Annotated in this window: 819 protein-coding genes, 8 tRNA genes, 2 pseudogenes and 1 riboswitch (1 of these 830 running past the window's edge); of the genes and pseudogenes, 472 read left to right on the forward strand and 357 right to left on the reverse strand. The window is 69.9% G+C overall.

The window, feature by feature from the left end; genetic code table 11:
* Both ABD733_RS06830 and ABD733_RS06835 read left to right on the forward strand, forming a co-directional pair.
* A protein-coding gene (locus tag ABD733_RS06830) for an AMP-binding protein (protein ID WP_344794381.1) crosses the window boundary here: on the forward strand, window positions 1–555 show its final stretch. It extends 1200 nt beyond the left edge of the window; 555 of the gene's 1755 nt are visible here — the last part of the coding sequence; the start codon falls outside the window, past its left edge; it ends in the stop codon at window positions 553–555.
* Window positions 556–590: 35 nt separating this feature from the next.
* Window positions 591–1478 carry an SMP-30/gluconolactonase/LRE family protein gene (locus ABD733_RS06835; protein WP_344794383.1) on the forward strand — a complete coding sequence of 296 codons (888 nt, stop codon included), beginning with the start codon at window positions 591–593 and terminating at the stop codon, window positions 1476–1478.
* An 83-nt stretch (window positions 1479–1561) separates the two neighbouring features.
* On the opposite strand, the gene ABD733_RS06840 is transcribed toward ABD733_RS06835, so the two are convergent.
* The gene (locus tag ABD733_RS06840) at window positions 1562–2185 is read right to left on the reverse strand and encodes a superoxide dismutase (protein WP_344794385.1); all 624 of its coding nucleotides are present in this window, start codon (window positions 2183–2185) and stop codon (window positions 1562–1564) included.
* Window positions 2186–2350: 165 nt separating this feature from the next.
* Between ABD733_RS06840 and ABD733_RS06845 the strand changes: the two genes are divergently transcribed.
* The 4 genes from ABD733_RS06845 to ABD733_RS06860 are packed head-to-tail and all read left to right on the forward strand — an operon-like array spanning window position 2351 to window position 4867.
* On the forward strand, window positions 2351–2698 hold the full coding sequence (locus ABD733_RS06845; protein WP_344794387.1) for an antibiotic biosynthesis monooxygenase family protein: 348 nt from the start codon (window positions 2351–2353) through the stop codon (window positions 2696–2698).
* Window positions 2699–2742: 44 nt separating this feature from the next.
* Complete coding sequence (locus ABD733_RS06850) at window positions 2743–3429, forward strand: GAF and ANTAR domain-containing protein (protein ID WP_344794389.1); 687 nt, start codon at window positions 2743–2745, stop codon at window positions 3427–3429.
* The gene (locus tag ABD733_RS06855; protein WP_344794391.1) at window positions 3426–4172 is read left to right on the forward strand and encodes an ANTAR domain-containing protein; all 747 of its coding nucleotides are present in this window, start codon (window positions 3426–3428) and stop codon (window positions 4170–4172) included. The genes ABD733_RS06850 and ABD733_RS06855 overlap by 4 nt, the downstream gene beginning before the upstream one ends.
* Window positions 4173–4222: 50 nt before the next feature.
* Window positions 4223–4867, forward strand: a complete 645-nt coding sequence (locus tag ABD733_RS06860; RefSeq protein WP_344794393.1) for an MOSC domain-containing protein — start codon at window positions 4223–4225, stop codon at window positions 4865–4867.
* Between the two features lie 61 nt (window positions 4868–4928).
* On the opposite strand, the gene ABD733_RS06865 is transcribed toward ABD733_RS06860, so the two are convergent.
* Window positions 4929–6071 carry an FAD-dependent monooxygenase gene (locus ABD733_RS06865; RefSeq protein ID WP_344794396.1) on the reverse strand — a complete coding sequence of 381 codons (1143 nt, stop codon included), beginning with the start codon at window positions 6069–6071 and terminating at the stop codon, window positions 4929–4931.
* Between the two features lie 104 nt (window positions 6072–6175).
* On the opposite strand from ABD733_RS06865, the gene ABD733_RS06870 reads away from it, so the two are divergent.
* Window positions 6176–6832, forward strand: coding sequence for a TetR/AcrR family transcriptional regulator (locus ABD733_RS06870; RefSeq protein WP_344794398.1), 657 nt, complete (start codon window positions 6176–6178; stop codon window positions 6830–6832).
* Between the two features lie 19 nt (window positions 6833–6851).
* Here ABD733_RS06870 and ABD733_RS06875 read toward each other — a convergent pair whose 3' ends face one another.
* Window positions 6852–8429, reverse strand: a complete 1578-nt coding sequence (locus ABD733_RS06875) for a glycosyltransferase family 39 protein (RefSeq protein WP_344794400.1) — start codon at window positions 8427–8429, stop codon at window positions 6852–6854.
* 74 nt (window positions 8430–8503) lie between these two features.
* Window positions 8504–9733 (reverse strand): MalY/PatB family protein, encoded by a 1230-nt coding sequence (locus ABD733_RS06880; RefSeq protein WP_344794402.1) that lies wholly within the window; start codon window positions 9731–9733, stop codon window positions 8504–8506.
* Between the two features lie 92 nt (window positions 9734–9825).
* Here ABD733_RS06880 and ABD733_RS06885 point away from each other — a divergent pair, with 92 nt between their 5' ends.
* The gene (locus ABD733_RS06885; RefSeq protein WP_344794404.1) at window positions 9826–10296 is read left to right on the forward strand and encodes a hypothetical protein; all 471 of its coding nucleotides are present in this window, start codon (window positions 9826–9828) and stop codon (window positions 10294–10296) included.
* A 13-nt stretch (window positions 10297–10309) separates the two neighbouring features.
* Here ABD733_RS06885 and ABD733_RS06890 read toward each other — a convergent pair whose 3' ends face one another.
* A complete protein-coding gene (locus tag ABD733_RS06890) occupies window positions 10310–12364 on the reverse strand; it encodes a M1 family metallopeptidase (protein ID WP_344794406.1) in 2055 nt (684 codons plus the stop codon).
* A gap of 195 nt (window positions 12365–12559) precedes the next feature.
* Here ABD733_RS06890 and ABD733_RS06895 point away from each other — a divergent pair, with 195 nt between their 5' ends.
* From ABD733_RS06895 to ABD733_RS06920, 6 genes are all read left to right on the forward strand, one after another.
* Window positions 12560–13399 carry a DUF4397 domain-containing protein gene (locus ABD733_RS06895; RefSeq protein ID WP_344794408.1) on the forward strand — a complete coding sequence of 280 codons (840 nt, stop codon included), beginning with the start codon at window positions 12560–12562 and terminating at the stop codon, window positions 13397–13399.
* A gap of 2 nt (window positions 13400–13401) precedes the next feature.
* Window positions 13402–14133: a class F sortase gene (locus tag ABD733_RS06900; protein ID WP_344794410.1), complete on the forward strand. Its 732-nt coding sequence runs from the start codon at window positions 13402–13404 to the stop codon at window positions 14131–14133.
* Window positions 14134–14215: 82 nt separating this feature from the next.
* A complete protein-coding gene (locus ABD733_RS06905; protein WP_344794412.1) occupies window positions 14216–14758 on the forward strand; it encodes an RNA polymerase sigma factor in 543 nt (180 codons plus the stop codon).
* Window positions 14755–15600 (forward strand): anti-sigma factor, encoded by an 846-nt coding sequence (locus ABD733_RS06910; RefSeq protein WP_344794414.1) that lies wholly within the window; start codon window positions 14755–14757, stop codon window positions 15598–15600. The genes ABD733_RS06905 and ABD733_RS06910 overlap by 4 nt, the downstream gene beginning before the upstream one ends.
* A 258-nt stretch (window positions 15601–15858) precedes the next feature.
* Window positions 15859–16332 (forward strand): hypothetical protein, encoded by a 474-nt coding sequence (locus ABD733_RS06915; RefSeq protein WP_344794416.1) that lies wholly within the window; start codon window positions 15859–15861, stop codon window positions 16330–16332.
* A gap of 107 nt (window positions 16333–16439) precedes the next feature.
* The gene (locus ABD733_RS06920) at window positions 16440–16979 is read left to right on the forward strand and encodes a cysteine hydrolase family protein (RefSeq protein WP_344794418.1); all 540 of its coding nucleotides are present in this window, start codon (window positions 16440–16442) and stop codon (window positions 16977–16979) included.
* A gap of 146 nt (window positions 16980–17125) precedes the next feature.
* Here ABD733_RS06920 and ABD733_RS06925 read toward each other — a convergent pair whose 3' ends face one another.
* Together ABD733_RS06925 and ABD733_RS06930 are read right to left on the reverse strand one after the other, a co-directional pair.
* Window positions 17126–17824, reverse strand: coding sequence for a LuxR C-terminal-related transcriptional regulator (locus ABD733_RS06925; protein ID WP_344796037.1), 699 nt, complete (start codon window positions 17822–17824; stop codon window positions 17126–17128).
* Window positions 17825–17865: 41 nt separating this feature from the next.
* Window positions 17866–19107, reverse strand: a complete 1242-nt coding sequence (locus ABD733_RS06930) for an ATP-binding protein (protein ID WP_344794420.1) — start codon at window positions 19105–19107, stop codon at window positions 17866–17868.
* A gap of 113 nt (window positions 19108–19220) precedes the next feature.
* Here ABD733_RS06930 and ABD733_RS06935 point away from each other — a divergent pair, with 113 nt between their 5' ends.
* Window positions 19221–20435: a PspC domain-containing protein gene (locus ABD733_RS06935; RefSeq protein WP_344794422.1), complete on the forward strand. Its 1215-nt coding sequence runs from the start codon at window positions 19221–19223 to the stop codon at window positions 20433–20435.
* A 23-nt stretch (window positions 20436–20458) separates the two neighbouring features.
* Window positions 20459–20710: a hypothetical protein gene (locus ABD733_RS06940; protein WP_344794424.1), complete on the forward strand. Its 252-nt coding sequence runs from the start codon at window positions 20459–20461 to the stop codon at window positions 20708–20710.
* A 90-nt stretch (window positions 20711–20800) separates the two neighbouring features.
* Here the strand turns inward: ABD733_RS06940 and ABD733_RS06945 are convergent, their stop codons facing one another.
* The 3 genes from ABD733_RS06945 to coaBC all read right to left on the reverse strand — a co-directional run bounded on the left by ABD733_RS06945 (window position 20801) and on the right by coaBC (window position 23921).
* Complete coding sequence (locus ABD733_RS06945; protein ID WP_344794426.1) at window positions 20801–21133, reverse strand: hypothetical protein; 333 nt, start codon at window positions 21131–21133, stop codon at window positions 20801–20803.
* A 37-nt stretch (window positions 21134–21170) separates the two neighbouring features.
* Window positions 21171–22598 (reverse strand): LCP family protein, encoded by a 1428-nt coding sequence (locus ABD733_RS06950; RefSeq protein WP_344794428.1) that lies wholly within the window; start codon window positions 22596–22598, stop codon window positions 21171–21173.
* 105 nt (window positions 22599–22703) lie between these two features.
* Entirely contained in the window at window positions 22704–23921 is a 1218-nt protein-coding gene (gene coaBC / locus ABD733_RS06955; protein ID WP_344794430.1) for a bifunctional phosphopantothenoylcysteine decarboxylase/phosphopantothenate--cysteine ligase CoaBC, read from the reverse strand.
* 46 nt (window positions 23922–23967) lie between these two features.
* Here coaBC and ABD733_RS06960 point away from each other — a divergent pair, with 46 nt between their 5' ends.
* The 3 genes from ABD733_RS06960 to ABD733_RS06970 all read left to right on the forward strand — a co-directional run bounded on the left by ABD733_RS06960 (window position 23968) and on the right by ABD733_RS06970 (window position 26051).
* Window positions 23968–24699 carry an NRDE family protein gene (locus ABD733_RS06960; RefSeq protein WP_344794432.1) on the forward strand — a complete coding sequence of 244 codons (732 nt, stop codon included), beginning with the start codon at window positions 23968–23970 and terminating at the stop codon, window positions 24697–24699.
* Between the two features lie 109 nt (window positions 24700–24808).
* Window positions 24809–25420 (forward strand): alpha/beta hydrolase, encoded by a 612-nt coding sequence (locus tag ABD733_RS06965; protein ID WP_344794434.1) that lies wholly within the window; start codon window positions 24809–24811, stop codon window positions 25418–25420.
* A gap of 37 nt (window positions 25421–25457) precedes the next feature.
* A complete protein-coding gene (locus ABD733_RS06970) occupies window positions 25458–26051 on the forward strand; it encodes an NUDIX domain-containing protein (protein WP_344794436.1) in 594 nt (197 codons plus the stop codon).
* Between the two features lie 21 nt (window positions 26052–26072).
* On the opposite strand, the gene ABD733_RS06975 is transcribed toward ABD733_RS06970, so the two are convergent.
* The 3 genes from ABD733_RS06975 to ABD733_RS06985 all read right to left on the reverse strand — a co-directional run bounded on the left by ABD733_RS06975 (window position 26073) and on the right by ABD733_RS06985 (window position 27540).
* A complete protein-coding gene (locus ABD733_RS06975; protein ID WP_344794438.1) occupies window positions 26073–26384 on the reverse strand; it encodes a transcriptional regulator in 312 nt (103 codons plus the stop codon).
* Window positions 26381–26812 (reverse strand): chemotaxis protein CheY, encoded by a 432-nt coding sequence (locus tag ABD733_RS06980; RefSeq protein WP_344794440.1) that lies wholly within the window; start codon window positions 26810–26812, stop codon window positions 26381–26383. Before ABD733_RS06980 ends, ABD733_RS06975 begins: the two co-directional genes overlap by 4 nt.
* A 152-nt stretch (window positions 26813–26964) precedes the next feature.
* Window positions 26965–27540: a TetR/AcrR family transcriptional regulator gene (locus ABD733_RS06985; RefSeq protein WP_344794441.1), complete on the reverse strand. Its 576-nt coding sequence runs from the start codon at window positions 27538–27540 to the stop codon at window positions 26965–26967.
* A 151-nt stretch (window positions 27541–27691) separates the two neighbouring features.
* Between ABD733_RS06985 and ABD733_RS06990 the strand changes: the two genes are divergently transcribed.
* Together ABD733_RS06990 and ABD733_RS06995 are read left to right on the forward strand one after the other, a co-directional pair.
* Window positions 27692–28411, forward strand: a complete 720-nt coding sequence (locus ABD733_RS06990) for an SDR family NAD(P)-dependent oxidoreductase (RefSeq protein WP_344794443.1) — start codon at window positions 27692–27694, stop codon at window positions 28409–28411.
* A gap of 62 nt (window positions 28412–28473) precedes the next feature.
* Window positions 28474–29094 carry a GNAT family N-acetyltransferase gene (locus ABD733_RS06995; protein ID WP_344794445.1) on the forward strand — a complete coding sequence of 207 codons (621 nt, stop codon included), beginning with the start codon at window positions 28474–28476 and terminating at the stop codon, window positions 29092–29094.
* 67 nt (window positions 29095–29161) lie between these two features.
* On the opposite strand, the gene sufU is transcribed toward ABD733_RS06995, so the two are convergent.
* From sufU to ABD733_RS07025, 6 genes are all read right to left on the reverse strand, one after another.
* Window positions 29162–29611, reverse strand: coding sequence for a Fe-S cluster assembly sulfur transfer protein SufU (gene sufU / locus ABD733_RS07000; RefSeq protein WP_344794447.1), 450 nt, complete (start codon window positions 29609–29611; stop codon window positions 29162–29164).
* On the reverse strand, window positions 29611–30891 hold the full coding sequence (locus ABD733_RS07005; RefSeq protein WP_344794449.1) for an aminotransferase class V-fold PLP-dependent enzyme: 1281 nt from the start codon (window positions 30889–30891) through the stop codon (window positions 29611–29613). The genes sufU and ABD733_RS07005 overlap by 1 nt, the downstream gene beginning before the upstream one ends.
* Window positions 30888–32054 (reverse strand): acyltransferase family protein, encoded by a 1167-nt coding sequence (locus ABD733_RS07010; protein ID WP_344794451.1) that lies wholly within the window; start codon window positions 32052–32054, stop codon window positions 30888–30890. The genes ABD733_RS07005 and ABD733_RS07010 overlap by 4 nt, the downstream gene beginning before the upstream one ends.
* A gap of 63 nt (window positions 32055–32117) precedes the next feature.
* The gene (gene cysE / locus ABD733_RS07015; RefSeq protein WP_344794453.1) at window positions 32118–32645 is read right to left on the reverse strand and encodes a serine O-acetyltransferase; all 528 of its coding nucleotides are present in this window, start codon (window positions 32643–32645) and stop codon (window positions 32118–32120) included.
* Window positions 32646–32648: 3 nt separating this feature from the next.
* A complete protein-coding gene (cysK, locus tag ABD733_RS07020) occupies window positions 32649–33596 on the reverse strand; it encodes a cysteine synthase A (protein ID WP_344794455.1) in 948 nt (315 codons plus the stop codon).
* 148 nt (window positions 33597–33744) lie between these two features.
* Window positions 33745–34215, reverse strand: coding sequence for a hypothetical protein (locus tag ABD733_RS07025; protein ID WP_344794457.1), 471 nt, complete (start codon window positions 34213–34215; stop codon window positions 33745–33747).
* 185 nt (window positions 34216–34400) lie between these two features.
* Here ABD733_RS07025 and ABD733_RS07030 point away from each other — a divergent pair, with 185 nt between their 5' ends.
* A complete protein-coding gene (locus ABD733_RS07030; RefSeq protein WP_344794459.1) occupies window positions 34401–34868 on the forward strand; it encodes an NUDIX hydrolase in 468 nt (155 codons plus the stop codon).
* A gap of 44 nt (window positions 34869–34912) precedes the next feature.
* Here the strand turns inward: ABD733_RS07030 and ABD733_RS07035 are convergent, their stop codons facing one another.
* Together ABD733_RS07035 and ABD733_RS07040 are read right to left on the reverse strand one after the other, a co-directional pair.
* A complete protein-coding gene (locus tag ABD733_RS07035; RefSeq protein WP_344794461.1) occupies window positions 34913–35431 on the reverse strand; it encodes a DinB family protein in 519 nt (172 codons plus the stop codon).
* A 73-nt stretch (window positions 35432–35504) separates the two neighbouring features.
* Entirely contained in the window at window positions 35505–37103 is a 1599-nt protein-coding gene (locus tag ABD733_RS07040) for a PQQ-binding-like beta-propeller repeat protein (RefSeq protein ID WP_344794463.1), read from the reverse strand.
* A gap of 169 nt (window positions 37104–37272) precedes the next feature.
* On the opposite strand from ABD733_RS07040, the gene ABD733_RS07045 reads away from it, so the two are divergent.
* Window positions 37273–37866, forward strand: coding sequence for a hypothetical protein (locus ABD733_RS07045; protein WP_344794465.1), 594 nt, complete (start codon window positions 37273–37275; stop codon window positions 37864–37866).
* 109 nt (window positions 37867–37975) lie between these two features.
* Entirely contained in the window at window positions 37976–39547 is a 1572-nt protein-coding gene (locus ABD733_RS07050) for an MFS transporter (protein WP_344794467.1), read from the forward strand.
* A 24-nt stretch (window positions 39548–39571) separates the two neighbouring features.
* Here ABD733_RS07050 and ABD733_RS07055 read toward each other — a convergent pair whose 3' ends face one another.
* Window positions 39572–39904, reverse strand: a complete 333-nt coding sequence (locus ABD733_RS07055; protein WP_344796039.1) for a MerR family transcriptional regulator — start codon at window positions 39902–39904, stop codon at window positions 39572–39574.
* Window positions 39905–40068: 164 nt separating this feature from the next.
* Here ABD733_RS07055 and ABD733_RS07060 point away from each other — a divergent pair, with 164 nt between their 5' ends.
* Window positions 40069–41559, forward strand: a complete 1491-nt coding sequence (locus ABD733_RS07060; RefSeq protein ID WP_344794468.1) for a SulP family inorganic anion transporter — start codon at window positions 40069–40071, stop codon at window positions 41557–41559.
* A 191-nt stretch (window positions 41560–41750) separates the two neighbouring features.
* Here ABD733_RS07060 and ABD733_RS07065 read toward each other — a convergent pair whose 3' ends face one another.
* Entirely contained in the window at window positions 41751–43583 is a 1833-nt protein-coding gene (locus ABD733_RS07065; protein WP_425552866.1) for a glycerol-3-phosphate dehydrogenase/oxidase, read from the reverse strand.
* Window positions 43584–43751: 168 nt separating this feature from the next.
* Here ABD733_RS07065 and ABD733_RS07070 point away from each other — a divergent pair, with 168 nt between their 5' ends.
* The 4 genes from ABD733_RS07070 (at window position 43752) to ABD733_RS07085 (ending at window position 48786) form a co-directional block, all read left to right on the forward strand.
* Window positions 43752–44717, forward strand: a complete 966-nt coding sequence (locus tag ABD733_RS07070; RefSeq protein ID WP_344794470.1) for a sugar-binding transcriptional regulator — start codon at window positions 43752–43754, stop codon at window positions 44715–44717.
* A gap of 97 nt (window positions 44718–44814) precedes the next feature.
* Entirely contained in the window at window positions 44815–46719 is a 1905-nt protein-coding gene (locus ABD733_RS07075; protein ID WP_344794472.1) for a glycoside hydrolase family 43 protein, read from the forward strand.
* 133 nt (window positions 46720–46852) lie between these two features.
* Complete coding sequence (locus tag ABD733_RS07080) at window positions 46853–47506, forward strand: GntR family transcriptional regulator (RefSeq protein ID WP_344794474.1); 654 nt, start codon at window positions 46853–46855, stop codon at window positions 47504–47506.
* The gene (locus tag ABD733_RS07085) at window positions 47503–48786 is read left to right on the forward strand and encodes an MFS transporter (protein WP_344794476.1); all 1284 of its coding nucleotides are present in this window, start codon (window positions 47503–47505) and stop codon (window positions 48784–48786) included. The genes ABD733_RS07080 and ABD733_RS07085 overlap by 4 nt, the downstream gene beginning before the upstream one ends.
* Before the next feature lie 116 nt (window positions 48787–48902).
* Here ABD733_RS07085 and ABD733_RS07090 read toward each other — a convergent pair whose 3' ends face one another.
* On the reverse strand, window positions 48903–49379 hold the full coding sequence (locus tag ABD733_RS07090) for a hypothetical protein (RefSeq protein ID WP_344794478.1): 477 nt from the start codon (window positions 49377–49379) through the stop codon (window positions 48903–48905).
* Window positions 49380–49438: 59 nt separating this feature from the next.
* The gene (locus ABD733_RS07095; RefSeq protein WP_344794480.1) at window positions 49439–51427 is read right to left on the reverse strand and encodes a glycoside hydrolase family 127 protein; all 1989 of its coding nucleotides are present in this window, start codon (window positions 51425–51427) and stop codon (window positions 49439–49441) included.
* Window positions 51428–51593: 166 nt separating this feature from the next.
* Here ABD733_RS07095 and ABD733_RS07100 point away from each other — a divergent pair, with 166 nt between their 5' ends.
* Window positions 51594–52595, forward strand: a complete 1002-nt coding sequence (locus tag ABD733_RS07100) for a LacI family DNA-binding transcriptional regulator (protein ID WP_344794482.1) — start codon at window positions 51594–51596, stop codon at window positions 52593–52595.
* 57 nt (window positions 52596–52652) lie between these two features.
* Here the strand turns inward: ABD733_RS07100 and ABD733_RS07105 are convergent, their stop codons facing one another.
* A complete protein-coding gene (locus ABD733_RS07105; protein ID WP_344794484.1) occupies window positions 52653–54830 on the reverse strand; it encodes a hypothetical protein in 2178 nt (725 codons plus the stop codon).
* A gap of 194 nt (window positions 54831–55024) precedes the next feature.
* On the opposite strand from ABD733_RS07105, the gene ABD733_RS07110 reads away from it, so the two are divergent.
* On the forward strand, window positions 55025–56581 hold the full coding sequence (locus tag ABD733_RS07110; RefSeq protein WP_344794486.1) for an amino acid permease: 1557 nt from the start codon (window positions 55025–55027) through the stop codon (window positions 56579–56581).
* A 96-nt stretch (window positions 56582–56677) separates the two neighbouring features.
* Here the strand turns inward: ABD733_RS07110 and ABD733_RS07115 are convergent, their stop codons facing one another.
* The gene (locus tag ABD733_RS07115; protein WP_344794488.1) at window positions 56678–57409 is read right to left on the reverse strand and encodes a GntR family transcriptional regulator; all 732 of its coding nucleotides are present in this window, start codon (window positions 57407–57409) and stop codon (window positions 56678–56680) included.
* Window positions 57410–57506: 97 nt separating this feature from the next.
* Window positions 57507–58886, reverse strand: coding sequence for an aspartate aminotransferase family protein (locus ABD733_RS07120; RefSeq protein ID WP_344794490.1), 1380 nt, complete (start codon window positions 58884–58886; stop codon window positions 57507–57509).
* A 156-nt stretch (window positions 58887–59042) separates the two neighbouring features.
* Here ABD733_RS07120 and ABD733_RS07125 point away from each other — a divergent pair, with 156 nt between their 5' ends.
* Window positions 59043–60092: a phosphotransferase enzyme family protein gene (locus tag ABD733_RS07125; protein ID WP_344794492.1), complete on the forward strand. Its 1050-nt coding sequence runs from the start codon at window positions 59043–59045 to the stop codon at window positions 60090–60092.
* Here ABD733_RS07125 and ABD733_RS07130 read toward each other — a convergent pair.
* Window positions 60089–61600, reverse strand: a complete 1512-nt coding sequence (locus ABD733_RS07130; protein ID WP_344794494.1) for a PucR family transcriptional regulator — start codon at window positions 61598–61600, stop codon at window positions 60089–60091. The two genes, ABD733_RS07125 and ABD733_RS07130, sit on opposite strands and share 4 nt — an antisense overlap.
* A 139-nt stretch (window positions 61601–61739) precedes the next feature.
* Between ABD733_RS07130 and gabT the strand changes: the two genes are divergently transcribed.
* The 6 genes from gabT to ABD733_RS07160 all read left to right on the forward strand — a co-directional run bounded on the left by gabT (window position 61740) and on the right by ABD733_RS07160 (window position 70023).
* Window positions 61740–63116: a 4-aminobutyrate--2-oxoglutarate transaminase gene (gene gabT, locus ABD733_RS07135; protein ID WP_344794496.1), complete on the forward strand. Its 1377-nt coding sequence runs from the start codon at window positions 61740–61742 to the stop codon at window positions 63114–63116.
* Between the two features lie 119 nt (window positions 63117–63235).
* A complete protein-coding gene (locus ABD733_RS07140) occupies window positions 63236–64654 on the forward strand; it encodes an NAD-dependent succinate-semialdehyde dehydrogenase (RefSeq protein WP_344796043.1) in 1419 nt (472 codons plus the stop codon).
* A 25-nt stretch (window positions 64655–64679) separates the two neighbouring features.
* Window positions 64680–66101 (forward strand): aminobutyraldehyde dehydrogenase, encoded by a 1422-nt coding sequence (locus tag ABD733_RS07145; protein ID WP_344794498.1) that lies wholly within the window; start codon window positions 64680–64682, stop codon window positions 66099–66101.
* A 55-nt stretch (window positions 66102–66156) separates the two neighbouring features.
* Window positions 66157–67578, forward strand: coding sequence for a flavin monoamine oxidase family protein (locus ABD733_RS07150; RefSeq protein ID WP_344794500.1), 1422 nt, complete (start codon window positions 66157–66159; stop codon window positions 67576–67578).
* Window positions 67579–67747: 169 nt separating this feature from the next.
* The gene (locus tag ABD733_RS07155) at window positions 67748–69298 is read left to right on the forward strand and encodes an APC family permease (RefSeq protein ID WP_344794502.1); all 1551 of its coding nucleotides are present in this window, start codon (window positions 67748–67750) and stop codon (window positions 69296–69298) included.
* Window positions 69299–69324: 26 nt separating this feature from the next.
* A complete protein-coding gene (locus tag ABD733_RS07160) occupies window positions 69325–70023 on the forward strand; it encodes an MBL fold metallo-hydrolase (RefSeq protein WP_344794504.1) in 699 nt (232 codons plus the stop codon).
* 104 nt (window positions 70024–70127) lie between these two features.
* Here the strand turns inward: ABD733_RS07160 and ABD733_RS07165 are convergent, their stop codons facing one another.
* Together ABD733_RS07165 and ABD733_RS07170 are read right to left on the reverse strand one after the other, a co-directional pair.
* Complete coding sequence (locus tag ABD733_RS07165; protein ID WP_344794506.1) at window positions 70128–71147, reverse strand: agmatine deiminase family protein; 1020 nt, start codon at window positions 71145–71147, stop codon at window positions 70128–70130.
* Window positions 71148–71154: 7 nt separating this feature from the next.
* Window positions 71155–72183, reverse strand: coding sequence for a nitrilase-related carbon-nitrogen hydrolase (locus ABD733_RS07170; protein WP_344794507.1), 1029 nt, complete (start codon window positions 72181–72183; stop codon window positions 71155–71157).
* Between the two features lie 101 nt (window positions 72184–72284).
* Between ABD733_RS07170 and ABD733_RS07175 the strand changes: the two genes are divergently transcribed.
* Window positions 72285–72923: a TetR/AcrR family transcriptional regulator gene (locus ABD733_RS07175; protein ID WP_344794509.1), complete on the forward strand. Its 639-nt coding sequence runs from the start codon at window positions 72285–72287 to the stop codon at window positions 72921–72923.
* Between the two features lie 156 nt (window positions 72924–73079).
* Window positions 73080–74885, forward strand: a complete 1806-nt coding sequence (locus tag ABD733_RS07180) for a GH25 family lysozyme (RefSeq protein WP_344794511.1) — start codon at window positions 73080–73082, stop codon at window positions 74883–74885.
* A 66-nt stretch (window positions 74886–74951) separates the two neighbouring features.
* On the opposite strand, the gene ABD733_RS07185 is transcribed toward ABD733_RS07180, so the two are convergent.
* Both ABD733_RS07185 and ABD733_RS07190 read right to left on the reverse strand, forming a co-directional pair.
* Window positions 74952–75572 (reverse strand): TetR family transcriptional regulator, encoded by a 621-nt coding sequence (locus ABD733_RS07185; RefSeq protein WP_344794513.1) that lies wholly within the window; start codon window positions 75570–75572, stop codon window positions 74952–74954.
* A 59-nt stretch (window positions 75573–75631) separates the two neighbouring features.
* Complete coding sequence (locus ABD733_RS07190; protein WP_344794515.1) at window positions 75632–76522, reverse strand: VOC family protein; 891 nt, start codon at window positions 76520–76522, stop codon at window positions 75632–75634.
* A 134-nt stretch (window positions 76523–76656) separates the two neighbouring features.
* Between ABD733_RS07190 and ABD733_RS07195 the strand changes: the two genes are divergently transcribed.
* Together ABD733_RS07195 and ABD733_RS07200 are read left to right on the forward strand one after the other, a co-directional pair.
* Entirely contained in the window at window positions 76657–77523 is an 867-nt protein-coding gene (locus tag ABD733_RS07195) for an aldo/keto reductase (protein WP_344794517.1), read from the forward strand.
* A gap of 73 nt (window positions 77524–77596) precedes the next feature.
* The gene (locus ABD733_RS07200; RefSeq protein ID WP_344794519.1) at window positions 77597–78370 is read left to right on the forward strand and encodes a hypothetical protein; all 774 of its coding nucleotides are present in this window, start codon (window positions 77597–77599) and stop codon (window positions 78368–78370) included.
* A 37-nt stretch (window positions 78371–78407) separates the two neighbouring features.
* Here the strand turns inward: ABD733_RS07200 and ABD733_RS07205 are convergent, their stop codons facing one another.
* Window positions 78408–79451 carry an NAD(P)-dependent alcohol dehydrogenase gene (locus tag ABD733_RS07205; protein WP_344794521.1) on the reverse strand — a complete coding sequence of 348 codons (1044 nt, stop codon included), beginning with the start codon at window positions 79449–79451 and terminating at the stop codon, window positions 78408–78410.
* 115 nt (window positions 79452–79566) lie between these two features.
* Window positions 79567–79983, reverse strand: a complete 417-nt coding sequence (locus tag ABD733_RS07210) for a VOC family protein (RefSeq protein WP_344794523.1) — start codon at window positions 79981–79983, stop codon at window positions 79567–79569.
* 62 nt (window positions 79984–80045) lie between these two features.
* On the opposite strand from ABD733_RS07210, the gene ABD733_RS07215 reads away from it, so the two are divergent.
* From ABD733_RS07215 to ABD733_RS07240, 6 genes are all read left to right on the forward strand, one after another.
* The gene (locus ABD733_RS07215) at window positions 80046–81062 is read left to right on the forward strand and encodes a helix-turn-helix transcriptional regulator (RefSeq protein ID WP_344794525.1); all 1017 of its coding nucleotides are present in this window, start codon (window positions 80046–80048) and stop codon (window positions 81060–81062) included.
* 131 nt (window positions 81063–81193) lie between these two features.
* The gene (locus ABD733_RS07220; RefSeq protein WP_344794527.1) at window positions 81194–81997 is read left to right on the forward strand and encodes an HAD family hydrolase; all 804 of its coding nucleotides are present in this window, start codon (window positions 81194–81196) and stop codon (window positions 81995–81997) included.
* On the forward strand, window positions 81994–84501 hold the full coding sequence (locus ABD733_RS07225) for a glycoside hydrolase family 65 protein (RefSeq protein ID WP_344794529.1): 2508 nt from the start codon (window positions 81994–81996) through the stop codon (window positions 84499–84501). Before ABD733_RS07220 ends, ABD733_RS07225 begins: the two co-directional genes overlap by 4 nt.
* A 149-nt stretch (window positions 84502–84650) precedes the next feature.
* Entirely contained in the window at window positions 84651–86327 is a 1677-nt protein-coding gene (locus ABD733_RS07230) for an esterase-like activity of phytase family protein (protein WP_344794531.1), read from the forward strand.
* Window positions 86328–86410: 83 nt separating this feature from the next.
* Window positions 86411–87094: a GntR family transcriptional regulator gene (locus tag ABD733_RS07235; RefSeq protein ID WP_344794533.1), complete on the forward strand. Its 684-nt coding sequence runs from the start codon at window positions 86411–86413 to the stop codon at window positions 87092–87094.
* The gene (locus ABD733_RS07240; RefSeq protein WP_344794535.1) at window positions 87091–88326 is read left to right on the forward strand and encodes an alpha-hydroxy acid oxidase; all 1236 of its coding nucleotides are present in this window, start codon (window positions 87091–87093) and stop codon (window positions 88324–88326) included. The genes ABD733_RS07235 and ABD733_RS07240 overlap by 4 nt, the downstream gene beginning before the upstream one ends.
* 133 nt (window positions 88327–88459) lie before the next feature.
* Here ABD733_RS07240 and ABD733_RS07245 read toward each other — a convergent pair whose 3' ends face one another.
* From ABD733_RS07245 to ABD733_RS07290, 10 genes are all read right to left on the reverse strand, one after another.
* Window positions 88460–89467 carry a LysM domain-containing protein gene (locus ABD733_RS07245; protein WP_344794537.1) on the reverse strand — a complete coding sequence of 336 codons (1008 nt, stop codon included), beginning with the start codon at window positions 89465–89467 and terminating at the stop codon, window positions 88460–88462.
* Window positions 89468–89492: 25 nt separating this feature from the next.
* Window positions 89493–90977 (reverse strand): rhamnulokinase, encoded by a 1485-nt coding sequence (locus ABD733_RS07250; protein WP_344794539.1) that lies wholly within the window; start codon window positions 90975–90977, stop codon window positions 89493–89495.
* A gap of 5 nt (window positions 90978–90982) precedes the next feature.
* On the reverse strand, window positions 90983–93052 hold the full coding sequence (locus ABD733_RS07255; protein WP_344794541.1) for a bifunctional aldolase/short-chain dehydrogenase: 2070 nt from the start codon (window positions 93050–93052) through the stop codon (window positions 90983–90985).
* Window positions 93053–93054: 2 nt separating this feature from the next.
* Window positions 93055–94221 (reverse strand): L-rhamnose isomerase, encoded by a 1167-nt coding sequence (gene rhaI, locus ABD733_RS07260; RefSeq protein ID WP_344794542.1) that lies wholly within the window; start codon window positions 94219–94221, stop codon window positions 93055–93057.
* A gap of 46 nt (window positions 94222–94267) precedes the next feature.
* The gene (locus ABD733_RS07265; RefSeq protein ID WP_344794544.1) at window positions 94268–95707 is read right to left on the reverse strand and encodes an L-fucose/L-arabinose isomerase family protein; all 1440 of its coding nucleotides are present in this window, start codon (window positions 95705–95707) and stop codon (window positions 94268–94270) included.
* The gene (locus ABD733_RS07270; protein ID WP_344794546.1) at window positions 95704–96084 is read right to left on the reverse strand and encodes an L-rhamnose mutarotase; all 381 of its coding nucleotides are present in this window, start codon (window positions 96082–96084) and stop codon (window positions 95704–95706) included. The genes ABD733_RS07265 and ABD733_RS07270 overlap by 4 nt, the downstream gene beginning before the upstream one ends.
* A gap of 62 nt (window positions 96085–96146) precedes the next feature.
* A complete protein-coding gene (gene rhaS / locus ABD733_RS07275; protein ID WP_344794548.1) occupies window positions 96147–97214 on the reverse strand; it encodes a rhamnose ABC transporter substrate-binding protein in 1068 nt (355 codons plus the stop codon).
* A gap of 49 nt (window positions 97215–97263) precedes the next feature.
* Complete coding sequence (locus tag ABD733_RS07280) at window positions 97264–98331, reverse strand: ABC transporter permease (RefSeq protein WP_344794550.1); 1068 nt, start codon at window positions 98329–98331, stop codon at window positions 97264–97266.
* A complete protein-coding gene (locus tag ABD733_RS07285; RefSeq protein ID WP_344794552.1) occupies window positions 98324–99373 on the reverse strand; it encodes an ABC transporter permease in 1050 nt (349 codons plus the stop codon). The genes ABD733_RS07280 and ABD733_RS07285 overlap by 8 nt, the downstream gene beginning before the upstream one ends.
* Window positions 99370–100908, reverse strand: coding sequence for a sugar ABC transporter ATP-binding protein (locus ABD733_RS07290; protein WP_344794554.1), 1539 nt, complete (start codon window positions 100906–100908; stop codon window positions 99370–99372). Before ABD733_RS07290 ends, ABD733_RS07285 begins: the two co-directional genes overlap by 4 nt.
* A 214-nt stretch (window positions 100909–101122) precedes the next feature.
* On the opposite strand from ABD733_RS07290, the gene ABD733_RS07295 reads away from it, so the two are divergent.
* A complete protein-coding gene (locus tag ABD733_RS07295) occupies window positions 101123–102169 on the forward strand; it encodes a LacI family DNA-binding transcriptional regulator (RefSeq protein WP_425552868.1) in 1047 nt (348 codons plus the stop codon).
* 81 nt (window positions 102170–102250) lie between these two features.
* On the opposite strand, the gene ABD733_RS07300 is transcribed toward ABD733_RS07295, so the two are convergent.
* The 6 genes from ABD733_RS07300 to ABD733_RS07325 all read right to left on the reverse strand — a co-directional run bounded on the left by ABD733_RS07300 (window position 102251) and on the right by ABD733_RS07325 (window position 108055).
* Window positions 102251–102589 carry a YciI family protein gene (locus ABD733_RS07300; protein ID WP_344794556.1) on the reverse strand — a complete coding sequence of 113 codons (339 nt, stop codon included), beginning with the start codon at window positions 102587–102589 and terminating at the stop codon, window positions 102251–102253.
* A 78-nt stretch (window positions 102590–102667) separates the two neighbouring features.
* A complete protein-coding gene (locus ABD733_RS07305) occupies window positions 102668–103021 on the reverse strand; it encodes a YciI family protein (RefSeq protein WP_344794558.1) in 354 nt (117 codons plus the stop codon).
* A complete protein-coding gene (locus ABD733_RS07310) occupies window positions 103018–104301 on the reverse strand; it encodes an RNA polymerase sigma factor (protein ID WP_344794560.1) in 1284 nt (427 codons plus the stop codon). The genes ABD733_RS07305 and ABD733_RS07310 overlap by 4 nt, the downstream gene beginning before the upstream one ends.
* 185 nt (window positions 104302–104486) lie before the next feature.
* Entirely contained in the window at window positions 104487–105248 is a 762-nt protein-coding gene (locus ABD733_RS07315; RefSeq protein ID WP_344794562.1) for an alpha/beta hydrolase, read from the reverse strand.
* Window positions 105249–105287: 39 nt separating this feature from the next.
* Window positions 105288–106505 (reverse strand): GDSL-type esterase/lipase family protein, encoded by a 1218-nt coding sequence (locus tag ABD733_RS07320; protein ID WP_344794564.1) that lies wholly within the window; start codon window positions 106503–106505, stop codon window positions 105288–105290.
* 182 nt (window positions 106506–106687) lie between these two features.
* Window positions 106688–108055 carry an MFS transporter gene (locus tag ABD733_RS07325; RefSeq protein WP_344794566.1) on the reverse strand — a complete coding sequence of 456 codons (1368 nt, stop codon included), beginning with the start codon at window positions 108053–108055 and terminating at the stop codon, window positions 106688–106690.
* Between the two features lie 181 nt (window positions 108056–108236).
* Between ABD733_RS07325 and ABD733_RS07330 the strand changes: the two are divergent.
* Window positions 108237–108470 (forward strand): annotated as a pseudogene (locus ABD733_RS07330) (SDR family oxidoreductase); the annotation flags it as partial.
* A gap of 72 nt (window positions 108471–108542) precedes the next feature.
* Here ABD733_RS07330 and ABD733_RS07335 read toward each other — a convergent pair.
* Together ABD733_RS07335 and ABD733_RS07340 are read right to left on the reverse strand one after the other, a co-directional pair.
* Window positions 108543–109130, reverse strand: a complete 588-nt coding sequence (locus tag ABD733_RS07335; RefSeq protein WP_344794568.1) for a hypothetical protein — start codon at window positions 109128–109130, stop codon at window positions 108543–108545.
* Between the two features lie 10 nt (window positions 109131–109140).
* Window positions 109141–110289 carry a zinc-dependent alcohol dehydrogenase gene (locus ABD733_RS07340; protein WP_344794570.1) on the reverse strand — a complete coding sequence of 383 codons (1149 nt, stop codon included), beginning with the start codon at window positions 110287–110289 and terminating at the stop codon, window positions 109141–109143.
* 211 nt (window positions 110290–110500) lie between these two features.
* Here ABD733_RS07340 and ABD733_RS07345 point away from each other — a divergent pair, with 211 nt between their 5' ends.
* Window positions 110501–111238 (forward strand): MBL fold metallo-hydrolase, encoded by a 738-nt coding sequence (locus ABD733_RS07345; protein ID WP_344794572.1) that lies wholly within the window; start codon window positions 110501–110503, stop codon window positions 111236–111238.
* A 34-nt stretch (window positions 111239–111272) separates the two neighbouring features.
* Here ABD733_RS07345 and ABD733_RS07350 read toward each other — a convergent pair whose 3' ends face one another.
* Window positions 111273–112235: an acetylxylan esterase gene (locus tag ABD733_RS07350; RefSeq protein ID WP_344794574.1), complete on the reverse strand. Its 963-nt coding sequence runs from the start codon at window positions 112233–112235 to the stop codon at window positions 111273–111275.
* A gap of 21 nt (window positions 112236–112256) precedes the next feature.
* Window positions 112257–112760, reverse strand: coding sequence for an Lrp/AsnC family transcriptional regulator (locus ABD733_RS07355; protein ID WP_344794576.1), 504 nt, complete (start codon window positions 112758–112760; stop codon window positions 112257–112259).
* A gap of 138 nt (window positions 112761–112898) precedes the next feature.
* On the opposite strand from ABD733_RS07355, the gene ald reads away from it, so the two are divergent.
* The 4 genes from ald (at window position 112899) to ABD733_RS07375 (ending at window position 115106) form a co-directional block, all read left to right on the forward strand.
* The gene (ald, locus tag ABD733_RS07360) at window positions 112899–114011 is read left to right on the forward strand and encodes an alanine dehydrogenase (RefSeq protein WP_344794578.1); all 1113 of its coding nucleotides are present in this window, start codon (window positions 112899–112901) and stop codon (window positions 114009–114011) included.
* Between the two features lie 71 nt (window positions 114012–114082).
* A complete protein-coding gene (locus ABD733_RS07365) occupies window positions 114083–114352 on the forward strand; it encodes a hypothetical protein (protein ID WP_344794580.1) in 270 nt (89 codons plus the stop codon).
* Window positions 114349–114747: a type II toxin-antitoxin system VapC family toxin gene (locus tag ABD733_RS07370; protein WP_344794582.1), complete on the forward strand. Its 399-nt coding sequence runs from the start codon at window positions 114349–114351 to the stop codon at window positions 114745–114747. The genes ABD733_RS07365 and ABD733_RS07370 overlap by 4 nt, the downstream gene beginning before the upstream one ends.
* Window positions 114748–114887: 140 nt before the next feature.
* The gene (locus ABD733_RS07375) at window positions 114888–115106 is read left to right on the forward strand and encodes a hypothetical protein (RefSeq protein WP_344794584.1); all 219 of its coding nucleotides are present in this window, start codon (window positions 114888–114890) and stop codon (window positions 115104–115106) included.
* 87 nt (window positions 115107–115193) lie between these two features.
* On the opposite strand, the gene ABD733_RS07380 is transcribed toward ABD733_RS07375, so the two are convergent.
* A complete protein-coding gene (locus tag ABD733_RS07380; RefSeq protein WP_344794586.1) occupies window positions 115194–115853 on the reverse strand; it encodes a transglycosylase family protein in 660 nt (219 codons plus the stop codon).
* A gap of 281 nt (window positions 115854–116134) precedes the next feature.
* Here ABD733_RS07380 and ABD733_RS07385 point away from each other — a divergent pair, with 281 nt between their 5' ends.
* Both ABD733_RS07385 and ABD733_RS07390 read left to right on the forward strand, forming a co-directional pair.
* The gene (locus ABD733_RS07385; RefSeq protein WP_344794588.1) at window positions 116135–116773 is read left to right on the forward strand and encodes an NADPH-dependent F420 reductase; all 639 of its coding nucleotides are present in this window, start codon (window positions 116135–116137) and stop codon (window positions 116771–116773) included.
* Window positions 116774–117033: 260 nt separating this feature from the next.
* The gene (locus ABD733_RS07390; RefSeq protein ID WP_344794590.1) at window positions 117034–118287 is read left to right on the forward strand and encodes a glycoside hydrolase family 53 protein; all 1254 of its coding nucleotides are present in this window, start codon (window positions 117034–117036) and stop codon (window positions 118285–118287) included.
* Between the two features lie 24 nt (window positions 118288–118311).
* Here ABD733_RS07390 and ABD733_RS07395 read toward each other — a convergent pair whose 3' ends face one another.
* The 4 genes from ABD733_RS07395 to ABD733_RS07410 all read right to left on the reverse strand — a co-directional run bounded on the left by ABD733_RS07395 (window position 118312) and on the right by ABD733_RS07410 (window position 120501).
* Complete coding sequence (locus ABD733_RS07395; protein WP_344794592.1) at window positions 118312–118452, reverse strand: hypothetical protein; 141 nt, start codon at window positions 118450–118452, stop codon at window positions 118312–118314.
* A gap of 61 nt (window positions 118453–118513) precedes the next feature.
* On the reverse strand, window positions 118514–118870 hold the full coding sequence (locus ABD733_RS07400; protein ID WP_344794594.1) for a hypothetical protein: 357 nt from the start codon (window positions 118868–118870) through the stop codon (window positions 118514–118516).
* Between the two features lie 228 nt (window positions 118871–119098).
* Window positions 119099–119698 carry a TetR/AcrR family transcriptional regulator gene (locus ABD733_RS07405; RefSeq protein ID WP_344794596.1) on the reverse strand — a complete coding sequence of 200 codons (600 nt, stop codon included), beginning with the start codon at window positions 119696–119698 and terminating at the stop codon, window positions 119099–119101.
* Window positions 119699–119958: 260 nt separating this feature from the next.
* A complete protein-coding gene (locus ABD733_RS07410; protein ID WP_344794598.1) occupies window positions 119959–120501 on the reverse strand; it encodes an MOSC domain-containing protein in 543 nt (180 codons plus the stop codon).
* 109 nt (window positions 120502–120610) lie between these two features.
* Here ABD733_RS07410 and ABD733_RS07415 point away from each other — a divergent pair, with 109 nt between their 5' ends.
* Window positions 120611–121834 carry an MFS transporter gene (locus tag ABD733_RS07415; RefSeq protein ID WP_344794600.1) on the forward strand — a complete coding sequence of 408 codons (1224 nt, stop codon included), beginning with the start codon at window positions 120611–120613 and terminating at the stop codon, window positions 121832–121834.
* 111 nt (window positions 121835–121945) lie between these two features.
* Here ABD733_RS07415 and ABD733_RS07420 read toward each other — a convergent pair whose 3' ends face one another.
* A complete protein-coding gene (locus ABD733_RS07420) occupies window positions 121946–122698 on the reverse strand; it encodes an IclR family transcriptional regulator (protein WP_344794602.1) in 753 nt (250 codons plus the stop codon).
* A 10-nt stretch (window positions 122699–122708) separates the two neighbouring features.
* Window positions 122709–123668: a sugar kinase gene (locus ABD733_RS07425; RefSeq protein WP_344794604.1), complete on the reverse strand. Its 960-nt coding sequence runs from the start codon at window positions 123666–123668 to the stop codon at window positions 122709–122711.
* A gap of 77 nt (window positions 123669–123745) precedes the next feature.
* On the opposite strand from ABD733_RS07425, the gene ABD733_RS07430 reads away from it, so the two are divergent.
* Window positions 123746–124444 (forward strand): bifunctional 4-hydroxy-2-oxoglutarate aldolase/2-dehydro-3-deoxy-phosphogluconate aldolase, encoded by a 699-nt coding sequence (locus tag ABD733_RS07430; RefSeq protein WP_344794605.1) that lies wholly within the window; start codon window positions 123746–123748, stop codon window positions 124442–124444.
* A gap of 108 nt (window positions 124445–124552) precedes the next feature.
* On the opposite strand, the gene ABD733_RS07435 is transcribed toward ABD733_RS07430, so the two are convergent.
* From ABD733_RS07435 to ABD733_RS07445, 3 genes are all read right to left on the reverse strand, one after another.
* Window positions 124553–125479, reverse strand: coding sequence for a PfkB family carbohydrate kinase (locus ABD733_RS07435; RefSeq protein ID WP_344794606.1), 927 nt, complete (start codon window positions 125477–125479; stop codon window positions 124553–124555).
* A 107-nt stretch (window positions 125480–125586) separates the two neighbouring features.
* Entirely contained in the window at window positions 125587–128163 is a 2577-nt protein-coding gene (locus ABD733_RS07440; RefSeq protein WP_344794607.1) for an ATP-dependent Clp protease ATP-binding subunit, read from the reverse strand.
* A gap of 99 nt (window positions 128164–128262) precedes the next feature.
* Window positions 128263–128943 (reverse strand): YflT domain-containing protein, encoded by a 681-nt coding sequence (locus ABD733_RS07445; RefSeq protein ID WP_344794608.1) that lies wholly within the window; start codon window positions 128941–128943, stop codon window positions 128263–128265.
* Between the two features lie 113 nt (window positions 128944–129056).
* On the opposite strand from ABD733_RS07445, the gene ABD733_RS07450 reads away from it, so the two are divergent.
* From ABD733_RS07450 to ABD733_RS07460, 3 genes are all read left to right on the forward strand, one after another.
* Window positions 129057–130055 carry a helix-turn-helix domain-containing protein gene (locus tag ABD733_RS07450; RefSeq protein ID WP_344794610.1) on the forward strand — a complete coding sequence of 333 codons (999 nt, stop codon included), beginning with the start codon at window positions 129057–129059 and terminating at the stop codon, window positions 130053–130055.
* Between the two features lie 121 nt (window positions 130056–130176).
* Window positions 130177–131622, forward strand: a complete 1446-nt coding sequence (yczR, locus tag ABD733_RS07455) for a MocR-like transcription factor YczR (RefSeq protein WP_344794612.1) — start codon at window positions 130177–130179, stop codon at window positions 131620–131622.
* A 120-nt stretch (window positions 131623–131742) separates the two neighbouring features.
* Window positions 131743–132240 (forward strand): DUF1990 family protein, encoded by a 498-nt coding sequence (locus ABD733_RS07460; protein WP_344794614.1) that lies wholly within the window; start codon window positions 131743–131745, stop codon window positions 132238–132240.
* Here ABD733_RS07460 and ABD733_RS07465 read toward each other — a convergent pair.
* The 6 genes from ABD733_RS07465 to ABD733_RS07490 form a co-directional block, all read right to left on the reverse strand.
* Window positions 132237–134561 carry a transglycosylase domain-containing protein gene (locus ABD733_RS07465; RefSeq protein ID WP_344794616.1) on the reverse strand — a complete coding sequence of 775 codons (2325 nt, stop codon included), beginning with the start codon at window positions 134559–134561 and terminating at the stop codon, window positions 132237–132239. The two genes, ABD733_RS07460 and ABD733_RS07465, sit on opposite strands and share 4 nt — an antisense overlap.
* Before the next feature lie 94 nt (window positions 134562–134655).
* Complete coding sequence (locus tag ABD733_RS07470) at window positions 134656–135294, reverse strand: uracil-DNA glycosylase (RefSeq protein ID WP_344794618.1); 639 nt, start codon at window positions 135292–135294, stop codon at window positions 134656–134658.
* 9 nt (window positions 135295–135303) lie between these two features.
* Window positions 135304–136737 carry an aminobutyraldehyde dehydrogenase gene (locus ABD733_RS07475; RefSeq protein WP_344794620.1) on the reverse strand — a complete coding sequence of 478 codons (1434 nt, stop codon included), beginning with the start codon at window positions 136735–136737 and terminating at the stop codon, window positions 135304–135306.
* Window positions 136737–137357, reverse strand: a complete 621-nt coding sequence (locus ABD733_RS07480) for a TetR/AcrR family transcriptional regulator C-terminal domain-containing protein (protein ID WP_344794622.1) — start codon at window positions 137355–137357, stop codon at window positions 136737–136739. The genes ABD733_RS07475 and ABD733_RS07480 overlap by 1 nt, the downstream gene beginning before the upstream one ends.
* Window positions 137358–137469: 112 nt before the next feature.
* Window positions 137470–138945 carry a reverse transcriptase family protein gene (locus ABD733_RS07485; protein WP_344794624.1) on the reverse strand — a complete coding sequence of 492 codons (1476 nt, stop codon included), beginning with the start codon at window positions 138943–138945 and terminating at the stop codon, window positions 137470–137472.
* Window positions 138946–139080: 135 nt separating this feature from the next.
* Window positions 139081–142122, reverse strand: a complete 3042-nt coding sequence (locus ABD733_RS07490; RefSeq protein ID WP_344794627.1) for a glycoside hydrolase family 2 TIM barrel-domain containing protein — start codon at window positions 142120–142122, stop codon at window positions 139081–139083.
* Between the two features lie 72 nt (window positions 142123–142194).
* On the opposite strand from ABD733_RS07490, the gene ABD733_RS07495 reads away from it, so the two are divergent.
* Window positions 142195–142833 (forward strand): TetR/AcrR family transcriptional regulator, encoded by a 639-nt coding sequence (locus tag ABD733_RS07495; RefSeq protein ID WP_344794629.1) that lies wholly within the window; start codon window positions 142195–142197, stop codon window positions 142831–142833.
* On the opposite strand, the gene ABD733_RS07500 is transcribed toward ABD733_RS07495, so the two are convergent.
* On the reverse strand, window positions 142755–143732 hold the full coding sequence (locus ABD733_RS07500; RefSeq protein ID WP_344794631.1) for a PrsW family intramembrane metalloprotease: 978 nt from the start codon (window positions 143730–143732) through the stop codon (window positions 142755–142757). The genes ABD733_RS07495 and ABD733_RS07500 overlap by 79 nt on opposite strands.
* Window positions 143733–143826: 94 nt before the next feature.
* Between ABD733_RS07500 and ABD733_RS07505 the strand changes: the two genes are divergently transcribed.
* Entirely contained in the window at window positions 143827–145227 is a 1401-nt protein-coding gene (locus ABD733_RS07505) for an aspartate aminotransferase family protein (protein WP_344794633.1), read from the forward strand.
* Window positions 145228–145267: 40 nt separating this feature from the next.
* Here ABD733_RS07505 and ABD733_RS07510 read toward each other — a convergent pair whose 3' ends face one another.
* The 6 genes from ABD733_RS07510 to ABD733_RS07535 are packed head-to-tail and all read right to left on the reverse strand — an operon-like array spanning window position 145268 to window position 151230.
* Window positions 145268–146725: an AMP-binding protein gene (locus tag ABD733_RS07510; protein ID WP_344794635.1), complete on the reverse strand. Its 1458-nt coding sequence runs from the start codon at window positions 146723–146725 to the stop codon at window positions 145268–145270.
* Entirely contained in the window at window positions 146682–147818 is a 1137-nt protein-coding gene (locus ABD733_RS07515; RefSeq protein WP_344794637.1) for an MSMEG_0565 family glycosyltransferase, read from the reverse strand. The genes ABD733_RS07510 and ABD733_RS07515 overlap by 44 nt, the downstream gene beginning before the upstream one ends.
* Window positions 147819–147831: 13 nt before the next feature.
* The gene (locus ABD733_RS07520) at window positions 147832–148695 is read right to left on the reverse strand and encodes a carbon-nitrogen hydrolase family protein (RefSeq protein WP_344794639.1); all 864 of its coding nucleotides are present in this window, start codon (window positions 148693–148695) and stop codon (window positions 147832–147834) included.
* Between the two features lie 9 nt (window positions 148696–148704).
* The gene (locus ABD733_RS07525; RefSeq protein WP_344794641.1) at window positions 148705–150006 is read right to left on the reverse strand and encodes an MSMEG_0569 family flavin-dependent oxidoreductase; all 1302 of its coding nucleotides are present in this window, start codon (window positions 150004–150006) and stop codon (window positions 148705–148707) included.
* Complete coding sequence (locus tag ABD733_RS07530) at window positions 150003–150326, reverse strand: MSMEG_0570 family nitrogen starvation response protein (protein WP_344794643.1); 324 nt, start codon at window positions 150324–150326, stop codon at window positions 150003–150005. The genes ABD733_RS07525 and ABD733_RS07530 overlap by 4 nt, the downstream gene beginning before the upstream one ends.
* Complete coding sequence (locus ABD733_RS07535; protein ID WP_344794645.1) at window positions 150319–151230, reverse strand: carbon-nitrogen hydrolase family protein; 912 nt, start codon at window positions 151228–151230, stop codon at window positions 150319–150321. The genes ABD733_RS07530 and ABD733_RS07535 overlap by 8 nt, the downstream gene beginning before the upstream one ends.
* Before the next feature lie 168 nt (window positions 151231–151398).
* On the opposite strand from ABD733_RS07535, the gene ABD733_RS07540 reads away from it, so the two are divergent.
* From ABD733_RS07540 to ABD733_RS07550, 3 genes are read left to right on the forward strand one after another with little or no spacing between them, the layout of a single operon-like run.
* Complete coding sequence (locus ABD733_RS07540; protein ID WP_344794647.1) at window positions 151399–151929, forward strand: MSMEG_0572/Sll0783 family nitrogen starvation response protein; 531 nt, start codon at window positions 151399–151401, stop codon at window positions 151927–151929.
* Window positions 151930–151940: 11 nt separating this feature from the next.
* Entirely contained in the window at window positions 151941–153017 is a 1077-nt protein-coding gene (locus ABD733_RS07545; RefSeq protein WP_344794649.1) for an MSMEG_0568 family radical SAM protein, read from the forward strand.
* Between the two features lie 2 nt (window positions 153018–153019).
* Window positions 153020–154456 carry an MSMEG_0567/sll0787 family protein gene (locus tag ABD733_RS07550; RefSeq protein ID WP_344794651.1) on the forward strand — a complete coding sequence of 479 codons (1437 nt, stop codon included), beginning with the start codon at window positions 153020–153022 and terminating at the stop codon, window positions 154454–154456.
* Window positions 154457–154538: 82 nt separating this feature from the next.
* Here the strand turns inward: ABD733_RS07550 and ABD733_RS07555 are convergent, their stop codons facing one another.
* Window positions 154539–155051 carry a MarR family winged helix-turn-helix transcriptional regulator gene (locus tag ABD733_RS07555; RefSeq protein ID WP_344794653.1) on the reverse strand — a complete coding sequence of 171 codons (513 nt, stop codon included), beginning with the start codon at window positions 155049–155051 and terminating at the stop codon, window positions 154539–154541.
* A 128-nt stretch (window positions 155052–155179) separates the two neighbouring features.
* On the opposite strand from ABD733_RS07555, the gene ABD733_RS07560 reads away from it, so the two are divergent.
* Together ABD733_RS07560 and ABD733_RS07565 are read left to right on the forward strand one after the other, a co-directional pair.
* Window positions 155180–155854, forward strand: coding sequence for an antibiotic biosynthesis monooxygenase (locus tag ABD733_RS07560; RefSeq protein ID WP_344794655.1), 675 nt, complete (start codon window positions 155180–155182; stop codon window positions 155852–155854).
* A gap of 65 nt (window positions 155855–155919) precedes the next feature.
* The gene (locus ABD733_RS07565; RefSeq protein ID WP_344794657.1) at window positions 155920–158580 is read left to right on the forward strand and encodes a phosphoenolpyruvate carboxylase; all 2661 of its coding nucleotides are present in this window, start codon (window positions 155920–155922) and stop codon (window positions 158578–158580) included.
* A 105-nt stretch (window positions 158581–158685) separates the two neighbouring features.
* Here ABD733_RS07565 and ABD733_RS07570 read toward each other — a convergent pair whose 3' ends face one another.
* Window positions 158686–159042, reverse strand: a complete 357-nt coding sequence (locus ABD733_RS07570) for a PRC-barrel domain-containing protein (protein WP_344794659.1) — start codon at window positions 159040–159042, stop codon at window positions 158686–158688.
* Window positions 159043–159161: 119 nt separating this feature from the next.
* Here ABD733_RS07570 and ABD733_RS07575 point away from each other — a divergent pair, with 119 nt between their 5' ends.
* Together ABD733_RS07575 and ABD733_RS07580 are read left to right on the forward strand one after the other, a co-directional pair.
* Complete coding sequence (locus tag ABD733_RS07575) at window positions 159162–160223, forward strand: Rv2578c family radical SAM protein (RefSeq protein ID WP_344794661.1); 1062 nt, start codon at window positions 159162–159164, stop codon at window positions 160221–160223.
* A 201-nt stretch (window positions 160224–160424) separates the two neighbouring features.
* Window positions 160425–162140: an alkaline phosphatase family protein gene (locus ABD733_RS07580; RefSeq protein WP_344794663.1), complete on the forward strand. Its 1716-nt coding sequence runs from the start codon at window positions 160425–160427 to the stop codon at window positions 162138–162140.
* Here ABD733_RS07580 and ABD733_RS07585 read toward each other — a convergent pair.
* Window positions 162137–162571, reverse strand: coding sequence for a MarR family winged helix-turn-helix transcriptional regulator (locus ABD733_RS07585; RefSeq protein ID WP_344794665.1), 435 nt, complete (start codon window positions 162569–162571; stop codon window positions 162137–162139). The two genes, ABD733_RS07580 and ABD733_RS07585, sit on opposite strands and share 4 nt — an antisense overlap.
* A gap of 29 nt (window positions 162572–162600) precedes the next feature.
* Between ABD733_RS07585 and ABD733_RS07590 the strand changes: the two genes are divergently transcribed.
* A complete protein-coding gene (locus tag ABD733_RS07590; protein WP_344794667.1) occupies window positions 162601–162867 on the forward strand; it encodes a hypothetical protein in 267 nt (88 codons plus the stop codon).
* Here ABD733_RS07590 and ABD733_RS07595 read toward each other — a convergent pair.
* Window positions 162864–163805, reverse strand: a complete 942-nt coding sequence (locus tag ABD733_RS07595) for a LysR family transcriptional regulator (protein ID WP_344794669.1) — start codon at window positions 163803–163805, stop codon at window positions 162864–162866. The two genes, ABD733_RS07590 and ABD733_RS07595, sit on opposite strands and share 4 nt — an antisense overlap.
* A gap of 123 nt (window positions 163806–163928) precedes the next feature.
* Between ABD733_RS07595 and ABD733_RS07600 the strand changes: the two genes are divergently transcribed.
* Both ABD733_RS07600 and ABD733_RS07605 read left to right on the forward strand, forming a co-directional pair.
* Window positions 163929–164921 carry a putative oxygenase MesX gene (locus tag ABD733_RS07600; RefSeq protein WP_344794671.1) on the forward strand — a complete coding sequence of 331 codons (993 nt, stop codon included), beginning with the start codon at window positions 163929–163931 and terminating at the stop codon, window positions 164919–164921.
* 20 nt (window positions 164922–164941) lie between these two features.
* Window positions 164942–165976 (forward strand): methionine synthase, encoded by a 1035-nt coding sequence (locus tag ABD733_RS07605; RefSeq protein ID WP_344794673.1) that lies wholly within the window; start codon window positions 164942–164944, stop codon window positions 165974–165976.
* 59 nt (window positions 165977–166035) lie between these two features.
* On the opposite strand, the gene ABD733_RS07610 is transcribed toward ABD733_RS07605, so the two are convergent.
* Complete coding sequence (locus ABD733_RS07610; protein WP_344794675.1) at window positions 166036–167334, reverse strand: NAD(P)/FAD-dependent oxidoreductase; 1299 nt, start codon at window positions 167332–167334, stop codon at window positions 166036–166038.
* A gap of 240 nt (window positions 167335–167574) precedes the next feature.
* Entirely contained in the window at window positions 167575–169269 is a 1695-nt protein-coding gene (locus tag ABD733_RS07615) for an alpha-glucosidase (protein WP_344794677.1), read from the reverse strand.
* Between the two features lie 216 nt (window positions 169270–169485).
* Here ABD733_RS07615 and ABD733_RS07620 point away from each other — a divergent pair, with 216 nt between their 5' ends.
* From ABD733_RS07620 to ABD733_RS07630, 3 genes are read left to right on the forward strand one after another with little or no spacing between them, the layout of a single operon-like run.
* A complete protein-coding gene (locus ABD733_RS07620) occupies window positions 169486–170571 on the forward strand; it encodes a permease (protein ID WP_344794679.1) in 1086 nt (361 codons plus the stop codon).
* Window positions 170561–171379, forward strand: coding sequence for a TIGR03943 family putative permease subunit (locus ABD733_RS07625; RefSeq protein ID WP_344794681.1), 819 nt, complete (start codon window positions 170561–170563; stop codon window positions 171377–171379). Before ABD733_RS07620 ends, ABD733_RS07625 begins: the two co-directional genes overlap by 11 nt.
* Entirely contained in the window at window positions 171379–172593 is a 1215-nt protein-coding gene (locus tag ABD733_RS07630; RefSeq protein WP_344794683.1) for a hypothetical protein, read from the forward strand. The genes ABD733_RS07625 and ABD733_RS07630 overlap by 1 nt, the downstream gene beginning before the upstream one ends.
* Before the next feature lie 122 nt (window positions 172594–172715).
* Here ABD733_RS07630 and ABD733_RS07635 read toward each other — a convergent pair whose 3' ends face one another.
* The 5 genes from ABD733_RS07635 to ABD733_RS07655 form a co-directional block, all read right to left on the reverse strand.
* Window positions 172716–173126: a hypothetical protein gene (locus ABD733_RS07635; protein WP_344794685.1), complete on the reverse strand. Its 411-nt coding sequence runs from the start codon at window positions 173124–173126 to the stop codon at window positions 172716–172718.
* Window positions 173127–173248: 122 nt separating this feature from the next.
* Window positions 173249–174367, reverse strand: a complete 1119-nt coding sequence (locus ABD733_RS07640) for an acyltransferase (RefSeq protein ID WP_344794687.1) — start codon at window positions 174365–174367, stop codon at window positions 173249–173251.
* Between the two features lie 96 nt (window positions 174368–174463).
* Window positions 174464–175513 (reverse strand): NAD(P)-dependent alcohol dehydrogenase, encoded by a 1050-nt coding sequence (locus ABD733_RS07645; RefSeq protein WP_344794689.1) that lies wholly within the window; start codon window positions 175511–175513, stop codon window positions 174464–174466.
* 79 nt (window positions 175514–175592) lie between these two features.
* Window positions 175593–175796: a hypothetical protein gene (locus tag ABD733_RS07650; protein WP_344794691.1), complete on the reverse strand. Its 204-nt coding sequence runs from the start codon at window positions 175794–175796 to the stop codon at window positions 175593–175595.
* Between the two features lie 66 nt (window positions 175797–175862).
* The gene (locus ABD733_RS07655) at window positions 175863–177230 is read right to left on the reverse strand and encodes a carboxylesterase family protein (protein WP_344794693.1); all 1368 of its coding nucleotides are present in this window, start codon (window positions 177228–177230) and stop codon (window positions 175863–175865) included.
* A 73-nt stretch (window positions 177231–177303) separates the two neighbouring features.
* Here ABD733_RS07655 and ABD733_RS07660 point away from each other — a divergent pair, with 73 nt between their 5' ends.
* Both ABD733_RS07660 and ABD733_RS07665 read left to right on the forward strand, forming a co-directional pair.
* Window positions 177304–177699, forward strand: a complete 396-nt coding sequence (locus tag ABD733_RS07660) for an ArsR/SmtB family transcription factor (RefSeq protein ID WP_344794695.1) — start codon at window positions 177304–177306, stop codon at window positions 177697–177699.
* On the forward strand, window positions 177696–178193 hold the full coding sequence (locus ABD733_RS07665; protein WP_344794697.1) for an SRPBCC family protein: 498 nt from the start codon (window positions 177696–177698) through the stop codon (window positions 178191–178193). The genes ABD733_RS07660 and ABD733_RS07665 overlap by 4 nt, the downstream gene beginning before the upstream one ends.
* A gap of 228 nt (window positions 178194–178421) precedes the next feature.
* Here ABD733_RS07665 and ABD733_RS07670 read toward each other — a convergent pair whose 3' ends face one another.
* Window positions 178422–179693, reverse strand: a complete 1272-nt coding sequence (locus ABD733_RS07670; RefSeq protein WP_344794699.1) for a TetR/AcrR family transcriptional regulator — start codon at window positions 179691–179693, stop codon at window positions 178422–178424.
* Window positions 179694–179804: 111 nt separating this feature from the next.
* Here ABD733_RS07670 and ABD733_RS07675 point away from each other — a divergent pair, with 111 nt between their 5' ends.
* The 4 genes from ABD733_RS07675 (at window position 179805) to ABD733_RS07690 (ending at window position 184928) form a co-directional block, all read left to right on the forward strand.
* Window positions 179805–181796 (forward strand): ArnT family glycosyltransferase, encoded by a 1992-nt coding sequence (locus ABD733_RS07675; RefSeq protein ID WP_344794701.1) that lies wholly within the window; start codon window positions 179805–179807, stop codon window positions 181794–181796.
* Window positions 181797–181885: 89 nt separating this feature from the next.
* Window positions 181886–182527 (forward strand): dihydrofolate reductase family protein, encoded by a 642-nt coding sequence (locus ABD733_RS07680; RefSeq protein ID WP_344794703.1) that lies wholly within the window; start codon window positions 181886–181888, stop codon window positions 182525–182527.
* A gap of 47 nt (window positions 182528–182574) precedes the next feature.
* Window positions 182575–183207 (forward strand): TetR/AcrR family transcriptional regulator, encoded by a 633-nt coding sequence (locus ABD733_RS07685; protein ID WP_344794704.1) that lies wholly within the window; start codon window positions 182575–182577, stop codon window positions 183205–183207.
* Entirely contained in the window at window positions 183204–184928 is a 1725-nt protein-coding gene (locus ABD733_RS07690) for an MDR family MFS transporter (protein WP_344794706.1), read from the forward strand. Before ABD733_RS07685 ends, ABD733_RS07690 begins: the two co-directional genes overlap by 4 nt.
* On the opposite strand, the gene ABD733_RS07695 is transcribed toward ABD733_RS07690, so the two are convergent.
* From ABD733_RS07695 to ABD733_RS07705, 3 genes are all read right to left on the reverse strand, one after another.
* Complete coding sequence (locus tag ABD733_RS07695) at window positions 184898–186187, reverse strand: ArsB/NhaD family transporter (RefSeq protein ID WP_344794708.1); 1290 nt, start codon at window positions 186185–186187, stop codon at window positions 184898–184900. The two genes, ABD733_RS07690 and ABD733_RS07695, sit on opposite strands and share 31 nt — an antisense overlap.
* A complete protein-coding gene (locus ABD733_RS07700) occupies window positions 186184–186663 on the reverse strand; it encodes a CBS domain-containing protein (RefSeq protein WP_344794710.1) in 480 nt (159 codons plus the stop codon). Before ABD733_RS07700 ends, ABD733_RS07695 begins: the two co-directional genes overlap by 4 nt.
* Window positions 186664–186728: 65 nt before the next feature.
* Window positions 186729–187619, reverse strand: coding sequence for a helix-turn-helix transcriptional regulator (locus tag ABD733_RS07705; RefSeq protein ID WP_344794712.1), 891 nt, complete (start codon window positions 187617–187619; stop codon window positions 186729–186731).
* A gap of 165 nt (window positions 187620–187784) precedes the next feature.
* On the opposite strand from ABD733_RS07705, the gene ABD733_RS07710 reads away from it, so the two are divergent.
* The 8 genes from ABD733_RS07710 to ABD733_RS07745 all read left to right on the forward strand — a co-directional run bounded on the left by ABD733_RS07710 (window position 187785) and on the right by ABD733_RS07745 (window position 195131).
* The gene (locus ABD733_RS07710) at window positions 187785–188822 is read left to right on the forward strand and encodes a 2-keto-3-deoxygluconate permease (protein ID WP_344794715.1); all 1038 of its coding nucleotides are present in this window, start codon (window positions 187785–187787) and stop codon (window positions 188820–188822) included.
* Window positions 188819–190000 (forward strand): four-carbon acid sugar kinase family protein, encoded by a 1182-nt coding sequence (locus tag ABD733_RS07715; protein WP_344794717.1) that lies wholly within the window; start codon window positions 188819–188821, stop codon window positions 189998–190000. The genes ABD733_RS07710 and ABD733_RS07715 overlap by 4 nt, the downstream gene beginning before the upstream one ends.
* A 10-nt stretch (window positions 190001–190010) precedes the next feature.
* Complete coding sequence (gene pdxA, locus ABD733_RS07720; RefSeq protein WP_344794719.1) at window positions 190011–191012, forward strand: 4-hydroxythreonine-4-phosphate dehydrogenase PdxA; 1002 nt, start codon at window positions 190011–190013, stop codon at window positions 191010–191012.
* A 1-nt stretch (window position 191013) separates the two neighbouring features.
* Window positions 191014–191784: a DeoR/GlpR family DNA-binding transcription regulator gene (locus tag ABD733_RS07725; RefSeq protein WP_344794721.1), complete on the forward strand. Its 771-nt coding sequence runs from the start codon at window positions 191014–191016 to the stop codon at window positions 191782–191784.
* 17 nt (window positions 191785–191801) lie between these two features.
* Window positions 191802–192407 (forward strand): hypothetical protein, encoded by a 606-nt coding sequence (locus ABD733_RS07730; RefSeq protein WP_344794723.1) that lies wholly within the window; start codon window positions 191802–191804, stop codon window positions 192405–192407.
* 85 nt (window positions 192408–192492) lie between these two features.
* Window positions 192493–193527: a zinc-binding dehydrogenase gene (locus ABD733_RS07735; RefSeq protein WP_344794725.1), complete on the forward strand. Its 1035-nt coding sequence runs from the start codon at window positions 192493–192495 to the stop codon at window positions 193525–193527.
* A gap of 311 nt (window positions 193528–193838) precedes the next feature.
* Entirely contained in the window at window positions 193839–194327 is a 489-nt protein-coding gene (locus ABD733_RS07740; protein WP_344794727.1) for a hypothetical protein, read from the forward strand.
* Between the two features lie 33 nt (window positions 194328–194360).
* Entirely contained in the window at window positions 194361–195131 is a 771-nt protein-coding gene (locus ABD733_RS07745) for a copper homeostasis protein CutC (RefSeq protein ID WP_344794729.1), read from the forward strand.
* A 56-nt stretch (window positions 195132–195187) separates the two neighbouring features.
* Here ABD733_RS07745 and ABD733_RS07750 read toward each other — a convergent pair whose 3' ends face one another.
* Both ABD733_RS07750 and ABD733_RS07755 read right to left on the reverse strand, forming a co-directional pair.
* Window positions 195188–195790, reverse strand: coding sequence for a DUF1349 domain-containing protein (locus tag ABD733_RS07750; RefSeq protein WP_344794731.1), 603 nt, complete (start codon window positions 195788–195790; stop codon window positions 195188–195190).
* Entirely contained in the window at window positions 195787–196863 is a 1077-nt protein-coding gene (locus ABD733_RS07755; RefSeq protein ID WP_344794733.1) for an FUSC family protein, read from the reverse strand. Before ABD733_RS07755 ends, ABD733_RS07750 begins: the two co-directional genes overlap by 4 nt.
* Window positions 196864–196932: 69 nt before the next feature.
* On the opposite strand from ABD733_RS07755, the gene ABD733_RS07760 reads away from it, so the two are divergent.
* Window positions 196933–197337 carry a MarR family winged helix-turn-helix transcriptional regulator gene (locus ABD733_RS07760; RefSeq protein WP_344794735.1) on the forward strand — a complete coding sequence of 135 codons (405 nt, stop codon included), beginning with the start codon at window positions 196933–196935 and terminating at the stop codon, window positions 197335–197337.
* Window positions 197338–197414: 77 nt separating this feature from the next.
* On the opposite strand, the gene ABD733_RS07765 is transcribed toward ABD733_RS07760, so the two are convergent.
* Together ABD733_RS07765 and ABD733_RS07770 are read right to left on the reverse strand one after the other, a co-directional pair.
* Entirely contained in the window at window positions 197415–198638 is a 1224-nt protein-coding gene (locus ABD733_RS07765) for a DUF2254 domain-containing protein (RefSeq protein WP_344794737.1), read from the reverse strand.
* A 54-nt stretch (window positions 198639–198692) separates the two neighbouring features.
* A complete protein-coding gene (locus ABD733_RS07770) occupies window positions 198693–199808 on the reverse strand; it encodes a PQQ-dependent sugar dehydrogenase (protein WP_344794739.1) in 1116 nt (371 codons plus the stop codon).
* 170 nt (window positions 199809–199978) lie between these two features.
* Here ABD733_RS07770 and ABD733_RS07775 point away from each other — a divergent pair, with 170 nt between their 5' ends.
* Window positions 199979–201298 carry an alpha-amylase family glycosyl hydrolase gene (locus ABD733_RS07775; RefSeq protein WP_344794741.1) on the forward strand — a complete coding sequence of 440 codons (1320 nt, stop codon included), beginning with the start codon at window positions 199979–199981 and terminating at the stop codon, window positions 201296–201298.
* A gap of 66 nt (window positions 201299–201364) precedes the next feature.
* Here the strand turns inward: ABD733_RS07775 and ABD733_RS07780 are convergent, their stop codons facing one another.
* Window positions 201365–202282: an NAD(P)-binding domain-containing protein gene (locus ABD733_RS07780; protein WP_344794743.1), complete on the reverse strand. Its 918-nt coding sequence runs from the start codon at window positions 202280–202282 to the stop codon at window positions 201365–201367.
* A 142-nt stretch (window positions 202283–202424) separates the two neighbouring features.
* On the opposite strand from ABD733_RS07780, the gene ABD733_RS07785 reads away from it, so the two are divergent.
* A complete protein-coding gene (locus tag ABD733_RS07785) occupies window positions 202425–203165 on the forward strand; it encodes an alpha/beta fold hydrolase (RefSeq protein ID WP_344794745.1) in 741 nt (246 codons plus the stop codon).
* Between the two features lie 35 nt (window positions 203166–203200).
* Here the strand turns inward: ABD733_RS07785 and ABD733_RS07790 are convergent, their stop codons facing one another.
* The 4 genes from ABD733_RS07790 to ABD733_RS07805 all read right to left on the reverse strand — a co-directional run bounded on the left by ABD733_RS07790 (window position 203201) and on the right by ABD733_RS07805 (window position 205473).
* Window positions 203201–203473, reverse strand: a complete 273-nt coding sequence (locus ABD733_RS07790; RefSeq protein ID WP_344794747.1) for a hypothetical protein — start codon at window positions 203471–203473, stop codon at window positions 203201–203203.
* A 285-nt stretch (window positions 203474–203758) separates the two neighbouring features.
* The gene (locus ABD733_RS07795) at window positions 203759–203932 is read right to left on the reverse strand and encodes a hypothetical protein (protein ID WP_344794749.1); all 174 of its coding nucleotides are present in this window, start codon (window positions 203930–203932) and stop codon (window positions 203759–203761) included.
* 92 nt (window positions 203933–204024) lie between these two features.
* The gene (locus ABD733_RS07800) at window positions 204025–204552 is read right to left on the reverse strand and encodes a MarR family winged helix-turn-helix transcriptional regulator (protein WP_344794751.1); all 528 of its coding nucleotides are present in this window, start codon (window positions 204550–204552) and stop codon (window positions 204025–204027) included.
* 441 nt (window positions 204553–204993) lie between these two features.
* A complete protein-coding gene (locus tag ABD733_RS07805) occupies window positions 204994–205473 on the reverse strand; it encodes a DUF2000 domain-containing protein (RefSeq protein ID WP_344794753.1) in 480 nt (159 codons plus the stop codon).
* Between the two features lie 78 nt (window positions 205474–205551).
* On the opposite strand from ABD733_RS07805, the gene ABD733_RS07810 reads away from it, so the two are divergent.
* A complete protein-coding gene (locus ABD733_RS07810; RefSeq protein WP_344794755.1) occupies window positions 205552–206055 on the forward strand; it encodes an Lrp/AsnC family transcriptional regulator in 504 nt (167 codons plus the stop codon).
* Window positions 206056–206164: 109 nt separating this feature from the next.
* On the opposite strand, the gene ABD733_RS07815 is transcribed toward ABD733_RS07810, so the two are convergent.
* Together ABD733_RS07815 and ABD733_RS07820 are read right to left on the reverse strand one after the other, a co-directional pair.
* The gene (locus tag ABD733_RS07815; protein WP_344794757.1) at window positions 206165–206812 is read right to left on the reverse strand and encodes a DUF2461 domain-containing protein; all 648 of its coding nucleotides are present in this window, start codon (window positions 206810–206812) and stop codon (window positions 206165–206167) included.
* A gap of 69 nt (window positions 206813–206881) precedes the next feature.
* Complete coding sequence (locus ABD733_RS07820; RefSeq protein WP_344794758.1) at window positions 206882–207244, reverse strand: VOC family protein; 363 nt, start codon at window positions 207242–207244, stop codon at window positions 206882–206884.
* Between the two features lie 74 nt (window positions 207245–207318).
* On the opposite strand from ABD733_RS07820, the gene ABD733_RS07825 reads away from it, so the two are divergent.
* Entirely contained in the window at window positions 207319–207759 is a 441-nt protein-coding gene (locus ABD733_RS07825) for a MarR family winged helix-turn-helix transcriptional regulator (protein ID WP_344794760.1), read from the forward strand.
* A gap of 73 nt (window positions 207760–207832) precedes the next feature.
* On the opposite strand, the gene ABD733_RS07830 is transcribed toward ABD733_RS07825, so the two are convergent.
* Complete coding sequence (locus ABD733_RS07830) at window positions 207833–208015, reverse strand: hypothetical protein (RefSeq protein ID WP_344794762.1); 183 nt, start codon at window positions 208013–208015, stop codon at window positions 207833–207835.
* 136 nt (window positions 208016–208151) lie between these two features.
* The gene (locus tag ABD733_RS07835) at window positions 208152–208586 is read right to left on the reverse strand and encodes a BLUF domain-containing protein (protein WP_344794764.1); all 435 of its coding nucleotides are present in this window, start codon (window positions 208584–208586) and stop codon (window positions 208152–208154) included.
* A gap of 210 nt (window positions 208587–208796) precedes the next feature.
* Between ABD733_RS07835 and ABD733_RS07840 the strand changes: the two genes are divergently transcribed.
* A complete protein-coding gene (locus ABD733_RS07840; protein WP_344794766.1) occupies window positions 208797–209189 on the forward strand; it encodes a PLD nuclease N-terminal domain-containing protein in 393 nt (130 codons plus the stop codon).
* A gap of 55 nt (window positions 209190–209244) precedes the next feature.
* Here ABD733_RS07840 and ABD733_RS07845 read toward each other — a convergent pair whose 3' ends face one another.
* From ABD733_RS07845 to ABD733_RS07855, 3 genes are all read right to left on the reverse strand, one after another.
* Window positions 209245–210129: an NAD-dependent epimerase/dehydratase family protein gene (locus ABD733_RS07845; protein ID WP_344794768.1), complete on the reverse strand. Its 885-nt coding sequence runs from the start codon at window positions 210127–210129 to the stop codon at window positions 209245–209247.
* Window positions 210130–210208: 79 nt separating this feature from the next.
* Window positions 210209–211780, reverse strand: a complete 1572-nt coding sequence (locus ABD733_RS07850; RefSeq protein ID WP_344794770.1) for a GMC oxidoreductase — start codon at window positions 211778–211780, stop codon at window positions 210209–210211.
* Window positions 211750–213153, reverse strand: coding sequence for an alpha/beta fold hydrolase (locus tag ABD733_RS07855; RefSeq protein WP_344794772.1), 1404 nt, complete (start codon window positions 213151–213153; stop codon window positions 211750–211752). The genes ABD733_RS07850 and ABD733_RS07855 overlap by 31 nt, the downstream gene beginning before the upstream one ends.
* A 152-nt stretch (window positions 213154–213305) precedes the next feature.
* On the opposite strand from ABD733_RS07855, the gene ABD733_RS07860 reads away from it, so the two are divergent.
* Genes ABD733_RS07860 through ABD733_RS07880 form a run of 5 tightly spaced genes read left to right on the forward strand, consistent with a single transcriptional unit; the run spans window position 213306 to window position 218669 of the window.
* Window positions 213306–214286, forward strand: coding sequence for an aldo/keto reductase (locus tag ABD733_RS07860; RefSeq protein ID WP_344794774.1), 981 nt, complete (start codon window positions 213306–213308; stop codon window positions 214284–214286).
* A gap of 44 nt (window positions 214287–214330) precedes the next feature.
* Window positions 214331–215449 carry a phosphotransferase enzyme family protein gene (locus ABD733_RS07865; RefSeq protein WP_344794776.1) on the forward strand — a complete coding sequence of 373 codons (1119 nt, stop codon included), beginning with the start codon at window positions 214331–214333 and terminating at the stop codon, window positions 215447–215449.
* A 27-nt stretch (window positions 215450–215476) separates the two neighbouring features.
* The gene (locus tag ABD733_RS07870) at window positions 215477–216826 is read left to right on the forward strand and encodes an ABC transporter substrate-binding protein (protein WP_344794778.1); all 1350 of its coding nucleotides are present in this window, start codon (window positions 215477–215479) and stop codon (window positions 216824–216826) included.
* Entirely contained in the window at window positions 216823–217767 is a 945-nt protein-coding gene (locus tag ABD733_RS07875; RefSeq protein WP_344794780.1) for a carbohydrate ABC transporter permease, read from the forward strand. Before ABD733_RS07870 ends, ABD733_RS07875 begins: the two co-directional genes overlap by 4 nt.
* Entirely contained in the window at window positions 217767–218669 is a 903-nt protein-coding gene (locus tag ABD733_RS07880; RefSeq protein WP_344794782.1) for a carbohydrate ABC transporter permease, read from the forward strand. Before ABD733_RS07875 ends, ABD733_RS07880 begins: the two co-directional genes overlap by 1 nt.
* Before the next feature lie 315 nt (window positions 218670–218984).
* On the opposite strand, the gene ABD733_RS07885 is transcribed toward ABD733_RS07880, so the two are convergent.
* The 4 genes from ABD733_RS07885 to ABD733_RS07900 all read right to left on the reverse strand — a co-directional run bounded on the left by ABD733_RS07885 (window position 218985) and on the right by ABD733_RS07900 (window position 224157).
* A complete protein-coding gene (locus tag ABD733_RS07885; RefSeq protein WP_344794784.1) occupies window positions 218985–220751 on the reverse strand; it encodes a glycoside hydrolase family 35 protein in 1767 nt (588 codons plus the stop codon).
* A 124-nt stretch (window positions 220752–220875) separates the two neighbouring features.
* Window positions 220876–222216 (reverse strand): ABC transporter substrate-binding protein, encoded by a 1341-nt coding sequence (locus ABD733_RS07890; protein WP_344794786.1) that lies wholly within the window; start codon window positions 222214–222216, stop codon window positions 220876–220878.
* A gap of 85 nt (window positions 222217–222301) precedes the next feature.
* The gene (locus ABD733_RS07895; RefSeq protein ID WP_425552869.1) at window positions 222302–223243 is read right to left on the reverse strand and encodes a carbohydrate ABC transporter permease; all 942 of its coding nucleotides are present in this window, start codon (window positions 223241–223243) and stop codon (window positions 222302–222304) included.
* A complete protein-coding gene (locus ABD733_RS07900; protein ID WP_344794788.1) occupies window positions 223240–224157 on the reverse strand; it encodes a carbohydrate ABC transporter permease in 918 nt (305 codons plus the stop codon). Before ABD733_RS07900 ends, ABD733_RS07895 begins: the two co-directional genes overlap by 4 nt.
* Before the next feature lie 109 nt (window positions 224158–224266).
* Between ABD733_RS07900 and ABD733_RS07905 the strand changes: the two genes are divergently transcribed.
* Both ABD733_RS07905 and ABD733_RS07910 read left to right on the forward strand, forming a co-directional pair.
* Window positions 224267–225298, forward strand: coding sequence for a LacI family DNA-binding transcriptional regulator (locus ABD733_RS07905; protein WP_344794790.1), 1032 nt, complete (start codon window positions 224267–224269; stop codon window positions 225296–225298).
* Window positions 225299–225307: 9 nt separating this feature from the next.
* Window positions 225308–226207, forward strand: coding sequence for a GAF domain-containing protein (locus ABD733_RS07910; protein WP_344794792.1), 900 nt, complete (start codon window positions 225308–225310; stop codon window positions 226205–226207).
* Here ABD733_RS07910 and ABD733_RS07915 read toward each other — a convergent pair.
* Together ABD733_RS07915 and ABD733_RS07920 are read right to left on the reverse strand one after the other, a co-directional pair.
* On the reverse strand, window positions 226204–226569 hold the full coding sequence (locus ABD733_RS07915) for a biopolymer transporter Tol (RefSeq protein WP_344794793.1): 366 nt from the start codon (window positions 226567–226569) through the stop codon (window positions 226204–226206). The genes ABD733_RS07910 and ABD733_RS07915 overlap by 4 nt on opposite strands.
* Complete coding sequence (locus tag ABD733_RS07920) at window positions 226569–227630, reverse strand: spore photoproduct lyase family protein (protein ID WP_344794795.1); 1062 nt, start codon at window positions 227628–227630, stop codon at window positions 226569–226571. Before ABD733_RS07920 ends, ABD733_RS07915 begins: the two co-directional genes overlap by 1 nt.
* Window positions 227631–227756: 126 nt before the next feature.
* Between ABD733_RS07920 and ABD733_RS17570 the strand changes: the two are divergent.
* Window positions 227757–228107: pseudogene (locus ABD733_RS17570) on the forward strand (GNAT family N-acetyltransferase); the annotation flags it as partial.
* Between the two features lie 67 nt (window positions 228108–228174).
* Here ABD733_RS17570 and ABD733_RS07925 read toward each other — a convergent pair.
* Entirely contained in the window at window positions 228175–228609 is a 435-nt protein-coding gene (locus ABD733_RS07925) for a MerR family transcriptional regulator (RefSeq protein WP_344794797.1), read from the reverse strand.
* A gap of 89 nt (window positions 228610–228698) precedes the next feature.
* Between ABD733_RS07925 and ABD733_RS07930 the strand changes: the two genes are divergently transcribed.
* Window positions 228699–229682 carry an aldo/keto reductase gene (locus tag ABD733_RS07930; RefSeq protein WP_344794798.1) on the forward strand — a complete coding sequence of 328 codons (984 nt, stop codon included), beginning with the start codon at window positions 228699–228701 and terminating at the stop codon, window positions 229680–229682.
* Window positions 229683–230030: 348 nt separating this feature from the next.
* On the opposite strand, the gene ABD733_RS07935 is transcribed toward ABD733_RS07930, so the two are convergent.
* Window positions 230031–231131, reverse strand: coding sequence for a CHAT domain-containing protein (locus ABD733_RS07935; protein WP_344794800.1), 1101 nt, complete (start codon window positions 231129–231131; stop codon window positions 230031–230033).
* Between the two features lie 782 nt (window positions 231132–231913).
* Here ABD733_RS07935 and ABD733_RS07940 point away from each other — a divergent pair.
* On the forward strand, window positions 231914–232933 hold the full coding sequence (locus ABD733_RS07940; RefSeq protein WP_344794802.1) for a hypothetical protein: 1020 nt from the start codon (window positions 231914–231916) through the stop codon (window positions 232931–232933).
* A gap of 198 nt (window positions 232934–233131) precedes the next feature.
* Window positions 233132–234946: an AIPR family protein gene (locus tag ABD733_RS07945; protein ID WP_344794804.1), complete on the forward strand. Its 1815-nt coding sequence runs from the start codon at window positions 233132–233134 to the stop codon at window positions 234944–234946.
* Window positions 234947–234993: 47 nt separating this feature from the next.
* Here ABD733_RS07945 and ABD733_RS07950 read toward each other — a convergent pair whose 3' ends face one another.
* Window positions 234994–235557, reverse strand: a complete 564-nt coding sequence (locus tag ABD733_RS07950; protein WP_344794806.1) for a recombinase family protein — start codon at window positions 235555–235557, stop codon at window positions 234994–234996.
* 275 nt (window positions 235558–235832) lie between these two features.
* Between ABD733_RS07950 and ABD733_RS07955 the strand changes: the two genes are divergently transcribed.
* The gene (locus ABD733_RS07955; protein WP_344794808.1) at window positions 235833–236426 is read left to right on the forward strand and encodes an NUDIX hydrolase; all 594 of its coding nucleotides are present in this window, start codon (window positions 235833–235835) and stop codon (window positions 236424–236426) included.
* A gap of 881 nt (window positions 236427–237307) precedes the next feature.
* Entirely contained in the window at window positions 237308–237793 is a 486-nt protein-coding gene (locus ABD733_RS07960; RefSeq protein WP_344794810.1) for a hypothetical protein, read from the forward strand.
* A gap of 1659 nt (window positions 237794–239452) precedes the next feature.
* Here the strand turns inward: ABD733_RS07960 and ABD733_RS07965 are convergent.
* Complete coding sequence (locus ABD733_RS07965) at window positions 239453–239719, reverse strand: hypothetical protein (RefSeq protein ID WP_123955559.1); 267 nt, start codon at window positions 239717–239719, stop codon at window positions 239453–239455.
* 184 nt (window positions 239720–239903) lie between these two features.
* On the opposite strand from ABD733_RS07965, the gene sigK (ABD733_RS07970) reads away from it, so the two are divergent.
* Window positions 239904–240488 (forward strand): ECF RNA polymerase sigma factor SigK, encoded by a 585-nt coding sequence (gene sigK, locus ABD733_RS07970; protein ID WP_344794814.1) that lies wholly within the window; start codon window positions 239904–239906, stop codon window positions 240486–240488.
* A gap of 799 nt (window positions 240489–241287) precedes the next feature.
* On the opposite strand, the gene ABD733_RS07975 is transcribed toward sigK (ABD733_RS07970), so the two are convergent.
* The 5 genes from ABD733_RS07975 to ABD733_RS07995 form a co-directional block, all read right to left on the reverse strand.
* On the reverse strand, window positions 241288–242178 hold the full coding sequence (locus ABD733_RS07975; RefSeq protein ID WP_344794816.1) for a hypothetical protein: 891 nt from the start codon (window positions 242176–242178) through the stop codon (window positions 241288–241290).
* A gap of 473 nt (window positions 242179–242651) precedes the next feature.
* Entirely contained in the window at window positions 242652–244652 is a 2001-nt protein-coding gene (locus tag ABD733_RS07980) for a TniQ family protein (RefSeq protein WP_344796049.1), read from the reverse strand.
* Window positions 244637–245758 (reverse strand): ATP-binding protein, encoded by a 1122-nt coding sequence (locus ABD733_RS07985; protein WP_344794818.1) that lies wholly within the window; start codon window positions 245756–245758, stop codon window positions 244637–244639. The genes ABD733_RS07980 and ABD733_RS07985 overlap by 16 nt, the downstream gene beginning before the upstream one ends.
* Window positions 245755–247803, reverse strand: coding sequence for a hypothetical protein (locus ABD733_RS07990; RefSeq protein ID WP_344794820.1), 2049 nt, complete (start codon window positions 247801–247803; stop codon window positions 245755–245757). Before ABD733_RS07990 ends, ABD733_RS07985 begins: the two co-directional genes overlap by 4 nt.
* Window positions 247800–248537, reverse strand: a complete 738-nt coding sequence (locus tag ABD733_RS07995) for a hypothetical protein (RefSeq protein ID WP_344794821.1) — start codon at window positions 248535–248537, stop codon at window positions 247800–247802. The genes ABD733_RS07990 and ABD733_RS07995 overlap by 4 nt, the downstream gene beginning before the upstream one ends.
* Window positions 248538–250669: 2132 nt before the next feature.
* On the opposite strand from ABD733_RS07995, the gene ABD733_RS08000 reads away from it, so the two are divergent.
* The 4 genes from ABD733_RS08000 to ABD733_RS08015 all read left to right on the forward strand — a co-directional run bounded on the left by ABD733_RS08000 (window position 250670) and on the right by ABD733_RS08015 (window position 253687).
* Window positions 250670–251500 (forward strand): metallophosphoesterase family protein, encoded by an 831-nt coding sequence (locus tag ABD733_RS08000; RefSeq protein ID WP_344794823.1) that lies wholly within the window; start codon window positions 250670–250672, stop codon window positions 251498–251500.
* Window positions 251500–252621, forward strand: a complete 1122-nt coding sequence (locus tag ABD733_RS08005; protein ID WP_344794825.1) for a hypothetical protein — start codon at window positions 251500–251502, stop codon at window positions 252619–252621. Before ABD733_RS08000 ends, ABD733_RS08005 begins: the two co-directional genes overlap by 1 nt.
* 92 nt (window positions 252622–252713) lie before the next feature.
* A complete protein-coding gene (locus tag ABD733_RS08010) occupies window positions 252714–253094 on the forward strand; it encodes a hypothetical protein (RefSeq protein ID WP_344794827.1) in 381 nt (126 codons plus the stop codon).
* A 101-nt stretch (window positions 253095–253195) separates the two neighbouring features.
* Complete coding sequence (locus tag ABD733_RS08015; protein ID WP_344794829.1) at window positions 253196–253687, forward strand: hypothetical protein; 492 nt, start codon at window positions 253196–253198, stop codon at window positions 253685–253687.
* A gap of 535 nt (window positions 253688–254222) precedes the next feature.
* On the opposite strand, the gene ABD733_RS08020 is transcribed toward ABD733_RS08015, so the two are convergent.
* From ABD733_RS08020 to ABD733_RS08030, 3 genes are all read right to left on the reverse strand, one after another.
* Complete coding sequence (locus ABD733_RS08020; protein ID WP_344794831.1) at window positions 254223–254540, reverse strand: YciI family protein; 318 nt, start codon at window positions 254538–254540, stop codon at window positions 254223–254225.
* 337 nt (window positions 254541–254877) lie between these two features.
* The gene (locus ABD733_RS08025; protein WP_344794833.1) at window positions 254878–255894 is read right to left on the reverse strand and encodes an alpha/beta hydrolase; all 1017 of its coding nucleotides are present in this window, start codon (window positions 255892–255894) and stop codon (window positions 254878–254880) included.
* The gene (locus ABD733_RS08030; protein ID WP_344794834.1) at window positions 255884–257071 is read right to left on the reverse strand and encodes a family 1 glycosylhydrolase; all 1188 of its coding nucleotides are present in this window, start codon (window positions 257069–257071) and stop codon (window positions 255884–255886) included. Before ABD733_RS08030 ends, ABD733_RS08025 begins: the two co-directional genes overlap by 11 nt.
* Before the next feature lie 153 nt (window positions 257072–257224).
* Between ABD733_RS08030 and ABD733_RS08035 the strand changes: the two genes are divergently transcribed.
* Entirely contained in the window at window positions 257225–257857 is a 633-nt protein-coding gene (locus ABD733_RS08035; protein WP_344794836.1) for a TetR/AcrR family transcriptional regulator, read from the forward strand.
* Between the two features lie 95 nt (window positions 257858–257952).
* Here ABD733_RS08035 and ABD733_RS08040 read toward each other — a convergent pair whose 3' ends face one another.
* From ABD733_RS08040 to ABD733_RS08050, 3 genes are all read right to left on the reverse strand, one after another.
* Window positions 257953–258564, reverse strand: a complete 612-nt coding sequence (locus tag ABD733_RS08040) for a DUF5677 domain-containing protein (protein WP_344794838.1) — start codon at window positions 258562–258564, stop codon at window positions 257953–257955.
* Window positions 258565–258589: 25 nt separating this feature from the next.
* Window positions 258590–259054, reverse strand: a complete 465-nt coding sequence (locus tag ABD733_RS08045; protein ID WP_344794839.1) for a hypothetical protein — start codon at window positions 259052–259054, stop codon at window positions 258590–258592.
* Between the two features lie 284 nt (window positions 259055–259338).
* The gene (locus ABD733_RS08050) at window positions 259339–259947 is read right to left on the reverse strand and encodes a TetR/AcrR family transcriptional regulator (RefSeq protein ID WP_344794841.1); all 609 of its coding nucleotides are present in this window, start codon (window positions 259945–259947) and stop codon (window positions 259339–259341) included.
* Window positions 259948–260553: 606 nt separating this feature from the next.
* On the opposite strand from ABD733_RS08050, the gene budC reads away from it, so the two are divergent.
* On the forward strand, window positions 260554–261336 hold the full coding sequence (gene budC, locus ABD733_RS08055) for a meso-2,3-butanediol dehydrogenase (protein WP_344794843.1): 783 nt from the start codon (window positions 260554–260556) through the stop codon (window positions 261334–261336).
* A gap of 17 nt (window positions 261337–261353) precedes the next feature.
* Window positions 261354–261707 carry an MmcQ/YjbR family DNA-binding protein gene (locus ABD733_RS08060; RefSeq protein ID WP_344794845.1) on the forward strand — a complete coding sequence of 118 codons (354 nt, stop codon included), beginning with the start codon at window positions 261354–261356 and terminating at the stop codon, window positions 261705–261707.
* 10 nt (window positions 261708–261717) lie between these two features.
* Here ABD733_RS08060 and ABD733_RS08065 read toward each other — a convergent pair whose 3' ends face one another.
* On the reverse strand, window positions 261718–263274 hold the full coding sequence (locus tag ABD733_RS08065; RefSeq protein ID WP_344794847.1) for a cation:proton antiporter: 1557 nt from the start codon (window positions 263272–263274) through the stop codon (window positions 261718–261720).
* Window positions 263275–263605: 331 nt separating this feature from the next.
* Between ABD733_RS08065 and ABD733_RS08070 the strand changes: the two genes are divergently transcribed.
* On the forward strand, window positions 263606–264571 hold the full coding sequence (locus ABD733_RS08070) for a zinc-dependent alcohol dehydrogenase family protein (RefSeq protein WP_344794849.1): 966 nt from the start codon (window positions 263606–263608) through the stop codon (window positions 264569–264571).
* A 43-nt stretch (window positions 264572–264614) separates the two neighbouring features.
* Here ABD733_RS08070 and ABD733_RS08075 read toward each other — a convergent pair whose 3' ends face one another.
* Entirely contained in the window at window positions 264615–266048 is a 1434-nt protein-coding gene (locus ABD733_RS08075; protein ID WP_344794851.1) for a DHA2 family efflux MFS transporter permease subunit, read from the reverse strand.
* 110 nt (window positions 266049–266158) lie between these two features.
* On the opposite strand from ABD733_RS08075, the gene ABD733_RS08080 reads away from it, so the two are divergent.
* Window positions 266159–267421 carry an MFS transporter gene (locus ABD733_RS08080; protein WP_425552870.1) on the forward strand — a complete coding sequence of 421 codons (1263 nt, stop codon included), beginning with the start codon at window positions 266159–266161 and terminating at the stop codon, window positions 267419–267421.
* 140 nt (window positions 267422–267561) lie between these two features.
* Here ABD733_RS08080 and ABD733_RS08085 read toward each other — a convergent pair whose 3' ends face one another.
* The 3 genes from ABD733_RS08085 to ABD733_RS08095 all read right to left on the reverse strand — a co-directional run bounded on the left by ABD733_RS08085 (window position 267562) and on the right by ABD733_RS08095 (window position 269733).
* Entirely contained in the window at window positions 267562–268257 is a 696-nt protein-coding gene (locus ABD733_RS08085; RefSeq protein ID WP_344794853.1) for a hypothetical protein, read from the reverse strand.
* A 201-nt stretch (window positions 268258–268458) separates the two neighbouring features.
* Complete coding sequence (locus ABD733_RS08090) at window positions 268459–269085, reverse strand: CGNR zinc finger domain-containing protein (protein ID WP_344794855.1); 627 nt, start codon at window positions 269083–269085, stop codon at window positions 268459–268461.
* A 63-nt stretch (window positions 269086–269148) separates the two neighbouring features.
* The gene (locus ABD733_RS08095; protein WP_344794857.1) at window positions 269149–269733 is read right to left on the reverse strand and encodes a TetR/AcrR family transcriptional regulator; all 585 of its coding nucleotides are present in this window, start codon (window positions 269731–269733) and stop codon (window positions 269149–269151) included.
* Window positions 269734–269876: 143 nt separating this feature from the next.
* On the opposite strand from ABD733_RS08095, the gene ABD733_RS08100 reads away from it, so the two are divergent.
* Window positions 269877–270515 carry an NADPH-dependent F420 reductase gene (locus ABD733_RS08100; RefSeq protein WP_344794859.1) on the forward strand — a complete coding sequence of 213 codons (639 nt, stop codon included), beginning with the start codon at window positions 269877–269879 and terminating at the stop codon, window positions 270513–270515.
* Between the two features lie 53 nt (window positions 270516–270568).
* On the forward strand, window positions 270569–271189 hold the full coding sequence (locus ABD733_RS08105; protein ID WP_344794861.1) for a TetR/AcrR family transcriptional regulator: 621 nt from the start codon (window positions 270569–270571) through the stop codon (window positions 271187–271189).
* Window positions 271190–271208: 19 nt separating this feature from the next.
* On the opposite strand, the gene ABD733_RS08110 is transcribed toward ABD733_RS08105, so the two are convergent.
* The gene (locus tag ABD733_RS08110) at window positions 271209–271586 is read right to left on the reverse strand and encodes an SDR family oxidoreductase (RefSeq protein WP_344796053.1); all 378 of its coding nucleotides are present in this window, start codon (window positions 271584–271586) and stop codon (window positions 271209–271211) included.
* Between ABD733_RS08110 and ABD733_RS08115 the strand changes: the two genes are divergently transcribed.
* Window positions 271510–271704 carry a hypothetical protein gene (locus ABD733_RS08115; protein ID WP_344794862.1) on the forward strand — a complete coding sequence of 65 codons (195 nt, stop codon included), beginning with the start codon at window positions 271510–271512 and terminating at the stop codon, window positions 271702–271704. The two genes, ABD733_RS08110 and ABD733_RS08115, sit on opposite strands and share 77 nt — an antisense overlap.
* 246 nt (window positions 271705–271950) lie before the next feature.
* Here the strand turns inward: ABD733_RS08115 and ABD733_RS08120 are convergent, their stop codons facing one another.
* The 3 genes from ABD733_RS08120 to ABD733_RS08130 are packed head-to-tail and all read right to left on the reverse strand — an operon-like array spanning window position 271951 to window position 273607.
* Window positions 271951–272667, reverse strand: coding sequence for an alpha/beta fold hydrolase (locus ABD733_RS08120; protein WP_344794864.1), 717 nt, complete (start codon window positions 272665–272667; stop codon window positions 271951–271953).
* The gene (locus ABD733_RS08125; RefSeq protein WP_344794866.1) at window positions 272664–273164 is read right to left on the reverse strand and encodes an MmcQ/YjbR family DNA-binding protein; all 501 of its coding nucleotides are present in this window, start codon (window positions 273162–273164) and stop codon (window positions 272664–272666) included. The genes ABD733_RS08120 and ABD733_RS08125 overlap by 4 nt, the downstream gene beginning before the upstream one ends.
* 2 nt (window positions 273165–273166) lie before the next feature.
* Window positions 273167–273607, reverse strand: a complete 441-nt coding sequence (locus ABD733_RS08130; RefSeq protein ID WP_344794867.1) for a hypothetical protein — start codon at window positions 273605–273607, stop codon at window positions 273167–273169.
* Window positions 273608–273842: 235 nt separating this feature from the next.
* Here ABD733_RS08130 and ABD733_RS08135 point away from each other — a divergent pair, with 235 nt between their 5' ends.
* Window positions 273843–274187, forward strand: a complete 345-nt coding sequence (locus ABD733_RS08135; RefSeq protein WP_344794869.1) for a UBP-type zinc finger domain-containing protein — start codon at window positions 273843–273845, stop codon at window positions 274185–274187.
* A gap of 1 nt (window position 274188) precedes the next feature.
* Here the strand turns inward: ABD733_RS08135 and ABD733_RS08140 are convergent, their stop codons facing one another.
* Window positions 274189–275823 (reverse strand): FAD-dependent oxidoreductase, encoded by a 1635-nt coding sequence (locus tag ABD733_RS08140; protein ID WP_344794871.1) that lies wholly within the window; start codon window positions 275821–275823, stop codon window positions 274189–274191.
* Between the two features lie 217 nt (window positions 275824–276040).
* Here ABD733_RS08140 and ABD733_RS08145 point away from each other — a divergent pair, with 217 nt between their 5' ends.
* The 4 genes from ABD733_RS08145 (at window position 276041) to ABD733_RS08160 (ending at window position 279636) form a co-directional block, all read left to right on the forward strand.
* Complete coding sequence (locus ABD733_RS08145) at window positions 276041–276781, forward strand: SDR family NAD(P)-dependent oxidoreductase (RefSeq protein WP_344794873.1); 741 nt, start codon at window positions 276041–276043, stop codon at window positions 276779–276781.
* Window positions 276781–277512, forward strand: coding sequence for an SDR family NAD(P)-dependent oxidoreductase (locus ABD733_RS08150; protein ID WP_344794875.1), 732 nt, complete (start codon window positions 276781–276783; stop codon window positions 277510–277512). Before ABD733_RS08145 ends, ABD733_RS08150 begins: the two co-directional genes overlap by 1 nt.
* A 223-nt stretch (window positions 277513–277735) precedes the next feature.
* On the forward strand, window positions 277736–278992 hold the full coding sequence (locus tag ABD733_RS08155) for an MFS transporter (protein WP_344794877.1): 1257 nt from the start codon (window positions 277736–277738) through the stop codon (window positions 278990–278992).
* 245 nt (window positions 278993–279237) lie between these two features.
* Entirely contained in the window at window positions 279238–279636 is a 399-nt protein-coding gene (locus ABD733_RS08160; RefSeq protein WP_344794879.1) for a hypothetical protein, read from the forward strand.
* A 345-nt stretch (window positions 279637–279981) separates the two neighbouring features.
* Here ABD733_RS08160 and ABD733_RS08165 read toward each other — a convergent pair whose 3' ends face one another.
* From ABD733_RS08165 to ABD733_RS08195, 7 genes are all read right to left on the reverse strand, one after another.
* Window positions 279982–280968, reverse strand: coding sequence for a ComEC/Rec2 family competence protein (locus ABD733_RS08165; protein WP_344794881.1), 987 nt, complete (start codon window positions 280966–280968; stop codon window positions 279982–279984).
* 103 nt (window positions 280969–281071) lie between these two features.
* Window positions 281072–281608 (reverse strand): hypothetical protein, encoded by a 537-nt coding sequence (locus ABD733_RS08170; RefSeq protein WP_344794883.1) that lies wholly within the window; start codon window positions 281606–281608, stop codon window positions 281072–281074.
* On the reverse strand, window positions 281608–282336 hold the full coding sequence (locus ABD733_RS08175; protein ID WP_344794885.1) for a hypothetical protein: 729 nt from the start codon (window positions 282334–282336) through the stop codon (window positions 281608–281610). Before ABD733_RS08175 ends, ABD733_RS08170 begins: the two co-directional genes overlap by 1 nt.
* A gap of 354 nt (window positions 282337–282690) precedes the next feature.
* The gene (locus ABD733_RS08180; protein WP_344794887.1) at window positions 282691–284400 is read right to left on the reverse strand and encodes an oligopeptide/dipeptide ABC transporter ATP-binding protein; all 1710 of its coding nucleotides are present in this window, start codon (window positions 284398–284400) and stop codon (window positions 282691–282693) included.
* On the reverse strand, window positions 284397–285266 hold the full coding sequence (locus ABD733_RS08185) for an ABC transporter permease (RefSeq protein ID WP_344794889.1): 870 nt from the start codon (window positions 285264–285266) through the stop codon (window positions 284397–284399). Before ABD733_RS08185 ends, ABD733_RS08180 begins: the two co-directional genes overlap by 4 nt.
* The gene (locus tag ABD733_RS08190) at window positions 285263–286213 is read right to left on the reverse strand and encodes an ABC transporter permease (protein ID WP_344794891.1); all 951 of its coding nucleotides are present in this window, start codon (window positions 286211–286213) and stop codon (window positions 285263–285265) included. Before ABD733_RS08190 ends, ABD733_RS08185 begins: the two co-directional genes overlap by 4 nt.
* A gap of 77 nt (window positions 286214–286290) precedes the next feature.
* Window positions 286291–287850: an ABC transporter substrate-binding protein gene (locus tag ABD733_RS08195; RefSeq protein ID WP_344794893.1), complete on the reverse strand. Its 1560-nt coding sequence runs from the start codon at window positions 287848–287850 to the stop codon at window positions 286291–286293.
* 96 nt (window positions 287851–287946) lie between these two features.
* On the opposite strand from ABD733_RS08195, the gene ABD733_RS08200 reads away from it, so the two are divergent.
* The 4 genes from ABD733_RS08200 (at window position 287947) to ABD733_RS08215 (ending at window position 294618) form a co-directional block, all read left to right on the forward strand.
* Window positions 287947–288984, forward strand: coding sequence for a zinc-binding dehydrogenase (locus tag ABD733_RS08200; protein WP_344794895.1), 1038 nt, complete (start codon window positions 287947–287949; stop codon window positions 288982–288984).
* 132 nt (window positions 288985–289116) lie between these two features.
* The gene (locus tag ABD733_RS08205; protein WP_344794897.1) at window positions 289117–291186 is read left to right on the forward strand and encodes a KAP family P-loop NTPase fold protein; all 2070 of its coding nucleotides are present in this window, start codon (window positions 289117–289119) and stop codon (window positions 291184–291186) included.
* 560 nt (window positions 291187–291746) lie between these two features.
* A complete protein-coding gene (locus tag ABD733_RS08210) occupies window positions 291747–292952 on the forward strand; it encodes a hypothetical protein (RefSeq protein ID WP_344794899.1) in 1206 nt (401 codons plus the stop codon).
* Between the two features lie 586 nt (window positions 292953–293538).
* Window positions 293539–294618: a DUF4062 domain-containing protein gene (locus ABD733_RS08215; RefSeq protein WP_344794901.1), complete on the forward strand. Its 1080-nt coding sequence runs from the start codon at window positions 293539–293541 to the stop codon at window positions 294616–294618.
* Window positions 294619–296049: 1431 nt separating this feature from the next.
* Here the strand turns inward: ABD733_RS08215 and dnaB are convergent.
* From dnaB to ABD733_RS08245, 6 genes are all read right to left on the reverse strand, one after another.
* Entirely contained in the window at window positions 296050–297450 is a 1401-nt protein-coding gene (gene dnaB, locus ABD733_RS08220) for a replicative DNA helicase (RefSeq protein WP_344794903.1), read from the reverse strand.
* Window positions 297451–297997: 547 nt separating this feature from the next.
* The gene (rplI, locus tag ABD733_RS08225) at window positions 297998–298450 is read right to left on the reverse strand and encodes a 50S ribosomal protein L9 (RefSeq protein ID WP_344794905.1); all 453 of its coding nucleotides are present in this window, start codon (window positions 298448–298450) and stop codon (window positions 297998–298000) included.
* A gap of 18 nt (window positions 298451–298468) precedes the next feature.
* Complete coding sequence (gene rpsR, locus ABD733_RS08230) at window positions 298469–298729, reverse strand: 30S ribosomal protein S18 (protein WP_055964231.1); 261 nt, start codon at window positions 298727–298729, stop codon at window positions 298469–298471.
* Between the two features lie 44 nt (window positions 298730–298773).
* Window positions 298774–299346 (reverse strand): single-stranded DNA-binding protein, encoded by a 573-nt coding sequence (locus ABD733_RS08235; RefSeq protein ID WP_344794910.1) that lies wholly within the window; start codon window positions 299344–299346, stop codon window positions 298774–298776.
* Window positions 299347–299349: 3 nt separating this feature from the next.
* A complete protein-coding gene (gene rpsF, locus ABD733_RS08240) occupies window positions 299350–299784 on the reverse strand; it encodes a 30S ribosomal protein S6 (protein ID WP_344794912.1) in 435 nt (144 codons plus the stop codon).
* Window positions 299785–299908: 124 nt separating this feature from the next.
* Window positions 299909–301333, reverse strand: coding sequence for a CCA tRNA nucleotidyltransferase (locus tag ABD733_RS08245; RefSeq protein ID WP_344794915.1), 1425 nt, complete (start codon window positions 301331–301333; stop codon window positions 299909–299911).
* Between the two features lie 63 nt (window positions 301334–301396).
* Between ABD733_RS08245 and ABD733_RS08250 the strand changes: the two genes are divergently transcribed.
* The 6 genes from ABD733_RS08250 (at window position 301397) to ABD733_RS08275 (ending at window position 309408) form a co-directional block, all read left to right on the forward strand.
* Window positions 301397–303757, forward strand: coding sequence for a DUF6049 family protein (locus tag ABD733_RS08250; protein WP_344794917.1), 2361 nt, complete (start codon window positions 301397–301399; stop codon window positions 303755–303757).
* The gene (gene murJ, locus ABD733_RS08255; protein WP_344794919.1) at window positions 303754–305466 is read left to right on the forward strand and encodes a murein biosynthesis integral membrane protein MurJ; all 1713 of its coding nucleotides are present in this window, start codon (window positions 303754–303756) and stop codon (window positions 305464–305466) included. Before ABD733_RS08250 ends, murJ begins: the two co-directional genes overlap by 4 nt.
* Window positions 305467–305604: 138 nt before the next feature.
* Window positions 305605–306588: a thioredoxin-disulfide reductase gene (trxB, locus tag ABD733_RS08260; RefSeq protein WP_344794920.1), complete on the forward strand. Its 984-nt coding sequence runs from the start codon at window positions 305605–305607 to the stop codon at window positions 306586–306588.
* A 46-nt stretch (window positions 306589–306634) separates the two neighbouring features.
* A complete protein-coding gene (gene trxA, locus ABD733_RS08265) occupies window positions 306635–306961 on the forward strand; it encodes a thioredoxin (RefSeq protein WP_344794922.1) in 327 nt (108 codons plus the stop codon).
* Between the two features lie 109 nt (window positions 306962–307070).
* Window positions 307071–308375: an aminotransferase-like domain-containing protein gene (locus ABD733_RS08270; protein WP_344794924.1), complete on the forward strand. Its 1305-nt coding sequence runs from the start codon at window positions 307071–307073 to the stop codon at window positions 308373–308375.
* 58 nt (window positions 308376–308433) lie between these two features.
* Window positions 308434–309408 (forward strand): D-alanine--D-alanine ligase family protein, encoded by a 975-nt coding sequence (locus ABD733_RS08275; RefSeq protein ID WP_344794925.1) that lies wholly within the window; start codon window positions 308434–308436, stop codon window positions 309406–309408.
* 551 nt (window positions 309409–309959) lie between these two features.
* Here ABD733_RS08275 and ABD733_RS08280 read toward each other — a convergent pair.
* The 8 genes from ABD733_RS08280 to rpmH all read right to left on the reverse strand — a co-directional run bounded on the left by ABD733_RS08280 (window position 309960) and on the right by rpmH (window position 315197).
* On the reverse strand, window positions 309960–310910 hold the full coding sequence (locus ABD733_RS08280) for a ParB/RepB/Spo0J family partition protein (RefSeq protein ID WP_344794927.1): 951 nt from the start codon (window positions 310908–310910) through the stop codon (window positions 309960–309962).
* A complete protein-coding gene (locus ABD733_RS08285; protein WP_344796055.1) occupies window positions 310910–311776 on the reverse strand; it encodes a ParA family protein in 867 nt (288 codons plus the stop codon). Before ABD733_RS08285 ends, ABD733_RS08280 begins: the two co-directional genes overlap by 1 nt.
* 203 nt (window positions 311777–311979) lie before the next feature.
* Complete coding sequence (gene rsmG, locus ABD733_RS08290; protein WP_344794929.1) at window positions 311980–312618, reverse strand: 16S rRNA (guanine(527)-N(7))-methyltransferase RsmG; 639 nt, start codon at window positions 312616–312618, stop codon at window positions 311980–311982.
* 81 nt (window positions 312619–312699) lie between these two features.
* Complete coding sequence (locus ABD733_RS08295) at window positions 312700–313359, reverse strand: Jag family protein (protein ID WP_344794931.1); 660 nt, start codon at window positions 313357–313359, stop codon at window positions 312700–312702.
* A complete protein-coding gene (gene yidC, locus ABD733_RS08300; RefSeq protein ID WP_344794933.1) occupies window positions 313356–314348 on the reverse strand; it encodes a membrane protein insertase YidC in 993 nt (330 codons plus the stop codon). Before yidC ends, ABD733_RS08295 begins: the two co-directional genes overlap by 4 nt.
* Complete coding sequence (gene yidD, locus ABD733_RS08305; RefSeq protein ID WP_344794935.1) at window positions 314341–314694, reverse strand: membrane protein insertion efficiency factor YidD; 354 nt, start codon at window positions 314692–314694, stop codon at window positions 314341–314343. The genes yidC and yidD overlap by 8 nt, the downstream gene beginning before the upstream one ends.
* Window positions 314691–315032: a ribonuclease P protein component gene (rnpA, locus tag ABD733_RS08310; RefSeq protein ID WP_344794937.1), complete on the reverse strand. Its 342-nt coding sequence runs from the start codon at window positions 315030–315032 to the stop codon at window positions 314691–314693. Before rnpA ends, yidD begins: the two co-directional genes overlap by 4 nt.
* A gap of 27 nt (window positions 315033–315059) precedes the next feature.
* Complete coding sequence (gene rpmH / locus ABD733_RS08315; protein WP_043595303.1) at window positions 315060–315197, reverse strand: 50S ribosomal protein L34; 138 nt, start codon at window positions 315195–315197, stop codon at window positions 315060–315062.
* 424 nt (window positions 315198–315621) lie between these two features.
* Between rpmH and dnaA the strand changes: the two genes are divergently transcribed.
* From dnaA to ABD733_RS08365, 10 genes are all read left to right on the forward strand, one after another.
* The gene (gene dnaA / locus ABD733_RS08320) at window positions 315622–317037 is read left to right on the forward strand and encodes a chromosomal replication initiator protein DnaA (protein ID WP_344794939.1); all 1416 of its coding nucleotides are present in this window, start codon (window positions 315622–315624) and stop codon (window positions 317035–317037) included.
* 590 nt (window positions 317038–317627) lie between these two features.
* Complete coding sequence (gene dnaN / locus ABD733_RS08325; RefSeq protein WP_344794941.1) at window positions 317628–318791, forward strand: DNA polymerase III subunit beta; 1164 nt, start codon at window positions 317628–317630, stop codon at window positions 318789–318791.
* A 64-nt stretch (window positions 318792–318855) separates the two neighbouring features.
* Complete coding sequence (gene gnd, locus ABD733_RS08330; RefSeq protein ID WP_344794943.1) at window positions 318856–319746, forward strand: phosphogluconate dehydrogenase (NAD(+)-dependent, decarboxylating); 891 nt, start codon at window positions 318856–318858, stop codon at window positions 319744–319746.
* 14 nt (window positions 319747–319760) lie between these two features.
* A complete protein-coding gene (gene recF / locus ABD733_RS08335; protein WP_344794945.1) occupies window positions 319761–320960 on the forward strand; it encodes a DNA replication/repair protein RecF in 1200 nt (399 codons plus the stop codon).
* Entirely contained in the window at window positions 320957–321463 is a 507-nt protein-coding gene (locus ABD733_RS08340) for a DciA family protein (protein ID WP_344794947.1), read from the forward strand. The genes recF and ABD733_RS08340 overlap by 4 nt, the downstream gene beginning before the upstream one ends.
* 198 nt (window positions 321464–321661) lie before the next feature.
* Window positions 321662–323644 (forward strand): DNA topoisomerase (ATP-hydrolyzing) subunit B, encoded by a 1983-nt coding sequence (gene gyrB, locus ABD733_RS08345; RefSeq protein WP_344794949.1) that lies wholly within the window; start codon window positions 321662–321664, stop codon window positions 323642–323644.
* A gap of 95 nt (window positions 323645–323739) precedes the next feature.
* Window positions 323740–326454 carry a DNA gyrase subunit A gene (gene gyrA / locus ABD733_RS08350; protein ID WP_344794951.1) on the forward strand — a complete coding sequence of 905 codons (2715 nt, stop codon included), beginning with the start codon at window positions 323740–323742 and terminating at the stop codon, window positions 326452–326454.
* Window positions 326451–326858 carry a DUF3566 domain-containing protein gene (locus ABD733_RS08355; RefSeq protein WP_344794953.1) on the forward strand — a complete coding sequence of 136 codons (408 nt, stop codon included), beginning with the start codon at window positions 326451–326453 and terminating at the stop codon, window positions 326856–326858. Before gyrA ends, ABD733_RS08355 begins: the two co-directional genes overlap by 4 nt.
* Before the next feature lie 52 nt (window positions 326859–326910).
* Window positions 326911–326984, forward strand: a tRNA-Ile gene (locus ABD733_RS08360).
* A 73-nt stretch (window positions 326985–327057) separates the two neighbouring features.
* A tRNA-Ala gene (locus ABD733_RS08365) sits at window positions 327058–327130 on the forward strand.
* A gap of 217 nt (window positions 327131–327347) precedes the next feature.
* Here the strand turns inward: ABD733_RS08365 and ABD733_RS08370 are convergent.
* The gene (locus ABD733_RS08370) at window positions 327348–327998 is read right to left on the reverse strand and encodes a hypothetical protein (protein ID WP_344794954.1); all 651 of its coding nucleotides are present in this window, start codon (window positions 327996–327998) and stop codon (window positions 327348–327350) included.
* Window positions 327999–328119: 121 nt separating this feature from the next.
* On the opposite strand from ABD733_RS08370, the gene ABD733_RS08375 reads away from it, so the two are divergent.
* Complete coding sequence (locus tag ABD733_RS08375; RefSeq protein ID WP_344794956.1) at window positions 328120–328659, forward strand: peptidylprolyl isomerase; 540 nt, start codon at window positions 328120–328122, stop codon at window positions 328657–328659.
* Between the two features lie 7 nt (window positions 328660–328666).
* Window positions 328667–329503, forward strand: a complete 837-nt coding sequence (locus ABD733_RS08380) for a rhomboid family intramembrane serine protease (RefSeq protein ID WP_344794958.1) — start codon at window positions 328667–328669, stop codon at window positions 329501–329503.
* A 152-nt stretch (window positions 329504–329655) separates the two neighbouring features.
* Here ABD733_RS08380 and ABD733_RS08385 read toward each other — a convergent pair whose 3' ends face one another.
* The gene (locus ABD733_RS08385) at window positions 329656–329910 is read right to left on the reverse strand and encodes a cell division protein CrgA (protein ID WP_344794960.1); all 255 of its coding nucleotides are present in this window, start codon (window positions 329908–329910) and stop codon (window positions 329656–329658) included.
* Between the two features lie 74 nt (window positions 329911–329984).
* Here ABD733_RS08385 and ABD733_RS08390 point away from each other — a divergent pair, with 74 nt between their 5' ends.
* Genes ABD733_RS08390 through ABD733_RS08400 form a run of 3 tightly spaced genes read left to right on the forward strand, consistent with a single transcriptional unit; the run spans window position 329985 to window position 331562 of the window.
* Complete coding sequence (locus ABD733_RS08390; protein WP_344794962.1) at window positions 329985–330761, forward strand: class E sortase; 777 nt, start codon at window positions 329985–329987, stop codon at window positions 330759–330761.
* A 4-nt stretch (window positions 330762–330765) separates the two neighbouring features.
* Window positions 330766–330927, forward strand: coding sequence for a hypothetical protein (locus ABD733_RS08395; protein ID WP_344794964.1), 162 nt, complete (start codon window positions 330766–330768; stop codon window positions 330925–330927).
* Window positions 330924–331562: an anthranilate synthase component II gene (locus tag ABD733_RS08400; protein ID WP_344794966.1), complete on the forward strand. Its 639-nt coding sequence runs from the start codon at window positions 330924–330926 to the stop codon at window positions 331560–331562. Before ABD733_RS08395 ends, ABD733_RS08400 begins: the two co-directional genes overlap by 4 nt.
* 153 nt (window positions 331563–331715) lie before the next feature.
* Here ABD733_RS08400 and ABD733_RS08405 read toward each other — a convergent pair whose 3' ends face one another.
* From ABD733_RS08405 to ABD733_RS08440, 8 genes are all read right to left on the reverse strand, one after another.
* Window positions 331716–331982 (reverse strand): hypothetical protein, encoded by a 267-nt coding sequence (locus tag ABD733_RS08405; protein WP_344794968.1) that lies wholly within the window; start codon window positions 331980–331982, stop codon window positions 331716–331718.
* Window positions 331983–332174: 192 nt separating this feature from the next.
* Window positions 332175–333878 (reverse strand): Stk1 family PASTA domain-containing Ser/Thr kinase, encoded by a 1704-nt coding sequence (gene pknB, locus ABD733_RS08410; protein WP_344794970.1) that lies wholly within the window; start codon window positions 333876–333878, stop codon window positions 332175–332177.
* Between the two features lie 113 nt (window positions 333879–333991).
* Window positions 333992–335800: a protein kinase domain-containing protein gene (locus tag ABD733_RS08415; protein ID WP_344794972.1), complete on the reverse strand. Its 1809-nt coding sequence runs from the start codon at window positions 335798–335800 to the stop codon at window positions 333992–333994.
* Window positions 335797–337254: a peptidoglycan D,D-transpeptidase FtsI family protein gene (locus ABD733_RS08420; protein ID WP_344794974.1), complete on the reverse strand. Its 1458-nt coding sequence runs from the start codon at window positions 337252–337254 to the stop codon at window positions 335797–335799. The genes ABD733_RS08415 and ABD733_RS08420 overlap by 4 nt, the downstream gene beginning before the upstream one ends.
* Entirely contained in the window at window positions 337254–338696 is a 1443-nt protein-coding gene (locus ABD733_RS08425) for an FtsW/RodA/SpoVE family cell cycle protein (RefSeq protein WP_344794976.1), read from the reverse strand. The genes ABD733_RS08420 and ABD733_RS08425 overlap by 1 nt, the downstream gene beginning before the upstream one ends.
* Window positions 338680–339927 carry a PP2C family protein-serine/threonine phosphatase gene (locus tag ABD733_RS08430; protein ID WP_344794978.1) on the reverse strand — a complete coding sequence of 416 codons (1248 nt, stop codon included), beginning with the start codon at window positions 339925–339927 and terminating at the stop codon, window positions 338680–338682. Before ABD733_RS08430 ends, ABD733_RS08425 begins: the two co-directional genes overlap by 17 nt.
* 4 nt (window positions 339928–339931) lie before the next feature.
* Complete coding sequence (locus ABD733_RS08435; RefSeq protein ID WP_344794980.1) at window positions 339932–340456, reverse strand: FHA domain-containing protein FhaB/FipA; 525 nt, start codon at window positions 340454–340456, stop codon at window positions 339932–339934.
* Window positions 340453–341190 (reverse strand): FHA domain-containing protein, encoded by a 738-nt coding sequence (locus ABD733_RS08440; RefSeq protein WP_344794982.1) that lies wholly within the window; start codon window positions 341188–341190, stop codon window positions 340453–340455. Before ABD733_RS08440 ends, ABD733_RS08435 begins: the two co-directional genes overlap by 4 nt.
* Window positions 341191–341321: 131 nt before the next feature.
* On the opposite strand from ABD733_RS08440, the gene ABD733_RS08445 reads away from it, so the two are divergent.
* From ABD733_RS08445 to ABD733_RS08455, 3 genes are all read left to right on the forward strand, one after another.
* Window positions 341322–341408, forward strand: a tRNA-Leu gene (locus ABD733_RS08445).
* Window positions 341409–341815: 407 nt separating this feature from the next.
* Entirely contained in the window at window positions 341816–342115 is a 300-nt protein-coding gene (locus tag ABD733_RS08450; protein ID WP_344794984.1) for a hypothetical protein, read from the forward strand.
* A gap of 18 nt (window positions 342116–342133) precedes the next feature.
* Window positions 342134–342574: a DUF4279 domain-containing protein gene (locus ABD733_RS08455; RefSeq protein WP_344794986.1), complete on the forward strand. Its 441-nt coding sequence runs from the start codon at window positions 342134–342136 to the stop codon at window positions 342572–342574.
* Window positions 342575–342768: 194 nt separating this feature from the next.
* Here ABD733_RS08455 and ABD733_RS08460 read toward each other — a convergent pair whose 3' ends face one another.
* Both ABD733_RS08460 and ABD733_RS08465 read right to left on the reverse strand, forming a co-directional pair.
* Window positions 342769–342981 (reverse strand): hypothetical protein, encoded by a 213-nt coding sequence (locus ABD733_RS08460; protein ID WP_344794987.1) that lies wholly within the window; start codon window positions 342979–342981, stop codon window positions 342769–342771.
* A 130-nt stretch (window positions 342982–343111) separates the two neighbouring features.
* Window positions 343112–343606: a hypothetical protein gene (locus ABD733_RS08465; RefSeq protein ID WP_344794989.1), complete on the reverse strand. Its 495-nt coding sequence runs from the start codon at window positions 343604–343606 to the stop codon at window positions 343112–343114.
* Window positions 343607–343832: 226 nt separating this feature from the next.
* On the opposite strand from ABD733_RS08465, the gene ABD733_RS08470 reads away from it, so the two are divergent.
* Entirely contained in the window at window positions 343833–344345 is a 513-nt protein-coding gene (locus tag ABD733_RS08470; protein WP_425552898.1) for a DUF805 domain-containing protein, read from the forward strand.
* Between the two features lie 71 nt (window positions 344346–344416).
* Here ABD733_RS08470 and ABD733_RS08475 read toward each other — a convergent pair whose 3' ends face one another.
* From ABD733_RS08475 to ABD733_RS08485, 3 genes are read right to left on the reverse strand one after another with little or no spacing between them, the layout of a single operon-like run.
* On the reverse strand, window positions 344417–345058 hold the full coding sequence (locus ABD733_RS08475; RefSeq protein ID WP_344794993.1) for an ATP-binding cassette domain-containing protein: 642 nt from the start codon (window positions 345056–345058) through the stop codon (window positions 344417–344419).
* Complete coding sequence (locus tag ABD733_RS08480; protein WP_344794995.1) at window positions 345055–345888, reverse strand: ABC transporter ATP-binding protein; 834 nt, start codon at window positions 345886–345888, stop codon at window positions 345055–345057. The genes ABD733_RS08475 and ABD733_RS08480 overlap by 4 nt, the downstream gene beginning before the upstream one ends.
* A complete protein-coding gene (locus ABD733_RS08485; RefSeq protein ID WP_344794997.1) occupies window positions 345885–349013 on the reverse strand; it encodes an FtsX-like permease family protein in 3129 nt (1042 codons plus the stop codon). The genes ABD733_RS08480 and ABD733_RS08485 overlap by 4 nt, the downstream gene beginning before the upstream one ends.
* Window positions 349014–349141: 128 nt before the next feature.
* Between ABD733_RS08485 and ABD733_RS08490 the strand changes: the two genes are divergently transcribed.
* The 7 genes from ABD733_RS08490 (at window position 349142) to ABD733_RS08520 (ending at window position 361451) form a co-directional block, all read left to right on the forward strand.
* The gene (locus tag ABD733_RS08490; protein ID WP_344794999.1) at window positions 349142–350104 is read left to right on the forward strand and encodes a heavy metal-binding domain-containing protein; all 963 of its coding nucleotides are present in this window, start codon (window positions 349142–349144) and stop codon (window positions 350102–350104) included.
* Window positions 350105–350159: 55 nt separating this feature from the next.
* Window positions 350160–350990 (forward strand): heavy metal-binding domain-containing protein, encoded by an 831-nt coding sequence (locus ABD733_RS08495; RefSeq protein WP_344795001.1) that lies wholly within the window; start codon window positions 350160–350162, stop codon window positions 350988–350990.
* The gene (locus tag ABD733_RS08500; protein WP_344795002.1) at window positions 350987–351814 is read left to right on the forward strand and encodes a hypothetical protein; all 828 of its coding nucleotides are present in this window, start codon (window positions 350987–350989) and stop codon (window positions 351812–351814) included. Before ABD733_RS08495 ends, ABD733_RS08500 begins: the two co-directional genes overlap by 4 nt.
* Before the next feature lie 199 nt (window positions 351815–352013).
* The gene (locus tag ABD733_RS08505; protein WP_344795004.1) at window positions 352014–357926 is read left to right on the forward strand and encodes an Ig-like domain-containing protein; all 5913 of its coding nucleotides are present in this window, start codon (window positions 352014–352016) and stop codon (window positions 357924–357926) included.
* A 177-nt stretch (window positions 357927–358103) separates the two neighbouring features.
* Window positions 358104–358580 carry a MarR family winged helix-turn-helix transcriptional regulator gene (locus ABD733_RS08510; protein ID WP_344795006.1) on the forward strand — a complete coding sequence of 159 codons (477 nt, stop codon included), beginning with the start codon at window positions 358104–358106 and terminating at the stop codon, window positions 358578–358580.
* Window positions 358580–359785: a hypothetical protein gene (locus tag ABD733_RS08515; protein WP_344795008.1), complete on the forward strand. Its 1206-nt coding sequence runs from the start codon at window positions 358580–358582 to the stop codon at window positions 359783–359785. Before ABD733_RS08510 ends, ABD733_RS08515 begins: the two co-directional genes overlap by 1 nt.
* A gap of 1 nt (window position 359786) precedes the next feature.
* On the forward strand, window positions 359787–361451 hold the full coding sequence (locus ABD733_RS08520; protein ID WP_344795010.1) for a glycosyltransferase family 2 protein: 1665 nt from the start codon (window positions 359787–359789) through the stop codon (window positions 361449–361451).
* A 169-nt stretch (window positions 361452–361620) separates the two neighbouring features.
* Here ABD733_RS08520 and ABD733_RS08525 read toward each other — a convergent pair whose 3' ends face one another.
* The 6 genes from ABD733_RS08525 to ABD733_RS08550 form a co-directional block, all read right to left on the reverse strand.
* On the reverse strand, window positions 361621–361908 hold the full coding sequence (locus tag ABD733_RS08525) for a DUF4190 domain-containing protein (protein WP_344795012.1): 288 nt from the start codon (window positions 361906–361908) through the stop codon (window positions 361621–361623).
* Window positions 361909–362021: 113 nt separating this feature from the next.
* Window positions 362022–362426, reverse strand: a complete 405-nt coding sequence (locus ABD733_RS08530; protein ID WP_344795014.1) for a hypothetical protein — start codon at window positions 362424–362426, stop codon at window positions 362022–362024.
* A 106-nt stretch (window positions 362427–362532) separates the two neighbouring features.
* Window positions 362533–363978 carry an FGGY-family carbohydrate kinase gene (locus ABD733_RS08535; protein WP_344795016.1) on the reverse strand — a complete coding sequence of 482 codons (1446 nt, stop codon included), beginning with the start codon at window positions 363976–363978 and terminating at the stop codon, window positions 362533–362535.
* A 2-nt stretch (window positions 363979–363980) separates the two neighbouring features.
* Window positions 363981–365492 carry an FAD-binding oxidoreductase gene (locus ABD733_RS08540; protein WP_344795018.1) on the reverse strand — a complete coding sequence of 504 codons (1512 nt, stop codon included), beginning with the start codon at window positions 365490–365492 and terminating at the stop codon, window positions 363981–363983.
* 65 nt (window positions 365493–365557) lie between these two features.
* Complete coding sequence (locus ABD733_RS08545; protein WP_344795019.1) at window positions 365558–366334, reverse strand: SDR family oxidoreductase; 777 nt, start codon at window positions 366332–366334, stop codon at window positions 365558–365560.
* Window positions 366283–367632: an MFS transporter gene (locus tag ABD733_RS08550; RefSeq protein ID WP_344795021.1), complete on the reverse strand. Its 1350-nt coding sequence runs from the start codon at window positions 367630–367632 to the stop codon at window positions 366283–366285. The genes ABD733_RS08545 and ABD733_RS08550 overlap by 52 nt, the downstream gene beginning before the upstream one ends.
* A gap of 97 nt (window positions 367633–367729) precedes the next feature.
* On the opposite strand from ABD733_RS08550, the gene ABD733_RS08555 reads away from it, so the two are divergent.
* A complete protein-coding gene (locus tag ABD733_RS08555; protein WP_344795023.1) occupies window positions 367730–368785 on the forward strand; it encodes a hypothetical protein in 1056 nt (351 codons plus the stop codon).
* Here the strand turns inward: ABD733_RS08555 and ABD733_RS08560 are convergent.
* The 3 genes from ABD733_RS08560 to ABD733_RS08570 form a co-directional block, all read right to left on the reverse strand.
* Window positions 368782–369510, reverse strand: coding sequence for a GNAT family N-acetyltransferase (locus tag ABD733_RS08560; RefSeq protein ID WP_344795025.1), 729 nt, complete (start codon window positions 369508–369510; stop codon window positions 368782–368784). The two genes, ABD733_RS08555 and ABD733_RS08560, sit on opposite strands and share 4 nt — an antisense overlap.
* Window positions 369507–370625, reverse strand: coding sequence for an LLM class flavin-dependent oxidoreductase (locus ABD733_RS08565; protein ID WP_344795027.1), 1119 nt, complete (start codon window positions 370623–370625; stop codon window positions 369507–369509). Before ABD733_RS08565 ends, ABD733_RS08560 begins: the two co-directional genes overlap by 4 nt.
* Before the next feature lie 104 nt (window positions 370626–370729).
* Window positions 370730–371803 carry an alkene reductase gene (locus ABD733_RS08570; protein ID WP_344795029.1) on the reverse strand — a complete coding sequence of 358 codons (1074 nt, stop codon included), beginning with the start codon at window positions 371801–371803 and terminating at the stop codon, window positions 370730–370732.
* 176 nt (window positions 371804–371979) lie between these two features.
* On the opposite strand from ABD733_RS08570, the gene ABD733_RS08575 reads away from it, so the two are divergent.
* Both ABD733_RS08575 and ABD733_RS08580 read left to right on the forward strand, forming a co-directional pair.
* Window positions 371980–374358, forward strand: coding sequence for an ATP-binding cassette domain-containing protein (locus ABD733_RS08575; protein WP_344795031.1), 2379 nt, complete (start codon window positions 371980–371982; stop codon window positions 374356–374358).
* A gap of 33 nt (window positions 374359–374391) precedes the next feature.
* Complete coding sequence (locus ABD733_RS08580) at window positions 374392–375054, forward strand: SDR family NAD(P)-dependent oxidoreductase (RefSeq protein ID WP_344795033.1); 663 nt, start codon at window positions 374392–374394, stop codon at window positions 375052–375054.
* A 64-nt stretch (window positions 375055–375118) separates the two neighbouring features.
* On the opposite strand, the gene ABD733_RS08585 is transcribed toward ABD733_RS08580, so the two are convergent.
* Together ABD733_RS08585 and ABD733_RS08590 are read right to left on the reverse strand one after the other, a co-directional pair.
* Window positions 375119–376318 (reverse strand): MFS transporter, encoded by a 1200-nt coding sequence (locus ABD733_RS08585; RefSeq protein WP_344795035.1) that lies wholly within the window; start codon window positions 376316–376318, stop codon window positions 375119–375121.
* Window positions 376319–376391: 73 nt separating this feature from the next.
* A complete protein-coding gene (locus tag ABD733_RS08590) occupies window positions 376392–377315 on the reverse strand; it encodes a helix-turn-helix transcriptional regulator (RefSeq protein WP_344795037.1) in 924 nt (307 codons plus the stop codon).
* A 101-nt stretch (window positions 377316–377416) separates the two neighbouring features.
* Between ABD733_RS08590 and ABD733_RS08595 the strand changes: the two genes are divergently transcribed.
* Window positions 377417–378280 (forward strand): aldo/keto reductase family oxidoreductase, encoded by an 864-nt coding sequence (locus ABD733_RS08595; protein WP_344795039.1) that lies wholly within the window; start codon window positions 377417–377419, stop codon window positions 378278–378280.
* 100 nt (window positions 378281–378380) lie between these two features.
* On the opposite strand, the gene ABD733_RS08600 is transcribed toward ABD733_RS08595, so the two are convergent.
* Together ABD733_RS08600 and ABD733_RS08605 are read right to left on the reverse strand one after the other, a co-directional pair.
* Window positions 378381–378866: a DUF4383 domain-containing protein gene (locus tag ABD733_RS08600; protein ID WP_344795041.1), complete on the reverse strand. Its 486-nt coding sequence runs from the start codon at window positions 378864–378866 to the stop codon at window positions 378381–378383.
* A 104-nt stretch (window positions 378867–378970) separates the two neighbouring features.
* Window positions 378971–379678 (reverse strand): SOS response-associated peptidase, encoded by a 708-nt coding sequence (locus tag ABD733_RS08605; RefSeq protein ID WP_344795043.1) that lies wholly within the window; start codon window positions 379676–379678, stop codon window positions 378971–378973.
* An 84-nt stretch (window positions 379679–379762) separates the two neighbouring features.
* Between ABD733_RS08605 and ABD733_RS08610 the strand changes: the two genes are divergently transcribed.
* Entirely contained in the window at window positions 379763–380638 is an 876-nt protein-coding gene (locus ABD733_RS08610; protein WP_344795045.1) for an SDR family oxidoreductase, read from the forward strand.
* Window positions 380639–380660: 22 nt separating this feature from the next.
* On the opposite strand, the gene ABD733_RS08615 is transcribed toward ABD733_RS08610, so the two are convergent.
* The 5 genes from ABD733_RS08615 to ABD733_RS08635 form a co-directional block, all read right to left on the reverse strand.
* Window positions 380661–381941 carry an MFS transporter gene (locus ABD733_RS08615; RefSeq protein WP_344795047.1) on the reverse strand — a complete coding sequence of 427 codons (1281 nt, stop codon included), beginning with the start codon at window positions 381939–381941 and terminating at the stop codon, window positions 380661–380663.
* Window positions 381938–382645 carry an HAD hydrolase-like protein gene (locus ABD733_RS08620; RefSeq protein ID WP_344795049.1) on the reverse strand — a complete coding sequence of 236 codons (708 nt, stop codon included), beginning with the start codon at window positions 382643–382645 and terminating at the stop codon, window positions 381938–381940. Before ABD733_RS08620 ends, ABD733_RS08615 begins: the two co-directional genes overlap by 4 nt.
* Before the next feature lie 78 nt (window positions 382646–382723).
* Window positions 382724–383017, reverse strand: coding sequence for a hypothetical protein (locus ABD733_RS08625; RefSeq protein WP_344795051.1), 294 nt, complete (start codon window positions 383015–383017; stop codon window positions 382724–382726).
* A 71-nt stretch (window positions 383018–383088) separates the two neighbouring features.
* Complete coding sequence (gene nucS, locus ABD733_RS08630) at window positions 383089–383784, reverse strand: endonuclease NucS (protein ID WP_344795053.1); 696 nt, start codon at window positions 383782–383784, stop codon at window positions 383089–383091.
* A 36-nt stretch (window positions 383785–383820) separates the two neighbouring features.
* Window positions 383821–385062, reverse strand: coding sequence for an MFS transporter (locus ABD733_RS08635; RefSeq protein ID WP_344795055.1), 1242 nt, complete (start codon window positions 385060–385062; stop codon window positions 383821–383823).
* A gap of 131 nt (window positions 385063–385193) precedes the next feature.
* Here ABD733_RS08635 and ABD733_RS08640 point away from each other — a divergent pair, with 131 nt between their 5' ends.
* Window positions 385194–386357 carry a LacI family DNA-binding transcriptional regulator gene (locus ABD733_RS08640; RefSeq protein WP_344795057.1) on the forward strand — a complete coding sequence of 388 codons (1164 nt, stop codon included), beginning with the start codon at window positions 385194–385196 and terminating at the stop codon, window positions 386355–386357.
* Window positions 386358–386405: 48 nt separating this feature from the next.
* Here ABD733_RS08640 and ABD733_RS08645 read toward each other — a convergent pair whose 3' ends face one another.
* Together ABD733_RS08645 and ABD733_RS08650 are read right to left on the reverse strand one after the other, a co-directional pair.
* Window positions 386406–387725 carry an MATE family efflux transporter gene (locus ABD733_RS08645; protein WP_344796057.1) on the reverse strand — a complete coding sequence of 440 codons (1320 nt, stop codon included), beginning with the start codon at window positions 387723–387725 and terminating at the stop codon, window positions 386406–386408.
* Entirely contained in the window at window positions 387722–388987 is a 1266-nt protein-coding gene (locus tag ABD733_RS08650) for a uracil-xanthine permease family protein (RefSeq protein ID WP_344795059.1), read from the reverse strand. The genes ABD733_RS08645 and ABD733_RS08650 overlap by 4 nt, the downstream gene beginning before the upstream one ends.
* Before the next feature lie 61 nt (window positions 388988–389048).
* Here ABD733_RS08650 and ABD733_RS08655 point away from each other — a divergent pair, with 61 nt between their 5' ends.
* Both ABD733_RS08655 and ABD733_RS08660 read left to right on the forward strand, forming a co-directional pair.
* Window positions 389049–391013 carry a M13 family metallopeptidase gene (locus ABD733_RS08655; protein WP_344795061.1) on the forward strand — a complete coding sequence of 655 codons (1965 nt, stop codon included), beginning with the start codon at window positions 389049–389051 and terminating at the stop codon, window positions 391011–391013.
* Between the two features lie 8 nt (window positions 391014–391021).
* On the forward strand, window positions 391022–391942 hold the full coding sequence (locus ABD733_RS08660; RefSeq protein WP_344795063.1) for a serine hydrolase: 921 nt from the start codon (window positions 391022–391024) through the stop codon (window positions 391940–391942).
* Between the two features lie 21 nt (window positions 391943–391963).
* Here ABD733_RS08660 and ABD733_RS08665 read toward each other — a convergent pair whose 3' ends face one another.
* Together ABD733_RS08665 and ABD733_RS08670 are read right to left on the reverse strand one after the other, a co-directional pair.
* Window positions 391964–392599 carry a DUF4232 domain-containing protein gene (locus ABD733_RS08665; protein ID WP_344795065.1) on the reverse strand — a complete coding sequence of 212 codons (636 nt, stop codon included), beginning with the start codon at window positions 392597–392599 and terminating at the stop codon, window positions 391964–391966.
* Between the two features lie 29 nt (window positions 392600–392628).
* On the reverse strand, window positions 392629–393027 hold the full coding sequence (locus tag ABD733_RS08670) for an NUDIX hydrolase (RefSeq protein WP_344795067.1): 399 nt from the start codon (window positions 393025–393027) through the stop codon (window positions 392629–392631).
* Window positions 393028–393158: 131 nt separating this feature from the next.
* On the opposite strand from ABD733_RS08670, the gene ABD733_RS08675 reads away from it, so the two are divergent.
* Window positions 393159–393803, forward strand: a complete 645-nt coding sequence (locus ABD733_RS08675) for a hypothetical protein (protein ID WP_344795069.1) — start codon at window positions 393159–393161, stop codon at window positions 393801–393803.
* On the opposite strand, the gene ABD733_RS08680 is transcribed toward ABD733_RS08675, so the two are convergent.
* Together ABD733_RS08680 and ABD733_RS08685 are read right to left on the reverse strand one after the other, a co-directional pair.
* The gene (locus ABD733_RS08680; RefSeq protein WP_344795071.1) at window positions 393776–394459 is read right to left on the reverse strand and encodes a GNAT family N-acetyltransferase; all 684 of its coding nucleotides are present in this window, start codon (window positions 394457–394459) and stop codon (window positions 393776–393778) included. The genes ABD733_RS08675 and ABD733_RS08680 overlap by 28 nt on opposite strands.
* Window positions 394459–395748 (reverse strand): glutamyl-tRNA reductase, encoded by a 1290-nt coding sequence (locus tag ABD733_RS08685; protein ID WP_344796059.1) that lies wholly within the window; start codon window positions 395746–395748, stop codon window positions 394459–394461. Before ABD733_RS08685 ends, ABD733_RS08680 begins: the two co-directional genes overlap by 1 nt.
* 89 nt (window positions 395749–395837) lie before the next feature.
* Between ABD733_RS08685 and ABD733_RS08690 the strand changes: the two genes are divergently transcribed.
* From ABD733_RS08690 to hemL, 14 genes are all read left to right on the forward strand, one after another.
* A complete protein-coding gene (locus ABD733_RS08690) occupies window positions 395838–396359 on the forward strand; it encodes a GNAT family N-acetyltransferase (RefSeq protein ID WP_344795073.1) in 522 nt (173 codons plus the stop codon).
* A 34-nt stretch (window positions 396360–396393) separates the two neighbouring features.
* The gene (locus tag ABD733_RS08695; RefSeq protein ID WP_344795075.1) at window positions 396394–397443 is read left to right on the forward strand and encodes an NADP-dependent oxidoreductase; all 1050 of its coding nucleotides are present in this window, start codon (window positions 396394–396396) and stop codon (window positions 397441–397443) included.
* Window positions 397444–397534: 91 nt separating this feature from the next.
* Window positions 397535–398608, forward strand: a complete 1074-nt coding sequence (gene hemE, locus ABD733_RS08700; protein WP_425552871.1) for a uroporphyrinogen decarboxylase — start codon at window positions 397535–397537, stop codon at window positions 398606–398608.
* Window positions 398605–399939: a protoporphyrinogen/coproporphyrinogen oxidase gene (locus ABD733_RS08705; protein WP_344795079.1), complete on the forward strand. Its 1335-nt coding sequence runs from the start codon at window positions 398605–398607 to the stop codon at window positions 399937–399939. The genes hemE and ABD733_RS08705 overlap by 4 nt, the downstream gene beginning before the upstream one ends.
* Before the next feature lie 63 nt (window positions 399940–400002).
* Window positions 400003–400269, forward strand: a complete 267-nt coding sequence (locus tag ABD733_RS08710) for a hypothetical protein (RefSeq protein WP_344795081.1) — start codon at window positions 400003–400005, stop codon at window positions 400267–400269.
* Between the two features lie 46 nt (window positions 400270–400315).
* Window positions 400316–400768 (forward strand): phage holin family protein, encoded by a 453-nt coding sequence (locus tag ABD733_RS08715; RefSeq protein WP_344795082.1) that lies wholly within the window; start codon window positions 400316–400318, stop codon window positions 400766–400768.
* On the forward strand, window positions 400768–400995 hold the full coding sequence (locus ABD733_RS08720) for a DUF3618 domain-containing protein (RefSeq protein WP_344795084.1): 228 nt from the start codon (window positions 400768–400770) through the stop codon (window positions 400993–400995). The genes ABD733_RS08715 and ABD733_RS08720 overlap by 1 nt, the downstream gene beginning before the upstream one ends.
* Window positions 400996–401007: 12 nt before the next feature.
* Entirely contained in the window at window positions 401008–401577 is a 570-nt protein-coding gene (locus ABD733_RS08725; RefSeq protein ID WP_344795085.1) for a YbhB/YbcL family Raf kinase inhibitor-like protein, read from the forward strand.
* 85 nt (window positions 401578–401662) lie between these two features.
* On the forward strand, window positions 401663–402391 hold the full coding sequence (gene hemQ / locus ABD733_RS08730; protein ID WP_344795086.1) for a hydrogen peroxide-dependent heme synthase: 729 nt from the start codon (window positions 401663–401665) through the stop codon (window positions 402389–402391).
* Entirely contained in the window at window positions 402388–403590 is a 1203-nt protein-coding gene (locus ABD733_RS08735; RefSeq protein ID WP_344795088.1) for a ferrochelatase, read from the forward strand. Before hemQ ends, ABD733_RS08735 begins: the two co-directional genes overlap by 4 nt.
* Window positions 403591–403642: 52 nt before the next feature.
* Window positions 403643–404593 carry a hydroxymethylbilane synthase gene (gene hemC, locus ABD733_RS08740; protein ID WP_344795090.1) on the forward strand — a complete coding sequence of 317 codons (951 nt, stop codon included), beginning with the start codon at window positions 403643–403645 and terminating at the stop codon, window positions 404591–404593.
* Window positions 404590–405429 carry a uroporphyrinogen-III synthase gene (locus ABD733_RS08745; RefSeq protein WP_344795092.1) on the forward strand — a complete coding sequence of 280 codons (840 nt, stop codon included), beginning with the start codon at window positions 404590–404592 and terminating at the stop codon, window positions 405427–405429. Before hemC ends, ABD733_RS08745 begins: the two co-directional genes overlap by 4 nt.
* The gene (gene hemB / locus ABD733_RS08750; RefSeq protein WP_344795094.1) at window positions 405429–406442 is read left to right on the forward strand and encodes a porphobilinogen synthase; all 1014 of its coding nucleotides are present in this window, start codon (window positions 405429–405431) and stop codon (window positions 406440–406442) included. Before ABD733_RS08745 ends, hemB begins: the two co-directional genes overlap by 1 nt.
* Window positions 406443–406473: 31 nt before the next feature.
* The gene (hemL, locus tag ABD733_RS08755; RefSeq protein WP_344795095.1) at window positions 406474–407823 is read left to right on the forward strand and encodes a glutamate-1-semialdehyde 2,1-aminomutase; all 1350 of its coding nucleotides are present in this window, start codon (window positions 406474–406476) and stop codon (window positions 407821–407823) included.
* 78 nt (window positions 407824–407901) lie between these two features.
* Here hemL and ABD733_RS08760 read toward each other — a convergent pair whose 3' ends face one another.
* The 5 genes from ABD733_RS08760 to ABD733_RS08780 all read right to left on the reverse strand — a co-directional run bounded on the left by ABD733_RS08760 (window position 407902) and on the right by ABD733_RS08780 (window position 412333).
* The gene (locus ABD733_RS08760) at window positions 407902–408681 is read right to left on the reverse strand and encodes an ABC transporter ATP-binding protein (protein WP_344795097.1); all 780 of its coding nucleotides are present in this window, start codon (window positions 408679–408681) and stop codon (window positions 407902–407904) included.
* 32 nt (window positions 408682–408713) lie between these two features.
* Window positions 408714–409418 carry a GntR family transcriptional regulator gene (locus ABD733_RS08765; RefSeq protein ID WP_344795099.1) on the reverse strand — a complete coding sequence of 235 codons (705 nt, stop codon included), beginning with the start codon at window positions 409416–409418 and terminating at the stop codon, window positions 408714–408716.
* A 73-nt stretch (window positions 409419–409491) separates the two neighbouring features.
* A complete protein-coding gene (locus tag ABD733_RS08770; protein WP_344795101.1) occupies window positions 409492–410172 on the reverse strand; it encodes a GntR family transcriptional regulator in 681 nt (226 codons plus the stop codon).
* Window positions 410173–410299: 127 nt separating this feature from the next.
* Window positions 410300–411286: an MDR family oxidoreductase gene (locus tag ABD733_RS08775; RefSeq protein ID WP_344795103.1), complete on the reverse strand. Its 987-nt coding sequence runs from the start codon at window positions 411284–411286 to the stop codon at window positions 410300–410302.
* A gap of 21 nt (window positions 411287–411307) precedes the next feature.
* On the reverse strand, window positions 411308–412333 hold the full coding sequence (locus tag ABD733_RS08780; protein WP_344795105.1) for a 6-phosphofructokinase: 1026 nt from the start codon (window positions 412331–412333) through the stop codon (window positions 411308–411310).
* 99 nt (window positions 412334–412432) lie between these two features.
* On the opposite strand from ABD733_RS08780, the gene ABD733_RS08785 reads away from it, so the two are divergent.
* Window positions 412433–413053: a hypothetical protein gene (locus ABD733_RS08785; RefSeq protein WP_344795107.1), complete on the forward strand. Its 621-nt coding sequence runs from the start codon at window positions 412433–412435 to the stop codon at window positions 413051–413053.
* Between the two features lie 40 nt (window positions 413054–413093).
* Here ABD733_RS08785 and ABD733_RS08790 read toward each other — a convergent pair whose 3' ends face one another.
* Together ABD733_RS08790 and trhO are read right to left on the reverse strand one after the other, a co-directional pair.
* Entirely contained in the window at window positions 413094–413582 is a 489-nt protein-coding gene (locus ABD733_RS08790) for a pyridoxamine 5'-phosphate oxidase family protein (protein WP_344795109.1), read from the reverse strand.
* A gap of 10 nt (window positions 413583–413592) precedes the next feature.
* Window positions 413593–414477 carry an oxygen-dependent tRNA uridine(34) hydroxylase TrhO gene (trhO, locus tag ABD733_RS08795; RefSeq protein WP_344795111.1) on the reverse strand — a complete coding sequence of 295 codons (885 nt, stop codon included), beginning with the start codon at window positions 414475–414477 and terminating at the stop codon, window positions 413593–413595.
* A 124-nt stretch (window positions 414478–414601) separates the two neighbouring features.
* Here trhO and ABD733_RS08800 point away from each other — a divergent pair, with 124 nt between their 5' ends.
* Together ABD733_RS08800 and ABD733_RS08805 are read left to right on the forward strand one after the other, a co-directional pair.
* Window positions 414602–415288, forward strand: a complete 687-nt coding sequence (locus ABD733_RS08800) for a GntR family transcriptional regulator (RefSeq protein ID WP_344795113.1) — start codon at window positions 414602–414604, stop codon at window positions 415286–415288.
* Window positions 415289–415297: 9 nt separating this feature from the next.
* Window positions 415298–416239: a DNA-3-methyladenine glycosylase family protein gene (locus ABD733_RS08805; RefSeq protein ID WP_344795115.1), complete on the forward strand. Its 942-nt coding sequence runs from the start codon at window positions 415298–415300 to the stop codon at window positions 416237–416239.
* A 78-nt stretch (window positions 416240–416317) separates the two neighbouring features.
* On the opposite strand, the gene ABD733_RS08810 is transcribed toward ABD733_RS08805, so the two are convergent.
* Complete coding sequence (locus tag ABD733_RS08810; RefSeq protein WP_344795117.1) at window positions 416318–416776, reverse strand: MarR family winged helix-turn-helix transcriptional regulator; 459 nt, start codon at window positions 416774–416776, stop codon at window positions 416318–416320.
* A 41-nt stretch (window positions 416777–416817) separates the two neighbouring features.
* Between ABD733_RS08810 and ABD733_RS08815 the strand changes: the two genes are divergently transcribed.
* Window positions 416818–420444 carry a bifunctional proline dehydrogenase/L-glutamate gamma-semialdehyde dehydrogenase gene (locus ABD733_RS08815; RefSeq protein ID WP_344795119.1) on the forward strand — a complete coding sequence of 1209 codons (3627 nt, stop codon included), beginning with the start codon at window positions 416818–416820 and terminating at the stop codon, window positions 420442–420444.
* Between the two features lie 18 nt (window positions 420445–420462).
* Here the strand turns inward: ABD733_RS08815 and ABD733_RS08820 are convergent, their stop codons facing one another.
* Window positions 420463–420900 (reverse strand): Lrp/AsnC family transcriptional regulator, encoded by a 438-nt coding sequence (locus ABD733_RS08820; RefSeq protein ID WP_286345721.1) that lies wholly within the window; start codon window positions 420898–420900, stop codon window positions 420463–420465.
* A gap of 171 nt (window positions 420901–421071) precedes the next feature.
* Between ABD733_RS08820 and ddaH the strand changes: the two genes are divergently transcribed.
* Together ddaH and rocD are read left to right on the forward strand one after the other, a co-directional pair.
* Window positions 421072–421863, forward strand: a complete 792-nt coding sequence (ddaH, locus tag ABD733_RS08825; protein WP_425552899.1) for a dimethylargininase — start codon at window positions 421072–421074, stop codon at window positions 421861–421863.
* Window positions 421860–423098, forward strand: a complete 1239-nt coding sequence (gene rocD, locus ABD733_RS08830) for an ornithine--oxo-acid transaminase (protein WP_344795124.1) — start codon at window positions 421860–421862, stop codon at window positions 423096–423098. Before ddaH ends, rocD begins: the two co-directional genes overlap by 4 nt.
* A 320-nt stretch (window positions 423099–423418) precedes the next feature.
* Here the strand turns inward: rocD and ABD733_RS08835 are convergent.
* The 3 genes from ABD733_RS08835 to ABD733_RS08845 form a co-directional block, all read right to left on the reverse strand.
* Window positions 423419–423491 (reverse strand) — tRNA-Phe (locus ABD733_RS08835).
* Window position 423492: 1 nt separating this feature from the next.
* Window positions 423493–423569 (reverse strand) — tRNA-Asp (locus tag ABD733_RS08840).
* A 49-nt stretch (window positions 423570–423618) separates the two neighbouring features.
* Window positions 423619–423691 (reverse strand) — tRNA-Glu (locus tag ABD733_RS08845).
* A 360-nt stretch (window positions 423692–424051) separates the two neighbouring features.
* On the opposite strand from ABD733_RS08845, the gene ABD733_RS08850 reads away from it, so the two are divergent.
* Entirely contained in the window at window positions 424052–425395 is a 1344-nt protein-coding gene (locus tag ABD733_RS08850) for a peptidoglycan DD-metalloendopeptidase family protein (protein WP_344795126.1), read from the forward strand.
* Window positions 425396–425426: 31 nt separating this feature from the next.
* Entirely contained in the window at window positions 425427–426920 is a 1494-nt protein-coding gene (locus ABD733_RS08855; RefSeq protein ID WP_344795128.1) for a C40 family peptidase, read from the forward strand.
* Between the two features lie 199 nt (window positions 426921–427119).
* Here ABD733_RS08855 and ABD733_RS08860 read toward each other — a convergent pair whose 3' ends face one another.
* The gene (locus ABD733_RS08860) at window positions 427120–427611 is read right to left on the reverse strand and encodes an inorganic diphosphatase (RefSeq protein ID WP_344795130.1); all 492 of its coding nucleotides are present in this window, start codon (window positions 427609–427611) and stop codon (window positions 427120–427122) included.
* Window positions 427612–427675: 64 nt separating this feature from the next.
* Between ABD733_RS08860 and tilS the strand changes: the two genes are divergently transcribed.
* From tilS to ABD733_RS08935, 15 genes are all read left to right on the forward strand, one after another.
* Complete coding sequence (tilS, locus tag ABD733_RS08865; protein WP_344795132.1) at window positions 427676–428722, forward strand: tRNA lysidine(34) synthetase TilS; 1047 nt, start codon at window positions 427676–427678, stop codon at window positions 428720–428722.
* A 22-nt stretch (window positions 428723–428744) separates the two neighbouring features.
* The gene (gene hpt / locus ABD733_RS08870) at window positions 428745–429296 is read left to right on the forward strand and encodes a hypoxanthine phosphoribosyltransferase (RefSeq protein ID WP_344795134.1); all 552 of its coding nucleotides are present in this window, start codon (window positions 428745–428747) and stop codon (window positions 429294–429296) included.
* Between the two features lie 133 nt (window positions 429297–429429).
* Window positions 429430–431424, forward strand: coding sequence for an ATP-dependent zinc metalloprotease FtsH (ftsH, locus tag ABD733_RS08875; protein WP_344795136.1), 1995 nt, complete (start codon window positions 429430–429432; stop codon window positions 431422–431424).
* Between the two features lie 3 nt (window positions 431425–431427).
* Window positions 431428–432930 (forward strand): dihydropteroate synthase, encoded by a 1503-nt coding sequence (gene folP, locus ABD733_RS08880; protein WP_344795138.1) that lies wholly within the window; start codon window positions 431428–431430, stop codon window positions 432928–432930.
* Window positions 432923–433285: a dihydroneopterin aldolase gene (gene folB, locus ABD733_RS08885; protein ID WP_344795140.1), complete on the forward strand. Its 363-nt coding sequence runs from the start codon at window positions 432923–432925 to the stop codon at window positions 433283–433285. The genes folP and folB overlap by 8 nt, the downstream gene beginning before the upstream one ends.
* Window positions 433282–433881, forward strand: coding sequence for a 2-amino-4-hydroxy-6-hydroxymethyldihydropteridine diphosphokinase (gene folK / locus ABD733_RS08890; protein WP_344795142.1), 600 nt, complete (start codon window positions 433282–433284; stop codon window positions 433879–433881). Before folB ends, folK begins: the two co-directional genes overlap by 4 nt.
* A complete protein-coding gene (locus tag ABD733_RS08895; protein WP_344795144.1) occupies window positions 433878–434357 on the forward strand; it encodes a DUF3180 domain-containing protein in 480 nt (159 codons plus the stop codon). The genes folK and ABD733_RS08895 overlap by 4 nt, the downstream gene beginning before the upstream one ends.
* Window positions 434358–434436: 79 nt before the next feature.
* Complete coding sequence (locus tag ABD733_RS08900; RefSeq protein ID WP_344795146.1) at window positions 434437–434919, forward strand: PH domain-containing protein; 483 nt, start codon at window positions 434437–434439, stop codon at window positions 434917–434919.
* The gene (locus tag ABD733_RS08905) at window positions 434916–436793 is read left to right on the forward strand and encodes a PH domain-containing protein (RefSeq protein ID WP_344795148.1); all 1878 of its coding nucleotides are present in this window, start codon (window positions 434916–434918) and stop codon (window positions 436791–436793) included. Before ABD733_RS08900 ends, ABD733_RS08905 begins: the two co-directional genes overlap by 4 nt.
* Window positions 436790–437530 (forward strand): Rossmann-like and DUF2520 domain-containing protein, encoded by a 741-nt coding sequence (locus tag ABD733_RS08910; RefSeq protein WP_344795150.1) that lies wholly within the window; start codon window positions 436790–436792, stop codon window positions 437528–437530. The genes ABD733_RS08905 and ABD733_RS08910 overlap by 4 nt, the downstream gene beginning before the upstream one ends.
* An 18-nt stretch (window positions 437531–437548) precedes the next feature.
* Window positions 437549–439066, forward strand: coding sequence for a lysine--tRNA ligase (gene lysS, locus ABD733_RS08915; RefSeq protein ID WP_344795152.1), 1518 nt, complete (start codon window positions 437549–437551; stop codon window positions 439064–439066).
* 39 nt (window positions 439067–439105) lie between these two features.
* The gene (locus tag ABD733_RS08920) at window positions 439106–439279 is read left to right on the forward strand and encodes a hypothetical protein (RefSeq protein WP_344795154.1); all 174 of its coding nucleotides are present in this window, start codon (window positions 439106–439108) and stop codon (window positions 439277–439279) included.
* A 443-nt stretch (window positions 439280–439722) separates the two neighbouring features.
* Entirely contained in the window at window positions 439723–440760 is a 1038-nt protein-coding gene (locus ABD733_RS08925; RefSeq protein WP_344795156.1) for a sigma-70 family RNA polymerase sigma factor, read from the forward strand.
* A 174-nt stretch (window positions 440761–440934) separates the two neighbouring features.
* Window positions 440935–441849, forward strand: coding sequence for a hypothetical protein (locus tag ABD733_RS08930; protein ID WP_344795158.1), 915 nt, complete (start codon window positions 440935–440937; stop codon window positions 441847–441849).
* Between the two features lie 147 nt (window positions 441850–441996).
* A complete protein-coding gene (locus ABD733_RS08935) occupies window positions 441997–442839 on the forward strand; it encodes a serine protein kinase RIO (protein WP_344795160.1) in 843 nt (280 codons plus the stop codon).
* A 71-nt stretch (window positions 442840–442910) separates the two neighbouring features.
* Here the strand turns inward: ABD733_RS08935 and ABD733_RS08940 are convergent, their stop codons facing one another.
* Window positions 442911–443837, reverse strand: coding sequence for an NAD(+)/NADH kinase (locus tag ABD733_RS08940; RefSeq protein WP_344795162.1), 927 nt, complete (start codon window positions 443835–443837; stop codon window positions 442911–442913).
* A gap of 177 nt (window positions 443838–444014) precedes the next feature.
* Here ABD733_RS08940 and ABD733_RS08945 point away from each other — a divergent pair, with 177 nt between their 5' ends.
* The 4 genes from ABD733_RS08945 (at window position 444015) to ABD733_RS08960 (ending at window position 448387) form a co-directional block, all read left to right on the forward strand.
* Entirely contained in the window at window positions 444015–446504 is a 2490-nt protein-coding gene (locus tag ABD733_RS08945) for an ATP-dependent Clp protease ATP-binding subunit (protein WP_344795164.1), read from the forward strand.
* Window positions 446505–446594: 90 nt separating this feature from the next.
* Window positions 446595–447149, forward strand: a complete 555-nt coding sequence (locus ABD733_RS08950) for an amino-acid N-acetyltransferase (protein WP_344795166.1) — start codon at window positions 446595–446597, stop codon at window positions 447147–447149.
* Between the two features lie 120 nt (window positions 447150–447269).
* Window positions 447270–447998 carry a hypothetical protein gene (locus tag ABD733_RS08955; protein ID WP_344795168.1) on the forward strand — a complete coding sequence of 243 codons (729 nt, stop codon included), beginning with the start codon at window positions 447270–447272 and terminating at the stop codon, window positions 447996–447998.
* Window positions 447998–448387, forward strand: a complete 390-nt coding sequence (locus ABD733_RS08960; protein ID WP_344795170.1) for an SseB family protein — start codon at window positions 447998–448000, stop codon at window positions 448385–448387. Before ABD733_RS08955 ends, ABD733_RS08960 begins: the two co-directional genes overlap by 1 nt.
* A 9-nt stretch (window positions 448388–448396) precedes the next feature.
* Here ABD733_RS08960 and radA read toward each other — a convergent pair whose 3' ends face one another.
* Both radA and ABD733_RS08970 read right to left on the reverse strand, forming a co-directional pair.
* On the reverse strand, window positions 448397–449758 hold the full coding sequence (gene radA / locus ABD733_RS08965; RefSeq protein ID WP_344795172.1) for a DNA repair protein RadA: 1362 nt from the start codon (window positions 449756–449758) through the stop codon (window positions 448397–448399).
* A gap of 64 nt (window positions 449759–449822) precedes the next feature.
* Window positions 449823–450713: an SGNH/GDSL hydrolase family protein gene (locus tag ABD733_RS08970; RefSeq protein ID WP_344795174.1), complete on the reverse strand. Its 891-nt coding sequence runs from the start codon at window positions 450711–450713 to the stop codon at window positions 449823–449825.
* A 126-nt stretch (window positions 450714–450839) separates the two neighbouring features.
* On the opposite strand from ABD733_RS08970, the gene ABD733_RS08975 reads away from it, so the two are divergent.
* The 10 genes from ABD733_RS08975 to ABD733_RS09020 all read left to right on the forward strand — a co-directional run bounded on the left by ABD733_RS08975 (window position 450840) and on the right by ABD733_RS09020 (window position 466090).
* Window positions 450840–450930, forward strand: a tRNA-Ser gene (locus ABD733_RS08975).
* 238 nt (window positions 450931–451168) lie between these two features.
* The gene (locus ABD733_RS08980) at window positions 451169–452740 is read left to right on the forward strand and encodes an RNA-directed DNA polymerase (RefSeq protein WP_344795176.1); all 1572 of its coding nucleotides are present in this window, start codon (window positions 451169–451171) and stop codon (window positions 452738–452740) included.
* 983 nt (window positions 452741–453723) lie between these two features.
* Window positions 453724–453912 (forward strand): helix-turn-helix domain-containing protein, encoded by a 189-nt coding sequence (locus tag ABD733_RS08985; RefSeq protein WP_344795178.1) that lies wholly within the window; start codon window positions 453724–453726, stop codon window positions 453910–453912.
* A gap of 3 nt (window positions 453913–453915) precedes the next feature.
* On the forward strand, window positions 453916–457182 hold the full coding sequence (locus ABD733_RS08990; RefSeq protein WP_344795180.1) for a helicase-related protein: 3267 nt from the start codon (window positions 453916–453918) through the stop codon (window positions 457180–457182).
* Entirely contained in the window at window positions 457179–457844 is a 666-nt protein-coding gene (locus ABD733_RS08995) for a DUF4391 domain-containing protein (RefSeq protein WP_344795182.1), read from the forward strand. Before ABD733_RS08990 ends, ABD733_RS08995 begins: the two co-directional genes overlap by 4 nt.
* 18 nt (window positions 457845–457862) lie before the next feature.
* The gene (locus ABD733_RS09000; protein ID WP_344795184.1) at window positions 457863–459677 is read left to right on the forward strand and encodes a site-specific DNA-methyltransferase; all 1815 of its coding nucleotides are present in this window, start codon (window positions 457863–457865) and stop codon (window positions 459675–459677) included.
* A 4-nt stretch (window positions 459678–459681) separates the two neighbouring features.
* Window positions 459682–462765: a type III restriction-modification system endonuclease gene (locus ABD733_RS09005; RefSeq protein ID WP_344795186.1), complete on the forward strand. Its 3084-nt coding sequence runs from the start codon at window positions 459682–459684 to the stop codon at window positions 462763–462765.
* A gap of 220 nt (window positions 462766–462985) precedes the next feature.
* Complete coding sequence (locus ABD733_RS09010) at window positions 462986–463219, forward strand: hypothetical protein (protein WP_344795187.1); 234 nt, start codon at window positions 462986–462988, stop codon at window positions 463217–463219.
* A gap of 6 nt (window positions 463220–463225) precedes the next feature.
* A complete protein-coding gene (locus ABD733_RS09015; protein WP_344795189.1) occupies window positions 463226–463774 on the forward strand; it encodes a hypothetical protein in 549 nt (182 codons plus the stop codon).
* A 990-nt stretch (window positions 463775–464764) separates the two neighbouring features.
* Window positions 464765–466090 carry an AAA family ATPase gene (locus ABD733_RS09020; protein ID WP_344795191.1) on the forward strand — a complete coding sequence of 442 codons (1326 nt, stop codon included), beginning with the start codon at window positions 464765–464767 and terminating at the stop codon, window positions 466088–466090.
* A gap of 789 nt (window positions 466091–466879) precedes the next feature.
* Here the strand turns inward: ABD733_RS09020 and ABD733_RS09025 are convergent.
* From ABD733_RS09025 to ABD733_RS09035, 3 genes are all read right to left on the reverse strand, one after another.
* On the reverse strand, window positions 466880–467368 hold the full coding sequence (locus ABD733_RS09025; RefSeq protein ID WP_344795193.1) for a hypothetical protein: 489 nt from the start codon (window positions 467366–467368) through the stop codon (window positions 466880–466882).
* A 502-nt stretch (window positions 467369–467870) separates the two neighbouring features.
* On the reverse strand, window positions 467871–469070 hold the full coding sequence (locus ABD733_RS09030; RefSeq protein WP_344795195.1) for a Fic family protein: 1200 nt from the start codon (window positions 469068–469070) through the stop codon (window positions 467871–467873).
* 236 nt (window positions 469071–469306) lie between these two features.
* Window positions 469307–470206, reverse strand: coding sequence for a helix-turn-helix transcriptional regulator (locus ABD733_RS09035; protein ID WP_344795197.1), 900 nt, complete (start codon window positions 470204–470206; stop codon window positions 469307–469309).
* 204 nt (window positions 470207–470410) lie between these two features.
* Between ABD733_RS09035 and ABD733_RS09040 the strand changes: the two genes are divergently transcribed.
* The 3 genes from ABD733_RS09040 (at window position 470411) to ABD733_RS09050 (ending at window position 475795) form a co-directional block, all read left to right on the forward strand.
* Window positions 470411–472258: an alpha/beta hydrolase family protein gene (locus ABD733_RS09040; protein ID WP_344795199.1), complete on the forward strand. Its 1848-nt coding sequence runs from the start codon at window positions 470411–470413 to the stop codon at window positions 472256–472258.
* Window positions 472259–472449: 191 nt separating this feature from the next.
* Window positions 472450–474762 (forward strand): catalase/peroxidase HPI, encoded by a 2313-nt coding sequence (katG, locus tag ABD733_RS09045; RefSeq protein WP_344795201.1) that lies wholly within the window; start codon window positions 472450–472452, stop codon window positions 474760–474762.
* Between the two features lie 40 nt (window positions 474763–474802).
* Complete coding sequence (locus ABD733_RS09050) at window positions 474803–475795, forward strand: phosphatase PAP2 family protein (protein ID WP_344795203.1); 993 nt, start codon at window positions 474803–474805, stop codon at window positions 475793–475795.
* A 22-nt stretch (window positions 475796–475817) separates the two neighbouring features.
* On the opposite strand, the gene dhaK is transcribed toward ABD733_RS09050, so the two are convergent.
* The 4 genes from dhaK to ABD733_RS09070 all read right to left on the reverse strand — a co-directional run bounded on the left by dhaK (window position 475818) and on the right by ABD733_RS09070 (window position 479277).
* Complete coding sequence (gene dhaK / locus ABD733_RS09055) at window positions 475818–476813, reverse strand: dihydroxyacetone kinase subunit DhaK (protein ID WP_344795205.1); 996 nt, start codon at window positions 476811–476813, stop codon at window positions 475818–475820.
* 84 nt (window positions 476814–476897) lie between these two features.
* Entirely contained in the window at window positions 476898–477545 is a 648-nt protein-coding gene (dhaL, locus tag ABD733_RS09060) for a dihydroxyacetone kinase subunit DhaL (RefSeq protein WP_344795207.1), read from the reverse strand.
* Between the two features lie 68 nt (window positions 477546–477613).
* Window positions 477614–478387 carry an HAD-IA family hydrolase gene (locus ABD733_RS09065; RefSeq protein WP_344795209.1) on the reverse strand — a complete coding sequence of 258 codons (774 nt, stop codon included), beginning with the start codon at window positions 478385–478387 and terminating at the stop codon, window positions 477614–477616.
* Complete coding sequence (locus ABD733_RS09070; RefSeq protein ID WP_344795211.1) at window positions 478384–479277, reverse strand: class II fructose-bisphosphate aldolase; 894 nt, start codon at window positions 479275–479277, stop codon at window positions 478384–478386. The genes ABD733_RS09065 and ABD733_RS09070 overlap by 4 nt, the downstream gene beginning before the upstream one ends.
* A gap of 93 nt (window positions 479278–479370) precedes the next feature.
* Between ABD733_RS09070 and ABD733_RS09075 the strand changes: the two genes are divergently transcribed.
* Window positions 479371–480138, forward strand: coding sequence for a GntR family transcriptional regulator (locus ABD733_RS09075; protein ID WP_344795213.1), 768 nt, complete (start codon window positions 479371–479373; stop codon window positions 480136–480138).
* A gap of 21 nt (window positions 480139–480159) precedes the next feature.
* Here the strand turns inward: ABD733_RS09075 and ABD733_RS09080 are convergent, their stop codons facing one another.
* Complete coding sequence (locus tag ABD733_RS09080; protein ID WP_344795215.1) at window positions 480160–480927, reverse strand: glucose 1-dehydrogenase; 768 nt, start codon at window positions 480925–480927, stop codon at window positions 480160–480162.
* A gap of 72 nt (window positions 480928–480999) precedes the next feature.
* Window positions 481000–481500 carry a MarR family winged helix-turn-helix transcriptional regulator gene (locus ABD733_RS09085; RefSeq protein WP_344795217.1) on the reverse strand — a complete coding sequence of 167 codons (501 nt, stop codon included), beginning with the start codon at window positions 481498–481500 and terminating at the stop codon, window positions 481000–481002.
* A 104-nt stretch (window positions 481501–481604) separates the two neighbouring features.
* Here ABD733_RS09085 and ABD733_RS09090 point away from each other — a divergent pair, with 104 nt between their 5' ends.
* The gene (locus ABD733_RS09090) at window positions 481605–482543 is read left to right on the forward strand and encodes an NADP-dependent oxidoreductase (RefSeq protein WP_344795219.1); all 939 of its coding nucleotides are present in this window, start codon (window positions 481605–481607) and stop codon (window positions 482541–482543) included.
* A gap of 13 nt (window positions 482544–482556) precedes the next feature.
* Here ABD733_RS09090 and ABD733_RS09095 read toward each other — a convergent pair whose 3' ends face one another.
* Window positions 482557–482733 (reverse strand): Lsr2 dimerization domain-containing protein, encoded by a 177-nt coding sequence (locus ABD733_RS09095; protein WP_344795221.1) that lies wholly within the window; start codon window positions 482731–482733, stop codon window positions 482557–482559.
* A gap of 204 nt (window positions 482734–482937) precedes the next feature.
* Here ABD733_RS09095 and ABD733_RS09100 point away from each other — a divergent pair, with 204 nt between their 5' ends.
* Entirely contained in the window at window positions 482938–483291 is a 354-nt protein-coding gene (locus ABD733_RS09100) for a hypothetical protein (protein ID WP_344795223.1), read from the forward strand.
* Between the two features lie 302 nt (window positions 483292–483593).
* Window positions 483594–484544: an AraC family transcriptional regulator gene (locus ABD733_RS09105; protein WP_344795225.1), complete on the forward strand. Its 951-nt coding sequence runs from the start codon at window positions 483594–483596 to the stop codon at window positions 484542–484544.
* Window positions 484545–484577: 33 nt separating this feature from the next.
* Here the strand turns inward: ABD733_RS09105 and ABD733_RS09110 are convergent, their stop codons facing one another.
* The 6 genes from ABD733_RS09110 to ABD733_RS09135 all read right to left on the reverse strand — a co-directional run bounded on the left by ABD733_RS09110 (window position 484578) and on the right by ABD733_RS09135 (window position 488684).
* The gene (locus ABD733_RS09110; protein ID WP_344795227.1) at window positions 484578–484946 is read right to left on the reverse strand and encodes a DUF7882 family protein; all 369 of its coding nucleotides are present in this window, start codon (window positions 484944–484946) and stop codon (window positions 484578–484580) included.
* Between the two features lie 106 nt (window positions 484947–485052).
* A complete protein-coding gene (locus tag ABD733_RS09115) occupies window positions 485053–486039 on the reverse strand; it encodes a helix-turn-helix transcriptional regulator (protein WP_344795229.1) in 987 nt (328 codons plus the stop codon).
* Window positions 486036–486305, reverse strand: coding sequence for a hypothetical protein (locus ABD733_RS09120; RefSeq protein ID WP_344795230.1), 270 nt, complete (start codon window positions 486303–486305; stop codon window positions 486036–486038). Before ABD733_RS09120 ends, ABD733_RS09115 begins: the two co-directional genes overlap by 4 nt.
* A gap of 168 nt (window positions 486306–486473) precedes the next feature.
* Window positions 486474–486833: a hypothetical protein gene (locus ABD733_RS09125; RefSeq protein ID WP_344795232.1), complete on the reverse strand. Its 360-nt coding sequence runs from the start codon at window positions 486831–486833 to the stop codon at window positions 486474–486476.
* 155 nt (window positions 486834–486988) lie between these two features.
* Complete coding sequence (locus ABD733_RS09130) at window positions 486989–487813, reverse strand: alpha/beta fold hydrolase (RefSeq protein ID WP_344795234.1); 825 nt, start codon at window positions 487811–487813, stop codon at window positions 486989–486991.
* Window positions 487814–487994: 181 nt separating this feature from the next.
* A complete protein-coding gene (locus ABD733_RS09135) occupies window positions 487995–488684 on the reverse strand; it encodes a peroxiredoxin-like family protein (protein WP_344795236.1) in 690 nt (229 codons plus the stop codon).
* Between the two features lie 222 nt (window positions 488685–488906).
* On the opposite strand from ABD733_RS09135, the gene ABD733_RS09140 reads away from it, so the two are divergent.
* From ABD733_RS09140 to ABD733_RS09150, 3 genes are all read left to right on the forward strand, one after another.
* The gene (locus ABD733_RS09140) at window positions 488907–490598 is read left to right on the forward strand and encodes an MDR family MFS transporter (protein WP_425552874.1); all 1692 of its coding nucleotides are present in this window, start codon (window positions 488907–488909) and stop codon (window positions 490596–490598) included.
* A 1-nt stretch (window position 490599) separates the two neighbouring features.
* Entirely contained in the window at window positions 490600–491067 is a 468-nt protein-coding gene (locus ABD733_RS09145) for a MarR family winged helix-turn-helix transcriptional regulator (protein ID WP_344795238.1), read from the forward strand.
* Between the two features lie 180 nt (window positions 491068–491247).
* Window positions 491248–492615 carry a glycosyltransferase family 2 protein gene (locus tag ABD733_RS09150; protein ID WP_344795240.1) on the forward strand — a complete coding sequence of 456 codons (1368 nt, stop codon included), beginning with the start codon at window positions 491248–491250 and terminating at the stop codon, window positions 492613–492615.
* Here ABD733_RS09150 and ABD733_RS09155 read toward each other — a convergent pair.
* The 6 genes from ABD733_RS09155 to ABD733_RS09180 all read right to left on the reverse strand — a co-directional run bounded on the left by ABD733_RS09155 (window position 492578) and on the right by ABD733_RS09180 (window position 501367).
* Window positions 492578–494311, reverse strand: a complete 1734-nt coding sequence (locus tag ABD733_RS09155; protein ID WP_344795242.1) for an alpha/beta hydrolase family protein — start codon at window positions 494309–494311, stop codon at window positions 492578–492580. The two genes, ABD733_RS09150 and ABD733_RS09155, sit on opposite strands and share 38 nt — an antisense overlap.
* 73 nt (window positions 494312–494384) lie before the next feature.
* Window positions 494385–496766 (reverse strand): phosphoketolase family protein, encoded by a 2382-nt coding sequence (locus ABD733_RS09160; protein WP_344795244.1) that lies wholly within the window; start codon window positions 496764–496766, stop codon window positions 494385–494387.
* On the reverse strand, window positions 496763–498655 hold the full coding sequence (locus ABD733_RS09165; RefSeq protein ID WP_344795246.1) for a thiamine pyrophosphate-requiring protein: 1893 nt from the start codon (window positions 498653–498655) through the stop codon (window positions 496763–496765). Before ABD733_RS09165 ends, ABD733_RS09160 begins: the two co-directional genes overlap by 4 nt.
* Window positions 498655–499878 (reverse strand): alcohol dehydrogenase catalytic domain-containing protein, encoded by a 1224-nt coding sequence (locus ABD733_RS09170; RefSeq protein ID WP_344795248.1) that lies wholly within the window; start codon window positions 499876–499878, stop codon window positions 498655–498657. The genes ABD733_RS09165 and ABD733_RS09170 overlap by 1 nt, the downstream gene beginning before the upstream one ends.
* Before the next feature lie 198 nt (window positions 499879–500076).
* Window positions 500077–501084, reverse strand: a complete 1008-nt coding sequence (locus ABD733_RS09175; protein ID WP_344795250.1) for a diacylglycerol/lipid kinase family protein — start codon at window positions 501082–501084, stop codon at window positions 500077–500079.
* Between the two features lie 7 nt (window positions 501085–501091).
* Window positions 501092–501367 (reverse strand): GlsB/YeaQ/YmgE family stress response membrane protein, encoded by a 276-nt coding sequence (locus tag ABD733_RS09180; RefSeq protein WP_344795252.1) that lies wholly within the window; start codon window positions 501365–501367, stop codon window positions 501092–501094.
* 120 nt (window positions 501368–501487) lie between these two features.
* Here ABD733_RS09180 and ABD733_RS09185 point away from each other — a divergent pair, with 120 nt between their 5' ends.
* The 3 genes from ABD733_RS09185 to ABD733_RS09195 all read left to right on the forward strand — a co-directional run bounded on the left by ABD733_RS09185 (window position 501488) and on the right by ABD733_RS09195 (window position 502789).
* Window positions 501488–502156: a response regulator transcription factor gene (locus tag ABD733_RS09185; RefSeq protein WP_344795254.1), complete on the forward strand. Its 669-nt coding sequence runs from the start codon at window positions 501488–501490 to the stop codon at window positions 502154–502156.
* A gap of 103 nt (window positions 502157–502259) precedes the next feature.
* On the forward strand, window positions 502260–502583 hold the full coding sequence (locus ABD733_RS09190) for a DUF7882 family protein (protein ID WP_344795256.1): 324 nt from the start codon (window positions 502260–502262) through the stop codon (window positions 502581–502583).
* Window positions 502580–502789, forward strand: coding sequence for a hypothetical protein (locus ABD733_RS09195; RefSeq protein WP_344795258.1), 210 nt, complete (start codon window positions 502580–502582; stop codon window positions 502787–502789). Before ABD733_RS09190 ends, ABD733_RS09195 begins: the two co-directional genes overlap by 4 nt.
* 32 nt (window positions 502790–502821) lie before the next feature.
* Here ABD733_RS09195 and ABD733_RS09200 read toward each other — a convergent pair whose 3' ends face one another.
* The 4 genes from ABD733_RS09200 to ABD733_RS09215 form a co-directional block, all read right to left on the reverse strand.
* Window positions 502822–503094: a hypothetical protein gene (locus ABD733_RS09200; protein ID WP_344795260.1), complete on the reverse strand. Its 273-nt coding sequence runs from the start codon at window positions 503092–503094 to the stop codon at window positions 502822–502824.
* 382 nt (window positions 503095–503476) lie between these two features.
* On the reverse strand, window positions 503477–504730 hold the full coding sequence (locus tag ABD733_RS09205; protein ID WP_344795262.1) for a GAF domain-containing protein: 1254 nt from the start codon (window positions 504728–504730) through the stop codon (window positions 503477–503479).
* A gap of 100 nt (window positions 504731–504830) precedes the next feature.
* Window positions 504831–505505, reverse strand: coding sequence for an HAD family hydrolase (locus ABD733_RS09210; protein ID WP_344795264.1), 675 nt, complete (start codon window positions 505503–505505; stop codon window positions 504831–504833).
* Window positions 505502–505957, reverse strand: coding sequence for an SRPBCC family protein (locus ABD733_RS09215; RefSeq protein ID WP_344795266.1), 456 nt, complete (start codon window positions 505955–505957; stop codon window positions 505502–505504). The genes ABD733_RS09210 and ABD733_RS09215 overlap by 4 nt, the downstream gene beginning before the upstream one ends.
* Window positions 505958–506205: 248 nt before the next feature.
* On the opposite strand from ABD733_RS09215, the gene ABD733_RS09220 reads away from it, so the two are divergent.
* The 9 genes from ABD733_RS09220 to ABD733_RS09260 are packed head-to-tail and all read left to right on the forward strand — an operon-like array spanning window position 506206 to window position 511780.
* Window positions 506206–507000 (forward strand): hypothetical protein, encoded by a 795-nt coding sequence (locus ABD733_RS09220; protein ID WP_344795268.1) that lies wholly within the window; start codon window positions 506206–506208, stop codon window positions 506998–507000.
* Entirely contained in the window at window positions 506997–507407 is a 411-nt protein-coding gene (locus ABD733_RS09225; RefSeq protein WP_344795270.1) for a phage holin family protein, read from the forward strand. The genes ABD733_RS09220 and ABD733_RS09225 overlap by 4 nt, the downstream gene beginning before the upstream one ends.
* Window positions 507404–507982: a DUF3618 domain-containing protein gene (locus ABD733_RS09230; RefSeq protein WP_344795272.1), complete on the forward strand. Its 579-nt coding sequence runs from the start codon at window positions 507404–507406 to the stop codon at window positions 507980–507982. Before ABD733_RS09225 ends, ABD733_RS09230 begins: the two co-directional genes overlap by 4 nt.
* Before the next feature lie 45 nt (window positions 507983–508027).
* Window positions 508028–508909 (forward strand): manganese catalase, encoded by an 882-nt coding sequence (locus tag ABD733_RS09235; RefSeq protein ID WP_344795274.1) that lies wholly within the window; start codon window positions 508028–508030, stop codon window positions 508907–508909.
* 6 nt (window positions 508910–508915) lie between these two features.
* On the forward strand, window positions 508916–509083 hold the full coding sequence (locus tag ABD733_RS09240; RefSeq protein ID WP_344795276.1) for a hypothetical protein: 168 nt from the start codon (window positions 508916–508918) through the stop codon (window positions 509081–509083).
* 15 nt (window positions 509084–509098) lie between these two features.
* On the forward strand, window positions 509099–509260 hold the full coding sequence (locus ABD733_RS09245) for a hypothetical protein (RefSeq protein WP_344795278.1): 162 nt from the start codon (window positions 509099–509101) through the stop codon (window positions 509258–509260).
* 13 nt (window positions 509261–509273) lie between these two features.
* Entirely contained in the window at window positions 509274–510023 is a 750-nt protein-coding gene (locus ABD733_RS09250; protein WP_344795280.1) for a histidine phosphatase family protein, read from the forward strand.
* Window positions 510013–510873 carry an NAD(P)H-hydrate dehydratase gene (locus tag ABD733_RS09255; protein WP_344795282.1) on the forward strand — a complete coding sequence of 287 codons (861 nt, stop codon included), beginning with the start codon at window positions 510013–510015 and terminating at the stop codon, window positions 510871–510873. The genes ABD733_RS09250 and ABD733_RS09255 overlap by 11 nt, the downstream gene beginning before the upstream one ends.
* 7 nt (window positions 510874–510880) lie before the next feature.
* Window positions 510881–511780 carry a hypothetical protein gene (locus ABD733_RS09260; protein WP_344795284.1) on the forward strand — a complete coding sequence of 300 codons (900 nt, stop codon included), beginning with the start codon at window positions 510881–510883 and terminating at the stop codon, window positions 511778–511780.
* Between the two features lie 31 nt (window positions 511781–511811).
* Here the strand turns inward: ABD733_RS09260 and ABD733_RS09265 are convergent, their stop codons facing one another.
* Both ABD733_RS09265 and ABD733_RS09270 read right to left on the reverse strand, forming a co-directional pair.
* Window positions 511812–513428, reverse strand: a complete 1617-nt coding sequence (locus ABD733_RS09265; RefSeq protein WP_344795286.1) for a sensor histidine kinase — start codon at window positions 513426–513428, stop codon at window positions 511812–511814.
* Complete coding sequence (locus ABD733_RS09270; protein ID WP_344795288.1) at window positions 513425–514108, reverse strand: response regulator transcription factor; 684 nt, start codon at window positions 514106–514108, stop codon at window positions 513425–513427. The genes ABD733_RS09265 and ABD733_RS09270 overlap by 4 nt, the downstream gene beginning before the upstream one ends.
* 137 nt (window positions 514109–514245) lie before the next feature.
* Here ABD733_RS09270 and ABD733_RS09275 point away from each other — a divergent pair, with 137 nt between their 5' ends.
* Both ABD733_RS09275 and ABD733_RS09280 read left to right on the forward strand, forming a co-directional pair.
* Complete coding sequence (locus tag ABD733_RS09275; protein WP_344795290.1) at window positions 514246–515079, forward strand: hypothetical protein; 834 nt, start codon at window positions 514246–514248, stop codon at window positions 515077–515079.
* Between the two features lie 258 nt (window positions 515080–515337).
* Window positions 515338–515499 (forward strand): hypothetical protein, encoded by a 162-nt coding sequence (locus ABD733_RS09280; protein WP_344795292.1) that lies wholly within the window; start codon window positions 515338–515340, stop codon window positions 515497–515499.
* A gap of 438 nt (window positions 515500–515937) precedes the next feature.
* Here ABD733_RS09280 and ABD733_RS09285 read toward each other — a convergent pair whose 3' ends face one another.
* From ABD733_RS09285 to ABD733_RS09325, 9 genes are all read right to left on the reverse strand, one after another.
* Entirely contained in the window at window positions 515938–516345 is a 408-nt protein-coding gene (locus ABD733_RS09285) for a hypothetical protein (protein WP_344795294.1), read from the reverse strand.
* Window positions 516342–516818: an Asp23/Gls24 family envelope stress response protein gene (locus ABD733_RS09290; RefSeq protein ID WP_344795296.1), complete on the reverse strand. Its 477-nt coding sequence runs from the start codon at window positions 516816–516818 to the stop codon at window positions 516342–516344. Before ABD733_RS09290 ends, ABD733_RS09285 begins: the two co-directional genes overlap by 4 nt.
* A 142-nt stretch (window positions 516819–516960) precedes the next feature.
* Window positions 516961–517134, reverse strand: coding sequence for a CsbD family protein (locus tag ABD733_RS09295; RefSeq protein ID WP_344795298.1), 174 nt, complete (start codon window positions 517132–517134; stop codon window positions 516961–516963).
* Window positions 517135–517211: 77 nt separating this feature from the next.
* On the reverse strand, window positions 517212–517817 hold the full coding sequence (locus ABD733_RS09300; protein WP_344795299.1) for a hypothetical protein: 606 nt from the start codon (window positions 517815–517817) through the stop codon (window positions 517212–517214).
* Window positions 517817–518392, reverse strand: a complete 576-nt coding sequence (locus ABD733_RS09305) for a DUF6286 domain-containing protein (RefSeq protein ID WP_344795300.1) — start codon at window positions 518390–518392, stop codon at window positions 517817–517819. The genes ABD733_RS09300 and ABD733_RS09305 overlap by 1 nt, the downstream gene beginning before the upstream one ends.
* The gene (locus ABD733_RS09310; protein WP_344795302.1) at window positions 518389–518745 is read right to left on the reverse strand and encodes a hypothetical protein; all 357 of its coding nucleotides are present in this window, start codon (window positions 518743–518745) and stop codon (window positions 518389–518391) included. The genes ABD733_RS09305 and ABD733_RS09310 overlap by 4 nt, the downstream gene beginning before the upstream one ends.
* Entirely contained in the window at window positions 518742–518930 is a 189-nt protein-coding gene (locus tag ABD733_RS09315; protein WP_344795304.1) for a DUF2273 domain-containing protein, read from the reverse strand. Before ABD733_RS09315 ends, ABD733_RS09310 begins: the two co-directional genes overlap by 4 nt.
* On the reverse strand, window positions 518927–519376 hold the full coding sequence (locus tag ABD733_RS09320) for an Asp23/Gls24 family envelope stress response protein (RefSeq protein ID WP_344795306.1): 450 nt from the start codon (window positions 519374–519376) through the stop codon (window positions 518927–518929). The genes ABD733_RS09315 and ABD733_RS09320 overlap by 4 nt, the downstream gene beginning before the upstream one ends.
* A gap of 173 nt (window positions 519377–519549) precedes the next feature.
* Window positions 519550–520581: an AraC family transcriptional regulator gene (locus ABD733_RS09325; protein ID WP_344795308.1), complete on the reverse strand. Its 1032-nt coding sequence runs from the start codon at window positions 520579–520581 to the stop codon at window positions 519550–519552.
* Window positions 520582–520928: 347 nt separating this feature from the next.
* On the opposite strand from ABD733_RS09325, the gene ABD733_RS09330 reads away from it, so the two are divergent.
* From ABD733_RS09330 to ABD733_RS09345, 4 genes are all read left to right on the forward strand, one after another.
* Window positions 520929–521375, forward strand: a complete 447-nt coding sequence (locus ABD733_RS09330) for an RNA polymerase sigma factor (RefSeq protein ID WP_425552875.1) — start codon at window positions 520929–520931, stop codon at window positions 521373–521375.
* Window positions 521372–522055 (forward strand): Asp23/Gls24 family envelope stress response protein, encoded by a 684-nt coding sequence (locus ABD733_RS09335; protein ID WP_344795310.1) that lies wholly within the window; start codon window positions 521372–521374, stop codon window positions 522053–522055. Before ABD733_RS09330 ends, ABD733_RS09335 begins: the two co-directional genes overlap by 4 nt.
* Complete coding sequence (locus ABD733_RS09340; protein WP_344795312.1) at window positions 522052–522384, forward strand: hypothetical protein; 333 nt, start codon at window positions 522052–522054, stop codon at window positions 522382–522384. The genes ABD733_RS09335 and ABD733_RS09340 overlap by 4 nt, the downstream gene beginning before the upstream one ends.
* 225 nt (window positions 522385–522609) lie before the next feature.
* Window positions 522610–523095, forward strand: a complete 486-nt coding sequence (locus ABD733_RS09345) for an FBP domain-containing protein (RefSeq protein ID WP_344795314.1) — start codon at window positions 522610–522612, stop codon at window positions 523093–523095.
* Between the two features lie 27 nt (window positions 523096–523122).
* Here ABD733_RS09345 and ABD733_RS09350 read toward each other — a convergent pair whose 3' ends face one another.
* The 3 genes from ABD733_RS09350 to ABD733_RS09360 all read right to left on the reverse strand — a co-directional run bounded on the left by ABD733_RS09350 (window position 523123) and on the right by ABD733_RS09360 (window position 526138).
* Window positions 523123–525024 carry an anthranilate synthase family protein gene (locus ABD733_RS09350; RefSeq protein WP_344795316.1) on the reverse strand — a complete coding sequence of 634 codons (1902 nt, stop codon included), beginning with the start codon at window positions 525022–525024 and terminating at the stop codon, window positions 523123–523125.
* Window positions 525025–525271: 247 nt separating this feature from the next.
* On the reverse strand, window positions 525272–525580 hold the full coding sequence (locus ABD733_RS09355) for a hypothetical protein (protein WP_344795318.1): 309 nt from the start codon (window positions 525578–525580) through the stop codon (window positions 525272–525274).
* A gap of 81 nt (window positions 525581–525661) precedes the next feature.
* The gene (locus ABD733_RS09360; RefSeq protein WP_344795320.1) at window positions 525662–526138 is read right to left on the reverse strand and encodes an SRPBCC family protein; all 477 of its coding nucleotides are present in this window, start codon (window positions 526136–526138) and stop codon (window positions 525662–525664) included.
* Window positions 526139–526230: 92 nt separating this feature from the next.
* Between ABD733_RS09360 and ABD733_RS09365 the strand changes: the two genes are divergently transcribed.
* The 3 genes from ABD733_RS09365 (at window position 526231) to ABD733_RS09375 (ending at window position 528835) form a co-directional block, all read left to right on the forward strand.
* Window positions 526231–526413: a PspC domain-containing protein gene (locus ABD733_RS09365; RefSeq protein WP_344795322.1), complete on the forward strand. Its 183-nt coding sequence runs from the start codon at window positions 526231–526233 to the stop codon at window positions 526411–526413.
* Window positions 526414–526453: 40 nt separating this feature from the next.
* On the forward strand, window positions 526454–527365 hold the full coding sequence (locus ABD733_RS09370) for a GH25 family lysozyme (protein WP_344795323.1): 912 nt from the start codon (window positions 526454–526456) through the stop codon (window positions 527363–527365).
* Between the two features lie 258 nt (window positions 527366–527623).
* Window positions 527624–528835 (forward strand): GAF domain-containing protein, encoded by a 1212-nt coding sequence (locus tag ABD733_RS09375; RefSeq protein WP_344795324.1) that lies wholly within the window; start codon window positions 527624–527626, stop codon window positions 528833–528835.
* Here the strand turns inward: ABD733_RS09375 and ABD733_RS09380 are convergent.
* Both ABD733_RS09380 and ABD733_RS09385 read right to left on the reverse strand, forming a co-directional pair.
* Window positions 528832–529824 (reverse strand): MBL fold metallo-hydrolase, encoded by a 993-nt coding sequence (locus ABD733_RS09380; protein WP_344795326.1) that lies wholly within the window; start codon window positions 529822–529824, stop codon window positions 528832–528834. The genes ABD733_RS09375 and ABD733_RS09380 overlap by 4 nt on opposite strands.
* A 44-nt stretch (window positions 529825–529868) precedes the next feature.
* Window positions 529869–530969 carry a glycerate kinase gene (locus ABD733_RS09385; RefSeq protein WP_344795328.1) on the reverse strand — a complete coding sequence of 367 codons (1101 nt, stop codon included), beginning with the start codon at window positions 530967–530969 and terminating at the stop codon, window positions 529869–529871.
* A 125-nt stretch (window positions 530970–531094) separates the two neighbouring features.
* Here ABD733_RS09385 and ABD733_RS09390 point away from each other — a divergent pair, with 125 nt between their 5' ends.
* The 3 genes from ABD733_RS09390 to ABD733_RS09400 all read left to right on the forward strand — a co-directional run bounded on the left by ABD733_RS09390 (window position 531095) and on the right by ABD733_RS09400 (window position 533533).
* A complete protein-coding gene (locus ABD733_RS09390; protein ID WP_344795330.1) occupies window positions 531095–531742 on the forward strand; it encodes a ScbR family autoregulator-binding transcription factor in 648 nt (215 codons plus the stop codon).
* Window positions 531743–531845: 103 nt separating this feature from the next.
* Entirely contained in the window at window positions 531846–532724 is an 879-nt protein-coding gene (locus ABD733_RS09395) for an ABC transporter ATP-binding protein (protein ID WP_344795332.1), read from the forward strand.
* Window positions 532721–533533, forward strand: a complete 813-nt coding sequence (locus ABD733_RS09400; RefSeq protein ID WP_344795333.1) for an ABC transporter permease — start codon at window positions 532721–532723, stop codon at window positions 533531–533533. Before ABD733_RS09395 ends, ABD733_RS09400 begins: the two co-directional genes overlap by 4 nt.
* A 97-nt stretch (window positions 533534–533630) precedes the next feature.
* Here the strand turns inward: ABD733_RS09400 and ABD733_RS09405 are convergent, their stop codons facing one another.
* The 4 genes from ABD733_RS09405 to ABD733_RS09420 all read right to left on the reverse strand — a co-directional run bounded on the left by ABD733_RS09405 (window position 533631) and on the right by ABD733_RS09420 (window position 536035).
* Complete coding sequence (locus ABD733_RS09405; protein ID WP_344795335.1) at window positions 533631–533909, reverse strand: hypothetical protein; 279 nt, start codon at window positions 533907–533909, stop codon at window positions 533631–533633.
* 14 nt (window positions 533910–533923) lie between these two features.
* The gene (locus tag ABD733_RS09410; protein WP_344795337.1) at window positions 533924–534523 is read right to left on the reverse strand and encodes a GNAT family N-acetyltransferase; all 600 of its coding nucleotides are present in this window, start codon (window positions 534521–534523) and stop codon (window positions 533924–533926) included.
* A gap of 43 nt (window positions 534524–534566) precedes the next feature.
* Entirely contained in the window at window positions 534567–534866 is a 300-nt protein-coding gene (locus ABD733_RS09415) for a DUF6504 family protein (RefSeq protein WP_425552876.1), read from the reverse strand.
* A 137-nt stretch (window positions 534867–535003) separates the two neighbouring features.
* On the reverse strand, window positions 535004–536035 hold the full coding sequence (locus ABD733_RS09420; protein WP_344795339.1) for a glycosyl hydrolase family 18 protein: 1032 nt from the start codon (window positions 536033–536035) through the stop codon (window positions 535004–535006).
* A 909-nt stretch (window positions 536036–536944) separates the two neighbouring features.
* Here ABD733_RS09420 and ABD733_RS09425 point away from each other — a divergent pair.
* The 7 genes from ABD733_RS09425 to ABD733_RS09455 all read left to right on the forward strand — a co-directional run bounded on the left by ABD733_RS09425 (window position 536945) and on the right by ABD733_RS09455 (window position 543347).
* A complete protein-coding gene (locus ABD733_RS09425; protein ID WP_344795341.1) occupies window positions 536945–537775 on the forward strand; it encodes a glycosyltransferase family 2 protein in 831 nt (276 codons plus the stop codon).
* Entirely contained in the window at window positions 537772–538749 is a 978-nt protein-coding gene (locus tag ABD733_RS09430) for a glycosyltransferase family 2 protein (protein WP_344795343.1), read from the forward strand. The genes ABD733_RS09425 and ABD733_RS09430 overlap by 4 nt, the downstream gene beginning before the upstream one ends.
* Window positions 538746–540101 carry a glycosyltransferase family 2 protein gene (locus ABD733_RS09435; RefSeq protein ID WP_344795345.1) on the forward strand — a complete coding sequence of 452 codons (1356 nt, stop codon included), beginning with the start codon at window positions 538746–538748 and terminating at the stop codon, window positions 540099–540101. Before ABD733_RS09430 ends, ABD733_RS09435 begins: the two co-directional genes overlap by 4 nt.
* 252 nt (window positions 540102–540353) lie before the next feature.
* A complete protein-coding gene (locus ABD733_RS09440) occupies window positions 540354–541364 on the forward strand; it encodes a DUF2510 domain-containing protein (protein ID WP_344795347.1) in 1011 nt (336 codons plus the stop codon).
* 82 nt (window positions 541365–541446) lie between these two features.
* Window positions 541447–541845 carry a hypothetical protein gene (locus ABD733_RS09445; RefSeq protein ID WP_344795349.1) on the forward strand — a complete coding sequence of 133 codons (399 nt, stop codon included), beginning with the start codon at window positions 541447–541449 and terminating at the stop codon, window positions 541843–541845.
* Window positions 541846–542151: 306 nt separating this feature from the next.
* The gene (locus tag ABD733_RS09450; protein WP_344795351.1) at window positions 542152–542373 is read left to right on the forward strand and encodes a hypothetical protein; all 222 of its coding nucleotides are present in this window, start codon (window positions 542152–542154) and stop codon (window positions 542371–542373) included.
* An 89-nt stretch (window positions 542374–542462) separates the two neighbouring features.
* Window positions 542463–543347 carry a hypothetical protein gene (locus tag ABD733_RS09455; protein ID WP_344795353.1) on the forward strand — a complete coding sequence of 295 codons (885 nt, stop codon included), beginning with the start codon at window positions 542463–542465 and terminating at the stop codon, window positions 543345–543347.
* Window positions 543348–543463: 116 nt separating this feature from the next.
* Here the strand turns inward: ABD733_RS09455 and ABD733_RS09460 are convergent, their stop codons facing one another.
* Window positions 543464–544240 (reverse strand): DNA-formamidopyrimidine glycosylase family protein, encoded by a 777-nt coding sequence (locus tag ABD733_RS09460; protein WP_344795355.1) that lies wholly within the window; start codon window positions 544238–544240, stop codon window positions 543464–543466.
* 91 nt (window positions 544241–544331) lie between these two features.
* Window positions 544332–549032 carry an ATP-dependent helicase gene (locus ABD733_RS09465; protein WP_344795357.1) on the reverse strand — a complete coding sequence of 1567 codons (4701 nt, stop codon included), beginning with the start codon at window positions 549030–549032 and terminating at the stop codon, window positions 544332–544334.
* A gap of 86 nt (window positions 549033–549118) precedes the next feature.
* On the opposite strand from ABD733_RS09465, the gene ABD733_RS09470 reads away from it, so the two are divergent.
* From ABD733_RS09470 to ABD733_RS09495, 6 genes are all read left to right on the forward strand, one after another.
* Window positions 549119–549763: an FMN-dependent NADH-azoreductase gene (locus ABD733_RS09470; protein ID WP_344795359.1), complete on the forward strand. Its 645-nt coding sequence runs from the start codon at window positions 549119–549121 to the stop codon at window positions 549761–549763.
* Window positions 549764–549840: 77 nt separating this feature from the next.
* Window positions 549841–550824 (forward strand): aldo/keto reductase, encoded by a 984-nt coding sequence (locus ABD733_RS09475; RefSeq protein WP_344795361.1) that lies wholly within the window; start codon window positions 549841–549843, stop codon window positions 550822–550824.
* On the forward strand, window positions 550821–552050 hold the full coding sequence (locus ABD733_RS09480) for an MFS transporter (protein ID WP_344795363.1): 1230 nt from the start codon (window positions 550821–550823) through the stop codon (window positions 552048–552050). The genes ABD733_RS09475 and ABD733_RS09480 overlap by 4 nt, the downstream gene beginning before the upstream one ends.
* Before the next feature lie 74 nt (window positions 552051–552124).
* A complete protein-coding gene (locus ABD733_RS09485) occupies window positions 552125–553018 on the forward strand; it encodes an SDR family oxidoreductase (protein ID WP_344795365.1) in 894 nt (297 codons plus the stop codon).
* Window positions 553019–553157: 139 nt separating this feature from the next.
* Entirely contained in the window at window positions 553158–553700 is a 543-nt protein-coding gene (locus tag ABD733_RS09490; protein WP_344795367.1) for a gluconokinase, read from the forward strand.
* 4 nt (window positions 553701–553704) lie between these two features.
* The gene (locus ABD733_RS09495; RefSeq protein WP_344795369.1) at window positions 553705–554625 is read left to right on the forward strand and encodes a quinone oxidoreductase family protein; all 921 of its coding nucleotides are present in this window, start codon (window positions 553705–553707) and stop codon (window positions 554623–554625) included.
* Between the two features lie 30 nt (window positions 554626–554655).
* On the opposite strand, the gene ABD733_RS09500 is transcribed toward ABD733_RS09495, so the two are convergent.
* Window positions 554656–555471 carry an alpha/beta fold hydrolase gene (locus ABD733_RS09500; RefSeq protein ID WP_344795371.1) on the reverse strand — a complete coding sequence of 272 codons (816 nt, stop codon included), beginning with the start codon at window positions 555469–555471 and terminating at the stop codon, window positions 554656–554658.
* Window positions 555472–555523: 52 nt separating this feature from the next.
* Between ABD733_RS09500 and ABD733_RS09505 the strand changes: the two genes are divergently transcribed.
* Window positions 555524–555928 carry a MarR family winged helix-turn-helix transcriptional regulator gene (locus ABD733_RS09505; protein ID WP_344795373.1) on the forward strand — a complete coding sequence of 135 codons (405 nt, stop codon included), beginning with the start codon at window positions 555524–555526 and terminating at the stop codon, window positions 555926–555928.
* A gap of 31 nt (window positions 555929–555959) precedes the next feature.
* On the opposite strand, the gene ABD733_RS09510 is transcribed toward ABD733_RS09505, so the two are convergent.
* A complete protein-coding gene (locus ABD733_RS09510) occupies window positions 555960–556595 on the reverse strand; it encodes an alpha/beta hydrolase (protein WP_344795375.1) in 636 nt (211 codons plus the stop codon).
* Between the two features lie 65 nt (window positions 556596–556660).
* On the opposite strand from ABD733_RS09510, the gene ABD733_RS09515 reads away from it, so the two are divergent.
* From ABD733_RS09515 to ABD733_RS09550, 8 genes are all read left to right on the forward strand, one after another.
* The gene (locus ABD733_RS09515; protein WP_344795377.1) at window positions 556661–557203 is read left to right on the forward strand and encodes an NUDIX hydrolase family protein; all 543 of its coding nucleotides are present in this window, start codon (window positions 556661–556663) and stop codon (window positions 557201–557203) included.
* Window positions 557204–557306: 103 nt separating this feature from the next.
* Window positions 557307–558353, forward strand: coding sequence for a LacI family DNA-binding transcriptional regulator (locus ABD733_RS09520; RefSeq protein WP_344795379.1), 1047 nt, complete (start codon window positions 557307–557309; stop codon window positions 558351–558353).
* A gap of 127 nt (window positions 558354–558480) precedes the next feature.
* The gene (locus tag ABD733_RS09525; protein WP_344795381.1) at window positions 558481–559563 is read left to right on the forward strand and encodes a glycoside hydrolase family 130 protein; all 1083 of its coding nucleotides are present in this window, start codon (window positions 558481–558483) and stop codon (window positions 559561–559563) included.
* A 38-nt stretch (window positions 559564–559601) separates the two neighbouring features.
* The gene (locus ABD733_RS09530) at window positions 559602–560891 is read left to right on the forward strand and encodes an extracellular solute-binding protein (protein WP_344795383.1); all 1290 of its coding nucleotides are present in this window, start codon (window positions 559602–559604) and stop codon (window positions 560889–560891) included.
* A gap of 2 nt (window positions 560892–560893) precedes the next feature.
* Window positions 560894–561844, forward strand: coding sequence for a carbohydrate ABC transporter permease (locus ABD733_RS09535; RefSeq protein WP_344795385.1), 951 nt, complete (start codon window positions 560894–560896; stop codon window positions 561842–561844).
* On the forward strand, window positions 561844–562677 hold the full coding sequence (locus ABD733_RS09540) for a carbohydrate ABC transporter permease (protein ID WP_344795387.1): 834 nt from the start codon (window positions 561844–561846) through the stop codon (window positions 562675–562677). The genes ABD733_RS09535 and ABD733_RS09540 overlap by 1 nt, the downstream gene beginning before the upstream one ends.
* 32 nt (window positions 562678–562709) lie before the next feature.
* A complete protein-coding gene (locus ABD733_RS09545; RefSeq protein ID WP_344795389.1) occupies window positions 562710–563765 on the forward strand; it encodes a glycoside hydrolase family 130 protein in 1056 nt (351 codons plus the stop codon).
* A 77-nt stretch (window positions 563766–563842) separates the two neighbouring features.
* Complete coding sequence (locus tag ABD733_RS09550) at window positions 563843–565888, forward strand: hypothetical protein (protein ID WP_344795391.1); 2046 nt, start codon at window positions 563843–563845, stop codon at window positions 565886–565888.
* Window positions 565889–566015: 127 nt separating this feature from the next.
* On the opposite strand, the gene ABD733_RS09555 is transcribed toward ABD733_RS09550, so the two are convergent.
* From ABD733_RS09555 to ABD733_RS09575, 5 genes are all read right to left on the reverse strand, one after another.
* Window positions 566016–566624, reverse strand: coding sequence for a TetR/AcrR family transcriptional regulator (locus ABD733_RS09555; protein WP_344795393.1), 609 nt, complete (start codon window positions 566622–566624; stop codon window positions 566016–566018).
* Window positions 566625–566719: 95 nt separating this feature from the next.
* Window positions 566720–567763: an iron-siderophore ABC transporter substrate-binding protein gene (locus ABD733_RS09560; protein ID WP_344795395.1), complete on the reverse strand. Its 1044-nt coding sequence runs from the start codon at window positions 567761–567763 to the stop codon at window positions 566720–566722.
* Window positions 567764–567863: 100 nt separating this feature from the next.
* Window positions 567864–568811, reverse strand: a complete 948-nt coding sequence (locus tag ABD733_RS09565) for an acetamidase/formamidase family protein (RefSeq protein WP_344795397.1) — start codon at window positions 568809–568811, stop codon at window positions 567864–567866.
* Window positions 568808–570220 (reverse strand): APC family permease, encoded by a 1413-nt coding sequence (locus ABD733_RS09570; protein WP_344795399.1) that lies wholly within the window; start codon window positions 570218–570220, stop codon window positions 568808–568810. Before ABD733_RS09570 ends, ABD733_RS09565 begins: the two co-directional genes overlap by 4 nt.
* A 107-nt stretch (window positions 570221–570327) precedes the next feature.
* Complete coding sequence (locus tag ABD733_RS09575; protein WP_344795401.1) at window positions 570328–571233, reverse strand: proline iminopeptidase-family hydrolase; 906 nt, start codon at window positions 571231–571233, stop codon at window positions 570328–570330.
* A gap of 86 nt (window positions 571234–571319) precedes the next feature.
* On the opposite strand from ABD733_RS09575, the gene ABD733_RS09580 reads away from it, so the two are divergent.
* Window positions 571320–572102: a FadR/GntR family transcriptional regulator gene (locus tag ABD733_RS09580; RefSeq protein ID WP_344795403.1), complete on the forward strand. Its 783-nt coding sequence runs from the start codon at window positions 571320–571322 to the stop codon at window positions 572100–572102.
* A gap of 4 nt (window positions 572103–572106) precedes the next feature.
* On the opposite strand, the gene ABD733_RS09585 is transcribed toward ABD733_RS09580, so the two are convergent.
* Window positions 572107–573108 (reverse strand): SDR family oxidoreductase, encoded by a 1002-nt coding sequence (locus tag ABD733_RS09585; RefSeq protein ID WP_344795405.1) that lies wholly within the window; start codon window positions 573106–573108, stop codon window positions 572107–572109.
* Between the two features lie 104 nt (window positions 573109–573212).
* Between ABD733_RS09585 and ABD733_RS09590 the strand changes: the two genes are divergently transcribed.
* Window positions 573213–574004: a hypothetical protein gene (locus ABD733_RS09590; RefSeq protein ID WP_344795407.1), complete on the forward strand. Its 792-nt coding sequence runs from the start codon at window positions 573213–573215 to the stop codon at window positions 574002–574004.
* Window positions 574005–574018: 14 nt separating this feature from the next.
* On the opposite strand, the gene ABD733_RS09595 is transcribed toward ABD733_RS09590, so the two are convergent.
* On the reverse strand, window positions 574019–574588 hold the full coding sequence (locus ABD733_RS09595; protein WP_344795409.1) for a TetR/AcrR family transcriptional regulator: 570 nt from the start codon (window positions 574586–574588) through the stop codon (window positions 574019–574021).
* A gap of 118 nt (window positions 574589–574706) precedes the next feature.
* Between ABD733_RS09595 and ABD733_RS09600 the strand changes: the two genes are divergently transcribed.
* On the forward strand, window positions 574707–575372 hold the full coding sequence (locus ABD733_RS09600) for an SDR family NAD(P)-dependent oxidoreductase (protein WP_344795411.1): 666 nt from the start codon (window positions 574707–574709) through the stop codon (window positions 575370–575372).
* Window positions 575373–575392: 20 nt separating this feature from the next.
* On the opposite strand, the gene ABD733_RS09605 is transcribed toward ABD733_RS09600, so the two are convergent.
* Window positions 575393–575977, reverse strand: a complete 585-nt coding sequence (locus ABD733_RS09605; RefSeq protein ID WP_344795413.1) for a TetR/AcrR family transcriptional regulator — start codon at window positions 575975–575977, stop codon at window positions 575393–575395.
* A 120-nt stretch (window positions 575978–576097) separates the two neighbouring features.
* On the opposite strand from ABD733_RS09605, the gene ABD733_RS09610 reads away from it, so the two are divergent.
* Both ABD733_RS09610 and ABD733_RS09615 read left to right on the forward strand, forming a co-directional pair.
* Complete coding sequence (locus ABD733_RS09610) at window positions 576098–577210, forward strand: ABC transporter permease (protein WP_344795415.1); 1113 nt, start codon at window positions 576098–576100, stop codon at window positions 577208–577210.
* A 20-nt stretch (window positions 577211–577230) separates the two neighbouring features.
* Window positions 577231–578289, forward strand: coding sequence for an amidohydrolase family protein (locus tag ABD733_RS09615; protein WP_344795417.1), 1059 nt, complete (start codon window positions 577231–577233; stop codon window positions 578287–578289).
* Window positions 578290–578317: 28 nt separating this feature from the next.
* On the opposite strand, the gene ABD733_RS09620 is transcribed toward ABD733_RS09615, so the two are convergent.
* Window positions 578318–579193, reverse strand: a complete 876-nt coding sequence (locus ABD733_RS09620) for a cyclase family protein (RefSeq protein WP_344795419.1) — start codon at window positions 579191–579193, stop codon at window positions 578318–578320.
* A gap of 135 nt (window positions 579194–579328) precedes the next feature.
* On the opposite strand from ABD733_RS09620, the gene ABD733_RS09625 reads away from it, so the two are divergent.
* A complete protein-coding gene (locus ABD733_RS09625) occupies window positions 579329–579784 on the forward strand; it encodes a MarR family winged helix-turn-helix transcriptional regulator (RefSeq protein ID WP_344795421.1) in 456 nt (151 codons plus the stop codon).
* A 7-nt stretch (window positions 579785–579791) separates the two neighbouring features.
* Here ABD733_RS09625 and ABD733_RS09630 read toward each other — a convergent pair whose 3' ends face one another.
* The 3 genes from ABD733_RS09630 to ABD733_RS09640 all read right to left on the reverse strand — a co-directional run bounded on the left by ABD733_RS09630 (window position 579792) and on the right by ABD733_RS09640 (window position 583158).
* Window positions 579792–580142, reverse strand: coding sequence for a cupin domain-containing protein (locus ABD733_RS09630; protein WP_344795423.1), 351 nt, complete (start codon window positions 580140–580142; stop codon window positions 579792–579794).
* Window positions 580143–580259: 117 nt separating this feature from the next.
* Window positions 580260–581225 carry an alpha/beta hydrolase gene (locus tag ABD733_RS09635; protein WP_344795425.1) on the reverse strand — a complete coding sequence of 322 codons (966 nt, stop codon included), beginning with the start codon at window positions 581223–581225 and terminating at the stop codon, window positions 580260–580262.
* A 160-nt stretch (window positions 581226–581385) separates the two neighbouring features.
* Window positions 581386–583158 carry a DEAD/DEAH box helicase gene (locus ABD733_RS09640; RefSeq protein ID WP_344795427.1) on the reverse strand — a complete coding sequence of 591 codons (1773 nt, stop codon included), beginning with the start codon at window positions 583156–583158 and terminating at the stop codon, window positions 581386–581388.
* Between the two features lie 293 nt (window positions 583159–583451).
* Between ABD733_RS09640 and ABD733_RS09645 the strand changes: the two genes are divergently transcribed.
* On the forward strand, window positions 583452–584048 hold the full coding sequence (locus ABD733_RS09645; RefSeq protein WP_344795429.1) for a hypothetical protein: 597 nt from the start codon (window positions 583452–583454) through the stop codon (window positions 584046–584048).
* On the opposite strand, the gene ABD733_RS09650 is transcribed toward ABD733_RS09645, so the two are convergent.
* The gene (locus tag ABD733_RS09650; protein ID WP_344795431.1) at window positions 584042–584683 is read right to left on the reverse strand and encodes a DUF1684 domain-containing protein; all 642 of its coding nucleotides are present in this window, start codon (window positions 584681–584683) and stop codon (window positions 584042–584044) included. The two genes, ABD733_RS09645 and ABD733_RS09650, sit on opposite strands and share 7 nt — an antisense overlap.
* A 141-nt stretch (window positions 584684–584824) precedes the next feature.
* Window positions 584825–585307: a hypothetical protein gene (locus tag ABD733_RS09655; RefSeq protein ID WP_344795433.1), complete on the reverse strand. Its 483-nt coding sequence runs from the start codon at window positions 585305–585307 to the stop codon at window positions 584825–584827.
* 40 nt (window positions 585308–585347) lie between these two features.
* On the opposite strand from ABD733_RS09655, the gene ABD733_RS09660 reads away from it, so the two are divergent.
* The 8 genes from ABD733_RS09660 to ABD733_RS09695 all read left to right on the forward strand — a co-directional run bounded on the left by ABD733_RS09660 (window position 585348) and on the right by ABD733_RS09695 (window position 592142).
* Window positions 585348–585923 carry a hypothetical protein gene (locus ABD733_RS09660; RefSeq protein WP_344795435.1) on the forward strand — a complete coding sequence of 192 codons (576 nt, stop codon included), beginning with the start codon at window positions 585348–585350 and terminating at the stop codon, window positions 585921–585923.
* Between the two features lie 34 nt (window positions 585924–585957).
* Complete coding sequence (locus ABD733_RS09665) at window positions 585958–586251, forward strand: DUF427 domain-containing protein (protein ID WP_344795437.1); 294 nt, start codon at window positions 585958–585960, stop codon at window positions 586249–586251.
* A 96-nt stretch (window positions 586252–586347) separates the two neighbouring features.
* Complete coding sequence (locus ABD733_RS09670; RefSeq protein WP_344795439.1) at window positions 586348–587136, forward strand: DUF1684 domain-containing protein; 789 nt, start codon at window positions 586348–586350, stop codon at window positions 587134–587136.
* Between the two features lie 17 nt (window positions 587137–587153).
* Complete coding sequence (locus tag ABD733_RS09675; protein ID WP_344795441.1) at window positions 587154–588650, forward strand: ABC transporter substrate-binding protein; 1497 nt, start codon at window positions 587154–587156, stop codon at window positions 588648–588650.
* A 15-nt stretch (window positions 588651–588665) separates the two neighbouring features.
* Window positions 588666–589664 carry an ABC transporter permease gene (locus ABD733_RS09680; RefSeq protein WP_344795443.1) on the forward strand — a complete coding sequence of 333 codons (999 nt, stop codon included), beginning with the start codon at window positions 588666–588668 and terminating at the stop codon, window positions 589662–589664.
* Window positions 589661–590533: an ABC transporter permease gene (locus ABD733_RS09685; protein ID WP_344795445.1), complete on the forward strand. Its 873-nt coding sequence runs from the start codon at window positions 589661–589663 to the stop codon at window positions 590531–590533. Before ABD733_RS09680 ends, ABD733_RS09685 begins: the two co-directional genes overlap by 4 nt.
* A complete protein-coding gene (locus ABD733_RS09690; RefSeq protein WP_344795447.1) occupies window positions 590530–591378 on the forward strand; it encodes an ATP-binding cassette domain-containing protein in 849 nt (282 codons plus the stop codon). The genes ABD733_RS09685 and ABD733_RS09690 overlap by 4 nt, the downstream gene beginning before the upstream one ends.
* Window positions 591375–592142 (forward strand): ABC transporter ATP-binding protein, encoded by a 768-nt coding sequence (locus tag ABD733_RS09695; protein WP_344795449.1) that lies wholly within the window; start codon window positions 591375–591377, stop codon window positions 592140–592142. Before ABD733_RS09690 ends, ABD733_RS09695 begins: the two co-directional genes overlap by 4 nt.
* 452 nt (window positions 592143–592594) lie before the next feature.
* Here ABD733_RS09695 and ABD733_RS09700 read toward each other — a convergent pair whose 3' ends face one another.
* From ABD733_RS09700 to ABD733_RS09710, 3 genes are read right to left on the reverse strand one after another with little or no spacing between them, the layout of a single operon-like run.
* Window positions 592595–593248 carry a CGNR zinc finger domain-containing protein gene (locus ABD733_RS09700; protein WP_344795451.1) on the reverse strand — a complete coding sequence of 218 codons (654 nt, stop codon included), beginning with the start codon at window positions 593246–593248 and terminating at the stop codon, window positions 592595–592597.
* Window positions 593249–593289: 41 nt separating this feature from the next.
* Window positions 593290–593748: a SprT-like domain-containing protein gene (locus tag ABD733_RS09705; RefSeq protein WP_344795453.1), complete on the reverse strand. Its 459-nt coding sequence runs from the start codon at window positions 593746–593748 to the stop codon at window positions 593290–593292.
* Between the two features lie 3 nt (window positions 593749–593751).
* Entirely contained in the window at window positions 593752–594939 is a 1188-nt protein-coding gene (locus ABD733_RS09710; protein ID WP_344795454.1) for a hypothetical protein, read from the reverse strand.
* A 98-nt stretch (window positions 594940–595037) separates the two neighbouring features.
* Between ABD733_RS09710 and ABD733_RS09715 the strand changes: the two genes are divergently transcribed.
* Window positions 595038–595442 carry an SdpI family protein gene (locus ABD733_RS09715; RefSeq protein ID WP_344795456.1) on the forward strand — a complete coding sequence of 135 codons (405 nt, stop codon included), beginning with the start codon at window positions 595038–595040 and terminating at the stop codon, window positions 595440–595442.
* Here the strand turns inward: ABD733_RS09715 and ABD733_RS09720 are convergent.
* The 5 genes from ABD733_RS09720 to ABD733_RS09740 form a co-directional block, all read right to left on the reverse strand.
* A complete protein-coding gene (locus ABD733_RS09720; protein ID WP_344795458.1) occupies window positions 595439–595768 on the reverse strand; it encodes a hypothetical protein in 330 nt (109 codons plus the stop codon). The genes ABD733_RS09715 and ABD733_RS09720 overlap by 4 nt on opposite strands.
* Window positions 595769–595879: 111 nt before the next feature.
* A complete protein-coding gene (gene fliW, locus ABD733_RS09725; RefSeq protein WP_344795460.1) occupies window positions 595880–596275 on the reverse strand; it encodes a flagellar assembly protein FliW in 396 nt (131 codons plus the stop codon).
* A complete protein-coding gene (flgL, locus tag ABD733_RS09730) occupies window positions 596272–597201 on the reverse strand; it encodes a flagellar hook-associated protein FlgL (protein ID WP_344795462.1) in 930 nt (309 codons plus the stop codon). The genes fliW and flgL overlap by 4 nt, the downstream gene beginning before the upstream one ends.
* Entirely contained in the window at window positions 597201–598625 is a 1425-nt protein-coding gene (gene flgK / locus ABD733_RS09735; RefSeq protein ID WP_344795464.1) for a flagellar hook-associated protein FlgK, read from the reverse strand. Before flgK ends, flgL begins: the two co-directional genes overlap by 1 nt.
* A gap of 4 nt (window positions 598626–598629) precedes the next feature.
* Window positions 598630–599115, reverse strand: a complete 486-nt coding sequence (locus tag ABD733_RS09740; RefSeq protein WP_344795466.1) for a flagellar protein FlgN — start codon at window positions 599113–599115, stop codon at window positions 598630–598632.
* A 214-nt stretch (window positions 599116–599329) separates the two neighbouring features.
* Here ABD733_RS09740 and ABD733_RS09745 point away from each other — a divergent pair, with 214 nt between their 5' ends.
* Both ABD733_RS09745 and ABD733_RS09750 read left to right on the forward strand, forming a co-directional pair.
* On the forward strand, window positions 599330–600571 hold the full coding sequence (locus tag ABD733_RS09745) for an Ig-like domain-containing protein (RefSeq protein ID WP_344795468.1): 1242 nt from the start codon (window positions 599330–599332) through the stop codon (window positions 600569–600571).
* A 55-nt stretch (window positions 600572–600626) separates the two neighbouring features.
* The gene (locus ABD733_RS09750; RefSeq protein WP_344795470.1) at window positions 600627–601028 is read left to right on the forward strand and encodes a DoxX family protein; all 402 of its coding nucleotides are present in this window, start codon (window positions 600627–600629) and stop codon (window positions 601026–601028) included.
* Here the strand turns inward: ABD733_RS09750 and ABD733_RS09755 are convergent.
* The 5 genes from ABD733_RS09755 to ABD733_RS09775 form a co-directional block, all read right to left on the reverse strand.
* The gene (locus ABD733_RS09755) at window positions 601007–601306 is read right to left on the reverse strand and encodes a hypothetical protein (protein WP_344795472.1); all 300 of its coding nucleotides are present in this window, start codon (window positions 601304–601306) and stop codon (window positions 601007–601009) included. The two genes, ABD733_RS09750 and ABD733_RS09755, sit on opposite strands and share 22 nt — an antisense overlap.
* Complete coding sequence (fliS, locus tag ABD733_RS09760; protein ID WP_344795474.1) at window positions 601299–601748, reverse strand: flagellar export chaperone FliS; 450 nt, start codon at window positions 601746–601748, stop codon at window positions 601299–601301. The genes ABD733_RS09755 and fliS overlap by 8 nt, the downstream gene beginning before the upstream one ends.
* Before the next feature lie 2 nt (window positions 601749–601750).
* Window positions 601751–603163: a flagellar filament capping protein FliD gene (fliD, locus tag ABD733_RS09765; protein ID WP_344795476.1), complete on the reverse strand. Its 1413-nt coding sequence runs from the start codon at window positions 603161–603163 to the stop codon at window positions 601751–601753.
* A gap of 211 nt (window positions 603164–603374) precedes the next feature.
* Window positions 603375–604562 (reverse strand): flagellin N-terminal helical domain-containing protein, encoded by a 1188-nt coding sequence (locus tag ABD733_RS09770; RefSeq protein WP_425552877.1) that lies wholly within the window; start codon window positions 604560–604562, stop codon window positions 603375–603377.
* A gap of 122 nt (window positions 604563–604684) precedes the next feature.
* Window positions 604685–605509, reverse strand: a complete 825-nt coding sequence (locus tag ABD733_RS09775; RefSeq protein WP_344795480.1) for a sigma-70 family RNA polymerase sigma factor — start codon at window positions 605507–605509, stop codon at window positions 604685–604687.
* Between the two features lie 431 nt (window positions 605510–605940).
* Here ABD733_RS09775 and ABD733_RS09780 point away from each other — a divergent pair, with 431 nt between their 5' ends.
* The gene (locus tag ABD733_RS09780) at window positions 605941–607116 is read left to right on the forward strand and encodes an aminotransferase class I/II-fold pyridoxal phosphate-dependent enzyme (protein WP_344795482.1); all 1176 of its coding nucleotides are present in this window, start codon (window positions 605941–605943) and stop codon (window positions 607114–607116) included.
* A gap of 75 nt (window positions 607117–607191) precedes the next feature.
* Here the strand turns inward: ABD733_RS09780 and ABD733_RS09785 are convergent, their stop codons facing one another.
* On the reverse strand, window positions 607192–608502 hold the full coding sequence (locus ABD733_RS09785) for an MFS transporter (RefSeq protein WP_344795484.1): 1311 nt from the start codon (window positions 608500–608502) through the stop codon (window positions 607192–607194).
* Window positions 608503–608771: 269 nt separating this feature from the next.
* Here ABD733_RS09785 and ABD733_RS09790 point away from each other — a divergent pair, with 269 nt between their 5' ends.
* The 27 genes from ABD733_RS09790 to ABD733_RS09920 all read left to right on the forward strand — a co-directional run bounded on the left by ABD733_RS09790 (window position 608772) and on the right by ABD733_RS09920 (window position 632276).
* Window positions 608772–609113 (forward strand): flagellar basal body rod protein FlgB, encoded by a 342-nt coding sequence (locus ABD733_RS09790; RefSeq protein ID WP_344795486.1) that lies wholly within the window; start codon window positions 608772–608774, stop codon window positions 609111–609113.
* 2 nt (window positions 609114–609115) lie between these two features.
* Complete coding sequence (locus tag ABD733_RS09795) at window positions 609116–609511, forward strand: flagellar basal body rod protein FlgC (RefSeq protein WP_344795488.1); 396 nt, start codon at window positions 609116–609118, stop codon at window positions 609509–609511.
* A gap of 44 nt (window positions 609512–609555) precedes the next feature.
* Window positions 609556–609840 carry a flagellar hook-basal body complex protein FliE gene (fliE, locus tag ABD733_RS09800; RefSeq protein ID WP_425552900.1) on the forward strand — a complete coding sequence of 95 codons (285 nt, stop codon included), beginning with the start codon at window positions 609556–609558 and terminating at the stop codon, window positions 609838–609840.
* On the forward strand, window positions 609840–611510 hold the full coding sequence (fliF, locus tag ABD733_RS09805) for a flagellar basal-body MS-ring/collar protein FliF (RefSeq protein ID WP_344795490.1): 1671 nt from the start codon (window positions 609840–609842) through the stop codon (window positions 611508–611510). The genes fliE and fliF overlap by 1 nt, the downstream gene beginning before the upstream one ends.
* The gene (gene fliG / locus ABD733_RS09810) at window positions 611507–612532 is read left to right on the forward strand and encodes a flagellar motor switch protein FliG (RefSeq protein WP_344795492.1); all 1026 of its coding nucleotides are present in this window, start codon (window positions 611507–611509) and stop codon (window positions 612530–612532) included. The genes fliF and fliG overlap by 4 nt, the downstream gene beginning before the upstream one ends.
* On the forward strand, window positions 612525–613160 hold the full coding sequence (locus tag ABD733_RS09815) for a FliH/SctL family protein (protein WP_344795494.1): 636 nt from the start codon (window positions 612525–612527) through the stop codon (window positions 613158–613160). Before fliG ends, ABD733_RS09815 begins: the two co-directional genes overlap by 8 nt.
* Window positions 613157–614503, forward strand: a complete 1347-nt coding sequence (locus ABD733_RS09820; RefSeq protein WP_344795496.1) for a FliI/YscN family ATPase — start codon at window positions 613157–613159, stop codon at window positions 614501–614503. Before ABD733_RS09815 ends, ABD733_RS09820 begins: the two co-directional genes overlap by 4 nt.
* A complete protein-coding gene (locus ABD733_RS09825; RefSeq protein WP_344795498.1) occupies window positions 614503–614952 on the forward strand; it encodes a hypothetical protein in 450 nt (149 codons plus the stop codon). The genes ABD733_RS09820 and ABD733_RS09825 overlap by 1 nt, the downstream gene beginning before the upstream one ends.
* Window positions 614949–615719, forward strand: a complete 771-nt coding sequence (locus tag ABD733_RS09830; RefSeq protein ID WP_344795500.1) for a C40 family peptidase — start codon at window positions 614949–614951, stop codon at window positions 615717–615719. Before ABD733_RS09825 ends, ABD733_RS09830 begins: the two co-directional genes overlap by 4 nt.
* A complete protein-coding gene (locus ABD733_RS09835; RefSeq protein ID WP_344795502.1) occupies window positions 615716–617461 on the forward strand; it encodes a flagellar hook-length control protein FliK in 1746 nt (581 codons plus the stop codon). Before ABD733_RS09830 ends, ABD733_RS09835 begins: the two co-directional genes overlap by 4 nt.
* Window positions 617462–617474: 13 nt before the next feature.
* Complete coding sequence (locus ABD733_RS09840; RefSeq protein WP_344795504.1) at window positions 617475–618008, forward strand: flagellar hook assembly protein FlgD; 534 nt, start codon at window positions 617475–617477, stop codon at window positions 618006–618008.
* A 43-nt stretch (window positions 618009–618051) separates the two neighbouring features.
* Window positions 618052–619224, forward strand: a complete 1173-nt coding sequence (locus ABD733_RS09845; protein ID WP_344795506.1) for a flagellar hook protein FlgE — start codon at window positions 618052–618054, stop codon at window positions 619222–619224.
* Between the two features lie 168 nt (window positions 619225–619392).
* Window positions 619393–620307 carry a hypothetical protein gene (locus ABD733_RS09850; protein WP_344795508.1) on the forward strand — a complete coding sequence of 305 codons (915 nt, stop codon included), beginning with the start codon at window positions 619393–619395 and terminating at the stop codon, window positions 620305–620307.
* Between the two features lie 87 nt (window positions 620308–620394).
* A complete protein-coding gene (locus ABD733_RS09855) occupies window positions 620395–621138 on the forward strand; it encodes an SDR family NAD(P)-dependent oxidoreductase (RefSeq protein ID WP_344795510.1) in 744 nt (247 codons plus the stop codon).
* Window positions 621139–621352: 214 nt separating this feature from the next.
* Window positions 621353–621649: a flagellar FlbD family protein gene (locus ABD733_RS09860; RefSeq protein ID WP_344795512.1), complete on the forward strand. Its 297-nt coding sequence runs from the start codon at window positions 621353–621355 to the stop codon at window positions 621647–621649.
* A 1-nt stretch (window position 621650) separates the two neighbouring features.
* Window positions 621651–622457 (forward strand): motility protein A, encoded by an 807-nt coding sequence (locus ABD733_RS09865; protein ID WP_344795514.1) that lies wholly within the window; start codon window positions 621651–621653, stop codon window positions 622455–622457.
* Window positions 622454–623410, forward strand: a complete 957-nt coding sequence (locus tag ABD733_RS09870; RefSeq protein WP_344795516.1) for an OmpA/MotB family protein — start codon at window positions 622454–622456, stop codon at window positions 623408–623410. Before ABD733_RS09865 ends, ABD733_RS09870 begins: the two co-directional genes overlap by 4 nt.
* Before the next feature lie 57 nt (window positions 623411–623467).
* Window positions 623468–624394 carry a flagellar motor switch protein FliM gene (locus ABD733_RS09875; RefSeq protein WP_344795518.1) on the forward strand — a complete coding sequence of 309 codons (927 nt, stop codon included), beginning with the start codon at window positions 623468–623470 and terminating at the stop codon, window positions 624392–624394.
* Entirely contained in the window at window positions 624391–625077 is a 687-nt protein-coding gene (fliN, locus tag ABD733_RS09880; protein ID WP_344795522.1) for a flagellar motor switch protein FliN, read from the forward strand. The genes ABD733_RS09875 and fliN overlap by 4 nt, the downstream gene beginning before the upstream one ends.
* 2 nt (window positions 625078–625079) lie before the next feature.
* Window positions 625080–625592 carry a FliO/MopB family protein gene (locus tag ABD733_RS09885; RefSeq protein WP_344795524.1) on the forward strand — a complete coding sequence of 171 codons (513 nt, stop codon included), beginning with the start codon at window positions 625080–625082 and terminating at the stop codon, window positions 625590–625592.
* Entirely contained in the window at window positions 625589–626638 is a 1050-nt protein-coding gene (gene fliP / locus ABD733_RS09890) for a flagellar type III secretion system pore protein FliP (RefSeq protein ID WP_344795526.1), read from the forward strand. Before ABD733_RS09885 ends, fliP begins: the two co-directional genes overlap by 4 nt.
* A complete protein-coding gene (gene fliQ / locus ABD733_RS09895; protein ID WP_344795528.1) occupies window positions 626635–626910 on the forward strand; it encodes a flagellar biosynthesis protein FliQ in 276 nt (91 codons plus the stop codon). Before fliP ends, fliQ begins: the two co-directional genes overlap by 4 nt.
* 3 nt (window positions 626911–626913) lie before the next feature.
* Window positions 626914–627672, forward strand: a complete 759-nt coding sequence (locus ABD733_RS09900) for a flagellar biosynthetic protein FliR (protein WP_425552878.1) — start codon at window positions 626914–626916, stop codon at window positions 627670–627672.
* Window positions 627672–628826, forward strand: coding sequence for an EscU/YscU/HrcU family type III secretion system export apparatus switch protein (locus ABD733_RS09905; protein ID WP_344795530.1), 1155 nt, complete (start codon window positions 627672–627674; stop codon window positions 628824–628826). Before ABD733_RS09900 ends, ABD733_RS09905 begins: the two co-directional genes overlap by 1 nt.
* The gene (locus ABD733_RS09910; RefSeq protein WP_425552901.1) at window positions 628820–630868 is read left to right on the forward strand and encodes a flagellar biosynthesis protein FlhA; all 2049 of its coding nucleotides are present in this window, start codon (window positions 628820–628822) and stop codon (window positions 630866–630868) included. Before ABD733_RS09905 ends, ABD733_RS09910 begins: the two co-directional genes overlap by 7 nt.
* 25 nt (window positions 630869–630893) lie before the next feature.
* A complete protein-coding gene (locus ABD733_RS09915) occupies window positions 630894–631886 on the forward strand; it encodes a hypothetical protein (RefSeq protein ID WP_344795534.1) in 993 nt (330 codons plus the stop codon).
* 123 nt (window positions 631887–632009) lie between these two features.
* Window positions 632010–632276, forward strand: a complete 267-nt coding sequence (locus ABD733_RS09920; protein ID WP_344795536.1) for a carbon storage regulator — start codon at window positions 632010–632012, stop codon at window positions 632274–632276.
* A 52-nt stretch (window positions 632277–632328) separates the two neighbouring features.
* Here the strand turns inward: ABD733_RS09920 and ABD733_RS09925 are convergent, their stop codons facing one another.
* Window positions 632329–633207, reverse strand: coding sequence for a spermidine synthase (locus ABD733_RS09925; RefSeq protein WP_344795538.1), 879 nt, complete (start codon window positions 633205–633207; stop codon window positions 632329–632331).
* A 134-nt stretch (window positions 633208–633341) separates the two neighbouring features.
* Between ABD733_RS09925 and ABD733_RS09930 the strand changes: the two genes are divergently transcribed.
* From ABD733_RS09930 to ABD733_RS09940, 3 genes are read left to right on the forward strand one after another with little or no spacing between them, the layout of a single operon-like run.
* Window positions 633342–633842 (forward strand): hypothetical protein, encoded by a 501-nt coding sequence (locus ABD733_RS09930; protein ID WP_344795540.1) that lies wholly within the window; start codon window positions 633342–633344, stop codon window positions 633840–633842.
* Window positions 633843–633849: 7 nt separating this feature from the next.
* Window positions 633850–635076: a sensor histidine kinase gene (locus tag ABD733_RS09935; protein WP_344795542.1), complete on the forward strand. Its 1227-nt coding sequence runs from the start codon at window positions 633850–633852 to the stop codon at window positions 635074–635076.
* Complete coding sequence (locus tag ABD733_RS09940) at window positions 635073–635744, forward strand: response regulator (RefSeq protein WP_344795544.1); 672 nt, start codon at window positions 635073–635075, stop codon at window positions 635742–635744. Before ABD733_RS09935 ends, ABD733_RS09940 begins: the two co-directional genes overlap by 4 nt.
* A gap of 20 nt (window positions 635745–635764) precedes the next feature.
* Here ABD733_RS09940 and ABD733_RS09945 read toward each other — a convergent pair whose 3' ends face one another.
* The gene (locus ABD733_RS09945) at window positions 635765–636457 is read right to left on the reverse strand and encodes a CG0192-related protein (RefSeq protein WP_344795546.1); all 693 of its coding nucleotides are present in this window, start codon (window positions 636455–636457) and stop codon (window positions 635765–635767) included.
* A 166-nt stretch (window positions 636458–636623) separates the two neighbouring features.
* Here ABD733_RS09945 and ABD733_RS09950 point away from each other — a divergent pair, with 166 nt between their 5' ends.
* The gene (locus ABD733_RS09950) at window positions 636624–637874 is read left to right on the forward strand and encodes a sensor histidine kinase (RefSeq protein ID WP_344795548.1); all 1251 of its coding nucleotides are present in this window, start codon (window positions 636624–636626) and stop codon (window positions 637872–637874) included.
* Window positions 637871–638641 carry an SDR family NAD(P)-dependent oxidoreductase gene (locus tag ABD733_RS09955; RefSeq protein WP_344795550.1) on the forward strand — a complete coding sequence of 257 codons (771 nt, stop codon included), beginning with the start codon at window positions 637871–637873 and terminating at the stop codon, window positions 638639–638641. Before ABD733_RS09950 ends, ABD733_RS09955 begins: the two co-directional genes overlap by 4 nt.
* A gap of 11 nt (window positions 638642–638652) precedes the next feature.
* On the opposite strand, the gene ABD733_RS09960 is transcribed toward ABD733_RS09955, so the two are convergent.
* A complete protein-coding gene (locus ABD733_RS09960) occupies window positions 638653–639567 on the reverse strand; it encodes a LysR family transcriptional regulator ArgP (RefSeq protein WP_344795552.1) in 915 nt (304 codons plus the stop codon).
* A gap of 68 nt (window positions 639568–639635) precedes the next feature.
* On the opposite strand from ABD733_RS09960, the gene ABD733_RS09965 reads away from it, so the two are divergent.
* Entirely contained in the window at window positions 639636–640259 is a 624-nt protein-coding gene (locus tag ABD733_RS09965) for a LysE/ArgO family amino acid transporter (protein WP_344795554.1), read from the forward strand.
* 485 nt (window positions 640260–640744) lie between these two features.
* On the opposite strand, the gene ABD733_RS09970 is transcribed toward ABD733_RS09965, so the two are convergent.
* Window positions 640745–641629 (reverse strand): type IV toxin-antitoxin system AbiEi family antitoxin domain-containing protein, encoded by an 885-nt coding sequence (locus ABD733_RS09970; protein WP_344795556.1) that lies wholly within the window; start codon window positions 641627–641629, stop codon window positions 640745–640747.
* Between the two features lie 392 nt (window positions 641630–642021).
* Between ABD733_RS09970 and rpoB the strand changes: the two genes are divergently transcribed.
* On the forward strand, window positions 642022–645513 hold the full coding sequence (rpoB, locus tag ABD733_RS09975; RefSeq protein ID WP_344795558.1) for a DNA-directed RNA polymerase subunit beta: 3492 nt from the start codon (window positions 642022–642024) through the stop codon (window positions 645511–645513).
* A gap of 67 nt (window positions 645514–645580) precedes the next feature.
* Window positions 645581–649462: a DNA-directed RNA polymerase subunit beta' gene (locus ABD733_RS09980; RefSeq protein WP_344795560.1), complete on the forward strand. Its 3882-nt coding sequence runs from the start codon at window positions 645581–645583 to the stop codon at window positions 649460–649462.
* A 100-nt stretch (window positions 649463–649562) separates the two neighbouring features.
* On the opposite strand, the gene ABD733_RS09985 is transcribed toward ABD733_RS09980, so the two are convergent.
* The 3 genes from ABD733_RS09985 to ABD733_RS09995 form a co-directional block, all read right to left on the reverse strand.
* The gene (locus ABD733_RS09985) at window positions 649563–650174 is read right to left on the reverse strand and encodes a hypothetical protein (protein WP_344795562.1); all 612 of its coding nucleotides are present in this window, start codon (window positions 650172–650174) and stop codon (window positions 649563–649565) included.
* 122 nt (window positions 650175–650296) lie between these two features.
* A complete protein-coding gene (locus ABD733_RS09990) occupies window positions 650297–651244 on the reverse strand; it encodes an ABC transporter ATP-binding protein (RefSeq protein WP_344795564.1) in 948 nt (315 codons plus the stop codon).
* Window positions 651241–651465, reverse strand: coding sequence for a hypothetical protein (locus ABD733_RS09995; RefSeq protein ID WP_344795566.1), 225 nt, complete (start codon window positions 651463–651465; stop codon window positions 651241–651243). Before ABD733_RS09995 ends, ABD733_RS09990 begins: the two co-directional genes overlap by 4 nt.
* A gap of 317 nt (window positions 651466–651782) precedes the next feature.
* Between ABD733_RS09995 and ABD733_RS10000 the strand changes: the two genes are divergently transcribed.
* The 42 genes from ABD733_RS10000 (at window position 651783) to map (ending at window position 685832) form a co-directional block, all read left to right on the forward strand.
* Window positions 651783–653450: a GspE/PulE family protein gene (locus tag ABD733_RS10000; RefSeq protein ID WP_344795568.1), complete on the forward strand. Its 1668-nt coding sequence runs from the start codon at window positions 651783–651785 to the stop codon at window positions 653448–653450.
* A gap of 39 nt (window positions 653451–653489) precedes the next feature.
* Window positions 653490–655181: a PilT/PilU family type 4a pilus ATPase gene (locus tag ABD733_RS10005; RefSeq protein ID WP_344795570.1), complete on the forward strand. Its 1692-nt coding sequence runs from the start codon at window positions 653490–653492 to the stop codon at window positions 655179–655181.
* A complete protein-coding gene (locus ABD733_RS10010; protein ID WP_344795572.1) occupies window positions 655181–656407 on the forward strand; it encodes a type II secretion system F family protein in 1227 nt (408 codons plus the stop codon). Before ABD733_RS10005 ends, ABD733_RS10010 begins: the two co-directional genes overlap by 1 nt.
* A 252-nt stretch (window positions 656408–656659) precedes the next feature.
* Window positions 656660–657133 carry a type II secretion system protein gene (locus ABD733_RS10015; protein ID WP_344795574.1) on the forward strand — a complete coding sequence of 158 codons (474 nt, stop codon included), beginning with the start codon at window positions 656660–656662 and terminating at the stop codon, window positions 657131–657133.
* Window positions 657134–657355: 222 nt separating this feature from the next.
* Window positions 657356–657823 (forward strand): type II secretion system protein, encoded by a 468-nt coding sequence (locus ABD733_RS10020; protein ID WP_344795576.1) that lies wholly within the window; start codon window positions 657356–657358, stop codon window positions 657821–657823.
* 83 nt (window positions 657824–657906) lie between these two features.
* The gene (locus ABD733_RS10025; protein WP_344795577.1) at window positions 657907–659280 is read left to right on the forward strand and encodes a type IV pilus modification PilV family protein; all 1374 of its coding nucleotides are present in this window, start codon (window positions 657907–657909) and stop codon (window positions 659278–659280) included.
* On the forward strand, window positions 659277–659990 hold the full coding sequence (locus ABD733_RS10030; RefSeq protein ID WP_344795579.1) for a PulJ/GspJ family protein: 714 nt from the start codon (window positions 659277–659279) through the stop codon (window positions 659988–659990). The genes ABD733_RS10025 and ABD733_RS10030 overlap by 4 nt, the downstream gene beginning before the upstream one ends.
* Window positions 659990–661834 (forward strand): hypothetical protein, encoded by a 1845-nt coding sequence (locus tag ABD733_RS10035; RefSeq protein WP_344795581.1) that lies wholly within the window; start codon window positions 659990–659992, stop codon window positions 661832–661834. Before ABD733_RS10030 ends, ABD733_RS10035 begins: the two co-directional genes overlap by 1 nt.
* Window positions 661835–661839: 5 nt before the next feature.
* Window positions 661840–662661 carry a prepilin peptidase gene (locus tag ABD733_RS10040; protein ID WP_344795583.1) on the forward strand — a complete coding sequence of 274 codons (822 nt, stop codon included), beginning with the start codon at window positions 661840–661842 and terminating at the stop codon, window positions 662659–662661.
* Window positions 662662–662704: 43 nt separating this feature from the next.
* Entirely contained in the window at window positions 662705–663754 is a 1050-nt protein-coding gene (gene pilM / locus ABD733_RS10045) for a type IV pilus assembly protein PilM (RefSeq protein ID WP_344795585.1), read from the forward strand.
* A gap of 245 nt (window positions 663755–663999) precedes the next feature.
* Window positions 664000–664617 carry a hypothetical protein gene (locus ABD733_RS10050; protein WP_344795587.1) on the forward strand — a complete coding sequence of 206 codons (618 nt, stop codon included), beginning with the start codon at window positions 664000–664002 and terminating at the stop codon, window positions 664615–664617.
* Between the two features lies 1 nt (window position 664618).
* Window positions 664619–665428: a hypothetical protein gene (locus ABD733_RS10055; protein ID WP_344795589.1), complete on the forward strand. Its 810-nt coding sequence runs from the start codon at window positions 664619–664621 to the stop codon at window positions 665426–665428.
* Window positions 665429–665624: 196 nt separating this feature from the next.
* The gene (locus ABD733_RS10060) at window positions 665625–666095 is read left to right on the forward strand and encodes a DUF6121 family protein (RefSeq protein ID WP_344795591.1); all 471 of its coding nucleotides are present in this window, start codon (window positions 665625–665627) and stop codon (window positions 666093–666095) included.
* A gap of 351 nt (window positions 666096–666446) precedes the next feature.
* Window positions 666447–666821, forward strand: coding sequence for a 30S ribosomal protein S12 (gene rpsL, locus ABD733_RS10065; protein ID WP_055964941.1), 375 nt, complete (start codon window positions 666447–666449; stop codon window positions 666819–666821).
* A complete protein-coding gene (gene rpsG / locus ABD733_RS10070; protein ID WP_121370306.1) occupies window positions 666821–667291 on the forward strand; it encodes a 30S ribosomal protein S7 in 471 nt (156 codons plus the stop codon). Before rpsL ends, rpsG begins: the two co-directional genes overlap by 1 nt.
* A gap of 92 nt (window positions 667292–667383) precedes the next feature.
* Window positions 667384–669498, forward strand: a complete 2115-nt coding sequence (fusA, locus tag ABD733_RS10075; RefSeq protein WP_344795596.1) for an elongation factor G — start codon at window positions 667384–667386, stop codon at window positions 669496–669498.
* A 163-nt stretch (window positions 669499–669661) separates the two neighbouring features.
* Window positions 669662–670855 carry an elongation factor Tu gene (gene tuf / locus ABD733_RS10080; RefSeq protein WP_344795598.1) on the forward strand — a complete coding sequence of 398 codons (1194 nt, stop codon included), beginning with the start codon at window positions 669662–669664 and terminating at the stop codon, window positions 670853–670855.
* A gap of 139 nt (window positions 670856–670994) precedes the next feature.
* Complete coding sequence (locus tag ABD733_RS10085; RefSeq protein WP_344795600.1) at window positions 670995–671972, forward strand: DNA topoisomerase IB; 978 nt, start codon at window positions 670995–670997, stop codon at window positions 671970–671972.
* A gap of 66 nt (window positions 671973–672038) precedes the next feature.
* Window positions 672039–672818 (forward strand): DarT ssDNA thymidine ADP-ribosyltransferase family protein, encoded by a 780-nt coding sequence (locus tag ABD733_RS10090; RefSeq protein ID WP_344795602.1) that lies wholly within the window; start codon window positions 672039–672041, stop codon window positions 672816–672818.
* A 527-nt stretch (window positions 672819–673345) separates the two neighbouring features.
* Entirely contained in the window at window positions 673346–673654 is a 309-nt protein-coding gene (rpsJ, locus tag ABD733_RS10095; protein WP_344795604.1) for a 30S ribosomal protein S10, read from the forward strand.
* 14 nt (window positions 673655–673668) lie between these two features.
* Window positions 673669–674322, forward strand: coding sequence for a 50S ribosomal protein L3 (gene rplC / locus ABD733_RS10100; RefSeq protein WP_344795606.1), 654 nt, complete (start codon window positions 673669–673671; stop codon window positions 674320–674322).
* A 3-nt stretch (window positions 674323–674325) separates the two neighbouring features.
* Window positions 674326–674988: a 50S ribosomal protein L4 gene (gene rplD / locus ABD733_RS10105; protein ID WP_344795608.1), complete on the forward strand. Its 663-nt coding sequence runs from the start codon at window positions 674326–674328 to the stop codon at window positions 674986–674988.
* Window positions 674985–675284 (forward strand): 50S ribosomal protein L23, encoded by a 300-nt coding sequence (rplW, locus tag ABD733_RS10110; protein ID WP_344795610.1) that lies wholly within the window; start codon window positions 674985–674987, stop codon window positions 675282–675284. Before rplD ends, rplW begins: the two co-directional genes overlap by 4 nt.
* 19 nt (window positions 675285–675303) lie before the next feature.
* Window positions 675304–676143 (forward strand): 50S ribosomal protein L2, encoded by an 840-nt coding sequence (gene rplB, locus ABD733_RS10115; RefSeq protein ID WP_286345944.1) that lies wholly within the window; start codon window positions 675304–675306, stop codon window positions 676141–676143.
* 12 nt (window positions 676144–676155) lie between these two features.
* The gene (gene rpsS / locus ABD733_RS10120) at window positions 676156–676437 is read left to right on the forward strand and encodes a 30S ribosomal protein S19 (RefSeq protein ID WP_344795614.1); all 282 of its coding nucleotides are present in this window, start codon (window positions 676156–676158) and stop codon (window positions 676435–676437) included.
* A 26-nt stretch (window positions 676438–676463) separates the two neighbouring features.
* Window positions 676464–676856 carry a 50S ribosomal protein L22 gene (gene rplV, locus ABD733_RS10125; RefSeq protein ID WP_344795616.1) on the forward strand — a complete coding sequence of 131 codons (393 nt, stop codon included), beginning with the start codon at window positions 676464–676466 and terminating at the stop codon, window positions 676854–676856.
* Entirely contained in the window at window positions 676856–677647 is a 792-nt protein-coding gene (gene rpsC / locus ABD733_RS10130) for a 30S ribosomal protein S3 (RefSeq protein WP_286345946.1), read from the forward strand. The genes rplV and rpsC overlap by 1 nt, the downstream gene beginning before the upstream one ends.
* 2 nt (window positions 677648–677649) lie before the next feature.
* Window positions 677650–678069 carry a 50S ribosomal protein L16 gene (rplP, locus tag ABD733_RS10135; protein WP_055964987.1) on the forward strand — a complete coding sequence of 140 codons (420 nt, stop codon included), beginning with the start codon at window positions 677650–677652 and terminating at the stop codon, window positions 678067–678069.
* Window positions 678069–678419 (forward strand): 50S ribosomal protein L29, encoded by a 351-nt coding sequence (gene rpmC, locus ABD733_RS10140; protein WP_344795619.1) that lies wholly within the window; start codon window positions 678069–678071, stop codon window positions 678417–678419. Before rplP ends, rpmC begins: the two co-directional genes overlap by 1 nt.
* Window positions 678419–678715: a 30S ribosomal protein S17 gene (gene rpsQ / locus ABD733_RS10145; RefSeq protein ID WP_344795621.1), complete on the forward strand. Its 297-nt coding sequence runs from the start codon at window positions 678419–678421 to the stop codon at window positions 678713–678715. Before rpmC ends, rpsQ begins: the two co-directional genes overlap by 1 nt.
* A 29-nt stretch (window positions 678716–678744) precedes the next feature.
* A complete protein-coding gene (rplN, locus tag ABD733_RS10150) occupies window positions 678745–679113 on the forward strand; it encodes a 50S ribosomal protein L14 (RefSeq protein WP_055964996.1) in 369 nt (122 codons plus the stop codon).
* Window positions 679114–679116: 3 nt separating this feature from the next.
* Entirely contained in the window at window positions 679117–679476 is a 360-nt protein-coding gene (gene rplX, locus ABD733_RS10155) for a 50S ribosomal protein L24 (protein ID WP_344795624.1), read from the forward strand.
* Complete coding sequence (rplE, locus tag ABD733_RS10160) at window positions 679476–680069, forward strand: 50S ribosomal protein L5 (protein WP_344795626.1); 594 nt, start codon at window positions 679476–679478, stop codon at window positions 680067–680069. The genes rplX and rplE overlap by 1 nt, the downstream gene beginning before the upstream one ends.
* A 141-nt stretch (window positions 680070–680210) precedes the next feature.
* On the forward strand, window positions 680211–680609 hold the full coding sequence (gene rpsH, locus ABD733_RS10165; protein ID WP_344795628.1) for a 30S ribosomal protein S8: 399 nt from the start codon (window positions 680211–680213) through the stop codon (window positions 680607–680609).
* Window positions 680610–680615: 6 nt separating this feature from the next.
* Entirely contained in the window at window positions 680616–681152 is a 537-nt protein-coding gene (rplF, locus tag ABD733_RS10170; protein ID WP_344795630.1) for a 50S ribosomal protein L6, read from the forward strand.
* A 2-nt stretch (window positions 681153–681154) separates the two neighbouring features.
* Entirely contained in the window at window positions 681155–681526 is a 372-nt protein-coding gene (gene rplR, locus ABD733_RS10175; protein ID WP_344795632.1) for a 50S ribosomal protein L18, read from the forward strand.
* Complete coding sequence (gene rpsE, locus ABD733_RS10180) at window positions 681523–682248, forward strand: 30S ribosomal protein S5 (protein WP_344795634.1); 726 nt, start codon at window positions 681523–681525, stop codon at window positions 682246–682248. Before rplR ends, rpsE begins: the two co-directional genes overlap by 4 nt.
* Entirely contained in the window at window positions 682248–682430 is a 183-nt protein-coding gene (gene rpmD / locus ABD733_RS10185) for a 50S ribosomal protein L30 (protein WP_194600685.1), read from the forward strand. The genes rpsE and rpmD overlap by 1 nt, the downstream gene beginning before the upstream one ends.
* Window positions 682430–682993 carry a 50S ribosomal protein L15 gene (gene rplO / locus ABD733_RS10190; protein WP_344795638.1) on the forward strand — a complete coding sequence of 188 codons (564 nt, stop codon included), beginning with the start codon at window positions 682430–682432 and terminating at the stop codon, window positions 682991–682993. The genes rpmD and rplO overlap by 1 nt, the downstream gene beginning before the upstream one ends.
* A 66-nt stretch (window positions 682994–683059) precedes the next feature.
* On the forward strand, window positions 683060–684382 hold the full coding sequence (gene secY / locus ABD733_RS10195; protein ID WP_344795640.1) for a preprotein translocase subunit SecY: 1323 nt from the start codon (window positions 683060–683062) through the stop codon (window positions 684380–684382).
* Window positions 684379–684990, forward strand: coding sequence for an adenylate kinase (locus tag ABD733_RS10200; RefSeq protein WP_344795642.1), 612 nt, complete (start codon window positions 684379–684381; stop codon window positions 684988–684990). Before secY ends, ABD733_RS10200 begins: the two co-directional genes overlap by 4 nt.
* A gap of 8 nt (window positions 684991–684998) precedes the next feature.
* The gene (gene map / locus ABD733_RS10205; RefSeq protein WP_344795644.1) at window positions 684999–685832 is read left to right on the forward strand and encodes a type I methionyl aminopeptidase; all 834 of its coding nucleotides are present in this window, start codon (window positions 684999–685001) and stop codon (window positions 685830–685832) included.
* A 14-nt stretch (window positions 685833–685846) separates the two neighbouring features.
* Here the strand turns inward: map and ABD733_RS10210 are convergent, their stop codons facing one another.
* The gene (locus ABD733_RS10210; protein ID WP_344795646.1) at window positions 685847–687178 is read right to left on the reverse strand and encodes an LCP family protein; all 1332 of its coding nucleotides are present in this window, start codon (window positions 687176–687178) and stop codon (window positions 685847–685849) included.
* Between the two features lie 239 nt (window positions 687179–687417).
* On the opposite strand from ABD733_RS10210, the gene infA reads away from it, so the two are divergent.
* From infA to ABD733_RS10265, 11 genes are all read left to right on the forward strand, one after another.
* On the forward strand, window positions 687418–687639 hold the full coding sequence (infA, locus tag ABD733_RS10215; RefSeq protein WP_055965022.1) for a translation initiation factor IF-1: 222 nt from the start codon (window positions 687418–687420) through the stop codon (window positions 687637–687639).
* 87 nt (window positions 687640–687726) lie between these two features.
* Window positions 687727–687843 carry a 50S ribosomal protein L36 gene (rpmJ, locus tag ABD733_RS10220; protein WP_286345960.1) on the forward strand — a complete coding sequence of 39 codons (117 nt, stop codon included), beginning with the start codon at window positions 687727–687729 and terminating at the stop codon, window positions 687841–687843.
* A gap of 160 nt (window positions 687844–688003) precedes the next feature.
* Window positions 688004–688378: a 30S ribosomal protein S13 gene (gene rpsM, locus ABD733_RS10225; RefSeq protein WP_286345961.1), complete on the forward strand. Its 375-nt coding sequence runs from the start codon at window positions 688004–688006 to the stop codon at window positions 688376–688378.
* Window positions 688379–688422: 44 nt separating this feature from the next.
* Complete coding sequence (gene rpsK / locus ABD733_RS10230) at window positions 688423–688821, forward strand: 30S ribosomal protein S11 (RefSeq protein WP_055799944.1); 399 nt, start codon at window positions 688423–688425, stop codon at window positions 688819–688821.
* A 201-nt stretch (window positions 688822–689022) separates the two neighbouring features.
* Window positions 689023–690015 carry a DNA-directed RNA polymerase subunit alpha gene (locus tag ABD733_RS10235; RefSeq protein WP_344795650.1) on the forward strand — a complete coding sequence of 331 codons (993 nt, stop codon included), beginning with the start codon at window positions 689023–689025 and terminating at the stop codon, window positions 690013–690015.
* A 47-nt stretch (window positions 690016–690062) separates the two neighbouring features.
* Complete coding sequence (gene rplQ / locus ABD733_RS10240) at window positions 690063–690716, forward strand: 50S ribosomal protein L17 (RefSeq protein ID WP_344795652.1); 654 nt, start codon at window positions 690063–690065, stop codon at window positions 690714–690716.
* Between the two features lie 85 nt (window positions 690717–690801).
* Window positions 690802–691686 (forward strand): tRNA pseudouridine synthase A, encoded by an 885-nt coding sequence (locus ABD733_RS10245; protein WP_344795654.1) that lies wholly within the window; start codon window positions 690802–690804, stop codon window positions 691684–691686.
* Between the two features lie 234 nt (window positions 691687–691920).
* Complete coding sequence (rplM, locus tag ABD733_RS10250) at window positions 691921–692367, forward strand: 50S ribosomal protein L13 (RefSeq protein WP_344795656.1); 447 nt, start codon at window positions 691921–691923, stop codon at window positions 692365–692367.
* A 32-nt stretch (window positions 692368–692399) separates the two neighbouring features.
* On the forward strand, window positions 692400–692885 hold the full coding sequence (gene rpsI, locus ABD733_RS10255; RefSeq protein WP_344795658.1) for a 30S ribosomal protein S9: 486 nt from the start codon (window positions 692400–692402) through the stop codon (window positions 692883–692885).
* A gap of 19 nt (window positions 692886–692904) precedes the next feature.
* A complete protein-coding gene (glmM, locus tag ABD733_RS10260; RefSeq protein WP_344795660.1) occupies window positions 692905–694275 on the forward strand; it encodes a phosphoglucosamine mutase in 1371 nt (456 codons plus the stop codon).
* Window positions 694276–694417: 142 nt separating this feature from the next.
* On the forward strand, window positions 694418–695617 hold the full coding sequence (locus ABD733_RS10265; RefSeq protein ID WP_344795662.1) for an MFS transporter: 1200 nt from the start codon (window positions 694418–694420) through the stop codon (window positions 695615–695617).
* Window positions 695618–695763: 146 nt separating this feature from the next.
* On the opposite strand, the gene coaA is transcribed toward ABD733_RS10265, so the two are convergent.
* Entirely contained in the window at window positions 695764–696711 is a 948-nt protein-coding gene (gene coaA, locus ABD733_RS10270; protein ID WP_344795664.1) for a type I pantothenate kinase, read from the reverse strand.
* 111 nt (window positions 696712–696822) lie between these two features.
* Here coaA and glmS point away from each other — a divergent pair, with 111 nt between their 5' ends.
* The 11 genes from glmS to ABD733_RS10325 all read left to right on the forward strand — a co-directional run bounded on the left by glmS (window position 696823) and on the right by ABD733_RS10325 (window position 705561).
* Window positions 696823–698670 (forward strand): glutamine--fructose-6-phosphate transaminase (isomerizing), encoded by a 1848-nt coding sequence (glmS, locus tag ABD733_RS10275; RefSeq protein WP_344795666.1) that lies wholly within the window; start codon window positions 696823–696825, stop codon window positions 698668–698670.
* A gap of 50 nt (window positions 698671–698720) precedes the next feature.
* Window positions 698721–699101, forward strand: a complete 381-nt coding sequence (locus tag ABD733_RS10280; RefSeq protein ID WP_344795668.1) for a holo-ACP synthase — start codon at window positions 698721–698723, stop codon at window positions 699099–699101.
* Window positions 699098–700210: an alanine racemase gene (gene alr, locus ABD733_RS10285; protein ID WP_344795670.1), complete on the forward strand. Its 1113-nt coding sequence runs from the start codon at window positions 699098–699100 to the stop codon at window positions 700208–700210. Before ABD733_RS10280 ends, alr (ABD733_RS10285) begins: the two co-directional genes overlap by 4 nt.
* Window positions 700207–701376: an alanine racemase gene (alr, locus tag ABD733_RS10290; protein WP_344795671.1), complete on the forward strand. Its 1170-nt coding sequence runs from the start codon at window positions 700207–700209 to the stop codon at window positions 701374–701376. The genes alr (ABD733_RS10285) and alr (ABD733_RS10290) overlap by 4 nt, the downstream gene beginning before the upstream one ends.
* Complete coding sequence (tsaE, locus tag ABD733_RS10295; RefSeq protein ID WP_425552879.1) at window positions 701376–701873, forward strand: tRNA (adenosine(37)-N6)-threonylcarbamoyltransferase complex ATPase subunit type 1 TsaE; 498 nt, start codon at window positions 701376–701378, stop codon at window positions 701871–701873. The genes alr (ABD733_RS10290) and tsaE overlap by 1 nt, the downstream gene beginning before the upstream one ends.
* 58 nt (window positions 701874–701931) lie before the next feature.
* Window positions 701932–702657, forward strand: coding sequence for a tRNA (adenosine(37)-N6)-threonylcarbamoyltransferase complex dimerization subunit type 1 TsaB (tsaB, locus tag ABD733_RS10300; RefSeq protein WP_344795673.1), 726 nt, complete (start codon window positions 701932–701934; stop codon window positions 702655–702657).
* Complete coding sequence (gene rimI, locus ABD733_RS10305; RefSeq protein ID WP_344795675.1) at window positions 702654–703166, forward strand: ribosomal protein S18-alanine N-acetyltransferase; 513 nt, start codon at window positions 702654–702656, stop codon at window positions 703164–703166. The genes tsaB and rimI overlap by 4 nt, the downstream gene beginning before the upstream one ends.
* The gene (gene tsaD / locus ABD733_RS10310) at window positions 703166–704218 is read left to right on the forward strand and encodes a tRNA (adenosine(37)-N6)-threonylcarbamoyltransferase complex transferase subunit TsaD (RefSeq protein ID WP_344796073.1); all 1053 of its coding nucleotides are present in this window, start codon (window positions 703166–703168) and stop codon (window positions 704216–704218) included. The genes rimI and tsaD overlap by 1 nt, the downstream gene beginning before the upstream one ends.
* Before the next feature lie 51 nt (window positions 704219–704269).
* Window positions 704270–704572: a DUF4190 domain-containing protein gene (locus ABD733_RS10315; protein WP_344795677.1), complete on the forward strand. Its 303-nt coding sequence runs from the start codon at window positions 704270–704272 to the stop codon at window positions 704570–704572.
* 200 nt (window positions 704573–704772) lie between these two features.
* On the forward strand, window positions 704773–705345 hold the full coding sequence (locus ABD733_RS10320) for a DUF4190 domain-containing protein (RefSeq protein WP_344795679.1): 573 nt from the start codon (window positions 704773–704775) through the stop codon (window positions 705343–705345).
* A 9-nt stretch (window positions 705346–705354) separates the two neighbouring features.
* A complete protein-coding gene (locus tag ABD733_RS10325) occupies window positions 705355–705561 on the forward strand; it encodes a hypothetical protein (protein WP_344795681.1) in 207 nt (68 codons plus the stop codon).
* Between the two features lie 34 nt (window positions 705562–705595).
* Here the strand turns inward: ABD733_RS10325 and ABD733_RS10330 are convergent, their stop codons facing one another.
* Window positions 705596–706792 carry a THUMP-like domain-containing protein gene (locus ABD733_RS10330; protein WP_344795683.1) on the reverse strand — a complete coding sequence of 399 codons (1197 nt, stop codon included), beginning with the start codon at window positions 706790–706792 and terminating at the stop codon, window positions 705596–705598.
* Window positions 706793–706932: 140 nt separating this feature from the next.
* Here ABD733_RS10330 and groES point away from each other — a divergent pair, with 140 nt between their 5' ends.
* The 4 genes from groES to ABD733_RS10350 all read left to right on the forward strand — a co-directional run bounded on the left by groES (window position 706933) and on the right by ABD733_RS10350 (window position 710688).
* The gene (gene groES, locus ABD733_RS10335) at window positions 706933–707229 is read left to right on the forward strand and encodes a co-chaperone GroES (RefSeq protein WP_344795685.1); all 297 of its coding nucleotides are present in this window, start codon (window positions 706933–706935) and stop codon (window positions 707227–707229) included.
* A gap of 78 nt (window positions 707230–707307) precedes the next feature.
* Window positions 707308–708264, forward strand: coding sequence for an EamA family transporter RarD (rarD, locus tag ABD733_RS10340; protein WP_344795687.1), 957 nt, complete (start codon window positions 707308–707310; stop codon window positions 708262–708264).
* A gap of 111 nt (window positions 708265–708375) precedes the next feature.
* Window positions 708376–709716, forward strand: a complete 1341-nt coding sequence (locus ABD733_RS10345) for an ABC transporter substrate-binding protein (RefSeq protein ID WP_344795689.1) — start codon at window positions 708376–708378, stop codon at window positions 709714–709716.
* A gap of 231 nt (window positions 709717–709947) precedes the next feature.
* On the forward strand, window positions 709948–710688 hold the full coding sequence (locus ABD733_RS10350; protein WP_344795691.1) for an SGNH/GDSL hydrolase family protein: 741 nt from the start codon (window positions 709948–709950) through the stop codon (window positions 710686–710688).
* Between the two features lie 108 nt (window positions 710689–710796).
* Here the strand turns inward: ABD733_RS10350 and ABD733_RS10355 are convergent, their stop codons facing one another.
* The 4 genes from ABD733_RS10355 to ABD733_RS10370 all read right to left on the reverse strand — a co-directional run bounded on the left by ABD733_RS10355 (window position 710797) and on the right by ABD733_RS10370 (window position 714981).
* Window positions 710797–711519, reverse strand: coding sequence for an ABC transporter ATP-binding protein (locus tag ABD733_RS10355; RefSeq protein ID WP_425552902.1), 723 nt, complete (start codon window positions 711517–711519; stop codon window positions 710797–710799).
* A gap of 77 nt (window positions 711520–711596) precedes the next feature.
* A complete protein-coding gene (locus ABD733_RS10360; RefSeq protein ID WP_425552880.1) occupies window positions 711597–712598 on the reverse strand; it encodes an ABC transporter ATP-binding protein in 1002 nt (333 codons plus the stop codon).
* Window positions 712591–713577: a branched-chain amino acid ABC transporter permease gene (locus tag ABD733_RS10365; RefSeq protein ID WP_344795697.1), complete on the reverse strand. Its 987-nt coding sequence runs from the start codon at window positions 713575–713577 to the stop codon at window positions 712591–712593. The genes ABD733_RS10360 and ABD733_RS10365 overlap by 8 nt, the downstream gene beginning before the upstream one ends.
* A gap of 12 nt (window positions 713578–713589) precedes the next feature.
* Entirely contained in the window at window positions 713590–714981 is a 1392-nt protein-coding gene (locus tag ABD733_RS10370) for a branched-chain amino acid ABC transporter permease (RefSeq protein ID WP_344795699.1), read from the reverse strand.
* Window positions 714982–715222: 241 nt separating this feature from the next.
* On the opposite strand from ABD733_RS10370, the gene guaB reads away from it, so the two are divergent.
* The 8 genes from guaB (at window position 715223) to guaA (ending at window position 724292) form a co-directional block, all read left to right on the forward strand.
* Entirely contained in the window at window positions 715223–716725 is a 1503-nt protein-coding gene (gene guaB / locus ABD733_RS10375; RefSeq protein WP_344795700.1) for an IMP dehydrogenase, read from the forward strand.
* Window positions 716726–716925: 200 nt separating this feature from the next.
* Window positions 716926–717873, forward strand: a complete 948-nt coding sequence (locus ABD733_RS10380; RefSeq protein WP_344795702.1) for a hypothetical protein — start codon at window positions 716926–716928, stop codon at window positions 717871–717873.
* Window positions 717874–717973: 100 nt separating this feature from the next.
* Entirely contained in the window at window positions 717974–719095 is a 1122-nt protein-coding gene (locus ABD733_RS10385; RefSeq protein ID WP_344795704.1) for a GuaB3 family IMP dehydrogenase-related protein, read from the forward strand.
* A gap of 203 nt (window positions 719096–719298) precedes the next feature.
* On the forward strand, window positions 719299–719829 hold the full coding sequence (locus ABD733_RS10390; protein WP_344795706.1) for a cation:proton antiporter regulatory subunit: 531 nt from the start codon (window positions 719299–719301) through the stop codon (window positions 719827–719829).
* A 4-nt stretch (window positions 719830–719833) separates the two neighbouring features.
* Window positions 719834–721387 (forward strand): cation:proton antiporter, encoded by a 1554-nt coding sequence (locus ABD733_RS10395; RefSeq protein ID WP_344795708.1) that lies wholly within the window; start codon window positions 719834–719836, stop codon window positions 721385–721387.
* Window positions 721387–722238 carry an SURF1 family cytochrome oxidase biogenesis protein gene (locus ABD733_RS10400; protein WP_344795710.1) on the forward strand — a complete coding sequence of 284 codons (852 nt, stop codon included), beginning with the start codon at window positions 721387–721389 and terminating at the stop codon, window positions 722236–722238. Before ABD733_RS10395 ends, ABD733_RS10400 begins: the two co-directional genes overlap by 1 nt.
* 30 nt (window positions 722239–722268) lie before the next feature.
* Window positions 722269–722712 (forward strand): DUF3817 domain-containing protein, encoded by a 444-nt coding sequence (locus ABD733_RS10405; protein WP_344795712.1) that lies wholly within the window; start codon window positions 722269–722271, stop codon window positions 722710–722712.
* On the forward strand, window positions 722709–724292 hold the full coding sequence (gene guaA, locus ABD733_RS10410) for a glutamine-hydrolyzing GMP synthase (RefSeq protein ID WP_344795714.1): 1584 nt from the start codon (window positions 722709–722711) through the stop codon (window positions 724290–724292). The genes ABD733_RS10405 and guaA overlap by 4 nt, the downstream gene beginning before the upstream one ends.
* Before the next feature lie 87 nt (window positions 724293–724379).
* Here the strand turns inward: guaA and ABD733_RS10415 are convergent, their stop codons facing one another.
* Window positions 724380–725228 carry a Bax inhibitor-1/YccA family protein gene (locus ABD733_RS10415; RefSeq protein ID WP_344795716.1) on the reverse strand — a complete coding sequence of 283 codons (849 nt, stop codon included), beginning with the start codon at window positions 725226–725228 and terminating at the stop codon, window positions 724380–724382.
* 189 nt (window positions 725229–725417) lie between these two features.
* Here ABD733_RS10415 and ABD733_RS10420 point away from each other — a divergent pair, with 189 nt between their 5' ends.
* Window positions 725418–726443 carry a glycerophosphodiester phosphodiesterase family protein gene (locus ABD733_RS10420; RefSeq protein WP_344795718.1) on the forward strand — a complete coding sequence of 342 codons (1026 nt, stop codon included), beginning with the start codon at window positions 725418–725420 and terminating at the stop codon, window positions 726441–726443.
* Window positions 726444–726528: 85 nt separating this feature from the next.
* Window positions 726529–728997 carry an ATP-dependent helicase gene (locus ABD733_RS10425; RefSeq protein WP_344795720.1) on the forward strand — a complete coding sequence of 823 codons (2469 nt, stop codon included), beginning with the start codon at window positions 726529–726531 and terminating at the stop codon, window positions 728995–728997.
* Between the two features lie 96 nt (window positions 728998–729093).
* On the opposite strand, the gene ABD733_RS10430 is transcribed toward ABD733_RS10425, so the two are convergent.
* Complete coding sequence (locus ABD733_RS10430) at window positions 729094–731106, reverse strand: hypothetical protein (RefSeq protein ID WP_344795722.1); 2013 nt, start codon at window positions 731104–731106, stop codon at window positions 729094–729096.
* 96 nt (window positions 731107–731202) lie between these two features.
* Complete coding sequence (locus tag ABD733_RS10435) at window positions 731203–731421, reverse strand: hypothetical protein (RefSeq protein ID WP_344795724.1); 219 nt, start codon at window positions 731419–731421, stop codon at window positions 731203–731205.
* 298 nt (window positions 731422–731719) lie between these two features.
* Here ABD733_RS10435 and sucC point away from each other — a divergent pair, with 298 nt between their 5' ends.
* The 7 genes from sucC to ABD733_RS10470 all read left to right on the forward strand — a co-directional run bounded on the left by sucC (window position 731720) and on the right by ABD733_RS10470 (window position 741687).
* Entirely contained in the window at window positions 731720–732883 is a 1164-nt protein-coding gene (gene sucC / locus ABD733_RS10440) for an ADP-forming succinate--CoA ligase subunit beta (RefSeq protein ID WP_344795726.1), read from the forward strand.
* Window positions 732884–732898: 15 nt separating this feature from the next.
* Entirely contained in the window at window positions 732899–733792 is an 894-nt protein-coding gene (gene sucD / locus ABD733_RS10445) for a succinate--CoA ligase subunit alpha (RefSeq protein ID WP_344795728.1), read from the forward strand.
* Between the two features lie 138 nt (window positions 733793–733930).
* A complete protein-coding gene (locus tag ABD733_RS10450; protein WP_344795730.1) occupies window positions 733931–735352 on the forward strand; it encodes a cell division protein PerM in 1422 nt (473 codons plus the stop codon).
* A gap of 22 nt (window positions 735353–735374) precedes the next feature.
* Window positions 735375–735968, forward strand: a complete 594-nt coding sequence (gene purN / locus ABD733_RS10455) for a phosphoribosylglycinamide formyltransferase (RefSeq protein ID WP_344795732.1) — start codon at window positions 735375–735377, stop codon at window positions 735966–735968.
* Window positions 735965–737605, forward strand: coding sequence for a bifunctional phosphoribosylaminoimidazolecarboxamide formyltransferase/IMP cyclohydrolase (gene purH / locus ABD733_RS10460; RefSeq protein ID WP_344795734.1), 1641 nt, complete (start codon window positions 735965–735967; stop codon window positions 737603–737605). Before purN ends, purH begins: the two co-directional genes overlap by 4 nt.
* 432 nt (window positions 737606–738037) lie before the next feature.
* Window positions 738038–739873, forward strand: coding sequence for an ABC transporter ATP-binding protein (locus ABD733_RS10465; RefSeq protein WP_344795736.1), 1836 nt, complete (start codon window positions 738038–738040; stop codon window positions 739871–739873).
* Window positions 739870–741687, forward strand: a complete 1818-nt coding sequence (locus ABD733_RS10470; RefSeq protein ID WP_344795738.1) for an ABC transporter ATP-binding protein — start codon at window positions 739870–739872, stop codon at window positions 741685–741687. Before ABD733_RS10465 ends, ABD733_RS10470 begins: the two co-directional genes overlap by 4 nt.
* Window positions 741688–741854: 167 nt before the next feature.
* On the opposite strand, the gene ABD733_RS10475 is transcribed toward ABD733_RS10470, so the two are convergent.
* A complete protein-coding gene (locus tag ABD733_RS10475) occupies window positions 741855–742190 on the reverse strand; it encodes an MGMT family protein (RefSeq protein ID WP_344795740.1) in 336 nt (111 codons plus the stop codon).
* Window positions 742177–742656, reverse strand: coding sequence for a GNAT family N-acetyltransferase (locus ABD733_RS10480; protein ID WP_344795742.1), 480 nt, complete (start codon window positions 742654–742656; stop codon window positions 742177–742179). The genes ABD733_RS10475 and ABD733_RS10480 overlap by 14 nt, the downstream gene beginning before the upstream one ends.
* An 83-nt stretch (window positions 742657–742739) precedes the next feature.
* Here ABD733_RS10480 and ABD733_RS10485 point away from each other — a divergent pair, with 83 nt between their 5' ends.
* A complete protein-coding gene (locus ABD733_RS10485) occupies window positions 742740–745757 on the forward strand; it encodes an alpha-mannosidase (RefSeq protein WP_344795744.1) in 3018 nt (1005 codons plus the stop codon).
* On the opposite strand, the gene ABD733_RS10490 is transcribed toward ABD733_RS10485, so the two are convergent.
* Complete coding sequence (locus ABD733_RS10490; RefSeq protein ID WP_344795746.1) at window positions 745754–746458, reverse strand: phosphonatase-like hydrolase; 705 nt, start codon at window positions 746456–746458, stop codon at window positions 745754–745756. The two genes, ABD733_RS10485 and ABD733_RS10490, sit on opposite strands and share 4 nt — an antisense overlap.
* Before the next feature lie 201 nt (window positions 746459–746659).
* On the opposite strand from ABD733_RS10490, the gene ABD733_RS10495 reads away from it, so the two are divergent.
* The 5 genes from ABD733_RS10495 (at window position 746660) to ABD733_RS10515 (ending at window position 753195) form a co-directional block, all read left to right on the forward strand.
* Complete coding sequence (locus ABD733_RS10495; RefSeq protein WP_344795747.1) at window positions 746660–747823, forward strand: ABC transporter substrate-binding protein; 1164 nt, start codon at window positions 746660–746662, stop codon at window positions 747821–747823.
* 4 nt (window positions 747824–747827) lie between these two features.
* Window positions 747828–748790, forward strand: coding sequence for an ABC transporter permease (locus ABD733_RS10500; protein ID WP_344795749.1), 963 nt, complete (start codon window positions 747828–747830; stop codon window positions 748788–748790).
* Window positions 748787–749722 (forward strand): ABC transporter permease, encoded by a 936-nt coding sequence (locus tag ABD733_RS10505; RefSeq protein ID WP_344795751.1) that lies wholly within the window; start codon window positions 748787–748789, stop codon window positions 749720–749722. The genes ABD733_RS10500 and ABD733_RS10505 overlap by 4 nt, the downstream gene beginning before the upstream one ends.
* On the forward strand, window positions 749719–750813 hold the full coding sequence (locus ABD733_RS10510) for an ABC transporter ATP-binding protein (protein WP_344795753.1): 1095 nt from the start codon (window positions 749719–749721) through the stop codon (window positions 750811–750813). Before ABD733_RS10505 ends, ABD733_RS10510 begins: the two co-directional genes overlap by 4 nt.
* Window positions 750814–750984: 171 nt before the next feature.
* The gene (locus ABD733_RS10515) at window positions 750985–753195 is read left to right on the forward strand and encodes an NADP-dependent isocitrate dehydrogenase (RefSeq protein WP_344795755.1); all 2211 of its coding nucleotides are present in this window, start codon (window positions 750985–750987) and stop codon (window positions 753193–753195) included.
* A gap of 107 nt (window positions 753196–753302) precedes the next feature.
* On the opposite strand, the gene ABD733_RS10520 is transcribed toward ABD733_RS10515, so the two are convergent.
* Window positions 753303–754208 (reverse strand): ROK family protein, encoded by a 906-nt coding sequence (locus ABD733_RS10520; RefSeq protein WP_344795757.1) that lies wholly within the window; start codon window positions 754206–754208, stop codon window positions 753303–753305.
* A gap of 239 nt (window positions 754209–754447) precedes the next feature.
* Between ABD733_RS10520 and ABD733_RS10525 the strand changes: the two genes are divergently transcribed.
* From ABD733_RS10525 to ABD733_RS10555, 7 genes are all read left to right on the forward strand, one after another.
* Entirely contained in the window at window positions 754448–755620 is a 1173-nt protein-coding gene (locus tag ABD733_RS10525; RefSeq protein ID WP_344795759.1) for an ROK family transcriptional regulator, read from the forward strand.
* Between the two features lie 64 nt (window positions 755621–755684).
* Entirely contained in the window at window positions 755685–757013 is a 1329-nt protein-coding gene (locus ABD733_RS10530; RefSeq protein WP_344795761.1) for an extracellular solute-binding protein, read from the forward strand.
* A 119-nt stretch (window positions 757014–757132) separates the two neighbouring features.
* Window positions 757133–758062, forward strand: coding sequence for a carbohydrate ABC transporter permease (locus ABD733_RS10535; protein ID WP_344795763.1), 930 nt, complete (start codon window positions 757133–757135; stop codon window positions 758060–758062).
* The gene (locus tag ABD733_RS10540; protein ID WP_344795765.1) at window positions 758059–758994 is read left to right on the forward strand and encodes a carbohydrate ABC transporter permease; all 936 of its coding nucleotides are present in this window, start codon (window positions 758059–758061) and stop codon (window positions 758992–758994) included. Before ABD733_RS10535 ends, ABD733_RS10540 begins: the two co-directional genes overlap by 4 nt.
* Window positions 758995–759000: 6 nt before the next feature.
* The gene (locus ABD733_RS10545) at window positions 759001–760632 is read left to right on the forward strand and encodes a beta-N-acetylhexosaminidase (protein ID WP_344795767.1); all 1632 of its coding nucleotides are present in this window, start codon (window positions 759001–759003) and stop codon (window positions 760630–760632) included.
* 22 nt (window positions 760633–760654) lie between these two features.
* On the forward strand, window positions 760655–761440 hold the full coding sequence (gene nagB, locus ABD733_RS10550) for a glucosamine-6-phosphate deaminase (RefSeq protein ID WP_425552882.1): 786 nt from the start codon (window positions 760655–760657) through the stop codon (window positions 761438–761440).
* Window positions 761437–763110, forward strand: a complete 1674-nt coding sequence (locus tag ABD733_RS10555; RefSeq protein ID WP_344795769.1) for an N-acyl-D-amino-acid deacylase family protein — start codon at window positions 761437–761439, stop codon at window positions 763108–763110. Before nagB ends, ABD733_RS10555 begins: the two co-directional genes overlap by 4 nt.
* 105 nt (window positions 763111–763215) lie before the next feature.
* On the opposite strand, the gene ABD733_RS10560 is transcribed toward ABD733_RS10555, so the two are convergent.
* Window positions 763216–764481 carry an alanine racemase gene (locus ABD733_RS10560; protein ID WP_344795770.1) on the reverse strand — a complete coding sequence of 422 codons (1266 nt, stop codon included), beginning with the start codon at window positions 764479–764481 and terminating at the stop codon, window positions 763216–763218.
* A 90-nt stretch (window positions 764482–764571) separates the two neighbouring features.
* On the opposite strand from ABD733_RS10560, the gene ABD733_RS10565 reads away from it, so the two are divergent.
* Window positions 764572–764982 (forward strand): RidA family protein, encoded by a 411-nt coding sequence (locus tag ABD733_RS10565; RefSeq protein ID WP_344795772.1) that lies wholly within the window; start codon window positions 764572–764574, stop codon window positions 764980–764982.
* A 51-nt stretch (window positions 764983–765033) separates the two neighbouring features.
* Here the strand turns inward: ABD733_RS10565 and ABD733_RS10570 are convergent, their stop codons facing one another.
* Both ABD733_RS10570 and ABD733_RS10575 read right to left on the reverse strand, forming a co-directional pair.
* The gene (locus tag ABD733_RS10570) at window positions 765034–765966 is read right to left on the reverse strand and encodes an HAD hydrolase family protein (RefSeq protein ID WP_344795774.1); all 933 of its coding nucleotides are present in this window, start codon (window positions 765964–765966) and stop codon (window positions 765034–765036) included.
* Between the two features lie 112 nt (window positions 765967–766078).
* A complete protein-coding gene (locus tag ABD733_RS10575) occupies window positions 766079–766693 on the reverse strand; it encodes an NAD(P)-dependent oxidoreductase (RefSeq protein WP_344795776.1) in 615 nt (204 codons plus the stop codon).
* 120 nt (window positions 766694–766813) lie between these two features.
* On the opposite strand from ABD733_RS10575, the gene ABD733_RS10580 reads away from it, so the two are divergent.
* The 6 genes from ABD733_RS10580 to ABD733_RS10605 all read left to right on the forward strand — a co-directional run bounded on the left by ABD733_RS10580 (window position 766814) and on the right by ABD733_RS10605 (window position 773677).
* Complete coding sequence (locus tag ABD733_RS10580) at window positions 766814–768037, forward strand: ROK family transcriptional regulator (protein ID WP_344795778.1); 1224 nt, start codon at window positions 766814–766816, stop codon at window positions 768035–768037.
* Window positions 768038–768143: 106 nt separating this feature from the next.
* Window positions 768144–769481: an extracellular solute-binding protein gene (locus ABD733_RS10585; protein WP_344795780.1), complete on the forward strand. Its 1338-nt coding sequence runs from the start codon at window positions 768144–768146 to the stop codon at window positions 769479–769481.
* Window positions 769482–769489: 8 nt separating this feature from the next.
* A complete protein-coding gene (locus ABD733_RS10590; RefSeq protein ID WP_344795782.1) occupies window positions 769490–770488 on the forward strand; it encodes a carbohydrate ABC transporter permease in 999 nt (332 codons plus the stop codon).
* Window positions 770488–771372, forward strand: coding sequence for a carbohydrate ABC transporter permease (locus ABD733_RS10595; protein WP_344795784.1), 885 nt, complete (start codon window positions 770488–770490; stop codon window positions 771370–771372). The genes ABD733_RS10590 and ABD733_RS10595 overlap by 1 nt, the downstream gene beginning before the upstream one ends.
* 2 nt (window positions 771373–771374) lie before the next feature.
* Window positions 771375–772646: a 6-phospho-beta-glucosidase gene (locus ABD733_RS10600; RefSeq protein ID WP_344795786.1), complete on the forward strand. Its 1272-nt coding sequence runs from the start codon at window positions 771375–771377 to the stop codon at window positions 772644–772646.
* A complete protein-coding gene (locus ABD733_RS10605) occupies window positions 772643–773677 on the forward strand; it encodes an N-acetylglucosamine kinase (protein ID WP_344795788.1) in 1035 nt (344 codons plus the stop codon). The genes ABD733_RS10600 and ABD733_RS10605 overlap by 4 nt, the downstream gene beginning before the upstream one ends.
* A gap of 118 nt (window positions 773678–773795) precedes the next feature.
* On the opposite strand, the gene ABD733_RS10610 is transcribed toward ABD733_RS10605, so the two are convergent.
* The 8 genes from ABD733_RS10610 to ABD733_RS10645 form a co-directional block, all read right to left on the reverse strand.
* Complete coding sequence (locus ABD733_RS10610; protein ID WP_344795790.1) at window positions 773796–774035, reverse strand: hypothetical protein; 240 nt, start codon at window positions 774033–774035, stop codon at window positions 773796–773798.
* 105 nt (window positions 774036–774140) lie between these two features.
* Window positions 774141–775154 (reverse strand): NAD-dependent epimerase/dehydratase family protein, encoded by a 1014-nt coding sequence (locus tag ABD733_RS10615; RefSeq protein WP_344795792.1) that lies wholly within the window; start codon window positions 775152–775154, stop codon window positions 774141–774143.
* Window positions 775155–775204: 50 nt separating this feature from the next.
* The gene (nagA, locus tag ABD733_RS10620) at window positions 775205–776374 is read right to left on the reverse strand and encodes an N-acetylglucosamine-6-phosphate deacetylase (RefSeq protein ID WP_344795794.1); all 1170 of its coding nucleotides are present in this window, start codon (window positions 776372–776374) and stop codon (window positions 775205–775207) included.
* A complete protein-coding gene (locus tag ABD733_RS10625; RefSeq protein ID WP_344795796.1) occupies window positions 776371–776760 on the reverse strand; it encodes a YrdB family protein in 390 nt (129 codons plus the stop codon). The genes nagA and ABD733_RS10625 overlap by 4 nt, the downstream gene beginning before the upstream one ends.
* An 8-nt stretch (window positions 776761–776768) precedes the next feature.
* Window positions 776769–777635: a formyltetrahydrofolate deformylase gene (gene purU / locus ABD733_RS10630; protein WP_344795798.1), complete on the reverse strand. Its 867-nt coding sequence runs from the start codon at window positions 777633–777635 to the stop codon at window positions 776769–776771.
* On the reverse strand, window positions 777632–778279 hold the full coding sequence (locus tag ABD733_RS10635) for an HAD family hydrolase (RefSeq protein ID WP_344795800.1): 648 nt from the start codon (window positions 778277–778279) through the stop codon (window positions 777632–777634). The genes purU and ABD733_RS10635 overlap by 4 nt, the downstream gene beginning before the upstream one ends.
* A gap of 85 nt (window positions 778280–778364) precedes the next feature.
* The gene (locus ABD733_RS10640; protein ID WP_344795802.1) at window positions 778365–779528 is read right to left on the reverse strand and encodes a hypothetical protein; all 1164 of its coding nucleotides are present in this window, start codon (window positions 779526–779528) and stop codon (window positions 778365–778367) included.
* Between the two features lie 40 nt (window positions 779529–779568).
* Window positions 779569–779949, reverse strand: coding sequence for a DUF3253 domain-containing protein (locus ABD733_RS10645; RefSeq protein WP_344795804.1), 381 nt, complete (start codon window positions 779947–779949; stop codon window positions 779569–779571).
* 85 nt (window positions 779950–780034) lie between these two features.
* On the opposite strand from ABD733_RS10645, the gene ABD733_RS10650 reads away from it, so the two are divergent.
* The gene (locus ABD733_RS10650; RefSeq protein ID WP_344795806.1) at window positions 780035–781372 is read left to right on the forward strand and encodes an MFS transporter; all 1338 of its coding nucleotides are present in this window, start codon (window positions 780035–780037) and stop codon (window positions 781370–781372) included.
* A gap of 13 nt (window positions 781373–781385) precedes the next feature.
* Here the strand turns inward: ABD733_RS10650 and ABD733_RS10655 are convergent, their stop codons facing one another.
* Together ABD733_RS10655 and clpS are read right to left on the reverse strand one after the other, a co-directional pair.
* On the reverse strand, window positions 781386–781853 hold the full coding sequence (locus tag ABD733_RS10655) for a DUF2017 domain-containing protein (RefSeq protein ID WP_344795808.1): 468 nt from the start codon (window positions 781851–781853) through the stop codon (window positions 781386–781388).
* On the reverse strand, window positions 781850–782128 hold the full coding sequence (gene clpS / locus ABD733_RS10660) for an ATP-dependent Clp protease adapter ClpS (protein ID WP_344795809.1): 279 nt from the start codon (window positions 782126–782128) through the stop codon (window positions 781850–781852). Before clpS ends, ABD733_RS10655 begins: the two co-directional genes overlap by 4 nt.
* Window positions 782129–782186: 58 nt before the next feature.
* A riboswitch (ZMP/ZTP riboswitch) is annotated at window positions 782187–782270 on the forward strand.
* A 56-nt stretch (window positions 782271–782326) separates the two neighbouring features.
* Between clpS and glyA the strand changes: the two genes are divergently transcribed.
* Together glyA and ABD733_RS10670 are read left to right on the forward strand one after the other, a co-directional pair.
* The gene (gene glyA / locus ABD733_RS10665) at window positions 782327–783607 is read left to right on the forward strand and encodes a serine hydroxymethyltransferase (RefSeq protein ID WP_344795811.1); all 1281 of its coding nucleotides are present in this window, start codon (window positions 782327–782329) and stop codon (window positions 783605–783607) included.
* Between the two features lie 7 nt (window positions 783608–783614).
* Window positions 783615–784526, forward strand: a complete 912-nt coding sequence (locus ABD733_RS10670; RefSeq protein WP_344795813.1) for a bifunctional methylenetetrahydrofolate dehydrogenase/methenyltetrahydrofolate cyclohydrolase — start codon at window positions 783615–783617, stop codon at window positions 784524–784526.
* A 173-nt stretch (window positions 784527–784699) separates the two neighbouring features.
* Here the strand turns inward: ABD733_RS10670 and galK are convergent, their stop codons facing one another.
* Window positions 784700–785875 (reverse strand): galactokinase, encoded by a 1176-nt coding sequence (gene galK, locus ABD733_RS10675; RefSeq protein WP_344795815.1) that lies wholly within the window; start codon window positions 785873–785875, stop codon window positions 784700–784702.
* Complete coding sequence (galT, locus tag ABD733_RS10680) at window positions 785872–787014, reverse strand: galactose-1-phosphate uridylyltransferase (RefSeq protein ID WP_344795817.1); 1143 nt, start codon at window positions 787012–787014, stop codon at window positions 785872–785874. Before galT ends, galK begins: the two co-directional genes overlap by 4 nt.
* 65 nt (window positions 787015–787079) lie before the next feature.
* Here galT and ABD733_RS10685 point away from each other — a divergent pair, with 65 nt between their 5' ends.
* From ABD733_RS10685 to ABD733_RS10695, 3 genes are all read left to right on the forward strand, one after another.
* The gene (locus ABD733_RS10685) at window positions 787080–787946 is read left to right on the forward strand and encodes a DeoR/GlpR family DNA-binding transcription regulator (protein ID WP_344795819.1); all 867 of its coding nucleotides are present in this window, start codon (window positions 787080–787082) and stop codon (window positions 787944–787946) included.
* Window positions 787943–788887 carry an aldose 1-epimerase family protein gene (locus ABD733_RS10690; RefSeq protein WP_344795821.1) on the forward strand — a complete coding sequence of 315 codons (945 nt, stop codon included), beginning with the start codon at window positions 787943–787945 and terminating at the stop codon, window positions 788885–788887. Before ABD733_RS10685 ends, ABD733_RS10690 begins: the two co-directional genes overlap by 4 nt.
* Before the next feature lie 92 nt (window positions 788888–788979).
* Window positions 788980–789228 (forward strand): hypothetical protein, encoded by a 249-nt coding sequence (locus ABD733_RS10695; protein WP_344795823.1) that lies wholly within the window; start codon window positions 788980–788982, stop codon window positions 789226–789228.
* Between the two features lie 237 nt (window positions 789229–789465).
* On the opposite strand, the gene ABD733_RS10700 is transcribed toward ABD733_RS10695, so the two are convergent.
* Window positions 789466–789538, reverse strand: a tRNA-Lys gene (locus tag ABD733_RS10700).
* A gap of 94 nt (window positions 789539–789632) precedes the next feature.
* On the opposite strand from ABD733_RS10700, the gene ABD733_RS10705 reads away from it, so the two are divergent.
* From ABD733_RS10705 to ABD733_RS10715, 3 genes are all read left to right on the forward strand, one after another.
* Window positions 789633–790265: a DNA-directed RNA polymerase subunit beta gene (locus tag ABD733_RS10705; protein WP_344795825.1), complete on the forward strand. Its 633-nt coding sequence runs from the start codon at window positions 789633–789635 to the stop codon at window positions 790263–790265.
* Window positions 790266–790714: 449 nt separating this feature from the next.
* Complete coding sequence (gene sigK / locus ABD733_RS10710) at window positions 790715–791314, forward strand: ECF RNA polymerase sigma factor SigK (RefSeq protein ID WP_344795827.1); 600 nt, start codon at window positions 790715–790717, stop codon at window positions 791312–791314.
* Entirely contained in the window at window positions 791311–792156 is an 846-nt protein-coding gene (locus ABD733_RS10715; protein WP_344795829.1) for an anti-sigma factor, read from the forward strand. Before sigK (ABD733_RS10710) ends, ABD733_RS10715 begins: the two co-directional genes overlap by 4 nt.
* A gap of 145 nt (window positions 792157–792301) precedes the next feature.
* On the opposite strand, the gene pstB is transcribed toward ABD733_RS10715, so the two are convergent.
* From pstB to ABD733_RS10760, 9 genes are all read right to left on the reverse strand, one after another.
* Complete coding sequence (gene pstB / locus ABD733_RS10720; protein ID WP_344795831.1) at window positions 792302–793081, reverse strand: phosphate ABC transporter ATP-binding protein PstB; 780 nt, start codon at window positions 793079–793081, stop codon at window positions 792302–792304.
* A gap of 41 nt (window positions 793082–793122) precedes the next feature.
* Window positions 793123–794214: a phosphate ABC transporter permease PstA gene (gene pstA / locus ABD733_RS10725; RefSeq protein ID WP_344795833.1), complete on the reverse strand. Its 1092-nt coding sequence runs from the start codon at window positions 794212–794214 to the stop codon at window positions 793123–793125.
* Window positions 794214–795173 (reverse strand): phosphate ABC transporter permease subunit PstC, encoded by a 960-nt coding sequence (gene pstC / locus ABD733_RS10730; protein WP_344795835.1) that lies wholly within the window; start codon window positions 795171–795173, stop codon window positions 794214–794216. Before pstC ends, pstA begins: the two co-directional genes overlap by 1 nt.
* Before the next feature lie 152 nt (window positions 795174–795325).
* A complete protein-coding gene (gene pstS, locus ABD733_RS10735; RefSeq protein ID WP_344795837.1) occupies window positions 795326–796423 on the reverse strand; it encodes a phosphate ABC transporter substrate-binding protein PstS in 1098 nt (365 codons plus the stop codon).
* Between the two features lie 216 nt (window positions 796424–796639).
* Window positions 796640–797575: an NUDIX hydrolase gene (locus tag ABD733_RS10740; protein ID WP_344795839.1), complete on the reverse strand. Its 936-nt coding sequence runs from the start codon at window positions 797573–797575 to the stop codon at window positions 796640–796642.
* A 26-nt stretch (window positions 797576–797601) separates the two neighbouring features.
* Window positions 797602–799776, reverse strand: coding sequence for an RNA degradosome polyphosphate kinase (locus ABD733_RS10745; protein ID WP_344795841.1), 2175 nt, complete (start codon window positions 799774–799776; stop codon window positions 797602–797604).
* Window positions 799777–799861: 85 nt separating this feature from the next.
* Entirely contained in the window at window positions 799862–800077 is a 216-nt protein-coding gene (locus ABD733_RS10750) for a hypothetical protein (protein WP_344795843.1), read from the reverse strand.
* A gap of 93 nt (window positions 800078–800170) precedes the next feature.
* Entirely contained in the window at window positions 800171–801040 is an 870-nt protein-coding gene (gene mshD, locus ABD733_RS10755) for a mycothiol synthase (RefSeq protein WP_344795845.1), read from the reverse strand.
* On the reverse strand, window positions 801037–801714 hold the full coding sequence (locus ABD733_RS10760) for a winged helix-turn-helix domain-containing protein (protein WP_344795847.1): 678 nt from the start codon (window positions 801712–801714) through the stop codon (window positions 801037–801039). The genes mshD and ABD733_RS10760 overlap by 4 nt, the downstream gene beginning before the upstream one ends.
* A gap of 105 nt (window positions 801715–801819) precedes the next feature.
* Here ABD733_RS10760 and ABD733_RS10765 point away from each other — a divergent pair, with 105 nt between their 5' ends.
* The 4 genes from ABD733_RS10765 (at window position 801820) to ABD733_RS10780 (ending at window position 805045) form a co-directional block, all read left to right on the forward strand.
* Entirely contained in the window at window positions 801820–802101 is a 282-nt protein-coding gene (locus tag ABD733_RS10765) for a hypothetical protein (protein ID WP_344795849.1), read from the forward strand.
* A gap of 146 nt (window positions 802102–802247) precedes the next feature.
* Window positions 802248–802853: a heme-binding beta-barrel domain-containing protein gene (locus tag ABD733_RS10770; RefSeq protein WP_344795851.1), complete on the forward strand. Its 606-nt coding sequence runs from the start codon at window positions 802248–802250 to the stop codon at window positions 802851–802853.
* A complete protein-coding gene (ygfZ, locus tag ABD733_RS10775) occupies window positions 802843–803961 on the forward strand; it encodes a CAF17-like 4Fe-4S cluster assembly/insertion protein YgfZ (RefSeq protein WP_344795853.1) in 1119 nt (372 codons plus the stop codon). The genes ABD733_RS10770 and ygfZ overlap by 11 nt, the downstream gene beginning before the upstream one ends.
* Window position 803962: 1 nt before the next feature.
* On the forward strand, window positions 803963–805045 hold the full coding sequence (locus tag ABD733_RS10780) for an FUSC family protein (RefSeq protein WP_344795855.1): 1083 nt from the start codon (window positions 803963–803965) through the stop codon (window positions 805043–805045).
* A gap of 63 nt (window positions 805046–805108) precedes the next feature.
* On the opposite strand, the gene ABD733_RS10785 is transcribed toward ABD733_RS10780, so the two are convergent.
* Window positions 805109–805900 (reverse strand): class I SAM-dependent methyltransferase, encoded by a 792-nt coding sequence (locus ABD733_RS10785; protein ID WP_344795857.1) that lies wholly within the window; start codon window positions 805898–805900, stop codon window positions 805109–805111.
* 48 nt (window positions 805901–805948) lie between these two features.
* Between ABD733_RS10785 and ABD733_RS10790 the strand changes: the two genes are divergently transcribed.
* The 3 genes from ABD733_RS10790 (at window position 805949) to ABD733_RS10800 (ending at window position 808088) form a co-directional block, all read left to right on the forward strand.
* A complete protein-coding gene (locus ABD733_RS10790) occupies window positions 805949–806692 on the forward strand; it encodes a phosphoglyceromutase (RefSeq protein ID WP_344795860.1) in 744 nt (247 codons plus the stop codon).
* Between the two features lie 98 nt (window positions 806693–806790).
* On the forward strand, window positions 806791–807729 hold the full coding sequence (locus tag ABD733_RS10795) for a hypothetical protein (RefSeq protein WP_344795862.1): 939 nt from the start codon (window positions 806791–806793) through the stop codon (window positions 807727–807729).
* Complete coding sequence (locus ABD733_RS10800; RefSeq protein ID WP_344795864.1) at window positions 807726–808088, forward strand: GntR family transcriptional regulator; 363 nt, start codon at window positions 807726–807728, stop codon at window positions 808086–808088. Before ABD733_RS10795 ends, ABD733_RS10800 begins: the two co-directional genes overlap by 4 nt.
* Window positions 808089–808189: 101 nt before the next feature.
* Here the strand turns inward: ABD733_RS10800 and ABD733_RS10805 are convergent, their stop codons facing one another.
* From ABD733_RS10805 to ABD733_RS10815, 3 genes are all read right to left on the reverse strand, one after another.
* Window positions 808190–808609, reverse strand: a complete 420-nt coding sequence (locus ABD733_RS10805; RefSeq protein WP_344795866.1) for a hypothetical protein — start codon at window positions 808607–808609, stop codon at window positions 808190–808192.
* Between the two features lie 98 nt (window positions 808610–808707).
* Window positions 808708–809973, reverse strand: a complete 1266-nt coding sequence (locus tag ABD733_RS10810; RefSeq protein ID WP_344795867.1) for a cysteine desulfurase-like protein — start codon at window positions 809971–809973, stop codon at window positions 808708–808710.
* 4 nt (window positions 809974–809977) lie between these two features.
* A complete protein-coding gene (locus tag ABD733_RS10815; RefSeq protein WP_425552883.1) occupies window positions 809978–811393 on the reverse strand; it encodes a sugar porter family MFS transporter in 1416 nt (471 codons plus the stop codon).
* Window positions 811394–811587: 194 nt separating this feature from the next.
* Here ABD733_RS10815 and ABD733_RS10820 point away from each other — a divergent pair, with 194 nt between their 5' ends.
* Together ABD733_RS10820 and ABD733_RS10825 are read left to right on the forward strand one after the other, a co-directional pair.
* A complete protein-coding gene (locus ABD733_RS10820; RefSeq protein ID WP_344795869.1) occupies window positions 811588–812268 on the forward strand; it encodes an SDR family NAD(P)-dependent oxidoreductase in 681 nt (226 codons plus the stop codon).
* A 96-nt stretch (window positions 812269–812364) separates the two neighbouring features.
* The gene (locus ABD733_RS10825) at window positions 812365–813039 is read left to right on the forward strand and encodes an HAD family hydrolase (protein WP_344795871.1); all 675 of its coding nucleotides are present in this window, start codon (window positions 812365–812367) and stop codon (window positions 813037–813039) included.
* 78 nt (window positions 813040–813117) lie between these two features.
* On the opposite strand, the gene ABD733_RS10830 is transcribed toward ABD733_RS10825, so the two are convergent.
* From ABD733_RS10830 to phoU, 5 genes are all read right to left on the reverse strand, one after another.
* A complete protein-coding gene (locus tag ABD733_RS10830) occupies window positions 813118–814224 on the reverse strand; it encodes a substrate-binding domain-containing protein (protein WP_344795873.1) in 1107 nt (368 codons plus the stop codon).
* A 102-nt stretch (window positions 814225–814326) separates the two neighbouring features.
* Complete coding sequence (mmsB, locus tag ABD733_RS10835) at window positions 814327–815652, reverse strand: multiple monosaccharide ABC transporter permease (RefSeq protein WP_344795875.1); 1326 nt, start codon at window positions 815650–815652, stop codon at window positions 814327–814329.
* Window positions 815649–817166 carry a multiple monosaccharide ABC transporter ATP-binding protein gene (gene mmsA, locus ABD733_RS10840; RefSeq protein WP_344795877.1) on the reverse strand — a complete coding sequence of 506 codons (1518 nt, stop codon included), beginning with the start codon at window positions 817164–817166 and terminating at the stop codon, window positions 815649–815651. Before mmsA ends, mmsB begins: the two co-directional genes overlap by 4 nt.
* A gap of 250 nt (window positions 817167–817416) precedes the next feature.
* The gene (locus ABD733_RS10845) at window positions 817417–818628 is read right to left on the reverse strand and encodes an ROK family transcriptional regulator (protein ID WP_344795879.1); all 1212 of its coding nucleotides are present in this window, start codon (window positions 818626–818628) and stop codon (window positions 817417–817419) included.
* Between the two features lie 121 nt (window positions 818629–818749).
* Window positions 818750–819403, reverse strand: coding sequence for a phosphate signaling complex protein PhoU (phoU, locus tag ABD733_RS10850; RefSeq protein WP_344795881.1), 654 nt, complete (start codon window positions 819401–819403; stop codon window positions 818750–818752).
* A 186-nt stretch (window positions 819404–819589) separates the two neighbouring features.
* On the opposite strand from phoU, the gene ABD733_RS10855 reads away from it, so the two are divergent.
* Window positions 819590–820744, forward strand: a complete 1155-nt coding sequence (locus tag ABD733_RS10855; protein ID WP_344795883.1) for a sensor histidine kinase — start codon at window positions 819590–819592, stop codon at window positions 820742–820744.
* A gap of 2 nt (window positions 820745–820746) precedes the next feature.
* A complete protein-coding gene (locus ABD733_RS10860; RefSeq protein WP_344795885.1) occupies window positions 820747–821427 on the forward strand; it encodes a response regulator in 681 nt (226 codons plus the stop codon).
* An 89-nt stretch (window positions 821428–821516) separates the two neighbouring features.
* Here ABD733_RS10860 and ABD733_RS10865 read toward each other — a convergent pair whose 3' ends face one another.
* Window positions 821517–822068: a hypothetical protein gene (locus ABD733_RS10865; protein ID WP_344795887.1), complete on the reverse strand. Its 552-nt coding sequence runs from the start codon at window positions 822066–822068 to the stop codon at window positions 821517–821519.
* A 135-nt stretch (window positions 822069–822203) separates the two neighbouring features.
* Between ABD733_RS10865 and ABD733_RS10870 the strand changes: the two genes are divergently transcribed.
* Genes ABD733_RS10870 through rlmB form a run of 4 tightly spaced genes read left to right on the forward strand, consistent with a single transcriptional unit; the run spans window position 822204 to window position 826360 of the window.
* Complete coding sequence (locus ABD733_RS10870) at window positions 822204–822692, forward strand: CarD family transcriptional regulator (RefSeq protein WP_344795890.1); 489 nt, start codon at window positions 822204–822206, stop codon at window positions 822690–822692.
* 20 nt (window positions 822693–822712) lie between these two features.
* Window positions 822713–823855 (forward strand): 2-C-methyl-D-erythritol 4-phosphate cytidylyltransferase, encoded by a 1143-nt coding sequence (gene ispD / locus ABD733_RS10875; protein ID WP_425552903.1) that lies wholly within the window; start codon window positions 822713–822715, stop codon window positions 823853–823855.
* 43 nt (window positions 823856–823898) lie between these two features.
* Window positions 823899–825317 carry a cysteine--tRNA ligase gene (cysS, locus tag ABD733_RS10880; protein ID WP_344795892.1) on the forward strand — a complete coding sequence of 473 codons (1419 nt, stop codon included), beginning with the start codon at window positions 823899–823901 and terminating at the stop codon, window positions 825315–825317.
* Window positions 825314–826360: a 23S rRNA (guanosine(2251)-2'-O)-methyltransferase RlmB gene (rlmB, locus tag ABD733_RS10885; protein ID WP_344795894.1), complete on the forward strand. Its 1047-nt coding sequence runs from the start codon at window positions 825314–825316 to the stop codon at window positions 826358–826360. Before cysS ends, rlmB begins: the two co-directional genes overlap by 4 nt.
* Before the next feature lie 105 nt (window positions 826361–826465).
* Here rlmB and ABD733_RS10890 read toward each other — a convergent pair whose 3' ends face one another.
* Together ABD733_RS10890 and ABD733_RS10895 are read right to left on the reverse strand one after the other, a co-directional pair.
* Window positions 826466–827773 (reverse strand): DUF4032 domain-containing protein, encoded by a 1308-nt coding sequence (locus ABD733_RS10890; protein ID WP_344795896.1) that lies wholly within the window; start codon window positions 827771–827773, stop codon window positions 826466–826468.
* A gap of 100 nt (window positions 827774–827873) precedes the next feature.
* A complete protein-coding gene (locus ABD733_RS10895; RefSeq protein ID WP_344795898.1) occupies window positions 827874–828977 on the reverse strand; it encodes an ABC transporter ATP-binding protein in 1104 nt (367 codons plus the stop codon).
* Window positions 828978–829229: 252 nt separating this feature from the next.
* On the opposite strand from ABD733_RS10895, the gene ABD733_RS10900 reads away from it, so the two are divergent.
* A complete protein-coding gene (locus ABD733_RS10900; protein WP_344795900.1) occupies window positions 829230–830285 on the forward strand; it encodes a DsbA family protein in 1056 nt (351 codons plus the stop codon).
* 21 nt (window positions 830286–830306) lie between these two features.
* On the opposite strand, the gene ABD733_RS10905 is transcribed toward ABD733_RS10900, so the two are convergent.
* Window positions 830307–830813, reverse strand: coding sequence for a metallophosphoesterase family protein (locus ABD733_RS10905; RefSeq protein ID WP_344795902.1), 507 nt, complete (start codon window positions 830811–830813; stop codon window positions 830307–830309).
* A 77-nt stretch (window positions 830814–830890) separates the two neighbouring features.
* Here ABD733_RS10905 and ABD733_RS10910 point away from each other — a divergent pair, with 77 nt between their 5' ends.
* Complete coding sequence (locus tag ABD733_RS10910) at window positions 830891–832084, forward strand: AI-2E family transporter (RefSeq protein WP_344795904.1); 1194 nt, start codon at window positions 830891–830893, stop codon at window positions 832082–832084.
* A 28-nt stretch (window positions 832085–832112) separates the two neighbouring features.
* On the opposite strand, the gene ABD733_RS10915 is transcribed toward ABD733_RS10910, so the two are convergent.
* The 3 genes from ABD733_RS10915 to ABD733_RS10925 all read right to left on the reverse strand — a co-directional run bounded on the left by ABD733_RS10915 (window position 832113) and on the right by ABD733_RS10925 (window position 834650).
* Complete coding sequence (locus ABD733_RS10915) at window positions 832113–833054, reverse strand: ROK family protein (RefSeq protein ID WP_344795906.1); 942 nt, start codon at window positions 833052–833054, stop codon at window positions 832113–832115.
* A gap of 80 nt (window positions 833055–833134) precedes the next feature.
* Entirely contained in the window at window positions 833135–834175 is a 1041-nt protein-coding gene (locus tag ABD733_RS10920) for an NADP-dependent oxidoreductase (RefSeq protein WP_344795908.1), read from the reverse strand.
* A gap of 88 nt (window positions 834176–834263) precedes the next feature.
* Entirely contained in the window at window positions 834264–834650 is a 387-nt protein-coding gene (locus tag ABD733_RS10925) for a DUF5997 family protein (RefSeq protein WP_344796081.1), read from the reverse strand.
* Between the two features lie 218 nt (window positions 834651–834868).
* On the opposite strand from ABD733_RS10925, the gene ABD733_RS10930 reads away from it, so the two are divergent.
* From ABD733_RS10930 to ABD733_RS10940, 3 genes are read left to right on the forward strand one after another with little or no spacing between them, the layout of a single operon-like run.
* Window positions 834869–835576 carry a LysR family transcriptional regulator substrate-binding protein gene (locus ABD733_RS10930; RefSeq protein ID WP_344795910.1) on the forward strand — a complete coding sequence of 236 codons (708 nt, stop codon included), beginning with the start codon at window positions 834869–834871 and terminating at the stop codon, window positions 835574–835576.
* A gap of 25 nt (window positions 835577–835601) precedes the next feature.
* Window positions 835602–836360, forward strand: coding sequence for an SDR family oxidoreductase (locus tag ABD733_RS10935; RefSeq protein WP_344795912.1), 759 nt, complete (start codon window positions 835602–835604; stop codon window positions 836358–836360).
* Window positions 836361–836399: 39 nt separating this feature from the next.
* On the forward strand, window positions 836400–836840 hold the full coding sequence (locus ABD733_RS10940; protein ID WP_344795914.1) for a YdeI/OmpD-associated family protein: 441 nt from the start codon (window positions 836400–836402) through the stop codon (window positions 836838–836840).
* Between the two features lie 29 nt (window positions 836841–836869).
* Here ABD733_RS10940 and ABD733_RS10945 read toward each other — a convergent pair whose 3' ends face one another.
* A complete protein-coding gene (locus ABD733_RS10945; protein WP_344795916.1) occupies window positions 836870–838129 on the reverse strand; it encodes an MFS transporter in 1260 nt (419 codons plus the stop codon).
* Window positions 838130–838223: 94 nt separating this feature from the next.
* On the opposite strand from ABD733_RS10945, the gene ABD733_RS10950 reads away from it, so the two are divergent.
* The 4 genes from ABD733_RS10950 to ABD733_RS10965 all read left to right on the forward strand — a co-directional run.
* On the forward strand, window positions 838224–838892 hold the full coding sequence (locus tag ABD733_RS10950) for a TetR/AcrR family transcriptional regulator (RefSeq protein WP_344795918.1): 669 nt from the start codon (window positions 838224–838226) through the stop codon (window positions 838890–838892).
* Window positions 838893–838945: 53 nt separating this feature from the next.
* Window positions 838946–842419 carry a proline dehydrogenase family protein gene (locus ABD733_RS10955; RefSeq protein ID WP_344795920.1) on the forward strand — a complete coding sequence of 1158 codons (3474 nt, stop codon included), beginning with the start codon at window positions 838946–838948 and terminating at the stop codon, window positions 842417–842419.
* A gap of 45 nt (window positions 842420–842464) precedes the next feature.
* Entirely contained in the window at window positions 842465–843235 is a 771-nt protein-coding gene (locus tag ABD733_RS10960) for a fumarylacetoacetate hydrolase family protein (RefSeq protein WP_344795921.1), read from the forward strand.
* A gap of 502 nt (window positions 843236–843737) precedes the next feature.
* A partial coding sequence (locus ABD733_RS10965) for a hypothetical protein (RefSeq protein WP_344795923.1) occupies window positions 843738–843917 on the forward strand: 180 nt, incomplete at its 3' end.

Raw genomic sequence — 843917 nt, forward strand, 5'->3', positions numbered from 1 at the left:
CTGACCGAGCGGCCGACGAACCTGATGGCGGGCTACTTCGGCGATCCTGCGCGGACGGAGAGCGCCCTCCGCGACGGCTTCTTCCACACCGGCGACGTGGCCGTGCGCGACGCCGACGGGTTCATCACGTTCGTGGGCCGCACCGACGACATCTTCAAGTCGTCCGACTACAAGGTGTCGCCGTTCGAGGTCGAGAGCGTCCTGCTCGAGCACCCGGCCGTCGCCGAGTCGGCCGTGGTGCCGGCTCCCGACGACGTCAGGCTCAACGTCGTCAAGGCGTACGTCACCCTCGCCGCCGGCTGGGAGCCCACAGCCGAGACCGCCCTGGCCGTGCTCTCCCACGCGCGGACCGGCCTCCCCGCCTACGAGCGCGTGCGGCGCATCGAGTTCGGACCGCTGCCGAAGACGATCTCGGGCAAGATCCGCCGGGTCGAGCTCCGCGAGCGCGAGGCGCAGGCCGCCCTGCCCGGGAGCGAGCCGCTGACCGGCGAGTGGCGCGACGGCGACTTCGCCGAGCTGTCGAGCGGGACACGCAGGATCACGCCCCGGCCCTGACGGATCGACGCCGCCGGCGCGCTAGGGTCGGGTCCATGAACGACGTCGTCACCGCGGGTCTGATCGAGGCTGGGCTGATCGCTGCGGAGGCGTCGCTCGACCACCTGTCCGACCAGTCGACCTGGGCCGAGGGCCCGTGCTGGATCCCCGAGTCGCAGAGGCTCCGCTGGAGCGACATCATCGGGAACCGCGTGATGGAGTGGTCGTGGGAGACCGGCGAGACCGTCGTGCAGCTCGCCGGAGCGGAACACGCGAACGGCCGGATCCTCGACCGGAACGGCGACGTCGTCCAGTGCTCGCACGGCAGGCGCCGCGTCGAGAGGGTCCGAGGCGACGAGATCACCTCGATCGTGTCCGACTGGCAGGGCGTGCGGCTCAACTCCCCGAACGACCTCGTGGTGACACGAGACGGGGCCGTCTGGTTCACCGACCCCGACTACGGCCTCACCTCGCCCGGGGAGGGGCACCCCGGAGACCTCGAGTACGACGACCACTGGGTGTTCCGCATCGACGAGGCGACCGGCGACTACCGCCCGGTGATCCTGGATGCCGACCGGCCGAACGGGCTGGTGTTCTCGCCCGACGAGTCGATCCTGTACATCGCCGACTCCGGCACGGCCGACATCCGCGCCTACGACGTCGTGAACGGTCACCGCTGCAAGGACTCCCGCATCTTCGCGAAGATCGAGAGCGGCGTCCCCGACGGGATGCGCGTCGACGAGCACGGCAACCTGTGGTCGACGCACCGTCACGGTGTGATCGTCTTCGCCCCCGATGCGACCGAGATCGGCAGGATCGCGATCCCCGAGGTGACGGCCAACCTCTGCTGGGGCGGACCGACCGGCCAGACCCTCTTCTTCACGGCCACGACCGGGCTCTACCGGCTGGAGACGCTGACGCGCGACGCGCACCTTCGACGCTGACGCGCTCCGCGCACCTAGGCTCGCGACACGACGAAGCGCCCGCCACCTCGGGGTGACGGGCGCTTCGGCTGGACCGGGACGACCTAGAAGACGAGCAGGCCGTCGGTCTTCGTGGTCGCGGCCGTGTAGCGGGCCTGGACGTTCTCCCACGACACGATGTTCCAGAACGCCTTGACGTAGTCGGCGCGGACGTTCTTGTAGTCGAGGTAGTAGGCGTGCTCCCAGACGTCGAGCATCAGCAGCGGCACGAGGCCGAGCGGCACGTTGCCCTGCTGGTCGAACAGCTGGAAGATCGCGAGCTTCTTGCCGATCGAGTCGTAGGCGAGGACGGCCCAGCCGGAGCCCTGGACGCCGAGCGCGGTGGCGGTGAAGTGGGCGGTGAACTTGTCGAACGAGCCGAACTGGTCGTCGATCGCCGCGGCGAGGTCGCCGGTGGGCTTGTCGCCGCCCTCGGGCGACAGGTTGGTCCAGAAGATCGAGTGGTTGACGTGGCCGCCGAGGTTGAAGGCGAGGTCTTTCTCGAGCTTGTTGACGTTGGCGAGGTTGCCCGAGTCGCGGGCCTCCTGCAGCTGCGCGAGGGCGGTGTTCGCTCCCGTGACGTAGGTCTGGTGGTGCTTGGAGTGGTGCAGCTCCATGATCGTCCCGGAGATGCTCGGCGCGAGGGCCGAGTAGTCGTAGGCGAGGTCCGGAAGAGTGTATTCAGCCACGTTCGTCACTTTCGTTAGAGGAAGCAGTGTCTCGAGGGTTCCGTGAGGTGCGGAGCCGACCCCAAGCCTAGGATCCCAGGCCCACCTCGGGTCAAGCTCGCTCCCAGGAAGGCCCTCGCGGGGCGTCATACTCTGCACGGACGACCCCCGAGAGAAGAGAGATCCATGTCCGTCGTCAAGATCAACGCCATCCACGTCCCCGAGGGCCAGGGGGCCGAGCTCGAGAAGCGGTTCGCCGCTCGCAAGCACTCCGTCGACGGCTCCAAGGGCTTCGAGGGGTTCCAGCTGCTGCGTCCGGTCAAGGGCGACGACCGCTACTTCGTCGTGACGACGTGGGACTCCGAGGAGAGCTTCCAGGAGTGGTCCGCGAACGGCGCCGAGGCTGCTCACGCTGCCCCTGCGGGTGGCGGACACGGCGGCGGAGCATCCGGCGGCCAGTCCGCGGGCGAGGGCGCCCGTCGCCCGGTCGCGACCGGCGCCGACCTCCTCGAGTTCGAGGTCGTCGAGCTCTGAGTCGGAGCCGCTCCGGGGCCCGCCGGTCGCGCTACTGTGAACCCGTGAGCGACCGCGCGGAATTCCTGGGGGCCCTCCGAGACCTCTCGACCCGGAGGCCGGGTTCCACCGACCTCTGCGGCGCGTTCCTCCGGGTCCTGCCGGTCACAGGAGCCTCGGTCTCGACCCTCGGCGACCCGATCGGCACCGCCACCGTGTGCGCGAGCGACGCCCGGTCGGCGCGGCTCGACGAGATCCAGATGGACCTCGGCGAGGGGCCCTGCTGGGACGCCCTCTCGACCCGCTCCCCCGTCCTCGAGCACGAGCTCCAGCGCTCCACGCACGAGCGGTGGCCGGTGGCGTCGTCCGCTCTCCGCGAGACCGGCATCGCCGCCGTCTTCGCATTCCCGCTCGCCTACGGCCGGCTCGGACTCGGAGCCGTCGACCTGTACTCCGACGATCCCGTGCCGCTCAGCCCCGACGACGTCGACGACGCGTCGGCTCTGGCGGGGGTCGCGGCCCGGCACGTCCTGCACGACGCCCTGCGGTCTCTCGATCCTGCGCCCGAAGACGACGTCGACGCGTTCTCGCGGCGCGAGGTGCACCAGGCGACCGGCATGGTCTCGGCGCAGCTCGACATCGGCGTCGACGACGCCCTGCTCGTGCTCCGCGGCCACGCGTTCGCCACGTCGACGCCCCTCCGCGAGGTCGCGGCCGACGTCGTGGCCCGTCGACTGGACTTCAGCGAGTGACCGAGAGCGACAGAGACGGGGACGACGGCGTGACCAGGACGACGAGAGAGACGAGACTCCTCGAGACCTTCGTCACGCTGGCCGACACCCTCGTCGCCGGCTTCGACACGATCGACCTCCTTCAGATGCTGGTCGACCGCTGCGTCCAGCTCTTCGACGCCACCGACGCGGGCATCATGCTCGACAACGGCCGCGGCGAGCTGGAGGTCATCGCCTCCACCAGCGAGCGCAGCCGACTGATCGGCGTCCTGCAGCTCGGTGCCGGCGAGGGTCCGTGCGTCGAGGCCTACGCCGCGGGCCGGGCGGTCTCCGTGAGCGACGTCAGCGAGCTCGTGGACCGCTGGCCCGTGTTCGCCGCCCGCTCGGCCGAGTCGGGCTACGCCGCCGTCGACGCCGTCCCCCTCCGCCTCCGCGACACGTCGCTCGGGTCGCTCAACCTGTTCCGCGAGCGGACGGGCGCCCTGTCGCGTGCCGACACCGACGCGGTCCAGGCGCTGGCCGACGTGGCGACCATCAGCATCCTGCAGGAGCGGGTGCTGCGGCAGACCGACGTCGCACGCGACCAGCTCCAGCGCGCCCTCGACAGCCGGGTCGTGATCGAGCAGGCGAAGGGCATCGTGTCGTACACCCTCGATGTCGACATGGACGAGGCGTTCAAGCGCCTCCGCGATCACGCCCGGTCGCAGCGCCTCCGCCTGTCGGATGTCGCGACGGCCGTGGTCGAGAAGCGCCTGAGGCTCTGAGGCGCGTTCCGCCGCTTCCGGCCCGGCCCCGGGCCTGGCACCATGGGGCGATGCCCCTGATCACCGCCGTCTGCCGCGTGGCCGCCCTCCTGCCCGACTCGGGTGCCGTCGGCGTGACCGCCATCGACAAGCGTCCGCTCGACGGCCCGGTCGAGGTGAAGAAGCTCGGCGTCTACGGCGACGTCCAGGCCAGCCGCAAGCACCACGGCGGGCCCGACAAGGCGGTGTACGCGTTCGCCGACGAGGACGCCGCCCACTTCACCCGGCTCCTCGGGCGCGAGGTCGTGCCAGGTCTGTTCGGCGAGAACCTCCGGACCTCCGGCCTCGACGTCACCGGCGCCGTCCTCGGCGAGCGCTGGGCCATCGGCGAGCGCCTGGCCGTCGAGGTCACCATGCCCCGGACGCCGTGCGCCACCTTCGCCCGCCGCATGAGGGAGCCGCGCTGGGTCAAGCGGTTCGCCGACGAGGGGCGTCCGGGCGCCTACCTCCGGGTGATCCGAGCAGGATCGGCGGCCGACGGCGACGAGGTCGTCGTCACGTCCCGGCCCGAGCACGGCGTCACCATCGGCGAGTGCTTCGCCGGGCTCTCTCCCGACCGCGCGCTCCTGCTGCTCGACCTCGCCGACCGCGGCGGCTTCGTCGCGGAGCCGGTGCTCGACGAGGCCCGGCGGGCCAGCGCTCGGGTCGGCGTCTGAGGGTCGGTGCCTGAGCCGGTCGGCGCATGAAGGTCGGTGCCTGAGCGGCTGCGCCTGGGTGTCAGGCTCCCGCGAGCATCGCGTTCCGCGCGTCGATCGCCTCCTGGGTCTCCGGGAAGAACGCGGGGAGACCGAAGGCGAGCGCCTGATCCTGGATCCGCTCGGCGACCGGACGGAAGCTCGTCTCGTACTCGCGGAAGGCGGCCTCGATGTCGCCGCCGGCCGTCGCGAAGGCGTCGTGAAGGGCGGTCGCACCGAGGATCGCCAGGGAACCGCCCATTCCGGCGGCCGGGGAGGCGCAGTAGCCCGCATCCCCGACGAGGGCCACGCGACCGGACACCCAGGTCGGCATCCTGGTCTGACTGAGCTTGTCGAAGTAGAGATCGTCGGCGCTCTCCGCCTTCTCGACCATCCTGATGAACGCCTCGCCTCCGGCAGCGGAGCGCTCGCGCAGGATCCGCCTCTGCTCGTCGGCGTCGCGGTGGTCGTAGGCGATCTCGTCGTCGGCGTGGAACGTGACGACGATGTCGGTGCTGCCGTCGTAGGCGTTCAGCATCAGGGTGTGTCCCGGAGTGCTCAGGATGCGGGTCACGCCCGGCTCGAGGAGCTCCTCGTCGACGATCGCGACGGAGAAGTAGTTCTGGAGGAAGTGCGTGTACCGGCCCTCCTCCCCGAAACGCAGCCGTCGGACGGTGGAGTGGTTGCCGTCGCACCCCAGAACGAGCGCGAAGTCTCTCTCGGAGCCGTCGCGGAATCCCACCCGCACACCGTCCGGAGAGTCGACCATCGAGGTGATCGAATCGTCGAAGAGCACCTCGACCTCGCCGTCGATCCGCTCGAACAGGATCTCGAGGAGGTCGTCGCGGTGGATCTCATAGCCGTCGCCCGGGGCGTCGGTCGGGCCGTCGGCATCCGCCGCCTCAGGGTCCATGCGGGCGACGATCGTGCCGGCCGCGTCCACGAACTCCGTCGTGCGCGGCGGCAGGCTCCTCGCGCGGACGGCGTCCAGGAGGCCCATCCGCCGCACGATCTCGATCGTCTCGTCGCGGATGTCGACGGGCGTCCCGCCCTTTTTCAGGCCCCGAGCGGTCTCGACCACGGTCACCTCGTACCCGAGCTCCCGCATCCAGAACGCCGCCGTGAGCCCGGCGAACCCGGCCCCCGAGATCAGTGCTCTCCGCGCGTCCGCCTGTGCTTCGGTCATCGTCGTTCTCCTCAGGGTCCGATTCGCTTTTATGTAGTCACTCAATGTTTCGAGTCACACTAGCACGCGCGTTCCGAGGGTTGCGTTCGTGGGACACTGCTGGCATGGAGAGGTCGCTGGGGCTGCGCGAGCGCAAGAAGCTCGAGACCAAGCACCGCCTCGGGGACGTCGCCGCGCGGCTGTTCGCCGAGCGGGGCTTCGACGCGGTGTCGGTGTCCGACGTCGCCAGGGCCGCGGATGTCGCCGATCAGACCGTCTACAACTACTTCCCGACGAAGCCGGAGCTCGTCCTCGACCGGGCCGACGAGATCCTGGAGAGGTCCAGGCGGGTCGTCGCCGAGCGGGCAGAGGACGAGACGCCTGCCGACGCCGTGCGCGTGCTCGTGCACGAGGACATCGAGCGGTTCACGACCGGCGATCCTGCTCTGGCCCGCGGCGAGTTCCCCGCGCAGAGCCTGCAGAGCGACATCCTGCGCCGCTACGCCCTGGAGTTCCGGCACGACCAGGCGGAGGCCATCGCGGCTGCCCTCGTCGAGACCGATCCTGCGCTGCCCCTCCTCGTGGCCCGCATCCACGCCGGCTCGCTCGTGACCGTCGTCCACGCCGTCACCGAGCGAATCGGTGCTGCCGTCCTCGACGACGCCGACCGCGAGACCGCGGCTGCTGAGCTGCGTGCCGACGCGGACACCGCCCTCGACGACGCCGCGGAGAACTTCCGGGCGACCGTGACGCGGGTGCGATCCAGGCGGCCTCGGGCCTGATGCGGCCGGGCGGCACGACCTATCGCCGCAGCTCCACCACCGTCGCCCCGTGCGCCGGGTACCACGCGACCCGCTCGAAACCGATCCGGGCGAGCGGCTCGAGGCCGTAGTCGTCGGTCCTCGCCTCGACGACCCAGACGCGGGTGACGCCGTCGAAGCGTCCGAGCGCCACGGCCCGGTCGACGGTGTAGGCCGTCGACGACCACCAGTCGGCCTCGGCGAACGGGGTCTCGAGCGTGACGTCGCGGAGGCCGCGGAAGCCGTCGGGGTAGGTCGTGAGTGCGAGCCGAGGACGCATCCAGGTCGGCGTCGACTCGTCGAAGACCACCGCGTCGCCGGGTGCCGCGTGCGCCCCGACGACCCGGCTGACCGACTGCCAGCCCGTGTCGTGCTTGGCGTAGGGCGTCCTCTGGCCGACGTAGCCCGGCACGGCCGCCACCGCCACGACGGCGAGCAGTGCTCCCGCCAGCACGAGCGCCTCGCGCCGGGTGCGGGTGAGCGCACCGGCGAGCCGGACGACGCCTGTCGCCAGGAGGATCGCTGCCGCCGGGGCGGAGTACGACACGTACCTCGGTGTGAAGTCGGCGACGACGAGGTTCCCGGCGAGCAGGATGCCGAGCGGGATCAGCAGCCAGGCCAGCGCCAGGACCGTCAGCGACACCGGTCGGCCGGCCCCGCCGCCTCCCGCGGACGCGACGCGCCGGTCGCGGACGACGTCGGCCACCAGGAAGCCCACGGCGACGACGATGAGCCCCCAGCCGAGCACGGCGAACCAGACGGTCCCGAACCAGGTCGAGATCAGCACGGACGGCACGGACGACGCCCGACTCCGCGCCAGGAAGCTCACCTGCCCGTGCTGCGAGAGGCCGAAGACGAGGACGGGCGACGCGGCGACGACAGCCGCCCCGCTCGCCACGGCCCACGCCCGGAAGGTCTGCCGCGACGCGCGCGCCTGCAGCAGCACGACCGCGTGCACGACCACGAGCAGCCCGAAGTAGAGGAACGTGTAGACGCCCGCGGCCATCAGCACGCCGTACAGAACCCACCAGCGCCGACCGGTCGCGCGCCCCTCGACGAGCCGCACCAGCACGAACACCGCCCAGACGGCGACAGCAGCTCCGAACGCGTACGAGCGGGCCTCTCCGCCGAAGTACGTGACCCGGGGCAGGATCGCGACCACCACGGCGGCCGCGACCGCGAAGCGCCGGGTCCGGAGCTCCCGCACCAGGAAGTACACCCCCGCCGTCAGCACCCCCGTGACGAGCGCCGACGGCAGCCGCACCGACAGCGGCGACGCCCCGAACACGTCGATCCACGCGTGGAGCCCGAGGTAGTAGGCGCCGTGGACGGCGTCGACGTGCCCGAGCATCCGGAACAGGCTCGGCAGCGGCCGCTCCGCCGACAGGACGCTCGCGGCCTCGTCGCCCCAGAAGGACGGGATCCACGAGCCGGCGAACGAGACGAGCGCGGCGACGAGCCCGAACAGCCACGCGATCCTGCGCTCGCTCCCGGCCCTGCCCGGCCTGGTGGAGCGGAGACGCAGGATGCCCGGGGTCGCCCCGGAGGGCGGCGGCAGGGGGATCGCAGAGGTCGGCATCGTGTCCAGTCGAGCGCACCCGGTGGAACAGGAGCTTTCGAGCAGCCGAGAAACCGCTGAACGTCAGGGACGGATCAGGCGACGCGCCAGACCAGGGAGCCCTGCATGCTGGCGGGGTACGCGGCGGCGATGCGAGCGACGGCCTCGCGGAGCGTGTCGGGCGAGCAGGCCAGGTTCAGGCGCGCGAACCCGCGGCCCTCACCGCCCTCCCGGCTGAATCCGAGGCCGGAGTTGAGAGCGACGTAGGCGTGCTCGCGGAGAGGGAGCGCAGGATCGTCGCCGAGGCCGATCCCGCGGAAGTCCAGCCACGCGAGGTACCCGGCCCGCGGCCGGTGGTACACGACGCCCGGCAGGTGCTCCGTGAGCAGCTGCGAGAGGAGGCGGTCGTTGGCGACGATCCTCTGCACGGCGTCGTCGAGCCAGTCGGTACACGAGAGGGCGCGGAGGTTGGCGTGGAGCCCCAGGATGCTCGTGCGACAGGCGACCTCGTCGTTCAGCCGGTCGAGGAGGTCTGCCGTCCGGTCGTCGCCCGCGATGACGAGGGAGCACTTCACGCCGGCGAGGTTCCAGCCCTTGCTGGCGCTCGTGACCACGACGGAGCGCGCCCCCGCCGCCTCGGCGATCGGTGCGAACGGCTCGAAGCGGACGCCGGGGTGCGTCAGCGGGCCGTGGATCTCGTCGCTCACCACCAGGACGTCGTGGCGCGCGGCGATCTCGGCCAGAGCCTCGAGGGTGGCGCGGTCGTGCACGAGGCCGAGCGGGTTGTGCGGGTTGCAGAGCAGGAAGACGCTCGTGCCGCCCGCGAAGGCACGCTCCAGGGCGTCGAGGTCGAGCCGCCAGGTGCCCCAGGTCTCGCTGAGCGGCACCTCGACCACCTCGGCCCGCGCCTCCTCCACGAGCTCGAAGAACGGCGGGTACACGGGCGGGGTGATCGCGACGCGGCCGCCGTCCGGGAGGGCCAGCCGGAGCGTCTCGACGATGCCGACGCTGACGTCGGTGGCGAGGTGGATGCGCGACGGGTCGAGCCGCCAGCCCCAGCGCTGCTCGGCGAACGCGGCGAAGGCCGGTGCCAGCGGGCCCGGGCCGTCGAGGTAGCCGAGGTCGGAGGAGCGGATCCTGGCGACCAGCTCGTCGGCGATCTCGGGCGCGATGCCGTAGTCCATCTCGGCGACGAAGAGAGGCAGGACGGCGGGGGCGTAGCGGGTCCACTTGATGCTGGTGCGCTCGCCGCGGATGGTCGACGTGTACTCGTCGGTGTCGGTGCCTGTCGCGGTGTCCGTGCCTGTCGCTGCGTCTGCGGCCATGCCGTCACGATCCTCCGGTTCAGCGCTCGACGCCAGCCCGGCGTCACACGCCGTCATCGTGACCGGTCGCAGCGCGATACGCTCCGGGGGTGGTGAGCGACGCACGATTCGGGATCGAGCTGTACGAGGTCGACGAGCGCGGCCCCCAGACGGTCGACGGGGCCGAGACCACGGTCGTCGGGCACGTGTGGAGCCCGGACGCCGAGCGGATCGTCGAGACCCGGGACGGCCGCGTGCTCATCGTCGACCCGAGCGGCGCGAACCCGACGCCGCTCAACCGGAGCCTCGCTGCGACCGAGGGGTTCCTCGAGGCGTTCCGCGTCTTCTACCTGGGCGAGCGGCCGCCGGTGCCCGCGAAGATGACCGTCGACGAGGCCCGGGCGCGGCTCGCAGCCCTGCAGCGTGGCGAGACCCTCCCCGAGCCCGCGGCCCCTCCGGTCGTCCCGAGGTCCGAGCGCGTCGCGATCCTGCGTCAGGCGCTCGAGTCGCAGGACGCCGAGGCGGTCGCGCCGGGCACGTGGTGGTCGCGGATCCTGCGGCGTCCGGAGTTCGACGGCGACTGACCGCGGGGCCGCGTCAGCCGAGGCGAGCCCCGCGCCGACGTCGACCTGCAGCGAGCAGGAGAGCACCCGCGGCGAGCAGCACCGCACCCGCGGCGAGGGGCGCTGCGGGCTCGGAACCCGTCGCGGCCAGGGTCTCCGTCGGGTCGCCCGAGCCGGCCGGATCGACCGCGCCCGACCCGCCTGCCCCACCGGGCGCGGGCCGGGTCGCAGCAGCAGCGACGAACCGGTGCGCCACTCCGCAGCCCGTGCACGTCGCTCCGAGCGTCTCCGCACGGACGGTCACCGTCGCGGTCGTGGATGATGCGACGACCGGGCCGACCGTGAACGCGAAGGAGGTCGACGCGGCAGAACCGACCGCTGTCGCCGGAACGACCCACGTGAGGGTGGTCCCCCGCACCGTCACGCCGCTCGGCAGGCTCGCCCGGTCGAGGGTTCCCGCTCGGGAGATCGCGCCCAGGTCGGCGGTCACGGTCGCTCCGGCGAGGGGGACGTCGCCGGTCGATGTCGCCGTGATGACGTAGGTGAGGCGCGACCCGGCCCTGACCGCGGCGGCCTGGCTCGAGGGCGTGCTGAGGCCGAGGTCCCAGGTGGCAGGCCAGGCCGGCTTGGCGCCGGTGAAGAGCCAGCGCTTGAAGAACGCGGACAGGTCCCGTCCCGACACCTTCTCGGCGACCGCGATGAAGTCGGCCGTCCTGACGCTCGTGCCCTTCCTCTCGGCGAACCACTCGCGCATGATCTTCTCGAAGACCGGGGTGGTCACCGAGAGACGAAGCGCCTCGAGGGTCATTGCTCCGCGGTTGTAGACCTGCCAGCCGAAGAGCTGATCGGGCTGGGTCATCGCGGCGGGCGGGGTGGACCACTCCGCAGCGCTCGCCGGGGTGTCTCGCCAGGTGCTGTACCAGGCCTTCTCGGTCGAGTCGTCCGGGTCGTCGCTGTGGTCTTCGGTGTAGAGGCTCGGCGTGTAGGTCGCCGGCCCCTCGTTCAGCCAGATGTCGTTCCAGTCGGCGGGGCTGACCGCGTCGCCGAACCACTGGTGCGTGAACTCGTGGATGAGCGTCTCCTCGTCGATGCTCCGCTCGAAGAACGGGCGATCCTGCGTCTCGAGGGCGTAGCCCAGGTCGGTGTTGTCGACGACGACACCGGCGGCCGAGCCCGGGTAGGGCCCGTACTCCTTCTCGAGGTAGGCCAGCACGTCGGGGAGCTCGGCGCGCAGCGCCGCGATGTCCTCCTGCGCGGCCGCCGTCGTGGTGGGATCGACGAAGCTCACTTCCGGAATCGTGCGGCCGCCCTCGAGCGTGATCGTCGACCGGTACTCCTGGTACTGACCGATCGAGACCAGGGCCAGTTCGGTCGCCATCGGGTTCGTCTGCTTCCAGACCCAGGTCGTGGTGCCGTCGGTGTGCGGCGTCGTCGAGACGAGGACCCCGTTGCTGACGCCCGCCGCCGTCCTGCCGCTGATGAGCGTCGGCACGGTGAGAGCGATGTCGTAGGTCGCCTTGTCTCGCGGGGTGTTGTTGCTCGGCAGCCACGTCATCGTGCCGACCGGCTGTCCGACCGCGGTCGCACCGTCGCTCGTGGCGACCCATCCCTCGCTGGAGCCGTCGGGGTCGACGTGGGCCGTGGGCGTGCCGGAGTAGGCGACCACCGTCGTGAAGGAGCCGCTCACGGGCGCGGCCGGGGTGACGAGGAGCTTGTACTCCGACCGGGACGGATCGGACTGCCGACTGAAGACGGCGGCCTGCCCGTCGACCGTGACCGACGCGACGTCGAGCCCCTCGAAGTCGAACGAGAACGACGACAGGGCTTGAGCGGCCGTCGCCTGGATGGTCGTGGTCGCCTCGATGGAGCCGTCACCCGCGTAAGCGAGCTCCACACCGTAGTGGTCGACCTCGTAGCCGCCGTTGCCGATCCCCGCGAACAGCGAGTCGCCGATCGAGGTCGCCCCTGGCGAGGCCGGGGCGGCAGCGGCGGCGGGTGACGCCGCCCCGAGGCCGACAGCGAGAGGCAGGATCGCGACGGCCGCAGCAGCGACGAGGGCGACGGGCGAGAGACGAGGGCGTCCGAACATGTGGGAATCCTATGAGCCCCGACATTTCGTCCGCATTTCCTCTCGCCGCGACCGCACCCGCTCCGCGACACCGGATCGGAAGAAAGATCGCGTCGGGTGCATCCGGCAGCGCCCACCAGCCGGTAGTGACAGTGACGGCCGACGCGGTCCGTCACTTCATCCACTGAGCCACTGGGCTCCTCAGGAGGAAACATCATGCGCAAACCACTCATCGCCGGCCTCGCCGCCGGCGTGCTCATCGCACTGTCCAGTGCGATGCCCGCCACCGCCGCCCCCGGCGACGCCTCGCTCACCGTCTTCCACGGCGTGCCCAAGGTCACGGTCGACGTGTACCTCGACGGGAAGCGGGCCATCGACGACTTCAAGCCGGGCATGATGGCCGGCCCGCTGGCCGTCCCCGCAGGCTCGCACACGATCGCGATCACCGCGGGCGACGCGACCGACGCGTCGAAGCCCATCATCGGACCGATCACCGTCGACCTCGCCTCGGGCGGCAACTACACGGCCGTCGCCCACGACAAGACCGACGGCTCGCCCACCGCGACGCTCTACACGAACGACACCTCCCGGATCCCCGCCGGTCAGGGCCGCCTGATCGTCCGCCACGTCGCAGCCGCTCCCGCGGTCGACGTGCTCGCGGGCGGCAAGGCCGTCATCAGCAACCTGACCAACCCGGGCGAGAAGTCGCTCGTCCTCCCGGCCGGAACCGTCTCGGCCTCCGTCGCGGCGACCGGCACCACCGCCCCCGTGATCGGACCGGCCGACGTGAATGTCGCCAACGGCGCCGACACGATCGTCTACGCGTGGGGCAGCCTGGACGACAAGACGCTTGCACTCGCGACGCAGTCGATCACCGGCCTCGGAACGGGCCCCGGCGGCGTCCCCGCCGGCAACGCGGGCCTCGTCGCCAGCAACGCCCCGTCGAACCAGGGACTCGTGGGCGGCAGCATCGCCGGCCTCATCGCCCTGGCCGGCATCGCGGCCGTCCTGATCCGTCGCCGGGTCACCGGTCGCCAGGCGGAAGACCAGCGCTGACGATGACGACACGCGACAGGTCCGCCGCACGGGTGCTCGCCACCCGTGAGGCGGCCCTGCCGCTCCTCTCCGCCCTCTCGCTCGTCACCGCCCTGACGCTCACCGGCTGCACCAGCCTCAACAGCGATCAGGATGCTGTGCCCACCGGAGTCCCGTCCGACCTCACCTCGACGACCTCGCCGACCCCGGCGCCGTCCCCCGAGGCCGGCTCGCCAGACGGTTCGGCCACGTCGTCCCCGGCCGCGATCCCGCAGTACCGCGCGACGATCCCGCCGGTCGCCCCCGCCGCCGCCGCTCCCGCACGGGTCAGCGTCGCGTGGGCCGGAGTGAAGGCCGCAGTGGTCCCGGTCGGGATCGACAGCGCCGGCGACATGGACCTCCCGCCGAACCCGGCGGAGGCCGGCTGGTACCGGTACAGCGCCGCCCCCTCGGCGTCCGAGGGCACCACGGTCATGGCGGCGCACGTCGACGCCGTCGGCTACGGCGTCGGGCCGTTCGCCCACCTGGTCAACGTGCCGAAGGGCACCGCGGTCACCGTCACCGACACCGCCGGCGCGGCCACCGAGTACAGGATCGACTCGGTGTCTCTCCTCACGAAGACCACCGTGCCCTGGAAGTCCATCTTCACGACGGGCGGCGCCCACCGCCTCGTCCTCGTCACCTGCGGAGGAGCCTTCGACTACACGACCCACCACTACCTGAGCAATCTCGTCATCGTCGCCACCCCGGCATGACTCCACCGCCCGCTCCGGGCCCCGTGACCCCTACCATCGAGTCACGAGGCCCACGACGCCTCCGGGAAGGCCTCACGACGACGTGACCACCACCTCACCAGACGACCAGCAGCTGGCCGACGACTTCGCGACGGGCGATGTGCGCGCTCTCGAGCGCGTCTACAAGCGCTGGTCGCCGCTGGTGTACACGATGGCCCTCCGCTCGCTCACCGTGCCGGCCGACGCCGACGACGTCACGCAGAAGGTCTTCGTGAAGGCCTGGAACGCGCGCCAGACCTTCGATCCTGCCCGGGGCGCCCTGTCGGCCTGGCTCGTCGGCATCACCCGCAACTGCATCGCCGACACCCACGCCGAGAGGCAGAGGAGGGAGCGGCTGGAGGAGCGTGTGCTCGACGATCCGCTGCAGGATCCTGCGCCGTCGTTCGACATCGCCGACCGCATGGTCATAGCGAACGAGATCGACCAGCTCGACGAGGTCCCGCGGCAGATCATCCGGCTCGCCTTCTACAACGACCTCACCCACACCCAGATCGCCGAGACGCTCGGGATGCCGCTCGGTACCGTGAAGAGTCACATCCGCCGAAGTCTCGCTCGGCTCCGAACACGATTGGAGGTGAACGAATGACCCACATCGACGACGAGTCGCTGGCACTGGCCGCGCTCGGGTCCGCAGAGCTCTCTGCCGACGAGGCGCGCCACCTCGCGGAGTGCGGCGCATGCTCCGACGAGCTCGAGGCGCTCCGTCGCACGGTCGTGCTCGGGAAGGACTCCCAGGGCGTCGCCCTCGAGCAGCCGTCCGCCGCCGTGTGGAGCCGGATCGAGGCGGAGATCGCAGGATCAGCGGGCACGTCCGCCGCCCCCACGCTCGTGGGCGCCGCACCCGCCGTCGCGCCTCCGACGCCCCTCGCCCGGCCCCGCGGCGCCGACCGCGCCCGAAGGAGTGCTCCGCCGCGCCGCCCCGTGCAGCGTTCCTCCTCCGCTGCTCGCGCCTCCTCCGCTGCTCGCCCCTCCCGCCGCCCGGTGCTCTGGATCGCGATGACGGCGGTGATCGCCGTCCTCGCCGCGATCGGCGGCGTCGTCGCCTCCCCCTACCTCCGTCCGACCGCGAGCACCGCGTCGACCGTCGTCGAGCGCACGAGCCTCGAGGCGCTCCCCGGCTGGGGCGGGGCGCGCGGCACGGCCACGCTCACCCGCTCCGCCGCGGGGCACCTGAGCCTCACGATCGACATGACGCCCGGGTCGTCGAAGCCGGCGACCGTGGCCGGGCCGCTCCGCGAGGTCTGGCTGATGAAGCAGGACCTCTCCGGGCTCGTGAGCCTCGGATTCCTCACCGAGGGCGGCGGGACCTTCGCGGTGCCCGACGGCGTCGACGTCTCCACCTACGACCTCGTCGACATCTCCGCGCAGGCGGCGGACGGCGTGCCGGCGCACTCGGGCCAGTCGATCATGCGGGGGCGGCTGACCTAGCTGCCGAGCCGCGCTGCTCTGTCCTGTCCAGCTCGTGCTGTGCCGGCACGCGAAGAGGAGTCTCTCGGAGGAGCTCCTCCCTCCGTGCGCAATCCCCGGGCAGACTCCTCCCTGACTGCCGCCACCACCCCGGACTCCTCCTCCGGTGACCCCGGCTCCTCCTTCCGTGCAGCACTCAGCCGCACGGCCGGCACGTCGACGCGGGATCGTTACCCCTCGCCCCTGGCGCGCCGCACCCGTCGGCGGCAGAGTCGGAGCATGCGCGGACGCGGGGGCGGAACGAGGGTGACGGCGGTGGTGGCCGCACTCGCCCTCGCCTCTGTCGGTCTCAGTGCCTGCGCGATCCTGCCGCGATCGGGTCAGTGTCTCGACTACATCGACCTGCCGACGTCGACGGCGCGCTACGACGAGGCCGCGCTGGTCGTCGTCGCCTCCGTGACGTCGACGGACCGCACCGCCGAGCTGAGCGGCCGGTACACCGTTCACCGCGCCCTCGTCACGGAGGTCCTCAAGGGCCACCGCCCCTCGGGCGCGCTCGACGTGGTGAATCCGTCCGACCAGTGCACGACGAGCGGCGAGCCCGTCACCTATCTCGAGGGCGACGACCTCGCACGCGACGGCCGCTATCTGCTCTACCTCCGCGCGCCCGCCGGCGGTTCGTCGACCTGGACCCTGGTCGTCCCGAACGCGCTCGACGATCCCTCCGTCGCGGCGGCTCTCCCGCACCGCTGAGCCAGGGTCGTCAGGCCGGCCGGGCCAATCGGGCGTCCTCGCCGAGCTGCGCGCCGACGCGATCCTGTTGAGCGGTCTCGCGGCGACGGCGGGGTCATACTGACGGCATGACCCGCGCTCTCCTGCTCATCGACCTGCAGCTCGACTACTTCCCCGGCGGGGCGTTCCCGCTCGTGGAGCCGGAGGCGGCGGTGGCCGCCGCGGCCGCCGTGCTCGAGACGGTGAGGACCGCGGGCGACCCGGTGTTCCACGCCTTCCACATCGCCGAGGACCCGGAGGCGGGGTTCTTCCGGCGCGGGACGCCCGGCGTCGAGATCCACCCCGACGTCACCCCCCGCGAGTCGGAGCGGGTGTTCGAGAAGCACGAGCCGAACAGCTTCCTCGGCACGGGCCTCCAGGCCGCGCTCACCGAGGCCTGCGTCGACCAGCTGGTCGTCGTCGGGATGATGACGAGCATGTGCGTCGACTCGACCGTGCGCGCCGCCAGCGACCTCGGGTTCGAGGTCGTCGTCGTTCCCGACGCGTGCGCTGCGCCCGACCTCGAGTTCGGCGGCACGGTCATCGCGGGCGCGACGGTGCACGCGGCGTTCCTGGCCGCGCTCGACGGGAGCTTCGCGACGCTGGTGCCGTCGGCAGAGCTCGTCTGAGCCCTCGTGCGTGGGCGCAGTGCCGCCGGCCGCACGGCGCCGCCCGGCCGCACGGCGCCGCCCGGCCGCACGGCGCCGCAGGTCGGCGCAGGCACCTGTCCGCGGACTGGCGCCGCTGCCGGCGTGACCCGCCGAAGCCCCCGGCCTCAGAGCAGCCGCCGCTCCAGCGCCCAGGCGGTCAGCTCGTGCCGCGACGACAGCTGCAGCTTCCGGAGCACGCTCGACACGTGCGTCTCGACCGTCTTCACCGAGATGTAGAGCTCCGTCGCCACCTCCTTGTAGGCATACCCGCGGGCGATGAGGCGCATGACCTCCCGCTCCCGCGCCGAGAGCCGGTCGAGCTCGTCGACGGCCTCCGCCTGCTCTCCGGCCGCAGCGCCGAAGGCGTCCAGCACGAAGCCGGCGAGGCGCGGCGAGAACACGGCGTCGCCCGACGCCACCGCGCGGACGGCCGCACTGACCTCCGCCCCGGAGCTGCCCTTGGTGATGTAGCCGCGGGCACCGCCCCGGATCACTCCGACCACGTCCTCCGCGGAGTCCGAGACGCTGAGCGCGAGGAAGCGCGTCGCGGCGCAGCGGCCGGCGGTCCGGCGGAGCACCTCGGCGCCGCCACCCCCGGAGCCGCCCGGCAGGTGGACGTCCAGCAGGACGACCGTCGGCTGCTCGCGCAGGATCGCGTCGACGGCCGAGTCGACATCGGCCGCCTCGGCGAGCACCCGGAGGTCGCGATCGAGGTCGGCCCGGAGCCCCGACCGGAAGATCGAGTGGTCGTCGACGATCACCACGGAGACGGGCGCCTCCGCATCGGCCGTCGCCCGCTCGGCCGTGGCCCGCTCCCCCGTCATCCCGTCCTCCGCCATCGGCTCCTGCTTCATCCTGTCCTCCGTCATTCGTCGTCGCTCCGCTCCAGGTGCAGGTGGACCTCGGTGCCGACGCCGCCGGCACCCGGCCGGACCGTCGCCGACCCGCCGACCCGGCGCATCCTGCCGAGGATCGACTCCCGGACGCCGAGGCGGTCCTCGGGCACGTCGGGCAGGGCGAAGCCGGGGCCCCGGTCGCGGACGAACACGTCGACCGACGAGCGCGTGCTCTCGAGGTAGACCGAGACGTCGCCGCCGGCGTGCCGCGACGCGTTGAGCATCGCCTCGCGGGAGGCGGCCGCCACCTCGCCGGTGCCGAGCTCGGAGGTCTCGCCGACGACGACGACCTCGATCCTGACCGGGTAGTCGAGCTCCAGGGCGGCAGCGAAGTCGCGGAGGTCGGCGGCGAGGTCGCGCTCGACCACGGGTGATCCCGCGTACAGCCAGTCGCGGAGCTCCCGCTCCTGGGCGCGGGCGATCCGGGCGACCTCGCTGGACGCCCCCGCGCGGTTCTGGATGAGCGCCAGCGTCTGCAGCACGGAGTCGTGCAGATGCGCGGCCATCTCGGCGCGCTGCTCGTCGCGGACGAGCGCGGTCCGCCGCGCCGCCGACTCCCGCCGCAGCGTCAGCGCCTCGGGACCGATTCCGACGGCGATCACGGCGAGCGCCACCAGGGCGACCAGAAGCCAGACCCAGCCCGCGCCCGGCTGGAGCGAGACGACCGCGAGCAGCAGGGCGACGGCCGCGAGCCCCGCACCGACGGCGATCCTGAGCACGACGGCGGCGCGGACGGCCGCAGGATCGAGCGGCACCTCCACGAACCGCTCCCACGCGGCCGCCCCGAGCCCGAGCGCCACGATCAGCGGCACGGTGGTCGCCAGGAGCGACGGCCGCCCGAACGAGACGACGGCGGCGAGCGACAGCACCGCCACGGCGCCCGCGAGCGAGGCGAGCAGGATCGGCGGGCGCACACGACGGCGGACGGCCTCGAGCGCCGCCGGCTCCGAGACGGTCCCGCCGGCCTCGGGCGCCGCCCCGGAGGGCGCGACTCCCGACACCCCGGAGGGCGCGCGCAGCGGCGTCAGCGCCCAGAGCCACAGGTACAGCAGGACGCCAGCGCCCGCGGCGCCGCTCGACAGGGCGAAGGCCCACCGGACCGACGCGGGCGACCAGCCGAGGTGCTCGGCGAGCCCCTCGGAGACGCCGCTGACCACGCAGTCGCGAGGCCGCGTGATCCTGCGCGCGCGAGGCGCCGCCGATGTGCTCACGACAGCATCAAACCATCGATGCGGTGCGCCGACGACCCCGAGGCGGAGAAGTCAGGGTCGGGTCAGGGTCATGCCCGATAGCGGTGCACTCGGAGCCGGGCCACCATCGGAGCATGTCAGATCACACCTCCTCTTCGGCACCCGCCGGCGCCGCCCCCGGGCGGCCCCAGGCGGCTCCGGGCCAGGGCTTCTTCGACTGGATCCGGAAGCTCGGCGTCTCGCGGGGCGACGCCTGGATCGGCGGCGTCTGCGGCGGGCTCGGGGCCCGCTTCGGCATCGACCCGGTCATCGTTCGCGGCATCGCGGTCGTGGTCGCCCTGCTCGGCGGCCCCGCGTTCCTCCTCTACGCGCTGGCGTGGCTCCTCCTGCCCGACACGGCGGGCACGATCCACCTCGAGCGCCTCGTCCGCGGAGTCTTCGAGGCGGGCACGGTCGGGGTCGCGGTCTTCGTGCTGCTGGCCTTCCTGCCCGTGGCGCAGGGCGTCTGGTGGGCTGCCGGATGGCCGTTCGGCGTGTCGGTCGGCTGGCCGGAGTCGCTCGGCAAGCTCTTCTGGAGCATCCTGGTCATCGCCGCGATCGTGTTCGTCGTCGTCTGGGCGTCCAGGCGCGCCGGCGGCTGGGGTGCGTTCGCCGGCCCGACCGTGCCGGGCTCCGAGAGGGCGCAGGATCGCGAGACCCCCGGTGCTGCGACGTCGGCGCCGTTCGCTGCGGCTCCGTTCGCCGCGGGTCCCTTCGCTGCACCTCCGACCGCGACGGCCGCGTCCGCGACCGCTCCGACGACCCCGACCGCTACCCCGACCCCGACCACGGCGGCCCCCACCGCTCCGCCGCCGCCGGCACCGGACGCCTCAGCGTCCGTCGTCGACGAGTGGCGCGAGCGGCAGGCGGAGTGGCGTCTCCGCTACGACGAGTGGAAGCGGCAGCAGGCCGACGTCTCGAGGGTGGCGCGCGAGCAGCGCTGGGCGGAGAACGCCCGCCGCCAGGCCGAGGCCCTCGAGCGGGCCCGCCTCCGGCGGCTCTCGCACCCGCGCACCAGCGGCTCGTTCATCGCGATCGCGCTCGGCGTCGCCCTGATCGTCGGGGCCCTGACGACCTCGTACGCGTGGAGCGACCCGGAGCTCTCGGGCTACCAAGGCGCGTTCGGCTGCGCGGCCGCCACGGCGGTGGTGGGGCTGTCGATGGTGGTGGCCGGGATCCTGCGCCGGCGGAGCGGCTTCCTGGCCTTCGTCGCCATCGTGCTCACCGTCGTGACGCTGCTGCTGACGAGCGGCGCTCTCACTCACGTGACCTACACCGGCGGCCTCGTGCCGTTCACCTTCACCCTCTGATGGACACCCGAGAGGAAGACGCCATGAGCATCGACGACAAGCCCACGCAGCCCCGGATCCGCTGGGCCGGGATCGTCTGGGGCGCGCTGTTCACCGCCTTCGGCGTCGTGACCCTGGTCGTGCTGTCGACGGCCGCCAACCGGCTCGCCTTCACCTCGTGGGCCGACGGGCTCGGGCCCTGGGGCGCCGCCCTCGTGGCGCTCGTCGGACTCGGGGCCCTGCTGCTCGTCGGCGGTGTGCTCGGGGCTGCCGGTCGAGCGCAGCGGCCGCACTGACCGCGCGGCCGCACGGCGCCGAACGTCGGCGCAGGCACCAGTCCGCGGACTGGTGCCGCTGCCGGCGTGACCCGCCGGAGCCCCAAGAGGTCAGACGCCCGCGCCGCCGTCGTCGTCGCCGGCCTTCTCGTCGCCGGGGCGCGGCTCGCCCTGGGTCTCGAGGCGCAGCCCGCGCCCGGCCTCGACGGAGCCCTCGCGGCCGACCTCCTCGTCGGGGGTGGGGTTGTGCTCCTCGCCGGTCACTCCCCCGGTGCTGACCGCCACGTAGTCCCGCTCGCCGGACGTGGCGCCGCCGAGAGCACGCGTCTCGTCGCCCTCGACCTTCGGCGTGGCCGCCGCGTCGGGCGTCGTGGAAGCCTGGTCGGCCGCCTCGGCGATGGTCTCTCGGGCCTGGTCCCGTGCATCCTGCGCGCTGTCGCTCATTCCGGCCACGCTAGGCGTCCGTGCGGCTCGGCGCCCGCTACTGCTTGCGGGAGCAGGTCTTCTCGGCGGCGGTCTGCCCGGTGATCGAGGGCGGCAACGTCACGGCCGGAGCAGGCGTGGCCGTGCCGGAGGAGGGCGTGCCGGAGGCGGAGCCGGAGGAGCCCGACGAGCCCGAGCCCGACCCGGACGAGCCCGACGAGCCGGAGCCCGACGACGAACCAGACGAGCCCGACGAACCGGAGCCCGACGAACCCGAACCAGACGGAGCCGCCGGATTCACCTGCGCCCCGCCGCCGGTCGTCCCGGTGAGCAGCAGCGGCTTGTCGGCGACCAGCGCGGCGTTCAGCTGCGCGGCGGCCTCGGCGTTCGGGACGACCCGGTTGATGTTCGACGGGTCCTCGCCGGTCGGGTACTGGGCGAAGACCATGTTCGACAGCCCGACCGTCTGCACGGCCTGGAAGATCCCGAGCATCGCGCTCGTGTCGAGGGTGTCGGAGTGGCGGGTGTTCGCTGCCGCCGCCTTGGCCAGCTTGTACAGGGTGAAGGGGTCGCCGAGGGTGTCGGACGAGACCAGGCGCCGCGCGAGGGCCGCCATGAAGACCTGCTGGTTGCTGATCCTGCCGAGGTCGCTGCCGTCGCCGACACCGTGGCGGCTTCGGAGGAACGACAGCGCCTGGGGGCCGACCAGCGTCTGGTCGCCCGCCTTGAGGTTCAGCGGCGGCGTCACGTTGTCGTCGACGATCGGGGTGGCCAGGCAGACGTGGATGCCGCCGATGGCCGTCGAGATCGCACTGGTGCCGTCGAAGGTGACGCTGGCCGCGTAGGGGATGTCGAGGCCGGTCAGCTTCTCGACGGTCAGCACGGCGCACGAGAGCCCGTGCGCCTCGTCGCCGCCGCGGCCGAGGGCGGTGTTCAGCATGGCCTTCTCGCTCCCGGGCGTCGTGCCCGAGGCGGTGGGGCAGGCCGGGATCGGGATCTCGAGGTCGCGCGGGAAGCTGATGACCGAGATGTTCGAGTGGTCGCGCGAGATGTGCAGCAGGATGTTGACGTCGTTGTTGCCGACGCCGGAGCTCGCCGCCTGGTCTGCCGCATCGGCGAAGTCGCCTTGACCCGACCGGGTGTCGGTGCCGATCACGAGCATGTTGACCTCGCCGAGCCGCTGCCCCTCGGGCGCCTTCGGGATCGGGGTCGAGGTGTGGCCGGGCAGCTCGGGGATGTGCACGGCGGGCTCGGCGGTCGCCACGACGTCGTGGGCGGCGTAGGCGACGACGGAGACCGTGGACACCAGGACGACCGCGAGCGCGATCGCCACCAGCTTGAGGGCTGCGGCGACCGGGCTGTGCGTCTTCAGGCGGCCGTGCTTGATCTGGCGAGTGGGCGCCACGGCGTCACCGGTGCCGCCGGCGCCGTCACCCGTGCTGCCGCCGGTGGTGCTGCCGTCGCCGGCACTGCCCTCGCTCGTCATTCCGCCCTATCGTCCGGTGCCTTCGCGGCCTCGGCGGCCGTCGCCGGCCTCACGGCCCTCCGGCTCAGGGTAAGCGACAGGTGAGCGTTTATCGAGCAACTGCGCTCAGCGTGGCCGCAGGGCGACCACCCGGTCGAGGATGGCGTCGGCGACGACCCGCTTCGATCCGTCGGCCTCCGCGACGATGCCGCCGTCGGCGTCGAGCATCACCACGGCCGTGTCGTCGGCTCCGAATCCGGCCGTCCAGCCGACGGCGTTGACGACGAGCAGGTCGGCGCCCTTCCGTCTCGCCTTCGCGCGTCCGAGCTCCAGGAGCGCCTCGCGATCCGGCGCGGTCTCGGCCGCGAAGCCCACCACGGTCAGACCGGGCCGCCCGAGAGCCGCGAGGCCGCGCAGGATGTCGGGGTTCTTCACCAGCCGGAGCGTCAGGCCGTCGACGTCCTGCTCCTTCTTGATCTTCGCCTCCGAGACGGTCTCCGGACGGTAGTCGGCGACGGCGGCTGCCATGATCACGACGTCGGCGACCTCCGCGGCGCTCTCGACGGCCAGCGCCATCTCGGAGGCCGTCTCGACGGCGGTCACGGCGAGCCCGTCGGTCGGCACCTCGACGTGGGCGGCGACGAGGGTGACCCGGGCCCCGCGCTCGGCCGCGGCGCGTGCGAGGGCGACGCCCTGCTTGCCGCTCGACCGGTTGCCGAGGAACCGCACCGGGTCGAGCGGCTCCCTGGTCCCGCCTGCCGAGACGACGACGTGGAGTCCGGCCAGATCGCGAGGGCGGGGCGCAGGATCAGCCACCGCTCCGAGGGCGACGGTCACGATCTCCTCGGGTTCGCTCATCCTGCCGACCCCGCTGTCGGCGCCGGTCAGCTGCCCGGACGCCGGCCCGACGACGACCACCCCGCGGGAGCGGAGCGTCTCGACGTTCGCCCGGGTCGCCGGGTTCGACCACATCTCGGTGTGCATCGCCGGCGCGACGACGACGGGCGCCGACGTCGCGAGGATCGTCGTGCCGAGGAGGTCGTCGGCCATCCCGGCGGCGAGCTTGGCGAGGGTGTTCGCGGTCGCGGGCGCCACCACGACCAGGTCGGCGCGCTGGCCGAGGGCGACGTGCCGGACGGCCGCGACGTCGTCGTAGAGCGACGTCGTGACCGGGTTCCTGCTGATGGCCTCGAGCGTCGGGAGGCCGACGAAGCGGAGGGCCGCCTCGGTGGGCACGACGTGGACGTCGTGGCCGGCCTTCACGAGCAGCCGGACGACGCCGACCGCCTTGTACGCCGCGATGCCGCCCGACATCCCGACCACGATGGTGAGCCGGTCGCTCATGGTCCTCCTCGCTCGGCGCGCAGAGGGCGCGCCTATCCTGGTCCGAGTGTGCACCGTCATCGTGAGCTTCGACCCCGACGCCGACTGGCCCGTCGTCCTCCTCGGGCTCCGCGACGAGGCCGTCGACCGGCCCTGGGATCCGCCGGGGGCGTGGTGGCCCGACCTCGGCGGCGGCGTCCGCGGCGTCCACGACCGGGAGGCCGGAGGCGCCTGGCTCGCGACGAACGACCAGCCGGCGCGCGCCGCCGTGGTGCTGAACCGGCACGAGGAGGTCGCCGAGCCGAGCGGCGGGTACGCGTCGCGGGGCGTGCTGCCGCTGGCGGCCGTGACCGGCAGGATCACCGGGCCCGAGCATCCTCGGACGCGCGCGTTCAATCTCGTCTCGGCCGATGCCGCCCACGTCGACTTCACCCGCTGGGACGGCGCCGCCCTGCAGACGCAGGAGCTGCCGCGCGGCGTGCACCTCATCACGCACGAGGGGCCCGACGTGTCGACGGTGCCGCGCGAGCTCCGCTGGCGGCCCGCCTTCGAAGACGCTTCGAGGCCGTCGGGCGATCTCGAGTCGGGCACCTGGGACGAGTGGCTCGAGATCCTGCGCGACAGCTCGTCGCTGGCGACCGACGACCCGGACGCCCTGTTCCGGAGCGACGTCATCGACGGGCACCACTACGCGTCGCTGTCGGTGTCGCTGCTCGCCCTGAGGCCGGACGAGGTGTGGCTCCGGCACGCCCGCCTGGCCGAGCCCGGTCACCTGGCCGGGCCGCTCGACTGGCACTGACCGACGGGGCTCCCGAGAGCGTCCGCCGCGTCCGCGTCGCCTCCTGACACGGGGCGTCACGAAACGTCACGCACTCGCGCGCCCCGTCGATGGCGCGCAGGATCGACGCGTGACAGCCCGGCCGTTCGACACCCTCCGCTCCCCCGGGGAGGAGCCGCGCGGGACGGCCGTGCTGCTCGGCGGAGGCGCTCCCGACGCCGACCTCGAGCACCTCACCGAGCACCTGCTCCTGTCGGGGTTCACCGTCGTGGTGGTCCCCGACGTGTCGGCCGACCCGGTCGCAGCCCGCTCGACGGCCCTCCGGACGGTCCAGGACACCACGACCGAGCGGCCGCACGTGCTCATCGGCTCCGGCGTCGGCGCCACCCTCGCCGCCGACATCGCCGCCAGCCGCCCCGTCGGGCTCGCGGCCGTCGTCCTGGCCAACATCGTCACCGGCGCGTCGCGCGACGTGGCGATCCCGGCGGGCGTCACGCTGCCCAAGGCGCGCGACATCCTGCACCCGGTCCTGTTCGTCCACGGCGACACCGACCCGGTCACCGACATCGCCGACGCCGCCAACTGGGCGACGCAGCTGCCCTTCGGAGCCGTCAGGATCGTGCAGCGCGGCGGCCACGGCGTGCTCGGCGGCGACTCGAAGCGGTCGGTAGCCGCCGCGATCGTGCTGTTCTTGGAGCGCCAGCGCGCCGGAGCGCCGGTGCTGAGCGACGGCTTCGCGTAGGGCCCGTCTGCCCGGCGCCTCCCGGTAGCGTGACGGGGTGACCGACCCCGCCGCTTCCGCCGCTCCCGCCGCTCCCGCCACCGGCCCGCGCATCGCCGGGTTCCGGCGGCAGCTCGCCGACCTCCGTCCGGTCGACGACGCGCAGGATCGGCTCTGCCGCGAGTACCTGGAGTTCGTCGCGTCGCGGGGCGACTCGGCCCTCGATCGCGACGGCGGCCCCGAGCACGTGACGGCCAGCACGTTCGTCTTCGACGCGGAGCTGAGGCGGATCCTGCTGACCCTCCACCGCAAGGGGCGCTTCTGGGTGCAGTTCGGCGGTCACATCGAGCCGGGCGACGTCTCCGTCTCGGCGGCGGCCTTCCGCGAGGCGGCCGAGGAGAGCGGCGTCGACGACCTGGTGCCCCTGTCGTCGGAGCCGCTCGACCTCGACCGGCACGCGCTCGGGGCCGGGTTCTCGTGCGCTCGGCACTGGGACGTCGGCTTCGCGGCTGTGGCGCCCGCTGCGGCCGTGCCCGCGGTCAGCGACGAGAGCGAGGACGTCCGCTGGTGGGCGGTGGACGAACTGCCCGAGCCGCTCGCGGGAGGATTCGCGCGGCGGCTGGGCGGGATCCTGCGTGCCCTCCGGCCTTGAATCGGAGCCGACGCCGGGTCGCTAGGGACCGGCGATCTCGCGGAGGGCTGCGAGGTGTGCTCGCCAGGCGGCCCGACCGGCGGTGCTCAGGAGGAGCGTCGTCCGCGGCACTTTGCCGACGAAGCCCTTCTGGACGATCACGTAGCCGGCCTGCTCGAGGAGGCTCACCTGCTTGCTCAAGACGGAGTCGCTGACCTCGATGGCGTCGCGCACCTCGCGGAAGCTGAGCTTCTCGGCCTTGTCGAGGGCTGCCGCGATCGAGAACCTGACGGGGTTCTGCAGGATCTCGGACAACCGGTGCCTGGGGTGGGCGGAGTGCTCGGTCGCCGTCACCGCTTCGCCTCCAGGATCGCCGCCCCCAGCGTCACGGCCAGGACGAGGCCCGAACTGACACCGGCTAGAGCGATCGATCCGTGCGCGAACGACACCACGCCGATCGCGAACAGGTACGCGGCGAGCCACGCCGCGATGTAGATCGTCCACCGCCGGCTCCACGCGAAGGCGCGTCGCCCCTGGGTCGTGATGAGGAAGAACAGGATCGACGCGAAGCCCGCGCCGAGCGTCGCCACATAGGTGAGCCCGAAGGCTCGACCTGTCGTCACGGCCATGCCGAGGGTCCCGAGGGACGTCGAGCAACCGAGTGCGAGCAGGAAGGTGACGTAGGGCCAGCGCACCGCGTCGTGGGCGCGTTCGCTGATCCGGCGGGCGTCGTCGAGAAGGGCGCGGGCCGCTGCGGGGCTGAGGTTCGTGTTGTCGGTCAAGAGGCTCCTTTGCTTGCTTCGAGCTTCTCATTAACTTTCCATTTTGGAAAGTACTTTCTTAATGGTGACCAGCCTCCGCCTCCGCCCGACTTCCCACTCCACAGGAGCCGGGCGGGCGGGTTCTTGCGGACCCCTGAGCCTCCAGCGGCGAATCAGCCCGCAGCCCCGCGCACGGCGGCGAGCACGACGTCGTCGACGACCGCCACGTAGTAGTCGCGCCCCGGCGTCACCCCGCCGCTCTCGAGGCGGTGGCTGCTCATCGCGGGGATGACGGCGGCGAGGACGTCCACACTCGAGGCGACCCGCTCCGGCACCTCTCCCCGCTCGATCGCGCGGAGCAGCAGGCGCCGGTAGATGTCGACGTAGGGCTCGGTGACGGCCGCGTCGACGACCTCGCGGAGGCCGGGCACGCTGCGCGCGGCAGCGCCGAGGCCGGCGAAGAGCACCAGCCGCCGCGTCGGACCACCGAGCCAGGCCGAGTCGACGACGGCGAGCAGATCGGCCCGGAGGGAGCCGCGATCGGGCAGGCGCTCGACCTCCGGCGGGCTGCCCAGCGAGCGCACGGCCGCGAGGATCAGGTCGGTCTTCGTGGCCCAGCGGCGGTAGAGGGTCGTCTTCGCCCGGCCCGTGCGGGACGCGACCTCGTCGAGCGTGACGCGGTCGGGGGTGAGATCGGCGAGGAGGTCGAGGGTGGTCGACAGGACGACGTCGTCGAGTGACCGGTCCATCGGCCGGCCCGGACGCCTTCCCCGGCCTTCGCCGACCTGCTCCTGCGCCTCCACAGTTTGAGCTTAGGCGAGGCCGCAGCATTAACGCTACTGTGCAGTAGCGTAACCACCGAGACGAGCCGGTCGCGTCGGCCGAGAGAAGGAGAACACCATGGAGCTCGACGAGCGCGTCGTCATCGTCACCGGAGCCTCGTCGGGCATCGGCGCCGCCACAGCCAGGGCTGCTTCAGCGGCCGGTGCTCGGGTCGTGCTCGCCGCCCGGCGCGAGGACCGGGTGCGCGATCTCGCGTCCGAGCTCGGCGACGCCGTCGGAGTGCGCTGCGACGTCACCGACCAGGTGCAGGTCGACGCTCTCGTCCAGACCACGCTCGCCACCTTCGGACGCATCGACGTGCTCGTCAACAACGCCGGGCAGGGGCTCCAGGCCGAGATCGACCAGCTCTCGCTCGACGACTTCCGCGCCGTGCTGGAGCTCAACCTCGTCGCGCCTCTGGCCCTCCTGCAGGCCGTGCTGCCGACCATGCGCCGGCAGGGGGCGGGCGCCGTCGTCAACGTCAGCTCGGGGACCACGTTCGCGGACGTCCCCGGCACGGGCGGATACGTCGCGTCGAAGATCGCCCTCGAGCGTCTCTCGGCCATCGCGCGCAACGAGCTCGAGGGCTCCGGGATCACCGTCTCGACCGTCATCCCGTTCGCGACGAGCACGGAGTTCCTGGGCTCGATCAAGGCCGGCCGCGCCGAGGCCGAGGCGATGACCGCGGGGGCGGCGTTCGACGAGCCGGAACAGGTCGCCGACGCGATCCTGCAGCTCATCCGCTCCGGCGACGCGCGGAAGGACCTCGTGCCCGCGGCATACGGCGGGAGCCGGTGACGCCCGTCGCGCGATCCGGACGGCGCACCCACGATCCTGCGCCCGACGTGTTGACTGGCCCCGTGACCGATGCGAACCTCGCCGACCTCGTCGACCGCTGGACCGAGGGCTGGGCGGCGTCGCGCGGCGTCGCCCGGGAGCGCTTCAGCGCGGCCTGGCGGGTCGCGATCGGCACCGACGTGCGTGCCGTGGAGTACGTCGTCGACGCACCGTCGGCGGGAGTGCTTCTCGACCTGTCGGGCGGCGCCGAGGTGTGGTTCACCGTCGTCGGCGCGTTCGGCGGGCCCCTGCGCCCGATCCCGAGACTGACGCACACCGAGGTCATGATGAGCGCGGACCTGGCCGGGACGCACGGCACGCCCAGGACGCCCGGCGCGCAGGATGAGGTCCACCTCGACCACGACGGCGACGTCGCGGTCGCGACCGTGGTGATCGACGGGGTCCCTGCCGCTCGGGGCCAGGTGGCCGTGGTCGGCTCCGACGCGGTCTTCGACAGGATCAGCACGGAGCCCGCCTTCCAGAGGCGCGGCCTCGGCCGCCTCGTGATGGCGGGCCTCACGGAGTGGGCGCTCTCCCGCGGCGCCACGACGGGCCTCCTCGTCGCCTCCCCCGACGGGCAGCACCTCTACTCCGCGCTGGGCTGGGGCGCCGTCGCACCCGTCGCCACGTACGCGCTGGGCTGATCCTGCGCCATCGGGCCCGTGACGACCCTGCGACCGCGCCGGACCCGCGCGACGGCCACGACCGCCTCTACCGCGCGGCCACCTGCGCGGCGCACGCCTCGGCGGCGACCCACGAGAGCATGGCGCACTTGACCCGCATGACGAACTTCGAGACCCCCTGGAACGCGACCGCATCGCCGAGGAGCTCCTCGTCGGGGTCGCCGGCGCCCTTGGAGCGCATCATCGCCCGGAAGGCCTCGGTCCGCTCGGCGAGCTCGGGGAGGGTGAGGCCCGGCGCCAGCTCCGCGAGGACCGAGGCCGACGCCATCGAGATGCTGCAGCCGTCGCCCTCCCACGCGAGCGAGGTGATCGTGCCGGTCGACTCGTCGACGGCGATCCGCACGGTGATCTCGTCGCCGCAGGTCGGGTTGCGTTCGAAGTGCTCCGCGTCGGCTCCGGGGAGCGGGCCGTCGCCGGTCCGTGCCCTGGCATGATCCAGGATCACCTGCTGGTAGAGGCCCGCGAGCGCGTCGGCCATCAGGCCACCCCGAAGTAGCGGCGGACCTCGGCTGCGCCCTGCAGCAGCCGGTCGATCTCGTCGTCGGTCGTGTAGAGGTAGGTCGACGCCCGGGTGGTGGCGGTGAGGCCGAGCCGCCGGTGGAGCGGCTGCGCGCAGTGATGGCCGACGCGCACGGCGATGCCCTGAGCGTCGAGGTACTGCCCGACGTCGTGGGCGTGGACGCCGTCGACGTCGAAGCTCGCCAGACCGGCACGAGCGACTCCGGCGGCGGGGCCGACGACGCGGATGCCCGAGATGGCGGCGAGCCCCGTGACGAGGCGCTGAGCCTGCTGCTGCTCGTGGGCCTCGACGGCCTCGAGACCGACCGCGTCGAGGTAGCGCACCGCCTCGGCGAGGGCGACGATCTGCGACACCGGCTGCGTCCCGGCCTCGAACCGCTGCGGCGCGGGCAGGAAGGTCGTGTGGTCCATCGCGACGGTCGAGATCATCGAGCCCCCGGTGCGGAACGGCGGCAGCGCGTCGAGCAGCTCGCGCCGGCCCCAGAGCACGCCGACGCCGGTGGGGCCGAGCATTTTGTGCGACGAGAACGCGGCGAAGTCGACGCCGAGGGCGGCGAGATCGAGCGGCCGGTGCGGTGCCGACTGGCAGGCGTCGAGGACGACGAGGGCGCCCCGGGCGTGCGCGAGCTCGGCCAGCTGCTCGACGGGCGCGATGAGGCCGGTGACGTTCGAGACGTGTGAGAAGGCGAAGACCCGGGTGCGATCGGTGAGGAGCGCCGCCGCGTCGTCGACGGTCCAGGTGCCGTCGTCGCGGACGGGCACGTAGCGGAAGACGGCGCCGGTGCGGGCCGCGAGCTCCTGCCAGGGCACGAGGTTCGCGTGGTGCTCCGCCTCGGTGACCAGGATCTCGTCTCCCTCGGTCAGCGCGAAGCGGGACGAGGCGGGTGCGCCGCGGCCGATGCTCGCGTTGCCGATGCCGTAGGCCACCAGGTTGAGGGCGTCTGTCGCGTTGGAGGTCCAGACGACCTCCTCGGCGGACGAGGCTCCGACGAAGCGCGCGACGGTCTCGCGCGCCTCCTCGTAGGCCTCCGTCGCGTGGCCCGCCAAAGTGTGCGCGCCGCGGTGGACGGCGGCGTTGCTCTCGACCAGGAACCTCCGCTCGGCGTCGAGGACGACGCCGGGACGCTGCGCGGTCGCGCCGCTGTCGAGGTAGGCGAGCGGGAACCCGTTCACCTCCTGCTGGAGGCCGGGGAAGTCCGCGCGGAGGCGGGTCGGATCGAGGTGCGTGCTGGTCGTCACACCCTCAACGATTCCACAGTCTCCTGACCGGCAGACTCGTGTCCCGTCTCGCGCGTCCTCTCCACCGACCACGACGCCGGCTCGAAGCGCTTCTTGACCCGGAGGAACGGCTTCTCGATGACGAAGTGGCTCGCCGTCGCGACGGCGACGGACGCGCCGAGGAGGAGGAGCTTGCCGCCGAGGCCCGACACGAACGGGTCGAGCAGGGCCATGACGATCATGTGCCAGAGGTAGAGCGAGTACGACACGTTGCGGCCGAACCACGCCAGCGGACGGAGACCGAGGAACGAGCCGAGAGCGGTCTTCCGAGAGACGACGCCCGCGATGAGGAGCGTCGTGCCGAGGCCGACGGCCGGCAGGAGGACGCCGAAGAAGAGCGGCTCGTTCTTCCAGTCGTCGCCGATCAGCGACCCGTTGCCGAGCATGGCCGCGATCGCCACGATGACGCCGATGCCGATCCAGGTCGACCAGGCGCCGACTCGGCCGGCGAAGAACGTCCGGGCGCGCTCGTGGGTCAGGGCCAGGGCGAGCACGCAGCCCAGCAGGAGCGGCGCGACGTTGGCGACCGGGCTGAAGTAGATGTCGGGGGTCGCGATTCCCTTGGGCGTCTCGTAGAGGACGTAGGCCAGGACGCAGGATGCCAGGACGGCCGCGGCCCCGAACCATGCCACCGAGCGACGACGGAACCCGCGGTAGAGGAAGAAGGCGAGCACCGGCGGCCACACCAGGTAGAACTGCTCCTCCATCGCGAGGCTCCAGCCCGGCGCGAAGACGCCCTGCGAGAGGTGCGCGTAGGCGCGTGCGAAGTTGCCCGTGTAGGTGAGGGCGACGAGCGCGGCCGGCCAGGCGTCGAGGTCGTTGTACGTGTAGTCGCCGACGAGCGGCCAGAGGGCGACGGCGACGAGCACGACGGCCAGCAGGGTGGGGTACAGGCGCAGGACGCGCCGGACCCAGAAGCGGCCGAGGCGGATGGTGCCGGTCTGCATCTGCTCCTTGAGCAGCAGCGACGTGATGAGGTAGCCCGACAGCACGAAGAAGACGTTCACCCCGACGAAGCCGCCCCCGAAGCCCTGCACGTGCAGGTGGTAGAGGACGACGCCGATGATCGCGAAGGTGCGGAGTCCGTCGAGCGGGAGGACGCGGGATCCTGCGGACGAAGACATTCCGACAGTGAACTCCCCGGCCCTTGGAGAATCTGAAGAGGACTCGCAGAACGGCCAGTGGGGTCAGAGCGGGCGCGCCGGGACGCCGACGACCGTGTCGCCCGGCGAGACGTCGTGGGTGACGACGGCGCCGGCACCGACACTCGCGTCGTCGCCGACCGTCACCGGCCCGAGCACCGCGGCTCCGGCGCCGATCACGACGCGGTCGCCCACGGAGGGGTGACGCCGCCCCGCAGGCCCGGCGCCACGGCCCCCGAGGGTGACGCCGTGGTAGAGCAGCACGTCGTCGCCGACGACGGCGGTCTCGCCGATCACGACCCCCATGCCGTGGTCGATGAAGAGGCGACGGCCGATGGTCGCCCCGGGGTGGATCTCGATCCCGGTCAGGCTCCGGGCCAGCTGCGACAGGACGCGGGCGACGACCCGGGCTCCGGGGAACGGCCGCGTGCGCCAGAGCCGGCTCGTCAGCCGGTACGCCCAGACGGCGTGCAGCCCCGAGTAGACCAGCACGATCTCGACGGACCCCCGGGCAGCAGGATCGCCCGCCCGCACCGCTCGGACGTCGTCGCGCAGCCGCGCGATAAGACGCACGAGCTAGTCCGCGAGGCCCTGGTAGAGCATCGTCGAGAGGTACCGCTCGCCGGTGTCGCAGACGATCGCCACGATGCGCTTGCCCGCCATCTCGGGCCGCTTCGAGATCTCGAGGGCGGCGTGGATGATGGCGCCCGACGAGATCCCGCTCAGGATGCCCTCCTTCGACGCGAGGTCGCGAGCGACCCGGAGGGCGTCGTCGAGCTCCACGGGGAAGACCTCGTCGTAGACGGTCGTGTCGAGCACCTCCGGCACGAAGTTCGCGCCGATGCCCGCGATCTTGTGCGGCCCGGCCTTGCCCTCGGACAGGAGCGGCGAGTCGGCGGGCTCGACGGCGACGATGCGCACGCCGGGCACCTCCTTCTTCAGCACCTGGCCGACACCGGTGATGGTGCCGCCCGTCCCGACTCCCGCGATGAAGACGTCGACCTGACCGTCGGTGTCGCGCAGGATCTCGCGCGCGGTCGTCGTGCGGTGGATCTCGGCGTTCGCCTCGTTCGCGAACTGCTCCGCCCAGACCGCGCCCTCGGTCGTGGCGACGATCTCCTTCGCCTTCTCGACCGCGCCGCGCATGCCCTCCCCGCCCGGGGTCAGCACGATCTCGGCGCCGTAGGCGCGCATGACGATGCGGCGCTCGACGCTCATCGTGTCGGGCATGGTGATGATGACGCGGTAGCCGCGCGCTGCGCCCACGAGGGCCAGGGCGACGCCGGTGTTGCCGCTGGTGCCCTCGACGATGGTGCCGCCGGGCTTCAGGACGCCCGCCCGCTCGGCCGCGTCGATGATCGCGATCCCGAGGCGGTCCTTGACGCTCGCGCCGGGGTTGTAGAACTCGAGCTTGGCCAGGATCTCGGCCGCGCCCTCCTCGGGGAGGGTGTTCAGCCGGACGAGCGGCGTGTTGCCGAAGGCCTCGGTGATGTTGCCGTAGATGGTGCCGCTGCTGTCGCTCATTCGGGCTCTCTCGTTCCGTCGTCGCTGCTGAACAGGTCGATTCTAGGGCGGCGGGCGGAGAGGCCGCCGCGACGTGACGAAGGCCCGACAGACGGACACCGCCCCGGCCGGAGCCGGGGCGGTGTACGTGTGGAGCGCTCGAGACGGATCAGAGTGTCGCGAGGGAGGCGACCTGGATGTCGAGGTCGATGATGAGGGAGAGCATGCGGCCCTCGGCGAGCGTGCGGAACTCGTACTGGCGGTCGCCGATCTCCTGCGGCTCGGCCCACGCGAGCGCCAGACGGCTGCGGTGGTCGAGCCCGGAGTGGATCGCGAGCCAGCGGATGATCTGAGCCCGCTCGTCGCGGATCGCCCGGGTGCGGACCGATCGGCGGTGACTGATCACGGCGGCGAACACCGTGAAGAGCGCGGCGAGGGTGATGGCGGTCGCCTTCCAGGCGCCGTCGAGGGGCAGGAGGGACGCGATGACGATGGACTGCACGGCCGTGAGCAGGAGGGTCGAGTCGAGCATCGAGTAGCGCCTCATGGGCACACCGCGTCCGTTGCCGCCCCGGATGCTCACAAACGGCAGCTCGATCTCCCGAAGTGCTTCGGTCACCGACGGATTGACGATCGTCATGATGGTTCTCCCCTGGCCCGTCCATGGGCCTGAATAGGCCCGCCCGTCGGGCCTCCATCAATGGTGCGCTGAGCTCCGGTCGCTGCGGAGGCCCCCGTCCGGGGCAGGACTGGCCCCAGTTCGCGGGCCGCGAGCGGGCTCTCGGGACTCTCCGGAGGGCTCGCGGGCCTTGCTAGCCTCGCCTCATGGCCGTCCCCGACTTCGTCCTCGCCCTCCGGTCCCGGATCGGCACCGACCCGCTGTGGTTGTCGGGGGTGACCGCGTGCGTCGTCGACGACGGCCGCGTCCTGCTCGTCAAGCGCGCCGACAACGGCCGCTGGACCCCGGTCACCGGGATCATCGATCCCGGCGAGAACCCGGCGACGGCGGCAGCCCGCGAGGTCCTCGAGGAGGCCGACGTCGTCGCGACGCCCACCCGGCTCGCCATGGTCGACGTCACCGACCTGGTCGTCTACGAGAACGGCGACCAGACCCGCTACCTCGACCTGACGTTCCTCTGCGACTACGTGTCGGGCGATCCGTTCCCGGCCGACGGCGAGAACACCGAGGCGCGCTGGTTCCCCCTCGACGGGCTGCCCGAGATGACCCCGGACATGCTGGCCCGACTGAACGCGGCGCTGGCCGACGAGCCGGCGGCGCGCTTCGAGCTCTGAGGCTCGAGCCCGGCGGTCGGCCCAGGGGCCGGCCTGCGGCGCCGCTACGCCGTCACGTCGTGCAGGTGGTGGACCGGGTCGTGTGCGAAGTAGCGGGCCAGCGACTCGACCGTGAAGGCGCTGCCGTCGGAGCGGAACCCGGCGCGGCCGAGCTCGTCGTCGGCGACACCCTCGAAGGCCCGGGCCACGGACTCGGACGCGGCCAGGAGGTCTCGGGCGACCGTCTCGGGATCCTGCGCGGCGTAGTCGTCGGCGACGGCTGTCGCGTCCTGGTCCCAGTCGGGGAACGACGGCCCGTCCTCTCGCAGCATCAGCTGCAGCCGGCCCTCGAAGACCCGGAACACGTCGCGCACGTGCGCGCCGTACTCGAGGGCCGACCAGGTCGACGTGTCGGGCCGGTCGCGGGCACCGTCGGCGCGGAGGAGGGCGGGCCACGCCGCAGCGTTCTCGCGGACGAGCGCCGGGACCTCGCGGAATGCGACTCGGGCGGCGTCGAAGCCGCACTCCGGGCAGGGCTCGTGAAGGACCCAGGTCCAGTTCTTGGTGTCGGGGACGATCGGCATGACCCGAGCGTACGGGCCGCCCCGCCCGGGCGCAGCCGCAGGGCTGCGGGGCGGGGACGATCCGGTGTCGGCGCTAGGGCTTCGCGGTCAGGACCGTCTGCGAGTCGCCGGTCAGCTTCTGGTCGTGGTGGAACATCGGCCAGGCGCCCTTCTTGTTGACGTTCGCGCCCTTGGCGCCGGCGTTCGTGAAGCGGTAGTGCAGGAGCGTGCCCTGGTTCTTGCCGTTGTAGCCGGCGAGGGTGAGGCCGATGCTCCCGTCGGGGTCGTTCGTGACGAGGGCGGAGTTCTGGAAGCCGTAGCCCGCACCGACCTTCGCCACCGTCTTGCCGCTGCGGCCGTCGATGATGTAGGTGCCGGTCACCGTCGGGACGATGACGTCTTGATAGCCGGCTCCCGTGAGGTCGGCGCTCGTCACTCCGCCGTAGACGCCGCCGGGGACGGTCGTCGACCAGAGGGCTCGGCCGTTTGAGCCGTCGAGGGCTGAGACGCGGCTGGACGTGTTGCTGATCCGGCCCGCGGCGACGACCCAGGTGTGGCCGGTGCCCTTCACGTCGGCGAGCGCGGGGCTCGAGTCGGTGATGCCACCGAGGTTCGCCTTCCAGATGGGGTGGCAGCTGGAGTCGATGGCGATGACCTTGTTGCTGTCGGACGCGCCCTTGTAGTACTTGCCGGTCCCGGCGACGGCGCCCCACTTGCCGCCCGTGAGGAACGGGCCGACGGCGGGCGACGACTGGACGACCTGGGTGGTGTTGTACTCGCAGCGGAGGCCGCCGCCCTGGTTGCCGGTGCCGGCGTTGCCGGTCGGCTTCAGGATGCGGATGTGACCGCCGTTCGCGTAGCGCTTGCCGAACGCGATCCCCGCGGTCGAGTCGCCGCCCTCGACGATCAGGTCGCGGCCGCTCATCCCGAGGGTCGAGACCGCGGGCGTCGTGAAGTTGGAGTCGGCCTGGAACCACGGGAAGCCCTTGCCGATCGCGCCCGTCGACGCGTCGATGAGCAGCTGGGTCTGCCCCATCGACCCGCCCACCACGCTGTTGTCCGACTGCATGTTGCCGATCGCGAGGCCCGACATCACGCCCGCCGTCGCCGGCTTGCCCGGCTCCGCCTTGGGCTTGAGGCTCCAGGCGATCTTGCCGGTCGACGCGATGGCGCGGTAGCCGCCCTTGGACGGCGTCGCCGAGTTGCCCTCGCCGAAGTAGACGCGCGCTCCGGAGCCCGAGCCGCGCACGGAGGCGGTCGAGTCGACCGCGACACCGCCCGTGGAGACCGGCCAGCCCTTGAGCCCCGAGCCGTTCGAGAGGTGGTAGGCGCGCTCGTACCCCGCGCGGTCGCCGATGACGACCGACGAGCCGCCGCCGTCGAGCGTCGCCACCATGGGTGACGAGAGCGCCACGGGCTTGCCCGAGATGCCGAAGTTCTTCGACCAGACCAGCGACACCGTCGGGGTCGTCGCGGCCTCGGCCGGCTGGGCGGCGAGGGTCGGCACGGCGACCACGCCGCCGACGGCGACGAGTGCCGCGACGACTCCGGCGGCGCTGCGCCGCTTCGCCCTGTGCGCGGTGTCGCGGCGGTTCGCGGCGGTGCTGTCGTTCGTGGTGCTGCTCTTGTTGGTGCAGTTCTTGTCAGTGCTGTTCTTGTTGGTGCTGCTGCTCGCGCGCGTGCTGAAGCCCATGTGTGGTGACCTGCCCTAGATAGTCCCCGAGGACGCGCCGAATACACGTCCTGTTGTTCCCGATCCTGTCCCCCGACCGGGTCAACGCTACGTGGCACCTCCGACATCGGCCATCCCCTCCTTCAGGTGTCACGGCGCCCGGCGGCGATCGGAGCGATAGGTTCGACGGGTGAGAAGCAGGCCCAAGCGCGGAGCCGAGCCGGACGACGCCGTCGACCCGGAACAGGTCGAGGGAGCCGTCGACGACGGCCTGCTCATCGCGCGCTCGGCCGCCAGCGTGGAGGTCGCCAACACGATCATCGTGCGGGCGCTCCGCGAGCAGCGTCCCTTCGTGCGGGCCGAGGCGGCGGGCGACGTGCGCGACGCGATCGGCCACCTCATCCGAGAGCAGCGGGACCTCGCGGCCAGGATGATCGAGGCGCGCAGCCGGGCGCTGAAGTCGCGCGGCCGCTCGCGGCACCAGTTCGACTACCGTGCGGGCGACAGCTCGGCGCTCGCATCGCGCGAGGCGATCTACTCCACGATCGCCGACCGCCTGGACGCTCTCATCGGCGACGACGAGTACGTCGACGCCATCATCACTGCGGCGCGCGACCGGGCCTGGAACGACATCGGCGCCGCGATCCTCAAGAAGGCGGGCGCCGGGATGGTGCCCGACAGCGAGTACGAGGCGGAGCGGGACGAGCGGCTCCGGACGTTCCTCCGGGAGGATCTCGCCGCTCTCGCGGCCGACGCCTCCTCCCCAGGCCGCCGCCGTCGCTGATCCTCCACCGATCCCGCGGATCCGCTTACGGAAGGTCGGTCGTTCCGCCTAGGCTCGCGTCTGCGTCCGACGACGAACGCCTCCCCGTCCGTCCGATCGTCAGGAACCCATGTCCACGACCACGCAGCCCGAGACCGGCTCCGTCCCCTCCGCAAGCGCTCCTCCCTCGCGCGCGCAGCGTCCCGCTGCCGGTGCCCGCGACCACAAGTGGCTGATCCTCGCCGTCGTCGGCCTCGCGCAGCTGATGGTCGTCCTCGACGCCACCATCGTCAACATCGCCCTGCCCTCGGCGCAGAGCGACCTCGGGTTCACCAACGACAACCGCCAGTGGGTCGTGACGGCGTACTCGCTGGCGTTCGGCAGCCTCCTGCTCCTCGGCGGGCGCCTGTCCGACATCTTCGGCCGCAAGACGACGTTCCTGATCGGGCTCGTCGGGTTCGCGGCCGCCAGCGTCCTCGGCGGCACCGCCGAGACCTTCGGCTGGCTCGTGGCGGCCCGCGCCCTGCAGGGCGTCTTCGGCGCGCTCCTCGCGCCGTCCGCGCTCGGCATCATGACGACGACCTTCACCGAGCCGAAGGAGCGCGGCAAGGCGTTCGGCATCTTCGGCGCCATCGCCGGCTCCGGTGCAGCGGTCGGCCTGCTGCTCGGCGGCGTCCTCACCGAGTACACCTCCTGGCGCTTCTGCCTGTTCGTCAACGTGGTCTTCGCGATCCTCGCGCTGGTCGGCGCTCTCGTGTTCCTCACAAAGAAGAAGGCCGGAGGGCCGAAGCCGCACGTCGACGTCCCCGGCGTCGTGACGGTGACCCTCGGCCTCGTCGGCATCGTCTACGGCTTCTCCAACGCCGAGACGAACGGCTGGGGCGACGCGGTGACCATCGGCTGCCTGGCCGGCGGCGTGGTCCTCCTGGCGGCGTTCATCGTGCTGCAGGCCCGCGTCGCACACCCGCTGCTGCCGCTCCGGGTCGTGCTCGACCGCGACCGCGGCGGCTCGTACCTCGTCATCGGCCTCGCGGGCATCGGCATGTTCGCCGTTTTCCTCTTCCTGACCTACTACCTCGAGCTCACCCTCGGGTTCTCCTCGCTCAAGACGGGCGTCGCCTTCCTGCCGATGCCGTTCTCGATCATGCTGAGCGCGACCGTCTTCGGGAGCCGGCTGCTCCCCCGCGTCGGCCCGCGCATCCTGGTGTTCCTCGGCGGCCTCATCGCGGCCGCGGGCATGGCGCTCCTCACCCGGATCGATCTCGACTCGAGCTACGCGGGCGTCGTCCTCCCGGGCCTGATCGTGATGGGCCTCGGCATGGGGCTGATCTTCTCGTCGGCGATGAACACGGCGACCTCCGGCGTCGCGCGCGAGGATGCGGGCGTCGCGTCCGCCACCGTCAACACGATGCAGCAGATCGGCGGCTCCATCGGCACCGCGCTCCTCTCGACCCTGAGCGCGAACGCCATCACGTCGTACCTCGCCGACCACGGCACCTCGAAGCTCGACCAGGCCGAAGCGACGCTCTACGGGTACCACCTCGCGTTCTGGATCTCGTGCGGCGTGTTCGTCATCATCGCGATCATCGGCGGCACGGTCTTCCAGCGGCACTCGGCCCGCCAGGCCAAGCTCGAAGCAGCCGCCGGCAGCGCCTCCGCCACGAGCACGGGGTCGGTCGAGCTGCCGCCGATGGCGCACTAGGCACACTCTCGGCGCGGCGCGGTGCTAGCGCTCGTGCCGCCTCAGCAGGGTCAAGAACTCGTCGGCCATCTCGAGGTGGGTGGCCATCACGGCCCGGCGGCTCTCGGCCTCTTCGATGAACGAGGCCAGGTCGACCTCGGGGGCGTCGATCGCAGCGAGCAGCTCGCCCATGCGCTCCAGCGAGTAGCCGAGCGGCTTCATGCGTCGGATGAGCAGGAGGCGCTGGTGGTCGTCGTCCGTGTAGAGGCGGAAGCCGCCCTCGGTGCGACCCGACGGCGTGAGGAGTCCGATCTCGTCGTAGTGCCGGATCGTGCGGAGCGACATGCCCGTCTTCTCCGCGAGCTCGCCGATGTGCATCGTCGACTGCTTCTCAGCGCTCACTGGCACTCCTAGCGCTCATTCGAACCCGTGCCCCAACTCTTCCCTTACGTGAGGGTAGACTCGTCTGCGGCGCCGGAATCGGCCGCGCCTCCATTGTCGCAGCGTCGCGGCACCCGCCTCCGACGCTCGCGAAAGACGCTGTGACCACCGACACCGCCGCTCCCGGCTCTCCGACCGTCCTCCAGGTGCTCCGCGCGCCCCGGCTCCTGACCCGCGAGGCCCTCGCCGGCATCGTCACCACGCTGGCTCTCGTTCCGGAGGTCATCTCGTTCTCCGTGGTCGCCGGCGTCGACCCGCTGGTCAGCCTCGTGGCGTCGATCGTGCTGGCGCTCGTCATGACCGTCCTCGGCGGACGCCCCGGAGTCGTGACGGCCGCCGCCGGCTCGGTCGCCCTCGTCATCGCGCCGCTCGTCCACGAGCACGGGGTGAAGTACGTCCTGCCGACGGTGATCCTCGCCGGGATCGTCCAGATCGTCTTCGGCACGGCCGGCCTCGCCCGCCTCATGAGGTTCATCCCGCGCAGCGTGATGATCGGCTTCGTGAACGCGCTCGGAGTGCTCATCTTCACGGCGCAGGTGCGCCACGTCGTCGGGGTCCCGTGGATCGCCTACGTCCTGTTCGCTGCGACGCTCGCCGTCATCCTCCTGCTGCCCCGCTTCACGACCGCCGTCCCCGCTCCCCTCGTCGCGATCGTGCTCGTCACCGCCGTGGTCATCGTCTTCCACGTCGCCGTGCCCGACGTCGGCGACGAGGGGCCGCTGACCGGCGGGCTGCCGAGCATCACGCCGTTCCTGGTGCCCCTCGACTTCCAGACGCTCTCGCTCATCTGGCCCACCGCGCTCAGCGTCGCCTTCGTCGGCCTCATGGAGACCCTCCTCACCGCGAAGCTCGTCGACGACCTCACCGAGACGCCGTCGCACAAGGGCCGCGAGTCCTGGGCTCTCGGCGTCGCCAACATCGCCGCCGGCTTCTACGGCGGCATCGCCGGCTGCGCGATGATCGGTCAGACGATCCTGAACGTGAAGACCGGCGGTGCCCGCACGCGCGTCTCGACGGCTGCCGCCGGCCTCTTCCTCCTGGCGCTCGTGACCGGCCTGTCGAGCGTCATGGCGCAGATCCCCATGGTCGCCCTGGCCGCCGTGATGATGATCGTCGCGATCACCACGGTCGACTGGCACAGCGTCCGACCATCGACCCTCCGCAGGATGCCCGTGCCCGAGACGATCGTCATGGGCGTCACCGTGATCGTCGTGGTCGCCTCGAACAACCTCGCGCTCGGCGTCCTCGTCGGCGTCGTGCTGGCTATGGTCCTGTTCGCGCGGCGGGTGGCGCACGTCATCCGGGTGGTGCGGACACCGGCCGACGACGGGGCGTCGGTGCGCTACGACGTGCACGGCCCGCTGTTCTTCGGCTCGAGCAACGACCTGGTCGAGCGCTTCTCGTACCACGACGATCCTGCGCACGTCGTCGTCGACCTCGGCCGGGCACAGATCTGGGACGCCTCGTCGGTCGCGGCGCTCGACTCGATCGAGACGAAGTACGCCGCAGTCGGAGCGACGGTGGAGTTCGCGGGGCTCGACGAGCGGAGCGAGGCGTTCCACCGGCGGCTGACGGGTCGGCTCTCGGCCTGAGGCCGCTGCCGCCGCACGTGCAAGTCACCGTCTCCGGCGGGTCGCATCGGCAGCGGCACCAGTCCGCGGACCGGTGCCGGCGCCGATGCACGGCGCCGACGCGCGGCGCCGACCGGCAGCACCACGCGAAGCGGCCCCGCCACCGAGCCTCTCGCGGAGCTCGGCGGCGGGGCCGCGGTCGGTGATGGCGCCTACGCCTGCGGCGACCCGGAGGCCGCAGCGGTGACGGGGCTCTCGGCCTCGGTGGGCGCGGTGGCCGGCGACTCGGGAGCCGCAGCCGCCTGGACCTCGACCCCGTGGAACGTGCGCAGGATGGTGCGCGTGTCGTCGATCTCGGCGTCGCGCTCGGCGTCGCTCCAGCCGAGCGAGCCCTGCAGCACGCCCGCGAGCTCGTTCAGGAGCTCGAGGGTGACCCCGCCGACGAAAGCGAGGTTGGTGCGGCGCAGGACGACGTCGATCAGGTGGACGGCGTCTTCGTGCTCGGCGAAGTAGGCGATCTCGGCCGCGGTGAAGTCGGGGTCGCTCGCGAGCGCCTCGGACGGCTGGTCGATGAGGGTCTGGATGACCTCCTCGGCGCGGGTGCCGTAGCGGGTGAGCAGACGGTCGACCTGGTCGCGCTCGAGGCCGTTGAGGTGGTCGGTGATCCAGCGGGCGCGGTCGCCGGGCAGGACCGGGAAGCCCTTGCCGCCGCCGATGGGCATGCCGGCCGTGTCGACGGTGCGTGCCACGCCGAGGCGCGTGGTGGCCTCGGTCGACAGGTGCGTCGAGAGAGCGCGGAACGTCGTCCACTTGCCGCCGACGAGCGACAGGACCTTCGACTTCGGCAGCGAGGCGACACTGGTCTCGACGATGCGGTAGTCGCGCGACACGAAGCCGGCGGCGAGGTCGTCGTGCTTCGGCAGCGGACGGACGCCCGAGTAGCGGTAGACGATCTCGTCACGGGTGATCGTGATCGTCGGGAAGACGTGCTTCACCAGGTCGAAGAAGTAGTCGACCTCTTCTTCGGTGCAGACCGCGGGCTGCGACATGTCGGCCTCGAGGTCGGTCGTGCCGATCAGCACGCGGCCCTTGAGCGGGTAGATCAGGACGATGCGGCCGTCGTTGTTCTCGAAGAACAGCTCGCGCCCATTGGTCGCCTTGAGCAGCTCGGGGCTGTCGACGACGATGTGCGAGCCCTTGGTGCCGCCCATGTACTGCGACTTCGTGCCGAGGAACTCGTTGGTGAGGTCGGTCCACGGGCCGGACGCGTTGATCACGACGTCGGCCGAGAAGACGAACTCGTCGCCGGTCACGACGTCGCGGAGGAGGACGCCGCCGTCGCGGGCGCCGGCCGCCTCGAGGTAGTTCGCGGAGCGGGCCTTGCCCGAGTCGCCGCCGGCCTCGAGGCCGTCCTTCAGGACGTCGAGCGCGAGGCGCTCCGGCTCGTGCACCGAGGCGTCGTAGTAGGTGCCGGTGTACTTGAGGTTCTTGTTCAGCGCGGGCATGTCGCGGAGGGCCGCGGAGCGCGTGAGGAACTTGTGGCGGGGGACGGTGCCGCCGTCGCGCGAGAAGGAGTCGTAGAGGGTCATGCCGACCTTGATCAGGACGGCGCCGCGCTCCTTGGTGGACCGCTGCTTGTGGGTCAGCATGCGGAGCGGTGCGTTCATCAGGCCCGAGAAGGTCGAGAAGATCGGCATCGTGGTCTGGAGCGGCTTGACATAGTGCGGCGCGATCTTCAGCAGACCGTTGCGCTCCTCGACCGATTCGCGGACGAGGCGGAACTCGCCGTTCTCGAGGTAGCGGATGCCGCCGTGGATCATGTGGCTGGAGGCTGCGGAGGCACCGGACCCGTAGTCGTTGCGCTCGACGAGCACGACGTCGACGCCCTGGAGGGCCAGGTCGCGGAAGGTGGCGATTCCGTTGATGCCACCACCGATGATGAGCACCTGGGCGCTCGGGCGCTCCTTGATGCGCTGGACGTTCGCACGCGTGGTCGAGGACGCCTCGGCGCCCTGGTTCTCGCTTGTCTTCTTCGACGGAGTCACTGTACCTGTCGCTTTCACTGTCGTTTGCTGTCGGTTCTGCCATACTCGACCTGTGAGCGGGGGCGCGCAAGAGCCCTGCACATACGTGCAGACTCTTCTCGGCTCTCCCCTCGCTCCGCGGCTCGTCACGGGCCTCTCCAGCGGGCCCACGACCACGGAAGGACGTCGATGACGATCGAATCCCAGCACAGCGACCGCACCCAGGACGCCCTCCGCGCCTCGCACCTCTACTACCTGCAGGACCTCACGATGGAGGCCATCGCCCGGGAGCTCGGCACGTCGCGCTCGTCCGTCTCCCGACTCCTGAGTTTCGCCCGCGAGACCGGGCTCGTCGACATCCAGATCAAGTCGCCGCTCGACCAGGCGACCGTCGTCAGCGACGCCCTCCACCGCCGCTACAACGTCGTCGCCCACGTCGTCCCCGTGCCCGACCAGACCACCGACGTCGACCGGCTCGACCGCGTCGCCCTCTCGGCTGCACGGATTCTCACCCAGTTCGTCGACTCGAACATGGTCATCGGCGTCGCCTGGGGCTCCACGGTGAGCGCCATCAGCCGCTACCTCGTGCCCAAGGCGACCCACGGCTCGCTGGTGGTGCAGCTGAACGGCGCCGCGAACACGCGGACGACGGGCATCGTCTACGCGAGCGAGATCCTGCGCCGGTTCGGCGACTCGTTCGGGGCGCAGGTGCAGCAGTTCCCAGTGCCGGCGTTCTTCGACGACCCCGACACCAAGGTCGCGCTGTGGCGGGAGCGCAGCACGCGGCGGGTGCTCGAGCTCCAGGAGTCGATGGACGTCGTCCTGTTCGGGATCGGAGCGCCCGACGCGCTCGTCCCGAGCCACGTCTACTCGGGCGGCTACCTCGAGCGGGCCGACCACGAGAGCCTCCGCGACGAGGGCGTCGTCGGCGACGTCGCGACCGTCTTCTTCCGCGAAGACGGCTCCTCGACCGACATCACGCTCAACAAGCGCGCGTCCGGCCCCGACTTCGCGACGATCCGCCGAGCACCACGCCGCATCTGCGTCGTCGCGGGCAGATCGAAGGTCGCCGGTCTCCGGGGCGCCCTGGCGGCGGGGCTGATCACCGATCTCATCCTCGACGAGAGCACGGCGCGGGCTCTGCTCACGAGCTGAGGCGCGAGCCTCTGCCGACCGGTCGATCGGCGTCGCCGCGGCGTACTGTCTGCCGCATCAGACCCCCTCGACGACGTGGGGACGAGAGGACGACACCGTGCGCCGATCACACGACCGCCGGGTCCGCAGGATCCTGCTGACCGCCCTGGCCTCCCTGGCCCTGCTGGCTACCCCGGCCCTGCCCGCCGCGGCCTCGCCCGGCCTCCCCGCCGCCTCGCTCGTGGCGGCGAGACCGCATGCCGCCGCCGTGGCCCCCTCGCACACCAACCCGATGGCGCTCGCTCTGCCGGACGGGCAGACGGCTGCGAGCTGCGCCGACCCGACGGCGATCCACGGTCAGCCCGCGACCGGGCCGAAGGCCGACCGGAACTGGTACCTGTACTGCACTACCGACGCCCTGACCGCGACGGAGAAGAACGCCGACGGCTCGCTGGTGAGCCACATCGTGCCGACCTACCGCTCGACCGACCTCACCCACTGGACCTACGTCGGGGATGCCTTCAGCGCCGCGACGAAGCCGGCCTGGGTCGGGGCCGCGAATGGAATCTGGGCCCCCGACGTCGTCTTCCGCGACGGCCGCTACCTGATGTACTACGCGGCCTCCGACACCCCGGGCGAGGGCGGCGCCGCGACCGGCGGCGGCTCGGCCGTGGGCGTGGCGACGGGCACGTCGCCCACCGGACCCTGGACCGACTCGGGCGGGCCGGTGGTCGCACCTCAGACCGCTCCGAACGGCACCGGGAAGCGGTGGGAGTTCGATCCTGAGGTGATCTCGTGGCAGGGCGCGTCGTACGTCTACTTCGGGAGCTACTTCGGCGGCGTGAACGTGCGCCGGCTGTCGGCGGACGGTCTGCGGTCGGAGCCGTCGAGCGAGAAGCCGATCGCGATCGACAACCGCTACGAGGGCGCCTACCTGATGGAGCACGGCGGCTGGTGGTACTTCCTGGGCTCCGCGACGAACTGCTGCAACGGCGCGCTCACCGGCTACGGCGTCTTCGTGGCCCGGTCGCGGAGTCCGCTCGGGCCGTTCCTCGACCAGGACGGCGTCTCCATTCTCGACACCCGCGTCGGCGGCACGCCGATGCTGGCGCAGAACGGCAACCGCTGGGTCGGCACCGGCCACAACACGGTCGTCACCGACTTCGCGCACCAGGACTGGATCGTCTACCACGCCGTCGACCGGCACGACCCGTACTACGCGGGTCAGCCGACCTACACGAAGCGTCCGGCACTGATCGATCCACTCGACTGGCAGGGCGGCTGGCCGGTGGTCCGCGGTGGCGCGGGCCCGTCCGACACGGCCCAGCCCGGGCCGGTCGCGCAGCCCGGCGAGCGTGTCGCGTATCACCCGCGGTGGGAGCCCGTCGACCGGCCGGCGCGGACCGATGCGGCCCTCTCGACCGACTTCTCGGGCGCCTCGCTCCCCGCGACGCTCTCGTGGACGCGCGAGCCCGGAGCGTCGACCTGGTCGGTCGGCGGCGGCGCCCTCCGCTGGCAGACGCAGGATGCCGACATCCATCCGCCGGCGACGCCGCTCGCCTCGGTCCTCACCGAGGAGGCTCCCGCTGGCGACTACGTCGTCGAGACCCGAGTGTCGGTCGACACCCCCGCGACCGGCGACGGCAAGAACTACGTGCAGGGCGGCCTGATCGTCTACGGCGACGACGGGAACTACGTCCGGCTGACGTCGAACTCGATCTTCGACACGAGGCAGACGGAGTTCGGCAAGGAGCAGACGCCGGTGCCGGCAGGATCGCCGAACTACGGCAATCAGGTCGTCGGTCCGGTCGGGTCGTGGACCACGCTCCGCATCGTGCACCGCGTCGTCGGCGGCGAGGACCTCTACACGGCCTACACGAGCGTCGACGGCCGGCACTTCGTCAAGGGCGGGACCTGGACAGCGGCGCTCGGGACTTCGCCGCGGATCGGCCTCATCTCGCTCGGCGGGTCGGGCTTCACCTCGACGTTCGACTACCTGCGGGTGAGCTCGGTGGTGCGGTAGCCGGCTGCCGCCCAACGTCTCCCGGACGAAGCACCCTGCCGCGGCGCGGTGCCGAGTCCGGGAGACGTCGGGCGGCGACGGGGGTCGGGTGGTCGGCTTGCATGCATGGATGCGTGCATGCCTAGAATGAGGCGTGACCACCGCCGAACCGATCGTCGCGCCCGCCGCACAGCCCGCCGCCGAGCGCGCGTACGCCGAGACGAAGGCCCGCATCATCCGCGGCGATCTGCCGGGCGGCGCCTCCCTCAGCGAGGTGACCGTCTGCCAGGAGCTCGGCCTCAGCCGGACGCCCGTGCACGAGGCGTTCCTGCGCCTCGCAGCCGAGGAGCTGCTCACCCTCGAGTCGCGGAAGGGCGCGGTGGTGCGGCCGATGTCTCCTCGGGAGGCCGACGACGTCGTGGAGATGCGCGAGGCCGTGGAGGGGGCGGCGGCGAGGCGCGCGATCGAGTCGGGCACGGGAGCGCTGGGGCTGATCCTGCACGATCTGCTCGTCGTGCAGGAGGAGTGCATCGCCCGCGGCGACGTCGACGGCTTCGTCGATGCGGACGACGCGTTCCACTCCGCCGTCGTCGACGCGTCGCGGAACCCCATCGCCGTCCACTTCACGCGGCTTCTCCGCGATCGGGCGCAGCGGCTCCGGCACCACCTGATGCGGATCGAGCCCGCGCACCTCGACGTGTCGCTCGCCGACCACCGCGAGCTCGCCGCGGCGATCGATGCCGGTAACGCGTCGGTGTACGAGGCGACGCTGCACCGGCACGTCGACGTGCTGCGGGGCCTGCTGTGAGCGCCGTCGACACCGCGCCCGAGACCGGGTCGGTGCCTGCGGTCGAGGCAAGCAGCGGCGCCGCACGTCGCCGGCTGCCGTCGTGGGCGCTGCCGTCCTGGGCGCTGATCTGGGGCGCCGTGTTCGTGTCGTCGTGGGGCGGCAACCAGTTCAGCCCTCTGCTGCTGATGTACGAAGACGGGCAGCACTACTCCCCGGTGCTCGTGAACGCGTTCCTCGGCGTGTACGTGCTCGGGCTCGCGCCCGCCCTGCTCGTCGCCGGGTCGCTGTCCGACCGCCACGGACGCAAGCCCGTGATGCTCGCCGGCCTGGTCAGCGCGGTCGTCGGCAGCGGACTCCTCGCGTTCGGCGGGCTCGGCCCCGAATTCCTGCTGATCGGGCGCCTCTTTTCCGGCGCGACGGTCGGCGTGGCCATGGCCGTGGGAAACAGCTGGATCAAGGAGCTGTCGCAGGCGCCGTTCGATCCTGCCGCCGACCGGTCGTCGGGCGCGAGGCGGGCATCGCTCGCGTTCACACTCGGGTCGGGCTCGGGGGCACTCGTCGCCGGACTCATCGCCCAGTGGGGACCGGTTCCCGAGGTGCTGCCGTTCGTTATCCACATCGCCGTCACGATCCCGTTCTTCGTCATCGTCCTGCGCGCGCCCGAGACGAGCCGGAACGGCGGCCTCACCGGGCCGTGGTGGCGGCAGCTGCGGATCCCGGCGGCGTCGCACCGGCGGTTCGTCCGCGTGGTCGTCGTGTCGTGCCCGTGGATCTTCGTCGGCGCCGCAGTCGCCTACGGCTACCTGCCGACCCAGCTCCGCGGTGCGACCGGCTCGTGGGGCCTCGTGTTCGCGACCGCCGCGACGGTGCTGGCGCTCGGCGTCTCGTCGGCGTTCCAGCCGTTCGCCCGCAGGATCCACTCGTCGACCAGCGCCCGAGGCCTCGGCCTGATGGTGCTGCTGATCGCCGCCGGCCTGGCGATGGTGGTGGTCGCGATCCGCACGCAGTCGATCGGGCTCGGGCTCGCCGCCAACGTCGTGGTGGGGCTCGGGATGGGGCTCGGCCTCGTGTCGGGGCTGCAGGAGGTGCAGTCCATCGCAGGATCGCGCGACCTCGCCGGGCTCACGGGCGTCTTCTACGCGGTCGCCTACGCCGGCTTCCTCGTCCCGGCCGTGATCGCGGCGGTCGCCGGGTTCGCGCCGGTGGAGGCGATCCTGCTGGTGCTCGTCGGGCTGGCGCTCGTGTCGGCGGTGCTGGTGCGGGTGTCGTCGCGGAAGCACTTGCCCGCGGCTGGGTAGGCGGCGCTTCGGTCGGCGGGGTGGGTCGGCGGGGTGCGTCGGCGGGGCAGGTCGGCTGCGGCATCCCGCCGCGGCGCGGTGCCGCTGCCGACCTGCGGCGCCGACCGTGCCGACTGTCAGAACCGGGCGGCGGGGATGTCGAGCGTGAGGGGCCTGGTGACCATCCTCGAGTCGCACCGGTCGTGCGGGTGCTCCCGATACCAGCTCAGGTGCGCCGTGCGCGTTGCGAGGGGCGACCCGGACGCGCCGAAGGCCGTCACGGACACCTGCGCGGGGAGACGGCCCCCGCCGAAGGTGAAGGCCCAGTGCGAAGCACTCATCCGGTGCGCGTCGAACTCCGGACCGTGCACCAGGCCGTCCGTGGGGTCGGCCGTCGGCTCGACGCCCGATCGCAGCGAGCACCCCGTGTCGTCGCAGAGCTGGGCGTCGGCGACCGATTCGGGGTGCCCGACGAAGGACACGTCGATGCTCTCGACGTATCCGACGGCGGAACAGGCGTAGATGGTCTCGCTCCGCACGGCGTAGGCCCCCACAGCGACCACTGCCGCCACGGACACCGCCCCCGCGACGATCGCCGCCGTCCGCTGTCTCATGACGGGATCATCGCACCTCGCGTGACCGCTGCGGCTAACGATCCTGCGTCGATGGGGCCCTACTCGGTCGGGATCCAGACCCGCATCGGACCGATCTCGCGATTGGCCCAGGCGTAGTACGGGATCGCGGTCAGGGTGACGGGCGCAGGATCACGCGGCGCAGCCTCCGCGTTCGCCCCCGGGTACCCGACGCCGTCGGCCTGCCCGCCGGGGGTCGCACCCACCCGCCGGTACGGCCAGGCCGTCTCGACGTGAGCCGACGGGGTCTCGGCGGTGAGCTCGAGCGTGTCGATGCCGTCGAGGAGGTCGTCGCGGCGCGCGACGGAGATGGCGGCGTCGGTGTCGAGCAGGATGTCGTCGACCTCGACCCCCGGGTTGTCGCTGTGCTCGACCGCGTAGACGAGCGGCCCGCGCTCGACGGCGACGGCGCCGCGCGAGGCGTCGATCCTGGAGTCGGCCGCGTAGAGGTGCGGCGTCATGTCGAGGTCGAGCAGGATGACGTCGCCCTCGGCGAACTCGCGCTCGATGCGGGCGTACTGCCCCGCGCGCGTCTCGACGGCCTCACCGTTGACGGTGAGCGTCGACGAGTCGGACCAGGCCGGGATGCGGACGTCGAGCGCCCACGTTCCCGTCGTCTCGGTGACGGTGATGCCGATCGAACCGCTCCAGGGGTAGTCGGTCTCGACGCGGACGGCGCCGCCGTCGAAGGCGAAGTCGCCGGATGCGTACTGGTGCAGCTGCAGGCCGCCGTCGTTCGTCGTCGCGAGGTAGGCGTCGAGGCTCGCGAAGGTCCGCATGATGTTGGGCGGGCAGCACGCGCAGTCGAACCAGCCTCGGCGGCCGTGAGCGGGCGAGCGGTTCTCGTCGGCGTGCGCGTCGGCGCGCTGCTGGAGCGGGTTGACGTAGAAGTACTCGGTGCCGGCGAGCGAGACACCGGGCAGGAAGGCGTTGTAGAGGAACCGCTCGATCGCGTCGGCGTAGACCGGCCTGCCCGTGGCGAGCAGGAGCCGCCAGGCCCACTGCACACCGCCGATGGCGGCGCAGGACTCGGCGTAGCCGCGGTCGGTCGGCAGCTCGTAGGGGTCGCCGAACGCCTCCCAATCCCAGCGGGCGCCGAGGCCGCCGGTGATGAACGCCTTGGACGACATCATCGAGGCGAACTGCGTCTCGAGGGCGGCGAGGAGCTCGGTGTCGCCGAGCTCGAGGGCGACGTCGGTCGCGCCGGCCCCCAGGTAGACGGCGCGCACCGCGTGCCCCTCGACCGTGGTGGCCTGGCGGACCGGCACCCGGTCGGAGAAGTAGGTGGACTCCTTGCCCCGGTCGGCGGTGTAGCCGCGGCCGCGCGCGTTGACGAAGTGCGCGGCGAGGTCGAGGTAGCGGCGCTCGCCTGTGACGCGGAAGAGCTCGACGAGGCCCATCTCGACGACGGGGTGACCGTCGATGTCGGTGCGCTTGTCGGGCCCGAAGGTGGCGTCGAGGTGATCGGCGAGCCTGACCGCGACGTCGAGCAGACCTGTGTCGCCGGTGGCGCGGACCTGGGCGACCGCAGCCTGGAAGAGGTGGCCGGCGCAGTACATCTCGTGGCTCCAGGGCAGGTCGGTGTAGCGGCCCGCCACTCCGCCCTGGATCTGCGGCACCGAGTCGAGGTAGCCGTCGTCGGCCTGGGCGGAAGCCACGAGCGCCGTGACCTCGCGCTGCATCTCGAGGAGGTCGTCGGACGGCGCCCTGCCGTACTCGAAAGCCAGAGCCTCGAGCCACTTGTAGACGTCGCTGTCCATGAAGATCGGCCCGCGGGCCTCGCCCGTCGCGGTACCCGCGGCGATGCGGAGGTTGTCGAAGTTGCCCGCCTTCTCGAGGAGGTCGTACGCCTCGCGGATGGCCGCCGCGCCGTTCCGCTGCTGCCGAAGAGCCCAGAAACCCGATGTGATCTGCGCGTCGCCTCCCTCGAGCGGGTGGAGAGCGGCGGTCGCGTTCGCGGTCGGCTCGACGGGCTGGGCCCTGAGGGGCGCGCCCAGGGTCGACGTGGCGGACGGCGTCGTTGCGGTCATGCTGCTCCTTCGAACGGTACGGAATACGTTTTCTGGCTTCACTGTATGCCTGACGCTCGGAGAGACACAAGCATCGATCTCACGCTGTGGAAAACCCGGGGGACCTATGCTTCTGTGCACGACAGGTGGCGCGTCATCCTGCGCTCGAGGACGGAAAGGGATTGCCGTGACACAGGAGCAGACAGCCGCCCCGGTGGTCCGCATCACCGATGTCGCGGCCCTCGCGGGCGTCTCGATCGGCACCGCGTCGAAGGCGCTCAACGACACGGGACAGCTCCGCGAGGAGACGAGGGCCCGTGTGCGAGAGGCCGCGCAGAAGCTCGGCTTCATGATGGACGCGCGCGGGAGGGCCCTCTCGTCGGGCCGCAGCTACACGGTCGGCATGATCACCACCGACTCGTTCGGGCGGTTCAGCATCCCCGTCATGCTCGGGGCCGAGGACGTCCTGAGCGCCGGTCAGATCGCCGTCCTGATGTGCGACACCCGCGACGACGCGGTCCGCGAGCAGCACTACCTTCGGTCCCTCGCCTCGAGGCGCGTGGACGGGATCATCGTGACCGGCCGGAGCTCCGACCCGAGGCCGCCGGTGAGCGCCGGGATGCCCGTCGTCTACGCGTACACGCCGTCGACCGATCCGGACGACGTGTCGATCTCGCTCGACGACGGCCGGGGCGCCGAACTCCTCGCCGACCATCTCCTGTCGACGGGACGCCGACGCGTCGCCTACGTCGCCGGCCCCCTTCACCACCAGGCTGCCGTCGTCCGCGCACGCGCAGCCGCGGACCGTCTCGGCGACGCTCTCGTGGAGGCGCCCCTCCACGGCGACTGGTCGGAGCGCTGGGGCCGGCAGGCGGTCGATCTGCTCCTCCGCCGCTCCCCCGACCTCGACGGCATCGCCTGCGGCTCCGACCAGATCGCCCGCGGCGTCTGCGACCGGCTGCGCGAGCTCGGAAAAGCCGTGCCGACCGACATCGCCGTCACGGGGTTCGACGACTGGAACGTGATGGCCCTGGCGAGTCGTCCGCCTCTCACGACCGTGAATCTGCGGCTCGAAGAGCTCGGCAGGCTCGCCGGCCAGGCGCTGCTCGAGCTCATCTCGGGCGGCGCCCCCGAGTCCAGGGCGATCGAGCCGACCCTCGTGATCCGCGAGTCGACGATCGGGTCGTGAGTCGCGAGTGGCCCGCAGGCCGAGACCCGGTCCGCGTGGATCAGTCGGTGAAGTGGATCAGTCGGTGAAGTAGCCCACGAGGTCGGCCTGCAGGTAGGTCCGCGCGCCCTCGATGTCGAGGTCCACGTCGCCGTCCCGATCGACCGGGAGAGTCACCGAGTTCGTCGTCATGGCCCTCCCGGCGAGGTCGATCATCGACTCGTCGGCACTCTGCACCTGATTCGTCATCTCGTCGACCGGCACGGGCTCTGTGTTGGACGACCGCCGTCCGGTGAGGTCGAGGACGACCGAACTGGCGTCGATCGGCACTCCGGCGACACCGGCGACGTGGACCGAGACCGTGCCGAGGTCGGAGGCCGAGCCCGGAATCGCGCCGGCTCCGGTCCGGGAGTCGAGGATCCGCCGGGGAGACAGGGGGAAGAAGGCCTTCGTGGCCGTCGGCGCGAAGTAGCCGGTCGTCTCGACCCGGACGACGGCTGATCCTGCGTTGGTGAAGAGGTCGTACCGGCCGCCGCCCCCGATCGCCACCGTGGTCGTGGCGGTGACGGTCTTCCCCTTCGGCACCTGGAGAAGGGACGTGGGCGGCTTCACCGGATCTCCCGACACCGGGTGCGGGGCGATCGAGACGACCATCGCGTGGTCGGGCCGGATGACGGTGACCGAGATGGTCGTGGCGGTCGCGTCGTACGGAACGGGCCACGGTGCAGCGATCACGTAGTCGCTGCCTGCCGTGAGGTGGCGGGTGGCAGTGCGGCTGTCGTCGACCAGGATGTGCCGGACGGGCGTGAACGCGAAACCCCGTTCGTGTGCGTAGTAGCCGACGACATCGACCAGGACATCGGTCGTTCCGGCTCGGTTGTAGAGGTCGATCGCTCCCCCGGCGCCGAGCGGCACCGTGATGGTGTTCGCCGACGACTGCCCGGGCGCGAGGGCCACGAGCGCCTTGGAGGGCACGACCGGAGTCGATGCCGCCGGAGAAGCAGCGAGCCAGGACGTCGCGCTGGGTCGGACGGCGGTGAGCGTCAGGACGGCCGCTGTCGCCCCTGAGGGAACGCCCTTGACGCCCGCGACCCTCACCTTCAGGAAGCGACCCGAGCCGAGCCGGGCCTTGGCCGCACCGAGGCCGGACCGGGTGTCGACGAGCCGAGTCGGCGCGAGCGGGCTGAAGAGCGCACCGGGGGTCTGGGCGGTCCTCCTGACCGAGCCGACCGAGAGCGACGTCTCGTCGGCGGTGGCCTTCGGGTTCACCGCGACGACGTTCCCTCGGGTGCGGTCGATGCGGTAGAGGGCCGATCGCCCGAAGGGCGCCGTGAAGGGAGGCTCCAGCGTCTTCGCGCTGACGAAGAAGTCCTCGGAGTCGGCAGACCAGCCCATGCCGTTGATGCTCGAGATGGAGTCCGGCAGGATGTCGCCGTTGTCCGTCACGCCCTGGAGGGCGTCGTCGTCCGCCCGACCCGCCCTGCTCATCGTGCGGACGAACACCGAGAATCGGCCCTGCGGCGAGTACACGAGGTCGTGGGGCCGGTCGACGCTCGACGCGCTGTTCTTCTCCACCAGCGTGCGTCTCCCGGAGAAGGACACGGCGTAGAAGGCCCCGACGCTCCGAGGCCCGCCCGAGTCGACCAGCGTCGACGAGTCCGAGCCGAACCGGACGTCGGTCCCGACGCCCGAGAGAGACGCGAGCGTCTTGCCGCCGCGGACGTCGATCACGTCCGTCTTCCGGCTGCCGTCGGCGGCCACCCGCTGGTAGACGATGCGCGAGCTGTCGAGCGACCACCGGGGTGTTGCGACGGCCGCGGCGGTCGGCAGGGTCGCGAGAAGGCGCGGCGCTCCTGTCCCGTCCGCCCGCGTCACGAAGAGGCCCGCGTCGACGGCGCCCGCACCGTCCGGAGTGGTCGTCGGTCCGGTGTAGGCGAGCAGCGTCCCGTCGGGAGCGATCTGCGGGTCGGTGACGTGGAGGGTCGGAAGGACCCGGACCGAGTGCCGGGTGGAGAGGTTCTCGACGACGACGCCGGGTGTGGAACCCGAGAGGTAGGCGAGCAGAGTGCTGACGCCCCGAGGCGAGACGGTCGCGGCGGCCGTGCTCGCGCTCCCGGCCGTCCCGGCGACGGCGGGCTCGTCGAGCGCCGGCCCGAGCGACGACCCGAGAGTCGCCCCGGCGGCCACGGCGCAGGCGAGAAGCAGTGCCGCGCCGAGCCGAGCGGCACGACGTCCCCTCGAACGACTCGACGTCATGTTCCCCCCTGGCTGTCGGGCTCACGCTATCGGTCGACCCCGGTGCGGCCCACCCCCCGAGTGGGGGTCGTCCGCCTGAGCCGCACTCGTTAACGCGCTCGTTACAACCCATTCACGCCGCGGTGACATCCGGCGTGCTCCCAGCCGCTCCAATGGTCCGCAACGAGTTCCAGGCTGCGAACAGGAGACCCATGATGTCGACCGGCACCAGCACCACGCGCGGCGTGACCTACACGAGCGCCGATCCGAACTACTTCGAGAAGAGACAGCTCCGCCGCACGGCGGGCTTCTGGGGCATCTGGGGAATCGGGATCGCCGCCGTGATCTCGGGCGACTTCTCCGGCTGGAACGCCGGGATCACGAGCGCAGGATGGGGCGGACTCCTGATCGCCTCCGCCGTGGTGGTCGTGATGTTCTTCGGCATGATCTTCTCCATCGGCGAGATGAGCGCCGCGATGCCGCACACGGGCGGCGCCTACTCGTTCGCGAGGGCGTCGATGGGGCCGTGGGGAGGGTTCGTGACCGGCCTCGCCGAGACGCTCGAGTACGTCCTGACGACGGCCGCGGTCGTGTACTTCTCGGCCGGGTACGCCGACCCGATCCTGACCGATCTCACGGGAGCGAGCCTCCCGATCTGGGCGTGGTGGATCATCCTGTACGCCGTCTTCATCGGGCTGAACTCGCTCGGGTCCGCGGTGTCGTTCCGCTTCGCGCTCGTCGTCGCGCTGATCTCGATCGGGGTGCTCATCACCTTCGCCGTGATGGCGGCGTTCTCGGGGAGGCTCGACTTCGGCAGCCTGTTCGACGTGAAGCCCGACCCGGGCATGACAGCCTTTCTGCCGCACGGGATCCTGCCGATCTTCTTCGCCCTGCCCTTCGGGGTGTGGCTGTTCCTCGGGATCGAGGAGCTGCCGCTCAGCGCCGAGGAGGCTCACGACCCGACGAAGGACATCCCGAAGGCCAGCGTCTGGGGCCTCGTCACGCTCATCGGCTGCGGCGCGATCGTCCTGGTGCTGAACCCCGCCGTGCTGGGCGGCACGGCGGCCGGCGCCTCGGTCGAGCCGATCCTCGACGGGTTCCGCGCGATCATCCCGGACGACAGGATCGCGGCAGTGCTCTCAGCATTCGCGCTCGTCGGCCTGCTCGCCTCGCTCCAGGGGATCATGTTCGCCGCCGGACGCAACATGTACTCCCTCTCGCGTGCCGGCTACTACCCGCGCGGCCTCTCCGTCACGGGGAAGAGGCAGACACCGGTCATCGCGATCACGGTCGCGAGCGTCGTCGGGTTCGCCGCGCTCGTCGCTGCCGAGCTGTCGACGCCGGGCGGTGGCGGCGGGATCGTGCTGAACATCGCGGTGTGGGGCGCGGTCGTGTCGTACATGCTCCAGATGGTCTCGTTCGTGATCCTGCGCCGGAAGTACCCGGATGCGAAGCGGCCCTACCGCTCGCCATGGGGTCTCGCCGGGGCGTTCATCGCCGGGATCATCGGTCTCGCGATCTTCGTGGGCGAGATCCTGAACCCGGCGCTGTGGTCGGCGATCGTCATCATGCTGCTCGTGTACGTCGTCGGGCTGGTGCTGTTCGCCACCGTCGGCCGGAAGAACCTCGTGCTGGCGCCCGAGGAGGAGTACGCGCTGTCGGGCGGGCTGCACCGCGACCCGCAGGAGGAGGGGTACGACGCCATGGAGGCGGAGATCGTCCCCACGCCCGGCGACGCGCTGCCGAGCGAGAAGGAGCGCGACCTCGTGTGACGCTCGCCGCCAGACGTCTCGCGGACAAGCCACCCTGCCGCGGCTGGGTGGCTCGTCCGTGAGACGTCGGGCGGCAGGCCGCCGAAGGCTCCGCCGCTACGTCGCGCGCTTCCAGCGGGCCCCGTAGCGGCGGAGCGAGATCCGCGTGCGGTCGGCGCGGAAGAAGTCGTGCGAGAACTCGATCGGCGTCTCGCCCGCGTCGAAGGTGATGCGCCAGATCTCGAAGAGCGCCGCCCCCTCATCGACGTTCAGCAGAGCGGCCTGCTCGGCCGTGGCGGCTGAGACGTCGATCGTCTCGTCGGAGTGCGCCGTCTCGATCCTGTACTCGCGAGCGAGGAGCCGGTAGACGGAGTCGCTGTGGTCGTGCTCCTGGAACCCCGGGACGAGCCGCATCGGCAGGACCATCGTGTCGAGCGAGAGCGGCGTGCCGGAGGCGTCTCGGCGCCTACGGAGCCGGAAGACGTTCTCCCCCTCGGCCAGCGCCAGGCTCCGCTGCTCCGACGGCGTCGCGACTCCGATCCCCTCGGCGAGGACGGCGGTCGCCGCGATGAACCCCTGCTGCCGCAGCATGTCGGGCACGCCCTGGATCGTGTTCAACTGCCGCTCGATCTTGCCGTCGGCGACGAAGACCCCGCCGGTGCGGCCCATGGTGCGTCGGATCAGAGCTCGCGACTCGAGCTCCTCGAGGGCGTCGCGGAGAGCCGACCGGGGCACGTCGAACTGCTCCGCGATCGCGCGCTCCGAACCGATGCGGTCGCCCACCCGGAGCTCCGACCGCGCGATGAGGCGGCGGATGCGGTCGGCGAGTTCGGAGTTGTCGCGGGGCACGGGACTCCTCGGGGTGGTGGGCCGGCGGTGCGGCGTGCGGCAATGCTAGCGAGGCCGGACGAGGCGGTGCGCGCGTCGCCCGGCCGCCGGACGCGGGTCAGACGCCCAGCGCGGTCAGCGACCCGTCGAGGGCCTCGACCAGCCGCGGGATGTCGCCGGCCTCGAAGGCCAGCGGCGGCCGCAGCTTGAGCACGGAGTTGTTCGGCCCGCAGACGCTCGTGAGCACGCGGCGGTCTCGGAGCTCCTCGAGCAGGTCGAGCGCGATCCCGGTGCCGGGCTCCTTCGTCTCGCGGTCGGCCACGATCTCGAGGCCGGTGTACTGCCCCGATCCCCGGACGTCTCCGATCGCAGGATGCGCGTGCCCGAGATCGCGGAGCGCGTCGCGGAGCTGCGCCCCCACCGACAGCGCCCGGGCCTGGAGCCCCTCGTCGCGGAGGACGTCGAGCACCGCCTGCGCAGCCGAGACCGCGACCGGATTGCCGCCGAACGTATTGAAGTAGGGGCGCCTGGTCGCGAACGCGTCGAGCACCTCGCGCCTGGCCGCCATCGCCGCGATCGGGAACCCGTTCCCCATCGGCTTGCCGGTCGTCACGAGGTCGGGCACGAACCCGTGCCGGTCGAATCCCCAGAACGCCTCCCCGGTCCGGCCGAACCCGGGCTGGACCTCGTCGGCGATCACGACCCCGCCGTGCGCGTGGACGAGATCGAGGGCGGCCCGGATCATGCCGGGCTCGCCGAGGAAGATCCCGTCGGACGAGAACGACGAGTCGAGGATCAGCCCGGCGAACCCGTCGCCGGACGACTCGATCTCGGCGATCGCCTCGGCGACACGGGTGAGCCACCAGGATCCTGCGCCGTCCGCGGTCTCGGAGCCCAGGCGGTACGTGTCGGGCGGATCGACGATGCGGAGGGTCGGGTCCATCTCCTCGCCGTTGCGGAGGGACGGCGAGTGGGCCGAGACCAGGGCGGTGTTGCCGTGGTACGCCTCGCTCGTCGCGATCCAGGCGCTGCCGCCGGTGAACTCGCGGCCGACCCGGAGCGCGAGGTCGTTCGCCTCCGAACCCGTGCAGACGAACATCACCCGGTCGATCTCGTCGGGCATCGTCGACAGGAGGTCGTCGGCGTAGTCGAGCACCGCCGGGTGCAGGTAGCGGGTGTGGGTGTTGAGCTCCGACATCTGGCGCGCGACCGCCTCGACGACCCGCGGGTGCGCGTGACCGACGCTCGGGACGTTGTTGTAGAGGTCGAGGTACTCGTTGCCCTCGGCGTCCCACGCGTGGGCCCCGCGACCCCGCACGAGCTCGACGGGGTGCCGGTAGAAGAGGCGGTACGCCGATCCCAGCACGCGGCGGCGCTCGGTGAGCGCCCTCGTCCGCGGGTCGAGACCGTCGGCGTCCTCGGCCTTGAAGCTGTTGCCGTCCAGGATGGATGCGGTGCTGGCCATGGTGGTCCCGTCGTCGTCGGTGTGCCACTCCATTCTCCGAGGAGCCGGTGGCCCGCGGACGAGCCGCGTGTTGCCGGGACGTTACACGATCGGCCCGCTCGATGAATGGCGTGTTACCGGCGTGAACGGCCGGTAAAGGATCGGGGCCTGGCCCGTGCATCCTGCGCCCCGGCCCCTATGTTCGTGGCCATGACGAGCACCCCCGTGACGACCGGCTCCCTCAGCGCCTTCGACCTCGTCGGCCGCGGCGACCCGGCGCCGACGTGGGTGCTCGAGGGCGTGCGCCGCGCCTGGGGGCTGCCGGAGCTCGGCGTCGGGGTGACGCTCATCGCGGTGAGCGAGAACGTGACCTTCAAGGTGACCGAGGCGCAGGATGCCACGCTCGTCGTCCGGCTCGGGCGTCCCGGGTACGCCGAGAGCATCGAGCACGTCCGGAGCGAGCTGCTCTGGGTCGAGGCCCTGCAGCGCGACGCGGGCGTCCCGACGCCGTCGCCCCGGCACGGCGCCGACGGCGACCTGGTGCAGTTCTTGACCGACGACTCGGGCGCGACCTGGACGGCCGTCGGCTTCGACTTCGTCACCGGGACGATCCTGGAGGACCAGACGGACTTCGCCGACCACTTCGTCGAGATCGGCGAGCTCACCGGGCGCCTGCACGAGCACGCTCGCGGGTGGGAGCCGCCGACGGGGTTCCAGCGCTTCGCCTGGACCCTCGACGACATGACCGGCGGGCTGGCGCGGTGGGGGGACTGGCGGGGTGCGCCTCTGGCCGAGGCCGACCGCGCGACCGTCGAGCGCGCCGAGCTGTCGGCTCGGGCGACGCTGTCGGGAGTCCCGCGGGCGCCGTCGCACTGGGGCCTCATCCACTCCGACCTCCGGCCCTCGAACGTCATGACGCACGAGGGCGCCATGACGATCATCGACTTCGACGACTGCGGGCACGGCTACTTCCTCTACGACTTCGGCTCCGCGCTCACGTTCTACGAGCACCGGCCCGAGGCGCTCGAGATGGGCGCGCGGTGGCTCGACGGCTACCGCCGCGTCGCTCCGCTCACCCGCGACGACCTCGAGATCGCCGGCGCCCTGTCGCTGATGCGCCGGCTGACCATGCTCGGCTGGGCCACCACGCACCGGGCGGACGCCCTGCCGAGCGACCTGTGGGACGAGAACCTGCCCGGCACGGTCGAGGTCGCCGCGCGGTACGTCGACGACCCGCTCTGGCTGGTCGGCGGCTCCTAGGCGCGCGACGCCTCCAGGAGCGCCCACAGCTCGGCGCGGCCCGCGAACTCGTCGAGGTCGAGGCCGAGGAGCGAGCCGACCCGCGCGATCCTGGCCTTGAGGGTGTGGCGGTGGAGCCCCGCCTCTCGCGCTGCGGACTCCCAGTGGCCGTTGTGCGCTAGCCAGACCCGCGAGCAGGCGACCAGGTCGCCGGCCTCGTCGGCCAGCACCGCCAGGCGCTTCTGCGCGAGGTTCTCGGCCGCGGGCGACCACAGGTCGTCGAGCAGCCCTCCCGCCGACTCGCCGAAGACCGTCACTCCCGGCCCGGGGTTCTGCGAGAGGACGCGGGCCGCCTGGGCGAGCCCGGCCGGCGCCTCGACGGGGGCGAGGACTGCCGACAGGCCCACCGCGACGCCGTCGAACGCGGCGCTCCGGCCGGCGACCTCCACGAGCGACTCGACCTCGTCGGCCTCGATCACGAACACGATGCGGTCGCCCCGGTCGTCGACGAAGGCGACCCGGCCCCGGACGATGCCGTCGACGAGTCGGGCCCTCGCTGCCGAGGTGACGTCGGGCTCCGGGACCAGGATCCCGACGCGCAGCGCCTCCGGGAGGTCGTCGCGGAACTCGCCCGCCACTGCCGCGGCTCCGCCCACCTGCCCGTCGAGGAGCAGGCGCACGATTACGGAGCCGAGCCGCTGCTCGAGGTGCCGCTCGGAGTCGCCGTACCGCAGGAGCACCTCGGCGATCGCGACGGCGCTGGTGACGACGGCCTGCATCGCCACGTCGTTCCTGCCGGCGCCGGCGACGCCCATGGCTCCGCGGAGGGAGCCGCGGGGCCCGAGCGTCTGGGCGGTCGCGAACCCGTGCCAGCCGGGGAGCGCGACGTCGACGCTCGCGCGAGAGCCGCGGGCCAGGATCCTGCGCCCCTCCTCTCCGAGTGCCGCCACGTCGACCGCGACCGCGCGCTCCTCCAGCACGACCTCGCCCGTCGACGACAGGATCACGACGGCTCCGGCCACCTGCTCGGCGAGCGCTCGCGCGACGGCCGGCAGGGTCCCCGAGGTGAGCGCCGCGACGGAGACGGCCCGCTGCGCCCGCAGCGTCCAGGCGTCGCGCTCCCGCTCCCGGGCGGTGATGCGGTCGGCCACCCAGCGGATCAGGGCGATGAAGGGGATCTCGTAGGGGACCTCGACGAGCGTCACCTCGCGCGCGGCGCACGCCTCGACGAGCGGCAGCGGGGTGCCCTCGCGGATGACCTCGAGGCCGAAGCCGAGGGCGACGACGCCGGCGTCGACGAGGCGGTCGACATAGGCGCGGTAGTAGTCGTCGTCGTCCTCGGGCGGGAACTGCGTGCCCGTCGTCAGGAGCATCGTGTCGCCGGCGAGGAACGGCGTGGGATCGGTGAGGTCGGAGCTGTGGACCCAGTCGATCGCGGTGTCGAGCGCGCGGCCGGTCAGGCGCGGGATCAGGCGGAGCACCGGCTCGCCCAGGAGGCCGCGGACGGTCGGGGGCGTCGTGGTCTGCACCGTCGAAGGTTATCCCCACCTGCCGCTCGGGCCACCGACTGTCCACAGATTGCCGAAATGGCAATCCGTCTGTCGCCGGTACTCCCTAAGTTGGCGTCTGAACGAACCGCGCACCGACCAGACCGCCTGAGGAGGCCCCATGACGATCGTCGACCAGAGCGACGCCTCTCCCTACGTCCCGGGCCGGAGCGTGGGCGGGCCCTCGCTCCCCCAGCGCCGACGACTGGTGACCGAGGTGCCGGGGCCCCGCTCCCGCGAACTGCTGGAACGGAAGTCGGGGGCCGTCGCCCGCGGCGTCGGCATCACTCTGCCCGTCTTCACCGACGTGGCGGGCGGCGGCGTGCTCGTCGACGTCGACGGCAACAGCTTCATCGACTTCGGCACCGGCATCGCAGTCACGGGCGTCGGCAACGCCGCACCCCGCGTCGTCGAGGCCGTGCAAGACCAGGTCGCGCGCTTCACGCACACGTGCTTCATGATCACCGGCTACGACTCCTACGTCGAGGTGGCCGAGGCCCTCAACCGCCTCACGCCGGGCGACCACGACAAGCGCTCCGCGCTGTTCAACACAGGCGCCGAGGCGGTCGAGAACGCGGTGAAGATCGCGCGCTCGTACACGGGCCGTCAGGCCGTGATCGCCTTCGACCACGCGTACCACGGGCGCACGAACCTCACCATGGCGCTCACCGCCAAGGCGATGCCCTACAAGTCGGGCTTCGGGCCGTTCGCCCCCGAGATCTACCGCGCGCCGCTCTCCTACCCCTACCGCGACGGGCTCTCCGGCCCCGACGCCGCCCGCGAGGCGATCGCGATGATCGAGAAGCAGGTCGGCGCCTCCTCGGTCGCCGCGATCATGATCGAGCCGATCCAGGGCGAGGGCGGCTTCATCGTCCCGGCGCCCGGCTTCCTCACGGCGCTGTCCGCCTGGGCGGCCGAGAACGGCGTCGTCTTCATCGCCGACGAGGTTCAGACGGGCTTCGCCCGCACCGGGCGCTTCTTCGCGTCCGAGCACGAGGGCCTGGTGCCCGACCTGATCGTCACGGCCAAGGGCATCGCCGGGGGCCTGCCCCTCTCGGCCGTCACCGGCCGGGCCGAGATCATGGACGCCCCGCACGTGGGCGGCCTCGGCGGCACCTACGGCGGCAACCCGCTCGCCTGCGCCGCCGCGCTGGCCGCCATCGAGTCGTACGAGAACGACGGGCTGCTCGAGCGGGCCGCCGCCATCGAGACGGTCATGAAGTCGCGGCTCCTCGAGCTGCAGGCCGGCGATCCGCGCATCGGCGACGTCCGGGGCCGCGGCGCCATGATCGCCATGGAGCTCGTCGATCCGCTCACTGGCGAGCCCGACCCCGCGCTCACCGGCCGGATCGCGAAGCACTGCCACGAGAACGGCGTGATCCTGCTCACCTGCGGCACCTTCGGCAACGTGATCCGGTTCCTGCCGCCGCTCGCCATCGACGACGAGCTGCTCCACGAGGGACTCGACGTCCTCGCCCAGGCCCTGGAGGCAGCGTGACCACCACCGCATCGACCTCGGCGTCCGGCTCGGCTTCCGGCTCGACATCCGGCTCGACATCCGGCTCGGCTTCCGGCTCGACCCGCGAGAGCGCCCTCCTCGAGAGCGTCCCGACCGGGCTGCTCATCGACGGCGTCTGGCGCGACGCCTCGGCCGGCGACACGTTCGCCGTGATCGACCCGGCGACGGGCCGGGAGCTCGCCCGCGTCGCCGACGCGACCCCCGCCGACGCCGTCGCCGCGCTCGATGCGGCTGCTGCGGCCGCTGACGACTGGGCCGCCACCGCCCCGCGCGTCCGCGGCGAGATCCTGCGGCGGGCCTTCGACCTCGCGACCGAGCACCGCGAAGACCTGGCCCTCCTCATGACCGTCGAGATGGGCAAGTCGCTCGCCGAGGCGCGAGGCGAGGTGACCTACGGCGCCGAGTTCCTCCGCTGGTTCTCGGAGGAGGCGGTGCGCATCTCCGGGCGGTACGGCACGAACCCCGAGGGCACCGGCACGACCATCGTGTCGCACCGGCCCGTCGGGCCGTGCCTGCTCATCACGCCGTGGAACTTCCCCCTCGCCATGGCCACGCGCAAGATCGCGCCGGCTCTCGCGGCAGGATGCACGGTGGTGCTGAAGCCGGCCGAGCTCACGCCGCTCACGAGCCTCTACTTCGCCGCCCTCCTGATCGAGGCCGGCGTGCCCGCGGGCGTGGTCAACGTCGTGACGACGACCGACTCGTCGGGCGTCGCCTCCGCCGTGATGGCCGACGACCGGCTGCGCAAGGTGAGCTTCACGGGCTCGACTCCGGTCGGGAAGATCCTGCTCAAGCAGGCGGCCGACAACGTGCTGCGCACGTCGATGGAGCTCGGCGGGAACGCGCCGTTCCTCGTGTTCGACGACGCCGACGTCGATGCCGCCGTCGCGGGCGCCATGCTGGCGAAGTTCCGCAACATCGGCGAGGCCTGCACCGCCGCCAACCGGTTCTTCGTGCAGCGGGGCGTCGCCGACGAGTTCGCCGAGAAGCTGACGGCGAAGGTCCGCGAGCTCGCGGTCGGCCGCGGCACGGACGAGGGCGTCTCCATCGGCCCGCTCATCAACGACGCCGCCGTGGCGAAGAACGCCGAGCTCGTCGACGACGCGGTCTCCCGAGGGGCCGCCGTCGCCACCGGAGGTGCGGCCGTCGACGGCCCCGGCACGTTCTTCCAGCCCACCGTCCTCACCGGCATCACGCCCGGCACCCGGCTCCTCCGCGAGGAGATCTTCGGACCCGTGGCCGCGATCAGCACCTTCGAGACCGAGGAGGAGGGGGTGCGGCTGGCGAACGACACCGAGTTCGGTCTCGTCTCCTACGCCTTCACGCGCGACCTGGCCCGCGGGCACCGGCTCATCACGAGCCTCCGCTCCGGCATGCTCGGCCTCAACACCGGCGTCGTGTCGAACGCCTCGGCGCCCTTCGGCGGCGTCAAGTCGTCCGGCCTCGGCCGGGAGGGCGGGGCCGAGGGCATCCACGAGTACCTCGACACCACCTACACGCTCCTTCCGGCGAGCTGACCCGAGCGGCGACAGAGAGAAGACCATGCCCCACGAGACCCTGCAGAACTTCATCGGCGGCCAGTTCGTCGAGGCCCACGGCGAGGCCACGCTCGACGTGGTCGACCCGCGGACCGAGGAGGTCGTCGCCGTCTCGCCGGTCTCCGACCGGGCCGACGTCGACGCGGCGATGGCAGCCGCCGACGCCGCCTTCCCCGCCTGGAAGCGCACCACCCCGAGCGAGCGGCAGAAGGCGCTCCTCGCCCTGGCCGACGCGCTCGAGGCGGACTCCGACCGGCTCGTCGAGGCGCAGCACCGCAACACCGGCCAGCCGAAGCACCTCATCGCCTCCGAGGAGGTCGCGGTCGGCGCCGACCAGCTCCGCTACTTCGCCGGTGCCGCACGGCAGGCCACCGGTCTCGCCCAGGGCGAGTACCTCGAGGGCCTGACCTCGTCGGTCCGCCGCGAGCCCATCGGCGTGGTCGCCCAGGTCACCCCGTGGAACTACCCGCTCATGATGGCCCTGTGGAAGATCGGGCCCGCCCTGGCCGCCGGCAACACGATCGTGCTGAAGCCGAGCGACACGACGCCGGAGTCGACGCTGGTCCTGGCCGAGCTGACCCGCGGGATCCTGCCCGACGGCGTCTTCAACGTCGTCCTCGGCGACGCCTCCACGGGCTCCCTGCTGACCGAGCACCCCACCCCGGGCCTCGTCGCCATCACGGGCAGCGTCCGGGCCGGCCGCGCCGTGGCGACCTCCGGCGCCGCCGGCCTCAAGCGCGTCCACCTCGAGCTCGGCGGCAAGGCGCCGGTCGTGGTGTTCCCCGACGTCGACCTCACCGCCGTCGCCGAGGCCGTCACGCAGGCCGGGTTCTTCAACGCCGGTCAGGACTGCACCGCCGCGACCAGGATCATCGTGCACCGCGACGTCCACGACGCCTTCGTCGAAGCCCTGGTCGCCGCCGCCGAGAACACCATCACCGGCAACGTCGACGACGCCTTCTACGGCCCGCTGAACAACGCCAGGCACTTCGCCCAGGTCAGCGCGGCGATCGAGGGCCTGCCCGACCACGCGACCGTCCGGACGGGCGGCTTCCGGGTGGGCGACACCGGCTTCTACTACGCGCCGACCGTGATCGCCGACGTCCGCCAGGACGACGCGATCGTGCAGGACGAGACGTTCGGCCCGGTGCTGACCGTGCAGTCGTTCGAGACGGCCGACGAGGCCCTCGACCTCGCGAACGGCGTCCGGTACGCTCTCGCTTCCAGCGTCTGGACCGACAGCCACACGACGGCCGAGCGGTTCGCACGTGAACTCGACTTCGGCTGCGTCTGGATCAACACCCACATCCCGCTCGCGGCCGAGATGCCCCACGGCGGCTTCAAGCAGTCGGGCTACGGCAAAGACCTGTCGTCGTACTCCGTCGACGACTACACCCGCATCAAGCACGTCATGAGCGCGCACTAGTCCTGCCCGCCGCACCGCACCCCTCCCCCGCCACCCGAGCACCGAAGGCGATCCCATGAGCGACATCACCACCCCCACCGACGTCACCGCCGACGTCGTCGTCATCGGTGCCGGCGCGACCGGCCTGACCGCCGCCACCGACCTCGCCGCCCGCGGGCTGTCGGTCATCGTCCTCGAGGCGCGCGACCGCGTCGGCGGACGCCTCTGGACGAACTCCATCGACGGGCAGATGTACGAGATCGGCGGCCAGTGGGTCTCGCCCGACCAGACGGCCCTGCTCGCGTCGCTCGACGAGCTCGGCCTGCCGACCTACGAGCGCTACCGCGACGGCGAGAGCGTCTACGTCGGCCGCGACGGCGCAGCCAAGCGCTTCACCGGCGACATCTTCCCGGCGAACCCCACGACGGAGGCCGAGATCGAGCGCCTCATCGCCGTGATGGACGAGTTGACGGCCCAGACCGACCCCGACGCGCCCTGGACACACCCGCAGGCCCGCGAGCTCGACACCGTCTCGTTCCGCGACTGGCTCGCCACTCAGTCGGACGACGAGGAGGCGCGCGACAACATCGCGCTCTTCATCGCCGACGCCATGCTCACGAAGCCGGCCCACGCGTTCTCGGCCTTGCAGGCTCTCCTCATGGCGGCGAGCGCCGGCAGCTTCTCGAACCTCGTCGACGCCGACTTCATCCTCGACCGCCGCGTGGTCGGCGGCCTGCAGGGCGTCCCGCTCGCGCTGGCCGCGCGCCTCGGCGACCGGGTCGTCCTCGACCAGCCCGTGCGACGGCTGGAGTGGTCCGACGAGGGCGTCACCGCCGTCACCGACGACCTCCGGGTCGCAGCGCGGCAGGCGGTCGTCGCCGTGCCGCCGAACCTGTACGACCGCATCACCTACGACCCGCAGCTCCCCCGTCGCCGCTACCAGCTGCAGCAGCACCTCTCGCTGGGCCTCGTGATCAAGGTCCACGCCACCTACGAGACACCGTTCTGGCGAGAGGCCGGGCTCTCCGGCACGGCGTTCAGCCCCTACCAGCTCGTCCACGAGGCGTACGACAACAGCAACCACGGCGAGACCCGCGGCACCCTCGTGGGGTTCGTCTCCGACGAGAAGGCGGATGCCCTCCTGGCCCTCGATCCCGAAGAGCGCCGGGCCCGGATCCTGGCGTCCCTCGCCTCGTACTACGGGCCTGAGGCCGCCGAGCCGGTCGTGTACTACGAGAGCGACTGGGCCGCCGAGGAGTGGACCCAGGGCGCCTACGCCGCCAGCTACGATCTCGGCGGTCTCACCCGCTACGGCGCCGACCAGCACACGCCGGTCGGGCCCATCCGGTTCGGGTCGAGCGACATCGCCGGACTCGGCTTCCAGCACGTCGACGGCGCGATCCGCATGGGACACCGCCTGGCCGACGAGATCGCCGCCGACCTCGAGAGCGCCGGAGCCGACGGCTCCGCAGTCCCGGCCCCCGTCTCGGTCTCCTGACTCCACCACTCCCCGCACCACCTGCCACCACCCGCAGCACCCCCGCTCGCACCACCGGCACCACCACAACTGAACAGCTCCGTCGAAGTACCGCACGCTCTGCCCCGCTCCACACCCGTCCTGTCCCCAGGCGCATCCGCGTCACGACACAGAAGAGGCTCGGCACACCATGGCACTCGATCTCCAGGCACCGGCTCTCGCCCCCGCGGCGCGAGAGAGCAGCAAGCTGAAGCGGCACTTCGGCCGGTTCGACATCCTGTTCTTCCTCATCTGCACCATCGTCGGCGTCGACACGATCGCCACAGTCGCCGCCTCGGGCGGTGAGGCCTTCACGTGGATGGTCGTCCTGGCGGTGGTCTTCTTCATCCCGCAGGCGCTGCTGTTCTCCGAGCTGGGCACCGCGTTCCCGCAGGAGGGCGGCCCCTACCTCTGGACCAGGATGGCGTTCGGCCACCTCGCCGGCGCCATCAACAACTTCCTGTACTGGGTCACCAACCCGGTGTGGCTCGGCGGGACGCTCGCCTTCTCGGGCGCGTACGCCCTGCAGGTGTTCTTCAACGACGGCAAGAGCTTCTCGACGCCGGTCTTCTACCTGATCACGATCCCCTTCATCTGGGTCGCGGTGCTCGCGGCCGTCCTGTCGTTCCGCGTCGGCAAGTGGATCACGACGATCGGCGCGTTCGCGCGGTTCCTGCTGCTCGGCCTCTTCGTGGTGACCGTCGCGATCTACGCGGCTCAGAACGGCGTGCACGGACTCTCCGCCGGGGCGTACGTCCCGACGGCCGGCGGCTTCGTCGCCCTCGTCGGCGTCCTCCTGTTCAACTACGTCGGCTTCGAGCTCCCGAGCAGCGCCGGCGAGGAGATGAAGGACAGCACCAGAGACGTGCCGTTCGCGATCGCCCGCTCGGCCGTGTTCTCGTTCCTGCTCTACGCGGTCCCGATCCTCGGCATCCTGCTGGTCCTGCCGCTCGGTCAGGTCACGAACTTCGGCGGCTTCGTCGACGCGATCAAGACCGTGTTCACCGTCTACGGCGGCCAGGTCACGAAGGCCGGGCCGGAGCTCACCGGTGCCGGGGCGGCGATCGGCGGCGTGATGGGCATCGTCTTCGTGATCTGCGTGCTCACCTCGGGCGTCACCTGGATCATGGGCTCCGACCGCGCTCTCGCCGTCTCGGGCTACGACGGGGCCGCACCGCGGTTCCTCGGGGTCATCAGCGAGCGACTCGGCACCCCCGTCCGCGTCAACATCTTCAGCGGCATCGTGTCGACCCTCGTCCTCGTGCTGGCGAACACCATCACCGGCGGCGACGCGGCGAAGTTCTTCGGCGCGGTGCTCGGTGTGACGATCTCGACGACCCTGATCAGCTACCTGCTGATCTTCCCCTCGCTCTGGAAGCTCCGCCGCAGCCACCCCGACGTGCCGCGGCCGTACCGGATGCCGGCCTACCGCATCCTGACTGTCGTGCTCATGGCCCTGCTCGCCTTCACTGTCGTCCAGCTGATGGCGCCGGGTGCGTTCTTCGACTGGTTCGGCAAGGGCTTCCACCCCGACGGGTGGTCGGCCGACGAAGGGGGCGTCTACCTCCTCACCGAGCTCGTGCCGGTCGTCGTCTTCATCGTCGTCGGCGTGCTGTTCTGGGTCGCCGGCAGGCGCACCCGCCGCGACAACGAGGCCATGGCGCACGATCTCGAGAAGTCGACGGGGCCGGTCTTCCGCTGAGACGCCTCCGTGAACTCGTCCCCGGGGTGCTCGTCGCCACCGGCCGCCGCGACACGACCACCAGCACGGTGGTCGTGTCTCCCGGCGGCGGCTGCCTCCTCGTCGACCCGGCGTGGGAGGTCGACGAGCTCGAGGCGCTGGCCGACGACCTCGACGACCTCGGCCTGAGGCCGGCCGCCGGGCTGTCGACGCACGCCCACTTCGACCACCTGCTCTGGCACCACCGCTTCGGCGACGTCCCGCGGTGGGCGTCCGCGGAGACGGCCAGGCGGGCTGCCGCCGGGCAGGACGCGATCCTCGACGAGCTCGGACCCTGGCGGGTCGACCTGCAGGCGCTCGTCGGGCGGGTGCGCGCCGTCGAGCCCGGTGCGGACGGCTCTGCGGCGATCCTGCCCTGGCCAGGACCCCGCGTGGAGCTCCTGGTGCACGACGGGCACATCCCGGGGCACACGGCCGCGTGGCTGCCCGAGCAGCGCATCCTGCTCGCCGGAGACATGCTGAGCGACGTCGAGCCTCCTCTCCCGGAGGACGGACCCGACCCGGTCGCGGCCTACGCCCGGGGCCTCGACGCGCTCGAGCCCCTCGTCCGACGCGCAGCCTGGGTGGTCCCGGGCCACGGGCACCCGGGACAGGACGCCGCAGCCCGCCTCGCGCACGACCGCCGGTTCGTCGAGGCGCTGGCCGCCGGCCGCACGCCCGACGACCCCTGCGTCACCGTCGGCTGAGGCCGCGCCGCGCCGCACCCCCGTCCAGCGCCGCACCCCCGACCGGCGCCCGAGCCCCCGCGGAGCGAGGTTCCGCCGACGGACCGGGGTGCGAGCGCGCCCGGCTACACCAGGGCCGGCTGCTGCTGCGTGATGCAGTGGATCCCGCCGCCCCGCGCGAAGGCCGGGCGGGCGTCGACCGTCACGACCCGGCGACCGGGATAGACCTCGCGCAGGATCGCGGCGGCCCGCTCGTCGGAGGCCGGCTGGCCGAAACCGCACGCGATGACGCCGCCGTTCACCACCAGGTGGTTCACATAGCTGTGGTCGACGAACCCGTGCTCGTCGCGGAGCTCCGCCGGAGCCGGGAGGTCGACGATCTCGAAGGACCGGCCGGCGGCATCCTGCTGCCCCGACAGCAGGTCGCGGAGCGACCGCGTGACCTCGTGGTCGGGGTGGGCGGCTGCGGTCTGCGCGTGCAGCAGCAGCACCCCGGGCGACGGGATGGTCGCCACCATGTCGACGTGGCCGCGGGTGCCGAGCTCGTCGTAGTCGCGGGTGAGCCCGCGCGGCAGCCAGATCACGTGCGTGGCTCCGATGGTGCGCGCGAGCTCGGCCTCGACGCGGGCGCGGTCGGCGTGGGGGTTCCGGCCGGGGTCGAGCTGCACGGTCTCCGTGACCAGCACGGTCCCCTCGCCGTCGACATGGACGGCGCCGCCCTCGTTGACGAGCAGCGACGGCAGGATGCCCGCCCCGGCCCGCGCCGCGACGAACGCTCCGATCTCGCGGTCGGCCTCCCAGGAGGCCCAGGGCTGTGCGCCCCAGCCGTTGAAGATCCAGTCCACCGCTCCCAGCCGGGGCGATCCGTCGGTCGGCAGCACGAAGGTGGGGCCGGAGTCGCGGATCCAGAAGTCGTCGAGGGGCGTCTCGACGAGCTCGATCGACGAGGAGAGGTGCCGCCGGGCGTCGCCCGAGGCGGACGGGTCGACGAGCATCGTCACCTCTTCGAACTCGGCGACCGCGTGGGCGACGGCGGCCCAGGCGGCGCGGGCCTCCTCGGCGGAGTCGGGGTCGTCGCCGAGCGTGCGGCCCGCGCGCGGGAACGCCATCCAGGTGCGCTCGTGCGGTGCCGTCTCGGCGGGCATGCGCCAGTCACTCACCGGGTGCCCCGGGCGAGGTCCGGGCGGACGCAGCGTCCGCAGCAGCAGCCACGGCCCCGTAGCCGTCGCGCCCCTCGTCGATCGGCGCCGTGAGCGCCGCGTACTGGTCGGGCCGCCTCGTCACGAAGAACGGGAACAGCCGCAGCCACTCCTCCCGCTGCTCCATGTCGAGGGCGGCGACGAGCACGGCCGAGGCGTCGCGGGGCGCTTCGACGAGGACGCGGCCGAACGGGTCGGAGATGAACGACGAGCCGTAGAAGGCGATGTCGCCCTCGTCGCCCCAGCGGTTCGGCACGACCATGAACAGGCCGCTCGTGATGCCGTTCGCGGTGATGACGTGTCGCCAGATGTCGCGGGTGTCGAAGTCGGGGAAGGTCGGCTCCGAGCCGATCGCGGTCGGGTAGGCGAGGATCTCGGCGCCGTTGAGGCCGTAGGCCCGCGACAGCTCGGGGAACCACTCGTCCCAGCAGGTCGGGAGCCCGACCCGGGCACCGAGGCCGTCCGGCGCGTAGACGGGGTGCGGCTCGTCGTCGGTGCCGGGTCGGAAGAAGGTGTCCTCGTAGTAGCCCGCGCTCATCGGGATGTGGGTCTTGCGCGTCCGGCCGATCAGGGTGCCCGACGGGTCGACGAGGATCGCCGTGTTGTAGCCGCGCGGGTCGTCCGGGAGGTCGTCGTCGGAGGGGCGCTCGTAGAGCGAGGCGTGGACGAAGACGCCCGACTCCAGGGCGGCAGCGGCGGCGAACGCGAAGGTGGGGCCGGCCAGGAGGTCTTCGGCGTCGTCCTTCGGCGTGCCTGTCGCCGGGCTGTCTCCCGGGTAGCGGCGGAGGGTCAGCTCGGGCAGGAAGACGATCCGGGCTCCCGCGCCGGCGGCCAGCCGGACACCCTCGCGGAGCTCGGCGAGGTGCGCGGCGGCGTCGGGCTGCCAGCGGAACTGCACGAGGCCGACGGTGACGGGCGGGCGCCGGGCAGGATCCGCCCCTCGCAGCGGCGCTGACGGGACGGCGGCGGTGATGAGCTGCACGGGCGGGCCTCCTCGGTTCGTCGTCGCCCGGTGGCGCGACTTCTGTTGATCATACGATCAACGAACTGCCCGCACCAGAGCCGCGGGCTACCATTCGAGGCATGACCACCAGCCCCGCCGAGGGTCGGCGACGCCTCCCCCCGGCCGCCCGGCGCGAGCAGATCACCACCGCCGCGCGCGACCTCGCCCTCGAGGGCGGCCTCACCGCCCTGACGCTCCGCGCGATCGCGAAGCGCGTCGGCGTCGCCTCGGGGCTGGTCGCCCACTACGAGCCCTCCATGGAGCAGCTCACCGCGGCCACGTTCCGCACCATCGTCTCGGGCGAGCTCGACGAGGTCCGCACCCTCGTCGATCCTGCGCCGACCGGCCTCGACCGCCTGGCCCGGCTCGTGACGACCCTCCTCGACCCCGGCCGCGACGCCGTCGGCGCCGTCTGGGCCGACGCCTGGAGCGTGGGGCGCAGGATGCCGGAGCTCGGCCAGGCAGCCCGCGACGAGATGGACGCGTGGCACGCCTTCGCCGGCGAGATCCTGGGGCAGCTCCGCGACGAGGGGTCCGCGGGCGCCTTCGACACGGACTCCACCGCGCTCGAGCTGTTCGCCCTGATCGACAGCACGACCGCCTACGCACTGGTCGGCTACCGCACCCCGACCGAGCGGGACACGCTCGTCCGCCGGGCTCTCGAGCAGGCCCTCGGCCTCGAGATCGGGACTCTCGCGCTCCGAGCGCAGAACGGCTGAATCCCTGATCAGCGGCGCTTTCGCCCTGATACGCGTGGGGCTGTTGTTACTCGTGGGACTCGTTCGGGGGGTGTACATCGTGTCCCCCGCTGGTTAGCCTCGACGAGTCCGGCCCGGTGTACTAGGGGTGCGCCTGAGCCGACTTCAGGGAGACCCATGACTTCGTTCATCCGTTCCGCCGCGACCGCAGGCGCCGCCATCGTGATCGCCGCCGGCGCCGTCACCGGCGTCGCCGGGCCGCTGACTCCAGCCCGGGCCGCGGCGGCCACGCCGGCAGCGACGCCGGCAGCCACGGCCACGGCGACACCGGCGGCAGCAGCGACGCCCGTCGCCTCGCCGACCGCCGCACCGGCGCAGACCGCGGCCCCGACGGCCGCGCCCGCCACCGGCAGCGCGACCGACACCGGAGCAGGCAGCTCGACCGGCAGCACGACCGGCACCGGCCTCGACGTCGGCGCCGACGACCCGTCGCTCGCGGCCCAGAACAAGGCCGGCGACCACTCCATGGGATCGACGATCCCCGCGTCCGATCCTGCGGCGCTCAAGGCACCGACCACGGCGACCCCGAAGCTCCGTATGCAGGCGCAGGCCAAGGCGGTCGCGACGAAGACGTGGCCCGCCGGCGTCAAGGGCCTCGACGTCAGCGCCTACCAGCCGACTGTCGACTGGAAGTCGCTGTACTCCCAGGGCGCCCGCTTCGCCTACATCAAGGCGACCGAGGGCACGACCTACTCCAGCAGCAGGTTCGCCGGCCAGTACAACGGCGCCTACGCGGCCGGCCTGGTCCGTGGCGCGTACCACTTCGCGACGCCGAACACGTCGTCGGGCGCAGCGCAGGCGGCCTACTTCGTCAAGAACGGCGGCGGCTGGTCGGCCGACGGCAAGACGCTCCCCCCGCTCCTCGACGTCGAGTACGGCTACAACGGCACCTGCTGGGGCCTCAGCCCCGCCGCGATGGTGAAGTGGATCGCCGACTTCTCGAACACCGTCCTCGCCAAGACGGGCACCCGCCCCGCGATCTACACCACGGCCAACTGGTGGAACACCTGCACCGGCAGCAGCCGCGCGTTCTCCGCCAACCCGTTCTTCGTCGCCCAGTACCCGAGCAGCACGACCGCCTCCTCGAAGCCCGCCTCGCTCGGAGCGAGCTGGTCGAAGTGGACGCTCTGGCAGTGGTCGTCGACGGGACCGTTCCCCGGCGACTCCGACGTCTTCAACGGCACCATGGCCGCTCTCACGCTGATGGCCAAGGGCGGAGGGACCGCCGTCGCGACCCCGGTGGCCGACTCCGGCGCCACCCTGGCGTCCGGCGCCCGACTCACCTCGGGCAAGTCGATCCAGTCGTCGAACGGCCAGTACACGCTCGGGATGCAGAGCGACGGCAACGCCGTCCTCCGCGGCAACGGCCGGGCGCTCTGGCAGTCGGGCACTCCGAACAACGCGGGCGGGTTCATGAAGATGCAGTCCGACGGCAACCTCGTCGTCTACTCGAAGGCGAACAAGGCGCTCTGGTACACGCGGACGGACGGCGCAGGATCATCCCCCCGCACGGTCATCCAGTCGAACGGCGACCTCCAGGTCGTCACGGCCGGCGGAATCGCCTGGCGGAACGGCGCACCCGGCTCCTCGAGCATCGTGGCGAACACGAAGATGACCGGGGGCCACTTCCTCCACGACTCGACCGGCCTGATCCAGACGATCATGCAGCCCGACGGGAACTTCGTCGTCTACGTCAGCGGCAAGGCCAAGTTCAACACCCGCACCAACGGCCTCAAGGGCTCGGCGATCACGCTGCAGAGCGACGGCAACCTCGTCCTCCGCGACACGGCGGGCAAGGTCCGGTGGCTCACGAAGACGTCGAAGGCGGGCGCAGGATGCACGCTCTCGCTGCAGTCGGACGGCAACCTCGTGCTGCGGAACAAGGCCGGCAAGGCGGTCTGGTCGGCCGGCTCGCACGTCTGATCCGGCCTGCGCCTGATCCCGACGCGCGCCTGATCCCGGCCTGCGCCTGATCCCGACGCGCGCCGGTCAGCCGTCGAGCTCGGACACCCTCGGGAGGCTCGCCTCGTCGGCGCCCAGCGCGATCAGCCGCTGACGGAGCGTCGTGACGGCGAGCTCCCAGAAGCGGTCTCGCTCGTCCATGGCGTCGGTCACGTAGCGGAGGCCGACGAACTGGCCGACGAGCACGAGCGCCTCGCGGTGCGTGTCGACCCCGATCGACAGGAGCCCCTGCGCGCACGCGCGCCGGAGGTCGTCCGAGAACCGGCTGACCCAGCCCACGTAGGCGCGGGGCGCCGCGGGATCGTCGAGCTTGTGCTCGTTGACCAGCCGGAGCGCGGCTCTCGCGAGCGGGTTCGTGCTGAACGCCCGGGCCACGACCGCGGTCGACTCCATGATGTCCGCGAGAGGGCCCCGCGGGGACGGCTCGGTCGCGAGGAACGTCCCGTCGGGGAACGCCTCGGCTACGACCCGGTTGGCGATGTCGGCCTTCGTCGGGAAGTGGTAGCTGACCAGGCTCTTCGCGACTCCGGCGCGGGCGGCGATCGAGCCGAACGAGGCAGCCTCGTAGCCCCTCACCTCGAACTCGAGGCCGGCGGCCTCCAGGATGGCGCGCACGGTGCGGCGTCGCTGATCTTCCCGGATGCCCATGGCGGCATGCTAGCGGTCGTGGCCGGGCGGGACGCGACGACGGGACGGCGGGCCCGACGCTAGGGCGCCCGCGTCTTTCCGGACTCCTTCACGGAGACCTCGATCCGATTCGCCCACGGGTCGTCGAACGACACGATCCTGCCGTCGTCCTGCACGGCGACCCCGTGGTGCGCGAGCCGCTCCCCCAGGGCGCCGAGGTCGTCGGCCCCCGGCACCTCGATGCGCACGAGCCCGAGACCGAGCGCCTGGGCACGGCGACCCGCCCCGGCGCTGTTCCAGGTGTTCATGGCCATGTGGTGGTGGTAGCCGCCCGCGCTGACGAACAGGGCCTGCGAGCCGAACCGCGTGGTCGTCTCGAAGCCGAGCCGGTCGACGTAGAAGCGGTGCGCGCTCTCGACGTCTCCGACGCTGAGGTGGACGTGGCCGACCGTCGCCGGGCGCGATCCTGCGGCGTCGACGGCGCCCTCGGACAGGCTCGAGCGCAGGAACTCGTTCGGGTCGAGGGCGAGGGTGGCCATGTCGATGCTGCCGTGGGTCCAGCTCCACTCGGTGCGCGCTCGGTCCCAGTAGAGCTCGACGCCGTTGCCCTCCGGGTCCTCGAAGTAGAAGGCCTTGCTGACCAGGTGGTCGGCACTGCCCGTGAAGGAGTGCGGGTGGCGGCTCGCCACGCCGTAGACGGCCGTCGCGAGGTCGGCCTCGGTCTCGAACAGGATCGCCGTGTGGAAGAGGCCGGCGTCGCGCGGCCCCGCGTGCCGGAGCTCGGAAGCGTGCTCGAGGATGACGACCGGCACCGCCCCGCGGCCGAGGACGACGACGCCGGCGTCCTGAGCGAGCACGCTGAGGGTGACGGCGTCGCGGTAGTAGGCGGTCATCCCGTCGAGGTCGGCGACCCGGAGCGTGACCGCGCCCATGGAGGTGGCCGGGGCGAGGAGATCCTGGGTCGTGGACATGTCACCGATCGTACGCCGACCGGCAGCCGGTGACAATCGACAGCCGCTCGCACCGGCTGGGAAGGTTCGACGGCGCAGGGCGTTGACTTACGGAGTCGCCCCTGACGGGCGACGACCGAGAAAGGGACCATCCGATGACCACAGAAGCACTCCCCGCACAGGATGCCGGCACCTTCGCCCTCGGCGGCGATCTCACCATCAACCGACTCGGCTTCGGCTCCATGCAGCTGACCGGCCCCGGCGTCTGGGGCGACCCGAAGGACCCCGACGAGGCCGTCCGCGTGCTCCGCCGCGCCGTCGAGCTCGGCGTGAACTTCATCGACACCGCCGACTCCTACGGCCCGGCCGTCGCCGAGCCCCTCATCGCCAAGGCGCTGAAGCCGTACGCCGACGACCTCGTCATCGCCACCAAGGGCGGCCTCACGAGGTCCGGCCCGAACGAGTGGCCGCCGGTCGGCCGCCCGGAGTACCTCCGCCAGCAGACCGAGATGAGCCTCCGCTGGCTCGGCCTCGAGCGGATCGACCTCTACCAGCTGCACCGCGTCGACGCGAAGGTGCCGCTCGAAGACCAGGTCGGCGAGCTGAAGAAGCTGCAGGACGAGGGCAAGATCCGCCACATCGGCCTGAGCGAGGTCTCCATCGACCAGCTGAAGCAGGCGCAGGAGGTCGCGGAGATCGTGTCCGTGCAGAACCTCTTCAACCTGACCGACCGGTCGTCCGAGGCCCTGCTCGACCACTCCACCGAGAACGGCATCGCCTTCATCCCGTGGTTCCCGCTCGCCACCGGCCAGCTCACCGGCGAGGGCAGCCCCCTCACCGAGCTGGCGGAGAAGAAGGGCGCCACCCCCGCGCAGCTCGCGCTGGCCTGGCTGCTCAAGCGCTCGCCCGTCATGCTGCCGATCCCCGGCACCTCGTCGGTCGACCACCTCGAGGACAACCTGCGCGGCGCCCAGATCCAGCTGAGCGACGCCGAGTTCGAGGAGCTGTCGGCTCTCAAGTAAGACCCGCACGGACAGAGGCCGGGCACGGGATCCTGCGATCACTCGCGGATCGCGTGCCCGGTAGTCTTGCGCGGTGACAGACATGAGCCTCCGCCTCCCCACCAAGCGCTTCCAGGCGGTGCTGGACCTCGGGCCGAAGACGGCTGCGAAGACGCCGCCGCCCGCCTCCCTCGGAATCCCCGACCTGTTCGGCGACTGGGACGACGAGACCGGGCAGTCGAGCCTCGCGGTCGAGTTCGCGAGCGGCCAGATCCACCTCGACACCGTCGACGGCGGCATCGACTACCACTTCCACCGCGGAAACGGCGAGGACACCGACCGGAGCCCCTGGCCGCGGAGCGTCGGCGACCAGGTGCTGAACTGGGCGTCACTCCTGCTGGCCGACTTCCACCAGCGGATGCCGGACCTCCTCGAAGACCTCGAGGAGGCGGCGGCCTGGAGCGACGAGGGCTTCGACCTCTACGTCTGCGAGGTGGAGGAGCCGACGCAGCTCGACCTCCTGACCGTCGACATCGAGGGCGAGCTCCTCACCCTCCCCTGGCTCGGCTCCGGCCACGTCGACCACGAGCACATCGACGGCGACCACCACCCGATCGCCCTGCTCTGGACGTCGGGCGACGGCACCCCCGACCTCCCGATCGCCGAGGCGCGGCTCGATCCTGCGACCGAGCTCCCGGTCACGTCGGCGCGCCCCGGCATCGACTGGACCGAGGTGGGAATGCCCGCCGACGAGGTGCTCTCGTGGCTCGAGGGCATCTACCTCAACCACCACGTGCTGCCCGACGCGGTCGGCACCCTCCTCACGGCGGCGCTCGAGCGCATGGGCGGCATCGAGCGGCCCGCCTAGGGCACGACGCCCCGGGCAGACGCCCAGGGCTCGACGCCTAGGGCACGATCACGGCCCGGCCGCGGATCGAGCCGCTCGCCAGATCGGCGTACGCCCTCGGGCCGTCGTCGAGCGAGTAGGGCTGGACCTCGACGTCGACCTTCCCCGCACGGGCGAGGTCGAGCACCTCGATGAGCTCGTTCCGGTAACCCCAGTAGGGGATGCGGACGGCGACGTCGTAGTTGATCGTGCCGAAGCCGAAGGCGACCTCACCCCCTCCGATCCCGACGACGGTGACGTCTCCCTCGACGGCGGCCACCGAGACGGCCAGCGGGATCGTCGCCTTCGCGCCGACGAAGTCGAACACGGCGTCGGCGCCGACGCCGCCGGTGAGCTCCAGGATCCTGCCGACCGCTGTCTCGTCGCTGATCAGGGTCTCGTCGGCCCCGACGTGCCGGGCCAGCTCGAGCTTCTGGTCGTTCACGTCGAGCACGATCACGCGGGCGCCGGAGAGGGCCTTCAGGATCTGGATGCCCACGTGTCCGAGACCGCCCGAACCGATCACGACGGCCGAGGTGCCGGCGCCGAGCTTCGGCAGCGAGCGCTTGATCGCGTGGTACGGCGTCAGGCCCGCGTCGGTGAGCGAGACGTTCTTCACCGGGTCGAGGTCGCCGAGCGGCACGAGGTGGCGCGGGTCGTCGACGATCATGTACTCCGCCATGGAGCCCTGGTTGCCGAGCCCGGGCGGACGGATGCCGAGCGCCGCCGCGTTGGTGCAGTAGTTCTCGCGTCCCATCGAGCAGTTGCGGCAGTAGCCGCATCCCCAGGGCCCGTAGACGGCGACCGCGTCTCCGACCGCGACCGTGTCGACGCCCTCGCCGAGCTCGTGGACGATGCCGGCGCCCTCGTGACCGAGGGTCATCGGGAGCGGGTAGCCCTGCCCGAGGTACTCCTCCTCGGAGAGGCCCATGACGTAGTCGTCGGAGTGGCAGACTCCCCCGGCCGTCACCTTCAGCAGCACCTGACCGGGCCCGGGCCTCGGGATCGGGATGTCGACGACCTCGGGTGCCTGTCCGATGGCGACGTAGCGCAGGGCTCTCATGTCGGTCTCCTCGCTTCTCTGCGGGACCGGCGGGCGGCTGCGGTTTTAGCCGACACATGTCGCGCACTCCCGACGTGCCCATCCTGCACCCGCCCGCCGGGAGCCGCCCGCGAGATCAGGGGACGATCAGGTCGATCACCCAGACGACGCCGAAGCGGTCGCGGAGCTTCCCGTAGAGCGGGGACCAGCCGGACGGACCCAGATCCTGCTCGATCTCGGCTCCCTCGCGGAGACCGGCCCAGAACGTCTGCACCTCCTCGGCCGTCGCGCAGCGGAGCGAGAGGTACAGGCTGTTGACGCCCTGGTCGTAGGCGAGGCCGCGCTGGACGTCGTAGGCCATCACGACCAGGCCGCCCGGCGAGGTCAGCTGGCCGAACAGGATCTCGTCGGTCTGCGCGGGATCCTGCGCCGCCTGGGCGTCGCCGTAGGTCACGAGTGCCAGGTCGCCGCCGAGGACGGAACGGTAGAAGGACAGCACCTCCCGGGCCTGGCCACGGAAGTTGAGGTGGGGAGCGAGTGATGTATGCGTCATGGAGAGCACGCTTCCAGCAGAAGCGGTCAGTTCGTGTCCTGTTCTTCGGCGACACTGGTTCCATGCCCGCTTCGTCACGGATGCTCACCGTCCTGTCGCTCCTGCAGGCGAGGCGCGACTGGCCGGCCCGCGTCCTCGCCGAGCGGCTCGACATCAGCGAGCGCACCGTGCGGCGCGACGTCGACCGGCTCCGCGGGCTCGGCTACCGGATCCGGGCCGTCAAGGGCCCCGACGGCGGGTACCGCCTCGACGCGGGCTCGGAGCTGCCGCCCCTCCTCTTCGACGACGACCAGGCGGTCGCCCTGGCCGTGGCGCTCCAGAACGCAGCGGTCGCAGGATCCGCCTTCGGCGAGCCCGCCCTCCGCGCCCTCGCGGCCGTGCGTCAGATCCTGCCGAACCGCCTCCGGCACCGGATCGACGGGCTGCGCTTCACGGCCGTCCCGACGGGCGTGCCGACCGACGCCGTCGACGCCGACGTGCTGCTCGCCGTCAGCGCGGCGGTCCGCTCGGGAGAGGTGCTGCGGTTCGACTACCGGTCGCCCGAGACCGCGGGAGACGCGTCGCCCGCCTCACGCGATCTCCCGCCCGGCCGACGAGCCGAGCCCCACCACCTCGTGGCGCGGAACGGCCGCTGGTACCTCGTTGCCTACGACCTCGACCGGGGCGACTGGCGGACCTTCCGGGTCGACCGCCTCTCGCCGAAGACCCCGACCGGTCCGCGGTTCGCGCCGCGGGAGGTGCCGGGCGGAGACGTCGCGCGCTTCGTGTCCGCCCGGTTCCGCGGCGGCAGCAGCGACGCGGCGGGCGGATGGCCGTGCACCGGCACCGTGATCCTGCGCGCCGCCGCGGCCGAGCTCCGGCCCCACCTCGCCGACGAGGCCCTCGACGAGCTCGACGACGGCCGGTGCCGCGTGACGCTCGGCTCCTGGTCGTGGGTCGCCCTGGCCGGCAGGATCGCGCAGTTCGATGCCGACTTCGAGGTCGTCGGCCCGCCCGAGCTCGCGCAGGCCTCGGCCGCCCTGGCCGGCCGCTTCTCAGCCGTCGGAGAACGGCGTCCACAGGACGACGCCGTCCACTAGGAACGGACCCTGGAGCGTGCCAGACTTGGACGAGCGCCGTGCGGCTGAGCCGCTCGACACCGCGGGCCAGAGACGCTCCGCACACCTCACACCATCGAGCTCTCCGCTCTCGAAGGGATCCCCCCGGCTTCGTGAACACCTCTGTCTCGCGCGATTCGTCGCGTCTCACCGCCACCCCCGGCCTGCTCTTCGATCTCGACGGCGTCCTGACGCCGACGGCCGAGGTCCACATGAGGGCCTGGTCGCGGCTCTTCAACGACTTCCTCTCGGCGAGGGGCGACCAGCAGCCCTACACCGAGCGCGACTACTTCGAGCACGTCGACGGCAAGCCTCGCTACGACGGCGTCCGCGACATGCTCGCCAGCCGCGGCATCACCCTGCCCGAGGGCACGCCCGACGACTCGCCCGACCTCGAGACCGTCTGCGGCCTCGGCAACCGCAAGAACAGCGTGTTCGCGGCCGAGCTCGACGAGAACGGCGTGGAGCCCTACCCCGGGTCGGTCGCGTTCCTCGACCGGGCCATCGCCCTCGGCTACTCCGTCGCCGTGGTGTCGAGCTCGCGCAACGCGGTCCCGGTGCTCGAGGCCGCGGGCATCCGCGACCGCTTCGACCACATCGTCGACGGCGTGGTCGCCGCCGCCGAGGGGCTGCCCGGCAAGCCGGCGCCCGACACGTACCTCGAGGGCGCCAGGCGGCTCGGACTGTCCGCCGCCGAGTGCGTCGTCGTCGAAGACGCGCAGTCGGGTGTCGAGGCCGGACGCCGGGGCCGGTTCGGCCTCGTCCTCGGAGTGGACCGCGGAGTGGGGGCTGCCGCTCTGCTCTCGAACGGAGCAGACTTCGTCGTCGACGACCTCGCCGAGGTCGTCGACTCCCTGGCCCAGCAGCCCTCCCCGACCACCACCGACTCCACCACAGCACCGGAGCACTCCGAATGAGCGTCATCACCGAAGACCCCCTCGACCGCAACCGGTTCCCCCTCGACGAGTGGTCGTTCATCGAGTCCGAGTTCGGCCCGAACGACCAGGGCGTCGCCGAGACGATCTTCGCCGTCGGCAACGGCTACCTCGGCTTCCGCGGCAACCTCGACGAGGGCCGGGGCGGCCACTCGTACGGCACCTTCATCAACGGGTTCCACGAGACCTGGCCGATCCGTCACGCCGAGGAGGCCTTCGGCTTCGCGCGCGTCGGCCAGACGATCGTCAACGTCCCCGACGCCAAGGTGATCCGGCTGTACGTCGACGACGAGCCCTTCGTGCTCGCCGAGGCCGACGTCCTCGCGTACACGCGCCGCCTCGACTTCCGCGACGGCTACCTCCTCCGCGAGATCGAGTGGCGCACCCCCTCGGGCAAGCGCGTCCTCGTGACCAGCCGTCGTCTCGTGTCGTTCACCGACCGACACCTCGCCGTCATCGACTACGAGGTCACCATGCTCGACGCCGACGCGTCGGTGCTGATCTCGTCGCAGATCCTCAACCGGCAAGACCTCGGCGACGAGTACCACGCCGGCATGCGGGCCGCGGCGACCTTCGACCCCCGCAAGGCCGAGTCGTTCTCGGAGCGCGTGCTCCAGCCGATGATCAAGAAGAACCGCGACAGCCGCTACATCCTCGGCTACCAGACGACGAACTCCGGCATGACGGTCGCCGTCGGCGCCGAGCACGCGCTCGAGACCGAGAACGAGTGGCAGCAGTCGTCGCAGATCGACGACGACATCGCCAAGCACGTCTACCGGATCAAGGCGAAGGCCGGCCAGAAGGTCGGCTTCACCAAGACCATCACCTACCACTCGTCGCGCGGCGTGCCGCCCCGCGAGCTCGCCGACCGCTGCGACCGCACGCTCGACCGCGCCCGCGAGACCCCCGTCGCCGAGATCTTCGACGCCCAGCGCGCCTGGCTCGACGACTTCTGGATGCGGAGCGACGTCGAGCTGCCGGGGCACCCGATCCTGCAGCAGGCGATCCGCTGGAACATCTACCAGCTCGCGCAGGCGACCGCCCGCACCGACGGTCAGGGCGTCGCCGCCAAGGGCGTCTCGGGCTCGGGCTACGGCGGCCACTACTTCTGGGACACCGAGATCTACGTCATGCCGTTCCTGTCGTACACGGCACCGAACGTCGCGCGGAACGCGCTGCGCTTCCGCCACGGCATGCTCGACGCGGCCCGCGACCGGGCGCGCGAGCTCAACCAGCGCGGGGCCCTCTTCCCGTGGCGCACGATCAACGGGCTCGAGTCGAGCGCCTACTACGCGGCAGGAACCGCGCAGTACCACATCGACGCCGACATCGTGCACGCGCTGATGCAGTACGTGGCCGCGACCGGCGACGAGGACTTCCTCGCCCGCGGCGCCGTCGACATCCTGGTCGAGACCGCCCGCCTCTGGGCCGACCTCGGGTTCTGGCGCTCCAACGGCGACCAGAAGTTCCACATCGACGGCGTGACCGGCCCCGACGAGTACACCACCGTCGTCGACGACAACCTCTACACGAACGTGATGGCCAGGGCGAACCTCTGGTCGGCCGTCCGGATCTGCGAGGAGCTGATGGCTAACGATCCCGTCGCCTACGAGCGCATGGTCCAGCGGGTCGGGCTCCAGGAGCACGAGATCCGCGGATGGCGGGCAGCTGCCGACGCGATGGAGATCCCGTTCGATCCGCACCGCGGCATCCACCCGCAAGACGCGCAGTTCCTCGACAAGGAGCTGTGGGACCTCGACTCCACTCCGGCGTCGAAGCGCCCGCTGCTGCTCCACTACCACCCGCTGGTCATCTACCGCTTCCAGGTGCTGAAGCAGGCCGACGTGGTGCTCGCGCTGTTCCTCCAGGGCGACGAGTTCACGCCCGCCGAGAAGCGCCGCGACTTCGAGTACTACGACGCGCTGACCACCGGCGACTCGACCCTCTCGGCGGTCGTGCAGTCGATCATCGCCGCCGAGGTGGGGCACCACAAGCTCGCTCGCGACTACTTCCTGTCGTCGCTGTTCGTCGACCTGGCCGACCTGCACCACAACACCTCCGACGGCGTGCACGTCGCCTCGACCGGAGGCATCTGGAGCGCTCTGACCTTCGGCTTCGGCGGCATGCGCGACCACTCCGGCCGTCTGACGTTCAACCCGCGCCTCCCCGCCGACTGGGAGCGCCTCACCTACCGGATGACCGTCAAGGGCTCCAGGATGCGCGTCGACGTCACGCAGCGCGACATCACCTTCACGATCGAGGAGGGCACCGCCGTCACCGTGCACGTGCACCACGAGAAGGTGGAGGTGGCGGCCGGCGCCTCGGTCACCGTCGAGCTGGCCAACCAGGGCCCGCGCCTCGAGACGGCCCCGCCGACGACGAGCGACCTCCGCGGCATGCTCCGCGCCGACGGCTCGGTCGTGACCGCGTCGATCCCGACGGTGTCGCTCGACCGCAGCGAGGTGGACGCCGACGTCGCGACCTGATCCGGCACACGCGTCGCTCTGACGAGGCGGCGGCTGACGCGGGGCGACCCGCGCGGGCCGCCGCCTCGTCAGCGTCCGGCAACCTCTCGTTCACGCGGCATCAGCAGACTCTCTCCGGCCCACGCCACCGAAGCCCGAGGGGATCCACCATGAAGCGTCCGAAGATCGTCGCCACCACCGTCGTCGCGGGCTCGCTCGCTCTCACCCTCGGCACCGCGGGCGCAGCGTTCGCCCACCCGGCGTCGCCCGCCGGAGCGCGGACTGAAGCGACGGCCGCCTCGGCCCACCGGCCCGCCGTCGCGAAGGACGACTCCTACCTCGTCACAGCCGGCAGGAGACTCTCGTCTCACGGGAGCGTGCTCCGCAACGACTCCGGCAGCGCCACGATCGTCTCGCACACGACGACGGCGCACGGCACGCTGTCTCTGGCGCAGGACGGCTCGTTCACCTACCAGCCCGACGCAGGATTCACCGGGGTCGACTCGTTCGACTACACGACGAACGACGCTGTGAAGCTCTACGACACCGATCTGAAGCCCCTCGCCACGATCGGCGGCGTGAAGATCACCGGCGGCGCCTACGGCTCGTCGTTCACGCCGGTGCCGGGCTCGAAGACGGAGTTCTACGGCCTGACCGACCGCGGCCCGAACGTCACCGCGGCCGACGGGACGACGAAGATCGAGCCGCTGCCGTCCTTCGATCCTGCGATCGGGAAGTTCAAGCTGGCCGGGACGAAGGCCGTCCTCGAGAAGCGGATCCCTCTCCGCGCCGCCGACGGGCACGCCTACAACGGCCTCGTCAGCACGGAGGCCTCGACCGGCGAGACGATCGAGGACCTCGACGGGAACGTCCTGCCGAAGAGCCCCTACGGCTACGACTCCGAGGGCCTCGTCGCTCTCCGCGACGGGACCTTCTGGGTCTCCGACGAGTACGGCCCCTACATCACGCACTTCGACCGCACCGGTCGGCAGATCGAGCGGCTCTCGCCGCTCGACGGCACCCTCCCCGCCGAGCTCGCGCAGCGCGTCGCCAACAAGGGGATGGAGGGCCTGACCGTCACGCCCGACGGGAAGACCCTCGTCGGAATCATGCAGTCGGCGCTCCAGACGCCGGACCTCGCCGCGAAGCCCTCCAAGGTGGCGCCGGTCCGGATCGTGACCTACGACCTCCGCACCCACCGGACGCACGAGTACCTCTACCTGCTCACCGATCCCAAGACGAACTCCGGGGCCGTCAGCGAGATCACCGCGCTCTCCGCCACGCGCTTCGTCGTCGACGAGCGCGACGGCGCCTTCGAGCCGAACGCGTTCAAGCGGCTGTACGAGATCGACCTCGCGGGTGCCACCGACGTCGGGCCGTCGTCGACCGTCGCGGGTGCCCGCTACGACGCGAGCCGGGGCGGTCTCCTCGTCGGCCCGTCGCAGCAGTCGATCGAGGCGTTCGCCGGCACCGCCGACACCGCGACCGCGACGACGCTTCTCGGGGGCGTCGAGATCGCGCCGGTGTCGAAGGAGATCGACGTCGACCTCGGCGCCCTCCTCACCCGGCTCGACCCGACCGGCGGATTCTTCGGCCACGACAAGGTCGAGGGCGTCGCGACGACCGACGGCGGCACGACCCTGGTCGTGTCGAACGACAACGACTTCGGGATCGACGGCGTCACGAACACCGAGGCGCCGTACGCGCTGCACGCCAAAACCCTCCCCGACGGCACGCAGGACGACGGGCAGTACCTGTCGATCGACACCACCCGGGTCGACGACGCGTCGAGCACCGCGACCGTGAGCATCTTCGTCACGCCGAGGGACGTCCACGGCTTCCACTGAGGCTGACGCCGGTCCATCGGGTTCGGACACGGGCCACTGATCGGCTCGCGCGATTGTCTGACAATCTGCTAGCTTGTCTGACAATGGACGTCGTCGAGGTCGCGCGCGTGCCTGCGGCGGTCGCCGAGGCACTCCGCTCCGACGTGCTCGGGGTGCGGATCCTGCCCGGCGACCCCGTGACGGAGGCGGCCGTCGCGGCCCGCTTCGGCGTCTCGCGCCCGACCGCCCGCGTGGCCATCGACCAGCTCGTGGCCGCCGGGCTCTTGCGGCGGGAGCCGAATCGCGGGGCACGGGTGCCGATCCTGAGCCGAAACGACATCGTCGACCTGTACGACAACCGGGCCCTCGTCGAGGGTGCCGCCCTGGCCGCCCTGGCGCGTCGGGGCTCGGTGCCGGATGGCGCGATCCTGCACAACCGGGCCCTCGCCGACGCCCCCGACGACGCGTCGTTCGCGGCCGACGACATCGCGTTCCACCGCGCCCTCGTCGAGGCCCAGTCGAGCCTGCGGCTCGCTCGCATGCACCAGGGCCTGATGGGCGAGATCGAGCTCTGCATCGGGCAGGTGCAGGCGAACGCCCTCTGGCGACCGGCCGACATCGCAGCGCAGCACGCGCGCGTGCTCGACGCGGTCGTCGCCTCCGACCCCGAGCTCGCGGCCCGGCTCGTCCGCGAGCACATCCTCTCGTCGCGCGACCGGCTGCTCGAGCACGTCGACGCCCGACACGATCCGTCCCTTCTTCCATCCCACCCGGAGGCCATGCAATGACGCAGCGACAATTCCCCAAGCCCGCAGAACTCGTCGAGTACATGCGGTTCAAGAAGCCCGACCTCGACTTCAAGCGCAACCGCCTGCAGTCGGCGCTCACGATCGCCGACCTCCGCGCGATCGCGAAGCGCCGCACCCCGAAGGCGGCGTTCGACTACACCGACGGCTCGGCCGAGGGCGAGATCTCGATCGCCCGCGCGCGCCAGGCCTTCGAGGACGTCGAGTTCCACCCGCAGGTCCTGCGCGACGTCGCCGCCGTCGACACGACCGCCACCGTGTTCGGCGCGACCTCGGCGCAGCCGTTCGGCATCGCTCCCACCGGCTTCACCCGCCTCATGCAGACCGAGGGCGAGACCGCCGGCGCGGGGGCAGCGGGAGCGGCCGGGATCCCGTTCACGCTGTCGACACTCGGGACGACCTCCATCGAGGACGTCAAGGCGGCGAACCCGGTCGGCCGCAACTGGTTCCAGCTCTACGTCATGCGGAACCGCGAGATCTCGTACGGCCTCGTCGAGCGGGCCGCGGCCGGAGGATTCGAGACCCTCTTCTTCACGGTCGACACCCCGGTGGCAGGCGCGCGGCTCCGCGACAAGCGGAACGGCTTCTCGATCCCGCCGCAGCTGACGCCCGGAACGGTCCTCAACGCGATCCCGCGGCCGTGGTGGTGGATCGACTTCCTGACGACCCCCAAGCTCGAGTTCGCCTCGCTCGCGTCGACCGGCGGCACCGTCGCCGACCTCCTCGACTCCGCGATGGACCCGACGATCAGCTTCGACGACCTGCGGATCATCCGCGAGATGTGGCCGGGCAAGCTGGCCGTCAAGGGCGTGCAGAGCCTCGACGACGCGAAGAGGTTCGCCGATGCCGGCGTCGACGGCATCGTGCTGTCGAACCACGGCGGCCGGCAGCTCGACCGGGCGCCGATCCCGTTCCACCTGCTGCCCGACGTGGTGCGCGAGGTCGGCGGCGACCTCGACGTCGTCGTCGACACGGGGATCATGAACGGCGCCGACATCGTCGCCTCGATCGCGCTGGGGGCGAGGTTCACGCTCGTCGGGCGGGCCTACCTGTACGGCCTGATGGCCGGCGGACGGGCCGGCGTCGACCGCATGATCGCGATCCTGTCGGAGGAGATCACCAGGACGATGAAGCTCCTCGGCGCGCACTCGCTGGAGGAGCTGACGCCGAGCCACGTGACGCAGCTCGAGCGGCTGGCGCCGCGGGCGCGCTGACCCCGACGGGCTGCCGCCGCGCCGCTGCCGCGCCGCCGCCAGAAGTACGTTCTGACGTCGGAAGTACGATCCAGACCGTACTTCCGACGTCAGAACGTACTCGGAGCGGACTGACGCGCCGACCGGCCGCCGATCAGAGGCGCTCGGGGTCGAGGTTGATGTCGGTGTCCTCGTAGAGGTACTGCCGCGAGTCGAACGCCTCGAGGCCGCGGTTCAGCCAGAGGAGGTCCTTGACCGAGATGCCGAACCGCGCGGCGACCACGGCTGTCGTGTCTCCCCCGGCGACGCGGTAGCTCCGCGGTGCGCCGGTCGCGGTCTTCGCGGTCACGATCCCGGATGCGAACTGCCGCGCCCCGTGGTCCGCGGGGTGGACGTTCGTCTTCCGCACGGGCACGTGCCACGAGACCGGAGTGACGACGAGCACCTTGTCGCTGCCGATCTCGGTCGGGACGGACGCACCCGGATCGGCCGAGGAGTAGGTCACGAGGGTGCCGAGCCCGCCGGGGTTCCCGACGTCGAGCGACGCGGTCGAGCTCGGAGCGGGAGAGGCCCCTCCGAGCGCGTGGTTGCCGACGCCGTGGTAGGTCAGCCCGTCGCCGATCCGGGGCGCGACCTCGAGCAGGGTCACCGACACGGGCACCGGAAGGGTCGAGCGCACCGACGTGTACTGGGCCGAGTAGGTGTCGTCACCGTCGGACACCATCCGGTAGTGGAAGTGGATGCTGCCCTTCGGCGAGGCCACGTCGCCCTCGGCGACGACCGTGCCCTTCGGCACCGGCACCAGCACCGGGTCGGGCAGGGCCGCCTCGGTGGGCGCAGCGGTCGCGAGATGGGACCGCGCAGGATCGGCCGACCCTGCCCCGCCCGACGACCCTGCCCCGCCCGACGACCCGGCCTCGGCTGACGCACCCGGCGCCGGCAGCGGTGACGAGCCCCCGGGGCCGTCCGTCGCGGATGCCGAGGCAGGGTCGGTCGCCGAGTCCGACGCCGGGGCCGAGGAGTGCCGCGTCGAGTGCTTCCGGTCGCGTGCGGAGTCGCCCCCGCCGATCGCGAAGCAGCCGGTCAGCAGCAGTGCCGCCGCCGCGCCCACGGCCGTCGTCGCGATCAGTCGCCGCGTGATCCTGTGCGTCTTCGTCCCCATGCTCGTGCTCCCCCCTCCCGGCAGACTAGCCGAGCGGCGCCTGGCCCGGCATGTACCGCACGGGCGGGTACGCCGCCCGGACGAGAGCCCGCAGCGCCTCGAGCGACGACGACCGCGGCACGAGGCCGGCCGCCCGTGCCTGCACGAGCACGTTGCCGATCGCCGTCGCCTCGACCGGGCCGGCGAGCACGACGCGGCCGGTGCGGTCGGCGGTGAGCCGGCAGAGCAGGTCGTTCTGCGAGCCTCCCCCGACGACGTGCACCGTCGTGATCCTGCGCCCGGAGAGGACCTCGGCCTCGTCGAGGGTCTGCGCGTAGGCGGCGGCGAGCGACTCCAGGATGCTGCGGACCACCTCGGCGCGGGTCGCGGGCGGCCGGACGCCGTGCTCGACGCACCACTCCGTGATCCTGCCCGGCATGTCGCCCGGGGGCGTGAAGCGGGGGTCTGCGGCGTCGAACACGGCCACCGGTCCCTGCACCTCGGCGGCGGCCGCGAGGAGGGCGGCGAGGTCGCTGGAGCGCGAGGCGTCGGAGGCCGCGGCGTCCCACGTCCGCATCGACTCGCTGAGGAGCCACAGCCCCGAGATGTTCTTCAGGAAGCGCACCCGCGAGTCGACGCCGCCCTCGTTGGTGAAGTTCGCGGCTCGGGCCGCGTCGGTGACGATCGGCGCTTCGACCTCGAGTCCGACGAGCGACCAGGTCCCGCTCGAGATGTAGGCGTCGTGCTCCGAGTCGAGGGGCACCCCGACGACGGCCGACGCGGTGTCGTGCGAGCCGACGGCGGTCACGGGGATCTCCCGCCCGCCACCGAGCGTCGCGCGGAGCGACGGCAGCAGTCCGCCGAGGCCCGTGCCCGGGTCGACGAGCGGCGCGAGGAGACCGGGCGACACCCCGACGACCCGCAGGATCTCCTCGTCCCACCCCGCGCCCCCGGCGGCAAGCATCCCGGTGGTCGACGCGTTCGTCCGCTCGGTCACCGAGGCACCGGTCAGCCAGCGGCTCACCAGGTCGGGGATCAGCAGCACCTCGTCCGCGTGATCGAGCGTGCCGGCGACGCGATCGGCGGCGAGCTGGAACACCGTGTTGAAAGGGAGGTGGGCGAGGCCGGTCCGGCGGTAGAGCTCGTCGGCCGGCACCGCCGCGTGCACGGCCCTGACGCCGGCCGCCGTGCGCTCGTCGCGGTAGTGGTAGGGGAGCCCCCCGAGGCGTCCGCCGCGGAGCAGCCCGTAGTCGACCGCCCACGAGTCGACCCCGATGGACGCGATCGCAGGATCGAGGCGCGCAGCCTCCGCGAGCCCGTCGCGGATCGACTGCCAGAGGCCGAGCACGTCCCAGTGCAGTCCCTCGGCGCCGTCGCCCTCGGGCACCGCGACGGGCCGGTTCGCGAACCGGGCGACGTGCTGCAGGCGCAGCCCGCCCGGGGAGACGTGTCCGAGGACGACGCGTCCGCTCGTCGCTCCGAGGTCGACGGCGGCGACGGTCCCCGACCGCCCGCCACCCGTGCTGTCCACGCCTGCTACCGCAGGAACGCGGCTGCGACACCCGCGTCGACCGGGATGTGCAGGCCGGTCGTGTGCGACAGGTCGCCCGCCGTCAGCACGAACACCGCGTTCGCGACGTTCTCCGGCAGCACCTCCCGCTTCAGGAGGGTGCGCTGGGCGTAGTAGGCGCCGAGCTCCTCCTCGGGGACGCCGTAGACCGCCGCGCGCTTGGCACCCCAGCCTCCCGCGAAGATGCCCGAGCCGCGGACGACCCCGTCGGGATTGATGCCGTTGACCTTCACGCCGTACTCGCCGAGCTCGGCGGCGAGCAGCCGCACCTGGTGCGCCTGGTCGGCCTTCGTGGCGGAGTAGGCGATGTTGTTGGGGCCGGCGAAGACGGAGTTCTTCGAGGAGATGTAGACGATGTCGCCGCCGAGCTCCTGATCGATCAGCACGCGCGCCGCGGCCCGTGACACGAGGAACGATCCCTTCGCCATGACGTCGTGCTGGAGGTCCCAGTCGGCGACGGTCGTCTCGAGCAGCGACTTCGACAGCGACAGGCCGGCGTTGTTCACGACGAGGTCGAGCCCGCCGAAGGCGAGCAGGGTGGCGTCGACGGCGGCCTGCACGTCGGCCTCGCTGGTCACGTCCGCCTGGACGCCCACGGCCACGTCGGTCGAGCCGAGATCGGCGGCGGCAGCCTGCGCCTTCGCGAGGTCGAGGTCGGCGATGACGACGCACGCCCCCTCGGCCGCGAGGCGGGTGGCGATCGCCTTGCCGATCCCGGAGGCGGCGCCTGTCACGAGGGCGATCCGGGAGGCGAGGGGCTTCGGCTTCGGGCGGCGCTGCAGCTTGGCCTCCTCCAGCGACCAGTACTCGATCCGGAACTTCTCGGCCTCGTCGATCGGTGCGTACGACGAGATCGCCTCGGCGCCGCGCATGACGTTGATCGCGTTGAGGTAGAACTCCCCGGCGACGCGGGCGGTCTGCTTGTCGGCGCCGTACGAGAACATGCCGACGCCCGGGATCAGCACGATCGCGGGATCCTGCCCACGGACAGCCGGCGAGCTGTCCGTCGCATGCCGGTCGTAGTACGCCTGGTAGTCGGCGCGGTACTCGTCGTGGAGCGCTGTCAGGCGCTCGACCTGCTCTTCGAGCGTGGAGGCCGGCGGCAGATCGAGCAGCATCGGCTTGACCTTGGTGCGCAGGAAGTGGTCGGGGCACGAGGTCCCGAGCGCCGCGAGCCGCGGGTGCTCGGCGTGCGACAGGAACTCCAGCACGCGCGGGTCGTCGCTGAAGTGGCCGACCTGGGCGCGGTCGGTCGACACGAGCCCGCGCAGGATCGGCGCCAGCGCGGCCGCACGCGCTCGTCGCGCCTCGGGGTCGAGCGGCTCGTATCCCGGCAGCGCGGCGCCGAAGGGTTCTGGTCGACCGTGCTCCTCGATGTAGGCCGCGGCCGTCTCGATGATCCAGAGGGAGTTTGCCTCGGCCTCGTCGGACGTGTCGCCCCAGGCCGTGATGCCGTGACCGCCGAGGATCGTGCCGATCGCGTCGGGGTTCGCCGCCTTGATGTCGGCGATGTCCTGTCCGAGCTGCCACCCCGGGCGGCGCCACGGCACCCACACGACGCGGTCGCCGAAGATCGTCGCCGTGAGAGCTTCGCCGTCGGCGGCGGTCGCGATCGCGATGCCCGAGTCGGGGTGCAGGTGGTCGACGTGCGCGGCGTCGACGAGGCCGTGCATGGCCGTGTCGATCGACGGCGCCGCCCCGCCCTTGCCGTGGAGGATGTAGTCGAACGCCGCGACCATCTCGTCCTCGCGGTCGACGCCCGGGTAGACGTCCGCCAGCGCGCGGAGCCGGTCGAGCCGGAGCACGGCGAGGCCGCCCTCCGTGAGCGTGCCGAGATCGCCGCCGGAGCCCTTGACCCAGAGGAGTTCCACGGGTCGGCCCGTGACGGGGTCGATCTCGGTGCCCTTGGCCGACGTGTTGCCGCCGGCATAGTTGGTGTTCCGGGGATCGGAGCCGAGCCGGTTCGACCGGGCGATCAGGTCGGCGGCGGCCGAAGGGACGTCGGCGGCGGCCGAGGGGACGGTCGTGTCGCTCATGCTCAGGCGCTCCAGCTCAGCTGCGTGCCGCCGACGCGCTCGGCGGCGATCCTCTCGGCGTGGCCCGACCGGGCGTAGGCCTCCATGGGGTCGGCGGGAAGGCCCCGCGACTCCCGCCACGAGGCCAGCGCCGGGCGGACGTCGGTGTAGAAGGCGTCCATCAGGATCCCGTTCGCCCCGAGGACGTCGTGCTCCGCCTGCGCAGCGGCGAGAGCGGCCCGGTCGACGAGGAGAGCCCTGGCCGTCATCTCCTGCACGTTCAGCACGCTGCGGATCTGCCCGGGGATCTTGTCCTCGACGTTGTGGCACTGGTCGAGCATGAACTGGACCGGCGACGAGGCCTCCAGCCCGCCGCCGTTCACGACTTCGAACAGGATCCGGAACAGCTGGAACGGATCCGCCGCCCCGACGATCAGGTCGTCGTCCGCGTAGAACCGCGAGTTGAAGTCGAACGAGCCGAGCTTCCCGAGGCGGAGGAGCTGCATCACGATGAACTCGATGTTGGTGCCCGGCGCGTGGTGCCCGGTGTCGAGGCAGGTGTACGCCTTCGGCCCGAGGGCGCTGACCTGGGCGAAGCTGGTCCCCCAGTCGGGCACGTCGGTGTGATAGAACGCCGGCTCGAAGAACTTGTACTCGAGCACCAGGCGCTGGTCGTCGCCGAGGCCCGCGTAGATCTCGGCGAGGGAGTCGGCGAGGTGGTCCTGCCGCTGACGGAGGCTGTCCTGGCCGGGGTAGTTCGTGCCGTCGGCGAGCCAGATCTTGAGGTCGCGCGATCCTGTCTCGGTCATGATCTCGAGGCAGCGCAGGTGGTGGTCGATCGCCTTCCGGCGCACCGCGGCGTCCGAGTGCGCGAGGCTGCCGAACTTGTAGGCGTCGTCCTGGAACGTGTTGCTGTTCACCGTCCCGAGGCGCACCCCGAGCCCCTCGGCGTGCGACTTCAGGGCCGAGAAGTCGTCGACGAGGTCCCACGGGATGTGGAGCGCGACCGCCGGCGCGAGGCCGGTGAGCTCGTTGACCTTCGCGGCGTCGGCGATCTTCTCCTCGGCGCTCCGAGGCGTTCCCGGGGTGCCGAAGACCTTGAAGCGCGTGCCCGAGTTGCCGAAGGCCCAGGAGGGCAGCTCGATGGCCTGCCGTTCCAGGGTCGGGACGATGTCGGCGAAGGTTGTCATGCGCTGTCTCTTCTCTTCACAATCAGGCGGTTCAGAATCGTGCGGTTCAGATCTGGACGAACGGGACGTCGAGGAGCCGGGCGGCCGCTCGGATGTCGTGCGCTCGATGCCCCAGGGCGAGCGACCAGTGGTGGCCGGTCCCGGTGGCGGACCACTCGTCCACCCATTCGCCGGGGTCGCGGCCGAAGTCGACTCGGGAGGTGGTGTTGCCGATGGCGAGCAGCGGGCCCGGAACGACCTCGCCCTCGGAGACGATGAAGCTGAACCGGCCGTCGATGCCCTGCCCGAGCGAGAGCAGAGTCACCGGTCCGGGCGTCACGTCGAACTCCACGCTCACTCCCCTTCCGGCCTTGCCGTGGTAGACGCCGAGGCCTCGGAGCAGCGGGTCGCGAGAGCTGACCGCCAGGTGGGCAGGACCGTCGTGTCCCATCTCGACGACGTCATCGAGGAAGTTCAGCCCTTGGATCTCCGTGAACGAGCCGCCCGCGCCGAGAGTCTGCGTCGCGAGCATCGCGATGCTCGTGCGCAGCTCGTACTCGCCGACGACGGGGACACCGCTCGCCGTGAGCAGGGACGCCCCCAGGATCATTCCGGCGCCGAGCTGCTCGTGCACCTCACCGCCCGCACCCCGGTGGTAGTAGGCGAGGGAGTCGAGGGCGAAGTCGTCCACCAGCCGGTCGAGAGCGACCGAGACGCGAGCGCTCCACGCCAGGCTCTCCGCGTCGACAGAGTCGTCGAGGGTGAACACCTCTCGGGCGAGGGCGACGCGATCGGCTTCCTCCGCCTCGGAGACGCCCTCGGTGCGGACCCGGAGGTCGTCGAACTCGACGACCTCGACATGAGACCCGAACTGCGTCGAGACGAGGGTCAGGTCGGTGGAGACGTCGAGCATCCCGGGATACAGATGGCCCATGAGGCCGTGGCGAGCTCCACGGAGCACCCCGCGGACGGCTGCCGCGGATATCCACTGCTGGATCCTCCGCCACGCGCTCTCCTGGCGGAGCCAGCCGCTCACCGACTGGAAGGGGATGCCGGCACGACGGAAGACGTTCGCGACCTCGGGCACCGCGCACTGCCCGCAGTAGGCGAGCCACTCGCCGGTGCCGAACGTGGCGTGATCCATCGACTCGGTGGGCTGCAGGTCGATGACGAGCACGGGGGTCTTCGTCTTCTGCGCGATGGGCAGCACCATCGACGAGGTGAGGTAGGTGGTGAGGAACATGACGATGACGTCGCAGTCCCTCACTCGGAGCTCTTCGGCAGCACGGGCGGCGTCCTGGGCGTCCGAGATGAAGCCGACGTCGACGACCTCGGCGTCGAGATCCGAGAACCGCTGGGAGACGTAGCGCGCCGACTCCTCCAGCTGAGGCAGGAGGGTGGGGAACTGGGGCCAGTAGGTGCCGAGTCCGCCTGCGATGAGGCCGACTCGGGGCTTGCGGCGAGGCCTCTCACCCGGGAGGCGGGAGATGTCGGGAGGCGGGGTCATGATGCGGGTGTCTCCTTCGATGCCGATGCTGACGCCGACGCCGACGCCGACGCCGACGCCGATTCCAGTTGGGACTCGAGGTGGAAGATGGGCGTGAGCTGCTCGGTCGGGTTCTGAGGGTCGACGAAGAACGGAGCCATCGACGCTTGCCAGCGCGCATCGACGTCGGTCGCCGACATGGCGCGCCGGGCCGCGTCGAAGTCGTCGGTCTGGAGGCAGCCGACGACGAGACCGCGGCCGTCGGAGAAGAGCGAGTAGTCTTTCCAGCCGGTCGCCTTGAGGGCCTCGAGCATCTCGGGCCAGACGGCCGCGTGGATCGTCTCGTACTCGGCCAGTCGCTCGGGCTTCACCCGGAGCAGGAAGCAGATGCGGTGCACTGTGGATCCTCGGGGTCGGTGCCCGGGGCCCGCGTCGGTCGACGCGGACCCGGGGCGGTCGATCAGAAGTCGAACTTGTCGATGTTCGCGGCCGTGAACTCCGTCGGCGGACCGACGATGACCGTGTTGTCGGCGCCGACCTTCAGAGTTCCGAGCGATCCGGCCTTGAAGGTGTCGCCCTCCTTGCCGGTGATGGTGCCGGCGACGAGCGCCTTCGCGGCGTAGACGGTCGCGGTGCCGATCTTCGCCGGATCCCAGAGCGCGAACTCCTTGACGGTGCCGTCCTTGACGTACTGGCGCATCTGATTGGGCAGGCCGAGTCCGGTCAGGATGACCTTGCCCTTGTACGACGAGGTCGACAGGTAGCGGGCCGTCGCCGCGATGCCGACCGTCGTGGGCGAGATGATGCCCTTGAGGTTCGGGTACGACTGGAGCAGGCCCTGGGCGACCTGGAACGACGTGGTGTCGTCGTCATTGCCGTAGACGGTCGTGACGAGCTTCATCTTCGAGTACTTGGGGTTCGAGGCGAGCTCGTCCTTCATGTACTTGATCCAGGAGTTCTGGTTCGTCGCGTTCGCCGTGGCCGACAGGATCGCGAACTCCCCCTGGTAGTCGATCTGCTCGCCGAGCTGCTTCAGCTCGACGAGCCCGACGTCCTTCGCCACGACCTGGTTGATGAACAGGCTGCGGCACGACTTGTCGGTATCGGAGTCGAACGTGATGATCTTCGCGCCGCCGGCCTTGGCCTGGTTGAGCGCCGAGCACACCGCGTTCGGGTCGTTCGCCGCGATCGCGATGACGTCGGTGTGCTTCTGCGTCAGCGTGTTGATGTAGCTCACCTGCGAGGAGGCGCTGGCGGTGTTCGGGCCGACGACCGAGTAGGCGTCGCCGGTGGCCGCCGCCGCCTTCTTGCCGCCGCCGAGCTCGACGTCCGTGTACGGGTTGTTGAGCTGCTTCGGGACGAAGGCGATGCTGATCTTCTTGTTCGCGCCTCCGCCCGAGCCGCCCGCCGATCCTGCCCCGGAGCAGCCGGACAGGGTGAGCAGGACGGCGGTGGCCGCCGCGGCCGTGAGGAGGATCGTGCGTCGCGCCGGGCGCGGGCCTCGATCGGTGATTCGGGACAACTTCATTGTTCTTCCTCTCTGGGGGAACGGCGCCGGGTGCTCGGCGCCGCCTGGATCAGGTGGCTGGGGCGTCCGCGAGCCGGGCGCGTGCCCGGCGGTCGCGGGCGGCCACGAAGCGCGCGGACACGCTCGGGGCGACGACGGAGAGCACGAGGAGTCCGCCGGTGACGATGGTCAGGGCGGTGTCGGGCAGGCCGCCGAGCTGGAGCGAGTAGTTCACGGTGCGGATGATCAGCACGCCGGCGACGACACCGACGATGCTTCCCGAGCCGCCGAAGATCGAGACCCCGCCGAGGAGGACGGCGGCGACCACGCTGAGCTCGAGGCCCTGCACGCTGTCGCTCTGAGCGCTCGAGTACCGCAGCACCCAGAACAGGCCGGCCGCGCTCGAGATCACGCCCGACGCGACGTACAGCCAGAACTTCGAGCGGTTCACCCGGATCCCGACGAAGCTCGCCGCCTCGGTGGAGTAGCCGAGCGCGAACAGCGCCCGGCCGAAGGGAGTGAAGTGCAGGATGACCGCGAAGACGGCCACGACGACGAGGACGAAGACCATGACGGTCGGCACCCCGATGCCCGGGATGCTCGACGTCGCGAACGTCGTGAGCGACACGGGGAAGTCGGCCACGGCGTTGTCGCCGATGACGACCAGCGCGAGACCGCGGAAGAGCGCCAGCGTGCCGATGGTGACGGCGAGCGACGGGAGCCCGACGACGGCGATCAGGAACCCGTTGAAGGCGCCGCACGCGGCCCCCACGATCAGGCAGATCACGAACATCACGGCGATGTTCCCGTGCGAGCCGGACTGGTGCCAGAGCACTCCGAGGAGTGCCGCGGAGAGACCGGCCGTGCTGGCGACCGACAGGTCGATCTCGCCGGTGATGATGATGAGCGCCATCGGCATCGCCATGAGCAGGATCGGGATCGCGTCGATCAGCAGGAAGCTCACGGTCGTGACCGACGCGAAGTAGGGCACGAAGATCGCGGCCAGGATCACGATGAGCACGAGGGCGTAGACGATGGTCGCGTCGCGGGAGCGGAGCAGCCGTCGCCCGGTGCGGCGGGGGGTCGGTGTCGTCGCGGGGGCCGCCGCCGCCTCGGCCCGGGTCTTCGTGTCAGACATTCTTCGCCTCGCTGACTCGCAGCCGCCGCGCGTTGCGGACGGAGATGATCTTGGTGATGAGGATCGCGGCGATGATGAGCACGCCGACGATCGCCTGCTGCCAGAACTTGCTGACGTTCAGCGCCGCCAGCGCACCGGTCATCGTGGTGAGGAGCACGGCGCCGATGGCCGCGCCCGCCACGGTTCCCGAGCCCCCGAAGATCGCGACGCCGCCGACGACGACCGCCGCGACGATCTGCAGCTCGTAGCCGGTGCCGGTGTCGGCGCCGACGGAGTTGAACCGCGACGCGTAGAGCACGCCGGCGAGCCCCGAGAGGGCGCCGCTGGCCACGAAGGCCGTGATGACGCGGGTCCGCACCCGGATGCCGAACAGCTCGGCGGCCACCGGATCGGAGCCGATCGCGTAGAGGTCGCGGCCCGAGCGGGCGCCGAACATGTACAGCGCGAAGACGACCGTGACGACGAGGGCGATGAGGGCGAGCAGCGGGACGCCCGCGACGACCTGCACCGAGAGGTTCCCGAACTCGGGCGGGTCGTTGCCGACGAAGTACTGCGTCGACCCCGCCCACGCGTTGTTGATGCCGCGGAAGATGTAGAGGGTGCCGAGGGTGATGACGAGCGCCGGCACCTTGGCCGTGGTGACGATGAGGCCGTTGACGGCTCCCAGGATCGCGCCGAGCACGATCCCGACGAGGAAGATGCCGATCAGCGGCATGCTGGGCACGGCGCTGTAGACCGCGCCGGTCGAGAACGCCGTGAGGCCGAGGATCGACCCGACCGACAGGTCGACGTTGCGCGTGATGATCACGAGCGCCTCGCCGACGGCCATGACGACGAAGATCGCCGCGTTCAGGAGGAGGTCCTTCGTGCCCTGCGGCGTCAAGAATCGCGGGTTCGCCACGGTCGTCACGACGAGCAGGATCGCGAGAGCGGCGAAGACCGAGAACTCGCGGGAGGCGAAGGTGCGACCGATCCCGCGGGCGACGGGGCTCGAGGCCCGGCGAGAGGCGGGCGGGGCGTCGATGGTGGTGGCGCGGGTCATGCTGCCGCCTCCGTTCCGGGCTGGTCGGCGTCGTGGGTGGCGGCATGGAGGATGAGCTCGGCGGTGGCGTCGGCGCGAGCGATCTCGGCCGTGATCCTGCCCTCGTGCATCACCAGGATGCGGTCGGCCATGCCGAGGACCTCGGGCAGCTCCGACGAGATCATCAGGACGGCGATCCCGCGGCCGGCGAGTTCGGAGATCAGGCGGTGGACCTCGCTCTTCGTGCCGACGTCGATGCCGCGGGTGGGCTCGTCGACGATGAGGAACGACGGGTCGGTGGCGAGCCACTTGGCCAGCACCACCTTCTGCTGGTTGCCGCCCGACAGGGTCGAGACGGGGAGATCCTGCGACCCGGTCTTCACCTGGAGGCGCCTGGACCACTCCTCGGCGGACGACAGCTCGGCCTGGCGCGAGAGGAGGCCGAAACGGGCGAGCTGGTGCCGGAGGGTGAGCGTCGTGTTGCGGGTGACCGAGAGGTCCATGACGAGGCCCTGCTTGCGGCGGTCCTCGGGAACGAACGCCATGCCCGCGTCGATCGCCGCCTGGGGCGAGCGCGGCTTGAGCGGCTTCCCGGACATCGTCACCGTGCCGGAGTCGTAGCGGTCGACGCCGAAGACCGCGCGCGCGACCTCGGTGCGCCCGGCACCGACGAGCCCGGCCAGGCCGACGATCTCGCCGGCTCGGACGTCGAACGAGATGCCCGAGAAGACACCGGCCCGCTCGAGGTCGCGGACCGACAGCACGACGTCGCCGATCTCCGCGTCGACTTTCGGGAACAGTGACGAGATGTCGCGGCCGACCATCTCGCGGACCAGGGCGTCGACGGTGATGTCCTTCGCGTCGTGCGTGGCGATGTAGGCGCCGTCCCGCATGACCGTGATCGTGTCGCAGAGCGAGAAGACCTCGTCGAAGCGGTGGGAGATGAACAGGATCGCCGCCCCCTGGTCGCGGAGGCTCCTCGCGACGGCGAACAGGCGGTCGACCTCGACCCCGCTGAGGGCCGCGGTCGGCTCGTCCATGACGAGCACGCGCGCGTCGAGCGAGATGGCCTTCGCGATCTCGATGATCTGCTGGTCGGCGATCGAGAGGCCCTCGGCGGAGCGGTCGGGGTCGATCGGCACGCCGAGCCGCTCGAAGAGGACAGCCGCCTGGCGGCGCATGGCCGGCCGGTCGACGAATCCGAGGCGACCGCGCGGCTGGCGGCCGATGAAGATGTTCTCGGCGACGGTGAGGTCGGGGAAGAGCGTCGGCTCCTGGTAGATGACCGAGACCCCCGCCGCCTTGCTGTCGGCTGCGTCGCGAAACGCGACGGTCTCGCCGCGCATCTCGATGACACCCGAGTCGGGCTGGTAGATGCCGGCGATGGTCTTGACCATGGTCGACTTGCCGGCGCCGTTCTCGCCCACGAGGGCGTGGATGCGACCGGCCTCGAGGGCGATCGTCCCATCCGCCAGAGCCACGACCGGGCCGAAGGACTTCGTCACGTGTCGAAGCGCGAAGGTGACCGGGGCATCGGTCACGGGGGTGCTCGTCATTGAGTGGTACCTAACGTCATCGTCGGGATTGAATCGTTTTAGTGGAGCGATCGCTCGAACTCTAGGACCACCTCGCGGCGGGAGTCAAGCATTGAGCGCAGCTGCGTTCCGGGCTGCAGGGCGAGAAGGCGTGATCCTGCGGGCCTCGCCGTGACCGCGTTATTGAAACGTCACAATCACGGAGGGCCTCTCGCGTGCTAAGAAAGAGCGTCGGGTGACACGAGCACGCTCGACGGAGGGGGTCGCGGTGGCCACCGTCAGCGTGCGTGACGTCGCCGCCCTCGCCGGGGTCTCCGTCGGCACGGTGTCGAACGTGCTGAACCGGCCCGAGAAGGTGTCGCCCGCCGCGGTGAAGCGCGTGCACGACGCCATCGACAAGCTGGGCTTCGTCCGCAACGACGCCGCCCGCCAGCTCCGGGCCGGCCGGAGCCACAGCTTCGGCCTCATCGTCCTCGACGCGGGCAACCCCTTCTTCAGCGATCTCGCGCGCGGCGCCGAAGACCGTGCGGCAACGGACGGCCTCTCGATCCTGCTCGGAAACTCCGGCAACGACGCACGCCGCGAGGCCGCCTACCTCGACCTCTTCGAGACGCAGCGGGTGAGCGGCGTGCTGATCTCTCCCTTCGGCGAGCAGGTCGCCCGCCTCGAACGCCTCCGCGAGCGGGGCATCCCGACCGTCCTGGTCGACCGGGCCGCCCGCGGCACGTCCTTCTCCTCGGTGTCGGTCGACGACGTCGTCGGGGGCAGGATCGCCGCCTCGCACCTCCTCGACATCGGCCGTCGGCGGCTCGCCTTCGTCGGCGGGCCCTCTTCGATCCGGCAGGTCGCCGACCGGCTCACGGGTGCGGAGATCGCCGTGGCGCGCGTGCCCGGAGCAGCGATCGAGGTCATCGCGACGACCGATCTGACCGTCCTCGACGGGCGACAGGCGGGCGCCGCCATCGCCTCGAGGCCCGCCTCGGCCCGCCCGGACGCCGTCTTCTGCGCCAACGACCTCGTGGCCGTCGGTGTGCTGCAGGGCCTCGGCATCCTCGGCGGGGTTCGCGTCCCCGAGGAGATCGCGCTGATCGGCTACGACGACATCGCGTTCGCGCAGGCGACCGTCGTGCCGCTGTCGTCGATCCGGCAGCCCTCCGGGCTCATCGGCCGCACCGGTCTGGAGCTCCTGCTCGCCGAGGCGGCCGACGGTCCCCCCGCGGAGCCTCAGCACGTGGTGTATCAGCCGGAGCTCGTCGTGCGGGCGTCGACCTCGGCGTCCTGACCGCGCGCCGCGCAACGTCTCGCGGACTGATCACCCTGCCGCGGCGGGGTGCGGTGTCCGCGAGACGTGGGGCGGTGGCGCCTACTCCTCGCCGAAGGGCCACTCGGCGCGGACCTCGACGCGGCCGTACCGCGCCATGGGGTGCCGCGACGCCACCTCGAGGGCCTCATCGAGCGACGCGCACTCGAGCAGGTCGTAGCCGGCGATCCACTCGCGGGTCTCGGCGAAGGGGCCGTCGGTGACGATGACCTCGCCGTTCCGCTTCCGCACCGTCTTGGCGGTATCGACGGGCCGCAGGCGGTTGCCGCCCCGCGACATGTCGCGCTGGACGACGTCGGCGACCCAGTCCTCGATGTCGTCGTCGGCGGGGTCGTAAACAGGGGCCTCGGGGTCCGTGCAGATGAAGAGCAGATAGCGCATGAGGGGTCCTCCCGGTGGTGGTGGTGGTCGTTGGTCGTGGTGGTGGTGTCGGGGGTGTGCGTCGGACTCGGGCGCCGCTCAACCGTCGGAGGCGAGCGCCCGCACCTCGACGGGCGCGAAGCGGGCCTCCTCGAGCCGGCCGGCGATCTCCACCGCTCGGTCGAGTCCGCCGACGTCGATGAGGTAGAACCCGCCGACGATCTCACGCGACTCGGTGAACGGGCCGTCCGTGATCGCGGTGGGGCCGCTCTCGGTCCTGCGCACGAGGGTCCGGTCGTACTCGAGGGCCGAGATCTGGAGGAGCTCCCCCGACGCTGCCAGCTCGGCGACGACCCCCGCGTGGGTCGAGTCGCGGTCGTCCGGTCGGCCGAGCGCGGCCTCGAGGACCTCGTCGCCGTCGGCGGTGTTGTGGATCAGCAGGAGGAACTTCATGGTGCGTCCTTTCGCGGGGTGGTGTCGTCTGCGCGGTCGGCGAGGACCGCGCGCTCGCGCTCGTTGGTGCTGAGGCCGGCGGCGGTCACGAACGCCGCGCGCGCCTCCGCCGAGCGGTCCAGCCGGGAGAGCAGGTCGCCGCGCACCGCGTGGAACGGCGCATACCGCTCGAGGTCGCCGGCCGCCTCGAGCGCGTCCACCAGCGGCAGCGCGGTGGCGGGTCCCGTGGCCATCGACACGGCGACGGCCCGATTCAACTCGACGACGGGCGACCCGGTGAGCGCGACCAGGGCGTCGTACAGCACCACGATCGCGTCCCAGTCGGTGTAGTCGGGAGTGCGCGCGGCGGCGTGCACCTCGGCGATCGCGGCCTGCAGGGCGTAGGGGCCGCGCCCGCGGGCGAGGGCGTCGGCCGTCGTCAGGGCGTCGCGGCCGCGGGCGATGGCCTGCGCGTCCCAGAGCGTCCGGTCCTGGTCGGAGAGCAGGATCGAGTCGCCCGCGGCATCGACCCGGGCCGCGAAGCGCGAGGCTTGGAGCTCCATCAGAGCGACCAGCGCGTGCGCCTCGGGTTCGCGGGGCAGTCGGTGCTGCAGGATCCTGCCCAGGCGGCGCGCCTCGTCGGCCACGTCGACTCTCAGCAGCGCGTCTCCGGAGGTCGCGACGTAGCCCTCGTTGAAGAGCAGGTAGACGACGCCGAGGACGGCCGCGAGACGCGCCGGATACTCGTCGCGCGTCGGCACCTCGAAGGGCACGCGGGCCGCCCGGAGGGTCTTCTTGGCGCGGACGATCCGCTGCTGCGCGGTGGCGACCGGCACGAGGAGCGCCCGGCCGATCTCGACCGTGGTCAGCCCGGCCACCACTCGGAGGGTGAGGGCGATCTGCGACTCCCGGCTGAGTACCGGGTGGCACGCGACGAAGATCAGGCGCAGGACGTCGTCGTCGATCCGGTCGGGATCGTAGGAGTCGGCCGCGCCCTCGGCGCCGCTCCGGGCCTCGGCCTCTCGGAGGTCGCGCGCCAGCTCGGCGTCGTGCGCCTCCCGGCGGCTCCGGCGCCGCCACTCGTCGATGGCCCGGCGGCTTGCGACCGTCGTCAGCCAGGCTCCGGGACTCCGCGGGGAACCCGTGTGCGGCCAGGTCTCGAGCGCCTGCGCCAGAGCCTCCTGCGCGAGATCCTCGGCGAGGTCGACGTCGCCGGTGCGGCGGGCAAGAGCGCCGACGATCCTCGGGGCCTCAGCGCGCCAGACCTCATCGAGGAGGCGCTGCGCGTCGACTTCGAGCACGGGGACCCCTTCGTCCGAGCGGTGCGGCGTCTTCTGACGCCTTCACACACGCGTCGAACGGCATCGTGTCAGATCGACACGGCGCGTGGAAGGTCTTGCGACCCGACCTGCACCCCGGTCCGCCGCCCGAACCCCGGCGGAACGGGGTGCCGCCGACGATCGGGGGTGCGAGCCGGAAGCCCGGCTCAGCCGAGCGACGCCGCCCAGCGCGACACCTGTGCTGTGATGACCCGGTCGGTGTGCGCGTGCGACACCGTCGCCGGGTTGTCGCCCGGCTGCTCGCCGTAGTGCCCGAACTGCGCGTGGTCGGCTCCGCGGATGACGACGCTCGAGGCGGAGTCCGGCAGGAGGTGCCGCGCCGCGCCGACCTTGGCCGGCGTCGACAGCCCGTCGCGCGAGCCGGAGAGGCTCAGCACGTCGAGCGACGACGACGAGAGGTCGTTCGCGCAGTAGCTCCCGAGGAGCAGCAGCCCCGCGGTGCCGGGCGTGGTGGCGAGCTGGCAGGCCCGGACTCCGCCGAGCGAGTGGCCGCCGACGGCCCAGGTCGTCACGTCGGGCGCGTGCTCCTCGAAGGTGGCGAGCGAGCGCGTGTCGAAGAAGGCGAGGTTGAGCGTCGGCTTGGTGATGACGACGGTGGTGCCCGAGGCCGCAACCCCGTCGAAGGTGGCGAGGTAGGCGTAGGGGTCGACCTTCGCGCCGGGGAGGAAGACGACGCCGACGCCGTTCGAGGGTCCGGTGGGGCGCAGGATCACGCTGTCTCCCGCATCCTGCACGCTCACGCGGTCGTCGCGCCAGACCTTCAGCGCGGCCGTCCGGTCGCCCGGCATCACGACGTGGGCCCAGACCAGGAAGCCGACGGCCAGGAGGGCCAGGACGACGACGACGGCGACGAGGACGGTCAGGGCGCGGCGGCCACGGCGTCGGGCGGGGCGCGAGGAGGAGGTCACGCGGCGAGTCTAGGTCCGCTCCGACGCGGCAGCCGGGCCTCAGCCGGCGGCGAGCTCGCGCTGGATCGCCAGTGCCAGGTCGCGCAGGATCACGAGGTCGATCGAGTCGGCCGGCCGCGGCGACTCGTCGAACACGCAGAGGGCGCCGATCCGGGTGCCGTCGGGCGCCTCGACCGGGTAGCCGGCGTAGAACCGCATCGGCGTGTCCTTCGGAGCGCGGTCGTCGCTCCGGGCGTCCTCGACCACGAAGGGCAGGCTGTGCTCGATGGTCGTGCGGCAGAAGGAGTCGTCGAGCGGCCACTCCCGCGCCTCGACCCCGACCACGGCCTTGTTCCACTGCCGCTTGTCGTCCAGGACGCTGAACGCGGCGCCGCGCGTGCCGAACATCTGCTGCGCCTTCCGGACGATGTCGTCGTAGCGCTTCTCGCGGGGGCTGTCCATGAGCCCCAGGTCCCAGATCGTCTCGAGTCGGCGCTCCGTGCGCTGGGGGCGGTTGCGGGCGCGACGGGCGGGACGGTCGATGCCGCTCTCGGCGTCGAGCTGCGGGGCGAGGAACGCCGCCTGGGTGAGCGCCCACTCGGTGAAGCGGCGGGGCGACCGGTAGCGCGGGTCCTCGGCGCCGGTGCCGGGGCTGCGGCCGGCCTTCGGGTCGACCGCGGGAGGCGCCAGGTACTTCACCCGCGGCCGGTCCGCGAGGACTCGCCTGCTGACGCGGTTGAGCCTCTCGGCCCACCGGTCGGTCGGGTCGCCGGGCCGACGGCGGAAGAGCGGCACCGACGAGACCGGCTGGATCCCCATCAGCGTGATGGTCGTCGTCGCCGACGTCTCGCGCTCGAAGACGTCGAGGAGGCCCGTCAGAGCGTCTGCCCAGCGCTTCGAGGGGAGGAACCGGTAGGCGTCGCTCACACCGATCACGACGACCACGGCGTCGTAGCCCGCGAGGTCACGGCCGGCGAGGGCTCCTGCCGCCGACTCGATGTCCCAGCCCGAGTCGGAGAGGACCTCGACGTCGGCGCCGCGACCGGTCTCGGCGCTGAGGGCACGCGCCAGCTGACCGGGCAGCGCGAGCTCCTGGCTGGCGACGCCCCACCCGACGGCGATGCCGTTGCCGAAGAGCAGGACCCGGTCGGGGTTGAGTCCCGTCGCGTGGGCGAAGGAGCCGTCGTGCGGGCGCGGAAGGCCGCGCGGCTCCTGGCCGATGAGCCGGTACCGCTGGCGGTGATAGGGACGCAGGAGGACAGGCGCGAGCCAGGTCATGTCGGGGTGCTCCGAGTGGTGGGTTCGGATCGCCGCAGGTCGTTGAGCCGCCCTGATCCGTGGGGAGACCGGCCCGACGGCTGGTGTCCCGCCAGACTACGGGCGAACGACGCGCGGCCGACAGACTCCCGAACGGGGCACTCGGAGCAGCACCGCCGGCACTCGACCGGCAGCCCCGACGGTCAGCGCCGCCGCGCCGTCTCCGCCCCGCCCATCCGCAGGGGCGACGTGCTCGTGTCGACCAGGTCGCGGTTCGTCGTCTCCGGCGCCCGGAACTGGCTCATCAGCGCTCCGACCACGCAGACCGCGGCGGCGATGAGCATGCACGGCCCGATGCCGAGGGCGGCGATGCCGATCGGCAGCAGGAAGGTCCCGGCCGCGGCGCCGACCCGGCTGGCGGCGGCCGCGAAGCCCACGCCACTCGAGCGGATCGCGGTGGGCAGGGTCTCGATCGGGTAGACGGCCGTGAGGTTCCCCGAGAGCGCGTTGAAGAACGAGAAGATCGCGAAGCAGGCGACGATGATCCAGCCCGGGGCGCCCGCCCAGAAGCCGACGACCGCGAGGACGGCCGCCATGATCCAGAAGGGCGGCACGGCCTGGGCCCGCCGGCCGATCCGCTCGATCGTGATCATGCCGACGACGGCGCCGACGGCCGCCATCGCGTTGAGCACGATGGTCCCCGCCGTCTCGTTGCTCAGGTCGAGCGACTTCAGCACCGTCGGCGCGAAGGTGAAGATCGCGAAGTAGGGCGCAACGTTGCAGGCCCAGAAGACGCAGAGGAACAGCACCCTCCCCCGGTTCTCCGGCGTGAAGAGCTGCGCGTAGCCGCTCTTGCCGCTGCTCTCGCCGCCGAACTGCTCCTGGTCGTACGAGGCCGAGCCGCCGAGATACCGGTCGACGATCGCCCGCCCCTCGGGCTCGCGGCCGTGCCCGATGAGCCAGCGCGGAGACTCGGGGAACCCGATCCTGACCAGGGCGGTCACCACCGCCGGCACCACGCTGACCGCGAGCACCCACCGCCACGAGAGGTGGCCCGCCTCGGTCATGATGAACGCCACGACGACGGCGACGAGGTAGCCGGTGTACCAGCACACCAGCAGAGCCGACAGCCGCCGCCCCCGACCCCGCGAGGGGGTGAACTCGGCGAGCATCGCCGCGCCGATCGAGTACTCCGCGCCGATCGCCACGCCGAGCAGGATCCGGACGACCAGCAGCTGCCACGGATCGGCCACCAGCGCCTGCAGCAGGCCCAGGATCACGAACGCGATCAGGTCGATGCTGAAGATCAGTCGGCGGCCGAACCGGTCGGTCAGGTAGCCCGCCAGCGGTGCCCCGACGAAGATGCCGATGAGCGAGGAGGCGCCGATCAGCCCGGCCTCGACCGGGGTCATGTGGAGCGCCGTCGTGATGAGGGGCAGGACCACGCTCAGGAGCCCCAGGTCGAACCCGTCGAGCCCCTCGCCCCAGGCGCACGCGAACGTGAGCCGCCGGAGGAATCCCCGGTCGACGTCGGGTGCGGGTGTGGAGGCGGGTCCGGCGATCGTCGTCATCTGTCCTCGTCGTCGAGATCGTGGTGGGGGGGCGCGAGTGCCGTTGCCCTGCACTCGCGCCCGGTCCGGGAGCCGCCGGACACGACCGATCCTGTCCTCCCCCCGAAGCCAGCGCCCCCTTTCCCGGGCGGGGTTGACCAGCGGGCCCCTCGTCTGTGACGCGTTGTCAACCCCGCAGATGCTCGCCGAGAAGGGCATCCGCGCGAACAGCGTCGCTCCCGGGCCGATCTGGACCCCGCTGATCCCGGCGACCATGCCGGAGGAGCAGGTCGAGTCGTTCGGCAGCGACGTGCCGCTCGCCAGGCCGGGCCAGCCGGCCGAGGTGGCGCCGGCGTACGTGATGCTCGCGTCCGACGAGGCGAGCTACATCTCGGGTGCCAGGATCGCGGTCACGGGCGGCAAGCCGATCCTCTGAGACGACAGACGGGCCCCGGGTGCGACCGCACCCGGGGCCCGCTCGCGCCGGCGTGTCAGAGAGGCGGAGGACTCACCGACGGACCCGGCGCACGATCCGCCAGCCGACGACCGCCGCGGCGATCCACGGCGCCGAGACCACGAACGGGTCCATCCAGGTGTGATGCGTGTCGGACCGCGTGCTGCGCAGTCGCGACGCCACCGGGTGCACGCCCTTCTCGGCGCCGATGCCGGTCTCGGCGATCAGGCGGTCGGGCCGGCCGCGCAGGATCGCCTCGACCCGGCTCTCCGCGACGTCGACGCGGTCTCCGAGCACGAGCAGCAGCCAGTGGGCTGCGCGGCCCTCGCTGAAGCGGCTGTAGGCGAACCGCCGGACGACGCCCGAGAGGCCCCGGAGCGGCGCGACCGTCCCGAACACCGGCGTGACGAACGCGTGCTCGATCGAGCGCTCGCGTCCCTCGCCGCCCGGCTGCCGGGCCGGGAAGGTCCAGTGGGCGCCCGTGTCGGGCAGGTCGCGGTCGAGCCGGGGAACCGACGGGCGGTCGGCAGGATCGAGGTCGGCGCCCCACCCCGGGATCCTGCGTCGGAGCTCGTCCGGCGACTCCGCCCCGGGCCGGGGCTTGTCGGCGACGTAGGCCAGGGGCACGTCTTCTTCGCTCACGGTGTCCTCCTCAGTTCGCGCTCGGGACGACGACGGCCTTGATGCAGCCGTCGAGCTTGGCCGAGAACAGGTGGTAGCCCTCGGCGATGTCGTCGAGGGGGATGCGGTGGGTGACGATGTCGCTCGGCTTGAGGTAGCCGGCCCGGATGTGCTCGAAGAGCCGCGGCCACTGGCGCTTCACCGGTGCCTGGTTCATGCGCAGGGTGAGGCCCTTGTTCATCGCGTCGCCGAACTTCACGGCGCTGAAGATCGGGCCGTACGCGCCGAGCACCGACACCGTCCCGCCCTTCCTCACGCCATCGATGGCCCAGTTCAGCGCGACGGGCGACCCGCCCTGCATCTTGAGCTTCGTCGCCGTGACCTGCTGGATCAGGTTGCCGTCCGCCTCCGCGCCGACGGCGTCGATGACGACGTCGGCGCCGAGGTAGTCGGTCTGCTTCTTCAGCTCGACCACGATGTCGTCGTACTCGGCGAAATTGAGGGTCTCGGCGTGCGCGAACTCGCGCGCCTTCGCCAGGCGGTACTCCAGCTGGTCGATCACGATCACGCGCCCGGCACCCATCAGCCAGGCCGACTTCGCTGCGAACAGGCCGACCGGCCCGGCGCCGAGCACCACGACCGTGTCGCCCGCCACGATGTCGCCGAGCTGGGCTCCGAAGTACCCGGTCGAGAGGGCGTCGGTCATGAGGAGAGCGTCGGTCTCGTCGATGTCGTCCGGGATGACCTGCGGCCCTACATCCGCCAGCGGTACCCGCACGAACTCGGCCTGACCACCGTCGTAGCCGCCGCAGGTGTGCGAGTAGCCGTAGATGCCGCCGACCGCCGTCGCGTTGGGATTGACGTTGTGGCAGTTCGAGTAGAGGCCGCGCGCACAGAACCAGCACGTGCCGCAGTAGATGTTGAACGGCACCATCACCCGGTCGCCGACCTTCAGATTCCGGACGTCCGGCCCGACCTCCTGCACGACGCCGATGAACTCGTGGCCGAAGGTCATGCCGACCCGCGTGTCCGGCATCAGCCCGTGGTAGAGGTGCAGGTCGGAGCCGCAGATGGCGGCGAGGGTGACCCGCACGATCGCGTCGCCCGGATGCTCGATCCTGGGGATGTCCTTCTCCTCGACGCGGATCCGGTACGGACCCCGATAGGTCATCGCCTTCATGTCGCCTCCTGATCGTCGGTGCGCTCCGGCCGACGGCCGCAGTGCGGGTCAGAGTAGGCGCCCCCGGACGGCCTCTCCCCACCTCGCGTCGCCCCCTTGACAGACCGTCGCAGCAGCGTTCCGCAGGATCGAGAGAGCCCGGCCCGAGACTGGACGGAGCCTCCCGCGGGGAGTACAGGGGGCGCACCCCGAGTCCCAGAGGAGACCGACCATGACCTTCATCCGCGACGTCGCCGAGGGCGTCCACGTGATCACGCGCGCCCACACGAACATGTTCCTGGTCGAGGACGCCGGGAGGCTGCTCGTCGTCGACGCCGGTCTCCCGGCGTTCTGGCCGGAGATCGGCGCTGCCCTCGACGAGCTCGGCGCCTCCCCGTCCGACGTCGAGGGGGTGCTCCTGACGCACGCGCACTTCGACCACGTCGGCTGCGCCCGCCGGATGCGCACGGAGTGGCGGGTCCCGGTCTGGGTGCACGCGGCCGACCGGTTCCTGGCTCTGCACCCCTACTCGTACCGGCACGAGCGCTCCCGCTTCGGCTACCCGCTGACGCACCCCGGCGGGCTGCCGTTCCTGCTGCGGATGGCCGCCGACGGCGCGCTCACGGTGCACGGGGTGGACTCGGCCCCGCTCCCGCTGCCGGACGGGATCCTCCGGGAGGCCGCCCTCGTCGAGACGCCGGGCCACACCGACGGCCACGTCGCGATCCACCTCCCCTCGCGCGACGTCGTCTTCTCGGGCGACGCGCTCGTCACCCTCGACCCGTACAACGGGCGGACCGGCCCGCAGATCGTCGCGGGCGCCGCGACGGCCGACAGCGGTCAGGCGCTCGCGTCGCTCAGCGCGCTCCGGGAGACGGGCGCGACCAGCGTGCTGCCGGGCCACGGCGGTCCGTGGCGCCGAGGCGTCGACTCGGCCGTCAGCGAGGCCGTGCGGCGCGGGGTCGACTGAGCGGGGCCGGCCCGCTCTCGACCGGCCTTAAGGATCAGGCGAAGAGGTCGGCCAGGATCCTGAGGGTCGCCTCGTCGTCGTACGCGCCGCCGCCCTCGTGCCCGTTGTACGGCCAGACGGTGATCTCCTTCGGGCCGGCGTACTCGTTGTAAGCCCCGAAGACCGTCGACGGCGGGCACACCGGGTCCATCAGGGCCGTAGTGAACCACGCCCGCGCCGAGGCGCGCTTCGCGAAGTTGACACCGTCGAAGTAGGCCAGGACGCCGTGCGCGGCCTCGGCCTTGTGCCGGTGCGTCGCCAGGAACCGACCGATCTCCTTGTAGGGGTCGCTGTCGGTGATCGTCGTCGAGCGCGGGAAGTCGCAGAGGAACGGCACCCGCGGGAAGACGCCCGCGAGCCCGTCGACGAGACCGGCCACGGCGAGCGAGATCCCGCCGCCCTGGCTGCCGCCGAGCACGACGATCCTGTCGGAGTCGACCACCTCGAGCGAGCGAGCCGCCTCGATCGCGCGCACGGCGTCGGTGAAGACGCGGCGGTAGTAGTAGGTCTCGCGGCTGTCGATGCCGCGCGTCATGAACCCCGGGCCCTGCGGCCCTGAGCCCTCGGGGTCAGGGGTGTCGCCGCCGCCCCAGGTCGAGCCCTGGCCTCGCGTGTCGACGAGGAGGTGCGCGTAGCCGGCCGACGCCCAGAGGAGGTCCTCCGTCGCGCGGGCTCGGCCGCCGCCGTAGCCCTGGAACTGCACGATCGTCGCGAGCGGACCGGTCGCGGCGTGCGGCACGCGCAGCCAGGCGCGGACGGGCTGCCCCTCATAGCCGGCGAAGGTCATGTCGAAGACGTCGACGGTCTGGAGACCCGTGTCGACGGGCTCGACGGCGACTCCGAGGGCGTGGCGGCGGCTGGAGGCGAGGGTGTCGCGCCAGAACGCGTCGAAGTCGGCGGGGTCCGCCTGGCTGCTGCGGTACTGGCGGAGCTCGGATTCGGGCAGGTCGACGAACATGCTCGCAGCCTAGCGACGCCGTCAGCGCTGTGTTCTGCGCCGCGCTTCCGCCCAGCCGGTGCCGGGGCCCATGTGCTCGACGCCCGAGAGGTGGTCGAACACGATGTTCGTCTGCGTCGACGCGACGGAGGTGTCCATGCTGAGCTGCTGGGCGACGAAGTCGCGGAGCTGCGCGGTCGACGAGCAGGCGACGTGGATGAAGAAGTCGTCCGCGCCGCCCAGGAAGAACACGTTGATCACGTTCGGCAGGGCGATGACCCGCTGCGCGTAGGTCTGGATCTGGCCTCGGGCCTGCGCTCGGAGCCGCACGGCCACGATCGCCTCCACCGAGAGCCCGAGCGAGGCCCAGTCGGGGTGGGCGTGAAACGACCGGATGACCCCGGCGTCCTGCAGCGCGCGCACCCGGACGAGGCAGGTCGACGCGGCGATCCCCACCCGCTCCGCGAGGTCCTTGTTGCTGAGACGGGCGTTGCGGGTCAGTTCCCACACGATGCGCTCGTCGGTCTCGTCGAGTGTGATCTCCACCCGTGCTCCTCTCGAATCCGGTTCGCTCTCTCGGCCATTCTCCCGGCTCCGACCGCAGGATCACGCAGGTGATGCGATCCTGCCGAATTTCGTGCGGACTTCACGCCCTCGAAACAAATCGGCAGCATCATGGTGCGCATGATCATCGGCGTACCGAGAGAGACCAAGAACCACGAGAACCGCGTCGGGCTCACGCCGTCGGGCGTCTTCGAGCTGACCGGGCGCGGCCACGCCGTCGTGGTGGAGCGCGGAGCCGGTCTCGGCGCGGCCATCACCGACGACGAGTACGTCGCGGCTGGCGCCACGCTCGGCGACGTCGAGGCGGCCTGGGCTGCCGAGATGGTGGTCAAGGTCAAGGAGCCCGTCGAGGCCGAGTACCACCACCTCCGCGACGACCTCCTGCTCTTCACCTACCTGCACATCGCCGCCGACCGGCCGCTGACCGAGGCCCTCGTGGCGTCCGGGACCACCTCGATCGCCTACGAGACCGTGCAGCTCGCCGACGGCTCCCTGCCTCTCCTGGCTCCGATGAGCGAGGTCGCCGGCCGCATGTCGGTCATGGTCGGCAGCTACCACCTGATGGGCGCGCACGGCGGGCGCGGCGTCCTGCTCGGCGGAGTCCCCGGCGTCCGTCCGGCGAAGGTCACCATCATCGGTGCCGGGCAGGCGGGCACCAACGCCCTCGGCCAGGCGTACGCCTCGGGAGCCGACGTCACGATCCTCGACCTGTCGATCCCGCGCCTGCGCCACATCGACGAGATCTACGGCGGCAAGGTCAAGACCGTCGTCTCGAACGCGTTCGAGATCGAGCAGAGCGTCCTCGAGGCCGACCTGGTCATCGGGGCGGTGCTCCTGCCGGGCAGGAAGGCGCCGAAGCTCGTGTCGCACGATCTCGTGCGCAGGATGAAGCCGGGCTCGGTCCTGGTCGACATCGCGATCGATCAGGGCGGCTGCTTCGAGGACAGCCGCCCGACCACGCACGACGACCCGACCTACCCAGTCGAGGGCTCGACGTTCTACTGCGTCGCGAACATGCCCGGCGGCTTCGCCTCCACGTCCACGCTCGCCCTGACGAACGCGACGCTGCCGTACGTCGTCGCGGTCGCTGAGAACGGCTGGGAGGAGGCGGTGCGGCGGGATCCTGCGCTGCTCCCCGCCGTGTCGAGCGTCTCGGGCCGCCTCACCCACGCGGGCACCGCCGAGGCCTTCCCCGACGTCCCGTTCGCGGAGGTCTCGAGCTTCCTCGGCTGAGGGCGCCGCTCGCCCCTCGGTACTGCACCGGCGCCAGGTGCTGCACCCGGCTCCGGTGCTACACTGGGCGGATGACCACCACCCTGCACCGCTACAGCGTGACCGAGACGCCGACGGTTGCCCGCGCCATCGATCTGGCGGCGGTCACGTGGCCCGAGCTCCGCGACAACCGGGCCGCGCTCCTGCGCCGCATCGTCGAGTGGGGCGCGGTCGCTCTCGAGGAGCAGCGGGCACGCGTGCTCGACGAGCGCCGGGAGGCCCTGCGGAAGCACGCGGGGTCCCTGGAGGGGGTGTTCCCGGCCGACGCCGCGCGCAGAGCCCGAGACGAGTGGCCCGAGTGATCGTCCTCGACGCGAACATCCTGATCGCGCTGCTCGACCCCGCCGACCCGCACCACGAGGGAGCAGTGGAACTGCTCGACGCGAACATCGGCGAAGAACTGTCGGTCAGCGTCCTGACCCTGGCCGAGGCGCTCGTGCATCCGGCCCGCGCCGGCCGCGACGACGAGGCATCGGCCGTCTTCGACGCCATCGGCGTGCAGGTCGTCCCCCTGACCGTCGACGCGGGCGCTCTCGCCCGCCAGCGCGCCACGGCGCGAGTGAGGATGCCGGACGCCGTCGTCCTGCGTCTCGCGATCGACACGAGCGCAGCCGTGGCCACCTTCGACGCCGCCCTCGCGGCTGCCGCGGTCGACGCGGGCGTGGAGGTCGTCGGCGCCGAGCCGGCGCGGCGGTGAGGAGGCGCCCCCGAGTGAAGCGAGCGCCCGGGCGGCAGTAGCGCGCGATGCGATGCCCGAGCGACAGATGTATCGTAAAAGGATCGCCGACAGTGGAGTCGGCGGTCAGGGTAGGCGGCGCAGAGAGGCGACGAAGACCGATGGATCACGACACGCGAAAGTTCGTCCGCGAGGCACGGCGAGAGACCAGGCTGCTCATCGAGCAGTGCTCGTACCTCCCCGACGAGGCCGAGGCCTGCGACAGCCCCGAGGCACAGCGGGAGTTCGACCTCGAGACCGAGGTCATCATGCGCTCCACCATGGGCGGGAGTGCCAACCTCGCCTTCTTCCTCCCCTACCTCTGGAAGCACCGGCACTGATCCGGAGACGACCGCACCCCCGTCCGGCCGGGGAACCCCGCCTGAGCGGGGTGTCTCGGCCGCACGGGGGTGCGGGTGTTCTCGCCGCTACGCGGGGAGCTGCAGCGTCTGGCCCGGGAAGATCAGGTCGGGGTCGGTGATCGTCGACGTGTTGGCGTCGGCGAGCCGCTCCCAGCCGCCCGCGACGCCGAGCTTCGCGGCGATCGTGGCGAGCGTGTCGCCCGACGCGACCGTGTAGGTCTTGCCACTGGTGGCGACGGGCGCGGCCCGCCGAGCAGGTGCAGCGGGCGCCGCCGGAGCCGGAGCAGCCTGTGCGCGCGGTGCCACAGGTGCCGCGGGCGCTGCCGGTGCCGCAGGTGCCGCAGGTGCGGCTGCCGCCGACGACGTGCCCGACAGCCCGAGCTTCGCCGAGCAGGCGGGCCAGGCTCCCCAGCCCTGCGAGGCCAGGACGCGCTCGGCGACCTGGATCTGCGTGGCCTTGCTGGCGGCGGCCGGCGATCCGGTACCGCCGTTGGCGACCCAGGTGCTCTGGCTGAACTGCAGTCCGCCCGAGTAGCCGTTGCCGGTGTCGATGGCCCAGTTGCCGCTCGACTCGCAGTTCGCGAGAGCGTCCCAGGTGGAGACCGATGCGGCGTTCGCCGGTGCGGCCGAGAGGCCGAGGCCGCCCGCGGTGAGGGCGACGAGGGCCGCCCCGCCGAGGAGGGCTCGGCCGCGGGTGGTCCGAGGCGTGTTGAAGGCAGTGCTCATGGTGAATGCTCCACGGGGTCGCCGATGAGACCCGGTGCCGGGTCGAGGAATCGCTGCCCACCCCTGCCGATAGAGGTCAGGTGCGGCGCTGCAGGCTGGGCAGCCGGGGGCGAAGTGCAGCGCCGTGCATGGTGTTCTCCGAGAGGACGAACGAGCGTCCACCGTAGGCGGGGCCGCGACCGATCTCAAATCCTGCGCCTGAGAATCCGCTCCGGGCGAACACTCAGCGGATTCGGCGGATGGATCGGAAATTCCCCGCGCCGTGAGGCGTTGCACCCCTCATGACAACACTTGGAATCATCGGAGCAGGAAACATCGGCAGCCAGCTCGCTCGGGCGGCGATCGGGGTCGGATACGACGTCGTGATCAGCAATTCTCGTGGCCCGGAGACCCTGCAGGATCTCATCGCCGAGCTCGGTCCGAAGGCCCGCGCGGCCACCGCCACAGAGGCCGGCGAGGCGGGCGACGTCGTCGTCGTCACCGTCCCCCTCAAGAACACGACCGACGTGCCCGTCGAGCCGCTCGCCGGCAAGATCGTCGTCGACACCGACAACTACTACTTCGAGCGCGATGGCCATATCGAGGCGCTCGACAAGGGCGAGGACACGACGTCCGAGATGCTGCAGCGTCACCTCCCGACGAGCCGCGTCGCGAAGGGCTTCAACCACATCTTCGCCGCCGACATCACCACCGACGGCAAGCCCGCCGGCAGCCCCGACCGTCGCGCCCTCGCCACCGCGAGCGACTTCGACGACGCCGCCGAGTTCGTGACGAAGCTCTACGACGAGCTCGGCTTCGACACCGTCAACATCGGACCGCTGGCCGACAGCTGGCGCGTCGAGCGCGACCAGCCGGCCTACGTCGTGAGCCAGACCAAGCAGGAGCTCATCGACAACCTCGCCAAGGCCACGCGCCCGTAGCGAGCCCCGCTCCACGCACACAGCGGCGCCGATCCGGTTCTCCGGGTCGGCGCCGCTTCGTCGTGCGCGGCATGGAGACTAAAACCGCTTTAAGTCCCGTGAGGCTTGATTTCGGGACGGTGGGCGTGCTTTCCTGTCATCCATCCTCGCGACGACTCATAGCGGTGACAGAACCCGTGAGTCGACAGGGACGTGCCCTCGACGACGTCGGCACGGGGGCGACACCGCAGTCGCCCATCACGACAGGAATGGAGCACTTCATGGCCGAACACCGTTTCTCTCCCAGCCGCCGAGCCGTCCTCGGCGTAGCGCTCGGCGTCCCGGGAGCCGTCCTCCTCGGGCAGGCGGCGCAGACCGCCGCCGCACCCGTCGCGTCCGCAGTGACTCCCGCCGACGGAGTCTCCGGATCGCCGCATCCCCGTCCCACCGCGTCGCCGTCGTCGGTCGGGCCGCGAGTCCGTGGAGCGGACCTCTCGTTCACGCTGCAGCTGGAGGCAGCCGGTCGTTCCTGGAGCGTCGACGGGCGACGGGCACCCATCGAGAAGATCGTGCGGGAGGCGGGCGGCAACTGGGAGCGGATCCGGGTCTGGGTGGATCCGCCAGCCGGCTACAGCACTCTGTCCGACGCCGTCACCCTGGCGAGGAGGGCGAAGCGGGCCGGCCTCAAGGTCCTGCTCGACCTTCACTTCTCCGACTTCTGGGCCGATCCCGGTCACCAGAGCACACCGGCGGCGTGGGCCGACCAGACCCTCTCCGAGCTCGAGGCGACGGTGCGGGCCTACACGAAGAATGCGCTCGAGACGCTGTCGCGAGCGGGTGCTCCGGCCGACATGGTCCAGATCGGCAACGAGATCACCGGCGGGATGCTCTGGCCGCTCGGCAGGCTCTACGACGGCTCCTCCGACCAGAACTTCCCCGCCTTCCTCGCGCTCCTCGGCGCCGGGATCGCAGGAGCCCGAGAAGCCCGCGTGCACGGTGGCCGACCGCAGATCATGGTCCACATCGACCGCGGCGGCGACAACGGCGGCAGCCGGTACTTCTACGACCGCGTCGTCGGGGCGGGCCTCGACTTCGACGTCATCGGACTGTCGTACTACCCGTTCTGGCACGGTCCGCTGCAGCAGCTCGAAGACAACCTGAGCGACCTCGCGACCCGGTACGGCAAGGAGCTGATCGTGGTCGAGACCGCCTACCCGTGGACACTCGAGAACGGCGACGAGCTGCAGAACATCCTGTACTCGCTCGATCAACTCCCGGACGCAGCCGTCTGGCCGCCGACACCGGCCGGACAACTCGCCTACTTCGAGGCCCTCCGGGGCGTCTTCCCCCACGTCCCGGGCGGTCTCGGTCTCGGCTTCATGAGCTGGGAGCCCGAGTGGACGCCCGGCGTCGGCTGGACGCCCGGCGAAGGCAACCCGAACGACAACCTGACGCTGTTCGACTTCCAGGGGCGGGCACTGCCCGCACTGGCGGCCTTCACGCCCGGGCGGATCACGACGAAGCCGAAGCCCTAGCGCCCCCGGCGGTCTGCTGCGGGGTCAGTCGTTCCGGTACTGGGGCGCTCTGACCTCGCGGCTCCGACCGCGGAGGGCGAGGACCACCATGGTCACGAACAGCACGATCAGCGCCAGAGCCATGAGCCCGGCGACGACTGCGAGGAAGACCGCGAAGACCGACATGCCCCAAGCCTAGCCGGGCGCGGGAAGGGGCCAGGAGACTGGCAGGGGCTTCCGAGCAGGATCAGGCGGCGAGGTACGCCTTCGCCCGACCCATGAGCCGGCTGACCCACTCGATCCGGCTGCGGGTCTCGCGGCGAGCTGCCGAGCGGACGTCGATGCGCTTGAGCCCGCGGGCGAGATCGTGGAGGTTGTTGCGCCGCGTGCCGTCCCAGTTCGCGTAGAGGTACGGGCCGCCGAGAGCCGGGATGGAGCGCACCCGAGCACGGACGTAGGAGTCGGGGCCGGCGTAGTAGAGGGCCTCTCCCCGCGCGATCTGCTCGGAGGCGAATCCGGCGTCGATGACGCCGTGGGAGGTGACCACGGCGGCGACGGCTCCGGTGCGATCCCGCACGACGAATTCGATCGTGAGTTCGCTCATGGGCCGTCCCTTCCGACGCTTCTGCGGACGGCTCTCGAGGGAGTCGGCAGAGGGTGTTCGTAGCGGTCGCCGTCCGGGATTTCGGACGGAGACGGGAAACGAAGGCGAGGGGTCGGGGACGGGCAGTCGAGGGCTGGCCCTGCAGGAACCCTCGATGCTTCCGCCTTCGATTCTAAGAGCGGATGCCAATGCTTTTCACTGGGAGTCCGCAGGGAAGTGCGACACGCCTCAGGCGGCCCCGCCGGTGGCCCGGACCCACCACTCCGGCGCGCCCGCCTTGATGATCCTGCGGACGTCCTCGACGGCTCGCGGCTCGTCGCAGGAGAGCCAGACCTCGATCGCTCCGACCGTCCCGGAGGCGGCGTAGGCCGCGAGGACGGCGACGGACTCGTCGTCGAGCTCGTGCTCGGGGATCGGGGCGATGTCGGGATAGACGCGGAGCGCGACCTCCAGGTTCCTCTGCAGGAAGCCCGTGAGCGTCCGCCGGACGGGGGCTGCGCTCTGACCGGCGAGAGCCGTGCGGTAGACGGGCGCGAGCTCCTCGATGTGCCGGAGCAGACGGAGTTCGCCCGCGCTGAGGACGCCCCCGAGCTCGGCGCGGGTCGGGAGCTGCTCGTTGGTCTCTGCCACGAGCTCGGCCAGCTTGTCGGCCAGGGCGATAGACAGGAGCTCCGTGACCGACGACGCATGGCGGTAGAAGGTGTCTCTCGTCACCTCGGCGGCTCGGGCGAGCTCGGAGACGCTCACGTCGTCGAGGCGGCCTGCGCAGGCGAACCGGATCACCGCGGTGGTGAGCCGATCTCGGCTCCGCTGGGATCGGGGATCCATGTCCTCAACCGTAGGGCTCGCGCCGGTGAATGATCTCCACGACGCTCGCCCGGACGCTGAGAGAGAAGACCATGCTGCGCTGCGGCGGATATCGCTGTGAGCGCGGTGGGGCGGCCTTCCCAAGCGGCCGACCCCACCGCGACGACGAATCCGTCGTCAGCCCACGACCCTGATCCTCGCCGTGGGCACCCAGCAAAAGTATCAAACAATTGTCAGTAAGACCACGCTTGTCAAGAGGATTGCGGGACTCGGATAGAGCGCTACAGTGTCGCCTCCAGCCGCACGACGGCGGGCCCGAGACGCAGGATCCCGTCGGTCAGCGGCTCGCAGCGCATCCCCCCTCGGCCGCGCATCGCCTTGAAGACGCCGGGCGCGAGCTCCCGGTCCATCCACGCGCAGGGGTTCGCCGGGCGGTTGGCGACGAACCCGACCGGCCCGTGGCCCGAGTCGACCGAGAAGCGGACTCCCCGGAGGGAGTCGACATCGAGCCCGCGCACCACGATGTTGCGCCTCGTCGCGGCGACGGGGAGGTGCTCCAGCCCGAGTTCGTGAGCGACCGACTCCAGTGCCTCCGCGGCGAAGAACGTCACCGAGGCCTGCCGGTGCGCCGGCTTGCCGAAGTACCGGTCGCCCACGATTCCGAGACCGGCTCGGAGCTCGATCTGCTCGCGGAGCTCGTCCTCTCCGGGAGCGAGCGGCAGGGCTCCGTCGGCGGGGCGGCCCTCGTAGCGGTGGTGCGGAGCAGCGAGGAGGAGCTCGATGCGGATCGCCTGATCCTGGGCGCCCCGGGCATTCGTGTCCACCGGGCCAGCGTACGGCCGGCGGCCGTCCCGTCGCGCCCCGAGACTGAGCCGTGAAGTCGATCTGAGACCACTGGGAATGGAAGCGCCGACTGGACGCTTGGCTCACTTCATGACACAGACCTCAGATCGTCGCGGCTGGCTCGGAGTGCTCTCGGTGGCGCTCGGCTCGTTCGTCCTGGTGCTCTCCGAGTTCCTGCCCATCGGGCTCCTCCCGTCGATCGCCGACGACCTGCACGTCTCCATCGCGACCGCAGGATCGATGGTCGTCGCGACCGGTCTCGCTGGCGCGGTCGCGGCCCCGGTCGTGACGGTCCTCACGTCCAGGCTCGACCGGCGCATCGTGCTCTGGTCACTCACGGTCCTGCTCATCGTCGCCGACGTGGCGGGCGCTCTCGCGCCGAACTTCGCCGTCCTTGTCGCTGCGCGGGTCCTGCTCGGCGTCGGCATCGGCGGCTTCTGGGCGATCGGCGCCGGCATCGCCGGCCGCCTGGTGGCCGAGCCGTCCGTCATCCGCGCGACCTCGTTCATCACGGCCGGCGTCTCGGTCGCGACCGTGGTCAGCCTGCCGCTCGGAGCGTTCGTCGCCTCGGTGTCGACCTGGCGCGTGGCGTTCCTCATCGGCGCCGTCCTCGGGGCGATCGCCCTCGTCGGGCAGCTCGCCATGCTTCCCCGCATCCCCTCCCTGTCGCGCGTCCGCTTCGCCACCCTCGGCGGCCTCCTGACCATCTCGCGCGCGCGGGTCGGGCTCATCGGCACCGCGTTCGTCTTCGTCGCGCAGTTCGCGGCCTACACCTTCGTCGCCCCGTACCTAGAGGACGTCGTGAAGGTCGACGGCCAGACCGTCACCCTCGCCCTCCTCGTCTTCGGCGTCGCCGGCATCATCGGCAACTTCGTCGCCGGATCGACGCTGAGCCGCAACCTCCTCGGCACCCTCGGCGTGGCCAAGTTCGTGCTCGCGGGCGCGGTCATCGCCCTGCCGTTCCTCGCCTTCTCGATCACGGGCGTCTTCCTCCTGCTGGCCGTCTGGGGCTTCGTCTGGGGAGCGCTGCCGCTCGGCATGCAGACCTGGATGGCGAAGGCGGCGCCGTCGGCGTCCGAGAGCAGCCTCGCGCTGTTCGTCACGACGATCCAGCTGTCGATCGCGGCCGGCTCGATCGTCGGCAGCGTGGCCGTCTCCGGCCTCGGGCTCGGCTTCGACTTCGGCATGGCCGGGGTCATCGCGGCGGCCGGCGCGGTCCTGCTGATCACCCTCGGCGTGCGGCGCCCGAAGCCCGTCTCCGGCGGGCGGGGCGGCGTGCCCGTCGTCACCGGGGCGGTCGAGGTGCCCTGCTGAGCTGAGCCACGCTGAGCCGAGCCACGCTGAGCCGAGCCGCGCTGAGCTGAGCGCGAGCGGATCGGGTCGCCCGGGACCGGGCCGCGGCGGGACGCCGGCGGGCGCTCGCGCTCAGGCCCCGGCGGCCGCCCAGCCCAGCTCGCTCGACACGGCCGAGCCGGCCGCCCGCACCCGCGGCAGCAGCGCCAGGACCCCGTCGTGGTCGAGCGAGAGCGTCGGCACCGACACCGACAGCGCGGCCACGACCCGGCCGGAGCCGTCACGCACCGGAACGCCCACGCAGTTGATGAAGGCCTCGTGCTCCTCGTGATCCTGCGCCCAGTCGTCGGCCGTCACCCGGTCGAGCTCGTCGGCGAGCGCCGCCGGGGTCGTGATCGTGTTCGGGGTGAACCGGAGGTAGTCGAGCCCGGCGAGCAGCTCGTCGCGCTGCCGGGTCGGCAGGTCGGCGGCCAGCACCTTGCCGACCGCGGTGCAGTGGATCGGGGCTCGCAGGCCGATGCGGGAGTACATCCGGACCCCCTGCGGCGCGTCGATCTTGTCGACGTAGACCACCTCCGAGCCCTCCCTCGTGGCGAGGTGGACGGTCTGCCCCGTGTCGGCGTTCAACCGCTCGAGGTGCGGGCGGGCCGCCTGCCGAACGTCGCGCTGCGCGAGGGCCGCGTTCGCGAGCTCGAAGACGCGACTGCCGAGCCGGTACCGGTGCTGCTCGTCGTGGACGACGAAGCGGTCGGCCTCGAGCGTCCGCAGCAGCCGCAGCACGGTCGTCTTGTGCACCTCGGCGATGCCGGCCAGGTCGTCGAGCGAGCGCGGCCCGGCCTCGAGGGCGCCGAGGAGTTGGAGCGCTCGGGCGAGACTCTGGCTCATGACCTCGAGACTAGGGCGCCCGGGGCGCGCCGTCCGCAGGCCCCACGTGGTCGCCATGCGACGCGAGCGCGATGACGGCCAGGCCGTGCGCCTCTTGAACGGCCTCGCGGACACCGCGCCCGGAGACGAGCGCCCCGAGGAACCCGGCCGCGAACGCGTCGCCGGCACCGATGGCCTCCACGACGTCCACGCGCAGCGCCGGGACGTCGTACCGGACTTCTCCGTCGAAGGCCGTGGCCGCGTTCTCGTCGTCCTTCAGCACGATCACCCGGGGCTCGGGCAGGATCGCGCGCAGCTCGTCGGGATCGTCGCTGCTGAAGACGGTCCGCGCCTCCTCAGCGCCGAGCAGCACGACGTCGGCCGCCCTGGCCAGGTCGCCCAGCAGCCGCACCCCCTCGGCCTCCCGCCCGGCCCACAGCCGCGGTCGCCAGTTCAGGTCGAAGCTCAGGAGCCGCTCCCCGCGCGGCTCGGCGACCAGCGCGAGGCAGAGGTCGCGCGCCGAGTCGGACAGGGCTGCCGTGATGCCGGTGAGGTGCACGAGCACGGCGCCGTCGACGACCGCCCGCACCTCCGGTCGCTCGAGGTACGAGGGCGAGAGCGCGCTCCCCGCGGAGCCCTGCCGGTAGTAGTGCATGCGGCTGGTGGCCCGGCCCAGGTCGAACGGGTGCTCGCTCGCGCCGCCGACCTCCTTCACGTACAGGCCGGTGGACCGCGCAGGATCCACCTCCACGGCCGAGACGTCGACGCCGTGCCGGGTCAGCTCGTCGACCACGTGCCTGCCGAAGCCGTCGTCGCCGACCCGGGTCAGGAGCGCCGCCGGCACGCCCCTCGTCGACAGCCCGACGGCCACGTTGAGCTCGGCCCCGCCGATGCTCCGGACGAACGTCTCGCACGACTCCAGGGCACCCGGCACCTCCGGGACGAGGACGGTCAGGGCCTCGCCGACACTGGCGACCTTTGCGGTGTTCACGCCGAGGAGAGTAGCCTGCCTGCACACGCAGCGCAATGACTGTTGCGTATGGCGCAACACCGAGTTGAGGAGCGACGATGACGCCCACTCCCCCTTTCGCCGCCGATCCTGCGGACTCCGACGCCGGCCTCGTGCTCCCCGTCACGATGCGCCAGCCCGGACCGATCGACGCGATCGGTCGCGACCGGGCCGTCGTCGTCGTCCGCGCCGACGACATCCCGGACACCGCCGCTCTCGTGAACGCGCTCGTCGAGGGCGGCATCCACGGCATCGAGTTCACCTTCACCACGCCCGACGTCGAGCGCCACGTCCGCGCGGCCGTCGCCGCCGTGCCCGACGCCGAGATCGGGGTCGGCACCGTCCTGACCCGCGACCAGGCGCGCTCGGCCATCGACGCGGGAGCGGGCTTCCTCGTCACGCCCGGCGTCGTCGCGGGCGTCGGGGCCGTCGCTGCCGAGGCGGGCATCCCGCTGGCCATGGGAGCCTTCACGCCCTCGGAGGTCATCGCCGCCCTCGAGCACGGCGCGACGGCCGTCAAGATCTTCCCCGCCGAGACGTGCGGGCCGCGCTTCTTCGCGCACCTCCGCGGGCCGCTTCCCGGCGTCCGCCTGATCGCGTCGGGCGGCATCGACGAGAGCAACGCGCGCGCCTTCCTCGAGGCAGGCGCCTACGCCGTGACCGCAGGATCGAGCGTGGTCACCCCGTCCCTGATCGCCGCTCGCGACTGGGCCGGCATCACGCGCCGGGCCCGCGCGTTCATGGCCGCGCTCGCGTAGCCCGTCGGGCCCTCGCCGCGCAACGTCGCGCGGACACGGCACCGCGCCGCGGCAGGGTGGGTCGTCCGGAAGACGTTGCGCGGCAACCCGAGCAACCGGAGGCCGGCGTCAGCCGAGCGCGGCCGCGAGCTCGTCGGGCGTCGGCGGGTTGGCGCCGGCGCGCGAGACGGTCACCCGCGCGCTCGCCAGAGCCGTCGCCGCCACGGCCTCGAGGTCGCCGCGTCCGAGCACGCCAGAGCGGACGCCGTCGGCGAGACCCCGCGACAGGATCGCGAACAGCAGCCCCGACATGAAGGAGTCGCCCGCTCCGATGGTGTCGACCACGTCGACCGGCTGCGAGGGCAGCGAGAGGCGGTCGGTGGCCGTGGCGACGAGGACGCCCTCGGCGCCGCGCGTGACGGCCACGAGGGTCGCACCGGCCTCGAGATACCGGTCGACGACCTCGTCGAGCAGGAGTCCCGGGTGCAGCCAGGCGGCGTCCTCGTCGCTCAGCTTCAGCACGTGCACGACGGATGCGAGGGCGTCGACGGTGGCCAGGACGGCCTCGCGGTCGGGGGTGACGCCGGGCCGGACGTTGGGGTCGAAGCTCAGCAGGGCGCGCGGCCTGGACTCGGCGAAGAGCGCTGCCACGTCGTCGCTGCCGGGCCGGAGCGCCGACGCGATCGAGCCGGTGTGCACGAGGCCGACGCCGTCGGGCAGCGCCAGTTCGCCAGGCGCCCACTCGATGTCGAACTCGTACTCCGCGTGGCGGTCGGGCTGGATCGTCGCGACGGCCGTCGAGGTGTGCTCGGCCGAGCGGGACGCCGGGTCGAGGACGACGCCGACGGGCGCCAGATGCTCCTCGAGGGCGCGGCCCCGCTGATCCTGCGCGATCTGCGTACGGAGGGTCGTCGTCACTCCGAGCCGCGCGAGACCGTAGGCGACGTTCATCGGGCTGCCCCCCGGGTGCTCGACGGTGGAGTCGCCGTCGACGACGATGTCGACGAGCGCCTCGCCGACGACGAAGGCGGACGGGAAGGCGGAGGGTGCGTGCATGTCTCCGAGGGTACCGAGCGGGTGCCGCCCGCCGCCGCCCACACGCACGAGGCAGGCCCCCTCCCGCGTGCGGGAGGGGGCCTGCCGTCTCGGCGGGGCTGCCAGACCTAGGCGGCGAGGACCGGCGCCTCGACGCGAGCCGCCAGGGCTCCGTCGACCACGTCGAGCGTGACGTGGTCGCCCCAGACGAGGCCGCCCTCGACCAGCAGCGTCGCGATCCTGTCGTCGACCTCGCGCTGGATCAGCCTGCGGAGCGGACGAGCGCCGTACTCGGGCTCGTAGCCGTTCTCTGCCAGCCACTCGATCGCCTCGGACGTCGCCCGGAAGCCCATGCCCTGCACGTCGAGCCGCACCGCCGTCTCGTGCAGCATCAGCGACACGATCGAGGCCAGCTGGTGCCGGTCGAGCTTCCGGAACAGGACGATCTCGTCGATGCGGTTGAGGAACTCGGGCCGCATCGCCTCGCGGAGCCTGCCCATGACCCGGTCGCGCAGCGCCTTCTCCGACCCGAAGCCGTTGCCGAGGTCGGCGTCCGATCCTGCGCCGGCCACGAAGCCCATCGCACCGCCGCGCGAGGCGAGGAACTCCGAGCCGAGGTTCGACGTCATGATGACCACCGTGTTCCGGAAGTCGACCGTCCGGCCCTGGCCGTCGGTGAGTCGGCCGTCGTCGAGCACCTGCAGCAGCAGGTTGAACACGTCGGGGTGCGCCTTCTCGATCTCGTCGAGCAGGATCACCGAGTACGGGTTGCGACGGACGCGCTCCGTGAGCTGGCCGGCCTCGTCGTAGCCGACGTATCCGGGAGGGGCGCCGACGAGGCGGGAGACGGTGTGACGCTCGCCGAACTCGGACATGTCGAAGCGGACCATCGCGCTCTCGTCGCCGAACAGCGACGACGCGAGCGCCTTCGCCAGCTCGGTCTTGCCCACGCCGGTCGGGCCGAGGAAGAGGAAGCTGCCGGTGGGGCGGCGCTGGTCGCCGAGGCCGGTGCGCGAGCGGCGGACGGCCTTCGCGATGGCGGTGACGGCAGCGTCCTGCCCGACGACGCGCTCGTGGAGCTCGCCCTCGAGCGCGGCCAGCCGGGAGCGGTCGCCCTCGGTGAGGCGGGCGGCGGGGATGCCGGTGGCGCGGGAGATCATCTCGGCGATGTCGTCCTCGCCGATGACCGCGTCGTCGTCGGTGGCGACAGGCGCAGGATGCGACGTGGCCGCCTCCAGGCGCTGCTCCACCTCGGTCATGCGGTCGCGGAGCTCCGAGGCCTCCTCGTACCGCTCGGCGGCGACGGCCTGGTTCTTCTGCGACTCGAGCTCGGCGAGCTCGGCCTGCAGCGCAGCCAGGTCGACCGTCGAGCCGAGGCGCAGGCGACGGCGGGCGCCGGCCTGGTCGATCAGGTCGATGGCCTTGTCGGGCAGGAAGCGGTCGGTGAGGTAGCGGTGCGACAGCTCGACCGCGGCGTGGAGCGCCTCGGGCGAGTAGGTGACCGCGTGGTGCTCCTCGTAGCGGGGAGCGAGGCCGGTCAGGATCGCCTCGGCGTCGGCCACCGAGGGCTCGGGCACCTGGACGGGCTGGAACCGGCGCTCGAGCGCGGCGTCCTTCTCCACCCGGCGGTACTCCGAGAGAGTCGTCGCACCGATGAGGTGCAGGTCGCCGCGGGCCAGCCGGGGCTTCAGGATGTTGCCGGCGTCCATGCCGCCGTCGCCGCCCGATCCTGCGCCGACGACGGTGTGCAGCTCGTCGACGAAGACGATGAGCTCGTCTCTGTGCGCGGTGATCTCGTCCATCGCCTTGGTGAGGCGCTCCTCGAAGTCGCCGCGGTAGCGGGTGCCCGCCACCATGCCGGCGAGGTCGAGGGCGACGACGCGCTTGCCGCGGAGGGGCTCGGGCACGTCACCGGTCGCGATGCGCTGGGCGAGGCCCTCGACGATGGCGGTCTTGCCGACACCGGGCTCGCCGATCAGCACCGGGTTGTTCTTGGTGCGGCGGAGCAGGATCTCGACGGTCTGCTCGATCTCGTCGGCACGCCCGATGACCGGGTCGATGCCGCCGTCGCGGGCGACCTGCGTGAGGTCGGTGCCGTAGGTGTCGAGTGTCGGCGTCTCGGACTGCTGACCCTGGCCGGCGGTCTGAGCACCTGCGCCGGCAGCGCCGGACGCAGCGGGGCCGCCCTGCGCGAAGGCCTGCATGACCGCGGGCGTGATGCCGTGCGCGGCGAGGAGCTGACCCGGGAGGGCGTCCTGGTTCACGACCAGCGCGAACATGACGTGCTCCGGGTCGACGTAGGTGGAGCCGAAGGCCCGGGCAGCCTGAGCCGCCTCGAGGAGGAGGCGCTGCGCCGCAGGGGTGAGCGCGGGGCGCGCGGGAGCGTCCGCGCTGGCGCCGGGCAGACGCCCCTCGATCGCGGCCACGAGAGCGCCGGTGTCGGCACCTGCGAACGCGACCAGGTCGCTGGCCGGCGAGCGGTCGATGACGACCCGCAGCAGGTGCAGAGCGTCGACCTCGGCGTGGCCGTGAGAGACGGCGAACTGCGCCGCCGCAGCCACGAGCTCGTGAGTGCGGCGGCTGAGCAGCCGGCCGATGTCGACGGGGCGGCCGAACGCCGAGCCGCCCTGGTTGTTCAGCAGTCGGGCGAGGATCGCGTCGAACGAGTTGTCGCCGGAGTCTGCCGGGGTGAAGCTTTCAGGCAAGGGGACCTCCATGAGAACTTGAGTGCCTTTGACTCAAGTTAACGCGCGGCGCGAGGTTCCATTCCCGGTTGTGAAAAAAGTTGAGCGTGCTCGACTCAACTAGTTCTTGTAGACGCCCTGCGACAGGACCTGGGCGGCGCGCGCCGCCACTTCAGCCCGGACGAGCACCTCGTAGCGGCCCGCCTCCATAGTCTTGACCGACGAGAAGTCGCGCTGCCCGCGGGTGGCCGCGTGGCCGAGGAATCCGAACAGGGCTCCCCAGAGGGCGCCGAAGCCGACTGCCGTGAGGAGGACGCCGAAGGGGTTGACTCCGCCGACGAAGATGCTGAACAGGATGCCGATGGCGAGACCGAACCAGAGGCCGCTCACGAGACCGCGGACGGCAGCGCGGCCGTTCGTCAGCCGACCGGAGACGTTCTCGACCGTGCGGATGTCGTGGCCGACGATCGACACGTTCTCGACCGGGAAGCCCTCGTCGCTCAGGGTGTCGACGGCCTTCTGGGCATCCTCGTACTTCGTGAAGGTCGCGACGACCTGCGGATAGCTGCCGCCGACGAACGCACCGACGCCGCCGATCGACTCGGCCGCGGAGCCCGTGGTCTCGGCGGTCGGGGCGGAGGCGGCCTGCGGCGGCTGCGATCCTGCCGGGGCGTACTCTCCGTAGGCGGGACGCTCGGGACGCTCGGCGCGCTCGGGGGTCTCGGGGCTCTCGGCGGCGGGCCGGTCGTCGTCACCGGGGAGGTCGTGAGCGGGGCGGCCGGTCGGGATGTCGTTCGACATGGTTTCCTCTTCTCGAAGGGTCGTCTGGCGGCCCAGTATGGACGTCCTAGCAGGGAGGACTCGCAGGCAACAGGGATTACTTCGAGGCTGCCTCCCGTGTGACAATCCAGCTGATGAGCACGCCGGACCTCCAGGATCACCAGGACACTCAGCCGCGGACGACAGCGGCGGGGCCGCCGATCAATTCGGAGGTGCACGGGCGCGACATCGACGGCGCGATCCACCTGTACAGCGACGGCTACAACGGCACCGGGATGCACGCGACCAAGAGCGACGACCCCTTCGCCTTCCGCTACACGATCCGCGGCGACGAGCAGCTCACCCTCCGGACCTCCCGCTTCGCCGCCTCGATCCTCGGCACCGTCGACCCCGAAGGCGAGTACGTGGTCTCGTGGATCTCCGCGGGCGAGGGCGTCATGGACGTCGGCGGCGAGGAGAAGCGCCTCACGATCGGTCAGCCGGCGATGTTCCCCACCGGCAAGCGCTTCGCGTTCCGCTTCCGCGACTACGCGCAGAACCTCATCCACTTCGACTCCGCCTTCCTCGAGCGCGTCGCCGCCGAGCGAGCGGGGGCCGCGCCGACCAAGCTGCACTTCCTGCACACGGAGGTCCCGGGGCGCGAGGCGCTGATCCGGTGGCAGGAGGCCGTCGCCAGTGTCGCCGGGACGATCCTGGGCTCGGAGGCCACCCCGCTGATGCGGTCGGAGGCGAACCTGCTCGCCGCCAACGCCCTCCTCGACACCTTCGCCTATGAAGGTCCGGAGGCGACGTCACTGACGATCCCGCCGAGCAGTGGCCGGCTGGCCGCGGCCCTGGAGTTCGTGCACTCCCACGCCGAGATGCCGCTCACGACGACCGACATCGCTCAGGCGGCGGGCCTCAGTCTGCGCGGACTGCAGCACGCGTTCAGCCGCCAGTTCGAGATGACGCCGACCGAGTACCTCCGAGGCGTGCGGCTCGACCGGGTCCGGGTCGACCTCCTCGCGGCGACGCCCTCGCGCGAGACCGTGGCCTCGATCGCGCACCGTTGGGGGTTCTCACACTCGGGGCGCTTCTCGTCGGCGTACGCCAAGCGCTTCGGCGAGTACCCGACCGAGACGCTCCGGCGCTGAGGGTCGCCGGACGGGCTGGCGAGAGCCTTAGCGGTCAGGCCCAGGATGCCACCGGGTGCGTGAGACAGTCCAATCCGCTCCGGCGACGCTCACAAGGTGCCAATCCTCCTAGAGTGGATCCATGTCGACCCCGTCGCCCGGTTCCGCACCCTTCACGGTCCGGACCACCGCCCTCACCACCCTCCTCGGCGAGTGGCGGCACGGCGGCCGGGCGCACGCCGAACTCGCCGACAAGCTCGGCCTGCTTCTGATCGACGGCCGGCTCCGCTCCGGCACGCGTCTCCCGGCCGAGCGCGAGCTGGCCGCGGCACTCGGCGTCAGCCGGACCACCATCGTCTCCGCCTACCGGGGCCTGCGGGAGCGCGGCATCCTGCGGAGCGTCCAGGGCTCGGGCAGCGTCCTCGAGCTGCCGGCGACGGGGGCGCAGGATCACTCGGCCCGCGCTCTCGAGATCGACTTCAGCAAGGCTGCTCCCGCGGCCTGGTCCGAGCTCCCCGCGATCGCCGCGTCCGCGCTCGAGCGGCTCCCCGAGCAGATGGCGGTCGGAGGCGTCGACCTGTTCGGGCTGCCCGACCTCCGCGAGCGGATCGCCGAGCGCTTCACCGAGCGCGGTGCGCCGACGAGCCCGGACAACATCCTGGTCACCCTCGGCGCCCAGCACGCGATCGCCCTGGTCGCCCGGACTCTGCTCGGGCGTTCCGACCGGGTCGTCGTCGAGACGCCCGGCTATCCGCACGCACTCGACGCGTTCCTCGCCGCCGGCGCCCGCCTCGTCGCCAGCCCGCTGACCCCGAGCGGCACCGACGCGTCGCACCTCGCCGAGACGATGCGCGACGCGCGGCCGTCGCTCATCTACCTGATGCCCGACTTCCACAACCCCACCGGCACGTCGATGCCCGACGCCGATCGGGAGCGCCTCCTGTCGGTCGCCGCGGCCACCGGCACCCCGCTGCTCGTCGACGAGACGACGGCCGAGCTCGACATCGACCGGGGCCGGACCACCACGCCCTTCGCCGCCCTGCCGTCGCGCGGCGCCGGCGTGATCACGGTCGGGTCGGTCAGCAAGACGATGTGGAGCGGGCTCCGCGTCGGGTGGATCCGGGCTGAGAGGCACCTCATCGACCGCTTCGCTCTCGCCCGCCCCGCAGCCGACATGGGCAACTCCACGCTCGACCAGCTCGTCGCGGCGGAGGCTCTCCCCCACCTCCCGCGCCTCCTCGCGCAGCGGGCGGTGCAGCTGGGTGCAGGCCGCGATCACGCGGTGTCGCTCCTCCGGGAGCTCCTGCCCGGGTGGGACGTGCCCGACGTGCACGGAGGCCTGGCCCTCTGGGTGGGCCTCGGGGCACCGCTGAGCTCGGCGCTGGCCGTGTCGGCGCGGGCACGCGGCGTCACCATCACGGCGGGATCGCGCTTCGGGATCGACGGCGCGTTCGAGCGCGACATCCGGATCCCGTTCACGGCGCCGCTCCCGGTGCTGACGGAGGGCATCGGCCGGCTGGCCGAGGCGTGGGAGAGCGTCGGCACCGGTCGCCGCGGCCCCGTCCTGGAGCCGGCGCTCGTCGTGTGAGGCAGGCCGACCGGCCGACCGGCCGGCACCTCGGCCCGCACCTCCGTCCGGCGCCCGAACCCCGCTGCGCGGGGGTGTCGCCGACGCTCGGGCGTGCGAGGCGACTGACAGGATGACGGCATGAGCAGCGGCCCCGACGACAGCACCCACCCGGAGCGAGACGAGTGGCCGGCGACCGGGCCGGCGTACCGCCGCTCGGAGGTGTCGGCGGTCGTCGGGCACGGCGAGGCGGACTGGGCGCGCCAGTGCTCCGCGATCCTGCGCTGGGAGGTCAAGACGCGCAGCGGGTTCGCCGTGTCGGACGCCTCGCCCGTCGTCGCCGGTGCGCGACTCCGGATCACGGCCCGTGTCGCGGGCATCACGGTGGTGGAGCCGGTGGAGGTGGTCGCCGTCGTGCGCCGGGCCGACCGGGTCGGGTTCTCGTACCGGACGCTCCCCGGCCACCCGGTCGACGGCGAGGAGGCGTTCGTGCTGCACCGCAGCGGCGACGTCGTGTCACTGAGCATCCGCTCGCTCACGCGGCCCGCCGCCCAGCAGCCGTGGCGCGCGCTCCACCCGGTGCTCCGTCTGGCGCAGCTCGTCGCACGGCGGAGGTACCTCCGCGCGCTCGTCGCCTAGTTCTTGGGCGCGGTGCCGTTCTTGCCGCCGCCGCCGTTGCCCTTGCCGTTGCCGCCCGAGGTGCCGCCGGTGATGCCGGGGTTGCCGACCGAGGTCGTGCCGGGCGTCGTGCCCGCTCCGGAGCGACCGGACTTGCCGTCGCTGTTCTTACTCGGCGTCGCGGCCTTGGGAGGCGCGACGTAGCCGATCTCGGACTGCGGCGGCGCCGGGAAGGCGTCGCCGCCCTTGTAGGCCTGGTTGAGCGCCGCGATGATGATCTTGTCCATCGAGAACTTGAGGCTGTAGCCGTACTGGCCGTTGATGTACGCCTTGTAGAAGCCGACCGAGCCCGAGATGTTGCCGACCCAGGTCGCCTGCGCGATGCGGCTCGTCGAGGTGACGAGCCAGTTCTGCACAGCCGCGTCGGTGGTGCCCGTCTTGGCGATGATCGGAACGCCGTCGCCCGGGTTGGCCGAGGCACCGGTGCCACCCGGCTTCAGGACGTTCTGCAGCGCGTAGTCGACGCCGGCGGCGACGTCTTGAGGCATGCCCTGCGTGCACTTCGTCTTGCTGACGGGGAGCGACTTGCCGGTGGCGTCGGTGATGCTGTCGATCGCGATCGGGGTGCAGACGACGCCGTGGTTCGCCATGCCGGCGTAGGCCGTCGCCATGGTGAGAGGCGCGATGTAGTTCGTGCCGAGGATCATCGGCGGTACCGAGATGAAGGGGTTCGACTTGGCGTCGGCAGCGTGGATGCCCATGCCGAAGGCAGTGTTCTGAATCGCGCAGAGGTCGAGCTTCTTGCCCATCTGCGCGAACGCGGTGTTGACCGAGTCGGCGGTGGCCGCGAGGACCGTCATCGATGCAGGAGCCGGATCGGCGTTCGACACGGGCCACGGGTCGTTGCCGATGCCGTAGCAGGAGTTGGTGAACTCGGAGTCGACGTAGTTGTGCTCGGTCGTCGACACCGACTCGTTCAGCGTGTGGCCCGCCTCGAGCCAGGCGGCGAGAGTGAACGCCTTGAACGACGAACCGGTCTGGAAGCCCTGCGAGCCGCCCCGGTCGTAGTCGGTGTTGTAGTTGACGCTCGTGGACCCGGGATCTGAACTGCGGACCTCGTTGAAGGTCGTGTTCTGCACCATCGTGACGATCCTGCCGGTGCCGGGCTCGACCGCGGTGCTCGCGGCGCCGACGTTCATGCCGGGCACGTACTTCGGCATGTATGCGCTGACGGCGTTCTGCGACGTCTTCTGCAGGTCGAGGTTCAGCGTCGTGTGGATCGCCAGACCGCCCTCGGTCAGCGTCTCGAGGCGGTCGGACTGGGTCTTGCCGAACGCCGGGTCGGCCGCGATCGACAGCTCGACGTACTTGCAGAAGTAGCCGGCGTCGTAGCGGGCCGCGGTGCCGCAGCCGTTGGTCTGGGGGCTGATGCGCGGCTGGATCGGCGTCTTCGTCGCCAGCGCCAGCTGGGCGTCGGTGATGTCGCCCACCTTGTGCATGCTCCGGAGGACGTAGTCGCGTCGCGCCTTGGTGAGGGCGTAGCCGTTGGCCTTGCCGTTCTCCTTGCTGCTCGGCTGGTCGATCCGGAGGTTGGCCGGGTTGTTGATGATCGCCGTGAGGGTGGCCGCCTGGACGAGGCTGAGGTTCTTCGCGGGGACGCCGAAGTAGTACTCGGACGCGGCCTGGATGCCGTACACGGTGCCGCCGAAGCCGACGATGTTGAGGTAGCTGCGGAGGATGTCGTCTTTGCTGTAGCGCTTCTCGACGCCGATGGCGTAGCGCATCTCGCGGAGCTTGCGCGCGGGGGTCGTCGCGGTGACCTGCTTGTAGCACGCGGTCGCCGACGCCTGACCCTCCTTGGTGTTGGGGTCGTACTGCTGCGCGCACCGCTGGACGAGCACGTTCTTCACGTACTGCTGGGTGATCGACGAGCCGCCCTGCACGTCGTGGCCGAGCGTGGTCGACAGGACACCGCGGACGGTGCCCTGGACGTCGATGGCGCCCTCCTTGTAGAAGCGCGGGTCTTCGGTGTCGACGGCCGACCTCGTCGCCGACAGCGAGATGTCTTTCAGCGCGACGTCGGTGCGGTTCTGCACGTAGAACGAGGCGATCTTGACGTCGTGCCCGCCCTGCTTGGCGTAGATCGACGACGCCTGAGCCGGCTGCGTGATCTTGAGGTAGCTCGGCAACGCGTTGAACGTGTCGGCTGCGGTCACGACGCCTTCGCTCGCGACGGACAGCGTCGGGACGACGAGCATGGCGGCGAGCAGACCGGCGACGACGGAGAGGCCGACGAACCCGATCAGCGCACCGATCACTTTGGGGGCTGATCGACTGGTCACGGTGCAACGGTAGACGCGGTCGTCCCGATCCGGAAACGGCTCGCTCCCCTTTCGAGAGAAATCGTCCTGAAGGACGACCCTGTGGAGGAGCAGCTCAGCCCCCCGTGCCGCCGAGCTCCCTGACCTGCCGCTCGAAGAGCGTCGCGCCGCCCTGCGCCGGGTGCCGCACGGCCACCGCCTCGATCCCGGACGCGGCCAGCGCACCCTGGGCCTTCCTCCCGACGGCCACGACGCGGGCCTCGGGGAACACCTCCAGCAGCTCGAGCACGAGCGGCGTCCCGTCGCGCACCTCCTGAGGCCTGGGCGTCCGGTTGGTGTGCCGATCGCCCGCGACGAACGGGTGGTGCGGGTACACCGGCCACGAGACCGGGAGCGGCCCCGTCCATCCTGCGAACGTCTTCCAGACGACTCTCGATGACGCCTCCCAGGGAGCCGCAGGATCGGCGGGCACCTCGAACCCGTCGCCGTCCGGCGCGCCCGTGAGCACCCCGGGGCGCGCGGTCAGCTCGCGCACGCTCACGAAGGGGACGCCCGTGATGGTCGCACCGCGCCAGCCGGGCGCCTCGCCGACGAGGAGGAGGCGGGATCCTGCGGCCCGGAGGGTCTCGAGGTACCGGCGGAGGTTGCGCCGCCGCAGGGCGCCGTCGGGCGTGCCCTCGTCGTAGAGGAACTCGGCGTCGGGTGGGGCCGGCACCTCGTCGAGGAGGGCGAAGAAGCGGTCGAGAGAGCGCACGGCCGGGCCTCAGCCGGTGTACGACATCACGTGCTTGATGCGCGTGTAGTCCTCGAAGCCGTACGACGAGAGGTCTTTGCCGTAGCCGGAGTGCTTGAACCCGCCGTGCGGCATCTCGGCCACGATCGGGATGTGCGTGTTGATCCACACGCAGCCGAAGTCGAGTCGCTTCGACATCCGCATGGCCCTCGAGTGGTCGGTGGTCCAGACGCTCGAGGCGAGGCCGTACTGCACGCCGTTCGCCCAGCGCAGGGCCTCCGCCTCGTCAGTGAAGCGCTGCACCGTGATGACCGGGCCGAAGATCTCGTTCTGCACCGCGTCGTCGTCCTGCGCGAGGCCCGAGACGATCGTCGCCTCGTGGAAGTAGCCGACGTCGCCCTGCCGGTGCCCGCCGAGCTCGATCGACGCGCGGTCGGGCAGGCGCTCGAGGAAGCCCTGCACCTGGGCGAGCTGGGCGGCGTTGTTGACCGGGCCGAAGAAGGCGGCAGGATCGCGCGGCGCACCGGTGCGGGCGTGCTCGCGCGCGTAGGCGGCGAGCTCGCGCACGAAGTCGTCGTGGATGCCGTCCTGCACGAGGAGGCGCGTGGCCGCCGTGCAGTCCTGGCCGGCGTTGAAGAAGCCCGCCTCGACGATGCCCTTGACCGCCAGTGCGACGTCGGCGTCGTCGAAGACGACGACCGGAGCCTTGCCGCCGAGCTCGAGGTGCACGCGCTTGAGGTCGTCGGCCGCCGCCCTCGCGACGGCCATGCCCGCCCGCACCGAGCCCGTGATCGACACCAGCTGCGGGGTCGGGTGGGCGATCATCGCGGCACCGGTCGTCCGGTCGCCGGTGATGACGTTCAGCACCCCCGGCGGCAGGAACTCGGCCGCGACCTCCGCCAGCAGCAGCGTCGCCGACGGCGTCGTGTCGGACGGCTTCAGCACCGTGGTGTTGCCCGCCGCGAGCGCCGGGGCGAACTTCCACACGGCCATGTTGAGCGGGTAGTTCCACGGCGTCACCTGGCCGACGACGCCGATCGGCTCGCGCCGGAGGAACGAGGTGTGGTCTCGCAGGTACTCGCCCGCGCTCATGCCCTGCAGGTGCCGGGCCTCGCCGGCGAAGAACCGGATCTGGTCGACGCTGAGCAGGATCTCGTCGGCCACCAGCGACGCCCGCGGCTTGCCGGTGTCGAGCGACTCGAGGTCGGCGAACTCGTCGGCCCGCGCCTCCATGGCGTCGGCGATGCGGAACAGGGCCAGCTGCCGCTCGGCCGGGGTCGTCTCGCCCCAGGTCTCGAAGGCGCGGGCCGCGGCGGTGAACGCGCGGTCGACGGTCTCGGCGTCCGACACCGGGGAGACGCCGTAGACCTCCTCCGTCGCAGGATCGATCAGGTCGAAGGTCGACGCGCCGGTCGCCTCGGTGAAGCGGCCGTCGATGAAGTTGCCGAGGGGTGCGTGCGCCATCAGGCGGCCGCGCAGAGCGAGCCGGACGCGAGGCCCAGCGATATCTCGAGGGTGCTCGACACCAGGCGGAGTCGGGCGGCGTCGTCGAGGTAGCCGACGAGGGCGTAGGCGGTGGTGCTGTCGATCATGGCGAAGAAGCGCTCGGAGGCGAGGGCCGGGTCGTCGACGACGAAGGAGCCGCGGGCCGCTCCGGCCCGGAGCCGGGTCTCGAGGAACGCCTGCCAGAGGTCCATCGAGGTGCGGGCGGCCTCCGCGACGAACTGGTTGTGCCGGCCCACGCTCCAGGCGTCGGCCCAGATCGTCTTGGAGAGGCTGTGCTCGCTCGTCATCATGGCGGTGATGAGCCGCCCCAAAAAGGTAAGGTCGTCGGTCTCGGGGTCGAGCTCGGCGGAGATCCTGTCGATCTCGGCTCGGGCGAGGTCGGCGAAGGTCCGGCCGGCGAGGGCGCCCATGGAGGGCTCGAGGTGCGCGATGTCGCCCGGCGCAAGCCCGGAGACGGAGGCGACGCGGCGGAGCGTGATGGCCGTCAGCCCGGCTGAGGTGGCGATGCTGCGGGCCGCGTCGTCGATCCTGCGGCGGGGATCGGCCAGCACGGGGACAGGAGCCGTCTCGACAGTCATCCGCCCAGAGTAGGCGACGTCCCCGGGTCGCCACAGTGCCCCGACCGGGTGGTTTCGGCGCGCTCGGGTGCCTCGCGTGTGCACGAGGCACGCGGGGTGATCCGGGGCGCGGTCACCACCGGATCCGGTCGAACTGCCGGCGCAGGCGAGCACCGCGGGCCGGATGCAGCTGCGCGATCCACGCGATTCGGCCGAGCAGGTGGAGCCGGAACTCGGGATGCCCGTCGCGGTTCTGCGACGAGGGTCCGGCCACGACGCAGTTGTGCAGGATCGCCTTCAGCACGTCGTGCTCGGCGCGCCCCGGCGAGGTGGTCGCGTTCACGACGATCCCGGTGACCGACTGCCGGACGCCCTGACGGCGGACCCTCGTCTTCGCCGGGTTGAGGGTGTGGCCCTCGTCCGTCACGATCCTGTCGACGCCGCGGACGAACGCCCCGACGCGCGCGGCGAGCGCGTCGTCGCCGCTGAAGGCGAGGTCGTCGGCGTAGCGCGTGTAGGAGGCGCCGACCGAGGCCGCCCAGCCCGAGAGGCGGCCGTCGAGGCGGACCAGGGCGAGGTTCGCCACCGCGGGCGAGGTCGGCGCGCCCTGCGGCAGGTGCGGGACGGCCAGGCGCTGGCGGAGGCGGAACCGCTCGTCGGAGGTGCCGCCGTCCGGCATCCGCGACAGCACCGCCACCGGGACGGCGTGCGTGCAGAGCCCGGTCAGGAGGTGGGCCACCGCCTCGGGGAGGCCCGCGCGACGGAAGACGCCGGCGACGTCCCGGCCGGGCACGGAGGCGAAGAACGAGACGAGGTCGGCGGAGACGACGACCTGTCGGCCGGTGTGGAGCGCGGCACCCGTGACGGCGCTGCGGCCGGCGACGAAGCCGTGCGCGGCGTCGTGGAGCGGCAGGGGCGACAGCACCTCGTCGAGGACGATCCGCTGGATGTCCCGCAGCCGCGGCAGCGGGACCTCGAGCAGGCGGGGCACGCGGCCCGGCCGCTGCCGCCACTCGTACCGGTAGTGGTGGAGGGGCTCGTCTCTGGCGCGGCGGTTCCAGCCCCCGGTGTCGGCGAACCAGGCGAGTCGCCCGACGGTGACGCCGACGAGGTCGGCGAGGTCGCGCACGGTGTCGATCCGCACCTCGCGCCCGGTCGACTCCGTGGGGACGGGCGCACGGCTCAGGATGCGGACGGGCTCCCGGGCGGCGCTCCGCTCGACCGCGTCGACGAAGCCGTCGAGTCCGAGGACGAGCCGGGCGAGCATCCCGGGTGCGTCCAGCGGGGGTCGCGGCAGGGCGGACAGGACGCCGGCGACGGCGAGCGGGACGAACCGGCGGCGGGGCCCGACGGTGCGGTGGCCGGCTGCCGTCAGCTCGACGACGCTCCAGGCGGGCGCGGCCAGGAACGCGTCGGCGAGCGCCGCGGCGACGGCAGAGGCGTGCGAGCGGCTTCCGGACGACCCATCGGTCGGTGCAGGAGGTCGGGCGCGCGCAGCGCGCTGTGCCTTCTGCGGTGTCTGGCTCTGGTCGATCTTCGTCCCCCGGGGTGCCCCCGGAGAGGGCGGCACAGCTCGTGTGCCGTCCGCCTCGTCCGGAAGCCGCCGCACCCGGCTCACGCTAGGGCCTGGGGCGCCCGGTGGCAACGCCCGCGGCCCGGGAGGTGGTGCCGCGAGACGACTCGCGGACTGGGCACCCTGCCGCGGCGGGGTGCGCAGTCCGCGAGACGTCGGGCGGCGAGGGCGCTACGCCGCCGACACCACGAAGCGCAGCGTCCGGGCCTCGGGCCGCAGGGCGAACTCGGGCCACACGTCGACCCCGCAGGCCCTTGACCCGAGGCCGTTCTGGGCGGCATCGAAGTAGAGGTGGGTCGCGGTGCTCGCCGGGAGCTCGTGCGGGTGCTGCGCGGCGTCGAGCTCCTCGGCGGTGTGGCGCGAGAGCGTGAAGCCCGGCAGGCGGCCGGCGGTGTCGGGCAGCGCGTCGAGCCGCACCCAGGGCGCTCCGCCGTCGGCGAGGTCGAGGGTGCGGAGGTCGCTGCGATGACCGGTCTCCTGCGGCCGGGCATAGTCGACCGACAGCTCGTCGACGCCCGCGTCGAAGCGGCCCACCCGGGCGGCCCGCCGGCTGTCCGGGTACGACTCCCCCGGGCCGGTGCCGAACCACGAGGCCCGGTCGACCGTCGCGGGAAGGTCGAAGCGCACTCCGATCCGCGGCAGGATCAGGTCCCAGCCGCTCGACGGGATCAGCGTGACGGTGAGCAGGACGTCGTCGCCGAGCCGCTGCCAGGTCGTCTCGGAGGTGACCCGGTCGCGCGATCCGGCAGCAGCGTGGCGGGCGAGGGTCACGACGGCGTCGTCGCTCGCGGCGACGGAGAGGACCCGCGTCGTCAGACGGTCGAGGCCGGCGGCGCGCCAGACCTCCGAGAGCGGCGGCGCCTCGACGCCCTCGCCGCGATTCACCGTCGTCCCGGCGATGTCGTATGAGCCGCGGGAGGTCAGGGAGTCGTTGTCGGTCGGGGCGCGGAACAGCGAGAGCGCCGGGCCGTCGACGGGTCGGCCGGCGAGCGCGGTGAGGCGCCCGTGGTCGAAGTGGGCGGGGCCGAGGTCGAGCGACTCCGGGACGACGGCGGTCGCGGCGGAGGTCGCGACGGCGGTCGCGGCGGAGGCCGCTCCGGCGGTCACCACGGCGCGGCGAGGCACCGGCGCGGGCCGAGCGGCCGCCAGCCGGGCCTGACCGGCGGCGAGCACGTGCCCGGCCGGCGCCCACGCGGCCGCCTCGCGGAGGCGGGCCTCGAGGGTGAGCCAGGTCTCGGATCCTGCGCTCGCGTCCGTCGAGACGGCCGTCTCGGGGAGCGGCACGGCGACGGACGCTCCCGCAGCGAGGTCGGCCACGGCGAGGGAGCCGCACGCGGTCTCGACGCCGTCCCGCTCGACGCGCCAGACGAACTCGACGTCGTCGGCCGCCTGCGAGTGACGGCGGCTGGTGGCCGTGACGCTCGAGCCGTCGACGGAGAACCGGAACGGCGCTGCGACGGCGGCGTACTCGATTAGGCCGGGCGTCGGGGTGTCGTCGCTCAGGATCATGCCGTCCATCACGAAGTTGCCGTCGTGCACCACCTCGCCGAAGTCGCCGCCGTAGGCGAAGAACGCCTCGCCGGATGCCGTGCGCGAGCGGATGCCGTGGTCGCGCCACTCCCAGACGAAGCCGCCGTGGAGCCTGGGGTAGCGGTCGACGAGGTCCTCGTACTGGTCGAGGGCGCCGGGGCCGTTGCCCATGGCGTGCGCGTACTCGCAGAGGAGGAACGGCTTCGTGCGGAGGCGGGCCGACTCGGCGGCGGTCGCGGCCATCAGGAGCTCTTCGGAGTCCTGCCCGATCGACTCGGTCTCGGGGACGCTCGAGTACATGCGCGAGTACACGTCGGTATAGCGGCCGGTGTAGTCGCCCTCGTAGTGCACCGGGCGCGAGGCGTCGCGGTCGTGCACCCAGGCGGCCATCGCGGCGAGGTTGTCACCGGTGCCGGCCTCGTTGCCGAGCGACCAGAGCACGATCGAGGCGTGGTTCTTGTCGCGCTCGACGGTGCGCTCGATGCGGTCGAGGTACACGTCGCGGAAGCGGGGGTCGTCGCTCGGGTTGCCCACCCAGCCGCCGGCCTCGAAGCCGTGCGTCTCGAGGTCGCACTCGAGCACGACCCAGAGGCCGAGCTCGTCGGCGAGGTCGAGGAGGCGCGGGTGCGGCGGGTAGTGGCTGGTGCGGATCGCGTTGACGTTGTGCCGCTTCATGAGGGCGAGATCGGCGCGGGCGTGCTCCTCGTCGAAGACGCGGCCGCGGTCGGGGTGGGCCTCGTGGCGGTTCATCCCGTGGAAGACGAGGCGGCGGTCGTTCGCGAGCAGGAGGTCGCCCTCGATGCGGACGGTGCGGAAGCCCACTCGCTGCGTGACGGTCTCGCCGGTCGACGACACGACGGCCTCGTACAGGCGCGGCGACTCGGCCGACCAGGGCTCGGCGTCCTCGACATCGAGCGGCACGACATCGGACGGCGAGGCCCACGTGACGTCGACGCCGAGCTCGGCGATGCGCAGCCGCACCGGGAACGCGGCGTCGTCGGCCGTGATCTCGGGGTCGAGGGTCGCCCGGCCGGCAGTCCAGCCGGTGCGGAGCCACACGTCGTCGAGCGCCCCGACGGGCCGCGACAGCACGGTGACCTCGCGGAAGATCCCCGGCAGCCACCACTGGTCCTGGTCCTCCAGGTAGCTGGCGACCGACCACTGGTGCACGCGGACCGCGACGGTGTTGACCCCCGGGCGCAGGATCCCGGTCACGTCGAACTCCTGAGCGAGCCGGCTGCCCGCGCCGACGCCCACTTCGACGCCGTTCAGCCAGACCCGGTACGTCGACTCGACCCCGTCGAACCGCAGCAGCTGGCGGCCTGCCGCGACGAACGCCGCGTCGACCTCGAAGTCGCGGCGGTGGTCGCCGGTCGGGTTCTCGTCGGGCACGAACGGCGGGTCGACCGGGAACGGGTACTGCACGTTCGTGTAGATCGGCGACCCGTAGCGGCCGTCATGGCCCAGCACCCAGTGCGACGGCACCTCGATGCTCTCCCAGCCCTCGACCGAGACCACAGGATCGGCGAACCCCTCCTCGCCCGAGGCGTGAGGCAGCAGCCGGAACGCCCACTCTCCCGAGAGGTCGATCCGTGGCGCGTCGGAGTGGAGCCACGATCGCGCCTTCGACCGGCGCCCGCTTCCCGGGACGATGTCGGTCACGTAGGCGGGGGTGAGGCTCATCGGGAGGATCTCCTTCGATCGGGGGGATTCTCGCCGACGCTATCACGAAAGGAGTGTGGTTACACTGCTTTCATGTCCCCCCGATCGACGGGCGCCCGCGGGCCCTATGCCAAGACCGCCGAGAGGCGCGCGGCGATCATCGCCGCCGCCCGCGAGGTCTTCGCCTCGCACGGCTACCGGTCCGGCAGCGTGCAGGAGGTCGCCGACCGCTGCGGCGTCAGCCAGTCGGCCGTGCTGCACCACTTCCCCGCCAAGGAGGACCTCCTCCTGGCGGTCCTCGCCGACCGCGACGAGCGCGGGGACGACGTCGCCGAGGGGCTTGCGCTGGAGGCGGGAGTGACCGCCCAGGCGAGCCGCAACACCGGGACCCCGGGGATCATCGAGCTCTACACGACGCTCTGCGCGGAGTCGACGTCACCCGAGCATCCTGCGCACGCGTACTTCGCCGAGCGGTTCGCGCGCGCCAGGTCGTCGTTCGGCGAGCAGTTCCGCGAGCTGCGGGAGGAGGGGCGCCTCCGGCCCGGCGTCGACCCCGATCTCGCCGGCGCCGGGCTCGTCGCCCTCTGGGACGGCGCGCAGCTCCAGTGGCTGATGGACCCGGACGCGGTCAACGTCGCCCAGGCCCTCCGCCATTACCTCGGACTGGTGCTGCTGCCCGATCGGGGGCCGGCGGGCGGCGGCCACGACACCTCGGCCGGCACGGGCGCCTGAGGCTGAGCGGTGCCCCTCCGGTGCCGGAGCACCACGAGCAGAGCGACGATGCCGAGCACCGCCGTCACGATCACGCCGACGATGTAGAGCACGGTCGCGAGCGACGATACGGCCGCCTGCGTGCGCGGTGACAAGAACCCGTACTGCAGCTGCTGCAGCGCGTTGCCGGTGAAGATCAGCGCGATGGTCGACGTGATCCCGCCGAGGGAGTCCCAGAGCGCGTGCAGGAGGGCGACGCCCACGAACGCCACGATGACGCGGCCGGTGAGACGGAGGCGCTCGTTGCGGGCGGCGCCGAAGATCACCGCGCCCAGGATCGCCGTCCAGAGCACGTGACCGACCGGCGCCAGGATCGCGCGCAGCACCTCCGTGTGCAGGAGCGAGATGAGATCGATGCCCTGGGTGGTGATGGCCGCGTTGAACGCGTAGCCCGCCGACTCGAACGCCGCGAACCCGGCACCGACGGTCGCGCCGAGCAAGGCGCCCTGGCCCGGCGTCTTCGGCACGACGCGGCGGGCGACGAAGACGAGCACGACGGCCTTCACGAACTCCTCGATGAAGCCGACCGCGACGTACATCCCGACGCTCTGCTTCAGATTGGACTCCAGCAGGGAGGCGCCGAGCACGCCGAAGATGCCGCCGACGAAGAACGCGAGGATCACCTGCAGCGCCGAGACGCTGCCGACCACCCGCTCGGCGACGAACAGCACCACGCAGAACGGCACGAGGAAGGAGCCGAGCAGGATCAGCGTCGGCACCAGATTCGCATTGCCGGTCGCCGCGGTCACGACGATCGTCAGCACCCACAGGGCGAAGCCGCCCAGGAGCGTCTTCCACCACCAGCCGTGGCGGTGGTGCGGGTGCTCGATCGGGGCGGTCGAGAAGCGGTAGTCGGTCATGGCTCGTCCTTTGCTGCCGGTTCGTCACATCGAACCACTCCGGCGCGCCACTTCGGCCCTTTCGACGATCCCGTCGACACGGGAGCATGACCCCATGACGACGACTGCGAACGTGACGACCGCGCCCGCCCGCGAGTGGACGCCCCTCACCGAGGCGGGGCGCGACCACCTCTGGATGCACTTCTCGCGGATGGCTCCCCTGCAGGAGAAGCCGATGCGCGTCATCGACCACGCGGAGGGCGTCCACCTCTTCGACGACCGCGGGCAGCGCATCCTGGACGGGCTCTCCGGGCTCTTCGTCGTGCAGGCCGGCCACGGCCGCGAGGAGCTCGCGGAGGCCGCCGCCGCGCAGGCGAAGAAGCTCGCCTACTTCCCGGCCTGGGGCATCGCCACGCAGCCGGTCATCGAGCTCGCCGAACGACTCGCGCACGAGGCTCCCGGATCGCTGAACCGCGTCTTCTTCACCTCGGGCGGCGGCGAGGCGGTCGAGAGCGCCTGGAAGGTCGCCAAGCAGTACTTCAAGCTCACCGGCAAGCCGATGAAGCACAAGGTCATCTCGCGGACCGCCGCGTACCACGGCACCACGCAGGGGGCGCTGGCGATCACGGGCCTCCCGCTGATGAAGCAGGCCTTCGAGCCGCTCACCCCCGGCGGGTTCCGGGCCGCGAACACCGACTTCTACCGCGCTCCCGAGCACGGCGACGACCTGCTGGCGTTCGGCCTGTGGGCGGCGAACCGCATCGAGGAGGCGATCCTGCAGGAGGGGCCGGACACGGTCGCGGCGGTCGTCCTCGAGCCGGTCCAGAACTCCGGCGGCTGCTTCACTCCCCCGCCCGGCTACTTCGCGCGGGTCCGCGAGATCTGCGACCGGTACGACGTCCTGCTCGTCTCGGACGAGGTCATCTGCGCTTTCGGCCGCCACGGGACGACGTTCGCCTGCGAGAAGTTCGGCTACGAGCCCGACATCATCACCTGCGCCAAGGGCATGTCGTCGGGTTACGGGCCGATCGGGGCGATGATCGCGAACGAGCGAGTGATGGAGCCGTTCCTCGAGGGCAAGAACTTCTTCCCGCACGGCTACACGTTCGGCGGCCACCCGGTGTCGGCCGCGGTGTCGCTGGTGAACCTCGACATCTTCGAGCGCGAGGGCCTCAACCAGCGCGTCCTCGACAACGAGGCCGCGTTCGGCGCGACCCTCGGCAAGCTGCTCGACCTGCCGATCGTCGGCGACGTCCGCGGCGACGGCTACTTCTGGGGCATCGAGCTCGTCAAAGACAAGGCGTCGAAGCAGACGTTCGACGCGGCCGAGCGGGAGTTCCTGATCAAGCAGCACCTGCCCGACGCCCTGATGGACAACGGCCTCTACTGCCGGCCCGACGACCGCGTGAACCCGGTCATCCAGCTGGCGCCGCCGCTGATCTCGGGGCAGGCCGAGTTCGACGAGATCGAGCAGATCATCCGGCACACGCTGCAGGACGTCGCCGCGCTGCTCTGAGGCCGGCGGCGGGCCGGAGACGGCCGCTCAGCCGGCGGCGTCAGGCGTCGCCCCCGCCCGCCCACCGTCGCGCCTCGGCCCTCCGGCTCGTCTTCCCGGCGTCGTTCCGCACCGGCTCGTCGACGAGGTGGAGCACCGAGGGCCGCCGGGCGCTGTCCAGCCTCGCGCGAGCCCAGCGCAGGAGCTCGGTCACTCCCACCGCAGCGCCCGCCGTGTCGACCACGGCCTCGATGCGCTGGCCCAGGTCGTCGTCGGCGACACCGAAGGCGACCGCGGAGCGCACTCCCGGATGCTCTTCGAGCACGCGCTCCACCTCGGTCGGATGGACGTTGACGCCGCCGCGGACGATCACATCGTCGGCGCGGTCCACGACGAAGAGGTAGCCGTCGCCGTCGAGCCGGCCGAGATCGCCGAGGGTGTCCCAGCCGTCGTCGGTCCGCCTCGATCGACCGCCCCGATAGCGGTAGGCGGGCCGGCCCTCGCGGCGCAGCCAGATCTCGCCGACCTCGCCCGTCGGCACCTCGTCTCCCGACGGCGAGCGCACGGAGACCGCCGTCCCTCCGGCAGACCGTCCGACGCTGCCGGGGTGCTCGAGCCACTCGTCGCCGCGGATCGTCAGGATCCCGTTCGACTCGCTCCCGGCGTAGACCTCGACCACCCGCTCCGGCCCCACGAGATCGAGGAAGCGGCGTTTCAGCTCCGGCGGGCAGGGAGCCCCCAGGTGGAGGACCGTCCGGAGGCTCGACAGGTCGGCTGCGGCGAGCTCGTCGACGGGGAGGCGCAGGATCCGGTGCATCATGGTCGGCACGAGGAGGGCCCAGGTGATCCCGTGCTCGGAGATCGCACGGAGAACGAGCCGCTCGTCGAAGCGCGGCAGGATGACGAGGCGGTGCCCGGTCATCAGCCCGCGGAACGCGTAGGTGAAGGTCGCGGAGTGGGTCAGCGGCCCGGCCACGAGCTGGACCTGATCGAGGGGCAGGAAGGACGCCACCGGCGCAGCCGTGTCGAGGGTCGCCGGTCCGGTCGCCATCACGATCTTCGGCCGACCGGTGGAGCCGGAGGAGGTGGGCGCCTTCCAGCTCGCCGCCCAGAAGTCGTCGAGGAGGCCGTCGGACAGGTCGGACGAGGGGCTCCAGCCGGCGGGCAGCCACGGGATTGCGCGATCCTGCGACTGCGACCCGACGACGAGCGCCGGCCGGGCCAGCGCCTCGAGCTCTCGGCGCTCGGTCGCGTCGAGGCCCGTCGAGACGGGCTGAGGCGTGGCGCCGCACTTCCAGACGGCCGCGCAGACGACGACCATCTCGACGCTGTTGGGCAGGGAGACGGTCACCAGCGAGTCGTGCGCGACGCCGAGCCGGGTGTAGGCGCGGGCGAGACGATTGGAGGCGAGGTCGAGCTCTCGAGCGGAGAGGGCGCGGTGGTCGTCGACGGCGACGACGCGGTCGGGGTCCTGCTCAGCGAGGCCGGTCAGGATCCTGGAGATCGATCGCCGCCCCATGGTCGCCCTCCCGCCCGACCCGCTCGTAGAAGACCTCGTGCAGGCGGGCCACGTCGTCCCAGTCGTGGGAGGCGGCGAGCGACCGGCCCTCGGCGGGATCGACTCCCCCGCCCGCGAGGGCGCGGCCGAGCGCGGCGGCGATCTCGGTGTGGCTCGACGCGTAGTCCACGGCACCCCCGAACACCTCGCGGAGGACGGGCAGATCGCGGGCGACGACGGGGACACCCGCCGCGAGCGCCTCCATGGCAGCCAGCCCGAACCCCTCCTTCGTGGAGACGAACGCGAGAGCGGACGCCGCGGCGACGAGCGGCGCGAGGTCGTCCTCGTCGATCACACCGAGGATGACGGGATCGAGACCGAGCGACTCGACCCGGGCGTCGAACCCGGCCCGGTACGACCGGTAGTCGAAGAGCGTCTCGCCGCCGCCGAACACCAGCCGGACGTCGGGCCGCTCGCTCTGCAGAAGGGCGAAGGCCTCCACGAGGTCGATGCTGCCCTTGCGGGGCTCGATGCCGCCGAGGGCGAGGACGTACTCGCCCAGCTCGTCGGTCCACCGCCTTCGCGAGGCCTGACCGTCCGGGCCGGCGGCGCGGGCGAACCGGCCGGCGTCGACCCCGTTGGGGATCACCGTCGGCTCGATGCCCCAGCCGGCCTTCACATCGGCCGCGACCGCCGCCGAGACGCACAGCCGCGCGACCGGCTCGCGGATCGCGCGGTCGTGGCACGCGACGAGCTGCGGTGTCGTGAACTCGTCGAGGTGGTGGATCGTGCGGATGGCGGGCCCCACCGCGTTGGCGGAGATGCAGTCCTGGGCGTGGACGACGTCGAAGCCGGCGCCGTCGAAGGCGCCCCGCATGGTCTCGATCGACCTCTCGATCCTGCGACCGACCTCTTCGCCGTCGCGCGGCTCGAACGGGACGACCCGGACGTCGACGGCCGGGTCGACCGGGCGGAAGAACGCGTCGTCGCCGCCGCGCCCGAGGGTCCAGACGGTGACGTCGTGGCCGCGCCGCGCGAGAGCCTCGGCGAGGTTCAGGGTGTGGACCACGCCGCCGCGCGGCTTCGTCGAGTAGGTGACCTGAGCGATTCGCACGGGGGCTCCCGGGTCAGTCGCCGAGCGCGGCGGGACGGGTCGAGGCGTAGGCCGCGGGGACCCGGTCGCGGAGGTGGTCCATGGTGCGGCGCGCTCTCGCGACGTCGGCGCCGATGTCGGCCGTGGCGACCGCGAGACCGCCCTTGGCCCAGGTCTTCGCGACGATCTCGCCCGCAGGATCGACGACCTTCGCCTGACCGAGGAACCGCAGGCCCCCGAGCACGCCGGTCTGATTCGACGACACGAGGTAGACCTGGTTCTCCGCGGCGCGGGCACAGTCGTACAGGTCGAACAGGTGGGCCTGGCGGTCGTTGCGGAGACGGTCGGAGCGGTCGGTGACGCTCGCCGGCCAGGCGCTCAGGCAGGCCAGGATCTCGGCGCCGTCGAGGGCGAGCGTCCGGGACGACTCCGGGAACGTCTTGTCGAAGTCGATCATCATGCCGAGGCGGCCGACGGGGGTGTCGAACGACGAGAAGCCCGATCCTGCGCGGTACGCCTCCGACTCGCCGAGCGGCAGGTGGACCTTCCGGTGGTGGCCGAGGATCCGCCCGCCCTGCACGCAGACGGCGCTGTTGTACCGGACGTCCTCGCCGCCTTCGAGCGCCCTCTCGGCGATGCCGAAGCACAGCGTCAGATCGCCCGCCATGTCGGCGACCGCCTGCACCTCGGAGCCGTCGAGCTCGACCGCCGGGGGCAGGGCCTCCGGACCGGGATGCACCATGTCGAGGAGGTAGCCGCCGACGGTCGCATCGGGCAGGACGAGGAGGTCGATGCCGCGCTCGCGGGCCTGGTCGATCATGCCGGGCAGCTTGGCGAGGGTCCGCTCGATGTTGCGTCCGAAGTGCGCCGCGACCGCTCCCATCGTGATCTCGGCCATGTCGACAGGCTATCCGGAGACACCGGCCGTCTCTCTCCGCTGCGAGGCCCGGCCCGAAGCGATCGCGCCGGCGAGGTGCTCGGCGTCGCGGGCCACCGCCTCGAACCGGCCCGAGCCCCAGGTGTGCAGCCAGGGCAGGCCGAGGAAGTGGAGTCCCGGCGTCGCCGACGATCCGCGGTGGTGCGTCGGGTGACCGGCACCGTCGAAGACGCCGACCTGGATCCACGAGTAGTCGGAGCGGAACCCGGCCGACCACACGATGCTCGTGATCCCGGCGTCGGCGAGGTCGAGGCTCGTGACCTCCGCCTCGGGGCGCCACACCGGGACGTAGCGCGCCTCGGTCGGGGCCTGGATGCCGGTGCGCTCGATGTAGCGGTCGATGTCGTTCTTGATCGACTCCATCACCGAGTCGGCGTGGTCGAGCGACGCCTCGGCGGTGGGCGTGAAGGCGGCCGCCGTCCCGTCGACGTCGAGGAGGCGGCCGTAGAGGTGCATGCCGTCGCGCGCGAAGGCACGGAGGTCGATGTCCCGGCCGCCGTCTCGACCGGTCATGTAGTGGTTGGTCGACTCGCGCTTGGTGAGACCCCCCACCTGCGCCTGCACGGGGATGTCGTAGACGCCCATGTCGCTCAGCCAGGCGATGCAGTCGCGGCCGCGGTAGAAGCGGGCGCAGCGCGGCGCCGACCCGAGCGCGAGATGGACCTCCCGCCCGGCGAGGAAGAGGTCCTCGGCGATCTGCGCACCCGACTGACCCGACCCGACGACGAGGACGCCGCCCTGCGGCAGCGCCCCGGCCGACCGGTAGTCCGCCGAGTGGACCTGCACGATGTCCCGCTGCACGCGGCGGGACGCCGCGGGGAGGACCGGCCGGTGGTACCCCCCGGTGGCGACGACGACCTGATCGGCCGTCAGCGTCCCCTGGTCGGTGACGACCTCGAATCCTGCGCCCGGCGCCTCGCGGAGCCGGGTGACCAGCACGTTCTCGACGACCGGCGGGTCGAACGAGGCGGCGTAGCGCCGGATCCAGGCGAGGACCTCGTCGCGCCTCATGAATCCGTGGGGATCGTCGCCGTCGTAGGGGAAGCCGGGCAGGACGCACTGCCAGTTCGGGGTCACGAGGGTGAACTCGTCCCAGCGTCGGTCGGCCCAGTCGTGGGCGATGGTGTCGCGCTCCAGGACGACGTGGTCGATGCCCCGCCGACCGAGGTGCCAGCTGATCGACAGCCCGGCCTGGCCGCCGCCGACGACGACGACCTCGACGTGCGAGCCGTCGACGACCCGCCGCGCGGACCGGACGCCCGACGGCGTCACGACGAGACCGCCCGAGAGCCGGCGGCCTCCGGAAGAGGCAGCGGCGGCTCCATCGAGAGGACGCTCACGGTCCCGCCGTCGAAGGCGGCGGCTGCGTCGAGGATCTCGCGCTCCTGCTGCATCGCGGAGGTGCACTCGAACCCGTAGCGGGCGAGCACCCGCTGGCCGGCGGCCTGGAGGGCGGCCGTCGAGCGCGCCACGAAGTCGGCGAGGGGGTAGTCGGTGCCGGGGGCGAGGTAGTCGTGCATGACGAGGCTCGGCGAGTAGCACGACGCCTCGGTCCCGTCGGGCCAGCGCACCAGGAAGGTCATCTCAGGCATGGACGAGGTCCTCCTGCGCAGGATCGGCCACGGCGTCGACGGATGCCGCGCCCTCGCCGGTGCGGTACACGTCGGGTCGGCGGTCGCGCAGGTGGAACATGCCGCCCCGCATGGCCCGGAACGTGCCCTCGACGTCGATCTCGGCCACGGCGAGCCCGGAGTCCAGCAGCGTCGTCGCGAGGACGTTCCCGCCGGGATCGACGACCTTCGCGTTCCCGACGTAGCGGAGGCTGCCGAAGCTGCCGGACTGGTTCGACGCCAGCCAGAAGACCTGGTTGTCGAGCGCGCGCGCCATGTCGAAGAGGTTGAACCGGTACGTCCACCGGTCCTCCTGGAGGTTCTCCGCGGTGGCCGTGCGAGCCACGGGCCACGCCGACATGCTCACGATGATCTCGGCGCCGTCCATGGCCAGGGAGCGGGCCGCCTCCGGGAACGCCTTGTCGTAGCAGATCTGGAGACCGACGCGGCCGACGGGGGTGTCGAACGCCTCGTAGACGTCGCCGGCCGAATACGACATGTTCTCGCCGAGCGGCTGGTGCACCTTGCGGTACGAGCCGTAGATCGTCGTGCCGTCCAGGCAGACGGCCGCGTTGTACCGGGTCTCGCCGTCGTCGTCGAGCTCGCAGAATCCGATGCAGACGATCATGTCCTGGGCGATCTCCTGGACGCGCCGGATCTCCGGGCCGTCGAGTCGGACCGCCGGCGGGAGCGACCTCGTCGTGTTCTTGAGGGTGTCGCCGTGGTTGCCGAGCGACGAGAGGTATCCCCCGATGGCGGCCTCGGGCAGCGCGAGGAGCCGCACGCCCTCTGTGCGGGCCTCGGAGACCAGCCTCGCTATCAGCTCGTAGTTCTGCTCGAGGTCCCGGGTGAAGTTGGCCGAGACGGCTGCAACGGTCGTCGTCATGCGTCCAGTACACGTCGGGACGTGTTTCCGATTGGTTACGGCGGGAATAAGAGATGGTTTCGGCCGCTACCTGCAACGCGCCCGAAATGTGTCGGCAACAACCGCGGCAAAGACTCGATCACGAAGCGAGATCTCGCGGCACTCCGCCCCATCAGAAGGAGCCACACCATGAGCGACATCGACTACGACCAGCAGATCCTCGACAACATCGAGACCTCTCGTAACGAGATCCCCCACCCCTCGATCCCCAAGGGCTCCAACATCTACGGGTCGACGAAGATCTTCCCCGACTACACCGCCGACAAGGACCAGTACTACTTCCAGCTCGTCCACGGCATCGCCCACGAGTCGTCGGTGTCGTTCGTGGCCACCCTCCAGGCGATCCGCGCGCTCCGCAAGGGATTCACCAGCGTCCTGTACTTCTACGGACCGGGCTCGATGAACTGCATCGCGAACCGCGGCTTCCCCACCACGGGCGCCGACGGGTTCCCGGGCGAGAACAACATCAACAACGCCCTCGAGACGTTCATCAAGGAGGGCGGCACGGTCTTCTGCTGCCGCTTCGGCCTGGCCCTCCACGGCAACCGCGAGGAGGACCTCATCGAGGGCGTCATCCCGTGCCACCCGCTGGACGTGCAGGACGCCGTCATCCACTACGCCCGCAAGGGCGCCATCATCAACAGCACCTACATGGTCTGAGCCGACGACCCATGACGATCACGAACAACGGCGGCGCCCTGTCGACACGCGTCGACATCGCGATCCGAGGGATCCGGGTGGCCGCCCCCGTGCACCGCGAGGGCGGCGCCGGCCCGAGCGACGACGGGCACGTCCTGTTCCAGGGCATGCAGTCGGCCATCCCCGTCAATCAGGACAGCCCCTACCTCGTCGACGACGGGAAGCTCCTGCTCGACGGCGAGGACACCGGCCTCGAGGTCAGTCCCGTCAGTCGCCCCGCGTTCTACGACCTCGCCACCGCCGACGGCACGCCGTACGAGCAGATCGCCCGTCTCCACGGGGCGAAGGTCCTCGCGACGACCGTCGTGCAGACCTGCATCCGCTACGCGGAGATCGAGCGCTGCCGCTTCTGCTCCATCGAGGAGTCGCTCGCATCGGGAGCGACCATCGCGGTCAAGACGCCCGCGATGATCGCCGAGGTGGCCGAGGCCGCGTGGCGCCTCGACGGCATCGAGCAGATGGTCATGACCACGGGCACCTCCAACGGCCGCGACCGCGGCGCCACCCACCTCGCCCGGTGCGTCCGCGCCATCAAGGCGGCCGTGCCCGACCTGATGATCCAGGTGCAGTGCGAGCCTCCGGCCGACCTGCAGACGATCACCGACCTCTACGAGGCGGGCGCCCGGTCGATCGGCATCCACGTCGAGTCGATGGACGACGACGTGAGGAGGCACTGGATGCCCGGCAAGTCGCGCGTCCCGCTCGACGAGTACCGCGCCGCCTGGCGGGAGGCGGTGCGCGTCTTCGGTCGCAACCAGGTGTCGACGTATCTCCTCGTCGGCATGGGCGAGGACCCCGACCAGCTGGTCGCGGGCGCCCAGGAGCTGATCGACATGGGCGTCTACCCGTTCGTCGTGCCCTTCCGGCCGATCCGGGGCACGCTCGCCACCGACGTCGACCGGGTGCCGGCCCCGCCCCGGTCCGTGCTGCACGACGTCACCCTCCGGGTCTCGCAGGCGCTCATCGCCGCCGGGATGCGCGGCTCCGACCAGAAGGCGGGCTGCGCTGCGTGCGGGGCCTGCTCCGCTCTCCAGACAGCCGGAGGCTGACCGTGCCGCTCCTCGACGTCCCCGCCCTCATGGGCCCCGCTGTGGTCGCCCGCCCCGCCGAGTTCCTGGTGGTCGTCGCCGAGGGCTCCGACATCGACGAGTACCGCCGCCTCCGCCGCGCGGCCTTCGTCGACGAGCAGGGGATCTTCGAGGGGACCGACCGCGACGACCTCGACGACGACCCGCGGACGGTCGTCCTGGTCGCTCGAGCAGGATCGACGGTGGTCGGCGGGGTCAGGATCTCGCCCGTCGGCGTCCGCGACATCGGCTGGTGGACCGGCTCGCGTCTCGTCGTCGCCCCGTCGGCCCGCAGCGTCGCCGGGATCGGGTCGGCGCTCGTGGCAGCCGCGTGCGCCCTCGCCGAGCAGCTCGGCGTCGTCCGCTTCGACGCGACCGTGCAGTCGCGCAGCTCGATCCTGTTCCGGCGCCTCGGCTGGCAGACGACCGGCACGCTCGTGATCGGCGGCGTCGACCATCTCGCCATGCGCTGGCCCGTCGATCGCCACCAGCGGCTCGTCGACGCGACCAAGGCGCACCTCGAGGCCGTCCTCGAACCGCACTCCGCCTGGACGGACTCGCCGATCGCGTCGCTCGGCGGGCCCGGGTGGGTGGGCGACGACGGGGCGCCGGTGAGCGGGACCGACGTGATCGCCGCCTGCGACGCGATCCTGCCCTCGATGGTCGAGCGCGATCCCGAGTGGGCCGGCTGGTGCGGGGTCCTCGTCAACGTCAACGACCTCAGCGCGATGGGCGCTTCGCCGGTCGGACTCCTCGACGCCGTCGGGGGCCGCGACACCGCCTTCGTCCGACGCGTGATGTCAGGACTCCGCCGCGGGGCCGAGGCCTGGGGCGTGCCGCTGATCGGCGGCCACACCCAGATCGGCGTGCCCGCCTCCCTCTCCGTCACGGCGCTCGGCCGGACGACAGCGCCGGTGCCGGGCGGCGGCGGACGCTACGGCGACGCCCTCAGCCTCACGATCGACACGAGCGGCTCGTGGCGCGACGGCCACCACGGATCCCAGTGGAACTCCACCGAGGGGCGCCGGTCCGCCGAGCTGCAGGACCTCGCGGGCACGGTCGCACGCGCTCGCCCCGCGGCCGCGAAGGACGTCAGCATGGCCGGGATCGTCGGGACGGCCGGCATGCTCGCCGAGGCCAGCGGCTACGGCGCGGTCCTCGACGTCGACCGGATACCCGTCCCGGGAGCCGCTTCCAGCGACGGGACGGGCCGGGTCTCGATGGGCGACTGGCTCGGCTGCTTCCCCGGGTTCGGCATGCTGACCGCCGACCGCCCCGGCGACTCCCGCATGGACTCGCCCTACGCCGAGACCGCCGAGGTCGGCTCGCTCACCCTCGAGCGCGGCGTCGCCCTCCGCTGGCCGGACGGCGAGGTCACGACGGCCGTGCGCGGCGGCGTGACGGGGCTCGGGCCGGCCTGAGCGGCCGCTGGGCCGGAGGCGGGGCAGCCTGAGGCGGCCGGGCCGGCAGCGTCTGGGCCGGCAGCGTCTGGGCCGGAGGCCGCTAGGCCGGCTGGTCGAGGTGGATCGCGCTGCCCAGTCGGCGCAGGAGCTCGATGAGCTGGGCGCGCTCCTGCTGCGAGAGCGGGGCGAGCTGCTCCTCCTCGTGCGCGACGAGGGCGAGCATGGCGCGGTCGACGAGCTCGCGGCCGACCTCGGTCATGCAGACGAGCACGCCGCGGCCGTCGACGGGGTTCTTGCGGCGCTCGACGAGAGCGCGCTCCTCGAGCAGGTCGAGGCGGTTCGTGAGCGTGCCGCTGGTCACCATCGTGACCCGCACCAGCTGCGCCGGACTCATGCGGAACGGCTCGCCCGAGCGGCGCAGGGCGGCGAGCACGTCGAACTCCCAGATCGCCAGGTCGGCGCTCCGGAAGGCGGTGGCCCGGATCGAGTTCAGCTGCAGCGAGATCCTGCGCAGCCGGGACATGACGTCGAGGGGCGAGAAGTCGATCTCGGGCAGTTGACCCGCCCAGGCATCGATGAGGAGATCGACCTCGTCGCTGCGCGGATCCTGCATGAGCCAGAGGATACTGCGCGACCACCCGGGCTTGCTGTACGCCTCGCAGGCGGGGGCGGGATCCGGTGCCCGCCCGGCTCACGCAGACGTGAAACGCCGCCGTAACAGGGGTCGGCGATACTCGGTCCATGTCTTCACAAGAGACGAGGAACACTCCCCGAGCGCCACGAGCGTCCGGCACCCTCCCCGTCACCGTCGCCATCACCCGCATCGTCCGCGACGAGCGGATCCCCGAGGTCACCCGCTGGGTCCAGGCCGGGGTGAACCTCGCGAACCGCCACCCGGGATTCCTCGGCTCCGGCTGGGTCCGGGCGCACGGCGAGAGCGACGAGTGGCACATGCTCTACCGGTTCGCCGACCGGCAGACGCTCGACGACTGGGAGCAGTCGGCCGACCGCCAGGGCTGGCTCGCCGAGGGCCGCGACCTCGTCGTCGAGTCGCGGGTGGAGCGGCGCACCGGCATCGAGGGCTGGTTCGACTCCGCGGAGGACGGAGCCGCCTTCGACTCCGATCATCAGGGCGCAGGATCGCCGCCGCCCCCGCCCCGCTGGAAGCAGGCGACGAGCATCTGGGTCGGCTTCTTCCCGGTGAACCTCGTGTTCACCTATCTGACGACGCTGCTCGTCCCGGGCTGGTCGGGCCTCGCGATCCTGCCCCGCGTGCTCATCACGACGCTGACCCTGACGCCGATCATGGCCTACTGGGTGCTCCCGCTCGCCACCCGGCTGCTCCGGCCCTGGCTCCACGCGCCGCGCCGGAGCCGCGCCGGGAGCCCCTCTGCGCGGCCGGGCGTAACCGAATAGGTCGGGGCCCGCTTGTCGTGGTAGCTATTGAGAGTGAACTCCCGCCTCCTCCGGAAGAAGCCGTGATGACAACATTCGAAGGATCCCGGCGAGCCGACGGATCGACCAGGAGCGCCGTCCGCGAGGCGGTCGACGCCGACCTCCGCGAAGACGTCAGCTACCTCGGCAACCTCCTCGGCCGCGTGCTCACCGAGTCGGGCGGAGAAGACCTCTTCCGCGACGTGGAGCGCGTGCGCCTGGCCGTCATCAGCGCCTACGAGGGCGAGGGCGACTCCTCGATCGAGCAGGCGCAGGCCGCCGTCGACGCCCTCGACCAGGAGCGGGCCGAAGAGGTCGCGCGGGCCTTCACCTGCTACTTCCACCTCTCGAACCTGGCGGAGGAGCACCACCGCGTCCGCGTGCTCAAGCGCCGCAGCTCCACGCAGGAGCGCGCCTCCGACTCGCTGCCCGCGACCCTCCAGGTGCTGACCGACGAGCTGGGTGCCGACGCCGCCGCCGAGAGGCTCCAGAACCTCCGCTTCCACCCGGTGCTGACCGCGCACCCCACCGAGGCCCGCCGCCGTGCCGTCGCCTCCGGCATCCGCAGGATCTCGGACCTCCTCGACGAGCGCGACGCGGCGACCAACGACGTCACCCGCGACGACACCGAGCGGCGCCTCCTGGAGGAGATCGACACGCTCTGGCGCACCTCGCCGATCCGCACCACCCGTCCCACCCCGCTCGACGAGGTCCGGACGGCGATGAACGTCTTCGACCAGACGCTGTTCGAGGTCGTGCCGCGCGTCTACCGGCTCCTCGACGACCGGCTCCAGGGCGCGCAGGCGGGCATCAGCCCCGCGGTCGCCCCCGCGTTCCTGCGGCTCTCGAGCTGGATCGGCGGAGACCGCGACGGCAACCCCCACGTCACCGCCGAGGTCACGAAGGCCGCCGCCGAGATCGCTGCGGAGCACATCCTGCTCGGCCTCTACCGGGCCGCGAGCCGCATCGGCGGCACGCTCACGCTCGACGAGGCCGACACCCCGGCGAGCCCGGCGCTGCAGGCCCTCTCCGAGAGCCAGCGCTCCCTCGACGACGGCCTGGCCTCGCGCATCGGCATCCGCTCGCCGCAGGAGTCGCACCGCCGCGTGCTGCTGTTCGTCGCCTCGCGCATCGACGCGACCCGTCGCGGAGAGGCCCCCCTCGCCTACTCCTCGCCCGACGAGCTGCTCTTCGACCTGAAGACCGTCCAGGACTCCCTGCGGTCGGCCGGCGCCCACCGAGCAGCGAACGGCGAGCTCCAGAACCTCGTCTGGCAGGTCGAGACGTTCGGCTTCCACCTCGCCGAGCTCGAGGTGCGCCAGCACTCGCAGGTGCACCGCACCGCCCTCGCCGAGGCGCGGGCGGGCGGCGAGCTGAGCGACACCACGCGCGAGGTGCTCGAGGTCTTCCGGACCATCAAGGCTCTGCAAGACCGCTACGGCCGTCGCGCCGCGTCGCGCTACATCGTGTCGTTCACGCAGTCGTCCGCCGACATCGAGAACGTCTTCGCGCTGGCCGAGATCGCCCTCGGCTCGGCCGAGGCGGCGCCGGTGCTCGACGTGATCCCGCTGTTCGAGACGTTCGCCGACCTCGACGCGAGCACCCGGATCCTCGGCGAGGCCCTCCAGAGCCCGCACGTCCAGGCGCGCCTCGACGCCACCGGCCGCAAGCTCGAGGTCATGCTCGGCTACTCCGACTCGTCGAAAGACGTCGGCCCGGTGTCGGCGACCTTCGCCCTCTACGACGCCCAGGCCAGGATCGCGGTCTTCGCGGAGGAGAACGAGCTCGAGCTCACGCTGTTCCACGGCCGCGGCGGCGCGATGGGCCGCGGCGGCGGGCCCGCCAACGAGGCCGTCATGGCGCAGCCGCCCGGGTCCGTCGACGGGCGATTCAAGATCACCGAGCAGGGCGAGGTCATCTTCGCCCAGTACGGCAACAAGACCATCGCCGCGCGGCACATCGAGCAGATGGCCGCCGCGACCCTGATGGCGTCGAGCCCGTCGAACGAGGCCCTGAACGCCTCGGCCGCGACGAGGTTCGCCCCGCTCTCCGAGACGATGGACCGCGTCTCGCGCGAGCGCTTCTTCAGCCTGGTCAAGGCCGACGGCTTCGCGCAGTGGTTCGCGCAGGTGACGCCCATGGAGGAGATCGGTCTGCTCGCCCTGGGCTCCCGGCCGGCGCGTCGCGGGCTGTCGCTCGAGTCGCTCGAGGACCTCCGGGCGATCCCGTGGGTGTTCGCCTGGTCGCAGGCCCGCATCAACCTGGCCGGCTGGTACGGACTCGGGTCGGCGCTGGCAGCCGTCGGCGACGTCGACGTCCTGCGCGAGGCCTACGCGTCCTGGCCGCTCTTCGCCGCGATGATCAAGAACGTCGAGATGTCGCTCGCGAAGACCGACGAGACCATCGCGCGCCAGTACCTCGCCCTCGCCGACCGGCCCGACCTCAGCGCGCTCGTCCTCGACGAGATGGCGCTCACCCGCGAGTGGGTCGTCGCGACGAGCGGCTCGGCCGAGGTGCTCGCCGGGCGTCCGGTCCTGAGCCGGGCCGTGCGGCTGCGGAGCCCCTACGTCGACGCGCTGTCGCTGCTGCAGCTGCGTGCTCTGCGCGGGATCCGGCGGGCCGAGCTCCGCGACCCCGCCGACGCCGACCACCGTCTGCTGCTGCTGAGCGTGAACGGGATCGCTGCGGGGCTGCAGAACACGGGCTGATCCTGCGGGCCCTGGGCCTTCACCCTCACCCGGAAAAGCGACAAGAAACCACGGAGAACCGTGGTTTCTTGTCGCTTTTCTGGGTGGTGCGGACTGACGGTGAGGTCAGCGGCGGCCGAGACGACGCTCGCCGCCGGTGCCCGTCTGGTACGGCAGGCTGTAGTGCGCGAACACGGCGGCCTCGTCGGCGGCCTCGAGCTCTCCGTCGGTGGCGATGAACGGAGCGTCTTTGATCTGCTTCTTGCCGTAGGTCACCTTGAGGTGCTTCGGTGCGACCAGGGCGCCGTTCAACGGGACGAACACGAGCTTCTGACGCCCGAGCATGCCCGTCTGCACCGTGGCGAACGCCGGCTGGTCGGTGGAGGTGTCGAAGTAGACGCTCTCGAGGGTGCCGACCTTGTCTTCGTCTGCGTCGACGACCGGGAGTCCGATCCAGTCGCGCAGGTTCTCCGCTTCGAACACGTCGTGCCTCCTTCTCGGCCGGGTCGATCCCGGCCGCTTTCAAAGGGAGACGGTAGTGGGTCGGGGTGGATTCGGGCCGGATCGGCAGGGATGTCGGAGGGTGCACGTAGGGTGCTCGCGTGATCGAGAACGCTGGGCAGATGCGGTGGGCGGGGCAGCGGATCGACGCTCAGGCGCCGGGAGCCCTCCCCGGGCTCGAGCGCGTGGCGAACCTGGTCCGGAGCGTGCGCACCCCCGAGTTCCAGGGCATGACGTTCCACGAGGTGGTCGCGAAGTCGGCCCTCAACCACGTGCCCGAGACCGCGAGGATGCTGCCCGGCGAGTGGACCATCAACCCCTACCGAGGCTGCTCGCACGCCTGCGTGTACTGCTACGCCCGCCCTACGCACGAACACCTCGGCATGGGGCTCGGCGACGACTTCGAGTCGCAGATCGTCGTCAAGACGAACATCGCCGAGGTGCTGCGCTCCGAGCTGGCCCGCAAGCGCGTGCTGCCCGAGCGGGTCGCGCTCGGCACCAACACCGACCCGTACCAGCGGGCCGAGGGCCGCTACCGGCTGATGCCGGGCATCATCGACGCCCTCGCCGACGCCGGGGTGTCGTTCTCGATCCTGACGAAGGGCACGCTGATCCGGCGCGATCTCGACCACCTCGCGCGCGCCGCCGAGCGGGTCGACGTCTCGCTGGGCATGTCGATCGCGGTAGTCGACGACGACCTCCAGCACGCGATCGAGCCGGGCACGCCCTCGGCGTCCGCTCGACTCGAGACCGTGCGCGCGATCCGGGCGGCCGGCCTCGACTGCACCGTCTTCGCCGCACCGCTCCTGCCCGGGCTCAGCGACTCCGCCGAGCAGATCGACGCGCTCTTCGCCGCTCACGCCGATGCCGGGGCGACAGCGGTCCTGCCGCACCTGCTCTACCTGCAGCCCGGCGTCAAGGAGCTCTACCTCGGCTGGATCGAGCGCGAGCGGCCGCACCTCCTCGCGGGGTACCGGCAGATCTACGCCGAGGGCACGCGCGCCACGAAGGCCTACCAGGAGGTCGTCTACCGCCGAGTGCGCGAGTCGCTCGCGCGGCACGGGCTCCCCCGGCCCGACGCCGCGACGAGCGACCTGTTCGCGCTGCACGGCAAGCGGAACGCCAAGCCCGTCGCTGCGCCGGTCGAGCCGACGCTGTTCTGACGCGGTGGCTGCTCTGCTCTGCGCTGGCTGCGCAGTGCTGCGCTGCGCTGCGCTGCCAGGCAGAGACATTCGAATCCTCACACGAACTATCACTTTGTCGAGTCGAAGCAGGAGTCGTTCACATCCCCGTCGCCGCTCCGTCACGCACGCCTTCTTGAATCGCCTCCCGCTCGCACAGTGCGAGCGTGGAGGAGGATCCCAATGAAGCGACAGTCTCTGATCGTCGGCGCCGCACTCGGCGCCGTCGCGCTGTGCGGGGCGGTGGCGATCGCGCCCGCGTCCGCGGCACCGACCACGGCCGACCGCAGCAAGCACGTCATCGTCGTCTCGGTGGACGGCATGCACCAGAGCGACCTGGCCGCATTCGTCCGGACGCACCCGAAGTCGACCATGGCCGGCCTCGTCGGTCACGGCCTCGACTTCACTCACGCGCAGACCACGTTCCCGTCGGACTCGTTCCCCGGCATGGTCGCCCAGTTCACCGGCGCGACACCCGCGCAGAGCGGCATCTGGTACGACGACACGTACAACCACGACCTCCTGCCCGCAGGCACTCGCGACTGCTCCACCGCCACCCCGGGCACGGAGGTCTCGCTCACCGAAGCGCTCGACCGTTCGCAGTCGCCCATCCGGCTCGACGCGGGACAGGGCCTCGGCAGCCCGGCCCTGGCGGCTCTCCCGACCAACACGAAGGCGCAGACACTGGCCGATGCCCCGGCCATCACGAAGGCCGTCCTGCAGATGACGCCCACCCCGCAGACGCTGATCGACCAGGACGCCCTCCCGGTCGACCCCGTCACCTGCCTGCCCCTCCAGCCGGGACAGTACCTGAAGACGAACACGGTCTTCGAGGTCGCCCGCTCGCACGGACTCCGGACCGCGTGGGCCGACAAGCACCCCGCGTACGCGATCCTCGACGGGCCGTCGGGCACCGGGGTGCAGGATCTCTTCACCCCGGAGATCAACTCCGTCGCCGACGACGCCGGAGACGACTGGACGACCGACAACGCCCTGACGCAGGTCTACGACTCGACGAAGGTCGAGGCGGTCCTCAACGAGATCGACGGCTACGACCACTCCGGCACGCGGAAGGTCGGGACGCCGGCGATCCTGGGGCTGAACTTCCAGACGCTCAGCACTGCGCAGAAGCTCCCCGCCTCCGACGGTCTCGTCGGCGGCTACCGCAGCGACGGGACCCCCGGCCCGCTCGTCCAGCGAGCACTGTCGTACGTCGACCAGCAGCTGTCGTCCATCGTCAGGCACGTGCAGGACGACGGCCTCGCGAAGAACACCACGATCATCCTGTCCGCCAAGCACGGCCAGGCGCCCATCGACCCGACGACGCTCCGACGGGTCGACGACGGGTCCGTCATCGACTCGCTCGACGCCGCGTGGAAGGCCTCGCACCCGCAGGCGCCCGCGCTGGTGTCGTTCTCCGTCGACGACGACGGCATGCTCCTGTGGCTGAGCGACCGCAGCGCCGCCGCGGAGCGTTTCGCCCGCACGTTCCTCCTGGGGCACGATGCGCCGGCGAACACCGTCGACGACGCCAAGGGCGTGCACTCCGCCACGGTGCACCACTCCGGCCTCACCTCCGTCTACACCGGAGCCGACGCGCACCACTACGTCGGTGCCGGGGCGGCGGACGACCGGGTGCCCGACCTCATCGGTGTCGCTCAGCCCGGGGTCGTCTACACCGGAGGCGTGAAGAAGATCGCCGAGCACGGTGGCGCTTCGGCGGAGGACCGCGACGTCCCTCTCGTGGTCGCCTCCCTCGCGATCCGACACCCGCACCGGATCGACGGCGCGGTGCAGACGACGCAGATCGCGCCGTCGATCCTGCGCGTGCTCGGCATCGACCCGAGAGAGCTGCAGGCGGTGCGCACGAGCCACGTGAAGACCCTGCCCGGCCTCTAGGCGACGGGCCGGGCGGCGTCGAGCAGGATCGTGAGCTCGTCGCGCACCCGCTCGAGCTGCTCCCGCGGGAGGCCGAGGCGCTCCACGATCCGACCCGGGACCGCGAGCGCCTCCTCGCGGAGGGCGCGGCCGGCGTCGGTGAGCGCCACGTCGAGGGAGCGCTCGTCGTCGGGGTTCCGGAGCCTCGTCAGCAGCCCGGACGCCTCGAGCCGCTTGAGGAGCGGGCTGAGGGTCGCCGAGTCGAGCAGCAGGGCGTCGCCGAGGTCGCGGACGCGGAGCGGGCTGCGCTCCCAGAGCGCGAGCATCACGAGGTACTGCGGGTGCGTGAGGCCGAGGGGCTCGAGGACGGGCCGGTAGAGGCCGATCACACTCCGGCTGGCGGCGGCGAGGGCGAAGCAGACCTGGCGGTCGAGGGCGAGGGGGTCTTCCACCCGTGAATCGTATCGCGTACTATTGCTTCGTGCACAAAGTAAATGGCAGAGACAGCGCCGGCCGCCGAGGCGCACGCAACCCCTACGAGCACGCGACCGGGTTCTGGGGCCGCCTCAACCGGTTCCTCTACCCCATCGCGGGGCCGGCATCGCTCGGCGCGGGACACCCCGAGGCCCCGTACGTGCCGCCCGCCGATCCTGCGTGCCCGATCTGCGGTCAGCCTCTGAAGCTGCACACGATCCTCCGGCGCGACGACAACCGCAGCAGCAGTCTGGAGTGCCCGAAGGCGGTCTAGTCGAGCAGCGCGACGCCGAAGTCGGCCACGACCGCCCTGACCTCGGCGAGATAGCGCTGCCCCTGCTCGGTGAGCGGGATCGAGGAGTGGCCGATCCAGCCGATCTCGATGTCCTCGTCGACGTCCAGCGGCACGGCGACGATGTCGGGGTCGAGATCGTCGCTGATGATGCCGGTCGAGATCGTGTAGCCGTCGAGCCCGATCATGAGGTTGAAGATGGTCGCCCGGTCGGACACCCGGATCTCGCGCTTGCTCGACAGGGTGGAGAGGATCTCCTCCGCGAAGTAGAACGAGTTGTTGGTGCCCTGGTCGAAGGTGAGCCGCGGGTAGTCGGCTAAGTCGGCGAGGGTTGCGCGATCCTGCGCGGCCAGCGGGTTCGTGCGGGAGACGAAGATGTGGGGCTCGGCGACGAAGAGCGGGCGGAAGAAGAGCCCGGAGTCGCGGAGCAGCTTGTCGATGACGTCGCGGTTGAAGTCGTTGCGGTACAGGATGCCCAGCTCGCTGCGGAGCGTCCGGACGTCTTCGATGATGTCCCAGGTGCGGCTCTCCCGCAGCGAGAACTCGTACCCGTCGGCCTCCGAGCTCTTGACCATCCGGACGAACGCGTCGACCGCGAACGAGTAGTGCTGCGTCGACACCCCGAGCAGGCGCCTCGACGGCGGCCGCCCGAGGTAGCGCTGCTCGAGGAGCGCCGCCTGCTCGACGACCTGCCTGGCGTAGCCGAGGAACTCCGCCCCGTCGGTCGTGAGCGTGACCCCGCGCGCCGACCGGAGGAGGAGCGAGCGGCCCACCTTCGCCTCGAGGTCCTTCATGGCGGCGGACATGGTCGGCTGCGCCACGAAGAACAGGTCGGCCGCTGAGCTGATCGAGCCCTCCGCGGCGACCTCGATGAAGGACTGGAGCTGCTGCAGCGTAATGCCGCTCGCCTTACGGGCCATAGCCAAAGACTATAGGTCTGCATAGCGAGTTCGAATTACTCGATGCCCGGCGATCTCGGGCACAGTGGAGTCACTGACTCACCCGAAGGCCACCCGGCCGATCGAGCACCGGATTGGCCCCTCATGGCGAACGAGTTCACGTTCAGCATCAGCACGACGCGCTTCGACGACGGCTACACGCCGTCCGAGAGCTCCCGGGCGACCACGAACTTCGCGAACCTCGCCCGAGGCGAGCACCGCCAGCAGAACCTCCGCAACGCGCTGACGATGATCGACCGCCGCTTCAACGACCTCGCCGACTGGGACAACGCCGCCGGCGACCGCTACACGGTCGAGCTCGAGATCGTCTCGGTCGAGCTGCAGTTCACCGCCGGCGGCGACGACCAGAGGTTCCCTCTGCTCGAGGTCCTCGACATCCAGATCGTCGACCGGCAGACCGGCAGACGCCACCAGGGCATCGTCGGCAACAACTTCTCGTCGTACGTCCGCGACTACGACTTCAGCGTGCTGCTGCCGTCGCTCGCCGGCGGGGCCGGCGCTCCCGTCGTCCCGGCCGACTTCGGCGTCCTGCACGGCAAGCTGTTCCAGCACTTCCTCGACTCCGACGCCTACCGCGAGCGCTTCCCGGTGACGCCCGTGATCTGCATCAGCGTCTCGACGAGCAAGACCTACACCCGCACCGCGAACACGCACCCCGTCCTCGGGGTCGAGTACCGCCAGGACGACTACTCGCTCACCGACGCCTACTTCGCGCGCATGGGCCTCGCGGTCCGGTACTTCATGCCGCGGGGCGCGGTGGCACCGCTCGCGTTCTACTTCCGCGGCGACCTCCTGACCGACTACTCGATCCTGCAGCTCATCGGCACGATCAGCACGATGGAGACGTTCCAGAAGATCTACCGGCCGGAGATCTACAACGCCAACTCCGCAGCGCCCGCCGTCTACCGGCCGAGCCTGTCGCAGGACGACTTCTCCACGACCGGGATCGCCTACGACCGGGAGGAGCGCAACCAGCTCGCCGTCAGGCAGGGCCGCTTCACGGAGGAGCACTTCATGACACCGCACCGAGAGGTCCTCCAGCAGTGGGCCGCCGACTACTCGTCCCCCACCCGATGACCACCGGAGGATCCCCGACCATGAACTCCCTCTTGCCCGTCTCCACCGTCGGCAGCCTCCCGAAGCCGTCCTGGCTCGCCGAGCCCGGCAGCCTCTGGTCGCCCTGGAAGCTCGAGGGCGACGCCCTGGTCGAGGGCAAGCAGGACGCCCTCCGCATCACCGTCCAGGAGCAGCGCCGCCTCGGCCTCGACATCATCAGCGACGGCGAGCAGTCCCGCCAGCACTTCGTCACGACCTTCATCGAGCACCTCGCCGGCGTCGACTTCGAAGACCGCGAGACGGTCAGGATCCGCGACCGGTACGACGCCAGCGTGCCGACCGTCGTCGGGGCGGTGAGCCGCGAGAAGCCGGTGTTCGTCGACGACGCCGCGTTCCTGCGCCAGCAGACCGACCAGCCGATCAAGTGGGCGCTCCCCGGCCCGATGACCATGATCGACACGCTCTCCGACCGCCACTACAAGAGCCGCGAGAAGCTGGCCTGGGAGTTCGCGACGATCCTGAACCAGGAGGCGAAGGAGCTCGAGGCGGCTGGCGTCGACATCATCCAGTTCGACGAGCCGGCCTTCAACGTCTTCCACGACGAGGTGCAGGACTGGGGAGTGGCCACGCTCGAGAGGGCGGCCGAGGGCCTCCGCGTCGAGACCGCCGTGCACATCTGCTACGGCTACGGCATCAAGGCGAACAACGACTGGAAGGCGACCCTCGGGCCGGAGTGGCGGCAGTACGAGAAGTCGTTCCCGCTGCTGCAGCAGTCGTCCCTCGACATCGTCTCGCTGGAGTGCCACCACTCCCACGTGCCGGTCGACCTCATCGAGCTCATCCGCGGCAAGAAGGTCATGCTCGGAGCCATCGACGTCGCGAGCGACACCGTCGAGACGCCGGAGGAGGTCGCCGACACCCTCCGGAACGCGCTGCGGTTCGTCGACGCCGACAAGCTCCTGCCCTCGACGAACTGCGGCATGGCGCCCATGTCGCGGGGCGTCGCGGTCGCGAAGATGGCGGCGCTGACCACTGGTGCCGGCCTCGTGCGCGAGGAGCTCGGGGTGCGCGGCTAGCGCGATCCTGCCCTCGCTGCGCGGTGCGCGGCCGTCGCGTGACGGATAGCCCCGGGCGGCTAGCCCCTCGCGTCGGTGGTGGCGGCGATCTCCTCGATGCGGTCGCCGTTCTTCCGCACCGGACGGACGTCGCCGACGATCGGCACCGCCTTCCGGTACGCGAACCAGGCGTAGCGCGAGATGAAGTGCGCCATCGTGGTGATCCGGTTGCTGTTGCCGAGCAGGCTGTAGATGTGGATGACGATCCACGTGTACCAGGCCGGGATCCCGGTCAGCAGGATGCCGCCGCGCAGCTGTGCGACCGCCGCGTGCCGACCGATCGTGGCCATGGTGCCGCGGTCGTGGTACTTGAACGCCTTGGTGGGCTTGCCGGCGAGGACGCGCAGGATCTGCTCGGCCACGTGGGCCCCGCCCTGCAGCGCGGGCTGGGCGAGCTGCTCCAGCGGCTTCGGCGAGAGGGCGATGTCGCCCACTGCGAAGACCGAGTCGGTGCCCTTCACGCGCAGGTCGGAGCCGACCAGGATCCGGCCGCCCTGCCCCTGCTCGAGGCCCCACCCGGAGACCTCGCCGTGCGCCGTGACGCCGGTCGCCCAGATGACGAGCTCGGCCGGGATGACTTCGCCGTCGTTGACCTTGACCCCGTTCGGCAGGACCTCCTCGACGCCCGTGTTCAGGCGGAGGTCCACCCCGCGCTTGCGGAGGCTCGCCGCGGCGTACCGGCGGAGGCGCGGCGCGAACGGCTTGAGGAGCTCGGCGCTCCGGTGCACGAGCGTGATCGTGATGCTCTTGCGGTCGATCTCGGGGTAGGCGACGACGAGGGCCTGGTCGCGGAGCTCGGCGAGCGCCCCCGCCATCTCGACGCCGGTGGCGCCGCCGCCGACGATGACGACCCGGACCTCCGTCGTGTCTTCGCGGACCGCCGCCTTCTCGAGCTGCGTGAAGAGCTCGTCGCGGATGCGGAGCGCCTGCGAGCGGGAGTACATCGACTTCGCGTACTCCTTGGCGCCGGGGGTGCCGAAGTAGTTGGTGTTGACGCCGTTCGCCAGGACGAGGGCGTCGAACGCGATGATCTCGCCGTCGGCCAGCTCGATGGTCTTGCCGTCGACGTCGATGTGCTTCAGCAGGCCGTGCTGGAAGTTCGAGTTCGGCTGCTGCGTGCGGAGGCTCCGCAGGAAGTACGTGACGTCGCCCGCGTTCAGGCCGCCGGTCGCCACCTGGTACATGAGCGGCTGGAACATGTTGTAGATGTGGCGGTCGATGAGGGTCACCCGGACGGGTGCGTCTTTCAGGGCCTTGAGGGTCGCGATCCCCGCGAACCCTCCGCCCACGATGACGATGTGTGGTGGCTGCTCGGCCATCTCTCCCTCTCTATGACGAACGAGGAGGCCGGCGAGGGCGCTGGTTCGTCGTCTTCGCTCGAAATCAGCCTCCAGGGTAACGCCACCCTGCCATCGCCGTCGAAACGGGGGTCGTCCGGGTGGTCGGCCTTGACATCCGGGGTGGTCTGCGTCCGGCGGGGCGGGGCGGCAGCGGCGCCGCGCCGCGGCGGTGCACCCGCGCCGACGCGCGGCGCCGACCCCGGCGAGGCGGCGCCGAGCTCAGGCCCGGAGGACCCGCACCTCCCACGGACGCAGGACCGCGGCGGGCCCCGACGAGTCGTAGTTGCCGAGGAGCAGCGATCCTGCGCCCCACGGCCCTTCGACGAGGAGAGGCACCTCGAGGTCGTCGCCTCCGACGTTCGCCGCGACGAGGAGCCGGCCCTCGTCGCCGGTGCGGGTGAAGGCGTAGAGCGCGGGGTGCTCGGGCTCCAGCAGGTCGAAGCAGCCGAGCGCGACGAGGGGCGACTCGTGGCGGAGGGCGATGAGCCTCCGGTAGTAGTCGAAGATCGAGCGGGATCCGGCTGCCCGGTCGGTCTCGACGTTCACCGTGTCGTGGTTCGGGTTGACGCCGATCCACGGGGTGCCGGTGGTGAAGCCCGCATTCTCGCCCGGGGTCCACTGCACCGGCGTCCGGGCGTTGTCGCGCGACCGGTAGCGGAGTGCCTCGAGGAGCTCCGCCGGGTCGCGTCCTGCCTCGAGCTCCTCGCCGAACCAGTTGATCGACTCGATGTCGCGGTACTGGTCGATCCTGCTGAAGGCGGCGTTCGTCATGCCGATCTCGTCGCCCTGATACACGTAGGGCGTTCCGCGCTGCAGGTGCAGGATCGTGGCCAGAAGCGTCGCCGACTCCACCCGGTGGCGGCCGTCGTCGCCGAACCGCGACACCGAGCGCGGCTGGTCGTGGTTGCCGAGGTACAGGCTGTTCCAGCCGGACTCCGCCAGGCCCGTCTGCCAGCGCGACAGCGACGCCTTGAGGTCGCGGAGCGCCAGCGGGACGTTGTCGAACTTCGACCCCGGACCGCGGTCGAGGTCGACGTGCTCGAACTGGAAGACCATGTCGAGCTCGAGCCGGTCGGCGCCGGTGAAGAGGCGGGCGTCGTCGACCGTGACCCCGGGCATCTCGCCGACGGTGATGAGCTCGGCGTCGCGGGCGGCGAACACGCGGCGGTTCATCTCCTGCAGGTGATCGTGGATCTGCGGGCCCATCCGGAAGTGCTCGCTGGAGCCGGTGAGGTCGCTCTGGACCTTCGCGATGAAGTTGATGACGTCCATCCGGAAGCCGTCGACCCCGCGGTCGAGCCACCAGTTCATCATCTCGTAGACGGCGTCGCGAACCTCGGGGTTCTCCCAGTTGAGATCGGGCTGCTTGGCCGCGAAGAGGTGGAGGTAGTACTGGCCGCTCGGGTCCGCGTCCGCGCGGCTCCAGGCCGGGCCGCTGAAGGCGCTCCGCCACAGGTTCGGCTCGGTGCGGCCGTCGGCGGGGCTCCGGTCGACGCCGTCGCGCCAGACGTACCAGTCGCGCTTCGGGCTGTCGGGCGACGACGCCGACTCGACGAACCACGGGTGCTCGTCGCTCGTGTGGTTGACGACGAGGTCCATCACGAGCTTGATGCCGCGCTCGTGCATCTCGGCGAGGAGGAGGTCGAACTCCTCGAGCGTGCCGAAGAGAGGGTCGATGTCGCGGTAGTCGCTGATGTCGTAGCCGTTGTCGGCCTGCGGGGAGCGGTAGATCGGCGAGAGCCAGACGACGTCCACGCCGAGATCCTGCAGGTGGTCGAGGTGCTGCCGGATGCCGCCGAGGTCGCCGACGCCGTCGCCGTTCGAGTCGGCGAAGCTGCGGGGGTAGATCTGGTAGACGACGGCGTCGGTCCACCAGGCGGGGGCTGGCTGCAGGGCTTCTTCGTTCAGGGTCACCCGTCGAGCCTGGCACGGCGGGGGCGCGGTCGGTGCGGCGCAGCGGGGCGAGCGCGGCGCGACTCGGGCATCACGGCGCCACAGGACGGCAGCGGTGCGGCGCCGCGGCGGGGTGCCCGCGCCGAGGTGACCCGCCGGAGGCCGCGGGGCTGAGAAGCAGGAGCAGCATGGGCGCGCCACCCGAGACGACGGGGGCTCCCCGGCTAGCTTCGTCGCGTGACGACACTCCGCACCGCCGACGAGCCCGCGCTCGGCGGCGACGCGCCCCACGGCGAGCACGGCGAGCACGCCGACCACCCGCCGCACCCGCGCGGCCGCCGCCTGCTCGGCGCCGGGCTCGTCGTGCTGGCGGCCCTCGTGGCGGCGCGGGCCGCGACCGGAGCCCTCGGCCCCGGGATCCTGCCCGACCGCCTCCAGGATTTCGTCACCCTCACGCTCAGCGTGATCGTCGAGTCGATGCCGTTCGTGCTGCTCGGCATCGTCCTGTCGATCGTCGTGCAAGTGTGGCTCCCCGCCACCTTCTTCGCGGCGTGGCTGCCCCGGAACCCGGTGCTCCGGCGCGCGGTGATCTCGCTGCTGGGCGTGTTCCTGCCCGTCTGCGAGTGCGGCAACGTCCCGCTGGCGCGCGGGCTCGTCGTGAAGGGGTTCAGCGTCTCCGACTCGATGACGTTCCTGATCGCCGCCCCGATCGTCAACCCGATCACGATCCTGACGACCTACCAGGCGTTCGGCTGGAGCGACGGCGTCCTGGTCAGCCGGGTGCTCGGCGGCTTCGTGATCGCGAACCTGCTCGGCTGGCTCTACGCGAAGAAGCAGGATCAGGATCAGCTCCTCGCCCCCGCGTTCGCCGCCGAGTGCCGCGTCGACGCCGGCGGCCCGCACCACGAGCACGGCGCCGGGATGCGCCTCGCCTCGAGCGCGACCCTGTTCCGCCGCGAGATGGCGACGCTCCTGCCCGCCCTGTTCGTCGGCGCCGCCATCGCGGGAGCCGTGCAGACGCTCGTGCCGCGCTCGGTCCTCCTCGTGCTCGGCAGCAACCCGGTCTGGTCGATCGCGGCGATGATGGCGCTGGCCTTCGTCATCTCGATCTGCTCGAACGTCGACGCGTTCTTCGTCCTGCCGTTCGCGTCGACGTTCCTGCCGGGCGGGCTGGTGGCGTTCCTGGTCTTCGGGCCGATCGTCGACATCAAGATGCTCACGCTGCTCAGGACGACCTACCGGCCCGTGGTCCTCGTGCAGCTCGCCCTCGTCGTCGGCCTCGTCGCGGCCGCCCTCGGACTGGTGGTGAACCTTGTCGCGTGACCTCCTGGCCCGCCTCGCGTCGCGCTGGCAGGGCGTCGCCCTGACCCTCGTGATCGGCTCCGGCACCCTCTGGCTCGCCGCGACCGGGCAGCTGGTGCTCTACATCCACCCGCGGTACGTCGTGTTCACGGTCGTGATGATCGTCGTCGGGATGCTCCTCTCGCTGCTCGCGCTCGCGCTGGGCGGAGGGGACGACGCCGCGCAGGATCACGGGCACGATCACGGCCCCCGGCCCCGCCGCCGGCTCCGGGGAGCGCTGACCGCAGCGGGCGCCGTCGTCACGGTCGGGCTGGCGCTGGGCCTGATCCTGCTGCCGCCTGCGACCCTGTCGAGCTCGACGGCCTCGACCCGGGGCCTCGGCGAGGGCGTGGCGGTCGCCGGGCCGGCCGCCGGCGGGGCAGGAGGAGGAGCGGGGGCAGGGGCCGCAGGAGCCCCGGCCGCGAGCGACGCGGCGACCGCGAAGTACACGGTGCTGCAGTGGGCGACCACCCTCCGGCAGACCAGCGACCTCTCGTTCTACGAGAACAAGCGCGTCGACGTGACGGGCTTCGTCAGCCCGTCGCCGACCGATCCTGCCGACACGTTCATCGTCACGCGCTTCGTCATCACCTGCTGCGCCGTCGACGCCCAGCCGGTCGGGGTGACGGTCTACGCGCCGAACTGGCGGTCCTCCCTCAAGCCCGACCAGTGGGTCAGGATCACGGGCGCCTTCACCGCCAATCCCAGCCGCACCAGCACGGCGTCGATCGCCCTCGTGCCCCGGTCGCTCACCCCCGTCGCCCGCCCCGCCGACCCCTACCTCACCTGATGGACTTCTCCCCGCGCATCGACTCGTGGTCGGCCGACGAGGTCGGTGCCGCTCGGCGGCTGCGCCGGCGACGCGGTGCAGACACCCCCGACCGGCCCGACGGCCCGGACGACGCCGGCCGCTCCCCCGCGCGGACGCCGACCTCGTTCCGCCGGGCGTTCGCGGTGACGGTGGGCGTGCTGATCCTGCTCTGCGCCGCCCTCGTGGTCGTGGCGCACGGGCGCGGGCCGACGCTCGCGAGCACGCAGGTGGACGCCGCCTCGGTCACGACGACGCCGCACCAGCAGCTGCGGGTCTTCACGGACGAGAGCGTGGCGCAGGTAAGGAAGGAGCAGGTCCGGATGACGCCCGCGGCCCCGCTCACGGTGCAGACCGCGGGCACGGTGATCACGGTGCAGTTCACCGGTCGGCTCCGGTCGGCGACGCGGTACTCCGTCGAGCTGCGCGGAGTGACCAGCGTCTTCGGCTCCCGCCCGGCCACCCTCACGACGGCCTTCACGACGGCGCGCGCCTCGGTGCTGACCCTCGACCGCGCTCCGGGTGGCGGCCAGGACCGCATCGTCCGCTCGAGAGTCGGCGTGCCGGGCCGGACGGTCGCCTACCGCGCCCCGGGCATCCAGGCCTTCGGCGCCCTCGGCTCCGACCTCGTGGTCGTCCGGGGCGACGGGCACGCGAGCACGATCAGCATCGTGGCGGCCGACGGGACCACGGAAGACCTCATCCTGCCCGGCACGGGTCTCGTCCGCTCCTTCGCCCTCGACGCCCCGACCGGCCTGGTCGCCTTCACCTGGACGCCGGCCTCCGAGCCCCGTGCGACGCCGCGCCTCTTCACCATCGACCTGGAGGGGCAGCACACGTCGACCGCGGTCACCGGTGCTGCAGCGAGGGCAGCTGAGAGGCTCCTCGCGGTGCGGCCCGGCTCCCTGACCACTCGGGGCACGGCTCGCCTCGCGGGCGACGGGTCGTCGGTCACCCTGACGGCGAGCGCAGGATCCCGGCCCGTCACCCTGACCAGAGCCCTGGCCGGACAGAGGCTCACCGCCCTCGGCACCTCGCCCAACGGCCAGTACGTGAGCGTCGTGTCGGCGCCGGCCGACGCGCCCTCGGACGGCCGCGCGCTCGACCCGGCTCCGCGGTCGCCGACGACGCTCGTGGTCGACGTCGACTCGGGCGCGACGGTCGCGTCGTTCGCCGGGTCGTCGCTCGCCTGGTAGCTGCCGGGCGGGGCGACGGACGGCGCCACAGGACGGCAGCGGTGCAGCGCCGCGGCGGGGTGCCCGCGCCGAGGCGACCCGCCGGAGGCCGGAGGGGTGGAAGCGGGAGCCGGGGGTGCGGGTCAGGCGGGCAGGGCGGCGCCGACCGGCGCGTGACGGCGGGCGGGGCGGAGGCTGAGGCGGTAGGAGCGCGGCACCATGGCGCCGGCGGCGATCAGCTCGCGGCCGTCGCGCGGGTCGAGGAGGGGGAGGTCGCCGGCCAGGAGCGGCACGCTCGTGTAGCCCGCGGCCTTCTCGCGGGCGACGACGCGCGGCAGGGCGATGCGGCAGAGCGGGAGGGCGACGATGCCCACGACCGTGACCAGGACCGGCAGGATCGTCGCGTCGAGACCGGCCGTCGCACCGGAGGCGACCATGAGGAGGGTGCCGACGAGCGAGAGCGTGCCGAGGGCGACGAAGGCGGCCGCCAGGACGGTCGCGAGGGCCCAGGTGTACGCGGGGACGCCGGAGACGAGGCGGGTGCTCTGCTGCATGGTCGGGTCTTCCTGTCGAGGTCGCACCGTCGGTGCGTCGGTTCCTCTTCAGAGTAGGAAGACGGGGCCCGCCGCCGCGCGTCCACGTTCGAGTGCCATCCGCTCGGGGGGCACGCCCGCCGTCAGCCCGCGACCGGCTCCCGGGCGGGACGGGGGCGGCGCTTGAAGGGGCGCCCGGCGAGCGCCAGGCTGGCGGGCGTCCGGCGCGCGAGCGTCGAGACGACGTAGGCCAGCAGGACGACGACGACGTACGCCACGAGCGTCAGCCACGGTGTCGGGACGTGCCCCTCGACCCAGTCGTCGCCCACCCACAGCAGGAGCCACAGCACGATCGGGTGCGCCAGGAAGATTCCGAACGAGCGGTCGGAGATGACGGTGACCGCTCTCGCGATCCTGCTCTCGGGGTCTCGCCGGTCGGACCACCAGGTGCCGAGCGCCAGGAATCCGAGCCCGACCGCGACCGACCAGACCATGAGCGCCGGCTGGAGCGGCGTGCCGGCCCGGTAGTAGCTCACGCCCGACGCGATCGAGATGCCGAAGAAGGCCAGCATCGCCAGCCCGGTGGCGGCTGTGACGACCGCGATCAGGCGGCGGTGCGCCCGCACCCAGGCCAGGAACTCCCGCGCGTGGAAGGCGGCGACCGCGCCGAGGAACACGAAGAACAGGTAGGTGATGAAGAGGCTCTTGGGGTTCTCGGCGATCCAGCCGAGGCTGTGCGGCGAGTAGCGGAGGAACCAGGTGAAGACGAGCTGGTACGCCCCGGTCACCGCGAGCAGGACCGCGTGGCGGCCCTTCGTCTTCTCGATGATCCACAGGAAGACGGGGAACAGGACGTAGACCTGCATCGTCACGAGCAGGAAGTAGAGGTGGTACCAGGCGGTGCCCTCGACGAGGTGCTGCAGGAACGAGACCGTGGCCTCGCCGAGCGTGTAGTGCGGCGACCGCAGGTTGCTCGAGACGAAGTAGATGAGCGACCAGGTGACGTACGGCACGGCGACCAGCAGGAGGCGGCGCGGCACCGTCCGGACGAACGGGCGCGGCTTGCTGAAGTAGCTGTAGGCCAGCACGAAGGCGGTCAGGGCGAAGAACACCTCGCGGGTGAAGTGCAGGAGCGCCAGGAGACCGTAGAGGCCCAGGTCGTCGGACGCGACCGTGTGGCTGGTGGTGTGGACTCCGATGACGCAGGCGAAGGTCAGGATCCGGACCACGTCGATCTCGTACAGGCGCGGGGCGGAGGGCATCCTGCGATTCTATCGACGCGGCTGTCGGACGGCCCGGGCCCTCACGCACGAGAGCGGCGGGCAGCCGGAGCCGCCCGCCGCTCGATCACGCGGGACTCAGTTGTCGAACGTCGCCGCGTCGATCACGAAGCGGTAGCGCACGTCGCTCTTGAGCACGCGCTCGTAGGCGTCGTTGATGTCGCTCGCACCGATGAGCTCGGTCTCGGGCAGGATGCCGTGCTCGGCGCAGAAGTCGAGCATCTCCTGCGTCTCGCGGATGCCTCCGATGGAGGAGCCGGCGAAGGAGCGGCGAGCGCCGAACAGCGTGAACACGTGCATGGGCAGCGGCTCGGCGGGGGCGCCGACGTTGACCATGGTGCCGTCGAGGTCGAGGAGCGAGAGGTACGCGTCGACGTCGAGCTTGGCCGAGACGGTGTTCAGGATGACGTCGAAGCTGTTCTTCAGCTCGTCGAACGTCTTCGGGTCGCCGGTCGCGTAGTAGTGGTCGGCGCCGAACTTCAGGCCGTCCTCCTGCTTCGACAGGGTCTGCGAGAGGACCGTGACCTCGGCGCCCATGGCGTGAGCGATCTTGACGCCCAGGTGGCCGAGGCCGCCCATGCCGACGACGGCGACGCGGGTGCCGGGGCCGACCTTCCAGTGGTGGAGGGGCGAGTAGGTCGTGATGCCGGCGCAGAGGAGCGGCGCGGCGGCAGCGAAGTCGAGACCCTCGGGGATGCTCAGGACGAAGGCCTCGGTGACGACGACCTCGCTCGAGTAGCCGCCCTGGGTGATCGTGCCGTCGGCGGGGTCGACGCCCGCGTAGGTCTGGATGTTGCCCTTCTGGCAGTACTGCTCCTCGCCGGCGAGGCAGTTCTTGCACTCGCCGCAGGAGTTGACCATGCAGCCGACGCCGACGCGGTCGCCGACGGAGTACCTGGTGACCTCGGAGCCGACCTCGGCGACCAGGCCGACGATCTCGTGGCCCACGACCTGCGGGTACTGGATGGGACCCCACTCGCCGCGGACGGTGTGGATGTCGGAGTGGCAGATGCCGGCGTACTTGATGTCGATGCGGACGTCGCGAGGGCCGACGTCGCGGCGCTCGATGGTGGTGGGGATGAGGGGCTCTGTCGCGGACGGGGCCGCGTAGGCGTTCACAGTGGGCATTGAACCAGTCAAACGCATGCCCGCTGAGAGAGGGAGGGCACGTCAGGGCACCCCTCGCGGGAATGTCCGCTGAGCGCCGTCAGACGCCGGTCTTCGCGCCGGCCTGCGCCTCGGCCTCTGCCTCCGCCCGCGCCTCTGCCTCGTCGTGCGCGTCGACGGTCGTCGCGGCCGCAGGAGCAGGCCGGTACGACACGCTCGCCGACCGGGCGGGGACGCGGGAGACGACGAGCGCCGCCAGGATCGTGACGACGACGCAGGCCAGGGCGAAGAGGAGGGGTGCCATGCTCGGATTCTAGCGGCGCCGCCAGAGGCAGCCTCCCGCCAGAGGCAGCCTCCTGCGTCGGGCTGCTCAGTCGCGGTGGAACGCCACCTCGTGCGGGGGCAGGGCCGTCGCCGGCACGCGGCCCGTCCGGGCGAAGCCGGCCCACGCGCGTCGGAGCTCCCGGCCGCGGCGCTCGACCTCGGGCCAGTCGCCCTCGCCGACGAGGGCGGTCCTCGTCCAGGCGGCCTCCGTGCCGAGGAGGAGCGGGAGGTCGGCGACGTGCCCGGGACCGAAGGCGCTGCCCCGCGGCGCCCACCGGATCTCGTAGCGCGTAGCCCGGCCTCCGGCTCGGCGGTGCCTGTCCGCGAACCGCTTCGCGTCGCGCGTGTAGACACGGTCGGTCGTCGGGCGGGTGATGAGCCAGCGGAGCCCGGGCCCGACGACGGGGAGGCCGGTCAGCACGCGGAGCGGCGGGATCAGCGGGAGGTACATGGCGGTCTCCTCGCGGAGGGTGCCGATCAGCAGGTCGATCTCCGGGGCGATCCTGCGCCAGGCCTCGTCGGTCTCGCTCTCGCGCGGGAGCGGCGCGTGGCCGTACTGCACCCCGAACGGCATGCCGCCGACCAGGCCGAAGCGGAGGGCCGCGCGCTCGGCCTTCGGCTGCAGGGCCAGCAGCTCGTCGAGGTCGGTGTCGGGGCCGGGCACCCCGGTGGCCGCCAGCATCGCCCGGACCATCGGCTCCCGGCGACGCAGGATCCCGAGCGGGTCGCTCTGCACGATGGCCCGCCGGAAGAGGCCTCGAGCGCCGTCGCTGATCATCAGGTGCGAGATCGCGTCGGCTCCGGCGGACTGTCCGAAGAGCGTCACGCACGCGGGGTCGCCACCCAGGGACGCGATGGTGCGCTGGACGAACTCCAGCGCCGCGACGAGGTCGAGGAGGCCGAGGTTCGCCGGCAGGGTGTCGCCGTCGCCGAAGAAGCCGAGCATGCCGAGGCGGTAGGTGACGCCGATCACGATCACGCGCTGCTCCGAGACGAGAGACGCGGCGTCGTAGAGCGGGACGTCGGCGGCTCCGGTCACGTAGGCGCCGCCGTGGATCCACACCATCACCGGCACCCGCTCGCCCGGCTCCAGGTCGGCGGGGATCGTGATCGTCAGGGTCTGGCAGTCCTCCGACGCGACGAGCCCCTCCGAGACGCCGGGCAGGAGCGTCGCGAGCACGGGCGACGAGAGCTGCGGGCTGGCCGGCGAGCGGACGAAGGCGCGGAACGGCGCAGGATCCCCGCTGACGTCGGCGAGCCGCTCGACGACCTCCGGGGCCTGGAACCTCCCCGCCCGGGCGTAGGGCACCCCGACCAGCCGGACGACGTCGCCGTCCACCCGCCCCACCACCGCCCCGGCGGGCGTCGCGTACTCGCGGGTCGCAGGGCCGGGGGTCTCGGGGTCGTCGTCCACCCCCTCATCCTGCCCCAGCGGATCCGTGGGATCGCTTGCGCCGCGTCGGGAGGCGGGGCTAACGTACAACCACATGGTTGTACAACAGGAACTCACGAGCGCCGAGGTCGACCTCCTCTTCCACGCGCTGGCCGACGCCACCCGGCGCGACATCGTCCAGCGCGTGATCGACGAGGAGCAGTCGGTGTCGACGCTCGCGCGCGCCTACGAGGTCAGCTTCGCTGCGATCCAGAAGCACGTCGCGGTCCTCGAGCGCGCGCGCCTCGTCACGAAACGGCGCCGCGGCCGGGAGCAGATCGTGCACGGCGAGATCGACACGCTGAGCCGGGCCGAGCGGCTCCTCCAGCAGTACCTCGAGCTCTGGCAGCAGCGGGCGGGCCGCATGGACGCCCTGCTGCGAGAAGACGAGGGGCGTGATCCTGCGCCCTCGGCCGGACCGACACCCGTCACACGGAAGGACACCCCATGACCACCACCCTCGAGTCGACGGTCGACGCCGACGCGCTGACCCTGACCTTCGTCGCCGAGTTCGACGCCGCACCCGACCGCGTCTGGCAGCTCTGGGTCGATCCCCGCCAGCTGGAGCGCTGGTGGGGCCCGCCGACCTGGCCCGCCACGTTCGTCGAGCACGATCCCACGCCCGGCGGCGTCTCGAAGTACTTCATGACCGGGCCGGACGGCACCCGCTCGGCCGGCTGGTGGCGGTTCGTCTCGCTCACGCCTCCGGAGTCGCTCGTCTTCGAGGACGGCTTCGCGACCGAGGCCGGCGAGCTCGACGACTCGCTTCCCACCACGCGGACGAGCGTCACGCTGGCCGGGATCGACGGCGGCGACACCCGGACCAGGATGACGACCGTCACGCGTTTCACGAGCGCCGACGAGCTCGAGAAGCTCCTCCAGATGGGCATGCGCGAGGGCATGACGGAGGCGATGGGTCAGATCGAGGCGATCCTCGCCGGCTGAGGACGGCCGCACGAGAGAGGGGTCCGCCCTCCCCGAACCGGAAGGCGGACCCCGTCGACGCGGCGAGACGAGCCGCCCGAACGGCTGGCCTCCAGGTGGTCCCTACTCCACCTCCGCGCACCTCACGAGCGGAGTCGCTTGTGCGTGAAGAGACCGTAGCAACAATTTCCAACAAAGTTAACGCGTGGTCGGGTATTTGTTGAGTCTTGGTCGAAAACCACCCGCGCGTCACCTGTCCGATTGTCGCGACCCGACAATGCGAGCCGGATCGACGAGGGACCGGTTGATCTCGAGGCGGACGAGCTCCGCGGCATCCTGGTCGTCGCGGTAGAACGACCGGATCCGCAGGCCCTCCCACAGCCCGAGCATCCACACGCCGGCCTCGTCGGGGTCGACCCCCGGGCGCAGGAGCCCGTCGGCCTGCACCTCGCGGTAGACGCCCCGCAACCGGTCGATCAGCCGACCGTACCGCTCGACGAAGTACGCCTGGGCAGGATGGTACGGATCGACCGCCTCGAACGCCAGAGCCGAGCGCACCCGCGAGATGTCTCCGGCGTCGGGGTAGGCGAACGCGAGCTCGTAGACCTCGCGGAGGTAGTCGAGGCCACGAGCCTCGTCGCCGCTGGCGATGCGCGGCTGGTCGGGCCGCCCGCCGGCCTCGAGGACCTCGCGCAGGAGGTCCTCCTTCGTCGGGAAGTGGTAGATCAGCGTCGTGTGGGGGATGTCGAGCTCCGCGGCGATGGCCCTGATGCGCGCCTTCCGGAAGCCCTCCGCGGCGAAGACGACGCCGGCAGCCCGGACGATCCGGTCGCGGAGGGGGAGGTCGGTGTCGTCGGCGGCAGCGGCGCCGGGACCGAGGCGTCGCGCAGGAGGCTGCGAGGGGCGTGCCGGATCGCGCGGGACAGGATCGTGCAGGGCAGGATCGCGCACGGTCGTCAGCGGCGGATACCCGGCCCCGTCGCCGACCTCCGCGATCCTGCGATCGAGGCTCGTCCACGGGTCGATGCGCGACGGCTCGTAGAGCCACATCAGACGGAGGCCCTCCCATCCCGCCTGGACGGCGCGCGCCTCGGGCCCGAGGCTCCCTCCGAGCAGCCCCTCGATCCCGGAGAGCTGCTCGGCGACGAACGCGTGCCCGGCGTGCGACGGCCGCCGCGCCTCGCCGATCAGGTTCGTGTAGAGCGTCGCCTCGTCGCGCCTCTCGAGGAGGCGGTCGAGGAGGAGCCGGACCTGCTCGCGCGGCGGCCGGTCGGCCACGCCCAGCGCTCGGAACGCCTCGAGGTTCCGATCGTTGATCCGCTCGACCATGGCCGTGTAGAGGGCCTCCTTGTCGGCGAAGTGCCGGGCGACGCCGGGCGCGCTCATCCCGGCCCGGGCGGCGACGCCGCGGAGGGAGCCGTCGGCGTAGCCCCGCGCCACGAACTCGGCCTCGGCGGCGTCGAGGATCTCGACCCGGCTCGCCGCGCTGCGTCGGCGTCGGCCGTCGGAGGGGGTGGCCATGCGGACTCCTCCCGACGACTGTCGGAGCCGATGGCTGGAACGTACCCCGATCTGGCCGACAATGTTAGCAGCTGGTCGGATACGGCCGCAGGCTCATGCGAGCATGGCGGCGTGACTCGACCGCACGAAGCCCGCTGGCTCCTCGCCCTCGCCGCGCTCGTCGCGTGCTTCGTCGTCGTCGCCACCTGGAACCTCGGTACGGCCGGCTACTCCGAGTTCTACGCCTCGGCGGCACACAGCATGACTGTGAGCGGCGGTGCGTTCTGGTCGGGGTCATTCGATCCTGCGGCGACCATCACCCTCGACAAGCTGTCGGGATTCCTGGTGCCGCAGGCCCTCTCGGCCCGGCTGTTCGGGTTCCACGAGTGGTCGCTCGCGCTCCCGCAGGTCGTCGAGGGCGCCGTGACGATCGTCGCGGTGTTCGTCATCGGTCGTCGTCTCCGTGGTCCGGGGACCGGCCTCCTCGCCGCCGGGGCCTTCGCCGTCACGCCCCTGATGGTCTCGATGTTCGGCCACACGATGGAGGACGGCCTCCTCACGATGAGCCTCGCGGTGGCCTTCGTCTTCTTCCAGCGCTCAGTCGAGACCGGTCGGGTCAGAGACCTCGTGCTCGCCGGGATCGTCGTCGGGATCGGCTTCCAGGCGAAGATGCTGCAGGCGTGGTTCATCGTGCCCGCGCTCGTGGTCGCCGTCCTGGTCGCCGGGCGGCCTCTGCTCCGGTCGCGGCTCAAGCGGGGGCTCCTGCTGATCGGCGTCGTCATCGTGGCCTCCCTCGCCTGGATGACCGTGATGCAGCTGATCCCCGCCGGGTCGCGGCCGTTCTTCGACGGCAGCCGCGAGGACGACGTGTTCACGCAGGTCTTCGGCTACAACGGCCTGAACCGCTTCGTGCCCGGCCTGATCCCGGGGGCGGCGCCGACGTTCCACAGCCCGACGCTGTCTCCCGGCTCGGACGGGATCAGCCCGCTGAAGCTCCTCGAGCCGGCGTTCGCCACCCAGGTCGGCTGGTTCTTCCCGTTGGCGCTCGCGGGACTCGTGGGCTCGCCGCGTCGACGGGCGCAGGATCACGCCACCGCCACGACGACCATCGCCCTCGGCGGCTGGCTCGTCACCTCCGTCGCGGTCCTCAGCGTCACGGCGATCCCGCACACGGCCTACCTGGCGGCGGTGAGCGTCCAAGTGAGCCTCTTCGCGGCCATCGGGCTGCGCGACTCCGCAGCCGCGGCCCGACAGGGGCGACCGGCCCCGCTCCTCGCGGTCGTGGGGGTCTCGACGGCGTGGAGCCTCGTGCTCCTGGTGAAGAGCACCGTCGCGCCGACCTGGCTGATCGCCGTCGTCGCGCTGACCGGCGGCCTCGCGGTCGTGGTGCTCGCGGGGGTGCTGGTCTCGCGGGTCGTGCTCTCGCGGGTCCTGGTCTCACGGGTCCTGGTCTCGGCGCGGCTGCCGAGAGCCCGCCGACCCCGCCGCGCACCCCGAGGCGGCCTGGCCCTCGTCGTCACGGTCGCCACGGCGCTGGGAGCGGCGGCCCTCGTTGCCGCACCCTCCGTCTGGACGCTGTCGACTCTCGATCCTGCGCTCGCCGGCACGGCCAACGACGCCTACGCCGGCCCGCGCCCTCAGCGGGTGGGGTTCTTCTTCCAGACCGATGCCCCTCCGGCTGATCGCGAGTCGTTCGACCGCTTCCGGGTCGAGCCGCCGGTCTGGTCCGCCCCCGACGTCGCTCTCACGCCGGAGCAGGAGAGCCTCGTCCGCTTCACCCGCCGGAACATCGACGGCGGCCCTCTCTTCACGACGACGTCCTGGTTCGAGGCAGCGCCTTATCTCATCGCCGCCGGGCTCGACGTCCGGTCGATCGGCGGGTTCTCCGGAGCGATCCCGACGCCCACGCTCGGCGAGGTGCGACGCGGCGTCGCGGACGGCTCGCTCCGCTACTTCCTGCTGCCGTCTCGCTCGACGCCGCGTGCAGGATCGGCGGGAGGGCGAACCGAGGCGGGCAGGATCACGGCCTGGGTGACCGCATCCTGCTCTCTCGTGCCCGACTCGCGCTACGAGGGCACGACCACGCTGGCCGGCCTGTCGCTCTGGGACTGCCGGGTGCGGTGAGCCTCGGCTCCCGCTCCCCGACTCGACCTGGACGCGTGAGCCCACGAGCCCTAGGGTTGCGCCGAGCGGATCACCGAGAGGGGCAGCACGTGTCGAAGGTCAGAGTCCACAACTTCGCGGTGTCGCTGGACGGCTACGGAGCCGGGGCGGACCAGTCGATGGAGCAGCCCTTCGGCCACGCCGACGGCCGCCTGATGAGCTGGTTCATGGGCACGAGGTCGTTCCACGCCATGCAGGGCCAGGAGGGCGGCAGCACCGGCGTCGACGAGTCGTTCGCCTCCGCCTGGGGTCCGGGCATCGGCGTCGAGATCATGGGCCGCAACAAGTTCGGCCCGCAGCGCGGCCCGTGGACCGACGACGACTGGATCGGCTGGTGGGGCGACGAGCCGCCGTTCCACACGCCCGTCGTCGTCCTGACCCACCACCCTCGCGAGCCCCTCGCGCTCGAGGGCACGACGTTCCACTTCGTCGACGCCGCACCTCGGGAGGCCCTCGCCGAGGCGCGCGCGCTGGCACCCGACACCGACGTTCGGATCGGCGGCGGCGTCGAGACCGTTCGGGAGTTCCTCGAGGCAGACCTGATCGACCACCTGCACGTCGCTGTGGTGCCGATCGTCCTCGGCCGGGGCGAGCAGCTCTGGACCGGCCTGGAGAGGGTCGAGGAGCGCTTCGACATCGAGACGACCGCATCGCCCTCCGGCGTGACGCACCTGGTCTTCACCCGGAAGTAGTACCGGGGTCTGATGCACTATCGAGTGGAGAGTGCAATTCTGATCGGATGATCCCGAAGAAGACGCGCACCCGCTCGGCGCTCGTCACGCGCGCCCGACGGCTGACGGCCGAGGTCGGGCTCTCCGGCTTCACCGTGCAGCAGCTCGCCGACGACGTCGGGATCTCGCGCCGCACCTTCTTCAACCACTTCCCCACGAAGGAGTCGGCGGTCCTCGGCATCGAGAACGGCCTCGACGACGCCCTGATCGCCGCGTTCACGACGGCCCGCCGGGCCGAGGACGCCGACCAACGCCACCTCCTCGACGATCTCGCCGAGCTCGCCATCGCCCACTTCGAGGCGATGAGCCCGACCGCATCCGACCTCGACGACCTCCTGACGGCCATCCAGCGCGAGCCGCGCCTCATCCAGGCCCTGATCCTCACCGGCCGAGCCGAGCAGCGCCGCTTCGTCGACCTCCTCGTGGAGTCCGATCCGTCGCAGGATCGCGCGGCCGCCGAGGTCGCGGCCGTCGCCTTCGAGGCCCTGACCCGGCTCAGCGTCGACCTCGTGCTCCGCGGCGGCGACGCACGGCCGTTCGCCGCGATCCTGCGCGAGCGGATCGCCCTCGCGCGCACCCTCTTCACCGACCAGGCCTCCCCGGCCTCCCCGCCCTCGACCCCCCAGGAGCAGACCGCATGACCACCGAGAAGACCGTCACCCCGAGCGGCGGCGGCACACCCGCGAAGGCGGCGCGAGCCAGGCGCGGATCGACCGCCGACGGGCAGCTGATCCTGACGCAGCGCCGGATCTGGATCATCTTCGCCGCGCTGATCGCCGGCATGCTGCTCTCGAGCCTCGACCAGACCATCGTGTCGACGGCCATGCCGACGATCGTCGGCCAGCTCGGCGGAGTCGAGAACCAGGCCTGGATCACCACCGCCTACCTCCTCGCGACGACGATCGTCATGCCGATCTACGGGAAGTTCGGCGACGTGCTCGGCCGCCGGAACCTGTTCCTCCTGGCCATCGCGATCTTCACCGTCGCGTCGGCGGCCTGCGCGTTCTCGACCGACTTCTGGATGTTCGTGGTGTTCCGCGCCATCCAGGGCCTCGGCGGCGGCGGACTCATGATCCTGTCGCAGGCGATCATCGCCGACATCGTGCCCGCGTCCGAGCGCGGCAAGTACCTGGGGCCGCTCGGCGGCATCTTCGGACTCGCGGCCGTCGGCGGGCCGCTGCTCGGCGGCTTCTTCGTCGACCACCTCACCTGGAACTGGGCCTTCTACATCAACATTCCTGTCGGCATCGCGGCGTTCGCGATCGCCTGGTTCACCCTGACCCTCCCGAGCAAGCGCGCCACCCGCAGGATCGACGTGGCGGGCGTCGCCCTCCTGTCGGTCACGACCGCGTGCCTCATCTTCTTCACCGAGTTCGGCGGCAACGCGAAGCACGGCTGGGGCGCGCCCGAGACCTGGCTCTTCGGCGCCGGCCTCGTGATCGCGGGGAGCCTGTTCGTCTTCGTCGAGAACCGGGCCGACGACCCGATCATCCCGCTGTCGTTCTTCCGGAACCGCATCTTCGTCATCGCCACGGCGATCGGCTTCGTGCTCGGGATCGGCATGTTCGCGGCCCTCGCGTTCGTCCCGACGTTCCTGCAGATGGCCTCCGGGGCGTCGGCGGCGGCGTCCGGCCTCCTGCTGCTCCCGATGATGGTGGGCCTCATCGGCACGTCGATCATCTCGGGCCAGGTCATCACGAAGACCAGCCGCTACCGGATGTTCCCGATCCTCGGCACCGTCCTCGTCGGCATCGCCATGGTGCTCATGACGACCCTGACCGCCGACACCCCGATCTGGCTGATCTGCGTCTACCTGTTCGTCTTCGGTGCCGGGCTCGGCTCGATCATGCAGGTCGTCGTCCTGGTCGTGCAGAACTCGGTGCCCGCGAAGGACGTCGGGACGGCGACGAGCACGAACAACTACTTCCGCGAGGTCGGGTCGGCCCTCGGCGTCGCCGTCTTCGGAGCGGTCTTCACCTCGCGGCTGACCGACAAGCTCACCGACGTGTTCACGCAGGCGGGTGCGTCGTCGTCCGACGCGTCGTCCGCCACGGCGACCCTCGATCCTGCGGCCCTGAACAAGCTGCCGTCGGCCGTCCACGACCTCGTGGTCGCGGCCTACGCCGACTCGCTCGCCCCCGTGTTCTGGTACCTCGTGCCGCTGATCGCGATCGCCTTCGTGCTGTCGCTGTTCCTGAAGAACATCCCGCTGTCGGACGTCTCCGGCATGGTCGCTCGCGGCGAGGCGATCTCGGGTGCTGAGGCCGAGGCTGCGGAGGCTGCGCTCGCGGAGACTGCTGCCGCGGAGGCTGCTGCCGAGGACGCAGCCGGTCAGCCGAGGAAGTACCGCAGCCAGAGGTAGGGCAGGCAGAGCCCGACGGTCACCCCGGTCACGATCAGGCCGTACTTCGTGAAGGTCCAGAACGAGACCGGGTGGCCGTTGCGCTTGGCGATGCCGGTCATGACGACGTTGGCGCTCGCCCCGACCGCGGTGAGGTTGCCGCCCAGGTCGGCTCCGAGCGCGAGGGCCCACCAGAGCGCGCGGGCCGGACCGCCGCCGGACTGCACGAGATCCTGCGTCAGGGGCGCGAGCGTCGCGACGTAGGGGATGTTGTCGACGACGCCGGAGATGATCGCCGAGCCGAAGAGAAGCGCGGTGGCGGCTCCGAAGTAGTTGTCGCCCACGGCCTCGGTCGCGGCCTTGCCGACCGCGTCGATGATCCCGAGGTTCACGAGCGAGCCGACCATGATGAAGAGGCCGGCGAAGAAGAGCAGGGTCTCCCACTCCACGTCGCCGAAGACCTTCCGGGGCTCGAGGCGCGCGAGCAGGAAGAGCAGGCCGGCGCCGAGGAGCGCCACGATCGACGGCTCGAGCCCGGTCAGCGACGACGTGACGAAGCCGACCAGCACCAGCCCGACGACGACGAGCGACTTCACGAGCAGCGACCGGTCGCGGATGGCCTCCCGCTCCTCGAGCGCCATGATGTCGTCGACCCGCGACTCGTCGAACGCGAAGGTGCTGCGGAACAGCACCCGGCACAGGACGATCAGGACGCCGACGAGCACGACGATGATCGGTGCGAGGTTCAGCACGAAGTCGTTGAAGCCGAGCCCGGCGCGGCTGCCGATGATGAGGTTCGGCGGATCGCCGATGAGGGTCGCGGTGCCGCCGATGTTCGACGCGAACACCTCCGCGAGCAGGAACGGCACCGGCGACTTGCCGAGCCGCTGTGCGACGAGCAGCGAGACGGGGGCGATCAGGAGGATCGTGGTGACGTTGTCGAGGAACGCCGACAGCACCGCCGTGATGACGATGAGCATCACCATGATCCGGAACGGTCTGCCGCCCGCCCGCTTCGCCGCCCAGATGGCGAGGTACTCGAACAGGCCGGTCTGGCGCAGGATGCCGACGATGATCATCATCCCGAGGAGCAGGAAGATCACGTTCCAGTCGACGCCGGTCGACTCGGAGAAGAACACGGCCGCGTCGTCGGTGGCGCCGATGATCACCATCAGGGCGGCCCCGCCCAGGGCGACGAGCACTCGCGGCAGCTTCTCGGTCGCGATGAAGACGTACGCGGTCACGAAGACCGCGATGGCGAGGACGATCTGGACGGTCACTCGGCGGTGCCCCGCTCGTCGACCGTCGCCACGATGGCATCGAGGAGGTGCGGCAGAGTGACGAAGCCGTGGTCGACGCCGTCGTCGCCGACCACGCGGCAGACCTGCGTCCGCGCGTCCACGAGGCGGGCCGCGACCTCCACGAGCGTGGCGTCGGGCTCGACGGTCAGGATGGCGCGCGCCTGCACCTCGTCGTCGTCGAGGACGTCGCCGATGGTCCGGTCGGCGAGCTCGCCCCAGAGGTCGCGGACACCCGACTCCCCGACGACGTTGGCGAGCGACAGGTCGTCGCGGATGTAGCGCGGGAGCATCAGACGCGCGACGTCGATCGCCGACACCACCGCCTTCGGCACACCCGACGCGTCGGCCACGACGAGCCCGATGAGGTCCTGCTCGGCGATGATCCGCACGGCGTCCGACGCCTTCGAGGCGCGGTCGACGAGCGGGAGGGAGATGGTCAGGTCGGAGGCTCTCACCCCCTCGACACTAGAGACGTGCGGGCGAGGGCGCGCGGCCGGGCGACCCGAGCCCCGCGCGAGGCTCAGGCGCCCAGGGCCTCCCGGGCATCCTGCGCGTCTCGCCGCTCGCGGGCCTCGGTGGCGGCCCAGCTCGCGAGGAGCTCCAGCCCCTCCGCCGACGACGAGTCGGGCTCGGCGCTGTAGCTGAGCAGGATCAGCCCCTCGTCCGCGACGAGCTGGAGCGCCTCGTAGCTCAGCTCGAGGTCGCCGACGACGGGGTGGTGCAGGCGCTTCCAGCCGGCGCGGTGCTGGTGCACGTCGTGCTGGGCCCAGAGGGTGCGGAAGATCTCGCTCCGGGTCGAGAGCTCGCCGATGAGGTCGGTCAGCCCCTTGTCGTACGGCGTCCGGCCCGCCTCGTTGCGGAGCGAGGCGACCGTGTCGGCGACGATCTTGTCCCACTCCGGCCAGAACTCCTGGGCCCGCGGGTCGAGGAACGCGAACCGCGCCGTGTTCGGCGGCTGCACGGGCGAGTCGAACACCTGCGAGTAGAGGGCGCGGCCCATCGTGTTCGTGGCGAGGACGTCCATCCTGCCGTTGCGGACCCACGCCGGAGCCGTGATCGACTCGAGCAGGCGCAGGACGCCGGGGCGCACCCGGCTGGCCACCGGCCGGCGGCGGGTGCCCACCGACGCGTTGGCGATGCGGGCCAGGTCGAACAGGTGCGAGCGCTCGGTGTCGTCCAGCTGCAGCGCGCGGACCAGCGCCTCGAGGACGCTCTCGGACACTCCCCCGAGGTTGCCGCGCTCGAGGCGGACGTAGTAGTCGACGCTGACGCCCGCGAGCAGGGCGACCTCCTCGCGACGGAGCCCCGGCACCCGGCGGCTGCCGCCGAAGTCGGGGAGTCCGGCGCGCTCGGGCGTGATCCGCGCGCGGCGGGTCGCGAGGAACTCCCGGATGTCGCTCTTGTTGTCCACGACAGCACGGTACGTCACCGGCCCGCGGTGCGGGAGGCCCCCGCAGTACCTGGCGGGCGGCGCCGTTCGCTTTTGCGTGATTTGCGCACACTGCTGCGCAGTGTGTGCAAAACTGGATTCACGGGGCCGTCCCTTCGGCTCCGACACGAAACGACGAGGTTGCGTATGTCTGTCCCCATCAAGGCCGCCATCGAGAAGGTCCCCGGCGGCATGATGCTGATCCCCCTTCTCACGGGCGCCGTCCTCGCGACGGTCGCCCCCGGCACGGCCGACTTCTTCGGCTCCTTCACCGGCGGGCTCCTCACCGGGAGCACGCCGATCCTCGCGGTGTTCTACGTCTGCATGGGCGCGAGCATCGACCTCCGGGCGACGCCGTACATCCTGAAGAAGGGCGGGGCGCTCTTCGGGTCGAAGGTCCTGCTCGCCGTCGTCATCGGCATCGTCGCGGGGCGCTTCATGACGGAGCTCCCCGTGCAGAACAGCCTGCTGGCCGGGCTGTCGGTACTCGCACTCGTGGCCGCGTTCAGCGACACGAACGGCGGGCTCTACATGGCCCTGATGGGCCAGTACGGGAAGCCGAAGGACGTCGCCGCCTACTCGATCATGACGATCGAGTCCGGGCCCTTCCTCACGATGCTCATCCTCGGCGTGGCCGGACTGTCCGCCTTCCCGTGGCAGACCCTCGTGGGCGCGGTCATCCCGCTCCTCCTCGGCATGCTCCTCGGGTCTCTCGATCCTGCGATGCGGAAGTTCCTCTCCTCCGCCTCGCCCGTGCTGATCTTCTTCTTCGGGCTCGCGCTCGGCTTCGGCATCAGCCTGCAGACGGTCCTGAGCGCCGGTCTCGTCGGCGTGCTGCTGGGCCTCGTCGTCCTCTTCCTCGGCGGCGCCGTGCTCTTCCTGGTCGACCGGCTCACCGGCGGCACGGGCCTCGGCGGTCTCGCGGCGTCGTCGACCGCCGGGAACGCGGCCGCCGTGCCGATGCTCGTCGCAGCCGCCAACCCCGCCTACCGCGAGGCGGCCGGGCCCGCAACGGTGCTCGTGTCGGCGGCTATCGTGGTCACGTCCATCGGGACGCCCCTCGTCGTCGCCTGGTACGCCCGGAGACTCGCTCGTCACGGACGAGGCGACGCGGTGTCGCTCTCCGAGTCGGGCTCCGAGTCGGGCTCCGAGGGAGTCCCTGCAGGATCGAGGACCTCCGCGTGACCGCACTCCCGGGAACCCTCACGATCATCGCCGACGACCTGACGGGTGCGGCCGACGCGGCCGGATCGTACGGGGGCAGGTCGAGCGCCATCGTGCTGGACTCCGCGGCGTGCTGGCCGACGGCCGACATCGTGGCGGTCGACACCGAGAGCCGCTACCTCTCCCCCGAGGGCGCCGCGGAGAGAGTCGCCGCCGCCGTGCACCGTTCTCTCGCCCAGCAGCGGCCCGTCTTCAAGAAGATCGACTCGCTCCTCCGCGGACACATCGGCGTCGAGGTGGCCGCGGCTCTCGCAGCGCTCGGCGGGCAGGATCGCGGCCTCGCCGTCGTCGCGCCGGCATTCCCGGCCACCGGCCGGACGACCGTCGGGGGGATCGTCCACATCGACGGCGCACCGAACGCGGCAGGCCGTCACGGAGGCGACGTCGCTCACGCACTCCGTGAGGCAGGACTCCGCGTGGGTGTCCTCCGGCCTCGCGCAGAGGACACTGCCGAGCACCTGGCCGCCGACCTCGAGCGTGCTCGGGCCGACGGATTGGACGCGGTCGTGGTCGATGCCGTGGACGACGACGACCTGGAGCGCATCGCCCGCGCGACCGAGCTGCTGACCGGGACGTGCCTGCCGACGGGATCCGGCGGTCTCGCTGCCCACATGCTCCGCGAGAGCAGCGACGGCCTCACCCCCGCTCCCTCCCGAGGCGGGGCCGAGCGCGTGCTGATCGTCGTCGGGAGCTACTCCGGAGTCGCCCGGTCGCAGGTCGACGAGCTGGTGAGGAGCGGCGCCACCCTCGTGGAGGTCGCGCGTCTCACCGACGGCGGTCTCGTTCCGCTGCTCGAGGACCTCGGCATCGGAGGCGACGTCGTCCTCACGCCCGAGCTGCTCGCTCCGATCGAGAAGGACAACGCGCTCGACGTGGCCGCGGCCCTCGCTGCGACCGCGAGCCGGAACGCCCACCTGTTCGGAGCGCTCGTCCTGACCGGCGGAGAGACCGCCCGTGCGGTTCTCGACACCCTGCAGATCGACCGGCTCCGCGTCCACGGAGCCCTCGAGCCCGGCGTCGTCCTCAGCAGCCATCCCGACGTCGGTCCGCTGCTCGTGACCAAGGCCGGCGCCTTCGGCGACACCCACACCCTCGCTCGGATCGCACGATCCCTGCGCGACCCTCTGAACGAAGAGTAAGGAAGACACAATGAAACCGATCATCGCGATCACCATGGGCGACGCCGCCGGCGTCGGACCCGAGATCATCGCCAAGGCCATGGCCGATCCCGACATCCGCGAGCGCGGGAAGATCTTCGTCATCGGAGACCTGCGCCGACTCCGACTGGCCATGGACGTCGTCTCCAGTCCTCTGGAGCTCCGGGCGATCACCGACCCGTCGGACATCGTCGACGACCCGGCGGTCATCGACATCATCGACATCGACTGCATCCCGGAGGACCTCCCGTGGGGCCGGCTCTCCGCGGAGGCCGGTCACGGCGCGTTCCTCTTCATCCAGAAGGCCGTCGAGCTGGCGATGGCCGGCTCGATCGACGCGATCTGCACGGGCCCGCTGAACAAGGAGGCCCTCCACCTCGCCGGCCACGCCTTCCCGGGTCACACCGAGATGCTGGCCGAGCTCGCCGGCGTGAAGGAGGTCTCCATGATGCTGACGGCCCCGAACATGCGGGTCATCCACGTCACGACGCACCTCGGCCTCGTCGACGCGATCGCCAGGATCGACGGAGACCGGGTCTACCGCACCATCGCGCGGGGGCACGACCTCCTCGTGAAGTCGGGGATGGAGAACCCCCGGGTCGCTGTCGCCGCGATCAACCCGCACGGCGGCGAGAACGGGCTCTTCGGCAACGGCGAGGAGGCTGCCAAGGTCCAGCCGGGTGTCGACCGGGCACGCGCAGAGGGCATGGACGTCGTCGGTCCCCTCCCGGCGGACACGCTCTTCATGCTGGCCAGTCGCGGCGACTACGACCTCGTCGTCGCCCAGTATCATGACCAGGGCCACATCCCCGTGAAGGTGCTCGGCCTCAAGAACGGTGTGAACGTCACCGTCGGGCTCCCCTTCGTGCGCACCTCGGTCGACCACGGGACGGCGTTCGACATCGCCGGAAAGGACATCGTGGACCACGAACCGCTGCTCGAAGCGCTCCGTCAGGCCGGCGACCTCTCCCCCGACCGCTCCGGCGACGCCTGACGTGAACGCCCGGGATCGTCGACGAGAGATCGGTCACCTGCTGCAGGAGAAGCCCATCGCGGTGGACGACCTGGCAGCGGCCTTCTCGGTCTCCCCGTCGACGATCCGGCGCGACCTCGAGGCGATGACGAAGAGCGGCGACATCGTCCGCACCTACGGAGGAGCCCGCACGTCCGGCGGGCCGGAGCGGAGCCTCCGCGAGCGCGAGTCGATCGCGGTGGAGCAGAAGTTCGCCATCGGGCGACTCGCGAGCGCGTTCGTCGAGGCGGGCCAGATCGCCGTGCTCGACGCCGGGACCACCGTCGGCGCGCTCGCGAAGAACCTGATGTTCCGTGAGGGCATCACGGTCGTCACGAACGGGCTGACGACCACGACCGTCCTGGAGCACAGCTCCGGCATCGACCTCATCGTGTCCGGCGGGCGCCTGCGGCACATCAGCTCGGGCTTCATCGGCCCGTTCGCGGAGAGGGTCATGTCGGAGATCACCGCCGACGTCGCGTTCCTGAGCGCCGACGGAGTGTCGGCCACGCTGGGGCTCTGCGAGGAGACCCCGGAGCAGGCGTCTCTGAAGCGCGTGATGGTCGAGCGGGCGCGCGACCTCTACGTCCTCGCCGACTCGAGCAAGCTCGGCGTGGAGTCGTCGCACTGGTGGACCCTCCTCGATCGACCCTGGTCGCTCGTGACCGACGACGGCGCCACGGATGCCCAGCTGGCACCGTTCCGGGCGTCCGGGCTCGTCGAGATCCACATCGCCGGCTCGAACCGGCCCTGACAACGCAGGAGGAGCAGATGGTTCTCTACGACGCGCGCCCGGTCCGTCTCGTCGGGCAGATCGTCCTGGACCTCGTGGTGGTGGCGGGCATCGTGGTCGCCGTCCTCCTGGGTCGGGCCGTGACCGCCTCGATCAGCGGCCTGGCCGGTATCGGGACCCGGGTGCACGACCAGGGGTCGGCGTTCCACGAGCAGCTGAGCCGGGCCGCCACGGCGATCGGCAGGATCCCCTTCGCGGGCAAGGCCGTGAGCCGGCCCCTCCGCGACGCCAGCAGGAGCGCCGCGTCCATCGCCGCCGCCGGCCGGCAGCAGCACGACGAGACGATCCGCCTGGCCCACCAGGTCGGGACGGGCGTGGCTGTCGTCGTGATCCTGCTGCTCGTGCTCGTGTGGCTCCGCTACCGGGGCGGCTTCATCCGCTCGGCGTCGGCAGCGCGGCGGCTCGACCGGAGGCCCGGCGGCGAGGAGCTGATGGCCCTCCGGGCGCTGGTGACGCGCGACCGGGCCGCCGGGCTGGGCCCGGACGTGGTCGAGAGGTGGCGGCAGCAGGATCCCGAGACCGTGCGGGCCCTCGCCGACCTCGAGCGCCGCTCGTCCGGCCTCCTCCGGGCGACCCGCAGGTAGGGTCGTCGAGGCGCCGCGGGTCGCCGAGGCGCCGCGGCCGACCCCGCCACCGGACGAATCGGCGCAGGACGAGAGGAACCACCCCATGCGAGCAGCACTGATGTACGCGGCAGGCGACGTGCGCGTCGAGACCGTCGCCGATCCTGCACTCCGCGAAGCGACCGACGCCGTGGTGCGGGTCGTCGCCGGCTGCATCTGCGGCAGCGACCTCTGGCCGTACGCGTCGAAGAAGCCCAGCGAGCACGGCTCCCGGATGGGCCACGAGTTCGTCGGAGTGGTCGAGGAGGTCGGCGCCGAGGTGTCGGGCGTCGCGGTCGGCGACTTCGTCATCGCGCCGTTCGTGGTCTCGGACGGCGTCTGCGACTTCTGCCGCGAGGGCCTCCAGACCTCGTGCCGCCACGGCGAGAGCTGGGGCGGCCCCGGCGTCGACGGCGGCCAGGGCGAGCGGGTCCGCGTGCCGAAGGCCGACGGGACGCTCGTCGTCGTGCCCGCCGGATTCGACGAGAAGCTGATCCCCGGGCTGCTGAGCCTCTCCGACGTCATGTCGACCGGCTTCCACGCTGCGAAGATGGGCCGCGTCTCGGCCGGCCAGTCGGTGACCGTCATCGGCGACGGCGCCGTGGGTCTCTGCGGCGTGATCGCGGCGAAGCTCGTCGGCGCGACGGAGATCATCCTGATGGGCCGCCACACCGACCGCACCGACCTCGGCCTCGAGTTCGGCGCCACCCACGTCGTCGCCGAGCGCGGCGAGGAGGGCGTCGCGCGCGTCCTCGAGCTGACCGGCGGCGACGGCACCCACGTCGTCCTCGAGGCCGTCGGCCTCCCGCAGGCGGTCGACACCGCGATCAGGGTCGTCCGCGACGGCGGCGTCATCAGCCGGGTCGGGGTGCCGCAGGATCCGACGATCGCTTTCGGGCGCCGCGAGTTCCTGCGCAACCTCACGCTGACCGGCGGAGTGGCCCCGGCCCGCGCCTACATCGACGAGCTGCTGCCGCTCGTCCTCGACGGGACCATCGAGCCGGGCCGCGTCTTCGACCGGACGATCGGCATCGAGGAGGTGCCGGAGGGGTACCGCGCGATGGCGGCCCGCGAGGCACTGAAGGTCCTCGTCGCGATGTAGCCCTGCGGCCCGCAGATCATCCCTGAGGAGGATGGGCACGGCCGCCCGGCCGGGGTTACTCTCCTGGAGGGGATCACGGTCCACCAGGGCGAGCATGACCGGCGACTCTGCGATACGGGTTGCTGACGATCACTCTCCCGGCGACAAGCCCGACGGCGCGACGATGCGCCGGCGGGCTTGTTCCGTCCGGGCTTGTTCCGTCTCCGGGGCCGGTCCGGTCCGGTCCGGGCGAGCAGCGGCCGAGACTAGGCGCACCGGCCGCTGCAGTCAACCCGCCACCGACCGCCCGGAGCGCACCTACCATCGACCCGATGAAGCTCATCACGGCCAAGGTCGTCCCGGCCCTCGGCATCTCCCTCGCGTCCGTCCTCCTCCTGAGCGGCTGCGTCGGCGGGGCCCAGAACCAGGACCCGTCCGCCGACGACCCGGGCTCGTCGGACAACCGCACGAACCCCGCCCAGGCGAACAAGAACGCCTGCGGCCTCGCCTCCGACGCGGTCCTGCAGAAGCTCAGCGACGTCTCCTCCAACGGCCCGGCCCGCGTCGGCTGGACCTACAAGAGCGACGGCGGCTGGTACGTCGCCGCTCCCCTCGGCGACAACGCCACCCTCTCGAAGGTCGTCGGGCTCTGGGCCACGAAGGGCGACCCGACGCTCACGGACTTCGACGGCACCCTCTACGCCCTCAACGACGACGCGCAGACGCAGTCGTCGTCGAGCACCGCCGCCCCGAGCTCGTTCAGCGCCGACTCCTCCGGGGCGAAGCAGGCGCTCTCGTGCGAGAAGAGCACCGACGACTGATCCTGCGCTCCTGGCACCCGCCGGTGCGGCAGAGTGAGGGCATGCCCGCCCTCGAGATCGCCGTCGCCTCCCCCCGCGGGAGCCCGCACCGCCCTTCGCGGAGGAGCCGACCGCGTCGAGCTCTGCGCCGCCCTCGAGCTGGGCGGGGTCACTCCCTCCCAGGGCCTGATCGAGGCGGCGGTCGAGACGGGTGTCGCCGTGCACGTCCTGGTCCGGCCGAGGCCGGGCGACTTCGTCTACGACGCCGACGAGCTGGCCCTGACGGAGCGCGAGCTCCGGGCTGCGATCCGGAGCGGGGCCGCCGGCGTGGTCGTCGGGGCGCTGACCCGGGACGGCAGGATCGACCGCCCGGCCGTCGCGCGCCTCGCCGCCCTCGCGCGCGCCGAGCATCCTGCGATCCGGGTCACCGTCCACCGCGCCCTCGACCACAGCTCCGATCCGGTGCTGGCTCTCGCCGACCTGGCGGGGCTCCCGGCGGAGAGCAGGATCGACCGCGTCCTCACCTCGGGCGGGGCGAGCCGAGCGGGCCTCGGCCTCGAGACGCTCAGGCGCCTCGTCGACTCCGGCTCGGGCATCGAGGTCATGGCGGGCGGCGGCGTCACGATCGCCGACATCCCGCTCCTCGTCGGCGTCGGTGTCGACGCCGTGCACCTCTCGGCCAAGCGCACCGTCACCGCCGCGCCGACTTCCGGCACTCGGCCCGCCCTGGGAGCGCAGGATGCCGCGGCCCACTCGGTCACGGACGCCGCGATCGTCGCCGAGGCCCGCGCCGCGCTCGACACCGCTGCCAGACGCCAGGGCTGAGCGCGCCAGGGCTGAGGGCCCCCGGGCTGAGAGCGCCGGGCTTCACTCGCCCCGTCTCACTCCTCCGGGTGCAGCCCCTCGTCGGCGTCGGTCAGGCGCCAGGCGGTGAACAGCACGGTCAGGCCCTCGCGGGTGGGGGCGCAGCAGAACGGGCCCGCCTCGACGGCGGCGTCGGCATCGAGCGGAGCGACGCGGACCATCCGCCACGGCTCGTCGTCGACCCGCGCGCGGATCGTCAGGGCGTCCCCGGACCGGCTCGCCCGGACCGTGACGAGGCGGCCCGACCAGTCGGGGACCGGCGCCAGCGACCAGTCGGACACGCCCCGGGTCACGACCGCGCCCATGCTCTCGACGCCGTCGCTGCGCTCGACGCCGGCCTTGATCCAGGTGGACGCGTCGACCCGGGCGAAGACCCCCGCCTGGTCGAACTGCGCCGAGAAGTCGCAGAGGAACGTCACCTCGACGGCGGCGCCCTGCGGCAGCGGTGCGACGAGGGCGTGCTCGGTGTCGTGGACGAATCCGTAGGAGGTGATCCGCCAGGCGTCGCTGCCCGCGCGGGCCGTCACGCGCATGCCGTCGCCGTCGACGACGACGGCCTCGGGCTCGGTCGTCCACGTGCCTGCTGCCCAGTCGATCCCGGTCACGGCGTTCTCGGTCACGGGTGTCCTCCTCCTGACACGGCGGCCGCGTGCCGCCGGTGTGTCACCAGCATGATGACGATCGCGACGAGTACGCCGATGGTCGTCTCGACGGCGCGGTCGGTGGCGAGCCGGTCGACGGCGATCGGCGAGGCCAGGTGCGACAGGATCAGCGCCAGCGGGGTGATGCCGATCACCGTCAGCCCGTAGTTGCGGAGCACGAGCAGCTCGGCGACGCCCTGCAGGACGATCACCACGGCGAGCAGGACGACGTCGGACGGGTCGAGCAGCAGGATCGCGAGCGCAAGGACGACGCCGATCACCGTGCCGACGAAGCGCTGGGCGGCGCGGCTGAACTGCGCGCCGAGGTTCGTCCCGACGAGGGGCACGGTCGCCGAGACCGCAGCCCAGTAAGGGTGTCCGATGCCGACGAGGGTGGCGATGCCGCCCGCCACGAGCGGGCCCGCGGCGAAGCGCAGGGTGTCGAGTCGGATGCCGGGTGCGCCGAGGAGCTCGCGCATCGTGAGGACCGCGGGGCCGTGCGTCTTGCGGCCGGAGCGCCCGAGAGCCGTGAAGCGCCCGAGCTGGCCGACGCCGGCCGAGAACAGGACCGTCGCCGAGCACAGGGCGAACGCCAGCGGGATGTTCGAGGCGGGCTGCGCGAACGACGACGTCGCACCCGCTGCGAAGACGAAGAACAGCGACCCCATCGGGAGCCAGCCGTTCTTCCGCGACAGCAGGAACCCGATGCCCGACGCCACCGTCATCGCGGCGACCGCCAGCAGGGAGCCGGCCGCTATGGCGCCCACGGCGGTGCCGAGCGTGATGCTGCCGACGAGGGCGGCGCCCGCGCCGAGCTGCATGCGGGCCCGGTCGCGATACGTCTGGTGCCGGCCGAAGACCGACGAGAAGGCGCCGAAGGCGACAAACAGCGACCAGTCGAGGTGGCCGAGCGACGCCACGATCACGAGCGGGACGGCGAGGGAGAAGGCGGCGCGGAGGGCGACCCAGTGCGCGCGGTCGTGGCCGTTGACCTGGATCGTCGAGCGGAGCCAGTCGCCGAGTGTTCCGGCCGAGCCCGGCGTCGACGTCATCCTGCCCTCTTCCCATGTCGTTCGTGTACGAACTACAGTAGGCGCAGGATCACCGAGAGGCAAGGCCGCATGCTCCACGACGAGTTCTTCCACGTCATGCGCCGCGTCGTGCAGGAGCACACCGCGCGCTGGCAGGAGGCCGGCGTGCCCGTGACGAAGCCGCAGTACGCGGTCCTGCGCGCCATCGACGAGGTGCCGGGCTCCGAGCAGACCGCTCTCGCCGTCGCGTCGTCGACCACCAAGGCGACGCTGACCGAGATCCTGGGCCGCCTCGAGTCGGCAGGGCTGATCACGCGCCGCACCGACGCGCTCGACCGCCGGAAGCGCTACGTCGATCTCACCCCGGCAGGAGCGACCCTGCTCGCGTCGTCGCGCCGCCTCGCCACCGCGGTGAACGAGAGCTTCCTGACACACCTCGACCCCGGCGAGCGGGCGACCCTCCGCGCGCTGCTGCTGCGGCTCGAGGGCGACTAGGCGCTCAAGAGAGGTCGACCGACAGGTCGTTGCACACCGCCGACCAGAGCCGTCGGGCTCCGTCACTCGGGCGCCCCTCAGGCCAGGGCCGCGGACCTCAGTCGGGCGACGGCCGCCGGCAGGGCAGCGGACCGGCCGGGTGCCGCTGTGCGGAGTCGATCGGCGAGCCCGAGCGCGGCCTGCACGACGACAGGATGCTCCGTGCCGTACGTCTCGATGGCGTCGAAGACGTCTGCGAGGAGCGCCGACGACTGAGGCCAGTGGACGACGACCCGAAGCCGGCCCTCGTCGTCACGCAGCTCAGCGGGTGCTTCCGGCCGCGACCAGAGGGGCACGAGGGCCGACGCTGCGAGATCGAGTGCCGTGACCGCCGTGTACGGGTCGTTGCTCCCGGAGGCGAGCCCTCGGACGGCCACCTCGACGAGCTGCTGCAACGCGAACCCGATGTCCTGGAACGGTGTCCGCGCAGGGCCGAGTGAGAACACACTGCGCACGACCCGGTCGACGGCGTCCGCGTCCTCGACCGCCGTGCAGCGCACGAGAGGCTCCCCCTCGATCCGGTGAGCACCCGGCATGGCCGTCACGTCCACGACGCAGTCGTGCTCGACAGCGGCGAGGACCAGCCTGTCGAAGTCGATCTGCTCGACGTAGCCGCTGCGACCTCGGAGCCGGACCGCGTGGACGAACGATGCCGGATCCGGGACTGCGGGATCCTGATCGCTCGGCTCCGGGCCTTCGGCCGGGAAGATGCGCTCCACGGCGTTCTCGAGGTCGACCTGCACTCGCCGTTGAAGCGTGGTCACCTGCACGGAGTCGGCGATGTGGTGGATGAAGAAGACGAGGAAGGCGACGTCGATCAGCCCGCCCAGCACTGCCACGTGGATCGAGATCGTCGGGACGAATCCGACGCCGGAGTCGCCCGGCGATCGGACAGACCGGAGCACCACCAGTGCGTACGCGAAGGTCGCCGTGAAGACCGCGAGGACGATCTGGTTGGCGCGATCGGCCAGGAAGTTCCGGACGAGCCGTGGCCCGTAGGTCGAGGACGTCGTGGCCAGCACGGAGATGGTGATCGAGAAGGACGTGCCGGCGACGGTGAGCATCGAAGAGCCGATGATGGTGAGGATGCTGCGTCCGCCGGAGGCGCTCAGGTCGCCGAGGAAGGCGGTGTCCGCGGCGCCATCGCCCACGAGAGCTCGATCGAGAGCGACCAGCCCCTCCCCGAGCCCGACCGCGGCGAGGCCGAACAGGGCTGGGAGGAACCAGAAGGATTCGCGTGCGCGGAGCAGGAAGGAACGCATGAGGCCGTCAGTCTCGCAGGCGCGGCGCGACCCTCGTCCTCGACGCGCTGCGGCTCAGGAGAGGTCGACCGACACGATCCTGTCGTCGCCGGCGCCGGGTGATCCGCGGCCGTCGGTGTTGTTGGTGACGAACCAGAGGGTGCCGTCGGGACCCTCGAGCACGGTCCGCAGACGGCCGAAGTCGTCGTCGAAGTACTCGCGCGAGGACGACGGATCGGAGACGGGGATGCCGCGCAGGACCTCGCCGCGCAGGTTGGCGATGAAGACCGTGTCGCCCACGACGGCCAGCCCGCTCGGGCTCGCCTCGTCGGTGGACCACTGCTGCACCGGATCGATGAAGCGCGAGCCGCCGCCCTCGCCCTCGACCTCCGGCCAGCCGTAGTCGCCGCCCGCGCGGATGACGTTGAGCTCGTCCCAGGTGTCCTGGCCGAACTCGGAGGCGAACATCGTGCCGTCGCTCGCCCAGCCGAGCCCCTGCACGTTGCGGTGGCCGAGGCTGTAGACGAGCGAGCCGTCGAAGGGGTTGTCGCTCGGGACGCCGCCGTCCGGAGTCATCCGGAGGATCTTGCCGGCGAGGGAGTCGCGATCCTGCGCGTTCTCGCTCACCCCCGCGTCGCCTACCGAGGCGTACAGCATGCCGTCGGGGCCGAAGGCGATCCGTCCGCCGTCGTGGAACGTGTTCGAGGGGAGGCCGTCCAGGATCGTCGTCGGGTCGCCGAGCGAGAGGCCGCCCGCCGAGCCGCGGAGCGGGTAGCGCTGGATGCGGTTGCCGTCGTCGGCGGTCGAGTAGATGTAGAGGTCGTCGCCGCGCACGGCCAGCCCGAGGAGTCCGGCCTCACCGCCCGCGGCGAGGCCGTCGACGACGCCCACCTCCCGGGTGGAGCCGTCCGGCCGGATCTCGAGGACCGACCCGGAGTCGCGCTCGCTGACCAGCGGGGTGTCGCCGGAGAGCACCACCGACCACGGGGCTTCGAGGCCGGTGACGACGTCGCGGGGCGTGCCGACCGGCGCCCGCTCCCCCGTCGCGAGGCCGCCAGGCGCCTTCAGGGACGCCCGCGGAGCCGCGGAGCCGTCGTCGCCTCTGCCGCTGTCGTCGGTGCAGCCGGCGAGGCCGACGACCCCCGCGATCGCGGCGATCAGCGCCAGGGTCCTGACTCTCGTGCTCGGCATGGCTCCTCCTCGGTGGGGAAGCGGCGGCGGAGCCACCGCGGGCGGCCGAGCCACCGCGGGCGGCCGGTCGACCGCGGGCCGCCAGTGAACCGCACGCGCCCGGGAGCGGTCTGAGTCGTGTCGGACCGCGGCCCGGCCGATGCTCCAGGCGGCACCTCTACTATCGAGACGTGGACTGGACCGAGCACGTCGTGTGGTGGCACGTCTATCCCCTCGGGTTCGTGGGAGCGGACACCACCGGCACCGACCGCTCGCCGGCACCGCGCCTCCTGGACCTCGTGCCCTGGCTCGACCACCTCCTCGCGCTCGGCGCCAACGGGCTCGCCCTCGGACCGGTGTTCGAGTCGTCGACGCACGGGTACGACACCACCGACTGGTTCACGATCGACCCGCGACTCGGGACCGAGGCCGACCTGGTCGCGCTGATCGAGGCCGCTCACGCCAAGGGCGTCAGGGTCATGCTCGACGGGGTCTTCAACCACGTCGGTCCCGCCTTCCCCGCACTCGTCGAAGCGCGCCGTGATCCCGGCGCGGAGGCTGCACGCCTGTTCCGGCGGGAGCCGGACGGCAGCCTGGCGACCTTCGAGGGGCACGGCGGACTCGTCGCGCTCGACCACGGGTCGCCGGAGGTCGCGCGGCTGGTGACCGAGGTCCTGACGTACTGGTCCGACCGCGGGGCGGACGCCTGGCGTCTCGACGCCGCCTACGCCGTCCCGTCCGGGTTCTGGGCGACGGTGCTGCCGCCGCTCCGTCGACTCCACCCCGACGTGTACGTCGTGGGCGAGGTGCTGCACGGCGACTACGTCGCGGCGGTGCGCGACGGCGGCCTCGACAGCGTCACGCAGTACGAGCTGTGGCAGGGCGTCTGGCACTCCCTGCAGGAGGTCAACCTCCACGAGCTCGACTGGTCGCTGACGCGGCACAACGGCTTCCTCGAGCACTTCGTCCCGCTCACGTTCGTCGGCAACCACGACGTCACCCGCATCGCCAGCCAGATCGACGACGACCGCCACCACGACCACGCGATCGTCCTGCTCTTCGTCCTCGGGGGCACCCCGACCGTCTACTACGGCGACGAGCTCGGACTCCGCGCCGTGAAGGAGGAGCGGTTCGGCGGCGACGACGCCGTCCGTCCGGCGTTCCCGTCGGCACCGAGCGGAGCGCCGGGTGCCGGCGTCGTCGATGCCGCGCCGGACGTCCTGGCGCTGCACCAGCTCCTGATCGGCCTGCGGCGGCGCCACCCGTGGCTGCACACCGCGCGGAGCCGGACGGCATCGGTCGGCAACGGGCTCCTCGTCCTCGAGATGACGGGCGCAGGATCAGACGACCGGCTGATCGTGGCCCTCAACCTCACCGACGACGAGCTCCGCGTCGCCGACCCCGCGCCGGGCGCACTCCTGGCCGGCCGGGACGCCGGACTCGACGGCGACACCCTCGTGGTCGGGCCGCACGGCTGGGCGGTCGCCGCCGCCGCTGGCGCCGCGGGCTGAGCAGCCGCGCGGGCTGAGCCGGCCTCCCGGCGGCGGCCGCCTGCAAGGCGACGTGCCGACGGATCCTCAGACCTCGCGGGAGCCCTCCCGACGCAGCCGCGCCCCCGCGCGGTCCTCGAGCAGCCTCACCGCCAGGAGCTCGCCGTCGACCGGCCCGTACGCGTCGAGGGCCGCGCGATGCAGGCCGGCCACCACCGCCGTGACGTCGTGCGGCGTCCCGGCCGCCTCGGCCAGCGCGGCGACCGTGTCGAGCTCCTCGACGACGCGGTCGATCCCGAAGGACGCGAGGTAGTCGCCGTCGAGCAGCGCGTCGAGGTCGTGCTCGAGGAACGCGCTCGCGCCGGGGCTCGACCGCAGGATCCCGCCGAGCAGCCCGGGCTGGAGCCCGAGGGCGCGCCCGAGCAGCAGCACCTCCGCCGCGGCCACCGCCTGCCCGAACCAGAGGGTGTTGGCCAGCAGCTTCGCCGTGTGCGCCGCGGCAGGATCGGAGCCGACGAGCAGGCGGCGCTCGGGCCGGCCGAGGACGCTCAGGATGCGGTCGATCCGCCCGACGGCCGCCGGGGCGCCGGAGAGGTAGAAGCCGAGCGTCCCCGCCGCCGCGTCGGCCGGGCCGCCGGCGAGCGGGGCGGCGACGGCCTGGAGTCCCAGCGCGGCCGCCTCGGCGGCGAGCGCCCCGTAGACGCGCGGGTCGGCGCTCGTGCAGTCGACCCAGACGGCTCCGCCCGGGAGGGCGGCCAGCGCGCCGCCGGGCCCCGACGTCGCACCGCGGAGGACCTCGGTCGTGGGCAGGATCGTGAGCAGCACGTCCGCGCGCGCCGCGACATCCTGCGCGTCCCGGCCCTGACGGACACCGGCGGGCGGAGCGACCACGGGGTCGAAGGCGGCGACCTCGAGTCCGGCTGCGGCCAGACGCGCGGCGATCGGTGCGCCCATCCGGCCGAGGCCCAGGACGCCGACGCGCCGGGCACCCGCTGGTGTCGTCATCGCCGGTTCACGGACGCCAGGCTACGGGTAGCGCGAGGGCGCGCGGCAGGGATTGACGCGGGCACGGAGCACCCGGTAGCGGCTAGCGTGGGATGTCGGCCGCTTCTCGGCCGTCTCCCCCGACAGCGAACGAAGGCCACCGATGACGACGACCTCACCTGCATTCCGCGCCGCCGGCGGGGGCGCCGCGGGCGTCACGTTCCTCCTCATCCACGGGGTCGGGCTCTCGCACCTGTCGTTCTCGCGTCTCGCCCGGGCGCTCGCCCCGCACGGCGACGTCGTCGCCCCCGACCTCCCCGGCTTCGGCGCGGCACCGGCGACCCCGCGCCGCCTGACGATCGAGGAGTACGCCGATGCTCTCGAGCCCGTCGTCGACCGCGCGCCGGGTCGGATCGTCGTGGTCGGGCACTCCCTCGGCACGGAGCTCGCGGTGGAGCTCGCCCTCCGGCGTCCGGGCCGTGTCGCCGGGGTCGTCCTGATCGGCAGCGTCGTCGATCCGGCCGCTCCGACGGCCGTCGGCCAGGGGCTCCGGCTGCTCCGCGACTACGTCGGCGAACCGCCGCGGACCCTGCTGATGGTGGCCCGGTGCTACCTGCAGGGCGGTCCGCGCGAGTTCCTGCGGGGCACGCTGTCGATGCTCGAGTACTCCACCGACCGCAGGATCGCCGACCTCGGGGCGCCCCTGCTGGTGCTCCGCGGCGCCCGCGATCCGATCGCCCCCGAGCCGTGGAGCCGCTGGCTGAGCGAGCAGGTGCCCGGCGGTCGCTACCGGGCCGTCCCCGGCGCCCGGCACAACTGCGTCCACTCCAGACCAGCGGGAGTCGCTCGCGAGATCGCGGCCTTCGTCGACGAGCTCGTCCTCTCGCGGGCGGCGCACGCCTGATCCTGCGTCCCATGTAGTCGAGGGCAGGCCGCCGGCTACGAGATGAACGTCGCGGGGTCGAACTCGAATGACCCGTGGTCGTCGTCCCACCCCGCCGTCTCCGCCTCCGAGCGGTCGACGACCTCGAAGCGCACAGCCACCCGCGGGGTCATCAGGACCGAGATCCGCCCCTGGTCGCGAACGGTGAAGTCGACGAACCCGGCGCCCTCCCGGGCGGCCGCGAGGACCCGCTCCTTGATCTGGTCGATGTCGGCCTCGTCGGGCAGGAAGAACTCCTGCCCGTCGATCCTCAGCGTGGTCACGAGCATTGCGAGCCCCTTCGTGTTCTGTCGACAGGTGGTGCCGGGCGGCCGTTGTTCGTCCAGGGGCTGGGGACGACAGGCGCAGGATCCGGCGATCGATCCCCGCAAGGCTAATCCGCGCTCCCCGCTCTGCGGAAGCCCCGGCGGCGCGTCACGGCGGGTCGTCGGCTGCACCCGGGGGGCTGAGTCCGGGCAGAGGAAGAGCGGCTGACCCTCGGGGGAAAGGGCCAGCCGCTCGCTCGATGCCTTCGCGGCCGATCCTGGTTCTCAGGATCGGCGGCGCAGGAGGACTCAGACCCTGGAAGCGCCGCCTCGGACCAGCTTCAGGACGAGCAGGACCGCTGCGACGACCAGGACGATGACGCCGACGGTGATCAGGAAGTGGAGGGTGGTCACGAAGGCGCCGATCAGCAGCAGGATGATGCCGATGATCGCGAGCGTGAGCCAGAGTGCGTGGTTGTTCATGGTGGTTCCTCTCTCGGGGTGTTTCTGTGGTGGGTGGTGCGGTGGTGGTGGTGGTGGTGCGGCCAGGGGTGGTGCGGATCAGGGGGCGTCGATCAGGGAGCCGTCGGCGAGACGGCGAGAGCCGACGAGAGCGTCTTCAGGAAGCGCGTGACGGCCGACGCCTCGGAGGCGGTCAGACCGTTCACGACCCGCACGAGAGGCTCGTGGATCAGCGCGTACGTGGCGTGGATGTCGGCCCGCGCGGCGGCCGTCGGCGCGACGATCCTGGCGCGCTTGTCCGCAGGATCGGGCAGCCGCTCGGCTCGCCCCGCCGACACGAGCCGGTCGACGAGCTTCGAGGCCGCGGCGGTCGTCACGCCGAGGAGCGTGGCGAGGTCGGTGGGGGTCAGCTGCTGCCCGTCGCGCTCGGCCTGCAGCAGATACCTGGTGGCGAGGACGTCGCCGGGGTTCATGCCGAGCTCGATGACGGCGCGGTCCTCGGCCTGGCGCGCGACGTCCCCGAGATCCTGCAGGGCGGACACGACGGCCGCGCCCTCGCGGTTCTCGGGCAGCGCGGAGTAAAGGTGGGCGTTCTCGTTCGCCTTGACCCCGCTGGTCGACCGACGGGCGGTCTGAGTCATCGCTGCTCCCTTGCTCCCCTTGCACCGTACGCGCCTTCCGAGGTTCCGTACCGGGTACGCAACCGACGATGCATCGGCGACAGTCGCCTCCCTGAGAGACGGTTCGTGCGGCGCGAGTTGGGTGGAGAGCAGCTGGGAGCGCTGAGACGCGTTTTCACCGGTTGTGACCGTGTCTGTTGGTCCCTGCCCGTGAAGCTCCAACCGCAGATCACGGCCGGCTAGGGGTCCCGGCGCCACTCGGCGCCCGGGACCCCGACTCATCGACGCCCTATCCGCAATGCGTGGTAGCTAGACGGTCACCTTGTAATGCTGGAACCGGGCGCGCATGCTGATTGAGCCGGAACGGTCGTCGTGATGTGCAGAGACTTCGCATCACGGGCAGGGACCGCACCACGACCCCCGTTTCGCCTCACTCGCAGCCGCCGCCGCTCCTCACGCCTCCTACGGCAGGAGCGGCAGCCGACCGACGATCTTGTCGATCCTGTTCTTCGGCCCCACGAGACTGACTGCCAGGTAGTCGAACCTCTCCGCATCGCTTGCCGCCACCGCCTCCAGGTAGTCGTCGTAGACGCGGGTCGCCTGCGCCTCGGCGGGCATGTCGGCGACGAAGGTGCCCTCGTGGGCTGCGCCCTTCGCGCGGATCGCCGCCAGGGTCTCGCGGTCGGCTGCGAGGACAGTGCACCCCGCCCAGGGCAGGCCGGGATGGAGCGCGCCGCCCGCATCCTGCGCATCCGGGCCCAGGAGCCCCGCGACGCCGGCCGCGGTCGCCGCGCTGACGCAGACCGCCGCGTTGACCGCGCGCCCCGCCGGGAGAGCGGCGTCGACGACGACGACCCACTTGAGGCGGGCCGACCGGGTGGGCGCGGACGTGTCGATCTCGTCCGCTGCGAACCCGATCAGGGCGGGGTCTGACTCGGTCATGGGTTCTCCTGGCGTCGCTGTGGATGATATGACGCTCGAACACTAGGCGGAGACGGCGATCACGCGCATGATGGCCGTATGAATGACCAGCAGAAGCGCGATCCGGTGTTGTTAGACGATCTCGATGTGCGGATTCTGGAGATCCTGCAGTCGGATGCACGGATCACGAACCGCGACCTCGCCGCCGCAGCGCGGGTGTCGCCGACGACGGCGCTGGAGCGGACCAGGAGCCTCCGGAGCCGGGGCGTGATCCGGCAGGCGACCCTCGACGTCGACCTGCCCTCGATCGGGCGCGGCGTGCAGGCCCTGATCGCCGTGCGCATCCGGCCGCCGTCGCGCCAGGTGATCGAGGCCTTCCGCGACTGGGTCAGCACCCTCGACGAGACCGTCGGCGTCTTCGTGACCGCCGGCAACGAGGACTTCATCATCCACGTCGCGGTCCGCGACAACGACGACCTCTACGCCTTCGTGATCGACCGCCTGACGGAGCGGCGCGAGGTGGCGGACGTCCGCACCTCGGTCGTGTACCAGCACCTGCGCGAGAACGTGGTGTCGGTGCTCGCGCCGCGGGGGGCGCGGTAGCTGGCGCTGCTTCTCTCCGCGCCAATGCAGGAAATTCGGCGCCCCCGGCCCGTTTCATGCCGATCCGGGACCCTCCCCCGAAGAATCTCCTGCATCAGCGTCCGCAGAGTCACGGCCACGAGACCGCGGGGCCGACGTTCTCGGCCGTCCAGGCGATCAGCGGCTCGACCGACCTCCAGATGCCGCGGATCTTCTGCGGCGACGCGTCGACGGGGAGCTTCGCGATCGCGGCGTAGTGGGTGAGCCGCAGCAGCTCGACCTGCGGGTGGTCGCGGTCGTAGCCGCGCGGAGCGGTCTTCAGCGGCGGGCCCGCCATCTCGAAGCCGCGGGACTCGAGGCGGCTCACGATCGCGCGGAGGTCGTCGGCCGCCCGGGGCCGGTCGGCGATCGCGGCCCGAGCCCGGGCGAGCTGGTCGCGACTCGGGCCGTAGAGCCCGCCGCCGACGTCGAGCCCGTCGGGACCGACGCTCAGGTAGACGCCGCCGACCTCGCCCGCCCACATGCTGGCGGTCGTCTTGTACGGCGACTTGTCGGGGCTGAAGCGGACGTCGCGGTTCGGGCGCGTGACCCTGCCCTCGCCGTAGGCGTCCTGCACCTGGCCGAGGAGGTCTTCGAGCGGCTGCCGGACGCTCGCCTCGTAGACGTCGCGGTGCGCCTCGAACCACCCCTTCGAGTTGTCGTCGCGGAGGCCTCGGAAGAAGGCCGACGCCTCCGACGTGAAGCCGGTGAAAGGAGCGGGGCCGGTCGAACGGGTCACGGAGCATCCTTCGTCGGAGGGGAGGGCCTGGGCCAGACGATCATGGCCCGGCAGTCCGAGAATCCGTCGCTAGGCGCGGTCGTAGAGCGTGACGAGGTAGCCGTCGGGGTCGACGAGCGTGAAGGTGCGACCGAACGGACCGTCGATGGGAGCCGAGGCGATCTCGACGCCGCCCTCCACGAGCGCGTCGTGGAGGCCCTGGGTGTCGGGGGCGTGCATCCAGACGGCGACGCCGACTCCGAGGGGCGAGGCGTCGAGGTCGACGCCGGGCGCGGCGTCGCGCACGGCGAAGGCGATCGGCGCCGTGTCGAAGACGACCGCGTGCGGCGGGCCGTCCTGACGGCGGAGACCGAGGTGCTCCTCGTAGAAGGCGGCGGAGCGAGCGAGGTCGCGGACCTGCAGCGAGATGAAGCCGGGGCCGGTGACAGCCATGTGATCCTCCTGGTGACGGTGGATGCCCGACGGATGTCAGGCAACTGACACCGAGACTATGTCAGAATACTGACATGAGTCAAGAGCAGCGGGCGATCGATCTCGAGACCTCCGTCGGGTACCTCCTCAAGGAGGCGTCCAGCGGGCTGCGGCAGGCCATGGAGGCCGAGCTCCACCCGCTCGGCATGACGGTGACGCACTACTCCTGCCTCGAACTGCTGGCGCAGCGACCCGGGCTGTCCAACTCGGAGCTCGCTCGCGGCGCGTTCGTCACCCGCCAGTCGATGAACGTCCTCCTGCAGACGCTGGAGCGCGAGGGCCTCGTCCGCCGCGCCGATCGCGCCCCCTCCGGACGAGCCCTGCCCACCGAGCTCACCGCCGGAGGGCGCCGACAGCTCGCGACGGCGAGCGCCGCGATCCGACGCGTCGAGGAGCGCATGACGGCCGACCTCGACCAGGATGCGGTCCGGCAGCTCGCCGCGGCCCTCCGGCTCTGCGCCGCCGCGCTCCGCTGACCGCAGGATCGGGCCGCAGCATCGAGCCGCCCGGGCCGCCCCCGACGTCACAGCCCGGACGCAGGCGCTGCCCTCACTCCCCCGCGTCGCCGGCAGCGAGCGCGCGCGCAGCACCCATGATCTGAGCGGCCACCGTCTGGACCGGGTCGTTCCGGTAGAGGGCCGCCGAGAGCTGCGACTGCAGCTGGGCGTTCTGGGCGCCGGTGAGCTCGGGGACGGAGATGGAGTCGCTCTCGGTGTCGTACGTGATCTTCATGGCCAGTGCCCTCTCGTGACGCCGACCGTCGGCTGTCGAGTGCGACGGTAGACGCCGACGTCCGCGGCCGGAGGGGATTGACGAGCGGGGCTCTCCGTGAGAGCCGCGGGCAAGAATCGCGGGGCAGAGCCGCAGGTCAGAGCCCGGCGCCCTCGATGGCCGGGGTGAGGGCGGGGTCGGTGCGGAACGCCTCGAGCAGGCGGCGCACCGGCGCCTCGGAGACCGCAGGATCGCGGTCGAAGAACGTGTCGTAGCCCGGGATCGCCCTGATCATCGGGTCGGTCAACGACGTGTAGCCCATCGTCCACTTGCCGAACTGCCGCGAGTCGGCCTCTTCGCGCAGGATCATGGAGATGCCCCGGTGCCGCGGATCCTTCGAGATCCGGTCGTACTTGGCCTTGACGTCGTCCTCCTCGCCCTCGAGCACCTGGAGGAACTGCCCCTCGCTGTGCAGCAGGATCCCGGTGAGGCGGTCGCGCTTGTTGTTCGCGCGCGAGTTCATCAGGAGGGTGATGAGGTCGCCGTCCGTGAAGTCGAACGTGGCCTGGCTGGTGTAGGCGATGCGGAGCAACGGGTTCCTTCGGGAGTCGTGGGGAGTGCAGCACCGACCATGCTGACCTACTGCGGCCCGCGTGTCGCGCCCCCGTCCTGGGTGGTTGACAGCGTGAGCGCTCACCCGACGTGGGCACCCGCCGCGATTCCGGAGGCACGCGGTCCGACCGGGAAACGTCACTCCAACGGGTGATTGTCGACGACCTGGCGCACCCCTAGGCTCCCGAGCATGGCCGAATTCGTGATCCCGCTGCTCGTCTTCGGGCTGACCATAGCGTCGCTGATCGACATCATCACCCGCGACGAGAGCAGCATCCAGCACCTGCCGAAGCTCGTGTGGGTCCTGCTCGTGATCTTCCTGCCGCTGATCGGCGGCATCCTGTGGTTCACGATCGGCCGAAGCTACCTGGGCGCGGGCGGCAACGGCGGCGGCAGGTACGCCGAGCCGATCCACCGCGGCGAGCCGGCCGCCCTGCACGCGCAGGTCACGGCGACCCGGGTGAAGACGACCGAGCAGGAGCTCGCCGACCTCGACCGCGAGATCGAGTTCTACGAGAAGCAGGCCCGCCTCAAGAAGCTGCAGGAGGACGCCGGCCCCGACGCCGCGTCGCCCGGCCTCTAGCCCGGTCCCTCAGGGCTGCGCCGCTGCCGGTCGAGAGCGGGGACGTCCGCCGCGATCAGCGCTCGAGCGCGCGGCCGTCCGAGTCGAGGTAGTCGCGCCACGAGCGCTTCGGCTCCCAGCCGAGCAGCCGACGGGCCTTCGACGTGTCGATGCCCGACGCGTCGACGCGGTCGAGCGGGCGCAGCTCGATCTGGTCGCCGTAGTAGCGGTGCAGGATCTCCGCGAAGTCATGCCCGCCGGCGTTGTCCGGCGACGCGATGTAGAACACCTCGTGCCCCGGGAGGTCCGACTCCGCGGCCAGGACCAGCGCGTCGGCGAGGTCGTAGACGTCGATGTAGCTCCACAGGTTCGCGGTGAGATTGGACGGGTCGCGCACCTGCTTGCCGAGGTTCGACTCGTAGTTGTCCTCGTTGTGGACCGTGCTCGGGCGGATCGAGATCGCGCGGATGTCGGACCGGCGGACCGCGGCGTCCATCAGCTGCTCGCCGAACGACTTCGAGAGGGCGTAGGGGTCCTGCGGGTGGAGGGGGTGCTCCTCGTCGACCGGCGCGTAATCCGGCAGGAAGGGGCGCTCGGGGAAGAAGTTCCCGACGATGCTCTCGCTCGACACATTGACGAAGCGCGTGACGCCGAAGCGGACCGCGGCCTCGATCAGGTTGAACGTCGACATCAGGTTCGTCTGGAACACGACGTGCGGCGGGTTGCCGGTGGGCTGCGGGATCGCGGCCACGTGCACGACCGCGTCGGCGCCTGCCACCACCGAGTACGCCGATCCGGCGTCGGTGAGATCGGCCATCACGTAGCGGCCCGGGACGACGACTCCGGCGTCGAACACCGGCCGGACGAGGTCGACGCCCGTCACCTCGTGCCCGGCGTCGACGAACGCCTGGACGGTGGCGCGGCCCACTTTGCCGCGGGATCCGGTGACGACGACCTTCATGCGTGAGCTCCCTGTGATCCTGCGTTCGTGCCGCGGACGGCGGCCTCGTCGACGCTACTCCGGGCGTCGACCCGGGGGCCTACGCCGCGAGCATCCGGTCGGCCGTGCGGAGCGCCATCGCCATGATCATCAGCGCGGGGTTCGCGATGACCGAGCTCGGGAACGTCGAGTTGTCGCTGATCCAGAGGTTCGGCACGTCGAAGCTCCGGCCGTCGGCGTCGACCACGGCGTCGGCCGCGTCGGTGCCCATCCGGCAGGTGCCGATCGTGTGGGCGGTGCGCGCGAGAACGTGGGTCTCGGTGGCGCCGGCGGCCTCGACGATCCTGGTCATCACGTCGACGGCGTGCCGGTCGATGGCCTCCTCGTTGTCGCCCGAGGTGAACGAGACCCGGGCCTTCGGCATCCCGACCTCGTCGACCTCGTCCGCGAGCACGAGACGGTTGTCCTCGCGGGGCAGGCACTCGGCGTTGATGCCGACGCCGGCGAGGTGGCTGTAGCCGCTGATGGCCTGGAGGAGGTCGCGGCCCCACATCTTGCCGCCGCGCACGAGGCTGGTGCCGAGCGTGAGAGGCATCGCCCCGAGGCTCTGGATCAGGTAGCCGCCCGCGAAGTCGGCGTCGTCGGGGCGTACGAAGTCCTCGGTGATGATCGACGAGGGGTAGCCGCGGTAGCCGCGCATCTCGGGTTCGAAGCGGCCCCAGACCTGGGTCGCGCCGTGCGCCATGAAGTTGCGGCCGACCTGGCCGCTGCTGTTGGCGAGGCCGGTGTGCAGCAGGAGGCGGGGTGTCTCGACTCCGCCGCCGGCGAGGACGAGAGTGTTGCACCGCTGCCGGTGCTCGACCCCGTCGCGGGTGTAGACGACCGCGGTCACCCGGCCCCGGGCATCCTGCTCGATCCCGTGCACCATCGACTCGGGGCGGATCTCCGCAGCCGACGCGACGGCGAGGGGCAGGTAGGTGGTGTCCATGCTGACCTTGGCGCCGCTCCGGCAGCCCTGGTGGCAGCTGCCGCAGCTCGCGCAGGCGGGGCGGACGCCGTGGTGCTCCTGGTGCCAGTCGCGGGTCACGAGGGCGGCCGGTGCGTCGGCGGAGCGGATGCCGAGGGCGTCGCAGCCGCGCACCATCATGTCGGACGACGCGTTGCGGGCGGCCGGGGCCATCCGGTAGCGGCGGCTGGGATCCCACGGGTACTCGGCGGGCCCGGACACCCCGACGAAGCGCTCGACCTCCTCGATGTAGCCGACGAGCTCGGCGTGGTCGATCGGCCAGTCGCGGCCCTCGCCCGTCTCGGTCCGCAGCTTCAGGTCGCGGGAGTCGGGGCGCGGCGTGAAGGCGCCCCAGTGCAGCGTCGAGCCGCCGACGCCCTTGCCGCTGTTGTTCGGCCCGAACGCGTTCGGGTTCTCGCCGTCGCTGAGGCGCTCGTCCATCCAGTTGATCTCGAGCGCCTCGGTCTCGTCCTGGGTGAACGAGTGCGGGTCGAAGTTCCGGCCCGCCTCGAGAGCCACGACCGAGAGGCCGCGGCCGGCGAGCGACGCGAGGAGCGGCGCCCCGCCGGCGCCCGTCCCGACCACGACCACGTCGACGACCTCGTCGTCGGAGTACGTCTTCATGCCGTCGAGGTTCATCGTCGCGCTCCCTGCATCGGTTCCCACTCTTCTCGCTCTCCGGCGCGCAGCCGGATGAAGCCCTGGATCCTGACCAGGTCGCCGCCGTTGGCGTACCCGTCGAAGCCGATCCTCGCCATGGTCGCCGGGTGGCTCAGCCAGAGCCGCACCAGGTCGACGCGGCAGTCCTCGAACCAGAGGTTCAGCTGCGCGGCCGTCAGGTGCCCGCCGGGCGCCTCGAACGATTCCGCGACGATCTCGCCGATCCGGGCGTCCTGCTCGGCCTCGGTCAGGCCGTCGAAGTCGGCGAGGTCGTCGAGCGCCTGCCGGTAGGCGACGTCGTCGGGCGGCAGGGCCGCGTTCCTCCAGCCGTCGCTCGCGCCGTCCGCGAGCCCCGCGTCGATGCGGGCCGCGAGGTCGAGTTCCACGCCGTCCTGCGGCACGGCCCTCCGGGCGAGAGAGCGCAGGATGCCGAGCTGCCCCGCCGACAGCACGCGCGGCCGGTACTCCGGGTCGTCGGCCAGGATGCGCCGCGCGAAGATCGCCCGCGTGCGGCTGCTGGTCCGGCCGGAGGCGATGGTGCGCGCCACGTCGTCGGGCACCGCGGGGCCGAGCCCGGCGTGCTCCCGCCACAGGCGCAGGATCGCGTCGGCGACCTCCGCCGGCCGCTCGAGCGTCAGGAGGTGTCCTGCCGCCGCCAGCGTCTCGAACCGCGCCCCCGGGTAGACGGGCCCGTTGAGGAGGCGCTGGGCCTCCGCGCCGAGGTCGCCGTCTGCTCCGCCCGCGACGATCAGCGCCGGCACGTCGAGCTCGCCGACCTCGGAGGCGCGGTCCTCGCGGCTGCCTCGGGTGAGCCAGGCCGTCCAGGCCTCGGGCGAGGCGCGGAGGAGGTCGGCCGTGACGAGCGCGTCGTCCGTCGCCTCGAGCGGTGCGCCCACGTTGCCGTCGATGAACTCGCGGGCGGCGTCGGCTCCGAGGGGGCCGTCGACCGCCCAGCCGAGCATCTCGTCGCGCCGGGACTCGTCCATGGGCTCGGGCGAGGGCGGTGATCCTGCGAGCAGGACGACGCCGCGGAGCCCGAACACGCCGGGCTCGCCGTCGAGCGCGCGCCGGGCGACGAGGGTGGCGATCTTGCCGCCCATGCTGTGACCCACCAGGAGCCAGGACGAGGCACCGTGCTCGCGGATCCTGCGCAGCACGAAGGCGACCATGTCGTCGACAGCCGTGCCGGCGAGGGTGTCGGTGCCTCCGAAGCCGGGGAGCGAGAGGGGGACGCTCTCGAAGTGCTCGTCGAGCCGGCGCGAGACGGCGCCGAACACGTCGCCGCCGAGGCCGAGGCCCGGCAGGAGGAAGAGGGTGGGGCGCCGCGAGGGCGCTGCAGAGTCGGTCGGTGCTGTCAGGCTCGTGGTGGCGTCGGACACGGTGGCTCCCCTCGGGGGCGCGCGATCGCCCCGTGCGACAGTACGTGGATTGCCGGGCTTGAGGCCGCGGGCCTGGGAGAGATCGCTCGGGTGCGAGTAAACCGGTCCACAAAACGACAACAGGATCACGACGACAAACGGGAGCAGACCCCATGGAGTACACCCACCTCGGCCCCACCGGCCTGACCGTCAGCCGCATCGTGCTCGGCTGCATGAGCTTCGGCAACGGGAACGACCAGCAGAAGTGGACCCTCGACTCGGAGGGCGCCGAGCCGATCTTCCGTCGCGCCGTCGAGCTCGGGATCACCTTCTGGGACACCGCGAACGTCTACGGCCGCGGCAGCTCCGAGGAGGTCACCGGCGAGGCCATCAGGAAGTACACGCGCCGGGAGGACGTCGTGCTCGCGACCAAGGTGTTCGGCGAGATGGGGCCCGGCCCCGGCGAGTCGGGGCTGTCGCGTCGCGCGATCCTGGAGCAGGTCGACAAGTCGCTCCAGCGGCTCGGCAGCGACTGGATCGACCTCTACCAGATCCACCGGTTCGACCCGTTCACCCCGGTCGAGGAGACGATGGAGGCGCTGCACGACGTGGTCCAGGCCGGCAAGGTGCGGTACATCGGCGCCTCGAGCATGTGGGCCTGGCAGTTCGCGAAGCTCCAGACGGCGGCCGACCTCGGCGGCTGGACGAGGTTCGTGTCGATGCAGGACCAGTACAGCCTCGCCCAGCGCGAGGAGGAGCGCGAGATGTTCGGCCTGCTCGCCGACCAGGGCGTCGGCTCCATTCCGTGGGGCCCTCTGCAGGCCGGCAAGATGGCCCGGCCGTGGAGCGAGCAGAACACCGCCCGCGCCGGCGACGAGCCCGAGGCCGACCCCAAGGGCAACCCGGTCCGGCTCGACTCCGACAAGGGGATCGTCGACGCCATCGAGCGCATCGCGAACGAGAAGGGCGTCAGCATGGCGCAGATCGCACTGGCGTGGGTGCTGAAGAACCCCGTCGTGGATGCCCCGATCGTCGGCGCCACCAAGGTGCACCACATCGAGGACGCCGTGGCGGCTCTCGACGTCGAGCTCTCCGACGACGACGTGGCGGCTCTCGAGGAGCACTACGTCTCCCGTCAGCCGACCTTCTTCTGAGCGCCCTCGGCCCCCTCGACCAGGTGCGGGACGAGTTCGGGCTGGTGCTGATCGACGCAGAGCGCTTCGGCGGCGGCCTCGACCCCGACGCCGTCGTCTGGCGCGCCGTCTCGGACGACGGCCGCGTCTGGGCCGTGAAGTGGACGAGGCGCGACAACCGCTTCGGCCTCCGCCTCGCCCGGTCGCTGGCCGAGGCGGCGACCCCCGGCGTCCCCGAGCCGCGGCTCTCCCGGAGCGGCCGGCCCTGGGCTGCGGTCGACGGCGGGCTCCTGTCGATCACCCCCTGGGTCGACGGCCGCGAGGCCTACGACACCGGGCTCTCGGCCGGCGAGTGGCTGGCTCTCGGAGAACTCCTGCGCAGGATCCACGAGCACGACCCCGGCAGAGGCCTCAGCCGTGCCGCCGTCGACCGCGGGGCCCCGCGGCGCGGGATCCGGCGCGCGGGAACCCACGTGAAGCGGCGACTGTCGGAGGTCGACGGGCTCGTCGCGGCCGCCCGGGCAGAGGTCGAGAGCGGGTCGGCTGATCCTGCGGTCCGCGCCTTCGTCGCAGGATGGCCCGCCGTGCGGGCGCGCATCCGGGCGCTCCGCCGGAGTGCGTCCCGCCTCAAGCGCGACCGCTCCCCAGCCGTCCGCGTGAGCTGCCACGGCGACCCGCACCTCGGCAACGTGGTCGTCGACGACGCGGGACAGCCCTGGCTGATCGACTTCGACGACGCCGTGCGCGCCCCCAAGGAGGTCGACCTGCTGCTCGTCGACCCCGGGGTGCTCTTCGTGCACCGGCCGAGCGCGGCCGACCTCGAGGCGTTCGCGCGTGGCTACGGCGACACCGAGGTCGACGAGGACCGCGTGCTGCGGTTCGGCTGCGTCCGCGCGATCGAGGACCTCGTCGAGACGGCGCACGAGCTCCTCGCGGGCGAGGAGCGGCCCGCGTCCGCGGTGACCGCGTCCGCTGCGCCCGCGTCCGCGGCGCCCGCCTCCCCGGTGACCGCCTCCTCGGCCGACCTCCTCGCGCTGTTCGACGGGATCCTGTCGCCGGACGGCCTCGCCGGCATCGTCGAGAGGCGCCTCGCCGAGCGGCCGCGCGGGGAGCCCGCCAGCGGGTCTCTGGAGATCGAGAGACCTGAGAGAGCGCCCCGGACGCGCATCGCGAACGACGCCTAGCTTTCTCCTAGACGGAAGCGGGGACGCATGGGTTCGACGACGATCACCAGGAGGACGGCGCTGGCGGGGGCCTTCGGGGCGGTGACGGCCGCGGGTCTCGCGGCGTGCGCCTCGACGCCGGGGCCGGTCGCAGCGGGAGGCCCGGCCGGGTCGAAGGCCTCGAAGAGGCGGGTGTCCGGCACCCTGACGTTCGCGTTCTGGGGCGGGAGCGACGGCGAGACGAAGGGCTTCCAGGAGGTCAAGGAGCGCTTCGAGGCGCAGAACCCCGGGACCACCATCGTCTTAAAGACTCTGCCGTACACCGGGTTCTTCTCGAGCGTCGACCGCGGCATCGTGTCGAACACGGCGCCCGACGTCTTCCGCGTCGACTACACCTCGATCGGCAAGTACATCTCGCACGGCGTGCTGCTCGACGTCACGCCGTACTTCAGCCGGTCCGAGACGGAGGCGTTCCTGCCGGCGTTCTGGAGTGCCGTGAAGTACGAGGGGCGAGCCTGGGGCGTGCCGCACCAGACCGACACCTCCGCCGTCGTCTTCAGCCGGAAGGCCTTCGAGCAGGCGGGGATCACCTCCGTGCCCGACCGCCTCGAGGACGCCTGGAGCTGGGACGAGTTCAGTGCCGTCTCCACGAGGCTCCGCAAGGCGCTCCCCGCATCCAAGTACCCGTTCGCCTACGACTGGACGGCCGCGGGCGCCTACCGCTGGTCGTCGTTCGTCTACCAGGCCGGCGGCTCCCTCCTCGACGCCGACCTCGCGGGCCCCGCGATCCCGAGCGCGGCCTCCCGCAAGGCGCTCGACTTCACGAAGGGATTCTTCGAGAAGAAGTGGGTGCCCGCCAACAACACGATCAAGACCACCGTCTACTCCGACAACTTCTTCCTCAACCAGACGGTGGCGATGACGTTCCTCGGCGACTTCCTGGTGCCCGAGATCGCCGACAAGGCGAACGGCTACCAGGGCGGCGAGTGGGGCACGACCTTCCTCCCCCGCGACAAGGCCGCCGCGGCCGACCTGGGCGGCAACGCGATCGTCGCGTGGAAGGGCACCTCGAACCCGGACCTCGCAGCCGCCTTCCTGAAGTTCCTGGTCAGCGAGGACGCCATGAAGCGCTTCTGCGAGCTCGCCACCGAGCTGCCCACCCTGCAGTCGCTGGCCGGACAGACCCTCGACTACCAGACCCGCCCCGACGCCATGAAGGTGTTCACCACCCAGGCCACCACGATCACCGACACCGTCGTCAAGGAGACCACCGTGCCCGGCTTCGCCACCATCAGCACCACCCTGCAGGATCAGCTCGAACTCGGCCTGAAGGGCGGCGACAGCGACACCACCCTCCGCGCCATCGCCTCCGGCATCCGCCAGGCGGTCGCCTCGTGACGACGCACCCGCTGCGGGTCCCTGCCCCTCGGAAGGCCAGGACGCCGTTCCGGATCCGGGCCACGACCTCGCTCGCAGCCTCCGGGTTCCTGCTGCCGAACGTGATCCTGCTCGCCCTCTTCACGCTCTTCCCGCTGGTCTACGCGTTCGTCATCAGCTTCCAGAGCCTCGACTCGCTGGGCTGGACGACCTGGGCAGGATTCGGGAACTACGTCACCATGTTCACCGACCCGGTGTTCTGGCAGTCGATGGCGAACACGGGCGTCTTCACCCTCTTCACCGTGCCGGTCGGGATGGCGCTCGGGCTCGCGATCGCCGTGCTGCTGAACGGGGTGCTCCCGGGCCGCGCGGTCTTCCGGTCGATCATCTTCCTGCCGCTGGTCGTGTCGGGCGTCGCCACCGGCGTGCTCGGCGCGTGGATGTTCGACCAGAACAACGGCTTCATCGACAAGATGCTCCAGGCCGTCGGGCTGCCCTCGATCGACTGGCAGTCGAACGGCGCGTGGGCGCTGACCGCGATCATCCTGGTCACCCTGTGGCAGCGGGTCGGGTTCGACATGCTGATCTACCTGGCCGGGCTGCAGGGCGTCGACCCGGCCGTGCAGGAGGCCGCCCGCGTCGACGGAGCGAGCGGGTGGCAGTCGTTCCGCTACATCACGCTGCCGCTGCTCGGGCCGTCGACGTTCTTCCTGCTGATCATGAACCTCATCTACTCGTTCCAGGTCTTCGACACCGTCTGGGCGATGACCCGCGGCGGGCCCGGCTACTCGACGACCACGATCGTCTCGTACGCCTACCGGCTCGCGTTCGACGAGTCGGGGCCGTCGCTCCTCGGCTACGGGGCGGCCGTGGGAGTCGTCATCTACCTGATCACGCTGGCCGTCACGGCTGTGCAGTGGCGGCTCAACACGCGGCGCGAGCTCGCAGAACAGGGGATGTGATGTCGTCTCTCACCGACGTTTTCGAGGTCGGCTCGGAGCTGCCCGCCGTCGAGCGGAAGCCCGCCCGGCAGCCGAAGCCCCCGCGCGGACGCCTGCTCTGGCTGCGGCTCACCGCCGCGATCGTCATCGCCGTCGTCATGGCGTTCCCGCTCTACTGGATGCTGCTGACCGCGTTCTCGACACGCGCCGACCTCTACGCTCCCGGACTCCACCTCTGGCCGCGGCACCTGACGATCGACAACTTCGTGCAGCCGTTCCAGGCCTTCCCGGTCTGGCGGTGGTTCGGCAACTCGCTCTTCATCACCGTCGTGACCACCGTCATCACGGTGATCTGCAACCTGCTGGCCGGCTACGCGTTCGCGAAGCTGCGCTTCCGCGGGCGGAACGCGCTGTTCCTGGTCCTGCTGTCGACCATGATGATCCCGCCGCAGGCGATCATCGTGCCGCAGTTCAAGCTGTCGGTCGGACTGGGCCTCTACGGGTCGCTGTGGAGCGTGATCCTGCCCGAGAGCGCCGTGATCTTCGGTGTCTTCCTCGCCCGGCAGTTCTTCATCGCAATCCCCGACGAGCTCGTGGAGGCGGCTCGCGTCGACGGTGCCGGCCAGCTGCGCGCGTTCTGGTCGGTCGTGCTGCCGCTCTGCAAGCCGCTGCTGGCGGTGCTGATCCTGCTGACGTTCATGGGCGAGTGGAACGCGTTCGGCTGGCCGCTCGTCGCGCTCTCCGGGGATCAGGACCAGTTCACGCTGCCCATCGGGATCGTGGCCGACCTGCAGGGGCAGTACACGTCCAACTACGGGGCGATCATGGCGATCAACCTGCTGATGATCCTGCCGATCGTCATCCTGTTCCTGGCGTTCCAGAAGTACTTCGTGGAGGGGTTGGCGCGGTCGGGGTTGAAGTAGTGCGGGGTCTGCGGTTCGGGCTCGCGGCTAGACCCTCGGGTTCGGCTGCCGCGGTGGTCCTAGGACCACCGCGGCAGCCGGACCGGAGGGTTTTGCTTGGGCGCAAGGGTGCTGCCCTTGAGCGCGACTGAGAGGACAGGACCGCCTCTTTCTCATGAGCACGACGGAGGCGCTGATGCCGGCTGGCGCCCTAGCGGAGGTGGTGCCCGTTCCTAGTGCATGAGAAATCTCACGAGAGGGCCCTACAGCCCCGGAAAACGGCCCGGGGACCACGGATTTCATGCATTAGCGAACCGCACCCCCGGTAGCCCCGCCTCAGGCGCCCTGCGCCGCCAGCGTGTCGCGGCGGACGGGCCCGAGGTCGGCCGCCGCGGCGAAGGCGGGCAGGCCCGGCGCGCCGTCGAGCTCCACCAGCACGAGCTCGTTCGCTCCCGCCCGCGTCGCCGGCCCGGGCACGTAGAGCGTGTGCTGCGGGCCCTGCGACCAGTAGCGGCCGAGGGCGAACCCGTTGACGAAGGCCACGCCCTTGCCGAGAGCACTCGTCTCGAGGAAGAGGTCGGCCTGCTCGTCGAGGTCGAAGGCGAAGCGCAGGATGCCGTCCCTCGCCTCCTCGGACTCGACCCACGGCCGGTCGGGCGCCTCGTCGAGCCGACCCAGGTCGATCGGCAGCGCCGACCACGCGGCGGCGCAGCCCTCGATCGTCACCGGCCCGACGAGCCCCTTGGGCTCCCCGATCCGGCGCTCGTAGTTCACGCGGCCCTGGTCCTCGACGACGATCGTCAGGGTCCGGCCTGCCGGAAGGGCGAGCTCGCGGTCGCCGCGGGCCCGCTCGAGGGTGCCGACACGGGCCCCGTCGACGAACACCGACGCCCGGTCGCGGACCTCGGCGACCCGCAGCGTCGACGGCCCCGCGGGCAGCTCGGCCTCGAGCGCCAGGAGTCCGCGGTAGTGGCCGAGCTCGTCGAAGAGGGCCGGCTCGTCGCCGGTGGCGGCCCAGGATCCGAGGTGCTCCAGCGAGTCCAGCAGTGAGGCGTGCGACACCGGCCGCAGGTCGGGCGTCGGGCTCGGGAGGGCGCGCTCGAGCACGCCCGTGGGCACGTCGGCGTACTTGGCGAAGACCTCGCGGAACGCGAAGAACTTCTCGGTCGGGCGGCCGGCCTCGTCGAGCGGGGCGTCGTAGTCGTAGCTGGTGACGGTCGGCTCGTAGACGCCCTTGTCATTCGCGCCGTTCGTGAAGCCGAAGTTGGTGCCGCCGTGGAACATGTAGAGGTTCACCGAGGCGCCGCTCGCGAGGAGGGCGTCGAGGTCGCGGGCCTGCTCCTCGGCGGACGTGACGTGGTGCTCGCCGCCCCAGAAGTCGAACCAGCCGTTCCAGTACTCGGAGCACATCAGCGGACCGGTCGGCTGGTGGCGACGGAGGGTCGCGAGCCGCTCGGGGCTCCGGGAGCCGAACGAGCCGGTCTTCAGGAGGTCGGGAAGGCTGCCGTTTTGAAGCATGTCGTCCTCGGGCTGGTCGACGGTCGTCAGCGGGACCGTGATGCCGGCGTCGCGGGTGATGTCGACGAGCGCGCGGAGGTAGTCGTCGTCGCGGCCGTAGGCGCCGTACTCGTTCTCGATCTGCACCAGCACGACGGGGCCGTCGTGGTCGAGCTGACGCGGAGCGACGATGTCGTAGACGCGCCGGAGGTAGCTCTCGACGGCGGTCATGAAGCGCGGCTCGAAGCGCCGGATGCCGACCTCGGGGTCGGTGAAGAGCCAGGCCGGGAGCCCGCCGTTGTCGTACTCCGCGCAGATGTACGGGCCGGGCCGGACGATCGCGTGGAGGCCGGCCGCGTGGACGAGGTCGAGGAAGCGGCCGAGGTCGAGCATCCCCTCCGTGGTCCAGGCGCCGGGGACTGGCTCGTGGTCGTTCCAGGGGACGTAGGTCTCGATGGTGTTGAGGCCGAGCAGCCGCGCCTTCTCGATCCGGTCGGCCCAGAGGTCGGGGTGGATGCGGAAGTAGTGGAGGGCGCCCGACAGGATGCGACGGGGCTGGCCGTCGAACAGGAAGTCGCTCTCGCCGAGGGTCACGCGGCTGGTCATCAGGTCTCGTTTCGAAGCTCGTGGAGCGGCGCGGCGGCCGCCCGTGAAGCGGCGCGGGGCCGCTCGTGGGAGCGGGTGCGACCGCACACGCGATCGCACCCGCCGGGTGTCACTGGGAGTGCTGCTACTTGCTGGTGACGGTGAATCCCTGCTGGTTGCCGTACTTCACGATGGCAGCCTGCCAGGCCTTGAGGCCCGCGTTGAGGTCGCCGTTGTTCTGGTACGACTGGCCGACGGTGTCGGCGTAGATGCTGTTCGCGTAGACCTGGAAGGGCAGGTACGACCAGCCGCTCTTGACCGAGTCCGACGCTCCGGCGAGGACGGTGTTGATGTCCTGCTGGCCGAAGTAGTCGGGCTTCGTCGCCAGGAAGTCGGACGACTTCAGGGTCGAGGTGGTCGACGGGAAGCCGCCGGAGGCGAGGAACGTGTCGACGCTCTCGGTCGACGAGTTGAGCCACTTGACGAAGCCGGCAGCGAGAGCCTGGTTCTTCGACTGCTTCAGCACGGCCTGCGCACCGCCGCCGTTCTCGGCCGTGACAGCGGTGGTGCCGTCATAGGTCGGGATCGGGGCCACGCGCCAGTCTCCGGAGCCGGCCTTGGCGCCCGACTCGATGACGCCGGGGAACCAGGCGCCGGTGATCTGGGTGGCGATGTCGCCGTTGGCGAGCTGCTTGTACCAGTCGTCGGTGAAGCCGGGGGTCGGAGCGAGGAGCTTGTTCTCGACGAGCGTGCTCCAGGTGTCGGCCCACTTCTTCGATCCTGCGTCCTGCAGGTTGACGGTCACCTTGGTGCCGTCGGTCTTGAAGGGGGTCCCGCCGGCCTGCCAGATCATGCTGGTGGTGAAGCCCGCGTCGCCGGTGTCGCTGGTGAGGTAGGCGTCCGGGTTGGCCGCGTGCAGCTTCTTGGCGTCGGCGAGGTACTCGTCCCACGTCTTCGGCACCGACAGGCCGTACTTGTCGAACACGGTCTTGTTGTAGAACATCGCCATGGGGCCGGAGTCCTGCGGCAGGCCGTACAGCTTGCCGTCGAGGTCGACGGAGCCCCAGGTGCCGGAGGTGTACTTGCTCTTCAGCGAGTCGAAGCCGTACTGCGACAGGTCGCTAAGCGAGCCGGCCAGAGCGAACTGCGGCATCGCGTAGTACTCGATCTGGGCGACGTCGGGGGCGCCCGATCCTGCCTTGATCGCGTTCTGCAGCTTGGTGTACTCGTCGTTGCCGGTGCCGGCGTTGACGAGCTTCACCTTGACCTTGGGGTAGGCCTTCTCGAACGCCTTGACCTGGGCGGCACCCGAAGGGGTCCACGACCAGTAGGTCAGCGACCCGCCCTTCTTGAGGGCTGCGGTGACGGCGTCGGCGTTGCCGCCGCCCGAGGAGGAGGTGGAGCCGGACGAGCAGCCGGCGAGGGCTGCTGTCACGGCGACGGTGGTGACGGCGGCCGCCACGATGGTCCGCAAGCGCTTGTGCACGAGGGTCCTTTCACTTCGTTGTGTGTTTGAGGGGTGATGCGGGATAGGTGGTGCGGGGTGGAGGTCGAGCAGGAGGCGGGGGCGCCTACTCCTTGACGCCTCCGGCGCCGAGGCCCGACTGCCAGTAGCGCTGCAGCAGGAGGAAAACGACGACGATTGGGATGATCGTGATGAGCGCGCCCGTCACGACGAGGTTGTAGATCGGGTGAGCAGCGACTCCCTGGGCCTGCTGACTCCACTGGTTCAATCCGACGGTCAATGGATACAGCCGTGGATCGCTCAGCATGATCAGGGGCAGGAAGTAGTTGTTCCAGACGGCGACGACCGAGAAGAGCAGGACGGTGACGATGCCGGGCGTGAGCAGCTTGACCGCGATGGTGAAGAAGATCCGGAGCTCGCTGGCGCCGTCCATGCGGGCGGCCTCGAGGAGCTCGGTCGGGATCGCGTCGACCGCGTAGGTCCACACCAGGTACATGCCGAACGGACTGATCAGCGAGGGCAGGATGATCGCCCACGGCGTGTTGGTCAGCCCCAGTTTCGAGAACAGCAGGAAGGTCGGGACGGCCAGGGCGGTGCCGGGGATCGCGATCGAGCCGAGGACGACGGCGAAGACCGCTCGACGCCCGACGAAGCGGAACTTGGCCAGGCCGTAGCCCGCGATGGTCGCGAGGAACGTCGCCCCGCCGGCGCCGACGACGACGTACAGCAGCGTGTTGCCGAACCACTGCAGGAAGATGCCGCCGTTATAGGTGAAGACGTCGCGGATGTTGGCGAACAGGTCGAAGCCGTTGCCGAACCAGAGGCCGAAGGTCGACAGGAGGTCGTCCTGCGACTTCGTCGAGTTGACGATGAGGTAGAACAGCGGCGCGAACGAGTAGACCAGGAAGACGACCATGATCGCGGTCATCGGGAGCGACTTCTTCTCGCGGAGGCCGCTGCCGTCGTTCTTGCCGGGGCGGATACGGCGCGGGGTGCGGCCGGGGCGGGCCCCGGGGGCGGGGACGACAGGACGGGTCAGGGTGCTCATCGGTTCTCCGATCGCGTTCCGCGCACCTGGACCACGTAGGCGATCACCGCGGTGATGATGCCCATGACGATGGCGACGGTGGCGGAGTAGTTGAACTGCTGGCCGGCGAACGAGAGGTTGTAGGCGTACATGTTCGGGGTGAAGAACGTGCCGATCACGTTCGGGGCGAGCGATTTCAGGAGGTTCGGCTCGTTGAAGAGCTGGAAGCTCCCGATGATCGAGAAGATCGTCGCGATCACGATCGAGCCGCGGAGAGCCGGGAGCTTGATCGAGAGGATGGTGCGGAGCGATCCTGCGCCGTCGAGGGCAGCGGCCTCGTAGAGGTCGGTCGGCACGACGCGGAGGGCCGCGAAGAAGATGATCATGTTGTAGCCCAGGAACTCCCAGGTCACGATGTTGCCGATCGAGGTCAGGATCCAGGTCGGGGTGAACGGCTGCAGCAGGTCGATGCCGATCGCGCTGTTGAACGAGCCGGTCAGGCCGAACTGCGGGCCGTAGATGAAGCCCCAGATGAGCGCCGCGACGACGCCGGGGACGGCGTAGGGCAGGAAGATCGCGATGCGGAAGAAGCCGGCCGCGTGCACCCGGGCGCTGTCGAGGGCGAGTGCTGCGATGAGGGCCAGCACCAGCATGATCGGCACCTGGATGACCAGGAAGACGAGGACCCGGACGAAGCCGCTCCAGAACTTCGAGTCTTGGACGAGCTGGACGTAGTTCGCGAGCCCGACGAAGTGGTTGCCGCCGATGAGCTGGTCGCGGAAGAGGCTCAGGTAGAGGGCGTAGCCGATCGGCACGATCAGCATGGCGACGAGCACCACCATGAACGGGGCTACGAACAGCCAGCCGGTCTGCTTGCCCCGCTTTCGGCGTCGCGCGACGGGTGCCGGGGTCGGCGCCGTGTCGCTGGCTGTCATGGCTCTCACGCTCATGGAAACGTCCTTGTCTCGTGCAGATGTTTACGTCAACATTCCGAGTGGGACAGTAGCATGTCAACGTCACCATCGCCAATCAGGAAGGGAACTCGTGCCCGAAGCAGTGCCGGCTTCCAAGAAGGCGTCGGCCTCCGATGTCGCCCTCGAGGCAGGCGTCTCGATGCAGACCGTCTCGCGGGTCGCCCGCGGGCTCGAGAACGTCCAGCCCGCCACCCGCGACCGCGTCCGCGCCGCGATGGACCGCCTCGGCTACAGCCCCAACCGCGCTGCTCGGGCCCTGCGCTCCGGGCGGTTCCACACGATCGGCGTGATCATGTTCACGCTCTCGTCGTACGGCAACTCGAAGACCCTCGAGGCGATCGCCGAGGCCGCCCGCGAGTCCGACTACACGATCACGCTCCTGCCCGTCCACCAGCGGACCCAGGGCGGCGTCACCGGTGCCTTCGCCCGTCTGTCGGAGCAGGCCGTCGACGGCGTGGTCATCGTCATCGAGGCCGACATCCTGGCCGAGCACGACCTCGCCCTCCCGGCCGACGTGCCCGTCGTCGTCATCGACTCCAGCGGCCAGAGCTCGAGGCCCTTCATCGACACCGACCAGAAGCAGGGCACCCGGCTCGCCGTCGAGCACCTGCTGGAGCTCGGCCACGAGACGGTCTGGCACGTCGCCGGTCCCGAGCACTCCTACTCGGCGAGGCGCCGTGAGGCGGCGTGGCGCGAGACCCTGGTCGCGGCCGGCCGACCGGTGGCGGAACCGCTCCGGGGCGACTGGAGCGCCGAGTCGGGCCACCGCGTCGGCCTCGACCTGGCGAGCCGCCCCGACGTGACCGCGGTCTTCGTCGCGAACGACTCCATGGCGCTCGGCCTGATGCGCGCCTGCCACGAGCTCGGCCGCCCGCTGCCCTCCACCCTCAGCATCGTCGGGTTCGACGACATGACCGACTCGGCGTCGTTCTGGCCGCCTCTCACGACCATCAGGCAGCACTTCGACGAGGTGGGCCGGCGGGCGATCGACCTGCTGCTGCGCGAGATGGCGCGCGACGCCGACGTCTCGCAGGTGATCGTGCCGACCGAGCTCGTGGTTCGGGCGTCGTCGGCGGCTCCGCCGGCGGTATCCGGCTCGTAGACTGCCGAAATGGCACGAAGAGTCCTCATCGTCGACGGTGACACCGGTTCCCGCCGACAGGCGATCTACGCCCTCCTCCCGGCGGGCTTCGAAGTGGACGTCGCGGAGGACACCGTCGAGGCCTCCTCGGCGATCGCCCGCCAGCTGCCCGATCTCGTCGTCCTGGGCGACTCGATGGTGCATCCTGCCGGCCTGGCCTTCGTGGGCCGCCTCATGACCTCGGCGGCGACCGCGCCCGTGCCGGTCCTGATCGTCGCGAAGGGCGACGAGAATCAGGCGGCCGCTGCCCGGGCCGGTGCGCGCGCCGTCCTGCCTGGTCCGCTCGCAGGGGCCGACCTGCTCGCTGCCGTCACCGATCAGATCGAGCGTCCGGCTCCACTTCCGCAGGCCCCGTCGGCCGTGCTCGACGACCCTGAGCGGCTCGCCGCCGTCGAGGCGCTCCGCCCCGACCGCGCGGGCAACCCGGACTTCGACCGCTTCACCCACCTGACCGCCAAGATGCTCGGGGTGCCGGTGTCGACGATGGTGCTGATCGAGAACGACCAGCAGGTCTACGCCAGCCAGGTCGGCGTCGGCGAGCCGTGGGCCTCCGCGGGCGGCGTGCCGCTCGAGTACTCGTACTGCCAGTACGCGATCACGACGCGCGAGCCGCTCCGCATCTCGGACGCCTCGAAGCACCCGCTCGTCTCGAACAGCCCGGCGGTCACCGAGCTCGACGCGATCGCGTACGTCGGCATCCCGCTGATCACCAGCGACGGCAACGCGGTCGGCACCCTCTGCGCCATCGACTCGCAGCCGCGCGACTGGACCGACCACCAGGTGGGCATCCTGAACGACCTGGCGGGGATCCTGACCGCGCAGCTCGACGCGACTCTCGCCTCGGGGCGCACGGGTCGGCACGGAACCTAGGTCGCGGGTGGCTCGCCGTCGAGCGCCTCGAGCTCGCTGAGGGCGCCGAGTGCCCGTGCGAGGCGGGCCTCCTCGGGTTCGTCCCACCAGGCCGGGCCGCGCTCGCCCAGGCCGTGCTTCGCGAGGCCGTTCCGCTTGCGGGCGGCTGCCACTGCGTCGTCGTCGCCGGCTCTCTTCGCGCTCCGTACGCCCGACCGGCCCCGCCCGAGATGCGATTTCAGAGCCTCGACGAGGTCGTCGGGCAGCGACGGGTCGGTGCGCCTCCAGCGGCGGCCGTTCACGACGAGCCAGCGTTCGGCGTCTGTGCTGTCACCGTCGGGGCCGTCACCGTCGGGGTCGCCCGCCGACGCGTCGTGCGCCATCAGAACGCGTACCGGATCGGGCAGTACGGCAGGATCTCGGCGATCAGCGCCGTGAGCTCGGCGACGCCGCGCTGTTTGAGGTCGTAGCGGTAGCGGATGTTCTCAGCGCCGTTCTGCGACCGCTTGGTCTCTTGGATGCCGGGCTGCCAGATCAGGCTCTCACCCGTCGGGTGCCAGCCGAGGTTGACCTCGTGGAGCGGCTCGTTGTGCGTGAGGAAGATCACCTCGGCCGCCAGCTGCTGCTTGGCCGCGTCGCTCAGGACGTCGTCGACCTCGGTCAGAAGAGCCCGCCAGTCGTCGAGCCAGGTCGGAGTGATGATGACGGGCGAGAAGTTGACGTGCACCTCGTAGCCGGCCTCGACGAAGTCGTTGATCGCGGCGATGCGCTCGCTCATCCGCGTCGTCCGGAGGTCGGTGACCTTGGCGACCTCGGCCGGCATCAGGGAGAAGCGGACCCGCGTGCGCCCCCGAGGGTCCCAGTCGAGGAGGTCTCGGTTGACGTACTTCGTGGCGAAGGAGGCCTTCGCCGTCGGACTCATCCGGAACAGGTCGACGGCGTCGCGGACGTTCTCGCTGATGAGGGCGTCCACCGAGCAGTCGCTGTTCTCGCCGAGGTCGTAGACCCAGGCCGCAGGATCGCACTGGTTCGGCATCGTCTTCTCGCCCTGCTTGTGGATGTGCCGGGCGACGTGACGCAGGATCTGGTCGCTGTTCGTGAAGACGGTCACGGGGTTGCTGTAGCCCTTGCGGCGCGGCACGTAGCAGTAGACACAGGCCATCGCGCAGCCGTTCGACAGCGACGGCGCGATGAAGTCGGCGGAACGGCCGTTCGGTCGGGTCGCGATGCTCTTCTTCTCGCCCAGGACGAGCGCCTCGGTCTTGATGCGCACCCAGCGCCGGACGTTCGCCTCGTCGCCGTGGAGCTCGGGGATGCGCCAGTGCGACTCGACCGGCACCACCTCGGCGTCGGGCCAGCGCCCCAGGATCTCGAGCCCGCGCGCAGACGCAGCCGCGGCGGGCTCGGCGTAGATGCGCGTGACGTCGAGCAGAGGTGTGATCATCGCGTCGATTCTCGCGCGAGCCACCGACATCCGTCGGTCAGCTGATTCCCTACGCTCATTGTCGTGATGACGATCGAAGCCGTCCGCCCTGATTCCCCAACGGCGACTCAGATCGTTCACTGCCACATGAGCGACGTCGCGTCTCGGTGGAACGGGCGGCCAGCAACAGGGGTCGAGGTCGATCCGGCGCTCCACGATGAGCCCTCCGACGACCTGGGAGGTGCCACTGGAGTGCTGTCGGTCGCCGGAGAAGGCGGCAGCGCCCTCGGCGGCGCCGGCGTCCGATTCCTCGGCGAGGCGGCCGAGCTCACGAAAGTATTCACGTCGTCGTCACGTCGAGGACGAGGTGTCGGCTCGCAGCTCCTCCGCGAGGTGGAAGAAGCCTGCCGAGAGCGCGGGATCGGGATTCTCCGGCTCCACACTCGCGCCGCCTTGACGGAGGCATGCGGGATGTACGAGCGAAATGGCTTCGAGCGCGTGGCGCCTTCAACGATGAGCCGCATTCCGACCGCTGGTACAGCAAGACGCTCGCGAGCTCTACCCGCTAGCCGATGGTCGATCGGGCTGGAGGTCGTGCCACCGCTTGGGCGCCGGTCGCGGCGATGGTCTCGCGGTACGCCTCGATCTTCCGTTCCAGCGCAGCGAGGTGCCGCTGCACCTCCGCCTGCCGAGCGAGAACGGTCGCATGGTGCTGCTCGAGGAGCGCAAGCCGCGCGGCATCGTCAGCGCCAGCTCGGTACGCGGCCGCGTACTCGCGCATCTCCTGCACGCTCATCCCTGTCCCGCGGAGCATCACTGTCCCGGCGAGCCAGCTGAGCGTCGCCGTGTCATACCGCCGCCACCCATCCTGCCCACGCTCAGGAGCCGGCGCGATCCCTTCCTTCTCGTAGTAGCGGATCGTGTCGACCGTGATGCCGAGCAGCTCCGCCGCAGCGCTGATCGTGATCGGCTCATCGACGTGGACCTCGGGAAGCAGCATGAGCCGAGTCTCCCACTTGACATGGTGCGCACACCAGGGTGGAAGGTCGTCATCGTCCGGGTCATCCCGGCGACGAACGGAGAACGCCCATGCAGAACATCCCTCTCGGCTCCCAAGGCCTGGTCACGTCCGCGCTCGGGCTCGGATGCATGGGCATGAGCGCCTTCTACGGCGGTGCAACAGAAGCCGGCTCCGCCGCGACCATCCATCGCGCGCTCGATGTCGGGATCACCCTCTTCGACACCGCGGAGGCCTACGGGCCGTTCGAGAACGAGAAGCTCCTCGGCCAGGTGCTCGGCTCCGATCGAGACCGTGTCGTCGTCGCGTCGAAGTTCGCCACCGACTTCACCGACGACGGCCAGCCGATCGGTCTCGACGGCTCTCCAGAGCACGCACGACGGGCCATCGACCGGTCCCTCCGGCACCTCGGCACCGACCACGTCGACCTCTGGTACCTCCACCGGGCGGACCCGAACGTCCCGATCGAGGACACCGTCGGCGCGATGGCTGAAGCCGTGACCGCCGGCAAGGCCCGCTACATCGGCGTCTCCGAGACGTCAGCCGAGACCCTGCGCCGGGCGCACGCGACGTTCCCGATCACGGCGATCCAGTCCGAGTACAGCCTCTTCGAGCGCGACGCCGAGCACAACGGCGTCCTCGACACCGCTTCAGAGCTCGGGATCGGGTTCGTGCCCTTCTCGCCGCTCGGCCGCGGGTTCCTCTCCGGCACCGTCACCCGGAAGGACGACCTCCCCGAGGGGGACGCCCGGCGGAACCTGCCCCGGTTCTCCGACGAGGCGATCGATGCGAACCTCCGCGTCGTCGACGCGCTCAAGGTCATCGCTGACGAGAAAGGGGTCACGACGGCGCAGCTCGCGCTCGCGTGGCTGGTTCAGGCCGGCACCGTCCCGATCCCCGGGACCACGAAGCCGTCCCGGGTCGAGGAGAACGCCGCCGCTGTCGACGTCGCCCTCACCACTGGCGATCTCGAACGCATCGCAGCGGCCTCTCCTCACGGCGTGGCCGTCGGTACCCGCAACACCGAAGCAGGAATGGCCCGCGACCGCGGCTGACCCGAACGGAACTCCCCCGCAGCAGCAGGCGCGGCGGGGCGTCCGTCGCGTCCGACAGCCGATCGCCTATCGGGCACTGAGGACCTCTGTGGCAGGCTGCCCCGCCGTCGGAATCTGGAAGGATGAGGGCGCTCAGTTTGGGGCGTCGTGGGTCGACGAAGATTACGGGGTGCAGCCCAAATCGCCGGTCGCTGAAAGCCAGGACGGTCACTATGTCCGTCGTCTGCCTCTCACTGAGGGGTCCTAGGGAAGACGTTCCGTTTTGCAGGGGATGAAGCTTGTGAGCCCTGGCATGGGCCGTCTCGTCACGAAGTCCGCCGTCATTGTGGCCGCGCCCTAGATCAGAACTCACGCCGGCGGTGTCACGAGCACGAGTCTTGCGGTGTCGACGTCATCCCGAGCGCGCAGTTGTGGGAGGTCCGACCCATCGAGTGCCGCAGCCTGCATTCGAACCTTCGCCTGTTCCAGCGCCGTCGCCAGGGACTGAGCTGACGCAATCGCCGAATAGAAGGCTGCAGCGAACACAGTCGCGGAGGTGTCCCCGATGGAATCAGACATGCCGATCACTGCCGGAACCGTCTGAAGAATTTCCTCCGCGCCAGCGAGACTCTCGCAAGCGTTTAGTACGAGCAGCCGTGGTGGATCGTCCGTGGCACCGAGCGCCCGCGCGAGTAGCTGGAAGTCGATATCACTGCCGTCCAGGTCGCCCGCGTCGTTCTCCATGAACAAGCCAGCCGCGCTCGCATGGCCGGAATAGTGCACGATGTGAGGGCGATGGTCGTTCAGACCATCGATCAAGTCGTTGAGCGTAGCCGCCGGTGCATGGTCGATCTGCACCAGATCGCGGTACTTCGATCCGCGTAACGCCTGTCGGACCTGACGTACTTCCTGATCGACGCGCAGCCAAGTGCCAACTTGCTGGACAGTCCCGTCGGGATAGGTTACCGACTGTTCAATCGCATCTGGATTCGCCGTGAGGTAGAGCACACGCAACTTGTCTGGTTCCGGTGGGCGAACTTCGACGTATCGGATTTCTGGGCCCGGACGGCTCAAGCGCGCGAGGTCCCTTGCATGGCTGCGTTCACCCTGCCGGCGCTTGGTATCCTCCTGCTTCTGCCTACTGGCGGCACCTCGCTCTTCGCTCGTTTCGGCGCTACGAAGCGAAGTTGTCTTCGACGCAATCGTTTTTTCGACCCCAGCGAGGTCCTTCCGTACCTTCGCGATCTTGTTTTCGGCTGCCACCAGCTTCTTGTCTTCGCGCTCGGCCGCCGACAGGGCGTTACGGATCGTGGCGGCGTTTTTTGACCGTCCAGCCTGGTCTCGCTTCTTTCTGGAGGACTCGCGGGCACCGCTCGCCTCCTTCTCCGCTTTTGCAATGTCCGCGGACAGCGTCGCCTTACGCGATTGCAACCGGGCAAGTTCTGCGCGGAGTGTGTCGCTGCGTGCCATAGCGTCTCTTCCCCTCAGTCAACATCTCTCGCAGGTGCAATCCGGAAGCGACCGGAGTGCTCCTCCTGCATCTGCCGCAGCAAAACCGCCGACGTCCTTTGAGGCGTCGACCGTGCTCCAGCTCTTGAGCGCTCATTTCACTATCTCAGGGGCATCAGACCCGGACGGTGAATTCCTTGCCGCAGTGGCCACACTTCATGAGACCGCCGGTGAGACGGGTATAGGGGCCGAGATTGCGCCCGCACTTGGGACAGGGTACGTAGATCAGTCCATCAACTCGGCGAGTAGCCATCGCGTAACTCCTTCGTTACCGTTTTTGTTCAATTTCACTGACTGAATACTCAAAACATAGCGGAAGGCACTGACAGCTACGGTTTGTTTGCGTTTGCGTCAATTGCACTCGGCGACAACACCTCGTCCAGACTTCCTACTGCTCCGGGGGCCTACGCGCGGCTAAGCGGAGGCGTGCGTTACGCCTGGCGGGGCGAAAACCAAGTCTCGCCAGCCGATCGGTCACCGAACGACCGCGAGCGTCATCCACTCCTCCGCGGCCACTTGGCTCGAGACGTCTCGATAGACCAGTCCGGTGCCGATCTCGATGAGCGATCGGCTAGTGGACCCCCTCGCTAGCCGAGCAGCTCGCGGACCTGAAACGAGGACGGCCCCGTTACGTCGCGCAATAGCAGTAGCCGTTCGACCTGAAATCGGATCTTTTCCGCCGCTTTGGCCTAGGACTGCGCGCCTTCAGCGACGGCGTCCCTTGGAAGTCGTATGCTCCGCTCGTGATTTTGCAGGTGGTCGGTGATGAATCAGGTTCTGACGGCGAAAACCTCAGCAGTGCAACGCACCGCACGTTCAGCTACGGCACGACAGCGCTTTCCATCGCGGAGGCCCAGGATGTTGTGGTTCAGACTCGTGAAGCGCTTGGGTCCACGAAAGCGGAGGCTCGACAAGGTAGCGAACTGAAAGCATCAAAGCTGTTCAAGAAGCACCGCACTGTCGCTGAGTCACTTTTCCTGCCCGGTGGGCCCTTGGCGGCAACATCAAGCGTGTACCTGGCAGATAAAGCAAAGTTTTTGGCCGGCAAGATGATTTCACTCCTCGTAGAGGAGCATGAATCCAGCCTCGGCACGCCGCCCGCTATGCATATTCAGGGCTACTACGCGGACGAGATGACAGACCAAATCTTACCAGCTCTTGACGAAAGCACGCGAGCCGAATTGCTTTCAAGTTTCAACGCGTTGTGTAAGTCATACAAAGTTCCATTCGCACCAACTGGTCGTGCCGACAGATTTATCAGAGCCCTCCGTCTAGCAAATGTGGCCGGCTCGCACAACCGACGCGCTTCGCGAATGCTTGGACGGTTGTGGGATGCACGCCACGAGGCGTATGCGATCGAGGGTGACGATTCTGCGACCCTTGATCTTGACCCGATGCTGCCCACGATGTTGGTTGTCGCGACTACTTGGCACAACCGATTTCACGGTGCCGCGTTCGAAATGTACATTGACGAGTACCGTCAACTAACGCCGCTGATGTTTGAGATTATCAAGTCGGTTGCCTCATCGATGTATGGCGTACGGCTTCAAGACATCGTTCAAATCAATTCGGCTACCGATCCGCGCGTGCAGCTTGCCGATTGGATCGCTGGTGCCGGTCGCATCGCAGCAGGTGAGGTGCTAAGCGGTACGCCGAGCAGACTCAGCGACCTGGTGCGGCCGCTTATTGATCCCGACAGCATGCGGTCGCCCGACTCGGCACTGCAACGGTGGCTCGACGGTGGGTCTTCGTTCGAAGCCTAAATAGCTGCGTCAAAGAATTAGCGGGCGGGGGGTGTTGCGATGGTGGCGACGGATCTGCGCCGAAGGGAAAGCCGGCGCAGTTCAGCAGCAGTCTCCGGTACCGATCGTCTACTGGGACCCCCTCCCCTCACTGCCCGGCATCGTCCAGCACGGTTGCTAATGTGAGCGGCGATCACATCAAACAACCGGGGGGCCATCTTGCCGACTTCTCACGAGCAACTCGCTCAAGAGTTTTTTAAGTCCTACTGCGAAGCCAATGCTGTTCCAGATAATCCCGGTCGCGCGTTCGTCCAGTACGTGTCACACCTCCTCATCCAGAGGGGTTCATTTGATGCGTCTCACGAACAACTGACCGATGGACTGACAGATGGCGCCTTGGACGGAGGGATCGACGCCGTCTACACACTCTTCAATAACGAGCCACTGGAGCCTGACAGCGACATTGTCGCTGGCGAGCTCCCCTCGGCCGCCAAGCAGGGCCACGGCGAGCTCGAGGTAGTCGTCATCCAGACCAAGATGCACGGGATGGGCACGACCGCGATCGAAAAGCTCATCGCCAACTTGCCACGGCTCATGGACCTAAGTCCTGCAACCAACTTGACCACCACCGAGTTCAACGACGCCATCCTCGATCGCTTCGACATCGCCCGGGCTGCCTGGTCCGCACTGGCAGTGCGTGGCGTCAGGCTGAAATTCCGAGTGGCGCTTGGAACAATGTCCGATCTGTCGCCACTAAACGGCGAAACGGTGGCCAAGATTGACGAGCTAGAGAGGGTCCTCAAGGCGCTGCCGGCTGTCAGCAGCGTGGATGTTGATCTGGAGATGGCTCCGCAGCTCATTCAGCGGCACCGGCAGCTTCCACCCGAGAACTTCACGTTGGCCTATCAACGATCTCTAGCCAGCGGGGCGGGCACGATCACTCTGGTGCGACTGGCGGACTACGCCGCCTTCGTCGATGACGGATCTGGTCGTGTGCGACTCAGCCTTCTCGATGAGAACGTGCGTGATTACCAAGGTCAGGTGTTAGTCAACCAAGCCATCTCCGAAACGCTTGCATCGCCAGATGGCACGCCGTTCTGGTGGCTTAACAACGGCATCACCCTCATCTGCCAAGTGGCTACGACGGTAGGCGAGGCCGTCCACATGACAGCTCCTAAGGTCGTCAACGGTCTCCAGACCACGCGCGTGATCCACGATTTCCTCGCGAAGAATCCAGACTCCGCCGCCCGCGACCAGCTCGTACAGGTACGAATTCTCACCACGAGTGACGACAATCAGCGCGATGCCGTCACGAGATCAACGAACAGCCAGACATCAGTTGATTCAGCCTCTCTTCGCGCGACTGACGCCGTTCAGAAGGACATCGAGTCGTACTTTGCAGCTCGAAGCATTTACTACGACCGCCGCAAGGGCAGCTTCCGCGAGCAACGCGCAAAGGGAGAAGCTGTCGTATCGATCCGAGACCTGGGCCAGGCGCTAACCGCCGTAGTTCTGGCTCGCCCAGATGAGGCCCGTGGAAAGCCCTCTAGCCTCCTAAAAGACGACACGCGCTACGCACAGATCTTCAACTCGACCGTCTCGCTTGACCTGTATCTCTTCGTGGTTCGTCTCGATGAACGAGTGGTCAGCGCTCTCGCTAGTGCCGCGGCAAACCTCCCAGGCGTACAGCGCCGCTACCTAAAGCTGCACGTTTTGACAGCAGTAGTCGCCGCCAAACTTGGGTTCTGGTCGACGGGAACGGCGCGACTGTCTAGTGTGCTGACAACGTGGCAACCCTCTGACGACGAAGTAATCCAGGCTTTGAAAGTTGTCCAGTTCTCCCTGAAGAATTACAGCGCATCTTCGTCTAGCTCCTTGGAGAAGGCAACGAAGGTCCAAGGATTCACGACGGTCTTGGCTGGCGTGCCATGGGGTGACGTGACCGCTTGGCTGTCTGCACAAGACGAAGAAGACGAGGCCGTTCAAGCTGCGATCGACAGTGCAGAAGCCCACCCCGGCTACGACGACATCTAAGCCCCCAACCCATCACAGCGCGACTCTGCCCTGTGAGGAGCTGTCCGCTAGTTGGCGCGCTGAACAGCCCTGTAGACCGTGGACCGGGCGACTCCGAACAGCTCGGCAATCTCGCTCGTCGTGTGCTCGACGGTGCGGTGGAGCTGCACGAGGTGCTTCTCCTGCGAGGGGGTGAGCTTGGGCTTTCGGCCGCGAAGCTTGCCGGCGGCCTTCGCGATCGCCATGCCCTCCCGCGTGCGGGCACGGATGAGGTCGGCTTCGAACTCGGCGACCATGCCGAGGACGTTGAACAGGAGCCGACCGACGGGGTCGGTGGGGTCGTAGACCGCGCCCCCTAGGCTCAGCGCCACACCTTTCTTCGTCAGCTCGTCCGCGATGTCGGTCGCGTCGCGCAAAGACCGGGCGAGGCGGTCGAGCTTCGTGACGACCAGGACGTCGCCGGCACGACACGCAGCGAGGGCTTCGCGGAGGCCGGGCCGGGCTCGAGTCGTCCCCGACAGCCCGTGGTCAACATGCACGTGTTGACCGTCAACACCGAGCGCTGCGAGACCGTCACGTTGTGCTGCGAGATCCTGTCCCGATGTCGAGACGCGGGCGTATCCGATGAGCATCAGATGACTGTAGCGTTAACACCCCCGTCACCGGGCATTTTTGCGGGATAGGCATACGCGAATTTGCAGGCCAGGTGCCACTTGGCCTCCGTCGACCAGAACGGTCGCCAGAAGGCGTCCCGATGAATGACCGGCCTCCGGGCATGGTCAACGGAACCGCCAGCAGGTCCAACGCCGAAAAGGCCGCAGAGAGGCCGTTGGGTTTCAACCCCGCAGGCCCATGAACCCTCCGGCCACAGTTAACTGGCCTTTCACTCGCGGGAGGGGCAGCACGTATGGATTTCAAGCCAACGAGCGACCACGTTGAGGCCCGGTGGCGGCGGCAGAGCACACGAGTCCTCCACGCTGGCCGTGTCGTCCTGACGGAGCACACTGTCGAGTTACCCACCGGAGAGGTAACGATGTTTGAAGTCGACGAGAGCATCACGTACGCCGTCGCTGTCCTCATCTGCCCCGAACCCGGTTCCGTGATCCTCACCCGGCAATACCGCTACCCGATCGACGCATGGATCTTCGACCTTCCGGGTGGGGCTGGAAACGAGAACGAAGACCCAGCGGACGCAGCTCGTCGCGAGTGTCGCGAGGAGACGGGTCTCATCCCGGACGAGCTCGTGCATCTGCACACCATCTACCCCAACCCCGGTCGCTCCGCGTGGCCGTTGCACCTCTTCTTCGCCACGACCACGACCCAGGGGAAGCCGGATATCTCCGATCCATCTGAACAGGTCGTCACGGTGATCACCTTGCTCGAAGACCTTGACCGGCTCATCAGGACCGGCGACATCATCGACCCGGCGCTTCTCACTGCACGTCTCTTCGCAGGTCTCCACAAACTTCTCCCGGCCCTCGCCCCGACGTCGAGAGGCTGACGAAGGAACTCTGCCCGTAGCCACGAAGGGCTGAAAAAGCGCCAGAGACGAAGCGCGACAGCATACGAACGGTAGGGGTTCCCCCTCGGGCATGGTGGCGATTGGCTCCTCAACGTACGACTACCCGTCGACGTCACGGCGGCGGCAAGACCCTCGGGCTTGGCTCAACTCAGGGCAGCTAGCCTGCGTTCTCAAAAAGGAAGTCAAACTCATGGGTGCATCCGTGCTTGGTTCGTACTGGTGGATCGCTCTCCTGGTCATCGCGGCCATCGTCGGCTACGCGATCTACAACTCGTTCAAACACAGAGACCGGTAACACCTGCGTCCCCTTGGCGCCGGAGAGAGGCCCACCCCCATGACGGCAGACTCAGAAGTAATCCTGGCTCCTCGTACGATCCGCATCCTGAACTTCTGCATTCTCGGTGATGATCTGTGTATTCATCGCGGTCTACCCGCCCATCCGTGTCGTGCAGACAGTCCTCGCCGGCGTGGCCGCAGCGCTCGCTCTCATTGCCACGGTCAGGGTCCTTCGGGCTGGATATGTGCTCACCCCGTCCACTCTCAGAGTGAGAGGGCTGCTCGTCACGCAATCAATCCCCAGGCATGAAATCGCTGCTTTTCCTACGGCAGGCGTCGTCGAGCGTCACGACCATTGGGGTGGGACGATAACTGTCGCCATGGTGATGTTCCGTGACGATCGACTCGGACGTCGGGAACGCCAGATCGCCCTCAGTCGACTACGCGCATGGCTGGCCACAAACGCCACTGGCGAACCGGGAGATCCCCCAACCTAAGGCCGTCAACGCGAAAGCTAATTCCTTCGACCGTTGCTGCTCCCCCGAAGGCAGGAGCCAATACGGCGGCGTTGACGAAGGAGTTGGGTGGCACTCGTGAGCACAGAAAGCCAAGGCCCCAAGCCAGATGTCGTCTTCCAGCAGCTTCGCTTCACGAAGTGGGTCGGTGTCGGCGGGAGCATCATTATTGCTCTGGCCGGGGTGATGTTTCTCTGGGCCGGTACGACCATCTCACCCGGCTGGCCCTGGTACGCCTTCGGCATCCTCGCCATAGCTTTCGGAATGGTTGCGGCCATTCGCACTCCCCGGGCACGAGTCACTCTGAGCAACGACCACATGACTGTCTACGGCCAGTTCTGGTCCCGGACAGTGCCACGGCGGGCGATCACATCGATCACGCCATGGCCATTCGTCAAATGGACCGACTCTCGCGGACGCAAACACTCCACCCCAGTCACCGTCCTCAACGCGCGAGGGGCACTGCCCCAATTCGCTCAACACGCACTCGAAGGACGACGAACCCTGCATAAGTGGGCGGGCGTCGGCGGCGACTACCTCGACGACGCTCGCTAACCACTCAGCCTTCCGCACTCACTAGGGTTCCGCTTATGGAGCTTCTCAACGTCGCCAGCAGCAGTTCATCCGGCGGACTCCCTCCTGGGCTCATTGTCCTCATCGTCGGGATCATCACCATCCCCGTAGCTGTTGTGCTCGGCTTGGTGGAGTGGCGGGCACGACACGGCTCGTGGCCCTGGAAGGACCGTCCAAAAAATCACGACCGGTAGACGTTTTCTTTCGTGCGACAGCTGGCAGCCCATGAACGGCGCAGGTGTGCAGGGCCGCCTTGCAGAGCGGAGGACTAACACTGGCTTCGCTGGCCCATCGAAAAAACCAGTAAGCGAGCCTAGATATGGTCATGACAACGCCGACCGCCAAACTCCTCCTGATGGCGCTTGTTGGTCTGCTGCTGCTGGCCACGGGCGTTGTGGTTTTGCTCGTTTCACCGTCATTGGGAGAAGCATGGAGCGGCCTTCTGCTTGCGGTCGGGGCTGGGGCGCCAGCCGTTGGCATTACTCAAGCCATACGGGGATGTAACCGTTCATAAATACGGCGACCATTCTCGCGACGCAGCACTCGTCGCGGCGGCCGTGCGTTCTGGTCCGAAGCACACCGGTGGCTGGCGATCAGGGAAGCGCCAGGTGTGCCGGCTTGTTAATGAGCGGCTGCTGAGATGGCTTAGGTCGGGCTTTGTTGCCGTCGCCCCGTGCCGCCAATATGTTTCACGGATGGGCATGCAAAACTGCGTCAAGTGGACGCTGAGGGGCGTCTCTTACGAGGTCTGCGACTTCGGAACGTCCCTCATCGCACACCTCCCGTCGGCGACGGGCGGAGAGGCAAAAACGATCCACGTTGGCACGGACACCACCTGGGCTTTTGAGGGCCTTAGCCGGCGCTGGAGCGATGAAGCGACTCTCAGCATTGACGAAGCGGACCGCAGTAAAGTCACTGTTCCACTTCCGAGCACCATGGGCCGAGTGCTCGAACGCTGGCTCACACGCGTCGCGAAAAGAGAACACGCCAGCAAGCCGCCCGCGTAAGAGGGCCCGTCTCCGACCGCGGTATGCCGTCAGCCACGCTCTCCCTCCAGCGGGAGCGCGCAGACCACTGGCCGGGCACCCTCCTGGGTTTGGCGGCTCATCGTCGCAGCCGCCCGGGGGACGCGACGACGGATTCGACGGAGGGTGCCGGCGCCACCCGAACGGCGCCGGCCCCACCATCATCATCAACACTGGCTCACCCGAAGAACCAGCGGACCATTTGAAACTAGACGTGCGGCGTCGCCGCCGCCAGTCGGTGAAAAAGCCGACACCCATAGGAGGCACACGACCCGGCTTCGTGGCCGACGAAGGATGTTTGCCCCCGTGACTCTGCCGATGCGCTGCCGTCGAGAGGGCCGAAAGCCCTGCGATGCCCGATGACGCTGGGGGCGATCGCAGGGCTCTGCGGGGATCCTCGACGGTGAGGCGCGGAGCACTTCACACCACGGCGCGGTCGCGTCCGATTCGGGTCAGACGGTCACGAGCAGCCGTGCGGGACGGTGAAGCAAACCCAACGTACATGCCCCCTAAAGGAGGGATACTCCCCCCGTTCTGGGGATACCCGCCTCGCCTCCCGCGCTGATCCTCTGATTAGGGGCTCTGTCAGTCGAGGGTCTGCTCCTCCCCCGTGCAGTCAGGGCTCGGCCCGGTCTTTCCCGGTGCGCTCCCGCAGGTATTCCGATGTGGTTCCGCCGTCACGAATGTGCTCGAGCAGGTCAACGTCAATGAAAGCGGCGGCCGCGATCTCGTCCGTGCCCGAACCTGCGCTGAGGACCGCGCGGGCAAGCTCGTCAACGGTGCGCGCCGCCTGGTCGGCGGCACGAGCGAGCAGGGCGGCGTACTCGGTGTGCAACCACAGGTCGTTCATCTGAGCATCGTCGAGGGGCGTCGTTCCGGGCATGCCCCTCACCCTGCCAGAGCCACCGGCCCAGACCAGGGTATGACCGCCTCACGGAGGCCGATTCGGACCCGCAACCAGCAGACGACGGCCCCCGCACTGGGGTCGGCGCGATTCATGAAACCGCATAGGGTCACGAGAGGGTCGTCGTAGGGGCGCACCACGACCACAACCATTGAGGCCTTTTTTGAGTATCGCTCCCGCACCGGCCGCCGACACCGAACGATCCGACGACGACCTCCTCGTCCTCACCGCCGAAGGCAACAAGGAAGCATTCGCCGTCTTCTACGACCACACCTCCTCCCGCGTATACGGCCTCGTGAAACGGGTCCTCATCGATCCCGCCCAATCCGAGGAAGTCACCCAAGACGTCTACCTCGAGGCGTGGCAGAACGCGTCCCGATTCGACCCCACCAAAGGCAAAGCCCTCTCATGGCTGCTCACGATGGCGCACCGCCGAGCGATCGACCGGGTTCGCGCCTCTCAATCCAGCCGGAACCGCGACCTCGCCGTCGGAGTCCGCGACTTCGAAGAAACCCGCGACGATGTCGAGGAGACCGTCGAGATCACTCTCGAACACCAACGCATCACCAAAGCGATGCGCACCCTGACCCCCAACCAGCAGCAAGCCCTCGAACTGACCTACTTCCAAGGCCTCACCAACACCGAAGCAGCCCTGAAGGCCGGAGTGCCCATCGGCACGATGAAGACGCGACTTCGAGACGCCCTCATAGCCCTCCGCACCCGGGTAGGAGCATCCGAAGCAGCCTAAAGCCGCTGCCCGTAGCGCAGCTGCAGGCGACTATTTGTTCTCAGGTGCTATGCCGAGCGATCGGCGCAACTCGTCTTCTGTGGTGCTGGCCAGCTCGTCCCCGCGCTGCATTAGGAATCGTAAAGAGTTGTGAGGTTTTCGCCAGAACTGAGCGGAGAAGCGTCGCGGGCGTTTTCGCGTGGCAGGCGCCTCGCTGGCGCTATTGCGGGTGATGGCGCTTATCGGGTGCGACTCGATTAAGCCGATATCTCGGTGCATGACCGTCGCCGACAGGAGCGCTATGGGCCCCAGAATTCCCTACTTCCATGCAGGCTGGCAAAGCCTCTCATCGATGATCGGTAGCAGATGGCCAGACCAAGCCGCCCGATCAAGCGACCAGAAAGACGACATCAAACACTGGAAGGCGACATTTCATTTTGGAAACCACACAAGACAACGCGTGTCGACCGCCACCTTAGATGTCCGCAACACGCCGCGACTTGACGCTGCCGCCACAGTGGTTGTCGTTCTTGGGCGCCACGCTAGATGTCCGCGAGATTACTATCCGTGATCGGGAGAGGTCGAAGTGCTTTACCAGGCGCTCATGTCGATCCGAGCGACGATGACTCTGTCGACGACATCCATGCGCAGCCGAACGGTGAGTGACTTCCTACGATCCACGTTTTGGTGCACGGCGATTCGCCCCGGTCCGCCCCGCTAGCTGCTGCGAATTCGCGGCAAAGGCAGTGCCGCTTGTCCGTAGGCTTCGGTTCGAGTCGGCTCTATGTGACTTGTGCCGTGGAAGAAAGCGCGTTTCCCATCAACACACAGCCCTACCTTTCGGCTGAGCCTCGCGGGTAAAGGCGTGAATCAACGTCCTCGAGAACACCGACGGTGGGGCCCAGCAGAGCTGTTCGCTGGCAATTGAGCCGGTTTCCAATTGACGAACGCTTTGCATGTCCCTGAAGACGAATATCCCGTCAGTGCTGCCACCTGCGAAGACGTACCCAATGCCGCTCCGGTGATCTTTGAACGTCACAGACTCTAGAGGTGCCAACTGCACCGGTGTGGTGAGTAGCGTCAGACCGTAGGTGCCGAAAATAGCAAATACGACTACCCATGCTCCCGACACGATTCCAGCGGGCCGCGTGTCGGAGATTGCCTTGGCGCGACTTCTAATTTTTTCCCGAAGCGCCTCCTTTCCGATGCCGTCCGCGGCTCGTCCCTGCTGCCAAATGGAACGCAGAACGACGTCTTCGGGTTGCGCCAGATTGAACCAATCCTCCAGCGCTACGCCACTCGGTTGCATGTCTAGGTCTCGAAAGCGTTTGGGCGGAAAGCGCCAGAAGTAATAGCAGATCGCGAAGGCGACACAAAAGACGGTCGCCGTCTGTGTCCAGAGAGTCACGACCAAGAGCGCGGTCGTCCCCAGAGAGGCTGCTCTACGCACGGATGGGGGCATGGATCGATCGGCAGTTAGCGAGGCAAAGCCAATCGCCAGCCCCGCGCTTATAGCGGTCGAGAGTCCAAACAGCACGGCAAAGGCAAGACTTGTGAGGGAGACATTCTGCAAGATGGCAAGAGTCAGACGATTGTCACCATGTGTCTGCTGCAGCAAGTTCAGTGCCGCCAGGAGCGCACCGGCTATGGGCAACAGTGTGGCGCCGGCCCCTAGAAGTCCGACTCGAACCTGGCGTTCTTCGGCATACACCTGCTCGAGATCCCAGGCATGATCCGATTGCCTTTGAGGAGCGCGAAGGGGCCATGTCAATGCCGTCGCAGCCCATCTGAGCGCTCTTCGACCGGGAGCCAAAGGGCGAGGAGCAGTCATGCCCTCAATTTAGGTGAAGGGAAGACGATTTCCGTTCAGCCTCGCATGGCCCCTCGGCAGTTCGCATCGATCGGATTGAAGCGCAGGGGCTCCTGCCACCTGACTGCGAGATTCGAACTTGGTTCGCCGTCTCGGAGGCCGTAACTGTCGAGACCAGCTGTCCGCAGTGCGATCATGTCGCGATCGCAATGTTGTGCTCCGTCTGACATTCCGCCGCATGACGGAAGGTGCTGACGAACAATCCACTTGCGACCGCGTCATCCTGGCGAGACCTCGTAAATCTATGACTAATCCAGTGCCATCATGCAAGTGATGCTGATTTCCTCGCCTAAAGCGGGGAGTCTGGGACACGCTTAGCTGAGAGCAAGTCCCGCCTCCAGCCAATCGAAGCATTCGATGTCCGCACCGGTATCTCGGGGCCACGTGGCTAACGCCCACTCCACGTGGTTTTCCGTTCTCGATGCTGCCTCGGAGAGCCGCTTTAGGGTGACGTCGCCTCTTGTCACCATTCTGTGGAGCACCGCCAAATTTACGTCGTCCAGTTCCGGCGCCAGGGGGGAATCGTCCGGACGCCACCGGGGCGGAGCCCACGTCACGGGTTCTGGCCTATCTGCTGCCACGAGGAAGGCGATCAAGTAATCGTCGATGGCATGCTGAAGCTGGGCAGACATTTTGAGGACGAACTCGTTGTACACGCTCACTTTGGCGCCGGACATTTGCCAGTCGTCGGGGAGATCACCGAGTCCGAGCCCTGTCAGCCTTAGGTACATGTATCTGCGCACGTTGAGGAGTTTGGGACCCGAACCAGGTAGCTCTCCTGCCAAGTCAGCGAGGATTTTCCATTCGGGAGTGACGATCAGTCGATCCCAAGGAAGGCCGAGCCGTTGATCGTAACGAATCTGACCCCCGTCAAGATCCAACGTGAGCGCTAGTTCTCCGATTTGCCGGATGAGGGCGGTCGTCTGCTCCTTCGTTCCAAGCATGGCTGGTCGGAGATTGCGGCCTAGCCCGTCGATGGCGCGCGTCGCGTCGACTTCGGCGTAACGGCGACGATGAGAAAGTGCCACGGCATCCGTCAATGCTCGCTGGAGAGCGGCTGCTTCGCCTGGTGTGCCGATGCTCCACGGCGCCGCCCAGGTGGGCCATAGAAGTGAGGGTAGGAAGGGCGACCTGTTGACGCCGTCTCGTCCGGTGGGAGCCAACAAGCCCCTGGTCCCTCGACGTCGTGCCACGAACCACGTGTTTTCGAGCTGCTCTGGAACGGCTGAACCCCACACGATTCGTTGCGTGTAGGGAATGTCCTGATCGATGGCCCTGAGGATCCGACCCCGCATCGGGTGCGTCACTTCTGGCCAATAGCCGAGTAGGAGGGCCGCGGAGCCGGGCCCGTAGCCGCCGTGTTTCGGGTTCTTTTTGACGGGTCGGCAAAAGGTAACGAACCGGATGAGGTGAGACACCTCTGCCTCCGGGTCGTAGAAGAGGCGCCAGGCGGCGGAGCTGACGGCGGCCATGGCGAGGCTCTCGGGGGGCGGAGATGTTCCGACCTTGTCTTGTGCGTCATAGAGAGATCGGAGTTCCGTGGCGTCGAGGCCTGTGAGTCCTGCAATGACGTGGAATGCGTCGGCGTTCAGCAGCGCCATGGAGTTGGCGCGGAGCGTATTGACTAGGTGAATGCCGGTGCCGGTGTCGATGGCGTCGAGGATGGCGCCCTGCGCCTGCAATATCGGTGAATCTGCGGAGACGGGGATTTCGGTCCATGCCTCGCTCAGGAGTTGGTTGCAGGGCCAGCCATCCGTAGCGTCCTCGTCGAGGGATCGACATCGGTTGGGGTCGATGATGGCGTCGTCCGTGATGTCGAGATCTTCGATGGGCCGACCGCATGCCGGGCAGGTGTCTCGGAGTATGAGGCGGTGTCGGGAACAGACGAAGACCCAAGAGAGTCTCCAGACGGCGAGGAATACGCCGGGCTTTTCGCGCAAGCATTCCGGGCAGTAGCGAGTTCCGGTACCTCTCGCCCAGAGGTGCGACTTGTTGATCGCGAACTCTTTGTCGAATTCGAGAATGCGGCCGTCGAAGCGCTTCATTGTCATGGAAGCGAGTTGATGCTTCGACCACCCCAGTGAGAGCCGAACGTCCTGTGCTGCGGCCTCGCCCAGGTGGTTGCCGGCGTGCTTAATTTGTCTAGCGGGGGTGCCCTTTCGGAACACCGAGGCCGTGATTGCGCTTGGGGGTAAGCCGACCTCGAATGCGAGTCTCGTGAGCGCCGACGCAAATGCCTCGCCCGGTTCGACCTCTGCAGCGAGAGCAAGTCGACGGACGTCCTGCGCTGCGGCGGGTTCTAGGAAGTCTTCCAGTTGAACTCACCCGCTCGCCATACGGCTAGTCGCTCCAGCCGTTGCTTATCGCTCCGCGTCTCGACCTGAATCGTGTCGAGAATGGATTCGGTGAGGCGCTGCTGCTTGGTGAGAAGCGCCAGCGCGAGACCTTTGCTGACGAGCGTAGAGAGACTGTTGAGGTACCCGAGCGTCGCCACCCAGAGGTAGTCCGCCATCGTCTCGCTCAAAATCTTCTCGCCAGGAGCGTGCCCCGCCAGCCGGATTCGTCCCTCGACAACTTCCAGAAGCTTTGACCAGTCTTCGCGCGCCCTCTGGGTTCTGTACTCCATCCGGCCAATCGTGACCGTTTCCCAGCGTCCTTTTGACTGACCCTGGGCCGCGTCTTGCGCCTCCGTCTTGCGGACCGCGTCCAGCATTTTCTCGACACCATGCCCGCAGAGGATGACGCGCACGCCGAAGTTGGTGATGGCCTTGAGCGCGTCGTGAACGTAGCGTCCGGCCTGCCCGTCGAAGTTCACGTATTGAATCTCGTCAATGAGGACGGCTTGCGTTCCGCACGCCCAGACGCCTCGAATGAAGCTGGCGGATGGGTCGTCGGTAACGGGGCAGGGTAAAGCCTGACAAAGCATGGTGAACAACTGTTTGTCCGTAACGTGCCGGAGCAGCGAAACGTGCAGCATCGGTCTAAACACACCGCGAAGAAGTCGCGGCTCAGGACCGCGGCCGCTTCTGGCACGCTCGATTTGTATGCGATGAAGCTGAGCGGCTTGCTTCATGAGGATGACGCCGCGCCTCTGCAAAATGGTGCTCTTACCAGTGCCAGGAGGACCAGTGAGAAGCGACACTGTCCTCAGTGGTGCGGCAGGGCCGGGGTCGGCCGCGGCGACCGTTCCAAGCTGCAATCCTGCGAACCTGACGTGTGTAGTGACGACATACGGAAAGGCGCCGTGCCATAGAGAGAGTTCCCAATCGCGATAGGCGCGGTCGTCAGATGACAGGTTTTTGATCTCTTCGGCCGTGAGCCATCCAGGGTCGCTCAGGTACGTGCGCTCGACGCGGTTAATGAACTCTCGGTCGCCGTCGGTCAGGTACGCGAGGCTGTCCTCTTCGCGCTCGTCGGTCATTGAAGCTCCCCGATGGCTTGTTCGAGTTCGTCGTCCTCGGCGGGAGGGGCGTCTCGCGGAGCGGGATCGATGGAATCAAGGGAGTCCTGGGTCGGAGCGGCCAGGGCCTTGTGGATGGTGCCCTCGTCGGCAGCTCGGACGCGGCTGATGTTGTAATCGAGTAGTTCTTCAGATAGTGGCCGGGCGATGCTCCGCGCCTTGCGGTTCACTTTGTCGATGCGGATCGTGTCGCGCAGGAATTCGATCATGACGGCGTTGTATTCCTGTTGCGAGAAGTGCAGGCGTCCCATGTGGTTCTTGACGCGTCCGATCAGGTAGTCGCCGAACACGGGTGTGTCTTCGTTGAGATGCGCCCACGGAATCTCGTAGGCAGACCCTTCTGCGTCGAAGCAGTAGATGCGTCTCATGTCGGCTGGATTTCGATAGAACTGATGGAGGCCGTTGAGTGTCGGGACGGTTCGCTTGATGGTTTCGAGAATTGGGGCGTTGTACATGAGACCGCCAAACGAGACCCCGTCAGTGGAGATGGTTCCCGCCCAGTTGGGCAGAAAGTAAAGCCACTCGTTGTTCCATCTGGGAACCTCTGCGACGCCGGTTTCCTGAACAAGGTGTGCCCACATTTCGTAAGGGCTCAGTTCCCGTCGCGGGTCCTCAGGCAGATGCAGGCCGCTGTGAATGCGGAAGTTGTAGATGGTGATCCACCGGTCCAGTCGGCGGAAGAACTCTTGGTAGGTCACAACCGCTTCGGCGGCGGGGTCTTCGCCTCTTTCGTCGACAGACCCGGAGGTGAATCCCTGGGCGAGCGATTCGAACATCGTCTTGGAACTGCCTAGGGTTCTCTCGATCTGGGCCTTGTCGTCGGGAGAGAGGGATCGGGCCGGTTCGAAGTCGGTCTGGAGGCGTTCCATCTGCGCGACCTGGTGGATGGAGAGGTAGTTGCGCCCGTTGTCGGTCCCGAGCGATTCGGGAAAGAGCGGGAAGTTGGCGAGAGCCTTGGGGACTCCCACGAAGGGACGTGGCAAGGTCATGCCATCGACTTCGATGAACAACTCCGGGTCGACCATGGAGGCGAGTGCGGAGGCCATGGCAAGACCGATCCCGAAGCCCGTCGTTGTGGTGGTGATCGAGTACCCACAGATCAGCCGTGTTGCCAGGTCGATGAGGAGAGTCAGCTCGGGTCTGAACGTGTCGTTGTCGTCGCGTGCGTCGGGGTCCCAGAGAAGGACATTGAGCTTGGTTGTGTCCGCCAGCCACAACTCACCGGGGCGCGTAGCAACTCGTCGGGCATGGGTGGCTTTATTCCGATCCTGGGCTGATCTCCTGGTTGCGGCGCGCAGCTTGAGGGACGGCCGTCTCCGGTAAATCTCCTGGCATGAACGTTGAAAGGTTCGCAATGAGAAGCCGGCGAAGTCGATGTCAGGTCGGTCTTCTTTCGTGTCGGCCACGAATCGGAGGTAAATCGATGTGCCTGGAATCGTCGAGCTTCGCGCCAGGCCGTCGAGGTATTTCTCTACGAGCTGGTCGAGTCGTGGGTCGTACTTGTGGCTGCGCGGTTGAAGGTACTTCGCATTGATCAGGGTCGCCAGCCCGCCCGGCCGCCGGTTAAGCCGACGTCGGATGTAGCGTCGTGCGCTCTCGTCGTCGATTTTCCGCTTCTTGGCGACACGCCTGGCGACGACACCTATCCGATGGTCGAGTGTTGTCCGATCGGGGTCCATCGACTTTTGGGGCCGGCGTCCTTTGAGATGCGCTTTGTAGCTCACGCCGTTGTCTAGTCGACTGAACAGGTCCCTGTCGTCCCGCAACTGCTTTCGCTGCCACTTGCTGAGGCGCGATTTGATCCCGTGAAGCAATGGGGCAGGGAGGGGTGGGTTCTCATCCGAGGTGATTGCCTGGACGACGGCGAGCATCGGCACCGGAGCCAGCTCGCGTCCCTCGAGGTTCAGGAGCGTGACGTAGCCCATGGACATTCGGTGAACGGTGGCTGGTTGACCTTCCCATTCCAGCTGGGTTCCGACCCCGAGATAGGCGACGTCGGCGGTCATGGCAGCCAGACCGTCGACGACGAACGGAAATGGACGCCCATGTCGGTTATAAGGAGGCGAAGCCAAAGCATGCGTCGGATCATCATGAGCGCATGGCCCTCGGCATAACCCTCGCTTGCGACCAGGCGCGCAAGATCTCCAGCGGAGAGGGGGTTCGTCGCCAGCCGCAACGCCACGGGCGCCCATTTGGCCATCGAGTCCCTGGGAACTCGGGCGCCGCTGAAGTTAGCAAGATTGCCTATCGCGTGTCGAGGCATGCCGACCCACACGATGTGCTTCATCCCCGCCTCGGCTAGGACGCCCCGGACCTCTTGATGAAGCTTGATGAAATCGGGTTTAGCCGCCTCCTCGGGGGTTTTGACGTCGACGATGAGCGGTGGTCGATCGGCGCAGAGCAAGGCGAAGTCAGGAGTGTGAGAGCTGTAGATCGATCCATCAGGCCACACGATTGTGAACGGCTGCGAGGCGATGTGGGTAAACGCCGGGTGGTAGTCGGCCAAGAGAATTAGGGAACGTTCGTGTCGAGATTCCGCCGGGACCAGGTGGCCCGTCGTGTGGGTCCACTTGGCTACCGGTTTGTTGCTCTGACCGTATCTGCGGGCGAAGTCACGCATGGGTCTGGACTCCAGAAGGTCCGCCCCCAGGACTTCCTGTAGGCCGCGCCTATAGGCGTTCTTGCTGTCTCGGGTGAAGGCAAGGAAGGGCTCGACCTCGGCCGCCTGCCGCTCGGGCAAGGTGACGCGTCTGTTGCCTCGGATTGGCCTCCACATGCGCGCTCGCCCCGCAAATAGCGGGTGAATTGGGTCGTTCGCGAATGACGACGGTAGCCGAGAGGTGAGCCCCATCCCGGCCGATGAAGTTTCGCCTTCAATCCATTCCATGAGGCCTTCGGGATACGCGTATGTCGGCTCAGTTCCTCGGATGGCCAGCTGGGCGGTCGAGTATCGCCGCTCCGCATGGAGCCCGACTGGCCGAATGGGGAGGCTTTTCACCGAGCGTTTCCTGTCCGTGTGCCGGTAAGTCGGCCGCCTAATCTGGTTCCCTCCACCCGAACCGCAAAGGGACTCGGCCTCGGCCGGTCGCGCCTCTCGGGCAATGACACCACGGCTCTGCACGGGACTGCCTTGTCGATGACCGTTAGTGTCCACCAGCGTCCGAGAAACGGGGCAGATCCTTCAAATGGCCATGGTTCATTGGCTTTGGCGTAGCCAGCTCCGTGCTCGCCAGAAGGCGTGGGTCCCCGAGCCGCCAGCCTGGACGATGTTTGGATTCGCCTCACTGGGCCCTCCATTGTGCGAGTCATTTCGAGAGTTAGGTCAAAGGGCGTCATCGCCTGCAGTCGATGACGCCCCCCGAGGCGCTAAGTGATCGAAGGGGATTCGAGGCCCGGGATGTGGCCATCACTTTGCGCCCACGGACCCTGCCCAGAATGGGTCGCGCTCACTCTGGCGGGTCGTATCGGAAAGGATACACGGTCTTTGCTTGCAAGAAAACACGATGTTTCGGAGACCCAAAACGGCACGCTCGCGAGTCTAAATCGCGTCAGCGGTGTGACAAATCCTTGTCAAAGCGTGTACTGTGCCGATCTGTCTACAATGTCACTATAAAATTCTCGCTGATCCTACTGGCGCCATATCTGTAATTGATTATCTGCGCGGGGGCCCTCGTGCCGCTATGCTCGGATTGGACCTGAAACGACAATCGCCAGCCCGAGAGTCTCGGACTGGCGATTGTTCGACTTTGAGTAGTTGGGTGTCGACTGGCATCGACACGAGTTCAGGTGATCGCAGACGCAGCGATCCAGGCGATTTGGGACCTGCCGCCATTTTCGCATGCCCCTGGGCGTGCGGCAACAGTGGCGGCCTCGCCTACCGATCGGAGCCTGATCATGTCAAAAGTGATTCCTGCCACACCATCACAGCAAGAGCTGATCGACGAAATCAGGCGAGCAACGAGGCGGCGTGCCGAACTGACGGCTCAAAGACGCAGGCTGGTCCTAGAAGCCCAGCGCAGCGGACTGTCGGTGCGCCGTCTCGCCGCGCTTCTCGAAGTTCCCACGGGTACCGCAGCTGGGTGGCTTCGGCAGGGCCGTGAGCAGCAGGCGAGCATTCCAACCTCCGATGAGCCAGCCGCCGGGTCGGACCGCAGACCTACGACGACAACAGACTGATGCGGTCACGGCTGTGACGTCCAGCTCGCCGTTGAAGACTCGAGGCTGAGATGTTTGCGCCACCGCGGTTGCCCTCCGTGGGGCAAGCGATCACGATGGTTTCATGAGTGTTAGGCGAAGCGAAGGCGCCGCCTGGATCACGCCCGATGTGCGAGCCTCCATCGAGGAGTCCGAAGCCAGCCCGCGCCAATCGTTTGAGTCCGTCGAGAGCATGTTCCAGGCCCTGGGTCGCGGAGACGATCCGAGGGAGTAGACGCTTCGCTGCCGAGGTGCGCACCTGGTCCACCGCAGGCAATCGTGGCGCCCTCGACCTTCCCCAAAGGATGATCAGTGTCGTAGTGTTCTTTTGTCGAAGGGGATTCGACTAGGCATATCCGGGTTGCCGCCGAACAGTCGTTCGGCGGCACTTTTGCAACGTGAGCGTTGCGAACGGTAGGAGATGCTTGTGCAAGGCAATACGAGATGGGCTAGCACCCTTGCCGTTTTCCCTCTTCCGGGCGGCCCGGTGTCATCTCAGCCGTGCTTCATCGTCAGAGCGGGAGTCGGAAGCGACTCGACGGTTCGGATATTGGAAACCCGTCCGTTCGTCCCGCGGCCTGAGGCCAGTCGCCGCGTGGACGCAGACGCGAAAAGGCGTTTTCAGGCGTGGCTGACACGTCCCGGACGTCCCGCCCGTGAGACGTGGGGGGAGTTCCGATGAAAGTGTGGAGCAGGTCTCCTCAGAGGATCGCCGATGAGGCGGTCCTGCTGCGAGCCGCCATGCGCTCGGAAGAACAGATTGTCGTGGCTGGTGACTGGCACAGCGACCCTATCTGGCTCATGAACGTCTTCTCCCGGATCAGGGACTGGCCCGCGCCGATCACCACGATCGTTCAACTTGGCGACCTCGAGATTCGTGACGAGAAAGCCGGAAAGGACTTCCTTCGACGGGTCGACGAGCGTTGCCGGGGCGCCGGCATTAAGTACGTCCTCGTCGTTCCGGGCAACCATGACAACCTCGATGCCCTGGCGAATCGGCCCGAGTGGCGACAACGCAAACTCACGCAGCTGAGCGCCTTCGTCTGGGTCGTCCCGTACGGAGAGATCCTTGACATCGGGTCCCGCCGAGTCATGTTTTTCGGCGGCGCCGCATCCGTCCATAAGAACCTCGTCGCCGGGAAGAACTGGTGGCCGCAGGAAGTCCCCGACGAGGCCGTTTACAAGGAGGCGGCGGCCGCCGGCAAGGTGGACGTTCTGTTCACGCACGAGGCGATCAACGGCGGCCCCGAGGCCATCCAGGGAATCATCGACAGCTCCGCGAGCCGAGGCATCCCGGCGGACCGTCGTACCGCCTCCAGACGGTCCCGCGACCTAATCACGCACGTGTACGACGCCGTCGATCCCGAGATCGCATTTCACGGCCACATGCATTGGTACGCCGAACCCGCAAGGGACGCTACGCGACGCATTTTCGCTCTGTCCACCAACCAGCGCCTTGGAAATCTCGGCAGCCTGTCCCTGACTGACCTGTCGTTCACGAGAATCTGATGGGTTCGACGCGCGACGACTCTCAAGCAGGAAAAAGCCTGCCCTCTACGATCACCCTTCCGAGCGAGCAGATGGACGCGCTTCGTTTATTGGTCGCCTCGCCAGAGGACTTGATCCGCGAAGCCGTCGATAGATTTCTGGGGCAGTCGATTCCTCGGTCGGGAACCGCCAAGACAGCAGTGAAGGAACTTTCTGCTCATGTTGCCGCTCTCAGCGCTTCGCTGAATGAAGCCCTCAAGACATCGTTGCCACCTCAACGGGAGAAATACGGCAACACGACCAGCGCGGCGTGGGTACCGCGACGACCTCCCGAGCTTGACGCCACCGGCCGACGCAATCTCCTCGAGTTGGCCGTGGCGGTGGAAGCAATTCGCGCGGCAGAAGTCCCGCGTCCCCGACCGGCCATCGAAGCTATTGCGAGGGATTTCGGGGCGGAATGGGCGAAGCAGCTCGGGGACGTGGGCGTCAGTCTCGCGTCCGTCCTCACTCAAGCCGGGGCCGACTTCCGTCGATACCCCACGCTCTACGACTACCTGCCCCGGCCCGAAAACTCGCTTGTCTTGCCCTCAAGGAGTGACAAGCCCGTGGATGCGCTCCTGACTCAAGTGGCCGGGACTTTTCGTCTCTCGGGAATGGAACTTCTCGCGTTCTACCGTCACCAGCTGAACCAGGTACCGAAGCAGTTTGGGGCGTCCCCGCACGAGGGCAGCGTCGGCAACCCTGATGACGTCACCGGGTTGATCGCGGCGACTGCATCGCGGACAGCCCGAGCATTGGCGTCGACAGTCAGCGCCGAACACGTGGCGGGCGCGCTCGACCTGTCATTTGACGACGTCGTCGCGTCACTGAGATCCGGCGCGCTATCCGGGACCAACGTCGGAGGATTATGGCGGGTCGCCACGTGGCAACTCTGGCCGGACGGCGAGAGCCTGATTCCCGGTTTGCCCGATGTCCTTCTCGCGGCGAAGAACGTCCTGGGCTGGGACGCGTTGGCGTCGTTCATGATGTGCCCCATGGAGGATGCGCCGGCAGGCGAGGACTGGCCCCCTGTCTTGTGGCTTCGTGGTCGGAGGCCCGTCGAGTATGTCCTCACCGAACTCGCGAACGCGGAGTCATCGTGACCGACGCGACCGTCGTCGCTCAGCGCCCGACCGCCGGAACGCGCTTACCGAAGGGATGGCGATAGACCTTGTTCTCATTAGGACGAAACGGGGTGACCGGTGCGACATTCCCGGCCGAGCTGGTCGCCGGCGACGAAGAGTGGACACTCGTCGATGTCACGATCAGCCACCTCGAAACCCCATCGGGAGTGACCTTCCCCATTATCACGATCACGCTGGCACCCAGGCTGGTTTCGTGGAATCGGGTCGGATGGGTGCGCCTCCGAGCGGAGGTGGAAGTGACGCTTGTCGATGCCATCTCGGGCCGCACGATCAGTCCTCACATTGTCGACGGTTGGGATTTTCCCGAGTGGCCCGCCGACAATGTTCGGCTGGAGATCCTGGCGTCCATGTCCGCTTCCTATTTCGATTCGCCTCTGGCGCTACGGATCGCTCTCGAAATCGAGGACGACCGTTCGGCTGCGGGCGATTAACGTCCGATACTCCGCCCAATCGTGCTTTTGCCCCTTAATGACGTTGACGTAGCGAAGCGAGAACGCTAACGATCTCCGGAGGGAAGACGATAGGGATAGAGGTGGACCTGACTTCGACAAGTGCTGTGCTGGGTGTTCTCGTCGCGGCGGCTGCAACAAGCTGGTCGATTTTGGAAGCCCGTGCTCCTCTTAGAAAGCTCGAGCGGGTGTCGGCGATCCTCAAGGACATGCAGGACGATGATCCGGGTAAAGAAAGCCTGCTCTTCCTCCAGCAAGATCTTGCTCGCCGAATAAACCGCGCATACCGAGCGCCCCGTCGAGGCTGGGACGTAGCTCTGGCCTGGTTCCTACGGGTGTGTGGCGGCCTTCTGGTCTCGACTGCCTACCTGGTCCTCGTCCTGTGGGCGAGCCGGTTTATTCCACGCGCGGCGGCACCGACAGTTGCCGGCGACCTGTGGACGTGGCTCGTGTACGGCGCCGTCGGGGTTGCCATGCTGGGAGTGGCCTCGATCACGCTGGCCGTGCGGGAGCGCGCGCGGACAGCGTGGATTCAATCGCACGACAGCGCCGAAACGAGCGGTCCCAAACTCTGAGGGCGAGCGCTGACTGTCGGTGGCTGGCGGCATCGTCTCGGTCATGGCACTGCGGGACGATGCAAATAGCGTGGACCGCATTCTTCGCCGCCCACCGCCGTCGCACCCCCACGCTCATGGGTCTTTCGGATTCTGGGTCGTGTCAAAAGGAACAGAACCGCCGCTCGGTTTCGTCATAACGGAATCGCGGACCGGGGTTTGGGTCTTTCACGCGTATGCCTATTGCCGCGAGGAAGAAGGCAAGCCACCCTGGTTGAAGACCGCCGCATCGCTGAATTCTGTTGTGGCCTGGATGTTGCAACACGAGCGGGAGATACGTCGCCTGATCGATGCGAACCTGCCCGAGCCAGCCATTCACGAGGCTGGCGGCGATCACTTTCCAAGTGCGGGTCCGGGAGCAAGTAACGCCGGCGGCTCGTGTCCAAACGATCGGCCGCTACGGTCGAGTTAAAAGCCGCTGGGGCAGGTCCGGTTTCCGTGACGACACGGGCCGGACCTCCCCCGTTCGATGCTCAGGCGAGGAGAGCAGAGTCGATCAGTTGTGGAACGGAATCCACCAAGGCTTGACCGTGGTCTGAATCATGCCGCCGTCTGTCGGGTCTGCAAGGGCGATTGCTTCGGCCTCCTCGATCGTGACGTCCTGGAGGATCGTCATTCCGCCGTCCTCGGTGCGGCCCCCAATGGACTTCATGAACGGTCCGCTCAGGACGGTCTTGCCACTGGCGAAGACCTCTTCCATGTACGCGACGTGCTTCATGAAGTCAGGCTGCTCGTTGTAGTCGACGCCGTCGACCCAGGTCGGGCCGGGCTCCTGCGTGAGGATGACGTATGTGGGGCCATTCATGTCAGGCATTGCTGTCCTTTTCTCGTTGTCCCGCCGCACCCGAACGGGCGAGCGGGGACTGAGTCGGAACTGCTTCTGATGTTCTGTACCGACCAGTCAAGAACCTTCAACAGCGCGAGTCGAAAGATATTCCCGCCTGCAAGAAAACTTTTCGAGACGGTTGACGATCGGTCGGAATCAGAAGCCGATCCGACCCCTCGCCTAGAGTTCGGGCTTGACGACTAGCTGCTACGAAGGACCAGGACCGCGTAGAAAAGTGTCGCGACAACGAGTGTCCCGACGGTCAGGCCCGCCCAACCAAGCCATCCCCTTACGCGCTGGAAGGTATTCGTCGAAGAGCGCTTGATCATGGTTGCTCCTGTGCGTGTGTTTGAAGGAATTGAAGCGTCGCGGCGTAGTTGGCGTTGGCCTCAGGGGTGGTGAAGTCGAACTGGTACTCGTGATTGAGCCGCGTGCTGTGGTGAGCCCAGAACCTCGTCGTATGCGGAACGTGCTCACCGTTCAGCGCCCTGGTCAGTTCGTCGCTTTGCCCTCGAAACGGATCGGCGTTTCCGACGGTCAGGTACGTGGCGGGATAGTTCTTGGTGATTTGCCTCGTCGTGCTGAGTTGATCGATGGCTCCGAATCGCTTCCAATCCCGCACTCCTGTGTAGGACCAGAGGAGAGTTCGAAGTGCCGGGAAACCGGATGCACCCACGGTGTTCATGTCGTAGAGGCCGCAGTCGAGAACCACCCCGGCGAGGTGCCGTACAGCCGAAGGTGCCGGGAAGTGCATGTCCTGGGCCAGAGCAGGGTTGGTCCGAATGGCCGCCACCTGGCTGGTGATTTGAGCGCCGGCGGAGTCGCCTCCGACGAATTCGATATCGGGGTTTCCGCCGTATGCGACGGCGTGGTTGCGCAGGTAGGTCAACGCGGCATCGGCTTGCGCCACCGGGACCGGGTACTTGGTGTCCGGCGCAAGGGAGTATTGGAGGCTGGCAACGACGAATCCGTCGCTCGCGAGTTTGATGGCGTACTTGGCTACTTGGGCTTTGTCTCCTGACAGATAGCCGCCGCCGTGAACCCAAAGGATCGTGGGGAGGTTTGCTGGTTCCGTCTTGGGCCTGTAGACGTCCAACAGCGCCGGCTTGGCTCCGGATACCGGCACTGCCACGTTCGCGGTTTTTCTGACGCGCTGCTCAATGTGAAGAAAGTCTTGGCCGACCTTCACGGCCGGACCTGATTCAAACACGGTCTTCGCCAAGGCTGCACCAGGTTGTACCGACAGTCTGTTCACGGCCAGGGGGGCGCCGACGGCGACAACTGTCGCCGCGGCAAGTCCGAGAAGAACGCGGACGTAACGATGTGAGAATCTAGTGCTCATCGAGCCGCTCCTTTGCTTTTGCGCCGAGCCACGCGAGGGACGGTTTGGCTGTTCGCTGGAAGGTGACGCGGTCGACAGAAACGAGGCCGAATCTCGGCCCGAAGGTGCCCCATTCATAGTTGTCGAGGAGGCTCCAGTGGAAATAGCCGGCGACGTTTACCCCGTCAGCTTTCGCCTCCCAGAGCGACTGCAACGCCGCTTCCGTGAATGCGATCCGACGCTCGTCATCGTCCGTGGCAATACCGTTCTCGGTCACGATGAGAGGTACGCCGCCGAGAACGTCGGCGGCTCGCTTAAGGGCTCCTCCAAGAGCCCGTGGGTAGTCCTCCCAGCCCGTCTGCGTGACTGGTGACCGATCGTTGATGAGTGGTTGCGGTAGCCCGTCGACCTTGCCGATAACGCCGCGAGTGTAGGTCTGGATTCCGACCCAGTCGTCTCCCTTGGATGCTTCGAGGAACACTTCATCCCGCGGCCATACGTAGTCGTGGAACACATCCTCGGCTCCTTCGGCAGCCTGGTAATCCTGGACAGAGATGCCCCAGCCGGATTGGATCTGCGGTAGTCGATCTCTGAGGAAATCGCGAACCGCGTCGTGAGCTGCGATCATCTTGGCGCTCAGTTGCGGATCGGGGACCGGCAAGCCTCGGGACAGACTCCCGTCGCCAGGTCGGGATGACGACGCCAGAACAGCGTAGATATTCGGCTCGTTGATGGTCTCCACCCTTTCCACACCGTCAGACAGCACCGGAAGTATGGCCTCGACGTAGCGAAGAAAGCGCGGCACGGCGTCGTCTCGGTGCCATCCGCCGGATGCTGCGAACCAGGCAGGGACTGTGAAGTGGAACAGAGTCGGCATCGGACGAAGTCCCCGTTCGAAAGCGCCCGCCACCATGCGCCGGTAGTGATCCACCTCGGCCAACGAGATGAAGCCGTCCGCGGGCTCGATGCGGGCCCATTCGATTCCGAATCGATAGTCCGTCAGCCCGGAGTCGGCGACGAGGTCCATGTCTTCCCGCCAGCGGTGATAGCTGTCGGCGGCGTCACCGGAAGGCGAAGGCAGGGGACTGCCAGGTGAGGTCTCTCGTTGCCACCAGTCGCTCATTGTGTTGTTGCCCTCTGTTTGGTGGGCTCCAGTTGTCGCTCCCCAGAGAAATGCGACTGATTCTGCCGCTGTCATGAGCCTGTCCTTTTCCGCTCGAAGTCGCCGAGAGGACCTCGGCGAAGAGAAACATAACACCAAAACCGTAGTGTTGCTACGTTTTCGCTGACGGCGGATTACGATGATGAGATGACCTCTGGCGGAGCACGTGGGCCCTACGAAAAAGGGCGGATGAAGAGGCAGCAGATCGTCGAGGCCGCGTTGGAGGCCTACGCCGACAGTGGCGCGACCGGTCCCTCTCTTAGAACCATTGCCCAGGTAGCTGGCACGACCGAGCGCGCCCTCCTCCACTACTTCGCGTCCCGTGACGACTTATTCACCCAGGTTCTTCGGGAACGCGACCGGGCGCTCAAGTCGGGCATTTCCGAGGAGCCGAGTGTGGAGGAACTGGGGGCTGCTGTCGCTCGAGAGGCCGAAGTACCGGGACTATCCCGACTCTTCTTAGAGATCGCTGCGCGCGCCGCTGGCGAACCGGGGCCCGCCAACGAATTCTTCGGGGAGCGCTACAGAGAGTTGGTGCCATTGGTGGCGGGCGTCCTGAACAACCCCAAAGGCGGCGGCGCGGCAGAGAGCTTCGACCCCGAGTGGGCCGCACGCATTCTTGTCGCTGCCGCGGACGGACTCCAGATCCAGTGGCTTCTCGATCCGACGATCGACATGCAAGCCGATTTGGCTGCGCTCGCTCATCACCTCGCTGCACCCGACCAAGACCGATCTGCGTTCGACGTCGGAACGTTCACGGACCGCCTCATCTCACGTGATACCACCGGATCGCGCGACCCAGGTCCGTCGCACACCGAGTAGGTGCGCGATGTCGTTGAGTTGATCTGCATGGCGAGGGTGTGACAGCGTCGAATCCCACGCGATGAGCGTTTGGAGTAACGAGGAAGTTGCGGCGCTCAGGACGAGCGCGGCGAGCGGGAATGAGGCATGCGGCCGATAGGCGACGTTGAACGGGGAGGTCTGACTTCGGCGCTGTACGCATCCACGACCTCGGCCCCCGCGTGTGACAACCCACTGAGGTACCGGTAGAGCAGGTAAACAGATTCGGTGCCTTCGAGGGACTGCACGCGTTGCTCGAACGGCCACCCGGAGGCCGCACCGACCCTACCCAGCGATGCGGTCAATTCGCGAAGTCGTTCCATGCTTTCCGGGTCCGCGGGATGCAATCTATGGGCCTCCTGCAATGCTCGTCTGCGATCCCGGATGCCGCTGCTCAGTAAGGACCTCCAGGCGTCAGGAACGGCGAGGATCCATCCTGCGGTGATGGAGTCTTCCATCAGCGTGCGCGCCAGGGGGACGGCGGCGATGGGAACAGCCGCTTCATAGATGGCCAGGATGCCGCGCGCGCAGTCGACCGCGTGCGCCACGAGTCCTCGGATGGCGACGGGGACTGCCGGGTCCACCTGACCAGGCACTGTCACTTCAGGAAGGGCCGCATCTTCCTCCCACAATTTGATGAGCTGACGGATGGTCCCGCGATAGTTCGTCGTCGGCGTCTGCGCTGTCACTCAGGTTCCTTTCGGGCTCCTGGATTTACAGCGAGTCCCAGAGACCTGCAGCTTTCTCGGATTCGGTCGCCAACTCGCGGGCGGCTTGCGCCAACCGGGCATGTCCAAGCTTCTCGACGGCGCGTTCGAAAGCGCTGACCTCGGGATAAGGGGTGATCTCCATGTCGCTGGCAGTGAATCGGTCGTAGGAGTAGTCGCCTCCGTGGCGCTTGAGCGGTTCGGTCTGATACCCGGCGCCCTTGAGGAGATCGTGAAGTGGTTTCGCCAGTTCTTCGACGGCCGCGCGAAGGTCAATCGTGATGCCGCCGTGCACGTTCGATCGCGTCTTGCTCGCCAGCGCATCGATGTCGAGCCTCGGGCTGAAGATGCGGTCGACCGACTGCGCGCCACTCTGGATCAGGCTAACGAGGTTGCGCTTCAGTACCGTCAGCTCGGCAACATCGGTTGAGTTCGTGACATCTGGCTGTCCGACGATGGCGGTGCGCGCCATCTCGTCGGCTCGCGACAACCATCGCTCGGTTATCGTGCGGAGTAAGTGTCCACGGGCAGATTCTGCGGCCTTCTGCGAAGCCTCACTATCGGCATCCAACGGGGTCATAACGGTCCCTTTCCATCGTCCTCGATGAGGCACTCCTCGACTATGTTGTCCACCTTTAGGAGGACTCAATCAGTATGGCCGCGACCACTGACAACGCCGTCGAGGCAGAGGGGGCGCTTCGTCTCTAAGGGCGCCTGACTCGGTCGGATGACCCGCTCGGCCGGAAGCTCTCGAATCTATGCGTGCGCTGCTGCTCGCAGGGGGAAGAGAAGGTCGGCGGTCGTTGCCGCGGCGGCGATGACTTCGTCCGCGGGAACCCCGCCCTTTGCGAGGATGTCGATACCGCGGGTGAACGCGAGAATCGAAGCGGCCAGCGAGCCTGCGTCGAGGTCTGCTGCTATGTCGCCCGCTCGCTGGGCTGCCTCGATGGCGGCGACGAGGAGTTTTGTGAAGGCCGCGAAGATGGAAGCGATCTTGTCGATGGCCTCTGTGTCATGTCCGCCGAGTTCGTGCGCCATCTTGCCGGCCATGCAGCCGCGCATGTCGACGTCTTCGAGCACGAAGCTCGGCGATGTCGAGACGAACTGCCGCAGTCGGCCAAGGGCCTCTTCGTCTGGACCCTCCAGGGCCGAGGCGATTTCGCACATCGTTTTCGTGCCGTAGTCACCGAGCGCTTCCATGAACAGGCCATGTTTGTCGCCGAAGGCGGCATAAATGCTCCCGCGACCGAGGCCCGTTGCTTCAGTGATGTCATCGAGGCTGGTTCCCGCATAGCCCGTACGCCGGAACACCTCTTCCGCCGAACGCACGGCCGTGTCTTTGTCGAAACTTCGAGGTCGGACCATTGCACAATTCTAGCCATTCTTGACTGAGCAATCCATATTCGGCGGACGTAGGCCCTTGTCAAGGCACCTGCTCGCAGCTCGGAACCTGCGGTGTCCAGTTCCAGACCGCAACGAAGCTTGAGTCAAACGAGTTTTGACTCGCGTTTCTACTCGAACTTACTCTCCGGGTGGGATACGTTTGATTGGCGGTCACAGTCGACGGTGAAATCAACGGGGACCCCCATCTGAGGCCTACCTGATCCGGGCCGCCAGCCGGAGGACCCGTTGATGGTACGCCCCGCGACATCCGTCGATGCGCGGGGCGTATGTCGTCTTCCCATTGCAAGCATGCCGATGAGGCTGCAAGATATGGGTACCTGGATCGGATCAGGATCGAGGTCGCGCGGTCTCGGCGCGTCCGAAGGTTGAGACCGCGCGCTCCGACCTGCCGCTTCCACTGCCGCCCACTCTCGCGACGCCTCGCCGACTACTCGTCGAGAAAATCACTAGCCATCGAGCCGCCTTGTGACATACCCTAACGGATGTCACCTATCTGACGATTTGAGAGCAATAAGAAACGGCTCGCACCGAGCGTGTCGGATCCGCGCCGTCTTGTAAGGAGCCCTGATGTCCCTAGTTGAGAACGTCACCTTTGACTACGTCGGAAAGGTCGTTTTGATTACGGGAGGGGCCAGCGGAATAGGACTGTCTATCGCTCAGCACTTTCTAGACGCGGGCGCAAAGGTCTCTATTGTCGGCCGGTCCCAGGCTCGGCTCGACGACGCCAGGCGCACGCTCGATTCGGAGTTCCTCAGCGCGTACCAAGCGGACGTGGGCGATTCCGATTCTGTTCGTCAGCTCGTTGATCGCGTCATCGATGAACATGGGCAGTTGGATGTGGTGGTCAGCAACGCGGGCGGTTATGTTCCGGGCGATATCACCGACGTCAGCGATGAGGATTGGCACGCCCTGCGGTCGTCTAACATCGATGGCTTCTTCTACTTGGCCAAAGCAACGTTGCCGGCGCTGGAACGAACATCGGGATCTTTCATTGCGACGTCAAGCATTTCAGGGCTCAGCGGCGACTGGGGTCAGGCGGTCTACAACGCCAGTAAAGCCGCCATCGCGATGTTCGTGAAGGCGCTCGCTTTGGACTGGGGTGGCCGCGGCGTTCGGGTCAACGCGGTCGCCCCCTCGCTGGTGAACACGGAACCCGTCGGCGGGATTCTTAGCAACCCTGAGCTGCTTTCCGTTGTTGAACGTCGGATCGCCTTGGGTCGTGTTGCGGAGCCTGAAGACATCGCTCCCGTCGTCCTGTTCCTGGCCAGCGATGCTGCCCGTTACGTCACGGGGGTTGTTCTTCCCGTTGACGGCGGAACGACTGCATCCAACGGTCAAGGCCGACTCTGATTTCTTGGTCCTCAGGCATGAACCGCGAACAGCTTCGTCGCCACGCGCTTTCTTTCGACGGCGCGGGCGAGAGCAGTCCATGGGCGCCCGACCGACTTGTCTTCAAGGCGTCGAATGGGAAAGTGTTCGCGGTGCTCAGCGGCGCTGAATGGGCCGACGATCAGGTCACGTTGAAGCTGCCGCCGGAGGAAGTGTCGGCTGTCCGCGAGACGTTTGCTGGTGCGCATCCCGCGTACAAGCTCAACAAGCGCACATGGGTCAACCTGTCTTTGGAGGCGGACGTCCCCGACGATCGAATCCTAGAGATGTTGAACTCCAGCTTTGCAGCAGTGGCAAGTGCGAGTGGCAAATCGTCACTCCCAGGCCTCTAGCGATTGTGGTTTAGTCGGCCTTCGCCTCGGCTGAGGTCGCCAGCGCCACCTCTTCGGCGTCGAGGATGCGGAGGACGGCACGGACGGCGGGTTCCTGGTATCGGTGCTCGGCTCTAGCGCGTAGCACGGCTGCTCTCTCGGCCTGCAGCGTGTGTTGCCGGGCGCGGGCGTAGCTCTCGTGAGGAGGTTCGGTTCCGCTTCCACTTTTCAGGGAGTCGGACAAGAATGTCGCGTCGGCTCTGAGACGTGCAAGGACTCTTGGGTCGAAGGTTTCGGGATGATCCTCCAGCGAGTCGAGTCCCGACTGCTGGGCTTCGGAAAGCAGAAGCCGTGTCTCCATACGCTCCTGTTCGAAGTTCGGCGGCACAAGAGTGGGAAGAACTCGAACGATCAACGGCAACGCAAGCGACTGCAGCAGCGTGCCGACGACAACCACAAATGCGAGCAATTGCAGGAACGCGCGCTGCGGTGTCGCTTCCGGCAACAGGAACACGGCGGCAAGCGTGACGACGCCGCGCACGCCCGCAAAACTGACAGCGATTGGCTGATGCCAATGCCAACTTTGCCGACGCAGCTGTCGCGGGCCGAATCGGAAGACGGCGGTCAGCCCGAAGCCCCACAAGAGTCGAGACACCAGCATCACGGCCAAGACGACGATCGAGATGAGCGCCATCTGCCAGACAGGGATGTCCGACTTCAGCGCGTTCTCCACGATTCCGGCTAGAGACAGCCCAATCAGCAAAAACACGGCGTTTTCCAGGACGAACTGAACGGTCCTCCAGTTGAGCGATTCGGCGATTCGCGCCTCTGCGGACTGAATCACGGGAGAGCGGTAGCTGAGGTAGAGACCCGAGATGACCACAGCGAGAATGCCGGAAGCACCGATCAGTTGAGCCGGGAGGAACGCGACGAACGGCGCCACCAGCGACAGGCTCGTATCCACCACGGCCTCGTGGATTCGGCGGCGTAGCCACCCGAGGATCACCCCGACGGCCAGGCCGACCCCCAATCCGCCGCACACCGTTATGGCGAAGTTGCCCGCGACCGAGAGGGGCGTCACCACGGTAGTGATCGCAGCGATGGCGGCGTTCAAGGCAGCCAAAGCAGTGGCGTCATTCAAGAGGCTCTCACCGTCGAGAACGGTTGTCACGATTCGTGGAAGGGGAGCTTTTCGGGTTACTGCGTTCACGGCGACGGCGTCGGTGGGGGCGATGACGGCACCGAAGGCGAGTGCAGCTGCCAGAGAGAGGGCTGGAACGATCAGCCATGCCACGATGCCGACAACGAAAACGGTGTAGGCGACCAGGCCGACGGAAAGGATGATGATCGGATCGCGACGTGCTCGAGTATCGATGAACGAAGTGCGGATGGCGGCGGCGTACAACAAGGGCGGCAGTATCCCGAAAAGGATGACGTCCGGCTCGATTTTGATCTGAGGCACGGCAGGGATGAACGAGATACCTGCGCCAACAGCTACAAGCGCCATCGGCCCGAAGAAGCCGAATCTACTGCTGAGTCCCGCGATGGAGACGGTGACGACCACGAAGCAGACGGTGATGAGGATCACGAGTAGTTCCGGGGACATACATCCTCATTTCGCTCGGAAGCTGAAAGCTGTGGGCGCCTCAATAGCCGATCAAAGCGGTCTTTCGCTTGAGCCCCGCGCTGCCAGATCGTTGTTCTGAGCCATAGTCAATCATCGGATGGCTGTGTCGTCTACAGATGAGCCAGAAGGCCTATGCGTGCCAATGAGTGGCCGTGAAAAACGTGCATTTGAGCGGAGTTCAGCGTGGCCGCTGCCTCGTGGGACACCTTGCTAATTCTGAGATTAGACATGGTTTGACGAGTCAAAACGGCTTAGAGTAAGTCAAACAAGCCCTGAGGCGGAGGAGAAAGTCATGAAAGCGATTGAGATCTCGGAATATGGAACTCCCGGCGATGTCCTGAAGGTTGTCGAGTTGGAAGAGCCGGCGGAGCCGGGCGCAGGCCAGGTGTTGGTCCAAACGCTGTTCTCACCCGTGAACCATCACGACCTGTTCTTCATCCAGGGCTATCTGGCACCTCGCGACCTGCCCACAGTGCCAGGTAATGAGGGGGTTGGGCGCGTACTGCAGTTGGGCGAAGGTGTCGACGGGGTTGCCGTGGGAGATCTGGTCATCATTCCGCTGATGACGGGCGCCTGGCGAGAGCGGTTGCTCCTGTCCGCCGAGGGCCTTTTTCCACTTCCCGACGTCGACCCGCGCCAGCTGTCCATGCTCGGGAGCAATACGCCTACGGCGGGACTGATGCTGAGCGAGTACGCCGACGTCAAGCCTGGTGACTGGGTCGTTCAGGACGCAGCCAGTGGCGGGGTCGGTTTGAATGTCGTCGCGATCGCGAAACTGCGAGGCATCAAAACGATCAACTTCGTCCGCCGTGAAGACGCGATTGAGGTCGTCCGCGCAGCTGGGGGCGACGTCGTATTGATTGACCACCCCGGTGCCGCAGATGAGGTTCGCGAGGCCACAGGTGGTGCGCCTGTCAAGGTTGCAATTGACTCGGTTGGGGGCAGTGTGGCACAGACCATGCTGGACCTCCTCGAGCCGGGAGCTGGGTTCGTCTTCTACGGCAACGCATCCGGGGAAGCCGTCGATCCAGAGGCGGACAGCGTGAAGAGCAAGAACATCACCGTCTCGGGCATCTTCGTCGGCGCCTACGACAACGTGTCGAAAGTTGTCCCTGTCATCAAAGAGGCGGCGCCGTTGGTCGAGTCCGGTGATCTCAGGGCGCCCATCGAGGCTGTCTACCCGTTGAGCGAGATCACCGCCGCCGTCGAACACGTGGAACGTGGCGGGAAAATCCTCATCCAGGTTTCCGAAGAATAAGAGGCGACCGTCAGAAGACAGCCGGAGGGGGCGTAGGACGTAGCTACGCCCCCTCCGGCTTGTTCGCGACGGGACGCCTTGCAGCGTTGGAATCAACGGGAAGGGGGTCCAACGTCATATCGGGCTTGGGGTTTCGCAGGAGAGTTCCGGACAGCACGGCCCCCGCGATCATGATGATGGCCACGACGATGACGACGCGATGGAATCCGGCGAGATCGAGGCGAGCGCCGGTGATGGATCCAACGATTGCGATGGCTACTAGACCGGCGACTCGTGCCACAGCGTTGTTCACGGCGGAGCCAATTCCTGCCTGTTCGGCATTGATGGCGCTCAGCACGGCTGAAGAGATTGGGGTGGACGTGATGGCGATTCCGGTGCCGGCGAGTAGGACGCCAGGAATCACTCCCAGCCAAATGTTTACTGGCTCGCGCACGGTCAGCATCCACAAATAGCCGGCGGCGGCGATAAGGGGGCCGACGGCAATGAACCACCGCGGACCGAATCGACCTGCCAGGGTCCCCACGCGGCTGGAGATTAGAAGACTGATGACAGTCATGGGCGCCGTGGCGAGCCCGGCGACCAGGCCAGAAAAGCCCGCGACCTGCTGGAGGAAAACGGGCACGATGAACACACCCAACCAGAGCGCGCCCCACACCAGGAAGGTGGTGGCGTTTCCAACCGAGAAATTGCGCGCCCGGAACAGGTCGAGCGGCATCATCGGCGAGGTAGCTTTCCGCTCCCAGAGCACATAGGCGGTCAGCGCCGCGATCCCGATCGCCCCAAAGGTCAGGACGAATGGATCTCCCCAGCCGAGCCGGCCTTGTTCGATGAGTGCGAAAACGAGACCGCCGAGACCTGCTGCCGCCAGGAACGCGCCGAGGACATCGATCTTGCGACCCCTCGCCTCTGTACTCGGAAGGTGAAGCCGGCTGGCGGCCAGCAGCGTTACAGCCACGACCGGCAAGTTGATTCCGAAGACCCAGCGCCACCCGACCGTGTCAACGAGCAATCCGCCAAGCGGCGGGCCCGCAATGAAAGCGGCGCTTGTCCATGCCGACCATAACCCGATAGCGCGAGTCTGAACCGGGCCACGGTATTTTGATGCAAGGAGCGCCAGCGAGCTGGGGACGAGCAGTGCGCCCGCCAAGCCCTGAGCAGCCCGAAAAGCGATCAGCAACTCGCCCGTGGGCGAGACGGCGCACAGGAGCGATGTGACGCCGAAGCCGATGAGTCCTATGCGCAGGATCGTGAGCCGACCGAGGCTATCTGACAAAGCTCCCGCGATCAGGATGAAGGCGGCGACGGTCAGCGTGTACCCGTCGACGACCCATTGTTGGAATGCCAGCCCGCCCCCGAACTGAAGGAGTAGTTGGGGCAGAGCCACATTGACAATAGTCCCGTCGAGGAACACGACGAGAGACGCAAGGACGGCTACGGCTATGACGAGTCGACCTTCCCTGGTGGACGTCCCTGCCATCACCACTCCGCTCCGCCTGGATCCGAAACCCAGGAATAATGCACAGTCTATCGCGCTTTGGATCTGTTGCCTGTACCGTTCGATACGGGATTGTCATCGAGAGGTCGATCATGTCTGCCCAGCAATCCGTTCGCGCTTCGTCCCCCGTCGCGTCGGAGCACGCCTCACCCGCTGCCAAGCGGCGAGACACCATTCCTCGTCCTGTCGCCTTTGCCTTGATGGCCGTAGTGCTCTTCGGGCTCTTTGCGGCTGCCGCTGCCCCGTCCCCACTGTTGGTCGTCTATCAAGCTCGGTGGGGCTTCGCCCCTTGGCTCCTGACATTCGCTTTCGCGATCTACGCAGTCGCACTACTCGTGGCCGTCTTGGTTTTCGGATCGCTCTCGGATCACGTTGGACGACGTCCCGTGATAATCGGAGCGCTCGTCGTGCAAGGCATTGCCATGACGGTGTTCCTCAACAGTGGAGGAATCGGCGAAGTCATCGCCGGACGCGTCTTGCAAGGTCTAGCGACGGGAGCTGCAACGGGTGCCATCTCCGCGCTGCTGACTGACCTTGCACCTACAGGCAACAAGAAGTTAGGTGGCATGCTCGCCAGCATCGCCCCCCTCGGCGGCTTGGGCGTGGGTGCGCTTGTCACCGGGCTTCTCATCCAGGTGACGACGGACCCGTCCGCCATCTTCCTCGCGTTCGACATCGTCTTTGCGCTTGGAATCGTGCTCACATTCCTCGTAAAGGAGCCCATCAGCCGCCGGATCGGCGCTGCGAAAAGCCTGATCCCGAGAGTCGCAGTTCCCACCGCGGCTCGGTCCGCCTTCACCGCATCGATCCCCGCGCTCATTTCGAGCTGGATGATCAACGCGTTCTACTTGGGCCTGGTTGCCGCCATTCTTCAGGGAGTGTTCGGCATCCACAGTGGGCTCATCAACGGCGCAGCGATCGCCCTGTTCACCGAGTCGGCCGCGGCGTCCGTTTTGATCTTTCGTAAGCTGTCCAGCAACACGAATTCTCTCGTGGGATCGATATCGCTGATTGTCGGCGCAGCGCTCACGGTCATCGGACTTGAAAGCGGTTCCCTTGTGGTTTTCGGTATCAGCGCCATTCTGGGTGGAATGGGACTTGGACTGTCCTTCTCGGGCTCGGTTTCGCTGATCATGCCTCACGCTCAGGCCCACGAACGCGGCCAGCTCTTCGCCGCCGTCTACGTCGTCAGCTACCTCGCCTTTGGCCTACCGGCTATCGCTGCCGGCCTGTTCGTCGCATCGGAGGGGCTCCTCGCGGTCGCGACAACCTTTGCCATCGTCATCATCGTCATCGCCGCGGTATCACTCGGAGCCCACATCGTTCGGGGTTCTCAGGCGCCCCGATCCAAGTAACGTCGGCCGAAGGAGGCGCAGGCTCCGCCGAAAACCGCGCCTCCGCCGCATCGCACTCACGGTCTACGCAGATCGATGGACCAGAACTCGCAGGCGTCGGCAACCGGTCAAGCGGCGAGAATGGCGGAGCGTAGTCGGGGTCATGCCTGCGTGAGAAAGAATCGGCCGACCCGACCCCGCCAGCCGCTTCGTACCTGGAGGGGACGCGCCGGCTCGGTGCGTACTTCAAGCGGGACGATGTGCGCTTGGAGTCCGTTGGCGGCCGGTTGCACGAATTTCACTCGAATCGCTTCGCCCTTATGCCGCGGTACCACGATGATTAGTTGTGGCTTTTCGCCGTTGAGCATGTCCAAGGCCGACGTCATTTTGTACGCCCAGGGACCCCGGACGCCGCCAACCGCGCGTGGGAAAATTGGCATCACCGCCACGGTTCGCTGCACGAGGAAGAAGTCGATCTGGAAGCGTTCGTAGACGAGGCGGCCGATTTCAACAGCGACCTTCTGGCGGCGAAACGAGCGATAGCCCGGCCAAATCGCCGCAAACAGGGCCCCGAGGCCCCAGGCGCCAAACCAGATGGCAGCGTATGCCCACTCACCGGCCGTGTCGCGATCCAACGACTTGGGAAACCGACTTACGAGGTCTTCGGCCAGGGCTATGAGGCCGTAGTGGGCGCTCACCCATCCGAAGGCGCTAACGGTAAGGATCAGGACAAGGCCGCTCGCAAGGTCCGTAGCCAGACCAACTCGGGGGGCGAGTGGGCCTGCCGGCTGACCTGCAACTTCGAGCTTTGACCACCGCCGTGCCTTGGCTTTCTCGATGTGCGATTTGATGGACATGCGTACCCCCATGGCTTCGGACGCGCGAGAGGCGCCCGATGTCACTGTCGGAGGCTTTCAACAATCCGTTAGGCAAATGTCAGGGGCGGATGGCGTGTACGCCACCCGTGACCTCGCTTACCGCCTGGGGACATCCCGGCTCAGACTTACCACGACCTGAATCCCGGCATCCGGCTGCTCGCGAACGATTGCGGGCTTCCGTCACGCCGAGGCCGAGTCGTCCAATTCCATGGATTGGTCCCGACGAGCGGCTGCGCGACGGGCTCGCGACTGCCGGAGGTTGTGCTCGTTACCGCAGGTGCGCACGTCATGCCAAACGCCGCTGGAATTTTTGCTGCGGTCATAGAAAGCCATGAGGCACCACTGATTGGCGCAAAGCTTGAAGCGCGGGAACGTCCCGACTAGTTGCGACTTGAACATCTCCAGCGAGATCGTCTCGATCATCCAAAGCCGGGAGGACTTTGTGGCCGCCGGCTGAATGCCCACACGGCCCGTCCCGTCCATCTGAAATCGCAACCCTCCGTCGAGCTGCCACTGGTCGATCCATGTCTCGTCATCACGGTGAAGGAGTGCGACGCGCAACGTGTCGCGAAGGGTCCGGATTTCCGCAAGATCGGCTGGCTTGAATTGCGGAACAGCACCAAGGTAGTCGGGGTTGTGAAGCGCCCAAGCTCGCGTCGCCTGCTCGAACCAGGCTCGTCCCGTGTCGGTCTCGTTTAGGAGGTCAGATTGCCCGCGACGGCCGACCGTGTTCAGGAGATCTTGAAACAACGACAGCCCGTCTGGCGCGGGGCTGAGGCGGTAGCGTTCGCTCGATCCAATGGACATGAGCCCAGTTTAGGCGACACATCTAAAGGGCAAAAGGGTGTGGTTAGATTATTGCAAACATCATTAGGAATCAAGCTCTTGAATGCCTTGACTTCTCAGAGTCTGTCGCGCCGCTCGAAGGATCTCGTCTGACAGCGCAGGATCAGCCTCGACGACTGCTCTTGAGAGCATGAGTGCTCCCAGCATGGTCGTGACCGATTGAATGGCGGCCGACTCGCTCTCGGTTTGCTCTTGCCCCTCTGCGATTCCGGCGGCCATGCGACGCACCGCCTCTGCAAGAATCTCCTTGAGTTCCAACTTGCCGCGCACAAGGTCCGGGCTCAGCGCGCCCACTGAGCAACCGTCCTCCTTGTTGTCCCGATGCTCCGCCGAAAGGTATCCATCCACAAGCTCGAGAAAGCCCTCGGGGCCGGCTTTGGCCGCGGCCACAAACCCAGTCACGCTTTCTTCGACACCTTGCTCGAACGCTTCCCGCTCCAGGGCTTCCTTCGAGCGAAACTGGCGGTAAAAGCCGCCATGGGTCAGGCCCGCAGCTTTCATGAAGTCCGCGATCGACGGCTTGTCGAATCCTCGCTCGCGAATCAGCCTTGCGGCAGAGGCGATGACGGCCTTGCGGTGCGCGGCCGCCTGGGCCCGACTGACGCGCATGATCTCCTCTAGAACGTAGACAAAAGATTTTGAGTTGTGTGCTCGGTTCAGAGTCTAGTACTGGACGGTTCAGTACAGAAAGGGTAAACTGACCCTTACGCGAGAGTCGCGCGAGACGATATTGCCTCATTTACCTGACAGGGGTGAGCTTCGTGGCCGTCGAAAGCATCGGAATCATCGGAACCGGCATCGTTGGTCGTGCTGTGGCTGCCAAGGCGCTTCGGCACGGATACTCCACGACCGTTGCTAATTCGCGAGGTCCTGAGGCGGTCCGCGCAGCACTCGGCGACATCGGCGGTCTTGTCCATGCGGGTGATGTCAGCGGTGCAGCGGTGGCGGACGTCGTGTTTCTGGCCATCCCGTTCCAGCTCGTTCCACGTCTGACGGACGAAGCCGATTGGTCGAATCGCGTTGTTGTCGATACGACCAACCAGTTCGAGGCCAGCGACCCCTATCGCGGTCGGGCGCACATCGGGGACTTGACGGGAAGCGAGTGGGTCGCGGACAAGCTGCCTGGTGCGCGGATCGTCAAGGCCCTCAACACGATGTTCGGGCCTTACATCGACGCTGATCCGCAACACTCAGAGGGTCGTCAGGTTGCTTTTTTCGCCGGTGACGACGACGCGGCGAACACTCAGGTGGCTTCGATCTTGACAACCTTCGGTTTCGCCGCGCTGCCGGTCGGCAATTTGCGGGAGGGGGGCCGTCTCATGCAGCTCGACGGTTTTCTGAACGCGAAGCACATGCTTCTTCAGAACGCCCTCGACGCCCCGGTGGACTAGCGAACCGCTTTCTCCTGCCGGCGCTGGCCGGCAATTTGTGATGCGTGAGTGGAATGGAAGTGACAATCGTGGGAAGGCCCGCAGGGTTTGACCGCCAGGACGTGATCTCGGCGGCGGAACGACAATTTCGTCGTGCTGGATACGAAGGTACGAGTATCGACGATCTCGTGGAAGCGACAGGGTTGGGTCGAGGGAGCCTATACGCGGCGTTTGGCGGCAAGCACCAAATGTACCTAGAGGCCCTCGACCGCTATTGCCTGGATTATGAGGAGTCCTTGGACGACGCCCTCGGCGGATCGGACGAAGGCGCCTATGGGCGCTTGCAGGCATACTTGGCCAACCCGGAGCATTGTGCGCTCCAGGCGGGTGAATATTTGGTGTGCATGGCAGGGCGATCCGCCATGGAGTTGGGTTCCTGCGATGTCGACGTGACCTCTCGCGTAGACCGCAACTTCACCGTTCTCGAATCGGCGCTTCGAGAGGCCATCGAGGCTGCTCAACGCGCTGGCGATTTTGATCGCGATGCGGACGCGGGGGACGCCGCTACCGTGATACTCGTTCTCCTGAAGGGTATTGACATCGTTGCCCGGACTGGCCGGAGCCCGGAAGACCTTCGTCCCCTCGTCGGAGCCGTGATGGATCGCTTCGCGACACACCGGCTTGCGTTCGCCTAGGAGCAAGAGGGGCGATCGACTACCTCGAGTACTCCGCGGGCGGGCGGCCTTCGACGGAAAGGAGCAGAGACTCTCCACCGTCGATGTCGAACACGGCTCCCGTGGGAGCCCCGTTCCACATGACATATGTGGCCTGGGCCGCGACCTCGGTGACTTCGACCATGCGCTTGATGGGGAGCACCTCTCGCAGCTGTGCCCGACGAGCTTCGAGACCCTCTCCTAGGAGCGATGCGGAAAGGGGGGTGTCTAGGAAACCGGCGGCAAGCAGGTTGAATCGCGCCGGAGCCAGTTCGAGGGCGAGATTCCGTGTGACGGTCGTCATGGCGCCGACGCTGGAGGCAACGACGGCCACGCCCGATGCGGGTTTGCGCGGCGCGGTTCCGCTGAAGAACAGGATCGACCCGCCGGCGGTGACTTTCGTACTCGCCTATTTGGCGATGTTGAGGGCCAGCCAAAGTCTTTCTTCGAAGATTTTCCGTGCTTCGGCGAAGTCGATGTCATCGATTCGGGCGTAGTAGGAACCGCCCGCGGGAACGATGACGTGCGGGCACCGCGACGTTGACCACGGAGGTATCGAGCAAGCCCACCATCGAAGACAGCACGGTCGCGGCGAGGAGGATGACTCCTCGCGTACTGGCCAGGGGACTCCACCGTGTGCGGCCCGGTCGTCCTAGTCCGGATCCGGCGGGGGCGCCGACCGTTTCGACGCAGTTCCGGCGACGCGGGTTTTCGGGTCGCCGCTTGACACGGTGGAGTCCGGCTTAGAGGCCCGAGAGGGCGTCCTCGATGCTTGCCGTGACGTCGCGCGGCTGGCTGACGCCTACGGCGTGGCTTCCTCCTGGAACCTCGCGAGTGCCCTTCGAGTCAGCTCTTTTGGCCATTTCGCGAAGGGCTTCTACGGGGATGTTTTTGTCGGCGTCACCGAAGACGAACCAGGACGGCAGGTCTTTCCAGGCGGCGGTATCGGCACTCAGAGTGTCGGACAGCGCCTTCTCCGTCACGGGGCGCTGGGAGATGGCCATGGCGGCGGCGAGGGTCGGATCGACGTCGGCCGCGAACTGATCGGGAAATTTCTCGGGATCTATCCGGAATTCGTTGCCGCCGCTGCTGACCGGGTAGGCGAACAGGGTGTCCCCGAGGGTGCTTCCGGGGTGGCGCCCGGAGAGTTCGAGTGCTGACTCTCCGGGGGCAGGGGCGAACGCGGCGACAAAGACGAGCGCCTTGACGGCGTCGTTGTCGGAAGCCGCCTCCGTGATGACCATGCCCCCGTAGGAGTGACCTACCAGAACGACCGCCGTTCCTAGGCCAGCGATGAAGTCGCGAAGATAGGCGGCGTCTCCTTGGACGGAGCGAAGCGGATTGGCCAGCGACACAACGTCTCGGTCTCTGGCGGTCAGTTCCCTGGCCACGCCGTCCCAGCTAGATGAGTCGGCGAAAGCCCCATGGACGAGAACAACGGTTGGATTCGAGGACGTCATTTCTTTCTCCTTTTTTGGCCGGCGACGAAGGCTCCCATGGCACCGCTGCCATGGAGATACGGATGCTCGAAGCGGATGTGGTGGTAGCTCTCGATGACGAGAAGCGCCAGGATGTCGTCTGGGATGTCACCCCGCAGATCCACCGACACCCTCCAGTGGCAGTCGCCTTCCGGTCTCGACTGAACGGACTCGTATTCGACTTCGAGAGCACGGGCCTTGTCGAGTGTCGTCGCGATGGTGATTGCAGCTCCTCGCCTACGCGTGGTGTCGACGCGCGCAAAGACTTCGCCGGAGAACAGAAAATCGGTTTGACCGTGCTCGGGGATCTCATTCGTCACCCCTTTGAAGGAGTCAAGAAAGCGAATGGTTTCCTTCACCGTGAGGCGCCGCCCTTGGGGCCAGTAGAACTCGGCAGGAATTCGGTCAGTTACCGCTGCATCGCTCGCATCCGAACCCTCGGCGGGCCGGTTGGGTCGGAGCGGGGCAACGGAACGCACGGTTACTCGCCGGCGCCTTGAGCGCTTTGCAAGCTGCCAATTTCCGCTCGTGCTGCTTGGACGAGTTCGTCGTTCGTGTTTGCGTGGCCGCTCAGTCCCCAACCGCCCTCGGGCGCTTCCGTGAGGAGGACCCACGTCCGATTTTGGAGCGACTCGTCGCCGGCGGCGTCAGCGATGATCGACGTCAACGACTTGACGACCGTCAGCTGTTTGTCCCGATCGAGCGCACCGGCGTTCGTCAAGACCTGAACCCGAACGTAATTGGTGTCACCGTCGACATTGGAGATGGCGCTGTTCGAGAGATCGTGGATGAAGGCCGCTGTGTTCTTGCGGAAGAGCGAGATGTTGGGGACTTGCTCCGCCTGCATGACGGCTTCCGCGAGACGTTGCGCCAAGGCATGAGTGTCGGCGAACGTTCCTGTTGCCGCGTACACGTCGATCATTGGCACGAGTGGATCTCCTCTTGATGTGGCCTCGGGTGAGGTGCTTCTGCACAACTATTGTGCAGACGATCCGTGCCTGGCAAGTACCTATGATGAATCATGCAAAAATACTTTGCCTAGGTCGGGTAAACGGCTTTCATGGTCCACACCCGCTCTGGCGCGTGGCCTCTGCTGAGGCCGATTTAGGTCCGGTCGACACCTGGACGGCGAGACCCAAATCGCAGATGCTGGTGGCATGACTGACGACGATGTGGACGAACTACAGCCGCCCTCCGGCGGCGTGTGTTTTGAATGCGAGGCGGCGCAAGGGTGGTGGTTGCATCTTCGCCGCTGCGCGAAGTGCGGCCACGTAGGGTGCTGCGACTCGTCTCCGTCGCAGCACGCCTCGGCTCATGCGCGCGATAATCACCATCCTTTGGCTCAGTCGTTCGAGCCCGGAGAGGAGTGGTTTTGGAACTACGACACGGAAGCCATGGCGCCTTGGAGGCAACTCGCGCCACCAACGAGCCGGCCCGAGGGATCGACCTCTCCTGGACCGCGTGATCGCGTCCCAGCAAACTGGCGCGAGCTGCTTCATTGACCTAGCCGATGGCGGCGGCGTCCAGTACTGCAAGCCTTCGATGCACGGACGCAACTGCACTTGCACCTTCGCCCGCTGCCGCCGCGACTCGTTTCATCGATCCGCTACGGACGTCTCCAGCCGCGAACACTCCTGCGAGGCTCGTCTCAAAAGGAAGAGGCGGGTTATTCGCGGATGTGGTCGTTTGCGCTTCGGCGCCAGTGAGAACGAAGCCGTGATCGTCGAGGGCGAGGCCCGGCAGCCAATCGGTGTCCGGCACGGCGCCGACGAAGCAGAAAAGCGCGGACGCAGCGAGCGTCTCCGGTCCCCTCTCGGTGGAGGAAATCGTTACGGCTTCCAGATTTCGCTCTCCGTGAAGAGCGCGGACCTCGGCATTCAACAGGACCCGGACGCATGAGTTCTGTCGAATCCGCGAGACGAGGTAGGCCGACATGCTTGCGTCCAACTGACCGCCGCGAATGACCAGCGTGACGTCGCAGTCGCGCTGGGCAAGGTAAAGGCATGCCTGGCCGGCCGAATTTCCGCCACCAACGACAATCACCCCCTGACCTTGGCATTGGCGTGCTTCTAGATCCGAGGCGCCGTAATAGATTCCGGCGCCAATGAAGTCGGCCCATCGGTCGATGTCGAGATTGCGGTAGCGCACCCCCGTGGCGATAACGACTGTTCGCGCCAGAATTACCGCCGGCCCGCGGAGGGCGACGCGAATGATGGGCCCCGAGGGCTCCAACGCGACCACCTCAAGCGGAGCATGCAGTCCCGCCCCAAACTTGAGTGCTTGCAGAGCGGCCTTGTTCAGCAACTCGTCCCCGGACAACCCCTCGGGGAATCCCAGATAGTTCTCGATCCTCGATGTCGCGGCAGCTTGACCTCCTGGCCCAACGCCATCGACACATACCGTGTCCAATCCTTCGGATGCGCCGTAGACCGCCGCGGCCATGCCCGCGGGTCCCCCTCCGATCACCAGCATGTCGGCCACGCTTTCCTGGCTTCGCCGATACGCGTGCCCGACCTTTTCCGCCACGTCATCCGGCGCTGCGCGAGTGAGAACATGCCCTTCCATTGCGACGAGAGGCAAGGCCCCTATCCCGTAGCGGGCCTGCAGGCGAGCTGCGGCGGGATCTCCTTCGTCGATCCAGCGGTGAGGAAGCCGCATGCGGACGAGAAAAGCGCGGAGGGCATTGGACACGCTGTCGTGTTCACGGCCTGCAGCAATGAGGGAGTCGCCAGCGAACTCCAGGAACCATTCACGGCGTGCCTGGAATGTCTGCATGAAAACCTCTGCCACGGAGCCGTCTCGACTCATCAATTCCTGGATACGGTCGGCCGGAATGCGCCAGACGGGTCCGCTCTGCGTCACTCTCGCCGTGACGAACGCCGCTTGGTGCGTGAGTTGCCCCAACTCACCGACGAAGTCTGTCGGGCCCTGGAAAGCGATCGTTTTTCGGACGCCCGTCAGTCCGTCGCTGACGACCAGAGCGACTTGGGCGCCGGCGAGGACGAAGAAGTCTGGGTCCAGGTCACCCGCTGCGAAGAGGTTGGTCCCGGCTGGCACCTCCTGACTCACTCCGAACGACATAGCCAAAGCTGTAAGAGCTGCCGTCGATTTCCGGTGCGGAAAGTCATGTCCTGCCACGATTCTGTGCCTTTCAGGATGGAATGCCACAAGCGTAGAGCTTTAAGCCTTCCAGCCGGGGTACAAAGTCGGATGCAGAGTTGGGGAATAGTGGTTCTGTACTGTACGTTCCAGTAACGATCAGTCCAGAACTGACGCCGTTGTCTCCCACATCACGAGAGTCAGCGGTTCCCATTACGCCTGGCCATACGCCGAGCGAACCAAAGGAAGCACACTCATGCAGTTCAAAGGCAAGACAGCACTCGTCACCGGATCCGGTTCCATCGGCGGCATCGGCGCAGCGATCGCTCAGGAACTCGCCGACAACGGCGCGTCTGTCGTCGTCGCGGGACGCAATGTCGAACGTGGCGAGGCCGTGGTCGAGAAGATCCGTGCAACGGGCGGCGACGCTCGCTTCGCGCTCGTCGACATGACCGACCTCGCGTCCGTCGAGCACCTGGTGGAGGAGGCCGGACATGTCGACATCCTCGTCAACAACGCTGGCTACGCGCCGCTCGGCAACGCGACTGACGTCACCGTCGAGGACTTCGACCGCGGCTTCAACACCAACGTTCGCGGACCGTACTTCCTGACTGCCGCCGTGGCTCGCAACCTCATCGCGGCCGGCACGCCAGGAAGCATCGTCAACATTTCGTCGATCTCCGCGGCTCGCGCGATGCCGTTCATGTCGGCATACGGCGCTACGAAGGGCGCCGTCGAGACGCTCACGCGTTACTGGGCGAACGAGTTCGCCAGCGCAGGCATCCGCGTCAACGCCATCTCCCCCGGCACCATCAGCAGTGACAATGTGATGGCCATGTTGGGCGACGCCACTGAAGGTATCGTCGCCAGCACCCCGCTTCGCCGCGTGGGAACTCCCGAGGAGATCGCAAAGGCGGTCGTCTACCTCAGCAGCGAGAGCGCCGGCTTCATGACTGGCTCGATTGTCGCGATCGACGGCGGCAGCACGGCCATCTAATGGAGTTCGAGAACGACCGCGTCCTCGTCACGGGAGTGGGTCAAGCAGGCAGCCTCGGGCACGAGATCGCGGTCGCTTTCTCGAAACTTGGCGCTTACGTTGTTGCATCGGGACGATCGGCGAAAGCCGAGCAAGAACTTCTCGATGTCGTGGGCCCGGATCGGACGAAGTTCATCCAGGTGGACCTCCTCGATCCGGGCTCCGCTCGAGATCTCGCTCGACGAGCCGGTGATGTGACAATCCTCGTCAACAACGCCGCAACCATCGAGGCCGGCTCCACATCGTCTATCACCGACGATGGCTTCGACGCCATGTTCGCCGTCAACGTCAAGGCGGCTCACCAGTTGGTCGCCGAGTTGCAGCCGGGCATGGCGCGAGCGCAGCGTGGATCCATCGTGAATATCAGCTCGATCGGAGCCAAGCTCGGGACGCCTGGCCGCGCCGCCTACGCCGCGTCTAAGGCTGCTCTCGAATCTCTGACCCGATCCTGGGGAGTTGAGTTCGCGAGCGATGGCATCACCGTCAACGCAGTCGCGCCCGGCCCCCTGTTAAACCCCCGGCTGCGTGCCGCGGGGGGTGCGGCAATCGCGGCGGCCGGCTCCACCGTCCCCGCGGGCCGACCGGTACGTACGCGTGAGGTGGCTGACGTCGTTGTGTTTCTTGCGAGCCAAAAGGCACGTTATGCGACCGGATCCACGCTTGCTCTGGACGGCGGACGCACGGTCATCTGACGCCCCGCTTGCTGGTCTGTAGGGGGACCAGCTGGACCACAAGGCCTCACCATTCGGTGGGGCCTTGTGTGTTTTGCCGCTTTCGGCAAAAGCTCGTTGGACGGGAATAGACGCGGTTCAGGAACGTTTAGTACAGAATCGTGCTACGTTCTGGAACAACCAGTACAGATCACCCGCCCGGCGAGAATCCTCGCGGGCCCCATTCCTTCCCGGAGATCCCAAAATGACGAATCAAGAAATCTTCCCTGAGACGGCCGGCAGACCGTTCTCCCTGAAGAGAGGCTGGGCTGGCGTTATCGCCGTCGGTATCGGCTCCTTCGCGCTGTCAGTGACAGAACTGCTCCCGGTCGGGCTTCTCACACCGATCTCGAAGGAACTCGGCGTCACGGAGGGCACCGCCGGCCTCATGGTCGGAGTTCCGGCGATCGTCGCGGCGATCAGCGCCCTCGCCTTCGTGGTCCTGGCGGGCAAGACAGACCGCCGCAAATTGCTCATCGCGGGAAGCATTCTCCTTCTCCTGTCCGACGTCGTGTCCCTCACGGCGCCGAACTTCCTGGTCATGATCATCGCTCGCGCGCTACTAGGGCTCTCCCTCGGAAGTTTCTGGGCTATCGCCGGAAGCCTTGGGGCCCGCCTGGTGCACGAGAAATACATTGGCGCAGCGACGTCAGTGATCTTCGCGGGACTCTCCATCGCCGCAGTCATCGCCGTCCCGATGGGCTCATTCATCGCGACCATCGCAGGCTGGCGCGAAGCCTTCCTTGTGGCATCGATCATGGGAGCCGTCGTCGTGGCGCTTCAGCTCATCGCCGTTCCTAAACTTGTCGTGGACCAAGCCCCGACCTTGTCAGCTCTGCCAGTCCTGATTCGTCGTAAGAGCATCCTCGTGCTCCTCCTGACTGTCGCCCTCGTCTTCGTGGGTCAGTACGTCTCCTACACGTACATCACGCCGTACCTGAACTCGAACCTCGGCATCACCGGAGGAACAGCCAGCGCACTCCTCCTCGCCTTCGGGATTGGCGGCATCATCGGCAACTTCGGGGGCGGCGCCCTTGCCGTCAAGCACCTCAAGCCCATGTTGCTGCTCTTTCTCGTCCTGATGGCCGGAGCCATGATCGCGTCGCAGTTCCTGACCGGCTCCCTGGCCGCCCCCGTGATCGTCCTTGTGGCGTGGGGCCTGGGTTTCGGCGCCGCTCCCGCCTCATTGCAGGTCTGGATCTTCAAAATCGCGCACGATCACCCCGAAGCCGGGACCGCTCTGCTGATCTCCGTGCTGAACATCGCCATCGCCACCGGAACCTCAGTGGGCGGAGTGATCGTCGACTCCGCCGGAATTCGCGCCTCCTTCTGGGTCGGCGCCGCACTGCTGGTGATCGCCGTCTTGAACGTCGCATTCCTCGCCCTCCGGAAGCAAAAGCGCTCCCGAGTGGATGACGCGACCCGCCCCACGCCCGTCCTGGAGGACGTCCTTAGCCGCTAGCCGGACATTCCGCTTCAACAAACAACTGCCGGGTCGTCCCGAGAAGCTTCGACCACATCAGTAGAGAAAGGGCCGCCGTCCGGCGGTCCTTTCTCCGTTTGGACCAGCGCTCGATGTCGGGAAGATTCTGGACCGTTCGGTCGTTAACTATGTCGTCTGCATTCGGGTGCGGACTCGGCGCCCGCTGGCAGACATGGGGTCTCGCGGGCGCCACCTCAAACCCCTACCGCAGGAGAAGTCGCAACATGTACGTCGAAGCAGGCTCGAACGGGTCTTTCAGCATCACGCTCGCCCAGGCCGAATACGAATTCCTCTACCGGTCTGACTACATGGCTGTCAGCCCCGTCACGGGCGCATTCATGGTCTGGCCGGACGCATCCGTGCCTGGTCACGGTGAGTTCCTGAACCTCTACGACGAGGTCAGCGAAAGGCTGGCGTTCCTCGGCGCGCCTGTGGCCCTGGAGGGCGTCGTACTCAGCCTCTCGAAGAATGACGTCGTGTTGCTTGCCGGTGTGATAGCCGCAGGCTTGCGAGACTTCGGGGACAGCTTTGACGAGATGCTCGGCTTCAGCAGGGAATCAGCGGAGGCCATGATCGCAGCTCTCGATTCGGCCCGCGCCTTAGCCGGTCTGGTTTGGGAGTGAGTCAGCACTCAAGATAACTTGCCAGTCTGCGGGAGAGGCACACAAAAGAAGAGTTCGCGCGAAGGCGGCTACCCGGCAATCCATGAGGAACGACGACCCCGCGACATACCGCCGGGTGAATCCGGGCCTGATCCGCAAGATCTCCAGGTGAAATCAGCCTTTTGTTTCTCGTGGGACCAGACCCCCGGATTGTTCTATGGGCGGTAAGGAGACGCCGCCCAAGTAGTCCCAGCGCATCAATGTCTGCAGTTCGCAGAGAATGAGCCTCCGACTACCTCCGGATCGATCGTGTCGCGTCGTCCGTCAGTCTGGTTGATATGAGAGCGGATATAGCTGCCGCAAGCGTCACAAGTGACGTGCAGGCTCTTTGAATCTCACCGTCCATCCGCTCGCGCCTTCGGCACGTCTAGCTTGCACATGCCCCACACGTCCCCAGGGTTGACGAACATTTCGAGCCACTGTCTCTAGGGATTTACCGGCGCTTTGAGCCGATCGACTGGGAACGGGTATGCGGGACGGGGCAGTCGTGTATCCGTGCGGCGTGAATGAGAGGATCCGAGCGACGTCTGCGGACGACGGCCTCGGGTTCCGACCTGGCCGAAACGGCGCAATGAGAGCTACCGGGTCAGTCTCAAGAAGGCGCGACCAGACGGGTTCGTGGTGAGCATTGGGAGACCCGTGATGTGGGACTTTGAATAAGGAGGCCTTCTGCTGCGGATCGAAGCCGTCGAGGATGCCCTTCCAACCACAGCCTTCGGGTCCAATGATCAAATCTGCCCCCAGGAGGATGACGGATGAGCCAAGTTCCAGCCAGAGGGCGATGGAAGCCTCGTTCGGGTCTGGCGGACGGAGTTTCATTCTGTCTTCGGCGCGGGCCATGCCGGCAGCAAGTTGTTGGTTGGATCGGTATTGGGCGACGTCGGAGGGGCTCAAAGCGATAACTCTCGTGGCGCCATGATCCCCTGTTGGTTCCACCTCCCAAAGAGTCTTTTGTGCCGTCGCGTAGGCGATCGCTTGTGGGCGCGATCTCAAATTCAATTCTTCGACCACGGCCCGAAACTCACTCCGGACTGATTGACGAAGCACCCGCTCGATGTCTTCATCGGCGGCAACAGAAGCAAAAAATTCATCGCTGGTGAGAGCAGCCGATTGAACGTACTTGGCCTCTTTTGCGCGTTTGAAGAGATCTCCTATTCCCGCAATATGGTCATCGTGTGCATGCGTGCCGACGACCAGCTTGACCTGAGTGGAAATATCCACGCCAATGGCGTCAAAGTACGTGACGAGAGCGTTCGTGCCAGACGGTTGCTCGATGCACGAGTCGATCGTCATCCAATCACCGCGGCCCATGTGGACGGCAATCGCTTCCCCTTTACCAGGGCCGAATAGGGAGACTTCAATCTCATCGGGGCCCGGCGGCGAAAGGATGACGTCTCTAGGTGAGACCATCAAGGAGCTGCTTCATCGCCAGGCCGCGCTCACGATGCGCCCGAACTTCTCGGTGAGTCCATTTGCCTAGCCTGCGTAGCCGAACGCTGCTTGTAGTTCTCGGTCTTCCCCTCGGATCGAGTACCTTGCGAACGGTTACATAAACCAGGTCGCCTGGTGTGGGAACCTCGCCGACTCCAAGTTGGTCGGTGTCGAAATCGGCTACGTACGAGTCGCTGCCCTCTCCAGATTGCAACTCTGCAGTGAACTCCTCGCCGTTGATTTCGAGAATTCGACCGGACCAAGTCGTCAGACCGCTGATCCGCGACGCGTCGGCAATCCACGAACGCGGGTCCACGGCCTTGGAAGTAAGTTCCTGTTCCGGCGTCTTATTACTCGCCGTAACGCGCCGAATGTCAGTTTTCGGACGCGGCACCCGAGTAGTGCTCGCAAATGATTGATCGCGAAGAACACCCGTTGATCTTATCTGCGACGCGTTGCTCGTCTCCATGTTGAGACGGCCATCGGTAAGAATCGCGACCATCAGCTAAGCACCTCCGCAATCACATGCGTACGAATACTTTCCGCCTGAGCGAATGATGACTCCCAGGCTGTGGCGAGCACTTCGAGGGCGAAGGCGTGCTTCTTCAAAGAGGTGCCCGAATCCTCCACCTCTGATGTTTCCGTGATGCGGATAGCGGGCTGGTGTTCTACAACAGTCAGGTCGAAGTGATCGTTGATAAGGAAGTAGACGCCCAGCTTCACCTGGGCGGAGGGTTGCACGGTCACGTGGACTCGACCACCGTAGTGATCCTGCCTCTGTCCCCACAGAGTCACGTCCTTCATGCCCGACTCTTTGAGAACATCATTCCAAAGTGCTTTTGGAGCCAGAACATCGCCGACGAGGTTGAACTCATCAATGTCCTCCATTTGCACGTGGTACTCGCGGTTAATTCCCAATGCGGTCAGCGGCGTAATGACGGCATTCAGGACCCCCAAAGCGACATCTCGAAGTAGGGGAAAGTCGTCTACCGACGTGGACGTGAGAACCATGTTTTCAGCAGTCACTGTCACTGTTAGCCATGCCAGGCGTAGGACGGTGAGATCTGGCGTGACCCCGTCGATTTCGGCACGATCGAAATCTGCTGAGCTGATCAATTCCTGGTCGCGGAACCACTCCGGCGTGAATTGCCGAGGCGCGAAAACTCCTCGGAAATTCACCGTGGCCCCCTCGAGGGCGACGGCGCGGTTGTCCGATTGGATCTGTCCCACATGCCGACGTTAGCGGACACAGCTCAAGGAAGTCACGGACCAGTTCGGGTTACAGGGTCTCTTCCGTGCCGACGAATACTCACCGCACGTATTCGATCACAATGATTTCCCTGGCTCGGTCCCAGCTGACCAGGATTTAGCTTCCAGCTGCTGCCACGTCGCTCGCCGGGGCGCTCAATTACATTGCGGGCTCGAAACTGAGCCCCTTCTCCGCAATCGAAGGCTGGAGGCGCCGACCCATTTCATCTGGCTTGACTTTTCTGCCTGGCATTCGGCCATCGATCTCTACGCGACGAAAGGAGCGGGGCCCTCCGGACGCGATGACGCAGGTGCGTTCCGGCCGGGCGCCCGGCGTTATGCCTCAGTGGGCAACTCCTCGGGCGCGAGGTGACAAAGGACGGTGTGCCCGTCTGACAAGGTCACGTTGGGGGGCGGTGTGGTGGCGCAGAGCCCATCAATCTCGAAAGGGCAGCGGCCCGACAATCGGCAGCCGGCGGGGATCTTCTCCTCGCTTGCGATCTTCTCCTTCACGATGCCGGTCTGATGGCGCGCGGCGCGGAGGAGCTGGTCGGTATAGGGATGGCGAGGGCCTGCGAAAATCGCGTCGACGGGGCCGACTTCGAGCAGACGGCCTCGATAGAGGACCGCGATCCGATCGGCGATGCTTCGGACGACTGCGAGGTCGTGCGAGATGAAGAGATAACTGACGTCGGTGTCCGTTTTCAGGGCTGTCAATAGCGCGAGGATGCGGGCTTGGACGGACACGTCGAGGGCGGAAACGGGCTCATCGCACACAACAAGGGAGGACGGGCCAGCAAACGCACGGCCGATCGCCGCGCGCTGTTTTTGACCACCGGACAGTTCACGCGGAAGTCGGCGGAGTAGCTGGTTGTCGATGTTGACCTGCTGGGCTAGCTCGGCCACCGTCTTGGTCCCGCGAAGAAGCTGGATGGAGCGTGCGAGCATGCGGCCGATTCTGCGGCGGGGGTTCAGGGTCGCGTCCGGCGATTGGAACACCATCTGCACCGGCCGTTGTCCGATTCTCTTTCCGACGAATTCGATGGACCCGTCGACATCGGTAAGACCCGCCACCGCACGGCCGAGGGTGGTTTTGCCACTGCCCGACTCGCCGATGAGGGCGAGTACCTCCTGCTCATAGATGGACAGGCTGACATTGTCGAGAGCTGGCCGCTGGCCGTAGAACTTTCGAGCGCCGTCGATTCTGACGAGTTCTGCTTTGGGGCTGACGCGGGTCAAGTCGCTCCCGGCCGGCAGAGTGTCCAGTCGTGGAGCCGCCCGGACGAGTTCTCGGGTGTAGGCGTGTTGCGGCGAGGTCAAAACTTCTGTCGCACTTCCCGATTCAACGATGACCCCGTCTTGCATTATGGAGACTCGATCGCAACGGCTCGCGATCAGGCCTAGGTCGTGACTGATCATGAGCATGGACGTGCCGAGATCTCGCCGGAGACCGTCGACGAGGTCGAGAACCTCGGCCTCCACGAGTGTGTCCAGCCCGGTCGTGGCCTCGTCGAGAATGAGCAGGTCAGGTTCGCGTGCAACGGCCATGCCGATGACGATTCGCTGTTGCTGACCGCCGGACATCTCGTGGGGGTAACGGGCCGCAATCGAGCGGGGATCAGAAAACCCAACACGCTCCAGAAGTTCGAGGACAGCTGGCGAATCTGCCACGTAGCGTCCGCCTCGCCGAGGAGGCAAGCGCTCGGCGAGTTGCATCCCCACTCGCATCGTAGGGTTCAGAGCACGAGCGGGCTCTTGGTAGACCATGCCGATGTCGTTCGCCCGGACTTCGCGCAGCTCCTCGTCGTCGATCTTCGTGAGATCCAGACCCCGGAACGCAACGCTGCCGCCCTCGATGTGGCCGCCCTCGGCGAGGAAGCGCACGATGGCGAACGCGGTGGTGCTTTTGCCGCTGCCCGATTCGCCGACGAGCCCAAACGCTTCTCCTGGTCCCACCTCGAAGGTGATCCCACGCACGGCTTGGGTAGTGGAGTCGCGTTCACGATACGTCACGGAGAGGTCGCGCACGGAGAGAAGAGCGGTCACGATCCCACCTCGTCCTTGAGGTCGTTTGCGACGAGGTTGACGGCGACAACGAGGGTCACGATGGCGAGAGCGGGCGATGCGACCGTCCACCACGCTGTTTGGATGAAGATCCGATTCTCAGCGACGGCGAGCCCCCAGTCCGGCGACGGTGGTTTGGCTCCGACGTTCAGGAATGAGAGGCCGGCGGCGAGGAAGATGGCGAAGCCTAGACGGATGGTCGCCTCGACGAGGAGTGGCCCCGTCACGTTGGGGAGCAACTCCGAGGCGAGAATTCGAGTCGTTCGCTCTCCTTGAGTACGCGCGGCTTCGACGTATTGGTTGCCCATCTCGACTAGGACGGCGGATCTGACGGTGCGTGCGATGACGGGGGTGAAGAAGATGGCGATGACGATGATCGTCGTCCCGGCGGACCGCCCGAATGCGGTGGCAACGAGCATGACGGCGACTATGGCGGGTACGGCGGCAATGATGTCGAACGATCGCATGAGGAAGTCGTCGACGACGCCCCGGTAAAAGCCGGCGACGAGTCCGAGTGCCGCCCCAGCGGCGGCGGCGAGAGCGGTCGCCGCCGGGGCTACGGCGAGGATGGGACCGGCGCCGGCGAACACACGAGTCAATTCGTCGCGTCCGAGATTGTCCGTGCCGAGAAGGTGCGACGGCGAGGGCGACGAGTTTGGGATTCCTGTGGCGGCTCCAGGATCGATTCCGAGCGCTAGTACGGCCAGCGGACTAATCACCCAGAGGGCGAGGATCGCGATTCCCACGATGAACGACGGGCGACGAATGAGACGCGCAACGACGCCCTGAGCGGCCGGTTCCGTTGCGGTGGGCTGCAGGGCAGCAGCGCCGACTGGCGCGAGGCTCATCGTCGGCTCCGAGGGCTGAGGTCGATTCGTGGGTCGAGGGCGAGGTTGACGAGATCCGCGACCAGCAGCAACAGGATGGACGCCGTCGCCGTCACCATGACCGCGGATTCGAGGACCAATAGGTCCTTTTTCTGAACTGAATCCACGATCAGGGCTCCGATGCCGGGGTAGGAGAAGAGAGTCTCGACGATCACGTTCCCCGCGACCAGGTAGGCAAGTTGTCCTCCGAGGACCGCGACTGAGGGGACGAGGGAGTTGCGAAGAAGGTGGGCGCGGACGATCCTGCGGCGCGAGAGTCCTTTGAGTACAGCCGTGCGGTAGAACTGCGATTCCAGGCTGCCCACCGCCTGGGTGCGCACCATTCGGGCGACATAGCCGATCGAGGCGACGGCGAGGGCGATCGCCGGCATTGTCATGGCCACGAGGCGCGCGCCGATGTCCGTCGATGCGTCGACTTCCGAGTGGACGGGGAACAGCGGAACTCCGACTGCGAACAGGACCAGAAGAAGGGAGCCGGTGGCGAATTCTGGAATCGACGACAGGGACACGAGGGCGACGTTGATGCCTTGGTCCAGGCGGGTGCCGCGGCGTATTGCCTGAAAGAGGCCGAGTGCGATTCCGAAGAGGGCGATGAGGACGAACGCGTAGATACCGAGGAGTACGGAGTTGCCGAAGCGGGGCCACATGACCGAGGCGACGGGCGCGTTATAGCTCAAGCTGGTTCCGAGGTGCCCGGATACAAAGCCCCCGAGCCACTGCCCGTACCGTTCTAGAGTCGAGCCGTCGAGCCCGTTGGCGGCCTTCCATCTGTTGATTTGCGCCTGCGTAGCGAATTGGCCGAGCGCCGCCCGGCCCGGATCCCCGGGAACAACTTGTACCAGCCAGAAGACCGCGGCCGAAACGATAAAAAGTACGACGGGAACTTCTAGGACGCGCCGCACGATCATTCGAGCGACGGGGCGCTGTTGTCGGACGCCGCGACCTGACGGGGCAACCGCGGTTAGAACACCTGCATCCGCCATGGTCAGGACTTCGGGCTCATCCAGGCGCCGGTGTAGTCGACGTCGACGGCAAAGCGTGGAAGGTGCACGTTCTTGTCGAGAAATTCCCGGCGGTGTCCGAAGGCGGTGATGATGACCGGCGCATCATCCCACTCGATCTTTGCAATCTGGTTGACCAGCTTCTGTCGTTCCGTCGACGTCGTGGCCGAGTCGTAGGCACTGGAGAGCGTGTCGAGTTTTGCGTTCGAGTAGTGCGAGGCGTTCCAGATGGCACCGGTCCGATAAAGGAAGTCGTTGTACTGGGACGGTGAGGGGCGTGACGACCAGTACGTGATGGTCGCCTGCGCGCTCAGCCAGGGAGAATTGGCGCCGGCCGCGAAGTACTGATCTGCCGTGAGCACGTTGACTTTTACGGAGAAGTTTTTGTATTTCTTCAGCTGCTGCTGGATTTGCAGTGCCTGGGTCTCGTCGGTCGAGCTGGTCGTGATGGTGAAAGCGACCTTCTTGGAACCGAGGAGGCTGCTGACCTTGTCGGGGCTGGCATCTCGCTGCTTGAGCACGTTCGGCCTCACGGGGTCCGTCGGGCCGTAAACCGTGTCGTTTCCAAGGTCGGCGTTGCCGCCGTAGACAACGTTTTTGATTGCCTTGCGATCGAGAGCCCACGCGAGGGCTTGTCGTACCTTCTTGTCATTGAAGGGCTTCTCGTCGACGCGTAGAACGAAGGCGGAGAAGCCGGCTTCTGGCTGCGTGCGAACGACGTATTTCGATGGATCGAGGGCGGACGTGAAACTCGCCGGGATGGTTTCGCCGATCAGGGCGTCCTCCTGGCCACTTTGGAAGCCGAGGACGCGTGCTTGCTGGTCCTTGTATTCGTTGACCTTCACGCCTGCAAGGTGGATGGCGCCCTTGTTCCAATAGGTGGGGTTCTTCTTGAACGTGATGCTTTGGCCGGCGGCGAAATTGGTGATGACGAATGGTCCCGTCCCGACTGGGTGGGCCTGCCAGGTTCCGGTCTTGTAGTCCGCGGGCAAGATCTGGGTGTTGGATCCGGCCAGGAGGTACGGGAAGTCTGAAAACGGCTTATCGAGGGTGAAGACGACGTGGCCGGGTGCGCCCACTTTGACGGATTTGAGGATCCCGGCGAAGGCTCCGGCGCCCGCGGAGACGCTGTTCGGTGCGATGACCCGATCGATGGTCGCGACGACATCGTCGGCCGTCATCGTGGAGCCTGTGTTGAACTTGACGCCGTCTCGAATGGCGAAGTCCCACGACAGTCCGTCAGCCGAGGCTTTCCAGGACATCGCCAGATCTGCGTGAGGCTTGTAGTCGGTTCCGACGCGGACCAGCTTTTCCGTCGCGATGTCCACGAGGGTTGTTCCGCCAGGACTGGCAACGGTGACGGGATCGACTTGTGTGCCGGGATCTACGATGCTGATCCGCAACGTCCCGCCGTCGACGATTTTGCCTGCTTGGCTGGCCTGCGGCGTGGCAGTTGAGCCCGAGCACCCCGCCAATCCGAGGGTTATTGCCGCGGCCGCTCCGAGAATAAGGAAGCGTCGACCTTTTGCTTCACGGTTTTTCACGTCGCACTCCCTCTGAATCACGGCTAATCTGCCACAAAGTCAACTTGTAGACGCCATAGTCAACCACCGATTGCCTAGGTCGTCTACTATGCGGACATGGCGAATATCGAAGGCGGCCAGGTCCCGGCCGAAACGCAGCAAGTGGTCCTCGTTCGTGACGTCGGAGCGACGATTCAAACAGACGACTTTGAAGTCCGGTCGGCTCCCGTGCGGCCTCCCGAGGAGGGCGAAGTTGTCGTCCGGAATCTCGTGACCAGCGTCGATCCTTACCATCTCCGTCTTCTCCGTGGAGGCCAGGGTCATGGCAACCAGCTCATCGGACAGCCTCTGATGTCGAACTGCGTCGGCCTCGTTGTCGCGTCACGGGATGAGCGCGCACCAGTCGGCACGCAGGTGGCGACGTACTCGGGCTGGACCGAGTACGCGACTCTCCGGCTCGAGGACAACGACCTTGCTGATCCGGATATGGGGGACGAGCGCGACTGGATTCAAACGTTGGGTACTCCAGGGGTCACTGCTCTGATTGGTCTTCGAGACGTCGCCAGACTCCAGGGTGGAGAGGTCGTCGCAATCAGCGGAGCGGCTGGTGCCGTCGGTGGCGTCGCCGTCCAGGTCGCCAAGGCGGCCGGCGCCCGCGTCATCTCGATCGCCGGGGGTCCGAGCAGGGTACGCCACACCGTCGACACTCTCGGAGCGGACCTCGGCCTCGACTACACCAGCCCGGATTTTGACGAGCAACTCGCTCAGGCATCAGCGGGTGGAATCGACATCTTCTTCGACAACGTTGGCGGGAAGCTCCTTGAACGCATGATCGGGCACCTAGGCACCCACGGCCGCGCTGTCATCTCCGGGACAATCTCGACGTACGCCGGCGGATCTGACAACGGCATCACGATCGACACCGCCGACCTCCTGCTGGAGCGAAAGATCGTGCAGGCGTTCAATGTAGGAGACCACTACGCCGCGAGCCTGCTCCCGGCTAGAGAGACGCTCGCGGCGGGTATCCGCAACGGGTCAATCAAGACAGTTGTCACGGAGTATGACGGCCTGGGCTCCGCCCCGGAGGCACTGGCGGCAGTATTCCGGTCAGGCTCGGGGGACGTCGGAAAACGCATCGTCCGAATCGGATACTAGACGCGAGCCTCCGACGATGGCGCGTAGATCCTGCCAACCAGTGCATCACATCATGCGCTTCATCCCGCGGAATCCCCTATGCCTGCCAACTCCTAAGGTGGTGGAACGCGCAAAGGTAAATGGGGGAACGCCATGGACGTTGATCTTCAGAGGTCTGCTCGAGCCCGGCGCTACGCCGAAGAACTGCTGAACCAGATAGCCACCTCCAACTCGCCTAGGACGTTTGCTCTCATCGGGCCTTGGGGCTCGGGCAAGACCTGGCTCCTCGAGGAACTCCTATCCGATGTTCAGAACCTGCCGGGCTGGATCGGTGACCACCACGTCATCGCTCGATTCGAGCCCTGGTACTTCTCCGATGAACAGTCTCTTTTCGCTGGCTTTGCCTCATTTCTTCTCCAACAAACCCTAAAAAAAGGCAGAGCCAGGAAGCGGGCTGCGAAACTCTTGGAGTTCGTCGGTCCGGCCCTCAAATTCCCAGCCATCGATCTCGCGGAGGCCGCAAACAAAGCGTCAACCGCACTCGGTGGCTCAAGCGCCCCACAGGCGATTCGAGCCGCCGTGAAGAAGGGGCTCGAAGACGCAGAGCGTCACGTTGTCGTCGTCATGGACGATCTCGACCGACTGAATCCTGACGAGCTATTAATGCTCTTCAAACTGATCCGCCTTGTGGGTGACATACCTCGCCTTCACTATGTCCTGGCCTACGACGAGGAAACCTTGTTCCACCTGCTTTCTCAAACCCCGATCGCCTCCAACTCGAGCGAGCGGGCGAGACGCTATCTTGAAAAACTCGTTGACCGGCGGTGGGAGGTTCCAGAACTCACGTCCCGACAGGTCGACGACCTCGTCATCAACCGACTTCCATTTCCGGACGCTTTCGAGAATCCCCAAGATCCAGGTGTCGGCTACCGCCTTGCCGTGCTCATCTACCAGACAGTGAAAACTCCGCGAGCTGCCCAACGACTCCTCGACACAGCCCTTGCCGTACCACAATCCATCCTTGAAGAGCTGCACCCGCAAGACCTCTACTTCTCGCTCTGGCTCCGCACGTTTGCTCCTGACCTTTGGAACATCATCAAGCAGGAGGCAGACCTACTCGTCGGAAATCGGACCTCTGTCTTTTCCTTCTCGGACGACAGCAGAAAGGCGGACGCCGAACGACTCCTCAAACGCCTTCGCGAGGCAGCGACGATGATCCCCGCCGGAACTGAAGCGATAGACCTACTCCTGGACACCTTCCCGGCTTTCAATCGACTCGTCGTCGTGAATGCCAGCCGGACTTCTGTGAAGCCGCCTCGATTTGGAAATTCCGATTCTGTCGATAAGTACTTCTGGTTGGAAGTACCACCGGATGCAGTCTCCGACTTGGAAGTTCGCGCCCTCGTTCGTGAACTGCCAGCTACACGCGCCTCCGATCGGCTGTCAGAACTCCTAAACCACGCTCCTCGACTCCTCTTAGGTGCAATTCGCGGGGCCCTGGAAAAGGATTCAAGCGTCCGTGCTGTCGTCTTCGCCTATCTCGAAACAATCTACAAACAACCCGGCATAGCCAACGGAGCAGGGCTATTTGGCTCCGTCGATAGCCTCATCAAGAGCGTCGCCGAAGACATCGTCAAATCGGCAAGCGAATCAGAACTTCGAGTAATTGAAGCTCGAGACGACGACTTAGGGAAACGTCGGCTTTTCATAGTCGTGGTCACCGACCTTCTAAGGGAGAAGTACCTGCCGGAGGGACATGTCAAGGAGTGGGCAAGGGAGTTGAAACCGAAGATCGTCGCTTCCCTGGAGCAGGCAATAGGCGAGCAGGCGGAGCGTCCGGCATTGAACGGAGAAAACATCACGATGCTTTTGCGCGTCGACCACGCGGCTGCGCAACAGGTCGCGATTGAGTCGATTAGGAGGGGCGTGTGGAATGGCGTCGATCTCGCCGAAATGTACGTGACGCGGACGGGCGATGCCGAAGAGTCCGGGCGCGTGTACTTCCACCCGCGCGCGGTCCGCTCGCATTGGGACGACGAAGTTCAAGCACTCATGCTCCGAGATGCTAGCGGCATCGACATTCCTGAACAGTGGCTGCTAGACGGGCCGCCTCTCGTACTCAGTGGAAGCGCGTTCGAACAAGCCAGGAGATTCATTGCTGCCTTCTCCCTATGCCATCCGGAAGCCGCGAGGATGATTGATGCCGACCGCGATGACGACTAGGAGTCGCGCAAGACGCCACAGGACGGGGCCTCCAAACGGGCCCCGATAATCCTCAGGAAAGACGACAGGTAGCCTGACGAACGTGGACCTCTTCTGGCAACAATTTCTTCCTCAGCTAGGTTCCGCGGCTGTAGGGGGGTTGATCGGAATTGCCGGCACCGCAGTGGCGTTTCGATGGCAGAGGCGGGCAGCTTCCAATGACGCTCAGGACCGAGCCGTCGAGCACCTACTCATGACGTTGAGTGACTTGGCGCGAGCGGCCGACAATTGGCAGAAGCAAGTAGCCATATCGACGTGGCAGCCCGGCGACCGGCCTGGGTCACACCCTCATCCAGGTGGCGTGTCGATAGCCATTGAACTTCTCAGGCTTCGAACTCCGCGGCGTGAGCGAAGCACTGTCACGCAGATATCGGAAGCTTGGGACGTCATTGCTCAGGCTCATGGCGGTCCTCTCAGCTCGGCCTGCGGATTACTAGCCGGAGCCGTGGTCTCCTGGCGGGACCGGGAATTGGCCGCCACTTTCGAGTCCTCGCTCCGAGTGGCGCAAACAGTCGCCCGCAATGCGGGAGTCGCTTCGGGCAGAGGTAGCGAAGGTCAAAGCAGCGCACCACCCCCCGGCGAGTAGTGACGACGGACAACAGGACGGAAATAGCATCACAGACGCCGAAGCCAGGGCGAGGGACATCACCGAGATTTCATACCTCGGAATCCTCGCCGACTCATACTTCTCAGTGCGACTGGCCCGCCAGCTGCACAATCTTGGCGACGCCGGGCCCTACGTCGCTCACATCATGACGCCGTGGTGGTCCCTGTACATCCATGAACTTCGACCCGGCTCGACATCTGCCGACCTCCTCACCGAACTTTCACCGGAAGCAGCCGAGGCACTCGAGCGCTCTCGCCACGGCCTCAAGATGTTCCTGGATACCAAGCGAGACATACATGCCTGCGAGGACTATTTCGAGGCAATCGAGCACGCACATCGTCAACGGTTTACAGGACAAGTGACCCCTCTCCTTCGCGGCCTAACCAGGGACCTCGGCATTACGACCTATAGGCACACAAACGTGTCAACTTCCCACGGCGTCGCCTTCGCTACTGGGCTAGAACCGACGGCCGTGCTGAGCGATGAAATGGGTCCAAGGCTGGGACGACTTTGGAATGAAGCCGGCGGGGCCTTCGCGATGGCAGCCTTAGCGACGGACGGTCCCCGGCCCGCCGTTCTAGACACATGGGATCCAGCGCTGTTCAAGCAACACGACAAGAAGTCCACGCGCTTCTACTCGACGATATTTACCGGCCGCGGTCATCCCCACCTCAACGCCGTCTTGCTCCACTACCTTGGGATGGTGAACGCGGCGAACATGCTGCTACCTGTCGTTTTCGACGTCAATGGAGACCAGTACGCGCTCTTCAAGATTCGCTACCTACTGACGTCGCACGTCCTCGGGTCACTAAAGCGATTGTCGTCCGACCCGCGAGACCTCGACTCAAAATCTGCAACGCACCTTCGCCATCTCGTCGAAGACATCCCATCACCTGTGTCAACCAGCCGCCCATGGTTCCGCAACCTCCTCGTCCACTACGAACCGAACTCGAAGACGGACGTCTCGCTGTTCAATCCTCAACATCTGCTCGCCGGGCTGGCGAAGATCGCAGAGGTCCCCGAGGATGTGAACGACCTACTCGCCGGGGTCAACTCCAATCTTGAACACCTTGCGAGCGGTCTCGAGGCTTGGATGAACGCAGGTGCCCGAGCGGCGTGACGCAATCACTTTCTTCACGAGCAGGGACCACGCCGCGAACGCCGTTCCCGGCTCCAGGGCACCGCAAGGTGGGGCGGACCCTATCCGCCCCCCCTTCTTCTCACCCCTTATCGGGTTCTAGAAGTCGTTCCAGTCCTCGTCAGCGAAGTGGAGGTTGTCGAAGCAGGTGTGCTCCAGCTCCGGCTCGGCGTTTCCGGTCTCCTTCATGCCCCGTAATCCCGTGGGCGGCGAAGGCGATCCTGGGAGCGAGGCGCGATCGACTTGCACCCGAACGCAAGCCGACCGCCCGCGCCGAGACCCATGGGAAGGTCAGGGCGCCATTCCGCGCCGAAACGCAACGGGGCTAAGCCGAGCGTGCGCCACACGTCGCCGTCGCGCACGGGTTGTTGAGCGGTAGAAACTACGCCAGAAAGCTGGCCAATGAGACGTCGCTTTCTTGTTGGTCAGCTCATGGCCGCCCTCGGGGAGTAGACAACCGGCGAGCCCAGAAGGGCAGCAGACCTCTCGAAGAGCCCGGCAGACACTTTTGGAGCGTCGTCGGCGCCGTCCGACCTCGATGCGGCGGCGTGGGCCATACGGTTAGCCCATGGAGAGACGGCATCAGGTGTTCATCAGCTCGACCTTCGTCGATCTCAAGGAGGAACGGAAAGAGATCATCCAGACGCTTCTGGAAATGGACTGCATCCCCGCTGGCATGGAGATGTTTCCGGCCGCCAACGAGGACCAGCTCACTCTGATTAAGGGCGTCATCGACGAGTGCGACTACTACCTCATCGTGGTCGGAGGTCGATACGGCAGCATTGACGAAGCCGGTATTAGCTACACCGAGCAGGAATATGATTACGCCGTGTCGCAAGGCATCCCGGTGATGGGTTTCGTGCCGAGCAATCCGGACCTCATCCCGCAGGGCAAGACCGACAAAAACGACGCCGCCGCCGCGAAACTCGCCGAGTTCAAAGCAAAAGTGCAAACCAAAATGACCAAGGAATACAGCAGCCCTGAAGATCTCGGCGGGAAAGTCGCACGATCCCTCTCCCAGCTGCGAAAGACTCATCCGCGTCCCGGCTGGGTTCGAGGCGACCAGGCGATGACGCCTGAGGTGCGCGCAGAAATTGCGGAGTTGAAGGCCGCTGTCGCACGGTTTGAAAAGGAGCAAGCAGAAGGGTCGGCAGGCTCCGCTGAGACCATCGATGAGACCTTCGCCCACGGGTCGGAAACAATCGAGTTGAGCTTGATACACAAGGGCTACTACTCCTACAAGCACCTCGAGGAGCAGGGTACTCTCGACTACACCTGGGACGACCTCATCGAACTGCTTGGCCCCTTCATGCTTGATGAGGCACCCGAACCCGTCCTCCGAAAGACACTGAACCAGCACATGCTGCACGACGTCCAAGAGGATGTCGAGGGGTGGGAGAATCACTGGTCGAACCAGGCTGTCGAGATCTCTGACCGGTCGTGGGGTTCCGTGACGGTTCAGCTTCGCGCCCTCGGCGTGATCTCCACCGGCAGCAAAAAGCGGACCGTCAGCGACAAAGCTGTCTACTGGAAACTGACACCTGCAGGCGACCGGTATCTCGTGGCACTTCGAGCCGTCCCGCATGACCCCAACCACGCACCCAAAAGGCTCACGGACGAAGCGCCCCCGACAATCGCTGCTCAGTGATTTCCCGCGGTCGGACCTCCCCACGACCCATCATGCGGGTCGGCGAATCCCTCACGGAAACGATCGCCAAAGCCTGAACGAGATTTGGGGCACCTTCGCCCCGTCGGAGCATCCGCCAAGCAGAAGTGATTCAGCCCGACCCAATGCGGCGTCACTCTCTGAAAGACGGGTCGAACTCAGTGAGGATGCGCGAGTTCAAAGTCCGTCGTGCTGATTTCACAATAAAGGCATCCATGAACGCCTCTGAAACTGCTCTTCAAAGCTTGCTAGCTCGGTCAAAGACAGAGGACCCGTCTGTTGAATTATCGAAGGGATGGAGGCTCCCACCTCGATTGCGCGCGACACGAAACCGAGGCGGAGGGAACCGAAAGATATGCGTGGACCAACGACACCGACGGGGGCTGCGCGGGTCTTCAGGATTGTCGCCAGGGACCCTACTGACAGGGCGCGAGAGGTCGGACGACCATTGCGCAGGGCAGCTGAGAACATGGGCGTGCTCGGATCAATGTTCAGTGCATCGTCAGATTCGCACAGGTGACTTTGTAGGCGAAGAGCATCGATTCTCGTCGATCGATCCAACGCGGGCATATCGGCCGCGGAATGCGCCAAGTAGAGCTTGACCACAATGCACGGCGCACACGATGCGACGTCGCTACCTCGAGGCAGAAGACGAAAGGTTCCAGACGGGCGCTGGTCATCTCTGAGGGACCGCACGTGCAACTCGAAGCCCTCCTGTATTCGCGTCAGATCGCCAAAGCGCAGTTCCGAAGCGTCAGTGACAGTGAGAGCTGCTGCCCATGCCAATAGAACGACAGCCGAATCTCGGACATCCACAAAACGCACGGGCTTAGGGCTGAATATGGCCTCGCGAACGATCAACCTTATTTGGTCGAGCGTGATTGGTGCCGGCGGTGGAATGTGGCGGCGACGTTCGTCTGCAAGGCCCCTTAGGAAAGAAACTACCTCGGAGTCGGATCCGGGTCGTGGTAGCCCGCGAACGTGTTGATCGTGATCGATGGCACTGACCCATCGCCGGAGCGTTTTGGCGGAGAGCAGCCATGAGTCATCGCGGGCAAGACGCCCCGATTCGAACGCTAGGTAGTCGAGCAGGTCAGGCACGCCAATGGCGACCGGCGGGGCGTCAAGGGATCGCGGGGCCGAATCGTATTTGGCCCTCCAACGCCAAAACCTCCGTACATCTGATGCGTAAACCTGCAGCGTCTTTGTGGACGGTCCGCCGACAGGCAGCGCGGGGAACGTTGGATGCTTGACGGGCAATTCGCGAGACGCATCTCGAGGACCGTCGAAACTGGGCAGATCTGCCGCAATCTCAGGCACGGATACCCTAAGCGCCACGTTGGTTGTCGCCATATCGTGCCTTGGACATTGATTGTGGCGGGAAGACATCTAGAGTGGCGGTCGACAACGCGACTAGCTAGGCATATCCACGAACCGCGAGAACATCCCGTGGAACGCGACCGTGATCGTGTCGGTGGGTCCGTTGCGGTGCTTGGCCACGATGAAGTCGGCCTCGCCCTGACGCGGGTTGTCTTTCTCATAGGCGGACTCGCGGTGGAGCAGGATCACCATGTCGGCATCCTGCTCGAGGGAGCCGGACTCGCGGAGGTCGCTGATCGCGGGCTTCTTGTCGGCGCGCTGCTCGGGGCCTCGGTTGAGCTGCGAGAGGGCGATGACGGGGACCTGGAGCTCTTTGGCCATCAGCTTGAGCGCACGCGAGAACTCCGAGACCTCCTGCTGACGGCTCTCGACCTTCTTGCCGGAGGTCATCAGCTGCAGGTAGTCGATGACGACGAGCTTGAGGCCGACCTGCTGCTTGAGGCGACGGCACTTGGCGCGGATCTCGACGAGGGTCATGTTGGGGGAGTCGTCGATGTAGAAGGGGGCGTCGTTGATGCGACCGCGGGTCTGAGCGATGGTGGTCCAGTCGCGGGAGTCGACGGTGCCCTTGCGCATGTTCTGGAGCGGGACGCTCGACTCGGCCGAGAGGAGGCGCATCGCGATCTCGCTGCGGCCCATCTCGAGAGAGAAGAAGACGGAGGGCTGGTTGTACTTGATCGACGCGGCACGGCAGAGGTCGAGGGCGAGCGTCGACTTTCCGAGCGCGGGGCGGGCGGCCACGATGATCAACTGACCGGGGTGCAGGCCGTTCGTGAGGGCATCGAGCTGGGCGAAGCCGGTCGGAACACCCGTCATCTGGCCGTCGCGGCCCTTGGCGGCCTCGATCTCGTCGATGGCGACGGTGACCGCGTCGGTGAGCGGCACGTAGTCCTCGGTCTGCACGCCGCCCGCGACGTTGTAGACCTCGGCCTGAGCGTTGTTGACGAGGTCGATGACCTCTCCCTCGCTCGCGTAGCCCATCTGCACGATCCTGGTGCCCGCCTCGACAAGACGGCGGAGGACGGCCTTCTCGGCGACGATCGAGGCGTAGTAGCCGGCGTTGGCCGCGGTCGGCACGAGGCCGGTGAGGGTGTGGAGGTACTCGGCGCCGCCGGCGCGGCTGAGCTCGCCCGACTTCGTCAGCTCGTCGGTGACCGCGATGACGTCGGTCGGCTCGCCGTGCGAGTAGAGACCCAGCAGGGCGTTGAAGATGACCTCGTGCTTGGGCAGGTAGAAGTCGGCGGCGCGCACCGTCTCGATGACGTCGGCCGTGGCGTCTTTCGAGAGGAGCATGCCGCCGATGGTGCTCTGCTCGGCGAGGAGGTCGTGCGGGGGAGTGCGGCGGTCGTAGCCGCTGCCGCCGTCGTAGCCCGAGGACTGCCCGCGATCGCCCTGAGTGTCGCTTGCGGCCAGTCCGAGATGGGCTATCGACACGGGGGCCTCCTGCAGGCTGATGGATCGTCTGGATTCGAGTTCTCTAGGCGTTCTACCGCCACCCTCCGACAACGACGTCGGAGCGGCGGGCGAACACGCCGACGGGCACGCGAGACCGCCTGCCCGGGTACCCCTGGATGCTCGTCCGGACAGCAGAACCGCGCCTCCCATGGGCGCTGTCACACCCTAGGGACATGACCCCCGTCGCTCCAAACGACCCTGTGGATAACGATGTGGACAATGTGGGAGAAACGCCGGGAAACCCTGGGGACAACTGTGGACAAACCTGTGGAATGAAAAGAACTTATCGGGCCTAAGGCGATCCTGACCAGGGATTTCTATTTCCACACCCTCTGTGTGCAAAGTTGTTTAGAGCGAGGGTTGAAGGTTGCCCGATCGGGTACCTCCCTGTGCACAGAACACTTGACACGGTGTCCCCCGCGGCAGTAGCGCCAGCACTTCGTACCCTTCCCTGCAGCACTGCAAACCACCCCTTAAACACCAGTAGCGGTGGGTGCCGAGGCACACACCGCTACGGGGGATGGAACTACTTCGCAGCGACCACCTGGAGGGCGATCGTGGCGACGACGTCTTCGCGCAGACGGACGGTGGCTTCGTGCTCACCGGTCAGCTTGATGGCGTTGGGGATCTCGACCTTGCGCTTGTCGATCGTGCCGACGCCCTGCGCCGAGACGGCGTCAGCGACATCGGCCGGCTTGACAGAGCCGAAGAGGCGTCCGCCGGTGCCGGTCTTGACGGGAAGCGTGATCTTGACGGCCTCGAGGCGGGCCTTCATGTCTTTCGCCTCCTCGATCGTCTTGAGCTCGCGCGTGGCACGGGCCGACTTGATCTGCTCGACCTGCTTCTCGCCACCGCGGGTCCACGCGACGCCGAAGCCCTGCGGGATGAGGTAGTTGCGGGCGTAGCCGTTCTTGACGTCGATGACGTCACCGGCCGAGCCGAGGCCGGAGACCTCGTGGATGAGGATTACCTTGGACATTCGCTACTCCCTAGCGGATCAGCGGCCGGAGCCGGCGTAGGGGAGGAGCGCCATCTCACGGGCGTTCTTCACGGCACGGGCGATGAGGCGCTGCTCCTGGACGGAGACGCCGGTGATGCGGCGAGCACGGATCTTCCCGCGCTCGGAGATGAACTTGCGAAGCGTCGCGACGTCTTTGTAGTCGATGACGCCGACGCGGATCGCCTTCGCGGGAGCGGCGTTCTTGCCGCCCTTTCCGCGGAGGGGCTTGCGGCGGTCGCCGCTGCTCTTTCCAGCCATTGTGTTCTGCTTTCAGTAAGAGAAGTTGAGTGGTGCGAGACGGCCTAGAAGGGCGTCTCGTCGTTGTAGGTACCGCCGCCGGGGGTGTTCCAGACGTCGCCCGAAGAGCTGGAGCCCGAAGACCCGCCGCCCGTCTGCGCCGGCTGACCCCAGGGCTCGTCGGCCTGACCGCCGCCGTTGCCGCCGCCGACCTGAGGTCGGGGGGCGCCCCCACCGCCGCCGAAGGACCCTCCGCCGCCACCGTCGCGAGACGAGGAGGCGCGGGTCACCTGAGCGGTGGCGTAGCGGAGCGAGGGGCCGATCTCGTCGATCTCGAGCTCCATCGAGGTGCGCTTCTCGCCCTCTTTGGTCTCGTACGAGCGCTGCTTCAGGCGACCCTGCGCCATGACGCGGGAGCCCTTCGACAGCGAGGCGGCGACGTGCTCGGCGAACTCGCGCCACACACTGGCACGCAGGAAGAGCGCCTCGCCGTCTTTCCACTCGTTCGACGCGCGGTCGAACGTGCGGGGTGTCGACGCGATCGTGAAGTTCGCGACTGCCAGGCCGTTCTGCGTGTAGCGCAGCTCGGGGTCGGAAGTCAGGTTGCCCACGACGGTGATGACGGTCTCGCCGGCCATGCGCTACTCGGCAGCCGAAGCGGTCGGAGCGGCGGGCGTGGCAGCCGAGGCAGCGGGAGCAGCCGAGGCGGCAGGAGCCTTCGACGGGGCAGCGGCCTTGCGGGCGGCCTTCTCGTCGGCGAGCTTCTTGGCCTTGGCGACCATCTCGATGCCCTCTTCGGCGCGGAGCACCTTGGTGCGGAGGACGGCCTCGGAGAGACCCAGCTGACGGTCGAGCTCGACGGTCGCGGCGGGGTTCGCGGTGAGGTTGACGACGGCGTAGATGCCCTCGCTCTTCTTCGCGATCTCGTAGGCGAGGCGGCGACGGCCCCAGATGTCGACGTTGTCGACGGTGCCGCCATCGTTGCGGATGACGTTGAGGAACTTGTCCAAGCTCGGAGCGACGGTGCGCTCATCGATCTCGGGGTCAAGGATCACCATCAATTCGTACTGATGCATGTCTAACCCACCTCCTTCGGACTTGACGGCTCCAGTATTTCTGGAACAGGAGGGTTGTGGCATCGCGGCTCCGGAGGCACGCGAGATCGCGGCCAGTCCAGAGCAACCTTGCAAGACTACAAGGTCAGCGCGCCGACCACCACTCCCGCAGGCGCCTCGTGGCCTCGTCCTCGCCGAGCGGGCCCTCCTCGGTCCGCAGCTCGAGCAGGAAGCGGTAGGCCTCGCCGACCTCGCGGGAGGGCCCGATGCCGAGCACCGCCTGGATCTGGACACCGTCGAGGTCGGGACGGAGGGAGTCGAGCTCCTCCTGCTCGCGGAGCTCCGCGATCCTGGTCTCGAGATCGTCGTAGGCGAAGGCGAGCTGGTCGGCCTTGCGGCGGTTGCGCGTGGTGACGTCGGCGCGGGTGAGCATGTGGAGCCGCTCGAGCTGGTCGCCGGCGTCACGGACGTAGCGCCGCACGGCGGAGTCGGTCCAGCCGCCCTCGGTGTAGCCGAAGAAGCGGAGGTGCAGCTCGATGAGCCGGTAGACGGCCGAGATGGTGTCGTTGTCGAAGCGCAGCGCCTTCAGACGCTTCTTGGCGAGCTTCGCCCCGACCGCGTCGTGGTGGTGGAAGGTAACCACTCCACCCGGTTCCAGGCGCCGCGTCGCGGGCTTCCCGATGTCGTGGAGCAGGGCCGCCAGGCGCAGGATGAGGTCTGGCGCAGCCCCGGGGTGCCGCTCGCGCTCGTAGTCGATCGCCTGTCGCAACACGGTCAGGCTGTGCTCGTAGACGTCTTTGTGGTGGTGGTGCTCGTCGCGCTCCAGGATCATCGCGGGGAGCTCCGGCAGGACGAGCTCGGCGATCCCGGTCTCGACCAGCAGTCGGACGCCGGGCGCCGGGTCGTCGGTCTTGAGCAGCTTCGACAGCTCGTCGTTGACCCGCTCGATCGACACGATCGAGAGCGTCGAGGCGCGCTCGGTCATCGCCTCGCGGACGTCGTCGGCGACGGTGAAGCCGAGCTGCGACGTGAACCGGGCGGCGCGCATCATCCTGAGCGGGTCGTCGCGGAACGAGTCGACGGCCGCACCCGGCGTCGCGAGGGTGCGCGAGAGGAGGTGCTCGACCCCGCCCGACGGGTCGACGAGCACGCGCTCGGGGAGGCGCAGGGCCATCGCGTTGACCGTGAAGTCGCGGCGGACGAGGTCGCCTTCGAGGCTGTCGCCGAACTCGACCTCGGGCTTGCGGGTCTCGCCGTCGTAGACGTCGCTGCGGTACGTGGTGATCTCGACGGTCTCGCCGTCGATGCGGGCGGCGATGGTGCCGAAGGCGCGGCCGACGTCCCAGTGGGCCTCGGCGAGCGGGACGACGATGCGCAGGATCTCGTCGGGGGAGGCCGACGAGGTGAAGTCGAGGTCGTTCACGGCCCGGCCGAGGAACGCGTCGCGCACCGGACCGCCGACGAGAGCGAGCTCGTGACCGGCGGCCTGGAAGGCGCGGGCGAGGGTCGACACCCGGTCGGTGGCGGCGAGAGCGTCGAGCCTCTCGAGGGCGCTCGCTACGGAATCCATGATGGACGAGCTTGCCACACGGGTGGTGCCGGAGGTTCTCGGTCGGCATTCCCTAGACTCGCTATGCCCGGCGATCGCACCGTGACGATCGGCGGCATCCTGCCTATGAGAATCCTTCCCGCGTTCGCCGTCTCCGTGCTCGCTGTCGCCGCTGTCGCCGCGGGGCTGCCCGCGAGCCCGGCGGGTGCGGCTCCGCCCGCGAGCCCGGCGGGTGCGGCTCCGACGCCGGCAGCGATGGCCGTGGCAGCTACCACCGCAGCGACGCCGGCAGCGACGGCCGTGGCAGCGACCACCGCGTCCGCCTCCGACGTCGTGACCGTCTCCGTCGCCCCCGGCGCGAACGGCGTCGTGAAAGAGGGGAGCGACCTCAAGGCGTCGATCACCGTCCACAACGGCACCGACCAAGACCTGGACGCCGGCGTGGTCCGCGTCTACCTCGACCGCACCACCTTCTCGAGCCGATCGCAGCTGGAGTCCTGGTTCGCCCGTCCCGCCTCGACGACGACCGACATCCTCGGCGCGTTCATGACGAGCGTCACCGTCCCGGCGGTCCAGGCCGGCGGCACGGCCGACGCGATCCCGGTCACCATCCCCGCGTCGAGCCTCGCGCTGAGCGGCAGCGACTGGGGGGCCAAGGCCTTCGGCGTCCGCTACTCCTCGAACGGCGACGCGATCACCGAGGCCCACTCGAGCGTCGTGTACTACCCGAACGACAGCTTCCAGTCGACCCGGCTGTCGCTGGCCGTGCCGCTGACCGTCCCCGAGTCGACGTCCGGGCTGATCTCGAGCGACGCCCTGGCCTCCTATACGTCCGAGAACGGCATCCTGACGCAGGAGCTCGACGCGGTGCGTGGCCGAGACGTCGCGATCGGGATCGATCCCATGATCCTGGCGTCCATCCGGATCCTCGGCAATGTCGCCCCGCCCTCGGCGATCGTCTGGCTCAAGCGGCTCGAGACGGCGCCGAACGAGACCTTCGGCCTGGCGTATGCCGACAGCGACATGTCCGCCGTCCGCCAGGCCGGCAAGACGACGCTTCCGCAGCCGGTCGACTTCGCCGACGCCATCGCGGCTCAGCAGAAGGCCGAGCCCGACTCGTACGTCGCGACGACGCCGAGCCCCGGCGCCGACGGCGGGAGCGGCGGCGGCAGCGGCGGCGGCAGCGGCGGGTCGGGCGCGAACGGTGCCGACGGCAGCGACCAGAGCGCAGGATCCGCGACCGACGCCCCCGTCGACACGTCATCCCCGACCCCCTCCGACTCGCCCACCACCATCCCGCCGACCTCGTCCGTGCCGACGACGGCGAGCCTCCTCGACTTCCCGTACACCGAGAAGTCGATCGCCTGGCCCCTCGAGGACACCGTCGCCGCCGACGACCTCCGGGTCTTCGCGTCGAGCGGCATCACCACGACGATCCTCGGCAGCGGGAACGTCACGGTCCCGGCGTCCTCGACCGAGAACGCCGCCTCGACGCTGAGCGGGCAGAAGGCACTCGTCTCGGACGACACGCTCTCCTCTCTCCTCCGCGACGCCGTCGACGCCAACACGAACGACGAGTGGAAGGGCGACATCGCCCGCCTGTCGGCCGAGCTGGCGACCCTCACGCACGAGCGTCCGAGCGACGCCCGGACCCTGTTCACCACCCTCGGCCGCAACTGGGCGACCACGGGCTCCCGGCTCGACGAGACGCTCACCGCCGTGTCGAAGATGACCTGGGTGTCGACATCGCCTCTGAAGACCGCGCTCGGCGCCGACAGCACCTCGGTGAGCCTCGCCGCGAAGAAGGCGAAGGCCTCTCGGGTCAGCGCGCTGACACCCCTCGTGAAGGCCGACGACTCCCTCCAGCTCTTCTCGACCGCGCTGAAGGAGCCGACCCTCGTCACCGCGAAGGAGCGCCTCCGCTTCCTCGCCCTCTCGTCGACCGCCTGGGACGACAACCCGACCGGACTCGCGAGCGAGATCACCAAGGTCTCGACCCAGGCGGCGAAGACGACCGGCCTCATCGAGGTCGTCGACGGCTCGCCGGTCAACATCCTCGGCGACCGCTCCTCGCTGCCGATCGTGATCCAGAACGACACCGCGTCGGCCGCGGTGGTCTACCTCCGCGTCGTCCCATCGAACTTCAACCTCAGCGTCGAGAAGAACAACGTGCCCGTCACGATCCAGCCGAACTCGCAGCAGCGGGTCACGGTCCCCGTGCAGTCGCTCGCCAACGGCAAGGTCATGCTGACCCTCAGCCTGTCGAGCAAGCAGGATGTCGCGATCTCCGACCCGACGCAGATCGCCATCACGGTGCGCGCAGGCTGGGAGACCGTCATCACGGCGGTCTTCGCGGCCGCCGTGGTGCTGCTGTTCGGCGGCGGCATCTACCGGTCGATCCGGCGTCGGCGCCGGTCGAGGGCCGAGGGCGGGGCGGAAGCATGAGCACGGTCGATCCCGTCGGGGCCGAGAATCCCGATCCTGCGCTGACCGCTGAGATCGAGTCGGCCGTGCCCGCAGCCCGCCAGCGGTCGCTCGGCAGGGCCTCCGCGCTGCTCGCCGGCGGGACCATCGTGTCGCGCGTGCTCGGCTTCGCGAAGACGGCAGTGCTCGCCGCCGCCATCGGCCAGACCGGCAGTCGCGCCGCCGACGCGTTCAGCGTCTCGAATCAGCTCCCGAACAACATCTACGCGCTCGTCGCCGGCGGGCTGCTGAGCGCCGTCCTGGTGCCGCAGATCGTCAAGGCCGCCAAGGGCCCCGACGGCGGGCAGCGCTACATCAACAAGGTGGTGACGCTCGGCACGGCGGTCTTCGTCGTGGTGACGCTGATCGGCACGCTCGCGGCGCCGTTCCTGGTGAACCTCTACGCCCACCGCGCCTCGGCCGACGGCCCGGGCTTCTCGCCCGAGGCGCTTGCCCTGGCGACCGCGTTCGCCTACTGGTGTCTGCCGCAGATCTTCTTCTACGCGATCTACTCGCTCCTGAGCGAGGTGTTGAACGCCCGGCAGATCTTCGGGCCGTTCACCTGGGCGCCCGTGGTCAACAACGTCGTGTCGATCGTGGGGCTCGTGCTCTTCATGATCCTGTTCGGCGGCGCGGGGGAGAACAGCCTGGTGGCCGACTGGACCCCGGGACGCATCGTCATCCTGGCCGGCACCGCGTCCCTCGGGGTGGCCGCTCAGGCGGGCTTCCTGCTGCTGTTCTGGCGGCGCGCGGGCCTGACGTTCAAGCCCGACTTCCGCTGGCGCGGCGTCGGCCTGGGCGCGACCGGACGAGCGGCAGGGTGGATGTTCGCGCTGATCCTGGTCACGCAGCTCGCCGGCATCGTCCAGAGCAACGTCGCCTCGCTCGGCTCCGGAGCCTCGAACGCCGTGCTGTCGAACGCGTGGCTCATCTTCATGCTCCCGCACGGGATCGTCACCGTGTCGATCGCGACCGCCTACTTCACCTCGATGACGGCCGACGCCGACCGGGGCGACCTCCGCGCCGTCCGCAACAACCTGTCGAGCTCGCTCCGCACCATCGGCATGTTCATCGTCTTCGCCGCGGTCGCGCTGTCGGTCGTGGCGTTCCCCTTCGCCCGGTTCTACGAGGCCCGCTTCACGAACATCGGAGCCATGGCGCACGTGATCCTGGCGTACCTGCCCGGCCTCATCCTGTTCAGCATGCTGTTCGTGCTGCAGCGCGTGTTCTTCGCGTTCCACGAGCAGCGCACCGTCTTCTTCATGCAGCTGGTGCAGTCCGGGGTCTTCGTGCTCGGGACCCTCGCCTGCGCCTGGCTGGTGGCTCCGCAGCACATCGCCGTCGCCGTGGCCGTCGCCACCTCCGTCGCCGGCAGCGCCCAGACCGTCGTGGCGCTCGTCCTGGTCCACCGCAGGATCGGCGGGATCGACGGCCGCTGGGTGCTCCGGCGCCACCTCCAGTACCTCCTCTTCTCCCTCGTGGCCGGCGTCGTCGGACTCCTGGTCGTATCCGGGATGGGGGGTTACACGGAGGGCGGCTTCGGGTTGTCGGGGCGCGTGCCCGCGATCCTGACGGTCATCGTGGCCGGAGTCGTGATGGCGCTGGTGTACTTCGTGCTGCTGACCGCGATCAGGATCCCCGAGCTGTCTGCGATGACCCGGCCGGTGCTGCGGCGTCTTCGTCGCTCCTGACCTGCCGCTTCGACCCGCCGCCCGGGGGTCCTGATGCGCGCCTGTGAGGAACTCCGGCAGCAGGAATAACCGGAAGTTAGGATGTGTTTCACCGCACGAGCGCCGGGGATCCCGGTGCGTGCCAACGAAAGGTGCCACATGCGTCAGGTCATCATCATCGGTTCCGGCCCTGCCGGTTACACCGCTGCGATCTACGCGGGGCGTGCCGGTCTCGAGCCGCTCGTCGTCGCCAGTTCCGTCGAGGCGGGCGGTGAGCTCATGAAGACCACCGAGATCGAGAACTTCCCGGGCTTCCCCGAGGGTCTCCAGGGCCCCGACCTCATGTTCAAGATGCAGGAGCAGGCCGAGCGCTTCGGCGCCGAGGTCCTGCTCGACGACGTCGTGAGCGTCGATCTCGAGGGCGACATCAAGAAGGTCACCCTCGGTTCCGGCGCCGTCGAAGAGGCGCTGACCGTGATCTTCGCGACCGGGTCCGCCTACCGCAAGCTCGGTATCGAGGGCGAAGAGCGTCTCTCCGGCCGCGGCGTCAGCTGGTGTGCCACGTGCGACGGCTTCTTCTTCAAGCAGAAGGAGATCGCGGTCGTCGGCGGCGGCGACTCCGCGATGGAAGAGGCCACCTTCCTCACCCGCTTCGCCAGCAAGGTCTACGTCATCCACCGCAAAGACACGCTCCGCGCGTCGAAGATCATGCAGGATCGCGCGTTCGACAACGAGAAGATCGAGTTCCTCTGGAACAAGGAGGTCACCGAGATCACCGGCGACGAGAAGGCGGCCGGCGTCACGCTGACCGACACCGTCGACGGCAGCACCTCGCACCTCGACCTCGAGGGCCTCTTCATCGCCATCGGCAACGACCCGCGCGTGCACCTCGTTCACGGTCAGCTGAACCTCACCAGCGACGGCACCGTCGCCGTCGAGGGCCGGTCGTCCAAGACGAACCTCAAGGGCGTCTTCGCGGCGGGCGACGTCATCGACGTCACCTACCGTCAGGCGATCACGGCCGCCGGCTCCGGCACCGTCGCGGCCCTCGACGCCGAGCACTACCTGGCCGGGCTCGACCGCGAACTGCTCGACCAGGCTCCCGGCACCAAGCCGGCCGAGCCCGTCACCGTGTCCGCCTGATCTTCTCCACCGCTTCTTTCTTCACCATCTTCGAAAGGGATTCCTCATGAGCACCGCAACAGCAGTCACCGACGCCACCTTCGAGGCCGACGTCCTCAACTCCGACGAGACGATCCTGGTCGACTTCTGGGCCGAGTGGTGCGGCCCGTGTCGCGCGGTCTCGCCGATCCTCGACCAGATCGCCGCCGAGCACAGCGACAAGATCAAGATCGTCAAGCTCAACGTCGACGACAACCCGCAGACCGCGATGAAGTACCAGATCACCTCCATCCCCGCGATGAAGGTCTACCGCGGTGGCGAGGTCGTCAAGACCGTCATCGGCGCCAAGCCCAAGCCGGCCCTCGAGGCCGACCTGGCGGACTTCCTGGCGTAATCACCCCGCCTCGAGAGCCCGCCCAGCATCCACGCTGGGCGGGCTTTCTCTGTTAATCGGCACGATCCCATATCCTCGAACGAACGACCCCTACAGAACAGGGCTTCACATGACCGACCAGGGCACCAATCTCGATCCGTGGTACGACAGCTACGCAGACCGCACGGCAGGCCTCAGCGCCTCCGAGGTGCGAGCCCTGTTCGCCGTCGCCTCGCGCCCCGAGGTCGTGTCTCTGGCCGGCGGTATGCCCTACGTGTCGGCTCTGCCGCGCGAGCTGGTCATGGGCTCGATCGAGAAGGTCATGCACGACAACGGTGCCATGGCGCTGCAGTACGGCTCGGGTCAGGGCACACCGGCCATCCGTGAGCACATCATGGAGATCATGGCCATGGAGGGCATCCGGGGGAGCGCCGACAACGTCGTCGTGACCACAGGATCGCAGCAGGCGCTCGACCTGGTCACGCGGCTGTTCATCAATCCCGGCGATGTCGTCCTGGCCGAGTCGCCCAGCTATGTCGGAGCGCTCGGCGTGTTCCGGGCCTACCAAGCCGATGTCGTGCACGTCGCAATGGACGACGACGGGCTCATCCCCGAGTCACTGCGCGAGACGATCGTCGCGCTCGAGGCGGCCGGCCGACCGATCAAGTTCCTCTACACGATCCCGAACTTCCACAACCCCGCCGGTGTCACGCTCACCTGGGCACGTCGCCTCGAGATCCTCGACATCTGCCGCTCGCACGGCATCCTGGTGCTCGAAGACAACCCGTACGGCCTGCTGTCGTTCGACCAGCCCGCCCCGCAGGCCATGCGGTCGGTGGACGACGAGGGCGTCATCTACCTCGGCTCGTTCTCGAAGACCCTCGCTCCCGGGTTCCGGGTCGGCTGGGCTCTCGCGCCGCACGCCATCCGCGAGAAGCTCATCCTGGCCAATGAGTCGGCGACTCTGTCTCCGAACTCCTTCGGGCAGTTCGTCATCACGGAGTATCTCGACCAGACCGACTGGAAAGGCCAGATCGACACCTTCCGCGGCCTCTACGCCGAGCGCCGCGACGCGATGCTCGCTGCACTGGGGGAGTACCTGCCGAAGCTGAGTTGGACGAAGCCCGACGGAGGCTTCTTCGTCTGGGTGACCCTGCCCGCGGAGCTCGACTCGAAGGCGATGCTGCCCCGGGCGGTCAAGGAACTCGTGGCGTACACGCCGGGCACCGCGTTCTACGCCGACGGACAAGGGCGCCAGAACATCCGGCTCTCGTTCTGCTACCCCACCCCGGACGCGATCCGCACGGGCATCGCCCGACTCGCCACCGTCATCAACGGCGAGCTCGATCTGCTGCACACCTTCTCCGGTGCGACGCTCACTGCGCCGGCCGAGTCGCGTCCGAGCGTGTCCGCGCCGCCGACGAACATCCTCTGATCAGCGTTTTACGTTCGCCTCGACGCTGAGCGTCGATCTCCTGAGAGAGCAGCACCCCATGACCTCCGTCGACAGCTCCGCCCGCGTCAGAACCGTCACCGTCCTCGCCGGAGGCATCAGTCACGAGCGGGATGTGTCGCTCCGATCGGGCCGGCGCGTGGCCGACAGCCTGACCTCGTACGGGATGGAGGTCGAGCTGCGCGATCCTGATGCGGCACTCCTCGCCCACCTCGTCGAGTCGAGACCCGATGTCGTCTGGCCCGCACTGCACGGCGCGAGCGGCGAGGACGGAGCACTCCGAGGCGTGCTCGAGGCGCTGGACATCCCGTTCGTCGGATCGCACTCGACCTCCGCGCGTCTCGCGTGGGACAAGCCGACCGCCAAGGCACTGGTCGCCCGAGCGGGAGTGCGCACGCCCCGAAGCGTCGCCCTCTCGCACGACGCGTTCCGCGAGCTCGGTGCTGTCAGCGTCCTCCGTGCCATCGCAGAGGAGCACCCCGTCCCGCTCGTCGTGAAGCCGGCCCGGGGTGGCTCGGCCCAGGGCGTCACCGTCGTCGACAATGTCGCCGGACTGCCCCGCGCCATGGTCGACGCGTACACGTACTGCGACGACGTCCTGGTCGAGCAGAAGATCGTCGGAACGGAAGTGGCCGTCGGTGTCATCGACACCGGCGACGGCCCCATCGCGCTGCCCGCCGTCGAGATCGTTCCCCGCTCGGGGTTCTACGGCTTCGAGGCGCGGTATAACGCGGGGGAGACCCGCTTCTTCACGCCTGCGCGCCTTTCCGAGTCGGTGGCGGCAGCCGCGGCCGAGGCGGCGGTCACCGCTCACCGCGCTCTCGGGCTCCGACACCTCTCGCGCGTCGACCTCATCGTCGATGCCGCCGGTACGGCTTGGTTCCTGGAGGTCAACGTGCTCCCGGGTCTGACGGAGACCTCGCTCGTGCCCCTCGCCCTCGAGGCTGCGGGGTACGACCTGGGCTGGCTCTATGCGGCCCTGGCGCAGAAGGCTGTCGACGATCACCAGGCCTGACGGTCCTGTCGGGTCGTTGTTTCACGTGAAACATGGTCCGTTCGGTTCGTAGTTCGTAATCAGCTTCTCCCTTCGCCCAAGCTAAACCCTCGCGATCGGCCGCCGCGGTGGTCCGCCGACCACCGCCCCCGCCGATTGCGAGGGTTCAACCTTTCTCTCCGCTCCCTTCCGTGCACCGTCGGGTAGAAGTCACGGGCCGGAGCGGAACGGAACGCGGGAGCGAAACCCTCGCAAACGGCTGTCGCGGTGGTCCTAGGACCACCGCCGGAGCCGATCGCGAGGGTTTACTGCTGGCGCTGCTCACGACACGACGGGATGCCACAGACGTTGGCACCCAAGGCTGCGACATGGCAGAGGAGCCGCCGCGGTGTCGGAACCGGCGCCCCCGAAGCCAAACCCTCGCGATCGGCTCCCGCGGTGGTCCGCGGACCACCGCAGGAGCCGATCGGGAGGGTTTAGAGCATGGGACAAGGGCCAGGGGAGCGCTCAGATCGCCGCACAGCTACGCACTGCGAAAAAGGGCTGGTCAGGACGCGGCGCGACGAGCCCGATCAAGCGACGCCGAAGAGATCCTGCCCCATCTCGGACAGGATGCGGTTCAAGTCGCCGATTGAAGCGAAGTCGATCGTGATCGACCCCTTTCGCGCACCGAGCGACACCTTCACGCGCGTGTCGAGACGATCACCGAGACGTTCGGCGACCTCGTCGAGGTGCCCCTGGGTCGACTCCGAGGTGGAACGCGGACGCTTGGGCTTGATGGTGACGCCGGCGGCGGCGGCCTCGGCAGCCCGAACGGAGAGGTCTTCATTGACGATCTTGTCGGCGAGACGCTCCATGCCCGCAGCATCGCCTACCGAGAGGATCGCGCGAGCGTGACCGGCCGACAGGACACCGGACGCGACACGTCGCTGCACAGGGGAGGGGAGTCGCAGCAGGCGGATGGTGTTCGTGATCTGCGGTCGACTTCGGCCGATCTTCTCGGCGAGCTCCTCCTGCGTGATCCCGAAGTCCGCCAGGAGCTGCTGGTACGCGGACGCCTCCTCGAGCGGGTTCAGCTGCGCGCGGTGGAGGTTCTCGAGCAGAGCATCCCGCAGCATCGACTCGTCGGCGGTGTCCTTGACCAGGGCAGGAATCGTCGCGAGGCCGAGCTCCTTGGTCGCACGAAGCCGGCGCTCGCCCATCACGAGCTCGTACTGGGCGCCGCCCGGCTCGGCGTTCTTGAGAGGCCGGACCACGATCGGCTGCAGGAGGCCGACCTCGCGGATCGAGGCGACGAGCTCCCGGAGCTCCTCCTCACGGAACTCCGTGCGGGGCTGGTGCGCGTTCGGCACGATGTCGAGCGGGTTCAGGCTGGCCAGACGGGCGCCGGGCACGGCGACGAGCTCCTCCGCCGTCTGCTCGCGGGTGGGGAAGAAGACGTCGACGGGGCGATCCTGCGTCTCGTCCGCCACGGGGATGAGGGCGCCGATGCCTCGGCCGAGTCCGGTTCTCTTCGTGGCCACTAGTTGGGTGCTCCTCGGTGTGCGAGTTCGGCGGCTGCCTCCAGGTACGAGACGGAGCCGGGGGAGTTGGTGTCGTAGCTGATGACGGTCTGTCCGTACCCGGGCGCCTCACTGATCCGCACGGAACGCGGGATCATCGTGGTCAGCACCTCCTTGGGGAAGTGCTCCCGGACGTCGGCAGCGACCTGCTGCGAGAGATTGGTGCGCCCGTCGTACATGGTGAGCAGGATGGTTGAGACCGTGAGGACAGGGTTGAGGTGCTTCTCGATCAGCTGGATGTTCCGCAGGAGCTGGCTCAGACCCTCCAGGGCGTAGTACTCGCACTGGATGGGGATCAGGACCTCCTGCGCGGCGACGAACGCGTTGATCGTCAGGAGACCGAGGGACGGAGGGCAGTCGATGAAGACGTAGTCGAACCGTCGGTCCTCAGCCTCCGTCACCTGCAGGAACGTCTCCAGGGCCGTGCGCAGCCGCTGTTCACGAGCGACGAGGCTCACCAGCTCGATCTCCGCACCCGCCAGGTGGATCGTGGACGGGACGCAGAACAACTGGTCGAACTCGGGGCTCTTCTGGAGGACGTCCGCGATGGCCGACTCGCCTACGACGACGTCGTAGACGCTCGCGGTCTCAGCGCGGTGCTCAACGCCGAGGGCCGTGGAGGCGTTCCCCTGGGGGTCGAGATCGATGACCAGGACTCGCGCGCCGTTGCGGGCGAGCCCTGCAGCGAGGTTAACGGTGGACGTCGTCTTGCCGACGCCGCCCTTCTGATTGGAGACGGTGATGACTCGCGTCTTCGCGGGCTTGGGAAGCGTGTCGATCCGCAGAGCCTCGCGACGCCGAGTGAGATCGGCGAGCTCGCGAGCCAGGGGAGTTGTCGCATCAGCGGCGACCGGAGAGGCGGCAGCGGCAGCAGTTGAACGCGCATCGGCCGCCCGGCCAGCCGACGAACGAGGGGAGTCAGAAGCGGTACTCACCGGATAGCTCTCCGAATCGCAGTGTTTCACGTGAAACGGCCAAGTGGAGGAGGACGCGTCAGAACGCGTCTACACCTGCGGCCACCCGCCGCGAGTCAGTCAACTGTAGCTCGAAAGACCCGGGTGGTTTCGTCGACGAGGCCGGTGCCGAGCTCGAGGACCTCGACGTCGACGAGGTGGTGACGACTGATGACCTTGCGCGCAGCCGTGACCTCATCGGCGACCCGAGCGCCCTTGAGGAACAGCAGTTGCCCACCCGTCTTGACGAGAGGCACGGTCAGTGGGATCAGCTTGGAGAGCGCGCTGACAGCACGGGCCGTCGCCTGGTCGAGCCAGGGGGAGATTTCCGCTTCTTCCGCGCGAGCGCGGACGACCTCGACGTTGGTGAGACCGAGCCGATCGGCCTCGGCTCGGAGCCAGTCCGTCCGTCGTTCCATGGGCTCGATGAGGATGAGCGTGGCATCCGGCCGGGCCGCCGCGAGCACGAGCCCGGGCAGGCCGGCACCCGAGCCGATGTCGCCGACACGGCCGGCGACCAGCAGCGGAGCGAGAAGCCCACTGTTGATCACGTGGCGCGTCCAGAGCCGGGGCAGCTCGAGGGGACCGATGAGCCCGAGCTCCTCGCCGTACTGCGCGAGGTCCGCTGTGAAACGGCGGACGATGCCGATCCTGTCGCCGAAGAGTTCTGCTGCAGCCGCCGGTTCGACCTCGATATCGGTGAGCGGAGCCGTCATCGTTTCACGTGAAACGTCGCGGGCGGTTCAAGCAGAGCAGACATCGGGTAGATCACAGAAGGCGCAGGCACCAGAGCAGGATCAGCCACGACTCACGACGGTGTGGCGATCACGCCCTTCACCCTCGGACTCCGAGACGAATCCCCGCTCCGCGACGATGTCGTGGACGAGCTTGCGCTCGTAGGAGGACATGGGCGGCAGGGACGCTGCGGTGGCTCCCTCTTCAATCTTGCTGATCGCGCGATCAACAAGGGTGGTGAGCTCCTGCTCGCGAGTGGCACGCGATCCGCCGACATCGAGGATCAGGCGGGAGAACTCGCCGGTCTGCGTCTGGACGGCGATGCGCGTGAGCTCCTGGAGGGCCGTCACGGTCTCGGGCTTGGAGAGGAGGTGCAGGTCGTTCTCGCCGGACGAGTCGACGGAGATGTAGGAGCGGCCGCCGCGGGTCTCGATGTCGATATCGCCGTCGAGATCCAGGATGTCGAGGAGCTCCTCGATGTAGTCGGCCGCGATGTCGCCCTCGTCGAGATCCGACTGGGCAGAGCCCGACTCGGCAGAGCCCGACTCGTCCGTATCAGCAGCGCCGGCAGAGTCAGCAGCGCCAGCAGAGCCCGACGCCGCAGACGCGTCAGCCGCCCCCTCGTCGTCTGCGACCTCGAGGACGTCCGCGCGATCCGCGTCGTCGACCAAGGGCTGCTGCTCGTCGAGGGAGGAGCCGAAGGGGGTTTCAGCGGAGGTCATCGGGCCTGGCCGTTCTGCTTCTTGGCGCGGTTCTTGCCGACCGGCTGGACGCGCTGGGTGGTGACTCGCTTGGGAGTCTCGATCTCGGTCACGGTGATCTCATTCAGAGCGGTCAGGGGGTTGCCCTTCACGCTGCCCTTGCGGGACTCCTTCTCCTGCTGGCGCTTGGCCAGGCGGGCCTCGCGAGCGAGGGCGGCGTCGCTGCCGGGAGTCGGGCTGTTGCGGATCACGACGTACTGCTGGCCCATGGTCCAGATGTTCGAGGTCAGCCAGTAGAACATGACGCCGAGCGGGAACGACAGACCGGAGAACAGGAAGACGAGGGGGAGGACGTACAGGAGCATCTTCTGCTGCTTGTACATCGGGCTGGCCTTGGTCTCAGGCGACATGTTCTTCGAGGTCAGCTGCAGCTGCGTGTAGAACTGCGACGCCGTCATGACGACGATCATGATGCCCGCGATGACCTTGACCGTGATGACGTCGGACGACGTGAACGTCTCGTGGAGCGGCGCACCGAAGAGCTCGGCCTTGGCGAACGAGTTCGAGAGGCCGTTGTTGAGGAGGCCGATGCCGATCTTGCCGGTCTGCGCGTTGTGGAGCACCGTGTACAGGCTGAAGAACACCGGCATCTGGATCAGCAGCGGGAGGCACGACGAGAGCGGGTTGGTACCCGTCTCCTTGTAGAGCGCCATCGTCTCGCGCGACATCGCCTCGCGGGAGAACTGGTCTTTCTTGCCCTTGTACTTGTCCTGGATCTTCTTCAGCTGCGGGGCGACCTCCATCATCCGCCGCTGGTTCTTGATCTGGCGGACGAAGATCGGGATGAGGCAGACGCGGACGATGATCGTGAGCAGGACGATCGAGAGCACCCAGGTCACGCCGGCGTCGGTCGGGAGGCCGAACGCGGTCAGCACGTAGTGCCAGCCGACGAGGATGGCCTCGACGACCCAGCGGATCGGCCACAGGATCGTGCCTAGGAAGTCAAGCATTCTGGGTCAGCCCTTTCGTGGCTTCCACGGGGGCGACCCCGTGACTGCGTTCAAGTCGTGCTGTCACGAAACCCCCGGTGGTCAGGGTGTGACGGTGGTGGTGAGGCTCGGGGACGTCGTCGATGCCGCCCGCCGCCCAGGGGTGGCAGCGGACGAGCCGCCAGCTGCCGAGCGCGATGCCTCGGACGGCACCGTGCTTCTGGATCGCCGTGAGCGCGTACTGCGAGCACGACGGGTAGTAGCGACAGACGTCGCCGTACAGCGGAGAGATCGTCGCCCGGTACGCACGCAGGATCGCCACGCAGACGTTGCGCGGGAGGATTGCCAGGAATCGGACGATGCTCACGCTCTCAAACCCTTGTCGATGACTTCCGTGATCTCATCGAGCAGGGTAGACCACGGAACTCCGATAGTGCCTGGCAGCGCCCGGATGACGACGTCTGTTCCCCCAGGGAGAACAGAGAGCCGCTCGTGGGCGATCGCCTTAAGTCGACGGCGCACCGTGTTGCGGGCAACCGCGTTGCCGACGGCCTTGGAGACGATGAACCCGAAGCGGACGTGTCCGGCCGGCGCCGATCCGCTCCGGATGTAGACGACACAGTGCGCCGTGGCCGACTTGCGGCCACGGCGCACCGTGTTGCGGTAGTCGTCAGCTCGGACGATCCGGTTGGCGCGAGCCAACACGAGAGTCGCGACCCTTGCGGACCGTGCCTACGCGGAGAGCTCGGTGCGGCCCTTGCCGCGGCGGGCGGCGAGGATGGCGCGGCCGGCGCGGGTGCGCATGCGAGCACGGAAGCCGTGCTTCTTGGCGCGGCGACGGTTGTTCGGCTGGAAAGTGCGCTTGCTCATCGTTTCGTCTCCGTAGGGAAAGGGACCGAGCCAGGTGCCGCAGTCCGAAAAGTCTGGTCAGCCGTTCGACGGCTGAAATCAACTGGTTAAAACTACGCGACGGCGGCCCGGCGGTCAAACGAGGAGCTTCACCGACATTATCCACACTGGGGAAAACTCCGGTTGCGTCTCCACCGCCGTGTCGAACTAAGGTGGGGGAGTCCCGAGCACGATCACCACGGGATCAGCGGAGAGACCCGTACTCCGCCCGCACCGCACGAGTTGCACAGCCGGTGGATAACCCTGTGCAGAACTCTGTTGAACGAGTTGCCCGTGAGCGACGGGTCACCGTCCGCGAGCAACGTGAATGAGCAACCGGCACCACCGTCGAGACGAGAGACCATCTCGACCGGGCCGACCTGATGTCTGAGGAATCGAGAACACAGTGACGACTACGACCGACCCGGTCCAGGGCCTGTGGCGCTCCGTCCTCGCCCGACTCACGACAGACGACAGGATCACGCCTCAGCTGCACGGCTTCGTCAGCCTGGTCGAGCCGAAGGGCGTCCTCGGCGACACCCTCTACCTCGAGGTCCCCAACGAGCTCACCCGCGGAATGCTCGAGCAGCGCATCCGCGAGCCCCTCCTCGACGCCATCGGCGCCCTCGGCGACAGCTCGGTGTCGAGCTTCGCGATCACGGTCAATCCCGACATCACGCCCGACACCCTGAGCCAGCCTCAGGAGCAGGCGGAGCAGAACCAGTACGTCGAGGCCCCCTTCGTGCCGGCGCCGGTCGAGGTCACCACCGGCGGCAAGCGCAACGACTCCCGGCTCAACCCGAAGTACAGCTTCGACAACTTCGTCATCGGCGCGTCCAACCGCTTCGCGCACGCAGCCGCGGTGGCTGTGAGCGAGGCTCCCGCCAAGGCCTACAACCCCCTCTTCATCTACGGCGAGTCCGGCCTCGGCAAGACCCACCTCCTCCACGCCATCGGCCACTACGCCGAGAGCATGTACCCGGGCATCCGCGTCCGCTACGTCTCGAGCGAGGAGTTCACCAACGACTTCATCAACTCGATCGCCAACAACCGGTCGAGCCAGTTCCAGCAGCGGTACCGAGAGATCGACATCCTGCTCATCGACGACATCCAGTTCCTGCAGGGGAAAGACAGCACCCAGGAGGCGTTCTTCCACACCTTCAACACCCTGCACGACCACGACAAGCAGCTGGTCATCACCAGCGACCTCCCGCCGAAGCACCTCACCGGCTTCGAAGACCGGATGCGGTCGCGCTTCGAGTGGGGCCTGATCACCGACGTGCAGGCGCCCGACCTCGAGACCAGGATCGCGATCCTGCGCAAGAAGGCCCAGAGCGAGAAGCTGCTGGTGCGCGACGAGATCCTCGAGTACATGGCGACGAAGGTGTCGAGCAACATCCGCGAGCTCGAGGGCACGCTGATCAGAGTCACGGCGTTCGCCAGCCTGAACCGCACCGCCGTCGACATGGCCCTGGTGCAGACGGTCCTGAAAGACCTGATCACGCTCGACGACGACAACGTGATCGCGCCGGTCGACATCATCAACCACACGGCCGACTACTTCAAGCTGTCAGTCGACGACCTCTACGGGTCGTCCCGCTCGCAGGCGATCGCCACGGCCCGCCAGATCGCGATGTACCTGTGCCGCGAGCTCACGAACCTCTCCCTGCCCAAGATCGGCCAGCTGTTCGGCAACCGCGACCACACCACGGTCATGTACGCGAACAAGAAGATCTCCGAGCTGATGAAGGAGCGCCGGTCGATCTACAACCAGGTCACCGAGCTCACCAGCCGGATCAAGCAGGACCACCGCTACAAGTAGGTCGCCCCACAGACTCGACCCCGCGGAGTGCGACGACCGGTCCGCCCCGGCGTCCGAAGACCTCGATCGAGGCCGCAGGATCCCGCCTCCCGCTCTCGGCACGACCCGCGATCCCCTGCTCGCAGGGCGCCTCGGCGTCCCCTCCCGCGTCCCCCTGGGGACGGTCCCGCGGGTCTTAAAGCGGACCGTTTCCCCCAGTGTGGATAACTTGTGGAAAGTCGTGGATAACCGGGGGGTGAATTGTTCACTCCGGAGCAAGGCCTGTGAATGACACGAGGTGGAGGGTCGGGTCGGCTCACAGGTCCACCCGATTCGACTCACAATCCATCAACAACTCACACGGCTGTAGTTCCCACTGCCTGCGCGGTTATTAACAAGTTATCCACACTGTGCACAACGGTTAAGACTGTTACTCCTTCTAAAGAAGAATTGATCAGGGAGACAACCTTGTGGATGGCCGAGCCCCCGGCAGAGCCCCGAGACCACCTGGAGAATTGCTGTGCCAGTATTAACCGGCCAGGCACGATCCATGCCCGGCTCGAGCACTCGATGGCGGTCCTGACAGGGGCTGCACCGATAGGGGTCACAGCGTGAAGTTCCAGGTCAACCGCGACGTCTTCAGCGACGCCGTCTCGTTCGCCGTCAAGCTGCTCCCTCAGCGGACGACCCTGCCGATCCTGAGCGGTGTCCTCATCGAGGCGCACGAGGGCGGGCTCACGCTGTCGTCGTTCGACTACGAGGTCTCGTCGCAGACCAGCATCGCGGCCGAGGTCGACGAGGAGGGCACGATCCTGGTCTCCGGCCGTCTGCTCGCCGACATCGCCAACCGCCTCCCCAGCGCCCCGGTCGTGTTCACCACCGAGGAGACCCGCATCAGCGTCTCGTGCGGTTCGGCGAACTTCTCGCTCCTGAGCATGCCCGTCGAGGAGTACCCGACGCTGCCGACCCCCGGCCCGCAGTCGGGCGTCGTCCCGGGCGACAAGTTCTCGCTCGCCGTCTCGCAGGTCGCCGTCGCCGCGTCCCGCGACGACGTCACCCCGGTGATCACCGGGGTGCAGCTCGAGGTGACCGAGAACGCCCTGTCGCTGGTCGCCACCGACCGGTACCGGGTCGCCGTCCGCGGCATCGACTGGGACTCCGGCAGCGCGGGCACCGGTGCGACCCCCGACAAGCCGAGCCTCACGGCGCTGGTGCCGGCCCGCACCCTGCAGGAGGTCGGCAAGACCTTCGGCAGCGCCACCACGCTGTCCGTGTCGATCACCGGCACCGAAGACCGCGAGCTCATCTCGTTCCAGGCAGACGACAAGGTCGTCACCTCCCTGCTCATCAAGGGGAATTTCCCTCCCGTCAAGCGCCTGTTCCCCGAGACGGTCGAGAACTACGCTGTGATGAACACCGCGGAGCTCGTCGAGGCGACCCGGCGCGTATCGCTCGTCCTGGAGCGCGAAGCAGCTCTGAGATTCACGTTCACGATCGACGGCCTCACCCTCGAGGCCATCGGAAGCGAGCAAGCGCAGGCGTCAGAGTCGATCGACGCGCTCCTGACCGGAGACGACACCGTGGTTTCGCTGAAGCCGCAGTTCCTCCTGGACGGACTGGGAGCCGTTCACTCGGAGTTCGTCCGCATCTCGTTCACCAAGACCGAGAATCCCAACAAGCCGGGGCCCGTGCTCATCACGAGCCAGTCGTCGAAAGACCAGCCGGGAGCGGACAGCTACAAGTACCTCCTCCAGCCCAACCTCCTGTTGCGCTGATCGCGCACTCCACCGAACGCGTCGCCCGCTAGAGACGCGCGCTCAAAAGAACAAAGGAATCTCCATGCACATCGGCCTCATCGGTCTTGGCAAAATGGGCAACAACATGCGTGCTCGCCTCCGTGCGCACGACATCGAGGTGACCGGCTACGACAACAATCCGGCCGTCTCCGACGTCGCGAGCCTCAAAGACCTGGCGGAGGCCCTGCCGGCCCCGCGCATCGTGTGGGTCATGGTGCCGTCCGGCGCCATCACCGCCGGCGTCATCAACGAGCTCTCCGAGGTCCTCTCCGAGGGCGACATGGTCATCGACGGCGGCAACTCGAAGTTCACCAGCGACTTCGAGAACGAGAAGCTGCTCACGCCCAAGGGCATCAAATACGTCGACGCCGGTGTCTCCGGCGGCGTGTGGGGCCTCGAGAACGGCTACGGCCTCATGGTCGGCGGCTCCGACGACGACATCGCCGCGGCGCTCCCGATCTTCGACGCGCTGCGCCCCGAGGGCCCCCGCGAAGAGGGCTTCGTGCACGTCGGCCCGATCGGCGCCGGCCACTACGCGAAGATGGTCCACAACGGCATCGAGTACGCCATCATGCAGGCGTACGGCGAGGGCTTCGAGCTCCTCGAGACCAAGAAAGACCTGATCAAAGACGTCACCGGCACGTTCAAGGCCTGGCAGCGAGGCACGGTCGTCCGCTCCTGGCTGCTCGAGCTGCTCGTGCTCGGCCTCGAACAGGACCCGTCGTTCGAAGACATCTCGGGCTACGTCGAGGACTCCGGCGAGGGTCGCTGGACCCTCGAGGAGGCCATCGACAACGCCGTGCCGATGCCCGCGATCAGCGCGTCGATCTTCGCGCGGTTCGTCTCGCGCCAGGGCGACGGCTCGCCGACGATGAAGGCCGTCGCGGCCCTTCGCAACCAGTTCGGCGGCCACGCGGTCAAGAAGGCCGACTAGCCCCCTGGGCCCGCGTGCGAGTACTCCATCTGAGCCTCACCGACTTCCGCAACTACGCCACCGCTGAAGTCTCGCTCGCGCGCGGGCCCAACCTCTTCGTCGGCCGGAACGGCCAGGGCAAGACGAATCTCGTCGAGTCCCTCGGCTACCTGGCCACTCTCTCGTCGCACCGGGTCTCGAGCGACGCCGCCCTCATCCGGCAGGGCGCCGACTCGGCGATCATCCGGGCGCGACTCGAGAGCTCCGAGCGCGATCTCCTCGCCGAAGTGCAGATCAACCGCTCCTCACCCAATCGCGCACAGATCAACCGGGGCGCGATCAAGCCGCGCGAGCTCCCGCGGTACTTCTCGAGCATCCTGTTCGCCCCCGAAGACCTCGCTCTCGTCCGCGGCGAGCCGAGCGGGCGCCGCCGGTTCCTCGACGAGCTGCTCGTGGCCCGTTCCCCCCGGCTGGCGGGCGTCCTCAGCGACTACGACCGGGTGCTCCGGCAGCGCAACACGCTCCTCAAGTCGGCCCGGGCGTCCGGCGTCCGGGGCGACAAGCTCTCGACACTCGACATCTGGGACGACCGCCTGGTGGTGCTCGGCTCCGAGATCATCACCGCGCGTCAGCGCCTGGTGGCCCTCCTGCTCCCCGAGGTGTCGAGCTCCTACCGCGCCGTCGCCGGCGACGACCACGCCGCGACCCTGTCGCTCGTCGTCAGCATCCGCGGCGGAGTCCGCGACGACGACGAGCCCCTCGAGTCCGGGCAGGATGCACTCCCCGAGAGCGAGATCGACCCGCTGTTCCGCGAGGCGCTCACCCGCGTCCGCCGCTCCGAGCTCGACCGCGGCGTCACGCTCGTCGGCCCCCACCGCGACGACCTCTTCCTCTCTCTCAACGCCCTGCCTGCCCGCGGCTACGCGAGCCACGGCGAGTCCTGGTCCTTCGCGCTCGCTCTCAAGCTGGCCTCCGCTGCCGTCCTCCGCACCGACTCCGTGACCGGAGACCCGGTGATCGTCCTCGACGACGTCTTCGCCGAGCTCGACCGCTCTCGCCGGGAGCGTCTGGCCGACGCGGTGGCCGACTACGAGCAGGTGCTCATCACGGCGGCCGTCGAAGAGGACGTCCCCGAGAGGCTGGCGGCCCACACCGTCCGCATCTCGAAGGGCACGGTCGTCGACGAGGGCACGGTCGTCGACGAGGGCACGATCGTCGACGGGGTGACGACGTGACCGAGTCCGACGGGTTCGTGCCCGACAACGAGGCCCAGCGCGTCTACCTCCGGTTCCGGCGCGTGTTCGGCGACCCGTCGACGAGGTCGAGAGACGCCAGGCGCAGGATCGCGCGGTCGGGGGCCCCGAGCCAGCCGTTCTCCTCCGGTCGCGACCCGCGGGGCATCGCCGACGTGATCCTGAGCGTCACGACCGAGCTCGGCTGGAACAGCACGCTGGCGCAGTCCGACCTCATGAACGCCTGGCCGGAGCTGGTCGGCGGCGAGCTCGCCGATCACAGCGTGCCGGTCGGCATCGAAGACGGAACGCTGACCGTCCAGTGCGACTCGACGGCGTGGGCGACCCAGCTCCGGCTGATGCGCGCACAGGTGACGACGAGCATCATCGCGACCTACCCCGACGCCGGCATCGAGTCGATGCGTTTTCTGGGCCCCAACGCCCCGACCTGGAAACGGGGCCCCAGATCGGTTCCAGGGCGTGGCCCTCGCGATACTTACGGCTGACAAGGGTCAATCGGTCACCGAGGCCCTGAAAATCGCTCTGAGGGCGTTTTTCGCCCCGTCGATCACACTCCTGCGGTAGACTGGGAAGGTCGTCCAGGGCCATCGTGCCATCGTCCGAACGAAGCCCCGCGGGGCTTAAAGCAGGGGTGGTGGGCAGCTGCGCGGCGTCTCGAAAACACGGCAGGAGCCCCATAACTGATGTCACCGAATTCGCCCGACAGTACCGACCACTCGTACGAGGCAAGCGACATCCAGGTACTCGAAGGGCTCGAAGCCGTTCGCAAGCGCCCGGGCATGTACATCGGCTCGACCGGTCCGCGCGGCCTCCACCACCTCGTGCAGGAGATCGTCGACAACTGCGTCGACGAGGCCCTCGCCGGCTACTGCGACACCATCCACGTGTCGATGCGCGAGGACGGCGGCATCCGCGTCGCCGACAACGGCCGCGGCATCCCCGTCGACATCCACCCGATCGAGAAGAAGTCGACCGTCGAGGTCGTCCTGACGGTCCTCCACGCCGGCGGCAAGTTCGGCGGCGGCGGCTACGCGGTGTCCGGCGGCCTCCACGGCGTCGGCTCGTCGGTCGTCAACGCCCTCTCGACCGAGCTCGACGTCGAGGTCCACCGACAGGGGTCGGTCTGGCGCCAGAGCTTCACCGACGGCGTGCCCGTCGCGCCGCTCGCCAAGGGCGAGGACGCCGCCGACACCGGCACCATCATCACCTTCTGGCCGAACGCCGAGATCTTCGAGACCGTCGAGTTCGACTACGAGACCCTCCGGTCGCGCTTCCAGCAGATGGCCTTCCTCAACAAGGGCCTCCGGATCACGCTGACCGACGAGCGGCCCGTCCCCGACGACGCGCCCGACGGCGCCGTCGCCAAGAGCGACGACTTCCTCTACGAGAAGGGCCTCGAGGACTACGTCGAGTACCTCAACAAGACGAAGAAGGTCGAGGTCGTCCACGACGACATCATCAGCTTCGAGGCGGAGGACACCGACCGGAACATGGCCCTCGAGGTAGCCATGCAGTGGAACACCTCCTACAGCGAGAGCGTGCACACCTACGCGAACGTCATCAACACGCACGAGGGCGGCACCCACGAGGAGGGCTTCCGCGCGGCCCTGACCACGGTCGTCAACAAGTACGGCCGCGACAAGGGCTTCATCAAGGAGAAAGAGGACAACCTCTCGGGCGAGGACGTCCGCGAGGGCCTCACCGCCGTCATCTCGATCAAGCTCAGCGAACCGCAGTTCGAGGGCCAGACCAAGACGAAGCTCGGCAACACCGAGGCGAAGTCGTTCACGCAGAAGGTCTCGTTCGAACAGCTCGGCGACTGGTTCGACCGGAACCCCAAGCAGGCGCAGCTGATCATCCGCAAGGGGCAGTCGGCGCAGGCGGCCCGTCTCGCCGCCCGCAAGGCGCGCGACCAGACACGGCGCAAGGGCGTCCTCGAGTCGAACGGCATGCCCGGCAAGCTCAAGGACTGCCAGAGTAAAGACCCGGCGCTCTCCGAGATCTTCCTGGTGGAGGGCGACTCCGCAGGCGGGTCGGCCGTGCAGGGGCGGAACCCCGAGACACAGGCGATCCTGCCTCTCCGCGGCAAGATCCTGAACGTCGAGAAGGCGCGCCTCGACCGCGCGCTCGGCAACAACGAGGTCCAGGCGATGATCAAGGCCTTCGGTGCCGACATCGGCGACGACTTCGACCCCGACAAGGCCAGGTACCACAAGATCGTGCTGATGGCCGACGCCGACGTCGACGGCCAGCACATCACGACCCTGCTGCTGACGCTGCTCTTCCGCTACATGCGCCCGCTGATCGACCTCGGCTACGTCTACCTGGCCATGCCGCCGCTGTTCAAGCTCAAGTGGTCGAACGCTCCGCACGAGTACGTCTACTCCGACCTCGAGCGCGACGCGCTGACCGCCGCCGGCAAGGCCGAGGGCAAGCGCATGCCGAAAGACAACGGCATCCAGCGCTACAAGGGCCTCGGCGAGATGGACTACAAGGAGCTCTGGGAGACCACGATGGACCCCGAGACCCGCACGCTGCGCCAGGTCACCCTCGACGACGCCGTGGCAGCCGACGCCATCTTCAACACGCTCATGGGCGAAGACGTCGAGCTCCGACGCAACTTCATCCAGCAGAACGCGAAAGACGTTCGCTTCCTCGACATCTGACCCGCGCCAGGCCCTGATCCGACGCGGATCGGGAGCCGGGCGCCCAGGCGAGCCGCAGGATCCTGCGCTCACCGGCTACCGAAAGAACACACACGATGGCAGACGAGACCGACGACACCACCCAGGGCCTCCCCGAGGGCGTCGAGCCGCGCGAGTTCGCGGCCCAGCTGAAGCGCGACAGCATCGAGGCCGTCGACCTCCAGCTGGAGATGCAGCGCTCCTACCTCGACTACGCGATGAGCGTCATCGTCGGGCGAGCCCTCCCGGAGGTGCGCGACGGCCTGAAGCCGGTGCACCGCCGCGTGATCTACGCCATGTACGACGGCGGCTACCGCCCCGACCGCGCGTTCTCGAAGTGCGCCCGCGTCGTCGGCGAGGTGATGGGAAACTTCCACCCCCACGGCGACTCGGCCATCTACGACGCGCTCGTGCGCCTCGTCCAGCCGTGGAGCCTCCGCTACCCGCTGGCACTCGGCCAGGGCAACTTCGGCTCGCCCGGCAACGACGGCGCTGCGGCCCCCCGGTACACCGAGACCAAGATGGCCCCGCTCGCGCTCGAGATGGTGCGCGACATCGACGAAGACACCGTCGACTTCCAGGACAACTACGACGGCCGCACGCAGGAGCCCGCGATCCTGCCGTCCCGGTTCCCGAACCTCCTGGTCAACGGGTCGGTCGGCATCGCCGTGGGCATGGCGACGAACATCCCGCCGCACAACCTCCGCGAGGTCGCCTCCGGAGCCCAGTGGTACCTCGAGCACCCCGAGGCCGACCGCGAGGAGCTCCTCGAGGCCCTCATGCAGCGGATCAAGGGGCCGGACTTCCCGACCGGAGCCCAGATCCTCGGCGTCCGCGGCATCCACGACGCCTACCGCACCGGTCGCGGCTCGATCACGATGCGCGCCGTCGTCAACGTCGAGGAGATCCAGGGCCGCACCTGCCTCGTCGTCACCGAGCTGCCGTACCAGGTGAACCCCGACAACCTCGCGATCAAGATCGCCGACCTCGTCAAGGAGGGGCGCGTCGCGGGCATCGCCGACATCCGCGACGAGACCTCCGGCCGCACCGGTCAGCGCCTGGTGATCGTGCTCAAGCGCGACGCCGTCGCGAAGGTCGTGCTGAACAACCTCTACAAGCACACCTCGCTCCAGGAGAACTTCGGCGCGAACATGCTCGCGATCGTCGACGGCGTGCCCCGCACGCTCCCGCTCGACGGATTCATCTCGGCGTGGGTCGACCACCAGATCGAGGTCATCGTCCGGCGCACGCGCTTCCGCCTCCGCAAGGCCGAGGCCGACGCGCACATCCTGCGCGGGTACATCAAGGCCCTCGACGCCCTCGACGACGTCATCGCCCTGATCCGCCGCTCGCAGACCGTCGACGACGCCCGCAGCGGTCTGATCGACCTGCTCGACGTCGATGAGCTGCAGGCGAACGCGATCCTGGCAATGCAGCTGCGTCGGCTCGCCGCGCTCGAGCGCCAGAAGATCCAGGACGACCACGACGAGCTCGAGCGCAAGATCCTCGACTTCCAGGACATCCTGGCCAAGCCGGAGCGCCAGCGCAGCATCGTGAGCACCGAGCTCCAGGAGATCACCGACCGCTTCGGCGACGACCGTCGCACCGAGATCATGTTCGGCTTCGACGGCGACATGAGCGTCGAAGACCTCATCCCCGAGGAGGAGATGGTCGTCACGCTCACCCGCGGCGGCTACATCAAGCGCACCCGCAGCGACAACTACCGGTCGCAGCACCGCGGCGGCAAGGGCGTCAAGGGCGCGCAGCTGCGGGCCGACGACGTCGTCGAGCACTTCTTCGTGACGACGACGCACCACTGGCTGCTCTTCCTGACCAACAAGGGCCGCGTGTACCGCGCGAAGGCCTACGAGCTGCAGGAGGCCGGCCGCGACGCGAAGGGCCAGCACGTCGCGAACCTGCTGGCGATGCAGCCCGACGAGGAGATCTCGCAGGTGCTCGACATCCGCGACTACGAGGTCGCCCAGTACCTCGTGCTCGCGACCCGCGACGGCCTCATCAAGAAGACCGCGCTCACCGAGTACGACACGAACCGCACCGGCGGCATCATCGCGATCAACCTGCGCGAGGACGACGAGCTCGTCTCCGCGCTCCTGGTCGACGAGCACGACGACCTCCTGCTCGTCTCCCGCCACGGCATGTCGCTGCGCTTCACCGCCTCCAACGAGTCGCTGCGCCCCATGGGCCGCTCGACGTCGGGCGTAAAGGGCATGACCTTCCGCGACGACGACTCGCTGCTGTCGGCCTCCGTCGTCGGCGAAGAGGGCTTCGTCTTCGTCGTCACCGAGGGCGGCTACGCCAAGCGCACCGCAGCCGACCAGTACCGCGTGCAGAACCGCGGCGGCCTCGGCATCAAGGTCGCCAAGCTGGCCGAGGCGCGCGGCGACCTCGCCGGCGCCATGATCGTGACGGAGGACGACGAGGTGCTCGTCGTGCTCTCCGGCGGCAAGGTCGTCCGCTCGGCCGTCGCCGAGGTCCCCGCCAAGGGCCGCGACACCATGGGAGTCGTCTTCGCCCGCTTCGCCACCGACGACCGCATCATCGCCGTGGCCCGCAACAGCGAACGCAACCTCGACGCAGCTCTCGAAGATGCTTCTTCAGAGGGAGGCGACGCGGCGGCCGACAGTGAGACGGTTGGTAGTGTGTCCCCCGACGCAGCCAGCGCCACCGACACCGACACCACGCCCGCAGACGGCACTGAGCCCGATCAGGGCGCTGAGCCCGCACAGGACACCACGGGTGAGCCCGCCGGAGAGGACACGACCGAAGAATGACAAGCGTCGCTGAAAAGCTGCAGAGCAAGGCCAAGAAGCCCGTCGGCACCAAGCAGGTGCGGCTGAAGCTGGTCTACATCGACTTCTGGTCGACCGTGAAGCTCTCGTTCCTGGTGGCCGTGGCCCTCGGCATCATCACCGTCGTCGCCACGTTCCTGGTCTACGTGATCCTGGCGCGACTCGGCATCTTCACCACCCTCGACAAGCTCCTGCAGGAGGTGCTCGGCGACTCCGGGTTCACCCTTCAAGACACCCTGTCGATCGGCCAGGTCATGCTGTTCGCGATCGTCGTCGCGATCCTGAACATCGTCATCGGCACCGTGCTCGGGGCGATCGCCGCACTCCTCTACAACCTCAGCGTCCGCATCACCGGCGGTCTGCTGGTCGGCTTCACCAACAACTGAGCCGCTCGATTTAGTAGAAAGCGCCGGATAAGGTACTGTCTTATTCGGTCCAGGGGCTATAGCTCAGGCGGTTAGAGCGCTTCGCTGATAACGAAGAGGTCACAGGTTCAAGTCCTGTTAGCCCCACGTGCTTGCTTCACGACACTGAACACGTCGCACGACGTCGGTGTCACGGCAACACCAACGAATCACCCGGACCGGGGCCTTAGCTCAGTTGGTAGAGCGCCTGCTTTGCAAGCAGGATGTCAGGAGTTCGATTCTCCTAGGCTCCACTCGAATCGGGTCGCTGTGTTCGGTGCCTACGGCGCCTTACCGCGGATTCTCCTCGATGCTCTTGGGCCCGCTGCCGCGGGCATGCCGCCTCTTGTGGGGCGGCTTTTGCGTTGAGCGGCCAGGTGGTGGGAACTCGGGGTGGGGACCAGCGGACAGAACGAGGGCCCGTCCTGGTGGACGGGCCCTCGTGATGCGGTGTGGCTGGTGACGCTCGGCTCAGGCCTTGTCGTCGTCGTCGGCGACCCAGAGCTCGTCGTCGGCGCGGAGGGTCTGGACCGCCGCGTAGACCAGAGCACCGAGGCCGATGACGCCCAGGATGATGAGGAAGACGCCGCCCGCACCGATCCCGTTCTTCTTCGAGTGCTGCTTCTGCACCGAGCGGGCGGCCTTCGCAGCCTTGGCGACCTTGATCGCGGCCTTCGGGTGCTTGCGGGCCTGCTTGGCCGCGGCCTTGATGGCGCGCTTCTTGGCCTTCTTCGAGAGCTTCTTGCCGGCCTTCTTCCCGGACTTCACGAACTCGGCGACCTTCGGGTCGTTGGCGAGGTCGGCGAGAGGGCTCGAGGCGACGGCGGCGGTGACAGCCGGGGCGACGTCCTTGACGAGACGCTCCTTGGCGGTCGCGGCAGCCGCGGTGGCCGCGGTCGTCGCCTGGGCGACACCCGAGCTGACGGCGGGCTTCACCTGGTTGTCGAGGGCGGCGCGCACCCGAGGTGCGACATCGTTCACTGCGACGGCTGCGGCTTCCGCACCCGCTTCTTTCCAGAACTGGGCCGAGTGACCGAGGACTTCCCGGGTCTCCCCCCAGATGTCCGCGGCATCGCCCCGAAGCTTCTTCATCTCGCGCGTGCGCTTACGTGACGTGGCCATGTGGTCTCCTTCGTGGATTCTGCGGCGTTCGGCCCATCATGGCACGCACCGCCCTGACAGGTCACAGCAGGATCTCTGAGCGGACGCTGAATCCCCAGGCCGCTATGGAAGAATCGACGACATGTCAACGCACACCGCTGTCGCCACGATCACTACCAACCTCGGCACGATCAAGGTCGACCTCTACGGCAATCACGCCCCCAAGACCGTCGCGAACTTCACCGGTCTCGCGACCGGCACCATCGAGTGGACGCACCCCGCCACCGGCAAGGTCTCCAAAGACAGGCTGTACGACGGCGTCGTCTTCCACCGCATCATCCCGAACTTCATGATCCAGGGCGGCGACCCGCTCGGTCAGGGCGTCGGCGGCCCCGGCTACAACTTCGACGACGAGATCCACCCCGAGCTCACGTTCCAGGAGCCCTACATCCTCGCCATGGCCAACGCCGGAACGCGCGGCGGCAAGGGCACGAACGGCTCGCAGTTCTTCATCACGACGGTTCCGACCCCGTGGCTGCAGGGCAAGCACACCATCTTCGGCGTCGTCTCCGACGACGAGTCCAAGAAGGTCGTCGACGCGATCCAGGCCGTCGACACCGACGGTCGCGACAAGCCGCTCGAAGACGTCGTCATCCAGAGCGTCACCATCGACGAGGTCTGACCCCTCCTTGACCTACGCTCCGAGCAGCACCGACAACTACTGCTACCGCCACCCCGACCGTCAGAGCTTCGTGCTCTGCCAGCGGTGCGGGCGGACGGTCTGCGCCCAGTGCCAGACCCAGGCGGCCGTCGGAGTGCACTGCCCCGAGTGCGTGCGCGAGGCCCGGGGCGCCATGCCCCGGGTCAAGCCGCAAGCTGTCACCCGGGGCCGCAGCATGGTCTCGTCGGGAGCCCCCGTGGCGACCTACGCGATCATGGCCGTGTCGGTCCTCGTCTGGCTGGTCCAGCAAGTCGCCGGCAGTGCAGTGACGAACGAGCTCGCGTTCTTCGCCCCGCTCACCCTCTCCGAGCCGTGGCGGCTCATCACGACGATGTTCGTCCACGGCAGCTTCTTCCACATCCTGTTCAACATGTGGTCGGTCTACGTCTTCGGGTCCATGCTCGAGCGGCAGCTCGGACGGGTGCGCTACCTGGCGCTCTACTTCGTCAGCGGGATCGCAGGATCAGTGGCCGTCTCACTGATCGCTCCGGGAACAGCCGCGATCGGCGCATCCGGCGCGATCTTCGGTCTGCTCGGTGCGTTCTTCGTCATCGAGCGGTCCCTCGGGGGCCGAGGCGTGCAGATCCTGGTGCTCGTCGCTCTGAACCTCGCCATCGGCTTCTTCGTCCCGGGGATCGCCTGGCAGGCGCACGTCGGCGGCGTCATCGTCGGCGCGGTCATCGGCCTGATCTACATGCGCACGCGTCACCGCTCGCAGAACTGGATTCAGATCGGGGCGATCGCCGGGCTGGGGCTCCTGCTCGTCGTCATCGCGCTCGTCCGGTCGGCGCAGCTGCTCGGCTGATCGCGCACGCTCGAACGGGAAGGCCGCCCCGAGGGGCGGCCTTCGTCGTTCTGGCTCGAGAGTTATCCACAACCCTGTCCACAGTGGGGATAGTTACACCCGTGTAAGACGCACCGTTATGAATGACGGGAACGCGTCGAGATCGCGCAGGATCAGCGCCAGCGCGTGGTCATGAGGAAGCCGATGAACATGATCCCGAAGCCGATCAGGATGTTCCAGGAGTGGAGGGACGGCACCGGGTACACGCTCTGGCTGACGTAGAAGACGATGATCCAGGCGAGGCCGAGGAGCATGAAGCCGAACATGACCGGCTTGAACCACACGGGATTCGGGCGGTTGTCGGCGGAGCGGCTGTCGCTCTGCGAGGCGCGCGCCCCGGACGCTGTCGTCTTCTTCTCATTGGCCATGCGCAGCAGTGTATCGTGACGGCCCCTGTGGACAGTCTTCGCACGCCCTGTCACGCCGCCCGTAGAATCTCACCATGACCGATCCTGACGAGCCTGCAGCGAGCGGCGCGGTGCGCGTCCGTGCTCCGCGCCGGCGCACGTCCGTCTTCGGTGTGCTGGGCGAGATCCTGATCACGCTCGGCGTCGTCGTCCTGCTGTTCATCGTCTGGCAGCAGTGGTTCAACGACATCGTGGTCTCGGGCGACACGAAGGCCCAGGCGTCGAAACTCAGCCAGCAGCTGCACGACGAGGCGGGCGTCGGGCCGAGCGTCAAGCCCGGGCGCGACTACGGCACTCCGCCGGTCACCCCGGCGGCGACCGACGGCAAGCAGTTCGGCGTCCTGTACGTGCCGCGGTTCGGCAGCGACTACCAGGTGCCGATCGCCGGCGGCACCGACACCACGCAGACCCTCAACACCGGCGACGCCGGCCACTACGACTCGACGCAGATGCCGGGAGCCACAGGCAACTTCGCGATCGCGGGGCACCGCACCACGCACGGGGCGCCCTTCGCCGACATCGCCGAGCTGCGCGTCGGCGACCACTTCTACGTGCAGACCAAGCAGGGCTACTACACCTACACGTTCCGCAACCTCCAGTACGTCAAGCCGACGCAGATCCAGGTGCTGCAGCAGGTGCCCGACGCCCCGACCGTCAGCACGACGTCGAAAGACCGCCTGATCACCCTGACCAGCTGCAACCCGAAGTACAGCGCGGCCGAGCGCATCATCGCGTACGGCGTCTTGACGTCGTGGCAGCCTCTCTCAGCCGGGGCGCCGGGCGAGATCACGAAGATCGTCGCGAAGGGCTGATCCGATGTACTCCGCTCTCTGGCGCGTCCTGCCCGGCCCGTGGTGGCTCCGGGTCGTCCTCCTCCTGGTGCTCGCCGCCGCCATCCTGTTCGCCCTGGTCACCTGGGTGTTCCCCTTCGTCGACTCCTTCGTCGACTCGCCCAATGTCACGGTTGGTTCCTCATGACCCGCATCCTCGTCGTCGACAACTACGACAGCTTCGTCTACACGCTGAACGGCTACCTGCACCAGCTCGGTGCCGAGACGGAGGTCGTCCGGAACGACTCCTTCTCCCCGGCCTCCGCCGCGTCGCGCATCGCCGACTACGACGGCGTCCTCCTGTCGCCCGGCCCCGGCACCCCCGCGGCAGCCGGCGTCTCGATCGACGTGGTGCACGCGGCCCTCGAGGCGGGCACGCCCCTGCTCGGCGTCTGCCTCGGGCACCAGGCCATCGCCGAGGCGCTCGGGGCGACGGTCACCCACGCCGAGGAACTCATGCACGGCAAGACCTCGAGGGTGACCCACGACGATAGCCCCTTCTACGACGGGGTCCCGCAGCCGTTCGTCGCCACGCGCTACCACTCGCTCGCCGTGGTCACCGACACCGTGCCCGACGAGTTGGTCGTCACGTCGCAGACCAGCGGCGGCGTCATCATGGGGCTGCGGCACCGTGAGGCTCCCGTCTACGGGGTGCAGTTCCACCCCGAGTCGGTGTTGACCGAGGGCGGCTACAGCATGATCGGCAACTGGCTCGGCGTGGCCGGCCTGCCCGACGCCGCCGAGAAGGCCAAGGGGCTGAGCCCGCTCGTCAACCTCGGCTGAGGTCTGTGCTGCGGTGCTGCTGCTGCTGCTGCTGCTGCCCCCGGTCGGCGGGGTAGCTCGGCTGCGCCGCGGCGGGGTGCGGGTGCCGACGTGTGGCGCCGTTCTGCTCCGGCGGGGGCCCGGGGTAGCTGCACCCTCGCGTTCGGCCGTGAGCTAGGCAGGATCGGCGGGGTAGCTCGGCTGCGGCGCTGCGCCGCGGCGGGGTGTGGGTGCCGACGTGTGGCGCCGTTCTGCTCCGGCGAGGGCCGGCGGAGTTGCACCCTCGAGTTCGGCCGTGAGGTAGGCAGGACCGGCGCCGCGTGCGACCCGCACCCCGAAGCGTCGGTGGAACCCCGGCGGACGGGGGTTCGAGCGCCGGAGCGGGGTGCGGGCAGGATCGGCGGGGTAGCTCGGCTGCGGCGCTGCGCCGCGGCGGGGCACGGGTGCCGACGTGTGGCGCCGTTCTGCTCCGGCGGGGGCCCGGGGTAGCTGCACCTTCGAGTTCGGCCGTGAGCTAGGCGGGATCGGCGCCGTGCGTCGGCAGGGGTGGACCGCCGCGGCGGGGTGCGGGTGCCGACGTGTGGCGCCGTGCGGGCGGGCGCGGGAGGGCGGGAGCGCGGAGCGACGACGCGACTACTGCGCAGCAGTGCAGACGGTCAGCGTGATGGTGGAGCCCTGCTCCTGCTCGCCGACGGGGAGATCCTGCGACTTGACGGTGTCGCCGGAGCAGGTGTCGTCGCCGACGGTGTTGACGGTCAGCTCGAGCTTCTGCAGCGCGGCCATGGCGTCGGCGACCGGCTTGCCGGTGACGTCGGGCACGTCGACGGTGCCGCTCGAGACGATGAGGTCGACGGTGGTGCCGAGCTCGACGCTCTTGCCGATCGCCGGGCTGGTCGAGATGACCGTGCCCGCGCTGACGTCGGGGCTGTCCTGCGTGGTGACCGAGCCCTTCTCGAGGCCGAGGGAGGTGACCTGGCCCCAGGCGTCGTCTGTCTCCTGGCCGGAGACGTCGGGCATGCTCACCGTCGCGGGGCCGGTCGAGACGTAGACGCTGATCGTCTCGTCTGTTGCGACCTTGGTGCCGGAGGGCGGGCTGGTCTTGATGATGCGGCCGTCGTCGATCGAGTTGCTGCTGATGTCGACGCGCTGCGGCACGAGCTTGAGCTTCGTGAGCTTGGCGGCGCCCGACGCGTACGGCTCGGACGCCAGACTCGGGACCGCGACGCCGGCGTTGGTCGGCAGGACGACGGGCGAGAGGTGGCCCACCCAGAAGACGACCGCCGCGATGATGATCGCGATCATGACGATGCCGGCCCAGATCCAGGCGACCGGCGGCCTCGTCTGCGTGCGGGCCGGGCGGTTCGTGTCGCTGCTGCCGAGCTCTTTGAGGGCCGCCTCGGAGCCGACGGCCGCGCGGGGGTTGACCCCGAAGAGCGTGGTCGAGACGGTCTCGGGCTGCGTCTGGTGGCGGCGCACCGGGAGGTTGCCGGCACCGGCGTCGACGACGTCGGCGCGGAACTCCGACGCGCTCTGGAACCGGTCGAAGCGGTTCTTAGCGAGGGCGTGGAGGGTGACGGCGTCGAGGGCCGGCGACACCGCCGGGTTGATGACGCTCGGCGGCACCGGCGGCTCGCTGACGTGCTGGTATGCCACAGCGACGGGCGACTCGCCACGGAACGGCGGCCGGCCGGTGAGGAGCTCGAAGAGCACGACGCCGGTGGAGTAGAGGTCGCTCCGGGCGTCGACGGTCTCACCGCGCGCCTGCTCGGGACTGAAGTACTGGGCCGTGCCCAGGATCGCGGTCGTCTGAGCCACGGTCGCCGCCGAGTCGGAGACGGCCCGGGCGATGCCGAAGTCCATCACCTTGACCTGGCCCGAGTGGGTCAGCATGACGTTGCCGGGCTTGATGTCGCGGTGGACGACGCCGGCCCGGTGGGAGTACTCGAGAGCCGTCAGGATGCCCTCGGTCACCCGCACGGCCTCCTTCGGGTCGAGCGGACCCTCGGCCACGATGTCTTTGAGCATCCGGCCCTCGACGTACTCCATGACGATGTACGGCACGAGCACCTGGTTGCCGAGGGCGTCTCGGACGCTCTCCTCGCCGGCGTCGAAGACCCGCACGATGGTCGGGTGCGCCATGCGGGCGGCCGCCTGGGCCTCCTGCCGGAACCGCGAGCGGAACGACGGGTCGGACGCCAGCTGCGACTTCATCAGCTTGATGGCCACCTGCCGGCCGAGGCGCGAATCGGTGCCCAGGTAGACGTTCGCCATGCCGCCGTGACCGATCAGGTGGCCGATCTGGTATCGGTTGGCGAGGAGGCTGATCCCCTCAGTCACGCCTTCTGCCACGAGTGTTCTCCCAAATGCAACGGTCCCGACCCAGTGTACCGGGACGGGACCGCGCGGGTTCCTGGAGGGCGCCGAGGCGACTCACCGAGACCGGATCGTGCTCAATTCGTGGGCGCGGTGGGATCGGCGGTGGGGTCGCTGGTCGGGTCGGCGGCTGCCGTCACCGGGACCGAGACCCCGGGCGACGACGCCGACTTGACGCTGCTGCTGGAGCCGCCGCAGACCGCGACGTAGCTGAAGGTCAGCGTGCCGGGCTGGGACGACTTCACGTTGACGGTCTGGGGCGTGTTGGCGCCGACGGTGGCGGTCGTCTGACCGGAGCTGTCGGTGCCGCCGGTGATCGTGTACGTGAATCCGGTGACCTGGTAGCCGGCCGGGCAGCCGCTGTAGGCGGGGATCGTGATGCCGGTCGTCGTGGTGTCGTCGGCCGGGATGGTCGCACCGTTCTGCGCGGTCGGCGCGGCGGGCTGACCGGCCGTGAGGACGTCTCCGTAGCCGAAGACCGTCACAGTGGTGCCGGCCTGCACGACGCCCGAGGGGTCGACGCGGTAGACCTTACCGACCATGTCCTGCGTGGTGGCGGGCTTGTCCTGGTTGACCTCGACGCGGTAGCCGAGGTTGCCGAGGGCGAGCTGCGCCTGCTGGATCGTCTTGCCGTTGTAGTCGTTCGCGCCGATCGTGTGCGAGGTCGTTGAAGGCGTCGGGGTCTGCGACGGCGGCTGCGACACGGGCTGGCTGGCCGGCGCGCTCGCGCTCTGCGACGAGCCGACGTTCGCCTTCTTCGGCTGGTTGAAGAGAACAGCGAAGACGACGATCGCGATCACCGCCAGGATCGCCAGCACGATCAGCGGCCAGAACCAGGCGCTGCGCTTCTTGCGATCCTGGTCGGCCTCGAGCTCCTCCTCGGCCAGGGCGGCACCGGCCGCACCAGCGCCGACACCGAGGCCGAGGGTGGCGGCGGTGGGCGCAGGATCACGCTCGGGTGCGTCCATGAGGCGGGTCGCGGCATCCTGCGCGGCGAAGACCTGCGTGGCAGCGTCTCCGCTCCCGCCGATCCCGAGGGCCGGCACGGCTGCGGTCGCAGCCGCGACGTCGCCACGGCGCAGCGCGCGAGCGGCCTGCGCGAGAGCCGACGCGGACGCGGGGCGCTCGGCCGGCTTCTTGGCGATGCACGAGTAGACGAGCTTGCGGACGGGCTCCGGGATCGTCGACGGCAGGTCGGGCGGCGTCTCGTTGATCTGCGCCATGGCGATCGCGACCTGCGACTCGCCCGTGAAGGGGCGACGGCCGGCGAGGGCCTCGTAGGCGACGATCCCGAGCGAGTAGATGTCGGTGGACGGCGACGCAGGATGCCCGGACGCCTGCTCGGGCGAGAGGTACTGGACGGTGCCCATGACCTGCCCGGTGGCGGTCAACGGGACCTGGTCGGCGATCCTGGCGATTCCGAAGTCGGTGATCTTGACCCGGCCGTCGGGCGTGATGAGGAGGTTGCCCGGCTTGATGTCGCGGTGCACCAGGCCCGCGGCGTGGGCCGCCTGCAGGGCCGAGGCGGTCTGGGCGACGATGTCGAGGACCTTGTCGGTCGGCAGCACGCGGTCGCGCTCGAGGATGGTCGACATGGCCTCGCCGGGGACGAGCTCCATGACGAGGTAGGCGCTGCCCTCCTCCTCGCCGTAGTCGAAGACGTTGGCGATGCCCTCGTGGTTGACGAGCGCGGCGTGGCGGGCCTCGGCGCGGAAGCGCTCGAGGAACCCGGGGTCGCCGAGGTACTCGTCTTTCAGGATCTTGATCGCGACGGTGCGGCCGATGACCAGGTCGGTCGCCTGCCACACCTCGCCCATGCCGCCGATGGCGACTCGCGATGACAGTTCGTACCGACCACCGAAGGTGAGTCCGCTGAATGGCCTCATTTGTTCAGCACCGCCTCCATTACTTGCTTTGCTATTGGTGCCGCCACGCTGTTGCCGACGAGCGACTGCCCCTGTCCGCCGCCATTCCCTACGACCACGGCGACGGCGACCTTCGGGTTGCTCGCGGGAGCGAACCCGGTGAACCAGAGGGTGTACGGGTCGCCGGTGCCGTTCTCGGCCGTGCCCGTCTTGCCCGCCACATCGACGCCACTAATTCTTGCATTAGTGCCGGTGCCCCTCGCGACGACCTCGGTCATCAGGGTCGTGAGCGTCGACGCCGTGCTCTGGCTGATCGGGTTGCCGTAGGTCTTCGGGTCGAACTTCTGGAGCGTCGACAGGTCGGGGTTCAGGATGCTCTCCACGAGGGTCGGCGTCATCTCGGTGCCGCCGTTCGCGATGGCGGCGGTGATCATCGCGACCTGCAGCGGGCTCTCGCGGACGCTGCCCTGCCCGAACGACTGCAGCATGAGCGTGGCCTGGTTGCCCTCGGTGTCGGGGAACACGCTGGCCTCGGTCTTCTGCGGGATCTCGAGGGCCGACTCGAAGCCGAACTTCTTGGCCATGTCGTTGATCGTCGAGTAGCCGAGCTTCGCGCCGAGCTCGGCGAAGGGGATGTTGCAGGAGTCGATGAGGGCCGTCTCGATCGTGACGGTCGAGCCGCCCCCGCAGGCGCCGCCCTCGGCGTTGTTGATCGAGCGCTCCGAGCCGGGCAGCCGGAGGCTCGCCGGGTTCGGCAGCTTGCTGTCTTTCGTGTAGTCGCCGCTCTCGAACGCGGCGGCCGCGACGACGAGCTTGAAGGTCGAGCCGGGGAAGTACAGGTCGCCCTGGATCGCGCGGTTGATCAGCGGCTGCGACGAGTCGTTGATGAGCTCGTTGTAGGCCTTCAGCACGGCCTGGCGGTCGTGGCTGGCCAGGCGGTTGGGGTCGTAGGAGCCCTTCGACACCATGGCCAGGACCTTGCCCGTGGACGGCTCGATGGCCACGACCGCGCCGGTGTTGCTGCCGAGAGCGTCGTAGGCGACCTTCTGCACGTTCGCGTCGATCGTGGTCTCGACCGAGGCGCCCTCCGGGTCCTTGCCGGTGAGGAGCGCGTTCAGCTTGTCGAAGAACTGCTCGCTGGAGGTGCCGGTGAGCTGCTTGTTGAGGGCGTTCTCGATGCCGGTCGCGCCCTCGCCGAGCGTGTAGTAGCCGGTGATCGGCGAGTAGAGCTCGCCGTCGGAGTAGGTGCGGAGGAACTTGTACTGGTCGTCGACGGGCTTCGACTCGGCGACGGCCTTGCCGTCGACGATGATCGCGCCGCGCTGGGCCGAGTAGCTCTGCAGGATCGCCCGCGAGTTCCGCGAGTCGGCCCGGAGCGAGTCGGCCTGCACCCCCGTGATGTACGTGCTCGACACGAGCAGCGCGACGAACATGGCCAGGACCACGACGCTCACGCGCTTCAGCTGCTTGTTCATCAGCCGACCACCACCCTCGGTCCGGTCCGGATGCCGTCGGACACCCGCAGGAGGAGTGCGACGATGATCCAGTTCGACAGGAGTGACGAGCCGCCAGCTGCGAGGAACGGCATCGTGAGGCCGGTCAGCGGGATCACCCGGGTCACGCCGCCCATGACGACGAAGACCTGGAGGGCGACGGCGAAGGCGAGGCCGACGCCGAGCAGCTTGCCGAAGTCGTCCTGTCCGACGAACCCGATGCGGAAGCCGCGCGAGACGAGGAGCAGGTAGAGCCCCAGGATCGCGACGAGTCCGGCGAGGCCGAGCTCCTCTCCGAGCGAGGCGATGATGTAGTCGCTCTGCGCGAGCGGCGTGGTCTGCGGGCTGCCCTGGCCGAGCCCGGTACCGATCAGGCCGCCGTTGGCGAAACCGAAGAGACCGGTTACAAGCTGGTAGCTGCCGCCGTAGGCGTTGTAGGTGGAGCTCGCGAAGGGGTTGAGCCAGGCCTCGAAGCGGCCGTGCACGTAGCTGAGCGTCGTCGCCGCGACGATGGCGCCGCCGAGGAACAGCCCGACGCCGAGCACGACCCAGCTGGCCTTGCCGGTCGACACGTAGATCATCACGAGGAACAGCCCGAAGTAGAGCAGCGAGGTGCCGAGGTCGCGCTCGAAGATGAGAACGAGCATGGCGACGGCCCAGATGATCAGGATCGGCCCCAGGTCGCGCGGCCGCGGGAAGCGCATGCCGAGGATCTTCGGACCCATCAGCGACAGACTGTCGCGCGCCTGCACGAGGTAGCCGGCGAAGAAGATCGCGAGCGTGATCTTCGCGATCTCGCCCGGCTGGAACCCGAGCGGCCCGATGTCGATCCAGACGCGGGCGTTGAGCCCCTCGCGCCCGAGCCCCGGCACGAGCGGCAGCAGCAGGAACACGATCGAGACGAACATCGCGATGTAGCGGTAGCGCGCGAGGACCCGGTAGTTGCGGATGAGCAGCAGCACGGCGATCGCGATGACGAGGGCCGCGATGGTCCAGACGATCTGGCGGGTGCCCGCGTGCGTCTCGACGGCCTTGCCGACGGTGGAGAGGTCGATCCTGTAGATCTCGGCGATGCCCAGACCGTTCAGGGTGAGGCCGATGGGCAGGATGAACGGGTCGGCCTCGCGGGCGACCACGCGCAGCACGACGTGCATGATCAGGGCGAGCAGCAGGACGCTGGAGCCTCCCCAGAGCACGCCGGTCTCGATCCTGCCGAGGGCTCCGAGCTGCACGAGGATCATCGCCGCCGCGCAGATGCCGCAGGCGAGCACGAGCAGGGCGAGCTCGATGTTGCGGAGACGGGCCGGCTGACGCAGGCGGATCGTGATCGTCTGCGTCAGGTTCGACGCGGAGAACTCGCGGTTGGTCGGCTTGCCGATCGCCTCGGTGGCGTCCGCCGACGGGAGGTCACTGGCTGCTGGCATCGGCGAGCCTCTCGACGATCGCGCGGGCGTCTCGGAGACTGCCCGCGTTGATCGTGTCTTTCACGTTCTGCCGGTTGTAGTTCGACAGGTCGGACACCGAGACGGTGGTGGTCTCGTACACGCTCGACAGGGCGATCGGCCCGACGCTCTGCTGGACGCCCTTGTAGATGACGACCGTGCCGCCCTGCTCGCCGACGTAGTAGTGATCCTGCGTCCACCGGTACGTCGAGAAGACTCCGCCCGCGACGAGCAGGATCGCGACGACCAGCGCCACCAGCCAGGTGATGCGGCGTCGGCGTGCCCGGCGGCGGTCTTCGGCGATGAGCTCGGCGAGGTACTCGTCGCTCTCGGGCTCGAAGTGGGAGTCTTCGGGGGTCGTCGCGACCTTGAGCGGGTGCAGCAGGATCGTGGGGAGCCGCAGCGGGCGCCGACCCTCCTGCCCCTCGAAGGTCAGCGGGGCCGCGGCCGAGCCGACCGTGGTCGGGACCTCGGCGGCACTCGTCTCGCTCTCGTCGACGTCGACGACCACGACGGTCACGTTGTCGGGGGCGCCGTGGTCGAGCGTCTCCTTGACCAGGCGGCGACCGACGGCGTCGGCGTCGAGGCCGGAGGCGAGGGCCTTCCGGATGCGGTCTTCCGCCAAGTAGCTGGAGAGGCCGTCGGAGCAGATGAGCCAGCGGTCGCCGGGCTGGGTGCCGATGATCGCCGTGTCGATCTCGGGGGCCGCGTCGACGTCGCCGAGGACGCGCATCAGCACCGAGCGCCGCGGGTGGACGGCGGCCTCCTCGGGCGTGATCCTGCCCGAGTCGACCAGGCGCTGCACGAAGGTGTGGTCGGCCGTGATCTGGCTCAGCTCGCCGTCGCGGTACAGGTAGATGCGGGAGTCGCCGATGTGGGCGATCGCCATGCTGTTGCCCACGCGGATCATCGCGCTGACCGTGGTGCCCATGCCCGTGAGCTCCTGGTGCTCGAACACGGTCTCGGCAAGGAGCTGGTTCGCGGCGATCAGCGACGACTGGAGGGCGAACTCGGCGTCGCCGGGTGACGTGTAGCCCTTGTCGGTCTCGCGGATCCTGCGGATGGCGATCGCCGACGCGACGTCGCCGCCCGCGTGCCCGCCCATGCCGTCGGCGACCACGAAGAGGTTGTTCCCCGCGTAGCCGGAGTCTTGATTGTTGGCCCTGATCTTGCCAACGTTCGACAGCGCGGAGCTCTTGATCGACGACGCCACCCGGTTACCGCCGCAGCTCGAAGCTCGTCGTGCCGATCGTGACGGTGGTGTTCGTCGGGATCGGCGTCGGGACGGTGACGCGCGTGCCGTTCACGAAGGTCCCGTTGGTCGAGTCGAGGTCTTGGACGACCCAGCGGCCGTTCCAGAGCATGAGGCGCGCGTGGTGCGTCGACGTGTAGTCGTCGCGGATGATCAGGTTGCTCTCGTTCGAGCGGCCGATGGTGAGCGGGCCGTCGCCGAGAGGCATCTCGAGGCCGTTCTTGGCGCCCTTCGTGATGACGAGGCGGGTCGGCGTCTCGCCGGAGGGCGCCGCCGGCGGGACCGGCGTGCGCGGCGCGGACTGCCGGGGCGCCTGCGCGGCCGGAGCCGCCTGCTGGCTCTGCTGACCGGGCTGCTGGTCGGCCGGGAGCCGCTTCGCGCGCTGCCCGAAGAGGTCGCTGCGGAGCGCGTAGACGATGAAGAAGATGAAGAGCCACAGGACGACGATGAACGCCAGCCGCAGGACGAGGAGGGTGAGCTCACTGGTCATCGGAGGGCACCTCCGCGAGGGTCGTCACGCCGGGAATCGCGGGGGTCGCCGGAGCCGTTGCGGGACGTCGACACGGGAAGCACTCGGAACACGATACGCGTTCGGCCGATCTGGATGACGGAGTCGGGCTGCAGGACCGCCTTCGTGAGGGGCTCCCCGTCGAGCTTCGAGCCGTTCGTCGACCCCAGGTCGGTGGCCTGCGCACGCGTTCCGTCCCAGAGGATCTCGACGTGCTTGCGGCTCGTCCCGGTGTCTTGCACCGTGATGTCGGCCTCGCTGCCGCGGCCGATGATCGTGCGGCCCTTGCGGAGCGTGTGACGCGTGCCGTCGATCTCGACGACGGGGGTCCAGACGACGTCGTCCTCGCGCACATTCGCCGAGTCGATGCGCAGGATCCCCACCGTCAGCTCGTCGTTCTGCTCGAGCGCGATCCGCACCGGCCCGGCAAAGGAGTAGGACTGCGCCGCCGCGTGGTTCTTGACCAGCTGCGTCAGCTCGTCGGTCAGGGCCGGACCCATCTCGTCCATCCGGGAGAAGTCGGCCGGCGCGAGGTTCACGTGGAAGTCGTTCGGCACCAGGATGCGGTCGCGGCTGACCACGGCCGCCTTCACGTCGAGCTCGTGGCGGAGCGCGCTGGTGATCTCGAGAGGCTGCACACCCGAACGGAACGTCTTCGAGAAGGCGCCGTTGACGACGCGCTCCAGACGTTGTTCGAAGTTGTCGAGCAGTCCCATTGGTCTCCAGGTCGGTCGCGGCCGTGAGGTTCGTTCGCGGGTCGGGGGCGTGAGTCGCCCAGGCTAGCCCGTGCAAGAGTAGCTGCCGCTGCATGCTATCGTTTTCAGGTTGGCCCGAGCGGCCAGCGCTGGCGCGAGTGGCGGAATAGGCAGACGCGCACGGTTCAGGTCCGTGTGCCCGAAAGGGCGTGGGGGTTCAACTCCCCCCTCGCGCACCAGCAGATGGGTACTTCGTGTCCGTCTCCTCCGGGAGGCGGGCATTTCCCGTTTCCGTCGTCGGAATTGCGGTCCAGACATGAGCGTCACGCGTATGGCTTTCGCTCGAAATCCGGCATACGCGGACGCAGTCTTCAGAAAGCCATCGGACGTTGTCGCGTGAGCGCGAACTACGGAGACTCACTCGGCGTCTGTGGACGCTCGACGCTGCTGCACGAGTCGAAGCGCTTTGCTCGTCAAGTCATCCGCGACTTTCGCGCTCAGAGCTCGACGGCGGGACGGTCGGACGCTCTGGCCCGCCTCTGGAGTCACGCCGACCTCGGGCCCGTCTAGTCACGATCCTGCCAGCGGGCATTCCCGCCCCGTCATTACCTAAGAACGTGACGACGGTCGAGAATGCAGTGTGGACATGTCTCCGAAGCTCCGTGAGTACCCCTACTGGTCTGTCGACGTTCCCGGGCTCGACGAGATCAGGGCCGAGGAGCTGCGGAAGAGATGTCTTCAACTCGGCCTCGACGCCGAACTCGTTGATCCGTCAGAATTTGTGACTCTGCACCTGCCAGAGCCCTTGGTCGGTGCGCTCGTGGCTCATTTCGCTTCCCAGGAGTTGGCGAAGGGCAGCCCCGTTGCGAATCTCGCCGAGTCGCTCGAAGAGGACCTCGAGGCCATGCGTGGCTTGTCGTCGAAGACAAATCAGGCGCGGGCATGAACCAGCACGATTGTCGCGATGAGCATCCCTGACAAGAGGCACACCTACGCGTACCTCTTCGCCGAGAGTACGACGATGCCGCTCGATTCGATCCAGTCGATCCTGGGCCTCGCCCCCGATGCAACGACGCAAGCAGGCGATCCGATCCTGCGCGGACCCGCAGGGCACGTGAGCGGATTCACTAGCTGGACGCTCTACGCTCCGATCCCGAACGACGAGCATCTCGGTCTGTACGGCCTGACGCGTTGGCTCGAGGGCCTGGGTGACGTCGTGGCCGAACGCTTCGGACAGGTCTCCGAACTCGGAGTGCACGTCGGGCTCACCGTCGTCCAGAACATGGACGTGGAAGAAGATCTCGAGACTCGGTCGAACGCAAGGAACTTCGACCTGAGCCCCGCCGCTCTTCGCTGGCTAGCAGATGCTGGCGCCGGGCTCAGGATCGATCAGTATCTCGGCTGAGATCCTTCGGAGGCATCCGCAGGCTCTGAGAGCTGAAGGTCCACGACCGCCGTGGATCCGATGGCTCCACCGGCACTGGTTGAGAGACGTCGTTCAGGGCTGACCGGCTCCGTGACCGAGCCGTGGCAGGTGCTGATATTTTTTTGCCCTGCCGGGGACGGTCGCTCCGGATCGCGCCTCCAAGACGAGGACCCTCAGTGCGAAGTCGAGTCGGTCTGCCTCTGCAGGACGCGCAGTTCCGACCACAGGGCGCGCGCAAGATCTCTTTCGACGCCGACTCGAGCGGAAAAAGCAACGCCATCACTGATGAAGTAATGCGTTTCGAGGAGCGCGCCGATGAGGGCCTGGAGCTCGTCCGAATTGAGTGTGAGCGTGGCCTGTCGGGGAACCACTGAAATAACCTTCATCGAGTCAGTGTGCCGCGCGAGAAGGGCCGTATCGCGCATCGACCCATGAGGGGGTGCGCCTTCTTCTGCGAACGCCGAACGGCGGTCCTCAAAGCTGTGGGCGGCTAGTGGTACCCACAAGACTTGCGATCTATTCAGCTCGATCTGGCCCGATCAGACGGTTCCGAACGTCGGGTGAAACAGGACTCGAGGTCAGATCGACCCGGTGAAACAGCAGGCTGAACGCTCCTCGGCCGGCGAGGACGAAGCTGTGCTCGTAGTGTCCAGGACCAAGGACGTGCATCTCGTCAACGACGATCTCAGCTCCCCGCCGGAGGAACTCGGTCAGGGTCCTCGCTTCGTCTTCGATCACCTCAGCGTGGGTATACCGCAGCCGCAACCGCTCGTAACCTCTCTGCCGATCACCAGACACCAGGATCATGTCCACAGCGTCCTGCGGGAGAAGACTGAACACGTCCACGACGGCGTCACTCAGAGAGATGGCGTCGGTCAGCACGGCCAGGGCTCCCGACTCCGCTCGACTCACGGAGGAGCGCGCGTCCCGCCAGTTTCTCAACCGGGCGTCGGCCACTGAATCGGCGAGTGCACCCTGAAGATAGTCTCGATCGAGCCAGCGCATCGCCATCGGCAAAGCCTAGAGCCGGCCGAGGCGGGCATTTCCCGTTTCCAGGCCGACTCCGCTTCCGGACCGAGTCGGCACGCTCGCCGCGTCACCTGTAGTGGGGGAGACCGCGGAGTGCTGCGGGTTTTAGGGTCGGAGGAGACGCCGAGCCCGGCTCCGGGCGAGTGCGACCACTACTCCTGGGGGAGACATGACCGACGACCTTCCGCCCAAGCCTTCCGGGGCCCCGATGCCCTCGTACGTCGCTCCCGAGCACAACCGGGTGAGCGACTTCGGGGGAGAGCCGCCGCTGTGGGCGCCCTGGTACGGGATCCCGTTCCCGAAGGCGTTCACCCGCTTCTGGAAGAAGTACGCCACCTTCTCCGGCCGGGCCAGCCGCAGCGAGTACTGGTGGTGGGCCCTCTGGGCGTTCCTCGTCACGTTCGTGCTCGGCCTCATCGGCAGCGTGATCGCGATCGCCACCGGCGACTACTCGGCGGCGAGCTCCGCCTCGTCGACCGGAGCGGGCGCCTCGTTCAATACAGACTCGCCGCTGGCGACCGGGCTGCTGGGGCTGTGGTACCTCGCGATCTTGGTGCCCTCGATCGCCATCCAGGTGCGGCGCCTGCACGACGCGAACTTCCGCGGCTGGTGGGTCCTGCTGAACCTGGTGCCGTTCCTCGGCCAGCTCGCCGTGTTCATCTTCACGCTGCTGCCGTCGAACCCGCAGGGGCAGCGGTTCGACCGGCCTGTCGGGCGCTGAGCGCGTCCTGACCGGGGGTGCGCTCCCCGAGATCGCAGAAGACGTCGCGTCGGCGGGGGCCGAGGCGACGACTACTGCGACGTCGGCCGTACCAGCGACAACTGCCGCGTGACCCGACCGAGCAGCGCAGGATCGTCGGTCGCCAGGACGACGACCGCGCCGGCGCTCGCAGCACGTTCGAGCGCCGCCCACACGATGTCGGCCGAGGCGGCGTCGAGCTCGCTGGTCGGCTCGTCGAGCACGAGGAGCGGGGGCGACCCCACGAGCGATCGCGCCAGGGCGACGCGCTGCTGCTGACCTCCCGAGAGCTGCTCGACGAGGTTGTGCCACGACGCCCGAGGCAGCGCGAGCGCCGCGAGGAGGTCCTCGACGGGCTCGACGAGAGAGCCAGAGCGCCTCGGGGCCCGCCGTCCGTCGCGCCCCAGCACCCGCACGCTGACGTTCTCGACCGCCGTCAGCCCGCCGACGAGCTCGTGCTGCTGGGTGAGCACTCCCGCCGTCCCGGGCTCGATCGGCGTCCCGTCGAGGAGCACCTCACCCGCGGCAGGCGCCGCACGACCAGCCAGCACAACGAGCACGCTGCTCTTGCCGCTTCCGGCGCCGCCCGTGACAGCGACGATCTCGCCTCCGGCCAGAGTCTCCGTCAGCGGAGGCAGCAGGTGCCCCGAGGGCAGCCGGATCTCGACGGTCCGCACCTCCAACCCGCCCGTCACCGCTCGCCCTCCCCGCCGCGGAGGCGCAGCCGGATCTCGCCGGCCGCCACCTCGTCCACGTCGACGAGGGCACCGGCGGGCCACGACTCCCGCAGAGCCGTCGGGAGCTGGACCGAGCCGTCGGTGCCGATGACGGCGAAGCGGCCCTCGTCGCTCGCCTCCTCGCCGATGCGTCCGTCGCGCAGGTGGATCATGCGCTGCATCCTGCGGGCCACGTCCTCGTCGTGGGTGACGAGCAGCACCGCGGTGCCCTCGGCCGCGGCCGTGTCGACGAACAGGTCGAGGAGGTGGTCGCGGGAGGCGTCGTCGAGCTGGCTGGTCGGCTCGTCCGCGATGAGCAGCCGGGGGCGGGCGGCCATGGACACGGCGAGGGCGACGATCTGCTGCTCCGAGGGGATCAGCGCCGACACGGGGCGCAGGTCGCGACCGAGACCGTTGGACCGCAGGATCCTGCGCCCCAGCGTCGCGTCGGCCCGCGGCTTCCCGCGCAGCGCCCAGGCGAGGTTGGCCTCCGCGTCCTCGTGGAGGAGCAGGTTCGTCGCAGCGCCCTGCAGCATGAGGCCGAGGAGGTCGCGGCGGATCCTGAGCAGGTCGCGCTCGCGGGCCCTCTCGATGTCGACGCCGAACACGCTGATGCGTCCGGCCGAGGGGCGCAGGATCCCGGCCACGATCGCCATCAGTGTCGATTTGCCCGAGCCCGACGGTCCCAGCAGCGCGATCCGCTCCGCCTCCTGCACGACGAGGTCGATGCCGCGGAGGGCTGCGACGTCGGTGTCGGCCTCGCGGTAGACGTGGACGAGGCCCTCGCAGCGGAGCGCGACAGTGCTCATCGGGCCGTCCTCCCGATCCGAGTCGACCCGAGCCGACGGAACTCGATCCGCGCCCCGACGAGCGCGGCCGCCGTCAGGAGCAGGAGCGTCCCGAGCGCGAGGACGGCGATCGGCAGCGGGGCCGGCGCGAGATCCGGCGGCGGAGTCGGGCCGGCACCGGCCAGCAGCGGGAGGCGGCCGATGGTCAGCCAGAATGCGACAAGGCCGCTGCCGATCCCGAGGAGGGCGCCGGCCGCCGAGGGAAGCAGCGCCTCGAGTGCCAGCAGTCGGCGGAGCCGCCGCGGCGGCACCCCCGCCGTGATCAGCGAGCGCCACTCGACGAGTCGGCCCCGGGACCCGACGACGCGGATCGCCGCGGCGGCGAGGAGGGTCAGGAGGAGGGCGGCGGCTCCGACCGGGAGTCCGGCGAGGGCGGCCCTGGGCGGGGCCTCCCGGGCGTCGGCGTCCTGCACCGCTCCGAGGTGCCTCGTGCCGGTGACGGTGATGCCGTCGGCACGGAGTCTCGTGAGGACGGCGGGCGAGGCGCCGGGCGCGAGCCAGACCTCGTCGAGACCGACCCGCGATCCTGCGTCCGAGACCCGCTCGGCCGCCTCGAGGTCGACCAGGACGCCCTCGTCCAGGACCCGCGGGACGGCGGGCGCCCGGGCCACGACGTGGAGCAGGAGCGGGCTGAGATCGGGGCCGACCCCGTCGACGGTGTCGGTGAGACCGGCGAACCGGGTCGCTCCCGTCTTCGTGCCGACCACCGCCGGCAGCGGCTCGGGGGCGTCGCGCGGTGCTGCGCTCACGGTGCTGCCTCCCGCGTCGTCGGTGAACACGATCCGGAGGCCTCCGGCCGCTCGGCTCGAGAGAGTGGCCGTCGACGGCTGCTGGTCGTCCTGGCTGTCCCCGATCCGATTCCGCCACCGCTCGGGATCGAGCCATGCGGCGAGGTCGCTCGCCGACTGCTCGTCGGTGGAGAACGAGGTGACGGTGAGCTCGGACGTGAAGGGGGGTGCGTCCGCGGCCGAGCTCCGGAGGCCCGCGTACACGAGCCGGCAGCCCTTCGAGCAGGGGAAGCTGCCGGAGGGGCTGACGAGGGCGCCGTCCCGGGGCGGACCGAAGCGGATCGTGTGCCAGCCGTCGACGGCCTGCACGACGACCTCGAAGCGGAGGGCGTCGGCCACGGCCGGGCCCTCCTTGGTGACGGCCCCGGCGATGCTCAGCCGCAGCGTGGACCCGCGGACGGTGAACGACGGCCCGTGAGGAGGCGCCAGTCGCCCTGCCAGAGCGGACGGCGAGAGTCCGCTCCACTCGCTCCGCCAGCTCGAGACCGCGGCCAGCCGCGGCGTATCGATGGCGACGAAGCGCCCTGGCCCGTTGCCGGTCGTCGACACCTCGGCTGCCATCGCCTGGCGACCGGTCGGATCGGCGCGGCGCACGGCTCCGAGCAGCGAGACATCCTGCGGCACCTGCACGCTCAGCACCGTGCTCGCACCGACGGCGGCGTCGGCCCGCTCGTGCTGAAGCCGGATCGCCACCACGGCGACCTCGGCCGAGTAGGTCGCGACCGAGAGCCCGAGGGACACCATCACCGCGGCCATCAGGACGGACGGTGCGCGGCCCAGCTGGCGTCCGATGACGAGGCCGCCGAGGCTGCGAGGAGCGCGCCGGGATCCGCGGCGGATGACCGCGATGGCCAGCTGCACCGCGACGAGGCCGACCACGACGGCGATCAGGCTCGGCGCCAGGAGGGCGAGCTGCGGACCGCTGATCCGGGTCTGGCCTAGGAGCGAGTACACGACGGTGGCGGTCACGAGCACGATCCCCGTCTGCGCGACGAGCGCTCCGCGGCCGATCGCGCGGGGCTCGGTCGACTCCCGCAGCACCGACGACAGCGGGAGCCGGGCCGACCGGACGCTGGCGGCGACCAGTGCGACGAGCGCTCCGAGGAGGGCGAGGCCGGCGGTCGCGAAGACCAGGGGCCGCAGCGGTTCGACGGGGGCGTCCGGGCCGAGCAGGATCGCGGCCCCGACCCGCGCCAGGCCGGTGCCGAGCCCGAACCCGGCGATCCCGCCCGCGACGAGGGCGATCCCGGGCTCCAGGAAGATCGTGGCCAGCCGCCTCCGCGCTGGGAGCCCGCGGAGTCGCGTCAACCCCCACTCCTGCGCCCGCACCCGGCCGATCCTCTGCACGGCCAGGGCGACGGCGAACCAGGCCAGCGCGAGGGCCTCGAGGGTCACGACGGCGAAGAGCACCTCGGCGGCGCGGTGCTGCTCCTCGACGCGGTCGAGCAGCCGGGGGAGCCCGGTCGACGACTGCGTGTTCGTGATCGCCGCGATCGGGCCGACGGTCTGCCGGTGGACGGCCGCGATGTCCTTCCGCACCTGCACGACGTCGTCGAGCCGGAGCGTGTGTCGCAGCGTGAGGAGGCCGTAGCCGGTGCCGCTGATCCCGCGGGTGTCGAACTCGGAGTCGGAGACGACGAGCGACGGCTCGCCCGAGGGCCCGCTCGCACCGGCCAGGCTCGCCGGATCGGCCAGGAACCGCCCCGTCGTCGGCCGGTCGTCGTAGACCCCGACCACAGTGAGCGGCAGCGATGCTCCCGAGACCCGGGCGACCAGGTCCGTGCCGACGGAGAGAGCCGCCGATTCGCCCGTCGTCGAGGGGAGGCCGGAGCGGGCGGCGGAGCGGCTGACGGCCACCTGCCCCGGCGAGACCGGGCAGCGTCCCGAGAGGAGGCGCGCCCCGGCGCAGTCGGAGCCCACCGCGACGAGAGCCGCGGTCGGACCGGACGCGGGGTCGACGCGCGATCCTGCCGGCCCCAACGCGTACGCCTCCGTGCTCTCGGCGGCCGTGACCGGCGTCGTCCACAGGCGGGACGCCGCGGCCGGCTCGGCGGCGTCGCTCGCGGCGATGGTCCCGGTGGCGATGGCGCCGGGGTTCGCATCGGCCGACGTGACGATCGAGGTGCGCGAGCCGCCGACCGGCCCGCTGGCCTCGGCGAGGGTCTGCTGCTCCACGGAGCGCAGCAGGACCGGCGCCGTGACCGAGACCGCCACGGCGATAGCCGAGAGCACGAGGAGCGAGACGGCCGCTGCCGGACGCCGCCGGACGCTGCGCATCCAGAACGGTCTTCGGTACACGCGGCCCCCTCGCTACGCAGGTGTGCCCACAACCTACCGAACCGGTTCACCTGGGAGCCCGCTCGACACCGCCGATGGCCTCGCCGCATCACCTGGTCAGCCGGTGGCGCAGGTGCTTGGATGAGCACGTGGACCAATGGAGGGGCGGGCTCCCCGAGGCAGCGCACGAGCGCGTCGAGCGGCAGCGCGCGAGCGGCACGACGGCATCGCTGTTCTCGGCACCCGCGGCGGCTGCCGCTCAGAGCGCCGGGCTCGCGGCCGTCGGCGAGGTGTTCGGGTCGATCGCCATGAACCTCGGCTGGTCGGGCACCGGCTGCAGCCTGTACGGCACCAGGCCCGGGGGCGGCTTCGGGTCTCTCGGCGGCTTCGGCGGCCAGACCTACCAGACCCCCGTCACGACGACGGGCGGCCACGGCGGGTACGCCGGCTTCGGCCCGTACGTCCAGGCGTTCAAGAACGGCTGGCACACGGCCGTGAACAGGATGCTCGCCGAGGCCCGCCTCCTCGGGGCCGAGGGCGTCGTAGGCGTCCGCGTCGAGCGGCAGCGGATGGACGCCTCCGTCTTCGAGTTCACGGCGATCGGCACCGCCGTCCGCAGCGTCGACACGTCGCTCGTGGCGAGGCCGCGCGTGCAGGGCGAGATCTGGTACGCCGATCTCAGCGTCGAGGACTGCGCGAGCGCGATCCACTCCGGCATGCAGCCCCGCGAGATGGTGCTCGGCATCTCGGTCGCGACCAAGCACGAGGACTGGCAGCTCAAGCAGCAGCGATCCGTCTGGGCCGGCAATCAAGAGATCGACGGCCTCACGCTCCTCATCAACGCGGCCCGGCACGACGCCCGCGACCAGCTGTCCGCCCTCGCCAGGCGCGACGGCATCGCCGACCTCGTCATCACCCAGCAGTTCGTCCGCGAGTTCGAGACGCCCTGCGGCGAGGAGGTCGACCTCCACGCCGAGGCGATCTTCGCCGGCACCGTCCTGGTGCCCGGTCCGATGCACGCGTTCCGCACGAAGAACCGACCAGGATCCGCCTCGGTGACGACGGTGCTGCCGCTCACCGACCCGGGAGTGCGGACGCGCCGGTACTCCTGACCGACGCGTGCCCGCTGATCCTGCGCTCCTCTCCCCTCCCTCGAGAAAGAACCCGATGCCCGACTCCACCGATCTCTCCGCCGTCTCGCTGCCCGTCGACGCCCGAGCGCGCCTCGCCGACGGGAAGGCGCGCCTGTTCACGTCCGACCTCTCGGTGAACGAGTTCCTCCTGGTCCGCCAGGCGGGCTTCCGCCCGGTCGGGCTCGTGCTCGGGTCGAGCGTCTACCACGTCGGCATCCAGGTCGGGAAGTGGTCGAAGAACATGGAGATGGACAAGCTCAGCCAGGCGATGTACCACGCCCGGGAGCTCGCCATGACGCGCATGGAGGCGGAGGCCGACGCCCTCGGGGCCGACGGCATCGTGGGGGTCCGGCTCGAGATCGAGTTCAAGGAGTACGGCAACGACCTCGCCGAGTTCATCGCCATCGGCACCGCCGTCGTCGCCGACGAGGCTCCGCCCGTCGGCACCTGGCGGAACAACAAGAACCTCCCCTTCACCTCCGATCTCTCGGGGCAGGACTTCTGGACGCTGATCCAGTCGGGCTACGCTCCGCAGGGCCTGGTCATGGGCACCTGCGTCTACCACATCGCCCACCGCGGCATGATGGCGTCGATGGGGACCCTCGGCCAGAACGTCGAGATCCCGCAGTACACGGAGGCCCTCTACGACGCGCGCGAACTGGCGATGGGACGCATGCAGGCCGAGGCCGAGCAGCTCGCCGCCGAGGGAGTCGTGGGCGTTCAGCTGCTGTCGCTGCCGCACCGCTGGGGCGGCCACACGACCGAGTTCTTCGCCATCGGCACCGCCGTCCGGTCCCTCCGCGAAGACCACGTCATCGCGACGCCGAGCCTCGTCCTCCCGCTGACCGACGGGCCCTACCGGTGACGGTCAGCCCCCTCCACAGCCCCGCCCCCGACGACCCGCAGGCACTCCTCGCCAGCCTCGTCGAGGGTGTGGCGCGGGCGCTCCCGGACGACGTCGCCGACCGCGTCCTCGAGGTGCAGCGCTCGCGGAGCCTCAGAGACCGCCTCTCCGGCGCGGCCGGCGACATCACGCAGGTGAAGCTCACCAGTCCGAAGGACGCCCTGACCCTCCGCCTCGACGGCAGGCGCCTGGTCGGCGAGTCGGCCTACGTCTCGGGCGGCGTCATCATCTCCCGCAAGACGCTGCCGCTCGGCGACTGGCTCACGGCATTCGCGGGCGAGGTGGCGGCCATCGCCGCCGACGCCGCAGGCGATGCGGCATCGGCGGCCCGGGCGCTCCAGGCGCTCGGCGTGCAGCCGTCCGGCTCCGACCTCCTCGTCGACGAGGCCGACGTCGACCGAGGGCTCCGCCTCCTGCCCGCCCGGCTGGAGCAGCGCGTTCCTCCTGCTGCTGCAGAGAGCGTCGCGCGCATCGTCGACGGCCTCCGCGACACCCTCCCGCGGGTGAAGGGCGACATCGAGGCCGAGGTCCTCGTGAGCCGCACGGCGACCGTCTACCTGCCCGACACGCTCCGCGCCTACGTGGCTCTGCCCGAGGCGTGGGCGCGCTCGCACCGCTTCACCGACGGGTCGACCGCCGAGGACATCCTGGTGGCGCAGCTGGCGACACTCGAGGAGGCCGTGCGCAGGATGCGGGACGCCGCCGTCGAGCAGGACGCCACGGCCCTGCTCGTGAACGGCCGCTTCCTGTCCGACCGGTTCGCCACCTCCGGCCTCGAGCTCTAGCCCGCGAGGCCCTCGGAGACCCGGCACGCTCCTGGCCCCCGAGGGGGCGCCACCCTGAAAGGGACTGGGCGGCGCGGGCGAAAGAACCGAGGATCGTGCCTGAGGTACTCCGGACAGCGGCCAGATCAGTGGCGCGAGGTCGGTGTGGTGGTCTCCCCAGCCGCTCGCTCCCCGGCCTCAGTCATCCCGAGGTGCCACCATGGCCGAACACGCCGCCCCGATCCCCCTGTCCAAGCGCCTGCTCACGTTCGGAGCGCTCGCCACGAGCATCCTGCTGGTCGGCCTCGGTGTGACGCAGGTCACGACGGCCGAGGCGGCGAGCACCGCCCTGTCGTGCGACCAGAACACGCTCTACGCGATCAACAACCAGGGCGCCGTCGAGTCGATCGCCGCCAGCTCGGGCACGGCGACGCCGATCACGCAGTCGTTCAGCCCCGCCAACAACGCCCTGGCGATCTCGCAGAACGGCACCTTCGCCTACGCGACGGTCAATGCGACGGCGGCCAACCCGAACGGCACCCTCACCCGGTACGACCCCTCGAACAACACGACGACGGCGATCACGGGCGTGACCGTCCCCGCGACCACGTACCGGGGTGCCGTCGACCCCTCGACCGGCATCTACTACTACGCGCAGGGCAACACGAAGACGGCGGCCGTGTACGCCTACGACCCGGCGGGCGGCGGGCGCGCCATCGGCCAGGTCGGCTACCTCGACTTCGCCCAGGCCAGCACCGGCGACTTCGCGTTCAGCACGACGGGCGTGCTGTACGCGGTCTCGGGCAACCAGGTCGTGCGCGTCAACGGGAAGCTCCCGACGACGGCGGGGACGACCGAGTTCACCACGACGGAGATCGCCGCCCTCGGCTCGGTCACGACGAGCCCCGGCATCGCCTTCTCGACCAACGGCTACCTCTACGTCGCAGTCAACGGCACCATCGTCCAGATCAACCCGAGCTCGGGCGCGACCGTCGGCACTCCCCGCACCATCGCCGACGGGAGCGGCAACACCTTCACCCCCACCGACCTGGCGAGCTGCAACTACGCCGACAGCATCTCCGCGAAGACCAGCGTCAACGAGCGCTGGCGGTCCACCGACCAGTTCTCGCTGGCGATCACCGGCAACGGCCTCTCGTACGGCAACACGGCGACGACCTCCGGCACGGCGACCGGCACCCAGGCGGCGACCGCAGGATCGAACCTCGTCGTCCCGACGTCCCCGTACACGGTGACCCAGTCCGCCGCCAACGGCACGAACCTCTCCGACTACAGCACCACGTGGTCGTGCGACACGACCACCGGCAGGAATCTCGGCTCGGGAACAGGGCAGGTCGCGACGGTCAACCTCCCGACCGACTCCGACAACGACGTCTCCTGCCTCTTCACGAACACGCTGATCTCCAAGCACGTGACGGCGGCCGACGACTCCTACTCGACCCCGACCGACAGGCAGCTCACGGTGGCGTCCCCGGGCGTCAAGGGCAACGACGCGGGCACCGGGATCACCATCACCGGGCACACCGATCCTGCGAACGGCACCCTCACCGGCTTCGACTCGACGACCGGCGCCTTCACCTACACGCCGAACAGCGGCTTCGCCGGCGAGGACACCTTCACGTACACCGAGCAGGACTCCTCGGGCCAGACGGTCAGCCCGACCGTGACCATCTACGTCGGCCCGACCGCCGTCGCCGACACCGGCACCGTCGCGACCGGCGGCACCGTCACGGCGACGGCCGCCGACGGCGTCCTCGCGAACGACAGGGGCTCGAAGCTGACGGCCTCCAACGCCTCGAGCCCGGCGCACGGCACGGTCGACCTCCGAGCAGACGGCTCGTACACCTACACCTCGACCGACTCCTTCTCGGGACAGGACACCTGGACCTACGACGTCACCGACGCCGGCCGCAACACGTCCACCGGCACGGTCACCATGACCATCACGCCGCGGGCCGTCGCCGACACGCTCGCCCCGACGACGGCCGGAACCGCAACCACCTCGCCGGCATCGTCCGCCGTCGGCAACGACGTCGGCACCACGCTGACCCTCGACGGCGTCTCGCCGACGTCGACGCAGGGCGGCACCGTCACGACGAACGACGACAAGACCTCGTTCACCTACGTGCCGGCCGACGGCTTCTCGGGCACCGACACCTTCGGCTACACCGTGAAGGACGCCACGGGCGGCATCGGAGCGGGCACCGAGACGATCGTCGTCACCCCGGTGGCGAAGGACGACACCCTGCCGGCGATCGCCCATGGCGCCGTCACCACGATCGACGTCTCCGACCTGCTCCGGAACGACCTCGGATCGAACCTGCGGGTGACCGGCGTCGACCGGCCGACGAACGGCCAGGCGACCCTCAGCGACGACGGGTCGACGGTGACCTTCACCCCCGACGACGGCTTCTCAGGATCCGCGGGCTTCACCTACCAGGTGACCGACGGCGTCAGCAGCACCGCGGCCACCGCCACCATCCCCGTCAAGCCGGCTCCCGGCACCCACCAGACGACCGCCACCTCCGGCGAGATGGACGTCGTCGCAGCGAAGGACGGGCTCCTCGTCGGAGCGAAGGGAACCGACCTGTCGGTGAGCGACCCGACGACGCCCCAGCACGGCACGGTCACGGTGACCTCCGACGGCGGTTACACCTACACGCCGGACGCCGCCTACTCGGGTCCGGACGCCTTCTCGTACACAGTGACCGACGGATCCGGCGACACCTCGACCGGGACCGTCACCATCACCGTCCTGCCGAAGGCCCACGACGACTCGCTCCGGGCGACCGACGCGGGCGCCCCGGTCACGGTCGCCTCCTCGGCGCTGCTCGGCAACGACAACGGGCTGTCCCTGTCGATCGCGAGCGTCGGCGACGTGGCCGGCGGTCACGCCGCGCTGAACCAGGACGGCACCGTCACCTTCACCCCGGCCGCGGGCTTCTCCGGACCGGCGAGCTTCACGTACACGGCCACCGACGGCACCAACCCGTCGACCGCCACCGTGTCGCTCAGCGTCAAGCCGGTCGCTGCGGCCGACATCCTGCCCTCGACACCGGTGACGGAGTCGGAGACCGTCCCGGCCGCCGTCCTCCTCGCGAACGACAAGGGCAGCGGGCTGAGCATCGTCTCGGTCGGCTCGCCCTCCGTCGGCGGCGTCCTGCTGAACACCACGGACGGCTCGATCACCTACACGCCGCAGCCCGGCTTCTCCGGCATCTTCTCCTTCGACTACACCGTCCAGGACGCCACGAACCAGCAGGACACGGCGACAGCCTCGATCCGCGTCACCCCCGATGCCGGAACGCTCTCGACGACGGCCACCGCAGGACTCGCCGACAGCGTGGACAGTGCGCACGGCCTGCTCTCGAACGCGACCGGCTCCGGCCTCCAGGCGACCCTCGACACCGCGCCCGGTCACACCGCCGCGCACGGCGCGGTGACCCTCGGCTCCGGCGGCGCCTTCGTGTACACGCCCACCGCCGGCTTCTCGGGCCGCGACTCGTTCGACTACGTCGTCACCGACGCCTCCGGCGGCACCGGCATCGGGACGGTCTCCGTGACCGTCCTGCCCAAGGCGCTCGCCGACACGGTGCAGGTGCAGGCGGGCGGCACGGCAAAGGTCACCGCGGCCGCGCTCCTCGCGAACGACCGCGGCACCGGGCTCGAGGTCACCTCGGTCACCGCACCCGCCCACGGCGATCTGGCGTCGAACAGCGACGGCTCGTACTCCTACACGCCCGTCGACGGGTTCTCCGGCTCCGACTCCTTCGGCTACACCGTCACCGACGCAGCCGGCTCGACGAGCTCGGCGACCGTCACCGTGACCGTCGCGGTCACGGCCGTTGCCGATTCCGGCTCCACGACGGCCGGGCGCGCCCTCACCGTCGCGGCCTCAGGCGGTGTCCTCGCGAACGACACGGGCACGCGTCTGAAGGCGACCGTCGCCGCGCCGCCGAGGCACGGCGTCCTGACCCTGGCCTCGGACGGCTCGTACTCATACACGCCAGACGCCGGCTACTCGGGCCCCGACTCGTTCACCTACACGGCGACGGACACCAGCGGCCAGACCGCGACGGCCACGGTGAAGCTGGCGATCCTGCCGTCCGCGCCGAACGGCACCGCCCGCGGCCTCGCCGGCTCGGTCACGCACATCGACGCACCGGGCGTCCTCGGCCGCTCGGTCGGCACCGGACTGGCGGTGACCGCCGTCGCAGGATCGTCCGCACCCGGCACCCCCGTCACACTCTCGGACGGCAACACCGTGACGATCGCGGCCGACGGCACCTTCGACTTCGCTGCCGCCGCCGGGTTCTCGGGCCCCGAGACCATCACCTACACCGTGACCGACGCGTCGGGTCAGACCGCGACCGGACAGGTGACCGTCACCGTCGCCCCCCGCGCGCTCGACGACGCGTTCACCACGCCCTCCAGGACGGCGCTGCCGATCACGGCCGCTCAGCTCACCGGCAACGACCTCGGGGTCGGTCTGACCGTCACCGCGGTGACCCCGGCCGCGTCCGGCTCGGGCTCCGTCTCGACGCTCGCCCACGGCACGCTCGCCAGGCAGAGCGACGGGTCGTTCGTCTACACGCCGACCGCCCGCTTCTCGGGCACCGACTCGTTCGCGTACACGATCACCGACTCGTTCCACGGCACCTCGACCGCGACGGCGACGATCCTCGTCGGCGACCTCGCGGCGGACTACACGGACACGGTCCTCTCGGGGACGCCCAGGAGCGTCTCCGCGGACGACGGCCTCCTCTCGAATGCGTCGGGAACGGGCCTCGTACCCAGGATCGACCGCACCGTGCAGCACGGCTCGCTGCTCGTGCGGCCCGACGGCTCGTACACCTACACGCCCGCCGACGGGTTCTCGGGGACCGACACCTTCACCTACACGGTGACCGATCACGCCGGCCAGATCAGCACGGGCCTCGTGACCCTGACCGTCGCGCCGACCGCGACCGACGACGCAGCCACCGTGGCCGCAGGATCGGAGCTCACACTGAAGAGCCCGGGCGTGCTCGGCAACGACTCGGGCTCGGCGCTGCTCGTGACGGCCGTCGGCACCCCGACCGCGGGCGGCACGGTCGCCATCACCGGTCACGGGACGCTCGACTACACGCCGAAGCCCGGCTTCTCGGGCGTCGAGACCGTCCCGTACACGATCACCGACCAGGACGGCCAGACCGCCCACGCGACGGTCACGATCACGGTGCGGCCGCGAGCGGTCGCCGATGCGGGTCAGACCGTCGCGGGCCACGCTCTCAGGGTCACCGCCACCCGCGGACTCCTGGCGAACGACCAGGGCACCACGCTCCGGGCCGCGCTGCAGACCGCGCCGAAGCACGGGACCGTCACGGTCCGGCCCGACGGCTCGTACGTCTACACGCCGACCGCGGGCTTCTCCGGACGCGACACGTTCACGTACTCGATCACCGACGCGGCGGGCACCACGACCACCGCGGTCGCGACCATCGACGTCCTCGCCGCCGCCGAGGCCGCGAGCGACACCGCGAGCGGTGAGCCGGGCCGGAGGGTGAGCATCTCGCCGCTCCGCAACGACACGGCCTCGGCAGGCGCGAACCTCGACCCGTCGACCGTGCAGCTGCTCGATCCTGCGACCGGTGCGCCGACCGACTCGTTCACCGTGCCCGGCAAGGGGACCTTCGCGGTGAAGAGCGGCGTCGTGACCTTCACGCCGAAGGGCCGCTTCATCGGCACCGCCTCCATCGGCTACCAGGTCTCCGACTCGGACGACGTGCTCGTCGCGTCCACCATCACGGTCACCTACCCGAAGGCGCCCGCGGCCGGCACCGGCACCACCGGCGGGACGTCCGGCGGCTCGAGTGGCGGCTCCAGTGGATCAGGCGGCTCCGGCGGCTCGGCCGGCGGAGGCCCGGCATCCGGCGGGTCCGCCATGGCGACGCCGACTCCGGCGGCACCCGTCTCGGTCGCCGGGACGATCGCAGGATCGCTCGCCTTCACCGGAAGCCAGGGGGTGTCGGGGATCGTCCTGATCGGCTTCGGCATCCTGATGATGGGACTCGCGCTGGTGCTGTTCCGCCGCTTCCGCCGCCCGGAGCCCGGGCCGCGGCGGACGGGGGCGTGATCCTGCGCTGACCTGACGACCCCGCTCACGCGCCGGCCGGTCGGGGGCCTCCCGCCGAGGCCCCCGATCTGGGACCCCTCTCTCTGGGGATGTCGCTCGATCATCGAGCTTTCTTATGCTGTGACTATCGACCCGTCTTCCGATCGGGCCGCCGTCACGAGAGAGAGCCCCCGAGAGATGAGCACCGGCAGCACGAGCACCCCGACAGCCACCGCCGTCGCCGTGCCGGACGAGGTCAGCATGAAGCACCTGCTCGTCTCGTTCGCGCGCCTGCAGGGTCAGAACCACCGCCTCACCGCCCGGCTCGCGCGGCGCCACCGGATCGGGGAGACCGACCTGCGGACGCTCCTCATCCTGCGGATCCTCGGCGGCACCACCCTCGGCCACCTCGGGCGACTCCTCGACCAGACTGCCGGATCGATCACGCCCCTCGTCGACCGCCTCGAGAAGGCCGGCCTCGCAGCCCGCGAGGCCCACCCGACCGACCGGCGCCGCGTGAACGTCGCGCTGACCGCGAAAGGCGGCGCCGCGGTCGAAGACGCCTGGAACGTCTATCGCAGGATCTTCGCCCGGGTGGTCGCTCCCGACGAGGTCCAGCGGCTCGCCGGCATCTTCCTCGAGCTGTCCGCCTCGATCGAGGAGGACGCCGCCTGATGGTCGCCATCCCGGGAGTCCGCTTCGGCGGCGGACGGCACGAGGCGGCGCGGAACGCACCGCTCAGCCCGGCCCGGGTGCGGCTCGAGGCGTTCCCGAACCGGGCCTCGGCGCGGTGGATCCTGCGTCTCGCGCTCTCCGTCCCGTTCGTCCTGGTGGCACTCGTCGAGCGCCTGTCGCCCGGCCTCGCGACCGGGACGACCGTCAACGAGGACCTCGTCGCCCGCGTCGCCGCCATCGACTGGACCCGCGCCGACGTCGCCTGGGTCGGCGAGCTCTACCCGCCGATCAGCACGGTCCTCGGGGCCGTGATCCCCGGAGGCGCGTTCGGCCTCGGGCTCGTCGGCGCGCTCCTCGCGGGGCCGTTCCTGCAGCAGATGATCCAGGTGATGCACCAGCGGCGCTTCCACCCGGCGAAGATCACCGTCTTCATGATCGCGCTCGGCGGCAACCCGCTCTTCGCCGCGATGGTGACGACGAACTTCGAGGCGTTCCTCGGGATCGCCTTCTTCGGCATCGGTGCGATCAACATGGTGCGGTTCATCGTCAACCGCAACACACAGGCGGGCTTCCGCGCCGGCATCCTCTTCATGCTGACTGCGCTCAGCAGCGCCAGCGGCCTCGTGTTCGTGGTCGTCGCCGGCCTCACGGCGCCGCTCCTCACGCTGGCCCGTCGCGGCCAGAAGGGCGCCCGCGGGTCGAACATCCTCGTCGTGCTCTTCCCGACGCTGTCGACCTTCGCGACCGTCGCGTTCCTCCAGCTGGTGTTCCTCCACACGCCGTTCCTCATCCTCACCCAGCAGTTCGTCTACGACCCGGCGCGCTGGGCGATCGTCCCGAGCTTCGTCACCACCCTCAACGGGTTCCTGCTCGTCGCGCCGATGCTGTCCGGATGGGCGCTGGCGCTCCTGGTCCGCCGACCCGGCGCGATCCTGATCTCGACGCTGCTGTTCGCCGCCCTGCTGATCGGCTACGTGTTCGACCTCATCCCGGCCAACTCCGCGGGGAACACCTTCCTCATCATGACCATGATGGGGATCGCGATCCTGCCCGCCGCCAACACGACCCGGTCGAGCATCCTGATCACCGTCGTGGCCGGCGCCCAGATCGTCATCGCCTGGGCGGCCGCGTTCAACCGGCCCATCGTCGTCGACTGGATGCACTCCGTCGCGGTCGGCGCCTCGGCGATCCTCGGAGGTCACTGACATGGCGACGACGCAGCCCCTCGCGCTCACCGACTTCGACCTCCTGCTGGTCAGGAGGGCCTCCGGTCAGCGGTACCTGGCCGAGGACTGGCTGCCGGTGCGCCGCCTCGACGACGGCACGATCCTGGTCGCCACCTCCGAGCGGGCCGACGACGCGGCCCTCGGCGACGCCCTCGAGGAGGAGCTCCGCGCACCGGTGACCTTCGTGTCGGTCAGCGCGTGGGACCTCAAGAACACGGTCGTGCAGCTGTTCGACGAGAAGGTCGCCGAGGACGCCGCGAACGCGCTCTTCTCGCGGAACCCGGAGCTCTCGGGGCGCGTCGTGTTCTCGCGGGCGCAGAAGGTCTCGGGGCTGGTCGCCGGCGTCGTGCTCGTCGCTCTGCTCGTCGTCTGGCCGCGCGAGGTCGTCGTCGGACTGCTCGCCCTCGTGAGCCTGGTGTTCTTGGCGGGCACGGGATTCAAGTTCGTCATCGCGCTCCGCGGTGCTCAGTTCGACGTCGTCGAGCGGATCACCCCGACGGAGGTCGCCGCGCTGACCGACGAGGAGCTGCCCGTCTACACGGTCCTGGTGCCGGTCTTCCGCGAGGCGAACATCGTCGCGCAGCTGATCGACAACCTCGGCGGCCTCGACTACCCGGTCGACAAGCTCGAGGTGCTGATCCTGATCGAGGCGGAGGACGACGACACCCGCCGCGCCATCGAGAGCGCCGACCCGCCGGCGCACTTCCACATCGTCACCGTGCCCCGGGGCGCCCCGCAGACCAAGCCGCGCGCCTGCAACGTCGGCCTCTACCTCGCCACCGGCGAGTTCCTCGTCATCTACGACGCCGAGGACACACCCGACCCCGACCAGCTCAAGAAGGCGCTGATCGCGTTCCAGCGCGGAGGCCCCGACACCGCCTGCGTCCAGGCGGCGCTCAACTACTTCAACGCGACGGAGAACGTCCTGACCAGGATGTTCACGCTCGAGTACTCCTACTGGTTCGACTACATGCTCGCCGGGCTCGACCACGCGAACCTGCCGATCCCGCTGGGCGGCACGTCGAACCACTTCCGGACCGAGGCCCTCATCGAGCTCGGCGGCTGGGACCCGTACAACGTCACCGAGGACGCCGACCTCGGCATCCGCGCCGCCGCCATCGGCTACCGCGTCGGCGTGATCAACTCCACGACGATGGAGGAGGCGAACACGTCCGTCCCGAACTTCATCCGGCAGCGGTCACGCTGGATCAAGGGCTACATGCAGACGACGCTCGTGCACGCCCGGCGCCCCGCGGCCCTCATCCGCGAGATCGGCTTCGTGCGCTTCCTGAGCTTCGCGCTGCTCATCGGCGGGACGCCCGCGACGTTCCTGGGCGTGATCCCGTTCTACCTGGTGACCGCCGCGTCGCTGGCGATCCCGAGCGACGTCATCGGGCGGGTTTTCCCGGCCTGGGTGCTCTGGATCTGCCTGTTCAACTTCCTGATCGGCAACGGGATCATGGTCTACCTGTCGATGATGGGCCCGTTCAAGCGGGGCACGTTCAACCTGATCCTGTGGTCGCTGCTCAACCCTGTCTACTGGATCCTGCACTCCGTCGCGGCCTACAAGGGCCTGTGGCAGCTGCTCACCCGGCCGCACTACTGGGAGAAGACCGAGCACGGGCTGACGCAGCACAGCGGCTGACTCTCGTCGGTGCGCCCCCCGCCCCGCCCCGCCCCCCGTGCCCCGCGCTCCGCCCTCCGCCCCCCGCCCCCCGCAACGGTCAGACCCTCGCGATCGGCTGTCGCGGTGGTCCTAGGACCACCGTCGCGGCCGATCGCGAGGGTCTGAGGGGGTGGTGGTGCGGGACGCGCTAGTAGGTCGTGCCGACCTGGTTCGCCGCGGCCGAGAAGACCACGATCGAGATCACGATGGCGATGATGAGCGAGAGAGCGCTGATGATGACGCCCGCCAGGGCGAGACCGCGACCGCGCTCGCCGGTGCGCTTGATCTGGGTGAGAGCGATGATGCTCACGATCAGACCGGCGAGGCTGAAGACGAACGCCAGGACGAACCCGACGATCGCGAGGACACTGTAGCGGTCGGAGGCCCCGACCGGGGCGTTCGGGTTGCCGTAGGGCTGGGGTGCTGAGTAGGTCACGAGTGCTGGCCTTTCGTCGGAGTTCGAGTTGATCGGGTCGAGTTGCTCGCCAACCGTACCGACCCGGGGAGGCCCGGCGGGAGTGGCTGGCGAGACGAGACGCCGTCGGATGCCTAGCGGCGGCGGAAGTAGCCGTTCGCTCCGCCGACGAACATGAGGATCGTGGCGACGATCACGGCGACGCCGCCGATCCAGCCGAACGCGTTTCCGCCGCTGGCAGCGCCGACGCCCACGCCGATGATCTGCAGGATCGCGAGGATCAGCAGGACGATGCGGGCCCAGTTGCGACCGTCGCGCATCTTGAAGACGATGATGACCTCGACGACGGCCAGGACGAACGCGAAGATCGCTCCGGTGACGAGCGGTGCGGTGCCGACGCTGCTGGCGGCGCTGCTGCTGCCGCCGCCCGAGACGAGGTTGATGATCCCCGACAGGATGTTCGCGAGGACGACGACCAGCCAGATGATGAACGAGACCGTGACCGTCGTGGGACGGCCGGATGCGGTGGTGCTGCTCATGAGAAACCCTTTCGCTGCGGCCCCGATGGCCGGATGGTCGCCACGATATTCGCGCGCTGCGAGCAGCCCTCAGGTGTCTGAGTATTCGGGGTACACCCAGGCCGGTTCAGGATGACGCCGTCCCGGCCGAGCCGAGAGCCGCGAGCCGCTCGTACAGCGGGTCGGTCGCCTCGGTGATCGATCCGTGCAGGGCGCCGAGGTCGGCGTAGACGGCGGCGGTCGACGGGTCGGGCTCGAAGCGGTCGCGCCGGTGGACCATGGCCGCGACTGCCGCGCCCAGCGACGGGTGCACACCGGTGGCGGCGGCCGCGCAGACGGCGGCGCCTCGTCCGGCCGCGCTCTCGCCGACGACCCGCTCCGTCGGCAGGCCGACGACGTCGGCCAGGATCTGCATCATCAGGTCGGACGACGATCCGCCGCCCGACACGACGACCCGGTCGTACTCGACCCCGACCTCGGCCGCCATGGCGAGCGTCGCCCGTCTCATCGTGAAGGCGATCCCCTCGAGGAGGGAGCGGTAGACGTGCGCTCGGCCGTGCCAACCGTCGAAGCCGAGGATGCTGCCACGGCGGTGGGGCGACCCGGTCGGGGCCAGCCAGTCGAGGACGCTGAGGAGGCCGCCCGATCCTGCGGGGACGCGTTCGGCCTCGCGGTTCAGGACCTCCTCGAGGCGCGTGCCCTCTGCCGCCGCAGCCGCGGCAGCGGCCTCGCCGAGGAGGTCGCGGAACCAGCTGATGGTCCACATGCCTCGGCGGATGCCGGCGCTCTCGTAGAGGAAGACGCCCGGCTCGCTGGCGAAGTTGCACCAGTACGCGGTCGGTGCGGCTGCGCGCTGATCGCCGACCGACATCGCCGCGATGTAGGTGCCCAGCGAGATGAGGAGCGTCCGCGGGTCGGTGAGACCGCAGCCGAGCGCCTCCACCGCCTTGTCGTTCGCCGTCGCCACCACGGGGAGCCCGACCGGCAGCCCCGTCGCGGCGGCCGCCTCGGCCGTGACCTCCCCGAGGATCTCGCCCGGCAGCACGAGCTCGGAGAGCTGCTCCCGCCGGAGGCCCGTCGCGGTGTAGGCCGTCTCGTCCGGAGACCAGTCCCAGGCGTCGTGGTCGATCGGCCACACGCCCTGGTACTGCGCGGCGGTGTCGCGGAACCGGCCGGTCAGGCGGTGGGTGATGTAGCCGGACGAGGTCGTGACGCGCGCGGCGTCGCCTCCCTCCGCCTCGAACGGGCGGCCCACGCGCGGGTCCATCCAGCTGAGCACGGGCCCGGCGAGCGACCCGTCGGCTCGGAGCGACGCGCGGCAGAAGCGGATGGTGCAGAGCCCGACGCCGGTGATCGACCGGGGATCGTGCGGGAACGCCGCCATCGCCATCCTGCACGCTGCCGCGATCGACTCCCAGAGGTCGTCGCCCGGGTGCTCGACCGCCCCCGGCGTCGGGCTCACCGTCGGTCGCAGCGCCACCCGCCCCTCGGAGACCACGGCGCCGAGCTCGTCGAACACGGTGACCTTCGAGCTCTGCGAGCCGCTGTCGATCCCGACCACGTAGCGGGGCACGGTCAGACCAGGGCCGCGGTCGTGCCGGCCGCCTCGGCCGCGGGCTGGATCGCGCCGGGCACGGGGAAGACCGTGCCGCGGTTCATGATCCCGTTCGGGTCGAAGGCCGTCTTCAGCGCTTCGAGGACCGGGTACGCGGTGCCGTGCTCGACCGCTGTCCAGGGGGTGCGGTACTTGCCGATGCCGTGGTGGTGGACCATCGACCCGCCGTGCCTCAGCGCCTCCTCGACGATGATGGCGTTGAGCGGCACGTGGTACTTCTCGATCTCCTCCTCCGGTGAGCAGTCGATCGCGTAGTCGTAGACGAAGTAGAGGTTCGTGCCGGTCTGGTAGCTGTGCGACGAGTGGCCGCCGAGCAGGGTGAGGTCGTTCGCGTGCGGGTACTCGTCGCGGATGCGGCGCAGGACGGCGTCGTACACGTCGACGACCGCCGACCAGTCGGCCGAGATCTCGGTGGTGTAGCCGAGGCGGCCGGTCTCGAGCATGTCGGTCTTCTCGGCGTCGATCTTGTCCTGGCCCCAGTTGAGGTCGTCGAACCACGCCTCGATGAGCGCAGGATCGACGCTCTCGTGCTCGTGCCCGGCGAGGACCCGGCGGATCTCGGCACTCGTCGCCTCGACGATCCCGCGCGGGCCCTCCGCCACGAACACCACGACGCACCTGCCGTCGGAGAAGTGCGAGAAGTGCTGGGCGGCGTCCTCCGGCGAGTACAGGCGGGCGACCGACGGGCGGAAGCCGTTGACGACCACCTCGCGCAGGATCGCGACGCCCGTCTCCATGTCGTCGACGAGCGCCCCGTGGAACTCGTTGTTCTCGGGCTGGTGCACGAACACCTTGACGGTCACCTCCGTGATCACGCACAGAGCGCCCTCGTTGCCGATGACGACGTGGCGGATGTCGGGGCCGGCGGCGCGTCGGGGCACGCTCTTGATCCTGCGCACGTGGCCTCCCGGGAACACCGCCTCGAGGCCCGTGACCATGTCCTCGATCGCGCCGTAGAGCGTCGAGAACTGGCCGATCGACCGGGTCGCGACGAGCCCGCCGTACTGGGCGAGGGGCTTCGACTGCGGCGAGTGGCCGGTGGTGAGGCCCTGCTCGCGGAGGGCGTCCTCGAGGTCCTGGAGCGGCACGCCCGCCTGGACGGTCGCCTGCATGTTCTCGCGGTCGATGCGGACGATCCGGTCGAGCCGGGAGCAGTCGAGCACGATCGTGTCGGCGACGCTCGTCTCGAGGCCGCCCTCGGTGCCCGTCCGGCCGGAGCGGGGCACGACGTTGACGAGCTCGTCGTCGGCGAAGCGCAGGATCGCGGAGACGTCGGCGGTGGACTCGGCGTACGCGATCGCCACCGGCCGCGGCGCGTCGAAGATGCCGTGGACCGACTGGTACTTCTTGAAGCGGTCGACGCTGGCCTCGTCGAGCGCCTCGGGGGTGGTGTCGACCTTCGACGGGCCGAGGAGGGCGAGGAGGCCGGCGAGGACTCCGGACCGGTCGAGGGGGGAGCGGGATTCGAGCATGGGCAGGCCTTTCGTGGGTGGCGCAGGGGGAGGGGAGAACGGGACGTGCAGGTGCGTGCGCCTGCTCAGCGCACGAGGTACCCGCCGTCGACGGTCAGCGTGTGGCCATTGACGTAGTCGGAGGCGCGGGAGGCGAGGAACACCGTCGCGCCCATGAGGTCGGCGACGTCGCCCCAGCGGCCGGCGGGGATGTGGTCGAGGACGCGCTGGTTCGTGGCCGGGTCGGAGCGGGTCTGCTCGGTGATCGCCGTGGCGAAGTAGCCCGGCGCGATCGCGTTCACCTGGACGCCGTGCCCGGCGAGCTCGTCGCAGTACGCCTTGGTGAAGCCGACGATGCCGTGCTTCGTGGCGGCGTAAGCAGGCGACCACTGCCCGCCCAGGAACGCGAACAGCGACGCGATGTTGATGATCTTGCCGGAGCCCTGGGCCGTGAAGTGCCGCGAGACGGCGTGGCCGAGGGCGAACGGGGCGGTGAGGTTGACGGCGACCATCGGGTCCCACTGGGGTCGGCCGAAGTCGGCGACGGGGGCGAGCGTGCAGATCCCGGCGGAGTTCACGAGCACGTCGATCCGGCCGACCCGGTCGAGGCAGGCGTCGATGACGGCCTCGGGCGCTGCGGCGTCGGTGAGGTCGATCTCGAGGAACTCGTAGCGGCGGCCCTCGGCCTCGACCAGCCGTCGCGTGACGCCGTCGTCGTCGGCGACGCTCGGGACGAAGACGTCGGCGCCGGCCTTGGCGAGGGCGACGGTGAACGCCTGCCCGAGGCCGGAGTTGCCGCCGGTGACGACGGCTACGCGCCCGTCGAGCGAGAAGAGGTCGAGGGAGAAGTCGCTGATGTCCATGAGGGCCTTTCGGTGGTGGATGCGGTGGAGGCCGTGGAGGCCGAGGGGAGAGTGCCGGGGCGCCGCGACTGGCGAAGGGTGAGGGTCGTCAGGACGAAGCCGACGACGGCCGCGCCGATGAGGAACGCGAAGAGGGCCGTGAACCCGCCGCCCTGCTCGGCCACGCCGTTCGCAGGATCGCCGACCCACCACGCCCCGACGGACGGCAGGAACGCGTCGGGCAGATAGGCCAGCCCGGAGGCGAGGCCGATGACGCCTCCGCGCTGCACGGCCGGGACGCCGACCTCGCCGACCGTCGCCCAGTAGACGCCGCGCGCCGAGAAGACGGCGAAGCAGAGGACGATCGTGATCGCGAACGCGACTCCGATCAGGGCGGGACGGTGCGGCAGCAGGAGGAAGGCGAGGGCGGCGGCGCCCGCCACGACGAACATCAGCCGGATGTAGCGCGGCGTCGAGCGGGTCGCCTTGTCGGCCAGGATGCCGCCGACCGGCCCCGCCACGAACTGGAACACGTAGGTGCGGATCACGCCGATGACGCCGACCGCCGCCGCGGCGACCCCGAACCCGTTCTGCAGGAGAGGCGTGAGGTAGCCGAGGAGCGTGTAGAAGCAGTACATCGCCATGATCGTTCCGCCGATGAGCCAGGTGTACCGGTTGCGGGCGGCCGAGAGGAGCTCGCCGAGCGTGACGGTCTGGCGGGCGGCCGCCTGGCGCTCGGCCTCGTCCTGTCGCACGAGCACCGCGACGAGCACGGCGAAGACGAAGCACAGGACGCCGAACAGCCGCATCAGCGTGAGGACGCCGTCGGAGGCGACGACGGCGGCCGCCACGACGGCGGAGCCGACGAACCCGACGACGGTCGACGCGAGCCCGCGCGTGCCCTCGAGGAACCCGAAGAGGCGGCCCTGCTGGTCGGGGCTGCCGAGCATGCCGATCGACTTGACGAGCGCCGACCAGTAGAGGCCCATGCCGAACACCGCGAAGAGGACGTGGGCGACGACGATGCCGGCGACGCCCGGGACGGTGGCCAGGTAGAGGTCGACGGCGCCGGTTCCGACGAGGGCGACCACGATGAGCCGCTTGGGGGAGAACCGGTCGGCGAACCAGCCCCCGACGAAGTACATGACGACGGCGACCGCCCCGAAGACGGACGTCACGTTGCCGTACTCCTGGATCGAGATGTCGAGGGCGCGCGCCGTGTCGCCGAGGTAGACGAAGCGGATGTAGGCGACCTGGAAGACGACACCGCCCGTGAGAGACAGGACGAGGAACGCGACCGTGCGGCGGGAGGTGCTCAAAAACCACTCCTTCGTGGTGAGTCGTGCGATATGTGGATGTTGCGCTTAACGTATCGCATTCCGACCGCTCCGCCAGACGCGGTGCGAGACTGGGCCCATGGAGACCACCGCTGCTCACCCGCGATCCGGCACGGCCCCGATCGTGCTCGGGCCGAACCAGCCGCTCGCCCGCCCCTACCGCGGCGGCGCCGGCATCGCCCGGTTCCGCGGGCTGCCGCACATCGACGACTTCACGCCGGAGGACTTCGTCGGGTCGACGACCGAGGTCCACGCCGGAGGCGGGGTCGGGCTGACGAGGCTCCCCGACGGAGTGCTGCTGCGCGACGCGATCCTGCAGGATCCGGTGGCCTACCTCGGCGAGGAGCACGTGAGGCGGTTCGGCGCCGACCCGCTGCTGCTGCTCAAGCTGCTCGACACCGGAGAGCGCCTGTTCGTGCACTACCACCCGGACGACGCCTTCGCTGCTGCCCGCCTGCGGGCTCCGCGCGGCAAGACCGAGGCCTGGATCGTCACGGCGGTGGCCGACGGCGTCGAGGGCCACGCCGACCTGGGCTTCAGCCGCGACGTGAGCGAGGAGGAGGTCGAGCACTGGTTCCGCGAGCAGGACGTCCCCGATCTGCTGGGGGCGATGAACCGGGTGCCGCTCGGGGTCGGCGACACCCTGCTCGTGCCCGCCGGTCTGGCGCACGCCATCGGCGCAGGGGTGACGCTGGTGGAGCTCCAGCAGCCGAGCGACCTGTCGATCCTGCTCGAGTTCGAGGGCTTCCCGGCGCTCGACCGCTCCTCCGCCCTGCTCGGCCTGCCGGAGGAGGTCGCCCTGTCAGGCCTGCACCGGGGCGCGATCGATGCCGAGCGCCTCGCCGTGCTGGGGGCCGGCCGCGAGACCGACGACGACGGGCGTCAGCGCCTCTTCCCCGCCGAAGCCGACCCGTTCTTCCGCGCCGAGCGGCTCCACCTCTCGGGCGACCTGCGCCTGGCCGCCGGGTTCTCGCTGCTCGTCGTCGAGCGCGGGGCCGGCAGGATCGCGTGGCGAGACGGGTCGATCGACGTCGCCGCCGGTGCCACCCTCCTGGTCCCGCACGGCGCGGGCGACGTCGTCCTCTCCGGCGACGCCGCCGTCCTCCGCGCGCTGCCGCCGCTCCCCGTCGGCTAGGCCGCGCTGCGCGCCCGGATGACGGCCACCTCGAAGTCGCGCCGCGGCACGAAGCCGATCGCCTCGTAGAGGCCCCGGGCAGGGTTGCCCGTCGCCACGTGGAGGAACGCGCGCTCGCCGCCCTGCCGGATGCCGCGCACGACGTCCAGTACGAGCTCCCGGGCGTAGCCGCGGCCGCGGTAGCGCGGATCGGTGCAGACGGCGCTGACCTCGACCCAGCCGGTCGGGTTCAGGCGCCGACCGGCGAGAGCCACGAGAGTGTCGCCGTCGAAGACACCGCGGTAGCCGCCGAACTCGATCGTGTCGTCGAGGAACGGGCCCGGCTGCGTCTCGGCCGTCAGCCGCAGCATCTCGGGGACGTCCGCGCGGGTGAGTGCGCGCGTCCGTCTCTGCGCCTCGACGGCGTGCGGGTCGACGTCGTCGTCGGTCAGCTGGGTGAGGGTCAGCGTGGCGAGGCGCTCCCAGTCGTCCGGCACGGCGAAGCCGGGGACGACGAACATGGCGGCCGACTCGTCACCGGCGATCGCGCGGAGGGCGCTCCAGCTCTCGGCGCTGGGGGCGAGGCCGACCGAGGCGAACGGGGCGACCGAGGGGCGGAAGCGCGCGGCGGACGCGGAGCCGGAACCGGACCCGGACGCGGAAGCGGAAGCGGAATCGTGCACCGCCAGGTGGGCCTGATTCCCCCGGAGCGCCGACCCGATCGCGTCGTCGAGGACGTGCGTCACGCGGTCACGCCCCAGGCCTCGGCCAGCAGCTCGTACGACCGGACCCGGTCGGCGTGCGCGTGCGTGGAGGTCGTGAGGAGGATCTCGTCCGCGCCGGTGACGCGCTGCAGCGTCTCGAGGCGCTCCACCACCCGCGCAGGATCGCCCACGAACCTCGTGGCGACGCGATCCTGCACCTGCGCCTGCTCGGCGGGGGTGAGCGGCACCGCGTCGTCCGGCGCCGGGTACTCGATCGTCCCGTTCCCGGCCCGCACCGACAGCACCCAGCGGTCGAAGCCCCGGCCGATGCGCTCGGCCTCCGCCTCGGTGTCGGCGACGAGGACGTCGGCCGACACGATGACCCGGGGCTCGGCGATCCTGCCGGGCCGGAAGGCGGCGCGGTAGGCGGCCACCGCATCGAGGACCGACCACGGGGTCGTGTGGTAGTTCGCTCCGAACGGGAGGCCGAGGCGGCCGGCTACGCGGGCGCTCTCGCCGCCGCTCGAGCCGTGCACCCAGACCGCCGCGCCGCTGCCGACGGCGGGCAGGACCGGCACCGGGTCGCCCTCGGCGTCGGTGAACGTGCCGTCGAGCTGGCGCAGGATCGTCGTCACCCCGTCTTCGAAGGCCGTCTCGGGCCTCCGGAGCACGAGCTCGGCCAGAAGCCCGAAGCGTCCGCGCCGGGGATCGCCGGCGACCGGCGACGGCAGCAGGAGCCCGTCGACGGTGGACGCCGGCGGCGGTGTCGGCCGCTCGACGGCCGGGGAGCCCGGGGCCGGGGGCGGCGGGGGAGTCAGGGTGCGGCCCAGACCGAGGTCCATCCGGCCGTCGTAGAGCGTCGCGACCAGCCCGGCGGCCTCGGCGATCTGCAGCGGCGCCCACTGCCCGAGGAGCGTGGCCGCCGTGCCGAGGCGGATCGTGCGCGTCGCTCCGGCCAGGACGGCGCAGAAGGCGAGCGACGCCGATCCTGCGTTCCCGGGGTTGAGGTGGTGCTCGGCGAGCCAGTAGCGGGAGTAGCCGAGAGCCTCGGCCCGCTGGGCCAGGTCGATGCTGTTGCGGAGGGCCTCGCGACTGTCGGAGCCGCTCGACACCGGCACGAGATCGAGCACGGAGAGGGGGACGCGCGTGTCGCTCATGCTCTCGATGCTCGCAGGATCGTGCGGCACGCGTGACGGCGCCCGTCACATTCGGTCACCGGGTGGCCGTCTGCGGCGGACGCCGTCACGTCGCTGCTCGGGTGCTACGCGCTCAGGCGCGGGTAGTCGGTGTAGCCCTCGGCGGACGAGCCGTAGAGCGTGCTCGGGTCGAGCTCGTTCTCGGGGTGGCCGCCCTCCCAGCGCTCGACGAGGTCGGGGTTCGCGATGATGGCGCGTCCGACCGCGACGGCGTCGGCGTGACCGTCGGCGATGAAGGCGATCGCCTCGTCGCGCGTCGTGATGTGGCCGAAGCCGCTGTTGGCGATGAAGCCGCCGCCGAAGCGGGTGCGGAGGCTCTGCACGAACTCGCCCGCCGGGTCGGAGTGCAGGATGCTCAGGTACGACATGCCGAGGGGCGCGAGAGCGTCGACCAGGATCTCGTAGGTCGCGCGGGTCTCGTCGGCGTCGGTCTCGAGGGCGTCCTGGATGTTGTGCGACGGCGAGAGGCGGATGCCGACGCGGCCGGCACCGATCTCGGCGGCCACGGCCTGGACGACCTCGATGACGAAGCGCGCGCGGCGCTCGGGCGACCCGCCGTACTCGTCGGTGCGCTGGTTCGAGGCCGGGGAGAGGAACTGGTGGAGGAGGTAGCCGTTCGCCGAGTGGATCTCGACGCCGTCGAGCCCGGCGCGGACGGCGCGGCGCGACGCCTCGACGAACTCGTCGCGGACGGTGGCGAGCTCGTCGGTGCTGAGCTCGTGCGGCACCGGGAACGGCTTCTTGCCGCTCGGCACGTGCACCTCGCCCTGGATCGCGATCGCGCTCGGGGCGACGATGCGGTCGGTGCCGGTGATGTCGGTGTGCGAGACGCGCCCGCCGTTCATGACCTGCATCATGATCTTGCCGCCGGCGCGGTGGACGCCCTCGGCCACGCGCTTCCAGCCGGCCTCCTGCTCGTCGTCGACGATGCCCGGCTGGCCCGGGTAGGAGCGCGACTCGCGGCTCGGGTAGGTGCCCTCCGTGATGATGAGGCCGGCGCTCGCCCGCTGCGTGTAGTGCTCGACGTTGAGGTCGTTGGGCACGCCCGAGTCGCCGGAGCGGGTGCGGGTGAGCGGAGCCATGACGAGGCGGTTGGCGAGTTCGACGTCGCCGAGGGTGACCGGGCTGAAGAGATCCACGGGGTCCTTTCGAGTGAGGGGCAAGTACGACACCACACAACCCCCGACCTCCGACATCCCTTCCCGCACCCAGGGCTTTGTCAGAAGAGGCCCCCGGCCTGTGGAGAACCGTTTGCCCGCCGCCGCCACGTGCGCCAGGATCAGACCCACCACCGGGCCAGAAGTGAGGAGCGACCATGGCTGACGCCGATTCGCACGACACCATCCGCGTCCACGGCGCGCGCGTCAACAACCTCCGGTCCATCAGCATCGAGATCCCGAAGCGGCGGCTGACCGTGTTCACCGGGGTCTCCGGCTCCGGCAAGAGCTCCCTCGTGTTCGGCACGATCGCCGCCGAGTCGCAGCGCATGATCAACGAGACCTACAGCGCGTTCGTCCAGGGCTTCATGCCGAGCCTCGCCCGGCCCGACGTCGACGTCCTGGAGGGGCTCACGACGGCGATCATCGTCGACCAGCAGCGGCTCGGCGCCGATCCGCGGTCCACGGTCGGCACCGCGACCGACGCCAACGCGATGCTCCGCATCCTGTTCAGCCGCCTCGGCATGCCGTTCATCGGGCCGCCGAACGCCTTCTCGTTCAACGTCGCGTCGGTCACGGCGAGCGGCGCGATCACGGTGCAGCGGGGCATCGAGAAGGCGAAGGCCGAGAAGCGCACCTTCACCCGGCTCGGGGGCATGTGCCCGCGCTGCGAGGGCCGCGGCTCGGTCTCCGACATCGACCTGACCCAGCTCTACGACGACTCGAAGTCGATCTCCGACGGGGCGATCACCGTGCCGGGCTACACCGGCGACGGCTGGATGGTGCGGATCATCGAGGGCTCGGGGTTCTTCCCGCCCGACCGCCCGATCCGCGAGTTCACCGAGCAGCAGCTCGACGACTTCCTCCACCACGAGCCCGTGAAGGTCAAGGTCAACGGGGTGAACCTCACGTTCGAGGGTCTCGTGCTCCGGGTGCAGAAGTCGATCCTGTCGAAAGACCGCGACGCGATGCAGCCGCACATCCGCGCCTTCGTCGACCGGGCCGTCACGTTCACCGCGTGCCCCGACTGCGGCGGCTCGCGCCTCAGCGAGCTCGCCCGGTCGTCGCGGATCGCCGGCGTGAGCATCGCCGAGGCCTGCGCGCTCCAGATCAGCGACCTCGCCGCCTGGGTGGCCGGGCTCGACGAGCCGACGGTCCGGCCGCTCCTCGACTCCCTGCGCGACACCCTCGACTCGTTCGTCGAGATCGGCCTCGGCTACCTGTCGCTCGACCGGGCCAGCGGCACGCTCTCCGGCGGCGAGGCCCAGCGGGTCAAGATGATCCGCCACCTCGGGTCGTCGCTCACCGACGTCACCTACGTCTTCGACGAGCCGACGACCGGCCTCCACCCGCACGACATCCAGCGGATGAACGGCCTGCTGCTCCGCCTCCGCGACAAGGGCAACACGGTCCTGGTGGTCGAGCACAAGCCCGAGACGATCCTGATCGCCGACCACGTCGTCGACCTGGGCCCGGGCGCAGGATCGAACGGCGGCACCGTCTGCTTCGAGGGCTCGGTCGACGAGCTCCGCGCGAGCGACACCATCACGGGCCGGCACTTCGACGACCGTGCCGCCCTCAAGGCGACCGTCCGCACGCCGACCGGCAGCCTCGCCATCCGAGGGGCCACCGCCCACAACCTGCAGGAGGTCGACGTCGACGTCCCGCTCGGAGTGCTCACCGTCGTCACCGGAGTCGCGGGCTCCGGCAAGAGCTCGCTCGTCCACGGGTCGATCCCCCCAGGGGCCGGGGTGGTGTCGATCGACCAGAGCGCCATCAAGGGGTCGCGGCGCAGCAACCCGGCGACCTACACCGGGCTCCTCGAGCCGGTCCGCAAGGCCTTCGCTAAGGCGAACGGCGTCTCGCCCGCCCTCTTCAGCGCCAACTCCGAGGGAGCGTGCCCCACCTGCAACGGAGCCGGGGTGATCGACACCGACCTCGGGATGATGGCCGGGGTCGCGACCCCCTGCGAGGACTGCGAGGGCAGGCGGTTCGACGCCTCGGTCCTCGAGTACCGCTTCGGCGGCCTCGACATCAGCGAGGTGCTCGCCCTCTCGGCGGCCGAGGCGGAGGCCTTCTTCGGGTCGGGAGAGGCGCGCGTCCCGGCCGCGCACACGATCCTGCGCCGCCTCGTCGACACCGGGCTCGGCTACCTCACCATCGGGCAGCCCCTCACGACGCTCTCGGGCGGCGAGCGGCAGCGCCTCCGACTAGCGATGCACCTCGGCGAGAAGGGCTCGATCTTCGTGCTCGACGAACCGACCACCGGGCTGCATCTGGCTGACGTCGAGCAGCTGCTCGCCCTGCTCGACCGGCTCGTCGACTCCGGCATGTCGGTGATCGTCGTCGAGCACCACCAGGCGGTCATGGCGCACGCCGACCACCTGATCGACCTCGGGCCCGGCGCCGGGCACGACGGCGGGCGCGTGGTCTTCCAGGGCAGCCCGTCCGCTCTCGTCGAGGCCCGGTCCACGCTGACCGGCGAGCACCTGGCCGCGTACGTGGGCGCGCGGCCTGCCGGAGCGGCGGCATCCTGACGGGCGACGCGCCCCGCTGAGTAGCCTCGGGTCATGACCACCATCGCCATCATCGGGGCCGGCTCCGGCCTCGGCCTCGCCGTCGCCCGCCGCTTCGCCCGTGAGGGCTTCTCCGTCGCCCTCGTGGCCCGTCACCAGGGGAGGGTCGACGCGCTCGCTGAGACGCTCACGAGCGAGGGGTTCCAGGCTCGGGGCTTCAGCGCGAACGTGCGCGACGCCGAGTCGCTTCGCGCCGCCCTCGAGCAGGCCGCTGAGCAGCTCGGGCCCGTCGAGGTCGTGCAGTACAGCCCGCTTCCCGCCAAGGAGTTCATGCGTCCCGTGCTCGAGACGGTCGCCGAAGACCTCGTCGGCCCGGTCGAGTTCTCGATCTACGGTCCGGTCACCGTCGCCCACCAGGTGATCCCCGGCATGCGCGCGCTCAAGGGCGGCACCCTCCTGTTCGTGAACGGCGCCAGCGCCGTCCGGCCCCGCGACGCGGTGACGGGCACGTCGATCGCCTTCGCGGGCGAGAGCGCCTACGCTCAGCTCCTCCACGAGGCGCTCGCCCCCGAGGGCATCCACGTCGGCCAGCTCATCATCCCGCGCGGCATCGGCGGCGGCGAGGAGTCGCACGAGCCGACCGTCCTCGCCGACACGCTGTGGCGCATGCACTCCGAGAAGGGCGAGTTCCGCGTCTACGCGGCGTCGCTCGACTGAGTAGACAGACGGCGGCGACGCCCGGCCGCGGGCCTCAGGCGGCGGAGCCGCCCGGCCGCTGGCCTCAGGCGGCCGACACGTCGTGCCGCGGCACCAGTGGGATCGAGACCAGCGGCGCGAGCGCGACCAGCCCGAACGCGACCGGGAACCCGACCACCGCGATCAGCGCGCCGACCCCCGGGCCCACCGCCGACGCCGCGACGAACTGCCCGGTGTTCTGCACGCCGAGCGCCTTGCCCGACCACCGGTGACCAGCCGCCTCGGCGACCGAGGTGAACGAGAGGCCGTTGTCGGCGACGCTGATCGTCGTCGCGATCACGAACGCGACGGCTGCGACGGCACCCCACGACGTGTCCGACAGCGCGGCGAGGAGGCCCATCGCCGCGGTCCCGGCCACGCCCACCAGGCGGAGGAGTCCCACGCGACTGTCGAACCGGTCGCTGAGGGAGCCGATCGCGATGCGTCCCAGGGCGCCGAGGAACTGCGATCCTGCGATCACCGCGCCGGCGGCGCCCTCCTGCCAGCCGTAGCCGCTGATCAGCCAGACCAGCCCGAACGTCGACAGCGTGAACTGAGGGAGCACGAGCAGGACCGACACCGCGTGGATCCGCCACAGGAACGAGCTCCCGCGGTACGGGTTCACCGCCGGGGCGGCGTCGGCCGCGACGGCCGGGCGAGGCGGATCGACGAGCAGGATCACGCAGAGCACCGCCAGCACGAGGTTCATCGCGAGCGGGAGCAGCAGCGCCGGCCCGATGCCGCCGCTCGAGGCCAGCAGCGGGATCGCGATGGCGGCGATCGTGACGCCGAGGGGCTGCGACATCTGCCGGATGCCCATCGCCAGCCCGCGGCGGTGCTTCGGGAACCAGCCCACGACCACCCGGCCGCTCGCCGCGTTCGTGCTGGCGGCCGACGCCCCGCCGAGCACGAGGAACACGGCGAGGGCGACGTAGCCCGTGCTGAGGACGGCGGCTCCGGCGAAGACGGCGGTGAGTCCGAGGCCGATGGCGATCACCCAGCGCTCGCCGAAGCGGTCGGCGAGGGCGCCCCACGCGACGAGCGTGAGCACCATGCCGAAGGTGGGGGCGGCCGCGAGCAGCCCGGCCTGAGGCAGAGGCAGGCCGCGCTGGACGTGCAGGAGCGGGATCAGGAACGCCGGCGTGCTGACGAGCACCGTGCCCGAGGCCTGCGCGAGGACGCCGAGCACGAGCATCCGCCACGCGAGCGCGGGGGTGGCAGCTGTCTCGGTCGGCGTGCTCGTCATGGGTCCTCCTGGTGGTGTGCCGCCATGGTATACCACCGCGACGACGGCCGCAGTCGCACGTGACCGGGCCCTCCTACGGAGTGGGGCCGTGGCCCTCCGACGGTGCGGCCGGCTGGTCGAGCGGGGCCGCATCCGCTTCGCGGGACTCGCGGGCACTGCCGGACTCGCCGGGCTCGACCCCGCGTCCCGCCGAGAGCGACCCCAGGATCCCGAGCATCGCCGCGCTCTCGGAGCCGGGCTCCGCGTGGTAGACGGCCAGCAGCATGCCGTTCTCGCCCGGGATCAGCAGCTTCTCGCGGCTCAGGTCGAGGAGGCCGACCTCCGGGTGGCGCATCCGGATGGTGCCGCCCTGCCCGATCCTGACGTCGTGGCGTGCCCACAGCCTCCGGAACGTCTCGCTCTCGATCGAGAGCTCCCCGACGAGCTGCACGAACCGCGGGTCCTTCGCATCGAGCCCGACCGACGCGCGGAAGGCCGCGACGAGCCCGTCGGCCGCCTTCTCCCAGTCGACGTAGAAGTCGCGCTCCGCCGGATCGGTGAAGAACGAGCGGATGCGGTTGTGCCCGGGGGCGAAGGCCGGCGACAGCGCGATCGCGAGCGGGTTGGCGACCAGCACGTCGAACCAGCGGCCCTCCACGAACGCGGGCAGGCCGATCGTGTCGAGGAGCTGCAGGATGCTCGGGGGCACGATCTCGCGCGACGCCCGCGCGGGCCGGCGGGGCTGGTCCTGAGACAGGCTGACGAGGTACTCCGTCGCGCTCTGGTCGAGGAGGAGCACCCGGGCGAGGGCTTCGAGCACCTGCACCGACGGGTTCCGGTCGCGGCCCTGCTCGAGCCGCAGGTAGTAGTCGGACGAGATGCCGGCGAGGGTGGCGACCTCCTCTCGCCGCAGACCCGCGACCCGGCGCACCCCGCCGGGCCGGAGGCCGACATCCTGCGGCTTCACGAGCTCCCGCCGCGCCCGGAGGTAGTCGCCGAGGCTGTTCTGATCGTCCATGCGAGAACGGTAGCCGGGGTCGACGGGCCGTGGCTGGCCCCCGCACTCCCAGGATCGAGACGGCTCTGCCTGATCCTGCGCCCGCGGAGCAGAGTGGGGGCATGGCAACGACAACCCTTCCCGGCGGCACCTTCACCGTCGCACCCGACATCACCCTCACCCGCACCGGCTACGGCGCCATGCAGCTCGCCGGCCCCGGCGTCTTCGGCCCGCCGCGAGACCGCGACGCGGCGATCGCCGTGCTCCGCGAGGTCGTCGAGCTGGGCATCACCCACATCGACACCTCCGACTTCTACGGCCCCCACGTCACGAACCAGATCATCCGCGAGGCGCTGCACCCCTATGCGCAGGATCTCCACCTGGTCACGAAGGTCGGCGCCCGACGCGACTCCGAGGGCGGCTGGCCGCACGCTCGCTCGCCGCAGGAGCTCCGCGACGCCGTGCACTCCAACCTCGAGAACCTCGGCCTCGACGCGCTCGACGTCGTGAACCTCCGCGTCGGCGGATTCGACCGCCCCGAGGCCGGCAGCCTGGAGGAGCCCTTCACCGCGCTCGCCGAGCTCCAGCAGCAGGGCCTCATCAAGCACCTCGGCGTCAGCACCGTGAACGCGGAGCAGATCGCCGAGGCCCAGTCGATCGCGCCGATCGTGACCGTGCAGAACTTCTACAACATCGCCAACCGCGAGGACGACGCGCTCATCGACTCGCTCGCGGAGCAGGGCATCTCGTACGTGCCGTACTTCCCGCTGGGCGGCTTCAACCCGCTCCAGTCGGACACCCTCGGGAGGGTCGCCGAGCGCCTCGGGGCCTCGCCCATGTCGGTGGCGCTCGCCTGGCTCCTGCAGCGCTCGCCGAACATCCTGCTCATCCCCGGCACCTCGTCGGTGGAGCACCTGCGTGACAACGTCGCGGGCGCCGGGCTCGAGCTGCCCGCCGACGCCGTCGCGGAGCTCGACGCGCTCTAGCCCCGCACTCGACGCCGAGAGGCCATCTTCCGCCCGTCGGATCACCGATCCGGGGCGGAAAGTGGCCTCTCTGCGTGGTGCCGCCTACTACTGGCGCTGGCTACTCCTCGTAGTCGCTGCCCATCAGGGCGATCTGGCTCGTGCTCAGCGCCGTGATGGCGAAGGCAAGGCCGTAGCAGAAGTCGAGAGCGAAGTCGGGCACGTTCGACGAGAAGATGTTGCCGCCGAAGTCGCTGTTGCCGAAGAGCAGGTCGTACAGGAACAGCGTGAAGAAGAAGCCCGCCATGCCCGACATGTAGAGGGTCGCGCCGAGGCGCTTCACGGGGGCGCCGAGGCCGATGAGGCCCATCAGGATCCACACGCTGTTGCGGAGCACCGAGGTCTGGAAGACGCCCAGGAGGTGGGCGCCCGAGTACGGGCCGGCGAACGTGATGTCGCCCAGGTCGGTGGTCACGCCGGGGATGAAGCCCAGGATGCCGGTCACGAGCAGCAGGATCGCGACGACGAGAGCGGCGATCTGCGCCGGGCCCTTCGCGTAGCCGTACCGGACCTTGCTGCCGGGCGCGTATTTGGTGACGGTGCTCATTGTTCTCCTCCGAGGGCTCTGCGCTGTCTATTCTTCACCCAACCGGGCGCTCGCTGTGACACGCGCTCGGCCCCTGCGAGGCGGGTCGGTGCCTGGGACAGGGCTCAGTGCTGACCCGGCAGCGGCTCGATGAGCTGCGGCCCGTTGTTCTTGACGCTGTTGGCGTCTCTCGAGACCTCGTAGTGGGTCAGGGCGTGCGCGACCTCGAGACTCTCCGCGTCGAGGAGTCCGAGGGCCGACTCAGGATCGAGCGCCGGGTCGAGCCAGGCGTCGAAGGCGTCGGGCGTGAGACAGGCCGGCATGCGGTCGTGCACCTCGCCGGGCGCCACGTGCGCGTCGCGCGTGATGATCGCGGTCGACAGCACCCAGCGGTCCGGATCGTCGTCGCCCTTGGAGCGGTCGCGCCAGGCGGTGACGATCCCGGCCATGGCGAGGGCCGCGTCGGGCTCGAAGATGTAGTGCGGCTGCTTGCCGGTCTCGGTGACGACCCACTCGTAGTAGCCCTGCGCCGGGACGATGCAGCGGCCCGAGGCGAAGGCCTTCCGGAACATCCCGCTCGTGGCGACCGTCTCGATCCTGGCGTTGATCGGCTGCGGCCTCTTCTTCAGGTCGGGATACCAGCCGGGGACGAACCCCCAGCGGGGCGTGGACAGCTCGCGATCGCCGGAGCGCTCCCGCACGACCTGCACCGGGTCGGTCGGAGCCACGTTGTAGCTCTCGGTCAGCCCGCGCTCCGCCAGCTCGGGGAAGCCCTCGAGCAGGGTCGGCAGGAGATCGGACGTGGCCCGGGCAACGACGAAGCGACCGCACATGCGCTCATTGTGCTCCTGTCGGCGGCGTGTCAACGCCCGGGCTCCGAGGCGACGCCGCGGCGACGGCGGTGGTTGGGTGGGCGCATGACCGATTCCACTTCCGATCCCGTCTCGAAGCTCACCCCGCAGGGGCCGACGATCGCCGTGACGGGGGCGACCGGTCACGTGGGCGGACAGGTCGCCGAGATCCTGGCGAAGACGGGGGTGCCGTTCCGGATGATCGTGCGCGACGCCACCCGCGCCCCGCAGTTCGACGGGGCCGAGGTCGCCGTCGCCAGCTACGCCGACACCGACGCCTCCACCAAGGCGCTCGCCGGGATCACCACGCTCTTCATGGTGTCGGCCGCCGAGGCGCAGGATCGCCGGGAGCAGCAGCGCGCGTTCGTCGACGTCGCCGTCGCCGCGGGTGTCGAGCACATCGTCTACACGTCGTTCGTCGGTGCCGCCGAGGACGCGGTCTTCACCCTGGCGCGCGACCACTGGGCGACGGAACAGCGGATCAAGGGCACCGGCGGCCGCTTCACGATCCTGCGCGACAACTTCTACCTCGACTTCGTCCCCGACCTGGTCGGCGAGGACGGCGTGATCCGGGGCCCGGCGGGCGACGGCAGGATGGCGGCCGTCTCACGCGCGGACGTCGCAGCCGTGGCAGCGCTCGTGCTGCTCGACCCCGAGAGCCACCAGCAGCAGACGTACAACCTCACCGGACCCGTCGCCTTCTCGCTCTCGGACGCCGCGTCGATCCTGAGCAAGCACACCGGACGCCGCGTCCGCTACCACCAGGAGACCCTGGAGGAGGCCTACGAGTCTCGGCAGAAGTGGCAGCCGGAGCAGTGGCAGGCCGACGCGTGGGTGTCGACCTACTCGTCCATCGCATCAGGGGAGCTCGCGGCGGTGTCGCCCGACGTCGAGCGGATCACCGGCCAGAAGCCGAAGTCGCTGGAGGACGTGCTGGGCTGAGGCCCGCCGGGCTGAGGCCCGCTCAGCGCACGCGCCTCGCCGAGAGCACGCCGCTGACGCCGAGGGTCAGGACCGACACGAAGACGACGACCATCGGCAGCGTCCAGCCGCCGCTGGCGTCGTGGATCGCGCCGACCACCAGCGGCCCGAGCGAGGCCAGCGCGTAGCCGCCGCCCTGGACCAGGGCGGAGAGCCGCCTGGCCTCGAGGTCGCTCGTGACCATCCGCACGATGATGATGAACACGATCGTGATGCCGCCGCCCTGGGCGGCGCCGCCGAAGAGCGACCACAGAAGCCACAGGTGCGGGGCGAAGAGCAGGCCGAGCGGCATGAAGATCCAGCACGCCGAGACCAGCGCCACGATGACGACGGGTCGCAGCCGGAGCGCCAGGAACGGCACGCCGAGGGCGCCGACGACCGCCATGATCTGGAACACCGACGAGCTCGCGCCGGCCCCGGCCCGCGTGAGGCCGACCTCGTCGTGCAGGAGCGTCGGGATCCAGGCGGTCAGCCCGTAGTAGCCGAACGCCTGACCGGCGAACGCCAGGGTCAGGCCCCAGGTCGAGAAGCGGCGGAAGAGCGACCGGTCTTCGAGGCGGTCCGCCGCGTCGCCGTCGGCCACCGAGACCACCGGGATCGACGCCGTGATGACCTCGATCGGGCCGGTGACGACGTCGCGGTCGACGGGCTCGCCCGTGCCGACGACGGCTGCGCGGAACCCGACGGCCGCGCACCAGACGAGACCGGCGATGATCGCGAACGATCCCCAGACGACGAGGGCGAGAGGCCACCCGGTGGAGTCGGCCAGCGGCGCCGTGCCGAGCGAGGTGATCATCGACCCGACGTTGAGAGCCGACGTGTAGACGCCGGTCACGAAGCCGGCGCGCTCGGGCGAGTAGTCGCGCCGGATCACGACGGGCAGCACGACGTTTCCGATGGTGATCGAGACTCCGAGCAGGATCGTTCCGGCGATCAGCGCGCCCTGGCCGCCGGCGGAGCGGAGGAGCGTGCCGGCGACGACGCCGAGGAGACCGAGGGTGACGGCGCGCTCGGGGCCGATCCTGCCGATCACGCCGGAGGCCAGGGGGCTGGCGAGCGCGAAGCACAGCACCGGGATCGACGTGAGGAGGCCCGCGACGAGGGCGCCGAGACCCAGGTCTCGCGTGATGACGTCGAGGACGGGTGCGGTGGCCACGATCGGGCCGCGGAGATTGAGAGCGATCAGGATGATCGCGACGGTCAGGACCCAGGTCGCGGGAGACCGGACGATCGAGGACGGAGAGACGGAGCGGCCGGAGCTCATGCCGAGCGGGCTTCGGACGCGAGGCCCTCGGAGTCGGCGGCGCCGAGCCCGAGGAGTTCGAGCAGCTCGTCGGTGTCGGCCGCGACGGCCACCGCTCCGGCCTGCTCGGAGGTGCTGCCGTAGCCCCACTCGACGAAGATCGTCGGGACGCCGTGGGCTGCGGCGCCCTCGATGTCGTGGTGGCGGTCGCCGATGAGGACCGGGCGCGAGAGGTCGACGCCGAGCGCGCGCAGTCGCAGGAGGGCCTCCTCGACGACGTCGGCCTTGGCACTCCGGACCTCGTCGTCGCTGGCGCCGGTGATGAGGTCGAGGTACTGGGTGAGGTGGTTGTGGTCGAGCATCAGCGTCGCCGGACGCTCGGGCTTCGAGGTGGCGAGCGACGACGGGATGCCCGCCTCGTGCACGCGGCGGAGCACGTCGGCCATGCCCGGGAACACCGTGGAGTCGAGGGCGCCGACGGCGAGGTACTGCTTGCGGTAGACGCGCATCGCCTCGGCGAGGGCGTCGCCGGTGAGGCCGACCTTCTCGGTGAAGCTCGCCGGCAGCGGCGGCCCGACCCACTCGAGGAGCTGTGCCGGAGAGGGCACGGCGTAGCCGAGCTGGGCGAGGGTGCTGGCGAGAGTGCTGGTGATCCCCGGCGCCGAGTCGGCGATGGTGCCGTCGAGATCGAAGAGCACGACCGAGTAGGGGTAGGAGGCGTTCATCACCTCAAGCCTAGGCGCTGGTAGGGCGGCCGAGTCGCTCGGAGCAGCGCCCGGAGCAGCGCCCGGAGCAGCGCCGGATCAGCGCCGGCGACGGCGGCTGCGACGGGTGGGCGCCTCGTCGTCGAGGAGGCGGACGATGAGCTGCGCGACGGTGTCTGCGCGGCCGACCTCGGCCGCTTCCGCCGGCGTGCGCTCCTCGTCGAGGATCGATGCCAGGACGGGGTTGGTGCTCCGGTCGACGAGGAGGGACCGCGTCGTGATCGGCGTGACGGCGGATCGCGCGCCGCGTCTCGACGACGAGACGAGCCGGTCGAACACCGGGTTCGAGGTGGACGGGCAGGCGTGCTGCGACTGGGGCGCGAACAGGGTCATGAAGGGCTCCTCGGATAGAATATGTAATATTCTAAGAGGAGGGCGCTGCAGGATGCAAGAGGCGCGAGCCGTCAGAACAGGCGCGAGTGCCCGTCGTCGAGTCCGCGGAGCGCGTCGTAGTCGAGCACGAGGCAGCGGATGCCGCGGTCCTCGGCGAGCGTCCGGGCCTGAGGCTTGATCTCCTGGGCGGCGAACACCCCGGCGACGGGCTTCAGGTGCGGGTCGCGGTTCATCAGCTCGAGGTAGCGGGTCAGCTGCTCGACGCCGTCGATGTCGCCGCGGCGCTTGATCTCGACCGCGACCGCGCCGCCCTTCGGGTCGCGCGCCAGGATGTCGACCGGCCCGATCGCCGTCATGTACTCGCGGCGCACGAGCGTGTGGCCCTCGCCGAGCACCTCGATCTGCTCGGCCATCAGCTTCTGCAGGTGCGCCTCCACGCCGTCCTTCTGGAGGCCGGGGTCGATGCCCAGCTCGTGGGCCGAGTCGTGCAGGATCTCGTGGATCGAGACGAGCAGGACGTCGTCCGTCTTCTTCTGGGTCACCTTCCACACCTCGACGATCCCGGCGTCGGCCTGGTCGACCGACGGCTCGTCCATCGTGATCGTGCAGGGCGGGCTCATCCAGTTGAGCGGCTTGTAGCTGCCGCCGTCGGAGTGGACGAGGAGGCTGCCGTCGCTCTTCACCATCAGCAGCCGGGTCGCGAGGGGGAGGTGGGCGGACAGCCGCCCGGCATAGTCGACCGAGCAGCGGGCAATGACGAGACGCACGACGACGAGCCTAACCGGCACTCGGCGCCCCGCGGGCTAGGCCTTCTGCCGGCTCGCCTCGCGCGCAGCCCCGGAAGCGAGCCCGGCGACGACGATCAGCACGAGCACGACGAGGAGCGCTCGCAGCAGGCCGAAGTGCTCGCCCAGGAACCCGATCACCGGGGGCAGCACCAGGAACGCCACGTAGCCGATGGTCGCGACGGCGCTCACGCGGGCCGCGGCGTTGCGGGAGTCGTCGGCCGCGGCCGACAGTCCGACGGGGAAGCCGAGCGCCGAGCCGAAGCCCCAGAGCACGACGCCGACGACGGCGAGGGGCACCACGGGCGACAGGATGACGAGCAGGAGTCCGACGATGGCCGAGACGGCGGAGGCGCGGAGCATGAACACCCGGCCGAAGCGGTCGATGAGGGGCGTCCCCGCGATCCTGGCGACCGTCATCGCGGTCAGGAAGACGAACAGGATCGCCGTGCCCCCGGCGTTGGAGACCCCGTGACCGTCGACCATGGCCAGGGGGAGCCAGTCGTTCGCCGACCCCTCCGCCGTCGCCATGCCGAGCACGATGAGGCCGATGAGGAGGGTTCCGGGCATCGTCCAGACGGCGAGACGCGAGCGCCAGCCGGTCGCGTGGGCCTCGTCGCCCACCTCCTCGACGGCGTGGCCGAGGTCTTCGGACTGGAACCGACGCGTCACCACCAGGGCGATCGCCGCGATGACCAGGGCCAGTACCCCGACGTGGACCGCGACCGGGAGGTCGAGCAGCTCGGCGCCGGCGCTCAGGAGGGCGCCGACCATGGTGCCGAGGCTGAAGGAGGCGTGGAAGAGGGGCATGATCGTGCGGCCGAGCACGCGCTCGTTGGCAGCCGCCGACACGTTCATCGCGACGTCGAGGGTGCCGTTCGAGAACCCGAAGACCGCCATGCTCACCAGGATCGCCCAGAAGCCGGCCCCGAGGGACGCGCTGAGCCCGGCCGCGATCAGCCCGACGGCGAGGAGCATCAGGGCGGCGACGGCGGTGCGCTGGGCTCCGATCCGCGCGATGACGTGGCTCGACAGGGAGACGCCGATGATCGAACCGATGCTGATCCCGCCGGCCAGGAAGCCCATCTCGAGCGTCGACGCGTGAAGGAGGTCGCGGATCGACGGGACGCGGCCGAGCCACGACGCGAGGGCGAGCCCGGAGAGCGCGAAGACGACGAACAGCGAGTTGCGCCAGCGGACGACGTCGCGGCGGGTCAGGCCGCCGTCGTAGGTGCGGGTGTCGAGGGAGGAGGTCGCCATCGGTCTTCCGGTCGGTGCGGGTCGGGTCGGGGTGTCGAATCGATTCGACAACGCTAGCGCCCGGTCTCGGGGGCGAGCAAGTCCTGGCATCGAATCGATTCGAGAGGGCGACTCGACTACGCTTCCGAGACATGTCCGACGCCCGAGCCGACGATGCCGGCGGTGCCGGCGATGCCGGCGGTGCCATTGCTGCCGGCGGTGCTGTTGCTGCCGGCCGTGCCGCTGCTGCCGACACTCCCGCCGCCGCGCCTCGCCCGACGCTCGCCGCCGTCGCCCGGCGCGCCGGCGTCTCGCCCTCCACCGCCTCCCTCGCCTTCAACGACTCCGGTCCCGTCGCCGGCGCCACCCGCGACCGGATCCTCGCGGCGGCCCGCGAGCTCGGCTACGACGGCCCCGACCCCAGGGCCCGCTCTCTCCGCCGGGGTCGATCCGGCATCATCGGCGTGGTCCTCGAGGAGTCCCTCCGCGACGCCTTCCGCGACCCGATGAACGTCGTCATGCTCGACGGCATCGCCGACGTGACCGGGCCGAGCGGCAACTCTCTGCTGCTGCTCACCGAGACCGCCGCGAGCCGAGCGAGCCTCGTCGAGGCGCCGATCGACGCGGTCGTGCTCTTCGGGTGCAGCCCCAGCGTCGACAGCAAGGTCGAGATCGTCCAGCGGCGGGGCATCCCCGTCGTGTCGATCGAAGGACGCCCGCTCCCGGGCGTCCTCGACATCGCCCTCGACAACCGGGAGGCGACCCGCGCGCTCGCCGAGCACCTGCGCACGCTCGGCCACGAACGCGTCGCCCTCGTGACGCTCGAGCTCGATCGCGACCGGCGCCGCGGCATCCTGACCGGCCCTCGCATCGACGCTGCCACGTCGTTCACGGCGCTCGAGCGCGTCCGCGGGGCGCAGGAGGTCTACCCCGACGTCTCGGGCTTCGCGACGCTCGGCAGCACGATCGAGGAGGGCAGGATCGCGGGGCACGCCCTCCTGGCCGACGCCCGGGCCCGCCCGACGGCCGTCATCGCCCAGAGCGACCTCCTCGCGGCGGGCGTGATCCGTGCCGCGGTCGAGCTCGGCCTGGAGGTGCCCCGCGACCTGAGCGTCGTGGGCTTCGACGGGGTGCGCATCGACGATCCTGCCGCTGCCGGTCTGACGACGATGGTGCAGCCCGCGCTCGACAAGGGCCGGGCGGCCGGACGCGGGGTGCTGGAGCTGCTGGCCGGCGGGTCGCCGCAGCCGGTCTCGTTCACCAGTGCTTTCCGTCGCGGTTCGACGACCGCGCCGCCTCGCCAGCCGCGCCCCTGAACCCCGGCCCCTCGCGCACACGAGGCCGGCACGGGCACCGAGACCCCCTCAGGCCGCAGCGACGCCGGGCAGCCACCGCCCGCCGAAGGCCCGAAGCCCGAGCGTCACGGCCCGGGCCCCGATGTAGCCCAGGCCGAACGCCAGCCACAGCGCCACCGGCCCGCGCGCGACGAGCAGCAGCGGCAGGTACACCGCGACGTTGGCGAGCCCGGTCCAGGCGAGGTACCGCGCGTCGCCCGCCCCGAGCAGCACGCCGTCGAGCACGAACACGAAGCCCGCCAGCGGCACGCCGACGGCCATCGCCACGAGCACGCCCGGCAGCAGCCCGGCGACCCGCGAGTCGCTCGTGAACACCGGTGCGACCACGGGGCAGACCGCCGCGAGCAGGACGCCGAGGACGGCGCCTCCGACCACGCCCCACACGAGCAGCCGGCGCATGACGGCGCGCACCCGCTCGCCGGAGCCCTCGCCGAGCGCGTGGCCGATCATCGCCTGGCCCGCGATGGCCAGGGCGTCCAGGGCGAAGGCGAGCGTCGAGAAGATCGTCAGCGCGACCTGGACCGCGGCCAGCCCCTCGACCCCGAGCGACGCGGCGACGGACACGGTCGCCAGCATGGCCAGCCGCAGGGCGGCGCTCCGGACGAGCAGCCAGCCACCGGCCGACGCGGTCCGGCCGAGGCCCTCGGTACCGGGCCGCAGGGGAGCACCGACGCGGCGCGCGGCCCGGACGGCGATGAGGACGTAGACGGCCGCCATGCCGGACTGTGCCGCGACGGTGCCCCAGGCGGATCCTGCGATGCCCCATCCGAAGCCGTAGATGAACAGCGCGTTCAACCCCGCGTTGGCGGCGAAGCCCGTGGTGGCGACGACGAGCGGCGTCCGGGTGTCTTGAAGGCCCCGGAGCAGCCCTGTCGCGGCGACGACCAGCAGCATCGCGGGCAGCCCGACGACGGAGATCGTCAGGTACGTCGTCGCGTGCCCGTGAGCGGCGTCGGTCGTCGGGAACGCCTCGACCAGCGGCCGGGCCGCGACGAGACCGGCGCCTCCGAGCACGACTCCGACGCCCAGCGCGAACCACATCCCGTCGATCCCCGCCCGGACCGCGCCGCGCTCGTCACCCGCTCCGAGCCTCCGGGCGACGGCCGGCGTCGTGGCGTAGGCGAGGAAGATCAGCAGGCCCAGAGCGGTCTGCAGGATCACGCCCGCCACCCCCAGCCCGGCGAGCGGGGCGGCTCCGAGGTGGCCGACCAGCGCCGTGTCGGTCAGCAGGAAGAGCGGCTCGGCGACGAGTGCCCCGAGGGCCGGGACGGCGAGGCGGGCGATCTCGCGGTCGAGTACCCGGGCGGGAAGCGGCGGCGACCCGCTCAGTCGGTGCCCCTCGCGCGCCCGATCGAGTTCATCAGGTGGTAGATCACCACGGCGGCGACCGTGCCGAGGATGATCCCCCCGAAGGTCGCCCCGCCGAACGCCACGGTGAAGTTCGCGATGCCCATGATGAGCGCGACGCCGGCGGTGAGCTGGTTCTTGGGCTTCGAGAAGTCGACCCGGTTCTCGACCCAGATGCGGATGCCGATGATCCCGACCAGACCGTACAGCGCGGTGGTCACGCCGCCGAGCACCCCGGGCGGGACCGTGTTGATGACGGCGCCGATCTTGGGGGAGAGCGAGAGCAGGATCGCGATGATCCCGGCGACCCAGTACGCCGCGGTCGAGAAGACCCGCGTCGCGCTCATCACGCCGATGTTCTCGCCGTAGGTGGTAGTCGCCGAGCCGCCGCCGAGGCCCGCGATGACCGTGGAGACGCCGTCGGCGAAGAGGGCTCGGCCGGTGAGGGGATCGAGGTCGCGGCCGGTGAGCTGGCCGACGCCCTTCACGTGGCCGACGTTCTCGGCGACGAGGGCGAGGACCACCGGGAGGAAGCCGACGTAGACGGCGAGGTGCGAGCCCTCGAACGACGGCGCGGTGAAGGTCGGGAGGCCGAGCCAGTCGGCCTTCTCGACGAGGGTGAAGTCGATCTGGCCTCCGATCACCGCGCTGATGTAGCCCACGACGACGCCGACGACGATCGAGAGCCGCCCGAGCATGCCCCGGAACAGCACCGCGGTCAGGATGACGGCGAGCAGCGTGATGATGGCGATGAGCGGCGACTTCGCGAAGTTCGAGCCGGCCGAGCCGGCGAGGTTGAACCCGATGAGCGCCACGATCGAGCCCGACACGACCGGCGGCAGGACCGCGTCGATCCATATCGTGCCGGCGACGTGGACCACGAGCCCGACGATCGCGAGCAGGGCGCCGACGACGATGATCCCGCTCAGCGCCAGCGGGATCCCGCCGATCTTCGTAGCGGCCCCGATCGGCGCGAGGAACGCGAACGACGAGCCGAGGTAGCTCGGCAGCCGGTTCTTCGTGATCAGCAGGAAGAGGAGGGTGCCGACGCCCGAGAACAGGAGCGTGGTCGACGGCGGGAAGCCGGTGATGATCGGCACCAGGAAGGTCGCGCCGAACATCGCCACGACGTGCTGGGCGCCGAGCCCGATCGTGCGCGGCCAGCTGAGCCGCTCCTCGGGAAGGACCAGCTCCTCCTGACCGACCGTCTTTCCGTCACCGTGCAGAGTCCAGGGGAGGGCCATGCTGGAACTGTACTGGGAGGTCCGCGCCTCGTCCGAGGGGGACACGACCTAGGCTTGACGCATGACTGACGTTGCCGCGGCATCCGGAATCCTCACCGACGAGCTCGACCCGGCCATCCGGCCGCAAGACGACCTGTTCCGCCACGTCAACGGCCGCTGGGCGGCCCGGACCGAGATCCCCGAGGACAAGGCACGCTGGGGCTCGTTCTACGTCCTCGCCGAGGCCGCCGAGAAGGCCGTCCGCGAGATCATCGACGAGTCGCAGTCCGCCGAGCCGGGCACCGAGGCGCGGAAGGTCGGCGACCTCTTCGCCAGCTTCCTCGACGAGGAGCGCGTCGAAGAGCTCGGCGCGACCCCGATCCAGCCGCTCCTCGCCACCGTCGACGACGTGACGACGGTGCCGGCCCTCCTCGAGGCGGTCGGCCGGTTCGAGCTGCAGGGCGTCAGCGGCTTCGTCCAGCTCTTCGTCGACAACGACCCGGGCGACCCCGAGCGCTACATCGTCTTCATCGAGCAGGCCGGTCTCGGTCTGCCCGACGAGTCGTACTACCGCGACGAGAAGTTCGAGAGCGTCCGCACCGCCTACCGCGGCTACCTCGAGACGATGTTCGGCCTCGCAGGATTCGACGGCGCCGCCGAGCGCGCTGGCCGCGTCTTCGAGATGGAGACCGCGATCGCATCCCACCACTGGGACAACGTGGCGACCCGCGAGAGCGAGAAGACCTACAACCTCCTCTCCTGGACCGACGCCGAAGCCCTCGCGCCCGACGTCGACCTGGCGGCCTGGCGCGACGCCGTCGGCGCCCCGGCCGGCGTCTTCGACGAGGTCGTCGTCCGCGAGCCGTCCTTCGTCACCGGGCTCGGCGAGATCCTGGTCGACGACCGTCTCGAGGCGTGGCGCGACTGGCTCCGGTTCCAGATCATCCGCTCGTTCGCCGCCTACCTCTCGAGCGGCTTCGTGAAGGCCAACTTCGAGTTCTACGGCAAGACCCTCACCGGCACCCCGGTGCAGCGCGCCCGCTGGAAGCGCGGCGTCTCGCTCGTCGAGGGCGCCCTCGGCGAGGCGGTCGGCCGCATCTACGTCGAGCGCCACTTCGCGGAGGAGGCCAAGGCGACGATGGACGTCCTCGTGGCCAACCTCGTCGAGGCGTACCGGCAGAGCATCACCGGCCTCCCCTGGATGACCGACGAGACCCGCGCCAGGGCCCTCGACAAGCTCGACAAGTTCACGCCCAAGATCGGCTACCCGGTGAAGTGGCGCGACTACTCCGAGCTCGCGATCGACCGCGGCGACCTGGTCGGCAACATCCGGGCGACCGCGGTGTTCGGCTTCGACCGCGAGCTGGGCAAGATCGGCCGGCCCATCGACCGCGACGAGTGGTTCATGACGCCGCAGACGATCAACGCGTACTACAACCCCGGCTTCAACGAGATCGTGTTCCCGGCCGCGATCCTGCAGTTCCCCTTCTTCGACGAGAACCGCGACGCCGCCGCCAACTACGGAGCGATCGGCGCCGTCATCGGCCACGAGATCGGGCACGGCTTCGACGACCAGGGGTCGAAGTACGACGGCGACGGCCGCCTCACCGACTGGTGGACCCCCGCCGACCGCGAGGCCTTCGAGGTCCTGACGAAGTCGCTCATCGAGCAGTACGACGCTCTCGAGCCCGCCCAGACGCCGGGTCACCACGTCAACGGCGCTCTCACGATCGGCGAGAACATCGGCGACCTCGGCGGCCTCTCGATCGCCTGGAAGGCCTATCTCATCTCGCTCGACGGCGAGACTCCGCCGGTCGTCGACGGGCTGAGCGGCGCCGAGCGCTTCTTCCTGAGCTGGGCGCAGGCCTGGCAGATGAAGCTCCGAGACGAGGAGGCGATCCGGCTCCTCTCGATCGACCCGCACTCGCCGAACGAGTTCCGCTGCAACCAGATCGTCCGGAACATCGACGAGTTCTACGCGGCGTTCGACGTCACGGAGAGCGACGCCCTCTGGCTGCCCGCCTCGGAGCGCGTCACGATCTGGTAGGAGCCCACGTGGAGTCGAGCCTCGAGGGTCGACGCAGTCGCAGGAGGGCCGAGCACGGTCGGCACGCGGGCGACCGCGCCGACGAGCCGTTCGAGCGGAGCTTCCAGGCGCTCGGGTCGCTGGCGTACTCGCACGCGCGGGTGTCGGCGTCCGCGGCCGACCTCGACTCAGGCCAGGTCGTCCTGGCCATCGACGAGAACGTCGCGCTGCCGACCGCCGAGGTCGGCACGCTCGTGCTCCTCGTCGAGGTGGCCGCGCGTCTGGCCGAGGGGCGCCTCGCCCCGCTCGACGAGGTGTCGCGGGAGGCGCCCGCCGGCGACTCGACACGCGTCGACGACCCGCGGGCCGGCGGCCTCTGGTCGTCGCTGCTGCTGCCGACCCTCGGCGTGCTCGACGCCGCGACACTGGTCGGGGCGGTCCGCGATCCGGTCGCCACGAACGCCCTGGCCCGGCTCGTCGGCCTCGACGCCGTGCACGCGCGGGGCGAGGCGCTCGGGCTGAAGCGGACGGCGCTGCTCGACTTCGCCCGCACGACGCGCGGCCCCGACGACGCCCCGCAGTCCTCGGTCGGATCCGCCTTCGAGCTCCAGGGGCTGTTCCGTGATCTCGTCGCCGGCCGCTGCGTCGACACCGCGGTGAGCAACCGGGTCCTCGGCTGGCTCTCGACGGGATCGGACCTGTCGATGGTCGCCTCCGCGTTCGGGCTCGATCCGGTGTCGCACCGCGACCGCGACCACGGCATCCAGCTCGTGAACCTCACCGGCGCCGACCGCGGGGTGCGGTCGGAGGCCGGAGCCCTGCGGGGTCGCCGCCGGGGCCTGTCGTACGCGGTCACCGTCGCGTTCGACGACACCGACCTGGCGGCCCGCCTCCGCGTGCTCGACGTGCTGCGGACGGTCGGCCTCGACCTCCTCGAGCACGTCAGCTGAGGCGAGGCCGACCCGGGGTCGCTACTTCAGACCCGAGACCGTGAGAAGCGACACGCTCTTCGAGGCGCAGGCGGTGAGCCCGGACTTCGCGGCGAACACCGACGCCTTCTGTCCGGGCGGGTAGACGCGGAAGCCGTCGGCCGGCGTCGGCTTGCAGTCGGCCGACGAGTAGTTGCCCGCCTGGACGATGCGCAGGACCGAGGTCGCGGTGGCGCCCGGTGCCACGGTGACGGTCGCGTGCGGCGAGGCGCGGTCGAAGACGGCCGCCTGGCCGATCTGGGTCCCGTTGCCGTCGCCGACGAAGGAGACGCCGGGCCAGCCCTGCAGCGTGCAGGTGACCGTGCCCTTGTTCGTGAGGACGAGGTTCACGTACGTGCTGCCCGCGGCGCCGCCTCCTGCGCTGGGGGAGATCGCGGCTGAGAGGTGCGCCGACGTGCAGGCCGTGATCGCCGAGCCCGTCGAGGGGCTCGCGGACGTCGACGTGGTCGGCGAGGACGACGTCTGGTCGGTCGGCGACGGGCTCGTGACGGGGGCGGTCGTCGTCTTCGGGGTGGACGCGGGAGTGCTCGCCGTGCCGCTCGTCGTGGAGCAGCCGGCGAGACCGGCTGCGGTCAGACAGGCGGCGGCGATGAGCGTGATCTTCGTAGTGGTGCGCATGGTGCCCAGCCTGCCACCCGCAGGAGAGCTCAGTCGATCAGTCCGAGGAGTGACATCCGGCGGAGCGTCTCCACTCCTGCAGGAGGACACCGGCCCGCGTCGGCGGTCGTCACCCAGCTGATCGAGCCCACCTCCGCGGAGGGCCGGGGGTCGTCGAGCGTCTCGCCGGAGTAGAGGGTCATGTCGACGAGCCGGCCGTCCGGCTCGCCGTGCGCCTGCTCGGACACGGTGAAGAGCGGGGCGACGGTCGCAGGATCGAGCGCCACCGCTACCTCCTCGAACGACTCCCGGATCGCGGCCTCCGCCCCGGTCTCGCCGGGCTCGACCTTTCCTCCCGGCAGGTACAGCACGTCGCGTCCGCGCGCCGTCACCATGAGCAGGCGTCGGTCGCGGACGAGTGCGAGTGCACTGACGACGATCGTCTCCACGGATTCCTCTCCGGCCCGGCTCCGGAGCACGGCCGACACGTCTGAACGCTTGACAGTCGCACCGACTTGTGAAATATTCAATCTAACATGCAGAGCAGCCCGCTCCAGCCCTCACTCTCAGGACGAATCCCATGATCGCAGGATCCAGCACTCACCACCGCCCGACCCTCCTCGTCGACCCGATCGACCACCTCCTCGTCGACCTCGCCACCGGCCGCCACCTCACCGGTGACACCGTCCACGCCGACGAGCTCGCGGGGGAGCACGACCTCGACAGCACGCAGGCCGACGACGTCCTCCAGGCCGCCTGGTGCCTCGGCCTCGTCTCGAGGCCCTCCGCGCGGTCGGCCGTGATCACGTGGACCCCGGAGGTCTCGCAGGTCCAGCTCCACCGCCTCGCCCGGGCGATGGTCGCCGCGGTCGGCACGGTCACGACCCGCGACCCCTACGGCGTCGCCGTCATCGACGGCGAGGAGGCCCGCCTCGGAGCAGCCGAGCTCTTCGAGCTCGAGACCCCCTGCGACGTCGACCTCTTCCTGGAGCTCGCGCGGGCACTGCTCAGCCGCCGCTCGATCGCGGTCGTCGACGAGCTGGTCTCGCCGCTGTCGATCCTGTTCTCCCGGGTCGCGCTGGAGGTGCACGGAGTCCGGCTCGCGGCCACCGACGCCGTCCGGGCCGAGATCGTCCGGGGTCTCGTCCTCAGCCTCATGGACGGCCGGGTCGACGACTTCCGCGACCTCGTGGCCGACTACGTCGTGGCGATGTCGATCGACTGAGCCTCGCGACGCGCAAGCCACTCCCGGGCGAGGGTGGCGTAGACGCAGGTGTCGCCCCACTCGCCCTTGAAGAAGGCGTCCTCGACGAAGTGCGCCTCCTCGCGCATGCCGAGTCGCCGGCAGACCCCGATCGACGCGGTGTTCCGCGGGTCGAGGGTGGCGTGCACGCGGCGCGAGTGCAGCTCGTCGACGCAGAGGTCGACCATCGAGGCCGCCGCCTCCGTCGCATAGCCCCGCCCCTGGAACGCCGGGTTGAGCACCCAGCCCACCTCGGCCTGGCGGTGCTCGACGCTGGTCAGCCGGATGTTGACCTCTCCGATCACGCGACCCGGAGCATCCTGCGTCTCGATGGCCAGGCAGAGGGGATCGCCGTCGCGGCGGAGGCTCGTCATCGCCGTCCGCCGATGCAGGTGCTCAGCGGTGTCTGTGCGGTCGCGCACCGGCCACAGCATGTAGCGGAGCGTCTCGGCGTCCGACTGGTAGACGAGGACGTCGTCGAGGTCGGAGTCGAGCAGGGGCCGCAGGATGAGGCGCTCGGTGCGACCCGGGCGGGCCTCGAACGTCAGCGAGCTGCCGGGCTCCAGCGGACCATCCGGCTGCAGCGGACCGTCGGGCTGCAGCGGACCGTCGGGCTGCAGCGGACCCTCCGGCGGCATCAGACCGCGGTCGCCTCGCCGGACCGGTCGTCGCCGAGGGGCCGGAGAGCCGTCGGCGCGGAGGCGCGTGTGTCGGTGAGGCCGAAGAGGGCCTCGAGGCCGTCGCGGAAGTCCTCTCCGCGACCCTCGCGAGCCAGTTCGCGCGCCCGGACCGAGGGGGTGTGCAGCAGGACGCCGGCGAGGTGGCGCAGCGCCTGCTCGGTGCGCTCGCTGGAGTCGCCGCGCGAGCGGGCGCGCTCGATCTCGGCGTCGAGGAGGTCGAACACGTGCTTGCGGAGAGCCACCACGGCGGGCGAGAGCGACTGCTCGGCAGCGACGGCCTGGAACTCGGCGGCCGCGCTGGTCACGAGGGCGCGGGCGTCGTCGGCGGCGCTGAGCTCGGCGAGCGGGGCGTGGAGGCTGATCGTCTCGAGGTCGAGGAGCTCGACCCCGTCGACGCGGGCGACGAGGGGGTCGACGTTGCGGGGCAGGCCGAGATCGATGACGAGCCGGCGGACGCCGGCCTCGACGACGGAGGGCACCACGAGGGGCTCGGTGGTGGACGTGCACGTGATGAGCACGTCGCTCCAGGCGATCGCCTCGGCGAGGTCGGTGTGGGCGACGAGCTGGTGCTTGGCCGCGAACCAGGGGGCGCGGCCGGACGCCGAGAAGACGCCGATGCTCTCGGCCCCGCGGTCGCGGAGGGCGGCGACGGTGGTCGCGGCGTACATGCCGGTGCCGACGAGCAGGATGCGGGCCTGCGACCAGTCGGTCACGCGGCTCTGGGCGAGATCGAGGGCGAGCCGCACGAGCGAGCGCCCGGCACCGCCGACGTTGGTGCGGTTCTTGACGCCGCGGGAGGTGTGGGAGGCCTGTTGGAACAGGCGCTCGAGGTCGCGCGAGGTGGTGCCGTCGTCGCGGGCGCGCTCGAGGGCGCGCCTCACCTGACCCGAGATCTCGTCCTCGCCGACGACGACCGACTCGAGGCCGGAGCTCACGGCGAACAGGTGCTCGACGACTCCGTCGCCGGTGATGACGCTGACGCTGTCGCGCAGGTCGGAGGGCACGACGCCGCTGGCCGCGCTCATGGTCTGGATGGTCGCCTCGACCGCGACCGCCGAGGCGGCGGTGAGGGGCTCGTCGACGTCGAGATAGGCCTCGAAGCGGTTGCACGTCGCGAGCACGACGGCGCCCGACACGAAATCGCTCGACTCGACCAGGGTGCCCGCCGCCGTGGGTGCGCCGACGCTCAACTTCTCGAGGAGGTCGAAGCTGGCGTTCTGATGAGACGCCGTGAGGCAGATGAGCACGTCGTCCATGGTAACTCGCGCTCGAAAGCGGCTCCATGGCCGCCTCTCAGCATCGAGAGACCAGACGACCCCGCGGCTAGGGTCGGAGCGTGCTCCTCTTCCGACCCGCCACCCTCGCCGACACGTCCGCCCTCGTCGACCTCGTGCAGTCCGCCTACCGCGGCGACGCGAGCCGCGCCGGCTGGACCACCGAGGCCGACCTCCTCGACGGACCGCGGATCGACGCGGAGCTCCTGGCCGTCGACCTCGCGAATCCGGACGGCGCGGTGCTCGTGGGCGAGGAGGACGGCGTGATCCTGGCCTGCTGCAATCTCGTGCGCAGAAGCGACACCACCGGCTACTTCGGCATGTTCGCGGTCTCGCCCCTCCGCCAGGGCGCCGGGCTCGGCAAGGAAGTCCTCGCCGAGGCGGAGCGCGTCGCCCGCGACGACTGGGACCTGAGCGCCCTCGAGATGACCGTCCTCGAGCAGCGTCCCGAGCTCATCGCGTTCTACGAGCGCCGTGGCTACGAGCGGACGGGCGGGTTCGCGCCGTTCCCGTACGGCGAGGACCGCGTCGGCCTGCCGCGCCGCGACGACCTCCGGATGGTCGTCCTCCGCAAGCGCCTCTGATCCTGCGCTCGGCTCCGTTCCCTAGGGTGCAGGCATGAGCAACGACACGCCCTCGGGCGACAGCACCAGCACGAGCACCACCACCACCAGCAGCCAGTGGCACCTCGTGGCCCGCCCGCACGGCGAGCCCGTCCCGTCCGACGTCGCGCTGCGCACCGTCGACCTCCCGCCGCTCGGTGAGGGCGAGGTGCGGGTCGCCAACGAGTTCCTCTCGGTCGACCCCTACATGCGCGGCCGCATGAACGACGTGCCCTCGTACGTCCCGCCGTTCCGACTCGACGAGCCGATGACCGGCGGCGCCGTCGGCCGCGTGGTCGAGTCGCGCTCGAGCGACCTCCCCGTGGGCACCGCGGTCAGCCACAACGACGGCTGGCGCGACGTGGCGCAGGGCCCGGCGAAGGCGTTCTCGCGCGTCGAGGAGCTGCCCGGCGTCTCGCTCTCGGTGCACCTCGGCGCCCTCGGCCTGACCGGCCTCACCGCCTACACCGGCCTCACCCGCATCGCGGGCCTGAAGGAGGGCGACGTCGTCTTCGTCTCGGGCGCCGCGGGCGCCGTCGGCACGATGGTGGGCCAGATCGCCCGCCTCCGCGGGGCCTCCCGCGTGATCGGGAGCGCAGGATCGGCCGAGAAGGTCGCCCTCCTGACCTCGAAGTACGGTTTCGACGCGGCTTTCAACTACCGCGACGGCGACGTGCTCGGCCAGCTCCAGGCCGCCGCTCCCGACGGCATCGACGTCTACTTCGACAACGTCGGCGGCGACCACCTCTCGGCGGCGTTCGAGACCCTCAACCGCTTCGGGCGCATCGCCGTCTGCGGCGCGATCGGCGCCTACAACGCGACCGGAGCCGAGCAGGGCGTGACGGGGACGACGCGCATCGTCACCCGCAGCCTCCGCGTCGAGGGCTTCACGATGGGCGACCACTGGGACCTCGCGCCGGAGTTCGCGGCCGAGGTCGGCCCGGCGTTCGCCGACGGCCGCTTCGTCTTCGACGAGACCGTGGTCGACGGCCTCGACAACACCTTCGACGCGTTCGTCGGCCTGCTCCGCGGCCAGAACGTCGGGAAGATGGTCGTCCGCCTCTGAGCCGACCCGTCGAGCGCCCCGCGCCCGAGGTCTCTCGACCCGGAGCGCGGGGCGCTCGCCGCGCGGCTGGGCATCAGCCCGGGATGCGACAATGCCGGACGTGATCACGACCGCCCTGCCCGCCGACCACCCGCTCGCGACGGGTGCCACGTCGGCGTCGCCGCTGGTCCGGGCACTCCGAGGCGACCGGCCCGACCGGCTGCCGGTGTGGTTCATGCGCCAGGCGGGTCGCTCCCTGCCGGAGTACCGCGAGCTGCGGGTCGGCACGAAGATGCTCGACGCCTGCCTCGATCCCGCGCTCTCGAGCGAGATCACGCTGCAGCCGGTGCGCCGGCACGGCGTCGACGCGGGCATCTTCTTCAGCGACATCGTCGTGCCGATCAAGCTCGCCGGCGTCGCGGTCGACATCGTCCCGGGCCGCGGACCCGTCCTCGAGACGCCGATCCGGACGCCGGACGACGTCGCGAGGCTGGAGCCCCTCGATCCTGCGGCCCTCGCCCCTATCGCCGAGGGAGTCGCTCAGACGGTCGCCCAGCTCGGCGACACCCCCCTGATCGGTTTCGCGGGCGCCCCCTTCACGCTCGCGGCCTACCTCGTCGAGGGCGGGCCGTCGAAAGACCACCTCCGGGCGCGGGCGCTCATGCACTCCGACCCCGAGACCTGGGACGCCCTGCTCACCTGGGCGGCCGACGTCACGGGGGCGTTCCTCCGGGCGCAGATCCTCGCCGGGGCCAGCGCCGGGCAGCTGTTCGACTCCTGGGTCGGGTCGCTGTCGCTCCGCGACTACGTCGAGCGGGTCGCTCCTTACTCGGCGCGCGCCCTCTCCCACATCGACGACCTCGGCGTGCCCCGGATCCACTTCGGCGTCGGCAGCGGCGAGGTCCTCGCGGCCATGCGCGACGTCGGCACCGACGCGGTCGGCGTCGACTGGCGGATCCCGCTCGACGAGGCGTCGAGGCGCCTGGGCGGGCAGACGCCCGTGCAGGGGAACATCGATCCTGCGCTCCTCCTCGCCCCCTGGCCGGTGCTCGAGGCCCACGTCCGCGACGTGGTGGAGCGCGGCCGGGCCGCACCCGCGCACGTCCTCAACCTCGGCCACGGCGTGAACCCCGACACCGACCCCGCGGTCCTGACCCGGATCGTCGAGCTGGCGCACACGCTGTGAGCACCACCGGAGTCGACGCCGTCGTGATCGGCGGCGGGGTCGCCGGGCTGGTCGTCGCGCGCGACCTCGGCAAGGCGGGGCGCCGCGTGATCCTGCTCGAGGCCTCCGAGCGGCTGGGCGGCGAGGTCAGGCGGCACACCGTCGGCGGGATCGACCTCGACGCCGGCGCCGAGAGCTTCGCGACCCGCGGCGACACGGTCCAGATGCTGGCGACGCAGGTCGGCCTCGGGTCGGAGATCGTGCTGCCCGACCCGCGCGGGGCCTGGGTGATCGAGCCCGACGGACACGCGTTCCCGCTCCCGAAGACGGGCCTGCTGGGCATCCCGGGCACGGCCATGTCGCGCGACGTCATCGACGTCGTCGGGACCGCCGGTGCGCTGCGCGCCGAGCTCGACTCGCTCCTGCCGGGGCCTGTCGGCGCCAAGGAGCAGAAGCTGGGCCCGCTCGTCCGCCGCCGCATGGGACGCGCCGTGCTCGACAAGCTCGTCACCCCCGTGGTCCTCGGCGTCCACTCCGCGCACCCCGACGACCTCGACGTCGACCGGGTCGCCCCGGGGCTCCGCGCCGCGCTCCTCCACCAGAACTCCCTCGCGCGCGCCGTGACAGCCCTCCGCGAGAAGGCCTCGGCAGGATCAGCCGTGGCCGGGATCCGCGGCGGCATCGTGCGGCTCGTCGACGAGCTCGTGGCCGACCTCGAGACCTACGGGGTCGACGTGCGGCTCGGCGCCCGGGCCGCCTCCTACGACGCGGCATCCGTGACGCTGACGTCGGGCGAGCGCATCGCCGCCGACCACGTCGTCGTCGCCCTCGGCGGAGGCGACGCCGCGCGCCTCGACGGAGCCGCCGTCGCCCCCGACGCCGCCGGCCTGATCACGCTCGCCACCCTCGTCGTGCGCGAGCCCGCCCTCGACGCCGCGCCGCGCGGCACCGGGGTGCTCGTCGCCCCCGGAGCCACCGGCATCCGCGCCAAGGCCCTCACCCACGCGAGCATCAAGTGGCAGTGGATCGCCGAGCGCGCCGAGGGGCGCCACGTGCTGCGGCTCAGCTACAGCTCGCCCGCGCTCGACCGCAGCGCCACCGACACCGAGGTCCGTGATGCGGCGCTCGCCGACGCGTCGACGATCCTCGGGGTCCCGGTCGGTGCCGACCGGGTCGACGGCTTCGCGCGCGTCGAGTGGAACGCACCGTTCCGCGGCGCAGGATCCACCGGCAGCGAGGTCGTCCCGGGTGTCATCCGGGTCGGCGGCTCCATCTCCGGCCGGGGCCTCGCCGGGGTCGTCGCCGGCGCCAGACAGGCCGCCCTGGGCATCCTCTCCACGCCGGAGGCGTGACCTCGGCGGAACAGGCGGCCCGCCGCGGTCTAACCTAAGAACCACACCAACTCTGGAGGCTCCATGCAGGGCAAGCTGATCTTCGTCGCAGGCGCGGCCGTCGGGTACGTTCTCGGATCCCGGGCGGGCCACCAGCGCTACGAGCAGATCGCCGCCGGCGCCTCGAAGTTCTGGAACAGCCGGTCCGTGCAGAAGCAGGTCGTGAAGGTCGAGCAGGCCGCCGAGGCCGTTCTGCCCAAGGTCGTCACCGGTCTCTTTCACGTCGTCGTCTGGGCCGTGAAGAAGCTCTTCGGCATCCAGACGAAGCAGAGACCCGCGACCGGTCGCTGACCGTCCTCGCCCCGTCCCCGCCACCACCCGCCCTGAGAGGGAGCACATGACCGAGTCGACTCGAGCCGACAGCATCCACCACGCCAAGAAGTCGCGGTCGCTGTTCGGCCTCATCGCCGACATCCCGACCCTGGTCACCGACCTGGTCAAGGGAGAGATCGCGCTGCTCAAGCAGGAGCTCATCGCCAAGGCGAAGGTGTTCGGCCTCGGCGCCGGACTCATCGTCGGCGCGCTGCTGTTCCTGTTCCTGATGCTCCTGTGCCTCATCGGCGCCGGGATCGCGGCGCTGTCGCTCGTGATGCCCCTGTGGCTCGCCGCGCTGCTCGTCGCCGTCCTGTTCCTGCTCATCGCCGCGGGCCTCGGCCTCCTCGGCTACAGACAGATCAAGAAGGGGCTGCCGGTGCTGCCCAAGCAGACCATCGACAGCGTCAAGAGCGACATCAAGGCCGTCAAGGGCGTGGGCCGGATCCCGCGCTCCGACGTGGGAGGACGACGCTGATGAGCGACGCAGAAGAGATCCAGGCCGCCGTCGACCGCACCCGCGCCGACCTCGCAGCCACGCTGAACGAGCTCGAAGACAAGCTCAACATCCCGAAGCAGCTGGGCGTCAAAGCGCACCAGGCCAAGGCGAGCTACGCGCGCGACCCCAAGCCGTGGCTCATCGGGGCCGCGGTGGTCGTCGTCGCCATAGGCGGCATCGCGCTCATCGCCCTGCGCCGCCGCTAGCCGCCGGACGCCATGCCGACGGTGACACCCCTGTCGCTCCTGGGCGGAGCGCTCCGGTGGCGACGGGCCGGCGAGCGGTGGAGCGTCGCGAACACGCGGCAGCTGCAGGCGCCCGACACCATCCGGGTGACCAGCTCGTCCTTCGACGACGGCGGGGCGATCCCCGCGGCCCACGCCGGTGACGGCGTGGGGGGCAACGAGTCTCCCGCGCTCGGCTGGAGCGGCCTGCCCGAGGCGACCGCGCAGATCCTGCTGGTCATCGAAGACGTCGACGTGCCCCTGCCCAGGCCGCTGCTGCACACGATCGCGCTCGTCGACTCCAGCCTCGACGGCCTGCCCGAGGGCGGACTCGACCGCGAGAACCCGGCGATCCGCTTCGTCCCCGCGGCCTTCGGGCGGAGCGGCTACCAGGGCCCCAGGGCGCTCCCCGGCCACGGCACGCACCGGTACGGCTTCCACGTGCACGCGCTGGACCGCGCCGTGCCTCCGGACGTCTCGCTGGTCGACTTCGCCGAGCTGCTGCCCTGGGTCGACGGCCAGGTGCTCGCGCGCGGCTCCCTGGTCGGGACGCAGCGCCGCTGAGGCCGCCGCCCCTCCACGCCTGAGGGTCTCTCGAACCTGAGAGGGCCGGTTCGAACCTCGCAGGCGGACGGGGGATGATAGTGGCATGAATTCGAGCGCCGACGCGCACACGCAGGCAACTCCCGAGACCCCCGCTCCCGAGGGCTCCGGCGACACCCTGGGCTACACGCTCTGGGCCGTCCTCCGCCGAGACTCGTCCCACCCGTACGTGCCGGCCGACGGCGACGTCGCCGAGCTCGACGAGACCGTCGAGGCCCTGGCCTCGCGGGGCGTCACCGTCCGCGGCTTCTACGACATCAGCGGCTTCAAGGCCGACAGCGACCTCATGATCTGGCTGCACGGCGAGATCCCCGAGGACATCCAGTGGGGCTACCGCGAGCTCATCCGCACCTGCCTCCTCAAAGACTTGGTCCCGGCCTGGAACGCGATGGGCATGCACCGCGAGGCCGAGTTCTCCAAAGACCACAGCCCCGCGTTCATGCGCGGCAAGGAGCCCGAGACGTGGCTCACCGTGTACCCGTTCGTCCGGAGCTACGAGTGGTATCTCCTGCCCGACGAGGAGCGCCGCGCGATGCTCCGAGACCACGGCATGAAGGGCTCCGTCCACCGCCAGGTCCTGACCAACACCGTGGCCAGCTTCAGCCTGGGCGACTACGAATGGATCCTGGCGCTCGAGGCCCCCGAGCTGGTGCAGCTCGTCGACCTCATGCGCGACCTCCGCTACACCGAGGCCCGCCGTCACGTCCGAGAAGAGGTCCCGTTCTACACGGGCCGCCGCATCCCCACCACCGAGATCAGCGAGGTCCTGCGTTGAGCAACATCACGAACGGTCAGCTCGTCAAGGCGGCCACGCCCGCCGCCGCCGAGGGTCCCGAGTGGGTCTCCGAGCCCACCGCCTACGACGCCATCCTGCTCGCCGGCTTCGGCGGCCCGGAGGGTCAAGACGACGTCATCCCGTTCCTGCGCAACGTCACGCGCGGCCGGGGCATCCCCGAGGAGCGCCTCGAAGAGGTCGCCCACCACTACCGCCACTTCGGCGGCATCTCGCCGATCAACGAGCACAACCGCGAGCTGAAGGCGGCGCTCGAGCAGGAGCTCGCCCGTCGCGAGATCGACCTGCCGGTGCTGTGGGGCAACCGCAACTGGGATCCCTACCTCCCCGACGTCGTCCGCGAGGCGTCCGACCGCGGCTACACCAAGCTCATCGCCATCGCCACGAGCGCGTACAGCTCGTACTCGTCGTGCCGTCAGTACCGTGAGGACTTCGCGATGGCCCTCGACGAGACCGGCCTCGCCGACTCGATCCAGATCGACAAGGTCCGCCAGTTCTTCGACCACCCGGGCTTCGTCCAGCCCTTCATCGACGGCGTCCGCGACGCCCTCCTGAAGGCGCAGCGCGAGATCGACGGCCTCGACCTCGGCACCGAGGTCCAGGTCCTGTTCTCCACCCACTCGATCCCCTCGAGCGACGCTGCCAAGAGCGGGCCCGCCGCCCGCGGCTTCGACGACGAGGGCGCCTACGCGGCGCAGCACCGCGCCGTCGCCGAGGTCGTCATGGCCGCCGCGTCGGCAGCGCTCGAGCTCGACTCGACCACCACCGTCCCGTGGCAGCTCGTGTTCCAGTCGCGGTCCGGCCCGCCGTCCATGCCGTGGCTCGAGCCCGACATCAACGACGCGATCCACGCCCTCAAGGGCGGCCCGACGAAGGCCGTCGTGATCGTGCCGCTCGGCTTCGTGAGCGACCACATGGAGGTCATGTGGGACCTCGACAACGAGGCCCTCGAATCCTGCGAGGAGGAGGGCTTCTGGGCGACCAGGACGCCCACCCCCGGCATCGACCCCGTGTACGTCACCGGCCTGGTCGACCTCGTCCTCGAGCGTCGCGACGGCGTGCCCGCGGCCGACCGCCCGCACGTCACCGACCTCGGGCCCTGGTACGACGTCTGCCGTCCCGGCTGCTGCGAGAATGTCCGTCTGGGCTTCAAGCCCGCCGTGTCCGGCCTGGTGCCGTGACGACCACCGCTCCGACCGGCACCACGACGATCAGCACCGCAGAAAGCGCTCTATGACCGCACTCCGAATCGGCACCCGCGGCTCCGCTCTCGCGGTGGCCCAGTCGTCCCTGGTCCTCGACCGGCTCGCCACGGCGACCGGCCGCGAGGTCGAACTCGTCCAGGTGACGAGCGAGGGCGACACCTCGAAGGCCTCCCTGGCCACGATCGGGGGCACCGGGGTCTTTGCCAGCGCCCTCCGCTCCGCCCTCCTCGCCGACGAGTGCGACCTGCTCGTCCACTCGCTCAAAGACCTCCCGACCGCCGTGCACCCGGGCCTCACTCTCGGGGCGATCCCGGCTCGCGCGGACGCCCGCGACGCGCTGTGCGCGCGCGACGGCCTCACGCTCGACCAGCTTCCCGAAGGTGCGCGCGTCGGCACCGGCTCGCCGCGCCGCGTGGCCCAGTTGAAGGCGAGACGGCAGGATCTCGACGTGATCGACATCCGAGGGAACGTCGACTCGCGCCTCGCCCGCGTCGGCGACGACCTCGACGCCGTCCTGCTGTCCGCCGCCGGTCTCGCGCGGCTCGGGCGCCTCGACGCCGCCACCGAGCTCCTCGGCCTCGGCTTCTGGCCGAGCGCTCCCGGCCAGGGCGCCCTGGCGATCGAGGTGCGCGAGGGCGACCAGCCCGACGATCTCGCGAAGGGCCTCCGCGCCCTCGAGCACCGGGAGTCCCGGCTCCTCGTCACCGCCGAGCGCGAGGTCCTCGCCGGGCTCGAGGCCGGCTGCGCAGCTCCCATCGGTGCCACGGCCGTCGTCGACGCCGGGCTGCTCCTGCTCAGCGCGACCGTCTACCGCCCCGACGGCACCGCCCGCCTCACCTCGTCGCACGGGGTCACGCTCGAGCCGGGCTCGCTCCCGAATCAGCTGGCCGAGGTGCACGACGTCGCGGGCCGCGTCGTCGACGAGCTCCTCGCGAACGGGGCCGCCGACCTCGCGCCCGTCGGCGGCGGCGCCCAGTGACCGACCGGAGCCGTGCCGCGACGTCGGCCGCCGACAAGCCGCTCCGCGGCGTGCGGGTCCTCGTGCCGCGCGGGGGCAAGTGGGGCGACTCCGTCGCAGCGGCGCTCCGGTCGCACGGCGCCCAGCCCGTCATCGCGCCGCTCATCAACTTCGCCCCGACCGAGAACCCGCACGACCTCCGGGTGGCCCTGCTCCGTCTCGAGGCGGGCGACTACGACTGGCTCGTCGTCACCAGCGCCACGACCGTCGACGTCCTGATCGGCAACAGCATCCGGCCGGCGCCCACCACCCGCGTCGCCGCGGTCGGGGAGACCACGGCGGCCGCACTCGCGCTGGCCGGGATCCGGGTCGACTTCGTGCCCGAGAACGACAACTCGGCGCGCGGACTGGTCAAGGAGTGGCCGGCCGACCAGATCGTCGGCCGCGTGCTCGTGCCCCAGTCGGAGATCGCCGAGCCGACCCTCGTCGCCGGGCTCGCCGAGCGCGGGCTCGATGCCGAGTTCGTCGCCGCCTACCGCACCGTCGGCGTCCCCGTCGACCCCGAGATCAAGACCGCCGTCGCCGACGGCGGCATCTCCGTCGTCCTGATCACGTCGGGCAGCGTCGCCCGCCAGATCGCCGCCCAGCTCGCCCCTCTCCCCGAGGGCACGACCGTGGCCTGCATCGGGCCCCGGACCGCCTTCGACGCCAGGGCCGCCGGGCTCCCCGTCCACCTGATCGCCGAGACCCGCTCGGCCGCCGCCCTCGTCGACGCCGTCGTCGAGCACGCGGCCTCCTCGGGCGATCCCGCCCCGCAGCCGTCGTCCGGCGGCTCCCCGTCCACCGAGAGTCACTGATGTCCGTCTTCCCCCAGGTGCGTGGCCGTCGCCTCCGCACCACTCCCGCCCTCCGCCGCCTGGTCGCCGAGACGCGGCTCCACCCGGCCGATCTGATCCTGCCGGTGTTCGTCCGCGAGGGCATCTCCGAAGCACAGCCGATCGCCTCCATGCCGGGCGTCGTCCACCACTCCCTCGAGAGCCTGAAGCCCGCCCTGGCCGAGGCCGCCGAGGCCGGAATCGGCGGCGTGATGCTGTTCGGCGTGCCGCTCGACGAGAAGAAGGACGCCGCGGGCTCCGGTGCGACCGACCCCGACGGCATCCTGAACCGGGCCATCCGCGTCGCCGCCGACGAGGCCGGCGACGCGCTCGTCGTGCAGAGCGACCTCTGCCTCGACGAGTTCACCGACCACGGCCACTGCGGCGTGCTCGACGCCGACGGCGTGGTCGACAACGACGCGACCCTCGAGCGGTACCGCGACATGGCCGTCCTCCACGCCGAGGCCGGCTCCCAGATCATCGCCCCGAGCGGCATGATGGACGGCCAGGTCGCCGCCATCCGCGACGCGCTCGACGCGCACGGGCACCAGGATCGCGCGATCCTGGCCTACGCCGCCAAGTACGCGAGCGCCTTCTACGGTCCGTTCCGCGAGGCCGTGCAGTCGTCGCTGACCGGCGACCGGCGCACCTACCAGATGGACAACGGCAACCGCCGCGAGGGGCAGCGCGAGGTCGCCCTCGACCTCGAGGAGGGCGCCGACATCGTCATGGTCAAGCCCGCGATGAGCTATCTCGACGTGCTCGCCGACACCGCGGCCTCGAGCGACGTCCCGGTCTGGGCCTACCAGATCTCCGGCGAGTACTCGATGATCCACGCGGCCGCGCAGAACGGCTGGATCGACCTCGACGCAGCGAGCCTCGAGAGCGTCCTCGGCATCAAGCGGGCCGGCGCCGACGCGATCCTGACCTACTTCGCGGTCGACCTGGCGCAGCGCCTCACCGGTCGCGGCGACCCGTCGCGGTCGATCCGATGACCCCGCGCACCACCACGAGAGAGAACCGCCGATGAGCGCCGCACTGACCGCCAACGACCAGGCCTTCGCCCGCGCCAAGGCCTCGATCCCCGGCGGCGTCAACTCGCCGGTCCGCGCGTACGGCTCGGTCGGCGGCACGCCCCGCTTCCTGGTCGGCGCGAAGGGCGCCTACGTGACCGACGCCGAGGGGCGCGAGTACGTCGACCTCGTCGCGTCGTGGGGTCCGGCGATCCTCGGCCACGCGCATCCTGCGGTCGTCGACGCGGTGCAGTCCGCAGCCGCTCGCGGCCTCTCGTTCGGCGCCTCGACGCCGGGCGAGACCGAGCTGGCCGAGATCGTCCGCGAGCGGGTCGGCTTCGGCGAGCAGCGGCCGATCGGCAAGATCCGCATGGTCTCGACGGGCACGGAGGCGACGATGACCGCCATCCGCCTCGCCCGCGGCTACACCGGCCGCGACCTCCTCGTGAAGTTCGCCGGCCACTACCACGGTCACTCCGACTCGCTGCTGGCCGAAGCCGGCTCGGGCGTCGCCACGCTCGCGCTGCCGGGCTCGGCGGGCATCACCGCCGAGACGGCGGCGCAGACCCTCGTGCTGCCGTACAACGACCTCGACGCCGTTCGCCGCGCATTCGAGGAGCACTCCGAGCGCATCGCCGCCGTCATCGTCGAGGCCGCTGCCGCGAACATGGGCGTCCTCGCCCCCGACCGCGGCTTCAATCGCGCGCTGTCGTCGATCACGCGGCAGAACGGCGCTCTGCTCATCGTCGACGAGGTGCTCACCGGATTCCGGGTCGGGAGCGCCGGCTGGTGGGGCCTCGAGGCGTCGAACGTCGTGCCCGACGGCGCCGGCTGGGAGCCCGACCTGATCACCTTCGGCAAGGTCATCGGCGGCGGGATGCCCCTCGCGGCCCTCGGCGGCCGCGCCGAGATCATGGACTTCCTTGCGCCCCTCGGGCCGGTCTACCAGGCCGGGACGCTCAGCGGGAACCCCGTCGCCGTCGCGGCCGGCATCGCGACGTTGCGGCTCGCCGATGCCGCCGTCTACCGCCGGCTCGACGAGGTCGCCGACCTCCTCGCGCGCGAGACGTCGGCGGCCCTCTCTGCCGAGGGCGTCGCGCACACCGTGCAGCGGGCGGGCAACCTCTTCTCGTTCGCCTTCACCGAGACGCCGCCCCGCGACTACGACGACGTCCGCGCGCAGCAGACCTGGCGCTACCCGCCGTTCTTCCACGCCATGCTCGACGCCGGGGTCAACCTGCCGCCGTCGGTCTTCGAGGCCTGGTTCGTCACGGCGGCGCACGACGACCGCGCGCTGTCGCAGATCATCGGGGCCCTCCCCGGTGCAGCGCGAGCGGCTGCTGCCGCGGTGGAGCCGCGCTGATCCTGCTCGGCTGAGCCCGCCTGCTCGGGCGAGCCTGCTTGGTCGGCCGAGCCCGCCTGTTCGGCTGAGCCCGCCGGCTCAGGCCCGACGCGCCTGCCAGCGGCCCGCGTCGCGGGTGATCGCGAGCGGGAAGTCGAAAGCGCCCGAGACGAGGTCGCTGGTCAGTACGTCGTCGGACGTGCCGGTGGCGTAGACGCGGCCCGCGCGCAGCAGCATCGCGTGCGTCGTCGACGCCGGCAGGTCTTCGAGGTGGTGCGTCACCGTGACCGAGGCGATCGCGGGGTGCGCGATCCGCAGGGCGTCGACCGTCTCGAGGAGGTGCTCGCGCGCGGCGACGTCGAGCCCGGTCGCCGGCTCGTCGAGGAGCAGGAGCGCAGGATCGGCGATCAGCGCGCGGGCGATAAGGGCCCGGCCGCGCTCGCCCTGGGACAGCGTGCTCCAGCGGGCCTGGACCCGTGCCCTCAGCCCGACCGACTCGGCCAGCGCGACGGCGCGGTCGGCCTCGTCGGGTGTCGGCTCCCAGCGCGGGACCGGATCGCTCGTGCCGGTCACGCCGGTGAGCACGACCTCGGCGACGGTGTTGTCGCCGAGCATGCGGTGCCGGGGGTCGACGTGCCCGATGTGCGTGCGGAGCTCTCGGAGCTCGACCCGCCCCAGACGCTCGCCGAGCACCTCGACGGTGCCCCCGGACGGATGGCCGAGAGCACCGCACAGGGTGAGCAGGGTCGTCTTCCCGGCGCCGTTCGGCCCGATCAGAGCCCAGTGCTCGCCGGCCTCGACGCGCAGATCGACGCCCTCGAGGAGGTCGCGCGCCTGCCGGCTGACGCGCACCCCGCGCAGGTCGAGGACGCTCGGCACCGGCGAAGGACGCCGACCCGCGGCCTCATCGCTCAGTGCTTGACCACCGTGGCCGGGAAGACGCCGCTCTCGCGGACCTCGTCGTAGTAGTCGCCGAACTCGTCGGTCTGCTTCGACATGAGGTCGCCGGCCTTCTCGGCGTCGCCGGCGGAGATCGCCTCGCGGAGGGCCGCGGTGAACTTCTGTGCGGGCTCCCAGGGGTAGACGCCCTGCGACGCCGCGCGACGGATCAGGAGCAGGAGGCGGGGGTTGGTCGTGCTCCAGAGCCGCTGCAGCGAGGCGCTGCCGCTCGCCTCCAGCAGGATGTCGTTGAACCGGGCGATCGCGTCGACGTCCTCGAACTGGTGCGCGGCGAAGGCCTTGCCGCGAGCGGCGAGGATCTTGTCGATCTCCTTCTTCTGCGCGGGCTGGAGGGCGCCGACCCCGCGTCGGACGATGAGACCCCAGATGTCGTAACCGGTCTTGAGGGTGTCGACGAACTCGTCGAAAGTCGGCTGGATGACGCGCGTGTAGCGGTTGGCCTCGATGTCGACGAGGGCCTGGTCGGCGAGCTTCGCGATGGCCTCGCGGACGGGGGTGCGGGAGACGCCGAGCCAGTTGACGAGCTCGTCGTCGTTGAGACGCTCGCCGAGCTCGAGCGTGCCGTCGATGATCGCGTAGAACATCTTGTCGTAGACGACGTCGCGGAGGAGGCGGCGGGGTGCGGGGGTCTGCGTCGCGGGAAGAGGGACTGGCATGAGCGTTCTCCTGTGTCAATCGGGATGAGATCGGTGAATCGGGTGAGCACGGCCGCCCTGCGCGGCCGGTGTGTCAGTCGGGGATGACGCCGACCGCGTGGACGGCTTCGAGATGCCTCTCGGTCGCCTCCTGGAAGGCCTCGAAGGCGGGGATGATCGCCGCGTGGTCGCGCGTCTCGGCGGCGTGCCGGAGGCGCTGGACGTACTCGATCGTCTCGACCCAGCGGAACTCGTCGAGCGCCGCCTGGATCATGAAGACGACCCGGGCGTTGAGCGTGGCCTCGAGCTGCTTCAGCAGCGGGTTGCCCGTGCGCTCGAGGGTGAAGTCGGTCAGCGCCCCGAGAGCGCGGATGGCGCTCGACTCGCGCGCCTCGAGGCGCGCCAGGGCGTCGTCGCAGAGGCGGAGGTAGTCGTTCACGTCGGTGTCGGTGAAGCGGGGGAAGGCCCACCGGGCGCTGAGCTCGTGGAAGCCGCCGAGCATCTGGATGGCGTGCTGGTACATCTCGAAGGTGGGGCGGACGATCCGCGTGTAGCGGTTCGCCTCCATCTCGACGAGGCCGTAGTCGACGAGCTTGGCGATGGCCTCGCGGATCGGGGTGCGTGAGACGCCCAGCCAGGCCACGAGCTCGTCGTCGTTGAGGCGCTCGCCCGCCTGCAGGGTGCCGTCTTGGATGGCCTCGATCATCTTCTCGAAGACGACGTCGCGCAGCAGCCGCCTCGGTGCTGGGTTGTCGGGGCCGGTCGGGACGGGCATGCCTCACCTTCCATGCAGGTCAAAGTATCGAGTATCTCAGACTCTAGGATACGCCGGACCGGTTGCGCCACGCGAGCGGGGGCCCGTGTCCGGACAGCGACAGGAAGTTCCCAGCGAGCGGGCGCCGTCAGCGGCGCACGTCGACGACGGTCCGCCCGCGCACCTGCCCCGCGAGGATCGTCTCGGCGTGTCCGGCGACCTCCGTGAGGCCGACCTCCTCGGTGAGCGAGTCGAGCAGGTCGAGGTCGAGGTCGGCGGCCAGGCGCGCCCAGGCCTCCTCGCGCAGGGCGAGCGGGGCGTCGACCGAGTTGATCCCCCGGAGCGAGACCCCGCGCAGGATGAAGGGCAGCACCGTCGTGGGGAGGTCGCCGCCCTGCGCGAGTCCGCACGCCGCCACGCTGCCGCCCCACCGCGTCTGCGCGAGCACGGTGGCCAGCGTGTGGCTCCCGACCGAGTCGACGGCCCCGGCCCAGCGCGGACGCTGGAGCGGCTTGCCGGGCTCGGAGAGCGTCGCCCGGTCGATCACGTCGGCGGCGCCGAGGCTCCGGAGGAAGCCGTCCAGCTCCGGGCGCCCGGTCGAGGCGGTCACCCGGTAGCCGAGCCCCGACAAGAGCGCGATCGCGACGGAGCCGACCCCGCCGCCCGCCCCCGTGACCAGGATGTCCCCGTCGCCGGGTGCGACATCCTGCTCGATCCGGAGCACGCTCAGCATCGCCGTGAAGCCGGCCGTCCCGATCGCGGCAGCGCGCCTCGGCGTGATGGCCTCCGGGAGCGCGACGAGCGACGCGGCGTCGACGACAGCCCTCTCGGAGAAGCCGCCGTGGCGGGTCTCGCCGATCCCGGCGCCGTTCAGCACGACGCTATCCCCCGCCGAGAAGCGGCCGGCCGAGTCGGGCTCGGTCACGGTGCCCACGAGGTCGATGCCGGGGATCAGCGGGCTGATCCTGGCCACGCCCCGGTCGCCGGAGAGCGCCATGCCGTCTTTGAAGTTGAGGCTCGACCACTCGACGTCGACGACGGCGTCGCCGTCGGACGCGCCCTGGCGGAGGAAAGCGTCGTCCACCTCCCGGAGCGTGGCGGGGGCGGACTCTTCGACGACGATGGCGCGGGTCATGACTCGACGGTACGCCCCGGATCAGCCGAACAGGATCGCGGCCTCGTCGTACCGGTTCTGCGGCACCACCTTCAGGGTGCCGAGAGCCTCCTCGAACGAGACGTGGACGATGTCGGTGCCGCGGAGGGCGACCATCCTGCCCCAGCGTCCCTCGACGACCGAGTCGCTCGCCGCCATGCCGAGCCGCGTCGCGAGCACCCGGTCGTAGGCCGAGGGGGTGCCGCCGCGCTGGATGTGACCGAGGGTGGTGGCGCGGGTCTCGATGCCGGTGAGCTCCTCGATGAGGGGCGCGAGGCGCTCGCCGATGCCGCCGAGCCTCGGGCGTCCGAACGCGTCGAGCCCGCGCTCGGAGTGCGGGTCGTTCTCGTGGTCGAGCACGAAGCCCTCCGCGACGACGACGAGCGGGGCCCGGCCGCGGTCGTACGCGGACCGCACCCAGACGGCGAGCTGCTCGATGCTCGTCGCCTGCTCGGGGATCAGGATCGCGTGCGCCCCGGCGGCCATGCCGGAGTGCAGGGCGATCCAGCCCACGTGCCGCCCCATGACCTCGGCGACCATGCAGCGGCTGTGCGACTCGCCGGTGGTCCGGAGCCGGTCCATGGCGTCGACGGCGATCTGGACGGCCGTGTCGAAGCCGAACGTGTAGTCGGTCGCGCCGAGGTCGTTGTCGACGGTCTTCGGGACGCCGACGATCTTCAGGCCCGCGTCGGTGAGGCGGCGCGCGGCCGCCAGCGTGCCCTCGCCGCCGATGGCGATCATGGCGTCGATGCCGCGCGAGCGCAGGTTCTCGGTGATCCGGTCGACGCCGCCGTTGCCCTCGAACGGGTTCGTGCGGGACGTGCCCAGGATCGTCCCGCCCTGCTTGGCGATGCCCTGGATGTCCTTCCGGCCGAGCGGCACGATGTCGTTCTCGACGACGCCCCGCCAGCCGTCGCGGAACCCGACGAACTCCTGACCGTGGATCTGCATGCCCTTCAGGACCGCGCCGCGGATGACCGCGTTGAGGCCGGGGCAGTCGCCGCCGCTGGTGAGGATTCCGATACGCATCTTCGCACTCCGTCGGGTCGCTCGCGGTCGTTCGGATCTCGGTCGTCGATGTGCCGCGGTGGCTCCATCATGTCGTACCGACGACCTAGGATCGACACGATGGCAGGCCCACAGGACGACGACGCCGCCCTCGCGCGATTCCGGCGCGGGGCAGGCGTCCGCGTGGGTCCTCCCGGCCCTCCGCCTCTCCCCGGCGACCGGCGTCCGGCGACGCCGCAGCAGGCCCGCGACGCCGCCGCATGGGCTGCCGCGGGCGGCCCCGGGGCCGAGCCCATCTCGACCGGGACGGTCCCCGGGTGGGCGGGCGAGGCCGATCCTGCGCGCCCGCTCTTCGGCGACCTCGTCGGGCCTCCGCCCGCGACGTCGACCGCCCCGCCCCCGAGCCCTTCGTCGCCGCTCTTCGACGAGTCGCCGAGCGAGTGGCTGCCGGTCGACGACGATCCCGGCCGGGCGACCGGCATCACATCGATCGTCGTGGGCCTGTTCGTCGGCCTGGTCGGGCTGTTCCTCGGCGTGCACTCGATCCGGCGCTCGCGCGCGGCCGGTCTCGCAGGAGGCCTCGGCATCGCCGGCGTCGTGATCTCGATGCTGAGCATCGTGATCGTCGGGGCGATCGGGCTCTCGTGGGTCCGCTACGAGGTGCAGGTGGCCGAGCAGTGCTCGCTGGTCGGGCCGGGCCTCTATGTGACGAGCTCGGGGGAGCAGGTCACCTGCCGCTAGACCGGCCCGGCCCGCGCTCTCGCTCTCGGTCTCGCTCTCGCTAGAGCGAGATCGTCTGGTTCTCGCCGACGTTCTTCGGGTGTCCGCCCGTAGCGGCCGCCTTGGCGTACTTGAGGAGCGTCACGGCCTTGGGCTCGGTGCTCGTCCACGACTCGACCGTGTGCGCGTCGACCTCGAGGAGCGCGACCTGCGGGTCGTCGCGGCCCTGGTCGAACCAGGCCTCGGCGCCGGTGGTCCAGAGGTCGTCGATCTTCTGCGAGTCGGTCGTGAGGTGAGCCGTCCCCGAGATCGACAGCCAGCCCTTCGACGTCTCGACGCCGACGTTGACCTGCGGGTTCGCCGCGATGTCGTGCACCTTGTGGCTGTCCTTCGCGACGAAGAAGTACACGGAGCCGTCGAACTCGTGGTCGACCAGCGCGAGGGGGCGGCTGACGAGGTGGCCGTCCTCGTCGAGGGTGGTCAGCAGGCCGATGCGCGCCTTGTCGAGCACATCGGCGACGGTCTTGATCTCTTCCGGAGTGGCGTTCATGGGCCGGACGCTACGCCGCCGCGGCGTGAGCGGCACACAGGATGCCCTCGCGCTCGTGCTCGGCGGGCGCCTCGCAGACCACGAGCTCGTCGCGGCACTGCGGGTCGGCGCAGTTCTGCAGGTGCGACGACGGCGCTCCGCAGACGACGCAGGATGCCAGGACCGCCGCGTGATCGCTGAAGGTCACCGACCCGCGCCCGTCGAACACGTAGAGCGAGCCCTGCCACAGGCCGTCGTCGCCGAAGCGCTCGCCGTACCGGACGATGCCGCCCTCGAGCTGGTACACCTCTCGGAAGCCCCGGTCGATCATGAGCGAGCTGAGCACCTCGCAGCGGACCCCGCCCGTGCAGTACGTGACGACCGGCTTGTCCTTCAGGTGGTCGTACGCGCCGGAGTCGAGCTCGGCGACGAACTCGCGGGTGTTCGCGACCTGCGGGACGACGGCGCCGGCGAAGCGGCCGATCCGGGCCTCGACCTCGTTGCGGCCGTCGAAGAAGGTCAGCTCCTTCTCGCGCGCGAGCTCGTGGAGGCTCTCGGGATCGAGCCGGACGCCGCCGCCGACGACCCCGGTCTCGTCGACCCGCAGCTCGCCCGGGGCCCCGAAGCTCACGATCTCGTCGCGCACCTTGACGCTGAGCCGCGGGAAGTCGCCGCCGGCGCCCTCGCTCCACTTGGCGTCGAGGTCGCGGAACGGGGCGTACTCCCGCGTCTTCCGCAGGTAGCGCTTGACGTCCGGCAGATCGCCGCCGACTGTGCCGTTGATCCCGTCTCTCGAGAGGATGATCCGGCCGGTCAGCCCCAGCGACTCGCAGAGGTCGCGCTGCCAGAGCCGCAGCGCCTCCGGGTCGGGCAGCGGTGTGAAGACATAGAACAGCAGGATCTTGGGGGTCGCCACGGCGGGAAGTCTACCTTCCGCTCCCCGCCTTGCTGCAGTATCGTGTGACATGTAAATACTGCTTTCGAGCCTGAGGGGGAACCACGATGCCGACGTCGTCCACCGATCACCCGGGGTTCCCCTCGTGACCCCCGTGCCCCAGCTCGCCATCCAGTCGAGGTCGCGGCAGCTGCTGAGCGAAGACGTCCGGCGCCGTCTCCTGGTCGCGATCCTCGACGGCACCCTCTCCGCCGGTGAACGCCTCCACGACGAGCAGCTCATCGGCTGGCTCGGGGTGTCCCGCACCCCGATCCGCACGGCGCTCGAGCGGCTGTCCGAGATCGGGCTCGTCGAGATGGAGCCGAACCGCTTCACGCGAGTGTCCGAGCCGACGATCGAGTGCCTGGTGCACTCGCTGCAGGTCTACGCGGCACTCACGGTGTCCACGATCGACCGGGTCGTCTCGCGCTTCGACGAGGCCGACCTGCGGGAGTTCCGCCGGCGGCTCGCCCGGGTCGAGTCGGTCGCGAGGCGCCAGCAGCAGGTCGACTGGGCGCAGGACGACCTCCGGGCGGTCGACGGCGTGCTCGACCTCATCTCCGGCCGCAGCACGAACCCGCTCCTGCTCGGCTTCCTCGGCGAGGTGCGCGTGCGGCTGGCGTTCATGTTCCTGCACCTGTCCGTCCCCGTCGACCGGAGGGCGGTCCGGCGCTTCGTCGACGAGATCTCGTCAGCGGTCGAGGGGCGCGACGAGGAGGCGCTGGCGCGCGTGGTCACGACCGCCTTCACCCTGCACGGGCTCGATGCCGCCACTGTCGGTCGCGGCGGTTAGCCTTCTGGCATGTCTTCGACGGTCGCCTCCGGTCGCGCCGCCGAGCTCCACACGACGTACGCGCCGCGCGAGCCGGTGCATCTGCATCAGACGCTGCGCTCGCTGTCGCGCGGTGCGGGCGATCCTGCGTTCCGAGTGATCGGATCGACGATCTGGCGAGGTGTGCAGACCCCGCTGGGTCCGGCGACGCTGCGGCTCGAGGCCGGGCCGTCGTGCATCGAGGCGACCGCGTGGGGCGACGGCGCCGAGTGGATGATCGAGTCGGTTCCCGAGCTGCTCGGCGAGGGCGACGACTGGTCGGGGCTCGACGTGTCGTCGACACCGCTCCTGGCCGACGCGCGGCGACGACTGCCCGGCCTCCGGCTCACGCGCACCAACCAGGTCGTCCAGATGCTGGTGCCCGCGGTCCTCGAGCAGAAGGTCACGAGCGTCGAGGCGTGGCGCGCCTGGCGTCAGCTCGTCCGGTCGCACGGCACCGCCGCTCCCGGTCCGGCTCCGGCCGGGCTCACCGTCCCACCCGACGCTGCGGGCTGGGCGAGGATCCCGAGCTGGGAGTGGCACCGCGCGGGCGTCGGCCCGCAGCGCTCGGCCACGATCATGCGGGTCTGCGCCGTCGCTGCCGGCCTCGAGCGCACCCTCGCCCTCGGCCGCGGCGGAGACGAGATCCAGAAGCGCCTGCGCTCCGTCGTCGGCGTGGGGGTGTGGACCGCGGCCGAGACGAGCCAGCGGGCCCACGGCGACGCCGACTCCCCGAGCGTGGGCGACTACCACCTGCCGGCTCTCGTGGGCTGGGCCCTCATCGGCGAGCCGGTCGACGACGACGGCATGCTCGAGCTGCTCGAGCCCTGGCGGGGTCACCGCGAACGGGTCATGAGGCTGATCGGGGCGAGCGGGTTCCGCAAGCCCCGCTTCGGCGCCCGGATGACGATCCAGGACCACCGCTTCCACTGAGCGTCGGTCGGGGTCGGCGGCGTTTCGTCCCGTCCGTCCGCCCGTCCCGTCCCGTCCCAGAGCCGGTCCGGTCAGGCGTCAGTCCGTCGCGTCGTCGCCGATCGCGTCGAGCACCCGCTGCGAGAAGCTCCGCAGCGCGTCGCCCTCGCCGCCGAGGGCGTCGACGAAGTAGCGCTTGATGGCCTCGTTGTGACCTCGGCTCGACTCGAGCATCGCCCGGCGGCCGTCGCTGGTGAGCTCGACCCAGGTCCCTCGCGCATCGAGGTCGCAGTCGCTCCGCCGCACCAGGCCGCGCTTCTCCATGCGGGTGACCTGGTGGCTGACCCGGCTCTTCTCCCAGCCGATCTGCTCGGCGATGTCGCGGACCCGGAGTCTCCGGTCGCTGCTCCGACCGAGGCCCGCGAGGATCTCGTACTCCGGAGCCGACACGCCCGAGCCCTCGTGCAGACGCACCTCGAGCGCGCGGTCGAGCCGTCGCCGCATCGCGTAGAAGGTGTCCCAGACGAGCCAGTCCTCGTCGGTGAGCTGCTCGGCCATTCGCCCAGTGTAGAGACGGTGGTGCGGCATATCCTCGAAGCATGTCCGATGCTCCTCCCGCCGACCTCGCGACCGAGACCATCGAGACCGTCCGACGGTGGCTCGCAGCGTCCGAGGGGGTGCGCGTCGATCCGTCGGCGGCGCGCCTGGCCGGGGTGCTGCGCGATCCTGCGGGTCTCGACTTCACGCTCGGGTTCGTCGACCGGGTGGTCCGGCCCGAAGACATCCATGTCGCAGCGCGCAGCCTCGAAGAGCTCAGCCGTTCGATCCCGTCGTTCCTGCCGTGGTTCCTGCGGGCCGCCATCTCGGCGGGCGGCGGTCTCGCCTCCGGCGCCCCCTGGCCGACCGTGCCGCTCGCTCGCAAGGCGCTGCGGCGGATGGTCGAGCACCTCATCGTCGACGCGACCCCCTCGCGCCTGGGCTCCAGCCTCAGCAGGCTCCGCGCCGACGGGGCGAGGCTCAACCTCAATCTGCTCGGCGAGGCCGTCCTCGGCGAGGCCGAGTCCGACCGCCGGCTCGAGGAGACCCGCGAGCTGCTCGCCCGTGACGACGTCGACTACGTGTCGATCAAGGTCAGCGCCGTGGCGAGCCAGCTCTCGCTCTGGGCGTTCGAAGAGACGAGCGACCGGCTGGTCGCCCGCCTCCTGCCGCTGTTCGAGCTCGCCGCCTCTGCCGAGACGACCAAGTTCATCAACCTCGACATGGAGGAGTACCACGACCTCGATCTCACGATCGACGTCTTCACGCGCATCCTCGACTCGCCGTCGATGCTCCACCTCGAGGCGGGCATCGTCCTGCAGGCCTACCTGCCCGACTCGCTCGGCGCCCTGCAGCTGCTCACCGAGTGGTCGAGGTCGCGCGTCGCCCGGGGCGGCGCGCCGATCAAGGTCAGGATCGTCAAGGGCGCGAACCTCGCCATGGAGCGCGTCGACGCCGCGGTCCACGGCTGGCCGCTGGCGACCTGGCCGAGCAAGATCGAGACCGACACCAACTACAAGCGGCTCCTCAACTGGGCGCTGACGCCCGACAACGCCGCCGCCGTCAAGATCGGCGTCGCCGGTCACAACCTCTTCGACGTCGCCTACGCACACAGCCTCGCCAAGCGCCGGATGGTCACGAGCCGGGTCGACTTCGAGATGCTCCTCGGCATGGCCACCGCCCAGGCCGCGGCGGTGCGGGCCGACGTCGGTCAGCTCCTCCTCTACACGCCGGTCGTGCACCCGCACGAGTTCGACTCGGCGATCAGCTACCTCGTCCGCCGCCTCGAGGAGAACGCGTCGCCCGAGAACTTCCTGTCGGGGGCCTTCGACCTCGGGTCCGACCCCGAGGTCTTCGAGCGCGAGAAGGGGCGGTTCCTGGCCTCGCTCGACGCCCTCGACGACCGGGTGCCCCGGCCGAACCGCCGCCAGGACCGGACGCGGCGCCTCGACCTCGGCGTGCCGACGGCGGGCTTCGTGAACGCCGCCGACACCGATCCGTCGCTCGAGTCGAACCGCACGTGGGCGAGACGGATCCTGCGGCGGTCGAGCACTTCCGAACTGGGCGTCGAGACCGTCGAGGAGGCCTGGGTCGACGACCGCGGGCGCCTGGAGGCGATCGTCGCCGGCGTCCGGGAGGCCGGCGTGAAGTGGGGGCGAGAAGACGCCGCCACGCGCGCCGAGCTGCTCGACCTGGTCGGGCAGGGCCTCGCCGCGCACCGCGCCGAGCTGATCGAGGTCATGACGAGCGAGACCGGCAAGACCATCGCCGAGGGCGACCCGGAGGTGAGCGAGGCCGTCGACTTCGCCTTCTACTACGCGGAGCAGGCCAGGGGACTCGACTCGCTCGACGGAGCCGTCGCCGTGCCGCCGCGGCTCACGGTGGTCGCGCCGCCCTGGAACTTCCCCGTGTCGATCGCGGTCGGCGGCGTGCTGGCCGCCCTCGCGGTGGGCAGCGGCGTCATCCTGAAGCCCGCCCCGCAGGCGCACCGCACCGCTGCCGTCGTGGCCGAGATCCTCTGGAAGGCGGGAGTGCCGGCGTCGCTGCTGGCGCTGGTCGACCTCGACGAGAGCGAGCTCGGCGAGCACCTCGTCGCGCACCCCGCGGTCGACCGCGTGATCCTGACCGGGTCGTTCGAGACGGCGGCCCTGTTCCGATCATGGCGACCCGACCTGCCGCTGCAGGCCGAGACGAGCGGCAAGAACGCCATCGTGGTCACGCCGAGCGCCGACCTCGATCTCGCAGTGGCCGACATCGTCCAGAGCGCCTTCGGCCACGCCGGTCAGAAGTGCTCGGCGGCGTCGCTCGTGATCCTCGTCGGATCGGTCGGTCAGAGCGACCGCTTCCGCCGGCAGCTCGTCGACGCCGTCTCCAGCCTCCGCGTCGGGTACCCCGACGTCCCGACGACGCGCATGGGGCCGCTCATCGACCCGCCGCAGGGCAAGCTCGAGCGGGGGCTCCGCACGCTGGCCGACGGCGAGTCCTGGCTCCTCCGGCCGCAGCCCCTCGACGACACCGAGGTGCTCTGGAGCCCCGGCATCCGCGACGGCGTCGAGCCCGGGAGCGAGTTTCACCTGACCGAGTACTTCGGCCCGGTCCTCGGCGTCATGCGCGCCGACTCGCTCGCCCAGGCGATCGAGTGGCAGAACGCGGTCGACTACGGCCTGACCGCCGGCCTCCACTCGCTCGACGTCGGCGAGATCGCCATCTGGGCGTCCGGAGTCCAGGCGGGCAACCTCTACATCAACCGCACGACCACCGGCGCGATCGTGGAGCGTCAGCCCTTCGGCGGCTGGAAGCGCTCCACCGTCGGGACGGGCGCGAAGGCCGGCGGCCCCGACCAGCTGATCGGCCTCTCCTCGTGGCGGCGCGACGGCCACGAGCCCGCGTCGTCGCTCAGTCTGCGCGGCGTGCCCGATGCCGGGGTGCGGATCATCGAGGCGACGCGGTCGGTCCTGACCTTCGGCGAGTTCGACTTCGTCCGGTCGGGCAGCGCCAGCGACCTCCGGGCCTGGAACGACCACTACGCCGCATCGCGCGATGCGGCGGGGCTCGGCATCGAGCGGAACGTGTCCCGCTACCGGCCGCACCCCGTGATCCTGCGGCTCTCGACCGACGGGCGGATGGCCGACCTGGTGCGCCTCGTCGCCGCGGCCGCCGTGGCCGGGGCGCCGGTGACCATCAGCACTGCCCAGCCGCTGCCCGCGACCCTCGTGCAGGTGCTGAGGGCGACCGACACCCCCGTGCACGTCGACGAGATCGTGGTCGAGAACGAGGGGCTCTGGCTCGCGCGAGCGGCGGCCGGCCTGCTGCAGCGCCACGAGGAGCCGCCGGTCGAAGACGACCTCGCGCTGATCGAGCGCGCGACCCGCGACTCCGGGCTCCTGCAGCTCGGGCTGCCGAACACGGTCGCGCTCGACCGGGCCGCGCTGCTCGAGGCCGATCCGACCACGGTCCTCGACGGGCCGGGGCCGGGGTCGTACCGGGGGCTGCGCGTCCGGCTGATCGGCGGCGATCCTGCGGCCCTGGCCCGTGCTGTCGGCGGAAGCTGCGACGTGTCGATCTACTCCGACGAGGTGACCGAGTCGGGGCGGCTGGAGCTGCGGCCGTTCCTGCGGGAGCAGGCCGTGTCGATGACGGCGCACCGCTTCGGCAACCCCGTCGCCGAGCTGGCGGCGCTGCGGCTGTAGGGCGGCAGCAGCGCCGGGCTACGCAGGCTGGCGGTTGATCAGCTTCGACAGCACGATCGCGCTCCGGGTGTGGTCGACGTTCGGGGCGTTGCGCACCCGCTCGAGCGCTCCCTCGAGCGACGGGATGTCGCGCGAGCGCATGTGCACGATCGCGTCGGCGCTGCCCGTCACCGTGCCGGCGTCGACGACCTCCGGCACCGTGCTCAGGATCCGCTGCAGCTCGGCGGGCGAGACCGTCCCGCGGCAGAACAGCTCGACGTACGCCTCCGTGGCGAGTCCGTCGACGGCGGGGTCGACCTGCACCGTGAAACCGCGGATCACGCCGTCCGACACCATCCGGTCGACCCGGCGCTTCACGGCCGAGGCACTGAGGCCCACGACGGCGCCGATGTCGCCGTACCCGGCGCGGGCGTTCTGACGGAGGAGATCGATGATGCTGAAGTCGAGATTGTCCACGCGTCGACTGTACGGGCCTTTGTTGCGCGGATCACGCGATCCTGCACGAAAAGTGCGTTAGACGCCACCAGGATGCGCGTATTCCGTGTGAAACTGGCAGACGTGAGCATCGCTACTGAGACCCAGTCACCCTCTGTCCCGACCCGTCAGGCCTCCCACCGGACCATCCTGATGTGCCGTCCCGAGCACTTCACGGTCAGCTACAAGATCAACCCGTGGATGAACCCCGAGAACCCGACGTCGACCGCCACGGCCCTGGCCCAGTGGCAGACGCTGTACGACACCTACGTCGGCCTCGGCTTCGACGTCGAGCTGATCGATCCCGTCGAGGGCCTGCCCGACATGGTCTACTCGGCCAACGGCGGCTTCGTGCTCGACGGCAAGGCCTACGGCGCGAGCTTCACCTACCCGGAGCGCCAGCCCGAGGGCCCCGCCTACATGGACTGGTTCGGCGCCAACGGCTTCGAGGTCGTCGTGCCCGAGCAGATCAACGAGGGCGAGGGCGACTTCCTCCTCGTCGGCGACGTGATCCTGGCCGGCACCGGCTTCCGCAGCGACTCCACCTCGCACGAGGAGCTCGCCCGCATCTTCGGTCGCCAGGTCATCACCCTGAAGCTCGTCAACCCGAGCTTCTACCACCTCGACACGGCCATCGCCGTGCTCGACCCGGTGCCGGTCGACGGCCACTCGAACATCGCCTACCTCGAGAGCGCCTTCGACGAGGCGTCGCTCACGATCCTGCGCGAGCGCTACCCCGACGCGATCATCGTCAGCGAGGAGGACGCCGCGATCCTGGGCCTCAACTCCTACAGCGATGGCTACAACGTCGTCATCGCGGCTCGCGCCAAGGGCTTCGAGAAGCAGCTGCGCGAGCGCGGCTACAACCCGATCGGCGTCGACCTCTCCGAGCTGCTGCTCGGCGGCGGCGGAGTGAAGTGCTGCACCCTCGAGCTGCGACGATGAGCACCGTCCTCTCCGCCGGCGCGGCCGCCATCGAGGTCGAGGAGCGCTCGCTCGCCCACAACTACCACCCGCTCCCCGTCGTCGTCGCGACCGCCGAGGGCGCCTGGGTCACCGACGTGGAGGGCAATCGCTACCTCGACTGCCTCGCCGCGTACTCGGCCGTCAACTTCGGTCACGGCCACCCGCGTCTGGTCCAGGCGGCCAAGGCCCAGCTCGACCGGGTCACGCTGACCAGCCGCGCATTCCACAACGACCAGCTCGGGCCGTTCGCGGCAGAGCTCGCGGCTCTCCTCCACAAGGAGATGGTCCTGCCGATGAACACCGGCGCCGAGGCCGTGGAGTCGGCCATCAAGGTCGCCCGCGCCTGGGGATACCGGGTCAAGGGCGTGGCGCAGGATCGCGCGAAGATCGTCGTGATGGACGGCAACTTCCACGGGCGCACCACCACGATCATCAGCTTCTCGAACGACCCGGAGGCGCGAGCCGACTTCGGCCCGTACACGCCCGGATTCGTCTCGGTGCCCTACGGCGACATCGACGCCCTCGAGGCGGCGATCGACGACGACACGGTCGCCGTGCTGCTCGAGCCGATCCAGGGCGAGGCCGGCGTGGTCCTGCCGCCGGAGAGCTACCTGCCCGCGGTGCGTCGACTGACGTCCGCCCGCAACGTCCTGATGATCGCCGACGAGATCCAGGCCGGCCTCGGCCGCACCGGCGCCACCGTCAGCTGCGATCTCGTCGACGTCGTGCCCGACCTCTACACGCTCGGCAAGGCGCTCGGCGGCGGCATCGTGCCGGTCAGCGCCGTCGTGGGCGACCGCGACGTGCTCGGGGTGCTCCGCGCCGGCGAGCACGGCTCCACGTTCGGCGGGAACCCGCTGGCCGCGGCGGTCGGACTCGAGGTCGTCAGGATGCTCGCCACCGGCGAGTGGCAGCGCTCGGCCCGCGAGCTCGGTGCGCGCCTCCGCGGAGGGCTCGATGCGCTCGCCGCGAGCGGTGCCGGAATCGTCGCCGTCCGGGGTGCGGGCCTCTGGGTGGGCATCGACATCGACCCCGCGATCGCCACCGGACGCGAGGTCTGCGAGGGCCTCATGCGCCGCGGAGTGCTCGCGAAAGACACGCACGGCTCCACGATCCGGCTGGCCCCGCCGCTGGTCGTGACGGCCGACGAACTCGACTGGGCGGTCGAGCAGCTCGCCGACACCCTGGCCGACCTCCGAGCGGCCCACGCCTAGGCCTCCCGGCGCCCCGAGCGGCGCTGTCCGAGTCGGCGTCCGGATGCGCCGGCTCGGGCGGTGTCTTCGGCGCGCCTCCCGCGCTTTCGCACCTGAGGCTTATATACCTTGTCTTGTGCACAAGATGCACGGCTCGGCTCCTCCTGGGTGGCCGGGCCCCGCGGGAGGGCGGGTACGGCCGCCCTCCCGCGCTGTGCCTGGTGCGTCACGCCGAGCTCGTGGCTGAACGGGCCGTCAGACAAGAAAGGCGCCGACTCCAGGTCGGCGCCACTTCTGCTCGTGCAGTCAGTCGGGGGAAGCGGCAGAGCCGCGAACGAGGGTGGCTGGACGCGGCATCGATCCGCGGACCTTTCGATTTTCAGTCGAACGCTCTACCAACTGAGCTACCCAGCCATGGCGACCCTGACCGGACTTGAACCGGCGACCTCCGCCGTGACAGGGCGGCGCGCTAACCAACTGCGCTACAGGGCCAAACTTTGTTGCTCTTGTTCCTTCACGTGTATCTCGGTCCATCGTACCGTGACCCCAACGGGATTCGAACCCGTGCTGCCGCCGTGAAAGGGCGGTGTCCTAGGCCACTAAACGATGGGGCCGTGAAAGGCGTGAAGGCATTCCAGCAACCGAGGGACAAGCATACGGATCCTCACGGCAAAAGCAAAATCCGCAGGATGCCGCGATCCTGCGCTCCACTCGGCGCTCGACCTCTTCTCCCCAGTTGTGGTCACACGGCCCTCGTCCACAGATGCGCCACACCGGCAGTGCAGACGGGTCGCATCCCCTGACAGGGTTAGTTTCAAGCTGTTCTTGAGACTTTCGAACGGGAGTCTCCGGCCGGAAGCGGTCGACAGCCTGAGGGAAATCGCCCTTGGGCGTGTCGGTCTGCGTTGCTACTGTTTCTCGTGTTAACAGTGTGACCCGCCATCCGGCCACACCGTGACGACGATTGAGAACCGATGACACTCTTCTTCCGCTCCGCCTCCGACGCTCCTCGCAGCCGTGCTCTCCGCGCCGGCTCGGGCTCCCGCGTCTCCTCGGCGCGCTCGGGAGGCGGCCTCCGCGGCCGTCGCGGTCGCGCTCTCGGCGCCATGCTCCTGGCGGGGTCGGTACTGGTGTCGGGCGTCGTCCTCGGCTCGCCGCTCGAGGCGAATGCGGCGGCGGCCAAGTACCCGTCCTGGAACGACGTGGCTGCGGCCGCCAAGAACCAGTCGAAGAAGGCCGTCGAGATCCAGAACATCAACAAGCTCCTCGTGCAGCTCGCCGGCGACGTCGCCGCGAAGCAGGCCGTGGCGGTGCAGAAGGGCAAAGACCTCCAGCAGGCGCAACTCGACTACGACCAGCAGGAGAGCATCAAGGCCAAGCTGCAGACCCAGGCCGACCAGGCCGACAAGGTGGCGAAGGCAAGTGAGACCCGCGCCGGTCAGCTGGCCGCGCAGCTCGGGCGCTCGGGCTCGAACAACATCAGCACCGACCTCATCGCCAACCCGGGCAAGGCGAGCAACCTCCTCTACAAGCTGGGCGCGATGTCGAAGCTCACGGAGCAGGCCGACGGCATCTACACGCAGGCCGTCCAAGACCGGAACACGGCCCAGTCGCTGACCGACCAGGCCGACGTCGCGGCGAAGGCCCTGGCCGATCTCGCCGACAAGGCGAAGGTGGCCCTCGCCGACGCTCAGGCGGCCACCGAGGCCGCGCAGTCCGCCGTCGAGGCCCAGCAGGCCAACCAGACGCGGCTCAACGCGCAGCTGGCCGCCATCAAGCAGCAGCGCGTCCTCACCGAGCACCAGTACAACGTCGGTGTCGTCGTGAAGCGGAAGGCCGCCGCCAAGGCCGCCGCGGCCGCTGCAGCTCTCGCCGCGAAGCAGGGCGGCGCCTCGGGCATCGTCAACTCCCAGGGCTGGACCAAGCCCGCCGGCGGCTACATCACGAGCGGCTACGGCATGCGGATCGACCCGTACACCGGCGCTCACGCACTCCACGCCGGGACCGACCTCGGAGCATCCTGCGGCTCGAACATCTACGCCGCCCACTCGGGCACGGTCATCTACGCCGGCCCCTACGGCGGCTACGGCAACTTCGTGCTGCTCGACAACGGCGACGGCATCTCCACCGGCTACGGGCACATCGTCGACGGCGGCATCCACGTCGCCGTGGGGCAGCACGTCGATGGCGGCCAGGTCATCGCGCAGGTCGGCTCGACCGGCTGGTCGACGGGCTGCCACCTCCACTTCGAGACGCGCCCCGGCGGCGTCGCAGTCAACGCCGTCCCCTTCATGGCGGCCCGAGGAGTGACCCTGTAGTGAGAACACGCACACCCGAGACGACCGCTCTGTGACGCCCCGCCGTCGCACACCGGGTGTGCTCCTCGTCCTCGCCGTGTCCGCCGGGCTCATCGCCTCGTCGGCCGTCGGCCTCGCGACGCCCGCCGTGGCCTCGCCCTACCCGTCGTGGGCCGACGTCCAGGCGGCCAAGGGCCACGAGTCCGAGGCGAAGAAGCAGATCTCGGCGCTCGACACCGCGATCACGACACTGCAGAAGCGCGCAGGATCCGCCAGCGACTCCGCATCCGGCGCCGGCGAGCGGTACCAGATCGCCGCACTGGCCGAGCAGTCGTCCCGAGCGAGGCTCGAGGCCGTGACCTCGCAGAAGAAGAAAGCAGCGGCGGCCGCGAAGGTGTCCGAGCAGCGCGTCGGTCAGCTCGTCGCCGAGCTCTCGCACGCCGGCGGCGGCAACCTCACCGTCGACATGCTCACCGAGTCCGGCCACGCGTCCGACCTGCTCTACCAGCTCGGCACGATGACCAACCTGACGGCCCGCACCACCGACCTCCTCCAGCGCGCCCGTCAAGACCAGAACCTCGCCGCCTCGCTGACCGATCAGGCCGAGGCCGCGCAGAAGGCCCTGGCCGAGCGGACGAAGGCCGCCGCCGCCGCCCTCCGCCGGGCGAACTCCCTCGCCGCTGACGCCACCGCGGCACTCGCTGTACAGCAGAAGAACCAGACGCAGCTCATCGCGCAGGTCGCGTACCTCCGTGGCACGACCGCGGCCGTCGAAGAGAAGTACTACGCCGGCCAGGCCGCCGGCACCCTCGCCGACGCGACGCCCGGCGCGGGGAGCCCTGCGTCTTCCGGTTCGGGCACGGCGACCGGCGCAGGATCCGGCAGCACCGGCAGCGGCTCGGGTTCGAGCGCCGGCTCCGGTTCGGGCGCTGGTTCCGGTTCGGGCTCGGGCTCTGGTTCGGGCTCCGGTACCACTTCGAGCGAGCCGGCCCCGGCGAAGCCCGCGCCCGCGAAGCCTGCGCCCGCGAAGCCGGCCCCGGCCAAGCCGGCCCCGGCCAAGCCGGCGCCCGCGAAGCCCGCCCCCGCGAAGCCGGCCCCCGTCAAGCCAGCACCGGCCCCGGCCCCCGCCCCCGCGCCGAGCAAGCCGGCCCCGGCCCCGTCCGGGTCGTCCGCAGCCGTCAACACCGCCGTCGCCTTCGCCAAGGCCCAGCTCGGCAAGACCTACGTCTGGGGTGCGGCCGGCCCGAACAGCTGGGACTGCTCCGGCCTCATGATGGGCGCCTACAACGCGGCCGGCGTCTACATCGGCGGCCACTCGGTGCGTCTGCAGTACAACTACTTCGTCGCGAACAACCGCATGGTGCCGCTCGGATCGATGACCCGCGGCGACGTCCTGATCTACCACAACGCCACCGACGGCATGTATCACGACGCCATGTACCTCGGCGACGGCACGATGATCGAGGCGCCGAACCCGAGCGCGCGGGTCCGGATCGTGGCGGTCCGCTACTTCCAGCTCTCGTACGTGGGTCGCCCCGTCGGCTGACGCTCCGCGCCCGGGTGGGCGGGTGCTGGTTGGTGTGGGCGGGGCTTCGGGGGCCCGCCGAAGCCTGCGAGCACCCGCCGACGCGCCCCAGCCGCCCTGCACCGCACAGCACTGAGCCGACCCGCCCCACGGAACACGAGAGCGGCGCGCCCCCGAAGGAGCGCGCCGCCCGTGACTCGGTGCCCGGAGGCCCGAGAGGTCAGTGACCCTCGTCGTCGAACTTCTTGAAGCCCGCCTCGACGATGGCCTCGGCCTCGGCGGCGTCGCCCCAGCCCTCGGTCTTGACCCACTTGCCGGGCTCGAGGTCTTTGTAGCGCTCGAAGAAGTGCGCGATCTCGGCCTTGGTCTGCTCCGGGACGTCGTCGATGTCCTGGATGTGCTGCCAGCGCGGGTCCTTCGCGGGGACGACCAGGACCTTGGCGTCGGAGCCGGCCTCGTCGCTCATGTTGAAGACGCCGACGGGGCGCACCGAGACGCCGACGCCCGGGAAGACCGGGTACTCGAGCAGCACGAGCGCGTCGACGGGGTCGCCGTCGAGGCCGAGCGTGTTCTCGAAGTACCCGTAGTCGGTGGGGTAGACGAACGCAGTGAAGAGCACGCGGTCGAGGTAGACGCGGCCCGTCTCGTGGTCGACCTCGTACTTGTTGCGGGATCCCTTGGGGATTTCGACGACGACGTCGTACGCGGTCATGAGTGCTCCTTGGTACGTGAGAGTGGTGTGAAGCGCGAGGACACGCCTTCGATAACGTTACAAGATGCCGCTCCGCCCCCGCCTGACTCCCGCTGTCGCCGATGTGCGCCGGGCCGTCCGAGACACCCTCGCCGCGACGGCGGCCGAGAGGGCGCAGGATCCTGTCGCCCCGTCGACCGCGGACGTCCTGGTCGCCCTCAGCGGCGGCCCCGATTCGCTCGCGCTCGCCGCGGCGGTCGCGTTCGAGGCTCCGCGCACGGCCGCGGGTTCCACGCCTCTGAGGGCCGGCGCCGTCGTCGTCGACCACGGCCTGCAGGAGGGGTCGGCCGAGGTCGCGGAGCGCGCCGCGGAGCAGGCGCGCGCCCTCGGGCTGGAGCCCGTTCTCGTCCGCCGCGTGGTGGTGGGGAGCGAGGGCGGCCCGGAGGGTGCAGCCCGGGCGGCCAGGTACGCCGCGCTCGAGGCGGCGGCCCTCGAGACCGGGGCGCTCGCGATCCTGCTGGCTCACACCCTCGACGACCAGGCCGAGACGGTGCTCCTCGGGCTGGCGCGGGGGAGCGGCCCGACCAGCCTGCAGGGCATGGAGCCGCGCGCGGGCCTGTTCGCGAGGCCGCTGCTCGGCGTGCGGCGCGAGACGACGCACGCGTTCTGCGCCGACTCGGGGCTCGACGCGTGGCACGATCCGCAGAACCGCGATCCTGCGTTCCGACGCGTGCGCGTCCGCGAGACCGTGCTGCCGCTGCTCGAACGCGAGCTCGGGCCGGGCATCGCCGAGGCGCTCGTGCGGACGGCGGATCAGCTCCGGGAGGACTCGGAGGCGCTCGACCACTTCGCCGAGGAGCAGGCCGAGGAGCTCGCCGACCACGCCGAGGCGGGCATCTCGTTGAGCGTCCGCGGGCTCGAGGCGAACCCCGCCGCGCTCCGGCAGCGGCTGATCCGGCTCGCGGTCGAGGGCGAGTTCGGCCTCACGCTCTCTCGGCGCCAGACCCTCGACGTCGCTCGGCTCGTCACCGACTGGCACGGGCAGGGGCCGGTGTCGCTGCCGGGCGTTACAGTGGTGAGGCGCGGGGGCGTCCTCCACTTCGAGGCTGCCGCGACGCTCGCGACCGACTGACAACGAGCACGAGAAGCAGGCAATGGACACCAGCGACATCGAGGGCGACCTCTCTTCGATCCTCTACACGGAGGAGCAGATCCACCAGAAGATCGCCGAGGTCGCGCGCCTCGTCGAACGCGACTACGCGGGGCGCGACCCGCTCCTGGTCGGCGTGCTGAAGGGCGCGGTCATGGTCATGGCCGACTTCGCCCGCGAGCTCAGGATCCCCGCCACCATGGACTGGATGGCCGTCTCCTCGTACGGCTCCGGCACCAAGTCGTCGGGCGTGGTCCGCATCCTGAAAGACCTCGACTCCGACCTCCACGGGCGCGACGTGATCATCGTCGAGGACATCATCGACTCCGGCCTCACGCTCTCGTGGCTGCTCGGCAACCTCCGCGGCCGCGGCGCCGCGTCGGTCGAGATCTTCGCCCTGCTCCGCAAGCCCGAGGCCGCGACGGTCGAGGTCGACGTCAAGTACGCAGGATTCGAGATCCCCAACGAGTTCGTCGTCGGCTACGGGCTCGACTACGACGAGCGGTACCGCAACCTCCGCGCCATCGGGATCCTGGCGCCGCACGTCTACTCGTAGCGCGCATCGCCCGGGTTCAGCGAAACCGGGTTATTCCTACGGCGAACACCCACTCGGCTGCAAGGCGCGGGGAGGTAGCCTTCAACTCACGTTCTTCCTGCAGAAAGGTGTGGGCCCGCCGCCCGCGATCTCTATGGACTTCAAGCGAATTCTCCGCGGCCCGTTGATCTACGTGCTCATCGCCCTGGTCGGCATCCTGGTGGGCTGGAGTCTGATCAGCAACGCCGGCACGACCAGCATCAGCACCCAGAAGGGGCTCGAAGACCTCTCGAGCGGGCAGGTCTCGTCGGCCAAGATCTACAGCAACGAGCAGCGCGTCGACCTCGTCCTCGACGACAAGACGACCGCGCAGTTCTACTACGCGACCGACCGCGGCGACGAGGTGGTCAAGGCCGTCAGCGACGCGAAGCTCGGCAAGAACGGCTACAACGACGTCGTCTCGCAGACGAACCCGGTCTGGTCGCTCCTCGGCCTCCTGCTGCCCTTCCTCCTCATCGGCGTCGTCTTCTGGTTCCTGCTCTCGAGCATGCAGGGCGGCGGCAGCAAGGTCATGCAGTTCGGCAAGTCGCGCGCCAAGCTCAACAACAAGGAGACCCCTCAGGTCTCGTTCCACGACGTCGCCGGCGCTGACGAGGCGATCGAGGAGCTCGAGGAGATCAAGGACTTCCTCAAGGAGCCGGCCAAGTTCCAGGCCGTCGGGGCCCGGATCCCGAAGGGCGTGCTGCTCTACGGCCCTCCCGGCACCGGCAAGACCCTCCTCGCCCGCGCTGTCGCAGGCGAGGCCGGCGTGCCCTTCTTCTCCATCTCGGGCTCCGACTTCGTCGAGATGTTCGTCGGCGTCGGCGCGAGCCGCGTCCGCGACCTCTTCGAGCAGGCCAAGCAGAACAGCCCGGCCATCATCTTCATCGACGAGATCGACGCCGTCGGCCGCCACCGCGGTGCCGGCATCGGCGGCGGCAACGACGAGCGCGAGCAGACCCTCAACCAGCTCCTGGTCGAGATGGACGGCTTCGACGTCAAGACGAACGTCATCCTCATCGCCGCGACGAACCGCCCCGACGTCCTCGACCCCGCGCTCCTCCGCCCGGGCCGCTTCGACCGCCAGATCGGCGTCGACGCCCCCGGTCTCGACGGCCGCAAGCAGATCCTCGAGGTCCACGGCAAGGGCAAGCCGCTCTCGGCCAACGTCAACCTCGAGGTCCTCGCCCGCAAGACGCCGGGCTTCACCGGCGCCGACCTGGCCAACGTCCTCAACGAGGCCGCTCTCCTCACCGCGCGCAGCAACGCGCAGCTGATCGACAACCGCGCCCTCGACGAGGCGGTCGACCGCGTCATGGCCGGCCCGCAGCGCCGCAGCCGCGTGATGAAAGACAGCGAGAAGCTCATCACGGCCTACCACGAGGGCGGCCACGCCCTGGCAGCCGCCGCGATGCGCCACACCGACCCGGTCACGAAGATCACGATCCTGCCGCGAGGCCGCGCCCTCGGCTACACGATGGTGCTCCCGCTCGAAGACAAGTACTCGGTCACCCGCAACGAGCTGCTCGACCAGCTGACCTACGCCATGGGCGGCCGCGTCGCCGAAGAGATCGTCTTCCACGACCCGACCACCGGCGCCTCGAACGACATCGAGAAGGCCACCTCGACGGCCCGCAAGATGGTCACCGAGTACGGCATGAGCACCAAGGTCGGCTCGGTCAAGCTGGGCCAGGGCTCGGGCGAGCAGTTCATGGGCCGCGACATGGGCGAGCGCGACTACTCGGAGAAGATCGCCGAGACGGTCGACGCCGAGGTGCGCGTGCTGCTCGAGCAGGCGCACGACGAGGCGTGGCAGGTCATCAACGACAACCGCGACATCCTCGACCACCTGGCGACCCTCCTCCTCGAGAAGGAGACCCTCGACCACGACGAGCTCGCCGACATCTTCAAGGACGTCCGCAAGCTGCCCGAGCGCCCCGAGTGGCTCTCGAGCTCCAAGCGCCCGTCGTCGAACCTGCCCGCGGTCGAGATCCCCTCGCGCCTCCCGGTCGACGCCGGTGCGGTCGACGGCGGCGTCGACTCCGAGCCGACCGCGAAGCCCGCTCGCAAGCGTCCTCCGCGCACCACCCCCGGCATCGCTCCCGCCTAGGCCGTGAGCGACCAGACTCGCAGGGAGACGATTCGCGGCGGGGCTCACCGAGCCCCCGCCGATCCCGGGCCAGGCGCAGCCACGTCTGCCGATCTCGTTACCGAGGTCGAGCAGACGTGGCTGCGTCCGCGTGGGCGGAACCGCTACCCCGGGTCGACCTGGCCGAGCGAGCTGTCGCCGCCCGAGGTGTCTCGGGGCGACGAGGTCTCGACGCCCGAGCCCGTGCAGGCAGCGACGCCCGCACCGACTCCTGCGCCCGCGTCCGAGCGCCGCAGCGGCCGCCGGGCCAGCGCCGCGCTCGACCCCGCCGCTGAAGCTGCCGAGGCCGCCGAGCGCCTGGCCGCCGAGCGGATGGCCGCCGACCGCCTGGCCGCCGACCGCGCGACCGTCGCCGCCCAGGGGGAGGCCATCCGCCGCGCCACCGAGCACCGCCGGCACGCCGACGAGGTCCGTCTCCGCGAGGCCGACGCCGTCCGCCCGCGGCCGTCGGTCGAGGGGGCGACCGAGCAGGTCGTGTCGGCACCGCCCGCACCGGCGCGGCGACTCGTGGCGGGCGGCGTCTTCGACCGGCGCGTGGAGGCCGAGCTGCGCGATCCTGCGGCCCTCGCCCAGGGCCCCGACGACGTCGCCACCCGGGCCATCTCCGTCATCCGGCAGGCCGGCCCCGAGGCCACCGCACCGGCGACGCCGTTCGTGCCCGACCGCACCTTGATCCTCGGCATCCTGAACGTCACTCTCGACTCGTTCAGCGACGGCGGCCGCTACGCCCGCTTCGACGACGCCGTCGCGCACGCCCGGTCGCTCGTCTCGGACGGCGCAGACATCGTCGATATCGGTGGCGAGTCGACGAGGCCCGGAGCCCCGCGCGTCGACGTCCACGAGGAGCAGCGCCGCGTCATCCCGGTCGTGCGCGAACTGGTCGGCCTCGGCATGCGGGTGAGCATCGACACGATGAACGCCGCCACCGCCTTCGCGGCCGTCGAGGCCGGCGCCGAGGTCATCAACGACGTCTCCGGAGGCCTGGCCGACCGCAACATGGCGCAGGTCGTCGTCGACACCGACGCGACCTACATCGCCATGCACTGGCGGGGGCACAGCGACGTGATGAGCAAGCGGGCCACCTACGCGAACGCCGTCGCCGAGGTGAAGGCGGAGCTGTTCCAGCGCGTCGGCGAGCTGGTCGTGCAGGGCGTCCGCCCCGACCGCATCGTCATCGACCCGGGCCTCGGCTTCGCCAAGCTTGCGGAGCACAACTGGCAGCTGCTCGGGCACTTCGACGAGCTGGCCGAGCTGGGGCTGCCCGTCCTGATCGCCGCGTCGCGGAAGAGGTTCCTCGGCGGACTCCTGCCCGAGGAGGCAGGCGTGCGCGAGCGCGATCCTGCGACGGCCGTCATCTCGGCGTTGAGCGCCCGCGCGGGCGCCTGGGGCGTCCGCGTCCACGACGTCGCATCCACCCGCGCCGCCCTCGATGTGTGGGAAGCGTGGCAGAAGGGTTCTCGTGGTTGACCAACTGAAGCTGACCGGCGTCCGAGCTACGGGCCACCACGGCGTGTTCGACTTCGAGCGCCGCGACGGCCAGGAGTTCGTCGTCGACGTGGTCGTCGACATCGACGCGACGGCGTCGTCGAGCGGCGACGACCTCGACGCCACCGTGCATTACGGCGTCCTCGCCGAAGAGATCGTGCGCGACATCGAGAACGAGCCCGTCGACCTCATCGAGACCCTCGCCGAGCGCATCGCCGCGACCGTGCTCTCGCACGCCGCCGCCCGCCGCACCACCGTCACCGTGCACAAGCCCGGCGCCCCCATCACCGTCCCCTTCACGGACGTGTCGATCTCGATCGACCGGAGCCGCGCGTGAGCGTCGAACCGGAGGGCCGCGCAGGATCAGCCCCGAGTGAGCCCGTCCGCGCCGTCGTCGCGCTCGGCTCGAACCTCGGCGACCGCGACCTCACCCTGCGCCGCGCCGTCGGCGACCTCGACCGGACCGCCGGGGTGTCGGTCGTCGGCGCCTCCGTTCCCATCGAGTCGGTCGCCGTGACGGTCGACGGGCTCGACGAGTCGAAGCCCCCGTACCTCAACGGCGTGGCCGTCGTCTCGACGACCCTCGCCGCAGACGACCTGCTCACCGAGCTGAACCGCATCGAGTCCGACCACGGGCGCGTGCGCCTGGAGCGCTGGGGCGACCGGACGCTCGACCTCGACCTGATCGTCTACGGCGACGAGGTGCGCGACACCGAGCGGCTGACGCTGCCGCACCCGCGGGCTGCCGAGCGGTCGTTCGTCCTGGAGCCGTGGCTGCAGGTCGACGCCGACGCCGTGCTGCCGGGTGCGGGCCGGGTGGACGCGATCCTGCGCTCGCTCGGAGACCCGGTGGCGCATGTCGCCGGAGCCGCTCCGCTCGACGTGCCGCTCGCGGAGTCGTCGGTCGCCGGCCGCGAGGGAGGAACCGCGTGAAGCGCACCCGCATCTCGACCATCGTCAGCATCCTGATCGTCGCGGCCGTCGCCGGGCTGGCCGCCGAGGCCGCCCTGGCGGCGACCCTGCACCCGGTCTACGTGCCACCCACGACGCTCGGGCTGGCCCTGTTCGCGATCGCCGCGATCATCGTCTCCCTGGCCGTGCCGGTGTTCCGCGTCGCCCGCGGACGCACCCGCGAGCCGATCGACGCCTACTACGCCACTCGCGTCGTGCTCATCGCCAAGGCGTCGAGCGTCGCCGGCGCCCTCTTCGGCGGCGCCGTCGGAGGCGTGCTGGTCTACCTGCTGACGCGCGGCGTCGTCGTCCCGACCGGATCGCTGCTGCCGACGGTCACGACCGTCGTCGGCGGCGTCGTCCTGCTCGTCGCCGGCCTCGTGGCCGAGTACATGTGCACCATCCCTCCCAGCGACGACGACAAGTCCGACCGCGACGGGCACCCGCAGCGCATCTGAGCCTCGCCCTCCGCAGGGTGTCGGCGCATACTGCGAGACTGGAGCGCGACGACGCACCCCGACGACCTCAGGAGCCACCGTGACCACCCGACTCGACCTCGACGGCGCGACCTGGACCAGGATCAGCCCGAAGTACAAGTGGCCCGAGATGGCCAGCTACGCGCTCTCCGGGCTCGTCGTCGCGGCACTGTCGGCGCTCACCTGGTTCTCCGGCGCCTGGTGGGGCTACGCGCTCACGGCTGCGATCCTGGTGGTGACGATCCTCGTGGTCGGGTTCACGCCGCGACGCGTCCGGGCGATCGGCTACCAGCTCCGCGAGGACGACCTGCTGGTGCGCCGCGGCATCCTGTTCCTGCGCTTCGTCGCGGTGCCCTACGGCCGCATGCAGCTCATCGACGTCAACCGGGGCCCGGTCGTCCGCGCCCTCGGCCTCAGCGATCTGAAGTTCGTCACCGCCGCGGCGTCCTCCGCGGTCACGATCCCGGGCGTCCCCGCCGAGGAGGCGGAGCGTCTGCGCGACCGCCTGGTCGAGCTGGCCGAGTCGCGGAGGGCGGGCCTGTGAGCGGGTGGCAGCCGGGGTCGGTGCAGCCTCCCGATCCTGCCGGCCGCAAACGGCTCGATCCGCAGCCCGAGAGCAGCAGGCGCGCCCAGCGGCCCTCCGCCGCCGCGCTCGACCTGACCGACGGCGAGTGGCACCGGCTCCATCCGGCGACGCCGCTGCTGAAGGGCGGGCTCGTCTTCGTCGTGATCCTGGGCTTCTTCGTCAACAACGCCCGCGAGCAGCTCATCCAGTTCTTCCTGCCCGGTCCCGACGGCCGCCGGGGCAGCGGCGGCGACGACGGCGATCCGGTGAACTACGTGGTCGGGCACGGCCTGATCGGTCTGGTCCTGCTCGGGATCGTGGCCCTGCTCGTCGTCATCATCGGCATCTTCTACCTGTCGTGGCGCATGAACACCTTCCGCGTCACCGCCGAGACGGTCGAGGTGCGGAGCGGCATCGTGTTCCGCACGAACCGCCGCGCGCGTCTCGACCGGATCCAGGGCATCAACATCGAGCGCCGCCTCCTCGCGCGCCTCGTCGGGGCCGCCAAGCTCGAGATCAACCAGGCAGGTCACGACGCGAACGTCCCGCTCGCCTACCTCCGGTCGGTGTCGGCCGAGGAGGTGCGGAGCGAGATCCTGCGTCGCGCCAGCGGGACCCGCGAGGCCGCGAAGCAGCAGCCGGGCTCGGTCGCCGGCCCGGGCGGCGGCGTCATCGAGCAGCGGCTGAACGAGTTCCTCGCCGAGCCGCTCGGCGAAGACGGGCAGCCGCCGCAGTCGGTCGTGCACATGAACCTCGGCCGCCTGATCGGGTCGGCGATCCTCAGCGGCTTCACGCTGTTCCTGGTCGCCATCATCGCCGCGGTCGTCGTCAGCATCGCGACGACCGGGCAGTACTTCCTGCTGTTCGTGTTCCTGCCGACCCTGCTCGGCTCGTTCAGCTACTACTCGCGGCGCGTCGTGAAGTCGCTCCGCTACTCGATCACCGCCACCCGCGACGGCATCCGGATCGGCTGGGGCCTCCTCTCGACGAGCAACGAGACGCTGCCGCCCGGGCGCATCCACTCCATCCGCCTCAGCCAGCCGCTGCTCTGGCGGCCGTTCGGCTGGTGGGAGGTCAAGATCAACCGGGCCTCGCACTCGTCGACCAAGGGCGCCGACAACCAGGCCAACACGACGATCCTGCCGGTCGGCAGTCGAGACGACGTCACCCGGGTGCTGGGCCTGATCCTGCCCGAGCTGGTCGGCCTCACGGCGGCCGACGTCGAGATCCAGGACGCCCTGGCCCGCGGGGAGCGGTCGCCGGGCGACGTCGCTGCCTCGCAGCCGCAGCGCGCCGTCGAGGAGTCGTCGCGCACCCTCTCGCTCATCGAGGCCGGGATGACGAGCTCAGGATCGGAGGGCGGCTTCATCACGTCTCCCGACCGCGCCCGGATCCTCCGCTGGTTCTCGTGGCGGCGGAACGGCTTCCGCACCGCGCCCGGCGCCCTCCTCCTCCGGAAGGGCGCGATCTGGCGGCAGCTCGTGGTCGTTCCGCTGCCGCGGCTGCAGAGCGTGGGCGTGCGGCAGGGGCCGATCCTGCGCCGTCTCCGGCTCGCCGAGCTCGAGCTGCACACCGTCCAGGGGCCGATCACGGCGAACATCGGTGCGATCGATCAAGACGACGCCCGCCGCTTCTTCGAGACGGCCTCCCACGACGCCGTCGCGGCCGCGCAAGCCGACCGGACGCACCGGTGGCTCGAGGGGCAGGCGTCGCAGGGCACGCCCCAGGCGTCGCAGGGCATGCCCCAGACGCAGGATCCGGCAGCGGCCGACCAGGCCCACCCGACTCCGCCTGCTCCGCCATCCTGGGCCGCCCCCGCCCCGAGCGACCGCCTGACGGGGGAGCAGCGGTGAGCCGGCAGTCGGGGCGCCTCGGCGTCGGGATCATCGGCGCCGGCCACGTCGGGCCCGTCCTCGGAGCAGCGCTCGCGGCAGCCGGGCACGCCGTCGTGGGCATCTCGGCGGTCTCGGAGCGGAGTCGCGACCGGGCCGACGCCATCCTGCCGGGGGTGCCGATCCTGCCGGTGCAAGACGTCGTCGAGCGGAGCGAGCTCGTGCTCCTCGCGGTGCCGGACGACCAGCTCGAGGGCCTCGTCTCGGGGCTCGCGACGACCGGCGCGTGGCAGGCCGGGCAGCTCGTCGTGCACACCTCGCCGGTGCACGGGCTGTCGGTGCTCGACCCGGCTCGAGCGGCGGGGGCGATCCCGCTGGCGATCCACCCGGCGCTCACCTTCACCGGGACGACGATCGACCTCGTGCGGCTCCGCGACAGCTACTGCGCGGTCACGGCGCCCGGGCCGGTCCTGCCGATCGGGCAGGCGCTGGTCGTCGAGATGGGGTCGGAGCCCGTGATCGTCGACGACGCCGACCGTTCGCGGTACGCCGAGGCGGTCGAGACGGCGACCACGTTCTCGGCGGCGATCCTGTCGCAGTCGGTCGGGATCCTGCGCGAACTGGGCATGCCGGAGCCCGGCCGGGTCATCGCGCCGCTCGTCCGGTCGGCCATGGACCGCGCCCTCGGTGTCGCCGACACGTCTGTCGGCCCCGGTACCATCGAGGTGGCCTCGTTCGACGACGAGGGCCCCCTCTAGCTTCTGGAGTCACCCCGCATGACCGACGCGCCCGCCCCCTCGCCGGACACCGCCTCGCCCGAGCTCACCGACGACGAGGTCTTCGAGCAGAAGGCCGTCCGGCTGGCGAAGCGCGAGCGGCTCATCGAGTCGGGCGTCGGGGCCTACCCGGTCGGTGTGCCGGTCACCACGACCATCCCCGCCGTGCGCGCGGCCTACGAGTCGCTCGAGACCGACTCCGCGTCGGGCGACACCGTCGGCGTCGCGGGTCGCGTCGTGCACTTCCGCATCGGCGGCAAGCTCTGCTTCGCCGTGCTGCAGTCGGGCGACGGCTCGCGCCTCCAGGTGATGGTCTCGCTCGCCGAGGTCGGGGCCGCGTCGCTCCAGGAGTGGAAAGAGCTGGTCGACCTGGGCGACCACGTCTTCGTCTCCGGCGAGGTCATCTCGTCGCGCAGGGGCGAGCTCTCGGTGCTCGTGAAGGAGTGGGCGATCGCGGCGAAGGCGATCCTGCCGCTGCCCAACCTGCACTCCGAGCTCAGCGAAGAGACCCGCGTGCGCAGCCGCTACCTCGACCTGATCGTGCGCGAGCAGGCCCGCACCACCGCCCGCACACGCGCTGCCGTGATGAAGTCCCTCCGGGCCACCTTCGACTCGCACGAGTTCCTCGAGGTCGAGACCCCGATGCTGCAGACGATCCACGGCGGCGCCTCGGCCCGCCCGTTCGCGACGCACTCGAACGCGTTCGACACCGAGCTCTACCTGCGCATCGCCCCCGAGCTGTACCTCAAGCGCGCGGCCGTCGGCGGCATCGAGCGCGTCTACGAGATCAACCGCAACTTCCGCAACGAGGGCGCCGACTCGACGCACTCGCCCGAGTTCTCGATGATCGAGGCGTACCAGGCGTACGGCGACTACAACCAGATCGCCGACCTGACCCAGGAGCTCATCCAGAACGCCGCGATCGCGGTCGCAGGATCGACCCTCGTCACCTGGGCCGACGGCACCGAGTACGACCTCGGTGGCGAGTGGAGCCGCATCTCGATGTACGACTCGCTGTCGCAGGCGGCCGGCATGCACATCACGCCCGACACACCCCTCGGCGAACTGCAGGCCGTGGCCTCCGACGTCGGCATCTCGGTCGCGCAAGAGACGCACGGCAAGCTCGTCGAGGAGCTGTGGGAGCACTTCGTGAAGGGGTCGCTCACGCGCCCGACCTTCGTGATGGACTTCCCCGTCGACACCTCGCCGCTCGTCCGGGCGCACCGGTCGAAGCCCGGCGTCGTCGAGAAGTGGGACCTCTACGTCCGCGGATTCGAGCTGGCCACCGGCTACTCCGAGCTCGTCGACCCGGTCGTGCAGCGCGAGCGGTTCATCGAGCAGGCACGCCTCGGCGCTCGCGGCGACGTCGAGGCGATGCGGCTCGACGAGGACTTCCTGAAGGCCCTCGAGCACGGCATGCCCCCGACCGGCGGCATGGGCATGGGTGTCGACCGCCTGCTGATGGCGGTCACGGGGCTCGGCATCCGCGAGACGATCCTGTTCCCGCTGGTGAAGTGACGCTGCTGGTTTTCAGCCTCCTCGACGTACCCTTGCTCCGTGCCTCATAACGTCATCGGCGGGATCCTCTACGCGATCGGCCCGACCATCCTGGTCGGCGGCCTGTTCTGGTTCGCCCTGCGCGCGATCTTCCGCGCCGACAAGAACGAGCGTGCCGCGTACACCGCGATCGAGGCAGAAGAGCGCGCCCGGGCCGAGGCCGAAGAGGCCTGAGGCGCGGCGCCGGAGGCGTCCGCGATCCTGCGCGCTGCCCCGGTGCTGACGTCTTTTTGTCCCTCGGTTGTCCCCCGGATTGCGCGTCTCGTCCATCTGGCGCTCGCTCCTCGGACACCTGCCGGACACCTCGGATGTCCCCCGGGGTGCGGAGTTCCTTCTGAAGAACCCACGAATCACCGCTGAGCACCGTACCCCAGGGCGGAGAACGGGCGCCTACACCCGTTCGACCCCGGGTGTCAAAGAAGGGGACGCCGCGTACCCCGTCTCGCGCGTTTTCCTGTGAGCGGACCCTGAGCTTACTTGGGAAGAACCTGAATGGTTTGGTCGACCTCTGTAACCGCCGCTTGACTCGTAGTGCGGTTGAACACCCCCCCGGGTCGAGCAGCCGCCGAGACGGCTTTTCACGGGAGCCGCTCGAAGAGGGATTTGGAGAGTTGAAGATGACTACAGCTGTTGATCACCACGTCCGAGAGAACACCACCGGCGCGACCACGAGCGCCGCGCAGTCCGCAAGCACCGACGACGACGTCGAAGTCGAGGTCCTCGGCCAGGTGCGCGGCGCGTCGACCGACCAGGTCGGCGACTACCTCCGCCACATCGGCCGCATGCCGCTCCTCGACGCGCAGGAGGAGACCGAGATCGCACGCCGCATCGAGGTGGGCCTCTTCGCGGAAGAGAAGCTGGCCGAGCTCGACGCGGCCGGCGGCCTCTCGTCGTCCGACCGCAGCGACTACCGCTGGCTGATCCACGACGGCGAGCGTGCCAAAGACCGCATGATCACGGCGAACCTCCGCCTGGTCGTGTCGATCGCCAAGCGCTACACGCAGCGCGGCCTCCCCTTCATGGACGTCATCCAGGAGGGCAACCTGGGCCTCGTCCGCGCGGTCGAGAAGTTCGACTACACGCAGGGCTACAAGTTCTCGACCTACGCCACCTGGTGGATCCGCCAGGCCATCGCCCGCGGCCTCGCCGACAAGGCGCGCGCCATCCGCATCCCGGTGCACACGGTCGAGCGCATCAACCGCATCTCGCGGGCCGAGCGCGACCTCACCGTCGACCTGGGCCGCACGCCCACCGTCGACGAGGTCGCCGCCGAGGTCGCGATGGAGGTCGCCGACCTGGTCGACCTCAAGTCGCGCTCGCACGAGCCCGTCTCGATCCACACCGTCGTCGGCGATGCCGAAGACAGCGAGCTGGGCGACTTCATCGAGGACGAAGAGACCCCGTCGCCCGGCGAGGCCACCGAGTCGTCGATGCTGAACCGCGACATCCACTCGCTCGTGGAGGCCCTGCCCGAAGACGAGGCCCGCGTGATCCGTATGCGCTTCGGCCTCGACGACGACCAGCCGATGACGCTCGACGAGATCTCGAAGCGCGTGCACTCGTCGCGCCAGGCCGTCTCGCGCGTCGAGAGCCGTGCGCGCCTGCGCATGTTCGCGAAGGCCGTGTCGCAGGACCTGCAGCTGTACCTGCAGTAGCCGCTCCTCCTCCTGCTGCTCTTTGCCGAAAGGCCAGAATCCGCCCTTGAGCTCCGGCTCGCGGGCGGATTCTGGCCTTTCGGCGTCTTCCACAGGTGAGCTTGCGCTGGCGAGTCATCCACAGCAGAGCGCAGGCGGCGCAGGATCACGACCACCGTCGGCGAGGCTCTCCTCATGCCTCGCATCCTGCTTCCTCCGCTCCTCGCCCGACACCCCTTCGCGCTGGGCGACGGGCTGGACGACGGCCTCTCCGAGAAGCGCCTCCGCGGGAGCGACCTCGCGGCGCCCCACAGCGGCGTGCGGGTCGCCAGGAGCGCCGAGTCAGCGCTGGAGCACGCCGGTGAGCTGTACCTCCCGCTGCTCCGGCCCGACGAGGTCTTCAGCCACACGACCGCCGCGAGCATCTGGGGTCTGCCGCTTCCCCTCGCGGTCAGCCCTGTCGTCCACGTGACCCGGTTCGGCGAGCAGCGGCCTCGACGCCCGGCCGTCGTCGGGCACCGCTCCAGCAGGAGACTGGCGACGACGATCGTCGGCGGGCTGCCCGTCGTCGAGCCACTGGTCGCGTGGGCGCAGTGCGCGGCGGTCCTCCGACTCGACGACCTCGTCGCGATGGGCGACGCGCTGGCCGGGCGGTGGTCGCCGCACGCGGCCGCGCGCGAGCTGCCGCTGGGGCTGCCTGCGCGTGCCGCCGACGACTGGGGGAGGCGGCGGGGCCGACGGAGGCTCGAGGAGGCCCTGGGGCTGGTGCGACCCGACGTGTGGTCGCCGCGGGAGACCGCGCTGCGACTCGTCATCCTGCGCGCGGGCCTGCCCGAGCCTCCGGAGCGCAACGCTGTGATCTGCGATGCCGCGGGCTCGGTGGTCGGTCACGCCGACCTGGTCTGGCGCGACGAGAGAGTGCTCGCGGAGTATGAGGGCGACCAGCACCGCACCGACCGGCGGCAGTGGCGTCTCGACCTGGCGAAGTACGAGGCGTACGCCGACGAGGGCTGGCGGGTGGTGCGCGTGACCGACGACGACCTCGTCGCGCCGGCGAGACTCGTCAGAAGGATCGCTCGCCTTCTGACCGATCGAGCAGTACTGTGTTGACGCATCGAGCCGAGATCGACCACGGAAGGGGTGATGAGAATGACTGCGACACGCGAGAAGACCCCGCACACCTCATCCCTCGAGGTCGCCGCGCTCTAGTCCACCTCATCGGTGTCGTCCGGCGGCCTCCGTCTCTGGAGATCTCCGTTGACCTTTTCCGACGATTTCGTCATACCCACCTTCTCCGCCGTCGATCCCGACGGCGACCAGCGCTGGTCCACGTGGCCGGCCACCACCCCCACCGAGCGCGGTCCGCGCCCCTTCCCCTCCTGGATCGTGACGTCGGCCGCCGCGATCGACACCGAGCTCGGCATCGTCAAGTCGGGCAAGGAGGCCGACGTGTTCCTGATCGAGCGGGCTGTCCCGGCCGACGTCGTCCTGACGGACGGGAGCGCAGGATCCTGCGTGCTCGCCGCCAAGCGCTACCGCAGTGCCGAGACCAGCGACTTCCATCGCGGCGCGCAGTACCGCGAGGGCCGGCGCACCCGCAACACCCGCGACGGCCGGGCGATGGCCCGCGGCTCGTCGCACGGCCGTGCCGTCCAGGCCGGGCTCTGGGCGTGGGCGGAGTTCGAGGCGCTCGGGCGCATGTTCGAGCGGGGCGTCGCCGTCCCGTACCCGGTGCAGATCAGCGGGACCGAGATCCTGATGGAGTTCATCGGCGAGGGGGCGACGGCGGCGCCGCGCCTCGCGCAGGCCACCGAGGACGGCGAGGCCCTTGCTCCGCTGTTCGAGCAGGTGCACGAGATCCTGCTCGGGTTCGCCCGGGCCGGCTACGCGCACGGCGACCTGTCTCCGTACAACCTGCTGGTGCACGGCGAGCGGGTCGTCGCCATCGATGTGCCGCAGCTGGTCGACGTGGTCAGCAACCCGAACGGCGTCGCCCTCCTCGAGCGCGACTGCACGAACATCGCGGAGTGGTTCGCGCGCCGGGGCCTCGTCCGCGACGTCGAGGAGCTCCTCGCGGAGTGCCTGGCGGAGGTGTTCTGACGGGTCGGGCCGCCCTCGCCGCGCGAGAGGGACCGGCGAGCTCGGTGCTGGCCGGCGGGGGACCGGCGACCTCAGTGCTGCCGGTCGAACCGGGCGCGGATCTCGGGCGGGACGAGCTCGAGCAGTTGGTCGTTGCGGAGCGGGAGGTCCATCAGGCTCAGCTTGAGCCGGCCCTTCCGCCCGTGACGGCTGGCGTCGAGCCTCGCCACGACCCCGGCGTCGCGCCGGAGCCGGACCTTGACGACGGTGCCCTCGCCGACGTCGAGGACGACGCGACCGTCGAGCTCGAGCGCGGCGGAGCGCGTGCCCTCGCCCACGGTGAAGGTCAGGCGCTCCTTCGGGCCGAGCACGACCGAGCGGTCGATCCCGGCCATCGGCGCCACCGGAGTCACCACGACCGCGGCGACGGCCGGGCTGACGATGGGCCCGCCGGCGGCGTAGTTGTAGGCGGTCGAGCCCGCGGGCGTCGACGCGACCACCGAGTCGGCCTTGTAGTAGCCGTACGGGGTGCCGTCGACGGTGAGGTCGGCCGTGACGACACCCTGGCCGGGGCGCCGGGTGATCGCGAGGTCGTTGAAGGCGAGGAAGGAGCTCTCGAAGCCGAGCGACGTCACGCTCACCTCGATCGCGTGGTGCGACTCGAGCGAGAAGTCCTGCTCGGCGAGCCCCTCGAGCGCGGCCTCGAGCTCGGACGGCTCGATCTCGACCAGGAACCCGACGTTGCCGTAGTTCACCCCGAGGACGGGCACCGGGCGCGGCGCCACGAGCCGCATCGCGCCGAGCATGGTGCCGTCGCCGCCCAGCGAGACGACCACGTCGACCCGCTCGACGAACTCCTCCTCGTCGACCAGCTCCACGCCGTCGCCGACCCGGGCGGCGTCGTCCCTCAGGGCGATGAGGTGCACCCCCGCGCCCTTCTTCCACGCGCGGAGCACGTCGATCGATTCGACCACCGGCTTGCTGGGATGAGGAACGAGACCGACCGTGAACTTCGCCATGGAGCGCAGGCTATCGAGGGATGGTGAGAGGACCGCCGTCAGAGGCGTCACGCCTAGGGCGAACAGGGGCAGACGACGGGGCGGGGCGTGGTTAGTCTCGGTGTACGCGACCCCACCCCCTGAGGGTGTTGCAGCCATTTCGGTGACGTTCCAGCCCGTCACCTAGGGAGTTAGAAGATGTTCGAGAGATTCACCGACCGTGCCCGTCGCGTTGTCGTCCTCGCTCAAGAAGAAGCGAAGATGCTCAACCACAACTACATCGGCACCGAGCACATCCTGCTCGGCCTCATCCACGAGGGCGAGGGCGTCGCCGCCAAGGCGCTCGAGTCACTGGGCATCTCGCTCGACGCCGTGCGCGAGCAGGTCCAGGACATCATCGGACAGGGTCAGCAGCAGCCGACCGGTCACATCCCCTTCACGCCCCGCGCGAAGAAGGTCCTCGAGCTGTCTCTGCGCGAAGCGCTCCAGCTCGGACACAACTACATCGGAACCGAGCACATCCTCCTCGGCCTCATTCGCGAAGGCGAAGGAGTGGCCGCCCAGGTGCTCGTCAAGCTCGGCGCCGACCTCAACCGAGTGCGTCAGCAGGTCATCCAGCTGCTCTCGGGTTACCAGGGCAAGGAGGCGGTTGCAGTGGGCGGTGAACAGCAGGCGGGTCCGCAGGGTGGCTCTCAGGTGCTCGACCAGTTCGGTCGGAACCTCACCCAGGCTGCGCGCGACAACAAGCTCGACCCGGTCATCGGGCGCGAGAAGGAGATGGAGCGGGTCATGCAGATCCTCTCCCGTCGATCGAAGAACAACCCCGTCCTGATCGGCGAGCCCGGCGTCGGCAAGACCGCTGTCGTCGAGGGCCTCGCCCAGGCGATCGTCAAGGGCGACGTCCCCGAGACGCTGAAGGACAAGCAGCTCTACTCGCTCGACCTCGGCTCGCTCATCGCCGGCAGCCGCTACCGCGGCGACTTCGAGGAGCGCCTGAAGAAGGTCACCAAGGAGATCCGCACCCGCGGCGACATCATCGTCTTCATCGACGAGATCCACACGCTGGTGGGTGCAGGTGCCGCCGAGGGCGCGATCGACGCCGCGTCGATCCTGAAGCCCCTCCTCGCCCGCGGCGAGCTCCAGACCATCGGGGCCACCACGCTCGACGAGTACCGCAAGCACTTCGAGAAGGACGCCGCCCTCGAGCGCCGCTTCCAGCCCGTGCAGGTGCACGAGCCCTCCCTGCCTCACGCGATCAACATCCTGAAGGGCCTCCGCGACAAGTACGAGGCGTTCCACAAGGTGTCGATCACCGACGGTGCCATCGTCGCCGCGGCAAACCTGGCCGACCGCTACGTGGCCGACCGGTTCCTGCCCGACAAGGCCATCGACCTGATCGACGAGGCCGGAGCGCGTCTCCGTCTCTCGATCCTGTCGGCCCCGCCGGAGCTCCGCGAGTTCGACGAGAAGATCGCCGTCGTCCGTGGCCAGAAGGAGGCCGCGATCGAGGATCAGGACTTCGAGAAGGCCGCCTCGCTCCGCGACGAGGAGAAGAAGCTCCTCGGTGAGCGTCTGCGCCTCGAGAAGCAGTGGCGCTCGGGCGACGTCGGAGCCTCCGGCACCGTCGACGAGGGCGTCATCGCCGAGGTCCTGGCTCAGGCCACCGGCATCCCGGTCTTCAAGCTCACCGAAGAGGAGACCTCGCGTCTCGTCTTCATGGAGAAGGCCCTGCACCAGCGCGTCATCGGTCAGGAGCAGGCCATCGCGGCCCTCTCGAAGACCATCCGCCGCACGCGTGCCGGCCTGAAAGACCCGAAGCGCCCCTCCGGCTCGTTCATCTTCGCCGGCCCCACGGGTGTCGGAAAGACCGAGCTCGCCAAGGCGCTCGCCGAGTTCCTGTTCGACGACGAGAACGCTCTGATCAGCCTCGACATGTCGGAGTACGGCGAGAAGCACACCGTCTCGCGCCTCTTCGGTGCCCCTCCCGGGTTCGTCGGCTTCGAAGAGGGCGGGCAGCTGACCGAGAAGGTCCGCCGCAAGCCGTTCTCCGTGGTGCTGTTCGACGAGATCGAGAAGGCTCACCCCGACATCTTCAACTCGCTCCTGCAGGTCCTCGAAGAGGGTCGCCTGACGGACGGTCAGGGTCGGGTCGTCGACTTCAAGAACACGGTCATCATCATGACGACCAACCTCGGCACGAAGGACATCACCGGCGGCCCCGTCGGCTTCCAGATCGAGGGCGACACGGCGACGTCGTACGACCGCATGCGCTCGAAGGTCACGGAAGAGCTGAAGAAGCACTTCAAGCCGGAGTTCCTGAACCGCGTCGACGAGACCATCGTCTTCCCGCAGCTGACCCAGCCGGAGCTCCTGCAGATCGTCGACCTGTTCATCAAGCGCCTGAGCGACCGTCTGCTCGACCGCGACATGACGGCCGAGCTCTCGCTCGCCGCCAAGGAGCAGCTCATCAAGATCGGGTTCGACCCGTCGCTCGGTGCTCGGCCCCTCCGTCGCGCGATCCAGCACGAGGTCGAAGACCAGCTGTCCGAGCACATCCTCCAGGGTGAGCTCAACGCCGGCGACCACGTGAAGGTCGACTTCGTCGACGGCAAGTTCACCTTCTCGACCGGGCGTCAGCCGGGCCGCGAAGAGGTCCTGGTGCTCGACAAGGGCGAGGTCGAGGCGTAGGCCTCACCGCTCCACAACCGCGAGGGCGGCTCTCCACAGGAGGGCCGCCCTTCGGCGTTTCCCCGGACGCCCGTGGCTAGGGTTGAACGCATGACATCCGGCCATCCCGCAGCGCCCTCTGGCCAGATCACCGTCCGCAAAGCACTCGCGACCGACGTGCCCCACATCCAGCGCCTGATCGCCCCGTACGTGGCCCGCCGCATCCTGCTCGGCAAAGACGACGTCACCCTGTACGGCAGCATCCAGCAGTTCCAGATCGCCGTCGATCCCGACGGCACGCCGATCGGCTGCGGCGCGCTCAACGTCTTCTGGGACGACATCGCCGAGGTCCGCACCCTCGCCCTCGACGCCGACTGGCTCCACCACGGTGTCGGCCACAAGCTGCTCGAGGGGCTCGAGGGCGATGCGCTCGCGCTCGGCATCGGCCGCATCTTCTGCCTCACCTTCGAGGTCGACTTCTTCACGAAGCACGGCTACCTCGAGATCGGCGAGTCGGTCGTGTCTCCAGAGGTCTACGCCGAGCTCGTGCGGTCGACCGACGAGGGGGTGGCCGAGTTCCTCGACCTGGCGCGGGTGAAGCCCAACACGCTCGGTAACACCCGCATGCTGAAAGTGCTGGCGCGGGGGGAGGGCGGGCTCCGCTGAACCGTGCGGGAGCATCTGCTCTGCCGCGGTGACCTGCGAACCCCTCCGTGTCTGCCCGGCGTCGCCTGACGCGCCGGACGCATGCCCAGCCTGGCCCGCGGTGGCATCTACCCTGGCTGCATGTCGTCGTTCAAGCACCCGGTGGGCTCGCGTCCGAGCTCGGTGTACTGGAAGCGCCGGCTGATGGTCGGGCTGGTGCTCCTGCTGGTCGTCGTCGTGATCGTGCTGTTCGCGACGAGGGCGGGCGCAGGATCCGGCGGCTCGCCCGCGACCGCTCCGACCTCGCCCGCGGCGAGCTCCTCGGCCGGGGCCGGAACCTCTGGCTCGTCGGGGTCTGGCACCTCGGGGTCTGGCTCGTCGGGCACCGCGGCCACCACCGCGCCGACGGCCGGTGCGAGCGGTTCGACCGCTCCGGCGACCGACGCCCCGACGGCCTCCGCGTCGAACGGCACCTGCTCGGCGTCCGACATCACGCTGAAGCCGATCGCCGACAAGAACTCCTACTCGTCGCTCCAGCAGCCGCAGATCTCGATGTCGATCACCAACTCGTCGACGTCGGCCTGCTCCATCGACCTCGGCTCGAGTCAGCAGACGCTGACGATCACGAGCGGGGCAGAGACGTACTGGTCGTCGAAGGACTGCCAGGTGAACGGAACCCACCAGACTGTGAAGATCACCGCCGGTCAGACGCTGACCACTCCCGCAATCGCATGGGACCGCACCCGCTCGTCGACCACGACCTGCGACAAGACCCGCAGCTCGGTGCCCGCCGGCGGGGCGAGCTACCACCTGTCGGTGGCCGTCGGGTCGATCAAATCGGAGACCAGCGCGCTGATGGTGCTCAACTGATGGCCGGCGAGTCGAAGCCGGTCTTCCGGTCGGAGCAGCTGGAGCAGGCCCTGGCAGCGCAGGATGTCGCGGCCGTCGCGTTCGCGCTCCGGAACGACGTCGTCGTGGTGCCGCGGCTCGTGCTGCCGAACCGCAAGGACGAGCAGGTGCGGGTGTTCGGGCGCGAGAACACCGACAAGCGGATCCTGCTGCTGTTCTCGTCGGCGGAGGCGTACAAGGCGATGGTCCCGAACGAGAAGGTGCGGCTCGTGATGCTCTACGACGCCGAGAAGCTGCGCGACTTCATCGAGGCGCACCTCGACGTGCTGGAGCAGGTCTTCTTCGACATCGCCGGGCCGCACACGATGGCCGCGAACCCCGAGGACCTGCTGAAGGCGCTGCGGGCGTAGCGGTCGAGCCTAGAACGCGCGGTCGAGCTCGCGGTCGCGTTCGGACGCAGCAGCGGTGAACGCCAGCCGGAGTGCCTCGCGCAGGTGGCCGGACTCGGCGTCGACGAGCTGCGTGAAGCCGAGCCGTCGGGCCTCGGAGGCGCGCTGCTTGGCGGAGGCCACCGGCCGGATCTCGCCGGCCAAGCTGATCTCGCCGACGGCGGCGAGCGTGTGCGGGTAGGAGACCTCGCGCGAGGCCGATGCGAGTGCGAGCGCGATGGCGAGGTCGGCGCCGGGCTCGGTGATCTTGATGCCGCCGACGGTGGAGACGTAGACGTCGGCGTCGCCGAGGCGGATACCTGCGCGGCGTTCGAGGACGGCGAGCAGCATCGCGACGCGCGACGAATCGACCCCGTTGACGACCCGGCGCGGCTGCGGCGCGGTGCTGCCGACGATGAGCGCCTGGATCTCGACGGGGAGCGCGCGGCGCCCCTCCATCGCGACGGTGATGCAGGTGCCGCTGACGGGCGGTCCCGAGCGCGACATGAACAGCCCGGACGGGTCGCGCACCTCGGCGATGCCGTCGCCGGTCATCTCGAAGCAGCCGACCTCGTCGGTGGGGCCGAAGCGGTTCTTCTGCGCCCGCACGAAGCGGAGCGCAGTCTGCCGGTCGCCCTCGAACTGCAGGACCACGTCGACGAGGTGCTCGAGCAGGCGCGGCCCGGCGATGCTGCCGTCTTTGGTGACGTGGCCGACGAGCAGGATCGGCAGGTTGCGGTCTTTCGAGACGCGCGTGAGTGTCGAAGCGACCTCGCGCACCTGCGAGGGCCCACCGGCGATGCCGTCGCTGGCCGAGGATGAGACGGTCTGCACGGAGTCGACGATGACGAGCGACGGGTTCACCTGCTCGATCTGCCCGAGGATGACGCCGAGGTCGACCTCGGCGGCGAGGTAGAGGTTGGAGTGCATGGCGCCGGTGCGCTGAGCCCGGAGCCGCACCTGCGAGGCGGACTCCTCCGCGGTGACGTAGAGCACGCGGGCACCGGAAGCGGCAGCCCGCGAGGCGACCTCGAGCAGCAGGGTCGACTTGCCGACGCCCGGTTCGCCGGAGAGCAGGATCGCCGCCCCCGGCACCACCCCGCCGCCCAGCACGCGGTCGAACTCGTCGATGCCGCTCGGCCAGTGGGCCACGCTGTCGGCCTCGATCTCGGTGATCGGCCGCGCGGCGCGATCCTGCGCGATGGAGACGGCGGCGACACCCCGGACCGACGCGGTCGCAGCGGCCGTGTCGACGACGGAGCCCCAGGTCTGGCACTCCGCGCAGCGGCCGACCCACTTGATGGAAGTCCAGCCGCACTCGGTGCAGCGGAACGTGGAGGTGACTCGAGCCATGCGGCCACTCTAGGTCGAGCCTCCGACAGCGGTAGTCGGGCTGCTCGGCCTGTGGAGAAGCCGGCTACTTCGAGGTGCTGGGGAGGGGGATCGAGTCGGTGTCTTGCGTGCTGTCTGCGGCTGCCGCATCCTGCGCTCGTTCGGCCACGCCGGCCGCGACGGAGGTGACGCGGCGGGTTGCTGTGACGTCGGAGGCGGCGCGTTCCGCGGCGATGCGGGCCAGCCGGGCGTCGACGGCCGAGTAGAAGGCCGAGGCCCACACCCGGTAGCCGGCGTCGTTCGGGTGGAACAGGTCTTTGGCGGTGTTGCGGTAGGTGCCGAGGTATCCCTGGCGGCGTGTGGTCGCGTAGAGGGGAGCGACGGCCAGCCCGAGCTCGCCGGCGACCCGCCGCACGATCTCGTTGGCGACGGCGACCTTTCGCTCCGACTCGGGCAGCAGCATGAAGGGCAAGTCGGCGACGATCGCGTGCTTCGGCAGGGCCGAGTAGACGGCGCGGAGGTTCTTCTCGAACTTCTCCGGGTGGAAGTCGCCGATGTCGTTAGCGCCGATGGAGACCGTGACGATGTCGGCCTCGTAGTCGCCCAGCCGCGGCACCTGGTGGACGCGGCACTGGTACGTCGTCGAGCCGGAGATGCTGAGGTTCTTCACGCCGACTGTGCCGTGGGTGGTGCGGCGGATGTGGCCCGCGATGCGGCCCACGTAGCTCCGCCACGGGTTGGAGGCGCCGATGCCCTGCGCGGCCGAGTCGCCGAGGGCCACGTACGACAGGGCTCCGTCGGCGCCGAACCGGTCGCGCCACCACTTGGAGTGCACCGGCAGCAGGCTGTTCAGAACGTCGGCCGCCCGCTCGCGCTTGGCCATGAACCGCTTGTAGTACGCGTAGCCCGCGCCCGCCGCGGCGGCTGTTCCGCCGAGGCCCGCGAGGAGGCCGATTGTGGCTCGTGACGTGCTCATCTCCGCACGATACGCCGCTCGTTTCGGGGCGCGGTGGGTGAATCCCGAGGGGTTCGCGAGCGCAGGATCGACCGTGCTCGCCACCCGGGTTCGGATCCCGCTCCGAGATGTACTAAACTCTCTCCCGGTACCGTGTCCGAGCGGCCGAAGGATCATGTCTCGAAAACATGTGTGGGGGTTAACTCCACCGTGGGTTCAAATCCCACCGGTACCGCCACAGAAAACCCTCGCTTCCGCGGGGGTTTTCTTTATTTCCGACGACACCGTGGTGCACTAACGCTGCACGATTATCGAAACACCGCGCCAAATCCCCGCGGTCGGGGATCGCGCACGCGTCCGGCGCCCTTGGCGTCGGGTAGCCGATTGACCGGCGGACAACTTGGCTTGGTCATCGAGTTGTAAGAGCAAGGATTCAGCGGCCGGGCGCGACATTTGAGGCCCCTAGGCTGCTGGGCATGAACTTCTTCGGCATGGACCTGGCGGAAGCCGCCCGATTGGTGGAGTCTGAAATCTTCGGCGACTGGTACCGCGACCCATGGGGCTGGCCTGAACTCCGTCTCACTGAGATGACGGGGCTCGAACCCGCCGATGTAGGCCTGATCGTGGGTAAGGGTGCAGGGTGGGATTTCGCGCCAAGCTTTCACTCGTTCGAAATCCCGAAGAGTTTCTTCGGCCAGCGGCCCGCCGTCCTCCTCGACCCGGTCACACGACTGTTGTTTGCCGCTGCTGTGCAACGCTTCGCAGAACAACTCGAAGTTGAACTCTCGAACTGGTCCTACGGGTGGCGATATCGCGACGGGTCGCGAGCGAACAACTCCGAGGAACGCGACCGCTACAGACAGTCGCAGCAAGACGCCACCCGCTCCACGTTCTCAGGTGAAACCGACATCACCTCCTTCTTCGCTAGCGTGGACGTGCCAAAGCTGCTAGAAACGCTACGCACACTCGGATGCTCCAGCATCCCAGCGAACATCATCGAGCGCGTGCTCACCAGGCATAACGGACTGAGTTTTCGATCCGGACTGCCACAACGCAGCACCGCATCAGCCATCCTCGCCCAAGTCGCACTTAGCCCCGTCGACGACGTCATCAGCCGCGCTCTCGAACAAGGCAGAATCAGCCGCGCACGACGGTGGATGGATGATATCAGCTTCGAAGGCGATTACGAAGGCGTTTATCGCCTTCTTCTCGAGGTGCAAGCTGCAGCACGGAACGCCGGCCTCGAAATCAACGCGTCGAAGACGGCCATCACGTCAGCAGAGCAGAAGGCTCTCGAGTTCGAACGCGCCGATCAACGAGTCATCCGGACCGAACAAGACATCGTGGACGACGACTACCCCGACCTGACGATGACAGTCATCTCCGACAGGGAGCTCCTCGCCGCAGAAGACGCCGTCCTTCAGAACCCGAGGGAACAGAGCCGCACCGAGCTCGGTCTCGTCCTTCGAAGTCTCTGGAAATCAAGTCGGTTTGGCCGGGTCGCTGAATGGATTGACGCTTCACGGTGGATACCCCACGGAGCGGACCACCTCAGCCGTTACCTCCGGGAAGCAGGGAACGCGGGTGTCGTATCGCTTGACAGCCTCAACGCATGGTTCGTCGGTGAACACACATCTGACTGGCCGCACACGGACTGGGTCGCCGCTCAGCACGCAACCGCGATCGCCGCCGAAGTGATGAGCAATGACGCCGTCAAGGTGCTCCGCTCCTGGCTCGAGGTGTCGCAGAACGCGCAGAAACTCGCCGTCGCAGTGCAACGACTCGCCAGCGTCGAACCGCAGCCGACGAGAGGAACACTCACGCACCGGATTGACAGCGCCCACGATCCAATCCTCATTCGGCTCATGGTGCTCGGACTTCTCGCCAGCGGGGCCCCGGTTTCCGCAGTAAGCGGGCATCTGGACCGAACACCTTCCTTGAAGCTGCTGCATCGATACCTGGATAACCACAATTGGAAATTGCCGACTGTGCCCGACGACTTCGCCGGAACCGAGGGGACGCAGCCAGAAAGGACGCCGGCAGTCTAGAGACGTCAGCTCCATCAGCAGTTATCTTGCGAGCCATCCGCGGACACTCGTGCACCCGACTTCGACGCGCTTCGCGAGCCCGGCTTTAGACGGGATTGGAGAGGCATACACGCTGGCCGACCGCGGCCGAACATGCTGTAAGCAGGTCGGTGAACCACAGTGCACCATAAGCACGGCAGCGGTCGTTGCATCAGTGACACCATTTCCCTGATGCCACCGAGCGTGTTGCGACCTAGTGGTGGCGGACGAACGCTCCAGAACTCGTCCAACCGGTTCGACACGCCGAATCAGGGCCGCGAGGAGCTTGCTGAGCGGCCCACCAGGCGGCCCTCCGATGACGTCAGGTGCGCCTGCCTGCGGCGTCTAGTCCCACCGCTCCAATCAAGGCCCGTGCTTTTTCACATACGTCGTCTGCGACGTCTCGGAGCGGAGATATGTCATACACGCGTCCGGCAGGTGGCGAAGTTGCCGGTCGACCGCTATGTATAGCGGGCGTCTCGCAGTGCGCGGCCACGTGTCCGTTCGTGTATTCCAGACACATTGAGTGGCAGCTGTACAAACTGGCGGACGATAAGTGGCCGACCTCCCCCCTTGAAGTGCTCAACCTGTTCTCGCGTCCCGCCCGCCAACACGCTCCGAGAATGCGCATTGTCGGAACTGAAACGGTATGGGGAAGCATTCGCTCGACCCTCAGCCGGCAGTCAGCCGCTCTGTGTATTCATAGCGGAGTTGTCGCTTTGAACGCCAACCTGTTGCCGTTCAAGTTAATTTGTCGTCTCCTCGCCGTCTCTGGCATCGCGGTCTTCGCTCGGTGGACGAGGACTTCTCGGCTGCTGCCCACGTCATACCTACAGGCGTCAAATGCAGATCGAAGGGCTGCTGGCGGGCTTTGACGCGGTCGAGCACGGCAGACGACGTCGACGTCGGTTCCAGATAGGCTCAGCAATATCCGGAAACATCCGGCTTGATCCGCTGGGGGCAACATGACCGAGCCATGGCTCTGTGCCGACAACATCGCCGAACACTTGGGCGTTGGGAAGGACTCCGTCACCGCATGGATCGCCGACAAGAAGCTGCCCGCACATAAGGTCGGGCGTCTGTGGAAGTTTCAGGCGAGCGAGGTTGACGCCTGGGTACGAAGCGGTGGCAGCAGCGCCAGGGGTGCTGTGTAGAACATGCGGATTATCAACAACGTCTCCGACCTCCTCGGCGACGATCTCCAGTCCGAGATCAGTCGCGGATCAAAGGTGCGCATCGCTGCGTCCACCTTCTCGATCTTCGCGTTCGAAGCTTTGCGCAAGGAGCTTGAGCACGTTGAGGAGCTCGAGTTCATCTTCACGTCGCCGACGTTCAGCAACGGTCAGGCCACGGACAAGCTGCGCAAGGATCGTCGCGAGTTCTTCGTCCCGCATACGGAGTCATCGCTCTATGGCTCGGACTTCGAGATTCGACTGCGCAACAAGCTGACTCAGCGCGCGATCGCTCGTGAGTGCGCGGCCTGGGTACGCGAGAAGGTCACGTTCCGATCGAATGCCAGCGGCCACCAGATGCAACAGTTCGCCGTGGTCGACGACCGTGCTGCTTACATGCCGCTACAAGGTTTCACCACTGCCGATCTCGGCTACGAGCGTGGCAATGCGGTCTCCAATATGGTCACAAAGTTCGAAGGCGCTCCTGAGACGACTAGCTTTCTCAATTTGTTCGATCAGATCTGGGCAAGTCCTGGCCAGCTGAACGATGTCACGCACGCGGTATACGACCATATCGCCAGCGTGTATGCGGAGAACTCTCCGGCGCGCATCTACTTCCTCATCCTCTACAACCTCTTCGCTGAATTTCTTGACGACATCAGCGAGGACGTGCTGCCGAACGACCGCACGGGCTATCAGGACACCAAGGTCTGGCAGAGCCTGTACAACTTCCAGCGGGATGCCGCGACCGGCATCGTCAACAAGCTCGAGACCTATAACGGCTGCATCCTTGCCGACAGCGTCGGTCTTGGTAAGACATTCACCGCGCTGGCCGTCATCAAATACTACGAACTGCGCAACAAGTCTGTGCTCGTGCTTGCCCCGAAGAAGCTCGCCGAGAACTGGACGAACTACAACGCCAACCTCACGACAAACATCTTCGCGAGCGACCGTTTCAACTACGACGTCCTCGCGCACACCGACCTCTTGCGCAGCCGGGGCGAGTCGCTAGGTCTCCGGCTGGATCGCATCAACTGGGGCAACTACGACCTAGTTGTCATCGACGAATCGCACAACTTCCGCAACGCCGACTACGCAGAAGACAAGGAGTCGCGTTACCAGCGCCTCATGCGGCAAGTCATCCGCGAAGGCGTGAAGACCAAGGTGCTGATGCTCTCTGCGACGCCGGTGAACAACCGGTTCAACGACCTCAAGAACCAGTTGCAGCTGGCATACGAGGGGAAGAGCGACACCCTCGCCGCGAAGCTCACGCTCTCGACATCAATCGAGCGGGTGTTTCGCGACGCCCAGAAGGTGTTTAATGAGTGGTCGAAGCTCCCGACTGAACAGCGCACGGCCGACCGGATATTGCAGTTGCTCGACTTCGATTTCTTCGAGCTGCTCGACGCCGTCACCATCGCGCGGTCGCGCAAGCACATTCAGGCGTTCTACGACACGACCGAGATTGGTGCCTTTCCACGACGCTTGCCGCCGGTGTCGTTGCGTGAACCGCTCACCGACGTCGCAGATGTCCCCTCCTTCAACGAGATCTTCGAGCAGCTGCAGGTGCTGACGCTCGGCGTTTACACGCCTCTCGCCTACGTGTTCCCGAGTCGCCTCAGCAAGTACGAGGACCTCTACAACGTCACGACCGGCAACGCCCGCTCGAACCTCGGCCAGAAAGGTCGCGAAGAGGGCCTGAAAAAGCTCATGACCGTCAACCTGCTCAAGCGTCTTGAGAGTTCCGTCGAGGCGTTCCGTTTGACGTTGGAGAAGATCGAATCCACTGTTGATAGCACGCTCACTCGACTAAACAGCCGTGCAGGCTCCCTTCCGGAGAGCCGCGACATAGACGATCTCGACTTCGACTTCGACCTCGACCTCGACGAAGAGGACGATGCCAACGTCGAGGCCCTCACGTTCGGCGAGAAGATCCGCATCGACATCGACGACATCGACGTCGAATCGTGGCAACGAGACCTCTGGCATGACCGCGAGACATTGCGCGAGCTCCTCGACGAGATGCGCAAGGTGATCCCAGCGCACGACCTTAAGCTGCGCAAGTTGCGGCACTTGGTCCAGGAGAAGGCAGAGCACCCATTCAACCCGGAAAACCGCAAGGTGCTGATCTTCTCTGCCTTCGCCGACACTGCAAACTACCTCTACCGCGAGCTCGCACCGGCGCTCCGGCAGGCGGGACTCGCATGCGCGGTGATCACGGGCGGCAGCCAGGGTGCCAAGTCCACGCTCGGCACGGGCCTCGACTTCCAGCAGATCATGTCGATGTTTTCGCCCCGGTCCAAGCAGCGCCACCTCACAATGCCCACAGAGACTCGCGATATCGATTTGCTGATCGGTACCGACGTCATCAGCGAGGGGCAGAACCTGCAGGACTGCGACTACCTCATCAACTACGACATCCACTGGAACCCTGTACGAATCATCCAAAGGTTCGGTCGTATCGACCGCATCGGCTCGATGAATGAGGTGATCCAGCTCGTCAACTTCTGGCCCGACATCTCGCTTGACGAGTACATCAACCTGAAGGAACGCGTCGAGAACCGGATGGTGATCGCCGACCTCGCCGGATCAGCCGACGACAACGTTCTCAACCCGGAGGATTCGGATGCCGCGTTCCGCAAGGAGCAGCTGCGCAGGCTGCAGAACGAGAACATCGAACTAGAGGACGTTCGAACCGGGGTTTCGATTACGGATCTCGGCCTTAACGACTTCCGCATGGATCTACTCGCCTACATGAACGAGTTTGGCGACATTGCTGCTGCCCCGCGCGGCTTGCACGCCGTGGTCCCTGCAAACCCTGCCATAGGCCTCCTGCCGGGTGTGATCTTCGCCCTCAAGATCGCGGATGCCGACTCTGCCGTGAACCGGGGTAACCGGCTCCACCCGCACTACCTCGTCTACGTCGATGACGAGGGGAATGTCATCGCTGACCATACCGAAGCGAAGCGCTTACTCGACCTCGTTCGCGCCGGATCGCGCCTTTACGACGAACCCGTCGCCGACGTTACTCTTTTGTTTAATGAAGCAACCCACGAGGGCGCCGACATGAGCAAATACTCTGCGCTCCTGACGCATGCCATCCACTCGATGATTGACGTCACCGAAGAACGCGACATCGAGAGCCTGTTCAGCGGTGGTCGCACGACCGCCCTCACACAGCAAATTGCGGGGCTCGACGACTTCGAGCTGATCGCGTTCATCGCCGTCGTCGATCCAGAGGGCCCCTCGTGACCGACATCCTGTACCACTGGCCGGCTGGCGCACGATTTGGTGCACGCGTCCCGAAGGAACGATTCTACGAACGCACCGCGTCTACCGCCGCTATGCGCGAGAAGTTCGTCGCAGAGGTGTACCGAATAAGCTGGGCGTACAAGCTCGCGACGGAGACCATCAACCTCCCAGGCTCGCCAGAAGTGCCCGAGATCGAGGTTCTTCAACTGGACGCCAAGGCGAACGACATCAGCGCCCAGGTTCTTGCGGTGATCGACAAGGCTATCCCCAATCCGGTGATCTTCGAAATCTGTCGCGACGATGCCCAGGGCGCCGCCGTGCGGATGACGGCAGCTCACAAACCGGTCGGCTTTCCGGCACCAAAGCAGAGTCCCTACTTCTCAACGGGCTGGATGCGAGGCGACTCACCCCGGACCCCGCTACCAACAGCGATCACTATGACCGGGCTGTACTCCGCTCTTATCGGTCCACTCACGCCACTTGCGCCTCGGCTCGGGGAGAGTCCTACTGTCCTCACCGAGCGGCTGGATGCCGTGGGCCGCATCGAACGCGAGGTCAGCGCCCTAGAGCGCAAGCTCCGATCCGAACTGCAGCTCAATCGCAAGGTAGACCTGCGGCGTGAGCTGAAAGCCAAACAAGCGGAACTGGACCAGACGAGGTAAACCTTGGAGAAACTCAGAATGACATCCGCCGACCTCACCCGTTCCAACATCGACAAGATCGCAGAACTCTTCCCGACCGTAGTCACGGAGTCGTTCAACGCTGAAGGCAGAGCGACGCGAGCCATAGATTTCGATCTGTTGAGGCAGGAGCTCTCCGGCCACATCGTTGAGGGCGCGCTGGAGCGGTATCAGCTCGACTGGCCCGGAAAGCGCGCCGCCGCGTTCGCGGCCAACGCACCCATCGCCAAGACGCTACGACCTGTACGCGAGGAGTCCGTGGACTTCGACGCGACGAAGAACCTCTTCATAGAGGGCGACAACCTCGATGCTTTAAAACTGCTCCAGGAGTCCTACCTGGGAAAGATTAAACTGATCTACATCGACCCGCCGTACAACACAGGCAACGATTTCGTCTACAAGGACGACTTTGCCGAGTCCACCGCCGAGTATCTGGAGCGTTCGGGGCAGAAGTCAGACGTCGGTCACCGTCTGCTCGCCAACCTTGACTCTGCGGGGCGCTTCCACTCCGACTGGCTCAGCATGATGTATCCGCGCCTCAGGCTGGCGAGGAATCTCCTGGCAGAAGACGGCCTGATCTTCATCAGCATCGACTCCCACGAAGTACACAACCTCATCAAGATCTGCGACGAAATCTTCGGTCCAGGCAGCCACAAAAACACAATCGCGGTTCGCCGAGGCATCAAAAATGTCCAAGCCCAGTTCGAGGACGTGAGCGCGCTGTCGCAGGGACACGAGTATGTGCTGCTCTACGCGCGGAGCGAGGCGGTGCGTCTGCCGAAGCTGTCTCTCGCGCACGTCGAATCGAAGCCCGGCAAGTGGGACACGTTCTGGCGGGGAACCGACCGGCCCACGATGCGGTATGAACTTTTCGGCTCTACTCCGTCGTCCGGTCAGTGGCGCTGGGAAGAGGGCCGCACGAAGGAGGCCGCCCGGAACTATGAGACCTACCTCGCGGAGTTCGCCGGTCGGCTCAGCCTGGACGACTATTTCCTCGATCACCTCACGTCCAGGAATACAAAACTCAACTTCGTGCGCCTCAATGACGACGGCGTAGTCCAGTACTACGTGCCGCCAAGCGAGGGAAAGCTACTCAGCGACAATTGGATGGACCTTACTCTGAGCGGCAACGAAACCGACGAGTTCGATACCGAGAAGAGCGTTGGGCTGCTCTCCCGAATAATCGGCTGGGCGACTAGCGGCAATGACCTCGTGATGGACTTCTTTGCTGGTTCTGGCACGACCGGACACGCTGTCTTCGCAGTGAACGCAGCGGACGGGGGCCAGCGGCGCTTCATCCTCGTCCAGCTGCCAGAGAGAATCGCGAAGAAGGACGGCACGTCCATCGCCGCGATCACACGAAGCCGCGTCAAGAAGGCAGGAGAGACTCACTCAGCGCCCGGGGCCGACACCGGGCTGCGTGCCCTACGCGTCGACTCAACCAACATGCGGGACACCTCTACTCCCGCGGATGTCCTCGCACAGGCCGATCTCTTAGGGAGAATTGACAGCGTCAAGCCCGACCGCACAGACGAGGATCTGCTCTTTCAGGTAATGCTCGATTGGGGGCTGGACCTTACTGAGTCCATCACTGTCGAGGAAGTCGATGCACGGCGCGTGCTTTCAGTCGCAGATGGCGCGATAATTGCGTGTTTCGCCGACGAAGTTACCGATGGGATTGTGAAAGAAATGGCCCGACGGCACCCGCTTCGCGCTGTCTTCCTTGACACAAGCTTCGGGACTGATGCCGCGCGGATCAACTCAGAGCAGATCTTCCGCGAGGTCTCGCCTGAGACCGAGGTAAAGGCAATTTGACCCGATGAAGCTCCAGTTCAAGGTTCAGCAGTATCAGACTGAAGGCGTCGATGCGGTGGTCGATGTATTCTCCGGGCAACCATTTGCCGACGGCGTGAATTACCGAATCGACCCGGGAAAGGAGGCGGGGCCGGCGCTGCTGGAAGATTCCGGGTTGCGCAACGCCGAGGTCGCGCTGACGCCGGCGCAACTCCTGGCGAATGTGCATCGGGTGCAGCACATACGCGGGCTGGAGTTGTCGAAGGGGCTTAACGACCCGGTCAAGAAGACAGCGGCGCCGATAAATCTCGATATCGAGATGGAGACCGGCACTGGCAAGACCTACGTTTATATCAAAACGATTATGGAGCTTCACAAGCGGTACGGGTGGTCGAAGTACATTGTCGTTGTGCCGTCGATCGCAATCCGCGAGGGCGTGAAGAAGTCGTTCGAGATAACCGCCGAGCACTTCCAGCAGCTCTACGGCACCAAACCACGGTCGTTCATCTACAACTCCTCGCGCCTTCATGAGATCGAGCGGTTCTCGTCAGATGCGGGCGTGCAGGTAATGATCATCAATGTCCAGGCATTCAATGCGACCGGCAAGGATGCCCGCCGCATCTACGAAGTGCTCGACGACTTCCAGTCCCGCAAGCCGATTGACGTGATTGCGGCGAATAGGCCGATCCTGATCATCGATGAGCCACAAAAGATCGAAGGCGACGCGAAGAAGCCCTCGAAGTCGCTAGAGGCTATGACATCGTTCAGTGCCCTTTTTGCGCTGCGATACTCCGCTACACACAGGATCGAGCGCACAAAGGTGCACCGTCTCGACGCCATCGATGCCTATAACCAAAAGTTGGTGAAGAAGATTGCGGTGCGCGGCATTACCGTCAAGCATCTGGCCGGTAGCAGTGCGTACTTGTACGTAGACGGCCTCGAGATTGGTAAGGGTGCCGACTTCCCGAAAGTCCGAGTCGAACTGGAGGTGCAGACCGCCCACGGCATTAAGCGGCAGGTGAAGCGCCTCAGCCAGGGAACGAACCTTTACGACATCTCCGGCGGCATCGAGGCGTACAGGGGTCTCTTCGTTCGGGACGTGGATGCAAACAGTGACGTAATCGAGTTGAGCAACGGCGACATCCTCAGCTCCGGCGAGGTCACCGAGGACGTCGCCGAGGAGCAGAAGCGACGCATCCAGATACGCGAGGTCATCCGGGCGCACCTCGGCAAGGAACGCGAGCTGTTCGCGCAGGGGATCAAGACGCTGTCGTTGTTCTTCATCGACGAGGTCGGCAGGTACCGCGACTACGAGCGGGAAGACACTCTTGGCGACTACGCCAGAGTGTTCGAGGAAGAGTATGGCGCTGTGCTCACCGACTACCTCGGTGAACTCGATCTGGATGAAGCGGCCGAACGGTACCGTGACCACGTCCGGGCGATCCCGGTGCGCTCGACCCACGAGGGATACTTCTCGATCGACAAAAAGAGCAGACAATTCATCGATGGAAGGATCGCGGCCCGTGGCGATTTCGCAGGTCAATCGGACGACGTCGACGCCTACGACCTGATCCTGAAGGATAAGGAACGGCTGCTCTCCTTTGAGGAGCCCGTGCGGTTCATCTGGTCGCACTCCGCCCTGCGCGAGGGTTGGGACAACCCGAACGTGTTCGTTATGGGCATGCTCAAGAAAAGCGACAACACGACGACACGGCGGCAGGAGATCGGCCGTGGCCTGCGACTCTCCGTAAACCAGCAGGGCGAGCGGATGGATAATCCCGTTACCGTGCACGACATTAACGAACTGACCGTCGTCACTGACGAGTCCTACACGGATTTCGTGACCGCTCTCCAGAAGGAGATCATCGAGTCGCTGTCGGCAAGGCCACGCAGGGCAAGCGTCGACTACTTCGTCGGCAAAACGATCACGGTCGGCGACGGATCGACGAGCGCGCTCGATAAGACGGTCGCGCAGGCTCTCTACTTCCACCTCATCAGGAACGACTACATAGACGAGTCAGGCTTGGTCACGCAGGCATACAAGGATGCCCGAGCCGACGGTACCCTCGCGACACCGATCTCGGAAGTACTCAAACCCGTCATTGACTCCGTCTGGCCACTTGTGGACGCTCTGTACCTCGACGTGCCAAAGCCGATCGACGGGCGCAAGCCAAAGAAGATTCCGCTCAACGAAGCCAACTTCAACAAGCGCGAGTTCCAGGAGCTCTGGAGACGCATCAACCACAAGACCGTTTACCAGGTCGAGTTCGATTCCAATGAGCTGATCGACAGCTGTGTCCGCGTGCTCGATACCTCGCTCAACGTCACCGTGATGCAGTATCTCGTCGAGAGCGGAAGGCAAGTCGTCGGCCTCGAGGTAGAACAACTGGAGGTAGGCACAGGCTTCAAGGTCTCTGAAACGAAGGTCGAGCATTCGGCTGTGTCGGCGCAATCAACCGTCAAGTACGACCTTCTGGGAGAGATCGCGGAGAAGACGCAGCTCACCCGCCGCACCTGCGCGGCGATCCTCACCGGCATCCACCCGGGTACGTTTGCGAAGTTCAAGCAGAACCCCGAGCAGTTCATCACCGAGGTCGCCCGACTCATCAACGAGCAAAAGGCGACCGTCATCGTCGAGCACCTTAGCTACGACCCGCTCGACAACCGCTACGACTCGTCGATCTTCACGGAAAACCAGACCGCCCAGGATCTGTCCAAGGCCGGCGACAAACTGACGAAAAGCGTTTACCACTACGTGGTCACCGACTCCAAGGTCGAGCGCTCGTTCGTCGAGAAGCTCGACGTCAGCGACGAGGTCGTCGTCTACTCGAAGCTCCCGCGCGGTTTCTTCATCCCCACGCCGGTCGGCGACTACAACCCCGACTGGGCGATTGCATTCCGCGATGATGACACGAAGATCAAACACGTCTACTTCGTAGCCGAGACGAAGGGTTCGCTTTCCACTCTTCAGTTGAGGGGCGTCGAGAACGCCAAGATCGAGTGCGCGCGGAAGTTTTTCGCTGCGCTCAACTCGAAGGCCGATCGAGACGTTACCTACGACGTCCTTTCCGACTACTCCGGGCTGATGCAGCTGGTCACCACACCCTAAGGAGCCTCCAGATGTCATTCCAGACCCTCGCACCGTAGAAGAGATGCTCAATGCGATCCGCAAGCGAGACGGCCTTACGCACGCCCTTCAGCGAGAGTTCGTGTGGGGCTCTGACCAGATCGAGCGCCTATTCGACGGCCCCGTCGGAGTTCTGTAGGCGGGACCATGCGGTGCTGCGCGCTCTCCATGCCAAGATCAAACTGAGCAGAGGAGAACAAACATGGGCAATCCGGCATGGGGGCACGGCTATTACAAGGGCTTTGGCGACGGTGCGAAGCAGGGAGGCATGGTCGGCGTCCTAATCACATTGGGGGCTACTGGCCTGGTTGTGGGCGGCAAGTGGGCTGTCGGTAAGCTCCGCGACCGCAGCCTGGCGAAGCAACTCTCCGAGGAACCCTCCGTCGACATTCCGGATCCCAACGACAAGGATTCGCATTCGAGTTCCGCCAACTGATCCCACATGTCCGAAGATAAGTGGTACGCCGAGCGCCGGGCCCGCTGGCAGCCAGACCACGTTCGCGTGCTACTTGTCGCCGAGAGCGCGCCTGACGACGGCGGCGATCTCGGTAACCGACGCTTCTTCTATGACCAGAAGCTGACGTCGAAGGACGGCCTCTTCCGCGAGGTTGTCCGCGCCCTGTATGGCGTTCCACTGCTTACCAGCGGTCCGAACGCGAAGTCGCCTTGGCTCGCAAAGCTCAAGGCCGATGGGGTATTTCTGATCGACCTTGCTGCAGAGCCGGTGAACTATCATGGGGCTGAGGAACGAGCAGCGGCGCTCCGCCGGAACATCGAAACGACTGTCACCCTGGCGTCATTCCTACAACCTGAGGGCATCTTGCTCGTGAAGCGCAACGTCTTCGACCTTCTCAGCGCCCCCATGCGCAATGAGGGTTTGCCGGTGGTTCACGACGACTTCATCCCATTTCCTGGCAGCGGTCAGCAGCGCCGATTTCGATGGCGATTCGCGCAGGCGATCAGCTCGTTGGACGGCTTCGCAACAACGTGAAGAGGGTGGCATCTACTGGAGAGCGCTAAGCATTCCGTCCAGTTGATACCGCCAGATTGGGCTGCCGCGCGGCGAGGCGACAGATCACGAGCATTACCTGGCTCATAGCCCCTGAGCTACAACGCTAACTGTGATGAACTGGATACGGAGACGAGGCACGCCCGGCGCGTGCGGTCCGGGAGTTCCTGCGCCGCGCGCATCCGGGTCATCCGAAGCATCAGCAGTGGTTGCTCGATGAGGACAAGGTGGCCGCTGTCCGGGCGAACGTTCCGAGGGGTGACGCGACCGGAACTTCCCTACAGGGGCGCGCGCCGCGGGCGACGTCTTCACCGAAGCAGACGTGCGGGACTAGCCGATCAGGCGCGGGAGGCGCCCCAGGAGCTGACGAGGACTTGCCCCAAGTCGAATCGCGATGGACCAGCTGTACCCGCGCCCTACCGTGAGCGCATGGACAACGCCACCGATCCGCGCGCGGCGACGCTGACCGACGCTCGAAACGCAATCGGTTTGCTGCTGCGCCAGTAACGACGTGGCCAGCATTCCGTTCTGGTCTTCGGCGAGAATGGCAGTGCGGAGGCCGTCATGCTGCCGTACTCGGTCTTCGCCGAGGTCTCCGGTACTGGTACAGCCAAGTCGACCGAAGACTGGCTGTGGAACGCAAATTACGGGACATTCCTGCGTGCTAGACGCGCTCATCAGTGGGTTTTGCGGGGGGCAGCCAAGCGCTGCGTGAAGGCGGACTCGACGTTTCGGCCTGTCACTACTCACGACCTGAGGCATACGGCTGCGTCGGTCGCAATCAGCGCCGGCGCGAACGTGAGGGTTTCGACGGACGCTGGGGCAGAGATCTGCCCAGGATACCTTGGCCACTTACGCCGCGCTGCTTCCAGACAACCTCGATAACGTGACCGACGCCTTGGCGCGTCAGTGGGCACACCGGCTACAAGCGGGCCTCCCTGCCACGGGGCTCGCTCCCCTAGGCTTCGGAGCATGAATGCAACCAATGATTGGCGTATTGACAATCTTGAGGTGAGCAACTTTCGGTGTTTCGAGCAGTTTGCAATCGATTTCCACCCGGCGCTAACGGTGTTGGTGGGTGTCAATGGTGCTGGTAAGACCGCTGTGCTTGATTGTCTAGCCATAATGCTTTCCACGGTCCTCCGTCAATTCGACGGCCCAACGCGGGGCTTCACACTCGGAGACGCACGAGAAGTTCCCTATGACCTCAGGTCAAAGGACGGGCTGGCGCGCATGGAGCCACAATTCCCCGTAAGTGCGAAGGTCAACGCGACTCTTGCGGGCGAAGCGACGTGGTGGTTGCGCGTCCGCCAGAGTGCTGGGGGTCGCACTTCGTGGGCGGATAGAAACACGCACGTCGGCGCCGTTTCGACTCGCGTATGGCAACAATCCGAGTTAGGCCAGCCAAGCGCTCCGCTCTTGCCGGTCATTGCGCTGTACGGGGTTGAGAGGCTTCTTGGCGTGCGAAAAGCAGCCGGAACCATCTCCAAGAGCCGCTCCGGCGCATATGCAGCTGCTCTGGAGGGCAAGTCGGACCTCGCGCGCCTGTCGGCGTACATCAAGGCGCTCACGCTGACTGAATTTGTTGCCGATAGACGCGGTGAGAACGCTGACGCGGCTAGCAATCAACTCGAAGCCATATCTCTTGCCTGCAATCAGGTTCTCGAGGGTACGGGGTGGTCGAACCCTGAGTGGAGTCCTCTTGTTGAGGAATTGACGCTTCAGCACCAGACGCGGGGCACTCTCCCTCTCTCCTTCCTTTCAAGTGGAATCAAAATTGCCGTCGGGCTGGTCATCGACCTTGTGAGTCGTATCGCGCGAGCAAACCCTCGAACGGGAGCGAATTCCCTCCTCAGACAAGCCCCTGGCATCGTCCTTATTGACGAGGTCGACCTGCATCTGCATCCGACGTGGCAGCAAAGGATTCTTCCTCAGCTACGCGAAGTCTTTCCGGGCCTCCAATTCATTGTCACGACTCATAGCCCACAGGTTCTGTCTACAGTGCCGGCGCAGAACATCCGGGTAATCGACGGCAGTTCCGTTCGACTGGTCGACTTCTCAGCGGGCCTTCGGAGCGACATCGTCATGGATAAGGTTTTGGGCACCTCACCGGAGCCGGACCTGCCAATCAATAAGCGCCTTGACGACTACATGAGTCTCGTGGCGGCTGGCAAAGGAGAAAGCCCTGAAGCGTCTGCGTTACGGGACAAACTGGAGGACGAGCTTGGTGGGGTTCGAAACGTACCGAAGCTTGCCGAAGCTGATGCCGAGATCGCGTTCTACGATTTGGAGGGCTGATGCAGCGCATAGTCCAGGCGCCTCCTCCTCCGCGGTTGACCACCCTTAGAAACCAGAACGCGACGTTCGACGAGGTTAAAGCAGACGGGATTCTCCGGTGGGTGCTATTTGAGCAACAGAGGGGTCGCTGCGCGTATTGCGAGCGGCCCCTCCGCAGGCCCGACCACATTGAGCACAAGACTAAGATCGAGCATTTCCATCCTCAGAATTCGGACCACTGGAATGAGGCGTGCCAACAGGAAAGTGGCGCGTCCGACGACTTCAAAGCGCCCACCACTTGGAGTAACCTCTTGCTCTGCTGCGATGGAAATGAATCAGTCACGCTCGCGAAGACGTGCGATACATCTAAAAGCAACACGGACATCTGTAGTGAGTTCCGCAACCCAAGAGCGTGGCATAGCATCCTCCTCGTCCACATCAGTCGGGACGGACGCGCTTTGCCGGACCCCGCTTTGCCTGACGGAGCAATAGGTATTGTCAACAACGTTCTGAACCTGAATGAAAAGGAACTGGTCGCGGCCCGTCGTCAAATCGGCCTCGCGCTAAAGAACGAGATCTTGGCTAAAAGTGGTCGAAAGCCATACGGGCTTTCACCCTCAAAGCGAGCCAACATCATTGCAAGACTTCGGGAGCGGGGTCTGTCCCAGCCCTATGGATCGACGTACCTCTCGGTCGCCGAACTCTTGTAGCTTTGGCTTCCCGCCGAATCGCGGACGTATGGGTCTGGTCGGCGCAATGGAGCCGGGCCCGGCAGACCAGGTCAATACGAGAGTCGTCTTGCCCGCCGCCTCAGTCATACAACCCGTAGTCGTAGCTCTTGGAGGAAGCCCCCGGCGAAGCACGCGCATAGCTGCACGTCATGTCGACGCGAGTGCCCCAGCTAGTGCGGGTGAGCGCAACCGTCGAAGTGAGGGGGTCGGACGGGATCGCGGCCGACCTCACGGGCTCGAGCGTGGTGACGGTGCGTGCAGACGGTGAACTGCCACGACCAGCGGAGGAGAGAGCACCGGACAGGAGGACCGCACCCACCACAGCGGCAGCGACAGCGGCCGCGACGACCCCGGCCCAGATCCTGCGCGCGCGACGACGACGCCGCACACGAGACGCGAGCAACGGCAGCACAGCGGCCTCGGGCGCGAAACCAACACCAGCATCCGTACCAACCCCGGCACCGTCGGGCAATGTTGCCGCGCTAAGAAACGACTCGCCGAGCAGCGCCAGACCCTCGACATCGGGCAAGACCCCGAGGAGCCCGGGCAGAGCGGCGAAGTCGGTCACCGCGGCCGAACAGCGGTGGCAGTCCGCGAGGAGGTCTTCGTACTCCGCCCGGTCCGCAGCCGAGAGGGCGCCGAGAAGGTAGGCGGCGTCCCACTTGTCTTAGGGGTCGACAGCGGAATCAGACACCCCGGGCACCGACTGGAGGCACTCGTCGTCCTGCCGTTCCCGCATCCTGCGCTCGGCAAGCGCGATTGGCCTCGAATACGGTCGACGGAGTCAACTCAATGCCGAGGGCACCGTAGTCTCTCCTCCAGAGGGCCACCGCGGCTCTCGACGGAGGCAAGACCATGGCAGAGAAGTCAGCTCGGAAAGCGACCGCAAAGCCCGCGGTCCGATCTTTGAAGGAGAAAAGGGCCGACAAGAAGACGAAGTCGGATTCTGTCTCCCACACGGAAGACTCCGTGTCGAAGGTCAAGAAGCGCTAGGACGGCCGAAGCGTCACCTGCCCACTCGCCCCAGGGCGGGTGGGTTTCTTCGTGTCAGGCAGGAGGGCCAGGCTGCCTCAGGCTGCGCGGAGTCGGGTGATCCGCTCCCGGATCCGGGTGTCGAGGTCTTCGAACTCATCGAGCACGTCCATCGCGGCGTACGCCCGGCCGCGAACGCGCTCGGTGACGGCCTCGACGACCCGAACTTCTTCGAGGGTCTGCACGCCGCGGTAGATGCTCCGCTCCGGGACGTCGCTGAGCGCTTCGACGAGCTGCTCGATTGTGAACACCGGCAGCGACAGCAGCACCGGCAGGATGCGGTCGGCAGCGCTACCGGCACGGAGGCCGGCTTGCTCGCGCCAGGCGGCTTCGTACTGCGCGAACGCTCGAGCCGTGCCGCGCGCCTCCCTGGCCGCCGTCTCGACGCAGAGCGCCAGGTCGGTGACGATCGGCGAGGAGTCGCCGGTGCGGTAAGCGGTGAGGAGCGAGAAGTAGTGGTCCGTGTCCGCGGCGAGGGCGCTGGCGACCGGCAGCACCGAGTGCGGCGTGACGCCCCGGCGGCGCAGGATCGCGCCGATAAGCGCTCGACCGATGCGCCCGTTGCCGTCCGTGAACGGGTGGATGCTCTCGAACTGCGCGTGCGCGATCGCTGCCTGGGTGACCGGCTCAACGTCGTCTTGGTTGGAGAACGCGATCAGGTCGTCCAGGAGCGCCGGGACCTCCTCCGGCGGTGGCGGGACGTAGAGCGCGCCGCGGGGCGAGTGCTGGGACCCGCCGATCCAGTTCTGCATGTCGCGGACTCGGCCGGCGTACGAGCGCTCGGTGACGTCGGGGTCGTCCTGCATGAGCGCCTTGTGCGCGGCGAGGATCTCGTCGAGCGTGACCGTCGTGCTGGAGGCGTCGATGAGCTTCGTGATCGCGGTGCCTGCGGCCACCATCGACATCGCGGAGGCGTTCTCCTTCAACCCGCCGATGGCGCGTGCGAAGGCAATCGGCGTCGCCTCGAGGTGCTCGATGCGGCTGGAGGCCACCGACTCCATGCGGATGAGGAAGCCGGCCAGTGGGCTGAGCACGCCGCCTGCCACGCGCTCGAGGTCGGCGGCCTCGTAGCGGGCCCGGGCGAGGTCGCGCTCCGCGATGACGGGAACGCGGGTTCCAGCGATCATCGGGGGGATGGACACGGTCACCTCGGTGAGCATGCGATCCTCGCGGGTGCCGCGTCGGCTCGTGCTCGTCCACGGGACGACGCGCGTCGTGTGTGCTGGCCAGTTCGTCATCGCGCCTCCTTCCTGGCGATAGTTCCTTCGATAGTGTCACTTATCAGTGGAAAATGGCAATAGCAGTGAGGTTGTTGCCACGCCGACGGTCGACACGAACTGGCAGCGGACGCCAGGCATTGAGGCAGGCAGGAGGAACGCACGGTCCGAGGCGTGTGAGATCGTGTGCTCACAGCCAACGAAATGCGCCGTTTTAAAGTCCCGCGCCCCCTGAGCTCAATGACCGCTAGGTGGATTCAAATCCCACCGGTACCGCCACCGAGAGCCCCTGCGCCCGCAGGGGCTCTTCTCGTCCGCGCTTGCGACGAAGGCACCGGCTCGACCAGCGACGACAAGAGCCGCAGGGCATCCTCGTCGGGGGAGCCGGGCTCGGCGAAGAAGACGTAGAGCGTCTGATCGGGCGCCTCGTTGACGGTGAAGGTCTGGTACGAGAGGGTCACCTGCCCGACGAGGGGGATGAAGTAGCGCTTCGTGCCACTCGTCCGCTCGAGGACGTCGTGACGGGCCCAGATCCTGCGGAAGTCGTCGGAGCGGGCGGACAGGTGCTCGACCAGATCAAGGAGGCGGGGGTGGCCGGTGTCGGATCCTGCAGAGCTTCGCAGCGCCGCGACTGCGCCGCTCGCGACCTGCTCCCAGTCGACGTAGAAGGTGCGGGCATGGATGTTCAGGAACGCCTCGTGGAGCAGGTTGTTGCCGGGCGCGAACCACGGCGTCAGCGCCTGCGCGAGCTCGTTCGAGAAGAGGACGTCGCCGTAGCGGCCGACGACGGCGGCCGGCTGCTGCGGCCAGCCGGCTACGAGTTGTTGCAACTCCGGAGTCACCGTCTCGGACTCGCGGCTGCCGCCGACGAGCGATACCGAACCCTCGGTCAGGCCGGCGAGATGGGCGCGAGCCTCGTCGCTCAGGTCGAGCACTCGGGCCAGCGCGTCGAGCACCGACCGGGAGGGGTGCCTGGCCCGACCCTGCTCGAGCCGGGCGTAGTAGTGCGGGCTCACGCCGGCCAGATGCGCCAGCTCGTCGCGCCGGAGGCCCTCGACCCGGCGGCCGCCACCCGAACGGATGCCGAAGGCGGCCGGGTCGAGCAGGGCTCGCCTGGCCCGGAGGAAGTCCCCGAGGCCGTTCTCGCGCTCCGCCATATCGCGATCTTAGACAGCGGGCGTTGGGCACGGTGCGCAACCGGCGGCCCTGGCTGGCACTGAGAGGGCGACCCACGACTCACAGGAGCCTCGTAGGTTGAAGGAGCGCACACTCACCCCTGCGCAGGACCGGCGCACCGCTCGCGACCACCGAGTCCGCCCGCACCGCACCGCCACACACCCACGAAGAAGTAGGGAAACCCCGTGACAGACACCTCACTGCGGAAGAGCCGGTTCTGGCTCGTCCTGTCTCTGATCGTCATGCTCGTATCGTCGATCGGCGCCTCGATCGTCCAGACGTCCGGCGGCGCGGTGAAGATCCACGACATGAGCTGGGTGACCGGCTCCGGCAAGACGATGAGCGCCCTGCTGCTGGTGCCCGACGGCGCGAGCTCGAAAGACAAGCGCCCGGCGATCGTCCTCGCGCACGGATGGTGGAACAACAAGGAGATGCAGGACTCCAACTACGTCGAACTCGCTCGCCGCGGCTACGTGGTGCTCTCCATCGACATGTACGGCCACGCGTCGTCCGACCCGCTGCAGGAGGGCCACGAGGCCGACGCCGCCACGGGCATGTACGACGGCGTGAAGGAGGTGGCGAGTCTGCCCTACGTCGACACGTCGAAGATCGGCATCAGCGGCCACTCCAACGGCGCCCGGGCCGCGAACTTCGCGATCCCCATCGACGACCAGGCCTCGACGCCGCTCATCAAGTCGGTCTACCTCGTCGACAACGACCCGATCTACACCGACGCCGACGGCGAGTACGTGAACTACTACGGCTCCCGCGACGTCGGCGTGCAGGCCGACCAGTACGACGAGTTCTTCTTCCGCAGCTACGACAAGGCCGGCAAGGAGCTCACCGCCCCCCGCGACTACATCGGCACCCCGAACGCCCAGTCGTTCCTGCACTTCGGAGCCGACCCGTCCGGCGCGTCGAAGCGTTCGTCTTACACGACGTACACGAAGACGGTCGACGGCCGGTCCGCGATCCGCGAGGTCGTCAACCCGGCGCAGACGCACCCCTGGGGGCCTTTCTCGAAGCAGGAGGTGACCTCCCTGCTCACGTTCTTCGACAAGTCGCTCGGGACTCCGAACGCGATCGCTCCCGGGTCGCAGATCTGGCAGCTCAAGGAGGGCTTCAACGCGCTCGGCCTCGTCGGCTTCGGGATCTTCCTGGTCGCCTTCGCCACGAGCCTCCTGCACACCCGCGCCTTCGCCGGTCTCAGGATCGCGCGACCCGCCATCGTCGAGAAGCGCGAGGGGCGCGCACTGGTCTGGTTCTGGGGCGGCCTCGTCGTCTCGGCCATCGTGTCGGGCGTGAGCTACTGGATCATCAGCGCGAACACCGCGATCGGCACCGTCAGCTTCCTCGGTGATCCGCCCGTGAACCCTCAGGGCGCCGTCTGGATCATCGCCCTCTGGGCTGCTCTCAACGGAGTCGTGTCGCTCATCATCACGGCGGTCTCGTACCTGGTCTTCGGCCGGAAGAACGGAGTCGACCTCCGCGCGATCGGCGTCCTGCCCGGCTGGAAGAAGTTCGGGCAGGGGATCCTCCTCGGGCTGATCGTCGTCGCGTCGGCGTTCCTGCTCGTGTTCGTCTTCGCCTACTTCTTCACGACCGACTTCCGTCTGTGGGTGCTGGCGATCCCGACCTTCACGCCGAACAAGCTGGGCATCGCGCTCATCTACCTGCCGTTCTTCCTGGTGTACTTCCTCGCCAACTCCATCGCGATCAACTCCTTCAGCCGGTTCGCGATCCGCGGCCGCGAGTGGGGGAACACCGCGGTGCTGGCCCTCGCGAACGCGATCGCCCCGATCATGCTGGTGATCGCCCAGTACTCGCACTTCTTCGTGACGGGCGACCTCATCCCGGGGTTCGGCGGCATCAACAGCATCTGGCTCTTCCCGATCGTCGTGATCCTGCCCGTGGCGGCGGTCGTCACCCGCAAGATCTCGCGGCAGACGAACAACCCCTATATCGGCGGCTTCATCATGGCGGCCGTCGTGACCGTCGTGTCGGTGTCGAACACGCTGACCTACACGCGCTGAGGTCGGCGGGCACCCACCCTGACAAAAGCCCGACCGCCAGCGCGCCGCGCAGCCGACCCACTGCTCCGCCAGGTACTCCTGCAGAAGAAAGGTCCGCCGCACCGCATTGCGATGCGACAGCGACGCGGCGGCCCGATCGTGAGACTCTCGACGAAGACGACCACGCCGCTCGAGCACCCAGAGGAGCATCAATGAGCACGGAAGACAACACGAACACCTGCACCTTCCACATGGGCGGCGAACTGCCGGCCGGCGGCGATCACCTGGGCGGGACGTTCGGGCAGTCGCCGAGCCTCGACAGCTGGTACCCGCAGCGGCTGAAGGTCGAGCTCCTGCACCGGAACGGGGTCGACGCCGACCCGCTCGGGGCCGACTTCGACTACGCGGCGGCCTTCGCCACGATCGACCTCGAGGAGCTCAAGGCCGACATCAAGACCCTGCTCACGACGTCGGTCGACTGGTGGCCGGCCGACTACGGCAACTACGGCCCGCAGATGATCAGGATGGCGTGGCACTCCGCCGGCACGTACCGCATCGCCGACGGCCGCGGCGGCGCGGGGACCGCGATGCAGCGCTTCGCACCGATCGGCAGCTGGTGGGACAACGGCAACACCGACAAGTCGAGGCGGCTCCTGCAGCCGCTCAAGCACAAGTACGGCAACGCCCTGTCGTGGGCCGACCTGATGGTGCTGACCGGCAACTGCTCCCTCGAGCTGATGGGGCTGCCGACGTACGGCTTCGGCGGCGGACGGCTCGACGCGTGGGAGCCGGACGACGGCACCTGGTGGGGTCCCGAGGTCTGGAACCCGCACGCGGTCGCCAGCCCCGACGAGATGGTGAGCCGCGACGAGCGCTGGCACGGACAGAACGGCGACGCCGACTACGACCTGCAGAGCCCGCTGGCCGCCTCGCACCAGGCACTCATCTACGTGAACCCCGAGGGGCCGTACGCGAACGGCGACCCGATGGGCTCCGCGCGCGACATCCGCATCACGTTCACACGCATGGCGATGAACGACGAAGAGACAGTGGCCCTGATCGCCGGCGGCCACGCCTTCGGCAAGAGCCACGGCCAGGTCGCCGCAGCCGACATCGGGCCGTCGCCCGAGCTGGCCCCGATCGAGTCGATGGGTCTCGGCTGGCACAACCCGGTGGGCAGCGGCAACGCCGAGAACACCTCCACGAACGGCATCGAGGGGGCCTGGACCCCGAACCCGACGCAGTGGGACAACGCCTACCTCGAGAACCTGTTCGCCTACGACTACGAGCAGACGAAGAGCCCGGCCGGCGCCCTGCAGTGGACACCGACCGATTCTGCGGCGCCGAAGACCCCCGACGCCCACGTGCCCGGTCAGATGAACCCGCTCATGATGATGACCTCCGACATCGCCCTCAAGGTCGACCCGGAGTACCGCGCCGTGTGCGAGCGGTTCCTGGCCGACTTCGACCTCTTCACGCTCGCCTTCTCGAAGGCCTGGTACAAGCTCACGCACCGCGACATGGGGCCGAAGCACCGCTACCTCGGCCCGGAGGTCACCATCGCCGACGATCTGCTCTGGCAGGATCCGCTCCCCGAGGCAGCCGGAGCCCCGCTCGACGATGCCGACGTGGCAGCCCTCAAGAAGGCCGTCCTCGACACCGGCCTCTCGGTCTCCGACCTCGTCTACACGGCGTTCTCCGCAGCCTCGACCTACCGCGACAGCGACAAGCGCGGCGGCGCGAACGGCGGACGCCTCGCCCTGTCACCGCAGAAGGACTGGGCCGTCAACAAGCGCACCGTCCCCGTCATCGACGCGCTGCGCACGGTGCAGGCGTCCTTCGCTGCGACGTCCGGCGGGCGTCAGGTCTCGCTCGCCGACCTGATCGTCCTGGCCGGCACCGCAGCCGTCGAGCAGGCGGCGCGGGCAGCAGGATCGGAGACACCCGTCCCCTTCACGCCGGGCCGCGTCGACACCACGCAGGAGCTCACCGACATCGAGATGTTCGAGTGGCTGCGGCCGGTGGCCGACGGGTTCCGCAACTTCGTGTCCCCGCGCTTCGGCGAGTTCGCTCCGGGGGTCGCGCCGGAGGCGGCGTTCCTCGACAAGGCGAACCTGTTCACGCTCACCGCGCCGGAGTGGACCGTCCTGACCGCAGGACTCCGAGTGCTCGGCGCCACCTGGGACGGCTCGGACGTCGGCGTGCTCACCGACCGCGTCGGAGTCCTGACGACCGACTTCTTCGTCAACCTGACCGACACCGACCTGGTCTGGACGAAGGACGACGAGTCCGCGACGACCTTCACCGGGCGGGTCCAGTCGACCGGCGACGCCCGCTGGCGCGCCTCCCGCAACGACCTGGTGTTCGGCTCGAACGCGCAGCTGCGCTCCATCGTCGACGCCTACGCGGGCAGCGACGGGCAGGAGCGGTTCGTCCGCGACTTCGTCGCCGTCTGGTCGAAGGTCATGATGCTCGACCGCTACGACGTGAAGGGTCACAAGCGGTACGGTGCCATGGCAGCCTGAACCGAGGCGCCTGCCCTAAAGCACCGACGAGAGCCCTGCCGTGACCCCACCTGACGACGCCGCCAGCCGCGCCACCGAGACCTGCACCGACACCAGCACCGAGGGCCGCTACGTCGGCGACCGCGACCTGACGCACTGGTACACGCCGCTCGGGCGGCAGCTGGCGCGACTGAACCGGGGGCTGAGCAGGCGGCTGGGCGCGCATCCTGCGCTCGTCCTGACCCTGATCGTGGGGCTGGCCATCGCGATGGTGCTGGCGTTCGCGGCCTCGCGGATCTACGACTCGGTGACCGAGCGCGACGGCGTCGCCGGGTTCGACCAGCCGCTGCTGGAGTTCGCGATGACGCTGCGCTCGCCGGCGCTCGACTCGTTCGTGACCGGCTACACCGATGTCGCGGGGCCGGTGGGCATGCCGATCCTGGCCGTCGTCGTCATGGTGCTGCTGGCGGTGCTCCGGCGGTCGTGGACGCCGGTGATCCTGATCGTCGCGTCGGGCGCAGGATCGCTCGCCATGACCGTCGTCGGCAAGGACGTCATCGGGCGGCACCGGCCTCCCCTCCGCGACGCCGTCCCGCCGTACGAGTACTCGCCGTCGTTCCCGAGCGGGCACACGCTGAACGCGACCGTCATCGCGGGGATCGTCGTGTACCTGTTGATCCTGCGCATCCGGTCTCGGAGGCTCCGGGTCGTCACGATCCTGGTCGGGGTCCTGTTCGCACTGACGGTCGGGCTGAGCCGCGTCTTTCTCGGGCACCACTGGTTCACCGACGTTCTCGCCGGCTGGGTGCTCGGCGCCGCCTGGCTGGCGCTCGTCATCACCGCCCACCGCCTCTACCTGACGAGCCGGAAGACGGAGCCCGACCTGCCCCTGGCCGTCAACACCGCCGTCAGCTCGGCCGTCAGGACTCCCGCCGGCAGGACCGACACCGACACCGGGACCGGCACCGGCACCGCCAGCAGGACCGGCACCGACACCGGGCCGTCACGCCACGGGACGACCCCGACCCGAGAGGGACGGCGCTCGCCGGAGTGAGCGCCGCCCCTGCCCCGAGCGCTCAGAACGTGCGCAGCGGGATCTCGGCGGGCGCGGCCAGCAGACCCTCGATCTCGTCGTCGAGCTTCACGAGCGTGATCGACGCTCCGGCCATGTCGAGCGAGGTGCAGTACTCGCCGACGTAGCTTCGCACCGGGGTGATCCCCTGGGCGACGAGCTTCTCGTGGGCGATGCCGTACAGCAGGTACAGCTCGCTGATCGGAGTGCCGCCGAGGCCGTTGACCATGAGCGCGACCCGGTCGCCGGACGCGTACGGCAGGTCGGAGACGATCGGCTCCAGCAGGATGTCGACGATCTCGTCGGCCGAGACGATCTTCTGCCTCGAGCGCCCCGGCTCGCCGTGGATCCCGACGCCGACCTCGATCTCGTCGTCGCCCAGCTCGAACAGCGGCGACCCCTTCGCCGGCGGCGTGCAGGCGGTGAGGGCGACGCCCATCGTGCGGGTGACCGAGTTCACCTTCTCGCCGACGCGGATCACCTCGTCGATCTCGGCACCCGCTTCCGCTGCCGCACCGACGGCCTTGATGACGAAGAAGTTGCCCGCCACGCCTCGACGGCCGATCGTGTAGGTGCTGTCCTTCACCGCGACGTCGTCGTCGATGAACAGCGTCTTCACCCGGATGCCCTCGGCGTCGGCCAGCTCCTCCGCCATCTCGAAGGCCATCTTGTCGCCGGTGTAGTTGTTGACCAGCAGCAGCACGCCCTTCTCGCTGTTCACCCGGCGGGCGGCCTCGAGCACGTAGTCGGTGGGCGGTGCGGCGAACACGTCGCCCGGGCAGGCGGCGTCCAGCATCCCCTTGCCCACGATCATCACGTGCGCCGGCTCGTGGCCTGATCCTGAGCCCTGAACAATCGAGACCTTGTTCTGGTCTGGGGCGTCCTTCCGCACGATCAGGTTGTACTTCGGCTCGTAGACGAGCGTGTCGGGATTCGCCAGGGCCAGGCCCTTGAGCATCTCCGGCACGAACTCCTTCGGGTCGTTGAGGAACTTCTTCATCGCGGTTCTCCACTTCGTCGTGTGTCGCAGGTCGGATCGAGTTGATCGGGTCGGATCGGGATTGTCAGAGCAGGACGGTGTCGCTCACCAGGCGTCGGCGATCCTCTCGGCCAGCACGGCGATGGCGATCGCGCCGGGGTCGGGGGAGCCGATGCTGCGCTCGCCGGTATACGACGCGCGCCCCCGCCGGGCCTGGAGCGCCGACGTCGCCTCGGCCGACTCGCGCGCGACCTCGGCCGCGTGACGAGGCAGCGACGCAGGATCGGCGCCTGAGTCGATGTCGGCATCGAGCGCGTCGGCGACCGGAACCAGCGCGTCCAGCAGGGTCTTGTCGCCGACCTCGGCGCTGCCGCGCTTCTTGATGCCCTCGACGGCGGCCCGGATCATCGCCACCACGTCGGCCGGCACGATCTCGGCGCTGCCCTTGACGGTCGCTCCCGCGCGGAGGAACGCGGTGCCCCAGATCGGACCGGAGGTGCCTCCGATCCTGCTGCTCATCGTCATCGCGACCTTCTGCAGGAAGACGCCCGGATCGGAGCGGTCGTAGTCGTCGAACTCGGCGAGGACGATCTCGAAGCCGCGGGCGAGGGAGTAGCCGAAGTCGCCGTCGCCGGCTACCGCGTCGAGGTCGGAGAAGTACGTCTCGTTGTCGACGCAGGTCTGGGCGATGAGGCGCACCACCTCGACGAGGCGGGCGGTGCCGGTGGAGGCGGGAAGGGCGTCGTTGCTCATGGTCTTCCTCGGAGTCGGGCGGTGCGGCGGGTCGGGTGGTTCGGCGGAGCGGGCGGTTCGGGTAGGCGTCAGTCGTGGGAGAGCCGCAGGAGGGACGCCAGGTCGACCTGGCCGATGTCGCCGACGCCGTGCGGATCGCTCAGGATGCGCACGGGCACATCGGGCAGGTCGCCCAGGCTGTCGACGACCAGGGCGGCGCCGGTGAAGTCCTCGTCGGCCGTGTAGCTGCTGACCGTCACCACGGTCGTGAGCCCGCAGGCGAGGGCGGCCCGGAGGCCGTTGGCGCTGTCCTCGACGACGACGGCGTCGGCCGCGTCGACCCTAAGCTCGCGGAGGGCGAGCTCGTAGATGTCGGGGGCGGGCTTCTTGCGCGGCACGACGTCGCCCGCGAAGACGCGGAACCAGGAGGCCGCGTCGCCCCCGACCGCATGGTCGAGAACAGCATCGACGCTGGGCTTCGCCGACGTGGAGGCGACCGCCAGGAGCCAGCCGGCCTCGTGCGCCTCGTGGATGAGGCGGGCGATGCCGGGTCGACCTGGCAGCTCGCCGGCACGGACCCTCGCGGTGTAGCGGCGGGTCTTCTCCTCGTGCCACCGCTTCACCTCCCGCTGCTGGCTCTCGGTGTCGGTGGGCAGGACGGCGCGCTCGACGAACTCGGGCGTCAGGAGCGACGCGAGGCGCTCCTTGCCGCCGCCGATCCGCAGCACCTCCGCGTAGTCGTCCTCGCTCCAGCGGACCGGCAGGCCGAAGTGCTCGAACGTCTCGTTGAACGCCGGCAGGTGACCGTCGCGCTCCGTGTCGGCGAGGACGCCGTCGCAGTCGAAGATCAGGGCGCGCGTCACCGGTCGGCCTCCGCACCGGCGACGGCGCTCGCCGCCCGGCCGTCGGCGCCGAACCACACGATGTGCTCGTCGATGGCATCGGTGACGGCGGTGGAGATCGCGGTGATGAGCGAGGGGGGATCCCAGCGGTCCTGCTCGCGGGCCGCCTCCAGGTGTGCGAGCGAGGCCTGCATGTAGGCGTGCTTGACGGCCGTCGAGATGTTGATCTTCGACACCCCCGCGTCGATGAAGGCCCGGAAGTCGGCCGCGCTGAGGCCGGTGCCGCCGTGGAGCACCACCGGCACGTCGGTGAGGGCGGCGAGCTCGGCGGCCCGCTCCGGCAGGAGCGTCGGGCTCGCCCGGTAGAGCCCGTGGCTGGTCCCGAGCTGCGGTGCGATCAGGTCGACCCCGGTCTGCGCGGCCACGTCGGCGAGCTGGGCCACCGAGTACGCGTGGCGTGCCTCGTCGCTCCCGACGTCGTCCTCGACGCCGAGGATGTTCTCGATCTCCGACTCGACGTCGACCCCCGCGCCGTGAGCAGCCGCGGTCACCTCGATTGTCTCGCGCACCGCGTCGTCGAGGTCGCGGTCGGAGGCGTCGAAGAGCACCGACGACCAGCCGGCGGCGATGACGTCGTCGAGCACGGCGCGGTCGGGGCAGTGGTCGAGGTGGAGGGCCACCGGAACGGCGACGTCGCGGGTGAGCGAGCGGAACAGGTCGGTGATGAACGCGGTGCCCGAGACCCGCACCGTCTTCACCGAGATCTGCACGATGAGGGGGGCGCTCCGGCGCTCGGCGGCGGCGATCACGGCCCTCATGCTGATCTCGTCGAAGACGTTCACGGCCGGGACGGCGTAGCCGCCCTGCCGTGCAGCCCGCGTCAGGGAACCGGTCGAGACGACCATGCGCATCCTCACTTCCTCGTAAGGGCCGCGGTGTTTCTGCGACTGATCGGAATGTACATGCCTATACCGGACTAGACAAGTACCCTGAGGGCATCGGACGTGAACAGTCTGCGAGAGTGGGTGATCGTGATCGACGACATCGAGCGGGGCTCGGCCGTTCCTCTCTACCAGCAGCTCGAGACGATCCTGCGGGCCAGGATCGACAGCGGCGAGTGGGCCCCCAGCCAGAGGATCCCGTCCGAGAACGAGCTCAACCGCATCTACGGGCTCAGCCGCATGACGGTGCGCGGGGTGCTCAACAAGCTGACCTCGGAGGGGGTGCTGACTCGGGCGCCCGGCAAAGGCACCTACGTCGCGCCGGCCGACAAGATCAGTGCCGTGTCGCCGGCCTACCGCGGCATCCGCGAGCAGCTCGAGGTGCGGGGCTACGCCATCACGACGAAGCTCATCTCACTGACGGAGCAGGTCGCCCCCGAGCCCGTCCGCGAGGGTCTGGGCCTCGCGGACGGGGAGGAGGTCGTCGCCATCACCCGGCTGCGCCTCGTCGACGGCGAGCCGCTCAGCGTCCACCGGTCGTTCGTGCCCGCGCGTCTGGCCCCCGGCCTCGGCGACCTCGACGTCGTCGGCGAACAGCTGTGCGTCGTCCTGGAAGACACCTTCGGCCTGGCCATGCACGACGTCGCCGAGAACCTCGAGGCCGTCGCTGCCGGGTCGACCGACGCCGAGCACCTGCACCTCGGCAAGGGCCAGCCCGTGCTGCAGCTCACCGATGTGATCTCCGATGCGGGAGGGCTCGCGTTCGAGTACTCGACCATCGTGTTCCGAGGCGACCGCATGCGGCTGCGGTTCGACTACAGCCGGGTCTGACTGGCTCGCGGCCCGCAGCGGCTACAGGCCGACCGACCCCTGCATGATGCCGCCGTCGATGAACACCGTCGTGGCCGTCATGTACGACGCCTTGCCGGAGGCCAGGAAGACGACCATGTCGGCGATATCCTCAGGCTCCGCTAGACGTCGCACAGGGATGGCGTCCTGGAGCTGCTTCAGCTTCTCGGGGTCGGAGGTGGTCGAGGTGTTGATGGGGGTGTCGACGGCGCCGGGAGCGACGTTGACCACGCGGATGCCGTGCGGGCCGAGCTCGACGCCGGCGGTGCGGGTCAGCATGCGGGTGCCGCCCTTCGAGACGCAGTAGGCGATGTTTCCGGGCATCGGCCAGTCCTCATGGACCGACGAGATGTTGATGACGAGGCCCGGCGTCTTCTGCGCGATGAACTGCTTCGCGGCGAACTGGGTGCCGAAGAAGGCGCTCTTGAGGTTGATCGCCATGACCTTCTCGAACTCGTCCTCCGTGGTGTCGAGGACGCCGGTGCGGGTCTCGATGCCGGCGTTGTTGACGATGACGTCGAGGCGGCCGAAGGTGTCGACGGCGGTCTGGACCATTTTGTGCAGATCCTCCGCCTTGCTGACGTCGGCGTCGACGCCGACGGCCTTGCCGCCGGCCTTCTCGATGCGGGCGATGAGGTCGGTCGTGGCCTCGGGGTGCGCGACATAGTCGATGACGATGTTGGCGCCCTCGGCCGCGGCGGCGAGGACGATGGCCTCACCGATCCCGGAGTTGCCGCCGGTGACGATCATGGTCTTTCCGTCGAGGAGCATCAGGTTCCTTCTCTCGGCCGGCACCTCCGGCCCTCCTGCGAGTCAACCCCTGCCGGTCGGCGCCTCGCAGGGTCAGGCGCCGCGACGACGGCGGGGCGCAGCCGACCGGGGCGGCGCTGCCCGGAGGTGGTCGCGCACCCTGCCGAGAGCCGCGTCGAGCGCGGCGACGTCGTCCTCGGAGAGAGCCGCGAAGAACTGCTGGCGCAGGATCGCGATGTGCCCGGGGAACACGCGGCCAAGGACCGCGCGCCCCGCCTCCGTGATCGTGACCGCGACGCTCCGCTCGTCGTCGGGCGCGGGCGCCCTCGTGACGAGCCCGGCCGTCTCGAGCACGCCGGCCTGGTGCGTCAGTCCGCTGCGGCTGTAGACGACGCCGTCGGCCAGGTCGGTCATGCGCTGCGTGCCCGACGGGGCGTCGCCGAGCCGGGCCAGGAGCTGGAACTGCACGTAGCTCAGGTCGCCCGCCTCCCGGAGCTGCTGCTCGACGGCGTGCCGGAGCAGGCTGCTCACCTCGATGAGGGAGAAGTAGGCGCTGAGCTCGGCGGGGTCGAGGGAGGGTGCTTCGTCGGTCATGGCTCGAGTCTATTGCTTCGAACTCGAAGCAGTGCTACGGTCGCCATGTGCTTCGAATTCGAAGCATATGAGCAGAGACACAGAGACAGAGAGCGAGCTCCACCATGAAGGCAGTGCGATTCCACCAGCAGGGCGACCCGAGCGTCCTCGTCCTCGACGACATCGAGGTCCCGGCCCCCGCGAGCGGTCAGGTGCGCCTCCGCGTCACCGCCGCCGGCTTCAACCAGGCCGACACCGGCATGCGGGCCGGCACCCTCCCGATCCCCGTCTCCCTCCCGCACATCCCGGGCTACGACGTCGCAGGCGTCGTCGACGCGCTCGGCGACGGCGTCGAGGGCCTGGCGATCGGCGACACCGTCATCGGGTTCCTCCCGATGGACACCGACGGCGCCGCAGCCGAGTACGCCGTCGCTCCCGCCGACGTCCTCGTGCCGGCACCGACGAGCGTCTCGCTCGTCGAGGCCGCCGCGATCCCGTCGGTAGGCCTCACGGCCTGGCAGGCGCTGTTCGAGCAAGCGCACCTCGAGGAGGGGCAGCGGATCCTGATCGTCGGTGCGGGCGGGACCGTGGGCGGCTACGCCGTCGGGCTGGCCGCGGACGCCGGCGCGACCGTGCTGGCGACGGCGAGCCCGCGGAGTGCTGCCGCGGTCGAGGCGGCCGGAGCAGCCCAGGTGATCGACCACACGAGCGGCAGCGTGCAGGAGGCCGTCGGTGAAGAGGTCGACGTCCTGCTCAATCTCGCGCCGATCGATCCTGCGGAGTTCGTCTCCCTCGTCTCGCTCGTGCGCGACGGCGGCGTCGTCGTCAGCACGACCGCGTGGATGCCGGCCCCGGCCGACGAGGAGCGCGGCGTGACCTCGAGCGTCGTCTTCGTGCGGAGCGACCGCGAGCAGCTGACGCACCTGGTCGAGCTCGTCGACGCGGGGGGGCTGGCCGTGCCGGAGGTCCGGACGGTGTCGCTCTCGGGGGTGCGGGCCGTCCACGAGGAGTCGGGCGCGGGGACGCTCCGCGGAAAGGTCGTCGTGGTGCCGACCGAGGCGTGAGGGCCGACATCGACTAGCGCCGCAGACGCCCCGCCTTGATGTACGGCGCGACCTCGGAGGCGAACTCGCGGGCGTGCTGCGCCGAGAGGTCGATCTCGTACTCCTGGCCCTCCCAGCCGAAGCGGACCGTGCGGCCGTCGCACTCGCTGAAGGGGGTGCCGTAGAAAGCGTCTACCGGCTCGGGATCCATGGTTCGTCCTCTCGGGGCACCCGCGGAGCCTCCTGGTGAGGGAGCGCAGGATGCAGCGCCGACCTCGGGAGTCGGCGCGAAATACCACTCATAACGGTAGGCCATGGGTCGCGTCCTGTCCGTCGGCAGAACCACCGACACGGCCGTGCCCCGGTCGAGGTCAAGGGGTGGGCGCACATCCGAGCCGCCCTGTACACGGGGAGGATGGAACGCATTCACTACGCGGACGGGGCCATCCTGACCGGCTCCGACATCGCGCGGGCACTGCTCGACTACGCGGAGGCCCTCGCCAAGCGCACCACCTCCGCGACCGTCGACATCCCCTTCCGCGAGCGGGAAGGCGGCATCGGTCGGGCCAACTTCCTGATCGGGCCCGCGAGCCAGATCGTGGCCGAGACGGTCGAGAGCGACTTCGAGGAGGTGCGTGATCCTGCGCTCGTGGCTCACCTGCAGCAGGAGACGCTCCGGCTCGACGGGGTGCCCGTGCAGGCCTCCGACCAGGTGTCGTTCGACGCGTCGACCGAGCACGGCTTCGAGTACCGCGACGAGGACTTCTAGACGGGCAGGCCCGGCAGAACCGCAGGCCGGCACCGGCGCCCCGAGCAGCACGAAGCCCCCGGTCTGTTCAGACAGCGTCGGGGGCTTCGGCGGCCGTGATGAGCAGTAGCGCTTCACGGGCAGGGACCGCAACATGGTCACAACCGCTGGAGTGTCTCAGGACCTCCGACTGTGAAGTGTAGTGAAATCCGGGCCATGATGTCCCCCTCTTTTTCGGCCGCGAGTGCGTCACCGCCCTACCGGTTCGAGAAGCAAAGCGCAATGGGTCCCGGTCGCATCCGCGGTAATGAGATGCTCGGAGCGTGGAAGAGCTCTCACGGTCGACGACGAGCGGCTCCGACATCGACGAGGCGAGGGCCCTCTACGAAGAGGCCTACCACGGTGAGAAGTTCCAGATCGAGCCGGTCGGCGAGGGCTTCGCGTACCGGTACGCCATCATGGGCGACCGCGATGTCACGCTCCGCAACAACCGGTTCCACGGCTCCGTGCAGGGCGACGTCCGCGTCGAGGGCGAGTACGTCGTCACCTGGGTCAACCAGGGGCGCGGCGTGCTCGACGCCGCGGAGCAGGGCGTCCCGGTCGAGCTCGACCCCGGGCGGCCCGTGCTGTTCCGCACCCGCGGCGAGAACCACTTCGACTTCTCCGACTACCGGCAGAACCTCGTGCACTTCGACGCCGGCTACCTCGAGCGCGTCGCCGCCTCCGAGGACGCCGCGCACGTCGGGCCGATCCGGTTCTCGCAGTTCGTCGCGCAGGACGGCGAGGGTCTCGCCACCTGGACCAGGACCCTCCGCTCGGTCGGCGCCGTCCTCCTCGCCGACGAGCAGCCCGCGCTCTACCGGGCCGAGGCGAACCGCGCGCTCGCCGTGGCCTTCCTCGGGGCGTTCGCCCACGCGCAGGATCCGCTGCCGCCCGAACTCCTGATCGCGAAGCACCACCGGCTCCGCGCCGCCGTCGACTACATCCACGCCCACCTGCACCTGCCGATCGACCCGGGGTCGATCGCCGAGGCGTCGGGGCTCAGCGTCCGAGGGCTGCAGGACGCGTTCCGGCGGGTGCTCGACACGACGCCGCTGCACTACCTCCGCGACCAGCGGCTCGAGCGGGTGCGTGTCGACCTCCTCGCGGCAGCCCCCGACTGCACGACCGTGCTCGACGTGGCGCACCGGTGGGGCTTCACTCACATGGGCCGGCTGTCGCACGACTACGTCGCCCGCTTCGGCGAGTACCCGCGCGAGACGCTGCGGCGCTGAGCGCGAGACGCTGCGGCGCTGATCGTCAGGCGGTCAGCGGGTCGACGGCACCGACCGCAGCGACGCGCGGCTCGACGACGATCCGCGATCATGCGTGCCCTCGGCCTCTTCCGTGGGCTCCGGCTGCACCAGGAGCCCGGACGCGCTGTTGGCCGACTCGGCGAGGGAGTTCAGCCAGGCCCGGTTGATCTGCACCTTGCCGTCGCCGTCGAGGGCGAACAGGATCGGCGTCATCGGGTTCACCCAGACGCTCAGGCGCCGTGAGCCGTCTTCGACAGGCGTCTGCCACGTCATCATGAAGCACTCCTGACGGCGGAGCTTGCCGGCCATGACGAGCTGCAGATGGACGAGGAGGCGATCCTCGAAGCGGAGTTCGTGCTGCCCGTAGTGCAGAGTCCCCATGAGCGTCGTCCTTTCTCGGGGCGACCCTGAACCGCCCGTCTCGTATTGTCGCGAGCACCCTCGTGCCCGTCAGAATCTCGGCCGGAAAACGAAGGCGACCGCTCGCTCACCGGCGCCGGGTGTCGCGCGGGCTCTCGCCGAACCGCTGCCGGTACGCGCTCGCGAACCGGCCGAGGTGGAAGAAGCCCCAGCGGTTCGCCACGTCGGCGATGCTCTCGCCGGGCGATCGGTCCTGAAGGCCGCGTCTCACCTCGCGGAGCCGCACCATCTTCAGGTAGCCCGTCGGGGTGAGTCCCGTCTCGCTCCGCATGATCAGCTGGACGGCCCGAGGGGTCATGCCGATGAGCTCGGCGAGGTCCGGTGTCGTGGTGGGCAGGTCGGGGTGGGCGTGCAGGTACTCCCGGATCCTGTCGCCCGCGCGAGACCGGGGGCCGAGGGCCGCATCGACTGCGCCGTCGACACCGTAGAAGTGGCGCAGGATCGCGGTCGCGGCCGTCTGCGCGAGCACCATCTCCGCGACCGGAGACAGCCGGTCGGCCGAGAAGACGCTCGAGCGGAGGGCCCGGACCGCCCGCGACCAGGAGGGCCCGTGTCCTTGGAGGAGCCGCCGGGGGCCCTGGTCCGACAGCACCTGGTCGAGGGCGCCGAACTCCGCCGCGATGCCGTTGAACAGCGGGCGGTCGAGGTGCAGGAGGTTCTGCGCGGTCTCGTGGTGCTCGAACGCGGTAGGCCCCAGGAAGGGCAGCAGGATCGGCTCGTTCTCGCTGATCCTGACCTCGCCCGACTCCCCGCGGACGACGCTCGACCCGCGGGAGTTCCACAGGACGACGAGGACGTCGGAGTCGTGCGTGACACCGCCGATGACGCCGCCGAACCACGACGTGCGGAGGGTGATCAGGGGTGTGCCGCGGCTGGTGTGCTCCCAGGAGAAGTCGACGTCGGTGCGTCGCACCCGGAGGCGGCTGATCGCGTACTCCTCGTGGAACCGCGTGACCGCCTCGTCGAGGTCGGTGCCTCCGACGCGGCGCAGCTCGACTGCGCCGGGTTCCGGGCCAGAGGGCTCCCTGCCCGGGAGCGCTGGGCCGCCGCTCACACCGCCCAGGCCAGGTCGTCGTAGTCGAGGTGGGCGAGATCGGTGTCGGGCGCGGCCGCGACGTCGATCACGGCGTGCGTCTCGAACAGCACCGAGGTCGACGGCTGGACGAGGACCTCGACCCGCACGTCGTCGTCGGTGACGAACGTCAGGAAGGCGGGCCCGGAGGCGATGAGGTCGACGATCCGCTGCTGGAGTGTCTCAGCGGTCTCGACGGGGGAGAGCCGGTAGGCGCGGTCGTTGATGATCAGGCGGCGGATGTCCATGGCGTTCCTCGGGTCGGTGGCTGCGAAGACGTCCTGTCCCGCCCTCCCCGACACGCCCCTGACGGAGGAGGAGGCAGGGCAGCCAAGACACGAAGATACGGCCCTCCGCGCGCGCCCCGTTGTGGGGGTTGACTCGTGGTCCCGGAGCACACTCCAGTGCTCGGGCCCCTACTGCTGCTCGTCGTAGCCGAACTGCTCGTAGCCGCCGCCGGAGGCCTCGCCGCCGCTCTCCTCGAGCGGGCCCGCCTGGTTCGGCGACGTCAGCGTCCGGAGCCTGCCCCGGATGTACTCGATCGTCTTCGCGTTGTCGGGCTCGGTCACCGTCCACGTCGTCGTCTCGCTCATGATCGGGGCCCCCGGCCCGATGAGGAAGTTGGCCTCGACCTCGTCGCCGTCCGAGCTGATCGCGTGCACGAACACCGTGTCGGCCTCGCCCTTCGACGTGAGCTCGGCGGCGTACTCGATGAGCAGGTCGGCTATCTCGTCGCCGATCAGCACGGACTTGTCGGAGTACGTGATGTGCTTCATGCGCGCGACAGTAGGCCCCGGCGCAGGATCCCGTCCGGCCGATCCCGGCACCCCGTGCGCTCTGCGGACACGGCGTCCCCGGCGGGGCGGTTCGGGCGGGACCTCTCCGTCGGAGTGCGTCCGACGGAGAGACCGCGCCCGGTGTCGCGACAGGCTCAGGAGCGGAGCCACTCCAGGATGTCGGCGTTGATGGTCGCCGCCTCGGTGGTCGGCATGCCGTGCGGGAAGCCCGGGTAGGCCTTGAGGGTGCCGTTCTGCACCAGCTCCGCGGACAGCGGCCCGGCGTCCGCGAACGGGACGACCTGGTCGTCCTCCCCGTGCATGACCAGCGTCGGCACGGTGATCTTCTTCAGGTCTTCCGTGAAGTCGGTCTGCGAGAACGCGACGATCCCGTCGTAGTGCGCCTTGGCGCCGCCCATCATGCCCTGGCGCCACCAGTTCTGGATCACGGCCTCGATCGGCTCGACGCCGTCGCGGTTGAAGCCGTAGAACGCCGTCGACGGGAGGTCTCGGTAGAAGGCGGAGCGGTTGGTGGCGACCTGCTCCTGCAGACCGTCGAACACGCTCTTGGGGAGGCCGCCCGGGTTGCTCTCGGTCTGGACCATGATCGGGGGCACCGCGCTGATCAGGATCGCGCGCGCGACGCGGTCCTCGCCGTACTGCCCGATGTAGTGGGCGACCTCACCGCCGCCGGTCGAGTGTCCGACGTGGATCGCGTCGTGCAGGTCGAGGTGCTCGGTGAGGGCGCGGAGGTCGGCGGCGTAGTGGTCCATGTCGTGGCCGTCGGAGGTCTGCGTCGAGCGGCCGTGGCCTCGGCGGTCGTGCGCGATGACGCGGTAGCCCTGCGCCAGGAAGAACATCATCTGGGTGTCCCAGTCGTCGGCCGACAGGGGCCAGCCGTGACTGAAGACGATGGGCTGGCCCGTGCCCCAGTCCTTGTAGAAGATCTCGGTGCCGTCAGAGGTCGTGATGGTGCCCATGAGCAGTCTCTTTTCTCGGAAGGGAGGAGGCGCGGACGCGCCGACGAGACGACACGGGGGTCACCCAGAATCCCCTCGCCTGACGCTCAGCCTGGCATCGCGCTGCCTGCCCTGTCGAGCACTTCACCGAGTGTTCGTCTGGCCGGCCTCCGGGCTGGCCCGCCGTCGGTCCTGCCTCCGCTCAGGCGGCCTTCTCGGCCAGCTCCTCGGTGGCGGCGACGATCTCGTCGACCTCGGTGCGGGTCGTGTAGTCGACGTGGACGTCGGCGAAGACCACGCGGCCGTCGCCGTCGACGACCAGGACGGTCGGGAACGGGATGTCGCCCGTGGCGTCGGCGTTGCTGTCGGCGACGTCGAAGCCGAGGGCGGTGTGGGCTCGGCGCGCGTCGGCCGTCGGCTCCGTCACGATGCCGAGCGATCGGCTGAGCGCGTTGCCCGGGTCGGACAGGACGGTGAATCCGAGCTCGCCGTTCGTGACGGCGAGCTCCGACGCCTCGGGGTTCTGCGGGCTGATCGCGACCAGGCCGAGGCCGCGCTCGCGCAGGATCGGGAGGAGGTCGCGCTGGTAGGTCTTGAGGGTCAGGTTGCAGTAGGGGCACCAGGCGCCGCGGTAGAAGACGACGACCGTGCCGGCGCCCCGGAGCGCGTCGGCCAGGACGACGGTCTCGCCGGCCGGGCTCTGGAGGGCGACAGAGGTGTCGAGCACGTCTCCGGCCGCGACGGCGTCGCCGGGGACGCCGGCCTCGCGGAGGGCGGTCTGCTCGGCGTCGAACACGGCGCTGAGCTCCGGCCCGATCTGGGCGGTGAAGCCGTCGTTGAACTCGGCGACCTGGGCGGCGATGCTCTCGGGTGCGGTGCTGTCGACTGTCATGGCGGTGTCCTCTCGGGGCTGCGCGGGGGCGCAGGATGCAGGCGGCCGGCGCCGCTGGTGAGCCGAGGGTAACCACGCGCCCCTCCCGCGCGCCCTCGACGGAGTCACACGGCGACACAGAGCGCCCGTGGATTACTTGACAGAAGTCAACCAATGGCGAATGATTGACCGGAGTCAACTATCCGGGTGCAGCGTGGCATCCCCGTCCCCAGGAGTCATCTGATGTCACACACCGCGACCGAAGTCGCCCCCGACCGCCTCGAGGGCGGGCCGGCGATGTCCCACCGCCAGGTGCTCGAGGCCCTCTCCGGCCTCCTGCTCGGCATGTTCGTGGCGATCCTCGCCTCGACCGTCGTCAGCACCTCGCTGCCGCGCATCATCGGCGACCTCGGCGGCGGCGAGAGCGCCTACACCTGGGTCGTCACCTCGACGCTCCTCGCCACCACCGTCTCGACGCCGGTGTGGGGCAAGCTCGCCGACCTCTTCAACCGCAAGCTGCTGATCCAGCTCTCGCTCGCCATCTTCGTGCTCGGCTCGGCGGCGGCCGGCTTCTCGCAGAACCCCGGCACGCTGATCACCTTCCGCGTCGTGCAGGGCCTCGGCGCGGGCGGCCTCACCGCCCTGAGCCAGATCATCCTGGCCGACATCATCAGCCCGCGCGAGCGCGGTCGCTACGGCGGCTACTTCGGCGCCGTCATGGCGGTCGGCACCGTCGGCGGCCCCCTGTTCGGCGGTCTCCTCACCGACACGCTCGGCTGGCGCTGGAACTTCTTCGTGGGCGTCCCGTTCGCCATCGCGGCGATCATCCTGCTCCAGGTCACGCTCAAGCTCCGCACCCTGCAGAGGCGGAAGGTGTCGATCGACTACCTCGGCATCGCCACTCTGGCCGGCGGCGTCTCGCTGCTGCTCATCTGGGTGACCCTGGCCGGCAAGAACTTCGACTGGATCTCGCCGACGTCGTTCGCGATGATCGTGGGCGCCGCGATCCTGCTGGTCGGCACGGTCTTCGTCGAGCTCCGCGCGACCGAGCCGATCATCCCGATGACCCTCTTCAAGAACCGCACGTTCACCCTCGCGGTGATCGGCTCGATCTCGGTCGGCGTCGCCATGTTCGGCGCGACCGTCTACCTGGCGCAGTACATGCAGCTCGCCCGCGGCGCCACGCCCACCCAGTCCGGCCTCCTGACCATCCCGATGATCGGCGGCCTCCTCATCGCGTCCACCGTCGGCGGTGCTCTCGTGACCCGCACCGGCCGCTGGAAGCCGATCATGATCACCGGCTCGATCGCCCTGGTCGTCGGCCTCGCCCTGATGGGGACCATCCAGTACGACACCCCCTACGTGATCGTGGCCGTCTACATGTTCGTGATGGGCTCCGGCGTCGGTCTGGTGATGCAGAACCTGGTGCTCGTCGTGCAGAACACCACCGAGCCGAAGAACATCGGTGCCGCATCCGCCGGCGTCGCGTTCTTCCGCTCGCTCGGCGGCGCGCTCGGCGTCTCGGTGCTCGGGACGGTCCTCGGCAACCGCGTCACCGACCTCCTCGGCGAGAAGCAGACCGCACTGACGCAGGCCATCGGCGCTCTCGGCGCGAAGGGAGCCGCAGTCGCGAAGGAGCTCTCCTCCGGCAGCATCCCCGCCGTCAGCAAGCTCCCCGACGGCGTCCGCCAGATCATCGAGTCGGCCTACGGGCAGGCGGTCGCGAACATCTTCCTGATCGCCGCACCGATCGCCCTCCTGCTGGTCGCCGCCCTGATCTTCATGCCGAACAAGGAGCTCACGACGAAGACCGTCGCCGAGCGCGACACCGACGAGGGCCCGGTCGCAGGATCCGCGGAGGACGTCGCCGGCATCGGCTCGGTGCGCACCGCGGCCTCCCAGCCGGAGACGAGGGATCGTGCTCCACACTCGTGAGATGACGAGCGAGGGCGCGCGGCCGGCGGAGCGCGACGAGACCACGACCGAGGCCAGGCTCGACGCGCTCGAGCGGCAGTTCGGCGTGATGTTCGAGGCCTTCCGGCAGCGGCAGCGCGAACAGGCGCTGATGATCGACCCCGCGCTGCAGCCCACGGGCCTCCGGACCGTCGCCGCTCTCGTCTACGGCGGTCCGACCGGCGCCGGCCCCCTGGCCGACCTCCTCGGCTACGACAAGAGCGTCCTCAGCCGGCAGCTCCACCAGCTGGAGGAGCTCGGGCTGGTGACCCGCGAGCAGGATCCGTCCGACCGTCGCGCCGTCATCATCAGCGCGACGCCCGAGGCCGTGGCCCGCATCCTGGCCATCCGGGGCCACGACCGCGACGCGTTCCGAGCCCGCCTGTCGACCTGGCCCCGAGCCGATCTCGACGACCTCACGCGGCTGCTCACGGCGCTCTACAGCCGCTGACCGCCCTCCACTCGGACTGGGGTGACGACGGCGATTGTCGGCGCCGACCCGGAGACGATACGTTGAAGTCGGGGGAGGGTCTCGGCACGCGAGTGCCGTGACCGGCTCCACCACCGCGGTCTCCGGGGGACGACCGCGGTCCCACCCCTCCGGCATCCGCTGGATGACCGAGAGACGACCGTGTCCCAGCGACAAGCCGCAGCAGAGCCCGCACCGCGGCGGATCGTCTCGCTCGACCTCGACTCCGAGGCGCCCGACCTCACGGCAGCGTCCGGCGGGTCCGAGACCGTGATGCTCGTCGGCTGCCGGGGCGGCGTCCCGGTGGGCGCCGTCGACCTGGAGCTGACCTCCGATCCTGCGGAGGGCCGCCGCGGTCTCGACCGCCTGCGCGGGCTGCCGGTGGCCGAGCCGCTGCCTGTCGTGCCGGACGGCCGTCTCCCGTCGATCACGGTCGTCGTCCCGACGATCGTCGGCCGCGACGACGAGCTGCGTCTCCTCTGCGCGGGCCTCCTCGCCGTCGACTACCCCGACGCAGAGTTCCTCCTGGTCGACAACCGGGTCGCCGTGCCGAGCGGCGACATCCTGCCGTCCATCGCGGCCGACCATCCGGGCATCCGGATCGTGACGGAGCGCGTGCCGGGCATCTCGGCGGCGCGGAACGCCGGCATCGCAGCCGCCCGCGGCGAGGTCGTCGTGTTCACGGACGACGACGTGCAGGTCGATCCGGGCTGGCTCCGGGCCATCGGCACCCGCTTCGCGTCCGACCCGGCGATCGACGTGGTGACGGGGCTGATCCTGCCCGCGGAGCTCGACACCCCGGCCCAGATCTGGTTCGAGCAGTACTACGGCGGCTTCGCGGGGGAGCGCTCCTTCAGCCCGAAGCTCATCGAGGCGGTGCCGGGCCTCCCGCGTCCGCTCCGGGCCGCCCGACTCGTCGCCCGCGACGACGCCGGCGCCGAGATCACGCGGTTCGCCCTCTACGGCGTCGGCGCCTTCGGAGCCGGCGCCAACATGGGCTTCCGCCGCACCGCGCTCGACCGCGAGGGCGGGTTCGACCCGGCCCTCGGCACCGGCACCCCGACGCGAGGGGGCGAAGACCTCGCCATGCTCATCTCGATCATCTGGACGGGCGGCAGGCTCGCGTTCGAGCCGCGGGCCGTCGTGCACCACCGGCACCGTCGCACGCTGCCCGAGCTCGAGAGGCAGCTCTTCGGCTACGGGCTCGGCTTCACCGCGTGCATGACCTCGCTGGTCCTCGCCGACCCGCGGCACCTCCTCGCGGTCGCCTGGCAGCTGCCCCCGGCGATCCGGAGCCTGACCACCGACAAGGTGCTGCGCCTCGTCACCCGCCCGAGGCGCGGCCCCGGGTCGCTCTCGGCCGACGCGCTCGGCGCCGCGGACGCGGTCGACCCCGAGGCGACCCGGTCACCGCGCCTCGAGGCCGACTCGTATCCGCTGTCGCTGGCGCGGCACGAGCTCCGCGGCTACCCGCGCGGCCCGCTGGCCTACCTCAGGAGCCGGAGACGCCACCGCCGGCTGTCGCGCTGAGGCCGAACTCGCGCAGGGTCTCGTCGACGACCCAGTCGACGGCGTCGGTCCGGATGCCCGGTCCGAACAGCGAGTGGTCGCCGGAGTCGCGGTTCACGATGGTGAGGTGCCCGGACGCCGTCGCGAGTCGCCGGGACGCCTTCGGGCCGCCGTGCGCCTCGAAGATCTCCCGGTCGCCGGGCGACAGGTAGAGCAGGACGTCGGTCCCGGCCGACAGAGCGGGCCGCAGGACGGGCTCGGCGAGCCGGATCCAGCCGCGCGAGGCCGCCGCGACCAGGGCCGGGTACGGCGCGCGCACCTTGGCGACGGCGACGGCGCGGTTCACGAGGTGGCGCGCCGCCCGCCGCGCCCGGTCGGAGACCGACACGACGGGGACGTCGTCGAGGCCGTGATGCTCGGCGAAGAAGCCGGGCTGCACCGGGTTCCGCCGGTAGTCGTTGGGCGCCAGGACGCTGATGAAGCGGGTCGTCCCCGGACGCCCCTGGAGCCCGACCCAGCCGCCCACGCACATGCCGACGATCCCGACCCGGTCGCTCGGGAGCCCGAGGTGGTCGACGGCCGCGTCGCCGTCCTCGATCCACTCCCGCGAGAAGAGCAGGTTCGCCTCGTCGGGCGAGACGTCGCCGGTCTCGCCGGTGCCGCGGCGGTCGACGCGCAGGACGCGCACGCCGTGGGCCGCGAGGCGCCGCGCGAGGAGCACCTGGTAGCGGGTCGCTCCGATGCGGTGCTCGGAGGAGCCGCTGTGCAGGATCACGGCCGGGGCGTCGGGGGCGGCGTCGAGCGGCCGGGTCTCGATGCCGAAGAGGCGGTCCGGGCCGACGCGGACGAGCGTCTCGGTGATGGCGACGCCGCCCTCGCTGTCGTCGTCGCCGCTGAAGGTGACGGCGGTCTCGGGGCGGAACGCCGGCGGGGTCGCGGCGCCGGGGTCGGACCCGCCCGCCGGGGCGTAGGCGGCGGTGAGCCAGGCGGCCACGCGCCGCACGCTCTCCGCCGGGATCGTGGCCGTCACGCTGGAGGCGTCGAGCGACTCCTCGTGCCCGGGCACCTCGATCACAGCGAGCCGGCCCTCGACCCCGCGGAGGGCCTTCGGAACGGCTCCGGCTGCGCCCTCGCGGCGGGCGACGAGCACGTGCATGCGGTCTGCCAGCGCAGGATCGAAGTCGAGGGCGGCGATGTGCTCGGCCGCCGTCTCCGGGAGCTCGACCCCGATGAGCACCACGGTGCCGTCCTCGGCCGCCACTGCGTCGTCGCCGAGGGCGAGCGTGTAGAACGACTTCTGCCGGCGGAGCCACTGGCGGCCGGACGGCACCGGGTCCCAGAGGACGAGACCCGCGGCCGACTCGTCTGCCGCCGCGGCGGCGGACGCCGCCAGGGCGCCGCTGCCGAGGCCGAGGTAGACGATCCGCGTGCATCCTGCGTCGCGGAGTGCTGCCGCCGCGAGAGCCGCACCGGCCTCGAGCGTGTCGTCGGGCATCGCGACGGCGGAGTCGCCGTGGCCCGGGTAGTCGAAGCGCAGGGCGCCGAGGCCGCCGCGGGCCAGCTCGTCGGCGAGGTGCCGCAGGGTGCGGTAGCCGACGATGTGGTCCTGCCCGAGCGGCGGGCAGACGACGACGCCGACGGAGGCGCCGCCCTCGGGCAGGTGGAGTGCCGCGAGCACGGCGCCGCCGGCGAGCCAGGTGTGGGTGACGTTCTGCATCAGACCCCCAGTCTGCCGGTGTCCGGGCGCATCCGCCGCCTCCCGACGACCCCGAGAGGGAGTGCTGCCGCGCTCAGCCCTGGCCGGAGAACTCCCACCCGGTGATGTCGGGGTGGTCCTCGCCCTGCGTGTACGCGTACTCCCGCGCCTCCCGGCGCCTGGCCTGCAGCGACGCCCGGGCGTCGGGATAGCGCTCCGACAGCCCCGGGACGTACTCCAGCACGTCGAGCACCAGCTTGTAGCGGTCGATGTCGTTCAGCATCGCCATGTCGAAGGGCGTCGTGGTGGTCCCCTTCTCCTGGAAGCCGCGCACGTGGATGTTGTCGTGGTTGTGCCGGCGGTAGGTGAGCTGGTGCACGAGCGACGGGTAGCCGTGGAAGTCGAAGACCACCGGGCGGTCGCGGGTGAAGAGCTCGTCGAAGCGGTCGTCGGTGAAGCCGTGCGGGTGCTCGCGCTGATCCTGCAGCTTCATCAGGTCGACGACGTTCACCACGCGGACCTTCACCGACGGCAGCTCGTGCCGGATGAGGTCGGCCGCGGCCACCGTCTCGAGCGTCGGGACGTCGCCGGCGCAGGCGAGGACGACGTCGGGCAGGTCGGCAGGATCGCGGCCCTCCTCGCCCGGGGTCCCGGCCCACTCCCACACCCCGGCCCCCTGCCGGACGTGCTCCTCGGCCTCCTCCATCGACAGCCAGGCCTGCTGCTCCTGCTTGCCGGCGATGACGACCTGGACCGTGTCGACGTCGCGGAGGGCCTGGTCCATGACCGCGAGCAGCGTGTTCGCGTCGGGGGCGAGCGAGATCCTGACCAATTTCGCCTGCTTGTTGACGACCACGTCGAGGAACCCGGGGTCCTGGTGCGAGAAGCCGTTGTGGTCCTGGCGCCAGACGTGCGACGAGAGCAGGTAGACGAACGACGAGATCGGGCGGCGCCACTCGATGTCGCTCGTCGCCTCCAGCCACTTCGCGTGCTGGTTGAACATCGAGTCGACGATGTGGACGAAGGCCTCGTAGGTGTTGAGCAGGCCGTGCCGACCGGTCAGCAGGTAGCCCTCGAGCAGGCCCTGCAGCAGGTGCTCGCTCAGCACCTCGGTGACGCGGCCGGTGTGCGCGAGATCCTGGTCGTTCGGCAGGATCTCGGCCGCCCAGACGCGCTTCGTGACCTCGAAGACCGCGTCGAGGCGGTTCGAGACGGTCTCGTCGGGTCCGAACAGCCGGAACGTCGACGGGTTGTCGCGGACGATGTCGGCCAGCCACCGGCCGAAGCCGCGGGTCGCGGAGGCGCTGACCGTGCGCGATCCTGCCGTGTCGACGGCGTGGTCGCGGAAGTCCGAGAGCCGGAGGTCGGAGCGGATGCGGCCGCCGTTGGCGAACGGGGTGGCGCTCATCCTCGCGTCGCCGTGCGGCTTGAGCTCCGCCAGCTCGGCGGTCGGCTCGCCGCCCTCGCCGAACAGGGCGATCGGGTCGTACGAGCGCATCCACTCCTCGAGCTGCTCGAGGTGCTCGGGGTTCTCGCGGACGGCCGACAGCGGAACCTGGTGCGACCGCCAGCTGTTCTCGACGGCGTGGCCGTCGACGGTCTTCGGCCCGGTCCAGCCCTTCGGGGTCCGCAGGATGATCATCGGCCAGGCCGGCCGAGAGGTGTCCGCGTCCGAGCGGGCGGCCTCCTGCGCGGCGTCGATCCTCTGGAGCGAGGCGTCGAGCGCCTCGGCCATCCGGGCGTGGACCAGCATCGGGTCCTCGCCGTCGAAGCCGCCCGCGACGACGACCGGGTCGTAGCCGTAGCCCCGGAACAGGTCGAGGAGCTCGTCCTCGCCGATCCGCGCCAGGATCGTCGGGTTCGCGATCTTGTACCCGTTCAGATGCAGGATCGGCAGGACCGCCCCGTCGTGCGCCGCGTCGATCAGCTTGTTCGCGTGCCAGCTCGTCGCGAGCGGCCCCGTCTCGGCCTCGCCGTCGCCGACGACGCACACCGCGACCAGGTCGGGGTTGTCGAGGACGGCGCCGTAGGCGTGCGAGAGCGAGTAGCCGAGCTCGCCGCCCTCGTTGATCGAGCCGGGGACGTTCGGGGCGTCGTGCGAGGGGATGCCGCCGGGGAACGAGAACTGGCGGAACAGCCTCTGCATCCCCGCCTTGTCGCGCGACACCTCGGGGTAGAGCTCCGAGTAGGTGCCGTCGAGCCAGGCGTTCGCCACCATCGCGGGGCCGCCGTGCCCCGGGCCGCAGACGTAGAGGAGCTTCCGGTCGTCGCGGACGATCACGCGGTTGAGGTGCGCGTAGACGAAGTTGAGCCCGGGGGAGGTGCCCCAGTGGCCGAGGAGCCTCGGCTTGATGTGCTCCGGTGCGAGGGGTTCCTCGAGGAGCGGGTTGTCGAGCAGGTAGATCTGCCCCACCGTGAGGTAGTTGGCCGCCCGCCACCAGGTGTCGACCAGGCGCAGCTCGGTCGTGTCGGTCATCGTCCGCCCTCCGTGTCGTGGGTGTCGTCTCGGCCGTGGCCGTCCGTCTGCCGGGCATTGGCCTCGTGCTCGTCACGGCCCAGGTGCAGGGCGCCCTTCACACGGTCGAGGCCCTCCGATGCCATCGCCACGGCGGAGTCCTTGATCACCCCGAGCTCCTGCGGGTCGCCCTTCAGCAGCGCCTTGGCCGTGTTCACCGCGTACTCGCGCGAGATGTGCGGCGGCAGCGGCGGCACGTTCCGGCTGACGTAGGCGTCGATGACGGTGACGCCGTCGTGCGCGAACGCCTCGTCGAGGGCGCCGGCCGCCTCGTCGTCCTGCCGGACCCGGATGCCCTTGAACCCGAGGAGCTCCGCGTAGGCGGCGTAGTCCATCGTCTCGACGTCCTGCGACCCCCGCCAGAGCGGGTTGCCGTCCTCGGTGCGCATCTCCCACGAGACCTGACCGAGGTCGTCGTTGTGCATGATGACGACGATGAACTGCTTCGTCGCCCAGGTGCAGAGGTACTTCTTGATCGTGATCAGCTCGTTCATGCCGAGCATCTGGAAGGCGCCGTCGCCGATGGTGCAGACGACCGTGCGGTCGGAGAAGGCGAACTTCGCCGCCGTCGCGTAGGGCATCGCGGCGAGCATCGTCGCGAGACGTCCCGACATGTCGCCGAGCATCCCGCGCCGGAGCCGGATGTGGTGGCCGTACCAGTCGGCCGTGGTGCCCGCGTCGCAGGTCACGATCGCCTTCTCGGGGAGCCGCTCGTTCAGCTCGTGGAAGACGCGGCGCGGGTTCACGCCGTCGGAGTAGGTCAGCATCGCCTGGTCGCGCATCTCGCGGTCCCACTCGACCATGCCCCGGCTGACGCCCTCCTGCCAGGAGAGGTCGGTCTTCTGCTCGAGCAGCGGGATCACGCCCTGCAGCACGGCTTTGACGTCGCCCCAGATGTTGAGCTCGGTCGGGTACCGGATGCCCAGCTGCTCGGCCTTCAGGTCGACCTGCACGGCGCGCGCCTGTCCTGTCGCCGGCAGGAACTGCCCGTACGGGTAGTTCGACCCCAGGATCACGAGGGTGTCGCAGCCCTTCATCTGATCGAGGCTGGGCTTCGAGCCGAGGAGGCCGAGCTGCTGGCTGTGGAAGGTCACCTCCGACGGGACGACCTGCTTGCCGCGGAGCGCCGTGATGATCCCGGCACCCGCCAGCCGGGCCGCTTCGAGCACCTCGTCGGTGGCTCCCGTCGCGCCGTGACCGACGAGGAACGACACCCTCTCGCCGGCGTTGATGATCTCGGCCATCTTCTGCAGCTCGGACGCCGGCGGTGCCACCGCCGTCGACGGCGCCGCGCCGCTCGACCGCGACACCCAGTTCTCGGAGGCCGGCGGCTTCCAGTCCATCGCCTGCACGTCGTGGGGCAGGATCACGACGGCCGGCTGCAGTCGCAGCCGCGCCGTCCGGAAGGCCGTGTCGATGACGACCTGCGCCTGGTCCGGCGACGTCACGGTCTGCACGTAGCAGGCGACGTCGGCGAACACCCGCTCGAGGTTCGACTCCTGCTGCACGAAGGTGCCGAGGGCCGCGAGGCCCTGCTGGCCGACGATGGCGACGACCGGCTGGTTGTCCATCTGCGCGTCGTAGAGGCCGTTCAGCATGTGGAACGCCCCCGGGCTCGACGTGGCGATGCAGACGCCCGTCTCGCCGGTGAACTTGGCGTGCGCCGTCGCCATCAGGGCGGAGATCTCCTCGTGGGTCGGGCGGATGTACTCCAGGCCCTCGCCCTTCCGCTCGGCGCTCCCGAGCATGCCGTCGAGCTCGCCGATGCCGTCGCCGGGATAGCCGAAGACGCGGGTGACGCCCCACTCGCGGATGCGCCGGATGACGAACTCGCTGACGTTGGTCGCCATCAGGCGGACACCGTCGCGACGTCCAGGACGGTCTTCAGCCAGCCCTCGTCGCGCCGGTCGAAGTGCTGGTAGGCGTCGATGGCCGAGACGATCTCCCGATCCTGCGTGATGAACGCCGTCGGGTCGAACAGGCTTGAGGCCACCAGGTCGACCAGCGGCGGCGTCACCGAGTGGTGGTCGCAGTTGCCGAGGCGGATGGTGAGGTTCTTGTTCATGGCAGCACCGATGGGGTAGCTGGTGAGGTCGGGGGAGTAGACGCCGATGACGCCGATGCGGCCGTACTTGGCGACCGACTCGACGGCCCACTGCGCCGCCTGGCTCGGGGCGTCGCCGGGCACCCACTGGTCGCCGCGGGGGGCGGCGTCGGGTGCCGTCTCGGCGACCTCGGCGGCGAACGCCTCGGCGTTCTCCTGCGCCTGCTGGGCCGCGGGCCCCGACTTCGGGCTCTGCGCGTCGACGCCGACCGCGTCGATGACGGCGTCGACGCCGATGCCGAGGGTGGCGTCCTTGATCGCCTGCACCGGGTCCTCGTCGTTGAAGTCGATGACCTCGGCGTGCTGGCCGAGAGCGACCGCGAGGCGCGTCTCGATGCCGTCGACGCAGAAGACCCGCGAGGCGCCCTGGCGGAACGCTGCCGCGACGGCCATCTGACCCACGATGCCGGCGCCGAACACGGCCACGGTGTCGCCGCGGGTGACGCCCGCGAGCTGAGCGCCGAACCACGAGGTCGGCAGGATGTCCGAGAGCAGGATCGCCTGGTCGTCGGTGACCGTCTCGGGCAGCGGGGTGAGCGTGTTCTGGGCGAACGGGATCCTGGCGTACTCGGCCTGCAGGCCGTTCACCGGGCCGGTCGTCGCGGGGCCGCCGAAGAAGCTGGTGCCCGCCGACGGGCCGTTCGGGTTGGCGACGTCGCACTGCGCGGTGTGGCCCTGGCGGCAGTAGCGGCAGACGCCGCACGAGATGGTGGAGTTGACGATGACGCGGTCGCCCGGCGTGAAGCCGCGGACCGCCGTGCCGACCTCGGTGACGACGCCCACGGCCTCGTGGCCGAGGATCGTGCCCTCGTTCATCCCCGCCATCGTGCCGCGGATGAAGTGGAGGTCGGTGCCGCAGATGGCGCTCCGGGTGATCTGCACGATCGCGTCGGTCGGCGCGAGGATCGACGGGTCGTCGACCGAGTCGAGGCGGATGTCGCCGATTCCGTGCCAGACGACTGCTTTCATGGCTCTCCTCCTGAGGCTCCGGGGGCGTCGCTCGGGCACGACGCGGGTGCCTTGGAACGTAGGCCCGGCGCGTTGGCCCCAGCCGACGATTCGGGGGACAACCGGGCGGGAGGAGCCGCTCAGCGAGACGGCGCCGCGCGTCGGCAGCGGCACCAGTCCGCGGACTGGCGCGCCTGCCGACGTGCGGCGCCGTTCGGCTCAGGCCGGGACGCGGACCGTCAGAGCGCCCGGGTCGACCCGGGTGCGGAACCCGACGGCCTTGCCGAAGCCGTCGCCGTCGAGCTCGATGTCCTCCGGGTCGCGGAGCTTCACGACGACGCTCTTCGCCTTGACGTAGCGGAGGGCGTCGTTCTCGTGCCCGGGCAGCTTGTGCGCGAACGGGAGGCGGCGCAGGACGCCGTTCTCCCAGAAGACCTTGAGCAGGATCTGGACCCAGCCGAGCACCCCCTCCGGGCGGAGCAACAGGATGTCGAAGAGCCCGTCGTCGATCGCCGCGTCGGGCAGGAGCACGATGTTCGCCGGGAGAGCGCCGCAGTTGCCCACGATGATCGTGTGCGCGCGGATCGACCTGGCCGGCCGGTCGTCGAAGCTGTAGCGGAAGCGGAGCTGGTTCTTGTCGCGGAGGGTGGCCGCGATGGCCTTGGCGTAGGCGAGCCAGCCGACCCGCTTCTTGAGGTCGTCGTCGGTGTTGGCGAGCATCTTGGCGTCGAGGCCGAGACCCGCCATCACCACGTAGACGTGCTCCGTGATGGAGTCGTCCTCGCGCCGGATCTCGATGACGCCGAGATCGATGGCGCGATCCTGCCCGGAGAAGGCCGTCTGGAGAGCGTTGTCGAGGTCTTCCAGGGTCAGGTGGAGGTTGCGGGCGAGGAGGTTGCCGGTGCCGGAGGGCAGAAGCGCCAGGGAGACGGACGAGTCGCGCATGCCCTCGGCCACGGCGCGGACCGTGCCGTCGCCGCCGGCCGCGATGACCATGTCGGCTCCAGCCTCGAGCGCCTGTCTCGCGGCGCCCTGCCCCGGATCGTCCTCGGAGGTGGGGAACCAGAGGCTGGTTCCCCACCCCGCCGCGGCCTCGGCCGTGGCGACGCCCGCGCGGAGCGCCTCGAGGTCGACCTTGATGGGGTTGTAGACGAGGGCGGCGACGCGGGGGGCGCCGCCCGTCGTCTCGGTGCCCGTCGTGTCGGCGTCCGTCGATTCAGCGGTCATCGAGGGGTCAGCGCGTGGCGCTGCGACCGGCGACGCGGGTGTAGATGAACAGCACGATGATCGCGCCGATGATCGAGCCGATGATGCCGGCGGGCTGGAAGAAGCCGTCCATCGGGTCGTGCTGGAAGATCAGGAAGCCGAGGAAGCCGCCGACGAACGAGCCGATGATGCCCAGGATGATCGTCTTGAGGATGCCCATGCTCTGGCGTCCGGGAATGACCGCGCGGGCGATGAAGCCGGCGATGAGCCCGACGATGATGAGGCTGATGATGAGACCGATCATGATGCTCTCTCTTTCTGTCGGCATGCCGAGGCATGCGTTGATGTGCCTGTGTGGCACCTGTATGACTCAACCACCCCGAGGGGTGGGGCGTAACACCCCTGGGGGTGGGATGGTTGACGCATGACCTCAACCGGCACCCGACCGCTCCTCGTGACGCTGGTCGACGACTACGACGTCGTGCTGATGGGGCTCGCCCACCTCTTCGACCCGTACCGCGACCGGATCGTCGTGGCCGAGATCGACGCGAACGCCGTCCTCGACGACACCATCGACATCGTCCTGTACGACTCGTTCGCCCAGCCGGAGTCCGATCACCACGAGATCGCCGAGCTGGTCGCGAACCCGAAGGCCACCCACGTCGTCGTCTACACGTGGAACTTCCAGCCCGAGCTCGTCGCCACGGCCCTCGAGCAGGGCGTGCACGGCTACCTGTCGAAGACGCTCCCCGCCGGCGAGCTCGTCCTGGCGCTCGAGCGCGTGGCTGCCGGAGACATCGTGGTGAGCGAGCCGCGAGGGCGCGCGCCGAGCACCCCGGGCCTCGACTGGCCGGGAAAGGTCGAGGGGATCACCGACCGGGAGTCCGAGATCCTGGCCCTCATCACGCAGGGCAAGAGCAACGCCGACGTCGCGACGCTGACCTACCTCAGCCCGAACACGGTCAAGTCGTACATCCGGTCGGTCTATCGGAAGATCGGTGCCGAGAGCCGCACGCAGGCCGTGCTGTGGGGAGTCGCCAACGGCTTCAGCCCCGATCACCACCGGATCGACCACTGGCTCGGCGGCCCCTGACGAGAGTGCGCGCTGCCTCCCGTCGCAGGATCGGCTATCCCCGCGACGCCCGCGCGTGTACCGTCGGCGATGACCGGGGCCCCGATCCGATCAGGAGGACACGATGGGCAAACTCGCCTACGACAGGTCGCTGAGCGTCGACTTCGACGACCGCACCCTGGCTCACCTGCAGATCGTCATCGGCATGAAGCTGCGCCGCGGCGAGTCGTTCTACTTCTCGTGGAAGGACGACCAGCAGGTCGGCGACGGGCGCACCAGCATCTGGCTGCACCCGACGATCCCGCTGGTCTACAAGTACTACGGCTCGCGCTCGCCGAGCATCAACCCGGCCTGGATCCACGCCCTCGAGATGTCGGCGAACACGAACGCGGGGCTGCACATCGTCGCCGAGCCGAGCGCCGCCCAGAACGGAACCCACACCGCATGATCCGCATCGACGTCGTCTACGGCGGCCACCCCTACAGCGTCGTCGTCGACGACCCCGAGGCGCTGAAGGCCCAGGTGCTCGACGCCGTCAGCGGCGGCACGCCGTTCTGGCTCACCGTCAACGAGGGCGCGGGCACGCTGAAGCCGACCGACGTCCTGATCAGCACCGGCGTCGCTGTCAGCCTCTCGGTCATCGACGTCGGCTGACTCGCGGCGCCGTCAGCGTCGCCCGATCCTGCTCAGGTGAGGAAGGAGTCGGGGTCGTACTCGAACGACGGCGGCTCGTCGGCCCAGCCGGCTACCTCCTCCTCGGTCCGCTCGACGATCTCGAAGCGGGCCGGGATGTACGGCGTCATGAGGACCGAGACGCGACCGTGGCCGTGCGTCGCGAACTCGACGAATGCCGAACCGCTCTTCACCGCCGCGACGATGGCCGACTTGAGAGCGTCGACGTCCGTCTCGGGGACGAGGTAGAAGTACTGTCCGTCGATCTTGAGCTTGGTGACCAGCATGCTGGGACCCCTCTTTTCGGCTGCCTGTCTCGTCGGTCTGAGAAACACTCCTCCGGGGTCCGGGGAGGAGCACTGACCTCCGACGCGCAGCCACCTCAAGAGTAGGCCGCGCTTCGAGGCTGCGAGCACGGGTGCCCACGACTCCCGGCAAGTCGTGTCCGGAGCCCATCTCCTGCGGGGGATGCACACGGGCCTCGCGATGTCCACCCCCTGCAGGGATCGCCGATCCTGCCTATCGTCGACTGCACGGCACCGGCAGGTGCGGCGACCCGAACTCCCGCTCTGCCCGTGGTGCTCCTGCCCGTCCCTACCGGGCAGCGGAATGCCCTCCGCGACTCACCCGTTGCCGCGGAGGGCATTCCGATCCCCCTGGTCGGCGATCTCAGCGGACGGGGACGAGCTCTTCGGCGGCAGTGACACTCGCGACGGAGCCGGCCAGTTCGTCCTGCAGCCCGAGGGCGAGTTCGCGGAGGAAGCTGACCTGAACTTCAGACACCTGCTGCGGTGCGCGGTCGAAGACGCAGATGGTGCCGACGCGGGTGCCGTCCGGCGCCTCGACCGGGTGCCCGACGTAGAAGCGGACGTTCGTGCGAGGGAGCGGTCGGGGGTCGAAGAGGGCGTCCTCCACGACGAGCGGGCCGGTGTCGAGGATCGCCGTCGCGCAGAACGAGTCGTCGATGGGGTCCTCGGCCCGGTCGTAGCCGACACGGGACTTGTGCCACTGGCGGTCGCGGTCGAGCAGCGTGAACGCGGCGCTCTCCGTGCCGAAGACCTTCTGCGCCATCCGGACCAGGCGGTCGAAGCGCTCCTCGGGCGCGGTGTCGAGGAGGCCGAGCGAGCCGAGGGCGGCGAGGCGCCTCTCGACGGGCTGCGCCGTCGAGGCGGGGTGGTCGCCGCGCGCAGCAGCCAGGTCGAGGACGGGAGCCATCGCGGCGACCAGGTCCGTCGCCACGCGGCCGTACTCCTCGGGGCCCCGGTAGCGGTCGCGGTCGAGGCCCTGCTCCGGGTCGCGTCCGCCCTCGTCCAGCGGCACCTCGGCGCTCGGCTCGACGTAGACGGGCGCGAGGGGGTGCGTGCGGCACAGCTCGGCCGTGAGCGAGTTGAGGTGCTCGGCCCACTGGTCGAGCGCGCCGCCCGGACGCACGCCGAAGAACGGGACGCCGCTGACCGGCGGGATCCCCAGCACGAAGACCGGCGGTGCTCCGGCGGCGAGGAGCGTGTCGAAGGCTGCCCGCAGGCCAGCAGTCCACCGGCCCTCGGAGAGGAGCCGGGCGGCGTCGCTGGCTCCGACGACGAGGACGACGGCGTCGAAGGCGGCAGGATCGACAGCGCCGAGGGCATCCGCGGCCGTCGCGACGACGAGAGCGGGGTCGGCCGCGGCGTGCACCTCGGACCCGCGTCCGGTGGCCGCAGACAGAGCGCGGGCGAGGGTGCCGGTGAGGGCGAGGTCGTGGATGCGGACGCCCCAGCCGACCGCCAGGCCGTTCCCGACGATCAGGACGCGGTCGGCGTCGAGCCCCTCGGCGTGAGCCACGGGCACCCCTGACGGACGGACCGGCAGCTGCGCGAAGGTGTCGCGCCACAGGATCCGGGCGGTCGCGGCAGGCCGGAGGAGCGGAGTCGGGGGCTGTCTCACACGGGCAAGCCTCGCCGCTGCACGCGGATCCGGACAGTTCCCTTTCCGGGGGCCAGGCGGTGCGGCGCCTCGGACGCGGGGCGCCGCTCCGCCTCCGGGCTCAGCGCCAGAGGCGTGCCAGCGGACTCGTGTCGAGGGAGTGGAGCAGGTCGGCGGCGTCGTCGTACACGGCGACGGCGCCCGCGTCGGTCAGCTCCGCCGTGCCGGTGCCGCCCGAGCGCAGCGAGACGGTGGCGACACCGGCGGCAGAGGCCGACCGGACGTCCCAGACGGCGTCGCCGACCATGATCGCCGACGACGCGTCCACGCCGGCCTTCTCGAGGGCCCGCCCGATGATGTCGGGGGCGGGCTTCGCCGTGTCGACGTCGTCTCCGGACGTGATCGCCGACAGGAGGGCGTCGACGTCCAGGACCTTCTGGAGCCGCTCCAGCTCGTCGGGCGGCGACGACGTGGCGAGCACCACCTGGCTGCCCTTGGCACCGACCGCCTCGAGGAGCTCGCGTGCCCCCGGCAGGAGCCGGAGCCGCGGGCCGAGCTCCGCGTAGTGCTCGGAGTGGAGCTCCTTGGCGCGGTCCTTCACATCGTTCGGCTGGTCGCCGATCAGATCGTCGAGCAGCTGCGAGGAGTCGGCTCCGATGGAGCGCAGGATCCGCCACGACGGCACCGCGAGGTCGAGGTCCGAGAAGGCCGCGTCCCACGCTTCCACGTGCAGGAAGTTGGAGTCGACCAGGGTCCCGTCGATGTCGAACAGGACCGCCGTGGCGGAGTCGCTCATGCCTGCACGTCGCCTCGCCACGCGCCGTCGGGGCTGCCCTGCGACTCGATGTACTCCTTGAAGTTCGCGAGATCCTTCTTGATCGCGCGGTTGTCGCTGCCGAGGCCGCTGCCGAGCTTCTCGAGGAGGCCGGTGGGCTCCCAGTCGATCTGGACGGTGACGCGGGTCTGGCTGTCGCCGAGCTTGTGGAACGTGACGACGCCGCCGTGGTCCACGTCGCCGCCCGTGCTGTTCCAGGCGACGCGCTCGTCGGGGTGCTGCTCGGTGATCCGAGCCTCGAACGTCTTCTCGACGGGCCCGACCTTGACCTTCCACTCGGTGAGGGTGTCGGTCACCTGGGTGATCGACTCGACCTCGTCGAGGAACTTCGGGAACTCCTCGAACTGCGTCCACTGGTTGTACGCGACGGAAACGGGGACGTTCACGTCGATGGTCTCGATGGCCTGTGCCATGGTGCCTCCTTCGTAGGGCTGACACGGTGCACGGTAGGTCGAGGCGGCGGGAAGCGTTCGGCGGGCGGGCGATACACGGTCCATTTGCAGGAGGCGCGTCCCCCGAGAGGCTCCGCGCGTTCTACGCGCACCGCTCGCGATCGTCAACCCTCTCGACGAGAAACGCCACGACGGGAGTGCTCGGGTCATCGTGGGATCGAGGCCCGGCACACGGTCGGGCCGGCACCGCATTCGCTGGGAGGATGCAGATGACAGACACGGAATTCGGCGGCTCGGGCAAGACCGACACCGCCAAGCAGGAGGCTTCGAACGTCGCAGGCGACGCGAAGGGCGCAGCCCGGGACGTCACCTCGACCGCCAAGGAGAAGGCCTCCGACGTCGTCGGCGAGGCGAAGAGCCAGACCCGCGACCTGTACGACCAGACCACCTCGCAGCTCCGCGATCAGGCGGGCGCTCAGCAGCAGCGCGCCGCTCAGGGGCTCCGCTCGATCAGCGACGAGCTGTCGTCGATGGCCGACCGCTCCGACGGCGGCGGTGTGGCGTCCGAGCTCGTGCGCAACGCCTCCGGCCGCGCAGGATCGGTCGCCGACTGGCTCGAGGGACGCGACCCGGGCTCGCTGCTGAGCGACGTCAAGTCGTTCGCGGCTCGGAAGCCCGGCACGTTCATCGCGATCGCGGCCGGCGCGGGCATCCTCGCCGGGCGCCTGACCAAGGCGCTCACCGCCGACGCGAAGAACCACGCGAGCGGCGCGGCGACCGGCAGCACGCCGGGCGGCGCGGCGACCGGCAGTACGCCGGGCGGAGCCGCCGCCGCGTCAGGACCCGTCACCGGTGCCTACGCGCCGTCGACGGACTTCTCGGATCCTGCGCCCGCGACGTCGGGACTCGCCGACGCCGAGCCGCCGATCCGCACGCAGGCCGCCTTCGCCGACGCCGACCGCGAGTCGCCCGACACCGGCGACGAGCGCCACCCGCTCTTCGACGACGTGCTCGGCGGCACAGCGGTGCCCGGTCTCCGGACCGGCGACGAGGAGCGAGCATGACCGACCCCATCCCACCGGAGGAGAAGGCCGCGACCACGTCGATCGGCGACCTCCTGAGCGGCGTGACGCAGGATCTCTCGACCCTGTTCCGGCAGGAGGTCGAGCTCGCCAAGGCGGAGCTGACCGAGTCGGCCAAGAAGGCCGGCCGGGGCGCCGGCATGTTCGGCGGCGCGGGCCTGACGGCCCTGTTCGCCCTGCTGTTCCTCTCGATCGCGGCGTGGTGGGGGCTCGGCTACCTGCTGAACAACGCCCTGTCCGCGGTCGTCGTCGCCGTCGTCTACGGCATCGTCGCGCTGATCCTCTTCCTCCGCGGGAAGAAGGAGCTCAAGCAGATCGACGGCGCCCCGAAGACGGTCGACTCCCTCAAGAAGATCCCCGAGTCCGTGAAGCCGGGAGGCCACGCATGAGCACCGCAGACGACAGAAGAACCCCCGACCAGATCCGCGCCGAGATCGACGCCACCCGAGGGGACCTCGGCTACAACGTCGACGCGCTGGCCGACAAGGTCAACCCGCACCAGATCGCTCAGCGCCAGGCCGACAAGGTCAAGAGCCGCTTCAGTTCCGCGAAGGAGTCCGTCATGGGAACCGTCCACGACCAGAAGGCCAGCGCAGGATCCGGCGTCGACAGCGCCCGCGACGCCGGTCACCAGGCCGTCGCGAAGGCCAAGGGCAACCCCCTGGCCGTCGGCCTCATCGCCTTCGGCGCGGGCTGGCTGGTCAGCACCCTGATCCCCTCCAGCGACGCCGAGCAGGACCTCGCCGGCCAGGTGAAGGAGAAGGCGGCACCGCTGGTGGACGAGGCGAAGTCGGTCGCGCAGGACGTCGGCCAGAACCTCAAGGGCCCGGCGCAGGATGCCGTCGCCCAGGTCAAGGAGACGGCTCAGAGCGCCGCCGGCGAGGTCAAGGACACCGCGCAGTCGCGGGCCTCCGACGTGAAGGACAGCGCGCAGCAGTCGTCGGACACCGTCCGCAACTCGTGATCCACCCGTCCGAACCCACCCGATAAGCGACAGGAAAGAGAGCCCATGTTCTTCCACAAGCAGGAACTGCAGTTCAAGTCCAGCCCGTCGAAGCCCGACCCCGCCTACGCCAAGCGCATGCAGGAGATCCTCGGCGGCCAGTACGGCGAGATCACCGTCGCCATGCAGTACGGCTTCCAGGCCTGGAACAGCCACCTCCCCGGCAAGTACCGCGACCTCCTCTTCGGGATCGGTGCCGAGGAGTTCGGTCACGTGGAGATGATCGCCACGATGATCGCCCAGCTGCTCGAGAGTGCACCGGTCGAGCAGAGCGAGGCGGCCATGGCGAAGGACCCCGTCCTCGCCGCGGTGGTCGGCGGAACCGACATCCAGGCGGCCGTCGTCGCAGGCGCCGGAGTGCGGCCGGTCGACTCCAACGGCAACCCGTGGCAGGGCTCGTACATCACGGCGTCCGGCAACCTGCTCGCCGATGTGATCGCCAACGCGAACGCGGAGATGCAGGGCCGGATCCAGGTCGCGCGCATCTACAACATGACCGACGACCACGGCGTCCGCGAGATGCTCTCGTTCCTCCTCGCCCGCGACACCGCCCATCAGAACCAGTGGACGGCCGCCGCCGAGGAGCTGCAGGCGGAGGGCGTCGAAGAGCTGCCCATCCCCTCGAACTTCCCGCTCTCGAAGGAGCAGAAGGCGGAGGAGTACAAGTTCATCAACTTCTCCGACGGTGCTGCGGCGCGCGAGGGCTCGTGGGCCCAGGGCCCGACGCCCGACGGCAAGGGCGAGTTCACCTACCTCGACGGTCCCGACTCGTCGGTGCCCTTCCCGCCGCCCACGCAGCCCGACGAGCGCTTCTACGGCACCACGCCGAAGCCGAACCTCGTCGAGAAGGCCGCGGGCGTCGTGAAGGACACGCTCAGCAAGAAGTAGGCCGGCGTGACCACGGGGCTCGAGGCGCTCGACGCGGATCGACGAGGGCGCATGGTCCACATCGAGGCGTGCCGAGTGGCCGAGTCCCGTGGCACCCACAGCTGGGACCTCCGGTCGTTCGATGCGGCCGGGATCCTGCTGAGTCTCGACCACTTCCACTTCGACGGATCGTAGGCGGGGATGGCCGCGGTGGAGTTCCTGGCCATCACCAACGACGTCGTCCTGATCGGGAGCTGGCGGGGCAGCATGCGCCGCGACATCTGGCACATCGAGGCCCACGCCGCCGAGACCTTCCCCGAGCCCGAGGCGCGACTCCAGAAGAGGAGGACCGGATTCTCCGGACTCGAATGACAGGCGGACGCCCGTGAGCGGGCTGTCGGAGCTGGTGCTGATCCGGCACGGCGAGAGCACCGCGAACGTGGCGGCCAGCGACGCGGAGGCGCGCGGGGCCGAGGTGATCGACGCCGGAGCCCGCGATGCCGATGTCGCCCTCAGCGCCACCGGCGAGAACCAGGCGAGAGCGGTCGGCAGTGTGCTCGGCGAGTGGCTCGACGATCAGACGGAGGTCTGGTCGTCGAGCTACCTGCGCGCCCGCCAGACGATCGCGATCGCGCTCGAGACGGCCGGCGAGCAGGATCGCCGCGTCGTCGTCGACGAGCGGCTCCGCGACCGGGAGCTCGGGATCCTCGACCTCCTGACCTCGCGAGGAGTGGCCGCCCGCCACCCGGAGGAGCAGGCGCGGCGCGAGTGGCTCGGCAAGTTCTCGTACCGGCCCCCCGGCGGCGAGTCGTGGGCCGACGTCGCCCTCCGGATCCGGTCGCTGTTCCGCGACCTCGAGGACGTCCCGCGCCGAGACGGCACCACGCCGCACCGGGTCGTCGTCGCCTCGCACGACGCCGACGTCCTGCTGTTCCTCTACGTCTGCACGGGCCTGTCCGAGCGGGAGCTGCTCGACTTCGCGTCCGAGCACACGGTCGCGAACGCCTCCGTCACCGTCCTGACCAGGCCCGACGGCGTCGGTCCGTGGACGCTCCAGACGTTCTCGGACGTCCGTCACCTCGAAGCAGCGGGCGCCGACGTCACCCGCCACCCCGGAGAACGCCATGTCGACTGAACCGATCACCCCGGACCTCCTGCGCGACTGGCCCCTGCCGGAGCCGGGAGACGGCAAGTACGGCCGAGGTCAGGTCGTCGTGGTCGGCGGAGCACCCCGGACGCCGGGCGCCGCCATGCTCGCGGCGCTCGCGGCCCTGCGGGTCGGGGCCGGACGCCTCACCATCGGCCTCGGGGCCTCGGTGGCACCGCAGGTCGCCGTGGCCATCCCCGAGTGCGGGGTCGTGCCCCTCGGCGAGACGACCGACGGCCACATCCGCGGCGAGAGCCTCCTCGCCGCGAGCGACGACCTCGCCTCCGCCGACGCCGCCCTGGTCGGACCCGGCCTCGACGACGCCGACGAGGCCGCCGCCCTCGTCAGCGACCTGGCGAACCACCTCGGCGAGAAGACCGTCGTCTGCCTCGACGCCTACGCCCTCGGCGTGCTCGAGCGCGACGACGTCGACGTGAGCGCGCTCGCCGGCAGACTCCTGCTCACCCCGAACAGCGCCGAGGCCGAGCGGCTGCTGGGTCGTCCGCTGCAGGATCCCGAGGCGGACGTCGTCGAGATCGCCGAGCGGTTCGGGGCGGTCGTCTCGAGCGGAGGCCTCGTCGCGGCGCCCGACGGAAGGCTGTGGTCCTCCGGTACCGGGACGAGCGGACTCGGGACCTCCGGGAGCGGGGACGTGCTCGCCGGCGCCCTCGTCGGACTCTGCGCCCGGGGAGCGGATCCTGCGCAGGCGGCCGTCTGGGCGACGCACGCCCACGGCACCGCGGGCGACCGGCTCGCCGTGCAGGTCGGCCCGCTCGGCTACCTCGCCCGAGAGCTGCTCGAGGAGCTTCCCCGCGTGCTCGTCGAGATCGGGGCATGATCGAGGCGTGACCCGCCCCGCCGACGACAGCGCCGCCGGTGAGCGCCTCGCCGAGATCGCGCGGGAGCTCTACCGGGGCGACCCCGGCTCCTTCGTCGCGGCACGGACGAGAGCCGCGCACGCCGCCGAGTCGAGAGACCTGGCGGGCAGGATCGCGAAGCTCCCAAAGCCGGCCGTCGCGGCCCACGTCGTCGACGCCCTGGTCGGCTCCGGCCACGAGGCCCTCGACGCGCTGACGGAGGTGGCCGGGCGGCTCCGCGAGGCGGAGGAGGGCGGGGACGCGACGCTCCTGCGCAGTCTGTCGGCCGAGCGCCGGCGCGCGGTGGCCGACGCCACGGAGGCGGCGGTCGCGGCGGCTGCTGAGGAGTCGGGTGCGTCAGTGTCGGCCTCGGTGCAGGATGCCGTCGCGGCGACGTTCCAGGCGGCCGTCGTCGATCCCGCCTCGGCGAGGGCCGTCGCGAGTGGACTGCTGGTGAAGCCCCTGTCGCCGGGGGCGGACCCGGTCGAGGCGCTCGGGGTGCCGATCGACCTCGGGGTCGGGGCGGACGACGCCGACCCGAGCGCGTCCGGAGCGGGACGAGGCGGTCGGGCGTCGGGTGCGAAGGGCGCGAAGCCCGCCGCCGCCGCGCGTCGCGCCCGGGCCGAGGCCGACACCGCGGAGAAGAAGGCGGCGGAGGCGCAGCACGCCCTCGAGGCGGCAGAGGACGAGCTCACACGCATCCGCGAGGAGCGCGACGAGGTCGGCGAGCGGCTGGACGAGCTCCGCGACGAGGTCGCCGACCTCGAGGAGCGCGAGTCGGGCCTCGGCGGCGAGCTGGCCCGGGCGCAGCGGTCGCGCCGCGACGCGGCGGCCGCCGAGCGGAGTGCGCGGTCGCGCGCCGCCGAGCTGAGACGCAGAGCGGACTGAGCCCGGCTGCGCCGGTCAGCGGTCGGGCGGGTCAGCCGGCGTGCGCGGGGGCGTCGGCCGGGGTGGCGAGGGCGGGATCCTGCGTGGGCGTCGTCGTCTGCGGGACGGTCAGCCGGAAGCGGGCCCCGTGGGTCGACGGGAGGCAGACGACGTCGCCGCCGTGCGCCCGGGCGATGCCGCGGGCGATCGGCAGCCCGAGGCCCGCGCCGCCGCTCGCCTGGTCGCGCCCGGCGTCGAGCCGGACGAGCCGGTCGAACACGCGCTCGCGGTCGGCCTCGGGAACGCCGGGGCCGTCGTCCGACACGTCGACGGACAGCTGCTCGGCGTCGTCGTCCGCCCTCAGCTCGACGTCTACCCGCCCGGTGTAGCCCGTCGCGCGGGCCGCGTTGTCGAGGAGGTTGCCGACGATCTGCGCGATGCGGTCGGGGTCGACGGTGGCGCAGGATCGCGCGCTCGCGATCTCCACCCGCAGATCGAGCGACGGTCGACGGAGGCGCTGCCGCTCCACCTCGGCGAGCACGACGGCGCCGAGGTCGACGGTCACCAGCTCCAGCTCGAGGCCCCGGTCGACTCGCGCCATCATGAGCATGTCGTCGATGAGTCGCGAGGCGCGGGACGCCTCCCGGGCCACGTGTCCGGCCAGCCGCTCCCGGCCCTCGCGGTCGACGGGGGAGCGCACGAGGGTGTCGGCGGCGGCGCGCATGCCGGCCACCGGCGTCCGGAGCTCGTGCGCGGCGTCGGAGACGAAGGCGCGCACCCGGGCCTCGGCCTCGAGGGCCTTCGTCTCGGCCCCCTCGACGGCGTCCAGCATCTCGTCGAAGGCCAGGGCCACGCGGCCGATCTCGGTCCGCGGGCTCCGAGGGTGGAGGCGCCGGCCGCGGTCGCCGCCCGCGATGGACCGGGCGACGGCGGTGACGCGGTCGAGCGGTCGGAGCGACGCCCGGACGACGAGCACCAGCCCGACGGCGGCGATCAGGAGGAACGCCGCGGAGGCCGCCAGCATCACCCAGCGGAGCTGCGCAAGCGTCTGCCCGACCGACGACGCGTCGGCGGTCAGCGTGATCGTCGACCCGTCGCTCAGCTTCGAGACGAGGGTGACGAGCTGGTCGTCGGCCGTGATCGTCGAGGAGGTGATCTTCGCGCTGGCGGCGGCGGTGCCGGCGGCGCCGGCTGCGGCCTTCCCGGCGGCGGGGGCCGCGGCGGGGGAGCCGGGCGTCGCAGGATCGGCGGACGAGCCGGTGGTCGACGATCCTGCGCCCTTCGGCCCCGGCAGTCCCGCCCCGGCCTTCGGACCGGCGCGCAGCTGCTCGGGCGACGGTCCGGCGACCACGCGGTCGCCGTTCCTGTCGCGGATGAGCACCGAGAGGCCCTGGAACGAGAGGCGCTCGGCGAGCTCGTCCGAGCTCACGGTGCCGACGAGGGCGGTGGCGGCCGAGGCGCGGTCGCGGAGGCGGTCCTCGATCTGGGCGCGGAGCCGCGTGCCGAGCGTCGCCTCGACCGTGACGGCCAGGGCGCCGAGCAGGATCACGAGGAGCAGCAGGATCGCGACCACCGCGCGCAGGCGGAGGGAGCCGGTGCGGAGGCCGTGGGCGGGGCGGGCGTCGGCGATCCTGCGCTTCCCGTCCGCGATCGAGGCGGCCCGGCTCATCGGGTCGCCTCGGGCGCCGCGACCCGGTAGCCGAGCCCTCGCACCGTGTGGATGAGCCTCGGGCCGTTCGCCTCCATCTTGCGGCGGAGCGAGCTGAGGTGCACCTCGACGAGGTTGGGGTCGTAGTCGTCGTAGCCCCACACCTGCGTCAGGATCTGCCCCTTCGAGAGGGTGCGTCCGCGGCTGCCGGCGAGGAACTCGAGGAGGCGGAACTCGGTCGCCGTGAGGTCGAGCGGGGTGCCCGCACGGCGGGCGAGCGAGGCCTCCTGATCGATCAGGAGGTCGCCGATCTCGATCACCGACGGCACCCGCCCGCGCCTCCGGAGGACAGCGGTGGTCCGCGCGATCAGCTCGGCCATCGCGAACGGCTTCACGACGTAGTCGTCGATCCCCTCCGAGAAGCCGCGGAGCCGGTCGTCCACCTCGTCGCGAGCGGTCAGCATCACGACGGCGGCGTCGGAGATCGTGCGCACCGATTGCGCGAGCTGGATGCCGCTCGGGCCGGGCAGCATCCAGTCGAGGATCACGAGGTCGGGCAGGAACCCGGCCAGCTCGGCCGTGAGCGCGAACCCGTCCGCGGCGGTGCGGCAGACGAAGCCCTCGGCGGTGAGAGCGGTGGCGACGGAGGTGCGGATCGCGTCGTCGTCGTCGATGACCAGGATCCGGGCGGGGTTCGGCATGGGAGGAAAGCTACGTGGTCGAAAGCGGCGCCGCCTATGAAACGGCTGCTCAGAACCTGTCCTTAAGTGATGCTTCAGATTCGACTTCGACCGTTGGAGAACGCCCGACCGGGCGATCTCACGAACGAGGAGTCACCATGAGCAAGAAGAACAACGCCGACCGCGACCGCGACGACACCCCCTTCGACCCGTTCGGGCTGAACGGCGACGGGTCGACGGGCGCGTCTGCCGGGCGCGGGGACGACCGGCCCACCGAGGAGTTGGCGCGGCCGATGGTCGGCGCGCCGGGTGGCGCGGCCGGCGGGTCGCAGTCGTACGGCGACGACGCCGAGACGAAGGAGCTGCCGCGGGTCGCGCAGGATCACGAGAGCGGCGCCGGCTGGGGCGCTGCGGCGGGTTCCGGCGACACGGCGCGCCGACCCGCGTGGCTGACGAAGCGCATCGCGATCGGTGCTGCCGCGGTCGCCCTCTGCATCGGCGTCGGCGGCGTCGGGGCGGCCATGGCCGCGTCGGGCAGCGGGTCGGGGTCTGGGTCCGGTTCGGGCTCCGCGTCGTCCGCGGCCGGGAGCTCGTCGGTGACGCCGACTGACGCGCCGACGGGTGCGCCGACCGGTGCACCGACTGGAGCGCCGACGCCGGGTGCTGCTGCGGGCAAGGACGCCGGGCCGGCCGCGGGCGGTGCGGGCGGACCTGCCGGTGCTCCTGCGGGCGGTGCTGCGTGCGGCCCGGTTGCAGGAGGACCCGGCGCGGACGCCTCGGGCAAGGCTCCGGCGGGTGCGCCGACGCCTCCGGCCGCTCCGAAGGACGGCAAGGCTCCCGCCGCGCCGAAGGGCGGCAAGGCCCCCGCTGCGCCGAAGGGCGGCAAGGCCCCGGCCGCGCCGAAGACCGGTTCCACGCCGACGCCTCCCGCCGCGCCGAGCAGCACGGACGCGCCCGCGGCTCCGAGCGCTGGTTCGGGTGCGTCATCCTGAGCCGACTCTGACCACGCTGCTCACCCCGACGCCCGGGGGTGCCACCGCCTCGATCCGATCGGCGGCGGCACCCCCGGGCGAAGCCCTGAGAGCCAGAAAACGCACCGTCTGCGGTCTTCATTAGATTGTCTAGCTTTTTGAGTTCATACTCATGACAGGCACCGATTCACGGCGGTGTCGAGGCCCCGATTCACGGCGGGGCCGACAGTTCGATGGTTGTTTCCTCAGCGGTGCAGGCCGCAGAAATGAGTTCACCAGATGTCCTTTTTGCGACCCCAGATCGACCCGCAGGGCTCTCCCTTCTCGGAGATCCGTCAGATCGAGCGCGACCGAGTCCTCGTCGTCGTGGCCTCGGTCACTGTGGCGGCGACCAGCTGCCTCATCGGCGGTGCGCTCGTCGCCCTCGGCCTCGCCGCCTAGCGGCCCGGCTCCCTCCCTGTCTCTCTCCTCCTCTTCGATCGGATCGAAACCATGAACGACACCTACTTCCCGCAGCTCTCCCAGATGGTCCACGAGGACCTCGTCGACTACGTCTCGCAGCACTTCACCTGGACCGCCTCGTCCTACCTCGACGAGGACTGACCCTCCCGCTCCTCTACCTCTGCCCCCGGGCGTACAAATGGACGGAGATCCTCGCGGTGCTGCGAGGATCTCCGTCCATTTGTTCGTCCTGGGCGCCGAGATCGCACTTCGACCGGGTTCTCGGGCTCGCAAGCGTGTCGAACTGCGATCTCGCCCGCCCCGGGCCCGCCGCGCCCGGCCCGCCGCGCCCGGCCCGCCGCGCCCGGGCCCGCGAGATCGCAGGAGGCGTCGCCCGCGAGCACCCCGAGGCGACGCCTACTGCGATCTCGGCGCGCGTCAGCGCTGACCGGTCACGCGACCGACGAGGTCCTCGATGAAGGGGATGACGTCCTGCACCTGCGCGACGCTCGCGAACGCGGTCGCGACGAGCGGCCAGAGCGACCCGACGAGGGTCGCGACGACGGCGGCCACGGCGGTGATCCAGGCCAGGGGCCCGTACCGCGAGACGAAGGTCAGCAGCAGGAGTCCGACGGCGATCAGGTAGCTGATCACGATGGACGCGGCGATCGCACCCACCGGGACGCGCAGGACTCCGACGGTCGTGGCGTCGGCGGCCCCGATGAGGCCCAGCACCGGCAGGAGCACGCCGACGACGACGATCACGCTGAGGACGGCCCCCGTGATGAGAGCCGCCCAGACCGCGCGGGGTCGGCGCCGCCGGGGCCGGGACGACGCCGACCTCATGATCCTGCGGAGACAGCCGACTCGACAGCAGCAGCAGGCGCCGAAGCACCCTCCGCGACCGCGTCGAACGGCCCGTGCACGTCGGTCACGTTCACATTGACGACGACCCTGTCGCCGACCAGCTGCGCCGCAGCGTGCTTGACCTGGCGTCGCACGGAGTCGGCGACGTCGCCGACCGGGTGCGGGTAGGAGACGACGAGGTCGAGGTCGACCGTGGCGGTTCCGGCGTCGCGGCTGACCGTCACTCCGGGCGTGGTGCTGCTGCCGAGGACGGCTCGGGCGGCGCGGTCGAGGGTGCGGGCCGCGACTCCGCCGAGGTGGTGCACGCCGGTCACGGCGAGGGCGGTCTCGGCGACCGCGGTGCCGAGCAGGTGGTCGGCGCTCTCGTGGTCGGGGTGTGTGGGGTCGACGGTGGTGAGGTCGATGGGGGTGGGCTGGGGATGCGTCGCATCTCCGGTGACGCTGTCGCTCATGGTGTCTCCTGGTGGGGCCGCCGGCTCTGCCGGACGAGGGTGAGGCCGCCGGCTCTGCCGGACGAGTGCTGGGTTCCGCCGGCGTCCCGCGGGCGGAATGGGGAGAGCCCCCGCCCAGTGCGGACGGGGGCTCTCTCGGGGGTTACTTCTTGAAGACGTCCTTGACGTCCTCGACCTTGTCGCGCGCGCCGCCCTTGGCCTGGTCGGCCTGGCCCTCGGCGACGAGCTTGTCGTTGTCGGTCGCGTTGCCGACGGCCTCCTTGGCCTGGCCGGTGACCTTCTCGGCGGCGGCCTTGATCTTGTCTGCTGCACTCATGGTGGTTCTCCTTCTTCTGTGGTGATGGCCCGAAGGCCTCGGATGCGTGACGGCCAGGCGGCCGCCGCAGGGACGGGTCAGGCGACCCGGGTGGTGGAACCCGTGCGCGAGCGGATGCCGGCGACGAGCTGGATGACGACCGGCGTGGTGCTCCCGAGCAGGGAGTCCCACTCGGCGACGGCCTGGTCGATGGTCGTGCGGACCTCGATCGGCGAGGCGCCGCGGCGGGTCTCGGCGGTGATGCGGAGGACGTTCTCCTTCTTGATGCGGAAGGCGACGACGTCGATGGCGAGGATCGCAGGATCCCGCTTCAGCGACTCCTCCAGCACCTGGGCGGCGACCTTGGCGTCGACGACCAGCGTCCCGCCGGTGGTGGTGTCGCGGCCCTTGCCCTCGGTGACGGTGAGGAGCGTGCCCGTGCGTCCGTGGCCCTGTCGGAAGACGAACCACAGGAGCAGCAGGATCAGGACGAGGGCGGCGGCCGCGGTGACCCAGAGGATCCAGGGCTGCGAGCCGGAGAGCGCGTCCGAGGTCGGATTCACGGCGTCCTTCGCGCCGGACGTGACCGGGTTCTGGATGTCGGGGAGCAGCGATCCTGCGGCGACGGCGGCGCCTCCGACGAGGAGGACCAGTCCGATCACGAGGACGAAGACGCGGTTCAGGAACCGGTTGGTGGTGGTCATCAGCTGATCGTCCCCTTCTTGGACAGGTGCACCTTGCCGCGGAGCGAGGGCTGGAAGTCGTACGAGGAGAGCTCCTCGTCGACCGCGGCCTGGATGCTCCGGAGGTCGGCGCTGCGGCCCGAGGTGCGGCTGACCTCGACGGCCACCGCTCGCGTTCCGACGCTCACGTGGACCTGGTCGGGATCGACGTCGCCGGCGTAGCTCGCCTTCTGGGCGACGCTCTGGGCGATGACCCGGTCGTCGACCACGGCGGCGGTCCGGTCGGCGGCGACGCCGCGGCGTCCGCGACGGCCGGGGGCGAGCGAGACGATGATCAGGATCAGCCCGACGATCGCCACGACGACGCCCCCCGCGGCGAGGAGCCCGACGGGTGCCCCGGCGGCCTGCAGGACCGTGACGGCGGCGTCCTTCGGCGCGACGAGCAGCGCGGGCTGCTTCAGCGCCGAGAGGACGGCCTCCGTGCCGATCCAGGCCAGGACGAGCATGAGCACGACGGCGAGGACGATGGCGATCCCGGAGCGGGACGAGTGCGTCTCGCGGCGGACGAGTCGGCGGTACAGCGCGGTCGACGTCATGAGACCCTCTTCCTCTCTCGGAGTTCGACACCGGTGACCTGGAGGTCGACCCGGCCGATGGACGAGCCGGTCAGCTCGAGGCAGCGCTCGCGGATGCTGGTCTGAGCGGCCGTGAGGCGCTCGATCAGGGTGCCGGTCGACCGGCGGCCGACGTCACCAAGCGGACGGATGTGGATCGGGGTCCTGGCGCGGACGCCGAGGGACCCGTCGTCATCGGCCAGTTCGACCGACACGTCGGAGGCGCTGACGCTGAGAGCGTCCGCGGTGACGGCCGACACGATCCGGCGGACAGCCCGCGACGAGATCTGCGTGCGGCCGTGGACGGCCTCGCCGGCCGACACCGCCGCGGTCACGACGACCGCCGCCCGCGGAGGGCGTCCGTCAGCGACCCGAGGTCCAGCTTGCCCTCGACCACGCGGCCGACGCCCCACCCGATGGCGATCGCCACGGCGACCAGGATCATGGCCCAGAAGCCGAATGCGACCGCTGACAGCGCGAGGACCGCGCCGATCAGCATGCCCTTCGTGGTGACGGTCACTGGACGCGGCTCTCGGTGGCCTCGTCGTCGTTGTCGTCCGAGGGGATGTGGACGTCGGAGATGGTCACGTTGACCTCGGTGACCTCCATGCCGACGACGGTGGAGATGGCGTCGGTGACGGCGGCGCGGACGCTGTCGGCGAGCTTCTGGAGGGCGACGGGGTACTCGGCGACGATGATGATGTCGGCGGCGACCTGCTTCTCGCCGACCTCGACCTTGATGCCCTGGCCGCGGTCCTGCTGGTTGATGGCGTTGCGGATGGCACCGATGGCGCGGGCGGCACCGTTGCCCAGGTCGTGGACCCCGGGGACCTCGCGGGCGGCGATGCCGGCGACCTTCTCGACGACGCCCTCGGCGATCGTGTTCTTGCCCGAGGTGGAACCGGTGGACGGCGTCGTCTTGGCGACGGAGCTGCCGGTGGTGGCGGTGGGGGTGACGTTCGACATCGTTCTCTCCTGCTGTGCGTTTCGTGCTCCCGGCCTTCGGGAGCGTCCCCGCTCGATGCGGGCACATCATTCAGACGCATCGACCCTGACAAGAGTCATGGTCGTTCAGGCTTCTGTCAGCATTCGATCAGTCCGTAGCGTTTAGCGGCCATCCGGGCCTCTCGAATGGCCGTTCAGCGCCGGAGCGTCTCGTTCGGTTTCTCGCCGAAGCGCTCCTGGTAGGCGGACGCGAACCGGCCCAGGTGACCGAAGCCCCAGGCGCGCGCGACGTCGGTCACGCTGGCGGTCTTGGGGGTGTGCTCGAGGAGGTCGCGACGGACCCGGTCGAGCCGGATGCAGCGGAGGTACTCGGTCGGCGAGGTGCCGAGGTGCCGCTGGAACGCGTTCTGCAGCGAGCGCGTGTGCATCCCGGCGGCTGCCGCGGCGTCCGCGGGAGTGATCGGCAGGTGCGCGTTCTCCTGCAGGAACTCCACGGCCGCGCGGGCCCTGGCCAGACGCGGCACGAGCAGCGCCTCGGGCACGTACTCGGCCTGCCACGGGAAGACGGTGAGGAGCGATCGCGCGACGGCCAGGTTCGCCTCCATCCGGATCAGCGGGGCGGCGTCGGGGTCGGTCACGACGGGCGTCGCCGCGGTGATCGTCTGCCGCCACGAGGCCACGGCCGTCGGCGCGAGGGGCGCGTCGTGCCGGAACGCGATCGGCTGGAGCGTCCCGCCGTGCCTCTCGGTCGCCACCCGCTCGAGGAACGGCCTGGCGAGGTGGACGAGGCTCTGGCGCCCGGCCGGCGCCTCGAGAGTGAACGCGCTCGAGGACGGCAGGACCACCGGCTGCCCGGGCTCCACCTCGAAGGGCGCGCGCTTCGTCGTGATCCTGCCGGTCCCGTCTCGGAACCAGGTGGCGACGTAGTCGTCGAGCCGGGAGATGTCGCCGGTGAGGCGCCCGGTGACGACCGAGAGGCGGAGGCTGACGTCGGCGTCGCCGAGCGACGCGTACCGGAACGAGAACGGGGCGCGGGGAGAGGTGATCCGGAACCGCGACCCGCCGTAGTAGCGCTCCGACAGCCGGACGGCCTCGTCGACCCGTCGGCTCGAGACCTCGATGCGGGTGTAGGGGTTCTCCTCCGCGGAGACGACCGGCGCAGGATCGAGGGATCCCTCGCGGGCTATGTCGTCGGCTCCGGGTCCCGAAGGCAGGGTGGTGCTCACAGCTCTCCTCTGTGCCGACTGGTGGTCGACGGGTCACGCGTTCGCGGTGGGATGCACCGCTACTGGTACGACGAGTCGTCGGACCCGGATGTCACAAAGTCATCGCTCGTGTTCAGGGCACCGGGTCGGAAGACATCGGATCGGGGCCATCGCCTGGCTGGTTCGCCGCCGGCAGTGGTAGGCAGAGAGGAGCCCTGGCAGGATCGGGGGACCGCCACGACCCGGGAGGATGCGCCATCGTCGTCTTCGACCCGCTTCCCGACGCTCCGGACGCCACGCTGGCGGCCCGCGCGAGAGACGGCGACGTCCACGCGTTCGAGATCATCGCCCGCCGGCACGGCCCGCTCATGCGCGTCTACGCGGCGAAGCTCCTCGGGTCGGAGATCGAGTCGGACGACATCGTCCAGGAGTCGTTCCTCACCGGGTGGCGGCACATCACCGAGCTCGAGAACCCGGGCCAGGTGCGCAACTGGCTGATGCGCATCGTCACCCGCCGGGCCATCGACCGGATCCGCGTCCGCCGCGAGCACGAGAACATCGACGACTGGAACCCGCCCGCAGCCCGGGCGGGCTCGCCGGACCGGGTCGTCGAGGCGCGCCTGCAGCTCGACGCGGTGTGGGAGGCTCTGGACAAGCTCCCTGCCGACCAGCGACGGTGTTGGCTGTTGAGAGAGACCGCCGGCTACAGCTACCAGGAGATCGCCGACGGCCTCGACCTGCCCGTCTCCACGGTCCGCGGCCTCCTGGCCCGGGCCCGGAGATTCCTGCTCCACGAAATGGAGGCATGGCGATGACCCGCGACGACGACGCCATGCCCTCCGGCGAGCCCGAGCCGGTCGACGACCTCACGCCCACGGGCGAGCCCGAGCCCGTCGACGACCTCGAGCCGACCGACGACCTCGAGTCCGGCGACGACCTCGACGGCCACACGATGGACGAGCTCGCCGAGTACCTCGACCGCGGCCGCGAGCCGTTCGACCCCGACATCGAGAACTCGGCCGCGTGCCGACTTGCCCTGGCCGGGATGACCAGGATGCGCGAGCTCGCCTGGACGGCGCTCCGCCGCGAGGCCGACAGCGACCCCGACCGCGACTCCTCGTGGATCGCGGGCCTGCTCGAGACCATCAAGGACGAGATCCGGTCGGGGCGCGAGATCCCCGTGACCCATCCCGATCCTGCGCTCCACCTGTCGCTGACCGAGGCGGCGGTCCGCGGGATCGTGCGCCGTGCCGGCGACACCCTCGGCGGCGTCGTGATGGGGCGCTGCACCCTCGACGGCGACGTCACGACCCCCGGTGCCGCGGTCCGGGTCGAGGTCACCGCGACGATCGAGTACGGCCTGTCGATCGACGACACGGCGGACGCCCTCCGGGAGCGGATCCGCGAGGCCCTCGAGCGCCAGACCGACCTGGTCGTTACCGCGATCGACGTCGGGATCGACGACGTCTACGAGAGACCGGAGAGCCCCCGATGACCGACGACGTCGAGCTGTCCCGCGCGCTGACGGCGGCCGTTCGCGCGACGCCCGGTGTCGCCGGGGTGTATCCCGCGCAGCCCGTCCTCGAGGCTGCGGCCACGGTCCTCGCCGCGAAGCTGGCGCTCCGGCAGCCCGACGTCCTGGTCGACATCGACCGGACGGACGGCTTCACCAGCGTCAGCGTGCAGATCGCCACCCACGCCGCCGAGGCCGCCCCCGACACGGTGCGGCGGGTCGGCGAGACCGTCCGCGACCTGTGTGTCGAGCACGGCGAGGACGCTGCCGCGCTCACCGTCGCCGTCACCGTGCGGCTCGTCGAGGGCTGACCGCCGCGCTCCCGCCCCGCGCCTGACGCGAGCCGGGGCCTTTGCTACCCTCGTCTCCGTGATCACCCGTCCGTCTGTCGTGCCCTCGGGGCGTGGGGAGGTCGCCGGCGGTTCTCGCGCCGGCGGCAGATAGCCCCGCCCGGCGCGCTGCTGCGCGCCCCGCGACCTCTCTGACGACCACTCCCGCGCCGATCCTGCGCGGAATCCCACGAACGGTGATCCCTCATGCTCCCCCTGACCGACCAGACCATCCGCGCCTCCCTCGTCAACGCCTCCCGGCGCGAGTCCAGCGATCTGACCCTGCCGCCCGGCTTCGACGACCTCCCCTGGAGCGACCTCGACTACCTCGGCTGGCGTGACCCCCGACTGGGCAAGCGCTCCTACGTCGTCGTGCCCGGCGACGACGGCGCAGCCCCCACGGGCATCCTGCTGCGCGAGGCTGACGCGCGGCCGGGCGTCCGCGCCCAGTGCGCGTGGTGCCAGGACGTCACGCTCCCGAACGACGTCGTGTTCTTCAGCGCCAAGCGCCGCGGGCCCGCCGGTCGGAACGGCGACACGGTCGGGACCCTCGTCTGCGCCTCGTTCGAGTGCTCGGCGAACGTCCGCCGCGCCGTCCCGCCGGCCTACCTCGGCTTCGACGTCGACGCGGCGCGCGAGGAGCGCATCGCCGCTCTCCGCGCGCGGGCGTCCGCGTTCGCCGCGCGGGTCTGACCGCCCGACCCCGACCCGGACCCGCCCTCAGCCCGCCGCGGTGGCCACCTCCGGCACCGCGGCGGGCGCGAGCGCGTGCTCGACGAGCCGGCGCAGGATCGCGCGCCCGTCCCGCGACAGCACCGACTCGAGGTGACCCTGCACCGACGCGAACCCCGGCCCGCTGAGCGTCTGCACCACCCGGCCGCCGTCCTCCGTCGTGGCCTCGACCCCGTCCGGCAGCGGGCCGGCCAGAGCGGCGAACGAGTTGTAGAAGCCGATGTCGGAGCGGAGCCCGCGGTACTCCAGCGGCACCGCGCGGCCCTGGTGCGGCTCGCGCAGAGGGCCGACGTCGAGGCCGAGCCCGAGGGCCAGGATCTGATGGCTCAGGCAGACGGCGAGCAGAGGGCGTCCGCTCGCCCGCCGCTCGTCGACGAGCTCGCGCATGGCGGCGAGGCGCGGCGACGACGCGTCGCGGGGGTTGCCCGGGCCCGGACCGGCGACGAGCAGGTCGGCGTCGGCGTGATCCTGCGCGCTGCTCCACGGCACGACCTCGACGGTCAGCCCGAACGAGCGCAGCTGGTGGGCCAGCATGGCGCTGAAGTCGTCCTCGGCGTCGACGACCACGGCACGGCGCCCGGCCAGCGGGTCGGCGGTCGTCCCGTCGTCGTCGAGCGGCGTCCGCTGCGGCGTCAGCCAGAACGGCGCCAGCCGCGTGTTGCGCGCAGCCAGGAGCCCGGCGACGCCGGGCACCTCGTCGAGCCGGACGTCGTCGCGGGAGTCGGGGCCGCCCGATCCTGCGCCGATCGCCCGCAGGATCCCGGCAGCCTTCGCCGCGGTCTCGCGCATCTCCGATGCCGGATCGCTGTGCCGCACGAGCGTCGCGCCCACCGGCACGCGCACGTAGCCGTCGTCGCCGATGTACGCGGTGCGGATCAGGATCGGCGCGTCGAGGTCGTGCCCGCCCGCGCCGTCGCTCTCGAACAGCGCGAGGACGCCGGCGTAGTAGCCGCGGCCCGTCGTCTCGCGGCGGTGGATGACCGCGCAGGCGTTCTGCATCGGCGACCCGGTCACCGTCGGAGCGAAGAGCGACAGGCGCAGGACGTCGACGGGGTGGCGGTCGGTCTCGCCCTCGAGGAGGTACTCGGTGTGCGTCAGCGCCCGCATCTGCTTGAGGTGCGGGCCCCGGATCCTGCCGCCCCGACGGCAGATCTGGCTCATCATCTTCATCTCCTCGTCGACGACCATGAAGAGCTCCTCGGTCTCCTTCGTGTCGCCGAGGAACGACACGAACTGCGCAGCGTCCGGGCCGGTCGCGGGGTGCCGGTAGGTGCCGCTGATCGGGTTCATCGAGGCGGTGCGGACGCCGGTCGCAGGATCGCGCACCACGCCGACGTGCTTCTCCGGGCTCGCGCCCACCGCGTTGATACCGGGGGTCGCGATCGCGAAGGTCCAGTAGGCGCCGGTCTCCTGGCGGACCAGGTTGGCGAACCAGGCCGCCACGGCCCGCCGCCCGGAGGCGTAGGCGCGGGCCTCGAAGTCGCGGCGGATCACGAAGTTCGCGCCGGCGCCGCTGCCGATGTCGTCGCGGATGACGTCTCGGACGATCCCCTCGTACTCGGCGTCGGACGTCGTGAACCCGCCGCCGCTGCTGACGATGCTGTCGTCGCGGAGCACCTCGACGGCCTCGAGGGGCACCGTCTCGCTCTCGCGGATCACGAGGCAGCGGAGCGGGCTGCCGTCGTCGTGCGCCTCGAAGCCCCGCTCGCGGATCTGCGAGAACGGCACCAGGGTCAGCACGTCGACGCCTTCGTCGAGGGGGATCGACGCCAGGTCGTCCACGTCGACGACGTCGCCGGTCAGGACGACGACGTGGTCGGCCGCGCCGCGGCGGAGGAGCGCGAACGGCTCGGTGGCGCCGGGCCGGGTCAGTCGGTCGAGGAGGGACACGGGATGCCTTTCGGGAGGGTCGCCCTCCCCGGAACGCGAAACGGCCGCCCGAGAGGGGCGGCCGGTTCGATGATGAGTCTGCAGGGGTCGCCTAGGAGAGCGGCCACCAGCTGGTCATCGTGTTCATGCCCCAGACGTTAGTGCGCGCGCGCCGGTCGTGTCCAGTCCCGAGCGCAGGCGGGGCACGACGCGCGCGGACGCGATGTGACGAGCACTGCCGCGCTGTGTCGGGCCGAGCCCTGACGCGCTACGACTGGCCGCCGACCGCGGGCTCGCCGACGAAGGCGTGCGCCTCGCCCGCGAGCTCCAGCCAGAGGTCGACGCTCGAGACCGACACCCAGCCCTCGCCCTCGGGGCGGCCGCCGGCGATCCGGCGGGCGACGAGGTCGGCGGCGCGGTCGTGCGGCAGCTTCACGACGAGGTGGTCGTCGTCGAGGAACGCGAACCGGCGGCCGCGCGCGAGCAGCCCGTCGTCGGACACGGTGACGTCGACGTCGGGATCCTGCGCGAGGGTGAAGACGACCTCGTCGTACGCGGCATCGGTGAGTTCGGACATGGCGGCTCCTCGGCGACGGACAGGCCGCGGCGCGGCCCGACTGGTGGTGCCCAGTATGGCGCGATCGGGCGGCCTGCCGCGCTAGGCGTCCTCGTCGATGCGGCCCAGGATCCCGGGTAGCACGCGCTTCATGTACGGCGCCCAGAACAGGCCGACGATCGCCTTGAGCGCAGGTCCGGCGCCGGGCCGGGCGAAGAACGTGTAGGTCCAGTCGATGCGGGTGCCCGAGCCCTCGGCCGAGTAGTCCCACTCGGCGCGCGCCCCCGAGACGAGGAGCCCGAACAGCTTCTCGAAGTTGCTCAGCTCGTAGACGAACCGGTTCGGGGCGTCGACGGCGACGATCGTCTCCGTGACGCTGCCGCCGTCCGACAGCATGAGCTGGCGGCGCTGGCCGACGGCGTCCCAGGGTCCCGTCTGCCGCCGCACCTCGAGGACCTCCGGGAGCGGGCCGGAGGCGGGGTAGTAGCCGACCGGGGTGAGGGGGGTGCCGATCGCGAAGGCGCGGTCGAGCGGCGCCCGCGTGGTGCCGCTCGCTGATCCTGTGGCTGTCGTCGTCATGGGAGTGGTTCGGACCAGCGGCTCGAAAGGGTGGCCGTGGGATGCTCCGCCGCACCCGGCCGCGGATCAGGACGGCCGGGCACACTCGTCGCATGACGACTCTCTCTCGCCCCAGCCGCGGCAAGGTCATCGCCGGAGTGTGCGCCGCCATCGCCGACCGGTTCCGATGGAGCCGCTTCGTCGTCCGACTCCTCTTCGTGGTGTCGATCATCCTGCCGGGGCCGCAGTTCCTGCTCTACATCGTCCTGTGGATCCTCATCCCCAAGCGGAAGTAGCCGGGGCCTCCGCGTCGACCGGACGGGCTAGGGTCTTCGGATGGTCGCCCGCGCTCTCGCCATCGCCGCGCTGGTCGTGGTGACGGCGATCGCAGGATCGTCCGCGGTCGCGTCCGACGGAGCGTCGCGCGCTGGCACCGCACCCGCGCCTGCCGCGGCCTCCGGCCGAGCTGCCGATGCCGCTCCCGCCGAGCGCGCCACGCTGCCGGGCCTCGACGTCAGCGCCTACCAGCACGGCGTGAACTGGCGGAAGGCCTCCGCGAAGGGGGCCCGCTTCGCATACGTCAAGGCGACCGAGGGCGTCCGGTACACGAGCGCCCGCTTCCGCGAGCAGTACACCGGGGCCGCTCGCGCCGGACTCGCCCGGGGCGCGTTCCACTTCGCGAAGCCGAACGCGTCGACCGCCGTCGCGCAGGCGGAGTACTTCGTGCGGGCACTTCGCACCGTCGACGGCGACCGCGCGACCGGCTCCGCGACGCTGCCGCCCCTCGTCGACCTCGAGTACGACCCCTACGTGCGGACCGACGGCACCGACTCCTGCTGGGGGCTGACGCCGAAGCAGATGGTCGTGTGGGTGTCGTCGTTCGTCGACACCGTCACCGGGCTGACGGGCAGGATGCCCGCGATCTACACCACGACCGACTGGTGGAAGCGGTGCACGTCGAACAGCCCCGACTTCGGGCAGAACCCGCTGTTCCTGGCCCGGTACGTCGACGATCCCGCGAGCGGTCCCGGCGCCCTGCCCGCCGGCTGGGACCACTGGACGATCTGGCAGTACACCAGCCGGGGCTCCCGGTACGCCGGAGTGACCGACGGGAAGAAGGGCGACACCCCGGCCTCCGACGAAGACCTCTTCGCCGGGTCGGCGGCCGAGCTGCGCGCGCTCGCGGAGGCGCGCTTCGACGACGTGACCGGGCTGGATCCTGCGTATCCCGCCATCGTCTCCGGCTGACGGAGGTGTTGGCGGGGCTCCGGAGGGGTGCCGACTACGGCGGGCACCCGCCGAAGCACCGGCCAGCACACGCCCACACAGCCGCCCCGAGCACCGATCCGGGAGCGCTCCCAACGGGGTTCAGACGTGTCCTCCGAGTGCAGGACACCCTCACCCGCGGGGTAGACAGCCTCACCTGCCCCGGACAGGGGTGTTGCGGATGGGTGAGAAGAGGGTGATAGTCGAAGCATCCGCCTCTTTGACGATTGGAAATCCGACGTGCTCTCCCTGTTCCAGACCCTCGCGCGCCCGGTGTTCCGCGGCCGCTTCGCGGGGGTCGGAGGGCGCCTGACGATGCCCCGTCCGGAGGACGCCCCCCGGGCGCACGCCCCCGGCATCGAGCCCGACCGCATCCTGGTGTTCGGCAACGGCGCCGCCGTCGGCTGGGGCGTCCGCAGCCACGACCTCGCCCTGCCCGGCCACCTCGCGCGCCAGGTGTCGGGCCTCACCGGCCGGGGCGTCGACGTCGACCTCGTGGCCGACCCGATCATCACGGTCGCGACAGCTGCGCGCCTGATCCCCGAGCCGCGCCTCGCGACGTACGACGCGATCGTGATCGTGATCGGCATGAGCGACGCGCTCCGGATGACGTCGGTCCGGACATGGCGCCGCCACCTCGCCGACCTGCTCGACCGCTTCACCGCCGCCCGCGACGACGGAGCCGGCGTCTTCGTCGTCGGCCTCCTGCCGCCGTCGTCGCTCAAGATCTTCTCCCTCAAGGAGGGCAACGCCGCCGATGCGAGTGCGGCCCGCCTCAACGCCGTGTCGCAGGAGCTCTGCGACGAGCGCGAGGGCGTCCACTTCGTGAAGACCCCCGAGCGCTCCCACGAGCCGGTGGCCGACCGGATGCACGTCGCCCCCGACATCTTCAAGTCGATGGCCGTCACCCTCGCCGTCGACCTGGCCCCCCTCCTCGACACGCGGTTCGCCGCCGGCCGTCAGGCCTGCCCGCTCCGGGTCCGCGCCCAGAGCGACGAGGAGCGCCTCGCCGCGATCCGCCGGCTGTGCATCCTCGACTCCCGGCCCGAGAAGCGCTTCGACGAGATCGTGGAGCGGGCCCGCATCCTGCTCGGCACCTCCGGCGCCGCCTTCTCGCTGGTCGACCAGGACCGCGTCTGGAACAAGGCCGTCGCCGGGACGGCCGTCGTCGAGAGCCCGCTCCGCGGCGCGATGTGCGCCGAGACGATCAAGGGCAACGGCTCGCTGATCGTCCCCGACGTGTGGAGCGACGACCGCTTCGTGACGCACCCGTCCGTCCGCTTCTACGCCGGGTACCCGGTCGAGACGCCCGACGGCATCCGGGTCGGCGCGCTGTGCGTCACCGATCCTGCGCCCCGTCCGGTCGACAGCGTCGACCTCGTCCTGCTCCGCGAGCTCGCCCTCGCCGTGCAGCGCGAGCTGGCTCAGAGGGCCGCGCCGGTCGGCGTCTAGCCGATCGGGCCCGTCCCGCCGAGCCCGTCCAGCCCGCCTCCCTCGACGAACTCGCGGTGCATCGCGGTCTGCGACAGTGCCGAGTACAGCGTGAACCCGCGGAGCCCGGCGAAGCCGGCGGTCCAGGTCAGCCGGGTCGCGATGTCCCAGACCGGCGTCGCAGGATCCCGCCCCACGATCGCCGCGACCTCCCTCGTCCGCGCGAGATGGTGCTCCGCCGACTCCCGCGCCCGCTCGCCGAGGCCGGAGAAGCGGTACCCGTGCCCCGGCAGCGCCTCGTGGTCGCCGGCCTCCGCCACCCGCTCGATGCTCCGGAGGTAGTCGGCCAGCGGATTCGTGTCGGTCGGTCCGCCGAGTCCGAGCCCTGCGAAGAGGTGCGGGAGCACGTGGTCGCCGGTGAACACGACGCCTCGCCGGTCGTCGCGGAGGCTGAGGTGCCCGGGGGTGTGGCCGGGCGTGTGCAGCACGACGAGCTCGAAGCCGGGGATGTCGAGGACGGCGCCGTCGTCGAGCAGGCGGTCGGGCCGTGGCCTCTCCGCGGAAGAGGCCCCCGCGGCGGGAGCGTCGCCGACGGCCAGCGCGAGCAGCTCGTCGCGCCGCTCGGCCGGCACGCTCCAGGCGTCGGCCTGCCGCTCGAGGCGCGCCCGGTCGGGGCGGTGCTCGCCCAGGGCCGCGAGAGCCCGCGCCTCGGCCGGGTGGAGCTGCAGGATCGCGCCGGAGGCGTCCCGGATCCTGCTCGCCATCCCGAGGTGGTCCGGGTGCAGGTGCGTCGCCGTCAGGGTCCGGACGTCGGTGACCGCTGCATCGATGGCACCGAGGGCGCGGACGAACGAGTCCCAGTCGTCGTCGCCGTCGGAACCGGGGTCGATCACGTGGACGCCGCCGTCGGTGTCGCGCAGGAGATACAGGAACGAGTACGGCAGCTGCTCGCCGGGCATCGGCTGGGCGAGCGCCCAGACGTCGTCGCGGACCTGCTCCAGCGGGGGCACGCGCCGCGCGTCCGAGGCCTCGGACTGCGTCCGGCTCGTCGCCCTCACGAGCGCGCCCCGGCGAGGGTCGCGGCGAGCAGGGCCCCGGCGCGCTCCAGGTGGGGCAGCGGCGCGGCGATGGCCGCGGCCGACGATCCGGCGAGCTCTGTCAGCGAGACCGCTGCGGCGAAGTCGTCGGTCGGCGACTCGATGGAGCCGGCCACGAGGAGGGCCGGCACCGAGGCCGCCCGGGCCGCAGCGACGACGAACGAGGGCACCTTGCCCGCCGCCGACTGCGCGTCGAAGCGCCCCTCGCCGGTGACGACGGCATCGGCACCGCGGAGGGCGTCGCCCAGCCGCACGGTCTCCGCGACCACGGCGGCGCCCGGGGCGAGCGACGCGCCCCAGGCCAGGAGCCCGAAGCCCGTCCCGCCCGCGGCTCCGGCGCCCGGCGTCTCGGCAGAGCCCGGCACGAGGGCGGCGAACCGCGCCAGCGCGGTCTCCATGGCCGCCATGTCGTCGGGTGTCGCCCCCTTCTGCGGTCCGAAGACGGCCGCCGCCCCGAGCTGCCCGAGGAGCGGGTTCACGACATCCGAGACGACCACCGCGCCGCGGGGCGGGAGGGCGGCGAGGCCGGCGAGATCGACCGAGGCGATCTCGGCCAGCCCCCGGGCTCCCGGTCCGACAGGTCGACCGTCGGCCGTGAGCAGCTCGGCCCCGAGGGCCTGCAGGGCGCCGGCCCCGCCGTCGGTGGAGCAGCTGGAGCCGATCGCGAGCAGGAGCCTCGTCGCACCAGCCGCGAGGGCGTCCGCGACGGCCTCGCCGAATCCGCGGGTCGTGGCATCCTGCGCGCGCAGCCGGTCGGGATCGAGCAGCGTGATCCCGCTCGTCGACGCCAGCTCGACCACCGCCGTGCCGTCGGGCAGGAGGAGCCAGCTCGCGTCGACCGGGTCGCCCAGGGGGCCGGTGACGCGCACCTCCCGGCGGACGGACCCGGGCACCGCGGCCTCGAACGCATCGAGCGTGCCCTCGCCGCCGTCGGCCATCGGCAGGAGGACGAGCTCGTCGCCCGGACGGGCCGACGACCAGCCGGCGGCGATCGCGGAGGCGGCCTCCCGGGCGTCGGCGGAGCCCTTGAACGAGTCGGGGGCGACGATGATCCTCATGGTCCGAGAGTAGAGGGGAGCGGTACGATCGGCTCAGCAGCCCAGCGTGGGGCGGAGGCTGACCGACAGACCGACAGGGCTGCAGACCGAGAGGGCTGCCCGGCGGTTCGACAGGGGAGCATCCCGTGGCGAGAGATCAGCATCCGAAGCAGGAGCGGGCTCAGGCCACTCGGGCTGCCATCGTCCTCGCCGCCGCGACCGTCTTCGCCCGGCGCGGCTACGCGCGGACCACCCTCGACGAGGTCGCCGTCGCCGCCGGCGTCACGAAGGGCGCCCTCTACTTCCACTTCTCCTCGAAGCACGACCTGGCCGACGCCGTCATCGAGGAGGAGACCAGGATCACGTCCGAGCGAGCACAGGCGACTCTCGCCGAGGGGCGCCCCGGCCTCGAGACGCTGGTGCGGCTCACCCTCGGCTTCACGATCGAGATCGTCGACGACGTCGTCGTCGCGGCCGGGGTGCGGCTGACCACGGAGGAGCTCGGCGACGAGCTGCACGTGCACCTGCCGTACGAGATGTGGGCGGAGGTCTACCTCGGCCTCCTGCGGCGGGGCGTGGACGAGGGCCAGCTGAGGTCCGACCTCGACCCCGAGAAGGTGGCGCGGTTCCTCGTCGCCGCGTTCACCGGCGTCCAGTCCGTCTCGAACGTCCTCACCGGACGGGCGGACCTCGTGCCCCGGGTGCGCGAGATGTGGGAGACCCTGCTGCCCGCGATCTGCGCGCCGGAGCAACTCGACGGGTGCAGGCACCTGCCGGAGCTGATCACGCGCTGATCCTGCGCGGCTCCCGCTCGTCGAGGTGTCGACCGATCGGTTGACGGGCGACAGAGCCGATCCACTGTTCCCCCGGACGCCCTGTCCGCGCGATCCTTGAGCCATGACCGAACCAGCGCACGTGAGCGTGCGAGACCTGCGGAAGACCTACGGCGCATTCGACGCCGTGTCGGGGGTGAGCTTCGAGATCCAGCGGGGCGAGACCTTCGCCCTCCTCGGCCCCAACGGAGCCGGCAAGAGCACGACCATCGAGATCCTCGAGGGCTACCGCGACCGCACCTCGGGCGACGTCACCGTGCTCGGCGTCGACCCGCAGACGGCGGGCCGCGACTGGCGGGCGCGGATCGGCATGGTGCTCCAGTCGAGCGGCGAGAGCGGCAACGTCACCGTGCGTGAGCAGGTGTCGCACTTCGCCCGCCTCTACCCGCACCCGCGGGACGTCGAGGAGACGATCGCCGCCGTCGGCCTGACCGAGAAGGCGGGCACCAGGATCAAGGCGCTCTCCGGCGGTCAGAGGCGCCGCGTCGACGTCGCGCTCGGCGTGATCGGCAGGCCCGAGCTGCTCTTCCTCGACGAGCCGACGACGGGCTTCGACCCGGAGGCGAGGCGGGGGTTCTGGGAGCTGATCCGCTCGCTCAAGCGCGAGGGGACGACGATCCTGCTGACCACCCACTACCTCGACGAGGCCGCGCAGCTGAGCGATCGCGCCGGCGTCATCGCCGGAGGCAGCCTGATCGACATCGGCCGCATCGACGAGATCGGCGGGCAGGATGCGCGGACCCCGATGGTCCGCTGGCTCGACGCGGACGGTGCTCACGTCGAGCGCACCCTCGAGCCCGCGGCCCTCGTGGCCCGGCTCCACGCGGCCCTCGGCGACGGGCTCCGCGACCTCGAGGTCGTCCGCCCGAGCCTCGAGGACGTCTACCTCGACCTCGTCCAGGCGGCAGCGCCTGTTCCCGCACTCGAAGGAGAACCCGCATGAACGCCCTCGCCATCGGCCTCGACCGCGCCCGCTACGAGACCCGGGTCTACTTCCGGCAGGGCGACACGATCCTGTTCACGTTCCTGTTCCCGATCATCATGCTCACGATCTTCTCGGTCGCCTTCAGCTCGGCCGGTGACATCGGCACCCGCCCGGACGGCTCGGGCGGAGTGACCCCCGCCGCCTTCTACCTGCCAGGGATGATCGCCGCCGGGATCCTGCTCTCCGGAGTCCAGAACCTGGCCGTCGACATCGCGGTCGAGCGCGGCGACGGCACGCTCAAACGCCTCGCCGGCACCCCTCTGCCGGTCGTGTCGTACTTCATCGGCAAGCTCGGGCAGGTCTTCGCGACGTCGGTGCTGCAGGTGATCCTGCTGATCCTGATCGCGCACTTCGCCTTCTCGGTCGACCTGCCCACCTCGGCCGACAAGTGGTTCAGCTTCGTCTGGATCTACGTGCTCGGCATGATCACGTCGGCGGTCCTCGGGATCGCGCTCTCGCGGGTGCCGCGCTCGGGCAAGAGCGCCACGGCGGTCATCATCCCGATCGTGCTGGTGCTGCAGTTCGTCAGCGGCGTCTACCTGCAGTTCTCGATGCTCCCGGACTGGCTGCAGAATGTCGCGTCGGTGTTCCCGCTGAAGTGGATCGCTCAGGGGACGCGCTCCGTCTTCCTGCCCGCCGGGTTCGCCTCGCAGGAGCAGGGCGGCGACTGGAACCTCGCCGGCGTCGCGATCGCGCTCGGCATCTGGTTCGTCGTCGGGGTGGCGGCGGCGCTCGCGACCTTCCGCTGGATCCGGAAGGACACCTGACGGACGGTCTCGACCGTCGGGGTCGCTCGCGACCGCGTCCGCCCGCGGTCGGGAACGGCCTCCGCGGTCGGGAGGGACCGGCTGCCTGGCTGAGCCGCTAGAGCGCCAGCCGCGACCAGCGGCCGCCGTCGCGCCGGGTGAGGGCGGTGCCGGTCACCTCGGCGAGCGGCGCCGTGCTCCGGGCGACGCTGTCGGCGACCCGGGCCGCCGCGTGGTCGTCGTCGGACGTGAAGCGGACCGTGATCCTGGCCTCGCCGCGCACCACCGCGACGTCGCGCGCCTCGACGACGACGACCTCGGCGGCCGAGTCGGCGGCGGTCGGCAGGATCACCGTCGGGTCGACGCCCGGGGCGAGCCGGCCGATCGAGAGGGTCACCCGGTACGACGCCACTAGCGCGCGTGCCCGGCGAGGCGCTGCACCAGCGACTGCCTCACGGTCGGCCACTCGCCGTCGATCACCGAGAAGACCACGGTGTCGCGGATGGTGCCGTCGGGCCAGACACGGTGGTTCCGCAGGACGCCGTCCTGCTTCGCGCCGAGGCGGGCGACGGCCGCGCGCGACTGTTGGTTGTGCCAGTGGACCCGGAACTCGACCGCGATGCAGCCGAGGCTCTCGAACGCGTGGGTCAGGAGGAGGAGCTTCGCCTCGGTGTTGATGCCGGTGCGCTGCGCTGCCCGCCCGAGCCAGGTGGAGCCGATCTCGAGGCGGCGGTGCGCCGGCTCGAGGTTGAGCACCGTCGTGATGCCGACGGCCCGGCCGGTCGCCGTGTCGACGACGGCCCACGGCACGCTGGCCCCCTCGGCGTGTGCCGCCATCCGCGCCTCGATGTCGGCGCTCATGCGCTCGGGGCTCGCGATGTGGGTCGCGTACCAGGTCTTCCAGAGCTCGCCCTCGCGCACGGCGTCGGCGAGGTCCGGCGCGTGCTCCGGGGCGAGCGGCTCGAGGACGACGCGGTCTCCGGTCAGGGCGGGCTGCGAGGTGAACTCCATGGCTCCGACCCTAGGGGCAGGCGGCCGCCCGGCACGAGCGCCGTCAGTCGTAGGTGCGGAGCAGGCGCCAGAGGGAGTTGTACGGCTCGCGCGACACGTCGAACACGTGGGTGTCGCCCCGCTCGGAGGTGGCCTGGAACCGCCACGACTCGCGGGGCTCGAGGGGGTGCGTGATCCTGGGATCGAAGACCTGCTCGGTCTGCCACCCCGGGAACGTCGGGGTGAGGCGCGTGGGCACGTCGCTGACCCGGTAGCGCTCGGATCGCCAGACGAGGCGCTGCGGCACGCCGTCGTCGGAGACCCACACGGTCACGGACTCGTCGACCCGGGTCATGGTGGTCACCCTGCTCCTCTCATTCGAACGTGTGTTCGATAGAAGGGCACTCTACGTCGCGCTCCCGCGACTCGCCAAGCGCGAGATCCGCCCGAGCAGGATCGGGTGTCTGGTCGAGCAGGATCGGGGCATCCGGTCGAGCAGGATCAGGAGGCGCGCTCGATCGGATCGCCCGTCGTCAGCTGCCAGAGCGCGACGCCGTGCAGCCCGATCGACTTCGCGTAGTTCGACCGGACGGTGAGCGACCGGCCATCCGACCACCAGAGGACGGTGCCGTTCTGCAGCTTGGCGGTCCACTCGCCCTGCGCCGCCACCCAGCTGGCCCGCGACCCTGCCTTCTTGCGGGCCGCGGCCGGGCTGAGCACGCCGCCGCCGCCGCTGGTCGTCCAGCTGTAGCCGTAGCCGGCGACACCGAGGTCGACCTTCTTGGCCGACACGACCGAGGTCAGAGCGGCCACGACCTGCTTGGCCCAGGGGAGCCCGCCGACCGGCCCGGCGGAGCTGAAGCCGCTGCCGTGCTCGTCGTAGGCCATGACGACGAAGCGGTCGACCAGGGGCTCGAGGCTCTTCAGGTCGTAGCCGGCCGACTCGTACGCGGCCGGGCTCGTCTCGGCCATCACGGCGATCGAGATGGTGGCGCGCTCCGGAAGCGCGGCCCGGAGCTCGGTGACGAACGACACGAGATCGTCGGCGTTCTGGGCCGAGAGGTACTCGAGGTCGAGCCCGATGCCGTCGTAGCCGCCGTGCTCCACCTCGGAGGCGAGACCCGAGATGACGAACGACCGGTTCTCGGCGCTCGACAGCATCTTCGTGGCGATCGCGCCGCTGAAGTCGCCCTTGTCGGGGTCGATGTTGTTGACGAGGAGCTCCGACTTCTTGCCGTCCTTCTTCGCGCGGGCGGCGATCGCCAGCGCCTCGTTCGACGAGGCGGCGACTCCCTCGCCCTCGGGCGTCAGGCTCACGCCCGAGATGCCGACGAGGTCGATCGCCGAGCGATCGCGCTGCAGGGCGGTGAGGGTGGCGGCGCTCGCGACGCCGTAGCCCTCGACCGACAGCTGCGCCGGGACGGTCGCGACGTGCGAGTCGCTGCCTGCCGCACCCGAGCATCCTGCGGTCAGGAGGACGGCGGCCACGGCCAGACCGCCGATCACGGCTCGGGAGGCGCGCTGACGGGTCATGCGACGAGGGTAGCGGGGGAGGCGAGGGCCCCGCTGAGACCGCCGGCCCAGAGATGGCACTCGCGCCGCCGGAAGGCCGCCGAGGCGGACTCGGCCCTCCGAACCCCCTCTCGAGTACCCCCACTTCGGGGCGCACAGCCGAGGGCGGGCGTGAATCCCGCGCAGGATCGCGACGGCGCAGGCCGGTCGAAAAGGGGTCGGATCCGCTCGTCGGAAGACCCCGTTCGAGGGACGATGCGGCGTCTGTCACGCCCCGAGGGGCACAGAATCAGGGTACAAACGCCGTCTGTGTCCGCAGGATGGAGGACATGACCGTGTGCCCGCGTCAGTGCTCCGGGCGGAACCTGCGGCAGTCGCAGAGTGCGCAGTCGGTGCCGCGCCGGTAGTGCTCGTGAGCCTCGTGGACGTGCCCGCAGACGCACAGGGCGTTCGGCGACGGCTCGGTGGGCATCGGTCGTCCTGTTCGCTCGGGGGCTGGTCGCAAGGGCTGGTTGCGGAGGCTGGAGGAGCCCCCGCGACTCGAAAGCCAATATATCACACCCCGGCACCTGCTGAACAGCTCCGTCTACCTCGGGGTACACGCTTGTCCTCCTCGGTGCCGACCCGTGTCCTCCACGCTGCCCACAGAAAGGGGTACGACGACCTCTGGGACGAGCGGGTGATCTCCTGCGATTCTCGAAAACCACCCCCCATACGCGGGGGTTCTGTGACGGGTCTGCGCGAAGCTAGGTTGACACCACCCGAAGACGGGACGGCACCGGATCCCACTCCGGCCGCCTCGTCGAGGAGAAGAACCACCCCGACGTTCTCTCCCGCTCAGTCGACGACGACCCGACACACAGTCGTCGCTGCGCGCAAAACACGAGTTACCACGCCCCCGCATCGCCTAACCCGAAAAGGCCTCCCCCCATGGCTCTCCGCTCTGCCCTGCGCTCCTCCAACCCGACCATCTCGATCATCGTCCCCACCCGGAACGAGGCCAAGAACCTCGAGGTGATCCTGCCCCAGCTCCCCGACGTGCACGAGGTCATCCTCGTCGACGGCAACTCGGTCGACGGTACCGTCGAGACCGCTCTCCGCGTCCTCCCGAGCATCAAGATCGTCCACCAGACCCGCAAGGGCAAGGGGAACGCCCTGGCCTGCGGCTTCGAGGCCGCCACCGGCGACATCATCGTCATGTTCGACGCCGACGGCTCGGCCGACCCGAAAGAGATCCCCGCCTTCATCGACACCCTGGTGAAGGGCGCCGACGTCGCCAAGGGCAGCCGCTTCCGCAAGGGCGGCGGCTCGGAAGACCTCACCCTCTTCCGCTCGACCGGCAACCACGGCCTCAACATGATCTGCAACGTCCTGCTCGGCACGAAGTACTCCGACCTCTGCTACGGCTACAACGCCTTCTGGCGCGACGTCCTCCCCGCCATCGACCTGCTCCCCTCGACGCTCCCCGCGCCGGCCGGCGGCGGCATGCTCTGGGGCGACGGCTTCGAGATCGAGACGATCCTCACCTGCCGTTTCGCGGCCGCCAAGCTGCGCGTCACCGAGGTGCCCTCGTTCGAGAAGAACCGCATCCACGGCGAGTCGAACCTCAACGCCATCAGCGACGGCATCCGCGTCCTCAAGACGATCTTCGACGAGAAGCGCCGCGAGAACGCCGCCGTCGCCCGCGTCCGCCGCGAGCCGAACCTCAGCGACGTCGTCACCGCTCCGATCCGCATCGACGCCGAGCAGGAAGTCGCGTGACCACGACCGTCCCCACGGTCAGCGTCATCGTCTGCGCGTACACGCAGCGCCGGTGGCAGGACCTCCAGGACTCCGTCGAGTCGGCGCGAGCGCAGCAGGACACGACCGAGGTCGTCGTCGTCATCGACCACGAGCCCGAGCTCTTCCGCATGGCGAAGGACCGCTGGCCCACCCTCACCGTGATCGAGAACGCCGAGGCCCAGGGCCTCTCCGGCGCCCGGAATACCGGCGTGATCGCCGCCTCGAGCGACGTCATCGCGTTCCTCGACGACGACGCGACGGCCGACGCCGACTGGCTCACCTGGATGCTCGACTCGTTCTCCGACCCGAACGTGGCCGGAGTCGGCGGGTTCGCCGAGCCCGTCTGGCCCGACGCCAAGGGACCGGCCCTCTATCCGGACGAGCTGCTCTGGATCGTCGGCTGCAGCTACGCCGGCCTCCCCACCGGGAGCGCCGACGTCCGCAACGTCATCGGCTGCTCCATGGCCTTCCGGCGCGGCGCGATCCTGGCCGCCGGAGGATTCTCGTCGACCGTCGGCCGCGTGGGCAACATCCCGCTCGGCGGCGAGGAGACCGAGCTCTGCATCCGGATCCGTCAGGCTGATCCTGCCGCCCGCATCGTCTACGAGCCCCTGTCGCTCGTGCACCACCGCGTCTCCGCCGACCGCGGCACCTGGCGCTACCTCCGACGCCGCTCGTTCTACGAGGGGGTCTCGAAGGCCGTGCTCAGCCGCACCCTCGGCCGCACCGACTCGCTCTCGAGCGAGTCGTCGTACCTGACCGGCGTCCTGCCGAAGGCGCTCGTCCGCGAGCTCCGTCAGCTGGGCAACGGCGGCGGCAGGCACGCCCTCGCCATCGTCGTCACGGTCACCGCGACCGTGGCCGGCTACGCGCTGGGCGCCCTCTCCGGTGCCAAGGCCTCGGACGCAGGATCGGTCGCGAAGCAGCTGAAGACCGCCGTGGCCGTCCGATGATCGCCCTCCGCCTCGAGCGGCCGATGGCGAGTCCGGTCGCCCCCGAGTGGTCGGGCGCCGTCTGGATCGGCGCCATCGACGTCGCGGCGCTCGCCGCGGCCGAGGGCGACGCGATCGCGCTCGCCGACAGCGAGGGCTACGCGCTCGCCCGCCTCCTCGTCCGCGACGGCCGCAGCGTGCTCGGATTCGTCGAGCTCCCCGTGGTCGACCTGCCGGAGATCGGCGGCAGCATCGCCGTCGACGACCTGGTCGCGAGGGTCCGCGCGCTGGCCACGCCCGTCGTGCAGCCCGAGCCGATCCACCTGCCCTCCGTCACGGTCGTCGTCTGCACCCGCGACCGCGCGGAGCAGCTGCGCTCCGCCCTCACCTCCGTCCTCGCCATCGACTACCCGGCGTTCGACGTCGTCGTCGTCGACAACGCCGGCGCGACCGACGCGACCCGCGAACTCATCAGGACCGAGTTCACGGACCCGCGCGTGCGCGTCGTCAGCGAGCCGGTGCCCGGCCTCTCCCGTGCCCGGAACACCGGCCTGCTGCAGGCGACGGGCGAGATCGTCGCGTACACCGACGACGACGTGGTGGTCGACAGCCAGTGGCTCCGCGCGCTGGTCGCCGGCTTCGCTCGCTCGAACGACGTCGCCTGTGTCACCGGGCTCGTGCCGAGCGGCGAGCTGCGGACTCCCGTCCAGCGCTACTTCGACGACCGGGTGAGCTGGTCGGCGAACCTGGTGGCCCGCGAGTTCCGCCTCGCCGAGCCGCCCGCCGACCTCCCGACGTTCCCGTTCTCGGTGGGCGAGTACGGCACCGGTGCGAACTTCGCGCTCCGCCGCACCGACCTCCTCGCCCTCGGCGGCTTCGACACCGCCTTCGGCGTCGGGACCCGCACGGGCGGCGGCGAGGACCTCGACATCTTCACCCGCGTCCTGTTCGCAGGATCGGCCCTCGTCGTCGAGCCCTCCGCCCTGGTCTGGCACCGCCACCGCTCCGACCTCGGCGCCCTGCGCGCCCAGGCCGTCGGGTACGGCACCGGCCTCGGCGCCTGGCTGATGAAGGTCGCCCTGACGCCCGCCATGATGAGGGTCGCGATCCGTCGCACGCCCTCCGCCGTCCGTCGACTCGTCGACAAGCGCGGCGGGACCCTCGAGTCCGGCACGGCGGCGGCAGCGACCGGGCCCGAGCTGCAGAAGGCCCCCGAGGTCGACGGCGTCGACTGGGCGAAGGCCGTCTCGAAGGTCGGCTGGGTCGAGCTGCTCAGCGTCGCGAAGGGGCCCGTGCGGTACCTGCGGCAGCGCTGGGACGGCACCGGGCTCATCGATCCGCTGGTCCGTCGGGTGGCGCTCGCGCGCCGCTGACCGCCACCGCCGCCTCCGGGCGGCACCGCCGCGCGGCGATCCTGGCGCGTGGCAACTCACCGACGTGCGCGTCATTCGGCCATGGGAGGCCGGGGGCGGCGCGCACGGCGCGGCCGCTGACGTCGGGACACGTCGGCGTTCACGAGTTGCCACGTACCAGGATCGCCGCGCCCCGCGTTCTCTGGTGCCTGCAAGGAACCCGCACCTAGGCTGGGCCCGGACCGACAATGGCGACAACGCGAAGGACACCACGTGAGCGACTCGACCGGCACCGCATCGCCGCAGCCCGGCTGGTACCCGAACCCCTCCGGAGAGCCCGGCTACCGCTGGTGGGACGGCCGCTCCTGGACCGAGCACGTGCGCGCCCCCGAGCCCCAGGCCCCGCTGCACCAGCACGAGCCGATCCCCCCGAAGGCGCCGACCCCGGCGGCGCAGGCCGATCCTGCGCCCGTCCCGGCGCCGTCGTCGGTCACCGAGCCCGAGACCACCGTGCCGACCGCCGCCCAGGCGGACGACCGCCCGGCGTACGGCGAGCGGATCCCGGGGTACCAGACGCCCGGATCGCAGGCAGCCGGGTCGCAGTCGCCGGCGTCGTACGGGCAGCAGTACGGCCAGGGCCAGCAGGCCTACGGCCAGCAGGGTCAGCAGGCCTACGGCCAGCAGGGCCAGTACGGCCAGGGCCAGCAGGGCTACGGCGCCGTCCCGCAGTACGGCCAGCAGCCTCCCGCCTACGGCGGCCAGCAGAGCTACGGCTACGGCCCGACCAGCTTCCCGAAGGCCCCCGAGGGCGCCAAGATCTACAACGTCTTCATCTGGGCGATCGTCGCCCTCCCGGTCCTGTCGATCATCCTGAACCTCATCAGCGTCAGCAGCCTGCAGCCACTGATCGAGGACATCCTGAAGCAGGCCCAGGCGAACCCCGGGGCTCAGACGGTGCCGACCACGCCCGCGACCACCCCGTTCCAGGTCGTGCAGCAGATCCTGAGCATCCTGATCGCCGCCGCGGCCGTCGTCCTCGGCTACTTCGACTGGAAGGCCCTCAAGGCGCAGGGCATCGCGCGGCCGTTCCACTGGGCGTGGGGCTTCTTCGCGCTCATCAGCCCGGTCGTCTACGTCATCGGCCGGTCCGTGGTGGTGCGTCGGCGCGCGGGCCGCGGCCTGCTGCCCATGTGGGTGTCGATCGCGATCCTGGTCATCGGCTTCATCGTGATCCTGACGCTCGTCATCGGCATCTTCTCCGCCGTGGCAGGCAGCCTGCGCTGACGGTCCGCCCGCCGGCCCGACCAGCGACGCAGGCTGGGTGTTCGCTCCGCCCGGAACTCCGCGCGGGGGTACCGTCTGCGGCATGGATCAGCCCACCGAACGAGAAGCAGCAGAGCTCGCGCTCGCCCTCGTCGCCGTGGCCACGGCCTCGGTCGACGGTGGAGCGGACGCTCAGGCCGTCAGCGAGGAGGGCCTCGTCGAGCTCGTCGAGGAGCTGGGCGACGTCCCGCTGACCGAACGGCAGGCGGTGGTCATCGAGACGGTCGGCGCGGCCAGCGCCGCTCTCACGGCCGGGCTCGGTGCCGCCCTGGCCTCCGAGCACGGGCGGCAGACCGAGGAGGTGCTGGGGCTCGCGGCCCGCGCGGTCCTCGACCAGACGGGGGAGCCGGGCGGGCAGGATCGCGGCGACTCCGACAGCGCCCACAGGACCGACAGGTCTGGCACCGCCGGCGACTCGGATCTCCCGGACAGCACCGACTGACGACCCCGGTTCGGGGCGACACGCCGGAGGCCTCTGGAGCAGATCGCGCTCGTGCCGCATGCTTCTGCCAGGTGCTCGACCGGCGCTGCGATCATGGCCGGCGACCACTCTCTCTCCCGCCTCTCTGGTACCTCCGACCCGGACCACAGGGCGCAGGATCAGCCTCCGGGAGGATGCCATTCCGGGCGGCGTGCTGTGGAGTGGAACCACACACGACGAGTTGTGAACGGGGGACGATCAGTGAATGCATACGGGGAGCTCGCACGTGATCTGTGGAGGGCGGCCGATCCGCGGCGGTTCGACGCCATGGAGGGCCGAGAGGCGTTCTTCGGCGAGCTGGGCGCCCGCGTCCAGAACCGCGTGACCGAGCTCATCCCCGTGTTCGCCGGCGACGCCCCGCCCCGTGAACCGGCCCGCTGCCGCGACCTGCGCCTCCGCACCGCGAAGAAGCAGGCCGAAGAGGTCGCGTACCAGGAGCTGATCTTCTCGCAGTCGGTGGTGCCCGCGTCCGAGCTCGTCGAGGCGTGATCCTGCACGGCACAGCCCTGCACGGCACAGCCCTGCGCGTGCGCCCGCTCTCGTCCTGAGGCTCCCACCGCGACTGGGATAATCGTCGGATGACCCCTCGTGCTCCCGCCCTCGGCCTGCTCCTCGACGTCGACGGGCCGATCGCGAGCCCGATCACCCGCAGCATCGATCTCCCCGAGATCACCCGCGATCTCGTCGCGCTCGCCGCAGCCGGCGTGCCGCTCGTGTTCAACACGGGCCGCTCCGACGCCTTCATCCGCCACGAGGTGGTGGCTCCTCTGCTGGCAGCCGGCCTCGCTCCCGACGCGCGCGTCTTCGGGGTCTGCGAGAAGGGCGCCGTCTGGTTCGCGATCGGCGAGCGGTTCGGCCCCGCGGGCATCGGCGAGGTGCACGTCGACCGGTCGCTGGCCATGCCCGCCGATTTCGTCGACGAGATGCGCGACCTCGTCGCGACCCGCTTCGCCGACCGGGTCTTCTTCGACGAGACCAAGCACGCGATGGTGTCCGTCGAGCAGCTGACCTCGATCGACACGGCTGCCTACCTGGAGTTCCAGCCCGTGTTCGACTCGCTGGCCAGGGAGGCGCTCCAGCGCCGCGGCTTCGGCGTGCAGCGTCTCGACGACGTGCGGCCCGACGCGTCCGGCGACGTCCAGTGGCGCATCGATCCGACGATCATCTCGACCGACATCGAGTCGATCCGGCTCGGCAAAGACCTCGGTGCCGCCCGCGCGCTCGAGCTGCTCTCCGACGGCGGCGAGCTGCCGGTCTCGTGGCGCACCGTCGGCGACTCGCGGAGCGACTACGCCATGGCCGACTGGCTGCACTCGAACGGGTACTCCGTCGAGCACGTCGACGTCAGGCCCGCCGACGGCGTGCCCGAGAAGCCCTACCCGATCAGGGAGTCGGCGTCGGGCGCGATCCACGACGAGGCGGGCGCGGAGTTCTTGGCAGGTTGGCTGCGCGAGGTCTCCTGAGCGAGGGCGGGGCCGGTGCGAGCTCTCCGGTCAGCCGCCCGCGATCGCGACAAGAAACCACTCCCTCGTCTGGTTCCTTGTCGCGATCCCGGGCCGAAGCCCGGCGCTGACCGCGCTCACGTCTGACAGCGCGGGCACCAGTAGGTGTCGCGCAGCTCGAGCTCCGACTCGCCCAGCTCGCCCCGCTTGATGCGGGTGCCGCAGCGGAGGCAGGGCTTCCCCGCCCTCCCGTAGACCCAGTCGGTGGCGCCGCGCAGGGTACCGGTGGTGGTGCGCTCCACCCGGTCTTTATTGGCGTGGATCAGCCGGTGCCCGAGCGCGATCATCCGCGGCAGGTCGGGCACCTCGCCCACGGGCCTGGTCGGCAGCACCCCGCGAAGAAAGCAGAGCTCATTGCGGTAGACGTTGCCGAGCCCGGCCATCTCGCGCTGGTCGAGCAGCGCCAGGCCGATCTCCCGCGCAGGATCCCGGGAGAGGTTGGCGAGCGCGACCCCTGCGTCCCAGTCGGGGCCGAGCAGGTCGGGGCCGAGATACCCGACCACGGAGTCGTCGGCGTCTCGAGGGACGAGCTCGACGATGCCGAGGTCGAAGCCGACCGTGACCCAGTCGGCCGTCTCGAGCACCACGCGCGCCTGGTACGCGGGCCGCCGCCACTTCGTGCCGTGCTGGTACCGGTGCCAGGAGCCCTCCATCTTGAGGTGCGTGTGGAGCGTCAGGTCGCCGATGTGGTGGAGCAGGTGCTTGCCGCGGCTGACGACGTCGTCGACCCGCTGGCCCGCGAGGTCGACGGTGGCGAAGGCGGGCACGCGGAAGTCGGTCTTCGTGAGCAGCTGGCCGCGCAGGATCTCGTCGAGGTTCTTCGCCGCCCGGTAGACGGTGTCTCCTTCGGGCACGGTCAGCGCGCCCCGGTGGCGTCGGCCACAGTGTGCCGCGGGGAGACGACGTGCCGCGATGATGCGGCCTGCCGCGATGCCGGGACGAGGCTCACGAGCGCAGCCTCACGCCGCTCGGGGTGGGCGCGAAACCGGCGGCCCGGAGCGCGTCGCCGAAGGCGCTGCCGAGGACGAACTCGCCGTCGACCCGCTCGACGGCCAGCTTGCCGAGGCGGCCGCGCACGACGGCCGCGAGCGAGCCGGCAGCCGCGGCGAGATCGGCTCCGCCGGGGTCGTCGAACGTCAGGATCGTCTTGCCGCCGCGCTCGACGTAGACGACGAGGCGCCCGTCGACGAGCACCACGAGGGCGCCGGCCTTGCGGCCCGGGCGGTGGCCGCGCGGCGATTCGTCGGGCACGGCCGGCCAGGGGAGGGCCGCACCGTAGGGGTTCGCGGGGTCGGTCGCGGCGAGGGTGACGACGGGGCGCGCTGCTGCGCCGACCGCGCGGTCGTCGTCGCCCTCCTCGCGGACGAAGGTGCGGAGGCGGTCGACCGTCGGGCCGGTGGCGAACTGCGCGGCGCCGAGCCCCTCGATGAAGTAGCCGCGGCGGGCGCGGCCGGTCTCCTCGAACGACGACAGCACCTTGTAGACGGTGGAGAAGCCGCCCCGGACGCCCTCGTTCACGACCGCGCCGCGGGTGACGATGCCGTGCCTCTCGAGGAGCAGCTCGGCCTGGGCCGCGGCCCGCACGGTGGGGTCGGGCTCGGCCAGCGGCAGCAGCGACCAGCGGCCGCCGACCGTCGGCGGGCCCGCCTGGCGGGGGAGCGCGGCTCGGGCACGACCGCGGTAGGAGGCTCGCGACCGCGTCGGCGTCGTGCGCGCCCTCGCGGGCCGGCCGCCCACCTGGGTGCGGAGCGGCGCGAAGGTGTCGTTGGTGATCTGGCTCTGCCAGACGAGATCCCAGATCGCGGTCACCAGCGCCTGGTCGTCGGTCGAGCCGACCGCGTCGGACAGCTGCCGGAAGAAGAACGCTCCGCCGCCGGCGAGGGCGGCCAGGACCTCGCGCTGCAGCTCGGTCGTGTCGATCAGGGCCGGCTCGGGCAGCGTCACCTGGGCTCCGTCGGCGAGGTGGAGGCTGACCCAGCCGTCGTTCCCGGCGAGGGCGCCCGCGCCCGACCAGATGACCTCGCCGGTGGCGGTGAGCTCGTCGAGCATGCCGGTGGAGTACTCGGGGATCCGCGACGGCAGGATCAGCGACTCCCAGGCGGACGCGGGCAGCGCCACGCCGCTCAGCTGATCGACGACCTGGAGGACCCCGTCGAGCCCGCGGAGACCGGAGCCCTTGGCGCCGGTCGCCACGTGCTGCCACGCGGGCAGGAAGCGGCCGAGCGTGTCGCCCGAGACGGGCTCGACCTCGTGCCGGAGGGCGGCGAGCGACCGGCTGCGGAGCCGCCGCAGCACCTCGGCGTCGCACCACTCGCTGCCCTGGCGGTCAGGCCGGAACTCGCCCTCGATCACCCGCCGCTGGGTGCCGAGCCTCCGCAGCGTGTCGAGCACGACGGCCGCGCCGAGCCCGAGCCGCTGGGCGACGTCGATCGGGGCGAACGGCGCGTGGGTGCGCGCGAAGCGCCCCACGAGGTCGCCGAGCGGGTCGTCGACGGGCTCGATGAAGGCGGAGGGCACCCCGATCGGCAGGTTGACGCCGAGGGCGTCGCGGAGCCGGCTGGCGTCTTCGATGCTCGCCCAGCGCTCGTCGCCCGCGTGCGTGAAGCGCAGGATCCGGTTGCTCCGCGCGAGGTCGACGAGCGAGGCCTCGAGCTCGGCGTGCGCAGTCGCCGTGCTCGCGGCGTCGGGGAGCGCAGGATCGGCGGCTGCCGCGGCCAGCCAGCTCCGCTCGACGATCTCGTCGGTCGAGAGCGGGCCGAGCAGACGCAGCAGGTCGACCACGCCCTCGAGGTCGCGGGCGCGGCGGTCGGGCGCGAGCCGCTGCAGCTCGAGCTCGTGCTGCTCGATGACGCCGGCGTCGAGGAGCTCGCGGAGCTCGGCCCGGCCGAGGAGCTCGGAGAGGAGCGTCGAGTCGAGCGAGAGGGCGGCGGCGCGGCGCTCGGCGAGGGGCGAGTCGCCCTCGTACATGAAGGCGGCGACGTAGCCGAAGAGCAGCGACCGGGCGAACGGCGACGGCATCTCGGTCTCGGTCTCGACGACGCGCACCTCGCGGCGGGCGAGCGCGTCGGTGAGCTCCATCAGCGCGGGCAGGTCGTAGACGTCTTGCAGGACCTCGCGGACCGCCTCGAGCACGATCGGGAACTGCGGGTACTTCCGGGCGACGTCGAGCAGCTGCGAGGCGCGCTGCCGCTGCTGCCAGAGCGGCGACCGACGTCCGGGGTTGTAGCGGGGGAGCAGGAGGGCCCGGGCCGCGCACTCGCGGAAGCGGGAGGAGAACAGGGCCGAGCCGCCGACCTCCTCGGTGACGATCGCGTCGAGGTCGTCGCGCTCGAACGTGAACAGGTCGGCGCCCGGCGGCTCGGCGTCGGTGTCGGGGATCCGGACGACGATGCCGTCGTCGGCCGCCATGGCCGAGCCGTCGATGCCGAGGCGGTCGCGGATGCGCGCCGAGACGGCCAGCGCCCACGGGGCGTGGACGCGCATGCCGTACGGGGAGTGCAGGATCAGGCGCCAGTCGCCCAGCTCGTCGCGGAACCGCTCGACCACCAGGGTCGTGTCGGTGGGCACGTGCCCGGCGACCTCGCGCTGCTCGGTGAGGAACGCCAGCAGGTTGCGGGCCGCGCGCTCGTCGAGCCCGCCCGCGACCACCCGGGCGGTGGCGTCGTCGAGGCTCGACCCCGACAGCTCGCGCGTGTACGCGCCGATGGCCTTGCCGAGCTCGGCCGGTCGGCCGATGCCGTCGCCCTTCCAGAACGGGACGCGGCCCGGCTGGCCGAAGGCGGGCGACACGAGGACGCGGTCGTGCGTGATGTCTTCGATGCGCCAGCTCGTCGCGCCGAGCGCGAAGACGTCGCCGACACGGGACTCGTAGACCATCTCCTCGTCGAGCTCGCCGACGCGGGCGGCCTTCTCGCCGACCATGAAGACGCCGAACAGGCCCCGGTCGGGGATGGTGCCGCCGCTCGTGACGGCGAGGCGCTGGGCCCCGGGGCGGCCGGTGAGGGTGCCGTGCACGCGGTCCCAGACGATGCGGGGCCGGAGCTCGGCGAACTCGTCGGACGGGTACTTGCCGCTCAGCAGGTCGAGGGTGGCCTCGTAGGCGGAGCGGGGGAGCTGGGCGAACGGCGCGCTGCGCCGGACGGTGTCGAACCACTCGTCGATGTCGATCTCGTCGAGGGCGACGGCGGCGACGGTCTGCTGCGCCAGCACGTCGAGGGGGTTGGCAGGCACCTGGAGCTCTTCGATGAGCCCGGCGACCATGCGCTCGGCCGCCACGGCCGAGTGGATCAGGTCGGCCCGGTGCTTCGGGAACAGCACGCCGCGCGACACCTCGCCGACCTGGTGGCCGGCGCGGCCCACGCGCTGCAGGCCGCTCGCGACCGACGGGGGCGACTCCACCTGGACGACGAGGTCGACCGCGCCCATGTCGATGCCCAGCTCGAGCGAGCTCGTCGCCACGACGCAGCGCAGGCGGCCGCTCTTGAGGTCGTCCTCGATGATCGCCCGCTGGTCTTTGCTGACGGAGCCGTGGTGCGCCCGGGCGAGGAGGGGCTCGGCGCCGCCGGTCTGGCCCGAGCCGCCCATCAGTTGGGCCGGTGGCTGACCGACCAGGACGGGATCCTGCGCGACATCGGCAGGGACGTCGGACCCGGCGGCGATCGCGGCCCCGGCCTCGAGGGCCTCGCCGCCCGCGGCCACGAGCTCGGGGACCGGCCCGAAGGTGCGCTCGACGTAGATGTCGTTGAGGCGGGCCGTCAGCCGCTCGGCCAGGCGCCGCGAGTTCGCGAAGACGATCGTCGACCGGTGGTCGAGGATCAGGTCGACGATCCCCTCCTCGACGTGCGGCCAGATCGAGCCCTGCGGCGCCGAGCCGGCGGCGGAGCCCTCCATCGGCGCGGCCGTGCCGAGCTCGGTCATGTCGTCGACGGGCACGACCACGCTGAGGTCGAACTTCTTCTCGGAGGGCGGCGCCACGATCGAGACCGGCGCGCTGCCGCCGAGGAACCGCGCCACCTCCTCGGGCGGACGCACGGTCGCCGAGAGGCCGATCCGCTGCGCGGGCCTCTCGAGGAGCGCATCGAGGCGCTCGAGCGACAGGGCGAGGTGCGCGCCGCGCTTGGTCGAAGCGATGGCGTGCACCTCGTCGACGATGACGGTCTCGACGCCGCGGAGGTTCTCGCGCGCAGCGGACGTCAGCATGAGGAAGAGCGACTCGGGCGTCGTTATCAGGATGTCGGGCGGCAGCCGCTGGAGGAGCCGCCGGTCGGCCGAGCTGGTGTCGCCCGAGCGGACCCCCACGGTGATCTCGGGCGCCTCGGTGCCGAGCCGCCGCGCCGTCTGGGTCACGCCGACGAGCGGCGACCGCAGGTTGCGCTCGACGTCGACGCCGAGCGCCTTCAGGGGCGAGATGTAGAGGACCCGCGTGCGGTGGGCCTTCTCTTCGGGCGGCGGCGACGAGGCCAGCTTGTCGATCGACCAGAGGAACGACGCGAGCGTCTTGCCGGAGCCGGTGGGGGCGATGACCAATGCGTTCGAACCGCTCGAGATGGCCTCCCAGGCGCCCTCCTGAGCGTGCGTCGGCCGCGCGAACGCGCCGCGGAACCACGTGGAGGTCGCGGGCGAGAAGCGGTCGAGGACGTCTGGCATCGTCCGACCATCCTCCCCCGAGCCACCGACATCCGGCCGAGAGCGATCGACATCCTGCGCCGGAGCCTTCGCGCTAGCGTGGATGCATGCCCACGCTCCTGCAGCTCGACTCCTCCGCCGACCTCACCGGATCGCGGTCGCGCGCCATCACCGCGACCTTCGCCGACACCTGGCGGAGCCTCGGCGACGACCACGTCGTCGTGCACCGCGACCTGCACCGCGACCCGCTGCCGCACCTCGCCGACGCCGACCTGCACTTCCCGCCGCACCTCCGCCCGGAGGGCTCCTCCGTCGACCCTGCGGCCGAGGCGCAGCAGAGCGCGATCATCGACGAGCTGCTGAGCGCCGACGTGCTCCTCGTCGGCGTCCCGCTGTACAACTACTCGATGCCCTCGACCCTCAAGGCGTGGGTCGACAACATCCATGTGCCGGGCGTCACGGCGACCTTCGGGTCTGCGGTCACCCGGCCGCTGGCGGGCAGGCCCGCTGTCCTCGTGTCGACGCGGGGCGGGGCGTACGACCCGGGCACGCCGACCGAGTTCGACGACCACGCGATCCCGGCCCTCCTGCTGATCCTGCGCGACGCCCTCGGCATGGAGGTCGAGACCATCGTCGACACGCGCACCCTGTCGGAGCGCTTCGGCGGGCCCGCGACCGAGGTCGACAAGCAGCACGCCGAGCTGCGGGCAGCGCACGACTCCGCAGCCTCCGCCGCCCGTCGCCTGGGCTGACGTCCCGAGCGGCTGACGTCACGAGCGGCCGGCGTCACGAGCGGCCCGACGTCGCCCGACGGCCCTAGGCTTGCACCATGGAACAGCGACGTCTCGGCAAGACCGACAGAACAGTCTCCGTCATCGGCCTCGGCACCTGGCAGCTCGGCGGCGACTGGGGTGACGTCGAAGACAGCACCGCGTTCGAGATCCTCGACGCGAGCGCCGAGGCGGGCGTCACCTTCTTCGACACCGCCGACGTCTACGGCGACGGGCGCAGCGAGAAGACCATCGGCCAGTGGCGCCGCAGCAACCAGGACGCCCCGCTGACCGTCGGCACCAAGATGGGCCGCCGAGAGGCGCAGGATCCCGCCAACTACAGCCGCCAGAACTTCATCGACTGGGTCGACCGGTCGCGTCGCAACCTCGGCACCGACACCCTCGATCTGGTGCAGCTCCACTGCCCGCCGACCCCGGTCTTCTCGGACGACCGCGTCTACGACGCCCTCGACGAACTGGTGCAGCGCCAGGCGATCGCCGCCTACGGCGTCAGCGTCGAGGAGACCGCCCAGGCCCTCACCGCGATCGAGCGTCCCGGCCTGACGAGCGTGCAGATCATCCTGAACGCGTTCCGGCTGAAGCCGCTCGACGAGGTCCTGCCGGCCGCGGCGGAGGCCGGCGTGGCGATCATCGCCCGCGTGCCCCTGGCCAGCGGTCTGCTCAGCGGCAAGTACACCGCCGAGACCGAGTTCGCTCCGAACGACCACCGCACCTACAACCGTCACGGCGAGGCGTTCGACCAGGGCGAGACGTTCTCGGGCGTCGACTTCGAGACCGGCGTCGAGGCCGCGAGGGCGTTCTCCGAGCTGCACCCCGAGGGCGTGTCGACGGCGCAGTCCGCGCTGAAGTGGATCGTTGAGCAGCCCGGTGTCACGACCGTCATCCCCGGCGCCCGGAACGTCGAGCAGGCCCGCTCGAACGCGGAGGCCGGCGACGTGCCGCCGCTCGGCGAGGAGTTCCACGACCGCGCGGAGCGCCTGTACGACAGGTACTTCCGCGCGAGCATCCACTCCCGCTGGTGACCGAGCCGCGACACGGCGGACTCAGCGGCTACACCACCCTGCTCGGCCCCACCGATCGCCGCGTCCTCTTCGCGGCGGGGGTGACCGCCCGCATCCCGCTCGCCGTCGTCGGCTTCAGCGTGCTGTTCTTCGTGCAGGCGACCTCCGGGTCGTTCGCCGTGGCGGGCTTCGCCTCCGGCCTCGCGGTCGCCGCGATGGCCGGGGTCAGCCCCGTCTTCGGCAGGATCGCCGACCGGCGCGGTCAGAAGGGAGCGCTCCTGGTCGCCGCGATCGGCCACCCCCTCGCCATCGCGCTCCTCATCGCGCTCGGGCTGGCGGGGGCCTCGCTGCCGTTCGTGTCGATCGGGGCCCTGCTCGTCGGGGCGACGATCGCTCCGGTCGGCGCCTTCATGCGCGCCCGCTGGTCGGCGATGCTCGGTGCGACCCCGAGCCTCCAGGTGGCGTTCTCGCTCGAGGCGATCGCCGACGAGCTCGTCTGGGTCTTCGGGCCGGCGCTCGCCTCGCTCGTCTCGGGTCTCATCGATCCTGCGGCCGGCCTGGTCATCTCGGCCGTCTTCGGCACGGTCGGGTCGCTGTGGCTCCGCCGCGGTGACGAGGTCGAGGTCGTCGCGGCCCCGGCGTCCGGCCGCCGGCACGTGTTCGTCCCGTGGCGCTCGCGGCGGATCGTCGCGCTGCTGCTCTCGAACGCCGCGCTCGGCGTGGTCTTCGGCATCAACGACGTCTCGGTGGTGTCGTGGACGACCAGCGCCGGCGTGCCTCAGATCGCGGGCCTCGTGCTGACGGCGTACTCGATCGGCAGCGTGACCGGAGGATTCCTGATGGGGATGGTGCCGGCGCGGATCCCCGCCTACCGGATGCTCATCGTCTCGTGCGCCGCGCTCGGCATCTTCTGGGGCGCGCTGTCGCTGGCTCCCGGGCCGTCGTGGCTGTTCCTGTTCGGGCTGTTCGCCGGCGCCACGATCACGCCGTTCACCATCTCGACCAACCGGGTGCTCCACGACGAGACCCCGCCGGCCGTGTTCACGGAGGGACTGGCCTGGGTGTCGGCGTTCGTCGTCGGCGCGATGGCCCTCGGCTCGTTCCTCGGCGGCGTCATCGACCAGCAGGTGGGGCCGAGCGCCGGCTTCGGCCTGCTGGCGTTCCTGGCGCCGATCCCGTTCGTGATCGTCGTGGTGGTCGCGATCCTGCCCGGAGGTCTGCAGCGGCCCGTCGTCGACCTGTCCTGATCGACCTGTCGAGGTCCGTCCGGCGTGTACCCCGCCTGCACGGCATCCCGGCCTCCGCCGGGTAAACCGGAACGATGACCGATTCGATGTACACCCCGCAGGACCCCACCAAGCAGTACCCCGGCCCGCCTTTCGAGAAGCAGCAGCAGTCGGGCCCCGGCGACATCCACGAGATGAAGCCCCGTCCGGACCACGGCGAGGAGTCGTACGTCGGCTTCGGCCGCCTCGCCGGCCGCAAGGCGCTTGTCACCGGCGCCGACTCCGGCATCGGCCGCGCCGTCGCGATCGCCTTCGCGCGCGAGGGCGCCGACGTCGCCCTGGCCTACCTCCCGGAGGAGGAGGACCAGGCCAAGGAGGTCGAGAAGCTCGTGCAGGATGCGGGCCGCACCGCCGTCCTGATCCCCGGCGACCTGCAGGACGAGGCCTACAACACCGATCTCGTCGAGAAGGCGGTCGAGGGCCTCGGCGGCCTCGACGTCCTCGCGCTCGTGGCCGGCGTCATGCCGACCGTCGACAGCATCGACGACTTCGAGACCGAGACCCTCGACCACGTGCTGAAGGCCAACATCTACTCGCTCTTCTGGACCACGAAGGCCGCGATGAAGCACCTGAAGCCGGGCGCCTCCATCATCACGACCTCGTCGATCCAGGGCTTCCAGCCGTCGCCCTCGCTCGCCGAGTACGCCGTCTCGAAGGCGGGCATCGCCAACTGGACCCGCGCCATGGCCGGCCAGCTGGCCGAGCGCGGCATCCGCGTCAACGGCGTGGCCCCCGGCCCCGTCTGGACGCCGCTGCAGCCCGCGTTCGTGCCGAACGAGAAGATCGAGTCGTTCGGCGAGGAGGCCGTCTTCGGGCGTCCCGGCCAGCCGATCGAGCTCGCGCCGCCGTTCGTGTTCCTCGCGTCGCAGGAGTCGAGCTACATCAGCGGCGAGACGATCGCCGTCACGGGCGGCACACCGATCCACTGATCGAGCTGCTGCGTTGATCGAGCTGCCGCTCTGATCGCGCCGCTCCATTGATCGCACCGCTCCGCGGAGCAGCCCGGAACCGGGTGGCAAATTCGCCACCCGGTTTCGCGTGTCGCGGGGAGCATGCCAGAGTCGAGGCATGACCTCGTCGTCGCTCTCGGCCGCCTTCCCCGCCCATCCGGTCCTGGTCGTCATGGGCGTCTCCGGCGTCGGGAAGTCGACCGTCGCGGCGCTGCTCTCGGAGCGCCTCGGCTGGGACTTCGCCGAGGGCGACACCATGCACCCGACAGCGAACGTCGAGAAGATGGCGGCCGGGCACCCGCTCGACGACACTGACCGCTGGCCGTGGCTCGAGATCGTCGCGAGCTGGATCCGGCAGCACGAGGAGGCGGGAGAGCCCGGCATCATCACCTGCTCGGCGCTCAAGCGCAGCTACCGCGACGTCCTCCGCGGGCCGGGCGTCGTCTTCGTCCACCTGGCAGGACCGACCGACCTCATCGGCGACCGGCTGTCGAAGCGCGTCGACCACTTCATGCCGCCGGGGCTGCTCGACTCGCAGGTGGCGACGCTCGAGCCGCTCGGGGCCGACGAGGCCCACGTCGTCGTCGACGCGGGGCGGGCGCCCGAGACGGAGGTCGACGAGATCCTGAGCGAACTCGACCTCGGCGCGGGTGTTGGATGAGGCCATGGCAGAGAAATGGGTCGCGGCCCGGTACGGATCCCTCGACGGCGTCGAGCTGATCGACACGGAGGTGCCCGCGCCCGGGCAGGGCGAGGTCACCATCGCCGTGAAGGCGGTCGGGATGAATCCGGCCGACGTCAAGGGCATCCAGTCCGGGCAGGATCCCGCGGCGCTCCCCCTCCCGATCGGCTACGAGGCGGCCGGCGTCGTCTCGGCCGCGGGCCCCGGCATCTCGCTCGAGGTCGGCACCGAGGTCATCGCCTTCCGCGTGTCCGGCGGCTACGCCACCGAGCTCACCGTCCCCGCCGAGGACGTCTTCGTGAAGCCGCAGGGCCTCGACTGGCCCGCCGCTGCGAACCTGATGCTCGCCGGTGCGACCGCCGCCGACATGCTCCGCGTCGTGGAGCCACAGGAGGGCGACACGATCCTGGTCCACGGGGCCTCCGGCGCCGTCGGGGTGAGCGTGCTGCAGCAGGCCCGGCTCATGGGCCTCCGCGTGATCGGCACCGCCTCCGAGCAGCGCTTCGGCGTCGTGGAGGAGTTCGGCGGCACGGCCGTCGTCTACGGGGACGGCCTCGAGGCCCGCATCCGGTCGCTCGCCCCCGAGGGCATCGCGGCGGCCCTCGACTGCGTCGGCACCGACGAGGCCGTCGACGTGTCGCTCGCCCTCGTGGCCGACCGCTCGAAGATCGTCAGCATCGCCGCGTTCGGTCGAGCCGCCGACGAGGGCTACCGCGTGGTGGGCGGGGCTGATCCTGAGTCGAAGGCGTTCCGCGACTCGCAGCGGCAGCGGCTGGTCGATCTCGCAGCCGACGGCTCGCTCGTCGTCCCGGTCGCGCGGACGTTCCCGTTCGCCGAGGCCCCGGCCGCTCTCGAGCTGCTGTCGTCGGGCCACCCGGGCGGGAAGCTCGCGCTGCTGGTGTAGCGCCCGGACTACGGCCCGAGCCCGCGTGGGTCAGCCCGCGCGGCTCAGCCCGCGCGGCCCGAGCTCGCGCGAGTCAGCGAAGGCGCGGACGAGCGCGAGGGTCGCCTCGGGCTGCTCGAGCTGCGGCAGGTGCCCCGCCTCGGCGACGAGCTCGAACCGGGCGTCGGGCAGCGCCGCAGCGTAGGCGCGGCCGTACTCGGGCGTGAAGACCCGGTCGCTCTCGCCCCAGACGACGAGCGCGGGCACCCGGACGTCGCCCAGCCGCCCGAGCAGCGACGGGTCGTGCATGTACGGGTCGCCGGCGACGACGGCCATCGTCTGCATGTTCGCCCGCTGGGCGGCCAGGCGCTCGGCGGGCATCGAGGCCGGGTCGACGAAGAAGCGGTCGGCGTCGTGCCAGGAGTGCTCGGCGATCTGGCGGGGAGTCAGCGAGAAGAAGTCCACGAAGTCCTGGCCGTCGACCGCGATGCCGGCCCCGTCGATGACGACGAGCCGCCCCACGCGGCCGGCGCTGTCGCGCGAGGCCATGTCGGCGGCGATCCACCCGCCGAGCGACGACCCGACGACGAGGACGTCGGTGAGACCGAGGTCGTCGAGGAGCGCCAGGTACAGGTCGGCGAGGTCGGAGATGCGGGTGAGCGCCTCGGGGCGCGGGCGGCCGTCCCAGCCGGGGTGCGTCGGCAGGAGCACGCGGCGGTCTCCGGCGAGCTGTGCGGCGAGGCCCGCGACGGTGGCGGGGCCGCCGCCTCCGTGGAGGACGAGCGCGGCGGGGCCGGAGCCGGAGTCGTCGAAGGCGAGGTCTGCGGAGAAGGCGGGCAGGTCGATCCTGCGGTCGGTGCTTGTCATGCTCCGAGAGTAAATCAACATGCTTATATAAACAAGCTGCTATTCTCGATCCATGGTCACGGATCTCCAGACTCTCGGGCGCGCGGTCAAGCAGGCGCAGTGGCGCCACCACCGCGCCGTCGACCGCCTGCTGGCCGAGCTCGGCACCTCGCTCACGCAGTGGGACGCCCTGCGGGCGGTCGCCCAGGCCCCCGGCGCCTCGGCGCACGACCTCGCCCAGCGCACCTTCCAGAGCGACCAGGCGTTCGGCACCCTCGCGAGTCGGCTGGCGGCGCAGGATCTCGTGACCCGCGCGCCCGGGGCGGGTCGCCGGATCGAGCACCGGCTGACTCCCGCGGGCGAGCGTCTCCTCGCGCAGGGGACGGTCGTCGTCGAGGGGTTCCTGGCCGAGTCGTTCTCGGGTCTCGACGAGGGTGAGCGCGAGACGCTGGTCGACCTGCTGGGGCGCCTCGGCTGAGCGGCCGCCTCGGCCGACCGGGCGCGACGCCTCAGGCCGGGTGGACCCGCCCGAGGAACGCGTTGACGTCGTCGAGCTCCTCCTGCGAGATGCCGTGCGCGAGGCCGGGGTAGACGCTCTCCTCGACGTCGGCGTGCTCGGCGAGCCAGGCGGAGGTGCGGTCGACCGCGTCGAGCGGGATCACCTGGTCGACGTCGCCGCGGCCGTAGAAGACGGCCGGACGCGACGCGGCGAGGGCGGCGTCGACCTCGGCCGGGGCGCCCGGCACGACGAATCCGGCCAGGACGACGGCGAAGTCGAAGAAGCCCGGGCGGCGACGGAGCAGCTGCAGCGACAGCGAGCCGCCCTGCGAGAAGCCGAGGAGCCCCACGCTCGGGTGGGCGTCGCCGAGCGCGTCGACCAGCGCGAGGACCGCGTCGGCCGCGTCGTCGACCGGTGCGTACTGCGGAGAGCCCGGCGACGAGAGCGGGTACCACGAGAATCCGTCGCCGTAGGGGAGCGGCGCCCGGAGCGACGCGTAGACGAACGCGCTCGAGAGGTAGGGCACGAGCCCCTCCAGATCGCGCTCGTGCGAGCCGACGCCGTGCAGCAGGATCACGAGCGGCCGGCCGGCTCGCTCGCCCTCCGGCGCGGACCAGCGGACGGCGGACGTGTCGATCGTGACCATGCGCTCCAGCGTAGTGACGCGTGGCTGTCACACGTTCGACACACGTGCCGGGTAAGAATGGGGCCATGAGTTCCGTCCAGACCCCTGATCCCAACTCCGGCTGGCTCTCCGAGGAGGAGCTCTTCCAGATCCGTCAGCGCCTCCCGATCCTGTACGTCGAGGCGGTCCCGGTGCGGACCGACGGCCAAGGCGTCGTGACCGAGGTCGGTGTCCTGCTGCGGGCCGACTCCGAAGGGACGATGACCAGGATGCTCGTGTCCGGGCGGGTCATGTACGGCGAGTCGCTCCGCACCGCCCTCTTCCGCCACCTCGAGAAGGACCTCGGGCCGATGGCGTTCCCCCAGCTGCCGCCGTCGCCGGTGCCCTTCTCGGTCGCCGAGTACTTCCCGTTCCCCGGCGCCTCGGTGTTCACCGACGAGCGCCAGCACGCGGTCTCGCTCGCCTACGTCGTGCCGGTGACCGGTACCTGCGATCCCCGCCAGGACGCCCTCGAGATCACCTGGATGAGCCCGCTCACCGCTGCCTCGCCCGAGGTCGCCGCCGAGATGGAGGGCGGCCGCGGGGCTCTGCTCCGCACGGCGCTCGCGTCGGTCGGGGCGCTCAGCTAGCTCGACCGCGGGCTGCCGCCCGACGTTGCGCGGACTGGCCACCCTGCCGCGGCAGGGTGAGTAGTCCGCGAGACGTTGCGCGGCAGCGGCTAGGGTCGTCCCCGTGAACACGCGGGTGACGATCGTCGACGTGGCCGCCCGCGCGGGCGTCGCCATCAGCTCGGTCTCCAGCGCGCTCAACAACCGGCCCGGCGTCTCCGACGAGACGCGCCGCCGCATCGTCCAGGCCGCGCAGGATCTCGGCTTCGTCCCGTCGCTCCGCGGGCGCAGCCTGTCTGCCAAGCGGGCCTTCGCCGTGGGCCTCGTGGTCCACCGCGATCCGTCCGTGCTCGAGTCCGACCCGTTCTTCGGGGCCTTCATCGGCGGGATCGAGACCGTCCTCGACCCGCGCGACTACGCGCTGATCCTGCAGATGGGATCGGAGCCCGTCGAGACCCTCGACCGCTATCGGAGCCTCGCGGCCAACCGACGGGTTGACGGCGTGTTCCTCCCGGAGCTCGGCGTCGACGATCCGCGGGTGCCGCTGGTGCAGGAGCTCGGTCTGCCGGCAGTCGGCGTGAACGCCGAGCCCGACTTCCCGCTGCCCGCGGTCCGGCAGGGGCACGTCGAGGGCGTCCACGAGCTCGTCGCGCACTTCGCCGCGCTCGGCCACCGGAGGCTCGCCCTCGTGACGGGCCCGCACGAGTTCATCCACGCGCGTCAGCGCCGGGTGGCGTTCGCCGAGGCCGTCGCTCTCCACGGTCTCCGGCTCGACGACGTGGTCGAGGGCGACTTCACCTACGAGGGCGGCATCGCGGCCGCCGGGGCGATGCTCGAGGGGCGGGCCCCGCAGGATCGCCCGACCGCCGTCCTCTGCTCGAACGACCTGTCGGCGATCGGCTTCCTCGCCCGGGCCGGCGAGCTCGGTCTGCGGGTGCCCGACGACCTCTCGGTCGCAGGATTCGACGGCATCCGCCTCGGCACCTACGTTCGTCCGACGCTGACGACCATCGGCACCGCGCCGCGGCTCCTCGGTGCGGAGGCGGCGCGGATGCTCCTCGACCAGATCGACGGTCTCACGGTCGACGACGTCGACATCGAGCACGCGAGCCTCGTCGTGCGCGGCTCGACCGGGCCGGTCCCGTCCGGGCACCTCGCGTCCGTCCGCTGACCGGGACCGAGGGGTGCGCACTCCGACGAGACGTGCTACTTTGTCGGTCACCGAAACGTTTCGGTAGAACGATCCCGAAACGTTCTCGTTCGACCCGCACCAGCAGCGACCCAGGAAGCCCGACGACGTGTTCCTCCCTCTCACCACCGACGCCCTGCGCGAGTCCCTCGCGGGGGCGCTCGCCCACCGGAACGACGCGACCGCGTCGCTCTCGCAGGGCGACTTCTCCGGCGCCTACTCCGAGAACCCCGACTGGGCGGTCGGCCCCTTCGTCGCCGACGACTCCCTCGCCTTCCGGCCGACGGGCCAGTGGGCCGACCCGACGGGCATCGGCTGGACCTCCGCCTCGATCTACAACCCGTCGGTCATCGAGCACGAGGGCGTGCTCCACCTGTTCTACCGGGCGTCGCCGAGCAAGGAGTCGCTGAGCAGCAGGATCGGCCACGCCGCCCTCGCTCCGGGCGCCGCCTGGGCGGACTCCCCGTCGAACCCCGTCGTCTACCCGACGCAGCCGCTCGAGCTCCTCGGTTGCGAGGACCCGAAGATCTACCGGGCCGAGGGCCGCTGGTACCTCTTCTACAACGGCATCTACCCGCTGACGCGTGAGGCACGAGAGGCGTTCACGCCCGACCCGCAGGCGGAGGTGGGCTGCGAGATCCTGCTGGCCGTCTCGGACGACCTCGAGAACTGGACGAAGCTCGGCTCGGTCGTCGACCCCGCGGTGTCGCACCTGTGGGCGAAGGGCGCTGTCGTGCCTCGCAACGGAGCAGGCGAGGCCGTGCGCATCGGCGGCGAGTACCTCATGTTCCTGTCGGAGGGGTGCGGCGGCGCCCTCCACGTCGGGCGGTCGACCGACTTCGAGAACTGGACCTTCGCCCCCGAGCCGTACCTCGACCTCGGCCCGCTCGACGGGCACCTCCACGAGGTGGCCTGCGCCCTCGTCGACGACGACGCCCCCGACCGCCTGGTGCTCGACTTCTTCTACGGCGAGCCCGACGGATCGTTCGCGGCCGGCCAGGCGCTCTACGACACCGCGGCGCCCTTCACCCAGCGGGCACTCCACCGCGGCGGCGCCCTGAGCTGGGGCGGCATGATCCGCTCCTCGGGCGGCGACGACTCCGGCGCCCGCCTCTTCGCCCAGGGCTGGGACGCAGCCCCCGGCGAGCGCCGCATCGACTTCTACACCGACAGATCCCTCATCACGCAGTAGAAACCGGCGGCTCTGCCGCCTCGACAGAAGGAGACACCGTGCAACGACGCACAAAGGCCCTCGGCGCCGCCATCCTGGCCGCCGGCATGATCGGCCTCACGGCCTGCTCAGGATCCGGCGGCTCCGGCGGGTCGACCAGTGCCAAGGGCCCGATCAAGATCTGGTACTCGAACAACGAGCAGGAGGTCGCCTGGGGCAAGGCCACCGTCGCCTCCTGGAACAAGCTCCACCCCGACCAGAAGGTGACCGGGCAGGAGATCCCCGCCGGCAAGACCTCCGAGGAGGTCATCGGCGCCTCGATCACCGCGGGCAACTCGCCCTGCCTCGTCTACAACACGGCCCCCTCGGCCGTCGGCCAGTGGGTCAAGCAGGGCGGCATGGTCGACCTGTCGAAGTTCTCCGACGGGGCGAAGTACATCGAGGCGCGCTCCGGCTCGCAGGCCGACCAGTACAAGGGCGCCGACGGCGACTACTACCAGATGCCCTGGAAGTCGAACCCCGTCATGATCTTCTACAACAAGGACCTCTTCGCGAAGGCCGGCCTGAACGCCGACGACCCGAAGCTGTCGACGTACTCCGACTTCCTGGCCACGGCCAAGACGCTGGTCGACAAGGGCGTCGCGCCGAACGCGATCCTGCCCGCCCCGACCTCGGAGTTCTTCCAGATGTCGTTCGACTTCTACCCGCTCTACGCGGCGGAGTCCGGCGGCGAGCAGCTCGTCTCGAAGAGCGGCAAGGCGACCTTCGCCGACCAGGCCGGCTACGACGCAGCCGACTTCTGGCGCTCGCTGTACGCGCAGAAGCTCGCCGGTCAGGAGGCCTACCAGGGCGACGCGTTCGCCGACGGCAAGGCCGCCATGGCGATCGTCGGCCCGTGGGCCGTGTCGGTCTACAAGGACGTGAACTGGGGCGCCGTCCCCGTGCCGACCAAGGACGGCACCGCGGCCGACAAGACCTACACGTTCAGCGACGCGAAGAACGTCGGCATGTTCACCGCCTGCAAGAACCAGGGCACCGCGTGGAGCTACCTGAAGTACTCCACGAGCAAGGCGCAGGATCAGAAGCTGCTCGAGACCACCGGACAGATGCCGATGCGCACCGACCTGGCCTCGACGTACGCCGACTACTTCGCCGCGAACCCCTCGTACAAGCTCTTCGGCGACCAGGCGAGCCGCACCGTCGAGGTCCCGGGCGGCCCGAACACCGTGGCCGAGATGCAGGCGTTCCGCGACGCCTGGTCGAACTCGGTCATCTTCGGCAAGGGAGACGTGAAGTCGTCGCTCGACTCCGCCGCGAAGAAGATCGACCAGCTCGCCTCCGAGAAGTAGTCGTGTCGACCACCGTCAAGAGCCCTCGGGCGGGGAGTGCTCCGGCCTCCCCGCCCGAGGCGGGGGCGCGCAAGCGGCGCAGCCTCCTCGGCAGGAACCCGCTCGGGCTCCTGTTCAGTGCGCCCTACCTGGTCTTCGTGCTGGCCGTCTTCGCGTACCCGCTCGTCTTCGCGGTGTACATCGCGTTCCACGACTACTTCTTCACGGCACCCGGTGCGGTCGTGCAGCGGCCGTTCGTGGGGCTGGCGAACTTCGTCGACGCCTTCACCGACCCCGACGTCCTGCGGTCGTTCGGAAACGTGGGGATCTTCCTCGTCATCAACGTGCCGCTCACGGTCGTGCTGAGCCTCGTGCTCGCCTCCGGCCTCAACCGGGTCGTGCACCTGAAGGCGTTCTACCGGGTCGCCTACTACATCCCCTACCTGACGGCGAGCGTCGCGGTCGTCGCGGTGTGGCTGTTCCTCTTCAACGGATCTGGGCTGGTCAACCAGGTCCTCGGCCCGCTGGCGCCGAGCCCCTCCTGGCTGATCAACTCCAGCTGGGCCATGCCCTCGATCGCGCTGTTCGTGACCTGGAAGCAGATGGGGTTCTACATCCTGCTGTACCTGGCCGCTCTGCAGAACGTGCCGAACGAGCTCTACGAGGCGGCGTCGACCGACGGTGCCGGAGCCGTCCGGAAGTTCTTCACGGTCACGGTGCCGGGCGTCCGGCCCGCCACCGTCCTGGTGCTGCTCGTCTCGACCGTGACCGGCGCGAACCTCTTCACGGAGCCGTACCTGCTGACGAACGGCGGCGGCCCCAACGGCTCGTCGACGTCGCCGGTGCTGCTGATGTACCAGAAGGGCATCGAGCAGGGGCACCCCGACGAGGCCTCGGCCATCGGCGTCGTCCTGGTCGTCGTCGTGCTGATCATCGCACTGCTGCAGAACCGCTTCGCGGGAGGGAGAGACTGATGTCGAGACTGGCCACCACCGTCCGGAACGCCGTGCTCGCCCTCGGCGCCCTGGTGTTCCTGTTCCCCTTCTACTACATGATCATCGGCTCGCTGCAGACGAAGCAGGACGCCAGCCTCGGGGGCGCGTTCCCGCACCCGTCGAACCTGACGGGCGCGAACTACGCGGCCATCAACGACCGGATCAACCTGTTCTCGGGCCTGCTCAACTCGAGCATCTTCACGATGGGGGTGCTCCTCTGCACACTCGTCTTCGGGGTCCTCGCGGGGTACTCGCTCGCGATCCTGCAGTGGAGAGGCCGCGGCGTCACCTTCGCCCTGGCGCTCCTGGTGCAGGTGGTCCCGTTCCAGCTGCTGATCATCCCGCTCTACGTGCTCATCACCCGGAACTACGGGCTCGGAGACAACTACATCGGGATGATCCTGCCGTTCGCCATCAACTCGACCGCGGTCATCATCTTCCGCCAGTACTTCCTGCAGCTGCCGAAAGAGCTGTTCGAGGCAGCCAGGATCGACGGCGCGAACGAGTTCAAGCTGCTCTGGCGGATCGCTCTGCCGCTGGTGCGCCCGGCCCTCGTCACCGCCGCCCTCCTGACCTTCATCGGCCCCTGGAACGAGTTCCTCTGGCCCTTCCTGATCACGAAGGACGCGTCGATGCAGCCCCTGGCCGTGTCGCTCGCCAACTACATCTCCAACGTCGCGGCCACCGCGGCCAACCCCTTCGGCGCCATCCTCGCCGGAGCGGTCGTCCTGGCGGCCCCCGTCGTCGTCCTGTTCATCGTCTTCCAGCGCTACTTCGTGTCGACCGACGTCGGCTCGAGCGTCAAGGGCTGACGCCCTCCCGTCCCCTCCGGAAGGAGACCACCGTGTCCGCATTCCCCTACCGCCTCACCCGCATCGGCGTCGTCATGACGCCCGAGCCCGGCAACGAGCTCGAAGCCGAGGGCGTCCTGAATCCAGGATCCGGCCGAGCCCCCGACGGCGAGCTGTACCTCCTGCCCCGTCTCGTCGCGACCGGCAACGTGTCGCGGATCGGCCTCGCCCGCGTCGTCGTCGAGGACGGCGTCCCGACCGGCGTCGAGCGCCAGGGCGTCGTGCTCGAGCCCGACCGCGGCTGGGAGCGCGGCGCCACCCACGCCGGGGTCGAAGACCCCCGTGTCACCAGGATCGACGAGCTCGACCTCTGGGTGATGACCTACGTCGCCTACGGGCCGCTCGGGCCCCGCACGGCGCTCGCCGTCTCCGACGACCTGCGCGAGTGGCGCCGCCTGGGGCCCGTCACCTTCGACTACGACGACTCCCTCGACGCCGACCTCGGGCTGTTCCACAACAAAGACACCGTGTTCTTCCCGACCGCGGTGACGGCCCCCGACGGCGTCCGGAGCTTCGCCGTCCTGCACCGGCCCATGTGGGACATCGGCGAGACCGCGCCCGGCGAGGGCGTCCGGGCGCCCGCCGGCGTGACCGACACGCGGCAGAGCATCTGGATCAGCTACGTGCCGGTCGAGGCGGTTGCACGCGACCTCGCGAGCCTCACCCGGTGGGGACAGCACCGCTTCCTCGCCGGGCCGCAGTACGCCTTCGAGGAGCTCAAGATCGGCGGCGGACCGGCACCGCTCCGGGTGCCCGAGGGGTGGCTCCTGCTGCACCACGGGGTGACCGGCACGATCGACAGCGCCTTCGCGCAGCAGCAGAACGTCAACTACGCCGCGGGCGCCATGATCCTCGACGCCGACGACCCCTCGGTGGTGCTGACGCGCAGCGAGGAGCCTCTGCTGGCACCCGCGACCGACGACGAGCGCGGCGGCATCGTGCCGAACGTCGTCTTCCCCACCGCCATCGAGGAGATCGACGGCGCGCACTACGTCTTCTACGGCATGGCCGACTCGAAGATCGGCGTCGCTCTGCTCGAGCGCGCCTGACCCGCAGCACCCTTCCCGCAGCACCCCTCCCGCAGCACCCTTCCTGCACCACCCGTCTCGACGCAAGGAGCACTTCAATGACGAAGTCCATCACCACCGGCACGCGACGGGCGGTGGCGGCCCTCGCGGCCGTCGCGCTCGCCGCCGGGCTCGGGTTCGCCGCGGCGGCCCCGGCTGCTGCTGCTGCCGCCCCGGCCCCGGCGGCGCCCGCGCGCCTGACCAACCTCGCCCACCTCGACTACCTGCTCGACACGACGGCTCCGAGCGCCGTACCAGGTCACACCACCTACGCGCTCGACTCGCAGCCGACCCTCACCATGCCGTGGGTGTACGCCGATGCGCGACCGGGTGGCACGTTCCAGCGGGTCGGCGGCGGGCCGCTCGATCCTGCGACGGGGCACTGGGGTCAGGGGTCGTACGACTCCGACGACGTGTCGCGCGCGGCCGTCGTGTACCTGCGCGACTGGGAGCAGACCGGCTCCGCGACGAGCCGGCAGAAGGCCTACGAGCTGCTCCGGTCGACCGCGTACTTCCAGACCACGACGGGGCCCGACGCCGGGAACGTCGTGCTCTGGATGCAGCCCGACGGCACGCTCAACCCGAGCCCCGTGCCCGTCGAGCTCCCGGACCCGTCGGACAGCGGCGACAGCTACTGGCTCGCACGCTCGCTCTGGGCGTTCGGCGAGGGCTACGCCGCCTTCCAGAAGACCGATCCGGCGTTCGCCGCCTTCCTGCAGGATCGCCTCCGCCTCGGAGTGAAGGCGCTCGACCGCGGTCCGCTCGCCTCCTACGGCCGGTACGACGTGGCCGACGGGGCCCGCGTGCCGAGCTGGCTGATCGCCGGCGGCGCCGACGCGTCGGCCGAGGCCGTGCTCGGGCTCGCCGCCTACTCGGCAGCCGTGCCTGCCGACCGCGAGGCCCGCACCGCGCTGTCGGAGCTGTCGGACGGCATCGCCGCGATGGGCTCGAAGCAGTCGGCCGCCGTCGCCGTGCAGTCGTGGCCGTACGGCGCGATCCTGCCGGACACCGCCTCGCGCTCGCAGCTGCACTCCTGGGCGTCGCAGATGCCCGCGGCGCTCGCCCGCGCGTCGGTCGTGCTGGCGCGGCCCGCCCTGCTGCGTCCGGCCGTCACCGACTCGGTGGCCTACTCGACGACCCTGCTGACCTCGACCGGGCCGATCAACGGCTTCTCGCCCGTCCCGACCGACACGACGCAGATCGCCTACGGCGCGGACTCGAGGCTCCAGTCGCTCCTCGCCGTCGCCGACGCCGCCCACAGTCCAGGCATCGAGCAGCTCGCCGGCCTGATGGCCGGCTGGTACTTCGGCGACAACACCTCCGGGCAGCCGGTCTACGACCCGGCGACGGGCGTGACCTTCGACGGAGTGCAGCCGAGCGGGACTGTCAACACCGGCAGCGGCGCGGAGTCGACCATCCACGGGCTGCTCTCGATGCTGGCGCTCGACGCGCACCCCGCGGTCGCCGCCCTGGCGCGGGCGTCGTCGCACGAGGTGTCTCGCGACGGTCTGACGGTCGTTGAGGCGGAGGCCGCGACGTCGACGACCGGCTCCGTCGTCACTCCCGCGAACGCCTACGACGGGGAGTCGCAGGTCAGCGGAGGGTCGGAGCTGCGCCTCGACCGCGGAGAGACCGCGACCATCCCGGTGCCGTCGGCGTCGGGAGCCCGCCACGTCGACGCCGTCGTCGCCGAGCCCACCCGGGCGCAGTCGATCTCGACCTGGGGCCGCCTCGGCACCCTCCGGTCGTCGGTCGGAGCGCAGGGCGTCACGCCTGTCCCCGGCGCCCTGCTGCCGCAGGCGCTCCCGCGACCGCTCGAGGGGTCGTCGACCTCGGTGTCCGTGCGGGCGCTGGCCGGCACGACCACGCTCGACGCGGTGATCCTGCGCCCCCTGGTGTCGCGCGCGACGCTGTCGGGCACCGGCGCGGCCCTGACGGAGCTCGCCCAGTCGACCTCGCTCTCACCGCAGCGGACCACGATCGGCCGCGCAGGATCGACGGTGCGCGTCTACGACGACACGGGTCGCCTCACGCAGACCCTCGCGGTCGCCGCGCCGCGGAGCGTCGTCCTGCCCGCCGGCGGGTTCGCCGTCTCGACCCGCTAGCGCGCCTGCTGCTGCTGCCGCTCCTGGCGGAGGTGCCCTGCCGCCCAACGTCTCGCGGACTGACCACCCTGCCGCGGCAGGGTGCGATGTCCGGGAGACGTTGCGCGGCGCCGGGCGGGAGCAGGAGCTAGAGGGAGCCCTCGTCGAGTCCCAGCGTGATCTCGAGCGTGCGACGGATGAGGCGGGCGCGGTCGTCGGCCGTGCGGTAGCCGACGAGCGAGTAGGCCGTGGTCGAGTCGATCAGCGACAGGAACTGCATGGCGACGAGGTCGGGGTCGATGTCGCAGAAGTCGCCCGAGGCGATCCCTCGCGCGACGAGGTCGAGGACGAGCGTGTTCCACGCCGCCATGCTCTCGCGAGCGGCCCTCGCCAGCGGCGCGTTGTGGCGGCCGAGGCTCCACGCGTCGGCCCAGACGGAGTTGAAGCCGTCGTGGCTCGTGTCGAGGAGGCTCTCGACGAGCACCCTCATGGCCTCCAGCGGCGTGCCGGGCACGGCGATCTCCCGGGCTGTCTGCTCGCGCTCGTCGTTCGCGAGCTCCTCGAAGATCCGGGCGACGAGCGACGTGATCGACGGCTCGTGCTGAGCGATGACGCCGGGCTCGACGCCCACGGTCGCGGAGAGGCGCCGGAGCGTGATCCCCGAGAGGCCCGACGTGAACGCGATCCTCTTGGCGGCGTCGTCGATCTCGTCCTGCCGCCCGCCCCTGGAGCGACCCGGCTCCTGGCTGGTCGTCATGAGCCCGAGTCTAGGTCGGCGTGTCCGGGCCAGAGAGCCCCACTCCGGGGAGAACCCGTTCGGGTGTCCGCGACGCCGTCGCCCCTCACCGCGGTCTAGCCGACGTTGGCCGCGGCCTTCTTGATCATGCCCACGTAGCGGTCGAGCGCGTACGGGAGGCTGAGCGGCGTGATGACGGTCGAGGCCATGGCGAGCTGCTGGTTCGCGTTCGGCACGTACGAGCCGCGCTCGACCGCGGGGATGGACGAGAACAGCTTCTGCTTCTCGATCTGCTTCTGGTTCGCCTCGTCGTTGAACCAGGTGAAGACCACGTCGGTGTTCTTCAGGAGGTCGGCCTTCTCGAGCCCGATGGTCGAGACGAAGGTGCCGGTGGACTTCGGCAGGGCCGCGAGGGTCGGGTCTTCTTTCAGGCCGAGGCCGGTGATGATGTCGACCCGCGGGTCGCCCTTCTGGTAGATCGACAGCGAGCCGGGTTCGGCTGTGTAGACGTAGCTGAAGGTCAGACCCTTGAACTCGGGGTTGGCGGCGGCCGTCTTCGCCAGCTTCGCCTTCATGTCGCCGACCAGGGTCGTGGCCTTCGCGCTCTCGCCGAGCACCTTGCCGATCGTCTCGATCTGGGTGTCCCACGGGGTGCCCCAGGCGGTGCCGGGGTAGGCCACGGTCGGTGCGAGGGCGCTCAGCGTCTTGTACTGGGCCGCCGTGATGCCCGACTGGGGAGCCACGATGACGTCGGGGTTCAGCTCGGCGAGGGCCGTCATGTCGATGTCGGGATAGACCGCGAAGGTCTTCGGCAGTGCGTCGCCGCGCTTCTGGATGGCCTTGGTCACCCACGGGTAGTCCTTGTGGCTGTCGCCGCCCCAGGTGACCTCCTCGATGCCCACCGGGGTGGTGCCGAGGGCGACCACCGTGTCGGCGGAGCCCCAGCCGATCGTCACCACGCGCTTCGGCTTCGACGTGATCGTCGCCGATCCGAGCGCCGACTTGATCGTGACCGGGTAGGCCGCCGAGTCGGAGGACGACTTCGCGCCGTCGGAGGAGGACGAGGACGGGGTGCCGGAGGTGCTGCAGGCGGCCAGGGAGAGGGCCAGTCCTGCCGCGACCGCGAGAGCGGCTGCGCGGCGGAGGGGACGACGGAACACGGGTGCCTTTCGGTAGAGCGCTGCGGTAAGGGTTGCCTTGCCAAGCTTAGGCTAACCTAACGCGCAGCACTCTCCGAAGGTGCTGGCAGTCGTCCCGCGGTCAGAGCACCGACTTCGGCACGCGGTGCAGCGTCACCGCGCCGACCGCGTCGAACGGGTGCAGGGGATCGGGGTCACCCGATCCTGTCGGCCCGCCCAGGCGTGAGTGCCCGACCGCGCTCAGGACCGCGTACGCGTCGCCCTTCGACCAGCCGTGGTCGTCGACCAGGAAGGCGAAGGCGTCCTCGTACCCGCGCCGGATGCTCTCCTGCACCGGCGAGCCGAGCCCGACGAAGATCCATTCGTCGTCGGTCTCGATACGCGGGGCGCGGAGCGTCAGACCGGGAACGAGGTCGACCGAGACGACCGCGACCCCCTCCGCCTCGATGGCGACGAACGACGACTCGCCCTCCGCCATGATCGCGTGGATGTCGCCGATCGAGAGGTACGCCCCCTCGACCATCACCGGCAGGTAGACGGTGGAGCCGATCCGGTTCTCGGTGACATCCATGTTGCCGCCCTCGGCGTACGCCGGCATGATCGTCGAGTTCGTGCCCGCCGCGGGCGCCGTGCCCATGCAGCCGATCATCGGCAGCGCCGCGAACACGTGCCGGTCGGTGACGTGCACGCCGGCCTCGTCGATGGGCACCTGCCGCGTGAAGAGCTCGTCGCCCATCACGTGCTGGAGCGCGCCCGATCCGGGGAGACTCACGGACCAGCCGTAGTCCTTGAGCCGGATCTCGTGCACCGTGACCGCGAGCGCGTCGCCCGGCTTCGCGCCCTCGACGTAGACCGGGCCCGTGACCGGGTTGATCTGGGCCTGGAGCTTCGCCATGTCGTGGTGGTCGTGGAGCTCGGCGTAGACCGCGTCGCTGGTCTCGAAGCCGATGCGCTCGCCGGTGCCCGGCGTGATCCTGATCACGGGTTCGACGTCGGCGGTGAAGCCGGGGCGCCCGAGCGACTTGTCGAGGAAGTGGTCGAGGCCTGCGGAGAGGGAGGTGTCTGTCACGCTTCCGACCCTACGACCGTCTTGCGCCCCGTGAGCTTGTAGTACAGGAAGACGAGAGCCCCGATGCCGAGCCAGATGAGTCCGCCGATCTTCGCCTCGATCGCCGCGTTCAGCAGGACGTAGCCGATGATCAGGAAGCCGACGACGGGCACGACGAGGTGCAGCAGGTAGTTCCTCGACTTCTTCTTGACGATGTAGTGCACGATCACCGAGACGTGCAGCAGCATGAAGCCGAACAGGGCGCCGAAGTTCACCAGCGACGAGATGACGTCGATCTGGCCGACGAAGAAGAGAACCAGGATCGCCGAGAGGACCGACACCACGAGGATCGCCGACTGCGGCACCTTCCGCGAGTTGATCCTCGACAGGAAGTGCGGCAGCTGACGGTCGCGGCTCATCGAGTAGAGCAGGCGCGAGGTCGCCGCCTGGGCGGCCATGGCGTTCGCGATGCCGACGGCGAGCACGTTGACCACGAAGAACGCGGTGGCCCACCCGCTCGAGGAGGCGGCCTGCACCAGGTCGAAGAACGCGTTGCCGGCCTGCGAGTCGGGGAACGAGTCGCGTCCGGCCGCGAGGGCCGAGGCGAGCCAGGTCTGGAGCACGAAGCAGAACGCGACGATGAACAGGGCGATGATCATGGCCTTGCCGGCCCCGCCGCGCTTGCCCGTCGACTCCTCGGCCATCGTCGAGATGCCGTCGAAGCCGAGGAAGCTCAGGACCGCGATCGACAGCGCTCCGGCGATCAGCGGCCCGGTGACCTTGCTCGAGTCCCACACCGGAGCGGTGGTGAACTCGGCGCCCGGGATCGTGCCGTTGTTGAGCGCGACGACCGCGATGATCACGAAGATCACGATGAAGACGACCTCGATCGCGAGGAACACGCGGTTCATCAGCTTGAGCGACGTCACGCCGAGCAGGTTCACCACGGTGTTGATCGCCACGAAGATGAGCGCCCACATCCAGCGGGCCGTGCCCGGGAAGATGCCGATCATCGACTCCGCCGCGAAGACGTAGAGGAGAGTCGGCACGAGCAGATAGTCGAGCAGGATCGCCCAGCCCGCGAAGAAGCCCGCGATCGGGTGGATCCCGCGCCCGACGTAGGAGAAGACCGATCCTGCGAGGGGGATCGACTTCGCCATCTGCGCGTACGCGAGCGCCGTGAAGATCATCGCCACGAGACCGACGATGTAGACGAGCGGGACCATGCCCTTCGACGAGTTGTAGACGGTGCCGAAGATCGCCCACGGGGCGATCGGCACCATGAAGATGAGGCCGTAGACGAGCAGGTCGGCCGTCGAGACGGAGCGCTTCAGCTCCTGCTTATAGCCGAACTGCTCGAGCTGCTCCTGGTTGGAGAGCTCGGCGGAGTCGGGGGAGGAGGTGGTGGGGGGTTGGTGCCGGATCGTCACGGGGATGTCCTTCGGGGAGGAGGGATGACAGGAGGGGAGGGGAGGGGTGGCAGCGGCGACGGGTCGCGTCGGGTGCCTGCTGGGGAGGCGACGGGCGACGGGTCTCGTCAGACGTCGTCGTGAGCAGCGAGGAAGCGGGAGACGACCGAGCGGAACGTCTCGGGCTGCTCGAGGTGGGTGCAGTGGCTCGCGCCGGGGAAGACGTGGGAGGAGACGTCGGGGATGCGGTCGACGAACGGCTGCCAGGTGGCGGGCGTCGCCTCGTCGAACTCGCCGGCGACGACGAGCGTGGGGGCCTCGACGGCGTCGAGACGGTCGACGATGGTCCAGTCGCGCATGGTGCCGATGATGTGGAACTCGTTCGGGCCGTTCATCGTGTGGTAGATCGTCGGCTCGGCCTCCATCTGGGCCTCGCTGTCGACGAAGTCCTGCGGCATCGGCACGACCCGGCAGACGTGACGCTCGTAGAAGACGGCGGTCGCGGCCAGGTACTCGGGGTCGCTCGTGGTGCCGTCCGCCTCGTGGCGGTCGAGAGCATCCTGCGTCTCCGGAGACAGGGCGGCGCGGAGCTCGGCCGCCCCCTCGACCCAGAGCTGCATCGACGCGGGGGAGTTGCAGATCGCGAGCGACCGGAGCGACGCAGGCCGTCGGACGGCGATCTCGGCGCCGAGCATGCCGCCCCAGGACTGGCCGAGGACGTGGTGGTCGGCCAGGCCGAAGAACTCGAGCACGGTCTCGTACTCGCGGACGAAGAGCTCCGGCGTCCAGTAGTCGGGCGGCGCCTCGGGGCGGTGGGTGCTGCGGCCGCAGCCGAACTGGTCGTAGTGGACGACGGTGCGGCCGGTCTCGTCGGCGAGAGCGGCCAGGTTCTGGACGTAGTCGTGCGCCATCCCAGGACCGCCGTGCAGGACGACGAGGGGGAGCGCGCCAGGGGCTGAATCGGCGGGGTGCGTGACTCGCACCCAGGTCTCTCCGCCTTCGAAGGGGACCAGGTGCTCGGTGACTTTCGACATGGCGAGAGTGTGGACCACCCAAAGGTCTCGCGACAAGACCTTTCTTCGTGACTTAACGTGGGTGTAACACGACGAGAGGCAGGCGGATGTCGACCGAGACCCACGGCACGGCCGAGACGACCTCGTCGCGCCCCGTCTCCGGAGCCCTCGGACGGCCCGTGGCGACGAGCTCGCGGGTCGACGACCTCACTGACCGCCTGGTGACCGCGATCGCGATCGGGGAGTACCTCCCCGGCTCCCGGCTGCCCGCCGAGCGCGACCTCGCCGCCTCGCTCGGCGCCGGACGCATGACCGTCCGCGCCGCCCTCGCCCGACTCGTCGAGCGCGGCCTCCTCGAGACGCAGCGGGGCCGAGGCGGCGGGTCGTTCGTCACCGCCCAGTGGCCCGTCTCATCGGCCGACGCCGTCCAGCGGACCCTCACCGCCAGGTGGGAGGCGCTCCAGGAGACCTGCGACGCCATCAGCCGCCTCCACGGCACCCTCGCCCGCGCCGCCGCCGAGAACCGGACCGCCGACGACATCGACGCCCTGGGCGACCGCCTCGCCGCCTTCCGCGACGCCGAGTCGGGCCTCGCCAAGCAGGAGGCCGACTCGCTCCTGCACGTGTCGATCATCCAGGCCGCGCGGAACACGATCCTGCGCGACGTCCTGTTCGAGCTCGAGTCGCGCATCAGCATGACCGCTCCCGCGCACCTCTGGGGGGAGCCGACCGGCATGGCCGCGATGGAGCGGCGCGCCCTCGGCGAGCACGAGGCGCTCGTCGACGCGATCACCCGCGGCAGTGCCGACGAGGCCGCCGGCATCGCCCGCGAGCACGTGAAGATCGACTTCGAGCTGCTCGAGGCCGCGCTGACGCGCTCGCGGGACTGACGGTCTAGGCCCGGAAGGCCTTCGCCCCCGCCAGCAGCCGCTCGAACGCGGCATCCGCCGACTCGTCGATCGCGCGGCGCGACTCGTCGCCGTCGAACCACTCGACGATCTCGCGCGCGCCGACCGCCCACGGCGTCGTCGCGACCCAGCCGGGCACGAACGCCTTGACCTTGCTGTTGTCGAACACGACGGAGTGCGCCTTGTCGCCGAGGAGGCCGGGGCCCCACTCGGGCTCGACCACGGCGACGCTCTCGCTGGCGACATGCACGAGCTTCGGGTCGTCGACGCCGGCGGCACGGGCCAGGGTCGTGTAGATCTCGTTCCACGGCAGGGCCTCGTCGGAGGTGATGTGGAAGACGTCGCCGACGGCGGCGGGGAGACCCAGCAGACCGACGAACGCGCGGGCGAAGTCGGCGTGGTGGGTGAGGGTCCAGAGCGAGGTGCCGTCGCCGGGCACGACGACCTCGAGGCCTCGGCGGAAGCGGTCGACGGCGGTCCAGCCGCCCGTGATCGGGATCGACGTGCGGTCGTAGGTGTGCGACGGACGGATGATCGTCGCCGGGAAGCCGGTCTCGCGGTACGCGCCCACGAGGAGGTCCTCGCAGGCGATCTTGTCGCGCGAGTACTGCCAGAACGGGTTGCGGAGCGGCGACGACTCCCGGATCGGCAGGGCGCCGACGGGCTTCTGGTACGCCGACGCGGAGCTGATGAAGACGTACTGCCCGCAGCGTCCCGTGAAGGTGTCGATGTCGGCCTGCACCTGCTCGGGCGTGAACGCGACGAAGTCGACGACGACGTCGAACGAGCGGTCGCCGATGGCGGCGCGCACGGTCGCAGGATCGGACACGTCGCCGGTCAGCACCTCGACGCCCTCCGGGACGGGACGCGTGGCCGACGAGCCGCGGTTGAGGAGGGTGACGCGGTGCCCGCGCTCCACGGCGCGCACCGCGGCGGCCGAGCTGATGATTCCGGTACCGCCGATGAACAGGACAGTCAACGCTGACATGGATGCAGCTTCTTTCGTTCGAAGTGGATGCCTCCAGTGTGCTCGCGTCCGCGTCGGAGTGATTCACCGGTGCCCGCATCCGCCCGGTGCGAGAGGATGGAGGGGTGATCATCCTCTCGATCGGCGCCGTCGTGGTCGTCGGTCTCGTCCTGAGCCGGGTCGCGCGGGCCTCGCGGGGCACGAAGCAGCAGGCGCCCGCTCAGCCTCCCGCTCCGCAGGCCGCACCGTCGCGGCCCGAGCGCCCACAGGCAGAGCCGGAACAGGCAGAGACCGCGCAGGATCGGGCAGCTCCCTCGGCAGCCGTGGTCCCGGCGCCCGCCCCCGATACCGGTGCCTCCCTCGATCCTGCGGACCCGGCCTGGTCGGAGGCGCGGCGTCTCCGCAGGGCCCTGCTCGCGAGGCAGGTCCCCGAGACGATCGGCCTCTGGGAGGTCGTGCCCGAGGAGGGCGAGGTCTTCTTCTACGACGTGCCGGCGGTCTACGACCGCTACTACGGGCAGGATGCCACGTACCAGCGGGCGGGCGGGCTCCTCCTCGGCAGCCCCGCGTTCCTCCTCGCCGGCCTCGCGGTCACCGGCCTGGCCAACGCGCAGCGGCGCCGCGCCGCGGAGCAGCAGGCGGCGACGCAGTGGCGCGACCGCCAGCCGACCCGCGTCGTCGTCACCAATCACCGGCTCGTGTGCCTGCTCGGCGGCCAGTGGCTGAGCTACCACTACTCCGCGATGAACGCGGTCTATCCCGAGGTCGCCGCGCGCACCCTGGTCTGCGGGTTCGCGAGCATCCCGCCGCTGCGTCTGAGCGGCGCGGACGCTCCGATCCTGGCGGTCATGACGATCTTCGCGACACACGGGCTCCAGGGCCTCGCCGACCACCCGAGTCTGCGCGCGCTCGACTGAGAGGCCGTGCGGCGTCAGGCCCCCGCGATCCACGCAGCGGAGACGCTGCGCTCGACGACGCGGCGCCAGCCGTCCGGAGCGGCAGGATCGTGACTGGCCAGGGCAGCCAGCCAGAGCACGGTCAGGAGGTCGTCGGGGGTGAAGTCCCTCGAGAGCACTCCGGCGTCGTGGGCGTTCTCGACGAGTTCCGCCCCGAGCGCCATCGAGCGCTCGCAGGCGTTGATGAGGAGGACGGCCTCGGGGTAGCGCCGCAGCATCGCGTCGTTCATGGCCGGATCGCTGAGCTGCAGGTCGATCATCTCGGCGATGAACGTCTCTAGCTGTGCCCGGGGGGACTCCTGGGCCAGCGTCCGTTCCCGGAGCGTCCGGAGCTTCGCGCCGGCGATGTCCGGGACGACGGCGTCGATGAGCTCCTCCCGGGAGCCCACGCGGTTGTAGAGCGTCCCGATGCTGACGCCCGCCTCGCGCGCGATGTCCTCCAGCGGGGCTGACAGCCCCCGCCGCGAGAACACCGTCACAGCGGCCGCCCGGAGCTTGTCGAGGTTCGCCTGAGCGTCTCGACGCAGGCCGGGCGTGGTGCTCACAGCGACTCCAGTAGAAATTGAGGGCAGCCTCAACATATGCTGAGCGCACCTGAGGAATACCTCAACTTACCGCCCCAGAACGCACCAGGCCCCGCGGTAGGCCGCGGAAGGACGCATCATGCCCCTGATCACCATCATCGGAGCAGGCCCGGGCCTCGGCCTCGAGATCGCTCGCGCCTTCGGGCAGAAGGGCTTCGACGTCGCCCTCGTCGCCCGCGACCAGTCCAAGCTCGACGCCCTCGCCGAGGTCCTCGGCAGCGAGGGCATCCATGCGCGCGGCTTCACCGCGGACGTCAGCCGGCCCGAGACGATCAGGATCGCGCTCGGGTCGATCCGAGACGCGCTCGGCCCGATCGACGTCCTCGAGTTCTCACCGGCGGACCGCACCCTGGAGTCGGTCGACGCCCTGGACGTGACGATGGAGAACCTCCAGCCGCAGATCGACTTCTACCTGGGCGGTGCCCTCGGCGCCATCGGAGCCGTGCTGCCGGACATGATCGCGGCCGACGCCGGAACCGTCCTCGTGACCACGGGCGGCGGCTCGCTGTCCCAGACGCCGGTTCGCGGGAACGTGAACATCGCCGCGGCCGGTCTCCGGAACTGGACGCTCAACCTCAACGCCGCCCTGGCCGACACTGGGGTCTACGTCGCCTTCGTCGCGATCACCGCCCTCATCGGCGGCGGCCGACCGGATGCCGAGCCCGCTGTCATCGCGCAGTCGTACGTGAAGCTCTACGAGGAGCGGAAGGACGCCGAGCTGCACTACGTCGCCTACGACGCCTGACGCGGTCCCCGTCCGGGGCTTCAGGCTTCGGTCGGGGCCGCTGCGGCGGCGGCAGCCACGGCGAACATCCGGAGCGCGGCGACCTGCTGCGCGGTGCTGGGCGGGGATTCGGCCATCTGCCAGGTGGAGACGAGCGCCACCATGCCGCCGATCGTGAAGGTCCGGGCGTCGCCGGTGAGAGCGATCCCGGGCCGGGCGGGATCGCGGTCCGGCTCGCTCAGCCAGGTGGTGACCGCCGCCGCGAGGACCTCGGCGACGCGCTCGCCGCGCGGGATGGCCCGGAGCTTGTCGAAGAACTCGCGGTCCGCACGCCCGGCGGCGAGCAGCGGCTCGATCCCGCGCTCCCGGACGGCGTCCGTGAGCGCCTGGCCGAGATTCGCGGCACTCTCCTCGAGCGGCAGTCGCCCCTCGAGGAGTCGGCTGATCCAGACGTCCGTCGCGAGGTCGCCCACGTTGCCGTAGTGGTTGTGCAGCGCCTGCCGACTCAGGCCCGACCGCTGCGCGACGGCGCTCATCGAGATCGCCTCGCCCTTCGGCGACTCGGACACGAGGGCCGTCAGCGCCCGGATCAGGGCTGCGCGGGTCCGGGTGACTCGCGGATCCACCCGGGGTCCTGCGGGTGGCGCCGTGCTCATTCCCTGCGACATGGGTCCATCTTGCCAGAGCCGCGTCCTTGTTGTACAGTCGTCAACTACTAGACAAGTGTAAAGGACATGATGACGCACGTGACCGAATCGGCACCCCGACGGGAAGACCCTCCGCAGCACCCGGAGTTCGAGGCGGCGGTGGCAGGCGGGGCGCTGACGTCCGAGGGGCCGGGATCCCAGCACCGCTACCGGAACCTGATCCTGGGCGGTGTCGCGATCCTGCTGTTCGCCATGGCGATGCTCACGAGCTACTCGAGCGCCTTCGGGAACCCGACGCCCAACGGCGTGCACCTCGCCGTCACCGGCGATGCGGAGTCGATCGTGGCCCTGGAGCAGCAGGGGTCGCTCGACCTCACGGTCGTGTCGTCCGAGGCCAAGGCGCGAGCGGCGGTGCTCGACCGGGAGGTGGACGGCGCCGTCGTCCTCCCCGCTCCCGGGAAGGACGCCGCCGTCACCACGTACATCGCGAGCGGCGGAGGACGCGGGCTCGCTCAGGCGGTCTCCGGCATCGGCGACTCCATCGCCCAGCGGCTGAAGACCACGAGCACCGCGACCGACCTCGCACCTCTCCCGGAGAAGGACCCGGCAGGATCCATCGAGTTCTACGCCATCCTGTTCGCCGGACTCGGCGCGGCGCTCGGTGCCACGGTCTTCGGCAGGATCCTCGGAACCGTCGACACCTCGTCGAGGTTCGTCGAGCGCAGCATCGTCCTCGTCGTCTACGCCGGAGCGCTCGCCGGGTTGATCACCCTGTGGATCGACGCGGCCCTCGGTGCGGTGACCGTCGACCCGGGGGCCGTGTTCGCGGTCCTCTGGTTGACCGGAGTCGCCATCGGGGGAGCTGTCACCGGCGTGGCGGCGCTCGGAGGGACCATCGCCGCCCTCGTCACCACGCTCGCCCTGGTGATCCTCGGCAACACCTCGTCGGGCGGCCCGCTCGGCGTCCATCTCCTCAACGACTTCTTCCAGGCCCTGTACTACGTGTTCCCGCAGGGAGACGCCCTCGACCTCCTGCGCTCGGTGCAGTACTTCGACGGTGCGGCGATCGCGGCGCCGGTCATCCGGCTGGCGGTCTGGGCTGCGGCCGGCATCCTGCTCACCCTGATCGCGATGCTCCTCCGCAGCCGACGAGAGGCCGCCGCTCGAGCCCGGGGCGCAGGCGTTCTCCAACCCACCAGACAGCACTCGTGACAGACCAGGAGGTCAGAACCATGCCAGGCAGAATCGATGTCCACCAGCACCTTCTCCCGCCCCGCTACTTCGAGGCGCTGGCAGCGGCAGGGGATCGGGCGATGAGGACCAGCACCGGGGCCGGTGCGCAGGCGGTCGAAGGCGGGTCCGCGCAGTGGAACCCGTGGGACACCGGCGGCGGGACCGCGCCGCGCCAGGGGCCCCGGGCCATCGGGGGCTGGCTCATGCCGAAGTGGGACCCCCGAGGGGCGATCGCGATGATGGACGAGGCCGGCATCGAGACCGGGATCCTGTCGATCAGCGCTCCGGGCGTCCACTTCGGAGACGACGCCGCGGCCCGCGCCCTCGCCCGCGAGCTGAACGACTATCAGGCCGAGCTGGTCCGGGCGCACCCCGACCGGTTCGGGCACTTCGCCGTGCTGCCGCTCCCGGACTTCGACGGCGCCGTCGCCGAGGCCGTGCGGGCCCTCGACGAGCTCCACGCCGACGGGGTGCTCCTGCTGTCGAACGCGAACGGACGCTACCTCGGCGATCCTGCCTACGAGCCGCTGTGGACGGAGCTCGCCGCGCGCTCGGCCGTCGTCTTCGTGCATCCCACCGCGCCCCGCATGCCGCAGCTGCCCGGACTGCCCACTGCCCTGGTCGACTTCCCGTTCGACACCACGCGCACCGCCGTGGACCTCGTCGCCCACGGGGTGTTCGACCGGCATCCCGAGCTGCGCGTGATCCTCTCGCACGCCGGCGGCTTCCTGCCCTACGCCGCAGAACGATTCAGCGCCGCGGCGATGTTCAATCCCGGCACCACCCCGGAGAGCATCCAGGCCGGCCTCCGCAGGTTCTACTTCGACACCGCCCTGTCCGCCACACCGGCCTCGCTCCCGGCGCTCCTCGCGTTCGCGGAGCCGGGCCACGTCCTCTACGGCAGCGACTACCCCTACGCGGACCCGGAGTGGAGCGCCCGCTTCGACCAGTTCCTCGACACCTACGACGGCGCAGGATCCGAGAGGCTGGGCGAGGTGAACCGCTCCGCCGCCGAGAAGCTCTTCCCGCGCCTGGCGAGAGGCGGCTCCGGGGCCTGACCGGCTGCGCTCGCCCGGCGGCGTCGGATCAGAAGATCGCCTGCGGGTTGACCGGGACGCCGGTGAGGCCGTGCAGGCGGGGCGGTGCGACGCTGAGCAGGAAGGCGTGTCGACCCAGCTCCGCGCAGGTCTCGGCGAGCTCCTCCGTCGCGACACTGTCGATGAGGGGCATGCCGAGGCGTGCCAGACCCACCATGTGCATCGGCATGGGCATCGCAGGATCGCTCGGTGGGAAGGAGTCGCTGACGTCGCCGCCGTAGAGGGAGACGCCCCGGTCGTGCATCCACGACACCGCGTCGACGGTCATGCCCGGGGCCTGGGCCTCGGCATCCCAGCTGAACCCCCAGCCGCTCCGCACGACCACGGCGTCGCCGGGCAGGACCTCGACCCCGGAGCGCTCCGCTGCCGCGGCGAGGTCTGCTGAGGTGATCGGATGCGCGGACCGCAGACGGTCTCCGGGCGCCAGGTCGAGCAGGATGCCGCGTGTGACGATGCCCGCAGCGAACGCGGTCGTCGAGCCGTGCGGCACCCCTCCGGACGTGACCGCGTCCGTGAGCGAGCGTCCGGGGTAGACCGTGCCGTCGATGGGCATGTGGGCGACCGCGTCGATGTGCGTCAGTGCCGGGTGGTGCGGCGTCACCACGAGCACCTCCGACATTCCCATGGGCGGTGTGCCGGTGTAGAGCAGTGCCTGCTGCACCGGGGGCGACGGCGGGGACGGCGGGGCGAACGGCCCCCCGAGCATCGACGCCGGCTCCACGGGCAGCGCCAGCGACACGCTCCTGCCGACGCGGACCTCCTCGGCGGCGCGCGCCCTCGCGGCGTCGTCGATCAGGTTCAGGGTGCCGAGTTCGTCGTCGGCGCCCCATCGTCCTCGGTTGTCGGGATAGGAGGATGCGGTCATGGTGTCTTTCCTGTCGATTCGACGATGCGCGGGTGAATGGTGCACACTCCGGAGAGGACCTGCAGAAGCAGGTTCCTGCACCTTACCGTTAAAAGCAGGAACCTGCTTTTAGCGTCTGCCGAGGAGGAGACCACTGTGGACGACGACGGAACGACCGGTCTCGACTCGGTCCTCGGCTGGAACGCGGTGAAGGTCGCACGCATCATCGGCTCCCAGATCACCGCGGGCATGGCCGAGCTCGACATGAGCCTGGTGCAGTTCGGCGTGCTCTCCTGCCTGGCCGACGGCGCGCACCTGACATCGGCAGAGATCGCGCGGGCCGTCTTCGTCCGCCCCCAGACCATGTCCGACGTGCTCGACGGAATGGAGCGACGCGGCCTCATCCAGAGGGTGGGCGTCCGCGTCCGCGGCCGGAAGAACCCGGCAGCCATCACCCCGGCCGGCCAGGCTGCGCTGGACACTGCGCAGGCCGTGGCCCTGGCGACGAACGACCTCAGCGCCCTCGGACTGGACGCGTCGCAGAGCGCTCAGCTGAACGCGCTGCTGGTCACCGTGATCCGCGGTGCGGAAGCAGCCGGCCCGATCGACTGACAGGTCGCTACCCGGCGTCGGAGGCAGTGAACTCGATCTCTGGCGTCACGCCGTCGCCGAGGAGGAAGTAGCCCAGGAACACCACGGGCTCGTCCGTCGTGTCGAACTTCGAGACGACGACCCCGGCGGGCTCGTAGAAGACGTCGCCCGCTCTCAGGACCACTTCGGGCTGCATGCCTGTCTGGAAGACGACCGAGCCGCTCTCGATGGTGCCGAAGACCGGACCGTTGTGCGTATGAGCTCCTCCGCTGGTTCCGGCCGCGATGGTGATGCGGCGGACCTCGACGTGAGACACGCTGGTCTCCAGCCCGAGGTCCTGGTCCAGAAGCGTCGCTCGCGAGACGGGGGAGTCGGTCATCCCCGCAGCCTGCCACGATCCCTCGTGCCCCGTCGCGGAACAGCCGGCGCCCCGCCAGCGAGACCAGCGTGGGTCCCGCCTGGACCTGCCGGAGTCCTGAGACGCACCAGCTGCGGATCAGCTCCGGTGCGAGTCGACCTGGCCCTCGCGCTGCTGGTCGGAGTGCGTGTTCTCCGCCTCGCCGATGCCGCCGTGATCGGGGGCGACGTGCTCCAGGATCCTGCCCCACTCGGCCGCGATCGCGAGCCGACCGGCGTTCTCCACGCGGATCACGCGGGAGTCGGGGATGCGCTTGGCGAACCAGTGGCCGTCGCTGACTTCGGCGACCGGGTCGTCGGCGCCGTAGACGAGCTGGACCGACGCGGTGATCCTGCCGAGATCGTCCGCCCAGCCGTGGTCGCGGAGCGCGAGCAGGTCGGTGGCGATCCCGAGGTTGCCGTGGAGGGACGCCTCCTCGAGCATGCGCGCGATCCGGGTGCGGAGCCCTGCCTGCTCGATCTCGGTGCCGGAGGTCAGCGCAGGATCGTCGGTGGCGATGCCGAGCGCCGCGAGGTCGTCGACCGACAGGGCGTCGAGCGCCTGGACCGCGTCGTCGACGGTGCGGGCGCGGCCGATGTCCCAGAACTCGGCCGCGTAGGAGTCGGGGTCGACGGGCTTGCGGCGGCGCGGTGCGGAGGTCCCGACGACGGTGACCCGGTCGACCAGGTCAGGATGACGCGCGGCCAGCGACAGCGCGACGGACCCGCCGGTGCCCCAGCCGACCACGCCGACGGCGCCGAAGTCGACGCGCTGCGTCTCTTTCGCGGTGCTCTCCGAGCGGGTGATGTACTCGGCGAGATCGTCGGCGCGGGCCTCGACGGAGACGTCGTCCTGCTCGCCCAGCTCCGACGAGACGCCGTAGCCGGGGCGGTCGAGCTGCAGCAGGTGGACGCCCCAGGGCCCGGTCACCAGGGGGTCGGGGTCGAAGCCGCCTGCTCCGGGCGTGGGGTGGCAGAGCACCACCAGGCGACGGGCGACAGGATCGCCGAAGGCGGAGAGACCGAGGCGGCGCCCCGACTCGAGGATGAACTGGCGGTCGGCCATGGAGAGTCCCTTCGTCGCACTCCAGCCAACACTCCTCAGCGCTCGCGCGTCGGGGGTTGACACCGGATCGGCCGGGGACGGCGAAGGCCCCCGGGTTCGGCGCCCGCCCCGCCGGAGCGGAACGGTGCAGAACCCGGGGGCCTTCGAGGGGCTGTGCGACCTAGCGGCCGCGACCGCCGGCCTTGGGGGCGGAGCCGCGGACGAGGCTGCCGACCTTCAGCGACGACGGGCGACCGCCGGCGGAGGAGGCGCGGCGCGAGCCACCCTGACGACGCTCGCCCTGCTCGGCGGCGAAGGCCGCCTGGTCGTTGCGCACACCCGAGCGGTTGTTGTCGCGAGCCGGACGGTCGTCACGGACGGGACGGTCGTCGCGGACCGGAGCGGCCGAGCGGCCCGACTCGGTGGAGTAGAAGGTCTCGCTGCCGGAGCGGGGAGCGCCCTGGCGGCCGCCACGGCCGCGCCCTGCGGAGGCTCCGCCGCGACCGGCACCGGCGCCTGCACGCTGGCCGCGCCCGGCCGATCCTGCGCCCCTGCCCTCGCCGGCGGGAGCCGACGCGACGGGGGGACGGCCCGAGCGGTCCTTGCGGGCGATCGGCGAGCCGTCGGCGGTCTGACGAGCGGCGCGCTTGCGCTGGGCGTTGGCGCCCTGCGAGCGGCCGCCGCCCTGGTGCTGCTCGGCGCGCTCCGACTTCGGAGCGGGCTTCACGTACGCGGCGACCTCGCCGACGAGGGCGTTCACCTCGCGGGAGTCGGGCTTCACAGCCGTGACGGTGGCGGAGATGCCGGCCTTCTTCATCATCTGAGCGACGTCGCGACGCTGGCTCGGGATGACGAGGGTGACCACGTCGCCCTCGGCGCCGGCACGGGCGGTGCGGCCGGAGCGGTGCAGGTAGGCCTTGTGCTCGGTCGGCGGGTCGACGTGGATGACGAGCTCGATGTCGTCGACGTGCACGCCTCGGGCGGCGACGTCGGTGGCGACGAGGACGCGGGCCGTGCCGTCTTGGAAGGCGGCGAGGTTGCGGTCGCGCTGGGGCTGCGAGAGGTTGCCGTGCAGGTCGACCGACGGGATGCCCGACTCGGTCAGCTGCTTGGCGAGCTTCTTCGCGTGGTGCTTGGTGCGCATGAACAGGATGCGGCGGCCCTTGCCGGACGCCAGCTTCTCGATGAGCGCCTTCTTCGAGTCGACCGACTCGGTCTCGAAGACGTGGTGGGTCATCTTGGCGACGGGGGAGTTGGCCTCGTCGACCGAGTGCAGGACCTCGTTGTGCAGGAACTGGCGCACCAGCTTGTCGACCCCGTTGTCGAGGGTCGCGCTGAACAGCAGGCGCTGGCCGTTCTCCGGGGTGGACTTCAGGATGCGCGTGACGCCGGGCAGGAAGCCCAGGTCGGCCATGTGGTCGGCCTCGTCGAGCACGGTGATCTCGATCGCGTCGAGCTTCACGAAGCCCTGCTTCATGAGGTCTTCCAGGCGGCCGGGGCAGGCGACGATGATGTCGACGCCCTGCTTGAGGGCCTGGACCTGGCGGTTCTGCGAGACGCCGCCGAAGATCGTGGTGGTGTTCATGCCGTAGGCCGCGGCCATCGGCGCCAGGACGGCGTCGATCTGGGTGGCCAGCTCGCGGGTCGGGGCGAGCACGAGGCCGAGCGGACGGCCCGGGCGGCGCTTGCCGCCGGCGAGCTTGCCGCCGAGGCGGGCAGCCATCGGGATCGAGAACGCGAGGGTCTTGCCGGAGCCGGTCTTGCCGCGTCCGAGGACGTCGCGGCCGGCGAGGGTGTCGGGGAGGGTGTCGATCTGGATCGGGAACGCGGTGTCTTTGCCGTCGGCCGCGAGGGCCTTGACGATTGGTGCCGGGACGCCGAGCGAGGCGAAGGTGGTGCCCTCGGCCTGGGCGTCGGTGTCGTCGTTCAGGGGGGTGGTGAGAGTGTCAGTCACTGGTGCCTTCCGGGCATCGGTCCGAGTCGCAGGGCGCAGCCCCGTCGAAGTACGACGGGCGACGACGCACCGGACTCGAGATGTGGCGAAGGAGCAGTCGTGCTCGATCGTTTCGCCGCAGAGTGAGCTTCGCGACCCGGTCTGTCACACACGCGCTGATCCGTGACGAGCACAGTCAGGCGTGGAACCGGGGGATGTGAGGGGCGTACTACGACGCAGGGAGTCGATCTGGTCGACTCGCAAGTGGTTCAAGTCTACACGACGACCCCCGGGGCTCGTCTAGGCTGGGGGGAATGCGTACATCACATATCAGTCCGGCCGTGGCGGTCGTCGTGCTGCTGGTCGCTCCGCTGCTGGCCGGCTGCGCGTCGGCAGGGCCGCCGGGCGCTGCACAGCCGTCGCCCTGGTCGTCGGTCCGAGCGACCGTCGGCGACGCCGTCCGCGCCGTGGCACCCGCCGGCGCCTGGACCGTCAGCGTCGCTGCGCCCGATCCTGCGCGGTGCGGTGCGCTCGAGGCCGAGTTCGACGACCAGCGGCAGATCCCGGAGTCCGCGGGCACGACGGTGGCGTGGAGCGGGAGCGTGCCGGCGGCCTCCGGCGAGGGTGACGGGCGCAGGATCCTGCGCGGCGACATCCGGCGGGAGTGGCAGGCGCACGGTCTCGTCACCCGCACCGACCCGCCCGACGGCCCGGGGTCGACCGGGAGGCTCGTCGCCACCCTGCCGAGGTCGCAGCAGCTCGTGCTGACGGCGTCGCGCGAGGGCGCGCGCTGGATCGTCGAGGCCCGCGTCGCCTGCTACACGGCCGGGCTGCCGTCGGCGGTGCCGGGCACGGCCGGGCTGCCCTCGGCGGCGCCGGGCGCGTTGGGGCTGCCGTCGCCGGGTCAGTAGCTGCCGAAGTAGCGCTCTCCGACGGGGATCTCGACGGCGACCGTGTTGCCCGGCTGAGCGAGCGGACAGGCCCACGCGGGGTCGTAGGCGCAGCTCGGGTTGTAGGCGAAGTTGAAGTCGAGGACGATCGTGCCCGGCTCCGATCCGGGGCCGAGGTCGGCGCCCTTCACCGTGTCGAGGAGGTACCGGCCGCCGCCGTAGGTGCCGCCGTGCTTCCCGGCGAGCGCGTCGCGGACCGGCACGAACAGGCCGCCGCCGTACGAGGCGAGGCGCCAGACGTCGAGGGTCCCGACGCCGGGCACGTCGACGAGCCCGACCCGGTCGAACGGCACGTCGCCGTCGGTGCCGGTCGGGACGATCATCCGGTGCTCCTCGGTGGGCTCGATCGCGACCTCGAAGCGCCAGGCGGCGTCGTACGGCCGGGTCGGGAGGCCGGTGAAGTCGGCGCGATCCTGCTCCATGACCGGGGTCGACGGGTGGTTCGCGAACAGGTCGTCGCGAGTGCGGCGCCACAGGTCGTGGGCTGCCTCGAGGTCGGTCGACTCGCGCACGGCGCGGTAGGTGTCGTGGATGGTGCGGCGCCACGACGCGATGTCGAGGGCGTACCGGGCGCTGTCAGAGCTGGTGGCGGTCACGGCCACACGCTACTCGGGGCGGCTGCGCTTGCGGTCCTCGGCGGAGTCGGCGGCCTCGAACCGCGCAGTCCGGCTCGCAACACGTGTTGTCACGCGCGTGTGCGGCCGGAATGGGTGTCGCGAGAGACCGCGCCCGGCGGGCTAGCGCTTCGTCCAGGTCGGTGCGAGCTGCCTCATCCGGAAGCCGCGCCACTGCCACATCAGCCAGAGGCCCGGCCAGAGGAACGGCGTGAAGACGCCGGCGTGGAACTCGAGGCGGTCGCGCAGCAGCGTGCCGCGAGGGAGGCCCGACGACAGCGGCGCCTTCGACACCGCCATCCGGTGCCGGATCCGCATGATCGAGAACGAGCCGTCGATGCCGCGGCCGGTGTCCTCCTGCACGACGGCGTCGCCGACCTCGTACCAGCGGAGGTCGACGTGGGTGCGTCCGAGCGGCAGGACCCCGAGGATTCGCGCGCTGACGCGACGAGCCGTGTCGTCCCACCGGCGAGGGAAGCCCCCCGGCTCCTCGGAGCGGTAGACGACGATCGGCCGGGTCACCGCCACCATGACCTCGGGGTTCGCGAGGGCGTCGCGGACCGTGTCGGGCGAGGCGGCGAGGGTGAGCTTCAGCTGCACGTGCATGGGGACAGTGTGCACCCGGACGGTCGCCTACCCTGGAGGAATGCCCGACCAACAGCGCTATCAGGTCCGACTCGACTGGGGCGAGGCGGGAGCGCGCAGGATCGGGCTCGACGCGCACGCCGTCGTCGTGGTCGACGAGCTCGACGGCCACGGAGCAGCCTCGGCCGCCCAGGTCGCCGCCGCCGTGGCGCAGGCGTGCGCCGAGTCCACGCTGGCCGACGGCGGGGCGCCGGAGGTGCTGTGCGCGACATCGGTCTCGGCCGGGGATGCAGCGGGCAGGATCCTGCGGCTCCAGAACGCGCTCGGCGACCGGTGCATCGTCGCGATCGTCGGTGCAGGATCGCTCGACGACGACGGCTTCCGCACGACGGTCGAGGACCACCTCGCGGCCGGCGCCGTCGTCGACGCGCTCGCCGAGCTCGGCATCGACTTCTCGAGCCCGGAGGCGGCTGTCGCCTGCGCCGCCTGGCGGGCGCTGCAGAAGGCGTCCGGGCACCTGCTCACGGCGTCCGCGTCGGCTGCGCGACTCGGAGGCGGGGTGCCCGACGCGTCGACGCAGCGTCGGGAGCACCCGACGAGGGCGAGCATCCTGCGGGAATGGAGCGCTCCGGCGTAGCGTTCGCCTCTCCAGATCAACCTGTGGAGGAATCATGAAGGCAGTCCTGTCCGACGGAACCGTGGTGGCCGAGGCCCCCGAGAGCGACCTGATCAAGATCGAGGGCAACTGGTACTTCCCGCCGGCGAGCGTCAACGACGCCCTCCTCGAGAAGACCGACACCCCGTACACCTGCCCGTGGAAGGGCGAGTGCCAGTACTTCTCGGTGAACGGCCTGCAGGATCGCGCCTGGAGCTACCCCACCCCCTACCCGACCGCGTTCGACCGCGTCGGCAAGGACTTCTCGAACTACGTGGCCTTCTGGAAAGAGGTGTCGGTCACCGAGTAGACCGGCTCTCCTCCCCACCCCCATCGACGACGGCGTCCTGTTCACAGTCCGTAATGCGGATTAGGCAGGGCGCCGTCCTAGCGAAATCATCGAGACATGCCAGAAACGCCCACCCCGTCCGTCGAGAACGCCGCCGCCACGCGCGACGCCTGGCGCGAAGCACGCCTCGCCCGGGTCACCGCCCCGCAGGGCGACCTAGCGCTCATCGAGACGCGCTGGCTGCCCGAGGGCACCGAGCTGAGCGACGCCGAGGCCCTCGCCGGCCAGCCGTCGACCGTGACGGTCACCCGCCTGACACGCAGCGACCTCGACACCGGCCGGCCCGAGCACGGCATCCGGCTGTGGGATTCCGCGTCGCCCGCGATCCAGCACTTCGAGACCATCTCGCTGTTCGACTTCGACCCCGCCTGGGTCATCGACGCCGAGTTCACCCCGGTCGCCGGCGACCGGACGATCCCCTTCGAGCACATCCGCGACAACGGCTCGTCCCGCGACCTCGTCGTGCCGGGCGACATCACGTTCAGCCGCGACGGCGTCGACTACCGCCTCAGCGCCTTCGACGACGGCGGCGTCCTGCTCCTCGTCTTCGGCGACCCCACGAACGGCTCCGACGACCCCGACCTCGCGACCTACGGGTCCGGCCGCTTCCTGTTCGTCGAGCGGCCCTCCCTCGCCGAAGACGCAGCTGCAGACGGCACCGGCACCGCCGCCGGGTTCACCGACGCGGGCCACGTCGTCCTCGACTTCAACAAGGCCTTCGTCCCGCCGTGCGGCTTCTCGGAGCAGTACAACTGCCCGCTGCCGCCCGCGCAGAACCGATTCCGCATCCCCGTCACCGCCGGCGAGCGCGACCTCGTGCTCAGCCCCGGCTTCAGCATCCACTGATCCAGGAGCACCACCCCGTGAAGAAGAAACTCGGTCTCGCCGTCGGCGTCGCCCTCACCGCAGCGCTGGCGCTCGCCGGCTGCTCGGGCGCGTCGGAGTCGGGCGGCAAGCCGTCCGCCGCGACCATCAACATCGGCTCGGTCTACGAGCCGCAGAACCTCGACAACACGGCCGGCGGCGGGCAGGGCGTCACCGAGGCCCTCAACGGCAACGTCTACGAGGGGCTCTTCCGGCTGACCGACGAGGGCAAGGTCGAGAACCTCCTCGCCTCGAAGTACACGAAGTCGTCCGACGGCCTCACGTACACGTTCACCCTCCGCCCGGGCGTGACGTTCCACTCCGGCGCGAAGCTCACGTCGGCCGACGTCAAGGACTCCATCGAGAAGGTCACCGCCGACGACTCGCAGTCGGCCCGAAAGTCGAGCCTCGCTCCCATCGAGAGCATCGACACGCCCGATGCGTCGACGGTCGTCGTGCACCTGTCGAGCCGCTCGATCTCGCTGCCCTACAACCTCAGCTACGTGTGGATCATCGACCACGCCGCGAAGAACCTCAAGACCACCGAGGACGGCACCGGTCCGTACGAGCTCGACACCTGGAAGCACGGCTCCTCGCTCAGCCTCACCCGCTACTCGAAGTACTGGGGCACCGCCGCGAAGAACGCCGGCGTCGTGTTCCACTACTACTCCGACGCGACCGCGCTGAACAACGCCCTCCTCACGAACGCCGTCGACGTCGTGACCAGCGAGCAGAGCCCCGACGCGCTCAGCCAGTTCACCGGCAACTCGTCCTACCGCGTCACCGACGGCAAGTCGACGACGAAGCTCCTGCTGGCCTTCAACGACAAGGTCGCCCCCTTCGACAAGGTCGAGGTGCGGAAGGCCGTCACCTCCGCCATCGACAACAAGAAGCTCCTGAAGTCGATCTGGGGCGACTACGGCACCCTGATCGGCTCGATGGTGCCGCCGACCGACCCCTGGTACGAGAACCTCACGAAGGTGAACCCGTACGACGTCTCGCTGGCGAAGAAGGAGCTCGCCCAGGCCGGATACGCGAAGGGCTTCACCTTCACGCTCGACACGCCGAACTACGACCCGCACCCCGCGGCCGCCCAGATCATCAAGAGCGACCTCGCGAAGGTCGGCATCACGGTGAAGATCAACATCATCACGCCCGACACCTGGTACTCGAAGGTCTACCAGGCGCACGACTTCCAGGCGACGATGCAGGAGCACGTCAACGACCGCGACGTGGTCTTCTACGGCAACCCCGACTTCTACTGGGGCTACGACAACCCGAAGGTGACCGGCTGGGTGAACGACGCCGAGAAGGCTCAGACGACCACCGAGCAGACCGACCTCCTCAAGAAGGTCAACACGCAGATAGCCGAAGACGCGGCGTCCGACTGGCTCTACCTCTACCCGCAGATCGTCGTCGCGTCGTCGAAGCTGTCCGGCTACCCGGTCAACGGGTTGAACTCGCAGTTCTACGCCTACGACATCGTGAAGAAGTAGGCCCGCCCGCTCTCGATGCTCTCCTACCTGCTGCGGCGCCTCGCGTTCCTCGTCATCACCCTGGTGCTGGCGTCGATCGTGCTGTTCGTCCTGCTCCGTCTGCTTCCCGGCGATCCTGCGAACGCCCTGCTGTCGGTCGGAGCGACGAAGGAGCAGATCCAGGCCGCGCGCGAGCACGTGGGTGAGAACCTGCCGCTCGTCGTGCAGTTCTTCCGCTGGTTCGGGCAGCTCGCCCGGCTCGACCTCGGGACCTCGTACATCTCCGGCCTCGCGGTCGGCCCCGAGATCGCCTCGCGACTCGTGGTCACGGTGCCGCTGACCCTGATGGCGTTCGTCCTCGCCGTGCTCATCGCGGTGCCGGTCGGCTTCATCGCAGCGCACCGGGCCGACCGCTGGTACGGCATCCTGCTCTCCGCCGTCTCGCAGCTCGGGATCGCGGTGCCGGTCTTCTGGATCGGCGTCCTGCTCGTGTCGTTCTTCGCGCTCACGCTCAAGGTCCTCCCCGCCGGCGGCTTCCCTCAAGACGACTGGTCCGACCCCGGCGCCGCCCTGCAGTCGCTGGCCCTGCCGGTCCTGACGGTCGCCCTCGTCATGGCCGCCTCGATCACCCGCTACGTGCGGAGCGCGGTCCTCGACGTCCTCGGGAGCGACTACCTGCGCTCGTCGAGAGCCCTCGGCGCCGGCTTCGCCGAGGCGATGTGGCGGCACGGCCTCCGGAACGCCTCCGTCCCGGTGATCTCGATCCTCGGCATCGAGCTCGCGACGACGTTCCTCGGAGCGGTGGTCGTCGAGAGCGTCTTCGCCCTGCCCGGGCTCGGCAGCATGCTCCTGACGTCGATCGCGCAGCACGACTACCCCGACATCCAGGGGATCCTGTTCGTCAGCACGTTCGCGGTCCTGATCGTCGGCTTCCTCGCCGACCTCGCACAGCGCCTCGTCGACCCGCGGCTCCGGGCCACGGTGAGCGGGAACCGGCGCGGCGCAGCGGGGGCCGTCGAGGCGGTGCGGCCGTGAGCGGCGATGCGGCGAGCACGCCCGTGCTCAGGGCTGACCGGCGGCCGAGGTCGGCCGGTCGGCGCTCGGCCACCCTCCTCGTGGGGGGAGTGCTGGTCGGGGTGATCCTGGTGACCGCGCTCGTCTCGTTCTTCTGGCTGCCGTACGCGCCGTCCGACATCTCCGGGGCACGCCTGGCGCGGCCCTCCGCGGCCCACTGGGCCGGCACCGACAAGCTCGGCCGCGACCTCCTCACGCAGCTCATGATCGGCGCGCGCATCGCGCTCGAGGTCGGCGCCGGCTCGGTCCTGCTCGGCGGCGTGATCGGCGTCGCCCTCGGCCTCGCCGCGGCGTTCGCCCAGCGGTGGCTCGACGACAGCCTCTCGGCCCTGCTCGACGTGCTGATCGCGTTCCCGACCCTGCTCGTCGCGATGCTCGTCGTGGCGGCCAGCGGGGCCTCGCTCGGGTCGGCGATCCTGGCGATCGGGCTGGCGATGAGCGCCGTCGTCGCCCGGCTCACCCGCATCCTCGCCAAGCGGGTGCTGTCCCTCGACTTCATCACCGCGGCCCGGGTCTCCGGCACGCGGTGGCCGGGCCTCGTCCTCCAGCACGTGCTGCCCAACATCTGGCCGACCGTCGTCGTCAACCTCGCGCTGCAGTTCGGACTGGCCGTTCTCGCGGAGGCCAGCCTCTCGTACCTCGGTCTCGGCAGTCCGCCGCCGAACGCGTCGTGGGGGAGCATCCTGCAGCAGGCGCAGGGCACCGTGCTCGTCGCCCCGATCGGAGCGGTCGCCCCCGGCATCCTGCTGGTCGTACTCGTCATCGGGGTCAACCTCGTGGCCGACGGTCTCCGCGACATCGGCGACCCGACGAGGAGGGGGCGCTCGTGAGCGTCGTGGCGGTGCGCGGGCTGAGCGTCCGGGCCGGCTCCGGACCCGAGGGGGCGACTCTCGTCGACGACCTGTCCTTCGAGATCGAGGCGGGCCGGCGCCTCGGACTCATCGGCGAGTCCGGCAGCGGCAAGTCGCTGACCGCGCTCGCGATCCTGGGCCTGCTGCCCTCGGGCCTCATGCCGTCCGGCTCGATCACCGTCTCCGGCACCGAGATGATCGGCTCGGCGGAGCGCGACCGGATCTCCGTCCGCGGCAGCGAGGCCGCCATCGTCTTCCAGGAGCCGCTGACCGCGCTCGACCCGCTCATGCGCGTCGGTCGGCAGGTGGCGGAGCCGGTCCGGCGCTTCGCCCGACGGCGATCGGAGCAGCTCGGGAAGGCGGAGGTGCAGGAGCGGGTGCTCGAGGCTCTGCGCGAGGTGCGGCTACCGGATCCTGCGCGGATCGCGAACGCGTTCCCGCACGAGATCTCGGGCGGCCAACGGCAGCGGGTCGCCATCGCCACCGCCCTCGCGGCGCAGCCGAGGCTCCTGATCGCCGACGAGCCGACGACCGCGCTCGACGTGAGCGTGCAGGCGGAGGTCCTCGACCTGCTCGACCGCCTCGTCGCCGACCGCGGCATGGCGCTTCTCTTCATCAGCCACGACCTCGCCGTCGTGTCGCGCGTCGCCGACGACGTCGTCGTGCTGCAGAACGGGCGGGTCGTCGACCGCGGATCCCTCCGCGAGCTCATCGCGGCGCAGGGTTCCGGCGGCGGATCGGTCACCTCCGACTACACGGCGCAGCTCATCGCGGGCGCCCGGGTGCTCGACGACGCCCTCGACGACCCGCGGAGGCTCTCGTGACGGCCCCGCTCCTCGAGGCGCGCGACCTCGGGTTCACGTACCGGCGCGATCCTGCGCTCGAGGGCGTCTCGTTCACGGTCGAGCGCGGGCAGAACCTCGGCATCGTCGGCGAGTCAGGCGCCGGCAAGACGACGCTGCTGCGACTGCTGCTCGGGCTCGCCCGGCCCACGTCCGGGACCCTCGCGACCGGCGGGATCCCGTTCGACGCGGCCGACCGCGCCGCCCTGCGGAGGCACCGGACGTTCGCGCAGGCGGTGTTCCAAGACCCGTACTCGTCGCTCGATCCGAGGCAGCGGGTCGGCAGGATCGTCTCGGAGCCGCTCCGATCCCTGCGGCTCGAGTCGTCGGCGGAGGGCGTGCGCACCCGCGTCGCTGAAGCTCTCGAGGCCGTCGGGCTGCCCGCCGACGCGGCCGAGCGCTACCCGCACGAGTTCTCCGGCGGGCAGCGGCAGCGGATCGCCATCGCTCGCGCCATCGTTCCGCGGCCCGAGCTCCTCGTGGCCGACGAGCCCGTCAGCGCCCTCGACCTCTCGACCCGGGTGCGGATCGTCGACCTGCTGTCGTCGCTCTCGGCCGGCGGGCTGACCGTCGTCGTCGTGTCGCACGACCTCGGGACGGTCGCCGCCCTCTGCGAGCGGACCCTCGTGCTCGAGCGCGGCCGCGTCGTGGAGCAGGGGCCGACCGCCGAGCTCCTCGCTGCGCCGGAGCACCCGTACACGCGGAAGCTGCTCGCCGCGGTGCCGCGGCTGCCGCGTCGGGGGTAGGTGCTGGGTGGTGCGGGCTTTGGGCTCGTGCTTGTTCTTGTTCTTGTTCTTATGCTTGTGTGCCTGGTTCTGGGGCTCTTGCGTACATATGGACGGAGATTCTCGCCCGATGCCTCTCCGATCCGCATGACGTGGGCGGAGATTCGAGGATCTCCGTCCATATGCACGTTCGTCGGGCGCGCGACTGTGCCGGGTGCGGGTTCTGGGCCCGGGGGTGAACATATGGACGGAGATTCTCGCCCGATGCCCCTCCGATCCGCGTGAAACGCGCGCGGATTCGAGAATCTCCGTCCATATGTACGCAGAACCCCGCGCGACGCAGGATCTCCGTCCATATGCACGGTAAAACCCCGCACGACGCAGGATCTCCGTCCATATGCACGGCACGCACACGCCAGCAGACGCAAGACCAGACGCACGTGCCGCCGGCAGACCCGCTCAGGCGCGCAGGATCAGGCGGAGCCCGACCCGCCGCCCGCTCCTGCGCCCGCCGCCCGAGCCCGGTGCGCCCGCACCTTCGCCCGGTTGCCGCACTTCTGCATCGAGCACCACCGGCGGGACGACGCGCGCGAGTCGTCGTGGAAGACGAGCCGGCAGTCGGGGGCCGCGCACCGCTTGATCCTGCGGTCGTCCTCGCCCAGGAACCCGACCGACGCGAAGAGCGCCACGGCGTCGCGGGCGATCGACGACATCGCCTGGCTCACGCGAAGGCGCCCGGCACCGGCCTGACGGCTGCCGCCCGCGAGCGACGGCGGGACGTCGGGGGTGGCGGCGAAGAGGTTCACGAGGTCGACGTCGCGGGCGTCGGGCGCGTGACCGTCGGCCGCGTTCTCGGCCAGGCGGGCGATCGCGTCGCGGAGGCCGCGCGCGTCGAGGAGCTCGCGGTCGGTCGGGGCCGAGCCGAGGCCGGGGTAGCGCTCCGCCAGCCAGTCGCCGAGGTCGGCGGGGCCCGCGAGGCCGTCCCAGCCGGAGCCGGGCAGTCCGCTGGCGGGGCCGAAGCTGTCGGTCGGGAATCCGCCGAGGTAGGCGAAGTCGAGCGAGGCGGAGCCCGCGTCGAAGAACCAGCGCACCCCGGAGTCGGAGCGGAACCAGTTGCCGTCAGCCATGTAACCACCCTAGCGGGGATGAGCACCGGCGGGTCCAGCGGTCAGGCGGCGGGACGCTTCGTCCACGCGATGAGGTTCGCGGCGTCGTAGCGTCGGGCACAGCGGCCGCAGGCGAGCGGCTTGGCCGGGGTCCGGTAGCGGTAGTGCTCGTGTCCGGCCGGGCAGCGGCCCACCCACGGCGCCAGCTCGGAGGCGATGGCCCCGTCGTGGAGCCGCCCGCCCTCGTAGCCGAGGTCGCCCGCGACCGCGCGCCAGCGTTGTCCGTGACCCGCCTTCGATCCTGCGATGGCGTGCGCGATCTCGTGGAGCAGCACCTGGTGGATCTCGTCGTCGTCGTACCGCCCCGCCAGGTGGCGCGAGACGGTGATGCGGTGCTTGGTGTAGTCGCAGAGCCCGGCGCGGGTCTTCGCGTTGTCGAAGGCGAAAGACCAGACAGCAGGATCGAGGTGCAGCCCGATCAGCGCGTCGGCCCACTGCCGGACACGGGCGAGATCGGCCACGCGCTACGAGCGGTCGGTCGGCGGCGTCTTCTGGTTCGACGCGTCGAACGCGCCCCAGATGCTCCGCGCCGCCTTGCGGGCGCGGCTGACCTCGGCGTCGAAGCCGGTTGCCTGAGGCTCGTCGTCCTCGTTGCGGTCTTCGTCGTCGTACTGGCGGCGCGAGGTGCCGGGTGCCGTGGCGTGCGGCACGGCGATGGCCTGCGTCTCGACGCCGATCGACGCGGCGTCGGGGACGGGCTCGTCGGTGGCTGCGGCGGGGTCGAGTCGGGCAGCCGCAGGATCGAGGCGGGCGGGTGCCTCGGGTGCCTGTTCGGGCGCGCCGAGGAACGCGGGCGAGCCCGTCGTGCGGAACAGCGGTGCCGGGTCGCCGTCGCCCTTGGCGGCATCGTCGCCGGTTGCCGCGTCGCCGGATCCGACGACGACAGCATCACCGCTGGGCTCTTCGCCGATGAACCCGGGAGCGTCGACGATCACGGGCGTGACCATCGGTTCGCGCGGGGCCTCGGCGACGTCGTCGTGACGCTGGCCGTCGTGCTGCGGCTCGACCAGCGGCACCGGGTCGGCGGACGGATCAGGAGCGGACCCCTGCAGGATCGCGCGCATCACGCCCTCGATCGCGACGCGCAGCCCGTTCGTGCGCTCGGCGGGGGCGCCGGCCTTCTCGTAAGCGGCCAGGGCGGCGGCGAGCGAGGTACGGGCCTCCTCGTAGCGCTTGAGGTCGAACAGGGTGTAGCCCTCGAGCTCGGCCGCTGCGGCCTCGAGCTCGTGCCACTCCTCGGTCGCTGCGCTGATGCGGCTCGTGTGCAGATCGTTGAGGGCCCGCTCGAGGCGGCCCTGCTCCTTGAAGACGTAGGCGCGCCGAACGCGGGCGGCCGTCGAGTCGGCCCGGTCGCCTGTGAAGTGGGCGAGGCGGAAGGCCTCCTCGGAGATCGCGAGCGCCTCGTCGAGACGGCCGAGGAGCCGCAGGAGGTCGGCCCGCTCACCCAGCGCGGCGGTGCTGCGGCTCGCGCCGAGCTCGCCCAGTCGGGCCTCGAGCGCCGCGACGTCGATCGCCGGTCGGAGGCTCACCGGGTCGAAGTGCGACGTCGCCGACCCGCCCGTCGGCACGATGGGTGCGGAGAGGCTTGCGGGCACAGGGTGGCTCGTCGGGCCGCCGTGCGCATCGTTGTCGGAGTGGTCGTGCTCGGTCATCGTCTACGAGGGTAGTCGCGCGGGGGCGATTCCGCCTCCGCGCCGCGCGATGCGGCCCCTCTCGCTGGGTTCGTCCTCCTGGTCGGAACTACGCTGGAGTGCATGTTGCACATGAATACCAGCCGATCGTCGACCCGCTCTTCGTCCCGCCCGTCGCTCCGCAGGGCTTGCTGATGGTGTCCCTCGTCACGGCGGCGGGCGTCGCGATCCTGCTGGCCGTCGTCACGACTCTCGCGGCCCGCGGTCGGCTGCCCAGGAACGCGTGGGCGGGGATCCGCACACGCCGTACGAAGGCGTCCGACGAGGCATGGGTGCGAGGCCACCGGGCCGCGGTCCCGGCCGTCGTGGCCACGGCCGCAATCGTCGTGCCCGCTGCTGTCGTGGTCGCGCTCGCCACCGAGGGCGATGCGCGGGACACGGCGGGCGTGATCCTGGTCGGTGTCGTCGTCGTCGGTGCTGTGATCGCATCGGTGCGTGCGCATCGAGGGGCCGGGGTCGGCTAGTGCGACTCCGGTCCGATTTTCTGACTCCGCTTCGAGCTCCGTCTGGTCAGCACGCTGGCTGTGGACGCCGCAGCCGTGAGGAGCAGCATCCAGCCGATGATGCCCGGCGAGGCGAACTGCACGCTGCCGAGGTCTGCCGCCGTCCCCGATTCCGCGCGCGCCAGCAGCAGGCCGGGGATCTCGACGACCCTCCCGGTGGTGATGGAGGTGAACGTCGCGATGAGTGCGCCGATGACGACGAGAAGGGCTGCGATGACAGCCCCTTGGAGGAGTGGCCAGAGGAAGCGGAGTCGAGCCATGTCGGAGAGTCCTGTCTGCAGGGTCACGTCGAGCGTGAAATCGGCTTCTCACGCTAGAAGGCAACGCTCCGACATGTCAAGTGAGATATGCAGAGAGGTCGTGTCGCAGTCGCCCCCACCCCCCAGGGCGCCCCTACCTCAGGCCGGGACAGCGACCCGACGCGGCACGAGCTCCGCGCGCAGCGGCCAGTCCTGCCCGTCGAAGATCAGCTGGGCCGCAGCACCCGTGCCCGAGTGGACGACGATGGGCGCCATCAGGTTGACGGTGGTGCCCGACTCGGCCGGGTTCGCCACGACGAGCACGAGGGCGTGGTCGGCGTGCGTGATGCCGAGCGGGGCGGCCTGCTCCTCGCTGATCTCGGGGCTGTAGTCGGGGAGGTGCAGGCCGGCGTCGACGACGAAGAGGCGGGTGGCCGGGTCTTCCGCGGCGTGCAGCGAGTACAGGCCGGCGGCACCGGAGATCTCGTCCAGGACGAAGTCGACGACCGGCTCGAGACCGAACGGCGGAGTGACGAAAGAGAGGGTTGCGCTCATCGGAGGAAGTCCATCAGGGTCGGCTGGATCACCTTGGCGGTGGTCGCGAGGGCGGATTGGTACGAGACTTGCTGGGTCTGGAGCTGGAGGATGACCTTCGCCAGGTCGAGGTCCTCGATGCCGGAGCGCTGGTTCTCGAGCGACACCGACGACGTCTTGAGCGTGTCCTGGGCGCGTTCGAGCTGCGACTGCCGGGTGCCGACGTCGCCCCAGGCTCCGCGGACGGCGGTCAGGCGCGCGTCGATGTCGTTCAGGTGCGCACCGACGTTCACGCCGGATCGCAGGTCGGAGACGATCGAGTCGACCATCTTGAACACCGACTGGGCTCCGGTGCCGAAGACCGCGGCCCCGTCGGTGTCGACCTTGACGGTGGTGCCGTCGGCGATCCTGCGCTGGACGCTGCTGCCGGCGGTGCCGGTGAACGCGGGCGGCGTGGTGGTGACGACGCCGGTGGCCGGGTCGGTGGTCGAGGTCTCCGGGGTGAAGGCGGCGCCGGCGTCGGAGGTGCCGGCGAAGATGGAGCGGCCGGCGTAGCTCGTGTTCGCGGCGGCGAGGAGGTCGCTCTTCAGGCCGACGAGCTCGGTGGCGATCGCCTCCTTGGAGGTCGGCGACATCGACCCGTCGTTGGCGCCCTGGACAGTGAGGTCTCGGATCTTGTTCAGGATGTTGACGGTGTTCGACATCGCGGAGTCCGTGGTCGACAGCCAGCCCACGCCGTCGTCGGCGTTCCGGGCGTACTGCGTGTTCTGCGCCTGCTCGGCGCGCACCTGCATCGACTGCCCGGTGGCGGTCGGGTCGTCGGAGGGGACGCTGATGGCCTTGAGCGACGACGCCTGTCCCTGCAGCTGGGCGAGGCGCGCGGCCCCGGCCTGCAGCTGCCGCGAGGCGGCCATGGCGGCGCTCTGGTTCGTGACGCGGCCGAGCATCAGGCGATCCCGACGTGGCCGACGTGGTTGATGAGGGTGTCGAGCATCTCGTCGACGGCCGTCATCACGCGGGCTGCGCCCTGGTAGGCGTGCTGGAACGTGAGCATGTTGACGTTCTCCTCGTCGAGGTCGACGCCCGCGGTCGACTGCTGCTGCGTCTTGGCCGAGGTGGCCGCCGTCGTCGCGCGGTCGGACGAGGCGATCTCGCTCTTGGCGAGGGCCCCGGTGGCGGTGACGAACGAGGCCCAAGCGCGGTCGGGGGCCGACGGGCCGGTGCCGAGGGTGGCGATCCGCGCGGCGGTCGAGCCGTCGAGGGCCCCGGATCCTGCGGCTCCGGTCTGGATCGCCGCGGCCGAGGTGGGGACGACCGACAGGCCGAGCGCGGGGGCACCGGTGGCGCTGACGGCGAAGAAGTCGGCGCCGGTGGTTCCGGACGGGGTCGTGCCGGTCGAGTAGACGGTGTTGACGGCCGTGGCGAGCTGCGTGGCCATCGCGTTGTAGCTCGCAGCGGCCTCGGCCAGGACGCCGCCGGAGCCGGTGCCGTCGGCCGGAGCGAGCACGGACAGCGCGCCGGCGATCCTCCCGCCGTCGAGGCCGACGGAGGCCCCGGGCCGGTGCGACCACTCGAGGGTGACGGGGGAGGAGGCGGAGCCGTCGATGGTGAGGGCGCCCGACACCTGGACGGTGCGCGACTGGGTGCCGGAGACGATGGCGTTGCCGCCGATCAGGACGTCGACGGTGCCGTCGGAGTTGGCGTGGACGGAGCCGCCCGCGAGCGAGGCGATCTTCTCGGTGAGGCCGTCGCGCTTGTCGATCAGCTCGTTCACGCTGCCGCCGGTGGTCAGTCCCTGCTGGATCTGCTTGTTGAGGTCGGCGACCTGCGACGCTGCGGAGTTGAGGTCGTCGGCCATCGACGCGACCTGCGTCCTGGCGGACGACCACTGGTCGGAGACGCCCTGGTAGCCGGTCTTGAGCGTGTCGGCGATGCCCTGCGCCTGCCCGATGAGGGTGGAGGCGGCGGAGGCCGTCCCGGGCGCGTTCGACATGTCGCTCCAGCCCGACCAGAACTTCGACAGCTGCGCCGAGAGTCCGTCGCTGCCGGGCTCGTTCAGAGCCGACTCGAGGGTCGACAGGACGCTGGAGCGCACCGAGCCGTAGCCGGCGCCGGACGCGGTCGACCGCACCTGCGCGTCGAGCTGAGCGTCTCCGATCCTGGCGTAGCCGTCGATGGAGACGCCCTGACCGATGGCGGTGCCGGTCGAAAAGATGCCGGGCTGGACGGCGTCGATGGAGGAGGTGGTGACCCGCTGCCGCGTGTACCCGTCGGTCGACGCGTTGGCGATGTTCTGCCCGACGACGTCGAGGCCGGCGCGGGCGGCCGAGAGGCCGCGGTAGGCGGTGTTGAGTCCGGAGAAGGTGCTCACGAGATCAGAGTCGTCCGTCGAAGAGGTGGCTCGAGGTGGTGGAGGTGCGGCCGGAGCCGGTGGCGTCGTACGTCGCAGGATCGGTGTTCACCGTGGCGAGCGTCTCCTGCGTCGACCGTGCCGCAGCGCGGAGGAACTGCTCGTTCTCGTCGCGCAGCTGCTTGATCTGACGGGTGAGCTCGGTCATGGCGCGCAGGTGCGACGTGAAGATGTCGGCCCACGGGCCGTCGGGGGCGTGGTCGACGAGCTCGCGGAGAGGCGTCTCGCCGTCGGTGCCCCACTCCTCGGCGACGACGGCGACCTCGACGGTGCGCTCGAGGCCGGCGGCCCGGAGGCGGTCGAGCACCTGCTCGACCTCGCGGGTCGCGTGCTCGATCCACCGGGACTTCCCGGCGGTGAGGAGGAGCTGCTCCTCCTCCAGCTTGAACGTGAGCAGCTCGAGGAGCTCCCTCTCACGCCAGAGCACGGCGGACAATTCGTTCACGCCCACGATCCCTCCAAGTCTCGGCTGCGGTCGGCCTCGGCCTCGCGCAGAGAGCTGTCGCGCTCTCGAGAACCACTATCGGCCGAGGCGCCTCCACCGTAAGCAGTTCGTCTCGGTGCCCGGTGTGCGCCGTGCGCTCGCCCCCGGAGCCACCCCCGCGCCACCCATTCGGGGGGTGGTTCACCCGTCGAGATACTCGACCCTCTGACAGCATCGAGGAATGCGTTTTCTCCCCCTCGTGACGGCCGTCGTGGCCGCCGCTGCCCTCACCCTCGGCTTCGGACAGGCGGCCCAGGCGGCTCCGATCGACGGCGCCATCACCGGCGTCCAGATCGTCGAACCCGCGCCTCACCAGAACGACCTGGTCACCACCGCGATCCAGTGGCGCGTCCCGAACGACACGGAGGCGGGCGACACGTTCACCCTGACGCTGAGCTCGCACCTCGACGACCTGCCGCTCGGCTTCGGTCTCGACGACCCGGCGACCGGTGCCCGTGTCGCGAACGCCGTCCTCTCGCAGACCTCTCCCGCCGTCATCACGTTCACGATGACCGACTACGCGTCGACGCACCGGAACACCAGCGGCACCGCCTTCGTGAAGTCGAGCTTCGACAACGTCACGACCCCCACCGGAGTCGCGACCCCCTTCACCTTCACGACCGGGAGCGGCGCCGTCTTCACGACTGTGGTCACGCCCGTCGGCGTCATCGGCGATCGCGCGACGGCCATCAAGTACGGCGTCTTCACCCGTGACGACCAGGGCCGCACGAACCCCGCCGGCTTCCTCGGGTACCACATCGGCACCCCTGTCGGCCCGTTCGACTCGGCCTCGGTCAGCGACACCAACGCGGGTCAGTCGTGGACGTTCGACTGCACCTCCCTCGAGTACTTCAGCGTCGTCACCGACGCCGACTACCGCTACATCTCGCAGACGCGCACCCGGCCCACCGCGGTGACCTGCACGCCGACGACCCTCGCCGTGACCTGGCCCGCGCAGCCGGCCCTCACCTACAGCGAGATCTACGTCACCGTGAGCCTGCCCCGCGCGACCGGCCTCGACGCCGCTCCCGTCGCCTTCAGCAACCAGGCCGCGATCACGACGACCACGAACTCCGTCGACAGCGCGTTCCTCGCTCCGGCCCGGAACATCCAGTCGTCCGCCGGCGGAATGGGCCAGGGCACTCCGATCCGCGCCGTTCCCGCGCCGACGCCCACCCCGACGACCCCGGCTCCGACCCCGACCGCTCCCGCCCCGACCGCAGCGCCGACGCCGGGCACTCCTGCTCCGGCAGGCGGAAGCGGCACTCCGGCGATCGTGCCGGCGGTCACCGCGGCCGGGTCCGAGCTGGCCTACACCGGGTCGAACGCTCTGCTGCCCCTCGGGACGGCCGGGATCCTGCTGCTCGCCGGTGCGGCTCTCGTGATCTCGGGCCGCCGCCGCTCCGCCTCCCGCGGCGAGTAGCGGCAGGGGCGCCAGCGGTTCCTCCCGCCCGGCCCCGACAGGGCAGGATGGAGGCATGTCGATTCCCCGCACCGCCGCCCGCCTGCTCCTCGGAGGCGCTCTCGCCTTCGCCGGCACCAGCCACCTGTCGTTCGCCCGGAAGGACTTCCAGGCGCAGGTCCCGACCTGGCTCACGAAGAACACGCCGCTGACCGAGGATCAGGTCGTGCTCGGCTCCGGCGTCGTCGAGATCGCTCTCGGCGTCGGCCTCCTGTCGGGCATCCGGAAGCGCAGCGTCGGCACGCTGGCGGCGCTGTTCTTCACCGCGATCTTCCCGGGCAACATCTCGCAGCTGGTGACGCGCACCTCGGCGTTCGGGCTCGACACCGATCGCAAGCGGGCCTTCCGGCTGGTGTTCCAGCCGGTGCTCGTCGCCGTGGCGCTCTGGTCGACCCGTCAGCCGGTCGCGTCCAAGTAGACGGCGCGGTCGGTCTCCTTCGAGGGCGGCACCGACTTCAGCGCCGCGAGGTGCTTGACGACCGTGCGCCGCGCCTCGAGCACCCGCGCGATCGCCGACCTCTGCTTGGCGTGCACCTCGCGGGCGCGGTCCTCGAGCTCCGGGGGCAGCGGGCCGAGATCGGGGTCCGGGCTCCAGGCGCTGGGCGCCCAGGTGCCGTCGCCGCTCGCTCCCGCGACGGCCTCCATCTGAGCGAGGGCCTCGAGCCAGGCGGCCCGGGTCTCCTCCGACCTAGCCAATTCCGAGGCTCCCGCCAGTGAAGGTGGGGGAGTCCATCGAGGCGGCGCCCGAGGCCGGCACCTGTGCCGCGGCCTCGTGCCAGGCCTGGCGGAGCGGTTCGAGCAGGTCGATGCTCTCGCGGGTCAGAGCCACGTCGCGGTGGACGTTCGCGTTGACCAGGGCGACCGACACGTAGTTGTAGAGGGCCTGCAGATCCTGCCCGCCGTCCCAGAGGTCGACCCGGAGCGACGAGTTCAGCTCCGCGACGATGGCCTGGGCGTGCAGCAGGTTCTCGGACGCGACCGGCCAGTTGCCGGTCGTCTGGGCGGCCTCGGCACGGCCGAGGTCGAGCAGCAGGCGGTCGTAGAGCATCGTCAGGAGGCGCACCGGCGTGGCCGAGAGCACCGCCTCACGCCCGTAGGCGTTGCGCGCCTGAGCGCTGGTCCCGTAGGTGAGAGTCATGATCAGGCCCCGGTGTAGACGGACGGCAGGCCGGCGAGAGCGCTCGAGAGCGACGACGACTGCGAGTTGAGAGTGGAGAGCTGGGTCTCGAGGGTGGCGTACTGCTTCTCGAGCGCCGCGCGGCGGTCGGTGAGGCGCAGCGACCACTCGTCGACCTGCTTGTTCAGGTCGGTGACGATGGACTGCTGGCCGTTGATGACGCCCGTGAGCTGGCCGGAGTACTTGTCGGACGCGGTCGTGGCGGCGTCCGAGACGCGGCCGGCCAGACCCGAGAGCATGGCCTGGGTCCCGGCAGGATCCGCGGCGAGTGCCGAGGCGAACTTGTCTGCGTCGAACTCGAAGTTGCCGTCCTTCGAGATGCTGATGCCGATCTCCGACGGCGAGCGGCCGTTGATCGGCATCGACGCGGCGCTGACGAGCTGGTCGTTGACGCCGCGCACGGTGCTGTCGCCCGTGAACGGGCCGCCGGAGACGACCTTGTTGCCGGACGAGTCGGTGCTGTTGACGACGGCGCTCTTCGTGGCGATGAGGGCCAGGACGCCGTTCAGCGCCGACACGAGACCCGAGGCCACGCTCGACGCGCCGGCGGTGTCCTGAGCGATGCTGATCGTCGTCGGGTCGGCCGAGGCCTTGCTCACCGTCACGTTCACGCCCGGCAGCAGGTCGCTGAAGGTGTTCGTGCTCGAGGTGATGGTCTGCTCGGCCGCGGTCCCGGCGTAGAGGGTGACCGACGCATCCTGCGCGGGCTTGATGACGGCGGCGCCGGATGCGGTCAGCATGTTGGTCGCCGTGCCCGCCGTGACGTCGGCGCTCGTGCCCGAGAACACCTGGAAGTCGCCCTTGGCGCCCGAGGTGGTCGAGCTGAACTGGATGCGGTACTGCGCGACGCCCTGAGCGTCGGTGCCGGAGGCGACCTTGAGGGCCTTGACGCCGGCGGTGGAGGAGTTGACCGCCGAGACGATCGCGTCGATGGACGAGGAGGCGGGCGTGATGTCGACCGACTTGCCCGTCGCGTCGACGATCGTGACCGACGGCATCGTCGAGGATCCTGCGGAGGGCCACGCCGTCATGGCGGCGCTGACGCCGACCTTCGACTGAGCGACCCGGCCGACGGTGATGTCGAAGGAGCCGGGCGAGGCCGACGCGGTGGCAGTCGCCGAGGCGTTGGTCGCGGAGCTCTGGGTCGAGAAGAGCTGGAGGGCCGTCGGCGACTTGGCCGAGGTGGCGAGCGTCGCGAGGGAGGCGATCTGGCCGTTCAGTCCCTGCAGCGCCGTGATGGTGGTCTGGGTGTCGGTGACCTTCGACTTCAGCAGCGTCTGCGGCTGCGCCTCGGCCGTCATCAGCGAGTTGATGAGGGAGGTGGTGTCGAGGCCGGAGACGAGACCGTCGATTCCGAGTCCTGAGGTGGATGCCATGCTCTGCGCCTCCTTCCGTGGTGGGGCGTCCGGGGCGGTGAGAGTGAACCGCGGGCGGGCGTCGAGGGGACCCGAACTTCCTCTCGGCGCCCGACCCGCGGGTGTCGTGCTGGTGGTGCTGGTGCTGCTGGTGGTGCTGTGCTGCTGGTGGTGCTGTCGTGCTGGTGGTGCTGTGCTGCTACTCCGTGTCAGACGGTCTGACGCTCACCGACTAGCGGAGGAGCGACAGGACGCCCTGGGTCGACTGGTTCGCCTGGGCGAGCATCGCCGTGCCGGCCTGCGACAGGATGTTGGCGCGGGTGTACTTGACCATCTCCTGAGCCATGTCGGTGTCGGTGATGCGCGACTGGGCGGCGGTCAGGTTCTCCTGCGCGACGTTGGTGACGTTGATCGCGTGGTTGAACCGGTTCTGGACCGCGCCGATGCCGGCACGAGCCGTCGAGACCGCGGTGATCTGCGCGTCGATGGCCGTGATGGCCGCCTGAGCGTGAGCAGCGGTGTCGAACTTGATGCCGACCGTCGACGGAGCAGCGGAACCGGTGCCGAGACCAGCGGCCGCAGGGGCCGTGGTGTCGACGGCGCCGCCGTCCTTGGCCGTGACGACGATGCCGGTGCCGGCGCCGTTGGCGTCCTTCTCGACCGTGACCGCGAACTTCGAGGAGAAGGACGCGTCGTTGGTCAGGGCGGTGGCGTACTCGTCGACGCTCTTGAAGGAGCCGCCCGTGCCGGTGCCCGAGAGGGTGCCGGTCGTGACCGACGTGGTGACGCCGCCCTTGACCGAGCTGAACGTCGCGGTGCCCGAGGTCACCGCGGTCGTGTCGACGGTGAAGCTCGTGCCGCCGGTGGCCGTGGTGCCGCTGGCCAGCGTCGTCGCGATGCTCTTCACGTTGGCGCCGGACAGGTCGACGGTGATCTGGCTGGCCGCGTCGCCGTTGGCACCGACCTGGAAGGCCAGCTTGCCGGAGCCGCCGCCGGCAGAGCCGTCGAGCAGGTTGATGCCGTTGAAGTTCGTCGAGCTCGAGATGCGGGTGAGCTCGTCGGTCAGCGACGAGACCTCGGTGGAGATGGCCTTGCGCGAGTCGTCGTTGTTCGAGTCGTTGCCGGCCTGGACAGCGAGGTCGCGCATGCGCTGGAGGATGGACTGCGTTTCGGTCAGGCCACCTTCAGCGGTCTGGACGACGGAGACGCCGTCCTGGGCGTTGCGGGCGGCGACCGTGAGGCCACCGACCTGCGACTTGAGCCCCTCGGAGATGGCGAGGCCTGCAGCGTCGTCAGCGGCACGGTTGATGCGGAGACCCGAGGACAGCTTCTCGAGCGAGGAGCTGAGCGAGTTCTGCGTGCTGTTGAGGTTGCGGTAGGTGTTGTTCGCCGCGAGGTTGGTGTTGATCTGGAAACCCATGATGGAACTCTCTTCCGTGAATTGTTGGGGGTGTTCTGCCGCCCGTCCGTGGGCTGACATCTTGAGCTATCGGCGGCTTGGTCGTCGCCGTTAGCGAGTGGGTGAAGTTTTTTTCGGGCCGATCAGGAGGCGACGACGGCGCGCTGGCCGGCGGCGCCCTCGCGGACGGCGATGCCGATGCCCATGACCGCGTTGCTGGCGACGCGGGACAGGTAGGCGGCGCGGCGGGCGGGAGCCGTCTTCGACTCGTAGGCGACCGGCGCGGTCGCGTCCTCGGCGTAGTGCGTGTTGAGGCCGTCGCGGAGGAGGCGGATGGCCTCGCTGCGCTGCTGCGACACGGCGGAGTGGGTGATCCCGAGCTCGTCGGCGATCTCCGAGACGCTCTTGTCGCCGAAGTAGACGTTCTCGACGATGTAGCGCATCTTCTCGGGCAGGGCGTCGACGGCGGCGCGGAGGTAGCGGGTGCGCTCCTGCTCGAGGGCGCTCTCGTCGGGCAGGATGATGTCGGCCGCGAGCTGGTCGGCGACCGTCTCGTCGATGGCCGAGATGGTGCGGGCGGCGTCGGTGAGGGCGTCGGTCGCGGTCTGGCGGTCGACACCGAGCGACGACGCGATCTCGTCGACGCTCGGGGTGCGGCCGAGGGCTGCGGTCAGGGTCTCCTGCGTGGCGAGGGTCTCCTTGATGCGCTTGCGGGCGGCGCGGCTGGCCCAGTCGCTCGAGCGCATGTCGTCGGCGAAGGAGCCCATGATGCGGGTCCGGGCGTAGGCCCCGAACGGCACGCCCTGGGTGGGGTCGAAGGCGTCGGCGGCCTGGACGAGTGCGAGGGCGCCGGCGGAGGCGAGGTCGTCGCGGCTGAGGTGCGTCGCACGGGCGCACACCTCCGAGACGAGGTAGCCCACGAGTGGGAGGTTCTGCACCACCATCGCGTTGCGCTCTGCTCTGTTCATCGTGCACCCCGGTCTGTTCGGAAATCGGCATGGCGAAGCACCTCGACGGCATGTCGCGTCGAAGCGATTCGGGTGGGAAGTGCGATTCCGAACTGCCCTCGGGGGCTTCGTCTCGCCTGCCGGAGTGATCTTCCGACACCCATAACGCTACTGATCCGAGCGGGGTCAGAACCAGGCCGAAAAGACCCCACTACGGGGGTTTCAGGCGTCGGCATTTAGGGGGACACGGCCTGATTTCACGCGGATTTCACCCCCGGACGGGGCCTTGTACGACCCCCTCCCCGATGCCGTTCTCCCGAGCGGGTTCCTGTGACGCGTGTGACTGGTGTGACGCCGCTCCTCCTCGATCCGGCCGACGGCGTCCAGGGCCGTGGCAGGATCGAGCGACCGGGTCGTCACCCGTCTCGTCACCTCCCGGAGGAGAGCACAGGGTGAAGCCGTCCCAGAGGGCCCAGGCCACCGAGCCGTTCCACGCGATGGCGTTCGCGCAGCTGGCCGCCGACCTCGAGGCCGACGGTCACGACGTCGTGAAGCTCAGCCTCGGCGAGCCCGACTTCGGAGCCCCTCCCGCCGTCCGGTCCGCCATGCGCGACGTGATGGACGGCCGGCCCCTCCCGTACACGCCCGCTCTCGGCAACCTCGACCTGCGTCGGGCGATCGCCGCCTTCTACCTCGACCGGCACGACGTCGAGGTCGATCCCCGGCGCATCGTGGTGACCTCCGGAGCGTCGGCCGCGCTGCTCCTGGTGCTCGCGGCGACCGTCGATCCGGGCGGCGAGGTGATCCTGGCCGACCCTTCCTACCCCTGCAACCGGCAGCTCATCGAGACCTTCGGGGGCAGGATCGCGACGGTGACGTCGACCCCGGAGTCCCGCTTCCAGCTCGACGCGGCCGGTGTCCGGGGTGCCCTGTCGGAACGGACCGACGCCGTGATGGTCGCCTCGCCCTCCAACCCGACCGGCACGTCGGTCCCGTTCGACGAGCTGCGCACCATCTGCGACCTCGCGCGGGAGCGCGACGTCTGGCGGATCGTCGACGAGATCTACCTCGACCTGAGCGACCACGACGACGACGACCGGCCGCCTCGCTCCGTGCTCTCCGTCGATCCTGACGCGATCGTGATCAACAGCTTCTCGAAGTACTTCGGCATGACGGGGTGGCGGCTCGGCTGGTGCGTGGTGCCCGAGTCGCTGCTCGGCGCCGTGGAGCGGCTGGCGACGAACTACTTCCTCTGCGCGTCGGCGCCGGCTCAGCAGGCCGCGCTCGCCTGCTTCACCCCCGAGTCGCTCGCTCTCACGGAGGAGCGCCGCCGCGAGCTGGTCGGCCGCCGGGCCCTCGTCCTCGACGGGCTGAGCAGGATCGGGCTGCCCGTCCCGGTGACACCCGACGGCGCCTTCTACGTCTACTTCGACGTCTCCGGCACCGGGCTCGGCTCGTGGGAGTTCTGCGAGCGCGCGCTGGCCGAGGTCCACGTCGCCCTTACGCCGGGCCGCGACTTCGGCGTCGACACCGCGGAGACGCACGTCCGGCTCTCGTACGCGGCGTCGCGGGAGGCGCTCGCGGAGGGGCTGCGGCGGCTCGGGGCGTTCGTCGCCGGGCTGCGCTGACGCGGGGGCGCGCCTGGCGCTGACGGGGAGGGGCGCTGACGCGGAGCCTCGCAGCGGACCCGTCGCGACAGGACCTCAGTCCGGAGTGGTGGTCCAGGCCTCGCCCTTGGGGACTCTGGCGATCCAGAGCGCTGCTGTCATCATGCCCGCTGCGCCCAGGACGAGCGCGGGTGTGGGCGATATCAGCGTGCCGAGAAGGCCCCCGAGCAGAGCACCCGGCAATTCTCCGCCCAGCGCCAACGTCCTCTCTGTCGAGGCGATCCGACCGACGAGATGCGCCGGACTCTGGAGTTGACGGACTGTATTGAACAGCACGAGGCAGACGACCATCGCGGCCGACCAAAGTCCCATCGCGGCCATCACCCCGATCACCTGCGTGGTGTGAGGCGCGGAGCGCTCCATCAGGAGCGCCCAGACGCAGAGACCGGGTAGGGAGAGCGCCACGAGATAGACCGCTCTCGATCGCTGGGCGACCGCAGTCGAGGACGCGATGAAGCCGCCTATGAGCCCTCCCGCTCCGCCGCTCACTCCGACGATCGCCAGATCGCCGGTCGTGAAGTGAAGGTCGTGGAGGCAGTAGATCACGAACACCGACTGGACCATGGCGCTGAAGAAGTTGAAGTGCAGGGACGAGATCACCAGAGGCCTGAGGGTGGCATGACGCCAGATGAAGCGACCGCCGGAGAGAAAGCGCCCCGCGCCAGCCTCGATGCCGCTTGCTGCGGTGTCGACCCCGCGACGGCCGATATCGCCGAACGGCTCCCGCTGCCTCATCGGCAGGACTATCGATACGAGCAAGAGTCCTGCTGCCAGCCCGAAGGCCGCAGCCGCCGCGCCCGACGCGGCGGCGAGTCCGAAGCTGAGGACGAGGAGTCCTCCGAGGCCCGGGCCGGAGACCTCCGAGGCGACTGTCGTGACGCGCAGCAGCGCATTGGTGCGATTCAGATCCCGGGGACGAGAGCTCGACAACTCGAGGACAGCGGTCGACACCCCCGCATCGTTGGCGAGGGACCCGACTCCGATGAGGACGCACGCGACGAAGAGGAACCAGAGTCCGTCCCAGTAGAGGAGACCGACGAGCAGGGTGACTGCTGCAACGGCCCGCACGACGTTGGCGAGGGCGACAGCCCGCGAGCCGCCCAGGCGGTCGATGACCAGTCCGGTCACCAGGCCGAACGCGATGGCGGCGACAGACTCCAGGCTGTTGAGGGCTCCGATCTGGAGAGCAGTGGCGTCGAAGACGGTGACGGCCACGAGCGGAACCACAAAGAGAGTGATCTGAAGGCCGACTGATCCGAAGGCCTCACTCACCCACAGCCGTGCCAGGCCGGCGGGTCGTCGAGCCTTCGAAGCTGCGGCCGGAGTCAGTGTCTCGGGTCTAGTCATGACGGGGTGGCTGCTCGGTGCCGAGCTCGAGTTCGTACTCGGACAGCCTGACCATTAGTTCCCACCCCCGAATTCGTGTTTCACATACCCTAAGGCACATTCTGGTGAGAGTCGCGAGGCGTGCCCCCCGAAGACGTGACGCGAGGACGCCTCACGAGTCCTAACGGGCTCCCGGGGGTCGCCGATAGAGCAGTGTGAGCACGGATCGCTCGTCCCCAGGCCACGGATCGGCCGCCCTCTGCCCCTCCTTCGTGAAGCGAGCATCCTCCGTGCTGGAATCCGTGACATCCCGAGCTCTCGAGAGCGCCCTCGACGGCCTCTCGATGCGACAGAAGGCGATCGCCAACAACATCGCCAACATCAACACCCCCGGTTACACCGCCGAGCGCGTGTCCTTCGAGGACGCCCTGGCGAAGAGCGTCCAGCAGGGGAACGGCGCCACGACCGCGACGATGTCGCGCTCCCTCGAGCCCACCCGCGAGGACGGCAACAACGTCAACCTCGACACCGAGACCCTCAGCAACACGACGACCGTGCTGCAGTACCAGTTCGCGACGCAGGCCGAGAACCAGGTACTGACGAGCATCCGCGCCGCACTGAAGGACGGCTGACCATGGGCATGTTCGACGCGATCGGGATCGCCGGCACCGGCCTCACCGTGCACCGCAAGTGGCTCGACGCCATCTCCGACAACATCGCCAACGTCAACACGGTCAAGCCGATGTCGGGCGCGGCGTTCCAGGCCCGCTACGTCGAGGTGCAGGAGGGCGAGGGCGTCTCCGGCGTCTACGTCAAGGGCGCGGCCTTCGGCAGCGCGGCCGGCCGTGTGACCTACGACCCCACCGACCCCCAGGCCGACAAGAACGGCTACGTGCGCATGCCCGACATCGACCTCGGCACGCAGATGGCCGACCTGATCATGGCCCAGCGCGGATACCAGGCGAACGCAGCGGTCGTCGACCGCGCCAAGACCTCCTACGAGGCAGCACTCGAGATCGGACGCAACTGATGGCCATCTACCCCGTCAACGGGACCTTCCCCGTGTCGTCGACCATGTCGCCGTCCACCGTCGGCGAGACGACCGACGCCTCCGCCGTCAACGGCATGGACGCGACCCCCACGACCGGCGCCTCGTCGTTCGGCAACGTCATCGACGGCCTCCAGGCCCTCCAAGGCCAGTCGCAGGATCTCGCCGTCAAGGCCGTCACAGGCAGCGTCGACGACGTGCACACCGCCACCATCGCGGCCACCCGCGCCCAGGTCACCCTCGAGCTCGTCGCCGCCGTCCGCAACAAGGGCGTCGACGCGTTCAACGAGATCATGAGGATGCAGGCCTGATGCCCCCCGCGCTCCGAAACATGCTCACCGGGCTCGGTGCCCGGATCAACTCGTTCTCGCTCGCCCAGAAGACGCTGGCGCTGCTCGCGGTCGCGGTGCTCGTCCTCGGGACGGTCGCCCTCACGTCCTGGCTCACCAAGCCGGCCTACACGCCCCTCTTCACCGGGCTCGCCGCGACCGACGCCTCGAGCGTCGTCACGCAGCTGCAGACCGACAACGTGCCGTACCAGCTGACCGACGGCGGCTCCACGATCCTGGTCCCGCAGTCGCAGGTGTACGCCGAGCGCCTCAAGGCGGCCTCGGCCGGCCTCCCCGCCGACAACTCGGGCGGCTACGCGCTCCTCGACACCATGGGCGTCACCGCCTCGGAGTTCCAGCAGAACGTCACCTACAAGCGCGCCATCGAAGGCGAGCTGGCGAAGACCATCGGCGCCCTCGACGGCGTCGAGACCGCCAGCGTCCAGCTCGCGATCCCGCAGGAGACCGTGTTCGCCGACCAGAAGAAGGACCCGACGGCGTCGGTGTTCATCGCGACCAAGTCGGGCGTCACGCTCACCACGGAGCAGGTGCAGGCGATCGTCCACCTCACCTCCGCCGCGGTCGAGGGCATGAAGGCCACCGACGTGTCGGTCGTCGACTCGAAGGGCGACGTCCTGTCGGCCGTCGGCACCGGAGCCACCGGCAGCGCCTCGCAGCAGGCCGGGGAGTACCAGACGCAGACGCAGGCCGCCGTGCAGGCCATGCTCGACAAGGTCGTGGGCGTCGGCAACTCCACCGTCGTGGTGGCAGCCGACATGAACCCGAACTCGGGCACGAAGACGACCGAGTCGTTCTCGACCCCGACCGGGGGAGCGCAGCCGCTCTCCGAGTCGAGCACCAAGGAGTCGTACGGCGGCAACGGCGCGGGAGCATCCGGGACTGGCACCACCGGCGTCCTAGGCCCCGACAACATCGCGGTCCCGAGCGGTGCCGCCTCCTCCGGCACCGGCGCGTCCGGGAGCGGCGGCTACGTCAACGAGTCCTCGACGAAGAACAACTCCGTCGACAAGACCACCGAGTCGACCTCCATCCCCGCCGGCGGGCTCACCAAGCAGACCGTCTCCGTCGCCATCGACAGCAAGATCGCCGCCGGCCTGAACATGTCGAGCATCTCCGACCTCGTGTCGAAGGCCGCCGGCGTCGACACCTCCCGCGGCGACCAGGTCAGCGTCCAGTCGGTCTCGTTCGACAACTCCGGGGCCAAGGCCGCCGCCGCCGCCCTCAAGGCCGCGAACGCCCAGGCCGCGAGCGACAGCATGTGGCAGACGGTCCGCACCGGCCTCATCGCCGCCGCCATCGGCATCCCGCTGATCCTCGCCCTCTTCCTGGCGACCCGCCGCGGGCGCCGCCAGCAGCGCGAGAACATCGACCTCGGCGAGATCTCGGCCGTCCCCGCCACCTGGCCCGGCGACCCGGTCACCAAGCCGCTCGCCCTCGACGACGTCGAGGCGCGCCGCCTGCTCGAGTCCTCCCAGCCGGTCACCGCACCCACCGTCCAGCTCCCGTCGCTCGACGGCGAGGGTGCGACCCTCGAGCGGAAGCGAGCCGAGATCGACGCCCTCGCCGGCACCGACCCCGACCGCACGGCCGAGCTCCTCCGCGGCCTCCTCGACGACAGGCAGAGCGTATGAGCCCCGCCGCGTCGACGGCCGAGCTGAGCGGCGCGCAGAAGGTCGCCGTGATCCTGATGCAGATGGATCAGACCCGCGCCGCCGCGGTCATGCAGAAGTTCAGCGACCAGGAGGCCGACGAGATCACGGCCGAGCTCGTCAAGATGCGCCGCGTCGAGGCGTCCGTCGCCGACACCGCCGTCTCGGAGTTCCACGACCTCACCACCAAGGGGCGCGTCACCCGCCGCGGCGGCCGCGACTTCGCCGTCGGCCTCCTCGAGGCGTCGTTCGGCTCCGAGCGTGCCGCCGGCGTCATGGAGCGCCTCGCCTCGACGATGGCCGGCAAGTCGTTCGAGTTCCTCGACGCCGCCGACTCCGGGCAGCTGCTCACCCTCCTCGACGGCGAGCTGCCGCAGACCATCGCGCTGGTCCTGGCGCACCTCAAGGCCGACCAGGCCTCCGCCGTCCTCACCGGGCTCGACGTCGGGCTCCGCACCGACGTCGCGCAGGCCATCGCCACCATGGGCACCGCCACCCCCGAAGCCGTCGGCATCGTCGCGCAGACGCTGAAGGTCCGCGCCGGAGCCGTCGTGGCCCCGCGCGAGCAGGTCGAGGCCGTGGGCGGGATCCAGCCGCTCGTCGACATCATCAACCGGTCGGACGCCGCGACCGAGCGCATCCTGCTCGAGGGTCTCGAAGCGCGCGACCCGGCGCTCGCCGAAGAGGTGCGCTCGCGCATGCTGACCTTCGTCGACATCGTCAAGCTCGACGCCCGCGACATCCAGCAGGTGCTGCGCGGCATCGACGCGGCCGTCCTCGCGATCGCGATGAAGGGCGCGCCGGAGGCCGTGACCGAGGTCATCCGCGCCAACGTCTCGGAGCGCAACCGCGAGCTGCTCGACGACGAGATCCGCGCCGCCGGCCCGGTCCGGATGTCGCAGGTCGAGGAGGCTCGCGCCTCCGTCGTCCGCGCCATCCGCGAGCTCGAGGCCGAGGGTGCGATCACCGTCCAGCGCGGCGACGAGGAGGCCCTCGTTGAGTGAGCAGACCCTGGCCCCGCAGACCCTGGCCCCCGCCTTCGCCCGCGTGGCGTTCCCGGTGCTCCGCGATCCTGCTACCGCCGTCCGGGAGGACGAGGCCGCAGCCCGCGGGCACGCTGCCGGCTACGCCGCCGGGCTCCGCGCTGCCGCCGCCGAGACGGCCGCCCTCCGCGCGTCGCTCCTCGCCGACCACGAGGCCGTCCTCGCCCACCACGCCGCCCGGACCGACCGCGCCGTCTCGGTGCTGCAGGCCGCCGCGGCGTCGATCGACGCCCGCCAGCTCGCGCTCCGCACCGAGGCGCAGGAGACGCTGGTCGCCGCCGCGCTCAGCCTCGCCGAGGCGATCCTGGACTACGAGGTCCGCACCAACCCGGCCTCGACGGTCGTCGCCGCACTCGGCCGCGCCCTGACCGTCGTCGACCCCGCCGAGGTCGTGAGCGTCCGGCTCAACCCGGTCGACGTCGAGGTCCTGCCCGCCGACGCCGCCGACGAGCTCGGCGTGGCGATCGTCGCCGACCCGGGTGTCGCTCGCGGCGGCGCGGAGGCCGACCTGGCCGCCGGCTTCATCGACGCCGCCCTCGGCACCGCTCTCGAGCGCGCCCGCGTCGAACTCCTCGGGGGTGGCGCGTGAGCCTCACCATCGACCAGCCCCGGTTCGCCAGCGCCGTCCGCGCCGCCCGCCCGCAGCGCGTCGGCGTCGTCTCGAGCGTCGTCGGCCTCGGACTCACGGTCACCGGCCTCGACTCCGCCATCGGCGAGCTCGTCGAGATCGGCGCACCCGACGTGTCCGCCTCGGGCGAGGTCACCCGCCGCCTGGCCGAGGTCGTCGCCACAACGGCCGACGGCGTCCGCTGCATGCCCCTGGGAGCGATGACGGGGGTGCGGTCGGGCATGGCGGTGCGTCCCACCGGCCGCCCGATCCTGGTCCCCACCGGCCGCGGGCTCTTCGGCCGCGTCATCGACGGCCTCGGGCGTCCGATCGACGGGAAGGGGCCCCTCTCGTTCGACGAGCTCGTGCCCCTCGACCACCCGACCCCGTCGGCCATGGGACGTGCCCGTATCGACACGCCCCTGCAGCTGGGCGTCCGCGCCCTCGACACCCTGACCACCGCGGGTCGCGGCCAGCGCCTCGGCCTCTTCGCAGGATCGGGCGTCGGCAAGTCGTCGCTCCTGTCGATGATCGCCCGCGGCACCGACGCCGAGGTCAGCGTCGTCGCCCTCGTCGGCGAGCGCGGCCGCGAGGTGCGGGAGTTCCTCGAGGACGACCTCGGCCCCGAGGGACTCGCCCGCTCGATCGTCGTCGTGTCCACCTCCGACGAGCCCGCCCTCATGCGCCTCCGCGCCGCGTTCGTCGCGACCCGCATCGCCGAGTCGTTCCGCGACCGCGGCGCCGACGTGGTCCTGATGATGGACTCGCTCACCCGCGTGGCCATGGCCCAGCGCGAGATCGGCCTCTCCGTCGGCGAGCCCCCGGCCACCCGCGGCTATCCGCCGTCGACCTTCTCGACCCTCGCGACCCTCCTGGAGCGCGCCGGCACCGACACCACCGGCTCCGTCACGGGCCTCTACACGGTCCTCGTGGACGGCGACGACCACAACGAGCCGATCGCCGACGCGGCGCGGTCGATCCTGGACGGCCACATCGTCCTCGACCGGAAGCTCGCCGTCACCGGGCACTTCCCGTCGATCGACGTGCTCGGCTCCATCTCGCGCGTCGCGTCGAAGGTCATCTCGCGGGAGCAGTCGGCCGACGCGCGCCTCCTGCGCACCGTGATGGCCGCCCGCAAGCAGGCCCAGGACCTCATCGACGTCGGGGCCTACCAGCCGGGCACCAACCCGCTCGTCGACGCCGCCGTCGCCCACCAGGGCGAGATCGACGCGTTCCTCCAGCAGCGCATGGACGACCAGACCCCCGCCGACCAGGCCTGGGGCCGCCTCCGCGCCCTCGGCGCCCTCCTCGGGGGCGGTGCCTGATGGCGATGAAGCCGTTCTCGCTGGCCGGGCTCATGCGGGTCCGCCACGCGCAGCAGCAGAAGGCCATGGCCGAGCTGTCCGACGCCAACCGCGGCATCCGCGACGTCGCCGAGCGCCGGGCCCGCACCGAGCGGACCCTCGCCGACGCCGTCGGAGACAAGGACGTCGTCACCGACGCCGCCACCCTCAACGCCGTCGCGGCCGCCCGCGCCTCGACCCGCGGCATGCTCGCCGAGCTCGACGCCGTCGCCGCCGAGCGCCGCGTGGTCGCCGACGCCGCGCAGCAGCAGTACAACGCAGCCCGCGCCCGGTCCATCGCCCTCGAGAAGCTCGAGGCCCGTCACGCCGTCGCCGCTGCGGCCGCCGACCTCCGCGACGAGCAGATCGCGCTCGACGAGATCGCCTCCGTCGCGCACACCCGAGACGACCTCCAGGGGGAGCAGTCATGAGCGTCACCGACGTCCTCAGCCGGATCTCCGAGATCCAGAGCACCATCGCCCAGATCCAGAGCGGATCGCTGGCCGACAGCGCGACCGCGTCGAGCACCTCCGCCGACGGGGCCGACTCCGCGTCGACGTTCGCGTCCGCGCTCGCCGCAGCCGGTGTCGATCCTGCGTCGACCGTGCCGACCGGCACCGCGACCGCGGCGACCGACGCCCTCGACTCCACCGCGGGGACCACCGCGACACCGGCCTCGCCGACGGGCGGCCTCGTGAACAACGGCGTCACCGGTGCCGACGTCGTCGCCGACGCCAAGAAGTACCTCGGCGTGCCCTACGTCTTCGGCGGCACCACCCGGAGCGGCATGGACTGCTCGGGCCTCGTCCAGACCGTCTTCAAAGACCTCGGCATCACGATGCCCCGCGTCGTCCCCGACCAGGCGAACATGGGCGTCAAGGTGCCCGACCTCGCCCACGCCCAGCCCGGCGACATCATCACGACCAAGAGCGAGGGCCACATCGTCATCTACCTCGGCGACGGCAAGATCCTGCACGCTCCTCGCCCCGGAAAGGACGTCAGGATCATCGACAACTACCTGAAGGACAGCGACATCGGCGAGATCCGCCGCATCGTCCCGGCGACCGCGACCGCGACCACCTCGCTGGCCTCGCTCTCCGGTGCCTCGTCGCTGTCGTCGCCCTCGTCCGCCTCGCAGTCCGACCTCGTCACCGCCGCCCTCCAGCAGCTGATGGCCTCGAGGGGAGTCGCCGCGTGAGCGCCGTCCCGTCCCGCGGCACATCCGTCGTCGACCTCGCACCGGCGCGCCCGGCGCGGCCCGCTGCGGCGGCCGGCGGGTCGGCGTCGTCGCCCTCGTCCGCGTCGTCGGCCTCGTCCGCGTCGTTCGACCAGGCGATGCAGGGAGCGCAGGATGCTCCGGCCGCCACCGCGACGGACCGCCGCGAACAGGAGGCCCAGGGCTCCGAGTCGCGTCCCGACGACTCGTCGCGTGCGGGTCGCCGCGAGCACCGGCACGGCGCCGCGTCCGCGTCTGCGTCCGACGACGCGTCCGCTGTCGCTGACGCCTCCGCGCCTCCTGCTCCGGCTGCCGCCGGGGCCGTCGCCGCGCTTCCCGGGTCGGCCGCCCTCGGGCTCGCCGGCCTCCTCGCCGGTGCTGCAGCTGCCGCCGCCGTTCCCGCGACTCCGGCCACCGCGGACGCTGCTGCTGCCGCGACCGCCGCCGCCTCGGTCGTCGCCGCTCCGGCCGGCGTTCCCGCCGCTGTCCCGACAGCCGCCGCGTCGACAACTCAGGATGCAAGCATCCTCGCGGCACCGACTCCCGCACTCTCCGGCGCTGCCCGCGGCCTCGATCCTGAATTGTCGACGCCGGCCCCTCTCGCCGGGGCGCTCGCCACCGGCGCCGCAGCCGCCACCCCGGCCGCGACCCCGCGCACCGCCGCCATGACCACCCCTGCATCGGTCGCCACCCCGAGCGCCGCCACCGCCCCGTCGGCAATTCAGGATGCAGGCACCGCCCGCCCCGCTGCGGCGCCGTCGCTCCCGGCGTCCGGTGTCCCGGGTCCTGAGAAGTCGACGCCCGCCGCTGCGAACCCCGCGCCGGCCTCCGCGGCCGTGCCGTCGACGGCGGCTGCCGCGACGACCGGAGCGACCGCCGCCGCCACCTCCGCGGCGTCGACGCCTGCCACCGCGACGGCCGCGACCACCGCCGCCCCGATCGTCGTGCCCGCGTTGTCCGCCGCCCCGGCCGGCGCCTCGACCGCCGCCACCGCCCAGCCGGCCGTCGCCGGGGCTCCGGCTGCTGTCGCCGGCGCCTCGAACACCGGCGACGCCGGCGGCTCGACCGGTGGCACCGGCACCGGCGCAGGCACCGCTGCCACCGCCACACCCTCGACCACGGCCGCCGCCGCCGGTCAGCCCGCCGCCGACTCCGCCACCGCGTTCGCCGCGGCCACGCAGTCCGTCGCCCCTGCGGCGCCCACGGCCCCGGCCGCCGCGACCGCCGCAACGACGGCCCCGCAGGCCGCCGCCCAGCCGCAGCCGCTGCAGACGCAGCTCGCCCGCCCCCTCTTCACGCTCGCCGCCGCGGGCCACGGGGAGCACACGGTCACCGTCCAGGTCACGCCCGACGCCCTGGGGCCGGTCACCGTCCGTGCTCACGTCGGAGCCGGGCCCATGCGCGTCGAGCTCTACGCCCAGTCAGACGCGGGGCGCGAGGCCGTGCGCGGGATCCTGCCGGATCTTCGCCGCGACCTCCAGTCGGCCGGCGTCTCGACGAGCGTCGACCTCTCCAGCCAGAACCAGCCCTCGGCTGGCAACGGCCAGGGTCAGGGGGCGCAGCAGAACCAGCTCGGCGCGGGTCAGCAGAATCAGGGCCCGGCGACCCCGCAGGGCCTCGCCCGCGCCGCGTCCGACTCCGATCGCGCCGCGGGGCTCGACGACTCCCCGGCAGCCGCATCCCGCGTGCTCGCCGGCTCCACCTCCATCGACGTGATGGCCTGAAAGGACTCATCCCATGGCACTCGACGGCATCACCGGCACGGTCTCCACGTCCGTCCCGCAGACCAGCACCGCGACCCGGGCTCCGAAGCAGGAGATGGACAGCGACATGTTCATGCAGCTCCTCGTGAAGCAGCTCCAGAACCAGGACCCCTCGTCGCCGATGGACACCAACGCCATGATCGGCCAGACGACGCAGCTGGCGATGATGGAGCAGATCACCAACAACACCACCACCGGCAACGAGAACTTCTCGCTGCAGATGCGCATCTCGGCCGCGAACCTCGTCGGCAAGCAGGTCTCGTACACCGACGCCGCCACCGGCACCGACGTGAAGGGCACGGCGAGCGCCGTCTCGTTCGCAGGATCGGTGCCCACGGTCACCATCGGCGGCAAGGAGGTGCCGCTCGACTCGATCTCGGGCGTCATCGACCCCGCGAGCGGCGCGACCACCCCGGCGACCACGCCGGCGACCACCCCGCCGGCCGCCACGACCCCGGCTCCGGCTCCGGCTCCGGCCCCCACCACCCCGGCCACCCCGGCCTCCTGATCTCCCCACGCGCACAGACCCTCCCATCCGAAAGAAGAGAACAATGCTCCGTTCGCTCTACTCCGGCATCGCCGGCCTCCGCGCCCACCAGACCATGCTCGACGTGACCGGCAACAACATCGCCAACGTCAACACCGTCGGCTTCAAGGGCTCGGCCACCGTGTTCCAGGACACCCTGTCGCAGATCACCAAGGGCGCCGGCGGACCGCAGGAGGGCCTCGGCGGCACGAACCCCGCGCAGGTCGGCCTCGGCGTGCAGGTCGCGGGCATCACCACGAACTTCGCGCAGGGCTCGGCGCAGGCCACCGGCAAGGCGACCGACCTGATGATCTCGGGCGACGGCTTCTTCGTCACCAAGAACGGCAACGAGAGCGTCTACACCCGCGCCGGAGCCTTCGACTTCGACAGCCAGGGCCGCCTCACCACCACCGACGGCAAGATCGTCCAGGGCTACCCGGCCACCGACGGTGTGGTCAACACCAACGGCGGCCTCTCGGACGTCACCCTCCCCGTCGGTGCGACCTCGCCCGCCGAGGCCACGACGAAGGCGTCGGTCGGCGGCAACCTGCCCTCCGACTCGGCGACCGGCACGAAGATCACCCGCGACGTCGACGTCTACGACAAGCAGGGCACGAAGCACACGCTCACCCTCGACTTCACGAAGACGGCCGCAGGATGGAGCGTGGCCGGCGACGACGGCCAGGGCAACACCGGCACCGCGGCCCTCGCCTTCACGAACGGCAAGCAGACCGGTGCCTCCTCGATCAGCATGGGCGGCATCACGGCCGACCTCTCGTCGGTGACCGGGTACGCGAGCCTGTCGACGGCGGCGATCTCCGACGTCGACGGACGCCAGGCCGGGACCCTGAACGGCTACACGATCTCCGCCGACGGCACCCTCATCGGCTCGTTCTCGAACGGCGAGTCGCAGGCGCTCGGTCAGGTGGCCCTCGCCACGTTCACCAACCCGGCGGGTCTCGAGAAGGTCGGCAACTCCGGCTACGTCGCGACCGCCAACTCGGGCGCCATCGCCCTCGGCGCCCCCGGCCAGCCCGGCCGCGGTGCGCTCGCCGGCGGCACCCTCGAGATGTCGAACGTCGACCTCTCGCAGGAGTTCACCAACCTGATCGTCGCCCAGCGCGGCTTCCAGGCGAATGCCCGCATCATCACCACCTCCGACGAGGTGCTGCAGGAGCTCACCAACCTCAAGCGCTAGCCCCCGCGCCGCGCATTCCGGCCCGAGACACGTGTTCCACTGCGTGTCTCGGGCCGTTCTGCGTGTCGCGGGCCTCGGCCCGCCTGCGTCGGTGTCGTGATGAAGGTCCCGGTGTTACGCTCGTGAAATGCACATGTCGAATGTGAGTACACGAACGAAGGAGTTCTCATGGGCACGGTCCACAACCGCACGGCGGCCCTCATCCTGCTGTCGACAGCGCTGATCAGCGCATCATTCACACCCGTCCTCGCAAATGCAGCGCCTGCGCTATGGGCTTCAGCGCTCGCCGTCTCAGCAGGCGCGGTGGGCCTCGCGATGCGCCTCCCCTCGTCGAGGGCCCGTCAGAGGTCTGGCTCGAGGCCGAGACGTCTCCGCGGGCTCGTGATCGTCGCGTGCCTCGTCGTGGGCGGCCTGGTCGGCTCCCTCGTCGTCCAGGCTCCCAGTGCCCATGCAGATCCTGTCGCTGCGGGTCCCGCTCCTGCCGTCGTCCCGGCCGCGCGCGTCGACGTGTCGCCGACACGACTGATCGATTTCGCGCAGGCTCAGGCCGATCTCACCCCGATCACCGGCGACGAAGCACGAGACCTCGTCGGTCGGGCGCGGCAGACCGAGACTCGACCCCGAAGCGGTTTGGAGGCCGACTACGCGAACGCTCGCGCGTTCCAGGCCGGATCCGTACGCATCGTCAGCGTCCCCCTGCTCGGGAGGGATCTGCCACAGGTGTCGAACCTCACCTTCGTCGCGACCGACGAGACTGTGGACGTCGTCGAGAATGCGGCCTCGCTGATCGACGACGAGCACGCGGTCTACCGCTCCTGGACCGATGGACGCCTTACCCGTGACGTCGTCCTCACAAAGCCCGGCTCCGACCCCGACGCGGCCGCGAGCGCCAGGGGATTCAGCATGGACAGGCTCAAGAAGTGCCTGAACGAGAACGGCATCGCCTGGGCCGTGCTGCTGGTGGTGGGAGTCTCGTGCTCCGCCGCATGCGCCACGGCCGTCCTCTGCCTGCCCTGCGTCGCGCTGTACGCGGGGATCACCGGCGGTGCTCTGAGCAGATGTGTCGGCTACGCCTTCGGGTGACACCGCGGGCCATACTCGAGAGGCGCGCGCTCGACGCCGAGCGCGGCAACGGACGGAGTCGCAATGGCAGTGCTCGACAGATTCTCGATGACGGGGCGCACAGCCGTCGTCACCGGCTCGACCCGCGGTCTCGGCCGCGCCTTCGCGAGGGCGCTCGCTGAGGCGGGGGCGAACGTGGTGATCGTCGGTCGCGACGCGTCGGCCGCCGCCGAGGTCGAGGCGGAGCTGCAGGATCTCGGCGTCGGCGTCCTGACGGTCCTCGCCGACGTCACGCGGCGTGACGACATCGAGCGCCTCCTCGACGAGACGGTCGCCCGGTTCGGTCGGGCTGACGTCCTGGTCAACAACGCCGGCGCCTGCATCCACAAGCCGGCGCTCGAGGTCACCGACGACGAGTGGCGCGAGGTCATGAGCGTCAACGTCGACGGCCTCTGGATGGCGAGCCAGGTCTTCGGCCGCCACATGATCGAGCGCGGAGCCGGCGCGATCGTCAATGTCGGCTCCATGTCGGCGTCGATCGTCAACCGCCCGCAGTGGCAGCCGGCGTACAACGCGTCGAAGGCCGCCGTCCAGCACCTGACCCGCAGCCTCGCCGCCGAGTGGGCGCCGCTCGGGGTGCGCGTCAACGCCATCGCCCCGGGCTACATGCACACCGACATGGCGCCGGTCGACGACCCCCGCTTCCACCGTCACTGGATCGAGGACACCCCGCAGGAGCGCGCGGGCGAGCCCGACGAGCTGGGCCCGGCGATGGTGTTCCTGGCCAGCGACGCGTCCAGCTTCATGACCGGCTCGGTCCTCACGATCGACGGCGGCTACAGCGTCTTCTGACGCGCGCCCGGGTCACCGGTTCCGGCCCGAGTCACGCAGCACGACGCGTGGCTCGGGCCGTTCTGCGTGTCACGACGACCTTCCGGCAGACAATCCGAGCACGACGCGCCTAACGCCGGGGGCACCCCTGCCGATAGTTGTCAGTGAGCAGCGCAGGATGCGCGCTCCGCGGAACACGGATGGACCGCGAGAATCACAGACCTAGGACGGGCCGATGATCGTCGTCACACGACTCAATGACAGTCAGTTCGCGATCAATCCCGACTTGATCGAGCGAATCCACGAGAACCCCGACACCACCCTCGTGATGGTGGACGGAGCGAAGTACATCGTCACGGAGACGATGGCCGAGGTCATCGACCTGGTGGCCAGGTACCGCTCCAGGATCGTGTCGCTCGCGTACGACGAGCCGGCGTCGACCGGCCAGAACCAGCCGGCATCCCGAAGCAGCGCCCGCACCCTCGAGCTCGTCCCGGCCCCCGAGCCGCTCCCGTTCTCGAAGGGGGTGTGACGTGGATCCCGCGACCATAATCGGCCTCGTCCTCGCCTTCGGCGCCCTCTTCGGGATGATGACGATGGAGCACGTCGGCATCGTCTCCATCATCCTGCCGGCCCCCATGATGCTCGTCTTCGGGACGACCATCGGCGTCGGCCTCGCCAGCGGCACCCTGTCCGACACGATCAACTCCTTCAAGTCGATCCCGGGCGCGATCCTGGCGAAGAAGTCCAATCCGGTGGCCTCGATCGACAGCCTCGTCAGCATCGCCGAGAAGGCGCGCTCGGACGGTCTCCTCGCTCTGGAGCAGGAGGCCGAGGGGGTCGACGACCCGTTCCTCAAGGGGGCGCTGCAGAGCGTCGCCGACGGCACGGACGGCGACGAGCTCCGCGAGCTCCTCGAGGAGGAGATCCAGTCGCGCACCTCGACGCTCCGGACCTCCGCCAAGTTCTTCATGTCGCTCGGCGGCTACGCCCCGACCGTCGGCATCATCGGCACCGTCGTGTCGCTCACCCACGTGCTCGAGAACCTCTCGACCCCCGACAAGCTCGGCCCGCTGATCGCGAGCGCCTTCGTGGCGACGCTCTGGGGCCTCCTCACCGCGAACCTCATCTGGCTCCCGCTCGGCGGACGCATCAAGCGCGTCATGGAGCTCGAGATCGCGCGGATGACCCTGATCATGGAGGGCGTGCTCGCCGTGCAGGAGGGCACGCAGCCGAGGCTCCTCGGCGAGCGCCTCCGCGCGATGGTGCCGAAGTCGCAGCTGCCCGCCGAGGGCAAGCTCGTGAAGTCGAAGAAGGTCTCGGAGGACGTGGCGGCATGAGCGCCTCGCGGAAGTCGCGCAAGGGGCACGGCGCCGAGGACCACGGCGACGACCACCCGGACGAGCGCTGGATGGCGTCGTACATGGACATGATCACCGTCCTCATGTGCATGTTCATCGTCCTGTTCGCCATGTCGAGCGTCGACGCCAACAAGTTCGCCGCCCTCAAGGAGTCGCTCGCGACCGGCTTCGGCCAGACCGAGACGAAGAAGGTCGACACCGCCTCGGGCACGGTCGTCAAGGCCGACCAGGTCACGAAGGACGGCTCCGGCTACTCCGCCTCGAAGACCGACGCCAAGACGGCGACCGCGTCGAGCGGCGAGAAGGCGACGAACAGCGACGCCGCAGGATCCGGGACGGCCACCACGACCGCGGCTGCTGCGGCCGCTCAGACCCCGGCGCAGGTCGCCGCCAACACGAAGCTCGCCACCAAGGAGGTCGACGACCTCGCCGCCATTCAGAACGCGATCTCGAAGAACCTCGGCGCGAAGGGCCTCACTCAGGACGTCACGTTCACGATCGACTCCCGAGGCCTCACCGTGCGGCTGGTCGGGTCGGAGACGTTCTTCGGCTCGAACTCCGCCGACCTGTCGACGATGGCGAAGCAGGTCATGGACGCGATCGCTCCCGTGCTGAAGGGCTCGGGGCACGACGTGTCGGTCGAGGGCCACGCCGACTCCCGCGACTCGACCTACCCGTTCGCGACGAACTGGGAGCTGTCGAGCGCCCGGGCGACCGGGGTCCTCCGCGATCTCGTGGAGCGCGGGGGGATGCCGCCGGCGCACATCCAGTCGGTGGGCTACGGCTCGTCGAGGCCGCTCGCCACCGGCACGACCGACGCCGACCTCGCGAAGAACCGGAGAGTCGACATCGTGGTCCTGTCGAACCAGACCGACGAGGTCAACGCCCTCCTGCCGAAGATCGCCGCTGCGGAGGCCGCCGCGAAGAAGTAGCTGCCTGATCGAGACATTCCTCTAACGCGAGGGAGCGGTCTGCCGATAGGGGTTCTCGTGACCCTCCTCGACCAGACCGCCCCGAGCGTTCAGAGTGCTGCCCAGCAGCGTCCTGCCCGCTCGGTCGAGGTGTACGACTTCCTGCGTCCGACGACGCTCGCCCGCGAGCACTCGCGCGTGCTCGAGCTGGCGTTCGAGACCTTCGCCCGCCAGTGGGGCACGCAGCTCACCGCGAAGGTGCGCGTGCTCTCGCAGGTGACCTGCGAGCAGGTCGTCATGACCACCTACGACGAGTTCGCGGCCTCGCTCCCCGCCACGACGGCCATGGTCCTCTGCCCCCTCGAGGGCGCGACCGCGAAGGCCGTCATCCAGTTCCCCTCCGTCGCGGCCCTCGGCTGGGTGACCCACATGCTGGGCGGCGGCGCCACGGCGACCTCCGACCTCCCCGAGCGCAAGTTCACCCCCATCGAGCAGGCGCTCGTCCGCCGCCTGATGGACGACGCCCTCGAGGACCTCCGCTACTCGCTCGGATCGCTCCTGGTCGCCCAGATCTCGGTCGGCGGCTTCCAGTACAACTCGCAGTTCGCTCAGGCGGCCGCGAAGAGCGACCTCATGATCGTCGCCTCGTTCGAGATCCGAGTCGGCGAGTCGGCGGCCCCGGCCACCCTGGCGATCCCGGCCGAGGTCCTGCTCCCGCAGCTCGGCGAGACGAACCCGACCTCCACCACGGCCAACGCCCGCGAGCTCATCGACAGCCAGCTGGCCGCCGTCCCGGTCGAGGTCGCGCTCCAGTTCATCCCCGCGCAGGTGCGGCCGAGCCGGGTCCTCGACCTCCGCGTCGGCGACCTCCTCGCCCTCCCGCACCCCGAGCACCGCCCCCTCGACGTCACCGTCGACGGCCAGACGGTCGGCCGCGCCGCGGTCGGCGCGAACGGCTCGCGGCTCGCCGGGATCATCGTCACCACCGAAGAGAGACTCGCATGACCACCACCGTCACCGCCCTGCACGCCGCGGCCGCCAAGGCGCTCGCCGCGCAGCTGCCCTCGAGCGTCCCGCTGGTCACCCAGCTCGGTTCCGGGATCCCCGCCGAGCTCGTGGGCGGCGCCGTCACGACGTCGTTCGTCGGCGACGTGTCGGGCGACTTCGCGGTCGTCGTCACCGACCTCCCCGGCGCGGCCGAGGCAGGCCTCCAGCACACCGACCTGCTGCGCCCCGCCCTCGAGGCGGCCGGTCAGGCGCTCGGCGTCGGGGTCCTCGGCGACGTGCACTCGGGCGGCGCCGCCGAGCTGGCGTCCGACCCCGACAGCGTCGTCTTCGAGCTCGTCGACGCCGGTCGCCCGGCCGGCTGGTTCGTCGTCCGGATCCGCGAGAACGGCGTGATCGGCACCGCCAACCCGAGCCTCCAGGGCTCCGTCGCCGACAAGCTCGGCCGCATCAACAACGTCGAGATGGCCCTCACGGTCGAGATCGGCCGGACCCGAATGAGCGTCCGCGACGTCCTCTCGCTCGAGCCCGGCGCCGTCATCGAGCTCGACCGCTCCGCCGGTGCCCCCGCCGACGTCCTCCTGAACGGCCGCCTCATCGCTCACGGCGAGGTCGTCGTCGTCGACCAGGACTACGCGGTCCGCATCACCCAGATCCTCGACATCGCGGACGGACAGAACTGACCGTGGACACCCTCTTCGTCGGCCTCCGGGTCGTGGTCTCCCTCGCCGCCGTGCTGGGGCTGCTCTGGTTCATCCAGCGCAGGGTCGCGAAGACCGGCCGCGTGACCCGCCAGGCCAAGCACGTCACCGTGGTCGCCCGCCAGGGCATCTCGGGCAAGGCGTCGGTCGCCGTCGTCGACGTCGAGGGTGTCCGCTACGTCCTGGGCGTGACCGAGCAGAGCGTCTCGGTCCTCGGCTCGGGGGAGGCCCCGCAGGATGCGGTCGTCACCCCGATCGCGCCGGCCGCCTCCGCCCCCGCGGCGGCGGCGTTCGCGCAGACGCTCGCCGCACAGCCCGCCGCGGTCGTCCCGGTCGCGACCCCCGCCGCCCTCGTCGACAGCCCGCGCCGCGCCGCCCGCGCTGCCGCAGCGACCCCGCAGGCGCCGGCCCAGGCCGCGCCGCTCGCCGGGTCGATCCTCTCCGCCAGCACCTGGAAGCAGGCCGCCGCCGCCATGCGATCCCAGAAGCGCGCATGACCGACCAGCCCCGCCGCCGCTCCACGTGGGCCGCGGCTCCCTCCGGCGCGCCGCGAATCGTGCTGTTCGGACCGTCGAAGCAGTCGGGCGCCTCGGCCGTCACGGCGGCCCTCCGCGCCGGTTTCGAGCACTCCTTCGCCGCCCGGATCCTCGGCCTCGGAGCAGCCCCCGCCCCGAAGCTCGTGACCACGGTCGAGCTCCGCCGCCGGCGCCGCTCCCGCACCGCCCGCATCCTGCGTGCCGGCGTCTTCGTCGTCGCGCTGCTCGCCTTCGTCGCCGGCTTCGTCCTCCTGCAGGCGCACGGCGCCCACGCCGCGCCGGTCGCTCCCACCGACCCGACCGCCCCCGCCGCCCCGACGGCGCCCGCCACCACCGGCACCGGCGGTCTCTCGGTGAACATCAACGGCCCGGACGGCACGCCCTCGTCGGCCGTCGTCACCCTCCTCGGCCTCACGCTCCTCAGCGTGGCGCCGGCCCTCCTGCTGATGATGACGAGCTTCACGAAGATCTTCGTGGTCCTCGCCATGACGCGGAACGCCCTCAGCCTCCAGTCGATCCCGCCGAACCAGGTCATCGCAGGCCTCGCGCTGTTCCTCAGCCTCTTCATCATGGGCCCGGTCCTGATCCACATCAACGACCTCGCCCTGCAGCCCTACCTCGCCGGCAAGATCGACTTCCAGCACGCGATCACGCTCGCCGAGGGGCCGCTGCGCCACTTCATGCTGGCGCACACCCGCGAGGAGGACATCGCGCTGATGACCCGGGCCGCCAAGAAGGCGAACCCGGCCACCATGAACGCGACGCCCATGCTGACGCTGATCCCGGCGTTCATGATCTCGGAGCTCCGCGCCGCCTTCATCATCGGCTTCGTCATCTTCATCCCGTTCCTGGTCATCGACCTCGTCGTCTCCGCCGCCCTGATGTCGATGGGCATGATGATGCTGCCGCCGGTCATGATCTCGCTGCCCTTCAAGATCCTGCTCTTCGTCCTCGTCGACGGCTGGGGCCTGATCATCAAGGCCCTGATCGAGAGCTACAACACATGAACACCAACGGCGTCCTCGACATCGGCGTGCAGGCTCTGCTCGTCGCCGGCAAGCTCGCAGCGCCGGTGCTCATCACCGCACTCGTCGTCGGGTTCGCGATCTCCCTCCTGCAGTCGATCACGCAGATCCAGGAGCCCACCCTCGCCTTCGTGCCCAAGGCGATCGCCGTCGCGATCGCGCTCGTCGTCTGCGGCAACTGGATGATCTCGACGATGATCTCGTTCACCACGACGATGTTCGACCGGATCCCGTCACTGCTCGGCGGTGGCTAGACCGTGGACTTCCGCTTCGACATGTCGGCCGTGGAGGCCGTGATGCTGGCCGGCGTCCGGATCGCCGCGTTCCTCGTGATCGCCCCGCCGTTCTCCTACAAGGCCATCCCCGGCAACGTGAAGGCCCTCCTCGCGGTCGGCCTCGCGCTCGCGGTGTCGCCGCGGATCATCCCCGGCTACCAGTCGCAGACGACCGGCGACTTCGTCGTCTCGCTGGTCCTCGAGCTCGTCGCCGGCGCGACCCTCGGCTTCCTGGTCTGGCTCGTCTTCGCGGCGGTCCAGTCGGCAGGCAGCGCCATCGACCTGTTCGGCGGCTTCCAGCTCGCCCAGGCGTACGACCCGCAGTCGATGGTCAACGGCGCCCAGTTCACGCGCCTGTTCCAGATGACCGCCCTGGTGCTCATGTTCACCTCCGGCGGGTACCAGCTCATCATCGGCGGCATCACCCGCACCTTCGACGCGGTCCCGATCGGGGTCGGGATCGACCTGTCGCATCCTGCGGCCCTCATGGTCCACGCGGTCACGCAGATGTTCCTCGCGACGCTGCAGATCGCCGGGCCGCTCATCGTCGTCCTGTTCCTCGCCGACGCCGGCCTCGGCCTCCTGACCCGCGTGGCGCCCGCGCTGAACGCGTTCCAGCTCGGGTACCCGCTCAAGATCATGATCACGCTCGGCCTCGCCGGCATGGTCTTCGTGGCCCTGCCGCAGATCGTCTCCTCCCTCTCGGAGCAGGCGGTCGGGGCCCTGATGGGGGTGAGCTGATGGCCGACGAGTCGGGTGAGAAGACCGAGCAGGCGACCGAGAAGCGCATGAAGGAGGTCCACGGCAAGGGCCAGCTGTCGAAGTCGCAGGATCTCTCGGCGTGGGTCGGAGTCGCGGCCGCCGTCGTCATGATGCCCTCCACGATCGACCGGGCGAAGGCCGCCGGCCTCACGCAGATGGTCACCGTGAAGGACGCCATCGCCACCCCGTCGACCGCGATGGCCCGCTCGGCCCTCATCGACGGGTTCTCGACGATCGGCGGGATCGTCGCGCCGCTCCTCGCGGTCACGGCCGTCGCGATCCTGATCGTCGCGATCGTCCAGGGCGGTGTCCACTTCAAGAAGTCGATCGCCAAGTTCGAGCACTTCAACCTGCTGAACGGCGTCAAGAACACGTTCGGCCCGCAGGCGCTCTGGCAGGGCGCGAAGGTGCTGCTGAAGACGGGCGTCGTGGCGCTGGTGCTCTGGGTCGTCATCAAGAACCTGATGGCCGTGCTGATGAACGCGAACCTGCCGCTGGCGTCGCTCCTGAGCGCAGCGTCCGGCGGGGTGTCGTCGCTCGTGGTCGCGGCGGTCGCCGCGGGTCTCGTGCTCGGCGGGCTCGACGTGCTCGTCGTCATGCGGCGCAACCGCAAGAAGACCCGCATGACGAAGAAGGAGGTCAAGGACGAGAGCAAGTCGTCCGACGGCGACCCCCTGATCCGGCAGCAGCGGCGCCAGCGAGCCCTCGCCATGAGCCGCGGCCGCATGATGTCGAAGATCGCCGACGCGGACGTCGTCATGGTCAACCCGACGCACGTCGCCGTCGCCCTCAAGTACGAGCCCGGCCGCTCGGCCCCCCGCGTCGTCGCGAAGGGCGCCGGCGAGGTCGCCCGCGGCATCCGCGAGAAGGCCGAGAAGGAGGGCGTCCCGATGGTGAAGGACATCCCCCTGGCCCGGGCCCTCCACGCCGCCTGCGAGCTCGGCGACGAGATCCCCGTCGACCTCTACTCGCCGGTCGCCCGCGTCCTCACCTTCGTCATGGCGCTGAAGGCGCGCGGCTCGAAGGCCGCGGCCGGTGTCCACACCATGCCCGGCGGCACCATCGCCGCCGTCCCCGAAGCCCCCGAAGTCACCGAGTCCGAAGCAAGCACCCTCGTAGGAGCCACATCGTGAAGAACCTCCCGAAGCTCGCCGTCCCCGTCGGCGTCGTCGGCATCGTCCTGCTGCTCGTCGTGCCGGTGCCGTCGTTCCTGCTCGACACCCTCATCATCTGCAACATCCTGCTGGCGCTGGTGATCCTGCTCACGACGATGTTCGTGAAGAAGCCGATGGACTTCTCGGTCTTCCCATCGCTGCTGCTGGTCGCGACGCTGTTCCGCCTCGGCCTGAACGTGGCGTCGACTCGACTCGTGCTCGGCAAGGGCTTCGCCGGCGAGGTCATCCAGGCGTTCGGGCACGTGGCCGTCGGCGGCTCCGTCATCATCGGCGCGGTGATCTTCCTGATCCTGGTGGTCATCCAGTTCGTCGTCGTCACGAAGGGCGCCGAGCGCGTCGCCGAGGTCGGGGCCCGCTTCACCCTCGACGCCATGCCCGGCAAGCAGATGGCCATCGACGCCGACCTCAACGCCGGCCTCATCACCGACGAGATCGCCAAGAAGCGCCGCGCCGAGGTGGCCGGCGAGGCCGACTTTTACGGGGCCATGGACGGCGCCTCGAAGTTCGTCAAGGGCGACGCGATCGCCGGCATCCTGATCATCATCATCAACCTCATCGGCGGGATCGCGACCGGCATGGTCTCCGGCGGCCTCGCGATCGGCGACGCGCTCAGCAAGTACGGCATCCTGACGATCGGCGACGGCCTCGTCACCCAGATCCCGGCGCTCCTGATGGCCGTCTCCACCGGCATGATTGTTACCCGCTCGAACGCGGAGTCCGACCTCGGCTCCACCGCCTCGCAGCAGCTCACCCAGTCGCGCACCGCCGTCATGATCGCCGGCGTCGCCGCCATCGGCATGGCCTTCATCCCCGGCATGCCGATCGTCCCCTTCCTGGTCGTCGGCGGCACCCTCCTCGTCATCGGCCAGCGCATCAAGGCCAAGGAGAAGAAGGAGGCGCAGGATCTCGAGCGCGCGGCTCTCACGCAGAACGTCGCCCCCACCGAGACCACCGAGGACCTCCTCGAGCAGATGCGCGTCCACGCGCTCGAGATCCAGCTCGCCCCCGACCTCGTCGACATGGTGTCCGGCGCCAGCGACGACCTGCTCGGCAGGGTCCGCGCCCTCCGCCGCAAGGTCGCCATGGAGCTCGGCGTCGTCGTCCCGCCCGTCCGCACCCGCGACAGCGTCGAGCTGCCGCCGGCGACCTACGCGATCCGCATCGCCGGCGTCGAGGCGGGTCGCGGCATGGCGCCCGCGGGCAAGGTGCTGGCCCTCGGCGACTTCCTCGACGCCCTCCCCGGCACCTCGACCGTCGAGCCCGTCTTCGGCCTCGCCGGCAAGTGGATCCCCGCCGAGATGCGGCACTCGGCCGAGATGACCGGCGCGACCGTCATCGACCGGGTGTCGGTGCTGGTCACGCACCTCTCGTCGATCATCGCCGACAACGCGGCCCGCCTCCTCAGCCGCGAGGACGTCCGCGTCCTCGTCGAGGGCGTCAAGACCGTCAACGCCCCCGCCGTCGAGGAGCTGATCCCGTCGATGCTGAGCATGGCCGAGCTGCAGCGCGTGCTGCAGGGCCTCCTGCAGGAGCAGATCCCGATCAACGACCTCGGCCGCATCTGCGAGGCGCTGACCCTCCGCGCCAAGGTGTCGACGGACCCCGAGGGCCTCATCGAGTCGGCCCGCGCGGCGCTCGGCCCCGCGCTCAGCGCGCAGTACCTCGACGGGAACACCCTCCGCGTCATCATGATCGAGCCGGGCCTCGAGCAGTCGCTCCTCGAGGGCCTGCGCCCGTCGGAGCAGGGCACCCAGATCCTGCTCGACGCCAACCGGATCGAGACGATCCTGTCGTCGCTCAAGACACAGGTGCAGACCGTCGAGGCCTCCGGTCTCAGCGCCGTGCTGGTCTGCGCGCCGGCCCTCCGCCCCGCGATCCGCCGCCTGGTGTCGGCGCAGACCGGCGGCCTGCCGGTGCTGTCGTACCAGGAGGCCACCGCGGGCAACGTCCACATCGAGACCGTCGGCGTCGTCCGCGGCGAAGGCGCGCTGGCCGCGTGACCTCGTCACCTGAGAGGATCGAGCGATGAGCGGCCAACGCATCACCGTCACGGGCAAGAGCCTCGACGAGATCGCCACGAAGGTGCGCGTCGACCACGGTCCGCGCGCCCGCATCGTCGCGGCCGAGCGCGTCACCTCGGGCGGCCTCGGCATCGCCGGGCTCTTCACGAAGCGCTACGTCGAGGCGACGGTCGAGCTGCCCGAGCGCGGCCGCCGTGCCGCCCGGACCCCGCAGGATGCTCCGGGTCGCCGAGCCTCCGACACGCCCGTCTCGCAGCGGGCCTTCTCCCCGACGCCGGCGCAGCGCGTCGGGCTCGCCGCCCTCCTGGCCGACGCGGAGGACGCCGAGGACGCGTTCGCCCTCGAGGAGCCGGCCGCCGTGCCCGCCCCCGCGGTGTCGACGAGGTCGGGCGCGTTCGCCGACCTCATGGACGACCTCGCCTTCAACGGCGTGATCGCCGAGCCGGAAGCCGCGCCCGCGCCCGGCAGCGCTGCGCCCGCCGGTGCCGCAGCGCCCGTCGAGCTCGCCGCCTCGGTCGTCGCGCCCGCCGCACCGTCGCGGATCGCGCCCGCCCTCCTCGACGGCCCGGGCGACCTGGTGGTGATCGTGGGCGAGCGCCCCGACACCGTCGCGGCCGTGCAGGCGATGGCCGAGGGCTCGACTCTGACGCGTCCCGCCATCCGGGTCGCAGGATCCTGCGCGGACGGCCGCTTCGTCGCCGTCAGCGACCGTCGAGCCGCGCTCGAGGCCCGGGCCGCAGGGGTCGAGCTCGACCGCGCCACCTTCGTCGCGGTCGGCTGGACGCCGGCCGCCGCCGAGATCGTCGCGGCTCTCGCCCCCGACCAGCTCTGGCTCGCCGTCGACGCGGGCCGGAAGCACGCCGACACCGAGCGCTTCGTGGCCCTGGCCTCCGCGTCGCTCGACGTCGACGGGCTCGTGGCGTCGGGGCTCTCGTCGACCTCGACCCCCGACACCATCCGCACGCTGGGCCTCCCCGTCGGCTGGACCGACGCCTAGCCTCCCTGCGCCCCTGCCGCCCGACGTCTGGCGGACATCCCCCCTGCCGCGGCGCGGTGCCGTGTCCGCGCAACGTGGTGCGGCACTGTGCGCCCGCGGGCCCGGCCCCGGTAGTCTTGCGGGATGCTGGTGCTTACGCGCAAGGTCGGGGAGAGGATCCTCATCGGCGACGACATCGTCCTCACCATCCTCGACTCCCGCGGCGACGGCATCCGCGTCGGGATCGACGCTCCCCGCGGCATCAAGGTGCAGCGCGAAGAGGTCGTCCGGGCCGTGACCGAGGCCAATGTCGAGGCCGCTCGGGCCGGCGACGACGCCGAGGCGCGCATCCGCGACCTGCTCGGCGGCGCCCAGCCGCCCGCCGATCCGCCCGCGGCCCCCGAGAAGTAGCCCGCGCCTCAGCGCCCGCCTCCGCGGCGCCCGCTCTCGCGGCGCCCGCGCCTCAGCGCCCGCCGAACACCGACCGCGACGGCTCCGGCGACGGCACCGCGGTCGCGTCGGTCACCACGGGTGCACCCGCGATGAAGTCCTTCAGCTCGCGCCCGGCGACGACCTTCGCCGGCAGCGGATCGGCCGAGTACACGCGCGGCATCCGGTCGACGGGCAGCTCCGCGTGCGATCCGACGAGCACCACGTTGCCGAATCGGCGCCCCTTGAGCGTTCCGGGATCGGCGACCGCCACGACGTGCTCGAACACCGTCGCGAGTGTCGACGCCTGCCCGCGCGCGAACGCGAGTCCTGCGCCGTCGGCGGAGTTGACCATCAGCATCCCGGTCGGCGACAGGAACTCGGCCGCCGCCGAGTAGAACTCCAGCGACGTCACGTGCGCGGGGATCCGCGACCCGCCGAACACGTCGACCACGAGCAGGTCTACCGTGCCGCGGAGCCCCTGCGGCAGCTTCTCCATGACCTCGCGCGCGTCGCCGTAGCGCACCCGGATCGAGGCCCCGCGCGGGAAAGGCAGCTGCGCCCGCACGAGGTCGACGAGGTCCTTCTCGAGCTCGACGACCTGCTGCCGTGAGCCGGGGCGCGTGGCCTCGACGTAGCGGGGGAGCGTGAGGGCCCCGGCACCGAGGTGGAGCGCCGTCACCGGGCCCGGCGGGAGGAGGTCGATCGCGTGCCCGATCCTGCGCACGTATTCGAATGCCAGGTGGGTGGGGTCGTCGAGGTCGACGTGCGACTGCGGCGTGCCGTCGACGACGAGCGTGTACGAGCCGGGGCTCCACCGGTCGGCGTCGATGCGTGCCTGACCGGCGCCGATCGTGATCTCGAGGGGCTCGTCGCCCGTGTTCGAGGAGGACGTCGAGGAGTGGGAGGCCATGCCCCAAGCCTCGCACGATCTCCACCCGCGAGGGCCTGCGTCTCCACCCCCGGGTGGTGGGCCGGCGCACCGCCCCGCGGGATCGTGGAGACAACGCACGCACCTCCCCCGACCATCACCCCGAAAGGCCCCTCGTGTCCGCTCAGCTCCTCGTCAACGTCCTCCTCGGCATCGCCCTCGTCGGCTACATCGCGTCCAAGCAGCTGCGCTGGACCAGGATCGACCGCCAGGGCGTGTGGCGCCTCCCGCTGATCCTCGGCGTGATCGGTCTCATCAGCCTCTCGTCGCAGGCGAAGGGCCTGACGGTCGGCCCGGTCGACATCGCCCTCATCGGCGTCGAGCTGGCCGTCGCCGTCACGATCGGCCTGCTGATGGGCCGCGCCACCGTCTACCGGATCGCCGCGACCGCGGACGCGAAGGGACGCAGGATCGAGGCCCGCTCGGGTGTCGCGGGCGCCGCCCTGTGGGTCGTCCTCATCGCCCTCCGCCTCGGGCTCGACGTCGTCGGAGGCCTGATGGGCGCGCACATCCTGACCGCCACCGGCGTCATCCTGCTCACCGTCGCCGCCAGCCGTGCGGCCTCCGCGCTGATCGTGGACGCCCGGATGCCGCGGGTCTCCTCCCTCACGGCATGATGGCTCCGTGACCCCCGCCTTCCCCGACGCCCCCGAGAGGACCGGGCTCGGCTCCACGCTCAACGGCGTCGGAGCCGTCGTCGTCGGCTCCTTCCTCGTCGTGGACCGGGTCGGCGCCGCCGACGGACGACTGCCCGCGGGGGTGCTGGTCCTCGGCCTCGTGGCGCTCGCCGCCTGGATCGTGCGCTCGTTCCTCCGGCCCGGCCGCGTGGCCGACGCCGCCGCGGTGGTCATGCTCGTGGTCGGCTCGGCGCTCGTGACGAGCACCGACGCCCTCCTGATCACCCCGGCGATCGTTGCCATCGTCGCCGTCGCCGCCGACCTCCGGCACCCGCGGGGCGTCGTCGTCGCGTTCGCCGCGACAGGCTTCGCGATCGTGACCGCCACCTCGCTCCTCGACTCCCGCTCGCCGTCGTTCCTCCTGGCCTGCCTCGGCGGCCTCGCCCTCGGCTGCGTCGTCGGCTACAACCGCCGGCAGAACCGCGTCGCCGAGGTGACGGCGAGGAAGCTCCTCGCCCGCGAGGTCGAGATCGAGCGGGAGCAGCAGCACTCGGCCCTCCTCGCCGACCGCGCGCGGGTCGCCCGCGACATCCACGACGTCCTCGCACACAGCCTCGGCGGCCTCGTCATCCAGCTCGACGCGGTCGAGGCCCTGCTCGAGAACGGGCGCACGGACGAGGCCGCGGCCCGCGTCACGGCGGCCCGCAGCCTCGCCGCCGACGGGCTGGGCGAGGCCCGGCGCGCGGTGGCGACCCTGCGTGATCCTGCGCTCGCGGCCCCCGCGGGCGGCGATCCGCTCGACCGACCGGACGCCGTCGACCGCCTCCTCGAGACCCACCGGTCGCTGGGCGGGCAGGTCTCGGCGAGCGGCCTCGACGCCCTGACGGCCCTCGACGCCGAGCACTCGCGGGCGCTCGCCGGGGTGCTCCGGGAGGCCCTCAGCAATGCGAGGCGACACGCTCCGGGTGCGCCGGTCGCGGTGGCGGCGACCGCCGACGCGGGGCGGGGAACGCTGCGGGTCACGGTGTCGAATCCGGTCGGTGCCGGTGCCGGTGTCGCTGGCGCTACTGCTGGCCCTGCCGCCGCCGGCCCCGGTGCCGAGGACCGCGCCGGAGGCGGCCAGGGGCTCCCCGGCATGCGCGACCGCCTGGCCGAGCTCGGCGACGGCTCCCGCGTCGCGGCGGGCCGCCGGGGCGACTCGTTCGTGGTCGAGGCCGAGGTGGTCGTCCGATGACCGACAGCCCCGTCCGCATCGTCGTCGCCGACGACCAGGCCATCGTCCGCGACGGCCTGGTGACGCTCCTGTCGCTGGTCGACGGCTTCGAGATCGTCGGCCAGGCCGCCGACGGCGCCGAGGCCGTCCGGGTCGTCGACGCCACGCTCCCCGACGTCGTCCTGATGGATCTCCGCATGCCCGAGCTCTCCGGAGCAGAGGCCACCGAGCGCGTGCTCGCCGCTCATCCCGCCACCGCGGTGCTGGTCCTGACGACCTTCGCCGACGACGAGTCCATCGTCGGCGCCCTCCGCGCCGGAGCCCGCGGCTACCTCACCAAAGACGCCGGCCGCGCCGAGCTCTCCAGCGCCATCCGGGCCGTGGCCGCGGGGCAGTCGATCTTCGAGGCCTCGGTCGGTGCCCTCCTCGTGCAGAGCCTGACCGCAGGATCCCGGCCCACAGCGCCCGAGCCCGACCCCGACCCGGCGCTGACCCTGCGGACCCGCCACCCCGGCCTCACCCCGCGGGAGGCCGAGATCTTCGCCCTCATCGCCCAGGGTCTGTCGAACCCGGAGATCGCCGCGCGCCTCTTCGTCAGCGTCGCCACCGTCAAGGCCCACGTCAACATGATCTTCGCCAAGCTCGGCGTCACCACCCGCGCGCAGGCGATCGCGCTGGCGCTCGGCTGATCCTGCCCGGCCGAGTCCTCTCAGTCGACCAGCACCACTGCCAGCGTGACCGGGTCGCCGCCGGCCCAGGTGCCCGTGACGACCTCCCTGAGGCCGTCTTCGGTCGCCCCGGCTCCGGCCGGGACTCCCGCCGCCGAGGCGAGCGCGCCTGCATCCGAGCCGGGGCCAGGCACCCGTGCCAGCGCGACCCGCAGCCCACGGAGGGTCGCGACCGTGATGCCGCGCTCGTCGCGCGTCGCCGGTGCAGCGAGGTCTGAGGCCGCTACCGCGCGCGATCCTGCGTTGCCGCTCCCGGTCACCACGGCCGTAGGCTCCCGGAACACCCGCTCGCCGTCGACCTCGACGTACTCGTCCGCCTGGCTGCCGCCTGTCAGCGCCGCAGTCGCCAGTGCGGCCACGAACGCAGGATCGCCCATGCCGTCGTAGGCGTACCGCGTGCCGAGCACCGAGTGCTCCATCGTCCCGAGGAGCCACGCCTCGCCTCCGGCCAGCGGGGAACCGCGGTAGGTCAGGGGCACCTGAAGCAGGGGCCCGCCGGCAGTGACCAGCAACGTCTCGATGCCGACCTCGCCTTCAGGATCGTCGAATCGGAACGACGCGAGCTTCTCGAACGGCGCCTCCGGATCACCCTCGAACCACGACCGGGACCGGGCCCACTCGGCGATGATCTCGGTCTTCGACGGGCGGAGCTCAGCCCGGTGCAGGAGTGCCATGCCCCGATGTTAGAGCGACCCGGCGACACCCGTCGTTGAGTTGCACCCACCCCCAGAACGGGACCATTAAGCGGATCACGGCCCCACCGGCCGGGCACCGCCGGATACTCTGGCACCCCGCCGGGGGATCACATCCGGCGGCAGACGACCCTCCCAGAGACACGACATGACTCTCCCCGAGCCGACGCTCCTCCCCGCGCCCGGCCAACGGAATCCCCTCAGGCCGATCACCGGCATCCTGCTGGAGCGGATCCTCGGCCGGTGCATCGCCGTGTTCTCGATCGTCTTCGGCGCGCAGGGGATCCCGTTCGCGCTGATGCAGCAGGGCGTCCTGAAGCAGCCGCTCGGCTGGCTGGTCGTCGGGACGCTCTTCGGGGCGTTCGCGGCCGTGATCCTGACGGGGTTCAGCGGCCGGTTCCTCGTCACGGTCGCGCCGTTCGTGCCGATCATCTACCTCGTCGCCCTGACGACGTGGCCGCTGGGCGTCGCCGACCCGTCGGTCGTGCAGCCGACCGTGCCGTGGCTCTGGTACGTCGCGAACCTGGTGCTCGCCACGGCCGTCGTCGCCTTCTCGACCTGGGTCTCGGCGATGTACGTCGTCCTGATCCCGACGGTCCTCTTCGTCGTCCGGCTGACGCCGTCCGGCGGTGGCGCGACGGTGGAGCACGCCCTGCTCGACAGCGCGTACGTCGCGATCCTCGGCGCGGTGGTCCTCGTCGTGGTGCTCATGCTCCGGCGCGCGGCCGCCGACGTCGATCAGGCGCAGGATGCCGCCGTCGTCCGCTACGGGGACGCCGTCCGAGCGCACGCCATCGAGGTGGAGCGCCTGCAGGTCGACTCGATCGTGCACGACGGCGTGCTGACGGCTCTCCTCTCGGCGGGCAAGGCCGAGACGCCCAAGGCCAGGAGGCTCGCCGCCGTCATGGCGGGTGTGAGCATGGCCAGGCTCATCAGCGCCGCCGAGACGCCCACCGGGCTCCTCAAGGAGGTGTCGCTCGCCAAGGTGCGGGAACGCCTCGACCGAGCGCGAGGCCACCTCGATCCCGACGCCCGGCTCTCGGCCGAGGGCGAGATCGGCAGCCTCTCGGTGCCCGCCGAGGTCGCACAGACCCTCGCCGACGCCGCGGTCCAGGCGCTCGTCAACAGCTGTCAGCACGCCGGCGACTCGGCCTCCCGCTGGATCACGGTCGCGGCCGACGGCGACCAGGCCGTCGTGATCGTGGGCGACGACGGAGCCGGATTCGACCCCTCGGTCTCCTCCGAGCGCCTCGGCGTCCGCGTCTCCATCCTGGAGCGCGTCCGCACCAGCGGAGGTCTCGCAGAGATCGTGAGCGCGCCCGGCCGGGGCACCGTCGTCACCCTCCGCTGGAGGGCCGCGACCGGCGCTCAGGAACACCCCGATAGCATCCCGGCATGAACCGCCGCACCGCCCTCATCACCGGAGCCTCCACCGGAATCGGAGCCGACTTCGCCCGCCGACTCGGCGCCGACGGGCTCGACCTCGTCCTCGTCGCGCGCAGCCACGACAAGCTCGAGGCGCTCGCGGCCGACATCCGCCGCGACGCCCGAGTGAGCGTGACGGTCCTGCCGCGCGACCTCGCAGCCCCCGACGCGCCCCGCGATCTCGTCGCGGAGTGCGAGCGTCTCGGCATCGAGGTCGACTTCCTCCTCAACAACGCCGGCTTCGGCACGCACGGCTCCGTCGCCGACGCCGACCCCGAGCGCCTCGCGGAGGAGATCCGGCTCAACTGCGGCGTCCTCACCGAGCTGTCGCAGCGCCTCCTGCCCGGCATGATCGCCCGCCGCCGCGGCTCGATCGTGAACGTCGCGAGCAATGCTGCCTTCCAGCCGCTGCCGCTCATGGCCGTCTACGGCGCCACGAAGTCCTACGTCCTCTCGTTCACAGAGGCCCTCTGGCACGAGACCCGCGGCACCGGCGTCCGCGTGCTCGCCCTCTGCCCGGGGCCCACCGACACCGCGTTCTTCGACATCGCCGGCGAGGACTTCGCCCGCTCGAAGCGCACCACCCAGCAGCTCATCGACACTGCCAAGCGCGCTCTCGCCCGCAACCAGCCGAGCGTCGTCGACGGCGTCTCGAACGCCCTGGTCGCCCGCCTGGCGGTGCCGCTCCTGCCGAAGCGGGTGGCGCTCTGGGCTGCCGCCAAGACAGTCGGGCCGCGCTAGCCCCTCGCTCTCTAGCGCAGTGATCCTGCCGCCCCCGACCTGACCGCCGCCGTGATCCGGTCGAGCGTCGGCGACGCGATGTTCCACCGCTGCCAGTGCAGCGCGACGTCGACCGGGTCCGCGGGCGCCAGCTCCACGAGCGAGCCCTCCGCGATCGGCCCGGCGCACTGCTGCTCCGGCAGCACTCCCCAGCCGAACCCGAGGGCGACGGCCCGGGCGAAGTCGTCCGACGTCGGGATGTAGTGCCGCGGGCCGGTCGCGCCGCTCCCCGTCCGCGCACGGACGAACGCGCTCTGCAGGTCGTCGTCGCGGTCGAAGAGCACCACCGGGGCCTCCGCGAGGGCAGACGACGCAGGATCCCGCAGCCCCCACCGCGCCGCGAAGTCCGGCGCGCACACGGCTCGGTACCGCATCGCGCCGAGTGCCTCCGTCGTACAGCCCTGTACGGCGTCGCGGGTCGAGGTGACCGCGGCCATCACCGTCCCCGCGCGGAGCAGCCGCGTCGTGTTGACCTGGTCCTCGCGGTGCAGGTCGAACACGACGCCCAGCTCGTCGCCGAGCCCGGAGAGCGCCCCGAGGAACCACGTCGCCAGGGAATCGGCATTCACGGCGAGGGCGATCCTGCTCACGCGTCCGCCTGTCGCCGAGCCGGAGCCGCCGCCCGCGCCGTCCTGCGATCCCTCGAGCGCCCGCTGCGTGTCGGTCTCCAGCAGCTCGACCTGCCTGGCATAGCGCAGGATCACCTCGCCCGCGTCGGTCAGCGTCACCGGTGTCGTCCGCCGCACGAGCACCCGCCCGGTCGAGGCCTCCATCGCCTTCACGCGCTGCGAGACCGCCGACGCCGAGACGTGGAGGCGCCGGGCCGCCGCCTCGAAGGTGCCCTCGTCGACGAGGGCGCTCAGCGTCTCCAGGTGATCGAGCTGCATAAGCCCAGCTTATGGTGCATGACGATCATTAGCTGGACTGATCCTGGCCGCACCCCTAGCGTCGAGGGGTGACCACGACCCTCCTGCCGGCCCTGCTCGGATTCCTGACCGGCCTCTCGCTCATCGTGGCGATCGGAGCGCAGAACGCCTTCGTGCTGCGGCTCGGCATCGAGGGCCGGTCCCGCGTGATCCTGCCGGTCGTCGTCATCTGCGCGGTGTCGGACGGGGTGCTCATCACGCTCGGCGTGCTCGGCATCGGCGCTCTGGTCGCGGCCGCCCCTGCGGTCATGGTCGTGATCCGCGTCGTCGGGGCGGGCTTCCTGATCGTCTACGGCCTCTTCGCCGCCCGGCGAGCCCTCCGCCCGACCGCTCTCGTCACCGCGGCCGCCGCTGCCCCGACCGGCCTCCGCACCGCCGTCGTCACCGCGCTCGCCTTCACCTGGCTGAACCCGCACGTGTACCTCGACACGATCCTGTTCCTCGGCTCGGTCGCCAACCAACAAGGGCCGGACGAGCGCTGGTGGTGGGCCGGGGGAGCGCTGCTCGCCTCCTGCGTCTGGTTCGCCGGCCTCGGCTTCGGGGCGCGCCTGCTCCGCCCGGTGTTCGCTCGTCCTGCCGCCTGGCGCGTGCTCGATGCCCTCATCGCCCTCGTCATGCTCGCGCTCGGCCTGCGTCTCGCCTTCGGCCTCTAGCTGCTGTCCCTGCTCCCCTCCCCCTCCCCGCGTACATATGGACGGAGATCCTCGGCCCCGCCACCTCCCTCTGTCCATATCGACGGAGATCCTGCCCCCGCGTACAAATGGACGGAGACTCTCGACGAACACCCCTCCGATCCGCATGAATCGCGCGGAGATCCGAGAATCTCCGTCCATATGTACGGACGGGCTCCCCAACTGCTGAATCTCCGTCCATATGCACGGAGAACCATCGCCGGCGCGAGGATCTCCGTCCATAACGACGGAGATCCTGCCCCGCGTACAAATGGACGGAGACTCTCGACGAACACCCCTCCGATCCGCATGAATCGCGCGGAGATCCGAGAATCTCCGTCCATATGTACGGACGGGCTCCCCAACTGCTGAATCTCCGTCCATATGTACGGAGAACTGTCGCCAGCCCGAGAATCTCCGTCCATTTGTACGCACTCCCGGCAGACGACCGACCCGACCCCGACCCGTCACCCCCGCACGACTGCCGCCAGGATCGTCCCGATCACCATCGGCCACTCGTCGAGCACCTGGTGATGCGTGAACTCGAGCACGGTGTGCCCGGTCCGCGCCACCGCGGCGATGCGCGCCCGGTCGCGCTCGTACTCGCGCCGCCCGGCGTGGAACTCGTGACTGACGCATTCGACGACGACCCGCCCGGCCACCAGGAAGTCGACCCGGATCCCGTCGCCCACCCACTTCTGCGCCTCGAACGACAGGCCGGCCTCGACGAGCCCCCACCGCATGATCGACTCGCTCCCCGACTCGGCCGACGGGTCCGCCCGGTCGAGCACCCGGTGGCATCGAGCCGGCAGCTCCGCCCGGAGCGACAGCAGATCCGCCGGGGTCAGCCCGTGCCCGCGCACAGCGGAGTCGAGCACCGCGAGCCCCGCCCGAGGCTCCGACCGCGCGATCGTCTGCCGGAGACAGGCCCGCAGCCCGACGTGCCGCCGAGGCCGCCGCGAGAGAGCCCCACCAGCGCCCCACCCCGCCTCCCGGTCGTACAGCACGACGACATCCTCCCGCGCAGGATCGAGCGGCCGGTTCGCGTGATCCGGGTCGCGCAGCGCCCGCGCGTGCTGCTCGACGCTCACGTGCAGGGCGGGCCCCGGCGGCTCCCAGAGCCCCAGCAGCCCGCACGCCGACGGTCCTGCCAGCACGCCGCCGACCCGCACGGCCCTCTCGACACCCGCGGGCAGCCCCGGCACGGCGTACACCCCGTGACGCACGCGCAGGATCTCGCCCTCTTGCCACGCGGCAGAGAGTTCCCGGCGCCCCACTCCCGCCCGGACCAGCTCCCCGTGGCGCGCGACACCGTCGAGCCGGGCCAGTGAGCCGGAGAGGAGATCGTCCATCCCGCGATCCTGCGCGATCGACACTCTCGCAGTGCGCCCAGAGCAGCGGCCTGTGCAGGAAGGAGCCCCCGTGACAGCTGTGGAGGAAGGCAAACGACGACCCACGACCCCGGGAATACGCCCCACCCCGACCGGCTTATACCGGTGATCCCGAAAAAGGTCAACGACCCACTGGACAGGGCGCGTCGGAGCGACCTATAGTTGACCTTTGCGCTCCCCATGCCCGGTCGTCATATTGCGGTCGACGGGCACACCTCGAAAATTGCGGCGAGGTTGGGTGTCTGTCTGAGACGTCTGTCTCCGGCCATCCTGGTGAGTTCGTCTCCACTCAATCACAACGTACTGTCCGAACAGACGACACAGGACCCTGAGGGTCCACGGAGGTAGTTTCCTTGGCTGCTGCGCCCAACGCACAAACCAACTCACCCAAGAACGGCCGCGCGGCTCAGCGGCTGTCATTCGCGAAGATCACCGACACGCTGACGGTCCCCGACCTGCTGGCGCTTCAGACGGAGAGCTTCGACTGGCTGGTCGGCAACGACGTGTGGAAGGGGCGCCTCGCTGAGGGACAGGCCCAGGGCCGCACCGACCTCGCCGTCCACTCGGGCCTGGAGGAGATCTTCGAGGAGATCTCCCCGATCGAGGACCTCGGCGAGACGATGCAGCTGTCGTTCACCGCACCCGAGCTCGAAGACCCCAAGTACTCGATCGACGAGTGCAAGGAGCGCGGCAAGACCTACGCCGCCCCGCTGTACGTCAACGCCGAGTTCATGAACCACCTCACCGGTGAGATCAAGACGCAGACGGTCTTCATGGGCGACTTCCCGCTCATGACCGAGCGCGGCACGTTCATCATCAACGGCACCGAGCGCGTCGTCGTGTCGCAGCTCGTCCGTTCGCCCGGCGTGTACTTCGACCGCACCCCCGAGAAGACCTCCGACAAGGACGTCTACTCGTCGCGCATCATCCCGAGCCGCGGTGCCTGGCTCGAGTTCGAGATCGACAAGCGCGACCAGGTCGGCGTCCGCATCGACCGCAAGCGCAAGCAGAGCGTCACCGTCTTCCTGAAGGCCCTCGGCCTGACCAGCGAAGAGATCCTCGAGGAGTTCAAGGGCTTCGCGTCGATCGAGGCGACCCTCGAGAAGGACGCCATCCTCACCAAGGAGGAGGCGCTCAAAGACATCTACCGCAAGCTCCGTCCGGGCGAGCAGGTCGCTGCCGAGGCCGCTCGTGCGCTCCTCGACAACTTCTACTTCAACCCGAAGCGCTACGACCTGGCCAAGGTGGGTCGCTACAAGATCAACCGCAAGCTCGGCATGGACGCGCCGCTGACCGACTCGGTCCTGACCGTCGAGGACATCGTCGCGACGATCAAGTACCTCGTGTCGCTGCACGCCGAGGAGAAGACCATCGCGGGCACCCGCGACGGCAAGCCGGTCGAGCTCCGCCTCGACGTCGACGACATCGACCACTTCGGCAACCGTCGCATCCGCGCGGTCGGCGAGCTGATCCAGAACCAGGTCCGCACCGGTCTTTCGCGCATGGAGCGCGTCGTCCGCGAGCGCATGACCACTCAAGACATCGAGGCGATCACGCCGCAGACCCTGATCAACGTGCGCCCCGTCGTCGCCGCGATCAAGGAGTTCTTCGGAACGTCGCAGCTGTCGCAGTTCATGGACCAGAACAACCCGCTGTCGGGTCTGACCCACAAGCGCCGCCTGTCCGCGCTCGGCCCCGGTGGTCTGAGCCGCGAGCGCGCCGGTGTCGAGGTCCGCGACGTCCACCCGTCGCACTACGGCCGCATGTGCCCGATCGAGACCCCGGAAGGCCCGAACATCGGCCTGATCGGTTCGCTCGCATCGTTCGCGCGGATCAACTCGTTCGGCTTCATCGAGACGCCATACCGCCGCGTCGTGAACGGCAACGTCACGACCCAGATCGACTACCTCACCGCCTCCGAGGAAGACGACTACGTCGTCGCGCAGGCCAACGCGCCTCTCGACGACAAGTTCGACTTCGTCGAAGACAAGGTCCTCGTCCGCCGCAAGGGCGGCGAGGTCGAGCTCGTCGACAAGTCCGACGTCGACTACATGGACGTCTCGCCGCGCCAGATGGTGTCCGTCGCGACGTCGCTCATCCCGTTCCTCGAGCACGACGACGCGAACCGCGCCCTCATGGGTGCGAACATGCAGCGCCAGGCCGTCCCGCTGGTCCGCAGCGAGTCGCCCCTCGTCGGAACCGGCATGGAGGGCTACACGGCCATCGACGCCGGCGACGTCGTCACCGCCGAGAAGGCCGGTGTCGTCTCCGAGGTCTCGGCCGACGTCGTCACCATCCAGCTCGACGAGGGCGGCACGCAGGACTACTACCTGCGCAAGTTCGACCGCTCCAACCAGGGCGCGTCGTACAACCACCGCGTGATCGTCGACGCCGGTCAGCGCGTCGAGGTCGGAGAGGTCCTGGCCGACGGCCCGGCCACCGAGAACGGCGAGCTCGCGCTCGGCAAGAACCTCCTCGTGGCGTTCATGCCGTGGGAGGGCTACAACTACGAAGACGCGATGATCCTGAGCCAGAACCTGGTGAAGGACGACACGCTCTCCTCGATCCACATCGAGGAGTACGAGGTCGACGCCCGCGACACGAAGCTCGGCAAGGAGGAGATCACCCGTGACCTCCCCAACGTCAGCCCCGACCTGCTGGCCGACCTCGACGAGCGCGGCATCATCCGCATCGGCGCCGAGGTCCGTCCCGGCGACATCCTGGTCGGGAAGGTCACGCCGAAGGGCGAGACCGAGCTCAGCGCCGAGGAGCGTCTGCTCCGCGCGATCTTCAACGAGAAGAGCCGCGAGGTCCGCGACACGTCCCTGAAGGTGCCGCACGGCGAGCAGGGCACGATCATCGGCGTCAAGGTCTTCGACTCGCAGGATGGCGACGACGAGCTCGGCTCGGGCGTCAACCAGCGCGTCGTGGTCTTCATCGCCCAGAAGCGCAAGATCACCGCGGGCGACAAGCTCGCCGGTCGTCACGGCAACAAGGGCGTCATCTCCACGATCCTCCCGGTCGAGGACATGCCGTTCCTCGCCGACGGGACCCCCGTCGACATCGTGCTCAACCCGCTGGGCGTGCCCGGTCGAATGAACTTCGGCCAGGTGCTCGAGATCCACCTCGGGTGGATCGCCAAGCAGGGCTGGAACGTCGACGGCATCCAGGAGTGGGCCGAGAACCTCCCGAAGCACGCGCTGTCGGCTCCGGCCGGCACCAAGGTCGCCACCCCGGTGTTCGACGGTGCTTCGGAGGACGAGATCGCAGGTCTCCTCGACTCGACGCTGGTCACCCGCGACGGCGACCGTCTCATCGGCTCGTCCGGCAAGACGCAGCTCTTCGACGGCCGCTCCGGCGAGCCGTTCCCGGAGCCCGTCTCGGTCGGCTACATGTACATCCTGAAGCTGCACCACCTGGTCGACGACAAGATCCACGCCCGTTCGACCGGCCCGTACTCGATGATCACGCAGCAGCCGCTGGGTGGTAAGGCGCAGTTCGGTGGTCAGCGGTTCGGTGAGATGGAGGTCTGGGCCCTCGAGGCCTACGGAGCCGCGTACGCGCTCCAGGAGCTCCTGACCATCAAGTCCGACGACATCCTGGGCCGCGTCAAGGTCTACGAGGCGATCGTCAAGGGCGAGAACATCCAGGAGCCGGGCATTCCCGAGTCCTTCAAGGTGCTCATCAAGGAGATGCAGTCGCTGTGCCTGAACGTCGAGGTGCTGTCCGCGGACGGCCAGACGGTCAGCCTGCGCGACAACGACGACGAGGTGTTCCGCGCTGCGGAAGAGCTCGGCATCAACATCTCCTCCCGCTTCGAGTCGTCGTCTGTCGACGAGATCTAGAGCGCTCACCCGCCGGGTCCGTCCCAGCACTACGACAACGTCGACACTTTTATAAAAGGGATACACATTGATCGAAGCAACAACATTCGATGAGCTGCGGATCGGCCTCGCTACGGCCGAGAACATCCGCGCCTGGTCACACGGCGAGGTCAAGAAGCCGGAGACCATCAACTACCGCACGCTGAAGCCCGAGAAGGACGGCCTCTTCGGAGAGCAGATCTTCGGACCGAGCCGCGACTGGGAGTGCGCCTGCGGCAAGTACAAGCGAGTCCGCTTCAAAGGCATCGTCTGCGAGCGCTGCGGCGTCGAGGTCACCAAGTCCTCGGTCCGTCGTGAGCGCATGGGCCACATCGAGCTCGCCGCGCCCGTCACGCACATCTGGTACTTCAAGGGTGTTCCGTCGCGTCTCGGCTACCTGCTCGACATGGCTCCGAAGGACCTCGAGAAGGTCATCTACTTCGCGGCCTACATGGTCATCTCGATCGACGAGGAGGGCCGTCACGCCGACATGCCCGGCCTCGAGAACGAGCTCCGCCTCGAGATCAAGCAGCTCGAGTCGCAGCGCGACAGCCGCATCGCCGACCGTCTGAAGAAGCTCGAGGACGACCTCGCCGCCCTGGAGGCGGAGGGTGCCAAGAGCGACCAGAAGCGTCGCGCGAAGGACGGCGCCGAGAAGGAGATGTCGCAGACGCGCAAGTCGTTCGACGAGGACATCAACCGCCTCGAGCGCGTCTGGGAGGACTTCCGCTCGCTCAAGGTCGGCGACCTCAAGCCCGAGGACGCCGTCTTCCACGAGCTCCAGGACCGCTTCGGCATCTACTTCGAGGCCCACATGGGCGCCGAGGCGATCCAGAAGCGCCTGCAGTCGTTCGACCTGGAGGCCGAGGCCGAGGTCCTGCACGACCAGATCGCGAACGGCAAGGGTCAGAAGAAGATCCGCGCCATCAAGCGCCTGCGCGTCGTGTCGAGCTTCCTGTCGACCGGCAACTCGCCGGCCGCCATGGTGCTCGAGGTCGTCCCGGTCATCCCGCCGGAGCTCCGCCCGATGGTGCAGCTCGACGGTGGCCGCTTCGCGACCTCCGACCTCAACGACCTCTACCGTCGCGTGATCAACCGCAACAACCGTCTCCGTCGTCTGCTCGACCTCGGCGCGCCCGAGATCATCGTCAACAACGAGAAGCGGATGCTGCAGGAGGCCGTCGACGCGCTGTTCGACAACGGTCGCCGCGGTCGTCCCGTCACCGGCACCGGCAACCGCGCCCTGAAGTCCCTGAGCGACATGCTCAAGGGAAAGCAGGGTCGTTTCCGCCAGAACCTGCTCGGCAAGCGCGTCGACTACTCGGGTCGTTCCGTCATCATCGTCGGACCGACGCTGAAGCTGCACCAGTGCGGTCTGCCCAAGCAGATGGCTCTCGAGCTCTTCAAGCCGTTCGTGATCAAGCGCCTCATCGACCTCAGCCACGCTCAGAACATCAAGAGCGCCAAGCGCATGGTCGAGCGTTCGCGCCCGCAGGTCTGGGACGTCCTCGAAGAGATCATCCGTGAGCGCCCGGTCCTCCTGAACCGTGCTCCCACGCTGCACCGCCTGGGCATCCAGGCCTTCGAGCCGCTCCTCGTCGAGGGCAAGGCCATCCAGCTGCACCCGCTCGTCTGCGCCGCCTTCAACGCGGACTTCGACGGCGACCAGATGGCCGTCCACCTCCCGCTGAGCGTCGAGGCCCAGGCCGAGGCCCGCATCCTGATGCTGGCGTCGAACAACATCCTGAAGCCGTCCGACGGTCGTCCGGTGACCCTGCCCGCCCAGGACATGATCATCGGTCTGCACCACCTGACCACGGTCACCGAGGGTGCGACGGGCGAGGGCCGCGCGTTCTCGTCGGTCTCCGAGGCGATCCTGGCCAAGGATCAGGGCTCGCTCGACCTCAACGCCGTCGTCAAGATCCGCATCCCGGGTCTGACGTTCGCCGAGGGTCAGGCTCCGGCCGGTTACGTCGAGGGTGACACCACCCTGGTCGAGACCACGCTGGGCCGTGCGATCTTCAACGAGGCGCTCCCGGCCGACTACCCGTTCGTCCAGGAGGTCACCGACAAGGGCGTCCTCTCGACGATCGTCAACGACCTCGCCGAGCGGTACCCGAAGGTCGCCGTCGCGGCGGCTCTCGACAACATCAAGGACGCGGGCTTCTACTGGGCTTCGCGTTCCGGTGTGACCGTCGCTCTCTCGGACATCCTCACGCCTCCGCGCAAGCCGGAGATCGTCGCGGGCTACGAGAAGCAGGCCGCGGCCGTCCAGGGCGAGTTCGACAAGGGCCTCATCTCCGACGCCGAGCGTCGCGCCGACCTGATCAAGATCTGGACGGAGGCGACCAACGAGGTCGCCGCTGCGATGCGCGAGAACTTCCCGAAGAACAACACCATCAACCGCATGGTGACCTCGGGTGCTCGTGGTAACTGGCTGCAGGTCCGCAACATCGCGGGCATGCGAGGCCTGGTGAACAACCCGAAGGGCGACATCATCCCTCGTCCGATCATCTCCTCGTACCGCGAGGGGCTGTCGGTGGCCGAGTACTTCATCGCGACGCACGGTGCCCGCAAGGGTCTGGCCGACACGGCTCTCCGTACGGCCGACTCGGGGTACCTGACCCGTCGTCTGGTCGACGTGTCGCAGGACGTCATCATCCGTGAGGACGACTGCGGTACGACGCGCGGGCTCGAGATGCCCATCGCGGCTCCCGACTCCACCGGCAAGCTGGTGCGCGACGCGACGGTCGAGAACACCGTCTACGCCCGCACGCTGTCTGCCGAGGCTGTCGACCCGAAGGGCACCGTCGTGGCCGAGGCCGGCGCCGATGTCGGAGACGTCCTGATCGACCAGCTGGTCGCCGCGGGCGTCGAGACCATCAAGGTCCGCTCGGTCCTGACCTGCGAGTCGGCCGTCGGTGTCTGTGCGAAGTGCTACGGCCGTTCGCTCGCCACCGGCAACCTCGTCGACATCGGAGAGGCCGTCGGCATCATCGCGGCCCAGTCGATCGGCGAGCCCGGCACGCAGCTGACCATGCGCACCTTCCACACCGGTGGTTCGGCCTCGGCCGACGACATCACGCAGGGTCTGCCCCGCGTCACCGAGCTGTTCGAGGCCCGCACCCCCAAGGGTGCGTCCCCGATCGCCGATGCCGCAGGCCGAGTCACGATCGAGGACACCGACCGTGCCCGCCGCGTGATCCTCACCCCCGACAACGGCGACGAGCCGGTCATCTACCCCGTCCTCAAGCGCTCGACCCTCCTCATCGAGGACGGTCAGCACGTCGAGCTCGGTCAGCAGATCATCGCCGGTGCCGTCGACCCGAAGGAAGTCCTCCGGGTCAAGGGCGTGCGAGCCGTGCAGCAGCACCTGGTGGGAGGCGTCCAGGACGTCTACCGCTCGCAGGGTGTGCCGATCCACGACAAGCACATCGAGGTCATCGTCCGTCAGATGCTCCGCAAGGTGACCGTCGTCGACCACGCCGACACCGACCTGCTCCCCGGTGAGCTCGTCGACCGGATGCGCTACAACGAGATCAACCGCGCCGCCCTGACCGAGGGCAAGAAGACGGCTTCGGCTCGTCAAGAGGTCCTCGGTATCACCAAGGCGTCGCTGGCGACCGAGTCGTGGCTGTCGGCCGCTTCCTTCCAGGAGACCACGCGTGTCCTCACGCAGGCCGCCATGGAGGGCAAGAGCGACCCGCTGATGGGCCTCAAGGAGAACGTCATCATCGGAAAGCTGATCCCGGCCGGTACCGGCCTCAGCCGTTACCGCGACGTGGCCGTCGAGGCCACCGAAGAGGCGAAGGCCGAGCGCTACCCGAACCGTGTCTTCACCGACGACGCGTCGTTCAACGAGGCTGACCTCAGCTTCGTCGACTTCGACTCGTTCTCGAGCGACGACTTCACCCCGGGCACGTACAACTAATATCCGAACAACTAAGCAGCAGCCCTGCAACGAAAGGCCCCGTCGCACTCACGTGCGGCGGGGCCTTTCGGCGTTCTGGACCGAGCTGCTTCGGGAAGCGCTACTTGGCTTCGCGCACCGACTGTCGCTTCCACCCGACGCCGATGGGAACCACGATGAACAGGAGGAACGACGTGAGCGCCGGCCCGATGCCCACGCCGGTGCCCTGGGTCGTCCACCAGCTCCATTCGGGCGCGGTCATCCAGGCGCTGAAGGCGAGGATGGAGATCCAGGGGGCGACCTCAGGCAGTGGAATGGCGACCAGGATGTCGAACAGGATCGGAAGCAGGATCGTCACCGTGATCGCAACCGGCGTATTCAAGAGTAGAAAGCCCGCGGCGACACCCGTCAGAGCGGCCGCGATCGACAGGCCCGTGATCGACCCCAGCGCGCCGAGGGTCGCCCACGAGCCCACGGACTCGACGCGAGCGTGAGGCGTGAGCAGAAAGACGACGACTGAGACGAGCGCCACCGCTGCCGCCACGGCGACGATCAACAGGATCGCCGCAGCCAGACGCGCAGCCAGGACGATCGATCGGCGGGGCACCAGCGCGAACGTCGTCATGGCCGATCGCTGCGTCCAGTCGCCCGTCGCGGCGAGGATCGCCAGGATGGGCAACAACGCGGGCATGGGCAGGGTGGCTCCGCGCACGTAGTCGGCGAAGTCCTCCACTCTTGTGATCGTGTTGATGGCCAGGGCGCAGGCGCAGAGGACGACCATGACGACGAGGAGCCACCGAGACGCTCTCGTGTCGACGCACTTCCGGAGCTCTGTCTGGAGGACGCGCGCGAAGGTCACTTCTTCGCCTCCTCTCGCTTGTCGACGGGGAAGAAGTCGAGCTTCCCACCCTGGAACTCAGCGGTGGTCGAGGCTGCGAAGAGGTCGCGGAGCGCGTGAGGCGATGAACTCGTGAGGGACGTCATCGGCGTCCGGGACTCGGCTGACATGTGCCAGATCGTCTCGGGATCCGTAGCGGCCTCGATTCGACCGCTGGCCGGGTCGAGGGCCCACCGGATCTCACGCCGGTCGAGTTCGGCGGTGATGGCCTCGGGAGCGTTCGCTGTGAACGTGCTCGCACGGCGCATCTCGTCGTCGGAACGGCTGCTTTCGTGGACCATGCGGCCACTGTCGAGGATGACGAGGTGATCGGCGACGGAGTCGACATCGTCCAGGTGGTGACTCGAGAGGAGGACGGTGCCGCCGGCGGAAGCGAACTCGCTCAGGAAGTCGCCGAGCCAGGAGATGCCCTCGGGGTCGAGACCGTTGGCAGGCTCGTCGAGCAGGAGGCAGGCGGGTTCACCCAGGACGGCGATCGCGAGCCCGAGCCGTTGTCGCATGCCGAGCGAGAGAGTGCCGACGCGTCTCCGCGCGACTCCTTCGAGGCCCACGAACTCGAGGCATTCGCTGATTCGCGTCCTGGGCATGCCGATGAGGATGCAGGCGAGCCTCAGAGTCTCAGCCACGGAACGACCCGGGTGGTGCGCCCCCGCATCGAGGAGGACGCCCACCGTCCGACCCGGATTGTCCAGCTCCCGGATCGTCCGACCGTTGAATGTCGCGGTTCCGCTGTCGGGGCGAGTCAGGCCGACGATCATGCGGAGGCTCGTCGATTTGCCGGAGCCGTTCGGGCCGAGGAAAGCCGTGACGGTGCCGGGCTCGCACCGGAACGTCAGGGAGTCGACGGAGACGACGTCGCCGTACCGCTTCGAGAGAGCCGTGACTGCGATGCTCGTGGGTCTCATGCCAGCGCTCTGACGATCGCGACCACAGCGGCTCCGAGGCACAGGGGGAGCGCGGCCATGAGGGCGTGTCGGGGAGCCGCACGGTCGCCAGCCCGACGTCCGAGGTGAGCGAAGAGGGCGAACGCAGCCGCAAGGGGCACGAACGCGGCGGGGCTGTCGGCGGCGACCAGGATGAGGGTGAGCGTCGCAAGCGCGAAGCAGCTCCAGGATTCCGTTCTCACAAGGCGAGGCCGGCCCGCGTTTTCCGATTCATGGTGTGTCACTGATGTCCGATCTCGTGCAGGGAGGGCGCGGCGACTCTGGCAGGTCAGGCGTGGGCACAACCAACACTGTCGTACTCCATGGAAGATGTCACATCCGATTGGTGCGAATCCGGCGCCAGCCACGCCAGCAGCGCCGGCGCACCCCCAACGGGTGGCACTCCGATTGGGATATGTACCCCGCGTCGGCGAGAGGCGAAGCTTGCCTGGCCCGGGGAGATCGCCCGAGCACCGCCGCGTGCACCCCGAAGCGCGGCCCCTGTCCGAGGAGGTTCCGCATGGCGTCGATGACCGAGATCCTGATCTTGCACGGTCTGCTGCCGATCGAGCAGCTCGACCTGATGTCGAACCCGTCCGACGAGGAGGCCTCGGTCCGCGACCTGCTGCAGCGGGGCGTCGTCTCGGAGCTGCAGATCGCGAAGGCCCGCGCGCAGGCGGCGAACATGTCGTTCGTCGAGCTTGTCGACTACCCGGTCGATCGCAACGCGGTCACGATGGTCTCGTCGGCCGTCTGCCGCCGGCACAACGCGCTGCCGATCGCCATCCACGACGGCCTCCTGCTCGTCGCCGTGAGCGACGCGGGCAACGTGTTCGCACTCGACGACGTGCGAGCGGCGTCCAGGATGTCCATCGAGTGGGTGATGGCCGAGAAGAACGACCTGAAGGCGGCTATCGACCGCTACATCCGCGCCGACGACGAACTGAACGACCTGACCTCGACCCTGGAGGAGGAGAACACCGCCTCCGACCAGTCGGCGATGGACATCGCCTCGGGCCCGGACGACGACGTCCCGATCGTCCGGTTCGTGAACCTCCTGGTCAGCCAGGCGATCACCGACAAGGCCTCCGACATCCACATCGAGCCCGGCGAGAACGAGGTCCGGGTCCGGTACCGCATCGACGGCGTCCTGCACGAGATGCAGCCGGCGCCGAAGAGCATCCAGAACGGCGTGATCTCCCGCCTCAAGATCATGAGCGACATCGACATCGCCGAGCGCCGCAAGCCTCAGGACGGCCGCATGTCGGTCCGCCACGGCAATCGGCAGATCGACCTCCGCGTCGCGACGCTCCCCACCGTGTGGGGCGAGAAGGTCGTCATGCGGATCCTCGACAACTCCAACACGACCCTGAGCCTCCGCGACCTCCACATGCTCGAGCGCAACTTCGACGTGTTCGCGGAGTCGTACTCGAAGCCCTACGGGATGATCCTGGTCACGGGCCCGACGGGTTCCGGCAAGTCGACGACGCTCTACACGACGCTCAACGCCGTCGCCCGCCCCGAGATCAACGTCATCACGGTCGAGGACCCGGTCGAGTACCGGATGAAGGGCATCAACCAGGTCCAGGTGAACCCGAAGGCGGGCCTCACCTTCGCCAGCGCGCTCCGCAGCATCCTGCGGTCCGACCCGGATGTCGTCCTGCTCGGTGAGATCCGCGACCACGAGACGGCGCAGATCGCCATCGAGGCGTCGCTGACCGGCCACCTCGTGCTGTCGACGCTGCACACGAACGATGCTCCGAGCGCCATCGTGCGGCTCACCGAGATGGACATCGAGCCGTTCCTCGTCGGCTCGGCGCTCGACTGCGTCGTCGCCCAGCGCCTCGCGCGCCGCCTCTGCGACCGCTGCAAGCGTCCCGCCGACTACACGCCGATGCACCTCAACGCCCTCAAGTTCCACATCGACCCCGACCAGGCCCCTCCCGTGATCTACGAGCCCGCCGGCTGCCAGTCCTGCTCGAACACGGGCTATCGGGGGCGCGTGGCGCTCCACGAGGTCATGAGCGTGTCGGAGGATATCGAACGCCTCGCCGTGAAGCGCGCCTCGAGCGCGGAGATCGGCCGACTCGCTCAGGCGCAGGGGATGCTGACCCTCCGCCAGGACGGCTGGGAGAAGGCCAAGCAGGGCCTCACCAGCGTCGAAGAGATCCTCCGAGTCGTCGCCTAGCCCCTCTCACTCGACCACCACCACACGAAGGACACTTCAATGAGTGACCCGCTCTACGACCCGCTCACCTCCCCCCAGGGTGCGCCGCGCCCCGTCTACTCGCTCGACGACGCCGAGGGCGCCGAGGCGGCGGGCGGCTGGACGCCTGCGCCGGTCGGGAGTCGCCGCTGGCTCCGCGAGCAGGAGCCCTCGTCGCCCCTGTCGCCGGGCGTCCAGGTGTTCCACGAGCTGATCGTTCCGGCTTCCGGGACAGCGCTCGAGAACCCGGCCTCCTTCGACCCGGGCACCCCTCCCGAGTCGCCCCAGGTCTTCGACCTGCCCGCTCCGACCGCGGCCCCGGCCTGGCCGGCGTCGTCGTTCCCGGAGCCGCAGTCGTGGTCGGCGCCCGCCCCGTCTGCGTCCACTCCCGCGCTCGACTTCGCCGCCCCCGCGATCCTGCCCGAACCCGCTCTGGACTTCGCGCCGCCCGCTCCGACCCTCGCCTTCGTGCCGAACCCCGCGCACGTGGCGCAGCCTGTCGAGCAGGAGGAGACGTTCGACCCGCACGGAGCCGCCGCCGGCATCCAGCTCAGCGAGCACGCCGCGCACGAGGCCGACAAGGACCTCATCGAAGCGCTCTGCCAGGTCGTCGTCCAGGGCGGTTCCGACCTCCACGTGACGGTCGACGCGGCGCCGACGATCCGCGTCGACGGCCACCTGCAGCCGGTGCTCTCGCCGGTCCCGTGGGGCCGCGACAAGGTCCGGACGGCTCTCGCGAGCCTCCTGAACGCCGACCGCCAGGATGCCTTCGACGTCGAGCTCGAGCTCGACTTCGCTTACTCGCTGTCGACCGAGTCCCGCTTCCGCGTGAACTTCTACCAGCAGCGCGGCGTCCTCGGCGCCGTCTTCCGCCTCATCCCGACGGAGATCAAGACGCTCGCCCAGCTCGGCATGGATCCGGCGATCGCCCGCTTCGCCGGCATGCCGCGCGGTCTCGTGCTCGTCACGGGCCCAACCGGCTCCGGGAAGTCGACGACTCTCGCCGCCCTGATCGACCTCGTCAACGAGACTCGTGCCGACCACATCGTGACGGTCGAGGACCCGATCGAGTTCCTGCACACCCACAAGAAGGCCCTCGTCAACCAGCGCGAGGTCGGCTCCGACACGCACAGCTTCGCGAACGCGCTGAAGCACGTGCTCCGGCAGGACCCCGACGTGATCCTGATCGGCGAGCTCCGCGACCTCGAGACGATCTCGGTCGCGCTGACTGCCGCCGAGACCGGCCACCTCGTCTTCGCGACCCTCCACACGCAGGATGCCGCTCAGACGATTGACCGCGTCATCGACGTGTTCCCGCCCCATCAGCAGGATCAGGTGCGCACGCAGCTCGCCTCGACCCTGCAGGGCGTGGTCTGCCAGACCCTCGTCCCTCGCGCTTCGGGCCGAGGCCGCATCGTCGCCACCGAGATCATGATGATGACCCCCGCCGTCGGGAACCTCATCCGCGAGGGCAAGACCTACCAGATCGCCTCGTCGATGCAGGCTGGCCGCGACCTCGGAATGCACACCATGGACCAGGATCTCGCCGACCTGGTCAACACCGGAAAGGTCACCCTCAAGGCGGCCATGGACAAGGTGCACGACGCCGAGGGCTTCCACCGCCTCGTGACCCGCACCGACACCGGTGCCTCGCAGGGCCTCGCGGCCGGCGGGATCGACTTCGGCGACGCCTTCTCGAGGAGCGAGCACTGATGGCCGCAGCACTGACCTACGCCTACCGCGGGCGCGACTCCGCCGGCAAGGTCGTCAAGGGGAAGGTCCAGGCCTCGAGCGAGGGCGCCGTCGTGACCCGGCTCCGCACCATGGGCGTCTCACCGATCGCGATCTCCGAGTCGAACGCGACGGGCCTCCAGCGCGAGATCTCGATCCCGGGCTTCTCGAAGGGCGTGAAACTCAAGGACCTCGCGATCATGGCCCGCCAGATGTCGACGATGATCTCGTCGGGTCTGTCGCTGCTGAAAGCCCTCTCGATCCTCGCCGAGCAGACCGAGAACGAGAAGCTCGCGAAGATCATGACCGAGATCCGCGAGGACGTCGAGACCGGCGTCTCGTTCTCGGACGCTATCGGGAAGCACTCGCAGTACCTCCCGCCGATCATGATCAACATGGTTCGCGCCGGTGAGACCGGCGGATTCCTCGACGGGGCGCTCGACTCCCTCGCCGAGAACTTCGAGAAGGAGGTCAAGCTGATGAACACGATCAAGTCGGCGATGACCTACCCGGTCGTGGTCCTGGTCATGTCGCTCGTCGCGGTCGTCGTCATGCTGACCTTCATCGTGCCGATCTTCAGCAGCATGTTCGCGTCCCTCGGCGGCAAATTGCCTCTCCCGACTCAGCTCCTGGTCTATGCGTCGCACGCCATGGTCTACGTCGTGCCGATCCTCATCGTGGTGATCATCGCGTTCTCCGCCTGGTGGCGGACGAACAAGAACACGGAGCGCGTGCGGGCTTTCGTCGATCCGCTCAAACTCAAGCTGCCGGTCTTCGGACCCCTGATCCAGAAGATCGCGATCGCGCGCTTCAGCCGCAACTTCTCGAACATGATCGGCGCCGGCGTGCCGATCCTGACGGCGCTCAGGATCGTCGGGGAGGTCTCAGGCAACTACGTGCTGCAGAAAGCCCTCGTGACAGTGGCGGAGTCGGTCCGCCAGGGTGAGTCGATCGCCGTGCCGCTCAACGAGGCTCGGGTCTTCCCGGCAATGGTCACGCAGATGATCTCCGTGGGAGAAGACGCCGGCTCACTCGAGACCATGCTCGAGAAGATCGCTCTGTTCTACGACGACGAGGTCCAGGCGACCACGGAAGCCCTCACGTCGTTGATCGAGCCCCTCCTGATCGCGTTCCTCGGCGTCGTGGTCGGCGGCATGATCGTGGCTCTCTACCTGCCGATCTTCCAGATCACCTCGCTCATCCACTGACGGAGAAAGACAACGCGTGAAGCCCACCGGCTCGTCGGCCGGTGGGCTTGGTGCGTGCAAGCGCGTCCGGAGACACACGGCCCCTGGCCAGGGGATACCCGAACCGGGGCCGCCCGGACTGGGGTCAGTGAACCTGGCAAAACCCCCCGGACGCGGGATTCTGTCCCCCTGGCTCCCGCCTCTAGCGTCGGTCTCGGCAGGCAGAGCTTGCCTCCGCCACTCCTCATTCCCCCACTTCCGACAGGACACGAAATGCACGCAGTGATCATGGGCAAGCTCAACGCTCGCCGAAAGAACCTGACGCAGGATGCCGACAAGGGCTTCACCCTCATCGAGCTCCTGGTCGTCGTCATCATCATCGGCATCCTCGCCGCCATCGCCATCCCGGTGTACCTGGGCGTCCAGAACAACGCCAAGAACTCCGGCACCCAGTCCGACATCACCAACCTCAAGACCGCCGTCGTCAGCCTCCAGACCTCGAACTCATCGCTTCCCGCGAAGTTCCCCTCCGGGGCCATCACGACCGGGACGTTCCCGACCGTGAACAGTGTTGCGACCGCCTTCTCCGACGCCGGCGCGACGTTCTCCAGCAGCACGAAGTCGCTCAACTACGGTCCCACGGGCACCAGCGGTGACTTCTGCATCGTGGGTGTGAGCGCTGGTGGCGGCACGTTCTACGCAACATCGTCGGCCGGTGTTTCGACCACTCCCTGCACCATCACCTGATATACGACGACCCCGTTTCCGGAAGGGCCGATCTCGCTGAGCGGGATCGGCCCTTCCTTGTCATCGATCAGCGGGGTCGAGGTGCCCCGGACTGGGGACGCTCAAACGCTCGAAACCCCCCGGACGCGGGATTCTGTACCCCTCCGCGCGCCCATAGCGTCAGTAGTGGCAGGCGAGCTTGCCGCCTCGACCCCCCTCCCACCACACCAGAACGGACCACCTATGTACGCGCAGCTCATGGGCAAGCTCAACGCTCGCCGCAAGAACCTCACCCAGGACGCCGACAGGGGCTTCACGCTCATCGAGCTCCTCGTCGTCGTCATCATCATCGGCATCCTCGCCGCGATCGCGATCCCCGTGTATCTCGGTGTACAGAACAACTCGAAGGACTCCAACGTCCAGTCGGATCTGACGAACGCGAAGACGGCCATCGTCTCCATCCAGACCAGCTCGGGCACCGTGCCGTCCTCGACGACGGACGTGAGCGGAATCACCGGTATCGCTGACGCCGGCTACACCCGCAACGCGACCACCACGGGCCTCATCACGCTCCAGTCCTCGACCACCACCGGAAAGTTCTGCGTCGCCGCGAAGAGCACCACCGGCAGCGTCTACTACGCCACCGAGAGCACCGGCGTCACGAAGGTCGGCACCCTTCCCGGCACCTGCACCGCCCCCACCGCTCCGTAAAGAGAGACGTACCGGGGGTAGACGCGAGCGCGCGCCTGCCCCCGGCGCCCTACAGCCCGTATTCACACGAACCCGAGGAGGTGATGAACACCATGAAGCGCTTCTCCCAGCGACTCCGCTCGATCGTCGAGCGCGACCAGGAGTCCGGTCTCGGCCTGATCGAGGTCGTCGTCGCCATGATGGTCTTCACACTCATCTCCCTCGGGGTCGCAGCGACCATCACCAATTCCCTCCTCCTCACCCGCGACGGCCGCGCGCGGACGGCCGCCGCGAACCTCATCGCGCAGGACCTCGATCTGCAGAGGTCGATCACCGACGTCTTCGCCGTGCAGAGCAAGACCTGGGACGTCACCCTCCAGGGCCTGACGTACCACGTCGTCAGGACGGTCGCGTGGAACACGTCCTCGACGGCCACCAGCGCGTGCGGCTCGGGCACCGGGACGCTCCAGTTCAAGACGGTCCGCGACAACGTGACCTGGGATGGACAGCGCGGCACGGGATCCGTCTCGTCCGCCACCGTCCTCGCGCCGAACTCGCGCATCAACGACCCGTCGCTCGGCACGATCATCGTGGCCGTGACCGGCGCCAATGGTGCGGGACTCCCCGGCGTCAACGTGACCATCGCCCCGACCGCCAGCAACAGCAACGGCGCCGCAGCCGTCGCTACTCCCGCCGCGACCGACGCCAACGGCTGCACCTACGCGCTGAAGGTCAAGCCGGGCAACTACCAGGTGTCCATCGCCAAGGCGAACGGCATCGACATCAATCAGGTGGCCAACCCGACATTCACGCCGGCCGTGGCTGTCGCAGGATCGGCCACCACCGTCCCCTTCACCTACGACTCCGCTGCCAAGCTCACTCTCAAGTACGCGTCCAACTACAAGAACACCGCGGCGCTCCCGACAGACCTCGATCTCACCTTCAACTCCACGACCGGGGGAATCGACACGTTCAAGCCGGGTGCCACCAACCCCGTCTCCCTGTTCCCCTTCTCCTCCTATACCTACGAGGCGGGCGCACTGGTCCCGTCGGGGCTCACCGACGCCAACAACGCCCCCATCAAGTCGTGCCTCAACGTCGACCCCGCCAACTGGACCGCGAAGAACAGTGCGGGCGTGGCCGGCGCGAGCTTCCCCACCGGTGCATCGGCGGGTGCTGCAGCCACGGTGAACATCCCCATGGGAGTTGTCAAGCTGCCCGATGCGTCGGGGATCACCGGGATCATCGCCACGTCGGTGAACTCGACGGCCAACGGTGATCCCGGCTGCCAGACCGCGGTCCAGTACACCTTCGCCGCGGCGGCCGGAGCGCCCGTCATCGCGCTTCCCTTCGGCACGTGGAAGTTCGCGACCCTCGGGGGGCTCCTGGGCATTACCCCGGCCGCGAACGCCATCCAGACCGGCGGCACCGTGAGCGGCGCCAACGTCACCCTGGACCCGCGCGGGGTGACGCCGTGATCCGGGTCGTGCGGGCCCGACTCGAGGTCGTCGCCGATGCTCGTGGCTCGGAGCGAGGGCTCTCGCTGGCGGAACTCCTCGTCGCCATGACGGTCTTCGGCATCCTCCTCGCGATGACAGCCGGATTCATGGTCAACGCGAGCCGCGCGAACATCACGAACAGGACGATCGACTCGACCAACCGCACGGCAGCGAATGCCATGGACGAGGTGACGCGCGTTCTCCGCGGCGCCGCGACGAATACGGTCGCGAACCAGAGCCTCCCCGATCCTGCGTTCGCCCAGGCGACCGACAACGCGCTCACCGTCTACAGCTACGTCGACCTCAGCACGTCGAAAGTCGCCCCCGTGAAGGTGCAGTTCTTCGTGGACGCGTCCAAGAACCTCGTCGAGTGGAAGTGGGCAGCCACTCCCGCGGGCGTCAATTTCACGTTCCCGTCATCGGCGAGCTGCGCGACCTCCTGCACCAGCAGGATCCTGGGATCGCCCGTGGTCCTGCCCGCCGCCGGCGGCCCGAAGCTGTTCACCTACCTGGACTCGACGGGGACCGCCATCGCGACAGTCGGGGGCGTCCTCCCGGCCGCCGTGGTCAACAACGTCGCCGCCGTGACGATCTCCCTGCAGTTCGGCAGCACCTCTAGCGCAAATCAGTCGACGCTGCTCACGAACTCCGTCGGGCTGCCCAACCTCAATGTCGCGAGGACCAACTGATGCTCAGACTCCTCCGCGCCCGCTTCGCTCGTCGCCTCCTCCGCGTCGTCCGTGCCGGTGACGACGAGCGCGGTATGGCGCTCGCCACCGTGGTCATCCTCGGGACGGTCCTCATGCTCATGAGCGGGATCATCGTCTCCGTCTCCGTCTCCGGTGCGCAGAAGTCCGACTACGACGCCGACTGGAACGCTGCGGGCGCGGCCGCCTACGCCGGCGTCGAGGACTACCAGTCGAAACTGGCGAACGACAACTCGTACAGCCAGTACGGCGCGCTCGGCAACTCCGTCAGCAACCCCTTCAGTGCAGGCAGCACGTTCCTGGGGACCAACAACAACCCGGCGTTCGACCTCACCACCGGTCCTGCCGGGAAGTGGGCGCCGGTCGACCCGTCTGTACCGACGGGTGGCTCATACCGCTACCAGGTCGACAACTCCACCTATTCGAAGAACGGTGTCCTCCGCCTGCAGTCCACAGGACGCGTCGGCAACGTCACGCGCACCGTCGTCGCGAGCCTCAAGCAGTCCGGCTTCCTCGATTTCCTCTACTTCACCGACTACGAGATCCGCGATCCGGCTCTGACGGCGGGATGCACCGCCGCCTACGCCTGGGCCGTCTCGAACCGCCCGAACTGCACGACGATCCAATTCGGGCCGTCCGATGTCATCACGGGTCCTGCCCACAGCAACGACACCATGACGATCTGCGGCACCACCTTCGGCAGCACGGTCACCACCGGCAACCAGGGTTCGCCCTCGTTCGCGACTCCCGCCGGCACGTGCAACAACAGCGCGGTGTCGGTCAAGTACCGGCCGATCGTCCAGATGCCGTCCACCATCGGATCCCTGGTCCAGGAGACCCGCTCCGACCTCACCTCCTCGACGGTACCGCGTCCGGGCTGCCTCTACACGGGTCCGACCACGATCAAGTTCAACTCCGACGGCACGATGACCGTCTACTCCCCGTGGACGAAGAAGACGAACATCCAGGGCAACCCCGTCTCGGGCGGATCGGTGGCGGCCAACTGCGGCACGCCCGACTACTCGTCGAACGGGAACACCCTCGGAAGCCCTGGCGGCCAGACGATGCCCGTGATCGACAGCAACCTCATCTACGTGCAGAACGTGCCGCAGACGTCCGGCAGCGGCGACCCGAACTACTGGAACGGCAAGACCCCGAAGAACTACTCCTGCACGGGGGCTGACGGAACGTCGCCGGGCGACGGCGTCGGGTATCCGCTCGCCGGCGAGACTGCACCGTCGAGCTCGTCCTACAGCTGCACCAATGGTGACGCGTTCGTCCAGGGGACACTCGACGGCAAGGTCACCATCGCGGCCAACAACTACCTGTACGTGGTGAACGACATCCTCTACAAAGACAAGTCGTCCGACATCCTCGGCCTGATCGGCGAGAACAACGTCGTGGTCTTCAACCCCGCCAAGACGGTCACGTCGACGGGCCCCTGCGCCAACAACCGCTTCGCGACCTGCACGACGAGCTCTCTCGTCCTGATGGACCAGACGCAGGATCTCACGATCGACGCGGCCATCATGAGCGTCCTGCACTCGTTCACGGTCGAGAACTACGACCAGGATCAGACCAGGGGCAAGCTGACGGTTCTCGGAGCCATCGCTCAGAAGTTCCGCGGCCCGGTCGCCACGACTCAGGTCGTGACCTCGGGTTCCGCACCGGTCATCGTGACCGGGTTCGCGAAGGACTACCAGTACGACAAGCGCCTCGCGTTCCAGGCTCCGCCCAAGTTCCTCTCTCCCGTGTCCACCACCTACGGTCTCACGCAGGTCTCCGAGTCCAAGACGGCTTACTCGACTACGGGCGTGCCTCAGTGATCGCCATGGCCTCCGTCCTCGCCGCCGTCTTCGGCCTCGTGATCGGATCGTTCCTCAACGTCGTCGTCTACCGGGTTCCGGCCGGGATCTCCGTCAGCCGCCCTGCGAGCTCCTGCCCGACCTGCAAGTCCGAGATCCGGGCGTTCGACAACATCCCCGTGGTCAGCTGGCTCGCACTCGGCGGCAGGTGCCGCAGCTGCAAAACGTCCATCTCTGCTCGCTACCCCATCGTGGAGTCCCTCACAGGGGTCTTCTTCGTGATCGTCGTCGTCTCATTCCTCGCTCAGGCGCCGGAGACGCTCGCGTCCGCCGCCGTCGCCGCGCGCCTCCTCCGCGTCGCGGCCTTCCTGTACCTGGCAGCGATCAGCGTCGCCCTGGGCATCATCGACACTGAGCACAAGCGCCTGCCCGACCGCATCGTCCTGCCGTCCTACGGGGTCGCCGTCGCGCTCCTGACAGCATCGTCCGCCTTGGCGAACGACTGGGCCGACCTCGGTCGCGCCTGTGTCGGCCTCGGCATCCTGGGTGCCTTCTACTTCGCGGTCGCCTTCGCCTACCCGGCCGGAATGGGTCTCGGCGACGTCAAGCTCGCAGGCCTCCTCGGTCTCTACCTCGGATATCTCGGGTGGGGCCCCCTCATCGTGGGAGGCTTCTCCGCCTTCCTCCTCGGTGGACTCTTCTCCATCGTGCTGATCGCCCTCAAGCGGATCGGGAGGAAGGGCGGGATCCCCTTCGGTCCCTGGATGCTCGTCGGCGCATGGGTCGGCGTCTTCGCCGGCCGAGCCGTCTGGCACGGCTACCTGTCATTGATCGGTCTCGCCTCGTGATCACGAACGGCCAGGCCCCCGCCCCGAAGTCCTTGGAGTCGAAATGAGCAAGTCCATCGTCGGCGTCGACATCGGCACGGCGTCCCTCCGTGCTGTGGAGATCGCCAATCCGACCTCGTCGAAGCCCACACTCGTGCGCTACGGAGAAGTTCCCCTTCCCGAGGGATCGGTGAGTCGCGGTGAGGTCATCGAGGCCCTCACCGTTGCGCAGAGCATGAAGAGCCTGTGGTCACAGGCAGGGTTCAAGAGCAAGCAGGTGGTTCTCGGCATGGGCAACCAGCGAGTCCTCGCCCGAGATCTGACAGTGGCAAAGGCGTCCAAGGCCCGTATCCACGAGGCCCTGCCCTTCCAAGTGCAGGACATGCTGCCCATCCCCGTGGCGGACGCCCTCCTCGACTTCTATCCCGTGTCGGAGGGCATCGGCGAGCACGGTCCCGTCATCAACGGGCTTCTCATCGCCGCTGTGAAGGATGCCGTCCTCGGCAACGTGCGAGCGTCGAAGCTCGCGGGGCTCACCGCAGTCGGTGTCGACCTCATCCCGTTCGCGGTTTCGCGGCTGCTCGTCAACCGCCAGCACATGGCCGGGACGGTGGCGCTCATCGACATCGGGGCGGCGACGACGTCTGTCGTCCTCGTCTCGAACGGGGTCCCGCAGTTCGTGCGCCTGATCCCGTCGGGCGGCGACGACGTCACGGCCGATCTCGCGTCTCGTCTCGAGATCCCGCGGGATCTCGCTGAGGGGGCCAAGCGCACGCTCGGTCTCGTCGCATCCCGCGCCACGCAGGAGGACGCCACGGCCTCGCAGGTCATCTTCGAGACGACGAACGAACTCCTGGGCAGCCTCCGAAACACGGTCAGCTACTACGCCAACACGCGTCCGACCGAGACCGTGAGCCACATCGTCCTCTCCGGTGGGGGAGCGCAGCTGCAGGGTCTCCCTGAGGCGCTCGCCGAGGTCACGCGAATCCGAGTCGTCGCGGCCGATCCGTTTCAGGGGCTCGCGTTCGGACGCTCCGTGTCCGAACAGGATGTCCGTGCCAAGACCACCTCGCTCACCGTCGCCCTCGGCCTCGCTCTCGGAAGTGCAGCATGAAGTTCTATCTGACCAAGGCGGCACAGCGACAGGCGGAGAGCGGCGAGCCCAGATCGCAGGACGGAGCGCGCGCACGAGCATCTACAGCCTCGGCGGCGCTCGACGAGTCGTCGCGGAGGGCCAGGTCTCGTCGGAGTGTCGGACAGGCGCCTGCGCCGACTGCCACCGCTGCAAGCGCTCCTGCAGCGCCACCGCCGCCGATCTCGCGATCCAAGCCTGCCAAGGGCGTCATCGCCATCGGCGGCGTGCCCCGGGTCGACCTCCTCCCGCCGGAGGTGCGAGCCGAGCGGCACGCTGCCGTCAACGTCCGCCGAGCCTGGACAGGTGTCGTGGGTCTCGTCGTCATAGTCGGAGTCGCCGGGGCGACGGCCGCCATCTATGCAAGTGCGGCGACCGCGACGCTCGCGTCGTCGCAGAAAGAGACGTCCAGCCTCATCATGCAGTCGGCAGGCTTCTCCGAGGTCAACACGGTGCAGAACGAGACAGACCTCGTCGGCGCGGCTGTCCGGGTCGGTGGATCGACCGATATCGACTGGCCCTCCTACCTGGCGAAGGTCAAGGCCACCGTGCCGAACGGCATGGAGCTCGCGACGGTCACCATCGACTCCGCGACGCCGGTGGTCGCCTATGCGCAGGCCACCACGCCTCTCGAGGGACAGCGGGTGGCGACGCTCACCTTCTCGTCGACGAGTTCGTCCCTCCCGGACGTGCCCACGTGGCTGACCAGCCTTCGCACGCTCCCCGGGTACACGGACGCTTCGGCGGGCACTGTCGCGCTCTCCGCCGGCGTCTACACGTCAAACGTGGTCGTCCACGTCGACTCCGAGGCATTCTCCAAGGCCTACTCGAAAGAAGGCAAATGACATGGACCGCAACCGTCTCATGATGATCGCAGCCGTCCTCGCCGCATTCGTCGTCCTCGCAGGAGGCTTCTTCCTCGGGGTCCAGCCCCAGCTCAAGTCCGCCGCGGACGATCATTCCGCCGAGGTGGCCGTCACAGCTCAGAACGAGAAGCTCGCCTCGACCCTCGCGTCGCTGAGAGCCCAGTACTCGAAGCTCGGTACCAAGAAGGCGGATCTCGCCGACCTCCGCAAGACGGTTCCCGCCGGAGTCGACAGCGGCTCGATGATCACGGAGCTCAATGGGATCGCCGAGAAGTCGGGCGTGACGCTGAGCAACATCCAGTTCGGCACGGCAGCCTCGTACATGCCTCCCGTCTCAGCGGCCGCACCGGCGACGGCGACGGCGGGTGCGACGGCCTCCCCTTCGCCCTCGGCCACAGCCAGCCCGACTCCCGTCGCCAGCACCCCCGTTGCGCCCGCTGTGACGACCGACCCGCTCATCACGGCCGCGAACTTCAGCACCATCCCGCTGACGGTCACGATCCAGGGATCGTATGCGGATGCCCTGTCCTTTCTCCAGGGCGTCCGGGATGCGGATCGTCTCTTCATGATCAACACGATCACGAGCGCGGCCGGCACGAGCGCGAGCGGCGACTCGACCACGGACGCAGCCAACGCGGCGCCGGACACCCTCAACTGGACGTTCGGGGGGCTCGTCTACGCCCTCACCGACGCGAAGTCCGCCCAGCAGTCCCAGCAGAACAGCTCCAGCACCACGGCGGGAAGCACCACCGCCGACGGCTCCTCCACCGACACCGCGGCCGGCAAGTAGCACCGGAGGAGCACCGAGCCGCCACCGCCCGGTCGAAGGTCCCGATCGACCGGACGGTGGCTCCCGGTCCACCGCACACCGCGACGGACCGGACGCGCCGGCGGAGGCCCCTAGCCTCCGCCGGCGCTCTGTCGTGCTCGAGACGCCTTCCGACCCGGCCGCCGCGCCGGAGCACCCCGACGGGTAGCCTGGTGCGATGTCCCGCGGCCTCCTCACCTTCATGGCCACCGTGACGCATCTGGCCGTGGTGGTGCTGACCCTCGGCATCGTCTTCTTCGTCACGGATCGCGACGTCATCGTGGAGCACGACGCGGGCACGCTGCTCGGGCCGGCCATGGTGCTCGGCTCGATGGCGAGCGTCTTCTTCGTGCTCGCACGGAGCTTCGGCGTGGCCGAGCGCGACGGCGTCCGCACCCCGAGCATCCTGCGCCCCTCGATCGTCGCCGCGGTGGCGAGCTTCCTCGTGATGCTGGTGGTCGGCGGGCTGATCTACGCCCTGGAGCGCGACGAGGCGGTCTGGTTCGTGCTGTTCGTGGGTCGATACGCAGGATCCGCCTTCGTCATCGCGTCCTCCCTCTGGGCGGGCGTCGTCGTCGCCGCGTACCTCCTCATGGCCCGCTTCGAGCAGGCGCACGCGGCCCGCGGAGCCCGCCACGACGACGTCTGAGCGACGCCCGTTCGCTGCCGGCAGAGGCACCGCCGTTTGATCTGACCCAGGCGGCAGGCTATTCTTTTCGGGTGTGCGCTTAATCGCGCGCCCAGATTTCAGCCGGTGTCCGACGAGAGTCGTCCGCGAGGCTGGAGCAACCGTCTCTTCGGGTGGCGAACTTCTCGCGATTCCGATCAGGCCCGGCCGTGCATCTCAATGGTGCACCGCGTCGGGGAGACGCACCACACAACACGCCTCGTTCGACGAAGTGTGACGTGTCGTGCCCCAGAGATGAGGAAGCCGTCCGACCGGGTCGGCCAGAACCTGAGCAGAGACCCTGCGCCGAGAAGTACGTATCAAGGAGAACCAGTGCCAACTATTCAGCAGCTGGTCCGAAAGGGACGCACGCCGAAGGTCGTCAAGACCAAGGCCCCCGCCCTGAAGGCCAACCCCCAGCAGCGTGGCGTGTGCACCCGTGTGTACACCACCACCCCCAAGAAGCCGAACTCGGCCCTCCGCAAAGTCGCTCGCGTCAAGCTCAGCAACGGCACCGAGGTCACCGCGTACATCCCCGGCGAGGGCCACAACCTCCAGGAGCACTCGATGGTGCTCGTCCGTGGCGGTCGTGTGAAAGACCTCCCCGGTGTCCGTTACAAGATCGTCCGCGGCGCCCTCGACACCCAGGCTGTCAAGAACCGCAAGCAGGCTCGCAGCCGCTACGGCGCGAAGATGGAGAAGAAGTAATGCCTCGTAAAGGTCCCGCTCCCAAGCGCCCTGTCGTCGCAGACCCCGTCTACGGCGCCCCCATCGTCAGCCAGCTGGTCAACAAGATCCTGCTCGACGGCAAGAAGGGCCTCGCCGAGCGCATCGTCTACGGTGCTCTCGCCGGCGTCGCCGCGAAGAACGGCCAGGACGCCGTCGCCACGCTCAAGAAGGCACTCGACAACGTGCGCCCGACCCTCGAGGTCCGGTCGCGCCGCGTAGGTGGCTCCACCTACCAGGTGCCCGTCGAGGTCAAGCCTCACCGCGCGAACACCCTGGCGCTCCGCTGGCTCACCAGCTACGCCAAGGCCCGTCGCGAGAAGACGATGACCGAGCGTCTCATGAACGAGATCCTCGACGCGTCGAACGGTCTCGGCGCCGCTGTCAAGCGTCGTGAAGACACGCACAAGATGGCCGAGTCGAACAAGGCCTTCGCGCACTACCGCTGGTAAGCACCACCGCCCTTCTGGGCCCTGGGGGGCGCTCACCACGGTGAGCGCCCCGCAGAAACCGCACATCTCTAACCCCCCAATCGGAGGAACCCGTGGCACAGGACGTGCTCACCGACCTGAACAAGGTCCGCAACATCGGCATCATGGCGCACATCGATGCCGGCAAGACGACGACCACCGAGCGCATCCTGTTCTACACGGGCATCACCCACAAGATCGGTGAAGTGCACGACGGTGCCGCCACCATGGACTGGATGGCCCAGGAGCAGGAGCGTGGCATCACGATCACCTCCGCTGCGACCACCTGCTTCTGGAACAAGAACCAGATCAACATCATCGACACCCCCGGCCACGTCGACTTCACGGTCGAGGTCGAGCGCTCGCTCCGCGTGCTCGACGGCGCGGTCGCCGTGTTCGACGGCAAGGAGGGCGTCGAGCCCCAGTCCGAGACCGTCTGGCGTCAGGCCGACAAGTACGACGTCCCGCGCATCTGCTTCGTCAACAAGATGGACAAGCTGGGCGCCGACTTCTACTTCACCGTCGACACCATCATCAAGCGCCTCGGCGCGAAGCCGCTGGTCATGCAGCTCCCGATCGGTGCGGAGTCCTCCTTCGAGGGCGTCGTCGACCTGGTCGAGATGCGCGCGCTGACCTGGCGCGGCGACGCGAAGGGCGACGTCGAGATGGGCGCCAAGTACGAGATCGAGCCCATCCCGGAAGACCTCCAGGCCAAGGCCGAGGAGTACCGCGCCAAGCTGCTCGAGACCGTCGCCGAGTCCGACGACGCCCTCCTCGAGAAGTACTTCTCCGGCGAGGAGCTCACGGTCGCCGAGATCAAGGGCGCCGTCCGCAAGATGACGGTCAACTCCGAGCTCTACCCGATCTTCTGCGGCTCCGCGTTCAAGAACCGCGGCGTCCAGCCGATGCTCGACGCGGTCATCGACTACCTCCCGTCGCCGCTCGACGTGCCTCCCATGGAGGGCCACGACGTCCGCGACGCCGAGAAGATCATCATCCGCAAGCCCGACTCGACCGAGCCCTTCTCGGCTCTGGCGTTCAAGGTCGCGGTGCACCCCTTCTTCGGTCGCCTCACCTATGTCCGCGTGTACTCGGGATCCATCGAGTCCGGTGCCCAGGTCATCAATTCGACGAAGGACAAGAAGGAGCGCATCGGCAAGATCTTCCAGATGCACTCCAACAAGGAGAACCCGGTCGACAGCGTGACCGCCGGTCACATCTACGCGGTCATCGGTCTGAAGTTCACGACGACGGGTGACACTCTGTGCGACCCGTCCGAGCAGATCGTGCTCGAGTCGATGACCTTCCCGGAGCCCGTCATCGAGGTCGCCATCGAGCCGAAGACGAAGGCCGACCAGGAGAAGCTCTCCCTGGCCATCCAGAAGCTCGCCGAAGAAGACCCGACGTTCCGCGTCGAGCTCAACGCCGAGACGGGCCAGACGGTCATCAAGGGCATGGGCGAGCTCCACCTCGACATCCTGGTCGACCGCATGAAGCGGGAGTTCAACGTCGAGGCGAACGTCGGCAAGCCCCAGGTGGCCTACCGCGAGACCCTCAAGAAGGGCATCGAGCGCTACGACTACACCCACAAGAAGCAGACCGGTGGGTCGGGTCAGTTCGCGAAGGTGCAGATCGCGCTGGAGCCCTTCGAGGTCACGGCCGAGTCGACCTACGAGTTCGTCAACAAGGTCACGGGTGGTCGCGTCCCGCGCGAGTACATCCCGTCGGTCGACGCCGGCATCCAGGACGCCATGCAGGTCGGTGTCCTCGCGGGCTACCCGACCGTGGGTGTCCGTGCCCTGCTCCTCGACGGTGCGGCGCACGACGTCGACTCGTCGGAGATGGCGTTCAAGATCGCCGGCTCGATCGCGTACAAGGAGGCGGCTCGCAAGGCGCAGCCCGTCCTCCTCGAGCCGATCATGGCCGTCGAGGTCCGCACCCCCGAGGAGTACATGGGCGACGTCATCGGCGACCTGAACTCCCGTCGCGGAATGATCGCGTCGATGGACGACGCCAGCGGTGTCAAGGTCGTCAAGGCCAGCGTCCCGCTGTCGGAGATGTTCGGTTACGTCGGTGACCTGCGGTCGAAGACCTCGGGTCGTGCCGTCTACTCGATGACGTTCGAGTCGTACGCGGAGGTCCCCAAGGCTGTCGCCGAGGAGATCATCGCCAAGAACAAGGGCGAGTAGCCCACCGGGTGTCGCGTTCTCCACAGAGCGCAGCACCCGAAATGCGGGGTCGAGCCTCGACCGCGTAGCATGAGTACACACCAATGCGCAGGCCCCCGCGGGTCGGCCGGAGGAATTCCGGCCGACCTGGGGGACTGCACCAGAGTCCTGAGGAGGACCCACAGTGGCGAAGGCCAAGTTCGAGCGGACTAAGCCGCACGTAAACATCGGAACCATCGGTCACGTTGACCACGGCAAGACGACGCTCACCGCGGCGATCACCAAGGTTCTGCACGACAAGTACCCGACCCTCAACGACGCGTCGGCATTCGACCAGATCGACAACGCGCCCGAAGAGAAGGCTCGTGGTATCACGATCAACATCTCGCACGTCGAGTACCAGACGGAGAAGCGTCACTACGCTCACGTCGACGCTCCGGGCCACGCCGACTACATCAAGAACATGATCACCGGTGCCGCTCAGATGGACGGCGCGATCCTGGTCGTGGCGGCCACCGACGGTCCCATGCCCCAGACGCGTGAGCACGTCCTCCTGGCCCGCCAGGTCGGCGTCCCCTACATCGTCGTGGCGCTGAACAAGTCCGACATGGTCGACGACGAGGAGATCCTCGAGCTCGTCGAGATCGAGGTCCGCGAGCTGCTCTCCAGCCAGGACTTCGACGGCGACAACGCCCCGGTGATCCAGGTCTCCGCTCTCAAGGCCCTCGAGGGCGACGAGAAGTGGGCCGACACGGTCTTCGAGCTCATGAACGCCGTCGACGAGAACGTGCCGGAGCCGGTTCGTGCAACCGACCAGCCCTTCCTCATGCCCGTCGAGGACGTCTTCACGATCACCGGTCGTGGAACCGTCATCACCGGCCGTGTCGAGCGTGGCGTCCTGAAGCCGAACGACGAGGTCGAGATCGTCGGCATCAAGGAGAAGAGCATCAAGACGACCGTCACGGCCATCGAGATGTTCCGCAAGACCCTCGAAGACGCCCGCGCGGGTGAGAACGTCGGTCTGCTCCTCCGCGGTACCAAGCGCGAAGAGGTCGAGCGCGGCCAGGTCGTGGTCAAGCCCGGCTCGATCACGCCGCACACCGAGTTCGAGGGCAACGTCTACATCCTCTCGAAGGACGAGGGCGGGCGTCACAACCCGTTCTACGCGAACTACCGTCCGCAGTTCTACTTCCGCACCACCGACGTCACCGGCGTCATCACGCTGCCCGAGGGCACCGAGATGGTCATGCCCGGCGACACGACTGAGATCACCGTCCAGCTGATCCAGCCGATCGCCATGGAGGAGGGCCTCCGCTTCGCTATCCGCGAGGGTGGCCGCACCGTCGGCGCCGGTACCGTCACGAAGATCATCAAGTAACACCGATCCACGTGACGTACTGAATCGTCAGTACTGCCGAGAACGGGCCGAGTCGAGAGACTCGGCCCGTTTGTCGTCTCGCGCGCCAGGGCGTACCCCGGTGAGCGTGTGCGCAGGATCCTGCGGGCACTGTGGACGGATGCCCCGTCTCCGCCGCACCGACTCGAAGCGCCCCGGGATCACCCGCGTCCGCTCCGGTCGAGGATTCACCTACCACGACTCCTCAGGCGCGACCGTCACCGACCCGGAGCTCCGCGAGCGCCTCGAGCACCTCGCCATCCCTCCTGCGTGGACGGACGTCTGGATCGCCCCCTACCCGAACGGTCACATCCAGGCCACCGGCGTCGACGGGGCCGGCCGCCGCCAGTACATCTACCACCCCACCTGGCGCGAGCAGAAAGACCGCATCAAGTTCGACCGGTCGCTCGCTCTCGCCGAGTCGCTGCCGTCGGCCAGGCGCCTGGTGACGATGGACCTCCGCCGCGACGAGCCCGACCGCATCCGGGCGCTGGCCACGGCCTTCAGGATGCTCGACACGGGCTCTCTGCGAGTCGGCTCGGAGCGCTACGCCCAGCAGCACGGCAGCCACGGCCTCTCCACGCTCCTGTGCTCGCACGCCAAGGTCATGGGCGGCGACACCGTCGCCCTGTCGTTCCCGGGGAAGAGCGGCCAGGACTGGGACAGCGAGATCCGCGACCCCGACCTCGCATCCGTCATCACGGGTCTCAAGCGTCGAGGGCCACGTGCCCGCCTCCTCGCCTACCGCGACGCTGCAGGCTCCCCGTGGAAGCCCCTGCACGCCGTCGACATCAACGAGTACGTCCACGAGCGCACAGGAGGCGACTTCACAGCTAAGGACTTCCGGACGCTCCACGGGACCGTGGCGGCCGCGATCAGCCTCGCCAAGACCGGTCCGCAGCTCTCGGCCGCCAAGCGTCAGAAGGCCCTGGCCCAGGCGATGCGCGACGCGTCCGACGTGCTCGGCAACACTCCGTCGATCGCCAAGAAGAGCTACGTCGACCCCCGGCTGGTCGACGCCTACCAGCACGGCGAGACGATCGATCCGGCGCGTCTGGGGTCGGCCGAGACCGAGGTCCGGGCACTGCTTTTCCGTTAGCCCAGGAGGGTGACGTAACCTTGACCCCCGTGCCCTGTCGACCGGGCGCACGAGAGGACCACCGCTGTGACCGAGTGCATCCACGGGCTGGATGAAGAACTGTGCGACGTCTGCGCCCCGCGCCAGACGATCCAGGTGCAGGATCCCGTCCCCCCGGCCCGCAAGGCGACTCCCGCCAGGCGCGCCCCCGTCCGAGCCCCCGGCGCCAAGCGCGCTCCGGCCGCGACCGATCCTCTGCCCGACATCGACCTCGCCACGATGCGCGTCCACCACTGGACGCACCTGTCGAACCTCGAGGGCATCCTGTCGGCGGGCATCATCCGCTCCGACGCGTCGCCCGAGCTCGACGTCAGCTCGGCCGATGCGCGCGAGAAGCGCGCTGCAGTGACGCTGCCCGACGGCTCGACCGCGGCCGAGCACGTGCCCTTCGCGCTGTCGCCGGACGCTGCGACGTGGGACGAGGTGCGGAAGGGGGCCGAGGGCGACCGCTGGTCCGCCGCCGCCCGCGGCACCCGCCCGACCGACTTCGTGATCCTGGTGGCCCCCGTCTCGGCTCTCGGCGACTCGTTCGTCGTCGCCGACGGGGACGCCACCGCCCCCCTCACGCGCTTCGCAGCGGGCCTCTCCGAGGGCGGCCCGCTCGTCCGCCGCGCCTCGCTCGCCGACCCCGAGCTCCTCGGCGTCGAGATCCTGGTGCCCGGCTCGTTCGACCTCGACGCGCTGACGCTCATCGGCGTCCCGAACGACCGTGTCCGCGACCAGGTGAAGGCGCTGGTCAAGCAGGCCGGGGGAGTGGTGCCCCGCGTGGCCATCTACCCGCCCTGGTTCCGTCCGAGCGAGGACTGACCCGCAGGATCACGCCCGCGCACGCACCCGGCACGCCCTCGCGGGCCCGGGTCCAACCGCGACACGCCCGGGTTGCAGCAAATGCCGGGCTGTGGCAAGATTATCTGGTTCAACACTTCCGCCTCACGGCGTGAATCACTGCCATGCAGTGCACAGTGTGTGTCTCAAGACGCTAAAGACGGATGAGATCGCGCTGGGCCGCGGGTAGCAGGACACCTCTTCAATCGAATCCGAAGGCTCGGGCCTCGCACTTCCGTGCGGGCCTCGGCCGGATCCAGAAGCGACATCCACGCGATGGCGTTCCTGGGCCGAGAGATGGACCTCCCCAGGCCTCTCTCTCGCGCGGGTTCGAGCCAGCCCTAGAGCAACGAGCAATCGACTCGCGGGGCGTTGACAGAAAAACAGTGGTGCGGCGGGCGAGCAACATGCCCTCCCAACCGACCGAGTCCGAGCGAGCGAGAGTTCGCGAGGGCGCGTCAGGCGGCCCAGTGAAGGTGCGCGACGTCTACATCGAGAGAGAGTCACACATGGCGGGACAGAAGATCCGCATCCGACTGAAGTCGTACGACCACGAGGTCATCGACACGTCAGCTCGCAAGATCGTCGACACGGTGACCCGTGCCGGCGCGACCGTGGTCGGCCCCGTGCCGCTCCCCACGGAGAAGAACGTGATCCCGGTCATCCGTTCGCCCCACAAGTACAAAGACAGCCGCGAGCACTTCGAGAAGCGCACGCACAAGCGTCTCATCGACATCATCGACCCGACGCCGAAGGCCGTCGACTCGCTCATGCGACTCGACCTCCCCGCCGACGTCAACATCGAGATCAAGCTGTAGGGGGCGACTGACAGATGGCTAACTCCACCAAGAACGTCAAGGGCCTCCTCGGCAAGAAGCTCGGCATGACCCAGGTCTGGGACGAGAACAACAAGCTCATCCCCGTGACCGTCGTCGAGATCTCGCCGAACGTCGTGACCCAGATCCGCACCGAGGAGCTCGACGGCTACGTCGCCGTCCAGATCGCCGCCGGCGCCATCGACCCTCGCAAGTCGAACAAGCCCGCGACCGGTCACTTCGACAAGGCCGGCGTCACGCCGCGCCGCACCCTCACCGAGGTCCGCACCGCCGACGCCGCGTCGTACGCGCTCGGCCAGGAGCTCACGGTCGACACCTTCGAGGCCGGCCAGAAGGTCGACGTCGTCGGCACCTCCAAGGGCAAGGGCTTCGCCGGTGTCATGAAGCGTCACAACTTCGCCGGTGTCTCCTCTTCGCACGGTTCGCACCGCAACCACCGCAAGCCCGGCTCGATCGGTGCTTCGTCGACCCCCAGCCGTGTCTTCAAGGGCATGCGCATGGCCGGTCGCATGGGTGGCGACCGCGTCACCGTCCTCAACCTCACGGTCCACGCCGTCGACGCCGAGAAGGGTCTGCTGCTCGTCAAGGGCGCCGTCCCCGGTGCTCGCGGCCGCACCGTCTTCGTCCGCACCGCCGTTAAGGGGGCCTAGCGCATGGCTACCACCACCGATTCCGTCAGCACCGTCGACGTCCTCGACGCCAAGGGCGGCAAGTCCGGCACCGTCGAGCTCCCCGCCGAGCTCTTCGACGTCATCACCAACGTGCCGCTGATCCACCAGGTCGTCGTCGCGCAGCTGGCTGCCGCTCGTCAGGGCACGCACAAGGTCAAGGGCCGCGGCGAGGTCTCCGGCGCCGGCCGCAAGCCGTTCAAGCAGAAGGGAACCGGTCGCGCTCGTCAGGGCTCGATCCGTGCTCCTCAGATGACCGGCGGTGGCATCGTCCACGGCCCGACGCCGCGCAACTACGCGCAGCGCACCCCCAAGAAGATGATCGCCGCCGCTCTGCTCGGTGCTCTCTCTGACCGCGCCCGCGGTGCCCGCGTCCACGTGGTCGAGAGCTTCGTCGCCGACGTCGTCTCGACGAAGGTCGCCCTCGAGCTCCTCGCCGGCATCTCGACGAGCAGGCACGTCCTGATCGTCATCGAGCGCGACGACGAGCTGACGCAGAAGAGCGTCCGCAACGTCGATGAGGTCCACGTCATCACGTGGGACCAGCTCAACGCCTACGACGTCCTCGTCTCCGACGACATCGTCTTCACCAAGAGCGCTTTCGAGGCCTTCGTGGCCGCCAAGACCAAGAAGGAGGCCACCGCATGAGCGGCATCTACAAAGACCCCCGCGACGTCGTGATCTCGCCGGTCGTCTCCGAGAAGAGCTACTCCCTGATCGATCAGGGCAAGTACACCTTCCTGGTCGACCCCCGCTCGAACAAGACCGAGATCAAGCTCGCCATCGAGAAGATCTTCGACGTCAAGGTCGACAGCATCAACACGCTGAACCGGCCCGGTAAGACGCGCCGCACCAAGTTCGGGATCGGCAAGCGCAAGAGCACCAAGCGCGCCATCGTGACACTCAAGTCGGGCTCCATCGACATCTTCACGGCTGTCGGCTAGGGCTCGGAGGGATAACAAAATGGCTATTCGCAACTACAAGCCCACGACTCCGGGTCGCCGCGGTTCCTCCGTCGCCGACTTCGCCGAGATCACGCGCTCGACCCCGGAGAAGTCGCTGCTGCGTCCTCTCTCGAAGTCGGGCGGCCGCAACAACGCCGGCCGGATCACGACCCGTCACATCGGTGGTGGACACAAGCGCCAGTACCGCGTCATCGACTTCCGTCGCAATGACAAGGACGGCGTGAACGCCAAGGTCGCTCACATCGAGTACGACCCCAACCGCACGGCTCGCATCGCGCTGCTCCACTTCGTGGACGGCACCAAGCGCTACATCATCGCGCCGAACAAGCTGAGCCAGGGCGACATCGTCGAGTCGGGTCCCTCCGCCGACATCAAGCCCGGCAACAACCTGCCGCTGAAGAACATCCCGGTGGGTACCGTCATCCACGCGATCGAGCTGAAGCCGGGCGGGGGCGCCAAGATGGCCCGCTCCGCCGGTGCCTCGGTGCGACTCGTCGCCAAGGACGGCCCCTACGCCCAGCTGCGTCTCCCCTCGGGCGAGGTCCGCAACGTCGACGCGCGCTGCCGCGCGACCATCGGCGAGGTCGGCAACGCCGAGCAGTCGAACATCAACTGGGGCAAGGCCGGCCGCATGCGCTGGAAGGGCGTCCGCCCGACCGTCCGCGGTGTCGCCATGAACCCGGTCGACCACCCGCACGGTGGTGGTGAGGGTAAGACCTCCGGTGGTCGTCACCCGGTCTCGCCGTGGGGTCAGAAAGAGGGCCGCACGCGCCACCCCAACAAGGAGAGCGACAAGCTCATCGTCCGCCGCCGCAATGCTGGTAAAAAGCGCAAGTAGGAGTTGTAGAAGATGCCACGCAGTCTGAAGAAGGGCCCCTTCGTCGACGACCACCTGCTTCGCAAGGTCGTCGTTCAGAACGAAGCCCACACCAAGAACGTGATCCGCACCTGGTCGCGTCGATCGATGATCATCCCGAACATGCTCGGCCACACCATCGCCGTGCATGACGGACGCAAGCACATCCCCGTGTTCGTGACCGAGTCGATGATCGGCCACAAGCTCGGCGAGTTCGCGCCGACCCGCACCTTCCGCGGCCACGTGAAGGACGACAAGAAGGGTCGTCGCCGCTAACGCGGCGGCGAGAAGGAGGAGAGAAGATGGTGGAGTCGATCGCACGCGTGCGACACATCCGCGTTACGCCTCAGAAGGCCCGCCGCGTCGTCAACATGATCCGCGGCAAGCAGGCCCTCGAGGCCCTGGCCATCCTGAAGTTCGCCCCCCAGGGCGCCTCGGAGCCCGTCTACAAGCTCGTCGCGTCGGCCATGGCCAACGCACGTGTCAAGGCGGACGCTCAGAACAGCTACCTCAACGACGACGACCTCTACATCTCGAGCGTCTTCGTCGACGAGGGCGCCACCCTCAAGCGGTTCCAGCCCCGTGCTCAGGGCCGTGCGTTCCAGATCCTGAAGCGCACCAGCCACATCACCGTCGTCCTCGCGACGCCGGAAGAGGCCGAAGCGGCCGCAACGTCCAAGAAGGCGAGCAAGTAATGGGCCAGAAAGTAAACCCGTACGGCTTCCGTCTCGGAATCACCACCGACCACGTGTCGCGCTGGTTCTCCGACAGCACGAAGGCCGGTCAGCGCTACAGCGACTACGTCGCCGAAGACATCAAGATCCGCAATCTCCTCAAGACCTCGCTCGACCGCGCCGGTGTTGCGAAGATCGAGATCGAGCGCACCCGCGACCGCGTCCGCGTCGACATCCACACCGCCCGCCCGGGCATCGTGATCGGTCGCCGTGGCGCCGAGGCCGAGCGCATCCGCGCCGACCTCGAGAAGCTCACGGGCAAGCAGATCCAGCTGAACATCCTCGAGGTCAAGAACCCCGAGGCCGAGGCTCAGCTCGTCGCCCAGGGCATCGCCGAGCAGCTCAGCGCTCGCGTTGCCTTCCGTCGTGCCATGCGCAAGGGCCTCCAGGGCGCCCAGCGTGCCGGCGCCAAGGGTGTCCGCATCCAGGTCTCGGGCCGCCTCGGCGGCGCCGAGATGAGCCGCTCGGAGTTCTACCGCGAGGGCCGCGTGCCCCTGCACACGCTCCGCGCCAACATCGACTACGGCTTCTACGAGGCCAAGACCACCTTCGGTCGCATCGGTGTGAAGGTCTGGATCTACAAGGGCGACATCACCAACAAAGAGCTCGCGCGCGAGCAGGCGAACCAGAAGTCGTCGCGCCCCGAGCGTCGTAACGACCGTGGCGGAGACCGTGACCGTGGACCCCGTGGTGGCAACACCCGTGCTCCGCAGACGCAGGATGCTCCGGCCACCGCAGGAGCTGAGGCGTAACCATGTTGATCCCCCGTCGTGTCAAGCACCGCAAGCAGCACCACCCCGGCCGTAGCGGCCAGGCCACCGGTGGCACTCGCGTGAGCTTCGGTGAGTACGGCATCCAGGCCCTCACGCCTGCCTACGTCACCAACCGTCAGATCGAGTCCGCTCGTATCGCCATGACCCGCCACATCAAGCGCGGTGGAAAGGTGTGGATCAACATCTACCCCGACCGCCCGCTGACCAAGAAGCCCGCCGAGACCCGCATGGGTTCCGGTAAGGGCTCGCCCGAGTGGTGGGTCGCCAACGTCAAGCCGGGTCGCGTGCTCTTCGAGCTCAGCGGCGTCAGCGAGGAAGTGGCCAAAGAGGCCCTCACTCGTGCAATCCACAAGCTGCCTCTGAAGGCACGCATCATCAAGCGCGAGGAGGGCGACGCATAATGGCGATCGGATCCAAGGAGCTCGCTCCGACCGAGCTCGACACTTTCGAGGACGAGCGTCTGGTCGACGAGCTGAAGAAGGCCAAGGAAGAGCTGTTCAACCTGCGCTTCCAGTCGGCCACCGGCCAGCTCGAGAATCACGGCCGCGTGCGCGCCGTCAAGCGCGACATCGCTCGCATCTACACGGTCCTGCGTGAGCGCGAGCTCGGCATCCGTGCCACCCCCGCCCCGGTCGCGGCTGCCCCCAAGGCCGCTGCGAAGAAGTCGTCCAAGAAGGCCGCCGCCCCTGAGGCCGCTGCCGACGAGGCCGTCACCACCGAGGCCGCCGACACCGCCGAGGAGACCAAGTAATGGCTACCGAGAAGAAGACCGCGGACGCCCCGACCGAGACCCTCGTCCGCGGCTACCGCAAGACGCGCCGTGGCTACGTCACCAGCGACAAGATGGAGAAGACCATCGTCGTCGAGGTCGAAGACCGCGTGAAGCACCCCCTGTACGGCAAGGTCATCCGCCGCACCTCCAAGGTCAAGGTCCACGACGAGGCCAACTCGGCCGGCATCGGCGACCTGGTCGTCATCAGCGAGACCCGTCCGCTCAGCGCCTCCAAGCGCTGGCGCCTGGTCGAGATCCTCGAGAAGGCGAAGTAGGCCTCGGCCTACTCCAGAAGGAGACAGAAGTGATTCAGCAGGAATCCCGCCTCAAGGTCGCCGACAACACCGGTGCCAAGGAGATCCTCACCATCCGTGTTCTCGGAGGCTCCGGCCGTCGTTACGCCGGTCTCGGCGACGTCATCGTCGCCACGGTGAAGGACGCCATCCCCGGCGGCAACGTGAAGAAGGGCGACGTCGTCAAGGCGGTCATCGTCCGTACCAAGAAGGAGACCCGTCGCAACGACGGCTCCTACATCAAGTTCGACGAGAACGCCGCAGTGATCCTGAAGGCCGACGGAGACCCCCGCGGTACCCGCATCTTCGGACCGGTCGGTCGCGAACTCCGCGACAAGAAGTTCATGAAGATCATCTCGCTGGCGCCGGAGGTTATCTAAGTCATGGCAAACATCAAGAAGGGTGACCTGGTCCAGGTCATCTCCGGGTCCTCGCAGGCCCGCGGCGGAGACCGCGGCAAGCAGGGCAAGGTCATCGAGGTGCTGAAGGCCGAAGACCGCGTCGTCGTGGAGGGTGTCAACTTCGTCACCAAGCACGTCCGCGTCGGTCAGACGCAGCGCGGCACCAAGACCGGCGGCATCGAGACCCACGAGGCCCCGATCCACGTGTCGAACGTGCAGCTGGTCGACCCCAAGAGCAAGAAGCCGACCCGCGTCGGCTTCCGCGAAGAGACCGTGACGAAGGACGGCGTCTCCAAGACGGTCCGCATCCGTTACGCCAAGAAGTCGGGGGAGGACCTCTGATGAGCGACACCGCAACTGCAACACCCGAATCCAAGGTCCAGCCGCGACTCAAGGCCAAGTACCAGGCCGAGATCCTGCCGCAGCTCAAGAGCGACTTCGGCTTCTCGAACGTGCACCAGGTGCCCGGTCTCGTGAAGATCGTCGTCAACACGGGTGTCGGCGAGGCTGCTCGCGACTCGAAGGTCATGGACGGCGCGGTCAAGGACCTCACCGCCATCACCGGACAGAAGCCGCAGGTCACCAAGGCCCGCAAGTCCATCGCTCAGTTCAAGCTGCGCGAGGGTCAGCCCATCGGCGCTCACGTCACGCTCCGTGGCGACCGCGCCTGGGAGTTCCTCGACCGGCTTCTGTCGCTCGCGCTTCCCCGCATCCGCGACTTCCGCGGTCTGAGCGACCGCCAGTTCGACGGCAACGGCAACTACACCTTCGGTCTCAACGAGCAGAGCATGTTCCACGAGATCGATCAGGACCGCATCGACCGGGTCCGCGGCTTCGACATCACCGTCGTCACCACGGCCAAGAACGACGACGAGGGCCGGGCTCTGCTCAAGGCTCTCGGCTTCCCGTTCCGCTCGGCCGACCAGGCCAACTAAGATCGTCCGGTCGGACACTTCGGTCTCGAAGTGTCCGGCCGTACTTCCGTGCTCGGAGAACCGCTCCGTGCCACCCCGATCGCTCAGGTCGGCTCCCGGTGTACCGGAAGCCGAAACCAGGCGAGAAAGTGATCAAATCGCATGACGATGACAGATCCGGTCGCAGACCTGCTGACCAGACTGCGCAACGCGAACTCGGCGTTCCACGACACCGTGTCGCTGCCGAGCTCCAAGCTCAAGTCCCACATCGCCGAGATCCTCAAGAAAGAGGGTTTCATCGACGGCTGGAAGGTCGAAGACGCTCGCGTCGGTCAGACCCTCACCATCGACCTCAAGTACGGCCCCGCCCGTGAGCGCTCCATCGTGGGCATCAAGCGCGTGTCGAAGCCCGGCCTCCGCGTCTACGCCAAGTCGACCGAGATCCCTCAGGTCCTCGGCGGTCTCGGTGTGGCCATCCTGTCGACTTCCTCCGGTCTGCTGACCGACCGCGAGGCCGAGCAGAAGGGCGTGGGCGGAGAAGTTCTCGCCTACGTGTGGTAACCCGACATGTCACGAATCGGACGACTCCCCATTCAGATCCCCTCCGGGGTCGATGTGAAGGTCGACGGCCAGGCCGTCACCGTCAAGGGCCCGAAGGGCGAGCTCTCGCTCGTCGTCGCCAGCCCCATCGAGGCCAAGATCGAGGAAGGCACCGTCCTGGTGACCCGTCCCGACGACGAGCGCTCCTCGCGCTCGCTCCACGGCCTCACTCGCACGCTCATCGCGAACCAGATCATCGGTGTGACCCAGGGCTACTCCAAGGGCCTCGAGATCGTCGGTACCGGTTACCGCGTCCAGGCCAAGGGCTCGAACATCGAGTTCGCCCTCGGCTACTCCCACCCCATCACCGTCGAGCCGCCCGCGGGCATCAGCTTCACGGTGGAGGGCAACAACAAGCTCACCGTCACCGGCATCGACAAGCAGGCCGTCGGCGAAGTGGCTGCGAACATCCGCAAGCTGCGCAAGCCCGAGCCCTACAAGGGCAAGGGCGTGCGGTACGCCGGCGAGGTCGTCCGCCGCAAGGCCGGAAAGTCAGGTAAGTAATCATGGGTCTCGGAACCAGAGGTAAGAGCAAGTCGGCCGCTACGAGCCGCCGTCACACTCGCCTGCGCAAGAAGATCGTGGGCACCGAACTCCGCCCGCGTCTCGTCGTCAACCGCTCGGCACGTCACGTGTTCGTCCAGGTCGTCGACGACAGCAAGGGCCACACCGTCGCCAGCGCATCGACCCTCGAGGCCGACCTGCGCACGTTCGACGGTGACAAGACCGCCAAGGCCAAGAGGGTCGGCGAGCTCGTCGCCGAGCGCGCCAAGGCTGCCGGAATCGACGCGGTCGTCTTCGACCGCGGTGGTAACAAGTACGCCGGACGCGTCGCGGCTATCGCCGACGGCGCCCGGGAAGGTGGGTTGGACCTGTGAGCGACGCAACGAACAAGACGCCGGAGACGACGGCCGAGGCCGTCGTCGACCGTCCGGTCGAGACGGCCGCCGGGTCGGAGTCGAACAACCGCGAGGGTGCCAACGCCGGTCGTACCGACCGTCGTGGCGGCAACGGTCGCGGCGACCGCAACCAGGGCCGTGGCGGTCGTGACGACCGCGACAAGAGCCAGTTCCTGGAGCGCGTCGTGACCATCAACCGCGTGTCGAAGGTCGTCAAGGGTGGTCGTCGCTTCAGCTTCACCGCTCTCGTCGTCGTCGGCGACGGCAACGGTCTCGTCGGTGTGGGCTACGGCAAGGCCCGCGAGGTCCCCACGGCCATCTCGAAGGGTGTCGAGGAGGCGAAGAAGAACTTCTTCCGCGTCCCCCGCATCGCCAACACGATCCCGCACCCCGTTCAGGGTGAGGCCGCCGCGGGCGTCGTCCTGCTGCGTCCTGCCGCGGCCGGTACCGGCGTCATCGCCGGTGGCCCCGTCCGCGCCGTGCTCGAGTGCGCCGGCATCCACGACGTCCTGAGCAAGTCGCTCGGCTCGTCGAACACCATCAACATCGTGCACGCGACCGTCGCGGCGCTGCAGCAGCTGGAAGAGCCGCGCGCCGTCGCAGCTCGCCGTGGTCTGGACATCGACCACGTCGCACCGGCTCGTCTGCTCCGCGTCGAGGCCGAGGCTCGCGCTGCCGCAACTGAGAAGGCAGGTGCCTGATGGCTCAGCTCCGCGTGACTCAGATCAAGTCCAAAATCAGCGAGAAGCAGAACCAGCGCGACACGCTGCGCAGCTTGGGTCTCAAGCGAATCGGCCAGACGGTCGTTCGCCCGGACGACAAGCAGAACCGCGGTTACGTCGTGACGGTCGCTCACCTCGTCAAAGTCGAGGAGATTGACTAATGGCTGAAGACACAGAGGCCACCACGAAGGCCGCTGCCCCCAAGAAGGCCGCCGGCTCTTCGAAGAGCACCAAGGCCGCCTCCACGTCGGCCGCGAAGTCGGAGTCCACCGACGTCGCTCGCCCGCAGATCCTCAAGGTCCACCACCTTCGTCCGGCTCCCGGTGCCAAGAAGGCGAAGATGCGCGTGGGTCGCGGTGAGGGCTCGAAGGGCAAGACCGCCGGTCGTGGCACCAAGGGTACGAAGGCCCGCTACTCGGTCAAGATCGGCTTCGAGGGTGGGCAGATGCCGCTGCACATGCGCACCCCGAAGCTGCGCGGGTTCAAGAACCCGTTCCGCGTCGAGTACCAGGTCGTCAACCTCGAGAAGCTGGCCGACCTCTACCCCGCAGGCGGAGACGTCACCGTGAGCGACCTCGTCGCCAAGGGTGCCGTCCGCAAGAACGAGAAGGTCAAGGTGCTCGGACAGGGCGACCTGGCCGTCAAGCTCAATGTGGTCGTCGACAAGGTCTCCGGCTCTGCCGAAGAGAAGATCGTCGCCGCGGGCGGAACCGTCACCAAGTAATACCTGAGAGGGTGGCCCGTCAGGGCCACCCTCTTCAGTCGTCTATCCTCATACCGGGAGGCCCTTGTGTTCAGAGCTGTTTCGCGGATTCTCCGCACACCTGATTTGCGTCGAAAGATCGGGTTCACTCTCGGCATCATCGCGCTCTTCCGCCTGGGGTCGTTCATCCCCTCGCCCTTCGTCGACTACAGCAACGTGCAGGCCTGCCTCGCGGGCAACCAGTCGACGTCCGGCCTCTACGAGCTCGTCAACCTCTTCTCCGGTGGCGCGCTCCTCCAGCTCTCGATCTTCGCGCTGGGCATCATGCCCTACATCACGTCGTCGATCATCGTGCAGCTGCTCCGCGTGGTCATTCCGCACTTCGACGCCCTCTACAAGGAGGGCCAGTCGGGCCAGGCCAAGCTGACGCAGTACACCCGCTACCTCACCATCGCGCTGGGCATCCTGCAGTCGACCACCCTGATCACGGTCGCCCGGTCCGGCGCCCTGTTCGGCTCCTCCACGGTCTCCGAGTGCAGCCAGCTGATCACGAATAACGCCTGGTACGCGATCCTGCTCATGGTCATCACCATGACCGCCGGCACCGGCCTCATCATGTGGATGGGCGAGCTCATCACCGAGCGCGGCATCGGCAACGGCATGTCGATCCTGATCTTCACCTCGATCGCCGCCAAGTTCCCCACCGCCCTTTGGGCGATCGAGCAGGCCAAGAGCTTCGAGATCTTCCTCGGTGTGATCGCGATCGGGATCATCATCATGGGTCTCGTCGTGTTCGTCGAGCAGTCTCAGAGACGGATCCCCGTCCAGTACGCCAAGCGCATGGTCGGTCGGCGCACCTACGGCGGCAACAACACCTACATCCCGATCAAGGTCAACATGGCCGGCGTCGTGCCCGTCATCTTCGCCTCGTCGCTGCTGTACCTGCCGGCTCTCGTCGCCCAGTTCAACACGCCCTCCGACGGCTCTGCGCCGCCGGCCTGGGTCTCGTGGGTCCAGGCGAACCTGACCTCGGGCGACAAGCCCCTCTACATGCTCCTGTACTTCCTGCTCATCATCGGCTTCACCTACTTCTACGTGGCCATCACGTTCAACCCCGAAGAGGTCGCCGACAACATGAAGAAGTACGGCGGGTTCATCCCGGGCATCCGCGCCGGGCGTCCCACCGCCGACTACCTCGACTACGTCCTGACGCGCGTCACCCTGCCGGGATCGCTCTACCTCGGTCTCGTCGCGCTCATCCCGCTGGTGGCGCTGGCCACTGTCGGTGCGAACCAGAACTTCCCCTTCGGCGGGGCGAGCATCCTGATCATCGTCGGCGTCGGCCTCGAGACCGTGAAGCAGGTCGACTCGCAGCTGCAGCAGCGCCACTACGAGGGCCTCCTGCGATGAGCGACGTCCGACAGGGCACCCGCCTGCTCATCGTCGGCCCTCCCGGGTCGGGCAAGGGCACGCAGGCAGGCAGGATCGCCGACGAGTACGGCGTGCCAGCGATCTCGACCGGAGACATCTTCCGGGCGAACGTCAAGAACGAGACGCCCCTCGGTGTGCAGGTCAAGGCGATCATGGACGCCGGCGACTACGTCCCGGACTCCCTGACCAACGAGCTCATCGAAGACCGCCTCGGTCAGCCAGACGCCGAGCGCGGCTTCCTGCTCGACGGGTACCCCCGCACGGCGGCGCAGGTGGAGTACCTCGACTCCCTGCTGGCATCCAAGGGCGAGTCCCTGACCGCTGTGGTGCAGCTGACGGCCGACCTCGACGAGATCGTCGAGCGGCTCCGTAAGCGCGCGCTCGACCAGGGCCGCTCCGACGACACCGAAGAGGCCATCCGTCACCGCCAGGACGTCTACCTGCGCGAGACCGGCCCGCTGATCTCCGAGTACGAGGGTCGCGGCATCCTGGTCGAGGTCGACGGTCTCGGTACCATCGACGAGGTCGCCTCCCGCATCGACGCGGCCCTCGCGGCACGCGGCATCCGGCCCACGGCCGCGGCCTGACCCTCGGAGTGGCCTTCCGCCGCCCGGGGATCTACAAGACCCCAGACGAACTGCGCAGGATGCTGCGGCCCGGCCTGCTGACGGCCGCGTCGCTCGACGCCGTGGCTGCAGCGATCCGCCCCGGAGTCACGACGGGCGAGCTCGACGCGATCGCCGAGAAGACGATCCGCGACGGCGGTGGCGAGCCGAACTTCATGCTCGTGCCCGGCTACTCGAAGACGACGTGCGTCTCTGTCAACGACGACGTCGTGCACGGCATCCCGGGCGACCGGGTCCTCGTCGCGGGCGACATCGTGTCCGTCGACAGCGGGGCGCAGCTCGAGGAGTGGAACGGCGACAGCGCCCGGACATTCGTCGTCGAGGGTGTCGCCGATCCTGCGCGGACCGAGGCCCGCCGCGAGCTCAATCGTGTCACCGAGCAGTCTCTCTGGCACGGCATCGCCGCTCTCGCCACCGCCCGCCACCTGAACCAGGTCGGCGAGGCCATCGAGGAGTACGTCGAGTCGCAGGGCACGTACGGGATCCTCGAAGACTATGTCGGCCACGGCATCGGGCGCTCCATGCACGAGGAGCCGCCGGTGTTCAACTACCGCGTCCGCGGCAACGGGCCCGCAGTGAAGGCCGGTCTCGTCGTGGCGATCGAGCCCATGATCACCGCGGGAGGCATCGAGACCTTCACGCAGAGCGACGACTGGACCGTGACGACGAGCGACGGCTCCGACTCCGCGCACTGGGAGCACTCCGTCGCCGTGCACCCGGGCGGCGTGTGGGTGCTGACCGCAGCCGACGGCGGGGCGTCGGGCCTCGAGCCGCTGGGCGTCCGGCCGGTCCCGCTGCCGTAGTCGGGCGGCGCCCGCTACCCGTTTCCGACCGAGCAGGTGGCCTCCGACGCCGCCTGGCCGGTGATGGTCGACGGGAGCGTCGACGACGTGGCCGCCGGGGACGATGTCGCCGAGGAGGAGGGCGTGGCGGTCGGGCTGGACGTGGCAGCGGTGCCTGATCCTGCGCTGCCCGATGCGGTGCCGCCCGCTGTGCCGCTCGACGTCGTCCCGCTCGACGTCGTCCCGCTCGACGCCGTGCCGCTCGACCCCTCCGCGGCCGACGCTCGCCCGGTGCTGTTCGCGCCGAGGGTGAACTTCGTGTCGCTCTTGAGGTCGGCGTTCAAGATCGTCGCCGACGACTCGTCAGCGACCACCCGGTTGGAGTTCTCGGGGTCGGTCGCCGTCGGGTACTGGACGAAGAGCACCTTCGACAGGTCGATGCCCTTGAGCGCCAGGCCGAGCTCGACCATCGTGTCGGTGTCGCCGAGGCTCTTCGAGAGGGTCATGTTCTTGACCGCCGCCGACGCGAGCCCGTAGAGCTTGACCGGGTTGCCGAGGGTGCCGCTCGAGACGATCTTCCGCATCATGGCCGACAGGAACACCTGCTGCGACGAGATGCGGGCGAGGTCGCTCCCGTCTCCGACGCCGTGGCGGGTGCGGAGGAACTCGAGCGCCTGCAGCCCCTGAAGCGTGTGGGTGCCGGCCGAGAGGACGAGACCGGAGTCGGAGTCGTCGATGGGCCTGGCCACGCAGACGTCGACCCCGCCGATGGCGTTCGACATCTCGATGACGCCGTCGAACGTGATCTCGGCCGCGTAGGGGATCGTCAGACCCGTCATCGACTCGACCGTGGCGACGGTGCAGCCGAGACCTTCTCCGAGACTCGTGTTGAACTGCTGGTAGTCCGCTGCGGGGAACGTGGCGCCGTTCGTCCCGGTGCAGGAGGGGAGGTCGACCATGAGGTCGCGGGGGAACGAGACGGCGGTCATCTGCGTGTGGTCGGCCGACAGGTGGATCAGGATCGTGACGTCGTTCCGGCTGCCGTCCGCGACCCCGGCTGCCACGTCGGTCTGGCCCACCCGGGTGTCGCTGCCGACCAGCAGGATGTTCGCCCCGCCCTCGATCGCGCCGATGGAGGTGCTCTCGGCGATCCTGTCGTCCTTCGCGCCGATGGAGACGCTCTTGATCTGCGTCTTCAACGAGATCCCGGCGAACGCGGCGACCCCTCCGACGCTGACCAGCGACACGGCGAGGGCGACTCCCACGAGGAGCGCCGCGAAGCGGAAGGGTCCGCTCCGGGGCAGTCGCCCGTGGCGGGCGACACCCGACCGGGCAGGATCACGGCGTCTCGAACGTTCTCCAGGCACGGCTCTCTCTTTCGGTCTCGCGGAGTCCGGGCGGGTCGGACGACTCGGCACAGACGACGGCGTGTCGAGTTGACCCGCCGGGTTGGCAAACTATAGCCCCATCGCATAAGATCGATCTTTGGTGTCCCAGGCCCGCATTCTGCGAGCCGCCTCGATCGCGATTCGTCCGCGCGTCGTGATCCTGAGGGCGCCGCTCCCCGCAAGACCAACACAAACAACTCTTTAGCGACAGTGAGGCTATGGCCAAAAAAGACGGTGTCATCGAAATCGAAGGCGCAGTGGTCGAAGCGCTGCCCAACGCCATGTTCCGCGTTGAGCTGAGCAACGGACACAAGGTCCTCGCACACATCTCCGGAAAGATGCGGCAGCACTACATCCGCATCCTCCCCGAAGACCGTGTGATCGTGGAGCTGAGCCCCTACGACCTGACCCGCGGCCGGATCGTCTACCGCTACAAGTAGGCCAGTCCTAGAGAGTCGTCTGTCTTGGAAAGGAACGGCCCGGCGCATCCGTCGGGCACGAGGCCAGCGAGTCAGAAAGAACACACAATGAAGGTCAAGCCCAGCGTCAAGCCCATCTGCGAGCACTGCAAGGTGATTCGCCGCAACGGCCGCGTCATGGTCATCTGCAACAGCAACCCGCGCCACAAGCAGCGCCAGGGCTGATCCCGCAGGCTGACAGCTCCACCGCATCACCCCAAGCAGCACCAGATCCGCAGGATCCCGAGACGGTCACTCGTCGAGGGAGACCGCGGGGACACCCAGGGCGGAGGCCCTGGCACCGGCGCTGTGACACACCTCCACCATCTCTCAAGGAGAAGCCACAATGGCACGTCTAGCAGGCGTAGACATCCCGCGCGACAAGCGCGTGGAAGTCGCACTGACCTACATCTACGGAGTCGGCCGCACGCGCGCGCTCAAGACTCTCGCCGAGACCTCGATCGACGGCAACATCCGCGTCAAAGACCTGAGCGACGACCAGCTCGTCCTGCTCCGCGACTACATCGAGGGCAACTTCAAGGTAGAAGGTGACCTCCGCCGCGAGGTCGCCGCCGACATCCGCCGCAAGGTCGAGATCGGCAGCTACGAGGGCATCCGCCACCGCCGCGGTCTGCCCGTCCGCGGCCAGCGCACCAAGACCAACGCTCGTACCCGCAAGGGCCCGAAGCGCACGGTCGCCGGCAAGAAGAAGGCTCGATAGGCCCGGCGCTCGCCGTAGCCATTCCCAGGTTGTAGGAGAAAAAATTGGCAGCACCGAAGTCGGCCGCGCGTAAGCCCCGCCGTAAAGAGAAGAAGAACGTCGCCGTGGGCCAGGCCCACATCAAGTCGACGTTCAACAACACCATCGTTTCGATCACCGACCCGTCCGGGGCCGTCCTGAGCTGGGCTTCGTCCGGCGCCGTCGGCTTCAAGGGCTCGCGCAAGTCGACCCCGTTCGCGGCGCAGCTCGCTGCCGAGTCGGCTGCGCGTCAGGCGCAGGAGCACGGCGTCAAGAAGGTCGACGTGTTCGTCAAGGGCCCGGGTTCCGGCCGCGAGACGGCGATCCGCTCGCTCCAGGCCGCTGGCCTCGAGGTCGGTTCGATCAACGACGTCACCCCGCAGGCGCACAACGGATGCCGCCCGCCGAAGCGCCGTCGCGTCTGAGTTAACAGTGCCGCCGCGTCCCCGGAGCACCCCGTGAGGGGGCTCCGGGGGTCGCGGCGTTCACCACGCAGTTCGTCGGCACAGGTGCTCCGGGGCGACCCGGAGCGGCCTGTGCATCTCACAACTCAAAAGACCGACTGACAGCCACCAGTCGTACCGCCAAGAGTCATATGCAGGGCTCTTCGCCGAAAGGAATCCACAGTGCTCATTGCACAGCGCCCCACCCTCACCGAGGAGAACATCTCGGAGTTCCGCTCCCGCTTCGTGATCGAGCCCCTCGAGCCCGGCTTCGGCTACACGCTCGGCAACTCGATGCGTCGCACCCTCCTCTCGTCGATTCCCGGAGCGGCTGTCACCAGCATCCGCATCGACGGCGTGCTCCACGAGTTCACGACGGTCCCCGGTGTCAAAGAAGACGTCACCGAGGTCATCCTGAACATCAAGAGCCTCGTCGTCTCGAGCGAGCACGACGAGCCGATCACCGCCTACCTGCGCAAGCAGGGTGCCGGTCAGGTCACCGCCGCCGACATCTCGGTCCCGGCCGGTGTCGAGGTGCACAACCCCGAGCTCGTCATCGCGACCCTGAACGACAAGGCCAAGTTCGAACTCGAGCTGACCATCGAGCGCGGCCGCGGCTACGTGTCGGCGGTCCAGAACCGCTCGGAGTTCTCCGAGGCCGGTCAGATCCCGATCGACTCGATCTACTCGCCCGTCCTCAAGGTGACCTACCGCGTCGAGGCGACTCGTGCCGGTGAGCGCACCGACTTCGACCGCCTGGTGGTCGACGTCGAGACCAAGCCCGCGATCAGCCCCCGCGACGCCATCGCGTCGGCCGGCCGCACCCTGGTCGAGCTCTTCGGTCTCGCCCGTGAGCTCAACACCGCCGCCGAGGGCATCGAGATCGGCCCCGCGCCGGTCGACGCCGTCCTCTCGTCGGAGCTGCAGACCCCGATCGAGGACCTCGATCTGTCGGTGCGCAGCTACAACTGCCTGAAGCGCGAGGGCATCAACACGGTGTCCGAGCTCGTCGCCCTGTCGGAGACGCAGCTCATGAACATCCGCAACTTCGGTCAGAAGTCGGTCGACGAGGTGAAGGACAAGCTCGTCGAGCTCGGCCTCTCGCTGAAAGACACCGTTCCCGGCTTCGACGGCGCTCACTTCTACAGCGGCTACGACGAGGACGAGACCAACTAGGTCCCGCCCCTCGACGCCCTCCACCTCTCGACACTTTAGGAAAAGACATGCCCAAGCCCACCAAGGGTCCCCGCCTCGGAGGCGGCCCGGCGCACGAGCGCCTGCTGCTCGCCAACATGGCCGGCCAGCTGTTCACGCACAAGAGCATCAAGACGACCGAGACCAAGGCCAAGCGCCTGCGTCCCGTCGCCGAGCGCCTGGTCACGTTCGCCAAGCGCGGCGACCTCCACTCGCGTCGTCGCGTCCAGAGCATCCTGCGCAACAAAGAGGCCACGCACATCCTGTTCTCCGAGGTCGCGCCCCTGCTGGAGCTCCGTGAGGGCGGTTACACCCGCATCACCAAGCTCGGCTTCCGCAAGGGCGACAACGCGTCGATGGTGCAGATCGAGCTCGTCCTCGAGCCCGTGAGCCCGAAGACCAAGGGCGCTGCCAAGAGCTCGCGCTCCTCGGCTGCTGCCGTCCCGGCGACCACCCAGGCGCTCCTCGACGAGCCGTCCGACGAGCTGACCGCTTCTGACGAGGCGATCATCGAGGCCACGACCGAGGCTCCCGTCGACTCCGACGAGACCCCCGAGACGACCGCCGAGCTCGAGAGCGAGTCGTCCGACGAGCTGACCGCCTCCGACGAGACGATCATCGAGGCCACCACCGAGGCGCCGGCCGACGAGGCCGCCGCCGACGAGGGCGACGCCAAGAAGTAGTCCGCTCCACTGCACCACAGCCTGAAGGCCCGCCTCTCTCGGAGGCGGGCCTTCTCGCGATCCTGCGCCATTTAGGATTGTCGGCGTGGAAAACGAGAGCGGAGCCGTGCGACTGAGGCTCGACGTCTCGTACGACGGCACCGCCTTCAACGGCTGGAGCACGCAGCCCGGTCTCCGCACCGTCCAGGGCGAGATCGAGGCCGCGCTCGACACGACGTTCCGGCGCTACCTTCCGGCTCCGCGCCTCGTCGTCGCCGGACGCACCGACGCCGGCGTCCACGCCACAGGGCAGGTCGCCCACCTCGACCTGACGGCTGCGCAGCACGCGTTCCTGCAGGTCCCGCACCGCAACAAGACGAAGTACCCGCCGTTCCCGCCGGCGCTCCGGCTCGCGCGCAGGATCAACGGGCTGGCCGGCGCAGAAGACGACCTCCACGTCACACACGCCTCGGTGGTGCCCGCGACCTTCGATGCCCGCTACTCGGCGCTCTGGCGCGAGTACGAGTACCGCGTGAGCGACCTGACCGGGCCCCGGCACCCCATTCGGCGCTTCGACACCCTCTGGTTCGACGCGACGGTCGACGTCGACCTCATGAACGCCACCGCGCTGAGCCTCCTGGGGCTGCACGACTGGGCGGCCTACTGCAGACCCCGGGTGGGAGCGACGACCGTGCGGACGCTCCAGGAGTTCCACTGGCGGCGCGATCCGGACGGGATCCTGGTCGCCCGCGTCCGGGCCGATGCGTTCTGCCACAGCATGGTGCGCTCTCTCGTCGGCGTCACGCTGGCCGTGGGGGAGGGGCGGCTCGCGCTGGCAGACGCCGCGCGCATCCGCGAGGCGCGGCTCCGGAGCGGCGAGTTCAAGGTCGCGCAGGCGCACGGGCTGACGCTCCGCGAGGTGTCGTATCCGCACGAGGAGCAGTTCGAGGCGCGGGCCGAGCTGACCCGGGCGCGGCGCGCTGCGCTCTGAAGGGGCGCAGGCCCGGGATCCTGCGCTCGACGGCACCGGCACCGGCACCGCACGCCCGGGCGCGGTTGCCCGGAGCCCGGTCTTCCTGTAACGTCTCCGATTGGTGTCTGCGCAACTGCGCGCTCTCGCCCGAAGTTGAGCCCTCCACCTGACTCGTTCACGCCTCATCGAGGCACGAACGGCAACGGAGCGGGATTCACGAACCTCTCACCTCGACCAGAAAGCAGCACTACTGTGACGCGCACTTTCTCCCCCACCCCGGTTGATGTCCAGCCGCAGTGGCTGATCATCGACGCCGAAGACATCGTCCTCGGCCGTCTCGCCAGCCACGTCGCCGCGCTTCTGCGCGGCAAGCACAAGCCCACGTTCGCTCCCCACATGGACATGGGCGACTTCGTCATCGTCGTCAACGCCGAGAAGGTCGCACTGACCGGCTCCAAGCTGCAGACGAAGCTGGCCTACCGCCACTCGGGCTACCCGGGCGGCCTCACGGCTCAGACCTACTCCGAGATGCTCGAGAAGCACCCGACGCGCGCGGTCGAGAAGGCCATCCGCGGCATGCTTCCGAAGAACTCCCTCGGTCGCGCGCAGATCCAGAAGCTGAAGGTGTACGCGGGTCCTGAGCACCCTCACGCGGCACAGAAGCCCACGCCGTACACCCTCGACCAGGTCGCCCAGTAGCGCCCGCTAAAGACCTAAAGGACTTATTCACAGTGGCCAGCATCGCCGATTCCATCGAAAACACCCCCGAGAGCTTCACGACCGAGAGCGCCGCTCCTGTCGAGGCCTCGGCTCCCCGTCCCGTCCTCACCGTCGGCGGCGGCGCCGTCGGTCGCCGCAAGCAGGCGATCGCCCGCGTGCGCCTCACGCCCGGCACCGGTGTCATCACCGTCAACGGCCGTGCGCTCGACGAGTACTTCCCCAACAAGCTGCACCAGCAGCTGATCAACGACCCGTTCAAGGTCCTCGACCTGCTCGGCTCGTACGACGTCGTCGCGAAGATCTCCGGCGGTGGCCCCTCGGGTCAGGCCGGCGCCCTCCGCCTCGGCATCAGCCGCACGCTGAACGAGATCGACGAAGAGAACAACCGCGCCGAGCTGAAGAAGGCGGGCTTCCTCAGCCGCGACGCTCGCGTCAAGGAGCGCAAGAAGGCCGGTCTCAAGAAGGCCCGTAAGGCTCCTCAGTTCTCCAAGCGCTAGTCACCGGCAGGGCTTCGCGATGACGCGTCTCTTCGGAACCGACGGAGTTCGGGGCCTCGCCAACCGCGAGTTGACGGCCGTACTCGCCCTGGGCCTCGCCCAGGCGAGTGCGGTCGTGCTCACGAAGGGGCATCACGCCGATGCCCGCCGTGCCGAGGGGCGACGACCCGTCGCCCTCCTGGCGCGCGACCCCCGCATCTCGGGGGAGTTCCTCGCCGCGGCCGTCGCCGCAGGCCTGGCCTCGTCGGGTGTCGACGTGCTCGACGCCGGCGTGATCCCGACGCCCGCGGCGGCGTTCCTGGTCGCCGACTCCGGAGCCGACTTCGGGGTCATGATCAGTGCCTCGCACAACCCGGCGCCCGACAACGGCATCAAGTTCTTCGCCTTCGGCGGCGCGAAGCTGCCCGACGAGGTCGAAGACCGCATCGAGGCCACGATGGACGCCCCGCGGCTCATGCCCGTCGGCGGCGATGTCGGCAGGATCCGGCGCTTCGCCGACGCGGAAGACCGCTACGTCGTCCACCTCCTCGGTGCCGTCCGGAACCGCCTCGACGGCATCCACGTCGTGCTCGACTGCGCCAACGGCGCGGCGGCCGGCGTCTCGCCCGAGGTGTTCCACGACCTCGGCGCACGCGTCACCGTCATCGGTGCCGACCCCGACGGCGTCAACATCAACGACGGGGTGGGCTCGACCCACCTCGCTCAGCTCTCCGCGGCTGTCCTCGAGCACGGCGCCGACGTCGGCATCGCCCACGACGGCGACGCCGACCGCTGCCTCGCGGTCGACGCGTCGGGCGCCGTCGTCGACGGCGACCAGATCATGGCGATCCTCGCTCTCTCGCTCAAAGAGCGCGGGGCGCTGAAAGACGACACGCTCGTCGCGACCGTCATGAGCAACCTCGGCCTGAAGCGGGCCATGCAGGATCACGGCGTCCGCGTCGTCGAGACCGGCGTCGGCGACCGCTACGTGCTCGAGGAGATGAACGAGCACGGCTTCAGCCTCGGCGGCGAGCAGTCGGGCCACATCATCTTCGCCGAGCACGCCACCACCGGCGACGGGGTCCTCACCGGGCTGTCGCTCGTGGCCGAGATGGCCAGGACGGGCAAGTCGCTGGCGGAGCTGGCCTCCGTCATGACGGTGTTCCCGCAGATCCTGATCAACGTGCGCGACGTCGACCGCGCGCGGCTGCACGGCGACGAGGTCGTCGCGGCAGCCGTGGCAGCCGCCGAGGAGTCGCTCGGAGACGCCGGCCGGGTGCTGCTGCGCCCGTCGGGCACCGAGCAGCTCGTCCGCGTCATGGTCGAGGCCGCCTCGCAGGACGACGCCGACAGGATCGCGCACTCGCTCGCCGAGGTCGTGCGGGAGCGGCTGGGGAACGCGGCGGCCTAGCTGCTGCTGCTGCTGCTGCTGCTTGCGGCTGCTGCTGCGGCTACGTCTTGCGGCGCCGCAGGTCGGCGTCGGCACCTGTCCGCGGACAGGTGCCGCTGCCGACCCGCGGTGCCGACGGCCGCGGACGGCGTAACGTCGACGGGTGAGCTCAGGATCGACCCCCGCACCCGCCCGGCAGTCCCTCGGCTTCGCCGCCGTGGTGTTCGTCTTCGCCGTCGTCATGATCGGCACCACTCTGCCGACGCCGATCTACCCCGAGTACCAGAGGCAGTTCGGCTTCTCCGGCGGGACGACGACCGTGCTCTTCGCCGTGTACGCGGCGGGTGTCATCGCGGCCCTCGTCGGCGTCGGGCAGCTGAGCCAGATCGTCGGTCGTCGACCCATGCTCCTGGCCGGGGTCGTGCTGTCGCTCGTCAGCGCCGTCCTCTTCGCCATCGGGACCGCCGAGAGCCTGCTCTTCGTCGGCCGCGTGTTCTCCGGCTTCTCGGCCGGCATCCTGACCAGCACGGGCACCGTGGCGGTGCTCGAGCAGGCCCCGAAGGCGCGCAAGGCTGTTGCCGGAGCCCTGGCCACCGCGGCGAACATCGGCGGCCTCGGCCTCGGCATGTTCCTCGCCGGGCTGCTGGCGCAGGTGACGCCCTGGCCGACACGCGCGCCCTACGTGGTGCACGCGATCCTGCTGGTGATCGCCGGGGTGGCCCTGCTCGTGGTCCGGGAGACCGTCGAGAAGAAGCAGGATGCGCGGTTCCGGCTGCAGCGGCCGGGCGTGCCGAGCGAGGCGAGGCGCGTCTTCGCGGCGGCCTCCATCGGCGCCGTCGCCGGCTTCGCGGTCTGCGGCCTCTACTCGTCGGTGGCGCCGAACTTCGTCGGGACCGTGCTCGGCATCCACTCGCCGCTGGTCGTCGGCGTGACGACCGCGTCGCTGTTCGCCGCCTCCGCCGTCGCGCAGATCGTGCTCGGCAGGCTCGGGCTCGTGCCGGCCATCGCGACCGGGAGCATCCAGCTGTTCGTCGGGATGATCCTGCTCGCCGTCGCCCTGCCGCTCGCCTCGCTCGCGCTGCTGCTGGTCTCGTCGGTCGTGTCGGGTGCCGGCCAGGGACTGCTGTTCAGTTTCGGGCTGCGCGCGATCGTCGCGGCGGCCCCCGACGACAGGCGGACGGAGGCGACGAGCGCGTACTTCGTCGTGGCGTACCTCGCGATCTCGGTGCCGGCGATCCTGGCCGGTGTGGCCGAGGGGCTGATCGGGCTCACGGCGACGGGGGTCGGGTACGCGGCCGTGATGGGGGTGCTGTGCGTGGTGGCCTTCGCCGGTCGGGGGCGCTTCGCGGGCGTCGCCGACTGACCCCGGGGTCGCCTCAGACCCTCGCGATCGGCTGGCGCGGTGGTCCTAGGACCACCGGCGCGGCCGATCGCGAGGGTTTGAACGACGCGGGCGGACGGACGGGGCGCCGGGCGCGGTGAGGGGAGGGGAGCGGGCGCGGGCGCGAGTCAGATCTTGCGGAGGAGGACCGACGCGACCTTGTGGTCGGGGCCCTTGCGCAGCACGAGGGTCGCGCGCGAGCGGGTGGGCTGCACGTTCTGCTTGAGGTTGGGCTCGTTGACGGTGCGCCAGACCTCGCGGGCGAAGCCCAGGGCCTCGTCTTCGGGGATCGACGAGAAGCGGTGGAAGAACGACTCCTCCTGGCTGAAGGCTCCCTCGCGGAGCTGCCGGAAGCGCTCGACGAACCAGTTCTCGATGTCGTGCGTGCGGGCGTCGACGTAGACCGTGAAGTCGAACAGGTCGCTCAGGGCCAGGCGGCCGCCGACAGCGGGCTGCAGGACGTTGAGGCCCTCCACGATGAGGATGTCGGGGCGCCGGATCACGACCTCCGCCCCCGGCACGATGTCGTACTCGACGTGCGAGTAGAACGGTGCCCGCACCTCCTCCGCCCCGCTCTTCACGCGTGACACGAACTTCAGCAGGGACCGGCGGTCGTACGACTCGGGGAAGCCCTTGCGGTCCATGATGCCGCGACGCTCGAGCTCGGCGTTCGGGTAGAGGAAGCCGTCCGTGGTGATCAGCTCGACCCGCGGGGTGTCGCTCCAGCGCGACAGGAGCTCGCGCAGGAGACGCGCGACCGTCGATTTGCCCACCGCGACGGATCCTGCGACGCCGATCACGAACGGGGTGCGCTGCGCGCGCTCTCCGAGGAAGTCGCTGGTGGCCCGGTGGAGGCTCTGCGCCCCGGCAGCGTAGAGGTTGATCAGCCGGCTGAGGGGCACGTAGACGTCGCTGACCTCCTGCAGGTCGAGCCGGTCGCCGAGCCCTCGGAGCTGGACCAGCTCGGTCTCGGTGAGCGGGTTCTTCGCCACCGGCGCCAGCGCAGCCCAGGCGTCGCGGTCGACCTCGACGAACGGCGTCAGATGGGCAGGGGAGGTGGCGGTCGCGTCGGCCATAAGTCGAAAGGCTATACGCCGACAGGCGGACCGGCCTGCAGCGCGAGGCGGATGAGGCCTGCAGCGCGAGGCGGACGAGCCTCGCAGTCGGCGTCGAATAGGCTTGCGCGCATGTGTGGCATCGTGGGTTACGTCGGTTCGGACAAGAGCGTGGAGGTCCTCCTCGGGGGCCTCAAGCGGCTCGAATATCGCGGCTACGACTCCGCGGGCATCGCCGTGATCGGGCCGGACGGCACGCTCGACATGCGCAAGAAGGCCGGCAAGCTGCAGATGCTGGTCGACGACCTCGACGCGTCGCCGGTCACGAACGGCAGTACCGGCATCGGGCACACCCGCTGGGCGACGCACGGCGGCCCCACCGACGAGAACGCGCACCCGCACCTCTCCGACGGCGGCAGGCTGGCGCTCATCCACAACGGCATCATCGAGAACTTCTCCGAGCTGAAAGAGGAGCTCCTCCTCGAGGGCACCGTCTTCGCGTCCGAGACCGACTCCGAGGTGGCCGCTCACCTCGTCGCCCGCGCCTACCGCGAGACCGGCGACCTCGCCGAGGCCCTCCGCGTGGTCGTGAAGCGGCTCGAGGGCGCCTTCACGCTGCTCGTCGTCCACGCCGACCAGCCGGGCGTCGTCGTCGGTGCCCGCCGCAACTCGCCGCTCGTGATCGGGCTCGGCGACGGCGAGAACTTCCTCGGCTCCGACGTCGCGGCGTTCATCGAGTTCACCCACCGCGCCATGGCGATCGGGCAGGATCAGCTGGTCACCATCACCCCCGACGCAGTCGCAGTCGTCGACTTCGACGGCAACCCCGTCGAGGCCACCGAGTTCGAGGTGACCTGGGACGCCGCCGCCGCCGAGAAGGGCGGCTGGTCGAGCTTCATGGCCAAGGAGATCAGCGAGGAGCCCGAGGCCGTCGCGAAGACCCTGCTCGGCCGAGCGGTCGACGGCGCCGTCCACCTCGACGACCTCGACCCGATCCGCGAGCGGCTGCTCACGGTCAACCGCATCATCATCATCGCGTGCGGCACGGCCGCCTACGCGGGCATTCTCGGCAAGTACGCGATCGAGCAGTGGTCGAGGCTCCCCGTCGAGGTCGAGCTGGCGCACGAGTTCCGCTACCGCGACCCGGTGCTCGACGACCACACCCTGGTGGTCTCGATCAGCCAGTCGGGCGAGACGATGGACACGCTGATGGCCGTCAAGTACGCCCGCGAGCAGGGCGCCCAGGTGCTCTCGATCTGCAACACGCAGGGCGCCACGATCCCGCGGGAGTCCGACGCGGTCATCTACACGCACGCCGGCCCGGAGGTCGCCGTCGCGTCGACGAAGGCCTTCGTCGCGCAGGGCACCGCGCTGTTCCTCCTCGGTCTGCACCTCGCGACGCTCCGCGGCACGCTGAGCAGCGAGGCCATCGCCGATCTCGTGGACGACCTGAAGGCGATCCCCGAGAAGATCGAGCGCGTGCTCGAGACCGGCGACCGCATCAAGACGCTGGCCGGCTGGATGGCCGACACCCGCTCGGTGCTGTTCCTGGGCCGCCACGTCGGCTACCCGATCGCTCTCGAGGGGGCGCTCAAGCTGAAGGAGCTGGCCTACATCCACGCCGAGGGCTTCGCCGCCGGCGAGCTCAAGCACGGCCCGATCGCGCTGATCGAGCCGGGCCAGATCGTCTTCGTGATCGTGCCGTCGCCCCGCGACCCGCGGTCGCTCCACCCCAAGGTCGTCTCGAACATCCAGGAGATCCGCGCCCGCGGCGCCCGCGTCATCGCGATCGCCGAAGAGGGCGACGCGGCCGTCCTGCCGTTCGCCGACGAGGTCCTGCACATCCCGCTCGCGAGCCCGCTCTTCGAGCCGCTGCTCGCGGTCGTGCCGCTGCACATCTTCGGCATGGAGCTCGCCGCCGCGAAGGGCCTCGACGTCGACCAGCCCCGGAACCTCGCCAAGAGCGTCACGGTCGAGTAGACGCCCCGGGCCGAGAAGCAGACGAGCAGAGAACAGGGCGCAGGATCACTGTGGCGATCGTCGGTATCGGGGTGGACGTCGTCGACGTCGCCAGGTTCGCGCGCACCCTGGAGCGCACGCCGCGGCTCCGCGGGCGCCTCTTCACCGACGCCGAGCTGCTGCGCGACGGCGAGCCGCGCCGCGCGGAGTCGCTCGCGGCCCGCTTCGCCGCCAAGGAGGCGCTGATCAAGGCCCTCGGCGGCTCGACCGGCGTCGGCTGGCACGACATGGTCGTCGGGGCGGACGACCAGCGCGCTCCGTCGCTGACTCTCAGCGGGGGAGCGGCGCTCCTGGCCGAGTCCCGTGGCGTCACCGACGTCCACCTCTCGCTGAGCCACGACGCCGGGGTGGCGACCGCGTTCGTCGTCGCCGAGGAGGTGCGCGCCCCGTGACGCAGGAGGCCCGGCTGACGATCGACACGTCCGCGCTCCGGCACAACGCGGCGATCCTGCGCGACTCGGTGGACGCCGAGCGCGTGATGGCCGTCGTCAAGGCGAACGGCTACGGCCACGGGGCCCTCGAGAGCGCCCTGGCGTTCGAGGCGGGCGGCGTCGACTGGCTCGGCGTGGTCGATCTCGACGAGGCCGTGGCGCTGCGCCGGGGCGGGGTGAGCCTGCCGATCCTGAGCTGGCTGCACGCTCCGGGAGAGACGTTCGAGCGCGCGGTTCAGTTCGAGATCACGCCGGGCGTCAGCGACCTCGCGCAGCTCGAGGCGTGCGCCGCGGCTGGCGTGCCCGCCGTCCACCTCTGCCTCGACACCGGGCTCAGCAGGAACGGCGCGATCGAGGAGGAGTGGGAGGCCCTGTTCGACCGCGCGGCGGCCCTCGAGCGCGAGGGCGTCCTCCGCGTCGAGGGCCTCATGACGCACCTGTCGAACACCTCCCCGCAGGACGACGGGCACCAGACGGCGTCGTTCGTCCGGGCCGTCGGGATGCTCGACGAGCGGGGCGTGCACCCGCCGCTGCAGCACAGCGCCGCCTCGGCGGCCGCGCTCACCTACAGCAGCCCGCGCACGGCCATGGTGCGCTTCGGGCTCGCGATGTACGGGCTCAGCCCGTTCGCCGACCGGAGCGCCGCCGACCTCGGCATCCGCCCGGCGCTGACCCTGGCCGTGCCGGTGATCGGCGTCAAGGCGATCGCCGCGGGCGAGAGCACGTCGTACGGCTACACGTGGAGGGCCGAGCGCGACACCCGCCTGGCGCTCCTGCCGATCGGCTACGCCGACGGGATCGAGCGGATCGCGAGCAACCGCGTCCGCGTGCTGCTCGGCGGCCGCCTCTGCCCCGTCGTCGGCCGCGTCGCCATGAACGCCATGACAGTCGACATCGGGCCCGACGGCGGGGCCGACTCGGTCGCGGTCTCGCTCGGCGACGAGGCCGTCCTCTTCGGCGACGCCGCCGCCGGACACCCGACCGTGGCCGACTGGGCCGACGCGACGGGCACCATCACCTACGAGGTCGTCGCCCGGCTCTCGCACCGCCTGCCCAGGAGGTACGCGTGACGATCGACCAGCCCTGGCTCCGCCGCGCGACCGTCGACCTCGGCGCCTATCGGGCGAACCTGCGGCACCTCCAGGAGGTGGTCGCACCCGCCGACCTGATGGCCGTCCTGAAGGCCGACGGGTACGGGCACGGCGCCGTCGCTCTCGGTCGGGCCGCCGTCGAGGCCGGTGTCACCTGGCTCGGCGCGCTGGAGCTCGCCAACGCCCACGAGCTCCGCGAGGCCGGGATCGACGAGCGGGTGTCGATCATGGTGTGGCAGTTCGCGTCCTCCGAGACCTTCGAGCGGGCCGTCGGCGAGCGGATCGACCTCGGCCTGTCGAGCCTCCGTCAGCTCGAGGCCGTGGCCCGGGCCGTCCGGAGCGTCGCCTCGGCCGCAGCCCCCGACGCCCGCCCCGAGGCGCTGATCGAGATCCCGGCCCTGGTGCACCTCAACGTCGACACCGGCCTCCACCGCGACGGCGTGCTGCCGGGCGACTGGGACGCCCTGGTGCTCCGGGCCGTCGAGCTCCGCGACGAGGGCGTCATCCGGCTCCGCGGCATCTACTCGCACCTCGCCGAGGCGTCCGACGACGACGACACCGCCTCCGCCCGGGCCCTGGCCGAGGCGACGGAGCGAGCCGAGGCGCTCGGCGCCCGGTTCGAGAGGCGCCACCTCACCGCCTCGAGCGCCGGCCTGGAACGGCCCGAGCTGCGCCTCGACATGGTGCGCATGGGGGCGAACACGTACGGCATCCCGGTGACCGACGGCGTCACCGCGGCCGACCGCGGGCTCGTGCCGGTGATGACCCTCAGCGCCAGGATCGCGCGCGTCAAGCGCATCGCTCAAGGCACGGGCGTCTCGTACGACTACACCTGGCGCGCCCCGCGCGACACCACGGTCGCGCTGGTGCCGATCGGGTACGCCGACGGCATCCCGCGGCGCTCGCAGCACGGCGCCTCCGTCGCTGTCCGCGGAAGGCGTTACCCGATCGTCGGGCGCGTCGCGATGGACCAGTTCCTGATCGACGTCGGCGACGACCCGGTCGAGGTCGGCGACGAGGCCACCCTCTTCGGATCAGGATCGCGGGGCGAGCTGACGGTCGGCGAGTGGGCCGACCTGATCGGCACGATCGGCGAGGAGATCGTCTCCGGCCTCGGGCCGCGGATCCCGAGGGTGTACGTCTGATGGCCCGGCTCTTCGAGGGCGGCGTCGCCGACAGCGGAGCCATGGAGGCGCTCGGCGAGCGGCTGGCGGGCGTCCTCCGACGCGGCGACCTCCTCGTCCTGACCGGGCCGCTCGGCGCCGGCAAGACGACGCTGACGCGCGGGATCGGCCGCGGGCTGGGCGTCCGCGGGCCGGTCGCGTCGCCGACGTTCGTGCTCGCGCGGACGCACCCGTCACTCCGGCCGGACGGCCCGCCGCTCGTGCACGTCGACGCGTACCGCCTCGGCTCAGCCGCCGAGCTCGACGACCTCGACATCGACTTCGAGGGCTCGGTCGTCGTGGTCGAGTGGGGCGCCGGGATGCTCGACGGCATCGCCGACTCGTGGCTCGACGTCCGCATCGAGCGCCCGGTGGGCGGCGAGGTCGAGCAGGATCCCGACGACTTCGGTGACGAGCCCCGTCGCGTGGTCGTCGAGGCGCACGGGCCGCGCTGGGCCGGCGTCGCGCTCGACGCCTGAGCGCGCCCGGCGCCCAGGCAGGCCCGGCCGGGTCGGCGCTCGCGGATACGATTGACCCATGCTCCTGGCGATCGACACCTCCTCCTGCACGTCGGTGGCCGTCGTCGACCGCGAGCGGGGCGTCCTCGCCGAAGCCACCGAGCTCGACACCCGGCGGCACGCCGAGGTCGTCGGCGAGCTCATCGCCGCCTGTCTCGACGAGGCCGGGGTGTCGCCCCGCGACCTCAGCGCCGTCATCGCCGGAATGGGCCCCGGCCCCTTCACCGGCCTCCGGGTCGGCATCGCCGCCGCCCGGGCCTTCGCCTTCGGCGCGGGGAGGCCCTGCCTCCCGCTCGTGAGCCACGACGCCGTGGCCTTCGAGAGGCTCGGCGGGCTGGCGCTCGTGGCGGGCGGCGTGGCCGGTGCGCCGGCGCCTGCCTCCCCGGAGCGGGCAGTGCCTGCCGCCTCCGCGCAGCCGCTCCTCGTCGTCACCGACGCGCGGCGCCGCGAGGTGTACTGGAGCGCGTACTCGCACCTCGACGAGCAGGGTCTGCCCGTGCGCGTGAGCGGGCCGTCTCTGGTGCGTCCGGACGATCTCGACGAGGTGGTCCGGGCATCCTGCGGGGCCTCGTTCACGGCCGACGCCGAGCGCACCGACCCGGCGTCCACCGCGGTCTCGGGAGCCGCCCTCGGCCTGCTCGGCGAGACGCTCTACGCCGCGGGCCGGTCGTTCGCGGCGGACGAGCCGCTCTACCTCCGCTCGCCCGACGTGACCGTGCCGGGCGCCCCCAAGAGGGTCTCGTGACCGCAGGGGCGGTCGAGATCCGCCGGGCGACCCCGGCCGACCTCGAGCCGATCATGGCGATCGAGACGGCGGCGTTCGTCAACGACGCCTGGAGCCCCGAGAGCATGGCCCACGAGCTCGCCGACTCGTCGTGCTTCTACCTCGTCGCCGTCGAGCAGGCGGCGGGCGAGGCGGGTGCCGTCGTGGCCTACTCCGGGCTCCGCGCTCCGATCGGGTCGCCGGACTCCGACATCCAGACCATCACGGTGGCGCCCGAGTACCGCCGCCGCGGCATCGCCCGAGACCTGGTGCGCAGGATGCTCGACGAGGCCGCGGCCCGCGGCGCCCGCGAGACGTTCCTCGAGGTGCGGGTCGACAACCCCGGCGCCCAGACCCTGTACGAGTCGTTCGGGTTCGAGGGCATCGCCGTCCGCCCCCGCTACTACATGCCCGACGGGGTCGACGCGCTCGTGATGCGGGCGTCGCTCCCGGCGCCGTCGGCCGCTCTCTCGACCTCGGAGGACCTGTGATCCGCGAACCCCTGGTGCTGGGCATCGAGACGAGCTGCGACGAGACCGGCATCGGCATCGTCCGCGGACGCACCCTCCTCGCCAACGTCATCGCGTCGTCGATGGACGAGCACGCCCGCTACGGCGGCGTCGTCCCCGAGATCGCTGCCCGGGCGCATCTGGAGGCCCTGCAGCCGACGCTCAGTGCGGCCCTGGCCGAGGCCGACGTCTCGCTCGACGACCTCGACGCGATCGCCGTCACGAGCGGCCCGGGCCTCGCCGGTGCCCTCATGGTCGGCGTCGGGGCTGCCAAGGCACTCGCGCTCGGCGCGGGCAAACCGCTCTACGCGGTCAACCACCTCGTCGGCCACGTCGGGGCCGACGTGCTCCGCGACGACGGCAGCGAGATCGAGCTGCCGACGATCGCGCTCCTCGTCTCGGGCGGGCACACGTCGCTCCTCCACGTCCGCGACCTCGTCGACGACGTCGAGCTCCTCGGCGAGACGATCGACGACGCTGCGGGCGAGGCGTTCGACAAGGTGGCGCGACTGCTCGGGCTGCCCTACCCGGGCGGCCCCCAGATCGACCGGGTCGCGGCTGACGGCGATCCTGCGGCCATCCGGTTCCCCCGCGGGCTGACCCTGCCGAAAGACCTCGAGAAGCACCGGTACGACTTCTCGTTCTCCGGCCTCAAGACGGCCGTCGCGCGCTGGGTCGAGAAGACCGAGGCGGCAGGATCGCCCGTGCCCACCGCCGACGTGGCGGCCAGCTTCCGCGAGGCGGTCGTCGACGTCCTGCTGACGAAGGCCCTCGCGGCGTGCGCCGACCGCGGGGTGCCCCGCCTGCTGCTCGGCGGGGGAGTCGTGGCGAACGCGCGGGTGCGCGAGGTCGCCGCGGCCCGGTGCGCGGAGGCCGGCATCGAGCTCAGGATCCCGCCCCTGTCACTCTGCACCGACAACGGCGCGATGATCGCCGTCCTCGGGGCCGAGCTCGTCGCGCGCGGCCGCCGCCCCTCGCCGCTGTCGTTCGGCGCGGACTCCACGCTGCCGGTGACGAGCGCGCAGGCGCTGTAGGCGCTGTAGGTTCGTAAGACCGCAGAGTCGCCGTCTCGAGAGGATCCGCCGATGTCCGATGGTCGTCTTCCCGCTGCTCCTCCGCCGCACGATCCGTCCGGACCGGTGCCGCCGCCCGGCCGCCGCTGGAACCTGCTCGCGATCGCCAGCCTCGTCCTCGGCGTGCTGAGCTTCCTGCTGAGCTGGTACGGGATCATCGGCGTGGCCGCCGTCGTGACCGGGATCGTCGCGCTCCGGCAGATCGGCACGACCCGGCAGCGGGGGCGGTGGCTCGCGGGTGCCGGCGTCCTCCTTGGCGCGCTGGCCGTCGTCATCGTGATCGCCCTCGTGCTCATCGGCCGCGCGGCAGGCTGAGCGCGCGCGGCCGGACCGCTCTCGGGCCGGCTACGGCGTGCAGCGGACGCGACCCCGATCAGGGGGACTCCTGCCGTCGGGGGTACGCGCTAGGGTCGATGGAACCCCTCACCACCGGGCGGGCGCGCCCCCGCGACCGCCCGGAGCCGGGTGAGGCAGCACGGCGGGGGACGCCGTCTTCACGAACCGGAGCGACGAGCATGAGCGATCAGACCGACCACACGCCCGACGAGAGCGGCCGCGAGTCGCAGCCGCCGGCGTACGGGCAGAATCCGCCGGCCTATGAGCAGAATCCCCCGGCCTACGGGCAGGACAAGCCCGCGTACGGGCAGAACCCGCCGGCCTACGGGCAGGATCAGCCGTCCTACGGCCAGAACCAGCCGGCCCAGAACCCGTACGGCACGCCGGCGCCGAACCCGTACGCGCAGAGCCCCTACGGTCAGGGCGGCTACGGCCAGAATCCCAACGGCCAGAACGCCTACGGCCAGAACCCGTACGGCGGGCCGGTGCCCGGCACGACGAGCCCGCTGGCCATCGTCTCGATGATCCTCGGCATCGTCGGCGTGATCGGCGGCTTCCTCTTCTTCGCTCTGATGCCCATCGCCGCGATCATCCTGGGCTTCATCGCTCGTCGACGCACCCGTCAGTACCACCAGCAGGGCGCGGGCATGGCGCTCGCCGGCATCATCACCGGCTTCGTCGGGGTGGCGTTCTTCGTCGCGTACATCGTGGTCGTCGTGGTCATCGTCGCGGCCGACCCGAACATGAACTAGGCCCGACTCGTGATCCCGAGGGCAGCCTCCGCACTCCGGCTCGGGCTGGTCCTCGCCCTGTGGCGCCGCTACCGGGCGGCTGCGACGCCGAGCGAGCGGGAGACCGCGGGCCGGGCGATCATCGCGATCGCGTCGGTCTGGGTCGGGGCCGTCGCACTGACGGGCCTCGTCGTCTTCGGGTGCGTGGCGTTCCTGCTGCTCCTGGTGCGGGTCTGACGATCCTGCACGCCGGAAGGCCGCCGGGCGCCCCCTAGGCGGGCTGGACGCGCTCGCAGAGGAGCGCCGTGTGGTGGCCCGCGACGCGGGTCAGGATCAGCGTCGCCTCGTTCGCGCCCGACAGCTGCAGCCGCTTGCGGAACGCGGCGGGGTCGATGTCGACGCCGCGCTTCTTGATCTCGACGCGTCCGATCCCGCGCTTCTTGAGCTCCTGCCGGAGGCGCTTCTCGTCGAGCGGGAACGTCTCGACCACCCGGAAGCACTGCGCGAACGGGGTCGCGACGGCGGTCGGGCCGGAGAGGTAGGCGATGTCGCGGCTGATGGTCCGCGCGCCGATCAGCCGGGCCAGGTCGCCGATCAGCCGCGCGCGGATCACGCCTCCGTCGGGCTCGTACACGTACTCGTCGAGATCGCCGACCTCGACGTCGTCCGAGTCGCCCGCCGCGGTCAGCTCGGCGGGCCCGTGCGCCCCGAGCACGAGGGCTGCGCGCCGGATGCCGGGCCGCGCCAGGGCGCCGAACCAGACGCCCACCTCGACGACGGAGCGGTCGACCGAGATCCACTGGCACTCGGCGTCCGACGGCAGCAGCTCGCGGTCGACGCCGGGGCCGAGCTTCACGCCGGTCGGCAGACGCTCGGCGAAGGCAAACGCGGTGTCGAGGGCGGGCGACCAGTCCGCGGGATCCTGCAGGCGCCTGGTCGAGCTGTGCCCCTCCGTTCGGCGCGCAGGATCGAGGAACACCCCGTCGACCCCGTCGAGGTCGGCTTCTTCAGCGGCGCCGAGGCGCACCTCGGCCGCGGGCCACGGTGCGAGGTTGTACGTGGCGATCGCCGCCGTCACCTCGTCGCGGTCGACGGCGACGACACCGAGGTCGAGGGCGGCCAGAGCGAGCGCGTCGCCGCCGATGCCGCAGCCCAGGTCGGCGATGCGCCGGAGGCCGGCGCGGCGGAAGCGGCCGGCGTGCGTCGACGCGACCGGGAGCCGCGTGGCCTGCTCGAGCCCCGCCTCGGTGAAGAGCATGCGGTCGGCGAAGTCGCCGAACTTCGACCGCCCCTTGGCGCGGAGTCGCGCCTGCGTGAGCACGGCGGCGACGAGCGAGGGGGAGTGGCCCTCCTTGCGGAGGCGGGCGACCTGCTGGACGACGTCGGCCTTCTGGTCGAACGCGGGCAGCGAGTCGAGCAGCCGGAGTCCGTCGACGGTCAGGAGTTCGCGGAGTTCGGTCGGCTGCATGTCTCTATGGTGTCATTGGCACTCGGATTGACCGAGTGCCAATCCGGCTCTAAGGTGGTTCTGGCACTCACACGCGTGAAGTGCCAACCACGGATTTCCAGTTCCGCTGCCGCAGCTCGTTTAGAAAGAAGAGGTCAACCGTGTCGGTCAACATCAAGCCGCTCGAAGATCGCATCGTCATTCGTCAGGTCGAAGCCGAGCAGACCACTGCTTCCGGTCTCGTGATCCCCGACACCGCCAAGGAGAAGCCCCAGGAGGGCGAGGTCGTGGCGGTCGGACCGGGTCGCATCGACGACAAGGGCAACCGCGTTCCGCTCGACGTCGCCGTCGGCGACAAGGTCATCTACTCGAAGTACGGCGGGACCGAGGTGAAGTACGGCGGGGAAGACCTGCTCGTGCTCTCGGCTCGCGACGTGCTGGCGGTCGTCGTCAGCTGACAGCGACACCCCGGAAGGCCCCGGCTCCTCACGGAGTCGGGGCCTTTCTCCGTCGGTGGCAGCCGTTAGCCTCTCAAGGTGAGTAACGAGGATCAGGGCCGCGCACGCGCCGGCCTGCTGTTCGCCGTCGGCGCCTACGGCCTGTGGGGCTTCCTGCCCGTCTACTTCCTCCTGCTCCAGCCCGCGGGCGCGGTCGAGATCGTGTCGTGGCGGATCCTCTGGTCGCTGGTGTTCTGCGCGATCCTGCTGGCCGCGACGAGGTCGTTCCGGCGCTTCGCAGCGCTGCTCCGCGACCGCCGGGTGGTCGCGACCATGGCTCTCGCGGGCGCCACCATCGTCGTCAACTGGACGACGTTCATCTTCGCCACGCTCAGCGGCCACCTGGTTGAGGCCGCCCTCGGCTACTTCATCAATCCGGTCGTGACCGTGCTGCTCGGGGTCGTCGTCCTCCGGGAGCGGCTCCGCGTGCGCCAGTGGGTCGCCGTGGGCATCAGCGTCGCCGCCATCGTGGTCATCGCGGTCGGCTACGGGCAGATGCCGTGGATCTCGCTCATCCTGGCCTTCTCGTTCGGCACCTACGGCCTCATCAAGAAACGGGTCGGCGGTCGGGTCGACGCCGTGGGCGGGCTGACCCTCGAGACGCTCGCCATGGCGCCGTTCGCCGCGATCGCCCTGGTCGTCGTCGGGGCGCAGGGCGGAGGGCTCGCCTTCGGCTCGTCCGGCCTGCCCCAGGCCGCGGCAATCGTGGGCACCGGCGTAATCACCGCGGTCCCGCTGCTCTTCTTCGCCGCTGCCGCGAGCCGCCTGCCGCTCTCGACGCTGGGTCTCACGCAGTACCTCGCGCCGATCCTGCAGCTCGTCGTCGGGACGGCTCTGCTGCACGAGCCGATGACGACCTCCAGGTGGCTCGGCTTCGCCCTGATCTGGGTGGCGCTGGCCGTCTTGAGCGCCGACGCGCTCCTCGAGAACCGCGCTCAGCGGGGCCTCGCGCAGTCAGCAGCTTCATCACGAATTGCTAACGAAACCGCGAGGTGATGCCTGCAACACACGGGCGAAACAATAGCCCCCTAGGTTCTAACCCATTCACACGGTTGGGTCGCGCGCCATCGCGCGACCGCATCACCACCGTTCAGAGAGGGTTCACGGATGATCAGATCCACCACTGCCCTGAAGGCGCTCACGATCGCGGGTGCAGCGACACTGCTCCTCGTCGGCTGCTCCTCCACGGGCTCCAGCAACTCGCCGAGCAGCTCGTCGACGCCGAAGTCGTCGTCTGCGAAGGCCGACCCGGCTGCGAAGTGCAAGGCGCCTTCGACGCCGAGCACCGACGCGATGAAGATCGGCACCATGCTGCCGCTCACGGGATCGCTGGCGTACCTCGGCCCGCCCGCCGTCGCGGGTGCCGGCCTGGCGCTCGATGACATCAACGCGGCCGGCGGCGTCGTCGGCAAGCCGGCGTCCATCGCCTCGGCCACCGACTCCGGCGACTCGACCGACCTCACGGTCTCGAGCTCCGCAGCCGCGAAGCTGAAGGCCGCGAAGGTCTCCGTCGTCCTGGGCGCCGAGTCGTCGAGCGTCACGCTCAACGTCGTCGACCAGATCACGAGCAGCTGCACCATCGAGATCTCGCCCGCCAACACGGCGTCGGCGCTCTCGGGCTACTCGTCGTACTACTACCGCACCGCTCCGCCGGACTCGGTCCAGGGCTCCGCCCTCGGCCAGCTCGTCGTCGGCGACGGCAACGCGAAGGTCGCCTTCCTGGTCTTCAACGACTCGTACGGCACCGGTCTCCGCGACTCGACCCAGAAGGCCATCGAGGCTGCGGGCGGATCCGTCGTCTACGGCGGCACCGGCAAGAGCCAGGAGTTCCCTCCCGGTCAGAAGACCTTCTCGTCCGAGGTGACCGCGGCCCTCGCCGCCAAGCCCGACGCGATCGTCATCCTGGCGTTCGACGAGACCAAGCAGATCGTGCCCGAGCTCGTCTCGCAGGGCTGGGACCTCTCGAAGACCTACATGTCGGACGGCAACACGGCCGACTACTCGAAGGACTTCCCCGCGAAGACGCTGACCGGCGGAAAGGGCACCATCCCCGGCGCCCAGCCGACCAGCGCCCTCAAGACCCGCCTGAACGCGTGGTACCAGAAGAACAACGGCAAGGCGCTGGCCGACTACTCGTACGCCGCCGAGTCGTACGACGCGATCACCCTGACGGCGCTGGCCGCCGAGAAGGGCAAGGGCACCGACGCCGGCACGATCCAGGCCAACATGGCTGCGGTCTCCGGAGCCGACGGCGGCACCAAGTGCGACACCTTCGCCGCCTGCAAGAAGCTCCTCGACGCCGGTACCGACATCCAGTACCAGGGTCCCTCGGGCATCGGGCCGTTCAACAAGAACAACGACCCGTCGAGCGCCTACATCGGCATCTACAAGTACGACGAGAAGAACGTCCCCGTGTACCAGAGCAGCATCCAGGGCGACGTCAAGTAGCACCACTCACACAGTCAGACCCGACGCCGGAAGCCCGGCAGGAGCGATCCTGCCGGGCTTCTCGGTGTCTCGGGGAGGGCCGCCGCGGCCGTCTGATGAGTGTCCGCACTTCGTCTCGCGTCTGTCCGCACTCCGTCTCGCGTCTGTCCGCACTCCGTCTCGCGTCTGTCCGCTTTTCTGGGGACAGTCGTTCCCCGCTTCGAGGCCTCACTCATGCCACGATTAGCGTTGATGTCAACGCCTCCCGACGCGCACCACGCCGGCCGACGCCGCGGCCTGGACGCCCTGCTGGCGCTCGGGCGCCCCCTCCTGCTGATCTCGTTCGCCCTCTACCAGCTCGAGGTCCGCCGCAACCTCTACCCGCGCGACAGGCAGCCCGACGGCTTCGACGGCGTCGACCCGGTCAGGCTCCTGTTCGTCGGCGACATCGCCGTCTCGGGCCACGGCGTCCTCAGCCACGGCCTGACGCTCGTCACCCGCACAGCGGAGCGCGTCGCCGTCGAGACGGGTCGAGGCGCGACCTGGACGGTCGTCTCCGAGACGGACCTGACCCTCGCGAAGCTCCTGGCCCGCCCCGAGATCGGCGCGTCGGGCGCTGAGGTCGCGTTCGTCGCGCTCGGCATCCCCGACGTGCTCCTGGCGACCAGACCCGAGCACTGGGCGCGCGACCTCGAGACCCTCGTGCGCAGGATCCAGAGGGAGTCCGGTCTCCGCGCCTGTCGCGTGGTCGTCTCGGGCATCCCGCCGCTCACCGACTTCCGGCCGATCCGGCCCGCCGTGCGCCGCGTCATCGCGAGCCAGGTCGACCGCCTGAACGCCGCCAGCGCCGAGGTGGTCGAGGCGCTGCCGGGCGCGGTCTACGCGGGATTCCCGACCTGGCGGATCGGCGACATGTACATCAAGCAGGCCTTCTCGTGGCGCACGATGCACGATGCCTGGGCGGAGAGCCTGGCGGCGGCGCTGAGGCCGTAGCGGGCGTCCTGCGGGTCTGCGGCGCGGTAGGACGGCTGCGGCGCCACAGGACGGCGACGGCGCCAGTCCGCGGACTGGCGCCGTCGCCGTCGGGCCCCGCCGTGGGGCTCAGGCCTCGTCGACGTCCTTCGCCAGGGTGCCGAGGTACAGCTCGATCACCTTCGGGTCGTCGGCCAGCTCGCGGCCGGTGCCGGAGTACGCGTTCCGGCCCTGGTCGAGCACGTAGCCGCGGTCGCAGATCTGCAGGCAGCGGCGCGCGTTCTGCTCGACCATGATGACCGAGACGCCCGCCTTGTTGATCCTGCGCGTCCGGATGAAGGTCTCGTCCTGGCGCACCGGCGAGAGGCCCGCGGACGGCTCGTCGAGGAGCAGCACCTTCGGGTCCATCATGAGAGCGCGGGCCATGGCGACCGATTGACGCTCGCCACCCGACAGGGATCCTGCGCGCTGTTCGCGGCGGTCGGCGAGGACCGGGAACAGGTCGAAGATGACGTCGAGACGCTCCTGGAACTTCTTCGGGCGGAGGAACATGCCCATCTGCAGGTTCTCGGCGATCGTGAGCGACGGGAACACGTTGTTCGTCTGCGGTACGAAGCCGATGCCGGCCTGGACGAGCTTGTTCGCCTTGAGGTTCGTGATGTCGTCGCCGGCGAGCGTGACTCGGCCGGAGTGGATCTTCACGAGGCCGAACAGCGCCTTGAGGAGCGTCGACTTGCCGGCGCCGTTCGGGCCGATGATGCCGATGAGCTCGCCCGGGTAGCAGACCAGGTCGCAGTTGTTCAGGATGTTGACGCCCGGCAGGTATCCGGCGACCAGGTCGTCGGCCCGCATGATCGGCTCCTGGCCGGCGAACTTCTCGGTGCCCTTGTGGACGGTCGTGTCGATCGCGGTGGCGTTGGTCGGGGTGCTCATGCCTTGTCTTCCTCCTTGCGCTCGGCGGCCTCCTCGGCCACCTCCGCCTCGAGCTGGTCGATCGACTCGTCGGTCAGCAGCGCGTCGTCGCCGAGGTCGGTGTCGTGGTGCGCGCCGAGGTAGGCGTCGATCACGGCGGGGTTGTCCATGACGGTGCCGGCCGGGCCCTCCGCGACGATCCTGCCCTCGGCCATCACGATGACCCAGTCGGAGATGTGCCGCACCATGTGCATGTCGTGCTCCACGAAGAGCACCGTGGTGCCCTCGTCGCGGAGGCTCTGGATGTGGCCGAGGAGCGACTGCGTGAGCGCCGGGTTCACGCCCGCCATCGGCTCGTCGAGCATGATCATCGCGGGATCGCTCATGAGGGCGCGCGCCATCTCGAGGAGCTTGCGCTGGCCGCCGGACAGCGATCCTGCGTAGTCGTCCTTCTTCTCGAGCAGCTTGAAGCGCTCGAGCAGGTCGATCGCCTTGGCCTCGATCTCGGCCTCGCGCTTCTTCCAGAGCGGCTTCAGGATCGCGACGAAGAAGTTCTCGCCCGGCTGGTCTTTCGCGCCGAGCAGCATGTTCTGCATCACGGTGAGGCGGGAGAGGGCCTTGGTCAGCTGAAAGGTGCGGACCATGCCGGTGCGGGCCACCTTCGCGGCGCCCACCGCGCTCATGGCGCGGCCGTCGAACACCCAGCGGGCCGTGTCGGGCCCGCGGTTCGTCAGCGACGGCGCGGAGTTCGGCTTGTCGAATCCGGTCAGAAGATTGAAGAACGTCGTCTTGCCGGCGCCGTTCGGGCCGATGAGGGCCGTGATGGCGCCGCGCTGGACCTCGACGTGGCCGACGTCGACCGCGGTCATGCCGCCGAATCGGCGGACGACGTTGTCGACGGTCAGGATCGGGTCGGGCTTGGCGCTGCCCGGCTCCTCCGGGACGTCCGCCAGCTTGCGACGGAGCTCCGTGCGGTCGTACTCGTAGCCCGGCGTGCGGGCGGTCGTGGACTCAGACACTGAACGACAGCTCCCTCTTGTTTCCCAGGATGCCCTGGGGTCTGAAGATGATCAGCAGCATGAGCGCGACTCCGACGAGGATGTAGGAGAACTGCACGGCCTGCTGCTGGCCCATGATCTCGCTCGGGATGAACGTCTGCGCGAGCGACTGGATGAGCAGGCGCATGACGAAGAACAGGATCGCGCCGAGCACCGGCCCGAAGACCGTCGCGGCGCCACCGAGGAGGAGGGCGGTGTAGATGAAGAACGTGGTGGAGCGCCCGAGGCCGTCCGGCTGGACCGACGACGGCAGCACGTAGATGATGCCGGCCACCGCTCCGATCAGACCGCCCAGGACCAGCGCCTGCAGCTTGTAGCTGTAGACGTTCTTGCCGAGGCTGCGCACGGCGTCCTCGTCTTCGCGGATGCCCTTGAGCAGGCGGCCCCAGGGGCTCCGGCTCAGCGCCCAGACCAGCAGCGAGAACAGGGCGACGAGGCCCCAGCCGACGATGCGGATCCACCAGCTGTTGACGCCGTTGTTGTCGTACGAGAACCACAGGATCTGCGTGGTGCCGTCCGGCAGCGGCGACAGGGCGTTGAACGGGCCGTTGAACGTGTTGCCGGTGATGCCGTTCGAGCCGCCGGTGAGGTCGGTCAGGATCGAGGAGCGCCCGACCATGCGGATGATCTCGGCCGCCGAGATGGTCACGATCGCGAGATAGTCCCCCCGGAGCTTCAGCGTCGGGAGCCCGAGGATCAGCGCGAACAACAGAGCGACCACCAGAGCCACCAGGACGGCGAGGAACAGCGGCAGGCCCCGCTCGATCGAGATCGCGAAGCCGTAGGCGCCGAGGAGGAGGAACGCCGCCTGGCCGATGTTCAGGAGGCCGGCGAAGCCGAAGTGGATGTTGAGGCCGATGGCGGCGATGGCGAAGGCGGCCGTCGTCGGCGCGAGCGCCTGCACGGTGAGCGACTGGAGGAGTTCGACGATGTAGTTCATGAGCGGTCTCCCTTAACCGATGCGCTCGCGGCGACCGAAGATGCCCTGAGGCCGGAACATCAGGATGATGATGAGGATGAACAGGGCGGTCGCATACTTGAAGTCGCCCGGCAGCACGAGGTTCGTCAGCTCGACGATCATGCCGACGATGAGCGATCCGACCAGGGCGCCGAACGCCGTGCCGAGTCCGCCGAGAGTCACGGCCGCGAAGATCAGCAGCAGGATCTGGAGGCCGAGCTCCCAGTTCACGCCGTTCAGCACCAGGCCCAGCATGACGCCGGAGAGGCCTGCGAGGCCGGCGGCGATGGTCCAGACGAGCCGGATGATCCTGTCGACGTCGATGCCCGATGCCGCGGCGAGGGCCGGGTTGTCGCTGACGGCGCGGGTCGCGCGGCCGGTGCGCGTCTTCAGGAGGAAGAGCCCCGAGAGCACCAGGACGACCACCGAGATGCCCATTGCGACGTACGACTGGACGGTCAGCACGACGCCGCCGATGTCGACCGTCTTGGGGTTGGCGATGCTGATCCTGACGGTCGCGGCTCCGTAGAAGTACTGGAAGGCGTACTGGAGCGCGATCGAGAGGCCGATCGTGACGATCATCAGCTGCGTGAGGCTCAGGCCCTTCTTGCGGAGGGGCTTCCAGATCAGCTGGTCCTGGAAGAAGCCGGTCGCCGCCGAGATGACGACGGTGATGACCGCGGCCAGGATCAGGGGCAGCCCCAGCGTGTTCGCGAACGTGTAGGCGAGGAGACCGCCGAGGGTCACCTGCTCGCCGTGCGCGAAGCTCTGGAGGCCCGTGGTGCCGTAGACCAGCGAGAGGCCGATGGCGGCGAGGGCGAGCAGGAGCCCGAGGCGGAGACCCGAGGCGGCCTGCTGCGCGAGGCGCTGGAACGAGAAGTCGCTGCCGGAGCCGTTGTTGTCGATCACAGCGCCCTTGGTGGTCGAGAGCTGGAAGATCGTCCCGGCGCTCGAGCCGAGGGTGACGGGGACCTTGCGGTCGTTCGTCTTCTCGTTGGCGAGGTACTGGCCGCTCGGGAGGGTGCTCTCCTTGAGCGTCACGGTGTACGTGCCGGTCGACTTGGCCGCGATGGCCCAGCGGCCCGTGTCGTCGGTCGTGCTCGACAGCGCGGCACCCGAGGGCGGCGTGGCCTCGATGGTCACGCCCTTCGCCGGCTTGCCGTCGCTCCGGAGGAGGGTGCCCTGGATGCACGCGGTGGTGGCGTCGGTGGCGCAGGCCGGCGTGGTGGCGGCGTGGGCCGACGTCGGCGCCAGGGCCAGCGACGTCAGGCTGGCCAGGAGGCCGAGCAGCAGCACCGCCGCGAGGACGACGAGCGAGCTGCGACGCGTCGCGAGCAGGCCCGCTCTCCGGGCGGCCGGCGGGGTGTTCGTGGGAACGGGGATCACGGAACCTCCTGGACGGCCCAGTCGGACATCTCCCGAGGGTCTGGCTCGCCGTCGTCGTTGACAGTACTTTCCCTATGTGTCCGCTGTGTTTCGTCGGCGACACGGTAGAGACACAGGAGTCTATGGGGTCGCCGAGTGCTCCGGAGGAATGGAATCGCCGGAGGTGCGTTAAGATGTATCACCGGTGATCGACGGCGAAACCGGGCTCCCCACACCGCTCCTCTCACTCAAAAGGTGGCTCATGGACCAGCCGGATCCCTTCGGTTTCATCGGACTCACGTACGACGACGTCATGCTCCTGCCGGGGTACACCGATGTGATCCCGTCCGAGGCCGATACCTCCTCGCAGCTCACCAAGCGCATCCGGGTCGCCATGCCGCTGCTCTCCGCTGCGATGGACACCGTCACCGAGTCGCGCATGGCCATCGCCATGGCCCGCCAGGGCGGCCTCGGCATCATCCACCGCAACCTCTCGATCGCCGACCAGGCCGCGCACGTCGACAAGGTCAAGCGCAGCGAGTCCGGCATGATCACGAACCCGGTCACGACGACCCCCGACGCGACCGTCGCCGACGTCGACGCGCTCTGCGGCCAGTTCCGCGTCTCCGGCCTGCCGGTCGTCGAGCCCGACGGCACGCTCGTCGGCATCATCACCAACCGCGACATGCGCTTCGTCTCCAAGTTCGAGATGGCGACCACGCTCGTCCGCGACGTCATGACGAAGGCGCCGCTCATCACCGCCCCCGAGGGCGTCGACCCCGACTCGGCGATCGCGATCTTCGCTCAGCACAAGATCGAGAAGCTGCCCCTCGTCGACGCGTCGGGCCGCCTCCGCGGGCTCATCACCGTCAAGGACTTCGACAAGACCGAGCAGTACCCGAACGCCACGAAAGACGAGGCGGGCCGCCTCCGCGTCGGTGCCGCGATCGGCTTCTTCGGCGACGCGTGGCAGCGCGCCCAGGCCCTCCGCGACGCGGGTGTCGACGTCCTCGTCGTCGACACCGCCAACGGCGAGAGCTTCGGCGAGCTCGACATGATCCGGCGCATCAAGGCCGACCCGTCGTTCGCCCGCATCGACGTCATCGGCGGCAACGTCGCGACCCGCAGCGGTGCCCAGGCCCTGATCGACGCCGGCGCCGACGCCATCAAGGTCGGCGTCGGCCCGGGCTCGATCTGCACCACCCGCGTCGTCTCCGGTGTGGGCGTGCCGCAGGTCACTGCCGTCTACGAGGCGTCGCTCGCCGCGCGCGAGGCCGGCGTCCCCGTCATCGCCGACGGCGGGCTCCAGTACTCCGGCGACATCGCCAAGGCCCTCGTGGCAGGCGCCGACACCGTCATGCTCGGCTCCCTGCTCGCCGGCTGCGACGAGAGCCCGGGCGAGATGGTCTTCATCAACGGCAAGCAGTTCAAGGCGTACCGCGGCATGGGCTCGCTCGGTGCGATGCAGACGCGCGGCAAGAACACCTCGTACTCCAAAGACCGCTACTTCCAGGCCGACGTGCCGAGCGACGACAAGCTGATCCCCGAGGGCGTCGAGGGCCAGGTGCCCTACCGCGGCGCCCTGTCGAACGTCGTCTACCAGCTCGCCGGCGGGCTCCGCCAGTCGATGTTCTACGTCGGCGGCCGCACGATCCCCGAGCTGAAGGCGCACGGCAAGTTCGTCCGTATCACCGCCGCGGGCCTGAAGGAGAGCCACCCGCACGACCTGCAGATGGTCGTCGAGGCGCCCAACTACCGCGGGTAGCTGCTGCTGGCGCTGGCGGCGCTGCTGACGGGTCGCTCGCGCCTCGGGGTCACCACCGTCGCGCCGCCCAACGTCTAACGGACAACGCACCCTGCCGCGGCAGGGTGCCTTGTCCGTTAGACGGTGCTCTCGGGGGACGACTGTCCACAGGGGCACGTCCCGCCACCGCGCGGAAGCTCCCGGGTTGGGATCCTGCGGACATGACTCAGACGCTACTGCTCCCGCCCCGTGACCGCCTCGCCCTCTCGTCCCCACTCGTCATCAGCGGAGCGAAGGATCGGGCCGTCAGGCGTGCCGCGGCGAGCGGCGACCTCGTGACACTCGGGCACGGCGTCCACGTCGCGGCGGACGCATGGCGCGAGGCGGACGACGATGAGCGCTTCCGCCTTCGGATAGCCGCGGCCAGGCGCGTCAGCCGTTCGGAGCCCGTGCTGTCGCACGCCGCCGCCGCGTTCATCTGGGACCTCCCGTGGATCGGACCGTGGCCCGCGCAGGTCCCGGCCACCGACCCGACGCGGGCATTCACCCGATCCGCACAGCTCGTCCGCTGGCACGCGGCCCCGCTGGCGGTCGGAGACGTCGTCCGGTGCGAAGGTGTGCTCGTGACGGATCCGCACCGGACCTCGATCGATCTGGCTCTCACCCTCCCGTTCCCAGAGGCCGTGGCGATCATCGACGGATGTCTGAACCGAGGGCTGTCGACCCGTGCGGACCTGTCAGCGAGACTCGACGGTCGGAAGTCGGCCAGGAGGGCGATGTCCGCACGGAGAGCACTGGCGTTCGGCGACCCCGGTGCCGCTTCGGCGGGCGAGTCGCTCAGTCGCGTCGCGATCGCGGAGTCGGGACTCTGCGCGCCCGAGCTGCAGAGGGCTTTCCACGACCACCGCGGTCTCATCGGCTACGTCGACTTCTGGTGGGCTGAGGCTGGCGTCGTCGGCGAGTTCGACGGGGTCAAGAAGTACCTGCGGTCGGTGTACCGGGGAGGGCGGTCGATGGAGCAGGTCCTCCTCGACGAGAAGCGCCGAAGCGACAGGCTGCTCGCGGCGCCCGGCGTGCGGCGCCTGGTGCGTTGGGGGTGGAAAGAGGCGCGGGATCCTGCGCTCCTCCGCGCCGTGTTGGCGAGCGTGGGGGTGACCGGTCGCCGCTAGACGTTGCGCGGACTAATCACCCGGCCGCGGCAGGGTGGGATGTCCGCGAGACGTCGGGCGGCAGGGGAGAGGCCGCGAGAGGCACCGGTAGGGTGGTCGCGTGACTGAGGTTGAGATCGGCGTGGCCAAGCGCGCGCGAAGGGCGTACGCATTCGACGACATCGCGATCGTGCCGTCGCGGCGCACCCGCGACCCCCGCGACGTGAGTGTGGGCTGGTCGATCGACGCGTTCCAGTTCGAGACGCCGATCATCGCGGCGCCGATGGACTCCGTCGTGAGCCCGGCCACGGCCATCCGCATCGGGCAGCTCGGCGGCCTGGGGGTACTCGACCTCGAGGGCGTCTGGACCAGGTACGACGACCCGGAGGCCGTGCTCGCCGAGATCCGCGAGCTCCCCGACGACATCGCGACCACCAGGATGCAGGAGCTCTACTCCGCCCCCATCCGCCCCGACCTCGTCACGGCCCGACTCGCCGAGATCCGGGCCGCGGGCGTCGCCGTCGCGGGCGCTCTGAGCCCGCAGCGCACGCAGGACCTCTACCAGACGGTCGTCGATGCCGGGGTCGACCTGTTCGTGATCCGCGGAACGACCGTGTCGGCCGAGCACGTCTCGAAGAGCAGCGAGCCGCTCAACCTCAAGAAGTTCATCTACGAGCTCGACGTGCCGGTCATCGTCGGCGGGGCCTCCACCTACACCGCTGCCCTGCACCTCATGCGGACCGGCGCCGCGGGCGTCCTCGTCGGCTTCGGCGGCGGAGCGGCCTCGACCACGCGCACCTCCCTCGGCATCCACGCACCGATGGCGACGGCGCTCGCCGACGTCGCTGGCGCGCGCCGCGACTACCTCGACGAGTCGGGCGGGCGCTACGTCCACGTCATCGCCGACGGCGGCCTCGGCACCTCGGGCGACATCGTCAAGGCCCTCGCGGTCGGCGCCGACGCCGTGATGCTCGGCGCGGCTCTGGCGCGGGCGAGCGACGTCCCGGGCGGCGGCTTCCACTGGGGTGCTGAGGCGCACCACCCCGAGCTCCCGCGTGGCCGCAGGGTCAGCGTCGGCACCACGGGCACGCTCGAGAACATCCTCTACGGCCCCGCCCCGACAGCCGACGGCACCGCCAACCTCATCGGCGCGCTCCGCCGCTCCATGGCGACGACGGGCTACAGCGACCTCAAGGAGTTCCAGCGCGTCGAGGTCGTCGTCGCGCCGTACCACCCGCACTGATCCGTTCGCCGGGGGCGTGACCGTTCGCCGGGGGCGTGACTCCCGGCGAGACTCCCCGGAAGAGATGACCACCGGTCGTGGTTGTCCACAGCACAGGTACAGCCCGGCTGGCGCCGACACCCCCGACGCTAAGCTGAGTCGACTGCCCCCGAGCTTCTGGAGACCAGGCCATGGTTGACGTCCGTCGAGTGAAACTCCCCGGTGTGGGGGTCCTCCACACCTTCATCACCGACGACGGCGGCAAGTGCGGCGTCATCACCCACCGCTCCGGGCACAGCGACCTCATCACGTTCAGCGACGAGTCCGACGACAAAGACGTCACCAAGGTCTCGCTGCGCCTGAGCGAAGACGAGGCGCACACGCTCGCCGAGCTCCTGGGCGGCACCAGGATCACCGAGTCGCTCTCCGCCCTCGAGCAGATGCCGGGCCTCAGCATCGACTGGTTCACCGTCGACTACGACGACCACATCGCGGGCCAGCCGCTCGGCGACCTCTCCGCCAAGGGCGTCGTCGGCCTGACCGTCGTGGCGGTCGTCCGCGGCGAGACCGCGAACCCGGCGCCGTCGGGCGACTTCCGCGTGTTCCCGGGCGACACCCTCGTCGTGGCCGGCTCGCCCGAGAAGGTCGCGAAGGCGTTCTCGTTCTACCGGAACGGCTTCACGAAGCACCCCGTCGGCTCGGTGGCCTCGTCGGTCGACTCCCCGCCGGGGTCGGCCGCGCTCCCCGGAGAGTAGGCGCATGCACCTCGGCCAAGAGCTCGTCACCCTCGGCCTCCTCCTCCTGATCGCCTACGTGCTGGGGAGGCTGGCCAAGCTCATCGGCCTGCCCACCATCCCCGTCTACATGGTGGTCGGGCTCCTGGCGAGCCCGCACGTCGGGTGGTTCCCGCTCAGCTTCGGGGCCGACAAGATCGAGCTGATCGCGATCTTCGGCCTGATCCTCCTGCTGTTCAACCTCGGCCTCGAGTTCGATCAGGACGAGTTCTTCGGCAACGTCGGGCGGCTCGTGCTGTCGGGCGGGAGCTACATCCTCGTCAACATGGCAGCGGGGCTCGCGTTCGGCTTCTGGGTCGGCTGGGGCACCCGTGAGGCTCTGATCATCGCGGGGATCACGGCCACGTCGTCGAGCGCGATCGTCACGAAGCTGCTCATCGAGCTCGGCCGGCTGGCGAACCGCGAGACGCCGATGATCCTGGGCGTCACCGTCGTCGAGGACATCTTCATCGCGATCTACCTCGCGATCGTGTCGGTCGTGCTCAAGGGCGAGACCGACCCGCTGCCCGTGATCGGCGAGCTCGCGATCGCGTTCCTCTTCCTCATCGTGATGTTCACGCTGGCCCGCTGGGGCGGCAAGTGGGTGTCGCGGGTGATGCGCACCAAGGACGACGAGCTGTTCACCGTGCTTTTCTTCGGCCTGGCCGTCTTCTTCGCCGGCGTCGGCGAGCTCCTCGGCGTCACCGACGCGATCGGCGCGTTCTTGATCGGCCTCGTCTGCGGGTCGACGCGGTTCCGGAACCGGGTCGAGACGTTCGCCCTGCCGATGCGCGACGTCTTCGCCGCCTTCTTCTTCCTGAACTTCGGGCTCGGCCTCAACCCGGGGCTGTTCCCGGCTGTCGTGTGGCCGGTCCTCGGCGCCGTCCTGATGACCATCGTGCTCAACGCGGGCGCCGGGCAGTTCGTGGCCTGGCTGAACAGGCTCGGGCCTCAGGCGGGCATCAATGCGTCGGCGATCCTGCACAACCGCGGTGAATTCGCCCTGATTCTGGCGACACTGTCGCTCGGCGCCGGGCTCGACGACCGCATCCAGCCCTTTGCGGGCCTGTATGTGCTGATCATGGCGGTCATCGGCCCCCTGCTGGCGGCCAATTCCGAGCGCATCGGAGGCGTACTCTTGCGCAAGCGGAAGAAAGCCGGCTCTGCCGGTCGAGACCGCCGGGCGACACCTCGTCACAGCGAGGAGATCGCCCTGATGGAGGCCGCGCTGGCGGGCGACCGTCTGCCGGGCGACAGCCGGGCCGACGATCTCTCCGACGCCGACCTCGTGTCGACCGATGCCTCGTCGGAGGAGCTCGCTTCGAGCGCGTCCGACGACGACCTCGAAGCGGTCGCGCTGGACCTCGGCGAAGCGCCTCCTCCGAGAGCCACCGGGTGGGCCGCGGTCGACGACTACGACGACTACGACCTCGACGACGACTTCGACGCGGCCGAGAGCGCCGTGTACGACGCGGCGGCAGACCAGGCCGGACAGCAGTCCGACCAGCGCGCGACCAGGCAGAGAGACCCCGAATACTGATGACCGACACGGCGATCCGACCGGGCTCCGAGCTCCCCGACACGATGTGGGAGGTCGCGAAGCGGCCCCGCTGGATCGGCATGCTCGTCTTCGCCCTCGCCGTGGCGGCGCTGTTCGCCTACCTCGGCCACTGGCAGCTCGACCGGAGCGTCGAGAGCCTGAAGCCGATCAGCACCGGCTCGGAGACGCAGAAGGTGCTGTCGCGGGTCACCGAGCCTCAGACGGAGTTCCTCGACAAGCTCACCGGGCAGAGGGTCTCGGTGACGGGATCCTTCGCGGACGACGACTTCCGTGTCCTGAGCGGCCGACTGCAGAGCGGCAAGACCGGCTACTGGCTCCTCGGCCGCTTCGTCGACCGGTCGAACGACGCGTCGCTCGTCGTCGCGCTCGGCTGGGGCGAGACGGCGGCGGACGCCCGTCGTGCCGAGTCGTCCGTCCCGCTGGCGCCGGCGGTCGAGACGATCTCCGGCCGCTACCTCCCGTCGGAGGCGGCCGACGACGGCAAGTTCACGCAGGGTCAGCAGACCGTCGTCTCGGTGCCGCAGCTCATCAACCAGTGGAAGGGCTTCTCCGGCGACGTCTACAACGGCTACGTCGTCGACCACCGCGGCTGGGGCGGGCTGACGGCGATCTATTCCCCGCCGCCCATCGACAAGGCCACGCTGAACTGGCTGAACGTCTTCTACGCGGTCGAGTGGGTCGTGTTCGCCGGTTTCGCGATCTTCCTCTGGTTCCGGCTCGTCCGCGACGCGTTCGAGCGCGAGACCGAAGAGGCCGAGGAGGCGGCCGCCGAGGCGGCAGCAGCGTCGCTCCTCTCGGCTTCTCCACAGGCTCCCGGCCGCACCGACTGACGCTCCGACGACCTCGATTAGACTCAGCCCATGCCCCTGAAGCCCCGGCCGCGCAACATCCCCAAGATCCCCGGGGCCGTCCGTCTCTACAAGATCTCGGCCTACGTCACCGGTGTGATGCTGCTCCTGCTCTGCCTCGAGATGATCCTCAAGTACTCCGGTCTGCACACCGAGCTCGCCCTCGGCGACTCCCGCGGGCTCTTCGTCCCCGCAGGCACGATCCGGAGCCCCGCGATCGACCTGTCGCTGACGATCCTGATCGTCCACGGCTGGCTCTACGTCGTCTACCTGTTCGTCGACTTCCGCCTCTGGAGCATCATGCGCTGGCCGTTCTCGCGGTTCCTGCTCATCGCTCTCGGTGGCGTGATCCCCTTCCTGTCCTTCTTCGTGGAGCACCGCATGGCCAAGATCGCCCTGTCCCAGTACGAGACGCTGCAGTCCGAGCGCACCCTGGCCCAGGCGGCCACGGCATGAGCGAGGAGACCGCGCAGCAGCCCGTCCTCGTCGTCGACTTCGGGGCGCAGTACGCCCAGCTGATCGCCCGGCGCGTACGCGAGGCCAACGTGTACTCCGAGATCGTGCCCCACACGATCACCGCCGCTGAGATCGCGGCGAAGAACCCGGTGGGCATCGTCCTGAGCGGTGGCCCCTCGAGTGTCTACGAAGAGGGCGCCCCGTCTCTCGATCCTGCGATCCTCGACCTCGAGGTGCCCGTCCTCGGCATCTGCTACGGCTTCCAGGCGATGGCGGTCGCCCTCGGCGGCGAGGTCGCGCACACCGGCCTCCGCGAGTACGGCGCCACCGACGTGCACGTCACCGGCACCTCCTCCAAGCTGCTCGACGGCCAGCCGTCCGACCAGACCACCTGGATGAGCCACGGCGACTCCGTCTCGAAGGCGCCCGACGGCTTCGAGGTCCTGGCGTCGAGCGCGTCCACGCCGGTCGCCGCCTTCGCGTCCGACGAGCGCAGGCTCTACGGCGTGCAGTGGCACCCCGAGGTGAAGCACTCCTCGTACGGTCAGGCCGTCCTCGAGAACTTCCTCCACCGCGCCGCGGGCATCCCCGCCGACTGGAACAGCGGCAGCGTCATCGCCGAGCAAGTCGACCGCATCCGCGCCCAGGTGGGCTCCTCGCGCGTGATCTGCGGCCTGTCCGGCGGCGTCGACTCGGCCGTCGCAGCCGCGATCGTCCAGCGCGCCGTGGGCGAGCAGCTCACCTGCATCTTCGTCGACCACGGGCTGCTCCGCGCCGACGAGCGCGAGCAGGTCGAGACCGACTACGTCGCCGCGACCAACGTGCGCCTCGTCACCGTCGATGCGCGCGAGCAGTTCCTCGACGCGCTCGCCGGCGTCTCCGACCCCGAGCAGAAGCGCAAGATCATCGGCCGCGAGTTCATCCGCAGCTTCGAGGAGGCCGCGACGGCCCTCGTGCTCGAGGCGTCCGGGTCGGACGACAGCGAGCCGGTCAAGTTCCTGGTGCAGGGCACCCTCTACCCCGACGTGGTCGAGTCGGGTGGCGGCACCGGCACCGCGAACATCAAGAGCCACCACAACGTCGGCGGGCTCCCCGAAGACCTCCAGTTCGAGCTGGTCGAGCCGCTCCGCACCCTCTTCAAAGACGAGGTGCGGGCCATCGGCCGCGAGCTCGGGCTGCCCGAGGTCATCGTCGGCCGCCAGCCGTTCCCCGGCCCCGGCCTCGGCATCCGCATCGTCGGCGAGGTCACCTTCGAGCGCCTCGAGCTGCTCCGCGCGGCCGACAAGATCGCCCGCACCGAGCTCAGCGCAGCCGGCCTCGACGGCGAGATCTGGCAGTGTCCGGTCGTGCTCCTGGCCGACGTCCGCTCGGTCGGCGTCCAGGGCGACGGGCGCACCTACGGCCACCCCATCGTCCTGCGCCCCGTCTCGTCCGAGGACGCCATGACCGCCGACTGGACGAGACTGCCGTACGACCTGCTCGCCCGCATCTCGAACCGCATCACCAACGAGGTCCCCGGCGTCAACCGCGTCGTGCTCGACGTCACGTCGAAGCCGCCGGGCACCATCGAGTGGGAGTAGCGGTCTCGTCGCCTCTCGGAGGCTGACGGCGCCGTGACACGACGAAGCGGGCCACCCCTGGGGGCGGCCCGCTTCGTCGTGCCGGTGCTAGTTGTTGCCGCGGAAGATCGCGAGCAGGCGCAGGATCTCGGTGTACAGCCACACGATCGTGACGACCAGGCCGAACGCGGCCTGCCAGCCGAAGATGCGCGGGGCGCCGCGGTCGACGCCGACCTTGATCTGCGTGAAGTCGAGCACGAGCGAGTACGCGGCGAGCAGGACGACGACGATGCCGATGATCCCGCCGAGCGGGATGCCGAAGAGGGTCACGCTGCTGAGGCCGAAGGTGCCCGAGGCGGCGCCGACGTTGAAGAACTGCAGGCCGAGGTTGACCAGCGTGTAGGCGGCGTAGCCGACGATCGCGACGAGGAAGATCTGCGTCGCGCGCTTCGAGGCCCGCACCTTGCCCGAGGCGAACAGCGCCAGGGTGATGGCGAACACGCCGAGCGTGCCGAAGACGGCCTGCGGGACGATGCCGGGCCAGCGCTGGTCGAAGAAGTACGAGATGCCGCCGACGAAGAGGCCCTCGAGGGCCGCGTAGGAGAGCACGAGCGCAGCGGACGGCCGCTTCTTGAAGATGTTGACCATCGCCAGGACGAACCCGCCGATGGCGCCGACGATCGCGAGCTGGGGGATGAACCAGCCGACGGCCGCCATGACGACCAGGATCGCGAAGGCGCCCACGGTCTTGGCGATGACGTCTTCGTAGGTCATGCGGTCGGTGTCGACGGGCGAGGCGCTCGGGCTGTTGTACATCGCCTGGAGCTGCTCGGCGGTCATGCCGCCGTTGACGACGTTCTGACCGGCCGCGGCCTGCGACTTCTGCCAGGCGGCGAGGCCTCGTCCGTCGTTCGAAAAGGCCGGCGACTGACTGAAGCCGGGATTCGAGTGAGCCAATGTGTCCTCCGGGGATCCGTGCTGGTGAGGCACTTCTGTAGTGGCTTCCCAGCGTACGGGAACGGCGCAGGCAGTCCACTGGGAATCACCTGATGAGAGGCCGGATTCGCCCACGGCATAACTGCACGGTCTGAAGGTTTGCGGCCCGCGAATCGCGGGTCGTTCAGACCCGCGCGCTAGCGTTCCCTCGTGAGCCGTCGCCCGATCGTCATCGCCCATCGCGGAGCCTCCGGGCACCGGCCCGAGCACGGAGAGGCGGCGTATCGGTTGGCAGTCGCGCAGGGTGCCGACGCGATCGAGCCGGACATCGTCTCGACCCGCGACGGCGTGCTGATCCTGCGCCATGAGAACGAGATCTCCGGGACCACCGATGTCGCCGACCACGCCTCGTTCGCCGACAGGCGGACCACCAAGGAGATCGACGGCGTGGCCGTGACGGGCTGGTTCACCGAGGACTTCACCTGGGCCGAGCTCGAGGGACTCCGCATCCGGGAGCGCCTGCCGCACCTCCGGCCGGCGTCGGCCGCGCACGACGGCGAGGGCAGGATCCAGAGGCTGGCCGACCTCCTCGCGATCCTGGACGAGGACGACGCGCGGGGTCGCCCCGCCGGCCCGGTCGGACTCGTCGCCGAGATCAAGCACGCCACGTACTTCGCATCGGTCGGCCTGCCGCTCGACGAGCTGGTGGCGGCCGAGTACGCGCGCGCCGGCTGGTCGGACGATCCGCGGCTGACGGTCGAGAGCTTCGAGAGCTCGGTGCTGATGGAGCTCGGTGACCGGGGGGTCTCGGGGCGGCGGGTGTACCTCCTCGAGAAGGCCGGTGCTCCCTTCGACCTCGTCGCGCGAGACGGATCCGCAGCCACGACCTACCGGGAGCAGCTCGAGCCTGCCGCGCTCGCCGACCTGGCCCGCCGGGCGGGGCTCGACGGCATCAGCCTCGACAAGAAGATGCTTATCGATGGGGCCGGGGTCGCGGATCCTGCGCTGGTCGACCGCGCCCACGCGCTGGGGCTGGACGTCTTCACGTGGACCCTCCGCCCCGAGAACGCCTTCGTCAGCCGGGCCTTCCGCACGAGCGGCGACAAGGCCGAGCGCGGCGACTGGCGGACGGAGCTCGAACGCGTGGCAGCGACGGGCGTCGACGGGGTGTTCGCCGACTACCCCGACCTCGTCGTCGAAGCCCTCGGGCGCGATGCCCTCGGCCGGGACTCCTGAGCGGCCGCCGGCATCGCGGAGGCCGTGGACGGGGCGCAGGATCACGGCCGACGATGTCGGTGCCCGCGCTTAAGCTGGTACGACCATGACGATCGTGCTCGAACCCTCCGAACCCACTCGCGGCCCTGGCGCGCCCAGCGGCCCCGGCGTCGGCGGCTCGTTCGGCGACCGGCTCGTCGCCGGCCTCAACCCGCAGCAGAGAGAGGCCGTCGAGTACCGCGGGCAGTCGCTGCTCATTGTCGCCGGGGCGGGCTCGGGCAAGACCAGCGTGCTGACGCGCAGGATCGCGGGGCTCATCGACTCCGGAGAGGCCTGGCCCAGCCAGATCCTCGCCATCACCTTCACGAACAAGGCCGCCGCCGAGATGCGCGAGCGCGTCGCCCAGCTGATCGGGCAGTCGTCGGAGGGCATGTGGATCTCGACGTTCCACTCCGCCTGCGTCCGCATCCTGCGCCGGGAGGCCGAGCAGTTCGGCTTCACGAAGAGCTTCACGATCTACGACTCCGCCGACTCGCGCGCCCTCCTCAAGCGGATCCTCAAGGAGCTCGACGCCGACTCGCTGGGCTTCACCGTGAGCCAGGCCTCGGGCAAGATCTCGAAGCTCAAGAACGAGCTGAGCGACGTCGAGAGCTACTCCCGGCAGATCAACCTGGGCGACCCGCAGGAGGTCATGTTCCTCGAGATCTTCCGCCAGTACACCCGAGAGCTGCAGCGGGCCAACGCCTTCGACTTCGACGACCTCATCGCGCAGACGGTCTACCTGTTCCGGGCGTTCCCGCACGTGGCGGCGGTCTATCAGCGTCGGTTCCGTCACATCCTGGTCGACGAGTACCAAGACACCAACCACGCGCAGTACGCGCTGATCCGCGAGCTGACGCGCCCCGTCGACCCGGAGCTCGTCGAGGACCTCGAGCGGGGCGGGCAGTTCGTCGCCAGCCTCCGCGACGGGAGCGGCCGGATCCCGGGCGCCTCGCTCACCGTGGTCGGCGACTCCGACCAGTCGATCTACGCCTTCCGGGGTGCGGACATCCGCAACATCACCGAGTTCGAGCACGACTTCCCGAACTCGAAGGTGATCCTGCTCGAGCAGAACTACCGGTCGACGCAGAACATCCTCGACGCGGCCAACGCCGTCATCGCCAACAACTTCGACCGCCAGGCCAAGAACCTCTTCACGACGGTCGGCTCGGGCGACAAGATCACGGGCTTCACGGGCTACACCGGGCACGACGAGGCGCAGTTCGTGGCCGACGAGATCGCGACCCTGCACGACGACGGCATGGCGTACAAAGACATGGCCGTCTTCTACCGCACCAACTCCCAGACCAGAGCCCTCGAAGAGATCTTCATCCGCTCCGCGATCCCGTACCGGGTGCTGGGCGGCACCAAGTTCTACGAGCGCGCCGAGATCAAAGACGCCATGGCGTACCTGATCTCCGTGGCGAACCCCGCCGACCCGATGGCGCTCCGCCGCATCATGAACGTTCCCAAGCGCGGGATCGGACCGGCGACCGAGACGGCCCTGCAGCGGTACGCCGACCAGCACGAGGTGGGGCTCCGCGACGCGCTCCGGAACGCGTCCGAGCTCGGCCTCGGGCCGAAGGTCACCGGTGCCATCACGGGGCTCGCGAAGCTGCTCGACGACGTGTCGGCGACGTCCGCGACCGCGCCGGTCAGCGACATCCTGACCGCGCTCATCGAGGGCAGCGGGATCGTCGACGCCCTGCGCGCCTCGCGCGATCCTCAAGACGAGGCCCGCGCCGAGAACATCGACGAGCTCGTGGCCGTGACCCGCGAGTTCCAGAAGAACAACCCCGAGGGCACCCTCCTCGACTTCCTCACGGAGGTCACCCTCGTCGCCGCGGCCGACGACCTCGACGACTCGAGCGGGACCGTCTCGCTCATGACCCTCCACACGGCCAAGGGCCTGGAGTACGAGGCGGTCTTCCTGACCGGGGTCGAAGAAGACCTCCTGCCGCACCGCATGTCCGCCTCCGAGCCGGGCGGCCCGGCCGAGGAGCGCCGGCTGTTCTACGTCGGCATCACGCGCGCCAGGAAGAAGCTGTTCCTCTCGCTCGCGATGACCAGGGCGCAGTTCGGCGAGGTCAACGTGGCGATGCCGTCGCGGTACCTCCAGGAGATCCCGGTCGAGCTGATCGACTGGAAGCAGTCGCCCGGCATGGCGACCAGCCGGGGCGGCACGCAGCCGCGGGCGCTCAACGCGCGACGAGACGGGGGTCTCGGCGGCGACAGCGGCGGCTTCGGCGGCCGGGCCCGTGCGGGCGGCGGCTTCGGTGGAGGCAGCTACGACCGCGCGACGGCGGCCTCGAAGACGAAGCCGAAGACCGAGTGGGCCAACCGCGTCACGGGCACCGTCCGCGACAACGGCGACCTCGAGCTCGAAGCCGGCGACAGGATCTCGCACGTCGACTTCGGCGAGGGGCGTGTGGTGGCCGTCACCGGTGTGGGTCCGCGCCGGATCGCCGAGGTGCAGTTCGACACCGCCGGCCGGAAGAAGCTCCTGATCAAGGTCGCGCCGATCGAGAAGGTCTAGCCGTCTTGGCGGTCCGGTGCGCCGGCGGTCCGGCAGGCCGGGCTCTGAGCCCGGCCCGCCGGACCGCCTGTCGTTCTACGGGTGGCCGGTCGAGGCCTAGCCGAGGCGGGCGCGTCGGCGGCGGAGCAGCGCCCGGCCTCCGAGCGAGAGGGCGCCGAGGCTGACGCCGAGCCCGCCGAGGGCGAGGAGCCCTGCCGTGCTCGAGCTTCCCGTGAAGGCGAGCGCGGCGGGCTGCGGCCTCGGCGTCCGCGTCGCACGCGGGACGACCACTGCGGGGGTGACGGGCGGCGCGGTCACGGGCGGAGTCGCCACCGGGGGAGTGGTGGCCGGCGGCGTCACCACGGCGGGCGTGGTCGGAGGCGCGGTCGGCTTCTCGGGCGCCGCGACCGTGAGCATCTCCGGGGCGTGGGCGACGAGGTCGGAGAACGGCGCGATCTCGCGGTGGCCCGACGCGTCGGGCGCGGATCCTGCGGACCGGAACACGAACACGTAGTGCCCGGGCTCCGAGACCCGGAGACACGGCGTGGTGTAGCTGCCGTCCGCTGCCAGGCGAGTGGTGGTGGTCCCGGCGACCGGGGCTGCACCCAGGTCGGAGAGGTCTGTCCCGTCGGCGACAGGCGCGTCGTACGGTCCGAGCAGCAGCGACTCGACCTCGACCCCGTCGTGCGAGTCGCCGCCGGTCGAGAGGCCCGTGATGTCGAGCTCGTCGACGGCGCATCCGCCGGCCTCGAGCGTCTCGTCGGCGACCGTGGTGTGCACGGACACGCCGGACGGGCTGAACGTGGCCTCGCTCGCCGTGCCGAAGGGCGACCTCCAGGCCTCGACGCGGTCACGCCCGCGGTCGGCGGGGGTGTCTGCGGGCTCGATCGTCTCGACCCAGACGTAGTGCCCGGTCTCGGGGACCCGGCAGGCCGGCGTCGTGGCGGTACCAGGGCCGTCGGTGAAGGCGGTGCTCACCGTGCAGACGACCGGCGCCGAGGCAGGCCACTCGGCCGACGGCCGCACCGCGTCGGCGAAGGGCCCGAGCAGGCGGCTCTTCACGGTGACCGGGATGGGCGCGGTGGTGTCGCCCGAGCGGTAGCGGCCCCACTCGCCGAGCAGACCCTCGCCCGGAGCGGCAGAGACGGTGAGACGGTCGCGCAGCTCGGCGTCGGGCGACACCTGGGCCCGGCTCGTCTGCGTCACGACCCGCGGCCGGAAGGGTCTCGGAGAGAGCGCGGACGCCGTCGCAATGGCCGTCGCCACGCCCTTGGCGCCCGCCGAGTAGAGGAGTCGCTGAGACCCGGCGGCACTCGAGCCGACCGTCACCTGCCCGCCGATCTTGAGGGCGGTGAAGGTGGCGTCGGCCCGGATCGCGACGCGGGAGGCGCTGGTGTCGGCGGTGAGCGCGATCCTGGTGCCGTTGGCGACCGACCCGGAGGACGAGCCGTTCGGCAGCTTCGCGTGGAGCAGCTTCAGGACGCCGCTGTACGTGCCCTTCGGCACTGTCGTCCTCGTGCCGTCGGGGTGCACCGCGGCGATGTCGGTCTGGACGCTGGCCACGCCTCGATCGTCGAGTCGCAGGTCGACCGTCGCCTCCGCGCGGATCGACGCCTGAGCGGCCGCGGAGCGCAGGATCTCGTTCGCCCGAGTCACGACGGCGGCCGCGCGACCGCCCGCTCGCCCCGCGTAGTAGGCCTGCGAGTGACCGTGCAGGCCGGTGATGGTCCAGACGGCGAGCTGCGCGGCGGCGGCATCGTCGGCCGACGGCGTGAAGGCGAACGACCTCGCGATGAATGCCAGCCTCGCGGTCTGCTCGGCAGTGGTGCCGGAGATCTGCGAGGTCGCGGTGGTCGTGTAGGAGTGGCCGACCGGGGAGAGCCTGCCGACGTCGAGGCAGAATCCGAGGCGGCCGTCGTCCATGCGGTAGGAGCCGAGCCAGGACGTGCCGTCGGCCGCAGACAGGTAGCCGACGCCGTGGCCGGAGGAGGTCAGCGCGTGGGCGGGCGAGGAGCGGACGAGGGACGCCGCGGTGAAGGCGACGAGCAGGATCGCGAGGGCGAGGAGAGCGCCGGGGCGCCTCCGACGCCGGTCGAGGGGTGGGCCGGACATCCGAAGTGGTGTGAACATGGGCCGACCCTCGCGGATCTCCCGGGCGCGGGACGGCCGCCGGGGCGTCCCTGGGGAGGGATCACGCCCGGCGGCCGTCGGTGGAGGAGAGGTCCGCTACTCCTCGGGGAGGTCGACCTCGTCGCCCTCGAGGTCGTTCGGGGCCTCGTAGGGCTCGCCCTCGCGCGGAGAGCCGCCCGTCGGGCCGTCGTTCCCCTCGCCCACGCCCTGCTCCACGGTCTCACCGGCGACCGCGTCGTTGGTCACGATCTGCTGGCTCTCCTCGAAGCGGGTCTCGGTGTCGTCGTCGCTGAAGGGGGCATCTGATTCGCTCATGGCGCCGTTGTACTCCCGCCGCCGCGGATCGGCCCGAGAGAGGGGGACGGCCCGGTCGAAGCGGGTCGGCCCGTGGTCGCGTCGGCACGGCCCCCGGCGAGCGGGACAGGGCTCTCTGCAGGCTCCGGAAAGGCCGGAAGCGCTAGGCTGACCCCGGCCCGATGTCTCGATGTCGAGAGAGCTCGAGACGAGTGCGGACGGGGCTCCGGCATCCTCGGGTGCAGTCCCCGGTCGTGATCCTGACGACCGTGACGACGCAGAGACGTGATGACGCAGAGATGCGGATTGGAAGAACAGCGTGGATCTTTTCGAGTACCAGGCCCGAGACCTCTTCGAGGCCTACGGCGTGCCGGTCCTGCCGGGGCTCATCGCAGACACCCCGGCCGAGGTGAGGGCGGCGGCCGAGAAGATCGGCGGCGTGACCGTCGTCAAGGCGCAGGTCAAGGTCGGCGGCCGCGGCAAGGCCGGCGGAGTTAAGGTCGCGAAGACCCCCGACGACGCCGAGGCTGCCGCCGAGGCGATCCTGGGGCTCGACATCAAGGGCCACGAGGTCAAGCGGGTCATGGTCGCCGGCGGCGCGCAGATCAAGCAGGAGTTCTACTTCTCGGTGCTCCTCGACCGGGCCAACCGCTCGTACCTGTCGCTGTGCAGCGTCGAGGGCGGCATGGAGATCGAGGAGCTCGCGGTCGAGCGCCCCGAGGCCCTCGCCCGCGTCGAGGTCGACCCGCTGACCGGCATCGACCTCGAGAAGGCCAAGGCCATCGCGAAGGCCGGCGGCTTCCCCGACGACCTCATCGAGAAGGTCGCGCCGGTCCTGGTCAAGCTCTACGACGTGTACACCGGCGAAGACGCCAGCCTCGTCGAGGTCAACCCGCTGGTCCTGACCGAGCAGGGCGACATCGTCGCTCTCGACGGCAAGGTCTCGATCGACGAGAACGCCGACTTCCGGCACCCGAACCACGCCGAGCTCGAAGACGCCGAGGCGGCCGACCCGCTCGAGGCCAAGGCCAAGGCGGCCGGCCTCAACTACGTGAAGCTCGACGGCGAGGTCGGCATCATCGGCAACGGCGCGGGCCTCGTCATGTCGACGCTCGACGTCGTCGCCTACGCCGGCGAGAAGCACAACGGCGTGAAGCCGGCGAACTTCCTCGACATCGGCGGCGGGGCGAGCGCCGAGGTCATGGCCAACGGCCTCGACGTCATCCTGGGCGACTCGCAGGTCAAGAGCGTCTTCGTCAACGTCTTCGGCGGCATCACCGCCTGCGACGCGGTCGCCAACGGGATCGTCGCAGCCCTCGGCATCCTGGGCGACGCCGCGACGAAGCCGCTCGTGGTCCGCCTCGACGGCAACAACGTCGACGAGGGGCGCCGCATCCTGGCGGAGGCGAACCACCCGCTCGTGACCGTCGTACCGACCATGGACGAGGCTGCCGACAAGGCCGCCGAGCTCGCTTCGAAGTAAAGGGCACCAACAGACATGTCGATCTTCCTCAACAAAGACAACAAGGTCATCGTCCAGGGCATCACCGGCGGCGAGGGCACCAAGCACACGGCCCTCATGCTCAAGGCCGGCACGCAGGTGGTCGGCGGGGTCAACGCCCGCAAGGCCGGCACCACCGTCACGCACGGCGACGTCGAGCTCCCCGTCTTCGGAACGGTCGCCGAGGCGATCGAGACCACCGGCGCCGACGTGTCGATCGTCTTCGTGCCGCCGGCGTTCGCGAAGGACGCCGTCGTCGAGGCCATCGAGGCCGGCATCCCGCTCGTCGTCGTCATCACCGAGGGCATCCCCGCGCAGGACGCAGCGGAGTTCTGGGCGCTCGCGAAGTCGAAGGGCGGCGCGACGCGCATCATCGGCCCGAACTGCCCCGGCATCATCACGCCCGGCGAGTCGCTGGTCGGCATCACGCCGAACAACATCACCGGCAAGGGCCCGATCGGGCTCGTCTCGAAGTCGGGCACCCTGACCTACCAGATGATGTTCGAGCTGCGCGATCTCGGCTTCTCCACCGCCATCGGCATCGGCGGCGACCCCGTCATCGGCACGACCCACATCGACGCGCTCGAGGCGTTCGAGAACGACCCCGAGACGAAGGCGATCGTCATGATCGGCGAGATCGGCGGCGACGCCGAAGAGCGCGCAGCCGACTTCATCAAGGCGCACGTCACGAAGCCGGTCGTCGGCTACGTGGCAGGGTTCACCGCGCCCGAGGGCAAGACCATGGGTCACGCGGGCGCGATCGTCTCCGGATCGGCGGGCACCGCGCAGGCCAAGAAGGAGGCCCTCGAGGCCGCCGGCGTCAAGGTCGGCAAGACGCCGTCCGAGACCGCCGCGCTTCTGCGCGAGGTGTACGGCCAGCTCGCGGGCTGAGTCGGCTCGCCCACAGCACGCATTCCGGCCCCGGACACGCAGCACGCTGCGTGACCGGGGCCGATTTGCGTGTCGGGAGCCTGAGGGGCGGCGGGGCGGTCCTCCGGCGTCGGTGCCCCGAGGTACAGTCGTCGCCGTATGAACCGCCCCGCAACCGCCGTCTTCGCCGCGCTCGAGTCCCTCCTCGTCGTGGGCATCGGCGTGGGCGTCCCCGTCGTCGCCCTGACGTTCCTCTGGGCGTTCCAGTACGGCCTCCAGATCGACTGGCTCGTCTTCTGGCGCGCCGGCGTCGACATCTGGCTCGTCGGCCACGGGGTCGATCTCACCTTCACGCTCTCGAAGTCGGCCGCGGCTGCCACCGGTATCTCCGGGGCCGGGGCCCCGATCGTCGTGACCATCGCGGCCCTCGGGTTCGCGCTCGCGACCGTGCTCCTCGGCGCCCGGACGGGCCGCAGGATCGCCGAGACCCGCCACCGCGCGCTCGGCAGCGGCACCGCGATCGCCACGTTCGCCGTCCTCGCGGCGCTGATCGCCGCCTCCGCGCATCAGCCCCTCGTCCGGATCGCAGGCATCCAGAGCGTCCTCCTGCCGACCCTGGTCTACGCCGTCCCCCTCCTGGTGGCGGCCGAGGTGAACCGTCGACGGCGCGGGGCCGACCCCGACCCGGTGACCGGCGCGATCCTGGACGCCCTCGGGCGCATCCCCGAGATCGGTCGCTCGGTCGCGGGAGTCGCCGTGCGCGCGGGTCTCAGCGTCGCCGTGATCGTCTTCGCCGTCTCGGGCGTCGTGGTCGGCCTGCTGCTGCTGACCCACTACGCGTCGATCATCACCCTGTACGAGGGCGCCCACGCTGGCGGCCTCGGCGGTCTCGCGCTGACGCTCGGCCAGATCGCCCTGGTGCCGAATGCGATCGCCTGGGCGGCGTCGTGGCTGATCGGCCCGGGGTTCGCCCTGGGCGCAGGATCCTCGGTCTCGCCCCTCGGCACGACAATCGGGCCGATGCCCGCGATCCCGCTCCTCGGCGCCCTCCCGACGTCGTCGCCGACCTTCGGGTTCATCGGCATCCTGGTCCCCGTCGTGGCGTCGTTCGTCGTCATCACGCTCTTCCGCCCCGCCGTCGAGCGGGCGCTCGGCTCCGACGACACCCTCGTGATGCGCGCCGTCGCCGGTGTCTCGACCGGTGTCGCAGCGGGCCTCGTGATCGGGCTCGCGACCGGCTTCTCAGCAGGATCGGCGGGCCCGGGCCGCCTCGTGGCCGTAGGCCCCGACGGTCTCGTCGTCGGCGCGTTCGCCGCGCTCGAGGTCGCCGTCCCGGCCGTGCTGGCCCTGATCGTGCGGCAGCCCGCGGTCACGCTCGGCGACCTGACCGCCGCCGTCGGCGACCGGCTCCCGAGCCGCGGCGCCCCGGGGAGCACGGGCGACTCGCGCAGTACGGGCGCATCGGGTGGCAGCCGCGACTCGGGCGGCACGCGCGACACGGGCGACTCGCGCACCAGCTCCACCACCCCGACCCCGGCCGACGCCGTCCCCACCGAGAAGCTCGACGACCTGCGGCGCTGAGGCGCCACGCTAGGCTTGGCGGGTGCTGAAGCTCGTCGTGCTCATCTCCGGCGGAGGCTCGAATCTGCGGGCCCTCCTCGAAGCCGCGCACGACGTCGAGTACCCGGCCCGCGTCGTCGCCGTCGGTGCCGACCGCGAGGCCGACGGTTTCGCCCACGCCGAGGCCTTCGGCATCCCGACCTTCTCGGTGCCGTTCTCGAGCTTCGACGGCCGCGAGGCCTGGGGCGACGAGCTGCTCGCGCAGGTGCAGCAGTGGGACGCCGACCTCGTCGTCCTGAGCGGCTTCATGCGGCTGCTGCCGCCGCGCTTCGTCGCGGCGCTGAGCCCGCGCCTCATCAACACGCACCCGGCCTACCTGCCCGAGTTCCCGGGGGCGCACGGCGTCCGCGACGCGCTCGCCGCGGGCGTGGCCGAGACCGGAGCCAGCGTGATCGTGGTCGACAACGGCGTCGACTCCGGTCCGATCCTCGCCCAGGAGCGCATCCCCGTCCTGCCGGGCGACTCCGAGGCGACGCTCCACGACCGCATCAAGGTCGTCGAGCGCCGCCTCCTCGTCACGAGCATCCTCGACATCGCCAACGGAACCCTCGACCTCACGGAGACGACCCACGCATGAGCGGCCACGCCATCGACCCCAGCCTGTACCGCGACCGCGACGCCGTGGTGATCCGGCGGGCGCTCCTCTCGGTCAGCGACAAGACCGGCCTCGTCGAGCTGGCGACCGCGCTGGCGGCCTCGGGCGTCGAGATGGTCTCGACGGGCTCGACGGCGCAGACCATCCGCGACGCCGGCTTCGCCGTGACCGACGTCAGCGCGGTCACCGGGTTCCCCGAGTCGCTCGACGGCCGGGTGAAGACCCTCCACCCCGCGATCCACGCGGGCGTGCTCGCCGACCTCCGCCTCGAGTCGCACGAAGACCAGCTCCGCGACCTCGGCATCGCCGCGTTCGAGCTCGTCGTCGTGAACCTCTACCCGTTCGTCGAGACGGTCGCCTCGGGTGCCGAGACGCCGACGGTCATCGAGAACATCGACATCGGCGGGCCCGCCCTGGTCCGCGCCGCGGCGAAGAACCACGCCAACGTCGCCATCGCCGTGTCGCCCGCGTCGTACCCGCAGATCGTCAAGGCCCTCACGCTCGGCGGCACCACGCTCGCGCAGCGTCAGCGCCTCGCCGGAGAGGCCTTCGCCCACACGGCCTCCTACGACACGGCCGTGGCGGCGTACTTCGCCGAGAACGTCGGGGTGCGGGCCGAGCACGAGGCGGCTCGCGAGCCGGTCCTGCACGATGATGCGGCCGACTTCGAGGCCGAGCTCACCGTCACCGCCGAGCTCCAGCACACCCTCCGCTACGGCGAGAACTCACACCAGCGCGCCGCCATCTACGCCCAGCCCGGCAGTCGCGGCATCGCGCAGGCCGAGCAGCTCCACGGCAAGGAGATGTCGTACAACAACTACGTCGACGCCGATGCGGCCGTGCGTGCGGCGTACGACTTCGAAGACCCGGCCGTCGCGATCATCAAGCACGCGAACCCCTGCGGCATCGCCGTCGGCGGCCCGCTCGCGCCCGACCCGATCGCCGACGCTCACGCTCGCGCTCACGCCTGCGACCCCGTCTCGGCCTACGGCGGCGTGATCGCGGCGAACCGTCCCGTCACCCGCGCAATGGCCGAGACCGTGAAGGACATCTTCACCGAGGTCGTCGTCGCGCCCGCCTTCGACGACGACGCTCTCGAGATCCTGCGCACGAAGAAGAACATCCGCCTGCTCCGCCTGCCCGAGGGCTTCGCGCTCGCCGACCGCGAGGTCAAGCAGATCTCGGGCGGCCTGCTCCTCCAAGACAGCGACCGCTTCACCGGCTTCGACTCTTCTCGCTGGCAGCTCGTCGCGGGCGAGGAGGCCGACGACGAGACGCGCGCCGACCTCGAGTTCGCCTGGGCGGCCTGCCGCTCGGTGAAGTCGAACGCGATCCTGCTCGCTCACGAGGGAGCCTCGGTCGGCGTCGGCATGGGCCAGGTCAACCGGGTCGACTCCTGCCACCTGGCGGTCGACCGCGCGGGCGAGCGGGCTGCCGGCTCCGTCGCCGCGTCCGACGCGTTCTTCCCGTTCGCCGACGGCCTCGAGGTCCTGCTCGAGGCGGGGGTGCGCGCCGTCGTCCAGCCCGGTGGGTCGATCCGCGACGAGGGGGTCGTCGCTGCGGCCCAGGCCGCCGGTGTCACGATGTACTTCACGGGCGAGCGCCACTTCTTCCACTGAGACGCGAACCTCCGATCAACCTCCCACCGGGATTGGTCCTTGTGCTCAGGATCGTCCCAGCCCTATCCTGTAAGGCTGCGTGCAGCCGACCGCAGGGCGGTCGAGGCCGATTCCGGTCCGGATAGACGACACACTGCGTATGCCTCGGGAGGACATGATGAAGAAGACAACCAAGACCACGGTCGAGACGACAACCGCCGTCGAGCGTCCCTCCTTCGCCGCCCCGATCGCATCCACGATCCCAGCCGCCGAGCGCCGCGCCGCGTAGCCGCGAGTCCGCAGCCAGCACCACACCCACCACGCAGAGCCGCGCCCAGCGCGCCTCAGGGCCTCGGCCCGCGGCACAGCCCGCCTGCACCCGCTCCCGCCACCGGGGAGCGGACACTCTTTGGTCGACCACGTCGGCCCGCATCACGACGACTCGGATACCCCATGCCTCAGCATCCCCCGTCGCCCGCCACGCCCCAGAAGGGCGACGGCGAGCGGCTGTCCACTCTCCGCACACTCCTCCGGCTCCTGCCGTACGTGAGACCGGCCCTGCCCAGGATCATCCTGGGCATGGTGGCCGCGCTCCTCGCCTCGGTCGTCGCACTCCTGATCCCGTTCGTGCTGCAGCAGCTCGTCGACGGGCCGCTGTCGAGCGGCGACTCGCGGCAGGTCTGGCCGGCCTTCTTCGTCGTGGCCGGGCTCGGCGTGGCCGAGGCGATCCTGATCATGGCCCGCCGCTGGCTCGTGCTCACGCCGTCGACCCACGTCGAGGCCAGCATGCGCAACGGCCTGTACGCGAAGCTCCAAGACCTGCCGGTCGCGTTCCACGACCGCTGGCAGAGCGGGCAGCTGCTCAGCCGCTCCGTGAGCGACCTGAGCCTGATCCGGCGCTGGCTGGCGTTCGGCATCGTCCTGCTCGTCGTCAACTTCCTGACCATCGCGATCGGGTTCGTCGTGCTGTTCTTCTACAGCTGGGTGCTCGGGCTGATCTTCCTGGTCGCGTCGATCCCGATCTGGGTCGTCGGGCTCCGGTTCGAGAACCGCTACTCGACCATCGCCCGTCGCAGCCAGGACCAGGTCGGCGACCTGGCGACGAGCGTCGAGGAGTCGGTCCACGGCATCCGCGTGCTCAAGGCGTTCGGCCGGGGCAAGCACTCTCTCCGCGACTTCGCGAAGCGGGCCGAGGACCTCCGCGGCACCGAGATCGAGAAGGCAAAGGCCATCGCCCAGCTCTGGCTGTGGCTGCTGCTCGTGCCCGACGTCGCGTTCGCCCTGTGCCTCCTCGGCGGCATCTACCTGGCCTCGGTCGGGCAGCTGAGCGTCGGCGAGCTGTTCGCGTTCTTCGCCACGGCCACGGTCCTGCGCTTCCCGGTGGAGTCGATCGGCTTCCTGATGTCGATGACCTTCGACACCCGCACGGCCGTCGACCGCTACTTCGAGGTGCTCGACAGCGTCAACACCGTCACCGACCCCGAGAACCCGAAGACGATCACCGAACCGCACGGTCGGCTCGAGTTCCGGGCGACGCACTTCCGCTACCAGGACTCCCCGGCACAGTTCGCCGACCTGGTCGACGGGGTCGACCTCGTGCTCGAACCGGGCGAGACGATGGCCCTCGTCGGGCTCACCGGCTCCGGGAAGACCACCCTGCTGGCGCTCGTGCCGCGCCTGTACGACGTCACCGGCGGCGAGGTCCTGATCGACGGCGTCGACGTGCGCGACCTCACCCGGGAGGAGCTCCGCCGGCACGTGGGCATGGCCTTCGAGGACGCCACGCTGTTCAGCGCGTCCGTCCGCGACAACGTCCTGCTCGGGCGCCCCGACCTGTCGGGCGACGAGGCCGACCGGGTGATGCGCGAGGCTCTCGACATCGCCCAGGCCGACTTCGTCGAGCTGCTGCCCGAGGGGGTCGACACGAAGGTCGGCGAGGAGGGCCTCAGCCTCTCCGGCGGCCAGCGACAACGGCTCGCGTTGGCGAGGGCGATCGCTGCCCGACCGGCGATCCTGGTGCTCGACGATCCGCTGTCGGCGCTCGACGTCGACACCGAGGCCCGCGTCGAGGCAGGGCTCCGCCGGGTGCTCGCCTCGACGACGTCGCTCATCGTCGCGCACCGCCCCTCCACGGTGAACCTCGCCGACCGCGTGGCGCTCCTCGAGAACGGGCGCGTCACCGCGGTGGGTCGGCACTCCGACCTCATCGCGACCAACGATCACTACCGCTACGTCATCTCGTCGCTCGACGACGACGACGAGAACACCCGAGAGGAGGTGCTCGCATGAGCACCGCCACCACCCAGGGAGTCCGGGGCGAGGAGCGCGACAACTTCACGCGCGCTGAGAGCCGGACGCTGCGAGAGCGCTCGCGGATCCTGCTCGCCTCGCTCCTCGCGCCGCTCCGCACGCGCCTCATCATCACGGCCGTCGTGGTCGTCGTCTCGACCGCCGCGCAGGTGGCCGGGCCGACGCTGATCGCGTACGGCATCGACAACGCGCTGCCCGCGCTCGTGAAGCAGAACGACTGGATGCCGGCGTTCGTGGTCGTCGGCCTGTACCTCGGCACCGGCATCATCGGCGCCGTCCTGATGGCGCAGTACACGGTGCAGTTCGCCCGCGTGAGCCAGAGCGTGCTCATCGACCTCCGCAAGAGGCTGTTCCTCCACACGCAGCGGCTGAGCCTCGAGTTCCACGAGAGCTACACCTCGGGCAGGATCATCTCGCGGCAGACGAGCGACCTCGACTCGATCCGCGAGCTCTTCGACTCCGGGATCAACCAGCTCGTCCAGGGGCTGCTGTACATGGTGTTCACCGCCATCGCGCTGGTCAGCCTCGACGCGCCCTCCGGGCTCATCCTCGGGGTGGCGCTGATCCCGCTGTTCTGCCTGACGCGATGGTTCCAGGTGCGCTCGCAGAAGCTGTTCCGCTCGACGCGCGTGACGAGCGCCCGCGTGATCGTGCACTTCGTCGAGACGATGACCGGCATCCGGGCCGTCCAGGCGTTCCGCAAGGAGAAGCGCAACGAGAAGGAGTACGGCGGCTACGTCGAGGACTACCGGACCGCGAACTCGAAGGTGTTCCAGCTCTTCGGGACCTTCGATCCCGCCCTCGTCCTGATCGGCAACGCGACCCTCGCGGCCGTGGTGCTCTTCGGCGGATTCCGGGTCATCGACGGATCGCTCGAGATCGGCGCGCTGCTCGCGGTCGCCCTCTACGCCAAGCGCTTCTTCGATCCTGCGGAGGAGCTCGCGATGTTCTACAACGGGTACCAGTCGGCGTCGGCTGCGCTCGAGAAGATCTCGGGCGTGCTCGAGGAGCAGCCGAGCGTGCCCGATCCGGTGCGCCCGACCGACCTCTGGCACGCGAAGGGCGCCATCGACTTCGACGACGTCGAGTTCGCCTACAACAGCGACGCGATCGTGCTGCCGGAGTTCGATCTGCACGTGCCGGCCGGACAGACGATCGCCCTCGTCGGCTCGACGGGTGCCGGCAAGTCGACGCTCGCGAAGCTGATCGCGCGGTTCTACGACCCGACGCGGGGCAGCATCCGGCTCGACGGCGTCGACCTCCGCGACCTGCATCCGAAGGACCTCCGCCGGGCGATCGTCATGGTCACCCAGGAGGCGTACCTGTTCTCGGGCTCGGTCGCGGACAACATCGCGCTCGGCAAGCCGGACGCCACCCGCGAGGAGATCGAGCGGGCCGCCCGAGCGGTCGGCGCGCACGAGTTCGTCATGGCGCTCCCGGACGGCTACGACACCGACGTGAACAAGCGCGGCGGGCGCGTGTCGGCCGGGCAGCGGCAGCTGCTGTCGTTCGCACGGGCGTTCATCGCGGATCCTGCGGTCCTGATCCTCGACGAGGCCACGGCGTCGCTCGACATCCCGTCGGAGCGTCTGGTGCAGGAGGCGCTGCAGACGCTGCTGTCGGACCGGACCGCGCTGATCATCGCGCACCGCCTGTCGACGGTGGCCATCGCCGACCGGGTGCTCGTCATGGAGTACGGCCGCGTCGTCGAAGACGGCACCCCCGACGACCTCATCTCGGGCACCGGGAGGTTCGCGCAGCTGCACGCTGCGTGGCGCGACTCGCTGGTGTAGCGGGTTCGCCGCGCAACGTCTGGCGGACTGATCACCCTGCCGCGGCAGGGTGGGATGTCCGCCAGACGTCGGGCGGCAGAGGGCGACGCGGGCGGGCGGGCGAGCGAGCGGCGGTCGGGAGAGCGGGCGAGCGAGTGAGCGGCGGCGGGCGGGCGAGCGGGCGGCGGTCAGCCGCGCCAGACGGCGGCCTCCAGGTCGACGCGGAACGCGCCGGCCCGCGACCACCTCAGCGGCGTGCCCTCGACGCGGTACTCCTCGAGGGCGCGCTGCTCGTGCCCCGAGGGCGCGTGCCCGGAGGCCCGGACGACCCGCCACCAGGGCAGCCCCGCACCGGCGTGGGCCATCACGCGCCCGACGCCCCGGGAAGAGCGCGAGCCGAGTGCTGCCGCGACGCCGCCGTACGTCATCACGCGACCAGGCGGGATCGATTCGACGACGGCCTCGACCCGCGAGAACCAGTCGTCGGGGTCGATGTCGGCCTGGGGGTCGCTACTCGTCGCCACCGTCGAGCGCGGAGTCGATCGACAGGGCGGCGAGGTGCTCGCCGTAGGGGGTCTCGCCGATGACCTCGAAGCCGATGCGCTTGAAGAACGCCTCCGGGCCGCCCTCGCCGGGCTCGTAGGCCACGGTGAGGCGCTCGAAGCCGCGGTTGCGCGCCTCGGCGGCGAGGGCGTGGACGGCGAAGCGCCCGACGCCGTGCCCCTGCGCGTCCGCCGAGACGTTGATGCGCAGGATCGCGCTCCGCAGCTCTTCGTGGTCGTTGTCGGGGTCGAAGTTGCCCATGATGAAGCCGACGACCTCGTCGCCCTCGAGGACGACGCGGGGCCAGGCGCTCGCCGGATTGACGTAGGCCTCGGCGATCGAGTGCGACACCGGTTCGACGTACTGCTCTTGACCGGGCTTCAACGTGAGGGAGTTGGCGGCCACGATGGTCGTGGCCGAGAGCTCTTCGAGGCGCAGGTCGTTCATGTCGGTAAGGGTAGCGTGCGCGGGCCGCGGGAGGCAGTGGCGTAGCGTGCGATGAGCACACGGCAGTCTCCAGGAGGAGAACCATGCACGACAACAGCGCCTCGGTCGAGGTCCGCATCGACCGCTTCGTCCTCGAACGCCTCACCCCGGCGATCTACCGCAGGGCCCTGCCGCTCACGATCGAGGCGTGGGAGGTGCCGGGCGAGCCGGTCCCGTTCCGCGACGCGGTCTCCCAGGACTTCACGCCCTTCGAGGTGGGCTCGCCCTGGAGCCGGCCCTGGGGCACCACCTGGTTCCACGTCACGGGAGTCGTCCCCGAGGGGTGGGGCGGCGACGGCACGGCCCTCGAGCTCCTGATCGACCTCGGGTTCAGCACCCGCCAGGCCGGCTTCCAGGCCGAGGGGCTCGTCTACCGGCCCGACGGGAGCATCGCCAAGGCGCTCGAGCCGTTCAACGGGTACGTGCCCCTCTACGTCGCCCCCGGCGACACGATCGACGTCTACGTCGAGGCCGCGTCGAACCCCGACATCGGCGGCAACTTCTTCTACATCCCGACCCCGCTCGGCGACCCGGCGACCGCCGGCGACGAGCCGATCTACAGCCTCCGCAGGATCGACCTCGTCGAGCGCGACCTCGACGTGTACGAGCTCGAGCGCGACACCTGGACCCTGGTGGGGCTGATGCGCGAGCTCGATCCCTCGCTGCCGCGGCGGGCCGAGATCCTGCGCGCCCTGGAGCGGATGTGCGACGTGGTCGATCCCGACGATGTCGCTGGCACCGCGCACCTCGGTCGCGAGGCGCTCGCCGGGGTGCTCGCGAGCCCCGCCTACGCCAGCGCCCACCGGGTCACGGCCGTCGGGCACGCGCACATCGACTCGGCCTGGCTGTGGCCGGTCCGCGAGACGATCCGGAAGTGCGCGCGCACCTTCTCGAACGTGCTCCAGCTCATGGAGACCGATCCCGACTTCGTCTTCGCCTGCTCGAGCGCGCAGCAGTTCTGGTGGATGCGCGAGTACTACCCGGAGCTCTTCGAGCGCATCCGCGAGCGGGTCGCCGAGGGCCGCTTCGTGCCGGTCGGCGGCATGTGGGTCGAGAGCGACACGAACATGCCGGGCGGCGAGGCGCTGGCCCGGCAGCTGATCCACGGCAAGCAGTTCTTCCTCCGCGAGTTCGGCTACGAGCCCAAGGAGGTCTGGCTGCCCGACTCGTTCGGCTACACCGCGGCGATGCCGCAGATCGTGAAGGCGGCAGGATCGGACTCGTTCCTCACCCAGAAGATCTCGTGGAACGACACCAACCGGATGCCGCACCACACCTTCCTCTGGGAGGGCATCGACGGGACCCGCGTCTTCACGCACTTCCCGCCGAGCGACACCTACAACTCCGACCTCGGCGCCGCCGACCTCGCGAGGGCGCAGCGGCAGTACGCCGAGAAGGGCGCCTCGAACATCTCGCTCGCCCTGTTCGGCTGGGGCGACGGCGGCGGCGGTCCCACCCGCGAGATGCTCGCGGCGGCGAAGCGCACCCGCGACCTCGAGGGGTCTCCGCGGGTCACGATCGGCTCCCCGAAGGAGTTCTTCGACGAGGCGCGGGCGACGCTCCCGCAGCCGTCGGTGTGGTCGGGCGAGATGTACCTCGAGCTCCACCGCGGCACCTACACGTCGCAGGCGAACACGAAGCAGGGCAACCGCACCAGCGAGCACCTGCTGCGGGAGGCCGAGCTGTGGAGCGCCACCGCGGCAGCCCGCGGCCTCCTCGACTACCCGTACGACGCGCTCGAGTCGATCTGGCAGACGGTCCTGCTCCAGCAGTTCCACGACATCCTGCCCGGCTCGTCGATCGCCTGGGTGCACCAGCAGGCCGAGGAGAACTACCGCAGGATCGCGGGGGAGCTCGAAGCGCTCATCGCACGAGCCCAGCGCGCGCTCGCCGGCACCGGCACCGCGGCCCTCGTCTTCAACGCCGCCCCGGTCGCCTCGGCCGGGGTCCCCGCGCTCGGCGCCGCCGCGGTCGCCCCGCCCGAGCCGGTCGCACCCCGGGCCGACGGCGACGGGTTCGTCCTGGCCAACGGGCTGGTCTCGGTGCGCTTCGACGCGGCGGGCCAGCTGGTCTCGTTCGTCGACCTGGCGTCCGGCCGGGAGCTGATCGCGCCCGGCGAGACCGCCGCGGTCCTGCAGATCTTCCGCGACACCCCGAACCAGTGGGACGCCTGGGACATCGACGTCCACTACCGGCACAACCGCACCGAGCTGCGGTCGCCGGTGTCGGTGACGGTCGCCGACTCGGAGAGAGGCCCCGCCCTCGAGGTCGTGCACGAGCACGGGGCGTCGCGCTTCGTGCAGCGCTACCGCCTCGAGGCCGCGGCGAGCGCCCTCCGGATCGAGACGGAGATCGACTGGCACGAGAGCGAGAAGCTGCTGAAGCTGGCGTTCCCGCTCGACCTCCGCGCCGACCAGGCGTCGTCCGAGATCCAGTTCGGGCACGTCACGAGGCCGACCTACGTGAACACGTCGTGGGACTACGCCCGGTTCGAGACCATCGCGCACCGCTGGGTGCACGTCGGCGAGCCCGGCTTCGGGGTCGCGGTGGCCAACGGGTCGACCTACGGGCACGACATCACGCGCTCGACGCGCGACGATGGCGGAACCACCACGCTGGTGCGCGAGTCGCTGCTGCGGGCGCCGCGGTTCCCCGATCCGTCGGCCGACCAGGGCGTCCACGTGCTGCAGACCACCCTCGGCGCAGCGCCCGGCGTGCTCGACGCGGCAGCTGACGGCTACCGGCTCAACCTGCCGGCGCGCACGGTGGAGGCGGCGTCCGGGCAGGATGTCGCGCCGCTCGTGACCGTGTCGTCGCCGTCGGTCTTCGTCGAGGCCGTCAAGCTCGCCGAAGACCGCTCCGGCGACGTCATCGTGCGCCTCTACGAGGCGCAGGGCGGCCGGGCGACGACGACGATCGCGTTCGACGCGGCCCTCGAGGGAGCCTGGCTGACCGACCTCCTCGAGCGGGATCTCGACCGCTCCCGCTGGGCCTCGGGCGACGAGATCGGGCTGACGCTCCGGCCGTTCGAGGTGGTGACGCTGCGGGCGAAGCTCGCTTAGCCGCGGGTCTCGGCGAGGTCGGGGACGACCGCGACGCCGTCGACGATGTGGTCGGACGGGCCGCGCTCGAGGGCCTCGCGCGAGAGCGCCCCGGTGAGGACGCCGACCGCGACGGCCCCCGCATTGCGCGCGGCCTCGAGGTCGACGAGGGTGTCGCCGGCGGCGAGCACGGCCCTCACGTCGTGGACGCCGGTGAGCTCCATGGCGTGGTGGATCATGTACGGCGCAGGGCGTCCGGCGCGGACGTCGGAGGTGGTGACCACGGCGTCGAGGGTGACGGTGTCGGAGATCTCGCCGGCGGGATCCTGCGCCACCGTCCAGCCGAGCGACGCCAGCAGGCCGTCGGTGACGTCGCGGTCGAAGCCGGTCGTCAGCGCGACCCGGATGCCGCGGGAGCGCAGGATCGCGATCGCCTCCGGGACCCCGTCGAAGGCGAACGGGGGAGTGGCCCGGTACGCCTCGGCGAGCTCGCTCTTGAAGCGGGCGAAGGTCGCGGTCACCAGCTCGTCGGTCGGCGCGACCCCGCCGAGCTCGAGGAGCGCGGTGATCGCCTGCACCTTGTCGGTGCCCATCCAGGTCTGCAGGTCGCCCGGGTCGACGGTCGCGCCGGTGCTCGCCACGGCCGACTCCAGGGCCCGGTAGACGGCGCCGCCGTCGTCGATGGTGGTGCCCGCCATGTCAAAGACTGCCAATTCGATCATCCTCCGACAGTAGGCGCGCTCCACGGGTCGGGAGAGGCCGGAGCCCGCCGCGAGAGCCACTGGTCAACGGAAGTTGGGGAACCATTCACCGACCGAGCGTGTCCCCGTAACGGGGGACGGCAACCATTGCCCCGATCGGCCAGCGGCTTCCCCTCGTCCGGCACCACGGACCACCGGCGGCGATCAGAAGGACGCATCCCAGTGCAGACACTCCCGAAGAAGTCGGTCCGCCGACTCGTCGCCGGTCTGGCCTTCACGGCCGCCGTCGGCATCGCCCTCACCGGCTGCTCCTCGAGCAGCACAGCCGGCTCGGGCAGCTCGGCGAACTCGAACGCGGCGACCGCGACGAGCGCCAAAGACCTCGGAGGCATGGACGGCCTCGTCAAGGCCGCCAACGCCGAGGGCGCGCTCAACGTCATCACCCTGCCGCCGTCGTGGGCCAACTACGGCAAGATCATCGCCGGCTTCGAGAAGAAGTACCCGAAGATCAAGATCACCTCGGCCAATCCGAACGGCTCCAGCGCCGACGAGGTCGCCGCGGCGAAGTCGCTCAAGGGCCAGTCGACCGCTCCCGACGTCTTCGACATCGGCACCGCGGTGCTGAACGACAACCTCGACCTGATGGCGAAGTACAAGGTCTCGAACTGGTCGGACATCCCCGCCGACTTCAAGGACGCCGACGGCGCCTGGTACTACGACTACACCGGCCTCATGTCGATCGGCTACGACTCCAGCGTCATCAAGACGGCGCCGACCTCGGTCAAGGACCTCCTCGGCTCGGACTACAAGAACAAGGTCTCGATCAAGGGCGACCCGACGCAGGCGAACGAGGCGGCCTCGGCCGTCTACCTCGCGGCCCTCGGCAACGGCGGCTCGGCCGACGACATCCAGCCCGGCATCGACTTCTTCAAGGACCTGAAGTCGAAGGGCAACTTCAACTCGACGCTGCCCACGCAGGCGACCGTCAACTCCGGCGAGACCCCCGTCGTCATCCAGTGGAGCTACAACAACCTCGCCTGGGGACCCGCCGCAGGATCGGCCGGCAACCCGAACTGGAAGACCGTCGTGCTCCCCGGCACCGCGCTCGGCAGCTACTACAACCAGGCCATCAACAAGGACGCCCCGCACCCCGCGGCCGCCCGCCTCTGGGAGGAGTACCTCTACACGCCCGCCGTGCAGAACCTCTACCTGGCCTCCGGCGCCTACCCGGCGACCCTCGCTGCCATGGAGAAGGCCGGCACCGTCGAGAAGGACACCCTGAAGACGGTCGGCGAAGCGCCCTCCGACTTCGTCCAGCTGACCAGCGACCAGGCCACCAAGGCCGCGACGCTCCTGACGGCCGGCTGGGCCAAGGCGGTCAACTAGTCCGATGACGACGCGATCGATCCCTGATGCGAAAGACCTCGAGGCGCCGACCCGCCCCGCGGGGTCGAGCGCGTCGTCCACCGCGCCGCGCGACGCTCGCGGCACCGGGGCCTCCTCGCCCCGGCGCCGGAGCGTCGCGTGGCTCGGCTTCACGCCCTTCGCGGCCTACGTGCTGCTCTTCCTGGCCATCCCCGCGGTCATCGCGGTCGCCAGCGGCTTCTTCTCGGCCAGCGGCTCGTTCACGTTCCAGAACCTGCAGGCCTTCGCCGATCCGACCATCCTGAAGGCGTTCCAGGGCTCGCTCCTGGTGTCGCTCGTCAGCGCGGTGCTCGGCGCCGTGATCGGGGCGCTGGTCTGCTTCGCCCTGCTCGGCACGAAGGCGGAGGGCTTCCTCCGTACGGTCGTCGACGCGGTGTCGTCGGTGCTCGCGCAGTTCGGCGGCGTCATGCTCGCCTTCGCGTTCATCGCCACGATCGGGTTCCAGGGCTTCGTGACCCTGTGGCTGAAGTCGACCTTCGGCTTCGACATCAACAGCGACGGCGCCCTGCTCTACAAGGTGCCCGGCCTGATCATCCCCTACACCTACTTCTCGATCCCCCTCATGATCCTGACGTTCATGCCCGCCATGGAGGGCCTCAAGGCGACCTGGGGCGAGGCCGCGGCGACGCTCGGCGCCACCCGCCGCCAGTACTGGATCAGGATCGCCATGCCCGTCCTCGCCCCGGCCTTCTTCGGCAGCCTGCTGCTCCTGTTCGCCAACTCGTTCTCCTCGTTCGCGACAGCCGCGGCGCTCCTCAGTCAGGGCGGCATCGTCCCGCTGACGATCAAGCAGCAGCTCACCAGCGAGACGATCCTCGGCGTCGCCAACACGGCCGGCGTCCTCGCCCTCGGGATGCTCGTGATCATGGTCGTCGTCATGTTCTTCTACTCGCTCCTCCAGCGCCGGGCAGCGAGGTGGCAGCGATGAGCGCCGTCCCGCTGACCAGCGTCGCAGTCGAGCCGACCACCGAGCCGGCCGCCCCCGCGCCCCGCGCCCGCCGCGCCCCCCGGGTCGGCGCCGAGCACTCGCGACTCGCGCGCGTCGTGATCCTGACGCTCGTCGGCCTGGTCTTCCTGGTGCCGATCGTCGCGATGTTCGAGTTCACGCTGCGGACGAGCGGCAAGCCGGGCGTCTACAGCTTCGCCCACTACGCCTCGGTGCTGCACCCCGACGCTGCGGCCGGGGTCGACTACACGCCGCTCTTCCAGGGCATCCAGAACTCGCTGCTCATCTGCGTGATCACCGTCGCGATCGTGCTGCTGCTCCTCCTGCCGACGATGCTGTTCGTCGAGCTCCGCTACCCGCGCCTCCGCCGCGTGCTGGAGTTCGTCTGCATCCTGCCCATCACCATCCCGACCATCGTGCTCGTCGTCGGCTTCGTGCCGGTGTACCAGCGCGTCGCGGCGATCTTCGGCAGCGCCCCCTGGACCCTGGCCTTCGCGGTGGGGATCATCATCCTGCCCTACGCGTTCCGGCCGATCGCCACGAACATCCAGGCGTTCGACCTGGTGACGCTGAGCGAGGCCGCCCGGTCGCTCGGTGGCAGCTGGCCCGTCGTGATCTGGCGCGTGATCCTGCCGAACATGCGCCGCGGCGTCATCTCGGCGGTGTTCCTCGCGGTCGCGGTGGTGCTCGGCGAGTACACGATCGCGTCGTTCCTCAGCCAGACCACGTTCCAGACGGCGCTGCTGCTCATCAGCCAGCAGGACCCGTACGTCGCCACCATCTTCGCGCTCGCCGCGCTCATCTTCGCCGGCATCCTGCTCGTCGTCATCGGCCGCTTCGGAGCCATCCGCCCCGGCGACCGCGAACGCCGCGCCGCCGCCCGCCTCGCCCGCGCCTCCAGGAGGACCGCATGACCTCGACCAGCCCCGCCCCCACCCTCGAGCGCCTCGGCGAGGGAGCCACCGTCGAGCTGATCTCGGTCGTCAAGGAGTACTCGGGCTCCCGCGCGCTGAACGAGCTGAGCCTCACCCTCGCTCCCGGAGAGTTCGTCGCCCTGCTCGGCCCGTCGGGCTGCGGCAAGACGACGGCCCTCCGCTCGCTCGCTGGCCTCGAGTCGATCGATGCGGGATCGATCCGCATCGACGGCCGCGACGTCGCCACCACGCCGGTCAACAGGCGCGACATCGGCATGGTCTTCCAGCAGTACAGTCTGTTCCCGCACATGACCGTGCTGCAGAACGTCGAGTTCGGGCTGCAGATGCGCCGCGTCGACGCCGCCAGCCGGAGGCTCCGCGCCGTCGAGGCGCTCGAGATGGTGAGCCTCGACCACCTCGCCGCCCGGTACGCGCACCAGCTCTCCGGTGGACAGCAGCAGCGCGTGGCCCTCGCCCGCGCCCTGGTGACCCGGCCCCGGGTCCTCCTGCTCGACGAGCCGCTCTCGGCGCTCGACGCGAAGGTGCGGGTGTCGCTCCGCGAGGAGATCCGCAGGATCCAGACCGAGCTGGGCATCACCACCCTCTTCGTCACCCACGACCAGGAGGAGGCGCTCGCCGTCGCCGACCGAGTAGCGGTGATGCGCGCCGGCGAGATCGAGCAGATCGGCACGCCCGAGGAGCTCTACCTCACCCCCGCGACCGCCTTCGTCGCCGACTTCGTCGGGGTCAGCAACAGGATGCGCGGCGAGCTCCGGTCGGGCACCGTCACGGTCCGAGGGGCGCAGCTCCCGTCGATCGACCCCACGCTCCCCGACGGCCCGGTGCAGGCGTTCGTCCGGCCCGAGGACATCGTCTTCGTGTCGGCCGTCGACGCCCGCCCTGGCGACATCCACGGGACCGTCGCGTCGACCAGCTTCCTCGGCTCGCTCCGCCGCACCACCGTCCGGCTCGACGACGACACGATCGTGTCCGTCCAGCACGGGGTCGAGCAGCAGTACCTCTTCGGCGACTCCGTCGCGCTGCGGCTCACCGGGCGGGCAGTGGCCTCCGCGCCGGAGACCGCTGCCTGATCCTGCCGCCCCACGTCTCGTGGACTGAGCACCCTGCCGCGGCAGGGTGCCTCGTCCGTGAGACGTCGGGCGGCAGAGGCTCATTAGGCTGGAGGCGCACCAGGCCGCTCGGGCAGAGTATCTTGATATCGAGACATATTCTGTCCGAAGATCGAAGGAGTCGTCCCGCGAATGAGCAAGATCATCTACACCCTGACCGATGAGGCACCGCGACTGGCGACGTACTCGTTCCTGCCGGTCGTCGAGGCCTACGCCGCGAAGGCGGGTGTCGATGTCGAGACCCGCGACATCTCGCTTGCCGCCCGCATCCTGGCCCAGTTCCCCGACCGGCTCAGCGACGAGCAGTTCGAGGCCGACGCCCTCGCCGAGCTGGGGGAGCTCGCCGACACCCCCGAGGCGAACATCATCAAGCTGCCGAACATCTCGGCGTCCGTCCCGCAGTTGAAGGCCGCGATCGCAGAGCTGCGCTCGCAGGGCTTCGACCTCCCCGACTACCCCGACGAGCCGCAGACCGACGACGAGCGCGACGTCCGTGCCCGCTACGACCGGGTGAAGGGTTCCGCGGTCAACCCGGTGCTCCGCCAGGGCAACTCCGACCGCCGCGCCCCCGCCTCGGTGAAGCAGTACGTCCGCAACCACCCGCACCGCATGGGCGCCTGGTCGAGCGACTCGAAGACGAACGTCGCGACCATGGGCGTCGACGACTTCCGCTCGAACGAGACCTCGACAATCGTCCCCGACGAGGGTGCCGTGTCGATCGAGTTCACCGGAGCCGACGGCAGCACCACGGTCCTCCGTGACGCCGTGAAGGTGCGCGCCGGCGAGGTCGTCGACGCGACCGTGATGCACGTGAAGCCGCTCCGCGAGTTCTTCGTCGCCCAGATCGCCCGTGCGCAGAGCGAGGGCGTGCTCTTCTCGGTGCACCTCAAGGCGACGATGATGAAGGTCTCCGACCCGATCATCTTCGGCCACGCGATCCGCGCCTACTTCTCCGAGGCGTTCGAGAAGCACGGCGCCGACCTCCAGGCGGCCGGCCTCAACCCGAACGACGGCCTCGGCGCCCTCCTCGACGGTCTCGACGCCCTGCCGAACGGCGACGTCATCCGCGCCGCCTTCCAGGGCCGCCTCGACAACGGCCCCGAGATGGCGATGGTCGACTCCGACCGCGGCATCACCAACCTGCACGTGCCGAGCGACGTCATCGTCGACGCGTCGATGCCGGCGATGATCCGCTCGTCCGGCCACATGTGGGGCCGCGACGGCCAGGAGCACGACACGCTCGCCGTGATCCCCGACTCCAGCTACGCGGGCATCTACCAGACCGTGCTCGACGACTGCCGCGCCCACGGCGCCTTCGACCCGACCACGCTCGGCTCGGTGCCGAACGTCGGCCTCATGGCCATGGCGGCCGAGGAGTACGGCTCGCACGACAAGACCTTCCAGGCGCCGGGCGCCGGCACGATCCGGGTGCTCGACGCCTCCGGCGCCACGCTCCTCGAGCACGACGTCGAGGAGGGCGACATCTGGCGCATGTGCCAGACCAAGGACGCAGCCATCCGCGACTGGGTCGGCCTCGCCGTCACCCGCGCCCGCGCGACCGGCGCCCCCGCCGTCTTCTGGCTCGACCCCGCCCGCGCCCACGACGCCGTCCTGACCGGTCTCGTGAACACGTACCTCGCGGAGCTCGACACCGACGGTCTGCAGATCGAGATCCTCTCGCCGGTGGAGGCGATGTCGTTCTCGCTCGAGCGCATCCGCCGCGGCGAGGACACCATCTCGGTGACCGGCAACGTGCTCCGCGACTACCTGACCGACCTGTTCCCGATCATGGAGCTCGGCACCTCGGCCAAGATGCTGTCGGTCGTCCCGCTGCTCTTCGGCGGCGGCCTCTTCGAGACCGGCGCCGGCGGCTCCGCCCCGAAGCACGTCACGCAGCTCGTCAAGGAGGACTACCTCCGCTGGGACAGCCTGGGCGAGTTCCTCGCGCTGGCCGCCAGCTTCGAGCACCTCGCGAGCTCGACCGGGAACGCCCGCGCGCAGATCCTGGCCGACACCCTCGACCGCGCCACGGCGACCTTCCTCGACGAGAACAAGTCGCCCGCCCGCTCGGTCGGCTCGATCGACAACCGCGGCAGCCACTTCTACCTGGCGCTGTTCTGGGCCGAGGAGCTCGCGGCACAGACGGAGGACGCAGCCCTCGCGGCCGACTTCGCCAGCCTCGCCTCGACCCTCCGCGGCCAGGAGGAGACGATCAACGGCGAGCTCATCGGCGTGCAGGGCAGCCCCGTCGACATCGGCGGCTACTACCGGCCCGACGACGCCAAGGCGTCGGCCGTCATGCGGCCCTCCGCCACGCTGAACGAGGCGCTGGCCTCGCTCTAGCCTCCGCGCTGCGGCTCCGACCGCAGACATCGCCCCCGACCGCGTTCATCCGTGGTCGGGGGCGATTCTCGTGGTCGAGAGGCGGGGTCGGGGGAGCGGCAGCCGGGTCAGGGGTGCAGGACGCCGGCGGGGCGGCCGAGCATGGCGGCACCGACGGCGGCGACGTGGAGCCCCTCGGGCAGCAGCCGGATCCTGCGCCCGAGATCGAGCGAGGCGAGGAACGACGACGACGCGGCCCACCTGTCGAGCACCCGCCGCACGCCCTCGAGCAGCGGCTCGCCGACGTGGCTGAGGCCGCCGCCGATCACGACCGACTCGACGTCGACGGTGAGCACCAGGATGCGCACCGCGGCCGCGACCCCCTCCAGCACCACTTCGCGGACGCGGACGGCCTCGGCATCGCCCGCGGCGGCCGCGGCGAACAGGGCCTGGGCCGGGTACGCGTGCTCGCTCGGCCACAGGCGCGCGATGGCGCCGCCCGAGGCCGTCGTCTCGAGGCAGCCGCGCTGGCCGCAGGCGCAGACGGCGCCGAGCGGGTCGACGGGCAGGTGGCCGATCTCGCCGGAGACGCCGCGCGACCCGCGCCACAGGCGTCCGTCGAGCACGATGCCCGCGGCGAGGCCGGTACCGAGGTTGAGGTAGCCGACCGGGCCCTCGAGCCCGAGCCGGGAGTACGCGCCGAGGGCGGCGGCGTTGACGTCGTTCTCGACCGTCACGGGGGAGCCGGTCAGGGCCTCGAGCCGCGCGCCGAAGTCGGTGTCGGCGAAGCCGAGGTTCACGGCGTGCCGGACACGGCCGGTGGCGGGGTCGACGAGCCCGGGGATCCCGACTCCGACAGCGTCGACCGGCGCGCCGGTCAGGCGGCGGAGGCCCTCCACCGCCGCTGCCGCACTGGCCAGCACGGCCCGCTCGCCGAACCCGGTCGGGACGCGCAGGATCTCCACGACGCGGCCGGTCTCGTCGACAGCCGCAGCATCGATCTTGGTGCCGCCGATATCGAGCCCGGCTCTCACCGGCGGGTGCTCCCTGCGTGATCCATGTTTGTTAGTAAAGCTTACGAATCCGCAGCAGGGCAAGCGTCGCGCACGGTCGGGGTGCTCGTGAATCGCCGAGATTGCGAGTGTGTTTCGGCGGGATTAAGCAGCAGAAAGCCTCTTGACTTTTGTTTGTAAGGGCAATTTACTAACACAACCAGACCACGGCGGTCCCGGAAGGGGTCCCGCCCCGTGAACCGAGACGAGAGTGAGCCAGCATGTCGGACGACGTGATGACGACGGCCCAGGAGGCGGCAGCGCCCCGCCGGCGCCGAGTCTCGGCCAAGGCGCTCCCGCAGCACAACCGGGTGCACAACCGCGCGCTCATCCTGCAGGCCCTCTTCCACCAGGGCGCGATGAGCCGCGCCGACCTCGCCCGTCAGTCGGGTCTCACCCGCCCCACCGTGTCGGTGCTCGTCGGTGAGCTCGAGGCCGACGGCATCGTCTCCGAGATCGGCCAGCGCGAAGACACGCGCGTCGGCAAGCCGGCCACCCTCGTCGAGATCAACCGCGACGCGTTCCACATGATCGTCCTCGACCTCTCCAGCGCCGACCGCTTCGTCGGGGCCGTCGTCGACCTCCGCGGCGAGATCGTCGAGCGGGCCGAGATCGAGATCGACGGCGCCGTCCGAGAGGACGCGATCGCCCGGGCGATCCGGCTGGGGGAGCGGCTGTCGGCACTGACGACCCGGCGCATCCTGGGCATCGGGGTCGGCTCGCCCGGCATCGTCGACGACCAGGGGGTGGTCCGCGAGGCCCTGCACCTCGAGTGGTTCGACCTGGCACTCCAGGAGCGCCTCGGCAAGCACTTCCAGGTGCCGGTCCGCGTCGCCAACGACGCGAACGTCGCCGCCCTCGGGGTGCACACGTTCCGCGACGTCCCGGGCCTCAGCCTGATGGTGATCACCATCGAGCACGGCGTCGGCGTTGGGCTCATCATCGGCGGGTCGCTCGTCGAGGGCGAGCAGTTCTCCGCCGGCGAGATCGGCCACGTCACCGTCGACACCGACTCCGACGGCGAGACCGGCGACCTCTGCACCTGCGGGCGCCGCGGCTGCCTCGAGGTCGTCATCGGCGCGCGCTACCTGAGCGACCGCATCGAGGGGCTCGCCGAGAGCGAGCGCGACGCGGCCCTCCGCTCGGCCGGCCGCGCCCTCGGGGTCGTCACCGCACCCGTCATCAGCGCGCTCAACCTCAACGAGGTCGTGCTCTCCGGGCCGTCCGAGCTGCTCGACGGCCCGTTCGCCGAGGCCGCGCTCGCCACCGTCCGGGCTCGCACGCTGTCCGTCGTCGGCCGCGGCCTGTCGCTCCGCACGACCCGCGGCGACACCGACCTCGTCTTCCTGGGCGGCGCATCGCTGGTGCTCCGCGCCGAGCTCGGCGTCTCCTGATCCTGCCCCGTCCCCTCCCTCCACCACGCATCACCACGACAACCACCACCACGAGGAGTTCAAAGTGCGAAAGTCGAAGATCGCAACCGTCGGGGCCCTCGGCCTCGCCGCCGTCCTGGCGCTCAGCGCGTGCTCGAGCGGCGGGACGACCAGCGCGGGCGGCGGTGGCGTCAAGAGCGTCCCGGACGTCAAGGGCTCGGGCAAGACCCTCAAGGTGTGGGTCATGACGGGCGACTACACCCCCGCCACCATCGCCGCCGTGAACAAGGAGTTCACGAAGAAGACCGGCGCGAAGGTGGACGTCCAGATCCAGCAGTGGGACGGCATCACCACCAAGATCTCGACGGCGCTCGCCACCTCGACGCCGCCCGACGTGCTCGACCTCGGCAACACCCAGGTCGCCAGCTACGCCGCGAACGGCGCGCTCCTCGACCTGACGCCCTACAAGAAGGACCTCGCTCAAGGCCAGACCTGGCTGACCGGCCTCTCCGAGCCCGCGACCGTCGACGAGAAGCTCTACGGCCTGCCCGGCTTCGCCGGTGCCCGAGCGGTCATCTACAACAAGACGATGTGGGCGAAGGCCGGCGTCACGACCGCGCCCACCACCTACGACGAGCTCACGGCCGACCTCGACAAGGTCGCCGCCGCCAACAAGTCGACCGCCGACTTCTCGCCCTTCTACCTGCCCGGCCAGTACTGGTACGCCGGCATGCAGTTCGTCTGGGACGCGGGCGGGTCTATCGCCACGGCGAGCGGCAGCACCTGGAAGGCCGGCTTCACCTCGAGCAAGGCGCAGAAGGGCCTCGCCGACTTCACGAGCTTCCAGAACACCTACTCGTCGGCCGCGTCGCGGACCCTCGACACCGACAGCCCCGATCAAGACCAGATCTTCGCCGACGGCAAGACGAGCGCGATCCTGCACACGAACGGCGCCATCGGACTCATCCAGAAGGCCAACCCGGCCCTGAAAGACGCCGACCTCGGCAGCTTCCCGTTCCCGGGGAAGTCCGGGAAGACGCAGCCCGTCATGCTGGGCGGCTCCGACTGGGGCATCTCCGCCAAGTCGAAGAACAGCGATCTCGCGCTCGCCTGGGCCAAGATCGCGGCCAGCCCGTCGATCCAGTCGAAGTGGGTCTACGGCAACGACGGCTGGATCCCCAACAGCACCGAGGGCATCAAGGCGGCCGACTCGTCGCTGAGCGACCTCAACAAGGGCTTCTTCAACGCGGCGCTCAACTCGAAGGCCACGCCCGCCAGCGGCAACTGGGCGAACCTCGAGGGCGACAAGAGCATCAACCAGCTCTTCGGCGCCATCGCGTCCGGCTCCAAGGCGCCGGAGGCGGCGGCGAAGAGCTTCGACTCGGCGGCCGAGAAGCAGCTGAACGCCAAGTGAGACCGGCGGGGCGTCGCGAGCGATCGCGGCGCCCCGCGCGGCTCCCGCCGCTCCTGCACCGCCGCACCCCGCGCACCGCCGCACCTCCCGATCCTCCCGACCGACAGAAGGGCTCCCTCGTGGCCGTCACGACCCTCGCTCCCGGCTTCCGGATGAAGAAGAAGCGCTCCCTCGCGCCGGTGTGGCTGCTGAGCCCCGCCGGCGTCGTGATCCTCGCCGTGCTGGTGGCGCCCATCGTCTACCTCGTCTTCACGTCGTTCACCGACACCGACCAGCGGACCCTCTACACCGGCGCCTTCAGCTCGGTCGGCGTCTCCAACTACCTCGGGCTCCTGGCCGACCCGGCCTTCTGGTGGTCCCTGGTCCGCACGGTCCTGTTCACGGCGGCGATGGTCGTCGGCAGCATCGCGATCGGCACCGGGGTCTCGCACCTCCTGACCCGGCTCGGCGTGATCCTGCGCTATGTAGTCACGATCGTGCTGATCTTCGCCTGGGGCATGCCGAACGTCGCCTCGTCGCTGGTCTGGAAGTGGCTGTTCCAGCCGGGCTACGGCGTCGTCAACTGGCTGCTCACGCAGGTGCACGTCTTCGGCGACATGACGAACGTCGACTGGTCGAACGACGCGTTCCTGTCGTACACGTCGATCTGGCTGCTGATCGTGTGGCAGGCCGTGCCGTTCATCGCGCTGACCCTCTACGCCGCCGAGACGCAGATCCCGACCGAGCTCAAGGAGGCCGCGCGCCTCGACGGCGCCTCCGAGTGGAAGGTGTACCGGATCATCACCCTGACGTTCCTCAAGCCGACCCTCCTGCTGGTCACGATCCTGTCGGTGATCTGGGACTACAACGTCTTCAACCAGATCTGGCTCGTCTCGCAGGGCGGCCCCGACGACGCCACGTCCACCCTCGGCGTCTTCACCTACAAGACGGCGTTCGTCGGCTTCGAGCTGGGCCAGGGGGCAGCGATCTCGGTCGTGACGACCCTGATCCTGCTGATCCTGACCGTCTTCTACATCCGCAACCTCATCCGATCGGGAGAAGACCTGTGACCACGACAGCACCCGCGGGCACCGGCACCGAGGCGACCGAGCCCCTCCTCGTCGACGCCTCCTCACCTGCCGGCCGCCTCGCGAAGGCGGCTCCCCGCCCGCGCCGCCGCCGGAAGGTCCGCTGGATCTCCAGCACCATCGCGATCGTCTTCTCGATCGTCTGGATCTTCCCGGTCTACTGGATGGTCAACACGGCCTTCAAGCCGCGCACCGAGGCGATGACCGCGGTGCCCGAGTTCTTCCCCGGCCACCCCACCCTCCACAACTTCGCGGTCGCGTTCACGCAGGGCGACTTCGTCCTCTACCTCCGGAACTCGGTGATCGTCGTCGCGGGGGCCGTGATCCTGTCGATCCTGCTCGGACTCTTCGCCTCGGCCGCGCTGTCGCGCTTCACGTTCCGAGGCCGCCGCACGATCATGGTGTTCATCCTCGTGGTGCAGATGCTGCCGGCGACCGCGCTCCTGATCCCGCAGTTCCTGATCTTCAGCAGGATCGGGCTCATCGGCACCTACGGCGGCCTGATGCTCGCCTACGTCGGGGCCGTGCTGCCCTTCACGATCTGGGTGATGCGCGGGTTCTTCCTGGCCATCCCGATGGAGGTCGAGGAGGCCGCCAGGATCGACGGGGCCACCACCTGGCAGGTGCTGACCCGCGTGCTCTTCCCGCTCGTCATGCCGGGCATCATCGCCTCCAGCGTCTTCGCGTTCATCGCCGCGTGGAACGACTACCTGGTCGCCTACACGTTCATGCAGGACCAGTCGCGCTACACCCTGCCCGTCTGGCTCGCGTCGTTCACCACCCAGACCACCGGCACGGACTTCGGCGGGCAGATGGCCGCCTCGGTGCTGTTCTCGCTCCCCGTCGTCGTGTTCTTCATGATCATCCAACGCAATCTGGTGTCCGGCATGTCCGCCGGCGCCGTGAAGGGATAGTCCACCGTGATCTCGCTCCTCCCCGCGCCCGACTCGCTCGTCACCGGCACCGGGGTCTTCGTCCTCGACGCCTCCACCCGCATCGTCGCGCCCGACACGCTGTCCGGGACGGTCGCCTGGCTCCAGCAGGCCCTCCGTCCGGCGACCGGGCTGCCGCTCCGCGAGGCCGAGGCAGGGTCATCAGGACACGCCGTGGTCCTCGGCCTGGCCACCGACCTGCGGCCCTCGGAGTACCGGCTCGAGGTCGACGCCGACACGGTGGTGCTCCAGGGCGGCGACGAGGCCGGCGTGTTCCACGGGGTCCAGACGCTCCTGCAGCTGCTCCCGGCGGCCGTCTACCGGAAGGCGCCCGCCCCCGGCGCCGCGTGGGAGATCCCGGCCGTCACAATCGTCGACGCACCGCGCTTCGGCTGGCGCGGGGCGATGCTCGACGTGGCGCGGCACTTCCTGCCGAAGCACGACGTCCTGCGCTTTATCGACCTGATGGCGATGCACAAGCTGAACGTCCTGCACTGGCACCTCACCGAAGACCAGGGCTGGCGCATCGAGATCACGCGCTACCCGCGACTGACCGAGGTCGCCTCGTGGCGGAAGGAGTCGCAGCTCGGCGCCGGCGCGGACGCCCCCGGCGACGGCCGCCCGCACGGCGGCTTCTACACGCAGGACGACATCCGCGAGGTCGTGGCGTACGCGGCCGCCCGTCACATCGACGTCGTCCCCGAGATCGACGTCCCCGGCCACTCGCAGGCGGCGATCGCGGCCTATCCGTTCCTCGGCATCGGCGGCGAGGCGCACCCGCTCGAGGTCGGGACGCGCTGGGGCATCATCTACGACGTCCTGGCCATGGAGGAGTCGACCGTCGAGTTCTACCGGAACGTGTTCGACGAGGTCATGGACCTCTTCCCGAGCACCTACATCGGCGTCGGCGGAGACGAGTGCCCGCGCGACGCCTGGCACGACGACCCCCGGACGCAGGAGATCATGCGCGAGCGCGGCTTCACCGACGAGGCCGAGCTCCAGACCTGGTTCATCCAGCGGCTCGACGAGCACATCACCGCCCGCGGGCGCAGGATCTACGGCTGGGACGAGATCCTGGAGGGCGAGATCTCGGCCTCGGCCACCGTCGCCTCGTGGCGCGGCATGACCGGGGCGATCACGGCGGCCCGGCGCGGTCACGACGTCGTCTCGTGCCCCGACGACCAGGTCTACCTCGACTACCGGCAGTCGCTCGACCCGGAGGAGCCGATCCCCGTGTCGATCCCCCTGACCGTGGAGGACGTCTACGCCTTCGAGCCGGTCCCGGAGGGCCTCGACGAGGAGGAGCGCGCGCACATCCTCGGCGGCCAGGGCAACATCTGGACCGAGTACATGGACTCCCCGCGGACCATCGACTACCTCGTCTTCCCGCGCCTCTCGGCGCTCGCCGAGGCCGTCTGGACGTCGGGGGAGCGCGACTTCGCCGAGTTCGAGCCGCGCCTCGAGAAGCACCTCGAGCGGCTCGACGCCGTGGGGGTCGAGTACCGTCGCTCGTCGGGGCCGCTCCCGTGGCAGAAGAGGCCGGGCGTCCCGGGGCGTCCGGCCACGCACGAGGAGCGCGCCGCGTACATCGCGGAGATCGTCCAGAACATCGCCAGCTGAGCCGACGGAGGCACTCGCACTCGTGGAGATCATCATCCTGCCCACCCCCGCCGACGTCGGCCGGGTCGCGGCCGACCTCATCGCGTCGGTCGTCCGCGCGAAGCCCGCGGCCGTCCTCGGCCTGGCCACCGGGTCGTCGCCGCTCGACATCTACCGGTCGCTCGCGGCCCGCGTCGCCTCGGGCGACCTCGACGTCTCCGAGGCGTCGGGCTTCGCCCTCGACGAGTACGTCGGCATCCCGCTCGAGCACCCCGAGTCGTACGCCTCCGTGATCGCGCGCGACGTCGTGGGGCCGCTCGGGATGGACCCGGCGAGGGTCCGCGTGCCCGACGGCCGGGCCGCCGACATCGAGGCCGCGACCGCCGACTACGACCGGGCGATCGCCGAGGCGGGCGGCGTCGACATCCAGATCCTCGGCATCGGGGCCAACGGCCACATCGGCTTCAACGAGCCGACGTCGTCGTTCTCGTCGCGCACCCGGATCAAGACGCTCGCGCCGTCGACCCGCGAGGCGAACGCCCGCTTCTTCGACGACCCGGACGACGTGCCGACGCACTGCCTCACGCAGGGCCTCGGCACGATCCTGGAGGCCCGCCACGTCGTGCTCGTCGCCCAGGGCGCGGGCAAGGCGGACGCCGTCGCCGCTGCCGTCGAGGGGCCGCTGTCGGCGATGTGCCCCGGGTCGGCGCTGCAGCTGCACCAGCACGCCACGGTGATCGTCGACGAGGCGGCCGCGAGTCGCCTGACGCTCGCCGAGTACTACCGGTACACGTACGCCAACAAGCCGGCGTTCCAGCGGTTCGAATGAGCGAGGGCTCGCGCCGCGCGTTCCGGCCCGAGACACCGGTCGTGCCGCGTGACCCGAGCCGCGATGCGGGGGACGACGACGCGTTCGTCGTCCGCGGCGGCCTCGTGCACGACGGGAGCGGTGCCGACCCCGTCCGCGCGGACGTCGTGGTGCGCGGCGGGGTCGTGGTGGAGGTCGTGCCCCGGGGCCCGGTGCGCGCCGAGCCGGTGCGCGCCGAGCCGGTGCGCGCCGAGCCCGGGCGCGACCTCCGGGTGGTCGACGCGACGGGCCTCGAGATCCTGCCCGGCTTCATCGACGTGCACTCGCACGACGACGCCGCGCTGTTCCGGGAGGGCGGCCTCGACCCGAAGCTCGGGCAGGGCGTCACGACGACCGTGATCGGCAACTGCGGGCTCGGCGTCGCCCCGTCGTCGCCCGCGCTGGTGGACTCTGCCGGGCCGGTCCTCGGAGCGTTCCCCGCGCGATCCTGGGCGGCCTTCGGCGACTACCTCGCCACGGTCGCCGCCGAGGCCCGCGCGGTCAACAGCGTCGCGCTCGTCCCGCACGCGCCCCTCCGCATCGCCGTGATGGGCCCCGACCGCCGCCCCGCGACGCCCGCCGAGACCGACCGCCTCGCCGGACTCGCGGCCGACGCCCTCGATGCCGGTGCCGCGGGCGTCTCCCTCGGCCTCATGTACTCGCCCGGCGACTCCGCCGAGCCTCCCGAGCTCCTCGCCCTCGCGCGGGCCGCCGCCGCGCGGGGCCGCCTGCTCGTGGCGCACATCCGCAACGAGGCCGACCACCTGCTGGCCAGCCTCGACGAGCTCGCCGATCTCGGCCGGGAGACCGGCGCGGCCGTGCACGTCAGCCACCTCAAGGTGACCGGGCCCCGGAACGCAGGATCCATGCCCCGCGTCATCGACCACCTCGACTCCCTCCGCGCCTCGGGCGTCGACGTCACGGCCGACGTCTACCCGTACGACGCGGGCTCGACGACCGTCATGTCGCTGTTCCCGCCCTGGGCGCAGGAGGGCGGCGCGGCCGGGCTCGTGGCGCGACTCGGCGATCCGGGGGAGCGGGCGGCGGTGCTGGCCAGCCTGACCGGGGAGTGGAGCGGCACCGCGCTCGAGAACCAGTGGCGGGCCGTCGGGCCGTCGCGGATCGTGCTGGCGGGGTTCGCCGATCCTGCGCTCGAGGCCTTCGAGGGGTCGTCGATCGCGGCCATCGCGACGCAGCTCGGCGTCGACCCCCGGGAGGCCCTGGCCGACCTCGTCGTCGAGACGGGCGCGCAGCTGACCGTGATCGTGTTCCACACCGACGAGGCGGGCATGCGCCAGGCGCTCGCCTGGCCGCACGCGCTCGTCGGGAGCGACGGGCTCCCGCGCGAGACCGGCAGCGTCCACCCGCGGCTCTCCGGGACGTTCTCTCGAGCGCTGACCCTCGGCGTGCTGCCCCGCGGCGACATGATCCGCAAGACGACGCACGACGCAGCGGTCCGCTTCGGGATCGCGGGTCGCGGCCGCATCGCGCCGGGCTCCGCCGCCGACCTGCAGCTCGTCGACGCCGCCGCCTACCGCGACCGCGCCACCTACGCGTCGCCCCGTCTGTCGCCCGCCGGGCTCCGGGCCGTCTTCGTGAACGGGCGCCTCGCCTCCGACGGGCGGGCCGGTCGCTTCCTGCCCGCCGGCTGACCTGCTGCTGCTGTCGCCACGTCTCGCACCCCCGTCCGTCGGCGGCACCCCCGCGGACCGGGGTTCCGCCGACGCTCGGGGGTGCCGGACGCGCCCCGACCGCGGCTAGAAGCGCGTCACGAGGCTCCCGGTCACGGCGGGCAGACCCCGCGACCCGCCCCGGCCGTCGGGGATCGTGGCGATCTCGCTCCACTTGTCGATGGTCGTGCACGGGTGCGAGATGCCGAGCCGCACGAGGTCGCCGACGGCGAGCGCGGAGTCGGCGGGCAGCGACACGAAGGCGTGCTGGTCGTTGAGGCCGGTGACCCGGGCCCCGTCGACGGCGCCCGGGATCCTGCGCGCCTGGTCGCCCACGCCCCGGTAGGCCTCGATCGGAAGCGGCAGCCCCTCGTCGTCGGCGGTGTCGCGTCGGCCGACGTTGAGCAGCGCCAGCGTGGGGTCGGGCCTCGAGAGGACGCTCGCCCAGAGGTCGAGCGCGGGCAGGAACGTCTCGGTCGCGTCGGTGCGGGCGAACGGCGTGAGCCGCCGGTACAGGTCGTGGTCGTGGGTGACGTACGACCCCGAGCGGAGCACCACGCGGGTCCGGGCGCCGCGCTCGCCGCGGGGGTCGTGCCGGTACCCCAGCGCGTCGACGACGCGGTCGAAGTACACGCTGCCGCCCGCGGTCAGGACGACGTCGCCGCCGCGCTCGAGCCACTCGGCGAAGGCGTCGCCGTCGAGGCGGTCGCGGAGCTCGATCAGGCCGGCCAGGTAGTCGTCGATCCGGCGGAGGGCGGCAGGATCGGTCGCGTGGCTGAGCGCGCCCTCGTAGCCCGCGACGCCCGCGAGCACGAGGTTGTCGGCCTCCTGCACGGCCGTCGCGATCGCCAGGGCCCCCTCGATCGTCCGGACGCCGGTGCGTCCGCCGGGGGCTCCGAGCTCGACCAGGATCGGCAGGCTCCGGGCCGAGCCGGCCCTGCCGAGCGCCTCGTCGACGAGGTTCACGGCCGCGATGGAGTCGACCCACATCAGCACCTCGGCACCGGGGGTGGCGAGCCGCGCGAGCGCGTCGGGCGAGAAGCTCGTGCCGGCGAGGATGACGTTCTGCACGCCGGCCTCCCGCGCGACCTCGGCCTGGTAGGCGGTGGCGACCGTGATGCCCCAGGCCCCGGCGTCGAGCTGCTGGCGCCAGATCTCGGGAGACATGGTCGTCTTGCCGTGCGGGGCGAGGTCGACCCCGGCGCCGCGGCACCACTCGGCCATCGTCTCGATGTTGTGCGTCAGCACGCCGGTGTCGATCGTGAGCACCGGCGTGGGCAGCTCCGCGAGCGGGATCGGCCACCCCCGCCCGGTGAACGACACCTTGTTCGACATCACGGAGGTCTCGCCCATGGTCTCTCTCCTGCCCCTGATCCTTGCAGTACGGTCGATCCTGCGCCGCGGTCGCCGACCGGCCCCGTACGAGAAGGATGGACTCCCCGCATGACCGACAGCAAGACCCCCGTCGTCACCGACGGAGCCCCGACGCCCATGACGACATTCTCGCAGGGCGTGCGGAAGGGCGGCGTGCTCTCGGTGTCGGGGCAGGGTCCGCAGGATCCCCTGACGGGCGCCTACCTGTTCGACGGAGACCTGACCTCGCAGACGATCCGCACCCTCGACAACGTGCGCGCCGTGGTCGAGGCGGCGGGCGGCACCTTCGAGGACGTCCTGTCGCTCCGCGTGTTCCTCACGAAGCGGAGCGACTTCGCCGAGATGAACGCCGCGTACGCCGACTACCTGACCGAGCACGTCCCGTCGGGAGTCTTCCCGACGCGCACCACCGTCTTCGTGGAGCTGCCGAACGAGGCGATGCTGGTCGAGATCGACGCGCTGGCCGTCCTCGGGCGCTGACGCTGGGGGCGCCGACGCTTCCCGGGCAGACGCTGCCGACGCTGGCGGCAGCTAGCGGGCCGACGCCACCCGGGCATTGACCGCGAGCCAGCGCGCGACCCCGTCGTCGGCGTTCGAGCCGATGACAGCGGTCGCGAGGGCCTTCACCTCGTCGGACGCGTTGTCGACGGCGTACGCCTCGTCAGCGGCCTCGAACATGCTCAGGTCGTTGCGGTTGTCGCCGAAGCAGACGACCCGGTCGGCACCGGTCAGCCGCTTGAGCTCGGCGATCCCGGTGCCCTTCGTCGCCCCCCGGGCGGCCAGCTCGAGCCAGAAGACGCCGGGCAGGTAGGTCTCCTCCTGCAGGGTCACCGACACGGCGTCCCCGAAGAGGCGGACCAGGGTGTCGACCGCCGGACGCAGCTCGGCCTCGGGCGCGATCGCCACGATCGAGAAGGTGCCGTCGCGGCGGAGGGCGGCCGCGCTCGAGACCGGACGGAACCGGGGGTCGTCACCGCGGTCGGCGAGGTACCAGGCGATGCCGGGGCTCTCCGATCCTGCGACCCAGCCCACGGTGTCGGCGTGCGTCGAGGCGCCGCCCAGGGCGACCCGTGATCTGTCGACAGAGACCCCGTCGACCGAGCCGGGATCGACAGATACCGCGTCGAGGGAGACGGCGTCGACGGAATACACCAGCGGCGAGATGCCGAGACGCGCGCAGACGCCCAGCACCCGGTCGACCAGCGCAGGATCGAGGACCCTCTCGACCAGGGTCTCGCCGGAGGCCAGATCGACCACGAACGCGCCCCCGTACACGACGGCCGGGCCGCGGAGGTCGAGCCCGCCCGTCACGCGCCGGAGCGACACCAGCGAGCGCGCGGTCGCGATGCTGATCGGCACGCCGTCGTCGACCAGCGAGTTGACGGTGTCGATCGTGAACCGGCTCGGCTGCGCGTCGGTGCCCAGCAGGGTGCCGTCGAGGTCGCAGACGTAGAGGGTGGTCACGTGTCCATTGTCTGTCGACCGGCCGCCCGGGGCGCAGCCCCCGTTCGCGCGTCGCGGTGAGAGGGGCTGTGGAACGGCAGGGACAGCGGCAGCGGCAGCCTCAGCCTCAGCTTCAGCGCCCGCTCACGATGACGGTCTGCCGCGACCACCGGTCGCTCTCGAGCTGCTGCACCATGAACCGGGCGACATCGGCCCGCGAGATGCGGCCGACGCCGGAGAAGCTCTCGACCGTCAGGATGCGGTCTGTCGCCGGACCGTCCGTCAGTCTCGTCGGGTAGACCAGCGTCCAGTCGAGGCCGGAGGCGCGGACGGCTGCGTCAGCCACCTCCTTCGCGGCGTACACCCTGCCGAGGAACGACGAGAAGAACGCCCGCTGGAAGGCGTTGGCGCCCTCCCGGGTCTCGCCGACGCCGAACGCGGAGCAGACGACGAGCCGCCGGATCCCGACCCGCTCGGCCTCGGGCAGGAGGACCGCGGTGGAGTCCTCCTCGACGGGGTGGGTGATCCTGCGCGATCCGATGGCGTTGAGGACGGCCTCCTGACCGGTGAGCGCGGCGCGCATGTCGACCTCGTTGGTCGCATCGCCGGCGAGCGTCCGGATGCCCTGGATCGTCCCGAGCGCGACAGGATCGCGGACCAGCGCCGTCACCTCGTGCCCCGCGGCGATCGCCTCTTCGAGGACGTGCCGCCCCGTCCCGCCGGTCGCTCCCAGCACCAGAACCCTCATGTCCACCTCCGTGTCGCCGCCCAGCCAATCACGGGCGGCCGTCAGACGCGATCGCCACCTCGTGTTTCGAATCTGTAAACAAACCTTTCAGTGAAGAAGGTTGTCTATTACAGTCGTCACATGCCCAGCCCCACGCGACCCGGAACGCCCGCGCTCCTGCGCGTGCTGAACGACCGCACCGCGCTCGGCCTGCTGCTCGAGAACGGGCCCACGACCCGCAACGACCTCGCGCGGCTGTCGGGCCTGTCCAAGCCGACCGCCGCCGAGATGATCCGCCGCCTCGAAGAGGCCGGGCTCATCGCGGCGACCGGCGAGTCGTCGTCGAGCCGCGGGCCCGCGGCCGTGCTGTACTCCGCGGTCACCGACCGCGCGATCGGCGTCGCGATCGACGTGCAGCCGCTCGGCATCTCGTCGACCGTGGTCGACGCGACCGGCGCGACGCACCCCGTCGTCTTCCAGGCCGCGGGCGACGCCGCGGGGGAGCCCGACGCGGCCACCGACCTCGCCCGGGCGATCGACGCGGCGTGCGCCGCTGCATCCTGCGATCCCGAGTCGGTCACGGTCGTCTGCGTCGGCATCCAGGGCTCGGTCGAGCCCCGGACCGACGACCTCGTCTTCACCGACGAGCTGCCCGGCTGGCCGCGGCACCGGGTCACCGCGACGCTGTCGGAGGCCCTCGGCGCCGACGTGCACGTCGAGAACGACGCCAACCTCGTCGCCATCGCCGAGCGCCGCGAAGGCGCCGGCCACGACGCCAGCACGTTCGCGCTGCTCTGGATGGGCAACGGGCTCGGCCTGGCGCTCGACCTCGGCGGGACGGTGCACCGGGGTGCCGCGGGCGGCGCGGGCGAGATCGGCTACATCGGCGCGCCCGTCGACGCTGCCGCCTACGATCCCGACGCGCGGCTCGTCGACGACCTCGTCACCAGCCGCACGATCGAGCTGCTCGCCGCACGACAGGGAATCACGGGCGACGGCCTCGACGAGCTGCTCGACGCGATCGCGGGCCATCCCCAGAGACTCCTCATCCTCGACGAGCTGGCGCCCCGCGTCGGTCTCGTCGTCCTGCCGGCGCTCGCCGTCGTCGACCCGGAGCGGATCATCCTGCACGGGCCGATCGGCATCGCGTTCGGCGACGATCTCGCGACCCGGGTCGAGTCGTGGCTGGAGCAGCACAGTCGCTGGTCCACCCCGGTCTCCGGCCCCTCGATCACCGAGACGCCCGTCCTCCACGGTGCGCGGCACGTCCTCATCGACGCCGTGCGCCAGGCCCTCGTCGAGGCGGTGGCTCATCTGCCGTCGCCCGGCGACGACCCGCCCGAGCTGTCCCGCACCACCGGCTGATCCACCGTGTCGACCGAGCCCCCACGAGGGGCTCCTCGGCGCGCCCGCAGCACGAGATCGTCTCCACCCCGACAGGCACCACACCCCTAGGAAGTGAGGCTCCACCATGACACGAACACCTCTCACGAAGCGCCGCCTGCTCGCGGCCGCCTCCGTCGCGATCGTCGGCGCCGTCGCCCTGACCTCCTGCTCCGGGTCGTCCGGCGGCGGGGTGGACGCCAGCGCGCCGAAGCACCTCTCCGGCACCGTCTCGCTCTGGCACTTCTTCACCGGCCGGGAGGCGGGCGTCATCAAGACCGCCGTCCAGGGCTTCGAGAAGAAGTACCCGGATGTCACCGTCGACATCCACGGCGGTCAGGACGACACGAAGATGCAGCAGGCCATCTCCTCCGGCCAGGACATCGACGTCGGGCTCTCGTACTCGACCGCCATCGTCGGCAGCTTCTGCTCGTCGGGCGCCTTCCGCGACCTCGGCCCGTACATCAAGCGCGACGGCGTCGACCTCTCCGACATCCCGAAGGTGGTGCGGGGCTACACGTCCTACAAGGGCAACCAGTGCACGCTGCCGGCGCTCGCCGACTCCAGCGCGCTGATGATGAACACCGAGCAGCTGAAGGCCGCCGGGATCACCTCCCCGCCGAAGACCCTCGACGAGCTGGAGGCCGACGGTCTGAAGCTCACCACCTACAACGCCGACGGCTCGATCAAGCACCTCGGCTTCAATCCGCTGATGAGCTTCGAGGAGAACAGCCCCGAGCACTTCGCCCCCATGATCGACGGCTCGTGGCTGACGAGCTCCGGAAAGTCCACGATCGGCACCAGCGACGGCTGGAAGAAGCTCATCGCGTGGCAGAAGGCCTACGTCGACAAGATCGGCTACGCAAAGCTGCAGGCGTTCACCGCGGGCCTCGGCCAGGAGTTCTCCGCCGACAACCCGTTCCAGACCGGCCAGATCTCGATGGCCATCGACGGGGAGTACCGCACCGCGTTCATCAGGTCGCAGAAGCCCGGCCTCCAGTACGAGACCGCACCGACTCCGGTGATGGAGGGGCTCGGGACCTACGGGGCCAGCTACATCGCGGGGAACGTCGCCGGCATCGCGAAGGGGTCGAAGAACCCGGAGCTCGCCTGGGCGCTGCTGAAGTACCTCTCCCTCGACACGTCCGCCCAGGTCACCATCGGCAACGGACTGAAGAACGTCCCCACCATCACGTCTGCTCTCGACTCACCCGACCTCGAGGTCGATGCGAACTACAAGACGTTCATCGACGCGGCGAAGAACCCGGCCACGATCACGTCGCCGGCGACCGCCGACGGTGCCGCCTACATCGGCACCTTCACCAAGATGTGGACGAAGTACCAGTCGGGCGGCGGCGACCTCGACGCGCAGCTGAAGGCGCTCGATGAGGACATCGACAACGAGAACGCGCTGACGGGGCCGTGATGAGCGCCGTGACGACCACCACCGACACGGCTCCGGGCGCGACCGCCGTGCCGGAGTCTGCGCCCCCGTCGCCCCGCCGACGGTCCGCCGAGCACGGACGACGCCGGGTCGCCCTCGTGATGCTGACCCCCGCGCTCCTCGGCCTCGCCGTGTTCTTCGTCTACCCGCTCCTGGCGTCGCTCTACTTCTCCTTCACCCGCTACAACCAGCTGTCGGCGCCGCAGTGGGTGGGACTGCTCAACTACCGGTACCTGTTCACGCAGGATCCGCAGGTGGGCGCGGCCGCGATCAACACGCTGTTCTTCGTGGTGATCCTGGTGCCCGTCCGCATCGTGTGCGCCCTCCTGGTCGCGGGGCTGCTGGTGCGGGCGAGAACGGGCGCGGGCCTCTGGCGGACGCTCTTCTACCTGCCGGCCCTCGTGCCGCCGGTCGCGAGCGTGGTCGCGTTCGTGTTCCTGTTCAACCCCGGCACGGGGCCGGTGAACCAGATCCTTCGCTTCTTCGGCATCCACGGACCGCTGTGGTTCAACGACCCGTCGTGGTCGAAGCCCTCTCTCGTGATCCTCGGCGTCTGGGTGATGGGCGACATCATGATCATCTTCCTGGCGTCGCTCCTCGACGTGCCGCGGGAGCTCTACGAGGCGACCTCGCTCGACGGGGCGGGCGCTCTCCAGCAGATCCGCCACATCACCCTGCCGACCATCGCGCCGGTGATCGGCTTCGCGGTCGTCACCGGGATCATCGCGGCGCTGCAGTACTTCACCGAGGCCGCCGTCGCGTCCGGGGTCGCCTCCGGGCAGGCGACGGTCGGCGGCGGGACGAGCGCGAACCTCGGCTACCCGGGGACGTCCCTCCTCACCTACACGGAGCTGCTCTACCAGCACGGGTTCGCGAACTTCCAGTTCGGGTACGCCTCGGCGATGGCCGTCGTGCTGTTCGTGATCACCGCGATCCTGCTCGCTCTCACCATCCGGCGGATCTCCGTCTTCCGACCCGAGGAGGCCTGATGACGACCACCCTCGCGAGACCGCTCAGCGGCTCGTCCGCGCGCCGCGCCCAGGGCGGGCGAGGCCCCAGGACCCTGCGCTGGATCGCGCAGCACGCCGGCCTCGTCGCGGTCGGCGTGCTCTGCCTCGCGCCGATCGTCTTCGTGGTCCTGACCTCGCTGATGTCGAGCGACCAGGCGCTCACGGCGTCGATCGTCCCGACGCACTGGGAGTGGTCGAACTACGCCCGCGTCTTCACGACGGTGCCGCTCGCCCAGTGGTTCGGCAATTCGGCGATGTACGCGGTGCTCGCAACGCTCTTCATGCTGCTGTCGAGCGTGCCGGCGGCCTACGCCCTGGCGCAGATCCGCTTCCGGGGAGCGAACCTGATCTTCACGCTCCTGATCATCGCCATGCTGCTGCCTCCGCAGGTGACGGCGGTCCCGGTGTACGTGCTGTGGTCGAGCCTCCACCTGACGGGCACGCTCTGGCCGCTGATCCTGCCGAACCTGCTCGGCGACGCGTTCAGCATCTTCCTGCTGCGGCAGTTCTTCCTGACCATCCCGCGCGAGTACGGGGACGCGGCCAGGATGGACGGTGCCGGCGAGTGGCGGGTGCTCTGGAGCGTCATCATCCCGATGGCGCGGCCGGGCATCGCGTCGGCCGCCATCTTCCTGTTCTTCAACTCGTGGAACGACTACTACGGCCCGCTGCTCTACGCGTCGGAGAACCCGAGCGCGTGGCCTGTCGCCTACGGCCTCGCGACGTTCCGCGGGGTCCACGGCACCGACTGGTCGATGACGATGGCGCTGACCGTCGTCATCATGCTGCCCGTCGTCATCATCTTCTTCTTCGCCCAGAAGGCATTCGTCGAGGGCATCGCACTGACCGGAGTGAAAGGCTGACCATGAAACTCACCGTCGTCGGGGGAGGCTCGACCTACACCCCCGAGCTCGTGGACGGATTCTCGAGGCTCCGAGACGAGCTGCCCATCGACGAGCTCTGGCTCGTCGACCCCGATCCGGAGCGGCGGGAGCTCATCGGCGGGATCTCGCGCAGGATGTTCGCGCGTGCCGGCCACCCGGGTCGCATCCACGTCACCGACGATCTCCGCGCCGGTGTCGAGGACGCCGACGCCGTCATGTTCCAGCTCCGCGTCGGCGGCCAGCAGGCCAGGCACGGCGACGAGACGTTCCCGCACGCGCTCTGCTGCATCGGACAGGAGACGACCGGCCCCGGCGGTTTCGCCAAGGCGCTCCGGACCGTCCCCGTGGTCCTCGAGGCGGCCGAGATGGTGCGGAAGTACGCCAAGCCGGACGCCTGGATCGTCGACTTCACGAACCCGGTCGGGATCGTGACGCGCGCGCTGCTCGAGGCCGGGCACCGGGCCGTCGGCCTCTGCAACGTGGCGATCGGGTTCCAGCGGCGATACGCCGACCGGTACGGCGTCGACCCGTCGGCCGTCCGGCTCGACCACGTCGGGCTCAACCACCTCACCTGGGAGCGCGGCGTCCACGTCACGAGAGGCGGAGTCGAGGAGGACGTCCTCCCGTCGCTGCTCCGCGACCATCTCGACGAGACCGCCGTCTCGGTCCACGCCGACCCGCGGCAGCTCGTGATGCAGCAGGCCCTGCCCTCGTACTACCTCCGCTACTACTACGCCCACGACGAGGTGCTCCGCGAGCAGCTGTTCGAGCCGACCCGGGCGCAGATCGTGTACCAGACCGAGCGCGCCCTGCTGACGAAGTACGCCGATCCTGCCGTCGACACGAAGCCGGTCGAGCTCGAGTCGCGCGGCGGTGCGTACTACTCCGACGCGGCCGTCAACGTCCTCGCGTCGCTGACGACCGACCGCGGCGACACGCAGGTGCTCAACGTGCGGAACGACGGGACGATGCCGTTCCTGCCCGACGACCACGTGATCGAGGTGCCGACCGTCGTCGGCTCCGCAGGACTCAGGGCCCTTCCGATCGACCCGCTGCCTGCCGACATGCAGGGGCTCGTCTCGCACGTGGCCTCCTACGAGCGTCTCGCCCTCGAGGCGGCGGTGCACGGCGGGCGCGACAGGATCGTGCGCGCCCTCCTCGCTCACCCGCTCGTCGGCCAGTTCGAGAAGGCCGAGAGGATGACCGACCTGCTGCTCGCGGAGAACGCGGAGCACCTGGCCTGGGCGCGATGACCGCCGGCACCGGGGGCGACGCGCGGCCGGTCGTCCTCGCCGTCGACGGCGGCGGCACGAAGACCGACGTCGTCGCGGTCGCCCTCGACGGCGAGCTGGTCGGGCACGCGCGCGGCTCCGGCTCGAACCCGCAGGTGCTCGGGCTCGACGTCGCGACGGCGGTGCTCGACGGCCTGCGCGGGGCGGTGCTCGAGGAGCTCGAGCGCGGCGGTCCGTCCAGGGTCGTCGAGACGCACGTCTACCTCTCGGGCCTCGACCTCCCCGCCGAGATCGCCGCCGCCGAGATCGCTCTCGCCCACTGGTCGCCGGACGTCGTCGACAACGACCTGTTCGCGCTGCTCCGCGGCGGGCTCACCGACGGCGAGGCGTCCGGGCAGGATGCGGTGGCCGTCATCTGCGGGACCGGCATCAACGCGATCGGGGTGCGGTGCGACGGCGCGACCGCCCGGTTCCCGGCGCTCGGCGACATCTCGGGCGACTGGGGCGGCGGCTCCTATCTCGGCGGCCGGACGCTCTGGCACGCGGCCCGTTCGGAGGACGGCCGAGGCCCGGCGACGCGGCTCGAGACGGACGTCCCGGCGGCTCTCGGGCTCGCGACGGTCCGCGAGGTCACCGAGGCGCTCCACTTCGGCCGCCTCGACCCGCTCGTCGTCTCGCACCTGAGCCCGGTGCTCTTCGCGGCTGCGGCGCAGGGCGACGCGGTCGCGACCTCGGTCGTCGAGCGCCAAGCGGAGGAGATCGTCACGATGACCGTCACCGCGCTCCGGCGGCTCGACCTCTTGCGGAGCCCTGTCCCCGTGGTCCTCGGCGGCGGCGTCCTCGCGGCCCGGCACCCGCTCCTCCTGCGCGCCATCGACGCCGGGCTCGCCGAGCGGGCGCCGCGGGCGACGACCAGGGTGGTCAGCGTGCCGCCGCTCCTCGGCGCGGGCCTGCTCGCGCTCGAGCGGGCGGGTGCGCCGGTCGGGGCGCGCGAGCGCTACCGGGAGCAGGTGCTCGGCCAGAGCTGGATGGCTGCGGGCGTCGGGGCCTGATCCTGCGCCTGCGACTGTGCGCGCCTACGCACGAGCCGACCACTGCGCCCCGCACGCCGAGCACCCCCTCGCGGCGAGGCCGGAGGGGGTGCGGGCAGCCAGCGGGGTAGGGGTCCCGCTAGCGCGGCGCCTTGCGACCCGACCGCGGCCAGGAGTCGTCGGCGACACCACGGCGGAGCGACAGGGTCAGCACGATGCCGAAGACGAGCCCGACGAGGCCGACCGGAAGGCAGACGGCCGAGGCCAGGATCGGGGCCGGGGTGAGCATCAGCGTCAGCGCGGCGACGAGGAGCAGACCGCCGACCATCCCCGAGACGATCGCGATGCGCTCCCAGACCCGACGGCGCTCCGACTTCATGCCCCCGAGGGTAGTTCCGGGAGGGGTCCGGGCGCAGTCGGGACTTCGGGGGACACCGGCTCGCGACTCACTCGTGCGCCGGCGCGCACTGAGCCCACACGGCGTTCAGGCGCTCTGCGTCGCCTCGGCGCGGGGAGCGGTCGCGATCAGGCGGTCGTACAGGGCGTCGATCCGGGGGTCGACCGTGCGCCGCTCGGCATCCTGGTCGTGCCACCGGACGATCTGGCGGGCTCCCTCGGCGAAGGGGATCCGCGGCTCCCAGTCGGGGACGACCGCGCGGATCTTCGAGGTGTCGAAGATCGCGGGATGGCTCCGGTCGCCGCGGAGGCTCGCGTCCCACTCGGGCGCCGCCTCGACGAGGTCGCTGGTCGTGCGGTGGACGATGTGCGGCACCTCCACGCCCGCCGCGTCCGCCAGGTCGAGGGCGATGGTGTTCCAGGTGAGGAGCTCCGGCGACATGATGTTGAAGGCCTCGCCGACGGCCTCGCCGGATCCGAGGAGGCCGACGAAGGCGCGGGCGAAGTCGTCGGAGTGGGTGATCGCCCACGGCGACGTCCCGTCGCCGTGCAGGACGATGGGGAGGCCGCGCCGGAGCCGGTCGATGACGGTCCAGCCGCCGAGGAGCGGCACCCGGGTGCGGTCGTAGGTGGTCGACGGGCGGACGCAGGTGACGCTGATCCTGCCGGCCCCGTGGGCGTGCCGGAGGAGCCGCTCGCTCGCGATCTTGTCGCGCGCGTACTGCGAGTACGGGTTGAAGAGCGGGGTGGCCTCGCCGATCGGCAGCCGCTGCGGGGGCTTCTGATAGGCCGAGGCCGAGCTGATGAACACGTACTGCGCGCTGATCGTGCCGAAGAGCCGGACGGCGGCCTCCGCCTGCACGGGAGTGAACGTCAGGAAGTCGGCGACGCTGTCGAAGCGGCGGCCCGCGAGGGCCCTGCGAGTGGCGTCCTCGTCGCGGACATCGGCCGTGATCGTCTCGACGCCGTCGGGGAGGACGCGGTGACTCGTGGAGCCCCGGTTGAGGACGGCGACGCTCAGCCCGCGGGCCGAGGCCTCGCGGACGCACGCGGCGCTGATCTGGCCGGTTCCGCCGATCACGAGCACTGACTTCGTCGTCATCTCCCGATCATGCCAGACGAGGGATGTGAGCGCTCAGCCCACCTGAGCGCTCAGCCGGCCCGGTCGACCTGGTGCCGCGACGGGACCGGCACTCCGCCCGCCCAGACGCGGACCGGCTGCCACTCGGCGCTCCAGACGACGAGGTCGCCCGCGAAGCCGGGCTCCAGGAGGCCGAGCCGCCCGTCGAGGCCGAGGGCTCTGGCCGGCGTGAGCGTCAGGGCCTCGACGGCCTCGCGCGGCGACAGGCCGACAGCCGAGAGCGCCAGGCGGAGCGCGGCATCCTGGGTGAGGGTCGATCCTGCGATCGTGGTCGTCCCGGTGACGAGAGCGGTGCCGGCGTCGACGGTCACGTCGAGGGCGCCCAGCCGGTAGTGGCCGTCGGCGGCTCCGGCCGCGGCCATGGCGTCGGTGATGAGCGCGACCCGCGACGGCGCTGCGTCGAAGAGCAGCCGGGCGACGCGCGGGTCGACGTGGACGCCGTCGAGGATCAGCTCGAGCGTGACCCGCTCGTCGTCGAGCGCCGCGACGATCGGCCCGGGCGCCCGGTGGTGGATGCCCGGCATGGCGTTGAAGGCGTGGGTGAGCAGCGTCGCGCCGCGGTCGAACCCGGCTCGCGCCTGGTCGACGTCGGCCGTGGTGTGGCCGAGCCCGACACGGACGCCCGCGTCGACGAACCGGCTGATCGCGTCGAGGGCGCCCGGCAGCTCGGGCGCGATCGTCACCTGCCGGAGCACTCCCCGCGAGGCGCCGAGAAGGGCGTCGACGAGCGCAGGATCCGGGGAGGTCAGAAAGCCGGGGTGATGCGCCCCGGCATTGCCCGGCGACAGGAACGGCCCCTCGAGGTGGGCGCCGAGCACGGTCTCGTCAGCCCTCGCGACCTCCGCGACGGCCTCGAGCGAGCGGCTGAGGGCGTCCGTCGGATTGGCCACCAGGCTGATCACGCTGCGGGTCGTGCCGCTCTCGCGGTGGAACGCCGTGGCGGCCCGGATGGCGTCGACCCCGTCGTCGAACGAGCGACCCGCGCCGCCGTGCCCGTGCAGGTCGATCAGGCCGGGCGTCACGACCGCGCCGCCCGCCCCGACGGTCTCGTCGGCCCCGGGCAGGGCGTCGCCCGCGCCGCCGACCGCCGCGATGGAGTCGCCGTCGAGCAGGATCCACGCCCCCGGCATCTCGCCCCGGGCGTCGAGCGCGGTGACGTCGGTCAGGAGCGTCGTCGTCACGCGGCGTTCTCCCGCCGGAACGCGACGATCCCGGACACGAGCGCGAGAACGCCGAAGACGGCACCGACGAGGGGGTAGCCGAGGCTGAACCACGCGTAGACGGCCGACCCCATGACGGCGATCTCGACGACGGCCTTCCCCACCGGGTCGTTCTTGATCGGAGCCCGGGGCGAGCGGAAGAGCCCCCACAGGACCATCGCGAACAGCGGAGCCCCGATCAGGAAGAAGACTCCGGGGAACGGGAACGGCCAGGCGAGGTAGCCCCAGAAGCCGAGGCTGAAGAAGGCGAACAGCTCGAGGAAGAAGCGCAGCACGTCGTTGGCCTTGATCGGCTGGCCGCTGCCGCCGCCGCCCCGACCGGGCCGCCTTCTGGGGGTGTCGAACACGGGCATGCCTACCGGAAGACGATCGTCCGGGCGCCGTCGAGGAGCACGCGGTCTTCGGCGAACCAGCGGACGGCCTGCGTGAGGGTGCGCGACTCCTCGTCCTGACCGATTGCGACGAGGTCGGAGGCGGAGCGCGTGTGGTCGACGCGGACGACGTTCTGCTCGATGATCGGGCCCTCGTCGAGGTCGCTGGTCACGAAGTGGGCTGTGGCGCCGATGAGCTTGACGCCGCGGGCGTGCGCCTGCCGGTACGGGTTCGCACCCTTGAAGCCGGGCAGGAACGAGTGGTGGATGTTGATCGCCCGGCCCTCGAGCGCGGCGCAGAGCTCGGGGCTCAGGATCTGCATGTACCGGGCCAGGACCACCAGCTCGATGTCCTCCTGGTCGACGACCTCCAGGATCCTGCGCTCGAACTCGGCCTTCTGGTCGGGGCCGACGACGGCGCGGTGCTCGAACGGGACGCCGTAGAAGGCGGCGAGCTCGGACAGGTCGGGGTGGTTCGCCAGGACCAGGGGGATCTCGACGGGGAGCTGGCCCGCGCGCTGCCGGAACAGGAGGTCGTTCACGCAGTGGGCCGCGCGGCTCGCCAGCACCAGGGTGCGGAGCGGGCGGCCGACGACGTCGAGCTTCCACTCCATCGCGTAGCGCTCGGCCACCGGCGAGAGGGCCGCCACGAAGGCGTCGTGGCCCGACGAGGAGACCACCTGCAGGCGCATGAAGAAGGTGCCGGTGTCGTCGCTCGAGAACTGCTGCGACTCCGTGATGTTGCCGCCCGCCTGGACGACGGCGCCGCTGATCGCGTGGACGATCCCCGGTCGGTCCTCGCAGACGAGAGTCAGCGTCCGGTGCGTCTCTTCTCGGGGCGTGGCGGTCACGGTTCCAGGGTATCGGCAATCCTCGCCAGCACCTCGGCGGTCGACGCCGCCTGGACAGTGGGTGCGGCTCCGCCCGGCCAGTCTCGGCCGAGGGAGACCCAGCCGGTGCGGAGGCCGGCCTCCTGGGCTCCGCGGATGTCGGCGTCGACGTTGTCGCCCACCATCCAGGCGTCGTCGACGCTCGCGCCGCGGCCCTCGACGGCCCTCCGGAAGATCTCGGGGTCGGGCTTCTCGAGGCCGGCGCTCTCGGAGATCACGGCGCCGTCGACGAGGTGGGCGAGCCCGACGTGCTCGAGCTTCATCGTCTGCTGCTTCACGTTGCCGTTGGTCAGCACCGCGATGTCGACGCCCCGGCCGGCGAGGGCCTCGAGGGCGCGGGTGACGCCGTCGTGGAGCTCGACGTGCTCGACGTGCTCGTGGCGCATCCGGTCGAGGAGGGTCTCGTCGTCGTCGGTGACGCCGAACTCGCGGCGGATGGCGGCGGCGACGTCGTCGCGCTCGCCGTAGCCGCTGTCGTCGACCTCGAGGACGCGACTGGCCGCGGCCTCGTCGGCCCCCTCGTCGCGGGCGAGCCCGTGCACCCAGGTGGCGAATGCGGAGTCGCGGTCGACGAGCGTGTTGTCGAGGTCGAGGAGGACGAGCATCACTCGACGGTACGCCCTCGCCGTTCGCCGAGGGCCCGGTCGAGCACGGTCAGCGCGTGCGATTCTGCCGACCGCGGGCCCCGCCTCACGGATACCCCACGAACCAGAGCAGGACCACCGCGACCGCCTGGAGCCCGACCGCCGTCGACACCGAGGCGATCCTGCGCGCCCTCGTCTCGGAGAACACGGAGCTGCCGAGGAGGGGCGCCACCGGCATCATCAGCCGGACGAGGCTCTGCTGCGGCAGGAAGACCGCGACGAGGTACAGCCAGTAAGACCCCGTGAAGCCGACGATCTCGTGCCCGAGCGCTCTCGACGACGGCCGCGTCAGCCAGACGGCGCCCGCCGCGACGACGGCGAGGACCAGCACGACCCCGCCCCAGGAGAGGTAGGTCGACGCCATGACGAACCACGGCGTCAGCGGTGCGAAGTGCCGGCGGCCGACGAAGCCGGTCCACCACGACAGCTCGGTGTCGAGGTACGCGTCCGGGCGGTGTGTCACGGCCGTCGCGATCAGAGGCCAGACGAGACCGGCCGCCGCCGTGACGGCTCCGGCCGCGACGATGCCGATCGCTTGACCCGCCGGGAGCGCCTCGCGTCCGCGGCGCGCAGCCACGATCCGCACCACGAGGTGCACTCCGAGCGTCAGCGCGAGGGCGAGCACGCCGGGGCGGGTGAACGCCGCCACCACCGCGAACGGGATCAGCAGCAGGTACCGGCGCGACAGCAGGCACCACAGGGCCGCGAACAGGAAGAACAGGAACGCGCTCTCCGCGTACGCCGTCTGCAGCAGGAACCCCATCGGCCCGACCGTGAACAGCACCACCGCGAAGAGCGCCCTCCGGGAGGGCACGCGCAGGATCAGCAGCCGGTACAGCATCAGCGCCGCCCCGAACCCGGAGACGGTCGCCACCGCGACGCCCGCCGGGTAGAAGCCGAGCCCCGTCACGCCGGTCACCGCGCGCACGATCCCCGGGAACACCGGCAGGAACGCCCACGGGTTCGGCAGGACGTTCCCGCTCGCGTCGAGGGGGAGGCTCGTCGGGTAGCCGTGCTCGGCGATGGTCTTGTACGCCGAGGCGTCCCAGGACCCCGAGAAGGTGAAGAACGTCGGGTGCGCCCGGTAGCTCGCGAAGGTCCAGCCCTTCGCCGTGGCCAGGAGGAACACCGCGCCGAGCAGCAGCGTCGAGACGACCCGGGAGGCCGCGTAGACGGCGAGGACCGCGAGCCACGGGCGGGGGATCCTCACTCGTCGCACCCGACCAACCTAGTCGGGCGGCCGCCTCGTCTCAGGCCCGGTGCCGCCGGATGCGGATCGGCCCCTTGGCCGTCGAGGGGTCGATCACCGACCCGCCCTGCGTGATGTCGACCTCGCCCGCCGCGACCAGCCGCCTCGCGGCCCGACGCGCCGGCTCCATCAGCTCGCGCCACCCGTCGCCCTCGCCGTCGAACACGTCGCGGGCGGCGTCCGACGGACAGATCGTCGACGTGGCGGCGCGCTTCGACAGCAGGGTCCGGATGCTCTCCTCGAGGGCCTTGTCGACCCGCGTGACCTTGCGACTCCGGCACGCGTCGCTGCAGTACGCGACCTCGTCCCAGTTCTTCTCCCACTTCGCCCGCCACTCGATGCGGCGACCGCAGGATCGGCAGGTCTTCGGCTCGGGAGGCATGCTCTCGGTGTACTCGCGGCGGCTGGAGACCCGCTCGGCGGCCGGATCCCCGCCCGGCGGCTGGGCCCGCCGATAGGCTCTTCCGGTGACGACGAACACCGCTCTCCGCTTCCCGTGGGCAGGCCTCATCGCGCTCGCCGTGGCGTCCTTCCTGTCGATCTCCGGCGAGATGCTGCCGACCGGGCTCCTGCCCGAGATGGGCGGAGACCTGGGCGTCAGCGAGTCGTCCGTCGGCCTCCTCGTGTCGGTCTTCGCCTTCACCGTCGTCTTCACCTCGCCCGTGCTCACGCAGCTGACGTCCCGCTTCCCGAGGCACCGCCTCCTGGTCGGCCTGATCGTCGTCCTCGCCGTCGGCGCGGTCGGCACAGCGCTCGCGCCGACCTACGGCCTGATGGTCGCCGCCCGCATCCTCGGCGGCCTCGCCCACGGGGTGTTCTGGGCCATCACCGGCGCCTACGCCGCCCACCTCGTGCCGCCCGACCAGGTCGGCCGGGCGCTCGCCGTCTCGTCGAGCGGCGGCACCCTGGCGTTCGTGCTCGGCGTGCCCCTCGGCACGGCCCTCGGGCAGGCGGTCGGCTGGCGGGTCGCCTTCGGGATCCTGGCGGTCCTGATGGTCGCCGGGGCCGCGCTCGTCTGGCGGCTGCTGCCCGACGTCGGCTCGGGAGCGGCCGACGCGGAGGAGTTCCGCCTCCAGGCCAGCCAGGCCATGACGGGGGCGACGCCGCTCGGGCCCGGAGCCCTCGCGACCGGATCGATCTCGATCGTCCGGAACGGCGGCACGACCCGCGAGCTCCTCGACGCGAGCGTGCTCGGTGTCGTCCTCAGCTGCATCGTCACCGGCGTCTTCATGGTCGGGCACTACTCGCTCTACACCTACATCGCGCCGTTCCTCGAGCGGTCGAGCGGCCTCTCGTCGTCGAGCCTCAGCGTCGCGCTCTTCGCCTACGGCATCGCGGGGGCGGTCGGCCTGCTCCTCGTCGGGCTCGCGCTCGGGCGACGGCCCGCGGTCGCCATCCCCGTGCTGATGGCCCTGGTCGCGCTGACGGTCGTCGGGCTCCTCGTATTCGAGGGGTCGGCCGTGCCCTCGTTCGTCGTCTTCGTCGTCCTCGGCGTCACCTTCGGAGCCCTGCCGCCGCTCCTCCAGGTGCGGCTCCTGCAGCTCGCACCGGCACGCATCCGCGACATCTCGAACTCGTTCTACACGAGCTCGTTCAATGCCGGCATCGGCGGCGGCGCGCTGATCGGCGGCTTCGTCCTGTCGGGCGCGGGCCTCGGAGCGCTGCCGCGGCTCTACATCGTGATCGCCGTCGTCGTCCTGGCGGTCTTCGTCGTGTCCGACCGGGTGCTCGTCGTCCGCGACCGGCGGAGGAAGGCGGCGAGGCGGGCGGCGCGGGCGGCTCGGGCCGCGCGGGGGCCCCGCTGATCCTGCGCCCGTCCTAGCGGTCGAGGGCGCGGACCAGCGACTCCTGCACGTAGCCGAGCCACTCGTACACGTCGCGGAGCACGAGGCCGGAGCGGTCTGCAGGATGCGGGACGCCGTCGTTCGTCACGCCCAGCCGCGAGCCGAGCGTCAGCCGGAGGTCGGTGAGCGACCGGAGCCACGCCTGCGCCGCCTCGGGGGCGAGAGGGGTGCGCCGGTCTGTGTCGATCGAGGCGATGAGAGCCCTGGCGTTGGCGATCTTGCCGGCGGTCAGGTCGTCGACGGTCAGCCGCCGGAACTCGGCTCCCGCCTCGTCGTCGCCCGTGTAGCCGGGCGGCAGCAGTCGTTCGAGCGCAGGATCGTGGTCGTCCTGACCCTCGAGGAGCGTCACCAGCTGCTCGGCCAGGTCGCGCAGCAGGGTCCGCTCGTTCTCCGCCAGCGAGAGGTGGACGCCGTCGCGCCTGTGCTGGAACGGCAGGATCACTCGTCGGCCTTCGACACGGTGGCCCAGAGGCCGTAGCCGTGCAGCGCCTCGACGTGGAGCTCCATCTGCTCGCGGGCCCCCGTGGCGACCACCGCCCTGCCCTTCGTGTGCACCTGCATCATCAGCCGCTCGGCCTCCTTGCGCTCGAAGCCGAAGTACGTGCGGAAGACGTAGGAGACGTACGACATCAGGTTGACCGGGTCGTCCCAGACGAGGGTCACCCACGGGACGTCGGGTGCCACGAGCCGCCGGAGATCGGTCTCGTCGAGGGTCATGCTCACCCCTCCAGGGTGGCACGGTTTCCTTGAGAGGTCGCGCTGCGATTCGTTATGCTGGACCGGTCGCGACTGGCGTTCGGGTGGTCAACCACCGGGGAGCGACCGACACGGTCAGCGGCCGTACGCCTGGGCCGCTGCTGCAACGCTCCTGCATCCGCAGGGGCGCCACACCACCGTGCAGAGGAGTGTCATCGCATGACCGTCACCACCGATCGCCAGCCCACCACCTTCAACGAGCCCCTCTCGGTCGTCGACCCCGAGATCGCCGCCGTCCTCGAGCAGGAGCTCGGCCGGCAGCGCGACTACCTCGAGATGATCGCGAGCGAGAACTTCGTCCCGCGCGCCATCCTCGAGTCGCAGGGCTCTGTGCTGACCAACAAGTACGCCGAGGGCTACCCCGGCCGCCGCTACTACGGCGGCTGCGAGTTCGTCGACATCGCCGAGAACCTCGCCATCGAGCGCGCCAAGAAGCTGTTCGGCGCCGGCTTCGCCAACGTCCAGCCGCACTCCGGCGCGCAGGCCAACGCCGCCGTCCTCTCGGCGATCGCCGCCCCCGGCGACACCATCCTCGGCCTCGAGCTCTCGCACGGTGGCCACCTCACGCACGGCATGAAGCTCAACTTCTCGGGCAAGCTCTACAACGCCGTCGCCTACGAGGTCGACCCCGAGAGCTACCTCATCGACATGGAGGTCGTCCGGAAGCAGGCCCTCGAGCACAAGCCGAAGGTCATCATCGCCGGCTGGTCGGCCTACCCCCGCCAGCTCGACTTCGCCGCCTTCCGCGCCATCGCCGACGAGGTCGGCGCGTACCTCTGGGTCGACATGGCCCACTTCGCCGGGCTCGTCGCCGCGGGTCTCCACCCGTCGCCCGTGCCGCACGCGCACGTCGTCTCGACCACCGTGCACAAGACCCTCGCCGGTCCGCGCTCGGGCCTGATCCTCTCAAGCGACGAGTCGCTCTACAAGAAGCTCAACTCGGCCGTCTTCCCCGGCCAGCAGGGCGGCCCGCTGATGCACGTGATCGCCGCCAAGGCCACCGCGTTCAAGCTCGCCATGGAGCCCGAGTTCAAAGACCGCCAGGAGCGCACCATCCGCGGTGCGCGCATCCTGGCCGAGCGTCTCACCGCCGACGACGCCAAGGCCGCCGGCGTCGACGTCCTGACCGGGGGCACCGACGTGCACCTCGTGCTCGTCGACCTGCGCGCCAGCGACGTCGACGGCAAACAGGCCGAGAACCTCCTCCACGAGGTCGGCATCACTGTCAACCGCAACTCCGTGCCGTGGGACCCTCGCCCGCCGATGACCACCTCGGGCGTCCGCATCGGCACGCCGGCGCTCGCCACCCGCGGCTTCGGCGACGACGAGTTCCGCGAGGTCGCCGACATCATCGCGCTGACCCTGATGCCGGAGCCCGACCTCGAGGCTCTCGCCGCGCGCGTCAAGGTGCTGACCACCGCGTTCCCGCTCTACGCGTAGGCCGGGCGTGGTCACCACCGCCACCGGCGCGGGGAGGGCCGTCACCATCGACGGCACCGCCCTCGCGGCCGGAGTGAAAGACGACCTGCGCGAGCGCGTCGCGATCCTGAAGGCCGCGGGCATCCACCCCGGCCTCGGCACGATCCTGGTCGGATCGAACCCCGGCTCGCTGTCGTACGTCGCGGGCAAGCACCGCGACTGCGCCGAGGTCGGCATCGAGTCGATCCGGCTCGACCTGCCCGAGACGGCGTCCGAGAAGGACATCCGCGACGCCATCACGTTCATGAACAACAACCCGCTGGTGACGGCGTTCATCATCCAGCTCCCGCTGCCCGAGGGGATCGACCCCACGGCCATGCTCGAGCTGATGGACCCGCTGAAAGACGCCGACGGACTCCACCCGGTGAACCTCGGCGAGCTCGTGCTCGCCGTGCCCGGCGGCAAGGGCAGCATCGACACCCCGCTGCCCTGCACTCCGCGCGGCATCGTCCAGATGCTGCAGGCGTACGACATCCCGATCGCCGGGAGCCACGTCACCATCATCGGCCAGGGCCTCACCGTCGGGCGGCCGCTCGGCCTCCTGCTCACGCGGCTCGAGGCCACCGCGACGCTCACCCACTCGCGCACCGTCGACGTCGCCGCCGAGGTGCGGCGGGCCGACATCGTCGTCGCGGCTGCGGGGGTCGCGGGCCTCGTGAAGGCCGACTGGGTCAAGCCCGGTGCGGCCGTCATCGACGTCGGCATCACGCGGGTGCTGAACGAGGAGACCGGCAAGTACCGCCTCCGCGGCGACGTCGACCCCGAGGTCGCCTCTGTCGCGGGCTTCCTGTCGCCGGTGCCCGGCGGCGTCGGGCCGATGACGCGCGCGATGCTCCTCGCCAACGTGGTGGAGGCTGCCGAGCGGCGTCTGCGGCGGTAGCTGCGGCGCTCCTGCTGTCGCCCGCCCCGCCCGCCTCGCCCGCCTCGCCCGCTCCGCCCGACGCAAAACCCTCCCGTTCGGCTGTCGCGGTGGTCCTAGGACCACCGGCGCGGCCGATCGGGAGGGTTTAGCGGGGCCCGGCAGGAGAGCGGGCAGGGCAGGCAGGCCGGCAGCTACAGCCGGTGCGCCCCGTCGGCAGCGTGCACCACGAAGATCGTCGGCTCGGTGTAGCCGGCCGCAGCGAACGCGGCGAGCACGGCCGAGGCGATCCCGTCGCGCGCGGCCGTCGGCACGAGCGCGATCGCGGCGCCGCCGAAACCGCCGCCGGTCATCCGGGCGCCGACGGCACCGTTCGCCTGCGCGGTCGACACGGCGAGGTCGAGCTCGGGCACCGAGATCTCGAAGTCGTCTCGCATCGACACGTGCGACGCGTCGAGGAGAGCACCGATGGCGCCGGGCCCCTCGAGGCGCAGCGTGCGGACCGTGTCGAGCACGCGCTGGTTCTCGGTGATGACGTGGCGCACCCGGCGGAACGTCTCGTCGTCGAGCACCTCCTGAGCGCGGGGCAGGTCGTCCACGTCGAGGTCTCGGAGCGACGAGACGCCGAGAGCGGCGGCCCCTCGCTCACAGGAGGCTCGGCGGTCGACGTACCCGCCGGTGGCGTGCGCGTGCTCGACGCGCGTGTCGACGACGAGCAGCTCGAGCCCGGCCTTCTCGAAGCCCAGGTCGATGACCTCGGCGTCGAGGCTCCGGCAGTCGAGGAAGACCGCGGAGTCGGCGCGGCCGAGGAGGGAGGCCGACTGGTCCATGATGCCGGTGGGGGCGCCGACGGCGTGGTTCTCGGAGTACTGCCCGACGGAGGCCAGGAACGGCCGCGTCACCTCGAGGCTCCAGAGGTCGGCCAGGGCCACGGCGACGGCGCACTCGATGGCGGCGGACGACGACAGGCCCGCGCCCACGGGCACGTCCGACTCGACGAGGATGTCGAGCCCGAACGCTGCGGAGAGGTCGGCCGCGGTCCCGGCGTCGCCGGCGACCTCGGGCAGCTTCTCGCGCAGCGCCCACGCGATGCCGAAGACGTACGCCGACCAGCCGTCCATGGACGCAGGATCGAGAGCGTCGAGAGACGCCTCGTGCACTCCGCTCTCGAAGGTGGAGGCCACCCGCAGCAGACGGTCGTCGCGTCGCCCGACCGTGATGGTCGTCGAGCGGTCGATCGCCAGGGGCAGCACGAAGCCGTCGTTGTAGTCGGTGTGCTCGCCGATCAGGTTGACGCGGCCGGGGGCTGCCCAGCGGCCGACGACCTCGGTGTCGAAGACGTCGCTGAAAGAGGGGGAGGTGGTGCTCATGCGCGTTCGATGGCCTCTCGGATCAGGGCGGCGGACTGCTCGGGGACGAGGTCGCCGATCCAGGCTCCCATCGCCGCCTCGGATCCTGCCAGGAACTTCAGCTTGGTCGCGGCCCGACGCGGCGACGTGATCTGCAGCATCAGCCGCACGGTGTCGCGCCCGACGTTCACGGGGGCCTGGTGCCAGGCGGCGATGTAGGGCGTCGGGTCGTCGTACAGGCGGTCGAGCCCGCGCAGGATCGTCCGGTACATCACCGCGAGCTCGTCGCGCTCGTCGCTCGACAGGGCTGCGATGTCGGGCACCTGCCGGTGCGGCAGGAGGTGCACCTCGACGGGCCAGCGCGCGGCGAACGGCACGAAGGCCGTGAAGTGCTCGCCGGCGAGCACGACGCGGGGGCCGGAGCGCTCGGTCTCGAGGATGTCGGCGAAGAGCGTCGGGCCGTACTGCTCGATGCTCTGCAGGAGGCGCGTGGTGCGAGGGGTGACGTAGGGGTAGGCGTAGATCTGGCCGTGCGGGTGGTGGAGCGTCACGCCGATGGCCTCGCCGCGGTTCTCGAACGGGAACACCTGCTGGATGCCGGGCAGCGCGCTGAGCGCCTCGGTGCGGTCGGCCCAGGCCTCGACGACGGTGCGGGCCCGCGACTCGGAGAGGCTCGCGAACGAGCCGTACGTCTCGGGGCTGAAGCAGATGACCTCGCAGCGGCCGACGGAGGTGCGGGTGCGGCCGAGGCCGAGGGTGCGGAGATCGTCGAGACCCTGCGGGGCGTCGAGATCCTGTGCGCCGTCGAGCCCCGCCGGAGCGTCGGGCACGCCCGGCAGCAGCGGGCCGAACGACGGCGAGCGGTTCTCGAACACGGCCACGTCGTAGACGTCGGGGATCTCGGACGGGTTCGTCGCCGACGCCGGCGCGAGCGGGTCGAGCTCGGCGGGGGGCAGGAACGCCCGGTTCTGCCGCGACGCGGCGATCGACACCCACTCGCCCGTGAGGACGTCCTGCCGCATCGTCGCGGTCTCGGGCCGAGGGTCGAGAGCGCGGAGGTCGGGCTTCCGCTCCGGCGACAGCGTCGTGTCGGCGTCGTCGAAGTAGATGAGCTCGCGGCCGTCCGCGAGGGTGGTCGACCGTTTGACGATCTGATTCATGGAGCACTCTTCCGGAGAGGGTGTTGGGATTGCGAAAGCAAATGAAAGTATACGAAACTGGACGAATGGAATCCAGTCGGTCCGAGCATCCTGCGCCCGCCGGGGTTCCGGCTGCCGTGCCGCCCTCGAGACGGCGCGACCGCATCGTCGCGGTCGTCGAGTCGCACGGCTTCGCCCGGACGACCGACCTGGCCCGCGAGCTCGGCACCTCCGAGGTGACGATCCGCAGCGACTTCGACGCGCTGGCGTCGCTCGGACGCCTCGTGCGGGTCCACGGCGGCGCGATGTCGGTCGAGCAGTCGCCGGTCGAGCGCTCGTTCGAGGAGGTCGAGACCGTCGGCGTCGACGCCAAGCGCGCCATCGGCAGGCGGGCCGCCGCGCTCGTCCGCGACGGGCAGTGCGTCGTGCTCGACGTCGGCACCACGACCACGCAGATCGCCGAGGCCCTGCTCGAGCGCACCGACCTCATTGGGGTCACGGTCGTCACCAACAGCCTCGTCATCGCGCTGACCCTCGAGCAGCTGGTGCCGCGGTTCACCGTCATCGTCACCGGCGGCACCCTGCGTCCGCTCCAGCACTCGCTCGTGAACCCCCTGGCGGCGACGGTCCTCGAGGGCATCACGGCCGACGTCGCCTTCATCGGCTGCACGGGCGTCGACGTCCGGCACGGCGTCACGAACGTGAACCTCCCCGAGACCGATCTCAAGAGGCTGATGGCCAAGGTCGCGAAACGGTCCTTCGTCGTCGCCGACGGGGGCAAGATGGGGGAGGCGCACCTCGGCGTGATCGGCCCCCTCGAGCGCTTCGAGGGCCTCATCACCGCCGCAGCCGAGCCCGAGATGGTGAGTGCGCTCCGGCAGGCCGGCCTGACCGTCATCGAGGCCGACGCCGACGACGACCGAGACCGCCCCACGAAGGAGCAAGCGACATGACCGAGACAGCACCGCCCACCGGCGAGCAGTACCACCTCCGTCTGACCTCCGGCGGCCACACCGTCACGGCGATCGTGACCGAGGTCGCGGCCGGGCTCCGCGCGCTCGAGGTCGACGGGTCGGCCGTCGCCGAGACCTTCGCCGAGCACGAGACGCCGCCCTCGGCCGCCGGCATCACGCTGGTGCCGTGGCCCAACCGCGTCGATGGCGGCAGCTGGACCCTCGACGGCACGCCCCAGCAGCTCGACATCACGGAGGTCGCGAAGGGCAACGCGAGCCACGGCCTCCTCCGCTACACCGCCTACCGCGCGATCGAGGTCGAGGAGCACGCCGTCACCCAGGCCGCCTCGGTCTTCCCGCAGCACGGCTTCCCGTTCCGCCTCGACACCACCGTCCGGCACGAGCTCGTCGAGGACGGCCTCGTCGTGACCCACACCATCACCGGTCGGGGCCCCGGCCGCGCGCCGTTCGCCGTCGGGTCGCACCCGTTCCTCCGGGTGGGGGCGCACGATCCTGCGACGCTGACGGTCACCCTCGACGCCGCGACCCGCTTCGAGACCAACGTGCGAAGCATCCCCGTCGGCACGGCACCCGTCGACGGCACCGTGTTCGACCTGCGGAACTCGCCGCTCGTCGGCGACCTCGACATCGACGCCGGCTACCGCGACATCGCGCAAGACGACGACGGTCGCCGCCGCACCCGCCTCACCGCGCCCGATGGCAGCAGCACCACGATGTGGCAAGACGAGTCGTTCCCCTACGTGCAGGTCTTCACGCCGCGGAACTTCCCGCGCGACGGCGTCAAGGGTCTCGCGATCGCCGCCGAGCCGATGACCGCGCCCGCCAACGCCCTGGCCAGCGGCGAGGGGCTTCGCTGGCTCGACGAGGGCGAGACCTGGATGGGCTCGTGGGGCGTGACGTACTCGGGGCCGACCGCCTGACGCGCAGCACCCGTGCTCTCGGGCGTCCGACCGTGCAGGATCCGCCCCGGCCGTCCCAGGCCGACCGCCGCCGGCTGCTCTAGCCTCGGGGCATGACCTCCGACGACGGCACGACCGATCCGACCAGCAGCGACAGCGACTCAGGTGCCGGCTCCGACTCCGACGGCATGACGTTCGAGGAGAAGCGGCACGACCAGCTGACCCGGGCGCCGAAGTCGGACGAGTCGGACGCCGCCCCGCGCATCGAGGTGTCGGAGTCGCCGTCCGGCGTGACCAGGATCGACGTCGCCGACACCGCGAAGGTGACGCCCGGGAAGGCGGGGCCGCAGCAGCGGGCTTGACGCCCGATCGGCGGGGCTCGTCGGCACCCGCGCCAGTCCGCGGACTGGTGCCGCTGCCGTCCTGCGGCGCCGTTCCCGTGAGGTGGGCCCCGTCGGGCTCGATCCCCGGGGCACGGACGCCACGCCGCTGGCGCGTCGCGTCGTGACCGGCTCCGGGGGCCCACTCCCGGTCGGTCCTCGACGAGACGGGGCCCACAAATGACAGATGGCGCCCGAGAGGGCGCCATCTGTCATCCGTGGGCCCCGTCGGGCTCGAACCGACGACCAACGGATTAAAAGTCCGATGCTCTACCAACTGAGCTAGAGGCCCCCGCGCGCACGGGGCGCGCAGACCCCAAGCCTAGCAAGGGCGGAAGGCGTGCGGAGTCGGCGCGGGCGCGGCTGCGGCGACTACCCTCGAGGCAATGAGCCCCCGCGACTTCCACCGTCCCGCGCAGTTCTCCGGCCATGAGTTCGAGGCGTTCAAGGGCGGCGACGATCCTGCGGTCATGCACCGGGTCGCCCACGAGTCGGCCAGCGCCCTGCTCGCCCGCGTGCGGAACGACCCCACGCCCGAGATCCTCGACCGGCTGGTGGCGTTCACCGACGCGAACGGCATCGACGCCCTCGCCGAGCTCTGGGCCGGCGCGACCGCGCACAGCCTGCCGGGCGCCCTCTGGCGCATCTACCTCATGCGGGCCGTCATCCGCCAGAGCCCCGACGACATCACCTACCTGTTCGAGCGCGGCGTCCGGATCACCGAGTCGATCGACCAGCTCGTCGCCGGCGCCCCGGCACCGGCGAGCCCGGAGGAGATCCTCGAGCTCGCCGACCAGATCCTGCGCGGGGTCTTCGCCGGCGACTTCGCCCTCGCGCTCGCGCGCGGCGCCGCGTTCTGCCGACTGGCCTCGGCCGGAGCCACCTCCGTGGCCGACGACCTCGACGTCATCGAGCCCGACCGCTCCATCGAGCTGACCCGACGGGCCCTCCGCCTCTCGGAGCTCGCCGTCGACCTCACCGCCTGCGCGGCCCTGGAGCGCGACGGCAGCCTCGACTGAGGCGGGCGCCGCACTCGCCCGGCGCGCCCACGCAACCCGATTTCGCTCCGCGCGGACGCCCGGGAAGACCCCGCCGCGGGTCGCTACAGTAGAGCATGCCGGGCCGCAGTAACCCCGGGCTCCAAAATTCGCCGCTCCGAGCGGCCTCGCGCCGAGAGGCGTTCTGCGGCCCGGCGCTTCTCTTTTAACGGCCGCGCGACCCCGATCCTGCGCCTCCCGCAGAAAATCCGACGGACTTCCAATCCCCCCGGGCACCGGTGCCGAACACCTTCCGAGAGAAACACCGCGGAATCTGCATCTTCGCCGGATCGTGCCCCTGTGCCCGGTCCACCGAGGTGGGCCTCTCGTGTCGACCGGGCGTGATTGCCATCCCAGACGGTCTCGGCACGGGAGGACCACCACGGTAACGGCGTCAAGCGACCGAAGTGCGGATGGAGGTGCGACCTGACATGCTGGAACTCGTGAGCCAAGACAGCGACACCCCCGAGCGCGACCGCGACGTCGCCTCCTCGCCAGAGGAGCTGCTCGAGCGCGTGGCCGACGGCGACCGCCAGGCATTCGCTCAGCTCTACGACCTGACGGCCCCGCGTGTGCTCGGCCTGATCAAGCGCCTCCTCAAAGACCACTCCCAGTCGGAGGAGGTCACGCAGGAGGTCTTCCTCGAGATCTGGCAGACCGCGAGCCGCTTCGACCACAACAAGGGCGGCGCTGCGAGCTGGATGCTCACGATGGCCCACCGCCGAGCGGTCGACCGGGTGCGCGCCAGCCAGTCGAGCCGCGACCGCGACACCAAGATCGGCATCCGCGACTTCGAGACCGACTACGACTCGGTCACCGAGCAGGTCGAGATCCGCATCGAGCACGAGAGGGTCGAACGGGCCCTCGGTCGACTCACCGAGCTGCAGCGGCAGGCGGTCACACTCGCCTACTACGGCGGCTACACGCACAGCGAGGTCTCTCGCATGCTGCACGTCCCGATCGGGACGGTCAAGACGAGACTGCGCGACGGAATGATCCGTCTGCGCGACGAACTAGGAGTGGCGTCATGAGCAAGCACGGCTCGACGTCGGGCTCAGGCCCCCGCGACATCGACACCGACGACCTGTCCGGTGCCTACGCGCTGAACGCACTCAGCGATGACGAGAGAACAGCATTCGAGAGCCGCATGGCCGGCTCGCACGAGATCAGAACGGAGGTGGCTGAATTGAACGACACCGCACTGCTGCTCGGCCGCGCCGTCGAACCCGTCCAGCCTTCCGCCGGTCTCCGGGCCAGCATCATGGACCTCCTCGATTCCACGCCGCAGCTCCCCAGACTCGACGCGCACGATAACGGCCCCCGCCGCGATGCCGACGCGTCGCCCGCAGGGTCCTCCTCGCACTCCGCCGAGATCCTCGAGCCGATCCCGCTGGCCCGCCAGCGCTGGTTCATGCGTCCTGCGGTCCTGCTGGTCGGTGCGGCCGCTGCTGCCGGTCTCTTCTTCGGCGGCGGCGCCCTGCTCAACCAGCCGGCGCAGAACGGCGGCATCACCGCTCAGGACACGACGAGTGCGGAGGCCTCGCAGATCCTCGCCGCCTCCGACGTCCGTCACACCTCGTCCGACATCTCCACCGGCGGCACGGCCTCGCTCTACTGGTCGAACGACCTCAAGCGCTCCGTCGTCGTCCTCGACGGCGTCTCGGCCCTGCCCGACTCGAAGACCTACCAGCTCTGGTACATCAAGGGCGGCAGCATCAAGTCGGCCGGCACCGTCCAGGCGTCCTCCAACACGGTCACCCAGGTGCTCCAGGGCGACCTCGTGAAGGGCGACACCGTCGGCATCACGATCGAGCCCCAGGGCGGTTCCAAGCAGCCCACCTCGAAGCCGGTCGTCGCTCTCGAGAGTGCCTGACCCGGCACCGACCTACGGCCCTGCGCCTCACCACCGCACTGCGCCGGCACGACGAAGGCCCCGTACCTCCGAGAGGTACGGGGCCTTCGCCGTGGGCGGGCGATGCCGCGCGAGCGAGCGGGCCGCCAGGGCGACCCGCCGTCGATCAACCGAAGCGGCCGGAGACGTAGTCCTCGGTCGCCTGGACGCTGGGGTTCGAGAACATCGTCGCGGTGTCGTTGTACTCGATGAGCTTGCCGGGCTTGCCGGTGCCGGCGATGTTGAAGAACGCCGTCTTGTCGCTGACACGCGACGCCTGCTGCATGTTGTGGGTGACGATGACGATCGTGTAGTCCTGCTTGAGCTCCTCGATGAGGTCCTCGATCGCGAGCGTCGAGATCGGGTCGAGTGCTGAGCAGGGCTCGTCCATCAGGATCACGTCGGGCGAGACCGCGACGGCGCGCGCGATGCAGAGGCGCTGCTGCTGGCCGCCGGAGAGGCCGGAGCCCGGCTTGTCGAGGCGGTCTTTGACCTCGTTCCAGAGGTTGGCCCCGAGGAGCGACTTCTCGACGAGGTCGTCGGCCTCGGTCTTCGAGATGCGGCGGTTGTTGAGCTTGACGCCGGCGAGCACGTTCTCGCGGATCGACATCGTCGGGAACGGGTTCGGGCGCTGGAACACCATGCCCACCTGGCGGCGGACGAGCACCGGGTCGACGCCCTGCGCGTAGAGGTCGTTGCCGTCGATCAGCACCTCGCCCTCGACGTAGGCGCCCGGGATCACCTCGTGCATGCGGTTGAGCGTGCGCAGGAACGTCGACTTGCCGCAGCCCGACGGCCCGATGAAGGCGGTGACGGTGCGGGGCTCGATCGTGATGTTGACGTCTTCGACGGCGCGGAACTTGCTGTAGTAGACGTTCAGGTCTTTGACTTCGATGCGCTTGGACACGTGGTTCCTTTTCGGAGGAGCGGTTCGGGGGAGCGGCCGGATCAGCGGCGGCTGAGCTTGGGGGAGAAGAGCCGGCCGATGAGGCGGGCGAGCAGGTTGAGGGCCATCACGATCAGGATCAGCACGAGGGCGCCGGTCCAGGCGCGCTCGACGAACGGCGTGGCATCCGGCCCCTGGTTCGCGTACTGCGTGTAGACGAACACGGGCAGCGTCATCATGCGGTCGTTGAACAGGTCGTAGTTCATGCTCGTCGTGAAGCCGGTCGTGAGCAGCAGCGGTGCGGTCTCGCCGATGACGCGGGAGATCGCGAGCATGACGCCCGTCGTGAGACCGGCGATCGAGGTCGGCAGGACGATCTTGATGATCGTCAGCCACTTCGGCACGCCGAGGGCGAAGCTCGCCTCGCGCAGCTCGTTCGGGACGATCTTCAGGATCTCCTCGCTCGAGCGGACGACCACGGGGATCATCAGGACGCTGAGCGCGATCGAGCCGACGACGCCGGCGCGGAACGCGGGGCCGAGGAACAGCGAGAAGAGCGCGAAGGCGAACAGGCCCGCGACGATCGAGGGGATGCCCGTCATCACGTCGACGAAGAAGGTGATGGCGCGTGCCAGGCGGCCGCGGCCGTACTCGACGAGGTAGACCGAGGTCAGCAGACCGATCGGGATCGAGATCAGGGCCGCGAACGCGGTGATCTCGAGGGTCCCGACGATCGCGTGGAGGGCACCGCCGCCGACGCCGATGACGTTGCGCATCGACTCGTTGAAGTAGGCCGCGTCGAAGCGCGCGACACCGCGCGACAGCACCGTGTAGACGAGCGACACGAGCGGCAGCAGCGTCACGATGAAGGCGGTGGTGACGAGCGAGGTGACCAGGCGGTCCTTCGCCTTGCGTCCGCCCTCGACGACCATCGAGACGACGACGATCAGGATGTCGAACAGCACGGTGCCGAAGAAGAGGGCCCCGACGATGTTGAAGTCGGCGGTCGTGCCGGAGGCCTTCAGGAGCAGGAAGACGACGATGAAGATCGCCCAGCTGATGATGAGCAGGCCCCACGGGGCGAGCTTCGGCAGCTTGCCGGCGGTGAGGGTGTTCGTGGAGGAGGCGCGGGTGGGGCGCACGGCGACCGACATCAGTTGGCTCCCGAGAAGGCCTTGCGGCGGTTGACGACGAAGCGCGCGGCCATGTTGACCAGCAGCGTGATGACGAACAGGATCAGGCCCGACGCGATGAGGGTGTTGAGCCCCACGCCCTGCGCCTCGTTGAACTGCAGGGCGATGTTCGCGGCGATGGTGTTCGGGTTCTGCGACGTGAGCAGGAACACGTTGATGACGGTGGCCGGCGAGAGCACGATCGCGATCGCCAGGGTCTCGCCGAGGGCGCGGCCGAGGCCGAGCATGACGGCCGAGACGATGCCCGAGCGGGCGAACGGCAGGACCGCCATCTGGATCATCTCGAAGCGGGTCGCCCCGAGGGCCAGCGCCGCCTCCTCGTGGAGCACCGGCGCCTGCAGGAAGATCTCGCGCATGACCGCGGTCATGATCGGCAGGCACATGACGGCGAGCACGATGGCGGCCGTCAGGATCGTCTTGCCGGTGCCGGACACGGGGCCGGCGAAGAGCGGGATCCAGCCCAGCTTGTCGACCAGCGTGTTGTAGAACGGCTGGATGAACGGGGCCAGGACCAGGACGCCCCAGAGGCCGAAGACGACGCTGGGCACGGCAGCGAGCAGGTCGATGATGTAGCCGAGGACGGCGGCGATCCTGCGCGGTGCGTAGTGGGAGATGAACAGCGCGATCCCGAGCGACAGGGGGGTCGCGATGATCAGGGCCAGGATGGCGGCCCAGACGGTGCCGAAGACGAGCGGGCCGACGTACGACCAGAAGCTCGTCGCCTGGTTGGGGATCTGCCCCTTCGTCGCGAAGAGGGCGGGCAGGCTCTGCACGACGAGGAAGGCTGCGACCGCGACCAGGACGGCCAGGATCAGCGACCCCGAGATGACCGTCGCGAGCGAGAAGACCCGGTCGCCCAGCCGGACCACGGCTCTGGGGCTTCCGGGTGTCGGGGTGGGGCGTTCCGCGGTTGCGGTCATGGAGTGGATTCCTGCTCTGGCCCGGGGGCCGCATGACTGGTCGGGTGGTGGTGCTGGTGGAACCGGGGCGCTGCCGGGGTGAGACAGCGGGTGAAGCAGAGGCGGTCCGGGTCGCGGCGTTCGACCGCGACCCGGACCGGTCGGTGCTGGTGTTACTTGATGGTGGCGGCGGCGGTCGCGACGTCGGCCGACAGCTTGTCGGTCAGCGGCGCGGAACCGGCCTGAGCGGCGGCGGCCTTCTGGCCCTCCGAGCTCGCGGCGTAGGTGGCGTAGGCCTTGACGACCTTGCCGACCTTGGCGTCCTTGTAGGTGTCGCAGGCGATCAGGTAGCTGACCAGGACCATCGGCCAGTCGCCCTTGTCGGTGAGGGTGCGGTCGATGTTGATGGCCAGGTCGTTCGACTCGCGGCCCGTGACGAGCGGCGACTTGGCGACGACGGCGGCAGCACCGTCGGCGCTGATCTTGGTGGCGGTGCCACCGACCATGAGCTTGGCGATGGCGAGGTCGCCGGCGCCGGACTCGTCGATGTAGGTGACGCTGTTGGTGGAGTTCTTCACCGCGTCAGCGACACCCGAGGTGCCCTTGGCCGCGTCGCCCACCTTGAAGGGGAACGTCTGCGACGCCTCGGCGGTCCAGGTCGACTTGGCCTGGCTGGCGAGGTACTGCGTGAAGTTGAACGTGGTGCCCGAGTCGTCGGAGCGGTGCACGACCGTGATGGCGGCGTCGGGGAGCTTCGCGTCGGGGTTCAGCTTGGTGATCGCCGCGTCGTTCCACTTCTTGATGGTGCCCTTGAAGATGCCGGCGATGGAGTCGGCGTCGAGGGTGAGGTCGGTCACGCCGGAGACGTTGTACGCGATCGCGATCGGGGAGATGTAGACGGGGAGGTCGACGGCCTTCGAGCCCGCGGCGCAGCCGGCGAAGGTCGACTTGAGCTCGTCGTCGCTCAGGGCGGCGTCGGAGCCGGCGAAGTTCGCGGCACCCGAGATGAAGGAGGTGCGGCCGGCGCCGGAGCCCTGCGGGTCGTAGTTGACCGTCGCGTCGGGGTTCGCGGTCTGGAAGCCGGCGGCCCAGGTGGTCTCGGCGACGCCCTGCGCGGACGAGCCGATGCCGTTGATGGTGCCGGAGACGGCCTTGCTGGAGGAGGCGGATCCGCTGCTGGACGGAGCGGCCTCGTTGGATGCGCAGGACGAGAGCGCCAGTGCGCCCACGATGGCGATGGCGGCGATGCTGCCAACTCGCTTGATAATCACGGATTTCCCTTCGGGGAGGTCGTAGTCGTCTTTGTGAGACAGGTGATGCTGGACTGGGCCGGTGCTGACCCGCGAGCGAGGCTACGGCCGCGCGTTAACGACGATTGTCGGTACCGGTGAACGCGAGGTGAACGAGAAGAGAACAAGCGCCGGGGATCACGGTCGATCCCCGGCGCTCGGGTAGGACGGAGGGCTGGCCTCGCGGGTTTCCGGCCGCTAGGCGGCGGGCCCGTGCGTCTCGACGGCGACGAGGGTGCCGTCGGCTCGGGCGATGTGGAGGACCGTGTACTCGGCTGTGCCGAGGTCGGAGTACCGACGGAGGTCGAGGCGGTGGCCGCCCTTGGTCTGCGCCGAGATCTCGCGGATGATCGCGGGCAGGACCGGCCCGTGGCTGCAGAGCACGGCGTTCACGCGCTTCTTGAGGCGCTTCTTGACGACGGAGGCGACGTCTTCGGTGCCGGCCTCGAAGGCGTCCTGGCTGATCGCGTCGGTCTGCTTGACCCCGACGTGCGACGCAAGCGACAGGGGTTCGACGGTCGCGAGGCAGCGCGCGGCGGTGCTCGCGATGATCCGCTCAGGATGCCAGGCGGCGATTCCCGGGGCGATCGTCTTGGCCTGCTTGCGACCCGCCGGCTGCAGGGGCCGCGTGGCGTCGACGCCCTGCCACTCGGACGGCGCGAGCGCCTTGGCGTGCCGGAGGGCGACGAGCGCGAACGTGCGGGTCTGGTCGGCGGCGACGCGGTCGGCGAACCGGTCGAGCACCTCGGCGTCGCGCTCGTAGGTGAGCTGGTCGCGGGCCTTGGCGACCGGCACCCACTCGATCGCCTGGACCTCGCTGTTCGGCTTGAACGACCCTGCCTCGGCGAATGCCTCGTCGGTCACCTCGGCCGCCCAGTAGTGGACGACCTTGTCGCGGCCGCCGGGCAGGAGGTACTCGGCGGTGCCGAGCGGCGCCCCGAGGGTGATGCGGTAGCCGGTCTCCTCGAAGACCTCGCGCACGGCGGTCTGCGGCGTGGCCTCGCCAGGATCGACCTTGCCCTTCGGCAGCGACACGTCGTGGTTGTACTCCCGGTGGATCAGGAGGACCCGCACCCTGCCCTCGACGAGACGCCAGCACACGGCCCCCGCCGCCACGACGGTGCTCGCCCGCACGGTCGTCGTCTGTGGTCGCTTCGCCGTCACCGGGTCGAACGCCTTCTCTTGCTGATCTGCCGCATGAGGCCGTCCTGCATGTCGGCGAGGCTCGTGCCGTCGTCGGCGTGCGCGTGGCGGACCCAGGTCTCGTCGGGCTCGAGGTGCCAGGAGGACGTCTCGGGCGACATGGCGAGATCGAACAGGGCGTCGATCTCGCGCAGGTGGTCTTCTTGCACGAGTCGCACCAGGACCTCGACGCGGCGGTCGAGGTTGCGGTGCATCATGTCGGCGCTCCCGATGTAGACCTGGGGGTCGCCGTCGTTGAGGAACGAGAACAGGCGCGAGTGCTCGAGGTAGCGGCCGAGGATGGAGCGCACGCGGATGTTCTCGCTGAGCCCGGGGAGCCCGGCCTTGAGAGAGCAGATGCCGCGCACCCAGATGTCGATCGGCACGCCGGCGTTGCTCGCGTGGTAGAGCGCGTCTATGATCTCCTCGTCGACCATCGAGTTGATCTTGATCCGGATGCCCGAGGGCTTGCCGGCGCGGGCGTTCTCGGCCTCGACGGCGATGCGCTTGACGAGGCCCTTGCGGAGGTGGAGTGGCGCGACGAGGAGGCGCTTGAACTTCTTCTCGATCGCGTAGCCCGACAGCTCGTTGAACAGGCGGGTCACGTCTTTGCCGACCTGGTCGTCGGCGGTGAACAGGCCGAGGTCTTCGTAGATCCGGCTCGTCTTCGGGTTGTAGTTGCCCGTGCCGATGTGCGTGTAGTGGCGGAGCCTCCCGCCCTTCTCCTGGCGGATGACGAGCGCGAGCTTGCAGTGCGTCTTGAGGCCGACGAGGCCGTAGACCACGTGGACGCCGGCCTTCTCGAGCTTGCGGGCCCAGGTGATGTTGTTCTGCTCGTCGAAGCGCGCCTTGATCTCGACGAGGGCGAGCACCTGCTTGCCCGCCTCGGCCGCGTCGATCAGCGCCTCGATGATGGGGCTGTCGCCGGAGGTGCGGTAGAGGGTCTGCTTGATCGCCAGGACGTTGGGGTCGGTCGCGGCCTGCTCGAGGAACGCCTGGACGCTGGTCGCGAACGACTCGTAGGGGTGGTGCACGAGGACGTCGCGGCGCGCGATGCTCGCGAAGATGTCGGGCGGGGTGTTCGGCTCGGTCGGGAGCAGCTGCACGGCCGTGGTCGGCAGGTGCTTGGGGTAGTGCAGCTCGGGGCGCGCGATCTTGGCGACCTCGAAGAGGCCGGCCAGGTCGAGGGGGGCCGGGAGCCGGTACACCTCCTGGTCGGTGATGTCGAGCTCGCGGACGAGGAGCTCGAGCGTCACCGGGTCCATGTCTTCAGTGATCTCGAGCCGGATCGGCGGACCGAAGCGGCGCCGGAGCAGCTCCTTCTCGAGAGCCTGGATGAGGTTCTCCGACTCGTCCTCGTCGATCTCGACGTCTTCGTTGCGGGTGACGCGGAAGACGTGGTGCTCGTTGACCTCCATGCCCGGGAACAGGTCTTGGAGGTGGTTGGCGATCAGGTCTTCGAGGGGGATGAAGCGCAGGCGCCCGCTGTTGTCGTCGGGGAGCTGGACGAAGCGCGGCAGGACCTGCGGCACCTTGAGGCGCGCGAACTCCTGCTTCTCGGTCTTGGGGTTGCGGACCCGCACCGCGAGGTTGAGCGAGAGGCCGGAGATGTAGGGGAACGGGTGCGCCGGGTCGACGGCCAGCGGCATGAGCACGGGGAAGATCTGCGTCGAGAAGACGTCGTTCATCCGCTCGCGGTCGGCCTCGGCCAGGTCGGACCACATCTCGATGTGGATGCCGGCGGTGTCGAGGTCGGGCTTCACGGAGTGGCTGAACGCCCGCGCGTGGCGCTTCTGGAGCTCGTACGCCTTGGCGTTGATCGAGGCGAGGACGTCGACCGGAGCCCTGCCGACGTTCGTCGGCACGGCGAGGCCGGTGGCGATCCTGCGCTTGAGACCCGCGACGCGGACCATGAAGAACTCGTCGAGGTTGCTGGCGAAGATGGCCAGGAAGTTGGCGCGCTCGAGCAGCGGGGTCTCGGGGTCTTCGGCGAGCTCGAGGACCCGCTGGTTGAACGCCAGCCAGCTGATCTCGCGGTCGAGGTAGCGGTCGGCCGGGAGCGAGCCGTCGTCGTCGAACGTGACGATGTCGTCGAAGTCGTCGATCAGGTCGTTCGTGACGGCTGCGCCGTCGACGTATGCGTCGCTGTCCATTGCTCAATCCTGCCACCCGGGCCGAGCCCGGCGGACCGTCCCGCGTGAACTGTTGGTAACTCCTGGAGCCCCGAGGGGCTGTGAGTCACTCCTCTTCTTTGAGCGCGAGGCCGATGGCGAAGAAGGTGGGGGCCCAGTGGCCGATGAAGATGCCCCAGCGGTCGGACTGGGCGCGGTCGTCCGACTTCTTGCCGCGCGACACGAGCCAGGCGAACAGGGCGATGACAATCGACGCGAAGCCGCCGATGTAGGCGTGCTCGCTGCGGAAGCCGAGGTCGTGGACGAATTTGATGGGATTCATGGGGCTTCCTGACGTCGAGTGGACCTTCACTCCACTCCCGCGGACCTGTGAGGGGGCCGGGCGTTGCGGAGACAGGCGGCCGAGCGGCTCGGGTCAGCGCGCGAGCGTGTACTGCACGTCGACTGCGTGGTCGGTGAATCCGCGGGCCGCGTAGAGGCGGAGCGCGGGGGCGTTGTCGCCCTCGACGTAGAGCGAGGCCGTCTCGAGACCGCGCTCGGCGAGGCGGTGGAGCCCCGCGTCGACCGCCAGGCCGCCGAGGTGCTGCCCCTGTCGCGCAGGATCGACGCCCACCGCGTAGAACTCGCCCGGTTCGCCGTGCTGGACCTTCAGCCAGCAGAACGCCACGAGGTCGTCGCCGTGCCGGACGAGCAGGAAGTCGTCGGGGTCGAACCAGTCGTCGCCCTCGCGGGCCTCGAGGTCGAGGAGCGTGAGGGAGCCCTGCTCGGGGTGCGAGGCGAAGGCGCGGGCGTTGAGGTCGAGCCAGGCGGCCTCGTCGACGCCGGGACGGAACGGCCGGACCGAGACGCCGTCGGGGAGCGCGGGCGCGGGAGCGTCGGCGGCGACCGCTGCCCGCTGCTGCAGGAGGCGGCGCGTGGCCTCGAAGCCGAACGCGTCGGCCAGCCGGCGGGCACCGGGGTGGTCTCCGTGCGCCCAGATCGCGAGCGGCCCCTCGGTCACCTCGACGACCGTGCGGAGCAGGATCGTGCCGAGCCCGGCCCGCCGGACGGCCGGTCGCACGACGAGCTCGGCCTCGCCCTGGTCGGGTCGCAGGATCGCGGCCGCGTCGCCGTCGCCCACGACCGTCGCCTGACCCGAGCGCGCGTCGACGAGCGCCTGGTCGGAGAACGGGGGAGTGCCGTCGTGCGCGGTCGCCTCGGCGGTCAGGGGCCGGAGCAGGTCGGCGGCCACCGCGCCGCTGCGGTCGGGGGCCCCGACATCGCTCGGACGGTCGGCGTCGGTCACTGCGGCCTCGGCTGGTCGTCGTCGTACACGTTGAAGCGGTAACCGACGTTCCGGACGGTGCCGATGAGCGACTCGAGGTCGCCGAGCTTCGCGCGGAGACGCCGCACGTGCACGTCGACGGTGCGGGTGCCGCCGAAGTAGTCGTAGCCCCACACCTCGCTCAGCAGCTGCTCGCGAGTGAAGACGCGCGACGGGTGCGTGGCGAAGAAGCGGAGGAGCTCGAACTCCTTGAAGGTGAGGTCGAGCGGGCGGCCGTGCACCTTGGCCGAGTAGCTGGCCTCGTCGATGACGACGCCGGAGGCCTGGATCTTGCTGCCCGACTGGCTCTGGGCGAGGCGCCCGGTGACGAGGCGGATCCGGGCGTCGACCTCGGCCGGACCGGCCGACTCCAGGATGACGTCGTCGACGCCCCACTCGGAGTTCACCGCGGTCAGGCCGCCCTCGGTCAGGACGAGGACCAGCGGGACGGTCACGCCGGTCGTGCGGAGGATCTTGCAGAGCGCCTTCGCGCTGGCGAGGTCGGTACGCGCGTCGACGAAGATCAGATCGCTCGACGGGGCATTGACCAGGTGAGCGGGCTCGGCGGGGATCTGGCGGGTCCGGTGACTGAGCAGCGCTAGGGCCGGGAGCACGTCGGGCGTTGCGGCGGAGGTCAGGACCAAGAGCTGCGCCACACGACCTCCAGTAGATGGACTTTCGGCGATTCTACCGGTACAGCGAATTCGCCCCGCTAACCCTAGCGGGTGGGCAACGGCTGCCGCGTAGGGGATGATGAACCCGTGGAGACCAAGACCAGACGAGAGCGACTGCGCCTCGCGACGACCCTGCCGGTGTGGTTCGCGGCGGTCGTCGGCGCCGTCGTCGTCGGCGTCACGACGCACGGAGACAGCTTCCTGGTGTGGCTGCCGCTGGTCCTCGGCGCCACGATCCTCCTGACCTTCTGCGTCCAGCTCGCGACCCGCGAGAAAGACGGCCTCGTCGACCGCGCGATGCTCAGCCTCGCCGGCAGCCTGGTCGTCCTGGGGCTCGCCACGGGCATCCTGTCTCTGCTCTCGCTCTGAAGTCCGAGAGGTAAGCTCTCTCCATGGACTCGCTGCTCCCCCTCGAGATGTTCTACATCGGCCTGCTCGTGCTGGCCTCCCTCTGCATCGCCTTCGTGGCCGTGACCGTCCTGGTCAAGCTGTTCAAGGGCCAGCGCTAGACCTCCATGATCGAGATCCCCACCGATCTCCCGGCAGAGATCGTCCCTCTGTCGTGGCTCCTGGGCGTCTGGGAGGGCACCGGGGTCGTCGACTACAAGGTCGGCGACGACGACGAGTCGCGTCGCACCCACGAGTTCGGCCAGCGCGTGAGCTTCAGCCACGACGGCCTGCCGTTCCTCAACTACAGCTCGTACTCGTGGCTCCTCGACGAGAAGCACACGCCGCTCGCCAGCGAGACCGGGTACTGGCGGCTCGACCGTCCCGCCGAGGAGGGCGATCGCGGCCCGGGCATGCTGCCGGGAGTCGGCGTCCAGCCGTTCACGACGCCGCGCGCCGTCGAGATCCTGCGGACCCCCGACGACGGCTTCAACATCGAGGTGTCGCTCGTGCACCCCTCGGGCGTCAACGAGCTCTATCTCGGTCGGGTGAAGGGTCCGCGCATCGACCTCGCCACCGACGCGGTGCTCCGCTCGAGCAACGCGAAGGAGTACTCGGCCGCCACCCGCATGTACGGGCTGGTCGAGAACCACCTGCTCTGGGCCTGGGACATCGCCGCCTACGGCAACGAGCTCCGCACCCACGCGTCGGGGCGGCTCGCCCGTGTCGACTGACGACCGCACGCCCTTCGCAGCGCGACCGGGCTTCGTACTCGACGAGGCGACCGGCGTCGCGTCCCACTACGGCAACCCCCTGATCGAGCAGCGGTCGCTGAGCGCAGGATCCTCCGTGGTCCAGGTGCCGTCGAGAGGCATCGTCACGGTCACCGGGCCCGACCGCCTGTCGTGGCTCGACTCGCTGACCAGCCAGTCGCTCAAGCGCCTCGCCCCCGGCATCTCCACCGAGACGCTCCTGCTCGACCCCTCCGGCCGCGTCGAGCACGCCGCCGGCGTCCTCGACGACGGCGAGACCGCCTGGCTCCTCGTCGAGGCGGCCTCGGCCGAGCCGCTCGCCGCGTGGCTCGACCGCATGCGCTTCATGCTCCGCGTCGAGGTCGCCGACCGCAGCGCCGACCTCGCCGTGCTCGGGTCGTTCGCCGACCTGTCGCTGCCGGCCGCCGATCCTGCGGGCGTCCCGCTCGTCTGGGTCGACCCGTGGCGGGAGGTCGCCGTCGGGGGAGTCTCGTACGCCGACGAGGCCTCGCACCCCGGTGCCGACTGGACCTACCGCGAGACCCTCGTCACCGCCGAGGGCCTGGCCGCCGTCGCCGCCTCCGAGATCCCCGCTGGGGGTGCGCTCGCCCTCGAGGCGCTCCGCATCGCGGCCTGGCGTCCGCGGCTCGGCACCGAGACCGACGAGCGGACGATCCCGCACGAGCTCGACTGGCTGCGGAGCGCGGTGCACCTCGACAAGGGCTGCTACCGCGGGCAGGAGACGGTCGCGAAGGTCCACAACCTCGGACACCCGCCGAGGCGGCTCGTCCTGCTCCACCTCGACGGGTCCGACAACGTGCTGCCGGCCCACGGTGCCGAGGTCTCGGCCGTGAGCGCGAAGCTCGGCGAGACCGTCGTGGTCGGCGAGGTCACCTCGAGCGCCGTCCACTACGAGCTGGGGCCGATCGCGCTGGCCGTCATCAAGCGGAGCGTCCCCGTCGACGCCCCTCTGACGGTGCTGGCCGACGACACCGTGGTCGCGGCCGCGCAGGAGGTCGTCGTGCCGCCGGAGGCCGGTGCTGCGGCGGGCGTCCCCCGCCTCCCGCGCCTGGGCGGCGTCCGGCGCTGAGGTGAGTCCCGGCCCGGGCCTCGCCGCGTTCGACGTCCGGCAGGCCCTCGAGCGCGTCCGCACGTCTCTGCCGGCGGTCGTCCAGATCGTGCTGGCCGCCGGCATCGCCTACTCGATCGGCCGCTTCGGATTCGGGCACGCCGCTCCCGTGCTCGCCGTCACCGTGACGATCTCCTCGCTCGGCTTCGCTCGCGACGCCAGGCCCCGACGGGTCCTCGAGAACGCGGTCGGCGTCGTGACCGGCATCGCGCTCAGCGAGCTCCTGCTGCTCGTGATCGGCAAGGGGTTCTGGCAGTTCGGGGTGGTGCTGTTCGCCGCCCTCGTGATCGCGCGGTTCTTCTCGGCGAGCAGCGCGTTCGCGGTCGCGGCGGCGACGCAGTCGATGTTCGTGATGCTGCTGCCCGATCCTGCCGGGGGTCCGTTCACCCGCTCCCTCGACGGTCTCGCCGGGGGCGTCGTCGCCCTCGTGATCACGGCGCTCGTGCCCCGCGACCCGGTCGGGCTCGCCCGCGCCGACGCCCGGCGCCTCTTCGCCGAGCTCGAGCCCGCGCTGGCCTCGCTCGTGCTGGCGCTGCGGCACGACGACGTCCGCCAGGCCGACGCGGCGCTCGACCGGCTCCGCGCGACGCAGCCGCTGCTCGACGACTGGGCGGCCACGCTCGAGACGGCGGTCTCGGTGTCTCGGCTGTCGCCGTTCCTCCGGCGGAGGCTCCCGGTCGTCGCGGGGGAGGCCGTGATCCTGCGCTATCTCGACCTCGCGGTCAGGAACCTGCGGGTGGTCGCACGCCGGATCGACACGACCATCGGCGACGGCCGCCGCCGGCCCGAGCTGGCCGACCTCGTGGCGGGCATCGCGGCGGCGGTCGAGGTGCTCGGGAGGTCGTTCGTCTCGGTCGAGCACCGGCCGACCGCCCAGGACGCCCTCGTCGCCGTCGCCCGGCGGCTCGATCCGGCCGTCGTGCTGCCCGGGGCTCCCGTGAGCGAGACGGTGCTCGTGCTGATGCTGCGGCCGCTCGTGATCGACCTGCTGATGGCGACGGGCCTGCCGCACGACGACGCGAGGTCGCGTCTCGCGCCGGTCTAGCCACGCCGTCCGACTCCGCCGTCCGACTCCGCCGTTCCGACCCAGCCGTCCGACTCGCTCGAGCTACGACAGCGGCGCGACCGCCCGCCACGGCACGGTGATCTCGCCGAGCCGCCACCTCGACCGCCCGTGCAGCACCGGCCACCCCTCGTCGCGGAGCGCCGACACCGTCGCCACCCACCGCTGCACCGGCGAGTACACGGCGAGGCCGGCGTTGTACCGCCAGTGCCGGTCGAGGTCGCGGAGGAACGCGTGCACCGGCTCGCCCTCCACGTTGTGGTGGATCAACGCCTTCGGCAGCCGCTCCGCCACGATCGACGGCGACTCCAGCGACGCCAGCCGCAGAGAGGCGGTGAACGTCTGCGGCCCTTCGGCGGTGACGTCGACCCAGCTCGCGACCCGGCCGACCTCGTTGCAGGTGCCCTCGACGAGCACCCCGCCGGGTGCGAGCCGCGAGGTCATGAGCGCCCAGCTCTCGGCGACCTCCGACTCGTCGTACTGGCGCAGGACGTTCAGCGCCCGGATCACGGCCGGCCGCCGCCCCGCCCGCTCGTCGGCGGGCGCCAGCGGCACCTCGAACCCGCCGAGACGGAACGAGACGCCCGGCACCGCCGACAGCGACGCCAGAGCGACGCGCGACGGCTCGATCTCGATGCCGACGACCTCCACGTCCGGCCGGATCCTCGCCAGCCGGTGGTGCAGCTCGAGCGGGGTCGTGGCGCTGGCCCCGTAGCCCAGGTCGACGACGAGCGGGTCGGCGGCGTGCCGGAACGCAGGATGCGAGGCGATCCAGCGGTCGATCCGGCGGAGCCGGTTGGTGCCCGTGGTTCCGCGGGTGACCTGGCCGATGGGCATGGAGCAAGTCAAGCATCCCGCCGGAGGGCCCGGCGATAGGATCGCAGCATGACTTCGACCCTCATCCTCCTCCGGCACGGCAACAGCGAGTGGAACCAGAAGAACCTCTTCACCGGGTGGGTCGACGTCCGCCTGAGCGAGGTCGGGCGCGGCGAGGCCAAGCGCGCCGGCGAGCTGCTGCGCGACTCCGGCCTGAAGCCCGAGATCCTCTACACGTCGCTCCTCACGCGCGCCATCCAGACCGCCGACCTCGCCCTCGAGGAGGCCGACCGCCTCTGGATCCCGGTCAAGCGCTCGTGGCGCCTCAACGAGCGCCACTACGGCGCGCTGCAGGGCAAAGACAAGGCTCAGACGCTCGAGGAGTACGGCCCCGAGCAGTTCCAGACCTGGCGTCGCTCGTTCGACGTGCCGCCGCCCGTCCTCGACGACGACAGCGAGTGGTCGCAGGCGCACGACGAGCGCTACGCCGACCTCGGTGCGGACGCCCCGCGCACGGAGTCGCTGAAGCTCGTGATCGAGCGCATGCTGCCCTACTGGGAGAGCGACATCACCAAAGACCTCGCGGCCGGGAAGACGGTGCTCGTCACCGCCCACGGCAACTCGCTCCGCGCTCTCGTGAAGCACCTCGACGGCATCTCCGACGACGACATCGCCGAGCTCAACATCCCGACCGGCATCCCGCTCGTCTACGAGCTCGACGACGACTTCCGTCCGACGGGGCCGGCGGCCTACCTCGACCCCGAGGCTGCTGCCGCCGGGGCTGCTGCGGTGGCCGCCCAGGGCAAGAAGTAGCCGGAGCCCCCCCGGAGTCCCTCCTCCTGCGCCCCTTGTCTTTGTCGCAGACACTTGCGACAATAGGCAGTACAAAAACAGGGGGTCCGGTGATGCACATGCTCGAGTTCGTCTTCCTCTGGGGAGCGGTCGTCTTCGCGGTCGCGCTCGCGCTGACCCTCATTCCCGACCACCGAGCGTGGCTGGCGAGGAGGCTCGGTACGAGGGTCGGCCTCGGCGTCCCGGCCGATCTCGCCGCGTCGGTCGAAGCGCGCGTCGCCCTGAGGAGCCGAGCCGCCTGCGTCGGCGCCCTCCTCGCTCTGGCGGTGTCGCTGGCCGGGCTCAGCCTCGCGGGCGTCTCGATCGGATCGGCGACGCCGCGCACAGACGACGGCCTCACCGTCGTGCAGATGTACGCGGTGCTCGGCGCGGTCTCGATCGGATACTCCTGGGGCGCCGCCTGGGCGTCGCTCCGGTCTGCGTCGGCCCGCGACGACCGCCCCCGGGTCGCGCGCCTGACCGCCCCGGGCGTCAGCGCCTTCGTCCGCCCCGGCCTCCGGATCGGCGCCTGGGCGCTCCTCGTCCTCGCCGCCTCCGCCGTCGCGATCGTCGCTCTCGGCGAACGCCCCGACCAGGTCGCCTCCCTGGCGCCGTGCGTGGCCCTGGTCGGCGTCGCGCTGGCCGGGCTGGTCGCCTCCGAGGTCCTCGGCCGCCGCGTCGTCCGCCGCGGTCGCCCGGCGGTCGACACCGACGAGCTCGTCTGGGACGACGCCCTCCGCTCGGAGACCCTGCGCGACCTCCTCGTCGGCCCGCTCCAGAGCCTCGCCCTCGGGGGTGCCTACGCGGTCATCCGGCCCGACCTCTCGGGCGTCTCCGCGTTCGCGCTCTTCCCGGCGCTCATCGGTGCCGCCGGCTTCGTCCTGCTCTCGTTCGTCTTCCGTGCCGACCGGCGACGCTTCCTCGACGAGCTCTGGCCGGGTGCGCGCCGTCGCACTCCCGACGAAGAGGCGCGCAGGATCGCGGCCGCCGCCGACCCGGCAGGAGCCACCGCCCGGTGATCACCCTCGACCCCCGCTCCGCCACCCCGCCGTTCGAGCAGCTCCGCGTGCAGATCACGGAGCAGGTGCGCTCCGGCGCCCTCGCTGCCGGTGTGCGACTGCCGACGGTCCGGCGCCTGGCCGAGGACCTCGGCCTGGCACCCAACACGGTCGCCCGGGCCTACCGCGAGCTCGAGGCGGACGGCCTCGTCGAGACGCGCGGCCGCAACGGGACGGTCGTCCGGCCGCAGGGCGACGCTGCCGCACAGCAGGCCCAGGAGGCGGCGCGCGCGTACGCGGACCGCGTCGCGAAGCTCGGCGTCACGCCCGCGGAGGCCCTCCGCTACGTGACCGGGGCCCTGGGCGCGAGCGGCAGCTAGCCGGCCCGCCCCGCTCCCGGCCCGCACCCCCGTCCGTCGCGGGCACCCGGTTCCGCGGGGGTGCCGCCGACGCTCGGGGGTTCGGCGCCGCGCGCGCCGCCTCACACGAACAGCGAGCTGATCTCCTGCACGAGCGCGTCCATGTCGACCGTCGCCACGTCGTCGACCCGAACCACGGGGGCGAGACCCAGCGGCTCGCCGGCCCCGGCGCACCAGACCTCGACGAGCCGCGGTGATCCTGCGCTCGGAAGCGCGGCGGCGACGACGGCTGCATCCGACCCGCTCAGGGACGCATCGATCACGACGCCCGCCTCGACGAGCCCCGCGGTCCGCCAGACCGTCTCGATGGCGAGCGCGCGCACCCCGTCGCGCGGGGCGACCGGGCCGGTCTGCTGCGTCAGCGCGTCCTGCACCTTCGACGGCTGCAGGACCGGACACCCGAGCAGGATCCCGAGAGCGGACGAGATCTCCGTCTTGCGGGGATCGGGGGTGCCGTTGACGAGGATCGCGACCTGAGCCATGCGTCCATCCTGCCGGACGCGGAGGCAGAGCCCGGACGCGGAGGCGTCGCCCCGACGCCGAGCCTCGCCCGGACGCGGCGAAGGTCAGCCGACACTCCTCACGCGCTGACGGCCGCCACCGCCCCGTCCTCGACGAACGACCGCATGCCCGCGAGCAGCCGCTCCACGTCGTCGCCGCTCGTGTACGCCGCGAGCCCGATCCGGAGCCCTGTCGTGTCGGCGTCGAGTCCCATCGACTGGAACGCCTCGAGGGCGTAGAAGTGGCCGGTGGGCGCCAGGACGTCGAGCTCGGCCAGGTTGACGGTGAGGTCGCGCATCCTGCGTCCTTCGATCGTCACGTAGAGGGTGGGAGTTCGCCGAGCTGCTCGCGAGTGGAGGGTCAGGCCCGGGATCGCGAGGAGCGCCTCCTCGAGCCGTGCTCGCAGCCCGCTCTCGTGCGCGTGGGTCGCGGCCATCGAGGCCAGGATCGCCTCGCGCCGGGAGGGAGCCGATCCGGCCTCGGCGTGCCCCGCACCGGCCGAGTCCCCGCCCACGATTCCCGCAATGAAGTCCACTGCCGCGGTCGCGCCGGCGAGCTGTTCGTACGGCAGCGTGCCGAACTCGAACCGCTCGGGCACGACGTCGGTCGACGGCAGCAGCTTGTCGGGGTGGATGCTCTCGAGGAGGGCGGGGTCGGCTGCGAGGACCCCGCAGTGCGGCCCGAAGAACTTGTAGGGCGAGCAGACGAAGAAGTCGGCTCCGAGGGCGGCGACGTCGACCGACTCGTGCGCGGTGAAGTGCACGCCGTCGATCCAGACCAGCGCGCCGACCTCGTGAGCGCGGTCGGCCAGCGCCCGGACGTCGGGCTCGGTGCCGATCAGGTTCGATGCAGCGGTCACGGCGACGAGCCGCGTCCGTCCGGTGATCGCGCGGGCGACCGACTCGTCGGTGATCTCGCCCGTCGACGCGTCGAACTCCAGCCACTGCACGGTCGCTCCCGCGCTCTCGGCCGCCTGCAGCCACGGCCGGATGTTGGCGTCGTGATCGAGGCGGCTGACCACGATCTCGTCGCCGGCAGACCAGGTCTTGGCGAGGTGCCGGGCGAAGTCGTAGGTGAGCTGGGTCGCGCTCCGGCCGTGGACGATGCCCGACGGCTCCGCGCCGAGGAGGTCGGCGTAGGCCCGGCGGAACCCCTGGACCGTCGCCTCGGCGTTCCGCTCCGACGCGACCCCGGTGCCGCGGATCGACGTCGGGCTCGTCATCGCCCGGGCGATCGCCTCGCCGACGACGAGCGGCGTCTGCGTCCCGCCCGGCCCGTCGAAGTGGGCGATCCCCGAGGAGAGCGACGGGAAGGCGGAGCGGAGGGCGTCGACGTCGAAGGGCATTCCCCTACTTCACCAGATCGCGGATGTAGATGTTGCCCGTCGAGACGTCCTCCTCGAGCTTCTCGAGGGTGCGGCCGCGGGTCTCGGGCACCGCGCGCCAGACGAAGAACAGGGCGAGTGCGTTCACCACGGCGAATCCGAAGAAGGTGCCGGTGATGCCGAAGGCCGCGATGACGGTCGGGAAGTACAGCCCGAGGAACGCGTTGGCGAGCCAGAGGCAGAAGACCGAGACGCCGATGCCGAAGCCGCGCATCTTGAGCGGGAAGATCTCGGACAGCGTCACCCAGGTGGCCACGTTGAGGAACGTCTGCATCGAGCCGACGAACGCCACGATGAGGAACAGCAGCACCCAGGGCCGCGCGGGGTTGCCGACGGGCAGCGCGACCGAGCCGATGCCGATGAGCAGGTGGCAGATCGTGGTCAGCGCGTAGCCGAGGAGGAACGTCCGCCGGCGCGGGAAGTGGTCCATCATCCGCAGCGCGATGATCGCACCGATGACGGCGATGATGCCCGGGGCGATGTTGACGATGAGGGCCGCGCTGGCCGAGAATCCCGCCTCGCGCAGCACGCTCTGGCCGTAGTACATGACCGCGTTGATTCCGGTCAGCTGCTGGGCGACGCCGAGGCCGATGCCGACGAGGATGATCCTGACGAACCACTTGTTGCGGAGGATCGCGCCGATCGACAGTGTCTCGCGGCGGGACTCCTCGGTCGTCGACCGGTCGATCTCGTCGAGCTCGGCTCGGGCGCGCTCCTTCGTGCGGAGGGTGGAGAGCACGCGGAGGGCGTCGTCGTCGCGGCCCTTGCCGGCGAGCCAGCGGGGTGATTCGGGCATCCGGAGCATCCCGATGAAGAGGGCGACCGCCGGCACGGCCTCGACGGCGAGCATGATGCGCCAGACGCCGTTGCCCTCTCCCCAGACGTTGCCGATGATCGCGTTGATGATGAACGCGAGGAGCTGGCCGATGACGATCATCATCTCGTTGCGCCCGGCGAGCGAGCCGCGGATCTCGTACGGCGCGAGCTCGGCGAGGAAGACCGGCACGACCGTCGAGGCGGCACCGACGGCGAGGCCCAGGATCACGCGCCCCACGACCATCACCGTGAAGTTGGGGGCGAAGACGCAGGTCAGCGCACCGACGAAGAACAGCACCGACATCAGGATGATCGACTTCCGCCGGCCCCAGGCGTCGGAGAGGCGGCCGCCCGTGATCGCGCCGACCGCTGCGCCGAACAGCAGGCCGCTGGTGACCATGCCCTCGGTGAGGTTGGTGAGCTGGAGCTCCTTGACCATCGGGCTGAGCGCCCCGTTGATCACGGAGGTGTCGTACCCGAACAGCAGGCCGCCGAAGGTCGCGATGAGGGCGACCGTGCCGAGGCGCTTGGTGTGCGGCCCCGGCGTCAGGGGAGGCAGCGACACCGCCTGCGCCTCACCGCCCGGCCGGCCCTGGTCTGAACGGCCCTGATCCGAACGGCCCTGCCCTGAACGACCCTGATCCGAACTCTTGACCGACGTCGACATCGGAACCCCTTTGTTCTAACAATATGACAACCGCGATGGTATCACGATCCACTTTCTCCGGGCAGGGGCTGGCGCGGGAGTAGTTTCAGGGGATGGACCTCGCCCTGAAGAACTCCGTCGCCCTCGTCGTGGGCGGCTCCGGCTACATCGGCCGCGCTGTCACCGACCGCCTCCGGAACGAGGGGGCCGAGGTCGTCGTCGCGTCCCGCCACCCCGACGATACCGGCGTGGAGCTCGATGCCCGCGACGCCGTGTCGGTCCGGTCGGCCGTCGCGAGGGTCCTCGCCGAGCGGGGCAGGATCGACGTGCTCGTCGTGACGGCGGCCCCGAGCGCGCAGACCCTCGATCCTGCGCGGAATTCCGACCCGGAGCAGGTGGCCGACGCGATCGACGGCAAGGCGCTGGCGTTCCTCCGGGTCGCGAACGAGGTCGTCCCGGTCATGCGCGAGGCCGGCCACGGCAGGATCGTCGTGATCAGCGGCCAGAACGCGCTGGTCACCGGCAACATCACCGGCTCGGTCCGGAACGCCGCGACGATCGTCGTCGCCAAGAACCTCGCCGACCAGCTGGCCGGCACGGGCGTGAACGTCACCGTGGTGAATCCGGGGATCGTCGCCGACGAGCCCGAGACGGAGGTCGCGGCAGGCAGCGGCGGTCAGTCGTCGCCCACGCAGATCGCCGACCTCGTCGCCTTCCTGTCGTCGCCCCTCTCGGCCGTGTCGGGCGAGTCGATCGCGGTCGGGCACCGCGTGCGGGGCGTCGTCTCGTTCTAGGCGTCCTCTCGTGCTGACCTCCGCGCCGTCGGCCCGAAGGACGCGGCCGACGGGCGCGGCCGACGCGCCGAGCCGCGGGCGAGTAAGACGGAGGGCATGAAGAAGCCGCTCGCCGTCCTGTTCGACATCGACGAGACCCTCGTCCACACCGGGGGAGCAGGGGGCCGCAGCTGGGCGGCCGCCTTCGACGACCTCTACGGGATCCCCGCCGACATCGGGCAGCACACCTCGAGCGGCGAGACCGACCCCGAGGTGGGCCGCGAGACGTTCGTCGGCGTCATCGGCCGCGACCCCGAACCGGCGGAGCTCTCGAAGCTGTACGCCCGCTACCTCTGGCACCTGGCCGACATCATCCACGAGTCCGAGGGGTACCGGGTCGAGCCCGGCGTCGACGCGCTCCTGAAGAGCCTCACCGACGCGGGCGTCGTCATCGGGGTCATCTCCGGCGCGATGGAGGGTGCCGCGCGGACGAAGATGGAGCCCGGCCGTCTCGGCCGGTACTTCGTCTTCGGCGGGTACGGGTCGGACTCCGCCGACCGCGACGAGGCGACCCGGGCCGCGATCCGCAAGGCGTCCCTCCTGGTCGGTCACGACCTCGCCCCCGACGAGGTCTTCGTCGTCGGCGACACCCCGCACGACATCACCTCGGCGCACGCCGCCGGTGCCCGGGGGATCGGCGTGGCGACGGGCCACTACAGCGCCGACGACCTCGAGAAGGCGGGTGCCGACGCCGTCCTGGCCGACCTCACCGAGGCGTTCCCGGGCCTCTGAGCGCCGGCCCGCCGAGCGCACGGCGAAGCCCCCGCCCGACGGTGGTCGGAGCGGGGGCTTCGTGGTAGAGCTTCGGTGTTACTGACCGGCCTTGGCGAGAGCCTCGAGGGTCGGGTTGTTGGAGTACGCCTTCACAGCGTTGTCCTTGGTGACGAGGACGGGGGTCAGCTCGATGGCCGGAACCGTCTTGACACCGTTGTAGTTGTTCTTCTTGTCGAGGACCGTCTTGGGCTTGTCGCCCTTCGACAGGGTGGTGACCAGGTCGACCGCGGCCTGAGCCTCGACGTCGGTGTTCTTGTAGATGGTCGAGTACTGCGTGCCGTTCATGATGAGCGGGATCGACGCGGTCTCGGAGTCCTGACCGGTCACGACCGGGTTGGGCTTGCCGGCCGACTTGGTGGCCTGCAGGATGGCGCGGCCGAGGGTGTCGTTCGGCGAGAGCACGCCGTCGAGCTTGGTGGAGCCCGAGTAGTTGCTCTGCAGCAGGTTGCTCATGCGGGTCTGCGCGTTCTGGGCGAGCCAGCCCTGCGTGGAGACCTGCGTGAACTTGGTCTGGCCGGAGACGACCTTCAGGGTGCCGTCGTCGATCTTCGGCTGGAGGACGTCCATGGCGCCGTTGAAGAACACGGGAGCGTTGGCGTCGTCGGGCGAGCCGGCGAAGAGCTCGACGTTGTACGGGCCGTTGCCCTTGAGCTTCTTGAGTCCGTCGAGCAGGGCCTGGCCCTGGAGCTGACCGACCTTGAAGTTGTTGAAGGCGACGTAGTAGTCGACGTTCTTGGTGCCGGTGATGTTGCGGTCCCAGGCGATGACCGGGATGCCGGCGGCCTTGGCCTGCTTCACCTGCGTGCCGAGCTGCGAGCCGTCCTGGGCGGCGATGATGATCGCCTTGTCGCCCTTGGTGACCATGCCCGAGATCTGGTTCTGCTGGTCGGGGACGGTGTTCGTGGCGGCGGCGTACTGCACGTCGGCCTTGAAACCGGCCTTCTTGAGCGAGGACTCGAACGCGGCCTTGGCGAGCACCCAGTTCTGCGAGGTCTTCGCGGGGAGCGCGACGCCGATGGTCGAGCCCTTGGGGATGCTCGTCGCGCCGGAGTCCGAGCCGCCGCGGGCGGTGCCCGAGCAGGAGGTCAGCGTGACGACGGTGAGCGCTGCGACGGCAGCGCCGACGATGAGCTGTTTCTTCATTGAACGGCTTCTTTCATTTCTGTGGGGAGTGGGTGCTGGTGCGCCCGGTGCTGTGGGATGCAGGAGGTGTATCCCAGGTTTCTGCTGCGAGGACTTCGGGAGCTACGGCAGCAAAACTTGTGACTCGTTGTCGATCGACTGGGGCTGTGCGCCCTCGCCCTTCAGACCGCCGGAGGTCGGACCCTCGTCGTTCTTGTTCTTCCGACCGAAGCCGCGGGTGAGGTAGCCGATGATCGACGGCCGGCCCTGCGTCTTGTTGTAGACGTCGAAGGCGACGGCGATGAGGAGGACGAGACCGCGGATGATCTGGACCAGGTTGGTGTCGATGCCCTTCAGCGACAGGCCGTTGGCGAGGAACGCCAGAACCAGACCACCGATGATCGAGGCGATGACGGTTCCGACACCACCCGCGACCGCGGCACCACCGACGAAGACGGCGGCGATCGCGTCGAGCTCCCAGCCGGTGCCGTCGGCGGGGCCGGACGACCCGGAGTAGCCGACGAAGACCATACCGGCGACGGCTGCCAGGACGCTCATGTTGAGCATGACCAGGAAGTTGACGCGCTTCGAGTTGACACCCGACAGGACGGCGGCGTTCGAGTTGCCGCCGACGGCGTAGAGGTGGCGGCCGAAGGTCGTCGTGTTGGTGACGAAGCCGTAGATGATGACCAGGACGCCGAGGATGATCGCGACGATCGGCACCGAGGTGTTCGGGCGGCCCGAGGCGAAGAGGTAGGTGGCGTACGCCGCGACTCCGCCGAGGACGACGATGCGGACGATGCTGGTCCAGAGCGGAGCCGGCTGCGCGCCCATCTTGACGCGGTTGTTGCGGGCACGGAACTCGAACACGACGATCGCGATGATCGTGACGATGCCGAGGATCAGGGTGCCGTTCGAGAAGCCGGTGTTCGGTCCGAAGTCGGGGATGTAGCCGCCGCCGATGTTCTGGAAGCTCTGCGGCACCGGCACGGCGGTCGAGTTGCCGATGATCTGGTTCGCACCGCGGAAGATCAGCTGGCCCGCGAGGGTCACGATGAACGCGGGGACCCGCACGTAGGCGACCCAGAAGCCCTGCCAGGCGCCGACGAGCACGCCGACGACGAGGCCGAGGATGATCGCGGCGAACCACGACCAGTGCCACACGGCCATGGCCTGCGCCACGATGATGCCGACGAACGCGGCGACCGAGCCCACCGAGAGGTCGATGTGGCCGGCGACGATCACCATCACCATGCCGATCGCGAGGATCAGGATGTAGGAGTACTGCTGGAACACGTTGATGACGTTGCCCGGGTCGAGCGTGATCCCGCCGGTCCAGATCTGGAATCCGACGATGATGACGATCAGCGCGATGATCATGCCGTACTGGCTGATCCCACCGCCCTTGTTGCCGAGGATGCTGCCGAGGTTCTTCTTGAAGTTCGTCATCGAACGGTCGTCCTTTTCGAGGTCATGCTCACCATCAGCGACTCGGGGTCTGCCTCGGCTGCGGTCAATTCATTGGTGATGGAGCCTTCGAAGATCGTGTAGATCCGGTCGGAGAGGCCGAGGAGTTCCGGGAGCTCGGAGGAGATGAGGATGACGCCCTTCCCCTGTGCTGCGAGGTCCTGGATGATGCCGTAGATCTCGAACTTCGCGCCCACGTCGATGCCGCGGGTCGGTTCGTCGAGGATCAGGAGGTCGGGGTCGGTGAACATCCACTTCGCCAGGACGACCTTCTGCTGGTTGCCGCCGGAGAGCTTGTTCACGCCCTGGTCGACGGACGACGCCTTGGTGCGGAGGCTCCGGCGGTAGCGCTCGGAGACCTCGTACTCCTCGACGCTCGACACGACACCGTTCCGGGTGATCTTCGGCAGGCCGGCGGACACCGTCGAGCGCTTGATCGTGTCGAGGAGGTTGAGGCCGAGGGCCTTGCGGTCTTCGGAGACGTAGCCGAGGCCGTTCTTGATCGCGCGGGCGACCGTGTCGGTGCGGATCTCCTGGCCGTCCTTGTAGACCTCGCCCGACACGTAGGTGCCGTACGAGTGGCCGAAGATGCTCATCGCCAGCTCGGTGCGGCCGGCCCCCATGAGGCCGGCGAAGCCGACGATCTCGCCCTTGCGCACGAAGAAGTTCTCGTTCTTGCAGACGAGGCGCTCGGGGTCGAGGGGGTGGCGGACGGTCCAGTTGCGGACCTCGAAGAAGGTCTCGCCGATGTTCGGCGTGCGGTCGGGGAAGCGGCTCTCGAGCGAGCGGCCCACCATCCCCCGGATGATGCGGTCCTCGTTCACGCCGTCGGCCTTGACGTCGAGGCTCTCGATCGTCTTGCCGTCGCGGAGGATCGTGATGGTGTCGGCGACCTGCTCGATCTCGTTGAGCTTGTGGCTGATCATGATCGACGTGATGCCCTTGGCCTTCAGGCCGACGATCAGGTCGAGGAGGTGCTGCGACTCCTGCTCGTTGAGCGCCGCGGTGGGCTCGTCGAGGATGAGGAGCTTGACGTCTTTGTTGAGCGCCTTGGCGATCTCGACCAGCTGCTGCTTGCCGACACCGAGCGACTTGATCTTCTGGTCGGGGTCTTCCGAGAGGCCGACGCGGGCGAGGAGGTCCTTCGCCGTGCGCTGGGCCTCGATCCAGTTGATGATGCCCCGCTTGCCCGGCTCGTTGCCGAGGAAGATGTTCTCGGTGATCGAGAGCTCGGGGATCAGCGCGAGCTCCTGGTGGATGATCACGATGCCGGCGGACTCCGACTGCTTGATGCCGGAGAACTGAGCGACCTCCGACTCGAAGACGATGTCGCCGGAGTATGTGCCGAACGGGTAGACGCCCGAGAGGACCTTCATGAGAGTCGACTTGCCTGCACCGTTCTCGCCGCAGATCGCGTGGATCTCGCCGGCCTTCACGGTCAGGTTCACGTCGGAGAGGGCCTTCACACCGGGGAATTCCTTGGTGATCGAGCGCATCTCGAGGATGGTTGGGCCACCAGCCATTGTGCACCGCCATTTTTCTGAGACATCGTTGTCGGGTCTTGCTGTTCTGCAGCCCGCGAGCTGATCAACAGCCCTGGATCACAGTAGGACGATCTGACGCTGGCGTCAAAAGGTTAACGCAACGAATTTGTAACGGCTTCAGGACTCTGACCCAATGAGAGCGCTCACATCTCCTGAGCCCGACTCAGCTCCGGCAGGGGCGCGAGAACACGGAAAGCCCTGGTCAGATGACTCGGACGGCCGCCTGGTGGAAGACCAGGGCGGCCGCCCCGAGGGCCTCGCCGCGGTCGTCGAGGGTCGAGGCGACGATGGAGGTCGAGTCGCGGACGAGGGGCAGGACGTGGCGGGCGAACGCGCGGCCGACCGGTTCGAGCAGGATGTCGCCGAGCGAGGCGAGCGGGCCGCCGAGCACGATCACCTCGGGGCTGAGGATGCTCGCGAGGTCGCCGACGACGCGTCCGATCAGGCGGCCGGCGTCCTCGATGACGCGGAGTGCGGCCACGTCGCCTTCGAGGACCGCCTTCACGAGGTCCTCGGTCGTGGTGATCGGCGTGACGTTCCGGAGCCGGTCGAGCATCGCCGTCGTGGAGGCCTCGGCCTCGAGGCAGCCGCGGTTGCCGCAGCGGCAGGCCTGGCCGTCGGGGACGACCTGCACGTGGCCGACCTCGCCGGTGATCCCGGTCGCGCCGTTGAAGGGCTGGCCGTTCAGGATCAGCCCCGCGCCGATCCCCGATCCGACCTTGAGGTAGACGAGATTCCGGGCCGCGCCGTGGAGGCCCCAGATCGTCTCGGCGACACTGCCGAGGTTCGCGTCGTTGTCGAGCACCACCGGCACGCCGAGGCGGTCCTCGAGCTCGACGACCACGTCGACGAAGGCCCACTCCGCCCACACCGTGCCGATGACGGGCATCTGGTCGCGCCGGTCGATGGAGCCGGAGATGCCGACGCCCACACCGCTCAGCGCCTCCCACGAGGTGCCGGTCTGCTCGAGGAGCCGCGTCAGGATCTCCTTCGCGAGATCGAAGCCCTCGCGCGGGTCGTACTTCTGCGGCAGGACGATGTTCTCCTCGGCCGCGATCGTGTAGTCGGGGTAGACGAGCACCACCCGGAGGTGGCGGCGGCCGAACCCGATGCCGGCGGCGACGGTGCCGTTGTGGGTCAGCAGCTGGACGGAGACGGCGCGACGGCCGGAGCTCGTCGTCGGGGTCAGGCTGACGAGGCCGTTCTTGGCCATGTAGCTGACGATGTTCGAGATGGTGGCGGTGCTGAGGCCCGTACGGCGCGCCAGATCGGCCTGCGTCGACGCGCCCACCTTGACGAGGGCTTCGACGACGCGCTGCTGATTGCGCTTGCGGAGGGACGTTTGCGACCCGGGACTCGACCTGGCCGAGGGGGTCTGCCGCCGGCCCGCCATTGGGCCTTGGAGATTTGACACGCTCGAATCATTGTCGCCCGATCGGGTGTCGTCAAGAGGTTAACGCAAACCGTGATCCAAACGAGAAGGGCCCGAAGCGGCGTCCACGACGTCGCTCCGGGCCCTCTCGCGGGGCGCAGGATCAGGCTTCGACGCCCACCCAGTCACCCGTCGCCAGGTACTGCACCTTCTTGGCGATCGAGACCGCGTGGTCGGCGAAACGCTCGTGGTAACGGCTGGCCAGGGTCGCGTCGACGGTGTCGGCGGGAGCGCCCTTCCAGGTCTCGCCGAGGACCTTGTCGAAGACGCTGAGGTGGAGCTCGTCGATGCGGTCGTCGTCGTTGCGGATCTCCTCGGCGAGGCTGACGTCCTCGGTGGTGAGGAGCTGGGTCAGCTTCCGCGCGATGGCCACGTCGAGCTCACCGAGCTCGGTGAACGTCGGACGGAGCGACTTCGGCACGACCTTCTCGGGGAACCGGTACCGCGCGAGCTGAGCGATGTGCTCGGACATGTCGCCCATGCGCTCGAGCGAGGCGCTGATGCGGAGGGCGCTCACCACGATCCGCAGGTCTCGGGCCACCGGCTGCTGCCGGGCCAGGATGTCGATGGCGAGCTCGTCGAGGCTGATCGCGAGCTTGTCGATCTTGTCGTCCTCGGCGATGACCTGTTCGGCGAGTCCGACGTTCGACTCGTGGAACGCCTTGGTCGCGTTCTCGATCGAGGCAGCCACGAGCGTCGAGATCTCGACGAGCCGCTCCTGCACTTCCTGGAGCTCCAGCTGGAATACCTCGCGCATTGTCTGGGTCGTCCCTTTCGTTTCGAGAACCCGCCTGCTCCGGCGGAAGGTCGCCCGGGCAGTGCCATCGAGCCTCCACCGCGCAGGTTAACGGACGGTGATGCCCAGGCGAACTCTCTTCAACGTACAGGCCGCCCGACATCCGCAGCACTGGCGGTCCACCTGGCGTTCACTAACCTGAGTCCCATGTACTCCCCGTGGCTGGTGCCGCTCGCTCTGGCATCCGGCATCGTCATCGGCGCGGGACTGGTGGTCCTCATCGTCGTAGCGATCGAGCGGGGCCGGAGAGCCCGCGCGCTGAGCGACGTGACCCTCCCCGACGGCGTCGGCGCCGTCCTCGACACCCTCGACTCGGCCGGCTTCGTGGTCGACCCCTCCAACAACGTGCAGAAGGCCTCCGCGATGGCGATCGCCACCGGCCTGGTCGCCGCCCAGCAGGTGGTCCACCCCGAGGTCGTCGCCCTCGTCGAGCGTGCGCGCGACGAAGACCACCCGGTCTCGGAGGAGCTGCAGCTGGCGAGGAGCCTCCGCGAGGAGACGAACCTCAGGATGCTCGTCCGCGCCTCCCGCCTCGGCTCCCGCTACGTCGTGGTCCTGGCTGAGGACCACACCGAGACGCACCGGCTCGAGGAGGTCCGTCGAGACTTCGTCGCCAACATCAGTCACGAGCTGAAGACGCCGATCGGGGCGGTCGGCCTGCTGGCGGAGGCTCTCGAGTCGGCGTCCGACGATCCTGATCAGGTCCGCTACTTCGCCAAGAGCCTCACCCGGGAGTCGCTGCGCCTCGGCCGGCTCACCCAGGACATCATCGAGCTCTCGCGCCTGCAGTCGGCCGACCCGCTGACCGAGCCGTCGCTCGTCGACGTGCGGAGCGTCATCAACTCCGCCGTCGAGCGCAACCGGGTGGAGGCCGAGGCCCGCGGCATCGAGATCGTCGTCCGCGGCGGCAAGCACGCGTCGGTCGTCGGCGACGCCGACATGCTCGCGGTGGCTGTCCACAACCTCGTGGCCAACGCGGTGCACTATTCGCCCGACGGCTCCAGGATCGGCATCGGCGCCGCGGTCACCGACCACGGGATCGTCGAGATCGCCGTCACCGACCAGGGCGACGGCATCTCGGAGGCCGACCGCGACCGCATCTTCGAGCGCTTCTACCGCGTCGACCCGGCCCGCTCCCGGCGGACGGGCGGCACCGGTCTCGGCCTCGCCATCGTCAAGCACGTCGTGCAGAACCACGGCGGCGACATCCGCCTGTGGTCGCAGCTCGGCTCCGGCTCCACCTTCACCATCCGACTTCCCGAGGCCTCGACGGCCTCGGTCCCCGTCCGAGGAGAGAACTGAGAATGACCCACATCCTTATCGTCGAAGACGAAGAGTCCCTGTCGGAGCCCCTGGCCTTCATCCTGGAGCGCGAGGGCTACCAGGTCTCGGTGGCCGACGACGGGCCGAAGGCCCTCACCACCTTCGACCGCGACGGCGCCGACCTGGTGCTGCTCGACCTGATGCTCCCGGGCCTGCCGGGCACCGAGGTCTGCCGCGAGCTCCGCAACCGGTCGCAGGTGCCGATCGTCATGCTGACCGCGAAAGACAGCGAGGTGGACATCGTCGTGGGGCTCGAGCTCGGCGCCGACGACTACGTCACCAAGCCGTACTCGACGCGCGAGCTGCTCGCCCGCATCCGCGCCGTGCTCCGCCGCCGCGTCGACCTGGAGGAGCTGAGCGACGCGATCCTCACGGCCGGCGAGATCTCGATGGACGTCGAGCGCCACGTCGTCACCGTCCGCGGGAAGGACATCGCGATGCCGCTCAAGGAGTTCGAGCTGCTCGAGCTGCTGATGCGCAACGCCGGCCGCGTGCTGACGCGCGGTCAGCTCATCGACCGGGTCTGGGGCTCGGACTACTTCGGCGACACCAAGACGCTCGACGTGCACATCAAGCGCATCCGCTCCAAGATCGAGACGACGCCGTCGGAGCCGGTCGCCCTCGTGACGGTGCGCGGCCTCGGCTATCGCATCGAGGCCTGATCCTGCCGGTCGCGCGTCAGCGCTCGGCCCGTTCAGCACGAAGGCCCCCGATCCGAGGATCAGGGGCCTTCGAGCGTTCGCGGGGACTGCTAGCCCGCGGGGGTCGTCCGGGTGCCGGTCGGCTCGGCCGACGACGAGTCGGTCGGGACGCTCGTCTGCGTCGGGACCGGCGACGGCAGCAGCGTCTTGTACTCGTCGAGCGAGCCGTCGAGGACCGGCACCTTGAAGCTTTTGCCCTGGGCGTCGCCGTACTGGAGGTAGACCTTCAGGAGCGAGCCGGGCTGCTTGCCGATGCCGTTGAGGAGGGCCTGCTGGTCGCCACCGGTGGTGCCGCGGCGGGTCTCGCCGTTGGCGGCCACCGGGATGCTCACGGTCTTGGGGGAGCCGAACGAGTCGTACTGGACCTTGAGGGTGCGCGCGGTGTCGCTGTCGTTGAGGACGGTGACGCTGAGGCTGGCCGCGTCGCCGTTGTCGGTGAAGACCATGGCGTTCCGGACCTGGAGCGAACCGACGTTGGTGCTGAACCCGTCGCTCGCGTCGTACTTCTCGGTGGTGGTCTGGGGGCTGATGAAGTTGCAGCCCGCGGTGAGGACCATCACGGCTCCGGCCAGAACGACGGTTGCCGTGGTGCGTGCTCTCACAGGGTCCTCCAGAGGGGTTCGATATGCCCTTCAAGCCTAGCCCAGACTGGCCAGGCCAGTCGTCACGGGACACCTCCGCCAGAGGCTCCGGAGGGGGCGGCGTGGTAATCTGGCGGCCCCAGAACGGAGCCGCGCATGAACTTCGAGGTCGGCCAGACGGTCGTCTATCCCCACCACGGCGCCGCCGAGATCACGGCGATGAAGACCCGGGTGATCAAGGGCACCGAGAAGCTCTATCTGACGCTCAAGGTGACGCAGGGCGATCTGGTCATCGAGGTGCCGGCCGAGAACGTCGACCTCGTCGGAGTCCGCGACGTCATCGGGCACGAGGGCGTCGAGGCCGTCTTCGACGTGCTGCGGGCGCCGTTCACCGAGGAGCCCACCAACTGGTCGAGGCGCTACAAGGCGAACCTCGAGAAGCTCGCGTCGGGCGACGTCATCAAGGTGTCCGAGGTCGTCCGCGACCTGTGGCGGCGAGACCAGGTTCAAGACAAGGGGCTGTCGGCGGGCGAGAAGCGGATGCTCGCCAAGGCCAGGCAGATCCTGGTCTCCGAGCTCGCGCTCGCGGAAGACACCGACGAGGCGAAGGCCGAGACCGTGCTCGACGAGGTCCTCGCATCGTAGAGCCGACCCGCGCCGTCGTCATCGTGGCGGCCGGCAGCGGCACCCGACTGGCCGCAGGCCGCCCCAAGGCGTTCGTCGAGGTCGACGGCCACACGATCCTCGAGCGGTCGCTGCGTCCGATCCTGCTGTCGTCGACCCCGTGGCAGATCGTCGTCGTCGTCCCCGCCGAGCTGGTCGACGAGGCCGCGGCTCTCGTCCCCTCGCGGGCGGCCGGCTTCGTCTCCGTCGTCGCGGGAGCCACGACCCGGCAGGGGTCCGTCGCAGCCGGCCTCGCCGCGGTCGAGCCGGGCGTCGAGACCGTCCTCGTGCACGACAGCGCACGCTGCTTCACGCCGACGGCCCAGTTCGAGCTCGTCGCCGAGACCGTGGAGCGGCTCGGGCACGGCGTCGTCCCCGGGCTGCCGGTCAGCGACACCATCAAGCGCGTCGACGCGGGCGGCTCGGTCACGGCGACCGTCGACCGCTCGGAGCTCGTCGCCATGCAGACGCCGCAGGGCTTCCCGCGCCGCGCACTCGACGAGGCCTACGCCGCAGCGACGGAGGAGCACACCGACGACGCCGCGCTCTTCGCCCTCGCCGGCCACGAGGTGACGGTCGTCCCGGGCGCCTCCGAGGCCTTCAAGATCACCACCCCGTGGGATCTCGCACGAGCCGAGATGCTCGCGGGCGACGGTCGCCCTCGCGCGACGCCGCTCCGCACGGGTGTCGGGATCGACGTGCACGGCTTCGACGCCGAGCAGCCGCTCCGGCTCGGCACCCTCGACTGGCCGGGCGAGGCCGGGCTCGCCGGGCACAGCGACGGCGACGCCGTGGCGCACGCCCTGGTCGATGCGCTCCTCTCCGCGGCGGGTCTCGGCGACATCGGCTCCCGCTTCGGCACCGCCGACCCGCGGTACGCCGGTGCCTCGGGCGAGGTGTTCCTCACCGCCACCCGCGCGATCCTCGACGAGGCCGGCGCCCGCATCGTCAACGCCGCCGTGCAGGTCGTCGGCAACCGGCCCCGTCTCGCGGCCCGGCGGTCCGCGATGGAGGAGGCGCTGTCGATCCTGCTCGGTGCTCCGGTCTCGGTCTCGGCGACCACCACCGACGGCCTCGGCTTCACCGGGCGCGGCGAGGGCGTCACCGTGATCGCGACGGCGCTGGTCGAGGTCGCGGCGGCCTAGCCCCGGCGGGAGCGCCGCGCACGCCGCCGCCTACACTGTGTCGGTGACCATTCGCCTCTACGACTCCCGCACGCAGTCGACCGACGACTTCGTCCCGCTCGTCGAGGGCAGGGTCGGCCTCTACGTCTGCGGCCCCACGGTGCAGTCGTCCCCGCACATCGGCCACCTCCGTTCCGCCCTGGTCTACGACCTGTGGCGCCGCTGGTTCACCTACCGCGGCCTCGACGTGACGCTGGTCCGGAACGTCACCGACATCGACGACAAGATCCTGGACCTGGCCGGCGAGACGAACGAGGAGTGGTGGGCGCGGGCCTACCGCTACGAGCTCGAGTTCTCCGCCGGCTACCGGGCCCTCGGCATCCTGCCCCCCACCTACGAGCCGCGCGCGACGGCCAGCGTCACCGAGATGCAGGCCATCGTGCAGACGCTCATCGAGCGCGGCCACGCGTATCCTGCGCCGGACGACTCCGGTGACGTCTACTTCGACACGCGCTCCTGGCCCGAGTACGGCGCCCTGACCCATCAGAGGCTCGACGACATGGCGTCCGCCACCGACGCCGACCCCCGCGGCAAGCGCGACCCCCGCGACTTCGCCCTCTGGAAGGGCACCAAGGAGGGCGAGCCGGCCTCGGCCAGCTGGGCTTCGCCCTGGGGCCCCGGCCGCCCGGGCTGGCACATCGAGTGCTCCGCGATGTCGAAGCGCTACCTCGGCGCGGAGTTCGACATCCACGGCGGCGGCCTCGACCTGCGCTTCCCGCACCACGAGAACGAGCTCGCCCAGTCGACCGCCGCGGGCGACGCGTTCGCCCGGCACTGGCTGCACAACGGACTCGTCAACGTCGAGGGCCAGAAGATGTCCAAGTCGCTCGGCAACTCGATCTTCGCCTCCGAGTTCCTCGCGCTGGCCCGGCCGATCGTGGTCCGCTACTTCCTCGGAGCCGCGCACTACCGCTCGACCATCGACTACCACGACGGCGCGCTCGACGAGGCCGAGGCCGCCCTCGACCGCATCGAGGCCTTCGTCTCGCGGGCGTCGCGTCGCCTCGCCGAGACCCGGTTCGCCGGCGTCGGCTCGCGCGACGTGCCCGAGTCGTTCGCCGAGGCGATGGACGACGACCTCAACGTGCCCCAGGCCCTCGCCGTCCTGCACGACACCGTCCGGCGGGGCAACGCGGCCCTCGACGACGACGATCTCGACACCGCCGCCCGCGAGTGGCAGCACACCCTCGCGATGGTCACCGTCCTCGGCATCGACCCGTTCGCTCCCGAGTGGCGCGACGGAGCCGACGGCGCCGCCCAGGCCGCGCTCGGTACGCTCGTCGACAAGCTCCTCGAGGCGCGTCAGAGCGCCCGCGAGGCGAAAGACTTCTCGAACGCCGACCGCATCCGCGCCGACCTGGCCGCTGCGGGCATCACCATCGAAGACACCTCGACCGGACCGCATTGGAGCCTGGAATCGTGAAGAACACCGCAGGAGAACGCAAGGGGCGCCCCGGGGCGGTCCGTCAGGGCGGCAAGGGCAAGCAGGTCGGCTCCGGCGGGCAGGGGCGTCAGGCCCTCGAGGGCAAGAAGCCCACGCCGAAGGCCGAAGACCGCCCGTACCATCCCGCAGGCAAGCGCAAGGCGGCCCAAGACCGCCTCGCAGCGGCGAAGGGACGCGCAGGATCGAGCGCCGAACGGCCGATCCGCCAGGTCCGCACCGCCCACGACCGCACCGCTCCTCCGCGTGGCAAGTCGAACGACGACACTGAGATCGTCACCGGCCGCAACTCCGTCCTGGAGGCCCTTCGTGCGCGCATCCCGGCCACGACCCTCTACCTGGCCACGCGCCTCGAGATGGATGACCGCGTCAAGGAGGTCCTGACCCTCGCGACCCGCCGCGGCATCCCGGTGCTCGAGGTCATGCGCCCCGAGCTCGACCGCCTCACCGGGCCTGACTCGGTGCACCAGGGCCTCGCCCTCAAGGTGCCGCCGTACGAGTACGCCCACCCGACGGAGCTCCTCGACCAGGTCGAGCGCCGCGGCCAGAAGCCGCTCTTCGTCGCCCTCGACGGCATCACCGACCCGCGCAACCTCGGCGCGATCATCCGCTCCGTGGCGGCCTTCGGCGGCCAGGGCGTCATCGTCCCGCAGCGCCGCTCGGTCGGCCTGACCGCGTCCGCGTGGAAGACCAGCGCCGGGGCCGCGGCCCGCGTGCCCGTCGCCATGGCCGGCAACCTCACCCAGACCCTCAAGGCGTTCAAAGACCGCGGCGTGTTCGTGGTCGGCCTCGACGGCGGCGGCGACGTGCAGCTGCCCGGCCTCGAGCTCGCCGACCGACCGCTGCTCGTCGTGGTCGGCTCGGAGGGCAAGGGCCTGTCCAGGATCGTGACCGAGACCTGCGACGCGATCGTCAGCGTCCCGATCACGGCAGCGGCCGAGAGCCTGAACGCCGGCATCGCGACCAGCGTCGCGCTCTACGAGATCTCGAAGCTCCGCACCGAGCGTCGGGCCGCGAAGAAGTAGCCGGCGACCCCCGAGCGAGCAAAACCCTCGCGAACGGCCGAGACCCTCGTCCTAGGACGAGGGTCTCCGCCGTTCGCGAGGGTTTGACGGTCAGGTCAGACGAGCTCAGACCTTCGACCGCCAGTCGTCGTCCACCGGCTCGCCGTCGCCCTGCGCCCCCTCGAGCTCGGCCAGGTCGGGCAGTGTGATCGACTCGGTGGCCGGCGCGATGACCATCTGCTCGTCGCGGCGGTGCCGCAGCACGTCGTTGATGTACGACGTGAGCGCCTCCGCGATCGGCACGTCGCGCGCCTCGGCCTGCGACATGTACCAGCGGTGCTCGAGCAGCTGGTGGAACACCTCGGCCGGCTCCAGGCGACCGCGCAGGTCGCGGGGGATCGACCGCACGACCGGCTCGAAGACGCGCGCCGCCCACTCGTGCGCCACCATCTCCTCGTCGAGCTCGGACCGGTCGTTCTTCGACCGGTAGGCGTCGAGGTCGTTCAGCAGCCGGCGCGCCTGGTTCTCCTGGGCGTCGAGGCCGGTGAGCCGGAGGAGGCGCCTCGAGTGGTGGCCCGCGTCGACGACCTTCGGCTGGATCTTGACCTGCGTGCCGCCCTCGGTCGTCTTGATCGCGAGCTCCTCGATGTCGAAGCCCAGGTCGTTGAGACGCTCGACGCGGTCGTTGATGCGCCAGCGCTCCGTGTCGGAGAAGGTCTCGGTGCCGGTCAGCTCGGTCCAGAGGCTGCGGTACTTCGCGACGATCCCGGCGGCGACGTCGACGGCGTCGAGGTCCTCGTCGAGGCGGTCGCCGGCCTCGAGGTCGAGCAGCTCGCCGGCGATGTTGACGCGAGCCACCTCGAGGTCGTTCTCGCGCTGCCCGTTCGAGAGGCCGCCCGGGTAGAGCTTGCCGGTCTCGGCGTCGACGAGGTAGGCGGCGAAGGCGCCGGCGTCGCGCCGGAAGAGCGTGTTCGACAGCGACACGTCGCCCCAGTAGAAGCCGATGATGTGCAGCCGGACAAGCAGGAGCGCGAGAGCGTCGACGAGCCGCGCCGCCGTGTCGGGCCGGAGCCGCTGCGAGTAGAGCGCGCGGTAGGGGAGCGAGAACTTCAGGTGCCTCGTGACGAGCACCGGGTTCAGCTCGTGCCCCTCGCTGTCGCGGCGGTTCGTGATGACGGCGAGCGGGTCGACGCAGGGGATGTCCATGCGCTGCAGGGTGCGGAGCATCTCGTACTCGCCGCGGGCCATCTCGCCGGAGGTCTCCTTGATGGCGATCACGTAGCCGCTCAGGTACGCGAAGCGGACCAGGTGCCGCGAGATGCCCTTCGGCAGCGTCGCGATGCTGTCTTCGGGCCAGACGTCGAGGGGGAGGTCCCAGGGCAGGTCGAGGAGCGCAGGATCAGCGGTCGCCGAGGTGATGTTGAGGGAGGTCACGGGTTCTTCCGTTCGAGCGGGGCGGAAAAGAGAAGCGGCCCGCCGGCTGGTTCGAGCAGGATGCTCGAGCCGACACCGGCGGGCCGAATCTGGTGGATCGTTACGCGTTCACCGCGACGGGCTTGTCGCCGAGGCGGAGGCCCGACTCGGTGTCGAAGACGTGCACGTGGTGCGACTGCGGCGTGATGTACACCGTGTCGCCGGCGGAGGCGTGGGTGCGGCCGTCGACGCGGGCGACGATGTCGGCGCGCTGGCCGTTCACGTCGGCGTGACCGTAGAGGTAGCCGTCGGCACCGAGCTCTTCGACGACGTCGACGGCGACCTTGAGGCCCTCGCCGGTGGTCGAGACGACCACGTCTTCGGGGCGCACGCCGACGGTGACGCTCTTCGAGGTGGCCTGCGAGAGGATCTCGCGCTCGACGGCCGAGACGCTCGTGCCGAACTGGATGCCGCCGTCGACGACGTCGGCGGGGAGGAGGTTCATGGCGGGCGAGCCGATGAAGCCGGCGACGAAGATGTTGTCGGGCTTCTCGTACAGGTCGCGGGGGGTGCCGACCTGCTGCAGGACGCCGTCCTTCAGGACCGCGATCCGGTCGCCCATGGTGAGCGCCTCGGTCTGGTCGTGGGTGACGTAGACCGTGGTGACGCCGAGGCGGCGCTGGAGCGACGCGATCTGCGTTCGGGTCTGGACGCGGAGCTTGGCGTCGAGGTTCGACAGCGGCTCGTCCATGAGGAACACCTGGGGCTGACGGACGATGGCGCGGCCCATCGCGACGCGCTGACGCTGACCACCGGAGAGGGCCTTAGGCTTGCGGCTGAGGTAGGGCTCGAGGTCGAGGAGCTTGGCCGCCTCGAGGACGCGGGTGGCGCGCTCGTCCTTGCCGACGCCGGCGATCTTCAGGGCGAAGCCCATGTTCTCGGCGACGGTCATGTGCGGGTAGAGCGCGTAGTTCTGGAAGACCATGGCGATATCGCGGTCCTTCGGCGGGACGTCGGTGACGTTCCGGTCGCCGATGAGGATGTCGCCGGAGTTGACCTCTTCGAGGCCGGCGAGCATGCGGAGGGTGGTCGACTTGCCGCAACCGGACGGTCCGACCAGGACGAGGAACTCGCCGTCGGCGACCTGGAGGTCGATGCCGTCGACCGCGGGACGGGTCGATCCCGGGTAGAGGCGGGTTGCTTTGTCGAACGTGACTGACGCCATGATGTATCTCCTTCACCGGCAGGTACGTGCCGGACGATCCGTTGTGAATGGATGACGACCATCGAGTGGGATCCTCGGTGACCGCCGTGGTCATTATGGCACTCGGACGACGCCCGAGTGCAAGCCGGTGTCCCCCGAGTCGGGGTCACGATCGGCCCGGGGCGCCCTCGCTTGGACTTTTCCCAGCGGTTCCTCATACCCTTGACCGGGCTTCACGACCTGCGTGAGCGAAGGCATCGGAGAGACCGTTCAATGACAGACAGCCACGACGACGACACCGCGACCACGTCGCGCGGGCGCCGACAGGCGGCTCGAGAGAAGGCCCGGCTCGCCCGTCAGCGGCAGAAGCGCCGCGCGCGGGGCGCCCGCTGGGCGGTCATCGGCGGGATCGGTCTGGTGGTCGTGGCCCTCGTCGTCGGCATCGTCGTCGTGGTCGCCAGCTCCATCCCGTCGAACGGCCCTGCCCCCGCGAACATGGCGAACGACGGCATCGCCATCGGCGCCGGCCTGAAGGCCGTGTCGGCCGACTCCCAGGGCGGGGTCGCCGCGTCGCCGACCGCGACCACCTCGACCGGCCCGTCGTCGAGCCCCTCGGCGAGCGCGCCCACCAAGGCCACGCCCAAGCCCTCCGCCAGCGCCACTCCCGCACCCGCTCCGACGAGCACCACCGGCACGACGGGTGGGCAGACTGTCAAGATCACCGTCTACCTCGACTACCTCTGCCCCGTCTGCGGCCAGTTCGAGAAGGCGAACAACGACTACATCGAGGGCCTGGTCCGCTCCGGCGCGGCGACGGTCGAGTACCACCCCATCGCGATCCTGAACAACCAGTCGCTCGGCACGAAGTACTCCCAGCGCGCGGCGAACGCGGGCGCCTGCGTCGCCGACCACTCGCCCGACTCCTACTTCGCCTTCAACACGGCCATGTTCGCGAACCAGCCGGAGGAGGGCACCAAGGGCCTGACCGACGCGCAGCTGGTGTCGCTCGTCAAGGGCCTCGACGGCGTCGAGCACGTCAAGGCGATCCAGCGGTGCATCACCGACGAGACCTTCGGCTCCTGGGTGACCGACGCGACCCAGCGCGCCCTCAAGGGCCCGATCCAGGGCGCGTCCATCAAGAAGGTGACCGGCACGCCGACGGTCCTCGTCAACGGTCAGCAGTACAAGTACTCCACGCCGTTCACCACCGACGAGTTCAGCAACTTCGTGGTGACGGCGGCCGGCAACAGCTACGCCGACACCGCGACCTCGACGGCCACCCCCGAGCCCCTGCCGAGCAACTCCAAGATCGGCACCCCGGCCAAGTAGCGGCCGGCCGCACCGGCCGCCTCAGTCGAGAGGCAGGTGGTGCAGGATCACGTCGCGCACCGTCCCGCGATCGAGCGTCAGCGTCACGAACGTGCGGTTGGGCTGGCGGCGGCGGTCCGTCGGGGAGCCGGGGTTGAGCATCCTGCGCCCCTCGGGCGTCACGGTGTCCCACGGGATGTGGCTGTGCCCGAACAGGATCAGCTCGGCGTCGGGATGATCGTGGTCGGCCCGCTCCTCCCGCCCCTTCCTGTCTCCGGTCTGGTGCACGACGGCGAGCCGGACGCCGTCGACCGTCTCGTTCGACACCAGCGGGAGGCGGTCGTCGAACTCGGGCCCGTCGTTGTTGCCGCGGACGGCCAGGAGGCACTTCGCGCGCCGCTCGAACTCGTCGAGGAGCGGCAGGCCGTTCCAGTCGCCCGCGTGCACGACGAGGTCGGCGCTCTCGACGGCCTCCCAGACAGCCGCCGGGAGCGCCTTCGCCCGCTGGGGCACGTGGGTGTCGGAGACGAGGGTGACGGTGGTGGACACCGGCCCAGGATAGACGCGGGCCGAAGCGGTGGGCGCCCGGTACGGTGGTCTCTCACGATCACGAAAGCAGAAGACCCATGGGCCTTTTCCGCCGCAGCACATCGACGACCACCAGCCCGCCGAGCGCGACGGGCGACGAGCTCCGGGCCCTCGCCGCAACCGGGAGCGGCCGGGGGCCGTCCTGGTCCGCGCAGAACCGGCTGTGGTCCGACGCGTTCGGGCGCCTCGCGACGCGCTGCCTGCAGATCATCCTGGTCCTCCTGGTCGCCATCGGCCTCGTCTTCGCCATGACGCAGCTCAGCCTGGTCGTGATCCCCGTGGTCCTCGCCCTCGTGGTGTCGTCGGCGATCTACCCGTTGCTGGCGCTGATGCGGCGGCACGGGGTGCCCTCGATCCTGGCGACCTGGATCGCCCTGGTGGGCATCATCGTGGTCCTCGGCCTGATCGTCTGGCTGATCGTCAACGCCGTCCAGAACCAGGTCGGGACCCTCGCGAAGCAGGCCACGAAGGGCGTGAGTCAGCTCCAGGACTTCCTGAAAGACGGCCCCTTCCACATCAACGACTCGCAGATCCAGGGCGCGATCGACTCGGCGGTCAAGTTCCTGCAGAGCTCGACCTTCTCGAGCGGCGCCCTGGCGGGTGTCTCGGCGGCGACCAGCTTCGCGACCGGCTTCGCGCTCTTCGTCGTCGTCCTGTTCTTCTTCATGAAAGACGGTCCCAGGATCTGGGCGTTCCTCGAGCGCCCCTTCACGGGCGAGGGCTACGAGCGCGCTCAGCGGATCGGCGACAAGACGGTGTCGACCTTCGGCGGCTACGTCCGCGGGACGGCGACCGTCGCGCTGGTCGACTCGATCGGCATCGGCATCGGGCTGTTCATCATCGGCGTTCCGCTGGCGCTGCCGCTGTCGGTCATCGTGTTCCTGTCGGCGTTCGTGCCGCTGGTCGGCGCGACGGTGGCGGGCGTCCTCGCCGCCCTGGTCGCCCTGGTGGCGAACGGTCCGGTGGCCGCGATCATCGTCATCGGCATCGTCGTCCTGGTCAATCAGCTGGAGGGGAACTTCTTGCAGCCGGTCGTCATGGCGAGGTCGCTGTCGCTGCACCCGCTCGTCGTGCTGATCGCCCTGACCGCCGGCACCATCGTCGGCGGCATCATCGGCGCCGTCCTGGCCGTGCCGATCGCCGCGGTCGCGTGGGGCATCGTCACCGTCTGGAACGGCCCCGACGCCCCCGCGGAGTTCGCGAGACCGAAGAGGCCCGAGCCGAAGCTCTGACCGGCGGTCCGACCAGGATCGCCTCGACTCAGCCGAGCAGGTGTGACTGGTGCACGAGGGCGGCCGCGCCGATCAGCGGGCTCTCGTCCGACAGGCCCGACTTCACGACGCGGATCCTGGTGGCGTACGAGTTGTAGGCGGCCTCGTCGATCACCGCTCGGACGAGATCGAGGTAGTCGGGGCTGACGCGTGAGAATCCGCCGCCGACCGCGACGACGTCGAGGTCGAGCAGCGTGGTTACCGAGGTGATGGCCTCGCCGAGCGCTGTCGCCGACCGCTTCACCGCTCGGATCGCGAGCTCGTCGCCCGCCGCGTAGCCCGCAGCCAGGTCTTCGCCTCGAGTGCCCGTCCACCCCTGATCCTGCGCCCAGGCCACGGTGTGGGGGCCGGAGGCGAGCACCTCGAGGGTGGCGGACTGCGACGTCTGGCCCGGCGTGCGGGAGGCGATCTGGATCTGGCCGATGTGCCCGGCGTTGCCGGTGCCGCCCGAGAGCAGGCGCCCGTTGACGATGAGCCCGCCGCCGACGCCGGTCGAGACCGTGATGGCGAGGGCGTTGTCGACGCCCTGCGTGGCGCCCACCCAGTGCTCGGCGAGCGCGAGGCTCACGCCGTCGAGGCGCAGGGTGACCGGCGCCGAATCCGGGACGGTCTCGCCCACGAGGCCCTCGACGAGGGTGCGGAGCGGGAAGCCGCGCCACGCGGGCAGATTGATCGGCGAGACGGTCCCCTCGTGCAGGTCGACGGGGCCGGCGCTTCCGATGCCCGTCCCGACGACGCGGGCGCCTTCGGGCAGGGCTCGGAGCGCGTGCTCCGCCACTTCGCGGACCGCCTCGGCGAGCTCGTCGGACGACGACCCTCCGCCGGTCGGGCGCCGGTCGCGGCTGCCGGGCAGGACGACACCCCGGTCGTCGACCAGAGCGGCCTCGACCTTGGTGCCGCCGACGTCGATTGCGAGAGCGAGAACAGTCACGGCGCTACAGTAGCGGGCCCGGCCCGCGAGGTCTGACAACGTTGACAGACGTCACGGTCGGAGGGGGCGCAGCCGGGGGTCTACGCCTCCTTGCGCCCGGTCCAGACGGGCGTCTTCCGCTCCATCGGCACCTCGTGCAGGGTCCTGGCCTTGCCCGACAGGTACCAGCTCGACCGCGATCCCGTCTCGACCGGCATCATCCCGACGACGACCTTGCCGCGCGAGTGCATCTCGGCCATGTCGTCGAACGCCTGGGCGATGTACTCGAACGGGTAGAAGCCCGAGATCAGGATGCGCACCTTCTGCTCGGTCAGCAGGGTGACCAGCTCCGACAGGATCTGCGCGGGCTCAGGATCGTCTCGACCCGCCGCCAGGAAGCGGAACTCGGTCTCGAGGCGCTCCTCGCTGGTGCGGAGCCGCTTCTTCGGCACGCCGAGCTCCTTGGCGCGCTTGGGGTTGTCGCCGCCGAAGTTGTCGATGAACGCGGTGACGGGGCGGCCCGCCTTCTCCCGGATCCGGTCGACGATGCCCTCGCCGTAGGTCACCGGGACGACGCCGATCGACCGGAGGTAGTCGTGGTTGTGCGGGCTGCAGGTTCCGATCACCTTGGCCCCGGCGGCGAGGGCCAGCTGGCACTCGATGCTGCCGACGCCGCCGGCCGCAGCCGAGATGACGACGCAGTCGCTCGAGTCGAGGTCGAGCGAGTCGACGGTGGCGTACGCGGTGCAGCCCGCGAGGTAGAGCCCTCCGGCGACCTCCCACGGGATGTTGTCGGGCTTCTTCACGACCTGCGAGCGGGGCACCGTCGCGTGGGTCGCGTGGGCACCGCCGCCGACGGCGTGCCCGATGACGGCGTCACCGACACGCAGGTCCTTCACCGCGTCGCCGCGCTTCACGACGAGTCCGGCGAAGCAGGATCCCTGCCGGGCCGGGAAGGCCACCGGGTACCTCTTGGCGAAGTCGCCCTGGCGGATGAAGTTCTCGATGTGGTTCAGCCCTGCGGCGACGATCTCGACCAGGATCTCGTCGGCGGCCGGCGCGGGCATCTCGTGCTCGCTGAGATGGAGCACGCCGACGTCGCCGTAGGAGTCGAACTCCACTGCCTTGAAAGTGCGGTTCATGAGGAGACCTCCCTGTCTGGTTCGAAGTCTCCACCCGTTTTGGTCGCGGTGGGCTGTGAGTACTGCTCCCGGCGCGTCGGGCCTTCGCTCAGCGGCCTTCGGCGGCCTCGGCTGCTCGCTTGGCGGCCCGGTCGGCGTCGCGCTGCTTGACGCGGAGCTCCTCGTCGCGGACGGCGGCCAGGTTGAAGCGCTCCTGCGAGAGCCAGTACGGCATCTCCTCGAGGAGCGCGTGGATCTCGTCGGTCGTGAGGGCGTCCTCGACGCCGCCGCGGGCGAGGCCCGAGATGGTCACGCCGAGCTTCCTGGCGACCTCGGGCCGCGGGTGGGGTCCGGTGCGGCGGAGCTCGACGAGCCACTCCGGAGGCGAGTCGACGAGGGCCTGGAACGCCTCGCGGGTCACGGGCGTCTCCTGGAACTCCGCCGGGGTGGCCGGCAGGTGGATGCCGAGCTTCTTCGCCGCGGTGAACGGCTTCATGGTCTGCGACGTCTTGGTCGGCTTCGCGCGGGGCGCGTCCGGCTGGTCGCTGGTCTCGGTGCTCATGGGCCAAGGGTAGCGGCCCGACCGGTCCGCTACCCTTCTCGGGAGCGGAGGAGGCTCCCATCAGCGATCACGAGGCAGGCGCCGACCACGAGGCGCACGCCGACCGAGAGGTCGGTGCCGACCAGGTCTTCCGCGTCGGCTACGTCGCGGGGGTGACCCTGACGAAGTGGCTCCGGGTCTGGAACGAGCGCCACCCCGCCACGCCGCTCCGCATCTCTCCGATCGAGGGGCAGGATGCCCTGGCACCCCTCCGCGACGGGGCCGCCGACGTGGTCTTCGCCCGGCTCCCGATCGACGGCGACGGGCTCCACGTGATCCCGCTCTACGAGGAGCAGCCGGTCGTCGTCCTGCCCAGGGAGCACGCCCTCGCCGAGGCCGACTCCCTCGACCTCGCCGACCTCGACGGCCTCGCGCGCCTCGACCTCGACCACTCCCTGACTCCGGCTTCCGCCGTCGAGGTGGTGGAGGCGGGGGCCGGCGTCGCGGTCATGCCGCAGTCTCTGGCGCGCCTGCACGCTCGCAAGGGCGTCGTCGCCAGGCCGCTCTCGGGCGTCGACCCGACGACCATCGCGCTCGTCTGGCCGACCGACGCCACCACCGACGACGTGTCCGACTTCATCGGCGTCGTCCGAGGCCGGACCGCCAACAGCTCCCGGACGCGCGCCGCCGAGGAGACGGCTGCCGAGGCCGCCGCCGCCGCCAAGGAGGCGCGGGCCGCCCGCGCGAAGGCGAAGAAGGCTGCCAAGAACGCCGCCAAGAACCCGGCCAAGAACGCGTCGGCATCGGGCGGCCGACCGCAGGCGCGGGGCCCGCAGCGCGGCAAGGGCCGCGGCGGGCCGTCGCGCGGCCGTCGATCCTGAGCTCCTCGTCTGCCACCATGGGGGCATGACGAAGACGTCCGCCCCCGTCGTCCTGCTGACCGGCGTCGGCCGCCGCGAGAACATCGCTGCCGCCTGCGCCCTGCGACTCGCTCGAGACGGGTGGGATGTCGCCCTGGTGACCTGGGCCGCCTACGACCGCACGATGACGTGGGGCGACCGTCCCGACGACGTGGCGGAGCTGGCCGCCGAGATCGAGGCTCTCGGGCGGAGGGCCGTCGTGCTCGCAGCCGATCTCGCGGATCCTGCGGTCGCCGAAGGCCTGGTCGAGCGGGCCGCGAGCGAGCTCGGCCCGGTGTCGGGTCTCGTCCTGTCGCACTCGCAGAGCGTCGACTCGAGCATCCTCGACACCTCGGTCGAGAGCTTCGACCTGCACTTCGCCGTCAACGTCCGGGCGGCCTGGCTGCTCATCCGGGGCCTCGCCTCCCAGGTCCCCGAGGGCGGCGGCTCGATCGTGGCCCTCACGAGCGACCACACCGTGCACAACCTGCCCTACGGCGCGAGCAAGGGCGCCCTCGACCGGATCGTGATCGCCGCTGCCCGCGAGCTCGCTCACCTCGGCCTGTCGTCGAATGCGCTGAACCCGGGGCCGGTCGACACCGGCTGGATGGACGACGACACCCGGCGAGTGCTCACCGAGCGGCAGCCGACGGGGCGCCTCGGGACTCCGGCGCAGATCGCGGAGACCGTGCGCTTCCTCCTCTCGCCGGAGGGGCACTGGGTCTCCGGGCAGCTGATCAAGGCCGACGGCGCCTTCTCGGTCTGAGGTCGTCCTCGCGGGGCGGTGCCGCCCTACGATGGCGCCATGCCGACCTTCCACACCACCGTCCTGCAGGCCCGCGTCAACGCCACCGGCCTCGAGGTGCCGCCCGAGATCGTCGACGAGCTCGGCTCGGGCAGGAAGCCGGCGGTCGTCGTGACCGTCGGTGACTACACGTACCGCAGCACGGTGGCCGTCATGGGCGGCCGCTTCCTGATCCCGCTCAGCTCCGAGCACCGCAGCGCCTCCGGGCTGGCCGCCGGAGACGAGATCGACGTCACGCTGACCCTCGACGACGCACCGCGCGAGATCGCCGTCCCCTCCGACCTCCTGTCGCTGCTCGCCGCCGAGCCGGTACTCCAGTCGGCCTTCGAGAGGCTGTCGTACAGCCGGAAGCGGGCGCTCGTCGAACCGGTCGACCAGGCGAAGACCCCCGAGACGAGGCAGCGCCGCATCGACAAGGTGCTCGACGCCCTCCGGTCCTGACATCGTCCGGGGTCTGACAAAGGTCCCGATCAGGATCGCGAGCGCTGCGCCGATTCCACGACCTCGGCGTCGACCCGCCTCACCCGCCCGTTGAGGCCGACAGCCGCGACCGCCACGACGACGAGCGACGCCAGCGCCACGAGCGTGAGCGGAGCCCCGACAAGACCGACGGACGGACCGACGACGACCTCGCCGAGCGGCATCCCGACGAGTGAGGCGAGCGTGAGGCAGGCGTAGACGCGGGCGAGGTAGCTCCGCGGCACCTGCAGCTGGATCGCGACGTCGAGAGGGATGGTGAACAGCTCGAGCCCGACGCTCGCGCCGAAGAGCGCCACGCTCAGCCAGAAGAACCAGTGCAGCGGGTCGACGACGTAGGGCGACACGCTCAGGATGAGGGCCAGCACCCCCAGCGGGAGCGCCATTCCCAGCACCCCGAGCGTCGCCACCGCCAGCCGCAGCCGTCCGCGCATGCCGCCGGCGACCACCGCTCCGACGACCAGGCCGAGCGTCTGCACGGCGCCCGCGAAGCCCCAGAGCCCGCGACCGAACGTGTGGTCGGCCGCGATCGGACCGAGCACCTGCACCCCGCCGGCGAACGCGAACTGCGCGACCAGCGAGAGCAGCAGCGTGGCGAGCAGCCACCGGGTCCGCGCGACGAAGGCGAGCCCCTGCGCGAGCTCCCGGCCGAACGAGCCGCCGCGGACGGCACCCACGACACCGCGGGGGAGGCCCGCGAAGGCTGCGATCGCGCAGGTGAACAGGAGGGACCCGACGGCGAGGGCGATCTCGGGCGAGAACGCCTGCACGATCCCGCCGCCGACCGCCGTGCCGACGATGAGCCCGATGTTCATGCTGACGCGGCCGAGCACGGTGGCGTCTCGGATCAGCCGGTCGCCGACGACGTCGCGGAGCACCGCGCTCGTCGCCGGGGCGAAGAACGCGGCCCCCGCTCCGTTCAGCGCCGCGAGTACCCCGAGCAGCGGGAGGCTCGCCAGCCCGGTCGCGAGGAGGAGCGCGCCGCCGGCCAGCGAGGCGGCCGACAGCATCGACGCTCCGACCGCGACCGTCCGCTTCGAGAGGCGGTCGGCCAGGGCGCCGCCGAACAGGATCAGCACGAGGTTCGGCACCGAGCGGCACGCGACGATCACCCCGAGGCCGGTCACTCCGGCGCCCAGGTCGATGCTCGCGAAGACGAGCGCGACGGGCCCCGCGCCGCTGCCGATCCAGGAGAGGAGGCGGCCGATGAAGAGCGACCGGAACGCCGGCAGGCGCAGGAGCGACCAGTTCATCGAGAGGGGGCGTCTCGTCGCGGCCGGGTCACGAGCGAGAGCTTAGTCACGGGGCCCTCGGTCCCCGTGCGCGGCCGAGCGCTATCGTCGATGCGTGACTACCGAGGAGGCCGCTGACGGTCCGGCCCGGGCGCCTCGCCGGAAGAGCGGTACGCCGGGTCACTACGCGAAGGGTCTCGCCAAGCGCGAGGCGATCCTCGACGCAGCCCTCCCGGTGTTCGGGCAGGCGGGCTTCCACGGGGCGTCGCTCCGCGAGATCGCCCGGCAGTGCGGCGTCTCGCACCAGTCGCTCATGCACTACTTCCCGACCAAGGACGAGCTGCTGCTCGCGGTGCTCCGCCGCCGCGACGAGCGCCTCCGCCGCCACTTCGACGACGCGGGCGGGATGCGCCTCGACGAGCTCGTCGACCTTGCCGAGGACAACGTGGACGTGCCGGGCGTGATCCAGCTGTTCAACACCGCGTCGGCCGAGTCCACGTCGCCGGGCCACCCGGCCCACGACTACTACGCCGACTTCTACGAGCGGATCGTCGCCTCGACGACGACCTACCTCCGCGCGGCGGAGTCGCACGGGCTGCTCGCGCCCGGCTTCACCGCCGAGACGGCCGCGCGCGTCGTGCTCTCCGTCCAGGACGGCCTCCAGCTCCAGTGGCTCTACGACCGAGACCGGGTGCACGTCGCCGACCTCATGCGCCTCGTCATCGGCACCGTGATCACCGTCCCGCTGGCCGAGCTCGACGCGCTCGCCGCCGAGCCCGTGTAACGAGCACGTTTCAACCCTTGCCGCCCGGCAAGGTTCGGTCTTATCCTTGCCGCGTGGCACACATCGACCCCGTCACCGATCAGACGGCCCCCGCATCCACCGTCCCCGCGAGTCTCGCCGACGAGGCCGTCGCCCTGGCCCGCAGCTGGGCTCTCGAGGCGGGCGCCCAGCCGAGTACCGGATCAGCCGCCCTCCTGGCCCAGGTCCTGAAAGACGAAACGGGGCTGGCCTTCACCATCGGCTTCGTCGACCGGGTCGTCCGGCCGGAGGACCTCGGAGTCGCGGCTCGCAATCTGGCCGTCCTCGCGAAGCGCACTCCCGCCTTCCTGCCCTGGCACATGCGGCTCGCCGTCCGGGTGGGCGGCGCCCTCGCGCCCGTCCTGCCCCGCGTCGTCGTCCCGGTCGCCCGCCGCGTGCTCCGCGGCATGGTCGGGCACCTGATCGTCGACTCGCGGCCGGCCGCCCTCGGCCGGGCGGTCGCCGCTCTGAAGAGCGACGGCACGCGCCTCAACCTCAACCTCCTCGGCGAGGCGGTCCTCGGCGACGCGGAGGCCGACCACCGCCTCGCGGGCACCAAGACCCTGCTCGAGCGCGACGACGTCGACTACGTGTCGATCAAGGTCTCCTCGATCGTCAGCCAGCTGTCCATGTGGGCCTTCGACGAGACCGTCGAGCGGGTCGTGTCGAAGCTCACCCCGCTGTACGAGATCGCAGCCGCGTCCCCGACGCCGAAGTTCATCAACCTCGACATGGAGGAGTACCGCGACCTCGACCTGACGCTCGCGGTCTTCATGGCCGTCCTCGACCAGCCCCGTCTCGCCTCGCTCGAGGCCGGCATCGTCCTGCAGACCTACCTCCCCGATGCGCTCGGAGCGATGCAGCGGGTGCACGAGTGGGCGTCGAAGCGCATCGAGGCAGGCGGAGCCCCGGTCAAGGTCCGCGTCGTCAAGGGCGCGAACCTCGCGATGGAGCACGTCGACGCGGCCGTGCACGGCTGGCCCCTCGCCACGTACGACACCAAGCTCGACAGCGACACGAACTACAAGCGCGTGCTCGACTGGGCGATGACACCGGAGCGCACCGCCGCCGTCCGGCTGGGCGTCGCCGGCCACAACCTCTTCGACATCGCCTTCGCGCACCTCCTCTCCGAGCGGCGCGGGGTCGCCGACCGGGTCGAGTTCGAGATGCTGCTCGGCATGGCAGAGGGCCAGGCCGAGCTCGTGAAGAAGGCCGTCGGAGGCCTCCTCCTCTACACACCCGTCGTGCACCCGCGCGAGTTCGACGTCGCCATCAGCTACCTGATCCGGCGCCTCGAAGAGAACGCGTCGCACGACAACTTCATGTCGGCCGTCTTCGAGCTGGCCTCCGACGAGGCGCTGTTCGAGCGCGAGGAGCACCGCTTCCTCGACTCGCTCGCAGCCCTCAGCCCCGAGGCCCCTGCGGTCCACCGCGTGCAGTCGCGCCTCGCCGACGAGCCCGCACCCCGGGCCGGCGGCTTCGAGAACGAGCCCGACACCGATCCTGCGCTCGCTGACAACCGCGAGTGGGGCCGCGCGATCCTCGCGGCCGTCCCCTCCTCCGTCCTCGGCGACGCCACCATCGAGGCCGCCCGCATCGAGAGCGCCGACGACCTCGACGACGTCGTGGCGTCGGCCGTGGCCGCCGCACCCGGCTGGGCCGCCCTCGGCGGGGCGGGGCGGGCCGCGATCCTGCGCCGGGTCGCCGCCGAGCTGTCGTCGAGGCGCGCCGAGCTGATCGAGGTCGCCGCCTCCGAGACCGGCAAGACGCTCGCCGAGGGCGACGTCGAGGTCAGCGAGGCCGTCGACTTCGCGAACTACTACGCCACGCTCGCCGAGGAGCTCGACGACGTCGACGGGGCGCGCTTCGTGCCGTCGACCCTGACGCTCGTCACCCCGCCGTGGAACTTCCCGATCGCGATCCCGCTGGGGTCGACGGCGGCAGCGCTCGCCGCAGGATCGAGCGTGGTGCTGAAGCCCGCCGGCCAGGCGAAGCGCTGCGGCGCGGTCCTCGCGGAAGCCCTCTGGGCAGCCGGTGTGCCGCGCGACGTCCTGCGGCTCGTCGACGTCGACGAGGGAGACCTCGGCAGGCGCCTCGTCTCCCACCCGTCGGTCGACCGCGTCATCCTCACCGGCGCCTTCGAGACGGCCGAGCTCTTCCGCTCCTGGCGGCCCGACCTCGACCTCCTCGCGGAGACGAGCGGGAAGAACGCCATCATCGTGACGCCGAGCGCCGACCTCGACCTCGCAGCCGCCGACGTGATCAGGTCGGCCTTCGGACACGCGGGCCAGAAGTGCTCGGCCGCGTCGCTGGTGATCCTGGTCGGCTCCGTCGCGACGTCCGAGCGGTTCCGCCGCCAGCTCGTCGACGCCGCCTCCACCCTGCGGGTGGGCCTCCCGTCCGACCCGGTCACGCAGATGGGCCCGCTCGTCGAGCCGGCGTCCGGCAAGCTCCTCGGCGCGCTCACGACTCTCGCACCGGGGGAGTCCTGGCTCGTCGAGCCCAGGCGCCTCGACGAGGAGGGCCGGTTCTGGTCGCCCGGCATCCGGGCGGGCGTCGCTCCCGGGAGCGAGTTCCACCGCGTCGAGTACTTCGGCCCGGTGCTCGGCATCATGACGGCCGCGACCCGCGACGAGGCGATCGAGCTGCAGAACGCCACCGACTTCGGCCTGACCGCGGGGCTGCACACCCTCGACCCGCGAGAGCTGGGGGAGTGGCTCGACCGCGTCGAGGCCGGGAACCTCTACGTGAACCGCGGCATCACCGGAGCGATCGTCCGCCGACAGCCGTTCGGCGGCTGGAAGCGCTCGGCGGTCGGCGCGGGCGGCAAGGCCGGCGGCCCGAACTACCTGGTGCACCTCGGGTCGTGGGAGCCCGACGCTCTCGAGGCCGCCGCTCCCGCGGCCGCCGCTCCTCAGGCGAGGCTCTCACCCGCCGTCGGGCGTCTCGTCGCCGCGGCCACCGACGACGCAGGATCACGCGGCTCCTTCGAGCGCATCGCCGCAGCCGACGAGGCGGCCTGGTCCCGCACCTTCGGCCGCGCGCTCGACGTCTCCCTGGTCGGTCTCGAGCGGAACGTCTTCCGCTACCGGCCCATCCCGGTGACGGTGCGTCTCGCCGAGAGCGGAGCGCTCGCCGACCTGCTCCGCGTCGTCGCCGCGGGGCTCCGGTCGGGCTCCGACCTCCGGATCAGCTCCGCCCTGCCGCTGCCCGACGCCGTCGTCGCCGCCCTGGACGGGCACCCGGTCGAGGTCGCCTCCGATGCGGCGTTCCTCGAGACGGCCCGTCGCGGGAGCGTCGCGACCCCGCGCGTGCGCCTGGTCGGGATGCCCGAGGCCCGAGCGGCCCTGGCCGAGGCGCTCGAGGGCGATCCTGCCATCGCGGTCTTCGCCGGCGCGGTGATGCCGTCGCCCCGACTGGAGCTGCTGCCGTTCCTCCGGGAGCAGGCCGTCACCATCACGGCGCACCGGTTCGGGAACCCCGACGCCTGGTCCGACTCGGTGATCTGAGGGTCCGACCAGGCGGCGCGGGTGCTCGCCCGATAGGCTCGACCCGTGAAGATAGCGCGTTTCTCGAGCCCTGGTGAAGATCCCCGTTTCGGTGTCGTCGACGGTGAAGACCTCGTCGTCCTGGCGGGCGATCCCATGTACGCCGGCTACGAGACGACGGGCGAGCGGGTGCCCCTCCGGAGCACCAAGATCCTCGCACCCGTGATCCCCCGGTCGAAGGTCATCGGCATCGGGCTCAACTACTACGACCACGCCGACGAGATGGGCCAGGAGGCACCGGAGTTCCCGGTGGTCTTCATGAAGCCGAACACCACCGTCGTCGGCCCCGGCGACTCGATCCAGATCCCGCCCGTGGAGGGCCGAATCGATCTGGAGGGCGAGCTCGCCATCGTGATCGGCAGCATCGCCAAGCGCGTCCGGGCGGACGACTACGCCGACGTCGTCTTCGGCTACACGATCGCCAACGACGTCACCGCGCGCGGGGTGCAAGAGGACGACGGGCAGTGGACGAGGGCGAAGAGCTACGACACCTTCTGCCCGCTCGGCCCGTACATCGAGACCGAGCTCGACTGGTCCGACCTCAAGATCCAGTCGCGCGTCGACGGCGAACTGCTGCAGAGCGAGTCGACCGCGCAGATGATCCACAAGATCCCCGAGCTCGTCGCCTACGTGAGCGACATCTTCACGCTGCTGCCCGGTGACGTGATCCTGACCGGCACGCCGGCAGGCGTCGGCCCGTTCACGGCGGGATCGACCGTCGAGATCAGCATCGAGGGCATCGGTTCGCTGATCAACCCGGCGGTCTCGCGCACCTGACGCTCGTTCCGCCGCTGCTCTTCTCGAGAGGCCGTTTTCTGCCCTGTGTTGTCGTGTTTGGGGGCGGGGGGTGGCCTTTTGGTGCAGGATCAGGGGTTTTGTCGGGTGGTCGTGTTGCGACACGCCCGGGATGTGGGTGGGATTTGCTGGTTGGGTGTGGGGGACGTAATGTTTCTTCCTGTCAGCCCAAAGGAATGAAAACGGGCCGGGTCTTGTGCCTGGCTAACCTTCCTCAAGTGGTGGCTCCTTCCCCCTCGTTCCTTCTTGTGAGTTGAACGGGTTGTGGGTAGGGTGGTAAGTCCTCACCTTGCAGGTTCGCTTGCATGCCTGGTTTTCCTTTACGGGGGCTGGGAAGTCTAGTCGTTCACGGTCTTCGGGTCGGGTTTGACAGGGCCCGGAGGGGTGGGTAGGGTTTCACAGTTGCTTCCGACGAGCGCCATGGTTTTGGTGTGGTTCGGGGTGCGTTTGGTCCTTGAGAACTCAACAGCGTGCACATTGTCAAATGCCAAATTATACCTCGGCATTCGATTCTTTCTGCTTCTCCTTCGGAGTGGTGGATGGTCGGGTGCTTGGTTTCTTTGAGATTGAAATGGACAACAATCGTCAGATTGTTTTGTTCTTTTGGTCAGCATCAAACTTGCAGTGGTCAGCCTATTCCGGTTGCTGCTGTGTTTTTCTTTTA

It is taken from the genome of Frondihabitans peucedani, from assembly GCF_039537585.1.
Lineage (GTDB): Bacteria > Actinomycetota > Actinomycetes > Actinomycetales > Microbacteriaceae > Frondihabitans > Frondihabitans peucedani.

Coding starts and splice junctions, on each gene's coding strand:
- ABD733_RS06835 (WP_344794383.1), top strand. CDS start 591: ATGAACGACGTCGTCACCGCGGGTCTGATCGAGGCTGGGCTGATCGCT.
- ABD733_RS06845 (WP_344794387.1), top strand. CDS start 2,351: ATGTCCGTCGTCAAGATCAACGCCATCCACGTCCCCGAGGGCCAGGGG.
- ABD733_RS06860 (WP_344794393.1), top strand. CDS start 4,223: ATGCCCCTGATCACCGCCGTCTGCCGCGTGGCCGCCCTCCTGCCCGAC.
- ABD733_RS06865 (WP_344794396.1), bottom strand. CDS start 6,071: ATGACCGAAGCACAGGCGGACGCGCGGAGAGCACTGATCTCGGGGGCC.
- ABD733_RS06870 (WP_344794398.1), top strand. CDS start 6,176: ATGGAGAGGTCGCTGGGGCTGCGCGAGCGCAAGAAGCTCGAGACCAAG.
- ABD733_RS06875 (WP_344794400.1), bottom strand. CDS start 8,429: ATGCCGACCTCTGCGATCCCCCTGCCGCCGCCCTCCGGGGCGACCCCG.
- ABD733_RS06880 (WP_344794402.1), bottom strand. CDS start 9,733: ATGGCCGCAGACGCAGCGACAGGCACGGACACCGCGACAGGCACCGAC.
- ABD733_RS06890 (WP_344794406.1), bottom strand. CDS start 12,364: ATGTTCGGACGCCCTCGTCTCTCGCCCGTCGCCCTCGTCGCTGCTGCG.
- ABD733_RS06895 (WP_344794408.1), top strand. CDS start 12,560: ATGCGCAAACCACTCATCGCCGGCCTCGCCGCCGGCGTGCTCATCGCA.
- ABD733_RS06900 (WP_344794410.1), top strand. CDS start 13,402: ATGACGACACGCGACAGGTCCGCCGCACGGGTGCTCGCCACCCGTGAG.
- ABD733_RS06910 (WP_344794414.1), top strand. CDS start 14,755: ATGACCCACATCGACGACGAGTCGCTGGCACTGGCCGCGCTCGGGTCC.
- ABD733_RS06915 (WP_344794416.1), top strand. CDS start 15,859: ATGCGCGGACGCGGGGGCGGAACGAGGGTGACGGCGGTGGTGGCCGCA.
- ABD733_RS06920 (WP_344794418.1), top strand. CDS start 16,440: ATGACCCGCGCTCTCCTGCTCATCGACCTGCAGCTCGACTACTTCCCC.
- ABD733_RS06925 (WP_344796037.1), bottom strand. CDS start 17,824: ATGACGGGGGAGCGGGCCACGGCCGAGCGGGCGACGGCCGATGCGGAG.
- ABD733_RS06935 (WP_344794422.1), top strand. CDS start 19,221: ATGTCAGATCACACCTCCTCTTCGGCACCCGCCGGCGCCGCCCCCGGG.
- ABD733_RS06940 (WP_344794424.1), top strand. CDS start 20,459: ATGAGCATCGACGACAAGCCCACGCAGCCCCGGATCCGCTGGGCCGGG.
- ABD733_RS06945 (WP_344794426.1), bottom strand. CDS start 21,133: ATGAGCGACAGCGCGCAGGATGCACGGGACCAGGCCCGAGAGACCATC.
- ABD733_RS06950 (WP_344794428.1), bottom strand. CDS start 22,598: ATGACGAGCGAGGGCAGTGCCGGCGACGGCAGCACCACCGGCGGCAGC.
- coaBC (WP_344794430.1), bottom strand. CDS start 23,921: ATGAGCGACCGGCTCACCATCGTGGTCGGGATGTCGGGCGGCATCGCG.
- ABD733_RS06985 (WP_344794441.1), bottom strand. CDS start 27,540: ATGGACCGGTCACTCGACGACGTCGTCCTGTCGACCACCCTCGACCTC.
- ABD733_RS06990 (WP_344794443.1), top strand. CDS start 27,692: ATGGAGCTCGACGAGCGCGTCGTCATCGTCACCGGAGCCTCGTCGGGC.
- sufU (WP_344794447.1), bottom strand. CDS start 29,611: ATGGCCGACGCGCTCGCGGGCCTCTACCAGCAGGTGATCCTGGATCAT.
- ABD733_RS07010 (WP_344794451.1), bottom strand. CDS start 32,054: ATGTCTTCGTCCGCAGGATCCCGCGTCCTCCCGCTCGACGGACTCCGC.
- cysK (WP_344794455.1), bottom strand. CDS start 33,596: ATGAGCGACAGCAGCGGCACCATCTACGGCAACATCACCGAGGCCTTC.
- ABD733_RS07025 (WP_344794457.1), bottom strand. CDS start 34,215: ATGACGATCGTCAATCCGTCGGTGACCGAAGCACTTCGGGAGATCGAG.
- ABD733_RS07030 (WP_344794459.1), top strand. CDS start 34,401: ATGGCCGTCCCCGACTTCGTCCTCGCCCTCCGGTCCCGGATCGGCACC.
- ABD733_RS07035 (WP_344794461.1), bottom strand. CDS start 35,431: ATGCCGATCGTCCCCGACACCAAGAACTGGACCTGGGTCCTTCACGAG.
- ABD733_RS07040 (WP_344794463.1), bottom strand. CDS start 37,103: ATGGGCTTCAGCACGCGCGCGAGCAGCAGCACCAACAAGAACAGCACT.
- ABD733_RS07050 (WP_344794467.1), top strand. CDS start 37,976: ATGTCCACGACCACGCAGCCCGAGACCGGCTCCGTCCCCTCCGCAAGC.
- ABD733_RS07055 (WP_344796039.1), bottom strand. CDS start 39,904: ATGCACATCGGCGAGCTCGCGGAGAAGACGGGCATGTCGCTCCGCACG.
- ABD733_RS07070 (WP_344794470.1), top strand. CDS start 43,752: ATGACGATCGAATCCCAGCACAGCGACCGCACCCAGGACGCCCTCCGC.
- ABD733_RS07090 (WP_344794478.1), bottom strand. CDS start 49,379: ATGAGACAGCGGACGGCGGCGATCGTCGCGGGGGCGGTGTCCGTGGCG.
- ABD733_RS07095 (WP_344794480.1), bottom strand. CDS start 51,427: ATGACCGCAACGACGCCGTCCGCCACGTCGACCCTGGGCGCGCCCCTC.
- ABD733_RS07105 (WP_344794484.1), bottom strand. CDS start 54,830: ATGACGTCGAGTCGTTCGAGGGGACGTCGTGCCGCTCGGCTCGGCGCG.
- ABD733_RS07110 (WP_344794486.1), top strand. CDS start 55,025: ATGTCGACCGGCACCAGCACCACGCGCGGCGTGACCTACACGAGCGCC.
- ABD733_RS07120 (WP_344794490.1), bottom strand. CDS start 58,886: ATGGAGTGGCACACCGACGACGACGGGACCACCATGGCCAGCACCGCA.
- ABD733_RS07125 (WP_344794492.1), top strand. CDS start 59,043: ATGACGAGCACCCCCGTGACGACCGGCTCCCTCAGCGCCTTCGACCTC.
- gabT (WP_344794496.1), top strand. CDS start 61,740: ATGACGATCGTCGACCAGAGCGACGCCTCTCCCTACGTCCCGGGCCGG.
- ABD733_RS07145 (WP_344794498.1), top strand. CDS start 64,680: ATGCCCCACGAGACCCTGCAGAACTTCATCGGCGGCCAGTTCGTCGAG.
- ABD733_RS07150 (WP_344794500.1), top strand. CDS start 66,157: ATGAGCGACATCACCACCCCCACCGACGTCACCGCCGACGTCGTCGTC.
- ABD733_RS07155 (WP_344794502.1), top strand. CDS start 67,748: ATGGCACTCGATCTCCAGGCACCGGCTCTCGCCCCCGCGGCGCGAGAG.
- ABD733_RS07165 (WP_344794506.1), bottom strand. CDS start 71,147: ATGCCCGCCGAGACGGCACCGCACGAGCGCACCTGGATGGCGTTCCCG.
- ABD733_RS07175 (WP_344794509.1), top strand. CDS start 72,285: ATGACCACCAGCCCCGCCGAGGGTCGGCGACGCCTCCCCCCGGCCGCC.
- ABD733_RS07180 (WP_344794511.1), top strand. CDS start 73,080: ATGACTTCGTTCATCCGTTCCGCCGCGACCGCAGGCGCCGCCATCGTG.
- ABD733_RS07185 (WP_344794513.1), bottom strand. CDS start 75,572: ATGGGCATCCGGGAAGATCAGCGACGCCGCACCGTGCGCGCCATCCTG.
- ABD733_RS07190 (WP_344794515.1), bottom strand. CDS start 76,522: ATGTCCACGACCCAGGATCTCCTCGCCCCGGCCACCTCCATGGGCGCG.
- ABD733_RS07195 (WP_344794517.1), top strand. CDS start 76,657: ATGACCACAGAAGCACTCCCCGCACAGGATGCCGGCACCTTCGCCCTC.
- ABD733_RS07205 (WP_344794521.1), bottom strand. CDS start 79,451: ATGAGAGCCCTGCGCTACGTCGCCATCGGACAGGCACCCGAGGTCGTC.
- ABD733_RS07210 (WP_344794523.1), bottom strand. CDS start 79,983: ATGACGCATACATCACTCGCTCCCCACCTCAACTTCCGTGGCCAGGCC.
- ABD733_RS07215 (WP_344794525.1), top strand. CDS start 80,046: ATGCCCGCTTCGTCACGGATGCTCACCGTCCTGTCGCTCCTGCAGGCG.
- ABD733_RS07225 (WP_344794529.1), top strand. CDS start 81,994: ATGAGCGTCATCACCGAAGACCCCCTCGACCGCAACCGGTTCCCCCTC.
- ABD733_RS07230 (WP_344794531.1), top strand. CDS start 84,651: ATGAAGCGTCCGAAGATCGTCGCCACCACCGTCGTCGCGGGCTCGCTC.
- ABD733_RS07235 (WP_344794533.1), top strand. CDS start 86,411: ATGGACGTCGTCGAGGTCGCGCGCGTGCCTGCGGCGGTCGCCGAGGCA.
- ABD733_RS07240 (WP_344794535.1), top strand. CDS start 87,091: ATGACGCAGCGACAATTCCCCAAGCCCGCAGAACTCGTCGAGTACATG.
- ABD733_RS07245 (WP_344794537.1), bottom strand. CDS start 89,467: ATGGGGACGAAGACGCACAGGATCACGCGGCGACTGATCGCGACGACG.
- ABD733_RS07255 (WP_344794541.1), bottom strand. CDS start 93,052: ATGAGCGACACGACCGTCCCCTCGGCCGCCGCCGACGTCCCTTCGGCC.
- rhaI (WP_344794542.1), bottom strand. CDS start 94,221: ATGACAACCTTCGCCGACATCGTCCCGACCCTGGAACGGCAGGCCATC.
- ABD733_RS07265 (WP_344794544.1), bottom strand. CDS start 95,707: ATGACCCCGCCTCCCGACATCTCCCGCCTCCCGGGTGAGAGGCCTCGC.
- rhaS (WP_344794548.1), bottom strand. CDS start 97,214: ATGAAGTTGTCCCGAATCACCGATCGAGGCCCGCGCCCGGCGCGACGC.
- ABD733_RS07280 (WP_344794550.1), bottom strand. CDS start 98,331: ATGTCTGACACGAAGACCCGGGCCGAGGCGGCGGCGGCCCCCGCGACG.
- ABD733_RS07285 (WP_344794552.1), bottom strand. CDS start 99,373: ATGACCCGCGCCACCACCATCGACGCCCCGCCCGCCTCTCGCCGGGCC.
- ABD733_RS07290 (WP_344794554.1), bottom strand. CDS start 100,908: ATGACGAGCACCCCCGTGACCGATGCCCCGGTCACCTTCGCGCTTCGA.
- ABD733_RS07300 (WP_344794556.1), bottom strand. CDS start 102,589: ATGCGCTATCTGCTCTTCATCTGCACGGACCCCGAGGCCCCTGTTTAC.
- ABD733_RS07305 (WP_344794558.1), bottom strand. CDS start 103,021: ATGAAGTTCCTCCTGCTGATCCACAACACCGCCGACGGCGACGAGGTC.
- ABD733_RS07320 (WP_344794564.1), bottom strand. CDS start 106,505: ATGACCTGGCTCGCGCCTGTCCTCCTGCGTCCCTATCACCGCCAGCGG.
- ABD733_RS07325 (WP_344794566.1), bottom strand. CDS start 108,055: ATGACGACGATCGCCGGACCCGCCTCCACACCCGCACCCGACGTCGAC.
- ABD733_RS07340 (WP_344794570.1), bottom strand. CDS start 110,289: ATGAAGGCGATGACCTATCGGGGTCCGTACCGGATCCGCGTCGAGGAG.
- ABD733_RS07345 (WP_344794572.1), top strand. CDS start 110,501: ATGACCTTCATCCGCGACGTCGCCGAGGGCGTCCACGTGATCACGCGC.
- ABD733_RS07350 (WP_344794574.1), bottom strand. CDS start 112,235: ATGTTCGTCGACCTGCCCGAATCCGAGCTCCGCCAGTACCGCAGCAGC.
- ald (WP_344794578.1), top strand. CDS start 112,899: ATGATCATCGGCGTACCGAGAGAGACCAAGAACCACGAGAACCGCGTC.
- ABD733_RS07365 (WP_344794580.1), top strand. CDS start 114,083: ATGACCACCACCCTGCACCGCTACAGCGTGACCGAGACGCCGACGGTT.
- ABD733_RS07375 (WP_344794584.1), top strand. CDS start 114,888: ATGGATCACGACACGCGAAAGTTCGTCCGCGAGGCACGGCGAGAGACC.
- ABD733_RS07380 (WP_344794586.1), bottom strand. CDS start 115,853: ATGAGCACTGCCTTCAACACGCCTCGGACCACCCGCGGCCGAGCCCTC.
- ABD733_RS07385 (WP_344794588.1), top strand. CDS start 116,135: ATGACAACACTTGGAATCATCGGAGCAGGAAACATCGGCAGCCAGCTC.
- ABD733_RS07390 (WP_344794590.1), top strand. CDS start 117,034: ATGGCCGAACACCGTTTCTCTCCCAGCCGCCGAGCCGTCCTCGGCGTA.
- ABD733_RS07395 (WP_344794592.1), bottom strand. CDS start 118,452: ATGTCGGTCTTCGCGGTCTTCCTCGCAGTCGTCGCCGGGCTCATGGCT.
- ABD733_RS07400 (WP_344794594.1), bottom strand. CDS start 118,870: ATGAGCGAACTCACGATCGAATTCGTCGTGCGGGATCGCACCGGAGCC.
- ABD733_RS07405 (WP_344794596.1), bottom strand. CDS start 119,698: ATGGATCCCCGATCCCAGCGGAGCCGAGATCGGCTCACCACCGCGGTG.
- ABD733_RS07415 (WP_344794600.1), top strand. CDS start 120,611: ATGACACAGACCTCAGATCGTCGCGGCTGGCTCGGAGTGCTCTCGGTG.
- ABD733_RS07420 (WP_344794602.1), bottom strand. CDS start 122,698: ATGAGCCAGAGTCTCGCCCGAGCGCTCCAACTCCTCGGCGCCCTCGAG.
- ABD733_RS07430 (WP_344794605.1), top strand. CDS start 123,746: ATGACGCCCACTCCCCCTTTCGCCGCCGATCCTGCGGACTCCGACGCC.
- ABD733_RS07435 (WP_344794606.1), bottom strand. CDS start 125,479: ATGCACGCACCCTCCGCCTTCCCGTCCGCCTTCGTCGTCGGCGAGGCG.
- ABD733_RS07445 (WP_344794608.1), bottom strand. CDS start 128,943: ATGTCGAACGACATCCCGACCGGCCGCCCCGCTCACGACCTCCCCGGT.
- ABD733_RS07450 (WP_344794610.1), top strand. CDS start 129,057: ATGAGCACGCCGGACCTCCAGGATCACCAGGACACTCAGCCGCGGACG.
- yczR (WP_344794612.1), top strand. CDS start 130,177: ATGTCGACCCCGTCGCCCGGTTCCGCACCCTTCACGGTCCGGACCACC.
- ABD733_RS07460 (WP_344794614.1), top strand. CDS start 131,743: ATGAGCAGCGGCCCCGACGACAGCACCCACCCGGAGCGAGACGAGTGG.
- ABD733_RS07475 (WP_344794620.1), bottom strand. CDS start 136,737: ATGGCGCACGCACCCCTCGGCAACTTCATCGACGGCCGCTTCACCGAG.
- ABD733_RS07480 (WP_344794622.1), bottom strand. CDS start 137,357: ATGACTGTCGAGACGGCTCCTGTCCCCGTGCTGGCCGATCCCCGCCGC.
- ABD733_RS07490 (WP_344794627.1), bottom strand. CDS start 142,122: ATGAGCCTCACCCCCGCCTACGTGACCGACATCGTCCCGGGAAGCGGG.
- ABD733_RS07495 (WP_344794629.1), top strand. CDS start 142,195: ATGTCCCCCCGATCGACGGGCGCCCGCGGGCCCTATGCCAAGACCGCC.
- ABD733_RS07500 (WP_344794631.1), bottom strand. CDS start 143,732: ATGACCGACTACCGCTTCTCGACCGCCCCGATCGAGCACCCGCACCAC.
- ABD733_RS07505 (WP_344794633.1), top strand. CDS start 143,827: ATGACGACGACTGCGAACGTGACGACCGCGCCCGCCCGCGAGTGGACG.
- ABD733_RS07510 (WP_344794635.1), bottom strand. CDS start 146,725: ATGGGGCGGCGATCGATCTCCAGGATCCTGACCGGCCTCGCTGAGCAG.
- ABD733_RS07520 (WP_344794639.1), bottom strand. CDS start 148,695: ATGGCCGAGATCACGATGGGAGCGGTCGCGGCGCACTTCGGACGCAAC.
- ABD733_RS07530 (WP_344794643.1), bottom strand. CDS start 150,326: ATGCCTGAGATGACCTTCCTGGTGCGCTGGCCCGACGGGACCGAGGCG.
- ABD733_RS07535 (WP_344794645.1), bottom strand. CDS start 151,230: ATGACGACGACCGTTGCAGCCGTCTCGGCCAACTTCACCCGGGACCTC.
- ABD733_RS07540 (WP_344794647.1), top strand. CDS start 151,399: ATGAGCGACATCGACTACGACCAGCAGATCCTCGACAACATCGAGACC.
- ABD733_RS07545 (WP_344794649.1), top strand. CDS start 151,941: ATGACGATCACGAACAACGGCGGCGCCCTGTCGACACGCGTCGACATC.
- ABD733_RS07555 (WP_344794653.1), bottom strand. CDS start 155,051: ATGCAGGATCCGCGCAGCGACGAGGTCGATCTCCTCATCGATGCCTGG.
- ABD733_RS07560 (WP_344794655.1), top strand. CDS start 155,180: ATGTCTTCACAAGAGACGAGGAACACTCCCCGAGCGCCACGAGCGTCC.
- ABD733_RS07565 (WP_344794657.1), top strand. CDS start 155,920: ATGACAACATTCGAAGGATCCCGGCGAGCCGACGGATCGACCAGGAGC.
- ABD733_RS07580 (WP_344794663.1), top strand. CDS start 160,425: ATGAAGCGACAGTCTCTGATCGTCGGCGCCGCACTCGGCGCCGTCGCG.
- ABD733_RS07595 (WP_344794669.1), bottom strand. CDS start 163,805: ATGGCCCGTAAGGCGAGCGGCATTACGCTGCAGCAGCTCCAGTCCTTC.
- ABD733_RS07600 (WP_344794671.1), top strand. CDS start 163,929: ATGGCGAACGAGTTCACGTTCAGCATCAGCACGACGCGCTTCGACGAC.
- ABD733_RS07605 (WP_344794673.1), top strand. CDS start 164,942: ATGAACTCCCTCTTGCCCGTCTCCACCGTCGGCAGCCTCCCGAAGCCG.
- ABD733_RS07610 (WP_344794675.1), bottom strand. CDS start 167,334: ATGGCCGAGCAGCCACCACACATCGTCATCGTGGGCGGAGGGTTCGCG.
- ABD733_RS07630 (WP_344794683.1), top strand. CDS start 171,379: ATGGACTTCTCCCCGCGCATCGACTCGTGGTCGGCCGACGAGGTCGGT.
- ABD733_RS07635 (WP_344794685.1), bottom strand. CDS start 173,126: ATGCAGCAGAGCACCCGCCTCGTCTCCGGCGTCCCCGCGTACACCTGG.
- ABD733_RS07640 (WP_344794687.1), bottom strand. CDS start 174,367: ATGCCCTCCGCCCCGCGCCTGTACGAGATCGACGTGGTCCGGATCCTG.
- ABD733_RS07645 (WP_344794689.1), bottom strand. CDS start 175,513: ATGCCCACTGTGAACGCCTACGCGGCCCCGTCCGCGACAGAGCCCCTC.
- ABD733_RS07650 (WP_344794691.1), bottom strand. CDS start 175,796: ATGGCACCCCTCCTCTTCGCCCTGGCCTGCGTCGTCGTCACGATCCTG.
- ABD733_RS07660 (WP_344794695.1), top strand. CDS start 177,304: ATGGTTGTACAACAGGAACTCACGAGCGCCGAGGTCGACCTCCTCTTC.
- ABD733_RS07665 (WP_344794697.1), top strand. CDS start 177,696: ATGACCACCACCCTCGAGTCGACGGTCGACGCCGACGCGCTGACCCTG.
- ABD733_RS07670 (WP_344794699.1), bottom strand. CDS start 179,693: ATGGCCACCCCCTCCGACGGCCGACGCCGACGCAGCGCGGCGAGCCGG.
- ABD733_RS07685 (WP_344794704.1), top strand. CDS start 182,575: ATGATCCCGAAGAAGACGCGCACCCGCTCGGCGCTCGTCACGCGCGCC.
- ABD733_RS07690 (WP_344794706.1), top strand. CDS start 183,204: ATGACCACCGAGAAGACCGTCACCCCGAGCGGCGGCGGCACACCCGCG.
- ABD733_RS07710 (WP_344794715.1), top strand. CDS start 187,785: ATGTCTGTCCCCATCAAGGCCGCCATCGAGAAGGTCCCCGGCGGCATG.
- pdxA (WP_344794719.1), top strand. CDS start 190,011: ATGAAACCGATCATCGCGATCACCATGGGCGACGCCGCCGGCGTCGGA.
- ABD733_RS07730 (WP_344794723.1), top strand. CDS start 191,802: ATGGTTCTCTACGACGCGCGCCCGGTCCGTCTCGTCGGGCAGATCGTC.
- ABD733_RS07735 (WP_344794725.1), top strand. CDS start 192,493: ATGCGAGCAGCACTGATGTACGCGGCAGGCGACGTGCGCGTCGAGACC.
- ABD733_RS07740 (WP_344794727.1), top strand. CDS start 193,839: ATGAAGCTCATCACGGCCAAGGTCGTCCCGGCCCTCGGCATCTCCCTC.
- ABD733_RS07755 (WP_344794733.1), bottom strand. CDS start 196,863: ATGACGTCGACGCCGGGCTCGGCCGGAACACTCGGCGACTGGCTCCGC.
- ABD733_RS07760 (WP_344794735.1), top strand. CDS start 196,933: ATGCTCCACGACGAGTTCTTCCACGTCATGCGCCGCGTCGTGCAGGAG.
- ABD733_RS07765 (WP_344794737.1), bottom strand. CDS start 198,638: ATGCGTTCCTTCCTGCTCCGCGCACGCGAATCCTTCTGGTTCCTCCCA.
- ABD733_RS07770 (WP_344794739.1), bottom strand. CDS start 199,808: ATGCCGAGCACGAGAGTCAGGACCCTGGCGCTGATCGCCGCGATCGCG.
- ABD733_RS07780 (WP_344794743.1), bottom strand. CDS start 202,282: ATGACGACACCAGCGGGTGCCCGGCGCGTCGGCGTCCTGGGCCTCGGC.
- ABD733_RS07785 (WP_344794745.1), top strand. CDS start 202,425: ATGACGACGACCTCACCTGCATTCCGCGCCGCCGGCGGGGGCGCCGCG.
- ABD733_RS07790 (WP_344794747.1), bottom strand. CDS start 203,473: ATGCTCGTGACCACGCTGAGGATCGACGGGCAGGAGTTCTTCCTGCCC.
- ABD733_RS07795 (WP_344794749.1), bottom strand. CDS start 203,932: ATGAACAACCACGCACTCTGGCTCACGCTCGCGATCATCGGCATCATC.
- ABD733_RS07800 (WP_344794751.1), bottom strand. CDS start 204,552: ATGACTCAGACCGCCCGTCGGTCGACCAGCGGGGTCAAGGCGAACGAG.
- ABD733_RS07805 (WP_344794753.1), bottom strand. CDS start 205,473: ATGACCGAGTCAGACCCCGCCCTGATCGGGTTCGCAGCGGACGAGATC.
- ABD733_RS07810 (WP_344794755.1), top strand. CDS start 205,552: ATGAATGACCAGCAGAAGCGCGATCCGGTGTTGTTAGACGATCTCGAT.
- ABD733_RS07820 (WP_344794758.1), bottom strand. CDS start 207,244: ATGGCTGTCACCGGCCCCGGCTTCATCTCGCTGCAGGTCCGCGACCTC.
- ABD733_RS07825 (WP_344794760.1), top strand. CDS start 207,319: ATGAGTCAAGAGCAGCGGGCGATCGATCTCGAGACCTCCGTCGGGTAC.
- ABD733_RS07830 (WP_344794762.1), bottom strand. CDS start 208,015: ATGAAGATCACGTACGACACCGAGAGCGACTCCATCTCCGTCCCCGAG.
- ABD733_RS07840 (WP_344794766.1), top strand. CDS start 208,797: ATGGCCGAATTCGTGATCCCGCTGCTCGTCTTCGGGCTGACCATAGCG.
- ABD733_RS07845 (WP_344794768.1), bottom strand. CDS start 210,129: ATGAAGGTCGTCGTCACCGGATCCCGCGGCAAAGTGGGCCGCGCCACC.
- ABD733_RS07860 (WP_344794774.1), top strand. CDS start 213,306: ATGGAGTACACCCACCTCGGCCCCACCGGCCTGACCGTCAGCCGCATC.
- ABD733_RS07870 (WP_344794778.1), top strand. CDS start 215,477: ATGGGTTCGACGACGATCACCAGGAGGACGGCGCTGGCGGGGGCCTTC.
- ABD733_RS07880 (WP_344794782.1), top strand. CDS start 217,767: ATGTCGTCTCTCACCGACGTTTTCGAGGTCGGCTCGGAGCTGCCCGCC.
- ABD733_RS07885 (WP_344794784.1), bottom strand. CDS start 220,751: ATGACCAGCCGCGTGACCCTCGGCGAGAGCGACTTCCTGTTCGACGGC.
- ABD733_RS07895 (WP_425552869.1), bottom strand. CDS start 223,243: ATGAGCACCCTGACCCGTCCTGTCGTCCCCGCCCCCGGGGCCCGCCCC.
- ABD733_RS07900 (WP_344794788.1), bottom strand. CDS start 224,157: ATGACAGCCAGCGACACGGCGCCGACCCCGGCACCCGTCGCGCGACGC.
- ABD733_RS07910 (WP_344794792.1), top strand. CDS start 225,308: ATGGCACGAAGAGTCCTCATCGTCGACGGTGACACCGGTTCCCGCCGA.
- ABD733_RS07915 (WP_344794793.1), bottom strand. CDS start 226,569: ATGGCGCACGACGCGTCGGCGGGCGACCCCGACGGTGACGGCCCCGAC.
- ABD733_RS07920 (WP_344794795.1), bottom strand. CDS start 227,630: ATGATCACACCTCTGCTCGACGTCACGCGCATCTACGCCGAGCCCGCC.
- ABD733_RS07925 (WP_344794797.1), bottom strand. CDS start 228,609: ATGCTGCTTCCCGAGGTCCACGTCGATGAGCCGATCACGATCAGCGCT.
- ABD733_RS07930 (WP_344794798.1), top strand. CDS start 228,699: ATGCAGAACATCCCTCTCGGCTCCCAAGGCCTGGTCACGTCCGCGCTC.
- ABD733_RS07935 (WP_344794800.1), bottom strand. CDS start 231,131: ATGGCACGCAGCGACACACTCCGCGCAGAACTTGCCCGGTTGCAATCG.
- ABD733_RS07950 (WP_344794806.1), bottom strand. CDS start 235,557: ATGCTCATCGGATACGCCCGCGTCTCGACATCGGGACAGGATCTCGCA.
- ABD733_RS07955 (WP_344794808.1), top strand. CDS start 235,833: ATGGATTTCAAGCCAACGAGCGACCACGTTGAGGCCCGGTGGCGGCGG.
- ABD733_RS07965 (WP_123955559.1), bottom strand. CDS start 239,719: ATGCCCGGAACGACGCCCCTCGACGATGCTCAGATGAACGACCTGTGG.
- ABD733_RS07985 (WP_344794818.1), bottom strand. CDS start 245,758: ATGACCGACGAGCGCGAAGAGGACAGCCTCGCGTACCTGACCGACGGC.
- ABD733_RS07990 (WP_344794820.1), bottom strand. CDS start 247,803: ATGACCGCCGACGTCGCCTATCTCGGGGTCGGAACCCAGCTGGAATGG.
- ABD733_RS08000 (WP_344794823.1), top strand. CDS start 250,670: ATGAAAGTGTGGAGCAGGTCTCCTCAGAGGATCGCCGATGAGGCGGTC.
- ABD733_RS08005 (WP_344794825.1), top strand. CDS start 251,500: ATGGGTTCGACGCGCGACGACTCTCAAGCAGGAAAAAGCCTGCCCTCT.
- ABD733_RS08020 (WP_344794831.1), bottom strand. CDS start 254,540: ATGCCTGACATGAATGGCCCCACATACGTCATCCTCACGCAGGAGCCC.
- ABD733_RS08025 (WP_344794833.1), bottom strand. CDS start 255,894: ATGAGCACTAGATTCTCACATCGTTACGTCCGCGTTCTTCTCGGACTT.
- ABD733_RS08030 (WP_344794834.1), bottom strand. CDS start 257,071: ATGACAGCGGCAGAATCAGTCGCATTTCTCTGGGGAGCGACAACTGGA.
- ABD733_RS08035 (WP_344794836.1), top strand. CDS start 257,225: ATGAAGAGGCAGCAGATCGTCGAGGCCGCGTTGGAGGCCTACGCCGAC.
- ABD733_RS08045 (WP_344794839.1), bottom strand. CDS start 259,054: ATGGCGCGCACCGCCATCGTCGGACAGCCAGATGTCACGAACTCAACC.
- ABD733_RS08050 (WP_344794841.1), bottom strand. CDS start 259,947: ATGGTCCGACCTCGAAGTTTCGACAAAGACACGGCCGTGCGTTCGGCG.
- budC (WP_344794843.1), top strand. CDS start 260,554: ATGTCCCTAGTTGAGAACGTCACCTTTGACTACGTCGGAAAGGTCGTT.
- ABD733_RS08060 (WP_344794845.1), top strand. CDS start 261,354: ATGAACCGCGAACAGCTTCGTCGCCACGCGCTTTCTTTCGACGGCGCG.
- ABD733_RS08070 (WP_344794849.1), top strand. CDS start 263,606: ATGAAAGCGATTGAGATCTCGGAATATGGAACTCCCGGCGATGTCCTG.
- ABD733_RS08075 (WP_344794851.1), bottom strand. CDS start 266,048: ATGGCAGGGACGTCCACCAGGGAAGGTCGACTCGTCATAGCCGTAGCC.
- ABD733_RS08080 (WP_425552870.1), top strand. CDS start 266,159: ATGTCTGCCCAGCAATCCGTTCGCGCTTCGTCCCCCGTCGCGTCGGAG.
- ABD733_RS08085 (WP_344794853.1), bottom strand. CDS start 268,257: ATGTCCATCAAATCGCACATCGAGAAAGCCAAGGCACGGCGGTGGTCA.
- ABD733_RS08090 (WP_344794855.1), bottom strand. CDS start 269,085: ATGTCCATTGGATCGAGCGAACGCTACCGCCTCAGCCCCGCGCCAGAC.
- ABD733_RS08095 (WP_344794857.1), bottom strand. CDS start 269,733: ATGCGCGTCAGTCGGGCCCAGGCGGCCGCGCACCGCAAGGCCGTCATC.
- ABD733_RS08105 (WP_344794861.1), top strand. CDS start 270,569: ATGGAAGTGACAATCGTGGGAAGGCCCGCAGGGTTTGACCGCCAGGAC.
- ABD733_RS08115 (WP_344794862.1), top strand. CDS start 271,510: ATGGCGCCGACGCTGGAGGCAACGACGGCCACGCCCGATGCGGGTTTG.
- ABD733_RS08120 (WP_344794864.1), bottom strand. CDS start 272,667: ATGACGTCCTCGAATCCAACCGTTGTTCTCGTCCATGGGGCTTTCGCC.
- ABD733_RS08130 (WP_344794867.1), bottom strand. CDS start 273,607: ATGATCGACGTGTACGCGGCAACAGGAACGTTCGCCGACACTCATGCC.
- ABD733_RS08135 (WP_344794869.1), top strand. CDS start 273,843: ATGACTGACGACGATGTGGACGAACTACAGCCGCCCTCCGGCGGCGTG.
- ABD733_RS08145 (WP_344794873.1), top strand. CDS start 276,041: ATGCAGTTCAAAGGCAAGACAGCACTCGTCACCGGATCCGGTTCCATC.
- ABD733_RS08150 (WP_344794875.1), top strand. CDS start 276,781: ATGGAGTTCGAGAACGACCGCGTCCTCGTCACGGGAGTGGGTCAAGCA.
- ABD733_RS08155 (WP_344794877.1), top strand. CDS start 277,736: ATGACGAATCAAGAAATCTTCCCTGAGACGGCCGGCAGACCGTTCTCC.
- ABD733_RS08160 (WP_344794879.1), top strand. CDS start 279,238: ATGTACGTCGAAGCAGGCTCGAACGGGTCTTTCAGCATCACGCTCGCC.
- ABD733_RS08165 (WP_344794881.1), bottom strand. CDS start 280,968: ATGACGATCGACTCGTGCATCGAGCAACCGTCTGGCACGAACGCTCTC.
- ABD733_RS08170 (WP_344794883.1), bottom strand. CDS start 281,608: ATGGTCGCGATTCTTACCGATGGCCGTCTCAACATGGAGACGAGCAAC.
- ABD733_RS08185 (WP_344794889.1), bottom strand. CDS start 285,266: ATGAGCCTCGCGCCAGTCGGCGCTGCTGCCCTGCAGCCCACCGCAACG.
- ABD733_RS08190 (WP_344794891.1), bottom strand. CDS start 286,213: ATGATCGTGCGGCGCGTCCTAGAAGTTCCCGTCGTACTTTTTATCGTT.
- ABD733_RS08200 (WP_344794895.1), top strand. CDS start 287,947: ATGGCGAATATCGAAGGCGGCCAGGTCCCGGCCGAAACGCAGCAAGTG.
- ABD733_RS08205 (WP_344794897.1), top strand. CDS start 289,117: ATGGACGTTGATCTTCAGAGGTCTGCTCGAGCCCGGCGCTACGCCGAA.
- ABD733_RS08210 (WP_344794899.1), top strand. CDS start 291,747: ATGCGGGAGTCGCTTCGGGCAGAGGTAGCGAAGGTCAAAGCAGCGCAC.
- ABD733_RS08215 (WP_344794901.1), top strand. CDS start 293,539: ATGGAGAGACGGCATCAGGTGTTCATCAGCTCGACCTTCGTCGATCTC.
- rplI (WP_344794905.1), bottom strand. CDS start 298,450: ATGTCCAAGGTAATCCTCATCCACGAGGTCTCCGGCCTCGGCTCGGCC.
- rpsR (WP_055964231.1), bottom strand. CDS start 298,729: ATGGCTGGAAAGAGCAGCGGCGACCGCCGCAAGCCCCTCCGCGGAAAG.
- ABD733_RS08235 (WP_344794910.1), bottom strand. CDS start 299,346: ATGGCCGGCGAGACCGTCATCACCGTCGTGGGCAACCTGACTTCCGAC.
- rpsF (WP_344794912.1), bottom strand. CDS start 299,784: ATGCATCAGTACGAATTGATGGTGATCCTTGACCCCGAGATCGATGAG.
- ABD733_RS08245 (WP_344794915.1), bottom strand. CDS start 301,333: ATGGATTCCGTAGCGAGCGCCCTCGAGAGGCTCGACGCTCTCGCCGCC.
- ABD733_RS08250 (WP_344794917.1), top strand. CDS start 301,397: ATGCCCGGCGATCGCACCGTGACGATCGGCGGCATCCTGCCTATGAGA.
- murJ (WP_344794919.1), top strand. CDS start 303,754: ATGAGCACGGTCGATCCCGTCGGGGCCGAGAATCCCGATCCTGCGCTG.
- trxB (WP_344794920.1), top strand. CDS start 305,605: ATGCGTCAGGTCATCATCATCGGTTCCGGCCCTGCCGGTTACACCGCT.
- trxA (WP_344794922.1), top strand. CDS start 306,635: ATGAGCACCGCAACAGCAGTCACCGACGCCACCTTCGAGGCCGACGTC.
- ABD733_RS08270 (WP_344794924.1), top strand. CDS start 307,071: ATGACCGACCAGGGCACCAATCTCGATCCGTGGTACGACAGCTACGCA.
- ABD733_RS08275 (WP_344794925.1), top strand. CDS start 308,434: ATGACCTCCGTCGACAGCTCCGCCCGCGTCAGAACCGTCACCGTCCTC.
- rsmG (WP_344794929.1), bottom strand. CDS start 312,618: ATGACGGCTCCGCTCACCGATATCGAGGTCGAACCGGCGGCTGCAGCA.
- ABD733_RS08295 (WP_344794931.1), bottom strand. CDS start 313,359: ATGACCTCCGCTGAAACCCCCTTCGGCTCCTCCCTCGACGAGCAGCAG.
- yidC (WP_344794933.1), bottom strand. CDS start 314,348: ATGCTTGACTTCCTAGGCACGATCCTGTGGCCGATCCGCTGGGTCGTC.
- rpmH (WP_043595303.1), bottom strand. CDS start 315,197: ATGAGCAAGCGCACTTTCCAGCCGAACAACCGTCGCCGCGCCAAGAAG.
- gnd (WP_344794943.1), top strand. CDS start 318,856: ATGCACATCGGCCTCATCGGTCTTGGCAAAATGGGCAACAACATGCGT.
- gyrB (WP_344794949.1), top strand. CDS start 321,662: ATGTCACCGAATTCGCCCGACAGTACCGACCACTCGTACGAGGCAAGC.
- gyrA (WP_344794951.1), top strand. CDS start 323,740: ATGGCAGACGAGACCGACGACACCACCCAGGGCCTCCCCGAGGGCGTC.
- ABD733_RS08355 (WP_344794953.1), top strand. CDS start 326,451: ATGACAAGCGTCGCTGAAAAGCTGCAGAGCAAGGCCAAGAAGCCCGTC.
- ABD733_RS08370 (WP_344794954.1), bottom strand. CDS start 327,998: ATGGCCACGTCACGTAAGCGCACGCGCGAGATGAAGAAGCTTCGGGGC.
- ABD733_RS08375 (WP_344794956.1), top strand. CDS start 328,120: ATGTCAACGCACACCGCTGTCGCCACGATCACTACCAACCTCGGCACG.
- ABD733_RS08385 (WP_344794960.1), bottom strand. CDS start 329,910: ATGGCCAATGAGAAGAAGACGACAGCGTCCGGGGCGCGCGCCTCGCAG.
- ABD733_RS08390 (WP_344794962.1), top strand. CDS start 329,985: ATGACCGATCCTGACGAGCCTGCAGCGAGCGGCGCGGTGCGCGTCCGT.
- ABD733_RS08395 (WP_344794964.1), top strand. CDS start 330,766: ATGTACTCCGCTCTCTGGCGCGTCCTGCCCGGCCCGTGGTGGCTCCGG.
- ABD733_RS08400 (WP_344794966.1), top strand. CDS start 330,924: ATGACCCGCATCCTCGTCGTCGACAACTACGACAGCTTCGTCTACACG.
- ABD733_RS08415 (WP_344794972.1), bottom strand. CDS start 335,800: ATGAGGCCATTCAGCGGACTCACCTTCGGTGGTCGGTACGAACTGTCA.
- ABD733_RS08420 (WP_344794974.1), bottom strand. CDS start 337,254: ATGAACAAGCAGCTGAAGCGCGTGAGCGTCGTGGTCCTGGCCATGTTC.
- ABD733_RS08425 (WP_344794976.1), bottom strand. CDS start 338,696: ATGCCAGCAGCCAGTGACCTCCCGTCGGCGGACGCCACCGAGGCGATC.
- ABD733_RS08435 (WP_344794980.1), bottom strand. CDS start 340,456: ATGACCAGTGAGCTCACCCTCCTCGTCCTGCGGCTGGCGTTCATCGTC.
- ABD733_RS08440 (WP_344794982.1), bottom strand. CDS start 341,190: ATGGGACTGCTCGACAACTTCGAACAACGTCTGGAGCGCGTCGTCAAC.
- ABD733_RS08450 (WP_344794984.1), top strand. CDS start 341,816: ATGTCTCCGAAGCTCCGTGAGTACCCCTACTGGTCTGTCGACGTTCCC.
- ABD733_RS08455 (WP_344794986.1), top strand. CDS start 342,134: ATGAGCATCCCTGACAAGAGGCACACCTACGCGTACCTCTTCGCCGAG.
- ABD733_RS08460 (WP_344794987.1), bottom strand. CDS start 342,981: ATGAAGGTTATTTCAGTGGTTCCCCGACAGGCCACGCTCACACTCAAT.
- ABD733_RS08465 (WP_344794989.1), bottom strand. CDS start 343,606: ATGGCGATGCGCTGGCTCGATCGAGACTATCTTCAGGGTGCACTCGCC.
- ABD733_RS08470 (WP_425552898.1), top strand. CDS start 343,833: ATGCCCTCGTACGTCGCTCCCGAGCACAACCGGGTGAGCGACTTCGGG.
- ABD733_RS08480 (WP_344794995.1), bottom strand. CDS start 345,888: ATGAGCACTGTCGCGCTCCGCTGCGAGGGCCTCGTCCACGTCTACCGC.
- ABD733_RS08495 (WP_344795001.1), top strand. CDS start 350,160: ATGCCCGACTCCACCGATCTCTCCGCCGTCTCGCTGCCCGTCGACGCC.
- ABD733_RS08505 (WP_344795004.1), top strand. CDS start 352,014: ATGGCCGAACACGCCGCCCCGATCCCCCTGTCCAAGCGCCTGCTCACG.
- ABD733_RS08510 (WP_344795006.1), top strand. CDS start 358,104: ATGAGCACCGGCAGCACGAGCACCCCGACAGCCACCGCCGTCGCCGTG.
- ABD733_RS08515 (WP_344795008.1), top strand. CDS start 358,580: ATGGTCGCCATCCCGGGAGTCCGCTTCGGCGGCGGACGGCACGAGGCG.
- ABD733_RS08520 (WP_344795010.1), top strand. CDS start 359,787: ATGGCGACGACGCAGCCCCTCGCGCTCACCGACTTCGACCTCCTGCTG.
- ABD733_RS08530 (WP_344795014.1), bottom strand. CDS start 362,426: ATGAGCAGCACCACCGCATCCGGCCGTCCCACGACGGTCACGGTCTCG.
- ABD733_RS08540 (WP_344795018.1), bottom strand. CDS start 365,492: ATGCTCGAATCCCGCTCCCCCCTCGACCGGTCCGGAGTCCTCGCCGGC.
- ABD733_RS08545 (WP_344795019.1), bottom strand. CDS start 366,334: ATGGACATCAGCGACTTCTCCCTCGACCTCTTCTCGCTCGACGGGCGC.
- ABD733_RS08555 (WP_344795023.1), top strand. CDS start 367,730: ATGGAGACCACCGCTGCTCACCCGCGATCCGGCACGGCCCCGATCGTG.
- ABD733_RS08565 (WP_344795027.1), bottom strand. CDS start 370,625: ATGAGCGACACGCGCGTCCCCCTCTCCGTGCTCGATCTCGTGCCGGTG.
- ABD733_RS08575 (WP_344795031.1), top strand. CDS start 371,980: ATGGCTGACGCCGATTCGCACGACACCATCCGCGTCCACGGCGCGCGC.
- ABD733_RS08580 (WP_344795033.1), top strand. CDS start 374,392: ATGACCACCATCGCCATCATCGGGGCCGGCTCCGGCCTCGGCCTCGCC.
- ABD733_RS08585 (WP_344795035.1), bottom strand. CDS start 376,318: ATGACGAGCACGCCGACCGAGACAGCTGCCACCCCCGCGCTCGCGTGG.
- ABD733_RS08590 (WP_344795037.1), bottom strand. CDS start 377,315: ATGGACGATCAGAACAGCCTCGGCGACTACCTCCGGGCGCGGCGGGAG.
- ABD733_RS08595 (WP_344795039.1), top strand. CDS start 377,417: ATGGCAACGACAACCCTTCCCGGCGGCACCTTCACCGTCGCACCCGAC.
- ABD733_RS08600 (WP_344795041.1), bottom strand. CDS start 378,866: ATGAGCACCGTCACCAAATACGCGCCCGGCAGCAAGGTCCGGTACGGC.
- ABD733_RS08605 (WP_344795043.1), bottom strand. CDS start 379,678: ATGTGCGGTCGCTTCGTCGTTGCCCGGGCCACGTCCGATCTCCTGCCG.
- ABD733_RS08610 (WP_344795045.1), top strand. CDS start 379,763: ATGACCGATTCCACTTCCGATCCCGTCTCGAAGCTCACCCCGCAGGGG.
- ABD733_RS08615 (WP_344795047.1), bottom strand. CDS start 381,941: ATGAGCTCCGGCCGCTCCGTCTCTCCGTCCTCGATCGTCCGGTCTCCC.
- ABD733_RS08620 (WP_344795049.1), bottom strand. CDS start 382,645: ATGAACGCCTCCTACCCCTACTCGGTCGTGCTCTTCGATCTCGACGGC.
- ABD733_RS08625 (WP_344795051.1), bottom strand. CDS start 383,017: ATGACCCTGTTCGCGCCCCAGTCGCAGCACGCCTGCCCGTCCACCTCG.
- ABD733_RS08635 (WP_344795055.1), bottom strand. CDS start 385,062: ATGGCGACCTCCTCCCTCGACACCCGCACCTACGACGGCGGCCTGACC.
- ABD733_RS08640 (WP_344795057.1), top strand. CDS start 385,194: ATGTCCGACGCCCGAGCCGACGATGCCGGCGGTGCCGGCGATGCCGGC.
- ABD733_RS08650 (WP_344795059.1), bottom strand. CDS start 388,987: ATGGCCCTCCCCTGGACTCTGCACGGTGACGGAAAGACGGTCGGTCAG.
- ABD733_RS08655 (WP_344795061.1), top strand. CDS start 389,049: ATGACTGACGTTGCCGCGGCATCCGGAATCCTCACCGACGAGCTCGAC.
- ABD733_RS08665 (WP_344795065.1), bottom strand. CDS start 392,599: ATGCGCACCACTACGAAGATCACGCTCATCGCCGCCGCCTGTCTGACC.
- ABD733_RS08675 (WP_344795069.1), top strand. CDS start 393,159: ATGATCGCAGGATCCAGCACTCACCACCGCCCGACCCTCCTCGTCGAC.
- ABD733_RS08680 (WP_344795071.1), bottom strand. CDS start 394,459: ATGCCGCCGGAGGGTCCGCTGCAGCCCGACGGTCCGCTGCAGCCCGAC.
- ABD733_RS08695 (WP_344795075.1), top strand. CDS start 396,394: ATGAGCAACGACACGCCCTCGGGCGACAGCACCAGCACGAGCACCACC.
- hemE (WP_425552871.1), top strand. CDS start 397,535: ATGCCGGACGTGATCACGACCGCCCTGCCCGCCGACCACCCGCTCGCG.
- ABD733_RS08710 (WP_344795081.1), top strand. CDS start 400,003: ATGCAGGGCAAGCTGATCTTCGTCGCAGGCGCGGCCGTCGGGTACGTT.
- ABD733_RS08715 (WP_344795082.1), top strand. CDS start 400,316: ATGACCGAGTCGACTCGAGCCGACAGCATCCACCACGCCAAGAAGTCG.
- ABD733_RS08720 (WP_344795084.1), top strand. CDS start 400,768: ATGAGCGACGCAGAAGAGATCCAGGCCGCCGTCGACCGCACCCGCGCC.
- ABD733_RS08725 (WP_344795085.1), top strand. CDS start 401,008: ATGCCGACGGTGACACCCCTGTCGCTCCTGGGCGGAGCGCTCCGGTGG.
- hemQ (WP_344795086.1), top strand. CDS start 401,663: ATGAATTCGAGCGCCGACGCGCACACGCAGGCAACTCCCGAGACCCCC.
- hemC (WP_344795090.1), top strand. CDS start 403,643: ATGACCGCACTCCGAATCGGCACCCGCGGCTCCGCTCTCGCGGTGGCC.
- hemB (WP_344795094.1), top strand. CDS start 405,429: ATGTCCGTCTTCCCCCAGGTGCGTGGCCGTCGCCTCCGCACCACTCCC.
- hemL (WP_344795095.1), top strand. CDS start 406,474: ATGAGCGCCGCACTGACCGCCAACGACCAGGCCTTCGCCCGCGCCAAG.
- ABD733_RS08765 (WP_344795099.1), bottom strand. CDS start 409,418: ATGCCAGTCCCTCTTCCCGCGACGCAGACCCCCGCACCCCGCCGCCTC.
- ABD733_RS08770 (WP_344795101.1), bottom strand. CDS start 410,172: ATGCCCGTCCCGACCGGCCCCGACAACCCAGCACCGAGGCGGCTGCTG.
- ABD733_RS08775 (WP_344795103.1), bottom strand. CDS start 411,286: ATGACCCGCGCCATCGTCGTCGAAGAGTCCGCCCCCGCCACGCTCCGG.
- ABD733_RS08780 (WP_344795105.1), bottom strand. CDS start 412,333: ATGCGTATCGGAATCCTCACCAGCGGCGGCGACTGCCCCGGCCTCAAC.
- ABD733_RS08785 (WP_344795107.1), top strand. CDS start 412,433: ATGGCAGGCCCACAGGACGACGACGCCGCCCTCGCGCGATTCCGGCGC.
- ABD733_RS08790 (WP_344795109.1), bottom strand. CDS start 413,582: ATGAACGCCACTCCGGAAGAGATCAAGACCGTCGCCGATGTGCTCGAC.
- ABD733_RS08805 (WP_344795115.1), top strand. CDS start 415,298: ATGTCTTCGACGGTCGCCTCCGGTCGCGCCGCCGAGCTCCACACGACG.
- ABD733_RS08810 (WP_344795117.1), bottom strand. CDS start 416,776: ATGGCCGAGCAGCTCACCGACGAGGACTGGCTCGTCTGGGACACCTTC.
- ABD733_RS08815 (WP_344795119.1), top strand. CDS start 416,818: ATGTCCGATGCTCCTCCCGCCGACCTCGCGACCGAGACCATCGAGACC.
- ddaH (WP_425552899.1), top strand. CDS start 421,072: ATGTGCCGTCCCGAGCACTTCACGGTCAGCTACAAGATCAACCCGTGG.
- rocD (WP_344795124.1), top strand. CDS start 421,860: ATGAGCACCGTCCTCTCCGCCGGCGCGGCCGCCATCGAGGTCGAGGAG.
- ABD733_RS08850 (WP_344795126.1), top strand. CDS start 424,052: ATGACACTCTTCTTCCGCTCCGCCTCCGACGCTCCTCGCAGCCGTGCT.
- ABD733_RS08860 (WP_344795130.1), bottom strand. CDS start 427,611: ATGACCGCGTACGACGTCGTCGTCGAAATCCCCAAGGGATCCCGCAAC.
- tilS (WP_344795132.1), top strand. CDS start 427,676: ATGCCGCTCCGCCCCCGCCTGACTCCCGCTGTCGCCGATGTGCGCCGG.
- hpt (WP_344795134.1), top strand. CDS start 428,745: ATGGACACCAGCGACATCGAGGGCGACCTCTCTTCGATCCTCTACACG.
- ftsH (WP_344795136.1), top strand. CDS start 429,430: ATGGACTTCAAGCGAATTCTCCGCGGCCCGTTGATCTACGTGCTCATC.
- lysS (WP_344795152.1), top strand. CDS start 437,549: ATGACCGACGCGCCCGCCCCCTCGCCGGACACCGCCTCGCCCGAGCTC.
- ABD733_RS08925 (WP_344795156.1), top strand. CDS start 439,723: ATGACTACAGCTGTTGATCACCACGTCCGAGAGAACACCACCGGCGCG.
- ABD733_RS08930 (WP_344795158.1), top strand. CDS start 440,935: ATGCCTCGCATCCTGCTTCCTCCGCTCCTCGCCCGACACCCCTTCGCG.
- ABD733_RS08940 (WP_344795162.1), bottom strand. CDS start 443,837: ATGGCGAAGTTCACGGTCGGTCTCGTTCCTCATCCCAGCAAGCCGGTG.
- ABD733_RS08945 (WP_344795164.1), top strand. CDS start 444,015: ATGTTCGAGAGATTCACCGACCGTGCCCGTCGCGTTGTCGTCCTCGCT.
- ABD733_RS08950 (WP_344795166.1), top strand. CDS start 446,595: ATGACATCCGGCCATCCCGCAGCGCCCTCTGGCCAGATCACCGTCCGC.
- ABD733_RS08955 (WP_344795168.1), top strand. CDS start 447,270: ATGTCGTCGTTCAAGCACCCGGTGGGCTCGCGTCCGAGCTCGGTGTAC.
- ABD733_RS08960 (WP_344795170.1), top strand. CDS start 447,998: ATGGCCGGCGAGTCGAAGCCGGTCTTCCGGTCGGAGCAGCTGGAGCAG.
- radA (WP_344795172.1), bottom strand. CDS start 449,758: ATGGCTCGAGTCACCTCCACGTTCCGCTGCACCGAGTGCGGCTGGACT.
- ABD733_RS08970 (WP_344795174.1), bottom strand. CDS start 450,713: ATGAGCACGTCACGAGCCACAATCGGCCTCCTCGCGGGCCTCGGCGGA.
- ABD733_RS08980 (WP_344795176.1), top strand. CDS start 451,169: ATGAACTTCTTCGGCATGGACCTGGCGGAAGCCGCCCGATTGGTGGAG.
- ABD733_RS08985 (WP_344795178.1), top strand. CDS start 453,724: ATGACCGAGCCATGGCTCTGTGCCGACAACATCGCCGAACACTTGGGC.
- ABD733_RS08990 (WP_344795180.1), top strand. CDS start 453,916: ATGCGGATTATCAACAACGTCTCCGACCTCCTCGGCGACGATCTCCAG.
- ABD733_RS09000 (WP_344795184.1), top strand. CDS start 457,863: ATGACATCCGCCGACCTCACCCGTTCCAACATCGACAAGATCGCAGAA.
- ABD733_RS09005 (WP_344795186.1), top strand. CDS start 459,682: ATGAAGCTCCAGTTCAAGGTTCAGCAGTATCAGACTGAAGGCGTCGAT.
- ABD733_RS09010 (WP_344795187.1), top strand. CDS start 462,986: ATGGGCAATCCGGCATGGGGGCACGGCTATTACAAGGGCTTTGGCGAC.
- ABD733_RS09015 (WP_344795189.1), top strand. CDS start 463,226: ATGTCCGAAGATAAGTGGTACGCCGAGCGCCGGGCCCGCTGGCAGCCA.
- ABD733_RS09020 (WP_344795191.1), top strand. CDS start 464,765: ATGAATGCAACCAATGATTGGCGTATTGACAATCTTGAGGTGAGCAAC.
- ABD733_RS09030 (WP_344795195.1), bottom strand. CDS start 469,070: ATGACGAACTGGCCAGCACACACGACGCGCGTCGTCCCGTGGACGAGC.
- ABD733_RS09035 (WP_344795197.1), bottom strand. CDS start 470,206: ATGGCGGAGCGCGAGAACGGCCTCGGGGACTTCCTCCGGGCCAGGCGA.
- katG (WP_344795201.1), top strand. CDS start 472,450: ATGAGCACGGAAGACAACACGAACACCTGCACCTTCCACATGGGCGGC.
- dhaK (WP_344795205.1), bottom strand. CDS start 476,813: ATGAAGAAGTTCCTCAACGACCCGAAGGAGTTCGTGCCGGAGATGCTC.
- dhaL (WP_344795207.1), bottom strand. CDS start 477,545: ATGAGCAACGACGCCCTTCCCGCCTCCACCGGCACCGCCCGCCTCGTC.
- ABD733_RS09070 (WP_344795211.1), bottom strand. CDS start 479,277: ATGCGCATGGTCGTCTCGACCGGTTCCCTGACGCGGGCTGCACGGCAG.
- ABD733_RS09080 (WP_344795215.1), bottom strand. CDS start 480,927: ATGCTCCTCGACGGAAAGACCATGATCGTCACCGGCGGCAACTCCGGG.
- ABD733_RS09085 (WP_344795217.1), bottom strand. CDS start 481,500: ATGACCGACGAAGCACCCTCCCTCGACCCCGCCGAGCTCAGCGCCTAC.
- ABD733_RS09090 (WP_344795219.1), top strand. CDS start 481,605: ATGAAGGCAGTGCGATTCCACCAGCAGGGCGACCCGAGCGTCCTCGTC.
- ABD733_RS09095 (WP_344795221.1), bottom strand. CDS start 482,733: ATGGATCCCGAGCCGGTAGACGCTTTCTACGGCACCCCCTTCAGCGAG.
- ABD733_RS09100 (WP_344795223.1), top strand. CDS start 482,938: ATGGAACGCATTCACTACGCGGACGGGGCCATCCTGACCGGCTCCGAC.
- ABD733_RS09110 (WP_344795227.1), bottom strand. CDS start 484,946: ATGGGGACTCTGCACTACGGGCAGCACGAACTCCGCTTCGAGGATCGC.
- ABD733_RS09120 (WP_344795230.1), bottom strand. CDS start 486,305: ATGGACATCCGCCGCCTGATCATCAACGACCGCGCCTACCGGCTCTCC.
- ABD733_RS09125 (WP_344795232.1), bottom strand. CDS start 486,833: ATGAAGCACATCACGTACTCCGACAAGTCCGTGCTGATCGGCGACGAG.
- ABD733_RS09130 (WP_344795234.1), bottom strand. CDS start 487,813: ATGGGCACCATCACGACCTCTGACGGCACCGAGATCTTCTACAAGGAC.
- ABD733_RS09135 (WP_344795236.1), bottom strand. CDS start 488,684: ATGACAGTCGACAGCACCGCACCCGAGAGCATCGCCGCCCAGGTCGCC.
- ABD733_RS09140 (WP_425552874.1), top strand. CDS start 488,907: ATGTCACACACCGCGACCGAAGTCGCCCCCGACCGCCTCGAGGGCGGG.
- ABD733_RS09145 (WP_344795238.1), top strand. CDS start 490,600: ATGACGAGCGAGGGCGCGCGGCCGGCGGAGCGCGACGAGACCACGACC.
- ABD733_RS09155 (WP_344795242.1), bottom strand. CDS start 494,311: ATGCAGAACGTCACCCACACCTGGCTCGCCGGCGGCGCCGTGCTCGCG.
- ABD733_RS09160 (WP_344795244.1), bottom strand. CDS start 496,766: ATGACCGACACGACCGAGCTGCGCCTGGTCGACACCTGGTGGCGGGCG.
- ABD733_RS09165 (WP_344795246.1), bottom strand. CDS start 498,655: ATGGCGACCAACGTCAGCGAGTTCGTCATCCGGCGCATCCGCGAGTGG.
- ABD733_RS09170 (WP_344795248.1), bottom strand. CDS start 499,878: ATGAAAGCAGTCGTCTGGCACGGAATCGGCGACATCCGCCTCGACTCG.
- ABD733_RS09175 (WP_344795250.1), bottom strand. CDS start 501,084: ATGACCGCTGAATCGACGGACGCCGACACGACGGGCACCGAGACGACG.
- ABD733_RS09180 (WP_344795252.1), bottom strand. CDS start 501,367: ATGATCGGTCTCATCATCAGCCTCATCATCGTCGGGCTCATCGCCGGC.
- ABD733_RS09185 (WP_344795254.1), top strand. CDS start 501,488: ATGACCTCAACCGGCACCCGACCGCTCCTCGTGACGCTGGTCGACGAC.
- ABD733_RS09190 (WP_344795256.1), top strand. CDS start 502,260: ATGGGCAAACTCGCCTACGACAGGTCGCTGAGCGTCGACTTCGACGAC.
- ABD733_RS09195 (WP_344795258.1), top strand. CDS start 502,580: ATGATCCGCATCGACGTCGTCTACGGCGGCCACCCCTACAGCGTCGTC.
- ABD733_RS09200 (WP_344795260.1), bottom strand. CDS start 503,094: ATGCTGGTCACCAAGCTCAAGATCGACGGACAGTACTTCTACCTCGTC.
- ABD733_RS09210 (WP_344795264.1), bottom strand. CDS start 505,505: ATGAGCGACTCCGCCACGGCGGTCCTGTTCGACATCGACGGGACCCTG.
- ABD733_RS09215 (WP_344795266.1), bottom strand. CDS start 505,957: ATGGCACAGGCCATCGAGACCATCGACGTGAACGTCCCCGTTTCCGTC.
- ABD733_RS09220 (WP_344795268.1), top strand. CDS start 506,206: ATGACAGACACGGAATTCGGCGGCTCGGGCAAGACCGACACCGCCAAG.
- ABD733_RS09225 (WP_344795270.1), top strand. CDS start 506,997: ATGACCGACCCCATCCCACCGGAGGAGAAGGCCGCGACCACGTCGATC.
- ABD733_RS09230 (WP_344795272.1), top strand. CDS start 507,404: ATGAGCACCGCAGACGACAGAAGAACCCCCGACCAGATCCGCGCCGAG.
- ABD733_RS09235 (WP_344795274.1), top strand. CDS start 508,028: ATGTTCTTCCACAAGCAGGAACTGCAGTTCAAGTCCAGCCCGTCGAAG.
- ABD733_RS09255 (WP_344795282.1), top strand. CDS start 510,013: ATGTCGACTGAACCGATCACCCCGGACCTCCTGCGCGACTGGCCCCTG.
- ABD733_RS09265 (WP_344795286.1), bottom strand. CDS start 513,428: ATGAGCCGGGCCGCCTCGATCGCGGACGGGAAGCGCAGGATCGCCGAC.
- ABD733_RS09270 (WP_344795288.1), bottom strand. CDS start 514,108: ATGCCGAACCCCGCCCGGATCCTGGTCATCGACGACGACGACGCGATC.
- ABD733_RS09275 (WP_344795290.1), top strand. CDS start 514,246: ATGAGCAAGAAGAACAACGCCGACCGCGACCGCGACGACACCCCCTTC.
- ABD733_RS09280 (WP_344795292.1), top strand. CDS start 515,338: ATGTCCTTTTTGCGACCCCAGATCGACCCGCAGGGCTCTCCCTTCTCG.
- ABD733_RS09285 (WP_344795294.1), bottom strand. CDS start 516,345: ATGAGGTCGGCGTCGTCCCGGCCCCGGCGGCGCCGACCCCGCGCGGTC.
- ABD733_RS09290 (WP_344795296.1), bottom strand. CDS start 516,818: ATGAGCGACAGCGTCACCGGAGATGCGACGCATCCCCAGCCCACCCCC.
- ABD733_RS09295 (WP_344795298.1), bottom strand. CDS start 517,134: ATGAGTGCAGCAGACAAGATCAAGGCCGCCGCCGAGAAGGTCACCGGC.
- ABD733_RS09300 (WP_344795299.1), bottom strand. CDS start 517,817: ATGACCACCACCAACCGGTTCCTGAACCGCGTCTTCGTCCTCGTGATC.
- ABD733_RS09305 (WP_344795300.1), bottom strand. CDS start 518,392: ATGACGTCGACCGCGCTGTACCGCCGACTCGTCCGCCGCGAGACGCAC.
- ABD733_RS09320 (WP_344795306.1), bottom strand. CDS start 519,376: ATGTCGAACGTCACCCCCACCGCCACCACCGGCAGCTCCGTCGCCAAG.
- ABD733_RS09330 (WP_425552875.1), top strand. CDS start 520,929: ATGCGCGTCTACGCGGCGAAGCTCCTCGGGTCGGAGATCGAGTCGGAC.
- ABD733_RS09335 (WP_344795310.1), top strand. CDS start 521,372: ATGACCCGCGACGACGACGCCATGCCCTCCGGCGAGCCCGAGCCGGTC.
- ABD733_RS09340 (WP_344795312.1), top strand. CDS start 522,052: ATGACCGACGACGTCGAGCTGTCCCGCGCGCTGACGGCGGCCGTTCGC.
- ABD733_RS09345 (WP_344795314.1), top strand. CDS start 522,610: ATGCTCCCCCTGACCGACCAGACCATCCGCGCCTCCCTCGTCAACGCC.
- ABD733_RS09355 (WP_344795318.1), bottom strand. CDS start 525,580: ATGTCCGAACTCACCGATGCCGCGTACGACGAGGTCGTCTTCACCCTC.
- ABD733_RS09360 (WP_344795320.1), bottom strand. CDS start 526,138: ATGACGACGACAGCCACAGGATCAGCGAGCGGCACCACGCGGGCGCCG.
- ABD733_RS09365 (WP_344795322.1), top strand. CDS start 526,231: ATGACGACTCTCTCTCGCCCCAGCCGCGGCAAGGTCATCGCCGGAGTG.
- ABD733_RS09370 (WP_344795323.1), top strand. CDS start 526,454: ATGGTCGCCCGCGCTCTCGCCATCGCCGCGCTGGTCGTGGTGACGGCG.
- ABD733_RS09385 (WP_344795328.1), bottom strand. CDS start 530,969: ATGAGGATCATCGTCGCCCCCGACTCGTTCAAGGGCTCCGCCGACGCC.
- ABD733_RS09395 (WP_344795332.1), top strand. CDS start 531,846: ATGACCGAACCAGCGCACGTGAGCGTGCGAGACCTGCGGAAGACCTAC.
- ABD733_RS09400 (WP_344795333.1), top strand. CDS start 532,721: ATGAACGCCCTCGCCATCGGCCTCGACCGCGCCCGCTACGAGACCCGG.
- ABD733_RS09410 (WP_344795337.1), bottom strand. CDS start 534,523: ATGGAGTTCACCTCGCAGCCCGCCCTGACCGGAGACCGCGTCGTCCTC.
- ABD733_RS09420 (WP_344795339.1), bottom strand. CDS start 536,035: ATGACCCGTCAGCGCGCCTCCCGAGCCGTGATCGGCGGTCTGGCCGTG.
- ABD733_RS09425 (WP_344795341.1), top strand. CDS start 536,945: ATGGCTCTCCGCTCTGCCCTGCGCTCCTCCAACCCGACCATCTCGATC.
- ABD733_RS09435 (WP_344795345.1), top strand. CDS start 538,746: ATGATCGCCCTCCGCCTCGAGCGGCCGATGGCGAGTCCGGTCGCCCCC.
- ABD733_RS09445 (WP_344795349.1), top strand. CDS start 541,447: ATGGATCAGCCCACCGAACGAGAAGCAGCAGAGCTCGCGCTCGCCCTC.
- ABD733_RS09450 (WP_344795351.1), top strand. CDS start 542,152: ATGGAGGGCCGAGAGGCGTTCTTCGGCGAGCTGGGCGCCCGCGTCCAG.
- ABD733_RS09455 (WP_344795353.1), top strand. CDS start 542,463: ATGACCCCTCGTGCTCCCGCCCTCGGCCTGCTCCTCGACGTCGACGGG.
- ABD733_RS09465 (WP_344795357.1), bottom strand. CDS start 549,032: ATGCCAGACGTCCTCGACCGCTTCTCGCCCGCGACCTCCACGTGGTTC.
- ABD733_RS09470 (WP_344795359.1), top strand. CDS start 549,119: ATGCCCACGCTCCTGCAGCTCGACTCCTCCGCCGACCTCACCGGATCG.
- ABD733_RS09475 (WP_344795361.1), top strand. CDS start 549,841: ATGGAACAGCGACGTCTCGGCAAGACCGACAGAACAGTCTCCGTCATC.
- ABD733_RS09485 (WP_344795365.1), top strand. CDS start 552,125: ATGACCGATTCGATGTACACCCCGCAGGACCCCACCAAGCAGTACCCC.
- ABD733_RS09490 (WP_344795367.1), top strand. CDS start 553,158: ATGACCTCGTCGTCGCTCTCGGCCGCCTTCCCCGCCCATCCGGTCCTG.
- ABD733_RS09495 (WP_344795369.1), top strand. CDS start 553,705: ATGGCAGAGAAATGGGTCGCGGCCCGGTACGGATCCCTCGACGGCGTC.
- ABD733_RS09500 (WP_344795371.1), bottom strand. CDS start 555,471: ATGACAAGCACCGACCGCAGGATCGACCTGCCCGCCTTCTCCGCAGAC.
- ABD733_RS09505 (WP_344795373.1), top strand. CDS start 555,524: ATGGTCACGGATCTCCAGACTCTCGGGCGCGCGGTCAAGCAGGCGCAG.
- ABD733_RS09510 (WP_344795375.1), bottom strand. CDS start 556,595: ATGGTCACGATCGACACGTCCGCCGTCCGCTGGTCCGCGCCGGAGGGC.
- ABD733_RS09515 (WP_344795377.1), top strand. CDS start 556,661: ATGAGTTCCGTCCAGACCCCTGATCCCAACTCCGGCTGGCTCTCCGAG.
- ABD733_RS09540 (WP_344795387.1), top strand. CDS start 561,844: ATGTCGAGACTGGCCACCACCGTCCGGAACGCCGTGCTCGCCCTCGGC.
- ABD733_RS09550 (WP_344795391.1), top strand. CDS start 563,843: ATGACGAAGTCCATCACCACCGGCACGCGACGGGCGGTGGCGGCCCTC.
- ABD733_RS09555 (WP_344795393.1), bottom strand. CDS start 566,624: ATGACGACCAGCCAGGAGCCGGGTCGCTCCAGGGGCGGGCGGCAGGAC.
- ABD733_RS09575 (WP_344795401.1), bottom strand. CDS start 571,233: ATGTCGAAAGTCACCGAGCACCTGGTCCCCTTCGAAGGCGGAGAGACC.
- ABD733_RS09580 (WP_344795403.1), top strand. CDS start 571,320: ATGTCGACCGAGACCCACGGCACGGCCGAGACGACCTCGTCGCGCCCC.
- ABD733_RS09585 (WP_344795405.1), bottom strand. CDS start 573,108: ATGTCAGCGTTGACTGTCCTGTTCATCGGCGGTACCGGAATCATCAGC.
- ABD733_RS09600 (WP_344795411.1), top strand. CDS start 574,707: ATGCCCCTGATCACCATCATCGGAGCAGGCCCGGGCCTCGGCCTCGAG.
- ABD733_RS09615 (WP_344795417.1), top strand. CDS start 577,231: ATGCCAGGCAGAATCGATGTCCACCAGCACCTTCTCCCGCCCCGCTAC.
- ABD733_RS09620 (WP_344795419.1), bottom strand. CDS start 579,193: ATGACCGCATCCTCCTATCCCGACAACCGAGGACGATGGGGCGCCGAC.
- ABD733_RS09630 (WP_344795423.1), bottom strand. CDS start 580,142: ATGACCGACTCCCCCGTCTCGCGAGCGACGCTTCTGGACCAGGACCTC.
- ABD733_RS09635 (WP_344795425.1), bottom strand. CDS start 581,225: ATGGCCGACCGCCAGTTCATCCTCGAGTCGGGGCGCCGCCTCGGTCTC.
- ABD733_RS09645 (WP_344795429.1), top strand. CDS start 583,452: ATGCGTACATCACATATCAGTCCGGCCGTGGCGGTCGTCGTGCTGCTG.
- ABD733_RS09655 (WP_344795433.1), bottom strand. CDS start 585,307: ATGCACGTGCAGCTGAAGCTCACCCTCGCCGCCTCGCCCGACACGGTC.
- ABD733_RS09660 (WP_344795435.1), top strand. CDS start 585,348: ATGCCCGACCAACAGCGCTATCAGGTCCGACTCGACTGGGGCGAGGCG.
- ABD733_RS09665 (WP_344795437.1), top strand. CDS start 585,958: ATGAAGGCAGTCCTGTCCGACGGAACCGTGGTGGCCGAGGCCCCCGAG.
- ABD733_RS09670 (WP_344795439.1), top strand. CDS start 586,348: ATGCCAGAAACGCCCACCCCGTCCGTCGAGAACGCCGCCGCCACGCGC.
- ABD733_RS09680 (WP_344795443.1), top strand. CDS start 588,666: ATGCTCTCCTACCTGCTGCGGCGCCTCGCGTTCCTCGTCATCACCCTG.
- ABD733_RS09700 (WP_344795451.1), bottom strand. CDS start 593,248: ATGGCTGACGGCAACTGGTTCCGCTCCGACTCCGGGGTGCGCTGGTTC.
- ABD733_RS09710 (WP_344795454.1), bottom strand. CDS start 594,939: ATGACCGAGCACGACCACTCCGACAACGATGCGCACGGCGGCCCGACG.
- fliW (WP_344795460.1), bottom strand. CDS start 596,275: ATGAGCGCAACCCTCTCTTTCGTCACTCCGCCGTTCGGTCTCGAGCCG.
- flgL (WP_344795462.1), bottom strand. CDS start 597,201: ATGCTCGGCCGCGTCACGAACCAGAGCGCCGCCATGGCCGCCTCGCGG.
- ABD733_RS09745 (WP_344795468.1), top strand. CDS start 599,330: ATGCGTTTTCTCCCCCTCGTGACGGCCGTCGTGGCCGCCGCTGCCCTC.
- ABD733_RS09750 (WP_344795470.1), top strand. CDS start 600,627: ATGTCGATTCCCCGCACCGCCGCCCGCCTGCTCCTCGGAGGCGCTCTC.
- fliS (WP_344795474.1), bottom strand. CDS start 601,748: ATGACTCTCACCTACGGGACCAGCGCTCAGGCGCGCAACGCCTACGGG.
- fliD (WP_344795476.1), bottom strand. CDS start 603,163: ATGGCATCCACCTCAGGACTCGGAATCGACGGTCTCGTCTCCGGCCTC.
- ABD733_RS09770 (WP_425552877.1), bottom strand. CDS start 604,562: ATGGGTTTCCAGATCAACACCAACCTCGCGGCGAACAACACCTACCGC.
- ABD733_RS09775 (WP_344795480.1), bottom strand. CDS start 605,509: ATGAACAGAGCAGAGCGCAACGCGATGGTGGTGCAGAACCTCCCACTC.
- ABD733_RS09785 (WP_344795484.1), bottom strand. CDS start 608,502: ATGACTAGACCCGAGACACTGACTCCGGCCGCAGCTTCGAAGGCTCGA.
- ABD733_RS09795 (WP_344795488.1), top strand. CDS start 609,116: ATGGGCATGTTCGACGCGATCGGGATCGCCGGCACCGGCCTCACCGTG.
- fliE (WP_425552900.1), top strand. CDS start 609,556: ATGTCGCCGTCCACCGTCGGCGAGACGACCGACGCCTCCGCCGTCAAC.
- fliF (WP_344795490.1), top strand. CDS start 609,840: ATGCCCCCCGCGCTCCGAAACATGCTCACCGGGCTCGGTGCCCGGATC.
- fliG (WP_344795492.1), top strand. CDS start 611,507: ATGAGCCCCGCCGCGTCGACGGCCGAGCTGAGCGGCGCGCAGAAGGTC.
- ABD733_RS09825 (WP_344795498.1), top strand. CDS start 614,503: ATGGCGATGAAGCCGTTCTCGCTGGCCGGGCTCATGCGGGTCCGCCAC.
- ABD733_RS09830 (WP_344795500.1), top strand. CDS start 614,949: ATGAGCGTCACCGACGTCCTCAGCCGGATCTCCGAGATCCAGAGCACC.
- ABD733_RS09840 (WP_344795504.1), top strand. CDS start 617,475: ATGGCACTCGACGGCATCACCGGCACGGTCTCCACGTCCGTCCCGCAG.
- ABD733_RS09845 (WP_344795506.1), top strand. CDS start 618,052: ATGCTCCGTTCGCTCTACTCCGGCATCGCCGGCCTCCGCGCCCACCAG.
- ABD733_RS09850 (WP_344795508.1), top strand. CDS start 619,393: ATGGGCACGGTCCACAACCGCACGGCGGCCCTCATCCTGCTGTCGACA.
- ABD733_RS09855 (WP_344795510.1), top strand. CDS start 620,395: ATGACGGGGCGCACAGCCGTCGTCACCGGCTCGACCCGCGGTCTCGGC.
- ABD733_RS09860 (WP_344795512.1), top strand. CDS start 621,353: ATGATCGTCGTCACACGACTCAATGACAGTCAGTTCGCGATCAATCCC.
- ABD733_RS09870 (WP_344795516.1), top strand. CDS start 622,454: ATGAGCGCCTCGCGGAAGTCGCGCAAGGGGCACGGCGCCGAGGACCAC.
- fliN (WP_344795522.1), top strand. CDS start 624,391: ATGACCACCACCGTCACCGCCCTGCACGCCGCGGCCGCCAAGGCGCTC.
- fliP (WP_344795526.1), top strand. CDS start 625,589: ATGACCGACCAGCCCCGCCGCCGCTCCACGTGGGCCGCGGCTCCCTCC.
- fliQ (WP_344795528.1), top strand. CDS start 626,635: ATGAACACCAACGGCGTCCTCGACATCGGCGTGCAGGCTCTGCTCGTC.
- ABD733_RS09905 (WP_344795530.1), top strand. CDS start 627,672: ATGGCCGACGAGTCGGGTGAGAAGACCGAGCAGGCGACCGAGAAGCGC.
- ABD733_RS09915 (WP_344795534.1), top strand. CDS start 630,894: ATGAGCGGCCAACGCATCACCGTCACGGGCAAGAGCCTCGACGAGATC.
- ABD733_RS09920 (WP_344795536.1), top strand. CDS start 632,010: ATGCTGGTGCTTACGCGCAAGGTCGGGGAGAGGATCCTCATCGGCGAC.
- ABD733_RS09925 (WP_344795538.1), bottom strand. CDS start 633,207: ATGGCCTCCCACTCCTCGACGTCCTCCTCGAACACGGGCGACGAGCCC.
- ABD733_RS09940 (WP_344795544.1), top strand. CDS start 635,073: ATGACCGACAGCCCCGTCCGCATCGTCGTCGCCGACGACCAGGCCATC.
- ABD733_RS09945 (WP_344795546.1), bottom strand. CDS start 636,457: ATGGCACTCCTGCACCGGGCTGAGCTCCGCCCGTCGAAGACCGAGATC.
- ABD733_RS09950 (WP_344795548.1), top strand. CDS start 636,624: ATGACTCTCCCCGAGCCGACGCTCCTCCCCGCGCCCGGCCAACGGAAT.
- ABD733_RS09955 (WP_344795550.1), top strand. CDS start 637,871: ATGAACCGCCGCACCGCCCTCATCACCGGAGCCTCCACCGGAATCGGA.
- ABD733_RS09960 (WP_344795552.1), bottom strand. CDS start 639,567: ATGCAGCTCGATCACCTGGAGACGCTGAGCGCCCTCGTCGACGAGGGC.
- ABD733_RS09970 (WP_344795556.1), bottom strand. CDS start 641,629: ATGGACGATCTCCTCTCCGGCTCACTGGCCCGGCTCGACGGTGTCGCG.
- ABD733_RS09990 (WP_344795564.1), bottom strand. CDS start 651,244: ATGAGACCCACGAGCATCGCAGTCACGGCTCTCTCGAAGCGGTACGGC.
- ABD733_RS10000 (WP_344795568.1), top strand. CDS start 651,783: ATGGCGTCGATGACCGAGATCCTGATCTTGCACGGTCTGCTGCCGATC.
- ABD733_RS10005 (WP_344795570.1), top strand. CDS start 653,490: ATGAGTGACCCGCTCTACGACCCGCTCACCTCCCCCCAGGGTGCGCCG.
- ABD733_RS10010 (WP_344795572.1), top strand. CDS start 655,181: ATGGCCGCAGCACTGACCTACGCCTACCGCGGGCGCGACTCCGCCGGC.
- ABD733_RS10015 (WP_344795574.1), top strand. CDS start 656,660: ATGCACGCAGTGATCATGGGCAAGCTCAACGCTCGCCGAAAGAACCTG.
- ABD733_RS10020 (WP_344795576.1), top strand. CDS start 657,356: ATGTACGCGCAGCTCATGGGCAAGCTCAACGCTCGCCGCAAGAACCTC.
- ABD733_RS10025 (WP_344795577.1), top strand. CDS start 657,907: ATGAACACCATGAAGCGCTTCTCCCAGCGACTCCGCTCGATCGTCGAG.
- ABD733_RS10035 (WP_344795581.1), top strand. CDS start 659,990: ATGCTCAGACTCCTCCGCGCCCGCTTCGCTCGTCGCCTCCTCCGCGTC.
- ABD733_RS10040 (WP_344795583.1), top strand. CDS start 661,840: ATGGCCTCCGTCCTCGCCGCCGTCTTCGGCCTCGTGATCGGATCGTTC.
- pilM (WP_344795585.1), top strand. CDS start 662,705: ATGAGCAAGTCCATCGTCGGCGTCGACATCGGCACGGCGTCCCTCCGT.
- ABD733_RS10055 (WP_344795589.1), top strand. CDS start 664,619: ATGGACCGCAACCGTCTCATGATGATCGCAGCCGTCCTCGCCGCATTC.
- ABD733_RS10060 (WP_344795591.1), top strand. CDS start 665,625: ATGTCCCGCGGCCTCCTCACCTTCATGGCCACCGTGACGCATCTGGCC.
- rpsG (WP_121370306.1), top strand. CDS start 666,821: ATGCCTCGTAAAGGTCCCGCTCCCAAGCGCCCTGTCGTCGCAGACCCC.
- ABD733_RS10085 (WP_344795600.1), top strand. CDS start 670,995: ATGCCCCGTCTCCGCCGCACCGACTCGAAGCGCCCCGGGATCACCCGC.
- rpsJ (WP_344795604.1), top strand. CDS start 673,346: ATGGCGGGACAGAAGATCCGCATCCGACTGAAGTCGTACGACCACGAG.
- rplC (WP_344795606.1), top strand. CDS start 673,669: ATGGCTAACTCCACCAAGAACGTCAAGGGCCTCCTCGGCAAGAAGCTC.
- rplD (WP_344795608.1), top strand. CDS start 674,326: ATGGCTACCACCACCGATTCCGTCAGCACCGTCGACGTCCTCGACGCC.
- rplW (WP_344795610.1), top strand. CDS start 674,985: ATGAGCGGCATCTACAAAGACCCCCGCGACGTCGTGATCTCGCCGGTC.
- rplB (WP_286345944.1), top strand. CDS start 675,304: ATGGCTATTCGCAACTACAAGCCCACGACTCCGGGTCGCCGCGGTTCC.
- rpsS (WP_344795614.1), top strand. CDS start 676,156: ATGCCACGCAGTCTGAAGAAGGGCCCCTTCGTCGACGACCACCTGCTT.
- rplV (WP_344795616.1), top strand. CDS start 676,464: ATGGTGGAGTCGATCGCACGCGTGCGACACATCCGCGTTACGCCTCAG.
- rpsC (WP_286345946.1), top strand. CDS start 676,856: ATGGGCCAGAAAGTAAACCCGTACGGCTTCCGTCTCGGAATCACCACC.
- rplP (WP_055964987.1), top strand. CDS start 677,650: ATGTTGATCCCCCGTCGTGTCAAGCACCGCAAGCAGCACCACCCCGGC.
- rpmC (WP_344795619.1), top strand. CDS start 678,069: ATGGCGATCGGATCCAAGGAGCTCGCTCCGACCGAGCTCGACACTTTC.
- rpsQ (WP_344795621.1), top strand. CDS start 678,419: ATGGCTACCGAGAAGAAGACCGCGGACGCCCCGACCGAGACCCTCGTC.
- rplX (WP_344795624.1), top strand. CDS start 679,117: ATGGCAAACATCAAGAAGGGTGACCTGGTCCAGGTCATCTCCGGGTCC.
- rplE (WP_344795626.1), top strand. CDS start 679,476: ATGAGCGACACCGCAACTGCAACACCCGAATCCAAGGTCCAGCCGCGA.
- rpsH (WP_344795628.1), top strand. CDS start 680,211: ATGACGATGACAGATCCGGTCGCAGACCTGCTGACCAGACTGCGCAAC.
- rplF (WP_344795630.1), top strand. CDS start 680,616: ATGTCACGAATCGGACGACTCCCCATTCAGATCCCCTCCGGGGTCGAT.
- rplR (WP_344795632.1), top strand. CDS start 681,155: ATGGGTCTCGGAACCAGAGGTAAGAGCAAGTCGGCCGCTACGAGCCGC.
- rpmD (WP_194600685.1), top strand. CDS start 682,248: ATGGCTCAGCTCCGCGTGACTCAGATCAAGTCCAAAATCAGCGAGAAG.
- rplO (WP_344795638.1), top strand. CDS start 682,430: ATGGCTGAAGACACAGAGGCCACCACGAAGGCCGCTGCCCCCAAGAAG.
- ABD733_RS10200 (WP_344795642.1), top strand. CDS start 684,379: ATGAGCGACGTCCGACAGGGCACCCGCCTGCTCATCGTCGGCCCTCCC.
- infA (WP_055965022.1), top strand. CDS start 687,418: ATGGCCAAAAAAGACGGTGTCATCGAAATCGAAGGCGCAGTGGTCGAA.
- rpmJ (WP_286345960.1), top strand. CDS start 687,727: ATGAAGGTCAAGCCCAGCGTCAAGCCCATCTGCGAGCACTGCAAGGTG.
- rpsM (WP_286345961.1), top strand. CDS start 688,004: ATGGCACGTCTAGCAGGCGTAGACATCCCGCGCGACAAGCGCGTGGAA.
- rplQ (WP_344795652.1), top strand. CDS start 690,063: ATGCCCAAGCCCACCAAGGGTCCCCGCCTCGGAGGCGGCCCGGCGCAC.
- glmM (WP_344795660.1), top strand. CDS start 692,905: ATGACGCGTCTCTTCGGAACCGACGGAGTTCGGGGCCTCGCCAACCGC.
- coaA (WP_344795664.1), bottom strand. CDS start 696,711: ATGGCCGACGCGACCGCCACCTCCCCTGCCCATCTGACGCCGTTCGTC.
- glmS (WP_344795666.1), top strand. CDS start 696,823: ATGTGTGGCATCGTGGGTTACGTCGGTTCGGACAAGAGCGTGGAGGTC.
- tsaE (WP_425552879.1), top strand. CDS start 701,376: ATGGCCCGGCTCTTCGAGGGCGGCGTCGCCGACAGCGGAGCCATGGAG.
- tsaB (WP_344795673.1), top strand. CDS start 701,932: ATGCTCCTGGCGATCGACACCTCCTCCTGCACGTCGGTGGCCGTCGTC.
- ABD733_RS10315 (WP_344795677.1), top strand. CDS start 704,270: ATGTCCGATGGTCGTCTTCCCGCTGCTCCTCCGCCGCACGATCCGTCC.
- ABD733_RS10320 (WP_344795679.1), top strand. CDS start 704,773: ATGAGCGATCAGACCGACCACACGCCCGACGAGAGCGGCCGCGAGTCG.
- ABD733_RS10330 (WP_344795683.1), bottom strand. CDS start 706,792: ATGCAGCCGACCGAACTCCGCGAACTCCTGACCGTCGACGGACTCCGG.
- ABD733_RS10345 (WP_344795689.1), top strand. CDS start 708,376: ATGATCAGATCCACCACTGCCCTGAAGGCGCTCACGATCGCGGGTGCA.
- ABD733_RS10350 (WP_344795691.1), top strand. CDS start 709,948: ATGTCAACGCCTCCCGACGCGCACCACGCCGGCCGACGCCGCGGCCTG.
- ABD733_RS10355 (WP_425552902.1), bottom strand. CDS start 711,519: ATGCGGGCCGACGACCTGGTCGCCGGATACCTGCCGGGCGTCAACATC.
- ABD733_RS10365 (WP_344795697.1), bottom strand. CDS start 713,577: ATGAACTACATCGTCGAACTCCTCCAGTCGCTCACCGTGCAGGCGCTC.
- guaB (WP_344795700.1), top strand. CDS start 715,223: ATGGACCAGCCGGATCCCTTCGGTTTCATCGGACTCACGTACGACGAC.
- ABD733_RS10380 (WP_344795702.1), top strand. CDS start 716,926: ATGACTCAGACGCTACTGCTCCCGCCCCGTGACCGCCTCGCCCTCTCG.
- ABD733_RS10395 (WP_344795708.1), top strand. CDS start 719,834: ATGCACCTCGGCCAAGAGCTCGTCACCCTCGGCCTCCTCCTCCTGATC.
- ABD733_RS10400 (WP_344795710.1), top strand. CDS start 721,387: ATGACCGACACGGCGATCCGACCGGGCTCCGAGCTCCCCGACACGATG.
- ABD733_RS10405 (WP_344795712.1), top strand. CDS start 722,269: ATGCCCCTGAAGCCCCGGCCGCGCAACATCCCCAAGATCCCCGGGGCC.
- guaA (WP_344795714.1), top strand. CDS start 722,709: ATGAGCGAGGAGACCGCGCAGCAGCCCGTCCTCGTCGTCGACTTCGGG.
- ABD733_RS10425 (WP_344795720.1), top strand. CDS start 726,529: ATGACGATCGTGCTCGAACCCTCCGAACCCACTCGCGGCCCTGGCGCG.
- ABD733_RS10430 (WP_344795722.1), bottom strand. CDS start 731,106: ATGTTCACACCACTTCGGATGTCCGGCCCACCCCTCGACCGGCGTCGG.
- ABD733_RS10435 (WP_344795724.1), bottom strand. CDS start 731,421: ATGAGCGAATCAGATGCCCCCTTCAGCGACGACGACACCGAGACCCGC.
- sucD (WP_344795728.1), top strand. CDS start 732,899: ATGTCGATCTTCCTCAACAAAGACAACAAGGTCATCGTCCAGGGCATC.
- ABD733_RS10450 (WP_344795730.1), top strand. CDS start 733,931: ATGAACCGCCCCGCAACCGCCGTCTTCGCCGCGCTCGAGTCCCTCCTC.
- purH (WP_344795734.1), top strand. CDS start 735,965: ATGAGCGGCCACGCCATCGACCCCAGCCTGTACCGCGACCGCGACGCC.
- ABD733_RS10465 (WP_344795736.1), top strand. CDS start 738,038: ATGCCTCAGCATCCCCCGTCGCCCGCCACGCCCCAGAAGGGCGACGGC.
- ABD733_RS10470 (WP_344795738.1), top strand. CDS start 739,870: ATGAGCACCGCCACCACCCAGGGAGTCCGGGGCGAGGAGCGCGACAAC.
- ABD733_RS10480 (WP_344795742.1), bottom strand. CDS start 742,656: ATGAACGACCTGCGCCTCGAAGAGCTCTCGGCCACGACCATCGTGGCC.
- ABD733_RS10485 (WP_344795744.1), top strand. CDS start 742,740: ATGCACGACAACAGCGCCTCGGTCGAGGTCCGCATCGACCGCTTCGTC.
- ABD733_RS10490 (WP_344795746.1), bottom strand. CDS start 746,458: ATGATCGAATTGGCAGTCTTTGACATGGCGGGCACCACCATCGACGAC.
- ABD733_RS10500 (WP_344795749.1), top strand. CDS start 747,828: ATGACGACGCGATCGATCCCTGATGCGAAAGACCTCGAGGCGCCGACC.
- ABD733_RS10505 (WP_344795751.1), top strand. CDS start 748,787: ATGAGCGCCGTCCCGCTGACCAGCGTCGCAGTCGAGCCGACCACCGAG.
- ABD733_RS10510 (WP_344795753.1), top strand. CDS start 749,719: ATGACCTCGACCAGCCCCGCCCCCACCCTCGAGCGCCTCGGCGAGGGA.
- ABD733_RS10515 (WP_344795755.1), top strand. CDS start 750,985: ATGAGCAAGATCATCTACACCCTGACCGATGAGGCACCGCGACTGGCG.
- ABD733_RS10525 (WP_344795759.1), top strand. CDS start 754,448: ATGTCGGACGACGTGATGACGACGGCCCAGGAGGCGGCAGCGCCCCGC.
- ABD733_RS10555 (WP_344795769.1), top strand. CDS start 761,437: ATGAGCGAGGGCTCGCGCCGCGCGTTCCGGCCCGAGACACCGGTCGTG.
- ABD733_RS10560 (WP_344795770.1), bottom strand. CDS start 764,481: ATGGGCGAGACCTCCGTGATGTCGAACAAGGTGTCGTTCACCGGGCGG.
- ABD733_RS10565 (WP_344795772.1), top strand. CDS start 764,572: ATGACCGACAGCAAGACCCCCGTCGTCACCGACGGAGCCCCGACGCCC.
- ABD733_RS10575 (WP_344795776.1), bottom strand. CDS start 766,693: ATGAGGGTTCTGGTGCTGGGAGCGACCGGCGGGACGGGGCGGCACGTC.
- ABD733_RS10580 (WP_344795778.1), top strand. CDS start 766,814: ATGCCCAGCCCCACGCGACCCGGAACGCCCGCGCTCCTGCGCGTGCTG.
- ABD733_RS10585 (WP_344795780.1), top strand. CDS start 768,144: ATGACACGAACACCTCTCACGAAGCGCCGCCTGCTCGCGGCCGCCTCC.
- ABD733_RS10595 (WP_344795784.1), top strand. CDS start 770,488: ATGACGACCACCCTCGCGAGACCGCTCAGCGGCTCGTCCGCGCGCCGC.
- ABD733_RS10600 (WP_344795786.1), top strand. CDS start 771,375: ATGAAACTCACCGTCGTCGGGGGAGGCTCGACCTACACCCCCGAGCTC.
- ABD733_RS10605 (WP_344795788.1), top strand. CDS start 772,643: ATGACCGCCGGCACCGGGGGCGACGCGCGGCCGGTCGTCCTCGCCGTC.
- ABD733_RS10610 (WP_344795790.1), bottom strand. CDS start 774,035: ATGAAGTCGGAGCGCCGTCGGGTCTGGGAGCGCATCGCGATCGTCTCG.
- ABD733_RS10615 (WP_344795792.1), bottom strand. CDS start 775,154: ATGACGACGAAGTCAGTGCTCGTGATCGGCGGAACCGGCCAGATCAGC.
- ABD733_RS10635 (WP_344795800.1), bottom strand. CDS start 778,279: ATGCTCGTCCTCCTCGACCTCGACAACACGCTCGTCGACCGCGACTCC.
- ABD733_RS10645 (WP_344795804.1), bottom strand. CDS start 779,949: ATGCCTCCCGAGCCGAAGACCTGCCGATCCTGCGGTCGCCGCATCGAG.
- clpS (WP_344795809.1), bottom strand. CDS start 782,128: ATGACCCTCGACGAGACCGATCTCCGGCGGCTCGTGGCACCCGACGTC.
- glyA (WP_344795811.1), top strand. CDS start 782,327: ATGACCGTCACCACCGATCGCCAGCCCACCACCTTCAACGAGCCCCTC.
- galK (WP_344795815.1), bottom strand. CDS start 785,875: ATGAGCACCACCTCCCCCTCTTTCAGCGACGTCTTCGACACCGAGGTC.
- galT (WP_344795817.1), bottom strand. CDS start 787,014: ATGAATCAGATCGTCAAACGGTCGACCACCCTCGCGGACGGCCGCGAG.
- ABD733_RS10685 (WP_344795819.1), top strand. CDS start 787,080: ATGGAATCCAGTCGGTCCGAGCATCCTGCGCCCGCCGGGGTTCCGGCT.
- ABD733_RS10690 (WP_344795821.1), top strand. CDS start 787,943: ATGACCGAGACAGCACCGCCCACCGGCGAGCAGTACCACCTCCGTCTG.
- ABD733_RS10695 (WP_344795823.1), top strand. CDS start 788,980: ATGACCTCCGACGACGGCACGACCGATCCGACCAGCAGCGACAGCGAC.
- ABD733_RS10705 (WP_344795825.1), top strand. CDS start 789,633: ATGAGCCCCCGCGACTTCCACCGTCCCGCGCAGTTCTCCGGCCATGAG.
- sigK (WP_344795827.1), top strand. CDS start 790,715: ATGCTGGAACTCGTGAGCCAAGACAGCGACACCCCCGAGCGCGACCGC.
- ABD733_RS10715 (WP_344795829.1), top strand. CDS start 791,311: ATGAGCAAGCACGGCTCGACGTCGGGCTCAGGCCCCCGCGACATCGAC.
- pstA (WP_344795833.1), bottom strand. CDS start 794,214: ATGTCGGTCGCCGTGCGCCCCACCCGCGCCTCCTCCACGAACACCCTC.
- pstC (WP_344795835.1), bottom strand. CDS start 795,173: ATGACCGCAACCGCGGAACGCCCCACCCCGACACCCGGAAGCCCCAGA.
- ABD733_RS10745 (WP_344795841.1), bottom strand. CDS start 799,776: ATGGACAGCGACGCATACGTCGACGGCGCAGCCGTCACGAACGACCTG.
- ABD733_RS10750 (WP_344795843.1), bottom strand. CDS start 800,077: ATGAATCCCATCAAATTCGTCCACGACCTCGGCTTCCGCAGCGAGCAC.
- ABD733_RS10770 (WP_344795851.1), top strand. CDS start 802,248: ATGATCGAGATCCCCACCGATCTCCCGGCAGAGATCGTCCCTCTGTCG.
- ABD733_RS10785 (WP_344795857.1), bottom strand. CDS start 805,900: ATGCCCATCGGCCAGGTCACCCGCGGAACCACGGGCACCAACCGGCTC.
- ABD733_RS10790 (WP_344795860.1), top strand. CDS start 805,949: ATGACTTCGACCCTCATCCTCCTCCGGCACGGCAACAGCGAGTGGAAC.
- ABD733_RS10795 (WP_344795862.1), top strand. CDS start 806,791: ATGCTCGAGTTCGTCTTCCTCTGGGGAGCGGTCGTCTTCGCGGTCGCG.
- ABD733_RS10805 (WP_344795866.1), bottom strand. CDS start 808,609: ATGGCTCAGGTCGCGATCCTCGTCAACGGCACCCCCGATCCCCGCAAG.
- ABD733_RS10810 (WP_344795867.1), bottom strand. CDS start 809,973: ATGCCCTTCGACGTCGACGCCCTCCGCTCCGCCTTCCCGTCGCTCTCC.
- ABD733_RS10820 (WP_344795869.1), top strand. CDS start 811,588: ATGGACCTCGCCCTGAAGAACTCCGTCGCCCTCGTCGTGGGCGGCTCC.
- ABD733_RS10825 (WP_344795871.1), top strand. CDS start 812,365: ATGAAGAAGCCGCTCGCCGTCCTGTTCGACATCGACGAGACCCTCGTC.
- ABD733_RS10830 (WP_344795873.1), bottom strand. CDS start 814,224: ATGAAGAAACAGCTCATCGTCGGCGCTGCCGTCGCAGCGCTCACCGTC.
- mmsB (WP_344795875.1), bottom strand. CDS start 815,652: ATGACGAACTTCAAGAAGAACCTCGGCAGCATCCTCGGCAACAAGGGC.
- mmsA (WP_344795877.1), bottom strand. CDS start 817,166: ATGCGCTCGATCACCAAGGAATTCCCCGGTGTGAAGGCCCTCTCCGAC.
- phoU (WP_344795881.1), bottom strand. CDS start 819,403: ATGCGCGAGGTATTCCAGCTGGAGCTCCAGGAAGTGCAGGAGCGGCTC.
- ABD733_RS10855 (WP_344795883.1), top strand. CDS start 819,590: ATGTACTCCCCGTGGCTGGTGCCGCTCGCTCTGGCATCCGGCATCGTC.
- ABD733_RS10860 (WP_344795885.1), top strand. CDS start 820,747: ATGACCCACATCCTTATCGTCGAAGACGAAGAGTCCCTGTCGGAGCCC.
- ABD733_RS10870 (WP_344795890.1), top strand. CDS start 822,204: ATGAACTTCGAGGTCGGCCAGACGGTCGTCTATCCCCACCACGGCGCC.
- ABD733_RS10895 (WP_344795898.1), bottom strand. CDS start 828,977: ATGGCGTCAGTCACGTTCGACAAAGCAACCCGCCTCTACCCGGGATCG.
- ABD733_RS10900 (WP_344795900.1), top strand. CDS start 829,230: ATGACAGACAGCCACGACGACGACACCGCGACCACGTCGCGCGGGCGC.
- ABD733_RS10910 (WP_344795904.1), top strand. CDS start 830,891: ATGGGCCTTTTCCGCCGCAGCACATCGACGACCACCAGCCCGCCGAGC.
- ABD733_RS10920 (WP_344795908.1), bottom strand. CDS start 834,175: ATGAACCGCACTTTCAAGGCAGTGGAGTTCGACTCCTACGGCGACGTC.
- ABD733_RS10925 (WP_344796081.1), bottom strand. CDS start 834,650: ATGAAGCCGTTCACCGCGGCGAAGAAGCTCGGCATCCACCTGCCGGCC.
- ABD733_RS10935 (WP_344795912.1), top strand. CDS start 835,602: ATGACGAAGACGTCCGCCCCCGTCGTCCTGCTGACCGGCGTCGGCCGC.
- ABD733_RS10940 (WP_344795914.1), top strand. CDS start 836,400: ATGCCGACCTTCCACACCACCGTCCTGCAGGCCCGCGTCAACGCCACC.
- ABD733_RS10945 (WP_344795916.1), bottom strand. CDS start 838,129: ATGAACTGGTCGCTCCTGCGCCTGCCGGCGTTCCGGTCGCTCTTCATC.